The organism is Photobacterium sp. TLY01 (assembly GCF_021432065.1).
Taxonomy (GTDB): domain Bacteria; phylum Pseudomonadota; class Gammaproteobacteria; order Enterobacterales; family Vibrionaceae; genus Photobacterium; species Photobacterium halotolerans_A.
In genome coordinates, this window is the sequence record NZ_CP090364.1 from 2185097 (window position 1) to 3107842 (window position 922746).

The window sequence follows — 922746 nt, forward strand, 5'->3', positions numbered from 1 at the left end:
TGATACCGGCTTCTTCACTGGCGCCCAGCACGACGGCCCCTGCACCATCACCAAATAAAATGATGGTGGAGCGATCTTCCGGGTCACACTTATGAGACAGCGCGTCCGCACCTATCACTAAGACTTTGCTTGCCATACCGGTTTTGATGTGTTGATCCGCCACACTCAGGGCATAGACAAAACCGGAACAGGCTGCCGCAAGATCAAATGCCGGGCACCCTTTCACACCAAGCATTCCCTGTACCTGGCAGGCTGCAGATGGAAAAGCATGGCTGGCTGACGTTGTCGCAACGATAATTAAATCAATTTCTTCCGCCGCAACACCGGCCATGTCCATCGCACGGCTTGCCGCGTGATAGCCCATTACAGCTACAGTTTCGTCTTCTGCCGCGATGCGGCGCTCACGAATACCGGTGCGAGCGACAATCCACTCATCGCTGGTATCCACCATTTTTTCCAGATCCGCGTTGGTACGAACCTGCTCTGGCAGATAGCTGCCAGTGCCTAATATTCTGCTATACATGAAGACTAAAAATGCCTCTCAAGTAGTACGTGTTCCAAACGGTCACTGATTTTTGCCGGTATCTTCCGTTTGATTTCGTGTACCGCTTCACCAATCGCATTGGTCAAAGCAGCAATGTCGGCACTTCCATGGCTTTTCACGACAATACCGCGCAATCCTAACAGACTTGCACCATTGTACTGGTCGGGGTTCAGGCTTTGAATCTGACGGAACAGGTCACTAAACAGCCACTTAGCGATCAATCGCTTAATCGGGTGCTGGCTGACGGCCTGTTTAAAGCTCTCTATAAAGAGATTAGCAACCCCTTCGCTGGTTTTCAGGCTGACATTACCGACAAAACCATCGCAGACCACCACATCGGCTTTGCCGTCATAGAGCTCATTGCCTTCAACATAACCAATATAATGAACATCCGGTGAACGGCTGAGCATAGATGCGCAGCGTTTCACAAGATCATTGCCCTTAATTTCTTCAGAACCAATATTAAGCAGCGCCACTCTGGGCGGTCTGCCTGTCATTTCCTGCTCCGCCAGTACCGACCCCATCACTGCAAACTGAAACAATGTATCGGCATCACAGGACACATTGGCCCCCAGATCCAGCAGCCAGGTTTTGCCGCCGTTTCGGCTGGGAATGGCCGAAACCAGAGCAGGACGCTCCACACCCGGTAATTGTTTCAATGTATAGCGAGCCAATGCCATCAGAGCGCCGGTATTCCCTGCGCTGACACAGGCATCTGCGTCACCTTCAGCCACGGCATCCAGTGCCCGGCGCATAGACGAACCCTGGCTTTGGCGTAATGCCTGAGACGGACGCGTGTGATCCGCGATGGCATGATCGCAGTGGACAACAGTCAAACGGGGGTGATGAGTAGAATTGAGCGATGAGAGTTGGGTGGTGATTGCACTTTGATCACCGAAAAGAAGCAGATTTAGCGACGGGTATTGTAACAGTGCCTGCACGGCGGCAGGCACTGTTACCTGAGGACCGAAATCCCCACCCATTGCATCAAGTGCAACGGTTAGACCAGTCAAGGTTCAACCTTATTTGTTGATAACCTTGCGGCCACGGTAGAAACCGTCAGCAGTCACGTGGTGACGCAGATGGGTTTCACCGCTGTTCTGATCGACAGATACAGCAGCGCTAGTCAGTGCATCGTGTGAACGACGCATACCACGTGCTGAACGTGATTTTTTGCTCTTTTGTACGGCCATTAACCCTACTCCTTATTACTTTTACTCAAGTTTTTTAATACTGCAAACGGATTCGGACGCTCATCAGCAACAGGGATCTCACCGAAGCTCATACCTGATGCAGAGACTGAACAGTCAGCTTCATCATGCATTGGCACTTGCGGCAATTCCAGAATCAGCTCATCCTCGATGAGTTGAAGCAGATTGATCTCACCATTTTCGTCGACTTCAGCCGGCTCATAAGCTTCCGGAAACTCATCTGCTTCCTCGGGTCTGAGGAGCGGACTATAACAGAAATCCACACGGTAATGGTGTTGGAATTCTTCCTGGCATCGCTGACAGGTTAACATCACATCAACATCTGCATGTCCACGCATGAATGCGATATGACGCTGGTCAAAGTCAAATGACAAGGTGACGTTTGCATCACTTAAAACGCTGGAAGCCGATTCAGCCAGACGCTCTAAAAGCTCGGCTTTGATGATGCCATCATAGTCGAGCTTTTTTTGAGCAGCGCGGACCGGATCTACCGTCAGCGGCAATTTTACCTTTTGCATAGGGCGCGAATATTAGCCTTCTAATTGGTTTGAGTCAAAGGAAATGTGTCCGAAATCCCAGCTTTTGACCATTTCCCCCCAAGGGGTTTTCATTGCCCGTCCAGGTCCATGGTACGGCAGGTATAATAAGGTTGGTTCTGAGATAAAACTAGCGTAGATTTCAGCTTATTGCTCACACATTCATTGCGGGCAATGCACACACTGAATACACCTAAACACATCGAGTCAAACCATGAAACAACCGCTACTTCTGGCTTCTACTTCTCCTTACCGTCGCAGCCTGCTGGAGAAGTTCGGCATACCGTTCGACTGCGCCTCCCCCAATATCGATGAAACGCCGCATCCGGACGAGTCCGCGGAAGAGCTGGTCAAGCGTCTTGCACAAGCGAAAGCCCGTGCCTGTCGAAAGGAGTACGCAACTCACCTGATCATCGGTTCAGATCAAGTTTGTGTTATCAATGGCAAGATTGCAGGAAAGCCTCACTCCGTCGCTAATGCCTGTGCTCAGCTTGCTGCGGCGAGTGGCCAGACGGTCACTTTTTATACGGGCCTTTGCCTGTATAACGCTCAGACGGACACCAGCGAAGTGATTTGTGAACCGTTTCATGTTCATTTCCGAGCACTGACAGCAGAAGAAATTCAACAATATGTGGCTCGTGAACAGCCTTTACAGTGCGCTGGCAGCTTCAAAAGCGAAGGATTAGGTATCGCCTTGTTTGATCGCCTTGAAGGCCGGGATCCCAATACCCTGGTCGGTCTGCCACTCATCAGTTTACGTGAGATGCTGTCCCGCCAGGGAATTGAAATCCTTTGAATGCATTAACGCTGGCGAAGTAATTCCAGCGTTCTGTTGAGCATGGCATCCATCGGCGCATTGATCTCCACTTTCTCACCCGAATGCGGATGTTCAAACTGGATATTTGCTGCATGTAAAAAGAGACGGTTCAGCCCGGTCGTCTTGGTATACGCATCAAACCGCGGGTCACCATACCTGTCATCCCAGGCAATCGGGTGGCCTGTGTACTGACAATGCACACGGATCTGGTGCGTACGGCCTGTCACCGGACTGGCCTGTACCAGCGTCGCCTCATCAAAGCTTTCCAGGATTTTAAAACGTGTATCAGACGCTTTCCCGTTCGGATTGACCCGAACAATACTATTGACTTCGTTTTTCAGCAGCGGCGCGGTAACTTTCCGGCACTCTTTAGGCCATTGTCCCATCACCAACGCAAAATAATATTTCTGAACCGTTTTCTGCCTGAACTGTTCCTGAAGTTTACGCAGGGCTGAACGTTTCTTTGCAACCAGTAAAATACCTGAAGTGTCTCTGTCTATCCTGTGTACGAGCTCCAGAAAGCGCGCCTCCGGACGCAACGCCCGCAGCGCTTCGATGGCACCAAATTTCAGGCCGCTGCCACCGTGTACAGCAGTCCCTGAGGGTTTATTAAGGATGAGCATGTGCTCATCTTCATAAATGATGCAATTTTCAAGCTCAGCGACTTTGTCCAGTTTGGTACTGACAGGCGCCGCTGCTTCTTTCTCTGGCAAGGTCACAGGCGGTACTCTCACCAGATCCCCTTCCTGAAGTTTGTACTCAGGTTTTATCCGTTTTTTGTTTACTCGCACCTCACCCTTACGCAAAATCCGGTAAATCATACTTTTGGGCACGTTTTTCAGTCGGGCACGGAGAAAATTATCAATCCTTTGCCCGGCAAAATCATCAGCAATCGCGATGAATTGCACTTTCGGTTTGTCATCTTTCATAGCCTAAGATTCTATCACGGCTATAAAGCAGATTGCCGCAAAAAAGTCACCCTGCTATGATTGCAGTCTGGAACAGGGGAATTTCCCACTTTCCGTGCCATGACGGTCACATTTTCGTCATGATGAATGTTTTTTATCCTGCTCTGCTTGGCGTCGCTGCAATAGGCGTAAGACGATAAGTCATGCAGAGTCATTATTAGTGTTCCGATTGCAGATTTTTTATCGGTGTTAGAGATACAACCGCGATGACGCGGTGTTACCGGCTGAGTACCGTAAGGTCTTAAAGCCACTTTTAATGGTCTTATACCATCTTTAAGTACAGCTGGCAGATACGTGTAGCCACAGAGCACTCCTGAAACATCCAACCGTGAGGTTGCAACCGTAAATCAGACTTGGGGTCAGGCAGCATCGGTAGAAAATCCAATATTGGCTCACTAAAACAACGACAATAAATGAGTACACAGAATGAAAAGAATGTTGATCAACGCAACTCAGAAGGAAGAGTTGCGCGTCGCATTAGTGGACGGTCAAAAGCTATTCGATCTTGATATCGAAAGCCCAGGACACGAATCTAAGAAAGCAAATATCTACAAAGGCCGCATTACCCGTATCGAACCTAGTCTTGAAGCCGCTTTCGTCGACTATGGTGCCGAGCGTCACGGTTTCCTCCCTCTGAAAGAAATTGCGCGCGACTACTTCCCAGCCAACTACTCCTATCAGGGCCGTCCGAATATCAAGGAAGTACTGAAAGAAGGTCAGGAAGTAATCGTTCAGGTGGATAAAGAAGAACGTGGCAACAAAGGGGCTGCGCTGACAACCTTTATCTCTCTGGCGGGAAGTTACCTGGTCCTGATGCCAAACAACCCTCGTGCCGGCGGTATCTCGCGCCGTATCGAAGGGGAAGAACGCACGCAACTGAAAGCGGCTCTGAGCACCCTTCAACTGCCTGATGGCATGGGCCTGATCGTACGTACGGCAGGCGTGGGCAAATCCGCTGAAGAACTGGAGTGGGATTTAAACGTACTGCTCAATCACTGGAGCGCAGTGAAAGAAGCCGCCGATGCCCACCCAGCCCCTTTCCTGATCCATCAGGAAAGTAACGTGATTGCCCGTGCGATTCGTGACTATCTGCGCCGTGATATTGGCGAGATTTTGATCGACAGCCCGAAAATCTTCGACCGCGCCCGTGATCACATCAAGCTGATCCGTCCTGATTTTCTGCCTAAAGTAAAACGTTACGAAGGCGAAGTGCCGCTGTTCAGCCACTATCAGATTGAAAGCCAGATTGAATCGGCTTTCCAGCGTGAAGTGCGCCTGCCTTCCGGTGGCTCTGTGGTGATTGACCCGACAGAAGCTCTGACGTCAATCGATATTAACTCTGCCCGTGCTACGAAAGGCGGTGATATCGAAGAAACCGCGCTGCAGACCAACCTGGAAGCAGCCGATGAGATTGCACGCCAGCTGCGTTTGCGCGACTTAGGCGGCCTGGTCGTGATTGACTTCATCGATATGACCCCGGTACGCCACCAGCGTGAAGTGGAAAACCGCCTGCGTGAAGCAGTTCGAATGGACCGTGCCCGCGTACAAATCGGCCGGATCTCCCGTTTCGGTCTGCTGGAAATGTCTCGTCAGCGTCTGAGCCCTTCTCTGGCAGAGGCCAGCCACCATGTTTGCCCTCGCTGTACGGGGACAGGTGTGGTGCGTGATAACGAGTCGCTGTCGCTGTCGATTCTTCGCTTAATTGAGGAAGAAGCGCTCAAAGACAACAGTTCTCAGGTTCAGGCAATCGTCCCTGTTGCTGTCGCGTCCTACCTGCTGAACGAAAAACGCCGCTCTGTACAACACATCGAAAAATATCACGATGTCAAAGTCGTGATCGTGCCGAATGCAGATATTGAAACACCGCACTTTGAAGTGTTGCGCGTTCGTACCGGCGAAGAAAAAGACACCTTGTCTTACCACATCCCGCAATTGCTGGAAGCAACGCGTGAGACAGAGGCGGCGGAATCCGCGCCCGAGCGTGCCAGTAAAAAGCGTGAAGAACCGGTTCTGCAAGGTTTCACTGCACCAAAAGCACCGGCACCAGTTGTGAAGCCTGCGCCTGCCGTAGCGACTGAGCCGGCAGCCAAAACAGACAGTAAACCTGGCCTGATCCAGCGTCTGTTCAGTGCGCTTGCTGGCCTGTTTAGCAGCAGTGCTGAAGAGAAACCTGCTGAGAAACAAGAAACAAAAGCTGCGGTACGCCAGGATAACCGACGTGACAATCGTCGTGATAACCGTCGTGATAACCGCCGCAGTAAAGACGGCAGCCGTCAGGGTCAGAGCCGCCAACGTCAGGATGATGATCGCGATTCACGCGATACAAAAGCCGATGATAAAGGTCAGCGCCAGCAACGTCGTCGCAATGAACGTCCTAAGCAGGACCGTAATGCCCAGGCTGAAAAGCCAGCGAAAGCGGCTGCACCGCGCACCATCGCTGACGAAGACATCAAAGAGCAAAAGCGCCAACGCCGCGACGAGGTGCAAAAGCAACGCCGTAAGGAAAAACAGCAACAAGCTGAAACGGCAGAGGCAATTGACACCGTTGAAGCGACCGACAACGTTGAGCAACCAAAGACCGAGAAGGTAAAACAACGCCGTCAACGTCGCCAGTTGCATAAGAAGATCCGCCTGGAATCTGCAGAGCTGCAGCCAGCCGGTGAAACAGAGCAAGCCCCTGCTGCGGTCAGTGATCACACACCAAGCCGCGTGAAGAGTGTCGGTATCGAAATGGCGAAAGAGGCCAACGCTACCACCGAGCTTGAATCTGCCGAGCTGCAGTCAGACGCAGATACCCAGGAAGGTCAGGAAGGTCAACGCCGTAACCGCCGCTCACCGCGTCACCTGCGTGCCAGTGGTCAACGTCGTCGCCGCATCCGCGATACGCGTCCTCAACAGGATGAAGATCAGGTGGATCAGGCGGTTTCTGATGCCATTACCCATGCGGTAGAAGAAGTGTCTGACAGCCTGAGCGAAATGGAGAACGTAGTTTCAATTGTTGAGCGTCCGAAGCGTCGTCCGACTAGCGGTGTCGCGTCTCCTGAAATGGCTATGGGCAAAGTCTGGCCTCGTCACGACAAGCCTGCTGTCCATGCAGAAGATACAGCCGAAGAAACCGCAACCCTTGCAACAGAAGCGGTACAAACGGCGCAACCTGCTGAGACGCAGTCTGCACCACTGAGTGGTGTAGCCATGCCGGAACTGGCCATGGGCAAAGTGATGCCACTGCGTCAGCCAGCAGAGCAAACTGAGCAAGCTGAAGCAGTGCCAGCTACGGCGATTGAAACCCCGGCAGCAACTCAGGTTTCTGAAAGTCCGGTTACTGCTGCTGAAGTTACTGAGCCTCTGATCGCAGAGCCTGTCACTGAAGCTGTCACAGAAACAGTGACGGAAAAGCAGACAGCGGCAGTCAGCCCACAAGCGAACATAGCGTCGTCTGCTGATGTGAAGCAACAAGTAACGGCCAGCGCTCCGCGTGGGATTCACAGCGTGTCTCCGATGACCAAAGCCCCTGCGCCGCAGCAGGTACTGGATACGACCCCGGTGGCGATTGCACCGTTACGTACCAGTCTGGCTCAAACCCGTCAGGCAGGCAGCCAGACAGCCACGAGTGTGGCCTCTGCACCTATGACCAAAGCGGTCTCAGAGACGCAAGCGTAATTCTGGCCCAGCAAGAAAAACAAAAAGCCATGCCTTTGTGCATGGCTTTTTTGTTTTCCGGATCCGCTTAAGCACAATGCCACAGGCTCGACACTCACTGCGGCTTAACCTTGATGCAAAATCACCTTTCTTTCAAACCGGCGACTATGTTATCCGCAGCCGCTTCGATCAAATCCAGCACATGCTCGAAACCCGCCTCGCCACCATAATACGGATCCGGAACTTCTTGTGCCTCTGCATCGGCAAAATCCAGTAACAATGCCAATTTAGACAGATGTTCTGTCGGACAGATATCTCTCAGATCAGACAAATTCTGCCTGTCGGCAACCAGAATAAAATCAAACTTTTCAAAATCGCCAGCCGAGATCTGACGGGCACGAATCCCCTCAAAACTGTATCCTCTGGCTTCCCCGGCAGCACGCGAACGACTGTCCGGCCGCTTTCCTTCATGAAATCCAATCGTCCCTGCCGAATCAATTTCAAGTTCAACGCCCGCATTTACGGCCTTAGCACGCAGCACCGCTTCTGCAGTTGGCGAGCGGCAAATATTGCCCATGCAGACGAGCAACACGGATGGTTTTCTCTTCTCTGGCATCAATTGTCCTCATCATCAGATTAGATTGACTCTTGATACAAGACTACGCCCCCCTGGACAATCATTGCAACCTTCGGGCATACACAAGCCAGCCTGCGCCCTTACCCTTGGTTGCTTGCGCTGAGATGCCACATGCATCACCGCAAATCACAACGATCAAGAAAGGGAGCGACATCGCTCCCTTGATCTGAATATCTGATGATTTTTGCGTTATCTGATTAACAGCACAGGCACTGTGGCATCAAGCAGAAGCCGGGTGGTATTACTGCCGACAAAGAACTGGCGCAGTTTCGAGTGGCCGTAAGCCCCCATCACTATCATGCCAATCGATTTTTCCTGCTGATACTGCAAAATCGCACTGCTAACGGATCCCGTCAGGCACACTTGAGTGACGTGAATGCCTGCATTGCTCAGGGTTTCAGCCGCAGATTCAAACGCGTCGCGTTTGTTGTCCGCATCCTCGACCATCACCAAGTGGCACGTCATGCCTTTCAGTAACGGGGTATCAATGGCTTTCTGCACCAGTTTCTGGCTGGTGTCGCTGCCATCAAACGCCAGCAGATACTCTGTCGGTTCACTGAAATCGCCGTTCGCGATCAGGGTGTGGGTCGAAAATGCCCGCACCACACTTTCCAGCTGCGAGCCAATCGCCTTGGTATTCTTTTGATGAAGCTCACCGGACTTGCCCAGCACCAGCACCCGAATTTCCGGTTCCAGTTCCAGTAAGGTCTCGACAAGATGCCCATGCAGTTGCTGCTTCACAACCGAAGGAACGCCAGTGTCGGTGACAAGAGATTCCAGATCATTGAGCAAAGCTTTACTGTGCTGTATTTCCAGTTTGGAGCGTTTCTCATCCAGCTCACTGAGCTCTTTCAGTAACGCTTCGCGACTGCCCAGACCAATGGTCCCGGACAGTTGAGAGTCCGCCTGATAGCGGTCTTTGTCGAGCACATGCAGCAACTTGAGCGGTGTCTCTAACCGCTGAGCCGTCCAGCCAGCCAGATCCACCACGGCCTTCGAGTAGTGCTGGCCGTCTATACATGCGGTGATATATTGCGTCATGCTATCTCCTTAATGGCCGCCCATCAGTTTTTCAACTTCGTCTGGCTTGTCATGAACACCGAATTTATCAACGATAGTCGCTGTGGCTTCATTCATGCCGATAATATTGACCTGGGTCCCTTCACGGCGGAACTTCAGCACGGCTTTGTCCAGCGATGAGACAGCCGTGATATCCCAGAAGTGGGCCGATGACAGATCAATCGTGACACGTTCCAGCACTTCCTTGTAGTCAAAAGCGGCTGAAAATTGATCTGAAGAGGCAAAAAAGACTTGTCCCACAACACGATAGGTTCTTGCTTCGCCATTTTCTTCCAGCTCGCTCTTCACCACCATAAAGTGGCCGATCTTGTTGGCAAAAAACAGGGCCGCCAGCAGAACACCAACAAAGACACCAATGGCAAGGTTGTGGGTCGCCACAACCACAGCAACCGTCGTGACCATGACGATATTGGTCGACAGCGGGTGAGACTTCAGATCTTTAATCGAAGACCAGGAAAATGTCCCAATCGACACCATGATCATGACGGCAACCAGTGCGGCCATTGGAATCTGCTTGATCCAGTCACTCAGGAAGACCACCATAATCAGCAGGAACAATCCCGCAATAAAGGTGGATAACCTGCCCCGTCCGCCGGATTTAATATTGATAACCGACTGACCTATCATGGCACAACCAGCCATACCGCCCAGGAAACCGGTCGCAATATTGGCAATCCCCTGACCTTTACATTCACGGTTCTTGTCGCTGCTGGTGTCGGTAAGATCATCCACGATTGTGGCTGTCATCATGGATTCCAGCAAACCTACGATGGCCAGGCCTACTGAATAAGGCAGGATAATCCATAAGGTTTCCAGATTCAGCGGCACATCCGGCCACAGGAAAACTGGCAAAGTGTCAGGCAATTGACCCATATCCCCTACCGTGCGGATATCAATGCCTAGACTCAATGTCACAGCAGTAATCACAAGGATACACACGAGGGGCGATGGCAGAAGTTTGCCGACATAAGGCACATAAGGAAACAGGTAGATGATTCCCAGCCCGGCAGCGGTCAGGGCATAAACATGCCAGGTCACATTGGTCAGCTCAGGCAACTGAGCCATAAAGATCAAAATCGCTAAGGCGTTCACAAACCCCGTGACGACCGAACGGGAGACAAAACGCATCAGATCACCCAGTTTCAGATACCCGGCAAGGATTTGTAAGAGACCTGTGAGTACTGTGGCAGCCAGCAGATACTGCAACCCATGCTCTTTGACCAGAGTCACCATCAACAACGCCATCGCACCGGTGGCCGCTGAAATCATGCCCGGACGACCGCCGGTGAACGCAATAATGACCGCGATACTGAATGACGCATACAGGCCGATTTTCGGATCAACCCCGGCAATGATGGAAAAAGCAATCGCTTCAGGAATCAGAGCCAGTGCAACTACAAGCCCGGACAAGACATCACCACGCACATTGGACAACCAATCACGCTTTATCGTTTCTATCATAAAATTTCTCAAAAAATTGTGTCAACAAGAGGTTAGAAAGATGAGAAGGTGGGTTGTCGGCTAAGGCGGCGTCATTGACATCAGTCTCTCCCTGGCGAGTAAAAGTGTGATCCTATTCACTCCTTTTGACCTAGTCAATAAAAATGCCTTTTTAACCAGGCTGTACGGGATCAAGCGCAACCTGTGCGAAGACGGATGAAAAGTATCCCCTGCCACAGTAAATCCTCACAAACTGAAACGGTTATGGTTAAATAGCCACAGAAAACCCCCAGACAGCGAAAATACATCTCATGACAGAACTGAAAACCCTGATGCTGTTTTTATTCACAGCGCTAGCCGAAATACTTGGCTGCTACCTTCCCTATCTGTGGCTGAGAGAAGGCAAATCCATCTGGCTGCTTTTTCCTGCCGCGATTTGTCTGGCGATATTCGCCTGGCTGCTTTCTCTGCACCCGACAGCCTCAGGCCGGGTCTATGCCGCTTATGGGGGCGTTTACATCTTCGCGGCCATATTCTGGCTCTGGCTGGTTGACGGCATCCGCCCGACGTTTTGGGATTTGCTGGGTGCATCTGTCGCCATTGCGGGCATGTGTATCATCATGTTTGCCCCAAGGCATACGTAGTTGTTTTCATTCAGTCAGGCTCTGATGGGAAACGGTCAGTCCTGACTGCCCGTCTTTCCTCAAGTTTTACTGCAACAACATAGAAAGTACTTTGCCCTTCGTCATTTACAGCAAATCACCACTACACTTGAACATTGACGTCACACGCCTGTATCAGTATTCAAGGAAAAAGCATGAAAAAACTATTAATCATCTACGGCAGTACCCGGCCCAACCGTGGTGGTTTGCCGGTTGCTGAGTGGGTCGTACAAGAAGCAGAAAGTGCAGAACAGTTCGACGTGGCATTTGCTGATCTGAAAACAGTGAACCTGCCTTTACTCGACGAGCCTGATCACCCTGCCCAGCAAAAATACACCCAAGCGCATACCAAGCAGTGGAGCCAAACCGTTGACGCGGCAGATGCCATCCTCTTTGTGACTCCGGAATACGACTACTTCCCCCCTGCCGCACTGGTCAACGCCATTCAATTTCTGGCCAAAGAATGGGCTGGAAAACCAGCCGGGATTGTCAGTTATGGGGGGGTGTCCGGCGGGCTGCGTTCAACCCAGGCCTTACGGTTGTTGCTATCTGGCGTCGGCACGCTCACCCTGTCGGCTTCCGTACCGATTGCCTTTTACAATCAGTACATTAATGACCAAGGCGTGCTGGAAGCCAATGACGCGATGAAAAAAGGACTCACAGGTTTGCTGACGGAATTGCAAAGAATGACTGAGCTGGTCGCTAAGGCATAAACACCGGCCAGTCCCTGTCATCCGACACATCAGACAGGCCGCAAGATTGTGGCCTGTTCAATTGTACCCGTGCAGACAGCACTACAGGTGTCATCTATCAGCGACACCTCAGCATTAAAGAATGGACTACTGAGGCACGACCCTCGCGGTTCGGCCGGTGACATTAATCCGGACTTTCTGCCCGACCCGAAACACCATGTTCGGGTCAGCAGCCTGGACAATGGCAATAGTCTCTCCGGTATCGTCAAGCTTAATGGTCAGGTTCACCCCGTTACTTTCCGACAAATTCTGTGACGCTTTACTCCCGGCATAGCCGCCCAGTAAACCGCCACCGATAGCTGCGATATCAGAACCGCTGCCGCCACCGATTTTCGAGCCCAGGATCCCACCAACAGCAGCACCTGCGATGGTGCCAACCACATTCTGCTCACCCTCTAAGGTCACAGGATCAATCTGAATAATCGTGCCGTATTTCACTTGCTGGATTTGCTGAGCCTGAGAGCGGCCATAGGTATCACCGTATGGGTTTCTTGCACAGCCACTCACTGCCAGTACCACAATGAAAAAGACAAAAAGGACGTATTTCACAATGTCACCTTCTTTACCTGCCAAGGGGTCACGCTAGAAGTATAGCAATCCTGTTTTTTTGCTCATGCCTAAGGAATGAGAGCACCGGAAGATCATTAAAACACGACTCCTACTTGCGTCTTCTGCGCTGCTCGAACACAATCATCTCCTTTCATTTCCGCAGGAAGGCCAACATCAAGAGGCAGTTATGGCAGACGAACACAATAAACAGGACCGATACAAAACCCGGCAGCAAAAAGTCAAAGATGAAGTTGATGCCCGCGTGGCTGCCGCACAAACAGAAAAAGGCATCCTGCTGGTCATTACCGGTAACGGAAAAGGGAAATCCACCTCTGGTTTTGGCACCATTGCCCGCGCGGTCGGTCATGGTCAGACATGCGGGGTTGGTCAGTTTATCAAAGGTACCTGGGACAATGGCGAAAGGAACCTGCTCGAACAGCACGGCGTGACTTTTGCCGTCATGGGCACAGGTTTTACGTGGGACACGCAAGACAAAGAAGCCGATACCCAGGCCGCTCAGGCCACCTGGGCTGAATGTAAAAAAATGCTGACCGACGCCAGCTATGATGTGGTTTTACTCGACGAGCTGACCTACATGCTGACCTACGGCTATCTGGATATTGATGAAGTGCTGGACACGATTGCACATCGCCCGCCGGAGCAATCTGTGGTGGTGACAGGTCGCGCAGCTCACCGTCGTCTGACTGACATGGCCGATACGGTTTCAGAAGTTCGCAATGTCAAGCACGCCTTTGAGAGCGGTATTAAAGCCCGCAAAGGCGTAGACTGGTAACTCAGGAAGACGGCGGCGCCGAATCATGGCAGACCTCAGAGACATGGCAGAGGTCTGCATCAATCTCCTGATTGCCCAGCAGGCGCAGCCACAACGAAGGTAAATGTTTGATCCGTACTTCCGGGCTGTTCAATTGCACCGGCAGTGGAAATTGCCAGTCAGCATGATGTTCCCGGCTGGCAATCACAAACCGAAACGGCAGATAATCCACCATGCCCAGACGCAAGTCCGTCGCGATGATCTGGCTGCCGTTCTCTTCATAACGGATGAATTGACGGGTAAACCGTTCAAGCGCCTGTAATGTTGAAGGTTTGTCGTTCAGTGGCCAGTGGCCGCGGTCTTTCTCGAGAAAGTCCACCGTGTCTGACTCATCCAGCAGTGATGACAGCCCTTCCCAATAACGGTCTTCGCCGAGCACCACAATTCGCCATAACACAGTATTAAAAGGCGTTGGCGAGACAAAAACCGGTTTGCCTTCCAGCGCTGTTCCGGCCACCTGATTTTCCACTCTCTGCTCAATGAGGTTCATTGCCACGACCGACCAGACCAGATACAGGCTGGACAGGATCACCCCGGCTTTGCACAGGCTGGCAATACGATCACGCCACAGCAGTGCAGCCAGTAGTGTCACGAGCAGGGGCAGAGTATACAGCGGATCGATGATGAAGATGCTTGAAGCCGCCACACTGACAGGTAACGGCCACAAGAGCTGCGTGCCATAAGCCGTGAAAGCATCCAGTATGGGATGGGTGATTAAACAGGCCGCCACCAGGCCCCATAAGTGCAGGAAACTGAATGCAGTGGCTGGCCGCCATCGGTGCCAGCACCACGCCAGCAACAGAGAAAACGGAAACAGCACAAAAAGAGAGTGGCTGAACCCGCGGTGCTTCACCATATCTGAGACGGGATCGCCATAATCGATGAACACATCAAGATCCGGCACCGTACCCAGCATGGCACCGGCCACCAGCACTTTGGGTGAAGCGTTTCGGCCCGCTATCATGCCGGCAACTGCAGCGCCCAACGCCGCCTGTGTCACTGAATCCAAGGTCACTCTCCATGATTTTTTGCAAATTGTACCAAACCGCTCAGTCAGAGATAGCCCAACGACATTATCAGTAACAAAATAGCGGCAAACATAAAAAGGGCCAGCGGTTTACCCGGCTGGCCCTGATCTCATTGGTTTGTTCACAGGCGGCGCGTTAGTTAAACAGCCCTTTCAGCAACTTATCCGTGGCTTCTTTGACTTTATCGTCGTCCGCTTTGTCGCCCAGCAGCTTATCCAGCCCACGCTGCACTTCCTTATTGGCCTTCTCTTCCAGCCTCTCTGCTTCTTTTTTGGCTTTTGCTTCCAGCTCTTTCGCCCGCTTATCCAGCTCGCTGTTCCGCTTCACCAGCTCTTTGAAGTTGATGGCATAATCCGGCGCCTGCCAGGTGCCGGTAATATCAAGCGGCACTGTGATATCTGCGACTTCGTCTACCGATTTACCACCCTGTCCTTTACTGGTGGCCACGACAGAGGTGTCAATCTGAAACGCCAGAGACTGCGCAATCAGATCCGTATTTCCTTTGCCGTCAACCCGCAGCAATGGCGACGCCAGATGCATATTGTTGGTCGCGGCTTTGCCGTCTTTCAGCATAAAGGTCGCCGTCAACGCAGAGAAGTCCGTCTTTTTCGACTCGTCTTTTATCGTATCTGACTGGCCTTTCAGTTTGGCTTTGGCTTCACGGATCATCTTGGGAATATTGATCCCGTTGACTGCACCATCAGCAAAGTTGATGGCAATGGTTCCGTCCAGATTCTTCTTGAGTCGTGACTCGGCCAGCCCCTTGCCGGCCACTTCAACATCGATGTTTCCCGTACCCGCCAGGATATCATTCTCGGCGACATCCACCAGCAAAGGCTGAACCTGTACGCCCTGGATGCTTTTGCTGATCTGGTAAACCGGCAGTGAGCCGTTCGCATCCAGTCTGGCTGTGGCGGTTATTGTCCCATCGTACAGCTGAGCTGCGAACTTATTGAGAGAAAACACGCCATTTTTAATCGCTATCGCCAGATCAACATTGTTCAGCTTGGCGTTCGCTGCCACAAAACGATTCACGGTCACAGTGCCGTCGACATCGAACTGTTTCAAGACCGACAGATCCGGTTCCTGTTCGCTGGCCGACGTACTGCCAGCCGGTGCAGATGCCGTGTTTGCGGTCTCTGACGGCTTGGCCTCCTCACTGGCTGAAGCGACTGCATCGCCACCGGTCCAGTTGTCGACATTGATTTCCTCACTGCTGAGCGCAAAACGGATCACCGGAATATCAGCCTGTTTGAACGAGACATCACCGTTCAATGCCAGCTCATCCGCCTTCACCGTCAATCCGCTCAGGGACGCCAGTGCGGCTTTGAGATCGTATTCAGCATCGCCAGACACGGCCACTTTCATCGTCGGCCGGGGCAGCGCGGCACCTTCGAGATCTGAGGTCAGATCCAGCGCCTGCAGCGAAACTTTTGTCTTATCCTGACTGACCATCAGCCGGGTTTTACCGTCAGCGTTGAAGGCCAGATCCGGGATCTGCCCTTTCGCTGACAGGGTCACGTTGCTCCACTCACCCAGATTGAAGGCATCCAGTTTCAGGGTGACATGCTCCAGTTGGGTGCCGGCTTCTGTCATACTGGCGGAAAGCTCAGTGTTTTTCAGCGCCGCGTTATCCAGAGTTTCCGCCAACTGCAGGCTGGTTTTACCCTGGGCTGAAAAGCGCATCGCACCGTTTTGGCCTGCCAGGTCAAAATTCAAATCCGCCCATTCACCCGGTGCAAACTGGCTCAGATGCATGTTCAGCGAGTCCAGCGCAGTGACTGTGCCGGCTTGATCGTCCCGCATGCTGACACTGGCGTTTTCGAGCGCAATGCCTGCCAGACTGATCACCCACTTCTCACCAGTTGCCGTTTCGCCTTCGGCCACCACTTCGCCCTCACCAGAGGCTGTCGGCTCCGCCTGAGTTTCCCGCGACTCTGACGCTGCTCTGTCTGAGACTTGTGTCTCGCCGCCTATGCCATCCAGGTTACTGACGCCATCTTTACGCGTTTGAATAAACACACGGGCATCTTTGAGCGTGACCTGACCAATTTCCAGCCGGTTCGACAAAAGTGGCAGTACAGACACAGACACACCTGCTTCATTGAACTGAACCAGGTTCGCTTCATCAAACCCAGCCGGGTTACGAAACTCGGTCCGGCCAATCGCAAAACCCACGCTGGGGAAAAAACGCCAGCCGATATCACCTTCAATGACCAAATCACGGCCCGTGGCCTTCTTTACCTGTTCCGCAATCAAAGGCTTAAATTGGTTCGGGTCGATCAGCGTCACCAGAACGCCAATCGCCACCACTACAACCAGCACGATCGCCAGCAATACATAGAGAATTTTTTTCATTCTGTCCTCGAAGTGTGTGCCGTGTAAGTAAGACTTATTGACCTGTGACACACTAAAAAATGCCAACAAAAAATGTCAAAATACCTGATTTATTAAAGCAAAAAATAAGGCCACCGTTAAGGTGACCATATCATTCTGACTACAATTTGATGCGTTTCTGACAAAAATCAGCGATGTTTTTTCTCATCTTCATTGATTCGGCTGGCAACTGCACCCTGCTGATTGTGATATTTCGCATTGGCGCGCTTGTTATAAGGCTTCTCAGCAGAACCTGACAGCACCTCAAAGCTCAGCGCACCGATCGGCATATGCGGACGCAGTGCCAGCGGCAACCGGCCGCTGTTATAAAATTCCAGCACAATTCTGCCCGACCAGCCCGGATCAATCCGGTGCGCAGTCACATGGACCATCAAACCCAGGCGGGCCAGTGAAGAACGGCCGTCCAGCCAGCCGACAATATTATCCGGCAAAGTAACAGATTCGTGAGTCACCGCCAGCGCCAGTTGTCCCGGATGCAGGAAAAAGGCATCGCCGTCAGCGACTTCAATCTCATCACTCATGACTTTTTCGAGCTGTGCCGCAACATCTTCTTTTTTGCCGGAGAGATCGATATACGGCGCACCGTGGTCAGTAAAAATACGGAAATTATTACCTAAGGTGACATCGATTGTCAGACCGCTAATCACATCATTTGACGGGCGCGGCTCAATACTGATCTTACCTTCATCAAGATAGGCCTTGATGTCCTTGTCACAAAGTCTCATGTTGCGGGTTATCTCCAGGGCAAAAAAATCAAAAAGACTATCAGAAATGTTTGCCGCCACTATAACGACCTGCTCGCAGCAGGTCTATCTTTGCAGCCGCTTGCGTGACATGAGGTCACGCCTTTTTATTACAACACAGAATTCAAGTGACAAAAAAGGCTGACCTGAGCCAGCCTTTGCCATACCTTTACGCTTTAAGTAAGCGGGCAATATGCGCTTTTAGTACATCGATAGCAATACGGTTCTTGCCGCCTCGCGGCACAATAATATCGGCATATTGTTTAGACGGTTCAATGAACTGCATAAACATAGGACGAACAGTTTTCTGGTATTGCTGCAGTACCGATGACATTGTCCGGCCGCGCTCTGCCACATCACGCTGCAATCGGCGAAGCAGGCAGATATCCAGAGGGGTGTCCATAAAAACGGTGGCATGCATCAGGTCACGTAAACGAGGGTCTGTCAGCAGCAGGATGCCTTCCAGAATGATCACCTTCTTTGGGGTAAGCGTGGTGGTTTCTGTCATGCGGGTGTGCTCGCTATAGCTGTACTGCGGCACTTCGACGGCCTCACCGCGAATCAGGGTTTCGAGATGATCACAAAGCAAGTCGTGGTCAAGGGCATTGGGATGGTCGTAGTTCGTCTTAACCCGTTCATCCATACTCAGGTGACTTTGATCGTTATAGTAACAATCTTCCGTAATAACACCGATCTGTTGATCGCCAACTTTTTCTCTAAGTTCGTTGTAAACCGTTCTGGCAATCAAACTTTTACCGGAAGCAGACGCGCCTGCAATCCCGATAATTACGCATTGGTGTGAATGTTCAGACATATCAGAAAGCACCTGTAAGAATATCTAGCGGGTTATTACCCAAATTCAGTAACCGGCCCCACTCAGCGGCACAGCACTATACTGCAGGTAAAAATTAAACCGCACGATTATAAGGAGTTGACGCCTTGGATACCAGAGCAAATGCGATCTTGCGCTCAAAACATGATGCAAATGCAACGGCAAACAAGGTTTCAACCGTTACATTCACTGCAATTATAGGGTTTTAATACTGATCTGTTCTGCGACAGGTTGCCCATGCCAATAGAGTCGACTGGCTACGCGGCCGGCCAGTTCTATATAAGCCAGAGCCTGCTCGCTACCCGGTGAGGAAGCGACTGTCGGGACACCCTCGTCAATATCCTGACGAATCTGCATATGCAGTGGCACTTGAGCCAGCAAAGGAATTGCGTAGTCCCGTGCCATTCTCTCCGCCCCTCCGGTCCCAAAAATCGCCTCATGATGGCCGCAGGCACTGCATATGTGGTAGCTCATGTTTTCCACCACACCAAGCACAGGGACCTGCACTTTACTGAACATGTTGATCCCCTTAATGGCATCAGCCAACGCCAGATCCTGCGGGGTTGTAATCACCACAGCCCCGGTGACCGGCATCTGCTGCGCCATGGTCAGCTGAATATCTCCGGTGCCCGGCGGCATATCGACCACCAGATAATCCAGCTCCGGCCACAGCGTTTCATTCATGATCTGCGACAGGGCTTTCGATGCCATCGGACCTCGCCACACAGTGGCATTATCGGCCGGCACCAGATAGCCAACAGAATTGGTATACAGGCCATGAGCCACGACAGGAGACATCATTTTTCCGTCCGGTGATGAGGGCTTTTCCTCAGCCGCGCCGAGCATCATAGGGACAGATGGCCCATAGATATCCGCATCCAGCAGCCCGACTCTGGCGCCCAGCGCCTGTAATCCCAGCGCCAGATTCACGGCTGTGGTTGACTTGCCTACACCACCTTTGGCCGAACTGACGACCAGCAGGTTTTTAACGCCTTTCAAGAGCGGCTTATCATTCACTGCCAGCGGCGCGACACGCACTTTGACACTGATATTGAGGTTAGCGGCAACTTTCTGTGCCTGCTGATCAGCAATCCAGCCGGTCAATGCCTCTGCGACCGATAAAGCGGCAAAAGGCAGCGTGATCTTCACCGCCTGATCACCTTGCCAGTGGACGAGACCGGGAGTATCCGCCCACTCATGTACCAGCCAGGGATGTGCAAACTGATTTAACCAGTCACACAATGCCGATTTATCGGCAAAAGGACTGTCGGGATTATTCACCATGAGAAAGACCTGTTTTGTTCATTGTAATACGCTGTTTTTATCCTACCACTTTGCGTCTGAAACCGCTCTAATTGTCAGTGATTACGGCTATGAATCAGGCCTGCCTTGGGGTACTATTCAAAGCTTATTATCTTTTTTACCCATCATGAGCGAATAGAGAAATATGGCTGCAAACCCAAGAAAAATTCTGGTGACCTGCGCCCTACCGTACGCTAACGGTTCTATCCACCTTGGCCACATGCTTGAGCATATCCAGGCGGATATCTGGGTGCGCTATCAGCGCCTTCGCGGCAACGAAGTTCATTTCATCTGTGCAGACGACGCGCACGGTACGCCAATTATGCTGAAGGCCCAACAGATGGGGATGGAGCCTGAGCAAATGATTGCCGAAGTGAGCAAAGAGCACCAGGCGGATTTTGCTGGCTTCGATATCAGCTTTGATAACTACCACAGCACGCACTCTGAAGAGAACCGCGAGCTGTCTGCTTTCATCTATAACGAACTCAAGAAAAACGGCTTTATTACCAGCCGCACCATTTCTCAGCTGTTCGACCCAGAAAAAGAAATGTTTCTGCCGGACCGTTTCGTTAAAGGCACCTGCCCGAAATGTAAAGCGGACGATCAGTACGGTGATAATTGTGACAACTGTGGTGAAACCTACAGCCCGACTGACCTGATCAACCCGAAATCGGCAGTCTCCGGCGCCACGCCTGTCATGAAAGACTCAGTGCATTTCTTCTTCGACCTGCCTCAGTTTGAAAGCATGTTAAAAGAGTGGACCAAATCCGGTGCGCTGCAGGAAGAAACGTCCAATAAAATGCAGGAATGGTTCGATGGCGGACTGCAACAATGGGATATTTCCCGTGATGCACCTTACTTCGGCTTTGAAATTCCAGGCGAAACCGGCAAGTATTTTTATGTCTGGCTGGACGCGCCTATCGGTTACATGGGGTCATTTAAAAACCTGTGTGACAAGCGTGGTGATCTGAACTTTGATGAGTTCTGGAACAAAAACAGTTCCACAGAGCTTTACCACTTCATCGGGAAAGACATCGTGTATTTCCACAGCCTGTTCTGGCCAGCCATGCTGGATGGTGCGGGTCTGCGTAAACCGAGCAATGTCTTTGTTCACGGCTATGTCACGGTCAACGGCGCCAAAATGTCCAAGTCTAAGGGGACATTTGTCAAAGCCAGCACCTATCTGGAGCATTTGGATCCTGAGTGCCTGCGCTACTATTATGCCGCCAAACTGAACAACCGTATTGATGATCTGGACCTGAACCTGGAAGACTTCTCACAACGCGTCAACAGCGATGTTGTGAACAAGATTGTCAACCTGGCTTCCCGTAACGCAGGCTTCATCACTAAACGTTTCGACGGCAAACTGGCCGATACCTTCGCAGAACCTGCGCTGTACCGGGAATTTGTCGCAGCGTCTGATCGTATTGCCGAGTTATATGAAAACCGTGAATTTGGTCGTGCCATCCGCGAGATTACCGCTCTGGCTGACAAAGCCAACCAGTACGTCGATGAGAAAGCACCCTGGGTGGTGGCAAAGGAAGAAGGCAAAGATGCCGAGCTGCAGTCAATCTGCTCTGTCGGTATTAACCTGTTCCGTGTGCTGATGACTTACCTCAAACCTGTGATGCCAAAACTGGCAGAGCGCGTTGAAGGCTTCCTCAATGAAACCCTGACCTGGGATGGCATCGCACAGCCACTAACCGGCCATGAGATTGCCAAATTCAAAGCCCTGTTCAACCGAATCGACAGCAAACACATTGAAGCGATGGTTGAGGCGTCGAAAGAAGATGCCGCCGCCGAAAAAGCCGCGGTTGCCAAACCTGCCGCTGGTCCTCTGGTTGAGGAGCCCATCGCCGATGAAATCGAGTTTGATGACTTTGCAAAAGTGGATCTGCGTATTGCCAAGATCATCAGCTGTGAGTCTGTGCCAAAAGCAGACAAGCTGCTGAAATTCCAGCTCGATATCGGCGGTGAAACCCGTCAGGTTTTCTCTGGCATTAAATCTGCCTATAACCCGGAAGATCTGGTCGGCAAGCTGACGGTCGTCGTCGCCAACCTCAAACCGCGTAAAATGAAGTTCGGGATGTCGGAAGGCATGATCCTGGCGGCCGGCCCTGGTGGCAAAGATCTGTGGCTGCTGGAACCCCATGACGGTGCCCAGCCAGGCATGCGTGTCATGTAAAGCGGAATTACAGAAACCATCGAAAAAGGGAGCTGCGGCTCCCTTTTTTTATCCTCATTCGGCCTTGTGCTCCAGGCTCAACCGGCCGCACTCACTCACAATCATCCTCTTCTCATCCAGCCACATCACCCGGCGCTCAGGGATTGATTTCATCAAAATCGCAAAGAGCAGACGATCGAACCAAAAAATGCTTGCTATATCAGTATATAAACCAATCAAACGGTTTCTGATTTGTTAATGAATCTAAGCTTTCTCTAACAATTCACTCAATAAAGTGTGATCTCATACAAGCTTTAAATCATGACATTGATTTTACATCGCGGGTTTGTAACCGGAACTGGTAATCTGCTCCGCGCTCTGAGGATCAGTAACAGAGCCACATATAATAAGGAGTGTTCTTTCATGAAAACCCAAAACAAAAAACTGTCCCTGACCGCCCGAGTCATCCTCGGTATGGTACTGGGTATTTTGACTGGATTTATCATCCGCTCGCTTTTCGCTGACACGGCATTTGTTCAAGACTACATAGTTAACGGCCTGTTCGAAGTAGGCGGCTCAATCTTCATTGCCAGCCTGAAGATGCTGGTTGTGCCACTCGTTTTTGTCTCACTGGTGTGTGGTACCAGCACCCTGAGCGATATCAGCACCCTTGGCCGTCTTGGCGGTAAAACGCTGGCTTTCTATCTCACCACGACAGCTGTGGCTATTACGCTTGCCCTCACCATGGGTACGCTGTTTAAACCTGGTGAAGGTGCAGATCTGGCGGCCGCGACCTCATTTGCGGCCAAAGAAGCCCCTTCACTGGGTGAAGTGATCATTGGCATGTTCCCGACCAACCCGATCAATTCCATGGCGCAGGGCAATACACTGCAAATCATTGTCTTTGCCATACTGTTCGGTATTGCCATCAGTGCGGCGGGTAAAGCAGGTGAACGTATTGCCAGTGTCTTTGCCGATCTGAACGAAGTGATCATGAAGCTGGTCGCCTTGCTGATGCACATCGCGCCATACGGCGTGTTCTTCCTGATGGCAAAACTGTTCACCGGCCTGGGTCTGGATGCGATCTATAACCTGATGGGTTACTTCCTGGTGCTGAGCTGCACCCTGATCCTGCACGCCGTGTTCACTTACGGCCTGATGCTGAAAATGTTCTCGGGACTGAGCCCATTCGTTTTCTTCAAGAAAATGGAAGATGCGATCATGTTCGCCTTCTCCACCGCTTCTTCAAATGCCACCATCCCGGTGACCATGGAAACGGCGACCAAGCGTCTGGGTGTCAGCAATAAAGTCGCTTCGTTCACTGTCCCATTGGGCGCGACCATCAACATGGATGGCACCGCCATCATGCAGGGTGTGGCCACGGCCTTTATTGCGCAGGCTTTCAATATCGACCTGACCATGGGCGATTACATGGCCGTGATCATGACAGCGACACTGGCCTCAATCGGTACCGCCGGTGTGCCTGGCGTCGGGCTGATCATGCTGGCGATGGTCTTGAATCAGGTCGGTCTGCCGGTAGAAGGTATTGCGATTATCATGGGTGTTGACCGCCTGCTGGATATGATTCGCACTGCCGTTAACATTACAGGCGACAGCGTGGTCACCTGTATTGTGGGTAAGTCAGAAAACGAAATGGACATCAGCCGCTTTAACGATCCTAAAGCGGGTGAAGAAGACGAAGAAGTGCATTTGCACAAAGCTTAATCAGCAAAATTAATGCATGAAAAAACGCCAGTCTTCCGAGACTGGCGTTTTGTTATGAAGCCTTTTGATACCCGATATTTATTGAGGAAATACCCGGTTCCAGTCTTGCTTCATATCGACCACGATCCACTGCTCTTTTTCAGCCACGGGTAATGCTTTGTCCAGCCGGCCTACCGATGACTCTTTATCGTAAGCCCATTCCCGCTCGGCATCTGTGTGATGTACCAGCACAGACATTCGCGCTCCCTCTCCGGCTTTGGTCCATTGCAGCATGGCCAGGTCACCATCTGAGTTACCGACAGCTATCACAGGCCGCCGGCCAATGATTTTCTGAATATTTACGGGTTTGCCTTCTTTGTCATCGACAAAATCTATTTCAGGCAGGCGTGAAATGACAGGTTTACCATCAATATACTTATATTCCGTCTTGATACTGGAGCCAATGATTTGCTCGGGAGGAATTCCATAGACCTGAGGTGCCCAGGCCCGCATGAATTCCACACCGCCACCAGACACAATATAAGTTTTATAGCCATTGCTTCTAAGATACCCGAGCAACTCAATCATGGGCTGATAAACCATTTGCGTGAACAGCTTTTCTGTCGCCGGATGTTTGGCCGTTTTCATCCATTGATCAACCGACTGCGAAAACTGATCGGTCGTCATATTGGCATGAGTTGCCATCACCAGTTTCATCACGCCTTCCATCCCTGATTTTTTTACTCCTTCCATGTCTCCCTTCAGAAGGGAGGCAAAGGGCTCTTCCGTTTTCCACTCAGGGTGTTTGTCTGCCTCATCTTTCACTCTGTCAATTGCGTAAAACAGCTGAAAGTACGCCGGTTGTTCTGCCCACAAGGTGCCATCATTATCAAAAACAGCAATCCGCTCCTCGACGGGTACAAATTGGGGGGAGTTTTCCTCAGTGGTCTGCTGGACAAACTGCATCACCTGTTGCTTGGTCGCCGTGTCATTCCAGGACGGAAGCGGATCGGCGGCCGCAAATACAACAGGCACAATGACGGCATTCAGCCATAGCAAAAGCAAAAACCTTGTTGCTCGAATCATACAAGTCCCCTTCGCAGTCGGTAGGTTAGTTTTACCAGATATAAAAGTTCTCATGAATATGACGTTGTAAGCTTAGTTCATGTGCCCGGATATTCAGACAGCGCCTTACGGCGGCGGATACCTGCGCGCCAGCTGGCGTAACGGCTGCAGAACCTGATATTGGCTCTGCGCTTTTGCTCTGTGCGTGATTTGCCGCCACACCGAGCGTACAAGCCGGCTGTCAATCTGATCTGACATCAGTCTCTGGCTGTCAGCAAGCCACTTCTCATCCTTTGAAAAATCAGCCAGCGTGCTCAATTGCGTCTTTTCATAGAGCCTTTGATAGATCAACTGACGGCATTGCGGCCAGTCCTGAGCCCGGGCAGCCCGCCAGAGCAGATAACGCGATGGCAACGTGCGGCTGGCAAAATAACGTTTGGCAAGCTGAAAGGCGAGCAAAGCCAGAGCAAACAACACCAGCACAGCAATCAGCCAGGGCGCGTAAAACTTCAGCCACGACTGCAACGTATGTCTCACGGTAAAGGTTTTACCCTCCAGGGTCAGGGTATTGAGCTGCTGATTCTGGCTGTCCCACCATTGCACCTCAATCGCAGGAAAATGTATCTCGCCGCCGCTCTGGATCACGTAGGTTTCCTGCTCGGTTCTGCTGGCTGAATACAGACCGCGATTAGTGCTGTCTTGCAGATCACTGGGGGAAACATAAGTCTGATAGGCATCATCAAACATGGGCTGAGACGGGTTCGGCAGCAAGGCGGCCAGCGTACTCTCAGCCTTGAGTGTGATCCGTCGCGTGAGACTGTCTCCGACACGCAGTGCGTCTGCACTCTGCTGCCAGGTCTGCTCAAGTGAAGCCTCCGATGCCGCAAACCAGGGGCGCTGACCCGTCAGCGCCGGTGAGGGCAATGATGCCGAAAAACGAAGTTCGGGCGTCATTAAGGTTGCCGTCTGGCTCTGTCCGGGAGAGACCGAAACCTCGACGGTCACAGGAATCGGCTGTATGACATACTGGCTCGATTGAGTGACAAAAACCGGAATCTCCCAGCTTTGATGTGACCAGGTGGTTCCTTGCTGCTGCTCGGTATAGTTCACCGCTTTCAGACTGCGTTGCGAGGTCATGAGTCCGGGATCGGTGATCTTGCCAATCCGGGTACCGGCGGTAAACCAGGTCGAGGTTGCCAGATCAATGTGCAATGTGATCATCTCATTCACTGCCACCTGGCGAGCGTTTTTCTGACTGGCCGTTGTCAACCAGGTTTTAATCAGTACTCGATTGTTCTCACTGCTTTCTTCCGCCGCCAAGCCCCCCGGCGTAGCCATCGTCAGCACCAAAGGCAGTAGGACAAACATGAAAGCGCGCAACATAGATTATTGCTCCTGAGCTTGTTGATACTGAATCGAAAATTTAGAGCGCAGAAACATTTTCGGATCCGCCTCTACCCGCTCCAGCCATTTGTTGGCGATCGCTTCATCACCCAGCAGTTGCTCAGCGGTCAGTTTGTCCTGAATCATGACCTGAGTATTGGTCTGCTCATCCGCGCCGTCTGCCGTCTGAGGCTCGTCACCCAACTCGACAGACCCTTCATTGGCATTTTCACCACCGGACTGGCTTTCACTGAACTGGTTAATTTCTTCGATAATGCCCTCGATCACCTGTAGGTTATGCTGCATCGCGGCATTATCCGGATAGGTCTTGACCAGTTCGCGCAACAGTTTACGTGCCGCGACATACTCGCGCTGATGGGCCAGCGCATTGGCGGCATTGAACTGCATAACCTCTTCACTGCTTTGCATGAAGACCGTATGCGCGGCATTAAACTGAGACGCATAATAATACGCGACCCCTTTCCATAGCGGATCAGCAAAATGTTCAGCCGCCTCAAGATAATCACCCCGCCGGAAATACCACTGCCCCTGCTGATCCGGGGTCAGCCAGAGATCCAGCCAAAACTGCTTGAGCCGCTCGCCAACATCCGGTTCAGGGGCTTCTGACTTCTCGCTGGCCGGATTCACCTGATGGACACTCTCAGCATAAGCCGACTCAGGTACTGCCAACAAAGTAAAGATGGCCAGTGCAGCCACGCTCCACTGAACCAGCCAGCCTCGTCGAAACCAAAGCAGCAGCAACAATGCAACAGGAAACAACAAGTAATACCCCATGTCCTGCCAAGGCTGATGCGTACTGGCATTCAGTGCCGCATGATTTTCAACTTTGCGCTTAATCCATTCCACATCTGTGTTATCCACCGTCAGGGCATGTAAATCTGCATTGCTCATATCAACCAGCGCATTAAGGTGATTCATGTTGAGCGGCAAATCGCTGGTTCGGGTGTTATCTCCTGCTGCTAATACCAGCAACTGATGCTTATGCTGGGAAAAATAGTCATGGAACTGGCTGATACTCTGTGCCGATACATCGTTGGTAATCAGTAACACAATACCCGGAATATCACGGCGCTGCAGTTGCTGCTGGATCTGTGAGATGGCCGATGCGGCATTCTTCCCTTCCTTGGGCATGATTTCCGGCGACAGGGCTTCGAGCATAGGTTTAAAAACCGCGATATCGCGGGTCAGCGGCATCGCAATATGCGCTGTCGCAGCATAGGCAATCAAGGCATTCTCCCCCCCGGCCCGAATCGCCAGCAAGTCTTCCACTTTCTGTTTAGCCCGGGTGAGCCGGTCCGGCGCGACATCCTTTTCCAGCATGGCCTGGCTGGTGTCCATCAAAACAATAAGCGGCGTTCTGTCTTCATGAAAAGGGGATGGCTGCTTTTTCCAGGTCGGCCCGGCACACACCAGAATCACCAGTGCTGAAGTCAGTAGCAGGATCAGTAACGGCAATTGCCTGCGCCAGCCGGAACCACCGACAGTTAAGGCTTTTCGCAAGTGTTCAGGCAGATTTTTCTGCCACTGGCTGCCTGCTTCCTGACTCTTCCACTGAACGTAGAACAGATAGCCAAAGGGCAACAGCAGCAATAACCATTCCGGACGTATGAAACGGAACTGGGTCAGCAGCAGGGTTAAATCTGACATATCCATCATGCTGCCTCCCGATCTTTCCGGCTGCGCCGCCAGGTAGCAAGGCTGAAAGCCACCAGATACAAGAAGCTCACAACCATCAGCAAATAAGGATGCAGTGAATATTTGGGCTGGTAGTAAGTACTTTGATATAGCTGAGGTTCCAGTTCATTAATGGTGTCGTAAGCCTGATTCAGCTCCTGGCTGTTCAATGCCTGAAACGCCTTTCCGCCTGTCGTTTCCGCGACGCTATTAATGGTCTCCATATCAATGGCAGTCTCTCCGACCGTCTGCGGGTCACCCATGGCAATCATGTGGATTTTCACCCCGCGTGCTTTGGCCAGCTTGGCCGCATCCTCGGGGGCGACATAGCTGTCAGTATCATTTCCGTCGGTTAGCACGATCGCCAGCTTCTCTTTGGATGATTCTCCTGGCTGCGGGTTGTCTTCCAGCAAGACCTTGATCGCCAGACCAATAGCATCCCCCATGTGGGTACTCAAACCGGCCATGGGTGTCTGCGCTTCAGCGAGCAATGCCAGCCAGGCCTGATGGTCGGCGGTAAAGGGGGCCTGCACGAAAGCAGCATCGCCAAAAAGAATCAGCCCTAATCTGTCGCCCTGACGTTTTGCTGCAAAATTGGCGAGCACTTGCTTCGCTGCATTCAGGCGCGACAGCTTGTCGCCGGCCGCCGAGGTGAAATCTTCGGTATTCATCGAGTCAGACAAATCAACCGCCACCATCACATCCCGGCCAAATTCCTGACGTTGCTGCGGTTTGCCCAGCAGCATGGGCTTGGACAGTGCCAGAACCACCAGCCCCCAGGACACGGTCAGCAAGGCTCGCTGCCAGAAAGCAGGCCGCAGAATACTGGCGCCCCGCTCCGGTTTCTCATCCAAAGCCTCAACCAAGGCATCAAAAAACGGTACCTTAATCGCCGTGCGGCGCGTTTTGTAGCCAGGCGTCAGCCAGTACACCAACAGGGGCAACGGCAGCAATAACAACGCCCAGGGGTACGTCAGCTCAATGTTCATTTCGCCTCCAGACCAGTCCGGGCTGATTGGGGTTACAGTGATGCTTCACCCAGCGGCTGGCCAGAGTCAGTAATTGCTGCGTCTGGCTGTCACTGAGCGTGAAACCCGGTTGCACCAGGCCATCCAGCCAGCGCTGCCCTGCCGGAGAATCAAACCCTTCTGCCAGAGAAGCACTGGTGTCCAGGTAGCGCAGAAACTGCCGGTCAAGGTGTGACGCCAGTGAAGGCTCAACATGTGCCGCGGCCACTTTCAGTACCAGAAATACATCACTCATGACGGACTGGGAAGCACTCTGTCCGCAACTTTGCTCTATTGTTGCAATCGCCTTCAGGGCTTCACGACGGTAACGGTTAAAACGATACAGGCGATACCGGTAAAAAGCCCACAACAGCAGAAATACCAAAACCAGAACACCCAATATCTGCCAGCCAAGTGTCTGAGGCCACCAACTCACGGCGTCCGGCAGGGCAATTTCAATCAAATCTTTCAAAATGTAAGAAGAAGGAGGGGCTGGCTGCGTCATTATGCATTCTCCAGTGCCTGCCGGAATTGGCGAATATGACTGCCTGAGGTGTCCAGCTCAATAAATGGCAAATGCTTCATTGCCATGATCTTACTCAGCGTGTCCTTCCTTGCCTGATACAAGGCGGTAAGATGTCTGTCTACTGCCTGACTTTTTTGACCAGGTTCAATGTTCATCTGCAAATCCCCGTCTGACACGACCCAGGCTTGCTCAGAAGCAAAAGACTGCTCGAGCGGGTCGTTAATCGCAATACACAACACATGACCACGCCGCTGAAGATGCTGCAATTTTTGAATACAGGCCGCATTGCACTGATAGAAATCACTGAGGATAACCACCAGCGCATTACGCTCTTTTCGCTCCATCAACCGCGTAAGCATGGCATCAAGCTGGTTTTGTCCAGACCTAGACGAAGCCACACTCAGTGACTGGTTGACTTCGCAAAGCCGGTGAAGCTGAGCCAGAAATTCTGATTGCGTTCGGGTTGGCCGCGGGTCTGTCAGCCGCTCTTCGCCGAAAATGGCCAGCCCGACCCGATCGTTCTTTTTCACCACAGACCAGCCAATTAAAGCCGCGATTTCCGCCGCTACAACCGATTTCATGGTATCGACAGAAGAAAAAAACATGCTGGCACGCTGATCAACACATAAAGTAACATGATGATCTTTCTCTTCGGTGTACACCCGCACATAGGGCTCACCGGTGCGCAACGTTACCCGCCAGTCCAGCTGACGAATGTCGTCGCCTTTTCGGTAGTGACGCAACTCTTCAAAGTTCAGACCCCGGCCGCGAAAGTTAGAGCTGTGCCGCCCGGCCAGAATACTGTGAATTTTCAACAATGAAGGGGACGATAACTGCGTGGCCTGCGCCTGCAACGCCGCCAGTCTGGCAGGTTGACAGTACAAGCGTGCATCCAGCGAGGGCTCAGCCATAACCACACTCCTACCCAATCAGCACATGATCAAGTAATAGCTGGATGACATCGTTCTTTGTCACTCCGTCAGCCGCGGCGCTGTAACCCAGATTCAGCCTGTGCCCCAACACCGGTTTTGCCATCATCCGCACATCATCGGGCTCAACATGATCCCGTCCGGCCAGCCAGGCACAGGCACGTGCACATTTGTCCAGCGCGATAGAGGCTCGCGGACTGGAACCGACTTCGATCCACTCGCTCAGTTTCGTGTCGGGGTAACGATCCGGGTGGCGGGTTGCCATCACCAGATTGACTATGTAGCGCTCCACCACTTCAGACACATGAATCTCGGCCAGCTGGTTCCGGGCATCGAGCACCAATTGCGGATCGATGCGTTCCTCAGCAGAGGTTTGCTCCGCAGCCATTTTGCCCTGTGACTTCTCTTCCGCGCGCACCAGACGGACAATATCTAACTCAGCGTCATCTTCCGGATAGTCGACGGTGACTTTGAGCATGAAACGGTCCACCTGCGCTTCCGGCAGCGGATAAGTACCTTCCTGCTCAATCGGGTTTTGAGTAGCTAACACAATGAAAGGTTCAGGAAGCTTGCGACTGCTGTCTCCGACCGTCACTGTGCCTTCTGCCATGGCTTCCAGCAAAGCAGCCTGCACCTTGGCAGGGGCCCGGTTAATTTCATCGGCCAGCAAAATGTTGTTAAAAATGGGACCGGGCTGAAAAGTCAGCTGAGGTTTACCGTCGGCGTCCTCCTGGTACATGTCTGTGCCCGTCACATCAGACGGCAAGAGATCCGGCGTGAACTGCACCCGGCCAAATCTGGCGTTCATCATTCCGGCAAGCGCTTTCACTGAACGGGTTTTTGCCGTGCCAGGTAAGCCTTCCAACAAGATATGGCCATTAGTAATCAAACCGATAACAATCGAACGGGCAACATGGTGTTGTCCAATCACGGATTGATCAATTTTTTCCAGCAGCAGATTCATTGCCTGTTGTGCAGCATTCACGTGAGTCACTCCTGTCACTTGTTATTGCTTATTGTATCCGGCTCTGGCGTCAACACACGGCGACCGGGCTAACCGCTGTCCGACCCGCTCAGGGCTGCGCGCGTTTCATCATGACGATCTGCTGCACCAATTGCTGAATCTGTGGGTTACCCGGCAGCAATTGTGACAACTTCTGCGCGTAATACAGCGCGTTATCATAATCTTTGTGCATCAGATAATTCTGCACCAGGGTATAGTGCACATCAGGATTGGCAGGTGCCTGTACCAGCGCCCGATGAAGATAGGTGGAAGCGACCTGATACTGCCCTTGATCCTGTAACAGTAAACCGTAAGTATAGAGGTAGTTTATTTCTTCTTGCGAATTATCAACGGCTTGTTTCAGCGAAAGCAGTGCCTTGTCTTTTCTGCCGCTCCTTACCCAACTCATCGCCAGCGCATAATGTACGCTGGCTTCCTCCGGCTGTACCGCCAGGGCTTGTTCAAGCACGGCACGCACCTGCAGCTCATTGCCGGCACGACGGTAAACTTCAGCCAGATTGACATAGGCCGGTGCGTAAATCGGCTCGACATCGATCGCGGTTTTAAAATATTGCTCGGCGGCCTGGGAATCCCCCATCGCCAGCGCCAGATTGCCCAGGTTGGTATGGGCAAACCCGCGATCCGCATTGTAAAGCTGTATTTGCCGGTAACTGTCCAGCGCCTGCTCAAGCTGCGTCTTTTGATCTGCACTGAGCTGAGCCGCATGAGGCAAGGTCAGCATCGGGGCAAGCGCACGCGCCGCATTGGCTCTGATCGGCATATGCTGATCGGCCAGTAACGGTGACAGAATGCGGAAACGATCCGCCAGAGGGTACTGCGCGGTGGCTGCAATCGTTGCCTGACGTTTCAAAGGTTCGTCATCGCGAATTGCGCGCACAATGGCTACCAGCGAGTTTCTGTCCGGATAGTTTTCCATTCTTTCAATGGCCGATGCCCGAACAATATCCGGTAATTGATTGTCCTGCGCGATACGGGTCAGCTGTTCCGAAGCCGAAGGCACGCCCTGATCGGCAGCCTGGAAAGCCAGCGAGAAATGATCAAGATTTCGGTGCGAGGATGCCGGATACCAGCGCTCGACCTGCTGCTTCGCCCAGGTTGCGCTCTTATCCTGATGACAGGCATTACAGGCATTCGGCGCAGCTGTCTTCACGGACAGATCCGGCCGGGGAACCCGAAAGCTGTGATCGCGTCTCGGGTCAATCTGCATATAGGTGGTGGCAGGCATGTGGCAATCCACACACTGACTGCCTGCGCTGTTGGTTGCGTGTTGATGATGTTCGGTTTTATCATAGGTTTCTGCATTATGGCATTGGGTACAGGTTTGATTTGCGGGCAACACCAGCTCTCCGGAGTGGGGGTTGTGGCAATTGGTACAGGTGACGCCCGCCTGATACATCTTGCTCTGCAGAAACGATCCCCAGACATAGTTTTCATCCCAGACTTGTCCATCCACATGATAAAGCTCAGGGGTCAGCAGCGCTCCCTGGAAGTGCTGTGAAAAATCCATCGGGCCGGTTCGGTCTGCCAACTGAGTACGCCTCGCATGACAGGAAGCACAGACTTCAATTTGCTGGCTGGCTTGTAAGGGCGCCGCGGGCTGCATTTTTCTGTCCGCCTGCTGATAAAAGAGCGGTGTTTTTTTCCCTATGTTCTGCGCAAAACCTTTGTTACTGATGTCCGTGTTTCCGGCCGCCCAGGCAAGATGCTGCTGAGGCTCACCATGGCAGGCCTGGCAACTGACATTCACGGCACTATAGGTCGACTGATAGGTTTGCGTATGTTGATCATAGCGCTTTTCGAAATTGGTGGTATGGCAGTCGGCGCACATCTGGTTCCAGTTCTGCCCCATCTGCGTCCAGTGAAACGGATCATTGGCTTGCTGATCCGGATGGAGATCGAACCAGCGCTGTCCGCCTTGCGCTTTTTCTCGGCTATCCCAGGCAAAAGGTAAAAACTGAATTTTCCCGCCGCCAACTGAAAACGCATATTGCTGCAGCGGATAATAACCAAAAGTGTAGGCCACTTTATATTCGGTACGCTGCCCTGAAGGTTCAATAATATCAATCAGATATTCTTTTTCTCTCTGCCGTAATTGAAAAACGGTTTCATCTTTTTGAAACCTTATGCCGTCAAATTCAGCCAAAACATCAGCGCTATTTGCGTGAGCCATTGCATGAAAGTGATGTGAGCTTTTCCATTGTTGCACTTCATTTTCGTGACATTTCACACACTGAGTGTCTACATTATTCTGAGACACAGCATCAAAAGAGAGAGCTAGTATGCTCAGAAAAAAAAGTGCGCTTGTGACAAAACATTGCTTCATAAAAAAATACTTACTTTCGACTGGTTAATATCTGTATAGCAATTAAACTTAATATTCACAATAAGTTACCGTTAGGAAAACCACCGTCAGCAAAAGAGCAACACATACTGCGATGTAAACATAAACCAAGTTTTTTAACCCGTGGCATTTGCCGTACAAAGGAGGTTATTTTGATTTCTCTTAAGTCAAAAATAACAAAGCTTATGGCTATTATCGGGGTTGCCTTTGGTGCAACCAGTGTCAGTGCAGCAGAAAAACCGAATATACTCGTGATATGGGGAGACGATATTGGCGTTCATAATATCAGTGCTTATAACCACGGTATTATGGGATACAAAACCCCGAATATTGACCGCATCGCAAAAGAAGGCGCGATGTTTACCGATGCCTATGGTCAGCAATCTTGTACCGCTGGCAGGGCGTCATTTATTCTGGGGCAGCACCCGTTTCGCACAGGATTATTAACCATAGGTATGCCGGGTTCTGATCACGGTATTCCTGACTGGTCGCCAACCATTGCTGATTTATTGCATGAGCAGGGATATGTCAGTGGCCAGTTTGGTAAGAACCACTTGGGTGATCAGGACAAACACCTGCCTACTAACCACGGTTTTGATGAATTCTTTGGTAACCTGTATCACCTGAATGCGGAAGAAGAGCCCGAGGGTTATTACTACCCGAAAGATCCTGAGTTTCGCAAAAAATACGGCCCGCGAGGCGTCTTGAAGTCCACCGCTGACGGTAAAGTCGAAGATACCGGTCCGCTGACACGTAAGCGGATGGAAACTGCAGATGAAGAGTTTATGGCTGCCGGTCTGGATTTCATGGAACGCGCCGTGAAGAGTGATAAGCCCTTCTTCATGTGGTTTAATACCACGCGTATGCACGTCTGGACGCACTTAAAACCTGAGTCTGTCGGCACGACAGGAATTGGTCTGTACCCGGACGGCATGGTTGAACACGACAAGTCAGTCGGTACCTTGCTGGACAAACTCGATGAGCTGAAGATTGCCGACAACACGATTGTTGTGTACTCAACGGATAATGGTGCCGAGACGATTTCCTGGCCTGATGGCGGTACCACACCTTTCCATGGTGAAAAAGGAACCACCTGGGAAGGGGGGATGCGCGTCCCTCTGCTGGTGAAATGGCCCAATGTGATTAAACCAGGCACCATCTATAACGACATCATCTCGCATGAAGACTGGATGCCGACCTTCCTGGCTGCAGCCGGTGAACCCGACTTGGTCGAAAAGCTGAAAAAAGGCTATTCCGCCAATGGTAAAGAATTCAAAGTTCATGCGGACGGCTATAACTTTATGCCTTATTTCAAAGGTGAGGTCGAAAAAGGTCCCCGCGACACTATTTACTACTTTGGCGCAACCGGTGAGCTGAATGCGGTTCGCTGGCAAGACTGGAAAATCCACTTTGCGACTCTTTCCGGTGGTATTAATACCGCCGTTCGCGAAACACCGGCCTGGCCTCTGGTAATCAACCTGCGGGCTGATCCCTATCAGAAAGGGGCGCTGGAGTCCGGTATGTATCTGAAGTGGTATGCGGAAAACACTATGTGGCTGTTTGTACCGGTACAGCAAAAAGTCATGGAATTCCTGAAAACCATTCCGGAATACCCATTCCAGCAAGGGTCCAGCCTCAGTGCGAGCAACATCAGTTATCAGACCCTGATGACGCAGGATGCACTGAAAAAGCTTGAAGCCTTGGATGCTCGGGTACCAAGAAACTAACCGTATCAAACTCTGACTCTGCTTACCGCCTGTGCCGGTGGCGTGAGCGAACCATAAAAGACCAGCGTCTCAGTGCGCTGGTCTTTTCTGTTTTCGCCCGCGATGCATATTGATTTCAGACGATCTTCCCCTTTCCACCGGCTTCTTTTCCCATTCCTTGCGAGTGCACCAGGCTGCACCAAAATCATTACATCGCACCAAATCAGTGCACTTATCCCTAAGCACTGGACTTATCATCCCTGATAATTATCAGAGAGATACAGGTATGACTGTTGGTATGAAGCCCAATTAAAACTGGCTCGTTTTTTGCGTTATGCCAGTGTCGTTAAGAAACTGCCCCCAGGCTTCAATCAGCTGACTCAGAAACAGAATCAAAACGTCAAAGAGGATCAACAAAGTATTCATGCCATTCACCGGCATTTAGGGAGTCGATATGTGGATTATTCTCGGTTTAACACTGACTGTGCTGGCACTCACGGCTTGGTATTTCTATAACAAACAGCAGCAGGCTCAGACTGAAGCCCACTTCGATCAGATCCTTGGTCTTCGCCAGCTCATTCAGCTGCTGCGTCAGCACAGACGCTTGTCCCATGACCATCTGATGAAAAATCATCTCATGAAAAACCATGGTGAAACCCTGCCGGTTTTTCCCGAGCAAAATGCCATCCTGAGCCTGAGTCAAGCCCTGCTGAGCCAGACCGGGCTTGAGCAAAAACCCATGTACCGGATTCTGACCCAGCATTTGCAGCAATTAAGCACTGAGTGGCCACAATATTCGATATCACGTAACCAGGCCAATCATGGCAAAAACATTCGTCATGTGATGTATCTGATTGATGACCACTTAACCACCAGCCTGCTGATTGCAGACAAAAGCAGCCTGTTCGAGCAGTATCAGCAGTTCTGGCCGATCACACTGAATGCACTGGATACGCTGGCCCAGTTCCGCTCAACAGTCGCGGTATTTCGCCCGGGTCACACGAAGCAGGAAGTTTTACTGCGCCGGCATCTGCATTTGCTGCAACGCCGGCTGGGGCAAATGAACCTGATGCTCCAAATACCCGGGCCGTCACTGATGGCAGATCAGCTGGAGAATGACCTGACCACGTTGCTGCAATCGGCCAGTGCCAGCAAAGCATGCCGGCTGGCACTGTATAAGTTCTCACTCAGCCTGTCGGATAACATTTTCTATTTGTTTGATGCCAAGTTGACTGAGATTGCCCATGCGCTGGCAATCGAAGATTTCCCGCTCGATATCAGCGCCAGTTTGCAGCCTTTACTGGACCAGGCTGAATCTGAAGCTAACGGTCAGACCCAACTTAAGCTCCAGGCTTGATAAAAATCCAGCCGCGAGGGGGCTGGCTTTCCCTGCGGCAGGTCACAACCTATAAAAAAACCCAGCACGCAGGCTGGGTTTTTCATTTTGACTGTCATCACGGATGATTAACCGATATGGGTCAGACCGCCCATGTACGGACGCAGCACTTCAGGGATTTCAATTCGGCCATCGGCCTGCTGGTAATTTTCCAGCACAGCCACCATAGTGCGGCCAACGGCCAGACCAGAGCCATTCAGAGTGTGCACCAGCTCAGGCTTCTTCTCGCCTTTGCGGCGGAAGCGTGCCTGCATCCGGCGTGCCTGGAAATCACCCACATTCGAGCAGGAAGAGATCTCACGGTACGTATTCTGCGCCGGCAGCCAGACTTCCAGATCGTACGTCTTCATGGCGCCAAAGCCCATATCACCCGTACACAGAATCACTTTACGATAAGGCAGTTGCAGCAGTTGCAGCACTTTCTCAGCCTGACCGGTCAGCTCTTCCAATGCCGCCATGGAATCTTCCGGACGGGTGATCTGAACCAGTTCTACTTTATCGAACTGGTGCATACGGATCAGGCCGCGGGTATCACGTCCATAGGAGCCGGCTTCAGAACGGAAGCATGGTGTATGTGCCGTCATCTTAATTGGCAGCTCAGCTTCATCAACGATGGTATCGCGCACCATATTGGTCAGCGGCACTTCCGCGGTCGGGATCAGTGACATGCCAACGCCTTCTTCCGTCGCAGGCTTGGTATTGAACAGATCTTCACCGAATTTCGGCAGCTGGCCCGTACCGTACAGACTGTCCTGATTGACCAGGTAAGGGACATACATTTCAGTATAGCCATGCTCCTGGGTGTGAAGATCGAGCATGAACTGCGCCAGTGCACGGTGCAGGCGGGCAAACTGACCTTTCATGACGATAAAACGGGAGCCAGACAATTTTACTGCGCTGGCAAAGTCCAGACCTTCAGCCATCTCGCCCAGATCAACGTGATCTTTCACTTCAAAATCGTAAGTCTTAGGTTCGCCCCAGCGAGAAATTTCGACGTTATCGTCTTCGTCTTTACCAATTGGCGCAGACTCGTCCGCAATGTTCGGAATAGACAGCTCAATATCGCTGAGCTGAGACTGTATCTCAGCCAGGGCTTTTTTCGCCTCATCCAGCTCAGCGCCCAGACCGGCAACTTCTGCCATGACTTTATCGGCTTCTTCGTGCTCGCCTTTGCCTTTCAGCTGACCAATTAGCTTCGAGCGGGAATTACGTAAGGACTGCAGTTCTTCCGTTTTCACCTGGATGGACTTCCGTTGCTCTTCCAGGGAACGAAGGGTTTCTACATCAAGGGTATACCCACGGTGCGCTAATTTTTCTGCTGTCGCGTCCAGCTCAGTTCGAAGAAGTTTTGAATCTAGCATGCTAATCCTGTGCTCGTCATAGAATGTTGCACAAAATTTAACCCGTTCGCGGGTTAAATAAGTTGAAATCTGAATACGTTAGAATCCCTAACGCAAGTTGATAAACGATACCCAAAAAGCCTGATTATTGATAGCGTTTCTGCGGGCTTTTTGCGTCCAGTGAGGCCAGATATTCCAGCTTCTCACCAATTTTACTCTCTAAGCCTCGCTCTGAAGGCTGATAGTACTTCCTGCCCTGAAGCTCGGGAGGTAAATAGCACTCCCCTGCCGCATATGCGCCTGGCTCGTCATGGGCATAGCGATATTCTGCGCCATATCCCAGCTCTTTCATGAGTTTAGTCGGCGCATTTCTCAGATGCGGCGGGACTTCATAGTCGGGCAGATTCGCCGCATCCGCTTTTGCCTGATTAAAGGCAGTGTAGACCGCATTACTTTTGGGTGCAGAGGCCAGATAGACAATGGCTTGCGCGATTGCCCTTTCACCTTCATAAGCGCCCACCCGCGTAAAACAATCCCAGGCAGCAATCGCAACCTGCATCCCACGGGGGTCGGCATTGCCGACATCTTCAGACGCGATGGCCAGTAGACGGCGGGCAACATAAAGGGGATCACAACCAGCCTGTAGCATACGGGCATACCAGTATAAGGCGCCATCCGGACTGGATCCGCGAATGGACTTATGCACCGCGGAAATCATGTCGTACCAGAGATCACCTTTGTTATCAAAACGGGTGACCTTCTCACCGGCAACTTCAGCCAGAAGATCTAAAGTGATGACTTTACTCCCCTGATGCGCCTCTGCCATATCTGCCAGCAGTTCCAGGTAGTTCAGCGACATACGCGCATCGCCATTCACCAGCGCCGCCAGGTTTTCTTTCACATCCGGTGCAAAAGTCAGGCTGTCCTCTTTCAAGCCCCGTGTCCGGTCATTCATCGCCTGGTCAATCACAGTCAGGATGTCATCCTGAGTGAGTGACTTGAGTTTATAGACCCGGGCGCGGGACAGCAGCGCGTTATTCAGCTCAAAAGACGGGTTTTCAGTAGTCGCGCCGATAAAGGTCACTGTGCCATCTTCAATATGCGGCAAGAATGCATCCTGCTGGCTTTTATTGAAACGGTGCACCTCATCGACAAACAGAATGGTTCGCCGGCCGGCATGCTGGTTCTGACGCGCTTTATCGATGGCAGCACGAATCTCTTTCACACCCGAGGTCACCGCCGACACACGCTCCACTTCAGCATTGGCATAGTGGGCCGCAACTTCGGCTAATGTTGTTTTACCGGTGCCGGGCGGGCCCCAGAGAATCATGGAGTGCAGATGCCCGGCTTCCAGCGCTCGTCGTAACGGCTTGCCCTGACCGAGTATATGTTGCTGACCAATGTACTCTTCAACGGTTCGCGGGCGCATTCGTGCAGCCAGAGGGCGAAAATCCGAGGAAAAATTGAGACTGAGATTATCCACGCTGACCACCCATTACTAAAAAAGGCGGTATTCCTACCGCCTGATATAAGACACTCTCGTTTTTAACGCAATCAGCGCTTATCGTCCAGTTCTACGCCGGAAGGCGGAGTAAAACTGTATTGCTGACGATCTTGCTTCCCGCGGGCAAACCGGGCAAAGCGAAACTGGCTGAGCTGGCCATCCTGCTCTTCGACGGAAAACCCGCGGACCTGACCGTCCCGGCCGACTGTGACCACAAATTTTCCGGTCGCTGCGGCGCTGTCTTTCGGCGTCAGGGTAAAGGTATCAGCCGTCTGAGCCACATTGTATTTCGCCCAATCCTGATTCTGATTGCGAATCAACAAAACAAATGGTGTTTGCGCGGTCGCATCATCCAGATTCATCGCGGTCACCTGCTCAACCATCGGGGTGTAATACCACAGGGTGCGACCGTCAGACACCAGCAGATTTTCATCCGGGGTGTCAGCATGCCATCTGAACAGATTCGGACGCTGAACCGAAACATTCCCTTCGCCCTCGACCAGCAACTCCCCTTCAGGACTGGTGACCTTCTGAGTGAACGTTGCGCTGAAGGCATCAACTTTGTTCAACCGCTGACTCAACTCCTGCTGAGCGCTGGCAAATGCCAGAGCAGGCAAGAACGCAGCGGCCAGAAGAACGCCCTGAATGGTTTTTGTTATTTGCTGATTTTTCATCATACATCAATCTCCTGCCGGAGCCGGCGCCAGAACTTCTCGGTTACCATTATGGCCCGGAGGACTGACAATACCGTGTGCTTCCAGCTGTTCTACAATACGGGCGGCGCGGTTATAGCCAATTTTGAAACGGCGTTGAACGCCTGAAACGGATCCGCGACGGCTCTCGGCCACAAAAGCTGCAACCTGATCAAAGAGCTGATCAAGATCGTCTTCACCACCGGATGAGGTTTCCCCTGGCAACATAGCTTCCGAGCCCTGATCAGAATTCAGGATCCCATCGATATACTGTGGTTTACCCCGGGCTTTCCAGTCGTTCACCACATTATGGACATCATCATCGGATGCAAAGGCACCGTGAACACGGATGGTGTGACTTTGACCTGCCGGCAGGTACAACATATCACCCATGCCCAGCAGCGATTCTGCCCCCCCCTGATCCAGAATAGTCCGTGAATCTGTCTTGGTTGAGACGGTAAACGCCATACGGCTTGGAATATTGGCCTTGATCAGACCGGTAATCACATCGACCGACGGACGCTGAGTCGCCAGCACCAGATGAATCCCCGAAGCTCGTGCTTTCTGCGCCAGACGAGCGATCAGCTCCTCCACTTTCTTGCCGACCACCATCATGAGATCGGCAAACTCATCCACTATGACCACAATACTTGGCATTTTCTCCAACAGCGGTGGATGTTCGTCCAGACTATCGCCAGGTTTCCACAGCGGATCGTGAATCGGATGCCCGGCGGCAGCGGCTTCTTTGAGCTTGGCATTGTAACCGGCCAGGTTTCGCACCCCTACCGCAGCCATCAGTTTGTAGCGGCGTTCCATTTCACCCACACACCAGCGAAGCGCATTGCCGGCGTCTTTCATGTCCGTGACGACTTCGGTCAGCAGATGCGGAATACCCTCGTAGATAGACAATTCCAGCATTTTCGGGTCAATCATGATGAAACGGCAATCCTCCGGCTTACATTTGTAAAGCAGGCTGAGGATCATCACGTTGACACCTACAGATTTACCAGAACCCGTCGTACCGGCCACCAGTAAGTGAGGCATTTTGCTCAGATCAGCGGCAACAGCCTCACCGGCAATGTCATAGCCCAGCACAATCGGAAGCGGGCCGCGCATGTTCATAAAGCGCTCACTACCCAGCACTTCAGACATATACACGGTTTCACGGTTCTCGTTCGGGAGTTCCAGACCGATATAAGGTTTACCCGGGATCACTTCCACAACCCGCACCGCATAGGCAGACAAAGCACGGGCCAGATCTTTTGCCAGCCCTGAGATGCGGCTTACTTTCACACCGGGTGCCAAATCCAGCTCATAGCGGGTGATCACGGGGCCGGGATAAATCCCGACCACCTTGGCTTTAATTTTGTAATCCGCCAGTTTGGCTTCCACCAGACGGGCGGTATTCTTTAATTCTTCTTCGCTGGTCGGCTGCACATTTTGCGACGGCGGTTGCAGGAGATCCAGGGTCGGCATCGGTGAGGTGGGTTTGGGTAAATCGACGTCTTTTTTCACCAGGAACGGATTATCCAACCCTGCGGCATACGCCTGCTGCTGTTGTGCCTGCTGTGCTTCACGGATCTTGCGCTGGAAAGCCTCTTCATCAGACTCTTCGTCATCAGCATCATCGTCATACTCAGCGTCTGACGCCATACCTGCCCGCTCCAGCTCCGACATCCCATCGTGAACACCGATCTCAATATCCGCCTCACGACCGTCATCCAGGCATTCCTCTTCATCTGACGCCTCTGCTTCCCAGGGAAGATCAGCATCAGGTGCAGCAACAGTATCATCTTGCTCTGACACAGATTCGTACTCAGACATGACGGGTGCTTCACCCACCAGAGACAGATCGCCGATAGAGGGTTCGTCTACCCTGTTCTGCGCCGGCAGATCATCACTGACCACCTGGGCATCGGCCTGACGCTCTTCCGATTCGGCGGCATACACGCTGTAATCGTCATTTTCAGCCAGCTGAGACTGCAAATCATCAATCGTCACACCCGCGATCTCCGGATTGGACCCCAACGGCTGACGGGCTGAAGCAGTTACTGGCTTGCTGCGTTCTGGCATCACAATGGCAGGTTCTGATTGCACGGGTGCGTGTGACGGCGACGATTTCACCTCAGTTTGAGGCGATTGCATTCGGGCGTGTTTCTCAGCAGCCGTATCCGAAACCTGAATGTCGGCCAGCGGTCTTGGAGTATAGGCAATACGCTCTGAACGACGCAGTAAGACGTCATCCTCATCAATGTCGGTCTCGTCCGGATTATTCACTAACCTGGCAGCATAAGCCGTCTGACTTTCGTCAGGAATATCGGCAGCAAAAGGCGTCAGTGTCTGCGGCTGTTCGCCGCGAATTCTATTGAGCAGCCAGCCTAACATCCCTAGGGTGGTCTCCCCGATGCCATCCACCACGCGCAACCAAGAAATACCGGTTAACAGGGTAAACCCAACCGCCCATAAAAACATCAGAACCAGGGTCGTGCCAAGCAGGCTAAACAGCGGCAAAGTCAGATTGGCGACCACATCACCAATCACACCGCCGGAGGAAAAGTACCAGATATCATCAAAGTTCAGATCGGCAAGCCCACAACTGGTCAGAAACAGTAGCAGCAGGCCGAGCAGGCGCGTCCCGTAGATCATGTAGTCCGCAGATTCCCGTTCACCTCGACGACGGAACATGATCCAGGTCACTCCCAGCATCACAAGCGGTAACGGATACGCCAGCGATCCAAAAGTGAAAAAGGCGGTGTCAGCCACCATGGCACCGAAGGCGCCAGCTTTATTCTGCACTGTGCCCTGCCAGGCCGTTTGCGACCAGGAGGGATCAGCCGGGTTAAAACTGACCAGGGCAACCATAAGATACACAGCGGCAAGAATACCGATGATTAAAAAACTTTCCAGCAGGCGCTGTCCGCCTGACAGGCGTATAGGCTGAGTTTTGCCTCTAACTTTCCTCAAAAACTCTCTCCGGTCTTGCTAATACTGGCTGTAAGCCGGGGGTAATCAACGTCCTGTGGGTGACCCAGCTGAATATGCGTTTGTCCGATACAGTCAAGCCACCTCATCAGGCTTGGCGATGTGGCCTATTTTATACCACTTAACAGGGAATGTGACCTGCCTGAGAAAATGTGGGAGCAAAGTAGGAAAACGATGTGAACAACATCATGAACATCCTGATACACCCCGTTGGACAACCTTTCGCTCACGTAGCTTCGCCAAACCCGTTTTAATTGTAGTGGGTTGATAACACAAATAATTCATCTCAATGTCAAATAGATGATGGGATGCTGACTTTTTCAGCAGTTGAGACAAAAAACGCTATGACAGCCACAAAAACAAAACAAGCGGCGCAAGGCCGCTTGGTATTGTCGTAAATCAGACTGGCTCAGGGCCAATTAACGTGTTTTGATCACCAGGTTATTGGTCTGTTTTACTTCTTCCATAACTACATAGGTACGGGTGTCATTCACACCCGGTAAGCGCAGCAGGGTTTCACCCAGCAGCTTACGGTATGCAGACATGTCCGATACACGTGTTTTTAACAGATAGTCGAAATCGCCCGACACCAGATGACACTCTTGAATATCTTCCAGCTCCTGAACCGAACGGTTAAATTGCTCAAAGACATCAGGGGCACCACGGTTCAGGGTAATTTCAACGAAAACCAGCAGAGAGGCATCCAGATATTGCGGGTTCAGCAGCGCAGTATAGCCGCTGATATACCCCTGGCGCTCCAGGCGACGTACACGCTCCAGACAAGGGGTTGGAGACAGTCCAACACGTTTAGACAACTCAACGTTTGAAATTCGTCCGTCCTTCTGAAGTTCGTTCAGAATGTTGCGGTCGATGCGATCCAACTCCTTGGAGGGTTTCTTTTTGGTATCTACCATTTTTTATTCCACCTATTTACTTCCTTGCAAAAAAATATACTACATCTACTAGTTATTTAGTATCAAATACTCTTTTAGTCAAACTATACTGCCATTAGCTCTGTCATTTCAACCTTGTCCATAGCTAACCCTGCTACATAGATCAAGGAGCACAGCATGATCATCGGTGTGCCTAAAGAAATCAAAGACCACGAATACCGAGTTGGCCTTGTTACCAGTAGTGTCAGAGAACTGGTTTCGCTGGGTCATCAGGTACTGATTGAAACCCAGGCCGGAGCAGGTATAGGGTTGTCCGATGCAGATTATCAGTCTGCCGGAGCAACGATTCTTTCGACTGCTTCAGAAGTTTTTACCAGATCAGAGCTAATTATTAAAGTAAAAGAACCCCAGACCGTCGAAAGAGCCATGCTTCGCGAAGGGCAAATTCTGTTCACTTATCTGCATCTGGCCCCTGATTATGAGCAAACAAAGGAGCTGATTCAGAGCAAATCTATTTGTATTGCTTATGAAACGGTAAAAGACAACAAAGGCCGCCTTCCGTTACTGGCGCCCATGTCTGAAGTGGCCGGCAGGATGTCCGTTCAGGCCGCTGCGCAAACCCTGGAAAATTCCCGCGGCGGAAGAGGTTTACTGCTCAGTGGCGTACCCGGCGTAGAACCGGCTAAAGTCCTCATTTTAGGCGGCGGCGTTGTGGGTTCCAATGCCGCCCGTCTGGCGGTGGGGATGCGGGCCGATGTCACTGTGCTGGATCGCAATCTGGATACGCTACGGGCACTGGACTGCGAGTTTCAGGGCAAAGTGAAGTTGCTTTACTCGACCGACGATCTGATTGACCGCCTGGTGCCGGATACCGATGTGATCATCGGCGCAGTGCTGATCCCTGGTGCTGCGGCCCCGAAACTCATCACGGCCGATCACGTTAAAGCTATGAAGCACGGCTCATGCCTTGTTGACGTAGCGATTGATCAGGGCGGCTGTTTTGAGACTTCTCATCCGACCACACATACCCATCCAACCTTTATTGTCGACAATGTGGTGCACTACTGTGTCGCCAATATGCCCGGTGCGGTGGCGCGCACTTCGGCATTTGCGCTGAACAATGCCACATTACCCTACATTATTCAGCTGGCCGGGAAAGGCTATAAACAGGCATTGCTGGACGACCCAGGATTTCTGGCCGGATTAAATGTCATTCACGGTAAAGTGACCTGTCGCGAAGTCGCTGAAGCCTTCAATCTTCACTATACCGATCCGACGGTTGCCCTCAGCATGCACTAACATGTGCCCGTGCTGTTTCGCTGACCTGAGCGCTGAAAACATAGTTTCCGGCGCTTTTTCTTTGAGTTTACGGCACAGCTATGGTCTGCTCTTTCCTTACGCCTGCATTTTCCCTACAATCGATGCCTTATTGATAAGTGACGCTGACTAAGTCTGGAGAAACAATGAGTAACGCAAAACACAGTAAACTACTCATCCTAGGTTCTGGCCCCGCCGGTTATACGGCAGCTGTTTACGCGGCCCGTGCCAATCTCAATCCAGTCATGATTACTGGCATGCAGCAAGGCGGCCAGCTTACCACGACGACAGAAGTTGAAAACTGGCCTGGCGACGCGGAAGGACTGACAGGTCCGGCACTGATGGATCGCATGAAAGCGCATGCTGAAAAATTCAATACCGAGATCATTTTCGATCACATCAACGAAACCGATTTCAGCCAGCGCCCTTTCCTTCTGAAAGGCGATAACGGTGAATACACCTGCGATGCATTGATCATCGCCACCGGCGCGTCCGCTAAATATATTGGTCTGGAATCTGAACAGGCTTTCCAGGGCCGCGGTGTCTCGGCCTGCGCCACCTGCGACGGCTTTTTCTACCGTAATCAGAAAGTTGCTGTAGTCGGCGGCGGTAATACCGCAGTAGAAGAAGCCTTGTATCTGGCAAATATTGCCTCTGAAGTACATCTGATCCACAGACGTGACACTTTCCGCGCCGAGAAAATTCTTATCGATCGCCTGATGGACAAAGTCAATCACGGCAATATCGTCCTGCACACGGATCGCACCCTGGATGAAGTGCTGGGGGATGACATGGGCGTGACCGGTGTACGCCTGAAAGAAACCCAGTCTGATAACACGGAAGATCTGGACGTGATGGGTGTGTTCATTGCGATCGGCCACCAGCCGAATACCGGCATCTTTACCGGGCAGCTGGCCATGGAAAATGGCTATATCAAAGTCCAGTCCGGTTTGGAAGGCAATGCGACGCAAACCAGCGTTCCTGGTGTATTTGCTGCCGGCGATGTCATGGATCACATCTACCGTCAGGCGATTACCTCTGCCGGGACAGGCTGCATGGCTGCACTGGATGCGGAACGCTACCTTGACGCGTTAAACAGCAAGTAAAACTGAAAAGACAGCCACGGCAATCGACCGTGGCTTTTTTGCCTTCCCCCTTTGGGAAACCAGAATTTGACCAACCAGACAGCGCTACTCTAAAAAATGGATAAACAATTACAGCGCGAATTGACCAAATGGTTAAAATCGCAAAGCAAACTTGCCAAACCCTGGCTCATGCTGAGTGTCGGCATGGGATTCCTGTCGGGGCTTCTCCTGGTTGCCCAGGCCGGACTGCTCGCCTACATATTGCAGCAACTGATCATTGAACAGACGGACAAACACCAGCTGATCCCGCATTTTGCCGGCCTGATTGCTGTGGTTGCACTTCGTGCCGCCTGCAGCTGGGGACGGGAAGTCGCAGGCTACCGGTGCGGGGAGCAGATCCGCCTGCACATCCGTCAGCTCATCATCCAGCGACTGCATCAGCTTGGCCCGGCGTTTATCAAAGGTCGCCCCGCCGGTTCCTGGGCCAGTCTGATTCTGGAACAGGTCGAGGAAATGCAGGATTTCTTTGCCCGCTATATCCCCCAGATGGCGCTGTCTGTCCTGATTCCTGTGGTCATTTTGGTGGCGGTATTCCCGTTTAACTGGGCGGCCGGTCTGATTTTCCTGATCACAGCGCCGTTAGTGCCCTTGTTCATGGCTCTGGTCGGTATGGGCGCAGCTGATGCAAGCCGACGCAACTTTACGGCCATGCAACGCCTGTCCGGTCACTTTTATGACCGCCTGCAGGGCCTGGCCACACTGCGACTGTTCAACCGGGCTGATGCCGAAGCCGAAAACCTGCACGATGCTGCCGATACACTGCGCAAACGTACGATGGAAGTGCTGCGTATGGCCTTTCTGTCATCCGCAGTACTGGAATTTTTCACGGCCATTTCCATCGCACTGGTTGCTGTCTATTTTGGTTTTTCTTTCATTGGTGAGCTGGACTTCGGCCACTATGGCTTGCCAATCACTTTATTTACCGGCTTCTTTATTCTGCTGCTGGCACCTGAGTTCTATCAGCCACTGAGAGATCTGGGCACCTTTTACCACGCCAAAGCGCAAGCCATTGGCGCCGCAGAATCCATCGTGACTTTCCTCAATACCCAAGCCGACAACATGAGTGAGGGCAAACAGCCACTGCCCTCTCCCGAGACTATCCACATCAGCCTGACCGACGTAAAAGTGCTCAGTCCGCAAGGGCAGGTGCTGGCTGGCCCGCTGAGTTTTGAGATTGATGCCAAACAACAAGTGGCTCTGGTTGGCCCCAGCGGCGCAGGTAAAACCAGCCTGCTGAATGCTCTGTTGGGTTTTCTGCCCTATGAAGGCAGCATCAAAGTCAATGGTGCTGAACTGCGTGAGATCAACCCGGCCCAGTGGCGTCAGTCTATCAGCTGGGTTGGCCAAAACCCGCTGCTGATTCACGGCAGTATTCGCGACAATATCATGCTGGGGAATCCTAACGCCACCGACGAACATGTCCGGCAAGTGGCGGAAAACGCGTTTGCCCATGAGTTTATCCAGCATCTGGAACTTGGCTTGGATCATCCGGTCGGTGATCGTTCAGCCGGCCTGTCCGTAGGTCAGGCACAGCGGCTGGCCGTCGCCCGCGCCCTGCTTCAGAACGGCAGTTTCTGGCTGCTGGATGAGCCCACAGCCAGCCTGGACGCCAACAGTGAACACCTGGTACAGCAAAGCTTAAATCAGGCAACCCAAGGCCAGACGACTTTGATGATCAGCCACCGTCTCGACCAGTTAACCAGTATGGATAAAGTGCTGGTGCTGGAAAACGGTCAAATCGTTCAACAAGGTCATTTCAGCCAGATCAGCCGCGAAGGCTTACTCGCAGACATGTTGTCACACACAAATAAGAGGGATCTCGATGCGTGATTTAATCCCTTACATTAAACTCTACCGTCGCCATTGGTTTGGCCTGACGCTGGGGATGTTGCTGGGTCTGGCGACCCTTTTAGCTGCCATGAGCCTACTGACTCTGTCTGGCTGGTTCCTTGCCGCCTCTGCCGTTGCGGGTATGACAATTGCCCGTGAAACCTTCAACTACATGCTACCGGCATCAGGTGTGCGTGGTTTTTCCATCGCCCGTACCGCAGGCCGCTGGGGAGAGCGTGTTGTCAGCCACAATGCAACCTTCAAGCTGCTGGCCGACCTGCGCATTTTCTTCTTCCGTAAGCTCATCCCGCTGATCCCTGGCCGTCAGACCAATCTGCGCGACGCCGATTTACTCAACCGCCTGGTTGCCGATGTGGATGCAATGGACCATGTCTACCTGCGGCTGATCAGCCCCTTGGTAATTGGGGGAATTGGTATTCTTGCGATAAGCGGCTTTCTGGCCTGGTTTGACCCGGCGCTTGCCTTAGTACTTGGGTGTCTGTTGTTCACTTTAATGCTTGCTCTGCCGGTTATTTTCTACAAGCTGGGCAAGAAACACGGTGAAACGCTGACCATGGCCAAAGCCGGATTCAGAATACGCCTGCTCGACTGGTTACAGGGTCAGGCCGAACTGTTACTGTTTAATGCAGAACCTGCATACAGAGAACAGACACTGAGCGAGCAGCACCAATTGCTGCAGGCACAGCGCCGCATGGCCAGCCTGACAGGAATGGCCAATGCGATGCTGCTGCTGGTCACCGGATGGTCTCTGGTACTTATGCTGTGGTTAGCCGCTGACGGTGTGGGGGGCAATACGCCCGACCCTATGATAGCGCTGGTTGCTTTTGCCACCATGGCCAGTTTTGAGCTGATGATGCCGGTTGCCGGGGCTTTTCAGTACCTGGGGCAAACGCTCTCTTCAGCCAGACGACTGAATGAAATTATTCATGCGACACCCGACACACAGTTTGACCCGCAAGGCCATCAGGCCAGTGTTCGCGGCGAGATTCAGGTTCGCAACGTCAGCTTCAGCTACTTCGGCAGCGAACAAGCCGTGCTTAACCAGGTCTCTCTCGAGCTCAAAGCCGGTGAAAAAATGGCACTGCTTGGCCGTACAGGCTGCGGTAAATCAACCCTGCTGCAATTGCTGACCCGGAACTGGGATCCCCAGCAAGGTGAGATCATCCTGGATGGCACACCGCTTTCTCAATGGCAGGAAGCGGCATTGCGTGATGCTGTGAGCGTGGTCAGCCAGCGTGTCGATATCTTTAACGGCACAGTTCGCGATAACCTGCAATTAGCCAAACCGGACGCAACCGACAGTGAACTGTCAGCCGTACTGACCAAAGTGGGGCTGGAGAAACTGCTGGATGGGAATAGCCTGAATACCTGGCTGGGTGATGGTGGCCGGCAAATTTCCGGCGGCGAACGTCGCCGGATAGGCATCGCCCGTGCGCTTTTACATGATGCTCCCATTTTGCTGCTCGATGAACCAACCGAAGGGTTGGATCGCCGGACTGAACAACAGATTTTGTCTTTGCTGTTCGAGCATATGCCGGGAAAAACGGTTGTCTTCATTACCCATCGTCTGGTCGGACTGGAGCAAATGGATCAGATATGTCTGATGGATCAAGGCGACATCATAGAACGTGGCAATCACGCTTCGCTGATGGCCCTGAATGGGCGCTATGCTGAACTCTGGCGCAGAGTTTAGCCCATGTAACAAAAAGGCGTTGGAGTGATTCCAGCGCCTTTCTTTCATTCTGCCATGGACAGACTAAGGATAGGTGCGATCCACTCTGACACCGTCGTCAAAATATAGGATCCGGACATTATCGCCTGACTGAAACAGCATGTTCGGATCAATATCCTGAATCACATCTACCAGCTTACCCTCCTCCGTTTTTATCAACAGCTCCACCAATTTGTACTGCCGGATTGATTGGCCAATAGGTTGGTTTTGATAGGCAACTCCGGCGCCCGCCAAAGCACCAACCGTGGTCGCCACCTCTCGGCCATGTCCTCCGCCGAACTGATTCCCTATCAAGCCCCCAACAACTGCACCCAATAAAGTTTGCCAGCCGTTATGTTCGGAGTTGACCACTTGCTGCTGGGTAATATAACGTACCGTTTCCAGTTGACCGAATACTACCTGGTTGACCGGACGCGCCTGATTCCGGTTATAAGGCGCAGCGTGCAACACCGATGAAAACAGCAAAACGAACCATAACCACTTTCTCATACGGATATTCTCCACCTACATTGTATTTATATGGCTATATATTTGCCTGAGCTCGACTCAGTCGACTTACAGTTTCCCCATCCGAGCACGGCGCTTGATGATCCCAATGGCCTGTTGGCCTTTGGTGGTGATCTCAGTGCCCAGCGACTGATTCATGCTTACCGGCAAGGTATCTTCCCCTGGTACGCTGAAGGTGAGCCCCTGTTGTGGTGGAGCCCGTCTCCCAGAGCGATTATCCTGCCAGAGATTTTTCAGCCAAGTAAGAGTCTGAAAAAGTTTTACCGCAAATCAGGCTATCAGGTCACTCTGAACCATGCCTGTCATCAGGTCATTGAGCAATGTGCATACAGCCGCGGCGTTGATGCCACCTGGATTACTTCAGCGATGATTCAAGCGTATCAGCACTTACATAACCAGGGCCATTGCCATTCCGTTGAAGTCTGGCAGGACGGTCAGCTGGTTGGTGGCTTATATGGTATCAGTGTGGGGACAGTATTTTGCGGTGAATCTATGTTTTCTCTCGCAGACAACGCATCCAAGATCGCATTCTGGCATTTCTGCCGGCATTTCAGTGCACATCATGGCACTCTGATCGACTGCCAGATTATGAATTCGCACCTTGCTTCTCTGGGCGCACAGGATGTTTCTCGTGACGCATTTTTGCAAACCTTAGAGCAGCAGAGATGCGCCATACTTAGATCAGGTTGTTATTCGCCCCAGGTCATTGCTTAGTAGGTTACCATGAGTCTTCCCACTGTACGTTTAGGCTTTACACCAGAAATCAGCTGCAGTTATTTACCTGAGCAAAAAGAGCAACTTGGTGTCGTCGTCGACCATCGCTGGCTCACCGCTTCTGGTTACAGTGCGCTGCTTGGCTGCGGGTATCGCCGCAGTGGTCAGGCTATTTACAAACCGATGTGCGAACGCTGCCACGCCTGTACTCCCCTGCGCGTTGACTGTGCTCACTTTTCCCCCAGTAAAAGTCAAAAAAGACAATTAAAACAACTGAGCAGCTTTCAAGCAGAATTTAAATCCCAGCTTGATGACGGCTGGTTTCCTCTCTATGAACAATATATTCGGGAAAGACACGCGCACGGGGCCATGTATCCGGCCAGCAGGCAGCAGTTTTTTGAGTTTTGTCAGGCAAACTGGATGGACACCCGTTTTTTGCACCTCTACCAGAATGAGCGCTTAGTCGCTATTGCCGTCACCGATTTTTTTGACCAGGCGCTGAGCGCTGTCTATACCTTCTTCGAGCCGAACCACCCGTTATCGCTCGGAACCCTCTGCGTGCTCACACAAATCCAATACTGCCGGGACACCGGGCGCCGCTGGCTCTACCCGGGTTACCAGATTGATGATTGCCCTGCAATGAACTATAAAACCCGCTTCAAGCCTTACCAAAAGCTGGTTCGGGGCGAATGGCAATAAAAGTGCAGTGAATTCTCCCCAGCCTCTGCCCCATTAAAAGGAACGAAGTTTGCAACAAAAGCTGACAAAGCGCAGCAGCGAGGGTAAAATTGCGGGCCTGAACTTTACACTTAAACAGTTTCAAGGCATTATCCGGCCCAATCAGATGCAAGGCACGGTAGCCTAAGAGGATTCAATGGCAAAAGAAGACGTAATCGAAATGCAAGGTACTGTACTGGATACACTACCGAATACTATGTTCCGCGTTGAGCTGGAAAACGGTCACGTAGTGACTGCACACATCTCTGGCAAAATGCGCAAAAACTACATCCGTATCCTGACCGGCGACAAGGTGACAGTTGAGCTGACGCCTTACGATCTGTCTAAAGGCCGCATCGTCTTCCGTTCACGCTAATTTGTGCCGGGCTGGTGAAGCGCAAACTGCCCCCCAGTTACGAAAAGCACACAATTCTTTGCCTTAATCACCAAGGCATAAAAAACGGGACGCTCAGGTCCCGTTTTTATTGGCGCTAACAGATGGGTATCAGCGCATTAGTGCGCAGGTTCCATTTCACTGCTGAAGCGGAAATCCAGTGTGCCATCATCTTTCAGTGTCACACGCACTGAGCCACCATTGACCAGCGAGCCGAACAATAACTCGTTCGCCATCGGTTTTTTCAGGTTTTCCTGAATCACCCTGGCCATTGGGCGGGCCCCCATCGACTTGTCATAGCCTTTGTCTGCCAGCCATTCACGGGCTTCGTTTGATACTTCCATAGAGACACCACGGGCATCCAACTGGGCCTGCAGCTCAACAATGAATTTATCAACAACCTGATTAATCACTTCTTTTTCCAGGTGATTAAACCAAATAATGTTGTCCAGACGATTTCGGAATTCAGGCGCAAAGACCCGCTTGATTTCTGACATCGCATCATGGCTGTGGTCCTGTTGAACCAGACCAATCGATTTACGGACCGTTTCCTGAACCCCGGCATTGGTGGTCATCACCAAAATCACGTTGCGGAAATCCGCTTTACGTCCGTTATTATCGGTCAGAGTACCGTTATCCATCACCTGCAGCAGCAAGTTAAAGACATCCGGGTGCGCTTTCTCTATTTCGTCCAGCAGCACGACTGAATGCGGATGCTTAATCACAGCATCAGTCAGCAAGCCACCCTGATCAAAACCGACATAGCCCGGAGGTGCACCAATCAAACGGCTGACCGTATGGCGTTCCATATACTCGGACATGTCAAATCTCAGCAGTTCAATCCCCAGCATTTTTGCCAGTTGCACCGTCACCTCGGTTTTACCAACCCCTGTCGGGCCAGCAAACAGGAAAGAACCCACGGGTTTATTATCAGCCCCTAATCCGGCCCGGCTGAGTTTGATCACTTCGGTCAGCGCTTCGATTGCCTTATCCTGACCAAAAACCAGCATCTTCAGCTTACTGTCCAAATTCAGCAGGACTTCTTTATCACTGGAAGAAACCGACTTTTCGGGGATCCGGGCAATACGCGCAATCATGGCTTCAATGTCACTGACATTGATGGTTTTCTTACGCTTACTGACCGGTGCCAAACGACAGCGTGCGCCCGCTTCATCAATGACATCAATCGCCTTATCCGGTAAATGACGTTCATTGATATATTTGGCAGAAAGCTCTACGGCAGCCCGAATGGCTTTATTGGTGTATCTGACTTCATGGTGGGCCTCATATTTTGTTTTCAGCCCCATGAGAATCTTGGTGGTATCATCCAAAGAAGGTTCAACAATATCAATCTTTTGGAATCGACGAGCCAGCGCTCGCTCTTTCTCAAAGATATTGCTGTATTCCTGATAAGTGGTCGACCCCATACAACGGATTTTACCACTGCTCAGTAAAGGCTTGATTAAGTTGGCAGCATCCACCTGCCCACCGGAAGCCGCACCTGCGCCTATGATGGTATGAATCTCATCGATGAACAGGACCGCTTTTTCTTCTTTCTCAAGCTGCTTCAAAATGGCTTTAAAGCGTTTTTCAAAATCACCACGATACTTAGTGCCGGCCAGCAGTGAGCCGATATCCAGCGAGTAGATCACACAATCTTTAATAATGTCGGGAACCTGACCTTCAACAATGCGCCAGGCAAGGCCTTCCGCGATCGCTGTTTTACCGACCCCGGCTTCACCCACCAGTAATGGGTTGTTTTTCCGGCGGCGGCACAGGACCTGAACGGTACGTTCAAGCTCATACTCACGGCCAATTAACGGATCAATGGCACCGGCACGGGCCAGTTGATTGAGATTGGTGGCAAAGTTTTCCAGACGGTCTTCACCGCTTTCCGCACGCGGATCGTCAGGGCTGACCTCGGACTGGTTCAAATCATCATTGTCACTGTCTTTTACCGTGCCATGAGAAATGAAATTCACCACATCAAGACGGCTGATATCACTCTTCTTAAGCAGGTAAGCGGCGTGCGACTCCTGTTCACTGAAAATAGCCACCAGCACATTGGCGCCGGTCACTTCGCTGCGACCCGATGACTGCACATGGAAAACCGCACGTTGTAATACGCGCTGAAAGCTCAGCGTCGGCTGGGTTTCTCTGCTTTCATCATCAGCAGGAATTAATGGCGTGGTTTGCTCAATGAAGGCATCCAGTTCTTTTCGAAGGGTATCCAGATTTGCACGGCACGCTAACAGGGCTTCCTGAGCAGCAGGATTCTCCAGTAGCGCCAACAGCAGATGCTCAACCGTCATAAACTCATGGCGTTTTTCCCTTGCCCGCGCGAAGGCACCATTGAGACTGGTTTCAAGTTCTTTATTTAGCATAAGGCACCTCCCCTAAATACCACTTGATTTGGCGTGCCGGAAAAAGTCAGGCTTTTTCCATGGTACACAGTAGCGGATGTTCATGCTCTCTTGCATACATCATGACTTGAGCCACTTTGGTTTCAGCGACTTCAGCAGTAAAAATACCGCACACTGCCTTCCCCTCATAATGCACAGCCAGCATCAACTGTGTTGCTCTCTCCAAGTCCATGGAGAAGAACTTCTGTAACACTTCTATCACAAAATCCATCGGTGTGTAATCATCATTATTTAAAATCACTTTATACATCGATGGTGGCTTAACCTGAGTGTCCTCCTTATCAAGTATGTCTGACTCAGGGTTAATCCTTTCGCTTAACTTACTCATAATCTCATCTTAGTCATTTGTTCAATCGGTTGCTAGATTGCGACGGACAAAAAAGATTTCATCCAAATGTTACAAGTCTTGCTTGACTGTCTAAGTCTTTTTACTAAAGTGTACCTTGTAGTAGATACTATCTGCATCAAAATAGCATTTATATTCAAGTCATGTTAAAACAGTACTGGTAAATAAATGCTAAATGGAAATTGAATGCAAAGAGGGATGTAAAAGCATGGCAACAGGTACAGTTAAATGGTTCAACAACGCAAAAGGCTTCGGTTTCATTTGTCCTGAAAACGGTGAAGGCGATATCTTTGCACACTATTCAACGATCCAGATGGAAGGATATCGAACGCTGAAAGCAGGACAACAAGTTAACTACACCGTTCAAACTGGCCCGAAAGGCTATCACGCCAGTGAAATCGTCCCCATCGATGTTGAAAGCGCCAGTAAATAAACGTAGCTGACACATTTACATCACTTTATTCAGGTGGGCAACTGCTCACCTTTAGTTATTACAGCTTCCCCCTACTAACAGCTTCATCTTCAAGCCTTTCATCTCGGACTGCGCTCTTTCATCACTCTTTAACTGACAATTCAATGAATAAACAGTGAATAAAACACCACGAAACAAGTAATTAACAAATCAATTAACAACTCCCTGTTCAGGCCGCGTTTGCTGATCGTTAACAACGAACGTTGATGAGCTAATTATGACCGATTTAGTGGAAGCAACACAATGCCGGGGACATGCTTTTCTGAGGCCGTGAGATAAATGATTCTCTAAAACAAAAAGGCCCAGCCGAAGCCGAGCCTTTTCTCAAATCATGAAACAAACTTACATTTGTTCAATCATGTCGTTTGCAAATTCTGAACACTTGCGCAGTGTCGCGCCGTCCATCAGACGCTCAAAATCGTAAGTCACAGTCTTGTTGCGGATGGCCGCTTCCATCGACTTGATGATCAGGTCAGCAGCTTCTGTCCAACCCAGGTGACGCAGCATCATTTCAGCAGACAGAATCAGAGAACCCGGGTTCACTTTATCCTGACCTGCATACTTAGGTGCAGTACCGTGAGTCGCTTCAAACAACGCAACACCATCACCAATGTTGGCACCCGGTGCGATACCGATACCACCAACCTGAGCAGCCAGTGCATCAGAAATGTAGTCACCGTTCAGGTTCATCGTCGCGATCACATCATACTCAGCAGGACGCAGCAGAATCTGTTGCAGGAACGCATCTGCAATGCTGTCTTTGATGATGATTTCTTTGCCGGTGTTTGGATTTTTCAGCGTCATCCAAGGGCCGCCATCCAGCAGCTCAGCACCGAACTCTTTCGCGACTTCGTAACCCCAGTCTTTAAAGGCACCTTCAGTAAACTTCATGATGTTGCCTTTGTGAACCAGCGTCAGTGAATCACGGTCATTGTCGATGGTGTATTGCAGGGCAGCACGGACCAGACGTTTGGTGCCTTCTTCAGAAACTGGCTTGATACCAATACCGCAGTCTTTAGAGAAACGGATCTTCGTTGCACCCATTTCTTCTTGCAGGAATTTGATCACTTTATCTGCTTCGGCTGTACCGGCTTTGAACTCGATACCCGCATAGATATCTTCTGAGTTTTCACGGTAGATCACCATGTCAGTCAGTTCAGGTTGTTTCAGCGGGCTTGGTACGCCGTCAAAATAACGAACCGGGCGAGCACAGATGTACAGATCCAGCTCCTGACGCAGAGCAACGTTCAGTGAACGAATACCGCCGCCAACAGGTGTAGTCAGTGGACCTTTAATTGCAACTTTGTATTCACGAATAAAATCAAGCGTTTCTTGAGGCAGCCAAGCATCTTCACCGTAAACCTGAGTCGATTTTTCACCGGTGTAGATCTCCATCCAGGAAATTTTACGGTCGCCGCCGTAAGCTTTCTGAACAGCCGCATCAACCACTTTGATCATTGCAGGGCTTACATCAACGCCAATACCATCACCTTCAATAAAAGGGATGATCGGGTTGTTAGGAACGACCAGCTTACCATCGGCATCCAGGGCAATTTTCTGACCTTCTGCTGGTACAACTACTTTACTATCCATTAAATTCTCCTAGCGTCCGTTTGTTATCTTTTTGTAAGATGCGGGGGAATCATACTTGAAAATTCACCAGCACGCCATGGGTGGATTTTTACGTTATAATGGCGCGCTCACAAAATACTTATCCCCTTTACTTATATCGCCATGAAAACTCAACGTACCCGACGCACCACCCGCCAGGACGATCGTAAGCCGTTTCGTCAGTCAGGTGTCCAGCCACAAAAATCGCGCACCGGCTCTCAGCCTGCCCGTCGCCGTGGCCCGCAAAAAATCATTCTTTTTAATAAGCCATTCAATGTGTTAACGCAATTTAGCGGTGAGCCGGGAGACCAAACGCTCGCGGACTACATCCCGGTTAAAGATGTCTATGCCGCTGGACGCTTGGACAAAGACAGCGAAGGCCTGCTGGTGCTGACCAATGACGGTATCCTGCAAGCACGTCTGACTCAGCCCAGCTCCAAACAACCTAAAACCTACTGGGTACAGGTCGAAGGCACGCCGGGTGAAGAGCAGCTCGAAGCGCTACGCACAGGTGTCACATTGAAAGACGGCATGACACTGCCAGCCGATGTCACTGTCATTGAAGCGCCTGATGTATGGGACAGACATCCACCGATTCGTGAACGCAAGAATATCCCGACCACCTGGCTCAGCATTACATTGAGAGAAGGACGCAACCGGCAGGTTCGTCGCATGACGGCCCACATAGGCCACCCGACGCTCAGATTGATCCGCTACCAGATGGCAGACTGGACAGTCGACGGTCTGGCCCCCGGTGAATGGCGGGAAGTCTCGCTCTGAGGATTACTGCCTGTCCGGGTGAAATTTACCGGTACGCTAATTTTGCTAAAACACTACACATTAGCGGAGAGTTACACTATCATTGCCGCAAATAGCAAACGTTTGCGTTAGTGGCAATAAACGAATCATCGTGCAGGCTGACAGCTCAATTTGCCGATGAAAGATGAATAAAGTGTGAAGCGGTTCTCGATCTGTTTCAGTTCGCAGCTTTCTGTTAGAATTACGCCCTTATCACTTATTCAAGATTGAAGAGAAAAATGTCAGATAACAGCCAGAAAAAAGTTATTGTCGGCATGTCCGGCGGCGTTGATTCCTCGGTTTCTGCCTACCTGCTACTTCAACAGGGCTACCAGGTTGAAGGCCTGTTCATGAAGAACTGGGAAGAAGATGACAATGACGAGTACTGCTCAGCGGCAGAAGATCTTGCAGACGCACAGGCTGTGTGCGACAAACTGGGCATTCATCTTCACACGATCAACTTTGCTGCAGAGTACTGGGACAACGTGTTCGAATACTTTCTTGCAGAATATAAAGCAGGCCGTACGCCAAACCCTGACATCCTGTGTAACAAAGAAATCAAATTTAAGGCATTCCTGGAGTTTGCCGATGAAGTGCTGGATGCTGATTACATCGCCATGGGTCACTATACCCGCCGCACTTTCCCGACCCAGCCCGGTCAAAAAGCGCAAATGTTACGCGGACTGGATAACAACAAAGACCAGAGCTATTTCCTGTATACCCTGAGCCACGATCAAATTGCCCGCAGCCTGTTCCCTGTGGGTGAGCTTGAAAAGCCTGAAGTGCGCCGCATTGCTGAAGAACAAGGGTTGATCACCGCCAAGAAAAAAGACTCTACCGGTATCTGTTTTATCGGAGAGCGCAAATTCACCGAGTTTCTGGGGAAATACCTGCCTGCACAACCAGGCGATATTGTCACAGCTGAAGACGGCAAGGTGATTGGACAGCATCAGGGACTGATGTACCACACCCTGGGCCAGCGTAAAGGCCTGCTGATTGGTGGTTTGAAAGACAGCTCGGATGAGCCCTGGTACGTCGTTGATAAAGATATTGAGAAAAATCAGCTAATTGTCGGCCAAGGGAAGGATCATCCGCGTCTGCAATCGAATGGTCTGATCGCCGCTCAACTGCACTGGGTGGATCGCAAGCCGGTGCGTGAGCCTGTGAAATGCACAGTGAAAACCCGCTATCGCCAGCAGGATACCCCTTGCACCATTATTCCTGTCGATGACAACAGCATTAAAGTCATTTTTGATGAACCGCAAATCGCAGTCACTCCAGGTCAATCAGCGGTGTTTTATCAGGGTGATGTGTGTCTAGGCGGCGGCATCATTGAAGAGCGGATTTAAAGGGACAGTCCATGGCTTATACAATTTATGACAGAACCATTGCGTTTGCAGGCATTTGTCAGGCAGTGAAATTAGTACAGACTGTAGCGCGTACCGGCACTTGTGATAACGATGCTTTTGTCACCTGTTTACGCACCCTGACCTCGACAAACCCAAACAATGTGATTGAAATTTTTGGTGAAGAAGCGGACCTCCAACTCGGCCTCAGCACCATGATCAATGAAATCGATAATACGCCGGCAGGCAGTGAAATCACCCGGTATCTGGTCAGCGTGATGGCGCTGGAACGTAAACTGGCCAGCCGTCGCGACAGCATGGCACAACTGGGTGATCGGATTGATATGGTGAAACGCCAGCTGGATCATTTCGACCTGCTTGACGACCAGATGATCAGCAACCTGGCCAGTGTGTATCTGGACATTATCAGCCCGCTAGGACCGCGCATTCAGGTCACAGGGACCCCGGCTCAGCTGCAGCAACAGCATGTGCAGCACAAGGTACGAGCTCTGCTGCTGGCCGCAGTTCGCAGTGCGGTATTGTGGCGTCAGGTCGGCGGTAAGCGCCGTCATCTGATCTTTGGCCGCAAACAGATGCTTGAACAGGCAAAAATCATTCAGGCCCGAAGCTAAACATTATTCTCAGAGAGCGCCTGTTGGGCGTTCTGTAACTCAGCTATAACCCTTTAATCAGGAGAGAGACATCATGGAACTGTCAGCATTGACTGCTGTTTCCCCGGTAGACGGCCGCTACGGTAGCAAAACCAGCGCACTGCGCAGTATCTTCAGTGAATTTGGTCTGCTGAAATACCGTACCATCGTTGAAATTCGCTGGCTGCAAAAACTGGCCGCGACTGACGCTATCGCGGAAGTTCCGGCCTTCAGCGCTGAAGCCAATGCCTTCCTGGATCGTATTGCCGCTGAATTCAGCGAAGAAGATGCCCTGCGTATCAAGACGATTGAACGCACGACCAACCACGATGTGAAAGCCGTCGAGTACTTCCTGAAGGAAAAAGTGGCTGATAATCCTGAGCTGCACGCGGTGAATGAATTCATTCACTTTGCCTGTACTTCTGAGGACATCAACAACCTGTCACACGCTCTGATGCTAAAAGAAGCGCGTGAGCAAGTCATGCTGCCTGAAGTACGTAACGTGATTGACGCCATTAAAGCACTGGCAGCGGAATACCGTGAAGTGCCTCTGTTGTCCCGCACACACGGCCAGCCGGCGTCACCAAGTACAATGGGTAAAGAAATGGCGAACGTGGCGTACCGTATGGAACGTCAGTACCGTCAGATTGAACAGGTTGAGCTGCTGGGTAAAATCAACGGCGCTGTGGGTAACTACAATGCGCACCTCTCTGCTTATCCGGACATCGACTGGCACCAGTACAGCGAAGAATTCGTCACCTCTTTGGGTCTGGACTGGAACCCGTACACCACGCAAATTGAACCGCACGATTACATCGCAGAACTGTTTGACGCCTTTGCGCGTTTCAACACGATTCTGATCGACTTTGATCGTGATGTCTGGGGTTATATCGCACTGGGCCACTTCAAGCAGAAGACCATTGCCGGTGAAATCGGTTCTTCCACCATGCCGCATAAAGTCAACCCGATTGACTTTGAAAACTCGGAAGGCAACCTGGGTCTGGCGAATGCTATTTTTGCCCACCTGGCTCAAAAGCTGCCGATTTCCCGCTGGCAGCGTGACCTGACCGACTCCACAGTATTGCGTAACCTGGGTGTGGGCTGCGGTTATGCCATCATTGCTTACACCTCAACCCTGAAAGGGATCAGCAAGCTGGAAGTGAACCAGGCTGCACTGGAAGCCGAGCTGGACAAAAACTGGGAAGTACTGGCTGAGCCGGTACAAACCGTCATGCGTCGTTACGGTATCGAAAAGCCGTATGAGAAGCTGAAAGAGCTGACCCGTGGCAAGCGTGTCGACGGCGAAGGTATGCGTCAGTTTATCGATGGTCTGGATTTACCGGAGCACGAAAAAACTCGCCTGAAAGCCATGACACCGGCGAACTACATTGGTGATGCTGTGAAACTGACCGATCAACTCTGATCGGCTTGTTTTTCGCTCTCAAGGCCAGCATTGCATGCTGGCCTTTTTAGTTTCTGCCGGTCTGCCCACAATCACTGATATAATCCCCCTTAAATTTCTAACCGATGAAGACTATGTATCAATTTACCTTCTCGTTCAGTGAGTTCTTATCGACTTACTGGCAAAAGCAACCCACAGTGATTAAAGGCGGTTTTGCCGATTTCGTTGATCCGATCTCGCCAGATGAACTGGCCGGACTGGCGATGGAAGAAGAAGTCGACTCCCGTTATATCGCACGTCAGGGTGAAAACTGGCAGGTCGAACAAGGTCCGCTGAGCTTTGACAACCTGCCGGATGATCACTGGTCTTTCATGGTGCAGGCGGCTAACCACTGGCACAGCGGCGCGGCCAGACTGGTCAAACCGTTCCAAGTCATGCCCGGCTGGCTGTTTGATGATCTGATGATCAGCTACTCTACGCCGGGAGGCGGCGTTGGTCCCCATTTCGACCAGTATGATGTCTTCATTATTCAGGGTTCAGGGCAACGCCGCTGGCGTGTCGGCCCGCGCAAAGACAACTACGAAGAATGCTTCCGGCACCCGAACCTGCGCCAAATCACCGGATTTGACCCTATCATTGATGAAGTGCTGGAGCCGGGCGATATTCTGTATATTCCCGCCGGTTTCCCTCATGACGGTTATGCCCTGGAAACCGCAATGAGTTATTCAATGGGGTTCCGATCACCGAAACAGCAAGAGCTGCTGAGTAGCTTTGCCGACTTCATCATCGAAAATGAAATGGGCGATCAACATTATCACAACCCGGATCTTCCGGCTCGTGACAAAGTCGGCGAGCTGCCAGCCAGCGAATGTCAGGGGCTGATCGCCATGATGCGCAGCCTGATGGAACAACCGGAAACCATGCAACAGTGGCTGGGGGAATATTTAAGCCTGAGCCGCCATAACATGGATGTGATCGCAGCAGATCCGCTGTGGTCCGGTGATGAAATCGTGGGCGCGCTGATGCAGGGTGAAATCTTTTACAAAGTTGGCGGCCTGCGTGCCTTCTATCATCAGGGACACCCGCACACTGTCTATATTGATGGCGAGCGTTACGCGTTACCCGCCGGCTGTGAACAAGCCGCCGACTGGCTGTGCAATCAGGACAGTTTCTCAATCGCAGAGGTGGGCGAGCTCATCAATCACTCAGCATTGATTTTACTGCTAACCCAATGGGTGAATATGGGCTACTGGCATCAGGCCGACTAAATCAGATTCCCTTGACCCATTTCAGGACGGGACACCTAAAGCTAAAAAAGCCCGCGATGCGGGCTTTTTGTTGTCTGCCTTTTTGTTGTCTGCACAATGGCCGAAACCGTGGAAATCAGACTTTGAACTGACCCGCTAACTCTTGCTGTTTGTGGGATAAGGAGGTTAAACGCTGACCGATAGTTGCCGAATTTTCCGCCTGTCCCAGAATGGTCTCACTCAGCTCACGGATATTCGAAACATTCCGGTTCACCTCTCCGGCGACCGCTCGTTGCTCACCGGCGGCATGCATGATTTGCTCATTCATTGACTGAATCGCGCGAACCGCCTCGGTAATACGCTCCAGGCTCGCCACCGCTTCACTGACCTGATGGGCGGTATCCCCTGCCAGCTGATTGCCTTCTTCAATCGCATTCACCACATCGCGGGTGCCCTGCTGCAGCACCTCAATCACGTTGCGGATCTGGCCGACAGAATCCTGAGTCCGGCTGGCGAGCTGACGCACTTCGTCTGCAACCACGGCAAATCCCCGGCCCTGCTCTCCGGCTCGCGCCGCTTCAATAGCCGCATTCAGGGCCAGCAGGTTGGTCTGTTCTGAAATACCGGCAATCACCTGCAGAATCTGATTAATATCTTCGCTGTTTCGCTCCAGATCACGCGCCACAGGCACTGCCGTTTCCATGCGGGAAACCAGATGATTCATCGATTCTGCTGAGGCATGAATCACGCCCTGCCCCTCTACAGCAGCAGAATCCGCATCGCGGGCAGCACCAACAGCCGTTTCGGTATGGCTGACAACCTGCTCGGCCGTCTGTGCCATCTCTTCCGATGCCGTCGCGACCATATCCACTTCTTTAAACTGCGCCTGACTGCCATCCCGGGTATGACTGGCCACCTGCGCAGCTTCATTGGCGGTCGTGCCAACTTCATCCACCGCGATGATCACTTGTGAGATGGTGTGCTGTAATTTATCCAGGAAGCGGTTAAACCAGGTTGCCAGTTCACCCAGTTCATCTTGCTGACCGACATGAAGACGCTGGGTCAAATCCCCTTCCCCTGAGGCAATATCCTTTAATCGTTCAGCAATCTGGCGAATCGGGGCAACCAGCCGGGCCGCAGCGAACCACAGCATCAGCAGGCCTGCCGCAGCAATCACTAAGCTGGCCATCAGCTGAATTGCAGAAGATTCATCGCGCTGTTTCTGAATCGCATGATCCAAGCTCGTGGCTTCTGCCAGCACTTTTTCTGCCGGCAGCTGAATGATCACCCCCCAGGTTGTCTGGCCCAGTTCAACCGGATTGTAAGCCGTCAGCCAGTTCTGATCCTGACTCCAGCCGACCACCTGTTTGCCCTGTCTGAGCCAGTCGGTCAGTGTTCCGGGCAGGCCATCACCCGGCATGACGGTACTGCCAACTCTGTCACTGGCCTGATCCCAAGCAACAACAGTGCCGTTCTGACTGACCAGAGAAACCTTCCCGCTGGCGTGAAACAGGTTTTCATCAACGGTATTGATGACACTTTGTAAGGCATCCAGTTTTACATCAATCCCCATCACGCCGATGGCTTTGCCTTTGACTAGTAACGGGATAGTAATCGAGCTCAGCAGTACATTCTGGCCATTATCGGTCGAAAATACCGGATCCTGGACACAGGATTCTCTGCCATTCAGGCTGCAGGTATACCAGGCATTAGTGGCCTTATCGCCAATTTTTGCTTCGCTGATAATCCGTTGTTCGGCTTCGCCGCTTTCGCCACGGAACCAGTAAGGAGAAAATCGCCCCGTTGTGTTCGCGCCGACATAAGCCGCATCCGCGTAGTTGCCGTCTTCGCCATCCAGCGCATCTGGCTCAAATACGACAAACGCACCATGAATATTGGCAAATTCATTCACAGAGCGGCGAAGTAACTCGCTGATAGAACCCCGTAGTTCAGCGCTGTTGGTATAATTTTCTTCCGCGTTATATTTCAGAAACAGCACACTCTGAGCCAGCATCTCGGCCCGATGTGAGGCTTCATCAAGATATTGCTGTACTGAGATGGCCTGCCTCTCAGCTTGTGCTTTGACCAGTTCTTGCGACTGATTTCTGAGCGAGCTGAAAGATTGCTGGCTCACCAACTGCTGGCTTTGTCCCGAAAAGTAGAACGAAAGGCTGGTAAGTACCGCTGCGGTTGCCAGTAAGGCAAAACCCGCCATCAGGGTAATTTTCCACTGAACCGAAAGTGACCGCATATAACCGTCCTTGTAAGTCAAATCAGTCAAAATGTAACTTTTAGTGACAGGAACATCAATTAGATGTTAACAAAACACTCAAAAGTTTGATTTTTATTCAATTTATCAAAAATGTAACAAAAAAAGCGCGGGTTTTACGCCGCGCTTAAAGCCTGTCACAGGCTTAAATCAGTGCACATTCAGGCAAGCCACAGCATGTACATCTCCGCCTTCTAACTGAGGCTTTTTCTGCGCACAACTGTCGGTTGCCTGCGGGCAGCGTGTTCTGAACACACAGCCCGAAGGTGGATTCATCGGTGAAGGTAAATCACCTTCAAGCAACTGAATGGTCTTATTGCGCTCCTTCTCCGGATCCGGAATCGGAACAGCGGACATCAGTGCCTTAGTATAAGGGTGTTTCGGTCCGTCAAACAGCGCATCGCCCTCGCCAATTTCAACAGCATTCCCCAGATACATCACCATGACGCGATCAGAAATATGCTTCACCACTGACAGGTCGTGGGCAATAAAAATCAGGCTGAGTCCCATTTCTTTCTGCAGTGATTTCAGCAGGTTGACCACCTGGGCCTGGATAGACACGTCCAGTGCCGATACCGGCTCATCACAGATAATCAGCTTAGGTTTCAGGATCAGGGCGCGCGCAATACCGATACGCTGACACTGACCGCCGGAGAACTCATGCGGGTAGCGGTTGATCACGTTGGGTAACAAGCCCACCTTATTCATCATCTCTTTCACCCGGGCTTTGACTTCATCAGTGCTCAATTCCGGATAAAAGGTTTTCAGCGGCTCGGCAATAATGTCTCCCACCGTCATACGCGGGTTCAGAGAGGCCAGCGGATCCTGGAAAATCATCTGGATCTCTTTGCGTTTTTCACGCATGGCATTGTGTTCCAGCTTGGTCAGGTCCTGCCCCAGCCAGACCACATTGCCTTCTGTGGCTTGCACCAGACCAATCACAGCACGGGCAAAAGTCGACTTACCACAGCCCGACTCACCCACAACACCCAGCGTTTCGCCTTCGTACAAACGAATTCCGACACCGTCAACAGCTTTCAGCTTGAGCGGTTTGGTCCAGGGCCAGGCTGATTTTGGCGCTATGTTGAAGTGCACTTTGAGATCTTTAATATCGAGTAAAACTTTCTTTTCGGCTTGCATTACCACGTCCCCACATCAGAAAAACATGCACGTAAACGACCTTCAGCAAAAGGCTCCAGTGAAGGGGCTTCCTGTGAACAGCGACTGCTGACACGGTGGCAACGCTCCTGATACGGGCAGCCCACAGGCAGACGCAGTAAGTTTGGCGGATTACCCGGGATGGTCGGCAGTTCTTCGCCTTCGGTATCCAGACGGGGAATCGCTTTGAGCAGACCTTCGGTGTAAGGGTGAGCGGGTTGATAGAAAATCTCATCGATTTTGCCATATTCCATGGTACGGCCAGCATACATGACCAGTACTTTGTCACAGCTACCGGCCACCACGCCCAGATCATGGGTGATCATGATAATGGCAGTGTTGAAATCACTTTTCAGCTCGTTGAGCAAATCCATGATTTGCGCCTGAACGGTCACATCCAGCGCTGTCGTTGGTTCATCGGCAATCAGCAGTTTCGGACGGCACAGCAAGGCCATTGCGATCATTACACGCTGACGCATACCGCCGGAGAACTCGTGCGGGTACATGGTAATTCGCTTACGTGCTTCCGGAATTTTCACCGCATCCAGCATACGCACACTTTCTTCGAACGCTTCAGCCCGTCCCATGCCTTTATGCAGCATCAGGACTTCCATCAGCTGATCGCTGACTTTCATGTAAGGGTTCAGCGATGTCATCGGGTCCTGGAAAATCATCGCAATCTGCTCGGCACGGATCTTATTGAGTTCACGCTCAGGCAGATTCAGGATTTCACGGCCTTCAAATTTCGCGCTACCGCTGATCTTACCGTTCTTGGCAAGCAGGCCCATAATAGAGAACACGGTCTGGCTTTTGCCTGAACCCGACTCTCCCACGATCCCCAGAGTCTCCCCCTGGTTCAGAGAAAAATTCAAATCATTTACTGCGGTGACAATCCCGTCTTGCGTGGTGAATTCTACGCGCAGATCTTTGACATCTAATAAGCTCATCTTTCACTTCCTTATCTTGCCGCCGTGCAGTCAGTGTTCCAGCAAGGTCACCTGAACAGCGGCAATCAATATTCCTTGGTTTATCTGTCTTTCGGATCCAGCGCGTCGCGCAGACCGTCACCCACATAGTTAAAGCAGAATAACGTCAGGACCATAAATAACGCAGGGAACAACAGCTGCCAGATGGCAATTTCCATTGTTTGTGCCCCTTCTTGCAGCAGGGCACCCCAGCTTGTCATAGGTTCCTGTACACCCAGACCAAGGAAGCTCAGGAAAGATTCGGTCAGAATCATCTGGGGGACCAGCAGTGTTGAATACACAGCAACAATACCCAGAACATTCGGCACGATATGGCGTGTAATGATATTCCAGCGGCTGACACCAGAGACATGGGCCGCTTCAATAAATTCCTTGCTGCGCAGTGACAATGTCTGACCCCGCACGATACGCGCCATATCCAGCCAGGAAATCGCACCAATCGCCACAAAGATCAGCATGATATTACGGCCGAAGAAGGTCACCAGAACGATCACGAAGAACATGAACGGAATCGAGTACAGAATTTCCAGAATACGCATCATGACGCGGTCGGTACGGCCACCAATAAAGCCGGAAGTGGCGCCGTACAAGGTGCCGATAACCACAGCAACCAGAGCGCCCAGCACACCAACCATCAATGAAATACGGCCGCCGATCAGGGTACGCGTATACAGATCACGTCCCAGGCTGTCTGTGCCAAACAAGTGACCCTCAGGGCCAAAGCTTGGCGCAGCATGCAATGCGTACCAATCCGTATCATCAAAAGCATACTGGCTGAACATTGGTCCGAAAATCACAGCCAGACAGATCAAAAACAGAATGGCCAGGCTGACCATCGCCGCTTTGTTACGTGTAAATCGAGTACGGGCATCCTGCCACAGACTGCGGCCTTCAATTTCCAGCTGCTCTGAAAACTTCTCTACCGCGTTTACGTTTTCTTTTTTAGTTAACATCATCGGTCAGCTTCCTTAGTAGCGGATTTTCGGATCGATATACGCCAGAACAATATCAACAATCGCGTTGAACAGAATGGTCAGCGTACCAATCAGAATCGTAATACCGAGCACCAGTGAGTAATCACGGTTGAAGGCTGCGTTGACGAACAGCTTGCCAATGCCCGGCAGACCGAAGATGGTTTCAATCACCACAGAGCCTGTGATAATACCGACGAAAGCCGGCCCCATGTATGAGACAACAGGCAACAACGCCGGCTTGAGCGCATGTTTGATAACGATATACGGGTAGCTCAGGCCTTTAGCACGGGCAGTCCGGATAAAGTTACTGTTCAGTGTTTCAATCATGCTGCCCCGGGTAATCCGGGCAAAGGTCGCCACATACAGCAGTGCCATCCCCAACATCGGCAGCAGCATGAATTGAATCGAGCCATCCTGCCAGCCGCCAGCAGGCAACCATTGCATATGAATTGAAAAGATATAAATGAGAACCGGTGCCAGAATAAAGGATGGCATCACCACCCCGGCCATGGCTGTCGACATGATCAGATAATCAAGCCAGGTATTTTGCTTGAGTGCAGCAAGCGTACCGACTGTCACCCCCATCACCAGCGCAAACACAAAGGCAAAGAAGCCAATTTTTGCAGAAACCGGCAGAGCATCCTGAACCAGCTCATTCACGCTGAAATCTTTATATTTAAAAGACGGGCCAAAGTCGCCCTGCAAAATATTCCCCAGATAGGTGGTGTACTGTTCGAAAACAGGTTTATCCAAGCCGTACTTAGCTTCTATATTTGCCATTACTTCCGGCGGAAGTGGGCGCTCACTTGAGAACGGATTACCCGGCGCGAAGCGCATCAGGAAAAATGAGATTGTGATCAGCACCAACAGCGTTGGGATCGCCTCAAAAATCCGTTTTGCAACAAATTTAATCATAATTGTTACCGACTAATAGCTGTGACAGAATTGCCGCATCTCCGGACCTGGTCAGGTGGAGATGCGGACTAGTCTTATATTTTTGATTCTTGCTGTTTATTATTCAGCAATGATGTACATGTCTTTGGTGAACATCTTGTCTTCCGCATTATTACGTGGGTAACCACCCACTTTCGGGTTCACAAGACGCGCTTTCACGTACTGATAGATAGGCGCGATTGGCATATCTTTCGCCAGCAGTTTTTCTGCTTCGACGTACAGTGCTTCACGCTCAGCATCTGAAGTTGAGTCAAGCGCTTTCGCCATGATGTCGTCGTACGCTTTGCTGTGATAGCGAGGATCGTTTGAAGAGTTGTTGCTTTGCATCAGAGACAGGAAGCTCGATGCTTCATTGTAGTCACCACACCAACCGGCACGGGTGACAGAGAAGTTACCCTGACGACGGTTGTCCAGATAGGTTTTCCACTCCTGGTTTTCCAGCTCAGCAGTCACACCCAGGCTCTTCTTCCACATTGAGGCGATGGCAACTGCAATCTTCTTGTGGTTTTCAGAGGTGTTATAAAGCAGGGTAAAGTTCAGGGGGTTGCTGCTGTCAAAGCCTGCTTCTTTCAGCAGTTCTTTCGCTTTTGCCACACGCTCTTTCTGCGTCATACCCGCATACTCAGGCGCAACCGGATCAAACCCAGCAGTGATTTCCGGTGTCAGGAAATAAGCCGGTTTCTGGCCCTGGCCCAGCAGTGCTTTGGTGATGATGTCACGGTCAATTGCAAAAGACAGGGCTTTACGCACACGTACATCATCAAATGGTGCCTTCGCGTTATTAAAGCCGTAGTAGTAAGAACACAGGTTACCCGAGATAGCCACATCTTCAGGATGTTCTTTTTCCAGACGACGGAAATGCTCATTCGGCAGTTCATTGGTGATATCAATCTCACCCGCCAGGAAGCGGTTCATTTCAGCAACCTGGTTTTCGATTGGCAGGTAAGTCACTTTATTGATAACAGTGTTCTCGTTATCCCAGTAGTAAGGGTTACGCTTCATTTCGATGCGTTCATTCACTACCCAGTTGTCCAGCACATAAGCGCCGTTCCCTACGAAGTTTTCTGGCTTAGTCCAGTCATCACCAAATTTTTCAACCACTTTCTGGTTAACTGGCTTCACCGTGGTGTGGCCCATCATCTTCACAAAGTAAGGAACCGCTTGCTCAAGCTCAATACGCAGTGTGTTGTCATCTTGTGCAAAAACACCCAGCGTGTCTTTATCTTTCTTTCCGGCAATAATGTCGGCGGCATTCTTCATGGTGGTCATTTCCAGATACCATGAATAAGGGGAAGCAGTCGCAGGATCTACGGCACGCTTGAAGCTATAGACGAAGTCACCTGCGGTGACAGGATCGCCGTTCGACCATTTAGCATCTTTGCGCAGGTGGAAAATAAATGTGCGGTTATCTTTGGTTTCCCAGCTTTCAGCAACCCCTGGAACTGTATTTCCGTCACCATCCTGGTTAACCAGACCTTCCAGCAAATCGCGAATCACGTGGGACTCCGGCACACCTTCCGTTTTGTGCGGGTCGATAGAAGCAACCTCAGTACCATTACCACGTACCAGTTCTTGCTTCTCAGCCAGTTTCACACCAGCCGGTACATTTGCGGCCATTGCAGAAAATGAAGCAACTGCAACAGAAACACCCGCGCCAAGCAGAAGTGCCTGAGTAATTTTGTTCTTCAACATGCATTATCTCCAATACATTATTTCATTGCGTCCATGACTTTCTCCGACCGGGTTCACTGTAACCGTTATCATGCATTGTTATTCCAATTAACAATAATGAAACAGCCGAAGAATTGGTTGAAAACTTTAACAGTAACTAACAATATTTGCCATAAAATCATCACAAAACAGCGAACACACCTCGTAAAAAAGCACAAAAAAGATAAAAATCTCGACGATGAATCCAGGGTTAGATGTTTCATCCACTTTATTCAATGTTAACAGTTAATGTAGCTAAACATGCCAACAACATGAATAATCGTGCAATTTAATGACATATTAAGTCAAAAATGCATGATTTTATGTTGCCCAATATTCATAATTAACAAATGTGCAACACGTGATAATTAAAAGCTTGATCAATCTCAATAAAAAAAGCGCCATATTTGGCGCTTTTGAATACAATAAAAGGGTTATTTTCGATCGGATTCAGTGCTTAACTGTGAGTGAGCATCATCAAATGCCTCACTTTTTCTTTCTCGCTGCATGTCTCGATCATCATGTATGTGATCAGAAAATGGGTCTCTAATGCCTGCATCTTCCAGAATTTGCTTTACTCGTCTGTTCGATACGCGTCTGTGCTTCATACCCCCTCCTTTGTGAATGCAGGAAATCAATGTGTGATTGGCTGCATTAAGATTTCAGGTTGGTAAAAACAATTACGCCTTCAAAATGGGCGCAATCACGACCACGGCCGTTTTCCGCAGATATTAAATATGGCACAAAATTTCATGCTCTGCCGGAGGTAGGTTTTAAGAACAAAAGCGCATAAAAAAAACGCTGTTAGATTTTGTTTTCACATCCCCTTTTCAGCGCAACTTTCAAGTATCTCAGCCAGATTTTTAGCGCTAATATCACCGATATTGGCAGGGCTATTCTACTGGTCGCAGTAAAGGCAAATGCCAATGAAGCTGTTCCTGAATATTTCCGTTAGTGATCGAGAGTGCAACTATGAGACCAGCCGGCGGCGCATCACGCCCCAGCCCTTCACGAGTCCGTCATGGCTACATGCCACCAGCGCGTAAAGTGAAAGAAGAAGAAGGTATTAAGTAAGCATTTAAGAGTTTTTGTTTGCTCTTAAGCGAATGAAATGGCCCCAAACCTGGGGCCATTTTTTGTTTTAAACTTTTTTGTTGTTGTAACCTGCTGATAAACATAAACCCGGCACCATGGCACCGGGTTCAAAGGCAGTAGTATTTGCAAGTTACGAACTGCGGTTACGCGGAGGGATTACCAGTAAACGCGGTAACCGACAGCGAATGAGCTCTCAGCATCTTTCACGCCACGAGCAACATTAATGTTCGCTTCATCATTTGCATAGCTCAATGTTGCGCCGTCTGCATAACCGTATTCAGCGTATACACGAGACCAGCTGTTTAGGTGATACACACCACCCAAGTAGATTACAGTGTAATCTTCAGACAGGCTTGTAGTACCATCTTGAGCATCAAAGTTAGTAAATTCGTAACCACCGTAGATGCTGGCATTGCTAGCAACGCTATAAGACGTAGCTAACATAATAGTGTCCACATCCAGAGTACGGTTAGTACCTTCTTGCTCAAAAGAGCCATTGTTATATGTCAAACCGACAAGTGCTGGACCAAATGAACGCTCAACAGTACCTTCAAAGTAAGTGTTTTTGATATCAGCAGTAATATCAGTAGAAGTGCTTACTGTTGCGAAGCTATTCGCATCAATTGTGCCATCTTGATCATTATCAGTTGGTACAGTTGACGTTGTAACCGCCTTACCCAGCGCTAAAGATTTGTCTCGGTTATAACCACCACCAACATGCAGATTGAAGCCAGCAACACTTGTACCTAAGAATAGCTCAGCCAGCTCTTGGTTTGAGTCATCTTCGGATAAGCCATAAGTAGAGTTTACCCAGAAGTTTTCACCTTCAAACTTGTACTTAATCGCTGAATCATGCTTACCACCAGAAAGCTTTTCCGAAGTCAGAGCGATACCTGTACCACCAAAGAAGTACGAATAATCTGCACCCCACACATCATCAGCAGAAACTAATTGACGACCAAACGTAAAAGTACCAGCTTGGGTAGCAAAACCTGCAAAATGCAGACGGTTTTTAATATCGTATGAACCTTCAGAATAACCCACACCGAACTCGACAGAACCGACTACATCTAAGTCTTCGTTTACGGCATATTTGGCATTCACACCGGCACGCGAAGAACCCGCGTTCAAGGTAACGTCTGTATCTTCTTTCTTTTCCAACTGAGTACGCAGCTGACCATAAAAATCAACGAACTTTCCTTCTTCGTTGATCAATTCATAAGCATTCGCTGTGTTGGCAATCAATAAGGTAGGGATTGCTACTGCTAAAAGTGTCTTTTTCATTTTACATTCCTGTAACGATTTTGTGTTATTTAGCCCCATCCAAGGACGACAAAAACTTAACAGGCACTGAACAGCGGTGCAACAGAACATTTCAACAGGAATGCAACAACCCAGTATAAAAAACCACCAAAAAAGAAAGTGTGATCACGATCCACCGTGAATAATTAATCACACAAGTAAAATAAAAACCCAAATGATAAGGGTTACATTGAATGGAGGTTATCATTTGATTCACAAAGCTGAACCCAAACTTAATGGCTTTTGGTTATAAGACCTAACAAATAAGAATCAAAAAGATATAAATATTTTTTTGAACTTTATGAATAAGCGGTCATCCGGCTACATTAAAAAAGTGTCATTTTTCACCCTTCACGTTGTTAATACTGTGTTTACAAACATGAATAGAGCAAAATTTCGCCCGCATGATAAGGGACTGGTTTTATACACTTGATATGCATTTTTCCGGGAAAGATATGCATTTTAAATGAATATGAAATAACACCACAAAACAGAATACTGGGTGGAAAGTATAGAATAACGAAAGAATAAGAAAGGTTTCACTAAGGTGGGAAGATTAATAGGTGTTTATCTCTACACAAAAACAGACGATGGAAGACACACCTATTAACCAGAGTTTTTAACATTCATTTTTGCCAGCGCTGCCTGGCTTGCTGGTCTGTTTCGCGGGCATCAACCCAGGTTGTTTCACCTTCCCTGACCTCTTTTTTCCAGAAAGGCGCCTCGGTTTTCAGATAATCCATAATGAATTCGCAGGCTTGAAAAGCGGCTCCCCGGTGCGCGCTGGATACCCCGACAAACACAATCTGGTCGCCAGCGGTTAACTCACCGATCCGATGGATGACAGTCGCAGCCAAAACCGGCCACCGTGACTTCGCTTGTTCAACAATGGATAACAACGACTTTTCCGTCATACCGGGATAATGTTCCAGCGTCAGGCTCGACACGGATTCACCCAGATTCATGTCTCTGACTTTTCCGACGAAAGTCACCACAGCACCGGCCTGGTTTCCCCCGGCCAAGGCTTCATATTCTTCAGCGACACTGAAATTCTCGGCCTGGACCCGAATTTTATCTGTCATCGTTCACCCCCCGGTAACCGGTGGAAAAAAGGCCACTTCATCGCCGTCGTTCAGCAAGGTATTCAGCGGGCAAATCGTCTGATTGACGGCCACTAACAATTTATCGTTATCCAGCGCCAGCGCCCATTTCTCACCGCGCGATGACAAAAAAGCACGTAAATCTTCAGCGGTTGAATACTCAAATGGCACTTGCAACTGATCTTCACCGATCAACTCGCGCACTTGCGCAAAAAATAGCACGTTAATCATCATCCCTCTCCCTGGTCCGCCGTCGAAACCTGAAAATCGCCGGATTTTCCGCCGCGTTTTTCCAGTAATCTGACCGGGCCTATTACCATGTCTTTCTGTACGGCTTTACACATATCATAGATAGTCAACGCCGCCACCGATGCCGCCGTCAGGGCTTCCATCTCAACACCGGTTTTTCCTGCCAGCTTACAGGTCGACACAATACGTACCCGGTTCAGCTCAGGCTGGGCCTCTAGCTGCACTTCGACTTTCGAGAGCAACAATGGATGGCAAAGCGGGATCAAATCCCAGGTTTTCTTTGCCGCCTGAATACCTGCAATTCTGGCGGTCGCGAACACATCACCTTTGTGATGCTGGCCGGAGACAATCAATTGCAGTGTTTGATCCGACATGGTGACGAAAGCTTCTGCTTTCGCTTCACGAACGGTTTCAGCTTTTTCCGATACGTCCACCATATTCGCTTCGCCGGACGCATTAATATGAGTCAGTTCTGTCATGTGTATCTCTTTTATGTTGAATCTGGGAAAACTGCGTCAGCCGCCGATAGAAGCCAGATGAGGTGTCATACCTGTCACGCCATCCTGCAAGTAATGACTGACGGATTTTTCTGTCAGCCCACCGCGGATTCTGGCGATCAACGCGTCGTGCTGATGATCGCTGGCCAGTAAATCCCGCAGTTCCACACCATGATCACCGAACAAACAAAGGTGCAATTTCCCCCGCGCCGACACTCTCAAACGGTTACAGGTCGTACAGAAGCCTTTTTCATAAGGCATGATCAGGCCGATCTCGCCCAGATAATCCGGATGATAGAACACCTGCGCCGGACCATCGTTCAAGCCGCGTGGTTTCAGTAGCCAGCCATTGGCTATCAGCGCATTACGAATACTGACACCGGACACATGGCGTTTGCTGAACAGCTCATCCATCTCACCGGTCTGCATCAGCTCAATAAAACGCAGCTGAATCCGGCGATCTTTTATCCAGGCCAGAAACTGCGGTAACTGCTCGGCATTCATGCCTTTGAGCAGCACAGTATTGACTTTGATCTGCTCATAGCCGGCTTCAAAGGCAGCATCAATACCACGCATCACCTGATGAAACAGATTTTCACCGGTAATGAGATGGAACTGGCGGGGATCCAGACTATCGACACTGACATTAATATTCGTCAGTCCGGCCTGGCGCCATTGCTGGACTTGCTTCTCCATCCGGTATCCGTTGGTGGTGGTTGCCACTTTTTCGATACCAGGCTGTGAAGCAACTGTATGAATGATGTCGGTAAAATCCCGCCGTAAACTGGGTTCGCCGCCGGTAATCCTGACTTTGGTCGTACCGCAGTCAGCAAAGGCCGACGTGATACGGCGGATCTCGTCCAAGGTCAGGAAAGAGGGCTTTTTCCCCTGCTCAGGATGATAACCATCAGGCAGACAGTAGGTACACCTGAAGTTACAGACATCAGTGATTGACAGACGCAAATAATAAAATTTGCGCTGGAAGTTATCTTCAAATTGTTTCGCCACGGAACACCTTTCCAAATACGGGAGGCCAGCTCATTTCTGAACTCACCCTGAGTGAAACCAGCACAGGCCGGTCACTGGCGACACCCTCTTATCATGGACGATTCCGTTATGTCTTCATGACTTAGAAGAGAGCCGCTCGGAGTTTTGATGGCAGTTATGCGTCAGAATATTTTACAAAGAATTTTCACACTCTTCACAGAAAACACACAACAGCGTTGTAATTTCACATTACCAGAGTTTAGCTCTGATTGACAAATAATTGAGAATTACCTTTTTAAGTCTACCCCTGGCCGACAGAAGCGACAATACTACTAAGGAGTAGTCTCTTTAAGCTGATCGAATGGTACAGGGAGGGGTTATGTCGGACATTGTAGAATCTGCGACTGTTGAAGACATTGCATTGTATCTGCAACGGGAAGAAGGGATTGATGCCCATCTTGCCCGCAGTCAGGCCAAACAGGTCATAGACAGCTTTACCGATATGAGAAGCAAAGGGTTAATCAAGGGCTGGTATTTTGACGAGCAAAACCATTTAGAACTGTTACCCAGTGATGCTGCAATGAAAATCATCGCCAATCATAAGTAAGATGTCCGCAAACAGTTATGCTGTCTGTTCGTGCAATTTGCAGAGAGATATTTGCAATTTGCAAAGCGATTTGCATTTCAAAACAGTGGCAAATTTATGACAGCGCTATACTGCAGATGAAAATCCGGCATCCAATTTGCAGTGGGTATGTTAAGCAACGTCGATGAGACCAAACACCAACTAAAATGAAAAAATTGGAGCCGACAATGAGTGACATGATCCCACTGATATTTCAACAGCGTCACATCCTGCCAGGCGGTCGGATCCCAGTACGTATCCCGCCGGGCAGCCAGATGGAGACATTCAAAGTTGCCCTGGCATCGGAAAATGGTTTCGGTATCTGCATGTTCGATGAGGATGAACATGGCCAGCATTTTTGCTACATAGGCACGCGAGTCACTGTCGAAGATTTTGACATTTCCAGTCAGGATGGTGCTTTGATCGCGACCTTATACGGCCACAGCAACTTCAGGATAAAATCTCTCAATCAGGCTGATAATGGCGTATTTTATGCTGAACCTGAGGATATCCCCCAGTGGCCGGATATGACACTGCGCGATGATCAGCAACCACTGGCTGAAAAGCTGCAGGTGATGTTTAACAATCACCCTGAGCTGGACAAACTGCACCAGACCAAATACCTGAACAACTTAAGCTGGTTGTGTCAGCGCTGGCTGGAATTGCTGCCGTTGCCGGCATTTCAGAAGCAGGCCTTACTGACAGCGCCAAATTGCCTGAATACGTACGATTATCTTCAGAGCATCATGCAGCAAAACCACTGAACCTTGAGCCGGCCAGCACAGAAATGTGTGCTGGCTGCACATTTTACCCTTCTGCAGCACAATGCCGCTTTCCCACCCGTCTCCCCTTGGGTACACTCCCATTCAGCACACGATTCAATCACGAGCATTCCTTTACTTATGAGCAGTCTTGTATCTCCATCCTCTGCCAAAATTGTCGCTATCGGCGGTGGACACGGCCTGGGCCGAATTCTGTCTTCCCTGTCCAGCTTCGGTTCTCATGTTACAGGCATAGTGGCAACCACAGACAATGGCGGCTCAACCGGGCGTATCAGGGCTTCCATGGGCGGCATTGCCTGGGGGGATACCCGAAACTGTATCAATCAGTTAATTACCGAACCTTCGATTGGCTCGATGTTATTTGAATACAGGTTCAGAGGGAACGGCGATCTGAACGGGCATAATCTTGGCAATCTCATTTTGACTGCATTAGACAACTTATGCATTCGTCCGCTTGAAGCCATTAACCTGATCCGGGAAATCCTGCATGTAGAAACTCAGATCCTCCCGATGTCGGAGCACCCGACCGATCTGGCAGCCTGGTTACCCGATGGTCAGATCATTAGTGGTGAAACCAGCATTGATGAGCTGCAGCAGATCCCAAAACGCTTGTTCATCGAGCCTTCTGTGCCCGCGACAAAAGAAGCATTAATCGCCATTAAAGAAGCGGATCTGGTCCTGCTTGGACCGGGCAGTTTTCTGACCAGTATCATGCCGCCGCTTTTGTTAAATGACCTCGCCCATGAGCTGAAAGTCTGCAACGCACCTGTCTATTTCATTGCCAATCTGGATAAAGAAAAAGGGCCGGCAGGCAGCATGTCGCTAGAGACCATGTTGCACTGGTGCGAAAGGGCAATGGGGGGAAGAAAAATTGACGGCGTGCTGTCGGACAAACACAGGCCAGAGCTGAATGAAGCCTATGACCAGGTGGTTGGGGAGTTTGCCTCCCGCAACCATGAATGGCGCCATGACCGACAGAAATTAAAAAATGCGGTTGAAAGCCTCCTGATTCGACGCTAAGTGTCGATATTGTTGCGCCATATCACCCACCAGCTGTTGCAGCTCAGGTAGGTGATCGTTGACCCAGGTCTCTTGTCCCTGTTTAACTCTTGATTCACATTCCTGCGCCATTTGGGCTAGTTCATCCGCACCAAAACTGGCTGCGCTGCTTTTGATCGCATGGCTGATTTCCCGGATCTGCATCACACTTGGCTGCTCAGTCAGTTGCTGTAAATATTGCTCTAACTCGCCGCTGAAAACTTCAAGCAAGAGTGCAACAGTTTCCTGGCCAACTTCAACAGCCAAGCGTTGTAATGTTGCTTCATTAATCATGGCAGTCATTTATTCTTTCTCCCTTTGACTACTCTCGGCCTCTTGCCAAGCCTGTAATTTTCGATAGATGGTAGAGGGGCTGACTTCCAGTAAACCAGCAGCTCTGGGAATATTCCCGTCACAGGCTGCGATTGCTGACTGTATTGTCCGCTTTTCTACCTTCCACAATGGTTCAATCTGACTGGGACTCACAACGGACAAACTATCCAAAGCATGGATAACCGTTCCTGGTTCCGGTAAAGATGATGTGGACACAGGGTTAACTGATGCAATTTCAACGCCAGAAACTTGCTTTAGGGAGAAAGGGAGCATCTGAATGAGCACTTCTTCACCATCATTCAGCACAACAATGTTACGGATAACGTTTTGCAACTCGCGCACATTCCCGGGCCAGGAGTGCTGACGGAAGCGCTCAATCACCTCGGGTGAAAAGCGACTGAAGCGCTTGCCTTCTTCCACTGATATGTGCCCCAGTAAAGCATGAGCAATTTCAAGGACATCGTCGCTGCGATCCCGAAGCGGTGGCAGACTGATCGGAATCACATGCAGACGGTAATACAGATCTTCGCGGAAACGACCTTGTTTCACCTCTTCCCAGGGATTACGGTTTGTCGCACACACAAAGCGAACATCAACGGAACTGGTGACAGAAGATCCCACCTTCTGGAACGTACCGGTCTGGATGAACCGTAACAATTTGCTTTGCAATTCCAAATCCATTTCGCAAAGCTCATCCAAAAACAAAGTGCCTTTGTTTGCCAGCTCAACTGCGCCTTGTCTTTCTGTCAGCGCACCGGTAAACGCGCCTTTGACATGACCGAACAATTCACTTTCGATCAGCTCTTTGGGAATAGCAGCACAGTTCAAAGCGACAAAAGCATTATTCGCTCGCGGACTTGCGGCGTGAACCGCTTCAGCGCACACTTCCTTCCCGGTTCCGCTTTCACCGGTAATAAACACGGTTGCTTTACTGGAAGCGGCTGACTCTATCACACGGTACACCGCCTGCATGGGCAGGCTGGTTCCGATAAAGCCTTGATATTGCGCCCCCTGAGTCACTGACATTGCTGTATTGTCGTTCTTGTCATTCTTCAGCGCATTATTCACCGTAATACGCAGCCGATCCGCTTCGCAGGGCTTAATCAGGAAATCCTTGGCACCAAAACGCATCGCTTCCACAGCAACATCAATCGAGCCATGCGCCGTCATGATCACCACGGGTAACTTAGGGTGTTGCTTGCGTACCTGCTCAAGAACCGTCATCCCTGTCATATCAGGCAAGCGCAAATCTAACAGTACCAGCTCAGGCACCGAGTCTTTCATCGCAGCCAGCGCTTCAGCACCGGTACCGACTATTTTGACGTCTAACCCTAACGGATTAAGGTAGGATTTATACAAGGCCGCAACTGATGCAGTATCTTCTACCATCAGTACTTGTCGTACTTTCAGCTTGTTATCCATTTATCCTCCGACGCAGTTCCCTGATCTCATTGTAATCAATAGAAAAAATTGCTGCCTGCTGACTGATGTATTCTTACCAATTTACCATTTCGCATTGCAAATCGGTTTGCAAAATGCAAAAAGCTAGTTCTAGTATAACTTTTTTGTGCTGAGATGGTGACCAGAAATCCCAAATAATCACTTTTCGAGACACTTTGAAAAGTTGGCACGCTTGCTGCATTAATATAACCGACTCTGATAGAGTCAACCTAGCCAACTGACGTTGTTTGTGGAATATTTTCACTTAAACAATGATGCCAACCGAACAATTTACGGTTGGCTTTTTTTTTTGGCTGCATTTCATCAAGGGCGGCAGAACGCCACCCCCGGGCGGGAAAAACCGCTTCAGCTGTTCGCGATAAACTGCTCGCGAAGTGAATGAATCTGATCGCGTAACTGCGCCGCTTTCTCAAACTCCAGTTCCTGTGCCATATCATACATTTGCGCTTCCAGTTTCTGGATTTCAGTTTCCAGTTCCTGCGGAGTCATCAGGTTATAGCTGCCCCGGCGCTCTGCCACTTGATGTAGCTGCTCCGCTTTACTGGCTCGGCGAGTACGTCCTTTACCCAGTTCCATGATATCCGCAACCTGCTTATTCAGAGCCTTAGGTACGATACCTCTTTCCCGGTTATACGCATCCTGCTTCTCACGGCGGCGCTCGGTTTCAGAGATTGCGCGCTGCATTGACCCTGTGATGCGGTCGGCATACAGAATGGCTTTGCCGGACAGGTTGCGTGCAGCCCGGCCAATGGTCTGGATCAGTGAACGCTCTGAGCGCAGGAAACCTTCTTTATCCGCATCCAGAATCGCGACTAAAGATACTTCCGGCATATCCAGACCTTCCCGCAGCAGGTTAATCCCCACCAGCACATCAAATTCACCCAAGCGCAAATCACGAATGATCTCAACCCGCTCGACTGTATCTATATCTGAATGCAGGTATCTGACCCTGACCCCATGCTCATCTAAGTATTCAGTAAGATCCTCGGCCATACGTTTGGTCAGGGTGGTCACCAGCACCCGTTCATTTATGGCTGTCCGAAGTCGGATTTCCGACAACAAATCATCAACCTGAGTCGATACCGGCCTGACTTCAATCACAGGATCCAGCAACCCTGTCGGACGGACAACCTGCTCAGCAATATCGTTACCGGATTTCTCTTTTTCATAATCACCCGGCGTCGCAGAGACATAAATCGTCTGAGGCGCCAGGGATTCGAACTCTTCAAACTTTAAAGGCCGGTTATCAAGGGCGGAAGGAAGGCGGAAGCCGTACTCAACGAGATTTTCCTTGCGGGAACGGTCCCCCCTGTACATCGCACCTATCTGAGACACAGTCACATGCGACTCATCAATAATCAGCAAACCATCGGGCGGCAGGTAATCAAAAAGCGTTGGCGGCGGCTCGCCTTCGGCACGGCCACTGAGATAGCGTGAATAGTTTTCGATACCTGAGCAGAAGCCAAGCTCATGCATCATTTCCAGATCAAACTGCGTACGCTGAGTAATGCGTTGCTCTTCCACCAGCTTATGATTGTCAAGGAGCTGCTGACGACGAATCGCCAGATCGACTTTGATGTTTTCAACCGCTTCAAGAATACGCTCGCGTGGTGTGACATAGTGGGTCTTCGGGTAAATCGTTGCCCGCGGCATATCTTTTTGAATAATTGCGCCAGTCAGCGGATCAAACCGGCTGATGCAGTCCACTTCATCATCAAACAGCTCAATACGAATCGCGTCATGATCGGATTCAGCAGGAAAGATATCGATCACCTCGCCTCTCACCCGAAAGTTGCCGCGCTCAAAAGCAAGATCATTGCGTGTGTACTGCAATTCTGCCAACCGCCGCAGAATATCTCGCTGATCCAGCATGTCGCCACGCCGTACATGCAACATCATTTTCAGATAAGAGTCAGGATCGCCCAAACCATAAATCGCCGAGACAGAAGCAATAATCACCACATCCCGGCGTTCCATTAGCGCTTTCGTGGCGGATAAACGCATCTGTTCAATATGTGCATTTACAGAAGAATCTTTTTCTATGAAGGTATCCGTAGAGGGAACATAAGCCTCTGGCTGATAATAATCGTAGTAAGAGACAAAGTACTCAACCGCATTCTCAGGAAAGAATTCCTTCATTTCCCCGTAAAGTTGCGCCGCCAGCGTCTTATTCGGTGCGAGTATCAGCGTCGGTCTGTCTGCGCTGGCAATAACATTGGCCATCGTAAATGTTTTTCCTGAGCCAGTCACACCCAGCAAAGTCTGGTGTGCCAGGCCGGACTCCAGCCCTTCCAGTAACTGTTGTATGGCTGTTGGCTGATCCCCGGCCGGGGCAAATGCAGAAGCCAGTTTGAAGGATTTACTCATGACATCATCCGAAAAGTTCAGGGAATTGGATCTGATTCCATTGTGAGGGCACCAATCAACTTGTCAACCAAGAAAGGTGAAATCAGCTATTGACCCTGACAAAATGTCGACGTAACATCATGCGCCTCAGTAAGCTCCTTGCTGGCAGTTCACTGTCAAAAAAGTGATAAATCATGTCAAATTCCCAGCGAAAATATACGCGCTGCGAATAGTTAACCATCCACAGCTTATCCTCAAACCGCATTTTTTCATTCACAATCGTCTGAATACGAAACTTGATGTAGAGCTAAAATTCTAACTTGATTTTCTCATCTTTGTTGTCTCTATTCTTGTTCCTCTGAAACAGCAGCTTATCGCCACGCAATGATATCGATTACAAATAAATCACTCATCAAGGCGATGCCTGATTTATCACTTCCCCGAACACAATCAACACAGTTATCCACAGTTTCCGTGGATAAGTCCCCCAACCCCTTGTCGCTTCTGGTTTAACAAAGATCAAGTCCTATTTTACTCTTTTGATACGTTCCGATTTGGAACTGATTTAGGCCTCAATTTGGTCAAAAGAGCAACAAACTTGAAAAACCCTTTTGCTGAGGAGTTGTTATAGCCGTCACAAAGGCAGATAATGGACCGATCACTGGCAAGCATAAAAAAGTTGGTATGACGGAATACCTGTTACTTCTGATCGGCACCGTACTGGTCAACAACTTCGTTTTGGTCAAATTTCTCGGACTCTGCCCGTTTATGGGGGTGTCAAAAAAACTGGAAACAGCCATTGGTATGGGGCTCGCCACGACGTTTGTCCTCACACTCGCATCTGTGTGTGCGTATCTGGTCGAAGCTTACATTTTGCAGCCTTTAGGCATTCAGTACCTGCGTACGCTCAGTTTCATTCTAGTGATTGCGGTTGTCGTACAGTTCACCGAAATGGTGGTACACAAAACCAGTCCGACCTTGTATCGGTTACTGGGCATTTTTCTGCCCTTAATCACCACCAACTGTGCCGTTCTGGGTGTCGCTCTGCTCAATATCAATGAACGTCATAATTTCATTGAGTCTGTCGTGTACGGATTTGGCGCCGCTGCTGGTTTTTCTCTGGTGCTCGTGCTCTTTGCTGCCATGCGCGAACGGATCGCAGCTGCCGACGTACCCTCACCTTTTAAAGGCGCATCCATTGCGATGATAACGGCGGGTCTGATGTCGCTCGCCTTTATGGGCTTTACCGGACTGGTTAAACTGTAATGATGAGCGGAATCTTAATTGCCATTATCGCAATCGCTGTCCTTGCTGCGATTTTTGGTCTGATCCTGGGCTTTGCTGCTGTGCGCTTCAAAGTGGAATCTGACCCTGTTGTTGAACAAATCGATGCGATCCTGCCGCAGACCCAGTGTGGTCAGTGCGGCTATCCTGGCTGCCGTCCTTATGCTGAGGCCATTGCCAATGGCGATGACATCAACAAATGCCCGCCGGGCGGACAGGCGACCATAGAAAAGCTGGCCGATTTAATGGGGGTCGAAGTCAAAGACTCAGCCCATGATGCTGAAAAAAGCATTAAAAAAGTGGCCTTTATTCATGAAGATATGTGTATCGGCTGTACCAAGTGCATTCAGGCCTGTCCGGTTGATGCCATCGCGGGTGCCACCAAAGCCCTGCATACGGTGATCAAAGATGAGTGTACCGGCTGTGATCTCTGCGTTGCCCCCTGCCCGACGGATTGCATTGAGATGATCCCTGTTGAATCGACGCCTGAAAGCTGGCGCTGGAACCTGGATCAAATACCCGTGGTCAATCTTCCTGCCACTGAGCACCACGGTCATAAGGTAGAATAACCGTCATGCTGTCTATTATTGAACAACTCAAATTAGGAAAACTTTGGGATTTTCCGGGTGGTATTCATCCGCCAGAACAAAAGACACAGTCAAACCAAAACCCGGTTTCGCAAGCCTTCTTACCGGATGAGCTAATCATCCCACTCAAACAGCATCTGGGCGCAGTCGGCAGTCTGTCTGTCGCTGTAGGTGATCAGGTGCTGAAAGGCCAGGCGCTGACGCATACTGATGTCGCTCTGAGCGTCCCGGTCCATGCACCAACATCCGGTGTTATTGCAGCGATTGAAGCAAGAACCATTGCTCACCCTTCCGGTCTGTCCGATCGCTGTATCATCCTCAAACCCGATGGTAAAGACCGCTGGGGCACGAAACACAGCATTGCCAGCTACCTGGACACCGAACCAGCCGATCTGATTGAGCATATCCGCAGCTGCGGTATTTCCGGCATGGGCGGCGCAGGCTTTCCCACTGCGCGTAAGCTGCAAAGCGCGTCAGGCAAAACTGACCTGCTGATCATTAACGCCGCTGAATGCGAGCCTTACATCACGGCCGATGATCGCCTGATGCAAGACTATGCCGACGAAATCGTGGAAGGTATCCGCATCATCAGCCATATCCTCAAACCTAAAATGACCGTCATCGGGATTGAAGACAATAAGCCGGAAGCTATTGCAGCACTGACCCAGACGGTGAAAGAAGCAGACAACATCCTGATCCGGGTGATCCCGACCAAATACCCGTCGGGTGGTGAAAAACAGCTGATCAAAATTCTGACCGGCAGAGAAGTCCCGACTCAGGGGATCCCGGCAGATATTGGCATCATGATGCAAAATATCGGCACAGCACACGCCATTAAAAAAGCCGTCATTGATGGTGAGCCGCTGATTCAGCGTGTGGTGACCATCACGGGCCAGAGCGTCAGTACCCCCTGTAATACCTGGGCCTTACTGGGCACACCTGTGCAGGCATTGCTCAATCGCTATGGCTATACAATCGACAAAAAAGCGCCTCGCGTCATTATGGGCGGCCCGATGATGGGCTTTACCCTGCCGCACACTCAGGTACCCATCACCAAAACGGCTAACTGCATACTTGCGCCAAGTCGCAAAGAGCTCAGTGCGCCGGGCGATGAAATGTCCTGTATCCGTTGTACTGCCTGTGCAGAAGCGTGTCCGGTTTCCCTGTTACCCCAGCAGTTACAGTGGTATGCCAAAGACGGCGATTATGACAAGTGTGAAGAATACAATCTGTTCGACTGCATCGAATGCGGGGCTTGTGCCTATGTTTGCCCAAGCGAAATTCCTCTTGTTCATTATTACCGTCAGGCCAAAGCGGAAATCCGCCACAGAAAACAGGATGCGCTCAGTGCCGAGCGTGCCAAGCAGCGCTTCGAGGCCAAGAACGCCCGGATGGAACGGGAAAAAGAAGAACGTGAGCAACGCTTCCAGAAAGCGGCTGAACAACGCCGTAAAGACATGGCCGCCAAAGGTGGCGATGATGCCGTGGCCGCTGCGATTGCCCGGGTAAAAGCGAAAAAAGAAGCCGATGCCGGTGCTGAGGTGAAACCTGCCGTGGCCGCCGCGATTGCCAAAGCCAAAGCCAAACAAGCGGAGGCACAGGCAAAAGCGCAATCGACAGGTGGCACGACGCTGCCAGACAACAGCGACATGGCAAAACTGCGTGAAGCGCGGAAACGCCAGGCCCGTGAACAGAAAGCCGCCAAAGCAGCGGCGGAAGCCAAAGCGCCGGTCACCGAGCCAGAAACAGCCAAGCCGTCGGAAGCCGATGCGAAAAAGGCCGCCGTGGCGGCTGCCATTGCCCGTGCCAAAGCCCGTAAAACGGCCCAGGCAGCTGAACCACAAGCTGACGAACCGGCGAACACAGCTGCAGACGATCAAGCCACAACTGACGCGCCGACCGATCCGAAGAAAGCCGCTGTCGCGGCTGCCATTGCCCGCGCCAAAGCCCGTAAAGCTGCGCAAGCGGCTGAATTGCCGGCAGAGCCACAAGCTGACGAACCGGCTAACGCAGCTGCAGACGATCGAGCCACAGCTGACGCGCCGGCCGATCCGAAAAAAGCCGCAGTAGCAGCTGCCATCGCCCGTGCCAAAGCCCGTAAAGCGCTCCAAGCGGCTGAATTGCCGGCAGAGCCACAAGCAGATGAACCGGCTGATATAGTCGCCGATCAGGCGACAGCTGACACCCAGGCCGATGCGAAAAAAGCCGCGGTAGCAGCCGCCATTGCCCGTGCTAAAGCCCGTAAAGCAGCCCAGGCCACTGCGGCTGAATCTCAGGTTATGCCGCAAGCCGAAAAACCAGCTGAAGCGGCACCTGATACGCAGGCAACAACCGACACGCCGGCCGATGCAAAAAAAGCCGCCGTCGCAGCCGCCATTGCCCGTGCCAAAGCCCGTAAAGCAGCCCAGGCGACTGCGGCTGAATCACAGCCAGAGCCGCAAGCCGAAAAACCAGCTGAAGCGGCACCTGATGCGCAGGCAACAACCGACGCGCCGGCCGATGCGAAAAAAGCCGCCGTCGCAGCAGCCATTGCCCGAGCCAAAGCCCGTAAAGCAGCCCAGGCGGCAGAAAAAGAGGCCGCTGAGAAGCACGCGGAAAACACCAACAAACCCAACGAGGAAAACAAGTAGTGGCTTTTAATATTGCCAGTTCTCCCCATGCACACAGCCGTCGCAGCACCAATGACATCATGCGAAATGTCATGCTCTGCTGCGGCCTGGGATTTGCCGCACAATGGTATTTTTTTGGATGGGGGGTTGTCTTTCAGGTTGTTTTCGCAGGTTCGCTGGCAGTACTGGCTGAATGCCTGATACTGACGTTACGAAAACGCCCGCTTCGTCAGATCCGTGACAACAGTGCCCTACTGACCGGTATTTTGCTGGGTCTGTCCATCCCGCCTCTGGCACCCTGGTGGATAGCCGTCATCGGTATTATCTTTGCCATCATCATTGCCAAACACCTGTACGGCGGACTGGGGCAGAACCTGTTTAATCCGGCCATGGTCGCTTATGTGGTGCTGTTGATCTCCTTCCCGGTGCCGATGACATCCTGGCTGCCGCCAGCTTCCATCAGTGACCACCCGGTAACGCTGATGGAAAGCCTGCATGTGATTTTCACTGGCTTTACGGCTGATGGCTTCAGTGTCCACCAGCTGCGTAACGGCATTGACGGCGTCACCATGGCCACGCCGCTGGATACCCTGAAAACCGCGATGAAAGCCGGTTATACGGCATCAGAAGCGATGGAAAGCCCGGTGTTTGGTACACTGGCGGGTATCGGCTGGACCTGGGTCAATCTGGGTTTCTTGCTGGGCGGTATGGTGCTGCTGAAACTACGGATTATTCAGTGGCAAATTCCGGTTGCCATGTTGTCATCCCTGTTCGTGATCAGCTTTCTTGGCTACATCATCAGTCCGGATGGTGCTGCATCTCCCTTCATTCACCTGTTTTCAGGGGCGACCATGCTAGGGGCCTTTTTCATTGCCACGGATCCCGTATCCGCATCCACCACCCTGCGCGGACGCCTGATTTTCGGCGCTATGATAGGCATTCTGACCTATCTGATCCGTACTTTTGGTGGTTTCCCAGATGGGGTGGCCTTTAGTGTGCTGCTGGCCAACATGTGTGTTCCGCTGATCGATTACTACACCCGTCCGCGGACTTACGGTCATTCATAGGAGCGCTCATGATACTGAAAAACATGCAAAAAAATGGTGGCATCCTGGCTGTGTCTGCTTTTCTGGCAACCGCCCTGGTCGCCCTGACGCATCAGGTGACCGCTTCGCGGATTCAGGAGCAGGAACAAAAACAACTGCTGCAAGTGCTCAATCAGGTCATTCCGAAAGAAAACCATGACAACGAACTCTACAAGAGTTGCACCTTAATCAGCAATCAGGCATATCTTGGTACCAGCGAGCCGATGCCGGCCTATCTGGCGACCAAAGACGGCCAGCCGAATGGCGTTGCCATTGAAGCCATCGCGCCGGATGGTTATAGCGGTGCCATTAAAGTGATTGTCGGGCTGGATATGACAGGCACAGTCACTGGAGTACGCGTACTGGCGCATCAGGAAACACCGGGACTGGGCGATAAAATTGACACCCGGATCACGGACTGGATTTACAGCTTTACCGGACGCAAACTGAACGGTGAGAAAGATCCGGCATGGGCTGTCCGTAAAGACGGTGGTGACTTCGATCAGTTTACCGGTGCCACAATTACGCCACGCGCCGTTGTCAATGCCGTCAAACGCGTGTCGCTGTATTTTAACCAGCAGCAGGATACGCTTTTTACGCAACCGGCTAACTGCGAAGGAGCCTGAATAACATGAGTTCAACGCCAAATAAAGAACTGATGGCAAACGGGATGTGGCACAATAACCCGGCTATCGTGCAATTACTGGGACTATGCCCGCTGCTGGCCGTGTCTGCCACGGTTACCAACGCCCTGGGGCTGGGTATTGCCACCACCCTGGTATTAGTCGGTTCTAACCTGATTGTGTCTCTCATTCGCGAATGGGTGCCGAACGAAGTCCGTATTCCAATCTTTGTGATGATCATTGCGGCGCTGGTTACCTGTGTCCAGCTGCTGATGAACGCTTACACATACGGCCTGTTTTTGTCTCTGGGGATCTTTATTCCCCTGATCGTGACCAACTGCATCATCATTGGTCGCGCCGAATCCTTTGCCTCAAAAAATGCCCCGATGCCGGCCGTCATTGACGGGCTCTGGATGGGGCTGGGCATGACATCTGTTCTGGTGGTGCTCGGCGCAGGACGCGAGATTCTGGGCAACGGCACCTTGTTTGACGGGGCCGACCGGCTGCTGGGTGACTGGGCCTCTGTGCTGCGAATCGAAGTTTTCAGCACAGAGAACAATTTCCTGCTGGCGATGTTGCCACCAGGGGCCTTTATTGGTGTCGGCTTCCTGATCGCCCTCAAGAACATCATTGACAAAAAACAGGCTGAGAAAACACAGACTGCAGAGAAAAAACCCGAGATCGAGCGAGTTCGGATTACCTCTGCCAACTGATTTCTACGAGCCTTTCATCATAGTGAAAGCTCAGCAACATTGATGACGGTGACTGGCATTCCCTACAGATTCTATCTGTGCCGGTCACCTGCCCTGCCAAACTGAGGAAGCGAGCATGAACAACCAAAAACGCGTTCAAATCCTTGAGCGATTGCGGGCAAATAACCCGCACCCTGAGACGGAACTTCACTGGAGTAACCCGTTTGAATTACTGATAGCCGTCTTATTATCAGCGCAGGCAACCGATGTCAGCGTCAATAAGGCCACCGCCAGACTGTATCCTGTCGCCAATACACCAGAAGCCATGCTGGCGCTGGGTGTCGAGGGCGTGAAAGAGTACATCAAAACGATTGGCCTGTTTAATTCGAAAGCGGAAAATGTCATCAAAACCTGCCGGATTCTGGTTGAAAAGCACGGCGGTGAAATCCCTGAAAATCGTGAAGCACTGGAAGCCTTGCCAGGCGTCGGCCGCAAGACTGCCAATGTCGTGCTGAATACCGCTTTTGGCTGGCCGACGATAGCTGTTGATACCCATATATTCCGGGTGTCCAACCGCACCAAATTCGCTATGGGCAAAAATGTCGACGAAGTCGAACAAAAACTGCTGAAAGTGGTGCCGAAAGAATTCAAAGTCGATGTCCACCACTGGCTGATCCTGCACGGACGTTATACTTGTGTGGCCCGTAAGCCTCGCTGCGGTAGCTGCATGATTGAAGATCTCTGTGAATTTAAAGACAAAGTTTATCCCGCTGAATAAGTACTAATCCGAGGAGAGAAAAATGGCAAACGGACGCATTCTGCACACCATGTTACGCGTGGGTGATCTGGACCGTTCAATCGCTTTCTATACAGACATCATGGGGATGAAGCTGTTAAGAAAGTCGGATAACGAAGCCTACCAGTACACCCTGGCCTTTGTCGGTTATTCGGATGAATCTGAAGGTGCCGTGATCGAACTCACTTACAACTGGGGCACCAGCGAATACGAGATGGGTAACGCTTATGGCCACATCGCCATTGGCGTCGAAGATATCTATGCCACCTGTGAAACCATCAAAGCTGCCGGGGGGGATGTTACCCGTGAACCGGGCCCGGTCAAAGGCGGCACAACGCATATTGCCTTTGTGCGCGATCCGGACGGCTATCAGATTGAACTAATTCAGTGCAGTTAACCTGATAACGCGCATACGAAAGAGGGCAGAATCGTTTCTGCCCTCTTTGTTAGCAGCGGTAGGCTGTAGCACACAGACAAATCGCTATTCCACTTTGCCAAAATACTCTGTCACTTCCGCCCGGTAGTTTTCTTCCTGACTACCAGGATCCATGACATCCACTGAGTAATACGGCATTTTTGACTCTTTGAGTTTTTCTATCACGTTCTCCGTCAGGTTTTCCGGACTGATAGAACTGAACACCTCATAAGTGGCCGATCGGTTTAGCCCCATCTCTTCAGCCTGCTCCTTCGTGACCAGCTGTGCCTGAGTCGCTGCCGCAACCTCCTCTTTCATTGTTTCTAAGCCACTGTTCACCACGCCTTTGTCATCTGCAAAGACGGGAGAAGCGGCGATCATTATCACCATAGCCAAGAGTTGCCGTTTCATTTTTTCACCACGCTTTTTCTATTGTTATGTCGGATCAACGATCCTTGCTTCTATCAATCTAGCGTGTTTTGGCTCTCTCTCTTCTTCAATAATGAGAACTGGCATCAGTCGATGATTTCTTTTTGTTGATAATGAGAAACGATCTCATTACTATTTATAAAATACAGGAGGAACTTTTATGTCATTTACTTTCCCAGCGCTACCCTATCCCTACGATGCACTCGAACCTTATATTGATGCCAAAACCATGGAAGTGCATCACAGCCGTCATCATAAAACCTACTTTGATAAATTCATCAGCGCCATTGAAAACACCGGGCTCGAACAACTCACCCTCAAAGACATTTTTTCGCGGGTCTCCGAACTCAGTCCTGCGGTCAGAAATCACGGCGGGGGCTATTACAACCACAACCTCTACTGGCAATGCATGTCACCCAATGGCGGTGGGCAGCCTGTCGGCTTGCTGGCAGAAGCGATTCGATGCCACTTTGGCAGCTTTGATGATTTTAAAATCGCCTTTTCTGACGCCGCTGCGGCTCACTTCGGCTCTGGTTTTATCTGGTTGTCTGTCACTGACGGGCGGCTGGAGATTACCTCGACCCCGAATCAGGACAATCCCCTGATGGATGTGGTGGAAAAACGCGGTACGCCCATCCTGGCTCTGGATGTGTGGGAACATGCTTACTACCTGACCTACCAGAATAAGCGCCCCGACTACATCAGTGCCTGGTGGCAAGTGGTTGACTGGGATCAGGTAGAGCAACATTACCTGGATGCACTTCATCAATAAGAAGGAAATGTAATCATGAACGTGTCACGGTGGGAAATGCACACCTTGCTGGCAGCAGAAGCAGAGAAAGACCATAAGCCCATGATGTCAGTCATCCATTATCAGCTTGCGCTGTCTGAATCACAGCAATTAGAACCTGTCGACGGGACTTTGGATGAGCTGGAAGAATTACTCGCCATCAAAGTGACCGCCTGTCACAACATGGCCAGTTTTTGGCGAAAGCAGGGGGACGGTGACTACGAGCTGAAATATCTGCAACTGGCATCCGAGCAGATTATGTCGCTGATTCCGCAATGCCCGAACCGTGACTGTGAAGCCTTCATCAGCTCATTGGGGTGCTGTAAGTCAGCGCTGATCGATTTTCTCAAACGCCACCCGAACCCCAAAGTGGCAAAACAGGTGGCGCATATCACCACCAGCAACCAGTGTGAGCTCATTGCCAGATTTCGCTTGCAATGAGCGCCCTGTTGCCTCATCCGCAGACAATGGCGGATGAGGCAATCACACATCACATCAGGCTGGAAGTCCGGCCCATAGAAATCACAACACGCCTGTTTTTATTGCGCCCCAGCGGCGTACTGTTGTCTGCAATCGGACGGCGCTCACCAAAGCCCTGAACCTCAATGCGATCTTTCGGCAGACCCAAAGAGACAAAATACTGTTCCAGCTTTTCTGCTCGACGTTCTGATAAAGACTGGTTGGTATTTTTTCCGCCAGAAGAATCACTGTAAGTCGCGACCAGGATTAAATCGATGTCCTGACTGTATTTAATAAAATCCGCAATTTGCGCCAGACGCTTCTGTGAGGCTTTGTTCAGCTCGTCGCTGTTCTTATCGTAATGCAGCACAGTAAAGGAGATATCCTCAAAGTTATAAGGTAACAGATTGGCCAGACAGGTACTGAAGCTCTTGTACCCCGCATTAAACGCCACGGCAGACAGGCCAACTTCAATCCTTTCGTTTCTGTGCTGCCAGTCCTGATAACTGAAGGTCGGTATTTTCCCTTCTTCGAGTTCCGATAACATGTTCCATGCCATCTGCCCGCCGACATAACCGTCAAACTGCTTAAAGAATTTCAGCCGCGTCAATGGTTCTGCCGCATCACCGGGACGCCATCGCGGTGGCATAGACACCAGGCTGACATTGCTGGTCTGTCCCAGCGGACGACGCATTTTCAGTTCAAAGTCGAGGTTCATTTGTTTACTGGCACGGGAGGTAAACTGCGCCTGACCAAAATTCGGAATCCCATGCTGCAACTGACATTCCAGCGGCGTATCCACCACCATCTCCCAGGTGGACTCCCCGGGCGTCGCAACATAATACTTTCCCGCCCAAGCTGGCGAGCAGGCACCCATCAGTGCTAAAGACCAAGCCCCCAGCTTTAATGGCAACGTCATTTTTATCATCCCGGTATAACCTACTTGCAAGTCCTAGGTATTGTATCGGATTTTGCCGCAAAATCTTTAGCCGCCGTTTATCTTTCTGACAACCTCTCAGTATCCGTGTCCTGCCATCACTCCTCAGTGGCAAGGGTTTAGCTTCTGATCCAGATCTGACATAATGCTGGCCTCATTTTTATCAGCAACATTATCATGAGCCAAGAAAACACATTAAATACCCTGAAAAGTCGCTTTCGTGGTTTCTTTCCTGTCGTTGTCGATGTGGAAACAGCCGGTTTCAACGCCAACACTGATGCCCTGCTTGAAATCTGTGCTGTCACCCTGACCATGGACGAAGAAGGATGGCTCAAACCTGCCAGCACGCTGCATTTTCACATCACGCCTTTTGAAGGTGCGGTGATCCATCAGGAAGCATTGGATTTTAACGGTATCAAAGATCCGTTCAGCCCGTTACGTGGCGCGGTGACTGAAGAAGAAGCCCTGAAAGAAATCTATAAAGCCATCCGGAAAGAACAAAAAGAAGAAGGCTGCTCCCGCGCCATCATGGTGGCGCATAATGCGAACTTTGATCACAGCTTCGTGATGGCCGCTTCAGAAAGGGCCAAGCTAAAGCGCATTCCCTTTCATCCTTTTGCCACCTTTGATACCGCAGCACTGAGTGGCCTGGCATTCGGCCAGACGGTGCTGGCAAAAGCCTGTGAAGCGGCGAATATCCCTTTTTGTAACAAAGAAGCGCATTCAGCCCTCTATGACACCGAACGTACCGCAGAATTATTTTGTGAGATCGTTAACAAATGGAAAAAATTAGGCGGATGGCCCGTCGCCGCACTTCAAACAGAAGAAGAAGCCTAAGGTCAGACCTGAAACACAAACACTCATCAGACCTCCTACCAAAGCCCAGCCATGCTGGGCTTTTTCACAAAAATGAAACATACGTCCAATTTTAATCAAACACAAGTTTAAAACACGAATAAAAAATACAGCGTACAAATAGCCTTTCTGCCCCCCAAACACCCTGTTACATATGGTTAACATTGGCGTAGCGAATCCTTATACTCCGTCTCTACAAGCTGATTCACCATTCCTTCATGGATTGAAGAACGCGAAGCATATCAATAATAAACAACAAGAGAGGCAGCAGAATGTCCAAAAGATTTCATGTAACCGCACTCGCCGTGGCCGCCGCGCTGACATCCCTCCAGGCGCAAAGTGCTGGTTTCCAGGTCGCAGAACACTCCGCCAGCGGATTAGGCCGGGCTTTCGCTGGTGAAGCCGCAATTGCCGATAACGCCGCAGTGCTGGCCCGGAACCCCGCCGCATCAACGATGTTCAAACAGCGCACTTTTTCCGGCGCGCTGAGTATTGTCGATCCATCAATTGACGTGGACAGTGTCGACCGGGATCAACAAGCCAAAGATGTCGCCCCCATCGGCATTGTACCGGCAGGATTTTACATCCAACCTGTCAATGACAAGCTCGCCTTTGGTTTGGGTGTCTTCTCAAACTACGGTGTGACAACAGACTACGATTCAAATTTCCATGCCGGCTCTCTGGCTGGTGAAACCTCGCTGATTACAGTGAACTTCAACCCAAGTATTGCGTATCGTGTCAACGATCAGCTCAGCCTTGGCGCAGGCATCAGTGCCATCTTTGCCACCGCAGAACTCAACCGCCATTTTGGCGATCTGGCTTTGGCGGTTCCAGGGGCTGAACCCAGTGACAAAACCATCAAGCTGGAAGGCGACACCTGGGGCTTTGGCTGGAACGTGGGCGCCCTCTTTGAGCTGAATGACGACAACCGCTTCGGAATAAGTTACCGCTCACAAACTGATCTCGACTTTGAAGGCGACTTTACGGATTACACAGGCCGTATCACTGGTGTTCCGAACAATACGGTCCCGGGTGATTTGACCGTTGTTTTACCCGCGATTGCTGAATTTTCAGGCTTTCATCAGCTCGATAGCCAGTGGGCTGTGCACTACAGCGTTCAGTGGACGCAATACAGCAAGTTTGAAGAGCTGCGTGCAACCAGCAACCAGTGTAACCCGGGCTATAACGGCAGTGCCGGACTCTGCTTGCTGAAAGAAGAAGACTATGACGACACATTCCGCTATGCCATTGGCACCACTTATCACGTTAACCCGCAATGGACCATCCGGGGTGGCTACGCCTTCGATGAGCAGGCCGGCAAACCAACCCTGAGTATTCCGGATACTGACCGAAACTGGTTCACCGCAGGTGCAACCTATAACTACAACGCGGATTTATCCTTCGACGTCGGTCTGGCTTACCTCATCGCAGAAGAGATTTCGTTCTCTGAAGAAGGGCAGAACTTTGAGTCCAGTGGCGGCGCGATTATCAGTGCAGCCCAGGCCAACTACCGCTTCTAAGCCAGTTATCACAGTCGAACAGAATTTTAGGGAAATATGATGAACAAAAAATTACTTGCCCTGCTGATTGCTTCCAGCTTTGCACTTTACGGTTGTGGGGATGAAAAAGGCCTGAGCGGTACGCCGACCATCGACCCGGATATCAAAAACAGCCTCAATGCCGAAACCAAAATCGCGTTTGATCTGCTCTCCAACGAAAAAGTTGTGATTACCCCAAGCTTTGTTGCCATGGACCTTGACGACGGCACCATCGCAACTGAAAGCAAAGCTTCAAAGGCTGATTTAAGTGATCCTGCCTTTGCCTGGGGTAAAACCGATGGCTGGAGCACAACTCAACCCATCAACATTAATTTCACAGGCAACGATCTGGCCGCGGAAACCGCAGCAGACAGCTTCTATCTGATCAAGTCTGGTGATCCGACTAGCGCATCTGATACAACAACACCTGAAGTCCTGTCAGTTGACAATGGTGACTTCAAGGTCACAACATCCGGGAAAACCCTAACGGTGATCCTCAAGAAACCGCTTGATCCTGCCAGCAACTACATGTTTGCGGTCACGAGCGACCTCAAAGATGCGGAAGGCAACCCGGTTGGTATGACCAATTCTTATGCGGTCCTGAAGAGTGTCGGTAAAGTGCCGGATGCTGCACTGGAGAAACCACAGGCCATCACGCACGCGGTGGAAAGCACGCTGGCCGCAGTAGCAGGCGCACCAAAGAATAAGATTATTTTCTCCAGCTGGTTCACCACAGCGTCCGTTGGTGAAGTGCTCTATGCCGCGAAGTCCGCTTCTGCATTGGCACTTCAGATGGGCGCAGAAAAAATCTGGCAAGGCAGCGCGATTGCCGATGGCATCAGTCAAAGCGATCTGGACGGTATGTTCGAGATGAGCGTGCCAACCAGTGCCGGTCCCACACCAGGTGGTAATTTCATCTACACCGGAACCATCAAACTGCCGTATTTCCTGGAAAAAGACCCCACAAAATTCAGTACTACACCATGGCAAAGTGGTATGCCGAGCCTGGCAAAAATTAGCTATGTCCTGAACAATGGCTCTGATGCCGACAAAGCGGCGATTGTTCAGCAATTGGCGGCACTGCAGATCACGACAGAAGATTTAGCTGCCGTGAAAACCGATCCTGAAACTCAGGTCAGAGTGCTGCAGGCGCTTACGGGCTCCACGTTAACACTGGCCGATGGTTCGCAACTGGATGAAGAACGACTGATTACCCGCTATAGTCCAGTGCCGAAACTGAAAGCAGTGGATACCGTTGAATATACGCTTGTTTTGTCGTCAGACACGACCAATTGCCAAGTAGGTTCAAGTAACGTTTCCATCTATCAGCACGGTATTAGATCGACAAAAGATACGGTTGCAGCCCTAGCCGACAGTGTGATGGATACTGGATGCCACGCGATCTTCGCGATTGACCATCCATTACATGGCACTCGTGGCATTGCAGGCAAGAGTGCGTCAACCGGGAAACCTGAAATGTACCTGAATCTTGCTTCACTTACTGTGGCAAGGGACAACATGCGCCAGAGCACCATCGATGTGCTCAACCTCCGTGCAGGAATTGCAGCGGTATTCCAAAAACTGGGCACTGCCATTCTTAAGGGGGATACAGCAACTATTGGTGCAATGGGCCAGTTGGCACGCCTCAACCCACAAAGTAAAGTCGGTTTCGTCGGTCACTCATTAGGTGCGATCACTGGTATCAATGTCGCCGATGCTGCCAACAGAACCCTGAATGATGCGACAGGTGATGCGGCTTATGCGATCGACAAAGTCGCACTGGCTAATCCGGGTGCGGGTATTCCTTACCTGCTGATGCAATCCGGATCATTCGGTAATTTTGTCAAAGGTAATCTGTTTGCATCCATAAACAGCGAATTCCAACAGGGTTGTGGGGCTACTGATTTGGCAACCTGCTTTGCTGGTTATCAGCAAGGCAAAATAACCGATGGTTCAACAGCTGCACTCACAGAACTTGCAACTATTTACACCAAGTTCAGCGAATTTGCTTATGTTGCCCAAGGGGTGCTGGATACCGTCGACCCGATTAACACTTCACTGCAAGTCTCGGCAGATTTACCGGTCTACCTGACTCAGGTTGAAGATGATGCCACCATTCCAAATATGCTGGCGCAGCCAGGTACCGCAGGCTCAGTCGTGACTGGCACCAGTATCCTGCTGCCTTACTCGCCGTTTGGCGGAACCCTGCCGTTGCTGCAAACCATGAGCCTGGCTCCGACCACAGCGTCTGTGAATGGACAAACGGTACGTAATGCCGTGTTGTTTGATTCAGGGACTCACGGTTCCTTGTTAGCTGATGGAGGTACTGATCCAGTCGCGACACAAATGCGTGCTCAAGTCAGCTCTTTCCTGAACGGCGATGGGACAGTGCTAGACTATTAATCGTATAGAAATATGGTAATTAAACATTCTAAGGCCAGCTCCGCTGGCCTTTTCCATCTTTGCTGAATAGCCTCTGCATAACAAAAAACCTATCCCGAATCACTTTGAACAACCTGATCGAGTCAGCATCAGACAGCCGTTCATCGCTACTCTGACTGCCCTCTCACTATATCCGGCTAAAAATCCCTCCCAGAGCACAGTTTTTTCTCGACATGCAAGAAATTTTCAGCAAACTAGACGGCCTGCACATTGCCGCCTGGATAGCATTATTATTCAGTGATGCAATCACACAACTATCAATGGAAAGTCGTTTTATGAATCCTGTCGTTATTTCCGTCTGCGTCATGCTGGTACTGGCGCTGATGCGAGTCAACGTCGTGGTCGCGCTGACCTTCAGTGCCATCCTCGGCGGCCTTCTCGGAGGACTGTCTCTCACCGATACCATCTCTGCCTTTGAAGGCGGGCTGGGCGGCGGCGCCACCACAGCTTTGAGCTATGCCATGCTGGGTACTTTTGCCGTGGCCATTTCCCGTTCGGGTATTACCGATGTACTGGCACAAAAAGTCATCAAACGTATCAGCGGCCATCATAATGCGGCAGCAGCGACCGGTGTGAAGTACTCGGTACTGACCATTTTACTGCTGCTGTCGATTTCGTCGCAGAACGCGATTCCGGTCCACATTGCATTTATCCCGATTGTGATTCCCCCTTTGCTGCATGTGTTCGCCAAACTCAAGCTGGATCGCCGCCTGATTGCCTGCGTACTGACCTTTGGTCTGGTGACACCTTACATGGTGCTGCCTGTAGGCTTTGGCGGCATTTTCCTCAACAATATCCTGCTGAAAAATCTGCATGACAACGGTCTGGATGTGGCAGCCAGCCAGGTGCCTTATGCTATGATTCTGCCGGCAGCCGGTATGCTGTTCGGTCTGCTGCTGGCCACCTTTGTCAGCTATCGCAAACCCCGGGAATATTCTGAAGCACAGATTCTGGCCAGCGAGCCGGAGCACGCTGAAATCAACATGCAGCATGTTTATGTGGCCGTTATTGCTATCGCAGCGGCACTGGGCGTTCAGCTTTACAGTGGGTCGATGATCATTGGGGGTCTTGCCGGCTTCATGGTGTTTACCCTTGCCGGTGTGATCAAGTGGAAAGATACCCATGATGTGTTCACTAAAGGCGTGCACATGATGGCGATGATAGGTTTCATCATGATTGCGGCTGCCGGCTTTGCAGCCGTCATGAAAGCCACTGGCGGGGTGGAAACCCTGGTCAGTTCGCTGTCTGATGCCATCGGCGACAACAAAGCACTCGCTGCTCTGTTGATGCTGGTCGTTGGCCTGCTGGTGACCATGGGTATCGGGTCATCCTTCTCGACCATTCCGATTCTGGCGACTATCTATGTGCCGTTATGCCTGAGCTTTGGCTTCTCGCCGCTGGCGACTGTGGCGCTGGTCGGTACCGCAGCAGCGCTGGGCGATGCCGGATCGCCAGCCTCGGATTCAACCCTGGGCCCGACTGCCGGTCTGAATGCTGACGGCCAGCACGAGCACGTGTGGGACACGGTAGTCCCTACCTTTATTCACTACAACCTGCCACTGATTGCCTTTGGCTGGCTGGCCTCTATGATGCTGTAGCCGCTCATAGTTTGGCAGAAACAAAAAGACCCCGCACTGCGGGGTCTTTTTTTATCAATACCAGCTGTCAGATATTATTCTGCGGCTTCTGCACTGTCGCGACGTGCTGCGGCTTCTTTGATTAATGGCTGCAGTTCACCTTTCTGGAACATTTCCAGAATAATGTCACAACCGCCAACCAGCTCACCTTCGATCCACAGCTGTGGGAACGTTGGCCATTGCGCATAAATTGGCAACTCAGCGCGGATATCCGGGTTTTGCAGGATATCAACGTAAGCAAATTTTTCACCACAAGCCATCAGCGCCTGAGAAGCCTGTGAAGAGAAACCGCAGCTCGGCAGTTTTGGTGATCCTTTCATGTACAGCAGAATTGGGTTTTCTTCGATCTGCTGTTTGATTTTGTCGATGGTTTCCATAGCTTCCTCTAACAACGTTAGCTTTATAGTAAGTGTGATACCCACATTCTACTTTGTCACGGCAAGGAAAAAAACGCCTAATGAAAGTAAGGTTAAGACTTATACTTGTCTGAACGCTTGCTTACCATCTTATGCCTGCTGTGACCTTTTTCATTCAGACTACTTTTAATAAAGAAAAAACTTGCTAAAATGATTTGCAAACACGCAAGCCTATCGCTTGTATACAATAACAAACACAGTTTGAAGTGACGCAGGCTTTAGCCTGCTCACGGAAGCAATGTCGTGGGTCTGCCCACACCATCAATATGGAGAATCGAGTAATGGCATTCGAACTACCTGCTCTACCGTACGAGAAAAATGCACTTGAGCCGCACATCTCTCAAGAGACGCTGGAATACCACCACGGTAAGCACCACAACACCTATGTTGTGAAACTGAACGGCCTGATCGAAGGTACTGAGTACGCAGACAAATCTCTGGAAGAGATCATCAAGACCTCGACTGGCGGTGTTTTCAACAACGCAGCTCAGATCTGGAACCACACTTTCTACTGGCACTGCCTGAGCCCAAATGGTGGCGGTGAGCCAACTGGCGCAGTGGCCGACGCCATTGTGAAAGCGTTTGGTTCTTTTGACGCATTCAAAGCAAAATTCACTGATTCAGCAATCAACAACTTTGGTTCATCATGGACCTGGCTGGTGAAAAAAGCAGACGGTTCACTGGACATCGTGAACACCTCTAACGCTGGTACGCCACTGACTGAAGAAGGTGTAACGCCTCTGCTGACAGTTGATCTGTGGGAACACGCTTACTACATCGACTACCGTAACCTGCGTCCAGACTACATGAATGGTTTCTGGGCACTGGTGAACTGGGAATTCGTTGCTAAAAACCTGGCAGCTTAATCCTCAAACCTGACGGTTCAGATCGCAAAAGGCCCGCACATCAGTGCGGGCCTTTTCTTATGGATTTTTGTCAGATTTTCAATTGTTGATTTTTCAGCAGGCAGCCCCACTACTTACTGAGCAAAATCATCGACCTGAATGATCAGACAATCAGGCTTTCTCTGCCAGAATGATACGCAGTGTACGGCGCAGCGGTTCGGCAGCACCCCACAATAACTGATCACCCACAGTGAAGGCATTGAGGAAATCATCGCCCATTGCCAGCTTACGCAGACGACCCACAGGTACAGACAGCGTGCCTGTCACTTTCGTTGGCGTCAGCTCCTGCGTGGTAATGTCACGCTCGTTCGGGATCACTTTCACCCAGTCATTGTGCGAGGCAATAATCCCTTCGATTTCATCCAGCGGAACATTCTTCTTCAGTTTCAGCGTCAGCGCCTGGCTGTGACAACGCATCGCACCGATACGCACACAAGTCCCGTCAATCGCAATCGGGCTGTTACCAGTTGCCAGAATCTTGTTGGTCTCAACGCCGCCTTTCCACTCTTCTTTGCTCTGACCATTTTCGCGTTTCACATCGATCCATGGGATCAGAGAGCCCGCCAACGGCACACCAAACTCAGAGGTTGGGAAGTCAGCTGAGCGCATGGCTTGCGCTACTTTACGGTCAATATCCAGAATAGAGGTAGCCGGATTCGCCAGCTCGCTGGTCACGTTGTCATTAATGACACCCATTTGAGAGATCAACTCGCGCATATTCTTGGCACCAGCACCAGAGGCTGCCTGATACGTCTGGGAGGTCATCCACTCAACCAGACCAGCCTGGAACAAGCCACCGACTGCCATCAGCATCAGGCTGACCGTACAGTTACCACCGGCGAATGAACGCACGCCAGAGTGAATCCCTTGCTGAATTTGATCGAAGTTCACCGGATCCAGCGTGATGATGGTTTGATCATCCATACGCAGCGTGGACGCCGCATCAATCCAGTAACCTTTCCAGCCTGCCTGACGCAGCGCCGGATAAACTTTCTCGGTATAGCTGCCACCCTGACAGGTAATAATGGCATCAAGCTTCTTCAGAGCATCAATATCAAATGCATCATGAAGTACGCCTGCATCTTTACCGAAGTCAGGCGCAGGAATTCCAACCTGAGAGGTTGAAAAGAAAACAGGTTCAATATGGTCAAAGTCTTTTTCTTCCACCATACGTTGCATAAGCACAGAACCGACCATGCCGCGCCAACCGATCAAACCAACTTTCATCATAGCTTGCTACACTCCATGTTGACGTGATTGGGCACCTCCTAAATCGATTGGAGAAAAGCCACCTTTAGTATGCAACAGGTCAAATAAAGGCCATCAGTGACACACTGACAGCCGCATACCCATTTCAATCACGTTTTTGAAAACCACATTCATGACTCTTGCGTATCGAAAACACTCTGCAATCGTGCAACAGCCACGAACCGAAGATAGCTAAATACCATAAAGCAAAGCCCCTACCAACGCAACAAAATGCCAAAATTAACTGGTGTCAAAGCTGTAACACAGCGCAGCATGACGAGTGCACCAGCTTTTTCAGAGTATTCAGCTAATTTGATGTCATTGTACAGAGTGATGATGCTAGATTTTCAGGGAATAAATCATGATTTTTCTGAAAGAAGTAAAATCCTGTTTTTCACACTCTTCAATTCAACAAACCAGATTTTCACTTCCCTTTCGTTGACTTTATTGCTGTCAGGGCATTGATTCATCATCAACTGCTAAAAAGTATTCATCATCTGTCTGTTACGATTGATGTGAAGGCTGAGCAAGGGTTCAGAAATAAGCAGATTATCAGGGGTGAAGCGAGAGGAAGGCGCCAGCAAACTGACTCTGAAGAATACAGTCAGAGTCAGCGGGATAAAAAGTCCGAAACATCAAAGTTCGATCAGACGTACCGCACCGACTTACATCCGCGCGGCACACCTGGTTAACCGCCTGTCAGTTATCGCTGTTCTGGCGTCGCTGAAGCTGATCTTTGAGGTTCGGCGGGGTACCTTTAATCGTCAGTGTATCGGTTTGCGGATCGTAGAAAATGCGCTCACCCAGCAACATGCTGTCGAAGTTGATCGTCAGCCCGCCACCCGAACCGACAAACTTGGTCAGCTTACGTATGGCTGTGCGATCTGCCGGAAAGGTCTCTTCCAGCTCGTACCCCTGGTTGGAGGTAAACTGATAAAAGTCGACACCCGCCTCTGTGGTCGGTAATTCGCCCGACAATTCTTTCACCGCGACTTCTTCACCGGACTGCAACTGACCGTTGCAGTAATCGTAAACCTGCTTGCGGTACTGCTGTTTTTCCTCTTTATCCATCCGAGAATCGGCACAGAAATCCTCAACCGCTTGCATCAGTACCTGATTCTGTACTTTGACGTCCAGTCCGACTTCCGCCTGCAGGAAATCTAAGAAAAAGTCGGCCACTTTGCGACCAACCCGACCTTTAATAAAAGTCAGGTAGCGATTACATTCGGGATCGGTCTCCCAGGATGACAAGTCTATCCGGGCAACAATTTCCATTTTGCTGACATCCAGATAGTCTGTGGCGCTAATATCAAGCTGGTCAGTTACCTTCATGCTGTGGCAGGTCGGCAGAAGGCCGATGAAGAGATAATCGGTAGCCAGAGACTGGTATTGCGCCATCACCAGTGTTCCGGCATCAGCAAACGGATACTTCACCAGTTCAGATTGCAACCGTTGTGAGGCCTGATTGGAAAAAGTCAGAAAATCTAGGTCTCCCTGGCGGCACTGTTTCAGCCAGTAACCGAATTCGCTCTCTTCGGCGAATCGGCCAAAGCCTTTGGCACCCTTGCTGCTGTACACCCGGTGTAATTCAGCAACCAGCTCAGTGGTGGTGTCTGTATGTTCTAATTCCTGCTCTCTCAGCTGAACAGACAGTTCATCTTGTTCATTTTTGGAGAATTGGTGCAGGATGACGTTGGAAAGCGTGAGACTCATAATGGAAAAGTTTTTCAGTAAATCTAAAGTGTAGGGTATTATAAGTCGCTTTCTTCACCATAAAACAAGACCTGATATGCCAATTACATCAAAATACAGTAATGAAAAAGTGGAACAGATCCTTGATGATGTGTTCGACGTCTTTGAAAAGCACGGTACATCTGCTGAATTAGCGCTTATGATTGTAGGTAATGTTGCTACCAATATCATTAACGCTGATGTCCCGGCATCACAACGTCATGCCATTGCTGAGAAATTTGCCCAAGCTCTGCTGACCTCAATCAAGAAAGATTAATCCCAGCACCAGAGAGAAGAAGAACACAGGTATATGGTCTCCAGCGGAAACAACTACAAAGAAACCGTGTCACAGCTGATTAGCTGGGGACACTGGTTCAGTTTTTTCAATATTATCGCAGCCATGCTGTTAGGTACCCGGTACATCATCCATTCGGACTGGCCGGAAACCCTGATGGGGCAGCTTTATATGGGCCTGAGCTGGGTGGGTCATTTCGGCTTTCTGGTTTTTGGCTTTTACATTCTCATTCTGTTTCCAGCCAGTTTTCTGATTCCCTCTCAGCGCTTAATGCGGCTGTTTGCGGTACTGGTTGGAACCATAGGTCAAACCATACTGATTCTCGACACCCATGCTTACGAAAGCCTGGAGTTGCATCTCAGCCCTCTGGTCTGGGATCTGTTACTCAGTGGGGAACGCACCGAACTGAATGCCCGCTGGCAATACCTGTTCATCGTCGTGCCAGCCATCTTCCTGCTCCAGCTGTTCCTGTCGGAATGGCTGTGGCGCAAGCTGCGTAAACTCACCCGTAAACATGTCGGCGTACCGATTGCTTCTGTGTTTGGCCTGTGTTTTCTTGCCAGCCATCTGATCTACATCTGGGCGGATGCCAATCTTTATCGCCCTGTGACGGCACAACGGTCGAATTTTCCGTTGTCCTATCCCATGACAGCCAAATCCTTTATGGAGCGCCATGGCCTGTTAGACCGGCAGGAATATGCCCGTCTGCAGGAAAAGCAAGGCGTTGAAAACAGCGAAAGTATCCGTTACCCGCTCAAGCCGCTGTCATTCAGCGATAAAGGAAGTGGCCAGAACCTGCTGGTGATCATGATTGATGGCTTGCGCAGCGACATGGTCACAACAGAAACCATGCCGTATCTGTCCGCTTACGCACAGCAAAATCTGAACTTTACCGACCATTACAGCACAGGAAACGACAGTACCCTGGGCACATTTGGTTTATTTTATGGTCTGCCAGGGGCATACAATACCAGTATCCGGGCTGAACACAGTCCACCGGTTTTGCTCGAAACCCTCACCAAACGCGGTTACCGGTTTGGTCTGTTCAGCGGTTCTGGCTTTGCCGATGTCATTTATCCTCAGGCTATTTTCACGAAAGATCAGATCGCTTTAGCCGCAGCGCTGAATCCTGAGCCCCCGCATAGCGATCAACAAGCTATCACCAATATGCAAAGCTGGTTGAGCAAACAAACGCCAGGCAAACCCTGGTTTGGCTATCTGGAACTGGTTTCAGTACAGGATTACGAGGATGCTGATCATGCCATCGAGGCGACGTTCTCTCCCTCACTGAAAGACACCCAGCCCGGTGAGGACTCAAGCATCGATCCGGCTGAATTGCTGAAAAACAGTTATCGTAATGCCGCTTACTATGTTGATGAACAGCTGATTGCTATCTTTGACAGCCTAATGAAACGCGACATGCTGGACAATACAATCGTGATGATCACGGCTAACCACGGCACTGAGTTTAATGAAACCGGCACCAATTCCTGGGGTTCGGGATCAAACTACAGCCAGTATCAGCTGAAAGTTCCGCTGATCGTCCATTGGCCAGACAGTCAGAGCGCTCAAATCAGTCGGTCGACCAGTCATCTTGATATTGTTCCCACCCTGATGGAAACCTTACTCAGTACGACAACAGCACCAGAATTTTACAGCAGTGGTATCAGTCTGTTCGATAACAGCAATAAACGACGCTGGGTGCTGGCTGGAGACAATCAGGACATTGTGGTTGTTCAGCCCGAAGGCACCACCATTGTGGATAAATACGGCAACTACACTGTGTATGACGCTGAATACAGAATGCAAGATAACGGAAAACCGAAACTCTCCACCTTGATGCAGGTGATGCATGAACTGAAGCGGTTTTATCAGCCAGGTTCAGCGCAGTAAAATCTCAACAGGGCAGCCTGCACAGCTGCCCTGTTCTTTATTTACGAACCACTCATGATTTTGAACTAATGATAATCAAGGTTACTGGCATAACACTGTTCGTAGCCATCATTCCAGCCATTGGCGTACTTATTCTCTTTTTTCATTCTCTCAGGATCCTGACGAAATCCGTCATAAAAAGTCGTCGCCTGAACTTTTCGGCTGTCACAACCGTCCTGATACCCTTCCAGATAATTGCGGGTAAATCCCAGCTCCGCAAGCTGAGCATGCCGTGTTTGACCACATGCCGACAAAATCAGAGAAAGTGATACCCACAACAAAAACACATGTCGTCTTTTCATGTTCTCACCTAACGGTGCAAATAAAGTCAAATTATCCCCGTAAGGTAAAAATAGTGAAACTTGTCTGTTCGCCTTGTCTCAAGATTGACACAAGGGACGTCTAACCGCAAAGTGCTCACCGCATGTCCAGACCAATCAGCTCATGTTGGCTGTCAGTCAGCAAAAACACTCTCCGGCACCGCTGAGCAGCACTCTCAAAACAAATACCCCCAGCGTATCACTGCAACAACACTCATTAAGACATCATAAATTTGACTGTGGCCGGATTTTAACCAATTGTTTTATCTGTTTATTCAATTTTCCGCGCGAGCACGCTGTTCTATTTTCATTATTCTTATATCGTAATGCGTTGAAAAATACTTCATCAACCCTCTAAGTCAGTAGCAGTGAGAACGGAATGGATTCCTTCTATCAGGCATACTTTTCACAGTGGCAGACAGCAACAGAGAGGTCAGTGGTGATTGACAGGCTGCTTCCTCTGTTTTGCCGCCATTTAAGTGCCTCATCGTGCGGTCTGTTCGTTAAAAAGCACGCTGAATGGATACATTTCACGCATTGCTCTCCATCCATTCAAGCGCCAGCCACACCGCGTGATGAGGAGCTTGATGACTGGCTTTGTCAGCCCCTGCCTTTTTCCCGGCAGAGTGCCGAGAAAACAGTGCTATGGCTTCCGCTGCAACATCAGGGGATACCTCTTGGCTTGCTGGCACTGAGTTATCCGGCAGGTTCAGCACTCACCGATCCTGACTATTTACAGCCTTGTATCCTCCACCTGAGTGCCGAGCTCAGAACTTACATTGCAGCAGGTCAACCTGTTGGTTCAGGTCCGGTTTTACTGGATATGCTACAGGGCTTGCACGATATCTCTTTTGCTCTATGGCGCGCACAAAGTATTGACGAGATGCTCTTTCATGCCGTCGATCAGGGAAAGAAAGTGCTGAATATTGATCGTATCGCTGTTTTTCTTCTGACAGGGCATAACAGAATGAAAGGCACTTATGGCACAGATACCGAAGGAAATACGGTCAAAGAAGCCTATTTTGAATCCACTATCCCGCCTCACTGGTTCATTGACCATCCCCAGGCACAGCATGGTTACCTGGCCATTGAAGAAAACACATCGCTTTATCATGATTTGCAAGAAATCGGGGTTGGCTGGAGTGCCTACACCTCATTGTGGGACGGGGATAAGCGCGTCGGCTGGATAGCTTACGATAACCTGATTCACGGACGCCCGATGGCTGATTATCATCCGCAGCTTCTCAAGCAATTCAGCTTTATTGTCTCCCAGCATCTGGTGCGCAGACAGACAGAAGACAACCTGAACCAACTTAATGGCGAGCTTGAGAAAAGGGTCACCGAACGAACGCGTGAACTGCGACAGCTCAACCGGCAACTGGAATACACCTCCCGTCATGATCCCTTGACTCAGGTGCCGAACCGGCGTGTGTTTGATCAGACCCTGCCCTTAGAATGGCGCAGGGCCCAGCGGCATCAGTTACCCGTCTCTTTGCTGATGATTGATGTGGATCACTTTAAGTCATTCAATGACAACTATGGTCACGCAACTGGCGACCGTTGTCTGACTCTGATCGCTCAGACGCTGGTCTCGGTCGAGCGACGGGCAGGCGCGCTGTTTGCCCGTTATGGCGGAGAAGAGTTCGTGATTCTGCTGCCGGGTCAAAACGCCCAGGCTGCGATTGTCGCCGCACAGAACGCCTTAGATGCAGTGCGTTCATTGCTCATTCCGGTCAACGACCAGGAATACTGCAGTGTCACTGTGAGTGTAGGTATCAGTTGTATCGTACCGGACAAACACTCTACAGCAGATCAACTGTTTAACCAGGCCGATAGCGCCTTATACAAAGCCAAGTCGCTGGGCCGGAATACTTTTTTTATTTACGAAGACTAGTTTATTTACGACGACTAGCCGTCTTCTTCTGGCCTTCACGCTTCTGTCCTGTCGTTCCTGATGAGTGCCTGCTCCGCGCTCGTCGGTGATAGCTCCCCTTGCCTTTGGCGGCAGGCGGGGCAACCGCCTGGAGGGTACGGAGGCTGGGCGGAATACCGCCGGATTTTATCGTGCTCATCAGTTGCTCAATTTGCTGCTGCAGTGCTGCCATGAACGGCTGGTAAGCATATTTCCGCTCAGCCATATCTTGCAGCTGGTGTTCCCAATGTGCCGTCATGTCCGGGTACGTCGCTTCATCGGGTAAGGCGTACACCAAAGCGCGACCAGCATCTGAGGCATGAATATTTTTCCCCTGACGGTAGAGCAACTGGCGCTTGAACAAGACCTCCATAATACCGGCCCGGGTGGCTTCAGTGCCTAAACCGTCCGTCTCGCGCAGAATCTTCTTCAGCGATTTATCTGCGACAAAACGGCCAATGCCCGTCATCGCCTGCAGCAAGGTAGCTTCGGTAAAATGCTTCGGCGGCTCAGTCACCCTGTCTTTGATCTCTCCATCCTGACAGGTCAGCACTGTGCCTTTATCCAAAGGCGGTACCTTATCGGCCAAATCCTGCTCTTTGTCTGTATCGTCTTTGCCCTGCAATACTTTCCAGCCTGGCTGCATCAGCTGGCGGCCTCGGGCAATAAACACCCCGCCAGCGATAGAAAAGGTCAATTTGGCTTCTGCGTAGACCGCCGCCGGATAAAACTGCATCAGATACTGACGGGCAATCAACTGATAAACCTTGGCCTCCTGATCGCTCAGACTACCGGGCTGCACCGCTTTGGGGGTGGGAATAATGGCATGGTGCGCATCCACTTTACTGTCATTCCAGGCTTTTGAGCGTAACGACAAATCCGCGCCCTTGACCGCCTCCAGCATCTGCGGTGCCGTTGACGACACGGCTTTCACCACCTCACTGGCCTGACGATAGTGATCGACCGGCAGATAACGGCAGTCAGAGCGCGGATAGGTAATCACTTTATGTTTCTCATACAGTGACTGGCAGCACGCCAGTACATCCGCCGCGCTCATGCCGAAGCGACGGGCAGAGTCGATCTGCAGTGCCGACAAAGAATACGGTAAGGGCGGCGACTGGCGGGTTTCTTTTCGCTCCGCATCCGAGACAGTGGCTGGCTGGCCTTTGATACGCGTAACGACATTCTCACACAGCTTGCGATTGAGCACCCGGCCCTCCTCGTCTTGCCAGGGTTCGCAAGCCTGGCTCGGCTGCCAGCGGGCGCGGATCACATTGTCCTGATAAGGGATCAGTGCATAGACATCATAAAAAGGCACCGGCACAAAATTGGCAATTTCGTCATCCCGGCGAGTCACCAGCCCAAGCACAGGTGTTTGCACCCTGCCCACCGACAGGACGCCTTGATAGCCGCCCCGCTGCCCAAGCAAGGTATAGGCACGGGACATATTCATGCCGTACAGCCAGTCCGCCCGGGATCGGGCCAGGGCCGACACCGACAGCGGAATAAAATCGCTGTTGTCCCTGAGCTGCCCAAGCGCTCTTTTGACTGCTGCCGGGTTCAGATCTGAGATGAGTAACCGTTTCATGGCCGCTTTTTTTGCAGCGGCCAGTTTCACGTAATCAATCACTTCATCGACCAGCAACTGACCTTCCCGGTCTGGGTCACCAGCATGGATCACTTCATCCGCCTGCTTCACTAACTTGCGGACCACACTCAGTTGCTGCTTGGCCGATTTTCTCGGGGCCAGTTGCCACTGTTCAGGGATGATCGGCAAATCATCCAGATTCCATTTCTTATAGCGCGGATCATAGGCATCCGGTTCAACCTGCTCAAGCAAATGGCCGATACACCAAGTGACGATGTCGCCGTTGGCCACTTCTATGTAGCCTTGATGATTCTTATGCGGACGGGGTAATACGGCTGCAATAGCACGCCCCAGACTGGGCTTTTCAGCGATATAAAGACGGGTCATGAAGTCTGTAACTACTGGAAATAACTCTCCGCACTATAAAGAATCCAACAATAGGTGACAATCATTACTGGATATAAACCCAGTAACAGTTCACAAAGTCGACACGCTAGCTCGCTGAAGCCTGAGACTGAATCAGTCCCGGCATTTGGAGTTATTGGGACCAGAACTCCGGTAAGAATGGGACCTGACAACAATGAAGGAAACAGGCAGCAAAACGCTGCCTGAAGACGTCAGCAGGAAATTACAAATATTCGACAAATTGCGCTAAATCCCGCTCCGGTGCTTTCACATCGCGGCAGTCCGGGGTGCCCAGATACAGAAAACCAACAATCATGTCATCCCCCTGAACGCCCAGCGCTTCACGCACCACTGCGTGATACGCCCAGCTTCCTGTGCGCCAGAATCCCGCAAACCCCTGAGCAACCGCCGCCATCTGCATCGCCTGAGCCGCACAGCCGGCTGAGAGATGTTGTTCAATCACAGGGATTTTATCGCTGGCTTGCACTTTAGCGACAACAGTTATCACCATAGGCGCACGGAAAGGGGCTTTAGAAGCCTTCTCGATCACGGCCTCTTCTGCGCCGTCAGCCTGAGCGGCAGAAACCAGAATATCGGCCAGCTTTTGCAACCCTTCGCCTTGCGAGACGATAAAACGCCAGGGCGTCAGCGCACCATGATCCGGCGCCCTGAGGCCAGCACGGAGAATATTGTCCAATGCTTCCCCCTGAGGGGCCGGGACAGTCATTTTAGGCAGAGAACGACGATTGAGCAGCAGCGACAGCGCATCCATAAATAATGTATCCTTGATGATAACAATTCTTGTTAAATACCATACCACATCTGCCCTGCTGAGTAACCGCCATGCAAGAGAGGCGCCCGCAGGCGCCTCTCAGGTTCAGCAATTCATCTTACAGACGGGCCGCCAATTCGGTGCCCTGGCGGATTACCCGCTTCGCATCCACTTCCCCGGCAAATTCAGCACCACCAATCACATGCACATTGATACCCAGCGCTTTCAGTGGCGCTGACAACTCGTCGACTGAGGTCTGACCGGCGCACAACACAATGTGATCCACATCCAGCACGCGCTGCTGACCTTCCACGCTGATATGCAGGCCTTGCGCATCGATCTTGTCGTAGCTGACACCGGAGAGCATTTCCACACCGCGCTTCAGCAATACCTGCTGATGAATCCAGCCTGTTGTTTTACCCGGACCTTTACCCATCTTGCCCGGACGACGCTGCATCAGCCAGACCTGACGCTCACTGTGCTCGCTTTGAGGCGTACATAATCCACCAGCATGGGTAATGGTTTTATCAATGCCCCAGTCCTGTAACCAGCTGTCCAGCGAACTGTCCTGAGGCTCTGTCAGCATGCTTGAGACATCCACCCCAATACCGCCAGCACCGATCACAGCGACCCGCTGTCCCAACTGCACTTTATCGCGGATCAGGGTCTGATAATCGATGACCTTATCACTGGCTTCCAATCCGGGAATAGCGGGAATACGGGGTTTCACTCCGGTTGAGACCACAACGTCGTCGTAGCCTTTCAGCGCATTGATATCGACCGCCTTACCCAGCTTCAGGTTTACCCCTGTCTGACTCAAACGGCGGGAGAAATAACGAATTGTTTCCCGGAATTCTTCTTTCCCCGGAATTTGCATCGCCAGATTAAACTGTCCGCCGATGTAGTCGTTTTTCTCGTATAAATCGACCTCGAAGCCGCGTTCTGCCGCCGCCGTTGCGAAAGCCAGGCCAGCAGGGCCTGCACCAATTACAGCCACCTTCCGCTTTTGCGCCGCAGGCGTCAGAACCAGTTCAGTCTCGTAGCATGCCTGAGGATTCACCAGGCAACTCGCCCGCTTACCGGCAAACACATGATCCAGACAGGCCTGATTACAGCCAATACAAGTATTAATATCATCGGCACGGTTCTGTTCGGCCTTGAGCACAAAATCAGCGTCAGCCAGGAACGGACGAGCCATCGACACCATATCGGCCTGATCAGATGCAAGAATGGATTCAGCTACTTCTGGGGTATTAATCCGGTTACAGGTCACCAACGGAATCGACACTTTCCCTTTGAGCTTTTCCGTCACCCAGCTGAACGCCGCACGGGGCACCTGGGTTGCGATGGTCGGGACTCGCGCCTCATGCCAGCCAATGCCGGTATTGAGGATAGTCACACCGGCGGCTTCCAGCGCCTGGGCCAACTGCACCACTTCATCATAAGTACTGCCCTGCTCGACCAGATCCAACATCGACAGCCGGAAAATAATAATGAAATCCTGACCGACCCGGGCACGAACAGCTTTGACCAGCTCAAGAGGAAAACGAACCCGGTTCTCATAACTGCCGCCCCATTCATCGGTTCTGTGGTTGGAGCGCTGACAGATAAACTGGTTGATCAGATAACCTTCAGAGCCCATCAACTCAACGCCATCATAACCCGCCTCTCTGGCCAGCTCAGAGCTGCGCGCAAAGGCATCGATGGTCTTGAGGATCTGGCGGCGGCTCATTTCTTTGGGCGTAAATTTAGAGATAGGCGCTTTAATGCCAGAAGCACTGACAGCAAACGGATGCATTGCATAGCGCCCGGCATGCAGCAGCTGAAGGGCAATCTTGCCGCCTTCTTTATGGACAGCATCTGTGATCACCCGGTGCGCCCTTGCCGCCCGTCCGCTGCTGAATTCCGCACTGAGTGGTGTTAAGCGGCCGCGAAAATTGGGGGCAAAACCACCGGTCACGATCAGGCCTACTCCACCTCTGGCGCGGGCAGCGTAAAAGGCAGACAGCTTTTTAAATCCATCGTGTGCTTCTTCCAGGCCGGTATGCATAGAGCCCATCAACACCCGGTTCTTCAGCTGAGTGAAGCCAAGATCCAAAGGTGCCAGCAAGTGTGGGTAGGTCAGAGTGTCCATAGCTTCCCTATATCTCTTTCATTATTGTAGGTCAGACCAGTTATAGCATAGGGTTAACCTTCACTCAAACACCTGTTTACATAACCTCAACATCCATCACTTCACATCCGTCCTGCCGCGCTTTTCAAACAGGTCATTTCAGTCGCACTATAGCTATCATTAGGATTTTACGCTTAGTCTCGGTTAGGATAAGCACTGGGATTTATTATCGGGAAAGGCCATGAAAGTACTACTAAAAGGCATTGCCAAAGTGCTGCGGGGATGTTGGAAGCTGCTGAGCTTCACCCGCCAGTTATTTTTTAACCTGTTTTTCATTGCCCTGATTGGGGTCATCATTTTCGCTTTCCAGCAAGGGGCTGACACACCGGCTCTGCCCGACAAAGCTGCATTGGTACTGGATATTGACGGCCCGATTGTTGAACAGCGATCCTACGTCAATCCCTTCGATCAGTTTGTTGACAGCGCCATGGGTCAGGTACCGGTTCAGGAAAATATCCTGTTCGACATCGTTGATACCATCCGGGCAGCCGCGAAGGACGACAGGATCACCGGCCTTATCCTGAACCTGAAAAACATGCCAGAAACCAACCTGACCAAGCTGCGCTACATTGCCAAGGCCATTGAAGAATTCAAACAGGCTGGCAAACCTGTCTTTGCGACCGGTGATCACTACCGCCAGAGTCAGTACTACCTGGCCAGTTTTGCCGACAAAGTCTTCATGTCTGCCGACGGGGGCGTCATGCTGACCGGTTATGGCAGTTACTCGCTGTACTATAAGACCCTGCTGGATAATCTGGATGTCACCACCCATGTCTTCCGTGTCGGGACCTATAAATCATTCGTTGAGCCCTATACCCGCGACAACATGTCAGACGCCGCGCGCGAAGCAAACACCGCCTGGCTCAACCAGATGTGGGACGCTTACACTCAGGATGTCGCGCGCAACCGCCAGATCCCGGCCAGCGTACTCAACCCTGATGTCAAAGATCTGGTTGCTGAGCTGAAAAGTGTAGACGGTGATTTCGCCCGCCTGAGTCAGAAAATGGGGCTGGTGGATGAACTGGTCAGCCGTACCCAATTACGCCAGACCTTCATCAAGGAATTCGGCAGCGATGGCGACCATGGATTCAATCAAATCAGTTACTACGATTATCAGCCTTCAGTGAGTGCGCCATTCGAACCAAGCAAAAACGGTATTGCTATCGTGGTTGCCAGCGGTGCGATTGTCGATGGTCAGCAGGGACAAGGCAGAGTCGGTGGCGACACAACGGCCGCTTTGCTGCGAGAAGCCCGTCTTGATGATGACATTAAAGCAGTGATTCTGCGCGTCGACAGCCCTGGCGGCAGTGCGTTCGCCTCTGAGATTATCCGCAATGAAGTGGATGCCTTGAAGCTGGCGGGTAAACCTGTGGTGGTTTCTATGTCCAGTCTGGCAGCATCCGGCGGCTACTGGATCTCGTCCAGCGCCAGCGAAATTATTGCTCAGCCAACCACGATTACAGGATCTATCGGTATCTTCGGTATGCTGGCAACCTTTGAAAAAGGTCTGGAAAACATCGGGGTTCACAGCGACGGTGTCGGGACAACGCCCTTTGCTGGTATCGGAATCACCCGAGGTTTACCTGACGATGTCGCTGAAATTTTCCAGTTAGGCATTGAGAACGGCTATCAGCGCTTTATCAGCCTGGTGAGCAAGCATCGCCATCTGTCACTTGAAGAAACGGACAAAATTGCGCAAGGCCGGGTCTGGACCGGTCAGGATGCATTGAAACTGGGTCTGGTAGACCGTCTGGGCGATTTTGATGATGCCATCGTCTCTGCGGCCAAACTGGCAAAACTGGACAGCTACGACACACGCTGGATAGAGTTACCGCTCAGCCCGATGGAGCAGTTTCTGCAGGATATGACCTCGGAAACCAGCGCCCGTATCGGCATGGCCATATCTGCTCAGCTACCCAAGGTGTTCACGCCAGCCTTGCGTCATATCACTGCAGATATCACCAGCATGAATAATTTTAATGATCCTAAAGGACAATATGCTTTCTGTCTGAACTGTTCCAGCACAGGAAATTAACTCTGTCCGGATTCACAGTGATGAAACTTGACTCAGCCCGGTATATCCGGGCTTTTTTTCGCCGGTTTTCACCGTATAATGCCTTCACCATCAATCACTATGCTGTACCCGTACTCTAATGACAAAAAAAAATATCTATATCGCCTATACAGGCGGCACAATAGGAATGCAGAAGTCAGCGCACGGATATATTCCTGTCGCTGGTTTTATGGAACGGCAGCTGCAAAACATGCCTGAGTTTCACCGCTCAGAAATGCCTGCATTTACTATCCACGAATATGCACCACTGATTGACTCTTCAGATATGACCCCTGAAGACTGGCAGCGGATTGCCGATGATATTCAGGCCAATTACGACAAGTTTGATGGATTTGTCATTCTTCATGGTACGGACACCATGGCCTATACCGCTTCTGCGCTGTCATTTATGCTGGAGAATCTGGGTAAACCTGTGATTGTCACCGGCTCGCAGATCCCGCTGGCAGAAATGCGCTCCGACGGGCAGAGTAACCTGCTCAATGCGTTGCATCTTGCGGCAAATTATCCGGTCAACGAAGTCACGGTTTTCTTCAATAACCAGCTTCTGCGCGGCAACCGCAGCACAAAAGCCCATGCCGACGGTTTCAATGCCTTTATTTCGCCCAACATGCCGGCACTAATCGAAGCTGGGATCAACATTCAGGTCAAACCCACCACAGAGCTGAACAAACAGCCTGCCGGTGAGTTTCGAGTGCACCAGATCACTCCGCAACCTATCGGTGTGATCACCATGTACCCCGGCATTTCGCCTGAAGTGATCCGAAACACCCTTCGCCAGCCGGTCAACGCGATGATCCTGCTGACGTTCGGCGTGGGCAATGCGCCACAAAACCCTGAACTGCTGGCTCAGTTGAAGGAAGCTGCTGACCGCGGCGTTATCGTCGTGAACCTGACTCAGTGTCTGTCCGGGAAAGTGAATATGGATGGTTACGCAACGGGCTGTGCCCTGGCTGATGCCGGTGTACTCAGTGGCTATGACATGACCCGTGAAGCTGCACTGGCTAAACTGCACTTTCTGCTCAGCCAGGCGTTACCAACAGAAAAAGTGCGTGAACTGATGCAACAGGACATTCGCGGCGAATTGTCCCGTTAAGTCAGAGTCATCAGGATTACCCGAATTGAGCCGCACGCGTGCGGCTCTTTTTATATCTCAGCTACACTTATAGCAAATTTCGTCTGTCGGCTATGAGCAAGGTTGATTATGATTCTGCACGGTGCCTCCATTTCTCCTTTTGTCAGAAAAATCATGCTGGCCTTATCTTACAAAGGACTGAACTACGATTTACAGCCGCTCAACCCCTACCTGGAAAAAGAGCTGGCGCACAAACGCCATCCCATGGGAAAAGTGCCGGTACTCGAACATGACAATCTGACCGTGATCGACTCAACCGTGATCGCCCATTACCTGGATGACATCTATCCGGTCCCTCCGCTCTACCCCGGCGATGCCGGTGAAAGAGCAAAAATCCGCTGGCTGGAAGAATATGCCGATACCCGGCTGAGTGCGCTGCTCGCCGGTGTGCTCTTCTATCAGAAAATACTCAGAGGTCAGATTCTGGAAAAAGACATTGATCAGGAGGCCATTGATGATTGTATGCAGCATCACCTGCCGCCTGTTCTGAACTACCTGGAAGAACAAGTACCGGCTGAAGGCTATATAACTACCCGTTTTTCGATGGCTGAGATTACACTTTGGAGTATTTTCCGCAGTGGCTGGATGGCTGGCTTAAGATTAAAGCCCCACTATCCTAAACTGGCCGTGTATCTGGAAGGTATTGAGCAAGAGCCCTGGGTTTCAAGTTTAATGGCACAGGAAGATCATGAGCTGAGTGGCTTTTACTGTGACCCTGTGCCTTTCACTGTTCTCAGGCAGTAAGCAAACCCAGCTGAGCGCTCAGACATCAACAGGGTCACAGACATCAGTTCTGCTGCAAAGAGAAACGGGCAATCTCTGCCACAGGCGCTTCGCTATCTTCAATGGCAAAATCACGTTTTAACTCAGATTTAGACTTAAAACGTATCTCACCACCAGCAGCCACAGTCATATGCTCGGCCTCGGTGTTATGACGAGACTGATACAGCATCACAGCCTGCATGGTGGATTCTTTCTGAGCATCAGTTAATGGGGTGCCATCAGCCCATTTGCCCGTTTCTGCTGCAGCCAGTAACTTTTGGTATACCTCTGGGGTCATTGCAGCCAGAATCTGTTGTACATCCATCCCATCTACTCCTCTTGATGCCCGATTATTTCAGGCCACTAGCAATGGTAGGCTACGATAATGACCTGAGTTTGCCAGTCAAGTAGCGCCCTGATTTTAGTTTTCTTTTGTTTTCGTGATCACACTGCAGCAATGTCACATTATTCTTTCTCTCAGGTCAGTTTCTGCCGATAGCTATTAGGGTATTCTTGAATGTAGTGAACAACCTATGAGTAACGCACCGCACATGACTTCTTCTGGCAAAAAAACACGCAACATTTTGTTTTTTCTTTCTGCTGTTGTATTTCTGCCAGCCTGCCAGGGTGAGTTCAAAACGACTGACAGCCTTTGCGCTGCCCATCCCGAGCTGTGTGAAGGGCTGAATAACAATGATGGCCAGTGCCGCATCCAGCGTACTGACCTCATTTGGCAACGTTATAAACAGCTGAAAACGCCAACCGACATTGAAAAACTGCATACGCTTGAGTTCACGCGCAGCTATCAGTATTGCCTGGAGTATGCTGCTGAAATCGAACCGACCCGTTATAAAGAACGCAAATCGTTGCGGGCAACCGCCCTCATTCACAGCTATGAAGTGATTGAACAACTGACAGAAGAACTGGCTGACTCCAAAGAACCCGAGGTCATTTATGATCGCTGGAGTCAGGGCGAGCACAAAGCTAAAGAAGAATTTCTGAAACTGGAAGGAACAGGCCAGCTGCAGACACCTGAATTACAGCTGGCGCTGGCCTCTTTTTATACCGACATTGATAAAGCCAAAACTCGCCAGCTCCTGTTAAGAGCTCTGGAGCTTTATCAGGGTAAAAGCAAAGTCAAACCAGACATTATTCTGACACTGGCGACACAAGCCCACCAGGAGGACAACAAAAGCGAAGCCTATTTGTGGTCAAGAGTGGGTAGCCTGATGGGACTCCCCGTTGCCAGCCCAGAGACCTTATTGCGCCTGTATCCCATGCCGCAACAGGATAAAAGTCATCTGGATTCCTTAGCCGACAGCATTATCCAGAGCATCAGTAGCGGTCACTTCAACCGTGTCTCTGTAGAAAAAAACCTGACCGCACTGCCAAGCCAGCAACCCGGACAGCCATCATCCTGACCAGAGATTCACGGGCAGCACTGACGTTATTCCGCTTCACTAAACTGTAGTGAGACAGAATTGACGCAGTATCGCTGCCCGGTAGAAACAGGCCCATCATCAAATACATGCCCTAAGTGGCTGTCACATTCAGCACAGCGAATTTCCGTTCGCTTCATCCCGTGACTGGTATCGCTTAAATATCGAATTGAATCGGAATGAACAGGCGCATCAAAACTCGGCCAGCCACACCCTGAATCGTATTTTTGCTCAGAATGAAATAAGGCAATCTGACAACAAGTGCAGTGATATATTCCTGTTTTCTTATTATGCAATAACGTGCCTGAAAAAGGCGCTTCTGTGCCGCCTTCCCGACAAACATAATATTGTTCATCCGATAACAGTTCTTTCCAGTAAGAATTTGTTTTAAAAGCCATTTACCTGCCTGTAAATACAATTTTCCAAACCCGAACGACTTAAAATTTGCCAATTTTTGCATATATGGCACATACTTTTGCTCGAAAGGTTTTTACATCCGAACTGTGCATTTAAGCATATTCCCCTGTATTTCGGGTACTGAATTAAAACTGAGCTACATCATTGATTACTTTGCCAGCATTTATAGGTGAACAATTCATCTTTCGGCCAGGATTGTAATAAAAATCCGAAACTTTTTTGATTAAAGACAATTTGAGGTCTGTTTTTGCTTGCAGACCCGCGTGAGATTATGTAATTTTACTACCAGTTATCTTTCATTAGAAATTAAGTTGTGGAGCAACATAATGACTATCAAAGTAGGTATTAACGGTTTTGGCCGCATCGGTCGTTTCGTTTTCCGTGCTTCTGTAGAACGTGATGATATCGAAGTTGTTGGTATCAACGACCTGATCGACGTCGAGTACATGGCTTACATGCTGAAGTACGATTCAACTCACGGCCGTTTCAAAGGCACAGTTGAAGTTAAAGACGGTAACCTGATCGTTAACGGCAAGACTGTACGTGTTACCGCTGAGCGCGATCCAGCGAGCCTGAACTGGGATGCAATCGGTGTTGATGTTGTTGCAGAAGCAACGGGTATCTTCCTGACTGACGAAACTGCACGTAAGCACATCGAAGCGGGTGCGAAAAAGGTTGTTCTGACGGGTCCGTCTAAAGACGACACGCCTATGTTCGTCATGGGTGTAAACCACGAATCATATGCAGGTCAGGACATCGTTTCTAACGCGTCTTGTACGACTAACTGTCTGGCACCTATCGCTAAGGTTCTGAACGACAAGTGGGGCATCAAAGACGGTCTGATGACGACTGTTCACGCAACCACAGCGACTCAGAAAACGGTTGACGGTCCTTCTGCAAAAGACTGGCGCGGTGGCCGTGGTGCTTCTCAGAACATCATCCCATCTTCAACAGGTGCAGCTAAAGCTGTAGGTAAAGTTATTCCTGAGCTGAACGGCAAACTGACCGGTATGGCATTCCGCGTTCCAACTGCAGACGTTTCTGTTGTTGACCTGACTGTTAACCTGGAAAAACCTGCAACTTACGAAGAAATCAAAGCTGAAATGAAGCGTGCTTCTGAAGCTGAGATGTCTGGTGTACTGGGTTACACTGAAGACGCAGTTGTGTCTCAGGACTTCATCGGTGAAGTACGTACTTCTGTATTCGACGCTGACGCAGGTATCGCGCTGACCGATACTTTCGTGAAAGTTGTATCCTGGTACGACAACGAGATCGGTTACTCTAATAAAGTACTGGATCTGGTTGCTCACATCTCTAAGTAAGACTTAGACGATGACTCAAAAGGCGGCTGATGGCCGCCTTTTTGCTATCTGTCATCCCGGATAGAGTCTCGACGGGCAAGAAGTGTCGCCCGATCCTTCATTGGCTTTTCAAGGAATCACTATGGACTTACGTCAACTTCCGACTTCAACAGTGCTTTCAGAACATATCAGCCTGTGCCGTCTTGATGGTGTGGATATCATTCGAATTCTTCACCCTGAATGCCAGGCCGCTGTCTCATTATTTGGTGGTCATCTCTTAAGTTTCCAGCCGCAGGGACACAAGGACCTGATTTGGATGAGTGAGGCCGCCGACTTCTCAGGTAAATCACCGATTCGTGGTGGCATTCCAGTCTGCTGGCCATGGTTCGGTAAAGTTGCCAGTCCTTCGCACGGCTTTGCACGTTCCAGCGTTTGGGAGCTGGAAAGTTTCAACGATCAGAAAAGCCATGTCACGGTCACGCTCACGCTGCATGATTCCCCCAAGTCCCGTGCTATATGGCCCTACCACTTCCATAACCGGCTTCACTTTGAGTTCGATAAAACCCTCAAAGTCCAGCTGACCAGCACCAATACCGACCAGCGGCCTTGGCATATGTCCGGCGCGCTTCATACCTATCTGGCCGTGGGAGACATTATGCAAGCGAAATTGTCCGGGCTGGGTAATGAATACCTCGATGGTCTGGCCGATCAGCAACGTCTTCCAACCAATGGTGTCTTACAATTCGATGACGCCGTAGACAGGGTTTACAGCCGGGCAGAAGACACGATGTATCTGGAAGATCCTGCTCTGTTTCGCCGCCTGCGCATGCATAACCATGGCCATGACAGTGCCGTGGTCTGGAACCCATGGCAGTCAGGTGCGGCAGGCATGGCTGATATGACGCCGGATGGTTACACCACTATGCTGTGTGTGGAATCAGCCGTAGCGGGCCAGAGTATTGTGCTGAAACCCGGGCAATCACATCATCTCAGCACAGAAATCGGCGCCGAGTAACACTCAGGCTCAGGCTCAGGCTCAGGAAAATCTGAGCCTGATTTAAATCCTGACTTCAATCTCTGATCTCAGGCCTGCATGGTAATGTCCGCTTCAATCAGCACCCAGCCATTCCCATCCGGATCATTGAACGTCGCGAAACGCCCTCCCATCAAGGTCACTATCTCTGACAAACTGACCCCCCGGTTGGTGAGTTCATCATATGTCGATGTGATATCGTCAGTATGCACCACCAGCCCCTGAACAGAACCTGCCCGCATTCCCCCAAATGGCATCACCAGACTTATGGTCGTCTCTGCGCCCTTAGGTGCCAGCTGTATCCAGCGTTTGTGACTATCTGCCTTGTGATCCCTGATCAGCTCAAACCCCAGCGCATCTCGGTAAAATAAAAGTGCCTGGCTCTGGTCCGAAACAGGAATCGATACAGTATCAACCCGCGAAATCGGCATGTATCTCCTCCCCCTCAAGCTACACTTTTCTAGCTTAAATCAGAGCTGTTGATTTAGCTCAAAAAATAAGCAATCAGATTACTGACATGCTCCGCCTGTGAGCCGGTTTCCCAAAGCTGAGACATGCCAGACACACGGTTTTCTTCAGTACTTCCCCCGAAAAAACCATCTTCAGCTGACTTTCCCATCACGGACGTCATTTAACGCCAACCGGTACAGCCAATACCAGATTTCGCACCAGTTCCTCCCGTTTGCCCGCTTCAACTCACTTCCCAGAAATCATGCGGCTTCAAGCTGAATCCCGCCCCCGTTAAAGTGGCGATTTTTTAAGCAAGATGGCTTGCAGATCCCTGTTGATAGGAGGATAGTAGCGCTATGGGCAGGTTATTTTTTGCCCACTGTTGTCAGAAGTGTCTGCTAAATTTTTCAGCAAAACCAATCACTCACTAAAGCAAATTAATTAGTTAGGTCTAGTCTTAGTTATGAGGGATGTGAAAGATTATTGATTTCGTCCTTTCTAAATGATTGAAGAACGATTCAGGGGGCATACCATGAGTATTTTTGACCACTATCGTCATCGCTATGAAGAAGCCAAGGATGAAGAGCTTTCATTGCAAGAATTCCTTGAGATTTGCCGTAACGATCGCAGTGCTTACGTAAACGCCGCAGAACGTCTTCTGATGGCGATTGGTGAACCGGAAATGGTTGATACCGCAAAAGACCCGCGTCTGAGCCGGATCTTTTCCAACCGGGTCATCTCGCGCTATCCGACGTTTGAAGACTTCTATGGCATGGAAGAGGCCATTGAACAGATTGTTTCTTATCTGAAACATGCCGCTCAGGGCCTGGAAGAACGTAAGCAGATCCTCTACCTGCTGGGTCCGGTTGGTGGCGGTAAATCCTCACTGGCTGAAAAACTAAAAAGTCTGATGCAAAAAGTGCCCATTTACGTGCTGACTGCGAACGGTGAACGCAGTCCGGTAAATGACCACCCATTCTGCCTGTTCGACCCGCTTGAAGACGGCGAAATTCTGAATAAAGAATTTGGCATCCCTCATCGCTATCTGAACAACATCATGTCGCCATGGGCAGCGAAACGCTTGAAAGAATTCGGTGGTGATATCACCAAATTCAAAGTGGTAAAAGTGCGTCCATCCATTCTGCATCAGGTGGGTATTGCGAAAACCGAGCCTGGTGATGAGAACAACCAGGATATTTCATCCCTGGTCGGTAAAGTGGATATCCGTCAGCTTGAGCATTTTGCTCAGGATGACCCGGATGCTTACAGCTACTCCGGTGCGCTGTGTAAAGCCAATCAGGGTATGATGGAATTCGTGGAGATGTTCAAAGCACCGCTCAAAGTGCTGCACCCACTGCTGACTGCCACTCAGGAAGGCAACTATAACGGTACAGAAGGTCTGTCCGCCCTGCCTTTCGATGGCATTATTCTGGCTCACTCCAACGAATCAGAATGGCAGACATTCCGAAACAACAAAAATAATGAGGCGTTTCTCGATCGTGTTTACATCGTCAAAGTGCCTTATTGTCTGCGTGTCTCGGAAGAGATCAAGATTTACGAAAAACTGCTGATGAACAGTGAACTGGCTAACTCGCCCTGTTCGCCAAGTACGCTGGATATTCTGGCCCGCTTCTCCGTGTTGTCGCGCCTGAAAGAGCCTGAAAACTCAAGCATGTACTCAAAAATGCGGGTGTATGACGGTGAAACCCTCAAAGACACGGATCCCAAAGCCAAGTCTTATCAGGAATACCGCGATTACGCCGGTGTAGATGAAGGCATGTCCGGTCTGTCGACCCGCTTCGCGTTCAAAATCCTGTCTCGTGTGTTCAACTTCGACCATTCTGAAGTTGCCGCGAACCCGGTTCACCTGTTCTATGTTCTGGAACAACAGATCGAACGAGAACAGTTCCCGCAGGAAAATGCCGAGAAATACCTAGAACACCTGAAAGGCTATCTGATTCCCAAATATGTCGAATTCATCGGCAAGGAAATTCAGACCGCTTATCTGGAGTCCTATTCTGAGTACGGTCAGAACATTTTCGACCGCTATGTCAGTTATGCGGACTTCTGGATTCAGGATCAGGAATATCGCGATCCGGAGACAGGTCAACTGTTCGACCGTGCTGCACTGAACAACGAGCTTGAAAAAATCGAGAAGCCTGCCGGTATCAGTAACCCGAAAGACTTCCGTAACGAGATCGTCAACTTTGTCTTGCGTGCACGTGCCAGCAATGCAGGTAAAAATCCGAACTGGACCAGCTACGAGAAACTGCGCACGGTGATTGAGAAGAAAATGTTCTCCAATACCGAAGAGCTGCTGCCAGTCATCTCGTTCAATGCCAAAACCTCTACGGAGGAACAGAAGAAGCACGACGATTTTGTCGCCCGTATGATGGAAAAAGGCTATACCCGCAAGCAAGTACGTCTGTTGTCTGAATGGTATCTGCGCGTACGTAAATCATCGTAATTGATGGATGATGATCAAGGGGGAGAGCTTATGGCGCACTTTATCGACCGCAGGCTCAACGGCAAAAATAAGAGCACAGTGAACCGGCAGCGTTTTTTGCGCCGGCACAAGCAACAGATCAAAGATTCTATTGCTGATGCCGTCAATAAACGCTCCATCACTGACGTGGAAAGCGGAGAAAGCATTACTATCCCTTCCCGCGACATCCGTGAACCCTCGTTCCATCAGGGACGAGGCGGGCAGCGAGAAATCGTCCACCCTGGTAACGATCAGTTCAGCCCTGGCGACCGCATTGAGCGGCCCCAGGGGGGAGCCGGTTCCGGTGGTGCCGGCGAAGGCCAGGCAAGCCCTGATGGCGAGGGACAGGATGACTTTGTCTTTCAAATTTCTAAAGACGAGTATCTGGATCTGTTGTTCGAAGATCTCGAACTCCCGAATCTGAAGAAGAATCAGTTCAACAAACTGGTTGAGTGGAAAACCTTCCGCTCCGGGTTTAAATCGACCGGGGTACCGGCCAATATCGCCATTGTCCGGTCCCTGCGGAATTCACTCGCCCGTCGTACCGCGATGACGGCAGCAAAACGTCGCCAGTTACGTGAGCTGGAGCTTGAACTCGACAGATTACAAAGCACAGAACCGGCACAGCCGTTTGATGAGCAGCGTGTGAAAGAAGAAATACAGACGCTGCGTGATCGCATCAGCAAAGTGCCATTCATTGATACCTTTGACCTGAGATACAAAAACTACGAACGTCGCCCGATGCCCAGCAGCCAGGCAGTGATGTTTTGTCTGATGGACGTATCAGGTTCCATGGATCAGGCCACCAAGGATATGGCGAAACGCTTCTATATCCTGCTCTACCTGTTCCTGACACGCACCTACAAAAATGTGGATGTGGTCTTTATCCGCCACCATACACAAGCGAAAGAAGTGGACGAACACGAGTTTTTCTATTCTCAGGAAACCGGGGGCACCATAGTCTCCAGCGCCTTGCGTCTGATGGATGAAATCATTAAGAAGCGGTACTCCCCTTCCGAATGGAACATCTATGCCGCGCAGGCTTCCGATGGCGACAACTGGGCGGATGATTCTCCCGGCTGCCGTGAATTGCTCGATAAGCACATTCTGCCGGTTTCGCGTTATTACTCGTACATTGAAATTACACGTCGGGCTCATCAGACGCTGTGGCGCGAATATGAGTCCCTGTTGGGCAACCATGAAAATTTTGCCATGCAGAACATTCGCAGCGTAGAAGACATCTTCCCGGTATTCCGAGAACTGTTCAAAAAACAAGTCCATTAATCCTAAGGCGCAGGGCGATATAAAAACTCGCCCATCTGCAATCGACACTTAAGGGACAGCGCTGATTATTGGCCGACGCGCATCAGGGGAGTGGGTTATGGAAACAGAGATCAAACAAAAGGCACTCAGTGACGGTCCGGACTGGACATTTGAACTGCTTGATCAATATCACAAGGAAATCAAGCGGGTGGCCAACCATTACCGGTTAGATACCTACCCAAATCAAATTGAGATCATCACGGCCGAGCAGATGATGGATGCCTATTCCAGCATCGGCATGCCGATTAACTACAATCACTGGTCATTTGGTAAACGCTTTATTGAAACAGAGCGTGGTTATAAGCATGGTCAGATGGGACTGGCGTATGAAATCGTGATCAACTCAGATCCCTGTATCGCCTACCTGATGGAAGAAAACACAATCACCATGCAGGCCCTGGTCATGGCCCATGCCAGCTATGGTCATAATTCATTCTTTAAAGGCAACTACCTGTTCAAAACCTGGACGGATGCCAGCTCGATTATTGATTACCTGCTGTTTGCGAAAAAATACATCTCTGAATGTGAGGAAAAATACGGTGATGTTGAGGTCGAGAAATTACTCGACTCCTGTCATGCACTGATGAACTATGGTGTTGACCGCTATAAGCGCCCGCAAAAAATCTCTCTGGTTGAAGAAACCGCCCGGCAGAAAGCCCGGGAAGACTATCTGCAAACTCAGGTCAATGCCCTGTGGCGCACGATTCCGGCGCAGGCGGAAAAAGATCTGCATGATGAAGAAATCCGTTTTCCTGCCGATCCTCAGGAGAACATTCTGTACTTCATTGAAAAACATGCCCCGCTTCTCGAACCCTGGCAGCGAGAAATTGTCCGGATTGTGCGCAAGATCAGTCAATATTTCTATCCTCAGAAACAGACTCAGGTCATGAATGAAGGATGGGCAACGTTCTGGCACTACACCATACTGAACCACCTTTATGACGAAGGGCTGGTCACCGATCGCTTTATGCTTGAGTTCCTGCACAGCCACACCAACGTGGTTGCGCAGCCAACCTACAACAGCCCTTATTACAGTGGCATCAACCCTTATGCCCTTGGCTTTGCCATGTTCCAGGACATACGCCGCATCTGTGAAAATCCCACCGAGGAAGACAAATACTGGTTTCCTGATTTTGCCGGTAAAGACTGGCTGGATACGGTGCATTTTGCGATGGAGAACTTTAAAGACGAGAGTTTCATCAGCCAGTTTTTATCGCCCAAACTGATCCGTGATTTTAAATTCTTTGCCGTTGATGACGATGACAGAAACAACTATGTGGAAGTCAATGCGATTCACAATGAAGAAGGCTACAGGGCAATTCGGGAAAAACTATCCTCCCAGTACAATCTGAGTAACAACGAACCAAACCTACAGGTATGGAACGTAGCACTGCGCGGCGACAGGTCACTGACGCTGAGATACGTGCCGCATAACCGGATACCTTTGTCGGACAGTTATAACGAGGTGCTCAAACACCTTCATCGTCTGTGGGGATTTGATGTCATTCTCGAGGAAGAACTGAGCGACGGCAGAAGCCATATACTGTCGACCTGCCCCAGCAAAAGCAGCAGTTACTCTTCAGAACTGTGAATTAAAATCTTGCGCAAAAAAAGAGAGGCGTAACGCCTCTCTTTTTTCATTCTCATTGAAATCGCAAGCAGATTACTGCTCTTCTTCATGCAGATAACGTGCAATTTCGATACGGTGACTGTACCAGATAGCGCCACTGTCACGACCGTATTTTCGAATACGATCTGCTACCAGCTCCGGCTGATGATGATCACAGTACGATTTCAGATCGCGATAATATCCTAACGCCAGCTCACACGCTTCGCGGTTCATGAAGTAATAACCACCAACACGAGTATAGATTTTACGCAGACCATTGATTGTCAGGACATACAGAATGTTACCTGAGTGAGTGGCCATTCCCTGAAACATGCGGTAATCAAAATAATTGAAGGCACGGGCACGGCAAATCTGCTCACACAGCTCCGGCTGATCTTTACCGTACTTATCCACGATTTTTCTGACTTCCAGTAACAGCTCAGGCTTTGCCTCACAGCTTTCCACGAAAGACTCAAAGCTGGTCGCCGCCAGAAGAGACTCACAGGAATGGATCACATAATCCAGTAACTGGCTGACTTTTTCGCTGTTCGATTTCACCGCATAGCGCATGTAAACGGTACTGATATCAGTACGGGCAGCCAGCAGATCTTCCAGAACGCGCTGAACATCCTGGCCATCCAATGTAATCAGGGTATCCAGGATGCTCAGTCCTGAAGTATCCATATAATTATTTACCCGGGTTGGCTTACCGTGTTGAATGGTCAACCATCCATCACGCGCCAAACGCTGCAGCACTTCCCGTAAAGTTGTTCGTGTCACACCAATCAGCTCTGATAATTCACGCTCTGCAGGTAAGATTGAGCCCTGCGGAAAGTGATTATTCCAGATACTCTCAATGATGTATTTCTCAGCAAATGTTGCTGGGCTATCCGCCTTTATAACCATCAGTTAGTATTCCAAACTTGCTTCTTGCTTGTCTTTTATAAACTCATCATACCACTAGTTATGGCTGAGTAGAAACGTTGCCTCCGGGAGTTTTGAAGTAAGTTAACAAAGGTGTAATATCCTGCAATCAAACGCTCATCCCAACTTATTGTTCTGGCAGATATATTTATAACTAGGTTCTGATACAATCCCTAAGTCGTAGTCCACGATTTGGATTTACGCCCTATTTTTGTGTTACGAAATATTAACACCTTAACAAACAATTCATACAATCGGTTAAAATTGCGACCCGTAAATAAGGGGAGTCAGCAATGACAGTGCCCCGGAATGGAAGCGATTTGTCATCAAAATCTCAGAGCTTGCAATGACTCAGACACATTCTGAGCCAGGGCTGAGGTCCACCTGTTGTTTTGGTGACGCCCATAAATAACACAGAGATCAAAAAAAATGGCTATCACGCTAGGGAACGCGTTTATTAAGAACTTTCTGGGTAAAGCGCCCGACTGGTATAAACTCACAATCATTGCCTTCTTGGTGATCAACCCCATCGTTTTTTTCTTCATCGACCCTTTTGTTGCCGGCTGGCTGCTGGTTGTTGAGTTTATCTTCACTCTGGCTATGGCATTAAAATGCTACCCGCTCCAACCTGGTGGTCTGCTGGCCATTGAGGCTGTCGCCATTGGCATGACGACCCCTGAGCTGGTCAAACATGAGCTGGTCGCCAATATTGAAGTTTTGCTGCTGCTTATCTTCATGGTGGCAGGCATCTACTTTATGAAGCAGCTGTTGCTGTTCATTTTCACCAAGATACTGATCGGCATCCGCTCAAAAATTCTGCTGTCGCTGTCTTTTTGTATCATGGCCGCCTTCCTGTCAGCCTTTTTGGATGCCCTGACGGTGATTGCCGTTGTGATCAGTGTGACCACGGGTTTCTACAGCATCTATCATAAAGTCGCTTCCGGTCAGGAGCCGCATGCCTCTCACGACCATACGTCCGACCATGCTATTCACGAACTGAGCCGAGACGATCTGGAAAACTACCGCGCCTTCCTGCGCAGCCTGCTGATGCATGCAGGTGTCGGTACTGCGCTCGGTGGGGTCATGACCATGGTCGGAGAACCGCAAAACCTGATCATTGCCAATCAGGCGGGCTGGCAGTTTGGCGAATTCTTCCTGCGCATGGCGCCAGTCACCGTGCCGGTTTTCTTTTGTGGCCTGATTACCTGTGCGCTGGTCGAGAAGTTTGGTTTGTGCGGCTACGGCGCCAAGCTGCCTGAAAACGTCCGCAACATTCTGATCGACTACGATAATGAAGAGCGCAAGCGTCGTACCAATCTGGATATCGCGAAATTATGGGTCCAAGTGATCATCGCCGTGTGGCTGATTGCCGGTCTGGCCCTGCACCTGGCTGCGGTCGGCCTGATTGGTCTGACTGTGATTATTCTGGCGACTGCATTTACCGGTATCATTGAAGAGCACTCTCTGGGGAAAGCCTTTGAAGAAGCCCTGCCCTTCACCGCTCTGCTGGCCGTTTTCTTCTCTGTTGTGGCCGTGATTATTGAGCAAAAGCTGTTCAGCCCGATAATTACCGCTGTTCTGGAAATGGATGGCAATGCACAGATGGGAATGTTCTACATTGCCAACGGGCTGTTATCCATGGTGTCGGATAACGTTTTTGTCGGTACTGTGTATATCAATGAAGTGAAATCGGCGCTGATCGACGGCATGATTGACCGCGAACGCTTCGACATGCTGGCCGTGGCCATCAACACGGGGACGAACCTGCCATCGGTCGCGACGCCAAACGGCCAGGCAGCCTTCCTGTTTGCACTGACATCGGCATTGGCACCGCTGATCCGACTATCATACGGACGCATGGTCTATATGGCGCTGCCGTATACACTGGTCTTGTCTTTGATTGGTCTGGCGGGTATTGAGCTGACATTGATCCCGATGACAGAGTGGTTCTATCAAAATGGTTGGTTATCCGCCGCCAGCGAAGTCATTCCACAATTGGCACCTGCAACTGGACACTAAAGGGAATTTCTGGTTCTCTACGGTGTCATAGTGAAAGCAAAGCACTGAGTAACAAGGGGTTGTCGACTTTTGCCTTTACAACCCCTTTGTTGTATTTGACCGAGAGAATTTCATGCAGATGTTAAAAACCTTCAGCCAGCGCCGTTTGTCGTGGCTACTGTTGTTACTTTTTGTCGTCTTCTTTGAAGGCTGTGCCCTGTTTTTCCAGCACGTGATGAATCTGGCCCCTTGTGTCATGTGTATCTATGAGCGCATTGCGATGTTTGGGATTGGTATTGCGGCTCTGGTTGGCCTGATCGCGCCTAACGTGAATGTTGTTCGCTGGTCAGCTCTGGCATTATGGGGTTACAGTGCCTGGCGTGGCTTGTCTCTGGCCCAGGAGCATGTCGGCTATCAGTTTAACCCTTCCCCATTTGCCACCTGCGATCTGTTCGTCAAACTGCCTGACTGGGCACCTCTGAATCAATGGGCGCCCTGGCTATTCGAAGCGTACGGCGATTGCAGTAAAGTCGTCTGGCAATTTCTGGGGCAATCCATGCCGCAATGGCTGGTGATCATTTTTGCGGCTAACCTGATTGTCTGGGCTGTCATCGTGCTCTCTCAGCTGGTTCAATCCCAGTCAAGCCAATCCTGACAATACAGGAGGCGTCATGCCTCCTGTGTTCTGTTACTGATTTTGGCCACAGCACTGCTTAAATTTTTTCCCGCTGCCACACGGACAGAGATCATTACGGCCAACCCCTTTATAAGGATTGATCGCTTGTGCAGAGCTGCCCCCTTGCTGCAATTCATCAGCCGCCATGACCACCTCTGAAATCATAAAAGGCAGATTGGCGTACAATGCACTGGGTTCTGGCATTCCGTCGATACCATCTTCAGCCATTTGAGACAGCGTACCCGCTTCATCAAGCATCAGCATACAAGTCGTCAGCAAGGCCGACAGCATTCTGCCGGTGCCATCAGAAATGGTTTTACTTTCCCAGTGATTGGCCACATAAGGCCAAACCGCCAGAAAGCCTTCGGCAAAATGCCCCATGGCCTCTGAGACTCCCACGGCTTCCTGCCACTGCAAATCCGAAGGAAGTGTGTACTCACCTGATTTAATGGTCAGATACTGGTGTTCAAAATGCGCCAGTATGCGGGCTCTGTCTTGCTGGCTGATCGTCACGGGCTCCTCTTCTGTCACTCCGCCGTGAATCAGCACGGGCAGCCAGTGATCCGGCTCCATCGCTGCGGGATTGGCATTGGCAGCAAGTAAGGCGCCTTCAATAAAGGCCGGCGGCATGCCTGCCCAGTCATCAGAGAGCGAGATCAATGTGGTCATGGTGGTTTCCTGTCAGTTGTTACCCGCGAGTATAACGCAAACGGAAAAGGCCGCAAATGTGACGATTTGTTGTTGAAATTTCACTCAAAACCACGCAAAAATGACCTTAACGCTAACAGCAGTGAGTCACAAAGATGCAAAGAGAGATCAGCGCGATAATTGCAGGAGCAACCGGACTGGTCGGTAACGAGCTGCTGCACCTGCTGCTCGGTCATGACGCCATGGCAAAAGTGTATGCCTTAACCCGTACCGCATTGCCGTATCGCAGTAAAAATCTGGTGCAAATTGTGCACCCTGAATTACGTGTTACGGAATGGGAAGATACCGATCCCGTCCCTGAGCTTGGGTTTATTTGTCTGGGGACCACCAAAAAGTCTGCCGGCGGTAAAGCCGGACTTGAAGCGGTGGATGTTGAGCTGGTCAAATCGGTGGCTCGCAGCATGCGACAGCTGGGCGTAGAGCACCTGGTTGTTATCTCCAGTCTGGGGGCCACCCCCTACTCTCCGTCCTTCTATCTGCGTTGCAAAGCCAAAATGGAGCTGGCACTGAGTGAAATGGGGTTCAGCCACTGTATTTTCGTGCGTCCCGGGCCGTTGAGCGGTGAACGCTCAGAATCACGGCAAGATGAAGTGCTGTTGCAAAAAGGTCTGGAACTCGCTCAGCCTTTACTTATCGGCCCGCTTTCACACCTGGTCCCCATTCCGGCCGAGGACGTTGCCCTGACCATGCTGAAGCTGGCGATGAAAGCTTTAGAGCTCCCGCCCACCGCTGCGGAAATTCACAGCGGTAATGCACTGAGACGGCAATGCGCTGAGACCCAACATCCCCAGGCCTGACAGACGCAGAGCAAAAGGTGACAAGCCCGGCTAACCGCACTACAATCTCGCCTCTTCAATTGAACAGCAGTAATCTGAGGCTATGAGACTGATACTTGGCCCGATGGAAGGTGTACTTGACCACCTGATGCGGGAAATGCTCACCGAAATCAATGACTACGATCTGTGCGTGACTGAATTTATCCGCGTGATCGATCAGCGTCTGCCAAAAAGTGTCTTCTATCGTCTGTGCCCGGAATTGTTGCAGGGCGGAAAAACCCTGTCCGGGACACCGGTTCGTGTTCAGTTACTTGGTCAGGATCCGGACTGGATGGCCGAAAACGCCCACCTCGCGGCTTCGCTGGGTTCCCCCGGTATCGATATCAACTTTGGCTGCCCGGCAAAATCAGTCAATAAAAGCCGGGGAGGCGCCGTATTGCTGCAAGAGCCTGAGCTGATGCATCAGATCGTCAAGGCTGTTCGCGATGCGGTTGATCCGCGGGTCCCTGTCTCGGCCAAAGTCCGTTTAGGCTGGGATGACCCGAGTCACTGCTTTGAAATCACTGATGCGGTTTTGCAAGCCAAAGCAGATGAAATCACCATTCATGCCCGCACCAAAACCGATGGCTATAAAGCCGAGGCAATAAAATGGGACTACATCCGCCAGGTAAAAAAAGCATCCCAGATTTCAATTGTCGCAAACGGTGAAGTCTGGAATCATGCTGACGGACAAGCGTGTATGGCAGCCACGCAAGCCGATGCGCTGATGGTGTGTCGCGGCGCGCTCAACCTGCCGAATCTGGGCAATGTGGTTAAATATAATCACGCTCACATGGCATGGGAGACGGTGCTGGAACTGCTGCTGAAATATTCCGGTTACGAAATCAAAGGGGACAAAGGCCTGTATTACCCCAACCGCGTCAAACAGTGGTTTGCTTACCTTCGCCACGAATACCCGCAAGCCAAAGCCCTGTTTGCCGATGTCCGCCGCCATAACAAGGCTGCCCCTATTGTCGACGTACTCCAGTCAGCCAAAGAACAGCTGTTTCGTCAAGCCAGTTAACCGCAGCAAAACTGACATAAAAACGTCATCAACAACACTTAGGCTTTCAATCATTCAAGCCTGTCATGAGTAGGTATGACAATGAAAGTGTTGTTTATCAGTCGTCACAATACTTGCCGCAGTATCCTTGCCGAAGCGGTCGCCAGACGCTTTTTACCTGCTCATTTTGATGTCGCCAGCGCAGGTTCTGAGCCTCAGGGAGAGTTGCCTGCGCGCATGCAGACGTATCTGAGAGAGATGGGCCTTAACCCGGCAGATTACCGAAGCAAGTCCTGGGAAGAGTTTTCACGGTTTCATCCGGATATTGTGATTTCAGTCGGCGATACTCAGCATGGCGAGCCCTGTCCGAACTGGCTGGCAGACGGCATCCGTGTCAATTGGGACTTACCCAATCCACTGACAATCAGCCAGGACCCGGATGAGCAGGAAAAGGCTTGTGAGCAAACCGCACAGCTGCTGAAGCACCACGTCGATACGCTGAGCACACTGCCGATAGATAGCATGAGTGCAGAAGAGATAAAAACAAGGCTGAGCCAAATTGCCTTATAGCTCACTTGCCGCCATTTTGCCGCCACCAAAACCTGCCCAGATGGCGGAAAATAAGGGCTAGCGGTTCGGGTGATTCTGGATGTGATCTTCCCAGTCAATCACATCAATTTCATACACGACTTTATCGCGCACCGACTGATTAGCCGCATGCATGGCGTCTTTGGAACCGGTAATCAAAGGGTGCCACTCCGGCAAGGGCTTACCTTCAGCCAGCAGGCGATAGGCACAGGTGTCCGGCAGCCAGCTGAATTCATCAATGCGCTCACGGGTAAGTTTCAGGCACTCTTCGCCCGATTCAAACCGATTGGCATAGTCTTTACAGGAACAGGTTTGATCATCGAGCAAGCTGCAGGCGACATTGGTGTAGTAAATCTCATCAGTGTCATCATCGATGAGTTTATGCAGACAGCACTTACCACAGCCGTCACACAGTGATTCCCACTCTGCATCTGTCATTGCTGTCAGGTCTTTCTCTTGCCAAAATGCTGCCATTGCTGTGCCCCAATCTCTGCGTGATTCGCCCTCTTATTGTAGGGATAAGAGGAAACAAGGCGGTGTTATAGCTGTCTGCACGGCAAAGTGCAAGCCTCAGTCAGGATTTCCCCCTCTCAGTCAGAGGTACAACAGCCGCAAAGGTTGATTCCCGAGACTATGGGTGATAGTTTGCGCCACCAGCGCAAGCGGCCAGTGATACTGGCCGGAATCACGAAGTGTCACTGTTGGATAAGACTGTCAGATAAGTATAGAAGGTTGGAATGGATTGTCGTTTAGGCTGCGGAGCCTGTTGTATTGCCCCGAGTATTTCTTCCCCCATACCGGGTATGCCTGATGGCAAGCCTGCCGGGGTGCGCTGTATTCAGCTAAACGACAATAATCTGTGTAAGCTTTTTGGCAAGCCGGAAAGACCGGCAGTATGCCATCACTTCAAACCCTGTCCGGATGTCTGCGGCGCCACCAATCAGCAAGCGCTGTTGAACCTGACAGAGCTGGAGCAGATTTCAGACGTTCACTTTACCGGATAATATTCGCAAGGCTGATTTGGCGTGCTCCAGGGCCTGATGGCCCGAACTGGTCAGATAGCCGCCATCGGGCTGAGTGACGAGCCCTTTATCATATAAGCGCTGTGCAGCCGAGATCATCTCTGAACTCGCTTCATGGTTCACCTTGATCCCCTCCATATCACTGTGCATCGGGAATTTCACCAACAGATTCAACTCATGGACTAACTCTGGCGTCAGGGGCATAGCGACCTCTCCTCTTAAGAACTTATCTCCAAGCATAGTGAGAGAAACCCAAAGTCGCTGCGGTTTAGATCAAAACAACAGTAATTATCTGAAAAAAAAGAAAACCGCTTACCCCGGTTCAGGATAAGCGGTTTATGAAACGCTTGAGTTTCTAGCGTGCTTTACGTGCGTTCTGTCAGGCCTGGATACCGACAATCAGCCAAGGTGCATTGGGTGTCATCAGATCACGCTCCAAATGCCAGATATCAGAGATATCTTCTTCAACACCTTCATGGCTGTCTTTGTAGCGTCCGGTAAACTTCACACTCAGATGCGCCGTATTGGCATCATAGTCGGCACGCACCAACTCTGCATCAACATACATCACTTCAGTGTGCTGCTCGCCATCCAGCTTACTGCGCTCTGCTTTTAAATCATCAAACAGCGCCGGGCTGACATACTCACGGATGGTTTCCAGCTCATTGAAATTCCATGCGCCTTGCAGTGTGCGGTAATGCTCGCGCGCACCTTGCAAAAAAGCATTCATATCAAAGCCCGGAGGCAGATTGAACGGCACATCGCTATCAGTTGCGCGATACTCAGGCTGGGCAGTCGCCGCACCGGTAAAGGCATCCGCTTGCTGACGGTACGCACCTTGTGCCTGAGGGGAGTCGCCGGCGTACGCCTGCTGATGTCCCATCGCAGTTGGCTTGGCTTTACGCATGCCTTTCAGGAACTTGAAAATCAGAAAAGCGATCAGGCCAAAAATCAGGATATCCATAAACTGAATCCCTTCAAAAGCGCCACCGAAGAATGCTGCCAGCAGTCCACCGGCGAGGAGTCCGCCCAGCAGTCCGCCCATCAAGCCTTTTTTGCCGGCTGATGCCGTGGGGTTCTGTTTACTGATCGTATCGGTTTGCTGCGGTTGCTGTTTTTGCGCCGGAGCCGTATTGTAGCTCTTGCCCAAAGATTTGCTGCCGCCAAACTTTTTCGCTTCCGCGTGCGGAGCCGTGAAAGACACAGCCACCAGTAACGCGAACATGGTGATATAGCGTTTCATCAATCCTTTACCTTTGCCTGTAAAATGCAATCCTTATGCATCCTAGCTGGGGGGATGGTAAAGTCAATCCAGTCTGGGATCCAAATTGTTACCAAATTTAGCAATTCTGATTATATTGCACTGATTCGCTTGATTACCGGCCGACAAGAACAAGCCACTACCGCTTGACAAACAATGCGATCTTCTCCGGCTAAGCTAATGAAATGGCTTGTTACTTCCTGTACATCCCACCTAGTATTAGGCAAGACCAGTTTATCCCAATTTACTTACAGCGAGGCAATCACCATGCAAGAAGCAGCGCATCAGAACACGCACAGTAAACTGATAGGCTATTTGCTTTGGATTTTTGGCTTTACCGGCGCCCACCGTTTTTATTACGGCAAACCTGTGACCGGTACGATCTGGTTCTTTACCCTGGGCCTGTTAGGCATTGGCTGGTTGATCGATCTGTTCTTGATTCCCGGCATGGACAAAGAAGCGGATCTGCGTTTTCAAAGCGGAGAGCTGGACTATAACATTGCCTGGCTGATGCTCACTTTCCTGGGGGTTTTCGGTGTTCACCGGATGTATATGGGAAAATGGATCAGCGGGCTCTTATATTTACTGACATTTGGCTTTTTCCTGATTGGTGTTTTGATTGATTTCTGGACACTGAATGAGCAGGTGTCGGTCAAAAATGCCGAACGCCGTTAATACCGGTCAGTAAGAGACATTCTTGACCCGGAAGTTTTGTTGCCCATAGAATATTGAACATTGTTCTATATTCTATACTTTTTATAGCACACGCAGCCTGTGCTAAGGCAGTCAGCAAACTGTCCGGCCTTTTATTTGTGCTTAGCGCACCATGTAGGGAAGATCATGGCAAGACGAAACGATCACACGCGGGAAGAGCTCATCAGCATGACACTGGAGCAGGTTAAAAAGTTTCTCAGCGAGCACCCCCATCACGAACTCAGCTTACGTAAAGTCGCTGCAATGATTGGCTATGTGCCCAGCACCTTAGTCAATGTGTTTGGTAATTATAACCTGCTGTTACTTCATGCTGTTGCCCAAACTATGGATGAATTGTTTGCTGAAGCTGAAAAACAGTTGCAGCAGTCAGAGTCAACTACTGACGCACTGCGCAAACTTGCCTACTGCTATTTGAATTTTGCGATTGATAATCCTTACCGCTGGCAACTGATTTTCCAGCACACCATGAATGGTGAGGAGCTGCCAGAGTGGCAAAATCAACGCATCAATAACATGATTAACATGCTGGAAAGCCTGATCCGCCAGCTCATTCCTGACCAGTCCGAAACCGCGGTGATGGAAGCCAGTCGCGTTCTGTGGGCAGGCGTACATGGTATTACTCTGCTCACGGTTGACGATAAACTGTTCACCGCAACGCCCGTTGACGGAAAAGCGCTGATCGACAACCTGCTGGACACTTACCTGAACAATTGGCAGGTATGAAGGAGCCCAGCCCGATGAGTTACTCACAATCTGCTTTACTGACCCAACGCCGTTTTCTGCCATATTTCATTACCCAGGCGCTGGGCGCATTTAACGATAATATTTATAAAAATGTGCTGCTCATTCTGATCGCCTTTGCCGCCCCCGGTACTTTGCCCTTTGAGTCCGATTTCATTATTAATCTGGCTGCCGGTATCTTTATTTTACCGTTCTTTTTGTTCTCTGCATCTGCCGGTGTACTGGCAGACTCATACGACAAAGCCAGCATCATGCGTAAAGTAAAAATGGCTGAAATCATCATCATGGCCATGGCCGCTGTGGCGTTTGTGGCAGAAAATTATACGGCCTTATTACTGCTGCTGTTTCTGATGGGATCGCAATCAGCCTTCTTTGGCCCTGCCAAGTATGCTTTACTGCCTCAGCACCTGAAAAAAGAAGAGCTGGTTCCTGGCAATGCGTTGGTTGAAACAGGGACCTTCCTGGCCATACTGATCGGTACCCTGCTTGCCGGAATCATTGCCGATCAGGAAGAGGCAAGGACCATTGCCGCTGTGGCTGTGGTGTCGTTCGCCGTTTTGGGTTATGCCAGTTCGCGTTATATCCCTGAAGCCAAGCCCTGCCGTGAAGGTCAGCGGTTTCGCTGGCAGCCGGTCAGACAGACGCGCAGAACCCTTTCCATCGCTGCAAAAGATAAAGTGGTGTTGCAGTGCGTGCTGGGGATCAGCTGGTTCTGGTTTCTGGGAGCCAGTTATCTGACTCAGTTTCCCAACTTTGCCCGCTTGTTCCTTGGCGGAAATGCTGCTTCGGTTTCTGTGCTGCTGACCTTATTTTCCATCGGTATTGCTATTGGCTCGCTGCTGTGTGATCGCCTTTCTGGCCATCGGATTGAGCCGGGCATTGTTCCGCTGGGCTCACTCGGCATCACACTGTTTGGTGCAGACCTGATGTTTGCGACCCCTGACATTGCTCCGGTGTCAGACTCGTTATGGGCCTTTCTGACCCAACCGGATCTGATTCGGGTGTTCTTCTCACTGACCATGCTGGGTGTGTCCGGCGGTATCTATATCGTGCCCCTGTACGCCATGATGCAAAACCGCGCCGAGCCGTCAGAACGAGCACAGGTGATTGCAGCCAACAATATCTGGAATGCTATTTTCATGGTCGTTAGCGCAGTAACAGCGATCGTTTTCCTGTCTGTACTATCTTTATCAATTCCGCAGTTTTTCCTGTTTCTGGCCGGCCTGAATCTGCTGGTGCTGGGATATATCTACCTGCAGGCACCTGACTTTTTCTGGCGCTTCCTCATCTGGATTGTCAGCCATACCTTGTACCGGGTCAGCCACCAGCAGCTGGAGAACATCCCCAAACAAGGCGGGGCTTTAATTGTCTGTAACCATGTCAGCTATATGGATGCCCTGCTGCTGGCCGGTGCCTGCCCTCGTCCGATCCGCTTCATCATGGATGAGGACATCTTCAAGCTGCCACTGATTAAAACCTTCTGCAGCGCCTGCAAAGTCATACCGATTGCAGCCAAAGACAGGCGTTCGATTCAAAAGGCCTTCGAAGAAGTAGAATATTATCTGTCTCAAGGGGAACTGGTGTGTATCTTCCCTGAAGGTAAACTCACCCATGATGGGGAAGTCGGACCTTTCATGCGTGGAGTGGACCTGATTTTGAAACGCTCCCCTGCGCCTGTCATTCCAATGGCGCTGCAAGGCCTGTGGGGCAGCTACTTCAGCCGTGAAGGCGGTAAAGCCTTGCTGAAATGGCCAAAACGTTTCTGGTCGCGGGTGACGATTGTCGCCGGCCCTCCGGTGAATGCGCAATCGGCCAACAGCGCAGCTTTACGGGAGACCGTGATTGCCCTGCGCGGCGAATCTCGCTAAAACGCTGACACAACGGAAAGTGCGTGATTTTGCGCTTTCCGTTTTTCTCCTGATTTAACTTTTTTCACAGAATAATTCACTAAAATAAAAACCAATATTAATTGTTAAAACCATCCGTTAGCCAACGAAAGCGAGATATCCTCGGCCTGTTCGCCTTTAGACCAACTTTCACGCTTTTGGTTTTTTATTCTGATAAACATTAAAATACCGCCCCTTCACATAATTTTTTCCTGCAAACCCTTTATCAAAAGGTGGCATTTAGTGTAATTTGTGGGAAATATTCACTTTTCGCAGGATAACCACATGCACAACATCGGGATGTCTACCAAGCTCAACAATGTTTGTTATGACATAAGGGGTCCCGTTCTTAAACATGCCAAGCGCATGGAAGAAGAAGGCCACAAAATTCTTAAGCTCAACATTGGCAACCCCGCCCCGTTCGGTTTTGATGCACCGGATGAAATCCTGGTGGATGTGATCCGCAACCTGCCCACCTCGCAAGGTTACTGCGATTCAAAAGGCATTTACTCAGCACGCAAAGCCGTGGTCCAGCATTACCAGAAACGCGGCCTGCTGGATCTGGATGTTGAAGATGTCTATATCGGCAACGGTGTCTCTGAACTGATCGTCATGGCGATGCAGGCACTGCTGGATAATACGGATGAAATTCTGGTTCCTGCACCCGATTACCCCTTGTGGACGGCGGCTATCTCCTTGTCTGGCGGCAATCCGGTACACTACATCTGTGATGAAGAATCGGACTGGTATCCTGACCTTGATGATATTCGCAGTAAAATCACCCCGAAAACGCGCGGGATTGTGTTAATCAACCCGAACAATCCGACCGGTGCAGTCTATAGCCGTGACTTTTTGCTGGAAGTAATTGAAATTGCCCGTCAGCACAAACTGATTATCTTTGCCGACGAAATTTACGACAAAATTCTGTATGACGGCGCCCAGCATACGTCTATTGCCCCACTGGCAGAAGACGTATTCTGTGTCACCTTCAATGGCTTGTCTAAGTCTTACCGTGTCTGTGGTTTCCGTGCCGGCTGGATGTTGCTCTCCGGGCCTCGCCACGTCGCCAAACGCTACATCGAAGGACTGGATATGCTGGCCTCAATGCGCCTGTGTGCCAACGTACCGATGCAGCATGCGGTACAAACAGCCTTAGGCGGCTACCAGAGCATTAATGAACTGATTTTACCTGGCGGGCGTCTGCTTGAGCAGCGCAACAAAGCCTACGACATGATTACGCAAATTCCCGGCGTATCCTGTGTGAAACCCAAAGGGGCTTTGTACTTATTCCCGAAACTGGATCAGAAAAAGTTCAACATTGTCGATGATCAGAAAATGGCCCTGGACTTCCTGCAGCAAGAAAAAGTGCTGATTGTCCACGGTACAGGCTTCAACTGGAAAAAACCGGATCACTTCCGCATTGTGACATTGCCCCGGGTCGATGACCTGGAAATGGCCATCGGCCGTCTGGAGCGATTTCTTCATAGTTACCGCCAATAATAGTTACCGCCAATAACGATCAATCGCTATCGGTAATCAAGCGTCCAGCCCGTATCGCAAAGCCCCTATCCCAGGGGCTTTTGTTGTTTCCTAGGCTGCAAAAAATCTGTTAGGTTTAAAGAGCAATCTGATCAATGTGGAAACATCATGAAAACCAGCCATTTTTTTGCTCATCTCGCTCGTATGAAACTCATTCAACGCTGGCCGCTGATGCGCTGCGTCGCCACTGAGAATGTCTCTGAGCACAGCCTGCAGGTGGCCTTTGTGGCCCACGCACTGGCATTGATCAAAAACCGTCACTTCGGCGGACAACTGAATCCTGAGCGTATTGCTCTGCTGGCCATGTTTCATGATGCCAGTGAAGTGCTGACAGGCGACATGCCAACGCCAATCAAATACTTCAACCCGACCATTGCCGAAGAATACAAAAAGATTGAACTGGCCGCCGAGCAAAGGCTGCTTTCTATGCTCCCAGATGAGTTTCAGGCCGACTACGCCCCTTTGCTGGTCAGCGATGCCATCGACCAGCAGGACTACCACATCGTCAAGCAGGCCGATACCTTATGTGCTTATCTGAAATGCCTGGAAGAACTCAGTGCCGGTAACCACGAATTCACACAGGCCAAGAAACGTCTGGAAGAAACGCTGGAAGAGCGAAAGACACAGGAAATGAGTTATTTCCTGAAAACCTTCGCCACCAGTTTCAACCTCACTTTGGATGAGATCAGCTAATGCCTTTACCCAGCGACCCAAGCACCGCTCTGTGGCAAGCAAGAAAGAGTCAGGAGCACAAGGAGCGCCGCGATGATCACCGCACTGCCTATCAGCGTGATCGCGCCAGAATTCTTCATTCTGCGGCCTTTCGCCGCTTGCAGGCCAAAACCCAGGTGCACGGTGCCGGCCATCACGACTTTTACCGCACCCGACTGACCCACTCGCTGGAAGCCTCACAAATCGGCACCGGCATCGTCGCTCAGCTGAAAATCAAGCAACCTGAGTTTCGCTCGCTCTTACCTTCGAACAGTCTGATGGAAAGCCTGTGTCTGGCCCACGACATCGGACATCCGCCTTTCGGCCATGGTGGTGAAATAGCACTCAATTATATGATGCGTGATCAGGGTGGCTTTGAAGGCAATGCGCAGACGTTCAGAATCGTGACACTACTTGAGCCCTATACCGAAAACTTTGGTATGAATTTATCACGCCGTACTTTACTCGGGCTGCTGAAATACCCGGCTTTTATCTGCGATACCAGAGCCACAGAGCAACCGCCTGAAGTCAGCGACTTTCGCCATTTGCGCGCCAAAGACTGGCAGCCGGCCAAAGGCATTTACCGCGACGACAAAGAGACCTTTGCGTGGGTACTGTCTGGCCTGCCTGAGCAAGACAGGGAACTGTTCGGCATGATGCGCAGCGAGCGGCAATCCCCCAGTCAGCATCTCAAAACACGCTTTAAGTCTCTGGATTGCTCCATCATGGAGCTTGCCGATGATATTGCGTATGGCGTGCACGATTTGGAAGATGCCATCGTCATGGGCATAGTGACGCAAAAACAGTGGGAAGATGCTGCTGCCAGTCAGTTACTGCATTGTGGAGAACCCTGGCTGGCTTCTCGCACGGAATGGTTGAGCCAGCAGTTGTTTGCCGATCACCATCAGCGTAAAGATGCCATTGGTGCCTTGGTCAATGCCCTGATCACCGCCATTGAGATCGGCCCGACAACGGCTCAAAATGCCCCGGCATTCAGCGAACCACTGCTAAAATGGAACGCCTACCTGTCGGCTCCGATGGAAAATGCCCTGACCGTACTGAAACAGTTTGTCAGTGAGTATGTAGTGCACAAACCGGAAATCCAGCTGCTTGAGTACAAAGGGCAACAAATCATCATGGAAATGTTCGAGGCTTTCACCTCTGATCCGGAGCGGTTATTGCCGGCCAGTACCCGCGAGCGCTGGCGCACGGCCCTTCAGCAGAATGAAAATGAACAGCGGATCATTGCTGACTACATCGCGGGAATGACAGACGGGTTCGCCCAGCGGCTTTACAGCAACCTATTTCAACCTGCAAGTGAATGGAAAATAGGCCCCATCGTTTAACGTTACTTACCATAATGCCGCTCAAACAGCCCGGGCGGCATCTGACTGATCTGAAAATCGATCATTTTTTCAAATGCAGCCACTAAGGGCAGAAAACGCTGGCTTTCACCTTCAAGCTGACTCAGGGCATAAAACGCAGCTTCAACTGTGGACAATCCGGCTTGTTTGGGCGATTTTCGAATCCGGTAATTCCCTGCGGGTACATCATCGAGGCATACGCAGGGTAAGGCTTGCAAGTTCGCCGACAAACGCCACATTTTATACGCCTTTTTCCATGTGCCATCGAGCAGTATTAATGTCGTCAGAGGGGATGAGGTGTTCTGTACAGCCAGGCTGGAAAGCGGTACAGCCTGTTCGTCCGGATAAAGTACCGCCGCATGGCGCGCCGGGTCTGCCAGCAGACTGTTGATCTCCTCATGCTGGCTGAAATCTTCGCCAACCCATAGCCGCGCGTTGGGTAACGAGAGTGTCAGGATACGGGCCGTACCGAGCGGCCGGCTGACCTCTGAGGGGTGTTGCAATATCCAGAGTTCAGTTCTAGCATCAATTTTTTCGATCCACTGGCAAATACAGGCGTTGCCTGCTTTACCGCAATCTTCACAGTATCGGCTCATTGAGGTGCCCTTGTTATCACGATCTCTGTTCCTGTCCCTGCTGACAATATCTCTGCTTTGTATCATTGCGCAATTTGCACCGCTTCATTCGCTGCTGGAGTGGCAACGACCACTGATTGAATCCGGGCAATGGTGGCGGATCCTAACAGGAAATCTCACCCACACCAATTGGGTCCATCTCGGCATGAATATTTCAGGTCTGCTGATCATCAGTTATCTGTTCCGGTTTTACCTGACAGCAGGCCGTTTTTGCCTGTTATTCATCGCGCTAAGTCTGATTGTCGGTCTGTCACTGCTTCTGACCACACTGACGGGTTACTCAGGCTTATCTGGCCTGCTGCACGGGATTTTCATTTGGGGAGCCTGTCAGGATATCCGCACACAGCGCGCCGGAGGACGGTTATTGCTCATGGCGGGTGTCTTAAAAGTCAGCTGGGATTTATACACCGGAGGATCTGCTGAAACAGCAGCGATGATTCATGCAACTGTGGCTGTAGAAGCGCATTTTGCCGGGGCTGTCGGTGGCTTTTTGCTCGCCATGCTGCCTCCTGCTTTCAGGTTATCAGCATTCCCTGTCAAATAATGTCAGTTGCAAGGGGCGCATTGCACCCCTTACAAGATAGTGGCGTTTCGGTTTTCAGCTCAGTCAGAGCTGAATACGATCACGATTTTTTTCTACAGTTGAGGCACCAATCCCTTTGACCTTACTCAGATCATCAATCGTGGCAAAAGCCCCATTCTGCTCCCGGTAATCAATAATGTTCTGAGCCTTATCCGGACCAACGCCTAATAGCAGTTTGTCCAGTTCTTCAGCATTGGCACTATTGATATTTATTGTTATTTCAATCCCTTCATGCTTATCGGACGCGTCTACCACTCCCGGTAAAACAACGCTCGATGCCAGCAAAATTAATGCAAATGTGTTTTTCATTTTTTCTCCTTAGTATTAACGCAAACCAAGGATAATCATTTTTAATCACACAATAATGCTTGCCAGGAGATGACGAGATAAAAAAACGACGGGCCGCACAAAGCGGCCCATCTATGATAAATATCAATTACATTTAGTTTGCAGATGCATCCAATACCGGATAGGTCACTTCCGCATCAGCACGCAGGACATCCAGTAAAGCAACCACATCCTGCTGCGCATTCATCTGAGCAACCTGCTCGGCCAGTTGCCCGTTCACGCTGCCCGATTCAACCTCAGGTTCAATCACTTTATCCAGCGCAATCACAACAACATTGCCCTGCTGATCACGGGTAACCCCGTAGACAGACTGACCTTCAACAGGCTTGGCCATGGCAAAAGCTTGTTGTGCAATCACAGGATCGCTGCCGCGACGACTGATCGTCTGAGGCTCAGAGAAGCTCAGATCAAGCTGGTCCAAAATAGCGCTATCACCATCCCGCAATGCCGCAAGGATCTCATCCGCCTGCTTCTCAGCTGCTTCTTCACCACGCTGGGTGGCTACTATCTCATGGACCTGATCCGCAACCTCTTCAAAAGGTAACAACTGCTCAGGGCGGGACTCATCAACACGAACCACGATGACATGCTCCGCACCCAGTTCAATGACTTCTGAGTTCAAACCATCGTCACGTACTTCCGCACTGCTTAACGCCTGAACAACAGCCGGTGAAGCCAACACGCCCTGGGCATTGTTGAGCGCGAAAAAGTCAGTCTTCTGCACTTTGGCATTCACTGCTTTTGCCGCATCATCCAGTGAGTCCGGCATTTCAAACGCTGATTCTGCCAGTTTGGTTTGTTGCTGATAGAATGCTTCTGCCGCTTTTTGTTCACGCAGATCTGCTAACAGTTCGCTGCGAACCTCGGTCAGCGGCTTGGCTGTCGGCGCTTTGACCGCTTCAAGCTGAATAATGTGATAGCCAAATGAGGATTTCACAACGCCAGACAGATCCCCTTGGTTCTCCAGGGCAAAGGCCGCTTCCTCAAACGCTGGGTCCATCACGCCGCGCTCAAACCAGTCCAGTTCACCGCCTTGCTTCGCACTAAAAGTGTCATCCGATTTGGCTTTTGCCAGCTCAGAAAAATCCGCCCCCTGATTGAGCTCGGCAAGAATCGCATCCGCCTTTGACTGCGCTTCAGCATCATCACCCTGAATCAGAATGTGACGGACATGGCGCTGCTCAGGCGTTGAAAATTTAGCCTGGTTATCCTGATAATAAGCATTCAGCTCATCATCACTAACATCCATGGTCTCTTTCAGCGTATCGCCAGACAGCTCAATATAAGCAACCTTCACTTGTTCCGGACGAGTAAAGGCTTCCGGATGCTGCTCGTAGTAATCTTTGCTGTCGCTTTCTGAGATCTCAACAGTTTCCTTAAACGTATCCAGGTTCAGGGTCAGACTGCGTACTTCACGCTGTTGTTGCTCCAGTTGCTGCAATTGAACCAGCTCATGACTCAGTGCAAAATCACTGCCCTGAATCGCGCTCAGCAGCTGCTGACGCAGCATGTCGGTGCGCATGTACTCGGCAAATTGCTCAGGCGTGAAACGCGAGCGGCGAAGCAAAGAAGCATACACTTCATTATCAAACTTACCGTCACGCTGAAATTCAGGCATTGAACGAATTGCTTGCTTCACCTGCTCATCACTGATGCGTAAGCCCAGCTCGTTCGCACGTTGTTCAATCAGTGCGTCATTCACCAAACGGTCCAGCACGCTGCGACGAAACTGCTGAACATACCCAGGGTCACCCATCAGCGTAGAGAAATACTCTCCCAGCTGCGACTGCATACGGTTACGTTCGTTCTGATATGCCTGCTCAAACTGATTCTGGCTGATTTCCTCGCCGTCAATCTTTGCCGCTACAGGCTGATTAGAATTTGCCAGATAACTGCCTACACCGGCAAAGACAAAAGAAAATATGATTAGGGAGAGAATAATCTTCACCCAAATGCTGCTAACGCCTTCGCGCATCCGCTCCATCATAACGTGCCGTATCTCCTAGTTGTTCGAGCTGGCAATCATTGTTGATTACGATTCGAAAGAATCACAATCTGTTCACCTGATACAATGTAAAAAAAGCGCATCAGATATGATGCGCTCTCGTGTTACGCAATAATGCCACTATATGACAAGAAGCGTAAAGATTTGTTCATTTCAACTTACTGGCGAGGCCAGAATCAGTTGACAGAATCTTTCAGCGCTTTACCTGGTTTGAAACCTGGTACACGTGCTGCTGCGATTTGGATTTCTTCACCGGTTTGTGGGTTACGGCCAGTACGGGCAGCGCGCTCACGAACAGAGAATGTACCAAAACCAACCAGAGCAACCTGGTCACCTTCTTTCAGAGACTCAGACACGGCCTCAATGAAAGCGTCCAGTGCACGGCCAGCAGATGCTTTAGAAATATCGGCACCTTCGGCGATTTTATCAACCAATTGAGTTTTGTTCACGATTTCTTCCCCTCTATGAACATTGTCTTCCTGACAACAGCATAATCTATGTTTACGCTGTGACGACAAAGGACAATCAAAAACTTGTATCAGGTCTAATTTATCAGCTCATTGTGACACTGAACAGGCTGTAAGCCTTGTTATTATTGAGCTTACAGCAAATTAGACCCCACTTATAGCCAGACAGAAAAAGGCTGACAAGCGATTTCCGTCACAGTCAGCCACTTACATCTGTTAATTTTGCTGCATATCACTGTTTTGAGCGTTTACCAGCTCGATTCCTGACGGATTATTTTCCAGTGCGATGCGTAACACATCATCAATCCAGCGAACCGGGCGAACTTCCAAATCAGCAATCACGTTGTCTGGGATCTCTTCCAGATCACGTTCATTCTCTTTCGGAATCAGCACGGTTTTAATGCCGCCACGGTGTGCTGCCAGCAGTTTTTCTTTCAAACCACCAATCGGCAGCACTTCACCACGCAGGGTAATTTCACCTGTCATCGCGACATCACTGCGCACAGGGTTACCTGTCAGGCTGGACACCAGTGCCGTACACATGGCAATACCCGCGCTTGGGCCATCCTTAGGGGTTGCGCCTTCAGGAACATGGACATGGATATCACGCTTCTCATAGAAATCGTTGTTAATACCCAGTTTTTCTGCCCGAGTGCGCACCACAGTCATCGCTGCCTGGATAGACTCCTGCATCACGTCGCCCAGAGAGCCGGTGTAAGATAGCTTGCCTTTACCCGGCATAGACTCAGTTTCAATGGTCAGCAAATCGCCACCCACTTCGGTCCACGCCAGCCCGGTGACTTGTCCAATGCGATTACTTTCTTCTGCTTTTCCGTAGTCAAAGCGCTGCACACCCAGATACTGCTTCAGGTTCGCCTGATTAATGGTGACCTTCTTCACTTCCGGATTCAGCAGGATCTCTTTCACCGCTTTACGGCACAGTTTAGAGATTTCACGTTCGAGATTACGGACGCCGGCTTCACGGGTGTAGTAGCGGATAATACCGACAATCGCCGAATCTTCGATCTCCACTTCGCCTTTTTTCAGGCCGTTGCGTTGGATCTGTTTTTCCAGCAAGTGACGTTTTGCAATATTGAGTTTTTCGTCCTCGGTATAACCAGACAGACGAATCACTTCCATACGGTCCAATAACGGGCCCGGAATATTCATCGAGTTCGATGTGGCCACGAACATCACGTCGGACAAGTCGTAATCCACTTCCAGATAATGGTCATTAAACGCATTGTTCTGTTCCGGATCCAGCACTTCCAGCAGCGCTGACGCAGGATCGCCACGCATGTCGGACGACATCTTGTCGATCTCATCCAGCAGGAACAGCGGGTTTTTCACGCCCACTTTGGCCATTTTCTGAATCAGTTTGCCTGGCATAGAGCCGATATAAGTCCGACGGTGACCACGGATTTCAGCTTCATCACGCACCCCGCCTAAGGCCATACGCACGTATTTACGACCCGTAGCAGCAGCAATGGACTGTCCCAGAGATGTTTTACCGACACCCGGAGGGCCAACCAGGCACAGGATCGGGCCTTTCAGCTTATTGATACGGCTCTGAACGGCTAAATACTCAAGAATGCGGTCTTTGACGCGTTCCAGACCATAGTGGTCGGCGTTGAGGATCTCTTCCGCTTTTGCCAGATCTTTCTTGACCTTGGTCCGCTTGTGCCATGGCACGCTCAGCATCCAGTCAATATAACCACGAACCACAGTGGCTTCAGCAGACATCGGCGACATCATCTTCAGCTTTTGTAATTCCTGCTCAGTTTTTTCACGCGCTTCAGCCGGCATTTTTGATTCGTCGATTTTTTTCTTCAACGATTCGAATTCATCCGGCGCATCGTCCAGCTCACCCAGTTCTTTCTGGATGGCTTTCATCTGCTCATTCAGATAGTACTCGCGCTGGCTCTTTTCCATCTGTTTCTTGACGCGGCCACGGATACGTTTCTCAACCTGCAGCAGATCAATTTCAGATTCCATCATGGCCATCAGGAACTCCAGACGTTCCGTAATATCCACGATTTCGAGCACTTTCTGCTTATCTGCCAGCTTCAGTGGCATATGCGCAGCAATGGTATCGGCGAGACGAGCAGCCTCATCAATGCCATTGAGTGAGGTTAAGACTTCAGGCGGGATCTTTTTGTTCAGCTTGATAAAGCCTTCAAACTGATTGATCGCAGTGCGAACCAGCACTTCCTGCTCGCGCTCGTCCATTTCCGGCGTGACCAGAAATTCAGCTTCCGCACTGAAAAATTCGTCGTCAGTTAACTTCCTGACGTTTGCACGCTGCTGCCCTTCTACCAGCACCTTCACTGTGCCATCCGGCAATTTCAGGAGCTGTAGTATGGTCGCAACTGTGCCGACATCATAGAGATCGTCAACGGTGGGTTCGTCAGTTGCCGCTTCTTTCTGGGCAACCAACAAAATTTGTTTATCGTTATCCATTGCGGTTTCAAGGCAACGAATGGATTTATCCCGGCCTACAAACAATGGAATAACCATATGAGGGTAGACCACCACGTCACGCAGTGGCAGAACGGGAATGGCAAGGCGTTCCGAACGCTCCAGGTTCATATTGTTCTCTCTTTCCGTTCAGTCTCTTTTCATGAGTATATGGGGGCAGACTGACAAGATTCAACGGTCGATTTGCCAGAAAATCAAAAAGGAGGCCAAAGCCTCCTTTATTTACTCAAACTGTACGTTTTGCAACCACTTACTCGCCGCCTGCAGCTTGGTTTTCTGTGTTTTCATAAATCAGCAAAGGTTCAGACTCCCCTTTAATAACTGATTCATCAATCACGACTTTGCTCACGCCTTCGGCAGAAGGTAGTTCATACATAGTATCGAGCAGCACCGCCTCGACAATAGAGCGAAGGCCACGTGCACCGGTTTTACGTTCCATGGCTTTGCGGGCAATGGCCTGCAACGCATCGTCACGGAATTCCAGTTCAACGTTTTCCAGCTCCAGTAATGCAGCATACTGTTTAGTCAGCGCATTTTTCGGCTCACGCAGAATCTGCACCAGCGCAGATTCATCCAGCTCACTCAAAATCGCAGTCACTGGCAGACGACCGATAAACTCAGGGATCAGACCGTATTTCACCAGATCTTCCGGTTCGACTTTCTCAAACAAATCGCTGAGTGTGTTGCGCTGGTCTTTCGAACGGACTTCCGCGCCAAAACCAATACCTGAACTGGTTGCCACACGCTGCTCTACCACTTTATCCAGGCCTGCAAATGCACCGCCACAAATAAAGAGTATTTTCGATGTATCAACCTGCAGGAACTCCTGCTGAGGATGCTTACGACCGCCCTGTGGAGGCACAGAGGCAACCGTACCCTCGATCAATTTCAGCAGCGCTTGCTGTACACCTTCGCCAGACACGTCACGGGTAATTGATGGATTGTCAGATTTACGGGAAATCTTATCAATTTCATCAATATATACGATTCCGCGTTCCGCTTTAGCGACATCATAATCACATTTCTGCAGCAGCTTCTGGATGATGTTTTCGACATCTTCACCGACATAACCAGCTTCGGTCAGGGTCGTTGCATCCGCCATCGTGAAAGGTACATCCAGCATACGCGCCAGCGTTTCTGCAAGCAGTGTTTTACCACTACCCGTCGGACCAATCAGCAGGATGTTACTTTTACCCAACTCGACACCATCACTGGTGGTGTCGCCATTACGCAAACGCTTGTAGTGGTTGTAAACAGCTACAGCCAGTACTTTCTTCGCGTGATCCTGGCCGATGACATAATCATCTAAGTGCGTGCGGATCTCCCTTGGCGTTGGCAGTTCATTACCATCGCGCTTTGGCATAACTTCTTTGATTTCTTCGCGAATGATGTCGTTACACAAATCGACACACTCATCGCAAATATACACAGAAGGGCCAGCAATCAGCTTGCGAACTTCATGCTGACTTTTACCGCAGAAAGAGCAGTACAGCAGTTTTCCACTACCACTCTCTTTTCGCTTATCTGTCATTCGCTAACCTCATATTGGGTTTCACCCATCCTTGCCTTGTTTTGAGTGTATAACATCTCTCGTCACTTTGCTGTCACCTTGCCCCTTCAGAGCACTGTGCACCATAATGACAGGTTAGTCACGCTTATTCAAAACGGCATCGACCAGTCCATACTCCGCAGCCTGCTCAGCAGACATGAAGTTGTCACGGTCTGTATCTTTTTCAACGATTTCCAGTGGTTGACCCGTATGTTCAGCCAACAGATTGTTCAATCGCTTCTTAATTGTCAGAATTTCCTGAGCATGAATCTGAATATCAGAAGCTTGCCCCTGGAAACCGCCTAATGGCTGATGAATCATGACACGGGAATTAGGCAGACAAAAACGTTTCCCTTTCGCGCCACCTGCCAGCAGGAATGCCCCCATTGAGCAAGCTTGTCCCATACAGAAGGTACTCACATCCGGTTTGATGTGTTGCATGGTGTCATAGATGGACATACCTGCAGTGACTGAACCACCAGGAGAGTTAATATACAGGAAAATATCTTTGTCAGGGTTTTCTGACTCCAGGAACAACAGCTGTGCCACAACCAGGTTGGCCATCTGATCTTCAACCTGACCAGTCAGGAAGATCACACGCTCTTTCAATAGTCGGGAATAGATGTCGTAGGAACGTTCGCCACGAGAGGTCTGCTCGACCACCATAGGAACCAGCGCATTCATGATTGGCGACATGGCGTTATTATCTTGGTAGCTCATAACCTTATTTCCCCAAAAAAATTAATGGCCCGAATGATTGACTCATACGGACCATTGTTAGCAGAAGATTTGAAATAAAGTCAAATCTTTACAGTCATTTCAGTCAATTAAGCTGCTGGTTGCTGATTCATCAGCTCATTGAAGCTTACTTCTTTTTCTGAAACCTGTGCTTTAGCCAGTAGAGCATCAATCGCTTGTTCTTCCAGAGCAACATTACGCATGTTGTTCATCAGTTGCTCATTCTTTTCATAGTATGCAACAACTTCTGTTGGATCTTCATAAGCAGATGCCATTTCAGTGATCAGCGCCTTAACTCGCTCGTCATCGGCTTTCAGTTCTTCAGCCTTGATCACTTCACCCAGCAGCAGACCGACCACGACACGACGCTTCGCTTGCTCTTCGAACAGCTCACGTGGCAGTTCTGGTGCGTTATTTGCGTTGCCGCCGAAACGCTGAACCGCCTGCTGACGCAATGTGTTCACTTCCTGGTCAATCAGTGCAGAAGGAACATCAATGTCGTTTTGCTCAATCAGGCCATTCAGAACCTGATCCTTGATACGGCCTTTAACCGCTTGCTTCAGCTCACGCTCCATGTTCTTGCGCACTTCTGCTTTCAGGCCGTCAACTGAACCGTCTTCAACACCAAACTTCTTCACAAATTCTTCGTTCAGCTCTGGCAGTTCCTGAGCTTCTACTTTGTGCAGTTTGATCGCGAACACAGCCGCTTTACCTTTCAGGTTCTCGGCGTGATAGTCTTCAGGGAAAGTCACTTCAATGTTGAACTCTTCACCCGCTTTCTTACCCACGATTCCTTCTTCGAAGCCCGGAATCATGCGGCCCTGGCCCATTGCCAGAGGGAAAGCTTCTGCTTTACCGCCGTCGAATTCTTCACCGTCGATAGAACCTGTGAAATCAATCGTCACACGGCTGTTTGCATCAGCTGCAGTATCAACTTCAGCCCAGTTCGCTTGCTGCTTGCGCAGCGTTTCCAGCATCTGAGCAACGTCTTCGTCTTTCACTTCAGCGGCAGGCTTTTCAATCGCAATCTTGTCCAGACCTGTCAGTTCAATCTCAGGGAACACTTCGAAAGTGGCTTTGAAAACCAGATCTTTACCTTCAGTCATGTCGACTGGGGTGAATGTTGGTGCGCCGGCTGGGTTAATTTTTTCTTTAACAATCGCTTCAATGTAATGACGTTGCATCACTTCGCCCAGCACGTCCTGACGCACAGAGGCGCCGAACATACGTGCAACCATCTTAATCGGTGCTTTACCAGGACGGAAACCGTCAAAGCGACGGGTTTTCGCGATTTTCTTCAGCTGGGCAGTCACTGCATCTTCGATGTTGGCTGCAGGGACAGTAATCGTAATTTGGCGTTCTAGGCCTTCAGTGGTTTCAACGGTAACTTGCATTTTCTTAAACCTCAAAACTGACTCAGGTTGACTGAGTTATCTTGCCCGTCAGATCTCTGCTGACGCTGGCATCCTTTCGTGTTACGGCTTGAACACCATAACGCCTGAATTCGGTCAATTTCTGTATCACTGGCCAGTGCCACTGAAACAAAAATTAAAGCGCGGTATTATAACGGCCCAGCCCTCTTTCGTCGAGGTATCTGGTGCCACACCAAGTGTAAACCTTCGGACAAGATAGGGGCTGAATTCGCATTTTCAAGAGAAAACACGAAAAAATTGCAGTTTAGCCCCGCTTTTTTGTTCAAATGTCGATTCAGTGCAGGAATTTTAATCAAAGCTTCACGCTGCTTTGTGGACTTCAACCTGAGATCAAAAATGTTTAAGCGGGTAAAAAAGAAGGGATAGAACGGAGAAAATGGCGCGCCCTGCAGGATTCGAACCTGCGACCACATGCTTAGAAGGCACGTGCTCTATCCAACTGAGCTAAGGGCGCTTTGTCTGGGTGTTAACCGTCTGGTGCGTTAACTGACGGGGGTGAATTATACGTCGCTTGAGATCAAGGTCAACGATAAAACGTTAAAATCCCTGACCAAATGCACCAAGCGGTTAAACTTACGACAAACATCCCCTCTTGATTGGCTCAGCGAAACATCCTTCCTGCTCTTCCAAAGCAAAGTTTATCGTTTGAAAGCCTTGATATTGCAGCAGTACAGGCAGTCATCATCTTTTGGGTCTCACAGATAAATTATCTGGAACCCGCAAAAAGCAAACGTTTGCGCTATAGATTTCCCCCCCTTTCTCTGCGACAATAAGCCAGCTCAGTTCATTTCTGTACGAAGGAAAATCATGGCCGCTCAAATCATTGATGGAAAACTTATCTCACAAACTGTCAGACAAGAAGTTGCTGCGCGCGTGAAGGCTCGCACTGACGCGGGATTACGTGCACCTGGGTTAGCCGTCATTCTGGTCGGTCAGGATCCTGCCTCACAGATTTATGTCGGCAGCAAACGGAAAGCCTGTGAAGAAGTGGGCTTTATTTCCCGCTCATTCGACCTGCCTGCGGATACCACTGAAGTCGAACTACTGGCACTGATTGATGAACTGAATGCGGATCAGTCCATAGACGGGATCCTGGTGCAATTACCTCTGCCAGCCGGTATTGATTCCACCAAAGTGCTGGAACATATTGATCCAGAGAAAGATGTCGACGGTTTCCATCCCTATAATGTCGGTCGTCTGTGTCAGCGTATTCCTAAGCTGCGTTCATGTACGCCGAAAGGGATCATTACGCTGCTGGAGCGTTACAACATCCAGGCTCGGGGCAAACATGCAGTGATTGTAGGCGCATCAAATATTGTTGGCCGCCCAATGACTCTTGAGTTGCTGTTGGCCGGCGCCACAACCACGACTTGTCATCGGTTTACTCAGGATCTGGAAAGCCATGTGCGTCAGGCCGATATTCTGGTTGTCGCAGTTGGAAAACCTAACTTTATTCCGGGCAGCTGGATTAAAGAAGGCGCGACGATTATTGATGTCGGTATTAATCGCCTGGACAACGGCACACTGGTCGGTGATGTGGAATACGATGTCGCGCGGCAAAAAGCCAAGCACATTACCCCTGTCCCGGGTGGTGTTGGCCCGATGACCGTGGCCACACTGATCGAAAACACCCTGTTGGCCTGTGAGCAATTCCACGAAGGCTGACAGCGAGCACGTGAATTGCAGAGACTAAAAAGCGAGGTGATAACCTCGCTTTTTGTTATTAACCTGGGCAGACCCGCTTTTACAAACCGGGTATACAGGTTGAGTTAGTTTTGCAGCGTTTTCAGATAAGCCGCGAAATCTTTCCCGAGCGCAGGATGACGCAATCCGTATTCCACGAATGCCTGCATGTAGCCCAGCTTACTGCCGCAGTCATGACTCTTACCTGTCATGTGGAACGCATTCACCTGCTGCTTTTCCATCAACATATCAATGGCATCTGTCAGCTGAATTTCATCACCTGCACCAATCGGTGTTTTGGCAAGAATCTCCCAGATTTCGGCTGGCAGGATATAACGCCCCACAATCGCCAGATTAGACGGCGCCAGATCAACCGCTGGTTTCTCAACAACCTTGGCCATAGCGGCTGAATCGCCTGGCGCAATTTGTTCACCACTCAGATCAGCCACCCCATAGTTAGACACTTCCGACATAGGGACAGGTTCAACCATGACCTGGCTGATGCCAGTGTCATTAAACAGTCTGACCATAGCAGCCATATTCTCACTGCGCAGATCGCTGGCGGCATCATCCAGAATCACATCAGGCAGTACAACCGCAAATGGCTCGTTGCCGACCAGAGGACGGGCGCAAAGCACTGCATGGCCCAAGCCTTTTGCCTGGCCCTGACGCACATGCATGATCGTGACATCATTTGGACAGATATTCTGTACTTCGTCCAGCAACTGACGCTTCACCCGTTTTTCAAGCGTGGCTTCAAGCTCAAAAGACGTATCGAAGTGGTTTTCAATGGAGTTCTTGGATGAATGGGTCACCAGTACGATTTCTTTAATACCGGCAGCAACACATTCATTGACGACATACTGAATCAGAGGTTTGTCCACAATCGGCAGCATCTCTTTCGGAATGGCCTTGGTGGCGGGTAACATCCTGGTCCCTAAACCGGCTACCGGAATGACCGCTTTACGAACTGGGGAAGACTTTTGCATTGTTTTTTCCATGTACGTTGGCATTGTCAGCCGCAATATAACAAACTTACCCAGATGCAGCGAGAGATCAGAGCCATAAGCGTGAACTCGTGTCCTCCGCGGTGATTCTGAGAGGTTACGCAAATAGGCAAAGCAAGGGGTTGATGCGTGGTCACATTAACCGCGCCGGACGATATCCGCATTATCAATACTGATTTTGACAGGTTTTCCGAGCAGGTTGATCAGCATGAATGAGCGCTTCTCGCCATCAGGTTCCTGATAAATGGCTTCAAGCCCTTTGAACTGGCCTTGTTTCAGTTCCAGGCATTCGCCGGGTTTGGGCAGATTAGACAGCAGGTTTCTGTGCTCATCGCAATTTTCATTGGTCATGAGCTGAAACAGCAATTCAGGCTGAACTTTTTGCGGATATGCCCCCTGACGAATAAAGTCAGCCACACCGCGTGTCGAACGCACCGTGGTATAGCTGACCTCTTCAGGGTCAAAACAGACAAACATATAATTCGGAAACAGAGGTTCATTGACAGTGACGCGCTTTCCGCGCACCACTTTCTCAACCAGGACCTGAGGGTAATAACATTCCACACCCTGACGATCCAGATTGACCACGGCCCGCTCCTGCTCGCTTCGCTTGCAATAAAGTAGGTACCAATCTTTCATATCGTCTCTGCCTGGAAAATATATGTCTGAAATTGATTATATGGTGGAAGGTATAAACCTCAATAGTTTCCCTGCACATTGACGCTAAGCGTTTACTTTTCCAACGTTTTCCGATGATCTCTCTGCATTTCGGAAAATGGCTTCTCTGCTAAACTTTGGTTTTTGCCTTCACTGCCGGATGGATGTCGGGCTCTTTCATCGCGTCCAGTCGCTGAATGGTAATGCTGAAATTAGCCGCCCCAATTTTGCTTAAAGACAAGCGGGCGCCAGAATGCGGCAAAACATAGGTCGAGGCGAGATTTTTACGTGCCCCGTCCCCCAGACTGGTACCAGCCTGAATGATCATTTCGCCATCACTGGTTCTCAGCATGGCTTCTGATCCGGTTGAGACCACCACCAGACTTCTGTCACATGCATCAAAAATCCCGAACAATCCCTTGATGGGCACAGCGTAACCCGATTGCTTCATCCCATTTTCAATGGTTTGCAACATACTGGAAATATCATTCTCGCTTGCCATGCGTTTGCGCAGATAGTCATTGAACAAAGCCCGGATCAACAGCACAGTTGCCGCGCCATGCCGGCCTCCGGATTCAGCATCAAGCAAATAGAAAGCCAAACGACCGTCCATCAGCCAAGTGTAGTCAAGCAGCACAGGCTGCACATCGGCAGACTGCAAAACACAATAGCTCATCTGCCAGTCACCCTGGCGCGATAAGGCGTCCGGCATCAGTCCCACCAGCAGCTCGCGGGCAATCTCTGGGTTAGATTCCAGCTCATCAATATGCCACTGCAGCTCTTCATCAACGGTCGAATCATGCTGTAATAGCTGGCTGGAAAAATCTGTGTATTCCGTGGTGTTTTCCTGGGCCTTGAGTACCGACATCAGTGCAGCTTTCAGGACCATAATGTTATCCAGCGGTTTGACCAGAAAGTCTTTCACGCCATGCCTGAGCGCGGCAGCAACATCGGCCATTTCTCCGGTACCGGAAATGACAATGACGGGCACCATGGGGTAATGCAGTGAAACCTCTTCAACAAACTCCATCCCTGTTAATACGGGCATCGCCAGATCGCACAGAAGCACATCAGGAATACCGTCGCGCAGTGCCCGCAGCCCCTGCAACCCATCTTCAGCTTCCCTGACCTCGCATCCTTGCGACAGCAAAAAGCCTGTGATCATCCGGCGAAACACCGGATCGTCCTCAACGATGAGGATATCTTTACCTTCTAGCAACGATTGTGCCCTCCATGAAACCAGGGGCCAAGAGCACAGAATAATATTCTGCTGAACAGCCACATCCTTCCGAACGAATCTGCGCCATGCTGAGTAGCCGCGATGAATGTTCTCATTTAGGATAGGCGTAAAACCGCGCTACGTCAGGGCGTATGCCTGTTCATGAACTTTAGTTTTAGTATTCTGTAAGCCAGTTCAAAATCTTGCCCTTTGCGGAACCTGCGTTCGTCCCTGAAGTTCCTATTGAAATAACACTCAATGTTAACCTCTTCACATGGCGTGTTTTGTTATACAATTCCCACTTTCTCATATCCGATCACAACACGCCTATGAAGCTTGATGATTTAAATTTATTTCGCATTGTGGTTGAGGAAGGCAGCTATACCGCCGCCTCTCGCAAGCATCAGGTGCCGGTTGCCACGCTGACTCGCCGTATACAGGCACTGGAAGACAGCCTGGATCTGCGTCTGTTAAACCGCCATGCACGCAAGCTGTCGCTGACTGAAGCGGGCCAGCAGTATTACCAGTTGTGCACGCCCATGCTTCAACAGTTACTGGATACCGCAGAAAACATTCGGGATGAGTCCAGAGGGGCCAGCGGACGCCTCAAAATAGCAGCCCCGACCAATCTCAGCAAAGTCATGCTGCAGCCTATGCTCAACGCCTTCATGCTTGAACACCCGGCCATCAGCATTGAGCTGTTTCTGAGCAATGAACCTGAACAGCTCGATCCAACCGACTGGGATGTGATTTTCCGTGTCGGTCCGCAGCGTGATTCAGCACTGATTGCCCGTAAAATTAACGCTGTGGAAGATATACTGGTTGCCAGCCCAGACTATCTGCAGCGGCAACCAGCGCTCACTCATGCGCAAGATCTGTCCAAGCATTCGCTGCTCAAAGGCTCTCCCCTACTGCGCTGGCGACTCACCAACAAAGATGGCGAAACCATCACAGTCAATGAAAAAGGTCGTTTTGAGTCTAACCAGCTCAATGTGGTCAGAAAAGCCTGTGTGGCCGGGCTGGGGATTACTCTGATGCCAGATGTCATGCTTGAAAAATACATTCACAGCGGTGAACTGGTGCGGGTCCTGGATAACTGGTCAGCCAACCCACGCAATGTCTATCTTCTCTATAATCACAAAGATCACCAGCCAGAGAAGCTGAGACTGTTTATTGAGTTTGCCAGTCACTTCTTCAGCACATCCTGAGCCTGCTCTCCTTGCCAACCGGCAGAAGCCCGTCTAAATGTTATATAACAAAGAACACAAAAAGTGCCCGGATATGCACTGACAGTGTTCTGAACAACAACCTGTAATACGTTGTGCGATTTGCACCCTAGATAACGAGGATAGGTTATGATTCTGGGACATTTATTCGGGCTTTACACTCATCCCAAAAAAGAGTGGCACAACATTGATGAACAACACGAGGGGATGCAAAGCAGCCTGAGCCACATTATGCTGATTGCCTTGCTGCCCCCTATTTTTGCCTACATTTCCAGTGTGTTTATCGGCTGGCGTGTCGGCGCCGTTGACCCGATTTATCTAACACCGTCCAGCGCACTATTTATGTCTATCGCCATGTATTTTGCCCTGATTGGCGGGGTATTTGCTCTGGCTTACCTGACCTACTGGATGAGCCACACCTTTGGTTCAACCCCGACCTATACTCAGGCTCTTGAACTGGCAGCTTACACAGCAACGCCCCTGTTTATGGTCAGCATTGCTGCCTTGTATCCGCAGCTGTGGTTTCTGATGATGGCCGGACTGGTCGGTATCACCTACTCTGTGTACCTGCTCTACACAGGTGTCCCGATTCTGATGCACATCCCGGAAGAGCGCGGCTTTATTTATGCCAGCTCGATTGTCACCTGTGGTCTGGTGCTGCTGGTTTCCATTATTGCCGGCTCTGTCATCCTGTGGAACGTGGGTTTAGGCCCGCAGTTCAGTCACTAACCCATTCCGGCTCCGGCTTCAACCCATGAAAAAGGCAAGCTCAATGAGCTTGCCTTTTTGTGTTCAGACGCGGGTACTGACAATAAAGACGTTATACGCCTTCGTTATAAAGTTCCAGATTTGCCAGTTCCTGCTGAATCTCACGTTGCGTTTTGGCATCTTCGCTGCGCAGCGTTTCCAGATACTCTAAATACTGCTGATTCACATCGCCCGTGACATAGTTGCCATTAAAGACCGAGGTCTCGAACAGTTTAATGTCAGGATTGCCCTCTGCAACCGCATCCACCAGATCCTGCAAGTCCTGGAAAATCAGACCGTCTGCGCCGATCATCTTGCAGATTTCGTCCACTTCGCGACCATGGGCAATCAGTTCATTGGCGCTTGGCATATCAATGCCGTATACGTTCGGGAACCGAATTTCCGGCGCCGCAGAAGCCAGGTAGACTTTTTTTGCCCCCGCTTCACGCGCCATTTCAATGATTTGCTCAGAGGTGGTGCCGCGAACAATCGAATCATCGATCAGCAACACGCTCTTGCCCTTGAACTCTGAGCTGATTGCGTTCAGTTTACGGCGTACCGACTTACGGCGCAGCTGCTGACCCGGCATGATAAAGGTACGGCCGACATAACGGTTCTTCACGAAACCCTGACGGTAAGGTTTATCCAGGGTGCGGGCAATTTCCAGCGCACTGTCACAGGAAGTTTCCGGGATCGGAATAACGACATCGATATCCAGATCATCCCACTCACGTTTAATTTTCTCACCCAGCTTCTTACCCATATTCAGGCGAGCGCTGTACACAGAAATCTTATCGATGAAAGAGTCCGGACGGGCAAAATACACAAACTCGAACACACATGGGTTCAGCGCCGGATTTTCAGCACACTGCTCAGTGAACAGCTGGCCGTCAAAAGTGATATAGACAGCCTCACCCGGCGCAACATCACGCATGAAATCAAAGCCAACCGCGTCCAGTGCCACTGATTCAGAGGCAACCATATACTCGACTTTCCCTTCAACTTCGCGCTTACCCAGGCACAGAGGGCGAATACCGTGCGGGTCGCGGAATGCCATCAGGCCATGCCCGATGACCATAGCCACCACAGCATAGGCACCACGGACTGTTTTGTGGACAGCGCGAATCGCTGCAAAGATGTCATCAGATGTCAGAGGGTAATTGGTTGCACCTTCCAGCTGATGGGCCAGAACGTTCAGCAGAATTTCCGAGTCGGAAGAAGTGTTCACATGACGGCGAGCCTGCTCAAAGAGCGAATCTCTGATATCAGCTGCGTTGGTCAGGTTACCATTGTGCGCCAGTGAAATACCGTAAGGAGAGTTCACATAAAAAGGCTGAGCTTCTGAAGCACTTGAGCTGCCCGCAGTCGGGTAACGAACGTGCCCAAGACCGACAGTCCCCTGCAGACGCTGCATGTGCTTTGCTTCGAATACGTCACGCACCAGGCCATTGGCCTTACGCAGACGGAAACGATTGCTTTCCAGGGTAACAATACCGGCAGCATCCTGGCCACGGTGCTGCAGCACGGTCAGTGCATCATAAATAGACTGGTTAACCGGGGTGTTTCCCACGATTCCGACAATACCACACATGTCCTAAATCCTCGTCATGGATCATCAATAATTGCATTGAGTAACAATACGTTAGTTTGTTGCCCTCATACGGTTACTCAATGCAATTAATATAAATCCGGCGCTATAACGCGCCGGGAAGAAAACTGGAACTCTCTTTCAGGTAAGAGAAAAACCACTCAATTACCACGCCAAACTGCGGGATTAACTGCGACGCCTGCCACCATTCTGCGTCAGCAAAACCGGTAAAAGCATCCAGAAAAAACAACACAGCTGCAATGATAAGCACACCGCGAAGGGCACCAAACACAATACCCAGTACCCTATCGGTACCAGACAAACCGGTTTTCTGCACCAGTTGTCCGATCACGTAATTCACGACCGCTCCCACAATCAGTGTGGCAATAAACAATACTGCGATAGCACTGCCATTTCGTATGAGCTCATCCTGAATATTGGTGAAATACACCGCCAGTTCTTTGTAAAAATTGCTGGCGACAAAAAATGCCGCAAACCAAATCACCAGCGACAGCGCTTCCTTCACAAAACCACGGATCAAACTGACCAGTGAAGAAAAGGCAATCACCCCTAAAATGACATAATCAATCCAGATCATCTTCTACTTCATTCTTGTTGTTGGCGCGTATTCTAACAGAAAAAATCAGAACGCAAACGTTTACCTAAGGGTTGAGTGGGTTAAATCTGAGCAATTGCCCGTTCAGCCCGGTAAGTTTACGCAAATCGTCTGCTTTTCCTGACAGTTTATCTTTGTCGATCTCGGGTCCGACTACAACACGTGCCAAATCACCTGGTTTCAGCTGTTTTGGCAGAACGTGTGCCTGATAGCCTTTGCTTCTGAGTTTCTCGACCAGCTGATGGGCATTCTCAAAATTACGGAACACTCCCAGTTGTATCACCCAGCCACTGTCCGTGTTGCCCGGCTGCGGTTCACCCACAGGCTGCGGTTTGACTTCAACCGGCTCTGACACCGATTCGGACAAGGCCGGTTGTCCGGCAATTTGCTCAGTCACTGGCATTGGCGGTAATTCAGCTTCCGCATCCACAGGTTCCGGGATCGCGGTCATGCTCGCTTCATTCCCGGTCTCAGGCTGGAGTGGAATACTGGCAAACTGCTCCTGGAAGTGCTGCTTTTTACCATCAAAAAAATCGGGCAGAAAAATCACACCGATTGCGACCAGTACGATCGTTCCGACCAGACGACTCTGAAATTTACTCGCCACACTTACTCCTGTATCTTGATATAGCTGGATACTTCGCCAACTGTGTGAAACGAACCAAAAACAATGATGACATCGTCGGGTTGCGCCATCATTAATGCCGCCTGATAAGCCAGCTCAGGAGCCGTATACAGCGCCCCCTGAAACGTCAGATGTGCTGCTATCTCTTGGGCTGAAGCGGCGCGAGGCCCCTGAAGCGAAGCCGGATACCAGGCATCCACGACCGTTTTCATTTCCACTAAGGTGGATGGGATATCTTTATCGCGCAGCATACCAACCACGCCGTGGATCTTACCGACCGGACGCACATTCTTCAGCGCCTTCAGCTGGCGAGCCAGATAATTGGCCGAGTGCGGATTATGAGCCACATCAAGCAAAATCAACGGATTATCCGACACTGTTTCCATGCGACCGGCAAGACGCACTTTAGCTAGACCGGACACAATATGCTGATCACTGATTTCCAGATCGGCAACGCCCAGTGCCATCAGTGCCGTCGCCGCGTTCGGCAAAGGCAGTGCCGGCAGAGGCAATTGCTCCATGTCGAATGCACCGCACTTCCAGTTCCAGGTCTCCCCGGTCTGCTCATAGGTATACTGATAACCCACCTGATACAACTCGGCACCGATGCTGTCCGCATGAGCGGCCACCGACGCCGGGGGATTAGGCTGACCACACACCGCTGGTTTATCAGCGCGGAAAATCCCCGCTTTCTCATAGCCAATCACTTCGATATCGCTGCCCAGCCAGTCGACATGATCAATCGCCAGACTGGTGATCACCGAAACATCGTGATCCACGATATTGGTCGCATCCAGCCGGCCACCCAATCCGACCTCTAACACCACCACATCGACCTGATGGCTTTTAAAGAGGCTGAGCGCAGCCAGCGTACCGAATTCGAACAGGCTCAGGCTGATGTCCTGACGGTAGGATTCTACCGTCGCAAAGGCCTGACTGTGTTCACTATCATCCAGCTCCTGACCATTAATGCGTACCCGCTCGTTGTAGCGCACCAAATGCGGCGAGCTGTATACACCCACGCTGTAACCCGCCTGCAGCAGGATGGCTTCAAGAATAGCGCAGGTTGAGCCTTTACCATTGGTGCCAGCGACTGTAATTACAGTCGGTGCCGGTTTGCACAGTCCGGCGCGCTCCCCCACGGCCTGGACACGATCCAGCCCCAGATCGATGGCACTGGTATGAAGATTTTCCAGATAAAGAAGCCAGTCATTGAGTGGTGACGTCGCCGAAGGCACAAATTGCGGCGTTGCAGAGGTATCAGACATGTAACAGTACTAACTAATGTGATTAAGATGATGTCGCTTAATGTAGCATGAAGTGCACAGAATTTAACGGTTGAGAACCAAGTGAAGAAAGGAAATGTGGAACAATAACGCGAATTACCGGGCTGACAGGCCGCTTTTCACCTCAACCTGACATTGACCTGTACAAAAAAACGCCCGGTTTTTAACCAGGCGTTTTTTCATCTTTTAAGCTTTGTCTTATGCGGATTCGGTATTGCTGTCCGCATCGGCATCTACTGACACCAGCGGCTCCCTTTCAACAGGAACCACGAGCGGAGACTCAGTATTCATCATCTTGGCCAGCAGGCCGCCAATCCGCTGACGCATTTCACGACGATCAACAATCATATCAATCGCACCATGCTCCAGCAGGAATTCACTGCGCTGGAAGCCTTCCGGCAGTTTCTCGCGTACTGTCTGCTCGATCACCCGCTGTCCGGCAAAACCAATCAGCGCTTTCGGTTCACCGATATTGATGTCACCCAGCATCGCCAGACTGGCCGAGACACCGCCCATAGTCGGGTCTGTCAGCACAGAGAAGAAAGGCAGGCCTTTCGCCGACAAACGCTCCAGTGCCGCACTGGTTTTCGCCATTTGCATCAGCGACATCAGCGCTTCCTGCATCCGGGCACCGCCGCTGGCAGAGAAACACACCAGACCACAGTTGTTTGCTATGGCTTCATCAACCGCGCGAACAAACTTGGCACCGACGACCGAACCCATAGAACCGCCCATGAAGGAGAATTCAAAGGCACAGGCCACCACAGGCTGCTGCAACAGTGTGCCTTTCATGGCCACCAGCGCATCTTTCTCACCGCTGGCTTTCTGGGCTGCTGCAATACGGTCTTTGTATTTTTTCGAGTCACGGAATTTGAGGTGATCTTTCGGCTCCAGCTCCGCAGCAATTTCCACCTGACCTTCTTCATCGAGGAAGGTTTCCAGGCGGCGACGAGCTTTCATGCGCATGTGGTGATCACACTTTGGGCAAACTTCCAGATTGCGCTCAAGATCAGCGTAATAAAGTACCTGTTCACAAGAGGTACATTTCGTCCATACCCCTTCAGGGATAGATGCTTTACGAGACGTTACAATGTTGCTTTTTGTGAGGATCTTTTCAAGCCAGCTCATGAATGACCTTTCATTTACATCTCCCCCGCCCTGTGGCAAGGGATAATCAATTCGATAATTTCAAGTCCGGAATTAAAACACAAACTCGTCTAAGTGTAGATAAAAAACTGGTTGTACCTTGAGGAAATAGCGTGTTAACGGGATCTTAGCTCAAGAAACTTGACCGACCAGTGAAAGCCCGGCTGACCCGCTCTCGCTCACATTTCACACAATTTCTGCAGACTCTGCCTGCAAGGCAAGCAGCCCGACAGCAAGAGTCTGTCAAAACAGGCCGCCCGCTTACAAAAAGAGCGGTCCAGCCGGAACATCTGGCAAATCATAGACCTCAGGATAATCAACTTCAACCAGGTACAAACCTTCTGCTTTGGCGGTCGCACCCGCTAACGTACGATCTTTTTTCGCCAGCAGCCACTGAATCCATTCAGGTTTTTCTTCACCCCGTCCCACTTTAATCAAGCTGCCTGTGATATTACGCACCATATGATGAACAAAGGCATTGGCCTTGATATCAATGATGACGTAATGCCCCTGACGGGTGACATTCAGGTGCATCACATTACGCCATGGGCTGCGGGACTGGCAAAACACCGCCCGGAACGAGGTAAAATCATTCTCGCCCAGCAGGTACTGTCCGGCCTGATGCATTTTCTCGGCATCCAGCTCACCGTGATAGTGGCTGATCCCCGAACCAAGGATAGCAGGCCTAAGCGCGTGATTGTAAATGACATAACGATAGCGTCTGGCGGTGGCGCTGAAACGGGCATGGAACTCATCCGGCACTTCCTTTGCCCAGCGCACAGCAATATCTTTGGGCAAATGGGCGTTGGTGCCCATCGTCCAGGCCACCAGCTTACGCGGCGTATCGCAATCAAAGTGCACCACTTGCCCGGTGCCGTGCACACCGGCATCAGTACGACCGGCGCATTGTACCTCTATGGTCTGGTTGGCGATCTTGCTCAGCGCTTTTTCCAGCCTGCCCTGAACACTGTCAACGTCACGCTGACGCTGCCAACCAAAATAGCGGCTCCCGTCGTACTCAATTCCTAAGGCAATTCGCATGTCTGCACTCTTACTTGTCTGAAAACCCTGCCAGCCTGCGCTGGCAAAGCGAAAGCAGGGATTATAAAAAAAGCGCTAAAAGAAAAGAAGTCCGCATCAGCGGACTTCCTGTTCAGAGTGATGAAATGATCAGCGATCCATCTTTAATAACAGATTCGCGGCTTCCCGGCTGACATCGCCATCACCGTTCTCAGCCACATCTTCCAGCAAGAAAAATGCCCCATCGGTGTCATTCATTTCCAGATAAGCTTTGGCCAGATCCAGTTTACTGGCGTACTCACCCGCACCGTCAACGTCAATCTCACCAATGCCTGCCAGCACATCCGGGAACTCATCCAACCCCACATCCAGCTTCAGCGGCGCAGAATCCAGTTCAGGATCCGATTCCCCTTCCAGCTCTTTCATCAGTTCATCAATACTGATATAGGGCTCGTTGTCACGGGCCGAGGCAATCAGCTGGCTGTCTGCCTGAGCAGACTCTGGGCCATCCATTACATCGTCAGCCTGTTCAGACAACGACGGCTGCTCACCCCAATCCTCACTTTCCAGTTCAGGTTCAGGAATATCGGCTCCCCAGATGGCGCTTTCTTCCGGCGACAACTCCTGCTCTTCCAATTCCGACAGCGGCACACTGTCGTGTAACAGCCACTGTTCGTGCTCAAATTCCTCAGCATTGTCCAGCTCTGCCTGAGGCTCAGCATGAAATGAAGGCTCAGCCTGATATTGGGGCTCAGCCACACTGCCATCCGCAGCAAGCGCGATTTCATGCGCATCATCGGATGGCTCGTTGTCGGTACGGATATTGTCGGTCTGAAGATTTTCTGACTGAATGTTATCCGTCTGGATGCTCTCGGACTGGTGACTATCGTCCGGCATCCGGGGCCATTCAGCATCGGCTGTCAGCTCAGTATCCGTCCCGTCTTGAGTGCGGATTGAAGGCAGTGTCTCATCGGACTGAAAATCCTCAACAGCCTGCATGGCAGGCAGATCAAGCTCAGGTTCCGCCAGCAGGGCCGCCATATCCAGTCCGGCAGAGTCGATCAGCTCATCACGCCAGGCTTCGTTCGACTGTGGTTGTGGCTGCAATGGTGATGCTGGCTCGGGCTCAGGCTGAAATTGGGCCTCTTCACCGTACTTCAGTTCCTGCTCGTACTGCTCCAGCTCCATCTGCTCTTCAAACGAAGCATTCAATGCATCATCTTCGTCAAACTCTGGCAAGGTCGCCGGATCGATCACCGCATATTCGTACTGAGGTTTGCCATGCATCGGCACGGCTTGCCCGCCATTCTCTTGCAAATCTGCCGCGTGCGAATCAGTTTCTTGTATAGAAGCCGCTTCTGACAGTGCTGAAGCATCCTGCTTCGGCTGACTCTCAGTCAGGCCGCCATTACGTTCAACGGCTTGCGCCGCCAGTTGCAACTGTTCCGAGACTTTATTGAGCGCCGCCTGAGCGTCATCGTCAGACCAGTCCTTCTCATGCGCATCGTCTTCCCATGCGACGGCTTCAGGATCCAGTAACGCGGCTTCTTCATCAAACTCAGGAAATTCATCCAGATTGAACACAGGCTCCTGACGTCCGGCAACAGCCTCCTCCCAAGCAGGATCGAGTGTTGCTTCTGGCTGCTCCGCGGCCGCATCAGGCTCTGGCGATGGCGCGGGTTCATCGGCCACAGCAGATCCAGCAGCCGCCAGCGGTGTCGTCAAGGGTGTGTCATCGCGGGACTGATCAGCCTGAACCGCTTTCTGGTACCGGTTCTGTTCTATCAGCTGGCTGGCTTCATCACTGTTGTGGTGCCATGGCGCGGTTTCACTCTCTGGGTTCTCCGCCAGCGCTGTATCGGAAAGTGCCTGATCAGGTTCAGCCGCCACATCGGGTGCAGCGAACTCCGCACTCTGCGGGGAGCTTGTTTCTGCTTCAGGCTCAGGCTCGTGATCCTGACTGTCAGCAACAGATGCTTCGCTGTGTAAAACAGATTCATCGGCGACGTCTGTAGGGTCAGAATCAATGCGTTCAGGGACTGTATCTGCAACCTCTGTCTCTTCAGAATCAGCCTTCTGCGCTTGACCCTTCTCAGTTTCAGCAATCTCGTCTTCCGCTCTGAGTTCCGGGGCGAAATCCGGGCGGTCAGCCTCTGCAGCAACGACATCATCAGTCTGAGCATCACTCAGCAGACTATCGAGATCATCCTGTGGTGTGCTCGTCTCTGCCACCCGTTCATCCGAAATGACAGGAACTTCCGGCTCTGAGTCCAGCACGGTTGCCGGCTCATCCGCTTCATCTGCTGCAGCCGAAGCCGCCGTCTCTGATGCGGTCTCAGCCATACGCTCCGCATCAGGAGCATCAGTATCAGTTTCAGTTTCATGAAAGCCGGCATCATCAAGGCCTGCATCAGAAACCGGGGGTTCAGTGCCACTTAAAACCGGGTCATCGCCGTCAGCCATGCGCTCAGGATATGCTTCTGACAGCTCTGCCAGTGTCTCCGTGTCATCCAGTTCACTTAAGTGCTCATCGACGGTTTTTTTTTCAGCAAAGATCAGATCGTCGATGTCATCCGTACTGAGCGTATTCTCTTCCTGTGATGCGGTTAGCCAGGATGATTCCGCGTCCTGAGGCTCTTCGTCGTCCAGTGTCAGCAGCTCATCGAAAACATCTTTGTCTTCATCGGCGTTTTCTTCGGTATCCAGCTCAGGATCGATCTGCGTGTTGGGGGTCTCTTCATCCAGCAACTCATCCAGCAAGGCTGTACTGTTTTCATCCAGTTCAAAATCGCTGTCAGCATCGCTTTCCCGCTCATCAATCAGCTCGTCCAGCAACTCAGTGCTGCTGGCATCCAGGTTGAAATCGGCATTGAGATCGTCCAGCCCCCAGTCCTCTTCCGCACTGTCATCCCGGGAGCTGTCAGCCTGAATATTGTTAACCGCAGGACTGACAGGCGCGTGCTGCTCGTCATCTTCGCGTTCAAAATCCTGCATCAGTTCATTGAGGATGTCCTGATCCAGCATGCCAAGTTCAATACTGTCGGCTTTATGACCGGTCAGTTCACTGTCGGCAAAGGCATCGAACAGATCGTCATTACGCTTGTCCTCAACGGGCTTTGCCGGCGATACGTCCTCGTCATCCAGTAAACCTACGGCAAGATCAAAGTCTGTTTCTTCGTTATCCTGTGCACTGAAAGGCTTGTCCCAAAGACCACTCAGGCTGTCTTCTTTCTCCGGCGATGGTGCGGGTGCCTGATCAATCTGGTCCAGAGCACGCTCCATATCCTGGAGGCCAATGGCCTGATTATTGCTCTTGACTGAGATATCACTCTTTGGCAATTCATTACCAAAGGCGTCATCGAGCCCGTCCGTCAGATCCAGCTCATCCAGCTCTGCATCGTTATCATCAAACAAATTGTCTGAGAAGATTGGATCGTCCTGCGGGGTCTTATCATCAAACAGATCGTCAAGACTGCTGTCTTCACTATCCAGCCCCAGATGCGGCTCATCATCATCCAGATCAGAGGCCACAGGTTTCGGCGCGTCTTTGCTGACTTCAGCAGCAGGAGAAGCAGCCTCATCTTCTTTACGGCGCCGACCGGCGAAAAAGGCCAGCAGACCGGCAATCAGGCTACCGGGGATCAGGGCTGCACCAGCCAGTGCCCACGGGTTTGCAACCAGTTTATCGAGCCAGTGGACTGGCGGTTGTTCGGTCAGCGGCGCGTCAAGCGGGCTTTGTTGCGCTTTCTGCTGGGCAATGAAAGACTGAATTTCGCCGCGCAGCTCCTCGTCACCCGCCAGCTGTTCTTTCAGTGCACCAATTTCATGCTGCATTTCAGACAGCCGCACGCGAAGCAGCTGATTGCTTTCGCGCAATTGGGTCAGCGCTTCATCTGAAGAATCAAGCTGCTCCTGGAGTGCAGACGGAAGCACGTCATCCGCACGACTTGCGGCAGCGGCGGTCACACCGACTGCTGGTGCTGGAGAGGATACCGCCGATGCGGCAGATCGCTCTGGCGCTGCAGCAGCCGTTGCAGGACGCGAAGCCGACACCTGTGGCGCAGTGGCCGCGGGTTTCGGTGCAGGGGCTGCTGGTGATGCAGAAGCTGAGCCTGCTGTCGCTGTCTGAGGAGAGGCAGGGCGGCTGGCATTGCCTGCAGGCGTATTCGCTGTACGCGCGCGCGTCTGCTCGCGGCGTTGCAGATCAGACTCTACCCGGTTCCGTATCTGATCGGTATTTTCCGCCTGTATCTGAGCCATGGTCGGCATTCTCAGGCGACTGCCCGGGATCAGGCCATGAATATTGTTATCGGTGAACGCATTGGGGTTGGCACGGAAAATGGCCCCAAGGACCTGATAAATAGAAACGCTGTCATTGGGTTTATACCGTGACGCAATGGACCACAAGGTTTCGTTTTCACCTGTCGGGCCGTAAATGCCCACGGAACGGTTCACGGGAGCCGTGGCCGGACGCGGCGTGGTCACACGTGGCTGGGTGACTGCGGGCCGGGGCGATGGCGCAGGTGACACTGCAGGTGCTGGCGGTTGCGCGGGTTCATCAACCTGATCGGTCGGTCCCATGATGCGAACAGTGTTCGCTTGAACGGCAACTGGAAGCTGCAAAGCCGCCGCAGCGATAACGACCGGTAAGATGGCACGTTTCATTTTATTTGATGAGTCAGACACTGCCTGCTGTCCTCTCTGGCAGAGATAGTAAACTAGGAATTCTTCGGCCTGTAGCCAGAATACTTGAGCGTCAATGCAAAACGACAGGCGTTTGTGAACATTAAAAGTGATTGTTGCCTGCCATGGCTTGATGTCAATCACCACGCCCGGCTTTTACTGTGAAGATCAAGAAATTGGCTCAAGGAATTCAAAGGCGTGCCCATTCGCACGCCTTTGAATCGCTGTATGTATCCGGCTGTTGGCGCCGTGACAATGTGCTTTACGTCTTACAGGTATTCCTGGATCAGTTTTTCTGCAATCTGCACGCTGTTGGTCGCCGCGCCTTTACGGACGTTATCCGCCACCACCCACAGATTCAGCCCGCAGGGATGACTGATGTCTTCCCGGATACGGCCAACCATGACATGATTTTTGCCGACAGCATCCACCACCTGAGTCGGATACTCGTTGCCATGGAAGACTTCGATACCCTCGGCATTTTCCAGCAGGCTGATCACTTCTTCCATGATCACCGGCTGGCAGGTTTCCACATGTACCGCCTCAGCATGGCCATAGAATACCGGCACCCGCACGCAAGTCGGGTTCACGCGAATATTGGCATCGCCCAGAATTTTCTGGGTTTCCCACACCATTTTCATTTCTTCTTTGGTGTAGCCGTTCTCCATGAACTCATCGATTTGCGGCAGGCAGTTAAAAGCAATCTGCTTCGGGTAAGCTTTGTTTTCAACCGGCAAACCGTTCAGCAGTTTGGAGGTCTGACCCGCCAGTTCATTCACGCCACTTTTGCCAGAGCCGGACACCGACTGGTAAGTCGCCACGTTGATCCGATCAATGCCATACGCATCGTGAATCGGCTTCAGGGCCACCAGCATCTGAATGGTCGAACAGTTTGGATTGGCAATAATATTGCGGTTACGAAAATCAGCCAGTGCCTCCGGGTTCACTTCCGGCACCACCAGCGGAATTTCCGGGTCATAGCGAAAACAAGAGGTATTGTCGATCACCACCACACCCTCATCCGCGGCAATCGGCGCCCAGTGTTCAGAAGCCTCGGCCCCGGCAGAAAACAGGGCGATCTGCACCTGTGACCAGTCAAAGTCTTCAACATTGGTCACACGGACACTTTTACCCTTAAATCGCAGCGTTTTGCCCGCACTGCGCTCAGAGGCAAGCAGATACAGAGTACGGACAGGAAAATCACGCTCCTCCAGCACTTCGACCATGGCTTCCCCAACGGCACCGGTGGCTCCGAGAATGGCAATATCAAATTCCTGACTCATGGTGTTTCCTCAACAGTAAAACCTAATTTAGCCAGCGACTCTAACCCAAAATGCCCCTGGCCTGCTACTGTGACCGCACTGTATTCGCGTCGATCCCAGTAATTTTTTCGCATCTTATCAAATTCCGACGCCATGCCGGCATCATCGACCGCCTGCATCTGACGACGAAACAGAGCATCATCCTTTCGGACATCGTAGATCAGCTGAATTAAGCTAAAGAGACTGTCTTCATCCCACGCCCGGCTCAGCCGAACAAACGGCACAGGGGCAACCGGTAGCAATTCTGCCGCTTCGACTCTGTCATCCCGACCCAGAAACTCACAGAAGCTGTTGAAAATCATTGTGGTGCCGCGGGCTTTGCCTTCCAGTCCGTACCCTGCCACATGCGGGGTGGCAAAGGCCAGCAAAGGCAGCAGTTCACGATCCACCAAAGGCTCATGCTCAAACACATCCAGTACCGCCGTCAGTGCTTTCCCCTGACCGGATTGCGACTGTTGCAGAGCAAGTTTCAGTGCCTGATTGTCAACAATCGGGCCGCGGGCGGCATTGATCAAAATCGCCCCGTCTTTTAAGCGGGAAAGAAACGCCTGATCGACCAGATGGTGCGTCGGATAATCGCCCTGCCCGGTCAGCGGGGTGTGTAGGGTAATCACATCACATTCCTGAATCAGCGTATCCAGTGAGGCAAACTGCCGTGGATCACCTTCCGCTTCTTTCAGGGGATCATTGAGCAAGTATGGGATACCTAAGGCATCCAAACAGCCAGCCAGGTATGAGCCGACATTGCCTGCCCCGACAATCCCGACTTTTTTGCCGAAGATCGAAAAACCCTGCTGCTGGCCCAGTACCATCAGGCTGCTCAGCACATATTCAGCCACCCCGACCTTGTTACAGCCGGGCGCAGCCGTGTAAGCAATCCCCTTGGCTTCCACCGCGGCCTGATCAATATGGTCCTGACCGGCAGTTGCCGTACCGACAAAACGCAGCTGATCAGCTTTTGCCAGCAAAGCGGCATTCACTTGGGTGACTGACCGTATCATGAGGCCATCAATCCCCACTAAATCGTCAGCGGTCAGTGTGCGGCCGGGTTTGGCGATGACCTCCCCTAAGCGACCGAACAGTTCAACCGCATAAGGCATATTTTCATCTACAAGGATTTTCATTGGGGCTCCGAAAAAGTCACGCGAATCAACTGCGGACTAGCATGGGAAAAAATCGCCTGATGTCAAGAAAAGCTCAGGCTGACTGGCCATTCTGCAGCAATAAAAAAACCCGGTATCTATACCGGGTTAAACATCCAGGATGGGGAAGAACACTTGATCAGTGCCGCGTCTGAATACTGGCGCGATACAGGCAAGCCTGAGAACCGCGCCGCCCTGGAAATCAGGGGGATACAGACTCTGCACGAAGCATCATCTGTATGCCAGCCTATCAGGCTTCGTATTTCTTAATCACCAGCGTCGCATTGGTACCGCCGAAACCAAACGAGTTCGACATTACGGTTTTCAGCTTGGCATCACGGGTTTCACGCACAATGTCCAGACCTTCTGCTGCCGGATCCAGGTTATCAATGTTGATACTCGGAGCAATGAAGTCATTGTCCAGCATCAGCGTGGAATAAATGGCTTCGTGAACACCAGCAGCACCCAGGGCGTGACCTGTCATGGCTTTGGTGGCAGAAATCGCCGGGCTGTTCTGACCGAACAGTTCCTGAATGGCACCCAGCTCCTTCACATCCCCCACAGGCGTTGAGGTGCCGTGCGTGTTGATGTAATCAATCGGCGCGTCCAGATCCTGCATCGCCATCTTCATACAACGCACTGCGCCTTCACCGGAAGGGGCAACCATGTCGTAGCCATCTGATGTCGCGCCATAACCGACGATTTCACCGTAAATTTTCGCGCCGCGCGCCAGTGCATGCTCCAGCTCTTCCACGACAACCATGCCGCCGCCGCCGGAAATCACAAAACCGTCACGGTCGGCATCATAGGTCCGGGATGCTTTCGATGGATCGTCATTGTACTTGGTCGACAACGCGCCCATGGCATCGAACATCATGGTCAGTGACCAGTCCAGCTCTTCACCGCCACCGGCAAAGACGACGTCTTGTTTGCCCAGTTGGATCAGCTCCAACGCGTGACCGATACAGTGTGCGGATGTCGCACAGGCAGAGCTCATGGTGTAGTTGACACCACGAATTTTAAATGGGGTTGCCAGACAGGCAGAGACGGTGGACGACATGGTACGCGGTACCATGTATGGACCGACGCGCTTCACGCCTTTCTCACGCAAAATATCAACGGCAGCGACCTGGTTATACGAGGATGCACCACCTGAACCGGCCACCAGGCCCGTCCGTTCATTCGAGACCTGCTCTTCAGTCAGACCAGCATCTTCAATTGCCTGTTCCATAGACAAATACGCGAAGGCTGCGGCATCGCCCATGAAACGCATTTTTTTACGATCGATATGATCAGCCGGGTTCATTTTCAGGTCGCCCCAGACATTGCTGCGCAGTTTTGCGTCTGCAAACTGCTGAGAAAAGTTAATGCCTGATTTACCTGTTTTCAGTGAATCCAGTACCTCTTTCACATTGTTACCGATACTGGATACGATACCCATGCCTGTAATTACGGCTCGTTTCATGATGAATTCCTACTGTCATTTAACGCGGTGATGATAACGGGTTTAGCAAGCTTAAGTGGTCAGCTTTCCCCGTGATCGGTTACAATCCGCTACTTATCGTGGTCAGTTGATGATCTTTTACCAAAGTTTGCCTGTAAGACATAGCGGCATTTCACACATCTTGCTTAAAAAATCATCACGTTATCTTTACAAAGAGGTTGTCCTTTTGTCCCACTCGTCGCCAAAACAGATTGAAAATGCCGTTCTGGACTGGAACGAAGCCGGTACGCCGGTTTCGCACGATTTCGACGACGTGTATTTCTCCAATGCCAACGGACTCGAAGAAACACGTTATGTCTTTTTGCAGCAGAACGGACTGCCGACGCGCTGGGAAACCTTTGACCGCCGCCGGTTTGTTGTGGCAGAAACCGGCTTTGGCACAGGGTTGAATTTTCTTGCGGTCTGGCAGTGGTTCAAAGCCTTTCGTCAGGCCAACCCGGACGCCAGTGTTCAAGCGCTGCATTTTATCAGTTTCGAAAAATTCCCGGTCACCCGCGAGGATCTGATCAAAGCCCATCAGTCCTGGCCTGAGCTGGCCGATCTTGCCCGTCAGCTCCATGCCCATTATCCGCCTGCCGTGGCCGACTGCCACCGCCTGGTACTGGAAGACGGCATGATCACCCTGGATTTGTGGTTTGGTGACATTCAAACCTCTCTTCCTCAAGTATGGACCCCGGCAAGCGGGTTAGTCGACGCCTGGTTTCTCGATGGTTTTGCCCCCAGTAAAAATCCGGAGATGTGGAATCAGGACCTCTTCGACGGCATGGCAGCGCTGGCCCGCGAAGGGTGTACCGCCGCAACCTTCACCGCCGCCGGTTTTGTCCGCCGCGGCTTGATCGATGCCGGGTTTGACATGAAAAAAGTCAAAGGGTTCGGCTACAAGCGAGATATGCTGGCCGGCACCTTATCAGAACGCCGCCAGGGGGCGAATTTTTCGCCCTGGTATGCCCGCCAGAGCGCTGCAGATTTATCCGACGTGGCGATCATCGGCGGTGGCATTGGATCGGCCGCAACCGCACTGGCACTGGTGCGGCGCGGCGTACAAGTCAGCCTTTATTGTGCCGACGCCCTGCCGGCCGAAGGGGCATCGGGCAATCGCCAGGGCGCTGTCTATCCGCTGCTGAATGGTTCCAACGATGCACTCAGCCGTTTCTTTGCCCCGGCTTATCTCTACGCCCGGCAGTTTGTCGAACAGGCCGCTGCAGTCAGTGATTTCAGTCATGACTGGTGCGGTGTGACTCAACTGGCCTGGAATGAGAAAACGGCAGAAAAACTGGAAAAAATGCTGAGCGGCGGCTTTGCACCGGAAGTGGTTCATGCCCTGGATGTCGAGCAGACCCGCGCCATCACAGGCGTAACCACCGGCCATTCCAGTGTGCATTATCCGCTTGGCGGCTGGCTGTGCCCGCAAGCGCTGACGCGCGCCCTGATCCAACAGGCCCAGGCAACAGGACGCTTGTCGCTGTACACTGAGACTGACATCACCAGCCTGAGCCAGAATGACAGTGCTCAGTGGTCGCTGATCAGCCGTGATCACCGGCAATTCACCCACTCCACTGTGGTGGTGGCTAACGGGCATCGTTTTACCGAGTTCGCGCAGACCCAGAATATTCCTGCCTACTCAGTCCGTGGTCAGGTCAGCCATGTGCCCAGTCAGGGTGAACTGGCGCAACTGAAATCGGTGCTGTGTTACGACGGTTATCTGACGCCGGTCAACCCAGACACACAGACGCACTGTATCGGCGCCAGTTATCGCCGCAACAGTACCGATCTGAGTTTCTCGCCAGAAGAACACCAGGACAACCAGACGCGGCTGGCTGAGTGTCTGCCCACAGTTGACTGGCCAACAGCCATCGATTTCTCCGCACAGGATGCCCGAACCGGTGTTCGCTGTGCCAGCCGGGATCATTTGCCTTTCGTCGGGGATGTCTGCCGCTATGATGCGCTGCTGAGTCAATATGCCGATCTGCGGGAACAACAAAGCGAAGCGGCGGAAGTGCCTGTTTATTCCGGGCTGTATGCCATGATCGGGCTGGGCTCCCGCGGCCTTAGTTCCGCGCCCCTGTTAGGCGAACTGCTGGCGTCCCAGTTATGCGGTGATCCATTGCCACTGCCTCTGAGTGTCCTGGATGCCCTGCACCCGGGACGGATGTGGGTACGCAAATTACTCAAAGGCAAAGTAGTCGAAAGCTAAGCTCACGGCTTGCCGGAGCCCAAAGCAATCCCTCTCCTCCCCCGTTTTTCCGCGATGCAGAGAAGAGCAGAGAGCAAGAATCCCAGACACTGAAAGGAACCAGTGTCTGGTGATTGTTTGATTATTGCTGATTGGTGACAGGTGGCGCAGGATTATCATCACCGCCGCCGGTATCTGATAACGCAACGCCTATCACGACTGCAGCCACCCCGACAGCAACCACTGTGGCCGTTAAGCCCCCGGCAGATGCTGCAGACGCTGTGGTGATGCCCGCCGCAGACCCTTTCGAGGCGCTTGTCGTCGAGGCAGAAGATGTTGTCGCAGAAGCTGGGGTTGTCACTGGTGTTGATGTGGCTCTGGGCACAGCGGGCACTTCTGTGGCCGTCTCTGCCGCACTCGCCCCCATACTCACCATCATTCCAGCAACGATTACTCCAGCCGCCATTAGCGCAATGACGGGCTTTTGGGAATCGCTCCCCGTAAGAATTCTTGCAAGAGTTCTCATAGCAGTCCCTGACCATCTCAAATAACCAAAGAGGTAATTCAAGTATAGACAGGGATGCTAATTTTCTGTGATATATGTCGAAATCAAACCGCAAGAAAAGTAAGACACTCCCCCATTTTGGTCAGAACTCTCTGATTAATCAGCACCAAACAAATCGCGGGTGTAGACTTTCTCCAGCACATCTTCCAGCTCTGGTGTCATTCGGTTCGACACAATCACATCCGACATGGCCTTGAACTCCGCTAAATCACGAATCACTGCGGAATGAAAGAATGTATCCTCTTTCAGCACAGGTTCGTAGACGACGACATCCACACCTTTGGCTTTAATGCGCTTCATGATGCCCTGAATGGAGGATGCCCGGAAATTGTCTGAACCGCTTTTCATGATCAGGCGGTACACACCTACCACTCTGGGCTTTTTGCGCAAAATGGATTCAGCAATAAAGTCCTTGCGGGTGGAGTTAGCCTCAACAATGGCGCGGATCAGATTGTTCGGCACTTCCTGATAGTTTGCCAGCAATTGCTTGGTGTCTTTGGGTAAACAATACCCGCCGTAGCCAAAAGAAGGATTGTTATAGTGCGTGCCAATGCGCGGATCCAGCCCCACTCCCTGAATAATCTCACGGCTGTCCAGGCCATGCGCGGCGGCATAACTGTCCAGTTCATTGAAGTAAGCCACCCGCATCGCCAGATAGGTATTGGAAAACAGTTTCACCGCTTCGGCTTCGGTCGAATGGGTGAACAGCACAGGAATATCGTCTTTCACTGCACCTTCAATCAGCAGATTTGCAAAGGTTTCAGCCCGCTGCGACTGCTCACCAACGATGATGCGTGATGGGTACAGGTTATCGTACAACGCCTTACCTTCACGAAGAAATTCGGGCGAAAACAGAAGGTTATCCGTGCCTAACTCTTCTTTGATCCGCCGGGTGTAACCGACAGGCACAGTCGATTTAATCACCATCACTGCATCAGAATTGATGGTCATCACATCCCGGATGACAGACTCTACGGATGCCGTATTAAAATAATTGGTGACCGGATCATAATCGGTTGGCGTTGCGATAATCACGAAATCGGCGTTTTCATACGCCAGGTGTTTATCTGTTGTGGCCGTCAGATTCAACTCACGGTGTTTGAGGTATTCGCTGATTTCTGTATCAACGATGGGAGACTGCCTCTGATTAAGCTGATTTACCTTCTCTGCTACAATATCCAGCGCAATCACCTGATGGTTTTGCGCCAGCAATACAGCATTCGACAGGCCAACATAACCTGTTCCTGCTACTGTTATTTTCATTCTCTGTCCTCAAACTCGGCTGACTTAACAACAATGATAGCCCCAGCTTAACGGGTTGATATGGAATGCAGATGACAAAGCCCATTAAACGGATTGAATATACTGCTCAGCTATCACTGTGTTATCGCGCAGAATAGAGTATCGAAAGACAGTGCTGATGCAAGTGAAGACTTAATCCTGATTCAGGTTTGCGCAAACTATCACCTTTGCATCCGGTTTAACCTTTTGCAAACGTCGCGCCAGTGCTTCCTGTGCCGGTCTGTCGCCATGAACCAGACGAATTTCAGTTGGCCCTTTCTCTATCCCCTTCACAAAACGGATCAAATCCTGCTGATCGGCATGGGCTGAATACCCCGTCATGGTGTGCACTCTGGCGTTCACTTCAACACGGTGATTATTAATCATGACTTCTTTCGCGCCGTTTTGCAGTTCCCGGCCCAGTGTGCCTCTGGCCTGATATCCAATCAGCAGCAGATCGGTTCTGGCGTCAGGCAGTAACGCTTCCAGGTAATTCATGATCCGTCCGCCGCTGCACATCCCGCTGGCAGCCACAATCACAGCCGGCTCACCACTGGCTTTCAGACGATTGACTAAGCCAACATGGTCACTGTGTTCATCGATCTGGGTGCACTGATCAAAATCCAGCGGGTGGCGCCCGTTGTCCAGCCTGGCCTTGGCTTCTTTGGTCCATAACCGCTTAAAGCCCTGATAGGCTTGTGTGATTTTCATCGCTAACGGGGAATCAAGGACAATCGGCAAATTGGACCACGGACTCTCTGCCGAAGGCTGGCGAAGCTCCTGGTTCACAATGTTTTCCAGATCAAACAGCAGTTCCTGGGTGCGTCCGAGACTGAACGCCGGGATCAGAATGGCCCCACCGTCTTTTAACGACTGCTCAACCACACTTTTCAGCGCCTGCTCTCTTGTTTCTACGCCAGGGTGGCGCTTATTGCCATAGGTGCTTTCCAGCACCAGCACATCAGCGTGCAACGGTGGCTCCGGGTCAACCAGCAACGGGGTATTGCTGGGACCCAAATCGCCGGAGAACACCACTTTCCGGCGATCGGGTAACAGCAACTCGACATAAGCTGACCCTAAAATGTGGCCTGCCTGACGAAATGACAGGCTGACATCCTGGCCATCCGGCAGCATGATCTGCGCCCTGCAATCAAATGGCACAGGTTTGAGCTGAGACCGCACCAGCCGGATAAAGGCTTCGCACTTTTCATCGCTCAGACCCAGTTGCAGTTTCAGTCCATCTTCAAGCATCAGAGGCAATAAAGCCGCCGTTGCTTCTGTCGCATAAATCGGCCCACGAAAACCAGCGGCTAACAACCAGGGAATACGGCCGACATGATCGATATGGCAATGGGTCAGAATAAGGGCCCGAATCGGCTCAACCGGAAAGGTAATATCATTGCTGGCTTTGGCTTCCTCGCCCTGAAATGCACCGCAATCGATGAGCAGACTGTATTTTCCCAGCTGTAGTTCATGACAGGAACCGGTCACGCCGTCCCTGGCTCCATGGTGTAAAATATTCACCTGATTCCCTTGGTGTTATATAGATTTAATAATTCAAACAGCATGACAAAGTTAATGGCAGCTGAAACATTAGTAGCAAAATTGCGCGACTGAATTCACGAAAAACTTTCACGCCTAACACTTGTTAAATTCAATTTTACGACACCAAGTTATTTCACGATCCCCAATCACCGACAATTCTCTTTTAACTCTGCCTTACAAATGATCTCCCCTTTGGCTCTGTGTCTTGAATTTTACATTGCCTGTTGTTTAAAAATCATACTAAGCACGTAGTTCATAATACTTACAAGCAAAAAATTTCTGAGGAAGTAATTTTAAAGAGTTTGAAGGAAAAGCGTTTTAAACAAACTGAGATACGTGGAGTGATGCATTTCGAGTCTCGAAGAACAGCTATATTATTTTAAGCGACGAAGATATAGTGATACCGCGCTGTCAGCCATGGCTGACGTTGGGTCAGTGCCCGACTCTCGTACACTTTGCAAAGTCAGGCCATCGGACTGGCCCTCAGCCACCGCTACTGGTCGATGCAGGTCGTCAGTGACAATCTGGACTATCAGCAAGCCAGTCAGCTGAGCGTGCAACTGTCGGGTCAGGTGCCATTCTGACGACACCTGACCGGGTCATAACTTGGGAGCAGTAAACGGCTGAAGCAACCCCAGCACTTCAGCCGTTTTTGCTTTCATCAGCGCAGGATCGCCACGGGACTCGACATTCAGGCGCAGAACAGGTTCGGTATTGGATGCCCTGAGGTTAAAGCGCCAGTCAGAAAAACTCAGACTGATCCCGTCAGTTTGATCCAGTGCCAGCGCGTCCGGCTCGTACACAGCGCGGACTGTCGCGATGGCATCGTCCGTATCAGTGACCGTCAGGTTGATTTCACCAGAAGCCGGATACGCCCGCATCCGGTCCGCGACCAGCTGCGACAGACGCCCCTCTTTCACAGACAGCAATTGTGCCACCAGCAGCCAGGGGATCATCCCGCTGTCGCAATAGGCAAAATCGCGAAAATAATGGTGGGCACTCATTTCGCCGCCGTATACGGCGTCTTCCTGCCGCATCCTCTCTTTGATAAAAGCATGACCGGTTTTTGACTGAATCGCTTCTCCACCGTTTGCTGTGACAATATCGACTGTATTCCAGATCAGGCGGGGATCATGAATAATTTTTTTCGGCCGGGCGTCCTTCTGATCTGCGGCTTGCTGCAAAAAAGCTTCGGCCAGTAAACCGACAATATAGTAGCCCTCAATAAACTGCCCGTGTTCATCGAACAGAAAACAGCGGTCAAAATCGCCGTCCCAGGCAATGCCCATATCGGCCTGATGCGCCCTCACCGCTTGCGAGGTCGCCGCCCGGCACTCCGGCAATAACGGATTGGGAATCCCGTGAGGAAAAGTGCCATCGGGCTCATGGTGGATTTTCACAAACTCGATGGGGATCCGGCGCTGAGCAAATTGCGCCTCCAGCGCATCAATCACATGGCCCGCCGCCCCATTACCTGCGTTCACCACCAGGCGCAGCGGTTTAACCTTTGCCGGCGTGAGATAGGACAGCAGGTGATCAATATAGTCCTTCAGCACAGAATGATGGCTCAGCTGGCCGACCCGCGCTGGCGCCGCAAAGTTATTGCTTTCCGCCAGCAGGCGAATATCGTTTAACCCCGTGTCGCCACTGACAGGGATTGCGCCGGCCCTGACCAGCTTCATGCCATTGTAATGGATAGGATTATGGCTGGCTGTCACTTCAATCCCGTCAACGAGCAGACTTTGCGCCGCGAAATAGACCTCTTCTGTCCCGGTCAGACCGAGATCGATCACATCTGCACCGGCATCCATCAAGCCTTGGGCCAGTGCCATTTTCAGCGACGGCGACGACAGCCGTACATCACCGCCAACTGCCACTGCCTGTGGCCTGAAATGCTGGCCGTACGCCCGGCCAATCCGGTAGGCAATGTCCTCATTCAGCTCCCGCCCCAGCTCACCGCGGATATCGTAGGCTTTAAAACAGGTGAGTCTTTCCATGCCGTTCTCCTTCTGGCGCTGCCATCCCGCTTACTTTCTGCCGTACCTGTCTTCAAAGCGAACAATGTCATCTTCGCCGAGATAACTGCCTGACTGCACTTCAATGATTTCCAGCGGAATTTTGCCCGGATTCTCCAGCGCGTGTACCACGCCGACCGGAATGTAAGTGGACTGATTTTCGGTCAGCAACCAGGTCTTATCCCCTTGCGTCACTTTCGCCGTCCCTGAGACCACCACCCAGTGTTCGGCGCGGTGATGATGCATTTGCAGCGATAATTTTTCCCCCGGATTGACCGTGATGTGTTTCACCTGATGTCGGCCGCCGCTATCGACCTGATCATATTTGCCCCAGGGGCGATACACCTCCCGGTGCAACTCGCATTCCGGGCGTTGTGCCGCTTTGAGCTGCGCCACGATGGCTTTCACCTCCTGGACTTTCTCTTTCGCGGCCACCAGTACGGCATCTTTGGTTTCGATCACCACCACGTTGTCCAGACCAACCGTCGCCACCAGACGGCTGTCGGCCCTGAGGTAACAATGGTGGCTCTGCGCGGTCAGCACATCTCCGATGACCACATTGCTTGCGGCATCTTTGGGACTGAGATCCCACAGCGATGACCAGGAACCGACATCGCTCCAGCCCGCTTCCATCGGCACCATCACCGCCTGGCGGGTTTTCTCCATCACCGCATAATCAATCGACTCAGCCGGACAACCGGCAAAAGCTACGCTGTCGATACGAATAAAATCCCGGTCCCGCTCAGGCGATACAACCGATTGGCGGCAAGCGGACAGAATATCCGGCCGAAACTGAGATAATTGCTGCAAATAGGCAGAAGCACGAAACAGGAACATACCGCTGTTCCAGTAATAGTGACCACTCACCAGATACTCACGCGCGGTATTGAGATCCGGCTTTTCGACGAATTGCGCCACCTCAAAACCAGTGCCAAACCCCGTGCCAAGCGCCGCGCCACGTTTGATATAGCCGTACCCGGTTTCGGGCGACTGCGGCGGAATTCCGAAAGTCACCAGCTTACCGCTGTCCGCCAGCGGCAGCGCGGTCCTGACGGCCTCCGTAAACGCCGCGGTATCAGTAATCAGATGATCAGCCGCCAGCACCAGAAGTAAGGGATCACTGTCTTCCAAAGACAGGCAGTCTGGCGATTCCTGTGCCAGTAGCGCCGCCAGCGCAATGGCAGGTGCGGTATTACGCCCCTGAGGTTCGAGCAGAAGATGATTCGGCTGGCTGGTGCAGGATCTGAGCTGCTCTGCGGCAAGAAACCGATGCTCTTCCTGGCAAATTACTAATGGGGACAGGGCATCCAGCTCAGCCAGACGGGCAAGGGTTTGCTGGAGCATACTGAGCGGAGGCGATGAAGCTGCTACCGACGAGAACTCAGGGGGCTGAAGGGCAAGGAACTGTTTCGGGTACTGCTCGCGGGATAAGGGCCACAAACGACTGCCTGTCCCCCCAGCCAGAATCACCGGTAAAATCTGCATACGCCTTTCCCCTTCGCAAAAAAGTGCAAGATGCTCGGTACTTCTTTATCCGTCTTTCAGACTTTTTTATCGCCTGTTCAGGCAAGTATAGACAAGGGGATTGGAGGCGCACGGATGAAAAAGTGCCAGCCGCGGCTGTGTTGCTGAATGCACTGGCGACTTCCTACTCATTCAGCCGATCAACTTGAGATCGTTTTTCCGTTGGGTCTTCAGATCAGTATAAAAGTTTTCATGTGAACCAAGACTTAACAGGTAGAGCCTTAATTCGTTATCAACCCAAGAGTAGCCAAGCAGCAATTCTTGTTTGTTCATCTTGAACTTATGAACTCGTAAATGTGACAAATCGCCTTTCTTCTGCTGCCCTATTTCTGGGTTGGCAATAATCTTTTCGATCTCATCTTCGACGGTGCTGAGCTGCTTTGTTGGCAGTTTGCTCAGAGCTTTGGTAAATCGCCTAGCCTCAAAGACCTCAATTTTTCTTTGTTCTTCGCTCATATGGCTTCACCAATCCCTGCTTAACCTCTTCTGTAGCTAATAATGATTCACGGACAAATTCATAAGACAGGTCTGGGTTCTCCATCATGATTTTACCGATCTTGGCCCAGTACTCTATTTGCATGGGCACAGAGCGATTCTCTGCGATCCCATAAGCCTTGGCTTCGGAAACAAAGTCATCATTTAACCGGACGCTTGTTGCCATAGTTCAATCTCCTATTTCATGGTGATTTGAGTATAGGCATAATGGCGCGCAATGCAATCTTTTGTCGCGCATGGTGCATTTAATCTTCTATCATACTCAGCAGCATCTGCGGATTCAGGGCTTGTGTATTGTCTTGCCCTGAAAGGACTTTTTCTGCCAGATCGCGTTTGTCCCGGTGAAGCTGAACAATTTTTTCTTCCACCGTGTTTTCTGTGACCAGACGATAAACGGTCACCGGCCTGCTCTGCCCCATGCGGTGCGCCCTGTCGCTGGCCTGATCTTCCACGGCCGGATTCCACCACGGATCCAAATGAATCACAGTATCGGCTTCCGTCAGGTTCAGGCCCGTCCCGCCCGCTTTCAGGCTGATGAGAAAGACATTGTGCTCACCTGCTTTAAAGGCCCCAATCGCTGCTTTTCTCTGCTGACTGCTCGACTGGCCGTCCAGATAACTGAACGACAGCGAGGCTTGTTCCAGCTGCACAGAAAAACGCTTCAGCAATTGTACAAACTGGCTGAATACCAAAATCTGATGGCCGCCTTCTATGGCTTCTGACACCAGTGCCAGAGCCTCCCGGAGCTTACTGCTCTCTTCTGCAAAAGAATCAAATACCAGGCTGGCATCACAGCATACCTGTCTTAACCGGGTCAGTGCGGCAAGCACTTCGACCACACCCTTGCTGTTTTTGGCTGTTTTCAGGGCATCCTTACGGACAGCTTCATACGCAGCACTTTCCTTGGCCGATAAATAGACGGTGTGGGTGATCTCGGTTTTGCTGGGCAGCTCAGATAACACCTCATCTTTCATTCGCCGCATAATGAAAGGACTGATCAAGGCTTTCAGCCGCATCATATCCTCGGTATTGCGCGCAGCCTGACCATATTTCTGTCTGAACTGCTTCAGCGAACCCAGCAGGCCCGGATTCAGGAAAGCGAACTGGCTCCAAAGCTCTGTTAAATGATTTTCAACCGGCGTACCAGTCAGGGTAAAACGCCGCTCCGCCGTTAAACCAAAGACCAGTTTGGCCCGTTTGGTTTGCGGGTTTTTAATCTGCTGCGCTTCGTCCAGCACTATGGTTTGCCAGTCTTTCGCCTGCATCGCTTCCTGACAGCGGGTCAGCAATCCGTAACTGACCAGTACAATGCTCTTTTCACCCGCTGCGGCAATGGCTTCGTTCCGATCATCCACCTGCTCCAGATCCACCACGGTCAGTTCTGGTGCAAAGCGCTGGCATTCCGCCTGCCAGTTATGAATCACTGACTTTGGCGCCACAACCAGTGCCGCACCCTCGCACTGATAATGACAGATCAGACTGATGGCCTGCAAAGTTTTACCCAGCCCCATATCGTCTGCCAGACAGGCGCCAAAGCCATGATGAGATAAGTGCGCCGCCCACCGGACACTGGTTTTCTGATAGTCCCTCAGCGGGGCAAGAATATGCTCAGCAACCACCGGTTTCTCTGACCATTTTTCTTGCAGCGACTGCCATCCCGCATCGCCCTGATGGCTTAAGGTTTCCAGGACCTGTTGTAAGGGATAGGCCATCTGCACATCAACAGCCATCTCCTCATTGAGCAGACCGTCCAGCATACGCAGTTGCTGCTGAAGCTCATCTTCCATCAGCACAACCAGGTTGTCGCTATCCTGCTCAATAAATCCCTGCCGGCTATTTGCCAGTAACAGACGCAGGTTCAGCTCCAGATCCTGGTCCGTAGACGCCTTACCGGTGACAGCAAACCAGTTTTTGCGTTTCTCGATATCCAGCGTCAGATCCTGACGGGTCAGTACCTTTACCTGACTGCTGCGCTGACGCCAGTGAACCGGCACGTCCTTTAAATGCTGCACAGCCTTGATGAGCGATAACGCGGCTTCACCCGATAATGTCCAGCGCCGTTGCTTGTTCGCTTTCAATCCCAGACGCTTGCCCAGCGCCAGTGAATCCGCTTTCTCCCGGCTGAGATCACGCTGATACCATTGCTGATCCGGGCCGCTGATCCATGCATCACCCTGCCCCGAAGGCATGCTGATACGATTTGCCGGCAGCTCACCGGACACATCATTCTGATGCTCAATTGCTACCGCCAGTGTGCCCTGATGCCAGTCCAGCCATAAATGCGGCCTCGTATCCCAGTGACCCGGCTGTATATTTCCTTTCCGCTGACAAGGACTGTACCAGCGTAAATCTTTCTGCTGTTCCAACAACGCTGTCAGTGGTTGCAAATGCTCCAAAGCCAGTTGTTCAGGTCTCGATTCAATGACATCAATGAACTGAGGCGATATCGCTGAGGTATCCAGAAAACACCAGGCATCATCCATCACCTGCCGCAATGTTCCACTCGTCATTTGGGGGAATAAATCGAGTGTGACCTGTTCACCTGCCTGCAAAACAGCCAACGGCTTCACACCGTGCACACTGACCGACTGGCCGTCCTGACTGATGATGTTGTCACAAACCGACAAGGCTTTCAGAACAGGCAGTACATCGGAAGCCGGGGGGCTCCAGCGAAACCTGCCGTGTCGTTCCAGCTGCTGAAAAACATGCCAGTCCGCATCTGACATTAAAGCTTCAGCCGCTGAATACTGAATCGAATACAGTTGAATCACCCGGCCTTTCGTCCAGCCACGTTTCCCCATGGACTGAATCCTTGGCTGAACGTTCAGTGTTTTCAGGCACAACTCCCAGACCAGTCGCTGAGCAGCCTGATGCTCCTGATCTGACTGGATCGTCTGCGTCAGCTTTCTTAACCAGATATCCTGGCGGGCAGCCGGGACATAAAAGGGAGCGTCAGATTCGCTGAGTTGACCGATCAGGTAACGCAGGGCGTGCTTGGCCTGGGCGGCTAACATGCTTTCAGAGTGATGGGATAAAATCACCTCCGTCAACGGGTGTGCTTTCACCTGAGCCACCCAGTGCTGATACTGTTTCGGGCTCGCTTGCTGCCATTGGCACAGCATCAGCACATCCAGCAATAATTTCCCCCAGCTCACGGAATCCGCAATCACCAGCAGTGAATCAAACCAATCGTCAACACCCGCAAAATATTCCTCTTGCTCACGATAAGGCGCAATAATGAGGTAAGCCTGCTGTTGCCAGAACTCGTCATACGCGATTTGCTGACTACGGTGAGCGTCGACGCTGTGCTGATAGCTTGCAACGGCTTCGGGTTTGTCCAGTAAAGCCACCACGGCCAGATCAGCCAAGGCCGTGTAGGAATAGCGTTTTGCCGTCATGGCGGAGAAAGCCGTGCGATGCTGGAAGTACTTGTCATCGTACGGAGCACACAAGGGGTGGGAAACACTTCCGACCCTGAGCGCCTGCCAATGATCCTCAGTTGGCGCCCAGACAACCTGCCTTCTGCCGTCATCCGTAATCGTTTTACTGGCTAACGGCTCCCATGCAATATTCCCCGTCGTATAAAGCTGATTGAACAACCAGGCCCATCCCTGCAGGCTGTATTTCAGCCTGTCCTCTTCAATCAATGCCAGTAATTCCCAGACATCTGGATGCAGGAATAAATGCATCAGCAGCCCTTCCGCCTGCGGAGAAATCGCCGAATAGGCAAACATCCAGCGGGTATTTGACAGCACAGAATAAACTTCCAGTTCCGCAGAGAGCTGATCAGAATGGGTCATCACGGCATAAAGGGTCCGTTGCCGGCCAAACCGCAATATGCTCTGTAATGCAGACAAACATCCGTTCAGCGACAAGCTCCAGCTCTGCCTGTTTTTCACCACCAGTTCGACTTCCTGCATTGCAGAGAGTGCAGCCTCTATCTCAGGGCCACTATGGCGATTGCTGAGCTGCCGGCACAGACTTCTGGTGGTGATGCCGGATGAAATGAGAATCTGGGCTAACAGCTCTTCAGTCACAGAAGCTTCAGACTGTAAATATTGCATGGATTTCCCTGCTGAATGATATCAAACCATTGATCAAAGATGATTGTGATGCGAGTGATTGTAGAATACTCATGCTGTTGCAACAAACACTTACAGCGACCTGACCCGAATCAGTGCGATCAACAGGGCAACCTCATGAAGATTTTCCAACCAATCAGTGACCAATAGCCAAACAACGATTAGTGTAAAAATCATCACCTGTGAAGATAGTGAATCGCATCTCATAGGCAACTCAAAGGATGTGATCAAAAAGGGAACACACGAGCGTTCAGACTTTCTGGTGTTTATAGCGGCAGCAGATAAAACGGAGGGAACAAAAGTAATAAATTACTCACTGAATTGTTTTCTTTTCTTCCTAGAGAGGCAAAATGTTGGTAGTCTTTTGGCGTTTTTTATACCCTCGGACCCCAGCATGATAGCCGATTTTTTCTTTGTCTTTTTTTCTTCATTTGCCGCACTTTTTTTACTTCGAAAGGTCGCCAAGCGTGTCGGCCTGGTGGACAAACCCAATGCCAGAAAGCTGCATCAGGGGGCGATCCCGCTGGTTGGTGGTTTGGCGATTTGTATTACCCTAGCGCAATTTCTCTATTACTCACCGACGATACTGGACGACGCCGGACTGTACGTTTTCTGTATCAGTATTCTGACCATCATTGGCGCACTGGATGATAAGTTTGATGTCAGCTTCAAGCTCCGGCTGGCCATCCAAGCCTTGTTATCTGTCTGCATGATGTATTTTGCCGGACTGGAACTGCATACGCTGGGGGATATGATTGGATTTGGCACCATCGATCTGGGGATGTTTGGCTATTTGGTGACCGTACTGGCGGTGATTGGTGCGATTAATGCGTTCAACATGGTCGACGGTATTGATGGTCTACTGGGTGGGTTATCTATGGTGACCTTTGGCGGGCTGGGCATCATGCTGCTCCACGATGGACAGCAATCGCTGGCCTATCTGTGCGGTATCATCATCGTCGCCATGATCCCTTATATCTTGCTCAACTTGGGGGCATTTGGCCGAAAGCGTAAAGTCTTCATGGGGGATGCAGGCAGTATGCTAATCGGTTTCACTGTGATCTGGTTTTTACTGCTCGCCAGCCAGAATGGCACCCGCCCACCGTTGCGTCCGGTGACTGCACTCTGGATAATCGCCGTGCCCTTAATGGACATGACAGCCATCATGATCCGCAGAATCAAGCGTGGGGATTCGCCTTTTAAACCGGACCGCGAGCACCTGCACCATATATTCCAGCGTCTGGGCCTCAATTCACTGCAAACACTGATTGCCATCTGCGCAATCGCAGCATTGCTGAGTTGTGTCGGTATTTATGGAGAAATTGCCAATGTACCTGAATATATTATGTTCTGGCTGTTTTTAACCTGTTTTGTATTATATTTTATGCTGCTAACCCAGATTGAGAAACGTACGGGTTATACTAGCTGAGAACATTAGCAAGAAAGTTTTCTTATAAACTTTGGTCGACATTCATAATTGTTGGTTTCGACCAAAGTAGAGTTCTAGATTTCTTAAGTAGTATTTATTCGAGAACAAGTTTATTGAAAATAACTAGTCTGTAGTATTTCGACTTAATAAACGTTTTGACAAACTACTGGAATAAAATATCAAGTAAATCAATAAACCAATGCTACCTTTGACGTTACTTCGATACAATATTTTATCCAATAAGCACTTCATTCTCTGGGTGAAACTGAGTGATTCAAGTGAAGCCAAAGTACTCAAAGTTGAATTATCGCTAAGTTCTGGGTAACGCTGCACTAAAGTTTTAGCCTGTAACACAACTGAGTCCATACTTTTCACAAATCTAGGCAAAACCTGATGGATTAGAAAAATTCTTTTTTTTCTGGCACCAATTGTATTGTTTGCGTGTTGTCGATATCGAATGGTCGGCTGGTCTAAAAAAATTATCTTACCCTCAACGGAAGCAATAAGAGCTAGCCACCAATCATGCATATAAGCAGAGTCAGGAATAGGGAAAGCTCTGGATAATAGAGCACGATTGAATAAAGTTGTACACCCGGATACCACATTTTGCTGAGCAAGATTTGATAGGGATGCATACCAATCTTTCCCTATATTCTTTAGAGAGAAATAAGACTCACTAATAACCTCTAAATTTTCATCAACAATCTGAACGTCAGTAAATACTAAGCAAGGCGTTGCAGTAACTTCCTTACAAATTGCATTAAAACAGTCTCTTATTTTATTTGTATTCCAAACATCATCCTGATCAGAAAACATAATATATTCAGCTTGTGAATACTGAACACCACGGCTGAAATTTTTTGCAGCACCGCGCTTTTTTCCATCAAAAGGATAGTACCGAATTTTACTGTCTTCCGCTTGAGCCGATTCTATCAATGATGCTGTCGAGTCTGTAGAACCATCATCAATAATAATTAACTGATGAATCAGTTCTGAATAACCATCACAGTGCTGAATTGACTCCAATTGCTCTCTTAAGTACTTTTCACCATTATAGGTTGCAAGAACGATATCAATTTTGTTCATCGTCCCTGCCTATCAAGTCGTGTGATACTTCGGTTCAAAATTTTTTGGTTTTGATACTTTTCAATCGATGATTGTCGAGGTTTGACAGCGACATGCGTCATTGAATATTTCAATACACTTATCACATGCCAAAAAAAATACTTAGAAAAGAATTTTTGACTATCACGCTGCCGTAAATGCACCGCAAAACTATTCTCAACCATATCTACATTTATATTTAAAAGACGAGCACGTCGACAGAAATCAATATCTTCGCAATAAAGATAAAAATACTCATCCATACCACCTAATAAAATGTAATCTTCCACACGAATGCCTAAAAAAGCACCACTGCACCAGTAAGCCTGACCTTTAGGTAGCTGATTATTAGTGCGTTTGACAAGTGTATTATTCCGATTCAGCAGGTAAGATGATATGAAACTACCAAATGATGGGTAATGTCGAATATTATGATCTTGTATTTTAAAGTTCTTGTCGACAAACAGATTCGCCGTTAATATCTGGCTTCTGGATTTAGACAACTGATAACAATAATTATCAAAATTCTCCTCGTCAATGATTACATCAGGATTTAACATTAAATAATAATCATCCACCTGATGCCCAAACTCATTAAGATAGTACAGAAAGTTTAAATTATTATTCGCAGCAAACCCTAAGCGCTTGTCATTCTTCACATAAATGACATTGATTTCATTGCAATATGTTTCAAGCTTACTTGTAGGGCAGTTATCCCTACATACTACCCTCACATTATCCAGCGAAGCCAACCGCTTCAATGTACCGATTTTAATGATCAGGTCTTCATGCCCATGTGATACTACAGAAATAATTACCCTCATAGGCAATCAGCTCTACTCAATTTGCTCATCTATCGCTTACTCATCATAATAACTTTGCGTGAGCGAAATCAATTTATCAAGATGAGAAAACGGTAATGCATTAATTCCCGCGGCACCTTTACGCCCTCCCCCTGTGGCAAAGGAGGAACAAATCTCATCAGCCCCTTGTTTGTTGGCTAATGGCGCACGCAAAGATACAGTATAATGTCCATCATTATTATCAGTCAGCACTAAATGTGCTTTGTCTGGCGTCTGGTTCGCCAGATCATTCCCGAAAACACCACTGACCCGACGACTCCAAGCCTCATTTGGCAGAACAATCACCTTCAACAAATCAGCGTCATAAAATACAGGACTGGATTTTGCCTCTGCCATATCCTGTTCATAGGCTGCTTTTAAAACATAGTAGGGTGACGTTTCATCATCTTGCAGTTCAAAGGGAGTATCGTAGCACATGAGCCGCTGAAACAAATCAGCAGGGTGATAGTGGAGATCATCGATCGCGGCGCCATACCCGTTATAATTAATTAATGTGCCGAGCTCTTTCAAAAAATCGCGTTCTTGATGCGAATAACCGTATTCCGAAGCTAATTCATCAGCACGCTTCACCAGGTTGTCACCATAAGCTGCCGCAATGGCCCATGCCTTATATTGCCCCTTTAATACTTGATTGATAAGCAAGCTGGTGCAGGTATCAGCAGACAAATCAATATGAGCATCCAGTAATTCAGAATCAGGAATCTCACCACTTCTATGGTGATCCGCGTAAAACACAGGTACCCCACTGTCCAGCAATGCGATTAATGCTTCCATATTTTTCTCCATCGAAACATCAAGCACTGTGATGGAATCGCCTTTTTGTGCGTTCACTCTTCTTAACAGGGCAATATCTCGCTTTATCCCTGTCACCTTGACTGAATTTTTCGGTTCTGCTTTTCTCAACTGAAGCAGGGCAAGAATACCATCCGCATCGCCATTAAAAACATCAAAGTGCGTCATTACTGTCATCCCTTACTTCTTTATTTACAATGCCTTGTGCTATCAGATAGTCAACAATTTCCTGAGCACAGCTTTCAACGCTCCGATCGGCAGTTTTCACATGCAGCTCAGGCTTTTCTGGGATCTGATATTCTGAATCTATCCCTGTAAAATGTTTAATCTCACCTTTTCGTGCTTTTTGATATAAACCTTTTGGATCCCGGCCTTCACAAATCGCTAAAGGAGTGTCGATAAACACTTCAATAAATGCATGATTGGCAATTTTGCTTCTGGCTTGCTGCCTATCACTTCGAAATGGTGAAATAAACGCAGTCAAAACAATCATTCCGGCGTCGACGAACAAATTTGACACTTCACCAATTCGGCGAATATTTTCAACACGATCAGCATCATTGAAACCAAGATCACCATTCAGCCCATGACGAACATTATCACCATCCAACACATAGGTACGAGCATTCATTTGATAGAGTAATGCATCAACTGCGTTTGCGATCGTTGACTTACCAGAGCCAGACAAGCCGGTAAACCAAAGTACACATGGCTGATGTCCATTTGCCGCGACACGTTGTTCATGAGAGACTGAGTGAGTATGCCAAACCACATCTGTGGATGCATGAGTATCCTGATTTTCTTTCACCTGATATGGGGAGTCCAACATCTAAAAAACCTGAAAATTAAAATGAGAAAAAATAAGGGACTGTAATTATAACAACCGCAGCATAAACCAGGCTCACCGGTGCACCGACTTTCAGAAAGTCATGTAACTTATACCCACCTGCGTTAAAGACCATTAAATTAGTTTGATATCCGTACGGACTCAAAAAACTGGCACTCGCTGCAAAAGCAATCGTCATAATAAATGGCATTGGATCAACACCAGCAGCTGTAGCCATTGACCAACCAATCGGAAACATAAGCGCAGCCGCTGCATTGTTGGTTACCAGTTCAGTGATAATCCATGTTAAAAAATACAAGGTAGCAAGAACCAGCAATGGGTTCTTACCCACATCCAGTGATGCCACACTCAGTAATAATTCCGAAGTGCCCGTTTTCAGTAAAACCTGCGAAAACAGCAGCGCAGAGCTCACGACAATCCATATATCAAAAGGAAGCCTGCGAGTCACTTCGTTGACCGTTAAAGCTTTAGTGAGCAACAGAACACCAGTCAGCACGACCAACGCCAATAATAGGTCGACAACACCCAGTGCGGCAAGCGCAACCACGCCAACAAAACCTAAAACTGTTAACCACGACTTTACTGCTGACATTTTGCTCTCTGGTTCAACACCACTCAGCACGATAAAGTTCTTACTGACATTTTTCCTTGAACGAAAATCATCCCCGACAGCAAGCACTAAGAAATCACCTACCTTTAGTTTCAGCTCGCCCAATTTTCCTGATAACTGCTCACCGTCTCTGCGAACCGCGACGACAGCAGCATCAAACATTGCGCGAAACCCAATCTCTTTCAAAGTATTGCCTGTTAGCATACTCTCTTGTCGAATCACAACTTCCGTTAAATTCGAACGTAATAAGCCATTACTGTCGGCAAACAATTCAAGTCCGCTGAACTGTTTGATCTGCATCACTTTTGTAACATCCCCACTGAATATCAGACGATCGCCAGCTTCCAGTACTTCCGAAGGTGATACTGGACTAATAAGGCGTCCACTTCTTACCAATTCTGTTAAAAAAAGCGATTCCAAATGTCGTAAACCATTCTCTTCAACACTTTTTCCTATCATCAATGAATCACTACGTAACCTTGCATCGATGAAATAACCTTTAAACTCATCCGCTTCATGCCGGCTCTCTGGCAGAAAGCGATGACTAAACCAAATTGCCAGGCCACAAAAAAACACAAGACATATACCCACCCCTGTAAAAGAAAAGAAATTCAGGGAATGACCTGCCGCATCAAGATACAGACTATTGACAATCAAATTCGTTGAGGTGCCGATCAATGTGAGCGTGCCCCCCAGGATTGCAGCATAAGAGAGCGGGATCAGAAGCTTACCGGAAGCATGATATGGATTGTTTCTCACAGGTGAAAGTAAGGTCGCAACAACTGCCGTATTATTCAGAATTGCAGACGAAAGGACAGTGCTGGAGAAGAGACGAATCCAAGTTGATGTATAGTTGTTGACCATCAACTTGGTGGACACCAACCGAAGAATGTGCGTTTTTTCTAAAGCTATGGAACACACAATCAATAAAATCAAAGTAAGTAATCCCGAATTGGCGATACTTGCAAGAAGCAGCGTTTTATCAGCTAACCCAGTTAACAACAAACTGAGCATAGTGATCCCAAACACTTTTGCTGGTTTTGCCTGAAAACAAACCAAACCTACCATTGTGCCAACAAAAATTAGCAATGTAAGAATTACATCTGTTGACATACCACATCCCAAATGACAAAAGCGCCCCGCTATTAAAACGGGGCGCAAACATTAAAAACAACTTGTTATAGTTTATTGATATCTAACGCTTTCCAGTGTGGAAAATGCTTGCGAACCAGCGCATTAAACTCGATTTCAAAATCGCTGAATTGCGCTGTATCAGCAGCAGGTTCGTCATCAGCCAAAGGCTTACGAATCATGCCAGCCCCCACTGTGACATTGGTAAAGCGATCAACAATAATAAACGCGCCCGTGAGGCGGTTCTCGACATAGCTATCGAATTGAATTGCTTCATTCAATGCAATCTCGCAGTTCGCAATTTCATTCAGGGCCAGTTCGCTGGCAGGAAGATGCTCAAGTGTATTCACATCAACACGGTAATTGAATTTTTCCGCACGACCGAACACAGATTTACAACCCGCTTTGATAATGTACTCACGGTCGAGATGCATCTGCTGTTCAGACATCCAAACAACATCGGCTTCAATGCGTGATGCACTTTCCGGACGGTCATGAGAACGCACAATCATGTCACCGCGGCTGATGTCAATTTCATCTTCAAGTGTAATTGTCACAGACATACCAGCAGAGGCTTTTTCCAGGTCACCATCGAAAGTCACAATCGAGTCTACTTTGCTTTCTTTGCCGCTTGGAAGAGCCACTACGCTATCGCCAACACGGATTTCACCTGAGCTGATTGTGCCGCAGAACCCGCGAAAATCTAAGTTCGGGCGATTTACATACTGAACAGGAAAACGGAAAGCATGGTGACGCTTACTGTCGATATTTACGGTATTGAGCAGACGCATCAGTGTTGCCCCAGGATACCAAGGCATATTCTCACTTTCGTTTACTACATTATCGCCAAGCAATGCTGAAATCGGCACAAATCGCAGATCATCAAACCCCAGATTTTCGGCAAACTGGCGATACTCCTGCTTAATTTTTTTATAAACAGCCTGATCGTAATCCACCGCATCCATTTTGTTCACAGCCACAAGAATGTGCTTAATGCCCAATAAAGAGCAGATGTAACTGTGACGTCTCGTCTGTACCTGAACACCATGACGTGCATCAATCAGAATGATTGCCAGATCACAAGTGGATGCACCCGTTGCCATGTTACGCGTGTACTGCTCATGTCCAGGAGTGTCTGCAATGATGAACTTTCTCTGTTCCGTAGAAAAGTATCGATAAGCAACATCAATTGTAATGCCCTGCTCACGCTCCGATTGCAGGCCATCAACCAGCAAAGCCAGATCAAACTCTTGATCTGTCGTGTTAAAGCGTTTTGAATCTTTTTCGATCGCAGCCATCTGATCTTCAAAAATCATCTTGCTGTCGTACAGCAAACGTCCAATCAGCGTTGATTTGCCATCGTCCACACTGCCACATGTAAGAAAGCGCAGCATGTCTTTGTTTTCGTGAACACGTAGATACTCTTCAATATCTGACGCAATAAGGTTTGATGCATGGGACATTGTTATTCCTTTAGCGTGCTGTTCTCTTCCAGCAACGCAATGTTATCTGTTGTTTCTAGCAATAAGTGCGCATGAAATGAATCATAGAAAAATGGATATCAGAAGTAGCCTTCCATTTTTTTCTTTTCCATTGAACCCGCTGAATCGTGGTCAATCATGCGGCCCTGTCGCTCTGATGTTGTACATAACAACATCTCCTGAATGATTTCAGGCAAAGTTTGCGCTTCAGACTCTACCGCGCCAGTCAGTGGGTAACATCCCAAGGTACGGAACCGTACTTTCTTCATTTGAGGGACTTCGCCTTCACCTAAAGGCATACGCTCATCATCAACCATGATCAGTGTTCCGTCACGCTCAACAACAGGTCGCTCTTTGGAAAGATACAGTGGAACGATTTCAATATTTTCCAGATAGATATACTGCCAGATATCAAGCTCTGTCCAATTAGACAGCGGAAAAACTCGAATGCTCTCGCCTTTATCCACACGGCTGTTATAAATGTTCCACAATTCCGGACGTTGATTTTTCGGATCCCATCTGTGATGCTTATCGCGGAACGAGTAAACACGCTCTTTAGCACGTGACTTTTCCTCATCACGACGAGCCCCACCAAAGGCAGCATCAAAACCATATTTGTCTAATGCTTGCTTCAACCCTTCTGTTTTCATGATATCTGTGTGTTTGGCACTACCATGCTCAAACGGGCTAATATTCATTTCTAAACCCCGAGGGTTCTTATGAACAAGTAAGTCAAAGCCATAGTCCTTTGCAAGACGGTCACGAAACTCAATCATCTCTTTGAATTTCCAGTTCGTATCGACATGCAAAAGCGGGAACGGGATCTTTCCAGGGTAAAACGCTTTACGTGCAAGATGTAAGAGCACAGATGAATCTTTACCAATGGAATAAAGCATAACCGGGTTATCAAATTCTGCCGCAACCTCGCGGATAATCTGAATAGACTCTGCTTCCAAAGCCTTGAGATGTGTGAGTTTTTCTGAGTTATTCATAAGTGATGATTACTTATTGCGATTAAATGTTGATGACTTCATGGCGACAAACTATAACATACGCATCAATAATACTTCAGTATTGGGATACGTTGCACACTGTCCTGTGCCACATTAACGATTAAAAATACGATGACGCCCAACAGCAGCGCCATTAAAATTACATGCCACTCTATATGCACCCAATTGATCTAAAGTTGCTTACCGCGAAGCCGCAGCCGGACATCATTAATATAGCGTAAAGCTAATATTTGTTTCGGATTACGCTTCAACGCTTCAGTAAACAATCGCTCGGCAAACTCCAGCTCATGGTTTGCAAAGGCAAACTCCCCCATGCTTGCTAATATATGAGGCGGATAAAACTTATCCGGAATTTGGACCTTATTCACTAAGGTTGATAACGATGCCCCATTGATATCGGCTTCGCGCGCCTGAAACTTCTTGGCCGGTTCTCGCTTCCACCACTTACGTTTTTCATCAATAAAACACGGCATAAAAAAAGGGGTGTCGACGTAAAGGAAACGATGCTGACTCACAATACTCTGAAGCTTGAGATAAAGCGCCATGTCGTATTCTTTCAAAGAATCACAAACAAAGCTTAGCTCCGCCTGCGAGGCATCCTGGCTTCGGTAGGGTATGAGCTGCCTTTCACGCAACAAACGAAGCAAAGGCTCAAGTGCCGGAAAGTGACGATTTTTGATGAAGGCAGCCAGTCTCTGGCAATGATTTTCATTGGCCACTTTTTGCTGCTGAACGGGAATCACTGAATATGCTTCTGACTGATGCTCCATGCTTTGCAAGAAGTCATGGACAGTTGTTTCCAATTTAGCAATGGGAAAGTAGTTTAATAAACGCTTGAACTCCAGCGCTTCAAAGCCGTATCGTCGGTTAATCTGCCCGGTGTTTACACTTATGTCATATTCAAGACCAATAGCAGCGAGTATATCTTTGACTATGTCTCCCCCCGTGAACATCCCCTTTCCGTAAGGGCGAAGATCCAGGCAGATCTCTTTGTGACTATCTAACACCTGGGCCAAAGCACCTACCACAGGAAAACTGCTGATCGGGGCATGAAAGGGCAAATAATGACCGTGCAGTTTCACTTTTTGGTTATAATCGGATTCATGAAGATCGAGCGGATCCCGAATGTAGCCGATGAAAGTCGCATCTTTGAACACGGTCATTAGTTGCGAGAGCATCGGAAAGAAAAACTCTGACGACAAAAATAACACACGCGCATGACTGGCTTGGAATGACTGCAGCAGGCGATTTGCTTTCGCCTGACTGAAACGATATTGGCCGTCAGATGTCTTAACTGTCACTGACTCTATATTGCCCGAGCTGACCGAGTTTTTATCAACGGCATGCGCCGGATAACAAACCTGTTGTTCAGCCAACCAGCCCCGGTGGGAATTCATCCATGCCTGAATGGCAGAACTGCCTGTTTTCCCCGGGCCAAAATGTATATAAATTCTCTTATCCATCATACTGCTTAGCGATAAGTAAAGTCTTCTCTGTCTAACGTGAGCCAGCGACTGTAGTGGGGATCATTCATCAAGGTGTCTCCCCAGGTTTCTTTCATGTAATTGATTTCACTCTGGAAACGTGCTTGCTTTTCAGGACTGTCTTCCGGACCGCGACTCACAGATTCATGGTGGATAAGCTCTGCATAAGGCGTCCAGAGATTTCGATACCCCGCTTCACGCACTTTCAAACAAAAATCAACATCGTTAAATGCGACAGTTAAGTCTTTCTCGTTCAACCCGCCGACTTGTTCAAACACACACTTGCGTACGGCCAAACAAGCCGCCGTCACAGCACTCAAATTTTGAACGATCTGCAGGCGTTTAAAATAACCGGGGTGATCACCAGGGAAATACTTATGTGAATGACCCGCCACACCGCCTAATCCAGTGATGACACCCGCATGTTGCAAACGGCCATCGGGGTAGAAGAGCTTGGCGCCAACACAGCCAATGTCAGGTCGAATCGCATGGGAAACCATTTCACGCAACCAGCCTGAATGGATGGCTTCCACATCATTGTTAAGCAATAGCAGTACTTCACCTTGCGCATGCGTTACCGCAAAGTTATTAATCGCGGAATAGTTAAACGCATCATCATAATGAAGCCATCGAATTTTACGTTCCGCTTCCAGCTCTGAAAAGAATTCAATCGCGGCAGGTTCATCGCTTTGATTGTCGACTAACAATATCTCAAAGTTTTTGTAGTCGTTCTTCTCATATAATGAGTCAATACACTGCTTAACCAGCGCATGACCGTTTCGTGTTGGGATAATGATGCTCACAAGGGGTGAGTCGTCAGGTATTGGCCAGCACACTTTATAAGTATTGGCCAGTCGCCCCATCTCTACCGTTGCGCCCAAGCCTTTCACTCTGTCTTGGAGTGCTTTCAGGCCAGCAGTTTCTGCATAGCTTTTCTCTGACTCAGCAAACGCTGTTGAGCCTGGCAGAGCGCGCCAATGGTAAAGCACATAAGGGATATGCACTATACCTTCACCTTTGCAGTGTTCCACCGCGCGAAGTAAGAGGTCATAATCCTGGCTGCCCTCATAGCCTTTCCGAAAGCCGCCAATCGCTTTTAATAAAGATGTCTTATAAATCCCCAGATGAGAAATATAGTTATGCGAATATAATAAATCCGGATTCCAATCGGGTTTGAAGTGTGGTTGCACCCGATGACCATTGACATCCAGTTTATCCTCATCGCTGTACAAAATATTTGCACCCGGATGATTCTGTAAAGCATGAACAACCATTTTTAGCGCATGCATCTGTAATACATCGTCCTGGTCAATTAGTACCACATAATCTTCTTCAACGACAGACAAACCAGTATTTGAGGCTTCAGATATATGACCATTTATTTTTCTATATATTACTTTAATACGATTGTTACTTTCAATTTTCGAAAGGTATGAATTATGCTCACTTCCACTTGATGCATCATCAATTAAATACAAAACAAAATTCGTATAACTCTGATAAATAATAGAATCAACCATCCTACCAAGATGGAAAACATCAGCGTTATAAACTGGACATAGAAAGGCAAAAGTATGTTCACTCTTATTAACTTTCATTTCTGAAAGTCGACATCTCTGTAACTCAAGTATGTAATTATAGCTATCAATAACAGGAGGAAATAGCCCCCGGTAAAGCCTTGTGGCCCATGTAAACCTCTTTAACTTGGCAATTAAAAAACTCTTTGCCAATTTTAAAAAAACAGCCATCCTCCCCCCCTAACAAAATGGCACAGACAATAAAACAAGTGGTGGTCATAAACCACCACATTTTCAACATCATCATGCCTAACAACATATAGTTATTATTCTTTCGATGTATATTCTTGTAATTTCTCTTTAATAAATGCGCCATCCGGTCTTAGATTGTGGGCCATTTGCATCATTAAAGTGGACTTAAAAGTATCAAATTCCTCCAGCAAAATAGCTGAATCCCGGAGCAAATTAACACATCCATCAGATACAACCTTACCAACAGTCTGAAAATAAATTTCCTTCGCCCTTAGAGCATCATCCTCACTTGATATTTTTTTCATTTTTCTATCTACTGTTACATGTCCATCGTAGATGAAATTAATTAACCGCTGGTAATTATAAACAACCTCATTATAATTAGTCTTAAATTTAACACAGACCTGATCATCTAACCCAGCATAAACTTCCCGAAGATATTGGTTTTCCTTTAAGATATCTAAAACACTATCATTAATATCTTTTACTTTAAGCTGTTCTATGACAACCTTCCTTTTCGCTCTAGTATCATCAGCATTAGTTGAACCGCCATTCATTTGTATGACATCATTACCCAAATTGTGCCATGTGTTTGTCTTTTTCGCTGTAATTCTTGACAGAGCCTGCTCAAAATAATCATCTCGAGTTAAATAAATCAAAACTACTTTATCATAAGTTTTGTTTAGAAACAGAAGGTAATCATTGAGATTAGTTCCTTCAAATCCTAGCCCTTTACTTAGCATTAACATAGCTTCATCAAGGTAATTCGCCATTAATTTCAGGCCGAAATTTCCTGATTTGTCATGACATCGATTATAAAACTCATCTTTATTAAAATCTCGACCATCTAGGTAATCAAGCAAGTGTTCATCTGGATTCCCCATGCATTGTGTACTTGCTAAATCCTTACAAAGCAAAGTACTACCAGAACGCTGGGTCGACAATATAATAAATGCTTTTTTCAACATAATTACTTCCTAATAAAATCCACTTACTTTCGCTTAATTAAATTTGTTATCGCACAATTGAATTCTTTATCATTGGGCCATAACTTCAATAAAGTTTTAGATGAGCTTTTCAATTTATCAAAATCATCATCCAAGAGCTTATCAAATGACTTGTACATTGACTCGACATTATTAGGTTCAAATAGAAAACCATTAACACCTTCAACAATCATCTCTTTGGCTCCAAACAATGCCGTTGACATTAAAATCAAATTATGGGACGACGCTTCGAGTAAAGTTATTGGAAAGGACTCCATATTAGAAAACGAAATGAAAATATCAGCTTTTTCGTAGTACGGACTTACTTCCGGAGTTTCATCTATTATTTTTAATTTCGAAAACAAATATGTTCTACTTTCTAAAGCCGACTTGATTTCGTTCGCGTATTGGTCATTACGTGCTCCAACAAGGGTAAATGTTGCTGGTATTTCTTTCTTTTCGAAATAATCTAAAGCATCAAAAACCATCTTCTGGTTTTTACGTTCACAGACCGAACCCACTGTTACAAAATTATAACCCTGTGTCTTAATTTTATTTTGAGTGAGGTCTTGCTCTACAAAATAATTATATAAAATCGTCCAATTTGAATCATTTAGCAAATATCGGTATACATTCACAGTATAACGTGAAACAAAAACATTAAAATTATTCTTAATCGACAAAGCGGACTGATCTACCCAATACCCACCAAAATGACATAAATGATGATCAAATGACTCACTTTCATGGATGTAATTAATCTGTTTGCATTTCAGACCAGAGGTAACGGGATATAAAGCTGCGCTACAAATGACAGTATTTGCTATCACCAGTGATATATCATGTTGTTGCAACCACATGCTTACGGCCGCTCTGCGGTTGCTGTTGGTAAAATAGTCCCACCCACAAATATGTATATTATCTGCGAAGCTTTGATAATCTCGTAAACGTTCGCCACCTTCCAATGCAAGAATTGAAACATTGAAGCCACTATCACTCAATACTTTGGCTGTATCATAAGCAATACGTGAAGCACCTTCAAGCTTCATGTTGTGGGTAAACACAACAACATTTTGATTTCTATAGTCAAATGTTGGGTGTTGATTTGCATACAGAAAATCACTGGATTCAGGATCAAGTATTAACTGAATTCGCTTTGGTATAACCTTCTGCGCATATTCACTGAATCTGTGACTTATTTCGACTTCCTCTTTTGGATTATCATTGCCGAGACCCGTCCCACGAGTTGCACCTTCGATATGTACAGCACTAATGTGATTCATTGATATAGTGTGTAAACCTGACTCATTTAATCGATAGCCAAGGTCCACATCATTATAAGCAATTGCAAATTTTTCTTCATCAAAACCTTTCATTTTAAAAAATTGCTCTGCTCGAAGCATTAGACATGCTCCGGTGACAGCATCACATGTGAGCGGCATTTGATTAATGTCAGCATATTGAAGCCCACGACCATATAAACCAGGAAGCTTATTTCGGTGTATCCCACCGAAAATGCCTCCATTTTGTACAACATCAGATGGCCATTTTAAAACAGGAGCAACTGCACCAATTATATTAAACTCTATATATGCAGTAAGACGAATCAACTCATCTTTTGAGATAAGTAAATCATCATTAAAAAAGAGTAAGAATTTAGTTTTAGCATATTTTTTTGCAGCGGTATTACAGATTTCAGCAAAAGAAAAATTAACACCCTTTGGAAAGAAGTGTTCTATAATTTTCGGTTTGTTTTGAATATCAAGATTTTCTAAGATAATCGATTTTTCTTTTTCGAAATCTGTGTTATTTAATGCAACAACAATGTTAAATTTATTTTCACCTAGTTTATTAAGCGCCGATACAACCAGTTCTCCAGATCTTGATGGTATAATAATTGTCACATCTTGATCAAGTGCCTTGTGCTTATCCTCAAATCGGGATAATACCTTCGAAACGAACTCATCATATTGGTAAAAATCAACTTCAGATGAATGATGCTTGATGTTCGAGCATTTTAAATAATTTTCTAACTCGATCACAACACTGTCGATTGATTGCATATCAAGGGTTGTTGATTTAAAGAAAGCACCAAAAATATCATTCAGCTTTGTAATTTTATTTTTCATTAACTCGCTTCTCGTTAATAGACTCAACAACAGAGTTCAAACCAGATTGCCAACTAGATTTCATTGCATCCAGATCCGGTGAGATATAATATGATGTGGCATTTGCGAATGAGTCTTCATTTTCAACACCTACAAACATTTTACAAAATTCAAAATCTGGAATAGTTAGGTATTCTAAAATATTATTAAATGACTTTTCTTCGATATTTAAATACTCGCCATTTTTCTCTTTATATTCCACGATGAAATCTACTACATCGTCTTGAATTCTATTAACAATTCCCTTGATTCTTTCTTCGTTTTTGTTAACCTTCCGAATTAAACGCCCGGATTTTTCGAAATAATGTGCACTACCTATATTCTCATCACTAAATAATGCTTCCAAAATAGGAATAACCTGACCGTACTTTTCTAGTTCAATATTCTCATTGATTGCATCGTACTTATGTTTGAATACCATATTCGAAAATGTTGCAAAATAAACCCAGCTAACATCAGCGTTTGGAAGCAACTTTGTAAATGCTTTTGCACTTGTTCCACGATATCCAATATCAAATGCAATATATTTATTATGATCTACTATATTATGAGAACTCAAATAGCTTTGATAAAGACCTCTCTGCTCTTGACAATATGGAATTATTTTTTCATAAAGTGCCGTTTTTAACGTCTCATTTTTATCAATCATTTCATCAGAAAGTTGAGATATTTTTCCTTCGACACTAAATCCTAATCGGTTTTTAATTTTTCTACCGATAGTTGTAGAGAAGCCATCCCGATTAAAGCATTCATCAATATCATTAAAATCTTCAATTATAGAAGCGAAATTTAAGCTTCGAGAGTTACTCAACTCAGGTATATTTACATCGTATAGCGCATTGTAACTACGTTTTAACAGGTAGCCATCCCGTCCTAAGGTAAATATATTCGTACCTTCATCTAATGATTTAATGCTATGTAAATATTTTGTCAGAGATATCATCGAACTCGCAAGAATTGGAGCAATTATTGAATTTTTTTCGATAATACTCCTCTTGATTTCTTTCCTGATTAAAATATCAGAATTTACAACTAAATCTATATATTTCCTTAGCTTAGTTTCATTAATTGTAGGAATTCTTATCGCTTGATCAAAATATTTACTTGCGTTTATATAGTCAGAGTAATAATTATCACCAATCATATAAACATTCTGAAAGTTCCTTCTATCCAAAATCTCAAAAAAGTGGTCATAAAGCTCACTAGAATGCTTACACAATGAACTGTCACCAGAAACAGTCATTCTTTCAGAAAATCTATCTTTGAATATCGGTGGTAATATATTAAGCAATTCATTTTTTGTTAAATGGAAATCACTTATCAGATGAATCTCATGTCCATAAGCTTCTAGCTTATCCAAGAAATCAAACACTGATTGTCTAACTTTTATTGAATTTTTTTCTTCTTCTAATTCAAGAAGCATCAAATGTTCAGCAATCTCTTCAGAAAACTCAATTTCAGCGTAAATATCCTTGAGTAAATACTGCTTTGAGCCGAATTTACTTTTACAACGTGTTTCTGCTGCGATGCGTTTTGCACCAAACCCCCAATGCTTACTTTTTAATTCTACAATAGAAAAGATATCTTCTGGATTGAATACTTCACGATAGATCAACGTATCAAATATATCAAAGCAGAAAAGCGATTTCTCTTTGGTACAAGGTTCAAAATAAAAATTCAAGAAATATTCCAAATCCGATTCTTCAGCTTTGTCCCTCATGAACCCAATTATAGATTCATTTTCTTCTAAACTATTTAGAAAATCATATCCATATTTGTTCTTGTACTTAAAAAATACAGAAGAAAAATGTCGATATCTACCTTCATTTATTCCGAAGTTAATGAAATGACTATAGGCTTCTTCGTTTGGAACTGTCTTTAAATCCGAATATGACTCTTTGTACACCTTTGAACAAAATAGGGTTTCATTCTTACAATAGCAATTATTTTCAGCACTACTGGGAAGTCTATATATTGAAGAAAAATCTTCAATTTTCTCATCAATTCGGCTACAAACTCGCCCCTCATTTTTCCCATAAACAATATAGTGATAGAATGGGTTCAATCCTGAATTTAAGACATCATCATTATTCTCTAAATAGTATTTAGTTGAAAAGTATTTAGATGGGTCATACCTCAGAGAAACACCAGTTTCCAAATAATGATTAATTGGATCGATACGATTTTCAATACCATATTTTCTTCTATAAAAATCGGCATCAAATAAACCTGATTCTTTTATAGTATTATATGCTTCTTTTTTATTTCTTATACTTCTAAAAAAACTAAATATCATAGTAAAACTGTCCACCACTGATTATTATCCAAATACCATTCAACCGTCTGGCGAATACCAGATTCAAAAGACTCAACGGGTTTATAACCTAATTCGTTATTGGTTTTTGTTGCATCTATTGCGTAGCGGCGATCGTGTCCTGCTCTATCGGTCACATAGGTAATCAGTGATTCAGATTTACCTTGAGCGGCTAACCTTGCTTGCGGGAATTTGGTCAGAAGTTCTGAATTGGCCTCGCTCGTGAAGTATTCATTCATTAGCTGACAAACGACTTTAACAATATCGATATTAGCCCATTCATTGTGGCCACCAATATTATAATTCTCACCAATACGGCCTTTTTCAAGCACTAAATCAATACCGCGGGCGTGATCTTCAACATACAGCCAGTCGCGAATTTGCTGGCCATCGCCATAAATAGGCAGTGGCTTATCATGCAAAATATTGGTGATAATAAGCGGTATCAGTTTTTCGGGAAAGTGAAAAGGGCCGTAATTATTTGAACAGTTTGACGTCGTGACTTCCAAGCCATAGGTGTGGTGATAAGCTCTCACCAAGTGATCGGAAGCCGCTTTACTTGCTGAATAAGGCGAATTAGGTGCATAGGCCGTTTCTTCTGTAAAGGCAGGATCATGTGGCTTTAGTGTGCCGTACACTTCATCTGTGGAGACATGGTGAAAACGGTGCTTCAGCGGTGCTTCACCTCGTGATTTCGGCTCATCGATCCAGACTTTTTTGGCAGCCTTCAGTAAACTGTGTGTACCGATAATATTGGTTTCAATAAATGCATCTGGGCCAGTAATGGAACGGTCGACATGGCTTTCAGCCGCAAAATGGACGATGGTGTCGAGTTGATATTCCTTCAACAGGGTTTCAACCAAGTTTGTATCACAAATATTTCCGTGTACAAACACCAAATTCGGGTGCTCGGCTACAGAGGCAAGGTTGGCCTGATTACCGGCATACGTCAGTGCATCAAGAACAACCACTTTATCGTCAGTATGGTTAGCCAACCAATAGTGCACAAAATTGGCACCAATAAAGCCGGCACCACCTGTCACTAAAATATTACTCGTTTTCATTCTTTTCTCTCATTTAAACTGAATATTTTAATTAATTGTTTTCATTTCTTCTAACATGGTTGAAAGCTGTTGTCGCCAGTGCAGCGCCCGACCGCACGAGGCTGTTTCTGCTGCGGTTTTATCAATCACACTGAAGCTCGGACGTTTAGCGGGGGTAGGATAATGACTTGCTGGAATTGGAATTACCGGGATTGCCTTCGCTAACAGCCCCTTTTCAATAGCCAGCTCCTGGATAGCAATGGCAAAATCATACCAGGACGCCACTCCGGCATCAGTCCAATGAAGCAGGACTGGTTTTTCACTTCTGTAATCAGCACAGAATGAACTACCTGATTGTTCAACCAGACGCCAAATCATCTCTGCCAACCCTTTGGCCCAGGTGGGTGTACCAACTTGATCCCACACTACACCGAGTTGTTCTTTTTCTTGCATCAAGCGAAGCATGGTTTTCACAAAATTATTGCCATGCACTGAATACACCCAGGCTGTGCGGATAATCGTTGCGTTACCACCTAAAATAGCCGCAATTTTTTCTTCGCCGGCCAGTTTAGAAGCACCATAAACACTTAAAGGATTAGTCTCGTCGTCAACCTGATAGGGTGTGGTTTTGCTGCCATCAAATACGAAATCCGTTGAGATATGGATCAGCTTTGTGCTCAGCTCTTGACAAACAATTGCCAGGTTTTCGCTCCCCAACGCATTGACCGCATAAGCTGCTTCTACATCGCTTTCTGCTTTATCAACCGCGGTATAGGCTGCCGCATTGATAATCAGATCGGGTTTTTCATTGCACAGGGTGTCCCGAACCGACTCGCGGTTTGTAATATCCAGTTGCTTTGAGCTGAAACTGACGATATGCATCGTAGACGGGGCTGTGAGACTCAACTCAGTGGCCAGTTGCCCGCCGTGCCCGGTGATAATCACTTTTTTCATTGCAGGTATACCTTATTCGAACACAGGGGCTGCCAAGAACGCCAATCCGGCTTCGTCTTTTCCTGAAAGAGATGGCATACAATCAGGCAACAGAGGCCACTCGATATTCAAGGTAGGATCGTCCCACTTGATCGATATTTCCGCGCTTGGATTGTAAAAATCGGTGCACTTGTAGACGAATTCAGCAGTTTCACTGACAACATAAAACCCATGGGCGAACCCTTCCGGTACCCATAATTGCCGCTTGTTTTCTGCAGAAAGATACACCCCAACCCATTGACCAAAGGTCGGCGATTGTTTGCGCATATCAACAGCAACGTCAAACACTTCTCCCTGTGTCACCCGGACTAGTTTTCCTTGCGTATTCTCTGTTTGGTAGTGAAGGCCACGCAATATTCCTTTACCAGACTTGCTGTGGTTCTCCTGAACAAAGGTTCTAGGACAACAGTTTTCGTTGAACGTTGTTGTACGGAAGGTTTCCATAAAGAACCCACGTTCATCACCGAAAACTGTTGGTTCAATAATTTTCACATCTGGGATCGCGGTTTCAATAAACTTCATACAGGCCTCAGTGACTCGAATACACTTTGCTGTCCAGCAGATTTAACAAATACTGGCCATAGCCAGATTTCTGTAAGGGAATGGCAATATCACGCAGGGTGGATTTATCGATATAGCCCATGCGATAAGCAATCTCTTCAGGACAACACACTTTGAGTCCCTGGCGTTTTTCAAGAGTTTCAATAAAATGTGCTGCTTGCAGTAAACTGTCGTGCGTACCGGTGTCTAACCAGGTGGTACCACGACCCATGATCTCGACAGTGAGTTCTTTCTCTCTGAGGTAAGCGTTGATCACATCAGTGATTTCAAGCTCTCCACGGGCAGAGGGTTTAACGTTTTTGGCATACTCGACAACTTTGTTGTCAAAGAAATATAAACCAGGGACAGCGTAATTCGACTTCGGGTTTTCCGGTTTTTCTTCTATCGATAAAGCTTGACGGTTGTCATCAAATTCAACCACGCCATACGCCTTAGGATCAGCAACATGATAGCCAAATACAGTTGCACCTTCATCTTTTTGGCAGGCCCGGCGGAGTGAAAGGGAAAGGTCGTGACCATAAAAAAGATTATCCCCCAAAACTAACGCAACATTATTATCGCCAATGAACTCTTCACCCAGAATAAATGCTTGCGCCAGACCATCTGGTGAAGGCTGAACCACATACGTAAACTTAACGCCCCAAAGCGCACCGTCACCCAATAGTTCCTGAAAACGAGGTAAGTCCTGTGGCGTTGCAATGATGAGCATGTCACGAATACCTGCCGCCATCAGGGTTGAGATCGGGTAGTAAATCATGGGCTTGTCGTAAACAGGCATTAGCTGCTTACTGACCACTTTTGTCAACGGGTGCAAGCGCGTACCCGATCCCCCCGCCAAAATAATTCCCTTACGTTCAGTTTCAAATCTGTCAAGGTTTAACATAGCCTTTCTCGTTGTTTACGTTATTATTTAAGTTCATTGACGGTTGCAATGACGATTCGCCCAATCCCATACAGCAAGAGCAATAATGCGGTGAAAAGTGTAATATTATACGTTTTTCTTGGGTATTGGTTTTCATCCGGCAGTGTTGGACTTTCCACAACAACCAGATATTTCAATTGTCGGTAAGCTTCAATACGCGACTTCTCCAATGAAATTTTCGACGACGTATAAGCTTGTAAAGCCAGTTCGAGGCCAACTTTCAATTCTGCATACTTTGCCAGTATTTCGCCAACTGACAAATTGTTGGGTATGACTTGATCAATAGCCTGGCTTGCCGATGCGGAAACGTCAGTATCCTTGTCATGGTGTGACAACCGTCCCCTTTCCTGCTTCAGCTGCAATTCAAGTGCCTGAATCTCATTCTTAGCCGCAATTACCTGTGGGGCCCGTGCATTCATAATCGATTCAAGGGCATTTAATAAAGAACGCTTTTCCGCGAGCTGAGCTTCTAATGTATAGGCGATTTGCTGTATTGCTATGCCTTCAGCTTCTGGATCCAGCAAGTTGTTACGCTGTTGAAATTTTAATAATTCACGCTTGGCCATTGCCAATTTATTTTCAACACGAACATGTTCGCCTTGTATAAACGACAATTGAGACTCAGCAAGGTCGTGGCCTATCTTATTAATATACCATTCAGTACGATTAACAATTGCTTTAGTTAACTGCTGAGCATATTCAGGTGTAAAGCCCTGTGCATTAACTTGTATAACAGAAGCTTTCTCATCAATATCAACCGTTACTTTATGCCGAAAGTAATCATAGAAGTCTTCTTTAGAATAATTATTGTCTAACCGTGAATAGAAATCGATATTTTCACTGAGAAAATGCGAGGAGAGCTTCAGCTCTTGATTCAGATAATCCAGCATATCTTCTGAATATATGTATGCTCTCGCTAGCTCTAAGTCAGAAGATCCGGGAACTGATACCCCAAACCCGGAAAGCAGCGCCATAGATGCATCCATGGTTGCCATTGAATCTGGCTGCTTGATGATCAATTTGGCTCGACTCTCAAAGCGTTCAGAAGCTATCACGATTTGATAAATAGCAAAGAGCATCACAGGTAAGATGACAATCCAAAACAGTGCTGAGTGCCTTACCCAGTCCACTAGGTTCGCTTTTGGATCGGATTGCTTTAACGCTGGTTCTCTCTCGGTTTGATGCTCCGATTGAATTCTGGGTACTTCGCGCTGGCTTTCACTTTTCTTAAGGTTTGAGACTCGCAGCAAAATTCTCTTCGCAAGCTCTGCATCTGTTTGCTGTAAATCTTCCGCTTTTTGAGTTAAAAAGGATGGATTTTCCCACTCAGCCTGACTCACTGTTTGGCGAATGGCGTGGAATCGCTTCTCTAAATTTTCTTTTTGTTGTGTTGCCGCTTTCGTCAGATTAGTAATCCGTAAACGGATTCGATTCGCTAAAAGCGGATCCTGGGCATCTAACTCGCTCGCTTTGGTTGCTAAAAAATGTATATCGCGCCATTCTTTAACCGAGGTTTCTTTTCGAAGTGAATCAAACCGTTGTTCGACTTGTTGAGCCTCAGTAAGTGAAGCTCGTTTTTCACTCTTATTCGCTGTTATTTGATCGGACATAAATTACTGCGCCTGATACACTTTAATTCCCTCTTCTAAATCAGGGAAGTAAGTCAAATTACCTTTATCTATAACAATTGCACTGTCGCAGAACTCACGGAGTTCCGGCATATTATGGCTAACCATTATAACGTTTGCGGACCGACTGCGATTCAGTAGAGACTCTTTAGCTTTATTTCGGAACTTCGCATCGCCGACCGATGTTACTTCATCAATTAAGTACACATCAAAGTCGATGGCGACAGAACAGGCAAAAGCTAATCTGGGCCTCATTCCGCTGGAATAAGTTCGCACCGGTAGATCAAACTTCACGCCTAATTCAGAGAAATCCAGAACCTTTCGTTCATAAGCATCGAGGTCTGCAACACCATTCACTCGACCAATAAAGCGCGTATTTTCTCTTCCTGTCATGGCCGGGTGTAACCCCGTCGCTAATGCTACAGGCCATGAAATATTTAACTCTGTAATGATTTTCCCTTTATTCGGATATTCACTCTTTGCCAGTAGTCTGAATAATGTGGACTTACCCGCGCCATTTTTACCTAAAATTGCAATATTTCTATTGGAAGGAATATCAAAATTCAGGCCATTGAATATAAATTGCTTACCTAAGTCCGATGGATAGAACTTCGTCAAATTTCTCAATAAAATCATCTGCTTATTACCTGTTTCCAAGAAATAGTATACACAGACAAGGCAACGAAAACAGACAAAACTGCCATTGCGCAGAGGTACTTGAAACTGACAGCAACTGCACCATAGTTGCTATACGCAGCCTGACGCGATAACTCAATGGCTTGAAGAATTGGATTCCAGTTAAGATATGGCCATACCTCTGGTCCAAAATCTTGTAGTGAGAAAAAAACTGCAGAGATGAAAAACAGGGGCCTGGTAAAAACTGTCCTTATTCGTCCAAACTCCGGAATAAATCCCTGAATCATAGAAAAAACAATACCGACCGAGCAGGCAATAACAGCCAATAAGAAAAAACAACTGATTAATATCAATAAATTATCACCACGGATATCAATATTGAGAAAATACATTAATACAATCAAAACAAACACGACAAAAAGCTTGACTAAAATTTCAAACAAAGCTGTCGCAAGATAGGCACTGATCGGCTGTACCTGCCTGAATGCAAAGAGCGATTTATTTTTATTCAATGACGTTGATGTTGACTCCATAAGCGTTAGAAACAGTTGGACTAAAACCATTCCATGAACCATGAAAACGAAGGTTGGCATTCCGTGTGTTTCCCCACCTTCGATCAGCCCTCGTATATACGAAAGCGCAAAGATAAATGAAAGAGGGTTTATAATGGCCCAACTGATACCAAATTTGTCATTGAACCCTGTGCGAATTTCACGGATGAACAGGGCAAAGATGACATCCCGCCAAACTTGAAGTTTATTTCGCTTTAATATTGACGCCATAAAAAATCAGGAAAGCACTGCCAAGTGCAATGCTTCACTTCTCCATCAGTTCAGTACAACGTTAGCGGCAACAGCAATCTGATAAATAATTTGAGTGATGTCTTTCACAGCTTGCATTGTTTTCGCATCGACTCTAGGCAGTATCAGCAACTGATCTCCAGGTTTAAGCTGCGCCTCTGAACCGAACTCAATCAAACCATTTGCACGTACAATCAGTGGGCGCTCATAATTTGCACGCTCAGTATAGCCACCGGCCCAAGCAATGTAGTCCTTCACACTTGCATCTGGGTTATACACTAAAGCTTGCGGCATAATCACTTCACCACCAACCTGGATGAGATCACTTTTTGGTGGAATAACAACAACATCACCCTGCTCTAGAAGAATGTTCGCCACAAGCTCATTGTCAGATACGACGACTTTACCAAGCGGTTCAATTTTTCGGGCTCGCTCAGTGAACCTAAGTACCATTTCTGCTTCTCTAGCACGAATTGTGGCTTCTCCATCAGACGACGCTGGTGCAGTAAAAACACTACGTTCTAAACGTTGTAATGACTGCTCAATCATGTCTTTTTGACGTTCAGCAACACTTTTACGCAATATGTAAATGGAATGATAATCGGCCAAATCTTTTTCTATTCCGATATGCGCCAGTAAGGTATGGAGCCGTGTTCCCTTGCTCAACGCATAATAAGACGGACCTAGGTAGCTGCCACTAATCTGTACATCCAGCACTTGCGCACGTAAATCATCATTAAAAATTAACTTATCGCCATCTTGCAATTTGAATGACTTAAACTTATCGAACGGCAGGTAGATTGAAAAAGGCTGACTTCGTCGTGTTCCTACTATCCCAACGTGGCTGACCTTTGCAAATGGCTTAGCGAGGGATTCAATTTCTGCGCCAGTAATATTTTGTCCCTGAATTTCAAAACGAAATGGATTTTTCACTTTGCCAGAAACTGAAACTGTCGGCTGTTGCTGCTCAACCAAGATGACATCACCATCTTTGAAGTTAAAACCTACTAACATTCCCTTTCGAAGAAACGCATATAGATCAACTGTTGATATTACCTGTCCTTTTCTAAGTACTTTGATATTACGATAGCTACCACGTTCAGAATCAACACCGCCAGCACGTTTTAAGTAGTATAAAACACTATCCGCAGAGACACCTGCATATTGCCCAGGGCGAACAACTGCACCTGAGACATACACGCTCACCGGTGTTGCCGTTAATAAATTGACATATATATTAACGCTTTTTTTATAAACAGTACGTATCTTTTCAGTGACAACAACATTAATCTGGCTTGCCTTAACATTCGCAACCTGAATAGGCCCAATATTAGGTAGAAATATATTTCCTTGATTATCAACAGTCACAACTTGGGCCAAATTAACTGCCCCCCACAACCAGATAGATAATTTATCACCAGCCGCAATTAGATAATCATCGTTTAAGCCGTCAAAACGTTCCGTTTCATAACCACCTGCAAAAAGGTTGGCCCCATACGGCGGTGGAAAGCTCTCACCAGACGTTGGTAATAAGTCTGATGCTGCAGCTTCACCAGGTAGCAGCAAACCGGTCCTGGGTTGTGGCACGTACTGCTCAACAGGCACACCATTCGTGGCGGGCGCATTACTACCTTCAGCTAACGATTGTAATGATAGGCTATTATTTGGTACTTCAAATGATTGCAACTCATCGGCATAAGACAATGCGGAAAACAAGAGTCCAGCCGTTAATATTAGTGTTATTGATTTTAATTGGGAATAGAAAGGATACATATGCTATCAAAATTCTACTTATAGAATGCCTTTTCAAGAACATTCTTTGGAATGTCATTACCAGTGTCTGTAGTCGAAATTACTGGGGTATGGGTTTCCGTGATTAGGTCAAACCTATCCAAACTATCGACCAAAAACCAGTTACCGTTATCGCTACACGCAACACGTTTAGTTTGCTCAAAACCAGAATTTGTAATTTCTAAAGTTCGGCATGGCATGCCCAATGCGGAGTAGTAACGTGAACTGACACGTAACACTTGGCCATTGCTTAACGTTATTTGCTGTTTGTTACTGTTTAATGCCGTAACAACTTCAGAAGAAAGCACTTTTTTGCCTTGCACTGTTACCGATTCATTGACCAAGTTAGTTGTTGCTTGTACAAAAGGAGGACGAGTAGAACAACCACTCAGAGATGCTAAGATCACGGCTAAGATGAAACTAGACAACTTATCTTTAATAACCATTAATTACCTGATTTGATTGCCATATGGGAGAATCCCACAAAAGTAATTTTTGTATTGACGAGTAGAATGGAAGACTTTACGAATTTTTACACGCTACCGCCCTTGAGTATCGCTCCCAAAACACGCTTAAATATTCCTTAAATGCTTGTTTTTTTTGGAAGCTTGGACGCCTGTTACCTGTATATAAATGCTTCCATGCACTTACTATTGCATTGGATACACATTGTTCAGTATCCCTGTATATGTAGCGATAGTAGTAAGTGCATGATACTACCACATTCATTTCAGTAATTAATGTCATTTTTATACATTTCGTTAGCTTTATTAGGCGCTGTTGAGCAAATCATTGCTCAACACGCACTTATGTTAAGCTTTCGCTACAGTTATGTAACCAATACGCAACTGCATGAGCACTTAAAGCTGAGTTTTATGCTTTTGGTCATCGCTATCATTCGTAACCCTTCACCAGCCCCTTATTGACAGCCAAAAGTGACTGTAATCCTCCCATTTTTAACCTCAGTTAAAAGTAGAAGTTAAGCAGCCATCAAAGGTGGTTTACCTCCGTTTGCCTTGTGTGAACGCTCATGATTGAGGAACCACAACCATTTTGTTGCATAGACCTGAACTTCTTCCAATGAGTCAAACAGATGCTTGCTCACCCAGCTATATCTCATCGTACGATTATGACGCTCAATATACGCGTTCTGTTGTGGATTACCTGGCTGAATATAATCTATTCCTATCCCTTTGCTTTTTGCCCACGCTGTAAACTCATGGGAAATGAACTCGGGGCCATTGTCGCAACGAATGGCAACAGGTGTGTCACGCCACTCTAAAAGTTGTTCCAGTACTCTAATCACACGTAATGCCAGAAGCGAAAAACCTGCTTCAATCGCGATACCTTCACGACGGTAGTCATCGATGATATTGAGTAGCCTGTAGTTCCGTCCGTCGACAGTTGATCATGCATAAAGTCTAACGACCTGACCTGAACCGCGCGCGTCGGCTCTTTCAATGGTTCCGGCTTGTTTCGCTGGAGTCTTCTCCGTGGGCGTATCCGCAGGTTCAGTGCCAACTCACAATAGATACGGTAAACCCGCTTATGGTTCCACAGGAAGCCTTTAACATTGCGGAAGTAATCAAAGCATAGCCCGAGGCCCCAGTCACTTTGCTCAGAAGTGAGCGTGACAAGCCATTGAGCTATCTCAGCGTTTTCCGTTGCCATCTTAGGCTGATAACGGTATCCGGTTTCGCTGATGCCGAACCACCGGCAAGCCTTACGAATGCTAATTGAAAATCGCGCAACCGAATGCTGAGCAAGCAAGCGCCGCTCACAGGGCTTTACCACTTTTTTCCATGGCGTCTTTGATGACTTCTGCCTTGAGGCGCTCCTCGGCATACATCCTCTTCAAACGACGGTTTTCATCTTCCAATTCTTTCAGCCTCGCCATGAGAGAGGTATCCATACCACCGTATTTGGCGCGCCACTTATAGAAAGTTGTACTGCTCATACCATGTTCGCGGCAGAGCTCTGGCACAGGTGTACCTGCTTCTGCCTATTTTAAGATCGCTAAGATCTGACTGTCCGTGTACCGTGATTTTTTCATGCAGAATCTCCTTTCGTTTAGGTTACGAGAAAACTCTACTTTTTACTGCTGTTATTTTTCGGGGGGATTACCGCACAACTAAGGACTGCACCTTCGTAATCTACAATGTCTTATTTTGGCACATATTGCTTTGGCACAGACTCAACCATAGTCTGGTAAGTTGAATGTAATCTTGTAAAATTAATATAAGGAACCGGTTGAGGGCTACTATCTCAATGATAAAAAACTAAAAACCAGATCAGAAATTTTTTATTGAAATAATACTTTTTCCAATTTATCTGCTAGTTTTCCGTATTCATACTGCTGCTTTGCTGCACGCCGCCCATTGATTCCTAATGTTCTTCTTTCTTCGGCTGGCATTTTGTATAAAGTTAAAATTGCTTCCGAAAGCAAACTCGGGTTTTGCGCTGGCACGGAAATTCCAGAATTGTATTCTAATATGGGATCGCAGGAACCTGAGTATGCATGTAAAACCGGTTTCCCTGAGTATAAATATTCAGGTATTTTATTAGCGCCAATTCCAAACTGATAAAGATTGTCATTTAACCAGCCAATAAAACAAGCATCGAAATGGCTTAGCATTGCCTGTATTTCCTCCTTTGGAATAGAGGAAATAAAGCTTACGTTAGTTAATCCCTTATCGATAACCATGGACTGTAATGTGGCTTTTTCCTTGCCTTCTCCGACAAGAACAAAGGCAATCTCAGGATATTCTTTTAATCGCTCAGCTGATTCAATTAATGTATCTAGCGCATTTGCAAAACCGAGCGTCCCTGTATAACCAATAATAAATTTATTTTGAGGCAACTGATTTTTAGTAAAGTTATTAAGTGGAACATTTTTGCTCACTTCGTCAAATGAAAAGCCATTCGGTATCCAGTGAAACTTTGTTCGTTCCATTCCTCGAGCAGCCATATGCTCAACTGCATTTTTCAAGTTTGAAATAACAAAATCTGAATCGCGATAAGCCTTATCTTCAATATATTGCAGAAAGCGAATAAAAGGGTGACTACGAGAGTAACCACCAACTTCAGTCAAAGTCATCGGCCAAATATCTCTTACCTCAAAAACCAAACGAGCCTTATATTTTTTCGCTAAACGCTGTGCCCCCAGAAACGCAACCGGTGACGGTGATGACGACAATACAACATCTGGTTTATCATCGATCAATCTAGCTAATTTTTGTATTAGCCAAGGAAACAAAAACCAATTAATGACACGCTTTTTATTATGAGCTTCGGCATAATCGGGCATATTAACCCATACAAAGTTGAAACCATCAATAGCCTCAACTTTAAACTGCTCTTCGAAATTGGGTTTTTCCCTTAAGAGATGATGTGACGCCGATGCGATTAAATAAACTTTATAACCTTTTTTAGCAAGCTCTCTTGCCAAATAGAAATGCCGCCCCCCCATGCCTGTTTCTGGAGTGGAAGCATACTGATGTACGATCCAGATTGTTCTATTCATATAGGAACCTAAATTTTCAGTAACTTTTCACTAGTTACAAAAAAAACTGATACTCTGATAAAATCAGAAATTAATAAACCACAGAAAATCAAGTTAATTATATTTTCTATTTTTTATAATTCTCGATTATATTCTTATAGAGGCTTAGCATTGTTTTAATACAAACGTCCCAAGAATAGCTCTCGGCAACATGCTGTTGTGCATGAACTCCCATCTGATGGCGAAGTTCCGAGTCAAACACAAGCCTCTCAATAACATCAGCAGCAGCCTGAGGACTTTCACTAGGAACAATAAAGCCAGTCTTCCCTTCAATCGTTACTTCAGGTAACCCCCCCACTCTAGAAACAACAACAGGGCGACCAGCTGCCCCTGCTTCTATGATGGCAACACCAAAACTTTCACTTCGACTCAGAGCAACATATACATCTAGCTTTTTAAGTTCTTGCGGCACCTGCTCATGAACCACTTGCCCGACAAAAACTACGCTGTCAGCCACACCAAGATGATCGACAAGTTTTTTTAGCTCTTCTGTTTGCTCTCCCCCGCCAACCAATCGTAATTCAAGTTCAGGGGCATGTAACTGTGGCTGGTCGTGAAATTTTTTGACCAAAAGCGCATAGGCTCGGATAAGAATATCAATACCATATGTGTTTTTCATTGTCTTTACAGTACCTATAGTCAACTTTAACTTTTGTACTGGTGGCTCTGGTTTCATCGCTACATAGGAAGATAAATCTACACCAAAAGGTGTAATGGCTATGTCCTTTAGTTCAGGGGTTAAAGTGCGAGCTTCATCTGCCATGCAGTAACTCGTTGACGCAACTTTGTCAGCAGATCTCAAGTTCTTTTTGACTAACCATCTATGAAAAAGAGATTTATTAGGAAAATCATACACATCACTCCCCCAAACAGAGAGTAACCAAGGATGATAGCCAACTAGACGTGCTGTAGTGCCGTAACCACTAGCATAGTGAGCATTTACAATATCCGGTTTAAGGACCCGTAAGAGCTTACGGACAGCAGGCACCATAGAAAAGTATCCAAGAATGCCCCGAAAAGGATAAAGATGGACCGAAACTGCTGAGTTAAATACATCAGTAGCTTGGTGCTGGCTAATAACATGAACTTCATGTCCAGCTTCAGCTAAGCCATTTGCCCACCGGATAGTGTGGATAGATGAAGCAGCCGAAAGAAGAACTATTTTCATTTTGAAAGTTCCTTGACTACTTGTAGAGCTCGGGCTTGCCATGAATGCTTTAAAGAAACACTTTCTAAAGCTAGGCGTGGCGCCAGAGTTGCGTCAGATTTCTCTGATAAACGTTGTAAACATTCCGATACTGACTCAACGTCATAAGGCAGCGTCCAACCTATTCTATTCTCACTCACAAATTTGCCTGCAAGTGTGCCCTCACTTGCTAAAATAGGCTTGCGATAACCTAAGTATTCATATAGTTTTACTGGCGAAGCAAACTTCCAATACTCTTGAGGTTTTACAAACAGCACCGCTATATCACTTTGATTTAATTGCTTTTCCATTTCCACACCAGACAAATGTACAATTTTTATATTTGGTGTTAAGTCAGGATACTCATGCTTAACTCCAAGCCATTCAGCTTCTCGAGTGCAAACGGTCAACTCAATATTAGGTAAGTTTACTACAGCACAAAATAATTTATGCAGCTGGTAGTGATTAGACATTCCACCCACATAAAATAACTTTAGCTTTTTGTCTTTATCGTAAGGTAGTCTCGTTTCAACATCTGGTAAAGTATGCCCTGGCGGAAGAGGGGAATGTATATCTGAAGAAACAGTAGGAATATATTTACCCATTTCTTCAGATGGTAAATATAGTTTGGCTAAATTTCTTTTATAAATCCAAAGATCAAAACGATAGGCGGCTTTAGCTACTATAACTTTACTAAAGTTTAATCCTGCTCCATAGGCATCAAAGCACCAATAAATATCTCTATAAAACAAACCTATTGGTATATCATTTTTTTTGCAAAACCTGAAGAAAAACCAATCTAAAAAAGGATGTAAAGGTAAATGATGAGGATCAGTTAAAACATTTGGCATAGTGGATGATTCTGCATAAACAAAATCGTACTTCTTTCCCGCTTTTATATTCCCCTTAACTTCTTCAATAGCTTTTTTTCTCTCTTTGGAGTAGCCAACTACTAAATCAACCTCGTAACCTAGTTCTCGGAAGGCTGAAAGCATACGTAAGGGTCTAATACCCGAGGCAGATTTAGATTTTTCATCGAGAGGTAATGGATGGTGAAATATTATATTTTTCATAAGGTCACTATATTAACTGTCAATCCATCCATTACTCCTAAGGTTTTGCCTTCTTACATTTAAGACAACCATAGGTAGAGATAGAAGCAATACTTGAAGTTGATAATAAAACAAACTAGAACTAGGAACCGCACCAATAATAGGAAGAAAAGCAAACAGAGGTAATATATATACACTAAACTCATAGTTTCTTCCTGATTTAAACCTCATCAAGAAAAACACCACTACATAAAAGTATAGTAATACCAAAAAAACAAAAGCTCCAAATCCGTATATAATACTTACTTCAACAAACAAGTTATGTGGATCATGTAATTCAAAACCATAAGTAGCGGTCATTACTGAAACATAGTTTTCTAAAGTACCAAAGCCCAAATAAAACTCCATTGAATCGTACAGGCTAAAGTACTCATATAAAATTCTAACCCTAATTAAATTACTATTATCATTTAAATAAGAAAAGGCAAGAGGTGAAATAGAAATTGCCAACAAAAAAAAGATAAAAACAACACACCATCTAATTGAAGAAGAATTAATTCGCAAATAAAAAAACAACAAATAGTACAGTAATGATGAAATCAAAAAGCCTCTTGAGCCCATATGTAAACATATCGCTAAGTTATATAAGAAAACAAAAAACAAGCCCAATCTAAGATAAAAGCCAAAGGTGCGAGAAAATAAACATGGTAAGATAAGGGCATTTAAAAAAAACATTGCAAATGAAAAGTTATTATAATTAGGAAAGAAAGATGACACATAAAATCGATTATTTGTGATAACATCAATTTGAGAAAAACTTTCCGGATATAAGTAACCAATCAACTTGATATTAAGAATCAACTCGAAAACCGACACTAATGAAACAAATAAAAGCCCACCAAGCATCCCTTTGTAAACAACAATATCATATCTAAAAGAAATAAAACAAAATATAAAAAAAAGTGTTGCTACAACAAATGAAACCAGACCACTTCCGTATGCAAGAAGATGAATACCGGATGTGAATAAGCAGATAAGAAAAAAAACAGTTACAAACATGTGTGTAAATGTCTTCGGAATTGTCAGTTTTTTTCCAAGCAGGCTAAATATTGATGAAAGAAAAAAAAACACAAAGCTAAATGGAAGCTTTGAAAAAAGAATTAAAATCGAATATAGAATAATATTAGAACGTTTCACATTACACCTGCTTATATTTAATGTAAAAACACAAAGCTTTAATGTTGGCTTTAAAAAAATAAACACCAAAAAATAACAAAAGCAAACTTAACTTAACCCCAAAGCTAGGAAAAAAAACATACACAAGACAAAATATAAGTAAAGTTGTAGAAATAAAGTATAATTTTCTTCTAGGGAATCCCCTCCACAATCTCGCAGACAATTCAGTTCTTAACACAAAAAAAATGAAAAAAGCAATACAAGTTGAAACAGCTGCGCCAGTTGCTCCAAACTTAGAAACTAGAAGATAATTACCGATAAAATTGACTATCATTGAAAACACAGAAATGAACATAGCAACATATGTTTTTCTTGATACACTAATTCCCATAGAACAGCATTCGGACAGCACATAAAACAAGGGGCCAGACAAGCAAATGACAAACAATTGCTCTATATTTTCATATGCTTGAGGCAAAAAAACAGGGATGACCCAAGAAAATAGGCCAGAAAAACCAAATACAAAATAAATTATAGCAAGCATATTATCTGTGATATGGTCAATTTTACTCAAATCCTCCTTCTCTTTAATCCACTTATAAATCATAGGAGCCCATATAGTTGTAAATATACTTCCAAAAATGGTTGCAGCGCCTGCTAAGCTCATTGTTACAGAATAGAGCCCTAATTCAGCGAAATTCGAAAATGCTCTTAAAAACATTCTATCCATAACTCGTAGCCCCCATGACGCGAGGCCACCAATGATCAATGGTAAACCAAATACCAGTAGATATTTTTGCCTATTTATGTCTATTTTTTCTAAAGCAGCTTTACCTAAAACAAAACGCGAGTTAAACATATAAATAAAGGCCACAGAGAAGAATGACACGACATAAGCTAAAATCAGATCATCGAACCCTTTATCATTTAAAAAAAAGGTACCTATCACCACAAATAATAAAAACAGAAACTTAGGAAGTAGTTGACTCATTGAATAGGCAAGAGCCCTTTCCTCCATTCTCAATATAAGCGAAATAAAACGTGATATAAGAGCAAAAAAACAACATAATAAAGTAAATAGAGAAAGATTGTAATCAGGGTTTGAATATAGAAATTGAGATATTAATGAAGAATCGTAAAAAAATAATGAAAAACCTGCTATTAATATAATCAACACAGGTAATACAATCACATTTTTAAAAAGCAATGCTTTATTGTCTTCTTCATGATATTCGCGTACAAACGCTTGATCTAGCCCCAAACAAAAAAGTAGAGTAGAAAAACTTACCGTAACTTGAAGCATAGATATTCGACCAACGTCTTCTATATTATAGAACCAAGTAATAATGGGAAGAGTAACCAACCCCAAGAGCGCTGAACCTACGGGCCCTACTGCATAAGCTAAAATTTTTCTACTATTCACATTAAACTACTTATTGTTTTTTATTACTTGACTATAGATTTTTTCTAGAGAAGAAAGCACTACAGGTTCACTAAAGTTATCTTTACAGTATGCTTTAATAGCTGCACTATCATATTCACTTTCATATACCGACTTCATACCTTGATATAATGCATCGATATTGTTCTTATCAACAAGAATGCCAACTTTATCTATCACTATAGATTCAGGGCCACCACAACGAGTTGCAATAACAGGTTTACCTAAAGCTAACGCTTCAACTAAGACCACACCAAATGTTTCATACTCACTAGATAATGCAAAAGCATCAGTATTACTCATTTCATATTGAACTTGCTCTCGATTTAGCATTCCCATAAAAGTTACTTTATCTTCAATATTCAAATGAGCAACTAATTCAATTAGTTTTCTCTTACACGACCCATCACCTCCAATTTTCAGTCTCACATCAGGATAGTCTTGAGAAAGCAAACAAAAAGCTTTTATCAACAAGTCAACTCGCTTCTTTTCTTCCAATAGACAAACATTCAGAAAATAATAGTTTTTTTTCTCTTCTAGAACATTATTCAATGATAAGAATGATTCTGATACAATATTCGGAACATAATTCCAAACAGTGCTATCAAGTTGAGTTTGCAATAGATTTGCAAACTCAGAGCTTACAGCAATTTTATAGGATGCTTTTTTAACTGGCTCCTTGAGCTTACTCTTTAATTTATCGCCAACAAGCCCTCTTGCAAAAGCTGTACTATGCTCCGTTATTACATAGGGAATATTAAAATCGCGAAATATTTTATAAGCTAGAAAAATTGCAGGATTCATAGAGTGAACATGGATAATATCAGGCTTACCGTGTTTTTTTATATATAAAGAAAACAACTTATAGCCTATAATTTCCCACTGTAAACGAGATAGATTTTTGAGTCTTGGTGTAAAGTTAAAAGAGTTAAAACGATAGGTCATCACTCCCTCATCGTCTTCCATCCGATAACCTAAATTCTTTCTTCCCTCAGAGAAACTTTTTAAGGATGTAAGCTTAGGTGAAACGACGCCAACTTTATGGCCTCTTTTCCGCAATCCCATAGCTTGTTCTCGAAAGAAGCTACCTCCAACATCCTTGCTATCCTTAGGATACCAAGAGGGTATGATTACTATATGCATATACTTTACTTAAATCCAACTCAAAAAATCATTATTTTTATGTTACCTAACTACATTCACCATTTTTGATATCATTAGTCCCCATATACGGATGCATTGGTAAACTAAAAACTTGAGCGGCCAGTATACTCGCTACAGGGAAATCATCATCTGTATAACCCAGTGATTTAAATGCTGTTTGTTGATGCATACACGTACCATAATAAATCATGGTTGGGATACCTTGTGCTTTGTAACTTGCCATAGCCTCATCACGATTTGCACTTACCAATGTATACTGAGCCCATGAGCTCAGGTAACCTTCAGGAATAAAGGGCGTCTTATAAGTACCCATTAACTCTGATGTATACTTTCTAGCTGCTTGATTACGTGCTTTCAGCTCGGTTGGGAACTCAGCCAACTTTTCAAGCAATATAGCCGCTTGAATCGTATCTAAGCGGCTATTCATACCAATACGAACATTGTCATACTTATCAGCACCTTTGCCATGAACACAGTATGACCTTAACAATACCGCATACTCATCGTTATTGGTGAATATTGCTCCGCCATCACCATAACAGCCTAATGGCTTTGCTGGAAAAAAGCTGGTTGTGGCAATATCACCAAAACTTCCAGCACGCTTACCATTGATCTCTCCGCCGAACCCCTGAGCTGCATCTTCAATAAGCTTTAATTGATATTTATCAGCTATTTTTTGCAATTCAGGATAATTAGCAGGTAGACCGAACAAATCCACAGCTATGATAGCTTTTGGGGTTAGTTTCCCGTCTGCAATTACTTTTTGAATTTGCTTTTCTAAATCTACAGGGCAAATATTAAAAGTAGCTGCGTCTGAATCAACAAAAATGGGGGTAGCCCCCTCATAAGCAATTACTTCTGCAGTTGCAAAAAAGGTGAATGTTGGACAAAATACTGCGTCACCTTTTTGAATGTTGAGTACCATCATCGCAAGCGTAAGTGCATCTGTTCCATTCGCACAGGTGATCACATGCTTAACGCCAACATACTCTGCTAATTGCTCTTCTAATTCTTTAACTTCTGGCCCCATGATAAATTGACCGTGTTCAAGAACGTTGAAAATACGTTGATCAATTCTATTTTTCAGATGTTGGTACTGCGCTTTTAGATCAATGAATTGCATGAGCTTAATCTTCTTCAATCAAAGTAAGGTGTGAACCTGATAGCTTGTAAATAGCACTTGTATGTGGGCAGCATATCTGAGTTTCACCTTCCAATGGCAAATCTAACTGCTCACCATATTTGCTGATCCAACCAATCTGCTTTGCCGGGACGCCAACCATTAAAGCAAAAGGTTTAACATCCTTATTAATCACAGCTCCTGCTCCAATTAACGAATATTCGCCAATGGTTACACCACAAACAATGGTACAGTTGGCACCGAGTGTTGCGCCTTTCTTAACTAATGTATCCCGGTACTCATTCTTACGTTCAATAAATGAACGTGGATTATAAACATTAGTAAAGACCATACTTGGGCCGCAAAACACATCATCTTCAAGGTGCACGTTATCGTATACTGAAACATTGTTTTGTATTTTAACATTGTTACCAATTGTGACTTTATTGCCAACAAATACGTTTTGCCCTAATGAACACTGCTTACCTATAATTGCACCACCACAAATATGAACAAAGTGCCAAACACGCGTATTTTCGCCGATCTGCGCACCTGCATCAATAATCGCGCTGCTATGAACTTGATAATGACTCGACATGGTTACAGAACCTTATTTAATAAAGGATGAGCTTTATCACCAGCATCAACAATTGGCATCACCCGAATCTTTTCTACTGTTTCAATCGCAACTCGGTTTTCATCAACACCAAAACCATTTCCGGCTAGAATATTCTGATAGCTTTGGGTATGTAGATCCGTAAAGCCGCCGGAAAATTCCAATTCCTCATCACCAATAGTAATGCTACGATAAGTAAGCTTTTCACCTTTAACTGCATTATCTGGTAGGTTATTAGCATCTATTGATAAAAACCAACGAACTCTTGCTCGTTCATACTGTAAGTAGCCACTGGCTGTTTTCTCATCACGGAAATGCACTTCATTCTGCTTTAACTCACCAAAAATAAAGTGCAACATATCGTAAAAATGAACACCAATATTGGTGGCTACACCACCAGATTTATGATCAAAACCTTTCCACGACTTCATGTACCACTTTCCGCGTGACGTCATGTAGGTTAAATCAACATCAAAAATATGATCATAAGATGCTGCAGCTACCTTCTCCTTTAAGGCAATAATTGAAGGATGTAAACGCAGCTGTAAGATTGAGTTGACTTTGGCTCCATATTTATTTTCATAATCCTTTATTGCATCAATATCATGGGATTCAAGTACTAATGGTTTTTCACATATAACATCAATACCATTTTTGAGTGCATACTTAATATGTGGGGCATGCAAATAGTTCGGACTACAAATCGAAATGTAATCTAATTTATTACCCTTCATTGCATTATCTTCAACAAAGGCAGTGAAATCTTCAAATTCAGTAAAAAATTCCGCATTAGGAAAATGGCTGTCCATAATACCTACGGAATCATTAATATCCATAGCAACAACTAGATCATTGCCTGTATCTTTTATTGCGCGCAGGTGGCGTGGCGCAATATAGCCAGCGGCACCAATTAGTGCAAATTTTTTCATTTTAAATTCTGTCCTTATAATCTGATATCTGAATCACTTGGAGAAAAAACATGCTTCACATCGTAAAGTACATGTTTTTCTTTCCCATACTGTCGAATAGCCTTAGCACCTAGTCTTTTAAACTCGCTATGGTCAACAGCAATAACAATACCATCGTAATATCCCGGCTTAATCTCTGAGATTAAATCAAGACCATATTCATCTTTGACTTCACTTGGGTTTGCCCAACTATCAAAAACATCAACAGACATATTAAAATCTCGTAACTCTTTTACGACATTAATTATCTTTGTGTTACGAACATCAGGACAATCACCTTTAAAGGTAAAACCAAGCACAAGTACTTTTGCTTCATCGATATGAATTTTTTGACTTGATAACTTTTTAACCAGCTGTGTTGCTACATACTCACCCATACCATCATTAATACGACGGCCAGCCAAAATAACTTCAGGGCGATATCCTACTTCCAGAGCTTTATGCGTCAAATAATACGGATCAACACTAATGCAATGACCACCAACTAGGCCGGGTTTGAATTTTAAGAAATTCCACTTTGTCCCAGCCGCATTTAATACCTCTTCTGTATCAATACCTAGGCGATTAAAAATTTTTGCAAACTCGTTAATGATAGCAATATTTAAATCACGTTGTGTATTTTCAATTACCTTAGCTGCTTCTGCAACTTTCAAAGAACTTGCCTTATGTGTACCAGCAGTTATTATAGAACGATAAAGTGAATCGACAAAATTAGCAATTTCAGGTGTTGAACCAGAAGTAATTTTAACAATTTTAGTCAATGTGTTTACTTTATCGCCTGGATTAATACGTTCAGGTGAATATCCAGCAAAAAAATCTTCGTTAAACTTTAATCCTGATATTTTTTCAATAATTGGTAGACAAACTTCTTCTGTCGCTCCTGGATATACAGTTGATTCATAGATGATTACATCACCTTTTGAAACAACGTGCCCTAGCATTTCGCTGGCTTTCTGTAACGGTGTTAAATCAGGGGAGTTACTATCATCAATTGGCGTTGGTACAGTAACAATATAAATATCACAACTCTTGAGGTCTTCTTTATTCGAAGAGTAAGTTAAACATTCTGCTTTGGCTAATTCAGAATCAGATACCTCCAGAGTTGCATCATGTCCTGACATTAACTCATCAACACGAGACTGGTTAATATCAAAACCTAAAACCTGATAGTGCTTACCAAATTCAACTGCAAGAGGTAGCCCTACATAACCCAGACCAATTATCGCAATTTTTCTATTCGTTAAGTCCATTATTTCTTACTCTTTTCTTACTAAATCATTCACAAAAAGGATGCAGAAATCTCTATAAAACATTCCACAATAAATAAAATCTCTTGCGCAGTTTAATTTCAGTATGAACATTTCTGCTTTGTAATAAAAAATAGCTAAATAGTGTCACCGCGGTTCTATCTGTACTCTTACCTCTTTTAAACTCCCAAGAAAAGCACTAAGGGGCAAGTTGAAAATTTATTATTTTCGAGATTTCAGATGAAATGATGGATAACGTTTAGATTCTATCTTTTATTCTTACACTAAAGAACTAGAGCCACATAATTTCTTAGGTAACCGCACCGTGGTGTACACAGACAACCACATTGTGTTAATAAACAACGATGATAAATAAACTGTTAACTCCTACATATAACTCATGTTCTGATATTAACTTTCTGGTTCTAAAGTTCCGTTTCGTCTATCCACCATTACAGCGCTAAGTGAAGGCTTGAAAGCAAAATAGGTGAAGCAACTTCAGACTACCAGTTCAGTCTCATCGAAATCGTTTTGTCCAAAAGACACTGATTACAAAACTGTCATGGCGTTCGTCTCTCGTCTGAAAAACTGTCGCTGAAGGTTCGAACCGACAGTCTTTCATCACTCGGTAACTGCGGGTGCCAGACGTTGTAACTTTTATGCTCAAGTCCTGCACTAATCCATTATACAAAAGCATAGTTTTGCATCTAGCTTCAGGAACAATTGTTTAGGAAGGTTTCCCCAGATGTGATTAGCACAAATTGCCGACGCATACCACAATTTTATTGGTGGAACATGGCTTACCAATCCCTCACTCGTACTGTGCCTCGGTCAGCTGGTTAAACTGGATAATCGCGGCAGCAACTGGCGTACCATACGGTTCCAACGCGCATGCGCTGCCGAGGTGACATACACTAACTCATAAGGTTCCAACGCAAATTCCGTTCCCAAGATAACGCTGCGTGATCTTTGATATTTAACTGATAAGTATCCGCCTGTTGCGTGTTGTCAGACGAGCCAGAATCCGCTTTCTTATCTTCTCGCAGTTTTCTAATATGCGCACATTGCGGATCATAAAGAACGCGGTTGCCTCAGCTTCCAGTTCGTATTGCCGTTAACACAGATAGATGCTTCGGTCAGTGTCATGCCAGCCCTGACGAGCAAATCACAGATCACGCCAACAGATGGGTATTCACCTACTCAAAAGCACTAAACACTTCGCGTTGTCTACTTGTTGTTTTCTGTCAATTAAAGACAAGTTAGAGCCGGGGTCCATCGTACAGCCCGTCATAGCAGTTATAAAGACGCTTACTAGAGAACAATTGCATCAATACAACGTTGATAAATAAGCAAAAATTGAATTATAAGCGAGAAAATAATAGTAATACGAAAATTGCTGTTGCTAATTGATAAGTTCGCCACACAATATACAACCCGTATCACTAGCGAGGAGCAATTACAACTGTCATTGTAGATAAATCTGATGGGGTGGTGAGTATGACCCAGCGCAGAACATCTCGCACTTCACACAATAACAGGTACTGAAAAGCCTACGATGAAACCAGTTTTTCGATTGCTCAATTGAGCTAGTCGTATGACATTTCAGGCACGCTACCGCCCTTGGATTACAGCTTCCAATGTGCTTTGCGACATAAGATGATTTCAATTACCATTAGGGCAAAGGCTGTTCATTCCCAGAAGAAAATGACCACTCACCCCAACTTCGCGACAAAAATCACTAAAAAAACAGATTTCTTGTCATTTTATTGCGATTTAAAGTCGGAAAACTTGCGACATTCTACACACATTTTCTTTCATATCAATTCTGTGATGTGTACAGTCCCGACTTGAGTTTAAGTTTTTTTCTCCAATAGTTTCAGTCTCCATAAAACGCAATCACTGCAAGATTACCACCGCGAAAATCTTAGTTCATTAGCATATATCACTGCAAGCAAATGGTAGTATAGAATTTCTTACGATTAATTGTTTCAGGATAACTTTCGTATGAGAAATCTAAAATTGCTGTATTTCACTAGAAAGCGTTCGTGGAATGAGTGAGTTAGCACTGGATAAACCACCAGCAATGAGTTTTGCTATAAATCATGTTTTCAGTTCGGCTTGGCCATATTTGTGAACAATATCAAATTTCAATACTTGCAGGTCCATAAAATCAGCACGTTTAACTGATTTTCCACCCTGATCCTGGTGACATCAGACAGAGCTTATCACTTGGTTCGATTCTTTACTGAGGATCTCCCTGCCAGAATCACCACAATTTCTGAAAGATGATGACTAATAGCAATTGCTTTTATTCTAGTGCCGCAATATTATCTTCATTTACTGAAGTTAATCTTCAAATTTATATTGATTTTCAAAGGGACTCATCTTATGAAAAAGACCACAATTGCGTTGATAGCTTCTCTGTTCATAGCTGGCTCTGCTTTTGCTGATACTGCAAGCACTGCAGGCACAACTGCGACAACTTCCACTACAAGTGCAACTACTGCTTCAACTGCTGCTGCTGGTTCTGCAGCCGGTACAGCTGGTGCTACTGCAGCCGCTGTTGGTGGTATCACTGCCACGACTGTTGCTGTAGGCGCAGCTGTTGCCGTTACCGCTGTTGCTATTATAGATGCCAACGATAACGACACATCAACATCAAACTCTGCAAGTACAAAAGGCTAAAGCTAACACGCTTTGCTGTCTCGGATTTCATAACCGCACACCTGTGCGGTTATTTTTATTTTTGTCATTGACCTGTTACTGCCATTGACCTGTGACTAACGGATACCCAATGTTCGACGCCCGTCTTTCTGTACGCAGACGCTTTCTGGTACTCATCGCCCTGTTACCGCTGCTTTTATCCGGATGCAGCCAAAAATTTCAGAATGTGTCGGATACCTTTCGTCTTGCAGTTCGCGGTGATGACGACACGGTGAAATCCTCAGCCTGGATTGAGCAACTGCCCTACGCCAGTATGTACGCCCGGATCGGAGACGGCCCTCAAGCCTTTATGGTACTCGCTCTGGCGGAACCTGCTACCGTTCTGACCTCACCAAAAACACCGGCTCACTCACAAGTGCCAGCGATGCAGCTGAAATGGCTGGCCGCCGACAAGGGCATGTTAGTCACAGAACACGGCCGGCTGGTGAAAACCCTGAACCTGCCCCTTGGTAATCTTGTCCAGGTTACCGCAGCAACGCCCGACCCGCTCGCACTCGGGCTGCAGTTACCCACGACACCAACCACCTGGACGCGCCGTATCGACTGGCAGCCCGGCTACCATTTTGGCTATCAACTCACCTCGCGCTTTGAGGACAAAGGACTGGTGACGATTACCATCAACACGATCGCTCAGTCTGCACGCTACTTTGTTGAGACGGTCAATGTGCCCAGTCTGGATCTGCAATTTGACAATGCTTTCTGGATTGATCCTGTCAATGGGCAGGTCCTGAAAAGTCGCCAGCTAATTGCCCCGGGCTTACCTGAAGTCGAAACACAACTGCTCAAAGCTTACGGACAATAACAGTTTATGAATGCAGATAATCACTTACAGCGAATCTTGTCACCTTGCCAGGCATGGTTTTCCGCTTCGGGAGCGATGATGAAAGCTTTGATACAGACTGTTTTTACACGCGCCAGCTTAATCAAAGCAGCTTTGATCCTCTTGGCTTCCTTCACGCTGGCACCCGTGCAGGCCATACCGGTTGAAGTTACCCCCACATTGGTGAGGGTGCAACTGAACAGTACCGATAAAGCATTACAGCTCCGCTATCCGGCGACCGTCCGTCTGGATCAGGTTCAACAAGACGCGCTAGCCAATCTTCACACTTTAACGCCAACATCTGATAAGGCCGCTCAGTCGCTGTACTGGAGCGGTGCCTTTTTATGGAAAGCCGATCACCGTGCAAAGCAGGCCATCGCGCTGCAACAGCAAACCGTAGACAAGCAGCTCAGGGCGCTGGCTGACCACTGGCGTTACAGCCGCCCGGCAGCCAGCGAGACGCTCATTCAGCTGGCACAAAGTTTAGCCTCACCTGTACCGGGTGAGCGTATTTTTCTGCCGTTAGACAGAGACCGCGTGCGCATTGTGCCGGACAATAACCCGGCGCTGAACGGGCCTTTTGTGTTCCAACTGACGACCCGTCCCGACACCATCAAGGTAACCGGTGCTCTCAGACTACCGACTGGCAATACAGCTGATATTTCGCTTCCCTGGCAGGAAAGACAGGATGCTGCGGGATATCTGAAACAAGTTAAAGCGTTATCGGTCGCCAACCGGGATTATGTCTGGGTGATTCAACCCGACGGCAAAGCCGAACAGCACAGCATCGCGTACTGGAACCGGCAGCATCAAGACATCGCGCCGGGCGCCATTCTTTATCTTGCGTTTACCGATCTGCCAGAGAGTGCGAAGTCGTTAAATGCTCAAATTATTCATTTGCTTTCACAAAGGCCTTTCTGATGGCTCAGCCTGTTCTGTCTTCTTATTCCAAGCACTTGGGTCTCCGTTTTCTGTCAGGGTTATCGCTGGGGTTCATCGCCCTGCCAGTTTATGCCGATGTCTTCAGTTATCCTGATTTTTCAGTGTCCCAGTCTGATTTTGGGGGCGTTGGCCTGATCCAGATGCCTTCCGGACGAGTCGCGCCGGAAGGCGAATTCACCTTTGGCACCACCTATAACCAAGATTACCTGCATTACAATGTCTCATTGCAGCTGTTCCCCTGGCTGGAAACCACCATACGTTACACCCTGGTTCAGGATGTGCTCTACAGTGAGGATGAAAACTTCAGTGGTGATACCAAATACACAGACAAAGGCATCGACTTTAAGCTTCGTCTGTTAGAAGAAAGCTTCTGGATCCCGGAAACCGCCATCGGTATTCGTGATTTTGGCGGGACCGGATTGTTTGATGGCGAATATATTGCCGCCAGCAAACACTGGGGAGCACTTGATTTTACCCTGGGGCTTGGCTGGGGCTATATTGGCAACGGCGCCAATCTGTCCGGCGATAAAAGCCTGAGCAGTGACTGCGGCCGTAATACCGAATATAAAGGCAAAGGCGGCAGTGTTGATTTCGAGCGCTGGTTCTCCGGCTGCATGGCGTTATTTGGCGGGGTGGAATACCAGACACCCTGGCGACCTTTGCGACTGAAACTGGAATATGACGGCAACGATTATACCAGTGATTTTCCTGTCACCCGCGCGGACTCGGATATGTCTCAGGACAGCCCTATCAATCTGGGCGTGTTGTACCGCCTGGGCGACTGGGGCGATCTGCGGATCAGTTATGAACGCGGCAATACCTGGACTGCCGGTTTTAACCTCAATACCAACTTTAATCAGCTGACCACCTCCTGGCGTGATGCACCGGCCGCCGCTTATGCGCCTGACCGGCAAAAGCACACGACTTCCAGTGCAGACTGGCAGCACATCGCGAATCAGCTGCATACGAACGCCGGCTATGAAAATCCGACTTTATATGCCGATGAACGTGCCGTGACTGTCGAGGCACCACAGAATAAGTACCGGGATCGTGACCAGGGCTACCAGCGTGCAGCCACCATTCTCAGCAACCATTTACCGACCGACCCGGAAAGCGGCCTGCCGCTGTATGACGAGTACCGCCTGATCGAAACCAGCAATAACCTGCCGATCAAAGAAACCCGGGTCGACGTGAAGGCATTTGATCAAGTAGCCAGTCACAGCTACGTTAATGCCTCTATCGACGATGCCGTCGCTCATCAGGTACCGGCTCAGCCACAAGGCCGGCTGATTGCCACAGACACTGACCAATGGGACCTGAGTGTTTCCCCGACCCTTCAGCAGTCTTTTGGCGGCTCGGAAGGGTTTTATCTGTACAACTTAGGGGTGACGGCTGGCGCCAGTTATCACATGACAGACCATTGGGAGTTGGGCGGCAGCGTCTATCTCAACCTGTTCGATAACTACGATAAATTCCTCTACGATGTGCCGCCCGATGGCACAGATTTAAAACGTGTGCGTACCCTGGTTCGCCAGTACATTGATGGCAACCCGATTCGGGTCAATAATCTTCAGCTGACCTGGATGGATCAACTGGCCGATAACTGGTACGGACAAGCGTACACCGGTTACCTGGAAATGATGTTTGCCGGTGCGGGCAGTGAAGTGCTTTATCGTCCGATGGGTAAAAACTGGGCGCTGGGTGCCGATCTAAACTATGTGATTCAGCGAGACCCGGATACCCAGTTCGGCCTGTTCCATGACGAGGTGCATTTCGATCCCATCACAGGACGTGACTATAAGGTACAGACTGGTGCGCTGACCGGCCATGCCACTTTCTATTACCAGCCACAGTGGTCTTTGCTGCCCAATACGCTGATGAAAATCAGTGCCGGACGCTACCTGACCGAAGATGTAGGGGTGACCTTCGACTTCTCCAAGCAGTTTGACAGTGGCGTCATTGCCGGTGCCTTTGTGACCAAGACCAATCTGTCAGCCGAAGAATTTGGCGAGGGAAGCTACAATAAAGGCTTTTACATCTCGATCCCTTACGATCTGATGACTGTAAAACCAAGCCGCAACCGCGCCAACATTTCCTGGCTTCCTCTGACGCGGGACGGCGGACAGATGCTCAATCGCAAATACCAGCTCTACGACATTACGGATGCACGTTATCCCTGGTACAGCCGCAAGATGATGCAGGCTGAATAAATATTAAAATCATGATCTTATAATCAAATCATCCTAAGTGGCCCGCCCCGGCGGGTCACTTTATTTCTGGGAGAACCGTCGCTCCTGCTTGAGCTGCCCGCTTCGTTTTCTTGCCTGCTTTCTGGCCTGCTTTTTATCTTTCTTGATATTCTTTTAATTCTTTTTAGTTGCTCTGCGTGTCTGATTTTGCCAACAATTAACCCTGCAAATTGAATGGACTTATTGCACGCTTGCGCTGCTGTTTTGCTGCCTCGCTGTACTGATCTGTTGCAGCGGGATCTCATACCAACAATTCTAAAGTGGCTAAATATTAATCTTCATCGAATACTGTCGCTTCCAGAAAGGGATGGAGTGATCTCGTAATCGACGTTTGTGAGGTAGAAATATGTTCAGAAAATATGCTGTTTTTTCGGTAACATTTCCCGTACTGCATAAAATCAACCTGTTGCTGGCGATCGCCTTTTTTGCCACCTGCTGCTACCAGTTGGTGGTTCAGGAAGATCTCGTCTTCAGCCTGGGGCTGCTGGCCGTGGTGTTTCTGCTGACCCTTTTTGCTGGTTCGTCAAACTACCGGCGTAAATATATCAGCTTCCCGTATTCCGTCGATTAACCCGGATCTTCACGGCAAGGGACAGCGAGAGCGGCCCGATATTGGACATCTTCAGGCTGTACTGAGGTCAATGTTAATTTTTTTGTATAAAAAATAACTTTAGTGCGCCTGGATTGCCCCAATTTTTTTGTCAGGGATCACGGATAGTAGAAACTTGTTCAATAATTTCCCGCAAGTAGCCTATGGCTGCTTGCTTCCGCGAAGAGCCCCCCCCTATAATTTGCCTTGTGAGACCATATTTACTGAATTCTAATGCTCTACTGAACGCATTCAGATAAAATTACAAAGATAATTTTTTACTTTTTTATTTCTCGCATCACAAATTGCAGTTATCAATGGAAGTGTCATAGTGACAGATACACATACAAAAGCCGTCCCGTCAGGCCCTCAACTTGTCCATCAATCGAATCAAACTATGCCAGCACCAGACAACACTGATGAAATTGATCTCGTCCAACTGGTCAGAACCCTGTGGCAAGAAAAGCTGCTCATCGCACTGATTACTATTGTTTTCGCCATCGCAGGTGTTGCCTACGCCCTTACTGCGCAAGAATGGTGGACGGCCAAAGCCAAAGTGATTCAGCCTCAGATCACCGACTTTGCCCAGCTGCAACGTGAAATCAGTGCTTTCCAGCCAGCGTTTGACGTTTATCAGGCCGACGGAACCGTGCTGGTCAGCACTCAGCTTCAGGATGTGGCTGATGCCGAAGTGCTGTTTAAGCATTTCATCAATGGCTTTAATTCGCTGGAAAACAAAAAAGCTTTCCTGACGGACAATAGTGATTTTCAGCAGTTTCTGACTGACAATAATGCTGTCTCTGAAGAAGCTACCGACAGAGCCCTGGAAAACTGGTTCGATAAAATCACGGCTCAACAAGCCAGCAAGCAGGAAGCTGATACCTTTGTAATCAACCTGCAGGCGACTACCAGTAATAGCAGCTTTGATATGCTGAAACAGTACATCGATTTCGTTTCAGCCAAAGTGTATAACGATACATTAGCGAACGTGCAGGCGCTGGTCTCCGCCAAAGAATATGAGCTGAAACAACAGCTCAAGGTGTTGCGCAGTCAGGCCAGCAGTTATCTGCAGGTAGAAAAAGAGCGTACTCAGTACGCCCTGAATATTGCCAGCGCTGCAGATGTCAACCAGCCGGTTCAGAACCTGGGTGATAACGAGATTTTTGCGATTAACTTAGGCGCCAAAGCGCTGGCGGCCAAGGTAAATGCCCTGGAATCGGTGAAGAACCTGAGCGTGGTTGAACCCCGCATTCAGCAGGTTGAAGCGCGTCTGTCCCTGCTGCAGGGCACTGAACTGGATAAAAATATCAAATTCAAAACCTACCGTTTTCTTGAAAACGTAGAAAAGCCGGTGACCAAAGACAAGCCGAAGCGCTCTCTGATTGTGGTGATTGCCACACTGCTGGGCGGTATGCTGGGTGTTGCGTTTGTTCTGATTCGTTCAGCATTCAGAAATCACGACTGATTGCCAAAATACGCAATCGAGATGGGATACACAAAAAGGCCAGTCCGTTACCCGGACTGGCCTTTCTATTTCTTTTGAGCTTCTGTTTCAGTGACGGGCAATGTCGCTGGATAACAGCAATATTCCCTGAGCTGTTATTCTACCGCCGATTGTTGCAGTTGGAGCCACAAGGATTTCACCAGCTGCTGATCGGCTGGGTTCAGCTCAGACTGCGCATGCTTCAGACTGTCATTGACCGCCTGGTTCATCGCTTCCAATGACACAATGCCGTCACGCTCACACTCCGCAGCCGACAACGAAATGTGGCCACGCAGGTAACCACCTGCAAATAATTCATCATCTGATGCGGTTTCCACCATCAGGTCAATCAGGGTGAGCAGCTTTTCTTCGTATTGCTGGATCATCTCGTCACTCTTTCGTTTTATCTGAATCTGGCCTGCGGCTCAGAATAGGTTGACTTACGCCACGCTGACACTGACGTGGTGTGTGTCCGTATCATCAAAGCGGCTCAGGAAAATCGTCTACGCTGAGCGGTTGTACACCATAATGCTGACGCAACACTTCTGACAGTATGCCCGCTCGTTCCGGTGTATGGCCATCCAGGTAATGCAGTACCTGCTGGCGAACTTTGCGGGTAAATGCTACCCGATCCGGCTCATGATCACCACTCAGGTTGTCGCAGCTGACCTGAAAACGAAAGCCGCAACTGGCCGACAGCAGCCACTCGACCGCCTGAGGCTTCACTTCAACCTGCTCAAACACCGCCTGCTGATCAGCGTCCCGCCCGTCTGGCAAATACCAGTAGCCATAATCTTCCAGCAAACGCCGCTCAGGGCCGGCAATACACCAGTGCGCGATCTCGTGCAGTGCAGAGGCAAAATAACCCCGGGCAAACACAATTCTGTGATGCGGGTGCTCAGTATCGGCAGGCAGATAAACCGGCTCGTCGCCGCCCAACACCAATTCGGTGTTGAGGCCGGTTAAGAAAGTGCGGTTAAAGAGTGTGATCAGGTCGTTGTAATCGTGAGGCATGGACTGTGTGTGGCTTCATTGAACATCTGAGAGGTCACGCTTATACGTTCAGACCCTCCCGCAAGAATGGCGCCGATTATAGCGGGTTTGTCACTGCGATGCGACAGAGTGTGCAACAACAAAAAGAGGACGCCCCAACGTCCTCTTTTTGTTTATCCTGCCGCTCTGAATCAGGTCTAGCGGTTTTGCGCTTGAGTCGATTTCTTTCAGTCAATTTCTTTCAGTTTAGGCGTCGAAGTCACCACATCGGCGTTTTGCGCGCGGTGGCGCAGCAGGTGATCCATCAGCACAATCGCCACCATGGCTTCGGCAATCGGTACGGCGCGGATGCCGACACACGGATCATGGCGACCACGGGTCACGACCTCAGCACTTTCGCCCTGCTTGTTGATTGTCTCACCCGGTACGGTAATGCTGGATGTGGGCTTGAGCGCCAGATGGGCGACAATATCCTGTCCGGATGAAATGCCGCCTAAAATGCCGCCAGCATGGTTGGATTTAAACCCTTGCGGAGACATGGCATCGCGGTGTTCGCTGCCACGTTGTGTCACGACATCAAAACCATCGCCAATCTCGACGCCTTTCACTGCGTTGATGCCCATCAGTGCATGAGCAATGTCCGCATCCAGGCGATCAAATACCGGCTCACCCAGTCCAACCGGGACATTCTCAGCCACCACGGTCAGTTTGGCACCGATAGAATCACCTTCTTTCTTGAGCTTGCGGATCAGCTCATCCAGCGCGTCAACTTTTGAGGCATCCGGACAGAAAAAGGCATTCTGCTCGACCTGATCCCAATCGACCGTATCAATACTGACGTCGCCCATTTGCGATAAGTAAGCGCGCACTTCGATGCCATGCATCTGTTTGAGGTATTTTTTGGCAATTGCGCCAGCTGCTACCCGCATCGCGGTTTCACGAGCCGACGAACGGCCGCCACCGCGGTAATCGCGGACACCGTATTTTTGCTCGTAAGTGTAATCAGCATGGCCGGGACGGAACAGATCTTTGATCTGGGAGTAGTCTTTTGAGCGTTGATCGGTATTTTCGATCATCAGACCGATAGAAGTACCGGTTGTCTGGCCTTCAAACACACCGGCGAGGATTTTCACTTCGTCCGGCTCGCGGCGCTGTGTGGTGTACTTGGAGGTTCCCGGACGACGACGGTCGAGATCGTACTGCATGTCGGCTTCTGTCAGCGCCAATCCGGGTGGGCAACCATCAACGATGCAGCCCAGCGCCAGACCATGGCTTTCGCCGAAGGTGGTGACGCGAAAAACTTGTCCAATTGTGTTGCCTGCCATGACTTCCCCTGTAACTTTGCTTCTGGCTTTTTGTAATCATTGAATAGTGCAAAGTTGCGCAGGGGAATGCAAGCAGAATCGGCGTTGAGCCGTTACTGGTCTTTCTTAGACTTCCATTTTTTGATGCCGGGTGATGTCGACTCATGACCTGAACGGTCCGGACGGCTGCCTTTTGGCCCTTTACTCTGTCCACCGGATTTCTTATCGTGCGGTCGCTGCGTTGATTTGCCAGGCTTGCCACCCGGACGACGACGCTCGACCTCGCCTTTCCCTTTGTAGGTTTTATATCTGACCGGTGCTTCTTTCTCACTCTGCTGGCGGGCATCGTACAGTTTCGCGTCTGTGGCTTTGCTGATGGCCTGCCCCTGACTGTCGACCCGCGACGCTTCTTCTGTCTTGCTCGATAGCGCCAGTAAGCGGTGGATCTCTGCCATTTCATCCTCGGTCAGATAGCGCCATTTACCGTTTGGCAGCCCGTCGATGGTGATATTCATGATACGGACGCGGCGAAGTTTATAGACTTCAAAGCCCAGCGCTTCGCACATCCGGCGGATCTGGCGGTTCAGACCCTGGGTCAGCACAATACGAAAAGAATAAGTGGTTTCTTTGGTGACTTTACAAGGCAGCGTCACTGTATCCAGAATCTCAACACCCGATGCCATTTTGGCCAGAAAGGCTTCGGTCACCGGTTTATCCACCCGCACGACGTATTCTTTCTCGTGTGAGTTGCCGGCGCGGAGGATCTTGTTGACGATATCACCGTCATTGGTCATGAAGATCAGACCATCAGATGCCTTGTCCAGCCGGCCGATCGGGAAAATCCGTTTGCGGTGGCCAATGAAGTCAACAATATTGCCTTCGACATGCCTTTCTGTGGTGCAGGTGATCCCGGCAGGTTTGTTGAGCGCAATATAGACAGGCGGCTCTTTGCGGCGCAGCGGTTTGTCATCCACCAGCACTTCATCATCCGGGCCAACTTTCACGCCCATTTCTGGCTGCTGGCCGTTAATCAGCACCCGGCCCTGCTCAATCAGTTTGTCGGCTTCCCGGCGGGAACAGTAACCTGTATCACTGATAAATTTATTCAGGCGAACCAGACTGGTGTCTGAGGATGGTGCTTCATTATGAGACTGAGGTTTATTTTCTGGCATGATGGTCTTCTTCATTGTGCGTTTCACAACGCGTTCGGAAGCAGGGATTTTACTGAAAAATAGTCGAATTTCCATGCTTTCACATCGAATGAACTACGAAACAGACTGACTCTTCAATCCTTTACACAGTATCAGATTGATTTCACTCAACCTTTGAGATTCCAATGCGTCATTTTAGGCTCAAAAACTGCGCATCCATGATATTTACTACCTCACAATACGCACTTGATATCAATTCACTTGATTTCATTTAATGGGTTTGCTATTAAGCTTCTCGCTTTTTTAGATTAAACATTATTAATACAAAGTTGGTTATATCAATGAAATCAATCGCTATTCTTTCTGCTGTATGCTTCATGTCCTCCGCCTCTGCTTTTGCAGAGACATCATCTCCCGCCGAGACAACCTCATCCAATAAAACGTATTTTTATGGTGGTATTGGCACAATCGGCCTTGAAATAAAAGACAAGCCCGATGCCATTACTGAAGATGTGACACCAAACCTTTCTCTGGGCTTAGGTCATGAGTTCAGTGAATATCTTGCGCTTGAAACCTTCATCAGTTTCAGCTCGACAGAATATTCCAATGAATGGAATCCTTATGATAATACTAAAATTGAGCTGTCCCTCAGCCAGATTGGCGTCAGTGTTGTGCCGTCAACCGGTGAACTGGGTAATTCGGGTATCAAACTATACGCACGCCTGAACGCGTCTATGGTCAGTGCCGATGCAGAAGTTTCCGGATCCAGCCTGAATGGCTACACATTAAACAGCAGCGATACGGGTGCTATGCTGGATGGTGGTGTGGGTATTCAATGGAATATCAATGATAACTTCATGATTCGCGGTGAATACCTGAAAAATATAGCAGACAGTTCACTGGATGATTTCAGTGATTACTTTGATTATCAAGGCGCCCAAATCGCGCTGGGATATCGCTTCTGATTCTCTCTGAACGACGTGACAACATTCAGTAAGACAAAGGGGCTTGACGCCCCTTTGGTTGATTTACCTGTTCTCATCCAGTGGCAGTTCGCCGTGAGACCGACGCCCGACATAATCATGTTCCAGCGCTTTTTGCAGTTGTGCCGCGACATGGCCCGGCGACTGGGTTTTCGCGCACACCAGACGATACATAGCCGGGATCACGAACAAAGTCACCAGCGTCGCAAACGCCATGCCAAAGAACACCACAGTCCCGACCGAAATGCGGCTTTCATAACCGGCACCGGTTGACAGCAACAGCGGCAAGGCACCAAACAAGGTGGTGAATGCCGTCATCAGGATCGGGCGCAGACGCCGTGCTGAAGCATCGACAATCGCCTGCTCAAAGGCGATGCCTTTATCCCTGAGCTGGTTGGCAAATTCGACAATCAGAATGCCGTTTTTGGTCACCATACCGATCAGCATGATCATGCCAATCTGACTATAGATGTTCAGGCTCTGCTCCATCAGGATCAGCCCCAGCAAACCACCAAAGATCCCCAGCGGTACGGTCAGCATCACCACCATCGGGTTAATGAAGCTTTCGAACTGCGCGGCAAGCACCAGATAAGCGACCAGCAACGCCAGACCGAAGATCAGCGCCATACTACTCTGATTCTCGCGGAAATCTTTCGATTCACCGCCATAGTCGATCACAATATCACTCGGCAACATAGACAAGGCCTGCTCATCCATAAAGTCCAGCGCTTCGCCCAGGGTATGACCGGGCAGCAGGTTGGCGGTAATAGTGATCGACTTCTGCTTCTCGTTATGGCTCAGCTTACGGGCAGCCGCCACTTCTTCAACTTTCGCCACACTGTTGAGCGACACCAGCTCACCGTTCTTGGCGCGGACGTAAATCCGGCTCAGATCCATCGCATTGTTAAAACTGTTTTCATCACCGCGCAGGTACACATCATATTCCTCGCCGCGCTCGACAAAGGTGGTTTCACTGCGCCCGCCCAGCATGACTTCCAGCGTTTCAGCAATATCCGATTGCGGAATGCCCAGCTCGGCCGCACGGGGACGATCAACCGTCACCACCAGTTCAGGGGTGGTTTCGGCGTAATCGATGTCCACACCGTCCATCATGCCGCTGCCCTGCGCGACATCTTTGAGTTTGGTGGCCCAGGCAAACAGCTCGTCGTAATCGGCACCGTTAAGGATAAACTGCATCGGCTCAGACGAGCCGCCCCGGAAGCCCGGCATGAAGGGCCAGACACGGATATCCGGAATGCCCTGCAGGGCTTTGCGGATCACCCCGAGCGCTTGCGTGGCACTGACATCACGATCTTCCCAGTCTTCCAGCTGCATGATGACAAAACCGGTCTGATCCCCGGCACGGCCGCCAAAAGCCGGTGTCTGGATGCTGACAGAGCGGATCAGCCCTTGGCCAACCATGGGCAATAAGCGCTGCTCAACCTGTTCGATATTGCCGACCATACGGTTATAACTGGTCGCTTCCGCGCCGCGGACAAAGGCAAAGATCACTCCTCTGTCTTCAGACGGCGCCAACTGGCTCGGCACCAGTTTAAACAGCCAGGCACTGGCGCCGACCACGGCAACAATCAGCAAAGGGGCAGCCCAGCGCCAGCGCACGGCCTGAGTGACGGCTTTACGGTACACCGCTTCCAGCGCAGCAAACTGCCGATCGACAAAGCGGTTAAACGGTCCCGGTTTAACATTGGCTTTGAGCAGCTTACTGCCCAGCACTGGGCTTAAGGTCAGCGCTATCAGAGAGGAGAACAGCACAGACATCGCCAGCAGCACGGAAAACTCGGTGAACAGCGGGCCCACCATGCCATCCATAAAACCGATTGGCAGGAATACCATCACCAGCACCAGTGTGGTGGCGATCACCGCAAAACCGACCTCTCGGGTGCCTTTAAATGCCGCCAGCAAAGGCGGCTCACCCCTTTCGATATGGTGATAAATATTCTCGACCACGACAATGGCATCATCCACCACCAGGCCGATAGCCAGAATCAGGGCCATCAGGGTCAGCAGGTTGATGGAAAAACCGAGATAGTAAGCCGCCATGAAAGCGGAAATCAGTGACACCGGCACTGTAACCGCCGGGATCAGGGTCGCCCTTGCCTGACCGATAAAAACATACAACACCAGCACCACCAGCGCGCCCGTGATTAATAAGGTGTTGTAGACCTCGTTGATCGAACGTTCAATAAAGATGGTCGAGTCATAATCCACCGCCAGTTGGGTGCCGTCCGGCAGAAAACGCTGCAGTCTGTCCACTTCTTGTTGTACTGCAGCGGCAGCTTGCAGCGGATTGGCGTCTGACATTGGTACGATGCCTAAGCTCAGGCTCGATACCCCATTGCTCTTAAAGGTGGCATCTTCGTTTTGCGCGCCAATCGCCACATCAGCGACATCTTTGAGGTAAATCGGCGTGCCGTCTTCGGTCTGTCGCACCATCAGATAGGAAAAATCTTCTGCGGTACGGTACAAACGTGCGGTGCGCACCGACATGGTGGTCGCATCGTTACGTACTTCGCCGCCCGGCAGTTCGACATTTTCATCCCGCAGCGCATCGATAATATCCGTGGTGGTCACGCCGCGCCCGGCCATCTGTTCCGGCAACAAGCGGACATACATGACTTTATACAGCGCGCCGGTCAATTGCACCGAGCTGACGCCATTGATCAGGCTGAACCGGTCGGTTAACACCCGTTCGGCGTAGTCAGTAAGCTGTGAGCGATCCATTTCGCTTGAGTTCAGATTGATATAAATCGCCGCTTCACCCGAGCCGTCATCTTTAGAGACAATCGGTTCATCTGCACCATCCGGCAGGTTGCGCCGGGCCCGGGAAACGGCGTCCCGAACATCGCTGACCCCTTCGGTCAGGTTCCAGCCCATCTCAAACTCAACGCTGATCCGCGAGCTGCCGTTACGGGTAGTCGAGGTAATGCTTTCAATGCCGCTGATGCCCGACAGTTCATCTTCCAGCACAGTGGTGACACGGCTTTCCATGATGGTTGCCGATGCCCCTTCGTACGAAGTGCCGATGCTGATCACCGGATTTTCAACATCAGGCATTTCCCGGACCGGCAGTTTGCTGAATGACACCAGACCGAACACCACCAGCAGCACGCTCAGTACAATCGCGACTACCGGGCGTTTTACTGCAACGTCAGATAACCACATCAGGCATTATCTCCCGCTTGAGCCACGCTGGCGGCCTGAGTCTCTGACGGGCTGACATCCTGTACGGCCAGGCCATCACGCATATTGACCAGTCCCTGAACCACAATGCGATCACCAATCTGAATACCCGATTCGATCACCACTTCGTTTTTCACTCTGGCGCCCAGGGTCACTTCGGTTCGGTGCGCTATGCCTTGGGCATCAACCCGGTACACGAAGCGCTTGGTGCCGGAATACTCCAGCGCCTGAACCGGAATAATCGCAGCCTGTTGTGGCGTAAAATCCAGTGCCGCCGCCATCAGCATGCCGGGCTTGAGTTTACCACTGGTATTATCAAACGAGACGCGCACCCGGATATTGAGTGATTCTGCCTGAACCCGTGAGTCAATCGCCTGAATCGTGCCCTGAAATGTATCATCCGGCCATGCCTGACTTTTGGCCTGCACCGCCATGCCAGGCGCCAGTTTCGACAGGTATTGCTCCGGCACCTGAACGTCGAGACGCATGGTTGACAGATCATCGAGCGTAAACAGCTCACTGCCGACCGTCACGGTATGACCTGCACTGAAATCAATCAGACCCACAGTCCCGGCAAACGGTGCCCGGATCTGGTGATCATCCAGCTCCGCTTTGGCCGCATCCAGACGGGCTTTGGCGATGCTCACGCTCGCCTGCTGCGCAATGAGTTCGGTCTGGGTCAGCGCACCGCGCTTCACCAGCCGCTGATATTCGGTGTATTTCCGCTTTTCGTCGTCGTAATAAGCTTTCGCTTCATCGTAAGCGGCCTTGGGCTTGGCGTTATCGAGCTGAACCAGCAACTGTCCCTGGGTCACTTTCCGCTCGGTGTCCACCACGATGCGATCCACCTTGGCCGCCACTTCAGTGGCAATAGTCACTGAACGCTGAGCGGCCAGTTTACCCACCAGAGAAACCGAACTGACCACTTGGTGTGATGTCACTTCGCCTGTCGCAACCGGGACGCTGCGCCCAGGTTTGGGCTGGCTGGCGGCTTGGGCAGCATGAGACTGCTGCTGAAAATAAAAATAGCCCCCGCCGGCCAGGGATGCCGCTACCACAACGGCCAAAACAACTTTCTTCATGCTTACGCATCCTGTTCTTTGTTATGGGCTAATCATATCTGACCCACAGATTAATCGGGGTAAAGAAATGTAAAGCTAAGCAAGTTTTCCTCACAAAAAAGCACAAACCGTAGACGTAACTTGCAAAACGACGAAAAATCCAGCAAGCAACGATGAATATTCAGAAAAAGGGTTTACAGTCTTCACCTGTTTGCTATTATCCGCACCGCACTTGTGGAGGGGTTCCCGAGTGGCCAAAGGGATCAGACTGTAAATCTGACGGCTCCGCCTTCGAAGGTTCGAATCCTTCCCCCTCCACCATTTTTAATGAAAGTGGTACGCTGTACGGCTTTCACGGCTGATAAAGCCAGACAATACGTAAAAATCCCGTGGAGGGATTCCCGAGTGGCCAAAGGGATCAGACTGTAAATCTGACGGCTCCGCCTTCGAAGGTTCGAATCCTTCTCCCTCCACCATCTTTTCTGAGAGTGGCGCTGTGCTGCTTTCGCGGCTGATAAAGCCAGACAATATGCAAAAATCCCGTGGAGGGATTCCCGAGTGGCCAAAGGGATCAGACTGTAAATCTGACGGCTCCGCCTTCGAAGGTTCGAATCCTTCTCCCTCCACCATCTTTTCTGGAAGTGACACTTTGTTACTTTCACGGCTGATATAGCCAGACAATACGCAAAAATCCCGTGGAGGGATTCCCGAGTGGCCAAAGGGATCAGACTGTAAATCTGACGGCTCCGCCTTCGAAGGTTCGAATCCTTCTCCCTCCACCATCTTTCAAGCCAGTGCATTGCGCTGGCTTTTTTTATTGCTCTCTTTGATTAACCTCTTTTCTCTCTCTCCGTTGCGCGCCCCGCGCCATTCTCACTTTTGCGACTTTATGATTTCTTGCCCTCTGATCGCCACATTGCACAATTTTTCACCACAAAAACCGACTACACTCAGTCTATCTCAAGTGTGACTGCGACCACTTTTGCATGCAGTTGCATCCCGGTTGTTCTGAGGACGTAGGATGACTACCCGATTGCACACCCTGAGCCTTGCTCCCCCGCCCTGGCATAAGCTGAAAGTCTTGCTGGTCGATGACCAGCCCAGCGCCCAAAGTCTGATGAAAGGGGTACTCGTGCAGATTGGCCTGCGTCATATAGACACCGCCGCCAACTACCGCGACGCCATCCGCCATGGTCAGCGCTCGGCCTATGATCTGCTGCTGGTCGATTATCATTTGGACAACACCCTGACTGGCAGTGAATTAGTGACCCTGCTGCGCAAAAAACAGCTGCTCAGTGCCAATTGCGGGATCGTGATTTTTTCGGCAGATACCAGCGCCCGGGTGGTGCTCAATGCGCTGGCGGTTGAACCGGACGCCTTTGTCACCCTACCGCTGCCGCTCAATACTCTGCAGCAAAAGCTGAGCCATGCCTGGCGGAACAGCCAGACCCGATTGCCTGTCTATAAGAAACTGAGTGAACACGGCCTGGATCAGGGGATCCGTCACTGTAAACAGCAACTGCTGCAGCATGGTCCGGATCACCAGCTGGAAAGCTTGCTGCTCGATATGCTGATGGAGAAAAAAGACTGGGCACAGGCCCGGCGGTATATCGCATTATTTCAGAGCTATCATCCGTCAGTGAAAGTCACACTGGCAGAAGCCAGAATCGAGCACCAGTGTGGTCATTCAGCCAGAGCACGACAATTGCTCATCGATCTGATCGGGAAGCAGCCTCTGTGTCTTGAGGCGATGGACCTGCTGGCAAACTATCAGGCAGCGCAGGGTCACCCACTGCAAGCACTGGCCACAGCCCAGCGGGCATTGAAGCTTTCACCGTCAGCCAGCCACCGGGCGCTGAAGGTTGCCCAGCTGGCAGCCGAATGCCAGCAGCCGGATGCATTCGCACAGGCTGGCCTCTCGCTGGCGACACATCTGCCGATTATTGATGTCGGCTGGATTATCTGTCTGGCCGAATTCAGTGCCAGCTTCGAGCAATTGTATTTCAGTCTGGACGACCCGCGTACCCGCCGTCAGCTCCGCCAGACCTTAGCTCAGATAGCCCAGCGCGCCCATCACAGGCTACTGCCCGCCCAGCGCCCTTTTCTGTATTGCTTCAAGCAATTGCTGAGTGCCCGCCTGCTGCTGGCACAAGGCAAACCGCTGAAAGCCAAGCGCCGCCTGTTACTGGGCTTATCCGGCTATTTTGACCGCCTCAATAAACTGCCTTCTGTGATTCTGGCCGATGCGCTGCCGCTGTTGCTGCAACTGGGTGAAACCCGCCTGATTGCGGATATCTGTCAGGTACTGAAACACAGAGACAGCTTCGACGGCCACAGCCAGTTCAGGTTGCAGGCGCTACGGGAAAATACCCATGCTTTTGACGCATTGCGCTGGCTGGAGTCCACCTTCAAACGCGCTCAGGCCATTCGCCACACGCAGCCGTCCCAGGCACTGTTTCATTTTGATGCCATCATTCACGACTATCCGCTTTGCAGCGAAGCCCATCTGGGGCGCCTGGATTGTCTGCTCAGGCTGCAGTCACCGGGGCTGGCCGGTCAGGTCCGTCCCAGTCTGCTGGCCGTCACTATGATGCCTTTGCCTGATACGCTCGCTCAGTGGCGCAGCGAGATCCTGAACCAAATGCGCGCCGGCAAACTATCCGATCCTGCGGCAGGGAGTTTGTCTGTGCCGCTGCCTTACTCGGTGAATCGCGACTTACCGCCGGTCCGCATTGAGATCTGGGCGCCATTGCTGCATTAAGGCGATATCAGGCGTTCAGGCTCAGTCTGTCCCTGCCGTGCGGCGAATCCAGATCCAGCTCAGGCCCCTGAGGCACGACGCCGGTTGGGTTGATCATCTGATGACTGAAATAGTAATGACGTTTGATGTGATAAAAGTTGACTGTCTCTGCCACGCCCGGCACCTGATACAGCTCCTTGAGGTATCCCTGTAAATTCGGGTAATCGGCAATGCGCTGCTGATTACATTTAAAATGACCCACGTACACCGCATCAAAGCGGATCAGGGTGGTAAACAGTCGCCAGTCAGCCTCAGTCAGTGTCTCACCGGCTAAATATCTGTGATTGGCAAGATGGGCATCGACTTTATCCAAAGCCGCAAATAACTCAGAAAACGCCGTGTTGTAAGCATCCTGAGTGGTGGCGAAACCGCACCGGTACACGCCGTTATTGATCGACGGATAAACAAACGCATTCCACAAATCAATTTCTGCCTGAAGCGACTGAGGATAATAATCCTCCGGGTTGCCGGTGATTTCGTTAAAAGCGCTGTTCAGCATACGAATGATTTCTGAGGATTCGTTGCTGACGATGGTTTGGGTTTCTTTGTCCCACAACACAGGGACGGTGACCCTGCCGGTATAATCCGGTTTGGCCTTGGCATAGAGCTGATGCATAAACTCAAAGCCGTACAAAGGCTCCGGCTGTTCAAACTCCCAGCCATGCTCCAGCATGTCCGGGCTGACCACAGTGACCCCGATATGCGGCTCCAATCCTTTCAGGCTACGGAATATCAAGGTCCGGTGCGCCCAGGGGCAGGCCAGTGAGACATAAAGGTGATAACGGCCAGATTCCGCCTGAAAACCTTGCTGACCCTGAGGCCCGGGTCGGCCGTCTGCCGTTAACCAGTGGCGAAAGCCGGCATCCTCACGCACAAACTCGCCGTCGCTTTTCTCTGTGTCGTACCACACATCGTGCCACACACCCTTGATCAGTTTGCCCATATTCGCCTCACCGTTGATGTTCACTTGCCTTCATTATAGGAAAGGCCATGCCATCAGTCGGCGCAGAAAATCCGGTAAAGATCATCAAGATATTCGAACAGCTCAGCGCTGACCTTACACGATGACAAGCAACTGTGCTAGGATGGCTGCATTCTAAACCCGAATAATACAGAATCATCAAATGAAAGTTATTTCTTTTAATATCAACGGATTAAGAGCAAGACTCCATCAACTGCAAGCCGTCATCGATAAACACCAGCCAGATGTGATCGGTCTGCAGGAAATCAAAGTCCATGACGAAGCCTTTCCCTTGGCGGACGTCGAAGCCATGGGTTACAAAGTCTATCACCACGGTCAGAAAGCCCATTACGGTGTAGCGCTCTTGTGCAAGCAAGAGCCAGTTCATGTCCGCAAAGGGTTTCCGACCGATGATGATGAAGCCCAGCGCCGGATGATCATGGCCACCTTTGAGCAGGAAGACGGTAAAACCGTGACTGTGCTGAACGGCTACTTCCCTCAGGGTGAAAACATTCATCACGAAACCAAGTTTCCGGCCAAAGAAAAGTTTTATGCTGATCTGATGACCTACCTCAATACCCATCACAGCAATGATGAAGAACTGGTGGTCATGGGCGATATCAATATCAGCCCGATTGATCTGGATATCGGCATCGGCCCTCAAAATGCCAAGCGCTGGCTGCAAACCGGCAAATGCTCCTTCCAGCCGATTGAGCGCGAATGGCTGAAAACCCTGATGGACTGGGGATTTGTTGATACCTTCCGTCAGCTTCATCCGACTGCGGATGACAAGTTCTCGTGGTTTGACTACCGCTCTAAAGGCTTTGATGACAACCGCGGCCTGCGCATTGATGTGGTTCTGGCAACCCCGCCGCTGGCGGCCCGCTGCCAGGAAGCCGGGATTGATTACGAACTGCGCGGCATCGAAAAACCGTCTGATCACGCCCCTATCTGGTCTGTTTTCAAATAATCACTGCCCTACATCCACCGCCAGCCCCGCTGAGCAGGGGCTGGGTTTGACGAGGTTTATCTCAATGAAACTCTTTGTTTTCGATCACTGCCCGTATTGCATTAAAGCCATGATGGTCGCCGGGCTGAACAAGGCCGATGTTGAGCTGGTTTACTTACAAAATCATGATGTGCAGGCGCGGATTGATAAAGTGGGTGCCAACATGGTGCCGATTCTGCAAAAGCCTGACGGCAGTTATATGGCAGAAAGTCTGGATATCGCCCGCTACCTTGATGAGCAGGATAGTCAACCGTTGCTGGCTGAATCCCGGTACGAGGCGCGTATTGCCGAGTGGTATGACGCGGCCCGGCCTTTCAGCAGCCGTTTGGTCTATCCGCGCTGGCTGATGATTGATCTGCCCGAATTTCAGTGTCAGGAAGCCAAAGACTGGTTTGAGGGCAATAAATCGGCCATGCTCGGACATAGCTTTGATGAAGCATTTGCCCAAACAACTCAGTCTCTGCGTGGCATGGAAGCAGTGCTGGACCAGCTCGACTGGCTGACGCTGCCTTCCGAGCGCGACAATGTGCTCAGCTATGACGATGTCAATCTGTTCCCGACCTTAAGAAACCTCACGGTTGTCAAAGGACTGACTTTCCCTGCCCGCGTGCGACAGTACCTTGATGAAGTTGCAGCCCTGACCGGCATCAGCCTGTACGATGCGGTCGCTGTGTAAGCGCTGAACTTCCCTGTATGTGCACCATGGAAAAAATAAGCCAGGGCTGATGCCCTGGCTTTCTTATGGTCTGAAACAAGTACCGGCTATCAGCTCAGCGCTTTCATGTGGCGCAGGTATCGCCCTTCAAGCTTACGGAACGCCCAGATGACCGTGAACGTCAGCACCATGTAACACAATCCGGCAAACAGGTAGGATTCAAATGGCGCGTAATAACGGGAGTTCACGATCCGTGCCGCACCGGTTAAATCCACGATGGTGACAATACCAGCAACCGCCGAGCCGTGAATCATGAAGATCACTTCATTACTGTAGGCAGGTAAGGCACGGCGCAGCGAACTTGGCAGAATAATCCGGCTGAAGGCCTGCCAGTGGCTCATGCCATAGGCTTTCGCGGCTTCCACTTCCCCTTTCGGCATACTGTTAATCGAACCCCGCACGATTTCTGCCGTATAAGCCGCAGTATTGAGCACAAAGGACACCAGCGCACAAAACCAGGCTTCTTCCCAGAGCGTACCCTGCACATTGAGCAGTTGGCTCATGCCGTAATAAATCAGATACAGCTGCACCAGCAGGGGCGTGCCGCGGAAGAAGTAGATATAAGCCCAGGCCGGGCCTGAAATCATCGGATTCTTGCTGTTTCGCGCCACACCGATAGGAATGGCAATCACCAGACCAATGGCCAGTGCCAGCGCCACCATCCACAGTGTGGTGTAAAACCCTTGCAGATACAGCGGCCAGCTATCAGTCAGAATACTAAAGTCCATCTCTTACCTCGTATGGATACTGAACCGACGCTCTGCCCACTTCAGTACGGAAGTGGAAAGCGAGGTAAACACAAGGAACAACACGGCAATCGCCATGTAGAAGGTAAATGGCATCTGAGTCGTACCGGCGGCCAACGCCCCTTTACGTACCATGTCATCCAGGCCAATGATTGAGACCAGTGCTGTGGTTTTCAGCAATACCAGCCAGTTATTGCCAAACCCCGGTAAGGCATGGCGGATCATTTGTGGTAACAGGACACGGCGGAACGACATCGCACTGCTCATGCCATAGGCTTTCGCGGCTTCCAGTTCCCCTTTGTCCACCGCCATAATGGCACCGCGGAAAGTTTCGGCCATATAAGCGCCGAAGATAAAGCCAATGGTCAGTATACCGGCCACGAACGGGCTGACTTCAATATAGTCAGGCAGATAGGCCGTCCATTCATGGTTAGGATCTGACGACGAAAAATAATTGTTCAGCCACTCATTGACGCCATACAAACTGTTGTTCAGCAGTACCTGACCGCCAAAGAAGATCAGCATCATGAGCACCAGATCAGGAATACCGCGGATGACAGTGGTGTAAGTGGTCGCCGTCAACCGGGCCAGTCGATAACGCGACAATTTTGCCAGCGCACCCATCATGCCCAAGACCATCGCCAGCACCAAAGACAGCAAAGCAACCTGCAGGGTTACCCATGCGCCTTCGATCAGCGACCATTCATATCCTTTTAAATCTAACAAGGGGTCACTCCTTTAAACTGCAAAGGGTCAGCGACAGATAGTAAAAGTGCCGAGCCACCTTCGACCCGGCACTCATTCGTCTCATCACATCGCTCGTACACCGGGAAACACCAGAGTGTCTCTCAATCCATTGTCAGCGATTACTCACCGTAAACGTCATAAGAGAAGTACTTAGACGCCAGTTGCTGATAAACGCCTTTTTCACGCAGCGACAGAATGGCTTTGTCCAGCTGTTCAGTCAGATCTTTATCCTGCTTACGAGTTGCAATCCCGAAGCCTTCACCGAACCACTTAGGATCCGTCAGAGAAGGACCGATGAATTCATAGCCTTCACCGCCCTCTTTATTGAGCAGACCTTCTTCCAGCGCAGATGCGTCACCCAGTACGGTAGCGATACGGCCCGCTTTCAGATCCAGGTAAGCGTCATCAAAAGAGCCATAGCGGACGATCTCAACCGAGTCACCATAGTTGTCGGTCAGGTATTTATCATGCGTCGTTGCACGCTGAACACCAATTTTCACGTCCTTCAGACCTTCTTTGCTGAAGTCAATCTGCGTGCCTTTCTTCGCCACAAACTTGTTCGGGATTAGTGCGTATTTACCCGTGAAATCTACTTTCTTTTTACGCTCTTCAGTAATGGACATCGCAGCAATGATGGCATCGTATTTACGTGCCAGCAGAGACGGGATAATACCGTCCCAATCCTGGGCAACGATCTTACATTTTGCTTGCAGCTCTTCACACAGCGCATTCGCCATGTCGACGTCAAAGCCTTTCAGTTCACCGCTTGGCTCGGTCCAGCTGAATGGAGGATAGGCGCCTTCAATACCGAAGCGAATTTCTTTCCACTCTTTCGCTTGAACTGAGGTGGCCCCCAGAGCAGAAACGACGGCAGCAGCCAAAATCCATTTTTTCATTGTCTTACTCCTGTTGTATTTGCATCTATCCCGTTTGTGAATGAGGGATAGTTGTAAACCGCTGAAACAGCGAAGTTGTTAATTATCGGGCTTGAGTAAAACTCACATCCCTATTTTAGTAAATGGAGGAAATAAATTGTTTTAATCTTTCTGAATCCGGGTTCTGGAACAGCTTGTCGGGATGTCCCTGCTCTTCAACCAGTCCCTGATGTAAAAACATCACCTGATTTGACACATCGCGGGCAAACGCCATTTCGTGTGTCACCACCAGCATGGTGCGTCCTTCCTGAGCCAGATCCTGCATGACGCCCAGCACCTCACCAACCAGTTCAGGGTCAAGGGCGGAGGTCGGTTCGTCAAACAGCATCACTTCTGGGTCGACCGCCAGTGCGCGTGCAATGGCAGCCCGCTGCTGCTGACCACCCGAGAGATGACCCGGGTAATAATGACGTCTTTCGTACAGCCCTACTTTCTTCAGCAAGGCTTCGGCTTTTTCGATGGCTTCCGCTTTCGGCACGCCGAGGACATGAACGGGGGCTTCAATCACATTGCCCAGCACAGTCATGTGCGACCAGAGATTAAAGCCCTGAAAAACCATGGCCAGACGGGAGCGAATGCGCTGCACCTGGCGGTCATCGACAGGCAGGAATTCCCCCCGGCGGTTGTTCTTCATTTTGATTAATTCGCCATTGACCCAAATTTCACCCTGAGTTGGCGTTTCCAACAGGTTAATACAGCGAAGAAATGTACTTTTTCCTGAACCAGAAGAGCCAATGATAGAGATGACATCCCCACAATGCGCGGTGAGGGAAATCCCTTTCAAGACTTCATTCTGGCCAAACGATTTATGTAAATCCTTTACTTCAAGCGCTACTGCTTCTGTCATGCGCTTTGTCTCCTGTTGCTTGTCAAACCCAAATACTGCACCTGAAACGAATCATGCAAATGTGGCTGAATGTGCTGAATACTGCCGGCCAAAGTCTTTATGCATGAGAGTGAACGTTCTGAGAACATCACAATTAACACGACACCAACATAAGCAGAACGATATAAGTTTCCCATTGTCATTGCGGGTCACTCTTCACGAATACACACCACGGATAACTTTATCTTTTTATCAAACCAGTTAGCGACGCGGCCATTCATCCTGCTTCTCCCGGTAATCCGACAGTGAGATAGTCTGTTTTCGCAGCCCTTTGACGAAGGTATCACCACGAACTTTGCTTGACAACATTTTGTTAACTTTCGGATTTTAGCATTATAAGATGGAAAAATCGCATATTTAATCAATAAAACAGGACAAACGATTATTTAATAAGCGCAATAGTTTCTCACTATTTTAGTATAAAAAATCAGTTTCATACATCCGGCCAAATTATCCGTTGCGAGCGATAAAAAGAATAAACATCAGTCGCCGCTAAATAAAAGCACAGCCGGGAGTCTTCTGAATTTGCATGTCAAAAAGGCAGCGGGTTAGATTGCACCCGGATGTAATCGATATCTCGCCCGAAAGAGAATAAGAATCCTCTCGTTCCAAATCATTCCGCCGCTTGGCTTCAGCGAAATGAAAGTGGGAAAACATGCACAATGAGTAACTGATCATGTGCTTCATGCTAAATATAAAATTCGTCATAACATGACGAGGTTTGCAGAAATTGAATTTGTTCATCGCGCTGAAATGACCCTCGCGGGTATCGATCGGCTGATTTTCTGTGCCCTGTCCAGACGGCTCCCTTATCCTCTGGCCGTTCCAGACTTAAATTTACGTAATAAAATTACACGAAGTTCAAAAAAGCCCCCAGAAACTCCATTGATACTGGTTTTTACGTAGTTTTTTTCCATACAAGAGACTTGAATGATCAGGATCAACTTTCCACAGAATCCCCGGGCGTACACTGTCCTCATTATCAGTAATTGATACCAGAACATAAATCCGCACTGGATTGAGGCCACACCTCCGGTGCAGAGCACAAGAATTATAGACTTGTAGAACGAGGCCCTTATGTCATCAAACCTTCAATTCGGTGACGTCCAGACCGATGTGGACTCCGAGCGTTATTCGGCCCATCACAAACCGGCCAGCAGCTTTGCCAGCCGCTCCCGGTATCTTGATCATGAACTGCAGATCATAAACCCGCGTCGGTGGGCACTGAACCTCCCCGGCCGCGATTTCCGTTTCGAATGGGAAGATTTGGTCCCTGCGATCGCCGGCACGATCGGCATTATTGCGATGTATTCAGCGGTGATGTCTTCGTATGCGGCCGCTTACGGCCTTGGCCCGGAATTCGTGGTTGAGAACGTCAGGGTTGAGATGCTGGTTTCGGCATCGCTGTTTTGTATTCTGGTCTCCGGGTTTCTGAACCCGCGCGCCAATCTGGCGGGCAATCATGGCCCGATGATCCCCATGATCGGCATGATTGCAGCCGCCGGCGGTCACCCGTTAGCACTGGCTATTTTACTGGGCGGTTTCGGCCTGGCGCTCAGCCTGTGTAAAGGCGGCTCCCGACTGGTCAAGCTCACCAGTGACGGTGTGGCTGGCGGGTTATTGATCTTCCTGGGGTTTGTCGGCTCCAGCGGCCAAATCAAAAGCCTGCTGAGCTGGGGCAGCGACATCAATATGGGTTATGTCGCCACTTTCATCCTTTTTATCTCGATTGTGCTGTATGCCTTTTTAGCCCGCATCGGCAAGCGCTGGCTGGCAATTCCTGTCTGCGCAGTGACAGGCGGTATCATTGCTGCCCTCATGGGCGCGCCCTTCGAGTTCCATACCACCCCTGGCCTGCCCAATCTGAACCCGGCCTATTGGTGGGGATCAACAGAAACCGGCTGGAAACTGGGCATGCCGACTGTGGAGCACTTCATTGCGTCGCTGCCGTTTGCTCTGCTGGCCGTGGCCATGTGGTCACCCGACTTTCTTGGTCACCGCATTTTTCAGGAAATGAACTACCCTGAAAAAGCCGAGAGAGCCCTGATGGATGTCGATGACACCATGACCGGCTGCTCGGTTCGCCAGATCGTCGGCGCGGCATTTGGCGGCGGTAATGTCACTTCATCCTGGGGGACCTACATGATCCCGGCCGCCATCGCCAAACGTCCGATTCCGGGTGGCGCCATTTTACTGGGCAGTATATGCATCATTGTGGCTATTCTCGGCTACCCTATGGATATTGCGATCTGGCCGCCGGTGATGACGATTGCCCTGCTGGCCGGAGTGTTCCTGCCGCTGCTGGAAGCCGGGATGCAGATGGTCAAAGATGCCAAGTCCAGCCAGTCGGCGGGGATCTGTATCTTCGCGTCCATGGCGGTAAACCCTGTCTTCGGCTGGGCTGTCACTATGCTGCTGGATAACAACGGCCTGATTGGTGACAAAGACAGACCGAACCACCTGACACTGGCCGATCGCATCATCATTCCGGGCCTGACACTGCTGGTGTGCCTGGGCGCCATGCTGGCGGTCGGCATGATTCCGGGAATCCCTGCACTGCTGGGATAAACCGGAAAAGAAAAATTTCCAACCTGTCAGTGCGGTAAATCAAAAAGCCGCCCTGACAGAGATGATACAAATTGCACAGGTTGCAGACGCTGCAGCATTTGCAGACATTTTCTACTGACGATAACAGGTAGGTATACTATGACAGATCAATTTGCGACGGCTTGGCAAGGTTTCAAGGCCGGTGAATGGCAAAGCGAAGTCAATGTCCGTGATTTCATCCAGAAAAACTACACCCCTTACGAGGGCAATGAAGATTTTCTGGCCAGTGAGGGCACAGCGGCAACCCAGCAGCTCTGGGCAAAAGTGATGGAAGGTATCAAACAGGAAAACGCCACACACGCCCCTGTTGATTTTGATACCTCAATCATTTCTACCATCACGGCTCACGATGCGGGCTATATCGACAAATCACTGGAAACCATCGTCGGTCTGCAAACGGATGCCCCGCTGAAACGGGCGATAATTCCGAATGGCGGTATCCGTATGGTCGAGAGTTCCTGTAAAGCATACGACCGTGAACTCGATCCTCAGGTCAAGAAAATCTTCACTGAATACCGCAAAACCCACAACCAGGGTGTGTTCGATATTTATACCCCGGATATCATGAAATGCCGTAAGTCCGGCGTGCTGACCGGGCTGCCCGATGCCTACGGCCGTGGCCGCATCATCGGTGACTATCGCCGTGTGGCGCTGTACGGGATTGACTATCTGATGCAGGACAAGCTGGCTCAGTTTACCTCGCTGCAAGCGCGTTTCGAGCAAGGCGAAGATCTGCAGATGACCATGCAGCTACGCGAGGAAATCGCCGATCAGCACCATGCACTGGCACAGATGAAAGAAATGGCCGCCAAATACGGTTACGACATTTCGCGTCCTGCCGAAACCGCGCAGGAAGCCATTCAGTGGACGTACTTTGGCTATCTTGCAGCGGTGAAATCACAAAACGGCGCGGCAATGTCATTGGGGCGTACCTCAACCTTCCTTGACATCTACATCGAGCGGGATCTGGCCGCCGGTAAGATCAGCGAAGAACAAGCCCAGGAAATGATTGATCATTTCGTGATGAAACTGCGTATGGTGCGCTTCCTGCGGACGCCTGAATACGATGAATTGTTCTCCGGCGATCCTATCTGGGCAACCGAATCCATTGGCGGCATGGGCGTTGATGGTCGGACATTGGTGTCAAAAACCAGCTTCCGCTTCCTCAATACCCTGTACACCATGGGGCCAAGCCCCGAGCCGAACATCACTGTACTCTGGTCTGATCGCCTGCCGGCAGGCTTTAAGAAATTCTGCGCCAAAGTGTCGATTGATACTTCATCAATTCAGTATGAAAACGATGATCTGATGCGCCCGGATTTCAATTCAGACGATTACGCCATTGCCTGCTGTGTCTCCCCCATGGTGGTCGGGAAGCATATGCAGTTTTTCGGCGCCCGGGCCAACCTGGCCAAAACCCTGTTGTACTCCATCAACGGCGGTGTGGATGAAAAACTGAAACTGCAGGTCGGCCCGAAAGCCGCCCCGATGACAGATGAAGTGCTGGATTACGACAAAGTGATGGCCAGCCTGGATTCTCTGATGGACTGGCTGGCGACACAGTATGTCACCGCGCTGAACGCCATTCATTTCATGCATGACAAGTACAGCTACGAAGCCGCTCTGATGGCCCTGCACGACAGAGACGTGCGTCGCACCATGGCCTGTGGGATCGCCGGCCTGTCGGTGGCGGCGGATTCCCTGTCGGCCATTAAGTATGCCAAAGTGAAGCCGGTACGTGACGAAGACGGCATTGCCATTGATTTTGATATCGAAGGCGACTATCCGAAATTCGGAAATAACGATGCCCGTGTCGATGACATCGCCTGTGATCTGGTCGAACGGTTTATGAATAAGATCCGTCAGCTGAAAACCTACCGCGATGCCATTCCGACTCAGTCGATTCTGACCATCACCTCCAACGTGGTGTACGGAAAGAAAACCGGGAACACCCCGGACGGACGCCGTGCCGGTCAGCCCTTCGCACCAGGTGCCAACCCGATGCATGGTCGCGATGAGAAAGGCGCGGTAGCCTCGCTGACCTCAGTGGGTAAATTGCCGTTCGCACACGCCAAAGACGGTATTTCTTATACCTTCTCTATCGTGCCGAATGCTCTGGGGAAATCGGACGATACCCGCCGTGCAAATCTGGCCGGTCTGATGGATGGTTATTTCCACCACGATGCCGGTATTGAAGGCGGCCAGCACCTGAACGTCAATGTGCTGAACCGTGAAACACTGGAAGATGCGGTGAAGCATCCGGAGAAATACCCGCAACTCACCATCCGGGTATCCGGGTATGCGGTACGCTTCAACTCACTGACGACAGAGCAGCAACAGGACGTGATTGCGCGGACCTTTACTGACTCGCTGTAACCCTTACCGGGCATTCACTGCCCGGTACGCCAGATTCCCCGCGGCTTGCACAAGTCGCGGGGATTATACTGAAAACAGTCATACAATTTTTATCTGGGAGCGCCACCTCATGACAGTCAAAGGCCGTATTCACTCCTTTGAATCCTGCGGCACTGTGGATGGCCCGGGCATCCGCTTCATCGTGTTTATGCAAGGTTGCCTGCTGCGATGCCAGTACTGCCACAACCGGGACACCTGGGATCTGGAAGGCGGACGTGAAATCACAGTAGATGAGCTGATGAAAGAAGCCCTCTCTTATCGCCATTTCATGACAGCCTCAGGTGGCGGGGTCACCGCATCCGGCGGTGAGGCGATCTTACAGCCAGAATTCATCCGCGACTTTTTCCGGGCAGCCAAAGCCGAGAACATCCATACCTGTCTGGATACCAACGGTTATGTCCGTAAACATACCCCTGTGATTGATGAGCTGCTGGCGGTGACGGATCTGGTGATGCTGGATCTCAAGCAAATCGACGATGCGATTCACCACGATTTGGTGGGCGTGCCCAACAAACGTATTCTCGACTTCGCCCGTTATCTGCACAAAATCGGCCAGAAAACCTGGATTCGTCATGTCGTGGTCCCCGGTTTTACCGACAACGAGACCTCTGCCCGCCAACTGGGCGAATTCATTCAGGGAATGGACAATATCGAGAAAGTCGAACTGCTCCCCTACCACCAGCTAGGCGCACACAAATGGGAAGCCATGGGGTATGACTATCCGCTGGAAGGGGTCAAACCGCCGTCAAAAGCTGTGATGGACAAGGTAAAAGCCATCCTGTCGCAGTATCATCCCAATGTGATGTATTGATTGCTCAGAAAGATGTTGTCCCGTGCAGATTTACTTATCCCGCTGGTAAATATAATCCCGTTCATAAAAGGTTCTCACCCACTCAGGTTTGTACACCACCAGCAAAGTCGTCGCCATGCCGTTGAGCAAGGCTTCAGGGAACAACAGCAAAGGAATGAGCAATAAATAGTTATCGACGATGTATTGCCAGCTGTATTGCCCTTCAAGCCAGATCCAGCTGCCTGTCAGCAGCATATGGACCACCTGCGACAGGGCGCCGTTAAAAAATGCCGCAACAAAAATATACACAAAGAGATGCCGGGTCAGATACCGGTAACTCAGTAAGAAAACCCAATAACTGAGCAATACAGGCGCCACCACACTGGTCAGATTGACCAGTCCCAGATCCTGCCAGTCCTGAATACCGAATGCTGCGAGCAGAAAACCCGGAACCGCCGCGATCCATATCGCGATTCGCCAGCCATGGGTCAGGGTCAGCACGGTCAGAGCCAGAAAATGGACTTTCAGCCCATCAACCAGTCCGGCCCGCAGGCTCCACAATAAAAAGAGTATCACCACAGTGCCGGAGACCAGGTGCTGGTAGTCTTTCTGGTGTTTGAACTTCGGATAGAATTCGCGCGGATAAGCGAAGAAGAGCACGGCCAGCCATATGGCCCAGCCTGCCCAGGGAAGCATTGTCATTGCCGGCATCCTTGCATTGTTTTTGACCCATTGAATCACACTTGATGCCGGTCAGTGTAACGCAAATGCAGTCGTTTTTTCTGTAAAGTCGGCCGCAAACCCGGCTCAGATCAAAAGCGCCCGATAACTTGCTGCTATGCTAGAACCAGTCGAATTATTGCAGGATACCGCTATGGAAATGACACATGCACAACGTCTCATTCTGTCGAATCAATATCGCCTGATGGCACAGCTCGATCCCGAGCATGCCGGCAAGTTTCAGCGTCTGCAAACCATAGTGGAGCGTGGCTACGGGCTGCAATTACGAGAGCTGGATAAGGACTTTGGGGCGATTTCAGAAGAAGAATGTAAAGAAATCATCCAAGTGATGGAAATGCACCATGCCATGCAAGAATCCTGCAATCAGTTAAACCAAGCCGAGCAAAGCCGGATTGATACGCGCCGCCTGACTTTTCTGGGCTTTGATGCCGCGAGTGAATCTCAGCAAATGCATTATGTTCGCTTCCTGACTGAAGTAGAAAATCTTTATCCGCATTTCCTGCCATCAGAGCACAGTTTTAACAGTCATGTGCCCATGCAGAGTAAATATCGCCGTATGCTGAGCGTCTGGCAACGGTGCCCTCGCCAGTATCATCTCTCTGCTAGTGAGCTGCAGCAAATCCTCAGTGCCTGATGGCGCCATGAATCAGGATGACGAAACAGGTCTCCCACACAACGGTCCGGCATAACCCGGGCCGCCCTGTGCACGTCATTCCCCCCATTCCTCAAACACCAGAGTCAGCGGTCCGATTGCTGGCATACCTTTTTACAATTTCCCCGTTGGCGAAAACGGGTGATCTGATAGATTTGCGCGGGTGAGCGTAAAGTGGCTGACGATTGGGTCACACGTGGCACATTTTATGGCATGGCAAAGACGAAAGCGCTAGCCGACTATAACTTCAGCCATGATCCTCAACTTTTTGCTGTTCCCCGCAGCCCCTTGCTTGTATATAAGCGCGTAACGCGCTATCTCTGCTGTCTGCCCCCGAAAACAGCGAGTCTAGGTGGGGAACCAAGGAATAAATCAGGCGACGTAAGAAAGGATTGTTTGTCATGTTATACCGGCTTTGGATCATCCTATTACTGGCAGCTTCCCCCCTGCACGCCAGTGAGAAAAAGCAGCTGGTGATTCTGACCACGTTCAATCCTGCCCTGCTGAGCAGCAGTATCAAGATTTTTGAACAGCAATATTCGGATCTGGACGTTCTGATCCTGCAACGCCGGGAAAGTGAAGGTCTGGCGCTGCTGGCAAGACCCGATCACGGCGTCAATGTGGTGCTGTCCTCTTCCCGGCGCCTGTTTCAGCCACTGGCCGACAGCCATGACCTGGTGCCGGTTTCCGAACTGACCCATGCGCGCAGCCCGCTCGATTCAGACCACGTTGCCGTTCTGGGATTTTCCGGCTGCGGGATCATCTGGAACCAGCGCTATACCGACAGACATGCGCTCCCTGTTCCGTCGCGCTGGGAGTCACTGATTGCTCCCGTCTACCATAACCATCTGGTCATGAGCAGCCCTTCCCGCTCTGCGACAACGCACCTGATGGTGGAAAGCCTGCTGCAACGTTATGACTGGGATCAGGGGTGGCAGTTACTGCTGCAGCTGGGGGGGAATCTGAATGCCATCTCGGCCAGCAACCAGCGTGCCACCGATCTCGTCGCCAGCGGACAATCCGGCATCGGTTTGGTGATCGACAGTTATGCCAAAGCACAGCAGGATCATTTTCCGTTTATTCATTTTCAGTATCAGCCCGACAGCATGATTCTGCCGAGCTATATCGCAGCACTGGACAGAAGACAGGCCGATCAGGCGGGTATTGCGTTCGTCCGTTTTATGCTGTCAGCCGCGTCACAGGCGCGCCTTGCGCAGTCGCCCCTCTATAAAATGGGCCGGACACATCTCCCCGAGATAGACGCTGCAACATTCGTGATGGATACCGGTTTAATGGAAAAACGGGCTGTTGCTGTGCAGCAGCTCTTCGATATCAGTATCAGTCAGCAGCAACCTTTGCTGAATCATGCCTGGCAGCTGATCCACCAAATCCGGCAACTGCCGGCCCTGACAGAGCAACAAGCGGCGCAACTGGCACGTTCCACGATGCTGGCTTCAACCCCAGTGATCAGTGCCAGGCAAGCCGATTCGGAGGATTTTTTGTTGCTGCAGGACCCGGTTCGCCATCCTGCTTCTGCGCTGACAGTCGGTCTGTGGCAAGCGCAAATGAGCCGGCAATTACAGCAATCCATCCGTTTATCTCAGGACATACTCATGTCCTATAAACAGGAGCTGTGATGCTGAAACGCAAAACGATTGGCAATCGCCTGATTAGCGCCATCAGTCTGATGGCATTTCTGAGCATAGGGGTCAGCCTGATTGCACTGATCACCTGGGAAAACCTGGATGATCAGATCGATGCCATTGTCAGCAAAAACCTGCCGACACTCAGGGCCAGCTACCACCTTGAACGCAGCACGGCGGCGCTGAAAGACAGCCTGCACAATATCGGTTTCAATCAGGATCCGACCCGTCACGCTGTGCTGAAACAACAGATTCAGACCGAAGCCGACAAGATCACCCAGTCGATTGCAAACACCGCCAGCCTGTCTTCCTATCCGGCGCTGAAAATTGAGCACGCCAGCTTGCTCAAAGATATCGAGACTTACAGCGAACTGCTGAGCAAGCGCTCATCCCTGCAGCTGGCGTTGGCGCAATCTGAAAGCCGGCTCCGCTGGCTGCACCAAAAAGTGGTGGATGAGCTGGCTCCCATTCGTCAGGAAGTGGAATGGCAGTTAACGCGTACAACCCCCAATCACCTGGACAGTGACACCATCCGGGCAACAGTGAACGAGTTTTCACTCATTCAGTCCATCACAGTCAAAGAAAGTGAGCTGTTCCAGCTGGTACAAGAAATGTTTCATCAGGGGGAGAACCGGGATATCTCCAATGCTTTTCACTATATTGGATTTCAAATCAATCAGTTGAAAATCATCAGTGATTCTCTCAGTCACTATCCTTCCACGCTGGCGTTCCGGCAGCAACTCAACGAGATGGTCAGTCAGGTAGAGCCGGAAGGCCCGGTGGCGATGCAACTGAGCGTGCTGTCCGAGTTGGAGAAAACCATCCGGATCTATGATGAACGCATTAACAATCGCCTGACTTATCAGGAGGATCTGATCCAGACGATGGTCGGTCAGGCAGATGCCTCACTGCTGGCACTCAACGATCACACCCGCCAGTCTGTCATGATCAGCAGTTACATTTTGCTTGGCGTGGTTTTGCTGGCCATTACCCTCTCGGTTTTTCTGTCTGTCTATCTGGTCAGCCGCGGGATTGTCGCACGTTTGAATCAACTCAGCCGGGATCTCTATGCCGTGGCACACGGCAATCTCAACGCCAGAATACAGGTGGATGGTGATGATGAAATTGGCCTGCTGGGTGACAGCCTGCGCCAGTTTCGCCAGCAAATGCTGGAAATGCAGCGCGCCAATGCGCTGAACCTGATCAACAATACCCAGGCCAGTCTCATCACCTGCGATTTATCCGGTATCGTTGAATCGGTTAATCCCAGTGCCTTATCCCTGTTTGATGCCGAAACGATCCCGGACAATCAGACTATCTGGGCGCTGTTTAACCGCGCAATGGAACCCCGTCTCAAGCGCCTGTTCCTGCCCAGCAGCCCTTTGCAAGCCAATGGTGCCTGCAACCTCACCATCAAGCAGGCACACTCAGGGGAACAGCGCTATCTCCGGCTGGATTTCCGCCTGTTCAAGCAGGGCCAGGAGGCCAAAGTCATTATCACTGTGACCGACATCACCGAGCAGGAAAATGCTGCCCGCTGGCTGGAAAATATGGTGCAGGAGAAAACGGAGTCTCTGACCAAACGTAACCGGCAGCTGAAAGCCGAAATTGAAGACAGAAAACGGATTGAGGAAGACTTACGCGCAACCCAGGATGAGCTGATCCAGGCGGCCAAAATGGCCGTGGTGGGACAAACCATGACTTCACTGGCGCACGAGCTGAACCAGCCGCTGTCAGCCATGACCACTCATATCTTTGCCACGCGTATGGCCGTGGATAAGAACAACCTGACTCAACTGACCGCCAGCCTGGATAAAATGGACAGCCTGACCGAGCGCATGGCCCGCATTATTACCAGCCTGCGCAATTTCGCGAAAAAGCAATCAGCCAACCGGATGCTGCAAGCCGTTGATATTCAGGAATCCATTAATCACGCTCAGCAACTGATCGAAAGCCGGCTGAAAGTTCAGCAAACCAGGCTGATCAGCAGCATCAACAGTCCGTTTCAGGTCATTGCCGATCCCGTGCAGCTGGAACAGGTACTGGTCAATCTCTTCGTGAACAGCTGTGATGCGGTAGCGGGTTGTGAGACCAGAGAGATTTACGTCGAACTGCTTCATCACTCGGCGCAACGTCACACGTTCAGTCTGGCGATTTGTGATACGGGGCCGGGTTTTGCAAGAGACATGATTGAAAAACTGTTCACTCCTTTTACCACCACCAAAGATGTAGGGCTGGGTCTGGGGCTGAACATTTGCCGTTCCATCATGAACCGCTTGAACGGTGATATTTACCTTGCTTCCACCTTGCAGGGAGGCGCAATGGTTGTTTTGGAGTTAAAGAAATATGACGATTAGCGATCACATTGAAGTCCTGATCATTGACGACGATCAGGATGTTGCCGATGCTTACCAGCACCTGCTGGAAGTGGCGGGTTATCAGACCCTGACAGCCACCGATCCGCTGCAGGCTCTGACCCTGCTTCACAAAGAGTGGCCGGGCGTGGTGATTACCGATATGTATATGCCCGGTATGAACGGCAAAGAGGTATTGCAACGGATTAAATCCCTCGACAACACCCTGCCTGTCATACTCATCACCGGCCATGGCGACATTCCTATGGCAGTGGATGCCTTACAAAACGGGGCGGCCGATTTCCTGCAAAAGCCATTACAACCCGCAGCGCTGATCACACTGCTGGATAAACATCTGCCCAAACGAAAGCAGCTGATTGAACACCGTAAACGGCTGCGACAAACCGCCAGTGATGTGCTCTTGGGTGACAGCCCGCTGATCGTCAAACTCCGTCACCAGATTGCAGCCGCGGAAAGCCATGACAAAGATGCCCTGATTGAAGGAGAAGCCGGAACAGGGCGTCATACTCTGGCCCGCATGCTGCATTCCCAGACCAATATGGGCAAAGGCCCTTTGATTCAATTGTGCGGCAGCAAGGTGGCGCGTACTTCAGATTTACAACGGGCAATGCTCAATGCCCGTGAAGGCAGTCTCTGCATCAATCACCTGCCGGCGATGCCGACAGAGACACAGCACTGGCTCTGCCGTTTTCTTCTTGAGCAGGAGCGCCTGGCGAAAAGGGAAGTTCGGGTACTGGCCATCATTGAAGGCACAGCTGAACAAGCGGTCGAAAAAGAAACCCTGGTGCCTGAGCTGTTTTACTTTCTCAGTCAGGCGCGATTTGTCATTCCACCATTAAGGCAACGGGCAAGCGATATTACCCTGCTGTTCCGATACTTTCTGGAGGCCAGTTGCCAGAAGCTGAACAAGCCCGTTCCTGTGGTGGATAAAGCCTACCTCAATACCCTCAACCGCCACACCTGGCAAGGTAACGTTCTGGAACTGCGTAATGTCGCAGAGCTCTACGCGATTGGGATCGTCAAGCTCACCGGGCAAGAGCGGACCAAGTCACTGGATCAAATGAGCAGCCCGTTGGATGATCTGATCGATAGCTATGAAAAACAAGTGATTGAAGATGCCCTGTACCTGTTTGGCGGCAGAATTAATGAGGTTTCCACTTACCTGCAGATCCCGCGTAAAAAGCTGTATCTGAGAATGAAAAAACACAATCTGGATAAAGCCGACTATAAAGCCGGATAACCCCTGCGCTGAAACAACAAAGGCTGGAGCATGCTCCAGCCTTTTCAGTCTCGTGGTCACGAAGTGCTTAGAACTCGTAACGAATACCCAGTTGGTAGAAGTCTTCGTCGGCATCACCGCCGAAATTAACAGCTTTACCTGTGCTGAGATTTGTACCATTTTTACCGTCACGGAAGACGTAGCTGGTGAACAAAGAAGAACGGCTAGTCAGATGATACTGAGCTTCCAGCGTCGTGTCTTTCAGCTCTAACTCGTCACCGTCGGTGTTTTCCAGGTTGCGGTAACCTGCACGCAGTGTCCAGTCGGTGTTCAGATCATAGATGGCAACTACTTCCCAGACTTCATCCTTACTCTTGCTTGGACCACCCGCATCCACTTCATCTTCAGAGTACTCAGCACCCAAAGTGAAAGCGTTGATGCTGTAGGTGGCACCAACACCCCAGAAGTTGTACTCATTACCGTCTTTGTCTTCGCTGTACTGATACGCCAGCACAGGCGCCAGACGGCCACCCTGACCCAGATCCAGCGTGTAACGCAGCGCGGCGTTCATCCCGTTATCCAGTGAATTACCGAACGCGTTTTTATCATTGTTACCAAAAATATAGCCAACGGAGAAGTCTAAACCGTTGATGCTGTTCTGGTATTGTAGCGTCGCATCCTGACGGAAAACCTGAACGGCGGTACCATCAACCACCTCTGCCTGACGGGCTGCGGCGATATCAGACAAGGCAAACACATCAACGATATCGGTAAACATGATCAGGCCAGAAGCCACACGGCCACCCGTCACTTTACCCATTTCTTGACCGTCGATACCGGCCCAGACATAACGAGGAGACAAGCTGTCACCGCCGGAGTTTTCAGCTTCTGCTGCATTGACCTGGTACTCGGCCCAGCCAATCACGGAAAACTGATCATTGATTGGCTGAGAGCCACCCAGGCCAAGACGTGCATCAAATTCGCCATTGGTGTCGCCATCATCGGTGGCTTTGTCTGTAATGTTGTAGCCCAGACGGCCGTAAAGATTCACTTCACTACCATCTTCGCCTTGATAAATATTTGCCGCGTAGCTTGCGCCACTGGCAAACACGCTGGAGATAATTGCCGCTGCTAGTGTTTTTTTCATCTTTGTTTTCCTTGAGTGTGTGTTCTGAGTGACCACAACGCTGATGGCACTCATAAGCGCAAAAAGCGGGCTCAGATCGTCCGCCAGCAACAGGAGAAGGCAGTCAAAGCCTGCTGCCAGCGGCATAGAAAGTCCAAAACCCATTCCAAACATAGAGCAAAGATTTTCTTTATGCACACTCAGAGTATCTTTTTTCCCTGAATAACCCCTTAATAAAACTGGGTATATTGCTTATTGATTCATTAGGATATTTTTCTGCGAGAAAGATCACCTTTTGCATTTAACGAATAGGTTTATCACTAAAGTAGCCGGATTATCCCCTGCGCTTCTATGCCTCGGACAAACAGGTTACAATCCGTTGTTTTCAGTGTTGGTGCTTTCCTATGTCTTATCAATGTCCCCTCTGCCATCAGCCGCTGCATCATCAGCAAGATCAATGGCGCTGTGAAAATAACCATCAGTTTGATCAGGCGAAGGAAGGATATGTCAACTTAATGCCTGTTCATCACAAAAGCTCAAAAAACCCTGGTGATAACAAAGAGATGATGCAGGCAAGAAGACAATTTCTTGAAGCCAATCACTACCGCTTGATGAGAGAGAAAGTCAGTCAGCTACTGGCTGAGCATCTGCCGGAGAACAGCGAAAAAATACTGGATATCGGCTGTGGCGAAGGCTATTACACATCCTCCTTCACAGCACTGAGCGCCAGTCACCCTCAGTTGGAAGTGCACGGGCTGGACATCTCCAAAGTGGCCATTCGTTATGCTGCCAAACGCTACCCGGATTGCCATTTCTGTGTTGCCTCCAGCCACAGACTACCATTCGCCGACCACAGCCTGGATGCCATGGTACGCATTTATGCCCCCTGTAAAGCTGAAGAAATTGCCCGTACGCTGAAACCCGGCGCAATTTTAATCACTGTGACTCCGGCGCCACGGCACTTGTACCAGCTCAAAGCACTCATTTATGCCGACGTCAGACTACATGATACACAAGCTGAAACATTGCCGGGGATGACCTTGGTGCAGGAAGAACAGCTGCACTACACCATGAGCCTGAGCGGTGATGAAGCCGTGTCACTGATGCAAATGACGCCGTTTGCGTGGAAAACCAGCGACGCTGTCTGGCAACACCTGGCGCAACAACAGGCGTTCAGCTGCGAAGCAGATTTCACCCTGCGTGTTTACCGAAAAAACACCGCCGGGGATGACGCCGAACAGGATAATTGCAACTAATTCTCATTTCTATTGAGTCTGTCGTCAGTCTTCAATATCATACGGCCCATGACAGAACCCGCTGAAGCTATCATACTGATTCTTAATATAAGCCCGGTATGCATGCTTCAGACAAAGGATGATATACATGAAGACTGGCTACGCAATGCTATTTGCCGCGCTGCTGAGTGGCTGTGCCACACAGCCAAGCTCAAGCACCACAACAGCTGCGATTCCTCCAACCCTGTACGATTACACTATTCGTTCTCCATCCGGAGACGAAATGACAGAACAAGCCCTGGCGAATGCGCTGTCCGATGCAGATATCGTACTGGTAGGCGAGTGGCACAGCCATCCGGGGGCCCATCTGCTGCAAGCCCGGCTGCTGGCGGCCCTGTATGCCAATAACCCCAGACTGGCTTTGTCGATGGAGCAGTTTACGCGCGACAAACAGCCGATCCTCGACCAGTTTCTTCACGGCGAAATCGGTGAGCAGGTCCTGATCAAACAGGGCAATGCCTGGCCGAATTATGAATCCGATTACCGCCCGCTGGTCGATTTTGCACGCCAGCATCAGCTGGATGTCATTGCCGCCAATGCGCCGAAATCCATCGTCCGTTGTGTCGGCCGCTATGGCGCTGATTACCTGAATCGGCTTCCGGCTGCCGAGCGAAAATGGGTCGCGCAGTCACTTACACTGAATAATGACAAATACAAAGAAAAATTCACTGAGTCTATGCATCATGGTAATCCTGCCCAGTCTGAACGGCAATTTGCTGCTCAGACCAGCTGGGACGACACCATGGCCGAAAGCATGGTCAACTACCTGCAAGCTCACCCAGGCCACCAGATCATGCACGTCGCCGGGCGCTTTCACACCGCAGAAGGATTAGGGACAGCTTCCCGTATTTTGTCACGCAATCCGGCACTGAAAGTGGTGATGGTCACCCCGGTCACCGCCCACAACCCTGTCGCCGCCGATGCACCGGACTTTCAGGTTGAGGTCATGCCGCTGCCCCCCCGTTATATTCAGGAAGCCAATATGAAAGCGGCTTTTGCCCATATCGGCAAGCGCAACGATACACTGCAATGTATTGGTGAATAAGAGATTTTGCTGTACAGGCAGTCTGGCTGGCTGCCTCTTTGTTGCTGAGCTTGGGTCTGCCCTGATGAACCTCCCCGTCAGCGCATTGTTCATAATTTATCCAATCACGCAGCCGAATTCGCTCCTGCTGAGTCATAGCTCATCATGCTCACAAAAATACCAATAAAAAACATGACTCTGATTTACACCCCTTCTGTGTAATTTTTAGCCTAATTATCAATAAAAACACAAGACAAAACACCATTCAAATAACATTCAACAGGTGCTTCACTCCACCCAATGTTACATTGTTGTTAATTTTTGGATGTTCTTTCTTTTCTCATTGCGCTAAAACATTATGCCAATGATGGGTGTTACTGATGGCACAGTTTGCCGACCCATCTCTGTCATCACACCAGAACAAGGATTGCATAATATGAAGGGAAACAAATTGCTTTCGGCAGCCTGCATCGCTGCAGCTTTAGCCCTGACGGCGACACCAACCTTAGCCGAAATGGCCAAAGTTGCTGTGTCTCAGATCGTTGAACACCCGGCGCTGGACGCCACTCGCCAGGGCCTGCTGGATGGCCTGAAAGCGAAAGGCTACGAAGAAGGCAAAAATCTGGAGTTCTCCTATCAGACCGCGCAGGGTAACCCTGCAATTGCAGTGCAAATCGCCAAACAGTTTGTCGGTGAACAACCGGATGTCCTGGTCGGTATTGCAACACCAACCGCACAGGCACTGGCTGCAGCCACCCGTTCTATTCCCGTCGTTTTTACTGCAGTCACGGATCCTGTAGGCGCCAAACTTGTACGTAATGTGGATCAGCCCGAGCGCAACGTCACCGGCCTGTCTGATTTATCCCCGGTCGCACAGCACGTCGCACTGGTGAAAGAAATTCTGCCTGATGCCAAACGCATTGGTGTCGTTTACAACCCGGGCGAAGCCAATGCCGTCGCACTGGTGGATTTACTGCGCAAAGCCGCCAAAGAACAAGGCATGGAAGTGGTCGAAGGCACCGCCCTGAAAAGTGCTGATGTTCAGTCCGCAGCGCAAATCGTGGCTTCCAAAGCAGACGCCCTGTACGCGCCTACGGATAACACAGTGGCCAGCGCCGTTGAAGGCTTAGTGAATGCCGGTAATCAGGCAGGCATTCCTGTCATCGGTGCTTCGACAACCTATATTGAAAGCGGCGCACTGGCCGCACTGGGCTTCGACTATTATCAGGTGGGCGTTCAGACCGCTGACTATGTAGATGCATTACTGAAAGGCCAGAAAGTGTCTGAACTGCCTGTCAAAGTTGCGGTGGGTTCCGATCTGGCTCTGAACCAGAAAGCAGCTGAAAAACTGAAGATTACCTTTCCTCAGGCTCTGGTTGACCGCGCGACCTCGATCGCCAAATAACCTGACCTCTCTATCAGGCACCGGCGTTCCAGCCGGTGCCAGCAAGGAATAAGGAGTAGTAGATGTCTTTCTTTGCTTTGATCGGTACCTTAGAAATCGGCCTGGTTTACGGCTTGGTTGCTCTGGGGGTTTACCTGACCTTTCGGGTACTGGACTTTCCTGATCTGTCTGTCGATGGCAGTTTTCCAATGGGCGCCGCCGTTGCAGCAACAGCCATCGTGGCTGGTGTGAATCCGTGGATGGCAACCATGCTGGCCATTCTGGCCGGTGGTATGTGTGGCCTGGTGACAGCCTTTCTGGCCGTCCGTTGCGGTATCTTGCACTTACTGGCCAGTATTCTGACCATGATTGCTGCTTTCTCTATCAATATCCGCATTATGGGCCGGCCCAACCTGGCCTTGCTGGGCGATGATACTATCCTGACCCCATTCGAAAATTTTGCCTTCGAAACCGGCCTGGATGCCGGCCTGGTGCGTCTGGCTGTGATTCTGGCTCTGGTAATTTTCAGCGGCTGGTTCGTGACCCGACTGCTGGCCAGTGACTTCGGCCTCGGCCTGCGCGCAACGGGTGTGAACAGCCGTATGGTGAGCGCTCAAGGGGGTAGCACCGCGCTGTATACCTATTTTGGCCTGGCGCTGTCGAATGCGTTTGTCGGCTTCTCCGGCGCGCTGTTCGCGCAAACCAATAACTTTGCCGATGTTACCTCGGGTGTGGGCACAATCGTCGTGGGTCTGGCCGCGGTGATTCTGGGTCAGACGCTGATCCCGGGCCGCAAAATCTGGGTGGCCGTAGTCGCGGTGATTTTAGGTTCTGTGCTCTATCGTCTCGCGGTTGCGTTTGCCCTGAGCAGCGGCATGTTCGGTCTGCAGGCTTCGGATCTGAACCTGATCACTGCAGTACTGGTCGCCCTTGCGCTGATTGCACCGAAAATGAAACGTAACTTTCAGCGAAAAAAGAAGCAAACCGTCGCCGCAAAGAAGCTCGCGTAAGCCGGAACAGAAGGTAGTAACTCTATGATTGAACTTAATAATATCCGCGTTACCTTCAATGAAGGCACCATTTTGGAAAATCAGGCCCTGCGCGGGGTGAACCTGACCGTGCCGGAGCGCCAGTTTATTACGGTTATCGGCTCAAACGGTGCCGGTAAATCAACCCTGCTCGGTGCCATCAGCGGTGAAACGCCGATGTCAGACGGCCAGGTGGTCATTAATGGTGTCGACGTCACCAGCAAGGCCGTACACGAGCGGGCACAATATGCTGCGCGGGTGTTTCAGGATCCGCTGGCCGGCACCTGCGCGTCGCTGACCATTGAAGAGAACATGGCGCTGGCCGTCCAGCGTGGCAGCCGCCGCACCTGGAAGCTGGCGTTATCTTCCCAGCGACGTAAGTTGTTTCAGGAACGCATCAGCATTCTGGGACTGGGACTGGAAGACCGGCTGAGCGACAGCATTGGTTTGCTGTCCGGCGGCCAGCGTCAGGCCGTCAGTCTGGTCATGGCAACGCTGGCCGACAGCAAACTCTTGCTGCTGGACGAGCATACTGCCGCGCTCGATCCGCGTATGGCTGCTTTCGTGCTGGAGCTGACCAAACGGGTGGTTGAAGAATTCGATCTGACCGTTCTGATGGTGACCCACTCAATGAAAGATGCACTGGCATACGGGGATCGGACCGTCATGCTGCACCAGGGCAATATCGTACTGGATGTGGCTGGACAGGAACGCGCTGATATGGACGTGAAACACCTGCTCGACATGTTCAGTAAAGTACGGGGCGAAGAGCTGGCCGATGACAGCCTGCTGCTGAGCTGATCGCTACAGATTTGCCCTCAAACGTGAAAAGGCGGGATATCCCGCCTTTTTTATTCTTCTGATTCCGCTTTTTGCAAGACTGCCCCTTCATAACCCCCAAGCTCAATGTAATTCATCGGCTCGCTGGTGGTGCCGTCGTAAAAGACCCGGATATAAGTGCCCGGCAAGGAAATGCGCATCGGTTTCGCTTCCAGAAAGCGGCTCTGACCCGCTTGCTGAACGGCCCGGTAAAGGACCAGCCCCTGCGCATAACGGCGGCCAATCACCCCTTCTGAGGGCTGTTTGCCAAACCAGCCCGTGCGGTACAGCCAGAACCAGTGGGCAGGCACGACTTTGTAACTGCCCAGCACAGAACCGCGACTGTCACCACTGAGCGGCTCAGCCTGCCACCAGACAGGCTTATACCCTTTGGGGGCGGAGACCGGCTCGCCTAAATCCACCTTGAGCATAGCTGTTGGCTGATACACCCAGTTTTTAGGCAGGCCCGGCCGGTGCCAGTCGCGCATACTGGTATTGGTGCTGTCGATGCTCAGGCTGTCGCCCCAGTTATGATAGTAAGTCTGCCCCGGCAAATTAAACAGATAATAGAGCGCAAGACCGGTTTCGACATCCTGCTGCCAGGCCCTTTCGTCCCCCGGATGCAGATAGCTGTGGCCATCACGTATCGAGACCATCAGTACACTCCCGGCCCCTTCGGCACTCAGCGCGAAATGTTGCCAGCTCTGCTGAATGCGAGCCAGCCCCATCGCCGGGGTGAGAAAACGAGGACGAACCCAGAGATCAACCTGCGAGCGCAAGGGTGCGGCAACTGTCTCATCAGGCCATAACGCCAGTCCGGAGGTAGAAACGCCCAGCATAGCAGGACTGAGCTGTTGCTTTAACTGACCAAGAAAATCAACCAGTTGCGCCAGGTAGCGCGCTTCGGCTTCCGGTGTTCCGGCCTGTAATGATAATTCCAGGATCTGACCACCACTCACGACCGGCAACACATCAGGTCCAAGCAAAGGTCTCAAACGCGGAGTATAGCCACCTTCGGCTGCCATCTGCTGCCAGTCATCGCGATACCAGTTGATCAACTGTGCGCGAACGTCTGGGTCTGAAAAGTTTGTCCGAAATTCACAACCACCGTATTGCTGTCTGCCCGTCACGAGTACCCTGGCCTGAGAGGGAAACCGGGCGCTGGCCTGGGGATTGCGCCGCTGCTGGTATTCCGCATCGCTGAGCTGGCCGTTGTTGTCCGTGTCGTTCGCCGGATCCCAGCCCGGAATGCTCAGGGTATCCGCTGTCCGGCTCAGCCAGGGCCTGGTCTGCAACAGGCTGTCTAACTGCTGATGTGTGTCCTTCACGGCAAGCCGGGTATCCTGGGCAAAATGCAGAAAGGCACTTTCCGGATCCAGTCCAGTTGCTCTGGCCTGCTGAGCCAGCCAGCGCTGCTGCGCATCAGGTTCACAGGACAAACTCTGAGCGCGGAAGGGTAACAGCACCCTGCTCGCATCATTCAGTGCTGCCGACTGCCAGTCGCCCAGCACCAGATCCGCATGGCGAAGCTCCCAGCGCCGTACCGCTTCCGCTGAATCAAACCGTGAGGTGGACAGCGGCTCTTCCCATCCACCCGGTGTTACCCAGGCACTGCCGGTCGACGGATATACCTGCGCCCGGGCAGCACCGGCCAGCATCAGGATCAAAACAAGGCTCAGATTCACTTTCTGCATCTTATTCTCCCAGGATCCTCTCCCTGGTTCAGCTTAAGGATAGTGTCAATCGCGCAGTGAAGCTGGGTTAAAAATTGGACAAAAAAAACCGTGCAACTTGCACGGCTTGAGGGGTTTACTTGCTGTCGGCCGCGGTTACCAGCCCATCCAGTGGCCCACACCCCACAGGGTGATCATGGCCATAAAGCCAGCCAGGATGTCATCGATCATGATGCCCAGTCCGCCGTGGACGTTCTTATCCAGCCAGCTGATCGGCCAGGGTTTTACCATGTCGAAAAAACGAAACAGTATGAAACCGCTGACCACCCAGGGCAGGCTCATCGGCGGCGCAATGGCCATGGTGATCCAAAAACCGACAAATTCGTCCCAGACGATGCTGCCGTGGTCATGCACTCCCATATCCTGGGCGGTATTGCGGCAAATCAGGACCCCGATGACAGCGGCCGCCAGCGTGATGCCGATATAGGCCGCATAAGGCAGCTGGACCAGCAGGTAATAAAACGGCACCGCAGCCAGCGTACCGATAGTCCCGGGGACAACCGGCGATAAACCGCTGCCAAATCCCGTGGCCAGCAAATGCCAGGGATTGCTTAATTTGATATAAAGTTTGGGATCTCGCACAACTTACCCCGAAAAATGATCGTATCCACGCAACTGCCAGTCCAATTGCTGTCCGTTGCGCTCAAGTACGGCACTGCTGCCCGGCCGGATCTGACCGATACAGCTTGCTTTTACCCCGGTATGAGACAAAGCAACGTCCAACGTCCCGCGATTATGGGCAGGGACAGTAAAGCACAACTCATACTCTTCGCCGCTGGTCAGTGCCATCCGAATGGCTGCTTCCCTGTCGCCGCCACAAAATGCCACCAGCTCAGGTGACAATGGCAGATTGTCGACATCGATCACCGCCCCGACCTGAGAGCGGGTCAGAATATGCCCCAGATCAGCAATCAGACCGTCAGAGATATCCAGCGCTGAAGAGGCTATGCCCCGCAATGCCTGACCGGCCAGCACCCGCGGCTGAGGTTGATAGTGGCGATTCAGCAGATACTCAGCCAAGACCGGATCGCTCTGCTTTGCCTGCTCCAGCAACACCGCCAGCCCTGCCGCACTGTCGCCAAGACAGCCAGTGACATAGATCCAGTCTCCTGAACTGGCCCCGTGTCGGGTTAACGCCTGCCCGTGGGGCACAAACCCCTGTACGGTCAGTGTCAGGCTCAACGGACCTTTGGTGGTATCCCCGCCAATCAGTTGCACCTGATAGTAATCGGCCATTTCAAAAAAGCCTTCACAAAAGCGGGCTAACCAGGCTTCGTCGGCTTCAGGCAAGGTCAGTGCCAGGGAAACCCAGGCTGGTGTGGCCCCCATGGCCGCCAGATCGCTTAAATTCGCCGCCAGGGCTTTCTTAGCCAGCAGCGCTGGGTCCATCTCCGGCAGAAAATGGTTACCACAGACTAGTGAGTCGGTACTGACGGCAAGATGGCTCCCCGCGGGGACCTCAAGCAAGGCGCAATCGTCGCCGATCGCCAGCGTCACATCGCGTCGCTGCACAGGCTGGCGGGCAAAATAACGGGCTATCAAATCAAATTCATTACTAGCCATAAGCGGTTAAGTCGGTGGTTGAAACTCAGAAAAAAGGCCAGCAGAGCTGGCCTCAGTTCGCATCAGAGCGATTATGCTTTTTTACGTAACACCGGGGCCAGTTTATCCAGCACACCGTTGACGAATTTATGGCTGTCTTCAGCGCCGAAGATTTTCGCCAGCTCAATCGCTTCATTAATTACAACTTTGTACGGTACGTCTTCACGTTTCATGATTTCGTACACGGCCAGACGCAGGAGCGCCAATTCCATCTGGTCCAGATCCTGCAGCGGACGTGACAGATAGGGACGCATCTTGCTGTCCAGTTCCTGAGCGTTCAGCACCACGCCAGTGAACAGGTCGCGGAAGTACTCAACGTCAGTGTGCGGTGCTGCCAGTACAGGCGCATCAGCCCGGTGAGCTTCTTCTTCAAACTGTTCGCCCGACAGAAAATGCAGTTCGATATCGGCAGCATTTTCTTTGGTGATTTGCCAGGAATAAATGGCCTGGACGGCAAAGTGTCGTGCGTTACGACGTGCGGCTGGTTTCACTCTAACCCCCATTAGGATTCAATTTGGGACAGGACATTAACCATCTCAAGCGCGCTGAGTGCAGCCTCTGCCCCTTTATTACCAGCCTTGGTACCGGCACGCTCGATGGCTTGTTCAATTGTGTCTACAGTCAGAACACCAAATGAAACCGGAGTGTTATACTCCAGAGCCACCTGAGCCAGACCTTTATTACATTCACCGGCAACATACTCGAAATGCGGAGTACCGCCGCGGATCACAGAACCCAGTGCCACGATAGCGTCATAGCGATCGCTTTTAGCAACTTGCTGGGCGACCAGAGGCAGCTCATAAGCACCAGGACAACGAACAACGGTAATGTTGTCGTCGCTTACCTGTCCCTGACGTTTCAGTGCGTCCAGCGCACCCGCCAGCAGGCTGTCATTGATGAAACTGTTGAAGCGACTGATAACAATAGCAATTTTTGCGTTGGGTGCCGCAATGGCGCCTTCGATTACCTTCATGGGCCTTCCTGTGACTATGTCTTTTCTTTCCGGATTGAGAAACCGCGGGAGTCTATCACAATTTATACCTGATACCAATTGACTTCACTGTCAAGGCACTCCCGGCAGCGTGATGCGATCTCTATTCCGGATTAGGGATTAATAAAAACAGTGCGTTAAGGTCAATAAACCTTAATCGCAAATATATTCCACCACTTCCAGGCCGAAACCGGACAGTGAGTGATAGCGCTGATTACTCGATGACAGCAGACGCATTTTACCCACACCTAAATCTGCCAGGATCTGCGAGCCGACACCCACCTGACGTGACGGGTTCTTCGGATTCAGTTTCACGCCAGGCTGACCATCGGCCTGAGCAGCAAGATTCTTCACTTTGGTAATAATGCCTTCCTGAGTTTCATGGCGATTGAGAATCACCATCACACCACCTTCCTCAGCGATACGCTGCATGGCCATAGGCAAAGTCCATTGCGACGCACCGGAGTGCAGAATATCTTTGAAGGTATCTTGCAGGTGGACCCGGACCAGCGTCGGGTTCGACGGACTCACGTCCCCTTTACGCAGGGCATGGTGAATCTGGTTGTCTATGGTATCGCGATAGGTGATCAGATCAAAATCACCAAATTCCGTCGGCAGGCAGCATTCGGCCACACGCTCAATCGTAGTTTCGTTATTGTTACGGTATTCGATTAAATCAGCGATCGTACCCAGCTTGAGGCCGTGCTCGGCAGCGAACACTTCCAGATCCGGGCGGCGCGCCATGGTGCCATCCGGATTCAGGATCTCAACAATCACACTGGATGGCTCAAGGCCTGCCAGACGGGCAATGTCACACCCCGCTTCAGTGTGGCCAGCGCGGGCAAGCACGCCGCCTTCCTGTGCCATCAGAGGGAAGATATGACCAGGCATAACGATATCGGCAGGAGAAGCATCTTTCGCCACCGCAGCCTGCACCGTACGGGCGCGATCCGCAGCGGAGATCCCTGTAGTCACGCCACTGGAAGCTTCAATTGAAACGGTAAAATTGGTGCTGAACTGTTCCGCATTGTCCTGCACCATCAAGGGCAGTTTCAGTTGCCGACAACGGGCCTGCGTCAGTGTCAGACAGATCAGGCCACGACCGTGAGTGGCCATAAAGTTGATCGCTTCAGGGGTCACTTTCTCCGCGGCAATGATCAGATCGCCTTCATTTTCCCTGTCTTCGTCATCCATCAGGATAACCAGTTTCCCCTGACGTATGTCTTCAATAATGTCCTTCGCGCTACTCAACGCCATGTTCTGTTCCCTCTACCCAAATGATTGTCGTCGTACTTCATTTTACTCAGGCTGCATCATCAGCCCAGAAACCCGCTCCGGGCCAGCAGCGCCATACTGAGTTCGGACGATGGCTCAGACTGTGCCGCTTTGTCCCCCAGCATCAGACGCTCCAGATAGCGGGCAATCACGTCCACTTCGAGATTCACTTTACGGCCAGGCTTAAAGTGTTCCATCGTCGTTTCCGATGCCGTATGAGGCACGATGGTCAGTTTGAATTCCGCACCCCGGACAGCATTCACCGTCAGGCTGATCCCGTCAATCGCCACCGATCCCTTCTCGGCTATATAGCGGGCCAGGGTGTCCGGTGCTTTGACCCAAAACTCAATCGCCCGTCCGGTCTGAGTGCGGGAGATGATCTCGCCGACAGTATCTACGTGGCCGGAAACCATATGACCACCAAAACGTGTGGTCGGCAACATGGCTTTTTCCAGATTCACCCGCTGTCCCGGGCTGTAATCGGTAAATGCCGTGCGGTTCAGGGTTTCCAGCGACAGGTCGGCAACATAGCCTTTGCCGGTCAGTTTCACCACGGTCAGACACACGCCATTGGTCGCGATGCTGTCGCCCAGTTTGACATCCGATAAATCCAGCTTGCCGCTGTCGACCGTCACGGACACATCTTGTCCGGTCGGCGTGATGGCCGTAATCGTACCTACGGCTTCAATAATACCTGTAAACATTCTATTTTTTCCTTACCCGGCATCTGTCGATGCCATCCACAGACGTATTCTGTTACGCAGGGTGATGAATCGTGCCACGGATCCGAATATCGGTACCGACCATACGCACATCGTTCAGCCTCACATCCGGCACTTGGGACATGACTGTAAACTCGGTCAGATCGATCAGGCTGCGGCCATGGCTGCCCATGAGTTTGGGCGCCTGATAAAGAATCAACTCGTCCACCAGCCCCGCGTTGAGTAAAGCGCCGGCCAGACTCGCCCCAGCCTCCACCCAAATGTGATGAATGTCTTCGGCCACCAGGGCTGTCATCAGTGCCTTTAAGTCTAGCTGACCGTCCGGCTGAGCAGGCACCTGTAACTGCCGCACCTGCTCTGGCCACTCCGCCTCATCCGCCTGGGTTCTGGCCAGCAGGACTTTGCCCGGCAGCGAGAATAAACGTTGAGACGGTAACAAGCGGTTCTGGCTGTCAATGATCACCCGGACCGGCTGACGTAACTCAGTTTCCGGATAGTCCGACTGGACAGCTGTCCCCAACTCCTGCCAGCGCACATTCAAGGATGGGTCATCGGCAAGCACCGTGGCGCTGGTTGACAGGATTGCTCCGGCCTGGGCGCGAAAACGCTGCACATCGGCACGGGCCTGAGGGCCGGTTATCCACTGGCTGGCACCGTTTGCCAGCGCGGTTTTCCCATCCAGGCTGGCCGCCAGTTTGAGCTGGACATAAGGCAGACCGGTTTTCATGCGCTTGATAAAACCGGGATTCAATGCCAATGCATCGGCCTCAAGCAGACCCGTTTCAACGGCAATGCCAGCCTGTTTGAGCATCTCGACACCGCGTCCCGCGACCTTCGGATTCGGGTCAACCATGGCGCAGACAACCCGGGAAACCCCCGCGGCAATCAGCGCTTCGGCACAGGGCGGCGTGCGCCCGTAATGGGAGCAAGGCTCGAGTGTGACATAAGCCGTCGCACCTCTGGCGTGTTCTCCGGCGGCGCGCAAGGCAAAGACTTCAGCATGCGGCTGGCCTGCACGGTAATGATAACCTTCACCAATAATGGTGTTCTCTTTGGCAATGACACAGCCCACATTCGGATTCGGGGCTGTCGTGAATCGGCCGCGCCGGGCAAGGCTAACGGCTCGGCGCATCATGGCGTGATCAGTCGGCGTAAACATCTTGGTTTATTTTTCCAGTTTAGCGATGGCTTCGCCAAACTCGCGGAGATCGTCAAATGAACGGTAGACAGAGGCGAACCGGATGTAAGCCACTTTATCGAGCTCAATCAGGGCATCCATGACCAGATTCCCTATCATGTCTGATTTCACCTCCCGTTCACCCGTGGCGCGCAGACGAGATTTGATGGTGTTGATGGCGCGTTCGATATCATCCGCGCTGACTGGTCGCTTTTCCAGCGCACGTTCGATACCGCCACGCAGTTTCTCTTCGTTGAACGGTTCGCGGCTGCCATTGGTTTTGATGACATGCGGCATCACCAACTCAGCGGTTTCGAATGTCGTATAACGTTCACTGCACGCCAGACACTGACGGCGGCGGCGAACCTGATGTCCATCAGCGACCAGACGGGAATCGATTACTTTGGTGTCATTGGCACCACAAAACGGACAATGCATCTTGCCTCCTCAATTTCGTCGCCTCAGTGTACCCCAAATCAACCGCTATGCGAGGACTTAGCCCATTATTTTTATCAACAAAAAACGGCATCCCAGGGATGCCGTTTGACAAGATTGACCCAAAATCAGGTCCGTCTTTCGCTGTGTTTAGTGACGCCTTATGCCTGGTTTACGCGTAAACCGGCAGACGCTGACAGATTTCCAGTACTTTGGCTTTAGTCGCTTCGATAACCGCAGGGTTGTCGATATTGTCCAGTACATCGCAAATCCAGTTCGCCAGAGCTTTGGCATCGTCCGCGCTGAAGCCACGGCGGGTAATCGCTGGGGTACCGATACGGATACCAGAGGTCACAAACGGGCTGCGCGGATCATTCGGCACACTGTTTTTGTTGACCGTAATGTTGGCCGCACCCAGTGCTGCATCGGCGTCTTTACCTGTGATGTTCTTATCAATCAGATCAACCAGGAACAGGTGGTTTTCGGTGCCGCCGGAAACGATTTTGTAACCGCGCTCCAGGAACTGGCTGACCATGGCTTTCGCGTTATCGACCACACGTTGCTGATACGCCTGGAATTCAGGCTCCATGGCTTCTTTGAAAGCGACGGCTTTGGCTGCAATCACGTGCATCAGCGGGCCACCCTGACCACCCGGGAATACCGCAGAGTTCAGTTTCTTGTACAGATCTTCACCCGCATTAGACAGGATCAAACCGCCGCGAGGACCGGCCAGGGTTTTGTGCGTTGTGGTGGTCACCACGTGCGCATGCGGAACAGGGTTCGGGTAAACACCTGCGGCCACCAGACCGGCGACGTGCGCCATATCCACGAAGAAGTAAGCGCCGGCTTTGTCTGCGATTTCACGCATGCGCTTCCAGTCAACAATTTGCGAATAGGCAGAGAAACCGCCGATGATCATTTTCGGCTTGTGTTCCAGTGCCAGTGCTTCGACTTCTGCGTAGTCAATCTGGCCGGCTTCATCAATACCGTAAGGAATAATGTTGTACAGCTTACCGGAAAAGTTCACCGGTGAACCGTGAGTCAGGTGACCGCCGTGCGCCAGGCTCATGCCCAGAACGGTATCGCCGGCATTGAGCAGTGCCATGTATACAGCGCTGTTGGCCTGAGAGCCTGAATGCGGCTGAACGTTGGCATACTCGGCACCGAACAGTTGGCAAGCACGGTCGATTGCCAGTTGCTCGGCTTTATCGACATACTCACAACCGCCGTAATAGCGCTTGCCCGGATAACCTTCTGCATACTTGTTGGTCAGCTGTGAACCCTGTGCTTCCATTACACGCGGGCTGGTGTAGTTTTCAGAAGCAATCAGCTCAATGTGCTCTTCCTGACGGGCAGTCTCTTCCTGGATGGCCGCAAATAGTTCTGCGTCATAATCAGCAATATTCATGTCACGCTTTAGCATCAGTCTCTCCTGACTCAGATAGTTCTCAAATTCGTTGACCTAAGTATCAGACAAGGCCAGACACTTAGGTCAACGCGGGATAATTGGCATTTTTCCTCATTCGGACAAAAAACACAACCCCAGTAACCACGGTAACGCAAACGTTTTCGTTGCACCGAAAGATTAGGCCGCATTTTAGCGAAATTGCTCCCTTACAGGTAGCCCTTTTCAGGTTTTTTTAACCGGTTTTTTTAACCGGTTTTTTTGTTCGTTTTTTTCATTTGGCAGATGAATTTTTTTCACCTTGTAGCTTGTGTCCATTAAAAACCTGACAGAGAAACTGTGAATGCAACCCTGAAACGAAAATAATGATTTACAAGATAGTAAAGAATTTATTACAGGCTGTTTTTCTTTAAGTTAGATCACAGGATTCATTTTTTATTTTCACTCTATATCATATCGCGCGCATGACCTTTCAGCATCAAGGCCACTCTGACCGGCAGGCTGTAAAGGCACCATTTTGGAGGTACAGATTGAAACACCGCGGTCACTCTCGCAAAGAAAACCTAATCGCTATTCTTACGGGTACATTCATCGTCGCGCAAGGCGTTTTTTTCTTACAGCAAGCCCATTTACTGACAGGCGGCACCACGGGCTTAGCCCTTTTGCTGACTCATTTTGTGGATTTCAGTTTTGGCCAGCTGTATTTCGTCATCAACATTCCGTTTTACATCATGGCCTGGTGCCGGATGAACCGCCGTTTTGCAATCTCCAGTATTTGCTGCGGCGCATTAGTGTCTGTGATGACAGATAACCTGCATCACTTTGTCGAGCTCAGTCAGTTTGATCGGGTGTACTGTGCGGTGATGGGCGGGATGCTGATGGGACTGGGGATGCTGATCCTGTTTCGGCATAACACCAGCCTGGGCGGGTTTAACGTACTGGTGCTGTATCTGCAGGAGAAATTCGGGGTGTCAGCCGGGAAGCTTCAGATGGGAATCGATATCGCGATTCTGGTTTGTTCCTATGTTCTGATGACCCCCACCATTTTGATGCTGTCATTACTCGGTGCTGTGATGCTCAACCTGGTACTGGCCATGAACCACAAGCCCGGCCGCTACAATGACGGCAAGGCCGTGGCTCAGGCAACAGACTGATCACACGGCAACTGGCTCATGCAAAAGTCCGGCATGGGCCAGTTTTTCAAGTAATATTCCCCTCGCCTGGCGGCGTAAATCCCGGTCCAGCACGTTGATGTTCACCGGCACAGTGATGGTCTTTCCTGCTTCAGTCTCGATCTGAATTCTCAGTTGGTTTTTCACAACTGCAACAGCTGAGACCTGGGTATAGGGCACTCGATAGCAGCCCAGCCAGGGATTGGGGGTAATAAATAACGCCTGAGGCGTCACCATCAGCGCAGTTTTCTTTTTACCGGCCAGATTGCGGACAAAAATCACCACGCCCGCCACCACAGCCAGTGCCCCGAAGGGAATACCGACGATCATGGTCAGGATACCAACGCCGCACAACCCGAAAGCTAATGGATCTTCATCGCAAAAACCAAACTGCGGGTATTCAGGTTTCAGTTCAGGTTTGACTTCCTGCAACATCCGCAGCTCCCAGCGCTTACAATCAGCCAGGTAACAAATATAGAAGTAAAGACCAAAGGGAAACAGGACGAAAGTTGTCAGCAGACTCAGGCATTTTCCGACGGCAGGACTTCTTGTCAGTAACCAGAGGCTCCCTCCCTGAACCAGTACAGCGGCTGCAGCCATCCAGGGCCAAATTGACAGGATCTCCCGATGATCCTTGATGGCAGTAGCGAGAACCCCAGTGGGAGCAACGCTCAGGATGTTGCTCAGTAATGGCGATGCGACCAGTACCACGACTGCCGTCGTCAGCACTGAGATGGCAAGCCCGCCACAAGTGGACAAAGACACGTGCTTCATGATGACTCTCCTTGAAGACACTGAAACAGAATGAGGACCAGACTGTTATTCAACGTCAGACACGGGCAACGTCAGCAAACAGCAAAGTCAGATTGGCTAAGGCATCAATGCGACAGGGAAAACTGGATATTAAATCATCAGATTGAGAATCAGAGATGGCTCCATAAAGCACAGCCCCGGCACAAGTCCGGGGCTGCAAGGAGTAGCATAATCTTTGTGAAAACAGTTCGTTAGCGAGTCATCAGATCGCGTCTTCGTCTTCTTCACCGGTACGGATACGGACAACACGCTCAATATCAAACATGAAGATTTTACCATCACCGATTTTACCGGTTTGCGCCGTTTCGATAATGGTGTCGACACATTGCTCGGCCACATCATCCGTGACCACAATTTCCAGTTTCACTTTCGGCAGAAAGTCCACCATATATTCCGCACCGCGGTACAGCTCAGTATGGCCTTTCTGACGACCAAAACCTTTCACTTCGGACACTGTCATCCCCGTGATCCCCACCTCTGCCAGGGCCTCACGCACATCATCCAACTTGAATGGCTTTATAATGGCTTCGATTTTTTTCATCTCACAATATCCTTTGCTCTGCGGGGGTCGATAAAACAGGACGGTTTTCGACGCCGGAAAGGCCCCATTATCACCGATTTTTCATAGGAAACTCAACGGCTCCTATAAACTTACACCATTTTCTGATTCGCCGGCGCCTGCTGTCCGCACAGAAAAAAACCGCTGCAACAGCAGCGGTTTCCGATGAATATCCCGTCAGTGATCAAACTGGAACAGATTAACCCAGATTGACACGTGCATTACGGAACATACGCATCCAAGGGCTGTTTTCATTCCAGTCATCCGGATGCCAGGAGTTCGCCACAGTCCGGAACACACGCTCCGGGTGAGGCATCATAATCGTCACCCGGCCATCCTGGGTTGTCAGGCCGGTGATGCCGTTCGGCGAACCATTCGGGTTAGCCGGGTAGTTCTGCGTGACATTGCCGTAGTTATCAAGGAAACGCAGCGCAACGGTGCCTGACTGCTCAATCGCAGACAGATGCTCAGCATGACGCACTTCCACACGACCTTCACCGTGCGACACCGCGATTGGCATCCGCGAACCAGCCATGCCGTTCAGGAACAGTGAATCACTCTGCTGTACTTCTACCAGGCTGAAACGGGCTTCAAAGCGCTCCGATTCGTTACGCACGAAACGTGGCCACAGTTCAGCACCCGGGATCAGATCGCGCAGATTAGACATCATCTGGCAACCGTTACACACGCCCAGTGCGAAGGTGCTGTCACGGTGGAAGAAACGCTCGAACTGATCACGCGCCATGTTATTGAACAGCACAGACTTTGCCCAACCTTCACCGGCACCCAGTACGTCACCGTACGAGAAACCACCACAGGCCACCAGACCATGAAAGCCATCCAGTTCCACACGCCCCGACAGAATGTCACTCATGTGAACATCACGGGCATCGAAACCAGCACGGTCAAAAGCGGCTGCCATCTCAACATGGGAGTTCACCCCCTGCTCACGCAGAATGGCCATCTTAGGACGGGCGCCGGTGGCGATAAATGGTGCAGCCACATCTTCATTGATATCAAAGCTGAGCGAAGCACTCAGACCCGGATCCTGACTGTCTTTCTTGGCTTCAAATTCCTGCAGCGCACCTGCCGGATTATCACGCATCGCCTGCATCTGATAGGTGGTTTCCGCCCAGATAGCACGCAATTCAGTGCGGTTTTGATCCAGCACCAGATCGTTACCGTTCCAGATACGCACCACGTCTTCGTCAACCACAGTGCCGATCACATGGCTGCACGATGCCAGACCGTACTTCGCCAGCTCGTTTTCAACCAGTTCCAGATCGTCAGTCCGCACTTGCAGCACAGCACCCAGCTCTTCGTTGAACAGCATCGCCAGTACATCGTCACAGCTGTCGCCGTCAGTGGTGTTGAGATCCACTTCGACACCGGTATGACCGGCAAAGGCCATTTCAGCCAGTGTGACATACAGACCACCGTCACCACGGTCATGGTAAGCCAGCAGTTTCTCGTCACGCACCAGTTTTTGTACAGCCTGGAAGAAACCTTTCAGCAGCTCAGGGCTGTCAACGTCAGCAGGTTTATCACCCAGTTGTTTGTAAACCTGAGCCAGTGCTGTCGCACCCAGACGGTTCTTACCGCAGCCGAGATCGATCAGAATCAGGCTGGAGTCACCTTTGTCGGTACGCAGTTGTGGGGTCACGGTTTTACGCACATCTTCCACACGACCAAACGCCGTGATCACCAGAGACAGCGGAGAAGTCACTTCTTTCTCTTCACCGTTCTCTTCCCACTTGGTCTTCATCGACATGGAATCTTTACCAACTGGAATCGTCAGGCCCAGCGCCGGACACAATTCCTCACCCACGGCTTTAACGGCTTCGTACAGACCGGCATCTTCGCCCGGGTGACCGGCTGGTGACATCCAGTTCGCTGACAGTTTGATCCGCTTCAGATCACCGATATCGGCGCTGGCAATGTTAGTGATCGCTTCACCCACAGCCAGACGGGAAGAAGCGGCAAAGTCCAGCAGCGCCACCGGCGTGCGCTCACCCATCGACATGGCTTCACCATGGTACGTGTCATAACTTGCTGCTGTGACTGCACAGTTGGCCACAGGAACCTGCCACGGGCCAACCATCTGATCGCGGGCGACCAGACCGGTGACTGTCCGATCACCGATAGTGATCAGGAAAGTTTTCTCGGCAACAGCCGGCAGACGCAGCACACGATGGGTCGCTTCGGTCAGTTCGATCCCGTCGCGGTTAATCGCCGTGCCCTGCACTTTTTGCGACGTCACGTCACGGTGCATTTTCGGTGGCTTGCCCAGCAGAATGTCCAGCGGCATATCAATCGGCGTATTATCGAAATGGCTGTCGTCCAGCGTCAGGTGACGCTCTTCTGTTGCCTCGCCCACGACCGCATACGGTGCACGCTCACGCTGACAGATAGCATCAAAGACAGCCATATGCTCAGGTGCAACCGCCAGCACGTAACGTTCCTGGGATTCATTACACCAGATTTCCAGCGGGCTCATGCCAGGCTCATCGTTAGGGACATCACGCAGCTGGAATTTACCACCGCGTTCGCCATCGTTCACCAGCTCAGGCAGCGCATTGGAAATACCGCCCGCGCCGACATCGTGGATAAAGGCAATCGGGTTGTCATCACCCAGCTGCCAGCAGCGATCGATCACTTCCTGGCAACGGCGTTCCATTTCCGGGTTTTCACGCTGCACAGAAGCAAAATCCAGGTTTTCAGCCGACTGACCGGAAGCCATAGAAGATGCTGCACCGCCGCCCAGGCCAATGTTCATTGCCGGACCACCCAGCACGATCAGCTTAGCGCCAACCGGAATCTCTTTCTTCTGAACATGCTCTTCACGAATGTTACCCATACCACCGGCAATCATAATCGGCTTATGGTAACCACGAATTTCTTCGCCATTGTGAGAGACCACTTTTTCTTCATAGGTACGGAAGTAACCCAGCAGGTTAGGACGGCCGAACTCATTGTTGAATGCCGCGCCACCCAGCGGGCCTTCCAGCATGATGTCCAGCGCGGTCACGATGCGGCCAGGCTTACCAAAATCCGTTTCCCACGGCTGTTCAAAACCCGGCACACGCAGGTTAGAAACGGTAAAGCCAACCAGACCGGCTTTGGGTTTGCCACCGATCCCTGTCGCGCCTTCATCACGAATTTCACCGCCTGAACCGGTCGATGCGCCCGGCCATGGCGAAATCGCCGTCGGGTGGTTGTGGGTTTCCACTTTCATCAGGATGTGGGCTGCTTCCTGATGATAGTTGTACTGGCGGTTGTACGCATCCGGGAAGAAGCGGCCCACTTCAGAGCCAGTCATGACAGCAGCGTTGTCTTTATAAGCCGACAACACGTATTCGCTGTTCTGCTCATAAGTGTTCTTGATCATCTTGAACAGCGACTTTTCCTGCTCAACACCGTCGATCGTCCAGTCAGCGTTAAAGATTTTATGACGGCAGTGCTCAGAGTTTGCCTGGGCAAACATCATCAGCTCAATGTCGTTCGGGTTGCGCCCCAGCTTGGTGAAGTTCTCAACCAGATAATCAATTTCATCTTCGGCCAGTGCCAGACCCAGAGTGACATTGGCTTCTTCCAGCGCACGGCGACCGCCAGCCAGAATATCCACGCTCTGCAGCGGTGCCGGTTCAGCATGACGGAACAGCGCTTCAGCCTGAGCGAGATCGTCAAACACAACTTCCATCATGCGATCATGCAACAGCCCTTTCAGCGCAGACAGTTGCTCTGCGCTCAGCTCAGCACGGGTTTCAACATAATAGGCCGTACCGCGCTCAAGGCGCTTGATTTGCACCAGACCGCAGTTATGGGCGATATCTGTTGCTTTGGAAGACCAGGGTGAAATGGTGCCGGGACGCGGCGTGACCAGGAACAAGTGACCCGCAGGTTCATGTTCGGCAATCGTAGGGCCATAGGTGAGCAGGCTGGTCAGCGTGCCCAGCGCTTCGCTGTTCAGCGGCGTTGCCAGCTCAGCAAAGTGCATGTATTCGGCGTAGATGCCGGTGACAGGCAGACCGGACTCTTGGCAACGCGCTAGCAGCTTGTTGACACGAAACTCAGACAGTGCGGGTGAACCACGCAAAATTTCCATGTGCGTACGACTCTCGATTAGCAGTTGAATGAAGGTGATATTGGCCTGCTCCCCAGTCGGGAATCACGTCAATGTCACCTTGTTCAGCGCCATTTTTTCTCACTTGTCCGGGAGGAAAAATTACGATGGGCGATAGTATAAGGGAAAACACAGTGTGACGTAACACCTGACGCAACCGTTTGCGCTATTTTTTTTCAATCCGGCTGATATCCACAGCGATCTTTGACTACCAGCCCAAAATCGGACATTTTTTCACCAAATTTCAGACCACCGGATAAGATCAAAGGGGGTCGGCTTTGCCCTGAAAGCGACCTTTGGTATAAAGAACGACTGAATAAATAAATGAGCATGCATTATTGAGACGAGTAGTTTTTTCCACGAATCTCCGCGCCTTTGTCGCCATACTACTGACAGCATTCACATTATCTGGCTGCCAGTGGGAAAGTGACACCCGCACTGAGCTGGAACGGATACGCGACAGTGGCGTTTTGCGCATTGGCACACTGAATAACCAGATTTCCTACTATATAGGTCCGGACGGCCCTACCGGGCTGGATTATGACCTTGCGCAGCGCTTCGCTGACAAACTGGGTGTAAAGCTGGAAATGCAGCCTTTATTCTCCTTATCCGGTCTGTTTCCGGCGCTGAAGCGGGGCGATGTCGATCTGCTTGCTGCCGGCCTGACCATGACCCCGGAACGGGTGCGTGCGTTCCGCGCTGCGCCAGCCTATTACTATGCCAGCCAGATCCTGGTGTACAAGAAAGGCCAGTGGCGGCCGCGTGATCTGGCCGATCTGTCTCAGAACAAAGGCTCTCTGACCGTCGTTCGCGACTCCAGTCATGAAAAAACGCTGGATATAATCAAGAAGGACCACCCGACCCTGGTCTGGCAAACCATTGATGAAATTGACAGCGAGGAGCTGCTGCGCCAGGTCGCCGCCGGTGAACTGGATTATACCGTCGCCGACTCGGTCGATGTCGCCCTCAGCCAGCGCATTCATCCCGATATTGCGGTTGCCCTTGAGCTGACCGATGACGAACCCATCGGCTGGTTCATGGAACAGAGCAATGACGATAGCCTCTATGCCCTGCTGATTGAGTTTTTCGGTGAACTGAAGCAAAGCGGTGAACTCGCCAAACTGGAAGAAAAATATTTCGGCCATGTTGATCAGTTTGACTACGTCGACACGCGCGCCTTTTTAAGAGCGCTGGAAACCAAGCTCCCCCGCTGGGAAGGGACGTTTAAGAAATACGCCAGCGAATTTGACTGGCGCTTGCTGGCGGCCTTGTCTTATCAGGAGTCACACTGGAACCCCAGAGCCGTTTCACCCACAGGGGTGCGTGGCATGATGATGCTGACCCTGCCGACAGCCAAATCGGTCGGCGTCCAGAACCGTTTGGATCCGGAACAGAGCATCCGGGGCGGCACGGATTACCTGAGAAAAATGGTCGCCCGGGTGCCCGACAGCATTGAGGAGCATGAAAAGGTCTGGTTTGCACTCGCCTCTTACAATGTCGGCTTTGGCCATATGATGGATGCCCGCCGCCTGACCAAGAAGCAGGGGGGCAACCCGGATGCCTGGAGCGATGTCAAGCAGCGTCTGCCACTGCTACGACAGCGTAAATACTACCGGCAAACCCGCTATGGTTATGCCCGTGGCGACGAAGCGCTCCTGTATGTAGAAAACATCCGTCGTTACTATCAGAGCATCATCGGCTACGAACAGGCACACAGTCAGCCGGTGAACAGCGAAGGGATTCGACTGGTTGATGACTGGCAGACAATTACGCCGGACGGGCCTGAAGCTAACGCGACAAATACGGTGAGCGAAACCGCTGAACAGACACTGGATGAGGTCTTGGATAAAACCAAAGCCAATAAGAGCGTGAGCCGCTGAGTCTGGCAGCTTTCACACAGACAGTGACAGAACAGGATAAACGATAAACGGGTGGCTGACATGGCCACCCGTTTTTTATGGGTCTTTTTTGTGGCTGCCCTGGGTGACGGTTCTCTGATCGGCCTGCTGCTTCAGGGCTTTTTTCTCGGCACGGCGGCGTTTAAAAAAGGCCTGTAGTTGCTGGCGGCACTCGGTATCGAGTACCCCGCCCTGAAACGCGACATGGTGATTGACCCCGGCATAGCTGAGCAGGTTCATCACACTGCCCGCCGCCCCGGTTTTCGGATCCGGCGCGCCAAAGACGACCCGGCCAATCCGGCTGTGCACCATAGCCGCCGCACACATAGGACAAGGTTCCAGGGTGACATACAGCACCACATCCAGCAGACGGTAGTTGCTGCACACTTTGCCAGCCTGACGCAGCGCCATGATCTCTGCGTGTGCCGTGGCATCATGCTGGCCGATCGAACGATTCCAGCCTTCACCGATCACCCGGCCATTCAGGACAGCAACAGCGCCAACAGGAACTTCACCTTCAGCTTCAGCCAGGCTTGCCAGTTCAATGGCACGCCGCATAAAAAATTCATCCTGACGGTTGATGTCACTCACCACTGGGTCTCTGATCTCACAAGGATTGGGCGGAGGATTATAAGCCAAGCGCCGCCGCCTCTCCAGTACCTCGGCATGACGATGACAGTGAGCACCTCCCGTAGTGGGCACGATGGGGAAATCTCTCCTACTTTATATGAATAGCTACCGCTGCTGAGAGATAACCATCATGGACACTATTAAATCCAGGGCGGCCGTTGCCTGGGGGCCAAATCAGCCACTGACCATCGAAGAAGTCGATGTCCAGCTCCCGAAAGCCGGAGAGGTGCTGGTGCGTATTGTTGCCTCAGGCGTCTGCCATACCGATGCATTTACCTTATCCGGCGACGATCCGGAAGGGATCTTCCCTGCCATTCTCGGTCATGAAGGGGGTGGCATCGTTGAAAAAGTCGGCGCCGGCGTCACCACGGTACAAGTGGGCGACCATGTCATTCCCCTGTACACCCCGGAATGCGGCGAGTGTAAATTCTGCCTGTCGGGCAAAACCAATCTGTGCCAGAAAATTCGCGACACTCAGGGCAGAGGGCTGATGCCGGACGGCACCACACGTTTTTCCCTCAATGGCGAACCGATTTATCACTATATGGGCTGCTCAACCTTCTCCGAATACACGGTACTGCCTGAAATTTCACTGGCCAAAGTGAATCCGGCCGCACCGCTGGAAGAGATCTGCCTGCTCGGCTGCGGGGTCACAACCGGGATGGGCGCAGTGCTCAACACGGCGAAAGTGCACAAAGGCGATACCGTGGCCATCTTCGGCTTAGGCGGCATTGGCCTGTCCGCCATCATCGGGGCCACCATGGCCGGGGCATCCCGCATCATCGGGATTGATATCAATGAGCATAAGTTTGCTCTGGCTAAAAAACTGGGCGCCACTGACTGTGTGAACCCCAAAGATCATGACAAGCCAATCCAGGAAGTCATCATTGAGATGACCGATGGCGGTGTCGATTTTTCCTTTGAGTGCATCGGCAATGTCAATGTCATGCGCTCGGCACTGGAGTGCTGCCATAAAGGATGGGGCGAATCGGTGATTATCGGGGTCGCCGGTGCCGGACAGGAAATCTCCACCCGCCCTTTTCAGCTGGTCACCGGGCGAGTCTGGCGCGGTACCGCATTTGGTGGCGTCAAAGGCCGTACTCAATTGCCCGATATCGTCGAGCGTTACCTTCAGGGTGAATTTCAGCTGCACGATTTCATCACACATACCATGCCACTGGATGATATCAATCAGGCCTTTGAGCTGATGCATCAGGGCAAAAGTATCCGTTCTGTGATCCACTTCTGAATCAGGGTGATGGCATGACACTGGACCTTGTCATCAGGAACAAATGTTTTGGCGGCTGGCAGCAGCAATGGGACCATTATTCCGATGTGCTCAATTGCACGATGCGTTTTGCCGTTTTTCTGCCGCCTCAGGTTGAGGAAGGCGACCCCGTCCCTGTGCTGTACTGGCTGTCCGGGCTGACCTGTACTGATGAAAACTTCATGCAAAAATCCGGCGCGCAGCGCATTGCGGCTGAGCTCGGCATGGCCATTGTGGCGCCAGATACCAGTCCGCGCGGCGCAGACGTGCCAGATGATCCCAATCAGGACTACGATCTTGGCTTGGGTGCGGGGTTCTACGTCAATGCCACCGAGCCGCCCTGGAACCAGCACTATCAGATGTATGACTATATCGCCGATGAGCTCCCCAGCCTGATTGAGTCGCAGTTTCCGGTCACACAGCAACGGGCGATCGCCGGACATTCGATGGGCGGCCATGGCGCGCTGGTCATTGCGTTGCGCAATCCGCAGCGTTACAGCTCGGTGTCGGCTTTCAGTCCGATCAGTCACCCAAGCGACTGTCCCTGGGGCCAAAAAGCCTTTGCCCATTATCTCGGGCCGGATGATGGCATCAACTGGCAGCAGTATGATGCCTGCGAATTACTGGCCCTCAGCACCCCACACCTTCCGGTACTGATCGATCAGGGCACGGCCGATCAATTCCTGAGCGAGCAACTGAAACCAGGCGCGCTGCTCAAGGCCGCGGAACAAGCCGGTTATCCCATCAGTCTGCGGATGCAGCCGGACTATGACCACAGCTATTACTTTATTGCCAGCTTTATCGAAGAACACCTGAGATTTCATGCCCGGTGGTTTGATCATTAACGGCTGCAGACGTCACGAAAAAACGCCCGGCTAATGCCGGGCGTCGTCGTAGCCATGAATACATTGAACGCAATCAGAAACCCAAAGGCAGGCCGAAAGCGAAGAAACCCACCAGCAGTGCCGACCACAGCACCAGGAAGGCTGCAGAGTAAGGCACCATCATGCTGATCACATCACCAAACTTGAGTTCAGGTTTGTACTTCCGCATAAAGGCCAGAATCACCCCTGCATAAGTCATCATTGGCGTGATGATGTTGGTGGATGAATCCGCAACCCGGAACGCCGCCGTGACCAGATCCGGCGTCATGTTCGGGTTGACCTGATACAGCATAGGGACAAAAATCGGACCCAGCAGCATCCACTTGGACGTCATGCCGCCAACAAAGAGGTTGATGAATGCCGTGGTCAGAATAAAACCGATGATCAGTGCAATCGGGAAAGACTGCAAACCCAGTGAGCTCAGGAAGGTCGCGCCCAGATAAGTCACATAAGTCCCCAACCCCGAGTAGCTCAGCATCGCCAGGAAGTTGTAGCAGAAGAAAGTCAGTACCAGGATATAGCCCATGGTGTTCATCTGCTTCACCATGGCCGTCACCACGTCCTGCAGCGACTTGAACTTCCGGGTTGTGATGCCATAGCACAGACCAACCACCACAAAAACAAAAGAAATCAGCAGAATCACATTGTCCAGGTACGGGGTGACTTCGCGTCCGTCAGCATTGGTATAAGGAGCCAGTGGACCCGTTGCCAGCAGATAAACGCCCAGCAGAGCAGCCAGCAGGCCCAGCCCCGCCATCAGCAGTCCTTTCTGCTCCTGTTCTGACAGCTGAAAGTCATCCAGTTTCAGATCATCCGGCAACTGGAACGCCATGTCCGACAAACGCGGGGCAATAAAGCGGTTGGTGATCCAGCCACCCACCACAGTCAGCACAATGGTCGACACAAAAATGAAGTAATAGTGCATGGTCGCCGGGTTCAGCGGTTCACCGCTGGCCGTTGTAAACGGAACACCCTGCGACTCGGCAAAAATGCGTGCGTTGACCCCAAGGATGACATCAGAAGGTGTTGCGGGGATCAGGTTCGCACTGAAACCGGCAGAAACGCCAGCAAATGCCGCAGCCATCCCAATCAGCGGGTTCTTACCCAAACCGGCATACAACAGGCCTGCCAGCGGAACCAGAACCAGATAGCCCGCATCACTGGCAATCGAGGACATAATCCCCAGAAAAACCACCATATACGGCAACCAGCGATCGCTGATCCGCAGGCCAATTTTCTTGATCAACGCTGAAAGCAAACCGGAATGCTCCGCAATGCCCACAGCCAGCATCACAATCAGAATCACGCCCAATACACCGCGGCCGAACGCCAGCCAGTTCTGCAGCAAAGCGTTATCGAAGAGCCAGCGAACATGCTCTGTTTCCGTCATGCTTTTAATGATATGCGTCACGCCGCTGCCATCAGCGCCCATGACCTCAAACTGCATCCCACCAATCAGACTGGTCAGAACCAGCACAAAAGCGAACAAGAACATGAAGATCACAACCGGATCCGGTATTTTTTGTCCCGCGCGTTCAATGAACGCAATCACACCCCGCGAATGCTTCGCCGGATTGAGGGTCTCACTCATAGTTGTACTTCCTTATGAATCGAATGAGTTATGAAAGGATTTGAGATTACTCGATTGTCATAATTCAGTAAAACTAATATGAAACAAAAACCCAGCAACAGATACTAGATTAATAAAAAATTACAGAATAATTATCCAAACTTTATTTTATGAATGGATTGTTAAACCACAGAGAAAATCTGATCTTTCCCTGGATTTGATGTGCAAAAAAGGCGTCTTTCCAGACGCCTTTTGCAATAATTATGACTCAAATTGAATAAAAAATTATTCCACAGGTATGGAGGAATGGACCTAAACGTTCACGCCTTTCATGTCTTCTTCGGTATAGCGTGCCCCGGCGCTGAAAAGCGTGAATGCTTAGCGCCATAAAAAATGCCAGTCAGTAAAACTGACTGGCATTTCATTCAAACGTCTAAATCGCCTGATTCGCGATTGATGGTGTGGGTTATTCCCACTCAATCGTCGCTGGCGGTTTACCTGAGATGTCGTAAACCACGCGGGAGATACCGTCCACTTCGTTGATGATGCGATTGGAGACCTTGCCCAGGAAGTCGTATGGCAGGTGTGCCCAATGTGCGGTCATGAAGTCGATGGTTTCTACTGCGCGCAAAGAAACAACCCAGTCGTACTTACGGCCATCGCCCATCACGCCCACAGAGCGGACCGGCAGGAAAACAGTGAAGGCCTGAGAGACTTTGTTGTACAGATCCGCTTTGTGCAGCTCTTCAATGAAGATGGCATCGGCACGACGCAGCAAATCACAGTACTCTTTCTTCACTTCACCCAGCACACGCACACCCAGACCCGGTCCAGGGAACGGGTGGCGATACAGCATGTTGTACGGCAGACCCAGTTCCAGGCCGATCTTACGTACTTCGTCTTTGAACAGCTCTTTGAGCGGCTCAACCAGACCCATGGCCATATCTTCCGGCAGACCACCGACGTTGTGGTGCGACTTGATGACATGAGCTTTACCGGTTTTAGACGCCGCAGATTCGATCACATCAGGATAAATCGTGCCCTGCGCCAGCCACTTGGCGTTTTGCAGTTTCTTCGATTCTTCATCAAAGACATCCACGAACACGTGACCGATGATTTTACGCTTGGCTTCCGGATCCGCTTCGCCGGCCAGTGCCGACAAGAAACGCTCTTCGGCATTAACATGCACAATGTTCAGACCAAAGTGATCGCCGAACATTTCCATCACCTGCTCGCCTTCGTTCAGACGCAGCAGACCGTTGTCGACAAACACACAGGTCAGCTTGTCACCGATAGCACGGTGGATCAGCATAGCCACAACCGATGAATCGACACCGCCGGACAGACCCAGGATCACTTCATCGTCACCTACCTGCTCCTTGATACGCGCAATGGCGTCATCAATGATGGTCGATGGCGTCCACAGCTTCTCACAGCCACAGATGTTCAGCACAAAGTTTTCCAGCAGGCGCAGCCCCTGGCGGGTATGCGTCACTTCAGGGTGGAACTGCACGCCGTAGAAGTGCTTCTCTTCGTTCGCCATCGCAGCGTACGGACAGGTTTCAGTGGCGGCAACTTTCACGAAATCAGCAGGGATTTCGACAACTTTGTCACCGTGGCTCATCCAGACGTCCAGCAGGGCGTTCCCGTCTTCTGCCACAGCGTCTTCAATATTTTTCAGCAGCGCAGTCGGTTCAATCACTTCAACCTGCGCATAACCAAATTCGCGCATGTCAGAACCGGCCACTTTACCGCCCAACTGCTCTGCCATGGTCTGCATACCGTAACACACACCCAGAACAGGCACACCGGCTTCAAACACATACTGAGGGGCGCGAGGTGAATTCTCTGCCGCGACACTCTCCGGACCACCAGACAGGATAATACCGTTCGGATTGAAATCGCGGATATCCGCCTCTTCCACATCCCAGCTCCACAGTTCGCAGTACACACCGATTTCGCGGATACGACGCGCGATCAGCTGTGTGTATTGGGAACCGAAGTCCAGGATAAGAATACGTTGATCATGAATATTTGTGGTCATTCGGGCAGTCTCAAATATCAATTGCAATCAAAAGGGGCGGCATACCACCCCGGGAAAATTTGTCGGTTAAATGCAGACCGGCTGCCTCAGCAACCGGTCCAGTCCGTGTATTATGAGCCCATACGGTAGTTAGGCGCTTCTTTGGTGATCGTCACATCGTGAACGTGCGATTCTTGCATACCCGCACCAGAGATACGGACAAACTCCGCTTTGGTACGCAGATCTTCAATCGTTGGTGAGCCGGTCAGGCCCATGCTTGAACGCAGGCCGCCCATTTGCTGGTGAACGATTTCTTTCAAGTGACCTTTATAAGCAACACGGCCTTCAATCCCTTCTGGGACCAGTTTGTCAGCCGCATTGTCCGTCTGGAAGTAACGGTCAGATGAGCCTTTAGACATCGCGCCCAGAGAACCCATACCACGGTATGACTTGTAGGCACGGCCCTGGTACAGCTCAACTTCACCCGGCGCTTCATCGGTACCGGCAAACATCGAGCCAACCATGACACAAGAGGCCCCCGCTGCAATGGCTTTACACATATCACCAGAGAAACGGATACCGCCGTCAGCAATCACAGGAATATCGTATTCATTAGCGACAGCCGCTGCATCCGCAATCGCCGTAATTTGAGGTACACCCACGCCGGTTACAATCCGGGTTGTACAAATTGAACCCGGGCCAATCCCCACTTTCACGGCACTCACACCGGCTTCAATCAGGGCTCGCGCACCTTCTGCCGTAGCAACATTACCGCCGACAATCGGCAGTTCAGGGAAAGCCGCACGGGTTTCACGGATACGCTGCAGTACACCTTCAGAGTGACCGTGAGAAGAGTCAATCAGCAGCACATCCACACCGGCTTCTACCAGCGCTTTCACGCGCTCTTCGTTACCAGCACCCGCACCAACTGCAGCGCCCACACGCAAACGGCCCTGCTCATCTTTGCAGGCATTCGGCTTACGCTCGGCTTTCTGGAAGTCTTTGGCAGTGATCATGCCCTTCAGCTGGAACTGGTCATTGACAACCAGCACTTTCTCAACGCGATGCGCTTGCATCACGGCTTCAACCTCTTCACGGGAAGCGCCTTCTTTCACAGAAGCCAGACGCTCTTTAGAGGTCATCACGCTTTCTACTTTCTGTGTCAGGTCGGTGACGAAACGCACATCACGGCCGGTAATGATACCCACCAGCGCGTGGTTGTCATCCACAACAGGGAAACCGGCAAAGCCGTTTTCTTCCGTCAGGCGTTTCACATCAGAAATGGTTTGGTAAGGTTTTACCGTCACCGGCTCCTGCACCACACCGGCTTCAAATTTCTTCACCATGCGCACTTCGCGCGCCTGTTGCTCAATTGACATATTCTTGTGAATAAAGCCAATTCCCCCTTCCTGGGCCAATGCAATTGCCAGTCGGCCTTCCGTTACTGTATCCATGGAGGCAGATACCATCGGGATATTCAGAGTAATGGTCTTGGTCAGACGGGTGCGCAGATCGGCAGTGTTAGGAAGAACAGTCGAATGTGCCGGAACTAGCAGGACATCGTCAAAGGTCAAAGCTTCTTGTTTGATACGTAACATCGCAATATCTCACACCATGTAAGGTTTTAAAGAAGGGATAAAATATTGCGAACGAATTATACGTACGAAGCAAACGTTTGGCTAGAAAAAAATAAATCTTTTTTATTGACACTTTTCCGTTGATACGTAATATATTCCGGTTTAAGTGACCAAGCTGCGGGCCGTAGTTCAGGGCCTCTCTGCGCCTGTACGCTTTTCAGCCTCTCCTGCTGCGACATTCATTTGATACTGCTATCAAAATCGTGCACCATCCCCTTCTGTCTTAATGTCCTGCAATCACAGGTTTCCTTGTCGTGAGTCTCTACAGCACTGCCTCAACCCAGAATCCGCGTATCTATACAGTGTCCAGTCTGAATGCTCAGGTTCGCCTTTTGCTTGAGAATGAAATGGGGGTTGTCTGGCTGATCGGTGAATTATCAAACTTTTCAGCACCGGTGTCCGGTCACTGGTATTTCACCCTGAAAGACGCGCGGGCGCAGGTAAAATGCGCCATGTTTCGCGGCAACAACCAGCGTGTCACCTTTCGCCCGGCGAACGGTAATCAGGTCTTAGTGAAAGCGCGGCTTTCCCTTTATGAGCCCCGGGGCGATTATCAGCTGATTATTGACAGCATGCAGCCCGAAGGGGATGGCCGCCTGCAGCAGCAGTTCGAAAAACTGAAAATGCAGCTGGCAGCAGAAGGATTGTTTGCCCAGACGCTGAAAAAGCCCCTGCCAGAGCAACCGAAACGGGTGGGCATTATTACCTCAAAAACCGGGGCTGCCCTGCACGATATTCTCCAGGTGCTTAAGCGCCGGGATCCGAGCCTGCCCGTCGTGATCTACCCCACTATGGTTCAGGGAGAAGGGGCCGCTATCTCCATCGCGCAGGCTATCGGCCGTGCCAACACACGGCAGGAATGTGATGTCCTGATTGTCGGACGTGGCGGTGGCTCACTGGAGGATCTCTGGGCGTTTAACGAGGAGATTGTCGCCCGCACCATCGCAGCCAGCCAGATCCCCATTATCAGTGCAGTCGGTCATGAAGTGGATGTCACTATCGCAGATTTTGTCGCCGACATGCGGGCCCCCACCCCTTCCGCGGCCGCCGAACTGGTCAGCCGCGATCTCAGCGCCCGAGTACAGAAAATCTATCAGCATCAGCAACAGTTGCGGCATGCAATGCGGCATTACCTGTCCGTCAGGCAAAGCCAGCTTGTTCGCTGGCAGCACAGGCTGGATCGCCAGCATCCGCAAGTCCAGTTGAATCAACAGAGCCAACGTCTGGATGAGTTGCGCAGCCGTCTCGAGCGGGCGATGCGCAAACAGCTCTCTGAGCGTCAGCAGCACCTGCACCGCAGTGATTATAAACTGGCGCTGCATTCACCGGCCCATCAGCTGGAACGGTTCAGTAGTCAGTTGGCCACCCATCAGCGCCGTTTACGCGATGCCATGGATCGCCGGCTGGTGAAAGCCAGCCACCAGCTGGCTCTGGCGACCGAAAAACTCGATGCCGTCAGCCCGCTGGCCACCTTGGCCCGGGGTTATTCCATTACCCGTGATAAGAACGGCCAGGTGATCCGCAGTTCAAGCCAGGTTAACGCCGGTGATACACTGCAAACCACCCTAGCCGATGGCAATGTACACTCCATAGTCACGGAGTAAGTTTTCGCCCACCCTGTCAGGCAGCGTCTTCCACCATCATGCAGGCGCTGATCAGACGTTGGGTGTACGCCTGCTGCGGATGGTCAAAAATCTGTTCAGGCGTGCCCTGCTCGACCACCTCACCACGCTGCATCACCATCACCTGGTCTGAAATGGCACGCACGACGGCCAGATCATGGCTGATAAACACATAACCGATGTGATGGCGACGCTGAATGTCTTTGAGCAGCTCCAGCACAGTGAGCTGTACCGAGCGGTCTAATGCCGATGTCGGCTCATCCAGCAAAATAAACTTAGGCTCGGAAACCAAAGCACGGGCAATCGCAATGCGCTGGCGCTGGCCGCCGGAAAACTCATGGGGATAACGGTTGATGCAGGTGGGATCCATACGCACCTCGTCCAGCGCTTTTCGCGCTTTCTGGATGCGCTCACTTTTCGTCATTTGCGTAAAAACGGTCAGAGGTTCAGTGATGATCTCACCGATGGTCATCCGGGGTGACAGTGAGCCATAGGGGTCCTGGAAGACCATTTGCATGTGACGCTTCAATTCAAAGCGCTCTCTGGCACTCATGTCGCCCAGTTTCCTGCCCTCAAAACTGACCGTGCCGCTAAATGGCAGCAATTGCATCAGAGCGCGGCCGAGCGTGGATTTACCTGAACCGGATTCACCCACGATTCCCAGTGTTTCTCCCTGCCGCAATGTCAGGCTGATGCCTTTCACTGCATCCAGATATTCGCTCGGCTGGCCCAGCCAGTTTGACTTCAGCACATAGCGAACCTTGATTTCCTGCGCATCTAAAATCACAGGAGCTTGCGGTTTCTCGCTCGCTTCACCCGGCTTAGGCTCAGCATCGAGCAGCATTTTGGTGTACGGGTGCTCTGGCGAATGGAAAACCTTGTCGACATGACCGGCTTCGACCACTTCCCCTTGACACATCACCACCACATCATCGGCAAAATGGCGCACCACACCCAAATCATGAGTGATGAACAGAATCGCCATTCCCATCTCAGCCTGAATTTCTTTCAGTAACGACAGCACCTCTGCCTGCACTGTGACATCCAGCGCTGTGGTTGGCTCATCCGCAATCAGCAAATCGGGCTTATTCGCCAGCGCCATGGCTATCATGATCCGCTGCAGCTGGCCGCCGGAGAATTCATGGGAATAGTGGCGAAGTCGCTTGCGCGGCTCAGGCAGCTGTACCCGCTCAAACAGTGCCAGCGTTTCTTCCATTGCCTCTTGTCTCGTCACATCGCGGTGGCAGCGAATCGCTTCAGCCACTTGCTCCCCAACCGGCATATAGGGATTGAGTGACGTCATCGGCTCCTGAAAGATCATCGCTATCTTGCCACCTCGGTAGCCCCGCAGCACGCGCTCTGGCAACGACAATAAATCCGTTCCCTGAAAATGAATCTGGCTGCTGGGATCGACCCAGGCATTTTTCGGCAGCAGCCCCATGAGAGCACCAGAGGTGACGGATTTACCCGAACCGGACTCTCCCACCAGTGCCAGGGTCTGCCCCTGATGCATACTGAAGCTGACTTGTTTTACCGCATCAACGATGCCTGTCTCCATGGTGAATGACACTGACAGCTTGTCGACCGTCAGCAGCGGACGCTGCATATCCATACCGGAATCCTTTTCCTGATCACTCAAATGATAATTATTAGCAAATGAGAATAAATCAAATCAGTAGAATTGGCTATAGATGAGTATGGTTCATACCGTAAAAAGTGAGAAAAACCATCTGAGATCAGTTTTCGCACTGGTCGTCACGGATCATTTCGCGGTTTTATCTGCCAGAGTAAAAGAGATCACCGCTTGCGATTTTGACTTGAGCTCATTGCAGTGCGCGCAGAAATAGCTGGTAGCGCCGCAAGCATTCAGGCTTTCCAAGGGGTGTCCGCAATCGCGACAAGTGGCCTGCTTTACCGCCCGGCGTTCACAGTGAGGACAAAAGTACCCTTGATACTGCCAGACAAGATTTAACCGGCATTCCGGACAAAGTGGTTGAGACATATCGCACGCTCCTGGGATTCAGATCAGTGTCATCGGCTTTAGTGTATCAATAGCAGAGATCGGCAACAGAGGCTTGATCAACGACAAAGTCCCAGCTGATCAGCGATCACCTCCCAAAAGAACATTTATCAATACAGTTCCCGAAAGCATAAGTTACATGTTCTGTATATGAATTTTAAACAGAATAAAAATCTTGTTTTTTGTTTTATTTTGATAAGATCCAGCATATATGGAAATCGGAAATCCGATTGCTGACTCGTCTGTCAGTGCTGTATTTACAGGGGGTTAGTGGCAAAGTGATACGATCGAAAACAAGTCAGCCGGCAGGATAATCTTCGCTCATCGATCCCTGCTTCCCGGCAATATGATCCTCTGCTGCTTTTTATGATCAAAAAAAACCCGGCTTTATCAGCCGGGTCTGAGTGTTTACTGGTTGCGGTCCCTGTTCTTCAAGGCATTAGTCAGGCGCTTACGCTGCCGCTCCTGAGACACAGTCAATTTCTGACGTTTCTCATTACCAAATGGGTTATCACTGTTATGGAAGTGAATCCGGATCGGTGTTCCCATCAGATCCAATGTCTTACGGAAGTAATTCATCAGATAACGCTTATAAGAACCCGGCAAGTCGTTCACCTGATTGCCATGCACCACAACGATTGGCGGGTTATAGCCCCCTGCGTGTGCATATTTCAGTTTCACCCGACGGCCGCGGATCATCGGCGGCTGGTGGTCATCCTGTGCCATTTGCATAATACGGGTCAGCAGAGAGGTACTGATTCGCTTCGTCGCAGACTGGTACGCTTCCTTCACTGATTCGTACAAATGGCCCACCCCTGTGCCGTGCAGGGCAGAAATAAAGTGGATTCGAGCAAAATCGACAAAGCCAAGGCGGCGATCAAGCTCAGATTTCACCCGCTCTTTGACTTCGTTATCCAGGCCGTCCCACTTGTTGACCGCAATGACCAGTGAACGACCGGAATTGAGCGCAAAACCCAGCAGGCTCAAATCCTGATCCGAAATATTTTCACGGGCATCAATGATCAGCAGCACCACGTTGGCATCTTCAACGGCTTTCAGCGTCTGAATCACTGAGAATTTCTCGACCGCTTCGTTCATGTTCTTACGGCGACGGACACCTGCGGTATCAATCAGCACGTACTCCTGACCGTCACGTTCCATCGGAATGTAAATCGAATCACGCGTGGTACCGGGCATATCGTAAACAACAACACGCTCTTCACCAAGGATCCGGTTCGTCAGGGTCGATTTACCCACATTCGGACGACCGATAATCGCCAGCTTGATCGGTTGTTCCTGCAGTCGCTTATAGGCAGCTTCCGCATCTTCTTCTGTCAGGTTCGCCTTTTCGATGGCATCAGCGGAATCCAGGCTTTCGATATCGACAAAGCCGTCGTCTTCTTCGGCCTGCCGTGCTTTCCATTCTTCAACGAAAGGTGCCAGTGCACGCTCCATCAAGGCTGTCACACCACGGTTCTGCGCCGCAGCGATCTGATACATATCATCCACGCCCAGCTTCCAGAAATCCGCGCAGGCGCTGTCAGCGTCGATACCGTCAATCTTGTTCACAACTAAAAAAGTTGGCTTCTGACGACTGCGAAGGTGCTTGGCAATGGCTTCATCCGAAGCGGTCAGGCCAGCACGGCCATCAACCAGGAACAGCACAACATCTGCTTCTTCAATGGCGGTCAGCGATTGCTCCGCCATTTTGGTCTCGACACCTTCCTCGGAGCCATCAATACCGCCGGTGTCGATGACAATGAATTCGTTCTCTTCGAGCTCTGCTCGACCGTACTTACGATCCCTGGTTAGGCCAGGAAAGTCAGCGACCAGCGCATCCCGGGTGCGAGTAAGACGGTTAAACAACGTCGATTTACCCACGTTCGGGCGCCCGACAAGGGCAACTACAGGAATCACAATGAGTTTACCTCTATCTTTTTCATCATCTGAATGACAGTAATGTCTGTCTCAAACGACAATCACTACGTCAAGGGTAGAATAACAACGGCCCCTGATGTGAATACAAACAGGAGCCGAAGCGTTAATCTTATCACAGAATATGCCTGTGACTAAGGCAAATGCATTTTGCTCAATTTCCCTTCTCGGGTCACCACCAGATAGCCATCTGACAGTGCTAATGGCGGAATAGCAATGCCGCTGCCATCGGTTTGCTGCTGGGCAAGAAATTCACCGGTGCGGGTATCCAGCCAATGCAGATAGCCCAGGCTGTCACCCAGCACTAACTTCCCATTGATCACAGAAGGCGCACTGAGGATGCGGTGAGCCAGCTCAGTATTTTGCCACAGCTCTGTGCCGCTGCGAATGTCCACGGCCACCAGGTGATCCTCTGCGGTAACCAGAAACAGCAACCCACTGTCGATCACAAAGTCAGTGGCAGATGAGTAGTTGCGTTTCCACACTTGCTGACCACTACGCAGATCGATCGAGACCAGATTGCCGTTGTAACCGGCCGCATACAGGCGATCCCCCTCAATCACAGGGGCTGCATCAACATCGACCAGACGGTCAATTTCTGTCGCGCCCTGTGGCTGACCAATCGGCTGTTGCCACAACAGCTGGCCATTGCGGATGAAAGCCCCCGCCAGCCGGCCGTTGGCCTGTCCCCAGAATACCCCGCCGGAAATAGACACAGGAGCGCTGTCACCCCGCAGCGTCAACGAGGGCACTTCACTGCTGATTTGCCACTTGGACGCTCCGGTTTCGGCATCTAAAGCCTGCAGGATACCGCGGCTGGTGTTCACCAGCAGCAGGCCTTCATCCGCCAGAGGTTTAGCCAGCACTTCGCCATCAATGTCAACACGCCAGGCTTGTTCACCGGTTTCTGCATCCAACGCAATGACTTCAGCATTCTCACTGCCGATAAAGACTTTGTTGTAAGCCACAGTCAGACCGCCAGACAACTTCGCATTGCCGCCGCCAGCGATCTCGTGTTCCCACACACTCTTCCCTGTTGCCGGATCCAAGGCTTCTACCTTGCCTTCACGGCTGGCAACAAACAATTTCCCGTATCCCGTCACCGGAGACAGACGCGAGTAATAATGCTGGACGCCTTCATCAATATTGCGTGTCCAGTCCTGAACCGGCGTGAACTGGTTTTCAACCGCAGGAAGGGGGGCCATTTGCACCGCTTCTTCTTCACTGGCACAGCCGCTCAATACACCAATAGCGACAGCGAGCGCTACAGCTTGCTTCAATAGCTTTCGCATACTCTGTCGCCTTTACTGGGCCAGGTCGTCAAGTTTAATCTGCAGTGCCGGAGATGCACCCAATTGCTGTGCGCTGATATAAGCATCACGAGCCCCTGATTTATCCCCTTTCTGCAATAAAATATCACCGCGCAGTTCAGTTACTTTGCCCTGCCAGCTTTCTGCTTTCACTTTATCCAGCTCCGCCAGTGCATTATCGTAAGACTGCTGAGCCGCCAGAATACGCGCCAGACGGGTATGAGCCACAGGCAGCAGAGCAACATCCTCAGTATGGCTGATAGCCCAGTTTAACTGCGCTGCAGCGGCGTCCAGTTCCCCTTTCTCAACCTGCACTTTGGCCAGTTGCAATGCAGCCAAAACCGCATACTGGCTGCCTGAGTTATCTTTGATAAAAGTCTGAGTCTGACTGATAGCGTCGTCGCTGCCACTGTCCAGAGCCTGCACAACCTGAGTATAGGCTTCAGAAGCTTGCTCCTTCGCCGTCTGCACTTCTCCCTGATAATAACGCCAGCCATACAGGCCGCCCAGGCCAAGTACGGCACCAAGCACAACGGCTTTACCGTTTTCCTTCATCCATGCCTTAATGGATTCAATCTGTTGCTCTTCTGTGGTATTGACGTCCACGTCCTGTCCTCTCTTAAATCAATTCTGCCAGCTTCGCGGCAACCTCTGCCTGAGCCAATGTTTGCTGCTCACCACCACGGAGATCCTTCACAACTACAGTCCCTTCTGCAATTTCGTTCTCCCCCAGCACCAGAGCAACAATCGCACCAACGTTATCAGCACGTTTAAACTGTTTCTTGAAATTACCGCCACCGAAGTGATTCATCACGCGCAGTCCCGGTACGGCTTCGCGCAGGGTTTCAGCCAGCTTCATGCCGGCCATCAGTGTCCCTTCACCGGCTGTCACGACGTAGACATCTACAGGACGGCGAACGTCCGTAAGTTCCAGCGTTTCCAGCATCAGCACCAGGCGTTCCAGGCCCATCGCAAAGCCCACACCTTGGGTCGGTTTACCGCCCAGCTGTTCCACCATACCGTCATAACGGCCACCACCACAGACAGTGCCCTGGGCACCTAAGCTGTCGGTGATCCACTCAAAAACAGTGCGGTTATAATAATCCAAACCACGCACAAGGCGTTCATTTACCTGGTATTCGATACCCGCAGCGTCTAATAGTTCACACAAACCTGCAAAATGCGCTTTTGAATCCTCGTCCAGATAGTCAGACAACTTCGGGGCGTCGATCAAAATGGCTTGTACGGCCTGATTTTTGGTGTCCAGCACCCGCAGCGGGTTGGTGTACATCCGGCGCTTGCTGTCTTCATCAAGCACGTCAAGATGCTGTTCCAGAAAGGCGATCAAAGCATCGCGATATTCTGCACGGGCTTCAGAAGAACCGATAGAGTTCAACTCCAGGCGTACATGCTGATCAATGCCCAGTTCACGCCACAAGCGTGCCGTCATCATGATCAGCTCCGCATCAACATCCGGCCCTTCAATACCAAATACTTCTACACCAAACTGGTGGAACTGGCGATAGCGGCCTTTTTGCGGACGTTCATGACGAAACATGGGGCCCATATACCACAAACGCTGTTCCTGGTTGTACAGCAGGCCATTTTCAATACCGGCACGCACACAGCTGGCCGTCCCTTCAGGGCGTAGCGTCAGACTGTCACCATTACGGTCTTCAAAGGTATACATTTCCTTTTCAACCACATCGGTCACTTCACCGATAGCACGCTTGAACAAATGTGTCATTTCGACAATCGGCATACGAATTTCATTGTACCCGTAAGCGCTGACCACTTGTTTTGCGGTATTTTCCACTTTCTGCCAAAGCGGAGACTGAGTTGGGAGGCAGTCGTTCATGCCTCGGATTGCTTGAATTTGTTTCGCCACGTTGATTCTCAATTAACCGATGGGGATTAAGTTCGAATGAATAGAACTGAATATATAAGTTATGCAGGACGTTGTGAACCTTACCCCGAAGGATTCGGGGTAAGTCAGACAGAAAAGCTTACTTTTCGATGACGTCAATCCGGTTACGCTGATCCATCATGGACGCTTTTGCCCGAATTTTCGTTTCCAGCTGATCAATCACATTGTCATTATCAAAGCGCTCTTTCTGGCGCACACCGTCTTCATAGAAGGCGCTCTTGCGGTTACCGCCGGCTATGCCCATATGAGACACTTCGGCTTCGCCCGGTCCGTTCACCACACAGCCAATGACAGACACGTCCATCGGGATAGTGATATCTTCCAGGCGTTGTTCCAGCTCATTGACTGTACCTATCACATCAAATTCCTGACGTGAGCAGGTTGGGCAGGCAATAAAGTTAATCCCGCGGGAACGAATACGCAGAGACTTCAGGATATCAAAGCCGACTTTAATTTCTTCGATGGGATCAGCGGCCAAAGAGATACGCAGTGTATCGCCAATCCCCTCAGCCAGCAGCATCCCCAGGCCAACAGCCGATTTGACCGCGCCGGCACGCGCGCCACCAGCTTCTGTGATACCCAGATGCAAAGGTTGTTTGATTTGCTTAGCCAGCCTGCGGTAGGACTCCACCGCCAGAAAGACGTCAGAGGCTTTGACACTGACTTTAAATTGATCGAAGTTCAGGCGATCCAGGATCTCAACATGACGCATCGCTGATTCAACCAGTGCATCAGGCGTCGGTTCACCGTATTTCTGCTGTAAATCTTTTTCCAGCGAGCCACCGTTTACCCCGATACGGATCGGGATATTCTTGTCGCGGGCACAATCCACCACAGCACGGATACGATCTTCGCGGCCGATATTGCCCGGGTTGATGCGCAGACAGTCCACGCCATATTCCGCCACTTTTAACGCAATGCGGTAATCAAAATGAATATCAGCCACCAAAGGCAGATTCACCTGCTGCTTAATTGCTTTAAAAGCTTCAGCCGCATCCATGGTGGGTACGGAAACACGGACAATGTCTGCACCGACTTTTTCCAGTGCGCGGATTTGTGCCACTGTCGCTGCCACATCTGTGGTACGGGTATTGGTCATTGACTGCACCGCAATCGGTGCACCATCACCAATAGGCACCTTACCCACATAAATTCGGGTGGAAGGACGACGTTTAATCGGAGACTCGTTATGCATCTTTCATTCTCTGTTTACAACGGCAACTTCAACCTGGCGACCCTGCCAGCCGGGTAGCCGCTCAGATCAACTGGTTCACCTTTGAAGCTCATTGTAACAACACTCGGCGCCCCGAGCACTATCTTAAACGGAGCCTGCCCATCAATCGCAACGACATCGCCGCTGGATTTGATACCTGTATCCAGTTGTTTGCCATTGGCATCACGAATATCAATCCAGCAATCGCCGTTGAAGGTCAGTTTCAGATCTGGTGCTGGCGCTTCTTGCGCAACCGAGGTCGCGTCGGTTATCAGTGCTTCATTGGCTTCATCAAAAAGCACATTGCCGTCATCATCAATCACGCTGTCCGCAGGGATATTACCCTCGCTGACGGTATTATTTAAGGCGTCATCAAAGGTGTTCAGCGGCAAATCATCACCGGTCGGAGCATCGCTGTACTGCTCGTCAGCAGGCATCTCTTGCGTGGCCCCTTCGGCAATCGCACTCACGTCTTCGTTATTGAGCGTCTCCGCCATATCATCGACTGTGCCTGCCAGAGACTCATCCAGCGGCGGATTGCCCGGTGAGACTTGCTCAGAGATAACCGGCGTTTCAGTTTTCTGCTCTGTCTGCCACCACCAGGCCGCGGTCATACCGACGATTACAGCCCCCAGTAGCCAGGTCAGCCCCATCACACGGTTATCATGTTTCTCACGCTTGGTTTTTCGTGAAAAGCTTTGCATGGTTTGGGCTTGCGGCTGTCCCTGACCAATGCTTTCCAGCTTGCTCAGGACTTCGTTCACATCAAGGCCGACAAATTTGGCATACGAACGGACATAGCCACGGGTAAAGGTGGCCATCTGAGCTTCATCAAAGCGGTTGTTTTCAATGTCATCGATTACAGACATCCGCAAGCGCAGCCGGCTTGCTACATCCTTCTGAGAATAGCCAAGCTGCTCACGCGCCTGGCGTAGCATGTCTCCGGGACGAATGACGTCTTCCGTTACTTGTTCTTCATTCTGTTCAGTATTCATTGGCTAGATAATTCTGATATTGCTGAGAATCAGGAAATTGTTGTCGCAACAATTCGGCATATTTTTCCACTCGATCAAGGCGACCGCTCTGGCGTGACGACTGAATTTTAAGAACAAGACTGTCAGCAGTCTCTCCGTATTGCCGACTGAATGCCTCCAGTCTGGCCTCGGCCTGCCGGTAATCACCGTCAGTCAGTTCAAGTCGTGCCAGCTGTAACATCGACAGCGGACGGTATGGCTCATGATCCAATGCTTTTCTGAAATAATCTGCAGCTTGTGTCGCATCACCCTGTTTTATGCTGCACAAAGCCGCATTTTCATACGTCGCTGAAGCCTGAAAATAATCCGGTTGTAAAACAGCACGCATAAAGGCGTTATCCGCTTCATCAAACCGCGCTTCATTACACAAGAATACACCATAGTTATTAAGCACATCGCCATTTTTGGGGGAATATTGCAATGCTCGGACATAGAGCGCTTCAGCTGAACGGTTTTCACCCACTTGCTGGTAGTAGTGTGCCATGGCAAGTTGTGCTCTGGGGTGATCCGGCGCAACGTCTAAGGCTTTCTGTAAATTTTGCTGGGCTCTCTGCCGCTGACCTTGCTCCAGATAACTGAGTCCAAGTGTCACTCTGGCATCCGCCACAGCAATGGGATCCACACTGCGTTCCTGTGCTGTCGGGTCAATGGTGACACAGCCCACAAGCAAACAAGCGGCTATAAAGCCGCTTGTGATCGGATACAGGGTCCAGCGTACCATAACAACTCCTTGCTCACATCCATTTCGAGCTTTATGTAATTGTTATCAGACTGCTTTTACCGGGATTGGTTCCCCTTTCGCTTGTTTTGCCATGGTCCGTTTTGTGCGGTCAATCACATCGCCAACCAATTGTCCGCAGGCAGCGTCAATATCATCACCACGCGTTTTACGCACAGTCACAGTGAAATCGTACTCCATGAGTGTTTTCATGAAGCGATCAATCCGTGAATTGCTTGGCTTGCGATAAGGTGAACCCGGATACGGATTGAAGGGGATCAGGTTAATTTTCGCCGGGGTGTCTTTCAGTGTGTGCGCCAGTTCCCGCGCGTGCTCCATACCATCGTTCACATGATCCAGCAGTATGTATTCCACGGTGACTTTGCCACGGTTGGCATTCGACGAAGCAATATAACGACGGACCACATCCAGGAAAGTCTCGATATTGTACTTGTCGTTAATCGGCATGATTTCAGAACGCAGCTGGTCATTCCCCGCGTGCAGAGAAATCGCCAGTGCCACATCAATCTTACCAATCATCTGCTCAAGACCAGACACAACACCTGACGTTGACACAGTGACCCGGCGCTTCGACAGACCAAAGCCCAGATCGTCGAGCATGATTTTCAGTGACGGGATCAGGTTCTTCATGTTCAGCAGCGGCTCGCCCATGCCCATCATGACCACGTTGGTGATCGGGCGGCGACCCGTTTCTTTCTCGACACCAATCTCTTTGGCCGCGCGCCAGACCTGACCGATAATTTCAGATACTTTCAGGTTCCGGTTAAACCCTTGCTGCGCAGTGGAGCAGAATTTACAGTCCAGCGCACAGCCCACCTGGGAAGACACGCACAGAGTGGCACGGTCATCATCAGGAATGTACACGGTTTCCACATCCTGATCGCCGACACGCATGGCCCACTTGATTGTGCCGTCTGCCGAGTATTGCGCTTCCGATACATAAGGGGCACGAATCTCAGCCACAGCTTTAAGTTTTTCGCGCAGCTTCTTATTGATGTTGGTCATTTGATCAAAGTCATCACAACCGAAATGATACATCCACTTCATGATCTGATCCGCGCGGAAGGCTTTTTCGCCCAGCTCTTCGGCAAAATACTGCCGCAGTCCTTCGCGATCGAAATCCAGCAGATTGATTTTGGCATTCGTCATCGGTTGTCGCCTCACTAAAAAATGACAGATCCTGCACCCGGCACGCCAGAGAACGCTGACCCAGGGTGGCCCCAAATAGCGGGAAGATTCAAGGCGCGAAATTGTACAGACTTTAGCGGCGTGTTTCCACTTTTGCAGTCGGTCGTCAGCGAAGCAGCTGATTACAGCTTAGCCGACAGCCGCCCGCTCCTCCATCTCACGCGACAGAGAAAAAAACGGGAAGCATCTGCTTCCCGTTGTAATCGCCTTTCAGAGAATCAATCAGTCGCGAGGACAAATTTCATCATCGGAAAAGAAATAAGCAATCTCACGTGCCGCTGACTCAGGGCTGTCCGAACCGTGTACCGCATTCAGACGAGTGCTTTCTGCGTAATCAGCGCGCAATGTCCCGCACGCCGCTTCTTCCGGGTTGGTCTTCCCCATCAGCTCACGGTAGCGCGTAATGGCATTGTCACCTTCCAGCACCTGGACCATCACCGGGCCAGAGGTCATAAATTCAATCAAAGGTGCATAAAAAGGTTTGCCTTCGTGCTCAGCATAGAACCCCTGCGCCTGCTGCTCAGTTAAACGCAGCATTTTGGCCGCAACAATCGTCAGACCCGCGCTTTCCAGACGATGATAAATCGCACCGATTTGATTACGGCCGACTGCATCGGGTTTTACAATCGAGAAGGTACGTTCAATTGTCATTATTATATTCCTTATACTCAGTTCACTTCTGCCTGTCAGGTTTCCCTGTCCAATGTGCTTACTGTAACAGCAACGCGGCAATATTTGCCACCCCAAGCCCAGTCGCACCCGCCGCCCAGCGCGCATCAGCACCGTCACGGAAGCAGGAAGCCAGATCAAAATGAATCCAGCGGCTGTCATCACTGACAAAGCGGGACAGGAAGGCGGCAGCATTTGACGCACCGCCCATCCCACCGCCTTTTACAGGGCGACTGTTAGCGGTATCAGCGTAATCAGAGGGGCAGTAATTCTGATGCCATTTTTGCAACGGAAGCGGCCATGCCGGCTCGTTGACCAGCTCAGACAGCTGCTGTGCTTTGCGCAGCAGTTCAGGCTGCAATGAGAAGATAGCGTTATAATCCTGGCCCACTGCCATCATGGCAGCACCGGTCAGCGTCGCGGCATCAATGATCAGCGGCGCCTTCATTTCACCGGCTTTGATCAAACCATCAGCCAAAACCAGACGTCCTTCCGCATCGGTATTGACCACTTCCACCGTCAGACCGTTCTTATAGGTCAGAATATCGCCCAGCTTGTAAGCATTACCGGCCACCATATTTTCGGCACAGCACAGGACCAGTTTCACGCGCTTTTTCAGGCCTTGTTCAATGGCATAAGCCAGCGCAGCCGTCACTGTGGCTGCGCCGCCCATGTCGCATTTCATCGCCACCATGCCAGCACTCGACTTGATGCTGTAACCACCGGAGTCGAACGTAATCCCTTTACCAACCAGGCAGGCATGTACAGGCGCGTCAGGATCACCCGTTGGGTTAAAATCCAGTGTCAGCATTACAGGCGGACGGCTGCTTGCACGCCCTACACTATGCGTGCCAATCCAGCCTTCAGCCAGCAGTTCGTCGCCAACCAGCACTTCGTGACTGATGTGATTACCGGCCACACTTTTCAGGAAGCTGATCGCCTCCTGCGCCAGTTTTTCCGGGTACATGTCTTCCGGCGTTGCATTCACAACCTGACGCACCCAGTCTGCACTGCGACGACGTGCGTTCAGCAGTTCCAGCTCGTCTTCATCCATAGAAGCCCACTGCACTGCCACCGGTTTGCGTGTTGCGGCAAAGCCACAATAAAACGCCCACTGGCGCTCGTAGCTCCAGCCTTCACCACTCAGACTGACCTCAGTCGCACCTTGGGCAGAAAGCTGACGAGCCGCCTGCTGAATGCGGCGCAGGACAAAATCATCCTGATAATGAATCACCACGCTGTCCTGCTGGTAGGAGACCAGCGCTTTATCACCCCAAACGCCCTGATTCGGCTCTGCGGAAAGTAATACGGTAAGCATCGTTGTGTTCCCTAAGTTGAAAACGCACAACAGCGTGAACTGTTGTGCGTAAAATTAAAGCGAAGAATGAAATTAATCCTGAGCCAGAATGTTGGCCAGTGTGCGTACACCCATGCCCGTGGCGCCCACGCCCCACTTATCGCTGGCCGATTTACGGTAGGTACCGCTGCAGTCAAAATGCAGCCAGCCTTTTTTATAATCTTCAACAAAGTAAGACAGGAAAGCCGCCGCTGTACTGGCCCCCGGCGTGAAGTCGCCGCTTGAGATATTGGCCAGATCAGCAAAGCTCGATGGCATCATGCGGCGGTGGTGTTCACCCAGCGGCAGTGGCCACAAACCTTCGTGCTCTTCACTGGCAGCAATCAGTGCTTTCTGCGCCATGCTGTGATCAAAGCTGAACAAGGCATGGTAATCATTCCCCAGAGCATTCTTCGCGGCACCGGTCAGGGTTGCACAGTCAATGATCAGATCCGGTTTTTGCGCGCTGGCATAAATCAAACCATCGGCCAGCACCAGGCGGCCTTCAGCATCTGTGTTGAGGATCTCAACCGTTTTGCCATTCTTGTACGTAATGATATCGCCCAGTTTGAAAGCACGACCCGAGACCATGTTTTCTGCACAGCACAGGATCAACTTCATACGCTTTTGCACGCCGCGGGCAATGGCTAATGCCAGACCGCCAGTTGCCATTGCCGAGCCGCCCATGTCCGCTTTCATCGCGGCCATGCCTTCAGACGGCTTCATGCTGTAACCGCCGGAATCGAAGGTAATCCCTTTGCCAACCAGACACGCCGCAACCGGTGCTTCAGCGTCACCGCTTGGGTTGTAATCAAGAATAAGCATGGCAGGAGAGCGCTCTGAACCCCGGCCAACGGTATGAATGCCAACCCAGCCTTCATCCAGCAGATCGTTGCCTTTGAGCACCTTGTAGCTGACATGATCCGGGGCCAGGGATTTAATGAATTCACCAGCACGGTTGGCCAGATGCGAAGGATTCACCACTTCGGCACTCTGGTTGATGATATCGCGAACCCAGTTGGTTGCGGTCAGACGCGCCTGCAATTCCGCTTCATCTTCGTCATCCAGCTCAGGCCAGCTGACACTGTTGCCCGGCTTGGCATTACGGTGCCCCTGAATGAAAGACCAGATGGTTTCCAGATCCCATTCATCACCGCTCAGCGCGACCTGCTTAATCCCCTGACCGTCCAGCGTCCGGCCAGCACGCTGAATCAGATTCAGCACATCGTCATTGGTCACATGGATCTGAGCACCGTTCTCACCGTAAGAGACCAGTGCATTTTCACCCCACTGCTCGGCAGCAGCGTCTTGAGTCAGAAATACTGACATAGTAGAAGACATGTAAAACTCCTTGAGTATATGCCCAACAAGCACTCACAGCTCGTACAGGCGGCATGCTTATGACTTGCAGACAACCGGATTCTGTCCTTCGGCTACCTGTGCCTGAGCGGCCATCGTTCGCATCCAGTCACACTGAATTGACTGTGTTTATGGTGCATGAATGCGCAATTTCAAGTGAAGCAATGCGAAAATACAACAAAGCGGACCTTTTGGTCCGCCATTTCGTTTTGTCAGTGCAGACAATTTATTGGCTGTCACTCACATATCAAAGCGATTGGTTTACCTTGCCGTCAAATAAGCAAATAAACAAGGCATTTACCACAAGATTAAGAGAATGATCGACTATTCACAAATATCCACTCAGTCCTTCTCTTCCATCCAGCACAATTGCACCGCTTCCAATACTTTTTCCCCGCAGTGGTTCGGGTCATCATCAAACTCGTCCAGCGCCAGAATCCAGTCCCGTAACTCAACAAAATGAATGCTTTGCGGGTCAACATCCGGATGCTCTTCCAGCAAGGCGATGGCAATGTCTCTGGAATCAATCCACTTCAGTCCCATGATGCACCTGCCCCATTGCAAACAGAAAGTATTCAAAGTGTAGCAAGCCCGCCACCAAAGGGTAACGGGCTTGCTGATTAATGGTTTTCGCTGGCCAGATTGATGGTGTAGCGAGGAATTTCAACCACCAGATCTTCATCGGCAACTCTGGCCTGACAGCCCAGACGGGACTCAGGTTCCAGCCCCCACGCCTTATCCAGCATGTCATCTTCCAGTTCTTCACTTTCGTTCAGTGAATCAAACCCTTCACGGATAATGACGTGACAGGTTGTGCAGGCACAGGATTTTTCACAGGCATGCTCAATACCAATGCCGTTTCGCAGTGCCACATCCAGCACAGTTTCGCCACTCGCTGCTTCCAGCACTGCGCCCTCTGGGCAAAGTTCTTCGTGGGGTAATACAACAATTTTAGGCATGCCTAAACCTCATCAATCGATTGACCGGCCAGTGCCTCGCGAATGGATTTATCCATCCGGCGTGCGGCAAATTCCTGGCTTGCTTTATCAGTTTTCTTAATACCAGCTTCAATTGCACGCGGGTCTTCACCCTGACGCAATTGAACCAGCTCCATCATGGTCGCTTCCAATGCTTCGCGCTCTTCTTTCGACAGCAGCGTCTCACCATCAGCCGCCAGCGCCGCAATCAGGCCTTCCAGCACCCGATCCGCTTCGACGCGCTGTTCCGCCAGCGCCCTGGCATCTTTGTCTTCACGCGCGTGTGTCATCGAATCGCGAATCATATTGGCGATCTCATCATCGCTCAAACCGTAAGACGGCTTGACCTGAATGGAAGATTGCACACCGGAACTTTTTTCCATTGCGGTGACCGACAACAGCCCGTCCGCATCCACCTGATAAGTGACACGCACATGTGCCGCGCCTGCGGCCATGGCAGGAATCCCCCGCAGCGTAAAGCGAGCCAGAGAGCGGCAATCTGCCACCATTTCCCGCTCACCTTGCACCACGTGCACAGACATGGCCGTCTGACCATCTTTAAAGGTGGTGAATTCCTGGGCCCGAGCCACCGGAATTGTTGTGTTGCGCGGAATGATTTTCTCGATCATACCGCCCATGGTTTCAATGCCCAGAGACAAGGGAATCACATCCAGCAGCAGCATTTCAGAATCAGGTTTATTACCGGCCAGAATATCGGCCTGAATGGCGGCACCGATAGCAACCACTTTATCAGGGTCAATCGATGTCAGCGGGGTTTTACCAAAGAATCCCCCCACCATCTCACGCACCAGAGGGACACGCGTTGAACCGCCAACCATCACAGTTTCAATCACTTCATCGAGTTCAATTCCCGCATCTTTCACCGCACGGCGACAAGACATCAGTGTCTTTTTCACCAGCGGCTGAATCAGGGCTTCAAACTGAGCCCGGGTGATGTGTCCCTGCCAGCCCAGCACGTCAATCTCCGCACTGTCACTGTCAGTCAGCGCCACTTTGGCGTCTGTGGCCACATCCTGCAATGCGCGGCGCTCAGACGCCGTCAGGATGTCGCTGTGGCCACTTTGTGCCAGAATCCAGTCTGCCAGCAGATGATCGAAGTCATCTCCCCCCAGTGCCGTATCACCACCGGTTGCCAGCACTTCAAATACGCCTTTCGACAAACGTAAAATCGAGATATCGAAGGTGCCGCCGCCCAAATCATAAACAGCAATGACACCTTCCTGACCAGAGTCCAGACCATAGGCAATGGCGGCTGCAGTCGGCTCGTTCAGTAAGCGCAAGACTTTCAGATTGGCCAATGCCGCTGCATCTTTGGTGCCGGCACGCTGGGCATCGTCAAAGTAGGCCGGCACCGTGATCACCACACCTTCCAGATCGCCGCCCAAGGTTGCTTTCGCACGCTCAGTCAGGGTTTTCAGAATATCCGCAGACACCTGAACCGGATTGACCTTACCGCGGCGAGTCAGCAGTTGCGGTAAACCTGATTCGGATGCTTCAAACTGATATGGCAAATTCGGGTAACGCTGCTCAATATCGGTCAGCGAACGTCCCATCATGCGTTTTACGGAAATGATGGTATTTGCAGGATCCTGCTGAGCCAGTTTTTTAGCTTCGTCGCCAACGAGAATGCTTTGCTCATCATAATGAACAACAGAAGGCAGAATTGACTTGCCTTGCGCGTCGGGCAGGGTTTCTGCTACGCCACTACGTACAGCAGCAACGAGAGAGTTGGTGGTTCCCAGGTCAATACCCACCGCCAGTTTGTGTTCGTGCGGTGCAGCGCTTTGACCCGGTTCAGCAATCTGTAACAGTGCCATTGTCCTTCCTGTGGGCTTTTAGCTGGTAAGTAAATAAAATCAGTCGAACAGCGTCTCTTCCAGACGTTCGACCTCGACTCGCAGCTTTTCGATGAATTTGAGTTTACGTACTGCGTCTGCTGCTGGTTCCCACTCGCCGGCTTCCAGCAACTGTTTTAACTCGCTGAGTTGTGCTTTGTGCAAACGAACCGCCTGCTGATCAAAATCAAACAGAGCTGACTCAGGGTCCTCAGCGGAAGGGATCTCTTCAAGGGCTTCACGCAGCTCCATTTGCTGCATCAGAAATTCAGGATCCTGCAAGGTCTGCTGCTCGGCGCGAATATCAACGCCGTTTTCCGCCAGCATATACTCAGCACGCGTCACCGGGTTTTTCAGGGTCTGGAATGCGTCATTGATGTGCGCGGCTTTTTGAACGGCCATCAGGCGATCACGCTCAGAAGCTGTCGCAAAATTATCCGGATGAAAACGTCGCTGCAGGTCGCGGAAACGTGTGGCAAGAAGGCTCGCATCCAGTTCAAACTGGAAAGGCAGGCCGAATAGTTCGAAATGATTCATAGGGCGTCTGATATCGGTTTACAAGCAAGAGGCGCGAAGCAGAATGCTCGCGCCCAGGCAATGTCTCGCCGTCAGCGAGTATTAAACGTTGAAGCTTTCACCACAACCACATTCGCTAGACACGTTCGGGTTGTTAAATTGGAAACCTTCATTCAGTCCTTCTTTGACGAAATCCAGCTCTGTCCCTTCCAGGTAAACCAGGCTTTTGGCATCGACGATCACTTTGACGCCGAATTGCTCAAAGACCTCATCGCCTTCGTTGAGATCATCAACGAACTCAAGGACATAGGCCATACCAGAGCATCCTGATGTTCGGACACCCAAGCGCAGGCCTAAACCTTTGCCCCGATTTTCCAGGAAAGCCGACACACGGCTCGCTGCAGTTTCAGTGATGGTAATGGCCATGAACAACAACCCTTATTTCATTAATTGCTTTGATGTTTCTTTTTGTAATCGCTAACAGCGGCTTTAATGGCGTCTTCAGCCAGAATTGAGCAGTGCACCTTCACCGGTGGCAGCTCAAGTTCTTCTGCAATCGCTGAGTTTTTGATCGATGCTGCTTCGTCCAGGGTTTTCCCTTTCACCCACTCAGTGATGAGTGAGCTGGATGCGATAGCAGAACCGCAGCCGTAGGTTTTAAAACGTGCATCTTCAATAATGCCTTCATCAGACACTTTGATTTGCAGTTTCATTACGTCGCCACATGCCGGCGCGCCAACCATACCGCTACCGATATTTTTGTCATCTTTGTCAAATGAGCCCACGTTCCGCGGGTTCTCATAATGATCAATTACTTTGTCACTGTATGCCATGGTAATTTCCTCGAATTCGTGAAGACCGCAACTTAGTGGTGTGCCCACTCAACTGTGTTCAGGTCGATTCCCTCTTTGTACATATCCCAAAGCGGTGACATCTCACGCAGTTTGTCGACTGCGGTACGGATTTGCGAAATTGCGTAGTCTACTTCTTCTTCTGTCGTGAATCGACCAAAAGAGAAGCGGATTGAACTGTGTGCCAACTCATCATTCAGACCCAACGCACGCAGAACGTACGAAGGCTCCAGACTGGCCGATGTACAGGCTGAACCGGACGAAACCGCCAGATCTTTCAGCGCCATCAGCAGGGACTCACCTTCAACAAACGCAAAGCTGATGTTCAGGTTGTTCGGAACACGTTGCTCCAGATCACCGTTGACAGTCATCGCTTCAATGTCTTTTACACCGTCCAGCAAGCGGTTACGCAGAGCCAGCGCATGCTGACGGTCCAGATCCATTTCTTCTTTCGCGATACGGAAGGCTTCGCCCATACCGACGATTTGATGCGTGGCCAGAGTACCGGAACGCATACCACGTTCATGGCCGCCACCGTGCATTTGTGCTTCCAGGCGGATACGTGGTTTACGACGCACGTACAGGGCACCAATCCCTTTCGGGCCGTAAATTTTGTGCGCAGACAGGGAAATCAGATCTACTTTCATTTCCTGCACATCAATCGGCAGTTTACCGGCAGACTGAGCAGCATCCACATGGAAGAATACGCCACGTTCGCGGCAGATTTCACCAATCGCGGTAATGTCCTGAATCACACCGATTTCGTTGTTCACATGCATAATGGAAACAAGGATGGTGTCTTCGCGGATGGCGTCACGCAGCTTCGCCAAATCGATCAGACCGTTTGACTCCGGCTCCAGGTAAGTCACCTCGTAGCCTTCACGCTCCAGTTGACGGCAAGGATCCAGAACCGCTTTGTGTTCTGTTTTGCAGGTAATGATGTGCTTACCTTTTTTACCGTAGAAGTGCGCAATCCCTTTGATCGCCAAGTTATCAGATTCTGTTGCACCTGAGGTGAACACGATCTCACGTGGGTCCGCATTCAGCAGGTCTGCCACTTGCTCACGGGCATTATCAACCGCTTCTTCAGCCTGCCAGCCAAAACGGTGGGAACGGGAAGCCGGGTTACCGAAGTTACCGTCCATTGTCATGCATTGCACCATTTTCTCGGCAACACGGGGATCTACAGGGCAAGTAGCGGAATAATCTAAATATATTGGCAATTTCATCTTCATCTCCAAAAACACGGGCCGCTGGGCGCTAGGAGCGAACATCGACACCTATAGTGGCGCTGTCGTGTGTATTCTTATGTCCAAAAGACGACTTCTGAAGGCGCTGGTCCTGACGGTCTGACACAGTCAGCACGTCGTTGTCCTGCATCAGTTCACCGAGCGTAATATTGTTCAGAAAGTCACTGATGCGCGCGCTGAGGTCGTGCCACAGGGTGTGAGTCAGACAGCGAACGCCGCCCTGACAATCCCCTTTGCCGTGGCACTTCATGGCATCGACCGATTCGTCGACGGCCGCGATCACAGTACCGACAGCAATCTGATGTGCCTCTTCGCCCAGTCGGTAACCACCACCCGGACCACGCACGCTGGCCACCAGGCCGGCTTTACGCAAACGAGCAAACAATTGCTCCAAATAAGACAGTGAAATCCCCTGGCGCTCTGAAATATCAGCCAGAGGCACCGGACCTTCCTGAGAATGCAGCGCAACGTCCAACATGGCCGTGACTGCATACCGTCCTTTTGATGTCAATCTCATAACACACCGCTACCTACTCGAATCTATGGCAGCAGTGTCGCATACCTGACTAAAATGGTCAAGTATATACCCGACTAATTTAGTCAGGCATTATCTGTACATTAAACAACTACTTTTTCTGTCCGGCGAGGGATTTTTGCACTGATGACAACACACCGCGCAGGATATTCAGCTCCTGCTCTTCGGGTCTGGCGCGCACAAACAGGCGCCGTAATTTTGCCATCACCATGCCGGAGCGGCTGCTGATGAACTGAGTCTGTTCCATGACGTCGTACAAATGGTCAAAGAACTTTTCCAGTTCCATGGTACGCGGGTACTCAGGCAAACTGTCATCGGCAGGAAACGCTTGAGCTTCCTTATCCAGATAGGCCATGCGCACTTCATAACTGATCGTCTGCACCGCCATCGCCAGGTTCAGCGAACTGTATTCCGGGTTCGCGGGAATATACACGTGGCAATGACACTTTTGCATCTCTTCGTTGGTCAACCCCGTCCGTTCACGGCCAAACAGCAAAGCAACCGGATGCGCCGGCACTTCCTGAATCGTTTTAATCCCACACTCGCGGGGATTGAGCTGCGGCCACTCCAGACTACGGGAACGGGCGCTTGAGCCGACCACCAGACCACAATCAGCAATGGCCTCATCCAGCGTGCTGACAATGCGGGCATTTTCGACGATATCGGCCGCACCGGCTGCCAGTGCGATCGCCTGACCATCAATCTCACAAGCAGGTTCAACCAGAACAAGCTGACTCAGCCCCATCACTTTCATTGCTCGTGCCGCTGAGCCGATGTTGCCTGAATGTGATGTGCCTACCAGCACCACGCGGATTTGATCTAACATGACAGCCTGTTTTCCAACTCTGATTTCAAAACCGGGGGATTTTAGCACAGCCTTCTGTAAAGTGGGGAAAACATTGTAAGCCGAGCTTGGCAGTCCGCTCCCGGCCTGAACCGAACAAAAAATAACCACTTCCTTTTTGCTCAGGCTCTGATATACTCGCCGCCGCTTTTTAGTTCTTTAACATCCGTTGGGAAGATCCTATGCATCCGATGCTCAATATCGCGATCCGTGCTGTCCGTAAAGCCGGTGATCATGTCGCTAAGTCTTTAGAAAAACCGCAAGGCATTGAAGTCAATAAAAAAGGCAACGACGTTGTCACCAATATCGATCACGAAGCAGAAGCTATCATCATCGATACCATTCTGAAGTCTTATCCTGATCACTGCATCGTGGGTGCAGAGTCCGGCACCAAAGAAGGCCGCGACAAAGAATGCCAATGGATCATCGACCCAGTGGATGGCACCAATAACTTCGCCCGCGGTATCCCGCACTATGCCATTTCAGTTGCCCTGCGTATGCGTGGCCGCACTGAAGTTGCCGCCGTCTACGATCCAGCCCGTAACGAACTGTTCACCGCAACCCGCGGTTCTGGCGCACAGCTGAACAGCCAGCGCATCCGTGCCTCTCAGCCACGTAACCTGGCTGGTACGGTTCTGGCAAGCAGCCTGCCTTTCACCGCCAAGCAACACGCCGAAAGCTACACTAAAATCCAGCAGGCCATGTTTGTTGAGTGCGATGACATTCGTCTGTCCGGCTCGACTGCGCTGGATCTGTGCTATCTGGCCGCCGGCCGCGTAGACGGTGTGTTCAAGCTGAGTCAGAAACCTTGGGAAATGGCAGCCGGTGAACTGATTGCCCGTGAAGCAGGCGCGATCTGTACTGACTTTACCGGGAACACGAACTACCTGGCTTCTGGCAACATCGTCGCGGGTAATGTTCGTGTCGTGAAGCCTATGCTGGCGAAAATCCGTGAACACGGTAGCGAAGCGCTGAAAAAATAAGTGTCTCGCTGAGAATCTGAAAAAGCCCCGGCAACCTGGTTGCCGGGGCTTTTTTACGTCTTCAGCCAAGATTTAAGGGCAGAATTTCACCCGCCCCCAATCGCCATTACGGCATGGCGTCGAATTCTTCACCTTCTTTTTCCACTTTAGGTGGCATCAGGTGCTCACGGGTAATCCCCAGTTTCAGCGCCAGTGCCGAAGCGACATAGATAGAAGAATAGGTACCGACGGTAATACCGATTAACAGTGCTGTGGCAAACCCGTGAATCATGGTGCCGCCTTTCATAAACAAGGCGATGACCACAAACAAGGTGGTACCTGACGTGATCAGGGTACGGCTCAGCGTTTGCGTGATGGAATGATCCATCACCTCAGCCGGGCCGCCTTTGCGCATCTTACGGAAATTCTCACGAATACGGTCAAACACGACTATGGTATCGTTGAGTGAATAACCGACAACAGTCAGCAAGGCTGCCACGATCGTCAGATCGACCTCGATTTGCAGCAGTGAAAAAATACCAATCGTGATAATGACATCATGGGCCAGAGACAACACTGCCCCGGCAGCCAAACGCCACTCAAAACGCATCGATACGTACAGCAAAATACAGATCAGTGAGACCAGAATCGCCAGGCCGCCTGCTTCTGCCAGTTCATCTCCGACATTCGGGCCAACAAACTCAATCCGGCGCATTTCGACACTCTGATGGGTCCCTTCACGGAGCGCATCCAGGATCTGATTGCCCAGAGTTTCACCGGCGACACCTTCACGTGGCTGGAGACGTACCATCACATCACGGGCTGTTCCGAAGTTCTGCACGATGGCATCACCAAAACCGGCCACTTCCAGAGAATCACGAATCTGCGCCAAATCCGCAGGTTGCTCGAACCCGACTTCAATCAGCGTACCGCCGGTGAAATCCAGCCCCCAGTTCATGCCCTTGGTCAGGACAACAGAAATGGAAGCAATGATCATCACGGCAGACAGCACAAAGGCCAGTTTCGACCAGCGCATAAAGTCGATCACTTTATCCGCTTTCATTATTTGAAACATGTCAGCGTCTCCTTAGATCGACAATTTATCGATGCGCTTACCGCCATACATCAGGTTCACCAACATACGGGTGCCGACGATAGCCGTAAACATAGAGGTCAGAATACCGATAGACAGCGTCACCGCGAAGCCCTTGATCGCCCCTGTACCGACCGCAAACAAAATAATCGCGGTGATCAGCGTGGTGATATTGGCATCCGCGATAGTGCTGAATGCATTGGCGTACCCTTGCTGGATCGCCTGCTGCGGACTACGGCCATCGCGTAATTCCTCACGAATCCGCTCAAAGATCAGCACGTTGGCATCCACCGCCATCCCCACGGTCAGGACGATACCGGCAATACCAGGCAGCGTCATCGTGGCGCCCGGAATCATCGACATCACGCCAATGATCAAGACCAGGTTCATTGCCAGGGCCAGGTTGGCAACCAGGCCGAACTTGCGGTAGTACAGCAAAGTGAACAACATCACGGCGACCATGCCCCAGATACAGGCCTGGATCCCCATGTCGATGTTCTGCTGCCCCATAGAAGGACCAATCGTCCGCTCTTCCACAATGGAGATTGGCGCGATCAGTGCACCGGCACGCAACAGCAGGGCCAGATTGTGCGCTTCTGCCTGACTGTCGATGCCTGTGATTCGGAAATCACGACCCAGCGCAGTCTGAATCGTTGCCTGGTTAATCACTTCTTCGTGTTTTTCCAGAATCACTTTGCCCGCCGGGGAACGCTTGCCGCTGTCTTTATATTCAATGAACAGCGTTGCCATCAGCTTACCCACGTTATTGCGGGAGAAAGCAGTCATTTTATTACCGCCTTCACTGTCCAGCTTGATGTTCACCTGCGGGCGACCATATTCGTCATTACTGGATGTGGAATCGGTAATGTGTGAGCCTTCGAGGATCACCCGCTTTTTCAGCACCACAGGATTACCGTCACGAGAAGTTTTCACTTCACTGCCCGGTGGTACGCGGCCTGCAGCGGCGGCAGCCAGATCCACATTGGTGTCCACTTCACGGAATTCCAGAGTTGCAGTCGCACCCAGAATTTCTTTAGCCCGCGCTGTATCCTGTACGCCCGGCAGTTCAACAACAATGCGGTTTGCGCCCTGACGCTGAACCAGTGGCTCTGCGACACCCAGTTCGTTCACCCGGTTTCGCAGAATCGTAATGTTCTGGGCCACCGCATAATTACGAATTTCCTGCATCCGCGCTTCTGTAAAGCTGGCGGTGAGTGCAAAGCCACTGCCTTCAGCGAACAGCATGTCCGGGTGCGAAGCCGACAGCGTCCGTTTGGCTTCCTGTACCTGTTCGTCGTTACGAAGACGGATCTCCACCCCATTGTCTTTGACCGAAATGGCACGGTAGCGAATACGGGCTTCACGCAGCTCGGTACGGAAAGTGTCTTCCTGCTGGCCCAGCAGCTTGTCCATGGCTGCATCCATATCCACTTCCATCAGGAAGTGCACACCGCCGCGCAGGTCAAGACCAAGTTTCATCGGGGAAGCGCCCAGGCTTTCCAGCCAGGCTGGCGTTGAAGGTGCCAGATTCAAAGCAACAACATAATTGTCGCCAAGAGATTGATTCATTAAATCGCGGGCACTGATTTGTGTCTCAGTGTCTTGGAAGCGGACCAGAATAGCCCCGTTTTCGAATGCGACAGATTTGTAGGAGAGTTTATCTTGATTAAGCTGCTCGGTAACTTTATCCAGCGTGGCCATGTCTACCGAGGCGCCACGCGCCCCGGAGATTTGGATTGCTGGATCTTCACCGAACACATTGGGAAGTGCATAGAGCAAACCGATCAGCAGTGCGAACACTACCATCAGGTTCTTCCACAAGGGATACCGGTTTAACACTGAGAAGATCCTTCAAAGCCATAGATTACAGTGATTTCATTGTGCCCTTTGGCAGCACGGCAGAAACAAAATCCTTTTTGATGGTAACTTCAGTTGTGTCGTTCAGAGCGATCACAATGTAGTCATTTTCCGCTGAAACTTTGGTGATCTTACCCACCAGGCCGCCGTTGGTCAGCACTTCATCACCTTTGCCCATGGAAGACATCAGGTTCTTGTGCTCTTTCACCCGCTTGGCCTGCGGACGGTAGATCATAAAGTAGAAAATTACAGCAAACAGAGCCAGCATGATAAACAGCTGCATGCCGCCACCTTGTGGAGCGCCTTCTGCTGCTGCATGTGCCTGAGAAATAAAAAGACTCATTTATTCACGTCCTCGTTATTGTTAAACGTTTTTTAATGGTGGAACTTCGCGGTCCCGGCGCGCGTAGAACTCTTCTACGAATGCGTCGAAACGATCTTCTTCAATCGCCTGACGAATGCTTTCCATCAAACGCTGATAGTAGCGTAAGTTATGGATTGTATTAAGGCGTGCCCCCAAAATTTCATTACATTTATCCAGGTGGTACAGATACGCCTTCGAGTAATTGCGACAAGTGTAACAGTCACAGTGCGGATCCAGTGGGCTTGTATCGGTTTTATGTTTCGCATTACGGATCTTGATCACACCCCCGGTCACAAACAGGTGGCCGTTACGGGCATTCCGGGTTGGCATCACACAGTCGAACATGTCGATACCGCGGCGTACCCCTTCAACCAGGTCTTCAGGTTTACCGACACCCATCAGGTAACGCGGCTTATCTTCCGGCAGTTGCGGACACGTATGCTCCAGCACACGGTGCATATCTTCTTTCGGCTCGCCAACGGCCAGACCGCCCACAGCGTAGCCATCAAAGCCGATCTCTGTCAGGCCTTTGATTGAGACGTCACGCAGATCTTCATAGACACTGCCCTGGACAATGCCGAACAGCGCATTTTTATTGCCCATTTTATCGAAATGGTTGCGGCTGCGTTTTGCCCAGCGCAGTGACATTTCCATCGATGTCTTGGCTTCATCATGGGTAGCCGGATACGGCGTACATTCGTCGAAAATCATCACGATGTCTGAGCCCAGATCGTACTGAATTTCCATCGATTTCTCGGCATCCATGAAAATCTTGTCGCCGTTGACCGGATTACGGAAATGCACCCCTTCTTCAGTGATTTTACGGATATCACCCAGGCTGAACACCTGGAAGCCGCCTGAATCGGTCAGAATCGGGCCTTGCCACTGCATGAAATCATGCAGATCGCCGTGCAGTTTCATTACTTCCTGACCCGGGCGCAGCCACAGGTGGAAGGTATTCCCCAGCAGAATCTGTGCGCCTGTGTCTTTGACTTCTTCCGGCGTCATCCCCTTGACGGTGCCGTAAGTGCCCACCGGCATGAATGCCGGCGTTTCTACCGTACCGCGCTCAAAGACCAGACGACCGCGACGCGCACGCCCCTGGGTTTTATCTAATTCAAATTTCACAAAGCCTCCAAAAGCCAGAGAAACAATCTGACGTTAAATAGATGCAAAAGGCCCTTCGCCTGATGCACAGCGCTCCCGACCAATCAGGATCGCGAACTGTCCGGCCCAAGACCAGACAGTGATATTGAGTAATAGTTCAGTGATTCGGGCGGTCATACCTGCATTCACGCCCAAAAGTGGGACACTTGTCCAGTTCAGCCCGTTCAGTCCTGACGACGGGTGATAAACATCGAATCACCATAGCTGAAGAAACGGTAACTGTGTTCAACCGCCTGCTGATAAGCACCCATGGTATTTTCATAACCGGCAAACGCACTCACCAGCATGATCAGGGTGGATTCCGGCAGGTGGAAGTTGGTGATCAGCACGTCCACCAGCTGGAACTCGTATCCGGGGAAGATGAAAATGTCCGTATCGCCAAAAAAAGGCACCAGATCAGTACCGTTTTTCAAAGCATCCTGAGCGGCACTTTCCAGCGAGCGAACCGAGGTGGTGCCCACGGCAATCACCCGGCCGCCTCGGGCACGTGTCGCATGAATCGCATCGACCACCTCTTGCGGCACTTCCACATATTCCGCATGCATATGGTGGTCATGAATATTATCCACACGGACAGGTTGGAAGGTACCGGCACCGACGTGTAAGGTCACAAAGGCCAACTCAGCGCCTTTGGCGCGGATATCCGCCAAGAGTTGTTCGTCAAAGTGCAGTCCGGCTGTCGGGGCAGCCACAGCGCCCGGTTTTGCATTATAAACCGTTTGATAGCGCTCTTTGTCGGCTTCTTCGTCCGGACGGTCGATATAAGGGGGCAAAGGCATGTGGCCAACCTGTTCCAGAATCTCCAGTACGGTCAGCGCGCTGTTGAAGCGAATTTCAAACAAGGCATCATGGCGGGCAACCATTTCGGCTTCAAACTCATCGTTTTCGCCTAACAACAGTTGCGTCCCCGGTTTGGGTGCTTTCGAGGCCCGAACATGCGCCAGAATACTCTTATCGTCGAGCAGGCGCTCAACCAGCACTTCCAGCTTACCGCCGCTGGCTTTACGGCCAAACAGACGGGCCGGGATCACCCGGGTATTGTTAAATACCAGCAAGTCTCCGGGACGAACCAGATCCAACACATCTCTAAACGATTTATGCCACACATCACCGCTGTTACCGTCCAGTTGTAACAGTCGGCTGGATGAACGCTCCGGTTGCGGATAACGTGCAATCAGTTCATCGGGAAGGTCAAAGTGAAAATCTGAAACTTGCATTTTTTAGGCCCTAACTTACAGCAGGCAGCTAGTATAGGCTGCCAGACTGCAATATCAAGCCCGGTGAAATGGAATGAAATGATTTGTGCTCAGCCTTGGGTCCGGAAACGCCAGAGAAGTAAACCGAATAATCCAAGCAAGCCCATCAGCGAATAACTGCCCCCACTGTCATCACCGCCGCTGCTCTCTACACGAAACTGTTCCAGCCCGGCGTTACTGTAGTCCTTGAGAAAAGGATTCACGGCAAAGACAGGCGCCGAAGCAGGGGTGAAATCACTGCCTGTGACAGCAGCGATCCAGTCAAGATACGTGGACACCTGTGTATAGACGCCGGGCAGATTACCGGCACATCCTTCACCAAAACTCACCAGCCCTAACAGACGCAAGCCAAAATCCGGATCACTGCTGGCCTGCGGATCCTGCCAGACGAGCGGGCCGCCTGAATCACCAAAGCAACTGTCCCGGGACAGATTGGGAGACGGGGGCGATGCACAGACAAAAATACTGTACACCCCGGGATGGACTGAGCTGCCCCACAGGTTGTCACACACCCGATCGGGAACACCAGACAATACGGTCTGTTGCAATTGCGTGGAACCTGCGGAATCCGGATTGGGGGTTACACTCCCCCAGCCTGAAATCAGCAAATTGGCCGGGCGGCTGCTGTTTGCCACCCAGGTATTGGCAAATTCAGCATCCGCCCGGTTCTGCGTGGAGACTGAAGCTATCTGTATCGGGATTGCAGTTTCCGGCAGATCCTGGCTCAGACGAATCACGGCAATATCATTGTTAAAATTACTGCTGTTGTAACCCGGGTGCACAATGATGGCGCTGACTGGGATTGCATTTCTGCTTGTCGCACTGAAGACTGAAGTAATACCGGCCCAGACTTTCACATGCAAGGGTGTTGCAATCCGGCCGCCATTTACGATGCAGTGCGCCGCTGTCAGTATGATGCGCGGCGCAATCACCACACCGCCACACAGGTACACCTCCGTGCCGTTATCTGAAAAATCAATATTGATAAATGCCTGCCAGGGGATGTCTCCCGGCACTGCGGATATGCCCCCGATGATTCTGGCTGTGGGCTCGTGTTGCGTTGCCTGGGCTGGCAACTCATCCGTCTGTGCCCTCGCCAGCCCCGACATAAAAAGCAGGAAAGCCAGTGATAACAGACGGTTAGTTATGGGGGCTTTCATCACTACTACCCTCATGATTTACAGTGGCTTAAGTATAATTCTGACTGTGATGCCGCCATTGTTACTTATTGAGAATCCGGACGGATAGTTCATTCAGAGAAGAAAACAGACAGCATGGCACCAAACAGCATGGCGCCAGCGGGATAAGCAGTGAACACATTCAATCAATGCAATTCATCATCAACACCAGTCGGCAAGAGCCGGCTCATTCACCGCTCTGATGCAGAGACAACGCGCCGATTCAGCGTCTGTAACTTAAGCTTCTGTGACTCAGCCTTCTGCGCCAGAAGAGTACACCCAGCAGGAAAAGCAGGTTTGCTGCCGTGACGCTCCCACCCGAGCGCCTTGCCATTGCGCTGCTTAAGGTGCTGGCGGGATTGCTATCATCTGTATCTGGCGTTGCAGACAGATTGTCGGTATTCAGGAAGGGGTTAAATGTGAACACAGAGTCCGGGTAAAAGTTAACCCCCTCTCCTGCTGCGAAAGCATGCCAGTCACGATAATGGGAAACCTCAGTATACACAGCAGGAAAATTTGCGCCGCATTCCGCCCCAAAGCTGACTAAGCCCACCAGCCGAAAACCCAAATCACTGTCAGCACTGGCCTGGGGATTTTGCCACACCAATGGGCCACCGGAATCGCCCTGACACGTGTCACGTTTCACTGCAGGATCGGGCGAGATCGCACACACGAACATCGCACTCTGGGACGGTTCAACGACTGTGCCCCACACCTGTTCGCAATAGTCGTCCGGTACACCGGCCAAAAGCACATGCTGTAACTGCCGGGGCGAGGTGGCCCCGGGCTCGGTCGAAGTTAAACCCCATCCGGACACCAGTAAGTTCGGCTCGCGCTGGGTGTCAGGCACAAAGCTATTGTCAAATGCCGTATCGGCCTGCTGCTGCTCACTCACAGTCGCCAGCTGGATGGGCTGAGCGCCAGCCGGAATCTCAGTACCCAGACGCAGCAAAGCAATATCATGGATAAATGTCTCTTCATTAAACCCCGGATGGACAGCAACAGCTGTCACCGGCAGAGCGTTCAAAGCCGTCACAGAGTCGGTTGAGGTAACCCCCGCCCAGACAAATATCTCCGCTTGCTGCGCGGTGACTGAGCCTTCGGTCAGACAATGTGCGGCGGTCAGTACGGTATACTTATCGATGATAACGCCACCGCACTGAAAGACCTCCTGGTCATCGTTGCCAACGTCAATATAAATCAGTGCCTGCCACGGAATATTTTCCTGATATACCGGGCTGCCGCCGATGATTCTGGCTATCGGTTCGGTACGAGCTGACGCACTTTGCGGTCCGGCCCATACAATGCCTGAGGTCAGCGACAAAACCAGTGCTGTGGCAAACGGTAACACTGAAAAGGCGTTCATTATCTTTCCTCACTCCCTGGATAAAAGCATGACAACAAAAAGGGGACACCGGATCTCATGAATGAATGTGACTCAGGTCATCCAACTCAACTAAGGCGACCAAAGCGACGACCTGAGCTAAGCATACTGGCGTTTTTCGCAATACACTCAGTGACAGACAAAAGTGATCCTAAAAATCTTACCCATGCCCCAAAATGACGGCATCATGGTGTTTCATTCTACACTGTATCAGGTCACTGCAGGTGTCAGTGCACCGCTGCCCGGCATTGCTGCTATAGTGTCAGGCTCGCACTTCTCTCACGGCAACCGATGTTGAATCAATACGATGAACTTCCTGGCACACCTTCACTTGGCCGATCATTGTCAGAGTCACCTGGCGGGCAACTTGCTGGCCGATTTTGTCCGCGGTGACCCTTACCGGCAATACACACCAGACGTCGCTGCAGGTATCCGCTTGCATCGATTTGTCGACGGTTTTATTGACAGTCAGCCTGAAGTGCGGGCCTGGCGCAGAGCGTTTCCGCCGCACATCCGCCGGGTGAGCGGCATCGCACTGGATATGATCTGGGATCATTACCTGGCACGCCACTGGCTGGCGTTTCATGATTTACCTTTAGCGGTTTTTGTCAGACAGGCTCAAAAAGAAGTGGAAGGCTTTGGGGAAACTGAACCTGAAGATTACCGGCAACTGACGCAACGCATGTGGCAGCAAGCGTGGCTGATTCAGTATCAGCAGGTTGGCAGCATTCACCAGGCATTGGAGCGCATGGCCATTCGACGTCCGAAATTGAGTTCGCTGGCTGCATGTCCGCCGTTTCTGGCCGGACACTATCAGGAGCTGGAGCACAGCTTCTTTATTCTGTATCCAAGGCTGATGGATGCATCCCGTACATTCTGGCTGGCACACAAAGACAACTTGCTGCACCCTGAATAGGCAGCGCGAATCAAATAAGGCAGAGCGCGACCAGAAAAGAAAAAGGGGAGCCAGAGGCTCCCAAGGCGATAACAATTCGTTAAGTTAAAGCGTTATCAGACTATGGCTTGACGTGAACAAGCCGGTATCAGCCGATAACGTTAATCGCAATCCCCTCTCGGGTAACAGCTGCGAAACGGTCTTACTAGGATAGATAGCTTATTGCCGGTCAATTCATCAGAATTGATCTTCTTCAGTGGAACCTGTCAGCGCAGTCACAGAAGAGTTTCCGCCCTGAATCACGTTGGTCATCTTATCGAAGTAGCCAGTTCCCACTTCCTGCTGGTGAGCAACAAAGGTATAACCCTTCTCTGCCGCCGCAAACTCTGGGCGCTGTACTTTCTCAACATAGTGACGCATACCTTCACCCTGCGCATAAGCGTGGGCCAGCTCGAACATGTTAAACCACATGTTATGAATACCGGCCAGTGTGATGAACTGGTACTTATAGCCCATATCAGACAGCTCTTGCTGGAACTTGGCAATCGTCTCGGCATCCAGGTTCTTCTCCCAGTTGAAAGAAGGAGAACAGTTATACGCCAGCAGCTGATCCGGGTATTTAGCATGGATAGCTTCAGCAAACTGACGCGCTTCTTCCAGACAAGGGGTTGCTGTTTCACACCAGATCAGGTCAGCATACGGGGCATAAGCCAGACCACGGGCGATAGCCTGATCAATACCTGCACGAACGCGGTAGAAACCTTCCTGCGTACGCTCACCGGTAATGAAATCGGCATCGTACGGGTCGCAGTCGGAGGTCAGCAGATCGGCAGCATTCGCATCAGTACGGGCAATCACCAGCGTTGTTGTGCCGGCAACATCAGCCGCCAGACGGGCAGCAATCAGTTTTTGGACTGCTTCCTGGGTCGGTACCAGTACTTTACCGCCCATGTGGCCGCATTTTTTCACCGATGCCAGCTGATCTTCAAAGTGCACGCCGGCGGCTCCTGCATCAATCATGCTGCGCATCAGCTCGTAAGCATTCAGTACACCACCAAAGCCGGCTTCTGCATCAGCAACGATAGGCAGGAAGTAATCAATGCCGCCTTCTTCCGGGCTTTTGCCGTTTGCCCACTGAATCTGATCAGCGCGGCGGAAAGAGTTGTTAATACGTTTTACAACCGCAGGCACAGAATCGACCGGGTACAGAGACTGATCCGGATACATAGAGGAAGCTGTGTTGTTATCCGCAGCCACCTGCCAGCCTGACAGGTAGATCGCCTCAATTCCTGCTTTTGCCTGCTGTACAGCCTGACCGCCGGTCAGCGCGCCAAGACAGTTCACATAGCCTTTCTTGGCAGAGCCGTTCACCAGATCCCACAACTTATCAGCACCACGCTGAGCCAGTGTGTTCGCCGGTACGACCGAACCACGCAGATTAACCACTTCTTCCGCAGTATAAGTCCGCTTAACATGTTTCCAACGTGGGTTCTCCGCCCAATCCTTTTCAATGGCTTCGATCTGTTGCTGGCGAGTCAGTGTCATAATAAATCCCTCGTATTATGTGACGATATTTCGCAAAATCAGGACGTTCTGCGCTTCAGTTGTACTCAGTTTTCTTGGGCTTCCCCTGCCCGGAACAAGCCGGGCAGTGTTTATTGCACAATGTGCTTATTGTTGTGTTGCAGTTCCGGTTTGAATGTTTGCTTCACAGTTATTCCAGGTATTCGTAGCCAGGCAGTGTCAGGAAGGTGACCAGCTCATCACTGGTGGTCAGGCGCGCCATCATGGCAGCCGCTTCCTGAAATTGTCCTTGGCTGAAGCGCTCAGTACCGACTTCCTGCGCCAGGACTTGCATTTCTTCATCCAGCAACTGTTCAAACAGCGCTTTAGTGACAACCTGACCGTTACTGAGCGTTTTGCCGTGCTTGATCCACTGCCAGATGGACGCACGCGAAATTTCAGCGGTGGCAGCATCTTCCATCATGCCGTAAATCGGCACACAGCCGTTGCCTGAGATCCAGGCTTCGATGTACTGCACAGCAACGCGAATGTTATGGCGCATGCCTTCTTCTGTCCGTTCGCCGTCGCAGGGTGCCAGCAGTTCAGCTGCCGTGATGGGCGCATCGCTGTCACGGGTGACATCCAGCTGGTTGGAACGGGCGCCGAGACACTGATCAAACACAGCGCGGGCGGTGTCAGCCAGTCCCGGATGGGCGACCCAGGTGCCGTCATGGCCGTTGTTGGCCTCCAGCGCTTTATCAGTCTGGATCTTGTCCAGTACCCAGGCATTCCGCTCGGCATCCTTGGAAGGAATAAAGGCTGCCATACCGCCCATCGCAAACGCGCCGCGACGGTGACAGGTTCTGACCAGCAAGCGCGAGTAAGCGTTGAGGAAAGGTTTTTCCATGGTCACCACCTGACGATCCGGCAGGATCCGATCCGGATGGTTCCGCAATGTCTTGATATAGCTGAAAATGTAATCCCATCGGCCACAGTTCAGGCCCACAATGTGCTCTTTCAGGCTGAACAGAATTTCATGCATCTCAAATACCGCCGGCAGGGTTTCAATCAGCACAGTGGCTTTGATGGTACCGCGCGGCAGGCCTGCCTGATCTTCGGCAAAGCTGAATACATCGCTCCACCAGGCCGCTTCCTGATAAGCCTGCAGCTTGGGAACATAGAAGTAAGGCCCGCTACCGTTTTCCAGCAATTGTTTGTGGTTGTGATAGAAATACAGGCCAAAATCCAGCAAGGCGCCCGGAATCGGCTGGCCGTTCCATAAAAGGTGTTTTTCCGGCAGATGCAAACCGCGAACGCGACAAATCAGTACCGCGGGATCCTCTTTCAATGCATACACTTTCCCGGTTTCAGGCTGGGTGTAAGTAATCGTACGGTTGACTGCATCACGCAGGTTGCGCTGGCCGTCAATCACTGCGCTCCAGGCTGGCGCAAAAGAGTCTTCAAAATCTGCCATGAAGACTTTGACATTGGCATTCAGGGCGTTAATCACCATTTTGCGATCAACAGGACCTGTGATTTCCACACGACGATCCTGCAGATCAGACGGAATGTTCTGAATGGTCCAGTCACCTTCACGGATTTCCCGGGTCTCAGGCAGGAAATCAGGTAACTGCCCGGCATCCACAGACTGCTGACGCACTTCACGCGCTGCCAGCAGCTCCGGCACCCGGGAAGCAAATCGACTGACCAGTTGCTCCACAAAAGCCATCGCGTCATCACTCAGGATGTCTCGCTGTGATTCTGAAAGCGGTGCGACCAAGGTCAGCTGACCAAACTGGTGGTGATTTTCCATACCCATTTTTTGACTCCCCATTTACCCAAATCAGCCAAGTGTAACTAAATCACGACTTAATCCATGTGTCGGCTGATTTCCATCATAGACCACTTTCGGCCTCAACATGGCTATTACGTTGCCTTAACAAATCGCAAAAGGCAAACACGGTCAAAATTGAACACTAAAACAAAAACAAACAAAACATTAAAAATCAAAACTTTAAATAAAATAGAGCTATTGCTCAAAACACTGAATTAAAACAGTTTAAGACGATATATTCGGTTTTTACCCTCAGGCCGATTTCCCAGGCATATTTGTAAAGTATTACGTAATTAAATTACCAATTAACACTTAGTTAACAATTTAAAATATGACGTTTTAAACAATGACGAATGGCGTGTAGCGCTGTAACGCACTCAATCTACATACATTTATAGACAAGATTTTTCAGAGTCATACAGTGAAGGGATAATTTCAGGTGTCAGACAGGCTATTGTTTTACAGAACGAAACAGAAAAAACCTACAAAATGAAGGACTTGGCAAAACACTCAAACAGAGCAAAGTATCATCAAGATCGCAATTCAGCAGAATATTTCACCAAAAAAGAAAAATATCTCTGCTGAGCGTCCTGAATGTCGTTAAAGCAGCTCGGTGACTATCTCTGCCAGGGACTGAAAAGTGGCAATACGGCTTGAGGTCGGCCGCCAGACCAGGCCTATTTCACGATAAGCGGCCTGCCCGGGCGGATCTAAGATCACCAGATCCGGGTTATCCGCCAACCCATGCTTGATTGCCATTTGCGGGATAAAGGTTGAGCCCAGGCCATTGGATACCATCTGCACCAGAGTATGTAAGCTGGTCGCCGCAAACGGATTTATCTTTTCTTTACTGGTCAGCTGGCACGCCGACACCGCATGGCCGGTAAGACAATGTTCTTTCTCCAGCAGAAAGACAGATTCATCCGGTAAATCGGTATAGCGCAGCGGAACATTCACTTTTGAGGCCTGGTTTTTACTGATCACCATCTTGAAGGGATCGCGCCCAACAATCTGGCTGTGCATGCCACTGATCTCAACCGGCAGTGCCAGGATCAGCACATCCATGTCACCATTGCGTAAGGCACTGAGCAGATTGTCCGTCGTGTCTTCGCGCAGCAGCAGGTGAAGCTGCGGATGCCTGCGATTGACCGCCTGTACTAAATCGCCCAGTAAGAAAGGGGCGATGGTCGGAATACATCCCAGCCGGACCTGACCGGCCATCTGATCCTCACCGCTTTTCGACAGCTCCATCATATCCTGTGTTCTGGCCAGCAGTTCGCGGCTGCGGACCACCACTTCTTCACCTGTGGTGGTAAAAACCAGGGCTTTGTTGTCCCGTTCAATCAGCTGGCAGCCAACCAGATCTTCCAGATTCTGAATGCCTGAACTGAGTGTGGACTGACTGACGAAACACTGTTTAGCGGCTTCGCCAAAATGGCGGGTTTCATAAAGTGTGACCAGATAATGGAGCTGTTTAAGCGACGGAAATTTGCTCATCGTATTTTTCGATTGTAATAATCTATTTATTCCACTTTTTTCAATGTAGCACTTTCGCTATAGTGTGTCCTGATTTTTGAAGGAACTGCCCTTACGGGGTGGTACACATTCCAATATTAGGAGCACCAATATGGTACTAGTAGGTCGTCAAGCACCTGATTTCACAGCTGCTGCAGTTCTGGGTAACGGTGAAATCGTTGATAACTTCAACTTCAAGCAATTCACTGAAGGCAAAAAAGCGGTTGTTTTCTTCTACCCGCTGGACTTCACTTTTGTTTGCCCATCTGAGCTGATCGCTTTTGACAAGCGTTTTGCTGATTTCCAAGCGAAAGGCGTTGAAGTTATCGGTGTATCGATCGATTCTCAGTTCTCTCACAACGCATGGCGTAACACTGCTGTTGAGAACGGCGGTATCGGCCAGGTTCAATACCCTCTGATTGCTGACGTGAAGCACGAAATCTGTAAAGCTTACGACGTTGAGCACCCAGAAGCCGGCGTTGCTTTCCGTGGTTCTTTCCTGATCGACGAAGAAGGTGTTGTTCGTCACCAGGTTGTAAACGACCTGCCTCTGGGCCGTAACATCGACGAGATGCTGCGTATGGTTGACGCGCTGAACTTCCACCAGAAAAACGGTGAAGTGTGCCCGGCACAGTGGGAAGAAGGCAAAGCAGGCATGACTGGTTCTCCAGAAGGTGTTGCTGCTTACCTGTCTGAGCACACTGCTGACCTGTAATCCAGCCTTGCGCTGAATTGCACAGCCTTGAGCTGAAGTACACAGCCCTGAGCTGAAGTACACAGCCTTGAGCTGAATGCATAGCCCGGCCACAGTGCCGGGCTTATTTTTATCCCAATTTCATCACTGAGATTGATCAGGCCCTTCGACAGCTCTCCCCTCACCGTTTACACTCTGCCCAGGTTTACTGAACAAGGCATTCTCATGTCCGCATTTCCTCTGACTCATCTTGAAGTCTGTATCGACAGCATTGAATCCCTGCATGCCGCCCAGCAGGGCGGCGCGACCCGCATCGAACTGTGCTCCTCACTGGCCCTGGGTGGCCTGACCCCGAGTGCCGGATTGATGCGCCAGGCAGCAAAAACCGCCAGCATTCCTGTTTACGCCATGATCCGTCCCCGTCAGGGTGACTTTTTATTCTCAAGTGAAGACATGGAAATCATGCTGTCTGACATTCACCAAGCCAGGCAAGCGGGCCTGCACGGCGTCGTCATCGGTGTGCTGACGGCGCAAGGCAAAGTGGACACCAGCCAACTCGCCGAGCTGATGAAAGCCGCGAAAGGGCTGGGCGTGACTTTCCATCGCGCCATCGATCAATGCGACAACTACACAGAAGCGCTGGATGCCATCATGCGTGCAGGCTGCGAGCGTGTTCTGTCTTCCGGACTGCAATCTACGGCGCTGGAAGGGGCGGAAACGCTGGCAGACATGGTGCGCTATTGCGGTGATCGCCTGAGCATCATGGCCGGTGCAGGGATCACCGCGAGCAACGCCGCGAAAATTGTCGCACAGACCGGCGTGAAAGAATTACATCTGTCGGGCAAAACCACCCGGCCAAGCCTGATGGAGCATATTGCTGCAGGCGCCCACATGGGCAGTCAGGCGATCGATGACTACACGATTCCTGTGACCAGCAGCGACAAAATCGCCGCCGTCATTACAGCGCTGAAATACTGAATACCTGTTCGCTCCCGTACCGGGAGCGAATGTCAGGCTTTTTTCCCTCATAGTCAACCGATCACATAATGCGTTACTCAGACAAGCTATGATTATCACAGGACCCAGTGAACAGGAATGTGGTTTATTTATGTCTGACAAACAGTTACAGAGCAAACTCAAAAAGAAAGACTATGAGAAAGAGCTCGAGCGCCTGCAAATTGAACTCGTTAAATGCCAGGAATGGGTCAAACAGGAAGGCCTGAAGGTACTGGCTATTTTTGAAGGCCGGGATGCGGCTGGCAAAGGCGGCACCATCAAGCGGATCACCGAAAAACTCAACCCCCGGGTCTGCCGGGTAGTCGCCTTGCCCAAACCCACAGAGAAAGAAAAAACCCAGTGGTACTTCCAGCGCTATGTGGAACAGCTTCCCTCTGCCGGTGAAATCGTCTTATTTGACAGAAGCTGGTACAACCGGGCCGGGGTTGAGAAGGTGATGGGTTTTTGCAGTGAAGAGGAATACGAAGAGTTCCTGCTGGCCTGCCCGGAATTTGAACGTATGCTGCAACGCTCCGGCATCATCCTGATCAAATACTGGTTTTCGGTATCAGACGAAGAGCAGGAAAAACGCTTTCTGGAGCGCATCAATACCCCGATCAAACGATGGAAATTCAGCCCGATGGATCTGGAGTCACGTTCGCGCTGGGCTGAATACTCAGCAGCGAAAGACAAGATGTTTGCCCACACGGACACCAAACAGAGCCCCTGGTGGGTGGTCGAAAGTGATGATAAAAAACAGGCCAGAATCAACTGCATTTCGCATCTGCTGAGCCAGATCCCCTATCAGGATATCGACTACCCGGAAGTGATACTGCCTGAAATCAACAAGCATGGTTACACACGACCGCCGATGGAAGAGCAAACCTTTGTGCCGGATCGGTTTGACAAAGGCGACGATTAAGACCAACCGGGGAGCCGTTTGGCTCCCCGAATGATTCAGCGGTTATTATCCATGAAAATTTCCATTTCCTGCGGACTGGTATGGCGAATGTCTTTGCCTTTGACGAAATAGATGATGTACTCACAGATATTCTGGCAACGGTCCCCCACCCGTTCAATGGAACGCGCCGACCACATCACTTGCAGCACATTCGGGATAGAGCGTGGATCTTCCATCATATAAGTCATGAGTTGCCGGATAATTGCCTCGTATTCTCGGTCAATCCGGTCATCTTCCTGATACACCCGAATCGCCGCTTTGACATCCATTCGGGCAAAAGCGTCCAGCACTTCGTGCAACATCCGGGCAGCATGCTGACCCAGAGCTTCCAGCGACACCAGCAAGTTGTATTGCTTATTGGTGAAGTTCTCCAGCGCCACTTTGGCGATACTTTCCGCCACATCACCAATGCGTTCCAGATCAGTGATGGTTTTGATAATCGCAATCACCAGGCGCAAGTCACTGGCGGTCGGCTGTCGCTTGGCAATAATCCGGGTGCAGGCTTCATCAATGGCCACTTCCATGGCATTGACTTTATGATCATCTTTAATGACCCGGCGCGCCAGATCGACATCCTGCTTGTGCATGGCCTTGAGCGCATCAGTCAGTTGCTGCTCAACCAGCCCGCCCATGGCCAGAACATGGGTCCGGATGCTCTCAAGCTCGGCATTGAACTGGCCGGAGATATGACGGCTAAGGCTCATATTATCTAACATTGACTTCTACTCCTTATCCGTATCTGCCGGTGATGTAATCTTCAGTGCGTTTTTCTTTCGGGGTGGTGAAAATATCATTGGTCGAAGCGTATTCCACCAGCTCGCCCATATGCATAAAAGCGGTATTGTCGGACACCCGCGCGGCCTGCTGCATATTATGGGTGACGATAATCACCGTATATTTTTTCTTCAGATCGTTAATCAGCTCTTCAATGGTCAGGGTGGAAATCGGATCGAGCGCAGACGTCGGTTCATCGAGCAGAATCACCTCCGGCTCAATGGCAATCGCCCGGGCGATCACCAAACGCTGCTGCTGACCGCCGGACAGCCCGAAGGCATTTTCGTGCAGACGATCTTTCACTTCATCCCACAGCGCTGCACCGCGCAGTGAATTTTCAACGGCATCATCCAGCACCCGGGTATTTTTCACCCCTTGCAGACGTAGCCCGTACACCACGTTTTCATAAATCGACTTAGGAAATGGATTGGGCCGCTGAAAAACCATCCCGACGCGACGACGCAAAGCCGCCACATCCACACTCTGATCATAGATGTTTCTGCCATGCAGCATGATCTGACCTTCGACCCGACAGCCTTCTACCAGCTCGTTCATCCGGTTAATACAACGCAGCAGGGTTGACTTCCCGCACCCGGACGGGCCGATAAAAGCCGTGACCTGACCCTTGGCAATCTTCATGTTGATCGAAAACAGCGCCTGCTTCTGACCATAAAACAGATCCAGCCCGTCTATGGTCAGGGCTGTTTTTTCTTCTGGCAGTGCGGTCAGATCAACTGGCTTGAGCCAGTCCATACTGGCGTTGAATGAAAACATCTACATCCTTCTCGCTATTGTTCCAGCTCGCGGAATTTCTCCCGCAAATGATTACGAATGCCAATGGCAGTCAGATTCAGGCCAACAATGACAGTCACCAGCAATAAAGAGGTCGCATAGACCAGAGGGCGCGCCGCTTCTACATTCGGGCTCTGAAAACCGACATCATAAATATGGTAGCCAAGATGCATGAACTTCCGGTCTAAATGCAAGTAAGGAAACTGTGCATCGATCGGCAGCGATGGCGCCATTTTCACCACACCGACTAACATCAGTGGTGCCACTTCCCCTGCCGCTCGGGCGACCGCAAGAATTAATCCTGTCATGATCGCCGGGCTGGCCATGGGAATCACAATCCGCCATAAGGTTTCTGCCTGTGTGGCGCCCAGTGCCAGCGAGCCATGACGGATCGACGGCGGTATCCGGGATAAACCCTCTTCGGTTGACACGATCACCACAGGCAGCGTCAAAATCGCCAGGGTCAGTGCCGACCAGAGAATCCCGGGGGTGCCAAAGGTCGGTGCCGGCAGCTGATCTGAAAAAAACAGCTCGTCGATGGTGCCGCCGACCATATAGACAAAAAAGCCCAGACCAAATACCCCGTACACGATAGACGGTACCCCTGCCAGATTAATCACCGCCACGCGGATCAGACGGGTAAACCGATTCTGCTGCGCATACTCATGGAGATAAATGGCGGCCAGCACCCCCAGGGGGGTTACAATCACGCTCATCAGCAGCACCATGAGCACTGTGCCGAAAATCGCCGGAAACACGCCCCCTTCGGTATTCGCTTCACGCGGTGCATCGGTGACAAAGTGCGCCACCTGGCGTCCCCAGTGTGCCACTTTTTCCGAGAATGCCATGTCGTTGGGATACCAGACCTCCAGCACATCGCCCAGAGGGATCTCAACCTCACGCCCTTGAGCGTCCTTCATCAGCAGTGACCGGCCATCCAGCACCTGACGAATTTGTCCGAGCTCATGCTCCACGTCACGCAGCCGGGCGACCAACTCACTGCGCTTCAACTCAGAAGCAGCATCACTTTTCGCCGCCAGGGAAGCCAGCTGACGATTCAGCGGAAGATACTGATCTTGCTGTAATTCCAGCATCGCGTCTTTGGCTGTCGCGGCCTGATTCAGCCAGTCAGGCAATGATGCGGGACTGTGACGACTGCCATTCACCAACACCGCCTGCGGATAACCGTAAAACTTGCCGTTGCGCAGCCGGTCAATTACCGCTACACCAGTTGCCAGCGCCTTGGACAGGATTTGGGTTTCGAGCAGGGTGACAAAATCTAAATCGGCTAACTCACGGTTTCCGGTTTTGATCAGATAACGGGCAATGGTCGGGCTGTCATTGCCGGCCAGCACATGCCCGGCTTCCAGTAATTGCTGACGGGGTATCTGTCTGGTTTCATAAATTTCACCCACGATCACTTGCTGATGATCAGCCAGACTGACATCAAACCGGTACACCTGAGCGGGCCAGAAGTAACTCAGCCCCTTCCAGCCAATCATGAGTAACAAACCCAGCACCGCCAGCAGACTCAGGCTGACAGTACCAGCGGTCAGCCAGATCCAGGGGGAGCCGGAACGCATCCATTTCAACATCAAACAGTCACACAGCCTCTGCCCCGCTGATCATAACGACTTGTATTTTTCACGCAGTCGCTGACGCACGATTTCAGCCAGGGTATTGAAGAAAAAAGTAAACACAAACAGCACAAATGCGGCCAGAAACAAGACACGGTAATGTGCGCTGCCAACTTCCGATTCCGGCATTTCAATGGCAATGGTTGCCGACAGCGTACGCAGACCTTCCAGTATATTCCAGTCCATAATCGGGGTGTTGCCTGTTGCCATCAGCACGATCATGGTTTCACCCACTGCTCGTCCCAGCCCCATCATCACAGCGGAGAAGATCCCGGGGCTGGCGGTCAGCAGAACGACGCGGGTCAGGGTCTGCCAAGGGGTTGCCCCCAGCGCCAGCGAGCCGCTGCTCAGGTGTGCCGGCACTGAATAAATCGCATCTTCAGCGATGGTGAATATGGTCGGGATCACTGCAAAGCCCATGGCGATCCCGACAACCAGCGCATTTCTCTGATCATAACCAATCCCCCAGTGATTGGTCAGATAACTGCGGATATCCCCGCCGAAGTAAGCCTGTTCAATCACCGGGCTCAGCGTGAAACAGAGGTAACCGGCCAGTACCAGCGTTGGCATCAGCAACAAAATATGCAGTCCGGTTGGCATTCTGCGCTGCCAGCCGCCAGGCAACATCGCCCACCCCAAACCAACAGCCACCATCACCAGCGGCAGTACCAGCAGGCTGAGCGCCATGCCAATCAAATGATTCTCCACAATCGGCGCCAGCCAGATACCCGCCAGAAAACCCAGGATCACCGTCGGCAGGGCTTCCATGATTTCTATGGTCGGTTTGACCACCTTGCGCATCGACGAAGACATAAAATAGGCGGTATAAATCGCGCCGGCCAGTGCCAGAGGGATCGCAAAACACAAGGCGTAAAACGCCGCCTTCAGGGTGCCGAACACAACCGGAACCAGGCTCAGCTTCGGCTCACTTTCATCCGTGCCTGAGGTAGACTGCCAGACATAATCCGGCTCCGGATACCCTTCATACCAGACTTTCTGCCACAGGCTGCTGAAACTCACTTCAGGATACGGGTTGGTCACCTTAAATAGCTGCCACTGCTCCCCTGAGATCGCCAGCAAGCGATCGGCCCGGGGGGAAACCGTCATCAGCTCAGGTGTGCGGCTGAACAAGCGGGATTCCAGTACCGGCGCCGCTGAATCCGCCATATAGTATCCCGCCAGCAGGCCACCATCCTGAACGGCAAAAAAGCCTTTGCGGTAATACTCAGGCACCACCAGATTCAGTGCCCCCTGGCCGCCTGAAAAGGTGCGGGCAGCTGTCAACTGACGTTGCCCAGCGCTGGCCACTTCAAACCACTGTGTAACCTTGCCGTCAGCCCCTGTGATTAACAGGGAATTGGCCCCGGACAAAGCTGTCATCGCGACCGGATCGCCCGCTCCCTGACTGACATCGGTTTGCTGACGAATCCGCCCTTCGCTTTGGTTCAGATCAATCACAGTGACTTGCCGGCCATTGAGCACATACAGGGTCCGGCCATCCGGCGTCACCACCATATCCGTGACCGGTTGTCCGATTGCCGGCATCGCCAGTTGGCTTGCCTGCCACGTCTGTTCACCGGTATCCAGACCACTGCCGCGATGAAAAACCCTGGCCACGAGCCGCTGGTCCTGTGTCACGCCAACCAGAACCGCCACCTGGCGACGCACCGACACCGCCAGTTGCACCAGAGGCATCCCCTGGCTATCGAGCTGAATATAAGGGGCGTCAAGCGGATCGCTGAGCACCAGATTATCCTGACGGATCAGTGGCTTCACGACAGTGACGCCCCCCGTGTGATCACCATAGGCAAACACGTGCTCGTTGGGCAAAGCCGCGTCGAAGCTGGTCGGATTCGCCATCACCACCTGCTGTGCGACGGCTTGTCCCTCACGGCGACCGAGTGCGACCAGGCTGATCTGCCCATCCGCGGAGAAATGAAACGCATGGGTATTTTGTTCGTTAAAACGCACCGCTGCAGTTTGTGTCAGCGGCACAGAAAACGACTGAACAGGCGTGATCCTGGCCGGTGCAAACACAGGCACGATCACATAGAGCAAATAGAAAAAGATCAGAACAAGCGTCAGAAGGACAGAAATTCCACCGGCAATCACCCCATAACGCGCAAACCTGTCTTTTCGTTGACGGCTACGGTTATTGTCAGTCAAAAATGCACCGGCATCTGCCATTCTCACCCCATGATAGTTACAAACTGACAAAGTATATGTCTGTTACATGACAATAATATTACAGTGATTAGCGGTTGATTGCTGGCCTTTTTATTGTGAGATCCTGACGGAGAGACTGACATCAATCTGCAATAAAATTACCGTATTCTTAATGATTTATGACGGTAGCCGAATTCCTGTGACTCAGTAAGTCTCCTGTCTGGACAGAATCTGATCGTGGTCAGATAATGAATTTAACCGCCATCAGAAGGAGACGCGACATGAAACACCTTGTCATTACAGTCATTGGTCAGGATCGTCCGGGGTTAGTGGGGGCATTATCAGATACTGTGTATCAGCATAAAGGTAACTGGCTGGGCAGCAGTATGAGCAAACTGGCCGGGCAGTTTGCCGGTATTCTTCAGGTGGATATCCCTGAAGACTCTGTCAAACCGCTACGCCAGGCCATGGCGAAGCTCAGTGGTCTGAACATTCACATTGCCGAAGACACCCAGCTCACGGCGCCTCCCGCTCAGTTGCAACAGTTGACGGTCACAGGCAACGACCGCTCAGGGATCGTCAAAGAAGTCACCACACGTCTTGGTGAACTGGGTATCAATATTCACAAACTCAAAACCGATACCCACAGCGCACCCAACTGGGGCTACCCCATCTTCACGGCCTGGTTTTCGCTTGAAATCCCGGCAGAGCTGGCCATCTCGACCGTACAGCAACAGCTGGAAAGTCTGGCCGATGATTTAACGATCGATTTTGAAGAACCGGAAAGTAGTGAAGCACACTAAAGGGCTGTCGTCCTTTCTCCACTGAAAGACACGCCGCTTTCCCTGCTGTTGATTCTGATGTTAGGAAATCCATGAGTACTGAACCGCTGTATATCGACAAAGAACTGAGCTGGCTGTCTTTTAATGAACGTGTCCTCCAGGAAGCGGCGGACAAATCAGTCCCCTTGATTGAACGTGTCCGTTTCCTGGGTATTTTTTCCAGCAATACCGACGAGTTTTACAAAGTCCGTTTTGCCGATGTCAAACGACGCATTCTGATCACCCAGCAGCAGAGTGACGACACCAATGCCAAGCACCTGTTGAGCAAGATCCAAAGCCGTGTTCTGAAAATGAACCAGGATTTCGATACCCTGTACAACGAGATTCTGCTGGAAATGGCCCGCCGTCATATTTTCCTGATCAACGAGCAGCAAGTCGATGACAATCAGGTAGAGTGGCTGAAGCGCTATTTTCGTCACACCATTTTGCCTCACGTAACACCGATTTTACTGACGGAAGACATTGATCTGCTGCAGTTTCTCAAAGATGAATATACCTATCTGGCGATCGACATGAAGCAGGGCGACAGCAATCAATACGCCTTGCTGGAAATTCCGACCGATCAGTTACCCCGCTTTATTAAAGTGCCTGAATCCAAAGGTAAAAACAGAAAAACGCTGATCTTGTTAGATAATATTATCCGCCTGTGTCTGGATGATATCTTCAAGGCTTTTTTCGATTATGACAGTCTGGCTGCCTACTCGATGAAAATGACCCGCGATGCCGAGTATGATCTCAGTCAGGAAGTTGACCACGGTATTCTGGAGCTGATGTCTGAGGGGCTGAGTCAGCGCCTGACGGCCATGCCGGTCCGCTTTGTCTACCAGCGGGATATGCCGGGAGAGCTGATCGAAAAGCTGTGCGGTTTGCTGAAAGTGTCCAGCTACGACAGCATCATTCCCGGCGGCCGCTATCACAACTTCAAAGATTTCATCAGCTTCCCGAATATTGGCCGCAGCTACCTGGAAAACAAACCTTTGCCGGCACTGGACAGCTACCATTTTGTCAGCGCCAGAAACGCGTTTGAAGCCATCAAGGCGCAGGATATCCTGCTCTACTACCCGTACCACAAATTCAACCACATGACAGAATTTGTCCGCCAGGCCGCGTTCGATCCGAAAGTCCGCAGCATCCATATCAATATTTACCGGGTCGCCAAAAACTCGCGCATTATTGATTCGATGATAGATGCCGCCAACAACGGCAAACAGGTCACTGTGGTGGTTGAGCTGCAGGCGCGGTTTGACGAAGAAGCCAATATTGAATGGGCCAGACGCCTGACCGAATCCGGTGTGCGTGTCGTGTTCAGTGTCCCCGGGCTGAAAATTCACTCGAAGCTGTGCCTGATCACGCGCCAGGAAGACGATGTCATCGTCCGCTATGCCCACATAGGTACAGGCAACTTCCATGAAAAAACCGCCCGGATTTATACCGATTTCTCACTGTTCACTGCCGATCCTGAGCTGACCAACGAAGTGCGTCAGGTGTTTAGCTTTATTCAGAACCCCTACCGGCCGGTAAAATTCAATCAGTTAATTGTCTCACCACGCAACTGTCGCAGCCGTTTGTATGAACTCATCGACAGAGAAATTGCCAATGCCAAGCAAAAACTGCCGGCAGCCATTACACTCAAGGTAAACAATCTGGTGGATAAGGGGCTGATTAACCGTCTTTATCAGGCCAGCAGCGCCGGTGTCCGCATTGATATGATCATCCGTGGTATGTGTTCTCTGGTGCCGGGTATTCCCGGGATCAGCGACAATATCCGGGCTATCAGTATCGTGGACAGATTCCTGGAGCACCCCAGAGTCATGGTGTTCGAGAATAATGGCGAGCCTGAGGTGTTCATCTCATCCGCAGACTGGATGACACGCAATATCGACAACCGGATTGAAGTCGGCTGCCCGATCAGGCAACCTGAACTGAGGCAGAAAATCATCGATATCCTGAACATTCAGTTTTCAGATACGGTCAAAGCCAGAATTCTGGATAAGTCGATGAGCAACAATTATGTGCCACGCGGCAACAAACGAAAGATCAGATCGCAAATTGCCATCTACGACTATCTGAAACAGTCTGAAAAAAAGATGCAAAAACAAGCCAGCCAGAAGGCTGAAGCCATGGCCTCCGAAGAGAATAATGAAAACGCAGCATGATAGAAATTGAGCGTCCCCGAGAAATCGCAGCAATCGATATGGGCTCAAACAGCTTCCATATGGTAGTCGCCCGTGTCGTCGGCCATAGCCTGCAGATTGTCAGCCGGCATAAACAGCGGGTTCATCTGGCTGATGGACTCAACGACAATATGGATCTGGATCAGGCCGCCATTCAGCGCGGCCTGAGTTGTCTGGCCATGTTTGCCGAGCGCTTGCAGGGCTTTGCGCCGGAAAATGTCCGTATCGCGGCAACCTATACCCTCAGACAAGCCAGAAATGCCCATGTTTTTCTGAAACGGGCTGAACGTGTCCTGCCCTATCCGATCGAAATCATTCCCGGTACAGAAGAAGCCCGCCTGATTTATCTGGGCGTTGCTCACACCCAGCACGAGCCGGGCCGAAAACTGGTGGTTGATATTGGCGGCGGCAGTACCGAGCTGGTGATCGGCGAAGGGTTTGAGCCCAGGCTGCAATACAGCAAACACATGGGCTGCGTGAGCTATAACCAGCACTTTTTTCCCAACGGAAAGATTTCCGCCAAAGCCATGACCAAAGCCCAGATGGCAGCGCTGCAGAAAATGGAAAGTATCGCCAGCAAGTATCGCAAAATGGGCTGGGACACAGCCATTGGCTCCTCAGGAACCATTAAAGCGATCCGGGAAGTGATCATCGCCCAGGGCCATAGCGACGGCGTGATCACCCAAGAACGGCTGGACGAGGTCGTCAAACAGGTTTCCGCCTGCAAGCAAAGCGCTGAGCTGAACCTGCCCGGGCTGACCGAGGATCGCAAACCGGTTTTTGCGGCAGGTGTCGCCATCCTGAGTGCCGTCTTCAGTGCACTGAAAATTGACACCATGATCTTTTCGGATGGAGCACTGCGTGAAGGCTTGCTGTATGAAATGGAAGACAGATTCCGTCACAGTGATATCCGCAGCCGGACAGCCATCGCGATGGCAGAGCAATACAATGTCGATATTGATCAGGCCACCCGGGTCAGAAACACGGCTGAACACTTGTACAGCCAGATTGCTGACCCGTCTGCCAGCCACACCCCAGAGCTGGCATCGCTGCTCAGCTGGGGCGCATTGCTGCATGAAGTCGGACTGAGTATCAGCTATCCCGGTTTTCACCGCCATTCCGCGTATCTGCTGCGCCACAGCACGATGCCGGGCTTCAACCTTGAGCAGCAGACCGTACTGGCTACTTTAGTGCGCTATCAGCGCAAGTCACTCAAGCTTGATGAAATGCCGGAGCTGACCATTTACAACCGCAAGCACATCTATCCCATGATCCGCGCCCTGCGATTGGCTGTTGCCCTGCACGGCCAGCGATCTGATGAACCGCTGCCAACACTGACTCTGAGCGCTGATAAAGAAAAATGGCAACTCAGCCTGCCCGATGGCTGGCAGAGCACGAACCGTTTACTGGCCGCCGATCTGGCAAAAGAACGGGATTACTGGCAAAAAACCGGCTGGGAGTTGTCGATTTCACCAGAGGAAGAAAGTGAGTAAATCATTCCAGAATTGTCCCATCGCAGCCGTCGCAACTCACCCGGTCCCCGCTTTGCGGGGATTTTCATTGAAAGCTTTCAGATACAGAGACTGACTCAGCATCCGTCAGCCCCAGCGCCGCCAGCTCGCGGGCGATCACCGCAGCGGGTAAAGGCACATAACCATCTTTATCCACCATTTGCTGCCCGTCATTGGATAAAATAAAGCGCAGAAATTCTGCATCCAGTTTCGGCAGCGGTTTGCCGGGGGCTTTATTGACGTAAATCAGCAGGTAACGCGCTAACGGGTAACTGCCGTTGGCAGCATTGGCTTTGGTGGCCGCAATAAACGGGCCATCACCCTGAGCAATCGGCAATGCCCGGATCCCTGAGGTCCGGTAACCGATCCCCGAATACCCGATAGCATTGAGCGAAGTCGACACTGACTGTACCACGGACGCCGAACCCGGCTGCTCGTTAACATCATTGCGAAAATCACCGTTGCACAAGGCTTTTTGCTTGAAATACCCATAAGTCCCGGAGACGGAGTTACGGCCAAATCGCTGAATATCACGCTGCGCCCAGCGGCCGGTCAGCCCCAGTTGCCCCCAATGCGTGATAGGCGTATTGGCTCCACAACGCAGCGTCCGGGAGAACACTGCGTCCAGCTCCCGGTAACGCAGCCCCTGTAAGGGATTGTCTTCATGGACAAAAACAGCCAGCGCATCAATCGCAACCCGGACTGCCGTGGGCTTATAACCATAATTCTGCTCAAACGCTGTCATTTCCCGACTCTTCATCGGGCGGCTCATCGGGCCAAGCTGGGCTGTGGCTTCAATCAACGCGGTTGGTGCAGTGGATGAGCCCGCTGCCTGCACCTGAATGTTGACATTGGGATAGCGCTGCATAAACGCTTCCGACCAGTAGGTCATCAGGTTGGCAAAGGTGTCAGACCCGACAGATGTCAGCACACCGGCCACACCATCAACATTGTGATAAGGCGCAGGAACCGGTGCATCTTGCGCCAGCACAGGGCCGCCACTCAGCAGACTCATCACGCCAAGCCAGACCCACTTCAGTCTCACCACCCAGCCTCTGTGTTTCATTTACCACTTTTCTCCTTTGCCAGCCCGACAGGCCCGGCATCAATCATGGCAACCTGCTCAGGCTGCCTTTGCAATCAGGCGTTGTGGCAGTGTAAACGAGAAAGTACTGCCCTGATCGACCACGCTTTCAATTTCGAGAAACGTATCATGGTGGCTCAGGGCATGCTTCACGATCGCCAGCCCCAGACCACTGCCGCCCGTTTCACGCGAGCGCGCTTTATCCACCCGGTAGAAACGTTCGGTCAGCCGGTGGATATGCTGCGGTTCAATACCACTGCCGGTATCTGTCACTTCCAGCCGCGGACCTTTCGGTGACAGGAACCAGCGTACTGTCACCTTACACTCAGCCGGTGTATGCTTCACTGCGTTATAGACCAGGTTTGAAATCGCACTGCGCAGTTGCTCCGCATCGCCAAAGACCTGCAGCGATTCATCGACCTCAAATTCAAAGATCTGGTTTTTATCGCCACTGAGCGAAATGGCCTCTTTTTCGAGCACATCCAGCATGGCGGGGACATCGACTTTATCTTCCAGATCCAGATGGGGCGCAGCTTCAATCTTGGACAGGGTCAGCAATTGCTCCACCAGCGAATTCATACGCGTCAGCTGCTCTGTCATCACGCCGTGGGCTTTTTCCCACATCGGGCCGATCAACATATCCGGATCCCGGGACATTTCCAGATAGCCCTGCAGAACAGTCATCGGCGTGCGCAGTTCGTGCGAGACATTGGCAAAAAAGTTGCGGCGCATGCCTTCCAGCTGCTTGAGCTGAGAAATATCGCGCACCACCATCAGGTATTCACCTTCGGTGTAGCGCATGATACGCAGCTCCAGCGTGCGGTCGTAATTGAGCGGCGAGGTAATTTCCAGCGGATCTTCAAAATCCTGCCGGGCCAGATAACGGACAAAATCCGGACTGCGCAGCAGGTTACTGACCGGTTGACCCGCATCGTCCGGCCAGCGAAGGCCCAGCAGATTTTGCGCCAGTTTGTTACACCAGACGATATTCCCCTCGCTGCGAAACACCACCACCGCATCCGGCAGCGATTCTGCACCATTGCGGAAGCGGCGGATCAGGGTCGCCAGTTCACGGCGACGGCGGCGATTTCTTTGCTGCAGGCGATAAATACCGTTAAACAACGGCTCCCAGCTGCCCGAGCCGGATGGCGGAGTCAGGCTGCGATCCGTCCACAGCCAGCGGGACATCTTCAACTGATGATGGCAATGCCAGCCCAGCAGAATCCAGCTTGCTGCCAGCAAAAACCAGGGCATATACCCAAAAATCAGCCCGAGGATTACCCAGGGGAAATAAAAAAAAGCCAGTTCCCGGACCAGCTTTTTCCATGACAAGCGTTCTACCATTCATGTCTCCCGCCAGTAACTGCGGCTTCACCCGGCCGTACAACCAGTTACTGACTCATCGTCCTTTTGTGTGGTCACTAAACCCTTGTTGAAAAACGGTATCCGGCTCCACGTACCGTCTGTACCATTTTATCGTGTCCGCCGCACTCCAGTGCCTTGCGCAAGCGACGAATATGCACATCGACCGTCCTGTCTTCGACATAGACATTGGTGCCCCAGACATTATTGAGCAGTTGCTCACGGCTGTATACCCGCTCCTGATGCGTCATAAAGAAATGCAGCATCTTGAACTCGGTCGGCCCCATATCCAGCGGATCATCGTTGGAGGTCACCCGGTGCGACACCGGATCCAGCTTCAGTCCCTGCACGTCGATCACATCATCCAGTGATGTTGGTGACACACGGCGCATCACGGCTTTGAGGCGGGCCATCAGCTCTTTGGGAGAGAAAGGTTTGGTGATGTAATCATCCGCACCCACTTCCAGCCCGCGTACTTTATCTTCTTCCTCACCGCGCGCCGTCAGCATCACCACAGGAATACTGCGGGTCACTTCATCGCGCTTAAGATGCTTAATCAGGTTGATCCCCGAACCGCCCGGCAACATCCAGTCGAGCAGGATCAGTTCAGGAAAAGGTTCACAGATCTTTTCCAGCGCAGAGTCATAATCTTCTGCTTCAATCGTCTGATACCCTTTTTGCTCCAGCACAAAGCACAGCATTTCGCGGATCGGTGCTTCATCCTCAACCACTAGAATCCGTCTAACCATAATCTTGATACCTAAGTCATCGCTCTCTGTCTGGCGCCATTATCCGAATAAAGTATGACACTTTTGTGACCGGGAGGCGAAAAGCTTCACCCGATTGCTATCAAACTGTCATGATATCCGCGATTTATCCGGTTTAGCCTACAATGCGCACCCGGCTGCGCCCGCCGCCCATGGCTTCAACCGCGACCTGGACACCAATGCGTTCCACCAGCGTGCCGACATGGGAGATCACCCCGATCTGGCGGCCATCCGCCTGCAAGGCATCCAGACAGGCCAGTGCCATTTCCAGGCTGTCGGGATCCAGGGTGCCGAAGCCTTCATCGATAAACAGGGAGCCCAGCTGACGGGTGTCGGCCGCCAGGGAAGCCAGCGCCAGCGCCAGTGCCAGCGACACCAGAAAGCTCTCGCCACCGGATAAAGATTCGACGCTGCGCACTTCATCGCCCATATCGTGGTCGATCACCTGCAACGCCAGCGGACTACCCGGCACAGGTTGCAGCGCATAGCGTGGCGCCAGATCCTGCAAATGCTCATTGGCCAGCAAGACCAGTTGCTGCAATGTCAGTCCCTGTGCCAGCGTTCTGAATTTATTTCCGTTGGCAGAACCGATCAGCTCACTCATTTCCAGCCAGAGCTCAGTGTTCGCTTGTTGCTGTTGCAACTGCTGAGTCAGGGTACCGGCCAGTTGCTCTGCCTGCTCGGCCTGCACCAGACGCTGTCGCTGGGTAAAATACTGCTCCTCCAGTGCCTGCCTGCTGGCTTGCCACTGAGTCTGGTACGCACGCTGGTGTTCAGTTTCCAGCGCAATCCCCTGCGCGGTCAGCCAGGCTTTGGCAGCATCCACACTGGGCTGATGATCGCTCAGCGACTGTTCCCGCTCGGACAGCCGGGTCTGCGCGGCAGCCTGAGCTTGTTCAATTTCTCTCAGGGCGGCTTTTTCCTGCGCCAGCCATGCCTCATCCTTACTCAGCAAAGCCATCAGCTCCTGCTCCGACATCCCCAACTTCTGATGCCAGCTCTGCCACTGCTGCAACACTGCACTGTGTGCGATTTTGGCCTCGTGTAATTGTTGCTGGAGACTGTTTAAGGCCGACTGCGTGGCGGCATGGCGCTCACCGGCCTGCTGACGTTGCTGCTCGCAGTTGCTGAGCGACTGACGGGCCGCTTCCAGTAAGGCTTTATGCTGCGACTCCAGCGGAGTAAGCGCCTGCTCACCTATCAGCGCTTTTCTCTCCAGCCAGAGCTGATCAAGCTGGCCCTTGAGTACCGTTTGTTTCTGCACAGCTTCTGCCTGTTGTTTCTGCAGATTCTGAAGACGGGTCTGACCCTTTGCCAGCTCCGGGGCCAACACCTGCAGCTGTTTGTCTGTAGTGATCAGATCCTGCTGGCAGGTGAGGTAATCCGCCACCTGCCGGGTTAACTGCAGGGTATATTGCTCTTCTCCCAACTGACGCAAGCCCTGCAACCAGGCTTCACTGCCAAATTGCTGGTTCAGGGCCTCGGCCCGCTGGCTGAGCAGGGTTTGTTGTTCAGCACACTGTTCTTCAAGTGAGGCCAGCCGGGCTTGCCGAACCGCTTCTGTCTGGGCTAACTGGTGGATGTCATGCGCGAGTTTGTTTTCCGCCTGTACCGCTTGCTGATACTGCTGTTCCAATTCTCTGGCCTGCCGCAGGCGCAACTGGCCGCTTTCATACTGCTGCTGAAGCTGGCGCAGTTGCGGGGATAACTCCCCGGTTTCACGCTGCCAGGCAGCCAGCTGTTCGCGCAGTGAGGCCAAAGACATCTGCTCAGTGAACTCAATGTGCACGACCTTGGCACAATCGGCGGCCTGAACCGCCGCCTTCGCGGAAACTGCAGCGATACTGGCCAGCTCATCATTCATGACTGCCAGACGCTGGGTGTATTGCGGGACAAGCTGCGCCAGATGATGGCGCTCGCCTTCCAGTGCCTGAAGCTGTTTCGCCAGTGCCTGCCGGCGCTGATTGTGTTGTGCCAGCACGCTCTCGACGACCGGATGACTGGCCGCATAAGGATGCTCCAGTCCGCCGCACAAGGGGCATGGCTCATCCGGCTTGAGCAGGCTGCGGTAATCGCTCAGCTGCAGCACCGCCTGGCTTTGCTGAAACTGATAGTCAGATTCTTCCGCCCGCGCACTGAGCAGATTCAGCTCGGGCAGCAAAGCCTGCAATTTCTGCTCTGTCTGCTGACGGGCAGTTTCCAGCGCCTGCTTTTCCTGCATCAGCCGGCTTTGGTGATCCAGCAAGCCGCACCATTCCTGTGTGGCGGCCATCGCCTGGCGCAGATCATCAAGACGTTGCTGAGAACGGCGGTAAGCCTGCTGGCTTTGCTCCTGCGCCGCGCTCACCTCGTCGACATTGAGCTCCGTTCGCTGTTTTTCCAGCTGCTGCCGCTGTGTCAGCAGACGCTCACTGTCTTGTTTGAGCTTGCTGTCATCAAGCCGGTATGCCTGCTGCGCCTGCTGGACTTGCAGTATCTCTTTCCTGAGCCGGGACAAGGAACGATGGGCGGCCAGATATTGCTTGAGGTTATCCTGTACAGGCTGAAACTGTTCAGCCACGGCGGCCAGATCGCGATTGTCTTCCAGTTGCCTGAGCAACTGCTGACTCTGCGTCAGGCGCTGTTGCTGTTCACCCAACTTGTGCTGATACGCCCTGTCTTCCTGCGCCAGTTGTTGCTCCAGCGCCTGAGCCTCCTGTGCCAGCAACTGATGTTGCTGCTCAAGCCCCTGTCGCTGTTGATCCAGCATCTGCGCCTGTTTCAGTTTGGGTTCCAGCATCAGCCATTCCTGCTGGGCCTGGTCAAGTGACTGCCGGGCTTGCATGACAGCCTGTTCGGCATCCACTCGCTGCTGCTGATCCTGTGCGAGCGCCTGCTGAGCCTGACTCAGCGAGGCCTCCAACCGGGCGATTTGCTGGACGGACTGGGTCAGCAAGGTAAAATCAGCCCGCGCAGGCTGGGCGGTTTCGAGCTTCGCCAGATATTCAGTGCGGGGGGCGGCCTGGGTACTTGCTGCGATCGCCTCAGTCAGCGCCTGCTGACTCTGCGCCACCCGCTCCTGCAGTGTTTTGTCTGTACTGAGTGTCTGCTGATGCTGGCTCAGCGCCGCCAGCCGCGCATCAAGCTCGGCCAACTGAGTTTTCAGAGCGGCGATCTGCGCGTTTAGTGCCTGTTTGTCATCATCACTGAGTAAGGCGATATCACCCAGTTTGTCCTGCAGTTGCTGCAGCTTCAGCTTCTCTTCGCGGGCGCGTTCGTAAGCGGCCACTGACAGGCGGCCATAGATTTCACCGCCCGTCATGCGCTCAAGCAAAGCTGCTCGTTCATCGGCGGCGGCTTTCAGAAAGGCCGCGAACTCGCCCTGCGGCAACATCACGGCCCGGCGAAACTGCTCAAACGTCAGGCCAATCAGACGCTCGATTTCCACCTGCACTTCTTGTTTTTTGCCCGCAAACCGCTGCCCGGATTCCAGGTTCTCCAGCCACTGCTCAGACGGCTGTACCCGTCCTGTCGCATTGCCTCTGGCCCGGCGAACCAGCCAGCGAGCGCGCCAGCGGGTGCCGTCATTGGCCTGAAAATCGACCTCGGCAAACGCGTCTGCTTTCCCGCGCGAAAGAATACTGCGGACATCGTTAGCTCTGATGCGGTTCTCATCATCGCCCCGGCCGATTTCCGCATCATTTTTCTTGTTCGACTGTAAGCGCGGCATACGGTCGTACAACGCCAGACAAATCGCATCCAGCAAGCTTGATTTGCCGGCCCCGGTTTTGCCGGTAATGGCAAACAAACCGGCCTCGCCCAGACGCCCGCTGGCAAAATCAATCTCAAACTGTGTTTGTAAGCTGGCGAGATTTTCGCCTCTCAAAGCCAGAATTTTCATCGTCTCTGTCTGCCGTTATTGGTCTGCTTCATCATCAATGCGCGTCAGCAATTGTTCGAATGCCTCACACATCGCATGGGGGGGCTGTCCGTCATATTTCTGTTGCCAGCTCAGGGCAAACACCTGCTGCGGGCTCACTTCCGACAAGCGCTGGTGCGCAAGCGAAGGGGCATCTTGCTGCTGGCGATAATGGGTGGTGATTTTGGCCAGCCGCACCGCTTTGCCTTCCAGCGCCTGCAGCACTTTCTCCCGCAGCATCGCCTGAGGTTTCTCCAGCAGCACAGGCACTTCCAGATACGGCTGAGTTTCTCTCGGACCGTCCGCAGTGACCAGCGCGTTCAGCTCTTTCAGAACGACATCCAGCGGCTGAGGCTCAGCCGGGACTCTGAGCATATCGACCACTCTGGGCACAGGGATCGGGGTAATACCCGATAGGCTTTCCCCGTCAAGTTCCAGCAAGACGACCTGATGCTTGTAGTGCCGTTCAGACATCGACAGCGGCAGCGGCGAACCGCAATAGCGGATGTGCTCTTTTTTCGCAACCCGCTGGGCAAGGTGCAAATGGCCCAGCGCGGCATAGCAGAGATCATCGGGAAAAATCGACGCAGGCAGCGCATGCTGGTTGCCGCCCAGCACCCGGCGTTCCGACATTTCAGACAACTGACCGGAAGCCATATAGACATGTCCCATGCCAATCAGCGCCTGACCGGGCTGGCGAAGCGCACGGGCTGCATCGGTTACCTGCTGATAGAGTATTTCGACGCCTTTGATCAGGCGATCGTCATCTTCGCCGAGATCCTCTGTGCGCAGATCACTGCTGCGCAGAAACGGCACCGCCAGTACCCAGGCCGCTGTAGCACCGCTGCGGTTGGTCAGCGGCACCAGCAATCGGTCCATCTCCAACTGCCCCTGCTCATCACGGCTGATGCCCCCGACCAGATGCAGGTCAAAGGCTTTTAACAGTTCATGCGGCGCATCCAGTTTACTGGGCGAATCGTGGTTGCCCCCCGTCATCACGACATTCAGTTCCGGCAGGCTTTTCGCTAACCTTGCCAGAAAACGGTACAGCATGCGCCAGGCACTGGCCGGGGGATTGGCGCTATCGAAAATGTCACCGGCCACCAGCAACGCATCGACCTGTTCACGTTCCAGCGTATCCGCCAGCCAGTCGAGAAACTGCTGATGTTCATCATCGCGCTGATAGCCATGCAATTGATGTCCGAGGTGCCAGTCTGAGGTGTGAAGTATTTTCATGCCGTTCGTATCAATACTGAAAGATCCAGAGAAAAAGTAGGACCAATTGTACCTCAGCAAGCAGCGCTCAAGGTCAGATCAACCGAAAAAAGTGCGACAGCCCGGCCAGATTTTTTCTGCCGCCAGGCCTGCGGCTGAGCGCAATCGCGCTTTTCGTCCCCAGTCAAAACTCACCGAACCTAGCATCGTGAGGCTACTTGGGTATAAGATTGTCGGCCCAATGCACACACCTAGGATCAGTCACAACTATGCTGTGGTTTAAAAACCTGCTTACCTATCGCTTCAGTCGCGAGATTGACATCAAACCGGATGAACTTGAGAAGCAACTGGAAGAATTCCGCTTTACCCCTTGTGGTAGCCAGGATATTCAAAAATTCGGCTGGGTTTCAGCACTGGGCAAACACGGTGATATGTTCACGCATCTGGCCGGGGACAACATTCTGATCTGTGCCCGCAAAGAAGAAAAAATGCTGCCTGCCTCTGTGATCAAAGAATCTCTGAATGCCAAAGTGGAGATGCAGGAGAAAGAGCAGGGTCGCAAGCTGAAGAAAAATGAAAAAGACACCCTGAAAGATGAGATCGTAATGGATCTGCTGCCACGCGCTTTCAGCCGTCAGAGCCATACTTTTGCACTGATCATGCCGGCGCAGGGATTATTACTGGTGGATGCCGGCAGTTTCAAAAAAGCCGAAGACCTGCTGGGCTTGTTACGTAAATCCATCGGCAGCCTGCCGGTTGTGCCTGTGACTGTGGCTAAACCGGCTGCGCAGACACTGACCGAATGGGTACGCTCCGGCCAATCGCCGAACGGTTTTACCATCGGGGAAGAAGCCGAGCTGAAAGCCATTCTGGAAGACGGCGGTGTGATCCGCTGTAAGCAGCAGGATTTGAGCTGTGATGAAATTCTGGCCCACATCGAAGCCGACAAAGTGGTGACCAAACTGGCCATCAACTGGCAGGAGCGCATCGATTTTGTGCTGGGCGATGATCTGTCACTCAAGCGTCTGAAGTTTTCCGATGAGCTGAGAGAGCAAAATGACGACATCGACCGTGAAGACATGGCGCAGCGTCTGGATGCCGATCTGTCACTCATGTGCGGCGAACTGTCCGCCATCCTGCCAAACCTGTTTGAAGAATTGGGCGGTATGGAAGAGCGCGTCTGACAAGAGGGGGATGACAGGGCGATCACGCACAATCCGCGCTCGCTTCTCGAATCCCACCCTAACCCTCCCCTTGCCAAGGGGAGGGAATCATTTGTGATTTCAGCGATCTCAGTTCAATCCCTCCCCCTTTTCAAGGGAAGAAATCGTTGCAAGCACTCGTTTAATCATGATTGACAGGTTTGACCGTAAAGCGACCGACATCCACCGCGACAACTTCCACTTGCTGCCCTTTTTCCACCGGTCCGCCGTTGTAATCGCTGCTGAGTACCAGTTTCCAGCTGATACCGGAATACTTCACTGTTCCCGGCTGTTCGTGGCTGAGGGCGGCATCAAGCCGGTATGTCAGGCCGATAAAATCACTGCTGATATTTTGTTTCGGTTTTTCCGCTTTCTGAGAACGTTTCAGCGGTTTCCACAGCAGCAGCGTCAGGACGCCCGCACCGATACCGCTGACCGCCACCAGGGCAGTCATGGTTTCGGGCACCACGCCCACCAGCGCCAGCGTTCCGGTCAGGATGGCTGAAACCCCAAGGGCCAGCAACACAATCGTCGACAACCCCAGCATCCAGACTTCGACGGCCAGCAGGATCAGGCCGATCACTATGGTCAGCTGGGCCGGGCTCAGTCCAAAGAAATCCGCCATGATTACTGTTCCTCTTGTGATCCGGCCGCTTTCGCCGGGTTGCCCTGCTGACGATTGAGCTGATGAATGATGGTCATGGCTTCTGCCACGATGTTTGACGCTGAAGAAGAGGCATCAGGAAGCAGGACCACAGAAGATTCTTTGGCAATCGCTTCTCTGGCCTGAATGGCCTTGCCCGCCAGATCCAGTTGAATCGCCTTCTGACCTTCTTCCGTCGACGCCACCCGGCCGATAATCGCCAGTGCATCGGCTTCGGCTTTCGAGACCGCCAGAATCGCCTGTGCTTCACCTTCGGCTTTGAGCACCTGCTCGGATCGCTCCGCTTCTGCTGCCAGTACACGGGCCTGCTTCATCCCCTCGGCAATATTAATTTCGCTCTGGCGCTTACCTTCAGATTCCAGGATCACCGCCCGCTTTTCACGCTCGGCTTTCATCTGACGCTCCATGGCATCCAGCACCGAACGGGGCGGCTCAATATCTTTGATTTCGTACCGCAGTACCTGAACACCCCATGGTAAGGCAGCATCGTTGATGGCAGACACAATCGCCGTATTGAGATTCTCACGCTCCTCGAACGTCTTATCCAGGTCCATTTTCCCCACTTCACTTCGCATCGTGGTCTGCGCCAGCTGGGTGACAGAAAAAATATAATTGTCAACGCCATAACTGGCTTTGTAAGGGTCGATCAGCTTGATATAAAGCACCCCGTCAACAATCAGCGAGATGTTATCTTTAGTAATAGCCGACTGGCTCGGCACATCGTACGCCTGCTCTTTCAGCGTCTGGGTGTAGGCCACCCGGTCAATCATCGGTACGATAAAATTCAGACCCGCTTCCATGGTCTTATGGTATTTACCGAACCGTTCAACCACCACAGCGGTATTTTGCGGCACAAACTTAATCGCAGAACGCAGTATGACAATCACCAGGATTGCCATCACCACCCAAATACTCAACACAGACGAAATCACAGACACTATATCCATTTTTGATACCCAACTCATTGCAATAAAAAGAAACCGTTCATCAGTAATCCCAAACGGCTGACTCTCCTAATACTCTTACAGCGAATCTGATTTTTATGGAACAAGACTCACATCAATTCTTAGCCGCTGTCATCTTTTGTGTTCTTTAATACCCTTAACAAGATTCAGGATATTTGCCAGCTCCCCGCCTTCGCAGTAAAATTCGCCCTCTGTTTTCCGCCTCCCATGAATTCACCCAGCCGGTGAGCAGGAGTGCGGCCTGATCTGACATCAGACTTTGACCCAAAAGGGAAACCCGAGTTATGTTTAAACCTGAATTGTTATCGCCTGCCGGCAGCCTGAAAAACATGCGCTATGCCTTCGCCTACGGTGCCGATGCCGTGTATGCAGGCCAGCCGCGTTACAGCCTGCGTGTGCGCAACAATGAGTTCAACCACGACAACCTGAAAATCGGTATCGACGAAGCCCATGCCCAGGGCAAAAAGTTCTACGTGGTGTGCAACATTCAGCCGCATAACTCCAAGCTGAAAACCTTTATCCGCGATCTGACCCCGATTATCGACATGGGCCCGGACGCCTTAATCATGTCCGATCCTGGCCTGATTATGATGGTCCGGGAAAGCTTCCCGGACATGCCGATTCACCTGTCAGTGCAAGCCAATGCGGTGAACTGGGCGACGGTAAAGTTCTGGTCAACACAAGGGATTGAGCGGGTGATCCTTTCCCGCGAACTGTCGCTGGAAGAGATCGAAGAAATCCGTCAACAATGCCCGGACACCGAGCTGGAGATCTTTGTTCACGGCGCACTTTGCATGGCCTACTCAGGTCGCTGCCTGCTGTCGGGTTATATGAACAAGCGCGATCCCAATCAGGGCACCTGTACCAATGCCTGCCGCTGGGAATACAAGACCGAAGCTGCCAAAGAAGACGATGCCGGCCAGATTGTCGAAGTGCAGCCCGCCGCTTCTGCCGTCCAGATGCAGGAGGTCGCGCCCACGCTGGGTGAAGGCAAACCGACTGATCAGGTTGTCTTGCTGAGCGAAAGCCATAAGCCGGATGAAAAAATGGCGGCGTTTGAAGATGAGCACGGCACCTATATCATGAACTCCAAAGATCTTCGCGCGGTTCAGCATGTGGAGCGCCTGAGCAAAATGGGCGTTCATTCGCTGAAAATTGAAGGCCGCACCAAGTCTTTCTACTACTGTGCCCGCACGGCGCAGGTATACCGGAAGGCGATTGATGATGCCGCGGCCGGCAAACCATTTGATGAAAGCCTGATGTCGACACTGGAAAGTCTGGCGCACCGTGGTTACACAGAAGGCTTCCTGCGCCGCCACACTCATGATGCTTACCAGAATTACGACTATGGTTACTCGATTTCGGATAACCAGCAGTTTGTGGGGGAGTTCACCGGCAAGCGCCGTGGTGCACTGGCTGAAGTGGAAGTCAGAAACAAATTTCTGGTCGGTGACAGCCTGGAAGTGATGACACCGAACGGCAACGTGACCTTTACGCTGGAGCACATGGAAAACCGGAAATCCGAAACCATTGCAGATGCCAAAGGCAGCGGACATTTCGTGTTCATTCCTGTGCCGGAAGATCTGGCGCTGCCGTTCGCGTTACTGATGCGCAACCTGGAAGCCGGCGCAAACACCCGTAATCCAAACGCGGCCTGACCGGTTTCTGTTCGCTACCGTACTGCTGATCCTCTGCAATACGGTAGCGGACTAACTTCTCACCGACACATTAGGAATATCTGAGCATTTAATCGGGATCGTATACCGCACACCCTGCTGCACCATTTCCTGCTGGCACACAGGCTCAGTCGTGACTTCCGTCCATCCCCAGCCCAGTAAGATAGACACAACGATCAAGGCTATGGGGTCTAATCACACCTTCATTTACCACTCCCCCGCATCATTCAACAGCCACTGATGACAATGACTATTGATAGAATGCACTCAATTTCAACAATAATGCCGGATGCCGCTTTGTCAGCCATGGCACAAAAACCGACATTGCCAGAACACTATTGATTTGCGGCTGGGGAATAAACAACGTTAAATCACTAAATTAGCCCGTTCTTGGCGATAACAGACCCGTTTCCCCCAAGTTATTGGGCGTTCCCGACTTCTGTGCTACACTTTTCGCCGTTTTCATTCCTTTCATATTTTGGGGACATATCACAAAGCGCAGTGAACCAGCAAAGGATCGCACACCCGCTTGCACTTGTGACAAAAACCTCCTCGGATGTAAAAATTATGGCTTTACTCATAACAGACAAATGCATCAACTGTGACATGTGCGATCCCGAATGTCCGAACGATGCCATCAGTATGGGGGCAGAGATCTATGAGATTGATCCTGACCGCTGCACGGAATGCAAAGGCCATTACGACAAACCAACCTGCCAGTCCGTCTGTCCGATCAACAACTGCATTATCCTCGATCCCGCACATATCGAGACCGAGGATCAATTACTTGAGAAGTTTGTGGTCTTGCAGGGCATGGCGTAAGCCCGCTACTGAGCCTGTCCTTTGAGTTGTCGCTGATCCTTCGCGTACTTGTCCCTGTCGGCATCCTGAGCAGGCGCCTTGAGCATCGCCATGCAACCAGCAGGCGGCAGCGGTTTCAGCACCGGGCGTTTTTTCACCGGTTTGGCACTGGCCGTTTTCTTTTCAGAAGCGGGTTTGGGTTGCCAGGAAATCAGTTCCGCCCCGCAACCATCGCCCGGGGGCGGCGGTAACTGTTCTTTACATTGCAGACTTCCCTGCGGACAATGCAGCCGGACATGAAAATGATAGTAATGCCCCCACCAGGGTCTGACCTTGCGCAGCCAGCTGCGATCGGTCCATTGCGCGTCACACAGCTTGGCTTTAATGACAGGATGAACAAAGATGCGCGCCACTTTATCATCTGAGGCCGCCAGTTGAATCAGATTGGCCTGTCGGTCCGACCAATTCTCTTTCATCATGCGGTATGCCTTGAGATCCACCATAGGCAACGGCTGCAGCTCAGGCAGCGCCTGCTGAGAAGCCGGCTGATCTAAAGTCGTCAGCCAGATATCCGCATCCAGCCCGGTCTGATGGCTGGCATGCCCCGAACGAAACCGGCCGCCGCGCGGCATGGCGATATCGCTGATCAGCAAATGACCCAACTGCAATTTTTTCGCTTTCGCTGACAGCTGCTCCAAAAAGCTAATCATGCTCTCATGGCCGTAAAAGCGCCCGCGCTCGGATCGGACCCGCTGGTAGCCTTCTCCCTGCTCAGGCAACACTTGCGCACCGGCCAGACAGCCATTGCTGTAACTGCCAATCGACTGCGGACTGCCTGCAGTCGGGGCACGAAACTGCTCCCAGGGCGTCGCAGCAGCCTCAGTGCTCAGGCCGCCGACCACACAAAGCAGAGTAACAAGCAAAGCACATCGCTTGCCACCTTCCGAAAAACTGTGCCTTACAACACCCAAAAATTGCGAAAGGGCAAATTGACTATTTACGCTAAACACCAGGTGCCACCTTGTAATAATTTGCGATCATAGTCACATAAGCATACACCATAGGGCTGACTTTATTTGCTGTTCAAGATTGAGACTGGTGTGTGCTGTGCTCCCTGCCGTGCCAGACGCACTAAAGTGCCCTGTACAGCTTTTCTTTCATCTAACAGCGTTGTCTTGTACAGCAATTCATGCAAAAGGATCATGGCAAGTCAAACGATCGTAAGGTATTGATATTTAATTAGTGATCAGCTTGTACAGCTTTTTGACCATTGGAACCCAAAAGCTCATCCCTGCGTATTTTCCCTTTGCTGTAACCTGAATCGCGTACCGGCAAATTCTGCCCGTTCGCACTGACAGGGCTGACTCACAGCAGCAAATTACCGCTGAGATTTAATGCAGAGCAACCGGCATTCTGGTCTCCAGAGTCACCTGATGCTTGTGGTGCCAGCGATCTTGCCAGCTTGCCTGGACTGTCACCGTTGAGATACCACCGGGCTGTGTGTCATGCTCAGCCAGAGTCTCCAGACTCATCGTGACACGATGAAAAGTATGCTGTTCGGCGTGCGAATATGGTCCCGGTTGTGGCGCTGCGCGTAAGGTTTCTAGTTGTGATTCAGCCAGGTTAACCGCAGATAGCATGATCAGGGCATTATCTGCCTGGATATTGAGATAACCATGCAGCTTCATCAAACCTGCCAGACCGACACTGACCAGCATGAGCGACACCAGCACCTCCATCAGGCTAAACCCGGACTGCTTTTTCAGTACCGGCTTGATTGAATCAGACATCACGCCAGGATCCCCGCAACCAGCGGACCTGATAAGCCAGCCGCTCTTCTGCCTGTATCAAGCTGCCCAGAGCCACGCACGCTTGCGCTTCCCCGCCTGATAGCGCCTCAACCTTTGCGCTGCACACCCTCACCACAGCTATTTGCTGAAGCCTGACTCTGGCCGTGCCGGCCACCCTGGCTTCGGCGATCACCTGATAGCCTCCGTTTCCCAAAGGCGCGATCCGCACCGCCATATGTCCGTCGCCTTGTGTTGACTGGCAAACCGCTGACCCGCCATCAGAAAACACCCCAGGCTCTGTACTCACCGGCTGGCGCTGGTAATGCTCAGTCAGCAGGCCAAGTCCGCAAGCCAGTCCGCCTTCAGCCAGCCAGAATGCCTGACGCGAAAATACCGTATTCTGCGCGCGTTTGATTTGATAAAAGCTGGTACTGTAACTGGTCAGCACAAAGACCATGGCCACAGACAGCATCAGACTGGTCACCAGCAAGGTGCTCATACCCTGCTGAGCCCTGACATCGCCACACTGATAGTTCATCACGGATTCCTGACCGTCAGCACCATAGCTTCATCCAGCCGGACAGACCCGTCCAGAGAGGTGACAGTGAGGCGAACAGACAAGCGCTGGCCCGGAACGTCTCCAGCCTGAAAGCTGTCAGCGTGCACCTGCCAGTCGGTCACTGTCATCCAGCGCGAATCCAGCAGCGCCTGTCCGCCCTGACAGGCCAGTGCCGGCACCGGAAAAGAATCGTGCGACGAGCGCACTCTGAATTCACCGTCCTGCGGATAGTACGCCTTCACCACAGCGCGGCCAGCCAGCTCGTAAGTCAGTACCAGACAGTCTCCGGCCGTCACCTGGACCGTGTGCGTCGCCCCCGGCAGCAAAAGCGGCGTCCCCGGCTCTGTTGTCTGAAAACCAGCCCGGCGAAGATCCCCCGACAACATGCGCCACGCATCCTGCACATCCTGAGCCAGCATCAGCTGCAGTGAACGGCTCAGTGCCGCCTGTTTTCCGGCCATCAGCAAATGCACCAGCAAAGACAGCACCATCAGGCTCAATCCGGTCGCGACCGTCAGTTCTGTCAGGCTGAACCCGCCCTGCTTGCTGAGGTTTTTAGCACAGTGCATAACCGGACTCCCCGTTCAAACTGCAGACATAGATTCTGCCGGTGACATTACTGAAAGTGATCCTGACCTGCGACTTACCATCCCGGCCGACAAAAAAGCTGCCTGCGGCGTGGGGGCGCCCCGTCAGGCTGTCCACGGTCAGCACATCACTGGCAAAGCTCCGCGACAGTGTCAGGCTCGGAAAATCAGCGGCGGACAGCGGCTTGAGCACAGGCTCACCACCGGCCAGCCTAGTGACAATTGTCCAGTCGTCAGTCCCGGACTGCGACGTCACGAAATGGTGCAAAGTAGTCTGGTGCGGATCGGTATGGTGTGGAATGGTCTCTAAACCAATCGACACGTCTTCGCCACGCATCACAGCTTCCGATTTGGCCAGAACCAGCAACCATTCCAGCTCACTGACCAGACGGTGCAAACGCTGAGTGGCGAAGACACCGGAAAATGAAGGCGCGGCCAGGGTGGCGATCAGCATGATGACAGACAAGACCACTATCGCTTCAATCAGCGTCATCCCCCTGACACTCGCAACACCATGTAACCGTGCTTGCCTGAGTGGCACGTTTTTTCTCACTAACTCCCAACTTCGCACCTGAGCTGCTCCCGAACCTTTTTCACCGCGCCATAGGATGGCAAAACAACGGCAAGACGCAGCTGCAAAACACTGACTTAGTGACATGAACCGAAAGGAAAGAAAGATGAGGAAATCAAAATGCCAGCAGGGCGTGACCCTGATCGAACTGCTGATTGTCGTAAGCCTAGCTGGCATACTGGCGATGGTTGCCCTGCCGGCCTATCAGGCGCATCAGCAAAAAGCCTATCTGCGTCAGGCCCAGGCCGATCTCATCATGCTGCAGTTGGCTATTGAACAGAAACGCTCTCAGGGTCAGGCGTATCCGGCGCAGTTATCCGCCGCACTTTGTCCTGCCTGCCGCTTCGACAATCCCTTTTATAGCTACCGGATTGCACTGGAGAATGGTACATACAACTTGTGGGCCGAAAGCAAAGATGGCGCGCAGGAATGCGACGCTATTGCGCTGTTGCACAATGGGTCGACTGTTCCGTCTGAGTGCTGGTAAAGCATCAGGCACCAACTGACAGTTGCAGAAACGACAAAGGCCAGCATCACGCTGGCCTTTGAGATAAATAACGGGTAACTCAGTGGTTAACCGGTCAGGTCGTCAAAGAACTTTTTCACGCCGTCGAAGAAACCTTCCGAGCGCGGCTTGTGCTTTTTAGCATCAGAGCCTGCCAGGGTGTTCTCAAACTCTTGCAGCAGTTCTTTCTGGCGCGAGCTCAGGTTCACCGGGGTTTCAACCACCAGCTTACAGATCAGATCACCAACTGCGCCGCCACGGACAGACTTCACGCCTTTACCGCGCATCCGGAACATGCGTCCGGTCTGGGTTTCCGTCGGTACTTTCAGGCTGACACGACCATCGAGTGTCGGAACTTCCACTTCGCCGCCCAGTGCCGCCATCGTAAAGCTGACTGGCACCTCGCAGTAGAGGTTGTTCCCGTCACGCTCGAAAATTGCGTGTTTCTGTACATGCACCTGAACGTACAGATCCCCGGCTGGTGCGCCGAACTCGCCGGCTTCACCTTCACCAGTCAGGCGAATACGGTCGCCCGTATCGACACCGGCAGGGATCTTGACCGACAAGGTTTTGGTTTCCTGAACCCGGCCCTGACCATGACACTTACCGCAAGGATCGGTAATGATCTTGCCGCGACCATGACAGTGAGGACAGGTTTGCTGGACTGCAAAGAAACCCTGACGCATCTGCACCTGACCAGCACCATGACATGTGCCGCAAGTCGTTGGCGAGGAACCTTTCTTCGCACCTGAGCCTTCACAGGTATCACAGTTGACCAGGGTTGGAACGCGAATTTCCTTGGTGCAGCCGCGTACCGCTTCTTCCAGCGTCAGCTCCATGTTGTAGCGTAAATCGGCGCCGCGCTGCGCACGGTGCTGACCTCCACCCCGACGGCCACCGCCACCAAAGATATCGCCGAACACATCGCCAAAGATGTCGCTGAAATCTGCGCCGCCGCCGAAGCCGCCACCGCCGCCCATGCCACCTTGTTCAAAGGCAGCATGGCCATACTGATCGTAGGCCGCTTTCTTCTGCGGATCGGTCAGAATTTCATAGGCGGTTTTCACTTCTTTGAATTTGTCCGCCGCTGTATCGTCGCCCGGATTACGGTCCGGGTGGTACTTCATCGCCAGACGTTTGTAGGCCTTTTTGATGTCACGCTCACCGGCGTCACGGCCTACGCCTAGCACTTCGTAAAAATCACGTTTTGACATAGTTAAACTGTCACCTGCTTATACAGCTACGGGCGTAAGAGTATCCCCAAACGCCCGTGCCCAAATAAGATTATGAATTCACACTCTTATTTTTTATCGTCTTTTACTTCTTCGAACTCGGCGTCTACCACATCATCGTCTTTCGACTGAGTCTGTTCACCGCTGTCCGCTTGCTGAGCCTGAGCTTGCTGCTGGGCAATTTCCATCAGCTTCTGAGAAGCCGCAATCAGTGCCTGTACTTTGGCATCAATCGCTTCTTTATCTTCGCCTTTACGTGCTGTTTCCAGTTCAGAAACCGCGGCTTCAATCTTCTCTTTCTCATCCGCTGGCAGTGCGTCGCCCGCTTCTTCGATTTGCTTACGTGTACCGTGTACCAGCTGATCAGCCTGGTTACGGGCAGAAACTAACTCTTCGAACTTCTTGTCCGCTTCTTTGTTCGCTTCTGCTTCCTGAACCATTTTCTCGATTTCGTCGTCGCTCAGACCGCCAGATGCCTGGATCGTGATCTTCTGCTCTTTGCCTGTGCTCTTGTCTTTGGCAGACACGTGCAGGATACCGTCAGCATCCAGGTCAAAGATAACTTCGATCTGAGGCATACCGCGAGGCGCCGGCTGAATACCTTCCAGGTTGAACTGACCCAGGGACTTGTTAAAGTTCGCCTGCTTACGCTCACCCTGCAGCACATGAATCGTTACCGCATTCTGGTTGTCTTCTGCTGTCGAGAACACTTGCTCCGCTTTGGTCGGAATCGTGGTGTTCTTCTCGATCAGCTTGGTCATCACGCCACCCATGGTCTCGATACCCAGAGACAGCGGGGTCACGTCCAGCAGCAGAACGTCTTTCACGTCGCCAGCCAGTACACCACCCTGAACCGCAGCACCCACGGCAACAGCTTCGTCCGGGTTGACGTCTTTACGGGCTTCTTTGCCGAAGAACTCAGCGACTTTGGCCTGAACCATAGGCATACGCGTCTGACCACCCACCAGGATGACGTCCGTGATTTCGCCGACAGACAGGTCTGCGTCAGCCAGGGCCACTTTCATTGGCTCCAGAGAACGCTGTACCAGATCTTCAACCAGTGACTCCAGCTTGGCGCGGGTCACTTTGATGTTCATGTGCTTAGGACCTGTCGCATCTGCAGTGATGTATGGCAGGTTCACGTCAGTCTGCTGAGCAGAAGACAGCTCAATTTTCGCTTTCTCTGCCGCTTCTTTCAGACGCTGCATTGCCAGTGGATCTTTACGCAGATCGATGGCCTGATCTTTCTTGAATTCGTCAACCAAGTAGTTAATCAGACGGTTATCGAAGTCTTCACCACCCAGGTGTGTGTCACCGTTGGTTGCCAGAACTTCAAAGGTTTTCTCGCCTTCTACTTCATCAATCTCGATGATTGAGATATCGAACGTACCACCACCCAGGTCGTATACCGCAATCGTGCGGTCACCGCCTTGCTTGTCCAGGCCGTAAGCCAGTGCAGCCGCAGTTGGTTCGTTGATGATACGCTTCACTTCCAGACCCGCGATGCGGCCGGCATCTTTCGTTGCCTGACGCTGAGCATCGTTGAAGTACGCAGGAACAGTGATCACTGCGCCGGTTACTTTCTCGCCCAGGTAGTCTTCAGCGGTTTTCTTCATTTTCTTCAGCACTTCTGCTGAAACCTGAGGCGCGGCCATTTTCTGACCTTTCGCTTCCACCCAAGCATCACCGTTGTCAGCTTTCACAATTTTGAAAGGCATGATTTCGATATCGCGCTGTACTTCTTCGTCTTCGAAGCGGCGACCGATCAGACGCTTGATGGCATACAGGGTATTTTCTGGGTTTGTCACCGCCTGACGTTTCGCAGGCTGACCGACCAGTGTTTCGCCATCTTGTGTATAGGCGATGATAGACGGCGTCGTGCGATCACCCTCTGCGTTCTCAATAACGCGTGGCTTATCACCATCCAGTACAGCTACACATGAGTTGGTTGTACCCAAGTCAATACCAATGATTTTACCCATCTGGCTTTCTCCGAAATTCGTTGGTTTACTGGCTTCGTTCTGCGCATTGCAGAATCGAGCATCGGGGCCAAGGCCCTCAATTAATTCAATGACACTATCGTATGACTACTAAATAAGGCCATCAGAGACCTTTTCAAGGGGCAGGTCGAAAAAAATGTAAAAAATAAAACCCACCAGAGTGGGCTTTCATTTCTCTGTCTGCCCGCCAGGCTGATCAGGCCTGAGTATCCACATTGCTGCCCGGTGCAGCCTTCGCGACCATCACCATCGCCGGACGCACCACTCGGCCGTTCAGCGCATAACCTTTTTGCAGCACCATCATCACAGTGTTCGGTGCATGCTCTGCGCTTTCCTGCATCGACATCGCCTGGTGGAATTCAGGGTTGAAGGCTTCGCCCATCGGGTTAATCGCTTTCAGGCCGAATTTCTCTACCGTGTCGGTCATGGTTTTTAAGGTCAGCTCAACGCCTTCCAGCATTGGCTTGAGCGCTTCGTCGGTTTTATCCGCCAGTTCCAGCGCACGCTCCATGTTGTCGATCACAGGTAGCAATTCACCGGCAAACTTTTCCAGTGCAAATTTACGGGCCTTGTCGATTTCCTGCTCGGTACGACGGCGCATATTTTCCATATCAGCGCGGGCGCGCAGCACAGAGTCCTGCTGCTCTTTCACTGTGGCTTCACTGGCTGCCAGCGCGGCTTCCAGTTCTTCAATACGCGACAGTGCCAATTCGTCCAGCGTCAGTTCTTCTGCGCTGTCTGCGGCCGCTTCAGCCTCTGCTGCTTCTGTCTGCGCCTGCTGCAGTTCTTCTTCGTTCAACACTTCGTCTTTCTTGCTCATGCTTTCGCTACTCCGCTAAGCTCAAAAAGGGTGATATTCATGGCCGGTGGGTTACGCAAAGCGCAGCTTGCCGGCCACTATTAAAACGTGATGGGCATATTATGGGGATGAAGTTCAACGATTCAACCCGATATCGACGACAAAGGGCGACATTTCCTTAGCGCTAAGGCTATACTGGCCCCATTCTTACCCGTTGGATCAAGGACATGACGCGCCCGTTTGAAATCATCGCCCTGGTTGGCAAACCGAGAAATCCTGACGCGCTGCACACGCACACCAGCCTGTACAACTGGCTGACCGCCAAAGGCTACCAAGTTCTGGTGGATCACCGTCTTGCCCATGATCTGGATGTGCCCGCCGAAGCGCTGTGCGATTTGCTCACCATCGGCGACCGCGCCAGCCTGGCCATTGTCGTCGGGGGTGACGGTAACATGTTAGGCGCCGCACGGGTACTCTCGCGCTTTGATATCTCAGTGATCGGCGTGAACCGGGGCAATCTGGGCTTCCTGACCGATCTAGATCCGGACAACTTCGAGCAGGAACTGGAAAAGGTGTTGGACGGCGAATTCGTCACCGAACAGCGTTTCCTGCTGGAAGCCGAGGTTCACCGCCATGGCCAGATAAAAAGCCGCAATACAGCGCTTAATGAAGCTGTGCTGCACCCGGACAAAATCGCCCATATGATCGAGTTCGAGGTCTATATCGATGAAAGCTTTGCCTTTTCGCAGCGCTCCGACGGCCTGATCATCGCCACGCCAACCGGTTCGACTGCCTATTCGCTGTCCGGTGGCGGTCCGATTTTATCGCCGAGCCTCAATGCCATCACCCTGGTGCCTATGTTTCCCCATACGCTGTCATGCCGCCCGCTGGTGGTAGACGGCAACCGCAGGATCAAGCTGATTGTGCCTGACGACGGACGGACACTGGAAGTGAGTTGCGACGGACAGGTGTCGCTGCCCGTCAGCCCGGGCGATGAAATTCACATCTACCAGAGCCCAGATCACCTGCAGCTGATCCACCCGAAAAGCTACAGCTACTACAACATACTGCGCGGTAAATTAGGCTGGTCGAGTAAGTTATTCTGAAGCCAACCCCAGGTCAGTACAAAGCCAGCCATGTGCTGGCTTTTTTAATGTCACCAGAAACTTAACCTTAATCACAATTTTCACGATAAATCCGTTCGCCGCTACTTTACTGTATGTAGATACAGTATATACTGTGCAAATAAACAGGTGTTGATTTAGACAGGTGAACACAGATGCTGGCACACATGACGATCTCTAATTTTGCAATTGTCAAAAATCTCGAGTTTGAAATGAAATCTGGGATGACAACCATCACAGGTGAAACCGGTGCAGGTAAATCTATAGCTATTGATGCCCTTGGCTTATGCCTTGGCGACCGTGCTGAAGCCAGCATGGTCCGTCCGGGAGAAGACAAAGCAGAAATTCATGCAACCTTCTCGCTGCGCAACAATCAGGCTGCCCGCCGCTGGCTGGAAGACAACGAACTGATTGAAGGCGACGAATGTATTCTTCGCCGTGTGGTGACCAAAGAAGGCCGCTCCCGTGGCTTCATCAATGGCAGTCCAGTGCCCGCCTCTCAGCAAAAAGCATTAGGCCAGCTGTTGATCAATATTCACGGCCAACATGCACACCAGTTGCTGATGCGCCCGGAACACCAGCAGGAAATGCTGGACAACTATGCCGGCCATCATGCCCTGATGGAAAAAGTCAGCAGTGACTATCAGGCCTGGCGACATGCCAAAAACGAGCTGAACCGCCTGAGCCAGAGCCGCGCCGATAACGAAGCGCAAAAGCAGCTGATCCAGTATCAGGTCAAAGAGCTCAACGAGCTGGCGCTGGGCGAAGACGAATTTGCTGAGATCGAAGAAGAGCACAAGCGCCTGTCTAATTCCGGCGATCTGGCGCTCACCAGCCAGCATGCCCTTGCCTTATTGTACGAAGGTGACGAAGTGAATGCGCTGCAGCTACTGCAGCAGGCCAGCCAGCAATTGATCGACCTGGGCGAAATGGACAGCAAGCTCAGCACCCTCGCCCCTATGCTGGAAGAAGCCATGATTCAGGTGCAGGAAGCCAGCCAGGAGCTGCGCGGCTATATGGACGATCTGGATATGGATCCGCAGCGTCTGATCTATCTCGAAGAGCGTCTGGCGAAAATCATGTCGCTGGCCCGTAAACACTATGTGATGCCTGCAGAGCTTTGGCAGAAGCATCAGGATTTACTGCTGGAGCTTGAAAACCTCGACGGTAGCGACGAAAAACTCGATGCTCTGGCCGATGCAGTAGAAGCCAAACGCCTGAGTTTTCTCGACAGCGCAGAAAAACTGAGCAAAAGCCGCCAGCGTTATGCCAAAGAGCTGAACAAAAAAATCTCGCACAGTATGCATGAGCTGAGCATGGAGAAAGCGATTTTCCAGATTGATATTCACAGCGATCCGGAACGCATGCTGACCCCATTGGGTTTTGACACCATTACCTTTATGGTTTCCACCAACCCAGGCCAGCCGCTGCAACCGCTGGGCAAAGTTGCCTCGGGTGGTGAGCTGTCACGGATTTCTCTGGCCATTCAGGTGATCACCGCGCAGAAAGTGGAAACGCCAAGCCTGATTTTTGATGAAGTGGATGTCGGTATCAGTGGCCCGACGGCGGCGATTGTCGGTCGTATGCTGCGCACATTGGGCACATCGACCCAGGTGATCTGTGTGACCCACTTGCCTCAGGTTGCCGGTTGCGGGCATCAGCAGATGTTCGTGGCCAAGAAAACCACCAAGGGCCAGACCGAAACGAATATGAAAACGCTGGATGAAACCTCACGCATCAGCGAGCTGGCACGTCTGCTGGGCGGCAGTGAGATCACAGAGCGCACGCTGGCCAATGCCAAGGAGTTGCTGGTCGCAGCATGATCCGGCGCAGAAAGTGGCTCAATTATCGCGCCACAGATGCAACTTTCTGAACATTCAAGCGTCTGAACTCCCGCTTAATCTTTGCATTATGCGGGCGTTCCCCGTCGAGTGCTTTTACTTCTGCCACTAACTTGCTTATCATCACAAGCAGAACTGATTATTTTGCCGGGATGCTATGAACTGGAAAACTTTTGCCGCGTTAGCGTTGAGCGTCAGCCTGCTGGGCGGCTGCTCTTTGGTTGAACGCTTGGTCTATCGTATTGATATCAATCAGGGCAACTATCTGGATGAAAAAGATATCAATAACCTCAGATACGGCATGAATCAGGAACAGGTACGGTATGTACTTGGCTCGCCGATGCTGGTGGAACCTGAATACCCGAACACCTGGTACTATGTGTTCTACCACAAACCGGGCCACGATGAGCCGGAACAAAAAGATCTGATTTTAACCTTTGATCAGAACCGCTTGCTGACCCGCATGACCGGGGATTATCAGCCCGGGCCGAACTTCAACGATCCGCTAAATTAAGCGGCTCACGACTTCAGCGCCAGAACACAAAAAAGCTCGCCGAGGCGAGCTTTTCTTTTTCATTTTAACTTCTGTTCTTAGCAGCCAGTCCATTCACCACGCGGGCAATCACCTCTGCGCTAGCGCTCGGTATCATTGCCTTTCGCATCTAACGTGTCTGACGCTGCTGCAGCGTCGCCTTTGGCCTTCTTGGCCGCCAGGGCTTCCTGCTTGGCCTGCTCGGCGCGCTTGCGGCGGATCTCTTTCGGGTCGGCCAGCAAAGGGCGATAAATTTCGATGCGATCCCCTTCATGGACTGTGGCATCCAGCTTCACAGTCCGGCTGAACACCCCGACCTTGTTCTTTTTCAGGTCAATCTCCGGATACATCTCCAGCACCCCGGAGCGTTCAATGATCTCCTGTACAGGTGTATCCGGGGTAATCGCCAGCTTGATTACCCGCTGGGTATTGGGCAGTGCGTACACCACCTCGACATGAATCAGATGATTTTGCTCAGAGCTCATAAACTTCCCTGGCCCGTTGGGTAAATGCGTTCACCATGTTGTTGGTCAGCTCATGAAACACCTTGCCAAACACAGCTTCCACCAGCGCATTGGTAAATTCGAAATCCAGCTTCAGTTCCACTTTGCAGGCATCGGCATCCAGCTCGGTAAAGTGCCAGCCACCGACCAGTTTACGGAACGGCCCTTCCACCAGCTGCATGTTGATCTTATGAATGCCCTCTAACTGATTACGAGTCACAAAGGTTTTTTTGATCCCAGCCTTGGAAACGTCTACTGCCGCCATCATATGTTCAGTAGAGCTTTCCAGAATTTTGGTGCCAGAGCATCCCGGCAAAAACGCCGGATAAGACTCAACATCGTTCACCAGGTCAAACATTTGCTTGGCACTGAACGGGACCAGTGCAGAGCGACTGATTTGAGGCATAGTTTCTCCTTAACCCAATATCGCTGGTAATGATACCATTAGTCGGCGATCTGCCAAAGATTCAGTGAGTGTGTGTCTCCATGGCCTATTGCCTCTGGGAAAAACGTTCCCCTAACAACTTGAATCCGTATAATAAGAAGCTATGGCAAAGAAAAAACCAAACAAGCCGGGCAGCAACACCATTGCGCTGAATAAGTCTGCCCGCCATGAATTTTCGATTCATGATGAATATGAAGCCGGCATTTCGCTCCAGGGTTGGGAAGTGAAGTCCCTGCGTGCGGGTAAAGCCAACATTTCCGAAAGCTATGTGTTTATCCGGAACGGTGAGGCATTTCTCTCGGGTGCCACCTTCACACCGCTCAATGCCGCCTCGACCCACGTGGTGGCTGAGCCGACTCGTGTACGTAAACTGCTGCTCAACCGCCGCGAACTGGACCGCTTAACCGGGGCGGTAAACCGCGACGGCGAAACCATTGTGGCACTTTCCATGTACTGGAAGGGTTCATGGGTTAAACTGAAGTTAGGGACCGCGAAAGGTAAAAAGCTTCACGATAAACGTTCAGACGCGAAAGACCGCGACTGGCAGCGTGATAAAGCGCGAATCATGAAGCACAGTTCGCGGTAGTCATTGACCTGACAGAATTTTCTGCTAGTATTGAACACCTCACTGGGGCTGATTCAGGATTCGACAGGATCAAGAAGGCCCGTGGAGCATGCAGAGGTGCGGTTTGCCTCTTTAAAAAGCCGCAAAAAAATAGTCGCAAACGACGAAAACTACGCACTAGCAGCTTAATAACCTGCTTAGAGCCTGCCCTCCCTAGCCTTAGCTCGTAGGACGGGGATTCAGGGCAGTCAAACCCAAACGAGATCGCGTGGAAGCTTTGACCTGGGAGCGGAAGCGTTAAATTTAATTCAGGTGTGTCTCAGCATGGCGTGTTTGTTCGCAGTGCTTTGACGAGATTAAAGACAAACTAAGCATGTAGCGCCATTGGTTAGACTGATTTTGGACGCGGGTTCAACTCCCGCCAGCTCCACCAAATCGTATACGAAGACATCTTCGGATGTCACAAAGCCCGCTAAGGTCCTGACCTGGCGGGCTTTTTGTTTGTGTCATCAAAACCTCTCTTTTGAGTTATCCCAATATTGGATAAAGATGTAATGAGCCAGTTTGGATAGCCATACCGTTATCCACATCACTGATAAGTCAGTATCTTTTCTGATTCTATGCATCCTTTGATATAGTCATAAAAATGCATTTGTACTGAGCTGGCTAATCGCATGGAATCGACAATAAATAAATCAAAGCTGTCTGAAACAGACATCATCACGAAATTTATTCTACCAGCCATCAAAGATGCTGACTGGGATGACATGTCCCAGATCCGTCAGGAAGTAAAACTCCGAGACGGTAAAGTGATAGTGCGTGGCCAAGCGGCAGCAAGAAAAAAAGTTAAGTCAGCAGATATCGTTCTGTACCACAAGCCAAGCATGCCCTTAGCCGTTGTCGAAGCCAAAGCCAACAAACATGAAATTGGAAAAGGTATGCAGCAGGCGCTGGACTACGCCACCTTGCTCGACGTTCCGTTCGCTTTTGCTTCAAATGGTGACGGTTTCATTTTTCATGACAAAACCAACACAGCTCAGCTAGAAACTGAAATTCGTCTGGAAGATTTCCCAACGCCTAAACAACTTTGGGATAAATATTGCGTTTGGAAAGGTTATAAAACTGAACACCTATCCGTTATTACTCAGGATTATCACGATGATGGTAGTGGCAAATCTCCGCGCTATTATCAACTGCAAGCCATAAACAAAACGGTCGAAGCCGTGGCAGCAGGCCAAGACCGAGTGCTACTGGTTATGGCAACAGGCACAGGGAAAACCTACACCGCTTTTCAAATTATTTGGCGTTTGTGGAAGTCACGAGCCAAAAAACGCATCCTGTTTTTGGCAGATAGAAACATCCTGGTCGATCAAACCAAAACCAACGACTTCCAGCCTTTTGGCACCGCAATGACAAAAGTCACAGGACGAACAGTCGATCCTGCATACGAAATCCATCTCGCGCTTTATCAGGCGCTCACTGGGCCAGAAGAACATCAGAAAGCCTATAAACAAGTCGATCCTGACTTCTTTGACCTGATTGTTGTCGACGAGTGTCACAGAGGGAGCGCCTCCGAAGACAGTGCATGGCGAGAGATTCTTGAATACTTTGGTTCTGCTACTCAAATCGGTTTAACTGCCACGCCAAAGGAAACCGATATCGTTTCAAATACTGAGTACTTTGGCGATGCCATTTATACTTATTCCCTCAAACAAGGCATCGAAGATGGCTTCCTTGCACCTTACAAAGTAGTGCGTGTTGATATTGATGTGGATCTTCAAGGTTGGCGACCAACCAAAGGTCAAATCGATAAGCATGGTGAAATCATTGAGGATAGAATCTATAACCAGAAAGATTTCGATAGAACCATGGTCATCGATGAACGTACTGAGCTTGTCGCACAAACCATTACCAACTATCTCAAGCACACCGATCCGATGGCGAAAACGATTGTGTTCTGTAATGACATTGACCATGCAGAACGCATGCGCCGAGCGCTAATCAACTGTAACCCAGAGCAAGTTGCCAAAAACGAAAAATACGTCATGAAGATTACGGGCGATGATGAAATCGGTAAAGCACAGCTCGATAACTTCATCAACCCGAAAAGGTCTTATCCTGTCATCGCAACCACTTCGGAGCTGATGACAACGGGCGTCGATGCAAAAACTTGTAAGCTGGTTGTTCTTGACCAAGGCATACAGTCGATGACCAAGTTCAAGCAAATTATTGGTCGCGGTACTCGAATTGATGATCGTTACGGAAAGCTATGGTTTACCATCCTCGACTTCAAAAAAGCCACAGAGCTGTTTGCTGATGAACGCTTTGATGGCATTCCTGAACGTGTCAAAGATACAACACCAGAAGATTTTGAAACTGATGAAGGGCTCGATGAAATCATTGATGATGTAAACGAGTCTGAACAAGATAATCCATTTGAAGAAGAAGACCTCGATCCAACCAGCATTCATGAACCTGAAGCTTCATATGAGTCTGGAAATACCTATTCTGATGGTAGCAACTCGGTCGATGATGCTGATTGGCAAGACGAAAACCGCGTTCGCAAATTCCATGTCAATGGTGTCACCGTTAAAGCCATTGCCGAGCGTGTTCAGTACTATGACGCAGATGGAAAGCTAGTCACCGAGTCATTTAAAGACTACACACGCAAGACGATGGCAAAACAGTTCACCTCAATGGATGACTTTGTTAAGCGCTGGCAAGATGCCGACAAGAAGCAAGCAATCATTGATGAGCTTGCTGAAGCAGGTATCATCTGGGAGGCGTTAGAACTAGAGGTCGGTAAGGACCTCGATCCATTCGATATGATTTGTCATGTCGTCTACGATCAGCCGCCGCTAACAAGGAAAGAACGCGCTGAAAATGTCAAAAAGCGTAACTACTTTACGAAGTATGGCGAAACCGCTCAGCAGGTGCTCAATAACCTTCTTGATAAATATGCTGACGAAGGTGTGCAAGAAATTGAGAACATCCATGTACTGAAAGTAAAACCTTTTGATGAAATGGGTCGCCCTCTCGAAATCATCAAAAAAGGTTTTGGTGGTAAAGAGCAGTACTTGGAAGCCATCACTGAACTGGAGTTTGCAATTTATCAGTCGGCGTAGCACTTAACTTAATTTCGTCACACGGCTACCATCAAGTAGCCGTTCAATTTAACTTACTTTCTTGCTTTCAGGCAAAATACGCTGACGAAAATGTTCATGTGCTGCTGACGATATATCATTTCCTTTAAACCGTCTTTTTAAGTTATCAGCAGCCATCAACGTTGAACCCGAGCCAAAAAACGGGTCTACGACTAACTCCCCTTCCTTGCTGCTTTGAGTAACAAGTACTTCAAGTAAACTTACTGGCTTTTCAGTTGGATAGCCTTTAAATACCCGCTTATGCGTTAATATATCTGGCATTCCCAGATCATTCAGCTTTCTCTTACCTTTTTCAAAAAATAAGATGTACTCATGGCGTGCGCGGTAATGGTATCCCATACCGATGCAAACCTTATCCCAAATAATAGGCTTCCAAAACTTAAACCCGACTTTCTCTGCAATAGGTTTAATGGCAAACATAGTTTCTTGGTCGCAAAAAAGGTAAAAGTGGGAATTTTTCTTGAGTACCCGATATATTTCGAGAAGAAGCTCTTCAAACCTTTGGTTAGGAAATATATCAAACCATTGGTTGCTTGAGGATTTGCTCACTTTTAGTCTGGTCGTCGTACCAATTTTTCGATGCTTTTCTAAAGACTCATAAGGCGGATCTGTGATGATTAAATCAACGCTCTCAGAATCGAGCGTTGATAACCATTTTACTGCATCGTCTTGATATAAATTCATCAGATTCCTATACAAGACTACCGCATGTTTTCCCATTCATATAGGTTTGAGATTGCACACCTCTATCGAGTCGACGACAATCAATGCAGTAGCTTTGGTATCCTTCTGGGTTTCGAGCCGTAACTCTAGCAGGTGTTTTACCAAAGGACGATGGGTAAGGGTGAAAAATGTGCTCTCCCCCATTAGCATCAGAACAGTGAGGACATGATTTGAACTTCTGACCCGTGTAAGGATCTTTTTTATGAATCATCCCTATATTTAAACGCTTGTGACAGCAGCTACATGTCATATTAATCTCCTATCTCAGACGGAAAATATGATACGAGTAGCTTAAAAACAAAACAGTGAGTCAGGTAGCATAACCTTAATATCTAAGTGGTTAATCAGAGGTAGACAATTTACATATCAACATACGCTTGGTCCCTTCGATTGAAATCAGCCCCCAATTCAAGTTCTCATTCATTACGATCAAGCGAGTATCTGGCAAGACACTCATTGCTTCATCTAAAGCTAGCTGAAGCGATTCAAAGTCTAAAGTCATCGCCCTCAGGTCGGTTCGCTTTTTTCCCATCACGTCATACCAATGTCCTTTATACATATTGCTCTCCTTGGGAAATACATGAATCCATTCTTATACAGCGGTAAAAATGAAGTCGGTTATCTTTACCTTCACAGCGACATATTAAAATCACGAATACTCACTTAGTATCATAATGTTAAGTTCACTTATTTCGCATCAAATCTGCTATAATCCGACCCAATTTTTTGTCCGTTAGCAGTAGTAAAACCATGTCAATCAGTTCAGTGATTAAGTCCATTCAAGACATCATGCGTAAAGATGCAGGTGTTGATGGTGACGCACAGCGTCTGGGCCAAATGTCTTGGCTTTTATTCCTTAAAGTGTTTGATGCCCAAGAAGAAGAGCTGGAGTTCGAGCTAGATGATTACCGCGAACCAATCCCAGCGAAGTACCTATGGCGTCACTGGGCGGCAGATAATCAAGGCATTACAGGTGATGAACTGCTTGAGTTTGTTAACGATGACTTGTTCCCTAAACTGAAGAACCTAACGGCACCGAGTGATATTAACCCGCGCGGCTATGTGGTGAAAGAAGCCTTTAGTGATGCCTTCAACTACATGAAAAACGGCACGTTGCTTCGTCAGGTGATTAACAAGCTCAACGAAATTGATTTTACCGACTCCAATGAGCGACACCTGTTTGGTGATATTGTAACCCTCCCTACTTTAATGGCAGCCTAAATTAGAGTTTTTCCTGCTTTCGTACCTTGCTAAGTATTCCCACGGGGTCAGATCATCCAGGGCATCATGAGGGCGTTCATCGTTATATTCCTTCATCCATTGTTCGGTTAACTCTCGAACTTCACTCAGCGTTTTAAAAACGTACATATCGAGAAGTTCTGTGCGATAGGTTCGATTAAAGCGCTCAATATATGAGTTCTCAGTGGGTTTTCCTGGTCGAATAAATTCAAGTTCAACTCGATTTTCTTCGGCCCATTCGGCTAACGCTGTGGAGATAAATTCTGGACCATTATCCATCCTGAGTTTGCCGGGCATCCCGCGCCACGCTGTGATACGCTCCAAAACCCGGATGACTCTTGGGGCTGGTAAATTTAAGTCCACTTCGATGGCTAACACTTCGCGGTTAAAATCATCGACAACATTAAACGTACGAAAACGTCTGCCGCAAGCCAGAGCGTCACTCATAAAATCAATCGACCAACAGCAGTTCACCCCGTCAGGACGTGCCAGCGGGACTGGCTCCCGTTTCGGTAACCGCTTTTTTCCTTTGCGCCTCATATTGAGCTTGAGTGAGCAGTAAACACGGTAAACGCGCTTGTGGTTCCATGGATATCCCCAGCGTCTGAGAACTTTAAATAACTTGCCAAAACCATAAGCAGGATATCGCTCTACGGCTTCTTGCAACTTGGCGATGACCTCATCATCTCGATGAGGGTCTGGTTGATATCGATAGACAGAATCACTGATGCCAACTGCGCGGCAGGCCATTCTGAGACTGACCCGAAATTGCTGACGAACATACTCCACGAGTTCGCGTTTAACCGCTGGCTTTACAGCTTTTTTTCCAGAATATCTTTCACAATACGATGCTCAAGGCTGAGGTCAGCGAACATCTGCTTGAGTCGGCGATTTTCATCTTCAAGCTCTTTCAGCCGCTTCACATCGGACGCTTCCATACCACCATATTTCGATTTCCAGTTGTAATAGGTAGCGTCAGAGATACCGTATTCACGACAGACTTCGTTGACCTTACGGCCAGCCTCCACTTCCTTCAGGATCTTCACGATCTGTGTTTCTGTGTAGCGTGATTTTTTCATCATGCGTTCTCCGTTTATTTCAGTGTAAACGGAAAAGCTCTAATTACTAGCGACATGTTTTTCGGGGAGGGTTACAATATCTACGAGCAAATCCTACGCGACCTTCAAAGCGCTGGGAATGCGGGTGAGTTTTATACCCCTCGTGCAGTGACTCGCTTTATCGTTAATCGTCTTGACCCTAAGCTGGGTGAGCAGATTATGGACCCCGCCTGCGGTACGGGCGGATTCCTGGCTTGCTCATTCGATCACGTCAAAGAGAACTACGTGACAAGCGCAGCCGACCACCAAACGCTGCAAAAGCAAATCCATGGTGTAGAGAAGAAACAACTGCCACATTTGCTGTGTATCACCAATATGATGCTTCACGGCATCGAAGTCCCTGTGCAGATCAAGCACGGCAACACGCTTAACAAGCCGCTTTCAAACTGGGACAGCAATATCAATGTGATTGCGACTAACCCACCGTTTGGCGGCACAGAAGAAGACGGGATTGAAAAGAATTTTCCTGCCGAAATGCAAACTCGTGAAACGGCTGATCTGTTCTTGCAGCTTATTGTCGAAGTCTTGGATAAAAATGGTCGCGCTGGTGTGGTGTTACCTGATGGCACCTTGTTTGGTGAAGGCGTAAAAACCAAAATCAAAAAGATGCTGACGGAAGAGTGTAACCTGCACACAATTGTTCGCTTACCGAATGGCGTGTTCAACCCTTACACAGGCATTAAGACCAACATTCTGTTCTTTACCAAAGGCCAGCCGACCAAAGAAGTATGGTTCTATGAGCACCCTTACCCAGAAGGCGTGAAGAACTACAGCAAAACCAAACCGATGAAGTTTGAGGAGTTCCAGCAAGAGATCGATTGGTGGGGCAACGAGGCCGATGGATTCGCTAGCCGTATCGAGACCAAGCAAGCTTGGAAGGTATCGATTGAGGAGATCATCGAGCGCAACTTTAACCTTGATATTAAAAATCCGTATCAGGACGAAGTCGTCAGCCATGACCCTGAAGAGTTGCTGGCGAGCTATCAACAACAGCAACAAGACATCAAAGCACTGCGTGACCAACTGAAAGGCATTCTCGGTGATGCGCTTAGCTCTACCATTCAAGGTAAAAAGCAAGGTGGAGAACAATAATGGCAGTCGACCAATCTCCTATAAATAAGCTAATCACCGAACATATTGATATTTGGACTTCGGCAGTAAAGACCAAATCGACCTCTGGTCGTGGCAGCAGTAAGAAGTTAGAACTGTATGGCGTTAAAAAGCTACGTGAGCTGATTTTAGAGTTAGCTGTACGAGGCAAGCTTGTTCCTCAAGATCCTAATGATGAGCCTGCTTCAGTGTTGCTTGAACGCATTGCGGCTGAAAAAGCAAAGTTGGTGAAAGCGAAGAAGATTAAGAAACAAAAATCTTTGGGGCAAGTATCCAAAGACGAAGAACTTTTTGATACACCAACTGGTTGGGCATGGACAAGGATTTCTGAAATAGCTGAAATTAGCCCTCGAAATAGCACAACCGATGATGATGCTGAAGTGTCGTTTGTGCCTATGCCACTAATTACGACTAACTATGATGGTTCACATGGTTCTGAAAAGCGAATTTGGAAAGAAATCAAAAAAGGCTACACGCACTTTCAAGATGGTGACATTGCGTTAGCTAAGATCACACCATGTTTTGAGAACAGCAAAGCCGCGGTGTTCTCGGGCCTTGAAGGAGGAGTTGGTGCGGGAACTACCGAATTGCACGTGGCTCGTCCTCTATCAGATTGCATTAACCCACTATTTGTATTGTTGTACTTAAAGGCTCCTATATTCCTGAAAATTGGCGAAACGAAGATGACAGGTTCTGCAGGACAAAAACGAGTCCCTAAAGACTTTTTTTCAGAGAACCCTTTACCTTTTCCTCCAAGCAATGAACAACACCGCATCGTCGCCAAAGTCGATGAGCTAATAACGCTCTGCGACCAGTTAGAACAACAAACCGAAGCCAGTATTGAAGCGCATCAAGTACTAGTGACAACGCTGTTGGACACACTCACCAACTCTGCCGATGCTGACGAGTTAATGCAAAATTGGGCGCGAATCAGTGAGCATTTCGATACTTTATTCACTACTGAAGAAAGCATCGACCAGCTTAAGCAAACCATTCTACAACTGGCAGTGATGGGTAAGTTGGTTCCACAAGATCCAAGCGATGAGCCTGCTGCTGAGTTACTGAAAAGAATTGCGGAAGAAAAAGCACAGTTAGTCAAAGAGAAAAAAATCAAAAAGCAAAAAGCGCTACCGCCGATTGCAGAAGATGAAAAGCCGTTTAAACTGCCGAATGGGTGGGAGTGGTGTCGTTTACCTGACTTAGGTGAGCTTGCTAGAGGCAAATCAAAACACAGACCTCGTAATGACCCGAAACTATATGAAAACGGTAATGTCCCTTTAGTTCAGACTGGTGATGTAGCTCGTGCAAATGGAACAATACTAACGTATACCGCAAAGTATAATGAATTTGGTCTAGCGCAGAGTCAGCTTTGGCCAAAAGGGACATTGTGCATCACTATTGCTGCGAATATTGCGGATACAGCAACTCTAGGATTTGACGCTTGTTTCCCTGATAGTGTTGTCGGTTACACACCTTATGACAAGGAAATTCCAACTGTTTACTTTGACTATTTCATCAAAACAGCCAAAGAAAACTTAGAGCGTTTTGCTCCTTCAACAGCACAGAAAAATATTAACTTAGAAATTTTGAGCAATGTATTAGTTCCTTGCCCACCAAAGCAACAATTCCCTCGTATCGTTGAAAAGGTAAACCTACTTCTAGGTATTTGCGATGAGTTGAAGGAGCGTTTGAAGGAATCTCAAATGTCGCAACTACAACTCACTGACGCTATTGTCGAACAAGCAGTATAACCATGAGCCTATACAATATCGCCAACAAAAACCTCACCGCACTGACTCCGACCACTTTTGCAGCCGAAGGGCTGCAAGAGCGGCACGATTTACAAGAAGCGCTGAAAGGCTGTATTGATGCCATCGCTCCTGATTGTTTGGTGATATCAGAAGAGTTTTCAGACTGGGAAGACAGCCGTCGCCGTATCGACCTGTTAGCCATCGACAAAAATGCCAACTTCGCGGCTTTTAAACTTACGCGTGTGACTACTTTGCCCATTAATTGAAGCAGAAAGAGCTAGATATCGACGCCCATGAAGCCATCCTGTTCCTGAATAAGTTAACCACGACAAACTCAACTTCCAGAGTAAGCGATAGAAAAAACAACACATTCGTATTAGCATGCTTTGAATTAATCTCTTCGAATTCAAAGGCTTTTCAGATGGCGCGTGGCACACAACTCAAAATTTATCTCGCAAACGGAACGGTGACCGGCATTCGCCATGCAGAGATTGTCAATTGGACCGGACAAGCCATTGCTGTTCCCCGCATTCATGTCAAAGATCTGACGGATTGGGAAGAGACACAAAGGCCGGGCGTTTATTTTCTGTTTGGGTTTGATTCCGACACCGGCAAAAACCTTGTTTATATTGGTAAAGCAGAACACATCCAGAGGCGGTTGCAGCAACACATCGCGGCAAAAGATTTCTGGAATGAAGCCATCTGCTTTACCAACAAAGATGAAAACCTGACCAAAGCCCATGTGAAATACCTGGAAGCCCGGCTCATCGAGATTGTCATGTCATCGAATCGCTACGCGCTAGATAACGACAAACGCCCACCAACATCTTCTCTGCCCCGTGGAGACAGAGATGCGATGGAAACATTCATCGACAGCATCCGCGTTGTGATTGGCTCCCTGGGCCATAAATTACTCGAGCCGAAAGTCATCTTTGATGCTCAGGAAACCGAAGCGCAGCAGAAAAGCCTGTTAAAGCTGAAAGTTAAAAAGATTGACGCAACTGCCAAGTTAACCGATGAAGGCATTGTGGTCCTCAAAAACTCTCAGGCATTGCCGGAAGTACAGAAGAGTCTTTCAAATGGCTACACCAATCTGAGAGCCAACCTGAGAGAAAAAGGGTTGTTAATCGAGAGCGGTGACAAGCTGATTGCCACCGATGATATTTTATTTACCAGTGCCTCGCAGGCCTCCGCTGTTCTGCTTGGGTATCCCTGCAGCGGGCCTGACTACTGGCGAGACGCCAAAGGCCGATCGCTGAAAGAAATCGAGATGGAAGTCTAATCATCCCGTAATTATCAGCAGCACTTCGCCGTCGCAGCTCCCATAACGTCCAAAGCATTTTTGTATACAAACGAACAGCCGAGCTCAATCTGTACCAGCCCGCAGTTTTTTATCTGGGGGCTTTACCACTATCAGCCCCCAGTAAAAACACAACCATCCCCCATTCCCCATACCCTTTCAGTTGCTTAGGTGAGCTTTTGCTTTTCTCGCTGATATGTTTATGTATAATCAAACGAGAATAGATATCATTATTGATTAAGGAAACAATATGACCGTGCCCGACAACAGGGAAAAACGTCTGCCGGTGCTACTCACGGTGAAATCTGTCCGGGATTTGGGCCCGCGTTATCGCCGTATCACTTTCACATCGCCGGCGCTGGCGCACTACCCGGCTTGCAGTAACGGCGCGCACATTAAGATCATGCTTGCTCAGGAGGGACAATCCGAGCCTGTGCTGCCGACCATGACGGCAACAGGGCCGAAGTGGGAATCCCCCGAGGACAAGCCGCTGCTGCGTACCTTCTCGGTCCGTGAGTTGCGCCGGGAAACCGGTGAGATGGATATCGACTTTGCCCTGCACGGCGATCTGGGCCCGGCGTCGCGGTTTGCGCTCAATGCTTGCCCCGGCGATCAACTGGGGATTTCCCCGCCGGGTGGCCCGCACCCGATGCTCAAACCGGCCTCGCAGTATTATCTGGCCGGGGATCTGACGGCCTTACCGGCGATCAGTGCCATGCTGGAAGACATGCCGGCAGACAGCCGCGGCTATGTGGCGATTCAGGTCGGTGATGAAACCGATATCCAGGATCTCCGCGCTCCGGCTGGGGTTCAGGTTCAGTGGTTTATCGGCCAGCCGGATCAGGTGCAGCCGCTGATCGACCAGTTCTGCCAGCAGCTTCTCAGCGCCAAAACGACTGCCGAATCAAATGCCGAACAGCTTGCCGACAGTTATTTCTGGCTGGGCGGTGAAGAGCAGATTGTTGTGGGCTTGCGCCGCTTTATCCGCCGTGAACTGGATGTTGAGCGCACTCAGGTCTATGCCATTCCCTACTGGCGTTTTGGGATTGATGAAGACAGCTATCACACCAGTCGCCACCAGGTTGTTGATAACTAATAATAATTCAGACCGATCCGGTACTTGCCTGTATGGGCACTTTGAAGCACAAGAGTGATGTCATCTCCCGATGACAACAAAGGAAACAGTAATGGCTATTGACCCTTCAGTGATCCGCGCCCATTCATGGCAGGCACTACCCACACCCGCTGCACTGGCAAACGCAATCCCCTGCCCGGCAGCATTGAGCGAGCAGATTGCAGACTCGCGCAGCACCATCAGAGAGATTTTGCACGGCCAGGACGACAGACTGCTGGTCGTCATCGGCCCGTGTTCGATTCATGATCCGGACGCGGCCATCGAATATGCCGAGCAACTGGCCCAATGCGCCGAGCGATATCAGGATCAGCTGGTGGTGGTGATGCGCACCTATTTTGAAAAACCGCGCACCACAGTCGGCTGGAAAGGCATGCTGTTTGACCCGGATCTGGATGGCAGCGATCAAATCGGCAAAGGCCTGCAGCAAGCCAGAGAGCTGCTGATCCGCATCAATGCACTGGGCCTGCCGGCCGCGACAGAATTTCTTGATACCACCAGTTTTACCTATCTGTCCGATCTGATGAGCTGGGGTGCCATCGGCGCCAGAACCACAGAGTCTCAGCCGCACCGTCAGCAAACGTCCGGCCTGCCGTGTCCGGTCGGCTTTAAGAACGGCACCGACGGCAATGTCAGTGTGGCGATGGATGCCATTATTGCCAGCCGCCACCCGCACCTCTACACCACCACAGGTCAGGACGGACAGCTGTATGCCGTCACCAGTGCAGGGAATCCGGACTGTCACCTGATCCTGCGTGGCGGAAAAGCCCCGAACTACAGCGAAGCAGACATTCACCATGCGCTGCAGCAGCTGGAAGCCAAAGGGATCACCACAGGGGTGATGGTCGACTGCAGCCATGGCAACAGCCTGAAGCAGTTCCAGCGCCAGTTGCTGGTGGCCGAAGAGCTGTGCCGTCAGATTGGCAACGGCAACCATGCCATTAACGCGATCATGGCCGAGAGCTTTCTGGTTGAAGGGCGGCAGGAGATTTCGGATACCATGACCTATGGTCAGTCCATCACCGATGCCTGTCTGGGCTGGGACGATACCGAGACCCTGCTGTCGATGCTGGCCAGCGCTGTCGAGCAGCGTCGTGAGGGAAATCCTGTCCGATTAGCCGCCAACGAGGGATAAATACCGGTGGTCTGTCCCCAGCCAGGAGTCAAACGACACACGGCAGATAAACGAAAGCCAGCCGTTTCAGGCTGGCTTTTGATTGCAATTAAGCGGACCGGTTAACCGGCGATCTGCTGCCAGTCCGCCTGACGACGCGGCACAATCACAGGCGCATCATCAAACGGCGCTTTCAGAATATCGACATGGGTATTGTAGAGCTTGTCGATCATCGGCTTGGTAATCACTTCCGCCACTGGCCCTGCTGCGACCACGCCCTGCTCACCAATCGCCACCAGTTCATCACAGTAACGCGCGGCTGCGGCCAGATCATGGATCACCAGCACCACGGTTTTACCCATCGCCACCATCTGGCTGATGCTTTCCATCACTTCAATCTGATGGCCGATATCCAGCGCACTGGTCGGCTCATCAAGCAGGATCACATCGGTATCCTGCGCCAGAATCATCGCCAGCCAGGCACGCTGGCGCTGGCCGCCGGACAAACTGGCCACAGGTTGCTGCAGCAAAGCTTCCAGCTTCATCCACTGAATGGCTTTGGCGACCTGAGCGGCATCGTCGTCGCTCCACTGGCTGAACCAACCCTGATGGGGATGACGACCGTACTGCACCAGTTGTTCCACCGTGATCCCGGCCGGGCTGATGGGCTGCTGCGGCAGGAAAGCCAGTACTTTGGCCAGCGCTTTCATCGAGTAGTCCGCCAGCGATTTGCCGTTCAGGATGATCTCGCCCTGCTGCGGTGCCAGTTGTTTGGCCATCATCTTGAGCAGCGTCGATTTGCCGCCACCGTTCGGACCGACAATGCCCACCAGCTTGCCTTTACCCAGACAAAATGAGACATCCTTGAGGACGGTCTTGCTCTCGTAGGAAAACCCTACGCCTGTCATCGTTAACGCGGTCATTAGTCGGCCTGTCCTTTATCTCGCAGTAGAAAAATAAATAGCATGATACCGCCCAGAATACGGGTCATAATCCCGGTCGCCACTTCGTGAGGATCGGCTAGCACCCGGACCAGAGTATCACTCAGCAGGAGTAACAATGCGCCCAGCATGGCCGCGGTCCAGAGCGGCACAATGCGCCCCCGGAGCAAAAAGCTCGCAATAATGGGGGCCGCCATGGCGATAAACACCACAGGGCCGCCGATGGCCGTGCCCAGCGCGGCGATCAGGATCGCCAGCATCAGAATCGCCACCTGCACCCGGCTGACGTTGACGCCCAGACTTTGGGCGGTCGGCAGTCCCAGCCGCAGCACATCCAGCTGGCGGGAGAAGTAAATCACCGCCGGACTGAGTAACAGCAGCAGCCCGGCCACCGGCAGGCTGACGCTGTAGCCCTGACCGACAAAGTTGCCCATGGTCCAGAAGTACACGCTGCTGACATGCACGATAGATTCAGTCGACATCAGAAATTCGCCCACAGCGCGCATCAGCTCCGAGACCCCGATGCCGATCACCACAAACAGATAGCCCTGCTCGCCGGGGTTACGGCACAGCATATAGAGCATTACCGCCGCCACCACCGCACCCAGTGGCGCAGCCCACCAGGGCCAGGAGCCCAGCGTGAGGTACAAGGTAAAAAAGGTGATCGCCAGTGTGGCCCCTTCATTGACCCCGACCATATCCGGGGTCGCCAGCCGGTTACGTACCAGCGTTTGGATCATACAGCCCGACAGCCCCATGGCCGCACCAGCCACCAACACGGCCACCACGCGGGGCAGACGAATTTTAAACACCATGATCTCGACCATGCGGGTCGATTCCCCCAGCAGGGCTTTGAGCGCCAGCCAGGGCGTGAGTTTGGCCGAACCGATACTGATCGCCAGCAGGCTCATCGCCACCAGCGCCAGCATCAGCAAAGCACCAATGAAAACGGCCCGTCGCTCCACCAGCAGGGTCTTGTTACCGAACTGCCACAACCACTTACCGTGCGGAACATGCGGCGGCGTAAACGCCTTATCCTGACTCGGGCTTGCAGCCATGTGCTGCGAGAGACTCTTTTCCATCAACTGTGCTCCTACTTCACCGCCAGCAAGGAGCGGAAACCACCGCGCCGGACCACGCCAATCAGCACAGGCGCTCCGATCATCGCCAGCAATACCCCATTCGGCATTTCATAAGGCTGAATCATCCAGCGGGCCAGAATATCGGCAATCAGGATAAAACAGACCCCGAACAGCGCCGAGAAAATCACCTGTACCGACAGCCGAACCGGCTCCACCATGCGGGCACAATAAGCCGCCAGAAAACCGACAAAGCTGATCGGCCCAGCCACCGAAATGGCACAGGCGGTAAACAGGGTCGAGGCCAGCAGTACGCCGATGCGTACCCAATGCGTATTAATGCCCAGCGATCGGGCCTGCTGTTCGCCAAGCTGCATCATGGTGAGCTGACGGGCCAGCAGAAAGGTCAGCACGATGGCGGCCAGCATAAAGGGTGATATCAGCGCCATCGCCGTCATATCGGCCGCGGCCAGCGAACCCAGGTTCCAGAACCGGAACTGATCCAGCACCACCTGGTTCGACAGCAAAATATAATTGGATAAACCGCCAAAGGTCGCGTTCATCGCCACCCCGACCAGGATCAGTTTGAGCGGGCTGGACTTGCCCATCACATGGCCCACCAGCAGCACCACGATGTTACCGGCCAGCGCCCCCAGTCCGGACCAGACCAGATACCCCTGAGCGGATTCGACACCAAAATAGGTCAGACCGGTGACCAGCCCCAGCACCGCGCCGGCATTGACGCCAAGCAACCCCGGCTCAGCCAGCGGGTTACGGGTGGCGCTTTGAAGTAAAGAGGCGGCCAGTGACAGGCTGACACCGACCATCAGGGCACACAGGGTGCGCGGCAAGCGCAGGGTATCCATCACCATGGTCATGTGTTCTGACGGCTCAATGGCAGAGAAATAGTAGGCCAGCGCTTCTGCTGCGCCGTATTCCCCGGCACCAACCGACATCGACATCACTGAAAAAAAACAGACACTGAACACGCCTGCTCCGAGCCAGACGAGTTGACGTTTCGACACGCTTGCAACTCCATGTATAACAACGAGGCTGAGCATGATATCAATCCGCCTTTTCTTAGAACAGCATTAAATAAAAATAGTTCTCAATATCTTTATTAAGTACAATTCGAAAAGATTCATTCACTTCATTGAGATGCATAATAAGGAGCGTTATTTTGCTACGAAGTCTGTTTACGGCCCTGATTCTGTTCTGCATGGCGAGTCAGGCCAGTGCTGCCGACACCCGCATCATCGAAGATGCCCTGGGTGAGAAAGTTACCGTCCCCGCCCATCCGAAACGTGTCATTACCCTCAGCGAGATCGATCTGGATACCGCCCTCGCGCTGGGCATGACGCCGATCGGCACTGTCAACGGTCGCGGCCAGCAAACCCTGCCCCGTTATCTGACCCCGGCGATTCAGGGCGATATTCAGATCGTTGGCGATCTGTCCCGCCCGAATCTGGAAACCATTCTTGAGCTGGAGCCGGATCTGATCCTGACCGCACCCAACCGTCCTGAGGTAATTGAACTGCTGGGCGAAATCGCCCCGACTGTGGTGACCTTCAACTACGGCGAAAACTGGAAAAGCGTGTTCCAGCGCACCGCCAATATCCTGAACCGCCAGGCGGACGCCGATGCCTTCATGGCGCGTTATCAGGCACATGCGGAACAAACCAAACAGGCAATTGGTGACAAACTGGGCCAGACCATCAGCGTGGTGCGCTGGAACCCGAAAGGACCGGCTTATATGTTCCACGACTCCTTTGCCAGCCAGGTGATTGCCGATGTCGGCATGAAACGACCTGAGAACCAGCAGGATCCGGGTCATACTCACTCTATGTCCCTGAGCCTGGAAGCCTTGGCTGTACTGGACGGCGACTGGATGGTGATCGGCACGCTGAGCACGTCAGGGGAAGCCGTTGAAGCCATGAAGCAGGCCGAGAATACTCCAGCCTTCCGCCAGTTGAGCGCCATCGAATCCGGCCGCTTCGCACCGGTTGACGGTTCGCTGTGGACCTCGGTCGGCGGCCCGCTGGCTGCGCTGAAAGTGATGGATGACATCGCCAGACTGGTCAATACGCCGGATGCTCAGCAGCTGACGCAGTAAGCGCTCACCGAGCCAACGTTGTCCTCAGAAGCGCTTCGATAAGTAAGAAAGATGATAAGTAAGAAAGATCAGCGATAAAAAAACCGCCTGACGTCAATCAGGCGGTTTTTTCGTTGTGGCAACAGGCCAGATTAACCGGCAGCGAGCCGTTTGCGATCCACTTTTCCGCTGGCGGTTGTCGGCAGGCGGGCCAGCCAGACAAAGCGCCCCGGGATCATATAACCGGGCAGATGGGCAGAAAGCGCCTTGCGCAGTTGCAGACGAGTCATCGCCGGCGCATCGCTCCCGCTTTGCTCACCCTGTTCCAGATAGGCAACCAGCGTTGCCTGCTCGCCTTCGCCTTCCAGCGTGACGGCTGCATCCCTGACTGCATCCAGATGACGAAGCCGCGCTTCAATCTCACCCAGCTCGATCCGGTAGCCTCGCAGTTTGACCTGACCGTCCAGGCGACCAAAATACTGATAGCGGTCTTCCGCCAGTCGCCGGACGCGATCTCCGGTCCGGTAATAGCGCAGGCCGTCGCTGCGGGTGACAAACTGACGCGCGGTCAGATCTGCCCGTTGCCAGTAACCGTCACTGAGCGCATCGCCATGAATACACAGCTCCCCTTCCTGACCCACAGCGACCAGCTGATCCGTTTCATCCAGCACCAGATGACCATAACCGGCCAGACTGTGGCCGATGGTGATCGGCTGATCTGGCTGCACCTGTGACATCAGTGACCAGACCGTCGCTTCTGTCGGACCATAGCAGTTCCACAGCACCGCGCAGCGTGATAATAACTGCTGCGCCAGTCCGCTATCCAAGGCTTCCCCGCCAGTGAGTGCGGTCAGACCGGCCTGCCCTTGCCAGCCGGTATTGACCAGCATTCGCCAGAAAGTCGGCGTGGCCTGAAGCGTATTGACCGAGGGATAACGTGTCAGAATAGCGGCAACCGCATGGGGATCTTTATGTTCCTCACTGTTGGTTAGGCGCAAACGGCCCCCCACCAGCAAAGGAGCAAAAATCTCCAGCATCGAGATATCAAACGCAATCGTAGTGATCAGCAGCCAGTGACACTTGTCATCCAGTCCCAGTCGTTCCACGGCGGCGCACAAGAAGGTTACCAGCGCCTGATGGCTGATCACCACCCCTTTGGGCTTGCCGGTCGAGCCTGAAGTAAACATCATGTAGGCCGTGGTGTCCGGACCCAGCGAAGGCGAACGCATGGGTGTCGTATGACCTGCTTGCGAATCCGCTGCAGCGTCAGGATCCAACGCCAGCACCGGACAGCAAAAGTCGATCAGCGCAGCATGCTCCCTTGCCGTTTCCAGTACCGCATCCAATTGCGCTTCTTGCGCAATATCTTTTAACCGCCCCGCAGGAAACAAGGGATCCAGCGGCACGAAAGCAATACCAGAGAACAGACAGGCCAGTAAGGTCGCGATCAGGGCCGGTGAACGCTCGACATGGATCCCCACCCGACTGCCCGGCTGCAAACCCGCCTGACTCAGCTGCTGCTGAACCCGGCTGACTTCCGCCAGCAATTCGCGATAACTGATGGATTGCTCGCCAAAGGCAATCGCCTCCCGTCCGGATTCGGCCGCCCCGATCAGGGCGGCCTCCAGCATAGCGGTGAAGTGAAGCGGTGTGAAAGCCAGGCTTTCCTCACCGGGATCGTTACTCACCAACATCGACGGCCTCCCTTTCGGATTGAACGGCACCAGCGCGTTGCACACGATCACCACTCAGTGCCCGGCACATCGCATCCGGTGTGGCATGCTGATACAGGAAGGCTAAAGTCACAGGCTGGGTGACCCCCACCGCCGACACATCATGCATATTCAGCGCATGATTCAGACGTTGTACCAGGCCAATGGCCGCCAGAGAATCGATCCCCAGCGCACACAGAGGCTGATGCCAGGCGTCATGGTCCGGTGTGACTGACTGCGACGTGCTTTGTTGCCAGACTTCACTGATCAAGAGTGCCACTTCAGCTGACATCACGCCCGGCTCAGGGTGCGTTTGATCCGGCTCTGACTGAGTCTTCGCCGCCTGAGACGACAAGATCTGAGTCGCTCCCTCGACCGGGGTCAGCGGCAATGCCTGTTGCGGATCGGCGGCGATCACTTGCTGCAGCTCCACCTGCCATAACCTCAGCACCTCGCTGGCCCGTGATGGCGCCACCTGCATGGCATCAAACTCAAAGCGCAGCGATAACTGGCCGCCCACTTCATTGACCACCAGACTGAGCGGGATCTCCACTTTTTCAAACGCCGGGCCAAACTCAGGACGCAGTCTTGCATCATCCGCTCGGGCCTGAGGATTCGCCTCAGCGCGCGGATAGTTCTCATAAACAAACACGCAGTCAAACAGTCGGCTGCGTCCGGCCTGCAAGGCCATCAGCGACTGAGTCGCATGCTGGTTCAGCGCCATGGCTTCTCCCTGCAACTGCGTCAGCTGGCTGGCCAGCGAGTCGCCATCCTGCCAGCGCATAACCAGCGGCAAGGTGTTGATATACAGGCCGACACTGGCAGCAATCCCGGTTACCGGCGCATCTCGCCCCGGCACCACATTGCCCACAATGGTCGTGTTTTTCGATGGCTGGCCGGTCAGGCGGGCAACCAGTCGGTGCCAGGCAAATTGTGCCACGGTACTGTGAGTCACACCGACCTGACGCGCAAAGTCTTGCAGCGCCGTCTGAGCTGGCGTGCTCAGCACGGTTTTCACGACTTCAGGCTGTTGTTGCAGTGGTGATGATGCAAAGTCCGGCCCGAACAGCGCCGTTAAATCATCAGCCTGAGCCGTTGCCAGCGCTTTACCTGCCCAGAAGGCCGCCGTATCCGACTGGCTGCGTACCGCGTACGCTGCGTGATCCAGATAGGCCTGATCGACTGGCAGCCCCCCGGAGCAATCGTCACCCTCATGATCCGCCAGTGCCTCATAAGCCTGATGCAGCGCGGCAAACAGACGCGGGCCACTCCAGCCGTCAATCGCAGCATGGTGACAACTGAAGATCACCCGGATGTCATCCTCAGCCAGTCGGAAACAGCGCACACGCAGCAAGGCATCGCCATCCAGCGCCATACCACGCTGACGATCGTGCTGGCAGTATTCGGCGATCAGTGCTTCAGCATCGTCCTCACCCATCAGATCCACCACCTCGAACGGTAGAACCGGCTGACGTTGCACCACCTGGATCAGTTGATCACCCATGTGATGCGGGCCGCTCAGCACGGTGCGTAAGGCCGGGTAAGCTGCCAAGACGGCCTGCCATGCCTGCTGGTAACGCATCAGATCCACCGGCTGACGGTAACGGATCGGCGTTTGCAGCAGATAGGCTTCATCGTCCGGGCAACGCTGCTGATGGGCAAACATACTTTGCTGCAGCGACGAAGCCGGCAGCAATGTTTCGATCGCAAAGCGCTTGCTCAGCCCGTCCAGTTCCGGCTGTGTCAGACGCACCAGCGGATAATCCGATGGTGTCGACTGCCGCCCGTGGGACTTCGCATGCTGCTCGCAGAAGTGGATCATCTCCAGCAGGTTGGCTTTGAAAGCCGCCATGAACTGTTCGCTCAGCGCCTGATCCAGCACCCCGACCTGACGCAGTGTCAGCTGGCCGTCGTAGATCCCGCCATGCAGACTGAGCAGCTCAGCGCCCGGATTCAGTGGTGAAGCCGTTTGTCCCGGCACCACAGGTAAGGGCCGCCACAGTTCAGCCTGCTGCCCCTGCTTCTGGGTCTGACGGCCCAGATAATTCAGGACAACCGGCGAGAAAGTGAGCTGTTCACCCTGTGGGTGGTAGCTGCGCAGCGCGTTGAAACCCACCCCGTTATCCGGGATCCGGCGCAGATTTTCCTTGGCCTGTTTGATGGTTTCTGCCAGTGATGGCTGTACCGCCACTGTGCAAGGATAAGCACTGGTAAACCAGCCTACGGTACGACTGACATCCAGCTGTGCACCAATCTCTTCCCGGCCATGGCCTTCGAGCATCACAGTGGACTGTTCGCCCCAGCCCAGCGCCTTGATCGTCACACTCAGGGCAGACAGCAACAGATCCCGCACTTCAGTGCTGAACGCGGTATTGGCCGGTCCCACCAGACGGTCAGTCTCTGCCTGATCCAGCTGCAATATGGCCTGACTCGGAATGACATTGCCGTCTTTGTCTTGGTTGCGTGTGGCAGGCAGCGCGCTGTGATTGACGTGCTCAAGCTGGCTGCGCCAGTAATCAAACTGCGCCGGATGGCGCTCGGCGTAATCCTTCAGCGCTTCGCCCCACTGACGGTAGCTGGAGGTTTTCTCCGCCAGCGGCAGTCCTTGTGACAAGCGCTGCAGATCATCAGCCAGAATCCGCCAGGAGACCGCATCCACCACCCAGTGGTGCAGCGCCAGGAACAGACCGGTCTGGGACGTCGTCGCATCCTCACCCGGTAAATGACGAATTCGAGCCCAGGCCATCACAGGCCCGTTTTCCAGATCAAACTGCGACTGCAGCGCTGTCAGGGCATCATACAATTGCTCTTGCGTCATCCCGGCGGCATCCAGCTCTGTCAGCTCAGGGACAGTCACAGAGGCCTGATAACGCTGGCGCCGCACGCCATTTTCTTCAGTGACCCGCAGACGCAAGGCATCATGATGGGCCAGTAACCGGGTCATGATCTCAGTCAGGCGGGCCGAATCCAGATCCGGAATGGCCAGCACCACCGCCTGGTTCCAGTGCGCCGGACGGGCGAAAGGCTGGGCATCGAACCAGCGCTGAATCGGATGCAAATCAAAGCTGCCGGACAGCTGGCCCTGCTCAGCATCAACCGCCCGTTCAGTCTCAGCATGCGCAGCCAGGGTCCGGCACAGTTTGCGTACCGTCTTGGCTTCAAACACATCTTTGACGGTACAGGCAAAACCGGCATCACGCAGGCGGGTATTGAGCTGGATACTCAGGATTGAGTCACCGCCGAGGCGGAAGAAATCGTCTTCCACGCCCAGTTCGGTATTGAGCACCTCACGCCAGATAGCCAGCACCCTGGCTTCCATCTCATTTTCCGGCTGGACCCCGTCTCCTGTCGCGATCTGACGCTCAGGCAGGCGGCTGATATCCAGCTTGCCGTTGACCGTCAGTGGTAATTCATCGAGCACAATCAGTTCGACCGGCACCATGTACTCCGGCAAGATCCGTGCGGCGGCAGAGAGGATCTGCCCCGGAACCGGCGACTGGTTCGCAGCCGATGAAGTTTCTGCGGTGGCATAAGCCACCAGCTGTCGCTGCGCGCCTTCACCGGCGACAATCACCCGCACCTGATGCAGTTGCGGCGCCACTTTGGCGATCTGGCTTTCAATTTCGGCCAGTTCAATCCGGTAACCGCGCAGTTTCACCTGCTGATCCATGCGTCCCAGATATTCCACTTCGCCGTGATTGAGCCAGCGCGCCTTATCGCCGGTGCGATAACAGCGTACCGTCTGTCCCGCGACCTCCACGGTCACAAAGACTTTGGCCGTCAGTTCCGGCTGATTCAGATATCCCCGCGCCAGACCCAGACCAGCCAGACACAACTCACCCGCGACACCCACAGGGCATAGCTGGCCGTGCGCATCCAGGATCAGCGCCTGCGTATTGTCGACCGGATGGCCGATAGTCACCGGCTCACCCGGTTGCAGTTCTTTCACCAGCGCGGTGACGGTAAATTCAGTCGGGCCATACATGTTCAGCAGGCGCAGTTTCCCCTGCCAGCTGGCTGCCAGTGTGGCCGGGCACGCTTCGCCACCGAAGCCGACCGTTCTGAGCGAACTCAACGGGCGCGGTGTCATGGCAGCAAACAGTGCCGTTGAGCTGATCATATGTGTGGCGCCGTGCGCCTCAGCCTGATCGAGCAAGGTTTCATCCGGTGTCCCGAGGGCCAGTTTTGCCCCGGCAAACAGCGGCAGGATGGCGGTCATATTCCCGGCGTCAAAAGCCAGCGACATCGGGTTCAGCATCACACTGTCCGGGGTCAGCGCCAGCCGGGCGGTATGGTCGGTCAGCACATTCACAAACGCGCCGTGCTCGACCTCCACCCCTTTCGGCAAACCGGTCGAGCCCGAGGTATAAATGACATAAGCCAGATCTTCCGCGCTGACATTCACGGCGGGCGGTGTGTCCGGCGCCTGAGACAGCGACGCGATGATCGGCCCATCGGTCACATTGATGATCTGGCAGCCCGTCAATGCCGCATGAGATTCAGCAAACTGCGCATCCGGTGCAATCACCACCGCCAGTTGGGCATCATCGACCAGATGCTGCAAGCGTGCGGTCGGATAGGCCGGGTCCAGCGGCACATAACTCATGCCAGCTTTCCAGGCAGCCAGCGCTGCCACCGCATACTGGGAAGTCCGACTGGCCACCACACCGATTTTCTTGTCTGTCTGCTGAGCCTCACCCGCCGGATGCTGACTCAGCAGGTAATGCGCCAGCCGGTTCGACGCCTGCTCCAGTGCCTGATACGTCAGTGTCTGGTCGCGCCCGGTCACCGCAGGCTGTGCAGGTGAGTCTGCGGCATGACGACTCACCTGCTCGTGGATCAGCATGGGTGCATCGACACGTGCCGGCAGATTTGCCAGTGCCTGAGCGATGCGGTCCTGATGCGCTTCATCCACCATAGGCAATTGCATGACATTAGCGAGCGGCGCCGCCAGAATGCCGTCCAGCAACGTCAGGAACATCTGGGCAAAACGGGCGACCGTCTGATGTTCAAACACCCCTTTACTGTAGAGCCACTCCAGCCGGACACCGTCCACCAGTTCGGTGACTTTCAGTGACAGGTCGGTTTTTGCCGGCAGTACCGGCGTGGGTTCTTCCACCGCGCCACACCCCGGGATCAGATCATTGAAATCCACCTTGGCCTGATAGACCAGCATGATCTGGAAAATCGGGTTCAGGGCTGTGGTCCGGTCGGCCCCGATGGCTTCGCTGAGCGATTCAAAACGGAACAGCTGATGATCAAAGGCCGCCAGATCCTGCTCACGGCAGTAGCGCAGATAGTCGCTAAAGCTCAGGTGCTCATCAAGCTGGGTCCGCAGCACGATGGTATTGACGAAAAAGCCCACCACATCTTCGATATCGGCACGCTCACGGTACGCCAGCGGTGTCCCGATCACTACGTCGTTATCGCCACCCAGGCGAGCCATCAGCAGCGAGAACACGGCATGCAGGCCGATAAAATAAGAGCTGCTGTTCTGCTGACACAGACGCTGGAACTGCTGCCACTTCGGCAGGGGGATGGCAGAAAACACCAGCGCACCGTCATTGTTGTGGCTGGCCGGACGCGGTTTATCCAGCGGCAGCGCATGCACTTCCGGGATGCCTTTCAGGCGCTCAACCCAGAACGGACGGAACTCTTCATGATAGTCCCGAAATGCCGGGGAATTGAGCCAGTGGGCGTAGTCGATATAGTTGACCGCGGTTGGTTTGACCGGCTGCTGCTGGTTATTCTGATAGGCCAGAAACGCCTGCTTGAAGTCGGCAAACATGTTTTTGACCGACCAGCCGTCAGAAATAATGTGGTGCTGGGTCAGCATCAGCAGATGTTCCGCCTCCCCAAGCTTCACCAGCTCAACCCGGGTCAGGCCGCCCTGCTCCAGATCAAACGGCCGGTAAATGTCTTCCTCGACCATTTTCAGCAGTGCCTGCTCCCGCGTGGCTTTGTCCAGGTGCGACAAGTCATGGTGAATCACCGTCAGCTCAGTCTGCGGCGCAATATGCTGCTCGCCTTTGCCCTGGCTGTTGCGGATAAAACGGGTTCGCAGGCTGGCATGCTTTTGTGCCAGTGCCGAGAAGGCATACTCCAGCGCCCCGACATCCAACTTGCCGGTCAGACGAAAATGCACCGGCATGTTGTACAGGTGCGAGTTGTCTTCGTATTGCTCAATAAACCACAAACCGCTTTGCGAGAAAGAAAGCGGCCCGGAGGCCGCCTGTTGTAAGGGGATCGGTTGTTCATACGCCTGGCGAGCGCTCAGGCAACGGATGATGGCGTCTTTATTGTCGCGGATCTGCTGTCCGATTTCCGGTGTCAGCGCCTGCTTGCTGCACTGAGAAGTCAGCTGACCTTTTTCATTCAGTGCCAGCCGAATGCCTTTGCGCTCAAGATCCGCCAAAAATGAAATCATATCTGTCATTTTGATTTTCCTGTTTCACTGTGGAGCGCCTGCTCAGGCGTTCAGAATGGCTCCGCCGTCGACCACGATGTCCTGCATGGTGACATGGCTGGCCAGATCGGACGCCAGGAAGACCACAACCTGAGCGATTTCCCGGGGCTGAGCGATTTTACCGAGCGGGATCCCCAGCTTGAACTGCTCAGGGAAACCGGCGATGGTACGCTGCTCGGCATCGTCGCTGTGCCACAGTGAACGCTGCATCTGGGTATCGGTCGACCCCGGTGACACCAGATTGCAACGCACGCCATAGGGTGCCAGCTCCAGGGCGGCGCAGTTGGCCAGACTGCTGAGCGCAGCCTTGGAGGCACAGTAAGCGGTCATGTGCTGACGCGGAACGTGCGCCGCATTGGAACTGACAGTCACCACAGCGCCGTGACGTTGCTGCTTGAACACAGGGATCACCTGCTGTAACAGGTAAAACACGCCGGACGCATTCACGTTGAGGCAGGTGTGCCAGTCTTCCACTGTCAGTTCCTCGGTCTGCCCCATCCGCAGAACCCCGGCGACATTCGCCAGCACATCAATCACAGGGAAGGCCGCCAGAATCGTTTGTGCCACCGCGCTGACCGCGTCCGGGTTGCTGATATCCACCGCATAGGTGGCAAAAGGATGTTCAATGCCCGCTTCACGCGCGGCGCTGAAATCAATATCCAGACCAATCACCTGAGCACCCAGCTGGTGGAAGCTCATGGCGACCGCGTGACCGATGCCACGGGCGGCACCGGTCACCCACACGACTTTATTGTCAAACTGACCGCTGAAGGTCATTGCTGTTTGCTGCGCTGTCATCACCACACCATCTCCACTTCGTCTTCGCTTTGTTGCTGCATCTCATCGAGATAGCGACAGAAATCACTCAGGATCGGCCGATCAAACACATCGGAGACCTTAATGCTGACGCCAAACTCCGCGCCCAGACGGTTCACAATCTGAATGGTCTGCAGGGACTGCCCGCCCAGCTCAAAGAAATTATCCTGTGACTGAATGGCACTGACTCCGAGGATCTGCTGCCAGATCGTGCCGACCCGGCTTTCAGTTTCACTCGCCAGTTCCTGCTCGGCGCTGTCATTCTGATAGCCAGCCACCAGGGCTTTGCGATCCACCTTGTTGCTGCCGGTTTTCGGCAGGCTGGCAAAAAAGCGGAAATCGGTCGGGATCATGGCCGCTGGCAGATGGGCCTGCAGCGTTTTTTTGATGCTCAGCGCATCAAAATCTTCGTGCTGTTCGCCGGCCACAAAGGCCACCAGGCGCCGGATGCCGTTATCGAACACCATGCCCTGCACACAGGCTTCTTCCACCCCGTCCAAGGCCAGCAGATGAGATTCCACTTCACCCGGCTGGATACGGTAACCGCTGATTTTGAATTCGTTATCGATGCGTCCCAGATAGGTCAGCTGGCCATCCGTCAGCGTGACACGGTCGCCGGTGCGATAAGCCCGGCGCTGCACATCGCCCACCTGCAGGTGAGTAAAGGCCGGATGGGTCTGTCCCAGATAACCGTCCGCCAGTGTATTGCCCAGAATCACCAGCTCACCGGTGGTCGCCGGACGGAACTGCGCATCCAGCACCAGCACTTCAACGCCAGGCAGTGGCAGACCAATGGGTAACAGGCTGTGCTGACCATGAAAATCCTGCAGTTCGCTGCAGGTGGCTACGACTGTGGTTTCTGTCGGGCCATAGGTGTTAAACAGGCGGACACCGTTCGCGATCCCGGCTTGCTCAACTACCTTCTGCCATTGAGCCAGCGGTTCGGGGTACACGGCTTCTCCGCCGATAATCACGGCTTTTAAGCGGTTTGGCAGGGTCGCTGTGCCTGCCTGCAGGCTGACGACCCATTCATTCCAGAACGCGGTCGGCAGATCCAGCAGGCTGATCCCTGCGGCGGCGACTGAATCAGAGAAGGTGGCCATTGATTCGAGCATGGCATCGGTTCGCAAGACCAGCGTCGCGCCCTGACTTAAGGTGACAAAGATTTCTTCGATGCTGGCATCGAAGTTGAACGGAGCAAATTGCAACACCCGATCGCTCGCATCAATGCCATAACGGATCGCGGCGGCAGCGACGAAATGATTCATCGCCTGATGGCTGATGGCCACGCCTTTTGGCTGTCCGGTTGAACCGGACGTGAACATGATATAGGCCAGATCCGAGCTCGCCGTATCCGGCAAGGCAACAGGTGCAGCATGCAGATGACCGGCCAGCTGAATCGTAACCGGCAGCACCGACAGACGGTGCTGATGCTGGGCCTCGGTGATCACCATGCGAATCCCGGCCTGACTGACGATACTGCTCTGGCGCTCCATCGGCTGTTCCGGATCCAGCGGCACGTAGACCGCGCCGCTCAGCATCACCCCCAGTACTGTGGTGATACAAGGCAGAGAGCGGCTCAGTGCCACCCCGACTTTCTCTCCCGGCTGTACGCCCTGTGCCAGCAAAGCACTGGCAGCAGCATCGGCTTTTTCCATCAGGCTCTGATAGGTCAGTGACACGCCATCCTGCTCCAGCGCTATCGCGTCAGGGTGCTGATCCGCATGGTGACGGATCGCGGCCAGCACTGAAGTCACTTCCGTACCGGCCAGTGTGATTTCCTCATTGCGGATCACGGCGTCCAGTCTGGCCTGAGCATGCAAACCGCCAAGCAATGTCTCCGTCGCCTGAGTCGGTGCCGCTAACCAGCTCGCCAGCAGGTTCAGCAGTTCCTGTTGCAGGTTGGCCAGCTCACCTGGCGCATACACGGCCGGGTTGGCATCAAAGTCCACCACCGGCAGGCCTTCTGATTTCGCATGCAGCTCGATGGTCAGATCTTCCACCGGGCCCGCGCTGAGATTCAGGGTCTCAGCCGCCAGATTGGCGTACTGCAGCGGATGATCGAACGGCATGATATTGACCAGCGCGCCATATAAACGCTGGCTGCCGCCGACCCGGTTCAGATCGCGGCGCAGATCTTCATAGCGATAATGCTGGAAACGGCGCATTTTCTTTTTGTGTGCCGCAACCTTGCGCGCCACACTCAGCAGATCGTCATCACCGCAAACCTCAACCACCAGCGGCACTATGTTCATCTGCATGCTGGGCACTGTCAGGGATTTCGAACCCAGACGGTTCATCACCATCATCCCCAGTACAACCTGCTCAGTGTCGCTGTAGTGACGCAGATGCGTACACAGTGCGGCGAGGAAGATATCGACCCAGGTCAGCTGATACTGATCGGCCAGACTCTGGCACTGCTGCCAGAGGTTGTCGTTGAAAGTGCTGCTCTGGCGGTGAAAACGGGCCGCAATCGGTGCAACCTCACGGCTGTACGATGAGGGCGCCGAATTCCCGGCCAGAGTATCGAGCCAGAACTGACGGGCTTTGTCATAGGCGCCGGAGTCGCGACGCTGCTGATCTTCATCCAGCACCGCCTGGAAAGATCCGAAAGGTGAAGGCGTGACCGGCACGCCCTGCATCAGCAGGGAATAAATCTCGGCGATCCGCTGAAAGATCAGCGTGGTCCCGAAGCCATCCAGCGCAATGTGGTGGACGCAGTTATAAAGATAATCCTGCTGTTCGCCGCGAAGCAGCGCAAAGCGGCCGGGCAACTGCTGCTCAAGATCAAACGCCAGCGTCATATCCTGTTCGGCCCAGCGCCGGACGGCCGCGAGCTCGGCGTCCTGTCCGCCGCACGGTTCGAGATCCGTCACAGTAAATGCCACAGGCTCAGAAGCAGCATCCCGATAAGGCTGTTCATTCTCGCTGCGGTAGTAACAGGACAGACATTCGCTTTCCGCCACCGCCTGGCGCACAGCTACCTCCAGTTTGCCGGCATCCACTTTGCCGTCAAACACGATGCATTCGGCGGTGTTGAACAGCGCCTTGTCTTCGTTAAGCGTGTGCCCCAGCCACAGCCCGTGCTGAGCGGTATTGAGTGCTGTCATCCCTGCACCTCCTGGTCCACATTGTTCAGGGCTTCTTCCAGTAATCCCCACCAGTGGTTGAAGGTCGGCGTTTCGGCCAGCTGGACAAAATTCATCACCACCCCGTGCTTACGCCATTCGGTGATCAATGACATGATCTGCACCGAATCCAGGCCGTAGTCGATCAGGTTCTCCTCAGGATCAAACTCGTCTTCCTCTTCTTCCACCAGCCTGGCAATGCGAGCCAGCAAGCCGCCGCGGGTCAGGACTTCCGGCAACTCGCTGTGCGGTGAGCCAGCCCGCTGAGCTGTGCCGATCAGCGAAGCGGTCGAGACCACCATACCGGCACGACCGGCCACATACTTGAGCGCCATTTCATGCTCTTCCAGTGAGAAATCGGCAATCGCATCGCCGATCATGAAAGGCTTGATGTCGCGCATAAAGGCGTCCACCGCCGTCATCAGGCAGCCAATGTGGCCGTATATTCCGCCGATCAGCAGTTGATCCCGGCCCAGCTCTTTGAGCATGTGCTCGAGCGGCGAGCGCTGAAACGCCGAGTAACGCCATTTGTCGAGCACGGTATCGCCCGCCTCCGGCGCCAGCGCCGCAACCACCTGTTGCAGTTCAGGGGATTTGTTCAGGCCCGGCCCCCACATGTCGTTCAGCAATGCCCGGTCGGCCATGTTCTGCTCTTTGGGCTGGGCTGTGTAGATCACCGGAATGCCGTTGGCTTTACAGAAGCCCTTCAGGGCAACCAGATTGCTGAGCAGGGTTTGCATCAGGGCACTGTCACGCTCATAGAAACTGACGAAGTACTCCTGCATATCGTGGATCAGGAACGCCGCTTTTTGCGGTTCAAAGGCCCACGACACTTTGTTGGCGGGAAAAGCCTCGGCAGCAGGCATGGTATAAGTCGGTAATGCTGGAATAGTCATGATAAAACGTCCTTTTCTGGCTGAGGCTGTGACTGGGCTTGTACTTGGTTGGCAATTAGCTGTCGCAGGGCTTTTTTGTCGATTTTGCCGACGTGCGTCATGGGTAAGGCGTCGACTTTCTCAATACGGTCCGGCAGCTTGTAATCGGCGATACCGCACGTCCGCAGGTGCTTTCGGATGCTGAGGGTTTTCAGCTTGGGATTAGAGGTGACAATGAAGGCACAGCTTTTCTCGCCCATGACGGCATCCGGCATGGCAACCAGTGCGGCCTGGGTGATTTCCGGCAGGGCCAGCAGCTGGTTTTCGATCTCTTCGGCAGCCACTTTTTCGCCGCCGCGGTTGATCTGATCTTTGTCACGGCCGACCACTATCAGGTAACCGTCTCCGGTCATCACCACCACATCGCCGGAGCGGTAAAAACCGTCCTGATCAAACGCGACGCGATTGTGTTCCGGGCTGTTGTAATAGCCGCGGAAGGTGTAAGGACCGCGGGTCAGCAGGGCGCCGGGGGTGCCGCGCGGCACATCCTGACCGTCTTCATCCACGATGCGCACTTCGTCATCGTCGCTGATTGGGCGTCCCTGGGTGTTCAGCACATGCCACTCGCTGTCATCAAACCGGGTGTAATTGACCAGGCCTTCGGCCATGCCGAACACCTGCTGCAAACGGCAGCCCAGTTCGGGTTCAATACGACGGGCAAGGCTTTCCCCGAGGCGGGCGCCGCCGACCTGCAGCCATTGCAGGCTGTCCAGCGCCGAGCGATCATCCGCGGCGGCCTGCAACCACAGGGTGACAGCCGGTGGCACCAGAGACGTCATGGTGACCTGGTGGCGCTTGATCAGCGGAAAACAGGTCATCGGGCTTGGCTCCGCCGCCAGTACCACGGCACCCCCGGCGTAGAATACGCCCAGCGCGCCCGGTGAGCTCAGGGTAAAGTTATGCGGCGCCGGTAAGGCACACAGGAAGACGGTGTCGGTGTCCAACTGACAAATGTCTGCACTGGCTCGCACGCTGTAGTAATAGTCGTTATGGGTACGGGGGATCAGTTTCGGGGTGCCGGTACTGCCACCGGACAGCTGGAAAAAAGCCACTTCAGCAGCGGACAGCACCGGCCAGTTCAGCGCCTCATCGGCCTGATTCTGTGGCGCGTGTTGATCCGCCGATCTGCCTGCTATAGCCGCGGCGAGCGAGTCGCCAAACTCCGCATCGCCATCGACCAGCCAGTGCTTCAGCGTCGGCACTTGCTGGCTGAGCGCCTGCGCAAACGCGCCGTCCGTAAATAAACTGTGGCGGGACGAGACGATCGCCAGTGTGGGCTGAATCTGCTCAGCATAGGCGGTCAGTTCATGCCGGTTATGGCTGAACAAGGCATTTACAGGTACGACGCCCACTTTCATCAGCGCAAAGAAAACAATATAGAACTCCGCCACATTCGGCAGATGCACCAGCGCGGTGTCACCGGATTTCACCCCCAGCTGCAGCAGGGATACCGCCAACTGCTCAGCATCGCGCTCAAGCTGGCGGTAGGTCCAGCGGCGTTCACCGCACACCAGCGCCCGGTGATCGGCACGCTCATCCTGATGGCGCGTCAGGATGTCAGTCATGGGCACATCGGTCCAATAGCCTTTCCGGCGGTACTGTTCGGCAAGCGCGGGTGGCCAGGGTGTAAAGGCAATGCTCATGCGACCCCCTGCTCGCCCAGCCCGAAGGCGTTGAGCATGGTGCCCAGCTTGGCTTCGGTTTCCGCCCATTCGGCCTGCGGGCAGGATGCGTCAACAATACCGGCACCGGCAAACAGGCGAACGGATTTTTCGCGCACTTTACCGCAGCGGATCGTCACCGCCCATTCGCCGTTGCCCTGGGAATCACACCAGCCGACCATGCCGGTAAACATGCCGCGCTCATAGCCTTCCAGCTCTTTGATTGCATCGCGCGACAGATTAAACGGAAAACCGCATACCGCAGGGGTCGGGTGCAGCAGGCACGCCAGTTGCAGCACGTTATAAGGTGAGGCTTGTGGATTGGCCGGCGGGTTGAGCTGGCCTTCGATCCGGGTCGACAGATGCCACATGGTTGGGGTATGGATCAGAGACGGACCGGCAGGCACATCCAGCTCGCGGCAGTAAGGCTTAAGTTGCTGGGCAATCTCATCGATCACCAGACGGTGTTCATACCTGTCTTTGACCGACTGCAGCAGCGCTTCACTGACTTGCTGATCAGCGTCTGCACTGGGCTGTCGCTTCGCCGAACCCGCCAGCGGGTTGGACAGAATATGCCGCCCTTCCTGGCGGATCAGCAGCTCAGGGCTGGCGCCCAGTAAGACAGACTGATCCTGCTGCGGAATGGCAAAATGGAACCCGGTCGGGTTTTGTTTGATCAGCCGGGCCAGAATGTCACTGGCTGATATGTCATCGCTCAGCTCAATGTTCAGTACCCGTGACAACACGGCTTTTTCCAGCTGAGTGCGCTGAAATTTTTCCACCGCCTGCGCGACAGCCTGCTTGAACACGGATTCTTCCGGCTCACTGCGCCTGGCCACAACCTGCAATGGTTTGCTGACTGACATCCCGCTGAGCGCGCCGAAGGCATCCGGCTGATGTTCGGTCACTTCAACACTTTCAGGAATGTACAGGCAGGATGGTTCGGAGACATCAAACGGAATCGAACCGATCAGGATAGGATTATCAACGCCTTTGGCTTTTTCGGCGGCGAACGCCTGATGTATGACCTGCTGGAATTCACTCTGGCTGTCTTCACCGTGAATGGCAGGGGTGGTGATAACTTGGCTGATCCCTTTCCCTCTGACAGTCCGGTACACAGACGAGAAGAAAAGATCACTATTCGGTGAGAATACCGTATTCAGTATTGGATTCTCACTTTGAGTCTGTTGCATGTCACAACTCCCTTTTTACGCAAGAATATGTGCAGCTTATGACGCATCGTAAACTGACTGATTGGGTGTTAATTCGTTAGGGTTTTAATTGTTAGAAAGTGACATCACATTGCTTGTGCTGGGGAAAAAAGAGCCAATTGTCATTGGCTCTTTCGGTGTCAGGTTATCCTGACTGATCTTGTTATCAGAAATCGTATGAAACACCGGCATAGACGCTGCGGGCTTTCAGGATGTAATCCAGTTTTGTCGCGGCTTCGTCCCGCTCTTCGTTGGTCAGGTTAGTGACACCCAGCTTCAGATTCAGATTGTTAATCGCTTCGTAGCGTGCGCCCAGATCCATGGTGCCGTATGCCGACAGTTTCTCCCCGGAACGGACATACTGAGAGCCTGTGTACTGATAAGAGGTGTACGCATACAGGTTATCCATCGCCTGCCAGTCAAGCTGAACATTGGCGGTGTGGCTTGGCGTCAGGATCAGATCTTTTTTGGTGTCTTTATCTTCCGCACTGGTGTACATGTAGTTCGCAGACAGGCTCACCGTGTCTGTGATATCCACCCAGGCCATGGTTTCCACGCCTTTCACTTCCGCTTCTGCCACATTGAAGTAGCTCAGCTCGGTGCTGACGCGGTCCCAGTTTTCGGCCTGGATCATGTCGTCAATGTCGTTCTGGAACAGTGTCAGACCCGCACCCCAGCGAGCCGCTTCATAGCTGGTGCCCAGCTCATAGCTCAGCGAGGTTTCTGCTTTCAGATCCGGGTTACCGACTACGCTACATTTACCACGGCAGGCCAGGACTGAGTAAGAGTCACTGTACTGGTTCAGACTCGGTGCTTTGAAAGCTTTACCCACGCCACCTTTGACGACCCAGCTGTCGCTGATTTTATAAACCGCATACGCACGCGGACTGAACTCACCGCCGTACACTTCGTGATCGTCATAACGACCACTCAGAGTCAGGGCCAGATTGCCCAGCGAGAACTCATCTTGCAGGTAAACCGCCGCCTGGCTGTAGTTCACAGAATCCGTGTTCAGAGTCAGGTTATTTTTCACCTTGGTATCCCGGTATTCCGCGCCGCCGGTTAGCAGGTGATCACCCAGGTAGCCGGACAGCTGCCCGTCCACGGTATTATTGGTCTGATCAATATTACCAACCGCGCCGTTCAGTTCTGAATCGTCTCTCAGCTCAGACTTATCCAGGTTGTAACGCAGGCGGGAGTCAAAGTTAGCCCAATAGCCATAATGCGTCAGGGCGACGTTATAACGCTCCATCTCCTGCACGTTGTTAGCCGCAGTCCCATAATTGTTCCAGTCGGCATCACGATCATCTTTGCTGTAGATCAAATCCAGATCGATATCCTGCTGCTCATTCACCAGCCACTTCAGGTTGGAGTACAGATTCAGCTCGTCGCGCTCTTCCAGCACATCGGTATCCGGGTTAACCGATTTATCCGTGCGCCAGGCATCACGATCGCTTTTTTCAACAATCAGGTTACCCAGCAGGGTTTCTGGGATCAGTGCACCGCTGACGTAAGCATTGATCTTATTGGTGTCGCCGCCGGAGCCTTCGGTGATACCGTCATACTGGTAACCGACAGAGCCCTGTGTTTCTTCCGTGGGTTTGCGCAGGATAACGTTCACCACGCCACCCAGTGCATCCGCACCGTAAAGGGATGACATCGGGCCACGGATAACTTCGATACGCTCAACCGCTGACATAGGAATGCTGGACAGGTCAAAGTCGTTGCCGTAGGCGCTGAGCAGACCATCACGTGAGTTGATACGGCGACCATTGATCAGCAGCAAGGTGTAGTCTGCACTTAGACCACGGATTTTGATTTCATTCCGGCCATAACCGGTGCTTGGATTGATATTGATACCCGGCAGCTTTTTGATCGCTTCGCCGACATCATTCACCACCAGATTATCCAGTTCTTCACGCGTGATATAAGACACAGAAGCAGGAGCCGTTAATTCAGGGTGTTCCGTCTGACTAGCCGTCACCACCATCACTTCTTTGTTGGCCACTTCGGCCATCGCCGTGAATGAAGAGACCATACCGACAACACATAAAGCCCGGTTCAAACGAGTTAACTTAATCACACTTTCTCCTTGTTGCTGAAACATTTCAACACTCCATTAATAACAATGGCGCAAATGATAATTATTGTTATTATCAACGTCAATAAAAGTTCAATCGAATTGATAACTTTTTTTATTCGCGTTCAAGTGCAACGGAAAGACTGAGACTGATCACTTATCAAAACGATGTTTTTATATGCGCCATAGGGAGTATTGGCGGGGAGAATAAAATGGATAAAAAAACTCCGGGATTAACCCGGAGCCTGTTGTGAAACCTGAGCCTGTTTCAGCGAAGGGATAAACCAGAAGGCCAGCAGTGGCACAGCAAGAGCGCTTGCTATTGTAGCGGTTGCCAGAACATCCAGTCCTAGCAATTGGTGCCCCGGCCCCGATGTCAGGTATATCGAGCCCATGATGCTGGCGGCACCGGCTGCCAGGTTTGACATCGTTGACTGATACGTCATAAAAGCCGCACGATACTGGGGCGGCGGCACCCTTGAAGTGAATGCTGCCAGCACAGCACTGCGCGCCGAACTCGATGCCATCAGAATCATAAAAATCAGATAGACCCATTTGTCCGTACTGTCACTGACAAACCCGTAGTACACCACTGCCGCCACCGTCGCGCTGAGACCGAACAAGGCCGCCTGACCTGAACCTTTATCCATCATCCTGCCGCAGTAGCGCATGGCGAGTATGCTCATGAGTCCGCCCAGCAGATAGAGATAGCTGATTTCATCCCGCGGGAAACCGAGATTGAACTGGAAATATGCCGACAGGTTCGGCACCAGTAAGAAATGCCCGAACAGGCTGATCCCCATCATTGTCATCGCCAGGATAAAGGGCATTGAGCGGATCATCCCGGACAGCCCGGCCGATTGGGGGGCTGGTTGCTCAGAGGGGTGTTTCGGTGGCACCAGCGATGGCATACAGATGCGTACCGCGACAGCCAGTATCAGGCCCAGCCCACCAAAAAAGAAAAACGTCATCTGCCAGTTCAGCCACTGCGCCAGCAGCAAGGAAGCCGGCACAATGATGATCGCCGCCAGTGAAAACCCGCTGGCCACAAAGGCCATAGCCCTGCCCCGCTCTGTTACTTTGGTCACATCAAGAACTGATGCCATGATCAATCCACTGAGCGGGCCGGAAAAACAGCCTGCGGCAATGAACATCAGCAGCAGCTGTTCCGGCGTGGCAGCCAGCCCGCACAGCGCAATCAACACAGAGCGGAGCAACAGAAACAGCGTCAGCGCTGCCCGCCTGTCATAGCGGTCCAGCACTGGTGCAAGAAAAAAGCCAATGATCGCGGAGCCGAACGTCGCACCGCCGCTGATGTACCCGATATGCTCGCCTTGCAAACCAATATCCCGGACTAAATCCGGCCCCAGCGGCATCACCATCATCAGGGTACCGACCGAGAGCATATTAATAAGCAGGGCAAGCCTTAACACTGGCTTAGTATTCAGCGTGTTACTGTCCATGACGACACGATCCATCCGCAAAAAAGAAAGCGATTGTAACTGTCGATAGGAATAAACTCAATAATGATAATTATTATCAGTAAAATACTCAGAACGGGTAAACGTCAGCACAGACTGTCCTATGCTGGAGTAGTAAACCTTGCCTTGCCGGCCGCAGGGTAAAGCTCCGGCCAACTCAGTGTTCAGTGCAAAATGCAGCCATTGTTCGTCCCTGCCCACAAACGACACATCCAGAAAATCAAAATAGCGCTGAACTTGCGGATATAACGCCTTAAAAATGCTCTCTTTAGCGGAAAAAATCAGGGTCATCAACTCGATTTGATTTTGCTCATTGATGTCCAGCCTGACCAGCTCCTGGTCATTGACGACTACGCCCGGCATACCCGTCGCCGTATCGGCTGTCACAGGCAATTCGATATCTAATCCCACACCGGCCATCTCATGGTGCTGAGGACAAATCACGCAGGCAGCCAGCTGCTCATGATGGCTGATACTGCCCGTCAGCCCCTGTGGCCAGACAGGCGCACGGTTGTCAGCAATTGTTATCTCAACCGGTGCGATGCCCTCCTTTTTCAGCAGTTGCTGCGCCAGATAACGGCCGGCCAGAAATTCCGCCTGTCGCTTGGGCACCGCCCGGCTGAGTGTCGCTGGCATGTTGACGCCAAGCTGGCTGAACAGGGAGGGCGAATAATGGCACAGATCAAACTCAGCCAGGAGCACCTCAGCACTGCATTCAGGTAAAGGAAATGAGCGTAGCGACTGGACAAACGCAGACTGCGGGGTCATAAACAGCAAAGCCAAATCAGAAAACAATGACTGCCATTATTATGATTGCAGTGCCGCCACACAATCCTTTGTTGGGTTTATGTATTCAGAGAGCCGGTGCAATGCGTGAGACTCACCGCTCAGTCACCCGAATCCGCTTTTCTCTCCTCCCACGCTTTCAATAACCTTTCCAGCCCTTTGATGCTGACATCACGTTGCGGGAAAGGAATGCTGACGCCCTGCTCGGTCAGCGTTTGATAGATATCGAACAACAGTTCGGATTTGATAATCATGTATTGCTTGATATCGCGGACAAAGCAACGGAGCTCAAACAGCAAAGCGCTGTCGGCCATCTCGGTGAAGACAACGGTCGGTTCGGGATAGCTGAGGATCATGGCATGTTTTTTTGCCGCGTCCATCAGCACTTGTTTGACGGTATTGAGATCGCTGCCATAGGCCACCCCAACAGGGACAATCAATCGGCCGTGGTCCGATCGCAGGGTCATATTTTTCACAATACCGGCGATCAGATCCGAATTGGGCACCACGACATCCTGCAGATCAAAGGTTTCGATGCGTGTTGAGCGCACGGCTATTTTGCGGACGAAACCCGAATGCCCGGACACTTCAATCCAGTCTCCCTCTTTGATCGGCCGCTCAATCAGCAGAATAATCCCAGAGACAAAATTCGAGACGATGGTCTGCAGGCCAAAGCCAATCCCGACCGACAATGCCCCGGCCACCACGGCCAGGCTGGATAAATTCAGACCCGCCGCAGACACCGCAATAATGATAGCCAGGGTATAACCCACATAACCCAGGCCTGTCACAATCGCGGTTCGTGCGCCAGGGTCGGTCTTGGTTTTCGGCAGCACGGAATGACGCATGACGTGCTGAATCCACCGGGTAAGCAGCACACCGACAAACACCACCACCAGAAAGGTAATCATCACATCCAGAGAAATACGGACATCCCCCAGCTCGATGCCATCAGACAGCAAGCGCCAGATTTCGGCGATGTCGGTCAGCCGGGCGCCCCATGTGAGTGCCAGCATGGGGGCAAACAGCATAAACATCATGACAATCAGCACGATGGGTAGCAGCCCTTCGCTGACACTCGCTTCTGTGTCTTGCGTTTTGTCACCTGCCATGATCCGGTTGATGACATTCAGCAGGCCGTAGTAAATGACCATAGCAAAGGCAATCAGCGCAATGGACATCACCATGGGTATAATAGCCTGCCGCGCCAGGCTGTCGTAGCCGACACAGACAAAAACGACACTGAGAATACTGGACGCCTTCATCAGCCAGACCAGCGCGTTCAGCACGCCACGACTGACATGATTGGCCTGCTCGCTTTGCGCGTCGGCCTCGTCGGCTTGCTTGGCGGCCTTGCTTAATACTTTCGCCAGTTGCCACATCAGCCAGCTACCGAACACGATCACAGGTAAGGTCAACAATGCCGAACTGGCCGCTGAAAAGGCATGATCCGTTTTGACTGCCGTCAAAAGGATAATCAGACCAAGGAAAATCCCGAGCAGCTGACAGATCCGCATGCCACGCCGGGCGGAAGCGTCATCAAGATGGATAATTCGCTGTTCTGCTGCCTTGGGCCGGAATATCAAAAAACCCAGCCAATGGCTGACCACGATATACACAGCCGCGCCCGCCAGTGCGCTGATCGTCGCTTTGACAGACGGTAAAGGCAGCTTCAGCTGGCCGATTGCCACGATCAACAGGAACGCGGTGAGCAAAGGAAAGAACAGCCGCAGTAAGGTTGAGAATAGATTGCAGATCAGAATCTGGCTTTTCCTGGTCAGGCTCTGGCTGAATCGGTCCAGCCGGTTGATCACCCAAGGCTGTACCAGCAGCATAGTCAGGAGAGCGAACGTCATGAACACCAGAAACGGGGTTATAGATGCACTCATCTCACGGGCTTGTTGCGGATCTTGCCTGACGGCTTGGAACTGCTGTCCTAACACGCCGACATACTGTTTCAGTTCGTTCAGCGCGCCTCCCCAGTTCCCCGGCCATAACGGCGTCGGGCTTTTATTGAGCAATTTTTCGGACAGGTTCTGGCGGATCACCCTGTCAACTTCGCCCACCAGGAGGTTAGCCCGTTCATACGCTGCGTCGGCCAGAAATATCGGTGCACTGACTGTGGCCAGTTCATTTTCCAGCTCGGCACGACGGCTGGCTATGACCTCGGGTTCGCTTTCCCCTTCCTTCGGTTCCGGACCGAGTGATTTAAGCTGTGCTTCCAGCCAGCGAACATCCACCGATTTATCTTGTGATAACTGATACGCCTCACCCCGCTGTTCAGCCAGGGTTGCGCGAATACGCTCTAGTTTGGGGGTCTCTGCGGTTTTGTCCTGCAGCAGCATGCGTGCCTCTGAGGCCGTCCGATCCCAGCTGGCATAGGGCTCTTTTTGGTGCAGCGCTTTCAGTTCAGGGGCTTCTGCGCTGGCTGCACTGGCACTCAGCACCCCCTGAAGCAGAATGACAAAGAAACCACTCAAGACGGCTGCGATAAGTCGATGCCACTGACCAGACCTGATTTGTTGCTGCATGCTTCAACCCAGCACAGAAACACAGACTGAGCTTAAGCAATCGCAGCGAGTGATGTCGTCATAAGAGTAAGAAATCCGGGTCGTTAACTGTCATCAGCACCAAAGTGACAGTGACCGGTTTTCCCTTCACTCACACACGGCATACCCGCATAAAAAATGCCGCACCAGGCGGCATTCGAAAATACTGGGCCGAGCCCGTTTTATTCCAGATTGGTGGCACTGATCTTATGGATGGCCAGATCCGCGCCGTTGAACTCGTCTTCTTCGCTCAGGCGCAGGCCAGACAGCTTATCTACCAGACCATAGACGATCAACGAGCCAACCATTGCAATCCCGATACCTATCACAGTGCCCAGCAATTGCACGAAAAAGCTGACGCCGCCTAATCCGCCCAGCGATTGCAGGCCAAAGATACCGGCCGCAATGCCGCCCCAGGCGCCACATACGCCATGCAGCGGCCAGACGCCGAGTACATCATCAATCTTGGTGTGATTTTGCATGTAAGTGAACAGCCAGACAAAAATAGCAGCCGCCACGATGCCGGTGATCAGCGCACCCAGCGGATGCATCAGATCCGAGCCGGCGCACACAGCCACCAGACCGGCCAGCGGGCCGTTATGAATAAAGCCCGGGTCATTTTTCCCCAGCACCACGGCAGCCAGAATCCCGCCCACCATGGCCATCAGCGAGTTGACGGCAACCAGTCCGCTGACACCGTTGATCGACTGCGCCGACATCACGTTAAAACCAAACCAGCCGACACTTAATATCCAGGCTCCCAGCGCCAAAAACGGAATATTCGATGGCGCAAAGTTCGTGTGTTTGCCTGCCCGGATCCGCCCTTTGCGCATGCCCAGCAACATCACAGCCACCAGCGCAATCCAGCCGCCGACCGCATGCACGACCACAGAGCCGGCAAAATCATGGAAAGCGGCGCCAAACCGGCCTTCAAACCACGCCTGCAGGCCAAAATTACCGTTCCAGATCATGCCTTCAAACAACGGATAAACAAACCCGACAATAAAGAAGGTCGAAATCAGTACAGGGTTAAAACGGGCCCGCTCCGCAATCCCGCCGGAGACGATCGCCGGGATCGCGGCGGCAAAGGTCAGCAGGAAGAAGAATTTGACTAAGGCAAACCCATTGCCTGCTGACAAGGTTTCTGCATCAGCAAAAAAGGTGGCGCCATAGGCCAGCCAGTAGCCGATAAAAAAGTAAGCAATCGTTGATACGCCAAAATCGGCCAATATCTTTACCAGCGCATTCACCTGGTTTTTCTGCCGTACCGTGCCCACTTCCAGAAACGCAAAACCGGCATGCATCAGAAATACCATGATGGCACCGAGCAACAGGAACAAAGTGTCCGCACTTTGCGTCAGCGCCTGCACGGCTCCCGTCACCTGTGTCATAGATTCAGTCATTGAACTCTTCCCTAAGTCACGCACAAAACATGTGCAAAAATGAACCACAAGCCCCAAATTAGGGCGAATCAATCCTATTGAAGGTGCAAGCAATAACTGTTCCAGTTTGACAGGCTCATCGCTAAATTCGCCAGTAAAACTAAGTGATTGAAAATCAATAACAAAAAATTACACTTGATGCAGTCAGTTCTCACTATGAAGTCAACACGCACCAATACCGTGCTATTCGCTCCACATTGGTGCAATTTCGATTCTTTTTCGTGCCCAATCCTGGGGAAATGCAACGCAGGTGCAAAAAAGCATCGGCCTGAGCCTCAAAGCAGGCAAGTCTCTCAGGCAACCTCGCTCTTGACTGACTCATTGTCGGGCTGGCAGATCAAATGGGCCGGATATACCAAATTGACATAATATTCGCTAGGTTTATTGATAACCTGCACATATTCACGATTAAAATGAAATCGATCTCATTCACAGAATGAATTCATCAATCACTCTGCCATTGGGCAGATCTTTAAGAAATCCTGTTTAACCTTGGGTTGCATATCATAAAATATGCATAAAACCCCCTATCCCATGCAGTTTCCTTATTTCTTGGTCGGAACTGATATGTTACTTTTGTCAGCAGTTGGCGGTATTTTTTCTTACGGGCTTATTTTACTGAAAAAAAATTGTCCCTTTTTTTACCCAATTGAGTGCAAATGCATATTCCTTTAACGAAATCCATCGCACTTTTCAGCTTGAGTAAAACCTTTAGACAAGGATATCAGTAAAATAATTTATGACTTTTGCGAATGCCTTTCGCATTCTTTTTTTACTGCGAGCGGGAAGCCATTCATATGGAATATTTAGAGCGGATTAAGCGCCTGGCCAAAATTCAGGGGATTAGCCAGAAACAACTGGGTGAAACGCTGGGCTTACAACAAGGCACTATGAGCCGTAAACTGTCAGGCAAATACGGCATTGAAGTGCGTGAGCTGGAAAGAATTGCTGAAACCCTGAACACGTCAATCAGCTATTTACTGACCGGACAGATTGATTCCGGCACACAGGCCACAACGGCCATCAGTCACGAAACAGGGCACAACACCACCTCAACCTATATCCCTGTGATCCATCGCAAAGACTACTTGTCCTATCGCGATGGCGGTAAAGTCGATGTCCTGAGCAAGCGGGCGATCCCGCATCACTTAGATCGTGACGATTGCCTGGGTCTGCTGGTCGATAACGAAAACATCGCTCAGTGTGCGCCGCTGGGCAGCTATGCGCTGGCCACCCGCAAAGCGCCTTATCGCCCGAAGCAGCCGGTGTTTGCGTCGGTACGTGGCAGCGAGCCTGATTTCTATCACATGACACAGCTGGCCGATGGCGTGGTGTTTTCTACTTCCCAGCCGGATTTTCCGAATCTGTTTGTCAACCACGACGAGTTCAAGATCCACGGTTACATTATCCAGTCTGACTGGTCATTCGACCGTCTCTGATGACACCGCGGGTGATCCTGCCGCCTCCCCCCTGATTGGCTCATGCTCCGGCAGATGCCCGTCAGGGGTGACAGCGCCCTTCCAATCCGTACAATAATGACGTGAACTGAAGGAGCCCATCATGCACACCCCCATTCCAGCACCAGCGCACCAGATTCGCATTATTGTCGCCTCGACAAATCCGGCCAAAATCCGGGCGGTCGAACACGCCTTCCAGCAAGCCTTCCCGACACAGATCATGCAAATCCGTGGTGTCGCCGTGGAGAGCGGCGTCAGAGCACAGCCGATGTGTGCCGAAGAAACCCTGACCGGCGCCCGTAACCGGATCGTCCATGCCCGACAACTGCAGCCTGGCGCGGACTACTATGTCAGTCTGGAAGCCGGGCTTGACGGCTGCGCGACGTTTGCCTGGATGGTGATCGAGAGCAGTACCCAGCGCGGAGAATCCCGTTCAGCTTCTCTGCCTTTGCCGCCCAAAGCGCTGGCCCGGCTGCATGCCGGAGAAGAACTGGGGGATGTGATGGACGATATGTTTCAGCAGCAGAATGTGAAGCAACAAGGGGGCGCCATCGCCATGCTCACTGAGCACAAGCTCAGCCGCAGCAGTGTTTATCAGCAGGCGCTGATCCTGGCTCTGATCCCTTTCATGAACCCGGGACTGTACGATCAGACAGGCACTGAGTTCGTACAAAAGTAATGTCGCTTTCGCTCTGAGGATTGACTAAGGGAATCTTCATGGTTTCAGTGAGCTCTGTTCGCGTTATTCGAACCCCACCCTAACCCTCCCCTTGCCAAGGGGAGAGAATATCTGTGGTTTCAGTGAGCAATGTACTGTCCCTCCCCCTTTTCAAGGGGAGAGAATATCCGTGATTTCAGCGAGCTCTGTACTGTCCCTCCCCCTTTTCAAGGGGGAGGCTAGGAGGGGGTGACTGGGTACTTCAGCCTTTCGGCTGCTGTTTGAGCAGGAATTCAGCTAACCAGTCGCGCGTCTCCGCATCATGGTGCTTGAGCTCGTTCGAGCCCCGTGTGATGGTCGCCACACCAACGCCCAGCAACTCACTGATTTTACGCTGGCTCCGCTCACCATTGAGCAGCTCGTGGAAGATATTTACCCGGGCGATCAGCGACTCACGCTCATCCGGGGTTAACAGCAGGCGAAGGAGTAACTCATCTTTGCCTTCGGCAGAGGCCTGACGAAACAGAGAGACGATTTGTTGCCAGTCAGAAAAGTCCGGCGTATCGGCTTTGGTTGACATGGTTTTCCTCAAAAATTGCCTGCATTGACAATTAGTAACCAATACAGGCGTATGAACTCTGCCCGGATTCTACCCCGAACCACAGCCTTGCACCAAACGTATAGCCGCAGTTTGTCTCAATACTTGGCGTTCAGTTCCTCTGTGGTCAGCAATTGGACCGGCTGATTGGTCAGCTTGTCGTAGTAGACCTCAAACATCAGCACATTCTGGACATAACCGCGCGTCTCACCGAAAGGAATGGTTTCCATGAAAGCAAAGACATCCAGCTTGCCGTCGCTGATTTTACGCCAGCTGGTAACTCTGCCCGGACCGGCATTGTAGGCCGAGAAAGCAAAAATACGGTTGTTGTCGTAACGCTCCAGCATCATTTTCAGATAGCCGCTGCCCAGCCTGATATTGACCTCTGGCTCAAAAAGACTGCTGCTGCCCGCGTATTTATAGTTCAGCTTACCTGCGGTTTCTTTGGCTGTGGCGGGCATCAGTTGCATCAGACCGCGGGCACCGACCGGCGACATCGCCTGTGGATTCAGTGCACTTTCCTGACGCGCCAGCGCCATCATAGTCGTCACAGAAAGCTCACGCTGCTGACCGAATGACTTGAAGGTCTCAGCAAAGGCCAGCGGGAAACGTAACGACAGGTGCTCCCACATCCGGCCATAAATCGTGGCCTGCACCGTCAGATGGTGCCAGTTTTTCTTATCTGCGTAACCAGCCAGCGGCCAGATAGCTTTCGGCTCGAGATCTTTCATCAGATACCACCACTCCAGGTTGGCATCAAACACCTTATCCTGGGCGATCATTTCCTCAATCCGCTTTAACGCCGGCAGATAAGGGGTCACGTCCTGCTCTTTTTCATTCAGGGATTCCACCGGAAAATCGATCACTTCACCGAGAACCGTAGCGGCCGCGGCACTGTAAAAGTTCCGCTCACCCAGCAATTGCTGATATTTCGGCTTGGCAACCACAGGATCGGTTTTGGCCAGCAAATGCGCCTGCCAGAACTTCCAGCGCAGCGTGTTCTGCTCTTCCGCCGAGAGTTGCGGGATCCATGCCTGCGCTTCGGTCCAATTACCTTCACGAAGGGCCAGCCGGATGCGTCGTCCAATTAAATCATCATCACTGCTTTTACGCAGGATGGCATCGCGCCAGCGGATCAGATCCGCGTCCTCAGCATCCATCAGTCGTGACGCCGTATAATCCGCCAGTGACTGCTTCTGTGCTTTATCCAGCTTTTGCCCGTCCGCAACCCGCTCTAACTGGCGCAAGGCTTCTTCGGTATTCACCCGTACCAGACGCTTGTAGGCCGCCACCGTCAATTGCCGGTTATAGTCCGTGACTTTGCTTTTTTTTGCAAAGTCTGCCACACCCTGAGGTTTGGCAAACAGCGCGAGCAACGTATCGCCTTCTTTTCTGGCGTTCCCTGTCAGCTGTTTATCGAGATATTTCAGCAGCCCCTGATTGCCGGCTTCAAACACCAGCAGCATCCGATCCAGAATCAGCTGATTGGTACGCTTTCCTGCTTTTGCCCAGGCATCCAGCATGGGATCACAATCGTCGTCAAGCGACTGGCCGGTCAGCCAGAGTGACTGCGCGCCCTGCCAGGCTTCATTCTTGCGGCCCACTTTGCTCAGCGCCAGATAATACTGGCACTGATAACTTTCTCTGAACGGCGGCTCCGTCTGAAAGGTCACCAGATCCTGCCAGCGATTCGCCTCTGCCAGCACATCCTGATAGGCATACCCCAGCTTGATGGTAAAAGGCAGATCCTGATGCTTTTTGATGAATGCGCTCACTTCGGCTGGGGAGCGCTTTTCCAGATCATCCTGAAACTGGCGATAATCGAGATATGGGGTCAGCGGATAGTCATTGAGCCTTGCACGATAGCGCTGATAAGCCGACTCATCCTTGCGTTCCAGCGCATCTTTCGCGGCTTCATACCATTCTCTCTGCTCTTCCAGCGAGGCGGCCTGTGCCACGCTTCCTCCCAACAGCACCCAGACTCCCAGGCCCAGAATCCAACGACTACAACGGTGCATCACGGCTTCAGACTGCATATATACTCTTTCCGGCTCCAGCTTTACTGAGATTAAAATCAGCACGTTTCATTCACACTGTCATCCTAACGTCCCATCCCTGCATCCACGTCAGCCCTGGGTCAGGCTCAGGTCAATAACGAAAATCTGCGGTGAAGGGCATGTATTCATCTTAACCGTCATTGTGAGACATTGCTGTTAAACTTAGGGCCAGAATGGTTAAAATACCCCTTTCTCCAATCATTAGAGATGACCTACAGAAATGGCTGAATACGTCTATACCATGTCGCGAGTGAGCAAAGTTGTGCCACCTAAGCGACAGATTCTGAAAGATATTTCATTAAGTTTCTTCCCTGGCGCCAAAATCGGTGTTCTGGGCCTGAACGGTTCCGGTAAATCCACCCTGCTGCGCATCATGGCGGGTATCGATACCGATATCGAAGGGGAAGCCCGCCCGCAACCGGGTCTGAATGTCGGTTATCTGCCGCAGGAACCGGTACTGGACGAAAGCAAGACAGTACGTGAAGTGGTTGAAGAAGCCGTCTCCGATGTCAAAAACGCCCTGACTCGCCTGGATGCCGTCTATGCGGCTTACGCTGAGCCGGATGCCGATTTCGATGCCCTTGCCAAAGAGCAGGGTGAGCTGGAAGCCCTGATTCAGGCCAAAGATGGCCACAATCTGGACAACACACTGGAGCGTGCTGCAGATGCACTGCGCTTGCCGGAGTGGGACGCTCAGATCAAATTCTTGTCGGGGGGCGAACGCCGCCGCGTGGCGATCTGCCGCCTGCTGCTGGAACAGCCTGACATGCTGCTGCTCGACGAACCGACCAACCACCTGGATGCCGAATCTGTGGGCTGGCTGGAACGTTTCTTAGTTGATTACACTGGGACTGTGGTCGCCATCACGCACGACCGTTACTTCCTGGACAACGCCGCCGGCTGGATTCTGGAACTGGACCGTGGTGAAGGGATTCCATGGCAGGGCAACTATACCTCCTGGCTGGAGCAGAAAGACGCCCGTCTGAAACAGGAAGCCTCTCAGGAGAAAGCGCGTCAGAAAACCATTGAGAAAGAGCTGGAGTGGGTTCGTCAAAACCCGAAAGGTCGTCAGGCCAAATCCAAAGCTCGTATGGCCCGTTTTGAAGAGCTGAACACCACAGATCACCAGAAACGTAACGAAACCAACGAGCTGTTCATCCCGCCGGGTGATCGTCTGGGCGACAAGGTGATCGAAGTCAACGGCCTGACCAAATCCTTTGGTGACCGTGTGCTGATCGACAACCTGTCTTTCAGCATGCCAAAAGGTGCCATCGTCGGCATCATCGGTGCCAACGGTGCCGGTAAGTCAACCCTGTTCAAGATGCTGAGCGGCTCTGAGCAGCCCGATGCAGGCACAATCGAGCTGGGTGAGACCGTCAAACTGGCCTCTGTCGAGCAGTTCCGCGACAGCATGAATGATAACAACACTGTGTATCAGGAAATCTCTGAAGGCAACGATGTGATTCGCATCAACAACTTCGAGATTCAGGCGCGTGCTTACGTGTCCCGCTTTAACTTCCGGGGCAGCGATCAGCAGAAACGCATTGGCGAACTGTCTGGTGGTGAACGAAACCGTGTCCACTTGGCAAAACTGCTCAAAGCCGGCGGCAACGTGCTGCTGCTCGATGAACCGACCAACGACCTGGACGTCGAGACTCTGCGTGCGTTGGAAGAAGCGCTGCTGGAATTCCCGGGCTGCGCCATGGTGATTTCGCACGACCGCTGGTTCCTGGACCGTATCGCAACGCACATTCTCGACTACCGCGATGAAGGCCAGGTGAATTTCTTCGAAGGTAACTACAGCGAGTATACCGACTGGCTGAAGAAAACACTGGGCGCGCAGGCTGCAGAGCCGCACCGGATTAAGTACAAGCGTATTGCCAAATAAGTCCATCGGACAGATGTGCAATCACGGAACTCAGGCTGCCCTTTGGGCAGCCTTTTTATTGCGCGATTACTTAATAAGCAAATCATCAAAGTCGCCTGTTTCATCTGATTCGGGGCTAATTCTGCACAGGGTCAATCGCATCCCGATTTCCCAGTGCAGCTGCAGTTCTGCAAACCGATATCGCGTCAACATAGAAAAAACAGACCCCAAAAGGCCAACAGACCCTAAACTCGACAATATAGGCTCATACAGGTAATCACAGACTATGAACGAAAGACGCCAGTTTATCCGTATTGTTTATCAGGCTCCGGCGCTGGTGCGTCAGGCTCAGTCCCACTGGTTTGCTGATGTTCGGGATATCTCGCTGCATGGTATTCTGCTCAGCCGGCCTGAACGCTGGCAGCCGGATGACAAGGCCCCGTTTGAAGTCGATGTCACCCTGCACGATACAGAAATTCACATGACCATGATCACTGAGCTGGTCGCCCATGACAGTGACTGTCTGCGGATGAAAATCGTGAATATTGATATCGACAGTATTTCACACCTGCGCCGCCTGATTGAGCTCAACGTAGGGGACGACGAACTGCTTTATCGCGAACTGGCACTTCTTGCCGATCTTGCAGACTGAAGCGGAGCGCTCAGCGATTCCGCCCGGAGAGAACCTCACGCAGAAAAGCTCGCGGTTGGCCCGCCCGCGCCATGTTCAGGCAAGCACAGCCTGGCAGGGTTTCAGATAACGGCACTCACCACAGCATTCCGCTGTTTCAAGCGTTTCTGTGCCGATCTCATTGCCTATCACGTTATTCACATCATCATTCATGTTCATATTGACAAGATACCTGAGGTGTATGGTAAGTATGCAGTTGCTTATCAAAAAAGCAGAAAAAATATCCATCTAAAAACAGAATATAATTAAAAGAATCTTCTGTTTCCTGAGAATCAAAAAGTCACCAGGCTAGTTAGTAACCATCATGAATTTAGATAAAGTGGACATGAAAATCATTGAGTTATTGAGAGATAACTCAAGAGAAAGCATCCAGAAAATTGCAGAACAGGTCAACCTCTCACGCAGTGCCGTAGACAAAAGAATACAAACCCTGATCCAGGAGAACATCATCACCGGCTTCACTATCAGTACTTGCTTTGATCAGCGCTTATCCCCTTCTGATGATATTCATTCTTACCTGTTGGTCAAATCCGGAAGCCTAGACTGTAAACAGATTTTCAAACACCTCAAAAGTGCTGGCTATGATTTTCACTTTGAATCTATCTATGGCGAATTTGACTGCCTGATCCGAGTCAACAGCACCCGACTGCCATTACTGTATGAAATCAAAAAATGCATCGTCGAAATGGGTGGCATTGAGTCCATCCATATTCTTCCCGTCTTAGACATTAAACACGAGTAAAGGGGCTGAACAGCCCCCTATTTTAACTCGCGTAAAAGTACATCTCATTGTTCAGGCTTTCAAAGACACTGACCAGCACTTCAGATTCAACAATAAATGTGTAACTGGGATCAGCTGGCGTAAACATCACTTCTTTATGATCCAATAAAGAGACATCTAAAATAATCGGGATCGAGGGTTCTAAGACAAAAGGACATAAAGCACCGGGAATACAGCCGGTCATGGTTTCCATTTCTTCGTTGTTGCAGATAGACACTCGCTCGCCAATGACTTCACGAATCTTCTTCTGATCGAAACGGTTTTCTTTATGGGTCACAAACACACAATAGCCGCCGCTTTTACGTTTCAGAAATAAGCTTTTACTGGGAGCTGCAGTCCAGCCTAACTCCTGCGAGACTTTCAGATCAGTGTCGTAATCCAGGATAGGTTCATGTTTATACGAACGATAATCCAGATTTAACGCTTCAAACAACTTCACATTGTGACTATATAAAGTAGAAATATTCATAATTACCTTAAGCTAACTCAACCTCAGAATCCCTGACTAAAGTACACTGGCACAAGAGTCTGTATTCACTCGGACATAAAGCCAGTATCTCTAACGTGCCTTTTTCGCCCTCATGGACTTCACCAAGATGCGCAATATTCGTAACCGGTTTAACCGCACAAGAACCACAGATGCCACGCATGCAATTAAATGGAACACTCCTGGGTCCGTCAAACTCAAATAAGTCTGAAACGGGTGTCCCGGCTTCTGCTTCTATTGTTTCATCTGTATCTTTAATGATTAACTTAGGCACCGATCAACTCCCTGTGAAATACACCATTCAGAATATGTTCAACTTCCTGAATGTCAGACTCTAAGTCAAAGGCATTATCGTTCGCTAACCACACCAGACACGGACAGGTAAATAAGTCTTCCGTCGCTGGCAGTGCTTGCCCCTCCTTCGCCGTAACAAAATAGTCAATCAGCGATGCGATGCGTCGTAATTTCCCATCACTGACAGGATCGACACCAGAAAAATTGGCCGCGTGTTTATTGACATGGAAATACACTCTTCCCTGTTTGATGAGTTTTGAGTCTTGTTCCGGGACTCGCTTTTCTGCCACCAGTAACGTCAACGCATCCAGTAAGCTTGGCGAATAACAGCTTTCAAATAGGGATGGAGCCACACCGCCGTGAATCCGCGTTGCTGCTTCAATCATGACCGGACCTTGTGACGGACTCAGCATCAGTTCCATGTGCACAAGCCCGTAGCGGATATCCAGCGCTCGGGTCGCTGCAACAGCGTACGCGCGGATTGGTGCCAACTCAGGGTCATCAGGATCCAGAAGTTCCAGTCGATTATAAACAAACGGATTATCACCAGACTGACCCTTCACGTATTTACAAATGGCCACTAAAGCGAGTTGGTCTCCATTGACTATCAGATCTAAAACATACTCCTCGCCTTCAATAAACTCCTGGACCAGAAACTGATCGTTTCTTTTTCCGGTGCTATTAATTTTCCCCCAGGGCAGCGAAGATATTTTATTAATGACCTCATCTCTGCTATTGCAGAAGTAGACGTTTTCAGAACCTGCAGAGTTCACAGGTTTGATGATGTACTTACTGCATTTCATATCATTGAGTTCACTCAGCCCTTTTCCATCCATATCGACCAGGAAGGTCTGAATGTAGGCTAAGCCATGCTGCTTCAATGCTTCCTGCATTTCATCTTTATTTCTGCGCAACCCGGTCGTCGATGGCGAGTTGCCCGGCAATCCCAATGCACTGGCGAGCTTATCTGCCAGCTCAACACCGAGTTCAGATCCGGCAATCACGGCATCATAATGCTCATTTTTCAACGCATCGAGACTGAAACCGGAAACATTCTGATCATAATTATCGATGTGAATCGTATCCAGCATGCCTTTCGGATCATGCTCCGAATCAAAATACACATCGCATCGAATATAATTGTCCTGCAATTTAGGTCTGATCATTTTTCCGCTGGATGCAGGATTTACTATCAGTACTTTACTTTTCATATGCACCTTCCAATGTGACTGTTTTTTTAGTTCGGGTTAACAGCAGAATAACGACAGCAGAGAAAACACCCACCAATATCAGCGATACACCATAAGCTTGGCTTGAGAATGAAAAATACGTTAAGCCCATAGTCACCAGCATTGGAATGGTGCCGGATACAATATAAAACAAATAATTAGAATGACTGATGGCGTTATTGACATCGCTCTGATCAGCATCAGATTTCAAAATTTCTGTTCTTGATGTAATTCTGACAGAATTAACCGCATAGCCAATACAGAAACAGAACAGCACGGAAAGATAAGGCATATCCATGAAAAACAGCCCGATATCCCCGACCAGTAACAGGACTGCGCTGAGTAAATAAACATGTTTATTCTGAGGAAGAAGCGCTGCACATAAGGCGCCTATCCCTGCCAACCCGGATGCAAATCCCAGAATATCAGGCCCCCACTCTCTGAACAGCTGATAATACACAGGCACAAAAGTATTGAAGGCACCAATGTGTAAGCCGGTTAACACCGACAAGGTCACCTGGATAATAAAACGTTCTCTTTTCCCTGACAGCGCCTGCTGATCACTTTTTTCAGCGACGGCCTCTTCTTTATCCACATCAGAAACAAACAGGTAAGAGACAGATAATAAGATAGACATCACGGCAATATAATAAATGAAGTTTTCAAACCCCATCGCTTTGAGATACCACCCGCCAAACAGCGCGCCAAAGAAAGCACCAAACTGAATGGTTGTCTGCAGGACTCTGGAGGCCTTCGAGGCTTCAATCAGTTTGCTTTTCACAAAACTGGAGTTTTTCACTTCAAAGGTATTGATACTGCAAACCATATTGCATGATGAGAAAACAGCAATCATAAAGATGATGTAAATCATACCCGTTGCATCAAAATATAAAACGGTCGCCATGCAAGCAAAGAAAACAGCCCTGAGTGTTGTGATTGTTGATTTCTTATAAAAGATATCTTTCTTTTGAATGATTTTGCTCAGTATGAAAGGTGTCACGGCACCAATGCTGACAATCATCCCCATATAGACAGTCGAACTTGTTATTTCAAGTATTTTCCAGATCATGACAATTTGAATTGACATATCAAGAAAAACAGAAAATGCAAGCAATAGATACGTTTTTAATAAGGTACTATTCATTCCCTATTCCTTCATTATTAACTTTCTGACCATATGCGATAGTTATCATTCGGCAACACCACATGAATTAAATCTTTATTGGAAATCGCTGGCAGCGAACTTCTTTTGATACAATGCATGCTGATTCTGTTATCGTGCCAGGGACAAACAATTGCACCTGTTTTTTCGCATTGTTTACCTAAATGTAGCGGGCCACCGCGGTGTGGACATTCAGACGGCAAGACCCAAACTTTACCGTCATGCTCAACACGCTTAATGAAAAACTTTTGGTCATTCACAGCAAGCCTGTTATTTTTTCTTGAATCAACAGAGACAACCGTCATTTACGCCACCTCAATATGTTTCACTGAATAACGACATGTGTCTGAAGTAATTTTCGACAGATGCAGGATGCCTGACGGTATGATGATTTTATCTCCTGCCTTCATATGCACCACTTTATCGGGTGAGAAATAAAGATCTAATTCTCCTTCATCAACCATGAATAACTCATCATTATTGTGGATATGCGATACCGACACCTCACCCAGGACTTCTTCAAATTTCACAGCACCGCTGACATCGTGATATTTTTTCGCTTTTGCGATCAACTCATCAAGCGAGTCGTGTACCTCGATATGACGGTACAACTCTTGATCAGCGACATCCTGCAGTGAGGCAAACTCTTCAAATCCGGATAGAATATCCGGAATAATATGCTCACCATGTAATTCCACCAACGGAATGATAATTTTTTCTAATGCCATTCTGCCATGATGAATATCAATATGACTGTGTTCATCAAAGTAGAGTGAGCTCACCCGACCTTGAAATACATCTTTGACAATTTTGGACTGGCTCTTGGTGGTAAATGCTAGCGTCGCTTCTGTATAATACAGCGCGCCAAGGTATTTAAAGAATCGACTGTGATTTTTAGAGATGTAATGAAAGTAATTAATGAGCGACAAACTGCCTGGCGTATAAAAATTCCAGTAGTAGTGAATCATTTCATTTAAGCCAACATCTTTCATCATCCCTTCAAAAATACTGGAGTGTTTTTTCTCGTGCACTCCGTATCCGTACTCGTCGATCAGCACTTTAAAGAGCTCAGAGGTCGCAGAACCATAATTTCCTAACACATTCCGCGCCATCGCTGACGCTTCTGACAAAAAATCCCCCGCACATTGAATAAAGAAAAACCTAGCCGCTGACTCAGGATCTTTCGACCCTGTTATTTTTTTATAAAGTGTTGACTCACTGTTGGCAACATCTTTGATTTTTGTTTTGGTATATTGAATAAAATCCTGCAGGGTCCAGTGACCTGACACATTGATGCTTTTTTCCAGAGATGAAAAAGCAAGCTGTTCAAAAGAAGGCAATATTGCAGCTGCATTTTGATAGTTTTCGTCACAGTAAAATGTTTTGAATTCCTTCAGGTTTACAGCTTTACTAAATGGCAGGAACACCAGATCTAACTCATAGGCGTTTAAAATCGAACGCTGGATGAACAGGTTTTCATTCGAAGAGTATTTTTCCAGCGAAACGGGCTCAGATAAATCCAGTGCCTTTAAATCTTGCGGCCGACAAGGACGTTGATACGGTGATTCCATGAAAACATCTTTCGGTGCATCTTTAAAATGAGAACAGCTCAGAAATGATTCAATTGCCATGTATGACCTCCTATGTAATGAGGCAATTTTACTGAAGGGCGATTGAAAATATTTACTAAAGATAAAGGGCAATTCACTTTTTTCAGCGTGAAATTAACACCCAAAGTGTGAAATTAACGACAGCGAATCGAACAAAGGGGGAGCTCTCTCGATAGCAGATGTATTTCGAGCGCATCACTCAGGCTGGGCGCTGGCTCCCTCTTCCGCGCCGGCGCTCAAAGCATTGAACCGGTTGCTGGCCTTGCGCGCAACAACCGGCTCAAACAGCAGAGTAAAGGCGTTGCTCGTCAGACGGCAACCCGTTCAAATGCGGCCAGCGCTTCTTGCAGATCCTCAACCGGCATGATCTCAATCCCGGGAAGTGAGCGGCTCGCATTGGCTTTTGGGATAATCGCACGGGTAAAGCCTTGCTTGGCCGCTTCCCGGATCCGCTCCACCCCGTTGGCGGACGGACGGATATCACCGTTCAGGCCAATTTCACCAAACACCAGCACATCTTGCGGGATCGGGGCGTTTTTGAAACTGGAGAAGATCGCCAGCAACACAGATAAATCCGCCGACGTTTCTTCAATCCGGATGCCCCCGACACAGTTTACAAAGATGTCCATGTCCGACAGCATCACCCCGCCATGACGTGCCAGCACTGCAATGGACATCGCCAGCCGGTTGGAATCGTACCCGACGCTCAGGCGGCGCGGCACTTCAGTCATCGACTGGTTACACAGCGCCTGAATCTCCACCAGCAGCGGACGGGTACCTTCCCAGAGCGTAGTGCAGACCGACCCGGCATGGTTTTTGTTCGAGCGGCTGAGAAATATCGCAGACGGGTTTTTAACCTGCTTCATGCCGGTTTCTGTCATGGCAAAGAAACAGGATTCAGAATCGGCCCCGAAACGGTTCTTCGAGGTGCGTAAGACCCGGAATTTTTCATCCGACGTCGATGACAGGGCGAACAAGCCATCAACGATGTGGATCAGCTGCATCGGACCGGCCACATTCGAGTCTTTATTGATGTGGCCGACAATCATGAAAGTCACGCCTTCGGTCTTGGCAAAACGGGTCAGTGCCGCCGCCGATTCTTTGACCTGGCTCGGGCTCCCCGCCGCCGATTCATTGTGCGCGACTGTCATGGTCTGGATCGAGTCAATAATCACGAAAGCGGCTTTCTGCTCAACCACGTGATTGAGGATCTGCTCGACCGAGGTTTCGGCCACCACCTGTATTTTATCGATATTCGGTGTTGCCAGACGTTTGGCCCGCTGCGAAATCTGGTGAATGGATTCCTCACCGGATACATAAAGCGCCTGACGGGATTCCGCGACCGCCCCGATGCTTTGCAGTAACAGGGTCGATTTACCGGCACCGGGATCCCCACAGAGCAGGAGCACAGAGCCCGGCACAATCCCGCCGCCCAGCACACGGTCAAGCTCGGAGATCCCCGAGCTGAAACGCGGTAAATCTTTACTTTCAACTTCCGACAACGTCTGCACTTTGGTCGACGAACCGGCATAGCTGCTGACCGCACCGCCACCACCTGCACCGCCCAGCGCAGATTTGGTTTTGGGGATCGTAAATTCAGTAATGGTATTCCAGGCGGCACACGCACTGCACTGGCCCTGCCAGCGTGGAAAATCGGCGCCGCAGTCACTGCAGACGTAAGCTCTCTTGGTTTTCGCCATTGTATCCCTTTTTCATCATCAAGCTGTGACCGAAAAGGGCCACTCAGTGCAGGTGCCAGCCAATCTGTGGCGAAGAAACAGACAGGACATGCGCCATGCCTGACTTTCCGCTTACAAGCTTATGACAATTCTTCGTTTTACTGCACAATAGGGATCATACCCGATAGAGACCTGTTGCTAAAACCACTATGTTGCTGGATGAATACAAAGGACTGATAGAACAACTGCTCCCGGCTTATGACAGCGGAGATTTTAATGACTTGTTTCAGCACCTGACCGCGGATCTCAGTGGCCCGGTTCGCTTGCAGGTCAAAATGGAGCTCAACCGTCTGATGGCGCCGTGTCGTCAGCCGGTCGATTTACGCGGCAAAGTCAGCGGTGAGTGCCGTCCTTATGACATGCACGGGATGACGCACTGGCTGGATGACGTGGCCATGAATGTCTATCGCCGCCGGATCAAAACCTATGGCGAACAATACCGGGTTGGCCTGTTTGAATCCCTGATGAATACCCGCAACAACTTCCGGGTCATGAAGCAGCAGGACACACCGGCGCCACCACCCGAGGCGCCGGCCGAAGCGCTGCCTTTTGGCGCCGAGCTGCTGCGCTTTGGTTACCACCTCAGCCGCAGCGAACAACGCATTCAGATCACCACCCCGGTTGTGCTGACACTGCCCTATTCACAGGAAGTGAACGGCACCACATCGGATATATCGCCTTCAGGCGCACGCTTTCGGGTCTCTTCCGCATTCCGCTACCATATCGGACAGGAGGTCACCGCGTTTTTCCCCGAACTGGCCAAGCAGCTCAAAGACGAACGGCTGGTACAGGGGATCCGTTACCGGATTCTGGGGGTCTCGCCCCATGCAGATAACGACAGCTATACCTGGCTGCGCCTGATGCTGATTGAATCCAGCGACGCGCTGAAAGATGCCATTGAAGCCCGCCAGAAAATGGCGGCCAGTCGCTCGCGCCAGAACCACGAAGACAAAATCATTCAGTCGCGTACCCGGGGCTACGAGCACTGCTTCCTCAAGCATACCAGCAGCATCCCGCTGTTTTTTGCCGGTCATGAGCTGAAGTATTGCCTGCAGACCGAACATAACCGTCACCTGTGGGAGCACTGGCATGACGAACGAAACCAGTCGGTGATCAATCATCTGCTGTCTGAAGATCGTATCCGCACGCTGGGCCAGGAAGGCCTGAGTCAGGGCAGCACTCTGATCTACAGTTTTACCCATCAGCACGAAGGCAAAACCTATTTTTATTCCGCTGCCTTGCCTGAGATGAGCGTTGAGGAGCGGCAGTTGTTCTGGCAAATCGGGGCGACACGAGAAAGCTGGCGGGTTGTCCGCCTGACGCTTTACCCGATCAGCCAGGATGACAAAATCCAGCTGCAGGAAATTGCTCCTGAACTGCTGGAAACCCTCTCCAGCCTGACCCATATCGGGGTGTTACAGAATCTGACCAACATGGCAGGTCGCAATGACTACCGGCTGACAGATAAGCCGGCCCTGCCAAGCAAACATTTACAGACCTTCCGTCACCCGCGAAACCCTGTTGCCGGCACCCACGCCATTTTCTTTGATCCCAAGCCGCAGCGCAGCGAATCTCGTTTTTTGTTCCGCACCCCGGTCTCCCTGCTGCAGCCCGGCACACAGGACCAGGAAGCCCGTATTCTCAGCGGCGCCAGCATCGATGTGTCCACCCGCGGCCTGAATCTCCGCCTGGCTGAACCTCTGGATGCCAAACGGGGCGATGTGCTGAAAGTCACTTTCGATGAACTGCTGAAAATGGCTAAAGAGGCGCCGCTCAAACGGATTCCTTATCAGGTTGTCCGTTTGAGTCCCGACAGACGGAATGTGCAACTGGAAACCGGCCGGGGTGATGATGCCACCCGCAGCGAGCATTTCCTGCGACGTCTCATCAAGCACAATGAAGAGCGACTACCTGTCAGTGAAGAAATCATGCCAGCCGGCCCACTGCTGCTGGCCATGCACCAGATGCTGCTGACACGGCTCAACAGTTTGCCCTTTTTCTGCGAGAAAATTGAGAATCAGGTGAAAGTGCGTGCCTTAGGTGCGAACCAGCCGCTGCCGCCGCTGGGTAAGCTGATGATGGAGCTGGGGGATGGCAAACAGATCAATCTGGCGCCCATTTTCCAGAACCGGGTGAAAACCCTGCTCAGCGAAACCATGCGTCCTGTGGCCGTCAGTGATCCCTATGTCCACGAAATGTACCTGGCGGTGCTGCCTCAGCCACTCGGGCAACCCAAAGTGCTCAGCAAATTATTCAGTGATTTTCCGACCGGTGACACCCGTCGCCGCTTTGCGCAGCAGGCCAGAGAGCAGGGGCATTTTCTGGCGATACGTATCACCGCTGTGCCGATGCTGGATCCGACCACTGCGCTGATCAGCCAGGAACTGGCTGAACTGTCCCGTCTGGCCATGCACCGCGCCAGAGCACTGGAAAATGAGTTTACCTCGCTGATCGGGTTTGGTGAATTCTACGACGTGACTGATGAAGTGCTGCTGAGGCTGGGCTTGTGACGCCTGTCCGGCTGAACGATTGATTGGCTTCTCCCTCGCAACAAAATACAGCTGTCACTTTTTTTGCTGTGAGGGAGCAGGCCCAGACATGACTAAAACACAGATTAGGCCCGCTTCTTATCGGCCAGTTCAAAATGGGCTATCTGATCCGCGTGTGCTTTTCTGAAAGCCGGACGCTCAGTTAAGCGAACGACATAAGCTTCCGAAGCCGGGCGATGACCGACAGCGCGCACTTGCGGGATGCGCAGCACATCAGCCATCAGCAGGTCCGCAACCGTAAACCGATCGCCAGCAAGCCAGTCTCGCTGGCTCAGTACAGCCTCGAGTTGCGTCAGACGTTTATCGACCCACCCGGTCAGTTCATTGTCCCTGTTACCGGATATCGTCAGAAACCACCAGGGCACACTGACCATTTCAATCGAATTGAGCGCAGCAAAGACCCATTGCAGCGTGTGCGCCTGGCCAGCAGCATCTTTCGGCATCAGCTGGTCAGACTGATGCGCAAGGTGTATCAGGCATGCACCACTTTCAAAGAGCTGCAGTTCCCCGTCGCTCAAAAACGGAACCTGACCAAAAGGCTGGCGGGCAAGATGATTGGTCTCGCGGTCATCAAACGGGATCGTTTGCACCTTATAGGGAAGCCCTGCCTCCTCACACGCCCATCGCAACCGCAGATCGCGCACAAATCCGCGCGGGCCTTGCGGCACCCAGTCTAACGTCCAGATAGTCAGCTCGCTCATGGTTCAGATCTCCTGCTGAGTCATATTGTGTTTCAGGGGGATTTAGCCAAGCTTAGCTGAATATTCCTGGTGAGGTTCATCCGGGCAAGGTGCTGACAACAGAAGCATTTTAAAAGAACAGCAATGCTTTACAGCTGTCCGAAAATGCATCAGGGACTACTCTGTCTCAGGTAACTGCAACGCTGTTTGAGCAGACGATTCACACAGCTGAGGCGAGATGGCAAGCACTGACAGCCCCACGAAAGCAATGGCAGCTCCCAGCCATATTACGGCATGCAGACTGAAACCTGCATCCAGTGTCAGGCCTGCCGCAAAGCTGCCGAACATAATCCCGGCATTAATCACAGAGGCGTGCAAGGTGTTGATAAAGGCTCGCTCTCCCTGGGGTAACGACATCAGTCGGCTGACCAGGGCCGGGTTGAGACTCACCCCACAAAAACCCAACAGGATCAGACAAATCACTGCCACCCAGCCAAGGTCGGCAAACAGTGCAAACGTCACAAAAACAGTGATCATAACAGCCAGACCGCCTATAATTGCTGCTTTCGCATGCTTCACAGCCAGGCCTGCAACAACATAGTTTCCAACCAGCATGCACACTCCGTAAACGAAGAGTAACCAGGTCACAGTCCCTTCCGGCAGAGCAGCCAGATCAGTCAGAATCGGTACAATAAAGCTAAAAGGCGCATAAACCGCACCAATCACACAAAAGCTGGTCGCAAAAACCCACCATAACCTCACATCTGCTACCCCTTTCAACTCTTGCTTTAACGGTTGCGAAGCTTCCGCAGGCAAGGACGGAACCGCCTTCAGCGTCAAGGCTGCGCTGAACACGGCCAGTGCCACGACCACATAAAAGCTTTCACGCCATCCCCAATATTCTGCAATCACTTTTGCCAGAGGCAAGCCGATAATGGTGCCCAACATGATACCTGCCAGCACCATTGCAACGGCTCGCAACGTGTCTTTGGGGGCGACCATCCTTGAACAAAGCCCAATCGATACCCCAAAGAATGCACCGGACACCATGCCTGTCACCGCTCGCGCCAGCATCAGCTGGGTATAGCCATGTGCCAGAGCGCCAAGGAGCTCGCCCAGGATAAAAAGGGTATACAGGCAAGCCAGAATCCTGCGTGGCGGGAAACGAGACAGTGCCAGCATGAGGATTGGGCCGCCAATGGCCATACTGGCAGCAAAAGCTGAAACCAGATAACCGACCTCAGCAATGGACACATCCAGATCGGCTGCCAGCGCAGGCATAAAACCCAACACCTGCAACTCGCAGGAAATCATGATAAAGATACCGAGACTAAGCAGGTAAATCCCTGAAGGTAGAGGAGATCGCATAAATTCATTCCAAATGACGTTTGAGATTCACTCAGTATCATTTATGAAATATGATTGATAAATACTTAAAAATCATTTCATTGATGACTTAAATCATGAATACTGATCTCAATGCCATCAGGCAATTCATTAAAGTGGCCGACCATCAAAGCTTCACCGTGGCAGCCACACAACTGGGTCTTACGCAGTCGGGTATTTCCAGGGCCATCAGCAGACTGGAAGCACAATTGGGTGTCAAGTTGTTACACCGCAATACCCGTAGCCTGAGCCTAACCGCAGACGGTGAATTATTTCTGTCTCGTGTCCGTCCATTAATTTCGGGCCTTTCTGATGCCCAGCATGAAATTCAGCATCATGGTCATGCGCCACAAGGCACGCTGAAAGTCAGTGCCCCTTCCGCATTTGGACGGGCGATCCTAATGCCAATCGTCAGTGAGTTACTGGAATCCCATCCGCAGTTAAACATCGAACTGGTTTTAACTGACCGAATCGTCGACATTGTTGATGAGGGATTTGATGCAGTCATTCGCAGCGGCCCCGTAGCCGATGCCCGAGTCATCGCCAGGCGCCTATCCCCGGCCAGTTGGGTCACAGTGGCTTCTGCCAAATACCTTGCCAGACGTGGTGTCCCACAATCTATCAACGAGTTATCACAACACAATTGCCTGAGAGTTCGTTTATCGTCAAGTGGATTGCTTAACCCATGGCGGTTTACGGATCATGGGAAGCCCATCAATATTGATGTAAGTGGAAACCTGATTCTGGATCATGGCGATCCTTTGGTTGAAGCAGCCGTCACCGGCACCGGAATTGTGCAGCTGCTGACTTTCTTCGTTCGGCCATATCTCGCCGACGGGCGCTTACAGGAAGTGCTTAGCCACAATGCACCGCCTCCCCAGCCATTGACTTTGCTCTACCCGCCATCACGTCAATATTCAGCCAAACTGACTGTGTTTCGCGAGGCGCTCCTGTCCCACTGGGGTGATCGAGCGGCAGACAGATGACGTGCAGGCGTGCTCTTGTTGACTGCAGTGCCGATCGACATCTCTTATCTCATTTCATGCAGCCGAAAACAGAATCAATCCATTGAAAAACAAAATTTATAAGAAGATTTGCTGCTGCCCAATCTCATGCGCATAACCGCCGACCATGACCTTGATGATGTCGTGCTCTTTCAGCTCAACGGCCGCAGTCATTCTTGAAGTGCAGTTCATCGCCCTGCCTTGCTCGAATATAAAACGATTCGAATGGTTACCACCAAGGTGCTTGGATAAATAGCAGGCTAAGGCACCACTGGCACTGCCAGTTGCGGATTCTTCCGGGATACCGAACAAAGGGGCAAAGTTTCTACAACTCGCAGTCAGGTCGCTGTCTTTCTCGCACAATTCAAACGCATGGAGACCCACAAGTTGGTGCTTTCTGCAAAAATCACTGAGTAACTCTTCATTGACCCGAATTTGATCTAAATACCCATGCGGCACGGGTACAATGATGTCATCCAGACCCGTGGAAATCACCTCGACAGGAAACCCGGTTGACGCCAGCACGGCTGCATCAATACCAATGAGCTCTGAGACAACCTCGTAACCCAGCTCCCCAAGATATTCAGGCAGCTTCTGCTCCATAACGATCTCGCCGTCAGGCGCGATAGTGACAGCCAGTAAGCCAGCTTTGGTGCGTTGAACATATTGCCCTTCGGATATCATCCCTTTTTGATACAGAGTAGAAAATGTAGCTAAGGTGGCATGACCGCAGAAATCGACCTCATCTGTGGTGGTAAAAAAAGACACTGCAAAATCGGCTTCGTCATCTTGAGCCACAAACGCGGTTTCTGAATAACCAACGGCCTTGGCGATGGTTAATTTTTCGTCGTCAGAAAGATGATCAGCATGTAACACCACGCCGGCAGGGTTTCCGCCGGTGCCATTGAAAGTGAAGGCGTTCACCAGATAAGCGTCTATTTTCATGAATCTGTTTTTCTCCGTAGAACAAATGGTATGCAATTCCTTTCAAAAGACTTTGCCACAGTGCGCATCATTAAGCCAACATGTTGTTCTGCAAAATATTTCAAATGACATCTATTGTTGCGAAACGCATGTCGTGCTTGCGTTCTGTGTTTTTTCGGCATGGATGGATGCGCGCCAGACACACTTTGTCTGCTCAAAGAGTGGCCAGAAAAGCCTTTTTGGATCTCTGGTGTTGTCCGGATCATTCATCTGACTAATGATGGGAAGACTCACAATATCAATTTTTGCGGAACATATGTCGCGCTTGAGTCCGGTGTTTCCTCAGCATTGTTTGAAGCGCGCCAGACACTCTTTGTCTGCTCAAAGAGTGCCCAGAAAAGCCTTTTTTGGATCTCTGGTGTTGTCCGGGTCGGTTGTAGGCGCTCCAAGCGCCGACAACCTAAAAATACATCCATGTATTTTTACCCTGGGGCTGTGACTGGCTATCCTTCTGAGGATGCTTTGCTGAATCCTTCAGTAATTCAAGCGACTGTCCTTGTCATTTCTCTAACTAAATAGCGGTGAGATTTACAACATCAATTCTTGCGGACATATGTCGCGCTTGAGTCCGGTGTTTCCTCAGCATTGTTTGAAGCGCGCCAGACACTCTTTGTCTGCTCAAAGAGTGCCCAGAAAAGCCTTTTTTGGATCTCTGGTGTTGTCCGGGTCGGTTGTAGGCGCTCCAAGCGCCGACAACCTAAAAATACATCCATGTATTTTTACCCTGGGGCTGTGACTGGCTATCCTTCTGAGGATGCTTTGCTGAATCCTTCAGTAATTCAAGCGACTGTCCTTGTCATTTCTCTAACTAAATAGCGGTGAGATTTACAACATCAATTCTTGCGGACATATGTCGCGCTTGAGTCCGGTGTTTCCTCAGCATTGTTTGAAGCGCGCCAGACACTCTTTGTCTGCTCAAAGAGTGCCCAGAAAAGCCTTTTTTGGATCTCTGGTGTTGTCCGGGTCGGTTGTAGGCGCTCCAAGCGCCGACAACCTAAAAATACATCCATGTATTTTTACCCTGGATTCGTGGCTGGCTATCCTTCTATAGTCATATCACAATTCATCGGCAAGTGATTTATTCTATGAAAACAGCATTAATCACTAGGTTCATTTGAACGCTTTTGTCTCTCAATAAATTACCCAAAACAGTATACTAAACTCTTGTAAACGCCGACTCACACTGGACTGCACACAAAAAAGCGAAACCGATTGGTTTCGCTTTTTGATTTTGGATATGGCGCCAGAATGCCTTACCAGCCGATTTTCTGCGGCCACAGGGTGGCAGACAGTATACACAGGACGCCGCCGAGATCGGCGTAGCGGACGGCGGCGGGCGCGGCGGCGACCACTTTTGGTTTGGCGTGATAAGCGATGCCCAGACCGGCAGCGGCCATCATCACCAGGTCATTGGCGCCGTCACCGACCGCCACTGTATTGTGCCTGGCGATGTCGTACTCTTCTGCCAGTTCGCGCAGGATGTCAGCTTTTGTTTGGGCATCGACCACGCTGCCGAGTACCTGACCGGTCAGCTTCCCGTCGACAATTTCCAGCTGGTTGGACTGGGCGTGCGTCAGGTTCAGTTCCTCTTTGAGATAGTCAGAGAAATAGGTAAAGCCACCGGAGGCAATCGCGGTTTTCCAGCCGTATTGATGTAACTCGGCCACCAGTTCGCGCATTTCCGGCATCAGCGGCAGCTGGCTGCGAACCTGCTCCAGAATCTCAGCACTGGCGCCTTTGAGGGTACCAACGCGCTGGCGCAGGCTCTGTTCAAAATCCAGCTCGCCCTGCATGGCGCGTTCAGTCACTTCCGCCACCTGCTCACCGACACCGGCCAGTTTGGCAATTTCATCAATGCATTCAATCTGAATGGCCGTAGAGTCCATATCAAACACCACCAGGCCTGGTTCGGATAAATCCGGCAAGTCTTTATAATGGGCGTAGTCAATCTTATTGGCGTCCAGCGCACGGATCAGAGAGTCGGACAAAGGGTTGGTCAGCAGCAACACGTCGTACTCGCCCACCTTCCAGGCGGCCACCAACGACAGGGTTTCCCCACTCTGGGTTTCCAGGCGCTCGATACGATCTGTGGTCAACGATTGACTGTAAATCACTGAAGCAACGTGTTTCACATCCAGGTTACTGCTGGCAACACAGTCTGGAAAGCGGGTATGAAGCGAAGTATGTTTTTTGATGGTCAGCACTGTATATCACATCCCTGTATAGGCGTATTCAACTCCCTTCAAAGTACCCTATTGCAATTTGTCAGGGCAAGTCCCAATATTGCTCAGTTAGCCTTATCGAAGAAGTCACGACTATGTTTAAGTTCAAAACTGTACGCATGCAGCGTATCTGGCAGTTTGTGGTATTGGCCGTTAGTTTTGCTGGCTTGATCACCATGCTGGAGTACGGCGCCCGGCTGAATCAGAATAACTTCAACATGCTGAGTGAGCAGACCCAGTCGCTGTCTCGCATTATCGCCCGTCAGGCAGCCAGCACGGCAGCGGGCGATATTCTCGACAAGCAGCAGGATAAACTGCAGGATCTGGTCAACCGGATTTCCGATGAACCCCTCATACTCGATGCCAGCATTTATGATCTTGAAGGGGTGCCACTGGCACAGACCGAAGATGCGATGCCGCTGGAACAGGTGTCCGGCCTGACCACGCCACTCTCAACCGCCAGCATCGGCCGCCAGCAACTGGTTCAACCCGTCATGACCGACGAAGGACAGGTGGTCGGCTTTCTCCGTCTGACACTGGAACACGGCAAACTGGTTCAGAACGCCGCGGATCAGATTGACAGTATGACCAACACAGTGCGCGGCATGCTGCTGGTCGCGTTGTTGATCGGTTTTATTCTGGCGTATACCTTCGGCCGCCGAAAAGACGTGTGGCATTTTCCGTTCCTGCTGACGGCAAACGCCAAGGATTAGCCACTCTCTCCTGAGCAGGAAAAACGATTGAAGCCCGGCCCAGGCACGAAAAGTGGAGACAAAAAAAGACGACCCTACGGTCGTCTTTTGCTTTGAGTCAGAGGCCGAAACCTCTTGTGCGCGTCCGCCTGTCTCCACAAGCGTAGACTCAAATTCAGGCGTCTTGATCACCCAGCAGGACAGATTCCAGGGCGATTTCCATCATATCTAAAAACGTGGTCTGACGCTCATCAGAGGTCGTCGCTTCGCCACGCAGAATGTGGTCAGACACGGTACAGATGGTCAGGGCTTTGGCGCCAAATTCTGCCGCCACCCCGTAAATCCCGGCCGCTTCCATTTCCACGCCCAGAATGCCGTACTTGTCCATGGTCTTGAAGAAGTCAAAATCCGGGTTGTAGAACAGATCAGCAGAGAACAAGTTACCGACTTTCACCGCGATCCCTTTGGCTTTGGCAGCATCCACAGCGTTTTGCACCATACCAAAATCAGCAATGGCCGCAAAATCGTGACCACCGAAACGGATGCGGTTCACTTTCGAATCGGTTGAAGCGCCCATGCCGATCACCACATCGCGCAGATTGACGTCATCACGCACCGCACCGCAGCTGCCGACCCGGATGATTTTCTTCACGCCGAAGTCTTTGACCAGCTCAGTGGCATAGATAGAACAGGACGGAATGCCCATACCGTGGCCCATCACAGAGATCTTGCGGCCTTTGTATGTGCCTGTGTAACCGTACATATTGCGCACATTACAGACTTCTTTCACCTCTTGCAGGAAAGTGTCTGCAATAAACTTGGCGCGCAACGGGTCGCCCGGCATCAGCACAACATCAGCAAAATCACCCATTTCAGCATTAATATGTGGAGTAGCCATCTGTTCGCTCCTTCAATTTGTTAAGTGCCTCATCCATTATGGACGAGGCCGTGACGCTTTCAGCGCCAAACCTCACCACACAGCGGTGCGGTTACAGAAAAGATTTACCGTAATCCATTGGCGAAGTACCGAAGTAGCTCGCCAGACTCTGGCCGATATCGGCAAAGGTCTCACGGCGGCCCAGTGAGCCAGCCGGGATCTTCGGACCACTCACCAGCACAGGAATGTGCTCACGGGTATGGTCGGTGCCCGGCCAGGTCGGATCACAACCGTGATCAGCCGTGATGATCAGCACGTCGTCTTCTTTCAGCTGCGACAGCAGCTCAGGCAGACGACGGTCAAAATATTCCAGCGCGGCGGCATAACCGGCCACATCGCGGCGGTGGCCGTAGGCGGAATCGAAATCAACAAAGTTCGTGAATACGATGGTGTTGTCACCAGCTTTATCCATTTGTGCCAGTGTGGCATCAAACAGGGCTTCCAGACCGGTCGCTTTCACTTTCTGGGTGATACCGCAGTGGGCGTAAATATCGGCAATTTTACCGACAGACACCACTTCGCCCTGCTTCTCTTCCACCAGTTTTTGCAGCACAGTGGCCGACGGCGGCTCAAGTGACAAGTCACGGCGGTTACCTGTACGTTCGAACTGGCCTTTGGCCGGACCGATAAACGGGCGGGCAATCACACGGCCGATATTGTAGTCTTCCAGCTCTTCGCGAACGATCTCGCACAGCGTCATCAGGTTATCGAGACCGTAAGTCTCTTCGTGACAGGCAATCTGGAACACGGAATCGGCTGAGGTGTAGAAAATCGGCTTGCCGGTTTTCATGTGTTCCTCGCCCAGATCGTCCAGCACCTGGGTGCCGGAAGCGTGGCAATTACCCAGATAACCCGGCAGTTGTGCGCGCTCGACAATGCGATCCAGCAGTTCCTGCGGGAAACTGTTGCTGGTGTCGCTGAAGTAACCCCAGTCGAACAAGACCGGCACACCGGCGATTTCCCAGTGGCCAGACGGGGTGTCTTTGCCGGATGAAATCTCAGCCGCGTGACCGTAGGCACCGGTGATTTCCGCCACAGGATCTAAGCCTTGCGGGAATTCACCGCAGGATTCTTCCGCCGCCTTGCCCAGACCCAGGCGGGTCAGGTTCGGCAGATTCAGCAAACCGCTGCGGTCGGCATTGTCGGCACGGCCTTCGGCACAGGCTTTGGCAATATGGCCCATGGTGTTCGAGCCCACATCGCCAAATTTGACCGCATCTTCAGTAGCACCCAAGCCAAAAGAATCGAGTACCAGGATAATTGCTCTTTTCATCATTGCTCCAATTTAGACATCTTCAGCACGGATACGGCGGTAAACCTCAGGGGTCGCCGCAGGTGCCTGCTCAGTGACTGTGACAGCCTGACGAACAGCCTGCGCAGCCTCCTGCCATTGTGCTTCACTGCGAGCATGGATCACGGCCAGCGGCGTCTGATTATCCAGTGTCTGCCCCAGACGGATCATGTCCGTCAGGCCGACCGCATCATCAATGCTGTCAGAGGCCACTTTCCGGCCACCGCCCATACTCACCACGGCCATGCCCAGTGCGCGGGTATCCATCGCCCCGGCAAAACCGCTGGTTTCCGCAAACACAGGTTTGATGATCGCTGCATTCGCCAGATAGTTGTCATAATTTTCAACAAAATCAGCCGGGCCGCCCAGGCCATGAACCATTTTGCCGAACCGCTCTGCTGCTGCGCCGTTATCCAGCACCGCCTGCAATTGAGCACGGGCCTCGCTTTCCGCTTTGGCCAGACCGGCGTTGAGCAGCATGTCGGCGCACAGCGCCATGGTGACTTCAAACAAACGCGGATTGCGGTATTCGCCGGTCAGGAACTGAACGGCTTCGCGCACTTCCACTGCGTTACCGGCGCTGGAGGCCAGAACCTGGTTCATGTCGGTCAGTAAGGCGGTGGTTTTGGTGCCGGCTCCGTTGGCCACGGCCACAATGGATTTCGCCAGTTCTTCCGAAGCGTCATAGGTTGGCATGAAAGCACCAGAACCGACTTTGACGTCCATCACCAGCGATTCCAGCCCTGCCGCCAGTTTCTTCGACAGAATCGAGGCAGTGATCAGCGAGATGTTATCGACTGTGGCGGTAATATCGCGGGTGGCATACACGCGCTTATCCGCCGGGGCCAGATCGCCGGTCTGACCGATAATGGCCACGCCTGCACTTTTAGTCACCTGGCCGAACACCTCGTTCGACGGCATGATGTTATAGCCCGGAATGGATTCCAGTTTGTCCAGCGTGCCGCCGGTGTGGCCCAGACCACGACCGGAAATCATAGGCACGAAACCGCCACATGCGGCGACCATAGGGCCGAGCATCAGCGAGGTCACATCGCCCACACCGCCGGTGGAGTGTTTGTCGACAATCGGGCCGCCAAAGTTCATGTAATCCCAGTTCAGCACCATGCCGGAATCTCGCATGGCACAGGTTAGTGCGACCCGCTCATTCATGGTCATGTCATTGAAGTACACCGCCATCGCGAAAGCCGCGATCTGACCTTCAGACACAGTGTCTTTGGCGATGCCCTGAATAAAGAAGTTAATTTCGTCTGGGGTGAGTGCGATGTTATCGCGCTTCTTGCGGATAATTTCCTGAGGTAAATACATAGGATGCCTCGACATGGCTGGGGAGAGACAATAGCGGCCCGGAGCGTCAGCAGCACGTGCCAACAGGCGCGGTCTTTCCCTTGAATTGGCAGTTTCCTGTGACAGCCAGCCGAGCCGGCTGCCACAGATCAGGTTCAGAATCGGTCAACCGATACCCAGCGGTATCAGTAGCCGCCTTCTGCAGCTTTTTCGCCTTCACCCAGCGTGTTGAGCAGGTTTGCCAGCAAGCTGGATGCACCAAAACGATAGTGGGCACTGTCTGCCCAGTCGGCACCCAGAATCCGATCAGCCATCGCCAGATACTGCTGTGCATCTTCTGCAGTACGCACACCACCCGCTGGTTTAAAGCCTACTTTGTCCTGTACGCCCATGTCTTTGATCACGGTCAGCATAATCTCAGCTGATTCCGGCGTGGCGTTCACCGGTACTTTACCGGTTGAGGTCTTAATAAAATCGGCGCCGGCTTTGATAGAAATTTCTGAGGCTTTGCGGATCAGAACCGCATCTTTCAGTTCACCGGTTTCAATAATCACTTTCAGCAGAATATCGCCGCAGGCGGCTTTACACTGTTTCACCAGTTCAAAACCCACGTCCTCGTTACCGGCAATCAGTGCGCGGTACGGGAACACCACGTCCACTTCATCTGCGCCGTAAGCAACAGCGGCTTTGGTTTCTGCAACAGCAATCTCAATGTCATCATTGCCGTGCGGGAAGTTGGTCACTGTGGCAATACGAACATCCGGCGTACCCTGCTCGCGCAGCTGCTTTTTAGCAACCGGAATAAAACGCGGATAAATACAAACCGCTGCGGTATTGCCGACAGGGGTTTTCGCGTTCTTACACAGTTCGATCACTTTCGCATCGGTGTCGTCATCGTTTAGTGTGGTCAGATCCATCAGTTTTAACGCACGCAGTGCAGCCGTTTTTAAATCGCTCATGACTTTCTCCAGTCGATTATGTTCTACCAAGTGTCCTGTTCTCTTTGCCCATTCAGAAAATGGCAATCCGAAGATTGTAGCCTCAGAGAAACAGAAGCGGACTTGATTCCATGAAGACTCAGGCGCTTTACCGCATGCCCGATCGACGTCCTTTTCACCGCGCAAGATGATGATCACCTTGCCAGCCATTCATTTTTACACCCTGACTCACAATATGATCAGGATGGTTGCACACAGACATCACTCATCTGCGATTTTACGCAGCCATTTTACCAAGGAGCCTAGTGGCAAACCATACAACAGGCGTTTCCCTGAGTGGATAATGTGTTGACTCGGCAAGCGGTGATCGTCTTCTGACCGCCCGACCATAGGATTACACTCAAGAGCCGGGCTCAGGAAAAGAAACGTTCGATCAGCCATTGATAAAGCTGTCCGCCAATAAACACGCCGACGATGCCCATCACCCCGGATAATACCGGGGGCGCCGGGATTGGCAGTTTGAGTGCGGAAAACATCAGCCCGACGATCACACCGGCCAGCAAAGCCACGATCACTTCATGCATACGGTCACTCCAGTTATGGGTGCCAGACCGGGAGAGCACAGCGGACCGGCCTGAAAACATTCACCGTTGGAAATACTCACAGAGTGTAGACCGCAGGCAACGAAGTGTCTGCTGACCCCTTAAGCATGCGCGCGAGGCTTGCGTGAAGAAAGAGCCAATTGTCCCTTTTTGCCGGCTTTTACCGGAAATGATTCAGATAGTTACTGTTTCTGTTGACTACCGCCAGCGTCAGCGGCAAAGAAAATGTGAGGCAAAAAAAACGCCACAGCGAGGCTGTGGCGTTTTCAATCTGATTGTTTCTGACTGAATTACAGTGACAGGAACAGACCTGCAATCGTTGCAGACATCAGGTTAGACAGCGTACCTGCGGCAACGGCTTTCATACCGAAGCGGGCAATGTCGTGACGACGGCTTGGTGCCAGACCGCCCAGACCACCCAGCAGGATCGCAATCGAAGACAGGTTTGCGAAACCACACAGGGCGAAAGAAATGATCGCTTTGGTCTTCTCAGTCATCGCTGCGCCAGTTTCAGCAACCAGCAGACCACCATCAGCCACATCTTTCAGGTATGGTGTGAAGTTCAGGTAAGCCACGAACTCGTTCACGACTATCTTCTGACCGATGAAAGAACCGGCAATCTGTGCTTCATTCCAAGGCACACCAATCAGGAAGGCCAGCGGCTGGAAGACATAACCCAGGATCAGCTCCAGCGTCAGTTCAGGCATACCGAACCAACCACCAACACCACCCAGAATACCATTGATCAGGGCAATCAGACCGATGAAGGCCAGCAGCATCGCACCGACGTTCAGGGCAAGTTGCATACCGGAAGACGCACCCGCAGCCGCTGCGTCAATGACGTTCGCAGGCTTGTCATCGTGACCTTCATCATCTTTATCAACGCCCAATTGATCCACAGGCGTTTCTGTTTCCGGCTTGATGATTTTTGCAAACAGCAGACCACCCGGTGCCGCCATGAAAGAGGCTGCAATCAGGTATTCCAGCGGTACACCCATAGAGGCATAACCGGCCAGTACACCACCGGCAACAGACGCCAGACCACCACACATCACCGCAAACAGCTCAGACTGAGTCATCTTAGGTACAAACGGACGCACAACCAGTGGTGCTTCAGTTTGACCCACGAAAATGTTTGCTGTTGCAGACATGGATTCGGCACGGGACGTTCCCAGCGCTTTTTGCAGTGCGCCACCCAGAATGTTAATCACAAACTGCATGATGCCCAAGTAGTACAATACGCTGATCAGTGCTGAGAAAAACACGATAACCGGCAGCACTTTCAGGGCGAAGACGAAACCGCCGCCACCGAAGACTTCAAACATCTTGCCTGAGACCAGACCGCCGAACAGGAAAGAAATCCCCTGATCGCCGTAACCGATCACATTAGCAACGAATTGTGATGCACCATACAGCACATCACGGCCTACCGGCACATACAGTACGAATGCGCCGAAGAAGAATTGAATGGCAAACGCGCCACCCACAGTACGTAAGTTAATAGCTTTACGGTTATCAGACAGCAGCACAGCCACAAGCAGCAGCACAACCATCCCAACCAGGCTCATAAACACGCTCATAGTTTATGGCATCCCTATAGTTAAATTTTGGCGTCTCGACAATTCGGCTCTCTCAAGAGTCGGGCGCATTATACGCATGGCAACTTACAGCATGTAATGCACACATCACACTTTGATTGGAAACCGAGTGAAAGTTGAATATCAAGTGTGATGAAACTCACACCAAAGCACGACCTGATGCATAAAGAAAAGCCAGAGAAATGTCAGAATCATCAAATTTGAGAAGGCAGTGCAAACAAAACTTCTGCATTTTTGCTAGTAGCAGCAGCGAGTACCGCCAATGATTCTGATCTCAGGTCAGCCAGAGCCGCTAACACGAAGGCGACTCTGTCCGGCTGATTTGGTTCTCCCTGGTAACCGGCCAACGGCATATCTGGCGCATCAGTTTCCAGTAGCAGTGCATCAAGAGGTAACTGACTCATTGTAGTTCGAGTTTTGTTCGCTCTGCGATAGGTGATCGTACCACCGACTCCAATTTTGATACCTAGATCAAGAAGTTGAGACGCTTGCTGCAAACTGCCACTGAATGCGTGATAAACCCCTCCCCGAATTGGCGGGCAGGATTTCAGGCAACGGATCAGTTCAGGAAAGGCTTTGCGGCAATGAAGGATCACCGGCAGGTTAAAATGATTAGCGAATTCCAGTTGCCTGAGCAGCCAGTCCATCTGTTGCTGCCTGTCTGCCGCGGCAATCGCAAAATCCAGCCCGCATTCCCCGACCGCTACACAGCGGTTGCCCGCCTCCTGACTAACTTTTTCCAGCATCTTCTCCAGCTGGGCCAGTGTGTCGGCATCATGCTCGGAGGCAAAATACGGGTGCATGCCCAGCGCATAGTAGAGCGCTGGCTGTGCAGGTGGTGCCGGACGGGCACACAGGGTCTGGATAAGCTGCCAGTTTCGCGCCCCGACCGAAGGGATCACGATATGGCTGACACCAACCTGCCCGGCTTTAACCAGATAGGGCTCGGGATCAGCGGCAAACGGCGGAAAATCAAAATGGCAGTGGCTATCGATCAGCTGCACGCGGCTCATCCTCTGGTGCCGTTTCACAGGCCTTCCTTCTGGCAGCGCGCTGCGCCGGATGGCGGGCATCGTCTTCATCATAACGAACCGGAGCACAACAGCGCCGGTTTTCCGGTACAAAACCCATACGCTCGCACCAGGCATCGTAGCGGGCCAGCCAACGGCGGATCAGAGTTAACATCGCACTCCCCTTTTCGGATGCAGTGAGTTCGGAATGATTATGTCTGGCATAGTTTGAATACAGAACAGTATCACGCCTGAGCCGGGCGACATCAAGTCAACGGCTGGCAACAGGCGCGATACGATAAAAAAAGCCCCTGAAATCAGGAGCTTTTTCTTTCTTCAACGATTCACAGATTCATCATGAACCGTCAGGCATCAGTGCTCGCGGGTGGCGCGGAAATCCACTTCAGGGAAACGCTCTTTCGCCAGATTGAGGTTGACCATGGTCGGGGCGATGTAAGTGAGATTATCTCCACCGTCCAGCGCCAGATTGACCTCATTCTTGCGACGAAACTCTTCGAATTTCTTGCCATCGGCACATTCAACCCAGCGGGCGGTGGCAACGTTGACGCTCTCGTAAATGGCTTCCACGTTGTACTCAGATTTCAGACGGGCAACCACCACGTCAAACTGCAGTACACCGACCGCGCCGACGATCAGATCATTGTTCATCAGCGGACGGAACACCTGCACCGCCCCTTCTTCCGACAGCTGGACCAGGCCTTTCAGCAACTGCTTTTGCTTCAGTGGATCTTTCAGTCGGATACGACGGAACAGTTCCGGTGCAAAGTTCGGGATGCCGGCAAACTTCAGGCTTTCCCCCTGAGTAAAGGTATCACCAATCTGAATCGTGCCATGGTTGTGCAGACCAATGATGTCACCGGCATACGCATTTTCAGCGCGGGCACGGTCACCAGCCATGAAGGTGACGGCATCCGAAATGCTGACAGTCTTACCGGTACGGACATGGTTCATTTTCATGCCTTGCGTGTAAGTGCCTGACACAACGCGCATGAATGCAATCCGGTCACGGTGTTTCGGGTCCATATTGGCCTGAATCTTGAACACGAAACCGGAGAACTTCTCTTCGGTCGCTTCAACTTCACGCTCGTTAGCCTGACGTGGCAGCGGCGCAGGCGCCCACTCAGTCAGGCCGTCCAGCATATGGTCCACACCAAAGTTACCCAGTGCCGTACCGAAGAATACCGGCGTCAGCTCCCCTTTCAGGAACAGATCACGATCAAATTCGTGCGATGCACCCAGCACCAGCTCCAGCTCATCACGCAGCTGACCGGCCAGCTCCTCGCCGACGGCCGCATCCAGTTCAGGGTTGTCCAGGCCTTTCACTATCCGGACTTCCTGAATGGTGTGACCCTGACCGGTGGCGTACAGAATGGTTTCGTCACGGTGAATGTGATACACACCTTTGAACTCTTTACCACAGCCAATCGGCCAGCTGACCGGCGCACAGGCAATGTTCAGCTCACTTTCCACTTCATCCAGCAATTCCATCGGATCGCGGATGTCACGGTCGAGTTTGTTCATGAAGGTCACAATAGGCGTATCGCGCAGACGGGTGACTTCCATCAGTTTCCGGGTCCGGTCCTCAACACCTTTCGCCGCATCAATCACCATCAGACAGGAGTCTACGGCAGTCAGGGTACGGTAGGTATCTTCCGAGAAATCCTCGTGCCCCGGGGTATCAAGCAGGTTGACCAGACATTCGTTGTACGGGAACTGCATCACAGAGGTGGTGACCGAGATGCCCCGCTCTTTTTCCATTTCCATCCAGTCGGATTTAGCATGCTGGTTAGAGCCGCGGCCTTTGACCGTACCGGCGCGCTGTAAGGCGTTTCCGAACAGCAGTACTTTTTCTGTAATGGTGGTTTTACCCGCATCCGGGTGAGAAATGATGGCAAAGGTGCGGCGTTTGCCCACTTCAGTTAAAAAAGACATATTCAGTGAAGATCCAGTTATCGAATGAAGTCAGCCCAGGCGAGATCCGCGAAAACGCGGCGCCCGGTATGTCAGTTGAGTCTTGCCCGGAACTAGCCGGGTGATGGCTGATTAACCTGTGGTTACATCCTGGCCTCTGTTTGCTCTTCTGTGCCGTAACAGGCAATAGGGGATGACTTGGGTATATGATGGCGGAATTATACGCAAAGTCTGCGCAAAGAAACAGTCACTCGCCACGCAAGCTGCTGCCAACAGGCAAACGAAGAAGCATCACTGAACGGAAATCGGCAACAAGCCAGTCTGTGCTGCCCTGTCGCCGAGGATTTTTATGCGTTCGGAGCAAGCTTTTCTAGCCGGCAACCTTAACCCAGACCTGAGGAAAATCTGCTACCTCAGTCTGAAAGTTCAGGCTGAACAGTGTGTCATTATCGACCACGGTTTCCGCATAAACCTGTGAGAAAGGCAGATGACAAGCGTTGTTGGCGTCGACTGTCATCACCCGGATGGTTTCCAGCGAAGCCGATGCCGCAAAGCGCACACCAGACTCACAGTGCAGACCGGTAATACTGGCATTGCCCTGTTCGTCCAAACTCAGCGTGTATAGCTGCCCGTCCCAGATCGCCTGGTACTGGCCCGCCACGAAGCCAGCATGTTGGGCTGTCGAATCGGCGACCAGGCGGGTTGCACCTTCAGGGGTGTCGCACACAAAGGCGTTTTGCTGTGCCTGGCATTGATAGTGTATTTCAGCAAAATAATAGGTTGTTTGCTTCTGTCCGGCAGCAGGCTTTTGCGCCAGGAATGAGCTTTGGTGTTCCCTGTCATCCCAGAGGGTCAATAGCGGCAGCCGACCACTTTCTGCGATGAGCTGTACCTCAACCGGATTGCCGTCGGCATCCTGAGCCACAGCGCGATATACCCCGCTCAGCGCGGCCTGACCGGCATCTGTCGCGCCACTTTCTTTCCCATTGTCTGCGCTGTTCTCCTTGTCTGAGCCATTACACCCCGCCAGAACAAGCCCCAGCATCAGGCACAGAAGACGTGAATAGTTTTTCATCGCGACCTCCTAGTTCAGACCCAGCAGACGCTGCTCAGTCAGGGAAACCTTGGCTCTCGCTGCCTGAACATTGCCGTCTATGGTACTGATCGTGATATACCCCGCCTTCACCGCATTGCCTTCGGAATTGGCGTTGGCATCTCCGGCATCCCCCATGCCGAACGAGAGCCCTTGCTTGCCCTGCATCGCCGCCTGTGCGGTGGCTTGCGCGGTTACCTGATCCATGCCCCCGGCCATCAGCTTCTGCACCATATAACCCATCAGCACCGCATCACTGGACAGGTCATCGCTGAACTTCAGCTCGATACCGCCGCTGTTCCAGCCCACATCCGTCAACTTGTAGCCCAGATGATTTGACATATCTTCCGGCGTGTTGATATTCAGGCCGGTATAAGCCGGCAGTAACGGGCCACCAGCCGGACGGCTGCTTTCCAGCGTGGCCACCACCTCAACCACAGCATTTGCCACCAACTCAGACTGAGCCGCATCATGCGCAGTATTCTCATGGGCGCTGACGGCAATCGCCGGGATCCCGCGGCTCAGTGCAATCATAGTTGCCCCTAAAGTCCCTGAGTTGTTGTTCATGAAGCCCAGATTGTTTCCTTCATTCGGGCCGGAAATCACCAGATCAGGCGCCTTGCCCCAAACAGTTTGCGCAGCCACATCAATACCATAGAGCACAGCCATCACAGGTGTGCCTTCGGCATAGTCTTCAAACGCCACACTGGTGTCGGTATCGCCGACACAGAATTCATGCTCTGAGGCTTTCGTTTCATCCACACTGACCGGTTTCAGGAAGGTCATTGCCCCCCCTTTGCCGCTCTGGCCTGTACAGGGCGCCGACATAATCACGTGATGTCCGGCAGTCACCAGGGCTGCTTTCAGAATCTGAATATTTTGCGTATCCCAGCTGTCATCGTTGGTCAGCACAATATTCATGGCCATCACGGGCGCACTGATAACAGAAGCAGAGAGAAGGCCGGCAGCCAGCAGTTTTTCCATTGCGAGTTTCATTGTTATTCCTACAGTAAGTTCAACATCATCCTCCCTGTATCAGGAGGGTGCGCTTACTTTTGCGAAATCACATGACGACTCTGTGACACGGCGGACCACACCGGCATTAGAGATATCTAAAAAATAAAATCTATTATTTTCAATCAATTAAAAGTTTAGCTTGCAATGGTGATTTTTTCTGGAGATATCTTTAAACGGTATTCAGCCTGTGGATTGTCATCCCCTTTCCGGCTGGCAAAGAGCGCGCTTTCTGAGGCTTCCTCACCCAGCACCGCAGAGAAGGCTTCTTTGATCTTACTGCGGTTCTGATCCAGCGATTTGGCTTTCAGCCCGACCTGTTCCAGCTCACGAATGGCCCGGCCATGCCCTGCGTACTGATGCATCAGTGCCAGCAACGAGTGAGCCAGCTCCCTGTCGGGTTTATTGGACGGCGGATTTCTCACCCATCCTTCAGTGTCCTGCTCTTTGCGTTTCAGGGCATACCAGAACAAGTACAGCGCCGGGGTAACGGATAAAGCAATGGGGATTCCGGCAAAGCACACCTGCACTTTGCCGCCGGTGACATCAAAATGCAGTTCAGGGGGCTGACTTGCGCGCGTCAGCAAAGACATCACATATTGCTGCTCCGAGCTGAACGTCGCTCGGTTCGTTTTGATCAGTGTCTCGAGCAGGCTGCCGTTGATATTCTGTGCCGGGTACAGGGCGCGAAAATGGAGAACACCGGCTTTGATTTTCGAGCGTTTTGGCACCCTGTTCTGATGAAGCCAGGCAGTTTCTTGCTTGAACAGCAGCGTGATCAGATGTTGGTCTTCGTCCCGGACAGGTTTGCCAATCCAGTGCCAGCCCAGCGCTGTGACTGACGCCAGCAACAGCGTGAGACTCAGCCAGGGCAGCGGCTGGATGCGACAGTCGATCTGCAACCAGGGCTGCGGGGCTTCCGCTGAGTCGTGCCACCAGCTCATCGACCAGGGCAACCAACGGCTGTGGCCGGCCGATCCCGGCTCTCCTTGTCGGCCAAACTGATACAGAGAGCTGTGGCACTGCTGGAGCTGAGACAAGAGCAGATTGCCCTGAACGCCGTCCAGTTCCCGTGCTAATCGCTGGCCCAGCAACTGTTCCAGCGCTGGCGCAAACTGATAATCTGCACTGTCCTGCCAGGCGGTCGCAAGCACAGGCTCGACATGGTCTGCAATCACGCTCAGGTAGGCTTGATAGCGCCCGAATGAAGAGCCCGCCAGTATGATCAGGCCATACAACAGCGACAACCACATCAATGAGGAGGAACGAACTAATGTCATGATGAACAACCTGAGCAATGCCTGATCACAAAGACGATAAGGTCTTTTGAATGGCCAGTAACGTTTGAGATGAAGAGACCCGGGAGCTGATGTACCAGGCCCCGGAAGAAACCTGAGCGGCAATCAACACTTTGGACCGCACCGCCGCAGAGCGGGACAGCGGGCTGAAACTCGTATCCGCGACGACATCCACCTCGCCACTCAGCAAGGCTTGCCCCAGAGCGTCCCGCGAGGGATAAAACCGGATTTGCCTGTTATCCGCTGCGATTTGCAGGCTATTGAGCTGATTCATAGGTAACTGATAGCCGGACTGACTGAACGGATCATCCAACAGGCCCACTCTGAGCTGCTCAAAGTCACGGGGATTGCCCTGAAAACCTGCTGCAGTGGCATACCAGTAAACATCATATCCGGGCAACGTCAGCAAGGGTTGGTAATAGTCCAGATAACTTGGACTCATACCGTTCAGCGCATAATCCCGCCCCCACATCACATCATAAAACTGGCTGTAAATGTGTGCCGGAACGAACGCACTGCGCGATTGCCAGAACACTCGGACATCGCTGTAATGGTTCAAAATTGCAGACTGGGCGCACAATCCTTTCAGAATCGGCAGGGACAACTGGTGAACCGGCGTGAAGACTCGCAGCGGTTCGGTTGCGCGCGCCGAACCCTGAGCGGCACCGATATCACGGCAAGACACCTGATTGTATGCTGACATCGTCACGACCGGCGCCGCCGGAGTGAGACTCCAGGCCAGCAGTAAAAGTACAGCCAGCACCACAGCTGACCGCGCCCCAAAATAGAATAATTTTCCCCGCCATTGCTGCTCAACGCACGGGTGATCTTTTCCCGCCCATTGCGCCGTGAATCGCCGGGTTTGCCGTTTGACTGCATCCATGCCTGTTCATACCCGCATCCCTTTGCTGCAAGCAGCATAAACAGCCACTGTGAACCTTGTATGACAAGTTAGTCAGTACCGCACAATGTTGCCGCTTTGGACAGCAACCCGTTGAACGATACGGGCAATTTATCAAGCTCAAGGCTGTCCAGCAGATTTTTGACCGCCAGACCTAATTCCGTATCTCCCGCCATCGTTAACCGGCGCTGGAAGAAAAGCGTATCGGGATCCACCTGACGGGCAGCGATACGGATGAAATCCTGGCTGCAGGCTTTCATCACCGCATTCGGTGCAGGCACAGAAGGCAACACCACCAACCTTCCGGTTATCAGCGTCAGGGTAAACGACCAATCCAGATCTGCGATGGCGATCGTCACCGTCCGATCGGCCAGAAAATCCAGCTCCCCTTCAGATAAAGCATCTTTCAACACCACAGCCAGCGCCTGCTCAATCAAGGCCTTGTGGACAAAAAACGGCGCCAGCCGGCAATGGTATTTCAACAACTGCGGTGCCAGCTCTGTAAAGCCCGGCAATCTTTGCAAATGCACTGTGAATCCCTCTGTCATCATTGTGAAGGCATCAGCTTACGGGAAATACAAACGGCACTTACTGCGATACATCAATCATCCGGACCAGCGCAGTGCCCCCAAAGGGGTATCGTGTTTGAAAACAAGAAAAAACCTGCGTGATATCAAAACCGTCTCCCGCCAGCTTTTTATGATGTCCTTTTCTTTTAACACTCAGGGAGCCCAGTGATGGAACTGCTCTGTCCGGCCGGTAATTTACCCGCACTCAAAACCGCCGTCGATCATGGCGCCGATGCGGTCTATATCGGCTTCAAAGATGACACCAATGCCCGCCATTTTACCGGCCTGAACTTTGACGGCCGGAGACTCGAACAAGCCGTGGACTATGTCCGCCAGCACAACCGAAAACTGCATGTCGCCCTCAATACCTTTGCCCATCCCGACGGTTTCAGTCGCTGGCAGCAGGCGGTCGACAAAGCCGCCGCACTGGGTGTTGATGCCCTGATTGTGGCGGATATCGCGATCCTGGATTATGCCGCCCGCCGCTACCCTGAGCTGGAACTGCACCTGTCGGTTCAGGCCTCGGCGACCAATACAGCAGCGATTGCGTTTTACCGTGATCACTTCAACGTCAAGCGGGTCGTGCTGCCTCGTGTGCTGTCCATTCACCAGGTAAAACAGCTGGCCCGCAATAGTAAGGTCGAGCTGGAAGTCTTTGCCTTTGGCAGTTTGTGCATCATGGCTGAAGGCCGGTGTTATTTATCTTCTTATCTGACCGGTGAGTCGCCCAACACAGCCGGGGCCTGCTCGCCGGCTAAATTTGTCCGCTGGCAGGAAACCGGAGACGGGCTGGAATCGCGCCTGAACGGTATTTTGATTGACCGTTACCGCCAGGGTGAAAAAGCCGGTTATCCCACTTTGTGCAAAGGTCGATTTGACACCCAGGTAAACGGACGGGAACAACGGGGACATGTTCTGGAAGCACCGACCAGCCTCAATACCCTCAGTCTGCTTCCTGAGCTGTTCAGAACGGGGATTACCTCGGTCAAAATTGAAGGCAGGCAACGCAGCCAGGCTTATGTCGAGCAAGTCACCCGCACCTGGCGACAGGCAATCGACAGTTACCAGGCCAATCCCGAAGCCTATCAGGTTCAGTCCGCATGGGATCTCACGCTCAGCCGCCTGTCGGAAGGCGCACAAACCACACTGGGCGCTTACCAGCGGCAGTGGCAATAACAGGAGCAACGCATGAAGTATTCATTAGGGCCACTGTTGTACTTCTGGCCAAAAACGGCGGTCGAGTCTTTCTATCACGCAGCCTGCAGCAGTGACGCCGATATCGTCTATCTGGGCGAAACCGTGTGTGCGAAACGGCGGCTGATGAAACCCGCCGACTGGATGCTGCTGGCCCGGGAGCTGGCCGCTGCGGGTAAAGAGGTCGTCTTGTCCACGCAAGCGCTGCTGGAAGCACCCAGCGAAATCAATGTCATGAAGAAATACATTGAGAACGGCGAATTCAGTATCGAAGCCAATGATGTCTCCGCCATCCATCTCGCCCACCAGCAAAATATTCCCTTTGTGGTTGGCCCGGCGGTCAATTGTTATAACGCGCAGACCTTACAGATTTTCGTCAGGCAGGGCATGACACGCTGGTGCATGCCGGTCGAGCTGTCGCGGGACTGGCTGAATCATATTCTGACCGATTGCGATGCTCTGGGGATCCGTCACCAGTTTGAAACGGAAGTCTTCAGTTACGGCTATCTGCCGCTGGCCTATTCCGCCCGTTGCTTTACCGCCCGAGCGGAAGGCAAAGCCAAAGACGACTGTCAGACCTGCTGCATCCATTACCCGCAAGGCTTGGCTGCAAACAGTCAGGAAGACCAGCGACTGTTCACCCTGAATGGGATTCAGACGCAATCCGGCACCTGTTATAACCTGATCAAAGATCTCGCCAGCATGGAAGGACTGGTAGATGTGGTGCGCATCAGCCCGATAGCCAAAGAGACTCTGGCCACGCTCAGTGCATTCAAACATGACGGCGCGACAGCTGAAACGCCTTCAGTGACCCATAGCATGCATTGCAATGGTTACTGGCACCGGCTGGCGGGTATCGACACCGGATCGGTGTGATTCTAAACCTGGCATTCAACCTGCCGGACACGACTTCCGGCAGGTTTCCGGGCTAGCGCTCAGCCAGTAAAGCCAACAATGCCTCTGTGGTGCCTGTTTCACCCAAACGGGGAAAGATACGTTCCAGTGAATTATGATGCGCGTAGACATTCATGTCCGTCATGGCATCTGTACAGAGGGTGACATTCAATCCAATCTCATACGCCTGACGAGCGGTCGATTCCACACCAATACTGGTCGCGATACCGACCACCACCACTTGCGTCACCGACAAGGCATCGAGCCTTTCTGCCAGATCCGTATGGCTGAACGCCCCCCAACTGCGTTTGGTGATACAGATATCATCTGCTTGAGGTGACATCGCCGATACCAGTTCGGTCCAGTCGCTGGCTGGCTCGCCGCCACTGCGGGCTTGCTCAGTCCGCCCAGGCGAACCGCCGGCCACATTCACCAGAACAACCGGTAACTGATGATGCCGAAACGCCTCTGCCAGCCTTGCGGCCTGTTTGACAACAGCCCCCGCATCATGGGCCAGAGGCAACCCCACGATGCCTTTTTGCAGATCAATCACAATCAATGCAGTACGACTGTCCAGTTGTGTCAGCGGCATACCACCACTCCTTAAAGTTTCACCTACCGATACACTATAGTGTCGAAACCGTCAGCACTGCTGAATTAGTCCTTCAAAACAAAAAACGGCCCTGAAAAAGGGCCGCATTTTTGTTCTCAGTCTTGCATCTCAGTTGCCAGTTCAGCGCTCTCCGAACTCGGTAGCTTGAGGTATTTGAGCACAATAAACACCACTGCCAGCACAGTCGCCGCAACGCCCAGGCTGGTCAGCTGTACACTTTGCGTAAAGGCCTGTGAGGCAGATTCGAGCAGAGAATCCGCCCATTCACCACTCAACGTCTGGCTCACTGCATAAGCGCCGGGTAATGTTTCTTCTGCCTGCATCACTGCGGAGACATCAATCCCTGCTGGTGCCACAAAATGAGCCCGATATAGCCAGGCAACCGCCCCACCAATCAGTGTCGTCCCTAACACCACACCCGCTTCATAGGCAGTTTCACTCACGGAAGATGCACTGCCTGCGCTGTCGGCCGGAACCGACGACAGAACCAGATCATTGGTCACCGTCGTAATCGCCGCCACCCCAATATTCAAGAATGCAAACGCAACGGCAATGGTCAGCATCGAGATATCAAACAGCGCAAAAATCATAAACGCAGCGCCGGCTAATACCAGGCAAAACGCAATCACCCGGTTGGGTGCGATCCGCTGTACAACAGGTACCACAGCCATCCCAGCGACAATCGCTAAGACCTGGCCCGGCACCAAATTCAGGCTGGCCACTAACGGGGAACTGCCCAGGACAATTTGCATCAACTGTGTTGCGAGATAGATAAATCCGATCAGCAGACCAAGGCTGACCAGATTCACTGCAATCGACACTGAAAATGCCGGGATGGTGAACAGCTTGAGATCCAGCAACGGATCTTTTAAGACCAATTGCCGGCGTACAAACAGCACACCAAACACCAAGCCGCAGATAAAGGTCGAGATAGCCCATGCATCAATGCCTTCTGTTGCACCATGTTTCAGCGCAAACATCAGGCTCACCATGGCCACCAGGCTTAACGTAATGCTCCAGTAGTCGATACTGAATGCAGGTTGCTTTTCCGATTCAGGCAGACAGAACGGTGCAAAAAGGATGACAGGGGCTAAAAATGGCAAGGCGACTAAAAATACCGATTGCCAGTCGTAATACTGCAGCAAGACACCGCCCACCAGAGGCCCCAGCGCCGAGCCAATGGTCAGACACGTGGCCCAAACGGCCACCGCGATGCGCCTTTCTTCCCTGTCTTCAAAGGCCGAACGGATCAAAGCCAAAGTCGCAGGTAAAATCATCGCCCCGAAAAAGCCCAACACCGCCCGACCCGCAATCAGATGCCAGGCCTGTTGGGAAAACACGACAATCAGCGACACAGCGGCAAAACCGCTACAACCGATAAACAGCATTTTCCTGTGGCCGAGTCGATCGCCGGCTCCCCCCATGGTGACGAGTAGTCCGGCCAGAACAATAGAATAAGCATCAATAATCCACAATTGCTGAGCGGCAGAAGGGCTCAGTGCAGACGCAATGCGCGGCAGTGAAAAGTTCAGAATGGTGTTATCAATCGTTACCAAAAGAACTGGCAGCATGATGACAAACAGTGCCAGTGCTTTTGAGCGATCTTTCAAAATAGCAACCAGTGGATTAGCGGCTGTGCTCATCTTGTCCTCCCGTGTTAAGCGTCATTAATGTCTGAAAAATACACGCGGCCTCCTGCTCAGACTGAGGCAGTATTTCCTTTAAATGTTCTCTGGCATCAACCAGCTGAGCGACAAAAGCCGAATAATCATCGCTTTCTACCTGTGAATTTAATCCTGAAAGTGAAGCCATCAGCCCATCGCGCTGCTTTGCGGCCGCTTGGTTACAGGCCTGAATATCCCAGTAGGTTTCAGGCTCATTGGCGAGGATCCGGGCCGCCAGGCTCAATAATGTTTTCATGGGCGGCGGGGCGATTTGGTAAATAACCTTGATATCGCAGCCTTGGTTCACCAATGCCGTCAGGAAAGACAGAATTGCAGCATGCGGCAACGCCTGACAAAGCGCCATATTGTTATCATGATCATCCGGGTTCATCTGCGAGACCTGCATTCCCTGCCTGGCCAGCAGTGCCGATATCATGGCACCGGCCTGGCTCTGAGCCGGTTCACAAACGACAACCGGACGTCCGTGACAAGCCAGTTTGGGTGAAAACATAGGATTCACTCCGACACTACTGACAGACGGCAGGCAGTCTGCCGCGATCTGATGGAAGGGCACCTGTACTGAGCAGGTATTCACAACGACATCCACTGAGGTCAGCAAAGGGGCATAAGTCATCAACGAGGCCGCTGCAGCTGATTCGGGCAGCGCAAAAACAACACCGGAAGCCGCTTTTATTTTTTCTGTCAGTGCGCGATCAAGATAGCGCACATCACTGATCACATAGTCCACCGGGTATGCAGGCGCAACTTGATCTGCAACGGTGACCGAGTGGCCTTCAGACGCAAGTAATGTCGCCATGAACTGTCCAACGACACCCGCACCACCGAATATTACATATTGGCTCAATGTTTTGTCTCCGTGCTAGTTGTTAAGGAATAAAACGGCACACTGGCTTTCACTAAGGTTTCTTCCATCTCTTCAAGAGGACAAGAGGCGGACACGATGGCACCGCCAATGCCAAATTCGGCCATCCCCTCTTTGATCACTGCGGTCCGAATCACGATGCTCAGATTCGTGCAGCCATTCATCCCCACCCAGCCCAGGCTTCCGGCGTAAATGCCCCGCGCAGAAGATTCCAGATCATCGATAATATCCATCGTGCGCCGCTTCGGTGCACCGGTCATGGATCCGCCCGGAAAACACGCTTGAATTGCACGAAACGTCCCAAGATTGGGTTTGAGCTGCCCTTCAATCGTCGAGACCAGTTGATGGACCGAACTGTAAGTTTCAATATCAAAAGCTTTGGGGACATGGACCGTCCCGGGCACACAGATACTATTCAGATCATGTCTGACCAAATCAATAATCATCAGATTTTCTGCCCTATCCTTTTCAGAGCAAGCCAGTTCATGCTTCAGGGCCTGATCCTGAGCTTCGGTCTGTCCTCTGGGGCGGGTGCCTTTAATCGGTTTGGATCTCACGGTACGATTTGAATCAATGTGCAAAAACGTTTCTGGTGAAGCACTTAAGATCGCAAAATCGGGCGTTTTCAGATAAGCCCCATAAGGCACCGGGCTTGCCGAGCGCATCGTCATATAGGCAGAAAGCGCGTCTTGGTGAAAGGGCAGCCGCGCCCGGTTGGTCAGGCAGATTTCATAGGATTCACCGTCGCGGATCTCTTTGAGACAACGATGAATTTTGTCGATATACATTTCTGCACTGTCTTCCAGCGCCAGCGACTGTTCTGGCACCGGTCCGGGCTGAAACAAGGACACATCTTGCGTATGGCTCACTGGTGCAGCGTCCGGATCAAACGTCATTGGCTCCCCCCATAAATGGCAGAGGTAAGCAGTGTGCGCTTGATGATCAAAAATCACTAAATTCTGGGGTAAAAAAAACAGCGCATCAGGTGTGGCAGAACGGTGTTTATTGGGACTTCCCATCAAGGCTTTCAGTTCATAACCCAAATAACCGACCAGACCACAGCCATAAGGCATCAGTGCCTCAGTGTCTGAATCTGGCTTCAAACAAGCCACAATCCGATCCATCAGCTCAAAGTAATCCCCCTGGATAGCACTTTCGCCGCATGGGCCACTCAGATGCAAGGTACGTGTACTGACCTCATAACGAAACACCATGGCTTCATTGGGTTGTCCGCTGCCCATTAACGAATACCTGGCAGACCGCGCATCTGCCATTTCACTGTCGAGCCAGAATGCGGAAGTTTTGCCCGAAAAATAACGCGTAAACATGTCAGCGGCATTCATTGTTCTCTTCAGGGGTTCATAATTCACGACCAATGAAAACGTCCCCGCCGCTTCTTGGATCACGCGTTGTATTTCATTATCGGTGCCAGAATCAGAGCCAGCCCGTTCACCGTGCTTGATCATCTCAATGAAATTACCAATCAGCGTATGCCCGTACTCTGACTCGATCGATTCCGGATGGAACTGGACGCCCCAGATCGGTTTTTCGCGATGCGCAATGGCCATGATCAGCCCATCTTCTGTGCGGGCCGTCACCTCAAGGCACTCAGGAACCTCAGTACATATCAGGGAGTGATAACGAACAACACTGAACGACTGGGGGATGCCGGAAAACAGGCCTTCACCATGATGAAAGATCGGGCTTTTATAACCATGAACCGGTGCAGGCGCATGCGTGACATGACCGCCAAACCGGATATTAATCCCCTGATGCCCCAGACAAATACCCAAAATTGGCATACGGCATTGATCAATGATTTCACCGCAGACCCCAAAATCTTCGTCGCAGGCAGGATGTCCAGGACCCGGTGACAAAATCACACCCGAAAAAGATTCAATGTTTAATGACTCGTATGAGACCGAGTTCGGCACGACCGTCGGCATCACTCCTGTCAGTTCGAAAACATACTGAGCAATATTATTGGTAAAGGAATCGTAATTATCGATGATCAGAATATTCATGGTTCACTTCTCTTTTTCTTCTGACAAGGCTTTGATGATGACAAGTTCCTCTTCACACGTTTCATGGATAATACGCTCGAAAATATCTCCTATGTATGACGGATTTAATTGATAATCCACCGAGAGCGATTTCATTTTATTCAATGTGAATTCAACTCTGTCCTTTTGCATCATCGGGATATTTTCTCGGGATTTAACATTTGCAATTGTTCGGCAAATGTCCATACGACTTGCCAGCAAAGCAATAATCTGTTCATTAATTTCATCCAGCTTGTCTCTGTACGGCTTTAATTCACGAACCACAACTGCATCATTTATCTGTTTATGAACAACCATGCCATCACCTTCGTCTTAAATTTCAAATAAAGAACGCATCGCAGCCAACACACCAATATTTCATTGGTGTTTTATTTGAAGTTGGCTGTTATTCCAGGGATCGAATGTAAAATTACCCAGAAAGGGCATTAAGCTTTGTGGCCAGAAAATCAATCTGCTCTTGGCTATGATTTGCTGAAATGGCAAAACGTAACATCGCTTTATTGGTTTCCACGATAGGATAAAAAACAGGAAACATAATTAACCCTGATTCCCGCAATGTTGCCGCAGCCGATAAACCTTGCTGCTCACTGGCAAAGTAAGCGCCTCTGATGGGTGCTCTCTGTCCGGCGTTCATCATGATGCTTTCAACTTTTTCATCGAATCTGTCGATGTTTTTCCATAACGCAGTTTGTAATTCATCGATTTCAGAAGATAGATGGATCTTCGCGGCAGCCACATTCGCCGCCTGAAGCGGAACAGGCACAGTATGGCCAAACACAAGCGGATTCGCTAATGCCTTCAGCTGTTCATTGTTATAGTCTTTACGCAGCACAATAAAACCGCCTGCACCACCAAATGCTTTACTTAATGAGCCAGCAATTAATGTGTTATTCGGTAAACAATGTTCAAGGTTCTCAAACGCATAACCTGCACCGTATTTCCCTGAAATAGAAATCCCGTGCGCATCATCGACATATAAATACCCTTCGTATTGATTGAGCAATTCAGCCAGCGCCCTGACCGGAAGTAATCCGGACATGGAACCAACACCATCAATCAATAATATCGGCGTTACCCGATCAAGCTGGCATTGCTTTAATGTGGTCGTTAACGATTCAGTATCGTGAGTATCCACCCGGACCACCTGGCCAAACTGACCAAGTAACCCACGCAATACCTGCATCGAGGCATGTGCCGTTTTATCGACCAGCCAGCGAACGGCGGATTTAGTCGGATAGAGATGCATATTGCCACTACCCAATAAAGGCAACACACCTAAATGCGCATTACTTGTCGATGTGAACACAGTCACTGAATTGCCCTGATAAATTTCTTGCAGTAAGTTTTCCAGTTGCGGTAAGTACACCGGGCTCATTGCACTCCGGCTTGCCGATAAATGAATCCCCACATGATGAAGTGCCTGATAAGCGGCCTCAATTAATAATGGATGGGACTCCAATCCTAAATAAGAGCAAGAGATGAATTCGGTATATAACTTGCCATCATCCAAAATAACTTGCTTTCCACATCGCTCCGTCACGATAAATGAGGTGAGTCCCTCACCGGATGCCTGTTCAAAGGCATCCGTTGTACGGGTACTACGGATAGACATCCAATTACTGTCATGCAATGGTTTTTTATCAACACTTGTCATTTTTTTGTACCTAGGGTCATGACTGCAGGCCCAGTCTGATCAGAAAAAAGAGGATCAGTATGAGTGAACACAGACTCAAACTGATATCGGGTGAACAAGTCTTTCACCATGGCGATTTGTGATTCTCCGTGTTCGACAATCACAGTACCGCCAGGCTTGAGTACAGTCTCTGCCAGACGCAGTGAAGCATCGATGATCTCGCTGCCATCCTTGCCTGAGTAGATAGCCTTTTCCGGATGATGTTTTTCCCATTCAGGCAATAAACTCTCTGCCTCAGGGACATAGGGAGGATTTGATATCACAACATCCACACTTTGCCGCTTATCCAGAAAAAATGAGAGGTCAGTAATATCCTTGTTGAGTGCAACAACGCTGCCTTCATCCGCAAGACGATGAATATTACGGCACAGATACTGATACGCGGTTTCATCATTTTCCAGACAATAAACCCTTGTCCCCCGGTGCTGCCGCCATGCTGATATACCAATAGCCCCCGTTCCCGAGCACAAATCGTAAATAACCGCATCAGACGCAACGGGGAGCCGTGTTTTTAGCCATTCAAGCAGCATTGCACTTTGCTGACGCGGCACAAATACCCCGGTTCCGACAACAAACCGGCAATCCATAAAATCACTGTATCCCAGGATATGGCCTAACGGGATGCGATTGGCTCTTTCCTTCAGGTCGGCACGAAAACAAGCGACATCAGATTCAGCCAGCACCTCATCAGACGATACATATTTTTTGACTATCGCTTGAAAATCCCCATAGGGATCCCAGACGCCTGAAGCAATCAGGCTCTGGAGTTCCTGCTGAAATGTCTGTTCAATCTGGGCTTGTTTCATGACCAAGCCTCATAATATTCCGCCAGACGGTCATACATGGACCGGTGCAGATAGGAGAAAGCAACCAGTTCTGGTGGCGGTGTGTAGCTTGGATGGAGGCTTTCAATAAGATCGGCGTAAAAGCCCGTCATCCCTTTGTCGAGTAACGGCAACCAGTAGGGTTTAATGTCCCAGCGGAATTCGTAACCGGTCGCAAACATCTGTTTGACCGTTTCGTTCACTGTGTCTTCTCGGGATAATCCAGGCAATGGCTTGCGAATGGGCGTGAATACGTCCAGATTCATTTCCGGGCGGCGGCCCTGAATTTTGTCGGCCATATACGCAGCCAATAATGGCGACTGGTGCAAGCCGTCACGGTAGGTTCCTGTCGCTAACCACAATCCTTTGAAATGACATTGCCCAATTAACGGATAACCGTCAGCCGGAATCGGCCGGTTCCCGACCTGGATGGCTTCCACTTCAGCATCATTCAGATCAAGGTGTAACTGGTCTAAGGCACACCCCAGCAGAAACTGTACATCAGATATCAGTGCATTTTTTCTGGGTGACTCAGACAAAATATTTGTCGCGCCAATATAAAGCAGATCTTTCTCCCTGGGGACACAATGTAATCCACAGGCAAAGGCCCGGTTTGGCGTTCTGATGACACTGTCAGGTACCTGGTGCCCAGGTTTTAACCTCGCCAAAATAGAAACACCGTATCCTGCAAACATAGGCGGGATACGTTTTTTGACTTCCGGATAGGCATCAAGTAAATCGAGCGAATGAACGCCCGCAGCAATCACAACATTGTCTGCTGAGATCAAAGTGCCATCTGTTAATTTCACACCCGTTGCTACATCGGCTTCCGTTAATATTTCGGCGGCATTTTCATTGATGATTTCTCCGCCTTTCCCCAGAAAAGCAGCATCCAGTTTTTCCAGCAGAAGATGTGAATTGACTGCATTTTCTTCAGGAATATATAAAGCTTGCATCGGACGAACCAAATCATTGGCTTTAATCCAGGGAAGATCAGAAGCCGGAATGTCCTCATAAGGTTCATTGTAGTTCTGTAGCGTTTTTTCAATCGCTTCATAATTCACTGTATCAACTTCAGCCATCCCGGCTGAGTTTAAGATAACATGTGTGCCTTTCGCTGTGAGCAGATTATCATGAATGCCAGACGCTTCAGACAATCTTTCAGACCAGGTTTTCCATTCATTTTTTGCCTGAATATCCATGTCGACTTTAAGTCGGCCATAATCACTGCTGATTAACCCGCTCGTGATTTCACCAAAACAACCGTTCATGGCACCGGCGGCCTTCGATGCTGCATTGGTACGCTTTGTTTCACCGACCCTGACAACCTTTAAACCGCGAGAAGCTAATTCAAAAGCAATGGAGCCACCAATCGCTCCAGCGCCAACAACAATGGCATCATAATTCATTGTTTATTCCCTTATTACGATAAAGTTTATTTAATAAGACAGATGTGATTATTCTGCTGAGTCTGAGATTCAGTCAGTCGCTAATCATTATGAAAGGTGAAAGTTTTCTGATACAGGTAACGCGCGATAGAAAAACAAACCGCCCTTAGCTTCTATGACATTTAAGAAGTCATCGTCATCAAATTGTTCAACGGGAAAAGATAAGGCAATCAGTTTATCTTTCCCTTTTCTATTCACCTTACCCATTCGGTGAAGAATGACCCCTCTTCTCAAAAAATAGCGCTCTATTGCAACGGTCGTCACCGCGACCAAATGCTTAACACCATGCATTCCTGCAAGTTGCATTGCGAATTTAAAAATATCAAAAGGAAGAGATTCCAGTTCATGTCCATATGCCGCATAGCGTGATATCTCCCAAGTCGCTATATCTCTTGGGAGATCACTTTCACATAGATATGGAAATACATCTGAGAGTAAGTAAGGAGAATACGTGGGAATCAGCCTGGCACATCCTACAATTTTATCGTTGTCATTATAGGCAATGACATAGCGTGCAGACTCAGTGTCAAATTCATCCGTCTCAATCCCCTCTTCTGAAGAGGTAATATTCAGATCCCACTTGAGTTGCTTGATAAAAACATCATGTCGGAAACGCCCAAGATCATCTAATTCATTTTTATCAAAATTCAAAAATTGTGTGCATACCAGCCGATACATGCTCTGAGCGCCCCTGTCAAAAGCTAACCTTTTATCGATTCCGCCATACTATAAAGCCCCAAGGTCATCGAGCAACTACCAAAAATGGTGAGGAGACAGTTAAATAATACCTAACGCCGCGGAGTAAGCCGCCGCCAATGTACGATTGGTCGAGCCAAATTTTTTCTGAATGTTTTTGATATGGTAATTCACCGTATTTTCTGAAATACCCAAAATATCAGAGATCGCACTTGAGCATTTACCATCAGCGATCCAGCGCAGAATCTCTTCTTCACGATTGTTGAGGTTAATTTCATTTTGGCACAACGAATCAAGGCCTTCTTTGACACTATTCTCTTCGATCAACTCAATCAGGCAACGCATTTTGAGCTTTAACATCAGTTTGTCATCAGGATTGATGAGCGCATCACTTCTTGAAACCCCCAGCATACACAGTGAATGATCCATACTACGTAATGTCAGAGTCGCACCGATATTGATCCCCCACTCCCTGGCTTCTTCGAAGATAAAGTGAGTCTTAATATGATGGTCATCCTGCCAGATAACAAACTGCTGATCACTGGCTCGGCTTGCAATCGAGGGGTCTTGCTGACAATAGTGTTTATCCTGATAGCGCTTCAGCCACGCCTCCGGATAGGTGCCAAATATACACACTTTTGAACGAGAAAAAGGCACAGCCTGTTTTTTACCGTAAGCAAAGTTATCAAAACCAAGCTTATTGATTTCAAGTGAGACTTTTTTAATAACTTCATTGTTAGTAGTGCAAGACGAAAATGCAGCGTTTACAGACAACCACCAATTGATAAATCCTGTATTTTTATCCATTTCCCTTTCCAAATAAGCCATATAAAGCACAAACATCTACAACAGAGTAATACGTTTATCAAATAGATATTTTTTTATTATGTTTCACTTTGTTTCCAGATACAGTCACTTGAAGTATTCAGTCTGGTGATCAATAGCAGAATGCTACGCCTGCAATTTGAGATTTTCAATTTTTCCTCTGCCCCCCGATAATTACAATTAACTCAATAAATGACACCAAATAAAACAAGCTTCACCGAAATAACAAGACCAGCAGCTTTGATGGTGTTTATTAAAACAACAAAAAAAGCAGCCGGGTCATGACCCGGCTGCTTTTAAGGCGGTGTGAATTTCTTAGATTATTTAGCCCGCAAAGATTTCGCGGCGGCCACCATATTTTGTAATGCTGGCACGACTTCTGCCCACTGGCGGGTTTTCAGACCGCAGTCCGGGTTCACCCATAACCGCTCAGCCGGGATACGCTTTGCGGCTTGCTGCATCAGTTGCACCATCTGCGCTTCAGTCGGAATATTCGGAGAATGGATATCATAGACGCCCGGACCAATCTCATTGGGATACTTGAAGTGATCAAAGGCATCCAGCAATTCCATATCAGAGCGCGAGGTTTCTATGGTGATCACATCGGCATCCATATCAGCAATGGACGCAATAATATCGTTGAATTCGGAATAGCACATGTGGGTATGGATCTGTGTCTCATCGGCCACCCCATTTGCCGTGATGCGGAAAGATTCCACAGCCCAGTTCAGATAGTCCTGCCACTCAGACCGGCGCAGCGGCAAACCTTCACGCAGGGCAGCTTCATCAATCTGAATCACTTTCACCCCGGCTTGCTCCAGATCCAGCACTTCGGCGCGAATAGCCAATGCCAGCTGATAACAAGAAACGGCGCGAGGCTGATCATCGCGCACAAAAGACCAGTTCAGAATCGTCACCGGGCCGGTCAGCATGCCTTTCATGGGCTTTTCGGTCAGTGATTGGGCGTACAAGGTCCAGGCCACTGTCATGGCCGCCGGACGGCTGATATCACCGAACAGGATCGGCGGCTTGACGCAACGCGAACCGTAAGACTGCACCCAGCCAAACTGACTGAAAGCATAGCCGTCCAGCTGTTCACCGAAATATTCCACCATGTCGTTACGTTCCGCTTCGCCGTGAACCAGCACATCGAGATCCAGTGCTTCCTGCTCACGCACCGCACGGGCGATCTCTTCTTTCATCAGGCTGACATAGGTGGCCTGATCCAGCTCCCCTTGCTTGAATTTCAGGCGGGCCTGACGGATCTCGGCGGTCTGAGGAAACGAGCCGATCGTGGTGGTTGGATACGCCGGCAGGCTCAGATGCGCTGCCTGCTTCGCAATACGTTCGGCATACGGACTCTGACGCTGGCCCAGTTGCGGGGTCATCGCTGCCACGGCGGCCTGCACGTCAGGATTATGCACCCGGCCGGACTGACGGCGGCTGTCGATAGCGGCCTGATTGGCAGCCAGTTCAGCGGAAACAGAATCGCGGCCATCATTGAGTGCACGGGACAGCACGGCCAGCTCGTCCAGTTTCTGCAGGGCAAAGGCCAGCCAGGACAGAATTTCGGTATCGAGTTTCTGCTCGCTGTTCAGATCAACCGGCACGTGTAAGAGTGAACAGGAAGGTGCCACCCATAAACGCTCACCAAAATCGCGGGCAACAGGCGCCAGCCAGTCCAGCACGGCATTCAAATCTGTCTTCCAGATATTCCGGCCATCAATCACCCCCAGCGACAAAACTTTGTCTGCCGGCAGCGCGGCAATCACAGCGTCCACCTCATTGCGGCCACGCACCGCATCAACATGTAAGCCCTGAACCTGCAAATTGGCCGCCAGCGACAAGTTCTCTTTCAGCTCACCGAAGTAAGTGGCCAGCAAGAGTTTGACCTGACCTTTGTTTAACGTCTGATAGGCTTTGCTCAGCGCCTGCTGCCATTCAGCGGAGAGTTCAGTCACCAGAATAGGCTCATCAATTTGCACCCATTCGACGCCGTTGTCGGCCAGCAGCGTCAGCAGTTGCTCGTACACAGGCAGCAGCTGGTCAAGTAAATCCAGTTTGTTCGAATTGTCTTTTTCCTTACCGAGCCACAAGTAGGTTACAGGGCCGATCAGCACAGGTTTGGCAGCGACGCCCTGCGCTTTGGCTTCCGTCAGTTGCGCCAGCAGACGCTCAGGGTTGAGCGCAAAACAGGTATCGGCGGTAAATTCAGGCACGATATAGTGGTAGTTGGTATCAAACCATTTGGTCATCTCACCGGCATGCACACACTGACAACCGCTGTCGTTGGCCGAACGGCCACGAGCTACACGGAAGTAGTTGTCCAACTCGTCACCGGCCAGATCTTTGACACGGCCCGGGATATGGCCGAGTGTAAAGCTGGTATCCAGCACCTGATCATAAAAAGAGAAGTCGCCAACCGGGATCAGATCGAGTCCAGACTGCTGCTGCCAGTGTTTTTGCCGCAAGCCAGCGGCCAGTTCAGTCAGCTCGCTTTGGCTGCTTTCACCTTGCCAGTATTTTTCCAGTGCGAATTTCAGTTCACGGTGAGCGCCAATGCGCGGGAAGCCTAAATTATGAGTTTTAGCCATCTGTACGTCCTCCAAAGTTATTGAAGACATCTTATGGCTATCTTGTAATGAATAAAAATGGCATTATTTCATTAATCAATGAATTCTAATCATGAGTTAAGGATCAGAATGATCGAGAGAAGCCATCTGGCGATTTTGCGCGAAGTACACAGGCTCGGCTCGCTGACAGCAGCAGCAGAGGCACTGTATTTAAGCCAGTCAGCACTGAGCCACAGCATGAAAAAACTGGAACAGCAGATGGGGACCCCCGTCTGGACCAAATCTGGCCGAAACCTGCACTTTACTCAGGCAGGGGATTATCTGCTGCGGCTGGCGGAACGGGTGCTGCCGCAATTTGAGCATGCGGAAGCACAGATGCAACAGTTTTCCAAAGGCCAGCGCGGCACGCTGCGAATTGGCATGGAATGCCACCCCTGCTATCAGTGGCTGCTCAAAGTCGTGAATCCTTATCTCAAAGCCTGGCCGGATGTTGATGTCGACGTGAAACAGAAGTTCCAGTTTGGCGGTTTAGGTGCGCTGTTCGGGTATGAAATCGATGTGCTGGTCACGCCGGATCCGTTGCTGCGGCCTGGGATCCGCTATATTCCAGTGTTTGATTATGAACAGGTGCTGGTGGTAGATGCGAACAGCCCTCTGGCACAAGCTGAATATATTGCGCCTGAGATGTTGCTGGATAAAACCCTGATCACCTACCCGGTCGAGCAAAGCCGACTGGATGTGTACAACCAGTTTCTGACACCGGCCAAGTGCAGCCCGCGTAAGCATAAGCTGATTGAAACGACGGATATTATGCTGCAGATGGTGGCGGCCGGACGGGGCGTGGCAGCATTACCCAAATGGCTGGCCAAAGAATATGAAGAGAAAATGCCGGTTGTCGCTGTTCGGCTGGGGGAAAACGGCATTCACAAGCACATTCATCTGGGGGTCAGGGAAACGGATTTGGACATCGATTACCTCAGTGCGTTTATCAGCCTGGCGGACTCTCTGTCTGAACACCAAGCACCGGCAAGCCTGTAGCCTCAGAGTTGGGCTTTCATGATCAGCGCATCTTCGCGGCAGTGAGTACTCACCGTGCTGTCGGCACGGTAATAATCCGGCCGGCGACTGACCAGCTCAAAACCATGGGCCAGATATAACTGGCTGGCCCTGATGTTGCCGGCCCGCACTTCCAGCCAGATCTCCTGCCCGCCGGCCGCTCGGGCGGCCGAGACAAACGCCGCCAGTAACTGACGCCCTAGTCCCTGTCCCTGCCACACAGGATCAACAGCAATATTCAACAGGCTTACTTCACCGGCCACGGACTGGCCAAAACAGTAGCCCGCGACCTTACCGTCAACCAACATCACCAGGTTCAGGGCAATCCGGGACGGCGTTTCCCTGATCTGGCTTTCTGTCCAGGGAAACGGGTGCGCACGCTGCTCAATCGTCCACACCGCATCCAGCTGCGCTTCTGTCATCGGCAGGAATTCAATCATTGAAGGCACAGATTTGCTGCCACAATACTTTCTTGCTGGCGGGATGATCATGCATCTGCCGCAGCGAGGCCGAGTGCAGAATCTGGCAATCAGAGGGTTCAACGCCCTGACAACCGGCAAACCAGCACCAGGTCAGATGATGTTCGCCCAGTTCAGACAAAGCGTGGGGCGGCAGCGTTAATGCCTGCTCCGGACTGAGCTTCATGCTGCGCAGAATATTGCCGAACAGCCAGGCATCGTGTTCATCCATCTCGTCTGGAGTTACCAGCAGCAACTGGCAGCTATCGGGCAAATCAATCACAGACTGAGCCCAAGCAGGAAAACACTCTGGTTTTCTGATTTGCCAGTGGGTCAGTCCCATTTCCTGCAATAGCTGCATGTCTCTTTGTTGCATCACGTATTTACCGCATTTCATGTTCTGTCAGGCCGGGAGCACTGAAAACGGGGCGCTGTATTCTACCAGCCCTTGATGACCGCTCAGGGCAGGTGGCAGTAATTCCTGAACCATAAAAGCCTCTTCCGGCACCGCCCAGCTGCAACGCAGACCGTGTTCCGCTGCCGTCACATAGCCAGCTTTACGGTAATAACTGTGGTCACCCAAAACCACCACCACAGGATAACCCAGCTCTGCCAGTATTTCGGCACCTTCTCGCATCAGCGTCTGGCCGATCCCTTGCCCGCGATATTCCGCTTTGACGACAAGTGGCGCCAGCCCCTGCCAGCCTAAGTCCTGGCCGCCGACGGTCACCGGGCTGAAAAAGATATGGCCGACCACCTCACCTGCCTCATTGCATGCCACCAGCGATAAGGTCATATGGCCATTTTCACGCAGGGTCATGACCAGATCCGCTTCCGCTTCTGTATCAAAGGAGTGACGCAGCAAAGCATCGATCGTCAAAATGTCCGCCGGCACTTCAGTTCGAATCAGCATAGTTATCCTCGAAAAGACAGTCATCAGACCGTCATTGGATGGTGCGGTTATCCGCCCTATTTATCCGGCCCTATTTTGCGGCCAGGCTACCGGGATAACAACCTCTTTCTCGCCCGCTGCAGTTCGGCCCCAGAAACTGGATATAAGCACAGATTCATAACAATGATAGATGCTCTGCAGCCACGGCTCCGACCGGAATTACATCCGTCAATCAATCCGCGATTTGTATTTGTGTCACTGACAGGGCAATGAAAAGCCACAAGGACTGGCAATAACCTGATATTTTTCTCTTTTTATGGATTAAAGTAAAAAACGAACCGCTGAAACAATCTGATTTTCAAACATGATGTGAGACACATCGACCACCATGCCACCGGTTTGTTTTTTGTAACTTGTATCAACAAATCCATTTTTTTACATTTCAAATCAAAATTTTCTCATGAAAATAGGAATTTTTGACAATCCGACATTTTCTGACGTTATATTACGGGTACGACTTACCCAGAAAGGGACATCCGAGCGATGTCAGCAGTAACAGACAATTTCGCCATGCCGACTGAATTCATCAACAATTGGTTTTTTCAACTGACAGGCAATAGCCCATTCCTGTTCGCCATTCTGGACAAGCAACACCACTATGTCGCGGTCAATCAGCACTACTGCCAGCTCAGCGGCCTTAGCCGGGAAGAACTGGTGGGTCGCCGTGACAGCGACATACTCGGTGAGACCTTTTATCACACCCTGCAGCCCTACTACGAACGCGCCCTGAACGGGGAGTTCGCGGAAGGGGATGTGATTCTCAACGAACACAGACATCACACCTGCCTGCATTTCTGTGTGTCACCACTGCGCGATGAGACAGGCCAGATTACCGGCCTGGCTCTGCATGCCATTGACACCTCTGAACGCTTGCACCTGGCCAACGCCATCGCTGAACGAGAAGACCACTTCAATCAGCTCAGCCAACTGATGTCCGATGGCTGCTTGCTGATCGAAAGAAACCTGGTGCTGTCTGCCAATCCGATCGCTGCTCATCTGCTGGGATTTGCCTCGCCGGATGACATGACAGGCCAGGATTTAGGGCAGTTGTTAATCGACAGCAGAAATAACCGTCCTTTTGGCGAACAACTGGCCGGGCTGAGCAACGGCAAAGCTTACCACTGCCTAACCAGTCAGCTGTGTCCGGTTGAAAATGTACTGACGCTGACCCTGAAAGATACTCAGGTGGTTGGCTCCCCCGCCAGCCTGGTTGTCCTGAGGCAACCACAGACAGCACAAGTCCAGCCTGAACAGGTGGAGCAGCTGATACATACCGATCCACTCACAGGTTTGTATAACCGCCATGGTTTCAGCCGTCGTCTGGAGCAAATGATCAACCGGCAAACGCCATTAGTCATGCTGTATCTGGACATCGATAATTTCAAAAACATCAACGATTCGCTGGGTCATCACATTGGCGACCGGGTGCTGCAGGAAATTTCTCAGCGCCTTCGGCAGCTGCTGCCGGAAAATGCCGTGATCGGTCATCTGGGCGGGGATGAATTCGGCATTCTGCTGCCGGACCCCATCCATGCTGAAATTGGTGAGCAGGTCTCCAGGAAAATTATTGCCCTGGTGAATCAGCCGTTTGACCTGATGCACTTTAGCAAACATCTGGCCTGTTCGATCGGGATGGTCAACTACCCCGGTAATGGCAGTGATGCGCGCTTGCTGTTGCAGCATGCCGATACCGCGATGTATGAAGCTAAAAATCGCGGGCGCAACCGTCTGGTCACCTTTGACGAAACCATGAACAAAGAAGCCAGAATGCGCTTGTGGCTGGAAATTGAACTGCAGAAAGCGTTACAGAATAAAGGGCTGGAGGTTTGGTATCAGCCCAAAGTCAGTGCCCGGGATTTCTCGATTCACGGCGCTGAAGCCCTGGTGCGCTGGAAACACCCGATTGAAGGTTACATCAGTCCGGCGCAGTTTATTCCGGTTGCAGAACGTTCCGGCCTGATCGAGCAACTGGGGCAGGTGGTGATGAAAGAAGTCTTCACGACGGTCAAATTCTGGAAAAAGCAGGGGATGCTTCAGGGCAGAGTGGCCATCAACCTGTCGCCGCAGCAATTTGGTAATCCCAACCTGATTCAGTATGTCTCCGACTTGCAGCGAACAACCGGTGTCAACCCGGATGACATCACTTTCGAGCTGACTGAAAGTGCCATGCTGGGAGAAAACGAACACACCATACAAATGCTCAACGCCATCAAAAAACTGGGATTTGCCCTGTCGATTGATGATTTTGGGACCGGTTACTCTTCTTTATCCTATCTGGCCCGGTTCCCGCTGGACGAGCTTAAAATCGACCGAGCCTTCATCAAGGATCTGGAAACGGTTCCCAAGCAGTTGACCCTGATCGAAAACATTATCAATCTGGGGAAGTCACTGAATATGAGTGTCGTCGCTGAAGGTGTGGAAACACAACAACAGGCCGCCCTGCTCTCCAATCTCAATTGCGATTACATTCAGGGCTTTCACTTTTTCCGCCCGCTGCCGAAGACTGATCTGGAAACTATCCTGATGAAAAACTTCCGCGGCAGATATTAAGCCTGACGCACAGTCATTACGCCTGCTGGGCCACAATCTCTTCTGTCCTGCGTAGCAGGTAATCCTTAAACGCCTGACATCGAGCCGGCATCGGATGCCTGGGGCGAAAGTACAGATTGATATCAAACTGGCTGGCCACATAATCAGTCAGAAGCACAGTTAATGCACCAGACGCCAGAGCATCCTTAATCACAGAATGTGGCAAATAGGCGACACCGGCCCCTCTGATTGCCATATCGCGCAGTATCTCACTGTTATCGCATTCAAGCGCATCGCTGATCGCCACAGCGCGGTTCATGCCATTGAAACGAAAATACCAGCGATTGCCGCCAACCAGTGAGCTGGCATACAGGCAGCGATGCGCCCTTAAATCTTCCGGTTCCATAGGTCTGCCGCACCGTGCCAGATAAGCAGGCGACGCGCAGGCGTATAAAGGCTCACTGAGCAATAACCGGCGGATCAGTAAAGAGTCTTTCTCTTCCGTTTCCCGGTTCGTCGCTTTGGCCCGGATAATAAAATCCACATGTAACGGATCCGTTTCCCCGGCTTCAATGAACAAACGAAAGTTCACCTGCGGATGCATTTCCATGTATTCCGCAATGATTTCACGCAGATAATAGCTCGCGTACAGTGGTGTCGACGAGATACTGATAATACCCCGTTGTTCATCCGCCATACTGCCCACTTCAGCGCAGATGGTATCAATTTCGGGTAACAGGGAAGAAAAACGGCGATATAACATCTCTCCTGCATCAGTCGGCACAAGCTGGCGGGTACTGCGCTTGATCAGTTCAACGGCCATCAACCCTTCCAGCTCCTTGACCCACCGGCTGGCCGCCGCCGCTGAGATGCCCCACACTTCCGCCGCTTCGCGAAAAGAGCCGTGTTGAATCACCGAACAAAAAAACACGATTTTGTCTAACTGTTGCTGGCGGGGATTAATCCCGACCAGTGACTGAGTCATAGCAGATTCCTTATACGTTGAGCTCTCCGGCATCTTGATCAGACAAGACTGGGATGTATGAGTTTCCATAATACCTGCGCCATTCTGGCTTCACTAATACCGACAGCTCGTCTTACAGCTTGCTTCACAGTCTTATCATCCACATCCCGCAATTGAAGTGTTTTTCTGCCCAAACCGGGGAGAGAAAATCTCTGCCGGCATCAGGGACAGACCGGGGTCCATCACAGGCGTGAATGACATATGCGCCAGAATATCCCGCTCCAGATCCACACCCGGGGCAATTTCTTCCAGGACCAGACCTTGTGGCTCAAGCCGGAACACGGCACGTTCTGTAATATAGCGCACCGTTTGCCGGGTCTGGACGGCCCGTGCAGCAGAAAAGGTAATTTGCTCCACGGTCTCGACAAACTTATTCTGCCGGCCTTCTTTCAGAATCGCCAACTCACCGTTCCTGACAGCAACCTCTAACCCGGCAGCGGTAAATGTACCGCAGAAAAACAGTGATTTTGCATGCTGGCTGATGTTGATAAAACCGCCGCAGCCCGGCAATTTATCGCCGAAGCGGGACACATTGATATCCCCTCGGGCAGAGCACTGTGCCAAGCCGAGAAAGGCCTGATCGATCCCGCCGCCATCATAAAAATCGAACATCTGATCCTGCGTAATAATCGCCTGAGGATGTCTGCTGGCACCGAAATCCAGGCCGCTGGCAGGCAGACCGCCGATAGCGCCGGGTTCGACGGTGAGTGTCATACGACCAAGCATACCCAGTTTTCCTGCGACAATGGCAATGTGTTCCGGCACACCAATGCCCAGATTCAGCACAGCGCCGGGGGTGAGCTCCTGCGCAGCACGGCGGGCAATAATGGTTTTGGCATCCAGTTGATCCGGCCCGCTGTCGCCCACGGTACAGCCTGACGGTTGCGTCCCTGCACGGGCCCGTCCGACAAAATCAGGGTTAAAACGGGTGGCAAAAGTCTGCATGTGTTCCCCGTCATCATGGCAAAGCACAATCGCGTCAACAAAAATACCCGGAATTTTAATGCTGTGAGGATCGAGTGTGCCCGCCGGCACCACACGCTTGACCTGGACCACCACTTTGCCGCCCTGATTGCGGGCGGCCTGGGCTGCAGCGAGATTTTCCACCACCAGACACTCATCTTCCATGGTGATATTGCCATTTTCATCGGCCGTTGTGCCGCGCAAAATCGCCATATCCACAGGCAAGCGCTGGTAGAACAGGTATTCTTCGCCATTGAGATTCAGCACAGAGACTAAATCTTCACGGGTTATCGCATTAATTTTACCGCCTTCCAGTCGGGGATCGACAAAGGTACCCAGCCCGGTTGTGGTGATGGTGCCTGGTTTACCGGCTGCCGTATCACGCAAAAGGTGTGAAATCACGCCCTGGGGCAGATTGTATGCCTCAATCTCATTGCTCAGTGCCAGTTTCTGTAAATCAGGCACCAGCCCCCAGTGACCGCCGATCACCCGCTTGACCATACCGGGCCTGGCCAGATGATTCGCTGCGCGTCCTTGTCCGTCCCCCTGCCCAGCCGCAAAGATCAAGGTCAGATCACGGGGAGAGGCATCATTGCCGTAACGATCACCTAAAGCCCGGATGATCGACTCTGGCACCACAGAACCAATAAATCCCCCCAGCATGACGGCCTGCCCGTCAGTAATCCATGCCGCCGCTTCTTCAGCCGTAAGTTGGGTGACTGCCATGTGCAACTTCCTTTTACCGTGCAATTGCCTGAAGTGTATGAATCCCACCCCCTGGCTTTAATAGCTACAGATGAAATTGTGTTTTTCGAAACTGGCCGCAACCCTGCACAGTCACACGCTAAGATGTTGATATAAATAAAAAACTGGGTTATCAGTTAACACAAATGAGGCTATTTCTCCGTGAGATAGCATGATGTCGCTCGCACTTTACCGGTGAATATAAAAATTGGACCGACCAGTGATGTTTTCAATCGCTTCTCAGACGTCTAGGATGTTAACGACCTGTTACAACTATAACCATCAAACGGAGAGAAAATATGGATGTTGCTGTGATACTGCTCACGCTTGTGGGTTTGATGTACTTTGCCTACCGAGGCGTGTCAGTTCTGATCCTTGCCCCCATTTTAGCCATGGCCGCTGCACTGCTGACCAGCGACTTCCCTTTTCTGTACGCGCTATCGAATGTCTTCATGCCGGCTGCGGCGAATTACATCAAGCTCTACTTCCCGATTTTTATCGCTGGCGCCATCTTCGGCAAGCTGATGGGTGCTTCCGGAGCCGCCCGTGCTTTATCCCGTTTTATCATTCAGCATCTAGGCACCAAACACGCAATCTTGTCAGTGGTACTGGCGACCGCTTTGCTGACATACGGCGGTGTTTCACTCTTTGTCGTGGTCTTTGCCATGTATCCGATTGGTGCGGCCACTTTCCGCGCGGCTGGCATTCCGAAACGCCTGCTGCCAGCGGCCATCACTCTGGGGGCTTTCACCTTTACCATGACGGCACTGCCGGGCACGCCGCAGTATCTCAACACCATGCCAACCATCCCCTTTGGCACCACGATTTACGCTGCACCGGCACTGGGTTTGCTGGCCGGTACGATGATGCTTGTACTAGGAATACTGTGGATCAAATACCGGGCGCAGAAAGCCATGGCTGCAGGTGAAAATTACGGCGACCATGATGAGAGTGATAAAGATCTGGACGACAGCTCGGCAACCCCAGGCGTTTTCATGGCACTGGTACCAATTCTGCTGGTCTTTGTCATCAACTTTGCGCTGACCAATTTTTACTTCAAATCGCCCGCGGTGATTGCCGAGTATGAAACACTGGATACCCGAATCAATGGCACCTGGCCTGTAATTATCGCGCTGGCTGTCGCCATTGTTTTCATGCTGGTGAGCTATCGCCGCTATTTGTTTGATACCAACAAACATGTATTTGACGGTTCGGTCGGCTCTCTGCTACCGATTTTCAACACGGCTTCTGAGGTCGGTTATGGGGCTGTGATTACCGCGCTGTCTGCTTTCGTGATCATCAAGGCAGGTATCGCCGCCATTGATATCCCGGATCTCTTCAAAGTTGCACTCACATCGACCAGTCTTGCCGGGATTATTGGTTCATCATCAGGCGGAACAGGCATGGTGCTGGCCCTGCTGGGCAATGATTTTCTCAATACCGGAATTAACCCTGAAGTACTGCATCGCGTGGTCTTGCTGGCCGCGGGCGGTTTAGATACGCTACCGCACTGTGGTGCTGTGATTACCTTGCTGGCAGTTTGCCGCCTGACGCACAGACAAAGCTATGGAGACATTGCCGTGGTCACGATGGCGATTCCGCTGATGGCAGCCTTTACTGTGATAGTGGTCCATCTCAGTACCGGCCTGGTCTGACAGTCCCAGATCAACAACGCCCCGAATAATGCGGGGCGTTGTGATTCGTTAGTTTTCGGCAATATTTGACGCTGCTATTCGCTGTGACAAGGCTGAATATAGATCGCATCTGACGGAAAACGGCCATCCTGGCTGGGATGCTGGCGGTGTAACCGGCACAAGTCCTGAAAAATACTGATCGCTGTGACTGTAAAAGGTTCTGCCTGCCAGCGATCATCCTGCTTCACCTCAATCATCACATCGTCTCCCTGGCTGACATGCTCAGGCAAACGAATATCGTAGGTATGGCTAAATGCCAGCAACCAGTAGCTATCGATGGTCACCAGGCGGCCTTCTCCGGGTGTCGATACCGAATCAACATAATCCAACTGCTGGGCTTTAGCAGTACTGATCGTCAGCATTGCAATCAAGGTGAAAGCGACATAAGGCTGAAACATAACCGCCACCTGCAGAACACTCGTTCTAACACTATAGTGATTGCAGCTGGTCAGTATTTTCTTAACTCAGCGACAGAGCGGCTTAAAGTTCATCACCCAGGTCGCCGCTGGTATCCGCTTCACCCTGTAAACTCGCCAATAAACGATTGAGTTCCAGAGAAGCGAACCTGTGTTCAACAAACTCGTAGACATTGCCAGCCAGCGCCAGCTTATACAGCTGCACCGCTTCTGCGTACCGGTTGTTATGCTGATAACGCTTGGCCATATAGAAGTAACTCTCGGTCAAACGCTCCGCCATCTGTTCATTGGTTTCACTGTCTTTCACTATGCTGTCAAGCAGCTGTTGCTCAGACTGACCATCAAGCAGCATACCGGCAATGTTCCAGCCCCAGTCTTCACGCTCTGCCCGGTCAAATCGGTTCTGCAGATTCTGCTTTGCTTTGTCTGGTTCGGATTCCAGTTCGACCATATACAGCCAGATAGCACGATATGGATCATTAGGATCCTGCTGATAATGTGCCAGTAGATCTTGTTTGGCTAAGTCAAACCGACCGCCATAATACAGTGCAATCCCGCGGTTTCGCTGTGCAAACGGATGGCTGATATCCAATTCCAAAGCGGAATCAAACGCTTCATAGGCCGCGTCAAAATGCGCGCTCTGCGTAAAATACACCCCAAGAATATTAAAAATATCAGGCTGCGCGGGATACAGAGACAGCGACTGGTTAAAGTCCAGTCGGGCCAGATCACGCAGGCCAATCCCATCATGAAGCAGCCCGCGCTCATAATAGATCTGCGAACGGGTTTCATCGTTGAGATCACTGCGTCCCAACAGCTGATCAATACGTGCTAACTGGATTTGCTGCTGTATGGTTGGCTGCAGCGGGACCGCAATCAACGGCTGCTCCCAGCTGGAATAGGTACTTGTCGAACACCCTGCCAACATCACGGCCATCGCAATGGCTACGTACTTACACCTCTTTGCAAACAATGCCATTCTCCCCTGCCCGTGTGAACCCGTTGCTGCTCATCAACACTTGATGAGCCAAAGGTAGCGATTCGGTTTTAATCGTTCATTGGTATAAAAAAGGGGCCATCACAGCCCCACTTTTATTACTTCATGAAGATAGGCTTATCCAGATGGATTAAGCATCTTCACCAGCGGCTGGTGCCTGCTCAGGTTGTGCTTCCTTCATGCTCAGACGGATGCGGCCCTGACGGTCGATTTCCAGTACTTTGACCTGGACTTCCTGACCCATTTGCAGGTAATCAGAAACCTTCTCAACACGCTCCTGAGCGATTTGAGAAATGTGTACCAGACCTTCTTTTGTACCGATCACAGAAACAAAAGCACCAAAATCAACAATTCGCACTACTTTACCAGTATAGATGCGGCCAACTTCAACGTCTGCGGTGATTTCTTCGATACGGCGAATCGCTTCTTTCGCAGCTGTCCCTTCGGTAGCTGCAATTTTCACGGTACCGTCGTCTTCGATCTCAATCGTTGTACCGGTTTCTTCGGTCAGCTGACGAATCACAGCACCGCCTTTACCAATCACATCTTTGATCTTCTCTGGGTTGATCTTCATGGTGTGAATACGTGGTGCAAACTGAGAAATGTCATCCCGAGCAGTGCTGATTGCCTGATCCATCACACCCAGGATGTGAATACGGGCGCCTTTCGCCTGGTTCAGAGCAATCTGCATGATCTCTTTGGTAATACCTTCGATCTTGATATCCATCTGCAGGGCAGTGATACCGTCGTTAGTACCAGCAACTTTAAAGTCCATGTCACCCAGGTGATCTTCATCGCCCAGAATGTCAGACAGAACCACGAAATCGTCGCCTTCTTTCACCAGACCCATCGCGATACCCGCGACAGAGGCTTTGATTGGCACGCCGGCATCCATCAGAGCCAGAGAGGTACCACACACAGACGCCATAGAAGACGAACCATTTGACTCAGTGATCTCAGACACGACACGAACAGTGTATGGGAACTCGTCAACCGTTGGCATCACCGCCTGGATACCACGTTTGGCCAGTTTACCGTGGCCGATTTCACGACGCTTCGGAGAACCCACAAAGCCTGTTTCGCCCACACAGTATGGAGGGAAGTTGTAGTGCAGCAGGAAGTGCTCTTTGCGCTCGCCGGTCAGCTCGTCCAGGATCTGTGCATCACGCTGGGTACCCAGGGTCGCTGTCACCAGCGCCTGCGTTTCACCACGGGTGAACAGAGAAGAACCGTGTGTACGTGGCAGTACGCCAGTACGGACGTCCAGAGCACGAACCATGTCTTTTTCACGGCCATCAATACGCGGGTTACCGGCAATGATACGGCTGCGAACCACGTTCTTCTCCAGAGAGCCCAGCATGTCGCGGATTTCACGCTCATCCAGTGCTTCATCTTCTGCCAGCAGTTCAGCAATGACCTCAGCTTTGATGGCGCCGACTTTCTCGTAACGTGCCATCTTTTCTGTGATTTGGTAAGCGTCAGTCAGGCGAGCTTCTGCTTTCGCAGCAACGCGGGCTTTCAGATCTGTGTTTACGGACGGAGCAACCCAATCCCACGCTGGCGTCGCGACTTCAGCGGCGAATTCTTTGATCGCATTGATCACGGTTTGCTGCTGGTCATGACCAAAAACAACCGCTTGCAGCATTTGCTCTTCTGTCAGACGGTCAGCTTCAGACTCAACCATCAGCACTGCAGATTCAGTACCGGCAACCACCAGATCCAGACGGCTTTCGGCCAGTTCTTTGTTGCTTGGGTTCAGGACCAGTTGGTCATTGATGTAACCCACACGCGCTGCACCAATCGGGCCGTTGAATGGAATACCTGAGATCGCCAGTGCCGCAGAGGTACCAATCATGGTCACGATATCTGGGCTGACATCCGGGTTCACAGAAACCACAGTCGCAATCACCTGTACTTCGTTTTTGAACGCATCAGGGAACAGCGGACGGATTGGACGGTCAACCAGACGGGCCGTCAGGGTTTCGCTTTCAGAAGGACGGCCTTCACGTTTGAAGAAACCACCCGGGATTTTACCGGCAGCGTAGGTACGCTCCTGGTAGTTCACAGTCAGCGGGAAAAAGTCCTGGCCTTCAACCGCTTCTTTCTTGCCCACAACAGAAACGAAGACAGAAGTGTCATCCATGCTGGCCATTACAGCCGCAGTAGCCTGACGCGCCATCACACCGGTTTCCAGTGTGACGGTATGGTTACCGTACTGGAAGGTTTTAACGATAGGATTCACGTGAATTTCCTTAAAATATTGATCTGCTTTTCTATTTGCGTCTGTAAGTATATCCGACACAGCAAAAAGCGTCATGTGAAGTGGGGTACTTTAAGCACATTTCACGCATCGCGACTAATGGCAAAAGCCGATTTGAGCAGCCTCTGGCAATAGCCGCGACCTCTAGGTCGACGAAAACGACTCGTGAACGCGTTTCAGTACCGTTGAAAACAACTTGCCGGGCAGAGATTGACATCCCTGACCGGCAAATGCAAAAAAGAAAGGAGCCAATCGGCTCCTTTCTTCCAGCAATCTTAGCGACGCAGACCCAGACGCTCGATCAGAGACTGGTAACGACCCAGATCTTTGCCTTTCAGGTAGTCCAGCAGCTTACGACGGCGAGAAACCATGCGCAGCAGACCACGACGGCTGTGGTGATCGCCTTTGTGCTCTGCAAAGTGACCTTGCAGGTGGTTGATCTGTGCAGTCAGCAGTGCAACCTGAACTTCAGGTGAACCCGTGTCGTTTGCGCCTTGCGCGTATTCAGCAACGATAGTTGCTTTCGTTTCTGCATTCAGAGACATAACTCATTCCTAATACAAAATAGTAAAGTTTGTGCCAGCCAATCTCTGATTCAGCCGGCACCCGAACCGCGAATTATACGCACCTGTCCGGAAGGCCGCAAGCGGAATCTAGTTCACCGCACAGGCCGCTCCGCGGCTTAATTCTCTTGGTCAGCTTTGTCCCGATTGGCCAGAACGCGTTTCGGTGCCACCATATTTTCGGCATTGATTTCACCCACACCGATGAAGTCACGCCGCTCGCCAGCTGTCAGCCGAACCAGGGTGCCTGCATCTGGCACACGACCGGCCTGAACAGGCTGACCGTTCAGTACATAGCTGGCGACACCCGGCAATAAATTCACTTCCGGCAAATCCTGTACCGCTGAGTCGGTCGGCAACAGCAGCGGATCCAGCAGCTCTTTCGGCTGAATATCCTGCTCTCTGGCCTGCTCCAGCAACGCTTCAAGCTGTTCCAGTGTGACCATTTTGTCCAGCGGGTACTTGGACACGCCAATACGGCGCAGATAAGTGACATGTGCGCCGCAGCCCAGCATCTCGCCCAGATCATCGACAATCGTGCGAATATAAGTGCCTTTCGAGCAATGGACTTCCATCTCAACTTCGTTGTCGCTAAAACGCAGCAGTGAGATTTCATACACTGTGATATCACGGGCCTCACGAGGAACTTCTTTGCCTTCGCGGGCATATTCGTACAGCGGACGTCCCTGATATTTCAGCGCCGAGAACATGGACGGGATTTGCTTGGTTGTTCCGCGGAACTTGGCAATGCAGCGCTCCAGCAGGCCCCGGTCGACCTTCACTTCGCGGGTTTCAACCACTTCACCGTCTGAGTCAGAGGTGTTGGTCCGCTCGCCCAGCTTGGCGATCACCCGGTAGCGCTTATCCGAGTCCAGCAGGAACTGGGAAAACTTGGTCGCTTCTCCCAGGCAGATTGGCAGCATCCCCGTCGCAAGCGGATCCAAAGCGCCGGTGTGGCCTGCTTTTTCGGCAAAAAAGATACGTTTTACTTTTTGCAGGGCATCATTGGATGTGATGCCGCCCGGCTTATCCAGCAGCAGAACACCGTCTACCGGACGCCCTTTACGACGACGCGCCATCAGTTATCCTCACCTTCATCCTTCGGGTCGTCAACGCGGCGTGCTTCATCATCACGAACCACCTTGCTGACCAGGTTGGAGATGCGCATGCCTTCAGTCAGTGACTGGTCAAAAATAAAGTTTAACTCAGGTGTCACGCGCAGACGGATTTGTTTACCCAGCAGTGAACGAATGTAAGGTGCCATCTCACGCAACGCTTCCAGGCTGTCTTCCGGTGTTTGTTCGCCGATCGTCAGGAAGGTGACATACACTTTGGCGTAACCCATGTCACGGGAGACTTCCACGCTGGAAATTGTCGCCATGCCAATACGGGGATCTTTAATTTCGCGTTGCAGAATCACTGCCAGCTCTTTTTGCAGCTGCTGAGCAACACGTTGTGTGCGGCTGAATTCTTTCGCCATTTGATTCTCTCTCTAAAAGTCGGCCGCTGACCTCGACACAAAGGGGAGCCGAAGCTCCCCAGTGTTCATGCCAGGTCAGCGAGCAACCTGATTAATCCAGCGTACGCTGAATTTCAACGATTTCGTAAACTTCAATCTGGTCACCAACGCGAACATCATTATAGTTCTTCACGCCGATACCACACTCGTAACCGTTCTTCACTTCTTGTACGTCATCTTTAAAGCGACGCAGTGATTCCAGTTCACCTTCGTAAATAACAATGTTATCACGCAGGACACGAATTGGGTTGCTACGCTTGATGGTACCTTCGGTCACCATACAGCCGGCAATCGCACCCAGTTTCGGTGATTTGAACACATCACGCACTTCAGCCAGACCGATGATTTCCTGCTTGAACTCAGGCGACAGCATGCCACCCATCGCTGCTTTCACTTCATCAATCAGCTGATAGATGATGGAATAGTAGCGCAGATCCAGGTTCTCAGCTTCGATGGTCTTACGGGCAGATGCATCGGCACGGACGTTAAAGCCCAGCAGAATCGCGTTAGACGCAGCAGCCAGTACGGCATCCGTTTCAGTGATACCACCCACGCCGGAGCCAACGATGTTCACTTTCACTTCTTCCGTTGACAGCTTACGCAGTGAATCAGCAATCGCTTCCACTGAACCCTGTACATCAGCTTTCAGGACCACGTTCAGTTCAGCAACTTCACCGGCAGTCATGTTCGAGAACATGTTCTCCAGCTTGGCTTTTTGCTGACGCGCCAGTTTCACATCGCGGAACTTCCCTTGACGGTAGAGTGCCACTTCACGCGCTTTACGCTCATCGCGCACCACTGTCGCTTCGTCACCCGAAGACGGTACACCGGACAGACCCAGAATCTCAACCGGGATAGACGGGCCGGCTTCTTCAATTTCACGACCCAGTTCGTCACGCATCGCACGAACACGACCATATTCCAGGCCACACAGGACGATATCACCTTTGCGCAGCGTACCTTCCTGAACCAGCACAGTCGCAACCGGACCACGGCCTTTATCCAGACGGGATTCAACCACCACACCTTTCGCCATGCCTTCAGAAACGGCTTTCAACTCCAGGACTTCCGCTTGCAGCAGAATCGCTTCCAGCAGACCGTCAATGTTGGTGCCTTGTTTCGCAGAGATGTGAACAAACATGTTCTCACCGCCCCACTCTTCCGGCATTACATCGTACTGAGCCAGCTCGTTCTTCACGTTGTCTGGGTTCGCATCTTCTTTATCGATCTTGTTCACAGCAACGATCAGCGGTACACCCGCCGCTTTCGCGTGCTGGATTGCTTCGATTGTCTGTGGCATCACACCATCGTCTGCTGCAACAACCAGAACAACGATATCTGTCGCCTGAGCACCACGAGCACGCATGGCGGTAAACGCGGCGTGTCCTGGTGTATCCAGGAAGGTGATCATTCCGTTGTCGGTTTCAACGTGGTATGCACCGATGTGCTGGGTAATACCACCAGCTTCGCCGGCTGCAACGTGTGCTTTACGGATGTAATCCAGTGTGGAAGTTTTACCATGGTCAACGTGACCCATGATGGTCACCACTGGCGCACGAGGGACAGAAGCCAGATTCTCATCGCGATCAGACAGTACCGCTTCTTCCAGCTCGTTCTCTTTGCGCAGAATAACCTTGTGACCCATTTCTTCAGCAACCAGCTGAGCGGTTTCCTGATCAATCACCTGGTTAATGGTCGCCATTGCGCCCATTTTCATCATCACTTTGATGACTTCAGCCGCTTTCACTGCCATTTTGTTGGCCAGCTCAGAAACCACAATGGTTTCACCGATCACAACATCTGCTTTCGCAACTGTGGCTGTCTTATCAAAACCGTGACGCATTGATGAAGGCTTGCTCATCTGCTGCTTGCCACGACCACGCTGGTTACGGCCGCCACGTTGAGGCATTGGACGCTCACGCTGCTCGCGGTCATCACTTTTAGGGCCGCTTGGCGCCTTTTTCTTCTTCGCTCGACGGCGAGATTCTTCCTCGCGGCGATCTTGCTCATCTTCCGCCGCACGGGCATAGGTGGAGGTGGTCGTGTGGTAGTCTGATTGTTCCATAGCACCTGTTTCCTGGTCCTTTTTCGACCAGTTCTTTTCATTGATTTCTGCCATTTTGCGTGCCTCTTCTAGCTGACGCTGACTTTCTTCCTCGGCTTTACGCTTGGCTTCCTCTTCCCGGCGGCGTTGCAGTTCTTCAGCTTCTTTTTTAGCCTGTTGCTCAGCAGCACGTTTCGCTTTCTCTTCCGCTTGGCGTGAACTGTCATCCACGGCATCACGTTTCGCTTGCTTCTCTGACTGCTGGGCTTTCTCTTCTGCTAAGCGCTTTTCTTCCGCTTCACGCTTGGCTTTTTCTTCCGCTTCGCGTTTTGCTTGCGCTTCTGCTTCACGTTTTGCTGCTTCTTCTGCAGCACGCTTAGCCTCTTCTTCTGCCTTCCGCGCTTCTTCAGCACGTTGCTCTTCCTCTAGGGCTGAGCGCTTGACATAGGTGCGCTTTTTACGCACCTCTACTTGAATGTTTTTGCTCTTACCGCCAGTACCAGACACACTCAGCGTGCTTCGGGTCTTGCGTTGCAGAGTCAGGCGGGTCGGTGCTTCGTCAGTGTGGCCACCGTGTTCTTTTTTCAGGTGGCTCAACAGGGACTCTTTTTCCTGTTGATTGACACTGTCTTCAGCTTTTTTGCTGATACCAGCATCGGCAAACTGTTGAAGCAAACGATCAATCGGGGTACCGATTTCTTCGGCAAGTGCCTTAATTGAAACCTCTGACATGCTGCTCCTCCCTTGCTAATTAATTATGCTTCGTCGCTGAACCAGCAGATATTACGGGCAGCCATGATCAATTCACCCGCGCTGGTTTCATTCAGGCCTTCGATGTCCAGGAGATCATCAGTACCTTGGTCAGCCAGATCTTCCAGCGTACAGATACCTTTTGCGGCCAGTTTGAACGCCAGTTCGCGTTCCATACCATCCAGGCTCAGCAGGTCTTCGGCAGGCTCAACGCCATCCAGAGACTCTTCCTGGGCAAGGGCAATAGTGGTCAGTGCTTCTTTCGCACGGTTACGCAATTCGTTCACTGTGTCTTCGTCCAGGCCGTCAATTGACATTAATTCCTGAACCGGGACATAAGCGACTTCTTCCAGGCTGGTAAAGCCTTCTTCAACCAGAACAATCGAGAATTCTTCCTCGATTTCCAGGTACTTCACAAACAGGTCAATTGATGCCTGCGCTTCAGCCTGATGTTTTTTCTGCAGATCATCTACAGTCATCACATTCAGTTCCCAGCCCGTCAGCATCGATGCCAGGCGAACGTTCTGTCCGCTACGGCCGATGGCCTGCGCCAGGTTATCTTTCTCAACCGCGATATCCATGGTGTGGTTGTCTTCATCCACAATGATGGAGCTCACCTCAGCCGGCGCCATTGCATTGATAACGTACTGAGCAGGGTTTTCGTCCCACAGTACGATATCGATGCGTTCGCCACCCAGCTCACCGGATACCGCCTGAACACGTGCACCACGCATACCAACACAGGCGCCAACCGGGTCGATACGCTTGTCATTGGTCTTCACTGCAATCTTGGCACGAGAGCCAGGATCACGAGCCGCGCCCATCAGTTCGATCATCTCTTCACCGATTTCCGGCACTTCGATGCGGAACAGTTCAGACAGCATTTCTGGCTTGGAACGCGTCATGAACAACTGGAAACCACGTGCTTCCGGGCGCACAGCATACAGCAGACCACGGACGCGGTCACCTGGACGGAAGTTTTCACGCGGCAACTGGTCTTCACGCAGAATCACAGCTTCAGCGTTATTACCCAGATCAACAATAATGGCGTCGCGGTTCACTTTCTTCACCACGCCTGTAATCAGCTCACCTTCGTTATCGATAAACTGTTCAACAATCTGCGCACGCTCAGCTTCACGTACTTTCTGCACGATCACCTGCTTTGCCGTTTGGGTCGTGATACGGTCAAAGGTCACAGAATCGATCTGCTCTTCAACGTAATCACCCAGCTCAATGCTGTCATCGTCATACTGGGCCGCTTCCAGAGTAATCTCCAGCGTTGGTGCCGTGACTTCATCCACAGCTTTCCAGCGACGGTAGGTATCGAAGTCACCCGTTTTACGATCGATCGCAACACGGACGTCAATTTCTGCTTCGTACTTTTTCTTTGTTGCTGTTGCCAGTGCAATCTCCAGTGCTTCGAAGATACGCTCACGCGGAACAGCTTTCTCGTTGGATACCGCTTCAACGACAGCCAAGATTTCTTTGTTCATTTCTAATGCCCCAATTTAGCGGTTAGAATTTTGGAACCAGGTTGGCTTTGGCAATATTGCTAAGCGCAAAGGTTTCTTCATCGCCTTTCACGTTCAACGTGACCAGCTCGCCGTCAACGGCAACAATGTCACCTTTCCACTTACGGCGATTGTTCATCGCCATTTTCAGGACCAGGCTGACCTCGTGGCCAATAAACTGCTCATAATGTGCCGCTTTAAACAGCGGACGATCCAGACCCGGGGATGAAACCTCCAGGTTATAAGCAACAGTAATCGGATCTTCTACATCCATCACTGCACTGATCTGACGGCTCACATCGGCACAATCATCGACTGTGATACCGTTTTCGTGGTCAATGAACACACGCAATGTGGAATGTTCACCCGCACGAATAAACTCCAGACCCACCAGTTCATAGCCCAAGGCAGTGACTGGCGCTTCCAATAGTTCAGTTAGTTGCATCTCTAAAGCGGTCAAGACAACCCCCTGGAAACAAAAAAAGGGCATTAAAGCCCAGTAGATACCTGAATGGTCATGTTGCAGATAATAAAAAACCCCGAATTACGGGGTTTATTATCTCTGGACCCTGATCACTACAACCTCTAAAGGTTATAGCAGAAAAACGAAATCGATTCTGTTCCAGGAATCGTCGTTTTTCAAAACTCGGTTATGGTGCCGGTTTAATCTGGGCGGCAATCCATCGATGGCCTGAGAAAATCACTCAAACCTTCGTCCAAGTTGGTTGCGGGGGCCGGATTTGAACCGACGACCTTCGGGTTATGAGCCCGACGAGCTACCAAGCTGCTCCACCCCGCGTCCGTAATTCTGAGGGCGATTATATCCCTCAGCGGTTACTCTTTCAAGTAACGGAAACAATGGTGCCGAGAAGGGGACTTGAACCCCTACACCTTACGGCACTAGCACCTCATGCTAGCGTGTCTACCAATTTCACCATCTCGGCAAATCTGTTTACTGAGGAATATCGCTGTTTACAGGCGCTTGCTCAGTTTTCTCAACAGTTTGTTCTTGCTGTGCTGGGGCAGTTAAGTTTTCCCAGCCACTGGTTGCATCCGCTTGTTTCGAGCTTAAATTACCCAGAACCAAGCTGATTGCAAAAAATACCGTTGCAAAAATTGCAGTCATTCGGGTCAAAAAATTACCAGAGCCGCTGGCACCGAACAATGTTCCTGATGCACCAGCCCCGAATGAGGCTCCCATATCTGCGCCTTTACCCTGTTGAACCAGAACCAGGCCAATTACACCAAGCGCAGCCAACAGATAAATCACAAGTAGAATTTCGTACATGGGTTCCACCTATGTTCCATAGTGTTGTGCCGGCTTTGCAACAGCAGTGCCAGCGTCCCCCTTTGTCAGGAGCGAGGGAATACTAGCGAATGCCGACAGGAGTGACAAGCGATTTTTCTCACAATGTCGTGATCGATGAATCGCTTGGGCAATAAATAAACAGTTTACGAAGCAGGATTCCGGTTACAGACGAAGAAACCGGAACCCCTTTTCAGGCAAGCGTTTAACAGCACTCTTTTACAGCAGCAGCAATCGACAAGGCCGAGTCACTGACCAGCGTCCCGTCTTCACCTTCCACCATGACACGAATGAGCGGCTCTGTACCAGACTTACGCAACAAGACGCGACCACGTTCACCAAGTTTGGCTTCTGCAGCGGCTTTCGCGGCCAGTACCGCCTCAGATTCCAAGGGGTTGGAATCACCAGAGAAGCGCACGTTTTCCAGGACCTGCGGGAACATGGTCAGCCCCTCGCACAGTGACTTGAGGGACTGTTGGCTACTGACAAGCGCAGCCATCACTTGCAGGCCCGCCACGATGCCGTCACCTGTGGTCACTTTGTCCAGCACGATCACATGCCCGGAGTTTTCCGCGCCTATGCTCCACTGGTTTTTCACCAGCTCTTCCATCACATAACGATCGCCGACCTGCGCACGAACAAACGGGATCCCCAGTTCTTTCAGCGCCAGCTCCATACCCAGGTTGGTCATCAATGTCCCCACGACGCCCCCTTTCAGTTCGCCGCGTCGCTGTGCATCACGGGCGATGATATAAGCAATCTGGTCGCCATCGACCTTGTTGCCCGCTTCATCGACCATGATCACCCGATCGCCATCACCGTCCAGTGCAATACCGAAATGCGCTTGTTCCTGCAGGACTTTGGCCTGCAAGGCGCGAACATCCGTTGCCCCGACTTCGGCATTAATATTGATACCATTCGGCTCGCAGCCGAGTGTGATCACTTCTGCCCCCAATTCGCGAAAGACATTCGGCGCAATGTGATAAGTGGCGCCGTGGGCACAATCGACCACAACCTTATAGCCTTCCAGACTCAGGTGGGAAGGAAAAGTGCCTTTGCAAAATTCGATATAGCGACCGGCCGCATCGTTAATCCGGTAGGCTTTGCCGAGGCTGGCAGATTCGACACAGACCAGCTCTTTATCCATTTCTGCTTCGATGGCAGCTTCGACAGCGTCAGGCAATTTGGTTCCCTCTGACGAGAAGAACTTAATCCCGTTATCATAATAAGGGTTATGAGAAGCCGAAATCACAATGCCCGCTTCAGCACGGAATGTGCGCGTCAGATATGCCACGGCAGGTGTCGGCATTGGCCCGGTAAACGCGGCTTGCAAACCTGCGGCTGCTAATCCGGCTTCCAGCGCAGATTCCAGCATATAGCCAGAAATACGTGTGTCTTTACCAATAATGACTTTCTTGGTGCCCTGCTGCGACAACACCCGGCCCGCCGCCCAGCCCAGTTTCAAGACAAACTCAGGGGTGATCGGTGACTGGCCAACACGGCCACGGACACCATCGGTGCCGAAATATTTACGTTCAGCCATTAATCTTCGCTCCTAGCGCTTTATTTTCCTGTTCAAGCGTCATCCGGCAGACAGCCAGTACATCCTGTGTTTCACGGGTATCATGAACACGGATAATCTGGGCGCCCTTCATCGCAGCAATTGCCGCGCAGGCCAGGCTCCCTGCCAGTGCTTCCGCAGGTGTTTTATTCAGTAATTTACATATCATGGACTTTCTGGACATGCCGACCAGCAGCGGTAAGCCAAACTGATGGAATTGCTCCAGATGTGCCAGCAACTGATAATTGTGTTCCAGGGTTTTACCAAAACCGTACCCGGGATCCAGCAGCAGTTTTTCGCGATGAATACCGGCATTTTCACAGGCGTGAATTCGTTCAGAAAGGAACGTACCCACATCTGACAGCAGGTCATCATAATGCGGCTGGTGCTGCATTGTACGCGGTTGACCTTGCATATGCATTAAACAAATAGGGACATCAGCCGCGGCCGCGGCTGCCATCGCACCCGGTTCAAGCAGCGCACGAATATCATTGATCAAATCCGCGCCGGCATTGACTGTCTCAGTCATGACTTGCGCTTTACTGGTATCAACTGAGATCCAGCAATCGAATCGCTGGGCAATCGCTTCTACGATGGGCACAACGCGGTCCAACTCTTCCGCGACGGACACTTCAGCCGCACCGGGTCGCGTCGATTCACCGCCAATATCGATGATACTGGTTCCGACGGCCAGCATGTCTTCAACGTGCCTTAGTGCCTGATCCAACTGGTTATATTTCCCGCCATCAGAAAATGAATCCGGTGTGAAATTGAGGACTCCCATGGTATGCGGGTAAGAAAGATCCAAAGTTTTTTCTTTGCTTTTCAGTAACAAGGCCCATTACTCCTGGCTGGGGGAGCACTCATACTCTATTGAGGCTCACTTGTTTCTTATCAAGCGAGAATACCTGACACAGCAGAAACAAAAAACCCCGAGTCGCCCCGGGGTTTCGTATTCACCGCCAGGCATCAGGCCTGCGGTTTATCATTTTCTTCGCTGTGGTGTGGCTGCTGCACCTGCTCAGGCTTTTCAGCCGGCTTGTCACCTGCCGCCTCACTCGCTTTATTTTGTGACTCTGTCGCTTCCGCTTTCAGGGTGTCGTCTTTGTCACCCCAGCCTTTCGGTGCGCGAATTTCAGATTTACGCGCCATCAGGTCATCAAGCTGGCCGGCATCAATGGTTTCATACTTCATCAACGCATCTTTCATTGAGTGAAGAATATCCATATTGCCTGTCAGAATTTCACGGGCACGCTCATAGTTACGATCGATAATGGCACGCACTTCAGTATCAATGGTACGCGCAGTGTCATCAGACATATGTTTTGTCTTCGTCACTGAACGGCCCAGGAATACTTCACCTTCATCTTCTGCGTACAACAGAGGACCCAGTTTCTCCGAGAAACCCCACTGAGTGACCATCTTACGCGCGATATCGGTGGCACGTTCAATATCGTTTGACGCACCGGTAGAGACTTTTTCTACACCGTAAATCAGCTCTTCTGCCAGTCGGCCACCGTACAAGCTGGAGATCATCGACTCCAGATACTCTTTCGAGTGGCTAACACGATCCTGCTCCGGCAGGTACATGGTCACACCCAGTGCACGACCCCGAGGGATAATGGACACTTTGTAAACCGGGTCATGATCCGGTACCAGTCGGCCGATAATGGCATGTCCCGCTTCGTGATAAGCGGTCGATTCTTTCTGCTCTTCAGACATCACCATAGATTTACGCTCAGCGCCCATCATGATCTTGTCTTTCGCCAGCTCGAATTCCACCATAGACACAGTTCGTTTGTTGCCACGGGCAGCAAACAGTGCCGCTTCGTTCACCAGGTTTGCCAGATCAGCACCTGAGAAGCCGGGTGTACCACGGGCAATCAGTGATGGTTCAACATCCCCATCCAGCGGTACCTTGCGCATATGCACTTTCAGGATTTGTTCACGGCCACGTACATCAGGCAGACCGACAACAACCTGGCGGTCAAAACGACCCGGACGTAACAGAGCCGGATCCAGAACATCAGGTCGGTTGGTTGCTGCGATCACGATAATCCCTTCATGACCTTCAAAACCATCCATTTCCACCAGCATCTGGTTCAGTGTCTGCTCACGTTCATCGTGACCACCACCGACGCCCGCGCCACGCTGACGACCAACCGCATCAATTTCATCGATGAAGATAATACAAGGCGCCGCTTTCTTGGCTTGTTCAAACATGTCACGGACACGGGATGCACCCACACCGACAAACATTTCGACAAAGTCAGAACCCGAAATCGTAAAGAAAGGCACTTTGGCTTCACCGGCAATGGCTTTGGCCAGCAGGGTTTTACCCGTACCAGGAGGACCAACCATCAGCACACCGGTTGGGATTTTACCCCCCAGTTTCTGGAAGCGGCTCGGGTCACGCAGGTAATCCACCAATTCTTTGACGTCCTCTTTGGCTTCATCACAGCCAGCAACGTCATTGAAAGTCGTTTTGATCTGATCTTCGCTCATCATGCGCGCTTTCGATTTACCGAACGACATGGCACCTTTGCCACCACCGCCCTGCATCTGGCGCATAAAGAAAATCCAGACCCCAATCAGCAACAGCATCGGGAACCAGGAGATGAAGATAGAAGCCAGTAAGCTCGGCTCTTCCGGTGGTGTCCCAACCACTTTTACGTTGGCATTAATCAGATCGTCCAGCAATTTCTGGTCATTCAAGACAGGCAGGTAGGTCACATAACGGGTGTTATCACGCTTAAATACCGTAATTTCACGATCACTGAACCGTACTTCCCTAATCTGATCCTGACCGATTTCCCGGACAAAAGTCGTATAGTCGACTTGACGGCCAGCACTATCTCCCGGACCGAAGCTCTGAAAAACAGACATCAGCACCACGGCGATGACTAACCACAAAATCAAGTTTTTTGCCATGTCACTCAAGGTGTTAACCTCGCGATAACTTTAAAGATGAATGTAGGGTACTACAGTTTATAACCTGTAGCCACAATATAGACTTCACGGGAACGATCCCTTGAGGAGTCTGGTTTACGGATTTTAACTGCCTTGAACATGCTGCGCACCTCGGCCAGATACTGGTCGAAACCTTCGCCCTGGAAAACTTTTACCGCAAAACTTCCATTGGGCGCAAGCACCTGCCTGCACATATCTAATGCTAGTTCAACAAGATACATTGCTCTAGGCTGATCTGATGCCAGATTACCACTCATGTTCGGCGCCATGTCAGACAAAACAACATCAACCATATCCGGCTGAATTCGCTCAAGTAATGCATCCAGCACAGCTTCTTCACGGAAGTCGCCCTGTAAAAAGCTCACACCAGGCAGGGAGTCCATCGGCAGAATATCACAGGCAATCACTTGCCCTGAATCCCCCACAACACTGGCTGCATACTGAGACCAGCCCCCGGGTGCAGCGCCCAGATCGACAACTGTCATCCCTGGTTTTAACAACTTATCTTTGTTCTGGATTTCCTCCAGTTTGAAAATGGCTCGGGAACGGTAACCCTTTTTCTGGGCTTCCATGACATACTTATCATCAAAATGTTCCTTCAGCCAGCGTCCGGAACTGGCAGAATGTTTCTTTTTACTCATGCATTACCCAATGCGAATCAACCCAAACACCTATGGTTCCCGATCTGGTTCAACAGTACTACTTTTACTGTGGCCCAGAGTTGGCAGGAACACCAGCGCAACGAAACAACGTTAGTCATATTGACTAGATGGCGTTAGAATACCCTGTTTTCAACCCTTGTTATAGATATTGAGTCACCATGAATCTAAGCACCAAACAGAAGCAATACCTGAAAGGCCTTGCTCACAGCCTCAAGCCTGTGGTCCTGATGGGCGCCAACGGCCTGACTGAAGCCGTGCTGTCAGAAATCGAACTGGCCCTGAACCATCATGAACTGATCAAGGTGAAGGTTGCCGCTGAAGAGCGCGAAACCAAGCAACTGATTGTTGATGCCATTGTGCGCGAAACTCAGGCTGAAAAAGTACAGGTTATCGGTAATATCCTGGTGCTGTACCGTCAGTCGGAAGACCGGAAAATCGAGCTTCCCCGCAAATAAAAAAGGCCGCCAACGCGGCCTTTTTTACTTCATCAAGGCCCGGTTGCTGTTACATTTATTAACAATAAAGCACCAGACCCTGCCCCTTAAACGTACTCGACCTTTTCGATCTCAAACTCTTTGCGGCCACCCGGTGTGGCAATACTGACTTCATCGCCTTCCTGCTTGCCAATCAAACCGCGAGCAATGGGCGAGTTAACCGAAATCAGCCCTTTCTTAATATCAGCTTCGTCATCCCCGACAATGCAGTAAGTCACTTCGGCATCGGTATTCACATCCAGCAAAGTTACTGTAGCGCCAAAAATCACTTTGCCGTGGTTTGTCATCTTGGTGACATCAATCACCTGAGCAACCGACAACTTATATTCAATATCGCGAATCTGTGCTTCACAGATCCCTTGCTCCTCTCGGGCCGCGTGATATTCCGCATTCTCTTTCAGGTCACCCAGCTCACGAGCTTCGGCAATGGCCTCTGTAATCTGTGGACGACGTTTCATCAAGGCGTCCAGCTCTTGACGCAGCTGCTGTTCGCCGCGGACTGTCATTGGGATCTTTTCCATAAAGTAATCTACCTCGAAACGCCAAAAAAGCAGGATTGCTTTTCGGACAAAAAAAAAGCCAGCCCAGCACAAGTCTGGGCTAACACATGAATAGAAGAAACGGCTTTTCTGTCTAACAAGATACCTAATACTCGACCTCGGATGCAACCTCTGTCTGCCGCTTGCTGTTGCGTCCCTGACGATTCATCACATTCCGTCGCTTGCCACCTTTGTCTGACTTCTCTGATGCACAAGCGAAGCGGTCTTAGATATATGAAAATATATCTTACAGGATATTAACGAACTTTCATTGCCACCCTGCGCTCTTACCCCCTATGATTCCCAGTTAGGTTTACAACGGCTCGTCATCACTATGAAAAAGAAAGTTGGCTTATTTTTCGCAGCACTCGTCTTCTCTCATTCGGCTTTGGCCGAATTTTCTCCTGAGAGGGCCATTGCCTTACTCCCCTCAGGTCATGATCTGGCTCTGCTGATTACTGATCCGGCAACAGGACAGACCATTTTCAGTCAGCGTGCAGAACAATTACAAGCACCTGCCAGCACCCAGAAGCTGCTGACAGCACTGGCAGCAAGCCTGTACCTGGATCAGAATTTTCGCTTTACTACGCGGTTAGAGCAGAACAAAGCGGACTATATTATCCGTTTCAGTGGCGATCCAACGCTGTCACGGGAAGATCTTGCAGCTATGTTGCGCACGCTCAAACAAAAAGGCGTGCATCACATCAAAGGCAATCTCTACCTCAACGGCAGCCAGTTTACCGGCTACGAACAGGCATCCGGCTGGCCCTGGGACAGCCTGGGTGTTTGCTACAGTGCCCCGTCCAGCAGCATCACCCTGGAACACAACTGTGTTCAGGCGGCCTTATACAGTGACCGGCCACTGGGCCAGTCAACACGGCTTCATATTCCGGCCCATCAACCCATCAGTGCCACCAGCCTTGCAACCATCGTCAGCAAAGCACAGCAAAAATCGACCTTCTGTTCTTTAGAGCTGCAAACCCAACCCGGCAACCATTATCAGCTGAACGGCTGCCTGCCGCAGCGGGACAAGCCTTTGCCGCTCAATTTTGCGGTCGTGGATACCGAGGCCTATGTCCGCGAAGTGCTCCTGCAGGAACTTGAGCGAACCGGCATTGCTTTTGAAGGCAACATTGTGCGCGATGACAGTCAGGCTGGCCATGTAATCACGACGCATCGCTCAGCACCTTTACCTGTCTTGCTGAAAGTGATGCTGGAAGATTCTGATAATCTGATTGCCGATAACCTTGCCAAAACGCTGGGGCAGCGCTTTTTCGATCAGCCTGGCAGTTTTCGCAATGGGACCGAAGCCATCAAGCAAATTATCACGGAGCATACCGGTATCGATCTGAGCCGGGCTGTCTTGGCTGACGGTTCTGGTTTATCCCGCGATAACCGCATCATGGCGAGCGATATGATGAAAGTAGTGACTTACATCTATCAGCATAATGCCAGCTTGAACCTGCTGGCTGACTTGCCCGTTTCTGGCCAGACGGGCACCCTGCGCTACCGCCAGAGCATCCGGCATCAGCCACTGCAAAATCAGCTGGCCGCCAAGTCAGGCTCTCTCTATGGCACATTCAATTTAGCCGGCGTGATGACAACCAAATCCGGGAAGCCTTTATTGTTTGTTCAGTTTGTCACGAACTACCTGCCACCAGAAAAGCAAGAAGATGCCACGGCAGTCACACCTGAGATTTTCAGTTTCGAACGTCAGTTATATACAGATCTGTACGAATCATACTAGCCAGATTCAGGCTTGTGCGATGAACCGCCGTCTTCATCGCGCGTAAAAAATAACACAAAAAAAAAGCCCGTCGTTTCACAACGACGGGCTTTTGATTGCTTTTCCAGCTGGCTGTTACGCCTGATTCAGCCTTGCATGAAGCTCTTGCACTGAGGTCACTTTATTGCGGTCATCCGCTGTCAGTGCCATACAGGTTGCAAACGCAGCGTTCAGGGTCGTGGTGTAGTTCACCTTCTCCAGCAGAGCGCCACGGCGCAGCACTTTAGAATCTTCAATCGCCTGACGGCCTTCAGCGGTATTGATGATATAGCTGTACTCGTTGTTCTTGATACGGTCAAGAATATGAGGACGGCCTTCATGCACCTTGTTCACCAGGCGTGGATTAATACCCGCTTCACCCAGAATCACTGCAGTACCATGAGTCGCATCCAGCTCGTAACCCAGCTTCACCAGCTTGGCAGCCAGGTCAACCACACGGCGTTTGTCGTTATTACGGACAGACAGCAGTGCACGACCAGCATTTTCACGGCTGTGCTCTTTACCGCAGCCCAGTTCCGCTTTAGCAAACGCTTCAGCGAAGGTATCACCCACACCCATGACTTCGCCGGTTGAGCGCATTTCCGGACCCAGCAGCGGGTCGACACCCGGGAACTTGTTGAAAGGCAGCACCACTTCCTTCACTGAGTAGTAAGGCGGAATGATTTCCTTGGTGAAGCCTTGCTGTTCCAGTGTCTGGCCGGCCATCACGCGGGCAGCGATTTTCGCCAGAGGCGCGCCTGTTGCTTTGGAGACAAAAGGCACAGTCCGTGCGGCACGAGGGTTCACCTCAATCAGATACACTTCGTTATCTTTGACCGCAAACTGGGTATTCATCAGGCCGCGAACACCCAGTTCAAACGCCAGCTTCTCAACCTGACGACGCATTTCATCCTGAATTTCCTGGCTCAGGGTATAAGCTGGCAGTGAACAGGCGGAGTCACCTGAGTGAACACCCGCTTGCTCGATATGCTCCATGATCCCGCCGATCACCACACGCTCGCCGTCACAGATGGCATCCACATCCACTTCCGTGGCATCGTCCAGGAAGCGATCCAGCAGCACAGGTGATTCGTTCGAAACGCTGACCGCTTCGTTGAAATAACGGCGCAGGTCATTTTCGTCGTACACGATTTCCATCGCACGACCGCCCAGTACATATGAAGGACGTACCACCAGCGGGAAACCGATTTCTTTCGATTTCTCAACAGCCTGCTCCATGGTGGTCACAGTGGCGTTTTCAGGCTGCTTCAGGCCCAGACGCTCAACGGCAGCCTGGAAACGTTCACGGTCTTCAGCGCGGTCAATCGCATCCGGGCTGGTTCCGATAATCGGCACACCGGCCGCTTCCAGTGCACGCGCCAGTTTCAGCGGCGTCTGACCACCGTACTGAACGATGACACCTTTCGGTTTCTCGACGCGAACGATCGAGAGGACATCTTCCAACGTCACTGGTTCGAAATACAGGCGATCTGAAGTGTCATAGTCAGTAGAGACTGTCTCAGGGTTACAGTTCACCATGATGGTTTCGTAACCGTCTTCGCGCAGTGCCAGAGACGCATGAACACAGCAGTAATCGAATTCGATCCCCTGACCGATACGGTTCGGGCCGCCACCCAGTACCATGATCTTGTCACGATCGGTCGGGTTGGCTTCACACTCTTCATCATATGAGGAGTACATGTATGCGGTATCTGAAGAGAACTCAGCCGCACAGGTATCCACACGCTTGTAAACCGGGTGGATATTGTGGCGGTCACGCTCTTTGCGGATTTCCAGCTCAGCCACACCCAGCAGTTTCGCCAGTCGGGCATCTGAGAAGCCTTTGCGCTTGAGCTGACGCAGGAAATCACCGGTCAGACCGGCAAAGCCGTCTTCTTTGACCTTGGCTTCCATTTGGACGATCTCTTCGATCTGGACCAGGAACCAGCGGTCAATATTGGTCAGGTTAAACACGCCATCCACAGACAGCCCGGCACGGAAGGCATCGGCGATGTACCAGATACGCTCAGCACCCGCTTCTTTCAGCTCGTGGCGGATCTTGGTCAGTGCTTCCGGATCGTCCAGATCCACCATTTCATCAAAGCCGTTGGCACCCACTTCCAGGCCACGCAATGCTTTTTGCAGCGACTCTTGCTGGTTGCGGCCAATCGCCATCACCTCGCCGACAGACTTCATCTGAGTGGTCAGACGGTCGTTGGCACCGGCGAACTTTTCAAAGTTGAAGCGTGGGATCTTGGTTACGACATAGTCGATGGTTGGTTCAAACGACGCCGGTGTTGCACCACCTGTGATGTCGTTCATCAGCTCATCCAGCGTGAAGCCAACGGCCAGTTTTGCTGCCACTTTGGCAATCGGGAAGCCGGTCGCTTTCGAGGCCAGGGCAGAAGAGCGGGAAACACGCGGGTTCATCTCAATGATGACCATGCGGCCATCTTTCGGGTTAATCCCGAACTGGACGTTTGACCCACCAGTCTCAACACCGATTTCGCGCAGTACGGCCAGCGACGCATTTCGCATCAGCTGGTATTCTTTGTCCGTCAGTGTCTGGGCAGGCGCAACTGTGATCGAGTCACCGGTGTGAATCCCCATTGGGTCGAAGTTTTCAATGGCACAGACGATGATGCAGTTGTCGTTCTTATCACGAACCACTTCCATCTCGTACTCTTTCCAGCCAATCAGTGACTCGTCAATCAGCAGCTCGTTGGTTGGGGATAAGTCCAGACCACGGCGACAGATTTCTTCAAATTCTTCTTTGTTATAGGCGATACCGCCGCCTGTACCACCCATGGTGAAAGACGGACGGATGATACAAGGGAAGCCGACCATATCGAGGACTTTGTAGGCTTCTTCCATGGTTTTCGCAGTATCGGCACGCGGACACGCCAGACCAATCGACTTCATGGCTTTATCAAAGCGCGAGCGGTCTTCAGCTTTGTCGATCGCATCGGCTGTTGCACCAATCATTTCGACACCGAATTCAGCCAGTACGCCGTGTCGCTCCAGATCCAGCGCACAGTTCAGTGCGGTCTGGCCGCCCATCGTCGGCAGAACGGCATCAGGGCGCTCTTTTTCAATGATCTTGCGCACCACTTCCCAGTGAATCGGCTCAATATAAGTCGCATCCGCCATTTCCGGATCGGTCATGATGGTGGCCGGGTTCGAGTTCACCAGGATAACGCGGTAACCTTCCTCACGCAGCGCTTTACACGCTTGTGCACCTGAGTAGTCAAACTCACACGCCTGGCCAATCACAATCGGGCCGGCACCCAGAATCAGAACACTTTGTATGTCAGTACGTTTTGGCATCGTTTTACTACTCCGGCTTAGGCGCTGTGCTGTTTAATCAGGTCGATAAAGTGGTCAAAAAGTGGTGCCGCATCGTGCGGACCCGGGCTGGCTTCAGGGTGTCCCTGGAAGCTGAACGCCGGCTTGTCGGTACGGTGAATGCCCTGTAGAGAGCCGTCAAACAGTGATTTATGCGTCGCACGCAGGTTATCCGGCAGTGTGGCTTCATCAGCAGCAAAACCGTGGTTCTGGCTGGTGATCATCACCACATTGCGATCCAGATCTTTGACCGGGTGGTTGGCACCATGGTGACCAAACTTCATTTTCACCGTTTTTGCGCCGCTTGCCAGCGCCAGGATCTGGTGTCCCAGGCAAATGCCAAACACAGGCAGGCCTTTGTCCAGAAAGGTTTTGGTCGCTTCAATCGCGTAAGTACAAGGTTCCGGGTCGCCAGGGCCATTTGACAGGAAGACGCCATCCGGATTCATCGCCAGCACCTCTTCTGCTGAGGTTTCTGCCGGGACCACGGTCAGGCGGCAACCCCGGTCAACCAGCATGCGCAGGATATTGCGCTTGGCACCGAAGTCATAAGCCACGACATGGTAAGGCAACTCGCCAGCCTCTTTGGCTTCCGGCAGTCCGCCTTCCAGCGTCCAGGAGCCCTGCGCCCAGCTATAGCTTTCTTTGGTCGACACAACCTTCGCCAGATCCATCCCTTTCAGGCCAGGAAACGCTTTGGCTTTTTCCAGCGCCAGCGCCGGATCCAGATTGGCACCAGCCATAATGCAACCATTCTGCGCGCCTTTCTCACGCAACAGACGGGTCAGCTTACGGGTGTCAATGTCAGCGATACCGACAATATTTTGGGATTTCAGATAATCAGACAGGGTCTGCTGGGAGCGGAAGTTTGAAGCAATCAGAGGGAGGTCGCGAATTACCAGGCCTTGCGCGTGGATTGCAGTAGATTCTTCGTCTTCGGAATTGGTTCCGGTATTGCCAATGTGGGGATAAGTAAGTGTCACAATCTGTTGAGAATAAGAGGGGTCAGTGAGAATTTCCTGGTACCCCGTCATCGAGGTATTGAAAACAACTTCACCAACGGCCGAACCATCTGCACCGATGGATACGCCGTGGAACACAGTCCCGTCTTCAAGGACTAACAGCGCCGATTTGTTCAAGACAACCTCCAATCTTCATAAAAACGCAAATAAAACAGATAAAATTGCATTTACCCATTCCATAGAAAGTCAAAACCCCAGTCAAGCCGAATTTTGACAAATTGCGCGCATTCTAGTGATCCATGCCCAAACTGTCAACAACAGGGAATAATTAAATTTTAAATATCGACCACTCCGGCCGCTTACGCTGCCAAACCAGAGAAAGCATATCTTTTCCTGCCTTTTTCTGTGGGCCATCCGAGCTGCATGTTCAGGCAACCGTTTGCCAAGCCTTGCAGACACGCAGCACAAATTATCAACCAGGAAAATCACAAAAATCAGGCGACATAACACCTTCTTTTGAGCCATTGGAATGGAAATGGCGCAGCCAGCAGATAAAAAACCAAGCTAACTGTCGGATTTACTCAGAAGTACACAACAAGAATGCCTTCTCGTTGAATTTGATGATTTATGCAATTCAGAGGGGCGTGAAAACAGCAGAAGAAGAGAAAACTGCAGCCGGTCTCGACTGCAGTGTGATAGCAGTGTTTATAGATCGTTCAGGCCAAGCACATCTTGCATGGTATAAAAACCCGCCGGTTGTTTATCCAGCCAGGCCGCTGCGCGGACCGCGCCATTGGCAAATGTCATACGGTCTGTCGCTTTGTGAGTGATTTCGACCCGCTCGCCAATGTCCGCAAACATGGCTGTGTGTTCACCGATGATGTCACCAGCACGGATCGTGGCAAATCCAATTTCATCGCGGCTGCGCTCGCCAGTGATCCCTTCACGGGCATAAACGGCGACATCGCTCAGTTTTTTCCCCATCGCGCCGGCAATCGCCTCGCCCATCCCCAGTGCTGTACCGGAAGGCGCATCGACTTTATGTCTGTGGTGGGCTTCTATGATTTCGATATCACAATAATCCCCCATGATCTTGGCCGCTTTTTCCAGCAGCTTGAACGTCAGGTTGACGCCTACACTGTAGTTGGGGGCCATGACAACTGCTATCTGGCTTGCAGCTGCATCGATCCGGGCTTTTTCTTCTTCGCTAAAACCGGTTGTCCCGATGACAATTTTCTTATTATGGCGCTGGCACAGCGCCAGATTTGCCAGGGTTGCGACTGGTGCTGTGAAATCAATCAGCACATCAAAATCATTGATCGCTTTTTCAATATCATCGACCACAGCCACTTCCAGCTTACCAATCCCAGCCAGTTCACCGGCATCAACGCCGATCAGGCTGCTTTGAGGACGCTCAGTCGCCGCACCCACCTGTGCCTGCTCAGACTGTGCCGTCGCTTTCAGTAACTGGCGTCCCATTCGCCCTGCCGCACCGGCAATCGCGATTCTGACCATAGCTGTTTCTCCTTAAAACATTCAGCAGATGAAGGTCTGTTTATCTTTCAGGGCCGTCTTGATTGGCCAATACACCAAGACCATGAAAGATAAACAGCCCATTAATCTAGCCTGTATAACGGTGAAAAAAAACCCCGGTATAACCGGGGTTCAATAAATAATCGTGCGACGGACGGCTTAGCCTACATTTTTAACCTGCAGTTCCCGTGGCACTTCAAAGAACATATTCTCTTCACGGCCGCTCAGCTCTTCCACTTCGCCACCGGCCAGCGCCTGAATGCGTGCGATAATCTGGTTGACCAACGCTTCCGGCGCCGAGGCGCCCGCAGTGACGCCAACACTCGCTTTGCCGGTCAGCCAGTTGGCATCGACATCTTCGGCACAGTCTGTCAGGTAGCTTGGGGTGCCCAGTTTTTCAGCTAATTCACGCAGGCGATTGGAATTTGAAGAGTTTTTTGACCCCACGACTATCATCACATCGACGCTGGCGGCCATTTCACGCACGGCATCCTGACGATTCTGGGTTGCGTAGCAGATATCATCTTTACGCGGCCCCTGAATATCCGGAAAGACCTGCCGCAAGCGATCGATGACCTCTGCGGTTTCATCCACTGACAAGGTTGTCTGGCTGACATAGTGCAGATTGGTTGGATCTTTAACAATCGCTTTCAGCTGATCGACATCAACCGGGGTTTCAACCAGGTACATACCGCCCGTATCGCTGGCGTACTGGCCCATTGTGCCTTCGACCTCTGGATGACCGGCATGGCCGATCAATACCACTTCCATATCGCGGCGGCTGGCGCGGGCAACTTCCATATGGACTTTGGTGACCAGAGGGCAGGTTGCATCAAACACGGTTAACTTGCGCGCTTTTGCTTCATTTCTGACTGCCTGTGAGACGCCATGTGCAGAGAAAATCACAATATTATCATCCGGCACTTCGCTTAGCTCTTCCACGAAGACAGCCCCACGCTGTTTCAGTCCCTCAACGACAAATCGGTTGTGAACCACCTCATGACGGACGTAAATTGGCGGCTGATACAGCTCCAGCGCACGCTCAACGATACTGATCGCGCGGTCAACACCGGCACAGAAGCCACGAGGGTTAGCAAGTAAGATTTTCATATCTGAGGACTCTTTACCTTCATCCTTCCACCCCTTGCCTCAGTCTGGCCGGGGATGGATATGGGGTTACCCTTCGATGCTGACCACTTCAACATCGAAAGTGACCCGCTGGCCGGCCAGCGGGTGATTAAAATCAACAGTGACAGAATCACCGACCACAGCGGTAATCACACCTGGGATATCCTGCCCGTCCGGGCCGCTGAATGCAATGATAGTACCGACTTCTGCCGGAGCATCTGAATTAAAACGACTTAAATCAATATGATGGATATTATCAGGATTCGGCATCCCGAAGGCATCTTCCGGTTCAAGCACAAACTGGTTTTTCTCGCCCTGCGCCAGGCCAAGCAGACAGCGTTCAAAATTGTCAGTCAGGCTGCCATCGCCCATACGAAACTTAGCCGGTTTCCCCATCGCTTGCGTAGACTCAGCGACAGAGCCATCTGCCAGCTTAATGGAAAAGTGCATTAAAACTTCACTGTTGCGTGTGATGACTGACATACATACATCCTGATTACGAATTTCTGAGTGGTCCGGCTGGCTTCATCTGACCGGATAAATCGATCGCTTTTTACAATAAAGCGCCGCCCATCGCAACGAGCAGCGCTTGGTTCGTGACCCCGGCCGCCTTACTGGCTTGCTTTGGTCTTTGTCTTTCCGGCCAGTAAGCCTTCCAGAATAATCAGACCGGCCCCGACACAGATTGCCGAGTCAGCAATGTTAAATGCCGGCCAGTGGTGCTGTCCGATGTAGAAATCGAGAAAATCCACCACAAAACCATGGTACAGGCGATCAAACAGATTGCCGAGGGCACCCCCGATGATCAGCGCATAAGCAGCATTCACCATACGTTGACTGGCTGGGGTGCGACGCATCCAGACCATAAGCAGTGCGGTCACCCCGAGAGCAATGGCGGTAAAGAGCCATCGCTGCCAGCCACTGGCATCACTCAGAAAACTGAAAGCCGCGCCATAGTTATGCACATACAGCAAATTAAAGAATGGCAGGACTTCAATTCGATTCGGCCAGCCGTAGCCCATGGTGTCCATCACCAGCAGCTTAGTGCCAATATCAATGACGAAGACCAGAGCCGCCAGCCACAGCCAGCGGATTCCGGATTGCTTCAAAGCAGGTAAAGTACTCATCAGGCAAACTTGCGCTCTTCACCCTGACCATCGATGTTGGTCACACAACGGCCACAGATTTCTTCATGACCGGCAATGGTGCCCACATCGGCCACATGGTGCCAGCAGCGGTCACACTTAGCCGCTTGCGAGGCCGTCACCAGTACAGACAGACCGGCAACCTCGGTCGGCTTCGCCTCTGCCGGCTGACTGTCGGCCAGAGCCACCTGAGCTTTGGAAGTCAGCAGTACAAATCGCAGTTCATCTTCCAGGCTGTTGAGCTTGGCTGCCAGCTCAGGCTCCGCAAACAGCGTCACCTCTGCCTGCAGCGCGCCACCGATACGTTTTTCGTTACGCGCATCTTCCAGCAGTTTGTTCACAGCACCACGAACTGCCTGGATCTCAGTCCAGAATTCGTTGCTGAAAGCGTCATTTTCAGACAGTTCAAACAGGCCTTCAAACCACTCGCCGGTGAAGACAAAGGTGTCACGCTCGCCCGGCATCTCATTCCAGATTTCATCGGCGGTGAATGACATGATTGGCGCCATCCAGCGAACCAGAGCTTCAACGATATAGTACAAAGCAGTCTGGCAGCTGCGCTGGGCATGGCCACCGCGTTTGGCCGTATACTGACGATCTTTGATCACATCGAGATAGAAAGAGCCCATTTCGATAGAACAGAAGTGCATCAGTCGTTGGGTCACTGTGTGCAGGTTGTATTCATCGTAAGCTTTGATGATTTCATCCTGTGCCGCTTTAGCTTGCGCTACCGCCCAGCGATCCAGCGCGACCATCTCTTCAGCCGGCACGCAGTCGGTGGCCGGATTGAAGCCGCTCAGGTTGGCCAGCAGGAAACGCGCCGTATTGCGGATACGACGGTAAGCATCAGCACTGCGCTTGAGGATTTCATCTGACACCGCCACTTCGCCGGTATAATCAGTTGACGCTACCCACAGACGCAGGATATCAGCGCCCAGCTTATTGGTGACATCTTTTGGCGCCACCACGTTACCGATTGATTTGGACATCTTACGGCCCTGGCCATCCACCACGAAACCGTGGGTCAGCACCTGGCGGTAAGGGGCCTTGTTTTTCATCGCCACCGATGAAATCAGAGAAGACTGGAACCAGCCACGATGCTGGTCAGAGCCTTCCAGATAAAGATCGGCCGCATTGCCATTAAACTCTTCGCGGTTATCAACCACGGCATAGTGGGTGACACCGGAGTCGAACCAGACATCCAGAGTGTCCAGCACTTTCTCGTATTGCTCAGCATCAGCTTCACTCATGATCTCAGCAGGATTGAGATCCCACCATGCCTGGATGCCTTGCTCTTCCACCAACTGAGCCACTTTTTCAATCAGCGCCAGGCTGTCCGGATGCAGTTCCTGCGTTTCTTTATGGACGAAAAGTGCAATCGGCACGCCCCAGGTACGCTGGCGTGAGATACACCACTCAGGGCGACCTTCCACCATGCTCTCAATACGGCTCTGGCCCCACTCAGGCATCCACTGAACGCCTTTGATTTCTTCCAGCGCTTTTGCACGCAGACCGTTCTGATCCATAGAAATAAACCACTGCGGAGTGGCCCGGAAGATAATTGGAGTCTTGTGACGCCAGCAATGCGGATAGCTGTGCTCATAAGAATGATGGTGCAATAAGGCACCGTGTTCTTTCAGCGTTTCAACAACAGCGTCGTTGGCCTTGAACACATGCTGACCGGCAAACAACTCGGTATCTGGCAGGTATACGCCGTTACTGCCGACCGGGTTCGCCACTTCAAGACCGTATTTCTGACCGACAACAAAGTCTTCCTGACCGTGGCCTGGTGCCGTGTGGACACAGCCCGTACCGGATTCGGTGGTCACGTGATCACCCAGAATCACAGGCACGTCGAAGTTGTAGAACGGGTGATTAAAGCGCAGCAGATCGAGGTCAGCGCCTTTACAGAAGCCCAGATTGTGGAAATGCTCGATACCGGCACGATCCATCACATCTTTTGCCAGCTCAGCGGCCACAATCAGACGTTGAGGCTGCTCGCCTTCCACCTGAATCAGCACATATTCCAGATCATCACGGACGGCTACCGCACGGTTGGCCGGTAGTGTCCAAGGCGTCGTGGTCCAGATCACAATGGACACATCGCCCTGTCCCTGATGACCACTGGCCAGATTAAACTTGCTTAAAACGTCTGCTTCATCAACGGCTTTGAATTTCACGTCGATGGATGGCGAGACCTTGTTTTTGTATTCCACTTCGGCTTCAGCCAGCGCTGAACCGCAGTCGGTACACCAGTGAACAGGTTTGAAACCTTTCAGCAGGTGGCCGTTATCGGCAATTTTGCCCAAAGCACGAATGATATTGGCTTCGGTAGCGAAATCCATAGTGCGGTAAGGCTTGTCCCACTCACCCAGCACCCCGAGGCGAATAAAACTTTCTTTCTGGCCTTCAACCTGACCTGCTGCATAAGCACGGCATTTTTCGCGGAACTCGGCGGCAGAAACTTTATGGCCGGGTTTACCGACTTTTTTCTCTACCATCAGCTCGATCGGCAGACCGTGACAATCCCAGCCCGGTACGTAAGGCGCGTCAAAGCCGGACATCGACTTCGACTTGATAATAATGTCTTTGAGAATCTTGTTCAGTGCGTGACCAATATGAATATCACCATTGGCATATGGAGGGCCGTCATGCAGTACGAAAGATTTTTTACCTTTCTTGGCTTTACGGATTTCACCGTAAAGATCCTCGTCATACCAACGCTTAAGCATTGCAGGCTCGCGTTGCGCCAGGTTGCCTCGCATCGGAAACCCTGTTTCAGGCAGGTTCAGGGTATCTTTATAGTCGCTCATTGATTCTCAATTCCGTTACTTGGGCGAAGTTGGACATGTTGACGATGCTCAGACAGCCACACCCGCGCAGTCTGGGCATCACGCTCGATTTGCGCTTTCAGCGCATCAAAGGAGGCGAATTTAATTTCATCTCGTAGTTTGTGATGTAGTACCACTTCAATCTGACAACCATAAATATCAGACTGATAATCAAATAAATGGACTTCCAGTTGCTGGCGTTCGCCATTCACTGTCGGTCGGCGGCCGATATTCGCCACCCCGGGCAATGGCTGTTGTGCCACCCCAAGAACTTCAACGGCATACACACCGGAGACCGGTGAAACCCGGCGCTTCAGCGGCACGTTGGCCGTTGGGAAACCTATGGTCCGGCCCAGCTTCTGGCCATGTGATACCCGGCCGGTAATACTGTAAGGGCGACCCAGCATAGCTTCCGCTGAGGCCAGATCATCACTGGCCAGTGCTTCGCGAATGGCCGTACTGCTCACGCGCAGGCTGTCAACACAGTAGCTCTGGGTGCTGACTACTTCGAAGCCGAACTCACGACCGGCGGCTTCCAGCATCGCAAAATCACCGCTGCGGCCTTTGCCGAAGCGAAAGTCGTCACCAACAACCAGAAACTTAACACCCAATTGTTCCACCAACAAGCGACGAACAAAATCTTCCGGCGCCATATTGGCAAAGCGGGCATTGAAATTGACACACAATAGCCGGTCAATGCCTGCATGACTGAGCTGCTGATACTTATCGCGAAAGCGGGTCAACCTTGCTGGCGCCTTGTCTTTGGCAAACAGCTCCATGGGCTGAGGCTCAAAACTCATCACAGTCGAAGGAACCCCTAATCGCCGGGCTTGCGCCAGTACCTGACGCAACACAGCCAGGTGCCCCTGATGGACCCCGTCAAAGTTGCCAATTGTCAGAACACAGCCGTGGTGACCGGGCCGGATATTATGAATTCCTCGGATCAATTCCATCTGCAGCTAATCATTACCAAAGTCAAAAACTGACGGATTATATACCAGAGCGCAACAGGGTTAAAACCATGCGCGCCGTAAGATGTACTTTTTTGCCTCAATTCCCTGCTGGTCATCATCCGTATCGTGCACCTTAGCCTTCGCTACGCAGGTGGTGCAAACGGACACCTGTCACCATCAGGGATAACAGGTAAGTCACGGCGCCAAGACCTATCAGGCCAGTCAGCCAGTACACGCGCTGCATCAGGCTCAATGACAGCCATTGTGCCATCTCCGGCGACAGCCATAACAGCACACCCACCATCGCCACGCCGGCAATCACCAGACGGATGACAAATCCAAACGTCGTGCGTGAAATCCGGTACACCCCGGCACGGTGCAGGCCGCGGTACAAGAGTGCAGCGTTGACCAGTGCTGACAGGGCCGTTGCCAGTGCCAGACCAACATAACCTAAGAAATAGGCAAAAATGGCATTGAAGACCATATTGGTGACCATCGCAATCACGCCATAGCGCACCGGGGTTCGGGTGTCCTGTCTGGCATAATAACCAGGCGCCAGCACTTTGATTAACATAAAGTTCAGCAGGCCAGACGCATAAGCCAGCAGCGACATGCCCGCCTGCTCAACATCATTGGGCGTAAATTCCCCCCGCATGAAAAGCACCATCAGCATCGGCTTCGCCAGCACCATCAGCCCCAGCATCGCAGGCAAACCGAGCAGAAGGACCATTCTGACCCCCCAATCCATGGTGTGGGCAAAATGTTCCCGGTTCTGATCCACATGCTTACGTGACAAGGCCGGCAGAATGACGGTTGCAATCGCAATCCCGAACAGACCTAAAGGAAATTCAAGCAGCCGGTCTGAGTAATACAGCCAGCTGATGGAGCCTGTCATCAGGAAACTGGCGATAAAAGTATCAAACAGCAGGTTAATCTGGCTCACGGACACACCGAACAAAGCCGGGATCATCAGAGTGCGGATTTTCACCACACCGGGATCGCGCCATCCCCAGCGCGGACGGACCAGCATCCCTTCCCGGTAAAGAAAGGGCAACTGAAACAAAAACTGCACTAAACCGCCCAGAAAAACGCCCAGCGCCAGGCCAATTTCAGGCTGATCCAGGTTCGGCGATACCCACCAGGCACAGACAATGATAGCGATATTGAGAAAGACCGGGGTAAACGAAGAAACAGCAAACTTCCCTAAGGTGTTGAGAATCGCGCCCGACAAAGCGACCAGTGTGATAAACCACAGGTAAGGAAACGTGATTTTCAGCAACAGGCTGGCCAGTTCAAACTTCGGCGCGGCCGGCCCGTCGTTGAGCCAGTCAAGAAACCAACCGGCCCCAAACAAAGCGGTAATCACCCCGGATCCCAGAACGCCCAACAGGGTCACCAGAGTCACTATGCCCCCCAAGGTACCGGATACCCGGGCGATCAGCTCGCGGGTCTTGTCTTTGTCACCCGCCGCATGGGTTTCTGTCAGTACGGGCACGAAGGCTTGAGAGAAAGCCCCTTCGGCAAACAGGCGGCGAAGGAAGTTGGGAATCTTATTTGCGAAGAAAAAAACATCGGCAGCCGCACCGGCTCCCATCAGGTTGGCTACCACGACATCTCGCACTAAACCCATGACGCGAGATACTAAAGTCATACTGCTGACAATCAGCCCGGAGCGCAAAAGACGCTTACTCACAAAAAAACCTCATAAAAGATGGCCCAGAAAGGTGACTTGCAGAGCCAAATGCTGGTAGAATCTGCCGCCATATTAACCGTGTTAATGCACAAGTGCCAATTTCAATGGCGCGGCTGTTATTTGCACAAATCATTTGACATTGTTCGGTTTTAGAGGCATATTCCTCGGCCTTAAATTGTCACCATACCAAGAATTTGGGAGTTACACCCTTGGCAAATATCAAATCTGCTAAGAAACGTGCAATCACTTCTGAAAAACGTCGTCAGCACAACGCTAGCCGTCGTTCTATGATGCGCACTTTCTTCAAAAAAGTTGTTGCTGCTATTGAAGCAGGCGATAAAGAAGCCGCCGTTAAGGCCTTCGCTGACATGCAACCTGTTATGGACCGTATGGCTACTAAAGGCCTGGTTCACAAAAACAAGGCTGCTCGTCATAAAGCGCGCCTGTCTGCAAAAATCAACGCTCTGTAATTTCAGTGCATTGATGCTACAGCAATAAAAAAACCGGCCATGGCCGGTTTTTTTATATCCGCTGTTTGCTTGAAGGTCACATTCAGGCAGGCTGTCCGAGCTTAGCAGTACATTTGCTGCAACAGCTGAATCATCGACTTCACTTCCTGACTTCTCAGCCGGTAAAACACAGTCTGAGACTCTTTACGCGTTGCCACCAGGCCATCTCGCCTGAGCCAGGCAAGATGTTGTGACAAGGCCGACTGGCTTAACTCCAGACGGTCACTCATCGTTCCAACCGACAACTCTCCTTCCAGCAAGTAGCATAAAATCAGCAGTCGCCGCTCATTAGCCATAGCCTTAAGCAAAGACACTGCCTGAGGAGCACTGTGATGTAACGTTATGGTTTCCATCTTTCCACCGCTTGAACTTCAGTGATTTATCTATTGACTTCTATCACTGAAAAAGGCGGTCATTTGAACAGCTTTCTGAAATCGGCTTCGCAAATTTTCTTTACCGCAGGGTGCATGATCATCCGTTCGGCAAAAATAACGTAATATTCCTCCCGAATCGCCCTGACTCGCTTCACTTCGCGTACGGTATGCGACTGTTCGATTTCCTCTGCATAGATAGAGGGCGCCACAAACATCGATTTACGAAACGCGCCGAACGCCTTCATCAATGCCGCATCATCAAACTCACCCAAGATATTGGGCGTGATCCCCTGCTGATCAAACCAATGGTGCAACTTACGTCCCATCGCCGTACGGCGTCCCGGCACCAGCAACTTATACTCTTCCAGGCAGGCAGGAAAACTGATTGATTTGTCTGTATCCGAACAGAAAAAACTCATGCTGGACTCACCCAGTTTTTTACTGAACAAGCCTGGGCTTTGGGTGGAATCCACCGGACAATCAGACAAAATCATATCCAGTTTATGCTGAGACAATTGCTCCAGCAGCATTTCATGCGTCGACTCGTAGCAGCGTAAATGAATGCGCTCATCTTCAGGGATACCTGCCATCAAAATTTTACTGACCAGACGTTTTGACAACGCATCCGCGACCCCGACTTCCAGCAACTGATTCTCACGCTGGGTATAGTTGACGATATCCAGCATTTCATAGCTGAGGTCAAACATCTTATCGGCGTACTTAAAGACCAGCTGTCCCAGCTCTGTGGGCTCAATGTTGCGGCCAACCCTTTTTGTCAGCTTTCCGTTCAGCCTTTCCTCAAGTGCTCTTATCTGGCCCGTCACTGTCTGTGGGGCCAGAAATAATGCATCGGCCGCTTTGGTCACTGACCCTTGCTTGCAGACCATCCAGAAATAATACAGGTGATTGTAATTCAGGTGCGACACTGTCGTAGGCCTCGATACTCAACAAATAAAAAACCCCAGGCCTTGTCAGCCTGGGGTTATCCTATGTGTTTTTTATCCGAAAAGACACTGAGTCTGAGAGCCGGAACGGATTATTGTGCCTGTGTTTCTGTCACTGTGTCAGCCGCGACCAAATGGCGGGAGCGCTCCCCCGCACGTTGCTCCAGTGCCCGGGCCAGAAAACCGGTCGGGGTATCTTGCTGCCGGTTCTGGCTCTGATTCACCCCTTGCTCAAAACCGGTCAGATAGGCTTTGCACAGCTCACTCTCCAACTGCTGCTGGCAGTGACTGTAATCAGTTGCCGCCGCTGAGGCACCAGCCGAACTCAGGCTCAATACCAGTACAATGAATGCTTTCATACTCACCTCCCTGTTCCGGATTAAGATGATGTCTGACTGTCCTTCACGGCCTTCGCCGCTGGCAGCGAACGGTGCAGCAGGATATAGCCGACAACAGCCGCAGTGGTCGAGCCGATCAGAATCCCCAGCTTGGAATAAGTCATCAGCTCAAGATCAGCACCGCTAAATGCCAGCATCGAAATAAAGATCGACATCGTAAAGCCGATACCACACAGCACAGACACCGCAAAAATCTGACCAAAACCTGTGCCTTCAGGCAGACGCGCTATCCCCATTTTTACAGCCAGATAACTCGCGGTAAAAATACCCAGCGGCTTACCGACCAACAGGCCCAGCGCAATCCCCAGCGGCAGCATAGCCGTCAGCCCTTCAACCGAGACGCCTGCCAGCGAAATCCCTGCGTTCGCAAAAGCGAAAATCGGTAAGATCAGATAGGCAACATACGGGTGTAATGCATGCTCCAGCGTCTTGAGCGGCGAGATATCTTTGCCCTGTTTATTTTGCCCCTGAAGCGGGATGGCAAAGCCCAAGACCACACCTGCCAGCGTGGCATGCACACCGGATTGAAGGACGCTGAACCAAAGCACCAGACCCACCAGGAGATACCAGACTAGGTTTGAGACATTGCGAGCGTGCATGATAAAAAGCACGGCAGTTGCGGCAAATGCCACAGCCAGCGCAATGGCGGATAAATCACTGCTGTAGAACAAAGCAATAATCACGATCACGCCCAGGTCATCAATAATGGCCAATGCCAGCAAGAAGACTTTCAGGCTCACCGGCACCCGGTTCCCCAGCAGAGCCATGATACCTAACGCAAATGCGATATCTGTCGCCGCAGGGATTGCCCAACCACCGATCGCTACAGGATCAGAATAGTTGAACAGCACGTATACTAAAGCCGGGGCGACCATGCCCCCCAATGCGGCGATCGCAGGGAAAATCGCTTTCTCTTTCGTATTCAGTGCACCTTCAATCAGTTCACGCTTCACCTCCAGGCCAATGACCAGGAAGAAAATCGCCATCAAACCATCGTTAATCCAATGCGCGACCGACAGGCCAGCGATATAAGTATGTAATGCGCCCTCATACAGGGGCTGCAAAGGCGAGTTGGCAATGGTCATCGCCAAAGCCGCCGCGACGATCAGCAAGATGCCGCCAGCAGACTCTAATTTAAAGAATTTCAGAATTACATCGGTCATCGACCGCAGCTCCTTACTACTCACTGTAAAATCACACTTTTTTATTGATGTGCGGTTGAAACAGTGTAGACGCCCAAAGACATCTGTGTGAAATCGTTTGTTTAGAGCCAACAACTCGGAAAATCCGAATCATTGGCAGTAATACACCGTAATACCCGCAGTATCCAGCTATCTTCCCAGGCCAGTGACAGCGCACTTTCCAGAGTAAGCCACTATCACTATGACACTGAAAGCCCATCCGGCACATTTTTTATCTGTTTTTTTTCGACATCCTTCTCTTCAATACTAATAAAGGTTTTATCAAAAAAATCACAGTGTTAAGCCTGCAGATAAAAAGATAGATCCTGATCCCATTCTTTGTTCCTGACCACAAAACACACAGGTATGACAGAAAGGCTTGGCTGTGTCATATTTCTGAAATATTCGATCTCTACTATCGCGCCAACATTTAAAAAAACTGACACCAAAATGACATCACAATGTCACGGAGAACAGAATATGACTACCCAAGCCACCACAGCTGAGCCAGTGCAAAGCTCCATGCGATGGGTTCGTTGGGCAAACCTGGTTTTCATGCTTTATCTGCTGCTGGTCGCAGTCTCGCTGGTCAGCGGCGGCTTTAAGTGGTCGGTTGGTGAGCAGGCCAAAACCCTGTTTGAATTTGCCTCACACCCGATTGCAGGCCTGATGATCGGTCTGGTAGCCACCTCTCTCATCCAATCTTCCAGTACAGTGACCTCGATCATCGTGGGACTCGTGGCTGGGGGATTGCCGGTTGAAACCGCAATTCCTATGGTGATGGGTGCCAACATTGGGACAACCATGACCAACACACTGGTCAGCCTGGGACACGCCCGTTGTAAAGAAGAATTCCGCCGCGCTTTTTCTGCCGCAACGGTTCATGATTTCTTCAACCTGCTGGCCGTCTTCATTTTCCTGCCGCTGGAAATGATGTTTGGTCTGCTGCAAAAAATTTCCGCCTGGCTGGTTTCACCTCTGATGTCGACCGGTGACATGAGCATGAAGGGACTGGATTTCATTAAGCCTTTGACGAAACCTGCCGTGAACGCAGTCAAAGCACCGCTGGAATCCATGGGCACTATGGGCGGTGTCATCATGATTGCACTGGGTATTGCGCTCATCTTCCTGGCGATTACCGTCATGGGTAAACTGATGCGCAGCCTGATGGTTGGTCGTGCCCGTGAAATCCTGAAAAGTGCCATTGGTCGCGGTCCGGTACACGGTATCGTGTCAGGCTCCATTGTCACCATACTGGTACAGTCTTCTTCGACCACGACCAGCTTGATGGTGCCTCTGGTTGGTACCGGCGTGCTGAAAGTGCGTGATGTGTATCCGTTTACCTTGGGTGCCAACATTGGCACCTGTATTACCGCACTGCTGGCTGCAACCGCCATTTCCGGCGACCATGCCGTGTTTGCTCTGCAAATTGCCCTGGTGCACCTGTGCTTTAATGTGCTGGCAACCCTGCTGATCTTTGGTTTGCCTTTCCTGCGTGAGCTGCCGCTGAAAGGGGCGGTCTACCTGGGCGAACTGGCCGTGAAAAGCAAATCGGCTGCAGCGGCCTATCTGGGACTGGTCTTTATCATTATCCCGGGTGGCATTCTGGCACTGACGGCCTAATCAAACGCTTCTGAATCATCAACAATCCCTGCTTACTGTGAGCAGGGATTTTTTTTTATCTGATGATAACCAGCTAACCAGATACACCAACAACACCAGTGGATGTCAAAACTGAACGCCAGCAAGCTTAGCCTCATGCTTTCCGGCACAAAAAAGCCCCACATGTGTGAGGCTCTGGGTGTTCGCCTTTCTCAGACCGAGAACGGATACTGTATCGGCTCATGGTGCTGATAATCTTCGACTTTAAAATCATCCATCGTGACCCAGGTTTCCAGATCGTCCAGTGATTGAATCTCTGGATTAATCACCAGCCGGGGTGATGGATACGGCTCACGCTTGAGCTGAACATCGCGCATCAGCGTCAGTTGATCTTCGTAGATATGTGCGTTGACAATCTTGTGGTAGGCCTTGCCGGCTTTATGACCCGTAATCTGCGCCATCAGAGCCAGTAAGGTGAAGACCTGAATCTGATTAAAATTAAGCCCCAGCGGCACATCACACGAACGCTGGTAGCTGGTCAGATACAGACGGTCACCCAGCAGCGAAAACGTATGCGTGTGCATACAGGGGCGCAGGCAGCCCATGTCAAATTCACCGGGGTTGTAAAATGTCAGTATCTCACCGCGATCGTCCAGGCCCCGGCTCAGATCATCGACAATCTTACGCAGCTGATCCAAGGTACTGCCATCGGGTTTACGCCAGCTTCTGCCCTGTACACCGTAGACACGTCCCATATCGTCCGTGCCTTTGCGGTGAGGATTACTCAGCCATGCCTGATTGTCATTGGCATTGGCATTCCAGGTGTTACAACCGATCGCACGAAACTGTGCCGCGCTGTCATAGCCACGCAGATAGCCGAGCAGTTCGGCAATCGCTGCTTTCCAGTAACTTTTACGGGTGGTGATCAGCGGAAACTGGTTGTTGGCCACATCATACGTCAGGTCAGCATTGATCAGTGTCAGGCAACGCTTGCCTGTCCGCTCGTTTTCAACCCATTCGCCTTCATCAATAATCCGCTGGCATAAATCTAAATACTGTTTCATTGTCTCTCTTGACCGGAGTGTGGCAGAAAAAATCTGCCCGCAAGAATAACACAAAACAGGCAGCCATATGGCTGCCTGTCGTCGTCACATTAAGCAGTGCGGTGTGCGTCTGAACGCTTGTAAGCCCAGAGCATCAGCAGTGCCCCGCCGATGACCATCGGCAGAGACAGGATCTGCCCCATACTGATCCAGCCTGCGAACAAGCCAAGCTGCGCATCAGGTTCACGGCAGTATTCAACCAGGAACCTGAATGAACCGTAACCCAGCAAGAATAATCCGGAGACGGCGCCCGCCGGACGCGGTTTACGGATAAAGAGATTGAGGATAATCAGCAATACCAGACCTTCTAAGAAAAATTCATACAACTGAGAAGGATGACGAGGCAGCGGCCCCCCGGTCGGGAAAACCATGCCCCAGGGCAGATCGGTGACCCGGCCCCACAGCTCACCATTGATGAAATTCCCAAGCCGGCCAGCGCCGAGGCCAAACGGCACTAACGGCGCCACAAAATCCGCCACGTCGAAGAAACGCCGGCCATTGCGATGGGCATACCAGATCATAGCTGTCATGACGCCTAATAAACCACCGTGGAATGACATGCCGCCGGTCCAGACTTTAAACAGATAAAGCGGATCGGCCAGGAAGACTTCGAAGTTGTAAAACAGGACATAGCCGACCCGGCCGCCGATCACCACCCCGAGAAAGCCCACAAACAGCAGGTCGCTGACTTGATCTCGTGTCCAGCCACTGCCTGGCTTATCGGCACGACGATTTGCCAGCCAGAGCGCAAATACGAAGCCCAGCAGGTACATCAATCCATACCAGCGGATCGCCAGCGGGCCAATTTGAAACAGGATTGGGTCAAAGTTTGGAAAAGTCAGATAACCTTGGCTCATTCAACATACTCGTGGTTAATCAATAAAGAAGTTCACGGCGGTACAGCATGTGCCCACAATGAAAAGTCATGTCAGTCCCCGTGACTGACCCGAGTTAAAACAACATTTTGCCACCCACAAATAACAAAAAGATGGCAAAAATCTTTTTCAGGGTCTGAGTTGGCAGATGGCTGACCAGACGCGCACCGTATCGCGTGGTCAGCACAGAGGTACATACCACACCCATCAGTGCCGGCAGATACACATACCCCAGGCTGTAAGGTGGCAGGCTGTCATCACCACTGCCGGCGACAATAAATCCGGCCATGCCGGCTATCGCAATTATGGAACCGCAGAAAGCAGCGGTCCCGATAGATCGGCGCATTTCAACGCCATACCAGCTCAGGTAAGGCACGGTCAGCGAACCGCCACCGATTCCCGCCAAGCTGGCCACCAGACCAATCACACTGCCACTGGCCGCAATGGCCGCCCGGCCCGGTATAGGATGACACCCTGTGACTTTCAATGAGAGCAGCATTTGCAACGCCAGTAAAAGCACAATACCAGCAAATATCCTGGGCAGCCAATCCGCAGGCACCCACTCGGCCACCGCACTTCCGGCAATGCCCCCCAATACCATACCCGGTGCCAGTAACCGGACCAGGGAAACATCCACATTTCCCAGCCGCAAATGGCTGCGTGCCGAAGAGCCGGACGTCAGCACAATACAGGCCAGCGAGGTCGCCAGTGCAATGTGCATAACAAGTCCCGGCTCGATACCGGTTTGCGGTAACATCCAGACTAAAGCGGGGACAATGAGTAATCCCCCGCCAATACCCAGCAAACCAGCCATCAGGCCGACCACAGCCCCCAGCCCCAGGCACATCAGGAGCAGCCATACCATATCCGGCATCATTTACCTGCCCGGATGAAACCACCCATGCCGCGTTGTTCGACAAACGCGGTAGCCATTTGCCTGACATCCTGGCCGAAGGTCGCCTGTAATGCCTGCTCAGCAAGCTGTGTCATATCAGCCAGACTGGCATGACGGAGAACATATTTAATTTTGGCAACATTGCGGGTATTCATACTTAATGAGCGGTATCCCATGCCAACCAGAAGTATGGCCCCCAGCGGATCACCCGCCAGCTCACCACACACACTGACCGGGATTGATAAAGCTCGACTGGTATCCTGAATGTGTTTCAGGGCCTGAATGACTGCCGGGTGGAACGTATCATAGACACTGGCTACCCGGGAATTGTTCCTGTCGACCGCCAATAAATATTGCGTTAAGTCATTGCTGCCTACCGAAATAAAATCAACCCGCCCTTTCAGGGCCGGCAGCTGATAGACAATCGAAGGGACCTCAATCATGATGCCCAGTTTTGGCCGCTTGAGCACTTGCCCTTTACTGGCCGCGTACGCGGACACTTCATGAAAAGCACGTTCAATCAAGGCCTTCGATTCATCCAGCTCAGGAATACCGGAAATCATGGGCAGGAGAATGTCCATGTTATCCAGACCAATGCTGGCCTTGAGCATAGCCCTGACCTGAATGAGGAAAATTTCAGGATGATCCAGGGTAAAACGAATCCCCCGCCAGCCCAGAAAAGGGTTGTCCTCTTCAATGGTGAGATAGGGCAACGGTTTATCGCCGCCGATGTCTAAGGTGCGCATCACCACAGATTTACCCGGGTAAGAAGCCAGAATCGAGCGGTACTGTGCCGCCTGCTCTTCTTCTGAAGGAAAACTGCGCTGCATTAAAAACGGAACTTCAGTCCGGTACAAACCGACACCATCCACCCCTTTATTGACCGCGATATTGGTGTCAGCACTTAATCCGGCATTCAGATACAGATAAATCCTTTCCTGATCTTCGGTTTCCGCCGCTTTATCCAGATCCTGTTCAACCAGTGCCGTGAGTTCATTTTCTTCTTTCAGCAGCCGCTTATATTCGGCCAGGATCTGACGATTGGGTTCAATGAGCAAATCGCCGCGATAGCCGTCCACCACCACCAGGGCGTTGTGAACTTTTTCCGGGATAAAATCAACGCCCATGATGGCAGGAATGCCCAGCGCCCGGGAAAGGATCGCGGCGTGAGAGTTGGCGGCACCTTCCTGAGCCACCACAGCAGCCAGTTTATCACGCGGAATACTGGCCAGCATGGCCGCGGTCAGCTCCCGGGTCAGCAGGACAATCGGGGCATCCCACTGGTGCTCAACCCCTTCTTCGTTATGGAGGAAAAACAGCAGGCGCTGGCCAAGTTCGCGAATATCGTGCGCCCGTTCACGCAGATAGTCATCTTTCATATTGGCAAAGCGGACCGAGTAAGCCTCGACGGTCTGCCTCACGGCCCATTCGGCCTGATCGCCACCCGCAACTTTGGCAAACAGATCCTTACGCAGCATGGGATCATTGAGCAAATGGCTGAACAGATCAAAAATCGCCAGTGTGTCTTTGTGCAGCTCGCTGTCAAAGCGTTTACGCAGCCGGCGAAACTCATTACTCGCCATCTCAATGGCAATGCTCAGGCGTTCCTGCTCAAATTCTCTGTCCAGGCAGGAGGCCGGCGACACGGCTTCCAGCCGGGGCTGATTGTCATCCCACCAGGCTTTCGCAATGGCCACCCCAGTCGATGCGGCGGAACCTGTCAGATGCAGACCATCGCGCTGACCGGGCCACATTCCCTGCGCTTTGGCATGCGCCAGAATCACCGCCAGCTGTGCGGCCAGTGTCACCATGAAGGATTCTTCACTTTCAGTGAATTCACGCATATCACGTTGCTGGATCACCAATACGCCGAGGACTTTGCGCTGATGGATAATAGGGGTGCCGAAAAAGGAGCGGAAGGTTTCTTCGTTGGTTCCCGGGATATGTTTGAAGTTGGGGTGCTGGCGGGCATCGGCCACATTGACAGGTTCAGCCTGACGGCCCACCAGACCGACCAGACCTTCATCAAACCCAAGCCCGACCTGATAGGAAGGTTTGGTCAGCCCCTGGGTTGCCATGAGCATATATTGCTTACGGTGCTCATGAACAATGTAGACTGAGCAACACTCAGTCTTCATTGCCTGGCAAATACTGACGACCAGCAGATCCAGCGCCTCGAGTAATGTCGGCGCGCTGGCAACTTTCTCTACAATTTCTCTTAGCTGGGTCAGCATAAGCGTTACTTTCCCTAGGTTAACTCCGCTTGTGTTTACGTTTTAACTTGCGTTCCTTGCGCTCCTTGAAAGGCATCGCCATCGCCGCGAACTCTTTCAGCGCCCGGCGATAAACATCCCGTTTGAAGGACACAACCTGACGAACCGGATACCAGTAGCTGACCCAACGCCAGCCATCAAACTCCGGTGTATTGCCACGTTGCATATTCACCTTAGACTCATCGCATTCCAGACTCAGCAAAAACCATTTTTGCTTTTGTCCGATACAAACTGGTTTGGAATCCCACCTTACCAGACGTTTCGGTAATTTGTATCGCAGCCAATGGCGGCTGGATGCCAGAATCCTGACGTCTTTTTTGGTCAGACCCACTTCCTCATACAGTTCACGGTACATCGCTTGTTCCGGGGTTTCCCCTTCATCAATACCGCCTTGTGGAAACTGCCAAGAGTGTTGTCCATATCGTCGAGCCCAAAATACCTGGCCATGGCTGTTACAGATAACTATCCCCACATTAGGGCGATATCCATCGCCATCAATCACTGGACGACCTCAAGTAAAAATATCAATTAACAGTGATTTTTTCACAGAATGAGCCTCAGGGTAAACATTCATTGTCATCAATCACTGTTTTTTCCTACCTAGCACTCACTTTATGGATAACTTAAGGGGAGTTCGGAGGTTATAAACAAAGAAATGAGACTTCTCCCACATTTATTCACGCTTTCTGTGGATAGTTATGTGTAGAAGCTCTTTTATTGTCCATTTAATCAACAATAAAACAGGATCCTGACAATTGCCACCAGAGCAAATCAATAATTTAAAATACATTAAAATCAATACCTTATGACAAGTATCACTTAAAACCATCACGAAAACATTACCCGCCAGTCTCAGGATCATCGCGACTGGTCAAAGATCAACCACCCCAGGCTTTATCCACACCCCTCAATAAGAAATGGTCAAATCATCGCCATCAGAGCGTTCAAATACTGCGCAAAGCCCTGTATAAAAGCCCAGCTCAGACAATATTCACATTGTTCAAAAAAGTACCTGTGGATATCTTGCGTTCAGGATCCTACAACGGCACCTTGATCAAGCAGTAAGTCATTCACCCGCACAGCGCGCCAAATGTGTTAAAATGCCGAGTCAAATTGTCAAAAAGTAGCCATCCAATGCCCATTTCCAGACAACCCGCTCCGACCTCAGAATCTGAACTCCTCAGCCGGGCACAGGCACTGGCCGGTTTCACGCTGGGAGAGCTGGCTGAGCAGGCCGGACAAATCACACCACCGGATTTACGCCGGGATAAAGGCTGGGTCGGCCAGTTACTGGAATGGCATCTGGGCGCAACGGCAGGCAGTCAGCCCGTTCCTGATTTTGCTCATTTAGGCATTGAACTCAAAACCATCCCCATCAGCCACCAGGGTAAACCGCTGGAGACCACCTTTGTCTGTGTAGCCCCGCTGATTGGCTTACAGGGTGTGAACTGGGAAAACAGCCATCTCCGGCATAAACTCGCCCGGGTTCTGTGGATACCGGTTGAAGGGGAACGTGAAATCCCGCTGTCAGAACGCCATGTCGGCTCGCCGCTCTTATGGAGTCCCTCTGCCGAAGAAGAAGCCAGATTACGCCAGGACTGGGAAGAGCTGATGGAACTGATCGTGCTGGGAAAAGTGGAACAGATCACCGCCCGCCACGGCGAAGTCCTGCAACTGAGGCCGAAAGCTGCCAACAGCAAAGCGCAAACCGATGCGTACGGCGCAGACGGGCACCCGATCAAAACCCTGCCGCGGGGCTTTTATCTCAAGACCCAGTTCACCGCCGAGCTGCTCAAACGCCATTTTATGCTCTGACACAGCACGGTTCAGACATTGATGATCATGTCATCCTGACAACACTCAGGTTTGCCATCCAGTGAGAATTCATCATGAGGATCAATTGTCCTGAGCGTGATCGACTTGATTCCAAGTGGCCGCAGAAAATCCCTCACCTGCTCCATGGTCTGAAAATGCAGCATATTGTCATCTTCATCCTTTAACGGTTCCAGATGATGTTTATATTCAACTTCCATCAAATAATCTGCACGACCGGCGTAACTGGTCAGTACACACTTAGGGACTTCTTCGCCGGGTGATTTCACCCAGTGTTTGAATTGGGACAGTTTCATGATCACACCTTTTCAAGGGAACTATATTAACTATGTGCGAACATTTGCCTGCCGGCAAGGCTTGAATATATAAACGATGAGATAACTGCTTCATTTTACTGTGTCTTCTCAGTCACTCTTTCCTAGGTTATAGTCAAAGGGAATTTGCGGTCCAAGGAGGGCAAATGAAATACCATAAGATCCCCCATTCAAGCCTTGAAGTCAGCCAGATTGGCCTGGGCACCATGACTTTTGGTGAGCAGAATACTGAAGCCGAGGCACACAGTCAGCTCGATTTTGCGCTGGAGCGTGGTATCAATCTGATTGATACGGCAGAGATGTACCCGGTGCCGCCAAAGGCGGAGACTCAGGGGCTGACCGAAGCCTATATCGGCAGTTGGCTGAAGAAATCAGGCAAACGCGACCAAGTGATTCTGGCGACCAAAGTCGCCGGCCCCCGGAATGTGCCCCACATCCGTGACAACATGGCACTCGACTGGCGTAACATTCACGAAGCGGTTGAAAACAGCCTGGAAAGATTGCAAACCGACTATATCGATCTGTATCAGCTGCACTGGCCGCAGCGAGAAACCAATTGCTTTGGCAAACTGAATTATCCTTATCCGGACACAAATACCGGTGTCACGCTGACCGATTCCCTCGAAGCGCTCGCTGAGCTGGTGCGGGCAGGCAAAATTCGCTATATCGGCTTGTCGAATGAGACTCCATGGGGGGTGATGTCTTTCCTGCGTCTGGCAGAGAAACATGACTTGCCGCGGGTGGTGACTATTCAGAACCCCTATAACCTGCTCAACCGCAGTTTTGAAGTGGGTCTGGCCGAAATCAGCCATTATGAAGGGGTCAAACTGCTGGCCTATTCACCAATGGCCTTCGGCACGCTGAGCGGCAAATACCTCGACGGCAAAAAGCCTGACGGTGCACGCTGTTCGCTGTTTGACCGTTTTGTCCGTTATTTCACGCCGCAAGGTGTGGCTGCCACAGAAGCCTATGTCAAAGTGGCCAGAAAACACGGTTTAGACCCGGCGCAGATGGCCCTGGCCTTTGTGAACCAGCAGCCGTTTAATGCCTCAACCCTGATTGGTGCCACCAGCCTGGCTCAGCTTGAAGCCAACATCGACAGCCTGTCGCTGGAACTCAGTGCAGAAGTCCTGGCAGACTTAGAACAAGTCGGCATCACCTATTCAAATCCCTGCCCTTAAGCGCATGTATCCCGCAAAAAAAAGCCCCCACCGAAGTGGGGGCTGTCCGTGTTTGTCAGACCTTACTCCGCAGAGCAAGGCCTGAGATTACGTCAGACTTCGCCACCGCAACGCTCGCCTCAGATGACGTGTTTTACGGCTGGCTCGCAGACCGACCAAAGCGGAATCCACGCGCAAGTCTTTGTCGATCCCCATATCTTTGAGAATATGTGGCGATAAATGTGGCAGATGAACCTGCATACGTCGGTGTTCGCGACGCCATGCTTCTTCTTCACGGTGTAAATCCAGACGAATAAGTAAAACAGCAAAACGTAAATAGACTGATTGGCGCATGAGTGTACTCTCCAGGTTGATAAAATGGAGGGACGCAAATACGACCGTTTTCAGGCTGACAACATACTAGCCGCGACAGACGTATCCGCGGCCCATTTACAGAGTGTATTACTGTAAAAAATTACTCAGATCGATGATCTCAGTGCTGATGGGAAGTGTGATCCTTAACACCAGCAGGACGCAGACATTTAGTATTGAATGTGCTCATTGTGTGTTCCTCCTGGTTATAAGATAGAAAGATGTGATATGAGGGTTATTCTTGCCTGATAGTGCATCAAAAACAAGAAGTTATTTTGCATAACACAATAAAAAGGGAAATACTCCATTCAATGCACATGCTAGTCGGCTAAGCCAGATAGATTATTTCATTTAGCTTAAAATACCAGCGTATTCCTCTTTCACAGTACAGCGACCATTCAGCTAGCCTGTTTCCGTCAGGACAACTTCATGGTTTTCATCATCGCCAGCAGCGCTCTGCCCGCCGGGCCCAAGGCATGCTGACTGCTCCATGCCAGATCTATCGGCTGCTTCCATGCCTGTGCCTCAAAGGCCGGCTCCAGCTTGACGACATGCCCGGCCTGCACTTTTTCCCTGACCATTTCAGCCGGCAAGACTGTCCAGCCGATACCCCGCTGAACCAGTTCCAATGCTGACAGAATATGCTCAGTTCGCCAGATAGCATCAGACACCCGCCATTCTTCACTATCCTGGCCATAGCGGCCTGTCAGTAGGATCTGGCGATGCTCCCGAAGATCGTTCCAGTTCACTGAACGCTGAGCCGCCAGCGGATGCTTGCTGGCGGCCACGCACCAGAGATCAACCTGACCTAATCCATGCACAATGATATCCGGATGCAGAAAAGACAGCTGTACCATGAGAGCAAGCTGAGCACGGCCTTCTTTTAGCAACTTCAGGACATCACCGGTACCGACGGTAAGAATCTCAACTTCGACCAACGGAAACCGGACTTCAAATGGCTCGAGCACATCGGACAGGGCCGGCAGCATCGCCATCGATTCAACAACCAGAGTGAGTTTAGGTTCGATCCCCTGCTGAAAGCTGTCCGCAGCCACTTGCAGTTCTCCGCACTGTGCCAATACCCTGCGCGCTTTTAGCAGCAAGGCTTCGCCCGCTGGTGTCAGCCGCGGCTTTTTACCGCTGCGGTCAAACAAGATCAGATTAAAGTCCAGTTCCAGATTTGCAACCGCGGTACTGACAACAGACTGCGCCTTTCCCAGCTTGCGCGCTGCTGAAGAAAACGAACCGGTTTCTGCGGCGCACACAAACGCTCTGAGTTGCTCCAGTGAAAACTGCATACCCAAGACCTATCTATAAAACAGATAATAACTAACTTTTATCTATCGATAATAGCATTAGGATAGCCCTCAGACTGATTCATTATTCAGAGGTTAGTAAAATGCGTACACAAAGAGACAGAATTCGTCATGCCATTGGTTTTGAAGCCATTGCGCTGATTCTGATCACCCTGGTGCTGAGCCAGCTGTTTGGATTTGATATGACAAAAATTGGTGTTTTGGGCGTTATTTTTTCTGTCATTGCGACATTCTGGAACTACGCCTATAACCTGCTGTTTGATCACGCCATGCTGAAATATAGCGGTCATCTGCATAAGCAGGCCCGTCACCGGATCATCCATGCTCTGGGCTTCGAGCTAAGTCTGCTGGTGATCACCCTGCCGATGCTGGCGTGGTGGATGGGCATTGGTCTCTGGCAAGCCCTGATCATGGACTTGGGTCTGGTCGTGTTTTATCTGGTCTATGCCTATGCCTATAACCTGGCGTACGACAAAGTGTTTCCCTTACCTGAAACAACGCACGCTTAAGTGCTTGAACTAAGAGTTCTGACCCAGATCCCGCGGCGGCGGGATCAGGTCATGTTTGTTGAGCAGCCGGTACATCGTGGCGCGGGATACACCAAGCTCGCGTGCTGCTGCTGAAATTTGTCCCCGGTTATTCTCCAGCACACTTAACAAGGCGCTGCGTTCTGACTCTTCCCGGATTTTTTTCAGGCTCTGCTTGTCATCGGCCTGCCTTGGCAGCTCAAGATGATCAGCCTCAATATTCTTCTGCTCTGTCAGCAGCACTGCCCGTTTTATTCGCCCGACCAATTCCTGTACATTGCCTGGCCAGTTATAGGTGGCTATGGCCTGTCTGGCATTATCAGAAAATGCTTTCACGCCGCAGTTATACTGGCGGGCATACTTGAGTAACAATGCATCGGCCAGCATCAGTAAGTCATCTCCACGCTCGCGCAGTGGCGGGACCGTCAGACTAAGGACATTCAACCGGTAGTAAAGCGCTTTGCTCAGCCGCCCTTCACTGACCAGAGTATCGAGCGGATAATGTGTCGCCGCGATTAGCCGGGGTTCAGCACTGACCTCAGAACCATTTTCCTTGGTAAAGCGCCCGTCCTGCAGCCAATGGACCAGTTCTTGCTGGCGATCCTGAGGTAAGGAGGTCACTTCATTGAGAAACAGCACACCGTCTCTGGCCGCCTCAAAACAGCACTCAGACTCGCTCCCCTTCATCGCCCAGCTCCGGCCGATACTTGAGCAATTCACGGCAACAAAACGCCCTTTGGCACGGGTGGATGCCTGAAAAATGGCTTCCGCGACCATTTCCTTGCCCGTCCCTATCTCGCCCTGAATCAAGACCGGCATGTCCGCCGCCGCCAGACGTTTGACATGCTGCAGCAGTTTTTTCATCACAGGCGTATTGCCCTGAAGTCCCTGCTGGCCGAAGTGACCCAGCTTGGGCCAGACTTTGCGTTCCAGTGTCAGCATGCCGCGCTGGTGGCCTAAGGTTTTCAGCAACTGGGACTCAGGAATCGGCGAGGTGAAATAATCGATACAGAAACTGACGATAAACTGGCAGACAGATTCGATACTGAGCTGTTCATCTCTGACCAGGGCCAGCCATCGCACCTGCTTGTGCCGGTTGACCAGACTGGCAATCGCCTGAAGACTGAAATCATCATGGCTGAGATCCACCACGCCCAGACAAGGGCCGGTTTCAAGTAATAAAGTTTCAGCGGCCCGCAGATCATGACAATGATGACAAATCCATCCGGCCTGCTTCAACGCATTCAGCCAGGGGATCGTGTGGCCCCCAAGCAACACCAGTTCACCGTGCCAGATGTCCTTGCGCGCATCCATTCCCATTCGCTCACCCATTTCACCGATTGCAAAACCCTGCAACGCCAGGTTGCAGCTGTGGTTCTGATATTAAAAATGCAAAACAGTATTCAACAAGTATAAGAGACAGGATCGCCAGATAACAAAAATATCACCTGTCATCAACAAAACAGGTGATATTTCCAGAAGAGCTTCAAGAGGATAAGGTTCAAAAACCGGAGATTAGGATTTTTTTGCCATACAGGCTTCGCTCGTCACCGGCTCACTGACAAAGCCGCCGGCGCCTGTGTACCAGAAGCGTACTCCCAGTCCCATGGCAATGGCCTCACCAAAATTCTCACAGGCGACATCAACCAGAGCAGGCTTCACTTTTGAGGCATCCAACTGCCAGTTCCACCGTGTACTGCGTAACTGGCGAATAATCGTTAACAGCGAGCGCTCACTGTCAAAATGGTACTGACGCACTTCGCCGCGGTCTCCCTCTGGCGGCACATCATTGAACTTAGTGAATTCTTGTTTCCACGCTTCAGGTAACGAGCCGACAAAGTCGGTCGGCGGTTGCGTCAGCGCCATGGAAGCGCAGCCACTGAGCCAGAGGGCACCCAAAGCAGGAAGGATCATTTTTTTCATTTATCAGCCTAACGTTGTTCACATCACCACAAAGCCTGAATTATGACACTTTACTCATAAACTCATCTATACCGGATAACAAAAAATGTTAAACATCGCTGAAATACATTTTACCTTTCAGACAGCGGTACGACTTCGCACGCTGGTGTCGCTTTGAAGTCATAAAAAAAGCCACTTCAACTGAAGTGGCTTAACCGGATTCATCGTCTCAGCGTCTTAGTTCTGCGGACGCATGGCCGGGAACAGGATCACGTCGCGAATGGTATGACTGTTGGTAAACAGCATCACCAGACGGTCAATCCCGATGCCCTGACCCGCCGTAGGTGGCAAACCGTGTTCCAGCGCGGTAATGTAATCCGCATCGTAGAACATGGCTTCATCATCACCGGCATCTTTGGCATCAACCTGGGCTTTAAAGCGCTGGTCCTGATCTTCGGCATCGTTCAGCTCCGAGAAGCCGTTGGCCACTTCACGGCCACCGATGAAGAATTCAAAACGATCGGTAATGAACGGATTGTCATCATTACGGCGCGCCAGCGGTGAAATATCAGCCGGGTATTCAGTGATGAAGGTTGGCTGCAGCAGTTTCGGCTCGGCCGTTTCACCAAAGATTTCTTCCAGCAGCTGACCGCAGGTCCAGAAAGGTTCAACCTGGATGTGCAGCGATTTCGCGATACCCACCATCAGGTCACGATCCTGCACCTGCTCGTACGTCAGGCCCTGAATCATCTCATGATCCGGGTTGTACTGCTTGATGGCTTCCAGCATGCTCAGACGCGGATACGGACCTTTAAATTCAATCACTTCATCGCCATATGGCAGACCGGTGGTCCCACACAGATCCTGTGCAATCGTGCTCAGCATGTCTTCGGTCAGATCCATCAGATCACGGTAATCCGCATACGCCATGTAGAATTCCATCATGGTGAATTCTGGGTTATGGCGCGGCGACAGACCTTCGTTCCGGAAGTTACGGTTGATTTCGAATACACGCTCGAAACCACCAACCACCAGACGCTTGAGATACAGCTCAGGGGCAACACGCAGGTACATATCAATGTCGAGCGCATTGTGATGGGTGATAAACGGACGCGCCGTCGCGCCACCCGGAATCACGTGCATCATCGGTGTTTCCACTTCCATGAAACCTTTGGTGGTCATGAACTGGCGAATTGCATTCACCACTTTGGAACGCATCAGCATGGTATTGCGTGAATCTTCATTGACGATCAGATCCACATAACGCTGGCGGTAACGCTGTTCCTGGTCAGTCAGACCATGGAATTTCTCAGGTAACGGACGCAGTGCTTTGGTCAGCAGTTGATACTCGTCAAAGTTTACGTACAGATCACCTTTACCGGACTTATGCAACGCCCCTTTCACACCGATGATGTCGCCGATGTCGAGACCTGAATATTTTTCCTTCAGCTCTTTTTGCACGTCTTTAGATGCATAAGCCTGAATCCGGCCGGACACATCCTGGATCGCCAGGAATGGACCACGCTTGGCCATAATACGACCGGCAATCGCCACAATATTGTTGGCTTCTTCCAGCGCTTCTTTGGTTTGATCACCAAAGGTCGCCTGCAGATCAGCGGCCAGGCTGTCACGGCGGAAATCGTTCGGATGGCCGTTTGCTTTGCAATCCTGACGAATGTGTTCCAGTTTCGCGCGGCGCTCTGCAATCAGTTTGTTTTCGTCTTGTACTTGTTCAGTCATGGTTAACCTTAGCAACAGTTCGGGGCCGGTATTAAAGACCGGATTTCAGACTAGCTTCGATGAAGCGGTCCAGGTCTCCGTCCAGCACCGCCTGGGTATTGCGGTTCTCGACACCGGTACGCAGATCTTTGATTCGGGAATCATCCAGCACGTATGAACGAATCTGACTTCCCCAGCCAATATCAGACTTCGCATCTTCATTCGCCTGTTTCTCGGCGTTCTGCTTCTGCATTTCGAGCTCAAACAGCTTAGCTTTCAGCTGTTTCATCGCCTGATCTTTGTTCTTGTGCTGAGAGCGGTCGTTCTGACACTGCACCACTGTGTTGGTCGGAACGTGGGTAATCCGGACCGCAGATTCTGTGGTGTTGACGTGCTGACCACCCGCGCCCGAGGCACGGTAGACATCAATCCGCAAATCAGACGGATTAATATCGATCGCAATATTGTCATCCACTTCCGGATACACGAACGCCGAAGCAAATGAGGTATGACGACGGCCGCCTGAATCGAACGGTGACTTGCGCACCAGACGGTGAACACCGGTTTCGGTCCGCAGCCAGCCGTAAGCATACTCACCGCTGATTTTCACTGTCGCCGACTTCAGCCCGGCCACATCACCTTCAGAGACTTCAATCACTTCGGTTTTGAAGCCCTTGGCTTCAGCCCAGCGCAGGTACATCCGCAGCATCATGGAGGTCCAGTCCTGGGCTTCTGTGCCACCGGAACCGGCCTGCAGATCGACATAACAATCAGAGCTGTCATGATCACCGGCAAACATACGACGGAATTCAAGCAGTTCCAGCTTGCTGACCAGCTCATCCAGTTCAGGACCTATCTCGTCAAAGGTTTCCTGATCGTTTTCTTCAATCGCCAGCTCCAGCAGACCTTCGACGTCTTCGACGCCCTGATCCAGCTGGTCAATCGTTTCCACCACAGCTTCCAGCGCTGCACGCTCTTTACCTAATGCCTGAGCACGCTCTGGCTCATTCCAGACATCAGGTTGTTCTAATTCTGCATTGACTTCTTCCAGACGCTCTTTTTTAGCATCGTAGTCAAAGGTACCCCCTAAGGATGTCGGTCCGTGCAGACACATCCTCAAGACGGTTTTTAATTGGATTAACTTCGAACATTGCCACTCTTCTTAGCCTTTTCGCCGAAACGGACATAACCGGAGGATTCTAGCGAATTGCGGCAGGAATAAACAGAGGATCACAAAACTTATCCAAAATTTAGGCGGTGATATTGACAGCCTGAATTTTCAGACGAATGAAAAACGGTGAAACCGGCGGTTTCACCGACAAACAGATTATACGGCTTCGAGGTGCTCAACCATCAGCTGAACGCTACGATTGCCGCGAAACTCGTTGATATCCAGACGATAAACCAGGTTGACCTGTTGTACCGAGGCATCCGGCCAGCGCCGGACATCAATATTGAACGCAATGGCATCGATCATGCTGCCGCCATCGACAGGTTCCAGCATCATTTTCAGATGTTTGCTGCCGACCAGACGCTGCTGCAGCAAACGGAAACGGCCGTCAAAGCTCGGTTCCGGGAACTGCTGCCCCCAGGGACCACCACCGCGTATCAGCTCGGCGGTCTCCATCGTCATCTCCTGTGCCGCCAGCTCTCCGTCGGTCAGCAAGATACCGCGCAGGGCAGACTCATCCAGCTCATCCCGCACCGCCTGATCGAAAGCTTTGCTGAATGCCTCAAACTGATCGGCGGCCAGCGTCAGCCCTGCGGCCATGGCGTGACCGCCAAATTTGAGGATCATCCCCGGATTGCGGGTGTCGATCCGATCCAGCACATCCCGCATGTGTAAACCGGGTATAGAGCGGCAAGATCCTTTGATTTCTCCCTCGCCCGCCGCCGCAAAAGCAATCACGGGGCGGTGATACAACTCTTTGATCCGCGATGCAAGGATGCCGATCACCCCCTGATGCCAGTCGGCCTGATACAGTGCCAGTCCGTAGGGCATGTCTTTTTTGCTGAATTTCAAACGCTCGCAAATCGCCAGCGCCTCTTCTTTCATGCCCTGTTCAATTTCTTTTCGCGTCTGGTTCAAACCGTCTAACTCAACTGCCATGCGCCGCGCCGATTGAATGTCCTCGCACAACAGCAGCTCAACACCGAATGACATGTCATCAAGACGACCTGCAGCATTAATCCGTGGCCCCAGCGCGAAACCCAGATCGCTGGCCACCAGCCGGGACGGATCGCGATTTGCCACCTCAATCAGCGCCCGAATCCCCGGCCGGCACTGACCGGCACGAATGCGCTGCAGGCCCTGATGCACCAGAATCCGGTTATTGCCATCCAGCGCGACCACGTCAGCCACTGTGCCCAGCGCCACCAAATCAAGTAAGCCGGCCAAGTTGGGTTCAGAGATCCCCTGCTCAACAAACCAGTTTTGCTGGCGCAGCGCCGCCCGCAATGCCAGCATCAGATAGAAGGCCACCCCAACCCCGCACAGCGCTTTGGAGGGAAAATCACAGCTGTGCAGATTCGGATTAACAATCGCATCGGCGGCAGGCAGAACATCTCCCGGCAAATGGTGATCGGTCACCAGCACCCGGATACCTTTCTCTTTTGCAGCGGCAACCCCGGCTACTGATGACACACCGTTATCCACCGTCATGATGATTTCCGCGCCACGGGCAGCGGCCTGCTCAGCCACATCCGGACTCAGGCCATAGCCGTCATCAAAGCGGTTTGGCACCAGATAATCAACATTGCGGCACCCTAACTGGCGCAGCGCCAGAACAGAGAGCGCAGCGCTGGTGGCGCCATCGGCATCGAAATCGCCCACGACTATGATGCGCTTATGGTCACGCAATGCCTCAATCAGCAGATTGACGGCCGCATCAATGCCATTGAGTTTGTCATAGCTGTGCAGCCCCTTGGCGCCCCGCTCCAGATCTGTGTCCGTGCGTAAGCCCCGGCTGGCATAAATACGCTTCAGCAAAGGGGGGATCTCAGAGGAAAAGCCTGAGGTATCCGCTTCAGGACGACGCTTGATTTCAATTTTCATTAGACGACTTCATGGCGATTGGCTGATGGGGAAAATAAGCGGGTGTTATATCAAAAAACCATGCCGGCGGGTACCCGAACAGGGTAATCCAGCATTGGCCTCACAAGCTGGCGCTGACAAGAGAGCATGCGCCAAAACGCAACAGCCCGCGAAATCTGCGGGCTGTTGGTCAACTGACACAATCAATTAACTGCGGCTGTTGAGAAATTGCAGCAAGCGGCTGGCCGGTTGATAGCCAGGCAGCATCGTGCCGTCTTCCAGCACCAGTGCCGGCGTGCCTGTTACGCCCATGGCCACTCCCAACTGATAGTGTTTCATCACCAGCGAGTCATTGTGCGGGCTTTGCTCAACATTCAGCTTGCCTTTTTTGGCGTCATCCATGGCCTGGGCGCGATCTTTCGATGCCCAGATGGCACTCATTTCGCCGAAGTTCTGTGAGCGTTCGCCACCACGCGGGAATGCCAGATAACGGATGGTGATCCCGGCATCGTTATACGCCTGCATTTCACTGTGCAGTTTACGGCAATAGCCACAACTGGTATCGGTAAACACAGTCACCACGTATTTTTCCTCTTTGGCCGGATAGACGATCATTTCGCCTTCCATACCTTTGAGTTTGTCTTTGTTGATTGAGGCCATTTTCTGTTCAGTCAGATTAACCGGCTCACCGTTCACCGACTGATACAGATGACCGGCCACAAAATACTGACCGTCATCAGACATATAAATAATACCGCGTTCGGTCACCACCTCGTTCATGCCCTTGAGCGGAGATGGCGTCACTGACGCTGCAGTCAGGCCCAGCGGGTTTAACGTCGCTTCAATGGCACGGGTATCCGGCTCGGCACTGACAGAAAAAGCCGTGAGCACAGCCAGTGCAGCAAGCAGGGGACGACGGGGAAATGGCATGAAAACATCCTTAACAAATCGTTGGCAGTTCAGGGGTAGCCCCTGTGAATACTATACAGACCCTTTGAGTCCGCCCATCTTTCAAAGTTCAGTCTCAAAAGGCAAGTGATTTCATAATCCGGTGGTGCTGTCGCGTGATGATTGGGATCTTTGCCCCACTCAGCACTGACCGAAGTGTAACAAAAGTTCACGGAAGCACTCAGGCCCGGGGATGATGCTCCTGATGCAGTTGCTTCAGACGCTCGGTTGCCACATGAGTATAGATCTGGGTGGTCGATAAATCACTGTGACCTAACAGCATTTGCACCACCCTGAGGTCTGCACCGTAATTGAGCAAATGGGTGGCAAACGCATGACGCATGACATGTGGCGACAAAGTATCAGCATCAATCCCGGCCAGCACCGCGTAATGTTTAATCCGGTGCCAGAAAGTCTGACGCGTCATCTGACGGGCACGCTTGCTCGGAAACAGGACATCGGAGCTGACCTCGCCCAACAGATAAGGTCGCCCCTGCTCCAGGAACGTTTCGATCCACTCCATCGCCTCTTCTCCCATAGGCACCAGACGTTCTTTGTCTCCTTTACCTGTCACGCGGACCACGCCCTGACGCAGGCTGACGTTGTCCATCCGCAGGCTCACCAGCTCAGTGACCCGCAGACCGGTGGCATAGAGCAGCTCCAGCATGGCTTTATCGCGCAGCTCCAGCGGATCATTGACATCTGGTGCGCCCAGCAAGGCACTGACCTGATCTTCGGTAATATCTTTCGGCAAACGCTGCGGCAATCTGGGGCTGTGCAAAATGGCACTGGGATCATCTTCTCTGAGTTTTTCACGGTGAAAATACTGAAACAGCCGCCGCAGCGCCGAGGTCATTCTGGCCCGGGAGCTCTGCTTAAAATCTTGCTCAAACAGCCATTGCTGGTAATCCTGCAGATCGCCGGAATCTAAGGACAACAGCGACTGGCTGCGTGCATCCAGCCACTGCTGCAGCTTCATTAAATCATTACGGTAGGAAGACAGGGTGTTGGCCGACAGCCCCCGTTCCATCCACATCGCATCTAAAAAGCGCTCGATCAGGGCGATATCATTCTTGGTTTCCACGTCGCGCCGCTCCCAAAACATCTGGATATAAACACAGTATATTGCAGCATAGTACTGAATTTCTCCTGCAATGTAACTAGGTGCGCTCGCTTGAAGGATGCACCCAAGCGCCTGACAGGGTAAAATCAGCGCAAATTAGTTGCCACCCCAGGAAATATCAGTATGAAAATCGGCCTGTTTTACGGCTCGACCACCTGCTATACCGAAATGGCCGCGGAGAAAATCCGCGATTGCATCGGCGGCGAGCTGGTTGAGCTGCACAACATCAAAGAAGCGGCGCTCAGCGAGATGAACCAGTATGATCTGCTGATCCTGGGCATCTCGACCTGGGACTTTGGTGAACTGCAGGAAGACTGGGAAGCGGTCTGGAATCAACTCGATGGCCTGACACTGACCGGAAAAACCGTCGCCCTGTTCGGTTTAGGCGATCAGGAAGGCTACACAGAATGGTATCTGGATGCCATGGGCATGTTACATGACCAGCTACTGCCGACCGGCGCCCAGTTTGTCGGCTACTGGCCCAATCAAGGCTACAACTTTGAAGCGTCAAAAGCCCTGACCGAAGACAAAAGCTTATTTGTCGGACTGGCGCTCGATGAGGACAGCCAGTACGAACTCAGTGATGAGCGCATCCAGCAATGGTGCGAGCAGGTACTGACCGAGTACGGTGATTCACTCTAATCCAATCACTGCCGCCCGGCATCATACGGGCGGCAGTGTTTTCTGGCTTACTCCGCTGTTTTTGCCGAAAAATTCGCATTCATCCTCAGCTTGAGATATTCCGCCGCAGTTATGGGCGGATACTTACCCTGCGGCCCCTGAATCACCACATCCTTGTTGGCCTGACAGAAGAAAGCCAGGCTGTAGCGGGAGTGCTGATTCTCATGCGGATTCGGCATTCTGACCCGGTGCAGGGTTGATTTCAGCTGATCATCACTCCAGCGCATCAGCATGTCACCGATATTACAGGTGATGAGATCTGCCTGTGGCACCACATTACACCAGAGCGGCTGATGCCGGGCATCTTTCCCGGCAGCGACTTGTAACCCGCCCTGATTGGCCTGCTGAAAAACCATCGTCAGGCAGTCGAAATCCGTGTGAGCGCCGGCGCGCCAGTGATTCTCCCCTTGCGGCATTTCCGCCACCGGCAAGTAATGCAGCAGCCGCAGTGTACTTTGATAATGCTCAGAGTCAGGCTGATGCACCCGCATAAAGAAGTCGCGCTCAAAACCTAACTTATCCGCAAAACAGGACAGAATATCCATACCCAGCCGCCAGGCCTGACGTTCAAAATCGAGCATAACCGGCTGAAAATCAGCCACGTCATCCGGTTCAGGCCATAGGCCTGCCATGTGCGGTAAGGTGATCTGGTACGACTCTTTCTGATCTGCCGTCCCTGTTGACGGCCGCACCTGAGCTTTGAATTCCCAGCCGGCATTCAGACCGTCTTTCAGCGGGTAAGCCTGCTTTTCCGCTGTGCTGAGCGCGAAAAATTGCTCGCTGGTTTCAAATGCGCGCTCAATGTCATGCAGCGCGATCCCATGATTTTTGACCTGGAAAAAACCGACCTCAGTCGCCGCCTGCCACAATGCTTCCGTGATAGCATCGCGTCTGTCCTCAAAGTCGCTGAGATCAATGACAGGAATGTTAACCTGGTCTGATTCCAGCCCGCGCTGGCCCAGGGTCGATTCCACGTTCAGCTCATCCAGTTCATATACTGATGGTTTCATTTCTTTCTCCAATCATCGGCTTTCGCCCGTATTGGAGCAATGCCAGACAGGTGCGAAAATCCGTCACCCTGCCCGCCGCTTCTACTCCGTGAATAATCCTGTGCGTCACAGCTCTTTTTCAGCGGGTAAGCTCCAGGCAAACCAGTATTTCTGCACCCAGTGGATGGCTTTGAACAGCACCATGCTGACCAACGACAGGAACACCAATGCCGCGAAGGCCTGCGGGATCTTAAAATAAGAGGTGGAAAACTGAACAAAGTATCCCAGCCCTTTTTCTGCCGCGACAAACTCGGCGATCACTGCCCCTATCACCGCCAAGGTAATAGCGACCTTAATGCCGCTGAACAAATGCGGAATGGCATAAGGAAGACGGATCTGCCAGATCGTTTTGCGTGTCGGTACATTGAGCGATTTCGACAGTTCTACCAGCTCTGGCGGGGTGGCCAGCATCCCTGTGGTTGCCGACACCACCAGCGGAAAGAAAGTGATCAGACAGGTAATGGCCAGCCGCGGCGCATCTCCGGTGCCTAAAATCACAATCAGCAACGGCGCGATCGCCACCACAGGCGTCGACTGGATCACCACCAAGAGCGGAAACAGGGCTTTGGTCAGAAAAGGAGATCGCACCATCACAATCGCCAGCGGGATGCTGATCAGCAGCGAGATACCGAACCCCAGCAGCGCAACCCGGAGCGTGGCATACAGGTTATCCAGCCAGCGATCCAGCGGCACCTCAAGAAATGCGCTCACGATGGCCGAAGGGGCCGGCAAGATGAATGAGGGGATCGCGAACACGCGGCACACCAACTCCCACACAGGCAAAATCGCCAGCATCGCCAGAACCGGCAGGCTGTCTTTCAGCCACTCAGATACGGCTCGTTTCATCATCTCTCCTCAGGCCACAGGCCGGATACAGGTGGCAGGTTTGGGCGCGACACCCTTGTCTGTCTCCGGCAACTCGGCCGGACGGTAAAAGTGTTCGCGGATCTTGCCGGTATAGCGGCCAAAAAGCGGGTGCTTGATGGAATCCAGCGTCCGGGGCCGGGGCAATTCGATAGGGATTTCTTCCAGCACTGTGCTTGGCCGCGGCCCCATGACCAGCACCTTGTCTGCCAGCAGCACCGCCTCGGAAATCGAGTGGGTGATGAAGAGTACGGTTTTCGGCTTCTCGGCCCATAACCTCAGCAGCTCAAAGCCCATTTCTTCCCGGGTCAGGGCATCGAGTGCCGAGAAAGGTTCATCCATGATCAGGATATCGGGATCGAGCAACAATGCCCTGGCGATGCCTACCCGCTGCTGCATGCCGCCCGACAACTGATCCGGCCGGCTGTCGGCAAAATCGGCCAGACCGACTTTCCTCAGCAGGTTGCGGGCAAATTTTCGGTCTTTATTCGAGACCCCGCCGTACTTGTGGTAAATCGGAAACAGGGTGTTATCCAGTACATTTTTCCACGGCAGCAAAGTGGGCTTTTGGAAGACAATGCCAATATCTTCTCTGGGCTCACGCACTTCCCGGCCAAAAATCTCCACCTGGCCTTCTGTCGGACTCAGCAAGCCGGACAGCAAGCGCAGCAAGGTCGACTTGCCGCACCCCGACGGTCCAACGATCGCCACAAATTCGTGGCGGTTAATATCAAAGCTGACGTTATCCAGCACCTGAGTGGATTGCCGTCCTGAGCAATAAACATGGCTGATCTGACGGAATGAAACAAAGGGGTTCATGCTTATTCCTCCGGCAAGAAATCACGGCTGATGGCGGACTCAGGATCAAAGCTGGCTTGCTCCAGCTGCTGCGCCTGAGCCGTCCACTGCCAGGTAGATGCCAGACGTGCAGGGGCGAAATGGCCCATACCATCGCGCTCGCTGACCTCGTTATAGACCAGCCCCCTGATGGATTTGATGGTATCTGCCGCCTGTTGTGGATCGACATCCGGCACGCTGGCGTGTACATCCGCGCCACTCTGCTCGGGATGTGCCCAGGTATAGGCTACCGATTTGGCATAAGCGGCGACAAAGCGTTTGGCGACCTCAGGACGCGCTTTGAGAAAGCGCTCGCTGGCAATCACGGCGGTAGAATAAAATTCCAGACCGGCGTCATGCCAGGGTAAAACTGTGAGCTGTTTTCCCACTTGCGCCGCCTGGGCCTGATTTTTCACTGTGTCAGTGATCCAGGAGATCATCACTTCGGCCTTGCCCGTGATCAGCATCGGATTGAGTGCGCCCGGATCGGCTTTCAGCACAGTCACACTGTCTTCGGCGATGCCGTTTTTACGCAGCAGCAAAGGCAGAAAAACATTGGCCGAGGTAAACGGTGAGGTGGCAATCGTGGTATTGGCCACATCCCGGACCGACTTAACCTGGCTGTCACTCAGGACATAAAAGGCATACGGGGCTTTACTGAACACCGAGTAAATCGCTTTCACCGGCACATTATCGTTGGCTTTGGCGACCAGCAGGGACACCAGATCAGACAGGCCGACATCGGCGGCACCAGTGGCCAGCTTGGTGATGGCATCGGTCGAGCCTTTCCCCTGCCGGATTGTGACATCCAGCCCGGCCTCTGCAAAAAAGCCCTGCTCGACACCAACATAAACCGGCGCTTTATCGCCGCCGGGCAGCCAGTCGAGCTGAAACGTGACCTTATCGATTGCATAGCTGGCCTGAGCAGATACCAACAGAATGGCAGCCAGTGTCATACGGCTGAGTGTCTGTGAAGTCGTTTTCATTGCTTTCTCCGTGTCATCCATTGCACCTGGGAAAAGTAGCGATGACACAGCGTGTGGAGCCGCACTGTGCATCGCACTTATTGAGCAATGTCCCGGGATCTTTCCCTAACCGCTTCTACTCAACACTGAACCTTGCTGCTGCCAGCCGTGCTGACAATCAACAACAAGGTTAAGGCAAACACCATGCCAGCCTGTATGCAAAGCAAGACAGCACGACAGACATTCCTTAATTTACATAGCGTTAACAAAGATGACACCAGACAGCCGCGCGCCAGCAGCACACAAACCCGATACAAACCAGCGCACTGCACTGGTGCATTACCCGCAGTCGATGCGTTGTTGTTGTGCATAAAACGTCCAGCTCAGCCTTGCCCTCCGCCGTCAGGACCAGGCGCTCGCGCACCCGGCAGACTGGCGCAAGATTTGCTTTGGGATACAGTCAGCGAACAGGCTCACGGGCCGTCAAGCAACGCGCGAAGTACTCACAAGCGATCAACGATCAACTCATACACCGAAGAGTAGAAGCGGTCAGGGAGGTTACCCGGGACATTGCTCAGACGAGGAAAGTGAACCGATGAACTATCTGATAAAAGGCGCTTGCGCCATTTTCGGCCATGATGCCACGGCCAGCGATATTCGCATCCAGCAGGGCTATATCACTGAAATCGGCTGCCAGCTTAGCCAGTTACCGGGTGAGAGCTGCATCCAGGCCCGCGATTGTGTGATTTATCCCGGGCTGGTCAACAGCCATCACCACATTGCGCAATCGATCCTCAAAGGGATCCCGGCCGGACTGAATCAGCCGCTTGGCGACTGGCTGGCCAGCGTGCCATACCGTTTCTGGCCGCAGATCACGCCGGAGATCATGTACGCCGCCGCCTGTCTGGGCTTTAGTGAACTGCTGCGCTCCGGCACCACGACCTGTGCCGATCATCATTATCTCTATCATGCAACGACCAGCCCGGAGCTGGAGGCCGCGGTCTGGCAAGCCGCAGAGGATGTGGGCATCCGGCTGGTACTCTGCCGGGGAGGCGCAACCCGCCAGGGCAGCCACAAAGGCATGCGCAGCAGCCCGGTCGAACCGGAATCCATCGCCCAGTGCCTCACCCGACTCGATCAGTCCCGCTCGCGCTATCACCAGCCCGGCGGGGATGCGATGCGCAAACTGGTCGTCGCGCCGACCAGCCTGGTGCACTCTTCCTCGCCGGCCGATTTACGGCTGCTGGCAGAGTTTGCCCGCAGTCATGGCCTGAAAATGCACTCGCACTTGCTCGAAGTCCATTTTGATGAGGTTCAGGCGCAGCAGAACTACCGGATGAGCGCGGTGGACTATGCCGAAAGCTGTCACTGGCTGGGCGAAGATGTCTGGTTTGCCCACCTGGTACAGGCCAATGAGCGGGATATCGCCACACTGGCCGGCAGCAGGACAGGAATTGCCCACTGCCCGACCTCCAACTGCCGTCTCGGCAGCGGCATTGCCCCTGTGATCCGCATGGCTCAGGCCGGGATGCCAATCAGCATTGGGGTCGACGGTTCAGCATCTTCAGAGTCCGGTTCGATGATCCAGGAACTCAACCTGACCTGGCTGCTGCACAGAGCACAGCAGGGGGCTGAGGCAACGAACCTGGAAACCGTGCTGAAATGGGGCACGGAAGACGGCGCCAGGCTGCTCGGACTGGATAAAGTCGGCAAACTGGCGGTCGGCTACGCAGCCGATCTGGTGATCTACGATCTGCGGGCGCCCCGCTTCGCGGGCTGCCATACCCCGTTGCTGGCTCCGATCCTGTGCGGCGAGCCCGTCGATATCAAATATACCTTTGTGCAGGGCCGGCCTGTGGTCAACAACGGTGTGCCTCAGCTTGACCCGCATCAACTGGCCAGCCAGGCCAGAGCAGCAATCCAAGATCTGCTCAGGCGAGTCGCCTGATCCACCGTCGTCGTATGCAGGTGGCAAAAAAAAACGCCCCGGTGCAAACCGGGGCGTTCAGATAAAACAGATTGCAGCAGACGGTTTAAGCCGTTTGTGCTTTGGCCTCACAGATGTCTGCCCGGAAGAAGCGGGTGACCACCAGTGCCAGCAAGGTCGGCGTTGTCCAGGCCATGCCGTAGTCAAACATTGGCAGGAAGCTCAGGAATGACATATCCAGGCCGATCACTTTGCCCGCATCAATCAGGCTGAAGATCAACGAAACCAGCAGTACCACACGGTAGGCCAGACGCGGGTTTGGCAGCCAGCGACGGACAAAGGTCAGAATCACCAGGGCCACAGCCACAGGATACAAAGCAAACAGCACAGGCACCGACAGGCTGATCAGCTGGTTCAGGCCGACATTGGCCACCACACCACAAGTCACAGACAGGATCACGGCCCAGGTTTCATAAGACAGACGGGTCAGCGAGCTGAAGTAATCCGAACAGGCACTGATCAGGCCAATCGCCGTGGTCAGACAGGCCAGCATCACAATCGCCGACAGAATATACTGTCCGACAGGACCAAACAGCGCCAGTACATAACCCGCCAGAATCGCACCGCCATTGGCCGCGCCATCCGCGACAGCCGCACTGGTGGCTCCCAGATAGAACAGGGAGATGTAGACAAACGCCAGGCCCGCTGCCGCAATGACACCGGCCATCATCAGATACTTGCAGGTTGCTTTCTCATCCGTGATACCTTTGTTACGGATCACATCAACAATCAGCATGCCGAACATCAGCGCGGCAAAGGTATCCATGGTGTTATAGCCTTCAAGGAATCCTTTGGTGAACGCCATATTGACATAATCACCCTGTGCGGCCTGAATCTCGCTTTGCGGGTTCAGGAATACGGCCACAGCCAGAATAGCCAGCACGGCAAAGAGCGCCGGGGTAAGCAGCTTACCGATGGAATCGATCAACCTGCCGCGAGACCATGCAAAGAACAGTGCCAGCCCAAAGAAGGCAACAGAGAAAATGGTCAGGCTGGTTTGTCCACCATCGGCAATAAAAGGTTTGACCGCCATTTCGTAGGCCACAAGACCCGTACGAGGCGCCGCAAAAGCAGGACCGATGATGATAAAGATAAGAACGGCCATCAGCGTTGCCAGCTGAGGCGGCAGATCTCGGGTCAGCCCTTTCCAGCCGCCGCCGGCAACAGCCACGGCTATGATGCCGATCAGCGGCAAGCCGACTGCCGTCGACAGGAAACCAAACATCGCTGGCAGCAGGTTATCACCTGCACTTAAACCGGCCTGGGGCGGGAAAATAATATTTCCGGCACCCAGGAAGAAGGCGAAGGTCATAAAACCTATCGCAAAAATATCTGAAACCTTGAGTGTGTTATTCAAACTGCACCTTCCCACTCGTCTATTGTTATGTTGTGTTAGCATTTATGGTTTATTACTGAGATATATCACTACATCCAGCAAAAGAGGCAGCATAATGAAGCAAAAGAATGTCAGTGACAACCTCACAGCCAAAAACACCACTTTCTTCGGATTGATAGCCAAAAAACCAAAATAAACACCCAATTTCTTGGTTATTACAAGAGCCATATACTAAAACAAACATTGCTCACAAAACATCCAACACAGAACATTAAACCATCAAGGTGGCAAACTTTACAGTCTTTGGCCGCAATTCAACCCTGGATAAGAATAACCGCTATAATAGCGGACTGATTTTACCCGGCTGCCTTTTTGGACATTCTTTCGATGAATAAAGGTTTTACGTTTAAACAGTTTCATGTCGACGACCACGGATGTGGCATGCCCGTCAGCACAGATGGTGTGTTGTTAGGCGCATGGGCCAGCGTGTCAAGCTGCCGTGACAGTCAGGCTGATAACAATGGCCCGACCATACTCGACATTGGCTGCGGCAGCGGTTTGCTGTCGTTAATGGCAGCGCAGCGCACGCAATCCGGCCCTGCGGAGATTCTGGCGCTGGATATTGACCCGGCCGCCGTGGCTGCGGCTGGCAAGAATTTCTCGGCCTCACCCTGGTCTGCGCGATTGCAAGCCGACAAGCAAGATATTCGCGAATGGACCCGTGCTCAGTCCAAAGGCCGCTTCCAGACCATTTTATGCAATCCGCCCTACTTCAACCATGGTGAACAGGCCAGTTGCCAGCGACGGGCCACCGCGCGGCATACCGACACTTTGCCCCACAAAGAGTTGCTCAGCTGCCTGCAATCCCTGCTGGCACCGACCGGACAGGCCAGCCTGATCCTGCCGGTCTACGAGGGGGAAGCACTCCTGGCCATGCTGGCTGACGATGATTTGTATTGCCGCCGGCTGTGCCGGGTGAAAAGCACCGCCGCCAAACCGGTTCACCGTCTGCTGATGGCGCTTTCCCCTCAGGCTGGTGAGTGTGACGAAACATCCCTGACCATCCATCAGCATGGCCAGTACTCGGCTGAGTTTGTTGCCCTGACACAAGACTTTTACCTTAAGCTCTGATCCGGTCAGCGAGCGGCAGGGATAATCCAAGTTTTTGTGCTTTAATCGGTGATACTTGCATCAAATCACACTATAATGCCGCCCCTTAACTGAATCACAGCAGCAAACTGCCCATCGACACGCGACTTTCAGGGGCAGCCCGCTACTTAGGAGTAAGACTGGTGAGAGATTTTTCCGAATTAGAGTTAGATGGCGCTCTGCTACAAGCGATTGAAGATATGGGATACTCCCGTCCAACCGTTGTGCAGTCTGAGGCTATCCCTCATGCCCTGGATGGCCGTGACGTACTGGCTTCCGCACCAACGGGTACCGGAAAAACAGCCGCCTTTGTCTTGCCCATGATCCAGCACCTGCTTGATTTTCCGCGCCGTAAACCCGGCCCGGCCCGGGTGCTGATTCTGACCCCAACCCGTGAACTGGCGATTCAGGTCGCGGATCAAGCCAAAGCCCTGGCCGCCCATACGGATCTGAAAATCTTCACCATCACAGGCGGTATCTCTTACGACGAACACGCTGAGTACCTGGGCAAAACCCAAGACATCGTGGTTGCCACACCAGGCCGTCTGATGGAATACATTGAAGGCGAGAAATTCGATTGCCGTGCCATCGAATGCCTGATCCTGGACGAAGCAGACCGCATGCTCGACATGGGTTTCGGAGCGGTGGTGAAACGCCTGCATGAAGAGTGCCGCTGGCGCCGTCAGAGCTTGCTGTTCTCTGCCACTCTGGAAGGCAAAGGGGTGCGTGAGTTCTCCCAGACTATTTTAAATGAACCGGTTGAAGTCAACGCTGAGCCACCGCGCCGTGAGCGCAAAAAGATCCATCAGGTCTACCACCGCTGTGACGATATGGCACACAAAATGGCGTTGCTGCAAAATATCCTCAGCGATCAAGCCGAGCGCAGTATCATTTTTGTCAAAACCCGCGAGCGACTGGCCGAGCTGCGGGATCAACTGGCAGCGCTGAAAATTGCCTGCGTGTGGATCCAGGGTGAAATGGCGCAAGCCACCCGCAATAATGCCATCCGTCGTTTCCGCGAAGGCGAAACCAATATACTGATCGCCACTGATGTCGCGGCACGGGGGATTGACCTGCCGGACGTCAGCCACGTGATTAACTTTGACATGCCGCGCACGGCCGATGTGTATCTGCACCGGATTGGCCGTACAGCCCGTGCCGGTAAGAAAGGCACAGCCATCTCGCTGGTGGAAGCCCATGATCAGGGCATGATCGAGCGTGTCAGCCGGTATATGAAAGAAGAGATCCCGGAGCGCTTTATCGAAGGTCTGCGTCCGAAACACAAAAAGCCGGTTACAGTGAAGAAAAAGAAAAAAACCAAAGACGGCAAGAAGAAAGACGCCAAGAAGAAAAAATCCGTCAAGAAAAAGGCCGCGACCAAGTCATCTTAGTCGCGCAGCTGATGCCAAAAGCAAAGGGCCGGAGACAATCTCCGGCCCTTTTTCTTTTTAGTCTGTGGCAAACGCTCAGGTTTTTACTGCTCTTCGCGCTTAAATACCAGCTCGGCGGCCGTCGATTCTTCAGGTGCGAAGTAATAGCCTGCCACATCAAATTGTTTCAGTTGCTCGACTGACGTCAGGCGATTCTCAATGATATAACGCGCCATCATGCCACGGGCTTTCTTGGCGTAGAAACTGATCACCTTGTACTGACCGTTTTTGCAGTCTTTGAACACAGGGGTGATCACTTTACCTTTCAGCGATTTTGGCTTCACGGCTTTGAAGTATTCATTCGAGGCCAGATTAATCAGGAGGTCATCACCCTGCGCGGCAAGTGCGGCATTGAGTTTGTCGGTGATGATGCTGCCCCAGAACTGATACAGGTTGGTACCGCGGCCGTTCGCCAGCTTAGTGCCCATTTCCAGACGGTAGGGTTGCATCAGATCCAGCGGCCGTAACAAACCATACAAACCGGACAACATACGCAGGTGCTGCTGGGCAAAAGCAAAATCATCCTCGCTCAGGCTGTCAGCTTCCAGGCCGGTGTATACATCTCCTTTAAAGGCCAAAATGGCCTGACGGGCGTTTTCCGGGGTAAAATCCGGCTGCCAGTCGGCAAAACGGGCCGCATTGAGTCCGGCGATTTTATCACTGACCTTCATCAGGCTTGCAATATCCATCGGCGTCAGCTGACGACAAACCTCAATCAGTTCCATTGAGTGATCAGTCAGCTCAGGCAAAGTATAAGTCTTTGTGGCCAGTGGAGATTCATAATCCAGAGTTTTAGCAGGGGAAACCACTATCAGCATGTTTTGATGTCCTGTAAGCGTGTCTGTCGGCAAGATTACCATTTCGGCATCAAAAAACCACGTACAACGCGCGTGGTTATCGCTTTCTTTGCCATAGGTGCCGCCTATCGTTCTGAGCGGCTGGTCCAGATATCCTCATCCAGCTGAGCATGTAATTCCGGGTACTGGGCGCTGTCAAACGTCGGCACCTTACCCTGCGCTAATTGCGCGTTATAGTCTTTCGCCAGTTTCACCACAGTGCCCGACAACAGCAAAATGGCGATCAGGTTGATAATGGCCATCATCCCCATCGAGACATCCGCCATCGCCCATACCGTTGGCAATTCTGCCAGCGCACCGAACATCACCATGCCCAGTACCACGGCGCGAAAAAGCAGCAACCCGGCTTTGTGGTTGTGCTCCAGAAAAATCAGGTTGGTTTCCGCATACGAGTAATTGGCCACCAGCGAGGTAAAGGCAAACAGGAAGATCGCGATGGCAATGAAGATCCCGCCCCAGTCACCCACCTGGGAAGCCAGCGCCCGCTGCGTCAGCTCTATACCGGTGACTTCACCATGCGGCACATACTCACCGGAGACCAGAATAATGGCGACTGTGGCCGAGCAGATCACGATCGTATCGGTAAAGACCCCCAGCATCTGTACATAGCCTTGCGACGCCGGATGCGGCGGGTACGGCGTGGCCGATGCCGCGGCATTGGGCGCCGATCCCATGCCCGCTTCGTTCGAAAACAGCCCGCGCTTGAGGCCATTGATCATGCCTTGAGCGATGGTATAGCCCAGAGCGCCCGAGGCCGCCTCTTCCAGACCAAAGGCACTGCGGAAAATCAGGGCGATCACCGAAGGGACCTGTTCGATATTCATCGCCACTACCACCAGTGCCAGCAGCAGATAACAAATCGCCATCACAGGCACCAGAATTTCTGCGGTGCGGGCAATGGTGCGCATGCCACCAAAGATGATAAAGCCGGTCAGCGCCACCAGCACCATGCCCACCACCACAGGTTGCCAGCCAAAGGCCACATTCATGGCTTTGGCAATGGAGTTCGCCTGAACCGCATTGAACACCAGACCGAAGGCAATGATCAGAAAAATGGAGAACACTACGCCCATCCAGCGCATGCCCAGTCCTTTTTCCATGTAGTACGCCGGGCCGCCGCGGTAGTTACCGTCATCATCCCGGGTCTTATACAACTGGGCCAGCGCACTTTCCGCAAAGGCCGTCGCCATCCCTAGCATGGCAATCAGCCACATCCAGAAAATCGCGCCCGGACCGCCTAAGGTGAGCGCCACCGCAACGCCGGCCATGTTGCCGGTCCCGACCCGGGCAGCCAGACTGGTGCACAATGCCTGAAAAGAAGAGATGCCAGCCGCATCCGACTTGCGACTGTTTTTCATCACCTTAAACATGTGACCAAAATGCCGGAACTGAATAAAACCCAGCAAGTAGGTAAAATAGATCCCAACACCGACCAGCAGGTAAATCAATACAGATCCCCACAGCAGGTCATTGAGAAAATTTATCTGACTTGTCACACCAACCCCTTCCCTTGCTCAAAGGTATCTTTGCCCGGCACGTTTTTACCCTGCCGCTTCATTCAAGTGTCATTCATCTGTCAGCGCAGACTGATATAAAACCAGCACAACATCTGAACTGCCGCGCATTGTTCGGTTTGCTGATCGCTGCCTCTTGTGTGACCGACTGCCGAAAACATGAGCGATGATGCGGAGTTAGTCGCTAAAAATCAACGCGCACTGAGCAGAAATGAGCAGTGGGTTACTTTCTTGTCAACTGGACAAACCATTGAAATCAGCAATGAACCCTGAACTAATTTCACAAATAAATAACAAATGCGAAATAGTTCAATTTTATTCTATGCCGTATTGTGATATTTAACTGATGATCAAAGGGGCAAGATGCCCCTGCTCTGAGCAATACTCAGGATGGTAAAAGAGGTGCAATATGGATAGCTTTGGATTCGACAACATGCTTGAAAGCGATTTTCCTCGTCGCAATGCACGCAGTAAACCTGTGAAACGCAAGTGGCGGGAAATTGAAGCACTGAAAGATAAGCAAAAACTGAAAAAGGAACTTCAGGACATTGATATCTTACATGAGTTTACCGATGAGGTAGATTTGTAATCTGGGTTTTGCACGACCATGACTAGGTTAAGGCTAGTCTCAAACGACCAACACCGGCACTCAGGCCGGTGCTGTTTTTTTGTGGCCTGCAGATGTTAATGCTCTGGCTCCAGCCGGTTTGCCAGCTCCCGGTACTGCGCTGACACCTCTTTGCCGAACAAAGGATCGCACAGGCAATCCTGATACTCTTCGTCAACGGCCGCCCAGTCCTGAGCGGTAAAATGCCGGCGAATCACAGGGAACACCCTCTTCTCTTCAGTTTCCAGGTGCTGGCGCTGACGATTCACAAAAGCGTTGAGCTTATCCGCAAACACATCCAGCGGGATGACGGCATCCATCAGTATCATATCGACGGTTTCCGCAAAATCCGCGGTCAGCTTGGCCAGTTCGATGTGCTCCGCCTCCAGATCCAAGATATCCTGCTCTTCCCCGTAGTGCCTGAGGAAGTAGTGGTAGATAACATCTTCTTTCGGATGGTGGCAGTGCTCAGCCTGGTTCTGCAGATAGGTCACGATGTCGCGAATCAGCTGATAATTCACTTCATGACCCTCTCTGATCGCTTTTAATTTTGTGCCTAACAGTTTAAGCAACCGGTTGATATAACCATGTTCGGTGTGAATACTGTCCAATAGCATTTCGACCTCCCGGACATTAACATCCCAGCTTTAAGTGTAAACCGGGATAGCGAATTCTGTTTGATCCAGGTTAAGTTACCTTACATTTGTTCGGGTAATTGCCAGTCAATCTCACTTTTATGGCGTTGTCGCAACCATTTGTTTGCCTGAGAAAAATGGCGGCAGCCAAAAAAGCCGCGATAGGCAGACAAAGGTGACGGATGCGCCGCTTCCAGCACGCAGTGTCTGTCCCGGTCGATCTGTTTCCCTTTCTTCTGAGCGTGCGCGCCCCACAGCAGGAACACCAGGCCATCTCTGTGCTGATTCAGACTGGCAATGGCCCGGTCGGTAAACTTTTCCCAGCCATATTTACTGTGCGAGTGCGCTTTGCCCTGCTCAACCGTCAGCACGGTATTGAGCAGCAGTACGCCCTGCTCAGCCCAGGGTTGTAAGCAGCCATGAGCGGGAATACGAAATCCGTCGATATCCGTGGCCAGCTCTTTATACATATTGGCGAGAGACGGGGGAACTTTGACTCCGGGTTGCACCGAGAAGCTGAGCCCGTGGGCCTGATCAGGGCCGTGATAAGGATCCTGACCCAGAATCACGACCTTGACCTGATCAAAAGGGGTGACCTCAAAAGCACGAAATACATCGGCTTGAGCAGGAAAGATCACTTTGCCAGCCAGCCTTTCTGCGGCAACCTGTGCCTCTGCCTGCTGAAAGTAGGCTTGCTGTCGTTCCTGTTCCAGCAACTGTGTCCAGTCGAAAAGCGTTGAAGATGGGGACTCTGAAACAGACATGTCGGCTCCTGCGGGTGAAATCAAGGTAAGCCGACATTCTGCCTGTCTGATCATGTCATCGCAACGATAACAGGTATCACTTGGGTCGGGACATTGGACCAACAGGGGTACGCCAGTGACCGCGTCCCTGGATAGGACGATTGGCCTGAGGAAGACGTGAGCCGCTTACTGCGCTCATTCTGGGGGCTGGCATCGCACTCGCTTTCATAGTTATTGCCTCATCATTGAAGGTTCAGTCTGTTTAATGAAAGATCAATGCCAACTTTGTCAGTTTGTTCACTGACCTTTTCTCACAGTGATTTAGCGGCATCTGTAATCCTCAGGCGACCAAAGCGACAATCTGCTTTACGGTGAATGCGCCAGTTGAGCGCATTTTTGCGCACAATTTGTGCAGCATCACGCTCTGGCGCAGGAAGGAAACTTACTTGATACAGATCAAGGGGCCGGATGATCAACACGGTAGGATGAAGATGTCACACAGTGCCTGACGACTTTGTCAGGCACGCTATTGTGCTAATTCTGAACACAACCAAGGAGCTGCCATGATCACCGGCATTCAAATTACCCAAGCGGCCAATCCTCTACTGCTCAATTCAATCTGGCTGCTGGATGCTGCCAGTGGCACAGCACGTTGCCTGTGCGCGATTGACGGCTTTGCGCAAGATCAGGACATCGCCCTGTCTGAACTGGGTCAGTTTGAGTCTCGCGAACTGCCTGTTGAACAGGCGCCGCGTATTGAAGGCGGCCAGCATCTCAACGTCAATGTGCTCAAACGGGAAACCCTGGAAGATGCCGTAGCGCACCCGGAAAAATATCCGCAGCTGACCATTCGAGTGTCTGGCTATGCGGTACGTTTCAACGCACTGACGCCAGAGCAGCAGCGGGATGTCATCGCCCGGACCTTCACCGACACGCTGTAAGGGCTTGCCAGACAAAAAACGCCGCAACCTGTTGGGCTGCGGCGTTTTTCTGTTTGCGACTGACTGAAATCAGGCTTTTTTCACAAACTCAGATTTCAGCATCATGGCGCCGATACCATCAATCTTACAATCGATGTTGTGGTCGCCATCCACCAGGCGATTGATTTTCACTTTGGTGCCGACTTTGGCGACAGACGACGACCCTTTGACCTTGAGATCTTTAATCAAAGTCACGAAATCGCCGTCCTGCAACACAGTGCCATTCGCGTCTTTCACAATCAGTGCATCCGCATCTTCAATCACTTCACCCGGTATCCACTCATGGCCGCACTCAGGGCAGATCAACAGGTTGCTGTCTTCATAAACATAAGACGAATTGCATTCCGGGCAAGGAGGTAAAGTATCACTCATGCTCAACGGTCTCTCTTTATCAACATCTCAACTTAAGGATATTCGCCCAGCGCTGTCCTGCCAGGAAAACTCAAACACAAACATTATAATGTAATTACAATGAAATTATCACAACTATTCTTGTCGCCGGGGATCCCGAAAATGGCTGCGCCAAAAACACAAAACCCCTTTCACAAAGAAAGGGGCTCAGATGTCTGGCACAACCCGGAACGCACTAATCCGATTTCGGTTCATCGAGATAGCTGACATCATGTTTTTCCAGATATTCACGGATCAACTGGCGAACCACCTGAGACGGCGTAATGTCCTGAGCGGCACACAGCTTCTCAAATGCCTGCTTTTTTCGGGGATCCATTAAGACGGTAAAACGGGCCGTTTTGCTTTCCACGTGTGTTTCTCTGCGTCGGTGATGATAATCAAATTATAATCAAATCCGGATTGAGAAGAAACGCCGCCAAACAAAAGAGCCACCCGAAGGTGGCTCAAGACAAGCGGATGTATCTCTATCAATCATCCTGCACTGCGCGCAGAACCGCTTTCAGCTGATCAAAGTCGTTATCCCGCTCTTCAGACAACAGTTCCATCGCACCGTGCTTGGCCAGGGGCGCTGGCAGATCGATCTCTTTTTGCAGGATCTCTTCCACCACTTCTTTAAACTTGGCCGGATGCGCCGTACACAGGAACAAGCCGGTTTCACCTGGCTGCAACTGCTCATTGAGTACCCGGTAGGCAATCGCACCATGCGGCTCGCACAAGTAGCCTGCCGCATCCATCTGACGCAGGGTTTCTGCACTCTGCTCGTCGGTCACTGCGCCATAACCCAACTCGCTCAGGCCCCAACCCTGCTTCTGACACAGTTCTTCAATGCGCGGCCAGTTGTTAGGCTGGCTGACATCCATGGCATTAGAAATGGTCGGAATCGTGGCTTTGGGCTCCCACTGACCGCTTTGCAGATAGCGCGGCACGGTGTCGTTGACGTTGGTTGCGGCAATAAAGCGTTTCACCGGCAGACCCAGCGCTTTGGCCAGCAGGCCAGCAGTCAGGTTACCGAAGTTGCCGCTCGGCACAGACACCACCAGATTGCCGCGGGCGGCTTTCGGCAGTTGCGCCACGGCTTCGAAGTAATAACAGATCTGCGCCATCAGGCGGCTGATGTTAATCGAGTTGGCAGAGTTCAGACCCACTTCCTGACGCAGCTCAGCGTCATCAAACGCCTGCTTGACCAGCGACTGGCAATCATCAAAGGTGCCGTTCACCGCCACGGTGTGAATATTGCCGCCCAGGGTACAGAACAGCTTTTCCTGCAGCGGGCTGATCTTGCCCTTCGGATACAGGATGACGACTTTAATGTTGTCCATCCCGTAGAAGGCGTGTGCCACAGCCGCACCGGTATCTCCTGAGGTCGCGGTCAGAATGGTGATCTTGCCGTTCGAATCAGACACAGCCGCCAGCGACTGCGCCATAAACCGGCCACCGAAGTCTTTGAAGGCCAGCGTTGGGCCGTGGAACAACTCCAGCGCATAAACGCCGTCTTTTACCTGAGCCACAGGCGCCGGGAACTGGAAGGCATTGCTCACCATTTGCTGAACGGTTTCCGTGGCCAGTTCATCACCGATAAAGGCTGACAGAATACGGCTGCTGCGAGTCACAAAATCCTGCTCAAGCAAAGCATCGATGTCGCCTAAATCCGGCAAGCGGTCAGGAAAAAACAGGCCCTGATTACGGCCCAGCCCCTGGCGGACGGCCTGCGCAAAAGACACTTCTTCCTGATGATCTTTCAAGTTATACAACTTCATGATTAATACTCACTTCCTATTTCTGTTGAACCCTGGCTGTCGAGACGACAGACATGGACGAATCCTTCATCATTCTGGACATAATGCTGCTGCAACCAACGGGCAATGCGCTCTGCAACTTCCAGATCATCACAAATACTGAACATGGTTGGTCCTGAACCTGAAATCCCACTGGCCAGCGCACCGGCTTCCAGCGCGTACTGGCGCGCTTGCTTAAAGCCCGGCAGCAAGCCTTCGCGATAGGGTTCTGCCACCACATCTTTAATCATTTTGGCGGCCAGCTGCGGCTGCTGACTGTGGCAGGCATGGATAAAACCGCCCAGATAACGGCCATGGGCAATGATATCCTGCCGACGATACTGGGCCGGCAAAATCGCCCGGGCTTCCGCAGTCGAGACTTTGATCCCCGGATAAGCCATCACCCAGTACCAGTTATCGAAGCTCGGAACGGACTGGCTGATGATCCCCAGCTCTTCCACCATGAACTGCAATCCGCCCAGATAGCAGGGCGCCACGTTATCGTAATGCACACCACCTGAAATCTGGCCTTCCATTTCTCCCATCAACGCCAGCAGTTCTGTCTCTGTCAGCGGGTTATCATGAAAGCGGTTCAGAGCATCGAGAGCAGCGACAATGGAACAGGCGCTGGAACCCAGGCCAGAGCCGATGGGCATATTCTTCGCCAGCGTCATCGACACAGGTTTCAGACTGATATTTTTCTTATCCAGCTCGCGGGCAAACACCTGCCAGCAGTGATAAACGATGTTCTCTTGCGGCTCGGCGGGCAGCTTGGCGACAAAATCACCTTCACAGCGCAGCGAAAAAGGCTCAGTACCTGCGGCTACTGTCACTTTATCCCCCAGCAGGGTGCCATCAACAGGCGACACCGCCGCCCCGAGAACATCAAAACCGACACTGACATTCCCAATCGATGCCGGTGCGTAAACAGTCACACTCATGATTAGACTCCCAGTTTCCAGCCGACGGTACGCATCAGATCTGCGAAAACCCCTGCCGCTGTGACCTCGGTACCGGCACCGTATCCGCGCAGCACCAGAGGAATGGGTTGATAGTAACGGCTGTAGAAGGCCAGCGCATTCTCACCGTCCTTGATTTTAAACATCGGATCATCTTGATCAACGGCCGCCACTTTGACGCTGCACTGACCCTGGTCGATTTCACCGATATAACGCAGCACTTTGCCTTCTGCGGCCGCTTTGGCTGACCATTCACTGAAGTAAGCATCAGCCTGAGGCAAGCGCTGCATGAAGGCCTCGACATCGCCACTTTGATCAAAGCCCGGCGGCAAGGCCGGCTCGACCACCACATCGCTCAGCTCCAGGGCATAACCGGCTTCACGGGCCAGAATCAAGAGTTTGCGCGCCACATCCATGCCGGACAGATCATCACGGGGATCCGGTTCTGTGAAACCGTTATTGCGGGCCACGGTCGTTGCTTCACTCAGGCTCATGCCTTCGTCCAGTTTACCGAAGATGAAAGACAACGAGCCAGACAGAATCCCGGCGAAACGCTCCAGCTCATCCCCGGCAGCCATCAGGTTCTGCAGGTTTTCGATCACAGGCAGGCCGGCACCGACAGTGGTGTCATACATGAAACGACGACGCGTCACGCGCGCGGCCTGACGCAGCTGGTGATAATAAGCCATGCTGGCGGTATTGGCTTTCTTGTTCGGGGTAATGACGTGGAAACCGGCGGCCAGGAAGTCGACGTACTGCTCGGCAATGCCTTCATCAGACGTACAGTCAATAATCACAGGGTTGATAATGTGGTGACGCTGCACCAGCTGAATCAGACTTGCCAGATTAAAGCCCTCTGCCGCCTGACCCATGGCATCGCGCCAGTTTTCCAGCGCCAGGCCATTGTTGTCTAACAGCATGCCTTTACTGTTCGACAAGCCGCAAACCCGGATCACAATCCCTTTTTCCGCCAGTTTCTCTTGCTGACGATGGATCTGATCCACCAGCTCGCCACCGACACCACCGACACCAACCACAAACACATCCAGGAAGTGTTTACTGTTAAACAGGTTCTCATGGCAGGCTTTCACCGCTTCCGAAACCTTGTTCGCCGGGATCACAGCAGAAATCGCCCTTTCAGAAGAGCCCTGCGCAATCGCGATAATATTAACATTCACTTCAGCCAGCGAAGTGAAGAACTGGGATGCCACACCACGGGAGGTACGCATGCCATCGCCGACCAGGGTCACGATGGCTGAGTCGTCAATGAACTCTACCGGCTCTAACAGCCCTTCTTTCAGCTCCAGCTCGAAATTGTTGCGCAGCGCCTGCTCTGCCGCCTGCTTATCCTCGCTTTCGATACAAAAACTAATGCTGTATTCCGATGAGGACTGAGTGATCAGGACAATCGAGACACCTGACGCCGACATCGCCCCAAAAACCCGGGCCGCCATGCCAACCATGCCTTTCATACCCGGGCCGGACACATTCACCATAGTCAGGTTTTTGAGCGTGGTAATCCCTTTGATTGCCAGCTTGTCTTCACCCGTATCCTGGCCGATCAGTGTTCCGGCACCTTGCGGATTAAAACTGTTTTTGATCAGGCAGGGAATGTGAAATTGCGCAATCGGGGCAATGGTTTTCGGGTGCAGGACCGAAGCACCGAAGTAGGACAGCTCCATCGCTTCCTGGTAGCTGAGCGATTTCAGCAAGCGGGCATCAGGCACCAGACGCGGATCGCAGTTATACACGCCATCGACATCGGTCCAGATTTCACAGCACTCGGCCCGTAAACAAGCCGCCAGCACGGCAGCCGAATAGTCCGAACCGTTTCGGCCCAAGATCACCAGCTCACCTTTCTCATTACCAGCCGTAAAACCCGGCATGATATGGATGTGGCCTTCAGCCAGCGGGTGACGACGGAAGTTGTCGGTTGACAGTTCAATATCAACATGCCCTTCCAGGTAGTCACCCTGCGCCACTAAATAAGCAACCGGATCAATCAGATCCGCTTTGTGTCCCTTCGCTTCCAGCACTGCTTTCATCGCCACAATCGACAGGCGCTCACCTTTACTGATGATGCGCGCGTAGACATTGTCCGGGCACTGTCCCAGCAGTTTCATCCCGTGGACCAGCTGCTTGAGCTGACCCAGCGAACTGGCGAGTTTTGCATCGACTGCCGTACGATCAAACGCAGGCAAATGTTGCGCAATCCCCTCGAACAGGCTGTGAAAGGTGTTTTCCAGATCCGTGAGCTGCAGTTCCGCATCTCCCGTCGCGACTGTGGTATCAATGACAGAAACCAGTTTGTTGGTCACTTTGCCCGGTGCAGACAGCACCACTGAGACGTTACCCTGATGGGCATTACTGGCGATGATATCCGCCGCCCTGAGAAACCGGTCGGCATCCGCTAAAGATGAACCGCCAAACTTAAGCACTCGCATTCCCTACTCCACTTCCGTTAATTTTGACTTGTCGGCAACCGCTTCCTGGCTGTTATTGTTTGCGGCCAGTGAATCTTGCCATTGCATCTGAAAAACCATGGTGAAAAAAAAGCCCGCACTGTGAGGTGCGGGCTTTTTTTTGAAATCTTGCGCGTATCAGCCCGCCCCAACACTGTTTGTGCCGGTAATAATAATGGTGGTGGTGCCGATGAGGTTCAGTGCCATGTTTTTATATGATTACTAATGTTGTGTGCGTGTTGTTACGTTTACCTGATCCCCAGGAGTGAGTCAACACCGACTAGTGATTTATTTTTTACTTTCCCGGAATACAGCGTTTAGCTCTGCAAATTCATTATTCCCGTCAAGAATAGATTCGTCGCATAAAATTAAATGAAATCGCATTTCTGCAATTGCAGTTAACCCATTGACATTGCATAGTAACTCGTAAGGATGCGTTGCCTTCGCTGACCAGCTCAGCAGCAACCAACCGGTTAAAAGCCCAATAATGTTCTGGTTCCGATAGTAAAGCACCCTCAGAGCCAGAGATATCACTCACAGGCCATGCAGGAAGACAGCCTGGGGAATGACAATGATTACAATAATATTTCGGAGGGATCCGGCATGACAGCAGCGATGGAACAGCTTGTTGCACATTCCATACTCCAAGGCTTTGATGCGATGTACGGCCGGTTTCTGGATGTCACCGCCGGCGCCCAGGACAGATTTGAAAATCAGGACTGGTTATCAGTCCACCAGGCCCTGAAACAGCGGATCAACTTTTACGATCATCATGTGGAACTGGTCAGCCGCCAGATCCAGATCATGCTCGGCAGGCAATATGCGAACCGCGAGTTTCTGACCGCCGTCAAATCTTCTTATGAAGATCTGCTGCTGGACTATCCACGCTATGATATTGCAGAAAGTTTCTTTAATTCCGTCTATTGCCGAATTTTCGAGCACCGCGATATCAACCGCGACAAACTGTTTGTGCACAGCTCTCAGACCGGGCGCATTGCCCCTTATCCAACCGCTTTGACCCGTTTATACCAGTCAGAAAATGGACCGCACTATCTGTTTGAACGCATGATGGATGAGACCCCATTCACACTGAGCTGGGAAGACAAAAGCCGGGATATTGGGCTGATCGTCGCCAGACTTGAGGATGAATTTGGCGCGCCAGCCATGCAAAAAGCGCGGCTTGAGCTGATCAAAGAACCCTTTTACCGCAATAAAGCCGCTTACCTGATTGGCCGGCTGTTGCTGGAAAACAACACCCAGATCCCCCTGGTGTTACCTGTGCTGACCACAGAGAATCGCCAGTTGTATGTGGATGCCTGCCTGTGCCATGTCGATGATGTCAGCATCGTCTTTGGCTTTGCGCGTTCCTACTTCATGGTGTACGCCCCGGCACCCGCCGCACTGGTCCGTTTTCTCAGTGAGTTGTTACCGAACAAAACTCATGCCGAACTCTATACCGCCATCGGATGCCAGAAGCACGGCAAAACAGAGTTGTACCGGGAATTTCTCCATCATCTTGAACATTCCGATGACAAGTTCGAACTGGCGCCGGGGATTAAAGGCATGGTGATGAGCGTCTTTACCCTGCCATCCTATGGTTTTGTTTTTAAAGTGATCAAAGACAAGTTCGCGCCTCAGAAGGAAATGAACCGGGCCACGGTCAAAGAGAAATACCAGCTGGTAAAAGAACATGACAGAGTCGGCCGGATGGCCGATACCCAGGAATACCGTAATTTCAGTTTTGACCGCAGCCGGTTCAGCGATACGTTGTTAGAGGAACTCAAGCGTGAGGCGCCGTCGAGCCTGATCGTGACGGACAAAGAAATCATGATCAAACATCTCTACATTGAACGTCGGATGATCCCTTTCAACCTCTATATCGAACAAGCCAATGATGAGGATCTGCGCCACGCCGTGGATGAATACGGCAAAGCCATCAAACAACTGGCGGCCGCCAATATCTTCCCGGGTGACATGCTGTTTAAAAACTTCGGGGTGACCCGTCATAAACGTGTGGTTTTCTATGATTATGATGAAATCAGCTACATGACCGAAATCAACTTCCGCCGCATTCCGCCGCCCCGGTTCCCGGAAGATGAACTGTCGGCTGAACCCTGGTACAGCGTGGGCACCAATGATGTCTTCCCGGAAGAATTCCGGACTTTCCTGCTGATCAATCCCAAAGTGCGGCAATTGTTCGATGAGCTGCACAGCGATCTGTTTGATCCTGGCTACTGGCAACACTTGCAGTCCAATATCCAGCAGGGCCAGTTTGAAGATGTTTTTCCATATAAAGAAAAACACCGGCTCATCAGAGCACAAAATCACTCGTAGTTTGATCTTTGCCGCAATCTGACATGAAAATCAGTAATCTGGGATGAAACACACACTGGGTGACATATTTCTGACCTAGGATTAACGGATACTGAAATGGATATTGGATTCACAGGGATGGCTGAGGATGAAACACGGGTGGTTATTGCTTTTGATCTGTCTGGCCTGGCCGGCACTGGCCACTGAGACGGTGCCGGTTACTGAGCCTGTTTCAGTGTCAGCGACGGCAGGGTGGTTTCTGAATTCTCAGTCACGCAGCGCCGAACAGTTTGACCTCTGGCAGATAGACAGCGGTTATGCCTACGCCCTCACCCAGTCTACCCAAGTGTATGTCAGTACCCGCCTGAAAAGCGGTAACCAGCAGCAGGCGGCAACACGCGGCTTGTTATCGGGCGTACAGTACAACTTCAGCCCAAAAATCAGCCTGCGCAGTGCAGTAACGTCTGAGCGAGTGGAAGAAGACACCCGGCTGGGTGTGGAACTGAGCAGTCAATACGAGCTGAATGAAAAAGTAAACCTGCATGCCACCATGGATTATGAAGCGTTAGAGCAGGTTTATCAGCTCGGAATTGGCTTTCGGTTTTAGACCTGCTGAATACGAGATTCAGAATACGGATAAATCCAGCGGCTCTTTACTCAGCAAGATCCCATTGGGATCGGCATATAGAATATCCCCCGGGTACACCAGTGTATGTGCGACGGTCAGGGTAACATTTATGTCGCCGGTCTGACGTTTTTCGGTTTTAAACGGGCATGCACTGATGGCTTTCACCCCCAGCGCCATCTCGCTCAGCGCGACGACATCGCGCACCGCACCGTTCACCACGATACCTTCCCATTGATTTTTAATCGCCAGCAGAGCCAGCTGATCGCCCAGCAAGGCTTTATTTAACGAGCCATGGCCATCGATCACCAGCACCTTGCCGGTACCGTCTTCATTGAGAATATCCCGCACCAGGCTGTTATCTTCGAAACAGCGCAGTGTGACCACTTCACCATAAAACACAGATTTCCCACCAAAGTCGCGATGTGCCAGTGGCAACCAACGTACTTCATCCTCGTAGTGATCACACAAATCCGGCAGTAGATCTTTCATCGTATAACTCCTTACTCTAATCCTTGAATATGAAGATAAGCAGGCCATTTCCCGAGCGCGGTCTGAGAAAAACCCTGATTTCCCAGCAGAACGGGCACTAAGTACAATTGCTGTTTGGATACCCAATAAATCGCATTTTGCCGCCACCGGGCGGCCAGCGCACAGGCCTGACTCAACCCGGTACACACCGCCAGACTTGGTTCATGCCAGCGCCCGTCCGGCGCACTGCAATCAAGCCTCAGATAAGCATACCCCAAGGCGGACACTTCAGCTTCCAGTCCCTGCTGTCGCTGACGATTTTCCTTACAACTGAGCACAATACTTTCAGGATTAAACGCGGTTAAAATAGCGAAGTTTGAATAGCCTGGTGGCTCAGACGCACGGAACATGATCTGCTGATAACTGAGCCAAGTTGCTTGCCGGACATGCTGTGCTGCATTGACGTCTTGCACAGGGTCATCCTTGGTATGACGGCCATCTGTCGGCATGTGTCTGATCCTCCAGCTTTGTCAACTCATGTAACTGTTGTCTTTAACAGCCTTTTTTCATTGCTGAAACAACAGATAGTTTGAGCTATAACAATAAGATAGTGTCCCCGATTCGCTAGTATGGCACGGTAAAATCAAAAAAACTGAGCGCAATACAATAAAATCATATTGTTAGTACGCTGTTAAATGCATACAATCGTCTGCATCCAAGGGAAATTGTAGCCAGTCCCGCAAGTTCGGGTTTTTCAGCAAGTTTGTCCGTTGGGCCGCTGAAAAATGAGGATGGCGTACCAGCAGGTCGTTGAAAAGACAGGTGCAAACTGCAACTGTTCTGTTACTTTGCCTGTAAGCGAATTATTTTTATAGAATTGAAATATTCTCTGTTAGACCAGATTCCGTTTTGAGTAATTAGGTACTGCCAATGCAAACCCCTCACATTCTAATTGTAGAAGACGAGCACGTAACCCGTAACACCCTGAAAAGCATCTTTGAAGCTGAAGGGTATGCGGTTTTAGAAGCCAGCGATGGTGCAGAAATGCACAAAATGCTGTCTGAACATCATGTTCACCTCGTGATCATGGATATCAATCTGCCAGGTAAAAATGGTCTGCTGCTGGCCCGCGAACTCCGTGAGCAAGGCGATATGGCATTGATGTTCCTGACCGGGCGTGACAACGAGGTGGATAAGATCCTTGGACTGGAAATTGGTGCGGATGATTACATCACGAAACCTTTCAATCCGAGAGAACTGACCATTCGTGCCCGTAACCTGCTCACTCGCGCCATGAGTCAGGGCCTGGCTTCAGAAGATCGCCGACTGGTTGAGCGCTATGAGTTCAATGGCTGGTCTCTGGAGCTGAACAGCCGCTCTCTGGTCAGCCCAGACGGCGATCAGTTCAAACTGCCGCGCTCTGAATTTCGTGCGCTGCTGCATTTTTGCGAAAACCCAGGCAAAATCCAGACCCGTGCTGAGTTGCTGAAAAAGATGACTGGCCGCGATCTGAAACCGCATGACCGCACAGTTGACGTTACTATCCGTCGTATTCGTAAGCATTTTGAATCTGTGTCTGATACCCCAGAGATCATCGCCACGATTCACGGTGAAGGGTATCGTTTCTGCGGCGACATCGAAGAAAACTAAAACCAGACACAGCTTGTCCGGTAACGCAAAAAAGCGTCGCAGTTGCGACGCTTTTTTCATGGTTTGCCGTCAGGTTTATTTGCTTTCTTTACTGGCCAACCAGGTTTTCAGCACAGTCAAATCGTCCTGATAACTTGTTTTTATTTCATCGACCCAGTCTTCGATGTTCTCCCACCAGGCCGGCAGTTCCGGCGACTGGGCTTTCTGGGCCACCTGCTGTATCCGCTTCAGACCGATAGAACCCGCGGCGCCCTTGATCTTGTGCGCTTCAAATTGAATGCCGTCCTGATCTTTCGCCGTCATATTCGAATCCAGAATCGCCAGATATTCTGGCATCATTTTTTCGAACATCGCCAGTGAATCATACACAGGTTGCGCACCGACAATATCGACATAGGAGTCCAGCATCTCCAAATCCAGCAGTTGACTCAGCGTATCCTCGCTCAGAGATCTCTCATCAGCCACCACAGGCGCCTGCCCCTCAGTCTGGCCGGTACTCTGCTGGATCAAAGCTTGGATCACCGCGTTGATTGCCTTGACACTGAGCGGCTTGCTGATGGCGTCATCCATGCCCTGTTCCAGATATTCATGCTTGTCTTTAATGACGTTCGCCGTCAGCGCCACCAGCGGCGGCAACTGGCGATAGCGTGCGCGCAGAACTTTGGCAATTTCAAAGCCGGTCATATCCGGTAACTGGATATCCAGCAGCACCAAATCGTACTGATCCGGTGTAAACACCGCCAGTGCTTCATCTCCCCGCATCGCCACTGTGACCTGATGCCCCAAACCTTCCAGCAATGCCTTGGCCACCGTAATGTTCAGCTCAATATCTTCCACCATGAAAATACGCAGCGAGCGCTGTGCGGGTACCGGCAACTCTTCATCTTCCACAATCTGCTCAAGTACAGGGACACAAATGGTCACCGTAAAGGTACTGCCTTCACCAACCTCGGAGCTGACCTCTATGTCCCCGCCCATCATATTCACCAGCTGGCGCGAGACTGCCAGACCAATCCCGGTACCGACAGCATGCAGATTATCCTGTCCCTGTTTGACCTGATAATACATGGCAAACACTTTATCCAGCTCAGACTCAGGAATGCCGATCCCGCTGTCTTCGATCTCAAAGGTAATTTCCGCCTGCTGATTGTCCAGCAGTTCGCTGCTCACAGACAGAATCACCCCACCTTCTTTGGTGAACTTGGTCGCGTTGCTCATCAGGTTCCACAGCACCTGACGCAACCGGGTGCCGTCAACCTGGATATAAGAGGGTAAATCCGTCAGCTGTTCCAGATCGAACCGAAGCCCTTTCTGCTCAGCCATCAGACCGGAAATATTGCCCATCTCTTCAATAAAAGCATCAAAGTCCAGCGGCGCCGGCAACAACTCCAGACGGCGGCGATCCGACTTATCCATATCAATAATGTCATTAAAGATATTGCCCAGCGTGATGGCGCTGACATAAATCGTCCGCATATAACCACGCTGCTGCTCGTTGAGCGGCCCCTCCAGCAGCATCCGGCTCAGTCCAACGATGCCGTTCAGCGGTGTCCGTAGTTCATGGCTGATGGTCGAGATAAAGGCGGTTTTATCCCGGCTGGCTTTCTCCTGGGCTTCCTGATATTGCTTGCGCTCAGTAATGTCACGGCCAAATCCCATCAGACCCAGCCGGCGGCCATCGCGGCTGTAAAAAGGCACTTTACGCAACTCAAAAATGGCTTTGCGGCCGTCGGGGTATTCCAGCCACTGCTCATAGGTCAGCGAGATGTTTTGCGTGAAAACCTGCTGATCGGTTTCAACGATCTTACTCGCCACTTCTTCACTGTATACATCCCAGGGCGTCAGTCCGACCAGCTCTTGTTCTGTTCTGCCGGTTAATTCCGCCATCGCCCGGTTACAGCCGGAAAATTCGTTCTTTTCGTTGCGGTAGTAAATGAGATCCGGCGACGCATCCAGAAACGATTTCAGCAAGGCACTCTGCTCGGCCAGTTCAAGCTGGGCGCTCTCTCGCTGTGCCACCTCATTCTCTAAATCCTGCATCGCAATCCGGCGCTCTTCTTCTGCCTTGATCCGAACTTCGATCTGCTGATTCAGCTCCGTAATGTTATCTTTCAACTGCTTGTTCAGGGTCAGATCCCGCGAGCGCATTTCTTCCAGCTTGGTCACCAGCTTGGACAAGCGCTGACGCGAATCTTCAAGCTGATCCACCACCACAGATAAAAAGTAGACCGCCCAGGGGGTAATCAACAGACCAAAAAATACCGAGCGGACGATATCAATATCCAGCACTTCACCCTGCAGTGCCAGGGTAACCCCCACTTGTACCACAACAGCCAAGGCCACCAGAGCCAAGGCCAGCAGCAGGCTGAAGCGCACGATGCCCAGCTTCACCAACAGGTCGACATAGAACTGCGCCAACATTTTTATTTGTTTCATTGTGATTCCTGCTACAACAAAATGCTGCCCTCAGGCAGCATTAAAATTCATCTGATTCGGCCATCAGGCGGGTGGTATTCCGCCCGTCGGCTTTGGCTTTGTAAAGCGCTTTGTCTGCCATTGCAATCAACTCGCCATAATCCTGATTCGGCATGGGTGTCATGGTCGCCACCCCCAAACTGACCGTCAGGAGGTCACTGATGTCGGAAAAGCCATGCGGAATGGCTTTTTCAGCCAGTTTATTGTGGATTTTCCCTGCCACGGTTTGCCCGCCCGCCAAAGGTGTATTCGGCAGCAGAAAGGCAAACTCCTCACCACCATAACGGGCAACTTCATCGGTTTCCCGCCGGATCACGCTATCGAACACCTGAGCCACTTCCTGCAAGGCATTATCCCCCTGCTGGTGGCCGTAATTATCGTTGTAAGCTTTAAAACTGTCGATATCACAAAGAATTAATGTCAGAGGTTGCTGCTCGCGCATATGGCTGTGCCAGAGCTTACGCAATTGTTCATCGAAACTGCGGCGATTGGCCACTTTTGTCAGGCTGTCGACAAAGCTGAGCTCCTGCAATTCCATAATGGCATCAGCCAGTTGCTGCTCAGCCTGCTTACGCTCTGTCACATCCCGCGCGATCAGCAGCACGCCGGCCGAACCATCGGTCGGATCGCGATACGGAGATTTGACAATTTCATACCAGACCGGCTCACCGGTTTCGAGAATGACATAGGCATCCGTTTTCACGGTCAGGCCGTCTCTCAGCACTTTAATGTCGGTCTGATAAAACTCCTGCAGCATTTCAGGATCAATCACGTTACGGGCGGTCTTGCCAATCAACTCTTTGGCACTAAAGCCCAGCACTTTAGCGAAGGGTTCATTACAGCCAACATAGACACCGTGCTCATTATACAGACCAATCGGATCCTGGCTGGCATTGAGGATCGAATTGAGTAGCGTATTGCGCTGAGCTAGGATCTGCTCTGTCACTTCCCGCTTCTCTATTTCCTGCTTGAGGCTTTCTTGCATCTCATGCCAGTCGGTAACGTCGTGGCTGATGCTCAGGGTACCGATAACCAGGCCTTCTTCGTCTGTCATCACGGTTTTGTTGGTTTCCAGCAACCGGCTGGACCCATCCGGCGCCGTGGTCCAGGTATGGATCACCGGCGTTTCGCCGATGCCGGTCGGATCGCCCTGGATCAGTCCCTCTTCCCGACGGCCGCGCCAGAAACGGTCAAAGGCGGTATTGGTGCCGATGATATTGCCAGCTTTATCCTGAAAATAGACCAGCTCTGACAGTGAGTTCAGGACGCGCTGGAAAACGCGCTGCTCGATCTGAACATATGGGTTCGCCGGACTGGTGGGTGCAACGAAAAACAGCAACCAGGCCGATTGCCAGCGATAACTGAGCAACTGACCGGAAATCAGCACCCGAATCGTTGAATGGCCAAGTTGCAGTGTTTCTTCTACGTTTTCGAACCCCGTACCAGGTTGCAGAGGACGAAGTACATCGGCCATCATCCGCGCGCCAATGCCTTCCGGGTAGTAATAGCGGTTCTCGACTTTACTGACCCCCAGCAGTTCTCGGCAGCTGGCATTGGCATAAAACAGTTCACCATCTTTACTGCGGACAATAGCCGCCGCAATCGGCAGCCTGGAAATCGTGGCATGAAGACGCCGAAAGGCCAGACTACCTAAATGATGGACAATCCAGGCCGCCAATGAAGTGAGAACTGCTACCAACAGAAATGTCATCCCAATGACTGACATGTTCAGCCCTTCTTCCGCTATCCCCCATACCGGTAAAGCGGTACAGGACAGGATAGCCAACGCAACCCTCTTCACTTTCTGCATGCTGTTTTTTCTCCCCGCAGTCTTCCCTGGCGGTTCCCCGTGTCGGCCATCTTGGCTCTGCAATACCAGCCGCCAATTTAACACAGTTGCAAGAAGCTGCTGCATGTCGCGGATTTTTAATATGCCAAAAAGTGATGTTTGACACTCCTGAGCGTCAAGGATTCGACACTGATTGCATTCCACAGGACAGAGTAATCCGCTACCACTGGAGCCAAATCACATTTCATCATGCCAACAACTCAACATGAAATAAAATAACCACAAATTCAACTGAATGTTTTCCATCCAAAAATCCCATCCTGCCGCACCAGTGATTAACAATTCAATAACACATCATAAAAATGAATTTATAGTCATTAAATTAACTAACCAGGCCAAACCTTCAGCGTCAGCTACAACTAAAGTCGGATTTAGTGATGGTAATTCAGCCGACAGATCTGTAATATATTTTCATTGTGTGCATTATATAACCAGATTGCCATCCGTCAGGGTGGCTTTCATGTCTTTGGCGTACTCGCTTGGCCCGTACGACTGAGACCGGCTGCCTCCCTTCAGATAAGGCAGCCCTCCTGCGGCCAGTCACGGGCAAGATGCCCGGCTGACCAGGACATGCAGGTCTATATAAAAATAAATAGGGAACCGCAGACGGAGGAACCGTCTGCTCTACACTGGAAGGATGTAGTTATGACAGATCAAGTGTTGAATGGTCAGGGGCTTTATGTCCCTGAAATGGAGCACGATGCCTGTGGTATCGGCTTTGTTGCCCATCTCAAGAACCGTAAGTCCCACCAGGTCATCACGCAGGCGCTGGACATGCTGGCTCGTATGGAGCACAGGGGTGGCCAGGGTTGCGATCCCTGCAGTGGTGACGGTGCCGGTATCCTGCTGCAAAAGCCCCACGAATTCCTGTTGCAGGAATGTCAGAAAATTGGCCTGACACTGCCTGCTTTTGAGCAATATGGCGTCGGGGTCATCCTGTTTCCGAAAGACGAAGACAAACGCGAACAGTGCCGCGACATTCTGGCCCGTAACGCCCAGCGCCTCGGTCTGAGCGTGCTTGGTTACCGCGTACTGCCGACAGATAACAGCATGATAGGTGCCGATCCCCTCAGCACTGAGCCGCAATTTGAACACGCTTTTGTGACCGGCGGCAGCGAGATGCCACAGGAAGAACTGGAGCGTAAGCTGTATGTCCTGCGTAACTACACGGTTCGTGTCTGTCTGGAAAGCGTGACCAATATTGGTGACGATTTCTACATTAACGCCTTCTCCAGCAAAACGCTGGTGTACAAAGGCCAGCTCACCACAGAGCAGGTGCCTCAGTATTTCCTCGATCTGCAAAACCCGGCCATGGTCAGTGCCTTAGCGCTGGTTCACTCGCGTTTTTCCACCAACACCTTCCCGAGATGGCGTCTGGCTCAGCCCTTCCGTTACATTGCCCATAACGGTGAAATCAACACAGTGCGCGGTAACCTGAACTGGATGAAAGCCCGCGAGGCGTTGCTGCAATCAGACTTATTCAGCGAAGAAGAGCTGAACATGCTGCTGCCGATTTGTCAGGAAGGTGCGTCCGATTCTGCCAACTTTGACATGGCGCTGGAGTTGCTGGTGTTGTCTGGCCGGAGTTTGCCACATGCGCTGATGATGCTGATCCCGGAAGCCTGGCAGGAAAACCCGGCCATGGATCCCAAACGCCGTGCCTTCTACCAGTATCACGCCAACCTGATGGAGCCCTGGGATGGCCCGGCATCTGTCTGTTTCACGGACGGCGTGCAAGTGGGTGCGACTCTGGACCGCAATGGCCTGCGTCCGTCTCGCTACACTGTGACCAAAGATGATTTCCTGGTCATGGCCTCAGAATCCGGCGTAGTGGATATCGCACCAGAGAATGTCCATTTCCGTGGCCGTTTGCAGCCCGGACGCATTTTTGTTGCAGACCTGGAGCAAGGCCGCATCGTCTCTGATGACGAAGTCAAAGACAGCATTGCCTCCGCCAAACCTTATGAAGACTGGGTGAAAAACAACCTGCTTCACCTCAGCGATCTGCCTGACGCTGATTACAGCCACACCCAGCCTGAAGCTGAAAAATTGCTGCATCAGCAGCAGGCTTTTGGCATCAGCAATGAAGAAGTGAACGAAATCATTCTGCCAATGGCGGGCGACGGCAAAGAGCCGCTGGGATCCATGGGGGCGGACTGGCCGCTGGCAATTTTGTCGCATCAGTCGCAGCATCTGTCCCATTACTTCAAGCAGCTGTTTGCTCAGGTGACCAACCCGCCGATCGACCCGATCCGCGAACGTATGGTGATGTCACTGAATACCTATCTGGGTGAAGATCAGAACCTGCTGAGCGAAGGTCCGTCGCACTGCCAGAAACTGGAGCTGAACTCGCCGGTACTGAGTGATGCCGAGCTGGAAAAACTGCGCGCTATCGACAAGCCCCATCTGCAGGCCAAAACGCTGGATATCGTATTTAAGGCCAGTGATGAAGCAGGCAAGCTGGAACAGGCACTGAACCATCTGTGTCAGCACGCCGAAGATGCAGTCAATGACAGCTACTCGATCCTGATCCTCAGTGACCGTGCCGTCAACTCGCAGCATGCCCACATTCCGGCCATGCTGGCTGTCGGCGCGGTGCACCACCATTTGATCCGCAAAGGCCTGCGCGCCAAGTGTGATCTGGTGGTTGAAACCGGTGATGCCCGCGAAACACACCACTTTGCCACCCTGATCGGCTATGGTGCCAATGCGGTCAACCCTTACATCGTCACTGAAACCATTGTGTCGCTCCAACAGCGGAACAAGCTGGATAAAGACATCAGCGCTGACAAGTACTTCAGCAATTTCCGCAAAGCCGTCAATGGCGGCCTGTTGAAGATCTTCTCCAAAATGGGCATCTCGACCCTGCAGTCCTACCACGGCGCGCAAATCTTTGAAGCACTGGGGATCAGCAAAGCTGTGGTCGATAAATATTTCACCGGCACTGTGTCACGGATTCAGGGTCTGACCCTGGATGACATTGCCAAAGAAGTGTTGATCCGCCACCGTATCGGTTATCCGCTGCGTGATATCCCGCTGCAAATGCTGGATGTCGGTGGTGTATATCAGTGGAAACAGCGTGGTGAAAAACACCTGTTTAACCCGACCACGATTTCTCTGCTGCAGCAATCAACACGTGGCAAAGACTACAATCAGTTCAAGCAATACTGCCACGCCGTCGACAGCCAGGGGGACCACGCCGCCACTTTGCGCAGTCAGCTTCAGTTTGCTGTGGATACCAGCCGCAGTATCCCGCTGGATCAAGTCGAACCGGCTGAAAACATTCTCAAGCGCTTTGCCACTGGTGCGATGAGCTTCGGTTCGATTTCCCATGAAGCGCACTCGACTCTGGCAGTGGCGATGAACCGTATCGGCGCCAAGTCGAATTCAGGCGAAGGCGGTGAAGACCCAGCCCGTTTCGAGAAAAAAGAAAACGGCGACTGGGAACGCTCTGCCATCAAGCAGGTCGCGTCTGGCCGCTTCGGGGTGACTTCCTATTACCTGACCAACGCCGATGAGCTGCAAATCAAGATGGCTCAGGGCGCCAAGCCGGGCGAAGGCGGTCAGCTACCGGGTGATAAAGTAGACGACTGGATCGGGGCGACGCGTCACTCCACCCCGGGGGTCGGTCTGATTTCGCCACCGCCACACCACGATATTTACTCGATCGAGGATCTGGCGCAGCTGATTTACGATCTGAAAAACGCTAACCGCAAGAGCCGCGTCAACGTCAAACTGGTTTCTGAAGCCGGTGTCGGCACCATCGCTTCAGGTGTTGCCAAAGCCAAAGCTGATGTGGTCCTGATTGCCGGTTTTGACGGCGGTACCGGCGCCTCGCCGATTTCCTCGATCCGCCATACGGGTCTGCCGTGGGAACTGGGTCTGGCAGAAACACACCAGACACTGCTGAAAAACGGCCTGCGTAACCGGATCGTGGTACAAAGTGACGGTCAGATGAAAACGCCACGTGACCTGGCTGTCGCCACCCTGCTGGGTGCGGAAGAATGGGGTGTCGCCACCGCCGCTCTGGTGGTGGAAGGCTGTATCATGATGCGTAAGTGTCATAAAAACACCTGCCCTGTTGGCATCGCTACACAAAACAAGACCTTGCGTGAACGTTTCGACGGCCGTGTCGAAGACGTGGTGACCTTCTTCCAGTACATGGCCGAAGGCCTGCGCGAAATCATGGCAGAGCTGGGCTTCCGTACCATCGATGAGATGGTCGGTCAGTCGCAGCACCTGAAAATCCGCGACAACATCGGTCACTGGAAATACAAAAACCTGGATCTCAGCCCAGTGCTGCACATTGAGCCGGCCCGTGAGGCCGACGGTATCTACAACCAGTGCAGCCAGAACCACCATCTGGATGCCGTGCTTGACCGTCAGCTGATTGCTGCGGCTCAGCCTGCACTGGCGCGCGGTGAAGCGGTCAATGCTGAGTTCCCGATCACCAACATCGATCGCAGCGTTGGCACGATGCTGTCGAACGAGATCTCCAAAGTCTACAAAGATCAGGGCCTGCCGCAACCGATGCAGGTGAAGTTCAAAGGCTCTGCCGGCCAGAGCCTGGGCGCTTTCCTGGCCAAAGGCGTGCACTTTGAAGTGGAAGGCGATGCCAATGACTACTGGGGCAAAGGCCTGTCGGGCGGTCAGTTGGTCCTCTATCCGGATGCCAAGTCCGACTTGATTGCCGAAGATAATATTATTGTCGGTAACGTCTGCTTCTACGGTGCCACATCGGGTGAATCTTTCATCCGTGGTAAAGCCGGTGAACGTTTCTGTGTCCGGAACTCAGGTGCCCGTGTGGTGGTTGAAGGGGTCGGCGATCACGGCTGCGAATACATGACAGGCGGCGTGGCGATTATTCTCGGTCAGACCGGTCGCAACTTCGCAGCCGGAATGAGCGGCGGTGTAGCGTATGTCTGGGATCAGTTCAACGACTTTGAAAGCAAACTCAACCCTGAGCTGGTGGATCTGGATCCGCTGGACAGCGAAGACGTCGCGCTGCTCAAAGACATGCTGACCCGACATCAGCAACTGACCGGCAGTACGGTGGCTGAAACCTTCCTCAGTAACTTTGAGGAAAACCTCAAGCACATCGTCAAAGTGATGCCACGCGACTACAAAGCCGTACTGCAAAAGCGTAAAGCAGCAGAAGCACAGAACAAGGAAGCACTGGAGGTGAGCCATGGGTAAGGCAACCGGATTTCTCGAGCACGGCCGTGAACTGCCGTCAAAAATTGCCCCTGAAGTACGTATTCAGGACAACAAAGAGTTCGTTCTGAATGACGAGTTCGGCAGCAAAATCGGCACACAGGCTTCACGTTGCATGGATTGTGGCGTGCCTTTCTGTCACAACGGCTGCCCAATCGGCAATATCATCCCTGAGTTTAACGATGCCGTGTACCGCGATAGCTGGGAAGAAGCCTGGCATATCCTGAGCTCGACCAATAATTTCCCGGAATTCACAGGGCGCGTGTGCCCTGCTCCGTGTGAGAGCTCATGTGTACTGGGGATCAACCAAGATCCGATCACCATCTGTAACATAGAGAAGACCATTGTTGAAACAGCATACCGTGAAGGCTACGCAAAGCCGAAAACCCCGCGCAGCCGCACAGGCAAAAGCGTGGCGATTATCGGCTCCGGCCCGTCAGGCCTGGCAGCCGCGGAGCAGCTTAACAGTGCCGGCCATACAGTCACAGTGTACGAGCGCGACGAAAAAATAGGCGGTCTGCTGCGCTTTGGTATTCCGGATTTCAAACTCAGCATGAGTGTGATTGACCGCAAACTGGATATGATGGCACAGGCGGGGATCAAATTTGTCGTCAATGCCCATATTGGTGTGGATATCGATGCCCGCGAATTGCGCAAGCAGCACGATGTGGTCCTGCTGACCGGCGGTTCCACTGTGCCGCGTAACCTGCCGATCCCTGGCCGGGAGCTGAAAGGTGTTCATTTTGCAATGGAGTTTCTGAGCCAGAATAACCGCCGCGCCAACAATATGGATCTGAAAACAGCAGAGATCCATGCTGCAGGGAAACATGTGGTGGTGATTGGCGGCGGTGATACCGGCTCTGACTGTGTGGGCACCTCGAATCGTCATGGGGCAGCCAGCATTACTCAGGTCGAAATCATGCCGATGCCGCCTGAGAAGCGTCCGGCGAATCAGCCTTGGCCGGCTTATCCAATGATCATGCGTACCTCTACTTCCCATGAAGAAGGGTGCGAGCGTCACTGGAATATTCTGACCAAGGAATTTATCGGCAACGACGACGGTCAGGTCACGGCACTGCGTATTGCGGATATCCACTGGAACGAAGCCAAGCCTGGTGAGCGTCCTGGTTTTGAAGAAGTCCCGGGATCTGAGCGCATCATTCCGTGTGACCTGGCCTTTTTGGCCATGGGTTTTCTGCATCCGGAACCGCAGGGTGTGCTGGCTCAGCTCAATATTGCTCTGGATGATCGCGGTAATGTCGCTACTCAGGGATTTGCCACCAACCAGCCAGGCGTATTTGCTGCGGGCGATATGCGGACCGGCCAGTCACTTGTGGTGCGATGCATCAACGAAGGCCGTGAATGTGCCCGTGAAATTGATGCTTACCTGATGGGTGATTCTAAGTTAGAAGCGAAAGACCATTCACTTATGCTATCAGAATCCTGATCAACCTTGATTTTATCCTAAAATTTAAAGCCAGCTCCCAGGAGCTGGCTTTTTTATTTAAAATGAATCAGTGTTTTATCCTTTTTAACACCGACCTCCTCTGCAAATAAAAATCACTTCCTTTTACAGTAAAAAAGTCTCATTTCTGACACTTTCAATTGTAAACAAAATATTTCAAAAAAATAATAAACCACTATAAATCATATAGATAAATAGTTGACTTTGAATAATCCAGAATTTATGACCAGAATTAAAGAAAATTTGACCTTTTTGTAATTTGCCGTTAGTTTGAAAGTCCGCTGGACGCGAGAGTGACAATCAGGGAGATTGTCATAATTATGCAGTAACCCTGCTCAATGGAGCAGGCGCAAGGGAGAGTTGCAATGACACTGTATGACCCAAAGCTGGAAAAAGATAACTGTGGTTTCGGTCTGATCGCCCATACAGAAGGCGAAGCCAGCCACAAGTTGGTCCGTACCGCAATATCGGCCTTGGATCGTATGACACACCGAGGCGGCATCGCTGCTGATGGCAAGACCGGTGATGGCTGCGGCCTGTTAATGAAAAAGCCGGACAGCTTTTATCAGCTGGTTGCCAAAGAGCTGGGCTGGACACTGGCCCGCGAATACGCCGTTGGTATGCTGTTTCTGAGCCAGGATCCTGTTCTGGCTGAAAAAGCCCGCACGATTATTCAAGAAGAATTAAGCAAAGAGACCCTATCTATTGCTGGCTGGCGAGATGTGCCGGTCAATCCGCAAGTCCTTGGCCCAATTGCAAAAGATTCCCTGCCGGCTATCGCTCAGGTCTTTATTAATGCGCCTGCCGGCTGGAAACCAAGGGATGTCGATCGCCGCCTTTATATTGCCCGTCGCCGTATTGAGCAACGCATCCAGGACGATCCTGATTTCTATATCTGTAGCCTGTCGACCCAGGTCATCGTCTACAAAGGCCTGTGCATGCCCGCCGATCTGCCTAAGTTTTATAAAGACTTAGGTGATTTACGCCTGGAATCATCGATCTGTTTGTTCCACCAGCGTTTTTCGACCAACACACAACCGCGCTGGCCACTGGCACAGCCGTTCCGTTATCTGGCCCATAATGGTGAAATCAACACCATCGCCGGTAACCGCCAGTGGGCCCGGGCTCGGGCGTATAAGTTCGCCTCCCCGCTGCTGCCTGATCTGGCAACCGCCGCGCCCTTTGTGAACGAAACCGGTTCTGACTCCTCCAGCCTGGATAACATGCTGGAACTGTTCCTGGCCGGTGGCATGGATTTGTTCCGTGCCATGCGCATGCTGGTACCGCCGGCATGGCAAAACCACCCGGATATGGATCCGAAACTGCGTGCCTTCTACGATTTTAACTCCATGCACATGGAGCCGTGGGACGGTCCGGCCGGTATCGTGATGTCAGACGGCCGCTATGCCGCCTGTAACCTCGACCGTAACGGCCTGCGCCCCGCACGTTTTGTGATCACCAAAGACAAACTGATCACCCTGGCCTCAGAAGTGGGTATCTGGGATTACGCGCCGGACGAAGTGGCGCAAAAAGGCCGGGTCGGCCCCGGCGAACTGCTGGTCATTGATACCAAACTGGGCAAAATCTGGCATTCCGCCGACATTGATAACGACCTGATGGGACGCCACCCTTATAAAGAGTGGCTCGATACCCATGTCCGCCGTCTGGTGCCGTTTGAAGAGATGGGTGATGATCAGGTCGGCAGCCGGGAAATGTCACCGGAAGAGTTGAATACCTACCAGAAACTCTTTGCGGTGAACCGTGAAGAGCTGGATCAAGTCATGCGGGTGATCGGTGAAAACGGTCAGGAAGCCACCGGTTCTATGGGTGATGACGCCCCGATGGCCGTGCTGTCTTCCAAAGAGCGTTTGGTGTCTGACTATTTCCGTCAGATGTTCGCACAGGTCACGAACCCGCCGATCGATCCGTTGCGTGAAAAACACGTGATGTCACTGGCCACCTGTATCGGCCGTGAAATGAACGTGTTTAACGAAACTGACGGCCATGCTCACCGTGTGGCGTTCAAGTCACCGATTCTGCTGTACTCAGATATGGTGCAGTTGTTGGGGCTGGACAACCAGCACTACCGTAACAGCATTATCGACATTAACTTCGATCCGAACGAGAAAGATCTCAAGCAAGCCATTGTCGATCTGTGTGATCAGGTGGAACGCCTGGTACGCGGCGGCACCGTGCTGGTCGTGTTGTCTGACCGGGGCATCAGTGCCGACAAACTGCCGATCCCGGCTGCGATGGCCGTGGGTGCAGTGCAGGCACGTCTGGTCACTGCCAACCTGCGTTGTGATGCCAACATCATCGTGGAAACCGCCACTGCCCGTGACCCGCACCAGTTCGCGGTATTGCTGGGCTTTGGCGCCACAGCAGTTTATCCGTATCTGGCTTATGAGTCCCTGGCACAGCAAATTGACAGCGGTGCCATCAACAAACCTTACCGCGAGGTGATGCTGAACTTCCGTAACGGTATCGATAAAGGTCTGTATAAGATCATGTCGAAAATGGGGATTTCCACCGTCGCCTCTTACCGTTGCTCGCAGCTGTTTGAAGCCGTTGGTCTGCATTCTGATGTGGTGGCATTGTGCTTTAAGGGCGTTTCGAGCCGTATTGAAGGCGCTAACTTTGATGACTTCCAGCAAGACCTGTTCAACCTGTCGCGCAAAGCCTTTGTCAAGCGCAAGCAGATTGATCACGGCGGTTTGCTGAAATTTGTCCACGGCGGCGAATTCCACGCTTACAACCCGGATGTCGTCACCACGCTGCAAAAAGCCGTTAAATCCGGCGAGTACGAAGACTATCTCGCCTTTGCTAAAGTGGTCAACGAACGTCCGGCGGCGACGCTGCGTGACTTGCTGAAGCTGAAAACATCAACCAACCCGATTGATGTGGCTAACGTCGAAGCCGCGACCGAGCTGTACAAACGCTTCGACTCAGCGGCCATGTCTATCGGCGCGCTGAGTCCGGAAGCCCATGAAGCGCTGGCCATTGCCATGAACCGTCTGGGCGGGTTCTCCAACTCCGGCGAAGGCGGCGAAGATCCGCGCCGATTTGGGAACGAACGAAACTCCCGTATCAAGCAGGTTGCGTCCGGCCGCTTCGGTGTGACCCCGCATTACCTGGTCAATGCGGATGTACTGCAAATCAAAGTGGCACAAGGGGCAAAACCCGGTGAAGGCGGCCAGTTGCCCGGCCATAAAGTCACCACTGAAATCGCCAAACTGCGTTATGCCGTGCCGGGCGTGACCCTGATTTCACCGCCGCCGCACCATGACATTTACTCGATTGAGGACTTGGCGCAGCTGATTTTCGATCTCAAGCAAGTCAACCCGAAAGCTCTGGTCTCGGTCAAACTGGTCTCAGAGCCCGGCGTTGGCACGATCGCCACCGGTGTTGCCAAGGCCTACGCCGATCTGATCACGATTTCAGGCTATGACGGCGGTACAGGCGCCAGCCCGCTAACGTCGGTGAAATACGCCGGTAGCCCGTGGGAGCTGGGTCTGGCGGAAACGCAGCAGGCACTGGTGGCCAATGGCCTGCGTCATAAAATTCGCCTGCAGGTGGATGGCGGTCTGAAAACCGGACTGGATGTCGTGAAAGCGGCCATTCTGGGTGCGGAAAGCTTCGGTTTCGGTACCGCGCCTATGGTGGCACTGGGTTGTAAATACCTGCGTATCTGCCACCTCAATAACTGTGCAACCGGTGTCGCGACACAAGACGACACCCTGCGCCGCGATTTCTTCAAAGGCTTGCCTGAACAGGTCATGAACTACTTTATTGGCCTGGGTGAAGAAGTACGAACCCTGCTGGCAAAACTGGGTGTTGAAAAGCTGACCGACCTGATCGGACGTACTGATCTGCTGGAAATGGTCGATGGCTTTACCGCCAAGCAGAGCAAACTGGATCTGAGCGGTCTGCTGCATGCGCCCACGCCGGTTGAAGGCAAAACACTGTACTGCAGCGAGCCGAACACACCATTTGATACCGGTGTGCTGAACCAGAAACTGGTCGATGAAGCCCTGCCAGCCGTCGAAGCACAGAGTGGCGCCGATATCTATCTGGATATCCGCAACACCGACCGTTCATTCGGTGCCCGCTTGTCCGGTGAGATCGCGCAGCGCTACGGCAATCAGGGCATGGCAGCCAATCCTATCAATGTGCACCTGTCGGGTACCGCAGGTCAGTCATTCGGCGTATGGAATGCCGGTGGCCTGAACCTGTATCTGACCGGTGATGCCAACGACTATGTCGGTAAAGGCATGACAGGTGGCGTGATCAGCATCCGTCCGCCAGTCGGATCGGCGTTCAAATCGCATGAATCCACCATCATCGGCAATACCTGCCTGTACGGCGCAACCGGCGGTAAGCTGTTTGCTGCCGGTAAGGCCGGTGAGCGCTTTGCAGTTCGTAACTCAGGCACAATTGCCGTGGTTGAAGGCGCAGGCGACAACGCCTGTGAATACATGACAGGCGGTATCGTGGCGATCCTTGGCCACACAGGCGTTAACTTTGGCGCCGGTATGACAGGCGGCTTTGCCTATATTCTGGATGAAGTCGGTGATTTCGCCGGCCGGGTCAACCCTGAACTGATCGAAGCCCTGCCCCTGCAGGAACTGACGATTCATCAGGAACACCTGCGTGGTCTGATCGACCGCCATCTGGAAGAAACCGGCTCAAGCCGTGCACAGGAAATTCTGGCCAACTTTGATCAGTGGATCCCGAAATTCTTCCTGGCTAAACCGAAGTCGGCAGACGTGAACACGCTGCTGGGTCACCAAAGCCGTTCAGCTGCTGAACTCCGCGTTCAGGCACAATAAGGGAGGGAATCCAATGAGCCAGAACATTTACCAATTTATCGATGTAGAACGTGTCGATCCGCCGAAGAAGCCGATTGAAGTTCGTAAAATTGAGTTCGTCGAAATCTACGAACCTTTTACTCAACAGCAAGCCAGCGCTCAGTCTGATCGCTGCCTGGACTGCGGCAACCCCTACTGTGAGTGGAAGTGTCCGGTACACAACTACATTCCGCAGTGGCTGAGTCTGGCCAATGAAGGCCGGATTCTGGAAGCCGTTGAACTGTCACACCAGACCAACACCCTGCCGGAAGTGTGTGGCCGGGTGTGCCCTCAGGATCGTCTGTGTGAAGGTGCCTGTACGCTCAATGATGATTTCGGGGCTGTGACTATCGGTAACGTCGAAAAATACATTACCGACAAAGCCTTCGAAATGGGCTGGAAGCCGGATATGTCCGGCGTTGAATGGACAGACAAGAAAGTCGCCATTATCGGTGCCGGTCCTGCCGGTCTCTCCTGCGCCGACATTCTGGTCCGGAACGGGGTGAAACCTGTGGTGTTTGACCGCTACCCGGAAATTGGCGGTCTGCTGACCTTCGGTATCCCGTCGTTCAAGCTGGAAAAAGAGGTGATGATCAACCGTCGCCGGATCTTTACCGAAATGGGGGTCGAGTTCCGCCTCAATACAGAAGTCGGCACCGACGTGCAGCTTCAGGATCTGATCGACGAATATGACGCGGTTTTTCTGGGTGTGGGTACTTATAAAAACATGCGGGCCGGTCTGGAAAATGAAGATGCCGCCGGTGTCTACGATGCACTGCCTTTCCTGATTTCCAACACCTATAAAGTGATGAATCTGGAAGACAATGCCCCAGAGTATATCGACATGGCAGGTAAACGTGTGGTGGTCTTAGGTGGTGGTGACACCGCGATGGACTGCGTGCGGACCTCCATTCGTCAGGGTGCCAGCGATGTTGTCTGTGCCTACCGCCGCGATGAAGCCAACATGCCGGGTTCACGCCGTGAGGTGAAAAATGCCCGCGAGGAAGGGGTGAACTTTATGTTTAACCTGCAGCCTTTGGGGGTGGTCGTGAACGGGAACGGTCAGGTCACTGGGGTAAAAGTGGTGCAAACCGCCCTGGGCGAGCCCGATGAAGCCGGTCGTCGCCGTCCTGAGCCTGTTGCGGGCAGCGAGCATGTGCTGGAAGCTGATGCGGTGATCATGGCCTTTGGTTTCCAGCCCCATGCGATGCCCTGGTTAGATAGCTTTGATGTGGCACTGGATCAGTGGGGTCGCATTCAAACCAGCGGCGAGCATGCCTTCCAGACCACCAACAGCAAGATCTTTGCCGGTGGTGACGCGGTACGCGGCTCGGATCTGGTGGTCACCGCCATCGATGAAGGCCGTCGCGCTGCCGATGGGATTCTGGGCTACCTAGGTTTGTGATGCGATAACGGTCTGTTGATGACACTGTCAGCAGACCTGGCCAAGCGAGCGGCTCTCCCCCGCTCGCTTTTTTCTTTCCGTTCCCCTTTGATTCTGTCGCCTTTTCTTTAAGCTTTCCCACACTGTCCGGCATTGTTACAATCGCATCCAATTACCGTCAGGTTCACTTTAAGAAAGAGATAACATCAATGAAAATCGGCATTATTGGGGCAATGGAACAGGAAGTCGTGATCCTGAAAAACCAGCTCGACAACTGCACGACCCTGCAAAAAGGTGGCTGCACCTTTTATACCGGCACCCTCAAGGGTGCAGACGTGGTCTTGCTTCAGTCCGGTATCGGTAAAGTGGCCGCAGCCGTAGGGACTGCCATTTTGCTGGAAATTTTCGAGCCGGATCTGGTCGTCAATACAGGTTCAGCCGGTGGCTTTGACAGCAGCCTGAATGTCGGTGATGTGGTTATCTCCACCGAAGTGCGCTATCACGATGCCGATGTTACCGCCTTTGGTTATGAGATCGGTCAGATGGCGCAGCAGCCGGCAGCTTTCCAGTCTGACGAAAAACTGATGCAGGTTGCAGAGCAAGCTTTGGCTCAACTGGATGAAACCACCCACGCAGTGCGCGGCTTGATTTGCACCGGTGATGCCTTCGTGTGCAGCACGGAACAGCAACAGCGTATCCGCACCCATTTCCCTCAGGTGGTCGCCGTTGAAATGGAAGCCGCCGCCATTGCCCAGGCCTGTCATCAGTTCAAGGTACCTTTTGTGGTCGTGCGTGCGATCTCAGACGTGGCTGATAAAGAATCGCCGATGAGTTTCGAAGAATTCCTGCCGCTGGCGGCACAAAGTTCTTCCGCCATGGTGGTTCAAATGGCGGCGCTGCTGAACCGCTAATGAACGATTTGCTTGTGCTCCTCAGTCAACATCCAACCCTGCTGGCGATGTGGGGAGCGCTGGCATTACACTGGCTGCTGCCCATTCCGGCCAGTATCCATCCTTTGCTGATCTGGCAGCAGATTGCCATTGAGCTGGCCGCCAGAGTCAACAAAGCCACAGATACACCGCGCCAGCGGATGTTATCCGGTGCGCTGGCCTGGTCGCTGATGTGGATGACAATCCTGATCCTCTTGATTGCCTTCTATCAGCTGGTGTGGATCGACAGCCTGTTTCATCTGGTCTTGCTGTGGATCGCGCTCGGCTGGCGTGACAGCCGCCGCTTCAGCCAGCATTTTATTCAGGCTTACAGCCGGGAAGATAAGGCCAGCTGCAAAGCCCAGCTTTCTGTCGCGCTCAACCGAAATACCGACACGCTCTCACTGCTTGGCCTGGGGAAAGCCTGTGCTGAAACCCAGTTGCTGAGCTATGGCCGCCAGGTGGCTGCCGTGCTGTTCTGGTATGCGGTGGCAGGCGGTTTTGGTGCCATCCTGTACCGCCTGGCCGTCAGTCTGGCCCGTTGCTGGTCTCCCAGCCGCAAGCAATATCAGTATTTTGGCCTGCCTGCGATCCGTATTCTGGCTGCACTGGATATTGTCCCCCTGCGTCTGCTCGCCGTGGCTATCAGTGTCGGCAAGAACAGCCGGGACGCTTTTCGCGGTTTGCGTGAACAAGGTGAGAACTGGCAATTACCCGGACCGGGCTGGCTGCTCACCGCCACCGGCCATAAGCTGCAACTGGCCTTAGGCGGCCCGGCTATCTACGATACCACCAAACTGGAGCGCCCACGGCTCGGTGGACGGATTGCCCCCGCAGCCCTGCATTTATCGCAGATTGATCGTCTGCTGCAACAGCGGTTATGGGCCTGGGTGGCGCTGCAAAGTGTGTGTATGTTTCTGATGGGAAGTCTGTTGTGAATCTGTGCCGATCGTTCGTTTTTGCCTTGCTGCTCCCTTTGACATTCATCGTCACTCGAGTATACGCCCAAGAAGCACAGGCCACTGACAGCAAACCCCAGCGTATTATCAGTCTTGCACCGCACACCACTGAGCTGGCCTATGCCGCAGGTTTAGGCAGCAAACTGATCGCCGCCAGTGATTACAGCGACTACCCACCGCAAGCTCTGGCACTGGAACGGGTCGCGAATTACCGCGGCATCAAGCTGGAACGTATCCTGGCCTTGAAACCTGATCTGGTGCTGGCCTGGCAAGGCGGCAACCCGCCCCGAGAAATGGCCAAGCTGGAGCAGTTGGGTATCCGGATCTTTTATTCCCACCCCACGACCCTCGAGGCGATTGCGGACAGCTTAGAAACACTCGGCACGTTTGCCGATGATCCGACCACAGCCAATCAGGCCGCTTCGGATTTCCGTCAAACCATGGCACAGCTGAATCAGCAATACGGACATCAAAAACCGGTACGCTATTTTTATCAGCTGGGTATTTCGCCCCTGATGAGCATGTCCGGCGATCACTGGCCCAGCCAGATTTTCGCGCTTTGCGGCGGTGAGAATATTTTTGCTGACAGTCCAGTGGCATACCCGCAGGTGTCGAAAGAGCAAGTGATCGTTCGCCGTCCTGAGGCGATATTCACCACCCATGGCAGTGCTGGTCCCGATGCCAACGCCTTCAATATCTGGTTGCCCTGGCGCGAGCAATTGTCTGCGGTCCGGGATCAACATTTGTATCAGACCCAGGCAGACTGGCTGAACCGGCCTACCCCCAGAGCCCTGCTGGCCGCGCAAGACATTTGTAAGCAACTTGATGAAGTGCGCAAAAATCACCCGTAACAGGATGTGAATAAGCTCACAAACACAAAGTTATCAGTTGTGCGCGTTACATTTCACCGTACAATCTCAGCGCTTTTTACCATGGCATCTTCAATCAAGGTGACGTGGTTTTTAATCACTGGTTGTGTGCAGGAACCCTATGCTGATTTACACGCTTGATATGTTTGGCACCGCTGTATTTGCTATTTCCGGCATCTTACTGGCGGGCCGGTTGAGGATGGACCCCTTTGGAGTCGTGGTACTGGCCTGTGTGACAGCCATCGGTGGCGGCACAATCCGCGATATGGCGCTGGGTGCCACGCCTGTGTTCTGGATCACGGATACCAATTATCTGTGGGTGATTTTTGCAACCTGCCTGCTGGCGATGCTGGCGATTCAGAATCCCCGTAAAATGCCCTGGTATTTCCTGCCGGTTGCCGATGCCATTGGCCTGGCGGTTTTCGTCGCCATTGGGGTAGAAAAAGCGCTGCGTTTTGGTGCTTCCCCTATGGTCGCCGTGATCATGGGTGTGATCACAGGTTGTGGCGGCGGCGTGATCCGTGACGTACTGGCCCGTGAAGTCCCGATGGTTTTAAGAACCGAAGTGTATGCCACAGCCTGTATTCTGGGCGGTATTGTCCACACAGTGGGACTGCATTTTGGACTGGAAACCGCGGCCGCCAGTTTGTGCGGGATTGCCACGACTCTGTCAATCCGGCTGGCGGCCATCCGCTGGCACCTGTCGCTGCCGACTTTCTCGCTGCGAAATAGTTAACCGGTTTAACTTTTGGGGCGGCGCTTGCGGATCAATTTCAGCAGCAGCGCCAGCCCTGCAATCACCGCCAGGCTCCATAAAGCATACTGATGGCGCTGGAAAAACAATCCCGCCTGCCCGATCTCCTCATAAAAATAAGCCGGCCCGTAGCCGAACACCAGCAACCAGATCCCCACCGCCAGGGTGTTGCCAATCAGAAAAAGGGGCCAGGGCATCTGAGCAAGGCCGCAACCTAAGCAGATGATTTGTTTCATCCCTTCCAGAAAGCGGCTCAGGATCAAACCAATCACCCCATATTTATCAATAAAAGCATGTACTTTGATTAAGGAGGCTGGCTTTGTCCATCCTCGCCGCTCAACAAACCGGGCCAGCATGGATCCCAGCACATAGCCTGCCGTATTTCCGAACCAGCTGGCCGCTCCCGCCACCAGCAAGACAGACGGTAAAGACAGCGCACCGCTTGCAGCCAGATAACTGGCCACGATCAACAGGGACTGGCCGGGAGCCGGCACCCCCAGACCTTCAATGGCAATCGCCAGTGCCAGCACGATGTAACCATATTGTTCGATCAGTGGCGACAATTCCTGCACCAGCTCCTGCATGAACTTCTCCTGAGAGTGCTTACTTTGATGCTATACCCAAACACCCCAGTAAGAAAGTTCCCGCCCCAAGATAAATAAACTAAAAACTTTACTTAATCAGATTTCATACTAATATGTAAACAAAATGATTTACTAATAAAAACACCGCTCAAGCCAGGAGGCACCATGAAACCCTACGTTGAACACGCCAACCTCACCGTTCGTCAGCTGGAAAGCACCATCAAGTTTTTGCAAACCGCTCTTCCGGAGTTCTCCGTCCGCCATCAGGGGCAGCAACCCACACACCGCTGGTGTCATATCGGTACAGAAGACACCTATCTGGCGCTGCAGGAAGTGGTGGCACGGGATCAGATTGATCGCACGCCCTACCGGGATCTGGGGATCAACCATATCGGTCTGGTGGTTGACGACGTAATGCAGGTCCGTGAGCGGCTGCTCAGCGCGGGCTACCGGGAAAATGACATGGAAGCCACTCACCCCTGGCGCCAGCGGATCTACTTTTATGACAGGGACGGTATTGAATGGGAGTTCACCCAGTATCTGAGTGACGATCCGTTACAGCGCAATGATTACGCCCTCTAAGCCCTTCAGGACAGGAGATCTGAACATGTATGCACCCATTCACGCTGAATGTCTGGCTTTGATTGAGAAGGGATTACAGTTTGACCCCATCTACGGGCCTGAGTTGTCGAATCATTTACCCATGGCACTGGTCGCTCTGGCGCGTTGCGGTGCCAATCCACACCAGCTGGAGCATTTTTATCAGAGATACACGCCGCAATTGCAGCCCATCCGTCGGAGAAGCCCGGCACAAGAAACAGCACCGGAGCTGGGGGTGCGCGACAGTTTCGCGGATTTTTATCCGCAATTTCGCCAGAAAATTGCGACACAGGGTGTCGCCTCTGTCCTGCAACAATGGCTCCCCGTCCTGCTGCCCGGCCTTTCCTGCAGCGCGTTTCACGGATTGATCCGCCTGAGCTATGCCGTAGAAACGGGCAACGCCAATGAAATTGCTGTGTCGCTTGCCTACTGGGCCAGTGAGTATAAGGCTTTAGGTGAGCTGCATTTCACCGATCAGTATCCGGCTGAGACACAACTCAAGCAGGCGGACGAGCATTTCAGAGACTATGCGTTTCAACCCGGCATCATTGTTGATCGCTTGAGTGAAGTGGTTCATCAATCTGTTTATCGATCCATCGCCGCCGTGCCGTACGATCTCACCGAATCGGAGATTGCCCGCCTCACCATTCGCGCTTTTCTGGCCAGTAACGACTTTACACTGCTGCACGGAGTCACAAGTTTTGATGCCCTGCTGCAACTCATGCCTTTCGTGCCGGATCGCCGGCTGGCACTGGCCTACTACTGGCAGGCGTATGTCGCGGCTTTCTGCTCCACGCCGGATCGTGCATTACCGAGCCAGTCGCAGCCAAACGACACTGTGCCAGACTGGATTGGCTGGTTTAACAAAGTAGCCACCCTGTCGGACGATCACAGCATTAAGCTGACCTACAGTTGCAGCCGCCTGTATCAGACTTTTCAGTTCAACGAATATCTGGCGGCCATTCAGATGCGCCTGGCCACCCATCAAGAAGAATGAGGAAACAATCGATGAAAACCATTGCTCTGGTTTATTATTCCGGCTCAGGCGCGACTCACCAAATGGCCGAGGCGATCGCGCAGGGCGCTAAAACCCATCCCGGCATTCAGGTCATGCGCTACCGGATTGCCGGTGAAGATATTGAGCACGGCCGCTTCAGCGACCCGGATCTGTTTGCCAGCCTGCAGCAGGCCGATGCCATTGTCTTTGGCAGTCCGACCTATATGGGCGGCCCCGCTGCTCAGTTCAAAGCGTTTGCCGATGCCAGTAGCGACAGCTGGAGCGGACAGGGCTGGCGTAACAAGCTGGCCGCAGGCTTTACCGTCGGCGGCAGTCTGGGCGGTGAGCAGGACAGCACCCTGAATTATCTGTTCGTGCTGGCCATGCAGCACGGCATGTTGTGGGTCGGGATGGATATGCCCAACGGCTATGAGGACAAAAGCATCAATCCGTTAGGCCGTCAGTTAGGCGCCAGTGGCCACACCCCGACCGGACAGCTCAGTGACGCCGACCTGAAAACCGCCGCCCATCTGGGCCAGCGGGTGGCGGCACTCCTGCAAACCCAGCCGGTTGTGATCAGTACGCCTGCGCCAACTCTGACCTGACAGCGACAAAAAAGGCGCCGCAATGGCGCCTTCTCTTATGGAATGACAAGCCTGTTATTTCAGGGTAATCCGGGCAAACTTGCGCTTACCGACCTGATAAACCGCAGTGCCGGCAGACAGCTCCAGCTTGGTATCATCCACTTTTTCGCCGTCGATTTTCACCGCGCCCTGGCGGATCATCCGCAGGGCGTCAGAGGTTGAATTGACCAGATCCGCATCTTTGAGCAGGTTGGCGATTGCCACACCGGCTGCAAATTCGAACTCAGGCATTTCATCCGGCATCGCCCCTTTCTGGAAACGGTTGATGAAATCCTGCTCGGCCGCATCAGCATCCGCTTCAGAGTGGAAGCGGGCAATGATTTCCTTCGCCAGCAGAATTTTCACATCGCGCGGGTTACGGCCATTCGCCATTTCCTGCTTGAGCTGCTCGATCTCTTCCAGCGGACGGAAGGACAGCAATTCATAGTAGTTCCACATCAGCTCATCAGAAATTGACATGATTTTGCCGAACATTTCGGTCGGCGCTTCCGCCACACCAATGTAGTTATGGGCCGATTTGGACATCTTCTTCACGCCGTCCAGACCCACCAGCAGCGGCATGGTCAGCACCACCTGTGGCTTCTGGCCTTCCGCTTTCTGCAGCTCACGGCCCATCAGCAAGTTGAACTTCTGATCCGTTCCGCCCAGCTCCACATCGGTGTTCATTGCCACCGAGTCATAACCTTGCAGCAACGGATACATGAATTCGTGAATGGCAATCGGGCGGCCTTCGTTATAGCGTTTTTTGAAATCATCACGCTCCAGCATGCGAGCAACCGTCTGACTGGCCGCCAGACGGATCATGCCTTCAGCGCCCAGCTCAGAGAGCCAGGTGGAGTTGAATTCAATTTTGGTTTTGGCCGGGTCGAGGATCTTGAACACCTGCTCTTTATAGGTTTCGGCATTGCGCAGTACATCTTCACGGGTCAGCGGCGGACGTGTGGTGTTCTTACCGGTCGGGTCACCCACCATACCGGTGAAATCGCCAATCAGGAAAGTGACCTCATGGCCCAGTTCCTGGAAAGTACGCAGCTTATTCAGGATGACGGTATGACCCAGATGAATGTCCGGCGCTGTCGGATCCGCACCCAGTTTAATTCGCAGAGGACGGTTTTCCTTCAGTTTGGCGATTAATTCTTCTTCCGGGATCAGTTCGTCGACCCCGCGCTTAATTTCCGCTAACGCATGCTCAATGCTGGCCATTCCTGTTCACTCCCACAAAATTGGCATAAATATGATAAAGGGCAATATTACTTGAATAGCGATGTTTTTTGAAACCAGTTAGACTTAGCCTTGTCTTATTTTTCTCTTATGCGCAAAAAACATCAAAATAATTATCAAATGCTAATATCAAAATTTTCCCGTTTGCCAAGGATACATCAGATTCTCATCACCATTATCAGTGCGGTGACTGTACTGCTGATCCTGCTGCCGGGCGCAGAGGAGATGGAGAAGCCTGAGCAAAAGTTTGAAATCGGCAAACTCTATCCGCTCGACATCAAGATCGACGGGCCTCAGCTGCAGGCAAACGGCGTCACTCCGCCTTTATTACCGCCCCCGCTGAGCTGGACAGAGCATGTGATCAAGCCGGGTGAAAGTCTGGCGCTGGTCTTTGATAAAGTCGGCCTCAGCCCGGCCACCCTGTACCGCCTGATCAATGCCGATGAAGGCACCAAATCTCTGATCACCTTACGCCCTGGCGACAAACTGCGGTTCGGACTGGATGACAAAAAAGATCTGATTCAGCTCATTCAACCGATCAATGCCACAGAAACCCTCTATATCACACGCAAAGGCGACACCTTCCATTCCAGAACTGAAGTCAAAAAGGTTGATACTCAGCTCAATTTTGCCCAGGCGGTGATCACCTCCAGCTTCTGGAATGCCGCCGCGGATGCCGGCCTGACGCCGAACCAAATCATGGAGATCGCCGGTATTTTTGGCTGGGATATCGACTTTGCCCTGGATATCCGCGAAGGCGATACCTTTTCTGTCCTGTTTGAAGAACGCTATGTCGAAGGCGAGCCCATTGGCCGCGGCAATATTCTGGCCGCCACCTTCTCCAACCTGGGCCAGACCTTCACTGCCGTCAGAAACAGCATCGACGGCAAATATTACGATCCGGATGGCCGGGCGATGCAAAAAGCCTTCCTGCGCTCACCGGTGAACTTCCGTTATGTCAGCTCCAACTTTAACCCGCGCCGTCTGCACCCGGTGACAGGTCAGGTCAAAGCGCACCGCGGCACCGATTATGTCGCCCCGGTAGGAACGCCTATCTGGTCGGCCGGTGACGGCGTGGTGATGAAATCCGGCTACAATCAGTTTAACGGTAATTACGTCTTTATCCGCCACAGCTCTACCTATGTCACCAAGTATCTGCACCTGAGTAAGCGCCTGGTCAAAACCGGCCAGCGGGTGAAACAGGGGCAGACCATTGGTAAACTGGGCAGCAGTGGCCGGGTAACCGGGGCTCATCTGCATTATGAGTTTCTGGTGAACGGGGTCCACAAGAACCCCAGAACTGTATCTCTGCCTCAGTCAGATTCGCTGAAAGGGAAAGACAAGGCCGCCTTCAAGCAGCAGGCCAGCGAGCGTTTGGCTCAGCTGACGCAACTGCGACAATTACTGGCCACCAATCGTAATGCCAGTTTAATTCCGTCCAGAAGCTGATGTTCAGATAAAAAAGGCAAACAAAAAAGCCGTCACCCAAAGTGACGGCTTTTTTGCATCAGGTGTAACGGCTCTTTACACGCTAAAGGATGCACCGCAGCCACAAGTGGTGGTGGCATTCGGGTTATTGACAAAGAAACGGGAGCCTTCCAGCCCTTCGGTATAATCCACTGTGCCGCCAATGAGATACTGCAGACTCATCGGGTCAACGACCAGAGTCACGCCGCTGTTCTCAATCGTCATATCACCTTCGTTGACTTTCTCATCAAAGGTGAAACCGTACTGAAAACCACTGCAGCCACCACCTGTGATATACACACGCAGCTTCAGATCAGGATTTTCTTCTTCCGCTATCAGCGCTTTCACCTTATTCGCTGCAACATCTGAAAAGTTCAGCGGGAAACTGGCATCGCTCATTAGCAACCTCTCAATTCATCAATATGCTGGTCAACTGACCTTTGGAACGATTATCTAATACCTGACTGCTGCGTTCAAGTATTGACCACAAACGCGCCATGGTTCTTGGAGGGTTTAGCAAAAATGCCCGCTCGCCATTGAATTCGCATTTACGTACAATAGCGCCCTTCTCACCAAAGGATGACAGGAAAGAACCATGAGCAAATCGGCTGAATTATTTGCCAAAGCACAACACACCATTCCTGGCGGGGTCAACTCTCCGGTCCGCGCATTCGCTGGCGTGGGCGGCGATCCGCTGTTTATTGAGCGTGCCGACGGTGCCTATATTTTTGATGCCGATGGCAAAGCGTACATCGACTATGTCGGCTCCTGGGGACCGATGATCCTTGGCCACAACCATGTTGCCATTCGTGATGCAGTGATCGATGCGGCCCGTCAGGGTCTGAGCTTCGGTGCGCCGACCGAAATGGAAATCACCATGGCAGAGCTGGTGTCCAAACTGGTGCCATCGATGGAAATGGTCCGTATGGTCAGCTCCGGCACCGAAGCGACCATGAGTGCGATCCGTCTGGCCCGTGGGTTCACCGGCCGCGACAAAATCATTAAATTCGAAGGCTGCTACCACGGCCACGCAGACTGTCTGCTGGTCAAAGCCGGTTCAGGCGCCCTGACCTTAGGCCAGCCTAGCTCACCGGGTGTACCGGCCGATTTTGCCAAACACACGCTGACTTGTACCTTCAACAACCTGGAATCCGTGCGTGAAGCCTTTGCCGAGCATCCAGAGCAGATTGCCTGCATCATCGTAGAACCTGTGGCAGGCAACATGAACTGTATCCCGCCGGTACCGGGCTTCCTGCAAGGGCTGCGTGAGATCTGTGACGAGTTTGGTGCCCTGCTGATTCTGGACGAAGTGATGACAGGTTTCCGGGTTGCACACGGTGGCGCTCAGGCTTACTACGACGTCAAACCGGATCTGACGACTCTGGGTAAAATCATCGGCGGCGGTATGCCTGTCGGCGCCTTCGGCGGCCGCCGCGAAGTCATGCAATACATTGCGCCAACCGGCCCTGTCTACCAGGCCGGAACGCTGTCGGGTAACCCGGTTGCCATGGCTGCCGGTTATGCTTGCCTGACGATCCTGACCCAGGACGGCAATGAAAGACGTCTGGCGCAAACCACCCAGCGTCTGGCCGAAGGTTTTCAGGCGCTGGCCGACAAATACGGTATCCCGCTGGTGACCAATCAGGTCGGTGCTATGTTCGGTTTCTTCTTTACCGATCAAGAAAACGTGCACAGCTATCAGGATGTCGCCCGCTGTGATGTGGAACGATTCAAGCGCTTCTTCAACCTGATGCTGCAAAAAGGCGTGTATCTGGCCCCTTCCGCATTCGAAGCCTGCTTTACCTCGCTGGCGCACGGCGAGAAAGAAATCGACGCCACGCTGGAAGCGGCAGAATACGCGTTTGCCACACTGGCACAAGAAGCGCAATAACGGGTTTTGTTCATTCTGATGCAACAAAAGGGCAGGCCATCACCTGCCCTTTTCTTTGCCCTCTCCTGTGCAGTGTCTGTCGCCTGCCGCTTTTTCAGGCTCAAACATCGGTGTGTTCCGAAGTGATGTCACTGAAATACCAAAGAAACTCTCACGGAGAGCATTGCCAGCACCGCGACCTGATGCAATGATAAACAGATTGCAAATCTGCTGAAGGACGTTCCCGTGCCAAAACCTTTTCAAGTCCAGTCAAGACACTGGATGCTCATGGCTGCACTGGCCGTAGCCACCTATGCCAGTTACCGGCTGATTGAGCCCTACCTCGGCCCAATCGTGATGGCCTTTATCATTTCTCTGCTGTTTTATCCGCTGCATGCCAGAATCGAAAATCGGCTTGGCAAGCCAAACCGATCAGCCATTCTATCCTGCACCATACTGACTTTTATCATCGTGATCCCGGTACTGATCGTCTTTGCCTCCATTGTTCAGCAAGGGTCCGCTTTTTCCAAAGACAGTTACGCCTGGCTGACAACCGGCGGGCCGAAAGAAGTGCTGTCACATCCTTACGCGCAAACTGTGCTGCATACCATCAATAAATGGTCGCCGTTTGAAAGTCTGGATGTGCAATCTATCGTACAAAAACTGGCCTCGGCGGCCTCCAAGCTGGGCACACAGTTGTTGAATATCAGTGCCAAATTGCTGGGCGATGCGACCAACTTTGTGCTCAGCTTTCTGCTGATGCTGTTTGTGCTTTTCTTCCTGCTCCGAGATCACGACAAAATCGTCGCCACCCTGCGCCATGTCCTGCCTTTATCCCGCAGTCAGGAAGATGCCCTGCTGACAGAAGTTGAGCAGGTGGCAAAATCAGCGGTCATGGGATCGTTTCTGACAGCGCTGGCACAAGGGGTCGCCGGTGGCTTTGCCATGTGGCTGGCCGGTTTCCCCGGACTGTTCTGGGGCTCCATGATGGCCTTTGCTTCCTTCATTCCTGTGTTCGGAACGGCACTGATCTGGTTACCCGCATCCTTATATCTGCTGCTGATCGACCAATGGGAATGGGCTGTGTTTCTGATCGCCTGGGGCATTCTTGTGGTCGGCTCGATCGACAACTTCGTGCGTCCGCTGCTGATGCAGGGCAACTCAGGCATGAATACCTTGCTGATTTTCTTCTCTATTCTGGGCGGTCTGCATCTGTTTGGTCTGATTGGCCTGATTTACGGCCCGATCATTTTCGCGGTCACCTTAGTCTTGTTTAAACTCTATGAGATCGAGTTTAAGGACTTTCTCGACCAACAGGACCACAGCTAGTCATCTGTCGGCAGCCGGAGCACCGGCTGCCTTTCCATATGGCTGGAATTGTGGAACAATTCGCGCCCGGAATCCGAATCACCACAGAGGCTCTCATGTCTTCCAATGCATCGATCTATAGTGCTGCCAGTCAGGTAGTTGCCCGTCAAATCGACTTTTTTACCGGTCGCCATGTGCTGGTCGCCGGCGAACTCGACGATCTCTATCCGATCGAACTGGCGGCAGTGGCCAGCAGTGTTCGGGTCTTCACCACCCATTATGGCCAGCACCTCAGCCTGAGCCGTTCCGGGAAAATCAGCAGCCATTTCGGTGCGGAACTGTCAGCTGACGATGCGCAGGGAGTCGACATGATCCTGCTCTACTGGCCGAAAGCCAAAGCCGAAGCCGAGTATTTGCTGGCGATGCTGCTGGCCAATTGCGGGCCGGGAACCGAAATCTGCATTGTGGGTGAGAACCGCAGTGGGGTGCGAAGCGCCGAAAAAATGTTTGCCTCCTACGGCCCGCTTAACAAATACGATACGGCACGCCGGTGCAGCTTCTATTGGGGACGCTGTCAGGAGCAGGCGCCAGCATTCAAGCTTGAGGACTGGTTCCGCAGTTATACCCTGACGATTGGTGAGCACACACTCACGATTCGTTCTCTGCCGGGCGTATTCAGCCTGGGGGAATTTGATCAGGGATCCCGCCTTCTGGTTGACAACCTGCCGGATCTGTCCGGCCGCGTGCTGGATTTCGGCTGCGGTGCCGGCGTGATTGGCGCGGTCATGAAAACCCGTTATCCGGATATCACACTGGATCTGGCCGATATCAGTGCCCTGGCGATTGCTTCTGCCAGAGAGACCTTCCGTGTCAACCATCTGGAAGGCTACTTTATTGCCACCGATGTCTATCAATCGCTGCCGGAATCATACGATTTCCTCATCAGCAACCCGCCCTTTCATGCTGGTTTGAAAACCTTCTACGCTGCCACAGAACAGTTTATTGAACAGTCTCCGGCGCATCTGACAGCAAACGGTGAACTGGTCATCGTGGCCAATAATTTTCTGCAATATCCCCCGCTGCTGGAACGGTGCCTGGGCGGCTATGATATTCGCGCTAAGAACAATAAGTTCTCAATTTATCACGCGAAAAAATGAATCATTTTGCCTGCCACGCTGACTGTGGCAGGCAAAAATTTCGGTGCATTTTCACGTACAATACGTCAATTCCGTCAAAATTGTGTCTTAGAACACGCTTCACCCATGACTTCCTTGATTGTGAAAAAAAACTCAGTATAAACGGTTACTCAGCTGCAAAAGCCCCGTTTAACCTGCCTGTTGATCGTCAAAACAGCCGGTTTCGTTTTGGCAAAATGCCAGTGAGCGCTTTTGAGAGCATCACAGACAGATTTGTATCAGCAGATCAAAGGTCAGCCGGACATGCAAAATACCACCCGTTTTAAACGTCTCCAGCATACGCTGATGCTGGCTTTCCTTTTGCTGAGCCTGATCCCGCTCACGCTATCTTCGCTGTTTTTCCTGCACTCTCACACCCGGGATCTGGCAGAACAGAGTACCAGCCACCTGGCGTCATTACGTGATAACAAACGCCAGCAGCTCAGTGCCTTTTTCACCGCGAAAGAATCGGAAATACAGAGTTTTGTCCGCTCTGAGCTGGCCAATGCCAGTGGCGGACGTTTTTACGGTATTGTCGGCGCATTCCGCCAGCTGGGTGACATCAACCGCCTCAGTCAGGGTGCCACGAACGGCGAATACTTCAGCCGTACCCTGATCACCCGGCCGCCATCCAGTGAAGTGGATAACACTTCTCCTGATTTTATCGTTCAGGAAAGATATCGCCTGATTTACAAACGCTACCACTGGGCCTATGAGGAATATCTGAAACGCTCTGATTTCAGTGACATTCTGCTGGTCGATCTCGACGGCAATGTGGTGTACACCTCTCGCAGCCCGGAATTATTTGCAGCCAGTTTACAGACCGGCAGCGCGCAATATCCGGCACTCAGCCAGACTTACAGCAGCATCAAAACCCTGACCACCCAGTTCAGAGAGCGGCAGTCCCGTGATAGTCACAGGGAAATCAGTGATCGCGAGCCGGAGCAGATGCCTATCGCCTTTACTGATTTTGCCGCCGATGGCAGTAACCGCGAAGCGACTGCCTGGTTCGCCGCCCCGATTATTCAGCATGGTTACCTGCATAGTTACGCTTTCTTTAAACTGAGTAACCGCACCATTGCCGACGTCATGTCCAATCGCAGTGAAGCCAATCAGTACGTTCAGACGCTCCTCGTCGGCCAGGATCATAACCTGCGCCTGCCCAACGACGGCGATTTACCGGCGGAGCTGACCAGTGCCGGGATCGATCATGCACTGGCAGGCCAGGCCGGCGTCGGCAGCTTGCTGAACTTCAACAAGATTCCTGTACTCAGTGCGTATGCTCCGATAGACGTGCTCGGCAACAAATGGGCCCTGGTGGTTGAGTTGCCTGAGCAGGAAGCTTTCTCCCGGATTCATCAACTGGAGGAATTTTTCCTCCTTGCGATTCTGGGAGCCGTTATCCTGGTGACGATTACAGCGCACTGGTTGTCCAATTACATTACTGCGCCTTTGCTGCGTCTGACCTGGGCTGCGGAGCAGGTTTCCGCCGGCGATCTGGACCAGAAAATCACCTCCACCGATCGCCGTGACGAAATTGGCCGTCTGGCGATCAGCTTTGCCAGAATGCAACGCTCGATTCGTGAAAAAATCACCCTGATCCGCGAGCAAAATACCGAGCTGGAACACAATCTGGCCGTCATCCAACAGCAGAACGAAGAACTGCAGGCAGCAGACAAACTCAAAGACGAATTTCTGGCCACCACCTCCCATGAACTGCGTACCCCGCTGCACGGTATGGTCGGCATCGCCGAAGCCATGCTGGCCGGGGCCAACGGGCCAATCCAGCCGGATCAGCAACGTCAGCTGGACATGATCATCAGCAGTGGTCAGCGCCTGACCAAGCTGGTCGACGATTTGCTCGACTACCACAAAATGCGCTACGGCGATCTGGATATCCAGCCCCACGCGGTCGATCTGGCCGCGGCCAACCGCTTAGTGCTGGAACTGTCGGCACATCTGCTTGATGGCAAGCCGGTGCGGATCATCAATCAGATCCCGCCGGATCTGCCCCTCGTGGTTGCTGACGAACAACGCCTGGAACAGATTTTGTACAACCTGGTAGGCAACGCCATTAAGTACACCTCAGAGGGCAAAATTATCCTGTCCGCCACTGTGCTGGAAAGTCAGGTCCGCATTCAGGTGGTCGATACCGGTCAGGGCATACCCGCCGAACAACTGGAGCACATTTTTGAACCCCTGGTGCAGGCCAACACTGGCTCGGCCAACTATCACCAGGGAGCCGGGCTGGGACTGTCCATCAGCCGTCAGCTGATTGAGCTGATGGGCGGCAGCCTGTATGTCAGCAGTCAGCCTATGATAGGGACGACCTTCAGCTTCACCCTGCCACTGGCCACCAAAGAGGACATTGCCCGCAGTCAGCTCAGCGCGCCGCAGCATGGTCATTTTCAGGCGCCGCGCCAGGATGCCAATACCGTCAATATTGATGACTTGCCCGATAACCCGGATGGCGAGCTCTTACTGGTGGTCGACGATGAACCGGTGAACTTACAGGTCGTTACCAGCTTTTTACGCATTGCCGGCTATCGGGTGATCACCGCAGAAAACGGTCAGCAAGCCCTCAGTCTGATGAAAGAGTATCAACCGTCGCTGGTGCTGCTTGATGTCATGATGCCGGGCATGAACGGTTATGAAGTGTGCCAGCAATTGCGGACCCGCTACAGTCTGACTGAACTGCCGGTCATCATGCTGTCTGCATTAGGCCAAGTGCGGGACCGGGTCAAAGGCTTTGAATTTGGTGCCAACGACTACCTGACCAAACCCTTTAATAAAGACGAGCTGACCGCCCGGATCCGGGCCCACCTGCAAGCCGCTCAGACGGAAAAACAGCGCACTGAAAATCAATGGCTGCAGCAGGAAATCCGCCACCGTGAACAGGTACAGCAGGCCCTGCTGGATACCCAGACTCGCCTGCTGGGTCTGCTCGAATCCACCAGCGAGGCCATCCTGTGTACCCGTGAAGATGGCCGTATCCGTTATGCCAATCATGCTGCCGGCCAGCTGTTCCAGCGCGCGCCGGAACAGCTGGAACGCTTATCGATTCAGGATCTGCTGCTGACCCAACTACCTGAGGATATCGAACAGAACCGCCATTACAGCGGCGAACTGACCTATCGGATTCAAGATAGCAAACAGACGCTGACAACCGATCTGATCCAGCTACCCGCCGAGTCCGGGCTCAGCCAGATGTTTATCTTTGACAATCAGGGGCCCAGCTCGGTACAACGTATTGCGTTACTGGAAAATGCCGTGGATGTGCTTTCCGGTTTTGCCACAGATGGCGACAAACACAGCCTGCAGCGCTTACGAGACATGGGCGGCGAGTTCAGCCAGCTGGCAGACCGGCTGGATCACGCTCAGCCGGATAAAGCCGATCAACTGAGACATATACTGGTCGATGTGATGAAAGACTGTCTGCAGTTCTGGGAAACATCCACCGGAAAAACCAAATTTGATCTGGCAGAAGAAAGCGGCTTGTGGCGCGTGTACCTGGACAGGAGCACGCTGCAAACCCGCACCCTGGATAAATATTTACAGCTGGAAACCCTGCCGAAAACACCGCGCTGGCGCACTGTGCTCAACACGCTGGATTTTGTGCTGGAGCGCTGTACCAAAGTGAGCCAGGAAAGAGAGGCCATCATTGAGCAGCGTAACCGGCTCCAGCGCATGATCAGCCAGTGAGTTAACCTCTGTCACCAGAGTAAGACACACCTCCCGCAAGACGCATTTATCAAGCATGCAGATTCCCGCAGCAGCGGGAATCCCGGCAACCGGGTGTCCCCTCACTGTGCCCGAAGCCAGACCAAGTGCTGTCGCTGAGCGGTCAGACACAAAAGGCACAATGTATGTTCCGTCGCCCTCAGCCTCTGCATCAGCAGCCATTCACCCGCTCGCCACTGTATTCGTGTGCTTACAGAGCACTGCACCATGCGGACTTCTCGCCCACAGAGCCGTCCGTCAGTTAATTCTCGTGACGAAAAATAAGCTTACTTTTCATCCAGCATAAAGTACAAACTGCCACCAAGTGATGATGAAAAAATCGCCTGAACCCCAGCAAATCAGGGGCAGCTAATGATAAATTTCATGATATGAGACGCCAATCACAACAAAATCTTCACAAAAAATTTCCGTTTGAAAATAAGGGCTTTTACGCGCCAGTTGAAAGTTCAACATCATTTGAATCAAATGTAAGTATTTAATAAAAATGAAATATTTCAATAGTGAGCACTTACATGAGGATAGTTATCAATTCGTTTCAAGGGTAGGAACGCTGGTGTTTTAGCGTAGAATGGCGGGCGATTTTTACGTTTTTGACAGCAAGCTCCGCGGTTTTGACGTTTTTAACGTGCAATGCAATTGACGATTCATCCCTGAAGTCGTTTCCTTAGGGCACTGAGTGTCCACAGGCCATCTGAACCAGGTCGCTTTACTCAACCGGTGCAGAGTGGATGACCAGCCCCACCATAGATGGAGGGGAACCTAAGTGAAACGTAAACCCTACAAAGCAAAGAGTAAGGAACAGCTATGCTTGCCAACATAAAGAAAACAAAGGTAACACTTGCCATCCTGGCCGCGGCTGCCGCTGCCATGACTTCTCCTGCGATGAGTGCTGAGCGCAGTGAGCTGACCATCGTGCCCGATTTTTATCCGACTCTGGTACGTAACTTCAACCCATATTTGCAAACCAACCTGCGTACCACGACAGACTTCGTTTTTGAGCAACTGGTTATTTTTAACCAAATGCACGGCAACGAGCCAGTCATGCGTCTGGCAAAAGATTTCTATATGTCTGACGACCTGCTGCAAGTCACTTTCGTGATTCGTGACGGCGTGAAATGGTCAGACGGTAAACCCTTTACAGCCAAAGACGTCGCCTTCACCTATGAGTTGCTGAAGAACCACCCGGCACTTGACCAGCGCGGTATCATCAAGTGGGTAAAAGACGTCAAGGTTAACGGCGACAAAATCACTTTCGATCTGACCGAAGCCAACTCCAACGTGCCGTATGAAATGTCTTTCGTTTCTATCGTCCCTGAGCACATCTGGAGCAAAGTGAAAGAGCCAGAAACCTTTGCCAACGAAAACCCGGTCGGTACAGGTCCGTTTACTGAAATCGACACTTTCACACCTCAGCTGTACATCCAGTGCCGTAACCCGTACTACTGGGACAATGCTAACCTGGATGTTGATTGTCTTCGTATGCCTCAGATTGCCAATAATGACCAGCTGCTGAGTAAAGTCATTGCTTCTGAGCTGGACTGGACATCCTCGTTCATCCCGGACATCGACAGCACTTACGCGGCCTCTAACCCGAACCACAAATACTGGTATCCGGCGTCTGGCACCCAGGCTTTCATGCTGAACTTCAAGTCGCCAAAAGAAGGGAACAACGAAGCCATCAACAACGTCGACTTCCGTCGTGCTTTCTCCATGGCGATTGACCGTCAAACCATTATCGACATTGCCTTCTACGGCAGCGGTACGCCAAACCACTATGCGTCTGGCCTGGGTGACGGTTTCAAAGCCTGGTCTGACAATGCGGTTTACAACAAGTACAAAGATTTCAACACCTACAACCTTGAAGGCTCAAAAGCGCTGCTGAAAAAAGCCGGCTTTAAAGACCTTGATGGCGATGGTTTCGTTGAAACACCAAGCGGTAAGAAAATTGAGCTGGACGTGCAATCTCCGAACGGCTGGACTGACTTCAACAACACAGTACAGTTGGCGGTTGAGCAGTTGCAGGAAGCTGGTATCAAGGCGAACGCACGGACCCCTGACTTCGCGGTATACAACGAAGGCATGATCAAAGGGACCTATGATGTAGCGTACACCAACTACTTCCACGGTGCAGATCCGCATCTGTACTGGAACAGCGGTTACAACTCCCGCCTGCAGGGCGAAGGAAACCCACGTTTTGCGATGCACTTCTTTAAGAATGCCGAGCTAGACAAACTGCTGGATGGTTTCTACAAAACAGCAAACAAAGACGAGCAGAAGAAAATGGCCAATCAGATTCAGGCAATCATTGCTGAAAATCAGATCACCATTCCTGTGATGTCCAGTGCAGATATGTTCCAGTACAACACCACCCGCTTCACGGGCTGGTGGAACGAGAAGCACCCGAACGGCCGTCCAATGGTTTGGGCTGGTGTTCCAGAGCGTTTACTTCAAGTCATTGACCTGAAACCAAAATCATAATTATTGCTTAACTTGCGGTGCGTGTTCTGCGCACCGCCTCTTCCCCCACACTGTGTACAGTATGGCGCCTGGCGTCAGGGGGTTTTTCGTCCAGAGTTCAGCCCAGAGTCGTAAGTCACTGGTTGGGAAAGGTGTGAGTTATGGGATTTTTTCTACGTCGTTTATCGTTCTACCTGGTTGCCTTGCTGTTTGCAGCCACGTTGAACTTCGCAATTCCCCGGGCGATGCCCGGCGATCCGGTGACTATGATGTTTGCCAATGCTTCCGTTCAGGTGACTGCTGAACGTATTGAAGCGATGAAAAAACTGCTTGGCTTTGATGAAACACAAGAGTGGTACCAGCAGTATTTCACCTATATCCAAAGTATCCTCAACTGGGATCTGGGTATCTCTATCAAATTTTATCCGCAGACCGTGACCGAAATATTGGGCGGGGCGGTCGGCTGGTCAATGTTCCTGGCCGGTTCTGCTGTCATCCTGGCCTTTTGCATCGGCTCTGTGCTGGGTATTTTCGCCGCCTGGAAACGCGGCAGTAAATATGACGCCTTTGTCTCTCCCGGTATGCTGGTGATCCAGGCCGTTCCGCCTGTGGTAATCGCCATGCTGGTGCTGTTCACTTTCGGCCTCGGACTAAAGTGGTTCCCGACCAGCTATGCCTACACGCCTGGTACCTTGCCTGACTGGACCAGCTGGGCCTTCTATAAAGACGTGCTGTATCACGCCGTTCTCCCGTTAGTCTGTGCCACAGCCATTCAGATCGGCGGCTTTTTGATCAGCATGCGTAATAACATGATCAACCTGCTCAACGAAGACTATATCACCATGGCCAAAGGCAAAGGGCTGAATGAAAACCGCGTGGTTTTCAACTATGCCGCCCGAAACGCCATGCTGCCAAGCGTGACTGCCCTGTCCATGGCGCTGGGCATGGCAATTGGCGGTCAGCTGATTGTCGAAATCATCTTTAACTATCCGGGCCTGGGCACTGTGATGCTCAATGCCATTCACGCCCGTGACTATCAGGTTCTGCAAGGTCAGCTGCTGATCATGACGCTGTTTATGCTGTTCTTTAACTTCCTGGCCGATCTGCTGATCGTGGCACTGGATCCTCGCCTGCGTAAGGGAGGCAAATAATCATGAAAGGTTTAATCAAACTACTCTCAAACAACAATAAAGCACTGGCCGGCTTAATCATTATCAGTGTGTTTATCCTGGCCGCTGTGTTTGCCCCTTTGATCACCAAGCATGAGCCTGACCGCCGTACCGGTAATCCGCACGAGTACCCAGCCTTTATCGTGAAAGCCGCTCAAAACGACCCTGACAGCTGGGTGGCACAGAATCTGGCCGATAACAGCCGTACCCTGCGGTTATCCAAAAATGCCGATCATGTCCTGGGCACCTCACGCATGGGCCGTGATATCTGGTCGCAACTGGTATACGGCGCCCGGACATCGCTGGCCGTCGGTTTCGGTGCCGGTCTGATGGTCTGCTTCCTGGCAACAGTGATCGGTGTGTCTGCCGGTTATTTTGGCGGCCGGATTGACGACACCCTGACCGCCGCGATGAATATCATGCTGGTGATGCCTCAGCTCCCCATTCTGTTCGTTATCGCCGCCTTTATCGGCCAGGCCGGACCGCTGACGATTGCCGTGGTTATCGCCCTGACCTCCTGGGCATGGGGCGCACGTGTGGTCCGGGCGCAAACCCTGTCGCTGCGCGAAAAAGAGTTTGTCAAAGCCGCTGAAGTTCTTGGGGAATCTTCCTGGCGCATCATCTTTGTCGAAATTCTGCCGAACCTGATTTCGATTATCGGCGCCAGCTTCATCGGCTCTGTGATGCTCGCCATCATGACAGAGGCCACCCTGTCCTTCCTTGGCCTGGGCGATCCGAACTCGATCAGCTGGGGCGTGATGCTGTACAACGTACAGACTTCTTCTTCCATGCTGGTTGGTGCCTGGTGGGAACTGCTGGCCCCCTGTGTGGCCCTGACGCTGATTGCCATCGGACTGGCGATGCTGAACTTCGCCGTGGATGAGATTGCCAACCCGCAGCTGCGTTCACACAAAGGCTTGCGCCGCTGGCAGAACATGGCCAAGAAAAACCAACAGGCACAGCCTGCCACCGCAACGACCGTTCAGCCTGCACTGCAAGGAGGAGAGAAGTAATGACGACTCCACAAATTTCAATTCGCAACCTGTGCGTCGACTATATTACCGACGCCGGTGATGTCCGCGCCGTCAACGATGTCAGCTTTGACATTGGTAAAGGAGAAGTGTTCGGACTGGCAGGCGAGTCTGGCTGTGGTAAATCTACCGTTGCCTTTTCCCTGATGCGTCTGCACAAGCCGCCTGCGTTCATTACCGGCGGGGAAGTGTTGTTCGACGGTCACGGCGATATCCTGAAATTCAGCGACCAGAAGCTCAACAGCTTTCGCTGGAGCGAAATTTCTATGGTATTCCAGAGTGCGATGAACGCCCTCAACCCGGTACTGACCATGGAAGAGCAGTTCTGTGATGTAATCATGCGTCACACCAACATGACCCGGGAGCAGGCCGTGCGCCGCGCTCAGGGGTTGCTGGAGATCGTGGATATCCACCCGGACCGGCTGAGTGACTACCCGCATCAGTTTTCCGGTGGTATGCGCCAACGCCTGGTGATCGCCATTGCATTGGCACTCAATCCAAAGCTGATCATCATGGACGAACCAACCACGGCGTTGGATGTGGTGGTTCAGCGCGAGATCCTGCAAAAGATCTATGCCCTGAAAGAAGAATTCGGTTTCGCCATTTTGTTCATCACCCATGACCTGTCTCTGATGGTCGAGTTCTCGGATCGCATCGGCATCATGTATTCCGGTGAACTGGTTGAAGTCGCGCCGTCAAAGCAGATTTTGCAATCCCCGTTTCACCCTTACACCCAGGGTCTGGGCAGCTCGTTTCCACCACTGACCGGGCCAAAAACCCGTCTGACCGGTATTCCGGGCAACCCGCTCAACCTGCTGGAAGTGCCTCAGGGCTGCCGATTCCAGGCGCGCTGCAGCCAAGCGCACGACGCCTGCTTCTCGCAAAGCACACAGCTTCGCCAACTGGAACCCGGCCGTTTTAGCAACTGCCACCTGTACAACAAGTGATAACAAGAAGGATCGGAGGCAAAATGAGCAATCCAGTCGGAACACCCATTATCGAAGGGAAAAACCTGGTCAAAGACTTTTCGGTCAACAGTAACTCGCTGAAAAAATCCAAGATGCGGGCACTGAATCAGGTGTCGTTCAAAATGTATAAGAGTCGCGGCCTGGCGGTGGTGGGAGAATCCGGTTCCGGTAAATCCACCACAGCAAAAATGATCGCCAAAATGTACGAGCCCACTTCAGGGGCTATCGAATATTTCGGTCGCGATATTCAGGACATCACCAAAAAAAGCGAGCTGATGCAGTACCGTCAGGGGGTACAAATGGTGTGGCAGGATCCGTTCGGATCGCTCAACCCGACCCATACGATTTTTCACCACCTGGCCCGTCCCTTACTGATCCACAACAAGGTCAGCCGGGGCAATAAAAAAGAGCTGGAAGAGCGAGTGTACGATCTGCTGGAGCAAGTCGGGCTGATCCCGCCCAAAGCCACCGCCGAAAAGTACCCGCATCAGCTCTCTGGCGGACAGCGTCAGCGCGTCAATCTGGCCCGCAATATCGCGGTCGGCGCCGAAGTGGTCCTGGCCGACGAGCCGACCTCCATGCTGGATGTCTCGATTCGTGCCGGTGTCCTGAACCTGATGGAAGAGATGAAGTTTGAGCGCGAGATGGCGCTGCTTTATATCACCCACGATATCGCCACGGCGCGCTATATCGCCGAAGATCTGGCCGTGATGTATGTGGGTCACATGGTGGAATGGGGAGATACCGAAGAGATCATTCATCACCCGCAGCACCCTTACACCCAGTTGCTGGTCTCAGCCGTGCCGGATCCGAGTAAGTCGATCCATGAGCCGTTAGCGGGTAACAAAGGGGATATTCCGCTGTGGACACCAGACAGTGTCGGCTGTCCGTTTGCAGGCCGTTGTGTGCACGCAACCGAGCAGTGCCGTCAACGCCTGCCGGAAGTCACCCAGTTGGCAGAAAACCATTTTGTCCGCTGTTATCTGTTCGATAGCTGATGGCAGCTGAATAACAAATCACAGCGAACATCGCTGAAAAGTCAACAATCACTCACGATAACAAAGGAAAGCTATGCAGTTGTTAATCAACCATCTCGGTTATGAACGCACAGGTCATAAAGTTGCCATCGTTCAGCATCAGGCCGCTTTATCCCTGACGCAGGCGACCCTGATCCGCAGTGACGACCGACAAGCTGTGATGCAACTGCCGCTCTCTCAAAGCCAGCGCACAGATCAGTGGCACACAGGCACGGCAACACCCATCGATTTCAGTCGCTGGCAGGAAGCAGGACGCTACCGAATCCGCTTCGGTGAGCTTGAGTCCGCTGATTTTGAAATTGCTGACGGCTTGCTGATGCAGCGCACTTTCAGTGATGTGCTGCATTATTTCAAATCCCAGCGCTGTGGCGGCAAATTTGATCGGCACGATCATGCCGTCCCGCTGTTTGGTCATCAGGACACAGTCGTCGACGCCCATGGCGGCTGGTACGACGCCTCGGGCGATGTCAGTAAATACCTGAGTCACCTGTCCTATGCCAATTACCTCAATCCGCAGCAGACGCCTATGGTGGTGTGGAATATGCTCACCGCCTTTGAGTCGCTGCAGGGTGATCCCGCATTTGCGGATTTTTCCCGCGTCCGCCTGATTGAAGAGGCACTTTTTGGCGCGGATTTTTTACTGCGGATGCATGCACCGCAGGGTTATTTTTATATGACAGTGTTCGATAAGTGGAGTAAGTCCACCGGGCAACGGGAGATTTGTAGCTATTCAACGCAGGAGGGCATCAAAGCTGACACCTACCAGGCCGCTTTTCGTCAGGGCGGCGGCATTGCGATTGCCGCCCTGGCCGCGGCTGCCAGGCTGGTTCGCAGTCCGGCAGTGGAAAAACTGGATCTGGGGGAGATAAACAATACCGACGCCTATCTGGAATCTGCCCAGACGGCTTACTGGCACCTGAAAACCCACAACTGCCAGTATCTGGATAATGGCGAAGAAAACATCATTGACGAATATTGCGCGCTGCTGGCGGCAGTTGAGCTGTTCAAAGCCACCGAGCAAACCCGCTATCTCAGCGAAGCCCGTGACTGGGCGGAACGACTCGCTGCCCGTCAGCAGTCTGATCACCAGCAGCAGCATTACTGGAGTGCAAACGCTGATGGCAGCCGGCCGTATTTTCATGCCGCAGAGGCAGGTCTGCCGGTCATCAGTTTGCTGCAGTATTTACAGATTGAATCTGACAGGCACCGCCTGAACACGATCGAAGCTGTGCTGGACAATGCACTGCACTTTGAACTGAACATCACCCAGTCGGCCGCGAATCCGTTTGGCTATCCGCGCCAGTATGTCAAAGCCGTGGATGGTGACAAGCACAGTGCCTTCTTTATTCCGCACAACAATGAAAGCGGCTACTGGTGGCAGGGAGAGAATGCCAGACTCGGCTCTCTCGCCGCCATGGCCTTCATGGCTGCTCCGGTGGTGCACAACAGCGAACTGCGCCACCGGCTGAAAGATTACGGTCATCAGCTCCTGAACTGGATGTTGGGCCTCAACCCCTTCGATATGAGCATGCTGGACGGACACGGCCGAAATAATCCGGTTTATCTGCCCGAATTAGGTTTTTTCAATGCCAAAGGCGGTATCTGTAATGGCATTACCTCAGGGTTTGACAATGAATCGGATATTGCCTTTGCGCCGCCGGCCCAGGCCGGTGACATGCTGCAGAACTGGCGCTGGGGGGAGCAGTGGATCCCGCATGCCGCCTGGTATCTGCTCGCGATCGTGATGCAATGTAAGGAGCGCCGCCATGGCTGATGATTTACGTTTTCTGGTCGGGATTGACGGCGGCGGCACCTCTTGCCGGGCACGCCTTTGCGATCAAAACGGCCGGATCCTGGCTGAAGCGAAAACCGGCAGTGCCAATATTCTGCTCGGCGCGGAAGTTGCCATGGCATCGATACAAGATGCGATTGCAACCGCCGCGTCACAAGCCGGCCTGACTGAGGCCGACTTTTCACACATGGCTGTCGGTCTGGCACTGGCCGGTGCTGAACATCGCAAAGCCTGGTACGACTTCATGGCCCTGCCTCATCCCTATGGCAGGCTGGTGCTCAACACAGACGGCTACGGCGCCTGTCTTGGCGCCTGGAACGGGCAGGACGGTGCCATTTTCATTGCCGGTACCGGCTCGGTTGGTATTCTCCGCCGCGGCAAGGAGATCACTGTGCTGGGCGGACGGGAATTTCCGATTTCCGATCAGGGCAGCGGCGCCATCATGGGCCTGCGGCTCATTCAGCAGGTATTGCTGAGCGTTGACGGCATCGTGCCTCAGACCGAACTGGTCCACCATGTGCTGGCGCACTTCGATCACGATATTGATGCCATCGTCGAATGGTCAAAAACTGCCCGTCCTTGTGATTATGGCCAGTTTTCCCCGCAGATTTTCCAACTGTCAGCGCAAAACGACAGCCTGGCAGTGGCCTTACTTCAGCAGACGGCCGCAGATATTGAGATGTGGCTGAACGCCCTGCTGACGCGCGGTGCCGAACAAGTGTGTCTGATGGGGGGGATTGGCGAGCGCATCGCTCCCTGGCTGACACCTGCTATTCAACGCCGACTGGCTGCTCCGCAGGGAGATGCCATGGATGGCGCCATACTGATCGCCCAGGGCGATCATAACCTGTATCCATTATAAGGGGCTATCATGAGCTATCGCCTTGATTTAACGGTTATCAATCAAACCGATACGGAATCCCGCTTCGCGCTGACCTTACACAATCTGGGTGATCAGGCGCTGGAAGCCTGGTCCCTGGCTTTTATCCTCAGTCGCTGGATTGAACCAGCTTCAGTCTCACATGGTGTGCTGACGCAAACTGGCAGTTACTGCACTCTGTCAGCGTCAGACGCTGCAGCCCTGGCGCCCAACAGCCATTTCTATACCGAGTTTTCCATCAAGACCCCGCCGCTCAGTCTGCATGGTGACGGCGTGATTGACGCTTGCCTGTATGCCAATCAGCAAGGCGAAGCACTGCCGGTCACTGTGACCCCGGTGAACCTGAAAAACCCGGTACAGGACCGACTGACGCTTGAGTTACCAGCACCCAAGACGATTAACCTGATCCCCGCTCCCGCCAGTCTGAAAACCTTAGCGGGCGAATTTCGGTTTACCCGTCATACCGCACTGGCTGAATTTCCTGAAGCGGCGCAGGGCAGCGTGAACTGGCTGCAGCAGGAGTTGGCCCATTGGCTGGACACGCCACTGCCGGTCGGTCCCGGCGGCAATATCCATTATCAGACGCGCGCCGATCTGGCCGACGGTGCCTATCATATGCTGGTCGAGCATGATCACATCTGGCTGGAAGCCAGCTCCGGTGCCGGATTCAGCCATGCGACAGCCAGTCTGCTGCAGTTGCTGCCAGCTCAGCCAACCCATCAGATTGAGCACGCGCTCAGCGTGCCTATGGTAGAAATTAACGATGAGCCGCAATATGGCCATCGCGGCATGATGCTCGATTGCGCACGCCATTTTCATTCCGTGACCCGGATCAAAAAGCTGCTCGATCAGCTTGCCCGTTATAAATTTAACACCTTCCACTGGCACCTGACCGATGATGAAGGCTGGCGGATTGAGATTGACGCCTACCCTGCCCTGACTGAGATTGGCGCATGGCGCGGGCCGCAAGAACCCCTGCTCCCGCAGTTTTCGACCGTTGATCGTCGGTACGGCGGCTTTTATACCAAGCAGCAGATCCGGGATATCGTGGCCTATGCCGCCGATCGGGGCATTCAGGTGATCCCGGAAATCGACATTCCCGGCCATTGCCGGGCTGCCATCAAATCGCTGCCTGAGCTGCTGGTTGATGAAGCGGATCGCTCGCAATACCGCAGCATCCAGAATTATTCGGACAACATTCTGTCACCGGCTCTGCCTGGGACTTACACCTTCCTGACTACAGTGCTGGATGAGGTCTGTGAATTGTTCCCGGCGCCCTTCCTGCATGTGGGGGCGGATGAAGTACCCAACGGTGTCTGGACCGACAGCCCGGCGTGCCGCGAACTGATGGCCCAGGAAGGCTATGAAGACCCGTTTGAGCTGCAAGGTCATATTTTACGCTTTGTTGAAAACTACCTGGCCGGAAAAGGCAAGCGGATGCTCGGCTGGCAGGAAGTGGTGAAAGGTGACAAGGTCAGTCAAAACACCATCGTCATGCCATGGATGAATGAGCAGGCCGGACTGGACTGTGCGGATAAAGGCTATCAGGTGATCATGCAGCCTGCGCAGTACACCTACCTGGATCTGGCGCAGGGACATTCCGCCGAGGAAGCCGGTGCCAACTGGGCAGGGTTCTTACCGCTGGAAACTGTGTACAGCTATCGCCCGCTGGCCGAGCTGGAACCCAGCGATCCCAAGCTGAAGCAGATCATGGGGATTCAGTGCGCGCTATGGTGTGAGCATGTCTACAGCCAGGCGAGGTTTGAATACCTGCTCTATCCACGCCTGCTGGCGGTCAGCGAAGTCTGCTGGTGTCCGCCGGAGCAGCGTGACTGGGATGATTTCAAAGCCCGTTTGCATGGCCAGCTGTCCTATTTAGACCGGGTGGGGCTGAACTACCGCCAGGGGTAACCAAACATGTCCAGAGCCCGGTTGCCGTGGTGAGCTGCGGGCGGGTTCTGTCGTGTGTCGTGAAGTGTCTTTTGCATCCTATATGGTTGTGTTGGCAATAAGTTCGGGGACCTCTGGTCCCCTTTTTTTGTCTGCAACCGACTTGAGAAAGCGCTCAGTGTGCGGAAAATTCCCCCGCGCAAAAACGCTAAATACTCTCGCCCAGCTCGATTTTCACATCCAGGGTAATCACCTTTTCTGTCGCAGGTTCACCACGCAGCCGCTGCAGGATCTGCTCGGCGGCGACATAGCCAATTCGCTCTCGCGGTGTGATCACAGTCGCCAAACGCGGCACCATCACCTGACTGATGTCATGGCCGTGAAAACCAGCCACCGCCATTTGCTCCGGCACCTGGATCCCTAACCGCTGGCACTCATAAATCGCCCCGATCGCCAGGTCATCATTGGTACAGAAAATTCCGTCGGCATCCGGATATTGTGTCAGTGACTGCCGCAATAACCCGGCCCCTAAGCTGAACGAGGAGGCTTCCTCAGTCTGAATGCTGCGCGGCTCCAGGCCGTGTTTTCTCATCACCTGCTGATAACCGGTAAAGCGCAAGTGGGTCCGGGCATCCATCCGGGCGGCAAAGTACACGATATGGCGGCGCCCCCGTGCGATCATCTGCTCTGTCATCGCCTCAGCGGCGGCCTGATTATCAAACCCCACCGCCTGAGCAATGGCCGGGGAAACCGAATCCATGATTTCCACCACAGGCACCCCGGCGGTATTGAGCATTTTCCGCGCCCGCTCGGTATGCACGCTTTCTGACAAAATAATGGCATCCACATTGTAGGACAGCAAAGAGGCAATGTTTTTCTCTTCAACCTCTGCACTATAGCCATAGTGTGCCAGCATGGTCTGATAACCGGCAGGGCCGGTGACCTTTTCAATGCCCCGGATCACTTCCGCAAAGACCTGGTTGGTGAGTGAGGGAACCAGCACGCCAATGGCATAACTTTTGGCATTGGACAAAATATCGGGAGCACGGTTGGGAATGTATCCCAGCTCCTCGACAGCGGCGGCAATTTTGCTCTGCAAGGCCGCGGAAACCTGTCCGGGATCGCGCAGATAACGACTGACCGTCATCTTGGTCACTCCGACCAGGTTCGCAACATCCTGCAACGTCGGGCGTTTGTTTTTGATTGTCATGGTATTTTTCATGTATCGGATTGGGCTCAACAGCCCCAAGATTACCACAAGCCTTGCTTGCGGTTTGTAAGCTGGCGCAAAAAGAAACAGGCCCTCAGGCCTGTTTTTATGACACTTTGTTTTGCACGCGCGGTGACTGGCTCCAGCTCAGATGGAAGGCGTCCGCCTCCGGCTGGTCAATACGGGCGTAAGTGTGAGCGCCAAAGTAATCGCGCTGGGCCTGTAACAGATTGGCCGGCAGCACCGCGCTGCGCAGGGTATCGAAATAGTGCAGCGCTGAGCTGATCCCCGGCATGGCAACACCGGCCAGGCTGGCAGCCGCAACCGCTTTACGCCAGTTTAACTGACGCTCGGTGAGCTGAAGACGAAAGTGGTCAGCGAGCAGCAGGTTGTCCAGATCCGGCTGCTGTTCAAAGGCACGACTGATATCCTGCAGGAAAATAGCGCGAATAATGCAGCCGGCACGCCAGATCCGGGCAATCACGGCGTAATCCAGCGGCCATCCCTGCTCGGCGGCTGTGGTTTTCATCAGCGCAAACCCTTGTGCGTAGGTACACAGCTTGGCGCAGTAGAGTGCATCGTGCAGCTGGGCGATCAGCTCGGCTTTATCCAGAGCCTGCGTCTCATCCACGACCAGTGCAAGCGACTCAGCGGCCTGCACCCGCAGAGATTTCATCCCGCTCATCGCGCGGGCAAACACCGCCTGGGCAATTGTCGGTGCAGGACTGGCGACTTCCAGGCTGTTGACGGCTGTCCACAAGCCGGTGCCTTTCTGCCCGGCTTTATCCAGGATCATTTCCACCAGCGGCCGGTCGGAGTCCGGATCCTGCTGCTGCAAAATATCGGCACTGATTTCCATCAGATAACTGTTCAGTACCCCCTGATTCCAACGGGCAAAGATTTCGCCTATCTCTGCAGCAGGCAGATTGAGCTGCTGGCTGAGAAACTGATACGCCTCGCAGATCAACTGCATATCAGCGTATTCAATGCCGTTATGCACCATCTTTACATAATGGCCGGCCCCGTCTGGTCCAAGATAAGCGGCACAGGCCTCGCCCTGACTCATTGGCGGCAGCGGTTTCCCCGCATCGTCGACCTGCGCGGCAATCGCGCTCCACATCGGACCAACCTGCTGCCATGCGGCGGCACTGCCGCTGGCCATCAGAGCCGGGCCATGACGGGCACCTTCTTCACCGCCAGAGACCGCGGTACTGAAAAACTGAAACTGTCCCTGAAACTGCTCATCGCGGGCCAGGGTGTCCGTCCACAGGCTGTTGCCGGTATCAATCACGGTATCTTGTGGTTCCAGTCCGGCTGCCAGTAATGCAGCAATTACGGCATCGACCGGTTTTCCTGCCGGCACAGACAAGGCAATCACCCGTGGCGATGCTAACGCCGCCAGGAGCTGTGGTAAGGATTCACAGGCCGTAAACGGCGCTTTGGCCAATTGTTCCGCTTGCTGCTTGATTTGCTGCACCAGAGACGCCTGCAAATCATAACCGGCCACCGCAAAGCCGTGTTCCAGCAAATTCAGCGTCAGGTTTCGCCCCATCACGCCTAAACCAATCATGGCAATATTGCACTGGGTTGATGTCATTCGTTTTTCCTTTCCTGCCATCAGTGGCTCAAATTGACCGCCCTTTCAGGCGGGCGACAGTTGCGCAAGAATATCCTGCAGTACCGCATGCTGAGACTGGCGGATATCAATAAACAGGGCTTCATCCGGCTCCGGCTCAACCAGAGTCGCAAACTGGCTTTCCAGCATGCCGCGACCGTTAAAATAGTGATCCGCACGTTGCTGATGCCGGTTCCAGATCGTGTCGAAATCCCCCTGCAGATAGACAATTTCCAGCCCGTCGATCCCGGCACGCAGCTGGCGGCGATATTCAGGTTTCAGTGCAGAGCAGGCCAGCACTGCATTGGGAGTTTCCCGCAACAGCTGATTGAGCCGCGCGAGCCACTCCGCCCTGTCCTCATCATTGAGCGGTACGCCTTCACTCATTTTTCGGACATTCTCCGGTGAGTGAAAATCATCGCCATCAAAAAAGTTCAGTCCCAGCGCTGCTGCCAGCGAGCTGCCAATCAGACTCTTACCGCAACCGGAGACGCCCATTACAATTATCTTTCTTGGTTTCATCGCCATTATCCTGCCCTGCTCATATCGCAGGGCTATTCCTTATCGTTATCGTTCTTGTGATTCGCTTAACGCCACCACAACGCGAGCTGCGGGAACACAATCACCAGCGTCAGTGCTATCAGCTGAAGGCCGATAAAAGGCAGCAGGGATCGGAAGATTTCACCTAAACTGATATCTTTCGGCGCCACCGATTTCAGATAGAAAGCCGCCGGGCCAAAAGGCGGAGACAGGAAAGAGACCTGCATGTTGAGACAGAACACCACGCCGAACCAGATCGGGTCCATGCCCAGCCCGGTAATGATGGGCACGAAAATCGGCATGGTCAGCAGCGCAACCCCGACCCAGTCCAGGAACATCCCCAGTACCAGCAGGATCACCATCATGATCAGCAGGGTCATGGTGGCACTGCCGCCGCTGAAAGCCAGAATCGTCTCTTCAACGAAATCAATGCCGCCCATCAGGTTGTACACACCCACCAGTGCACTGGCGCCGATGCCAATCCACATGATCATGCCGCAGGTGCGCATGGTTGCGATGGCACTGTCTCTGAGCATGCTCCAGCTCATCTCACGGCGGATCACCGCACTGATCATGATGCCGACCACACCCAGCGCAGAAGCTTCCGTGACTGAGGCCACACCGGTATAAATACTGCCCAGCACGACACCGACCGACAGCATCGGGAAGAACAAGGCTTTGAAATAACTGATATCCCTGGCGGCATCTTCCGCCAGCTCGGCTTCCGTTGGCAAAGGCGCCAGTGCCGGATTGAGTTTACAGCGGATCAAGACGTAGCCGATGTACATCAGGGCCAGCAGCAAGGCGGGCAGGAAAGCGGCTTTAAACAGATCGCCAATCGATACGCTGGCCGTCAGACCATAAATAATCAGCACGATACTCGGCGGCAGCATCGTGCCCAGCGCGCCACCGGCGCAGGTGGTGCCAATCGCCAGCTTGCGGTCATAGCCCAGTCGTAACATTTGCGGCAACGCCAGAATGCCCAGCAGCACGGTTTCGCCGCCAATCACGCCCGACATGGACGCCAGCACCACAGCCACCAGCAAGGTCTGCACCGCAACCCCGCCACGAACGCGGCGGCCGACGGATTTCATGGCGTCAAACAGATCGCGGGCAATGCCGGAGCGATCAAGCAGCGCCGCCATCAGCACGAACATAGGCACGGCGAGGAAAATATAGCCGTCGACAAACGAATACATCCGGCTGGTGACCAGCGGCAGGGCATCCGGACCAAACCAGCCCAGGGTAAAGATCAGTGCCACCAGGCCGGTGACAAACGCCAGCTGCATCCCGGTCAGCAACAAGGCAATCATCAGCCCCAACATCAGCAGGCTGCCGTAGCCGATCCCCATTGACGATAACTCAAACATCTTTCTTCCTCAGTCCACGGATTTCAGCAATCAGGTGCAACAGAAACTGCACAGTCAGTACGCACAGGCAGATAAAAATGATCCCTTTGAGCAAAGCGGGAAACGGAGGATTCCAGGCTGAGCCTGAGGTTTCCAGACGCATTTCGCCCCAAGGGGTGAGCCAGGCTTCACGGGCCATGGTGTACGAAGCCCATGCCATCAGTCCCGAAAACAGCAGTCCCATCACATGATGGAACACATTGAGGTACTGACGCGTGCGGGGTGACACCATGTCGTACAGCAGCACCACGCGCACGTGCTTGTTGGTCGCCATGGCATACAAACCACCAACAATAAAGAGTGAACCGCCAAGAAACGACGCGGTTTCATGCACCCAGATGGTCGGCGAATCAAACACATAGCGCATCAGCACTTCATAAAATGAAATGATCACCGTAAAAATAAACAGCAGACTCAGCGCATTGCCGATTTTGACGATGGCCGCATCCAAGCCGTTTTTCGGCTTGTCCTCATCATGCTCTGCAGGGGTTGAATTGGTATTCATGACAGTTCACAACTCTTACTACATCAGATACAGAGGGCTGATAGCAGCCCTCTCACAGGGGGGATTACCGGTGTCAGACAAAGCGTCCGGAGATTACAACAGGGCGTTGTCTTCCAGGAACTTTGTTACAGATTGGTAGACTTTCTCTGCATTTGGCGACTTTTGAGCGAAGACTTTCCATTGCTCGCGGGCAATTTCACGGAACTTCTTGCGTTCTTCGTCCGACCAGTTATGAATGGTAATGTTCGGGTTTGCCTGCGCTTCTTTCACCGCCTGCTGATCGGCGATCTTGAGCTGCGTGGTCATGTCATAGGCAAAGTCACGTACAGAAGTCGTCAGGATCTCCTGCAGATCTTCAGGCAGTTTGTCCCACTTTTTCTGGCTCATCGAGATATCGATCAAAGGCAGTGAGTGGAAGCCAGGTTGCACCGGATGAGTCGCCACATCGTTCATACCGGCTTTCTGGTTGGTGGAAAAGACGGTGTAATCGGCGGCGTCAATCACGCCTTTGCTCAGGCCGGTGAATACTTCAGAACCCGGTAAGTTAACCGGTGAGGCACCCGCCGCTGCAAACACCTGCTGCACCAGACCTTCCGGGGCACGTAGTTTCAGGCCTTTCAGATCGGCCACACCATTGACCGGCACTTTAGACACAAAAGACTCCACCCCAGTGGTTGAGCCACCGATGAATTTCACCCCGTAAGGAGCATACAGTTCGGTCATCAGCTGATAACCACCGCCGTAATTCACATATTGCAACAGCTGAGTGGTATCCGACCAGGCGCCGACCGTATTACCGATCAGACCGAACGCAGGATCTTTACCGGAAAAATAACTGGTCGCTGTAATATGGCCGTCGAGGATCCCCAGCTTAATCGCGTTCAGGGTTTCGGTATGTTTCACCACACTGCCCACAGGCAGTAAGTCAATGTCGATACGGCCGGCCGACATTTTTTCAACGCGATCCGCCCAGGCTTGCTGCACCTGGAAGTTTTTATCGCCGGCCGGGTCAGACGACTGGAATTTGAAGGTGTAATCAGCCGCCAGTGCGGAAGCCGTAAAAGTTCCGGCCAGTGTGGCAGCGAGCAGCGTGCAGGTGAGCTTTTTCATCAGGTACAGTCCTATTGTTATGGGTCACGTCGTTGTCATTAAAGACCGGCTGTTAATTGTTATGTTACCGGTAACTTTGATAACAAATGCTAACAGAGAAAAAGAAGGGCTGTCTTTGAAGATCATCACAACAATGCCACCTCATGCGATCGGATTGCATTGCAGCGCCAGTACGATTTTTGATCTGAAGTTAAGTCAATGATTGAACTCTCATTTCCCGGACCAAGGTCATATTTCATTATTGTTTTGTAAATCAATAGCTTTGTATCACTGTCCTGATTCGTTACTATATGAGCTCAAGGACTTATGGAAGGGATTGATTATGCGTGTCGGTGTGTTAATGGGCGGGGAATCGAGCGAGCGGAGTGTCTCACTGCGATCGGGTCAGGCCGTTTGCGAAGCCATTGATGAATTAGGGCATGAAGCTATCGCAATCGATCCCGTCAGCCTGCACGCCACGCTGGAAGCATTGCAGTCTGTCGATAAAGTCTTTATTGCCCTGCATGGCAGCCTGGGAGAAAGCGGCCATATTCAGGGGTTGCTGGACTGGCTGAAAATCCCTTATACCGGCAGCGGCCTGGCCACATCGGCACTGTGCCTCAATAAGCGGCGCACACGCCAGATATTGGCCCAGCACGGTTTTCACTATGCCAATTGGGTCGTCGTTGATCGTCAGCAGTCGCTGCAGGCGATTCACTCGGCAGCCGATGCCATCGGCTATCCCTTAGTGGTGAAACCCAGCTCTCAGGGTTGCAGTATCGGGGTGTCAAAAGTGGAATCTCCAGCTCAGCTGGAGGCCGCAGTGATGCAGGCCTTTGAATACGATCACGATATTTTGCTTGAAGCGTTTATCTCCGGCCGGGAATATACCTGCGGCATCCTGGGTGACACCCCACTGCCCGTGGTGCAGATTCGCTCTGAGACTTTCTTTGACTGGACAGCCAAGTTCGGCGCCCAGACTGCAACCTACCACTGCCCGAGTGATCTTGACAGCGACACCGAGCGGGCGATTCAGCAACTCTCTCTGTCCGCTTTTCAAGCCTTAGGCTGCCGCGGCTGGGGCCGGCTGGATGTGATTCTTGGTGACGACGGTCAGCTCTACCCCATCGAAATGAATACCTCGCCGGGGATGACCCAGCGCAGCGTCTATCCGATGGCCAGCCACGAAATCGGTCTCGACTTTCCCCGGACTATCGAGCAGATTCTGGCGCTGGCCACTTTTGATCCGGTGTAATCTGTCCGCGGCCCGTCGCTGTCTCAGCACGGGCGCGAACGGCTACAGCGCCACTTCCATACAGCGCTGTCCTTCAACGGAAAAAGCCACAACCAAGCCCTGCTCATCGTTATACTGGTGCGTCACACTGACCGTTTTCCCCATGCGCAGGGCAATGAGCTGTTTCAGTTCATTGACCAGATTTTGCTTCTCTTCTGCACTCAGCGTTGTCACTTTTGCCATCCAAACAGTCTCCTGACTCGGTTTATTCCGGCTAATTAGGGCGACTGGATCTCATCGAACAGAAAAACAATTCCCTGCCCTGCACTCAGACTGACGACTGATTCCGTCATTTTTGGGACGATTGTCCGGATTATTCATGTGTGACACTGGCGCTTTACGCGCTGATTCAACACTCACATTATTACACTTGATTCACATCACAAAACGCACGCTTGCTCGCATTGAACTGACGTCGCTGCGCAAAACGTGAACTAATTTCGAATTACAGCAGCGTCGCTTCCATGAGGCAAACCATGAAACTGCAGCAAAAAATACTCACCGCCTTGCTCCTGTCAGGATTGGTTCCGGCACTGGCAATGATGATCATTGCCACTTATCAGGCCGGAAACTCACTCAGACTGCAGGCCTATAACCAGCTGGAATCATTGCGGGAAGTGAAACTGGACGCGGTAGAGCGTTACTTTTCCTCGCTCAATCAGCAAATCACCCTGGAAGCCAACAACCCGTTCACCGCACAGGCACTGGCGGCTTTGCGTCAGGGCATGGCTGAACTGCCGCTGGCCGATGGGGCCATGCGTGCCCAGGTGAAACAGTTTTACGCCGATCAGTTCATCCCCAAGCTGAAGGCGAATGCGCCGGATCTTCAGGTAACGGCAGACTCGCTGCTCAGTCAGCTTTCTCCTGCAGCAATTTCACTGCAGGCCAGCTACCTGGTGAACAATCCCCATCCTTTGGGTGAAAAACAGCGGCTCGATCAAGGCGGTGACTCAGCCTATGATCAAGCCCACGCAACCTATCACCCCTTTTTTCGGGAACTGATCGAAAAATCAGGCTATTACGATCTGTTTCTGATCGATGCACAGACCTCACAGGTGGTCTATAGCGTCTACAAGGAAGTGGATTTTGCGACCTCGCTGAGTCACGGCCCTTTCCGTGACAGCTTGCTCAGTCACGCTTTTCAGGCCGGGATAGCCCTGGAGAAAGGCCAGACCGCGCTGATTGATTTCAATCTGTACCTGCCCTCATATCACGCGCCGGCCGGTTTTGTGGCGGCCCCGGTTTATCAGGGAGCACGTCTGACTGGCGTGCTGGTGATTCAATTTCCGATCGATCGCCTGACAGCCATCATGGGCGTCCGGGCCGGGCTGGGTAACAGCGGAGAAACCTATCTTGTCGGGCCTGACAGGCTGATGCGTTCCAACTCCTATATCGATCCGGTGAACCACTCAGTGCATGCCTCTTTCCGGCATCCTGACAAAGGCAGTATTGATACCGAAGCGGTGCGCCGCGCCCTGGCGGGTGAAACCAATATTGATGCCATCAGCGACTACAAAGGAAACGCCGTGCTTTCTGCGTTTGCGCCGGTTCAGCTCGGGGACATTCGCTGGGTGATCGTTGCAGAGATCGATCAGGCTGAAGCGCTGGCCGCCATCAGCCAGCTCAACATCAGCGGTTTTATCGTCATTCTGGCCATGCTGGCATTGATCATTCCTGCCGCCCTGCTGATCAGCCGCAGTATTACCCGGCCCATAGGCGGAGAGCCTGAGCACATGGAGCACATTGCCCGTGCCATTGCCGACGGCAATCTGCGCCTGGAGATGAATGACGACAAACCGGCAACCGGGGTGTATGCCTCGATGAAAACCATGTCCGGCAAACTGAGTGAAATCATCCATCAACTGAAAACCGCCGCCGGTCAGCAGCGCAGTGAAGCGGAGGCTCTGGCGGCCAGTGCCGTGCAGACGGCAGAAACCGTCTCGCGGCAGGAGCAGGAAACCACGCAACTGACGGTGGCTATCGATCAAATGAGTGCTACAGCCAGAGACATCTCAGGCAATATTGCAACCGTCGCCACTGTCAGCAACGAGGCCAATCGCCAGGTAACCGACTGTGCTGGCTTGCTGAGGCAAAGCACAACAAGGCTGAATGACATGTCAGACGACATGCGTGAGGCCAATGAAAAACTGGGCCTGCTGCGTCAAAGTTCCGATGAGATCACCAAGGTGCTGGACACCATACGCAATATAGCTGAACAGACCAACCTGCTTGCGCTCAATGCCGCAATCGAAGCTGCCCGGGCCGGTGAGCACGGACGCGGTTTTGCCGTGGTTGCCGAAGAAGTGCGGCATCTGGCGCAGCACACTCAGGATGCCACCAGCGACACCGCCAGCATGCTGGCCACCCTGCTCAACCACGGCCGTGAGGTCAGCGATGTGATGATCCGCAGCATCGATCACACCTCCAGCGTCTCCGAACAGGCCGCCCATGCCACGCAGCGTCTTCAGCAAGTGGTGCAATCGGTGGAACAGATTGCTGACATGACCTCGCAGATCGCGGCGGCCTCTGAGCAGCAATCTGCGGTTTCAGCAGAAATCAGTCACAATATCAATAACATTCATATGATGTCGCGTGACACCAGCAGTGCGGTTGAACAGATATCGGCCAGCAGCGAAGAGTTATCCACCCTCTCTGCCCAACTGGAAAAAATGGCTGGTCACTTCAAGGTGTAAGCACTACCGCTTCTGTCGTCCCACCGTCGCTCTCACACCCTACCAAGTGTGAGAGCACTCAAATTTATTAACAAAACTATCACATTCAAGATTTTGCTTATTCAACCGAAAAACAGCAAAAAAACTCCGACAAAAATGAATTTTAAGTCGCTTTTGTTGAATTTAAATTTCACCCACCCCTCAAGCGCTATCAACTCATGGCTTGCACTCTCTGAATTACGGATTAGGATAAATTCAACCGTGTATCTTTCAGAGACAGCAAATGGCTTGGCAAATTGCTCTACAATTCGACGCTGCCCCTTGTGTTCTGAACACGGCTTCCGCACATGCGCCGACCCTTCTGTTCAGCTACTACAAACTCAGTCGTACGGCACTGAGTGAATGGTGTAACGAATAAAACCCCCACGCTTCTGAATTTTTCCATTCAGTTTCCGGCCTGCTTCTGGCACAGCTAGGTGATCTGATTTCATCGGATTTTCGATGTGCTTCCGCACGCCTGAACCTGAACTTATCCATTCAGTTCGTGGTGTTTTATGTTACGTATCATTCAAAACGTCAGGCTTTTTGCGCCTGAAGATCAGGGTATTTGTCACCTTGTGATTTGTGGCAACCGTATCCACTCGGTTTCCAAGACTTTACCTGCCATTCCCTCTGACATGGCTGAAGTGATGGACGGCCAGGGCATGTGGCTTGCCCCGGGTTTCATCGACGGACTCGTGCATTCAGTGGGCGGCGGCGGCGAAGGCGGCTTTATCAACCGAACGCCGGAAATCCATGCCGATGACATGCTCAGAAACGGCGTCACCACAGCCGTTGCTGCGCTGGGGACCGACGCGATCACGCGAAATTTACCTAATTTACTGGGTAAATGTCGTGAACTGTCAGCAAAAGGCATAGACAGTTATTTCTATACCGGCTCTTACCACCTGCCACCCACCACACTCACCGGCAGTGTAGAAACCGATCTGCTGTACATCCCGGAAATTATCGGTATTGGCGAGTTGGCGCTGTCCGATCTGCGGGGTTCAGTGATCCGGTTTGATGATCTCTATGCCATTGCCCGCCGGGTACGGACCAGCGCCAACCTGGCCGGTAAAAAAGGCGTGGTGTTCTGCCATATTGGCGATCACCCCGATCAGTTAACCCTGCTTGAGGATCTGATTGAGAAAACCGAACTGCCTTACTCCCTGTTTGTGCCCACCCACATCAACCGTAATCCAGATCTGTTTACGGCCGGAATCCGCTATGCCAGAGCCGGCGGCTATATCGACATCACCACCAGTACCAATCAGGGCCTGCTGGATGACGGTGAAGTTTTCTGTTCCGAAGCACTGGCCAAGGCATTACAGGCCGGCGTACCGGTTGAGCGGATCAGTTTCAGCTCAGATGCCAACGCAAGCCTGCCAAGATTCGATGCCGATGGCAACACGATTGGCGTAGATACCGGCCGGATCGCTTCACTGTATGAGGGCGTTCAGCTCGCTGTCACCCGGTACGGTGTGCCGTTTGACTTAGCCATTCAATGCATTACTTCCACCCCGGCCAATGCGCTCGGGTTTCACAGCAAGGGATACATCAGGCCGGGGTTCGATGCCGATCTGGTGCTGATCCAACCTGACAACATGCACATCAAACAAGTCTGGAGCCAGGGTGTTCCAAGAATTTAATCGTCATGTCCAATCAAAATGAGGGAAATCACTATGGATATGGAAATGCAATCAACAACCGGAGCTGGCAAGCGCAAATGGAAAATGCCGACTGTCTATACGCTCCTCTTCTGGATCACGATCGCCGTTGCACTGCTGACCTGGCTGCTGCCGGCAGGTAAATATGACTACCTCACCAGTGATTCACAGACACTGGTGAAAGCAGCAGACGTGGCTGATTACAGCGGCGGGGAACGTTTACTGCCCGTGCCCGGTTCCTTTACTGAACTTGAAAGTAATCCACAGGGGCTGTCCGATATTCTGGCAGCACCGCTGGCAGGCTTTGCCGATGCCAGTTCAATTATTCTGTTTGTCCTGATGATTGGTGGCTTTTTGAATGTCACGATCAAAACCGGCGCGATGGATGCCAGCATTGCTTCTTTGTCCAAGCGATTTGCAGGCAAAGAACAGTGGCTGATCCCTTTGCTGATTTTCATTCTGGCGGTTGGCGGCAGCACTTATGGGATGAGCGAAGAAACCGTGAGTTTGTGGGTCATTCTGCTGCCTTTTTTCATCGCTGCCGGTTACGACCGCATGGTTGTCGCAGGCATCATCCTGCTCGGCAGCGGGATCGGGGTTGCAACCAGTACGGTGAACCCGTTTGCGACCGGGGTCGCCTCCCGCTTTGCTGACATTCAGCTGGGCGACGGCATCCTGTTCCGGCTGCTGACCTTTGTCGTGCTCTATGTCATCACCAGTGCTTTCATTATGCGCTATGCCGCGAAAGTCAAAGCCGATCCCAAGGCTTCGCTGCTGCACGATATCGACTTTGATGATCAGTTTTCTCAGGCGCCTGCTGCCCTGGCATTTACCACGCGCCACAAACTGACCATGACCGTGTTTTTCGGCGCCTTTGCACTGATGATCTACAGCGTGATTCCCTGGGAAGATATCGGGGTAACGTTTGTGCCGGCGCTGAACTGGTGGCTGAAAGAAATCTCTGTCATCTACCTGACCGCCGCCATCCTCATTGGCCTGATCAACCGCATGCCGGAAGCGACATTCGTGAATGCATTCATTGCTGGCTGCCGTGACATGATCGGTGTTGCCCTTGTGATTGCGGTGGCCAAAGGCATCAATGTCATCATGAACAACGCCAACATCACGGACACCATTCTGAGCTGGGCTGAGCACTTGGTGGTCGGTCTAGACAGTGGTGTATTTGCCGTGGTGAGTTATCTGGCACACATTATTCTGGCCTTTTTCATCCCGTCCAGCTCAGGCCTGGCGACCGTTTCTATGCCGCTGATGGGGCCCATGAGTGACTTTGCCGGCGTCAGCCGGGACATCGTGGTCACCGCTTATCAGCTCGGCTCCGGCTGGATCAATCTGTTCGCGCCCACAGCCGCGACGGTTGTTGCCGGTCTGGCCATGGCCAATATTCCCTATGGCCGCTTTCTGAAATGGGTCATGCCTTATATCGGGGCTGTCCTGCTCAGTTCGTGCGTCATGCTGTACTTCGCCGCTTAACCCATCAGGCTGCCAGCCCTGCCTAACAACACAGGCTGGCAGCCTGAGCTGATAACACTCAAACAATACGGACGTTGTCCTCCGGTATCACCGGAGAGGTCTCAATGGAGGCAACACAATGAAAACACGTTTCAATCTCTCAACTCTGACGGCCGGCATCGCGCTGACCCTTTCCCTCGGCTGTCAGGCTGAATCGGCGCCGGCAAAGCAGCTCTTTCTGGGCGGCGGGCATTTAGTGGTCTGCTCGTCAATGACCCAGGCAGAATGTGCTGACTGGGACAGTTACCGGCAATCAGCACTGGCTAACCTGACCGATGCTGAAATCCGTACCCCCACAGAAGAACCGGTCGCCACATCCGACGCTTACATTCAGCGCGTGATCAATGCCGCGCCCTGGGCCGCGGATCCTCAAATGCAGCAGGCAATTTCGAACGCCCTGCATGCCCTTCAGCAGCAGTACGACAGCCAGCCGATTCCGTCCTGGGATGACTTCAAAGCAGCCATGCTGGCACTGACAGCCTCTGACATCAATGTCACCGTCAATGGCACACCGATTGACGGTGAGTATCTGTGGTACGACGCCAGTTCAGATCAGTGGGATGCCCTGTCCTACCTGAAAAAGGATGACGGGCTGATCACTTATACCCGGACGGCCAGCCGTGATAACGCGGCAACTGACACTTTTGCCGGAAACACCGGACTGCTCGATGCGCTTGCGACCTTGCCCGAAAATACCAGCTTTACTTATATCGACTTTATTACCGCCATTGGCAGCGCCTATAACGATCTGAGCATTGAAGATCAGTTCAGGGTACTGCGCCTGTATCGTAATGTGCCTCAATACACCCGTCCGGTGGAATATGTTGCCCTGAATGATTCCCTGAGCAGCGACTCTGTCACGGCCTACAACACATTTGTCGAGATGGCAAAAGCAGCTTCTGGTGAACATGGCCAGCCCCACATCCTGGTGATGACTTCCTCTTCCAATAACCACTATGACGTTGCAGATTATTATGTTCAGTTATTTGAACAGGCAGGGGCAACCGTCACCTGGTTCCCGGTTGATCGGGCCTACCGCCAGAGTGTCGATCAAAACCAGTGTAATGATCTGCAGTTGCAGCACGATGTGCTGGCCGGAAAACCCCATCAGGATATCTATTTTGCAGACTATGCCAGCCAGGCGCAGGCCGCCTGCGACAATCCGGAAACCGTGCTGTCGATGATCCAGTCTGCCGATGGTCTGTTTATTAATGGAGGCAGTCAGTTACGCACGCTGGAAAGCCTGATCAGCAACGGAACCGACAGCCCGGAAATGGCTGCTATCCGGAGCCGGTTCGAGCAGGGAGCGCTGGTCATTGGCGGCACCAGTGCCGGCGCGGCCGTTCAGGGCGGCGGCAGGCTGACGCCGAATGATGCCATCAACCCGATGATTGATGGTGGGACGGCTTATGATGTCCTGGCGTCCGGCTACCCGGCCCACCTGATGAATGCAGCAGGGGGATTGGGGGTCTTCAACTGGGGCGTGACGGATACGCACTTCTCCGAACGTGCACGTCAGACCCGGCTGATCAAACTGGCCCATCAACAGGGCGTCCGCTTTGGCTTTGGGGTCGATGAAACCACCGCACTCATCGTCAGCCAGCCTTTGACGCCAGATGCGCCGGTGTCCATGTCTGTCGTGGGTCAGAACGGGGTTTATATTGCGGATAACGCAACCGCCAGTCTGGTACAGGAAACCCCCTTCTGGATCAGCGATATCACCACGCACTATCTCAATGCCGGTGACACCTTCATCTGGTATCCGGCCACTGAAACTTACTCCCTCAGTTTCAATCCGGGTGCCGCCCTGTATACCGGTTACAAGAAGAACCGGACAATCACGGATAACGACATCCTGTATCAGGATCATTACCGGGCTTTACTGGACGATATGATTCAGACTCAGGTGAAATCTGCTGTGGGTTACAGCTATGAATACAACCCTGAGTTCATTCTGGATTTCGAGCGAAGCAGCAATACGGTGGGGGCCGTTTATAACGGCAAAGCCTCTTACCAGTCTGTGATGACCTCGATTACGCCACAGTAATGCCGCTCACACAGATCCGCCAAAGGGGCTTTCACAGCCCCTTTTCACATCCCGCTTTATCACGTGTCAATTCTGGGGTCTGTGCTGGTTTTTCTGCACTGAAATACCACGACGGGTCACTGGCTGTCGACCTGCGCATTGGTTGCCTGCCAGTAGGAATTCGCCGTCAATGCCCAGGTTCTTTTTCCATTCAGCTGACATTTGGGAATATGATCACATTTAATCCACACTGTCTTTTTATCCGTTATTTCTGTGCTATCAATAATTCACCAGTCAATTATTAATATAGTTATCTATATGAATATTCAACCTGATAGCCATCAAGCAACAAATATGGACCGCTTGCAATTGAATGTGAAAAACCGACAACTGCTTTTTGTGATCGGTTTTTTTTCAATCATGACGATCAGTAAACTACATTTCGCAAATATAGATATCACTGTATTACTGATTTTTCTGGGGTTAATTACGGCCAGCATGACCTGCCTGATATTCAGGCTGGATAACCTTCAGGCCTATATCCTTTATGGCTTTGTCGCGCTGAATATTCATCAGGACGGCGGCATGGTGATGACTCACTTTGAAGTATTTATTCTGATTTCATTCTGTTTGTTATTTAAGCAAAAGCTGGTACTGGTCAATGTATTAGTGGCTGCTGCGATTCACCATTTTCTATTCTTTTATCTGCAGAAATCCGGATATCCGATATACGTACTGCCTAAAGATGAGCTGATGATCAGCATGGTTATCCATCATTGTTTTTATGCCTCAGTGCAAACATTCGCACTGATTTATTTTTGTAAAACCGAGCAGGAAAAAGAACAAGCCATTACGCAATACGCTGAGCGTACCAAACAGCAGAAACAACAAAATGAATATGTGATAGACGCTGTGAATACAACATCACACAGGTTAAATGATGTCGCCGTCAGTAACACCCAGACATTATCAGAAATCACAGAACAGGCTGAGACGCAAAGCCAGCAAATCAATCAGCTCACCCGTGCGATCATCGCAATGGAAGAGCAAGTGCTGCACAGCAGTGACAATGCCCACATCGCGTCGGAAGCTGCCAGTACCGCCAAAGAATTTGCCAGTCAGGGCATGCAGATTGTCAGTGAAACTCATGCCAGTATTCAGTCTCTGGTTGACGATACGCACAATGTCAGCGTGATGATTCGCCGTCTCGACACAACCATAGAAAACATCGACAGCATCATGAATGCCATTGGTGACATTGCCGGGCAGACCAATCTGCTGGCGCTCAATGCCGCCATTGAATCCGCCCGGGCCGGTGAACAAGGACGCGGTTTTGCCGTTGTCGCCGATGAAGTGCGCACCTTAGCCGGCCGCACTCAGCAAAGCGCCGGAGAAATTAAAGCCATGATTGAGCAACTGCACCAGGAGTCCAAACAATCCGTCGCGCTGATGAATCAAAGCGAACACGAAGCGACAGAAGTCACTGAGCATTTCCAGCAGGTCGATCTCGCTCTGAAACACATTCTGGATGCCATCAATCACCTGGAGCAGCAAAACACCCAGATTGCGGCCTCTGGCGAGGAGCAAAATGCTGTCATTCAATCCATCCGTCAACATGCCAGTGATATCAATACGGCCGCACAGAAAACCAAAACCCGGGTGGATGCCGGTTCTGAGCAATCCAGAGCCCTTGCCGACATTGCCAAAACTTTACTGAACACCGCACAGGGCGCGCCTGATTTTCAGGTCAAAGCAGGATAAAACGCACTCACGGCTCGCTGCTGCGGTGAAGTGCGTCTCTGGGCTCCGGTTGATTTATCCGGATTTACGGCTGCCGGGCAAATTGCTTCACACCATCCGGAATGGTGAACCAGTCCTGCTTTTCACTGACCCAGGCATGAGCGGTCGGCTGAATCACGCGGGTGTCGCTCAGATTACTGGGTTTGAGTTTGATGGCATCCGGCTGTTCAGGGTTAAAGTGGTAGATACGATTGCCGCAGGTCGGGCAAAACTTCGCGGCGCTGATATTACCGCTGTCGGCAGGCCGGGACCAGTCAGCCATCACGCCTTTAAAAACCACATCTTTGGCATCCACCATGGCCGTAATACTGAACGCACTGGTCGAGAGCTTCTGGCATTCTTTGCAGTGGCAGGCCACAACCATGGCCGGCGGTGCGAGCAATGTGTAGGTCACGCCGCCACACTGGCAGGCACCGTGAATGGGATAAGTCACTTCACTCATTATCTTTCCTTATAGTCATGAATGTACTGAATCACGTTGGAGCGCATAAATCGCATGGTCAAGAATACGGCCGTTGAGGTTCTCACTGCGGGTGATCACCCCTTCCAGCGTCATGCCCAGGCGTTCTGCGACCGCTCTGCTCGCCGTATTGTCAACCGCGGCTGAAATCACCACTTTCTCCATCGCAAAATGGTCAAACGCCAGGCGGAAAAGATGACGGCATACCCGGGTAATAATGCCCTGCCCTTGAAAATCAGCCGCCAGCCAGTAACCGATATCGGCCGTTTTCAGGCTGTGATCTAAAGTATTAAAGCTGCAGTTGCCAACCAGTTGTCCCCGGTAAAAAATACCGCACACCATGGATTTCCCCTCGGCGTACTCATGCAGGGAGCGACGGATAAAATCGGTGAAATCCGCCTCGGTATGACAGTGCGGCGGCCAGGCCAACCACTGAGACAAATAATCATAATGCGTATTCACCAGCTCGACATAACGGGCTGCGAAAGACGGCTGCACCAGAACCAGTTCGATATCCTGATCAACGCTCTGACTGAACATCCATATCATCCTTACATACTTATACATCTGGTAGCACAATGCCTTGTGCCTTTTCAAATTGCAAATCCAGAATGGGGTTGCAAGAAGCCACTGCAAAATGCAACTGCCAGACCGAAAACCCTCGTTGAGCCATTCTTTTGTGCTCACTTTCAAAGACTTGAAACAGAACGCATGCTGGCCTGCAACTTGCTTGATTCATCGCGGTGATCATTCACCACCCGAACTGTGTTGTGTTCAAAGAAAATCAGTTTGTGCAAAAGCAAAGCAGCGCCCTTCGGCGCTGCTTTTTTATGCGTGCATTTAGGAATTGATCCGACGCAGATCAGGCGGATTGGTATTCCAGCTCAACGGTTTTGGCGGCAACAGGCAAATATTGTTCGCAGTACAGGGTCATAAAATCTTCCCGGATTTTTGCCTCCAGTTCAGCCGCCTGCACTGTCGGACAAAACAGCTTAAAGTGCACCTGCTGCTCGCCCGTCGCTGTTGTCGTGATATGAATATGCGGATCCGAACCGGGTAAATCGACCCCGGCATGACGCTCTATCATATGGTTATAGCGCCGGGCGATATCAATAAAGTCGGCGATATGCTCGTCAATCTTATCCAGCAGCACCGGCACCATAGGATAAAGGTTCACCGTTTCTTTTATCGTCACAGTAAAGCCATGATAGACATAACGTTTCATGAAATTCAGGTTCTTAACTGCCACGGTGAAGAACATACTGTTCGGCAAAGTGATGGTTTTGCCCGTGTAATGGTACTGGCCTTGCTGCAAGGCAATTTCCTGAATCACAGTGGCCATCAGATTATGTTCGATGACTTCGCCGCAGACAGGCCCCACTTCAATCCAGTCGCCAATGCGGAATGAACGGGAACTGGCACGCTGCAGTGAGCCGGTAATACACAGAATAATCTCTTTCGATGCCACCACCAGGGCCACTGCGATGGCGGTCAGCGACAGCGCAAACTTGCTGATCTCCGATTCCCACAGCAGAAAAAGCGTCAGCAGCAATAAGGTAAAGGCGCCATTTTTGGTGCGTGAGATCCATTTCCGCTGATCTTCACTGAGAAAATTCGCCTCGCCGCGGATCCGGGTAATCGTGACACGGCGAATGACGATCACCAGCAGTACAACACACAAACTGAGTAAGAGTTTGTGTGTCAATAAGTACAGTATGACCAGCTCAATTTTTTCCAGAAAAGGATCCCACATGATTTACTTTCAACCTGTTAGCAGATTATCGCGCCCTGCTCAGCAGCAAACAGCACAAAACATTGACCATAAAATTTACAAGGAGAAGTCTCGCCTATTGCTGACAGCGTTGTAAAGTAAATTCCGCTCGCCGATCCTTATCGGGGACTCATATACTCAGTACGCGGATACGGTTCCAGCTCATAATGTGATTCCAGAAAATGCACCAGATTCACCAATTCAGTTACCGTCATCACATCGTTAAAACTCGGCATCACAGACTGGCCACTCTCGGCCTCATAACCTTCGGCGAGTCTGTGCGAAGGGTTAATCACAGACGTCACCAACTCAGGATAAGTCCGGATGCGGCTCACCTGTCCGCCAAGCGCTACCGGCGTTTCCATCGAACCGGGCAGGTTCTCCGTATCTGTTTCATAACCGGCCATCGTATGGCAGCTGAGGCATTGGTACTTCACAAAAACCTGTTCCCCCTGCTCAACATTGCCCTGGGGTAAACTAAAACTCTGACTGGATCTGTCACATCCGGACAGCCCTGCTATCGCAGCAAAGGCTGCGGTGAGAAGAAAAGCTTTCATGGTCCAGACCTCCGATATCAGGGCAGATGCCCTGACTGACGGGAAACAGGTGCCGGCATCGCTGCCCGCACCTGAGTGTTTGCATGTGCCTTCAGCCCTCAACCTTAACGGACTTCAATTTTCCGGACTTCAGGTTCACTGGTGGCCGTTTTCGGCAGGACCAAACGCAGAACACCATCCTGATACGCCGCATCAATATCGTGCTCAGCAATATTCGATCCGAACTGGAAAGTACGCGAATAGCTGCCATAGCGCCGTTCAGTCAACACGGCTTGCCCTTCCTGTTTCTTCTCGGTTTCTTCTTGATGTTCAGCGGCAATGGTTAATTTACCGTTGTGAAAAGAGACCTGAACATCCTCTTTACTGAATCCGGGCAACTCTGCAGTCAGTACATAATTGTCTTTGGTTTCATGAATATCTACAGCAGGCAATTGGCTGGCTGGCTTCAAAAAATCACCGCTGAGTACCGGGCGAAAGAAGCCTTGAAACAAGTTGTCGAAATCATTATCCAGCAGAGAAGGGAAACCACTTTTTTTAACATCAGTACGCATTTTCAACCTCCTTCAACACAGAAGATTCACACCCGACTGTTTGTATCGGTTTTAAGTATAGTGAGGGCAAGAAAAGGAGTAAGGCATCAGACTTGATGTAAATCAAAGTAAGATAAGAAAATGCCTGAGTCTGAAAACAGGCCACCCAACAAAACAATAACACCATGAAAAATAATATAATTTCATTCATCATTCAGCGACGGTAAAACGGCATGTTTGCGCAAAAAACCCAGGCAAGCCTGGGTTCACTAAGTCGGTGTCAGGTTAAAAGTGATAGCTGATTCCCGCTGAGAACAAATCCACACTCTCCTTGTCCATCTCGAAGCGCTCAAATTCGATACGGACAGAAACGGCATCATCAGAATAGGTCGGGTAGTAAATATAGCTGGCACCAATCCCATACAGCATATCTGTACCATCATCTTCCAACAGCGTCTGGCCCTGCATTTTTGCGCTCATATCCCAAGCATGCAGCCCCAACTTTGCAAACGCCTCAATTTGTGGGTGTAAAGGCACTATCCCCAGTACCACCCCGCCCCAGGTATCCATTTCTATAGAAGCAGATATCGCTGAATCCTGATGACTCAGTGTGGCTTCCCCCAGATCGGCCAAAAATCCTTCCACAGCCGCGTAACGATTGATTCTATGACCCAGGAAAAATTTGTAGCCTTTGTCTGTGTCATCGATGGACAAGCCCTCTTCGGCATACTCCGCACGATCAGCGGAGGAAACATCTAATGTTGTCTCGCCATACGCGCCACCGACATAGGTCATCTTGACGGTATGATGATGCGGCGCCGCCAGAGCCATGCCTGGCATAAGTAAGATAACCCCAAGCCCAAAACCTTTCATTCCATTGCTCCCTGTTAAACCACACATGAAAGACTAGTTTCATATTGTGCGGGAACAACTATATTGATTTAAACAGTGAACAATCTCACAGCACTGGCGCGGATTTTCAGCCGACATTGCGCCTTGAAACCATCAGGATATAAGCACGTTACAACATTTCGCCAATCATACATCAGCACCCTGAATGCATTAACCACCCGCCGGCGTAAACAGATGCATCGCATCATGCACCCCCTGAATCAGCATCTGCATCGCAATGACCGTTAGGAGTAACCCCATGATTCGGGTGATAACATTCACGCCGTCTTTCCCCAGAAATGCCACCAGCTTTTGGGCATACAAAAAGCACAATAAGGTAACCAGGCACAACACCCCGAACGCAGAAATCGTGATCAGAATATGCAGCAGGCTCTCTGCGGCTGAGTAGTTCATGGCGGTTGCTATGGTGCCCGGCCCCGCCAGAATCGGGATCGCCAGCGGCGAAATAGAGACGTCCTCAGCCTCCTTGCTGGGGCTTTGTGTCTGCATGGAAGAACTGCTTCCCTGCAGCATGTGATAACCCACCATAAAGACTAATATTCCCCCGGCCATTCTCAGCGCCGGTAAAGTGATCCCGAACAGCTGGAATATCCCTTTTCCGAGCAGACTGAACGCTGCAACAATAAAAAACGCAGCGGTCAGCGCCTTGATGGCCGTTTGCTTTTTTTCATGCGGGGATTGGCTGGCGGTCAGCCCGGTAAATACCGCCGTATTTGCGATCGGGTTCATGATGGCAAAAAAGCCCATGAACACAGTTACCCCTAAAGTCACCAGATCGATCATATCGCTTCCCTGTTTTATCGATTGCAGCACTGAAATATCTTAGCAGTGTAGAGGCTTCTGTCGTAATTATCGTGACGTGAAATGATCAGCGCATTTCAGACGATATGACAACACGCCAACGGATCTTCTGTGTTCAGACTTCTTCAACCATCTCCGCCGGTGCAGCAGATTTAGCCTCACGCTCCTGATGCACAGTGGCGGGCACACCTGATTGAATCAGATGGCGCAGCTCATCCAGCGGCATGGGCCTGTGGTAATAAAAGCCCTGAGCATAGCCACACTGAAGTGTCTGTAAAAACACAACCTGCTCAATGTGCTCAACCCCTTCGGCCACGACCTGAATACCCAGCGCATTGGCCATCTGAATGATCGCTTTGACGACTTGGTTAGCCTGCTCATCCTGCGGACAGTCTCTGATAAAGGATTTATCGATTTTCAGTGTCGAGAGCGGAAAATCGCGCACACTGGCCAGGGAGGAATACCCGGTGCCGAAATCATCCAGCGCATACAAGATGCCCAACTGCTGAATCCGGTGCAGTTGCTCAGTCAGCTTCTGATGGCTGTCGACCAGCGCTGATTCGGTAATTTCCAGCACCACCTGTTGGGCAGACACAGGCAGCTCAGCCAGCACGTCCTGCAACTGCTGATAGAAGGTTTCATCCTGTAACTGGCGTCTGGAAATATTGATCGTCACGGCCAGTTGAGTCCCCAGCGCACCATTTAAACCATAAATATCAGACACCGCCTGCTTCAGCACCCAATGACCAATATCGAGGATAAATCCCTTTTCCTCTGCAACAGGAATAAAACAATCCGGGGAGATCGGCCCTTTTTCATGATGAAACCACCGGATCAGGGATTCCACCGCCACGATCTGCCCGGTGCGGGCATCGATGATCGGCTGATAGTACAGCTCAAAATCCTGATTCTTTATCGCGGCTTTGAGCTCATCCTCAAGGTGGCGATTTTCATTGGCCTCAGCCGCCATCTCAGGAGTAAAGAAGCTGAAGTTGTGCTTGCCCTGGTTTTTCGCGTGATACATCGCCAAATCGGACTTGCCCAACAAGTCTTCAGCACTTGAGCCGTCATCCGGATAAATGGCGATCCCGGCACTGCAGGACACCTGTAGCAAGCGATGCGCCGCTTGCAGTGGCTGTTCAAAAGCCGATAGCAATGCGCGAAGAAATGCCTCCACGTCACTGCCTTCAGGTGCCTGACGCATCAGAATCACGAACTCATCCCCGCTGACCCGGGCAGCGACTGCATGCTCAGACGGTAATAACCGGCTCAAACGCTCTGCCAGCATTTGCAGTATTTTATCGCCCTCTAAATGCCCCAAGGCATCGTTCACCCATTTGAAGTCATCAATATCGACAAAAATAACGGCGAAAGCCTCATGACTTTCCTTCGACTTCGCCATGAATTCCTGCATGAGTTTCAGCAGATAATAGCGGTTGGGCAACCCCGTCAGACTATCGTAATGAGCCTGTCGCCAGATCATTTCCTGTTGCGATTTGGATTCTGTGATGTCCTGCACCGTACCAATCAGTTCGACACCGACAGTGGTGATCCGGCTTTCAGAAAATTCTCTGAGCCAGCGCTCCTGATGGTTCACCACAACCGGGTATTCCACAAATTTATGTCTGGAGTGATTTTCATTGAACCAGACGGCGGCAACCCCAGCATGGTAAGCCTCGGGAACCCGGGCCATCAGTTGCCTGAATGTCATGACTTCAGAGGGCCAGTCCAGCACGGCTCTGGCTTGCGGCGTCAATATGCGGCCATTTTTGATGGCATCATAACGCCAGGAACCGATACCGGCGACCTCCTGCGCCCGGTGCAATTCTTTTTCACTCTGGCGTAGTTGCTCGGTCCTCATACTCACCAGCCCTTCCAGATCCCGGGCACATCTTTTTGAGTACTGGGCGCTGTACACCAGACGGGTCACGATCAAGGCGAGCAGCAGGGTCAGCAGTGTTAACAGACCAAACAACAGCGGATCGCCCCAGCCCTGTGAGCGGGCCATTGCCAATGACCAGGTGCGGCCACTGATCTCAATCTCATAATGAATACTGTCAGTCAGTGTCTGCCACTGCAGATCACCCTGACTGTTTGAAATCACTAAAGGCTGCCCTGTCCGGGCATTTTGGGTCCAGAGCTGATACTGATATCCCAGTTGTGTCAGTTCAGCCAGCGAACTGCCTTCCAGCGCCTGAGGAAAACGGATCAGGGCAATCGCCAGTCCCCAGAAAGTACGGGATGCCTGTTCAGCCTGAGAGTTCGGCAGAGAAGGCGCTGAAACATAAACCGGTAAGCGCGCCAGAACGCCATAACCGCCCTGCAGCAACTCATAAGGACCATCCATCACGATGGTCCCGGAGCGGTATGCCTGCAAAGCACCGGGCCGGGTTCGGGATGAGGCAAATAAATCCATCCCGAGCACAGCTTCGTTGCCCTCAAGCGGATAAATGTAGTTCAGGCGCCCTTGCGGTGCGAGTTGCAGCGAAAGAATACCGGGATGAAGCGGCAGCAGCCTGGCAGCCAGTGCCTCAAACCGCTCCACCTTGCCATGGCTTTGATCCACCACGGCAGCCAGGGTATGTAATGCATTGAGTGACTGCTCCATCACGGTTCGGATATTGTTGCCCGCCACGATGATTTCACTGCGGGCTTTATTCTTGGTTAAAGCCAGTTGCTTGGTATAGATCTGATAAGCAAAGTAACCCAGAACAGCGACCAAACACATAAAAAGCGCCAGATACCGACCCGACATTCTTCGCATTATTCTTCCTCATCAAGTCCATGATGCTGCTCAGGAATGCGGTGAAAACGCGACTTGCAGGTGCTCGCCGGCATGTACCGGACGACGAACAATACCCACTCAGAATGCGACGCCTTTTCATCCCTGAAGCTGTCAACTGTCTGCACATCCTATGCTTACAACTGCAATAAATTCATGCAAATCAAGATATAAACATCATAGGATGATGACATTGCACTTTCTTTCGCCCTGATCTGATATTTGTATAAATATGCTTTCTGAGAATCAAATTTGTGCACTACTGCACTGTCATCAGCTATGGTTTCAGCGCGTGTGATCATGCAAGCACATCAAGGTTAGCCGCAAAAACGTTGAAGATAACTGAAGCGAAATCTGTACCGGTACAAATCGTTTGCTGGCACATATGATGAGAAGAAGGGCTTAAGCTCGCTTCCTGCAGGTTGATGACAAGAAAAAAGCGAGCATAAGTTTTTGAACGTCAGAAACAACAAAGCCCCGACAGTCGTCGAGGCTTTGTTGTTGAAATTGGTGCCCGGGGCCGGACTTGAACCGGCACACTGTCACCAGCGGCGGATTTTGAATCCGCTGCGTCTACCAATTTCGCCACCCGGGCAATGACGCTGATTATACGTATACGGTGTTGATGTGCAAGCAACTTTATGAAGAGCGATCGATCGTTTGCTGCTTTTTTCGTCGCTCCGGCATTTTTCACCGCATTCCGTTGCCAATCCAATCGACACTCTCTGTTGCAATCGGACAGTAACGCGCAACTTGAGTACCCTGAGCCTGGAACTATTGCTACACTGTGCCGCAGTTTTTTGGAGCAGGCAGGCTTGCCTGTTCTCTTTACTCTTTGTGGTGGAACCATGACAACAGCAGTGAAAAAGGACATGACGCAAACCAAACAATACCCGGGGCTGTTTCGTCGCATCGGCGCCTGGATTTACGACGCTCTGGTGGTGGCTGCAGTATTAATGCTGGCTGGCGGTCTGGCCATGGCCGTGATCGCTTTACTACTCAGCACCGGCTTGCTGAACCTGGGCAACTATGCCGATGCCAGTGAATACCTCACCCGACACCCGGTGGCTGCACCAATATACTCTGTGTATCTGGGCGGGAGCATCGTCGCTTTCTTTGGCTATTTCTGGTGTAAAGCCGGTCAGACGCTGGGTATGCGCGCCTGGAAGCTGCGCATTCAGAATGCCGATGGTTCAAATATCCGCTTTACCCAAGCGCTTATTCGCATGGCGACATCGGCCTTTGGCCTGGGCAATTTGCTGGTGCCTTTCAGCCACACCAAGCAATCGCTGCAGGATTTGATGGCAGAATGTGAAATGGTGTTGCTGCCAAAACCCAACTGATCGGCAGATCAAACGCACAAAAAAGGCGCCTGAATGGCGCCTTTTGTCTCTCTGTCTCTCTTTGTCTGTTTCTGATCTAGAGTTTACGTCGGAGCAGGTACAAAGTAATGAACAAGAAGACCAGACTCGGACCCAATGCGCCCACAATCGGATGCAGACGGTACACCATACTCAGCGGGCCGAACACTTCATTCGAGATATAAAAAGCAAACCCGAAGATCACCCCGGACAATACCCGCGCACCCATCGTCACCGAACGTAACGGGCCGAAAACAAAAGACAGCGCCAGCAGCATCATCACGGCGATTGAGAACGGCTGCAGGGCTTTACGCCAGAAAGCCAGTTCGTAGCGCGAAGCATCCTGCTTGGTCTCTTTTAAATACTGGACATAATCGTATACGCCAGAGAGGGCCAGTTCTTCCGGTTTGACTGTAACCACAGCCAGCTTATCCGGGGTCAGACTGGTCTGCCAGATTTTGGTGTCGAAATGGGTATTTTCCTGCTTTTCTTCGCCAATGTGGGTCACAGTGACATCTTTCAGCTCCCAGCCTTTTTCGTCGAGAAAAGTCGCAGAGCGGGCGAACAAACTGTCTTTCAGCACGTCTTTTTCATCAAATTCCCAGATGTTTATCGCGTTGAGATTGGTTTGCTCGTGGATCCGGCCAATGTAAATAAAGTCGTTATCATCTTTAGCCCAGACCCCGCGCTGTACCGAAAACACATTGCCGCCAGAAGTCCAGATCGCCCGTAACTCCCGTGCCGCTTTCTGCGCCTGTGGCGCGCCCCACTGCCCCAGTACCATCACCAGCAGCATCAGCGGCACGGCCGTTTTCAGCACTGACAGGCCGATATCCAGTTTAGAAAAGCCGGCAGCCTGCATCACCACCAGCTCTGAGCTGGACGCCAGTGTGCCCAGGCCGATCAGCGCCCCCAGCAACACCGCCATCGGGAAGAACATTTCAATATCACGCGGCGCACTGAGCAGCACAAAGAGCAGTGCTTTCCACAAATCGTACGTCCCGTCGCCCACTTTACGCAGCTGTTCCACGTATTTGATGATGGCAGACAGGCCCACCAGGGTCGACAGTGTCAGGGCAGAAGTGGCAATAATGGTACGGCCAATGTACCAGTCGAGAATTTTAAACATCAGCCGCGTCTCCGAAATTTATCTCTGAATTGTCGCATGGGCAGCGAGTCCCAGCTATTGAGCCCAATCGCCACCAGCAGCATGAGAATATTGATACTCCACAAGCCAATGCCGACCGGCAGTCCGCCATCTTCCACCGCCGATTTTGCCGCGCTGATCGCCAGAAAATAACAAAGATAAATCAGCACCGCAGGCACCAGCTTGGCAAAGCGCCCCTGACGCGGATTCACCGCCGATAAAGGCACCACCACCATGGTCAGCAACGGGATACAGATCACCAGCGACATCCGCCACTGAAATTCAGCCTGGGCTGCCAGTTCCGGACGCTGCATCAGCGCCAGGGTCGGCAGGGCATCCCAGTCGCGGTCTTTTTCTTTGATCGCCCGCTGGCCGATCACCGCCTGATAATTATCAAAACCTGTGATGGAATAGTCCAGACGGGTCGGCAGCCCTTCGTAGCGGACACCGTTCTGCAAATCGAGCACCTGCCGGCCATCTTTCAGTACATCCACAGTACCGCTATTGGCAAACATCACACTCGGGCGCAAAGTGTCACTGGCCGTTGGTTGCGCCACAAAGACGCGGTGCAGTTTGCCGCCTTTGTCGGTAATGTCATCGACAAAGACCACACCACGGCCATCCGGCGCGCCCTGAAACTGGCCTTTCACCAGCAGATCCAGCCCAGAATCCGCTTCCACCTGCTCCATGACCTGGGTTTCTTTTTCTGCACTCCAGGGTGCCAGCCACAGCGCATTGAACGCCGCAATGGCTCCGGTGATAATTGCCAGCCACAATGCTGCCCGGATCAGGAACGTATTCCCGATGCCGGTTGCATTCATCACAGTGATTTCACTTTCGGCATATAAGCGGCCAAAAGTGAGCAGGATCCCAATATATAAACTCAGCGGCAGCATCAGCATCGCCATCGAGGGCATATACAGCCCCATCAGGGTCAGGACCAGATCACCAGGAATGGATCCGTCTGTCGCATCAGCCAGAATGCGGATAAACTTCTGACTGATAAAGATAAGAAACAATACAAAAAGGACCGCGACCTGGCTCTTGATTGTCTCACGTGTCAAATAACGAACAATAATCACGCGTTATATACCCATAGAAAACTTGTTTTTTTGCTGGAATCACTATAATTTTCCGGTAAATCAGTTATTTTTTTATCTTTCGGCTAACTGTCAGCCTGCACTTTGATCTTAACCTGAATTCAAGAACCAACAAGTAAGTGCGGTATTATCTAACATTTAGCCCTAATTGTCTTTATAGGATGTAGGAGTACGCATGGAGTTCAGTGTAAAAAGTGGTAGCCCCGAGAAACAGCGCAGTGCCTGTATCGTCGTTGGCGTCTTTGAACCACGCCGCCTCTCTCCCATTGCTGAACAACTGGATAAGATCAGCGAGGGTTACATCAGTTCCCTGCTGCGTCGCGGTGATCTGGAAGGAAAACCTGGCCAGATGCTGTTGCTTCACCATGTCCCGAACGTGCTTTCTGAACGTGTTCTGCTTGTTGGCTGTGGTAAAGAGCGTGAACTGGATGAACGTCAGTACAAACAAATCATTAAGCAAACTATTAGCACGCTGAATGAAACCGGGTCAATGGAAGCCGTCTGCTTCCTGACTGAACTGCACGTTAAGGGCCGGGACACTTACTGGAAAGTCCGTCAGGCGGTCGAGACCACCAAAGACAGCCTCTACACCTTTAATCAGTTCAAGAGCACCAAACCGGAAACCCGCCGTCCGCTGCGCAAGCTGGTGTTCAATGTCCCGACCCGCCGTGAACTGTCGCTGGGTGAGCGCGCGATCAGCCATGGTCTGGCCATCGCATCCGGTGTCCGCGCAGCGAAAGATCTGGGCAATATGCCGCCGAACGTGGCGAACCCGGCTTACCTCGCCTCTCAGGCTCGCCGTCTGGCTGACGACTTTGATACCGTCAGCACCAAAATCATTGGCGAGCAGGAAATGAAAGAGCTGGGTATGACCTCGTATCTGGCCGTGGGCCAGGGCTCTAAAAATGAAGCCATGATGTCGATCATTGAGTACAAAGGTCATCCGGATCCGAGTGCCAAACCGCTGGTACTGGTTGGTAAAGGGCTAACCTTTGACTCAGGCGGTATTTCCATCAAGCCGTCAGCCAATATGGACGAAATGAAATACGACATGTGCGGCGCCGCGACCGTCTTCGGGGCGATGCGCTCTCTGGCGAAACTGAATCTGCCGCTCAATGTCATTGGCGTACTGGCGGGCTGTGAAAACATGCCGGGCGGCAATGCCTACCGTCCGGGTGACATTCTGACCACCATGTCTGGCCAGACCGTGGAAGTGCTGAATACAGACGCGGAAGGTCGCCTGGTCTTGTGTGATGCACTGACTTATGTGGAGCGCTTTGAGCCTGAGTGCGTGATTGACGTCGCCACCCTGACCGGCGCCTGTGTGGTGGCCCTGGGCAATCACATCAGCGGTCTGATGGCGAACCATAACCCACTGGCCCATGAGCTGGTCAACGCCTCTGAGCAGGCCGGTGACCGTGCCTGGCGTCTGCCAATGAACGATGAATACCAGGAACAGCTGGCGAGTCCGTTTGCGGATCTGGCCAACATCGGTACACCGGGCGCGGGTACCATTACCGCAGGTTGCTTCCTGTCTCGCTTCGCCAAGAAGTACAACTGGGCGCACCTGGATATCGCCGGGACCGCCTGGACAGGCGGCAAAAACAAAGGGGCTACCGGACGTCCGGTGCCTTTGCTGGTCCAGTTCCTGCTCAACCGGGCCGGTCTGGAAAACCTCGATTAACCATCATCGACAGAGGGGCCAGACGGCCCCTTTTTTCGGATAGACATTTATGAGCCATGCTACCTTTTATATCATTGACGACGCCGATCCGGAGGCGAGGCTGAAACTGGCCGGTCAGCAAGCAGCATGGTGGTATCAGCAAGGCCAGTCTGTGTTCCTGCTGGCGGAAACCCGCGAGCAGGCCGAATGGCTGGACGAATACCTCTGGCAACAAGATCCCGACAATTTCGTGCCCCACAACCTGATTGGTGAAGGCCCCAGACAGGGTTCTCCGGTAGAGATCGGCTGGCCTGGGCTGCGACACAGCGGCCGCCGGGCAATCCTGATCAACCTCAGTCAGGATGCACCAAATTTTGCCGTGACCTTTGCACAAGTGGTAGACTTCGTGCCTTGCGAAGAAAAACTCAAGCAGCAGGCCCGTGAACGCTATAAAGCGTACCGGTTGGCAGGCATTCAATTGCAGACCACACCTGCGCCTGAATCGCCCTAATTCCACCTAGATCCATCAAGAGCGCTATGGAAAAGACATACAACCCACAATCGATTGAACAAGCGCTGTACAAGCGCTGGGAAGAGGCTGGTTATTTCAAGCCTCACGGTGACACGACGAAAGATGCGTACAGCATCATGATCCCACCGCCAAACGTCACGGGCAGCCTGCACATGGGCCACGCATTCCAGGATTCCATCATGGATACCCTGATCCGCTGTGAGCGCATGAAAGGCAAAAACACCCTGTGGCAGGTCGGTACTGACCACGCGGGTATCGCGACTCAGATGGTTGTAGAACGTAAGATCGCCGCCGAAGAAGGCAAAACCAAGCACGATTACGGTCGTGATGCCTTCATCGACAAGATCTGGGAATGGAAAGGCGAATCCGGCGGCACCATCACCAAGCAGCTGCGCCGCCTGGGTGCTTCTGTGGACTGGGATCGCGAACGCTTCACCATGGACGAAGGTCTCTCTAACGCTGTGCGTGAAGTCTTCGTTCGTCTGTATGAAGACGATCTGATTTACCGTGGCAAGCGCCTGGTCAACTGGGATCCGAAATTGCACACCGCGATTTCTGATCTGGAAGTTGAGAACAAAGACAAGAAGGGCCACATGTGGCACTTCCGCTACCCGCTGGCCGACGGTGTCAAAACCGCAGACGGGAAAGATTACATCGTGGTTGCCACCACACGTCCGGAAACCATGCTGGGTGATACCGGCGTTGCAGTGAATCCGGAAGATCCGCGTTATCAGGATCTGATTGGCAAACACATTCTGCTGCCAATCGTGAATCGTCGCATCCCGATCGTGGGTGACGAGCACGCTGACATGGAAAAAGGCACGGGTTGTGTGAAGATCACCCCGGCACACGATTTTAACGACTACGAAGTCGGTAAACGTCACAGCCTGCCGATGATCAACATCCTGACCTTCGATGCCAACATCCGTAACGAGGCGGAAGTCTTTAACAGCAACGGTGAACCCACAGATGCCTACAGCACCGACATTCCGGCGGCCTATCAGGGCATGGAACGTTTTGAAGCGCGTAAAGCCATCGTGGCCGAATTCGATCAGCTGGGTCTGCTGGATGAAATCAAAGATCACGACCTGACCGTCCCTTATGGCGACCGTGGCGGTGTGGTGATCGAGCCGATGCTGACCGACCAATGGTACGTGCGTACCGCCCCGCTGGCTGCACCGGCAGTGAAAGCGGTTGAAGACGGCGATATCAAATTCGTACCGAAGCAGTACGAGAACATGTACTTCTCCTGGATGCGTGACGTGCAGGACTGGTGTATTTCCCGTCAGCTGTGGTGGGGTCACCGCATCCCGGCCTGGTACGACAACGACGGTAAGGTCTATGTTGGCCGTACTGAAGAAGAAGTCCGTGAGAAATACAGCCTGGCGCCTGTCGTGGTTCTGAAACAAGACGACGACGTGCTGGACACCTGGTTCTCCTCAGCACTGTGGACCTTCGGGACTCAGGGCTGGCCGGAACAGACGGACGACCTGAAAGTCTTCCACCCGTCAGATGTGCTGGTGACCGGCTTCGATATCATCTTCTTCTGGGTTGCCCGCATGATCATGATGACCATGCACTTCTGCAAAGATGAAGACGGCAAAGCCCAGGTCCCGTTCAAAACCGTTTATGTCACCGGTCTGATCCGTGATGAGAACGGCGACAAAATGTCGAAGTCAAAAGGGAACGTGCTGGATCCGATCGACATGATCGACGGGATTGATCTGGAGTCTCTGGTACAGAAACGTACCGGCAACATGATGCAGCCGCAACTGGCAGCGAAGATCGAAAAAAATACCCGCAAGACGTTCGAAAACGGCATTGAACCTTACGGCACCGATGCCCTGCGTTTCACCCTGGCTGCCATGGCGTCTACCGGCCGTGACATCAACTGGGACATGAAACGCCTGGAAGGTTACCGTAACTTCTGTAACAAACTGTGGAACGCCAGCCGCTACGTACTGATGAACACTGAAGATCAGGATTGCGGTTTTGCCGATGGTGCCGAGCTGGAATACTCACTGGCTGACAAGTGGATCGAGTCGCAGTTCGAGCTGGCGGCGAAAGAGTTCAATGCCCATATTGACAACTTCCGTCTGGATATGGCTGCCAACACGATATATGAGTTCATCTGGAACCAGTTCTGTGACTGGTATCTGGAGCTGACCAAGCCGGTACTGTGGAAAGGCAGCGAAGCCCAGCAACGCGCAACCCGTCGTACCCTGATCACTGTGCTGGAGAAGACGCTGCGTCTGGCCCACCCTGTGATCCCGTACATCACGGAAACCATCTGGCAGAGCGTCAAGCCACTGGTGAAAGGGGTTGAAGGCGACACCATCATGACTCAGGCACTGCCTCAGTATGATGATGCCAACTTCAATGCGGACGCGCTGGCAGACATTGAGTGGGTGAAGCAATTCATCACCAGCATCCGTAACCTGCGCGCCGAGTACGACATCGCACCAAGCAAAGGCCTGGATGTGATGCTCAAAGCCGCTGATGATAAAGACGCGGCCCGCCTGCAGCAAAACCAGGCCGTTCTGGTGGCGCTGGCGAAACTGGACAGCCTGCGTGTACTGGCAGACGGCGAAGCAACCCCAGCCTGCGCCACGGCGCTGGTCGGCAAGTCGACCCTGATGATCCCGATGGCTGGCCTGATCGACAAAGACGCCGAGCTGGCGCGTCTGGACAAAGAAATGGCCAAGACGCAGGGTGAAATCAAGCGTATCGCGGGCAAACTGGGCAACGAAGGTTTCGTGGCCAAAGCCCCGGAAGCCGTCGTGGCCAAAGAGCGCGAGAAGCTGGAAGGTTATAAAGAAACCCTGATCAAACTGGAAGAGCAGAAAGCGACTATCGCAGCGCTGTAAGCGGTTTTCGGTTGACATCAAGACATCAAAAAGAGGCCGGATGGCCTCTTTTTTTATACCGTTTTCGGCATGCTGACGACGCTATAAATCCGCAGGAAAGTCTGCTGTGCACGTCACCCCGGGCTGGACATCAACAGCAATATTGACGCCCAAGCCTCTCAGTTCAGTCATTTGTGAACAAGGCACAACAACCGCCCCGGTGAGATCTACCCTTCTTAAAACCTTGTCGATATCCCCTTTCTTCAGTTCAATCAGCGGGCTGATATCCCTCCCCTGAAAACCTTGCAAGAGAATCTGCTCCGCGAGTGTAAAACGGAGAAAAACAGACAAATCCGTTACCTCAGTATATGAAATATCGATTTCTCTTAAATTCATTGATTTTCGCAAAGGCGATAAATCTGCAATGTCAGTCTTCGATAAATTCAGCTCACGTAACATCGTTAACCCAAACAGTGTCGAAATGTCCGTGATTGGGTTACCGGAAATATCCAAGATTAAGAGGTCCGGTTTATTGTCAAACCAATGAGGATCAAGCCGGGTAAGCCCTGAGTCCGCAATCACCAATCCGTACAAATCATATAAGTCAGAAATAAAACCCAGATCTGTGCTCTGTATATGACCGACATTGAGATATCTCAGGACGGGGAACTTATCCAGAAGATAGCCATCAGTCAGTCCTGTGCCATAAAAATTCGCGGTATACAGCTCAGTCAGTTGAGGCAGAGCACTAAAGTCGGTCAACAACGGACTGTTCTTGAGGCTTAACTGCCCCAGTTTCAGGACAGTGAATGCCGTGAGATCCGTCATCACTGTCTGTTCAATAGCGAGACTACGCAGTTTGGGTAAGCTCGCTAAGGGGGTGACATCCGTGATCTGGTTTTGCGCCAACACGCCCAAATAAGTCAGATAGGTCAATTGTTCCATCCCATCCAACTGGCTAATCCCCGCGTAATCCGGACCGCATTCAAGACGCCTGATATCCTCTATATCGAGGACTTTCGAAGAGTGTGACTCAATACATTGGCGCAGTTGCGGATCGATAATTTTATCCAGTACAACATTGGGGTAAGGCTGTACCTCAATCGAAAATGTTTCTGAAGCGGTCAGTTCATCCCAATCGCTGACCGTGACTTCGAAAGTCAGGGTTTCAGGGAGCTCTCCATTGAGTTCAGGCAAGCTAATTCTGAAAGCGTTTCTGGATTGCTTCTCTGTGAATTTCGCTGCCGGCCCACTGAGCTGCCGTAAAGAATAAAAATGGATCCCACCTATCCCTGTGTCTTGAGCCTGCACCAGCACATTGATTTGCGCCCTTTCATAACCATCACTGGCAGAAATTAACAGTATTTCAGGTGACGTACTGCGATAAAATCTCCGCGCTAGATTACTGTCCAGCTCTGTAATCCTGACATGATTGTGAGGCGAGCGGATAAAACTGTTTACCCCTCGATACAGAGCATTCAGTATCTCAATATCATCTATTTTTCCGTTATCGGATAAGTCTTCAGACACCCGATCCAGCCAGTCGGTCAAACTCTGTGAATGTGTGTGCATGGCAACCATAGCCGCAGCCAGAGAGAGTGCATAATCAGACTCAGCACTGAAGCGCTCGATCTTGTTCCAGGGATCCATCAGGTTCAGTGGTTCAGTGCCGACCACCCCTGACCCACTTAATGCGTTTGTCACCTCTTGGTTTGCTTGTTCTACCGTGGTTTGAGTAAAGTGCTCCCCCAAGTTTTTGGCCCGACGAACCGCCAGCTCAGTGAAGGGCGTGATATGAATCGATTGATCCGTGGCTTTCAGGTGGGTGACAGCACGTAAAGTTGACTCTAGCGGCACTGTCTTTCCCGTCGCTTCGCTGACATACGTGCCACCCGTCACCTCAGCGATGACCAATCCCTGATAAACATTGTTATTCCTGATCTGATACCAGCCATCCGATGTAGTAGTGGCTTCCCCGATGAGGGTACCGTCAACCTGGGTGATTTTGACCCTTGCACCCTTAATGGGCCCTTTGAACGCCACACCGGAAATCACAGGAATCGGCAACACCCTGACATAGTAAGTTTGACTGACACTTAAGCCACCTGAGTCAGTCACGGTTAACTCGAATGCCAGGGTCTGTTTTTTTACCGTGTCCGCTGCCTTGAAATACATTGCCTCGGTGTGAGCACCTTCCATCAACACTGTCGGCCCCATCACCTGACGCCAGTGATAAAAAAGTTGCCCTTTATCATCGGTGATGTCAGGTGCTATGCGCAGTTGATGATTTGCATAGACAGACAGCATGTCTAACGGGGCCACAACAGGATAAGTATTGCGATAATGTTGCGCCTTGTTCACCACCACTTTGTTCTGCGCTGAATCGAGAAAAGCATTGATCCCTTGATTTAACCGGGTGAGTTGCCGCTCATCATCCAGCTTGCTGTTGTCCGCAATGTCCTGATTCAGTTCGAACATCAAGCGACTGAGCTTGATATCCTCCGCTTCGGCGGCTTTCGTCATCCCGGCAATGACCAGCGCATAGTCGACTCTTCCGCCCGTTTCGTCCACGTTCGCTTCATCCAGCAGATCAACTGGCGCTTCGCTGACAATATCCAGATCTAACTGCATGGCTTTCGCCACCTTGCGGTTTGCTGCTGCGACAAGCTCAGGCACTAAAAAAGGCAGCTCGCGCACGGCCATTTCCGTCAGTAACGTCACATTCATGACAGAATCTTTTTCTGTCAGTACTTTCACGGACCGGAGCGTTTCAGTCAGAGGCGTTCGCACGCCCGTTGCTTCGTTAATGTAGTCCCCACCGGTCGCATCGATCTGCACAACCCCACGATAAGACGCATCCAGCGACAGGGTGTAAAAACCTTGATTATCGGTCACCGTACTGGCCAATTCTTTGCCATCGGCATTAAACGCAGTGACGGTCGCGTACGCAACCGGGCCTTTAAATACCTGGCCGCTGACCTTGGTTGATGCAGCTTCGACCGGCAGTTTATCTAATTTTTTATCACCGCTGGCGCTATCACTGCCCCCGCCGTTACAGGCAGTCAGAAAAATCACACTTGCAAGTAACACTATTTGTTTGATGTTTGAATATGTCAGCATCGCCATTTCCGTTTTATGACGCAATCCAATAAGAAAGCACAGTGATAAACCCTTGTTCAGCAACAGGATAGCCTGCACGTCCCCTGCGTTGTCAGGTGACATACTTGGTATTCCAATATGCTACTGATTTATTAATATTTCGGAGGCGAAAGATACCTCGCATATACAATGCATTGCAATACCTGGTTTAAACACCTGATTGAGTTTTGCGTTCTGATCAGAACCAAAAGCGACCATCGCGGCGCTGTAAGCGGTTTTCGTTTGCTCAGACAAAAAAAGCGACCGATATCGGTCGCTTTTTTTATGCAGCAATTCTAATCCGGATGTCCCGGCCTGAGTCTGGCTGAGGCTATTTCAAGGCCTGAATCCGTTGCTCCAGCTCGGGGTGACTTTGTAGCCACTCGGGTAACTCGCTGTCGCCATAATGTTCCATAAAACGGTTGAACATGGCGGCCATCGGTTCTGTGGTGCCATAGTTTTTCAGCATCTGCTCGGCAGCAAACTGGTCCGCTTCGCGCTCGGCATCCCGGGAATATCCGCTGGAGGCAACGAAGACGCCCGTGCTGGTCAGCATATCCGCCATGCCAGAGCTGTCGCCGACAATCAATGCGGCGGCCACAGAAATCAGCGCCGATTGCACCACAGACTCCATCACATGCTGATGATACACATGCCCGACTTCATGCAGCAAAATACTGTCCAGCTCGGCCGGCGTGGTAGCCATTTCCACCAGCGAATCCAGCACGACCACAGTACCATCGCTCAGGGCAAAGGCATTCGGGCCATGGGGCCAGGAGCGAAACACGATGTTGAGCTCAAAAGGCAGCGGCGGCAGGTTGTCCTGCAATAAAGCAAACCTGTCCTGGATCTGCCACTGCGCCTGAGCATCGAGCTGGGAAGGCGACAGCATGTGTTCGTCCAGCGTCTCCAGAACATGCTCGCCCAGATACACAGGTACGGCCTGCGGCAGCAAACGCGTGAGCGCATGGCTGGCCGCCGGAATACCGTAGCGGTAAACGCTCAGTCCCAATACCACAACCAGTGCCACGCTGGCCACGATTGCCAGCCAGTTTCGCTCCAGCCTGTGTACCCAGCGCTGCGGCTGAATTGTGTTGTGGCGAACCCACTCGGCCAGTTCATAATCCAGACCCGCTTTGAACTGCCAGCCATCAGCAAAACCAATGCTGGCGGGCAAGGCGCCCAATGGCGGCGAGATTTGCAGCTCTGCCACAGAAGCCATGATGACATGCTCGCCGCAGCGCAATGTCACCTGACCCGTCTGACTGCAGTCCAGCTCAGCTTCTCGCCGCTCAGAGCTGAGCGGCGGATGGCAGAAGCCTTTGATGATCATCCAATGCCCACTCCGATATCAAAGGCCTGAGCCACTTCGTCGGCAATGGCTGCACCGTCATCGAAGGCCTCACCCGATACATTGAGCAGAGATAAATCACCGATCACAGCCGTATTATCGGCCAGGTAACGCTGGGTACGCACCATGGCCCAGGGACGCGCCAGTCCCAGTGTCAGCAATTGCATCAGGATATTCGATACTATCAGCCAGACAAACGCCGGGGTTCGCAGCGAAGAGGAAAAGCCATACTCCGGCTCACCAGCCGCTTTCAGCTGAGCAAAGGTGTAATTGCGCGTGCGGGCTTTCACAAATGCCGATACCGCCACCATCACCAGCAACATCCCTGCGTAGACAATAAAGATTGCCAGGAAAGGCCAGAGTGACCCGCCCTGCAGATTTTCAAACTGCCCGCTGGCAATGAATGACACAGCACCCGCCCCTGCAACCAGCACAAACACACCGGCCAGGGCCACAAACAACCCCAACCCGAGCAAAGCCGCCAGCACAGTGGTTTTCACGAAGAAACCTGTGCCGATTTCGGCGCTGAACTGACGGTTTCCATATTGGTAGCCATTGGCAAAATAGCGGGTGATCGTGGCCGTCACATTGGCAAACACATACAGGTATGCCGCGACCGAAAGCAACGTAAACAGCCCGCCGGCTAATATCGATTTTTCAAACACCATGGCCGTGATTACAAACAGGATCACCAGCGGGATCATGGACACCACACCACACCCCAGCATGGCCCAATACGCCCCTTTCACCGAGCCGTTAAAGTTGAAGCGAACATTGCGATAGCTGCTCATGCGGGCATCGAAACGGGCATTATTGCGGGCCAGCAATGGATACACGCCAAAAAAAGCCAGCATCAGCACAAGGGCGAAAAGCGGCATGAAATGGCTGGCGCTAAACCACACCAGCACACAAACAGCGGCAATAGCACGACCAATCAAAATCTGTTTCGGGGTCGCATGATAATCAAACCTGTCCCCGGCCAGCTCAGTGTTCCCGTAGAAATATTTCTTGGTGCGGACTTTCGCCCAGGCCGAATAAATCCCAAGCGTGACGACAGAGAGCAGAATATTCACGATCCAGATCCCGAAAAATTCGCCTCCCTGACCGTGAAACCTAACCTTGTTTTCCATTGTTTTATCCTAAGTCTTCGCAAAAAAATGTGAAAAATCCAGTGCCATTACTGGAAAAAGTGTGTCTTCAATATAAACCAACACCATGCAACTGACAGCATAAAGTTTTTGCGCACTGTTTGGTTCTGAAACAGCGCTCTCAATCATAAAGCGACGATAAGTCATTATTCATGTTTATTTATATTAACTCATAGGATTTAACGATTAATTGGATAGAATTAAACGCTTTTACTGATTATATGGTAGCACCCATACTGACAACATCGACAGAGGGTTTGACTATGAAAAAGACACTCAGCTTTGCTGCCATTCACTTTACCGTTGCCTTCAGCATTGCCTATCTACTGACGGGTGATGTGATCCTGGGCAGTCTGATCGCCATGATTGAGCCGATGGTCAACACGGTCGCTTTTTATTTTCATGAGAAAGCCTGGCAATGGCCGGTACTGAAACAGTCCCGCTTTGGCAAACCCGCGAATAAAACCGTGAGTTTTGCGGTGATCCACTTTAGTGTGGCCTTCAGCGTCGCGTACTTGCTGAGTGGCAGCTGGATGGTCGGTGGCGTGATGGCACTGATCGAACCGTCAATCAATACGCTGGCTTATCTGGCCCATGAGACAGTCTGGCAACGAAAAGAGCAAAGCCGGCAAAAAGCCGCTTTTTTATCCTGCCCGCATCACTCGGTCACCCATTAATTTGCTCCCGGTTGACATAGTTGTGGTTCGCAATTACATTTAGTTGCAAACCACAACAATATGGATCAATCAACATGGATGCCCAGACACTCCGCCACTTATCCCGCCAGCTTGTTCGCCAGCTCGGCATGCTCGACAGCCAGTGTGGCAACATGGATCTCACCCCGGTTCAGGCCCATGCCCTGATCGAGTTAGAGGCAAATCCCTGTACAGTCAATGAGATGGCCACCCTGCTCAATGTGGACAAATCCAATGCCAGCCGTACCCTGGCGGTGCTGAGCAACAGCGACCTGATCGTCAGCCACCCGCACCCTGAGGATAAACGCAGCCAGATTGCCAGCCTGACTGCGGCAGGCCAGTCCAGACTGGCTGAACTGCACCAGAGGCTCAATCAGCAGGTCGACGGTTTTCTGGCGCAAATGGATATCGATGAAATCGAACAGCTGGGCAAGAGTCTGGAGCGGTACCGCAAAGCCATGGTGATGGCGGGCAGGCAGCAAGACTACAAGATACGTCCGCTGACGCCACTGGACAATGCATCAATTGCCGCCGTGATCCGCAAAGTCTCTGCTGAATACGGGCTGACAGCAGACAAGGGCTATGGCGTTGCCGATCCCACCCTGGACAGCATGAGTGAGGTTTACCAGCCTGAAGGGCATGCCTATTGGGTGATTGAACACCGTCACCGGGTGCTTGGCGGCGGTGGTATCGCCCGGCTGGCGGGCGAAGACAACATCTGCGAGCTGCAGAAAATGTATTTCCTGCCTGAGCTGCGCGGTTTTGGCCTGGCACGCAAACTTGCCGTCAAGGCCCTGCGCTTTGCCCGGGAGCAGGGCTATCGCGCCTGTTATCTGGAAACCACCGCCAATCTGGTGGAAGCCATCGCCCTGTATGAATCGTTAGGGTTTGAGCACACCAAGGCTGCGATGGGCAACACAGGTCACGACGCCTGTGAGATCCGGATGGTAAAGTGGTTTTGAACATCAGCGGTTTACTGAATGACAGACAACAAAAAAGCTGGCAAGCCAGCTTTTTTGTTGAGCACTGAATGGGGCATTACTCTTCGTCGTCTTCACCGGACTCGAAGTAAGTTCCCCAGCCGTCGTAATCAATGTTGTACTTCTGCGCCAGTTCTACCAGCTTGAGTACCTGCGCATCGATCAGCTCAGCGTCCAGGGCTGACTCCATCACCGCATCGAAGCAAACGACTGTACCGCCACCGTCTTCTTCATCCAGCTCCAGCTCTTCGGCATCCATCACTTCAAAGCCCATCTTGAAGGCTTCAGCAGCGGCACCTTCCAGCTGAGCAAATGAATCAGCAGAAAAATGGTGTTCAATCGAATACAGCGCATCCGGATCACTGCCATCTTCCAGCAGGGACTCAATGATTTCGCGAGTCTCTTCCTTCTGCTCTTCAATCAATTCTGCGTAAGACATAAGGTCTCTCCAAATAGGGGCACCAGCCACACTAGTATGTATGAAATTGGCCGCCAATATGGCACGGATCCCCAAGAATTTCCATCCTCTGTCGCGATTTCCAGCCCCATTCTCTGTTCAGCGCAAGCCACAAGACTGCCTCTCTCATTCAGAAGACGATCTTTCCCGCATTTACTTACGGCTTTACGATTGACACAGGTATATATAATTTCATATTTTATGGGTAATTATTCATAAAACATCAATTTTCATACATAACGCAGCGATCAGTGTTCGCTGAAGTCATGAACACGAGGACGAGATATGGCATTTAATCTGCGCAACCGGAATTTTCTCAAGCTGCTGGATTTCACTCCACGTGAAATCGGGCACCTGTTGTCGCTTTCCGCAGAGCTGAAAAAAGCCAAATACGGTGGTTATGAGCAGCCGCGACTGAGCGGTAAGAACATCGCCCTGATTTTCGAAAAGTCCTCCACCCGTACCCGCTGCGCTTTTGAGGTCGCCGCCTTTGATCAAGGTGCCCGTGTGTCTTATTTAGGCCCGTCCGGCAGTCAGATCGGCCACAAAGAATCCATGAAAGATACCGCGCGTGTGCTGGGCCGGATGTACGACGGTATCCAGTACCGGGGTTATGGTCAGTCTGTGGTTGAAGAGCTGGGCCAGTATGCCGGTGTGCCGGTCTGGAACGGCCTGACCGATGAATTCCATCCCACTCAGATTCTGGCCGATTTTCTGACCATGCAAGAACACAGCCCGGACAAACAGCTGCAGGACATCAAATTTGCCTATCTGGGGGATGCCCGCAATAACATGGGCAATTCCCTGATGGTCGGCGCGGCCAAAATGGGGATGGACATCCGGCTGGTTGCACCCAAAGACTACTGGCCGGAAGAGGCACTGGTCACCCAGTGTCTGGCGATTGCTGCCGAGACAGGCGCCCGAATTACCCTGACCGAGTCGGTGCAGGAAGGCGTGCAAGGCTGTGATTACCTGTATACCGACGTCTGGGTTTCCATGGGCGAAGCACAGTCGGCCTGGGATGAGCGGGTCAAAACCATGCTGCCATACCAGGTGAACGCCGCGACCCTCAAGGCAACCGGCAATCCCAAAGTGAAATTCATGCACTGCCTGCCAGCGTTTCACAACGATGAAACGACAGTCGGTAAAGAAGTGGCCGAAAAGTATGGCCTGTCCGGTCTGGAAGTGACCGAAGAAGTTTTCGAGTCAGCCCACTCTATCGTCTTCGATCAGGCCGAAAACCGGATGCATACCATTAAAGCCGTGATGGTCGCCACCTTAGGCCAATAACCCTGACATTGGTCAGCACGAGGGCCAAGTTCGGTGCAGGCAAACGCTTGCGCCATAGAGAAATGGCGGTATAATCCTCCGCAATTTGTCTAGCGAGTACCAAAAATGGCCCATTCCGCAATCACAGTTGTGCTGCGACGCCGCCGGTTCACGGTGTGCCGTGCCGTTGTTGTTACTCCGGATCGTCATCCGAAAGCCTCCTGATCTCAGGGGGCTTTTTTTTGCCTGTACGAGAGCCAAGACAGATCCCAAGCCACCCGTTCCAGACTAAAAGAGGGAAAAGCGCCATGGCGAATTCGCTATATCATAAGCACATTATTTCTATCCCCGAGCTTAGCCGCAGCGAACTCGAGCTGATCGTTGACACCGCGGCCCAGCTGAAGCAACAGCCAAATCCTGAATTGCTCAAGCACAAAGTGATCGCCAGTTGTTTCTTTGAACCCTCGACCCGTACCCGCCTTTCGTTTGAAACGGCGATTCAGCGTTTAGGCGGCAGCGTAATTGGCTTCGATAATGGCGGCAATACCTCACTGGCGAAAAAAGGCGAAACCCTGATCGACTCAGTTCAGGTGATTACCTCTTATGTGGATGCGTTCGTGATGCGCCATCCGCAAGAAGGAGCCGCCCGTCTGGCGTCAGAATTCTCTGGCAAAGTACCGGTGATTAATGCCGGTGACGGTGCCAATCAGCACCCGACCCAAACCCTGCTGGATTTGTTCAGTATCGCTGAAACCCAGGGCCGCCTGGACAATCTCAATGTCGCCTTTGTCGGCGATCTGAAATACGGCCGCACGGTACACTCGCTGACTCAGGCGCTGTCAAAGTTCAACAATATCCGCTTTTACTTCATTGCCCCGGAGGCGCTGGCCATGCCGGATTACATCTGCGAAGAGCTGGATGAGGCCGGTATTGCGTACAGCCTGCACACTCAAATGGAAGAAGTGATCCCTGAGCTGGACGTGCTGTATATGACCCGAGTGCAAAAAGAGCGCTTTGATGAATCCGAATATGCGCATATGAAAGCGGCTTATATCCTGAGTGCTGACATGCTGGTCAATGCCCGTGAAAACCTCAAGGTGCTGCACCCGCTGCCACGGGTGGATGAAATCACCACAGATGTGGATAAAACCCCGCACGCCTATTATTTCCAGCAGGCGGAAAATGGCGTCTATGCCCGGCAGGCGCTGCTGGCACTGGTCCTCAATCAAGACATTTAAGCAGGAGAATCTCGCATGACGAAAGCGTCCCAACTTCAGGTCGAAGCCATTAAAAACGGCACTGTCATTGACCACATCCCTGCCAATGTCGGGATCAAAGTGCTGCGCTTGTTCCAACTGCATCAGGCCGAAGAAAAAGTCACCATTGGTCTCAATCTGCCTTCCTCAGCGCAGGGAACCAAAGATTTAATCAAAATCGAAAATGTGTTTCTGAATGAGGAGCTGGCGAACCAACTGGCGCTCTACGCACCCAAGGCCACAGTGAACCAGATTGAAGACTATCAAGTGGTGAAGAAGCTGACTCTGTCTTTGCCGTCACAGATCAACGCTGTCTTTAAGTGCCCGAATTCAAACTGCATCACCCACAACGAGCCTGTCGACAGCAGTTTCAAAGTGGTGACCAAGCATGATGAAGTCCGTCTGAAATGTAAATACTGTGAAAAAGTGTTCGCGCGCGACATTGTGACCGATTACCACTGATATTCCGGCATTCATGCCGAAAAACCACCTGTGACAAAAATAAGAAAGCCGACTCAGCCCTGAGCCGGCTTTTCAGTTTTCCGCCCCTTTGCAGCCTCAGTTCAGCCATTCTCAGTTCGACAACATGTTTTCCTTCACCCCGTTTCTAGACTCAGGAAAAGTCCCGCTTTTGGCCTTTTTCTTCGCCAAAGCGTCAGTCTGAAGCGAAATTCGTACAGAAGGGTATTTTCCGTTCTGTAAACGTCGGTGTGACCAACAACGAGAACATAGCATGAGTATCTGTGCGCAGTTTTGTCATCGTTATCTCTGGCCCCTGTTATCCGTGCGGCCTGCCATCCTGGCCTGCCTGGCCCTGTCCGGTTGCATCACGACAAACGGTGACGTCTTCGATGCCCCGAAACATATGGCCAATCAGCAGGTTGTGATCGGGGTGCCCATTTTGCTGGGCGGATTTGGCTCAGCCGTGCCTGTGACCCCGCACTTGCAGGTCACAGCCAAACATGTGGCGCGCTATTCCTGGAACCGGGATGTGATCTATCATCCGCTGTGCGATCTGGCGTTGATCCGGACTGACTCCGCTCAGGTGCCGACCTGGGGCTTAATTTTCCCGGATCAGCCTGTGGTCCATCAGGGTCACTCTCTGCTCGGTAACAGCATAGAAGGCAAAGGGAAATATCTGCAGGATGTGATCGATACCAACAATAACTGCCTGTATTCACTAAGTGATGCGCCTGTAATGTCAGGGATGAGCGGCGGCCCTGTGTTCAATGATGCCGGGGAAATCGTCGGGATTACGGTCGCCATTGTCGATAACCCGGAAGATCTCGCCAACCTGCGCCCGGCGGCGCGATACAGCCAGTTTGTTCCTGCCACACTGATTTTCGACTGGCTGCTGGAGCTGGGTATACGCCCGGTATCCGCCAGCCCGGCGCTGGCCAGCGCTCAGGTCTCGCCTTATGTCAATCGCCTCAACCGCAGTACAGACGTACCCGATTCGCTGGGACTGCCCGCGCAGAACCCCAGCAGCAACGGCCTGACCCCGCTTCACACCCCTCACAATGCGGCAGCGGCCTCCCCGCTCACCAGCTATGCAACGCAAGTGTCCGGTTCCTTCCCGCCGCCGGATGAAAACAGGAATAACGTCGCCCTGCAGCACAGTACGACGACTATTTATCAGGAAGAAAAACCCGAGACCAGCCGTTCGCCAGCCGAGGTCATCCAAAACCTGAGCAATGATCCCACGTTCCGCTAGCAAACCTTTTGACCTGTTCGTCAAGGCATTGCACACTAGAGGCCGTAAGCATTTCTGTTGAAGCCAAAAAGGATCACACATGACTCAAGTACTGCACACAGACAAAGCACCTGCGGCTATCGGCCCATATGTTCAGGGTGTTGACCTCGGTAACCTGGTTCTGACCTCGGGCCAGATCCCGGTCAACCCGGTGACGGGAGAAGTACCGGAAGATATCGCCGCTCAGGCCCGCCAGTCACTGGAGAATGTCAAAGCGGTCGTCGAATCTTCAGGGTTGAAAGTGGCGGATATCGTAAAAATGACGGTATTTGTGAAGGATCTGAACGATTTTGGCACAGTCAATGAAGTGTACGGCAATTTCTTTGATGAAAACCATGCTTCCTACCCGGCGCGCTCTTGCGTAGAAGTCGCTCGCCTGCCAAAAGATGTCAAAATCGAAATTGAAGCCATTGCGGTCCGCAAAGCCTGAGGTTTGCCTGAATCAGGCACAGTGACACAGTAAAGACGGGGTAAACCCGTCTTTTTGTTATTCAAATGATGCCAGCACCTTGTGATAGACCTGGCTGAACCAGGCCGTGAACTGCTCCGGATGCGTCTCCAGACCAGCGGTGAGCTCTGCTTGTGGCCACCAGCGACAGGCCATCACCTCATCCGGATTCGGCACAATCTGCAGCGCCGAGGTTTCCGCCACCAGGACATAATCCAGCTCGTGTTCTGTCAGATCGTTATCCAGCTCGGCCCGGTAAATAAAGCACGCAACTTCTTCCAGTTGCGCCACCTCGCGTATCCCCATTTCCTCGCCCAGCCGGCGGATTGCCGCCTGCTGCAGACTTTCACCGTCGCGGGGATGCGAGCAGCAGGTGTTGGTCCATAACCCGCCACTGTGGTATTTGCCTAAAGCGCGCTGCTGGAGCAGAAATTCAAGGCCAGATGCCGCCTGGCGGTACAGCAGGACGGAAAACGCCAGATGCAGCCTGCCATCGCGATGAGCCTGCATTTTTTCAGCCAGCCCCTGGCGCTCACCAGCCTGGTTCACCAATATCACATATTCCTGGCTCATTACTCACCACTCTGACGACTCAGGCCATACGACCTAAAAACAAAGACAGGCCCAAATGGCCTGTCTTCCTGACAATTCTACGCACCCAAGACGCTTATTTTGCTGAGCGGGCCTGCGCTTCGGCGTTCAGATCATCCAGCTTAGCCGCCATCAGATAGCGACAGCGTTCTGACAACTCGCGGACATCCTCTTTGGTCATGCCTTCTGTTGAGACAGGCGGCATCACTTCAACAATCACCACGCCGTTGTCCCAGCGATTAAATTTCACCTGGTCGGTGGCGCTGCACACAATCGGTACCACAGGCACACCGGCACTGATAGCGGCATGAAAGGCTCCGGTTTTGAAAGGCAGCAGTCCCCGGCCACGGGAACGGGTTCCTTCCGGGAACATCCAGACCGAGACATTACGTTCTTTGATTTTATCTACTACCTGACTGATAGTACCCATCGCTTTACTGCGATTGGCGCGGTCAATCAGAATATTCCCTGTCAGCCAGTATAGCTGACCAAATAACGGCATCCAGAGCAGGCTTTTCTTGCCGACAGTCACAGTACGCGGCAGTACAGCCCCTGAAATCGTAAACAGATCATAGTTATTCTGATGATTACCAATATGAACACTCGGGCCGACTTCTTTGGCCGCATCCGCAACGCGCAGTTCCAATTTGATCCCCAGAATGCGTGACATTTTCGCGAAATACAGGGCAATCGTGTGGACATGTTTCGGGTTACGCGGGCTGAGCAAACAGTAGCCACAGCCAAACACAAACATGACGATGGCAAACAGCGTCAGTGCCAACAGTCGTAATACAGCAATCATCAGATTCTCCTCAGCGTACAAGCGTGCGCTAGTATACTCAGTCAAAGGGAAATTACACCCTTCTCACGGCTTTTTTGTTTGATCCTGACGCCATTTCCGTCAGCAAAAGCGCAAATAAAATAAGCCTCTGAACGAGGCTTATTGGGTTAATACGCTGACGGTGAATGGCTATCAGCTGTCTTCATTCTGGTCCGGATACGCAATTTCATAACTGGTGACCCGCTGCAGACCGCGCGGCAGCATCGCGCCTCTGCGACCGCGCTCACCATAGAAATTCTCCAGATCCGACACTTTCAGGCCCAGCTTACGTTTACCGGCATACAGGGTCAGCTCGCTGCCTGCCGGAAGCACCAGCAAGTGCGACAGAAACTCTTCCCTGGCTTTGGCTCTGGCCGAAGGAATATTGATAATCTTGTTGCCCTTGCCTTTACCCAGCTGCGGCAGATCCTGGATCGGGAAGATCAGCATGCGACCTTCATTGGTGATCGCCAGTACCTGATCATTGGCCAAGTCTGTGATGGGCTGCGGCGGCATCACTTCACATTCCGCCGGAACCGACAGCAAGGCCTTGCCATTGCGGTTCTTAGAAATCATGTCGCTGGCCTTGCAGACAAAGCCATAACCGGCATCCGAGGCCATCAGCCAGTATTGCTCCTCTTCGGACATCAGTACCTGACGCACGCTACTGCCGGCCGTGATGTTCAGGCGGCCAGTCACAGGCTCCCCCTGACTCCGTGCCGAAGGCAGCGTATGGGATTCCAGCGCATAGCTGCGGCCGTCACTGCCGATAAAGATCGCAGGCTGATTGCTCTTACCCCGGGCATGGCTCAGGTAACTGTCACCGGACTTAAAGTTCAGGCTGCTCGGATCAACATCATGCCCTTTGGCATGACGGATCCAGCCTTTATCAGACAGCACCACAGTGATTGCTTCGCTTGGCAGCAAATCACGCTCAGTCATCGCCTTGGCTTCAGCACGCTCCACCAGCGGCGAGCGGCGCTCATCACCGTAGGTCTCGGCATCGGCCAGGATTTCTTTCTTCAGCAAGGTGTTCATGCGGCGCTCAGAGCCCAGCAGCTGTTCCAGCTTCTCACGCTCTTTGCTCAGCTCATCCTGCTCGCCGCGGATCTTGATCTCTTCCAGCTTGGCTAACTGGCGTAATTTGATCTCAAGAATGGCTTCCGCCTGTGTCGCACTCAGCCCGAAGCGGCTGATCAGCTCGGCTTTCGGATCGTCTTCCGTGCGGATAATCTCAATCACTTCGTCGATATTGAGATAAGCCGCCAGCAAACCTTCAAGAATGTGCAGGCGCGCCAGCACTTTATCCAGACGGTGCTGCAAACGGCGGCGCACAGTTTCGCGGCGGTACACCAGCCATTCTGACAAGATAGTCACCAGGCCTTTGACCTGAGGACGGCCATCCAGCCCCAGCATGTTGAGGTTCACCCGGAAGCTCTTTTCTAAATCAGTTGAGGCAAAGAGATGCTCCATCAACTGCTCGGCATCGACCCGGTTGGAACGCGGGACGATGACAATACGGGTCGGGTTTTCGTGATCCGACTCATCACGCAAATCTTCCACCAGCGGCAGCTTCTTGGCGCGCATCATACCGGCAATCTGCTCCAGCAACTTGGAGCCGGACACCTGATGCGGCAATGCGGTGATAATGATCTCGCCGTTGTCCTTCGACCACACGGCACGCATCTTCACGCTGCCTTTACCGGTCCGGTAAATTCTTTTCAGATCCTCGCTCGAGGAAGTGATCTCCGCTTCCGTCGGGTAATCCGGACCTTTGACGAAGGTCATCAGGGCATCCAGATCCGCCTGCGGATGTTCGATCAGGTGGACCACGGCATTGGCCACTTCACGGGCGTTATGCGGCGGAATATCGGTCGCCATCCCCACGGCGATCCCGGTTACCCCATTGAGCAAAATATGCGGCAGCCGGGCTGGCAGCATGGTCGGCTCTTTCATGGTACCGTCGAAGTTCAGGCCCCACTCCACCGTGCCCTGACCCAGCTCACTCAGCAGGATTTCAGAGAAACGGGACAGACGCGATTCGGTATAACGCATCGCAGCGAACGATTTTGGATCATCCGGGGCACCCCAGTTTCCCTGACCGTCCACCAGCGGGTAACGGTAAGAAAACGGCTGCGCCATCAGTACCATGGCTTCATAGCAGGCCGAATCGCCATGCGGGTGGTATTTACCCAGAACGTCACCGACCGTCCGGGCCGATTTTTTGTATTTGGCTGTGGCGCTCAGGCCCAGCTCTGACATCGCGTAAATAATCCGGCGTTGTACCGGTTTCAGGCCATCGCCGATAAATGGCAGGGCCCGGTCCATGATTACGTACATGGAGTAGTTCAGATAGGCATCTTCAGTAAACTTGCGCAGCGGCAGCTGCTCGATACCTTCCATTGAGACATCAGTCATGGTGGCTTAAATCCGTGTTGTCCTGATCCCTGCCGGTCTGACCGGCAGGCAGAAATCATCAATTGGCGCGGCTCAGACTTCCACGTCGGCCAGATCACCCTTACTCTGCAGCCAGTTGCGGCGGTCTTCGGCGCGCTTTTTGCCCAGCAGCATATCCATCATCTGGAGCGTCTGCTCGTCGTCATCGACAGTCAGTTGCACCAGACGACGCGTGTTGGGATCCATGGTGGTTTCACGCAGCTGTAACGGGTTCATCTCACCCAGACCTTTAAAGCGCTGCACATTCACTTTGCCGCGTTTGCCGCTGAGGCGATCGAGAATGCCTTCTTTCTCCGCCTCGTCCAGGGCGTAATATACTTCTTTCCCCAGATCGATCCGGTACAAAGGCGGCATGGCGATATACACATGACCGGCTCGTACCAGGGCTTCAAAATGCTTCATGAACAGCGCACATAACAAGGTGGCGATATGCAGACCATCCGAGTCGGCATCGGCCAGCACACAAATCTTGCCGTAGCGCAGGCCGCTCAGATCATCACTGTCCGGGTCAATCCCCAGCGCCACGGAAATATCATGCACTTCCTGTGAGGCCAGTACCTGATCCGCCGACACTTCCCAGGTGTTCAGAATCTTACCGCGCAGCGGCATGATGGCCTGAAATTCCCGGTCGCGGGCCTGCTTGGCAGAACCGCCTGCGGAGTCACCCTCCACCAGAAACAGTTCGGTTCGGCTGAGATCCTGTTGTGAACAGTCGGCCAGTTTGCCCGGCAGGGCCGGACCGCTGGTGACTTTTTTACGCACCACTTTCTTGCTGGCCCGCATCCGGCGATGGGCGTTGGCAATACACAATTCCGCCAGCTGCTCTGCAATTTGCGGGCGCTCATTGAGCCACAGGCTGAACGCATCTTTGACCACGCCCGAGACAAAGGCCGCACACTGACGGGATGACAGGCGTTCTTTGGTCTGGCCGGCAAACTGCGGGTCCTGCATTTTCACCGACAGCACATAGGCACAGCGCTCCCAGATATCGTCCGCCGTCAACTTCACGCCACGTGGCAGCAGGTTGCGGAATTCACAGAATTCCCGCATCGCATCCAATAAGCCCTGGCGCAGGCCATTCACGTGCGTGCCCCCCTGCGCTGTCGGGATCAGGTTGACATAGCTTTCAGTGATGAGTTCGCCGCCTTCCGGCAACCAGACCACGGCCCAGTCGGCCGCTTCAGTCTGTCCGGCAAAAACCCCGGTAAAGGGGGATTCCGGCAGCAGGGTATAACCCTTCACGCCTTCAAACAGATAATCTTTCAGGCCATCTTCATAGCACCAGCGTAAGGTTTCGTTGGCTGCTTTGTCGGTAAAGACAATTTCCAGCCCGGGACACAGTACCGCTTTGGCTTTCAGCACGCTTTTCAGGCGGCTGACTGAAAATTTCGGGCTGTCGAAATACTTGCCGTCCGGCCAGAAATGAACACGCGTCCCCTTGGCGCGGCGGCCGCAGGTATCAATGACTTCGAGTTCACTGACTTTATCGCCGTGCTCAAACGCAATCTGATACACCTGTCCGTCACGTTTGACCGTGACTTCGACACGTTTGGAGAGCGCATTCACAACAGAGATACCAACCCCGTGCAAGCCGCCTGAGAACTGGTAGTTTTTGTTCGAGAATTTGCCGCCTGCATGAAGTTTACACAGGATCAGCTCGACCCCGGATACCCCTTCTTCCGGGTGAATATCGACCGGCATCCCCCGGCCGTCATCAATCACCTCAAGCGACTGATCTTCGTGCAGGATCACTTCGACTTTCCTGGCATGGCCAGCCAGGGCTTCATCGACACTGTTGTCGATGACTTCCTGACCCAGGTGGTTTGGCCGCGCCGTGTCGGTATACATGCCAGGGCGACGTCGAACCGGCTCTAGGCCGTTCAGAACCTCAATGGCTCCAGCGTTATAGCTTTGGTCTGTCATAGATTCGGAAAGTTACGAGAAAATGTTGCCACAATAGTCAGTAACCTCAGCCTTGATGTCAAGCTGAGGCTCATACGAGTCAATCAACAATGCCGTGCCAAACAGCACGCTGCGAAACAGTTATAAACCTAAAAAGCGGACAATATCGGCGGGATAACGATTAAATCCAATGAAACTGTGATCACCGTTCGGTTCTACCGTCTGACGACAGACTGCATACTTTTCCACCGCCTGACGGTAATCCAGCACTTCATCACCTTCCTGCTGCAATAACCAGAGTAAATCCGGCTGATTCAGCTCAGGGATCTCAAGCACTTTCAGCTCATCCATATGAACTGGCGACAGAGTGTACTTCTCTTCCGTATACGGATTGATCTGCTCACCCAGATAATCTGCCAGCAGCTCAAAAGGCTTCACCGCCGGATTGACCAGCACCGCAGGCAACTGATGACGCTGGCTCAGCCAAGTGGCCAGATAACCGCCCAGCGAGCTGCCCACCAGCCCAATACGATACGTCGGCTTTAACTCAGTCACTAATGTATCAATAGACTGCGCAGCCTGGCTCGGATAAGACGGCAATTGTGGGATCTCAAGCCGGATATCAGGCCGGTTCGCCCGGCAGTATTGTGCCATCAGCCGGGCTTTCATCGATTGCGGCGAGCTGTTGAAGCCGTGCAGATAAAGCAGCAAAGATTGCATCAGTAACCTGCGGCGTCAAACTGAGGTGTGAAGCTGCGCTGACGTACCCGCTCGACTTGAGTCTCAATCTCACCGTTCGCTTGCAGGCTCAGCCATCGCCATCCGGGATTGGACTGATCCAGGGCAAAATCGTTGGAGTCAGGTTTGAACTGAATACAGGTCGACGGCGTGGCCAGCACCCGCACCCCCTGATACAGCACATCCAGCTCCTGGTGAATATGACCGCATAAGACGGCTTTCACCTGAGGATACTGTGCGACCACCTGCCAGAAAGCCGGGTGATTTTTCAGCTGATGCTGATCCAGCCAGCGGCTACCGGCGGCCAGCGGATGATGGTGCAGCAGCACCAGCGCATGACGGTCTGGATAAGCAGCCAGCGCCTGATCCAGCATCTGAAGCTGATCCGGGCTTAACTCACCGTGCGGTACGCCAACCACCTGACTGTCGAGCAGAATCACCTGCCAGTACTCACCGGCCAGTACCTGATCACAGGCCTTGATCTGCGGCGAAGGCAGCACACTTTTCATGCTGGGTTGATAATCGTGGTTGCCGGGCAGCCAAAAACAGGGCTGTACCCAGCGCCCGATGCCATCGGCAAAGCGCTGATAAGAGGCCGGCGTGTGATCCTGCGAGATATCACCCGTTGCAATAATGGCATGAAACGGCCGCAGCTGAGCAGCCACTTCATCGAGTACGGCATGAAAGCTGTCTTTTGTTGCGACACCCAGCAGGCTGCCTTTGGCATCCGCAAACAAATGGGTGTCGGTCAGTTGCAGCAAAAGGACACTATCTGAATTATCCTGCGGCAGAGAATAGGTCTGCAAAACGTCAAAACCTTGTTGAATGAAATCGTTAATAAACCGATTGCTTACTGAGACCGTTCTTCAGGCAGTAAGCCAGCCAATCTCCCAAAAAGCGATTAACCTGATGTTTTTCATCTTTTTGGTGCATCCGCATATTGGGGTAATCATACCTTGGCTTCAAACGTGAAATCTGCTGAATAGAACACACTTCTGCCACCCTGGCGTCATGATAGAGCCGCACTTTGAAGGTCGGCACCAGATAATCAGGCAAGCCTGCATCGGTTTCCATTTGCAGCTGAATCAGCGTGGTGTAGCGGGTTGATTCCAATATCCTGAGCTTATAATCATGGCCGCCAACCTGATAGGCACACTCCTCCCCTACTGCTTCACTTTTTGGCAGTAATGGAAGCAACTTCGCATAGTTGGTTTCATACAAACGCATGATACCTGCGAGATCGACCGTGTACCTTCTGTTCACATTCCGTCCTTAATCCAATCGGCCTGCAGTTGGTGATAGTGTAATTGCAACCATTGTAGCGCAATGATGCTGGCCGCATTTTCTATTTTACCAGACACCACCCAATCATACGCTGCTTCACGGCTGACCACATGCACCTTGATATCTTCACCTTCATCGTCCAGCCCGTGAATGCCAGCAGCCAGGCGGCTGTCCACACAACCGGCATAAACACTCAGGGTTTCTGAACACCCGCCTGAACTGGACAGATAACGGGTGACAGGGACGAGTTTATCCACCTGGATACCCGCTTCTTCCACCGCTTCCCGGCTGACCACTGCTTCCGGGTTTTCGCCCGGTTCAATCATGCCGGCCACAATTTCCAGTTGCCAGGGCTGACAATCGCCCACCAGTGCACCAATTCGGAATTGCTCCACCAAAACCACCTGATCACGCACAGGATCGTACGGCAGCAGAGCCGCCGCATGACCGCGGTCCAGCAGTTCCCGGCTCAGAGTCTGGCTCCAGCCGCCGGCAAACAAGCGATGACGGAAACGAAATGCCTTCAGGCTGAAGAAACCCTGATAAAGCGTTTCTTCATGCACTACTTCAACATCCATCGCACCGAGCGCTCCCGGTGTATTTCCGGACGGGTCAGCCATCAGTCATCTCCATTCATGGGCCTTATACGATTATCGTTCAGGGGCACTGGGGTCACAGTAAACCAAAACAGCATTTTTTCATTCATCGCCATGATGACGCAATGGGTGAGCTCAACTTTTTTGATAAATATTGCAGTAATATTTCATCAGAATCGAAAATGAGCACCCGAGATCTGGCGACTAATGTTAAACTGGTACAATATTACTTTCTTACAAGTAGATTTTTGCTGAGCTATGATGGAAATCAACCACTACCGTTGCGACATCTGTACAAAAAGATTGCAATTTTCTTCATAAAACAGCATGTTCTTTTGTTAAATTTGCACAAAAAAATCACAATTGATCAGTTTCAAGCAAGGTATCATCAGGTAAACTGAACATTGCACATTATTTTGTCAGGACCAGGAAAAAGCATTCATGAAAAAATTGCTTCCGCTTTATCTAGGCTTAGCACTGGGTAGCCTCAGCCCATTTGCCATGGCTGACGATCTTGCCGATATCTATGAACAAGCCAAACAGAACGACCCTCAGCTGCTACGGGCCGCGGCTGATAAAGATACCGCTTTCGAAGCGATTAATTCATCCCGCAGTACACTATTGCCTCAAATCAATCTGACTGCCGGATTGCAGGCCACCCGCCTGGACTATGATGATGAAGGTTTTACCGGTGGCCTGAGCCTGAGCCAGTCGCTGTATAACCGCGCCAGCTGGGTCAACCTGGATATCAGCGAGAAACAAGCCCGCCAAAGCGATGCCAGCTATGCCGTCGCTCAACAAAACCTGATTTTGCGGGTATCCACCGCCTATTTCTCGGTATTACGTGCGATGGACGACCTGGAATTCGTTCGCGCCGAAAAAGCCGCCGTTGGCCGCCAGCTGGAACAGACCAAACAGCGTTTTGAAGTTGGCTTGTCTGCCATCACTGACGTGCATGATGCACAGGCACAGTATGACAGCGTTCTGGCTGATGAAATCCTGAAAGAAAACGCCCTGACCAACAGCTATGAAGAACTGCGTGAAATCACAGGTCAGGCCCATCAGGACCTGTCTGTCCTCGATACCCAACGCTTCTCTGCCAGCAGCCCGAACAATACCGTTCGTACCTTGCTTGAAAGCGCAGAAAACGAAAACCTGACACTGCTGAGTGCCCGGATTGCCCAGGACGTTGCCCGCGACCGGATTGCACTGGCTGAATCAGGGCATTTGCCGACCCTGAGCTTTGATGCCGGCTACAGTTACAACGACATGCAGCAAGGACAAAGCAGCGATGAAGGTACCATTTCTGCAGGGATTAACCTGAATCTGCCGGTTTACACGGGTGGTCGGGTAACCTCTGAAGTGAAACAGGCCCAATACGCTTACGTCTCCTCCAGTGAGACCCTGGAAGAAACCTACCGCGGCGTCGTCAAAAATGTGCGGGCTTTCTATAACAACATCAACGCATCGATCGGCGCGTTGAAAGCTTACCAGCAGTCGGTGATTTCTGCCCGTTCAGCCCTGGAAGCCACCGAAGCCGGTTTTGATGTCGGTACCCGGACGATTGTGGACGTGCTGGACGCCACCCGCCGTTTGTATGATGCCAACCGTCAGCTGGCCACAGCCCGCTACGATTACATCATCAGCCAGCTGCAGCTCAAGCAGGCTGTCGGCTCGCTCAACGAACAGGACATTCTGGATGTCAACACAGGCCTGATTCCGGCCAAAAAATAAGGTCCGATACTGCCTGAAACAAAAAAAGCGCCGGCACGGCGCTTTTTTTTGTTGTGTTGAGCAGGCTGTCAGCCTTTGCCACCGCGAATGGCTTCAATGATTTCTGTCGTGGAACAGCCGTCTTCAAAGTTCAGCACACGCACTTCACCGCCATTGGCAATCACTTCCTGGCCGCCGGCAATCTGCTCTGGCTTGTAGTCACCGCCTTTCACCAGTAAATCCGGCAGAATTTCGCTGATCAGCCGCTGAGGCGTCTCTTCAGCAAAAGGAACCACCCAATCCACTGCACCCAGTCCGGCCAGAACCGCCATACGGCGATCTTCCGGATTGACCGGACGACCCGGCCCCTTCAGGCCACGCACGGAACTGTCGGAGTTCACGGCCACAATCAGGCGATCGCCCAGTTTTGCCGCTTCCGTCAGATAGGCCACATGCCCGGCATGCAGAATGTCAAAGCAGCCATTGGTCATCACCACTTTTTCGCCGCGCGCTTTGGCTGCCAGAACTGCTTGTTTGAGCTGGCTTTCGGTCATCACGCCAAACCCACTGTCCTGGCTGCCATGCACGGCATTGGTCAGCTCTATGGTCGAGAGCGTGGACGTGCCCAGCTTGCCGACCACCACACCAGCTGCGGCATTGGCCAGCTTGCAGGCATCAGACAAAGACTTTCCGGCCGACAGCGAAGCGGCCAGTACCGAAATCACGGTATCACCGGCACCGGTGACGTCGTAAACTTCTTTGGCCTGTGTGGGCATGTGCAGCGGCTCCTGACCTTTTTGCAGCAAGGTCATCCCATGCTCGCTTCGCGTCACCAGCAAGGCGTCCAGCTCAAACTGCTCGATCAACGCCAGACCTTTTTCCACCAGCTCTTCATCAGTTTTCGCTTTCCCGGCAACCGCTTCGAATTCAGTCAGGTTGGGAGTCAGCATTGTCGCGCCGCGATAACGCTCGAAATCTGTCCCTTTCGGATCGATCAGCACGGCAACGCCGGCACGGCGTCCCAGTTCGATCATCGCGCGGACATGTTCCAGCGCCCCTTTGGCATAGTCAGACAGGATCATTGCCTTCACATTCGGCAACGCCTGTTCCAGCCGTGGCAGAATCAGGTCGGCATCCACATCATGGAAACCTTCTTCGAAATCCAGACGGATCAGCTGCTGCCCGCGGCTCATCACACGCAGTTTGGTGATGGTCGGATAATCCGGCAGGGAAACAAAATCACAACGCACTTTGAGTGATGACAGCTTCTCATTGAGCGCCCGCGCAGCGTCATCAATGCCGGTCAGACCCACCAGACGGGCGTGGCCGCCCAGAGCGGCAATGTTCATGGCCACGTTGGCTGCACCGCCGGGACGCTCTTCTATCTGATCCACTTTCACAACAGGTACCGGCGCTTCCGGGGAAATCCGTCCTGTCGGGCCAGTCCAGTAGCGATCCAGCATTACATCACCCACAACCAGCACACTGGCTTGGTCATAATCAGGCAGTGTCAGTTTCATTCTTCTCTCCGGAACGGTAAAAACAGCGGCATATTATCATAAAAGCCTGTACGACATACAAACAGGGCATGTCACTGGCATCAGGTTAACACTCGGACGCCGGGTCAGATTCAGGCCGAAAAATACTTTGCCACAGTTGCTGCACCAGCTGTCGCTCTGCCGTAAACTGGCTGTCATCGACATAAGCATCATGGCCGAGCAAGTTGAGGCGGTGAATGTCATCTCGCAACGTGCAATAGGCCTGAATCAGCGCCATCGCCTGCGCCTCATCCAATACTCCTTTAGCTGCCATGGTTTCAAACAAACGGATATTATCAGACCAGCGGGTGAGTGCCGGCTGATCGGCACAATGGCGCAACACCAGATACTGAGTGATAAATTCAATGTCTGTAATACCGCCGGGATCCTGTTTCAGGCCAAACTGCCCCGGTTTTTTCGTGCCGAGGTGCTGACGCATTTTTTCGCGCATGTCCATGACTTCCTGACGCAACGCGCCGGCGTCACGCGGACGGGACAGTATGTCGGCCCGGACCTGATCAAATCCCGCTCTGAGGACCGGATCGCCATACACCATACGCGCCCTGACCAGTGCCTGATGCTCCCAGGTCCAGGCTTCCTGCGCCTGATAGGCCGCAAAGGCATCCAGCGGACTGACCAGCAGCCCTGAGGCGCCAGACGGACGCAAACGCACATCAACTTCATACAACACACCGGATGAAGTACGGGTAGAAAATAAATGGACGATTCGCTGCGTCAGCCGCAGGTAGAACTGGCGGCCGTCAATGGCTTTATCGCCATTGGTGTACACCTCTGGCGGGCAGTCATGCAGAAAGACCAGATCCAGATCGGAACCATAGCCCAACTCCAGCCCGCCCAGCTTGCCGTAACCGATGACACCGAACCCGGTGCTGTTGCGCTCTGCCAGATGTGACGGCTCGCCGTACTTGGCCACCATCTGTAACCAGGCCTGCTTGACCACAGCACTGATGATCGCTTCTGCCAGATAGGTCAGGTGATCGCTGACTTTCATCAGCGGCAGCACATCCGCGATGTCCGCCGCTGCAATACGCAATAACTGCGCCTGCTTAAACTGGCGGATGGCTTCCATCTGCTGCTCCATGTCCTCTTCCGGAATGCGCGCCAGGTACTCTTGCAGCTCAGGCTGATACTGATCCAAAGGCACGGGATTGTACAGGTGCTGCGGGTCGAGCAGCTCATCGAGCAAAATGGGATACTGAGCCAACTGCTCTGCCACCATAGAGCTGGCCGCACAGAGCCTGACCAGATGATCCAGCGCGCCGGGATGTTCACTCAGCAGTTCCAGATAGGTTGTCCGGGTGGCGATGCGCACAATCAGGCGGGAGACCCGCTCCAGTACCACAGGTGCATCTTCACGGGTGACAATCCGCACCAGCACTTCCGGCATCAGACGGGCCAGAACTTCACGGCCTCTCGGCCCGATGGTGCGCTTGGCCAGTTCTGCTTTCATATGGCTCAGCACTTCGGCCTGACGGGCAGCATCCGGGGCGGCAACATCACTTAAAATAGCGGTCACCAGCTCTTCGTCCTCAATCAGGGTCCACATCTCATGATAAGGCTGCGCCGCAACGTCCTGACTGTCTTCCTCATCTGTCCCGATGATGTCTTCGAACACCTGATGAATATCGGCCATATGCTGCTGGATCTGCCGTTGCAGCCCGTCCCAGTCCGGATATCCCATCGCGGTGGCGAGCCGTATTCTGTCCAGTTCGGTATCCGGCAGGGTCTGCGTCTGTTTATCATTGATGGCCTGCAACAGGTTTTCCAGGCGGCGCAAAAAGGCATACCCCAGCTCCAGATGCTGCACCTGTGCGGCCGGCAATAATCCCAGGGCGTTAACGGCATCCAGCGTTTCCCGCAGGCCGCGATGACGCAGGCTGGGTTCTCGCCCGCCACGGATCAGCTGAAAAGACTGGGCAATAAATTCAACTTCGCGGATCCCGCCGGGGCCGAGTTTAATGTTGTTGGTCAGACCGCGACGGCGAACCTCTGAACTGATCATGGATTTCATCCGGCGCAGTGACTGTATGGCACTGAAATCAATATAGCGACGGAAGACAAAAGGACGCAGCATCTGACGCAGAGCCTGATAATGGCCGGCGCTTTCATCACCCATGACTTTGGCTTTGATCATGGCGTAGCGTTCCCACTCCCGGCCCTGCTCCTGATAATAATCTTCCAGCGCCGCATAACTCATGACCAAGGGGCCACTGTCGCCAAACGGGCGCAGGCGCATATCGACCCGATAGCAAAAGCCATCGACTGTCTGTTGATCCAGCGCCTTGATCAATCTCTGTCCCAGACGGGTGAAAAACTGGGCGTTGGCAATGCTGCGCCGTCCGCCCTGGGTGTCGCCGTTTTCCGGATAGGTAAAAATCAGATCGATATCTGACGAGAAGTTCAGCTCACCGCCCCCCAGTTTGCCCATGCCCAGAATCAGCATTGGCTGAGCTTCGCCCTCGCCATTCACTGGCGTGCCATATTCCTGGCAACACTGCGCGTACAGCCAGTGATAGGCTTCCATGATCAGGGCTTCAGCAAGGCAGGACAGATGTGACAGGCTTTGGCTCAATGTGGCGAGGCCGGTAAAGTCGCGCCAGGCAATCCACACCATTTCACGACGACGAAAAGCACGCAACTCCCGGAGCAACACAGTCTCCTCCACGACCGATGACAAGATCTGCCTGAGCTCAGAACGGTATTGTCCGGCACGCTCCCCTGCAGACAGGGTTTGGCTCAGCCAGGGTAGCAAGCTGCCATCCTGCACCAGAGCGCTCTGGATGAAATCACTGAGACCGAGCACGGCCTTCAGGTCCTCTTTCCTGTCCGATGGCCACTGGGCCACCACATCCGGATGCGCTTGCTGCAGCTTTTCCAGAGCCCGTTCAGCAGCGTGTTGCAAGAGTGCGTGTGTCATATCAATTCCTTGGCAATCAGTCAGGGCTGTGCGCCCTATATCACAGGCAACCACCCGAGTTCGGTCAGGTTTGTTCGTTACAACCAATAAGATAACGGATTACGACGACAACGCCCACCGGTTGGTGGGCGTCTGGATCACATCACAGGTTGGGCACCGTCCGGCGCGATCAGATGCGAAAAGCCTGAATTTTCTGCTCCAGATCGGCGGAATGGCCTTTCATGGTGTCCGCTGTTTCTGTCAGCTCAGTCACAACCACCACAGAAGCTTCCACCAGCTCTCTGACATTATTCAGATTTTGGTTCATCTCTTCCGCCACCGCGCTTTGCTGTTCCGACGCTGTGGCAATCTGGAAGTTCATGTCATTGATGCGCTGGACCTGGGTAACGATTTTATCCAGTTCTCCGCCGGCGCTGGTCACCAGATCGACCCCTTCAGCCGCCTCAACCACACTTTGCTCCATCAGGCCAACCGCTTGCTGGGCACTGTCCTGCAACTGGCCAATCATGTCCTGAATTTCGACTGTGGCCACTTGGGTGCGCTGTGCCAGATTACGCACTTCATCGGCCACCACAGCAAAGCCTCGCCCGGCATCACCGGCCCGTGCCGCTTCAATGGCAGCATTCAAAGCCAGCAGGTTCGTCTGCTCGGAAATACCCTGAATCGTCACAATCACGCTGCCAATTTTCTCAACCCGGCTTTCGACCTGAGCAACAGCGTCCGCTGAAGCGCGGATATCCGTTGATAACTGATCAATGGTGGCGATCGTTTTCACCACAAATTCCTGGCCCTGATGCGCCTGTCTGGCCGTCCCTTCTGTGGCGCCGGAGGCTTCACGGGCATGCTCAGCCACGGTTTGGACGGTTGAGGTCATTTCGCTCATGGCCGAAGCCAGTTGGTCAATCTCGTGGAATTCTTCCTGCGCCGACTCTTTGGTTTCCTGCATGCTCATGGACATCACATCCGCCAGCTCATGCAGCTCTCCCGAAGCCGTGCGCTGATTCTGAATCACTTCTCTGAGCTGGATACGGGTCCGTTCCAGTTCGCGGGCCAGATCGCCGTATTCATCCTGACAGTTCATCACGATCGGCTGAGAAAGATCGCGGTTAGCCAGGCGCTTGATCGCATCGGCCAGATAGCCGGTCTGACGTAGCATCAGGCTGGCAGCGCCTAACAGCAAGACCATAAAAGCCAGGATCATCAGGGCTGTCTGCCAGGCTATCTGAACCATGTAGGCACTGTAATAACTGTCCGCATCATCGGCAGACTGCGAAGCAACTACGAGCCAGCTCCCCAGCCCCGCCAGAGGCACGGCGTACTCGAAGCGTTTCCCGCCGTCCAGAGTCAGTGCGCGCTCACTGCTTAACTGAGACAACACAGCCCCAAGCGGCTGGCCGTCCGGGCCGGTACGGCTCAGCGCCTTGAGCTGCCCGGCATCCGGATGCCCCAGTACCTGACCACTTTCGCTATTCACCAGATAGACAAAAGCGCCGCCCGTACTTTTCTGAGCCTGAACGGCAGCCAGAGCCATCGCTTGTCCCTGCTCACCCTGTGACAAGAGACGAGTCAGTATCGCCGCCTGTTGCTGCGCCTGCCCTTTGACCTGCTCTTTCTGAATATCAATCACCGACTGATAGAAAATACTGGCGTCCCACAATTGTTTTCCCACCAGTAAGACAGTGCTGAATACCATGAGTGCGATGAGTTTGGGAACCAGCCGGATATTACTCAGCCCTTTTTCCCAGGGTTTGAAAGCCATGTCAGCCATCATTATTATCTCTCCTTTGTCCTAGGATCTGTTGATCCTCAAGCGGTTCAGTCCTCGAACGCTTCGAATCATCGGCCTGGCTGCAAGGCGCCAGTATTGCATTAAGTGATCTGCAAACCGGCAAAAACGCAGTCTGCAGCCAGAACAGGCTTGCAATTCACTCAGCAACACCAGTAAATTCAACTTGCCAGCGGTACCAAGTATCATATATGCCTGTATTAAATATCTGAAATTGAATGATGAAAAAGATCGACGGTGTCAAACATGAACTGAATCCCATGAGTCTGGTGGCACTTGTCTTGTCATTCGTGTCACTGGCTCTGGTCACCAGCCTGTTCTTTATTCCGCGTAACGACAGGGTGTATACGCTGTTTATCACGATAGACACGATGATTTGTCTGTTTTTCTGGCTTCAGCTCACAGCTGATCTGCTGCGAAGCGAGAACAAAAAGGCGTTCCTGAAAACACACTGGCCCGATTACCTGGCCAGCATCCCCATTATCGAGCCGTTACGCTTTATGCGCCTGGTGCAGATCTTCCGGGTCATACGACTGATCCGCTCCGGCCAGCAACTCCTGCGCCATATTCTGGATTACCGGCGTGAAGCCACCATCGCCACCATTCTCCTGCTCCTCACTGTACTGGTTACCGTCGGCTCCTCATTGATCCTTATCATTGAAAGTAAAGATCCCAATGCCAATATTCAGTCTGCTGATGAAGCGATCTGGTGGGTATTTGTGACCATCTCCACCGTGGGATACGGGGATCATTATCCGGTGACCACACTGGGAAAAATACTGGCAACCGTCATCATTACCTGTGGCGTGGGTCTGTTCGGTATGGTGGCCGGTTTGATCAGCTCATTTGTTTCAGATCCCAATAAGCACAAACCCTCCCCCCAGCACCATGATCACATGCACTGGGAAAAGATTCTTGATAATCAGGAGCAGTTGCTTAAGCGCATTGATGATCTGGAACAGCGCCTGGCTGAATCCTCACAGCACGGCAAGAGAGGAAAAGAAAAATAGCACAACCGCCATTCAAACCGGTGGGCTTAGAGGAAACAACCAAAAACGCCTTCTGGATCAGAAGGCGTTAAGGATCGGCTGTGATGACGATGAGATCAAAATCAGGGCCAGTAAGGCGTCTGTGCCAATCCTATCTGACGGCTCTGATCCATCGCATGCAGCAGGGAGTCTTCCTTGCGGTGCAGCCATTTGTCGATCTGCCTGCGGTCCTCTTCATCTTCATAATCAGGCTGAAGGGCGCGAATCGGCTCAAGCTGGCGCAGATCTTCCATGCCCTGCAAAATATCCAGCCAAGGACTGCGAAACACTTCGCGGCGCTCGTCTTCATATAAAGAAGCAAAGCACAGGCCGCCAACCAGGTTCCGCAGCAGCCTTGCCTGCTGATCGAGATAATCAGCCCGGCTGAGTGCACGCTTCTCGCTGAAGGCCTCGGCCAGCTCTTCCCAGGCTTTCGACAAGGCCGAATCGGCAAACGATTTTGCCGATGCCGCCAGCCGCTCTCGGGCTTTTTCATCCAAGAAAGGCTGCCAGCCACGGCTGAGCAACCAGCTGCTGAGGTTCAGCAGCAAATTACAGTAACGGGCGGATTTCAGCAGTCGCAGAATGTCATCCGGCTCGGGCAGCTCTTCCTGACGCTCTTTCAGCTGTTTAACCAGAGATTTACGGGCATTGAGCTTTTTCAGTGCATGACCTTTTTCGGCCAGCCAACGCTGGATCGCATCCGCTTCCTGCAACCAGTCCAACTCCCCTTCAAGCCAGGTCAGTTCCTGACGCAGCTGTGCGCTGGCCCGGCGAGGGATCATGCTGCCATACACCACCAGCGTCTGACGGATCAGGGAAATCGAATGGCTGATCTCTGTCAGTGCCGGCAGTGCCTGACGCTCGACATAGATCTGCTCATGGTAATGCCAGTGCGCCAGCGCATGCTCCATAGCAATCACTAACGCATTTTCTGATGACACATCCGCAGCCAGGGGGACATAAGACAGAGGCAGCACATCATCGCCCTGATGCCCGGCGGCAAGACGATAGCCTCGTGCCGCTTTGCTCAGGTTCCCCAACCGCATGCCGCCTTCTTCGCACAGATCGCGAGCCAGAGTAAACAAGGCCTCAGTCTGACCGGATTTCAGCTCCAGCTCCACTTCGCAAATCGGCTCGCTGCGGTCATTGGCACGGACCTCCCCCTGATCGAAGGCCAATTCAATCTGGCTGCCATCCGGCATGGCAATCAACCACTGCTGGCGTTCAAAATCGGTAGAGAATAAAGGTGAGATCTGGCTGGAAATTGCCGCAACATCAAAGTGCTCAGGCCAGGCGTCGCTCGGATGTAAGGTTAAATCCGGTTGCGGGCCGTTGAGTTCAGCATTGTATTCGGGGCGCTGATGCAGCCCTGCAACAACACGACCGGCTGTCTTCAGGGTCTGAATATAAACATCATCAATCCGGCGAACCCGCAAGCCGATGTCGTGCTGACGAAGAATTTGCTCAGGGGTATCAAAGTAAATGTTACCCAGTCGTTTACTGCTTTGCTGCAAGATTTTGGCTTGAGCAATCTTCCGCAATAACTGACCCGAAAAATCCGCTGAGACGAAAAACTTCAGTTCTATCTCGGTTTCCATAATTGTCCCTATAAACGGTAGCCAGCCAAGGATATTGGCTAATCCGGCCTGTAGCAAGCAAGAAATCTCCAGAAATAGGCGTACAAAATGTGTTTCCCTGTACTAAGTTATACGTTAACATGCGCGCCATAGGGCCTGTTGACCTTTGGACTATTTGCTCTAATCAGTGCTGAAAAAGCGCTAATCAAGGCACGAATCATGGAGTTTAGTGCGCTAAATAAATGATGAGTAACGCAGAGAAGCGCTTGTTCTCCTCAACCTGAAGGGGTTGTGGGGACAATTCCGGCTCGTAACGTTACCCTCTTTCTCTAGCTCTCTTCAGCCATACCATATCTGCCTTTTGAAAGCATAGAACTCGCCAGTGTCGGGTCGATACTCCAAAGGCAACAGGCTCTGATCCATCGCTCAAGATTTCGCCTTTATTACAGGTATCTTTAGGTTGATCGGCTATGCCAGTAAATACAATTATGGGGCTCTTTGCTAAATCCCCAATCAAACCATTGCAACGCCATGTCACTCGTGTGAATGAATGTTGTGAATTGCTTGTTCCGTTTTTCGAGGCGTGTCACGCCAAAGATTGGGAAAAAGCCGGACAGTATCGTGAACAGATTTCGCAGCTTGAAAAAGATGCGGATGTGCTCAAGCGTGAAATCCGTCTCAAGCTTCCTCGTGGTCTTTTCATGCCAGTCGACCGGACTGACATGCTGGATCTCCTCACTCAGCAGGACAAACTCGCAAATCTGGCCAAAGATATTGCAGGTCGTGTCTACGGACGTCAGCTAGACATCCCTGAGAACCTTTACCAAGACTTTCTTGCCTATGTTCAACGCTGCCTTGATGCTGCCAATCAGGCCAGCCGCGTTATCCATGAACTGGATGAACTGCTGGAAACCGGTTTCAAAGGCCGTGAAGTCACCCTGGTGGCAGAAATGATCAATCAGCTTGACGTTATCGAAGATGATACCGACAGCATGCAGGTGATCCTGCGCCAGCAACTCCGTAAGGTCGAAGACCAGTACAATCCCGTCGATGTGATGTTTATGTATAAGATCCTCGAATGGATTGGCGGTATCGCCGACCAGGCTCAGCGTGTCGGTTCGCGACTCGAAATCATGCTATCCCGCTCATAACGAGCAAGGTAAATACAACAAGGTTTTACAATGGAAATCCTGGCTAATTATGGCACCATGATCATCATGGTGGCGGCCCTCTTTGGCTTTCTAATGGCTATTGGTATTGGTGCCAATGATGTGGCTAACGCAATGGGTACCTCTGTGGGTTCCAAGGCGCTGACTGTCAAACAGGCGATTATTATCGCCATGATCTTTGAATTTGCCGGTGCCTATCTGGCAGGCGGCGAAGTCACAGATACCATCCGAAAAGGGGTCATTGACACCTCTCACTACATCAATCAGCCCGAAGTTCTGGTTTACGGCATGATGGCGTCATTGCTGGCGGCAGGTTCGTGGTTGTTGCTGGCGTCCTATATGGGCTGGCCGGTCTCGACGACGCACTCTATCATCGGTGCCATCATCGGTTTTGCCTGCGTCTCCGTCGGTACAGAAGCCGTGGACTGGGGCTCGGTACAGGGCATCGTCGGCAGCTGGATTATCACGCCGCTGATCTCCGGGATCTTTGCTTATGTGATCTTTATCAGTGCCCAAAGGCTGATCTTTGATACCGATACCCCGCTCATCAACGCCAAGCGTTTTGTGCCTGTCTATATGTTCCTGACCACTCTGGTCATTGCGCTGGTCACGATCAAAAAAGGCCTGAAACATGTGGGTCTGCACCTGTCGACCGGTGAAGCCTGGCTGGCTTCCATCGCAGTGTCACTGATCGTGATGGGATTTGGCTATCTCTACATCCGTCGCAACTATGCCGATGCCGAGCAGTCTGTTGGCCATAACGGCTATGCGGGCGTTGAGCGCGTATTCAGCCTGCTGATGGTTGTCACCGCTTGTGCCATGGCATTTGCACACGGCTCTAACGATGTGGCGAACGCCATTGGTCCTCTGTCTGCTGTGGTCTCCACGGTTGAGCACATGGGCCAGCTGTCTGAGAAAGCCGCGATTGCCTGGTGGATCTTGCCGCTGGGCGGCTTCGGTATCGTTGTCGGTCTGGCAACCATGGGTCACAAGGTGATGGCGACTGTCGGGACAGGGATTACCGAGCTGACACCGAGCCGTGGTTTTGCGGCACAGTTGGCTACCGCGTCGACTGTGGTACTGGCGTCAGGCACGGGTTTGCCTATCTCGACCACGCAAACCCTGGTGGGTGCGGTTCTGGGTGTGGGCTTTGCCCGTGGTATTGCCGCCCTGAACATGGGAGTTGTACGGAACATCGTTGCGTCGTGGATCGTGACCCTGCCGGCAGGCGCCCTGCTATCAGTCATTTTCTTCTATGTAATGCAAGCAGCTTTTGGCTGATTTCTGTCAGTCTTCCGTAAACTTTCCAAAAAAGTAGCACAAGGTCAAAAGAGGGAGGCTATGCCTCCCTCTCCTCTTGCGCCATCGCCGCAAAATTCTTAGTATCTGTGCTCCATCGATTAATCAAGCTCCTTCAAGGATCCCAGAGTGAAGCAACTTATCCGCTTAGTTTTTGCCGCTATCACAGTTCTGATGACAGCTCAGGTACACGCTCAGCAGGTGCGTTACATCTCCGATGACCTGTTTACCTACATGCATCGCGGGCCAAGTACGCAATTCAAAATTATGGGCAGCGTCGACGCTGGCACGAAAGTCACCCTGCTGGAAGTCAACAAAGAATCGGGCTTCAGTAAAGTGACCGATGACCGTGGCCGTACCGGCTGGATCAAAAGCGATTTCATTTCTAACCAGGTTGGCCTGAAAGAACGCCTGCCAAAATTAGAAAAAGAGCTGGCCGAAGTGAAAAAAGCACTGGCCAATGCCAAACAATCCAGCGATGAACGCAATGCAACCCTTCAGTCATCACTGGAGAGCCGTACTGAGCAAATCACCGATCTGGAAGATCGCAACACCAAGCTCAATGACCAGCTGTCGACTTCCCAGTCTGAAATCCGCGAACTGCGCGCTAAACTGGACACCCAGGCAGACGATCTGCTGATGAGATGGTTTACCTACGGCGGTATGGTTGCCGGCGGCGGACTGCTGTTTGGTCTGGTATTACCGCACCTGATCCCACGTCGTAAGAAACGCAATAACGGCTGGGCCTGATTCGCGTTTGATACGCCAGTCGTCCCCGAACACCGAACATAAAAAAGGCAGCTCAGCTGCCTTTTTTATGTTCGTCTGTCCTGAACTCACTCACTTGCCACTTATCCTGCCGGCCACTGAGACAAAGCCGCCATCTCAAAACGGATATGCTCAAAGCCCAGAATCACCTTACGCGGCTCAATCTTCTCCAGCGTCACACCCGGGGCAACTTCATCTCCTTCGTACGCTTCGCGGTTATTCACCTTGACCCAGCGGCTGTCCGCACTGGAAGAGTAAATATGGGTCTGCAGGTTGATCGCCGGTAATCGCGCCTGCACGCCCTGAGGCAGATCGGCCACTGTCATGACATCTTCCGCGACAGGCGGCTTTTCTTTTGCCGCCGCTGCGGTGACCGTTCTGGGATCAATCAAGGCCGGCGTATTGGCCTGATCCGTGGCAGCAATCGCCTGATGCAGACGATTGGCCAGCTCAGGCGACAAGCCCGATAAATCCAGTTTATCTAAATCCAGGAAACTGGGCCGGCTGTCACTGGCTGCGCTGTCAGTGTCAGACAAATCACTGTCTGCAGTGCCAGCAAAGGGGTCTCCGGCTGAAGAAGACAAAGACGGCTGCGCATCAAAAGCGCTGCGTTCAGCATGGCCGTATCGCAGCACACCGGGTGCCGGCAACGCCTCTGTAGCCATTTTAGGGAGTGGCAAAAATAACATCGGATGGCGACCGTTCACAGCCTCCCCTTCGGTGCGGTATTCCTGATGCAGCGTCGGCCCGGGCAGCGACAAGGCCGTGTCCAGCACCATCAGCGTCATAGGGCCGGCAATCCCGTCGGCATATAAACCCTGCGCCTGCTGAAAACGACGCAGTTTCTCCAGCACTGTTTGATCAAAGTCTCTGCTGGCCATGCCCGGTTCACCCAGCAAACGATTCAGCTGCTGATCCAGCCAGGCCACCCGGCTGCCCTGCTGGCCATAACGTATGCTGGCGCTCTCCCCCATGGGCGGACGCCACATCAGGGTATAATCTTGCTGCCAGTGCGCCTGCAGCCACTCGCGACTCACTCTGAGCCGCTCTCCGCCCAGCATCAGCTCGGCCTCTCCCGGCCAGAGCGCGTACAGCACCGCATAAAAGCGCTCGCCATCGTCATTGCTCAGGGGCAGAATGGCGGGACGATTGATCAGGCTGAGCTGAGCAAGATCGCCCTTGCTTTGCTGGCAGCTCAGGCCGATACGCGAGCTGCTGAGACAATTGGCCTGACTGGGCGAGACTTCATAGCCCCACAGCTGGTACAGAGTCTGCATGGCTTGCCTTTCCGTCGGCTGCAGGGCCAGCACAGCTTGCCAGCGCTTTTCCAGTGCCGCCTGTGCCTGAGCGTCATCGGTTTCCGGCGAAGACCCGGAAGCCGCAGGGGCTGACACCACCGCAGTTTCCTGCACCACAGCGCCCAGTTTATTTTCAGCAACCCAGCCGCCGCCCCAGTAGCCCGCCGCAATGAACGCCGGCGCCAGCACAGCGGCAATCGCCCATCCGAGCCGGTTGCGTGTCGGGTGTGCCGCGGGGGTGGTTTGCGCGACTGCCCATCCCAGCGCCAGTTCACTGGCCTGTCTGATGTGCTCCGGATTGATCTGATACCGGCTGTCCCGGCAGGCCAGTTGCAAGGCTTTATCACACACCAGATTGATCTGGCGCGGAATGCCACCACAGACCCGTGCCAGTGTTTTCAGTGCCTGAGGCGAAAAGAGCTGATGCGCGCAACCGACCTGATCAAGACGAAAACGGACATATGCCGCCACTTCCACTTCCGTTAAGGGCAACAGGTGATAGCGTGAGGTAATACGCTGAGCCAGCTGGCGCAATCCCGGCTGCTGCAACAGTTGCTGCAGTTCGGGCTGACCGGCCAGCACCACTTTCAGCAATTTGCGCTGATCATTTTCCAGGTTGGTCAGCAGACGCAGCTGTTCCAGCACATCCGGCAGCAGATGCTGCGCTTCGTCGACCAGCAGCAGGGTATGACGGCCAGCCTGATCATTGGTTTTCAGGTGGGCATATAATCTGTCGGTTAAGATCTTATAACTGTCTTGCGGTGAAGCCGGCAGCCCTAATTCATCGCAGATACTTTCCAGCAGCTCATGTGCCGATAAAGCAGGATTCAGGACCACAGCAACCTGAGTCTCCTCACCCAGTTTCGCTAACAAGGCGCGGAGCACTGTGGTTTTGCCGGTACCGACTTCGCCGGTCAGCAAGCCAAAACCACCGCCATCCGTCAGTCCGGCAAGCATGTGATTCAACGCTTCACGGTGGCGGTCACTGAGATACAGAAATCGTGCACTGGGCACAATCGAAAACGGGGCTTCGGTCAGGCCAAAAAATGCCTTGTACATGTCTTCGTCCGGGATGAAGTAAAATAACTGAGATACATTAGCGTTCGTGACACCGATTGTATACCCTTCGGGGGCAAGACTGACAAAAGACGAGGAGTAAAGGTGGATATTTATCTGGTTGGCGGCGCAGTGAGGGACAAGCTGCTGGGATTGCCCGTGAAAGACAAAGACTGGGTGGTCGTCGGTACCACACCTCAGCACATGCTGGATCAGGGGTTCAGCCAGGTCGGTAGCGATTTTCCTGTCTTTTTGCACCCCAAAACCAAAGAAGAATACGCTCTGGCCCGCACCGAACGAAAATCGGGCAAAGGCTATACCGGCTTTGAATGCTATGCCGCCCCGGATGTCACGCTGGAACAGGATTTGATGCGGCGGGATCTGACCATCAACGCCATCGCCGAGGCGCAGGACGGTACACTGTTCGATCCGTATCAGGGTCAGCAGGATATTGAGAAACGCCAGCTGCGCCATGTCTCACAGGCATTTGTGGAAGATCCGCTGCGAGTCTTACGGGTTGCCCGCTTCGCGGCCCGTTTTGCGCCCCAAGGCTTCACCGTTGCACCGGAAACGCTGGCGCTGATGCAGGAAATGGTCGCAGACGGTGAACTGGAAGCCCTGACGCCCGAACGGGTGTGGCAGGAATGGGAGCGCGCCCTGCATACCGAGCGCCCGGATATCTTCCTGACCGTGCTGCGCCAGTGCGGCGCGCTGGGCGTTGTGATGCCGGAGATCGACGCGCTGTTTGGCGTTCCGCAGCCCGAGAAGTGGCACCCGGAAATCGATACCGGTATCCACACCCTGATGGTGTCCTATCAGGCGGCCTTGCTAAGTGACGATCCGGTGATCCGTTTCTGTGCCCAGGTGCATGATCTGGGGAAAGCCTTGTCACCCAAAGCAGATCTGCCCAGCCATAAGCTGCACTGCCAGCTGGGGATGGATGTGATCCGTACCTTATGCCAGCGCCTGAGAGTGCCGAACCATTACCGTGATACCGCGCTGATGGTCTGTGCGCAGCACACCAAAGTGCACCGTGCACAAGAGATGCGCCCCGCCACCTTTATCAGACTCTTTGATCAGATAGACGCCTGGCGAAAACCGGAGCGTGTTGAACAGCTGGCTATTTGTTGCCGGGCTGACATTCGCGGCCGGACCGGATTTGAAGACGATCCCTATCCGCAGGCCGATATTCTTCAGGATGTCTTTCGCGCTGTCCAGCGCGTCGAGGTCAAACCCATCATCGAGGCGGGTTATCAGGGCGCAGCCATCAAGGAACAACTGGCTATCCGGCGAACCGAGGCGGCGGCACAGGTACTGGGGCGTTAAAAAAGCGCTGAATCTCTGTGCATCATCTCAGCGCACAAAAAAGCCGGAGCAAAGTCCGGCTTCCTTTCATTTCGCTCTGGCTGAATTACTGCTGGCTCAACAGCAGTGCGATCAGGCCGAAGCCCAGGACCAGCCGGTAAATCACAAACGGCAACATGCCAACCCGCGTCACCAGCTTCAGAAAGACATGGATACAGGCATAAGCACTGATGAACGACACCGCCAGACCAATGCCTAAGCCGCCAAAATCGATCGGGGCACTGCTCTCCACCAGCTTGGTGCCCAGATAGGTTCCGGCCAGCAGGATAATCGGGATCGACATCAGAAACGAAAAACGCGCTGCCGCTTCGCGGGTAAAGCCGAGATACAGCGCAGCCGTCATGGTTGCTCCGGAACGTGACGTCCCGGGGATCATGGCCGCCGCCTGCGCCAGACCGATAAACAGTGAGCGCTTGGCATTGGCATCATACTCATCGCGGGTCTGGCTCGCACGGCGATCCACCCACCACAACAGCAAACCAAACACGATCGTGGTGATGGCAATCACCCAGGCAGAGCGCAAGTACAACTCGACAATATCGGCCATAAAGAAGCCGAAGACACAGGCCGGAATCGTCGCCAGTACGATCATCCAGGCCAGAGAAGCTTCACGGCAGCGGTGACCTTTGAAGATAGACGCCAGCCAGGCCGACAGCAAAGACACCACTTCGCTACGAAAATACATCACAACCGCCGCCAGCGTCCCCACATGCACGGCCACATCAAAAGCCAAGCCCTGATCTTGCCAGCCAAAAACCTGCGACGGCAGGATCAGATGCGCCGAGCTGGAGATCGGCAAAAATTCAGTCAGCCCCTGGATCAATGCCAACATGAACGCTTCAAAATGACTCATGGTTTACCTTTAACTCTTCGAAAACAAATACGGGAAAGTGTATCGCCAGGAGGTTGACCCCTGATTTCCCAGACAGTTCAGTGGATTGCTGTCAAACTGTGTCAACATTCAGCGCAACCGGCCTCAGCACCTGCGGTTTGTCAAATGCCTGCCAGATTTGCGCCACTGTGCGTCCATCGCCCGGGATCACCAGCTGCGGGTCCAGCTCATAGAGCGGCAACAAGACGAAAGCAAACTTGTAGATATCGGTACGGGGCAGCGCCGGGGCTTCAGAGCGAACCTGATCACCGAACAGCAACAAATCCAGATCCAGTGTTCTGTTCTGGTTTTTCACGGCATCCGGCTGCCGGCCGTACTGCACTTCCAGGGCTTTCAGCCGCTGCTGCAGGGCATCCAGCGACAAATCAGTCTCCAGTGCCACCACACAGTTGAAAAAGCCGGGGCCGTCAAAGCCAACCGGCTCCGCTTCAAAAATACGGGAGACACGGTACCGGTCACCTAACTGTTTCAGCTCAGCCACCGCCGCACGTACATAGTGCTCACGGTCAATATTACTGCCGATGCTGATGTAAACCTCAGTCACGGCGTCCCCGCTGAATCACCACACCGACACCGCGCGCATTCGGCACTGCGCCGGGTTTGGTCACTGTCACTTTGATCCAGGGGACATTGAAGCGCGTCATGATCAGGCTGGCAACTTCCTCTGCCACCCGCTCAACCAGCAGAAAGCGGCCCTGTTCGACAAACTCGGTCACCGTCTGACTGACAGCGGCGTAATCGAGTGCCAGTGACACATCATCGGCCAGCGCTGCGGGCTGATTGTCATGGGCCATTTCCAGGTCCAGCACCAGTTTCTGCTTAATTTCCTGCTCCCAGTCATACACCCCGATAGAGGCGATAACGTCAAGATGTTCGATAAATACTGAATCCATGTTCCATCGCTAATTTTGTGTAGAGGTCGGATACCCAATGTGAGCAAAAGTGCGTATTATCGGGACGAGTTCATCATTTTGATGACAGAAAACAGGTTCCCAGCGTTTCAAACACGCCAGACGCCTGAAAGTGGATGCACTATACCACAGCTGTTATGCATAATGTCATCAGACGTGGGTGCCGAAAAAGCACATTTTTACCACTTACATCACACCCTAAAAGGCTAAGGCGTACGGGCTCATCAACACCCACTCCCTATGACATCTACGTCAGGGGTAAACTGGAGATGCTATGACACCATTGGTGCTGCTGATCATTATCGCTGCTTACCTGCTGGGCTCAGTTTCCAGTGCGGTATTGATTTGCCGCCTGTTCCGCCTGCCCGATCCCAGAGACAGCGGTTCAGGCAATCCCGGGGCAACCAATGTCCTGCGTATCGGCGGCCGGGGTGCCGCGGCACTGGTGCTGGTGTGCGATATCCTCAAAGGCATGCTGCCGGTCTGGGTCAGCTATTTTCTGGGCATTAATCCCTTTTTACTGGGGATCATTGGTATTGCCGCCTGTCTGGGCCATATTTACCCGCTGTTTTTCCACTTTCGTGGCGGGAAAGGCGTGGCAACGGCCCTGGGTGCGCTGGCACCGATTGGCTGGGATTTAAGCGGAATGCTGATTGCAACCTGGCTGGTGGTCGCGGTACTGTGCGGCTATTCTTCCCTGGCATCCATGATCACCGCACTGATTGCGCCCATGTTTACCTGGTGGGTGAAACCTCAGTACACCATGCCGGTGGCGATGCTGTCGTGCCTGATCATCCTGCGCCATCACGAGAATGTCCGCCGCTTGCTGGATGGCAAAGAATATAAAATCTGGCATAAATTTAACCGCCAGTCGAAACCCTGATTCGTCCTGGCGGTTCAGTGTTATCTGGTGCTCTTGGCCTGACCGGCGTACGCCGCCTCAGCGCAGGGGCTTGAGGGTATCAATCGGCCAGCGCGGATGGGCTTTGACACTCAGATCCATGATTTCCTGATTTTTCAGGCGCTGCATGCCCGCATAAGCAATCATGGCGCCGTTATCGGTACAGAACTCAGTTCGCGGATAAAAGACTTCACCGCCCAGTTTTTCCATCAGGGCAGCCAGCTCAGCACGCAGGTGCTTGTTGGCACTCACCCCGCCCGCAATCACCAGACGCTTGAATCCGGTTTCTTTCAGGGCACGCTTACATTTAATCGCCAGCGTGTCGACCACGGCTTCCTGAAACGCATAAGCAATGTCAGCCCGGGTCTGCTCATCATCCTCGTTGCCACGAATCGTATTGGCGGCAAAGGTTTTCAGGCCGGAGAAGCTGAAATCCATCCCCGGACGGTCCGTCATCGGACGCGGGAAGGTAAAGCGCCCAGCCGTGCCTTGATCGGCCAGTTTTGATAACAGCGGCCCGCCGGGATAATCCAGCCCCATCAGTTTGGCGGTTTTATCAAAGGCTTCGCCGGCAGCATCGTCAATCGACTCGCCCAGAATCCGGTATTCTCCAATACCCTTCACTTCCACCATCATGGTATGACCGCCGGAGACCAGCAGCGCCACAAACGGAAATTCAGGTGGGTTGTCTTCCAGCATCGGCGCCAGCAAATGGCCTTCCATATGATGCACCGCCACCGCAGGCAGGTTCCAGGCATAGGCCAGACTGCGGCCTATGGTCGCGCCCACTAACAAAGCGCCGACCAGGCCCGGTCCGGCGGTATAAGCCACGCCATCCAGATCCGCCGGGGTTAAACCGGCATCGGCCAGCGCCTGCTTAATCAGCGGGATGGTTTTTTTGACATGATCCCGTGAGGCCAGCTCAGGTACGACACCACCATAATCGGCATGCAGCTTCACTTGGCTGTACAACTCATGAGCCAGCAGGCCTTTCTCATCATCGTAAATCGCCACGCCTGTTTCATCACAGGACGTTTCGATGCCCAGGATACGCATATCAACCTCTATCTTATATACTTACACACTGAAAGCCGAAGCCGGTGCGGAACGTCGGAGGGGCATGTTACCGCTGTTGACAGAATTTCACCAGTTCTGACTTGCAGAATGCTTTACAAATGACCCCGGATCAGATTAGAATTTCGCACCATTTTTAATCAGCTGATAATTTTGATCATCAGCGTTAATCGAATCACTCTGAGGTGAGTATTACATGCCAGTAGTCAAAGTACGTGAAAACGAACCGTTCGACGTAGCTCTACGTCGTTTTAAGCGCTCTTGCGAAAAAGCAGGTATCCTTTCTGAAGTTCGCCGTCGTGAGCACTTCGAAAAGCCAACAACTGTACGTAAGCGCGCTAAAGCAGCGGCAGTTAAGCGTCACCTGAAAAAATTGGCTCGCGAAAACGCACGTCGCGTTCGTCTGTACTAATTTACAGAGAACAAGGACAGCGTAATGGCCCTGATCGAAAGTATTAAGAACGAACAAAAAGCAGCCATGAAGGCGAAGGATAAAGCTCGCCTGGGTGCTATCCGTCTTGTTCTTGCTGCCATCAAACAACGTGAAGTCGACGAGAAGATCACTCTGACCGACGACGACATCGTGGCAGTACTGACGAAAATGGTAAAACAGCGTCGTGACTCTGTGGCTCAGTATGAAGCTGCAGGCCGTCAGGATCTGGCCGATGTCGAGCTTGCTGAAATTACCGTACTGGAAGAATTTATGCCTCAGCCGCTGAGCGACGACGAAGTTGCCGCTCTGCTGGAAGATGCAATCGCCAGCACGGGTGCCAGTTCAATGCAGGACATGGGTAAACTGATGGCTGTGCTCAAACCACAGCTGCAGGGCCGCGCCGATATGGGGAAAGTTAGCCAACTGGTCAAAGCCAAACTCGGCTAAAACTGCCCCAACTCTACAGCAAGCCGTGCTATCCTCTCGGGAATGCGCGGCTTGTTTGTATCTCTTCCCAGTTAATTTCAGGTAACACTCATTGTATGGCAGGAAAGATCCCTCGTTCATTCATCGATGACCTCATCTCACGGCATGACATAGTCGATGTAATTGATGCGCGGGTGAAACTCAAAAAGCAAGGCAAGAACTACGGTGCCTGCTGCCCTTTCCACAATGAGAAAACCCCGTCTTTTTCTGTCAGTCCCGACAAACAGTTCTACTATTGCTTTGGGTGCGGTGCGAAAGGCAACGTGCTTGATTTTGTGATGGAGTTCGACCGGCTGGACTTTGTCGATGCTGTTGAAGAACTGGCATCACAGCTGGGCCTTGAAATTCCGCGCGAACAAGACAGCAGCGGCCAGAGCGCCGCCAAGCGACAGGAAAAACAAAGCCTTTATGACCTCATGGGTCAGGTCGCCCAATATTATCAGTCGCTGTTGCGTCAGAACGATGCGCAGGTCGCCATTAATTACCTGAAAGGCCGCGGGCTGTCGGGCGAGATCGTCAAACAGTTCGGCATCGGCTATGTGCCTGATCAATGGGATCTGGTGCGCAGCCGTTTTGGCCGCAATGAACACGCGCAGCAAGATTTAGTCAGCGCCGGCATGCTGATCGAAAACGAACAAGGCCGACGCTATGACCGTTTCCGTGGCCGGATTATGTTTCCGATCCACGACCGCCGCGGCCGGGTGATCGGATTTGGTGGCCGGGTACTGGGTGAAGGCACGCCTAAGTATCTCAACTCACCGGAAACACCGATTTTTCACAAAGGCCGCGAGCTCTACGGTTTGTATCAGGTGATGCAAACTTACCGGGAACCAGAACGTGTTCTGGTCGTCGAAGGTTATATGGACGTGGTCGCCCTGGCGCAATACGGCGTCGACTATGCCGTCGCCTCGCTGGGCACCTCGACCACAGGGGAGCACATTCAGACCCTGTTCCGGCAAACCGGTACCGTGGTGTGCTGTTATGACGGCGACCGCGCCGGTCGTGATGCCGCCTGGCGGGCGATGGAACAGGCGCTGCCGTATCTCAGTGACGGCCGCCAACTGAAATTCATGTTCCTGCCCGATGGCGAAGACCCGGACAGTTATGTGCGCCAGTACGGTAAAGAAGCGTTCGAGCAGGCGATCACCCAGGCGATGACCCTGTCTGATTTCCTGTTCACCACCCTGCTGCAGCAAGTGGACACCAGCAGCCGGGAAGGCAAAGCCAAGCTCAGCACCCTGGCGGTGCCGCTGATTGATAAAGTGCCGGGCGGCACCCTGAGACTATACTTACGGAAAGTTTTAGGACAAAAACTCGGTCTTCCTGATGAAGAACAGCTCAAACAGCTGATCAGCGAACACGGAGACAACAAGCCGGTCAGAACGGCTCAGCCCGCGATTAAACGTACGCCGATGCGCATCGCAATTGCGCTGCTGCTGCAAAACCCGGGCTTTGCCAATGAATTGGGCTTAAACACCCAGGATTTCGCCGGCACAGAGCTGGCTGGCTTAAAATTATTACTGACAATAGTTGATAAATGTCGACTTCATCCCAATATCACAACTGGACAGTTGCTTGAAGATTGGCGTGAGACCGAGCAAGCCTCAATGATGGCCCGTTTGGCCAGCTGGGACATACCGCTCGGCAGCGATGAAGACAGTTTACATACTGTATTTTTTGACGCGATGGATAAAGTTATCGATCAATGCGTCACACAACAAATTGAGAAGTTGCAGGCTAAATCGAACACCGTCGGCTTATCAGTCGAAGAGAAGCGGGAGCTTCAGCTATTGCTGTTAAATCGCCCCGTCTAAAAAGTAGTCAACAATTCTGACATTTGTTATAATTACTGGTTTGCATTTCTGCATCCTTTTTTCTCACTCAGACCCTAAGTTGGATATCGTCTATGGAGCAAAATCCGCAGTCACAGCTAAAGTTGCTTGTTGCCAAAGGCAAAGAGCAAGGTTATCTGACCTATGCCGAAGTTAATGACCACCTGCCAGAAGACATTGTTGACTCTGATCAGGTTGAAGACATTATTCAGATGATCAACGACATGGGTATTAAGGTGGTGGAAACCGCCCCTGATGCCGATGAACTCATGATGACTGAAGATAATGCCGATGAAGACGCCATTGAAGCGGCGGCGCAGGCATTATCGAGCGTAGAAAGCGAAATCGGCCGTACCACGGACCCGGTTCGTATGTACATGCGCGAAATGGGTACAGTTGAGCTGTTGACCCGCGAAGGCGAAATCGACATCGCGAAACGCATCGAAGATGGTATCAATCAGGTTCAGTGTTCTGTTGCTGAGTACCCGTCAGCTATCTCTCATCTGCTTGAGCAGTTTGACAAAGTAGAAGCAGAAGAACTGCGTCTGACTGATATCATTTCAGGCTTTGTGGATCCGAACGAAGAAGAGACGTCTGCGCCAACGGCGACACACATCGGTTCTGAGTTAAGTGAAACCGATCTTGAAGATGAAGACAAAGATCTTGAAGACGATGACGACGATTCAGACACCGAAGAAGACGACGGCAGCATCGATCCGGAAGTGGCACGTGAGAAGTTCAAAGAACTGCGTGTCTCTTACGAAAATATGGCCAAAGCCATCAGCACCAATGGCCGCCATCACCCGGAGACTGAAGTCGCGATTGCTGAGCTGTCTGAAGTGTTCAAACAGTTCCGTCTGATCCCGAAACAGTTTGACCGTCTGGTCAGCTCACTGCGTGATTCCATGGATAAGGTGCGTACCAATGAGCGCCTGATCATGCGCATGTGTGTCGACAACAGCAAAATGCCGAAGAAGACCTTCGTCCAGCTGTTCAGCGGTAATGAATCTTCTTCTGCGTGGATCGATGAAGCACTGAACTCAGGCAAACCGTATGCCGAGCGCCTGAAAAACTACGAAGAAGATCTGCGTCGTGCCTCGCTGAAGCTGCGCATCCTGGAAGATGAAACCGGCCTGTCAATTGAGCGTATCAAAGACATCAGCCGCCGTATGTCGATTGGTGAAGCCAAAGCACGCCGCGCCAAGAAAGAAATGGTTGAGGCCAACCTGCGTCTGGTGATTTCGATTGCTAAGAAATACACCAACCGTGGCCTGCAATTCCTGGATCTGATCCAGGAAGGGAACATCGGTCTGATGAAAGCGGTCGATAAGTTTGAATACCGTCGTGGTTACAAGTTCTCGACGTACGCCACCTGGTGGATCCGTCAGGCAATCACCCGTTCAATCGCCGACCAGGCACGGACGATTCGTATCCCTGTGCACATGATTGAAACCATCAACAAACTGAACCGTATCTCTCGTCAGATGCTTCAGGAGATGGGCCGTGAACCACTGCCGGAAGAACTGGCTGAACGCATGCAAATGCCGGAAGACAAGATCCGTAAAGTGCTGAAGATTGCCAAAGAGCCAATCTCAATGGAAACCCCAATCGGTGATGATGAAGATTCACATCTGGGTGATTTCATTGAAGATACCACGCTGCAGCTGCCAATGGATTCTGCCACGGCAACCAACCTGCGTGCGGCCACCAACGAAGTCCTGGCTGGCCTGACGCCGCGTGAAGCCAAGGTTCTGCGGATGCGTTTTGGTATCGACATGAATACCGACCATACACTGGAAGAAGTGGGCAAACAGTTTGACGTAACCCGTGAGCGTATCCGTCAGATCGAAGCCAAAGCCCTGCGTAAACTGCGCCACCCAAGCCGTTCCGACGTGCTGCGCAGCTTCCTGGACGAGTAAGCCACTCACCTAACACCACACCAAAAAGCGGGCTCAACAGCCCGCTTTTTCTTTGCCCGACGCACATGCGACCCCGCTCACACCCCTTGCCACGCAAGGGCTTGCCCTGCATTTAACTGCCTAAGAAACAAACAAAAGTCGTCCCTTAGCAGGTAGACAATACCCCACCCATCCCATATAATCGGTGGCACATTTGGCCCCTTAGCTCAGTGGTTAGAGCAGGCGACTCATAATCGCTTGGTCCCCAGTTCAAGTCTGGGAGGGGCCACCAGATTCCAGAAGGCTTATGGAGAAATCCATAAGCCTTTTTTCGTTTTGGCCGGTCGATATCCGGTCCGTCTTTCCTTCCGGTCACTCTTCTTTTCGCCTGCTTTATCGAAATCTATCCGTTAGATGCGATCGGGCACCATTTCTGAAATTGCATCCCTGTATTAAATAGCCACGCTTATCTGTCTGTGGATTATGATTTACGTCGTTCAATATCCTGCCCCTTATCTAACAGCTTACTCTCAGGAGAGATTCCAGCGGTTAAACATCAGGTTGGTATTCATACTGGCAACGGTAATTCGTTAGCCAGAGCTGATACTGGGAGCAATCTGCAATGAATCTTTAGTGAGACTTTGCTGGGTTAATAGTGATGAACTTAGCGGAAATTCAGATGTGATTTTGTCGTCGACGACGACGGCAAACCGCCTAAAATCGCAGCAAAAGACCGGACCCGGACAGGAACGACGACAACGACAATAAATCAGTGGAAAAAGTATGGGCTGAGAGTCAGGTGCTGTAAGGGCTGGGCAGTAGTGATTGGGCCAGTCTGGTGTGACCGACCCAGCGATCTAGGATTTTAGAAGGGTAGGGAATGTAAGATGTTAATCTGATTCGTGAAGACGCTCTCCTAGGTAATACAATCCCAAAAAAGAGGTTAAAACCAGCTGCCACACAAAAAAGAAGAAAACAAAAAAGCCTGTCCAATTCAGGGACTTTTCAAGAACCGGATTGCTCAACTGTATCCGCAATGCTATGTGCGCCCCAATAACAATAAAAAAGCTGATACCGGTAAGGTAAGAGAACATAGAAGATAAGAACCTTCTCCGACTAACCGGAAACGGCTTTAGTTCTCCAGAACTATCTTTCAGCCTAACTCTTACGCCTCCTACCTCTTCATCTATTCTTGAATTCCCAAAAGTAGCGATTGCAGCCAACGCAGCAATAAAAAAACCCGGAAGATTCCCCAAAAACCCATTTATATCTTTAATCAGACTTGGTATTTTAGAATTATCTACCAAAAAAAATAGAAAGATAACTGTCAATACAGTAAAAAGTAGCGGATACCAGATGTCATACCAAGCCTTAGCTTTGTGTTCAAAGCGTGTAAGGTAAAATAGCGGGGAGAATAACTGACGACCAATACCAACTATATCTACTTTCGTCATATGCACTCTTTCATTTTTTTCATGATTTCTTGATTGATAGATGGATACGCATCTTTATTGGCACTTCGTAAGTCTATAATTTTCTTCTTGTATACAAACATGGAGCCATCTAATAAATTACCCGTGTCAGAGCTAAGTGTAGCCGTATGTGTTGCCCCTGACGCGTCGCTATACTCAAGCTTGTAATATGCCCCGCCAACTTTACGTGCAAACTTTCTAATTTTTTCAGCAAAATTCTTTATGGCGCCGGAATCAGTCGAGTCAATAGACTCCATTTGAATGATACTCTTTTTAACCTCAGGATCGCGTTGAGCATCATATTCACTAATACTGTCAGTATCATGCGTAACAACTGTTGTGTTGATTAAATTGCCCCTTGCTATTTCCTTAAACATATCATCAGAGACAACAGCCTCAACCTTTAATTTGTATTTGCATTTATACTGCTTCTTTGAATCGGGAGCGGCTGGACTTGGCTTAGTTCGACTCGATAAATCAGCATTGCTACGCAATAGAGCATTCAAAACCCTTTCAATAGCTCGAACTGACAACCCTTCAACCTGCTCAAGCAAAGTCAAGTTTCCAAGTCTTAGGTTAGACTTGGTTTTCTTAATATACACATGCGCGGATTTCTCCAGACCATTTTCACTATCAAGAGCTATAAGCTGCTGATTGGTACCATCGATTTTGTTCTTCACCGGAGCCTTCACTCCCGTCCTTACAACATTAATCAGAACTTCCCAACCATTTTTCTTCTCAACTATTTCCTTTAGAGTAAAGCATGCTCTTTTTTCATCACGACCATACTCGACAAACTTTCCAGCATCACTCTTAAGGGCTGTCATAGCCTCGTCAAGGTTTATAGTTTTCTTAAATTCAACCCCTTCAACCTTAGTGCTTTCTTCTAAAGAAAATCTATAGTGCTTTATTACTCGCTCGTCATGATTTTGCATATATATCAATACTCTAAATGAACATCCAGCTATTCGATAACATATTGTAAACCTCACCCTAATTACTTGCACGCATAATTAGAGTTACGGAAATGGCTCTATCCCCCAGCCCATCTATCTATGAACACCACATTTCGCCCATCATCGAAGTATCCTTTTTTCAACTCGCTATATTGAGACCGACACACTGACATTCATAAGGATAAGACAATGATCGCGGTTCTTTTTGAAGCGACAGCCGTCCCTGAAAAACAAGATCGCTACTTCGAACTGGCTGAACAGTTAAAGCCGCTGCTGAGCCATGCAGAAGGGTTTATTTCTGTGGAGCGCTTTCAAAGCATGACCCATCCAGAGAAATTTCTCTCGCTGTCATGGTGGGAAAACGAGGAGGCCATCTTGCAATGGAAGGACAACATGCTGCACAGATCCGCTCAGCAGGAAGGAAAGGGGTCCATTTTCTCTTTATATCAGATTCAGGTACTCAGCCTGATCAGAGAATATTCATCATCCCAGTAAGCTAAACAAGGAAGCTATCGCGATGCATGACATTCATGTCGTTCTAAAAAATCTGCCGGGAGAGCTTGCGCGATTAGGCGAAACACTCGGTGCGAATCATATTGGCTTAGAAGGTGGCGGCGTCTTTTCCGTCAACCAGCAAAGTCACGCCCACTTTTTGGTGGAAGATGGCGAAAAAGCCAGAGCGGTACTTACCGAGCAGGGTTTTGAGGTCATCAATATCTGCAGGCCGCTGATTCGGAAACTCAGGCAGGAACAGCCGGGCGAATTAGGCGCCATTGCCAGAGTCCTGGCCGACAACGGCATCAACATCATTACTCAATACAGCGACCACGCAAACCGTTTGATCCTCATCACTGATGACTATAAGGTTGCAGAAAAAGTAACCCGACACTGGATGGTCTGATTGTGAAGCCTCACCCGCAAGTCCCGCAGGAACACGAAGAATTTCAACAGGAATTATCCATGGCAGCCCTTGCGGCTGCTCTGTCTGATGCGTCACGGATGAAAATTCTTTGTGCCCTGATGGATGGCCGCGCCTGGACGGCCACTGAATTAAGCGCGGTATCCGATATCGCCCCATCCACCACCAGTGCGCATCTGTCCCGGTTACTAAAAGCCAATCTCGTGACTTGTTTATCGCAAGGTCGCCACCGTTATTTTCGCCTCTACAGTGCCAGTATTGCCTCACTGCTTGAAAATATGATGGGGGTTTCATTTGGCACGGTTCAGTCGCCAAAAACACGGGTGCCGGCCGAATTACAACGGGCAAGAACCTGCTATGACCATCTTGCAGGCGAAATCGCCGTCGGTATTTACGATTACCTTGTCGTGAATGCATGGATCACCCGCGACGGCAGTGAGCTCACTCCTTTAGGTAAGGCGCAATTCAGTCAATTAGGGGTCATGCTCGATGCAAAGACCAAGCGTAAAAAATGCAGTGCGTGTTTAGACTGGAGTGAGCGGAAATTTCACCTTGGCGGCCATGCCGGGGCGGCACTTTTCCAATGCTTTGAGCAGCGCGGATGGATTGAAAAAGTACCGGGATACAGAGAAGTTACAGTGACTGAAAAAGGGTGGAATGCTTTCAACCAGTATTTTGACTTGGCTAAAGCTCCAAATTGAACACGCAAAATGCCGCGCAGACTCCGGCTTTCTTCTTTTAAAATTCTCTATTCTTTTCAAATGAAAGTATCAGATCTAGTCTGAACTTATACCGTTTACAGTACTGATGTTTATCATCTGCCTGAGCCTGATTTTGATATGTGCTGCTTTCGAATTTTGATGACACTATCGTGAGCAGGAACATTACAGACACTGTAAACAACATAGCCCCCCCACCCCTATCAGCACTCAGACTAAAAATCAGGAAGCAAGATGGATAAACAACCGGAACAGCATCAAAGCAAAGTATTCATCGGCAATATGGTGGAATCAGCGATCCGTATCGGCTTGCTGCTGGTGCTGCTGATGTTCACGTACGACATCATCAGGCCGTTTATCATCCCTGTGATTTGGGGGGCGATTATCGCTGTTGCGCTGATGCCACTGACGCTGAGAATCCAGCGCTGGTATGGCAATCGCCGGGGATTGGCGGCCACAACCGTTGCCTTGTTGGGAATTGTGCTGTTAGTGACGCCGTTAGTGATGATCTCGGTTTCCGTCTACCACGCGTCGATGCATGTGCTGGACACCTTGCAACAGGGGCAGGTGAGTCTGCCCGGGCCAGACAGCAGGATTGCAGAGATTCCGGTGATTGGCGAGAAGCTGTTCGACATGTGGGGTTTGTTTGCCAGTAATCTGGAAAAAGCCATTCAAACCTTCCTGCCGCAAGTCAAATCAGCCCTGTCCGCTTTCGTGGGTGTGCTGGGTGGTGCGTTGGGCGACATGCTGATCTTCATCCTCTCGCTGGTGATTGCCGCCGGTTTTATGACTTATTCAGAAAAGATTACCGCCTCGTTAAAGACAGTGGTTGTGCGTGCCGCAGGTACCAACGCCGCGCACTGGACATCACTGATTGCCGCAACCATCAAGAGTGTCTTGATTGGCGTTGTCGGTGTGGCGGCCATTCAGGCGCTGCTGATCGGTGCCGGCTTCTTTGTGTTTGGCGTTCCGGCGGCAGGCCTGCTGACCTTGATCCTGATGATTTTATGTATCGCGCAGTTGCCCGCGCTGATAGCCGTGCTGCCCGTGATCATCTACATGTACCTCACCCAAGACGCCACCACGGCCACACTGTTTACCGTCTGGGTTGTGATTGGTTCGCTGGCCGACAACGTGCTCAAACCGATGTTGATGGGCCGCGGGGTCGCTGTCCCTATGCCCATCATCCTGATTGGTGCCATTGGCGGGATGATGTACTACGGCATGACCGGCCTGTTTCTCGGCGCAGTCATTCTGGCGATTTGGTATGAACTATTTGTCTTTTGGATCAAGTTAGAGAAGCAGGAAGCAACAGAGGCCAATATTTCCGTTCAGCAAGACGCCACGCGTTCAGAAACATCTGATACATAAAGCGTGTCTGTATTACGCTGAGAAAAAATAATGACGCTGAAAAAGACCGGGACAGAGCAGTCGCAGTGACAGCCAAAGGTAAGCATGTTCGCGGTGCAGTGAATCCCGGCAAGTTGGCAGCGAAGCGCCACATTGATCTACATACAAAAAAAGCGCTGCAGGTTGCCCCGCAGCGCCGTATTGATTGAGATTACAGTATTACGATTACAGGTAGTAACGCATACCGATAATCCACTTATCATCTTCAGGTTCGTCAATATCGTTACCGAGGTCGAACTGGTAACCCCCGAAGCCGACGAAAGAAGACGTGAAGTTATATTCTGCCTGCAGCGCCATCTGGCTGAAGATAGTGTTGTTATTCTTATCGTCCTCAACTGATTCGTAGTTCACACTCAAATTCAGACTATTCGGAAGTGCGTACGCCAGTAGACCTTCAATCGCCACCGACTCTTCCAGACCCAGGTTCATGTATTCGTTCATCGCATAGACCACAGCGACATACAGGCCACTGCCGTAAGTGCCGTAATTGGCACTGAACATGTGTGAGGTCGCAGTTTCATCGAAAGTCCCCGCCTGAACATCACCCGTGTTGTATGAATAGTTCAGACCAAAGCCCATGATGTCGTAATGCAATAGAATCTGGAAACGATCATCATATTCTGCTTCTAGCGAAGTAACATCCCCGACAGCTAATGGCCCTAATGTTAGAACTTCACCAGATGTTGTGCCCTGCCAGCCCAGGCCAAACATCAGCTCACCGGCATCATTTAAGTTGAGGCTGTTACGGTAGGAGATCATGCGCTCGGCACGGGCCGTGCCCAGCGGACCCTGATCGTCGTACAGGAAGTCGTTCGCAAACGCGATCGGTAAATCGGCAATCCCTGCGCCGTCGTAGTATGGCGACCATTGGGTACCAACGACAGTGCGACCGTAAGTATTGTGTGAGACCCCAATATAACCCAGACGCGTGGTGAAGGTTTCTTCACCGCCTTCCAGGTAGTTCAGGGCCCATTCACCTTTTGCATCGGCGGTGTAGCCGTTACCGATATCCTGTGTCGCATTGATATTGATACGCGGAGAAACCTGCTGTACTTCCGTTTCGCCCTGTTCAGAGCCGCCAAGACCCACAGAAACATGACCACCGACGGAGAACGTTGTGTCGCCTTCATTGTATAACTCAACCGCGACTGCCTGAGATCCATAAAATGCAGCTGCCACTGCTATTGCCAAGTGCTTTTTATCCATAATCATCTTTCCATCTTTTGTTGTGTTCTTATGCGCCGATACACAGCGTTATGACAAAAATGTGAACATTTGAAACGAGCATTGAAAGCGTAGTTAAGGAATGACATAAACACATAAAATAACGACAACAAATTTGTTCAAAACTTGTGTTATATCCCATTCGTGGCAAATACAGGTTGTAAGTATGCTTTGAGCGCATGAATGAACCTGTGCCCTAACAAATGAGTTGGAGTGGATATCAGCCGCATACTGGCGTGACATCTGTCAGGCAGCGCGGAGAGATGATGGACCCATCATGATGGCTTTTTTGTGCTTTTCGCGTGAGAAGTGTGTTACGTATGTGGGGGTTAGACGCAAAAGCGTGAGTCGTGGCAGGCTGGAGACCGCCCATAGACGAGTGTTCAACAATTCCAGTCCGGCATGTTTGAACGGACTGGAAATCGCTTTTTATAGACAATTCACCACGCCACGATGAAGCGCGATGAATCACGGCACTGAGTTATCGTTTCCCCAGAAAAGCCAGCAAATATTTCACTGCTCCCAGAAAAAAAGGAATGGCCATCAGGCCCGAGCCGATGGCAATCGCAATATAGGTGTAGCTGGTACTGGTTGACGTATATTCAAAAGAGGCTAAAAAGTTCTGGTAGGCCTGCAGGCAAAAGAAAAAGCAGCCTATCGTTGCAATTGTCACACCCAGTAAGCTTTTGATCTTCGACCATAAAAATTCATTATTCGCGATATTGTTTTCTTGCATCCGGTATTCTCTTCAAGATCTAAAGCCAAATAGGGAGATCCGGATCACCCCCTGCTCACCCGTGCGGATATCGCTGCATTGAGGTCACCCGAATGTAAGGCACCTCTCTCATAATGCGGATGTTTTCCAGTCAGATTAAATCGGCCGCGGGCGTCTCATTCTCGAACTCACCGGGTAATGTCTTGTCTGAAAAAGACAATTTCCCCAGAAGCATGCCGTTGCGTATGCCATACTTTGTGGCAAGGTTTGAATCGTGGAGCGAAACTATGTCAGCAGAAACCCCGACAGAAGAGAAAACGCAGCGCAGTTCAACGATCCTGATTCCGGTTTTTATTCCCGCCGTGGCGGTCATTTTACTCATGGTCATTGGCACCATCAGTAACCCGACCCTGGCTGGACAAGTCTTCTCAGACACCCTCAGTTACGTCACCCAGAGTTTCGGCTGGTTCTATATGCTGTCGGTGGCGATCTTTCTGTTTTTTATTGTCACTGTGGCCCTGACCAAATGGGGAGAGATCAAGCTCGGGCCGGATCACGCCGAACCGGAGTACAGCTTTCCGGCCTGGTTTGCCATGCTGTTCTCCGCCGGTTACGGGATCGCCCTGCTGTTTTTTGGCGTCGCCGAGCCTGTGCTGCACTATGCCTCGCCGCCTGACGGCCCGGCGATGACAGTGAATGCCGCCCGACAGGCGATGCAGATTGCCTTTTTCCACTGGGGATTTCATATCTGGGCCATTTATGGCCTGGTCGGCCTGACGCTGGCTTATTTCGCCTTTCGTCACGGCCTGCCGTTATCGATGCGCTCCACGCTGTATCCGCTCATCGGCGAAAAAATCCACGGCCCGATCGGCCATACCGTGGATATTTTTGCCATCCTCGGTACTCTGTTCGGGATTGCCACCACGCTGGGGCTCTCGGTGGCGCAGATCAATGCCGGGCTCAATTACCTCTGGCCATCAATACCGGTCAATACCACAGTGCAAATTATTGCGATCATAGTGATCACTGCACTGGCGATTTTTTCTGTGGTCGCCGGGATGGATAAAGGGGTCAAGCGCCTGTCAATCCTCAACATGGTGTTGGCCATCTCGTTAATGCTGTTTGTGTTTGCCGTCGGGCCAACCATCTTCATTCTCAATACTTTCATGCAGAACACCGGCAGTTACCTGAGCAATATCGTTGAGCGGACCTTTAATTTGCAGGCCTATACCGCCAGCGACTGGATTGGTAACTGGACCTTGTTTATCTTCGGCTGGACCATTGCCTGGGCCCCCTTTGTTGGCCTGTTCGTGGCGAAAATCAGCCGCGGCCGCACCATCCGCCAATTCGTGGTCGGGGTGATGGTGGTGCCAACCATCTTCACCTTCCTGTGGTTCTCTGTGTTCGGTGATACCGCGCTGCATCTGATCATGGTCGAGGGCTATACCCAGCTCATCCAGGAAGTACAGAACGATCAGGCCATCGCGTTGTTCAAATTACTGGAGCAGTTACCCCTGACCTCGATCGTTTCCTTTATTACCGTGTTTTTGATCGTCACCTTTTTCGTCACCTCGTCGGACTCCGGCTCGCTGGTGATCGACTCGCTGGCCTCGGGCGGCGTTGCTCATACTCCGGCGTGGCAACGGGTGTTCTGGGCATCCATGGAAGGACTGGTCGCAGCTGTGCTCTTGCTGGCCGGTGGTCTCAGCGCCCTGCAAACGGCATCGATTGTCAGCGCCCTGCCCTTTGCGATCATCATGCTGATCGCAGCCGTTGGCATGTGGCGGGCACTGGTGATTGAAAGCCATCACAGCCAGAGTCTGGAGCAGCACGTCCAGTCCCGATCGCGCCAGAGCGGCGGAAAAACCGGGCCGGGGTACTGGAAAAAACGTCTGGCCAACATTGTCGATTTCCCCGGACGCGAAGAAGTCTCAGCCTTTATCCAGAAGACAGTTTACCCAAGCATGCAGAAAGTCGAGCAGGAACTTGAGCAGCAAGGCTGGGTAGCCGAAGTCATTTACGATGAAGAGCAAGGTCGGGCCAAGTTTGAGGTGTATCAGGAAGGGAAGCTGGAATTTCTGTACGAAGTCAGACTGAGAGGTTATCTGTTACCTGATTTTGCCTTCCCGGAAACCGATCATGACCCGGAAGATCCGGATCATTATTACCGGGCGGAAGTCTTCCTGCGCCGGGGCGGCCGGGCGTACGACGTTTATGGCTATGAACAGCAGGACATTATTTCCGACATCCTGGATCAATTCGAGAACTACCTGCACTTCTTACATGTGTCGCCCGGCATCCTGCCGTGGAACATGGAAGAAGAGGAAAACAACGAGCAGCAACAGGCAAAAGAGTAATCAAGGCCGCCCTCTCAGTAGGAGGGCGGCTTCCCTTATTTTTCCCAGCGCTCCCCGTAAGCGGCACTGTAGTCCGGCGTCGGGATAGACGCATGCAAACCCGCCGTCGCCTTGAGCGGACCAACCACAGTCCGGTACGGAATAAAACCGGCCCAGGCCGGCACATCCAGATCCGCCGGATCATCGCCCACATCTTTATTGCTGATTTTCACCGAAGCTTCATGCAGCGGCATCCGCAGCACAGTCGTCGCCATCAGCTCTTTTGGGTTGCTCAGCCGGATGTCCTGCGTCCTTCCGGGGGCAATCTGCTCGACAAAATGGTTCAGCAGCTGGTCTTTTTCAAGGTTATCTTCAATGACCTCAAACTGGCCGAACACCACAGCCGAGCGGTAATGGGCACTGTGATTGAACGCTGACCGCGCCAGCACCCAGCCATCGAACAGCGTGAAAGTTAAACAGGTTTGCACCGCCTGCCTGAGTCTGCGCAGCAAACGGCTGTTGTTGGCGCCGTGAATATAAACAAAATCCCCCACCCGCCACGCCAGCATCGGGATCACCACTGGCCCCTGCGCTTCCTGAATCGCCACGTGCGCCACCAGACTTTCATCAATGATCTGATACAGTTTTTCCTGCTCGAACACCGCCTTGTGGGCCCCTTTTTTGATTGCCGTTCTCTGACTTGTCGATAACATCACTGTCCCTGTTGTCATTGCGTCTCAAATGATTCTGCCAATGTAACGGCAAACCGGTATGGTTTTCAGAGCCAGTTTTAACAAAATGACAGGACCAGTTATATCTGTGAAAATCGCCAGAATAAGGTCACGTCACAAGGACGAATCATGCTGCATGGCGCAAACTGAGCTATCTTGCTATCAGAGCGAAATGTTCGTCGTATCAACGCCATCGGCTATATAGGACAAGACACCATGAAAAACATCTCCCTTCACGTTGTCGCATTGTTTGGCGCGCTATCCTGTTTTGGTTCGGTCCATGCGGCAGAAACAAGAACTCCTCTCGTTCCGCTTCCTTCTCTCGACGATTTTACAGATGGCGATGGCTGGGGAGTTGGACTTGGGCTCAGTGTTGAATATGAGTCTGCTTATGAGGGCTCAGACGAATTTGAGCTTGAGGTCGAGCCCGCCGGGGGGGTGCAGTGGCGAACGGGCGACCATCTTTTTTACTGGTCCGGTCTGGCCATTGGCTGGCGAACTTTGGTGAAGGATGGCTGGTTGGTGCAAACCTCTTTGGGCTACGAGGAAGGTCGTGAAGAGGGCGATTCAGAAGATGGCCGACTGGATGGGTTAGGCGAGTCGGATTCTGGTGTGACATTGCTGCTGGAAACGCGCTATGCCCTTGCAGAGAATTGGCGTTACTTTTTAGATGGCCGTGTATTAACAGGAGAAATTGGTACCCTCGGAATTTTTGGCGCAGGCACATGTCTGGCGTGCCAGCCGAACGGCACTGGCTGGGAAGTTGGCGCTGTGGTCACTTTTCACGATGGTAAGCTCGCCAACCGGGACTTTGGAGTCAACACACAGCAATCCATCAATTCAGGCCTTCCGGAAACCGATGTGGATAGCGGGTACCGATCAACAGGTGTGAATGTGAACTACCGGAATTACTTAAACGAAAACTGGCAGGTCTTCGGAGAAGTACTTTACGAAGTTTACGGAAGTGACGTGAGCGATAGCCCAATCTCCCGAAATAATTACGAAGCGGAAATCGGTGTTGGCTTCATTTATGTGTTCTGATGTGCAGTAATACGGAGCCAAGAGGTAAATTCTGATCATCAATGGACTTGAAAAGGTGAAATGGACTTGGCTTTGTTATCTCCAACACTCATAGAAACCGGGGATCTGTCGCTCACGGGAGGTTCGGGTACGCGACAGGAGCGACTATTTCACGCGATCCGCGACAAAATTGTCGCTAACCTGTGGCCAATGGGCGGGAAATTGCCGTCAACACGTCACCTTGCGCAAGAACTGAAATTGAGCCGAAATACCGTCACAGCAGCTTACGAGCAGCTGGCTGCCGAAGGATATATCGAAAGCCGGTTGGGCTCAGGATTCTATGTCGCGGTTGAACTGCCGGAACACTTCATCACAGCCGGGGCAAACCGCTCCCCCAATCAGGCTGTTTCTGCCGTTAAACGGGCCTACATCAATCTTCCCTTTGCGCCGGGTGTACCGGATCTGGCGGCCTTTCCCGCGGCAAAGTGGCAGAAATTACTGCAGCGCCATGCGGGCAGACCAGCCTTACTGGGCAATCAGGATCTGCAGGGCTTGCCCGAGCTGCGTCAGGCGGTGTCGGATTATCTGGCCTCCAGCCGATCGGTTCACTGCGATCCCAGCCGGATCATCATCACTGCCGGAGCGCAGCAGGCGCTGTCGCTGGCTTTGCTGTCGACCCTCTCCCGTGGCGACAGCGTCCTGATGGAGCAACCCGGCTATACGCAGATGCGTAAAGTCATCGACTGGCAAGGCTACCAGTTCGCGCCGCTGCACATCCGACCGCAAACCGGCCCGGATGTTGAAGCAATCCGCGCCAGCCAGGCCAAAGCGTTATACCTGACGCCGAGCAATCAGTATCCCATGGGCACGACCCTGAATACCGAACAGCGGCTGAGCGTGATTGACTGGGCCGTGCAGGGCCAGCGCTGGATCATTGAAGATGACTACGATAGTGAATTTCAGTTTGCCCATCGTCCTTATACCAGCATGCAGGGGCTGGCCGCACAAATGGGCCATGACAGCCGGGTGCTCTATATTGGCTCTTTCAGCAAAGTGATGTTTAACAGCCTGCGGCTGGGTTATCTGGTGGTACCGCAATCACTGCTTGAGCCGTGTCTGAGGCTCAAAGATGCGATGAGCGGCGACACCCCGGCGCTGATGCAGGCCGCTCTGGCGGACTTTATTCAGGAAGGTGATCTGCTGCGCCATATCCGAAAAATGCGTCGGGCGTACAAAGAAAAGCACCGCTTGATGCTGGATGCCATCAGCCGCTTTTTCGGGGATCAGGTAGAAGTGATCAGCCAGCCTGCCGGACTGCATGTCACCCTCAGGTGGCAGACTGGCATCCGTGAAGATAACTGGGCGCAGCAAGCCGAAGCTGCCGGGATTGTGCTGCGGCCACTGAGTTACTATGAGCACCCGCCGCACCAAAACAGAGACTGGCACGGGGCAGTGCTCGGCTTTGGCAATGTGGCGCCCGATGCGATCGCGCCGCTGATTGCCCGTTTGGCCACGCTGTTTCATTGTCAGCCATAACGGGCAATCCCACCGGTATCAGTGCAGCTGGTCGCCGCGATACTGAATCCGGCCTTGCGGACCGACATCAATCTGATACGGCGTGGCATGGACGCCATAGGCTTTGTACAGCGCATTGTCGGTGTCAAAAATCAGCTGCGCCGTCAGGCCGAATTTTTCCGCAAAACCAGCGGCGATACCGGCATCAATGTAATAGCCGCTGATCACGCCCACCCACTGACGGGACGGATCCGATTCAACCTGCTGCTGCCACTTTGCCAGTTTTGCCTCACATCCGGGGAAATGCGGCATCGGACACAGGGCATCAACAAAGACCAGAGACACAGATTGCTTACCTTTGCTCTGCTGCAGTAATCCCGTCAGCGACACCGTCTGATCAGAGAGGGTCTGGCGCTCAAACCGGGGGGCCTCAGCACCGACCTGCGGCACCACATAAGGTGCAGGCTGTTTCACGGTACTTCCGGATTCAGCGGGGGGCTGGAGCGCTTTCCAGGCATCGGATTCAGCATCCCGTTTTGGGGCCGCTTCAGTCTTTTTGTCTGGGTTCAGATAAGCCAGCAAAGCCTCATTCCCGCCCGAGAACACCACGTTGCCGTGCTCAATCAGCACATGCGCCGGGGTTTGCCACAAGCCGAACTGCTTGAGCAGCGCTTGCTGATGATCGAGGACCAGCGGTGCAACTTGCGGGTAATCACTCTGGAATTCCTGCAATTGCGCGCGCGTCACATTAAATTCCGGCTGGATCCAGATCTGCTGTGTGGATTGCAGAAATGATGGCGGTAACTGGGCGACGAAAGCTTCCGCTCCCTCTCCGGCATAGCTGGTCCAGATATCCAGAAACACCAGATGGGTCCGGGTCTGATCAGACAGTGCGAGCGGCTCGCCTGCGATCGTTTGCTGCTGTTCCAGCAAGGCCATGCTCGATTCAGCCTGAGCAACTGCCGGGGTCAGCAGGCAGGCCAGCAGAGAAAATGTGTATAAAAAACTTGCTCGTTTCATGCATTTATCCTCTCAATTCCGTTCTTAGAACACTTCAGTGCTGAGCCCATTGCTCGATGATCTGATCCAGCTGATCCGTCGCCAGAAAAGTGCGGTAGGCAATATTTCCGTCCTTGTCGATCAGAATATGGTGCGGTGTGCCCACGACCTGATATTTCTGGGTAATCTCTCCATTGGCATCAAAAATAGTGGGAATGTCATACCCTTCCTGACGGAAAAACTGCTGCACATTGGCCACCGAATCATTGAAACCCACGTTCACCGAAATCACTTTTATCTCGTCGCCAAACTCATCCTTGATGGCATTCAGATGCGGCATCTCCGCCTTGCAGAAGCTGCACCAGGTCGCCCAGAATTTGAGATAAACCGGCTGCTTACCCAGATAATCCGCGAGTTTAAATGCCTGGCCCGATACCGTTGTTGCCGTAAACAAGGGCGCGGTCTGCGCCGTCTCCGCGGCTTGCACCGCAGGCAGCGACAATGCCAGTGCCATCACCATGGCTTGCCAGCCTTTGTGAAACAAAGCAGAAGTTTTCATATGTTCTCCATTGATATGATCTGAAAGAAAAAGAAGGTCCCGGCTCCGGCCATCATCATGGCCATCAGCCATTTCACCCGGTTCATCCACTGACCGGAGCGCGGCAGCGAGGCCAGCAATCCGCTGAAGGTGCCCGCCAGCACCAGCAAGGCACTCATGCCCAGCGCGAACACAAACATCAGCAACGCCGCCCAGTACGCATTTCCGGCGGACGCCACGTACATCAGCAGCATGCCCAGAACCGGCGAGGTACAGGGCGCCATCACCAGCCCCGAACAGGCCCCGGCCAGAAACGTCCCGATCATCGGATGACGAACCAGCCGCGGCAGGGACAGGTTGAGCGACAATCCGGGCAAGCGAAGCCACCCCAGCATCCAGGCCGCCATCGCAAAGCAGAATGCCCCCATCAGCAGCAGCGTGAGCGGATGCGTCGCCACCACGCCAAACAATTGGCCTGTGGTCGCTGCCAGCACGCCCAACAGGGCATACACCACCGCCAGACCCATCACATAACTGAGAGAGAGCCAAAAGGATTGCCTGCGGTCACGGGCCTGACTGCCCACTACGGAAACAGTGATGGGCAACATGGGGTAAACGCAGGGTGTCAGGCTGGTAAACAGCCCGGCCAGAAAGACCGCGCCAACAATCCACAGCCCGAATTGCTGGTTGAAAAGCGCAGCCTGAATTGCAGTTTCCATTGAAGGTCACATCCTTTGTCGTGAACGATGCAACCGTTATATCGGACAATCAAAAATGCGTTCTCAAATCGGCCTAAAATGGCGGTAAAATCGACATAAAATCAAGATAAAACATATAAAATCAATGAGTTAAGACCAAAATCTTTTCGTCATAGCTGATTGATTTCAGACCGGTTGTCCGTACAATGAAGCCACAGAAATTCAGACGCAACCGGACACGCTATGGCCTGCTATCAGTTTGCTGCATTTATCTTTGACGCCGACACCGGCCAGTTGCTTCACCAGACACCATCAGGTCAGACCGAAACCTATCTGCGCCATAAAGTGTCCCAGCTCCTGACCTATTTGCTGACCCATCCGGATCAGGTCCTTTCCAAGGACACCCTGCTGGAGGCACTGTGGGATCACAGTGAATACCGGGAAAATTCTCTGACGCAGAGCATTCGTGAACTCAGAAAAGCGCTGGGGGACAGTGCTCAGAATCCGCAATTTATCCGTACATTTCCGCAGCGCGGTTATCAGTGGATCTGCCCGGTTCTCGCCCCGGAGCCGCAGGAACCAGCCACGCAGCCACCTGCGCAAGCGCCCGCAGAAAAACAGGCGCCGACGCCAGTCGCGCCCGACCGCCGCTTGTCCAGACCTCTTGTGCTTTCAGGGCTGCTCGCAGCGCTGCTGCTCGTCGCCGGTTTCTGGCTGGTTCGCAATCCCGGGCCTTTGCCCGCACCTGACGCGCAGCAGGAAACCGCCCGGCACAGTACCGGGCTGGTGGTCTTTCCGATGCTCAATGACACGGGAAAAGCAGAATTCGACTGGGTGCAGCTCGGGCTCGCGGACATGCTGTCGGTAAAGCTCAATCAAAGCAGTACGCTCACGGTGATCCCGCCGGCACTCGCCAAAGCCTGGCTCTTGGATGCGGAACTGAGCTGGCCTGCCCTGCCGGCACAGATCCGGACACTGCTCCGGCAACGGGACTATGAAGCCGCCCTGTTTGCCAGCGTCCGGCTGCACAACAAACAGCAGGTCCTGACCTTTCAGGTCATTTATGCCGATGGCCGGACGCAGCAAGGCAGCATGACTTATCCGCAGTTGGCCGCGGCCATGCATTCGGTCAGCCACCAGCTCCAGCGATTGCTCCAGCCTGGCCAACCTCAGGTCGAGCCGCAGTCCTCCCCAGCTATCGCAGTGCAAACGCTGGCACAGGGGCGCTCATTACTGCAGACACAAGGCGCGCAGGCAGCCCGGAAATATTTCGAAGCGGCCCATATTCTGGAACCGGAGAATTTGTGGACCCAGATCCAGCTGGCAGGCACTGAGGTACTGCTGGGCCAATGGCAACAGGCCACGCATCGGCTGCAGTCACTGCCGGACGCGCAGATCCAAAAAGACCCGGCCTTGTCTGCTGCGCAGCATTACTGGCTCGGTGAGCTGAGTTACCGTCGTGGTGAGCCAAACGCAGCCGCGCTGACCGCCGAAGCCGTCCGGGCCGCAATGCAGGCCAATGCGTCGCCACTGCTGATTCAGGCGTATCAGTTGCAGGCACAGATGGCATGGAATGAAATGGACTGGGAAGGCCATCAGCGCCTGACCAAGCAGTTAATTGCCCTTCTGGGCACCGGACAAGCGCTGCGACAAGATGCCGATCAGCAGTTTTATCTGGGACGCCCGGCCAGTGTGGGTCTGGAAAGAAGCCCCGGTAACGATTTAGCGGCCAATCAGGTTCGCCTGTTCAAGGCGCTGAATTTTTACCGCCAGCTCGGAGACCAGCCGCGACAGGCTGCCACCTTGCTGGCGATTGCCCAGAATGATCAGGTCGAACCGCCCATCCGTGAATCATCCCTCAGTGATGCGATAGCCCTGTATCGTGAACTCGACCAGCCTTATGAGCTCGCCCTCGCGTTGATCTATCAGGGGTTTTATCTGATGCAGACCCATCAGGGCGACGCGGCTGAAGGCTATTTTGCAGAAGCCAGAACCCTGGCGGAACAGCTTGGCGCGCAGCGGTTGTTCCTCGACAGTGAGTTTTATCTGGCCTTTGCGGCCATGGATCAGGGACTCGATCTGCAATGGCTGGGCAAACATCCTCAGCAACCACAGCATCTGGAGCGGGCGGACCAGGCTTTTACGGCACTCCGGAACAAGGAAGGCGTTTCATTGCTGTTAAAGGCCAATATTGCTTTATTTCAGGGCTGGATCGCGACCGATCAACACCAGACAACGCTGGCCATGCAGCATCTGGATCGGGCTGGACGTATGGCGGAAGATCTCAATCTGCCGCTGACCCAGAGCTATGTCCGTTACAGTAAAATGCGTATTCATTTAGAACAGGGCGATTATGCCGCGGCCCTCGCAGCGGGAAGCATACGCCCGATCACACGGCTGGAAGCGATTTACAAGACGCGGGCCCAGTATGAACTGGGCCACCCCGAGCAGGCATTAACCACGCTGGCCCAGTTTCAGGCAGACTTTCCCGAGCAATGGCTACCTGAGGATTCACAGCGCCAGCAACAATACCAGCTGGCTTTAGCGGGTAATTCTGTCGCCCTCCCGGCGGAGCCGAAAGCACACCTCGTCTACTGCGAGAGCAGCTGGCTGTAAAGCTGACTCCTCAAACTCATGTGCCCGCCCGTCCTTCGGCGGTATTCATGGCGTCATGAGCACAACAGTGACAACCGATGCTTGCGTCGCGACAAAACACGGACAAGCGCCATGGAAAAATTGGCCGGTTGTCATCAAACAGCAACCTGCTTTCAACAAAATTGGTTATTTGATAAAAATCTTTTTCGGCCGGGTGATCCCTTGAATCCTGCTGATGAGCGGGTCAATGCCTTATCGTCTGTGGCTTTTATCGGGGAATCAGACGCATAGATATCTGGTCGGGTCAAAAAGTTGACACAACTCACATGCTGGTAAGGAAAAGAAACTCTGCTATACTTACGACCTTGTTAATTCAGCCACTTTGTGGCACTGACCAGCGAATCTCCACTCTGCTTGTGTTGACGATTCAGTCAGTCTGTACACCCTTTTCGTCAGCTTTATCAAAGCAATGCAACTGCTTTTATAAAGCAAGTAATGTTGCCAAACAATTTGTATGGCTCAGGCATACCTTTCAGGACTTTGTTGATAAAAACACGATCATGATCTCGTTTTGTAGCTGTGATTCAACATTCATCGATCAGTCCTTTGAGGTATCAAAGCGCCAGAAGTTTCCTTCAAGTTCTCGGAGAATATTCTCAATGAAAAAAACCAAAATCGTCTGCACGATTGGTCCTAAGACTGAATCTGTTGAAATGCTGACCAAACTGGTGAACGCTGGTATGAACGTGATGCGTCTGAACTTCTCGCACGGCGATTTCGCCGAGCACGGTCAGCGCATCCAGAACGTTCGTGAAGTCATGGCGAAAACCGGTCAACCTGTCGCCATTTTGCTCGATACCAAAGGCCCGGAAATCCGCACCATCAAACTGGAAGGCGGCGCAGACGTGTCACTGACGGCTGGTCAGGACTTTACTTTCACCACAGACACCACAGTTGTCGGTAACCAGAACCGCGTAGCGGTGACTTATCCTGGTTTTGCCAATGACCTGTCTGCCGGTGACACCATCCTGGTTGACGATGGCCTGATCGAAATGGAAGTGCTGGCGACAACCAACACTGAAGTGAAATGCCGTGTCCTGAACAACGGTGATCTGGGTGAAAACAAAGGCGTCAACCTGCCAGGCGTGTCTGTCAAGCTGCCGGCACTGGCTGAGAAAGACAAAGCCGACCTGAAATTCGGTTGTGAGCAAGGCGTTGACTTCGTTGCCGCTTCTTTCATCCGTAAAGCAGAAGACGTGAACGAGATCCGTGAACTGCTGAACGCGAACGGCGGCGAAAAGATCCAGATCATCTCTAAGATCGAAAACCAGGAAGGCGTTGATAACTTCGACGCGATTCTGGAAGCTTCTGACGGCATCATGGTTGCCCGTGGCGATCTGGGTGTTGAAATCCCGGTTGAAGAGGTCATCTTCGCGCAGAAGATGATGATCGAGAAATGTAACCGTGCCCGTAAAGTGGTGATTACTGCCACTCAGATGCTGGATTCGATGATCAAGAACCCGCGTCCGACCCGTGCGGAAGCCGGTGACGTTGCCAACGCCATCATGGACGGTACCGATGCCGTGATGCTGTCTGGCGAGTCTGCGAAAGGGAAATACCCGATTGAAGCGGTGACCATCATGGCGCAAATCTGTGCCCGCACCGATTCAGCCATGCGTGCGTCACTGAGTGCGCGTCTGGACAGCCCTCGCCTGCGGATTACTGAAGCCGTTTGTAAAGGCGCAGTCGACACAGCCGAGAAGCTGAATGCACCGCTGATCGTCGTAGCCACCGAAGCCGGTAAGTCAGCCCGCTCTGTGCGTAAGTACTTCCCGACAGCCAACATTCTGGCGATTACCACGAACAGCAAAACCGCCGCTCAGCTGTGCCTGACCAAAGGCGTTACCCCTGTGGTGGTCGATGCCATCGAAAGCACAGATGCCTTCTACGCACGCGGTAAAGCGCTGGCGCTGGAATCCGGTCTGGGTGCAAAAGGCGATATCGTGGTCATGGTTTCCGGTGCGCTGGTTCCTTCTGGCACCACCAACACTGCCTCGGTCCACGTGCTGTAATTTCAGCCGTTACGGCAATGACTGCATGCAACGACTGCATACAGAAAGATGCATAAAAAACGGGAGCTTCGGCTCCCGTTTTGTTTCTCTGCCCGACTGTTTTTTACCGCCCGCAACAAAAGGTTCACCAGCCAAAGATTTCCTTGTGATGCGTATTAAGCAAGATCACGGCCAGCAGAAAATACAAGGCGCTGACGTGAAAGCCGAGCCAGCACAGCAGCAATGCCAGACATCGAACTAAAACGGTATTGAACATCGACCTGCCCTCCACGCGTGCTGTCTGCCCAATTGAAATCCTCTGCATTCCAATGGCACAGCCACACGGTCCACCGAAAATGTCTCCACACCCCTTATTAGACTTTAGTCTAATGTCGAAAGAATAGGCCACTACGAAAAAGCCCGCCGGAAGTTGCCTGGCGGGCTTGAAAAAGGAAGGTCTGTTTCTGGAAGGATCAGGCTTTCAGTGAACGCTCACCGCGGGCAATGCCGACCACACCGCTTCGGGCAACTTCAATGATTTCAGTCGCTTCACTGACAGCGTCCAAAAACGCATCCAGTTTGTCACTGGTGCCGGCCAGCTGAACGGTATAAATCTGACTGGTGACATCGACAATCTGTCCGCGGAAAATATCCGATGTCCGCTTCACTTCCGCACGGGCATAACCGCTGGCTTTCACTTTCACCAGCATCAACTCACGCTCAACATGTTCAGAGTCGGTCACATTACTGACTTTCAGAATATCGATCAGCTTGTGCAAGTGCTTCTCGATCTGCTCCAGCGCGGCATCTTCCACGCTGGTGGTAATATTCAGCCGCGACAGCGTCGGATCGTCGGTCGGTGCCACAGTCAAAGATTCAATGTTGTAACCACGCTGGGAGAACAGCCCCACCACGCGTGAAAGTGCACCTGGTTCGTTTTCTAATAATACTGATACAATCCTGCGCATTAGGTTCTCTCCGTTTTACTCAGCCACATTTCACTCATGGATCCGCCCCGGATCAGCATTGGGTAAACGTGCTCTGTTTCATCCACGCTGATATCGACAAAGACTAACTTATCTTTCATTGCTAAAGCGCGTTCCAGCTCACTTTCCAGCATCGCAGGATCCGAAATCCGGATACCGACATGGCCATAAGCTTCTGCAATCGCGGCAAAATCAGGCACTGAATCCATGTAGGAGTGCGAGTGGCGGCCCTGATAAATCATATCCTGCCATTGTTTGACCATGCCCAGAAAACGGTTATTCAGGTTAATGATTTTCACCGGAATGTCGTACTGCAGGGCGGTCGACAATTCCTGGATGTTCATCTGAATACTGCCGTCACCGGTCACGCAAAGCACTTCCGCATCAGGAAAAGCAAACTTCACGCCCATCGCCGCCGGCAGACCAAAGCCCATGGTGCCCAGGCCACCTGAGTTTAACCAGCGACGCGGCTTGTCGAACGGGTAGTACAGGGCCGCAAACATCTGGTGCTGGCCCACATCCGATGCCACATAGGCATCGCCATTGGTTAATTTGTAAACCGTTTCAATGACCTGCTGAGGTTTGATGCGGTCGCTGTCTGTTTTGTAGCTCAGACACTTGCGTGCCCGCCAGGATTCGATTTCACTCCACCACTCATCCATGGCGGCTTTATCATTACTGCCCTGCTGCTCTTCCAGCAGTTTCAGCATGCTGTTGAGCACCGCATCTGCCGAGCCAACGATCGGAATGTCTGCTTTCACGGTTTTAGAGATCGACGACGGGTCGATATCAATATGCATGATGGTGGCATTCGGACAGTATTTTTCCAGATTATTGGTCGTCCGGTCGTCAAAGCGCACACCGATACCAAAAATCAAATCAGAATTGTGCATGGTCATATTGGCTTCATAGGTCCCATGCATCCCCAGCATGCCCACACTGTTACGGTGCGTGCCCGGGAAAGCGCCCAGTCCCATCAGGGTACTGACCACAGGAATATTGAGGCTCTCGGCCAGTGCCAGCACCTGCTGTTCACTGTTCGACATGATGACACCGCCACCCACGTACAGCACCGGCTTTTTAGCCGCCAGCAAGGCTTTCACGCCGCGCTTGATCTGACCTTTGTGGCCCTGCAGGGTGGGATTGTACGAACGCATGCTGATCGCTTCCGGGTACTGGTACGGATAGGCTTTGGACGGATCCAGCATGTCTTTAGGAATATCGACAACCACAGGACCGGGACGGCCGCTGGCTGCAATGTAAAAGGCTTTTTTAATGATGGCCGGAATGTCTTCGGTTCGCTGCACCAGAAAACTGTGTTTAACAACCGGACGGGAGATACCGACCATGTCGCATTCCTGGAAGGCATCGTTACCAATCAGGTGACTCATCACCTGACCGGACAGCACCACCATAGGGATAGAATCCATATACGCGGTCGCAATACCGGTAATGGCGTTGGTCGCACCGGGACCGGATGTCACCAGGACCACGCCGACTTCACCCGTGGCACGGGCATAGCCGTCTGCCATGTGAACTGCCGCTTGCTCATGGCGCACGAGTACGTGCTCGATGTCGCTCTTTTCATGCAGCGCATCGTAAATATCCAGAACAGAACCGCCAGGGTAACCGAAGATATGCTTCACGCCTTGGTCGATCATCGAACGAACGATCATATCGGCGCCGGACAACATTTCCATATTCTTGTCTCCAGGTTGCGTATACCTGCGTCTGTACCGGAGCATCTGACCTGATGTGCCGGGTATCATGGCGAGCTGGGGCTGTCTTTCTGTGCCGCAGCAGCAGAAGGGCAGTCATACCGGGTTACGCCAGAATACCGGACGGGTTTGCTGAACATTCGTCGCCGTCAGCAAGACAGCGGTAGGGAGCAGACCAACAGTGTCAGGAGTACAGACGGGTATAACATAGTTAGGGCTTATCTTTAGCCTAAAGAAATCCAGTGTGTTTTTCGTACTATGTGACTGCCAATGGACATTCCCACCAGCAGTAACCCAGTCGCCACCTTAACGTTTTTTAACCGCTGACGTCCATTCCCCACAGCGATTTCGTGGTTATTTTCTGTACTGACTGCAAATAGCCTTATTAACGGCCAGCGAACAGAAATCGAACAGGATAATGAACCAGTATCACAGTAACAAATCAGCATATGCGCCCATCAACATCCTGTGCAACGCAGGCATGCTGACAGAAAATCATGAAAAAGACGGGCGTGAGTCTCGCAGATACGACAACGGCCTGCAGGCAGGCCGTTGCTGAGGAAAAGGATTTCCGAAGGATTTCCGAAGGATTTCCGAAGGATTCCGATCTGTGCCGCTTAGCGCTTCGGTGAGTCCTGCCGCGGGTTCTCGTGATACATGGCTTCGATCTGCTGATGATACCGCTGTTGAATCACTTTTCGACGCAACTTCTGGGTTGGGGTCAGTTCTCCCTCATCCATAGAGAAGGCTTTGGGCAGTAAGGTGAACTTTTTCACCTGCTCGAACTTGGCGAGATCTTTTTGCAACTCGGCGATGCGTTTCTCGACCACGGCCATAATCTGGCTGTGCCTGAGCAGCTCCAGACGGTTGTGATACTTAATATTCAACTCGCGGGCATGATTTTCCAGGGTTTCAAAACAAGGCACCACCAGCGCAGACACGAATTTGCGGGCATCGGCAATCACCGCAATCTGCTCGATCATCGAATCTTTACCAATCGCCCCTTCAATCACCTGAGGCGCGATATACTTGCCGCCAGAAGTTTTCATCAACTCTTTAATCCGGTCGGTGATGAAAAGATTTCCCTGTTCATCAAATTTTCCGGCATCACCGGTTTTCAAAAAACCGTCCGCGGTAAAGTTCGCCGCGGTTTCTTCCGGCAATTTGTAGTACCCGCGCATCACCATGGGTCCGCGTACCAGAATTTCACTGTTCTCGCCGATTTTCACTTCAGCGCCGGGCATCAGGCTGCCAATTGAATCGGCGTTAAAGCCAGTATCGTCCCAGCAGGAGACAGTCGCTGTGGTTTCCGTCATCCCGTAACCCAGTTTGACATTGATACCGATGGCGTGAAAGAAACGTCCGATCCCGGCATCCAGCTTAGCGCCGCCGCACGGCATGAACTTGATGCGTCCGCCCAGCACGTCACGCAACTTTGACAGCACCAGCTTGTCCGCCGCTTTGTGGGCGATGTTTAACCAGGCTGCAGGCCGGCGCTTCTGTTGCCGGCAGGTCGCCATACGGTGGCCAATGGCCAGCGCGGCGTGAAACAGCGCCCGGCGATGCACAGGCGCTGCCGCCACTTTGGCCTGCACCGCACTGTAGATTTTCTCGTACACACGCGGAACCGCCGACATCACATTCGGACGCACTTCCACCAGCGCCTCACGCACCGCATTGGTGTCGGTCAGGTAGCAGTTGATACCACCGCGGTGCAGCACATAGAAAGTCCAGGCACGTTCGAACACATGGGATAATGGCAGAAAACACAAGGAGACATCCCCTTCACTCAAGGCCAGCTTCTGATCATGGCCCTGCAGCTGCGCGGCAATATTGGCATAATCCAGCATCACCCCTTTCGGTGTGCCTGTGGTGCCTGAGGTGTAGATCAGGGTCAGCAAATCATCCATCCGGCAATCGGCCAGACGGGCCTGCAGTTCACTCTCCTCACCGTCTCCGCCCTGGGCAACAAACTGCTGATAATCACATACCAGTGGATGATCAGTCTGATCACAGGTCCCATCCATCAGCACGATGCGCTCCAGCTGCGGATACTCTGCCGCGATCTGCACTGCCGCCTCCAGTTGGGCAGCCTCGCCCACAAACAGCACCTTGATGTCGGCGTTATTGATGATATAGGCCGCCTGCTGCGCGGTACTGGTCGGATAAATCGGCACCGTCACCCCGCGCAGGAACAGGGTCGACAGATCGGCGACCGTCCAGCGGGCCATATTGGGCGAAAAGATCCCGACTTTATCCTGAACGCCGACGCCCTGGGCCAGCAGCGCCAGTGACAGCTGGTGAATCTGCTCACCCAGCATCTGCCAGCTGATGTTCCGCCACTGGCCATCCTGAAGATAACGCAGCGCAGTGCGGCTCCCGAAACGGGCGATCTGGTGCTGAATACGGTGAACAATGTGGTAGTCAAGTGGTGACATAAACGGCTCTGCCATGAAATTAGCTTACAGCTGTTCGCTGAAGGAGCGGAAAGTCTACTGATCGGACATCAAAAGGCAACAGAGATCATCTGCGTGACAGACAGAATGCTGCATGGCTCTCACTCCTGGACATGGCATGAATCCATTCGGCGACAATTCGCACGCAAATCCGGCGCCAGAAAAAAGAAACGGCCGTTTTTCCGAAGAAAAATAGCCGTATTCAGCACTCTAAACTTAGCGACATTTAACAGGTGACTTGCTCGCAGATCGCCACTAACTGTTCGCGCAGCCACTGGTGGCCCTTGTCTTTTTGCGACGACTCATGCCAGCTCAGGTAACCGCTGATACGCTTGCCTTCAAACGGTAGCGTCATCAGCTGAAGCGACAAGGTCTCCGCCATGGATTCCGCCAGCCATTTCGGCATCACGGCAATCAGATCCGACTGACCAACCACATACATCATATTGCTCAGACTGCCGCCCTGATAAGCGATATGGCAGCCCGGAGACTGGTGATAGACGGCTTCGGCAAACCCGCGCGCACCCTGTACCGGCTGCAACACAGCGTGTTTTTCTGCCATAAATTCATCAGCACTCAGCGCCCCCTGAATGCGGGGGTGGTTTCCGGCAGCGACCACCACCAGCTCGTCTTTGAACAATTCAGTCGAGGTGAAGCCCTGATCATCAAAACGCAGATAATCGATGACAAAATCCAGCTCCTGATAGCGCAGTTTCTGCACCATATCGCTTTCGATCCCCGCTTCCAGTGCAACCTGGGCTTTGGGCGCCAGATCACCCAGCTGACGCAGGATGTGAGGGGCGAAACGGATGTCGAGCGGATTACATACCGCCAGACGGAATAAACGGTTCGATGTTTCCGGCAGGAAAGTCGAAGACGGCAGTTCGTTTTTAATGAGCTGCAGCGCCTGACGCACAGGACCGAATAATTGCTTGGCTCTGGTGGTCGGCTGGATGCCTCTTCCATGGCGAATGAACAGCTCATCATCAAAGGTGGTTTTCAGCCGCGCCACGGCATTGCTCACCGCTGGCTGAGACATACCCAGGTTATGTGCTGCTCGGGTGATATTCTGCTCCTGCATCACCGCATCAAATACTGTCAGCAAGTTCAGATCCACATTCCGCAGGCTCAGGCCCATGGAAAGATTTTCTGCTGCTTGGAAAGACATACCTCTACGTGCCATTTCTGACCTCTTCTTCGAATAATCCAGAGAGTCCTGCTCCCGCGAATCAGGGCACAACACCCTCACATACCCATTAGAAAACTGGGGGTAATCAGTATTATTCAAAAAAATGATGACACCAATACCCTGAGAGGACCCAACCCGATTCTAACAGTATGATATAGGTCAATATTGAACGATAGTCCAAACAAAAACAAGCAGATAAATTCGTTATAAAAATATCTAAAAGGATATAAAACAATATGACTAAAGATGAATTTCAATTACTTAGAAGGGAATCAGACACCTGACGCGTCAGCCACGTCAGGGAAAAAAAGCAATCAATAAGTCCCAGTGATTAATGATCGCTCACCGGACAGCCCGGCGTTTGGGGATAAATCAGACACAATTTCAAGCACAGGCTCCGGGAAGCTGACCGGTTCCCAGAGGGACTGGCACAGGGCTTCCACCGGCGGGCGGTTTTCTTCCTGTAACCAGCGCGCAACTGCCAGCGCCACGTCCGGCCAGATCACCTGCCCCGGCGAATGGCTGTCGAGCCAGTTGCGTAACGCGGCCGCATCGAGTGAATGCATGCCGACCGCCAGCCCCATCAACTCCAGCGTCGCCACATTGCTCAGCTGTTCGTACTGACCTTGCAGCGGTTTGAGCAATAACTTCTTGCCCAGTGCGATGGCTTCAGACGGCAACTCAAAGCCACCGTTCGCTATCACCCCGTCGCACACAGCCAGCCGCTGATGAAAGCCGGTCCGGCTCAGTGCGCAGACCTGCACATTGTCCTGCTGATAATCCTGCCGCACCGAGGGGTGATAACAATAAAAAGTCACCGCGGAAAAGCGGGTCAGCATCGCCAGCACTTGATCCAGTGCTTCAAAAGGCAGGTACACCAGGATGGCGCCATCGGACTGCACCGCTAAGCCGGTCGACTGGGGCACGATCGGCGGCAGGATCGGGGCGCCGAAATGGTACCAGTGCAATCCCAGGGGTTGATCGGTCGGTGCGAAGAAGCGGATCAGCCTGCGGTCCAGCCAGCTTTCCCCTTCTTTGGGTACATCGTACAGAAATGCGCTCTGATGACTGAGCCCCAGACTGGGAATCCCCTGCCGGCGGGCGGCCCAGGCGGAAACCGGCTCAAAATCATTGATCACCAGATCATAGCCGGACAGATCCATCGCCTTGACCTCCTGCCAGAAATTCAGCAATGAATTGCGCCGGAAGGTTTGCCACTGATTCACCTTGCCATGCTCAGTGATAAAGGTCAGCCCCTTCGAGGTGCGATAATCACCGAAACACGCCATATCAAAATAGTCTTCAGCCGGACGGCCGGAGAAATGAAAATCGACGCTCACCCCAAGCTGATCAAAGGCTCTGGCCATTTCTCTGGCCCGGGAAATGTGGCCGTTGCCAGTTCCTTGTACGCCGTAAAGTATCTTCATATCGCCCCCTTGACGACATCAAAGCACATCATGCCAAGCAAGGCGCCCGCCACAATATCGGTAATAAAATGCACGCCCAGCAGCACACGGGAGAATCCGATCAGCATGGCCCAGGGCCAGACCAGCCAGGCTGCAGCCGGGTAAAAAGTAGAAATTAAAGACGCCATCAGAAAAGCGGCAGCGGTGTGACCGGACGGCAGGCTGTATTTGTCAGAAGGTTGAATAAAACTGGGCAACTGCGCCGGACGATTGCGTTTAAAGGTGTTTTTCAATAGCAGGTAGACAGGCAATTCCAGCAGAAAAGCCAGTAACCCCAGACCTAAGACCTGACCGCCCTGTTGCCGGTCAAATACCCAGGCCAGCAAGCCAAACAGTAAGTACAAGGGCCCGTCGCCCGAACGGGAGATTATCCGGCTCAGTGTCGCCACCGGCTGGTTAAAGCGGTGACACAGACATAAACTGGAAAAGGCATAATCAAAGCGCTGAATGGGTACTAAAACAGTCACTGCCATAGCACAATTCTCCTCTTAACCTGTGCAGCCAGATTAAGAAGCGGATGTGACAAGCGGGTGACGATTTCGAGGAGGGATAATGACAATCATCGTCTTTGCGCGGGCAGAAGGGAGCGGGGATGGCTGCGCGCTCAACAGAGTTGCGTGATAACCGCAGCTCGACGAGAACCAAAGCAGGTCAGACTCCCCTGCTCTCCTATCTAAAATGCATAAAGATACAATTATCGCTTGACGCTAGTCTGTACAATTTGATATTCCTTTGGTCAACAACACAGCGGATCAAAAAAACAATGCAAACACAATTCACCCTTCTACTCAGCCTACTCCTTCTCGTGACCAGTCGCGTGGGTAGCTGATGGGTGAAATTCACCGCTAACAATTCAGATTAACCCGCGCCCAAGCGCGGGTTTTTCGTATAAAGGCCCGGCGTACAGGACGCGACCAAGCCATTATTAACAGGCAGGCCAACTAAAAAGGAAGCAATCATGAACGATCAGGTCATTATATTCGACACCACCTTGCGCGACGGCGAACAGGCCTTGTCCGCCAGCTTAACGGTGAAAGAGAAGCTGCAGATTGCCTATGCCCTGGAGCGCCTGGGCGTCGATATTATTGAAGCTGGCTTCCCGGTGTCCTCGCCGGGCGATTTTGAGTCGGTGCAGACCATCGCCAGGCACATCAAGAACAGCCGCGTCTGTGCCTTGTCCCGTGCCGTGGCCAACGACATTGATGTCGCTGCCGAATCGTTAAAAGTTGCCGAAGCCTTCCGAATCCATACCTTCATCTCCACCTCCACCATTCATGTTCAGGACAAACTGCGCCGCAGCTATGATGATGTGATCGACATGGCGGTGGCTGCCGTGACCCGTGCCCGTAAGTACACCGACGATGTCGAGTTTTCCTGTGAAGACGCCGGCCGTACCCCAATCGATAACCTGTGCCGTATGGTTGAAGCGGCCATCAAAGCCGGCGCAACCACGGTCAATATCCCGGACACGGTTGGCTATACCCTGCCGAGCGAATTTGGCGGCATCATTTCCCAGCTGTTCAACCGCGTACCGAACATAGACAAAGCCGTCATTTCGGTGCACTGCCACGATGATCTGGGCATGTCGGTCGCTAACTCCATGGCTGCCATTCAGGCCGGTGCCCGTCAGGTCGAAGGCACGATCAACGGGATTGGCGAGCGCGCCGGTAACTGTGCGCTGGAAGAGATCGCCATGATCATCAAAACCCGCGCCGAGCTGCTGGGTGTCACCACCAATATCAAGCACGAAGAAATTTCCCGCACCAGCAAAATGGTCAGCCAGCTGTGTAACATGCCGATTCAGTCCAACAAAGCCATTGTCGGTGCCAATGCCTTCAGCCACTCGTCGGGGATTCACCAGGACGGCGTGCTGAAGAACAAGAACACCTACGAGATCATGACCCCGGAATCTATCGGACTGAAAAACCAGGCGCTGAACCTGACCAGCCGCTCCGGTCGCGCGGCCGTCAAGAGCCACATGGACAGCATGGGTTACAACGACAACGAGTACAACTTAGATACCCTGTATGCCGATTTCCTGAAACTGGCCGACCGCAAGGGCCAGGTATTCGATTACGATCTGGAAGCCCTGATGTACTTCGCCAACATGCGCGAGGAAGACGACTACTTCAAACTGAACTACCTGAGCGTCCAGTCAGGCAGCGTGATGGCGACCACCAGCATCAAACTGCAGTGCGGTGACGAAGAGAAATGTGAAGCCGCGGTCGGGAATGGTCCGGTCGATGCGCTGTACCAGTGTATTTACCGTTTAACCGGCTATGAAATCGCTCTGGACAAGTTTGACCTGACCGCCAAAGGCGAAGGGGAAGACGGCCTGGGTCAGGCGGATATTATTGCCAACTACAAAGGCCGCAAGTACCACGGGACCGGTCTGGCAACCGACATTGTTGAAGCGTCCGGACAGGCTCTGCTGCATGTGATCAACAGCATCCATCGCGCCGAGCAGATTGCAGAAATTAAACAGAAAACAAAAATGGAGACAGTATAACCATGGCAGGTCAACGCTATAAAATTGCCGTGTTATCCGGCGACGGGATCGGTCCGGAAGTCATGCGTCAGGCACACAAAGTGCTGGACGCCATTGAAGCCCGGTTTGGCTTCACCCTGGAGCGTGAAGCATATGATGTAGGTGGCATTGCCATCGACAATCACGGCTCACCGCTGCCGGATCACACCCTGAAAGGCTGCGAAGCTGCTGATGCTGTGCTGTTCGGCTCGGTCGGCGGCCCGAAATGGGAACACCTGCCCGCCAATGAGCAACCGGAACGCGGGGCGCTGCTGCCGCTGCGCAAGCACTTCCAGCTGTTCTGTAACCTGCGTCCGGCGCAGATCCACAGTGGTCTGGAAGCCTTTTCTCCCTTGCGTGCCGACATCTCCGAGCGAGGTTTTGACATCGTGGTGGTGCGTGAGCTGACCGGCGGCATCTACTTTGGTCAGCCGAAAGGCCGCGAAGGGGAGGGTGCGATGGAAAAGGCCTATGATACTGAGGTTTATCATCGCTATGAGATCGAACGTATCGCCCGTATCGCGTTTGAGTCTGCCCGTCTGCGTCGTAAGAAAGTCTGCTCCATCGACAAAGCGAACGTGCTGCAAAGCTCAATTCTGTGGCGCGAAGTGGTGGAAGGGATCGCCAAAGATTACCCGGATGTCGAACTGAGCCACATGTACATCGACAACGCCACCATGCAGCTGATCAAAGATCCGTCGCAGTTTGACGTCATGCTGTGTTCCAACATTTTCGGTGACATTATCTCCGACGAATGCGCCATGATCACCGGCTCTATGGGCATGCTGCCTTCGGCCAGCCTGAACCAGGACAAGTTCGGCATGTATGAACCGGCCGGCGGTTCAGCGCCGGATATCGCCGGTAAAAACATCGCCAACCCAGTGGCACAGATTCTGTCTGCCGCCCTGATGCTGCGCTACAGTCTGGGTCAAGAAGAAGCGGCACGCGCCATTGAGCAAGCCGTCTCCCAGGCACTGGAAGCCGGTGAACTGACAGCGGATCTGGCCGGCAACCGCCCGGCCCTGTCGACCGACGCCATGGGCGATAAAATCGCCGCCTACATCCGCCAGGCATAAGCCGAACGACGAGGAGCAAACGAGCAATGTCAAACACAACACACACAGCCAAAACGCTGTACGAAAAAGTCTATGATGCCCACGTCGTGGTCGCCGCCGAAGGTGAAAACCCGATTTTGTATATCGACCGCCACCTGGTGCACGAAGTCACCTCACCGCAGGCCTTTGATGGCCTGCGCGAAAAAGGCCGCCCGGTTCGCCAAACCGGCAAAACCTTCGCCACCATGGACCACAACGTGTCGACGCAGACTAAAGACATCAATGCGTCGGGCGAGATGGCACGTATCCAGATGGAAACCCTGGCCAAGAACTGTAAAGATTTCGGCGTCACCCTGTATGATCTGAACCACAAATACCAGGGCATCGTCCATGTCATGGGGCCTGAGCTGGGGATTACCCTGCCGGGCATGACTATCGTGTGCGGCGATTCCCACACCGCCACCCATGGGGCGTTCGGCGCGCTGGCCTTTGGGATCGGGACGTCTGAGGTTGAGCACGTGCTGGCCACCCAGACCCTGAAACAAGCCCGGGCCAAAACCATGAAGATTGAAGTCAGAGGCAAAGTCGCCCCTGGCATCACAGCCAAAGACATTATTCTGGCGATCATCGGCAAGACCACAGCTGCCGGCGGTACCGGCTATGTGGTGGAGTTCTGCGGCGAAGCGATCACCGATCTGAGCATGGAAGGCCGGATGACGGTCTGTAACATGGCCATTGAGCTGGGTGCCAAGGCCGGCCTGATTGCCCCGGATCAGACCACCTTTGATTACATCAAAGGCCGTCACTTTGCTCCCACCGACGCCAATTTTGACGCCGCTGTCGAATACTGGCAGACCCTGAAATCCGATCCCGATGCCCAGTTCGACCACGTGGTCACCCTGGATGCCAAAGACATCAAACCACAGGTGACCTGGGGCACCAACCCGGGTCAGGTCATTGCCATTGATGAGCCGATTCCGGCCCCGGACAGCTTCAGCGATGCGGTTGAGCGCTCTTCTGCCGCCAAAGCACTGGCCTACATGGGTCTGGAAGCGGGTAAAAAGCTGGCCGATTTCCCGATTGATAAAGTCTTCATCGGCTCTTGCACCAACTCCCGCATTGAAGATATGCGAGCTGCCGCCGCGGTTGCCAAAGGCCGCAAAGTCGCCCCCCATGTGCAGGCACTGGTGGTGCCCGGTTCTGAGCAGGTCAAAGCACAGGCCGAACGCGAAGGGCTGGACAAAATTTTCATTGAAGCCGGTTTTGAATGGCGCCTGCCGGGCTGCTCTATGTGTCTGGCGATGAACAACGATCGCCTGGGGCCAGGGGAGCGCTGCGCCTCGACCAGTAACCGTAACTTCGAGGGCCGTCAGGGCCGCGATGGCCGCACTCACCTGGTGAGCCCGGCGATGGCCGCTGCCGCCGCCTGTGCCGGTCATTTCGTGGATATCCGCGAGCTGGACCAAGCCACCGTCGCCACCGCCTAATCTGAGAGGAAACAAACATGGCAGGAATCAAACAACATACTGGACTGGTGGTGCCGCTGGATGCCGCGAACGTCGACACTGACGCCATCATTCCGAAGCAGTTTTTGCAGAAAGTGAACCGGACCGGTTTTGGCAAGCACCTGTTTCACGACTGGCGTTTTCTCGATGACGCCGGCCAGCAGCCAAATCCTGAGTTCGTCCTCAACTACCCGCGCTATCAGGGCGCCAGTATCCTGCTGGCCCGTGAAAACTTCGGCTGCGGCTCCTCACGCGAGCACGCCCCCTGGGCCCTGGCTGACTACGGCATCAAGATCATGATTGCGCCGAGCTTTGCCGACATTTTTTATGGTAACGCAATCAACAACCAGATGGTGCCGGTGCGCCTGACGGATACCGAAGTGGACGAGATTTTCCAGTTTGTCGACGCCAACCAGGGCGCTGAGGTGACAGTGGATCTGGAAAGCATGACGGTCAGTGCCAACGGCAAAACCTACGCATTCGAGATTGACGAATTTCGTCGCCACTGCCTGCTGAATGGTCTGGATAACATCGGCCTGACCCTGCAGCACGAAGATAAAATCGCTGCGTATGAAAGTCAGATCCCGGCCTTTCTGGCCTGATCTATACTGTCAGTGCTGACTGACTCAGACACCCTGCTCCGGCAGGGTGTTTTGTTCAGCGCCGGTACCGGAAAGAAACACCCTTTACTTCGGTCTGTTGAATATCAATCTTTTGACAGAGGTGTTCACATGTATCCGCTACGCCAAATCCTGACTGTGTTGAGCATGCTCACCTTGCTCAGCCTGTCTTTCGTCACACTCGCAGCGCCCAAAGCCGATCTCTGGCCTTTGTGGCAGGCCAGCAACCCGGGCAGTACCGAAAAAATTGACCATACCCGCTGGCAAACCCTGCTCAACGACTATCTGCTGGTCGCCCCCGGGCAGACCCGCTTTCGTTATGCCGCGGTCAGCGCGCAGGATAAAACCGCGCTGGCTCGCTATCTGGACCAGCTCACCGCGCTGGACCCGCGCCGCTACAACCGTAATGAGCAATTTGCCTACTGGGTCAACCTGTATAACGCCCTGACGGTCAAAGTGATTCTGGATAACTATCCGGTCAGCTCGATCACCAAACTCGGTGGTTTGTTCAGCTTCGGCCCCTGGGATGAAAAGCTGATCACCATCAGCGGCCAGAGACTGTCACTCAATGATATTGAACACCGCATTTTGCGCCCGATCTGGCAGGATAAGCGAGTTCATTACGTGGTGAACTGTGCCAGTTTAGGCTGCCCGGATCTGCTCCCTGAGGTCATGCAGGCCGATCAGCTGGAGCAGCAACTGGACTTGGCCGCCAGACGCTTTATCAACAGCGAGAAAGGGGTTTCTGTGCGCGGCCAGCGTGTCCGCCTGTCGTCGATTTATGACTGGTATCAGAGTGATTTCGGCACCCTGGCTGAGCTGCAAACACACCTGAATCAATATCTCAGCCGGCCGGTGACCCTGACATCACCAACTTACGATTACGACTGGCGACTCAATGAGCTCAAATAGCCTCAGCTGACAACTGACAACTGACTAGCGCCTCAGGATTCACAGCCGGCCGCAATTGTGGCTGGCAACCTGTCCCGGCCGCGTTTACAATGAGAGCCGTTCTCATGGGGAGTCTTCGGGCTGAGATCGTACGGCGTACGGGACCCATTGAACCTGAACCAGATCATGCTGGCGGAGGAATTGAGAAAAACTGAGAGACAAGAAAGCACATCTTTACCCGCTTATCGTGCCTTTCCGGGAAACCTTCCCTCTCACTCAACCCCGCGCCTTGAAGAAATCGGAATTCCCTGTTTAACAGGAACTCAGGAGCGCTTTGTGAAACACCAACTGATAGCTTTACCCCTGCTGGCTGCCGCCACGTCTGCCGCGGCCGCTCAACCGACTTTAACGGTTTACACCTACAGCTCTTTCACCGCCGACTGGGGACCAGGTCCGGCCATCGAAACGGCTTTCGAAAAAGAATGCGACTGCGATCTTCAGTTTGTCGCCCTCGACGATGGCGTGTCGATCCTCAACCGGGTTCGTCTGGAAGGCAACAGCAGCAAAGCCGATCTGCTGTTAGGACTGGATAACAACCTGATGGCGGAAGCCAAGAAAACCGGCCTGCTGGCCACACACCAGGTCGATACCACGGCGGTTACCCTTCCGGGCGGCTGGAACGATGACACCTTTGTGCCTTTCGACTATGGTTACTTCGCTTTCATTTATGACAGCAAGAAACTGAGCAACCCGCCAGAGAGCCTGAAAGCCCTGGTTGAGCGCGACGATCTGACCATGATTTACCAGGATCCGCGCACCTCAACGCCGGGACAGGGTCTGATGCTGTGGGTGAAATCTGTCTATGGCGATCAAGCCGCCGCAGCCTGGCAGCAACTGGCGAAGAAAACCGTGACTGTGACCAAAGGCTGGTCAGAGGCCTACAATATGTTCCTCAAGGGCGAGGCCGATCTGGTGCTCTCTTACACCACCTCACCGGCCTACCACCTGATTGCCGAGCAAGACGACAAGTACAAAGCCGCCAACTTCAGCGAAGGGCACTATCTGCAGGTGGAAGTCGCCGCTAAACTCAAAAACAGCCGCAACAGTGCGCTGGCTGATCAGTTCCTGGCCTTCATGCTGACCCCGGGCTTCCAGTCACAGATTCCAACCGGAAACTGGATGTATCCGGTGACCAATCAGACACTGCCAGAAGGCTTCAGCAGCCTGCCCCTGCCTGCCAAGTCGCTGGAATTTTCCGCCGATGAAGTCGCGAAAGAGCGTAAAAGCTGGATTCGCGAGTGGCAGACTGCCCTGACCCAGTAAGGCAATAGGACAGATCTTGTTACTCTCCCGTTCCAGCCTGCCCGGCCTGTTCAGCGCCGGGCTGATCCTGATTGTCGTCGGCGGGGCGCTCAGCGCGCTGCTGACTCAGGCCACCGAACTGCAGCCGCTCAGCTTGTGGCAGGATCCTTACCTGCGTCATGTCACGGCCTTCAGCTTCAAGCAAGCGCTGCTCTCGACCCTGCTCAGTGTGATACCGGCGATTCCTGTGGCTTACGCCCTGTCGCGACGCCGTTTCCCGGGCCGCACGATACTACTGCGCTTATTCGCGATGACAGTGGTGCTGCCGGTACTGGTGGCGGTATTCGGCCTGCTGGCAATTTATGGCAACAGTGGTTTGCTGGCCCAATGGCTGGCCGCTTTAGACATGCGTCTGCCGTTCAGTATTTACGGTCTCAACGGCATTCTGCTTGCCCATGTGTTCCTGAATCTGCCGCTGGCAAGCCGTTTACTGCTACAAAGTCTGGAAGGCATTCCGGCCGAACAGCATCAGTTGGCTGCCCATCTGGGCATGAAAGGCTGGCCGCTGTTCCGGCTGGTTGCCTGGCCGCGGCTGCGCCAGCAACTGCCGCAGGTCGCCGGGCTGGTGTTCATGCTGTGCTTTACCAGCTTTGCGGTCATTATGTCGCTCGGTGGCGGCCCGAAAGCCACCACAATCGAGCTGGCCATCTATCAGGCGCTGAGGTACGACTTTGATCTGGCTGCCGGTGCCATGCTGGCGTTATGGCAGATGCTACTGTGCTGCTCGTTGGTGTTGTTCAGCCAGCGCTTTGCCAAACCGCTGTCCACACTCAGCGGCCGGGTCCGCCAGGGGCATCCGAATTATCTCGACAGCCACACGGCAAGGGTGTGGGACGGATGCTGGATTGGCTTGGTACTCTTGTTAGTTCTGCCGCCTATGCTGGCGGTCCTGAGTGCCGGTCTGAACAGCCAGCTACCGCAACTGCTGGCCACCCCGGCCCTGTGGCAGGCCGTGACCCACTCGTTACAGATCGCAGCGCTGGCCTGTGTGCTGGCACTGATCAGCGGTATCACCATACTCTGTGCCAGCCGTTACTGGCGGCTGCAACGCTACCGCCTCTCTGCCGACGGACTGGAGCTGATCGGCACCATTATTCTGGTCACTCCAGGGCTGGTGATCAGCACGGGGTTGTTTTTGCTGCTGCGCGAATTCACCGACGTCTTTGCCTCAGCCTTTTGGGTCGTGGTGGCCGTCAATGCCCTGATGGCACTGCCTTATGTGATCAAAACCCTGAGCCAGCCGATGCTGCATCTCGCCCAGCAATACAATCCGCTGTGCCAGAGCTTGGGCATGCGCGGCCTGTCGCGCCTGTACCTGGTGGAATGGCGGGCACTGCGTAAACCGATTGCGCAGGCGATGGCGATCAGCTTCGTGCTGTCACTGGGCGATCTGGGCGCGATTGCGCTGTTCGGCAGCCAGGATTTTCAGACCCTGCCCCTGTACCTGTTCCAGCTGATGGACAGTTATCAGATGGAAGCCGCCGCCGTTGCCGCCCTGCTGTTGCTCTTGCTCAGCCTGGGCATTTTCACTGCGGTGGAAAACCTGCTCTTGCCCCGCTCTCCCTCATCTGCCCGCACTGCGAATGGATAACGTATGACTGCACCTATGCTCTCTTTGTCGCAACTGAGCCATTGCTACCGCCACCCTCATCAGGCGCCGATGCAGCTCAGCTTTGATCTGTCGGTCGCACCGGGAGATATTCTGGCGGTGATCGGCCCCAGCGGGGCGGGCAAAAGTACCCTGCTGGCGATGATCGCCGGCTTTCTCAAGCCGGACAGCGGCGAGCTGAGGATCAACGGTGAAGTGATCGACCGGCAAAATCCGGCCGAAAGGCCGCTGTCGATCCTGTTTCAGGATCACAACCTGTTTCCGCATCTGAGCGTGTTTGACAATATTGCGCTGGGGATCCATCCCGGGCTGCGCCTCAGCGCCGCTGACAAAGCCTCCGTCAAAGACGCGGCAGAACGGGTCGGTATTGGCCGTTATCTGGATCGCTTGCCTGAGCAGTTATCCGGCGGTCAAAAACAGCGGGTGGCTGTGGCACGCTGCCTGGTCAGACACCGTCCGCTTCTCTTGCTGGATGAGCCGTTTTCCGCGCTGGATCCGGCGCTGCGACAAGAAATGCTGGATCTGATTGCCAGTCTGGCCAAAGAAGCCGGGATCACGGTACTGATGATCACCCACAGTCCGGACGATGCCCTGAAAATTGCCGATCACTGCGCCTTTGTCGAACAGGGAGAAATCCGGGTATGCGGCCCCACCCAGCAAGTGCTGGGGGAGCCGGAAGATGAAAGATTAAGGAAGTATCTCGGGCGATGAATGCTGAAGATCCGCTCAGCGGATCCCGCCCGGTGAATTACAGATTTTCTTCAGCAAATTCCGCCAGACGGCTGCGGACCACACCATTGAGGTAGATGTTGGCGCTGCCCTCGAAGTTCTTAAATCGTTCAACGATATAGGTTAAGCCTGATGTGACAGGCGACAGGTAAGTGGAATCGATCTGCGCCAGGTTACCGGAACAGACCAGCTTAGTGCCTTCACCACAGCGGGTGATGATGGTCTTGATTTGCGACGCGGTCAGGTTCTGACACTCATCCAGCAACACGAAAGCGTTCTGAATCGAGCGGCCGCGCATGAAATTGATGGATTTAAACTGAATATTGGCTTTTTCGAAGATGTATTTCATCGAACCGTCCGTGCAGACATCGTGCTTATGCAAGGCCTCCATGGTGTCTGTCACAGCCGCCAGCCAGGGCATCATTTTCTCTTCTTCCGTGCCCGGCAGGAAACCGATCGATTCAGCAATGTCCGGGGTATTGCGGGTCACAATAATCTTGTCGTACATGCCTTTTTCGATCACCAGCTCCAGGGCGGCAGCCATGGCGAGGATCGTCTTACCACACCCGGCCGGGCCGGTCAGGATCACCAGATCAATCTCAGGATCGAGCAGCGCGTCCATCGCCATGCCCTGATAAATATTCTTCGGATGAATGCCCCATGCCTGTCGGTGCATCAGGCGCTCATGCCCCAGATCTTTCAGGGTCACCATTTCGCCGTCCAGACTCTGGATCCGGGCCGCGAAATCTGTGTCTTCATCAATCAGGTACTGATTGACGAAAGGCGATTCAAACAGCTCTTGCGGCAGCGTATGCAAGGTGGAGCGGCCGCGTTTTTCAGAATGACACTCACCCACACGCTCCCAGAAACTGGCCGGATAGCGGTGGAACCCTTTGGTCAGCAGGCTGACATCATCAATCAGCTGATCTGAGCGATAGTCGTCAACGTAAAACACCCCGGCGCCTTTAGCCCGCAGGCGCATGTTGATGTCTTTGGTGATCAGCACCACCTTGCGCGGCGCATAATGGTTCTGGAGGTAGAGCACCCCATTGAGAATCCGGTTGTCCCCGGCTTTGTCGGCAAAGGCATGCACAGTTTCGTGAATTTCGTAATCGGCGAAAATCGCGATACGGCCTTTGTGGTCACCTTGCTCGGTCAGGGGGATCCCGGCTGAGATTTGTTCCGGTGTGGCATCGTGGAAGATATCTTCAAGGGCGCGGATCGCAACACGGGCATCGCGGGCAACGTCACGTTTGCTGTCTTTGATCCGGTCGAGTTCTTCCAGGACCGTCATGGGAATCACGACGTCGTGCTCTTTGAAAGAGTAGATGGCGAGGGGTTCATGTAACAGGATGTTGGTATCAAGTACAAAGACTTTCCTATCAGCATCGTCCATAGACGTCTCCTTGTTCACCTGAAATAGCCATTGGCAAAGGCTATCATTCATAAGCCTAAACCCGCTTTTCATTAATGACCGCAAAAAATGAAAATATTGTGACAATTTTCTCACTTGTTGGGTCCATCACTTAGCCCGTGACCTGGCTCCCATCATGCAGTACCATTAGCCCCCTTTTTTGCCGGCGCCATTTGTGGCTTACACTTAATTTCAGTGTAGTTGATATATTCATCGTCGCCGGGATCCAATTCTCCTTGATTTCAAATATTTAGAAGGTTTTGTCCACTATGCCATTTGCTTTGGGTCAACGCTGGATCAGTGATACTGAAAGTGATTTAGGGTTAGGAACTGTGGTCGCCATGGATGTGCGTACGGTTACCCTGATGTTTGCCGCCAGCGAAGAGAATCGCGTATATGCCCGCCATGATGCCCCTGTCACCCGCGTGATGTTCAACGCCGGTGATGTGACTGAGAGTCAGGAGGGCTGGTCGCTCAGGGTCGAGCAAGTGGAAGAACAACAAGGGGTGCTGACCTATATCGGCACCCGCACTGATACCGGGGAAGAAAATGTGTCGCTGCGCGAAATCTTCCTCAGCAACCAGATCCGTTTTAACAAGCCGCAGGACAAGCTGTTCGCCGGTCAGATTGACCGCATGGACCGTTTCGCCTTGCGCTACCGCGCCCTGAAAAACCAGCACCAGCAGCACAAGAGCCCGCTGCGCGGCCTGTGCGGCATGCGTGCCGGCCTGATCCCGCACCAGCTGTTCATCGCCCATGAAGTGGGCCGCCGTTTTGCGCCACGGGTTCTGCTGGCCGACGAAGTGGGCCTGGGTAAAACCATTGAAGCCGGCATGATCATCCACCAGCAGGTGCTGGCAGGACGTGCCGAGCGCATACTGATCCTGGTGCCGGAAACCCTGCAGCATCAGTGGCTGGTCGAAATGATGCGCCGCTTCAACCTGTATTTCTCTATCTTCGATGAAGAGCGCTGTGTCGAGGCCATTGCCGAGGCCGCCAATCCGTTTGAGACCGCGCAATACGTGCTGTGCTCCCTGGATTTTCTGCGCAAGAGCCGCCGTCGTTTTGAGCAAGCGCTGGACGCCGACTGGGATTTACTGGTGGTCGATGAAGCCCACCATCTGGTGTGGAGTGAAGAAGCGCCGAGCCGTGAATATCAAGTGGTGGAAGCTCTGGCCGAGAAAACGCCGGGCTGCCTGTTGCTGACCGCCACACCGGATCAGTTGGGCCATCAGAGCCACTTCGCCCGCCTGCGTCTGCTCGACCCGGATCGTTTCTACGATTACGAGGCCTTTCTCGATGAGGAGCGCCAGTACGCCCCGGTCGCCGATGCAGTGTCAGAGCTGCTGGCCGGTCAACAACTGGACGACCACAGCCGCGCGACCCTGATCAGCCTGCTGCCGGAACAGGACATTGCCCCGCTGCTGGACACCCTGACCGCTCAGGGAGATGAAGATGCTCAGCGTGCCGCGCGCCAGGAGCTGATCGATAACCTGATGGACCGCCACGGCACCGGCCGAGTGCTGTTCCGGAATACCCGCTCCGCCGTGCAGGGCTTTCCTCAGCGTCACCTGAACCTGTATCCGCTGGCGATGCCGTCGCAGTACAGCACGGCCATGCGTGTCGCCGGCATGATGATGGGGAAAATCAGCGAAGAACAAAAAGTGCTCAAACTGCTGTATCCGGAAGATATCTATCAGGAGTTTGAAGGCGAATCGGCCACCTGGTGGAACTTCGACCCGCGGGTGAGCTGGCTGCTGGATTTCCTCAAAGCCAACCGCAACGAAAAAGTGCTGGTGATCTGCTCCCGCGCGCAAACGGCGCTCAACCTGGAGCAGGCGCTGCGTGAAAAAGAAGGCATCCGCGCCACTGTGTTCCATGAAGGCATGTCGATTCTGGATCGCGACAAAGCGGCGGCTTACTTCGCTCAGCTTGAAGACGGCGCACAAGTGCTGCTGTGTTCAGAAATCGGCTCTGAAGGCCGCAATTTCCAGTTTGCCAACCAGCTGGTGATGTTCGATCTGCCCAACAACCCGGATTTGCTGGAACAGCGGATTGGCCGTCTGGACCGGATCGGCCAGCAGCGGGATATCGAGATCCATGTTCCGCATCTGCAGGGCACCTCGCAGGCACTGCTGGCGCACTGGTACAACGAGGGCCTCAATGCCTTTGAAGAAACCTGTCCGACTGGCCGCGCCGTGTATGAAGCCATTCAGCCACAGCTGATCTCCCTGCTGGCCAGTGACAACCACAGCCCCGAGGCGCTGGACTCGCTGATCGCCGACAGTGCCCGGATGCACACGGAGCTGAAGCGCAAAATGGAACAGGGCCGCGACCGTCTGCTGGAAATTCATTCCAACGGTGGCGATGCCGCCCGTGAACTGGTCGAACAGATTGCCGCCAAAGACGGCGACACCAATCTGGTCACCTTTGCGCTGGGTCTGTTTGATACCGTCGGCCTCAATCAGGATGACAGAGGCGAGAACGCCCTGGTGATCACCCCGTCTGAGCACATGCTGGTCTCCAGTTTCCCGGGCTTGCCGCAGGATGGTTGCACCATCACCTTTGACCGGGATACCGCGCTGTCGCGGGAAGACATGCACTTTATCAGCTGGGAACACCCGATGATTCAGGGCGGGATTGACCTGCTGCTGTCGGAAGGTATCGGCACCACAGCGGTGTCTTTGCTCAAGAACAAAGCCCTGCCTGCCGGAACCCTGTTGTTAGAGCTGGTGTACGTGGTGGATGCCCAGGCGCCGAAGCAATCCGGGATTGGCCGCTTCCTGCCGCATACCCCAATCCGTATTCTGCTGGATGGCAAAGGGAATAACCTGTCGGATAAAGTGGAATTCGAAGGCTTTAACCGTCAGCTGAGCCCGGTCAACCGCCACCTGGGCAGCAAGCTGGTCAACTCAGTGCAGAAGGAAATTCATGCTCTGATTGCCGCCGGGGACCAGCTCGTCGAACCTGAACTGGATAAAGTCCGTCAGGCCGCGCAGCAGGAGATGGAAAACACCTTAGGTGCCGAACTGGCTCGCCTGCAGGCGCTGAAATCCGTCAACCCGAACATTCGTGATGATGAGCTGGCGCTGCTGCAAAGCCAGATTCAGGATCTGAGTGCTTACATCAGCAAAGCCCAGATCCAGCTCGATTCACTGCGTCTGATCGCGGTCAGCCATAACTGATGGGCTGACATCCGGGGCGGTAGGCACTCCCTGCCGCCCTGTGTTACCATCCTGCCGCCGCATATGCGAACAACCTGAGACAGTCCAATCATGAAACCCTTACCGCCGCTGGCCTATCATCCGCCGACCGATCCCTGGCTGGATGTGCTGTATGTCGATCGCGATATCATTGCCATCAACAAACCTTCCGGTTTGCTGTCCAATCCGGGACGGGATCCGGCGCATGCCGACAGCGTCCTGAACCGGGTGCTGGCTGACTATCCCAAAGCACAGATTGTCCATCGGCTGGATATGGCGACTTCCGGCCTGATCGTCCTGTCGCTCAATAAAGATGCCGAACGGCACCTCAAAGCCCAGTTCCGGGAGCGTCAGACTGAAAAGGTCTACTACGCCCGAGTCTGGGGCACGCCGGAGCAAACCGAAGGCACAGTCGATCTGCCGCTGATTTGCGACTGGCCCAACCGCCCGATGCAAAAAGTCTGCTTCGAACACGGCAAACCCTCGGTCACCCACTATCAGGTGCTGGAAAGCGACGGTCAGAGCAGCCTGATCCGGCTGCGCCCGGTGACCGGCCGCTCCCATCAGCTCAGGGTCCACATGCTGGCACTGGGCCATCCGATTCTGGGCGACGGGTTTTATGCCCATGAGGAAGCCAAAGCTCTGGCCCCGCGCCTGCAATTACACGCGGCGGAACTGAGTTTTTTCCATCCCTACAGCAACGAAGCGCGCCATGTATTCGCCCCGTGCGAATTCTTTCCCGACGCGCCCGAACGGACGCTGTAAAGCCCGGACCGGCCTGATCTGCCGACCACTGAGTCGGCAGCTTGGCTGACCCGCTTGCAGCCGGCGACCCGCTGGTGTTTACTGTGTGCCATCAAGTACACGCATCAGCAGGGAGCCAGAGTGATGCAACAGATCGTTTTTCTCGACCGTGACACCATCCCCCATCAAATCACACTGCCCCGTCCGGCCTTTGCGCACCAGTGGCAGGAATACCCGGCCACCGCTCCTGTGCAGATTGTGGAACGGCTGCAACAGGCCACCATCGCCATCACCAATAAAGTCGTGCTCAATGCCGACACTCTGCGTCAGCTGCCGCAGCTGAAAATGATCGCCATTGCCGCCACTGGCACCAATAATGTCGATCTGGACTACTGCCGCGAGCACGGCATAGTGGTCAGTAACATTCGCGGTTATGCCACCGGCTCGGTGCCTGAGCATGTGATTGCCGTGCTGTTTGCGCTCAAGCGCAATCTGTTCGCGTACCATCAGGATATTCAGGCCGGTGTCTGGCAGGAGAAAAAACAGTTTTGCTTTTTCACCCACCCGATTGGCGATGTGGCCGGCAGCACACTGGGGGTGATCGGGAGTGGCAGTCTGGGGCAGGCCGTCGCGAAACTGGCCTCAGCCCTGGGCATGAAGGTCGTATTTGCGGAGCGCAAAGGCGCGGCCACCTGTCGCGACGGCTATCTGCCATTTGCGCAGGTACTGCAAACCGCCGACGTCATCACCCTGCACTGCCCGCTCAGTGCGGAAACAACCAATATGATTTCAGCTCCCGAACTGGCGCAGATGAAACCCGGCAGCCTGCTGATCAATACCGGCCGCGGCGGACTGGTTAACGAAGCAGATCTGGTTGAAGCGCTGCGATCCGGCCACCTGGGCGGTGCCGGGTGCGATGTGTTTACCCAGGAACCTGCCGACGCCTCAAACCCGCTGCTGGCCAACGCAGATTTGCCCAATCTGCTGCTGACGCCCCATGTCGCCTGGGGCGCTGACTCGGCGATTCAGGCGCTGGCCAACCAGCTGATCGACAATCTGGAAGGCTTCGTCGCCGGACGCCCCCAGCACTGTGTCTGAGGGCCTGGCCCCTTACTTAAAGCCTTTTTCTTTTTTTATCAGCTCGTAAGCTGCCGTCAGTTCCTGAGCTTTCTGCTTCGCCAGCTCCATCATCTCAGGCGGTAAGCCTTTTGCCGCCAGTTTGTCGGGGTGGTGCTCGTTCATCAGTTTACGGTAAGCGCGTTTGAGATCTTTCGGGCTGGCTTCTTTTGCGACCCCCAGCAGTTCATACGCATCACTGAGTTGATCCCGGGTGGGTGCCTGACGGAAACCGCCCTGCTGTTGCTGTGACTGCTGACGATAGAAACCGCCTCCCTGCTGAAAACGAAACGCCGCTTCCTGCATATGCAGACGCCTTTCCAGCTGCTGATCGGAAAAACCCAGCGCCCGGCCAATCACAAACAAGAGCTGACGCTCTTTCGGATGCAGGCTGCCATCGGCAAACGCGGCCTGGATCTGGAGTTCAAGAAAAAACTGCAGTAAATCGAGCCGGCCCGTGCCTTGCTGGCGAACCCGGGCTAAGGTGTCCTGAAGCGGAAAATCTTCTGACTTGCCGTCGCGAAAGGCATCCTGCGCCAACCGGCGTGCTTCACCGTGCAGTTGCATGCGGTCCATAATGGCGCTGGCGACACGAATTTCCTCCTGAGTCACCCGGCCTTTCGCCTTGGCCATATGACCCATCACCGCAAATGCCGCATGAAAAAACGCCGCCTGACGTTCATGCTGCTCTGCCTGACCCTGGCTGAAACGACCAAAACTGCCACCCTGATATACACCGGCACGTGCCCGATCGAACTTATGACCCAAAAAGATGCCTAATAACAACCCGATAGGTCCACCAAGAAGGAAACCAAAAAATGCCCCTAAAATCTTGCCCAACACCTGCATGTTATACTCTCTGGTAATTTGCTAAATTGTGCTCACGAATGCCGTCTAGTCTTACGAAAAGAGATCCGTTTGTCAGCGTGACTTGCTGCCATAAAGCACAGTGCCGTCTGATAAAGACCTCGCGGCATCATAGCAGAAAAAACAATAATGAATTTATCCGGTCCGATGATGACAGCGCCCCATAGAGATGCCGACAAGCAGAAATTGCTTTATCATAGCAGCCTTTATTGAGGGCACGGCAGGGCCGCTCTGGACACCTTTGCGCTATATCATGAACACAGGAATATAAATCTCAATGTCATTCACTTCTCGCAGCTTATTGGCGACCATGATCAGCATAGCTTTATATGGCCCGTCAGCTTTCGCCAATGATGCCCTCATTGAGAATGAAGCCAGCCCGACGGCAGAAGAAGAGCTTGCCCTGGTCAAAGGCATGTGCCTGACCCCGGATCCCAGTGAAGGTGATCCCAATAATGCCCCGATCAGAATCACCGCAGATCAGGCTGAAGCGGACAGCGATGCCAGCGTGACCTACTCCGGCGATGTGGTCGTGCGGCAGGCCAACCGGACAGTGGCTGCCGATGTCGCCACCATGAACCAGCAGAACAATACGGTCAGTGCCGAAGGCAACGTGTATTTCCACGATGGCACCATTGAAGTCTATGCAGACAGCATGCGCAACAACCTGGATACCGACGATGCCGAAATCAACAATGCTGTCTACAGCCTGACCTGTGAAGCCGGCCGGGGCGAAGCCACTAAAATTGAAAAGCAGGGTATGACCTACTACCGTCTGCGCAACGGCACCTACACCACCTGTCCGCCCGGCGACAAAAGCTGGCAGTTTACCGCCACCAGCATTGAACGCGAGGCCGACTCGCCGTTCGCCGACCTCTATAACGCCCGCTTTGAAGTACTGGATGTGCCGGTGTTCTACATGCCTTACCTGCGTGTACCTGTGGGTGACGAGCGTCTGACCGGTTTCCTGTATCCGACCGTGAGTTACGGTTCCCGTGACGGTTTTGAGCTGGAAACCCCGTTTTACTGGAATATCGCCCCGAACTACGATCTGACCTTTACCCCGAAATACATGAGTAACCGCGGCCTGCAGCTCAACAGCCAGTTCCGCTATCTCTCCGACCTGGGGCAAGGCAGCCTGAAAGGGGAATATCTCGGCAGTGATGACGCCGCTGACAACAGTGATGCACGCTGGGCCTATAACTGGTCCCACAACGGCCGCTATGAAGATAACTGGCTGTTCAACATTGATTACAGCAAGGTCAGTGACGTGACCTATTTCTCGGATGTCGATTCAGAAATCGGCCGCCGGGAAGACAACAACCTGCTGCAAACCGGTGAAGTGACCTATCAGGAAGAAAAATGGAACTCGACCTTGCGGGTCAGAAACTTCCAGCCGCTGACGCCGGGCGTGTCGTCCAACTACCGTCTGATGCCGCAGCTGACCTTCAACTACTACGAGCCTGAGCTGGGCTATGATCTGGACTTTGGTTTCCTGAGCCATATCAGCCGGTTTGAAAATGACGACTCGACGAAACCATCCGCCGACCGGGTTCATTTAGAACCGTCTCTGACGTTGCCCTTCGCCACTCCCTGGTGGTCGATGACCACAGAAGCCAAACTGATGTATACCTACTACAATCAGGAATTCGATCCCATGGTTGCCGGCCTGGAAGATCTGGAAGAAACCGCGTCCCGCACTGTGCCCAGTCTGCGAATGCTGACCGGCCTGTATTTCGAGCGGGATACCGACCTGTTTGGGGATGCCTATGTCCAGAGTCTGGAGCCGCAACTCCAGTACCTCTACATCAAGAATGTGGAACAAAGCGACATTTACGGCTCGTACGACACCACGATTCTGCAAACCGATTATTACGGCCTGTTCCGTGACCGCCGCTATTCCAGCGTCGACCGCATTGCCGCTGCCAACCAGTTTACTGTCGGTGCCACCACCCGCTTTTTCGACAGTAATCTGAAAGAACGCTTCAACCTCGCCTTTGGCCAGATCTTTTACCTCAACGATTCCGGCCGGAATTTACAGGAAGAAGGCGAATCGCAGCCCAATTATTCCGCCTCGGCGTTTGAGTCTGATTTCAACTTTAATGACTGGCTCTTCTTCCATGGCGGCCTGCAGTACGATGCCAGTGAAAAAGACATGCAGTTTGCCAATGCCGCGCTGGAATACCGCGAGGGCGGCCTGTTCAGTCAGCTCAATTATCGCTACGTGTCAAAAGAGTACATTCGTCAGAGCCTGCCGGATAATAACCAGATCGATAATTACACCGAAGAAGGTATTTCTCAGGTGGGTTTCTCAACCGGCTTCCCGATTCATGCCGGACTGAGTGTGCGCGGCGATTACTACCACGACGTGACAGAAAATCAGATGGTGGAAGGCCAGGTCTCCCTCAATTACCGCTCCGACTGCTGGATGATCACGCTGGGTTACAACCAGTACATGGTGGCGCGCAGCAACGTTAATACGCAGCCGGTTGAATACGAACAGAACTTCAGTATCTCGTTCTCACTGCTTGGCCTGGCAGGTGTGGCTCCTGTCGGTGCGTCGTCAGCCAGTGGCAATGCCATTGCGTACGGACGACCTTTCTACCTGAACAATTAACAGGCCGGGCCAAGGCCCGCCCTAACCAACCGCGCATTGAAGCGCCCTGGATACAGATATGAAAATGTGGAAGTCTTTTATTCTCGGCCTGACTCTTTTGGGCCTGACCACCGGTTCACTGGCCGCCCTGCAGCCACTGGACAAAGTGGTCACCATTGTGAACGACAGCGTGATTCTGCAAAGCGATGTGGATGCAATGCTGAAAACCGTGCACCTCAATGCAGCGCGCCAGGGCCAGCCCCTGCCGGACGACAGCATTCTGGTCAATCAGGTGATGGAAAAGCTCATCATGGAAACCCTGCAGCTGCAGCAGGCAGAACAATTTGGCATCCGCATTGATGACAATCGCCTGGATCAGGCGATCAGCCAGATTGCCGCCGAGCAAAATATGTCCGTCGCCCAGTTGCAGCAGGAACTGGCCGCCGGTGGCATCAGCTACCCGATTTTTCGTGAGCAAATCCGCCGCGACCTGACCGCCAGTGAAGCCCGTACCATTATGGTGCGCCGCCGGATCAATATTCTGCCGCAGGAAGTGGACACGCTGGTCACCCAGCTGGGTCAACAGCAGCAGGAAAGTGTGCAGTACAATATCAGCCATATCCTGATCCGCCTGGGTGAAGGCGCCACTCAGTCTGAGCGCCAGACAGCCGAGCGCAAAGCGAACGATCTGCTGGCGCAATTGAACCAGGGCGCGGATTTCACCAACCTGGCCTACAGTGCGTCAAACGGTCCCAAAGCCCTGCAGGGCGGCGCCTGGGGCTGGATGAGTCCGGAAGAAATGCCGACTATCTTTGCCGATCAGATCCAAGGTCAGGGGAAAGGTGCTATCATAGGGCCATTCCGCAGCGGTGTGGGTTACCACATTCTCAAAATCAATGATGTGAAAGGCCAGGAGACTGTCTCAGTCACCGAAATCAATGCCCGCCACATCCTGCTGAAAACTTCTGTCATCCTGAGCGATGAAGGAGCGAAGAAACAGCTCGAGCAGGTTCGCCAGGACATTATCTCAGGTCAACGCAGCTTTGCTGACGCGGCTCAGGCTCTGAGTGCCGATCCGGGCTCTGCCGCAAATGGTGGTGAGCTGGGCTGGCAGACGCCAGATATTTACGTCCCTGAATTCAAACAGCAGGTTGAAACCCTGCCTGCAGGCACCATCAGTGAACCGTTCCAGACGGTACACGGCTGGCATATTGTGGAAGTGCTGGATCGCCGTCAGGTTGACCGCACCGATGCGGCCGCGAAGAACCGGGCTTACCGGATCCTCTTCAGCCGTAAATTTAACGAGGAAGCACAGGCGTGGCTGCAGGAACTGCGGGCCGGCGCCTATATTGAACAACCAGGATTTGATGATGAACAAGGTTAAACGTATTGCCATCACGCCGGGAGAACCGGCGGGTATTGGCCCGGATCTCGTCGTAGCACTGGCACAACAGCCATGGCCGCACGAGCTGGTCGTGTGTGCCAACGCCGAACTGATGGCTGAACGTGCGGCCCTGCTGGGCCTGCCGCTGGAAATCGTCAACTATGATCCAAGCACTCCGCCGCAGCCCCATCGTGCGGGCACTCTGGTGGTAGACAGCCACGCACTGAACGCCAGTGTGATCCCGGGCCAGCTTGACGAGCACAATGGCCATTATGTGCTGGACACCCTGCGCCGCGCGGCCGAAGGCAATATGGATGGCGAATTTGCCGCTCTGGTCACCGGGCCGGTTCACAAAGGCATCATTAACCGTGCAGGCGTCTCCTTCAGCGGACACACCGAATTTTTCGCCCAGCAGGCACAATCCAATCAGGTGGTGATGATGCTGGCAACCGAAGGGCTGCGTGTGGCGCTGGTGACCACTCACATTCCGCTGGCTTACGTGGCTAAAGCCGTGACCGAAGAGCGTATTCATCAGGTGATTCGGGTGCTGCATGCGGATCTGGTCAGCAAGTTTGGCATCAAACAGCCGAAAATTTATGTGTGCGGCCTCAACCCGCATGCCGGAGAAGATGGCCATCTGGGCCGGGAAGAGATCGAAGTGATCACGCCGGCCCTGAATGTTCTGAGAGAGCAGGACGGTATGGATCTGGTTGGCCCGTTGCCGGCCGATACGATTTTCCAGGATAAATACCTGGCCGAAGCCGATGCCGTACTGGCGATGTACCACGATCAGGGTCTGCCAGTGCTGAAATTCAAAGGGTTTGGTAATGCCGTCAATATCACTCTGGGATTACCTTTTATCCGAACATCAGTTGATCATGGTACCGCATTGGAACTCGCCGGTACCGGACAGGCGGACACAGGGAGCCTCTGGACAGCGCTTACCCACGCCATCGAAATGGTAGATAAAAAACAATGAGCAGTGATCAGGTCCATTTAGGCCACCGCGCCCGTAAGCGCTTTGGCCAGAACTTTTTGCACGACGAATACATCATCGACAACATTGTCGCCTCGATCAATCCGAAGCCGGGCCAGAATCTGGTTGAAATCGGTCCCGGTCTGGGCGCACTGACCGAGCCTGTCGGTAAACAGGTCGATAAGTTTACGGTCATTGAGCTGGACCGCGATCTGGCCGAACGTTTACGCAATCACCCGGATCTGTCCGGCAAGCTGACGATTCATGAAGGCGACGCCATGCGTTTCGACTTCACGCAACTCATCAGGGAAAACAACAAACTGCGGATTTTCGGCAACCTGCCTTACAACATTTCAACGCCGCTGATGTTCCACCTGTTCAGTTTCCATCAGCATATTGAAGATATGCATTTCATGCTGCAGAAAGAAGTGGTCAACCGCCTGGCTGCCGGCCCGGGCACTAAAGCCTATGGCCGCCTGACCGTGATGGCGCAATATTACTGCAAAGTGATGCCAGTGCTTGAAGTGCCGCCAAGCGCCTTCAAACCCGCCCCGAAAGTGGACTCAGCCGTGGTTCGGCTGTCGCCCTATGAAACATTACCGCATCCGTGTACTAACCTGAAATGGCTGGACCGTGTTTGCCGGGATGGTTTTAACCAGCGCCGTAAAACAGTACGTAACTGCTTTAAAGCCATCATGGATGCAGACACACTGGAAAGCCTGGGAATCAACCCCGGCTCGCGTCCGGAAAACCTGACACTGGAACAGTTTGTGTCTATGGCGAACTGGCTGGATGCCAACCACAGCCACTAAGTCATGTGCCGGGCCATCGCGCCCGGCAACTGCCTTGCACAAAGGCATTGTCGTATCAGAAAGGAAGCAGCAAGGTGAACAACAAAGTTATCCCTACCATCAAATGCCGGGTCATCACCCATTACATTGATGACCAGTCTGAGCCAGAACAGAACCGCTACGTCTTTTCCTACACCATTACCATTTGCAACCTGGGCCAGGGCAACGCACAACTGCTTCGCCGCCGCTGGCTGATCACAGATGCCAATGGCAAGAAACTGGTGGTGGAAGGTGAAGGTGTGGTCGGCGAACAACCGACCATCGCGCCCAATGATGAATACACCTACACCAGTGGTACCATCATCGAAACACCCCTGGGGGTGATGGAAGGCCATTACGTCATGATTGACGACCATGGCAACGAGTTCAATGCCGAAATCGTGCCTTTCCGTTTGGCTATCCCCAATATTCTGCACTAAACAGGGTCGATCATGGCAACCTATCTGGTCGGTGATATTCAGGGCTGTTACCGTGAACTCTGCGCGCTTCTCGAGCGTGTGGGCTTCAGTGAACAGCACGATGAACTCTGGCTGGCCGGCGATCTGGTTGCCCGCGGGCCGGATTCTCTGGCCACCCTGCGTCTGGTGAAATCACTCGGCAACAGTGCCACCAGCGTGCTGGGCAATCACGATTTGCACCTACTGGCTGTGGCCCGGGGCATCGGCAAAGCCAAGCAGAAAGATCAGATTGATCAGATTTTGCAGGCCAGCGACAGCGACGCATTGCTCGACTGGCTCAGCCGCCAGCCTCTGCTGGCTGAACACTCGGCACACCCAATTGTCATGGTGCATGCCGGTATTGCGCCGCAATGGCAACTCGACGATGCCCGACGCTGCGCGCGTGATGTTGAAGCCATATTGCAAAGCGAGCACCAGCGATGGCTGCTGAGCAATATGTACGGCAATGAACCTGCCCTGTGGGATCCTGCGCTGTCAGGGCTGGACAGACTACGCTATACCATCAATGCGCTGACCCGGATGCGCTACCTGCATCCCGATGGCAGGCTGGAGATGCATTGCAAACTGCCACCGGGTGAACCGGGCACCGATCACCTGCTGCCCTGGTTTCAGTTTCCCCGTACACAACCACTGGGTAAAACCATTATTTTCGGCCATTGGGCCTCACTGATGGGTTATCAGGATGACAAGGCGATCGGACTGGACACTGGGTGTGTCTGGGGCCATCAGCTCACCATGCTGCGCTGGGAAGATCAGCAACGTTTTGAACAGACCAGACTCGCCGACTAAGTCGCCAACGAAGGGCGGGCGGGCAAGGAAGCCATCACACCCTCAGCCGTTTCCTGAAAAGCCCGACGCAGCCAGGAAAGCAAAGCCACAACCCGCTCATCGCTCTCGATCGCATTCGGTGAGAGCAGACAATACGACGAGCCGTCCGGCGTAAATCCGAAGGGGGCAGTCAACTGCCGGTTTTTGATATCACTGCCCACCATGTAAATCGACCCCATACCACAGCCGCTGCCAGCATAGACCGCTTCAAGCATGATGTAGAAATGCTCAAACCAGACCTCATCCCGGGCTGGGATAAGCTGAGCTGAACGCTGCTGCCAAACCTGCCAGGCACTGGGCCGGGTTTGGCTATGCAGCCGTGTCACCGGCTCGGTGTCGGATGCACGCTGCTCCCACTGCTCAGTCAGCATCACCGGACCGGTGAGCTCAGGACCAATGATGGCGGCGTGATCGCTTGGATTCCAGCTGAAATCGTCCCGGCGGATCGCTATATCGGCCTGGCTGTGCCTGAAATCAATCGGCCCGCCGGATGCGCTCAGGTGCAGCTCAATCTCTGGGTGCTGGGACTGGAAGTCCGCCAGACGCGGGATCAGCCACTTCATCATGATCGTCGGTTCGCAGGAAACCACTAATGGGGTCCGGTTCAGTCTGGTGGCGATCTTCTTTTCTCAGGCATCCCTCAGAACCGCCATGCTGAGTCGCCAGGGGATGATCAACCGCACCATTGGCAGTATTCTGATGCTGCTGGGGGCTTCATTGGCGCTGACACCCATGGCAGGATAAATCACACCGGCCCGTGTTCTGGCGTGCACGGGCCGAATCGAAAACAGCAGGTTTACTGGCGCTCCAGGATCACAAACTCCATGTCATGCGCGTTCTTTTCATCAGCCGCATAGTGCTCGCTGTGCGTCTGCCGCCAGCCGTCTCCCCAGTCCGGGAAGCAAGTATCTCCCTCGACCCTGAGATCGATAAAGGTCAGATAGAGACAGTCTGCAACGGGCAGACATTCTGCATACACGCTGCCGCCCCCGATGATCATCAGCTCATCGACCTGCCCGGCAGCAAGCTGTGCGGCAGGGAGATCCGCCACGACGGTGACGCCATCGGCGGTAAAGTCCGGGTTCCGGCTGATCACAATATTGTGGCGCCCCGGCAATGGCCGGCCAATGGATTCAAATGTTTTGCGTCCCATCACCACAGGTTTGCCCAGGGTGACTTTTTTAAACCAGGCAAAATCGGCCGGTAAGTGCCAGGGCATGGCGTTGTCTTTACCAATCACACGATCTTTTGCCATGGCGGCAACCATACTGATCTTCACACGTCGACTCCCTTTTAAATCACTGGTCGGCGACGATAAAACATTAAGCCGGGCATTGCCAGTCCTATGGCCAGCGCTGCCACAGTAAAGGCTGCGGTGATCCCGTTTTCGGCCATACGCTGCCAGATCTCAGGGGAAAAGCCATGCTGATTAAGATCCACCAACGCAATCATGGTCTTAAATGCATAGACACCGGGCACCATGGGGATCACGGCCGCCACGGTGAACACATGCGGCGGCGCCAGCAACCGGCGCGACCCGATGATCCCTATCATCCCGACCAGCAAAGCGGCAAAGAAGCTCGCCCATTCAATCGGCATGCCCTGCTGCATGAGTACAAAACGGCAACCGTGACCGAGCGCGCCCGCCATAGCGCAGTACTTCAGCGCTCTGACCGGCACATTGAAGACCATGGCAAATCCGACCGCCGGAATCGCGGCCAGTACCATGTCTGCGGCCAATGCGTATCCCCATTGCCAGAACGTCATGCCAGCCACCCCCAGACATTAAACAGGTTCATCGCCGCTACTATGCCCAGGCTGGTCGCCAAGGTCAGCAGACTGGCCATCACCCAGCGAGAAATCCCGAGATTCACATACCCGGACACCATATCGGCGACCGCATTGATCAGTGGAAAACCCGGCACCAGCAATAGAACCGACGATGCCATGGCCAGAAAAGGCTGATTGCCCAGCGCAAGCAAAGGCGCAGACGCTGAGACAGCCGTCGCAACAAACGCAGCGGCAGCAAAGGTCAGCAGTGGGTTGAAATGATGGTGTGCCATCATCAGGCGCAATGCCATGGCGGCAGACGCAGCGAACAAGGTAATCAGGGCCACCGTCAGATCACCGCCGGCCAGAAGACAGAATGCGGCACAGGACAGGCCGATCATCAGGATCACCCCCAGCGGCGGATAGCGTTGAGGCTGAATGGCAGACAGACGCTTCGCCATGGCCGCAGGATCCAGCAGCCCCTTTTCCGCCATGATACACAAATGATGGATCCGGGTGACAACCGCCATATTGATCCCATGATCCCGGCAGCGGCGCGTGGTCGTCAGGCAATGCCCTTTGACATGCACAGTGACCACAATGGCATTGGCGGTCAGCGCAATGTTGACCTCATCCACCCCCAGCGCCAGCCCGACACGCTGACTGACATCCACCACCACCGCAGATTCCGCGCCATGCTGTAACAGACGCTGACCCACCTGAGCGACGATTCGGGCAATCTCCCGTTCCATTTTCACTGTGACCGCCTGCATCCTGACTCCCTCAGCGCTTAATTCTGTTGATCATTATCTCCGCGAACAGAAAGATCAATTTGATGAGGCACAAAAAAACCGCTCCAAAGAGCGGTTTTTCACCTCAAACGGCCAATTACGGCTTGTAAATGATTTCGACGTCGTAATCGTCTTCGTTCCAATCATCCCAGTCGTCATCGTCGTCATCGCTTTTCGCAGCACTTTTCTTCAGTTGCTGCTCGTGGTAATCATCCCACTTGAAATCGACTTTGGTTTCTTCGGCTTCGTCTTCTTCGACCAGAGCCTGAGGAATGGAGTCAATCAAATCCATCAGCTCATAAGTCAATGGCTTAATACCAGTCCGGTTCAGCGCAGAAATACAGAAGTACTTCTCCTCCCATGCCAAGGCTTCCAGCACTTCCTGGATCTTCTCCTGAGCTTCTTCTTCCGGCAGCAGATCAACCTTGTTGAAAATGATCCAACGCGGCTTGTTCACCAGCTTTTCGCTGTACTGCTCCAGCTCATTGAGGATGGTGAAGGCGTTTTCCACCGGATCCGAACCGTCCGCCGGCAGCAGATCGATCATGTGCAGCAGCACACGGCAACGCTCCAGGTGCTTCAGGAAGCGAATCCCCAGACCAGCACCGTCGGCAGCGCCTTCAATCAGGCCGGGAATATCCGCAACCACGAAACTGCGCTCGCTATCAACCCGTACCACACCCAGACTCGGTACTAAGGTGGTAAACGGATAATCCGCCACTTTAGGCTTCGCGGCCGATACAGCACGGATAAAGGTCGATTTACCGGCATTCGGTAAACCCAGCATGCCAACGTCCGCCAGCAACAACAGCTCCAGGCGCAGGTGGCGGATCTCGCCTTTGGTGCCCATCGTCTTCTGACGTGGCGCACGGTTAACCGAGGACTTGAATCGGGTGTTCCCCAAACCGTGGAAACCACCTTTGGCGACCATGATCTTCATGCCGTGCTGGGTCAGATCGGCAATCACTTCACCGGTTTCTTCGTCCACGGCACGTGTGCCCACAGGGACAGACAGGACCCGGTCTTCGCCTCGCTTCCCGGTACAGTTGCCACCGCGGCCGTTTTCGCCGCGCTCAGCTGCATGAAAACGTTCGAAACGGTAATCGATCAGGGTGTTGAGGTTTTCATCGGCCAGCAGATATACATCACCGCCGTCACCGCCGTCACCGCCATCAGGTCCGCCTTTGGGGACATATTTTTCACGGCGGAAGCTGACAGTACCATTGCCGCCATCACCTGCATCCACCCGGATTACCGCTTCATCTACAAATTTCATCTTATTCTCCGCACTCTGGCGTTCACTTCGCCAGCCAGAAACTGTGATCGCCTGACTGTCTTTATTGTAATACCAATCGGAATAATTCTCAGGGCTTTACGCCCGCTGGCACTGAGTCAGACAATGTCCTGTGCCATAACAAAAAGCCCCGCCAGTAGGCAGGGCTTTCACGTTCTTCACGAAACTGAACTTATTCAGCAGATTCGATAGAAACGAATTTACGGTTTTTAGGACCTTTCACTTCGAATTTCACTTTGCCATCAGTCAGAGCGAACAGAGTGTGGTCTTTACCCAAACCTACGTTGTTACCAGCGTGGAACTTAGTACCACGTTGACGAACGATGATGTTACCTGCCAGGACAGATTCGCCACCGAAACGCTTAACACCTAGGCGTTTACTTTCTGAGTCACGGCCGTTACGAGTAGAACCGCCAGCTTTTTTGTGTGCCATCTCTAAACTCTCCTATTATTAAGCGCTGATGCCAGTAATTTTGACTTCAGTGAACCACTGACGGTGGCCCATTTGCTTACGAGAATGCTTACGACGACGGAACTTAACGATTTTTACTTTATCGCCGCGACCGTGCGTAACAACTTCAGCAGTCACTTTACCACCCGCAACGAATGGTGCACCAACTGTTACTTCTTCACCGTTAGCAACCAGCAGAACTTTGTCAAATTCAACGTTCGCACCAGTTTCAACGTCCAGTTTTTCCAAGCGTAAGGTTTGGCCTTCGCTTACTCGGTGTTGCTTACCACCACTTTGGAAAACAGCGTACATGTCTTACTCCGCTTATCCGCATAGGCCATTTGCCACGCTAAAAATGGGCAATGGGTATGCGCTTAATCTTGTCATCAATAGGGCGCGAATATTACTGGAAAACGCCGAACATGGCAAGCCGTTGGCTAAAGAAAATTGGTGAAAAGCTGCTCAGCAGAAAAAGTCACCCAAATAGCTGCAATGTAGGTTAGGAAGCCGGGAAGATTTTAGTGTAGTATGCGTGCATAATTCTTATTTTTGATTGCGCCGATACGGCTAACAATTTTGCTGGATGTATCATGGATTTCAAAGCTATCCAAGCACTCACCGCTGACGACATGGCGGCGGTTGACGCAAAGATTCAGGCTCAACTCACTTCAGACGTCGCCCTGATCAACCAACTGGGATTTTACATTGTCAGCAGCGGCGGCAAGCGTTTGCGCCCCATTCTGGCCATTCTGGCCGCCCGGGCTCTGGGTTATCAGGGAGACAAACACATCACCGCAGCGGCATTCATCGAATTTATTCACACCGCCACTTTGCTCCATGACGATGTGGTGGATGAATCTGATATGCGACGCGGCAAAGCAACGGCCAATGCCGCATTCGGCAATGCGGCCAGCGTACTGGTGGGTGATTATATCTACACCCGCTCGTTCCAGATGATGACCAGCCTGAGATCCTTAAGGATCCTGGATATCATGAGTGAAGCAACCAATGTGATCGCCGAAGGTGAAGTGCAGCAGCTCATGAACTGCAATGATCCTGATACCACCGAAGCCAGCTACATGCAGGTGATCTACTCCAAGACAGCCCGACTGTTTGAAGCGGCGACCCAAGTGGCTGCCATTCTTTCTGAAGCACCGGAACAGGTCGAGAAAGCCCTGCAAGACTACGGCCGCTATCTGGGGACCGCCTTCCAGCTTATCGACGATGTACTTGATTACAACGCCGATGGTGAGGAGATGGGCAAGAACGTGGGCGATGACCTGGCGGAAGGTAAACCCACCCTGCCGCTGCTGCATGCCATGCATCATGGTAATCCTGAACAAACGGCCATGATTCGCGCCGCGATAGAGCAAGGCAACGGGTTAGATAAACTGCAACCGATTCTGGCCTGTATGGAAGAGCACGGCTCTCTGGCCTACACTCAGCAACGCGCTGAAGAAGAAGCAGATAAAGCGATTGCTGCCCTGTCTGTGCTGGCTGAAAGCAAATATAAAGATGCGCTGATCGCTGTCGCCCGACTGTCGGTCAATCGCACCAAATAAACCTGCCCTTGCAGCGAAAGCGGCCTGACGCCTGTCCGGCCGTTTTTTGATTGCGCAATTTTATTGCACACCCCGGCAGCCAAGCTGTTCTGGCCCGTTTCACTCACAGAATTTCTCAGCTCTGAGCGCCAATTCTCTTTACGCTATAGTTATACAAGGTAAAGGGATACCTGTGCCCTGACCGTTTCTTCCCAAGACGGAGGTGACGCATGCAAGCCAATCAACTGAAAAAAGGAATGTGGGTAGAATACCCGCAGGGGATCGCGGAAGTGATCGAGATCGATCCGGATCATGACACCGCATTGATCGAAAACCTGAAGGATCATAAAAGGATCCATATCCCGTGCAGTGAACTGACCGACGAACCACAACTGCACAGCGGCTGCGGCGACTATTACTGAACAATCTCCCTTAATCGCCAGAGCCAGAAACAACAAAGCGGCCGGAGGGCCGCTTTGTTCAGTGTCATCAGGCCATGACAGCCTGTTGTCGGTACGCTGGCTTATTTCGCCGCGAACTCTTCACCCAAGGCGATATCGCCTTTCAGAGTATCCAGCATGCTGTCCAGAGCGTTCTGCTCGAACGCACTCAGGCTGCCGTAATCCAGTACTTCTTCCACACCGTCTTTGCCCAGACGAACTGGCTGTGCAAAGAAGCGAGCATGTTTGCCGTTTCCTTCCACGTAAGCGCACTCAACTACATTCTGCTCACCCTGCAGGGCACGCACCAGCGCCAGACCAAAACGGCAAGCCGCCTGACCCATAGACAGCGTGGCAGAACCGCCGCCTGCTTTGGCTTCAACCACTTCAGTACCCGCATTCTGAATGCGAGGCGTCAGGGCTTTCACTTCTTCTTCAGTGAACGTAACACCTTCAACCTGAGACAGCAGCGGCAGAATCGTTACACCTGAGTGACCGCCGATGACAGGCACATTCACTTCACATGGGTTCATGCCTTTCAGCTCACCAACAAAGGTTTCAGAACGGATGATATCCAGCGTCGTCACACCAAACAGCTTACGCTTGTCGTACACGCCGGCTTTTTTCAGAACGTCTGCCGCGATAGCCACAGTCGTGTTCACCGGGTTAGTGATAATACCGATACAGGCATTTGGACAGACAACCGCAATTTTTTCAGCCAGTGATTTTACAATACCGGCATTGACGTTAAACAGGTCCGCACGATCCATCCCTGGTTTACGGGCAACACCAGCAGAGATCAGTACCACATCCGCACCTTCAAGGGCAGGCGTTGGATCTTCACCAGCATAACCTTTGATAGAAACAGGAGTTGGGATGTGGCTCAGGTCAGCAGCAACACCAGGGGTAACAGGGGCAATATCATAAAGTGCCAGGTCAGAGCCGGCAGGCAGTTCATTCTTCAGTAGCAGAGCCAAAGCCTGGCCGATACCACCAGCCGCACCAATAACAGCAACTTTCATTTTCGTTCTCCTTTACGATAGAAGTCAGGGTTCATCAGACAGACCCCTTCAGATAGAATTCAGGCCATATACCCAATGTTTCAAACCCTTACTAATGTCTCTCAGTTTCTCGGGCACCAAGACGGTATAGCAAGCCCATCAGAAATACAATCATACCCCCTCAGCTTTGCGAAGTTGCGCAGGGGAGCCGGTTTACTTTTTCACTCACCTAAAAAGAATCCCTGTCTCAGTCGTGGGTTGATTTAATAATTATGCAGTCGACTAAACTATTAACACTACCCTGATCCCAAGTTCGAATGAACATTGTTTGCTACCCACTAACAGGTTGTGACAAAATACGGGCCCTCTCCCTGTACATGAAATTTACTTATGCGTAGTTCTGATAAACAAGAACGCTTGATAAAAGCATTCAAAGCCATACTCAAGGAAGAAAAATTCAGCTCTCAAGGTGAGATTGTCGATGCCTTGAAAGCACAGGGCTTCGATAACATTAACCAGTCGAAAGTGTCACGGATGCTGACCAAGTTCGGCGCGGTACGGACCCGCAACGCGAAAATGGAAATGGTCTACTGCCTGCCCGTCGAGCTGGGTGTACCGACCATCAGTAGCCCGTTGAAGGAACTGGTCATGGAAGTGGGCTATAACCATGCCATGGTCGTGATTCACACCGGTCCGGGTGCGGCGCAAGTGATCGCCCGTCTGCTCGACTCGCTGGGCCGCGCCGAAGGTATCTTGGGGGTTGTAGCCGGAGATGACACGATTTTCATCACGCCGACCCTGACGACGACTGCCGAAGAGCTCTTCGACTCTGTCTGCTCGCTGTTTGATTACAGTAAGTAAGTCAACCCTTCAAGTAACGCTCTCTCCGCTGCCCCTGAGAGAGCGTGCTTCTCCTCCCCTTACCAGCCATCTTTTCCCGCTCAGTGACCGGATTTTCAGTGGATAGTTATGCTCTGAAATATGGTCCGTTGTCGCAATCTCATTACTTTTTCACAAAAAGACTTTTACATTATTTCAATAATACGCCGATCGTTTGCTATTATCTCTTTGATTTGTTTAAAGCATTGCGGGCCGTGTACCTGCACCACTGATAAGAAATAACACAACAGGAAGGGATCACAATGGCGTTTACAAAACTGTTAAAAGTCAGCGCACTATCTGCCACCGTTCTTACCTCTGGCTTGGCGCAAGCGGAAGAGTTCATCACTATCGGTACCGGCTCTGTCACCGGGGTGTATTACCCGACCGGCGGTGCTATCTGTAAACTGGTGAACAATGATCGTAAAACCAATGGTATCCGCTGCTCTGTCGAATCGACCGGCGGATCCGTATACAACGTCAACACCATGCGTGCAGGGGAACTGGATTTCGGCGTGGTGCAGTCTGACTGGCAATATCACGGCTATAACGGCACCAGTGAGTTTAAAGAGTTAGGGCCGTACAAAGAAATGCGTGCTGTTTTCTCTCTCCACACAGAACCGTTCAACATCATTGCCCGCACTGATGCAGGCATTAACAATCTTGATGACCTGAAAGGCAAACGCGTCAATATTGGTAACCCGGGTTCCGGCGACCGAGCCACGATGGAAGTGGTCATGAACGCCATGGGTTGGGATAAGGATGACTTCAAACTGGCTGCTGAGCTGAAAGGCTCTGAGCGCTCACAGGCACTGTGTGATAACAAGATCGATGCCTTTGTTTATGTCGTTGGCCATCCGAACGGATCGATCAAAGAAGCCACCACGTCTTGTGATGCGAAACTGGTTCCGGCCACAGGCGCTGCTATCGACAAACTGGTTGCCGATAATCCTTACTATGCCAAATCGACCATCCCGGGCGGCATGTATCGTGGCACTGACAGCGACGTCAACAGCTTTGGTGTAGCCGCAACTTTAGTGTCTTCAACCAAAGTGTCGGATGACGCCGTCTACGCGCTGGTCAAAGCCGTGTTTGAGAACTTCCATGTATTCACGCGCCTGCACCCAAGCTTTGCCAACCTGAAAAAAGAAGACATGGTCAAAGCCGGTATTTCTATCCCGTTACATCCGGGCGCAGAGAAATACTACAAAGAAGTGGGTTTGATCAAATAAGCCAACAGCTGTTCATCCTGCAAAGTGCACCGTCTTGACGGTGCACTTTTTGTCTGTCAGAGCACAAAAATGCCCACTGTCAGATCAATTTGCCAGACTACAATAAAAACTGAAACCTCAAACAGTTAATCACGGTTCGCTCCTGAATTAAGGAAGTAGCATGACAAAAACCAACCATGACGATGTCCAGGACATGGTGGCACAGGCAGATACCGGCGCACGCAATCCCGAGGGGATACAGGGACAAATTCTATGGGTTGTTGCCCTTTGCTGGTCATTGTTCCAGCTGTGGTATGCCTCTCCCCTCCCTTTCATTTTCGATATGGGCATCTTCAACGATACCGAAGCGCGTGCTATCCACCTGGCATTTGCCATTTTTTTAGCCTTTACTGCCTTCCCTGCCCTGAAGAGCTCTCCCAGGGATCACATTCCACTGCAAGATTGGATGCTTGCACTGCTGGCCAGTTTTTCTGCCGCCTATATCTACCTGTTTTACGAAGCACTGTCTGGCCGCTCTGGCGCTCCAACCACGCTGGATGTCGTCACTTCGGTGGTCGGCATGCTGTTGCTTCTGGAAGCCACACGACGGGCCCTGGGCCCTCCGCTGATGGTGGTTGCCTCTGTTTTCCTGCTGTACACCTTTGCCGGCCCCTACATGCCGGATGTTATTGCACACAAAGGTGCCAGCCTGAACAAAGCCATGTCGCACCTGTGGCTCACCACAGAAGGGGTCTTCGGCGTCGCCTTGGGGGTCTCGACTGCGTTCGTATTCCTGTTTGTACTGTTCGGCGCCATGCTCGAACGGGCCGGTGCCGGTGCTTACTTCATTAAAGTGGCATTCTCCCTGCTGGGCCATATGCGTGGCGGCCCCGCCAAAGCGGCGGTCGTCGCATCGGGTTTATCGGGTCTGGTATCGGGGTCTTCCATCGCCAACGTGGTCACGACGGGAACCTTTACCATCCCGCTGATGAAACGGGTTGGTTTCCCCGGCTACAAAGCCGGCGCTGTTGAGGTGGCTGCCTCGACCAACGGCCAGCTCACGCCCCCCATCATGGGGGCAGCGGCATTTTTGATGGTGGAATATGTCGGCGTCTCTTATGTCGAAGTGATTAAGGCTGCGATACTGCCGGCCCTCATCTCCTACATTGCCCTGCTTTACATCGTCCATTTGGAAGCCTGTAAAGCCGGCATGACAGGCTTGCCCCGCCATTATCAACCGACTCTGGCGCAAAAGCTGACCTCTTTTGTGGGTACCATAGTCGGCCTCATGGTACTCAGTGCCATCGTCTATTACGGCATCGGCTGGACCAAAGATGTATTTGGTGCCGCCGCGACACCGATCATTGCGGTGGTGATCCTGATCGCTTATATCGCTCTGGTGCGTCTGGCGGCCAACTATCAGGATCATCTGCTGGAAGATCCGAATCAGGAGCTGACCGAAGTGCCGGATCCCGGCCCGACGGTGAAATCCGGTTTGTACTTCCTGCTGCCGATCGTGGTACTGGTCTGGTGTCTGACTGTGGAGCGATTCTCGCCGGGCTTATCGGCTTTCTGGGCAACGGTGTTTATGATTTTCATCCTGCTGACCCAGCGTCCGCTCATGGCCATTTTTACCAAAGAGCAAACGCTTGCTGAAGCGGGTAAACAAGGCTGGCACGATTTGCTGGAGAGCCTGGTCACCGGCGGGCGCAATATGATCGGGATCGGTGTCGCCACGGCCGCAGCCGGGATTATTGTTGGCGTGGTGACGCTGACGGGCGTTGGCCTGGTGATGACCGACTTTGTCGAGTTCATCTCGGGCGGCAATATCATGCTGATGCTGCTGTTTACCGCCGTGATCAGCCTGATCCTGGGCATGGGGCTGCCCACCACGGCCAACTACATTGTGGTCTCGACCCTGATGGCGCCTGTGATTGTCACTCTGGGCGCTGAGAACGGCCTGATCATTCCTTTGCTGGCTGTGCATTTGTTCGTGTTCTATTTCGGGATTCTGGCCGATGATACCCCACCGGTCGGTCTGGCGGCGTTTGCAGCGGCGGCGATTGCGAAAAGCGATCCGATCCGTACCGGTATTCAGGGTTTCACCTATGATATCCGCACCGCCATCTTGCCCTTCATGTTCATTTTCAATACCCAGCTCCTGTTGATGGATATTGATACCTGGTGGCACCTGTTTCTGACCGTGGCGTCCGCTGTGATTGCCATGCTGACCTTCTCGTCCGCAACCCAAGGATGGTGGTTCACCAAAGTGAAATGGTGGGAAAGCATTTTGCTGTTGCTGATCACCTTCTCCTTGTTCCGGCCGGGTTTCTGGTGGGATATGGTCTATCCGCCCAAACACGAAATGCCGGGCACCCTGATCGTTGATGCTGCCGATAAACTGGCTATTGGTGAGCCTCTGGAAGTGCAGGCAACGGGAATGGATTTGCTGGGCGATGAAGTGACCAAGCACGTGCTGCTGCCGTTTGATAAGGATGCGGTTGATCCGAATGAAAAAATTGCCTCAACCGGTCTGATGCTCAAGCAGGAAGGCGAGAAGATGATGGTTGAACTGGTCGAATTCGGCAGCCCGGCTGAGCAGGCCGGCATTGATTTTGGCTGGGAAATTGTCACCGTCAGCTTGCCCGCGGTCAGACCGATGAAAGAATGGGTCTTTGTCCCAACGCTGGCGCTGCTGGCCTTACTGGGCTGGAATCAGCGGCGAAAAGCCAAACTTGATGTGCCCGTCAAAGGTGAAACACACAAAAATGCGGAACAGGACTAAACTCTAGTCAGTACAATACTTCAGCCACAGGCGCCAACACCGGCCTGTGGCTGCCTGACAGAGAGGATGCCATGTATACCCACATTTTGGTGCCTGTCGATCTCAATGAGGAAGGCTTTGGTGATAAAGCGGTTGCGCTTGCTGTCTGGCACGCCCGCCAGTCAGACGCTGTCATCCATTTGCTCAACGTCCTGCCGGGTATTCACCTGGCAATGGTGTCTAACTATTTCCCTAAAGATGCCGCACGTAAAATGCTGCAGGACACCCAGCAAAAGCTGAAACACTTCGCCGAGCAACACATTCCCGGCGATATCCGCCACATAGAAACCGTATCGGAAGGCAAAGTCTGGTCCACCATAGTGGATCATGCCCGCCAGGTGAAAGCCGATCTCATTATTATGCCCAGCCACCAGCACTCCACAATCGATAAGCTGGTTCTGGGTTCAGTGGCGGCTAAAGTGGTGGAAAACGCTCCCGGTAATATCCTGATCCTCAAGCCATCGGGTTTATGATTCAGGACGGGCGGTGATCATAGCCCCAGCGTGGCACCAGCCCTTGCTCAACGCCGAGATGATCCAGTATCCGGGCCACCATGAAATCGACCAGATCGTCGATAGACTTGGGCTGATGATAAAAGCCGGGTGCGGCCGGCATGATGGTCGCTCCCAGGTTGGAGAGCTTGAGCATATTCTCCAGATGCAGGGAAGAAAACGGGGTTTCCCGGACCACCAACAGCAGCTGACCGCGCTCTTTGAGCACCACATCGGCGGCACGCTCCAGCAGATTATCCGACAAACCATGAGCCACCGAGGCCAGCGTGCCCGCGGAACACGGACAGACCACCATTTTTTTCGGCGCGGCCGAGCCGGACGCCACCGGCGAAAACCAGTCCTCTTTGCCACAGACCGTCAGTTTATCGCCCGAATAATTGAGATGTTCTGCCAGTGCCGCCTGTGCCGCTTCAGGACCCGCAGGCAGTTTCAGGCCGTGTTCGGTCGCCAGCACCACACGCGCTGCAGAGGAGATCAGCAAGTAAACCTGATAATCCGCTGCGAGCAGGCACTCCAGCAAACGCAGTCCGTAAGGGGCACCGGATGCCCCGGTCCAGGCCAGTGTAATCCGCTTATCCTGCATTTTTGTCTCCCTGCGCCAGCGCGGCAAGCAGCTTGTCATGAATCCCGCCAAAGCCGCCATTGCTCATCACCAGAATCGTATCTCCTGGACGGGCTGAAGCAACGATCTTCGCCACCAAAAGATCAATATCCGCTTCACATTGAGCCGGCTGAGTACACAGATCAGCAATATCCTGCACCGACCAGGGAATCGTGTCTGGTTGAAACAGGAAAACTTCATCCGCCGCTGCCAGTGCCGGGGCCAGATCGGCTTTATGCACGCCCAGCTTCATGGTGTTCGAGCGCGGTTCCAGCACTGCCAGAATACGCGAATCGCCCACCTTGGCACGTAATCCGCCTAATGTCAGTTCAACAGCGGTCGGGTGATGGGCGAAATCGTCATACACTTTCACGCCATTCTGCTCCCCTTTCAGCTCCAGCCGCCGCTTGGTATTGACAAAACGCGCCAGCGCTTCGCAAGCCAGCTCTGGGGTAACCCCGACATGCCGCGCGGCGGCAATCGCCATCAATGCATTGCTGACGTTGTGATCCCCGATCAGATCCCAGCGCACAGTACCCACGGTTTTACCGGCAAAAATCACATCAAATGTACTGCCGTCCGGCTGGTGCTTGTTCGCTTGCCAGTCACCGTTGTCACCACTGTATTCCAGCTCGCTCCAGCAACCCATCGCCAGCGTTTCATCAATGGCCGGCACGCCGTGAGGAGCCAGAATCTTGCCTTCGCCCGGCACAGTGCGGATTAAATGATGAAACTGACGTTGAATGGCAGCCAGATCCGAAAAAATATCTGCGTGATCGAACTCCAGATTGTTCATTAACAAGGTTCGTGGTCGATAATGAACAAACTTAGAACGCTTATCGAAAAAAGCACTGTCGTATTCGTCCGCTTCAACCACGAAGAAGCAACTCTCACCTAAACGTGCGGAAACGCCGAAGTTTCCCAGTACGCCGCCGACCAGAAAACCCGGCTGATAGCCACAATCTTCCAGAATCCAGGTCAGCATACTGGCTGTCGTGGTCTTGCCATGGGTCCCCGCCACCGCCAGTACCCAACGGTCATGTAACAAAAATTCCTGTAACCATTGCGGGCCTGAGGTATAACGCAGGTTTTTATTCAGCACGTACTCAACGCATGGATTGCCCCGGCTCATGGCATTGCCTATCACCACCAAATCCGGCGCCGGATCTAATTGCGACGGATCATATCCCTGAATAATTTCAATGCCTTGCGACTCCAGCATTGTGCTCATCGGCGGATAGACATTGGCATCGCTGCCGGTCACTCGATGGCCAAGCTGCTTGGCCAGCATGGCGGCTCCGCCCATAAAAGTGCCGCAAATTCCGAGAATGTGGATATGCATAACTGTCAGCTCACAAAATAAATATTGGTCACGACCACGCTTCAGTGTTACTTCGTTACCATAAAAAAGATCTTTAGATACAATTGCATCAAACAATAACTGGCCAATGGCCAAGGGTACAGTTCAATTGCCCGAAAAGAGGCATTGTACCGAATATTTATCCCCCCATGACAACACGATGCAAGGATTGTATATGTCCGATATTAGAACCCTTGGCGAGTTCATTGTCGAGAATCAGCATGACTTCCCCCATGCCAGCGGTGAACTGTCTTCTCTATTGGGTTCCATTAAACTGGCGGCCAAAATCGTTAACCGTGAAATCAACAAAGCCGGCTTGGTTGATATCACAGGTGACGTTGGCAGCGAGAATGTCCAAGGTGAAGCCCAAAAGAAACTTGATGTGTATGCCAACGAGAAATTCAAAGCTGCACTGGAAGCCCGCGGTCAGGTCTGCGGTGTCGCCAGTGAAGAAGAAGATGAACTCGTGGTATTCAATAAAGAACTGAACCGCGAAGCGAAGTACGTGGTTTTGATGGACCCACTGGATGGTTCTTCGAACATTGACGTAAACGTTTCCGTCGGAACCATCTTCTCGATTTACCGCCGCGTGACCCCGGTTGGCGGCCCGGCTGAAATCGAAGATTTCCTGCAGCCTGGCGACAAACAAGTGGCAGCGGGTTACATCATTTATGGCTCCTCCACCATGCTGGTGTACACCACAGGCAAAGGCGTACATGGTTTCACTTATGATCCGTCACTGGGGGTCTTTTGTCTGTCGCACGAGAACATGACGATCCCGGATGATGGTCAAATTTACTCCATCAATGAGGGAAACTATTTCCGCTTCCCACAGGGCGTGAAAAAGTACATTAAGTACTGCCAGGAAAACGTCCCGGAAGAGAACCGCCCTTACACCTCGCGCTATATTGGCTCTCTGGTTGCTGATTTCCACCGCAATTTGCTGAAAGGCGGTATTTACCTCTACCCAAGTACGGCGACACACCCGACAGGAAAACTGCGCTTATTGTATGAATGCAACCCAATGGCATTCTTGATTGAGCAAGCGGGTGGTATTGCTTCAGACGGGAAAAACCGCATCATGGAAATCAAACCGACTGAACTGCACCAGCGCGTGCCTTTCTTTGTCGGCTCCACCAAAATGGTACGCAAAGTAGAAAGCTTCCTGTCTGAGTTTCCAGACGCAGAGTAAGTTTCTCCATGCCCGGCAAACAAGTCGGGCATTCACAGAATCTGACCGCTCAAGCATCCACTGCACCTTAGAAGCTGTTTTTTTCACGGCTACTGGTTATAATTCCCGGCGACAAAATCATCTGAAACTATTAAGGAATTCATCATGAGCCTGAACAACGTCCCTGCAGGTAAAGAACTGCCAGAAGACATCTACGTTGTCATCGAAATCCCGGCAAACGCTGATCCAATCAAATACGAAGTCGACAAAGATTCTGGCGCGGTATTCGTAGACCGTTTCATGTCTGCGCCTATGTTCTACCCATGTAACTATGGTTACGTGAACCACACCCTGTCTCTGGACGGTGACCCGGTTGACGTTCTGGTTCCGACCCCATATCCGCTGCACCCAGGCGCTGTGATCCGTTGTCGTCCGGTTGGCGTTCTGAAGATGACTGATGAGTCAGGTGAAGATGCGAAAGTGGTTGCTGTACCGCACAGCAAGCTGACCAAAGAATACGATCACATCAAAGATGTAAACGATCTGCCTGAGCTGCTGAAAGCACAGATCACTCATTTCTTCGAGCGCTACAAAGAGCTGGAATCTGGCAAGTGGGTGAAAGTAGACGGCTGGGCTGACGTTGAAGCAGCAAAAGCTGAGATCCTGGAATCCTACAAGCGCGCGCAGGAAAAATAATCGCGCGATCTTGCTTGTTCCAGAAAAAACGCTCCCTCGGGAGCGTTTTTTTATGAACGGCGATGTCACCAGGATGATCGGTTCGACCAATCTCCTTCTGGTATCAAGGTGGCTCTGTCGATCGGCTGCAGGTAAAGATAAATCCAGGCCAGACCGAAAGGGGTCTCCACTTGCTCCCGGCAATATTCTTCTCCCAGACCTTCGAGGATATCGAGTTCGGCAAAGGTAACAGCATCCACGTCATACACTTCGCCGAGCAATACGCCCTCAGATCCAGACTGCTTTAGTGCCGCAGGATACGGCCCGAGATCATACATGACATAACCTGCCAGCTGGCAGTCGCCCAGATAACGTGAGCGGGACATCAGCCCATGGTTGGACTGGCCGCGGCGCAAACTGCCGTAAACAAAAACCCGTGTAGACACGACTGACAACATCCCTGTTAATTAAACTCAAACTGATACAGTAAATCGACGGCACTGTCGAGCCCCGAGACCGCTTCGATATACAAATCCTGCAACAGCTTATACCTGACGGTAAACTCACCGATGGGACTGAAGATACCCACGCCATATTTGACCTGCAGACCCGGGTAGACATAACCACTAATCGTGACCTGAGAGTCATCGCCCGCGCCCGCGGTATCGAGCGCCAAATCCTGAATCCCGAACGCCTCGCCGACATTGCCGACCAGCTGACTGCTGCGCGACAGTCCCATACTGATCAGCGCCGTCGTCATCGCACCGCCCCCTTCCGGCGATTCACTGTCGAGATCCCGGCCGCGTAACACGTATGACAGCGCATTCTGTTGCGGCATGGCCGGATCAGAGAAAATGTCCACCTTAGGCTCATCGGCTGGCCCGGTGACCCGAATCCCGGCGGTCACATCGTCTTCAATGTTGTTCGGATTACGAATCGCTTCCACCGACAAGTAAGGCTGATCCGCAGGCCCATTGAAGGTGATCTGACCTCTACGGATCACCAGCTCCTGGCCAAAGGCCCGGTAGGTCCCGTCGTCAACCCGGATTTCGCCATAGACGAGTGGGGCTTTGTCCTGCTGATTGACTTTCAGATTCCCTGACAGTCCGGCATCCAGACCAAAAGCCGATAAACGCACATCCGGGCCAATCTTCACCATCACATTGGTTTTGATGGCAAAGGGAACTTTATTACCGGTATCCACCGGCTTGAGATCATCGGTCAGCAGAATTTCATCGTCCGAAACCTGTACCGCAGATTCCGGTAAACGGTCTACCGTGATCCGGCCCCATGGAATGGAAACTGTGCCGCTGATTTCAGCCACCTGGGGTGCCGCACTGATCTTCAGGTTAGGCGACACCTTCATGGCAATCATAGGTGGCACATTCACTTCAAGCTCACGCCCGTTCACCTTCAGGTTAGCACTCCAGTTGGCCATATCGGCCCAGTTCGCATCCCCCTGCAGCACAAGGCGACCATCAGGGGTATCGAGCTTGCCGCGCACAATGGCACTGTAGCCACTGAAGGTAGCGACAACCTCGCCTCGTTCAAGATCCAGCGGGACTTTTCTGCCAATCGCTTTGAGCTCGGTGATTTTAAATACACCATTCACCTGAGGCTGCATAATCGGCCCGGTTAAAAGTAAATCCGTATCCACCCGGCCTTTAAAAATGTCGTAATCGGCGACCAGAGGTTGCAGAAAATCCAGCCGGAACGTATCCAGCTTCACTTTGGCCTCTATCTGCTGTTCACCTGATAGCTGGGTAATTCGGGCGTTGCCCGACAAATCCCCGTTATCTTTAAACGCCACCAGCCAGTCTGTCGTAAGCACGTCATCACGCATGTCAGCATTGAGGGTGATCTGATCCCAGCCAATCGCCAGCGGTGGCTGATCTGCCGCCGCCTGCTGTCGGAATCCGCCGGCAGGCAACCTGACCTGAACCTGCAACACAGGCGCTTGTTGCGGCGACCAGCCGACGTTGGCTGTGGCATTGGCTTCACCATCCAGTTTTATCTCTGGCGGCAGGAACGGCTGCAGGATGGAAAAACCGAGTTTATTGATAGCAAGGCTCGCCTGCCCACTCGCGCCGGCATCCAAAGGCTGAGTCAGACACACAGAGGCGTCTTTTTGCTGCCAGCAATGCGGAGCGACAGAGACGCTCTGCTTACTCAAACTGTATGCCAACGCTGTAGGCTGATTAAGCTGCCACAGGCCAACGGGAGTTTCAAGATTGCCGCGTTGCAGCATCCCCTGCCAACCCTGCTGTCTGTCCAGACTGCCTTGTAAAGCGAGCGCTGTGCTCACAGGCTCACCCTTCAGATCAAGACGGAGTGTATGCTGGGCTTCAGTTCCCTTAAAAGAGATGTCCAGGGCTTCCAGCTTGGCCGCATCCTGATAACTGCCTTCTCTGGCACTCAGCGTGATATCGGCTGTCAGTGCAGGCAGTGGTGTCACACGGCCTTTCAGGTTAAGACTTTTTAATTGTGCCAAATCCTGCCAGCCCAGTGCCTGCCCCACTAAATTCAGATCTATCGTTGGCTCAGCCAGCGTGCCGCTTAAGCGTAAGTCGCCGTTTACTCTGCCGCGTAAACCGGGCACAGACTGAGCGAGATCCGGCGCATTCACCAATGCAGACAGATCCCAGGTTTGCTTCAGGCTCCCTTTCGCATTCAGCCCGTTCGGTCCGTGCTTAAGAACCAGTCCCTGGGTAACCAGTTCCAGATCTCCTTTCCCGCCTGCATCCTGAGCATCAAGCTGACCGGCCAGCGTAAAAGGCTGACCTATCACTTCACCATCGACGTTCAGCTCAGGCAATTTAACGAACCAGCCACCAGCCGCCGTTAATCCGCCTGAGGTGCTAAGCTTGCCACTCAGCTTACCTTCCGCGGCGGGCCATTCCAGTCCGGGCTGAATATCGCTAAACGAGAGGTTGCCCTGCCAGCTCACCGTCTTTGCCCAGCTCGCCTGAGCGTTGCCCGTAACCTGACCACCCAGACTGTTAACGGTCAGGCTTTCCAGTACAACATCAGTCAGGGATCCTGCTCCCTTCAGGCTGACATCAACGGCCGGCATAGGCTCACCGTCTGCTTTGGTTGCGGCGTCAAAAGTAAAACTGTCTAAATTTCCTTTTGCATTGATAACCGTCTCTTTCGCAACAAAATCAGGCTTGTCATCTAACGGCCACTGTAAGTTATTACTCACCACCTTGAAGTCAAAAGGCAGATCGGCATCCAGCGGAGACAGCTTTCCCGTCACCTTGGCATCCAGCTTTCCACTGAGTGCAACATCCAGCATCAGTTGCTGCAATGACCCTGACGCCGAGAGATCAATATGATGTCCCTGCACCGGCTCCATCGCAATGTCAGATTTCGCCTTTAATGTCAGTGGGTACTCACCACTTAGCTCAGCTTCTCCTTCGGCATCGAGTGTGGCTTGCGGCACATCAACAAACAAGCGGGTCAGTGTGACCTTACTGTTTTCTGCTTCTGCGATTAACTCCAGTTCATTCACTTTTTGCGGGGTCGCCCCTTCCAGCAAAAAGTCTTTCACGGTAAAACGTTCCACAGTCACTTTCAGCGGTAACACCACCTCAGGCAGTACGATACGCTCTTGCTTTTCCTGACTATAAGCCTCTGCAACGTCTTCTGCCTGATCTTCAGTCTGTTCCTGTATCTCTTTCTCTGCAGGCGGCGTCAGATTCAGGACTATACCTTCCCAGTCTGTGGGTTTCAGGGTTAAGTGGCTACCCTGCATCTGGGCAGCCGAGCTGAAACGCTGCCAGCGCACTTTATTACCCAGAATATTCAGATCAATGTCATTCAGCGTTAAACGATCCAGCCGGACTGGGACCGGCAACGCAATTTCTGTTAACGGCTCTCCCGGCTCTTCTTCGTCCGGTTCACTGGGAGGCAGCTCTGGCATGGAGAATGTCAAACCACTCAGACTCAGTTCTTGCACGCACAGTGCCGGAATAGGCAGACAATCATCATTGATAACCAGTGTGAGACTGTCGCTATTAAGCTCCAGCAAATCGTCCTTGTAACGGACACCGAGGAGTGTAAATCCTTTCAGCAGGGCGCCGTTGCTGTCTTGCACTGTCAGTGCAGGCACGGCCGTCTGGGCCCCCCACAGGGCGAGGCGAACCCCGGCATGGGTATATAACAGTGCCCAGAGCGCCAGTGTCAGCAGTAACACAAACGTCAGCAGGCCAATCATCAATCTCTTCAACCAGATCATAATTCAGGCCCCAGCACGAAGTGAATTTGGAAACGATCATCAGGTTTGTCCAGCCCCCAGGCGAAGTCGAGCCGAATCGGGCCGACCGGCGATGCCCAGCGTATCCCTACACCCGCGCCTGCCTGCCAGTCCGGGCTGTCTGTCCAGGACGAACCGTAATCGTAAAACAGGGCTCCCCACCAGTTGCCGGTCAGCCGGTACTGATATTCCAGCGAGGAGGCCAGCATAAACTCACCACCAATCTGCTGCCCCTCGCTGTCCCTTGGTGAAATGGACTCGTAGCTGTAGCCACGCAAGCTGCTATCCCCACCGATAAAAAAGCGCATGGACGGCGGGATATCTTCTATCTTTTCTGCCCAGATGGCCCCGGCGTCCAGACGGGCCAGGCCCCGGTGATCTTCAGCAAAAGTACGGATCCAGGCACTGCGGCCGCGCAGTTTTGCCAAACGGGTATCAGAACCCAGCGCAGGGTCGGAATACTCCAGTTTAAGCAGTTGCTTATCTCCCCAGGTCGGCCAGCTACCACCACGCAAGCGGGTGCGGTCAATACTGACCCCGGGAATAACCATAAAGGCGGAGCCTGTCTCAAAGGCACCCTGATTGTAGTCCTCATACAGTAAACGCACCGACGCAACGCCATTCCAGACCTGGTCAAAGTTCCAGTGCCGCTCAACGCCAAGATGGTACTCGGTACTGATAGTGTCGTGATTGTCCACATAGCGAATTGCCCCGATGAGCTTGTAGTAATCATCCAGCACATTATCGAGCGGAATTTTATACGTCGCTTCAACTTTCGGCTGCACCTTAGAGATCTCAGTACGAACATCCAGACTGTGGCCTTCACTGTTTATCCAGGGCTTACGCCAGTTGAATTTCAAACGCGCACCGACATCGGTCGAATAACCGATACCGGTTTCGATTTTGTTTCTCACTTCCGGCCTGAGGTTAACCTGAATGGGCACCACATCCCCTTGCAGATCGCTCACATCCCCGCCAACAAAAATGGAAGAGAACCAGCCTACGCTCGACAGGCGCTGATTAAACTCCCCCACGTCAGAGACCAGATAGTAGTCACCTTCATCAAACGGGGCTAACGAACGGACTTTCGTTTCGTTAATCTGGCTGCCGGTGATCAGAATTTCACCGTATTTGTAACGTTTTCCGGAATCAAATTCGATGTGGATAAAAGCCTGATTACGGCCAGGCGCCACTTCCAGCCGGCTGGTTTTCAGTTCGGCATCAAAATAGCCCTTGCGCAAAGCCAGGCTTTCCAGGCTGGATTTGAATGAATCGTACTTGCCGTGGTTAAGGGTTCTGCCCAGTTCTAAATCGCTATCGCGTTTGAGAACAAAAAAATCCAGATCATCAGCGGCTTCGCCCTTGATCTGAATATCACTTCTGGCAATTTTAGTGCTCGGGCCGGCATCAACCGTGACAGTCAAAGTGCTGTCCTCGCCGTCTTCGTCGACACTAAAAACAATATCAGGCTGGTAACGACCAAGCGCTTTCAGCGCGGTACGGATTTCTTTTTCAACCTGACCTTTGAACCGTAAAGATGTGCTGTAATCTTCCTTAGGAATGGCAGCAACATAAATATCCACATTTTTCTTCAGGCTGCCTTTCAGCCCAGTCACAATAAGTTCCGTTTCTGCCACAGCAGGCATGGTTACCACTAAAGCGACAACTGTGAACATACAGCGTCGAAACAAGGTCATCATTCTTATTTGTCTTCACTTATTAGAATGTTATTAGATAGTGCGCATACTTTATTCTGACAAGAGCTGAGCGAAGTGCCAACCTTTCCGGTAAAAGAAAACAATCAAGCAAATTTCCGGTCTGTTAGGTTATAGGTGTAACACGGCTATTGATTGTCAGTGCCGAATCCTCTACTTTCTGGCTCATTAACAGTGTAATTAGGAAAATCATGTCATGGATAAACAGCAGATGATCTCCCCTGAAGCGGCCCTGCCAGGCCGTTCAACGCCAGTGATCCCCACTGAAACTCACGCCATCTTTGGCACCCGACTAGATGCTGCTGTACCTGAAGGTATGGAAGAAATCGTACTGGGAATGGGATGCTTCTGGGGCGCGGAACGCCTGTTCTGGAAACAGCCTGGCGTCATCAACACGGCGGTAGGCTACAGTGGCGGCTTTACCCCCAATCCGACCTATCAGGAAGTGTGTACCGGACAGACGGGCCATACTGAAGTGGTTCGCGTGATTTTTGATCCGGCACAAACCACACTGGATGAGTTACTTGCTCAGTTTTGGGAAAGTCATGACCCAACACAGGGCATGCGTCAGGGTAATGACATTGGTACCCAGTATCGCTCTGTCATCTATACCACCAGTCAGGAGCAACAGGCTCAGGCAGAAAGCAGCAAGGAAAGGTACCAGTCAGCACTGCAGGCCGAGCAGCGAGCTGCCACTATCACCACTGAAATCTTACCTGCCGCTGCGTTTTACTACGCTGAAGATTACCACCAGCAGTATCTGGAAAAGAATCCGCAGGGTTACTGCGGCTTGGGTGGAACCGGTGTTTGCATGCCCCCTCAGTAAATCTCTCAGCCAGCGTCAGGCCAGTTCTGGCGCTAGCTACTGTAACTGGCGGCAGCCAGCACCTGAATTTCTTTATTCACTTCCGACAACACACTCAATGCTTTTTTATTACGGCTGGCGGGGGGGAGTAAACGTCCGCAGTCAAACTCGAAAGCCCCGATACCCACAATGAACAGCCGGCCCCGAAAGTAACTTTTCACATAACGTGCAATCTGGTTTGGACGATATTGTTTAAATATTTTTAGCATAATATCCCTCAACACTCAGAACCTGTGACCCTTAATAGACAAAAAAGTTGCCTTGCTTGTGTCAAAAATATGCAAAACGCTTGCCAGTTATATTTTTGTTCTTATCGCGACAAAAGAGCCACGCCAACTTTAGGACATGACACTTCAACCTGCCCAATTTCTTTGCCAGAGAGGTATTTCACCACGCACATTTCTGCCAATTGACAGGCAAAAACAGTGATACGCTTCAAGGATAACAAACTGGTTCTACCAGTTCCCCGAAACTCAACTACTATAAGACAGCACAACCATAAACAAGGAATAACATTCATGAACATGAAGTCACTGCTATCACTTTGCGTATTGTTACCCGCACTCACATTACCGGCTCATGCCCATAATCTTACAGTCGGTCAGCCTTTACCCAGCACCAGCGTTGCTGATAAAGGTGAGCTTATCCTGCAAGGCAACGACATCCTCTATCAGCCTTGGCAAACCAGCCAGCTCAGCGGTAAAGTCCGGGTGATTCAAGCCATTGCCGGAAGAAGCTCAGCTAAAGAGCTCAATGCCCCTTTTATTGAAACCATCAAGTCCGCTAATCTCCCTCATGATCAGTACCAGACCACCACCATCATCAATCAGGATGATGCGATTTGGGGCACCGGCGGTTTCGTGAAATCCTCAGCAGAAGACAGTAAAAAAGAATTTGCCTGGTCATCAATTGTGCTGGATGCCACAGGTCAGGTTCGTTCGCGCTGGGCGCTGAAAGAGGAGAGCTCTGCCATTATCGTGCTGGATCCGGCGGGTAAGGTGGTGTTTGTCAAAGAAGGCGAGTTAAGCCGCAGTGACATTGAGCAGGCGATGTCAAAAATTCAGTCTCTGCTGTAATCTGTCTTCCCGGAAAGGGTGTAATAATATATCATTACATCCTTTCTTTTTGTGAGGCAGCAACTTGAAGGTGCGTATCCCGCTCAACCAGAGATGGCATCAGGGGCTTTTGGCACTGATCTTCAGCCTGTTCATTCTGGCTTTTCCCCTTCAAGTGCTTCACAAACTTGATGCGCTGAATCAGCCGCAGCATTCCGAGCAGGACTGCCCCTGCCACCATGTTGTTTCCAATGATTTGCCTCCGCCGCAGATAGATCTTCCTGTCATTCGTCCTGTCGCTCACCAATCGACCCGATATCGACACCGTCTTTCCGACTGGCTCAGTGCCCAAGCGTCTGCCCGGGATCCGCCTGTGTTCTCCCACCCGTTCCACCCTGATTTCACTGTTTAATTTTTTGGGAGTAACACATGCCAACTCAACATTTCCTTGCAGCCACCTTGCTGCTGATTTCTGCCGCCACCTGCGCCGCTCCGGCCTGGGCATACACACAGCATGAAGCACATCTTCATGGCCAGGTTGAACTGAATATGGCGCAGGACGGCAATGACCTGCTGTTAGAGATCACCGCACCTGCTGCGGATGTCACCGGATTTGAACATCCACCGGAAACAGACGCGGAACAACAGGCACTCAAAGATGCCGTGCAGACACTGAATCGCCCTGACACGCTGCTGGCGTTAAATGCCGAAGCAGGATGCCAGCTTCATGAACATCATGTGTCACATACCCTTTCAGAGCACACTGAAACTCACAATCATGACCATGAGCATGAGAAGCACAGTGATCACGATCATGATGAGCATGAAGGACACGACCACCATGACCACGAGCAACACAGCGAACATGATCACGATGATCATGAGCGTCCTAGTAAGCATGGTGAATTCAGTATTCAGTATACCTATCACTGCGAGGCCATCGACAAACTCAGTACACTGACGCTAAAGTGGTTCGCTCAGTTCCCGGCTACAGAGAAAATTCAGCTGCAAGCAATTACAGCGAAAGGCCAGCACGCCACAACACTGACGGCCAGTCAGGCCGAATTTCGTTTCTAAGCCAGAATGAGTCTAAGAAAAGGGAGCTGTGGCTCCCTTTTTGGGAGAGCAGCATGACAATAATCCAATTCGATCAGGTCCGTTTTCGCTGGCCGGATCAAAACGACGATATCCTCAGGATCGCCTCTTTCTCATTGTCTCAGGGCGAAAAAGTCTTCCTTCAAGGGCCAAGCGGCAGTGGAAAATCAACCTTACTCAGCTTAATGGCAGGTATCCACCAGCCCTTACAAGGTGACATCCGGCTTCTGGGGGAATCCTTCAGTGCTCTGTCTGCATCAAAACGAGATCGTCGCCGGGCTGACCATATTGGTTATATTTTCCAGCAGTTCAATCTGTTGCCTTATCTTTCCGTGATAGACAATGTCTTGTTACCCTGCCGCTTTTCAGCGCTCCGAAAAAAGAAAACAGCCAATCCCGAACAAGAAGCAAAACGGCTTCTGAAGTCATTGCAGTTACCTGAATCCTGTCTGTCCCGCCAGGTGACACAACTCAGCATCGGACAACAGCAGCGTGTGGCTGCTGCGCGCGCTCTGATAGGACGCCCGGCATTACTCATCGCCGATGAGCCAACCTCTGCGCTGGATCATGACAATCGCAATCACTTTATTCAACTCCTGATGGATGAATGTGAACAGGCCGGCGCCAGCCTGCTGTTTGTCAGTCACGATCCAACCCTGACCAATGGGTTCGAGCGCATTTTGAACCTCAAAGATCTTAACCATTGCGAGTCGGAGAAGCAGACATGAAAGCATTGATGCTCCTTGCCTGGCAAAGTTTGCGAAACCGAAAGACGACAGCCATTCTGACCGTGCTGACCATCGCCATTTCGACGACCTTACTGCTGGGTGTGGAAAAAGTCCGGACACAGGCCAAAGCCAGTTTTGCACATACCATTTCGGGAACTGACCTCATCGTGGGTGCACGCTCAGGCCAGGTGAATCTGTTGCTGTACTCTGTCTTTCGTATCGGCAACGCCACCAATAACATTGACTGGCAGAGCTTCCAGACTTTAAAAGCACACAAAGCTGTACAGTGGGCCATTCCGATTTCGCTTGGCGATTCACACCGCGGATTTCGGGTGATTGGCACGAATGAAGATTACTTCAAGTATTACCAGTATGGTCAGAAACAACACCTGGCTTTCCGGCAAGGCAGCAGCTTTCAATCCCTGTTCGACACTGTAATTGGGGCGGAAGTCGCTCGTAAGCTCGGATATCACATTGGTGATCAAATTATTATTGCCCATGGTATCAGTGATAAAAAATTCACACGTCACGACAACCTGCCTTTTACTGTCACTGGGATCTTAGCCCCCACGGGAACACCGGTTGATCGCAGCGTTCATGTCTCGCTTGCGGCCATCGAAGCGATTCATGTCGGTTGGGAATCGGGCGCAAATTTTGGCCATACCCCGGATGCAGTCGCTCTGAGCCAGCAAGCTTTTCAACCCAAACAGATCACAGCCGCTCTTTTGGGATTGAACTCTAAAATTCAGACATTTGCCCTGCAGCGTTATATCAATACCTTCCCTGATGAACCATTAAGCGCCATCATGCCAGGTATCGCTCTGCATGAACTGTGGGGGATGATGTCTGTCGCAGAGCAAGCGCTGATGGTCGTTTCGGTGTTTGTAGTCATTGCCGGCCTACTGGGAATGTTATCGAGCTTGCTGACCAGTTTGAATGAAAGACGCAGAGAAATGGCGATTCTACGCGCAACCGGCGCACGCCCTGGCTGGATTGCTGGCCTGCTCTTCGTTGAAACGACGACCCTCACCCTGACAGGTATTGTGGCAGGGATGCTGGCACTCTACAGCGGATTGTTCTTGAGCCATAGCTGGCTGCTGGATACATTCGGACTCTACCTGCCCGTTCAGGCGCCCAGTTCCTATGAGTGGCTGCTGATGGGGATGATTCTTATCGCAGGTATGCTGACCAGCCTGATCCCGGCACTGCGTGCGTACAGACTGTCACTCGCCGATGGCATGACCATTCGAATTTAAGGAGAAAACATGAAGTTTGTTCTCATTCTGCTATGTTGCTGGCTGCCCTTCGTGGCCAACGCACAAGAAACACTGACTCTGGACTGGATTGATCTGATCCCGGAAAAAGAACGCCAGTTATTTGATCAGCAAGGCATGCCTTTCGTCGATCATGAAAATGATCAGACGGCTTTGCAAAAGCGTATGGGAACTGTCCGCCCAGAACTGGATGGCAGCGAAGTCAAAATACCTGGTTTTGTCATCCCTTTAGAAGGGGACGAAAATACGATCACCGAGTTTTTGCTGGTACCTTATTTTGGTGCCTGCATTCACGTCCCCCCGCCGCCGCCAAATCAAATCATCTATGTGAAATTTCCTAAAGGCGCACCGGTTCAGCAACTCTGGGATGTTGTCTATGTTGTAGGAAAGTTAAATGTACAAACAGTAGAGCACGAGCTGGCCGAAACCGGTTATCTGCTCCACGGCACGCTCATTGAAGAGTACGACGATGCCAGATAAATAGCCCTGTTGTCTTGTCTATTGGCTTATCTTACACATGCGCTGCAAGGTAAGCCAAAATCACGACATACCCAAGCAGCAATAGCACTTCTGTTAATCGCTTACTGAATTTTTTCGTCATCAACCCCTCCTTGATAGCACAGCGTCATCACACCGGGCGACCCATGGATTTAACCATCTATTAACATAAAAGTCACGCCTCTTGCCAAAGTTTACGAACAAATGTAAAAACAATAGGTATAACTGTTGAGAGCGAAACTGATATGCAAACCGAAAGTCAGGCGAAAAATGAACTGAGCCCTACCGATACGGCCACGGATAAAAAAAGCCATTCAAAACATTCAATAAAAAGTAGCCGCTTTCGGGTTCAATCCATTGCCCGCCAAAATGATGTGAGTGCTCAGATCGACGAAGATCACGATAAAACGTTACAAGAACGCAGTGAAAGCCGCCAACAAAATATTCAGAAGCGCCAACAGCAAAATTTAGAGCGCATCTTCAGGCTTTGTTACGACAACTGCTTAGATGAAACCGCAGGAGAGCCGGATCCTGATTGGATCCATCATTTCATGACCATCGCCCAGAATATTTACAGTCCTTCGATGCAGAAGCTATGGAGCCGTATTCTTCGCCAAGAGATTATTACCCCAGGCTCAATCTCACTAAAAGCGATGATCGCCTTTCAGCAAATGACGCAGCGTGATGCTCAATTATTTCGGCGAGCCTGTTTATTAGCCTGCCATTTCGGCCAGGACAACACGAAAAAATTGCTGACAGGACTCAAATATCGTTCAGGTTTCCTTCTCAAGCAAGCATCTATCGACAAACTCAACCTGGGACACTACCAGTTACCGTATTCACATTTGCTGGAGTTAATGGGTCTGGGGCTGATATTAAGTACTGAATTAGAGTCAGGAAAACTCCAAAGTAGTACGCCCCTGCCTTTTCATTATCAGGGGAATGATTATCAAATCCAGCCCGCCAAAAATGGAGTAAGCCTACTCTATTACCGATTTTCTCCTGTCGGCCAGGAAATTGCCCAGCTGCTGGGCAATCATCGCAATGAAGAATATCAAATCCACTTAACTGAGCTCCTCAACAAGCACTTTATCGTCACTAGTGATGCGTCTACGTACCACCCAATTATCTGAGCATATGACTAGTGATACACCATATAGCACAAACCGATCATCACTGACCCGGGCTCTTTAAATCATGGCAAACAGGACACAACATTCCGCCCGTGACTAAAGCGTGTGCACTTTCGGGAAATGCAGAGATAAATAAGCTCCAGTTGTAACCCTCCCTACTTTAATGGCAGCCTAAATTAGAGTTTTTCCTGCTTTCGTACCTTGCTAAGTATTCCCACGGGGTCAGATCATCCAGGGCATCATGAGGGCGTTCATCGTTATATTCCTTCATCCATTGTTCGGTTAACTCTCGAACTTCACTCAGCGTTTTAAAAACGTACATATCGAGAAGTTCTGTGCGATAGGTTCGATTAAAGCGCTCAATATATGAGTTCTCAGTGGGTTTTCCTGGTCGAATAAATTCAAGTTCAACTCGATTTTCTTCGGCCCATTCGGCTAACGCTGTGGAGATAAATTCTGGACCATTATCCATCCTGAGTTTGCCGGGCATCCCGCGCCACGCTGTGATACGCTCCAAAACCCGGATGACTCTTGGGGCTGGTAAATTTAAGTCCACTTCGATGGCTAACACTTCGCGGTTAAAATCATCGACAACATTAAACGTACGAAAACGTCTGCCGCAAGCCAGAGCGTCACTCATAAAATCAATCGACCAACAGCAGTTCACCCCGTCAGGACGTGCCAGCGGGACTGGCTCCCGTTTCGGTAACCGCTTTTTTCCTTTGCGCCTCATATTGAGCTTGAGTGAGCAGTAAACACGGTAAACGCGCTTGTGGTTCCATGGATATCCCCAGCGTCTGAGAACTTTAAATAACTTGCCAAAACCATAAGCAGGATATCGCTCTACGGCTTCTTGCAACTTGGCGATGACCTCATCATCTCGATGAGGGTCTGGTTGATATCGATAGACAGAATCACTGATGCCAACTGCGCGGCAGGCCATTCTGAGACTGACCCGAAATTGCTGACGAACATACTCCACGAGTTCGCGTTTAACCGCTGGCTTTACAGCTTTTTTTCCAGAATATCTTTCACAATACGATGCTCAAGGCTGAGGTCAGCGAACATCTGCTTGAGTCGGCGATTTTCATCTTCAAGCTCTTTCAGCCGCTTCACATCGGACGCTTCCATACCACCATATTTCGATTTCCAGTTGTAATAGGTAGCGTCAGAGATACCGTATTCACGACAGACTTCGTTGACCTTACGGCCAGCCTCCACTTCCTTCAGGATCTTCACGATCTGTGTTTCTGTGTAGCGTGATTTTTTCATCATGCGTTCTCCGTTTATTTCAGTGTAAACGGAAAAGCTCTAATTACTAGCGACATGTTTTTCGGGGAGGGTTACACAGTCTTTCGTCGGGGACGCCCAGTCTGGGGCTTTCAAGAAGTGGCGGACGGCTGGGGTCACATACGACCGGGACTCGATGGTCCGGCATTCCGGCCCGCGACCAAAGTGCAGCGCACTTTTGGGGCGCCTAGCCTGAGCAATGCATCAGTGACGAACAACCAAAGGTAATGGAATCACCAGATAGCAAAAAACCCAGCCATTACTGACTGGGTTTCTCTGCGAAGTGGCAGACGGCTGGGGTCGCATACGAACGGGACTCGATGGTCCGGCATTCCGGTCCGCGACCTAAGTGCAGCGCACTTTTTGGGGCGCTCAACCTGAGCAATGCATCAGTGATGAACAACCAAAGGTAGTGCAACCACCAGATAGCAAAAAACCCAGCCATTACTGACTGGGTTTCTCTAAGAAGTGGCGGAGCGGACGGGACTCGAACCCGCGACCCCCGGCGTGACAGGCCGGTATTCTAACCAACTGAACTACCGCTCCACACGGCCGAAACCAGAGTAACTCTGATTTCTAAATAGGAAGCCTGGCGATGTCCTACTCTCACATGGGGAGACCCCACACTACCATCGGCGCTGCTGCGTTTCACGTCTGAGTTCGGCATGGGATCAGGTGGGTCCGCAACGCTATGGTCGCCAAGCAAAATTTGTTCAACAATCTTGGAAAATCTGACTTAAGTTCTCAGCACATCATTCAAGTGCTTATGGAGTCCGCTAAAACCCCTTGGGTGTTGTATGGTTAAGCCTCACGGGCAATTAGTACAGGTTAGCTGAGCGCCTCACAACGCTTACACACCCTGCCTATCAACGTTCTAGTCTCGAACAGCCCTTCAGGAGGCTTGAAGCCTCAGGGATGACTCATCTCAGGGCTCGCTTCCCGCTTAGATGCTTTCAGCGGTTATCGATGCCGAACTTAGCTACCGGGCAATGCGTCTGGCGACACAACCCGAACACCAGCGGTTCGTTCACTCCGGTCCTCTCGTACTAGGAGCAACTCCCTTCAATCATCCAGCGCCCACGGCAGATAGGGACCGAACTGTCTCACGACGTTCTAAACCCAGCTCGCGTACCACTTTAAATGGCGAACAGCCATACCCTTGGGACCGACTTCAGCCCCAGGATGTGATGAGCCGACATCGAGGTGCCAAACACCGCCGTCGATATGAACTCTTGGGCGGTATCAGCCTGTTATCCCCGGAGTACCTTTTATCCGTTGAGCGATGGCCCTTCCATTCAGAACCACCGGATCACTATGACCTGCTTTCGCACCTGCTCGAACCGTCATTCTCGCAGTTAAGCGGGCTTATGCCATTGCACTAACCTCACGATGTCCGACCGTGATTAGCCCACCTTCGTGCTCCTCCGTTACGCTTTGGGAGGAGACCGCCCCAGTCAAACTACCCACCAGGCACTGTCCGCACCCCGGATAACGGGGCGACGTTAGAACATCAACACGACAAGGGTGGTATTTCAAGGACGGCTCCACAGATACTGGCGTACCTGCTTCGAAGCCTCCCACCTATCCTACACATGTAGGGTCAATGTTCAGTGCCAAGCTGTAGTAAAGGTTCACGGGGTCTTTCCGTCTAGCCGCGGGTACGCAGCATCTTCACTGCGATTTCAATTTCACTGAGTCTCGGGTGGAGACAGCGTGGCCATCATTACGCCATTCGTGCAGGTCGGAACTTACCCGACAAGGAATTTCGCTACCTTAGGACCGTTATAGTTACGGCCGCCGTTTACCGGGGCTTCGATCAAGAGCTTCTCCGAAGATAACCCCATCAATTAACCTTCCGGCACCGGGCAGGCGTCACACCGTATACGTCATCTTTCGATTTTGCACAGTGCTGTGTTTTTAATAAACAGTTGCAGCCACCTGGTATCTGCGACTCTCAGTAGCTCCATCCGCGAGGGACTTCACCGCCAAGAGCGTACCTTCTCCCGAAGTTACGGTACCATTTTGCCTAGTTCCTTCACCCGAGTTCTCTCAAGCGCCTTGGTATTCTCTACCCGACCACCTGTGTCGGTTTGGGGTACGATTGCTTATTATCTGAAGCTTAGAGGCTTTTCCCGGAAGCATGGCATCAATGACTTCATCACCGTAGTGACTCGACATCGGGTCTCAGCCTTAATGCAGAACCGGATTTGCCTAATTCTGCAGCCTACACCCTTAAACCAGGACAACCGTCGCCTGGCCCACCTAGCCTTCTCCGTCCCCCCATCGCAATAATAAGCAGTACGGGAATATTAACCCGTTTCCCATCGACTACGCCTTTCGGCCTCGCCTTAGGGGTCGACTTACCCTGCCCCGATTAACGTTGGACAGGAACCCTTGGTCTTCCGGCGAGGGGGTTTTTCACCCCCTTTGTCGTTACTCATGTCAGCATTCGCACTTCTGATACGTCCAGCATGCCTTACAGCACACCTTCAACCGCTTACAGAACGCTCCCCTACCCAATACAATAAATTGCATTGCCGCAGCTTCGGTGTATCACTTAGCCCCGTTAAATCTTCCGCGCAGGCCGACTCGACCAGTGAGCTATTACGCTTTCTTTAAATGATGGCTGCTTCTAAGCCAACATCCTGGCTGTCTGAGCCTTCCCACATCGTTTCCCACTTAGTGATACTTTGGGACCTTAGCTGGCGGTCTGGGTTGTTTCCCTCTCCACGACGGACGTTAGCACCCGCCGTGTGTCTCCCGGATAGTACTTACTGGTATTCGGAGTTTGCAAAGGGTTGGTAAGTCGGGATGACCCCCTAGCCTTAACAGTGCTCTACCCCCAGTAGTATTCGTCCGAGGCGCTACCTAAATAGCTTTCGGGGAGAACCAGCTATCTCCAGGTTTGATTGGCCTTTCACCCCTAGCCACAAGTCATCCGCTAATTTTTCAACATTAGTCGGTTCGGTCCTCCAGTAAGTGTTACCTCACCTTCAACCTGCCCATGGCTAGATCACCTGGTTTCGGGTCTAATCCCAGCAACTGCACGCCCAGTTAAGACTCGGTTTCCCTACGGCTCCCCTATACGGTTAACCTTGCTACTGAAATTAAGTCGCTGACCCATTATACAAAAGGTACGCAGTCACAGGACAAGCCTGCTCCTACTGCTTGTACGTACACGGTTTCAGGTTCTGTTTCACTCCCCTCACAGGGGTTCTTTTCGCCTTTCCCTCACGGTACTGGTTCACTATCGGTCAGTCAGGAGTATTTAGCCTTGGAGGATGGTCCCCCCATGTTCAGACAGGATAACACGTGTCCCGTCCTACTCGTTTTCACGTCTAAAGCATCGTCGGTTACGGGGCTGTCACCCTGTATCGCGGCCCTTTCCAGGGACCTTCACCTGACACTAAACACGCTTAAGGGCTAATCCGGTTTCGCTCGCCGCTACTGCCGGAATCTCGGTTGATTTCTCTTCCTCGGGGTACTTAGATGTTTCAGTTCCCCCGGTTCGCCTCATCAGGCTATGTATTCACCTGATGATAACTGCTTATGCAGCTGGGTTTCCCCATTCGGAAATCGGTGACTCAAGTGGCTCTTACTGCCTCATCACCGCTTATCGCAAGTTAGTACGTCCTTCATCGCCTCTGACTGCCCAGGCATCCACCGTGTACGCTTAGTCACTTAACCATACAACCCCAAGAGGTTTCGTATGTTCAAACAACCAAGGTTGTGTCTCTGACAAAGAGACAATTGGTTTATTCGCCGGACTCTTACACAAGACACTTGAATGTGTATTGCTTGAGAACTCTGTTTCTCTCGAAACAGTTTTTGATTCAATCTCTAAGATTGAATTACTAGTCAGCTTTCCAGATTGTTAAAGAGCATTGTGAATTATCGACAGATAACCACTTTCTAAAGATTCTCGGGGAAAACCCTTAAAGAGTGGTGGAGCTAAGCAGGATCGAACTGCTGACCTCCTGCGTGCAAGGCAGGCGCTCTCCCAGCTGAGCTATAGCCCCATCGAGTATTGCAAGAGTGTTGAACCACTGTATTTGGGAAGACTGTAGTGGTGGTGTCTGAGTGGACTTGAACCACCGACCTCACCCTTATCAGGGGTGCGCCCTAACCACCTGAGCTACCTCTAGACCCTTCTCTTGCGCTCTTAACTATTTCGACCAAGCAATCTGTGTGGACACTGCGTCAACGACACAGTCTTTAGGTAAGGAGGTGATCCAGCCCCAGGTTCCCCTAGGGCTACCTTGTTACGACTTCACCCCAGTCATGAACCACACCGTGGTAAACGCCCTCCCGAAGGTTAAGCTATCTACTTCTGGTGCAGCCCACTCCCATGGTGTGACGGGCGGTGTGTACAAGGCCCGGGAACGTATTCACCGTGGCATTCTGATCCACGATTACTAGCGATTCCGACTTCATGGAGTCGAGTTGCAGACTCCAATCCGGACTACGACGTACTTTGTGGGATTCGCTCACTATCGCTAGCTCGCCGCCCTCTGTATACGCCATTGTAGCACGTGTGTAGCCCTACTCGTAAGGGCCATGATGACTTGACGTCGTCCCCACCTTCCTCCGGTTTATCACCGGCAGTCTCCCTGGAGTTCCCACCCGAAGTGCTGGCAAACAAGGATAAGGGTTGCGCTCGTTGCGGGACTTAACCCAACATTTCACAACACGAGCTGACGACAGCCATGCAGCACCTGTCTCAGAGTTCCCGAAGGCACCAATCCATCTCTGGAAAGTTCTCTGGATGTCAAGAGTAGGTAAGGTTCTTCGCGTTGCATCGAATTAAACCACATGCTCCACCGCTTGTGCGGGCCCCCGTCAATTCATTTGAGTTTTAATCTTGCGACCGTACTCCCCAGGCGGTCTACTTAACGCGTTAGCTCCGAAAGCCAGTGTTCAAGACACCAACCTCCAAGTAGACATCGTTTACGGCGTGGACTACCAGGGTATCTAATCCTGTTTGCTCCCCACGCTTTCGCATCTGAGCGTCAGTCTTTGTCCAGGGGGCCGCCTTCGCCACCGGTATTCCTTCAGATCTCTACGCATTTCACCGCTACACCTGAAATTCTACCCCCCTCTACAAGACTCTAGCATGCCAGTTCCAAATGCGATTCCGAGGTTGAGCCCCGGGCTTTCACATCTGGCTTAACACGCCGCCTGCATGCGCTTTACGCCCAGTAATTCCGATTAACGCTCGCACCCTCCGTATTACCGCGGCTGCTGGCACGGAGTTAGCCGGTGCTTCTTCTGCAGCTAACGTCAAAGATGAGCACTATTAATACTCACCTCTTCCTCACTGCTGAAAGTGCTTTACAACCCGAAGGCCTTCTTCACACACGCGGCATGGCTGCATCAGGGTTTCCCCCATTGTGCAATATTCCCCACTGCTGCCTCCCGTAGGAGTCTGGACCGTGTCTCAGTTCCAGTGTGGCTGATCATCCTCTCAGACCAGCTAGGGATCGTCGCCTAGGTGAGCCGTTACCCCACCTACTAGCTAATCCCACCTGGGCCAATCTTAGCGCGCGAGGCCCGAAGGTCCCCCGCTTTGGTCCGAAGACATTATGCGGTATTAGCCATCGTTTCCAATGGTTATCCCCCACACTAAGGCATGTTCCCAGGCATTACTCACCCGTCCGCCGCTCGCCGCCCATCAACGCACCCGAAGGATTGTTGATGTCGCTGCCGCTCGACTTGCATGTGTTAGGCCTGCCGCCAGCGTTCAATCTGAGCCATGATCAAACTCTTCAATTAAAGTTTTGTTGCCTCTCTAAAGAGAAGCGGCTCAGTGATTACTGATGTTCCAACCGAAGTTGAAACGAATTGACTGTGCCGATACCTAAGTATCGATTTGGTCACTCAGTTCACTGATAAAATCTTTGATGACTGTATCATTGTCGAGTGCCCACACAGATTGCATGGTCAAATTGTTAAAGAACGTTGACTTTCAAGGCTTTAGCGCATTTCGCTTCAGCAAGTCAGGACGCGTATAATACGCTTCCCTCATTTCAAGTCAAGACAAAATTTTCATCTTTTTTCATCCCGGTTTATACCCGGTCAAAAGCAAAAAACTCTGTCTTGACTCCGCTCCTACCCGCAGGTCGGGAGCGAAGAAAAAGCCCGTCGCCGGACGGGCTTTTCTGAATAAGGAGCCTGGCGATGTCCTACTCTCACATGGGGAGACCCCACACTACCATCGGCGCTGCTGCGTTTCACGTCTGAGTTCGGCATGGGATCAGGTGGGTCCGCAACGCTATGGTCGCCAAGCAAAATTTGTTCAACAATCTTGGAAAATCTGACTTAAGTTCTCAGCACATCATTCAAGTGCTTATGGAGTCCGCTAAAACCCCTTGGGTGTTGTATGGTTAAGCCTCACGGGCAATTAGTACAGGTTAGCTGAGCGCCTCACAACGCTTACACACCCTGCCTATCAACGTTCTAGTCTCGAACAGCCCTTCAGGAGGCTTAAAGCCTCAGGGATGACTCATCTCAGGGCTCGCTTCCCGCTTAGATGCTTTCAGCGGTTATCGATGCCGAACTTAGCTACCGGGCAATGCGTCTGGCGACACAACCCGAACACCAGCGGTTCGTTCACTCCGGTCCTCTCGTACTAGGAGCAACTCCCTTCAATCATCCAGCGCCCACGGCAGATAGGGACCGAACTGTCTCACGACGTTCTAAACCCAGCTCGCGTACCACTTTAAATGGCGAACAGCCATACCCTTGGGACCGACTTCAGCCCCAGGATGTGATGAGCCGACATCGAGGTGCCAAACACCGCCGTCGATATGAACTCTTGGGCGGTATCAGCCTGTTATCCCCGGAGTACCTTTTATCCGTTGAGCGATGGCCCTTCCATTCAGAACCACCGGATCACTATGACCTGCTTTCGCACCTGCTCGAACCGTCATTCTCGCAGTTAAGCGGGCTTATGCCATTGCACTAACCTCACGATGTCCGACCGTGATTAGCCCACCTTCGTGCTCCTCCGTTACGCTTTGGGAGGAGACCGCCCCAGTCAAACTACCCACCAGGCACTGTCCGCACCCCGGATAACGGGGCGACGTTAGAACATCAACACGACAAGGGTGGTATTTCAAGGACGGCTCCACAGATACTGGCGTACCTGCTTCGAAGCCTCCCACCTATCCTACACATGTAGGGTCAATGTTCAGTGCCAAGCTGTAGTAAAGGTTCACGGGGTCTTTCCGTCTAGCCGCGGGTACGCAGCATCTTCACTGCGATTTCAATTTCACTGAGTCTCGGGTGGAGACAGCGTGGCCATCATTACGCCATTCGTGCAGGTCGGAACTTACCCGACAAGGAATTTCGCTACCTTAGGACCGTTATAGTTACGGCCGCCGTTTACCGGGGCTTCGATCAAGAGCTTCTCCGAAGATAACCCCATCAATTAACCTTCCGGCACCGGGCAGGCGTCACACCGTATACGTCATCTTTCGATTTTGCACAGTGCTGTGTTTTTAATAAACAGTTGCAGCCACCTGGTATCTGCGACTCTCAGTAGCTCCATCCGCGAGGGACTTCACCGCCAAGAGCGTACCTTCTCCCGAAGTTACGGTACCATTTTGCCTAGTTCCTTCACCCGAGTTCTCTCAAGCGCCTTGGTATTCTCTACCCGACCACCTGTGTCGGTTTGGGGTACGATTGCTTATTATCTGAAGCTTAGAGGCTTTTCCCGGAAGCATGGCATCAATGACTTCATCACCGTAGTGACTCGACATCGGGTCTCAGCCTTAATGCAGAACCGGATTTGCCTAATTCTGCAGCCTACACCCTTAAACCAGGACAACCGTCGCCTGGCCCACCTAGCCTTCTCCGTCCCCCCATCGCAATAATAAGCAGTACGGGAATATTAACCCGTTTCCCATCGACTACGCCTTTCGGCCTCGCCTTAGGGGTCGACTTACCCTGCCCCGATTAACGTTGGACAGGAACCCTTGGTCTTCCGGCGAGGGGGTTTTTCACCCCCTTTGTCGTTACTCATGTCAGCATTCGCACTTCTGATACGTCCAGCATGCCTTACAGCACACCTTCAACCGCTTACAGAACGCTCCCCTACCCAATACAATAAATTGCATTGCCGCAGCTTCGGTGTATCACTTAGCCCCGTTAAATCTTCCGCGCAGGCCGACTCGACCAGTGAGCTATTACGCTTTCTTTAAATGATGGCTGCTTCTAAGCCAACATCCTGGCTGTCTGAGCCTTCCCACATCGTTTCCCACTTAGTGATACTTTGGGACCTTAGCTGGCGGTCTGGGTTGTTTCCCTCTCCACGACGGACGTTAGCACCCGCCGTGTGTCTCCCGGATAGTACTTACTGGTATTCGGAGTTTGCAAAGGGTTGGTAAGTCGGGATGACCCCCTAGCCTTAACAGTGCTCTACCCCCAGTAGTATTCGTCCGAGGCGCTACCTAAATAGCTTTCGGGGAGAACCAGCTATCTCCAGGTTTGATTGGCCTTTCACCCCTAGCCACAAGTCATCCGCTAATTTTTCAACATTAGTCGGTTCGGTCCTCCAGTAAGTGTTACCTCACCTTCAACCTGCCCATGGCTAGATCACCTGGTTTCGGGTCTAATCCCAGCAACTGTACGCCCAGTTAAGACTCGGTTTCCCTACGGCTCCCCTATACGGTTAACCTTGCTACTGAAATTAAGTCGCTGACCCATTATACAAAAGGTACGCAGTCACAGGACAAGCCTGCTCCTACTGCTTGTACGTACACGGTTTCAGGTTCTGTTTCACTCCCCTCACAGGGGTTCTTTTCGCCTTTCCCTCACGGTACTGGTTCACTATCGGTCAGTCAGGAGTATTTAGCCTTGGAGGATGGTCCCCCCATGTTCAGACAGGATAACACGTGTCCCGTCCTACTCGTTTTCACGTCTAAAGCATCGTCGGTTACGGGGCTGTCACCCTGTATCGCGGCCCTTTCCAGGGACCTTCACCTGACACTAAACACGCTTAAGGGCTAATCCGGTTTCGCTCGCCGCTACTGCCGGAATCTCGGTTGATTTCTCTTCCTCGGGGTACTTAGATGTTTCAGTTCCCCCGGTTCGCCTCATCAGGCTATGTATTCACCTGATGATAACTGCTTATGCAGCTGGGTTTCCCCATTCGGAAATCGGTGACTCAAGTGGCTCTTACTGCCTCATCACCGCTTATCGCAAGTTAGTACGTCCTTCATCGCCTCTGACTGCCCAGGCATCCACCGTGTACGCTTAGTCACTTAACCATACAACCCCAAGAGGTTTCGTATGTTCAAACAACCAAGGTTGTGTCTCTGACAAAGAGACAATTGGTTTATTCGCCGGACTCTTACACAAGACACTTGAATGTGTATTGCTTGAGAACTCTGTTTCTCTCGAAACAGTTTTTGATTCAATCTTTAAGATTGAATTACTAGTCAGCTTTCCAGATTGTTAAAGAGCATTGTGAATTATCGACAGATAACCACTTTCTAAAGATTCTCGGGGAAAACCCTTAAAGAGTGGTGGAGCTAAGCAGGATCGAACTGCTGACCTCCTGCGTGCAAGGCAGGCGCTCTCCCAGCTGAGCTATAGCCCCATCGAGTATTGCAAGAGTGTTGAACCACTGTATTTGGGAAGACAGTGGTGGGTCTGAGTGGACTTGAACCACCGACCTCACCCTTATCAGGGGTGCGCTCTAACCACCTGAGCTACAGACCCTTCTCTTGCGCTCTCTACATTTCGACCAGGCAATCTGTGTGGACACTGCGTCAACGACACAGTCTTTAGGTAAGGAGGTGATCCAGCCCCAGGTTCCCCTAGGGCTACCTTGTTACGACTTCACCCCAGTCATGAACCACACCGTGGTAAACGCCCTCCCGAAGGTTAAGCTATCTACTTCTGGTGCAGCCCACTCCCATGGTGTGACGGGCGGTGTGTACAAGGCCCGGGAACGTATTCACCGTGGCATTCTGATCCACGATTACTAGCGATTCCGACTTCATGGAGTCGAGTTGCAGACTCCAATCCGGACTACGACGTACTTTGTGGGATTCGCTTACTATCGCTAGCTCGCCGCCCTCTGTATACGCCATTGTAGCACGTGTGTAGCCCTACTCGTAAGGGCCATGATGACTTGACGTCGTCCCCACCTTCCTCCGGTTTATCACCGGCAGTCTCCCTGGAGTTCCCACCCGAAGTGCTGGCAAACAAGGATAAGGGTTGCGCTCGTTGCGGGACTTAACCCAACATTTCACAACACGAGCTGACGACAGCCATGCAGCACCTGTCTCAGAGTTCCCGAAGGCACCAATCCATCTCTGGAAAGTTCTCTGGATGTCAAGAGTAGGTAAGGTTCTTCGCGTTGCATCGAATTAAACCACATGCTCCACCGCTTGTGCGGGCCCCCGTCAATTCATTTGAGTTTTAATCTTGCGACCGTACTCCCCAGGCGGTCTACTTAACGCGTTAGCTCCGAAAGCCAGTGTTCAAGACACCAACCTCCAAGTAGACATCGTTTACGGCGTGGACTACCAGGGTATCTAATCCTGTTTGCTCCCCACGCTTTCGCATCTGAGCGTCAGTCTTTGTCCAGGGGGCCGCCTTCGCCACCGGTATTCCTTCAGATCTCTACGCATTTCACCGCTACACCTGAAATTCTACCCCCCTCTACAAGACTCTAGCATGCCAGTTCCAAATGCGATTCCGAGGTTGAGCCCCGGGCTTTCACATCTGGCTTAACACGCCGCCTGCATGCGCTTTACGCCCAGTAATTCCGATTAACGCTCGCACCCTCCGTATTACCGCGGCTGCTGGCACGGAGTTAGCCGGTGCTTCTTCTGCAGCTAACGTCAAAGATGAGCACTATTAATACTCACCTCTTCCTCACTGCTGAAAGTGCTTTACAACCCGAAGGCCTTCTTCACACACGCGGCATGGCTGCATCAGGGTTTCCCCCATTGTGCAATATTCCCCACTGCTGCCTCCCGTAGGAGTCTGGACCGTGTCTCAGTTCCAGTGTGGCTGATCATCCTCTCAGACCAGCTAGGGATCGTCGCCTAGGTGAGCCGTTACCCCACCTACTAGCTAATCCCACCTGGGCCAATCTTAGCGCGCGAGGCCCGAAGGTCCCCCGCTTTGGTCCGAAGACATTATGCGGTATTAGCCATCGTTTCCAATGGTTATCCCCCACACTAAGGCATGTTCCCAGGCATTACTCACCCGTCCGCCGCTCGCCGCCCATCAACGCACCCGAAGGATTGTTGATGTCGCTGCCGCTCGACTTGCATGTGTTAGGCCTGCCGCCAGCGTTCAATCTGAGCCATGATCAAACTCTTCAATTAAAGTTTTGTTGCCTCTCTAAAGAGAAGCGGCTCAGTGATTACTGATGTTCCAACCGAAGTTGAAACGAATTGACTGTGCCGATACCTAAGTATCGATTTGGTCACTCAGTTCACTGATAAAATCTTTGATGACTGTATCATTGTCGAGTGCCCACACAGATTGCATGGTCAAATTGTTAAAGAACGTTGACTTTCAAGGCTTTAGCGCATTTCGCTTCAGCAAGTCAGGATGCGTATAATACGCTTCCCTCATTTCAAGTCAAGACAAAATTTTCATCTTTTTTCATCCCGGTTTATACCCGGTCAAAAGCAAAAAACTCTGTCTTGACTCCGCTCCTACCCGCAGGTCGGGAGCGAAGAAAAAGCCCGTCGCCGGACGGGCTTTTCTGAATAAGGAGCCTGGCGATGTCCTACTCTCACATGGGGAGACCCCACACTACCATCGGCGCTGCTGCGTTTCACGTCTGAGTTCGGCATGGGATCAGGTGGGTCCACAGCGCTATGGTCGCCAAGCAAAATTTGTTCAACAATCTTGGAAAATCTGACTTAAGTTCTCAGCACATCATTCAAGTGCTTATGGAGTCCGCTAAAAACCCCTTGGGTGTTGTATGGTTAAGCCTCACGGGCAATTAGTACAGGTTAGCTGAGCGCCTCACAACGCTTACACACCCTGCCTATCAACGTTCTAGTCTCGAACAGCCCTTCAGGAGGCTTAAAGCCTCAGGGATGACTCATCTCAGGGCTCGCTTCCCGCTTAGATGCTTTCAGCGGTTATCGATGCCGAACTTAGCTACCGGGCAATGCGTCTGGCGACACAACCCGAACACCAGCGGTTCGTTCACTCCGGTCCTCTCGTACTAGGAGCAACTCCCTTCAATCATCCAGCGCCCACGGCAGATAGGGACCGAACTGTCTCACGACGTTCTAAACCCAGCTCGCGTACCACTTTAAATGGCGAACAGCCATACCCTTGGGACCGACTTCAGCCCCAGGATGTGATGAGCCGACATCGAGGTGCCAAACACCGCCGTCGATATGAACTCTTGGGCGGTATCAGCCTGTTATCCCCGGAGTACCTTTTATCCGTTGAGCGATGGCCCTTCCATTCAGAACCACCGGATCACTATGACCTGCTTTCGCACCTGCTCGAACCGTCATTCTCGCAGTTAAGCGGGCTTATGCCATTGCACTAACCTCACGATGTCCGACCGTGATTAGCCCACCTTCGTGCTCCTCCGTTACGCTTTGGGAGGAGACCGCCCCAGTCAAACTACCCACCAGGCACTGTCCGCACCCCGGATAACGGGGCGACGTTAGAACATCAACACGACAAGGGTGGTATTTCAAGGACGGCTCCACAGATACTGGCGTACCTGCTTCGAAGCCTCCCACCTATCCTACACATGTAGGGTCAATGTTCAGTGCCAAGCTGTAGTAAAGGTTCACGGGGTCTTTCCGTCTAGCCGCGGGTACGCAGCATCTTCACTGCGATTTCAATTTCACTGAGTCTCGGGTGGAGACAGCGTGGCCATCATTACGCCATTCGTGCAGGTCGGAACTTACCCGACAAGGAATTTCGCTACCTTAGGACCGTTATAGTTACGGCCGCCGTTTACCGGGGCTTCGATCAAGAGCTTCTCCGAAGATAACCCCATCAATTAACCTTCCGGCACCGGGCAGGCGTCACACCGTATACGTCATCTTTCGATTTTGCACAGTGCTGTGTTTTTAATAAACAGTTGCAGCCACCTGGTATCTGCGACTCTCAGTAGCTCCATCCGCGAGGGACTTCACCGCCAAGAGCGTACCTTCTCCCGAAGTTACGGTACCATTTTGCCTAGTTCCTTCACCCGAGTTCTCTCAAGCGCCTTGGTATTCTCTACCCGACCACCTGTGTCGGTTTGGGGTACGATTGCTTATTATCTGAAGCTTAGAGGCTTTTCCCGGAAGCATGGCATCAATGACTTCATCACCGTAGTGACTCGACATCGGGTCTCAGCCTTAATGCAGAACCGGATTTGCCTAATTCTGCAGCCTACACCCTTAAACCAGGACAACCGTCGCCTGGCCCACCTAGCCTTCTCCGTCCCCCCATCGCAATAATAAGCAGTACGGGAATATTAACCCGTTTCCCATCGACTACGCCTTTCGGCCTCGCCTTAGGGGTCGACTTACCCTGCCCCGATTAACGTTGGACAGGAACCCTTGGTCTTCCGGCGAGGGGGTTTTTCACCCCCTTTGTCGTTACTCATGTCAGCATTCGCACTTCTGATACGTCCAGCATGCCTTACAGCACACCTTCAACCGCTTACAGAACGCTCCCCTACCCAATACAATAAATTGCATTGCCGCAGCTTCGGTGTATCACTTAGCCCCGTTAAATCTTCCGCGCAGGCCGACTCGACCAGTGAGCTATTACGCTTTCTTTAAATGATGGCTGCTTCTAAGCCAACATCCTGGCTGTCTGAGCCTTCCCACATCGTTTCCCACTTAGTGATACTTTGGGACCTTAGCTGGCGGTCTGGGTTGTTTCCCTCTCCACGACGGACGTTAGCACCCGCCGTGTGTCTCCCGGATAGTACTTACTGGTATTCGGAGTTTGCAAAGGGTTGGTAAGTCGGGATGACCCCCTAGCCTTAACAGTGCTCTACCCCCAGTAGTATTCGTCCGAGGCGCTACCTAAATAGCTTTCGGGGAGAACCAGCTATCTCCAGGTTTGATTGGCCTTTCACCCCTAGCCACAAGTCATCCGCTAATTTTTCAACATTAGTCGGTTCGGTCCTCCAGTAAGTGTTACCTCACCTTCAACCTGCCCATGGCTAGATCACCTGGTTTCGGGTCTAATCCCAGCAACTGTACGCCCAGTTAAGACTCGGTTTCCCTACGGCTCCCCTATACGGTTAACCTTGCTACTGAAATTAAGTCGCTGACCCATTATACAAAAGGTACGCAGTCACAGGACAAGCCTGCTCCTACTGCTTGTACGTACACGGTTTCAGGTTCTGTTTCACTCCCCTCACAGGGGTTCTTTTCGCCTTTCCCTCACGGTACTGGTTCACTATCGGTCAGTCAGGAGTATTTAGCCTTGGAGGATGGTCCCCCCATGTTCAGACAGGATAACACGTGTCCCGTCCTACTCGTTTTCACGTCTAAAGCATCGTCGGTTACGGGGCTGTCACCCTGTATCGCGGCCCTTTCCAGGGACCTTCACCTGACACTAAACACGCTTAAGGGCTAATCCGGTTTCGCTCGCCGCTACTGCCGGAATCTCGGTTGATTTCTCTTCCTCGGGGTACTTAGATGTTTCAGTTCCCCCGGTTCGCCTCATCAGGCTATGTATTCACCTGATGATAACTGCTTATGCAGCTGGGTTTCCCCATTCGGAAATCGGTGACTCAAGTGGCTCTTACTGCCTCATCACCGCTTATCGCAAGTTAGTACGTCCTTCATCGCCTCTGACTGCCCAGGCATCCACCGTGTACGCTTAGTCACTTAACCATACAACCCCAAGAGGTTTCGTATGTTCAAACAACCAAGGTTGTGTCTCTGACAAAGAGACAATTGGTTTATTCGCCGGACTCTTACACAAGACACTTGAATGTGTATTGCTTGAGAACTCTGTTTCTCTCGAAACAGTTTTTGATTCAATCTTTAAGATTGAATTACTAGTCAGCTTTCCAGATTGTTAAAGAGCATTGTGAATTATCGACAGATAACCACTTTCTAAAGATTCTCGGGGAAAACCCTTAAAGAGTGGTGGAGCTAAGCAGGATCGAACTGCTGACCTCCTGCGTGCAAGGCAGGCGCTCTCCCAGCTGAGCTATAGCCCCATCGAGTATTGCAAGAGTGTTGAACCACTGTATTTGGGAAGACAGTGGTGGGTCTGAGTGGACTTGAACCACCGACCTCACCCTTATCAGGGGTGCGCTCTAACCACCTGAGCTACAGACCCTTCTCTTGCGCTCTTAACTATTTCGACCAAGCAATCTGTGTGGACACTGCGTCAACGACACAGTCTTTAGGTAAGGAGGTGATCCAGCCCCAGGTTCCCCTAGGGCTACCTTGTTACGACTTCACCCCAGTCATGAACCACACCGTGGTAAACGCCCTCCCGAAGGTTAAGCTATCTACTTCTGGTGCAGCCCACTCCCATGGTGTGACGGGCGGTGTGTACAAGGCCCGGGAACGTATTCACCGTGGCATTCTGATCCACGATTACTAGCGATTCCGACTTCATGGAGTCGAGTTGCAGACTCCAATCCGGACTACGACGTACTTTGTGGGATTCGCTCACTATCGCTAGCTTGCCGCCCTCTGTATACGCCATTGTAGCACGTGTGTAGCCCTACTCGTAAGGGCCATGATGACTTGACGTCGTCCCCACCTTCCTCCGGTTTATCACCGGCAGTCTCCCTGGAGTTCCCACCCGAAGTGCTGGCAAACAAGGATAAGGGTTGCGCTCGTTGCGGGACTTAACCCAACATTTCACAACACGAGCTGACGACAGCCATGCAGCACCTGTCTCAGAGTTCCCGAAGGCACCAATCCATCTCTGGAAAGTTCTCTGGATGTCAAGAGTAGGTAAGGTTCTTCGCGTTGCATCGAATTAAACCACATGCTCCACCGCTTGTGCGGGCCCCCGTCAATTCATTTGAGTTTTAATCTTGCGACCGTACTCCCCAGGCGGTCTACTTAACGCGTTAGCTCCGAAAGCCAGTGTTCAAGACACCAACCTCCAAGTAGACATCGTTTACGGCGTGGACTACCAGGGTATCTAATCCTGTTTGCTCCCCACGCTTTCGCATCTGAGCGTCAGTCTTTGTCCAGGGGGCCGCCTTCGCCACCGGTATTCCTTCAGATCTCTACGCATTTCACCGCTACACCTGAAATTCTACCCCCCTCTACAAGACTCTAGCATGCCAGTTCCAAATGCGATTCCGAGGTTGAGCCCCGGGCTTTCACATCTGGCTTAACACGCCGCCTGCATGCGCTTTACGCCCAGTAATTCCGATTAACGCTCGCACCCTCCGTATTACCGCGGCTGCTGGCACGGAGTTAGCCGGTGCTTCTTCTGCAGCTAACGTCAAAGATGAGCACTATTAATACTCACCTCTTCCTCACTGCTGAAAGTGCTTTACAACCCGAAGGCCTTCTTCACACACGCGGCATGGCTGCATCAGGGTTTCCCCCATTGTGCAATATTCCCCACTGCTGCCTCCCGTAGGAGTCTGGACCGTGTCTCAGTTCCAGTGTGGCTGATCATCCTCTCAGACCAGCTAGGGATCGTCGCCTAGGTGAGCCCTTACCCCACCTACTAGCTAATCCCACCTGGGCCAATCTTAGCGCGCGAGGCCCGAAGGTCCCCCGCTTTGGTCCGAAGACATTATGCGGTATTAGCCATCGTTTCCAATGGTTATCCCCCACACTAAGGCATGTTCCCAGGCATTACTCACCCGTCCGCCGCTCGCCGCCCATCAACGCACCCGAAGGATTGTTGATGTCGCTGCCGCTCGACTTGCATGTGTTAGGCCTGCCGCCAGCGTTCAATCTGAGCCATGATCAAACTCTTCAATTAAAGTTTTGTTGCCTCTCTAAAGAGAAGCGGCTCAGTGATTACTGATGTTCCAACCGAAGTTGAAACGAATTGACTGTGCCGATACCTAAGTATCGATTTGGTCACTCAGTTCACTGATAAAATCTTTGATGACTGTATCATTGTCGAGTGCCCACACAGATTGCATGGTCAAATTGTTAAAGAACGTTGACTTTCAAGGCTTTAGCGCATTTCGCTTCAGCAAGTCAGGACGCGTATAATACGCTTCCCTCATTTCAAGTCAAGACAAAATTTTCATCTTTTTTCATCCCGGTTTATACCCGGTCAAAAGCAAAAAACTCTGTCTTGACTCCGCTCCTACCCGCAGGTCGGGAGCGAAGAAAAAGCCCGTCGCCGGACGGGCTTTTCTGAATAAGGAGCCTGGCGATGTCCTACTCTCACATGGGGAGACCCCACACTACCATCGGCGCTGCTGCGTTTCACGTCTGAGTTCGGCATGGGATCAGGTGGGTCCGCAACGCTATGGTCGCCAAGCAAAATTTGTTCAACAATCTTGGAAAATCTGACTTAAGTTCTCAGCACATCATTCAAGTGCTTATGGAGTCCGCTAAAACCCCTTGGGTGTTGTATGGTTAAGCCTCACGGGCAATTAGTACAGGTTAGCTGAGCGCCTCACAACGCTTACACACCCTGCCTATCAACGTTCTAGTCTCGAACAGCCCTTCAGGAGGCTTAAAGCCTCAGGGATGACTCATCTCAGGGCTCGCTTCCCGCTTAGATGCTTTCAGCGGTTATCGATGCCGAACTTAGCTACCGGGCAATGCGTCTGGCGACACAACCCGAACACCAGCGGTTCGTTCACTCCGGTCCTCTCGTACTAGGAGCAACTCCCTTCAATCATCCAGCGCCCACGGCAGATAGGGACCGAACTGTCTCACGACGTTCTAAACCCAGCTCGCGTACCACTTTAAATGGCGAACAGCCATACCCTTGGGACCGACTTCAGCCCCAGGATGTGATGAGCCGACATCGAGGTGCCAAACACCGCCGTCGATATGAACTCTTGGGCGGTATCAGCCTGTTATCCCCGGAGTACCTTTTATCCGTTGAGCGATGGCCCTTCCATTCAGAACCACCGGATCATTATGACCTGCTTTCGCACCTGCTCGAACCGTCATTCTCGCAGTTAAGCGGGCTTATGCCATTGCACTAACCTCACGATGTCCGACCGTGATTAGCCCACCTTCGTGCTCCTCCGTTACGCTTTGGGAGGAGACCGCCCCAGTCAAACTACCCACCAGGCACTGTCCGCACCCCGGATAACGGGGCGACGTTAGAACATCAACACGACAAGGGTGGTATTTCAAGGACGGCTCCACAGATACTGGCGTACCTGCTTCGAAGCCTCCCACCTATCCTACACATGTAGGGTCAATGTTCAGTGCCAAGCTGTAGTAAAGGTTCACGGGGTCTTTCCGTCTAGCCGCGGGTACGCAGCATCTTCACTGCGATTTCAATTTCACTGAGTCTCGGGTGGAGACAGCGTGGCCATCATTACGCCATTCGTGCAGGTCGGAACTTACCCGACAAGGAATTTCGCTACCTTAGGACCGTTATAGTTACGGCCGCCGTTTACCGGGGCTTCGATCAAGAGCTTCTCCGAAGATAACCCCATCAATTAACCTTCCGGCACCGGGCAGGCGTCACACCGTATACGTCATCTTTCGATTTTGCACAGTGCTGTGTTTTTAATAAACAGTTGCAGCCACCTGGTATCTGCGACTCTCAGTAGCTCCATCCGCGAGGGACTTCACCGCCAAGAGCGTACCTTCTCCCGAAGTTACGGTACCATTTTGCCTAGTTCCTTCACCCGAGTTCTCTCAAGCGCCTTGGTATTCTCTACCCGACCACCTGTGTCGGTTTGGGGTACGATTGCTTATTATCTGAAGCTTAGAGGCTTTTCCCGGAAGCATGGCATCAATGACTTCATCACCGTAGTGACTCGACATCGGGTCTCAGCCTTAATGCAGAACCGGATTTGCCTAATTCTGCAGCCTACACCCTTAAACCAGGACAACCGTCGCCTGGCCCACCTAGCCTTCTCCGTCCCCCCATCGCAATAATAAGCAGTACGGGAATATTAACCCGTTTCCCATCGACTACGCCTTTCGGCCTCGCCTTAGGGGTCGACTTACCCTGCCCCGATTAACGTTGGACAGGAACCCTTGGTCTTCCGGCGAGGGGGTTTTTCACCCCCTTTGTCGTTACTCATGTCAGCATTCGCACTTCTGATACGTCCAGCATGCCTTACAGCACACCTTCAACCGCTTACAGAACGCTCCCCTACCCAATACAATAAATTGCATTGCCGCAGCTTCGGTGTATCACTTAGCCCCGTTAAATCTTCCGCGCAGGCCGACTCGACCAGTGAGCTATTACGCTTTCTTTAAATGATGGCTGCTTCTAAGCCAACATCCTGGCTGTCTGAGCCTTCCCACATCGTTTCCCACTTAGTGATACTTTGGGACCTTAGCTGGCGGTCTGGGTTGTTTCCCTCTCCACGACGGACGTTAGCACCCGCCGTGTGTCTCCCGGATAGTACTTACTGGTATTCGGAGTTTGCAAAGGGTTGGTAAGTCGGGATGACCCCCTAGCCTTAACAGTGCTCTACCCCCAGTAGTATTCGTCCGAGGCGCTACCTAAATAGCTTTCGGGGAGAACCAGCTATCTCCAGGTTTGATTGGCCTTTCACCCCTAGCCACAAGTCATCCGCTAATTTTTCAACATTAGTCGGTTCGGTCCTCCAGTAAGTGTTACCTCACCTTCAACCTGCCCATGGCTAGATCACCTGGTTTCGGGTCTAATCCCAGCAACTGTACGCCCAGTTAAGACTCGGTTTCCCTACGGCTCCCCTATACGGTTAACCTTGCTACTGAAATTAAGTCGCTGACCCATTATACAAAAGGTACGCAGTCACAGGACAAGCCTGCTCCTACTGCTTGTACGTACACGGTTTCAGGTTCTGTTTCACTCCCCTCACAGGGGTTCTTTTCGCCTTTCCCTCACGGTACTGGTTCACTATCGGTCAGTCAGGAGTATTTAGCCTTGGAGGATGGTCCCCCCATGTTCAGACAGGATAACACGTGTCCCGTCCTACTCGTTTTCACGTCTAAAGCATCGTCGGTTACGGGGCTGTCACCCTGTATCGCGGCCCTTTCCAGGGACCTTCACCTGACACTAAACACGCTTAAGGGCTAATCCGGTTTCGCTCGCCGCTACTGCCGGAATCTCGGTTGATTTCTCTTCCTCGGGGTACTTAGATGTTTCAGTTCCCCCGGTTCGCCTCATCAGGCTATGTATTCACCTGATGATAACTGCTTATGCAGCTGGGTTTCCCCATTCGGAAATCGGTGACTCAAGTGGCTCTTACTGCCTCATCACCGCTTATCGCAAGTTAGTACGTCCTTCATCGCCTCTGACTGCCCAGGCATCCACCGTGTACGCTTAGTCACTTAACCATACAACCCCAAGAGGTTTCGTATGTTCAAACAACCAAGGTTGAGTCTCTGACAAAGAGACAATTGGTTTATTCGCCGGACTCTTACACAAGACACTTGAATGTGTATTGCTTGAGAACTCTGTTTCTCTCGAAACAGTTTTTGATTCAATCTTTAAGATTGAATTACTAGTCAGCTTTCCAGATTGTTAAAGAGCATTGTGAATTATCGACAGATAACCACTTTCTAAAGATTCTCGGGGAAAACCCTTAAAGAGTGGTGGAGCTAAGCAGGATCGAACTGCTGACCTCCTGCGTGCAAGGCAGGCGCTCTCCCAGCTGAGCTATAGCCCCATCGAGTATTGCAAGAGTGTTGAACCACTGTATTTGGGAAGACAGTGGTGGGTCTGAGTGGACTTGAACCACCGACCTCACCCTTATCAGGGGTGCGCTCTAACCACCTGAGCTACAGACCCTTCTCTTGCGCTCTTAACTATTTCGACCAAGCAATCTGTGTGGACACTGCGTCAACGACACAGTCTTTAGGTAAGGAGGTGATCCAGCCCCAGGTTCCCCTAGGGCTACCTTGTTACGACTTCACCCCAGTCATGAACCACACCGTGGTAAACGCCCTCCCGAAGGTTAAGCTATCTACTTCTGGTGCAGCCCACTCCCATGGTGTGACGGGCGGTGTGTACAAGGCCCGGGAACGTATTCACCGTGGCATTCTGATCCACGATTACTAGCGATTCCGACTTCATGGAGTCGAGTTGCAGACTCCAATCCGGACTACGACGTACTTTGTGGGATTCGCTCACTATCGCTAGCTCGCCGCCCTCTGTATACGCCATTGTAGCACGTGTGTAGCCCTACTCGTAAGGGCCATGATGACTTGACGTCGTCCCCACCTTCCTCCGGTTTATCACCGGCAGTCTCCCTGGAGTTCCCACCCGAAGTGCTGGCAAACAAGGATAAGGGTTGCGCTCGTTGCGGGACTTAACCCAACATTTCACAACACGAGCTGACGACAGCCATGCAGCACCTGTCTCAGAGTTCCCGAAGGCACCAATCCATCTCTGGAAAGTTCTCTGGATGTCAAGAGTAGGTAAGGTTCTTCGCGTTGCATCGAATTAAACCACATGCTCCACCGCTTGTGCGGGCCCCCGTCAATTCATTTGAGTTTTAATCTTGCGACCGTACTCCCCAGGCGGTCTACTTAACGCGTTAGCTCCGAAAGCCAGTGTTCAAGACACCAACCTCCAAGTAGACATCGTTTACGGCGTGGACTACCAGGGTATCTAATCCTGTTTGCTCCCCACGCTTTCGCATCTGAGCGTCAGTCTTTGTCCAGGGGGCCGCCTTCGCCACCGGTATTCCTTCAGATCTCTACGCATTTCACCGCTACACCTGAAATTCTACCCCCCTCTACAAGACTCTAGCATGCCAGTTCCAAATGCGATTCCGAGGTTGAGCCCCGGGCTTTCACATCTGGCTTAACACGCCGCCTGCATGCGCTTTACGCCCAGTAATTCCGATTAACGCTCGCACCCTCCGTATTACCGCGGCTGCTGGCACGGAGTTAGCCGGTGCTTCTTCTGCAGCTAACGTCAAAGATGAGCACTATTAATACTCACCTCTTCCTCACTGCTGAAAGTGCTTTACAACCCGAAGGCCTTCTTCACACACGCGGCATGGCTGCATCAGGGTTTCCCCCATTGTGCAATATTCCCCACTGCTGCCTCCCGTAGGAGTCTGGACCGTGTCTCAGTTCCAGTGTGGCTGATCATCCTCTCAGACCAGCTAGGGATCGTCGCCTAGGTGAGCCATTACCCCACCTACTAGCTAATCCCACCTGGGCCAATCTTAGCGCGCGAGGCCCGAAGGTCCCCCGCTTTGCTCCGTAGAGATTATGCGGTATTAGCCATCGTTTCCAATGGTTATCCCCCACACTAAGGCATGTTCCCAGGCATTACTCACCCGTCCGCCGCTCGCCGCCCATCAACGCACCCGAAGGATTGTTGATGTCGCTGCCGCTCGACTTGCATGTGTTAGGCCTGCCGCCAGCGTTCAATCTGAGCCATGATCAAACTCTTCAATTAAAGTTTTGTTGCTTCTCCAAAGAGAAGCGGCTCAGTGATTACTGATGTTCCAACCGAAGTTGAAACGAATTGACTGTGCCGATACCTAAGTATCGATTTGGTCACTCAGTTCACTGATAAAATCTTTGATGACTGTATCATTGTCGAGTGCCCACACAGATTGCATGGTCAAATTGTTAAAGAACGTTGACTTACGATTAACTCGTCAGTCAGAGGCTGCGTATGATACCGAGCCAATTTTCTTAGTCAAGGATTATTTTCAAATTATTTTTTGAAAACCTTCTTAACCAAGCCCTCACTAAACAAAACATCAAGATTTAAGGCTTTGACCCAAATCTCTCAGTGAGGGTGCGCATTTTACAAAAACAAAAAACACTGTCAATCAGATTTTTCAGTTCTTTTTGCGCCCTTTCAGTTCATCACAAGTTATACACAAGTTACGAAGAACTTATTCAAAACCTGCTCTGCCCTGTCAGTGAGGCGGCATTATAGAGAGCTTACTGATAACGACAAGTGTTTTTTGATGATTTTATTGCAACTGACTACCTTTTGCGCTGAAGCTGATAAAAAACACAGAAAACCGCCAAAGGATATGCTATGCAGAAGATAATTGATCGAACTGAAAAGGAAGATGTAAACACTGATCAAACGATAAGCTCTGGTGAAGCAGAAGAACAACCCGCCGGGATAGCCCCGACGGCAGAACAACATTTACTTATAACTGACCAGAAAAGAAGGATTCAGTAACTCTTCCCTATGGTATTGCAACGGCTCTTGATTCAATAAGGTGACAGATGCACCGGCACTCTCTGCTATACATTGTCCGGCAGCAGTATCCCACATCATGGTTGGCCCTAAACGCGGGTAGAATTGCGCCCTTCCTTCAGCGACTAAACAAAATTTCAGAGAAGATCCCACCTCTGTCATTTTGTGTTGCCCCAGCTTATCAAGAAAGCCGGCCATCTCCGGACTTGGATGGGAGCGACTACCCACCACAGTCGGCACTGTTGCTTCTCTCACCCGAATCGGCTCCCGACCTGCCTTAGTATGCAGCCAGGCTTTACTGCCATCTCCCAGCCAGGTTTTCCCCAAAGCAGGCGCATGGACTACGGCAAGCACGGGCTTACCGTCTTTAATCAAAGCAATGTTCACGGTGAATTCGCCGTTTTTCCGCAGAAACTCTTTTGTTCCATCAAGCGGGTCCACCAGCCAGAATGATTGCCAGTGCTGACGGTCACGCCATTCAGTATGCGCAGATTCCTCAGAAAGAATGGGAATATCAGGAGTAAGCTGTAATAAATGGCGGACGATCACTGCATTGGCCGCTAAATCAGCTTCAGTAACCGGACTCTTATCCGCCTTTTCCTCTACCTGGACATTGCTGTGATAGCTGTCCATGATGGCTTGACCTGCTTCCAGTGCAATCTGATAGATAGACTCCAGTAATGCGCTCACGCTGTACTCCTTGTCTTAGATAATGTGACGCTGTTTTAATGCTTCCACGCACAGAGTCACCAGCTCATCAACCGATGCATTGCCCGCTTGCAGATGAATCTCAGGATTCGCCGGCGGCTGATATTCAGAATCAATGCCGGTAAAGTCTTTAATCTCTCCCGCTCTGGCTTTCTTATACAGCCCTTTCGGATCGCGCTTTTCACACTCCGCCAACGGGGTATCCACGAAGACTTCAATGAATTCTCCCTCAGGCAGGAGTTCACGAACCAGCTGTCGCTCAGCTCTATGAGGAGAGATAAACGCGGTCAGTACGATCAGACCAGCATCCGCCATCAGCTTAGCCACTTCCCCGATGCGTCGAATGTTTTCCTTACGATCCTCAGCAGAGAAACCCAGATCCTTACACAGGCCATGACGGACATTATCGCCATCCAGCAGATAAGTATGGAAGCCCTGTTCAGCCAGGCGATTTTCCAACGCGCCGGCCACCGTCGATTTGCCAGCACCGCTCAACCCGGTAAACCACAGCACGCAGGGGCTCTGATTTTTTAACTGAGCACGGTGTGCTTTATCTGTCTGGTGATTGTGCCAGACCACGTTTTCATTTTCATGGGGTTGAACGACAGCGGTCATTTTACACTCCGTTGCTAAAACACATTAAAAAGGAAAGAACTGCGGGATCAGGGCTAATACAACCACTGAGTACATCACGGAAAACGGCAATCCGATCCGTAGATAATCTCGCAACTTATAGTTGCCTACGGTGTAAACGAGCAAATTCGTCTGATAACCATAAGGTGAAATAAAACTGGCACTGGCACCAAACAACACCGCCATAATAAACGGCATCGGATCGACCCCATAGCTCAGTGCCAGACTGTACGCCAAGGGGAAAGACAAGGCTGCCGCAGCATTGTTCGTCACCAGCTCAGTCATCAGCAAGGTCAGCAGATACACGGCCACTAGCCCGCCGTAGACGCCCCAGCCATTAAAGGACGTCATCATGATATTGCCCATCCGCTCAGACAGGCCACTGGCAAGCATCAGTTGTGCCAATGATAACGCCGAGCCGACAATCACCACGATATCAATAGGAAAACGGCGACGAATTTCAGCAAAGCTGATAATACCGGTTGCCAGTAACAGTAACAAATAACCGGCCAAACCTTTGATCAGAGGTAAAACATCCAACAGGCCAGCAGTAATCACGGCAACGAAACCACCGAGCACGGCCATACTCTTGGTGCTGTCCAGGCGGGCACTGGAATCCAGGCCGTTGATCAGTACAAATTCACGATTTAACGTCTGCTTTTTCTCGTGAAAGGTCTTGCCGGGTACAATCACCAGCGTATCACCGGGATGCAATTCAATATTACCCAGCCCACCGGCCAGACGTTCATGGCCGCGACGGATCGCCACCACCACAGCATCAAAACGTTCACGGAACTGCACGCTTTTCAGCGTTTTACCCCGAATACCGGCTGAATGACTGACCACCACTTCCATCATGGACTGCCCATTGAGATGGTGCTGGCCAAATAACCTCAGCCCGTCTATTTCCTGTAAGGTCGTGACACTTTCAATATCACCACAGAACAGCAGTCTGTCACTGGCTTGCAATACCGTCTCGGGGCACACAGGGGCAATTGTCTTGCCGTCACGAATGATTTCCGCCAGAAACAAGCGGCGCAGTGCCCGTAAACCATTTTCAGCGACCGACTTGCCAACCAGTGATGAGGTCGGTTCTATTTTGGCTTCCAGAAAGTACGGCAGTTCATCCTGGCTGCTGTCATCATAATTAGGAAGAAAGTGGCTGAGGGGGATCAAGAAAACCAGCCCGACCAGCAATACAGCCAGTCCAATCATTGATGGCGCAAAAAAGCCCAGACTTGGTAATCCTGCATCTTCGACAAAGCTGTTGACAATCAGATTGGTCGAGGTACCAATCAGGGTCAGCGTACCGCCTAATATGGCGGTATAAGACAATGGGATTAACAAACGAGACGGCGCATGGCGCTGATTACGCTTTACGGCGCCAATCAAGGACACCACCACGGCCGTGTTATTGGTAAAGGAAGACAGGAAGGCCGTCGACAGGCCAAGTTTGGCCACCACAGACGTTTGTCCTCCCTGAGAAATCTGGCGCCCGACCCAACTGATCAGGCGCGTTTTTTCAAGAGCAATGGAAACAAGGATCAGCAGGACCAGAGTCAGCAACGACGCGTTGGTGAAATTACCCGCCAAAGTTGACAGCTCTATCATCCCGGTCTGAAAACCAATAAAGGCTGTACCTGCAAACAAATAGGCAGGTTTGATTCTGGTGGCGATCAAACAGGTTATGATCACCACCAGCATCGCCAGTACCAGAGCTTGTTCCCATGCCATTGGCATTACCCCAGCAACTTACTGAGATCTTGGGCACCCCAGTGCGGGAAGTGCTTGCGGATCAGCGCGTTGAGTTCAACTTCAAAAGCGCTGTATGCCTGCTGAGACGGTGCAGATTCCGTCAGCGCCTCGCGCACCATACCAGCACCGACCGTCACATTAGTCAGGCGATCAATCAGAATAAAACCACCGGTATCGGCACAGTTCTGATAAGAATCGATCGCAATCGACTCATTGAGCACCACTTCGCACAGACCAATGCCATTGAGAGGCAGCACATCGGTGGCAAAGGTGTCCAGGTTGTTGATATCCACCTGATGGCGAATCGCACTGACCGAGCCGAGCGTTTTCTTACCGGCCACTTTGATATCGTATTGACGACCGATTTCCAATGGTGATTCTGCCATCCAGACAATGTCGGCCAATAGTTGGTTGCTAAGGGCCACTTCGTCACCGGCATGAACAATCGTGTCACCGCGGCTGATATCAATTTCATCGTTCAGGGTCAGCGTGATTGCCTGCCCAGAATGCGCCTGCTCCAGATCACCGTCAAAAGTCACAATCCGGGCAACCGTGGAAGATTTACCTGAAGGCAAGACTTTCACCGCATCCCCGACGGACACAGTACCGGAAGCCAATGTGCCCGCGAAACCGCGGAAGTCCAGGTTCGGACGGTTCACATATTGCACAGGAAAGCGTAATTCGCCGTCCACTTTTTTGTTGATTTCAACGTTTTCCAGCAATGACAGCAGCGGCTCGCCCTCATACCAGGGCGTGTGCTCGCTTGCCGTGACGACATTGTCGCCTTCAAGCGCCGACAGCGGGACCAGCTGGATATTGATATCAGCATTAAGCTTTTCAGCAAACGCCAGATAATCATCCCGGATTTGCTCGAAGCGGGCCTGCTCAAAACCGACCAGATCCATCTTGTTGACGGCCACTACAAACTGGCGGATCCCCAGCAGGCTGGCAATATAAGAGTGACGACGGGTCTGATCCAGAACACCTTTACGGGCATCAATCAGGATCACCGCCACATCGCACGTAGAGGCCCCTGTCGCCATGTTGCGGGTGTACTGCTCATGCCCCGGGGTGTCTGCAATGATGAACTTACGTTTCTGGGTCGAGAAATACCGGTAAGCCACATCAATAGTGATGCCCTGCTCACGCTCCGCCTGCAGACCGTCAACCAGCAATGCCAGATCCGGCTTACTGCCTGTGGTGCCCACTTTCTGGCTGTCCGCATGAATAGCGGCCAGTTGATCTTCATAAATTTGCTGTGAATCGTGCAGCAGACGACCAATCAGCGTACTTTTGCCGTCATCCACTGAACCACAGGTCAGGAAACGAAGCAGAGACTTGTTCTGGTGCTGATCTAGGTAAGCTTCAATGCCCAGCTCAGCTACTTGTTGTTGAATTGCGCTGTTCATGTCCCGACTCCTTAGAAATAACCCTGACGTTTCTTCAATTCCATTGATCCTGACTGATCGTGGTCGATCGCCCGTCCCTGACGCTCACTGGAGGTCGCCACCAGCATTTCTTCGATGATCTCAGGCAAGGTTTTGGCCTCAGATTCAATCGCCCCGGTCAGCGGGTAACAACCCAGAGTACGGAAGCGAACGCTCTTGTGTTCAATCTGCTCTCCCGGACGCAGCTTCATGCGGTCATCATCCACCATGATCAGCATGCCGTCGCGATCAACCACAGGACGTTCCTGAGACAGGTAGAGCGGCACGATATCGATGCCTTCCAGGTAGATGTATTGCCAGATATCAAGCTCAGTCCAGTTCGACAGCGGGAACACACGGATGCTTTCGCCTTTGTTGATCTGGCCGTTATAGGTCTTCCATAACTCAGGGCGCTGGTTTTTCGGATCCCAGGTATGGTTCTTGTCGCGAAAAGAGTACACACGCTCTTTGGCACGGGATTTCTCTTCGTCACGACGGGCGCCACCAAAGGCGGCGTCAAAACCGTACTTGTTCAGTGCCTGCTTAAGGCCCTGGGTTTTCATAATATCGGTATGCTTTGACGAGCCATGATCGAACGGGTTGATCCCCATTGCCATGCCTTCCGGGTTTTTATGCACCAGCAGGTCAAACCCGTATTTCTTCGCTGTCGCATCGCGAAACTCAATCATTTCGCGGAATTTCCAGTCAGTATCGACATGCAACAGCGGAAAAGGGATTTTGCCCGGATAAAAAGCTTTGCGGGCCAGATGCAGCATCACCGAGGAATCTTTACCGATGGAGTACATCATCACAGGGTTATCAAACTCAGCGGCCACTTCACGGATGATATGAATACTCTCCGCTTCGAGCTGCTTAAGGTGGGTAAGGCGTTTCGGATCCATCTTTCTCTCCATGTTAAGCCAGGCTCACGACAGCGGGGTGTGGTTGCCCTTGTTGTTCCTGCTTTCCGAACCAATGTAATTTATCCGCCAGAGTCACCACTTCACCCACCACAATGAGTGACGGCGATTCTGCATTTTCTGCCAGTTGAGCCAGCTCGCTCAGTTGGCCTCTGAAGACTTTTTGCGATGCCTGCGTGCCACGCTCGATAATTGCAATCGGCGTTTCTGCTGCACGGCCATGCTGAATCAGTTGTTGCTGGATATGGCTTGATTTCATCAGCCCCATATAAATCACCAGCGTCTGCTTACCACGGGCCAGTGTCGACCAATCAAGATTATCGCTGTCCGGCTTGGTATGACCGGTAATAAACATGGCACTTTGTGCGTGATCTCTGTGCGTCAGAGGAATACCGGCATACGCCGTAGCACCGGCTGCGGCCGTAATACCCGGCACAACCTGGAACGGGATACCGGCATCAAACAGCACTTCCAGCTCTTCAGCACCGCGGCCGAAAATAAAAGGATCGCCGCCTTTCAGGCGAACCACCCGCTTGCCCTGACTGGCATATTCCACCAGCAAGCGGTTGGTTTCTTCCTGCGGCACACTGTGATAACCGGCGCGTTTGCCAACACAGACCAGCTCCGCATCACGGCGTACCAGATCCATGATTTCGTCCGATACCAGATAGTCATACAGCACTACATCGGCCTGCTGCATCAGCTGCAGCGCACGCAGGGTCAGCAAACCGGCATCACCGGGGCCAGAGCCAATCAGTGCCACCTGACCCTGAGTCGCAACCTGCTGGGACTGGCGGATCAATTCCTGCTCAGCGTCTTTATCTTGCCCGGCGGCAACCAGTTCTGCGAAACGGCCGTCAAATACCTGCTCCCAAAACAAACGACGGGCAGAGAGGCTTTTCACTGAATTCTTCAGGCGATCGCGAAACTGGCCTGCCAAAGTTGCCATCTTGCCAAGGTGCTGAGGCAGCAAGGCTTCCAGCTTCTCACGAACCATACGCGCCAGTACCGGCGCTTTGCCAGAAGATGAAATAGCCACAATAAGAGGAGAGCGATCAACAATGGATGGCACGATAAAGCTGCAGCGCTGGGTATCATCGACTACATTCACTAAAACCTGACGCTGGTTCGCCGACTGGTACACCAGCGCATTAATGGCTTTGCGATCGGTTGCTGCAATCGCCAGAAAAATACCGTCAAGGTGCTCTGGTATAAATTGCTCAGCAAGATGCGAGATGTCGCCGTTATTTAACGCCTGCAGAAAATCGGCATTAAGTTCAGGAGCAATGACACGAACGTCGGCACCGGCTTTGAGCAGCATCCGGGTTTTACGCCAGGCCACTTCTCCACCGCCTACCACCAGGCATGGACGACGCTTTAAATCGGCAAAAATAGGTAAATAGTCCATAGTCACTGCTCTTACTCTCTGTACGTAACAGCACTATAGACGGGGCAGGATATTACCTGAAATTCTAAAATTTCATTTTTTATTCCCAAAAGTTTAGCTTGGCGGACTGAACCGCCCTGTGTGAACAATCCATCCGGATATGACAGCGAATCTCTCCTAACTCCGTATAAAACAATCACTTTCTCGATTTTTTACATCAAAAAAAGCTTATCTTATGCCTTTAAGATCTAACTCTGACATCAATTGCCTGCCCTTGAACACGGCAGTTTTAAAACGACCCCATTGCATATGACCAGGAAACACACACAGGTCACATATCTGACAAGCGGTTGCATTTCAGCGGCAGTATTTTTGCTACTTTTAGCGCGTTAACTTCTTCATAAAGACGGTGAAATCATGTCCTTAAGAGCAAAACCGCTTTCACTTGCCATACTGGGCGCACTGCTAACAGCTGCTGCTCCAGCACTGGCAGACACTATTGAGCTGCGCATTCTTGAAACCACAGACATTCACGCCAATGTCATGGACTACGACTACTACAAAGATAAAGCAACCGAGAAAACCGGGCTGGTCCGTACCGCAACCCTAATTGAGCAGGCCAGGCGCGAAGTTGCAAACAGTGTGCTGGTTGATAACGGCGATCTGATTCAGGGCAGCCCGATGGGAGACTACATCGCGGCGAAAGGTCTGGCAGACGGTAGTGTTCACCCTGTCTATAAAGCCATGAACCCGCTCGATTACGAAGTCGGCAACATAGGGAACCATGAATTCAACTACGGGCTGGATTTCCTGCAAGCGGCATTAAAAGGCGCAAACTTCCCCTATATCAATGCCAATGTTTACGACCTCAAGACAGGGGAAAACCTCTTTACCCCTTATCTGATTAAAACCTATCGCCTGAAAGATACCGACGGCGCAGCGCATGACATCAAGATAGGCTACATCGGCTTTGTGCCGCCGCAAATTATGACCTGGGATAAAAAGAACCTGGAAGGCAAAGTCAGCGCCAGAGACATCAAGCAAACGGCTGACTATTTCGTGCCTAAGATGAAAGCAGAAGGCGCTGATGTCATCGTCGCGATTCCGCATTCTGGCGTGTCTGCCGATCCTTACCAAGCGATGGCGGAAAACTCGGTTTATTACCTGACAGAAGTGAAAGGCATTGATGCGATCGCTTTCGGCCATGCCCACGCCGTCTTTCCGAGCCAAACCTTTGCCAGCCTGCCCAATACGGACATCGCCAAAGGCACAATCAATGGTGTCGCGGCGGTCATGCCCGGCCGCTGGGGCGATCATCTGGGGGTGATCGATCTGGTACTGACCCGGCAAAATGGCAAGTGGACGGTGACTGAGCGTCAAACCCAGGCCCGCCCGATATTTGCCGATGGTAAAGCACAGGTAGCAGCGGACAGTAAACTGGTCGCAGCCGTGAAGGCGGATCACAAGGGAACGCGAGAATTCGTCAACCAGCCAATCGGTCAAGCCAGTGACGTGATGTACAGCTATCTGGCGCTGGTACAGGATGATCCGACCGTACAGATAGTGAACCTGGCACAGAAAGATTACGTCGAGCGCTTTATTCAGGGCGATCCGGATTTAGACGGCCTGCCTGTGCTGTCGGCAGCCGCCCCGTTCAAGGCGGGCGGCCGGGCGAACGATCCGGGCAACTACACCGAAGTGGAAGCCGGCCAGCTGACCTTCCGCAACGCAGCGGATCTGTACCTGTACCCCAACACCCTGGTGGCGCTGAAAGTGACAGGGAAAGAAGTCAAAGAGTGGCTGGAGTGCTCTGCCGGACAATTTAACCAGATCGACCTCAGCTCAAGCGCACCGCAGTCGCTGATCAACTGGGAAGACTTCCGTACTTATAATTTTGATGTGATTGACGGTGTTCAATACCAGATAGATGTCTCACAGCCCGCCCGTTACGATGGTGACTGCAAGCTGATCAACCCGGAAGCTGAGCGTATTCAACAGCTGACCTATCAGGGCAAAGCGCTTGATCCGGCCCAAAACTTTATTATTGCGACCAACAATTACCGCGCCTACAGTGGCAAGTTTGCCGGCACAGGCGAGCAGCATATCGCTTTTGCAGCGCCGGACGAAAACCGCACTGTGCTGGCCAGCTACATCAGCCGGGTCAGCAAAGAGAAAGGGCAGGTGACACCGAGTGCCGACAACAACTGGCGCTTTGCTCCGCTTAAGAGCAACACACCACTGGATATCCGTTTTGAAACTTCACCGAGCAACAAAGCGGCATCCTTTATCAAAAACAAAGGCCAGTATCCGATGCAGCAAGTGGCTACTGATGCGGCCGGCTTTGCGGTTTACCGGATTGACCTGCAACACTGACATCAAAACCTATACGATGTCCCGATACCGCGGCCAATGGCCGCGGTATTTTTTGGTAAGCTAGATAAAGAAGACCTCAACAACGACAAAAGACTATGACTTCACCACTCGCGCAATTTCTGGCTCTGCACGGTGCCGATCAGGCCACGATTGATCAGGCACTGTCGCTGGCCGAACCCTTAGAGCTCCCTACCCGGCATGTGCTGATCAATCAGGGAGAACTGGCATCACAGGCGTTTTTTCTGATTGATGGCCTGTGCCATGCCTGCTACCTCACCGGAGACGGCAAAACCATCAGCAGAGATTTCTTCTGGGAGCAGGATCTGCTGATTGGCTTTGAAAGCCTGCTGACCGATGAAGGCTCTCCCTATCTGCTGGAAACCTTATCACCCTGTCTGATTCAGACCCTGCCAGCTGAGCTGATCCTTGGCTGGCGCCAAGACATGCCAGGCCTGTATATGGCGTTGGTCGAGCGACAGTTGCTGTTCCGTGAACAGAAAGAGCAGTTCATGCGCCTGTACAGCCCGGCCCGACGCTATGCCCTGTTTACAGACAGCGTCGGTGAGCTGGCCACACACATCACAGCGCCACAGCTGGCATCGTTTCTGAACCTGTCACTGAGTCAGCTGGACAGCCTGCAGCGCCATCTGGCCGCGTCAGGGAAATAAACGCCGGTTGCGGGATTTCATCGCGCATTTTATGCTGGTGCTCAGGAACAGCAGCCCTAAAAGGACATAATCAATGCAGTGGCAATGCCTTCGCTTTGATCAGCTCACCACTGATCAGCTCTATGACATCATGAAACTCAGGGTAGATGTGTTCGTGGTTGAGCAACACTGTCCGTATCCGGAACTTGATGGCCACGACAAAGCTCGGGATGTGCATCATGTAATCGCTTATGACAAGGGCATGCTGATGGCTTATCTGCGGCTATTACCGGCAGGCACAACCTACGATTGTGTCAGTATCGGACGGGTGATTACCGCGGAAGCGGCGCGGGGCAAAGGGATGGGCAATATTTTGCTCACCCAAGGGCTGGCGTACGCCGAGCAACTGTGGCCGGGACAGGACATTGAAATCGGCGCACAGTCGCACTTGCAGAGTTATTACGGGCGCTTTGGCTTTGAGCCAAGCTCTGACGAATACCTGGAAGACGGCATTCCCCATATTGATATGCGGCTGACGAAAGACCCCGCAGCCGCCTGACCTTTTCGTTACTGACCGCGGGCGAAACTACCGTCTGAGCGGCGAAAGAACATCACAGGATCGCCATCGCGGCTCTCAATCTGCAGCACATCCAGATCACCATTGGCCAGTTGTTTATAGCGCAATAACTGGCCAGATTTTATGTAACTGAGCGGTTTATCTTTACCTTCAATCGCAGCAATGGCGTAGAGATCGGTCAAAGGTAACGACTTGGCACGGAAGATGGTCGCCAGAGTTTCCCCTTTCTGGACTTCATAACTCCGCCAGTTTTCGGAAGAGGCGGACTGCCGGGATGTTGTCTTCGCTGAAGAGGATGACGTCGTCACCGCGGTTTGCGACGCCACAGCGGTGGTCTTTGCCGGACGAGGCGGCGATGCCGGTTCCGGACGCTGGCCGACAGGTAAAGGCACGGGCTCATCCAGATTCAGTGCCACTTCCTGACGCACAGGCTCGCTGCCGGGAATTTTTAGCTCGGGTTCTGAAGCTGGCAACAGGAACAGGATCAGTACGACAGGCGCCAGAACCATTAATGCTTTGCGATGAAAGCCGGGCAACTGCTGCCAATAGGGCTCGACCCGTAGTCTGATCTTCTGCCACTGCATCTGGCCTGCTTCCCGCCAGTTCAGCTGGCTGAGCCGGCTTTTCCACTTCGTCAGCGACACCTGTGGCAGGGCCGGGGCCGATTTCTTCCGGTTACGGCGTTTCGCTTGTCCCATAACAACTACTCTCCATCACTCTGCGCCAAAACTTCAGGGTCACGCTTTGATGCGACCTCTGTTCACAAAAGTTTACCCCTGAGGGTTGAAACTGTTATCCTGCCCGCTTAATTCACTCGACATAAAGAGACGACACTATGTCTGACGTTAAACTAGATACAGTTGAAACTAAAGCGAGCTACGGTATTGGTCTGCAAATGGGCCAGCAACTGGCTCAAAGTGGCCTGGAAGGCCTGAACGTTGCTGCCATTGCCAAAGGTATCGCAACCTCGCTGACTGGCGACATGCCAGAAATCGCTGTAGACGACATCAACGACGCACTGCGTGATCTGCACACCCGCGCTGAAGAAGCTCGTCAGGTACAGGCTAAAGCTGCCGCTGCTGAAGGCGAAGCCTTCCTCAAAGATAACGCACTGCGTCCAGAAGTAACAGTCACCGAATCAGGTCTTCAGTACGAAGTTCTGGTTGAAGGTAACGGCGAAATCCCAACGTCTGACAAACAAGTACGTGTTCACTACCACGGCCAGCTGACTGACGGCACTGTATTCGACAGTTCAGTATCCCGTGGTCAGCCAGCAGAATTCCCTGTTACCGGCGTTATCGCTGGTTGGGTAGAAGCTCTGCAAATGATGCCTGTCGGTTCTAAGTGGAAACTGTATATTCCGCAAAACCTGGCATACGGTGAGCGTGGCGCAGGTGCTGCCATCCCACCTTTCGCTGCACTTGTTTTCGAAGTTGAGCTGCTGGACATCCTGTAAGTCCTGCCCCCCTTCTGAAAAACGGTGCTTCGGCACCGTTTTTTTGTCTCATATCAGCAACATACCCTGACAATAACCTGACAAACGCCCTCTTTTTTCTTTTCCAGACTACGCTTAGAGTAGCTTACGCCTTCCCCACGGGAAAACCTCATCACGATTCCAAGGAGAACACTATGACCCGAGCTCTATTCCAACGCTTTTGGCTGGCTGCAATGCCATTACTGGCCTGTCTGGCCCTTAGCCCTGCCGCCCACGCTTTTAGCCTGTCCGACTTATTCGGCGGCGGTGACGATAAAATGGAAGCCCTGGCCGATAACCCCCTCGCCAGTATGCTGACCGATCAACTCGGTGTCAGTACTGAACAGGCTGCGGGCGGTGCCGGTGCGCTGCTGTCCATGGCCGCCAGCCAGTTAAGCGGCGATCAGGCTACTGAGCTGACCAAACTGATCCCGGGATCAGAAAACCTGATGGACGCGATTCCTGCCGGACTGGGCGGCATGCTGAATAATATGGACGCGCTGGGCCCTGTGTTCACCGCATTAGGGTTAGATGCCAGCATGATCAGTCAGTTCGTTCCCATTATCACCCAATTTTTAGGCACGCAGGGCGCCAGTGCCGGCCTGATTGATACCCTGACCAAAATCTGGACACCAGCCAGCTGAATCACCACCTGATACCGGGCAGCGAGCGTAACGATTTCACCTTTTTCAGCTGTCAGACTCAGGTCAATTTTCTGATTCCCCATAAAAAAACCTGACCGGTTTCCCGCTCAGGTTTTTTATTTGCGCAATGTAAAGCTGTCGGATTAGATCCCTGAGCCGTCGCTCTCTGCATCATCTTCATGCAGCCCGCATTCCCGCTTCAGGCCGAAGAAACGGGTTTCTTCTTCTTTCATGCCCGGCTCCCACTTCACTGTGGTGTGAACATCACCGACAGAACGATAGCCTTGAGCCAATAACGGATGGTAAGGCAAATCATGTTTCAGCAGGTATTCATCAATATCCTGCTCTGACCAATCGATCAAAGGCAGGAATTTGAATTTACCGTTCTGAATCGCCAGTACCGGCAAGGTTGCACGGGAGGATGACTGCTCCCGACGCAAGCCAGAGAACCAGGTTTTCACCGCCAGTTCTTCCAGTGCACGGCGCATCGGCTCCACCTTGTTCATTTTGTTGTACTGCTTAATGCCATCAACACCCTGAGTCCACAGCTGGCCGTAGCGTGCTTCCTGCCAGGCAGGACTGAGCTCTGAACGGTACACTTTCAGATTCAGATTCAGTCGCTCGGTCAGAAAATCGACAAACTGATAGGTTTCAGGGAACAGGTATCCCGTGTCTGTCAGAATCACAGGTACATTGGGTGACTCCTGAGTCACCAGATGCAGCATGACCGCAGACTGGATACCAAAACTGGAGGCTAACGCAAAGTTGCCATCCAAAAATTCCAGCGCCCAGCGAACCCGCTCTTGGGCTGTCATCTGCTCCAGCTCGGCGTTAATTTCCGCCAGCTGAAGGATCTGCTCCACTTTGGTGGCACTCAGCAAATCCGCCAACGCACATTTAGGCATAAAAATCCCTTACAGAGACTTCAACAGGTGCAATGATGCCGCTACGGATCGTAAAGTCACCGAAGCCTTCACCGTCCTCACGCTCGGTTGCCCAACGGCCCACCAGTTGATCCAGTTCACTCATGATTTCATCAACAGTAATATTTTCACGGTACATTTTAGGAATACGTGTGCCGTTAATATTACCGCCCAAGTGCAGGTTATAACGCCCCGGCGCTTTACCCACCAGACCAATTTCTGCCAGCATGGCGCGGCCACAGCCATTCGGACAGCCGGTCACGCGCAAAATCACGTGCTCCTCTTTACCCAGGCCGTGTTTTTCCAGCAAGCCTTCGAAATCGGTGACGAATTCAGGCAAGAAACGCTCGGCTTCCGCCATCGCCAGCGGACAGGTTGGCAACGATACACACGCCATTGAATTCTGACGTTGTACGCTGACACCGTCGTCAATCAAGCCATGATCGCGGGCGATCTTTTCGATCGTCGCTTTGTCTTCTTTGGCCACGCCGGCAATGATCAGGTTCTGATTGGATGTCATGCGCAGATCCCCTTTGTGGATCTTGGCAATCTCGGCCACACCGGTTTTCAGCGGTTTGCCCGGGTAATCCAGAATTCGGCCGTTTTCAATGAACAGCGTCAGGTGATATTTACCGTCAATGCCATCCACCCAACCGATGCGATCACCGCGATCAGTAAACTCGTAAGGACGGCTGGCTTCAAAGGTAATACCGGCACGTTTCTCCACTTCCGCCTTGAAGACGTCAACACCGACACGATCCAGGGTGTATTTGGTTTTCGCGTTCTTACGGTTTGAGCGGTTACCCCAGTCACGTTGCGTGGTCACCACCGCGGCGGCAACATCCAGCGTTTTGTCCAGTGGCACGAAACCAAAGTCATCGGCGCGACGCGGATACGTCGTGGTATCACCGTGGGTCATGGCCAAACCGCCGCCCACCAGCACGTTAAAGCCGATCAGCTGACCGTTTTCGGCAATCGCGACAAAGTTCAGGTCATTCGCATGCACGTCCACATCATTCTGCGGCGGGATCACCACTGTGGTTTTGAATTTACGCGGCAGGTAATTCGAACCCAGGATCGGCTCCTGATCCTGATGCCCTTCAATTTTTTCACCATCAAGCCAGATCTCCGCATAAGCACGGGTCTGAGGCAGCAGATGCTCGCTGATCTTCTTCGCCCATTCGTACGCCTGCTGATGCAGTTCTGACTCCACAGGATTCGAGGTACACAGCACGTTACGGTTGACGTCACCAGCGGTGGCAATCGAGTCGATACCGTACTCGTTCAGTGTCTGGTGCATCAGCTTGATATCCGGCTTCAGTACACCATGGAACTGAAACGTCTGGCGGGTGGTCAGACGGATACTGCCGTACATGGTTTTGTCTTGCGCGAATTTATCAATCGCCAGCCATTGTTGCGGGGTGATGATGCCTCCCGGCATACGGGCACGCAGCATGACGTTGTGCAAAGGTTCCAGTTTCTGCTTCTGGCGCTCAGGACGGATATCTCGGTCATCCTGCTGATACATCCCGTGGAAACGGATCAGCTGGAAGTTATCTGCCGTAAAGCCACCGGTAATGCGGTCCTGCAGATCCTGCTCAATGGTCCCGCGCAGAAAGTTACTCTCGCGTTTCAGGCGTTCGTTATCGGACAGTTTCTCAGTCATCAGTACACATCCTTCTGGTAGCGTTTGGCTTTACGCAAATCATTCAAATACAGCTCGGCATCTTCGCGGCTCTTGCCGCCCTGCTGCTCGACAACAGTGATCAGTGCGTCATGCACATCTTTTGCCATCCGGTTGGCATCGCCGCACACGTAAATATGTGCGCCGTCTTTCAGCCATTGCCAAACTTCTGCCGCATTTTCCAGAATACGGTGCTGGACATACACTTTCTCTGACTGATCGCGGCTGAAAGCCACATCCAGTTTGGTCAGAATGCCGTCTTTGAGGTACTTCTGCCACTCCACCTGATACAGGAAGTCCTGGGTAAAGGTACGGTCGCCAAAGAACAGCCAGTTTTTCCCTTCGGCATCGCGGTTATCACGCTCCTGCACAAAAGCGCGGAATGGCGCGATCCCTGTGCCCGGGCCAATCATGATTACCGGGGTATTATCATTGGCCGGCAGTTTGAAGTTATTGTTGCCTTCAACAAACACACGCACCGTGCCGCCTTCTTCCAGACGGTGCGACAGGAAGCTGGAAGCACCACCAAAGCGGCTTTCTTCGCCTTGCTGATATTCCACCAGACCAACCGTCAGGTGCACTTCTTCACCCACCTCTTCCTGACTGGAAGCAATAGAGTACAGGCGCGGCGTCAAACGGCGCAGTAAACCCTGCAACTGCTCGGCGCTCAGCTGGGTTTTCTTCTCGGCAAAGACATCAATCACCTGAGTATTGGCTGCGTACTCTCGCAGTTTGTCTTTGTCTTCCACCAGCTTCTGCAGCTTCTTGCTGCCAGACAGTTCAGCGAACTTGGTCACCAGCTGTGGGTTAGCAGCAGTGATTTCGTATTTAGAAACCAGTGCGTCTTTCAGGCTGTAGGCTTGGCCGTCCACTTCCACGCTTTCGTCGCCGCTGAGGCCGACTTTCGCAGCCAGCGCTTCAGCCAGGGCAGGATCATTGTCATACCAAACACCCAGCGCATCACCCGGCTGATAAGTCAGACCAGATTCACCGAGATCGATTTCCACATGACGGACATCTTTACCGGAGTCACGACCGGTAATCTTCTGACTGACCAGCAGCTCTGCCGCATACGGATTTTGCTTGTTGTACTGAGAAACAGCCGCTGTCGCGTTTTGAGCCACATGCAACTGAACCACTTCGGCATCATTGCCGCCCAGCAGTTCGTCTTTGATGGTCTCCAGCGCCTTGGCGCGCCACTCGGCGGCCGGGGCATCGTAATCAACATCACAGTCGATACGATCCACAAACGGTTTGGCACCCAGCTTACTGAGGTAGCTGTCAAAATCTTTGGCCGTCTGGCAGAAGAATTCATAACTGGAGTCACCCAGACCCAGTACGGCATAGTTCAGATTCGGCAGCTTAGGCGCACGCTTGGACTGCAGGAATTCATGCAGTTCCATGGCATCATCCGGCGCTTCACCCTCACCGTGGGTTGAGGCCACGATGATCACGTGGGTTTCTTTGGCCAGGTTTTTGCCTTTGTAATCGCCAGAGGCAAACACGTCAGCCTGGATACCGGCCGCAACCGCTTCTTCCTTCAGCGCCTGAGCAACGCCTTTGGCGTTCCCCGTCTGAGAGGCATAAATAATGGTAAGTTTGCCAGCCGGTTTCGCTGCTACAGCGGCGATGGGCTGACCGGCAGGCTGCTGGCCCGCCGTTTGGGTTTGACTTAATCCCCAGAAATAACCGCTGATCCAAGCCAGTTGCTGTGGTGACAGCTCTGCGACTGTCTGTTGCAGCTGACCGATCTGCTGATCATTGAGAGGGCTTGCTAAAGCCGAGAGTTCCTTAAGTAACATGACACGACGATCCCTTTACATTGCGTAAGGGTAGATTAGCTACTCGACGAAATAACAAGAAAGAATAGATAAGAATGTTTTATAACTTTTTGGAAGAGAAAAGCAGAAGGTTAGCAAATTAAGCGGCACAAAGACGCCCAATCCGGAGGATCAGGCGCCGCGGCATTCAGAAATGATCGGCAATACGGACCTGATGAAAACCCACCTCAAAGGCACGTTCAGTGGCTGTGTCTATGTCCCTGTAGCACTTTTCACTGCCTGAGCCGTCAGTCAGGGTGACAAAGCCACCACGGCGATGACGAAATTCGACCACCCAGCCGTTGGCCTGCAGTGAAGGCTCAATCACAGCTTCCACTATTTCGCTGTCCGCATATAAACGCTGTAACTCGGTAATTGTCATCTGCCTGATTCCTGCATCAATGCCCACTTTAAAAATGGCCTATAACTCAGCAAACAGGCAACAAAAAAGCCATGCGTTTAGCATGGCTTTGTTCAACAGCGCTAAACCGATCAGAAATCGACTTCAACACCGGCAAAGAATCCGTCCAGCTTCACTTTGCTGCCAGCAGGATTATTAATCGCATCGAAATCGTAATCCATCACGCGGTATCCGCCACGCAGATTAAGATCCGCCGCCACCAAAGGAATGGTGAACTTCATACCCGCTTTAGCATCAAGCGTGCTGGTATCATCAAAGCTACCAACGTTACCTTCCACAAATACCGCCAGTGGTGTCATAGGAATACCGACTTCGGCATTACCGTAAATCGCTGGCTGCCACTCATCATCAAACGTCTGCATGTGACCTTGAGCATTGTACTCGCCGTCACCGAATTTAATCAGTGACACACCCACATCCACCGCAACCAGATCGTTATCCAGAATCTCGTAATACAGCGTAAAGTCAGTTTGTTTAAATGCCACCGCATCCGATTCTACATTGGCGTAAGCAATACGTGCGTTCGGAATCAGTGGAATAAAATGTTCAAACGATGCATAAAATGAAGGAATGGTTTTGTCGCCACCGTCTACTGCATCGTTAATTTCAGCGCTGCTCATCCAGGCATCCGCGCCTACTGTACCGCCCAGCAGCATGTCTGCCTGAGCAGGTACTGCTGCTGCAATTGCCACTGCGACGGCCGCTGCTGAAAGCATGTTTTTTTTCATTTCTGAGTCTCCGCTCTTTATCATTGTGCTTTGATTTTTCTGCGCCAGACTATACCAGATGCTATGTAATAAAACTGCATTTCATCGCCGGGAATCAGGGATTTGGCTCAAGCTCACTTTTTGAACATGCTAATATTTGCGTCTATGCATATCACGAGGACGCGACGAGCGAATCAACGACTCGCGACGTGCTCCGCGGTACAACCAGACAGCAACTGCAATCAAAATAATCCATGGCAGCAGTTTAATCACCACGCCTAATAAACCCGCCAGTGCCATGACCGCAAAACCGGCAGCTATCGCGACAACCATGCCCATCAAACTGATCCCTGTCATGACCAGCACACCGGCAAACACCAGCAAAAATAAAAACTCTACCATTCCAGTCTCTCCACTCACATACGTAGGTAACAGAACCCGTTCTGCTCCTTTCCTGCATTGCTGCTGGTTAACTGCAGGTTTCGGGCCAATATTCAGTCATCCAGCAAACACTTGTTTTTCAATCAGATACAAAAACGCCGCGTTCTCAGATCGCGGCGTTACAGGCTAAGTTAGCAAATTTGACGATAACGTGTGGTCAAACTCACTATATCTTGCAGGGTCATCACACATCCAGATGGGCAGGAATTTTATCCAGTGCCTGCTGAACCACTTCAATGCCCGCACCCGGCTTGTGCGCATTCTCGCTGATGTGCCGGCGCCACTGACGTGCGCCCGGCATATTCTGGAACAACCCCAGCATATGACGGGTCATATGACCCAGGTACGAACCGTTCGCCAGCTGACGCTCAATGTACGGATACATGGCTTCAACCACCTCCCGGCGTTTGATGACTGGACGTTCACTGCCGAATAACTGCTGATCCACTTCCGCCAGCAGATACGGATTCTGGTACGCTTCGCGTCCGACCATGACGCCATCAAGATGCTCCAGATGGGCTTGGATCTCGGCCAGCGTTTTCACCCCGCCGTTAATCGCCATAGTCAGGTGCGGAAAATCTTGCTTCAGCTGATACACTCGCGGGTAATCCAGCGGCGGAATTTCACGGTTTTCTTTCGGACTCAGGCCACTCAGCCAGGCTTTCCGGGCATGAATGGTGAAGTTATCGCAGCCGCCTTTTTCAGACACAGTACCGACAAAATCGACCAGGAACTGATAAGAGTCCTGCTCATCAATCCCAATCCGGGTTTTCACTGTCACCGGAATATCGACCACTTCACGCATAGCCGACACGCACAAAGCCACCAGATCCGCTTCGCCCATCAGACACGCGCCAAAGCGGCCGTTCTGTACACGATCCGACGGGCAACCGACATTCAGGTTCACTTCATCGTAACCGCGCTCCTGCGCCAGCTTGGCACAATGCGCCAGATCCGCCGGATTCGAGCCACCCAACTGCAACGCCACCGGATGCTCTTCCTCGTTATAAGAAAGAAAATCCCCTTTACCATGAATAATCGCCCCCGTCGTCACCATCTCGGTGTACAACAGCGCATGCTGCGACAACAGACGATGGAAATAACGGCAGTGACGATCCGTCCAATCGAGCATGGGTGCCACGCTAAATCGACGACTCGTTGACAAATCAATATTACTAGATAAGACCATGTCTTGCAAAGATTTATCTTGTGTTTGTTTCTGGTTCATTCTTCACTAATCTCAATCATTTTTAAGCATTGCGTGCCCCATATGTATCCCGATATGATATGGGGCACGTGACCAAACAACCAAAAGGTGCCCGGCGATGGCCAGCTTCACTATTGAAAAACGCAAGACCAGTAAAGGCGCACTACGCTATCGCTGTGTTGTCCGGGTCAAAAAAGGCAATGACGTAGTATATCGCGAATCACGTACTTTCGGGAAAAAAGCAGACGCGAAAGAATGGGGCACGATGCTGGTTTCCAAACTGGAAGCGCACGGAATTCCAGGGAGAACAGATCACCCAACCATCAGAGAAGTCATCCTGCTGTATCTCAACGAGCCACTAACCTCTGAAAAAATCGGCAGATCAAAAAGATATGGCTTAAATATGTTGGTGGATACCGATCTTGCAAAAATCCGTGCCGATAAACTGACTGTTGCCGACCTGGTTTCGCATTGCAAAGATCGCAAAGCATCAGGGGCAAAACCTCAAACCATCGCTGGTGATATCTCCTACCTACGCAGTGTATTCAAATCTGCCAAGCCAGTGTTCAACATCGATATCGACGATACAATAATTCAAGAGTCGTACTACACACTTTACCAGCACAGCCTGATTGCAAAATCAGAACGAAGGAGCCGACGACCTCGCTCTTTCGAGCTGGATCAGATCAGAACTGAACTGAAGAAACGACAGAATCACAAAGCAGCTCATATTCCTTTCCTGGATATTCTGGACTTCTCGATTTTGAGCTGTATGCGAATTGGCGAAGTCTGCAAAATCCTTTGGGATGACGTTGACGAACAAAGCAAAGCAGTGAAAGTGAGAGACAGAAAAGATCCGCGCAAAAAGGAAGGAAACCACATGTGGGTGCCGCTTCTGGGCGAAGCATGGGACATACTGCAGCGTCAACCTAAGACCGATACGCGTATCTTTCCCTACAACAGTAAGAGTGTATCTGCGGGATTTCAGCGCATCCGGAGTAAACTAGGCATTGAGGATCTTCGTTATCATGACCTTCGCCGTGAAGGTGCCAGCCGACTGTTTGAGCAAGGGTTTTCAATTGAAGAAGTAGCCCAAGTAACAGGCCACAGGAATCTGAATACACTTTGGCAGATTTATACTGAGCTCTTTCCTAATCGTGTACATGAGAAGTTTAATTTACTTCAGAGACAGCGGGGGATGAATAGCCACTGAATGGATAGCTTAGGACTGCTCTGAGAAACGAGGCATCGGCTCTACTCGTAGACAAATGAAGTCAATATCCTGTCCTTAACCTCTACGTGTATAGCAACAGATAGCGCGAAATAGAGCCACTACGTGGCTCTTATCGTTTCAATCACCAACTTTCACATGTCAAAGTCGAATCCGCACCATTCTCAAGCCTACATCTACTTGCTATTCAAGTCGGGAAAGATCTCGGACGCCAAGTCGCGCCGGGCCTTATCTACGTCGACGCCGTTCAAGCGTTCCAGTGTCCTTTCCCGGGCGTTCTTACGGCTACCGTCAATGTTGAAGTCACTACCGGCTCCGGTCAGGCTGTCGAGGTTTAGCGAGCTCGGGTCCGGAAACTTGCCGTTCTGTTGCAGAATCCCAAGCCACTCGTCCAGGTTGACCTTGCTCCAGTCAATCTCGGCGATTTTATCCAGAGGGATGCCACCACACTGCGGGTTCTTCGGATCACCAAAGGACTCACCCAGTTGAGGACGTACTTGCTCTTGGATGATGCGAGATAGCGGCGAGTTGAAGCAGCAGTAAGCCTCGCGTTTCTCGACACAAGCTCCGAGCACCTTGGACCTGCAGTAAGAGCCGACATAGGAACAGTTCTTGAGAGCCCTCTTGGCATTCATAGTGAACTCATCCTCCTCACATTTATAAATCATCTGGATCATGACCATCGCCACGACATAGACCGTGTAGATAGTCATGGCGGTGCTCAACCAGGTTGCGGCGCTTTCCATCAAGCTTTCCTGGGCCAATTTCCCTGCACCTCCGGCAGCGGCCTCTTGAGTGGCGGCATCCTTCCCGAGGGACTTCATGACATCGGCCATGACCTCTTTGACTTGTTCCGTTAACTGGTCAATCAGTTCGTCAACGAATTGCTCCACGGGTTGATAGAAGGAATCGACCGCGCCAGACATATTTTCGATGTAACTGGCGAAGGGCTTGGTAACCTCCGTCCAGCCTTCCAATACCGGCTCCCGGAGGATCTGGTAGGCGCCTTTGATCGCCGATGGGTTGGTTTCCGACCCAAGCGCCATGATGGCACCGTCGAGCTTTGGCACGGCCATGATCAGGTTCAGATAGTCGGCGAGCGAGATATTGGATGGCTTCTCGCAGCAATCCGACACCCCGCCCACGGCGATCTTGCACTCGCTGGCTTCACCGGCAAAGGCGGAACAAATAACGTTCTCATCGCCAGTGGGATGTTTGTCGCCGTCCAGCCCGGTACAGCTCATATCTTGGGTCATGAACTGCGCTGCGTTGAGCAGTGCCGTAGCGCGTGCGAAGTCCGCGCTCTGGGTCTTTGTCACGTCAAGACAATCGTCTCCCATGCAGCGGATGGGGCCACCGCACTGGTATTCGGTTTCCTTCTCCAGTGTCGGGATCGCGACATCGGTACCGCAGTCATAGGTATCTTCATGCACGTAGCAGGTGCCGGATGCACCCTCGGCCCCATCCACGCACTTGGAGCTGATAAATCCGCACTGCGGGTTATTCTCGAATTCGGTACAGCTATTGAGATTACCGCCCGAGTTGACCGGGCAATGGATCTCATCCTGGGGATCGATCCAGCATTCCATCTGCCCCTTATAGAAATCGTAATCGGCTTTTACTCGGACCTTCTTGCAGAGCTTTGGAATACCAGGTAGCGGTGACGGTTTGAGTTGGGACTCGCAGATTTTGATGCCGTTGATAACGGTGCAGCCGCTCGCATCCGTCGGGTCGTCAATGCAGGCAATCTCGCCCTCTGCGAAACCGTCGATGACGCCTTTGGCCGAGTCTATACAGCTTTGCGGAGACCATTCATCCTTGGTGATGGCTTTGGCCGGGTCGTAGTGGATTCTGATACGGCCAAACCCCTCGCCATTGCCAGTGACAGAAACCCTGATCTTGAATGTCACGACATCGCCGTCATTGACGTTCTTGAAGTATGGGGTCACATCGACATTCGGATTACGCTCCCAACTCGTGGAGAGCTCACACTTACCCGCTGTCTCTGGCGGGAAGTTGTTGTTCGGCCCCTGCCAGACCTTGGTTTCCTGGCCGGATTTCCCCACCCAGACCTGCATGTAGTCGTCCCACTTGGCGTATTCAAGCGTTGCGGACACGATGGCGTCAGGGTTACTGACTTGGACCCGCGTGAATTCCTCGTAGATCTTACAGTTTCCACCCCAGTAGTTGTCGCCCACCCGGCCAATCCACAGTTCGGTACATCCCTCGCCACAGGATTTCAGATTGTATGGACCATCGTAGTGCTTTACCACCGAGGCATCGTAGTCGTGGACGACCTCGCAATCCGCGCTCTGGTCCACAACACGCTGACAGCGTTCGTACTCCGGAATATGGGCGTTAATCGTGCCCTGGTTGATCGTTGTCTCGGCGGAACAATCTCCGAATCCTCCGGCAATCAGATCCATGTCCTCGTAGGTCTTCTTGCTGAGGTTCAGCATCGGATCATTGGTAAAGTCAGGACGCGAGCGGTTGGCCGCATCGAGGAGCACTTTGTAGGCGGCGCCTGAGATGGATGGATCGGCGCTATTCGCGTCGGACCAAAGAGCCCCTTTGGCGCTGTTGCCCACGTCGTCCATGTCGTCGCCGGAATCATAAATACCCTGGAGCATGTCAACATCGGGTTTGTTGGCATCCGGGAAATAGTAGCTCTCGGGTTGGCCGTCACCGCCGCTGGTTCCTGGAAACAGGTCATTCACATTGATCTGGCTTCCGCCATTCACCTGGAATTGACCGTCTTTCAGCGTCGGCATCGAGATCGTGCCGTTTTGGACCGAACCAGAGTTGGCTCTGAACGAGTTGGCGAGGTCTTGACCAAAGGCCTGGGCTTCTTTCCCAACGGAGGAGATGTCCGGATTCTGACCGCCGGTGGCGTATGCATGGGTCGGCAGTACCGACATTGTGACCGTCAGCAGCGAGGCCACCGTTCTCATGAAGAGTGTTTGGTTTCTCATAGCATGGCTCTCAATAAAATCTTGAGAACCATGCTATTCGGCTGAAGTAATAAACCTCCTACGCCAAACTGCCCAATTGCGGAAAATCACGCGGCTTTACTCTTATCGGCGACGCAAAAAGGACACTCCACGCAGGTCCTTTGGTTGACCGAGGTAAAGTACGTGCATTCGCAATTACCGCACTCCTCAAGCATGGCATCACCACATCTGAGCTCGGATGCCAAGCACCAGGCATCGGTGATATCGAAGGGAGCCCATCGAGCACCCTTCATTCCAGGTACCTCCTTGCGAATGGCGTGATACATGCGAAACGCCTTGTTCAGCGCCTTGATATCAATCGATCTGATCACATCCTCGCCACCAATATTGCGGTAAAGCTGCATCAGCAGTGATGCCTGAATCTTGGAGGTGTGACTGTGGATAAGCGTGGCTCCACCACGGAATGTACGCGATCTACGCTCAAGCTCGTATCCATCGTTTTCGATGTCCTGATATAACCTACGTACCTGTTTATACGTCAAACCCGTCTCTATCATGATGATCTTGGTGATATAGCCAGCCAGAGCCATGTGGCGGGCGGCTATCCATCGTCCCAGCCATCCTGATTTATAATCCGTGTTTTTCTCCATTGTCAGGCTTCCTTGCTGTTGGCGAACAACTTCCGGTATTGCATCCACAGCACCGCCATCACCGCCGGAAGAGCAGCCACATAAAGCCAATCGCTTCGCTCCACTCCGTCCAGTGTAATCAGCGACGCGACAGACAAGGTAAAGAGGGCGGCAACGAACCAGACCTGTTTGCTTTTCTTAGTGTTCTTCATCACATATCTCCTACGATAAAATTAGGGTTTCAATTTCTTTCTATCATGAGAGCTCAGATATGCAACACCAAACACTGTGTTTTTTTACAGCATTATTTTTTGATGCTTTGATGACTTGCAATTTCAGGCAATAATGAAATATTGGTCATAGAATGACCGGAGGTATTCAATATGAAACGTATATTTGGATGGGGCATAGTGCTGGCAACTTTGTTCGTTGCATACAAAGTTGCGGGAGGCGGGGGGCTTATTTTGTCCTTAATCCCATTAACTATTCTTATCAGTATCTTTGCGAGCAGGAGTTGCAGTGACGCTGATTCACAAGATGACAGTTTTCTAGAATCGGCAGACCTTGATGACCAGGAAAGTGTGAGTGTTCCCACTCCTGATGCTTCGGATACAGGATCTGACTGGCGGGGAATCCCTTATTGAAAGAATTTGCGTTATGCAGCGTCTTTCCTTTCAGTCTTCCTGTAAGTAAAGAAGAAATGAAGCATCATTATCAACTTAACTCTCTTTTTGACATTTCTGAGTTATCCCACAGAGCATAATACTTCCAAAAAGTGTGATAACTGAATATCCATCAATAAAGTGAAATATTATTAAACTTGGTCAAAGGTGGACACAAGTATGCAAGTGGGTTTACTAAATTAGCAACCCATAAATAACAAAAGGTATGGAAAGTTTCCTAACTTAGTGCTGGTATTGATAGTGAATATTGTTTGCAGAGTCAAAATTTTTGCCACTGTCTCTCTCGATTCAATTTAAAATTAACACTGAATTTTGTTTGGGATTAAAGGCTTTCTAGACCAGTGTTCGTCAATGGTTTGGGTGAAATCACCCCTTACTAATTTAGCTCTTTTTTCAAGCCACTCCCCTTTATCTTTCCTTAAATAAACACCTTCGATTTTATTAGAACCATAAGCTGACGGATTATTTAACATTGTTTTCAAGTCATTGAGATTTACTTTTCTTCGCGCCAACGGTGCAATAATGGGTATACCTACAGCCGCTAGAACCTTATTCCTTCTGTTAACGGAATAAAACTTGTTTTCTGAGCGACTAAAGAGATCAAAACCAATAAACCAATTAGGTAACTCTTCATAACCAATTGAATGCTCGGCATAACACCATTCACCGAACAGTATTAGGTCTTTATCAAGCGCTAGTTTAAGTTGATGTTCATATTGTTTTATCCATTTCCACAAATGCTTAAACTGACCACCTACGCCCTGATCTATCCAAGCGCCTCGATTTTGCGCTCTTAAGTCCCCATGCTGATCAATTGAGAAACCTACATTAGCCCCATCGATTTTCTCTTCAATAACTAGCTCGGAGGATAGGAAAGATTCCACTTCTAATGGTGACATTAGCTTATCATCCCTGGGTTCCCTACCACCTAACCAAGCGATGTGGGGAGTATGAGGAAATCGGAAAAACTCAGGCATCACTTCGCTCTCTTTTTTTCCCAGTTCTGTTTGTTCCAATCATCAATAAGTTGATGAACATGAACGCGTTCGGCAACTAACTCTGTCTCCCAATCATACCAATCAGTATCGCAAGCATTAACTATCTTGCATTCAGGTTCGTCTTCATTTGCCTTAAGACAAGCCGCCACGATTTTAGTATCCGCCAGGTCATGAATCACTGTTTTTAAAGGCTCGTTTAGAACGGCAACTTTTGCAGTGTGAGCAGGATTGGCATCCCATTCAATATCGACAAAATCAACTTGATTTTTAGAGAGTTTTTCAAAAAACACACGCTGCCCATAGTCTTGTTCCGTCAGTTTATTTGAATATTCTTTGGGAATCTCCCAATCAGTATCAATGACCATTCGATCTGCTCCAGCCTCAAATGATGCTAACCATTCAAAGACCTTTTCAGCTTCAGAAGGATCTTCAACTGGATGATTTTCTGAACGAAAAGGGGACTCTGGGTGCTCTCCACTTGCAACAATGAGCACGTTAGTATCAATCACCTGCCTACTCATGGGCGAGCCCTCTCTGCTTTCATTCGTTGCATTGTCTCTTGGGCTTGTTTTTTCACTTCACCGGTAGCATCGCCAAAGAAGTTCTTTGGCCATTCATCAATTCGCCCAAACTTATCCATCTTCAGAGTTTTCAATACAGCATCAGATGCTTCACGCTCAACAAAATACATTGCACATTGATCTGGCGTTGCTTTTTGGGTAGCAACTAAAGTCTGCATACGCCTGAATAAGTGTTCGGAATGTGTCTCAACTATAAATTGAACACCACGTTCTGAGCTAACTTCCAAAAACAATTCAGCAAGCAATGACTGAGCAAGAGGATGCAAATGGATTTCAGGCTCTTCTAAGATAATCGTCGACTTTTCAGGGGCGAAATATGCCAATACAAGGACGGGAAGCACTTGTGAAACACCTGTTCCAACATCGATTAAATTGGCCGCCACACCATCTCGATGAACAAGTATGTTGTAGTTACCAGCACCAATATGTTTGACCTCTAGCTTATCGGCGATGCGCATTTTCTTAAGCCATTTTGATACAGCGTCAACTAAGCCATCGCTCTTTTTTCCTGAGGTATTATTACTAGCTAACAATGCAAAAACTGCCTCGTTACCATCAACGCCGATGATTCCAGGTCGAGTTCTATTCCATATATATGTTCTTCTAGGCTTGCTTCTAAGTGGGCCTAAGTAAGAGATAGCTTCAAGTTCTCTTATGATCGACAAGCTGATATCTTCTACGTCACTTCCACTTGGCCCCATATTGTAAAGTGCGTCTTTAGAAAACGATACACCACGTTCAGGCGAATACTCCCTACTCTTCAGACTAGTTCGAGTTTCATTAGGCAAATAAATATTAAAAGCCCCCTTATCCGAACGTTGGGCTCTATACCAATCTTTGCCATCATTACTGAGTTGAAGTAGATCAATTACTGGGCTTTGCTTTGAATCCTGTTTATAGTCAACTTTCAGAAAACTTCTACCTTGTTTTCCATCGACATCCATTTCAATAGAAATTTTCCGGCTTTTAGGATCTTTTGTTAATAAGTCTTCAAATGAGCCCATATCTACATAGTCATTAGCCTCATCACCTCCGAGATTTAAGTGAATGGTTCTATCTGGAGATGTCGCAGTCTGTTTCATTAGCAACAGACTTTGTAAGAGGCTCGACTTCCCTGTTGAGTTTTCACCAAGCAACAGTGTTACCGGAGAAAAGTTAACATCATCAGAACTTCGCCATGCCTTGAAATTATCTAATTTGATTCTTGTAAACATTAAATTTCCTTTGTTCTCTATAGTGTCGCTCGTTAAACGATGGCGCTAGTAAAGCCTTGCTGTGTGATATCCACTCTACTGCTTAACACTGAGCTCTTCAAAGTAACAATTCTCTTAATATACAACTAGTTTGCTGTTAATCAGTATATCGTAAAGCAAATATAAATCCGAGTGCGCATTATTCAATGCACAACTAGATGAGTATAGGGTGAGCAAAAGCTCTAATCAGGAATGGGGGCATTTTCATGTTAGAAACTTCAGCATCCGCCCAATGTAAACACGCCATTTTAGTGTGGGACTTATTACAATCCCACACATTTCCTCCTGTGATCAACCTTCAACTCGAAGGATTAGTTTGCCTTCTCTGTAAGCCAGCACAGGAAAGCGCTGGGCTCGACTGAGCGTTCCCCTCAATAAGTACGGACAAATACCGCTTTCCTTACTGGCAATTTTTAAGGCTTCAGCGTCAGTCACCAGGGCATCATCTGTTCGCTCCACTGAAGTTACAAGCCAATCACCGTATCCTTCCAGCATCATCAATTTCAGTGTATTGATAACCAAGAGCGGAGTGATAGGGCCGCACACTTCATAAGCTTCCGACAGGTTATCCATGCTTGCCCATACTTGTTCAAGTTCCTCCAGAAGCTGGCGTTCCCGAAGTTTCAATTGGACCAGTGCTGTATTCACGAACCACCTCCTTGCTTAACTGCAAAATAACGTGAAACAGGAATCAAGTAGCCTCCAGCCTGTTCACGTCCTGCTCCTGCGGATGCTTCGATGATTTCTGCCGTTTTGTTAGCTAAATCATCATCTCCCATCTCCTGCCGAAGCTGTTCCCGATATACTTCTTCATTTCCATCACTTGCACCCAAAATGGAAGAAGCAAATAGTTGTGCCGCAGCCTCCGAATGAAGACCATGTTCTTGCTTTGCCGTTTGCACAGCCAAGTGATGAAACTCATCACCATACTGTCGTACGAAAGTTTCTGCTTGTTCTGCGCCAGCTTCAGCCGCACTCGATAGTGCTGCAGCGAAAAAAGCACCGCGCTCTCGAATCGACATCCCTTGAGCTGCCTCAGATAAATCAGAACTACCGGAGAGCCACTCTTTTGCTGCGTAATAACCAGAGACGCCTGCGCCGATGATATTTCTCCCTAGGTCAGCAGCGCCAGTTGCAACATAACCTGATAAACCATAGTTCTCCTGAATGTACTCGTCACCTCTGCGAGCATCTTCAATAAATTGGTCACGCTGCTCTGGAGACATATGTGCGAGTTGATTCATCGAATCAGCGAAATCACTTGAAAATCCATTTACGGCTCCGCTAGTCCCACCAACAACCTGTCCCCAAAATCGTCCAGCCCCTTCACTCGTTGCGAAAACATTTGATGCCGTCGAAGGAGTAATATTTGAGTTCATAATCTGTGTTCTCAATGACCCCAATCGCTCCTCCTGGAACGAGTCCCGTTGATTGACATGAGCGTCCTGTACCCGGCTCATATTCTTGTCATGTTGCTGGAAAACAGCCTCATCTCCAGACATGTGGCTATCAGCCTGAGTGCGCTGCACCTCCGTCATACGACTTGGGTCTTGGAGTTTCTGGGTATTGTTAAGGCTGGTGATTCCGGGCGCTTGCTGGAAAAGCAACTGGTTCTCGTTAAACCGCCCCACCTCCTGTGTCACGACACCGCCTGTAGCAGCCGAGATGGCCTCAGCCGCAACAGCCTGCTCGGCTCCCTTGCCTGAATTCAAAAGCGCGTATATTTGTCCACCGGCTAACGCCTGCGCGGAGTCCATTCCCAGTGCCTGATAAAACCGTGCTTTTTCGGCAGCGGCCTGACGAGTCTCTGTCGACGCCATACGCATTCCATTCTGTAACATGGTGCTTGCAGCTGGACTACCGACGGTAGAGGCCGCCAATGCCCGCATATCCATTTGACTGGCCGTGCCAATTGAGCTTTGAGCAGCAGAAAGACGCTGATAAGTATTTTGAGCGCTAACGGCTTGTGTCGCGGATTGGGAAAGTTGCTCGCGTTGTTCCTCACCCAATGAATTGGTAAACCGCTGGCCTGACTCGGTGTTGGTTTGTCGCGCCAGATCTTGGGTCAACGCTGCGGAATCATCCTTGGAAAAGCCCAAATTCTTTGCCAGTTTATCCAGATCCGTGGTCAGTTGCTGACGCTGATCCGTCGTTCTGGACTCAGCCGATCCCGAAACATCTCCCTGTACTTTCAATGGTGCGTCTTTGCCAACTGTTCCTGACGCAGCAGCGATTCGACCTATTGGCCCACCAATCACAGCAGCAAGCTTACCTGCATCAACAGATCCTGAAGCCTTCATGGCTATGGCACCAGCTATGGCATCGGTGTGCGTTTCTGACAGTCCAAATTGCCGTGCGTAATCCTGAGCCTGGCCGTAGATTGCCTTGGCCTGGGTCGAATCGGATGCTCTGAGGGTTTGGCCCAGTCCCTGCAACCGGGTGAAACTCTGTTCAGCCGATGCCCCAGAGAAAACCGAGTTAGAGAGCTGCTCTGAGAAATTCCGCGTAGCTTGGGCGGAAGCAGCCTGGCTGCTGCTCACCACCGAACTCAAGGTTTGTCCGATGTTCACCTTATCGACAAGCGACTCTGCTCCGGAGGCCATAGCACCACTGAACTGGTTATATGAAAACGCTGGTTGGCCTTTCATTACCGGCTCTTGTTGCAGAAGATCTGGCGTTTGTATTTTTTCGTTCACATGGTCACCGCCATTTATGCGCGAGGCAAGGCTAGTAAAGGCGTAAGTGCTGCCTGTGATAATGAACAAGGAAATTATTGGTGTAGCCGCAGCCAGCATCCCACCCGTCGCGATCCAGTGTTGCAGGACATCACCTGTCGATGACAGTGCATACATAGAGTCGAGCCCGGCGCTACTCAAGCTAGACATCTCCTTAGATGCCGCCGTATGAACAAACAGGTTGATAATAGACAGAACTGGCATCCAAAGCTGAATCCATAAGATTGTTTGCACATATTTACCAGCTAACTGGAGACCAAAGCTGCCCATCACAATGATAAAGGCGATAATCGGTGTGATGGCATAGATGAACCCTTCAAAGAAGGTCAACATAGGGCGAACCACCGTCATGAACATGGACTGTTCCGCTGCCCATTGTGTGTTCCGTTGCTGAATGGCCTGATTAATCATTAATGCCGAGCCATAGTCTTGTAAGTCTTGATAGCGGCCAGAGGCTGCCTCGTAATAAAGGGGTTCTAGTACGGCGGCTTTCAGGTAGTCGATTGACGAGGTGGTTGTGGCTCCCATTGCTTGAAGTGAATCAGTAAGCTTTGTGATAGAGTTATTACCCGTTGATGTATCAATGTCTAACAGGTTGTTTAGCGCATTCACCACCACCGGACTGTTCAGATTATCAGTAGCACCGCTAATGGCGAACCATCCATCTGTGCAAGTGTAATCAGCTCCGTCGGGAGTGGATGTAGATAGGTAAAGACGAGTGCCATAGAGCTGGGAGTTAAACCGAAGTGCGGTCTCGGTAGGACTATTCATAAGTTCATCCAGAGACATCAGTTTAAGGTCAACCTTGGTCAGTGTGCATTCACGGATGTAGTTGTTCCAGGACAGGCGCACATCGACGTATCCACCGCCATTAGCAACATTGAGAGCGGTGAAGATTCCGGTATCATAAGCTCTTCTGCGAACGTCATTCAGCAGCTTTAAAGTCTCCGAGAAGTGGCTTTCCGTAACGTTCGGTACGATGACCCCGTAACCGGTCTCGAAGAGGTTGGTAATGGTGTATCCCACGTTGGAGATCATCCCGCCCGCAAACCCAACCAGTAGAGGGACGTTGGCAACAACTCGAACCTCGCCAGTATAGGCATCTTCAATGGCAACCGTCGTGGTCGGCCCAAAGGAGCAGGCATAAATGACCCAGCCCAGCAAGACCTGCTGGAAGTTGATTTGTTTTGCTCCCTGAAAAACTGATTGGATACAGATGATGAGCACGCCGAGCAGCAGGCCAATGCTGACCATTTTCTCGAAGTCCCCGGTACCAGTGAACATAGACACCGCAACCAGGATTTGCTCCAAGAATGCCGAGTCCCCGATAGAGTGAATTGTAAACATAGGCTTATTCTCCCGAAATTTGGAGATAGCCTATTCGCTCAATCCTCTTTACCATGACTCTGTAACTGCCCAATTTTGGCGTTTTACCCAATTATCCCCACTTTGTCCGTTCAGAACATATTTTCATTTTTTCAAGAAGATGACTGCATGTTATTGCGTTTTTGAAGACCTATGGCAACCTGATTCCATTGCTATAGGAGAAACCTCAATGACGAAGAAATTAACCGTAATAATTCTTGCAGCCGGATTGGCCTCAGGCTGTGCAACGACGACAAATAGCTACCAATACAAGGAAAACCATAGCCGCGCCTACAACTTGGCCCAGGCCGGAGGCCTCTACGACGCAAGGGATTACGACATCCCTAAGGATCAACGAGACGGTGTTATCAGCAAGGGATGGGATGTCTCGGGTGACGCACTGCTGTTCAATTCCGGACATGGGCTTGGATTGGACTGGGGCAAGTCACTGGGCTTGGGCTTGTTGACCAGTGCCTTTGCACCAAAGGGCGTTATGGAGCGAGACAGTGTATTTGGCTGGGTTCCGGAAACAAAAGCAGGTGACGCCGGAGAAGCCTGGGAACTGATGTCGAAGACCCTGCTTGAAGGCATTGAGAAGTCCCTACTGCAGGCGAATGTCAAATATGTTGTCGATAACAGGAATCTGCATCAGGACCTTCCTCTAATGTCGGAGTACATTTTTTCCTCGGTGCGAATTGTCGATCCCGAACATGGTTGCCCTGACTGGGAAAGTGCCAATCGGGACTATGACCAATCCTGTTACGTGGCCACGACCGTATATGCACCCCCGGAAGAGCCACGAAAAGTGCCTGATTTCCTGATAGCCGGGCAAAATGGCTATGGCTTTTACGCAAATGATGAAGCGGATTACTCCCGCATAAAGGTGAACACCCCCAAAGGTTCCAACCTGGACAAGAACCAGTTGCTTGCAGGTATCAGCCGTGAGCTTCCAGCCTGGACATTCATCTTTGTTGCATCGCAAAAGCTGGATACTGACGGCTACACGGCACCGGTGATCCTGACAACAGGGAAGGCCGAACTATTCATCACGCCGGATCAAGGATGAGCATGTGGCATGATGCCCTGGAGATCGGTCTGCTTCCTCTGGAAGAGACCGGCCTCTACTGTGATGGCATGACGTATGTGATCAGCCACGTGCTTAGGAAAGCCGACATCCCACATCGGTGCTACATGGGCTATGTGAAAGACGAGAAACGTGGTGACCTGGTAGCGCCGCACTGCTGGGTAAAACTGGAGGGCGATGGTGAATGGGTTGTCGATCTCCGGCTACGCACTTGGTTGGGAGATGATGACGAGGTACCTCATGGGGTGTTCCAACTTGCCAGGTGGTCCAGATTCACCTACAGGGGGCAGTCCATGGCAGGTATCGATCTGGATGAAGAGGCGGTCGAGGCCATGACCGACGGAAAACTTTCACATGTGAAAGTTCATAGATGATGCAATGTGGGTGCGCTACATGTCACGCAAGGGCTTCAACGCTCAGAACCGTTTTTCCGGGATTTGTTATAGAGATACAAACTTCCAAAGGTCACCACGGTAAAAAATGCGAGCAAACTCAGCATAGCAATTGTGAATGCATCCATGATACTCATCCTCTCTATCCAAACGTTCTATAATCAGATTTTAACCAAACTAGCGAGGTATTCCAGTGGCAAGAACACTAGAGCAGCTCTTGGAACAGGAGAAACCCGAGGTTGTGGCCGAGGCCAGACGCAAGGCATCAGAGATGCTCCGCATCTTGGATGAGCAGACAACGGCCAAACAGGATTGTGGGAGAGGAATAAAGATTCATACTCACCATCAGCCCAAGAGCAGTGTTTAAGTGCGTGCTTCTGAGGATGTTGAAAATAAAGTCTCATACTGATGGCTGTAACCGTCGCTTAGCAGCCCTCAAAACAAGTAATGGAGTTTCATACTTGTGGTGGGGGATTGGCGTTTTGCAAGCGGGTATAGTTGCCTTCCCCCTTCTTTCAAGTTAGGGGCGGCTAACCGCCCACTATAATTTATTCGTCGGACGCATCGGCCTTGAGAGCATCAATAGCTATTGCAATTTGTTCGCGCCACTCTTGTTCGCTGATTTCCCAGTTTTTCATGTCTGTTTCGTCTGCAACGCACATAACTCAATCCTCTTAATTTGCCGTTATTGGTATCCCCGTGCCCACGGGGAACGTCGAGAATTTTTTTCCGCTCACAAAATGCCGATGTGATTTTCGCCGTTCTCCACGTCATCGCAGAACTCGGAAATTGAAGAAGAAATGCCGAGAGATTGCAGTCCGGCTTAGGGTGTTATTTTAGATCCCAGTCTAGTTTCGCAGTATGGCTTGTGCCCTTCGACTTAGACCGTTCATCGAGCCTTTCCCTGGCTGGCTGGTAAGTTTTTTTTCCGCTTGCGATCTCAATTAAATGTTCCGCTCTTTCGATTGCCATTCTAGAGGCTTTCAAGTAATCAAACCCTCTTTCTTGCAGAAGTTTTCTGGATTCCTCAACGACAGTTTCCAGCCCGTACTTTTCCACAGCCATTAGAAAGTGGTAAAGCTCATTGTGTGCATTGTGAGCTGTTCGACGTGCGACTACGCTATTACTTAGAAACTGTGCAGCGTTATAAAGATTCATGATCCATCTCTCCTTGATTGAACGACACCATAAGTCTCAAGCTTAGGGCCTTCAAATTGCATCGTTTTTAAGCCTTCGATTTCTCGGGAACAGAATATAACAAGGCTACGTTATGCACCTTTCATTCGTAGGTGCCATGTACCGATTACCAATCGAACAGTTTGCATATCCCGACGGCGAGAACAGTAACGGCCGCAGCAGGCGCTGCCGCGGCTAAGATTGCGCCAGTCGCCATACCTCCACCTACGGCTCCTCCGATAGTCGCCATACCCGAAGCAATAGCAGCGCCGCCAGCGGTGCCCGTCGCGCCTGCTGTTGCAGCCAATGCTGCCCCTGTTGTCCCTGCCGTGGCAGACATAATGGTTGCTGCTGAACCACCAACTACCGCAGCAGCAGTGGTTCCTGCGGTCACTCCTGTTGCAACCACTCCAGTCCCCGCTGCGATAGTTGATGCTTTTACGTTTTCATTCTTGATTGTCATGATTTCATCCTTTCTATTAGCTCAATTTCGATAGTCTTGAATAAGACCCCTCTGAAACTCACCTTACATTTCCACCATTCGCCACATAAGCTCATGCTCATGTCGTCATATTCATGAAATACGCGACCCCTTTCTTGTAGTGCTTGTATGATAAGAAATCAGGATTTGTCTAAATCCTAGCAAGGAATTCTGGATGCTGTAAAAACGATTTAGAGGTACGATAATATGACCCAACATTTCCCCTAGCAATGGGCATGTAATGACAGCAAAAAAGTACAAGGGCACATTGTTCGAGAAGTGGTTTCAAGAGCTGGACGCGGTGATTGACCATGAAATCTTGAACTACATTGTCGGTCAAAAGGCAAAGCAAGAAGTGGAACTCCTGTGGCTTTGGATGGAATTTGATAAGCCGTATAATGCCGTTTTGAATAGTGGTAGTTACTACTTCGATAAGGTGTTTGAGGTAGGGAGTGAACAAGAAGTCTGGGCGTTGGAAAATACTGCCGGTTCTCCGATTGGTCGACAGCAGGCAGAGCGTTTCCTCAATGAAAAGGACCATCTTATCCAAGTGCTCGATAACGATGAAATTGCGGGGTTAAGTGAAGAGGCTCAGTGGCGACTTGCGCACACTTACCCATTAGCAATGGAAACGCTAAAACACTGCCTCACAGAAACAAGCTGTAGTGATATTCCCAGTTGTTTGCGGTCGAAGAAATTAAATGAAGATTATCGCATCAACGATCTGGGTTTAAGTAATGATATACCCGAGATAGTCAAATACCATCTTCGCTTACTCAACAGATCTATTGAAAAAGATGACGATAGTCAGGCCAAACCTGACTTGAGAACCTCTATCAAGAGAAACCAATATATTGACATCTGCAAAAATGAACCGGGTTTTGGTAGTGACAGCGAGAGCAATCAGGAAATAATTGCATACTACAAGTGGGGAGTTATATCCACACTTGAGGAACCCTTCCGAAGCCAAGTTCTGGCTTATTGCACCGAACTCATTCACGCCTATATAGAACAGGAGGCCAACAATGCTGATAGTGAGGCTAAACATATTCCTGATTACAGTTCTCTGCCCATTCCCCCTTTTCAAAACCGTCCCAATCGTCGATATGATGCGTATCTACCGCTATTGATTGGCATTTACTGCTTAAAGAACGAGCATCTTTACAAAGAATTGGAAGACCGAGAGTGGGAAATCGAGTTCGATAGTTTTCGGGACTTCCTTGAACGTGACCTATATGTAAAGTTTGACCATTTCGCAGAAGACTATGAGAAGTACAAGAATATTTACAGTAAATCGACGAAAGTTGGCCTGAAAGATTTCATAAATGATGTTCTGACCAGACGAGTAAGGGAAAATATAAAGGCTACGAGAAAAGAAATAGAGCGAATTAAAAAAAGGTATTTCGGTGATTAGTTTGGACGTCACTGCGGCGTAAACGGTCATGTGGTCAGGAAAGGTCCAAGCAACAGCCAAGCGCGCAAAGACCATGATCTGTACTGATTCAGAACTGATCTGATTTTCACCGCGTCCACTGTCGCAATTTCTGCCGTTTCCGGTTGTCCTGGCATGACGTTCAGAAAGCTCGGAAAATTAGAACAGATCGGCGTAATAGCGGGTGATGTGCTCCCGACTGATCCCCGTCATTCGTGCCACTTCCACTCTAGGGCGTAGTCAGTATGCAACTTTATTACTTAGTATGAATCTTTATTGCTCAGTATGAGACTTTATTCCTCTCCCACAAGTATTATGAAGCCGATTTAGTAGATTACCCCTCCTAGAAATAACAAAGGGCCAGACAAGCTGGCCCTTTGTTATTATCGAGGCGCGTATCCTGATTCAGCAAGACTCTTCCGCAATACAGATAAAGCCTCTCTCATCAAATACGTATCGTCGTCATCCACCGCATTGATCCGAACCTCGTTCCAGCCGATACGATTAACGAGTTGAGCCAAAGCCCAGGCATGGCGATCAGATAACTCAGTGGTGATTGTGATGGTGTCTTCCATTTTTCCTCCTTAAATAGCAGGAGGGGAAGCCCCCAGGGCCTCCCCTGAGGGTTTTGCCATTAATGGACCAAGAACGGTTCATCGCTGTCACTCTCAGCAATCGTCAAATCGATAGTGAAAGTGATTTCGACGCGATCCACGGTCAGGTTGAACTCGCGAGCGTGTTCAACCAGATTGTTTCGAAACACGGTTTCCGCCTCGTCATGAGATAAGGCTTCTACCGTTTCTGCCACCAACTCGCCTTCTTTCCCGGTGTAATTGACCTCGCGGTAATACACGCGGCCACATACGTCGAACTGATGGATTTCTTTTTGAGTTTGTCCCAGCATTTTCATTCTCCAAGAGTTTAAAAGCCGGGACTTAGCCCAACCGGGCAAAGTACCCGGCAGGGTGATTTAAGATAACAAGGGCTATCGTTCTGAAAGGTTATTCACACCTTGGCTGACAAGAACTTCTTGTTGGAAGCAATTGCAGCTCGCTCAGAAACCAGTTCCCCTTCAACTGGCGCGCATTCGATAGCATCGAAAACGCCGGGTTGAGTGCTACCGGAGGTAGCTCTCAACCATTCTCCGTTCAATGAACTGCTGACAGTAGCCAGCGGACTGACGACCCGTACGGGCCGCGTTTTTCTCAAGGATCGATATACCGCCATCGACGCCGCGTTTAATAGCTTGGCAATGATGGTAGCTCCGAAAGCAATGACGCCAACGGTAACAATCATGATCAAAACGAAAGTGGAAAAGTACATAAACACCTCCAATTAATTGGAATTGAAGGGGCTACACCGCGTACCGGTGAACCCCGGCTGCAGGATGAATTAAAAATGTGCTGTTTGTTTTTGGCGACCAGCTATCGCTCTCACTCAATCAGAGACTGAAGCTTTAACTAGCATATCGATAACAATTGCTAAGAACACCCGCTGAAAGTGCCCTTTCCGGGCACATATGCACGACTTAATAAAAACTAAAGAAAGTTAGAAAGAACCTCATTCACTAACTCCCTGATAAATTTAAAAATCACTTTAAAAATCACTTTAAAAATCACTTTAAAAATCACTTTGTAGATGATTTTCTTCAAAATTTTCATGTACATAAGCATTCCCACCGTTGTGTTGTCCTAGAAAACTATTATCAGCAACAATTGGATAAATCACAGATGTACTTTTCTACTTGTAACGCAACATAAGATGCAATAAGATGCGCAAAATGATTCATAAGCACGTACAAAAGGACGTAAATTTGGCAAGAAAGACAATCAAAATATCCCCGACACAAGTAAAAGAGATCAGAAAAAAGGGACACTTAACTCAGAAAGAAGCCGCCGACTTAGTCCATCTATCTTTAAGGCAATGGCAAAAATTTGAAGAGTCTGAGTTATCTAATACGAGTGTTAGAATTCCAGACGCAACATTAGAGCTTTTTTGTCTGAAAACAGGGCTACCCTTTCCTCCAGTCTTCGAACGGGGAAATCGTTTAGGAAAAACTGTCAGTTTCGCAGGAGGACCAGGAGGTATTGGTCGTTCAACATTAACTCGAGATATTGCCCTGATTTTGGCAGAGGATAATTTTGAGGTGTTGATTATCACAGATAAAAGTGGACAGTTAATTATGGAGGAAAAAAGATATATAGCAAAAAATAAAAAATTCCCCAAGATATTAGAATCAGAGGAAATTGACTGGCATAACAAAAAACACTCAACAATAAAAATTAAAGATATTAAGAATAACTATGATTTTATATTTTTCGATCTCGAAAAAAACTCTGACCATTTAAGAATAGACGAGTACGAACCAGATTTAATAATCACTCCTATAAACCCAAGCCATCATTATACTACATCATTAAGTAATATTTTAAATTTCTCACAAAACAAAGAAAAACACTCAAAAACCATCATCGCTTGCCTACTGGTAGGTGTTTCTCAAGACTTTACATTTAATTATTACTACCACAGCCTTGATCAATGGCTTTCTGATGAAATCATGAATGAAATACAAAATAGCTTGTATCACTTACGAAAGGTTAATGAAAACTGTCTGAAAGATATCAAAAAACTAAATGAATCAGGCATATACTTTTTTGATTGCTATTCTAGTGATGCATATAACTATTATGATAAACTTCATCATGAAGAGCATGGAATTAGAATGACACAATATCACTTTTTAGATAAACCAAACACTTTGTCAGCTCATCAAATGAATGCAATAAAAAATGAGTTATTAAGAATTCTAAATGTAAAAAAACTCATATGATTGCATGGCAATTTAAAAAGTTTTGGGGCGAGGAGGATCGCCCGCGCGACCAAGCAATTCCCACAGGAGCCGGAACGCATAGAAGTGATCGCGCAATGTCGTGGCACTCAGCTTCTGGTGCCTACCGTAGTATCTGTGGATATGGGCTCTTCCGACCTGGGAAGGGGATTTGACGCCTTTCTCATTGGCCGCAATGTCTTCCAGGGCCGCTATCAGACGTTTCACCATCGCCCGCCTTGCGGTCTTTCCGCCATGACGGACATAGACATGTGATCTTTCTCTAACCCATTTTTCCATTGGTTCCCCCTGATATTACTTACCCCAGATAGGAGTTTGTTACGTCGATACGACCGTGGCCCAGCTCTCGCGCAACCTCCGACCGGATCTCCTGGTCCAGCATCCTTGCGTGGGCCACGGATACCCCAAGTTCCTTGGCAAGGTATTCATGATGGGCGCGGCCATGCTTTATTCCGGCCTTTACCGGGCATTCCGCGCCCAGCAGGTCCCGGTAGCGGGTTTGAGCGTAGTGGTGCCGTTCACCATGGAAGTTCACCGGATGGCGGCCAATCTCCCGGTAGACTTCTTGCCGGAGCTCGCGATAATTCTGCCCAGTAGGAATCATGCTGCGGCCATCCTGTATGGCGGCGGCTCGCTGGAGCGCCGTAATTTGAGCATCACTGGTGATCGGAACTATGCGCGCCCGCCCCCCCTTGGTGCCATCCTTTATGCTCACGGAGCCGGTTTTCTCGGCCTCTCTTAGTGCCCTAGCAGCATCCAGCTTGGCCGACTCCTCGAACCGCAGACCAAAATTACGCTGTAGTTCCAGCAAAGCCCCAAGACGCTCGGAGGCTGCCCCCATAACGGCATTATGGGCCGCTTTCGAAACACTCCGGTCGCCAGTGGCGATACCTGAGCGCTTTGGAAGTCCCCCCTCAGAGACGGGGTCTACACGTACCTGCCGGTCGCCTCGCGCAATCTCCATCACCCGATTCACTGCGCTCAGGTAGTTCTGCGCTGTGGATGGCGCGATTTCTCCCCGCTCGTAGCGATCATTAAGGTGCGCCGCATAAGTGGCCAAATGAGCCTTTTCTATATCCCGCATGTCCTTAATGCCCTGTTCGGACTTAATCCAGGCGCTAAACACGCTCCATCGGTCGTGGATCGTGGCTATGGACTGGAAACTCTTCATACCTTCCTTCAGTGCGTTCAGGCCTGCCTTGCCCATATCGCGACTTCGGAGACCAAAATTCCGGGAATCCGGATTAGTCCGCTCTGAGCGCATCGTGTGCTCCTTATGATCTTGTTAATCAACGTGTTGCTGGCCCGTCCGTACTTAGTGGTAAGTGAAACGCAGTTTTTTATTAGCTCTGCATGCTAAGGCCAACGCTGGGGATCTCGCCCAGGCACAAGGCAGATAAACCGATGCCCACGGTCATTTCATACGAGCGGTACTGCTATGGAGCGAACTACTCATTCCACTGGCTGGTCTGTTCCTACGGAACAAACTGCCAGCAGATCCGGCTGGTACTGTCGTGTCATTCTCTGGAAAGGAAGCGCGAAGCGCGCTAACCGCCGAAGGCGGTATTGTTCGCGCACATTCGTGCGCGGAGCGAAAGCCTTGAGCCGTTGAGGCACAAGGCTTTCGTCGGGGGCTATACCCCCGTCTCTGTTCCCTGACGGTATACAGAGACGGGGTGGAGCATCGAGTAAGCCGGAAATCCAACACTCGTTCTGACAGGTGAGGGAGGCCCTCTTGCATTTGGCCGCTCAGAATTGAGCACCAGGAACGCGACATAGCTGTCAGCCAGATCGCGATATGGAAGCCTGGTCGCTTGCGGAATGCACAAACGCAGGCAGCAGCAAAACGCTGCAAGCAAAATGATGATAAACATCTGATTTTCCTCCGGGGAGATAGGTTTTAGACGGAGGAGTGCCCCTAGGGGACAGTCCCCCTGAGGGTTAACGATGTGAAGACAAACGCCTTAGATTTGGAAAAATGCTGTTTTGGGCCAGCTACCGTTTACAACTTATATATTAATCAAGCTGATAGAGCCGTCAAGTCCATCGTAAAGTCGCTTTTCGGTGGCTTTTTGATTGCTTTTCAATTTGCAGGACTAAAGCATACAGTGGATTAATTGGCTGCCTGTGTCGAAAAGCGGCCATTGGGTGGTGTTTCAGTGAATTTAAGCTTTGGAAAGGAGCCACTAAATCGAAGGACGCGAGATCATTATGTTCACGGAAAACTGACCATATAGTAGAGTTGACAATAACGAGTAAATCATTAAGTAACTTTTAAGAATTGCCAAACTGACGATGGAATTTTTTTGAAACTTGGTAGCCATGATCTAGAATTTTTTCGAATTCTGATTCGGTTAATTTTCTTAGTGTTGTTGGAAAGCCGGATGCAAATATTGCTGATGTACAAGGGATATCATCACTTACTGACTCTCCTATATAAAGATAAGCTCCTCTCCCTTTCTCTTTTATTAAGTAGTTGACAAACGTACGAATACGTAAGGCTCGTGACTGGTCCGACATGATGTCAGCAACACGTTTCATTCGCCATGGGTTTAGCCTAGAAAATGAAAAACCTTGCATTAGAGGTGCACCTGCATCAGATACGATTATCGTCGCTTCCTCAGGTAAATTCGCTTTGGTAACGCCTTTACCGGCATCGAAAAATGGTTCGAGACCAAGATTGTCGTATACACCACCGTCATATAAATGAAGATTAGTATATAGAGGGGGGACTCGCTTGGCGTCTTCAATCGGTTCATCCCAGGCTCTTTTTCTCCACTCATGTTGATCAGCAGCTATAACTAATGGACCTATTCCTCCCGGAAATGCTGCGGACACAGCCAAAGCGTTCGCCAAAGGGAAATCATGAGAGGGAGCATAACCTAATACATAATCTCCAAGATCTTTTTGCTTGAAACGGAAACGCTTTCCTGTCTCGGCTGTCGTACCATTTATTGACCATTCCGGTTTGATTGGTAGTTCAGATAGATTCGTCGTAACACCCCATTCATCGCGTAATGCATACGCCAACAGATTGGCACGTGAAAACAAAAAGCCCCAATTTCTAGGGGACTTAAGCTGCCTAAGCATTCCTCCAATCAAGCTCTGAGTACATAGCCTTTTCCGAATAGATGGAAGTGACGATCCAAGGTATTGAGAAGATGTTGGCCATTGCATTTGAGTATCTTGTAGCAATAACCCTAATACCAAACTTCCTCCAGATACGGTGGAGATATGACTAACGCGCTCTAAGGCATTATTTTCGGCTAGAAAGCGAAGTACACCCAGATGAAAAACCATGGCCCTGATGCCACCTCCAGAAAGCGCCAAGGCAATATGTTTATCACTCTCCCCAATCATAACGCAGCTCCCTTGTAAATCTGAATATCATCCTCTCCTACGATGAGTGAGAACGCGGGCAGGCCATCCTCTGCCATTTTCTGAGCGAGATAAGATAATTGGAGCAAATCATCATTGCTGGGTGAAGCAGAGTACCCAGGTGGATGGCTGTGCCATTCGCCAACATACCCAACTACGCCTGCGGTTCTATCAGAAGCCTCTTTGACAGCTTCCGCTAGACCGTCAACACCACGCTCGAACGAACCTGGAGTACTTTTGCTGTCTAGTGGTGCAGGAAGAGCCGCAACGATCAAAACTGTTCCGATGTTAAAATCGTAGTAGCCCAATAGCACTCCCCCAGTTTCATTGGGAAAGCTTTTTTTTCGCATATTTCGTAGGTCTTTCTCTACACCAGCATCAATAAATAAATCTAGGTCACCAAATGGTATACATCGTTCAGACACAGGAGGAATATCGTATACAGCGACTGCTCCACTAGCTGGTTCTCGCTGCCATATTCGTATTAGTGCATCATCTTGCACGGTTATTGCTTGAATCTGCTCAGCCAAGGTACACGAATGTCCCATGATACGGGAATATGGCATTACAACAGAGATATCACGACATCCGGCACCACTCCAAAAAGTGCTAACGTGCCCGCTCAGATGATCTTTTCCCCAATCGTTTTGAATAAGCGCTCGATAGTATTGTGCTTCAATAGTTTGAAGGCGAATCGTCCGCTGCGTATTCTCGGCTAGTAAAACCGAGCCATTTCCATTTGGTGTGACAAAAATAGAAATATGACGAGGCAGAGTATCGTTGGCGCTGGCAGCTCGTGGATATTCAAGAGTCGTTGATGCGTCAACCACTACAGTAGCAGCTTTTAAAGCGTTGAGGGCGGGTTCCTGTGTTAAGTTAGTAGCATCGCAAACTAGGGGGGTTAGTGTTGATGCCCCGTCCAGTGCCGCTAAATGTAACCCGGCTACAACGGTAGCTTTGGACTCACCAATATGCTGGGTATAGGCTGTGTGCCTTGACAGGTTATGTGGCCTGATATGGTCTTTATCTAAAACAGTCCAATTTCCCCAGCCACTTCTTCCCCATAGATTTAATATGGCGCTACCGAGAGAACCAGCCCCCACTAGAACGCCTGTCGGTCCTTTATCAACGATTCCTGATTGCCTACGCGCAGTAGCACTATCATTCTGTTTCAGCACCTCCATTGGAAAAATAGGTTTTTCTCGCCATGCTAGATTGGTATGAGGATTACCAAAAATATCCTGAAAATACTTGTTATCGTGTTTTATCAGTGCACTGATGGCGACACCAAGTTCAAGGGCTCCAATTGGTAACAAAAAGGCGCGATAAGTACTCCCTTCCGGCTCGCTGTCAAGAGTTCTGCAAATAGGTACGCGAAGTAATATTATGGTTGCCTTATCGCTATCCGCAGCGATGGCTCCGTTTTGATCAACCAAATCACATAGAGCTGAACGTAACCCAGCAATTAGATCAACTTGGCGATTCAATAGAATGTCGGCCAATTCTCCTAGAGTAGAAGGATCATGCTCAACAGTTCCGTGGACAATCGGAGGTAGGTCCAACTCAATATGTGTCGTAGTTCCATTATTAGCATCTGCACTTGATACGGCTTGCAGGAAGCATGTAAATCCTCCGTCGGGTCGTTCTGGGCTGCGAGCAATAACAAAGCGACATTTATCCTCCCGAAGTTTTTCAAGGTTCCAGGGAAGAACTAGCTCGTACCTGCTCGCAAAAAACAAATGCTCGACTGGCTGATCCGACGGGTGCAATTCACCTTGGGCACTTTTTTCAAGCCACCATTGAATTCGTCGAAGAAATGTCTGTGGCGTCCATGTTCGCATTACGGAAATAGCGGGTTCGAAGTACAGGCATAAGCTCGCTGGATAGCCAGGTATTCCTTGATTTTGGTGCATTAGGATTGGGAAATCCTTACGCAAAGCTAGCACTTCTACTAAGCGTCCTGGATCGCTTGATACACACAGAGCCAACCGTTCACGGTATAAGATGCCAGCAGCATTCCTTGGGGGAATGTCATCGCATTCCACATCAACGATGATATACTCAGTTTTGACTTCACCGTCAACTGGAAACCTTAGAAGTTGGACTCGCGAGTAGTCGCGGTGCTGCTCAACGGCATCGAACAAACATTTTGTTCTAGATATCGTCAGAGCGCTTACATCCTGTATCTCAGCTGTATTAGCTAGATCATAATACGTTCCTGCCATCAGCCAGCCCTAGGGGGAGTCGACGTAACGATGGCAGGGGCACCAAGGGCTCCCGAGCGTTTCCAAGTAATTCCACCTGACGTAATCTCAAAAACGAGAGGTTCAGGCTTGTTAGCATTAGGTTCTTCCATTGCGACAAGAAACTTGCGGCCATTTATGCTTTTAAGATACCTCTCATATGCCTTACGGGCTTGAATATGAGGAGGCTGTATCTGTTCACGCCCTTCTTTGTTATTCACTATGGGACGGCTAGAACTGACTTCATAGGCATCTGAGTTCCCCATCTCCAGTAACTCTTTTACCAACGGCTTCGGCTCAGTCTCTTGCTCTCCCTTTTCATCGCTGAGCGCCTTGTAACTACAGTGATGCGGTATATTGAATAAATCCCAAATGAGGCGGTCTTCATTCTTATGGTATCGAGTAATGCTAACGATTTCTTCTAAATCGCACCATTCTGCGTCTCCGATGGCCAAGTAATCATAACGATTACCATCAGCATCAAAACGAATATTAAAAATAAGAGAAGCTGAATTGCGAATGATATCTCCCTCATCACAATGTTTGATGAAAGGGGAGTGACAAAAGAACTCGATGCCGTCTTGGCCTAAAGAGAAGCTCGGTGTTATAGTTCCCGCATCAATAAACAAATGATCGCGAGCTGCCTCGCTTTCTCCCCTTTCCTTGAGTTTAGGTATTAACCAATCTATTAGCGATTGAGGTTTAGAAAAGACAAGTATGTCTTTTCCTTCGAGCAACCTGTGTCTAGCCTCTTGACGCAGAATGACAAACTCTTCCGATTGATGCGCATTATCTGCTGTTTCCAGCAACATAGCAGCCGGAACCCAAAGCTCACGAATCTTTATGCGACCTCCGCCTTGATATCTTTTGGCATGTTGAAGCTCAAAGAATTCCGTGCTTCCAGAAATATGGTCGTCGTCAGCATGAGTGAACGCAACAACATCAAAATAATCTTGTTCTGCGTCTTGTAGTTCTTTCCTTAGCCGCGCCTTTAGATCGATAACGGGACTTGAAGGATCTTCTCCTTTCTGCTGATGACGGTAGTCCATCAGTATTCGCCGACCATTGTTGAGAATGATCTGGCTGGTGTCTCCGTTTCCAACGGGATAGAAGATGACTTGATGTCTGACCGCCATTTGTTCTTATCTCCTTATATGTGTTCAATTCCTTGGATATTGGGGGATATTTTTCTTAATCAAGGCACTTGTCTTCCTAGTGAAAAGCGACTTCTCTATGCTCCAGATTCGGCTTTAACCTCTTAACATTTTTTGCTTCCTGCTCAAAGGCTCTATGCCGAACATCCCACAACTCTACTGAGTGCTGAATATTGAGCCAGAACTCCGGCGTATTACCCAAGGCCGCAGCCAGCTTGATTGCCATGGGCGCGGTCAATGCCCCCTTGTCGTGAACGATCCGACTCAGGGTGTTTCTGTGTACACCCATAGCCTCAGCCAGTTCGTTGATCTCAATGTTCATAGGCTTCAGGAACTCGGTTACCAGCATCTGACCGACCGTAACTGGGCGACGTTTCGTGTTTCTCATAACCTTATCCTCCACTAGCCCCTGTAAACATGAGGGTCCAGATAGGTATCTTTGGCAACGCCATCGATCCATCTGAAGATCAGCCGGTATTGCTTGTTTACCCGGATGGAACACCACCCGGCCATATTTCCTTCAAGGTGCTCGAAGCGGTTACCCGGAGGGATTAGCAAGTCTGACTCCTGGGTCGCTGCGTCCAAGATTTCCAGCTTCCTGAACAATGCGCTCTCGATGGTGCTGGGTATCTTCCTGTGACTTTGGTCATCCTCGTAAAACGCTTCCAGCCACGTGTCTATGAATTCGACAGCCATATCGTGCGATTCTCTTTACTTTATAATATGCACAACATCATTGTGCGTCAACTAGCTTGATTCCAACTGAAGTGTCCTGGATGGTCACTCCAATCGTTGGTATATGGGACGGTTGCACGGACAAGCCGCCTATAGGTATGGCGAGACCAGATCGGCTACCTTCTGGTGAGCTGCTTTCCGCTCGTCGAAAGACTTACACTGATCATAGATACACTACATCCACTCTGTAATAGCGGCAAGAGAGTTCATCCCCCATTAAAACTAATAGATATGTGATTGGTGAAAACGAACGTAGCCAATACATACCACTACAGTTTCAAGTAGGGAGGGGATAAGGTTGGGCATTCAGGCTAAGGTAATTACAGTTCTCTCGCCCCCTCCCGCATCCGATCAATATACTCCGCCAGATCCTGAATGCTGACTAGATACTCGGCTTTCTGAGAGGCTCGAAAGACAGGTACTGGCAACTTGCCAGCATTAGCCCTGAATTTGGCAGTTTGCGGTGCTAGGCCAAAGTATTTCTGACTGATTTGAGATAATGGCACAACGGCTGATTCATACTCTGCCATCAGAAGAAATGCGGTATTCATGGTTATCCTCAATCATTCTCAATAATTTCCAACAATCCTAATGTTCAGCACTGCAAATCATCGGCTCTGAAACTGCCCTTTTCGGGCACAGCGAGCTATTTTTTGCTCAGGCGGACAAATAACTAGGGGCGGGAATATATAGAGCGGGACCGAATGACCTCTCGAATGTTTTTAGCTTTTGCCAATATCGACGTACTGTACGGACTGATCGACCTGTAAGCAGCGCTATCGCTTTTTGTGTGACTGTCATGCGAGTCTTCACTAGTTGCGTCAATGCTCCTTGGAGTACTGTCAGTGTTTTAGAACGGCGAGCATCAGTAGTGTTCTTCGCCGCATCTTGCTGACGGCTACAAATCTCTTCAGGTGTTAATGTGGCTTTGGTGGTTTCAAACAGGAAATCAGAAGCGATTCCCAGGTTACTTTCCAGGTACTCCGCCATACTGTCTTTGGTGTACTTGTAATGCTTTTGCTGTGCGGTTTTCAGGTATGCGGCCAACTCATCTTCTGTCAGATGAATAAACTCAGCATTCAACGCTTTGATCGCCTGATAAGCATCTTCCGGAGAACGTTTGATATGTCGTAAGGCGACGTAAAGAATAAAGGCATGGAGATCGCGCTTTCCCTCTGCGACACCTTTCACTCTGGCATGAGAGCAAATCACCGAGTAGATCCGAAACCACCATTGGCCGATAGTGTGTCTGCCGGTTTTATTTGTCGTTTTTGGTTGAGGTAGCTTGGCTTGTTTCGCTTTCGTTTTTGGCCTCAAGTCTTCCAGGCGACCTTGTTGGTGCAGCTCTATCGCTTGCTGATTCTGTTCCGAACGAACAAGTAATGCTGCCAGTTCATTGAAATCATATAACGGGCCACCAATAAACGCCTGAACGATCCGGCCGCTTTTTCCGTGAAATGTCCCAGGCAATCTCAGAACTCTGGCCGGGTCGCGCGAAGCAGCAAAATCAACTGTCCATCCTGCATCAGACGGACGTGCTTGTTTTAACGTTCGCGCTAGAACCAAACTGATTTCCCGCCAGATTCTCACTCGCCATTTGTAGGCCGGAACTCCCTCATAAATCCAATACAAGTGCATGCCACCGCTGCCGGATGCAACATAACCGGTCGGAACCGGCAGACTTTGCTCACGCAAGATTTGCAGAACTTCGGTAAACAAGGTTTCCTGCTGTTCCTGTGAAATCACATCATGACCGACCGTATCAATATCGATCCAATTGGCATGAAGCTGAGCAAGTTGTTTGGTGTTACGCCAGTCGAAAAACTGATTGGGAGAAACAAAAAGGTCCAGACTACAGGTTCGTACTCCCGTTTTAGCAACATATCCTTCCGCCTGAAGTTTAATGTCGATCAACTTAGATACAGGCTTACCTGACTGCCGCCGACCAATGGCTTGCCATGCTGCGGGTTTATTGGGACTCTTGTGGGGGTTAATATGTGGCGACCAAACATATCGACAATACTGTTCCTGACCAATACCTAGTAAATTGATAAATTCCGAAGGTGTTTCAGCCTTGTGATAAACAAATGTTTTACTATCACAACAGCTTAATAAACAGGATGAGCTTTCATGCCTTTTGGCAGTCAGTCTTTGAGTATTAGAATGCACTTAACCACCACTTCTCGATAGGCGAGAAGCAGTGTTGATGGTGCAATAATGGCTTGTTTAGAAACGGCATTATGCTACACTTTCCTCGAATGAAAGACATTAACCCGCGAGGTGTTGGCGCACCGTTTGAGCGGGTTTTGTTTTTTTTATCTTCGAGTCTTTTTTGGCATAGCTTTTAATTCAGACTTTCACATGTGAAAGTTACGTGCCCCTATTTGTGCCCCATATATATTCCATTCAGAGCTAAAACAATAGGTTAACTATTCAATCATTCCCATCGAGCATGGGTGCAACCGAAAAGCGGCATGAAGGGTGTTCACCAGCTAGGCCAAAAGTTTCCTGAGTGTTTTCAGTGTGTCGCGTCATTCTGAATTTCCTGTCACTTCAATTGAAATTGCCCGAATTCTGTTCACTGTACCCTCGCCGTCCCCCTTCCAGAGCAGGACCATCTCGCTTCATTCATCGTAGAAAACAACACCCGAAAGCGATAACAGGCGGTACAAAGCAACTGTGTTCGTTAAAAAGCAGGGGCGCATTATACATGCAGAATACAAAATGATCAGGAAAAAGGCGTCACGTCAGGCCAACCTCAGGCAGCCTAAGCGGTCAAAAATAGCAGTTCAGGGGCATGCCCCAAAGCAGCCCAAGTCAATTCCAGGGCTGATGGGTTATGCAGAATAACGATTTTTCATGATTCAGTTACAGCAATTCATCCGGCACGTTCCCGCCGTTGTCGGCCAGTTTCTGCAGCACGGTTTTATGCAGCCACATATTCATTTGGGCGGAGTCGGCCATTTTGTCTGCAGGACAGCCCAGCTCAGTCGCCAGTTCTTTGCGGGCCGACAGGCTGCTGTCGAGACCCAGCAGTTTGAGCAGATCGACAATTGAGGTTTTCCAGTTCAGTGCTTCCGGATGGCTGCTCGCCATCGCTTCCAGTTTGGCGACCACATCGACAGTTTCCATGGCCGGAACGGATGGCTCAGCCGGAGACGCGGGTGCGGGTGTTTCGTCGGGGGCAAATGTCACATTCGAAGATGGCTTCGGTGTCTGGGACGACTTGTTGCCAAAGCCCAGCTTGTGAAGAATATCGTTGAACAAACCCATTTCGGCTCCTTAACCGGTGTTGGCCGGATTGCGAATGACAGGCAAAACAGAGCGGCAGAAGTGCGCGCTCAGCTTCATTAAAGCTAGTCGGCTTCTCTGGCCCGGAGCGTCGCATTTCAACGACTGACGACGGGTTAACCAAAAAACGCCCTGAACATCCTTGTCCGGGGCGCGGCAGTGATACGGTGATGACGGTTTAGAAGCTCGCTTGTAAAGACAAGCCGCTATAAGCGTTATAGCCGTTGAGCATGATGTGATACCGCCCCGTCTGCGTGGGTGTGATGGTACAGGTTTCACCGTTACCCGCGCGGTAAGGCCGGCAATCCCAGCTGGATTTAGTGGCTTTCTGCCCGAAGCGGACATACAGATCGGCATCCCCTGTTCCGCCAGAGGTGCGAACCGTCAGGGTACGTCCTGCTGGTACATCAATGTAGTAATGCTGCTCACTGCCGGACGTCCCGCTCAGGCCACTGAGCACCTGACCGTTTTCCAGTTTGCCGTCTGACGGGGTGCCCGGATCGCCACCGCCATTGTCTGTGCCGCTGTAAGCCAGCAGATTGAGGCTGTTACGCGGATCGCTCACTTTGCCTGTCGTGCCGCGCTGCGCCAGTAACTGACTGAGCTGAGCGGGAGTCAGGTTTGGGTATTCATCCAGATACAACGCGCCGATACCGGCCACGTGCGGTGTCGCCATGGACGTTCCGCTGATGGTTTTGTAACTGCCGTCATACCAGGCGGAGGTAATGGACGATCCCGGGGCAAAAATGTCGACACAGCTGCCCCAGTTGGAAAAGCTGGAGCGCTGATCTGAACTGGTTGTCGAACCGACAGTGACGCCGTTTGCCACCCGGGCGGGTGAGACATTACAGGCATCCTGGTTTTCATTGCCCGCCGCCAGCATGAAGCTGACACCTGAATTGACCGCGCTGTTGATGGCGCTGTCCAGCGCGGTCGAAATGCCGCCGCCCAGACTCATATTCGCCACAGAAGGCCCTGAGGCGTTCTGTTTCACCCAGTCCACCCCGGCAATCACTCCGGAGGTGGTGCCCGAGCCATTACAACTCAGTACCCGCACCCCGACCAGGCTGACGTTCTTCGCCACACCGTAGCGCGTGCCGCCAATGGTGCCGGCCACATGCGTACCGTGGCCATTACAGTCGGTGGCATTGCTGTCATTATCGACAAAATCGTAACCGGAACGGGCACGACCACCGAATTCGGCATGAGTGGTGGTGACACCGGTATCAATGACGTACGCCGTCACACCGGCGCCGTTATACTGGGTGACAAAATGACCGTCCAGCGGCAGGTTACGCTGATCCACGCGATCCAATCCCCAGGTGGCATTGCTCTGCTGGGCATCAAAGGCCTCAGGGAAAACCGGATCGAGTGAAATCACCTGATCCTGCTCGATGTAGTCGACCTGATTGTCCTGGCGGAGTGCATTGAGTTGCTCTGTCGTCAGCTCAGCGACAAAGCCGCTCAGGGCTGAATCAAACACCCTTTGTGCCTTTACGGCATGAAGCGTGCTGATCGACTCGACCGTGCGGGCCACAAACTCGGTACGCGCGGCGACATCATTGGCGATGTACGCCGGTTCTTTGAACACCACAATATACTGATTGGCGACGGCCTTTTCAGGCGCCGCGGTGATCAGCTGAGCCTGAGACTCTGCACTGACTGCAGCCAGTGAGTCGTCAGCCTGCAGGGCGGCACTGGTGAATACCAGCGCAGACGTGATACAGCAACCTAGCATTGTCTTTAACATTGTTATTCCTTTTTATGTTTGTCCGTGACTTGGAATGGCCTACCCCTCACATCCGGCACAGTTAAAACCTATACGCAACCAAGCCCTTATACATAAGAGAGAAATACTGAATTTTTCCTGTGAAACAGAGAGATGCGTGGTTACATCCAAGTTGAGACGTATTTCAAGGCATAAATAAGTTGCTGTTTTGATGTAATTTTATGTCCAGCACTCCGGGCTTCATGCAAGCCAGAAAAGATGTAAATAAATCCGAACAGGTAAAAAACCTGTTCACAACCACTTATATTTCATCAAGTTATACCCAAAACAAGACCACCCCGCCGTCACCTTGCAGCATGCTGACTTTACAGCAGGCCTAAATGCTAATTTTCCCCGAATTTGCAAAGCAGAAGATCTTGGCTAACAGCAGAGTGTGTTGTGCTGTTGAATAAAAATGTGGCCGCGTCTCAGGGTGTAACAGGCAAAATCAGCGCTTTTCGTTCAGACTTGTTGGGAACCTCTTCACGACTCAGGGGAAAACCTATGCGCTGGCGCAAGACCAAACAAAGTACCAACATTGATGACAGACGCGGTCAGGGGCCAGCTAACTCCGGGATGGCGGTTGCGGGATTGCTGCGTTTTCTCCCTTTTTTGCTCAAAACCAAAGTGGGGAAACTGATTCTGGTCGTGGGCGGGATCTACCTGGCTTACCAGTATTTTACCGGCGGGGCCGGCATGATGGATGTGCAGCCCGGTTCCGCTCCTGGTTCAGGAACCATGCAGCAACAGGAAGGCGCACAAACCGGTGGCTTACCAGCCAGTGACGAAGACGCCCAGTTTGTTGCGGCGATTCTGGGCACCACTGAAACTGTCTGGAGCAAACTGCTCGACGGCCAGTATCCCGAACCCCAACTGGTGCTGTACAACAATATCACCCAGACCGGCTGTGGCATGGGTCAGGCGCAGTCCGGGCCATTTTATTGTCCGGCAGATAGCAAGGTTTATCTGGATCTCAGCTTCATGGATGAGCTGAAAAAATTGGGGGCACCCGGCGATTTCGCGTTTGCCTATGTCATCGCGCACGAGGTAGGTCATCATGTGCAAAATGTGCTGGGTACCAACAAGCAGGTCGCCCAGATGCAACAGCAAGCCAGCGAGACCGATGCCAATCGCCTGAGCGTGATGCTTGAACTTCAGGCCGACTGCTACGCCGGGGTTTGGGGCTATTATGTGCACAATGACATGCAACTGCTCGAGCCGGGCGATATTGAGGAGGGACTGAAAGCCGCCAGTTCCGTCGGTGACGACAGGCTGCAGGAAATGGCAGGTCAGGCCGTACAGCCAGACGCCTTTACCCATGGGACGTCTGAGCAGCGGGCCAGCTGGTTTCGCAAAGGGTTCGAATCTGGCAATCCTAAAGACTGCGACACCTTCCAGAACCTGCAATAATTCTGATCCAGGGTCAGCGCAGCGCTGGCCCTGAAAAATCAGCCCAGTCCCTAACTCCTGCTTGCCATTTCATGGTTTGAGCATACACTTTGCTTCCTGTTGTTCAGGAGGCAATGATGACAGATCACTTTACCGGCCAATTCGAAGTAGAGCTTAAATTTCGCGTTTCATCACACCAGCCACTGATTCAGCAACTTCAGGCACGTCACGCCGAATGTTTTGTCGAGAAGAATCAGGAAACCGATTACTTCTATGAATGTAAAGACAGTCGTCTGGCAACGGCCGGGATCAGTATGAGTGTGCGTGTGATGTCCCCGTCGGGCATTCAGCTGTGGATCGTCAAAGGCCCGGCACCAGACAAGTGCGAAGCCGTCAATATCACCTCTGCCAACACAACCCGTAACATGCTTGAGACATTGGGCTATACCCATCAGCAAACACTCGAGAAAACACGCAGCATTTATTTTCTGGGTGATTTCCACATCACGCTGGATACGATAGCCGGTCTTGGCGACTTTGCAGAAATAGCCGTCATGACAGATGACAGCCAGTTACTATCGTCACTGAGGCAGCAATGTCTGGAATTGGCGGCATCTTTTGGCTTACAAACCAGTCAATTGGTCGATCGCTCGTATCGAGAGTTGCTGAACAACTGATGCGAATGTGATCAGTTACACGAAAATTTTGTCCATCCATGCTGGATGATGTCTCTCAGAGCTAGGTTTTTGAAATGCTATGATAGACTATGACGCTCGTCGCTTTTTTTGAGGAAGTATGGCAAATCATATGCAACTGCTGAATCAGGCCCAAACACTCTGTGATAAACGTGGAGTCCGGCTGACCCCGCAACGCCAGAAAGTACTGGAGCTGATTGTTGAGCGTCAGAGTTCTATCAGTGCCTACGAGCTGCTTGATTTGCTTCGGGAAACTGAACCTCAGGCCAAGCCTCCCACTGTGTATCGCGCACTCGATTTTTTGCTGGCCCAGGGCTTTGTCCATAAGGTCGAGTCCACAAACAGCTATATCGCCTGCAATCTGCTGGATCATGCCTCTCATTGTTCACAGCTGTTAATTTGCGATGAATGCAGTCATGTGGAGGAATGTCACGACGATGAACTGGCTAAAATGCTAAAACTAAAGGCACAACAACAAGGCTTTCAGATTTCTCACCATGTGGTGGAAAGCCACGGTGTGTGCCAAGCATGCCAACATAAGAAGTAGTCCGTTTCTGAACAACAACAAGGCAATCCAGATCCTATGCGAGCAGAATTTGTAAACCCGTTTCTGGCCTCTCTGCTGAATGTGCTCAAGACCATGGCGTCAATGGAGCTGGCCCCGCAAAAACCTCTGCTGAAAAAAGATGAAGTCGCCCGCGGTGATGTCTCCGGCCTGATTGGTATGATCGGCCCGCAGACCAGAGGCTCGATGTCCATTACCTTTGATGAAGGCCTGGCGCTGGAAATCATGCAACGCATGCTGGGCGAGCGGCCCAATGGCATCAATGATGAAGTCACCGATATGGTTGGCGAGATCACCAATATGGTCACCGGTGGCGCGAAACGTATGCTGTCTGAGAAAGGCTATGATTTTGAAATGGCCACGCCCGCTGTTGTGTCAGGCCGCGGCCACACCATCACGCACAAGAGCGAAGGGGCGATCATCATCATGCCGTTTGAATCTGAATACGGCAAAGCTTTCATCGAAATCAGCTTCGACCGCTAACGCATTCACCCATCACCTCTTTTTCTGCTGGCCAGTGCAAACTGGCCTGACCTATTGCCGTGACCTTGCTAGTTTCTTTCACCCTTTTTGCATAAATAACGCATAAAGCATTGCCCCGCCTTCCGGTTACGATCTAGACTGGAAATGCTGTTTAGGCATCTACTCACCTATAAAGATACCTGTTAATAGCATTCGTGTTGCCTGCCTTCGGGTAACGCAAGGAATAGATTACAAAGGAAAGATCGTCAAATGAGCAAACTGACAGGAACCGTTAAATGGTTCAACGATGATAAAGGTTTTGGTTTTATCTCTGCTGCTGATGGCAAAGATGTTTTTGTTCACTTCAGCGCCATCCAGGCTCAGGGTCGCCGTACTCTGAGAGAAGGCCAAAACGTTGAGTTTATCGTTACAGACGGCCAGAAAGGCCCACAAGCCAGCGAAGTGGTCGCCCTGTCTTAACCGTAAGGCATCGCGCAACTAAGAAAAACGCCGCAAAAGCGGCGTTTTATCATTTCAGGCTGACGGCAGAATTACTGACGCCATTGCTTGAAGGTATTGATCAGGCCATTGGTCGAACTGTCATGGCTGCTCACTGGTGCATTGTCTGCCAGCTCCGGCAGAATTTGATTGGCCAGCTGTTTACCCAGCTCAACGCCCCACTGATCAAAGCTGTAGATATTCCAAATCACGCCCTGGGTGAAGATCTTATGCTCATACATCGCAATCAGTGCGCCCAGAGTATACGGCGTGACTTGCTTGACCAGAATGGAGTTGGTCGGACGGTTCCCCTCGAACACTTTGAAAGGCACCAGCTCTGCGGCTTCTTCCGGTGTTTTACCTGCCGCGGCGAACTCGGCTTCAACCTGCGCGCGGGTTTTACCAAATGCCAGCGCTTCAGTCTGGGCAAAGAAGTTTGCCATCAGTTTCGGGTGGTGGTCACCCAGCTGATTGTGGCTGATTGCCGGGGCAATAAAGTCACATGGGATCAGCTTCGTGCCCTGATGGATCAACTGATAAAACGCGTGCTGGCCGTTGGTGCCCGGCTCACCCCAGATAATCGGACCGGTCTGATAATCCACAGGATTACCGCCACGGTCGACATACTTACCGTTCGATTCCATGTTGCCTTGCTGGAAGTACGCCGCAAAACGGTGCATGTACTGATCGTAAGGCAGAATGGCTTCGGATTCGGCACCGAAGAAGTTGTTATACCACAGGCCAATCAACGCCAGAATGACCGGCAGGTTCTCGCTCAGCGGCGCTTGAGCAAAATGCTGATCCATCGCATGGGCACCGGCCAGCAGCTCTTCGAAACGCTCGTAACCCACAGCCAGGCAGATAGACAAACCAATCGCTGACCACAGAGAATAACGGCCGCCGACCCAGTCCCAGAATTCGAACATATTGGCGGTATCAATACCAAAGGCAGACACCGCATCAGCATTGGTCGACAGGGCCGCGAAGTGCTTCGCCACATGCGCCTGATCTTGAGCTTCAGCCAGGAACCAGTCACGCGCCGAATGGGCGTTGGTCATGGTTTCCTGAGTGGTGAAGGTTTTTGACGCCACCAGGAACAGGGTCGTTGCCGGGTTCAGCCCCTTGAGGGTTTCGGCAATATGAGTGCCGTCCACGTTAGAAACAAAATGCAGGTTAAGACGGGTTTTGTACGGCGCCAGTGCTTCCGACACCATATAAGGCCCCAGATCAGAACCACCGATGCCGATATTAACCACATCGGTAATCGCTTCGCCTGTGTATCCTTTCCAGTCGCCGCTGATGATACGGTCGGAGAACTGCTTCATTTTTGCCAGCACGGCGTTCACATGCGGCATCACGTCTTCGCCGTCCACCAGCACAGGTGTATTGCTGCGGTTACGCAGCGCAACGTGCAGTACGGCGCGATCTTCTGTGCGGTTAATTTTCTCACCGCTGAACATCGCGGCGATGGCGGTTTTCAGCTCTGTCTGTTCGGCCAGATCAAACAACTTCGCCAGCGTGTCTTCCGTGATCAGGTTCTTTGAATAATCCAGCAGGATATCGTTGCCGAACGCCGCGGAAAACGTCTCGAAACGTGATGCGTCTTTAGCAAACAGCTCGCTGAGCTGAAAATCCTGCGCCTGTTCAAAATGGGCAGTCAGTGCCTGCCAGGCAGTTGTTTGCGTGGGGTTAATGTTTTTCAACATAATGACGTTCCTGATGTGTTATTTTTTCACGACAGCACAACCGGTAGCGCTGCGGTGAATGTCCAATTCTACGGCGTTTGCACAGCCAAACTGGCCATAAGCATGGCGACATTTTGGTAATTTTACAACTTATTGTTAATTATGCCGCCGCCACCGCCCTACCTGCCTTGCGCCAGGTCACGCTTTCAGTGAATCGTGTGCAGCCGCTAAACTATAGGAAATTATCCTGTAGCCTGAAAGAAATAAAGAGGGAAAAGCGACATCTAACAGCTGAGACAGAAGCATTCAGCGTCACCTTGACCTGATTTTCTGCCCATGACTGATGAAATTGAACAACAGATGAACCATGATTCTGCCGGAACACTAACCCACTGAATCCACCGACCGGCCTTGTCAGAGAGCCAGCCATGGCGTTTATTCATCTGTTTGTTGCCACAGAACCAATTACTTTTCCAAAAAGATACTTGATAAAAAGATTTATCAGACTTATCTTTAGCCACATATCTTCAATAAAAGATACTTTCATAAAAGCTATCTACTGACTATCACTGCGTGGGTCCACAGCAATCACAAAAGGATAAGAACCATGAAACTCAGCATTATTTCAGGCAGTCACCGTCAAGAGTCATACAGTGCGAAAGCAGCAACATATCTGCAGCACCTTGCTTACAGTGAAGGGTTCCGGGAGGTCGATGTGTTCGATCTGAGCGTCCTTGATTTTCCACTGTGGAATGACGGCGTCTGGCGTGGTAGCGAGGAATGGAGCGAATGGAGGCAGCTCGCCGACGATCTGAAAACATCGGATGCCATCGTACTGATCACGCCTGAATGGCATGGCATGGCAACCCCTGCGCTGAAGAATTTCCTGTTGCTGTGCACCTCGGCTGAACTGGGCCATAAACCCGTGCTGCTGGCCAGTGTTTCAGCCAGCGTGAACGGGGTCTACCCCATCAGTGAGCTGCGCATGACGGGGAGTAAAAATAACCACGCCTGTTTTATTCCGGATCATCTGATCTTCCGCGATTGCGAAACCCTGCTGTCTGCCGACAAGGCCGTCAGTGATGAGCGCTTCCACGCCCGGGCGACATATACTGTTCAATCCCTGGCGGCCTATGCCAGAGCCTTAGGCCCGGTACGGGAAGCGCTGCAACAGGGGATGAAAGATTTCCCGTTCGGCATGTAACAGTCCGTATCCTGACCCTGCCGGTCATGGCAAGGCCAACACCCAAGACGGCACTTACTCAGGTTTAATCACCACACAGGCCGTCTGTTTCTGGCGGCCAAAACCGAGGATCTGGCTCAGCCCGGCTTTATTGAGCGGAATATGCGCACGATGGCTGCTGTCGGCCTTGTCTTCGGCAAAGGGATCATGAAAGAAAAAGAATTGCTCGCTGACGCCGCTCAGCACAATCCAGTGCGGCTCTTTACAGCCGTTAAAACGGTAGGTACTGATCAGCATCAGCAGGCAGCAGCCCTGTTTCAGCCACTCTTCAATCTGACTGACCGCCGGCATGGCATCCACCACAGGTACACCTGCCTCATCCAGCTGCTGGCAAAAATCCTGATGGACCAGCTCAATGATGTCCTTTTTCTTAGGATCGCGCACACTGTCGATAAAAGGTGTGGAGAGTGACTGCGCCCACAATTCCACCTTGCATCCGCGTCTGTATGCCGCCAGCGCCAGGCCCTGCCCGCTGCACCCGCCGTGGCCCGATGCCATGAAGATGGTGGTGGCTTCGCGCCACAGTTGCATTTCCAGCTGGCGACTGGGCTGAAATTCAGCATCCAGATAAGACAGACTCATCATTAAACATGCCGGGCCACAGGTGAATGGCGTGGTTTGCACATACAAAGGAAGCGGTAGCAAATGCTTCGCTTCCATAGGGCTCAGACGTTTTTGCATCCTGACGCCATCGGCCAGATCATCGTAATAATGGATTAAAATTTTTAATGGTTTATAACCGCATTTTTCATAAAGATTTCGCGCCGCGACATTGTCATTACGCACTTCCAGCCTTAATGTATTGAAACCGTTTTCCAGCGCCGCCGCTTCACAGGCAGACAATAACTGCTGAGCAATGTGTCTGCCTCGATAAACGGGATCGACGGCAAGGGAATACAACCGCGCCAGCTGGGTACCCCGGTGAAATAACACCAATCCATAGCCAGCGATACGGCCTTCATCTTCCGCGACATACAGCACGCTCTGGGGTGATTTAATAAACCGCCGCATCTGACGAGGTGAAATTCGATCCCCGTCAAAAAGCTGAGCCTCCAGAGCATTTAAACTATCTAGATCATAAAGCTGTGCAATACGGACTATCATGGACTTATTCACGCTTGAGTGGACTAGTTCGATTTAATCCCAAAATTAGCCGTAAGGCTATAGGTGAAGAAAAAGATGACAAAAGTCCTCATTATTACCGACAACGACAGTGACTGGCGGCAGTACTTTCCCTCTGACAGGGTTGTCACTGTCGATACCTATTTGCAGCAGGGCGCGTTTTGTGAAAACAAAGCCACTCAGGTCATTAACCTGTGCCGCGACTACGGCTACATGAGCAGCGGTTATTACTGCTCATTGATGGCCGAAGCCCGCGGGCACAGGGTGATTCCCCGGGTGATGACGATTAATGACTTGTCTCAGCCCTTCCTGTTGTCGGTACCGTCAGACCAGCTGGAAAAAGCCTTTGCGCACCAGTTGCAGTCATCTGGGGATCAGCTCGAAGAAAAAATATACTTTGGCCAGTCCAAAGTGCCCGGCTTTGAAAAAATGGCGCGCCGCCTGTTCGAGCACTTCATGGTGCCTGTGATTAAAGTGGTGATCCGCCGCTCCGATTCGCACTGGCAGGTGGATCAGATCACGCCGTTCCCGTTTCAGGATTTAACGGATCCTGAGCAAGATTTGTTTGCCGAGGCATTGGAACGTTTTTCCAACAAGGTATGGCGATCACCCAAGCCCAATAAGAATGCGCGCTACGATCTGGCCTTGCTGGTCGATCCGAACGAAAAGATGCCGCCGTCAGACAGCACGGCACTGCACAATTTTAAGAAAGCCGCCAAGCGTCTGGGCATGCGGCTGCAGCCTATTACGCCGGATGATCTTTCCCGACTGGGCGAATTTGACGGTCTGTTCATTCGTGCCACCACCAATATCGGTAACTTCACTTACCGTTTTGCCAAAACGGCGGAGAAGCTGGGCCTAGTCGTGATGGACGATCCGGAATCCATCATGAAATGCACCAATAAGGTGTTTCTCACCGAATTGCTGCGGTTGCACAAAGTCCCGACCCCGAAGAGTGTGGTGCTGAAAAGCTTCGATCCGAACTGGCTTGAGCAGGCCGAAAATGACATAGGTTTTCCTATGGTGCTGAAAGTGCCGGACGGTGCATTTTCCGTCGGTGTGGTCAAAGTCAAAAACCGGGAAGAACTGCTGACCCAAATGGATACCCTGTTTGCACGCAGTACACTGATTCTGGCGCAGGAATTTCTGCCGACCGATTTTGACTGGCGAATTGGTATTCTCAACCGTCAGCCACTGTTTGCCTGCAAATACTATATGAGCCGTGGCCACTGGCAGATATACCAGCACCACAACAGCGGCCGGGTCACCTCGGGCGGCTTTGAAACCCTGGATTTAAAACAGGTGCCGAAGAACGTGATTGATGTCGCGCTCAAAGCGGCCAACCAGATTGGCTCCGGCTTGTACGGCGTCGATCTGAAGGAAGTCAATGGTCAGGTGGTGGTGATTGAAGTGAACGACAATCCGAGCATCGATCATAAAGTCGAAGATGCCTTCCTCGGCGATCTGCTCTACGACCGGGTGATGACAGAATTTCTGCGCCGCATTCAGCTGCGTGGATTTTGAATCTGAGCCCCAGTAACCCCCCGCCTAGCCTCCCCCTTCAAAAGGGGGAGGAACTGATTGAGTTTGCTGCGAGTCTTGCGTTTTCCCTCCCCTTGGCAAGGGGAGGGTCAGGGTGGGGTTCGTACGACGGACATAGATTTGGCGTTGGTGCCCGGTAACCCCCACCTAGCCTCCCCCTTCACAAGGAGGACGAACAGCAAAAGCACCGCTCTCAGAATGGCTGATTCACCATGACATTAAAGCTGCTTTGCTCTTCGCCCCAGGCCATTTCAGCCCGTACCACCACCCCTTCCACCTGAAAGCGCACTGCGCCGCCGGCACTCCAGCGCATGTTCTGGTTTAATTCAGCAAGATCAAACTCGTCTGCCACCCGGCCCAGATCGGTAAACAGCACCCATTGCCACCAAGGGACATCGTACCAATCGAACACCGGCCAACCGCTCAGCGGTTGCCACTCGGGCATGACCCGGTATTCCATGCTGTAGCTGAGCGCACTGCGATCAGAAAAACGTCCGCCGGGATAGCTGCGCAGGCGAAACAGCCCGCCCAGACTGGCGCGGGCAAACTCCGGTGGCCGGTGATAACGGGTTTGCCCATTGACCTGCTCACTCTGATTCCAGCTCGGCACATCCGACACATAGGCATTGAAGGCGATCACCTGTTGATCAAACCAATCGCCGGCAGGCCCGATATCCCAGAACCAGCTCTGGCTCAGCTCCCACTGCCACCAGCTCTCCCGATCGCTGCCACCGGGATCTGTGGTCACCGTCAGCAGGCTGTGCGATCCCTGGCTCGGGTTATGTTCACTGTTGAGGTTATCCCATTCCAGACGGGTTTCCAGCGCCCAAACCTCGTCCGTATCGGCAAATTCCGTGTCCGGCAAAGGCGGGGAATCGTGAAAGCGGCGGCTCTGATAATAAGGGCGAAATTCAAGAGAAGTGATCCCGCTTTGCCACGGGGTACTGCCGGTCAGTGGCCGCTCCAGCGCCAGGGCAGCCAGTGGATTGGCCGTTGCAGAGCCCAATGGAAAAATATAGCGGGCAAACACCCGGTATCTGGCATCATAGGCATTCGCGTTAAAGGCATCGAGCGCAGTGGAATCATTACTGGCCGCTTCACCGAGATAAAAATCGGTCTGCTGAAAATCGGCGTTGTAGATCTCGGCACCGAACAGCCAGCGGCTGTCGTTGCTCACCCGAAAATTATCGCCGCGCATGTAAGTCAGCCAGGTGCCCTTGTTTCCTTTCAGACCAGCCCCGAAGAGTGAAGCCTGCGGCTGAAAAGCACCTTTGATCACCCCGGCCATGCCGACAGCAAAACCAATATTGTCGGTATAAAAGGCAAAAGGCACCACGGCATAATCTTTTGCCCAGCTCAGCTCGCCATCATCTTCATATTGGCCGGTATTGATGATGACACCATCATCCGCGGCATAAATACCAGACGAAAACAAACAAGCCGCAGCAATCGCCGCGGCCTGTCGTAATACACCTTGCAGAAGTCTGAAATGACGGTGACGCTCAATGTGACCCCAAGTCATCCGGCTCACCCTCACCGGTACGCCATCGACACGCGCGATGTCAGCTTGGTGACCAGCTCGTACGCGATCGTACCGACATGTTCGGCGATCACCTCAGCAGGTAATCCCTGTCCCCAGAGAATAGCTTCATCACCGACTTGATCCGAGGCATCCGGACCCAGATCAACTGTCAGCATGTCCATTGAGACCCGTCCCGCAATCGGCACCAGTCGGCCATTGATCAGTACAGGCGTTCCATTCGGCGCGGTGCGCGGATAACCGTCGCCATAACCGATGGCCACCACACCGACTTTAGTATCCCGCTCGCTGACCCAGGAGCCGCCGTAACCGACCGCTTCTCCTTGCTTGACCGTCCGCACGGCAATCACACTGGAGGTCAGTGTCATCACAGGCTGCATGCCATAGGCCTCGGCAGAATGCGCCTTATCCGCGAACGGCGAGATACCGTACATAATAATCCCGGGCCGAATCCACTCCAGGTGGCTGTCCGGCCAGGCCAGAATACCGGCGGAATTGGCCAGAGAGCGCTCCCCCCGGCAACCTTGTGTCAGGGACATAAAAGTCTGAATCTGGCTGTCTGTCACCGGGCTGTCCAGCTCATCGGCACAGGCAAAATGGCTCATATAGCGCAGTGGCTGTGCGACATTCGGGCTGGCATGCAAACGATCGACAAATGGCTGAAACTCTTCAGGCCGGACGCCCAGACGGTGCATTCCGCTGTCAATTTTCAGCCAGACTTTCACCGGCATCTCCAGCGTTGCCTGCTCCAGCGCCTCCAGCTGCTCTATGGTGTGAACCACAGTCTGAATATTATTGGTCACCAGTACAGGCAAATCCGAGGGCGAGTAAAAGCCTTCCATCAGGAGAATTGGCTTAACCACGCCGCAGGCACGCAATGACAGGGCTTCTTCGATTCGCGCAACACCAAAGCCGTCTGCATCCGGCAGACCGGCCGCGACCTGCTCCAGACCGTGTCCGTAACCATTGGCTTTAACCATGGCGAGCAACTTGCAGCCGGGCGCCTGTTGTCTGATCAGACGCATATTCTGGCGCAAAGCCCGGGTATCAATATAGGCGGTCGCTGCTTTCATTCATTATCCTGCTACTGGATTCACACTAATACTCATCATCAAAAGCCGGTCCGGCATAATTATCAAAGCGGGAAAACTGCCCCTGGAACGTCAGGCGCACGCTACCAATCGGGCCGTTACGCTGCTTACCTATGATGATTTCTGCAATGCCTTTCAGTGCACTGTCTTCGTGATATACCTCATCACGGTAGATGAACATGATCAAGTCCGCATCCTGCTCGATGGCACCGGATTCACGCAAGTCCGAGTTCACCGGGCGCTTATCGGCCCGCTGCTCGAGCGAGCGGTTCAGCTGAGACAGCGCGACGACAGGCACATTCAGCTCTTTCGCCAGAGCTTTGAGCGAGCGGGAAATCTCGGCAATTTCCAGCGTCCGGTTATCCTGCAAGCCAGGGACCCGCATCAGCTGCAGGTAGTCGACCATGATCATGCTCAGACCGCCATGTTCACGGGCAATCCGGCGGGCACGCGAGCGCACATCGGTCGGCGTCAGGCCAGAACTGTCATCAATGTACATGTTCTTCTTTTCCATCAGGATGCCCATGGTCGACGAAATACGCGCCCAATCTTCATCGTCCAGCTGTCCGGTACGGATCTTGGTCTGGTCCACCCGAGACAGCGACGCCAGCATACGCATCATGATTTGTTCGGCGGGCATCTCCAGCGAGAAAATCAGCACAGGTTTTTCCTGCTCCATCGCCGCGTTCTCACACAGGTTCATCGCGAAGGTCGTTTTACCCATAGACGGACGCGCCGCTACGATAATCAGATCCGAGCCCTGCAGACCTGCAGTTTTCTTATTCAGATCAGTAAAGCCGGTTGAAACCCCGGTGACACCATCCTGAGGCGACTGGTACAACAGCTCAATCCGTTCCAGGGTTTTTTCCAGAATAGTATCGACATTCTGCGGACCTTCATTCTCATTGGTCCGCTGCTCGGCAATGGCAAACACCTTGCTTTCTGCCATATCAAGCAGATCGACGCTGGTTCTGCCCTGCGGGTCATAACCGGCATCGGCAATCTCGTTGGCGACCCCTATCATGTCACGGATCAGCGCACGCTCCCTGACAATCTCCGCATAGGCGGTAATATTGGCCGCAGAAGGGGTGTTCTTGGCGAGCTCGGCCAGATAGGCAAAGCCACCGACATCCTCAAGCTGATCATGCAGCTCAAGACGCTCTGACAGGGTGATCAGATCCAACGGCTGACCAGACTCCAGCAATCCGGCGGCGGACTCAAAAATCATCCGGTGCGGACGGCTGTAAAAATCTCGCGCGACCACTTTTTCTGCAACGCTGTCCCAGCGCTCATTGTCCAGCAACAAGCCGCCAAGTACTGACTGCTCTGCCTCCAGCGAATGAGGCGGCATTTTGAGCGCATCCATCTGGGTGTCTTTTGGACGATTGGGTTTACTTTTCTCTGCCATAACCACTTGCACGTTTGACCTGAATCCGGTCGGTTAGTATACCTGAACATTCCTGCGAGCTGGCAGCCAACCAGACAAAAAAGACCCGGTAAAAACTGCGCTGCCCAATCTTACGGCACTTCAGCAAAATTTATGTCTAATCGCGCAACATCCTGACGATCATCTGACATTTTTCAGCTACACTGCGCCGCCTACACCTTTTCTGCACTTTTTTGTGCTCGCCGTCGTTTCTTGTGTCAGTTGTTGGGAGGGCACGTGGCAAATCAATGCATACTGCTTCCTGTACTGGCATCCGGCCTGCTCATGATGGCTGACGCCAGTGCAGACGAAGTACCCGATCTCCCGCCGATCACCTCGCCCTGGTCCAGTGAACTGGAGCTGGGCTACCAGTCGCTTTCCGGCAACTCGAATACCAAATCGCTCAATACCCGGCTGGGGCTGACCTATGTCAAAGATCAGTTTCGGCAGCAAGTCGAAGCCAAATACCTGCTGGCTGAAGAAGACGGTGAGGAAGAAAAACGCAAAGGCCAGCTCGAATTGCAAAGCGACTTCATCATCAATGAGCGGGCATATGTGCTGGGCAATACCAGCTATATCGACGACAAATACGGCCCCTACTTCAGGGATTTCACTCTGGCCACCGGTATCGGCTACCGGGTGATCCGACTGGAAAGCATGATGATGGAAATTGAAGCCGGCCCGGGTTACCGACATCAGGAACCCAACATCGACGAAATTGACGATGACGACATCATCGTTCCTGAAACCGTGGATGAGCTGATTCTGCGGGGCAGTACCCGCTGGATCTGGAAGCCGTCCAAAGATGTCGAACTGAATGTCCGGCTGACCGGCATCGCCGGTAACAGTAACAGCACGCTGGAAACCCAGGTGTCGCTCACCAGTGCGATTTCAGAACATATCGCCATCAAGCTCAGTAACACGCAGAAGTTCAACAGCTGGGTACCGGACGGGCTGCAAAAGCGCGATGGCACCATGACAATCAACCTGCTATTTCATTACTGAGCAGCGTTATTACTGAGCTGCGCTATCCTGCTGACAGCCTTTCTCCAGACATAAAAAAACCAGCCCTGAGGCTGGTTTTTTTGCAGAAGTGTCGGGGCTGATTACTCAGCAGCAACAACTTCCAGCTTAACTGTTGCAAATACGTCAGAGTGCAGCTGCAGGCTGATCTCATATTCACCAGTAGTGCGCAGAGCACCTTCTGGCAGACGTACTTCGCTTTTCGCGACTTCAACGCCAGCAGCAGTTACTGCATCAGCGATATCACGCGTACCGATTGAACCGAACAGTTTGCCTTCGTCACCCGCTTTAGAAGCAATAACAACAGCTTCCAGAGCGTTAACTTTCTCAGCGCGAGCTTGAGCAGCAGTCAGTTGCTCTGCAACTTTTGCTTCCAGCTCAGCACGACGAGCTTCAAACATTTCAACGTTAGATTTGGTAGCCATAACTGCTTTACCCTGAGGGATCAGGAAGTTACGAGCATAACCAGCTTTAACGCTTACCTGATCACCAAGGCTGCCCAGGTTACCGATTTTATCAAGTAGAATAACTTGCATTATCTTGTCCTCTTAAACTTAATTAAACCGGGCCTATTACTGATGCTTGTCAGTATATGGCAGCAGAGCCAGGTAACGTGAACGCTTGATAGCGCGAGCCAGCTGACGCTGGTACTTAGCGCGAGTACCTGTGATACGGCTTGGTACGATTTTACCAGCTTCAGTGATGTAGTTTTTCAGAGTTGCTACATCTTTGTAGTCAATCTCTTGTACGCCTTCTGCAGTAAAACGGCAGAACTTACGACGACGGAAGAAACGTGCCATGGGCTTATCTCCTGAACTAAATTTTTTCAATATGATCGGCATGCAACACTAACTTACCTATGCCATTCCGGCCGGTTTGCCACGAGATGAATCCCCCGGCTTTAATGTTGCTTCCGACAGCTAAATCATGAGTGAGTACTTGTTGACCTTGACCGCTGACCACCACGTTGATGTAACAGTACACCTGCCGGGTTAAGTCTGCTTCCACCTGGTTGGAACGATGCTCAAGCACAAAATGGCAATGAGGCACGCCCGCAGGGGACTGGCTTCGTTTGGGGTGCTTGGCAATAGTGCCAGACAGCTCCAGACGATTGGTCATGCAAAGATTACTCAGCGTCGGCCATTAGACCTTCAGATTGTGCATCTGCACGATCTTCACGACGTGGGGCACGCTCTTCTTTAGCCTTCATCATTGGAGATGGCTCAGTGATAGCGCCTTTGGTGCGCATGATCATGTTACGGATCACAGCATCGTTGAAGCGGAAGCTTGACTCCAGCTCGTCGACCACAGACTGCTCAGCTTCAACGTTCATCAGAACGTAGTGTGCTTTGTGCAGTTTGTTGATTGGGTAAGCCAGTTGACGACGGCCCCAATCTTCCAGACGGTGGATTTGACCGCCAGAATCTTTGATAGCACCAGTGTAACGCTCGATCATGCCAGCAACTTGCTCGCTTTGATCAGGGTGCACCATAAATACGATTTCGTAATGACGCATGGGTTGCTCCTTACGGATTATTCAGCTTCCCTGTTCAGCTCGGTTATCCTGGGGAAGCAAGGAACGAAAAAATAAAACCGAGAATTTAGGCGCGAGATAGTACAGAATTACACCGCTCAGCGCAACTAAAAGTACGGTGATATCGCCTTGTCCTGACGTTTATTTTCGCCACAGACAGAAATGCCACCCGAGCGGATGGCATTTCGTTTGATTTTGCAGGTATTTTTAGCTTAGCCCTGACGCTGGCGCACCGCTTCAAACAGGCAGATCCCCGTTGCAACAGACACGTTCAGGCTGGAAACCGTGCCTGCCATCGGGATCTTAATCAGATCATCACAGGTTTCACGGGTCAGACGCCGCATCCCTTCCCCTTCCGCGCCCATCACGATGGCCAGCGGCCCGGTCAGTTTGCTTTGATAGAGATCATGCGTCGCTTCCCCGGCAGTACCGACAATCCAAATTCCTTTCTCCTGCAAGGCTCGCATGGTCCGGGCCAGATTGGTCACCCGGATCAGCGGCACCACTTCCGCAGCGCCACAGGCCACTTTAGACGCGGTGGCGTTCAACTGCGCGGCCCTGTCTTTCGGCACGATAATCGCGACCACACCGGCGGCATCGGCATTCCGCAGACATGCGCCCAGGTTATGCGGATCGGTCACACCGTCCAGAATCAACAGCAGCGGATTCTCTTTGCCATCCAACAAGTCGTCGAGATCCTGTTCATTGTACTGCTTGCCCGGCTTGACCCGGGCCACAATCCCCTGATGGCTACCGCCGTCGGCTTTATCGTCCAGTGCTTTACGGCCGGCCTGCTGAATCGTCACCCCTAATCGCTGCAATTCGTTCAGCAGCGGCAATAGACGCTCGTCCTGACGCCCTTTCAGCACAAAGACTTCAATGAAGCGTGCCGGGTCTGAACCCAGCACAGCGCTGACGGCATGAATGCCGAAAATCATATCATTACGCATTACTTATTCTTCTTCGCCGCTCGTTCTTTCTTACCGGCTCTTGGCTTACGCGCCTTCACCGATTTCTTTTTCGCCTTGTCTTTTTTCTTGGCTTTTTTGCCTTTCTTGTCGTCTTCACTGCCAGGTTTGGCGATGACGCCGGCTTTCAGTTGCTGACGGACAGAAGTGCGCTCTTTCTTCGCTTCCGCTTTGTGCTCCTGCTGCGCTTCCCCGTTTTCAACGCGGTACGCTTTCAGGCTCTGACGCTGCAACCCTTCGGCTTTGCGCATCCGTTGCTGCTTCTCCCGGGTCTGGGCGGTTTTACCCGGACGGCGGGCCTTTCTGCCACCACCGACCAGTTCGAAATCAATCTGACGGTCGTTGAGGTTGATCGCTGCGACTTTCACCTGAACCGTATCACCCAGACGGTAAATTTTGCCGGAGGCATCGCCCACCAGGCGCTGACCGATCGGATCATACTGGTAGTAATCGTTATCGAGATTGGAGATATGCACCAGGCCGTCAATATTCAGCTCATTGAGGCGAACAAAGAAGCCAAAGCCAGTGACATTAGCAATCACACCTTCAAACTCATCACCGACATGATCCTGCATGTATTCACACTTCAGCCAGTCAGCCACATCGCGTGTGGCATCATCGGCGCGACGCTCTGTCATGGAACATTGCTCACCCAGCACATCCATATCATCAAAGGAATAGTGGTAGCCGCCGGTTGGTGTCCAGCGATCTTTGTTGGTGCCGTTCTCTTTGGCTATCAAGTATTTAATGGCACGATGCAGGGCCAGATCTGGATAGCGGCGAATCGGTGACGTAAAGTGCGCATACGAGTTTAGTGCCAGGCCAAAGTGGCCCAGGTTTTCCGCCTGATACACAGCCTGCTTCATGGAGCGCAACAGCATTGTCTGGATCAGTTCTTTGTCCGGACGATCCTGGATCGCCGCGGCCAGATGAGCATAATCACTCGGAGCCGGCTCCAGACCACCGGTCAGATTCAGACCCAGCTCGCCGAGGAAATCCCGAAAGCCCGTCAGGCGCTCTTCACCCGGGGTGTCATGCACCCGGTACAGTGCCGGCTCTTTGGCTTTTTCCACCAGCTTGGCAGAAGCCACGTTCGCCATGATCATACATTCTTCGATGATCTTGTGGGCATCGTTACGCTCTGACGGCACAATACGGTCAATCTTACGGTCCGCATTGAAAATAAACTGGGTTTCCAGCGTTTCAAACTCAATGGCACCGCGCTGCTCGCGCGCAAGCTTCAGCACTTTGTACATGCTGTACAGTTCTTCCAGATGCGGTACCAAAGGCGCATAACGCTGACGCAGCTCCTCGTCTCCTTCCAGCATCTTGCTGACTTTGGTGTACGTCAGACGGGCATGGGAGTTCATCACGGCTTCGTAATGCCGGTAGCCTGACAGTTTACCTGACGCCGAAATGGTCATTTCGCAGACCATACACAGGCGGTCAACCTGAGGGTTGAGCGAGCACAGACCGTTCGACAGCACTTCAGGCAACATAGGGATCACCTGAGCCGGGAAGTAGACCGAGTTACCGCGGTTGATCGCTTCTTTATCCAGCGCGCTGTCAGGACGCACATAGTAACTGACATCCGCAATAGCGACCCATAAACGCCAGCCGCCGGATTTTTTCTTTTCGCAGTACACCGCATCATCGAAATCACGGGCGTCTTCGCCGTCGATAGTCACCAAAGGCAAATCCCGCAGATCAACACGGCCTTTTTTGGCCTCTTCCGGCACTTCTTCTTTCAGTGTCGCGACCTGCTTCTCAACTTCTGCCGGCCAGACATGGGGAATATCATAAGTACGCAGGGCAATTTCAATTTCCATCCCCGGCGCCATGTTCTCGCCCAGCACTTCGATAATTTTACCGACAGCATTGTACTGACGGGTGGCACGCTGGGTGATTTCCACCACCACGACGTTACCCATCCGCGCACCCATTCGGGCATCCTGTGGAATCACAATATCCTGCGAGATCCGTGAATCATCCGGCACAACGAAGCCCATACCGTCTTCAATAAAATAGCGGCCGACAATCTGGCCACTGTATTCCTGCAGCACACGGACAATCCGCCCTTCACGGCGGCCGCGTTTATCTACACCTGCCACCTGCACAAGCACGTAATCGCCATGAATCACACCGCGCATCTGATGAGACGGCAACAACAGGTCATCCTGGCGGGCCATGCCGCTGCCCTCAGGGCGCACAAAGCCAAAGCCGTCTTTATGGCCGATGACATGGCCTTTAATTAAATCCAGTCTTTCCGGCAGTGCGTAACACTGGCGGCGGGTGTACACCAGCTGACCGTCGCGCTCCATGGCGCGCAATCGGCGGCGAAGGCCTTCGTACTGGTCTTCGCCCTGCAATTTCAGCTCGGTAAACAGCTGATCGCGATTAACAGGTGTATTAAAGCCGCGAACCACTTCCAGAATGAATTCACGACTTGGGATTGGGTTTTCGTAGTTTTGAGCTTCCCGCTCGCGGAAAGGATCGACGGGTAAATCAGTTGTACCTTTGGACATAAAATAATCCGTATTGGCAGCCAGATACCCTAAGTATATCCCTGCCATCAATAATTAGTTGGGAGCAGGTCAAATTCCGCTCCAATAAATGAAGATAATATCTGCGTGTGAATCAGTCGCTTACACGCTTTTTTTGTGAGCCTGCCTGACACCGGCAGCTCAAGCAACGCGACAAGTTATATGCCGCTCAGATCACATTCTAAGCGCTAACTGCCTGAAAAGATACCGCAGGCCAAAAATCACCACGGTCAGGGGGAGGTTACCAGAAGCTTTCTCGTCGCTTCGCGCGGGCAATGACATTGGAAGGCATACGCTGCTCTAAATTGCGGCGTAACTGCGTAATCTTTCTGTGCGTCCGGCCGTCAGCCGTCACGGACTGATACAGCCAGCGGTATGCATCTTCGTAATCCAGCGGGCTGCCATAATCATTGAGCAGCAACTCGGCAAGCTGAATACGCGCCGCCAGATGCCCCAGTGCTGCGGCTTCACGCAAATAAGGAATCGCACGTTCCCGGTCCTGCTGCACCAGCGTACCTCGGGCATAATAGCGCCCCAGTTGTTCCAGCGCCGAAGGTAAACCCTGGCGAGCTGCCGTTTCCATGTAATAGAGACCCAGTTCAACGTCACGCGCCACGCACACGCCCCAGGCCAGCATGTCACCATACAAAAACTGATACGCCGGCAATTCGACACGCTCTGCCCGCACTTCAATATCCTGGACCAGCTGACACTCATCAGCCTTGACGCGCTGTAATTGCTGATTGCTTTCAAACAGATGGATCAGTTCTGCCTCTGAATACAAAGGTACAGCATCCCCCACATCTGTGATTGCTTTCGCTGGCATGGCAGCCATTAAAGCGGAAAGCACGATTGCACGCAGCACCATTTCGCTCTCTCTTTACATGAAACACGACAACTGAACTCAACCGCATTTTCTATCAGAGACGATAAAAAACCGGCGATATGAAGCTTATCGACCAAAGGCAAGCAGACTTTAGCCAAAATTTCAGAAAGCGGACAACAAAAAGCCAACCCGAAGGTTGGCTTTTGAGCATCAGGTCAAATCGCTCAGCGATCAGCTTGCGTAAGGATGAACCTTGATGATGGTTTCATTACGATCAGGGCCGGTTGAGATCAGATCGACAGGTACACCGGTCAGCTCTTCCAGACGCGCGATGTAATTCAGTGCCGCCTGCGGTAACTCTTCCAGAGTTTTCACACCGAAGGTATTATCAGACCAGCCTGGCATGGTTTCGTAGATAGGCTCTACGTTTTCAAATGCATCAGCCGCCATTGGAGACACAGTCAGGATCTTACCATCCGGCAGTTTGTAACCGGTACAGATCTTGATTTCTTCCAGACCATCCAGAACATCCAGCTTGGTCAGGCAGAAACCGGACACTGAGTTGATTTGCACGGCACGACGCATAGCAACAGCATCAAACCAGCCACAACGACGCTTACGGCCGGTTGTTGCACCAAACTCGTTCCCTTTCACACCCAGGTGCTCACCAACTGCGTCATCAAGCTCAGTCGGGAACGGGCCAGCACCAACACGTGTGCAGTAGGCTTTGGCGATACCCAGAATGTAACCCAGGTAGCGGGGACCGAAACCAGAACCGGCAGCAACACCGCCAGCAGTGGTGTTCGAAGAAGTCACATACGGATAAGTACCGTGGTCAATGTCCAGCAGTGTGCCTTGGGCACCTTCGAACATGATCTTATCGCCACGCTTACGTGCATCGTCCAGCTCTTGCGTCACATCAATGACCATAGATGTCAGGATGTCCGCCTGTGCCAGCACAGTTTCCAGAACTTCTTCGTAGCTCACAGGCTCAGCATTGTAGTAATGCTCCAGCTGGAAGTTATGGTAAGCCATCACTTCCTTAAGCTTCTCGGCAAATGCTTCTTTATCGAACAAATCGCCAACACGCAGACCACGACGAGCAACTTTATCTTCATAGGCAGGACCGATACCACGGCCAGTCGTACCGATTGCTTTCTTACCACGGGCCAGTTCACGAGCCTGGTCCAGAGCAATGTGATACGGAAGAATTAGCGGACAAGCTTCTGACAGGTATAAACGCTCACGCACTGGAATGCCACGCGCTTCCAGTGGTTCCATTTCTTTCAGCAGAGCATCAGGAGAAAGGACGACACCGTTACCGATAATGCATTTCACGTTGTTACGCAGGATGCCTGAAGGGATTAAGTGCAGGACAGTTTTCTCACCATCTATGACAAGGGTGTGACCTGCGTTGTGACCGCCCTGGTAGCGAACCACATACTGTGCATCTTCAGTCAGCAGATCAACGATCTTGCCTTTACCTTCGTCACCCCACTGGGTGCCGAGAACGACTACATTGTTTGCCATCTTTCTTCGTCTATCAGTAGTTAAAAAAGGATTCTAGCACCTTACAAATTTGCTTGCAGTCATTTTTTGACCATGACCCAGAAAATCGTCAGGGGAGAGTCACGAATCACCTGAGTGACGATTTACAGGCGACTGAACATGAGATAGGCAATCACGCCGCCAGCGACGACTAAACACCCCCCAAGACGGCGTAGTGTCTGATCATCCTGGTTGCTCAACTGACTGATCAGTTTGCGCCAGCCCCTGGGTGCCAGCAATGGCCCCAAGCCTTCCAGAATCAGGACCAGCCCGACGGCCAGCCAGAATGTTTGACTCATCGTTTTACCCCGCTCTCGACTTACCATCCCCGGTATCGGACAAAAAAAAAGACAAGGCCATGCCTTGTCTTTTTGTCAGCACTGAACCCGCTTAGTTCAGGCCGTTTGATTCTTTCATGTATTTGAAGAAATCACTGTTCGGATCAACTACCAGAATATCCTGTTTGGAACTGAAGCTGTTCTCGTACGCTTTCAAAGAACGCAGGAAGTTATAAAACTCCGGATCCTTGTTAAACGCAGTCGCATAGATTTCAGCCGCTTTTGCTTCAGCATCACCGCGCTGGATGCGGGCAATACGTTCGGCTTCAGAAATAATCTTGGCGACTTCCAGCTCAGACTGAGCACGGATAACCTCGGCTTTTTCTCGACCCTGAGAACGATGCTTACGAGCCACCGATTCACGTTCAGCACGCATACGGCGATAGATAGACTCGCTGATCTCATCCGGCAGGTTGATTTTCTTCATGCGGAAATCAACCACTTCGATACCAAGGTCACGGGCACTGATCTGAGTTTCAGCCAGTACATCGGCCATGATCTTGTCACGCTCGCCTTCCAGTTCTCTTCTGGGAGCGACTTCCTGCACAATTTCAGACGCAATGGCCACGCTTTCATCAACGGGTGCAGCAGCGCCGGCATCCACGTTGTTGCCACGATCCGGACCAGACACTATCTGTTTGATCTCTTTCGCACCGATCTGTGCACGCAGACTGTCAACCACTTTGCGTTTCAGCAGCCCTTCCGCCGTTGCGGTATTACCGCCACCGGTTGTCAGGTAATACTGACCGAAGTCCTGAATACGCCACTTCACATAGGTATCGATGATCACATCTTTTTTCTCAGAGGTAACAAAACGGTCAGCCTGATCATCCATGGTCTGAATACGGGCATCCAGCTTACGAACACGGTCAAATACCGGTACTTTGAAGTGCAGGCCCGGCTCATACACACGCGTCATGTTGCTGGTGTCATCTTTAATGATTCGACCGAAACGAACCACAATACCACGCTCGCCCTCTTTGACGACGAAGACGGACATCAACACCAGAGCGATGAGAATGACTACGAGCGGGATAATTAACTTACGCATAATTAATATCTCCCCTGACGACCAGAATCAGCACGCGGTGCCGCTGGAGTAGGATTCACATTTTCTGTCTTCTCCAGTTCAATACCGTACGAGCTGGATGGGCTCATTTGCTGTTTACTGCCTTCCGCCTGATTCATCAGCTTGTCCAAAGGCAGATAAAGCAGATTGCCACCGGATTTCGAGTCCACCATCACTTTGCTGGTGTTGGAGTAAACGCGTTCCATGGTGTCCAGATACAAGCGATTACGGGTTACTTCTTTCGCTGCATTGTACTCAGGTAACAGTTTCTCGAACTGAGCCACTTCACCCAGTGCGCCGTTCACCACTTTCTCGGTATAACCTTCCGCTTCTTTCTTCAGACGTTCAGCACGACCTGTTGCTTTCGGCAGGATATCGTTGCTGTAGGCTTCCGCTTCGCGCACAAAGCGCTCCTCATCCTCTCGGGCCGCGATCGCATCATCAAATGCATCTTTCACAGCTTCCGGCGGACGGGCTGACTGGAAGTTCACGTCCACAACCAGAATACCCATGTCATATTTATCGGTAATCTTATCGATATCCGTCTGGGTATTGGCACGAATGGTCTGACGGCCACGGGTCAGGGCTTCATCCATCGTGGAGTCACCGATCACCGCACGCAGAGCAGAATCCGTTGCCTGGCGCAGACTGTCGTCCGCATTGGTCACACTGAACAGGTACTTCTGTGCATCAGAAACCCTGTACTGCACTTCCATTTCAACTCTCAGGACGTTTTCATCCTTCGTCAGCATCAGACCTGAGCTGCGCAGAGAACGAATCGCCTGTACGTTGACCAGCTCAACATCATCGATGAAGGTAGGTTTCCAGTTCAGACCAGGATCGACCATTTCATAGAATTTACCAAACCGAAGTACGACGCCACGCTCAGCTTCGCCAACAGTATAAAACCCTGAAAAGCCCCAAATCGCAGCCGCGATAACAGCAATAACACCTAAGCCGACAGCACCGCCGCCGCTCGAAGGTCCACGCTTATTCCCAAAAATACCACCAAACTTACGACTCAGTTTTGCAAACACTTCATCGAGATCAGGCGGCCCTTGTTCACGACCACCACGATTATTGTTCCCCCAAGGGTCCTTATCGCGGCCACCGTTGTTTCCAGGCTCATTCCACGCCATTATAGAACTCCATCAATATGATATGACGACAGTTTTTATTACTCTAGCAGTCCATCAGGCAAGGATAAAGTCATCCAGCCCCTGGTGCTCTCTTTTTTGCAGTCGAGCCCATTCTGCGATGGGTAAACGTACATCCAGTATCAGGTTACCATTTTCTTCATACTCTTCCCTGACAATCGCCCCAAGCTGATAAAACTTGCTCCGGAAGCGACCGATCACTGCCGGCGGCAGACGCAGAGTATGGGTGACCATAGTTCCGGACAACCGCTCCGTCAGTGCCGTGAAGAGCAGATCAATCCCGGTTCCTTCGCGGGCAGAAACCCAGACACACCGTGGAATACCGTCTTCGTCGCGCTCAATACGCGGCTCAGCTTCTTCCAGGTTGTCAATCTTATTCATGACCACCAATACCGGAACATCACTGGCATCGATTTCTTCCAGGACGGTGTTGACCGCATCGATATTTTCCCGATAACGCTCATCACTGGCATCCACCACATGTAACAACAACGCGGCTTCCTGGGTTTCTTTCAGTGTGGCTTTAAACGCAGCCACCAGATCATGCGGAAGATGGCGGATAAATCCGACCGTATCAGCCAGAATACTGGTTCCCACATCCTCCACATCGATTTTCCGCAATGTCGGATCCAAGGTGGCGAATAGCTGATCCGCAGCATACACCCCGGCATCCGTCACCCGGTTAAACAAGGTAGACTTACCGGCGTTGGTATAACCGACTAACGAAATGGTCGGAATATCGGCCCGGCTTCTGGCTCGGCGGCCCTGATCCCGCTGTTTGGAAACTTTATCCAAACGGCGCAGAATCGCCTTGATCCTCTCACGCAGCAAACGACGGTCAGTTTCAAGCTGAGTTTCACCCGGCCCGCGCAGACCTATCCCGCCCTTCTGTCGTTCAAGGTGGGTCCAGCCGCGGATCAAACGGGTAGAAATATGACGTAACTGCGCCAGCTCGACTTGCAGCTTACCCTCATGGGTTCGCGCGCGCTGAGCGAAGATATCCAAGATCAATCCGGTTCTGTCCAGAACCCGGCATTTGCACAGCCGCTCCAGATTTCGCTCCTGGGCAGGCGAGAGTGAATGGTTAAAAATGACGATCTCGGCGTTTTCCGCTCTGACCGCATCGGCAATTTCCTGTGCTTTACCTTCTCCCACGTAATACTTAGGGTGGGGAGACTGTCGGCTGCCTGTTATCACACGCAGCTGATTGACTCCCGCCGAGGAGACCAGCATTTCAAACTCGCTGAGATCTTCCCATTCCCCTTCTTGCGTGAAGTTGATATGAACAAGAATTGCCTGTTCACCGGCTTCATAACGGTCAAACAAGCAATCAACTCCTTATCGAAGAATATTATTCTTCTGTTTTTTCCTGGCCACGTTCTGTTGTCGGACGATCACCTGAATGGTGATGATTGACCGGACGAGCCGGCACGACAGTAGAAATAGCGTGCTTGTACACCATTTGGTTGACCGTATTTTTCAGCAGGATCACGAACTGGTCAAATGACTCAATCTGTCCCTGGAGCTTAATACCATTGACCAAGTAAATAGAAACCGGGATTCTTTCACGACGCAGCGCATTCAAAAACGGGTCTTGTAGAGATTGCCCCTTAGCCATTCTTTCTTTTCCTTATTTGTTTGTAGTTGTATGTTTCAATGAACAAAAAACAATACGCAAAGCAGAGATGAGTATACACGTTAATCAAACCTCACGGCTAACGGAGTTTGTGACTGTTTGTAACGCTTTCTCTACATCACTGCTATCCAACCAAGTCAGCGCTTTCCAGCTGCGAAGCCAGGTAATTTGCCGCTTGGCTAACTGACGGGTTGCACAGATTCCGCGAAACACCGCTTCATCCAGTGTGCAGTTGCCGTCAAAGTAATCCCACATCTGTCGGTATCCAACACAGCGTACTGACGGGAGATCCGGATGCAGATCCCCCCGCTCATACAAGGCTCGAACTTCCTGTTCAAAGCCTGCTTTGATCATCTTGTCAAAGCGCTGCTCGATCCTCTGATGCAGAATAGCCCTATCCATGGGTGTTATCGCAAATTGGTGTACCTGATAAGGTAATGTTTCCCCCTGCGTTTGGGTCAACTCAGTTAAAGTTTTACCTGAAATTCGGAAAACTTCCAATGCCCGCGACAATCGTTGTGGATCATTTGGATGGATCCGTGTCGCAGAGACAGGATCAATTTGTTGCAATTCCTGATGTAAAGCCTGCCAACCCTGCTCCCGGGCTTGTTGTTCAATCTCAGCACGAATCGCCGGATCAGCCTGCGGCAGTGGCGAAAGCCCCTCCAGCAATGCCTTAAAATAGAGCATCGTGCCGCCAACCAATAATGGAATGCGACCAGCTGCCACGATATCTGCCATTTCTTTGAGGGCATCTTCACGAAAATCAGCGGCTGAATAACTTTGTGACGGATCACGAATATCGATCAGCCGGTGCGGTGCCTGAGCCAGCTCAGCGGCATCTGGTTTCGCGGTACCGATATCCATATCACGGTAAATCAGTGCAGAATCCACACTAATAAGCTCAACAGGCAATTGCTGACGTAAACGGATTGCCAGGTCGGTTTTTCCCGACGCGGTCGGCCCCATCAGAAAAATGGCCTGTGGAAGAGATTTAGTCATGTTTAAACGCTTCTAATGCCGGCTGCAAATCGACCGGACGCAGCAACCGGGAATAATAAGATTCCAGGGTACTCCCCCAGAGTTGTTCGAGTTCACCCAGCAAAGTAATGGCCTGAGACAAGCTAAAGCGTTCACTGTTCACCGACAGTTCGGCGGAAAGCCAGTCCAGCAAAGCGTCCCAGTAATCGGCCTGACTCAGTTGATCTCCTGCCTCTGACAAGGTGCTGAGCTGAGCCAGTAACGCCGGGATCAATACTTGCAGGTTCTGCTGACGAAGTGGCAGGCTCACCGCCAGGATCACCAGTTTATCCTGCCCTTTGGCCCGGATCTGAATCCCCAGTTTCTGCAATACCGCGCTGTGCTGGCCGGCGCTTTGGCTTAACCGCTGTGTGGTTGGGATCACGAGCGGGATCAGCAATGGCTGGGGTTTCAGGCCGTCATGACGGGCAAATTGCAACTGCCCTTTGATACGCAGCTGATCGGCCTCTGTGAGCGATAACAAAGCGACATCAGCACCATGACTGACCAGCAAATAACGCTCAGCAATCACGGTCAGCGCTTTGCCCAGTCCGTGCTCAGGCTGGCTGTTGAGTACCGGAGTGCGCTTGACCGGCTCCGGCGCATCACGCCAGGCATTGGCAGGTGGCGTATTCTGCGGCTGGCGTGACATCGGCTCAGGCTCTGCCGCTGCGGCCTGGGTTTGCATCAATGCCTGATAGGCTGCGACTTCCGCCTTGGAAGGCGCTTCTCCACCAGGCTGACGAGGCGAGTGGCTCCGGGCACTGGTAGCAGGACGGGACGACGCCGAGGCAACAGTGGCCCTCTCCTGCTCTGGCCGGACGGACGGACGGACTGAAGTGACCGACGCATCGCTGTGTCGCCATTCTCTTGCCGGCGCTTGTCGCGGGTAGGCCGGGGTATTGGCAATGGCATCCAGAGCGTTGGCAGACGGGACGTGCGTGCTATCGGTGTCTGGTACCGAGTCAGGCTGGCTGCTGAGCGGTGCTGGCTCCTTGATCTGATAAGCATCTGGCTGGCCGGCATCGCCGCGTGCCGATGCTCGCTCTGGTGCCGAGTACAGGCTGGTTTCAGCGCCACTCTGCTGCAAGGCACTTTGCACACCCTGATAGATAAAATCATGCACCAGACGGGCATGGTGAAAGCGGACTTCATGCTTGGCCGGATGGACGTTGACATCCACCTGGTGCGGGTCGACCTCAATAAACAACACGTAAGCCGCGTACTGCTCTGCGGCCAGCGCACCTTCAAATGCCTGACGGATCGCATGATTGATCAGCTTATCCTTCATCATCCGGCCATTGACATAACAGTACTGAATATCGTTCTGTGCCCGTGCCCCTTGCGGAGTACAGATCCAGCCTGACAGGCGCAGATCACCGTGTCCCAGCTCCAGTGACAGCGCATGTTGCAGAAAACCCTGCCCGCACACGGCGGCCAGCCGGCGCTCTTTTTGCGCCTGTGTCTCTGCGGCACGATACTGGCGGATCAGTTTACCGTTATGACGCAGCAGTATACTGGCATCAAACCGACTCAGTGCAATGCGCTTGAGCAGTTCATCAATATGGGCAAATTCGGTTTTTTCGGTGCGGAGAAATTTACGGCGGGCCGGGGTGTTGAAAAACAGATCCAGCACTTCCACTGTCGTGCCGACCGGGTGAGCTGCCGGTTTGAGCTGTACCGTCATGTCACGCCCTTCGGCATAAGCCGACCAGGCTTCCGGCTGCGCGTCGGTACGGGAGGTTAGTGTCAGGCGGGAGACCGAACTGATACTCGCCAGTGCCTCCCCCCTGAAACCCAGACTGGCAATCGCTTCCAGATCATCCAGCGTGGTAATTTTTGAGGTGGCGTGACGGCTGAGCGCGAGTTGCAGCTCTTCTTTCACGATGCCTACTCCGTTATCACGGATGCGAATGGTGCGGCTGCCGCCTTTATCAATGTCGATTTCAATACGGGTTGCGCCAGCATCCAGACTGTTTTCCACCAGCTCTTTCACCACAGAAGCAGGGCGTTCCACCACTTCACCGGCGGCGATCTGGTTAGCCAGCCTGGCTGGTAATATCTGAATGGGCATAATCAAGTCTGCAATTAAGTGCTTGGAATTTTAAGTTTCTGGCCCACCGCCAGAGTATCTGAGCTTAGCTGATTCGCTTGCCGGATACTACTGACGCTGACCCCATAATGGGCAGCAATTTTACCGAGGAACTCCCCGCGGCGTACCGTATGCTCAACCAGCTTGCGCTGAACCGCAATTTTCAGTTTCTGACCGACGGCCAGTTCATCTGAGCGCAAAGCGTTCGCCTGACGAATGCTGTCGACCGTTACTTTATACTTGCTGGCGATCTTACCCAAAAACTCACCCCGCTGCACGGTATGCACCACAGTGCTTTGCGTGATGCTGGCCACGGCGGCACTGCTGTTGGCGGTACCGCTGCTGTGGCTGGCTGCTTTACCGGCAGGAATGCGCAATATCTGGCCCACTTTCACCACATTGGATGACAGTTGGTTCATCTGACGAATAGCCTGTACCGACGAGTTGTATTGATCGGCGATCACGCTCAGTGACTCGCCACTGGCGACTTTGTGCTTGATCCCGTGTTTACGGGCTGCAAACAAGGTCCCTTCCGGTGGTTTCTCATTGAAATAGGACAGTACCCCTTTATACACCGCCTCTGACAGCTTGTTCTGGTGACTGGTGCTGTTGAGCAGACGCTCCTCGCGCGGATTGGTGATAAATCCGGTTTCAACCAGCAGAGAAGGGATATCCGGCGATTTCAGCACCGCCAGGCTGGCATGCTCGGGCTTGGATTTATGCAGCTTAGTCACTTTGGCCATTTCGTTCAGTACCCGGCTGGCGACGTCATACCCTTCTTTTTGCGAATGGCTGAACTGCAAATCCAGCACCGCCATACTGAGGTACTGATCGTCCTGTCCGCCGGACAGCACATCGCCGCCACCCAGCAATTCAGACTGCTTCTCGTGCTGCTCAAGCCAGCGACCGATTTCTGTATTGGCGCGGCGGGTATTTAAGACCCAGACAGAGGCCCCTTGCGGCTGCGGTTTATGAAAGCCGTCCGCATGGATAGAAACCAGCAAATGCGCTTTGTTCTTGCGGGCAATTTCCGAGCGTTTGTTCAGATTGACGAAGTAATCCCCGCGACGAGTCATGACCGCTTTCATGCCTGGTGTGGCATTAATCCGGTCAGCCACCTTACGGGCAATGGTCAGCGTGACATTTTTTTCATACTTCCGGCTTGGGCCGATGGAGCCGGGATCTTCCCCACCATGGCCGGCATCAATGGCCACGATAATATCGTCATTGCCGTAAGGCAGATGGATACTGTCGACCGCTGTTGCCTTGCTGCCCGTGTCCGCCGATTTGACCGTTTCGGTTTTAGCCGCGTGCGGTAGATCCAGCACCAGGCGGTGACTGTAATGACCATCCGGCGTCGGTGGTAGTTTAAAAATCTTGGGGGATGTGGTGGCGCGGGTTTCAAACACCAGACGGGCTGTCCCGGTTTCCGGGGGGCTGCTGCTGCGAATTTTCGTCAGGACATCACTGTCTTTCACCACCACCGGCAGCGACGATTTCAACGACGTATCCTTCAGATCAATCACCAGACGATCAGGTTTAGTCAGCGTAAAATAGGTAAAAGTCGGCTCTTCCTCCATGTCCAGCACGACCCGGGTTTCATCCGGAGCTGGCCAGACACGAATCCCTTCTACTTCATTGGCCAGAGCTGAGCCGCTCGCTATCCCGGCAAGAAAAACCGTCAAAGAAAAACTTCTGCGCCACCCCATTGAATCAACTCTGCTCCAGTTTCTTTAACACTGCCATCCCGTAGCCGTTGTTCGCCGTCACTTCAACCTGACGGTGCTGATCTACGTAGCGAAGTTCAATATCCAGATCCGGCGCCGGTAGCAGTCCAGTGCCTTTCTCCGGCCATTCCACCAGGCAGATGGCATCCGGCGTAAAATAGTCACGGATACCCATAAATTCCAGCTCTTCCGGATCGGCCAGGCGATAAAGATCAAAATGGTAAACCTGCCAGGGCGGCAGTTCATAAGGTTCAACGAGGGTATAAGTCGGGCTTTTTACATTACCCTGATGACCCAGCGCGCGGATAAATCCCCGGCAAAAGGTCGTTTTCCCTGCACCTAAATCACCGTGAAGGTAAATCGTCGTCTGCCGCTCACAGGCCAGAGCCAGTTGTTGGCCAAAGGCCACCGTTGCCGCTTCATCGGCCAACACAATATTCAATGTCTGCATTGTTGTCGTTATCTTTATCTTAGATTTATCAATTGTCGAATATACGCAAAGAGATCACCGGCCAGCAAGCCGCGTTCCCCTGACTCTGCCGCCAGATCAGCCGCCCGGCTGTGAATCCACACACCCGCCCGGCCTGCTTGCGATAGCGTCAGCCCTTGTGCCAGCAGTCCGCCAATCAGTCCTGCTAATACATCGCCCATGCCACCTGTCGCCATGCCAGGATTACCGGCCAGGCAGACATAATACTGCCGGCCATCATACACCACAGTGCCAGCCCCTTTCAGTACCACAACACCACCATAACGCTGCTGGATTTGTTCCGCCGCCGCAAAGCGATCCGCTTCGATGTCTGCGACGGTCAGATTGAGTAATCGGGCAGCCTCACCTGGGTGAGGCGTTAAAATTCGGTTCTCTTTATAGTCTGGTGTCTGCGCCAATAAGTTCAATCCGTCGGCATCCAGCACCAATAACAGATCCTGTCGCGCCTCGCTGTATCTGGTCCAGAGCGCTCTGCCCCATATGTTCTGGCCCAGGCCGGGCCCCAGGACGACGACATCAGCCCAGCCAATCCGGCTGCTGAGCTGTTGATTCGCTTGATCACGGCCCGGTTGCCAGCCTTGCGCCATTATCTCAGGACGCGCGGTCTGAATTGCCAGCACATTGTCAGTATGTGTGACGGCCGCCGTCAGACCTGCACCGGTTCTGGCACAGGCTTCCGATGCCAGACGGATCGCACCGCCCATGCCCTGATCGCCGCCCAGACAGAGCACCCGGCCGTAACTGCCCTTATGGGCTGTCCGCGAGCGCGGCGGCAGCATGGCGGCGACATCATCTTGCTGAATGACTCTGGCACAGGCCGGTTGCAGCTGCTCGAACACCTCGGCAACCCCCAGCCCGGCAAAGTTTAGCTCTCCCCTGTATAGGGCGGCCTGACCGGTCAGCAATCCTCTTTTCATGCCAATAAAAGTGACCGTCTGCCAGGCTTTCACGGTTGCCCCCAATGTCTGGCCGGTATCCGCGCACAAACCCGACGGGATATCCACAGCAATCACAGGTTTACCGGAAGCGTTCAGCGTTTTTATCAGGGCGGCAGCATCCTCCCGCACGGCACCGGATAAGCCCGTCCCCAGAATGGCATCAACAATCACATCAACCGCGGGATCAATATGTGCCTTTGGGGTGTCTATCTTGCCACCGCATGCTAGCCAAGCATCCCGGGCCAGTGCGGCATCACCCTGCAAGCGGGACGCTTCCCCCAACTGCCACACGGTGACGTTTAATCCGGCTTCATGCGCCAGACGGGCAACCACATAACCGTCACCGCCATTATTACCACCACCGCAACAGACCAGCACATGTTTTGCCGTATCATGGTAATGCTGAAGGCAGTCAAATACTGCCAGGCCTGCATTTTCCATTAACCGGTACATAGGCCAGTCCAGCTGTTGCGCAGCCTGCTTTTCACCCAATCGAACCTGCTCGGGCCGATAAGCGGATGTGGGAAACGCCTGATCTGTCATGTCGCACGAATTCCTTCGCTCTGCGTCTGCTTATCAAAGCACACCATACTGGACATATACTTTAAAATAGTGCCGAAAAGCATTTCAGGGCACAACAATCTGTGCCGTATTTTTCGCCATTGCCCATTATTTTTCACTGTGTGAATTGTGCTACACTCCGGCCCCCGATTCATCCACCAGACGGCAGCCACATCATGCTCGACTATCAACAGCTTGCGAATGACATCAAACAATGGGGCAAAGACCTGGGTTTTCAGCATGTCGGCATCTGCGATGTTGATCTGTCAAAGCACGAGGCACAGCTACAGCGCTGGCTGGATGCCGGCTACCACGGCGAGATGGACTGGATGGCGCGTCATGGCATGATGCGGGCCCGACCGGCTGAGTTATTACCCGGAACGGTGAGAGTGATCAGTGTCAGGATGAACTACCTGCCACCGGAAGCCGGCTTTGCTCAAACCCTGAAACAACCGGAAAAAGCCTATATCAGCCGTTATGCCCTCGGCCGGGATTATCATAAACTGGTCCGTAACCGCCTCAAACAGCTGGGCCAGAGAATCGAACAGGTTGCCGGTGCTTTTGGCTACCGGCCTTTTGTCGATTCTGCGCCGATTCTGGAGCGCCCGCTCGCGGAAAAAGCCGGACTCGGCTGGACGGGCAAACACTCCCTCATCTTAAGTGAGGACGCAGGTTCCTGGTTCTTTCTCGGTGAGTTGCTGATTGATTTGCCTTTGCCCACAGATGAGCCCGTTGATCATCAATGCGGTAAGTGTGTGGCCTGCATCACCAGTTGCCCGACTCAGGCCATCGTCGCTGAAGGTGTGGTCGATGCGCGTCGTTGTATTTCCTACCTGACCATAGAGCTGGATGGCCCTATCCCGGAAGAATTCCGTGAAGCCATGGGGAACCGGATTTACGGCTGCGATGACTGCCAACTCGTGTGTCCTTATAACCGGCAATCGGCAATTACGGATGAACCGGATTACCACTGCCGTCCTCAGCTCTATCAGCAGGATCTGCTGACATTATTCCACTGGGACGAAGCCACATTTTTGAAGAACACCGAAGGCTCCCCCATCCGACGCATCGGCCATCTCAAATGGCTCCGCAATCTCAGTGTCGCCATTGGCAATGCGCCCTACGCACCTGAATTGCTTAACGCTTTGATTGAACGCAAAGGGTTAGACAGTATGCTGGATGAACACCTTGACTGGTCAATCCGTCGTCAAATCGCCAGACGGGATGAAGCGCGGGTTGATGTCGTGACCAATAAAACCCAGCGACTGATTCGCATCGTCGAAAAAGGGCTTCCCCGGGACGCCTGAAACCAGTCACCGCGCTTCCCCTCCGTTTGCGGGTGATTCACGGGCTACAAAACGCGATCCCGATCAGCCTTTTTTGTATGTGGAAAACAATTTCATTTGCACCATTTTGGTTATGAACACTGGTTATTAAGCACAAGCTGAAGCTGTTTGATTTAAGAATGTTATTCACCATGATCATTATATGATCACCCTGTTCACAACTTTGAGGCCACCACAATAAATCACATGGAAAACAATACGTTATACGCAGGCTGTTTGATTGATTTTCTGTTGATAATGGGGATAATTTTTTAAATGCACAGAGTTATGCACAGACAGACAGCACAACTAATCAACCGACTTACCCACAAATAAAATGATGTGGATAACTCTGTGCATTAGATGATGCAAATACAGAATTTAGTTTGAATTACAGCATCCCGGACGTATAAACACACATGTGCTTTGGAGCTGTTTCGATGAGCAGACAAGACTGTAGTGTAGCCCATATTGGCTAAACAACATTGACTGTCATCATTGATGGTCGCCAATACTTCTCAGTATGGGAGTACAGAGCATCTTATTCTCAGACAAAAAAACAACCTTTCGGCTGTCTTCACTGATTTGGGATGATGTTGATTTCAGCTTACTGAAACTTCTGTAAGCTTGAGGCGGTCTGGACACTGTCCGATAGAACCTCGCGAGGTAAAGTTCTGACCTCTAAGACTATTACTTCACAGTAATGGTTTGTGATTTTACAGCTTTCAATGTATTAAGCTGTGATCTTCCTATCAAGTAGGAAAACTGGAGCAACACACAAGATTCCTGCGCTTCAAGGAGCTCAGCGTGACCTCAACCTTGGCAAGGTTGCGCTTGACCAACTGAGTGAGTGTCGCATTTTGTTTCACCGTTGAGCACGATGACAGCTCGCTTTTTCAAGCTAAGAATCTGGAGCGACACACGAGGTTCCTGATCTTCAAGGAACTTGGCGTGACCTCAACCTTGGCAAGGTTGCGCTTGACCAACTGAGTGAGTGTCGCATTTTGTTTCACCGTTGAGCACGATGACAGCTCGCTCTTTCAAGCTAAGAATCTGGAGCGACACACGAGGTTCCTGATCTTCAAGGAACTTGGCGTGACCTCAACCTTGGCAAGGTTGCGCTCTACCAACTGAGCTAGTGTCGCATCAATTTTCACCGTTGAGTACGATGACAACTCGCTTTTTCAAGCTAAGAATCTGGAGCGACACACGAGGTTCGAACTCGTGACCTCAACCTTGGCAAGGTTGCGCTCTACCAACTGAGCTAGTGTCGCATTTTGTTTCACCGTTGAGCACGATGACAGCTCGCTCTTTCAAGCTAAGAATCTGGAGCGACACACGAGGTTCGAACTCGTGACCTCAACCTTGGCAAGGTTGCGCTCTACCAACTGAGCTAGTGTCGCATCAATTTTCACCGTTGAGTACGATGACAACTCGCTTTTTCAAGCTAAGAATCTGGAGCGACACACGAGGTTCGAACTCGTGACCTCAACCTTGGCAAGGTTGCGCTCTACCAACTGAGCTAGTGTCGCATATTTTCTTAAAAAAGAAAATTGGTTGCGGGGGCCGGATTTGAACCGACGACCTTCGGGTTATGAGCCCGACGAGCTACCAAGCTGCTCCACCCCGCGTCCGTATTGTTTCACCGTCAGGTACGATGACAACCGCTTTTCTTCAAGCAAAGAAAGCTGGAGCGACACACGAGGTTCGAACTCGTGACCTCAACCTTGGCAAGGTTGCGCTCTACCAACTGAGCTAGTGTCGCATTTGATAACCTGATAGTAATCAAGCCATCTTGTAATCTTTGGTTGCGGGGGCCGGATTTGAACCAACGACCTTCGGGTTATGAGCCCGACGAGCTACCAAGCTGCTCCACCCCGCGTCCGAATTGTTTCACCGTTGAGCACGATGACAGCTTTGAATCTGGAGCGACACACGAGGTTCGAACTCGTGACCTCAACCTTGGCAAGGTTGCGCTCTACCAACTGAGCTAGTGTCGCATGGACATGCCTGAGTCTTTACCAACTCAAACTGTCGTAAAATTCGTTGGTTGCGGGGGCCGGATTTGAACCGACGACCTTCGGGTTATGAGCCCGACGAGCTACCAAGCTGCTCCACCCCGCGTCCGAATTGTTTCACCGTTGAGCACGATGACAGCTTTGAATCTGGAGCGACACACGAGGTTCGAACTCGTGACCTCAACCTTGGCAAGGTTGCGCTCTACCAACTGAGCTAGTGTCGCATGGACATGCCTGAGTCTTTATCAACTCAAACTGTCGTAAATTCGTTGGTTGCGGGGGCCGGATTTGAACCGACGACCTTCGGGTTATGAGCCCGACGAGCTACCAAGCTGCTCCACCCCGCGTCCGAAAATACTGAAAAGCAAACTAAAACATTATTGCCTTTCGAGGCTGCGCATTATACGAGGAAAACAGGCGGATGCAATAGTTCTGAAAAAAAATCTCCGCCTTTCCGTTTAAGCGTTCATTAAAGCATCAAATCTTAAAAATTTGCTCACGATAGAAACGCAGTTCAGCAATCGATTCACGAATATCATCCAGCGCCAGGTGCGAGCCCTGCTTATGGAAGTTGTCCAGCAGCTCAGGCTTCCAGCGACGAGTCAGCTCTTTCAGTGTGCTGACATCCAGATACCGATAATGAAAGTATTGTTCTAATTCCGGCATGTGCCTATACAGGAAGCGACGATCCTGACCTATGCTGTTACCGCAAATCGGCGAAGCGCCTTTGGGCACCCATTGTTCGAGAAATGCGATGGTCTGACGCACCGCTTCCTCCTCATCCACCTGACTTTGCTGCACCCGGGCAACCAGACCACTATGGGTATGAGTATTGGTGCACCAGTCATCCATCTTGGCCAGTTCCGCAGGTGGCTGATGAATGGCCAGTACCGGCCCCTCAGCCAGAATGTTGAGCTGGGCATCGGTCACTATGGTCGCAATTTCAATGATTTTGTGTGTATCGGGATCCAGACCTGTCATTTCCAGATCGATCCAAATCAGGTTCTGATCGCTGATTGTCATTGGAATTTGCCTATTTGATGACTAAAGCATGTATCATACTTAGCCTGAAATGAAAGCCAACCAAACAGAACGATATTCTTGTGGCAAAAAAGAAAAAGTTAACTAAAGGTCAGAGCCGACGTGTCCGCTCTAACCAAAATAAGCGCCTGACGAAGGGCATGGAAGATATCCAATGGGATGAAGCCCTGCTGGAGAATGCCCGTGAAGGCTTGGTGATCACCCGATTCGGCCAGCATGCCGATATTGAAGATCCGGAAACAGGCACCATCCACCGCTGTAACCTGCGTCGCAGTATTCAGAGCCTGGTTTCTGGAGATCGCGTTGTCTGGCGGCCCGGTGTTGAAGCCCTTCAGGGCATCGCCGGTGTGGTCGAGGCAGTCCATGAACGAACTTCGGTGCTGACCCGCCCGGATTACTACGATGGGGTGAAGCCGGTGGCGGCGAATGTGAACCGCATCATCATCGTCTCTTCCGTGCTGCCTGAGTTGTCGCTGAACATTATCGACCGCTATCTGGTGGCTGCCGAGACAGTGGAAATCAAGCCGCTGATTGTGCTGAACAAAGTCGATTTGCTCGATGACGACACCCGTCAGCAGGTCGAGCGCACCCTGTCGCTGTATCAAGCGATCGGCTATGAGGTGCGTTACGTCAGCACCATGACAGGAGAAGGCTTAGCGGCACTGAAAGCGGATCTGAAAGATCACGTCAACATCTTTGCCGGTCAATCCGGGGTGGGGAAATCCAGCCTGGTCAATGCCCTGATGCCGGAAGTGGAAGCCGAGATCGGCGATGTGTCAGAGAACTCGGGATTAGGCCAGCACACCACCACAGCCGCACGTCTGTATCACTTTGCTGAAGGCGGAGATCTGATCGATTCACCCGGGGTTCGCGAATTCGGACTGTGGCACCTGGAGCCTGAACAAGTGACGAACGCTTTCGTCGAATTTCGCCGTTATCTGGGCGGCTGTAAATTCCGCGACTGTAAACACAAAGACGATCCGGGTTGCTTACTGCGCGAAGCATTACAAGACGGAAAAATTAGTCAGGAACGCTTCGACAGTTACCATAAAATCATTGAAAGCATGTCGGAGAACGTTGCGAACCGTCAGTTTTCCCGGAATAAACAAAATTAATCGGCTCTGCGTCATCAACTGCGAGCTGGCTCCCTCTTCGCGTGCGCTCTCCTGACTTCATCACTGAAATCAGGTAGAATCCGCAGCCCGGGTCAGCGCTACTGATGGCGAAGAACCAAGTTATTGATTTATAGAGAAATCGGAATCTTATTGTGAGCGATAATCTGAAAATTGGCCTGCAATACTGCGCGCCCAAACATGCCCTGACACGTCTGGCCGGTAAACTTGCCGACCTGAAAGGGGGCTTTGTCACCACAGCGGTGATCCGCTGGTTTATCAACCGCTATAAAGTGGATATGGCAGAAGCCCGTCACGAAGACCCGGCGTCTTTCGCCACTTTCAACGATTTCTTTGTGCGTGAACTCAAAGAGGATGCCCGTCCGCTGAACGACGAAGCCGACGTATTCTGTCATCCGGCCGATGCCTGTGTCAGCCAACTGGGCCCGATTGAAAAAGGCCAGCTGATTCAGGCCAAGGGCCATTACTACGACGCCGTTGAACTGCTGGGCGGCGATCAGGCGCTGGCAGAAGAATTTGCGGACGGGAGTTTCGCCACCCTGTATTTGTCTCCGCGGGATTATCACCGCGTCCACATGCCATGTGACGGCACCCTGCGCCAGATGATCTATGTACCGGGCGATCTGTTTTCGGTCAATCCGCTGACCGCGGAAAATGTGCCCAACCTGTTTGCCCGTAATGAGCGCGTGGTCTGTATCTTTGATACCGACTTCGGTCCGGTTGCTCAGGTCCTGGTGGGAGCCACGATTGTTGGTAGCATCGAAACTGTTTGGGCCGGTACGATTGCACCGCCACGCGGCCCTGTGGTTCGCCGCTGGGATTATCCGGCCGAAGGTAATCAGGCCATCACCCTGAAGAAAGGCGAAGAAATGGGCCGTTTCAAACTGGGCTCAACCGTGATCAACCTGTTCCCGAAAGAGATGGTGACCTTTGCCGACAATCTGGCACCCAATGTGGCGACCCGGATGGGTGAGGCTTATGCCCGTCTGACTGCATCGTCAGTGGCTGAGCCGGTGACAGACGACAGCGACGCTTAACCACACCGCGAACGCTGATTAACAAAAAAGGGACGGATTCGTCCCTTTTTTGATGCGGTATTTTGATCTCACCCACCATATGCATCTCATTGAGAATGCTATGCTGTCCGTGCCCTTTTTTATACAGAGCACCGGACATGCAAGCATCGCTATCGCTACTGCTGAAATTACTGATTGCCTTTGGCCTGCCTTTTGCCCTGCTGCAGGTCCCGACGCCCTCGCTGCCACTGGGTGAGCTGACGCTGGTGCAGCACAGGTTACTGGCCATTTTCGTGATGGCAGCTCTGCTCTGGATATTAGAGCCCGTGCCTGTCTATGCAACATCCCTGCTGATCATCGTGCTGGAGCTTGTTATGCTCTCCGATCAGAGCCTGCTGTTGTTTCGTCAGCCGGCAGACGCCACCCCGCTGGGTCAGTTCATTGCCTACACCGATATTTTCCACGCCTTTGCTTCGCCGATCATCATGCTGTTTCTCGGTGGCTTTGCCCTGGCGATTGCCGCCGCCAAGTATCGGCTGGACACCAATCTGGCGCGTGTGCTGTTAAGCCCTTTTGGCTCACAGCCACGCTATATCATGCTGGGACTGATGCTGATCACTGCAGTGTTTTCGATGTTTATGTCCAATACCGCCACCACTGTCATGATGCTGGCACTGCTGGTTCCTGTTCTGGCAACAGTGCCCAGAGACGACAACAGCATCAAAGCACTGGTACTGGCGATACCGGTTGCCGCCAACACAGGCGGGATTGCCACCCCGATCGGCACACCGCCCAATGCCATTGCCTTACAATATCTGAGCGACGAGCACAGCATCAGTTTTCTCGGCTGGATGGCGTTCGGACTGCCCTTTGTGATTGTGCAGCTGGCACTGGCCTGGTGGCTTCTGCAACGGCTTTTTCCCACCCGGCATCACACCTTGGCGTTGCATCTTGAAGGGCAGTTTCAGCGCAGCTGGCAAGCCTGGGTGGTCTATCTGACGTTCGGACTGACCATTGTGCTCTGGCTGACAACGGCCTGGCACGGCATGAATGCCTATGTTGTCGCCCTGCTCCCGCTGACAGTCTTCGCGCTGACAGGGATCATCGGCAAAGAAGAGCTCAAACTCTTCAACTGGGATGTGCTCTGGCTGGTGGCTGGCGGGATCGCCATTGGCATGGCACTGGATCAGACCGGGCTGGCCGGACAGCTGGCCCATGCGATTGACTATGCCAGCCTGCCGTCTCTGCTGATCCTGATCCTGCTCTCGGGATTGTGCTGGCTGATGGCCAATTTTATGTCGAATACAGCAACTGCCAACCTGCTGATGCCCATTGGGGCTGCGATTGCCACCTCGGTCCCTTCGCTGGCCGGGGCGGGAGGATTGACGGCCATGCTGATCATGCTGGCTTTCTCTGCTTCGTTAGGCATGGTGCTGCCCGTTTCCACCCCGCCCAATTCCCTGGCCTACTCCACCGGCCTGATTGACAGTCGGGACATGATGAAAGTCGGGGTGCTGGTCGGCCTCAGTGGCCTGTCGGTCCTGTACCTGGCAGCATTAATGGCTTTATCCGTGTAACTCAACCCAGAAAGAGCATAATTCTGGCATCATGATCACATCCTAACAATGGACTGCACAATTAGGCATCAAGCAAACATCAGATTCGCTGATAATTCCGAGTGACTCACTATTTACTTCTGCCCATTCTTTTCACAGTAAAAGAAAGTCAGGGAATGAACTCGGGATTGCAGTATGAAATTCACGATAAAAATGAAAATCCAGGTGGCCATTGCAGCCATCATCGCTACCGTCAGTGCGATTCAGGCTGGCATTTCGGTCACTCAGCTTCGCACCGAAACCACCCATGAAGTCAATGCGCAGATGCGTGCCGCCGGCGCAGCCACCAGCGATTACATTGCTGACTGGCTGGGTGCCCGTCGCGATATGGTCTTAGCCAACCTGCCGCTGATTGCAGCCGATAATAATATCGACAGAGAATTACTGCTGACCAAACGCGCCGGCAATTTTCTGTCTGTTTATGCTGGTTTCAGCGATGGCAGCATTGCCTACGGCGATAAAACGGAAGACTGGCCCGCGGACTACGATCCCCGCACCCGCCCCTGGTATCAGGACGCGAGCAAGTCCAGTCAGCTGATTCTGACTGAACCCTATCAGGATTTTGATGGCAGCCTGGTGGTGAGCTTTGCCCGTTCATTCAACGGTGAACGCCGCGGTGTCCTGGCTGCCGACCTGACCGTCACCCACATTATCGACAAAATCCTCAGCCTGACGCTGGACAACGCGGGCAGCGCTTTTCTGATTGACGGCAACAATACCCTGGTTGCTTATCAGGATACTTCGCTGAGCCGTCAGCCATTAACCCAGTTAGATCATGATCTCTCCGCCAGCTTTATCCGCAATGTGACCGACAGCCAGCAGGTGGCAGAGTTTCATTTTGATCAGGAAGGCAAAGACAAGCTGCTCTTTGTCTCGCCGATTGCCGGTACCGACTGGTCGGTGGGGATCATTGAGGATAAAGATCTGGCCTATGCCGCCATCGGGAAAACCCTGTCCTTTACCCTGATCGCCTCGGTGCTCATGTATGTGGTCATCGCACTGCTGGCCGGCTGGATCATTAACAGCCTGCTGCGTCCGCTCAGTGAACTCAATCGCTCAGTGAACTCAATCGCTCAGTGCACGCGCTGACCCAAGGCAATGGCGATCTGACCCAGCGCATTGCCATCCAGCGCATGGATGAAGTTGGCGAACTGGCAGAGAACATGAACCTATTCCTCAGCCAGTTACAGCAGATGATCAAAGGCATCGTCTCCCGCTCACACACCCTGGGTGAGCAGGCCGAACAATCATTTCAGCAGGCCAGTCAGGCTTCAGAGCGGGTGCACGGTCAGCAGAACGAAATCAACCAGATTGCCACCGCCATCCACCAGATGTCGGCCACCGCTGCCGAAGTGGCGAGCCATGCTGAACTGACCGCCTCGGCAGCCCAGTCCTCGACCCATGCGTGCGATCAGGGCCAGACGGTGATCAGCCAGAACCGCGAAGCCATCATGTCGCTGGCCAATCAGATCCAGGATGCCGCCACTGTCATCCAGACACTGGAAGCCAATGCGCAGAACATCAACCATATTCTGGCCACCATTCAGGGGATTGCCGAACAGACCAACCTGCTGGCGCTCAATGCCGCGATTGAAGCCGCCCGGGCCGGCGAGCAAGGCCGCGGGTTTGCCGTGGTGGCCGATGAAGTTCGGGTCTTGAGCCAGCGTACCCACGACTCAACCGAGGAAATCCGGGCCATGATTGACACGCTGCAGGGCAATACCCGCCAGGCCGTCAACAGCATGGGCGCCAGCACAGAGCTGGCCGGGCAAAGTGTGGATTACGCCCAGGCCGCCAGCGACAGCCTGAGCCAGATCACCCAGTCCATCGCCGAGATTTCTGAGATGGCCACCCAAATTGCCAGCGCGGCAGAAGAGCAGCGTGCGGTGAGTGAAGATATCAGCCGCAACACCCAGGCGATCCGCGATGTCTCTGATCATCTGGCCATCCAGACGCAGGACGTCAGCCAAAGCGCCCAGGGTATGAATCAGGCCGCCAAAGCGATGCGCGACGACGCCTCACGCTTTAAGATTTAACCCCGCCATTCCCGCACGGTCAGCCCGAACAGGCTGGCCGTGTCCGTTTTTCTGCTGATCAATCCGTACCATTTTCTGCCGCTTTACTGCATGATAGGCCACCATTCAGCATCACAAACTGCCTCGCAGTGCTTTCGAATAAGGATATCCATGGGTTACGAATGGCTGGCGCTGGCCGCCGCTCTGTTGTGGGCTGTCAGCAGTTTAATCTCCGTCACACCTTCACGCCATCTCGGCGCCTTTGCCTACAGCCGCTGGCGCATGGCTTGCGTCACTGTGATGCTGTCCGCTATGGCACTCATCAATGGTGGCTGGGCCAGTATGACCCTGGATCTGGCGTTGGTGATGGCACTGTCCGGACTGATTGGTATTTTTATCGGTGATACTGCGCTGTTTGCCTGCTTCAACCGGATTGGCCCGCGCCGGGGCGGCCTGTTGTTCTCCTGCCATGCGGTCTTCTCGGCGCTGCTTGGCATCTGGCTGTTTGATGAAACCTTACTGGGCTGGAAACTGGTCGGGGCGCTGCTGGTGTTTGCCGGTGTGGTGACGGCCATTCTCTTCGGCCAGAAAAGCCAGAAGCATCAAATCGAAGCCATCACCGGCAGTTTAGCGATTGCTGTGGTACTGGGCCTGACGGCGGCACTGTGTCAGTCGCTGGGCGCAATTATCGCGAAACCCGCGATGCAAACCACACTGGACCCGGTCGCCGCTTCGGCGATGCGCATGGCCACGGCATTCGGCGCTCACAGTGTACTGCGCCTCAGTGGCGCCAAAATTGCCAAACCGCTGCAGCCGATCAACTTGTCGATCTTTGGGATGGTGGCCCTGAACGGCTTTCTGGCCATGGCCGTCGGGATGACGCTGATTCTGTTTGCCCTGCAGCACGGTGATGTCGGGATGGTGGCGCTGTTATCTTCCACCACCCCGATCATGATTTTGCCGCTGCTGTGGATCTACACCCGGCACCGACCGCCAGGCGCCGCCTGGCTGGGCGCATTGCTGGCCGTCGTCGGTACCAGCTTCATACTCAGTCTCTGAGGCCGGGCTGCCCGATCGTCGGTCAGGCGATTGTGACCGGAAAGGCGGTCACTGCCGCGATGTGGGTTTGCCCCAGGGCCAGCATCACCAGACGATCAATCCCCAGCGCTACGCCGGCACAATCGGGAAAGCCAGCCTTGAGCGCGGCAACCAGATGCAAATCGATCGGCTGTGCCGGCAGCCCCATCGCCCCCCGCTTGGCATTGTCGGCTTCAAAGCGAGCGAGCTGTTCATCGCCGTCGGCCAGTTCGTGAAAACCGTTGGCCAGCTCAATGCCTTGAAAATACACCTCAAAGCGTTCAGCAACCCGGTGATCAGACGGGCTGATCCGCGCCAGTGCCGCTTGTGAGGCCGGAAAATCATACACAAAGGCCGGCACCTGCTGGCCAATTGCCGGCTCTACCCCCATGCTGAACATCAGTTGCAGCAGGGTGTCTCTGTCGGTTTCATTCGCCGCCACCTCGCCGAGGTTCAGCGGCAGCGCTGCTTGCTTCAACTCGGCCATCGAGGCGGTCAGCGGACAGACCTTCAGCACCTGTAAAAAGGCCTGCTGATAACTCATCCGTTCGGCAGCAGTACACCGCAGTACCAGTTGCAGCAGGGCATCCATTTCATCCATCAGCGCATGGTGGTCAAACCCGGGACGGTACCACTCCAGCATGGTAAATTCCGGGTTGTGGTAACGGCCGGACTCTTCGTTGCGAAAAGCCTTACCAATCTGATAGATCGGGCCACTGCCCGCCGACAACAGACGCTTCATGTGAAATTCAGGGCTGGTCATCAGATAGAGCGTCTGCCCGTGGGCAAAGCCGGGGCCGACAAATTCCGTCTGGAAGGTATGCAGGTGAATGTCGGTGACCGTGGCCTGGCTCATCGCCGGGGTATCTACCTCCATTACACCGCGATGTGCGAAAAATTCACGCACAGACGCCAGAATTGCGGCCCGCTGGCGCAGGTTTGCCAGATCCGCCGTGGGTTGCCAATGCATTGTCATAGAAGAGTCTTTTTCATCTGAGTCGAAAGGGGTGAAGCCAAAACGGGGCATGAAAACAACAAAGGCCGCATCATGCGGCCCTTGTCTGCTCACACGAAGGAATTACTTCACGCGGCTGACGTATTCCGCAGAACGGGTATCAACCTTGAGCACTTCACCGATTTGAATGAACAGTGGCACACGAACCACAGCACCGGTAGACAGAGTCGCAGGTTTACCGCCTGTGCCCTGAGTATCGCCTTTCAGGCCCGGATCCGTCTCAACCACTTCCAGCTCAACAAAGTTCGGTGGCGTCACAGCAATCGGGTTGCCGTTCCACAGAGTCAGCGTACAAGTGTTGTTTTCGACCAGCCATTTCGCATTGTCGCCCACTGCCTTCACATCAGCCGCGATTTGCTCAAAGGTTTCATTGTTCATGAAGTGGTAGAATTCACCGTCGTTGTACAGGTAATCCAGTTCAATATCGACAACGTCTGCAGCTTCTACAGAATCGCCGGATTTGAAGGTTTTTTCCAGAACCTTACCAGACAGCAGTTTGCGGATTTTAACCCGGTTAAACGCCTGGCCTTTGCCTGGCTTTACAAATTCGTTTTCGATAATGACACAGGGTTCATTATCGAGCATAATTTTCATTCCGCCGCGGAATTCATTAGTGCTGAAAGACGCCATTTTTTTCCTCTTAACATCTTCGAGTTATTTTTCATGCCGCACATCATAACCCGAAACGTCGCGACTGTTGAGCAAAACTGGCTCGAACAATTAGCCGATGCGATCTCGGATCCGCTTGAACTGCTTCACCGGCTGGAGATTGACCCTGCCCCCTGGCAAAACGGGCTGGCAGCCAGAAAGCTGTTTGCGCAGCGTGTCCCAAGAAGCTTCGTTGACAGAATGGAAATAGGCAACCCGCATGATCCTTTATTGCGTCAGGTCTTACCGCTGGCCGAAGAATTTGAGGTGCATGAAGGCTTTTCGCACGATCCGCTGGCAGAGCAAAATAACACCCTGCCCGGCCTGTTGCACAAATACCGCAACCGGGTGCTGCTGATCGTCAAAGGCGGCTGTGCCATTAACTGCCGCTACTGTTTCCGCCGCCATTTTCCCTATCAGGACAATCCGGGCAACAAGCGCCAGTGGCAGCAGGCGCTCGATTACATCGCCGCGCACCCGGAACTGAATGAAGTGATCCTGTCCGGCGGCGATCCGCTGATGGCCAAAGACAGTGAACTGCGCTGGTTAGTGGACGGTATTGCCGCCATCGGGCATATCAAACGACTGCGGATCCATACCCGTCTGCCTGTGGTGATCCCGGCCCGGATCACGCCCGAGTTGCGCCTGCTGCTGCAGCAAACCCGGCTCCAGGTCGTGCTGGTCACTCATATCAACCACGGCAATGAAATCAACCACGAACTGAGCGCCGCACTGGCACCGCTGCGCGACGCCGGCGTCACTTTGCTCAATCAGGGCGTGTTACTGCGGGGGGTGAACGACTCGGTTAACGCGCTGGTCAATCTGAGCGAGGCTCTGTTTGATGCCGGGATCCTGCCTTATTACCTGCATGTGCTGGATAAAGTACAGGGGGCGGCCCATTTCATGGTGAGCGATGACGAAGCCCGCGAGTTGATGGCCGGCCTGATCGCAAATGTGTCCGGTTATTTAGTGCCGAAACTGACCCGAGAGATTGGCGGACGTGCCAGCAAAACCCCGTTGGATCTGCATTTAGAATAACGCCCGGCGATCGATCGCTGCGCTTTGCCCCTGACCGGTCAGGTTTCGCCCTGATGCTCCCTCAAGTCCCTGTGTCAACAGGGACGCCCCGCCGAAAAAGTACAACCTTTTATTCACATCACGATCAATAGCACATACAACTGAAAAATATTAACCATACAAAATAAAAACAAATAAAATTAATCACTTATTAGCATTTGAAAGTGTTAATAATGTCATTAGACTGGCCGCCGAATACTCTCGTATTGCATCTTTTTGTGATTCATATCACTCACTCGCATTCGGAAAAAGTCATGACTGCCAATTGGAATCTGAAAACCAAGCTGTCGATGCTGTTCACAGCCATCGCGCTTATTATCATCGCGGCGCTGTCTGCGATTTCGTATCACACCCTGGTCAATGCAGCGATGAGCAGCATTGATACCGAGCTGAATACCGCCGCTCAGGCCGTGGAACAGCTCATCGGCGATCTGCCCAATGATGAGGCCGGCCGGGATGATGCTCTGTACGACGACATTTCAGCCCACCTGACCCACTTCACCCAAGGCGCCAAACTGGAATGGGCCTATGCCACCGTGCGTCGCGGTGGTCAGGTGTACTACACCTATATCAACCGGGATGAAAATGAGTGGAAAAGCGGCCGCTATAAAAACTGGTATCTTGAGCAATATCTGAAAGTGCCGGAGATGCTGTACGAAGCCTTCCGTACCGAGCAAACCCAGTATCAGAGTTATCAAGGTGAATACGGCATGTACCGCTCAATTTTCGTGCCTTTTCGCGGCGATAACGGCGATCTCCATGTCATCGGCATTGATGTCAAGCTGACAGACATTGAAGAAGTCAAAACCGAAGCACTGAAGAAAACCTTCTTTATCGCGGCTGTATTCCTGGTGCTGACCGTCATCGCCGCCCGCATGATTGCCAATCTGATCGTCACCCCGGTCAATGGCCTCAATCAAGTGCTGCGCTCACTGGCAAACGGCAACTGGGATCTGAACCAGCGCGTGACTGTCCGCAGCCAGGACGAAATCGGCGAAATGTCCGACTCCTTCAATATCTTTATGGCCGCCCTGCGCCAGCGGATGCTGGAAGTGCAGCAATCCTCCGACAGTGTGGCAGCCACCAGCGCCCAGCTCGACACCCTGATCCGCGCCGTGACCGACCGCTCCATGACCCAGTCAGAGCATGTCGGCAGCAGTGCCACTGCGATTGAAGAGCTGGCGGCCAGCGCACAGAGCATCACTGAAATTGTCGATAATGCTAACCAGCAAATGGGCCAGTTCGAACTGCTGACCCAAAACACAGTCGAGGCCATCGATAACGCCGTACGCGGCATGCAGTCTGTCCAGCTGGAAACCAATACCGTGGCCGACAAACTGCAGCAGCTTGACAACCGTGCCAGTGAAATCAACTCCATTGTCGAAGTCATTAAAGACATCGCCGATCAAACCAACCTGCTCGCGCTCAATGCTGCGATTGAAGCTGCTCGCGCCGGTGCGCAGGGCCGCGGCTTTGCTGTGGTCGCCGATGAAGTCCGCCAGTTGTCTGAACGTACCGCCAAGGCCACGGTGGAAATCAGTTCTATGATCCGTTCGATTCAGACTGACACCAGCGACACCACCCAAACCATGCAACACGCCGTCGATCGGGTCGACAGCAGTGTGCAGCACGCCGATCAGGCCAACGCATCCCTCAGTTCCTTTAACCAGGAAATCTCAGCGGTCAGTTCCGGCATGGAAGAAATCGCCGGTTCGGTCAAGGAGCAGGCTCACGCCTCAGATCATCTGTCTCGCAACGTCGCTTCTCTGAGTGACAGCGCGGAAGAAAACCGCCTGTCCACCCTGGAAGCTCAACAGGGGGTTGACGAACTCAAACGCCGCGCCAATGCGCTGCATCAGGTCGTCAATCAATTTACCCTGTAATTTTTAATAATAACAGAGACTTACAATGAAGAAATTTACATACTCACTGATTGCCCTTGCCATGATGGGAACCACTTCCGCTTCTATGCAGGCCACGGCTGCACCAATGCTGCCGGGCATTGCGCAGGCGAGCACCCTGGAAGAGGTTCAGACAGCCAATGCCTGGGTGGAAGTCGACAAGGCCGCCTTTGAGTCAAACATTGCGCACCTGCAAAACCATGTGGGCAGCAACACTGCCATCTGTGCCGTGATGAAAGCCGATGCCTACGGCAACGGCATTGCCAACCTGCTGCCTTCAGTGATGCAAAGCGGCATTCCTTGTGTGGGTATTACCAGCAACGCGGAAGCCCGTCTGGTCCGTGAGCTGGGCTTCAACGGTCGCCTGATGCGTCTGCGTGCTGCAACGCCTTCTGAGATTGAAAGCGCCGTTGACCTTCAGCTTGAAGAGTTAATCGGCACCAAACAGCAGGCCAAAATCATCGCCCGCATTGCGCGCCAGCACGGCACAGTGATCCCGGTGCATCTGGCGCTAAACTCGGCCAGCATGGGACGTAACGGCCTGGAAATGCGCAGTCAGAACGGCAAAAAAGAAGCCAGAAAGATAGTGAATACCAAACACCTGCAGGTGGTCGGTATCATGACCCACTTCCCGACCGAAGATCTGGCTGAAATCCGCGCCGGACTGGAGCAGTTCAAGCAGGACAGTCAGTGGATCATCAAGCACACGGATCTGGAACGGGATGAGGTGCTGCTGCACGTGGCCAACTCTTTCACCACCCTGATGGTGCCGGAAGCCCAGCTCGACATGGTGCGTACCGGCGGCGCCCTGTACGGCGACACCACACCAGCATTCCCGGAATACAAGCGCATTGTGTCGTTCAAAACTCAGGTCGCATCCGTTCACCGCCTGCCGGCAGGCTCAACCATCGGCTACAGCAAGACAGAAACCCTGACGCGCGATTCTGTGCTGGCCAACCTGCCCATTGGTTACTCTGATGCTTTCCCTCGCTCGCTGAGCCGTGTCGGTGAAGTGCTGATCAAGGGCCAGCGCGCCAAAGTGCTGGGTTCAACCTCGATGAACACCACTATGGTCGATATCACAGATATCAAAGGCGTGAAACCTGGCGAGGAAGTGGTGCTGTTCGGCCGTCAGGGCCGCGACGAAATCACCATCGGCGAAACGGAAGAGCGCTCAGATCGCATTCTGTCTGAACTCTATACCCTGTGGGGCACATCAAACCCGAAAGTGCTGAAATAATTCAGCGCTCCCCTGAGACCGCTCCCCCTTGGTCTCAGGGGACCTTGCCAGCCCGCAGATCGTCTGCCTTCCCGATATTGAGTAAATTTTCTTCTCGTCACCATTAAAAGAGATCATGGTCCAACCTCTCGATTCTTGGTCACTTTCAGGGCATATTCTGCGTCCGTTTTACCGAGCAGAAATTCTAAGGTTGCCAGCCCATCCGCTCGGATCCCTCCAGCTTTTTGACGAGAACACGATGAAAATTGGCATTTTGTCCCAGAACGCAAACCTGTATTCCACCCGACGCCTGCGCGAAGCCTGTGAACAACGGGGCCATGAAGCCATGGTCATTAACGCCCTGCGCTGCTACATGAATATCAATTCGGTGCAGCCGTCCATTCACTTTGAAGGGCACGATCTGGTCGGCATTGATGCCATTATTCCGCGTATCGGGGCGGACATTACGTTTTATGGTTGTTCCGTACTGCGTCAGTTTGAAATGATGAATGTCTTTTCCATCAATCAGTCGATTGCTATTTCGCGCTCCCGAGACAAACTGCGCTCGCTGCAACTGCTGAGCCGCAAAGGCGTCGGCATGCCGATCACCGGGTTTGCCAGTAAGCCGGACGATGTCAAAGATCTGATCAAAATGGTCGGCGGGACACCTGTGGTGATCAAGCTGCTGGAAGGCACCCAAGGCATCGGTGTGGTCCTGGCTGAAACCCAGAAAGCCGCTGAAAGCGTGATTGAAGCTTTCATGGGCCTGAAAGCCAACATCATGATTCAGGAATACATCGCTGAAGCCGGCGGTGCCGATATCCGCTGCTTCGTACTGGGGGATAAAGTGATCGCCTCGATGAAGCGTCAGGCCGCCGAGGGGGAATTCCGCTCTAACCTGCATCGCGGCGGCAGTGCCTCGTTAGTGCGCATTACCCCGGAAGAGCGCCGCACCGCCGTCGCGGCAGCAAAGGCCATGGGGCTGAATGTGGCAGGTGTTGATTTGCTGCGCTCCAACCGCGGGCCGCTGATCATGGAAGTGAACTCATCGCCAGGCCTGGAAGGGATTGAGCATGCCACAGGCAAAGACATTGCCGGCATGATCATTGAGTACATCGAAAAGCACGCGGGTAAAAAGCGCCGTCACCAGCAGCAATAAGACAGATTATCACGACACGCTGCCTCTGACACCCAGAGGCATTGCGTACAGGATTTTTCAATAAAGCCACCTTTAACCTTCCCGCTTTTAGCCCCCTCTGCAATACCGGCCTGAAAACACAAGCAACGCACTGATAGTAAACAGATTTATTTCATGTACAGCTTTTCCAGCTATTTTCCTGATGACGCTGGTGCTGCTTTTTTCATCCGCGGCGGGGCTTCGCCGGACTGTCACAGCCAACCTCCCAGAAGCGTGTCATCCACTCGCAGCAGACAAAATTACCAGGATGAACAGCTTTTCGCTCATCAAACAGCTTTTTTATGCGCTACATTAGAGCCTGCTAATTGATGTCACACAAAAAGAAACTAAATGTTTGATTTTAAATAATTTAATTCACTGTACAGCTTTTCTGGCTTTTTTCCCGGTGAACCCAGTCACTGTTAACGACGGCTCATCGCTAACAAAATGTGCACAACACCCTCCTGGTACGGCTTTTTGCCTCACAGTCAGCGTTTTGCTGCTCAATCACAGTCATCTGGATAAAAAAGTAAATAATTCAAGCATAAGATGCTGATTTTATTCAACAATAAAACATGTACAGCTTTTTGAGTAATTTTCCTGCCGAACCCAGCATGTTAGGGCTCGGCCTCTCACGGTTATGCGGTGGCGTAGATTTTCACGCCGTAGCCCCCGTCGGGATCGGCGACAAAATCCACAAAATGCTCAATCGCGTCTAACGCGTCCTCTTCATGGTGCGTCACGTAAAGCAACTGGCTGATCTTCGCTGACGCAATGCGGTTTAAAGCCTGATACACCAGCTTGCGATTGAGATAATCCAGCCCCTGATACGGTTCGTCCAATATCAGCAACGCAGGTTGTTTGATCAGGGCTCGGCCAATCAGCAGCAATCTTTGCTGGCCATAATCCAGCTCCCGAAAACTGACTTTTTCAAACTCCGCCATTTCAAGCAGCGCAAGCCATTCACGGGCCAGCTTGACTTCGCGCTTGCTCGGCTGCTGATATAAGCCGATGGAGTCGTAAAACCCCGACATCAGCACGTCCAGCGCCGGGCAGCCGACGCGGTATTGCAGGTGCAAGGCCGAAGAAACCACGCCGATATGCTTTTTGACGTCCCAGATAGTCTCGCCACTGCCGCGCTTCATACCCAGCACGGTTACATCGTTGCTGTAACACTGCGGATGATCGCCCAGCACCAGCCCCAGCAAAGTACTTTTCCCGCACCCGTTCGGGCCACGGACCTGCCAGTGCTGGCCTTGCTCTATCTGCCAGTTGACCCCGGAAAAGATCCTGGCTCCCACGTATTCCACTTTGACATTTCGCATTGAGACCAGGGGATTGGGGTAATCATGCTCCGCCTGGTGAGCTTGTAATAAGGCCAGCATGGCGTCACTTTTTTGCTCGGACAAGGCTTTCATCTGTGCCATGACAGGGTGCGACAGCCACGCTTCACGGCTGAGCACCTGCGACAGTTGCTTCTCGTCAAACAAAGCGACATGGCTGATAAAAGGCGGCAGCTCATCTTCCCGGGATGTCACTATCAGTAGCTGCATACGTTGCGACAGCTCATTCAACAACAGCGATAAAGCCTGACGATGCTCAATATCCAGTCCGGCATAGGGCTCATCTAAAATCAGCAACGCAGGCTGAGTCGCCAGCGCGCGAGCCAGCATCACCCTGCGGGTCTCACCGGTCGATAACTGGCGAAATCCCCGCTGCCTGAGCCTGGTGAGATCCGTCTTTGCCAGCAATGCATCCAGCTCCGCTGGACTGCACCCGGCTTCCAGCACCAGCGCTTCGACCGTCGTGCCGTAGTCTATGCTGTCGGTAAAATCGGTCTCGTCTTTGTCCAGCTCCAGATCAAGCAGCCGTTGCTGTTCATGCAATGAGATACAGGCAATTGCTGGCGGCAGACCATGAATCTGACCTTGTTCCGGAGCCAGTTCGCCACTGAAAATTCTGACCAGCAGCGAGGCGGCATGACTGTGGGTGGAAAATATCCCCCAGTGCTGGCCCGGTTCAATGTGCCAGCTCTCGATAGACAGTGATGCCGACTCGGTGTGGTGTTTTAAATCCTGAAGATGCATATCAACTTTCCTTAGTCTCTCATCCCTCCATAGTGCATAACTTATTGTCTGATTTCTATGCGTTCTTGACTATTAAGACAATAAAAAAGCGATTCACTCCGCTTCCAGCGATGCCACAGCATTCGAAGCCATACTCAGGCTGTGGAACAGCTCAAACAAAGTGCTGATTTCACCGATATGAGCCAGTTCCGGGTTCATTCCTAATTTCAGGCTCACCCGCCGGTTTTGTCCATGGGACAAATCAACCAGCACCAACTCCCCCCGTTGGCAGGGTTCAGCCACCGCATGTTGTGGCAGCCAGCCAAATCCCAAACCGCGCCGAACCGCTGCAATCGCCGCATCAAGACTGCTCACCGTCAGCCGCTGATGCGAACCCAACCAACCACTGTCCGTATTTTGCTGACCAGAATCCCGGATCACCACCTGCCGATGTGCTTTCAGTTCCGACTGAGTCATCTGCTGTGCTTGAGCAAAAGCGAAATCGGGGGCACAGACGCAACGTAATTCCAGATCGAGCAAAGGTTCAGCCACGGTTTCTTTCGGTAACTGGCTGGCAATGGCCAGTGAAACGACACCGGACGCCAGCAACTGACCCGCCCCGGAAAGCGCCGTTTCATAAACCCGCAGAGAAACATTCGGGTACAACGCGTAAAAGCGTTCAAAGACTGACTGAGTCAGTGTATGCGGCAGCAGAACATCCACAGCAAGACTCACTTCAGTCATCAACTGCCCCTGATATTTCGACGCTACGGACTCAATCTGAACCGCATTATGATGCAGGCTCTGGGCACGAGGCAGTAACGCCTGCCCAAGCTCCGTCAGCACCGATTGCCGCCCTTCGACCACAAACAACGGCTGGCCAAGCAGTGACTCCATCTTCTTGATACTGTGGCAAACCGCCGACTGACTCTTGTGCAGCAACAGCGCGGCTTTCGCAGCACTGCCCTGTTCGGCGATGGCGATAAAAGCCCGCCACATTTCCAGCGTGACACGCGCAGTGGTCATGATTCATCCCTTTTCACAGAAAGAACGCACTATGACTGAATGCGGCAGGTTCAGGCAACAACCTTCAGTACCAGCAACGGCCTGAACCCGCAATTTAACGGCTGAGCTTTTTCGCCAGTGTCGCGACATGCATGCCCTGAAATTGTGCCAGGGCCAGCTCTTTCTCTGATGGCTGACGGGAACCATCTCCGCCGGCAATACAGGCCGCCCCCAGAGGCGAGCCCCCTTTGACTTCCGAGACATCAGCCAGACCCGGTGCGGTGTAAGGTAATCCGACGACCACCATGCCATGGTGAAACAAGGTGGTATGAAAGGATTGCAGCGTGGTCTCATTGCCACCCCCTGTGCCAGTCGAGGTGAACACACTGCCGATCTTTCCCACCAGTTTCTGCTCAAACCATAAACCGCCGGTCTGATCGAGAAAGTTCCGCATCTGCGATGCCATATTGCCAAAGCGTGTTGGGGTGCCAAAAATGATCGCATCGTAATCAGCCAGATCCTGTGGCTTGGCAATCGGTGCCAGCTGATCGATCTGGATCCCAGACTTTCGTGCAATTTCTTCTGGCACCAGTTCTGGTACCCGCTTGATATCTACGTCCACATGGCCGACACCTCTTGCCCCTTCGGCGACCGCATGCGCCATGGTTTCAACGTGTCCGTAGCTGGAGTAATAAAGCACTAAAACTTTTGTATTCATTGTATTTCCTCGCCTCATTCCGATGAATTTGATGTGTGTCGGTTAAACCGGCTCAACCTGAGTGACCAGTTCTAAAAGCGCCTGCTCCGTCAGGGTTTGCGAAACCACCTGCTCACCATTGATGATGAGGCTGGGAATACTGCGCAGATGAAATGCCCGGGCACGCTTCAGATCCGCTTCCACAGCATCTCGCACTGCATCACTGTCCAGCAGTGTTTCAAAACGCACGGTATCCAGCCCGATGTTGTTCGCAGCCGCAAGAATCACGTCACGATCGCCGATGTTGTCATTCACTTTGAGGTGAAGATGCTGAATTTCATCAAAATAATCCCAATGGGTATCCGAGTTCCCCATCAGCTCGGCTGCTTTCGCCCCCAACGCCGCCAGATAACCGCTCGGATAAGAAAAAGGCTTGGCGCGCATCCCTTCAATATCAAACCGATCCGGATCATCCGCATGTTGCTGACAAGCCACCCAGTGATTGAGAATTTCCTGTTTCGCCGCTGCCAGTGAACCAAAGCGCGTGATCATCTCATCATCATTACGCTGCAACACAAAACAGCGCTGTTTCACTTCGATATCTGCCCGCTCAGCCAGCTTGCGCAGCCTTGGGCTCAGGACATAACACCAGCCACAGACGGCATCATGAAAAAATTCCAGGGTGATTTTGGGCTTTGTATCCGACATCAATCATTTCCTCAATTCAGGTTCAGTGCATCAAATTCAAAGCCTGGCCAGGCAGTACATGCTGTTCGTTCAGCTCAGGAATCATCTTAGGGGGAAAGCCGCAGGATAAAAATTGCAAAGAATTGGAGGGTATTATCGATTTTTTGCAAGGGTCGTTCTTGTTTTGCCTTCAAGCATCAATCAAGCCCGCAGCAAGCTGCGGGCTTCGAGCATTTCAGTGTCAAACTGCATTAATTTCGGGTAATTTCATAAGCATTGTTGCTCATGCTAGAACCGACCCGACAACTGATCGAGAAGTGATGTCTGCCAAGGGTGTAGTTACTGGGAATCGGAGAATTCGCACAAACGGTAAATCTGGATCGGTATTTATCTGCATAGACTTGTGTACTTCCGTTCACGGAATTGCCGGAACCAAAATTACAGGCCGGATTATAGATGTTGGCGATAATCACAAAACCGTCGTATACCCGGCTGTGGTATCCGGCGCAAGTGTTAAACCGTGAACCGTCCTTTGGCGCGACCGTCAGGATGTAAGCATTGTCACTGTGCTGCCAGCTGCCACAATCAAAATTCACTGTGGTGCCGGTGATAACATAGCCGTCAGGTATGAAATCGCCCCGGCAGATGGTCATTCTTCTCGACTGCGCCTGGAACATTTCACTCAAACGCTCATCAGACAGCATCTGATCGCCCGGGATCTGGTGGATTTGAGCATCCAGATGATATTGTTCAATAAAGCTTTGCTCGGCATCACCGGCAAAGCTGTTCGTGGTCCCAAGAGCACAACCAGCCATGAACAACGCCAAAGAGTGTTTCAACATAGTGATTCCTCTGAAATACAGTTGAAAACACAGAGTCTTAAACCAGGCGCAAACACAAAGCTACGGCTGAAAAGAAAATATGCAACAAAGACAATAATAAAAGTGTACTGATAGTCAGCATGGTTACAGACTGGCAACTTACCTATCACTCATGCCAATCTGCAATGGCTCGCCTTACGATGACAAGATAGCGGCAGCCAGAAACAAAGAACCCGCCATGCGGCGGGTTCTTGTAGACATCAACAGGTGACGGGCTGATGTCGGGTAGCGGCGACGCATTACTGCGCCCCCGCCCCCTAAGAACCGTACGAGCGAGTTTCCCCGCATACGGCTCAAGCCTTTATGAACCCGCACTTGCGTGCGAGCCAGCAACTTTAGCCTGCGTAACCATTACGTTTTGCGTTATCAACACAATCCGATCTGTTTACATATCCCTGACTGGATGCTCCAACAATACGACCATTAGACGCAGTACGACGCCAGCGCCAGAGACTTGAATTGTCTTGATAAAATTCCCATGTATCCATATGTTACTCCGAACAAAGTTAATACATCAAACATCAAGACTATGAGATACAACTCATAAATCATAGTTGAATATAATAGTATCTTGCCTGCATCAATAAGCAAGCAATTGTTCGTTGAAACGGGACTATCAATGGTCATGTGTATGAAGCTGCCTATGACAATTGATATGCAACATCATCAAATTCGAGCTCATGTCCGTTCCGCCATCCACTCTTCTGACAATATGGTGAATATCCCATTCATCCTCTGAGCAGAACTGCTGGTGGCATACCGCACATTTGTAGTCTTGTCTCTCGACAATCTTCCATAGCTTCCAGTTACCCGACAAAGATTTCTTCAATCTTTGCATCTTCAGACGCTCAAAGTATTGTTCGTCCTCCGGTAGGTAACAGTTAGCTATTGCCCGAATTTTCACATGTTTATCGATTTTCACTCTCGCTGCACTCAGCAAGCGGTAGTGACCATCTTCCCCTTTCGGTTTCAGTGCACTGAATACCCAGTTTCTATCGCCCACTGATTTAAAGTATTTCTCTTTAATCCAGCGCTTACGGCGATTCAAATGAATTCGGCGGCACCACTGCCACAACATTTTCCAGATCCGGTAATCGATATACTTGAATGTCTCACTCGCACATACCCAGCGGTGGTAGTTACACCATCCTCTGATCATCGGATTCAACTTCGCTATCACCGCTGAAGCTGGCACCGTTTTATGGCTGTTGAGATAATCTCGTATACCGCGCAGAAAATTCTTCACGTTTTTCTTTGACGGCTTGATCAACATCTTGCCGTCGTATTTACGCAAATTCTGCCCGAGAAAATCGAACCCGTCGTCTATGTGCGTGATCAGCGTTTTTTCTGCTGACAATTGCAGTCCACGTTCGGCCATAAAGGCTTCAACAATGGGTAAAACCTCATTTTCCAGTAGCTCTTTCGAGATTCCAGTGATGATAAAGTCATCTGCATAACGCACATAATTGACCTTAGTTTTGTAACTGGCTTTTGTGTTTTTCTTCCCGAAGTGGGTTTCGAGCACCGTTTCCAGTCCATCTAAGGCCATATTGGCAAGTACGGGTGAGATAATCCCACCTTGTGGTGTACCCGCCTCCGTCGAGTTAAACTTCCCAGATTCCATAAATCCGGATTTCAGCCATTTCTTGAGTATCGCCTTATCCATAGGGATATTGTCGATAAACCAGTCATGGCTGATAAAGTCAAAACACCCTTTGATATCACCCTCCAGCACCCAACGAGCACTAGCCTTGCGACTGAGATTCACGAAGCATTGTTCGATAGCATCAGCACAAGAGCGATTCGGGCGAAAGCCATAGCTGTTTCGATCCGCCGTGGTTTCCGATATGGGTTCAAGAGCTAACAGGTATAGTGCCTGCATTGCTCTATCACGCATGGTTGGTATTCCCAGCGGCCTGCGTTTGCCATTGGCTTTAGGGATATAGACTCGCCTCAGCGGCATTGGCTTGTAGCCTTTACGCGTCAGCTGATCTATGACTCCCCATTTCAAAGCAGGAGTGTTCCAGATTTCTCCATCAACACCCGGTGTGTTTTTCCCTCTGTTTTCAGTGACGCGCCGAATGGCTATCACCTTGGCAGCAAACGAACGAGTTAACATGCGTTGCAGTCTTTTGACCTGTCGCCAGTCAGACTTTTTCGTTGCCTTTGCGATCCGTACCTGTAGCCCTCTCACCGTACGATACATTAGTGACCAGTCGATGCTGTGCCACTGCTGTGTCTGGTGGGAGGATGCAGATACGCCAATTTGCATTGAAGTATGCACCTTGCTTTCCTCCATTAACGATAAGTTAATCAAACAACACAAGGCGCATCTGTGCCCCATAGGGCAGAGATTTACCCTATGAGGCTTGAACTTGTTGCTGACAGTACCCGGAATCCTCCAATAGGAAAGGTAACGCCCACAATTGGGCTCTGACAGTTTCAATTACCGTAAAATTTAACGGCTTTACTGATTTTCACGCAATTAAAGACCAAGCAGACGTGGGCCCCGTTTCCGGTGAAAGCACGTTGGCTTTCTATCCAGCTCATTACAAGCTGACTTTCGCTTCTTCTGCTCTCCTGTGCCCGCACCCTCAACAGCTTCTCTTGCGAGTTGCCTGCCAGTTGATAGGCAAAGATACGGGGTTTCCGAGTTCCGTTTTCATTACATGAGTTACTTAGGTTCTACCTATCCACCGATGGCGCATGAGTCAGCGTATCCCCAGATGTAAAAGAGATAACCGGCCATATACCTTTTGGTCAGAGCGTTAGTGACGACTAATCCTCCCAAAGGGATAATTAATCGACACGACAATAGCGTTACGCTCGTCGCGGCTGACGGTGTTTATCAGTAGTTCACTTACGTTAACCATATAACCCAACCTAGCCCCTAAACCGCCTGCTATTGGCGATTGTCTTAACCTTCACTTCGCAGCAAGGATTAACCACTTGCGTGGGGGTACATTGTCAGGAAGCTCCGCACACCGCGTTACCGCAGATGCACTATCCCTAGGCTACTATTGGCTGAACAACAGGTCTTACTATCCAATAACCTACCCGTCCGAGTAAGAGATTGGCTAAGACAATAATGAAAACAGCTTCGCACCGTGCAGGTGGCTCAAGCTTAAATAAGACACGAATATTCCCGTTACTTCACAGACACTAATAGTGTTGCTTCAACGTATATCATTCGCCTAAAGCGAGGGACACAGACTTTCGCCCATGCCTAAAATCGGACCTCTTACGAGGACCGATATTCGGGCTTGGGTTCAGCCCGAATATCGGGTTTTATTTATTTGCTATTTCGGCGGGTGGATAGTGGTTACAACTTGAAGTTAGTAACCACTATGGACGTAGCCCGCTCGGCTAGCTACCTACGCGACTCTCGTCGCACTACATCATGCCGCCCATACCACCCATGCCGCCCATTGCCGCGCTCATGTCAGGCGCGTCAGCTTTAGGCAGTTCAGTGACCATGGCTTCGGTGGTGATCATCAGACCCGCAACAGAAGCGGCGAACTGCAGCGCAGAACGCGTCACTTTGGTTGGATCCAGGATACCCATTTCCAGCATGTCGCCGTACTCGCCAGTGGCCGCGTTGTAACCGTAGTTACCTTCGCCACGCTTCACTTCGTTCGCCACGACAGATTCTTCATCGCCGGCATTACGGGTGATTTGACGGATAGGCGCTTCCATGGCACGCAGTGCAACACGGATACCGACAGTTTGCTCTTCGTTATCGCCGGTCAGATCAGCCAGCTTAGAAGCGGCACGGATCAGGGCAACACCACCACCGGCAACCACGCCTTCTTCAACCGCAGCACGGGTTGCGTGCAGGGCATCTTCAACGCGGTCTTTCTTCTCTTTCATTTCAACTTCAGTCGCTGCACCGACTTTGATCACCGCAACACCGCCAGCCAGTTTGGCGACACGCTCTTGCAGTTTCTCTTTGTCATAGTCAGAAGTTGCGTCTTCGATTTGCTGACGGATCTGAGTCACACGACCCTGAATCGCCACTTCTTCACCGTGGCCATCAATGATGGTGGTATTTTCTTTGGTGATAGAGATACGCTTGGCCTGACCCAGATCTTCCAGCGTCACTTTATCCAGTTCCATGCCGATTTCTTCAGAAATCACAGTACCGGCAGTCAGTACAGCGATGTCCTGCAGCATCGCTTTACGGCGATCACCGAAGCCTGGCGCTTTAACCGCAGCCACTTTCACAATGCCACGCATGTTGTTCACTACCAGGGTAGCCAGCGCTTCACCTTCCACATCTTCTGCAATGATCAGCAGAGGACGAGAGGCTTTCGCCACCGCTTCCAGTGTTGGCAGCAGTTCACGGATGTTAGAAATTTTCTTGTCTACCAGCAGGATGAACGGACTTTCCAGCTCAACACTGCCCGCTTCCTGGTTGTTGATGAAGTAAGGAGACAGGTAGCCACGATCGAACTGCATCCCTTCAACCACGTCCAGCTCGTCATGCAGCGCCTGACCTTCTTCAACCGTGATCACGCCGTCACGGCCTACTTTTTCCATCGCTTCAGCAATGATGTTACCCACGGTAGAGTCAGAGTTGGCAGAAATCGTACCAACCTGCGCGATCGCTTTGCTGTCTGCACAAGGAGAAGACAGCGCTTTCAGTTCTTCTACCGCAGCGATCACGGCTTTATCGATACCGCGCTTCAGATCCATCGGGTTCATGCCCGCTGCGACCGCTTTCAAACCTTCGGTGATGATCGCCTGAGCCAGAACGGTGGCTGTTGTGGTACCGTCGCCCGCCGCATCATTGGCCTGAGACGCCACTTCTTTGACCATTTGCGCACCCATGTTCTGGAATTTGTCTTCCAGTTCAATTTCACGGGCAACAGAAACGCCATCTTTCGTGATAACCGGCGCACCGAATGATTTATCCAGCACAACGTTACGGCCTTTCGGGCCCAGGGTGACTTTTACAGCATCGGCCAGAACGTTGACACCTTCCAGCATTTTTACGCGAGCATCGTTACCGAATTTTACGTCTTTAGCAGCCATGTTTATCTTCCTTTCTTAATTCTTAATTCAAAGTGAATGGATTATTCAACGATTGCCAAGATGTCATTTTCAGACATGATGAGAACTTCTTTACCGTCGATCTTCTCGGACTTGGTGGCATAACCTTCAGCGAAGATCACGCTGTCGCCAACTTTCACGTCCAATGGCTGCACAGAACCATTCTCCAGAATGCGGCCTTTGCCCACAGCCAGTACGATACCGCGGGTAGACTTTTCTGCAGCAGAACCAGTCAGAACGATGCCACCAGCAGATTTTGATTCAACTTCCTGGCGCTCAACGATCACTCGGTCATGTAAAGGACGAATATTCATCGGGTCGTCTCTCCTGATTTTGGTAATATCTATGGGTTGTGAGAAAGCAGAAAGGCCATCAGGGCCATCCCGCGAAAACTGTTACTTAGACATGTTGGGTCGTTTTTCTGGAACCCAAGTCCTGACGATAATTTTTTTTACTTTTTGTGCCAGATTTTTTGCCCGATCACATTCTTTGCATTAGGGTGTGCTGGCAAAGACAGACCAGAGAGCCTTATGACCCAAACTGTACGACCTGATAAACACGGTTTACTGTCCGATCCGATTCCGGAAGTCCTGCGCCGCCTGACCATTCCTATGGTGTTTGGCATGGTCGCTATCCTGATGTTTAATCTGGTCGATACTTTCTTCATTTCACTGCTGGGCACCCAGGCGCTGGCGGCGGTCAGTTTCACCTTCCCGGTCACTTTTGCCCTGAACTCGATCACCATGGGGGTCGGTGTGGGTTTATCCGCCTGCATTGGTCGTCTGCTGGGCAGCGGCAGCAGCCAGGCGGCGGCCAGAGTCTCCAGTCATGGCTTGTTACTGGCACTGCTTTTGGTGATCGTCGCTGTCATCGCCGGGCTGCTGACCATCAATCCGCTGTTCCGCCTGCTGGGCGCCGAAGACAGCCTGCTGCCGATTATTCATGACTATATGGAAATCTGGTATCTGGCGATTCCGCTGCTGGTCATTCCCATGGCCGGTAACAGTGCGATCCGGGCCACGGGAGACGCCAAAACCCCGGCAAAAATCATGATGCTGGCCGGGGTGATCAACGGCGTACTCGATCCCCTGCTGATTTTTGGCTATGGCCCGTTTCCGGAACTGGGTGTGCGCGGCGCGGCCATTTCCAGCGGTGTCAGCTGGGCGGTGGCGCTAGTCTGGTCGTTACGCATTTTGATTGTGCGCGAAAAGCTGCTGGCGGTACCGGATCTGCGGCTCATCTTTGCCGACTGGCGACAAATACTGCACATCGGCACTCCGGCCGGGCTGTCCAACGCGCTGGCGCCTTTATCCAACGCCCTGGTGATGACATTGCTGGCCGCCCAGGGCACCGCATCGGTGGCCGCCTATGGCGCGGCGATGCGGGTGGAATCGCTGCTGATGCTGGTGATGTTTGCCCTGAGCTCGGCCCTGATGCCTTTCATGGCACAGAATTTTGGCGCCGAGCAACCCAAACGAGCCTTTGATGCCCTGTTTACGGCCATGAAATTTGCCCTGGGCTTTCAGTTGCTGGTGTTTGTGATGATGGTACCGCTGAGCTGGCCGATCTCCGCTATGTTCAGCCAGGATCAAGCGGTACAGACCCAGCTGTGGCATTACCTGATCCTGGTCCCGGCCAGTTATGGCTTGCTGGCCGTGTGTATGCAGTTGATTAATGCCCTGAACGCCATGCACCTGTCTTTTCAGGCATTGCTGTGGAACCTGATCCGCCTGTTCGGCCTGCTGCTACCGGCCGCCTGGATTGGCGGGCAAATGAACGGGACCGAAGGGATATTTACCGGCATTGCCGTGGCCAATCTGCTGTGCGGACTGGCAGCCTTGGTTTATGCGCGCAGGCTGCACCGGCGGCATGTCAGGGCAGGACTCAGGCACAAAGCCGTCTCGCCGTCACGTTCCCGATAGCAAGCCCGGCTCGCAATCATCCCTCCGATCTTGAAGACTCAGTGCAGCCTGTGCTGATCATCATCATCAGACTGGTCTTTTTTCTCTTGCTTGTCTTTGCGCTCATATTCGCCGTCATACACATCCCCGTTTTGATCGCGCTGGAAAGGGTCGCGGTCTGAAAACGGCCCTTGCGAACCAAAGCCACCGCCAAAGCCGCTCTGATGCATGCTCTGCACTTTCACTTTCGTCATCAGATATTTTGCCAGTGCGGCACGCGGTCCGGGCAGAAGAACCACCAGCCCCAGGGTGTCTGTCATAAAACCCGGTGTCAGCAACAGCACACCGGCGACCGCCAGCATCACACCTTCCACAATTTGCTGAGCGGGCAATTCTCCTTTATTCAGCCGATCCTGCACCGACATCAGGGTCGCAATGCCCTGACTGCGAACCAGTGAGGCGCCGACCACGGCCGTCAGCAGCACAAGAAACAGTGTCGGCCACAGGCCAAGCACGCCGCCGACCTGCACAAACAGGGCGATCTCTATGATGGGAACCAGGATAAATAAAAACAAAAGTACCGGAAACACAAACACCCCTTATTCAGACTAGCGACTATTCAGGAAACTATCGTCCACAGCTGAGCTGCAGCCACATCACGCAAAGATGCCGCCTATGATGGCGAGATTGCCCTGATTTTCAACCATAGCAGCAGAGGCTTTTAGCTGGATCACCTTTCTGCATCGATTTTTTGCCGCTGACCCGGCTGAAGCACTGCAACCAACCGCGGTGAAGCCACTGAACCAAGCCAGGGGGAGCTATAATTGCCTGAGAACACAGACAATGAAACTCAGCCTGATTTCTCGGGTCTGACACTTTGCCCCCATATGGGGTATATTGGCGACATCAAGACGCCATCTTCAAGCCTGAGACCCGAGACTGAACGAGCCCGAATCCGATGACTATACTGCGACACTTGCCGATTACGCGTTTATTTGTCTTCAGCCTGCTGATACTCAGCCTGCCGCTGCGGGCCGAATTTTCTCTGCCCGGGCTGACAGACTCATCAAGTCAGAACAGTTTTGTCCCTGTTGATCAGGCGTTTGCCTTTAACTTTTCGCAAAGCGACGATCAACTGGTGCTCGACTGGCAGGTCAAACCGGGATACTACCTGTATCAGCATCAGTTCTCCGTGGTGGCAAACGGGGCCAGCATCGGCGATATCCGATTGCCGGCAGGCACACCCTACAAGGATGAATTTTTCGGCGAGGTACAGATTTACCCTGAGTCTCTGGCGCTCACTGTTCCCATTGCCCAGGCCAACGACAAGGCAACCCTGACTGTTCGCTATCAGGGCTGTGCCAAGGCCGGTTTCTGCTATCCGCCCGAAACCCGTGAAGTGCCGCTGTTTGCCGTTACCTCTGACTCTGGTGCAACTTTATCGGGCCAAGAACCGCTCAAGGTCAACCTGATAGTAAGTACTGACAATCAGGCAGCAACAACGGCAACAGCATCCGCCGGTTCAGCCGGACTCGCGCTCGGCAGCAGTGCGCCACTGAGCCAGCAGGATCAGCTGGCCAGCGACCTGGCACAGCAATGGTGGACACCGTTGCTGTTTCTGGCTCTGGGTATCGGACTGGCGTTTACTCCCTGCGTTCTGCCTATGTACCCGATCCTGACCGGTATCGTGTTAGGCCGCGGCCAGCTCAGCAGCGGGCGCACATTCACCCTGGCTTTCACTTATGTGCAGGGCATGGCACTGACTTACACCCTGCTGGGGTTAGTGGTCGCTTCGGCAGGCATGCAGTTTCAGGCTGCCCTGCAGCACCCGTATGTCCTGATTGGCCTGAGCGTGCTCTTTGTGCTGCTTGCTCTGTCCATGTTTGGCCTCTATTCGCTGCAACTTCCTTCCGGGGTGCAGACCTGGCTGAATCAGCTCAGTAATCAGCAAAAAGGCGGCCAGCTCGGCGGCGTATTTGCGATGGGCGCCATTTCCGGCCTGGTTTGCTCGCCGTGCACCACGGCGCCCTTATCCGGCGCCTTGATTTACGTGGCACAAAGCGGCGACTTACTGACCGGCGCTGTCGCGCTGTATGCGCTGGCAATCGGGATGGGCATCCCGCTGGTTCTGGTCGCCCTGTTCGGCAACCGCCTGCTGCCGAAAGCAGGCGCCTGGATGGACAGCGTGAAAATATTCTTCGGCCTGGTGCTGCTGGCTGTACCGCTGTTCCTGCTGGAACGCATTCTGCCCGCGCATCTGATGCCCTATTTATGGTCCGCCTTCGGGCTGGGTGCCTTCGGCTGGCTCTACCATGTCAAACAGGGCATGGCCCATTCCTGGCGCAGCAGTCTGGTCGGTGTCATTGCCATCATCGGCCTGCTCGGCGCTCTGCTGCCTGTCTATCAGGGGCTGACCGGCACTCAGCCACAGGCCGGGCCGCAGAGCACGCCGCAGATCAGCTTTCAGCGCGTGACCGGTATGGATGAGCTGACGACGGCGCTGGCCCAGGCTAAATCCGAAGGCAAGCCTGTGATGCTGGACTTTTACGCCGACTGGTGTGTCGCCTGCAAAGAGTTTGATAAGTACACATTCCACGATGCCAGTGTGGCGCCGGAATTACAGCGTTTCGTCCTGTTACAGGCCGACGTGACCGACAGTAAACCGGACGACATCAAGCTGCTGCAGAAAATGAATGTGCTGGGTCTGCCGACGCTGGATTTCTGGCATGCCGACGGCGAACTGGCCCCGAAAGCCCGCCTGACCGGTTTCGTTGAAGCTGAGCCCTTTCTCGATCACCTGAAAGCCAATCAGCTCATCGGTCAGTAATCAGGAATTTATTCTCTGCTGGCATAAAATGCCCCCAATATACATGCGGGAACGGATCCAGTTCGTATCTTGGGGGTGAACAAATTGATCTGGCATTTCAGCAATGCTAGCGTTAAGAAAAACAAGAAGCTTAATGTCATGGACGCTCAGTACACTATAGTCATTGCCGATGACCACCCACTGTTTCGAAACGCCCTGTTTCAGTCAGTGCACATGGCGGTCAGCAAGGCCAATCTGCTGGAAGCAGATTCTCTCGATACCCTGTTGCAGCTGCTTGATAAAGAGCCGGATGTTGATCTCTTGCTGCTGGATTTAAAAATGCCGGGCGCCAATGGTATGTCCGGTCTGATCCAGCTTCGCGCCCAGCATCCTGAGCTGCCTGTGGTGGTGGTCTCTGCCAATGAGGAAGCAGCCGTCATCCGCCAGGTCCGACATCACGGCGCCTTTGGCTTTATTCCCAAATCCAGCGATATGCGAGAGCTGATCAGCGCCCTGAATCAGGTGCTGGACGGCGAACCCTATTTTCCGCCGGGGATCGGTGATGATGAAGACGACCCCGAACTGGATGCGCTGGCGGCCCGCATCGCCACCCTGACACCACAACAGTATAAAGTGCTGTGCATGCTGTCCGATGGCCTGCTCAACAAGCAGATCGCCTACGAGCTCAATGTCTCAGAAGCCACCATCAAGGCGCACATGACGGCCATTTTCCGCAAACTCGGGGTCAAAAACCGCACCCAGGCGGTGATTTTGCTCAATGAACTCAGTGACGAGTGAGTAGTTACTCACTCACCATCCTTTTCCTGATCATCTTCTGGCAGGCGTAAGCCCACTTTAGTGACCTGCCAGTTGACAATATCGGCCACCACCCAGTGCAGGCCATTCCATTCAAAGTTATCCCCGAGTACCTGATGGGTACCCAGATGCGCGATGACCAGCTCTTTGAGAGTCATGGCCGGACTGACCTCACCCAGCTCTAACCCATAAGCAATCGCCACGTCCGCCAGGACGGCGTCGGCATCGAGAAAAAAGTCACCAAAGAAACGTGCCAGCCCGGCTTTCTCGGGCGCTTCGCTGAACAACTGACTCAGGGCTTCCAGATCTTTCTCCTGCGCCAGCACGCACAGGGTATCTCCCTCCTCCAGCCGGGTACTGCCCGAGGGGTGAAGCAATTGCTGCTCGCGGAACACAGCCGCAATCCGGGTGCCCAGCGGCAGTGACAAATTACGCAATGGCTCGCCGATACACCACTTATCCGCTTTCATTTTGTAGACAAACAGCTCCCACTCACTGGTGGGAAACACTTCCACCCCAGTGCGGGAAACCGGCTCGGGACGAGGCGGCAGCTCGACTTTCGCCAGCGACATAGCCTTGGTCAGGCTGCCCCCCTGCAGGATCAGCGAGACCATGACCACGAAGAAAGCCAGATTAAAATACAACTGGGCATTGGGCAGTCCGGCCATCATCGGAAACACCGCCAGAATAATCGGCACAGCACCACGCAGGCCGACCCAGGAAATGAACCATTTCTCCCGCGCCGTAAAGCTGCGAAACGGCAGCAGGCTGATCCAGACCGAGATCGGACGGGCAAAGACAATCATCCCGAACGCCAAGGCCAGTCCGGGGAGTGCAATAGCAATCAGATTCGACGGCGTGACCAGCAGGCCGAGCACCAGGAACATACAAATCTGGCTGAGCCAGGTCATGCCGTCCAGCACGTTAAGAATCGAATGGCGACAGCGCGTCGGACGATTGCCCAGCAGCAGCCCCACCAGATAAATCGATAAAATACCGCTGCCGCCCAGGGCATTTGACGTCGCAAAGATCATCAATCCGCCGCTGACCGCCAGGATCGAATACAGACCTTCCGGCAGCTGATTGCGATTAATCAGGCGCCACAATAGCCAGCCGCCCGCCAGCCCGGCGATCGCGCCAATGCCAAACTGCTTGACGAAACTCAGGGCCAGAAAACCGGCGCTGAACTCTGTCCCCTGGCTGCTGAGGACCGCAATCAGGGTCACGGTCAGAAACACCGCCATGGGATCATTGGTGCCCGATTCTATCTCCAGCGTCGCGCCGACCCGCTCATTCAGGCTGCGCCCTTTGAGCAGGGAAAACACAGCGGCGGCATCGGTCGAACCAACAATCGCGCCAATCAGAATGCCCTGCAAGGGTTCGAGATCAAACAACCAGATCGCCATCAGGCCGGTCAGTGCTGTCGTAATCGCCACCCCGAGCGTGGCCAGTGCCACCGACGGCCACAAGGCGACCCGAAAACTGGCCACCCGGGTCCGCATACCGCCATCCAGCAAAATAATCGCCAGAGCCAGATTACTGACCAGATAAGCCACGGAATAATCATCAAATAAGATACCGCCCGGGCCGTCTTCACCGGCCATCATGCCGACAATCAGAAACACCAGCAAAATAGGAATGCCCAGCTTGGATGAAACCGGGCTCAGGAGAACACTTAACGCAATCAGTAAAGCGCCAACCAGAAAAAAACCGTTGATGGTAATCGCGTCCACTCATCCTCCAAAAAATTATGATTCATTCAGCAACCTGCTTACCCGACAGGCTGCTTCTGTATTTTGCCCTAATATACAGCGACATTGAGAAAACTATATGTAAACAATTTCCCGACACAGCCAGCAGCAAACTCTGACCAAGCACTATTTTGCCCGCTAATCTTCGGATAGCCGCTTGGGTAACCGCCTGATTTTTATCTGTCGTCCGCCTTATACTTTTGGCTAACTTAACAGCAAATTAACATCCCATTTTTCTTGAGTCATATCACTAACTTTCTAATTTTAGCCAGTATTTGATGGTTTTTTGCCCGACTAAAGTTGCACTGTGCCACTTCAATAAGCTTGCTATTGTCATCACGTAACATTTTTTTAACTGAAAAATGACTGACCATAGTAAGGAGATGACCATGGCGTTTGAATCCAAGGAGCAAGCGCAAGCCTACTGGAAGGAGAACCTGACCATTATGGGTTCTTTGCTTGCCATCTGGTTCCTCGTGTCATACGGGGCAGGTGTTTTGTTTGTGGATGCCCTGAATCAGTTTCAGCTGGGCGGCTTTAAGCTGGGCTTCTGGTTTTCACAGCAAGGTTCCATTTACATCTTTGTTGCACTGATTTTTGTCTATGTCTACAAGATGAACGCGCTGGACCGCAAATTCAACGTTCACGAGGATTAAGGGAGTCGTCACTCATGGATATTCAAACCTGGACCTTCATACTGGTAGGTCTGTCTTTTGCACTCTATATCGGGATTGCGATCTGGTCCCGTGCCGGGTCAACCAGCGAGTTCTATGTCGCCGGTGGCGGTGTTCACCCGGTTGCTAACGGCATGGCGACCGCTGCGGACTGGATGTCTGCCGCTTCGTTCATTTCTATGGCCGGGATTATTTCATTTGCCGGCTACGACGGCGGTGTATACCTGATGGGCTGGACCGGTGGCTATGTACTGCTGGCACTGTGCCTGGCGCCTTACCTGCGTAAATTCGGTAAGTTTACCGTGCCGGACTTTATCGGCGACCGTTACTACTCACGCACGGCCCGTATGGTTGCTGTGTTCTGTGCCATCTTTGTTTCTTTCACTTATGTAGCAGGACAGATGCGTGGTGTGGGTGTGGTCTTCGCCCGCTTCCTGGAAGTCGATATTAATATCGGCATCATCATTGGTATGGCAATCGTGTTCTTCTATGCGGTCATGGGAGGCATGAAAGGCATTACCTACACCCAGGTTGCGCAGTACTGCGTGCTGATTTTCGCCTTTATGGTGCCGGCCATCTTCACCTCGATTATGGTCACCGGTTCGGCCATTCCGCAAATCGGTTTCGGCTCAACCATCAGCGGCAGCGATGTGTATCTGATGGATAAGCTGGAAGGTCTGAGTACTGAGCTGGGCTTCAATTCCTACATTGACGGCTCCAAGAGCATGGTGGATGTCTTCTTCATCACAGCCGCTCTGATGGTCGGTACCGCCGGTCTGCCACACGTGATCATCCGTTTCTTCACCGTACCTCGTGTCAAAGATGCCCGTATTTCGGCTGGCTGGGCACTGCTGTTCATTGCTGTGCTTTATACCACAGCACCAGCGGTGGCGGCGTTTGCCCGGATCAATATGTTCGAAACCTTAAACGGTCCGGACATGCAGGGTGTGGCTGCAGAACAGGCACCAAGCTGGGTCACCAACTGGGAGAAAACCGGTCTGGTTGCCTGGGAAGACAAAAATGGCGACGGCAAAATGTTCTACTCAGGCGACGAGCGTAACGAGATGAACATCAACCGTGACATCATCGTACTGGCAAGTCCGGAGCTGGCCAAGCTGCCAAACTGGGTCGTGGCCCTGCTGGCTGCCGGTGGTCTGGCGGCAGCACTGTCAACAGCCGCCGGTCTGCTGCTGGTGATCTCCACTTCCGTGGCGCATGACCTGCTCAAGAAAGGCTTCAAGCCGAATATGACTGAGAAACAGGAGCTGAGGGCGGCCCGGATCGGGGCAGCACTGGCGATTATCGGTGCGGGATACCTGGGCATTAACCCACCGGGCTTTGTCGCCCAGGTGGTGGCCTTCGCCTTCGGCCTGGCAGCCTCGTCCTTCTTCCCGGCGATTATCATGGGTATCTTCTATAAGAAGATGAACAAAGAAGGCGCGATTGCCGGGATGCTGAGCGGGATTCTGTTCACTGCGGCTTACATCATTTACTTCAAGTTCATCAACCCGGCGGCCAGCACCCCGGACAACTGGTGGTTCGGTATCAGCCCTGAAGGTATCGGTACCCTGGGTATGTGTGTGAACTTTGTGGTGTCGATTGTCGTCAACAAGTTTACTGCAGAAGTGCCGGAAGATGTGCAGGAGCTGGTGGAGTCTATCCGTTATCCGAAAGGGTCGGGTGCAGCGCACAGCCACTAAACCAAACTAAACCGACAGAATAACAACACTCAGTAGCAAAACGGGGGAAACCCCACTCCCTGGCGGAGCCATGATGGCTCCGTTTTTTTATGCACAGGCGCAAAGGGATAACACCGAAGTCTGAGACTGGCCCGAGATTCATTGGTGTGAACCCCGTCGGTAACCCCATGATTGAAAACCGTTCATTTCATCCCCGCACCAACGGGGATCTCTGAGTTCAACCGCATAGACAACGATTGGCTTTAGCTGATCTTTGCCTGGGCATACTGGTTGAGTAACGACCGCAGTTTCAGCGGTTTCACCGGCTTGCTGATAAAGGCAAAGCCTTTGCTGCGGATCGTCTGCTGCGTTTCCGGCAGCCTGTCGGCACTGATGATCACACCTTTGAACACCGGCCCCAGCTTAGCTTCACACTCAATCAGGACCTCCAGACCGGTTTCCTGCTCAGTCAGATGGTAATCGCTGAAAATCACATCCGGGACCCAGCCATCATCACATTGCGCCAGCGCAGCCGTCACAGATTGCGCCAGCCGGATGTCGCAGCCCCAGCGGCTCAGCAGACTGTCCATCCCTGTCAGTATGTCTTTCTCGTTATCGACACAGAGCACCCGGGTCCCGGACAAAGGTAGCGGCTGTTCCGGTGCCGCCTCCGGTTTGTTTTGCGGCAAATGGATCGCCTGTCCCCGCCGCACCGACAAAGCGAATACGGTTCCTTCGCCCAGCCAGGAGCGCAGTGACAGCGGATGATCCATCACCCGGCTGATCCCACGGGCAATGGCCAGCCCGAGACCCAGTCCGTGATCACCGCGCCCTCTGTCGATCCGGGTAAATTCATCAAAAATATTGGCCTGTTTCTCTTGCGGTATACCCGGCCCGTTATCCCAGACTTCGATTCGGAGCTGGCTGCCAGCCCGTCGCACTCCCAGCAGCACTTTACCGCCCGGATTATAGCGGAATGCGTTGGTCAGGAAGTTTTGCAGCGCCCGGCGCAGCAGCTTAGGATCCGAGTGCACCAGCGCCTTGCTGTCCACCACGGCAAAATCGATGCCCTGCTGTCTGGCCAGTGCACTGAACTCGGCATTGAGGTTGTTGAACACATCGCTGAGCGGGAACACGTGGACGTTGACCTGCAACTTACCGGCCTCCAGGCGCGACACATCGAGCAGATCACCAATCAGATCCTCGGCCGCTCCCAGCGCGCTCTCAATATGGTGTGCCAGCTTCATACTCTCTGCATCCTTGGCCACTTCAGACAGGGACGAAGAAAACAGACGGGCC

General features: G+C 51.8%; 756 protein-coding genes, 31 tRNA genes, 12 rRNA genes, 1 other RNA gene, 6 pseudogenes, 2 riboswitches and 1 other annotated feature (2 of these 809 only partly in view). Of the genes and pseudogenes, 287 read left to right on the forward strand and 519 right to left on the reverse strand.

Annotated features, from left to right (window positions below; all coding sequences use genetic code 11):
* The 4 genes in view from LN341_RS10415 to yceD are tightly spaced (at most 9 nt apart) and all read right to left on the reverse strand, a layout consistent with a single transcriptional unit that may run on beyond the window.
* Positions 1-523 carry the 5' portion of a beta-ketoacyl-ACP synthase III gene (locus tag LN341_RS10415; RefSeq protein ID WP_046218612.1) on the reverse strand. It extends 434 nt beyond the left edge of the window, so 523 of the gene's 957 nt are visible here — the first part of the coding sequence; the start codon lies at positions 521-523; the stop codon falls past the left edge of the window.
* A 5-nt stretch (positions 524-528) separates the two neighbouring features.
* The gene (gene plsX / locus LN341_RS10420; protein ID WP_046218613.1) at positions 529-1557 is read right to left on the reverse strand and encodes a phosphate acyltransferase PlsX; all 1029 of its coding nucleotides are present in this window, start codon (positions 1555-1557) and stop codon (positions 529-531) included.
* 9 nt (positions 1558-1566) lie between these two features.
* Entirely contained in the window at positions 1567-1737 is a 171-nt protein-coding gene (gene rpmF / locus LN341_RS10425; protein WP_027253512.1) for a 50S ribosomal protein L32, read from the reverse strand.
* 5 nt (positions 1738-1742) lie between these two features.
* A complete protein-coding gene (yceD, locus tag LN341_RS10430) occupies positions 1743-2273 on the reverse strand; it encodes a 23S rRNA accumulation protein YceD (protein WP_046218614.1) in 531 nt (176 codons plus the stop codon).
* Positions 2274-2505: 232 nt separating this feature from the next.
* Here yceD and LN341_RS10435 point away from each other — a divergent pair, with 232 nt between their 5' ends.
* Positions 2506-3087: a nucleoside triphosphate pyrophosphatase gene (locus LN341_RS10435; protein WP_046218615.1), complete on the forward strand. Its 582-nt coding sequence runs from the start codon at positions 2506-2508 to the stop codon at positions 3085-3087.
* Positions 3088-3092: 5 nt separating this feature from the next.
* Here the strand turns inward: LN341_RS10435 and rluC are convergent, their stop codons facing one another.
* Entirely contained in the window at positions 3093-4037 is a 945-nt protein-coding gene (gene rluC, locus LN341_RS10440) for a 23S rRNA pseudouridine(955/2504/2580) synthase RluC (protein WP_234203242.1), read from the reverse strand.
* 465 nt (positions 4038-4502) lie between these two features.
* Between rluC and rne the strand changes: the two genes are divergently transcribed.
* Entirely contained in the window at positions 4503-7736 is a 3234-nt protein-coding gene (rne, locus tag LN341_RS10445) for a ribonuclease E (protein WP_234203243.1), read from the forward strand.
* 121 nt (positions 7737-7857) lie between these two features.
* Here the strand turns inward: rne and LN341_RS10450 are convergent, their stop codons facing one another.
* From LN341_RS10450 to LN341_RS10460, 3 genes are all read right to left on the reverse strand, one after another.
* A complete protein-coding gene (locus LN341_RS10450; RefSeq protein ID WP_234203244.1) occupies positions 7858-8331 on the reverse strand; it encodes a low molecular weight protein-tyrosine-phosphatase in 474 nt (157 codons plus the stop codon).
* Between the two features lie 210 nt (positions 8332-8541).
* Entirely contained in the window at positions 8542-9393 is an 852-nt protein-coding gene (locus LN341_RS10455; protein ID WP_234203245.1) for a universal stress protein, read from the reverse strand.
* Between the two features lie 9 nt (positions 9394-9402).
* Positions 9403-10893: a SulP family inorganic anion transporter gene (locus tag LN341_RS10460; protein ID WP_234203246.1), complete on the reverse strand. Its 1491-nt coding sequence runs from the start codon at positions 10891-10893 to the stop codon at positions 9403-9405.
* Positions 10894-11183: 290 nt separating this feature from the next.
* Between LN341_RS10460 and LN341_RS10465 the strand changes: the two genes are divergently transcribed.
* On the forward strand, positions 11184-11516 hold the full coding sequence (locus tag LN341_RS10465; RefSeq protein ID WP_046218621.1) for a YnfA family protein: 333 nt from the start codon (positions 11184-11186) through the stop codon (positions 11514-11516).
* Between the two features lie 173 nt (positions 11517-11689).
* The gene (locus tag LN341_RS10470) at positions 11690-12247 is read left to right on the forward strand and encodes an NADPH-dependent FMN reductase (protein WP_234203247.1); all 558 of its coding nucleotides are present in this window, start codon (positions 11690-11692) and stop codon (positions 12245-12247) included.
* A 126-nt stretch (positions 12248-12373) separates the two neighbouring features.
* Here the strand turns inward: LN341_RS10470 and LN341_RS10475 are convergent, their stop codons facing one another.
* Positions 12374-12838: a glycine zipper 2TM domain-containing protein gene (locus LN341_RS10475; protein ID WP_046219098.1), complete on the reverse strand. Its 465-nt coding sequence runs from the start codon at positions 12836-12838 to the stop codon at positions 12374-12376.
* A 184-nt stretch (positions 12839-13022) separates the two neighbouring features.
* On the opposite strand from LN341_RS10475, the gene cobO reads away from it, so the two are divergent.
* Positions 13023-13628, forward strand: a complete 606-nt coding sequence (gene cobO / locus LN341_RS10480) for a cob(I)yrinic acid a,c-diamide adenosyltransferase (RefSeq protein ID WP_046218623.1) — start codon at positions 13023-13025, stop codon at positions 13626-13628.
* A 1-nt stretch (position 13629) separates the two neighbouring features.
* On the opposite strand, the gene LN341_RS10485 is transcribed toward cobO, so the two are convergent.
* The 5 genes from LN341_RS10485 to apbC all read right to left on the reverse strand — a co-directional run bounded on the left by LN341_RS10485 (position 13630) and on the right by apbC (position 19951).
* On the reverse strand, positions 13630-14676 hold the full coding sequence (locus tag LN341_RS10485; RefSeq protein ID WP_234203249.1) for a metal-dependent hydrolase: 1047 nt from the start codon (positions 14674-14676) through the stop codon (positions 13630-13632).
* Positions 14677-14830: 154 nt separating this feature from the next.
* The gene (locus LN341_RS10490; protein WP_234203250.1) at positions 14831-17053 is read right to left on the reverse strand and encodes an AsmA family protein; all 2223 of its coding nucleotides are present in this window, start codon (positions 17051-17053) and stop codon (positions 14831-14833) included.
* 167 nt (positions 17054-17220) lie between these two features.
* The gene (dcd, locus tag LN341_RS10495) at positions 17221-17817 is read right to left on the reverse strand and encodes a dCTP deaminase (RefSeq protein ID WP_234203251.1); all 597 of its coding nucleotides are present in this window, start codon (positions 17815-17817) and stop codon (positions 17221-17223) included.
* A gap of 187 nt (positions 17818-18004) precedes the next feature.
* Positions 18005-18649: a uridine kinase gene (udk, locus tag LN341_RS10500; RefSeq protein ID WP_120511312.1), complete on the reverse strand. Its 645-nt coding sequence runs from the start codon at positions 18647-18649 to the stop codon at positions 18005-18007.
* Positions 18650-18862: 213 nt separating this feature from the next.
* The gene (apbC, locus tag LN341_RS10505) at positions 18863-19951 is read right to left on the reverse strand and encodes an iron-sulfur cluster carrier protein ApbC (protein ID WP_234203252.1); all 1089 of its coding nucleotides are present in this window, start codon (positions 19949-19951) and stop codon (positions 18863-18865) included.
* A gap of 163 nt (positions 19952-20114) precedes the next feature.
* On the opposite strand from apbC, the gene metG reads away from it, so the two are divergent.
* Both metG and LN341_RS10515 read left to right on the forward strand, forming a co-directional pair.
* A complete protein-coding gene (metG, locus tag LN341_RS10510) occupies positions 20115-22154 on the forward strand; it encodes a methionine--tRNA ligase (protein WP_234203253.1) in 2040 nt (679 codons plus the stop codon).
* 402 nt (positions 22155-22556) lie between these two features.
* Positions 22557-23858: a dicarboxylate/amino acid:cation symporter gene (locus tag LN341_RS10515; protein WP_046218629.1), complete on the forward strand. Its 1302-nt coding sequence runs from the start codon at positions 22557-22559 to the stop codon at positions 23856-23858.
* 78 nt (positions 23859-23936) lie between these two features.
* Here the strand turns inward: LN341_RS10515 and LN341_RS10520 are convergent, their stop codons facing one another.
* From LN341_RS10520 to LN341_RS21885, 9 genes and pseudogenes are all read right to left on the reverse strand, one after another.
* Positions 23937-24923: an HAD family phosphatase gene (locus tag LN341_RS10520; RefSeq protein WP_234203254.1), complete on the reverse strand. Its 987-nt coding sequence runs from the start codon at positions 24921-24923 to the stop codon at positions 23937-23939.
* A 105-nt stretch (positions 24924-25028) separates the two neighbouring features.
* On the reverse strand, positions 25029-26285 hold the full coding sequence (locus tag LN341_RS10525) for a hypothetical protein (protein WP_234203255.1): 1257 nt from the start codon (positions 26283-26285) through the stop codon (positions 25029-25031).
* A gap of 3 nt (positions 26286-26288) precedes the next feature.
* Positions 26289-27962, reverse strand: a complete 1674-nt coding sequence (locus LN341_RS10530; RefSeq protein ID WP_234203256.1) for a VWA domain-containing protein — start codon at positions 27960-27962, stop codon at positions 26289-26291.
* Entirely contained in the window at positions 27959-28969 is a 1011-nt protein-coding gene (locus LN341_RS10535) for a VWA domain-containing protein (protein WP_234203257.1), read from the reverse strand. Before LN341_RS10535 ends, LN341_RS10530 begins: the two co-directional genes overlap by 4 nt.
* Complete coding sequence (locus LN341_RS10540) at positions 28959-29492, reverse strand: DUF4381 domain-containing protein (RefSeq protein WP_234203258.1); 534 nt, start codon at positions 29490-29492, stop codon at positions 28959-28961. The genes LN341_RS10535 and LN341_RS10540 overlap by 11 nt, the downstream gene beginning before the upstream one ends.
* The gene (locus tag LN341_RS10545) at positions 29492-30424 is read right to left on the reverse strand and encodes a DUF58 domain-containing protein (RefSeq protein WP_234203259.1); all 933 of its coding nucleotides are present in this window, start codon (positions 30422-30424) and stop codon (positions 29492-29494) included. The genes LN341_RS10540 and LN341_RS10545 overlap by 1 nt, the downstream gene beginning before the upstream one ends.
* Positions 30425-30434: 10 nt before the next feature.
* Positions 30435-31427 (reverse strand): MoxR family ATPase, encoded by a 993-nt coding sequence (locus LN341_RS10550; RefSeq protein WP_120511321.1) that lies wholly within the window; start codon positions 31425-31427, stop codon positions 30435-30437.
* Positions 31428-31515: 88 nt separating this feature from the next.
* Positions 31516-33636: a tetratricopeptide repeat protein gene (locus tag LN341_RS10555; RefSeq protein ID WP_234203260.1), complete on the reverse strand. Its 2121-nt coding sequence runs from the start codon at positions 33634-33636 to the stop codon at positions 31516-31518.
* Positions 33637-33654: 18 nt separating this feature from the next.
* A pseudogene (locus LN341_RS21885) lies at positions 33655-33789 on the reverse strand (hypothetical protein); the annotation flags it as partial.
* 203 nt (positions 33790-33992) lie between these two features.
* Here LN341_RS21885 and LN341_RS10560 point away from each other — a divergent pair.
* A complete protein-coding gene (locus LN341_RS10560) occupies positions 33993-35534 on the forward strand; it encodes an arylsulfatase (protein ID WP_234203261.1) in 1542 nt (513 codons plus the stop codon).
* Positions 35535-35967: 433 nt separating this feature from the next.
* The gene (locus tag LN341_RS10565; RefSeq protein ID WP_052729826.1) at positions 35968-36870 is read left to right on the forward strand and encodes a hypothetical protein; all 903 of its coding nucleotides are present in this window, start codon (positions 35968-35970) and stop codon (positions 36868-36870) included.
* A gap of 107 nt (positions 36871-36977) precedes the next feature.
* On the opposite strand, the gene serS is transcribed toward LN341_RS10565, so the two are convergent.
* The 5 genes from serS to lrp all read right to left on the reverse strand — a co-directional run bounded on the left by serS (position 36978) and on the right by lrp (position 44341).
* A complete protein-coding gene (gene serS, locus LN341_RS10570) occupies positions 36978-38270 on the reverse strand; it encodes a serine--tRNA ligase (protein WP_046218637.1) in 1293 nt (430 codons plus the stop codon).
* A 124-nt stretch (positions 38271-38394) separates the two neighbouring features.
* The gene (locus LN341_RS10575) at positions 38395-39732 is read right to left on the reverse strand and encodes a replication-associated recombination protein A (protein ID WP_234203262.1); all 1338 of its coding nucleotides are present in this window, start codon (positions 39730-39732) and stop codon (positions 38395-38397) included.
* A 71-nt stretch (positions 39733-39803) separates the two neighbouring features.
* Positions 39804-40400 (reverse strand): outer membrane lipoprotein chaperone LolA, encoded by a 597-nt coding sequence (gene lolA, locus LN341_RS10580; protein ID WP_370643743.1) that lies wholly within the window; start codon positions 40398-40400, stop codon positions 39804-39806.
* A gap of 33 nt (positions 40401-40433) precedes the next feature.
* Complete coding sequence (locus tag LN341_RS10585) at positions 40434-43409, reverse strand: DNA translocase FtsK (protein WP_234203263.1); 2976 nt, start codon at positions 43407-43409, stop codon at positions 40434-40436.
* Between the two features lie 437 nt (positions 43410-43846).
* Positions 43847-44341 carry a leucine-responsive transcriptional regulator Lrp gene (lrp, locus tag LN341_RS10590; protein WP_027252761.1) on the reverse strand — a complete coding sequence of 165 codons (495 nt, stop codon included), beginning with the start codon at positions 44339-44341 and terminating at the stop codon, positions 43847-43849.
* Between the two features lie 156 nt (positions 44342-44497).
* On the opposite strand from lrp, the gene ald reads away from it, so the two are divergent.
* The 4 genes from ald (at position 44498) to cydC (ending at position 50326) form a co-directional block, all read left to right on the forward strand.
* A complete protein-coding gene (gene ald / locus LN341_RS10595) occupies positions 44498-45619 on the forward strand; it encodes an alanine dehydrogenase (protein WP_234203264.1) in 1122 nt (373 codons plus the stop codon).
* A gap of 164 nt (positions 45620-45783) precedes the next feature.
* Positions 45784-46743 (forward strand): thioredoxin-disulfide reductase, encoded by a 960-nt coding sequence (gene trxB / locus LN341_RS10600; protein WP_046218640.1) that lies wholly within the window; start codon positions 45784-45786, stop codon positions 46741-46743.
* 96 nt (positions 46744-46839) lie between these two features.
* A complete protein-coding gene (gene cydD / locus LN341_RS10605) occupies positions 46840-48612 on the forward strand; it encodes a cysteine/glutathione ABC transporter permease/ATP-binding protein CydD (RefSeq protein WP_234203265.1) in 1773 nt (590 codons plus the stop codon).
* Positions 48605-50326, forward strand: coding sequence for a cysteine/glutathione ABC transporter ATP-binding protein/permease CydC (cydC, locus tag LN341_RS10610; RefSeq protein ID WP_234203266.1), 1722 nt, complete (start codon positions 48605-48607; stop codon positions 50324-50326). Before cydD ends, cydC begins: the two co-directional genes overlap by 8 nt.
* A gap of 63 nt (positions 50327-50389) precedes the next feature.
* Here the strand turns inward: cydC and LN341_RS10615 are convergent, their stop codons facing one another.
* Positions 50390-50854: a glycine zipper 2TM domain-containing protein gene (locus LN341_RS10615; RefSeq protein WP_046218643.1), complete on the reverse strand. Its 465-nt coding sequence runs from the start codon at positions 50852-50854 to the stop codon at positions 50390-50392.
* Between the two features lie 30 nt (positions 50855-50884).
* On the opposite strand from LN341_RS10615, the gene aat reads away from it, so the two are divergent.
* The 3 genes from aat to infA all read left to right on the forward strand — a co-directional run bounded on the left by aat (position 50885) and on the right by infA (position 52679).
* Entirely contained in the window at positions 50885-51586 is a 702-nt protein-coding gene (gene aat / locus LN341_RS10620; RefSeq protein ID WP_046218644.1) for a leucyl/phenylalanyl-tRNA--protein transferase, read from the forward strand.
* Positions 51587-51595: 9 nt separating this feature from the next.
* Positions 51596-52285 (forward strand): arginyltransferase, encoded by a 690-nt coding sequence (locus LN341_RS10625; RefSeq protein WP_234203267.1) that lies wholly within the window; start codon positions 51596-51598, stop codon positions 52283-52285.
* 175 nt (positions 52286-52460) lie between these two features.
* Positions 52461-52679, forward strand: coding sequence for a translation initiation factor IF-1 (infA, locus tag LN341_RS10630; RefSeq protein ID WP_027252769.1), 219 nt, complete (start codon positions 52461-52463; stop codon positions 52677-52679).
* Between the two features lie 137 nt (positions 52680-52816).
* Here the strand turns inward: infA and clpA are convergent, their stop codons facing one another.
* Both clpA and clpS read right to left on the reverse strand, forming a co-directional pair.
* Complete coding sequence (gene clpA, locus LN341_RS10635) at positions 52817-55081, reverse strand: ATP-dependent Clp protease ATP-binding subunit ClpA (protein WP_046218646.1); 2265 nt, start codon at positions 55079-55081, stop codon at positions 52817-52819.
* Positions 55082-55127: 46 nt separating this feature from the next.
* Positions 55128-55448: an ATP-dependent Clp protease adapter ClpS gene (gene clpS / locus LN341_RS10640; RefSeq protein WP_046218647.1), complete on the reverse strand. Its 321-nt coding sequence runs from the start codon at positions 55446-55448 to the stop codon at positions 55128-55130.
* A 226-nt stretch (positions 55449-55674) separates the two neighbouring features.
* Here clpS and cspD point away from each other — a divergent pair, with 226 nt between their 5' ends.
* Positions 55675-55899, forward strand: a complete 225-nt coding sequence (cspD, locus tag LN341_RS10645) for a cold shock domain-containing protein CspD (RefSeq protein WP_027252772.1) — start codon at positions 55675-55677, stop codon at positions 55897-55899.
* Positions 55900-56280: 381 nt separating this feature from the next.
* On the opposite strand, the gene icd is transcribed toward cspD, so the two are convergent.
* Positions 56281-57531, reverse strand: coding sequence for an NADP-dependent isocitrate dehydrogenase (icd, locus tag LN341_RS10650; RefSeq protein ID WP_046218648.1), 1251 nt, complete (start codon positions 57529-57531; stop codon positions 56281-56283).
* Between the two features lie 141 nt (positions 57532-57672).
* Between icd and LN341_RS10655 the strand changes: the two genes are divergently transcribed.
* The 5 genes from LN341_RS10655 to LN341_RS10675 all read left to right on the forward strand — a co-directional run bounded on the left by LN341_RS10655 (position 57673) and on the right by LN341_RS10675 (position 63013).
* Positions 57673-58329, forward strand: coding sequence for a pseudouridine synthase (locus LN341_RS10655; RefSeq protein ID WP_234203268.1), 657 nt, complete (start codon positions 57673-57675; stop codon positions 58327-58329).
* 257 nt (positions 58330-58586) lie between these two features.
* A complete protein-coding gene (gene mnmA / locus LN341_RS10660) occupies positions 58587-59696 on the forward strand; it encodes a tRNA 2-thiouridine(34) synthase MnmA (RefSeq protein WP_234203269.1) in 1110 nt (369 codons plus the stop codon).
* An 11-nt stretch (positions 59697-59707) separates the two neighbouring features.
* Positions 59708-60325: a high frequency lysogenization protein HflD gene (hflD, locus tag LN341_RS10665; protein WP_046218650.1), complete on the forward strand. Its 618-nt coding sequence runs from the start codon at positions 59708-59710 to the stop codon at positions 60323-60325.
* Positions 60326-60398: 73 nt separating this feature from the next.
* A complete protein-coding gene (gene purB / locus LN341_RS10670) occupies positions 60399-61766 on the forward strand; it encodes an adenylosuccinate lyase (RefSeq protein WP_234203270.1) in 1368 nt (455 codons plus the stop codon).
* A 113-nt stretch (positions 61767-61879) separates the two neighbouring features.
* Positions 61880-63013, forward strand: a complete 1134-nt coding sequence (locus LN341_RS10675) for a cupin domain-containing protein (protein WP_234203271.1) — start codon at positions 61880-61882, stop codon at positions 63011-63013.
* Positions 63014-63128: 115 nt separating this feature from the next.
* Here the strand turns inward: LN341_RS10675 and LN341_RS10680 are convergent, their stop codons facing one another.
* From LN341_RS10680 to moaA, 11 genes are all read right to left on the reverse strand, one after another.
* Positions 63129-65243: a methyl-accepting chemotaxis protein gene (locus tag LN341_RS10680; protein ID WP_046218653.1), complete on the reverse strand. Its 2115-nt coding sequence runs from the start codon at positions 65241-65243 to the stop codon at positions 63129-63131.
* Positions 65244-65411: 168 nt separating this feature from the next.
* The gene (oppF, locus tag LN341_RS10685) at positions 65412-66401 is read right to left on the reverse strand and encodes a murein tripeptide/oligopeptide ABC transporter ATP binding protein OppF (protein ID WP_046218654.1); all 990 of its coding nucleotides are present in this window, start codon (positions 66399-66401) and stop codon (positions 65412-65414) included.
* A complete protein-coding gene (locus LN341_RS10690) occupies positions 66401-67366 on the reverse strand; it encodes an ABC transporter ATP-binding protein (RefSeq protein ID WP_234203272.1) in 966 nt (321 codons plus the stop codon). Before LN341_RS10690 ends, oppF begins: the two co-directional genes overlap by 1 nt.
* An 80-nt stretch (positions 67367-67446) precedes the next feature.
* Complete coding sequence (oppC, locus tag LN341_RS10695) at positions 67447-68358, reverse strand: oligopeptide ABC transporter permease OppC (protein WP_234205013.1); 912 nt, start codon at positions 68356-68358, stop codon at positions 67447-67449.
* A 15-nt stretch (positions 68359-68373) separates the two neighbouring features.
* Entirely contained in the window at positions 68374-69294 is a 921-nt protein-coding gene (gene oppB / locus LN341_RS10700) for an oligopeptide ABC transporter permease OppB (RefSeq protein WP_234203273.1), read from the reverse strand.
* Positions 69295-69393: 99 nt separating this feature from the next.
* A complete protein-coding gene (locus LN341_RS10705) occupies positions 69394-71025 on the reverse strand; it encodes an ABC transporter substrate-binding protein (protein ID WP_234203274.1) in 1632 nt (543 codons plus the stop codon).
* A gap of 1269 nt (positions 71026-72294) precedes the next feature.
* Positions 72295-73422, reverse strand: coding sequence for a porin (locus LN341_RS10710; RefSeq protein WP_046218658.1), 1128 nt, complete (start codon positions 73420-73422; stop codon positions 72295-72297).
* A 644-nt stretch (positions 73423-74066) separates the two neighbouring features.
* Positions 74067-74522 carry a molybdopterin synthase catalytic subunit MoaE gene (moaE, locus tag LN341_RS10715; protein ID WP_234203275.1) on the reverse strand — a complete coding sequence of 152 codons (456 nt, stop codon included), beginning with the start codon at positions 74520-74522 and terminating at the stop codon, positions 74067-74069.
* Positions 74523-74525: 3 nt separating this feature from the next.
* Positions 74526-74771, reverse strand: a complete 246-nt coding sequence (moaD, locus tag LN341_RS10720; RefSeq protein ID WP_046219107.1) for a molybdopterin synthase sulfur carrier subunit — start codon at positions 74769-74771, stop codon at positions 74526-74528.
* On the reverse strand, positions 74771-75268 hold the full coding sequence (moaC, locus tag LN341_RS10725) for a cyclic pyranopterin monophosphate synthase MoaC (protein WP_234203276.1): 498 nt from the start codon (positions 75266-75268) through the stop codon (positions 74771-74773). The genes moaD and moaC overlap by 1 nt, the downstream gene beginning before the upstream one ends.
* 36 nt (positions 75269-75304) lie before the next feature.
* The gene (gene moaA, locus LN341_RS10730) at positions 75305-76294 is read right to left on the reverse strand and encodes a GTP 3',8-cyclase MoaA (RefSeq protein ID WP_234203277.1); all 990 of its coding nucleotides are present in this window, start codon (positions 76292-76294) and stop codon (positions 75305-75307) included.
* A riboswitch (molybdenum cofactor riboswitch) is annotated at positions 76283-76449 on the reverse strand. It overlaps the preceding gene by 12 nt.
* 203 nt (positions 76450-76652) lie before the next feature.
* Here moaA and LN341_RS10735 point away from each other — a divergent pair.
* The 3 genes from LN341_RS10735 (at position 76653) to yvcK (ending at position 78700) form a co-directional block, all read left to right on the forward strand.
* Positions 76653-76880 (forward strand): hypothetical protein, encoded by a 228-nt coding sequence (locus LN341_RS10735; RefSeq protein ID WP_027252790.1) that lies wholly within the window; start codon positions 76653-76655, stop codon positions 76878-76880.
* A 206-nt stretch (positions 76881-77086) separates the two neighbouring features.
* A complete protein-coding gene (locus LN341_RS10740) occupies positions 77087-77662 on the forward strand; it encodes an LON peptidase substrate-binding domain-containing protein (RefSeq protein ID WP_046219108.1) in 576 nt (191 codons plus the stop codon).
* A gap of 138 nt (positions 77663-77800) precedes the next feature.
* Complete coding sequence (yvcK, locus tag LN341_RS10745) at positions 77801-78700, forward strand: uridine diphosphate-N-acetylglucosamine-binding protein YvcK (RefSeq protein WP_046218662.1); 900 nt, start codon at positions 77801-77803, stop codon at positions 78698-78700.
* Here yvcK and LN341_RS10750 read toward each other — a convergent pair.
* The 3 genes from LN341_RS10750 to uvrB form a co-directional block, all read right to left on the reverse strand.
* Positions 78662-79021 (reverse strand): Hpt domain-containing protein, encoded by a 360-nt coding sequence (locus tag LN341_RS10750; protein WP_046218663.1) that lies wholly within the window; start codon positions 79019-79021, stop codon positions 78662-78664. The two genes, yvcK and LN341_RS10750, sit on opposite strands and share 39 nt — an antisense overlap.
* Positions 79022-80473 (reverse strand): quorum-sensing sigma-54 dependent transcriptional regulator LuxO, encoded by a 1452-nt coding sequence (luxO, locus tag LN341_RS10755; protein ID WP_234203278.1) that lies wholly within the window; start codon positions 80471-80473, stop codon positions 79022-79024.
* A gap of 384 nt (positions 80474-80857) precedes the next feature.
* Entirely contained in the window at positions 80858-82879 is a 2022-nt protein-coding gene (gene uvrB / locus LN341_RS10760) for an excinuclease ABC subunit UvrB (RefSeq protein WP_046218665.1), read from the reverse strand.
* Between the two features lie 663 nt (positions 82880-83542).
* Here uvrB and rsxA point away from each other — a divergent pair.
* The 8 genes from rsxA to gloA all read left to right on the forward strand — a co-directional run bounded on the left by rsxA (position 83543) and on the right by gloA (position 90931).
* Positions 83543-84124: an electron transport complex subunit RsxA gene (gene rsxA, locus LN341_RS10765; RefSeq protein ID WP_046218666.1), complete on the forward strand. Its 582-nt coding sequence runs from the start codon at positions 83543-83545 to the stop codon at positions 84122-84124.
* A 2-nt stretch (positions 84125-84126) separates the two neighbouring features.
* Positions 84127-84711 (forward strand): electron transport complex subunit RsxB, encoded by a 585-nt coding sequence (rsxB, locus tag LN341_RS10770; RefSeq protein WP_046219109.1) that lies wholly within the window; start codon positions 84127-84129, stop codon positions 84709-84711.
* 5 nt (positions 84712-84716) lie between these two features.
* Entirely contained in the window at positions 84717-87359 is a 2643-nt protein-coding gene (gene rsxC, locus LN341_RS10775; RefSeq protein WP_234203279.1) for an electron transport complex subunit RsxC, read from the forward strand.
* Complete coding sequence (rsxD, locus tag LN341_RS10780; protein WP_046218668.1) at positions 87359-88405, forward strand: electron transport complex subunit RsxD; 1047 nt, start codon at positions 87359-87361, stop codon at positions 88403-88405. The genes rsxC and rsxD overlap by 1 nt, the downstream gene beginning before the upstream one ends.
* 11 nt (positions 88406-88416) lie before the next feature.
* Positions 88417-89049: an electron transport complex subunit RsxG gene (gene rsxG, locus LN341_RS10785; RefSeq protein ID WP_234205015.1), complete on the forward strand. Its 633-nt coding sequence runs from the start codon at positions 88417-88419 to the stop codon at positions 89047-89049.
* 5 nt (positions 89050-89054) lie between these two features.
* The gene (locus tag LN341_RS10790) at positions 89055-89759 is read left to right on the forward strand and encodes an electron transport complex subunit E (RefSeq protein WP_234203280.1); all 705 of its coding nucleotides are present in this window, start codon (positions 89055-89057) and stop codon (positions 89757-89759) included.
* A gap of 115 nt (positions 89760-89874) precedes the next feature.
* Entirely contained in the window at positions 89875-90516 is a 642-nt protein-coding gene (gene nth / locus LN341_RS10795; protein ID WP_046218670.1) for an endonuclease III, read from the forward strand.
* A gap of 22 nt (positions 90517-90538) precedes the next feature.
* Complete coding sequence (gene gloA / locus LN341_RS10800; protein ID WP_234203281.1) at positions 90539-90931, forward strand: lactoylglutathione lyase; 393 nt, start codon at positions 90539-90541, stop codon at positions 90929-90931.
* A gap of 84 nt (positions 90932-91015) precedes the next feature.
* Here the strand turns inward: gloA and LN341_RS10805 are convergent, their stop codons facing one another.
* Positions 91016-91360: a hypothetical protein gene (locus tag LN341_RS10805; RefSeq protein WP_046218672.1), complete on the reverse strand. Its 345-nt coding sequence runs from the start codon at positions 91358-91360 to the stop codon at positions 91016-91018.
* Positions 91361-91538: 178 nt separating this feature from the next.
* Between LN341_RS10805 and LN341_RS10810 the strand changes: the two genes are divergently transcribed.
* Positions 91539-92150: a superoxide dismutase gene (locus LN341_RS10810; RefSeq protein WP_046218673.1), complete on the forward strand. Its 612-nt coding sequence runs from the start codon at positions 91539-91541 to the stop codon at positions 92148-92150.
* Between the two features lie 15 nt (positions 92151-92165).
* Complete coding sequence (locus LN341_RS10815; protein WP_234203282.1) at positions 92166-92609, forward strand: DUF2753 family protein; 444 nt, start codon at positions 92166-92168, stop codon at positions 92607-92609.
* Between the two features lie 49 nt (positions 92610-92658).
* Here the strand turns inward: LN341_RS10815 and LN341_RS10820 are convergent, their stop codons facing one another.
* Positions 92659-93504, reverse strand: a complete 846-nt coding sequence (locus LN341_RS10820; RefSeq protein ID WP_046219111.1) for an OmpA family protein — start codon at positions 93502-93504, stop codon at positions 92659-92661.
* 237 nt (positions 93505-93741) lie between these two features.
* Between LN341_RS10820 and rnt the strand changes: the two genes are divergently transcribed.
* The 4 genes from rnt to LN341_RS10840 all read left to right on the forward strand — a co-directional run bounded on the left by rnt (position 93742) and on the right by LN341_RS10840 (position 99997).
* Positions 93742-94401, forward strand: a complete 660-nt coding sequence (gene rnt / locus LN341_RS10825) for a ribonuclease T (protein WP_046218675.1) — start codon at positions 93742-93744, stop codon at positions 94399-94401.
* A 290-nt stretch (positions 94402-94691) separates the two neighbouring features.
* On the forward strand, positions 94692-95939 hold the full coding sequence (locus LN341_RS10830) for an outer membrane protein transport protein (protein WP_234203283.1): 1248 nt from the start codon (positions 94692-94694) through the stop codon (positions 95937-95939).
* Positions 95940-95975: 36 nt separating this feature from the next.
* Positions 95976-98360, forward strand: coding sequence for a VolA/Pla-1 family phospholipase (locus LN341_RS10835; RefSeq protein WP_234203284.1), 2385 nt, complete (start codon positions 95976-95978; stop codon positions 98358-98360).
* A 314-nt stretch (positions 98361-98674) separates the two neighbouring features.
* The gene (locus LN341_RS10840; RefSeq protein ID WP_120511365.1) at positions 98675-99997 is read left to right on the forward strand and encodes a Na+/H+ antiporter family protein; all 1323 of its coding nucleotides are present in this window, start codon (positions 98675-98677) and stop codon (positions 99995-99997) included.
* A gap of 74 nt (positions 99998-100071) precedes the next feature.
* Here the strand turns inward: LN341_RS10840 and LN341_RS10845 are convergent, their stop codons facing one another.
* Positions 100072-100413, reverse strand: coding sequence for a Grx4 family monothiol glutaredoxin (locus LN341_RS10845; protein ID WP_027252810.1), 342 nt, complete (start codon positions 100411-100413; stop codon positions 100072-100074).
* Positions 100414-100733: 320 nt separating this feature from the next.
* Between LN341_RS10845 and sodB the strand changes: the two genes are divergently transcribed.
* Positions 100734-101318: a superoxide dismutase [Fe] gene (gene sodB, locus LN341_RS10850; RefSeq protein WP_046218679.1), complete on the forward strand. Its 585-nt coding sequence runs from the start codon at positions 100734-100736 to the stop codon at positions 101316-101318.
* Between the two features lie 150 nt (positions 101319-101468).
* Here the strand turns inward: sodB and asd (LN341_RS10855) are convergent, their stop codons facing one another.
* Together asd (LN341_RS10855) and yejK are read right to left on the reverse strand one after the other, a co-directional pair.
* A complete protein-coding gene (gene asd, locus LN341_RS10855; protein ID WP_234205017.1) occupies positions 101469-102584 on the reverse strand; it encodes an aspartate-semialdehyde dehydrogenase in 1116 nt (371 codons plus the stop codon).
* Between the two features lie 720 nt (positions 102585-103304).
* Positions 103305-104318, reverse strand: coding sequence for a nucleoid-associated protein YejK (yejK, locus tag LN341_RS10860; protein ID WP_234203285.1), 1014 nt, complete (start codon positions 104316-104318; stop codon positions 103305-103307).
* 76 nt (positions 104319-104394) lie between these two features.
* On the opposite strand from yejK, the gene LN341_RS10865 reads away from it, so the two are divergent.
* Positions 104395-104613: a YejL family protein gene (locus LN341_RS10865; RefSeq protein WP_046218681.1), complete on the forward strand. Its 219-nt coding sequence runs from the start codon at positions 104395-104397 to the stop codon at positions 104611-104613.
* A 33-nt stretch (positions 104614-104646) separates the two neighbouring features.
* Positions 104647-106524: a DUF3413 domain-containing protein gene (locus tag LN341_RS10870; RefSeq protein WP_234203286.1), complete on the forward strand. Its 1878-nt coding sequence runs from the start codon at positions 104647-104649 to the stop codon at positions 106522-106524.
* 65 nt (positions 106525-106589) lie between these two features.
* Here the strand turns inward: LN341_RS10870 and LN341_RS10875 are convergent, their stop codons facing one another.
* Entirely contained in the window at positions 106590-106865 is a 276-nt protein-coding gene (locus LN341_RS10875; protein WP_046218683.1) for a hypothetical protein, read from the reverse strand.
* Positions 106866-107262: 397 nt separating this feature from the next.
* Between LN341_RS10875 and LN341_RS10880 the strand changes: the two genes are divergently transcribed.
* Positions 107263-108777, forward strand: coding sequence for a GGDEF domain-containing protein (locus tag LN341_RS10880; protein WP_234203287.1), 1515 nt, complete (start codon positions 107263-107265; stop codon positions 108775-108777).
* Position 108778: 1 nt separating this feature from the next.
* Here LN341_RS10880 and LN341_RS10885 read toward each other — a convergent pair whose 3' ends face one another.
* From LN341_RS10885 to LN341_RS10895, 3 genes are all read right to left on the reverse strand, one after another.
* Positions 108779-110770: a DNA topoisomerase III gene (locus LN341_RS10885; protein ID WP_234203288.1), complete on the reverse strand. Its 1992-nt coding sequence runs from the start codon at positions 110768-110770 to the stop codon at positions 108779-108781.
* A gap of 241 nt (positions 110771-111011) precedes the next feature.
* Positions 111012-111560, reverse strand: coding sequence for an NAD(P)H nitroreductase (locus LN341_RS10890; RefSeq protein WP_046218685.1), 549 nt, complete (start codon positions 111558-111560; stop codon positions 111012-111014).
* 118 nt (positions 111561-111678) lie between these two features.
* Positions 111679-113694, reverse strand: coding sequence for an NADPH-dependent 2,4-dienoyl-CoA reductase (locus tag LN341_RS10895; protein ID WP_234203289.1), 2016 nt, complete (start codon positions 113692-113694; stop codon positions 111679-111681).
* Positions 113695-113914: 220 nt separating this feature from the next.
* Between LN341_RS10895 and sppA the strand changes: the two genes are divergently transcribed.
* From sppA to LN341_RS10910, 3 genes are all read left to right on the forward strand, one after another.
* Entirely contained in the window at positions 113915-115768 is a 1854-nt protein-coding gene (gene sppA, locus LN341_RS10900) for a signal peptide peptidase SppA (protein ID WP_234203290.1), read from the forward strand.
* A gap of 118 nt (positions 115769-115886) precedes the next feature.
* Complete coding sequence (gene ansA / locus LN341_RS10905; protein ID WP_046218688.1) at positions 115887-116900, forward strand: asparaginase; 1014 nt, start codon at positions 115887-115889, stop codon at positions 116898-116900.
* Positions 116901-117008: 108 nt separating this feature from the next.
* Complete coding sequence (locus LN341_RS10910) at positions 117009-117683, forward strand: glutathione S-transferase family protein (RefSeq protein ID WP_234203291.1); 675 nt, start codon at positions 117009-117011, stop codon at positions 117681-117683.
* 43 nt (positions 117684-117726) lie between these two features.
* On the opposite strand, the gene LN341_RS10915 is transcribed toward LN341_RS10910, so the two are convergent.
* Entirely contained in the window at positions 117727-118026 is a 300-nt protein-coding gene (locus LN341_RS10915) for a YeaC family protein (protein ID WP_046218690.1), read from the reverse strand.
* A 208-nt stretch (positions 118027-118234) separates the two neighbouring features.
* Here LN341_RS10915 and LN341_RS10920 point away from each other — a divergent pair, with 208 nt between their 5' ends.
* Positions 118235-119122, forward strand: coding sequence for a DUF2989 domain-containing protein (locus LN341_RS10920; RefSeq protein ID WP_082095620.1), 888 nt, complete (start codon positions 118235-118237; stop codon positions 119120-119122).
* A gap of 26 nt (positions 119123-119148) precedes the next feature.
* On the opposite strand, the gene msrB is transcribed toward LN341_RS10920, so the two are convergent.
* A complete protein-coding gene (gene msrB / locus LN341_RS10925) occupies positions 119149-119538 on the reverse strand; it encodes a peptide-methionine (R)-S-oxide reductase MsrB (protein WP_082095621.1) in 390 nt (129 codons plus the stop codon).
* Positions 119539-119883: 345 nt separating this feature from the next.
* Between msrB and gap the strand changes: the two genes are divergently transcribed.
* The gene (gene gap / locus LN341_RS10930) at positions 119884-120879 is read left to right on the forward strand and encodes a type I glyceraldehyde-3-phosphate dehydrogenase (RefSeq protein ID WP_046218692.1); all 996 of its coding nucleotides are present in this window, start codon (positions 119884-119886) and stop codon (positions 120877-120879) included.
* A gap of 121 nt (positions 120880-121000) precedes the next feature.
* The gene (locus LN341_RS10935) at positions 121001-121873 is read left to right on the forward strand and encodes a D-hexose-6-phosphate mutarotase (RefSeq protein WP_234203292.1); all 873 of its coding nucleotides are present in this window, start codon (positions 121001-121003) and stop codon (positions 121871-121873) included.
* A 68-nt stretch (positions 121874-121941) separates the two neighbouring features.
* Here LN341_RS10935 and LN341_RS10940 read toward each other — a convergent pair whose 3' ends face one another.
* Together LN341_RS10940 and LN341_RS21785 are read right to left on the reverse strand one after the other, a co-directional pair.
* Entirely contained in the window at positions 121942-122322 is a 381-nt protein-coding gene (locus tag LN341_RS10940) for a VOC family protein (protein WP_027252827.1), read from the reverse strand.
* 53 nt (positions 122323-122375) lie between these two features.
* Positions 122376-122510, reverse strand: coding sequence for a hypothetical protein (locus LN341_RS21785; protein WP_255783004.1), 135 nt, complete (start codon positions 122508-122510; stop codon positions 122376-122378).
* A gap of 363 nt (positions 122511-122873) precedes the next feature.
* Here LN341_RS21785 and LN341_RS10945 point away from each other — a divergent pair, with 363 nt between their 5' ends.
* From LN341_RS10945 to LN341_RS10955, 3 genes are all read left to right on the forward strand, one after another.
* Positions 122874-124808, forward strand: coding sequence for a PrkA family serine protein kinase (locus LN341_RS10945; protein ID WP_046218694.1), 1935 nt, complete (start codon positions 122874-122876; stop codon positions 124806-124808).
* A gap of 30 nt (positions 124809-124838) precedes the next feature.
* On the forward strand, positions 124839-126110 hold the full coding sequence (locus LN341_RS10950; RefSeq protein ID WP_046218695.1) for a YeaH/YhbH family protein: 1272 nt from the start codon (positions 124839-124841) through the stop codon (positions 126108-126110).
* 97 nt (positions 126111-126207) lie between these two features.
* Positions 126208-127740: a SpoVR family protein gene (locus tag LN341_RS10955; RefSeq protein ID WP_046218696.1), complete on the forward strand. Its 1533-nt coding sequence runs from the start codon at positions 126208-126210 to the stop codon at positions 127738-127740.
* 72 nt (positions 127741-127812) lie between these two features.
* Here LN341_RS10955 and fadR read toward each other — a convergent pair whose 3' ends face one another.
* Entirely contained in the window at positions 127813-128664 is an 852-nt protein-coding gene (gene fadR, locus LN341_RS10960; RefSeq protein WP_046218697.1) for a fatty acid metabolism transcriptional regulator FadR, read from the reverse strand.
* A 447-nt stretch (positions 128665-129111) separates the two neighbouring features.
* Between fadR and nhaB the strand changes: the two genes are divergently transcribed.
* Together nhaB and dsbB are read left to right on the forward strand one after the other, a co-directional pair.
* Entirely contained in the window at positions 129112-130701 is a 1590-nt protein-coding gene (gene nhaB, locus LN341_RS10965) for a Na(+)/H(+) antiporter NhaB (protein ID WP_046218698.1), read from the forward strand.
* Positions 130702-130813: 112 nt separating this feature from the next.
* Positions 130814-131335 (forward strand): disulfide bond formation protein DsbB, encoded by a 522-nt coding sequence (gene dsbB / locus LN341_RS10970; RefSeq protein WP_234203293.1) that lies wholly within the window; start codon positions 130814-130816, stop codon positions 131333-131335.
* 33 nt (positions 131336-131368) lie between these two features.
* On the opposite strand, the gene LN341_RS10975 is transcribed toward dsbB, so the two are convergent.
* Positions 131369-132025 carry a YecA family protein gene (locus LN341_RS10975; protein ID WP_234203294.1) on the reverse strand — a complete coding sequence of 219 codons (657 nt, stop codon included), beginning with the start codon at positions 132023-132025 and terminating at the stop codon, positions 131369-131371.
* A 134-nt stretch (positions 132026-132159) separates the two neighbouring features.
* Here LN341_RS10975 and LN341_RS10980 point away from each other — a divergent pair, with 134 nt between their 5' ends.
* The 3 genes from LN341_RS10980 (at position 132160) to LN341_RS10990 (ending at position 134452) form a co-directional block, all read left to right on the forward strand.
* Positions 132160-132861, forward strand: a complete 702-nt coding sequence (locus tag LN341_RS10980) for an NAD(P)H-binding protein (protein WP_234203295.1) — start codon at positions 132160-132162, stop codon at positions 132859-132861.
* An 82-nt stretch (positions 132862-132943) separates the two neighbouring features.
* Entirely contained in the window at positions 132944-133903 is a 960-nt protein-coding gene (gene dusC / locus LN341_RS10985; protein WP_234203296.1) for a tRNA dihydrouridine(16) synthase DusC, read from the forward strand.
* Positions 133904-133978: 75 nt separating this feature from the next.
* Entirely contained in the window at positions 133979-134452 is a 474-nt protein-coding gene (locus LN341_RS10990; protein WP_234203297.1) for a low molecular weight phosphatase family protein, read from the forward strand.
* A 57-nt stretch (positions 134453-134509) separates the two neighbouring features.
* Here LN341_RS10990 and LN341_RS10995 read toward each other — a convergent pair whose 3' ends face one another.
* On the reverse strand, positions 134510-134944 hold the full coding sequence (locus tag LN341_RS10995) for a YcgN family cysteine cluster protein (protein ID WP_234203298.1): 435 nt from the start codon (positions 134942-134944) through the stop codon (positions 134510-134512).
* 263 nt (positions 134945-135207) lie between these two features.
* On the opposite strand from LN341_RS10995, the gene LN341_RS11000 reads away from it, so the two are divergent.
* Positions 135208-135474 (forward strand): YkgJ family cysteine cluster protein, encoded by a 267-nt coding sequence (locus tag LN341_RS11000; protein ID WP_234203299.1) that lies wholly within the window; start codon positions 135208-135210, stop codon positions 135472-135474.
* On the opposite strand, the gene LN341_RS11005 is transcribed toward LN341_RS11000, so the two are convergent.
* Both LN341_RS11005 and LN341_RS11010 read right to left on the reverse strand, forming a co-directional pair.
* Positions 135451-135696, reverse strand: a complete 246-nt coding sequence (locus tag LN341_RS11005) for a TIGR02647 family protein (protein ID WP_046218753.1) — start codon at positions 135694-135696, stop codon at positions 135451-135453. The genes LN341_RS11000 and LN341_RS11005 overlap by 24 nt on opposite strands.
* A 175-nt stretch (positions 135697-135871) precedes the next feature.
* A complete protein-coding gene (locus tag LN341_RS11010) occupies positions 135872-136735 on the reverse strand; it encodes a Tim44 domain-containing protein (protein ID WP_144408969.1) in 864 nt (287 codons plus the stop codon).
* Between the two features lie 285 nt (positions 136736-137020).
* Here LN341_RS11010 and LN341_RS11015 point away from each other — a divergent pair, with 285 nt between their 5' ends.
* From LN341_RS11015 to LN341_RS11040, 6 genes are all read left to right on the forward strand, one after another.
* Positions 137021-137428 (forward strand): TM2 domain-containing protein, encoded by a 408-nt coding sequence (locus tag LN341_RS11015; RefSeq protein ID WP_046218754.1) that lies wholly within the window; start codon positions 137021-137023, stop codon positions 137426-137428.
* A 165-nt stretch (positions 137429-137593) separates the two neighbouring features.
* Positions 137594-138190 carry a TetR/AcrR family transcriptional regulator gene (locus LN341_RS11020; protein WP_046218755.1) on the forward strand — a complete coding sequence of 199 codons (597 nt, stop codon included), beginning with the start codon at positions 137594-137596 and terminating at the stop codon, positions 138188-138190.
* Between the two features lie 14 nt (positions 138191-138204).
* Entirely contained in the window at positions 138205-140076 is a 1872-nt protein-coding gene (locus LN341_RS11025) for an MFS transporter (RefSeq protein ID WP_046218756.1), read from the forward strand.
* Positions 140077-140379: 303 nt separating this feature from the next.
* Positions 140380-141594 (forward strand): pyridoxal phosphate-dependent aminotransferase, encoded by a 1215-nt coding sequence (locus LN341_RS11030; protein ID WP_046218757.1) that lies wholly within the window; start codon positions 140380-140382, stop codon positions 141592-141594.
* Between the two features lie 147 nt (positions 141595-141741).
* A complete protein-coding gene (gene yfbR, locus LN341_RS11035) occupies positions 141742-142326 on the forward strand; it encodes a 5'-deoxynucleotidase (protein ID WP_046218758.1) in 585 nt (194 codons plus the stop codon).
* On the forward strand, positions 142326-143690 hold the full coding sequence (locus LN341_RS11040; protein WP_046218759.1) for an anti-phage deoxyguanosine triphosphatase: 1365 nt from the start codon (positions 142326-142328) through the stop codon (positions 143688-143690). The genes yfbR and LN341_RS11040 overlap by 1 nt, the downstream gene beginning before the upstream one ends.
* A gap of 2 nt (positions 143691-143692) precedes the next feature.
* Here the strand turns inward: LN341_RS11040 and LN341_RS11045 are convergent, their stop codons facing one another.
* Positions 143693-144304, reverse strand: a complete 612-nt coding sequence (locus tag LN341_RS11045) for a tRNA-uridine aminocarboxypropyltransferase (protein ID WP_046218760.1) — start codon at positions 144302-144304, stop codon at positions 143693-143695.
* Positions 144305-144314: 10 nt separating this feature from the next.
* On the opposite strand from LN341_RS11045, the gene rrtA reads away from it, so the two are divergent.
* Positions 144315-144887 (forward strand): rhombosortase, encoded by a 573-nt coding sequence (gene rrtA / locus LN341_RS11050; protein ID WP_234203300.1) that lies wholly within the window; start codon positions 144315-144317, stop codon positions 144885-144887.
* A 63-nt stretch (positions 144888-144950) separates the two neighbouring features.
* Here the strand turns inward: rrtA and LN341_RS11055 are convergent, their stop codons facing one another.
* The 8 genes from LN341_RS11055 to LN341_RS11090 form a co-directional block, all read right to left on the reverse strand.
* Positions 144951-145235, reverse strand: a complete 285-nt coding sequence (locus tag LN341_RS11055) for a ComEA family DNA-binding protein (protein WP_046218761.1) — start codon at positions 145233-145235, stop codon at positions 144951-144953.
* A 133-nt stretch (positions 145236-145368) separates the two neighbouring features.
* Positions 145369-147261, reverse strand: coding sequence for a peptidylprolyl isomerase (gene ppiD, locus LN341_RS11060; protein ID WP_234203301.1), 1893 nt, complete (start codon positions 147259-147261; stop codon positions 145369-145371).
* 194 nt (positions 147262-147455) lie between these two features.
* Positions 147456-147728 (reverse strand): nucleoid-associated protein HU-beta, encoded by a 273-nt coding sequence (gene hupB / locus LN341_RS11065; protein ID WP_027252850.1) that lies wholly within the window; start codon positions 147726-147728, stop codon positions 147456-147458.
* Positions 147729-147962: 234 nt separating this feature from the next.
* Positions 147963-150335: an endopeptidase La gene (lon, locus tag LN341_RS11070; protein WP_046218763.1), complete on the reverse strand. Its 2373-nt coding sequence runs from the start codon at positions 150333-150335 to the stop codon at positions 147963-147965.
* Positions 150336-150474: 139 nt separating this feature from the next.
* Entirely contained in the window at positions 150475-151755 is a 1281-nt protein-coding gene (gene clpX, locus LN341_RS11075; RefSeq protein ID WP_027252852.1) for an ATP-dependent protease ATP-binding subunit ClpX, read from the reverse strand.
* Positions 151756-151869: 114 nt separating this feature from the next.
* Positions 151870-152493 (reverse strand): ATP-dependent Clp endopeptidase proteolytic subunit ClpP, encoded by a 624-nt coding sequence (gene clpP, locus LN341_RS11080; RefSeq protein WP_027252853.1) that lies wholly within the window; start codon positions 152491-152493, stop codon positions 151870-151872.
* Between the two features lie 107 nt (positions 152494-152600).
* The gene (gene tig, locus LN341_RS11085; RefSeq protein WP_046218764.1) at positions 152601-153905 is read right to left on the reverse strand and encodes a trigger factor; all 1305 of its coding nucleotides are present in this window, start codon (positions 153903-153905) and stop codon (positions 152601-152603) included.
* Between the two features lie 416 nt (positions 153906-154321).
* Positions 154322-154398: transfer RNA gene (locus tag LN341_RS11090), tRNA-Arg, on the reverse strand.
* Positions 154399-154751: 353 nt separating this feature from the next.
* Here LN341_RS11090 and folD point away from each other — a divergent pair.
* The gene (gene folD / locus LN341_RS11095; RefSeq protein ID WP_046218765.1) at positions 154752-155609 is read left to right on the forward strand and encodes a bifunctional methylenetetrahydrofolate dehydrogenase/methenyltetrahydrofolate cyclohydrolase FolD; all 858 of its coding nucleotides are present in this window, start codon (positions 154752-154754) and stop codon (positions 155607-155609) included.
* Positions 155610-155713: 104 nt separating this feature from the next.
* Here folD and galU read toward each other — a convergent pair whose 3' ends face one another.
* The 3 genes from galU to LN341_RS11110 all read right to left on the reverse strand — a co-directional run bounded on the left by galU (position 155714) and on the right by LN341_RS11110 (position 158510).
* Positions 155714-156616: a UTP--glucose-1-phosphate uridylyltransferase GalU gene (gene galU, locus LN341_RS11100; protein WP_046218766.1), complete on the reverse strand. Its 903-nt coding sequence runs from the start codon at positions 156614-156616 to the stop codon at positions 155714-155716.
* 156 nt (positions 156617-156772) lie between these two features.
* Positions 156773-157273 (reverse strand): transcription/translation regulatory transformer protein RfaH, encoded by a 501-nt coding sequence (gene rfaH, locus LN341_RS11105; protein WP_046218767.1) that lies wholly within the window; start codon positions 157271-157273, stop codon positions 156773-156775.
* Positions 157274-157421: 148 nt separating this feature from the next.
* Positions 157422-158510 (reverse strand): response regulator, encoded by a 1089-nt coding sequence (locus LN341_RS11110; RefSeq protein WP_234203302.1) that lies wholly within the window; start codon positions 158508-158510, stop codon positions 157422-157424.
* Between the two features lie 329 nt (positions 158511-158839).
* On the opposite strand from LN341_RS11110, the gene LN341_RS11115 reads away from it, so the two are divergent.
* Both LN341_RS11115 and LN341_RS11120 read left to right on the forward strand, forming a co-directional pair.
* Positions 158840-159718 (forward strand): LysR family transcriptional regulator, encoded by an 879-nt coding sequence (locus LN341_RS11115; protein WP_046218769.1) that lies wholly within the window; start codon positions 158840-158842, stop codon positions 159716-159718.
* Positions 159719-159865: 147 nt separating this feature from the next.
* Positions 159866-160465 (forward strand): Yip1 family protein, encoded by a 600-nt coding sequence (locus tag LN341_RS11120; RefSeq protein ID WP_046218770.1) that lies wholly within the window; start codon positions 159866-159868, stop codon positions 160463-160465.
* 91 nt (positions 160466-160556) lie between these two features.
* On the opposite strand, the gene purF is transcribed toward LN341_RS11120, so the two are convergent.
* The 10 genes from purF to fabB all read right to left on the reverse strand — a co-directional run bounded on the left by purF (position 160557) and on the right by fabB (position 175376).
* Positions 160557-162074, reverse strand: a complete 1518-nt coding sequence (gene purF / locus LN341_RS11125; RefSeq protein WP_046218771.1) for an amidophosphoribosyltransferase — start codon at positions 162072-162074, stop codon at positions 160557-160559.
* Between the two features lie 103 nt (positions 162075-162177).
* Positions 162178-162669, reverse strand: coding sequence for a colicin V production protein (gene cvpA / locus LN341_RS11130; RefSeq protein WP_027252861.1), 492 nt, complete (start codon positions 162667-162669; stop codon positions 162178-162180).
* A 64-nt stretch (positions 162670-162733) separates the two neighbouring features.
* A complete protein-coding gene (locus LN341_RS11135; protein ID WP_046218772.1) occupies positions 162734-163294 on the reverse strand; it encodes an SPOR domain-containing protein in 561 nt (186 codons plus the stop codon).
* A 2-nt stretch (positions 163295-163296) separates the two neighbouring features.
* Positions 163297-164580 carry a bifunctional tetrahydrofolate synthase/dihydrofolate synthase gene (gene folC, locus LN341_RS11140; protein WP_234203303.1) on the reverse strand — a complete coding sequence of 428 codons (1284 nt, stop codon included), beginning with the start codon at positions 164578-164580 and terminating at the stop codon, positions 163297-163299.
* Positions 164581-164796: 216 nt separating this feature from the next.
* A complete protein-coding gene (gene accD / locus LN341_RS11145; protein WP_234203304.1) occupies positions 164797-165726 on the reverse strand; it encodes an acetyl-CoA carboxylase, carboxyltransferase subunit beta in 930 nt (309 codons plus the stop codon).
* A 279-nt stretch (positions 165727-166005) separates the two neighbouring features.
* Entirely contained in the window at positions 166006-166785 is a 780-nt protein-coding gene (gene truA, locus LN341_RS11150) for a tRNA pseudouridine(38-40) synthase TruA (protein WP_234203305.1), read from the reverse strand.
* Positions 166786-166914: 129 nt separating this feature from the next.
* On the reverse strand, positions 166915-171450 hold the full coding sequence (locus tag LN341_RS11155) for a FimV/HubP family polar landmark protein (protein ID WP_234203306.1): 4536 nt from the start codon (positions 171448-171450) through the stop codon (positions 166915-166917).
* A gap of 266 nt (positions 171451-171716) precedes the next feature.
* Positions 171717-172730 carry an aspartate-semialdehyde dehydrogenase gene (locus tag LN341_RS11160; protein WP_234203307.1) on the reverse strand — a complete coding sequence of 338 codons (1014 nt, stop codon included), beginning with the start codon at positions 172728-172730 and terminating at the stop codon, positions 171717-171719.
* Positions 172727-173893 (reverse strand): 4-phosphoerythronate dehydrogenase, encoded by a 1167-nt coding sequence (locus tag LN341_RS11165; RefSeq protein ID WP_234203308.1) that lies wholly within the window; start codon positions 173891-173893, stop codon positions 172727-172729. Before LN341_RS11165 ends, LN341_RS11160 begins: the two co-directional genes overlap by 4 nt.
* 268 nt (positions 173894-174161) lie before the next feature.
* Positions 174162-175376, reverse strand: a complete 1215-nt coding sequence (gene fabB, locus LN341_RS11170) for a beta-ketoacyl-ACP synthase I (protein WP_046218779.1) — start codon at positions 175374-175376, stop codon at positions 174162-174164.
* Between the two features lie 205 nt (positions 175377-175581).
* On the opposite strand from fabB, the gene mnmC reads away from it, so the two are divergent.
* The gene (gene mnmC, locus LN341_RS11175) at positions 175582-177609 is read left to right on the forward strand and encodes a bifunctional tRNA (5-methylaminomethyl-2-thiouridine)(34)-methyltransferase MnmD/FAD-dependent 5-carboxymethylaminomethyl-2-thiouridine(34) oxidoreductase MnmC (protein ID WP_234203309.1); all 2028 of its coding nucleotides are present in this window, start codon (positions 175582-175584) and stop codon (positions 177607-177609) included.
* 121 nt (positions 177610-177730) lie between these two features.
* Here mnmC and LN341_RS11180 read toward each other — a convergent pair whose 3' ends face one another.
* The 3 genes from LN341_RS11180 to LN341_RS11190 form a co-directional block, all read right to left on the reverse strand.
* Positions 177731-178027, reverse strand: a complete 297-nt coding sequence (locus LN341_RS11180; RefSeq protein ID WP_234203310.1) for a hypothetical protein — start codon at positions 178025-178027, stop codon at positions 177731-177733.
* Positions 178028-178249: 222 nt separating this feature from the next.
* Positions 178250-179416: a nucleotide sugar dehydrogenase gene (locus LN341_RS11185; RefSeq protein WP_234203311.1), complete on the reverse strand. Its 1167-nt coding sequence runs from the start codon at positions 179414-179416 to the stop codon at positions 178250-178252.
* A 171-nt stretch (positions 179417-179587) separates the two neighbouring features.
* Complete coding sequence (locus tag LN341_RS11190) at positions 179588-180958, reverse strand: MBL fold metallo-hydrolase RNA specificity domain-containing protein (protein ID WP_234203312.1); 1371 nt, start codon at positions 180956-180958, stop codon at positions 179588-179590.
* A 476-nt stretch (positions 180959-181434) separates the two neighbouring features.
* Between LN341_RS11190 and LN341_RS21790 the strand changes: the two genes are divergently transcribed.
* Positions 181435-181563, forward strand: a complete 129-nt coding sequence (locus tag LN341_RS21790) for a hypothetical protein (RefSeq protein WP_255783006.1) — start codon at positions 181435-181437, stop codon at positions 181561-181563.
* 15 nt (positions 181564-181578) lie between these two features.
* On the opposite strand, the gene LN341_RS11195 is transcribed toward LN341_RS21790, so the two are convergent.
* The 5 genes from LN341_RS11195 to LN341_RS11215 form a co-directional block, all read right to left on the reverse strand.
* Positions 181579-182976 carry a phosphomannomutase CpsG gene (locus LN341_RS11195; protein ID WP_234203313.1) on the reverse strand — a complete coding sequence of 466 codons (1398 nt, stop codon included), beginning with the start codon at positions 182974-182976 and terminating at the stop codon, positions 181579-181581.
* 30 nt (positions 182977-183006) lie between these two features.
* Positions 183007-184479: a mannose-1-phosphate guanylyltransferase/mannose-6-phosphate isomerase gene (locus LN341_RS11200; protein ID WP_234203314.1), complete on the reverse strand. Its 1473-nt coding sequence runs from the start codon at positions 184477-184479 to the stop codon at positions 183007-183009.
* A 171-nt stretch (positions 184480-184650) separates the two neighbouring features.
* The gene (locus LN341_RS11205) at positions 184651-184974 is read right to left on the reverse strand and encodes a type II toxin-antitoxin system RelE/ParE family toxin (RefSeq protein WP_234203315.1); all 324 of its coding nucleotides are present in this window, start codon (positions 184972-184974) and stop codon (positions 184651-184653) included.
* The gene (locus tag LN341_RS11210; RefSeq protein WP_234203316.1) at positions 184949-185179 is read right to left on the reverse strand and encodes a ParD-like family protein; all 231 of its coding nucleotides are present in this window, start codon (positions 185177-185179) and stop codon (positions 184949-184951) included. The genes LN341_RS11205 and LN341_RS11210 overlap by 26 nt, the downstream gene beginning before the upstream one ends.
* 79 nt (positions 185180-185258) lie before the next feature.
* Positions 185259-189077: a DEAD/DEAH box helicase gene (locus LN341_RS11215; protein WP_234203317.1), complete on the reverse strand. Its 3819-nt coding sequence runs from the start codon at positions 189075-189077 to the stop codon at positions 185259-185261.
* 412 nt (positions 189078-189489) lie between these two features.
* Between LN341_RS11215 and wecA the strand changes: the two genes are divergently transcribed.
* Positions 189490-190524, forward strand: a complete 1035-nt coding sequence (gene wecA / locus LN341_RS11220; RefSeq protein WP_234203318.1) for a UDP-N-acetylglucosamine--undecaprenyl-phosphate N-acetylglucosaminephosphotransferase — start codon at positions 189490-189492, stop codon at positions 190522-190524.
* 123 nt (positions 190525-190647) lie between these two features.
* On the opposite strand, the gene LN341_RS11225 is transcribed toward wecA, so the two are convergent.
* The 32 genes and pseudogenes from LN341_RS11225 to tviB form a co-directional block, all read right to left on the reverse strand.
* Positions 190648-191610: a glycosyltransferase family 2 protein gene (locus LN341_RS11225; RefSeq protein WP_234203319.1), complete on the reverse strand. Its 963-nt coding sequence runs from the start codon at positions 191608-191610 to the stop codon at positions 190648-190650.
* Positions 191607-192452: a glycosyltransferase family 2 protein gene (locus LN341_RS11230; RefSeq protein WP_234203320.1), complete on the reverse strand. Its 846-nt coding sequence runs from the start codon at positions 192450-192452 to the stop codon at positions 191607-191609. The genes LN341_RS11225 and LN341_RS11230 overlap by 4 nt, the downstream gene beginning before the upstream one ends.
* 36 nt (positions 192453-192488) lie before the next feature.
* Positions 192489-193451 carry a DHH family phosphoesterase gene (locus tag LN341_RS11235; RefSeq protein ID WP_234205019.1) on the reverse strand — a complete coding sequence of 321 codons (963 nt, stop codon included), beginning with the start codon at positions 193449-193451 and terminating at the stop codon, positions 192489-192491.
* Positions 193438-194109, reverse strand: coding sequence for an adenylyl-sulfate kinase (gene cysC, locus LN341_RS11240; RefSeq protein ID WP_370643744.1), 672 nt, complete (start codon positions 194107-194109; stop codon positions 193438-193440). Before cysC (LN341_RS11240) ends, LN341_RS11235 begins: the two co-directional genes overlap by 14 nt.
* A 19-nt stretch (positions 194110-194128) precedes the next feature.
* Positions 194129-195853 carry an SLC13 family permease gene (locus tag LN341_RS11245; RefSeq protein WP_234203322.1) on the reverse strand — a complete coding sequence of 575 codons (1725 nt, stop codon included), beginning with the start codon at positions 195851-195853 and terminating at the stop codon, positions 194129-194131.
* Between the two features lie 65 nt (positions 195854-195918).
* Positions 195919-197334 carry a sulfate adenylyltransferase subunit CysN gene (gene cysN / locus LN341_RS11250; protein WP_234203323.1) on the reverse strand — a complete coding sequence of 472 codons (1416 nt, stop codon included), beginning with the start codon at positions 197332-197334 and terminating at the stop codon, positions 195919-195921.
* 98 nt (positions 197335-197432) lie between these two features.
* Positions 197433-198344, reverse strand: a complete 912-nt coding sequence (cysD, locus tag LN341_RS11255) for a sulfate adenylyltransferase subunit CysD (protein ID WP_234203324.1) — start codon at positions 198342-198344, stop codon at positions 197433-197435.
* A 191-nt stretch (positions 198345-198535) separates the two neighbouring features.
* A complete protein-coding gene (locus LN341_RS11260) occupies positions 198536-199831 on the reverse strand; it encodes a hypothetical protein (RefSeq protein WP_234203325.1) in 1296 nt (431 codons plus the stop codon).
* Between the two features lie 5 nt (positions 199832-199836).
* Positions 199837-201597 carry a glycosyltransferase gene (locus LN341_RS11265; protein ID WP_234203326.1) on the reverse strand — a complete coding sequence of 587 codons (1761 nt, stop codon included), beginning with the start codon at positions 201595-201597 and terminating at the stop codon, positions 199837-199839.
* Between the two features lie 95 nt (positions 201598-201692).
* Positions 201693-202586 carry a Stf0 family sulfotransferase gene (locus LN341_RS11270; protein WP_234203327.1) on the reverse strand — a complete coding sequence of 298 codons (894 nt, stop codon included), beginning with the start codon at positions 202584-202586 and terminating at the stop codon, positions 201693-201695.
* A gap of 23 nt (positions 202587-202609) precedes the next feature.
* Positions 202610-204733 carry a glycosyltransferase gene (locus tag LN341_RS11275; protein ID WP_234203328.1) on the reverse strand — a complete coding sequence of 708 codons (2124 nt, stop codon included), beginning with the start codon at positions 204731-204733 and terminating at the stop codon, positions 202610-202612.
* Positions 204723-207068, reverse strand: a complete 2346-nt coding sequence (locus tag LN341_RS11280) for a hypothetical protein (RefSeq protein WP_234203329.1) — start codon at positions 207066-207068, stop codon at positions 204723-204725. Before LN341_RS11280 ends, LN341_RS11275 begins: the two co-directional genes overlap by 11 nt.
* On the reverse strand, positions 207065-208150 hold the full coding sequence (gene rfbB, locus LN341_RS11285) for a dTDP-glucose 4,6-dehydratase (RefSeq protein ID WP_234203330.1): 1086 nt from the start codon (positions 208148-208150) through the stop codon (positions 207065-207067). Before rfbB ends, LN341_RS11280 begins: the two co-directional genes overlap by 4 nt.
* Positions 208151-208177: 27 nt before the next feature.
* Positions 208178-209083, reverse strand: coding sequence for a dTDP-4-dehydrorhamnose reductase (gene rfbD / locus LN341_RS11290; protein WP_234203331.1), 906 nt, complete (start codon positions 209081-209083; stop codon positions 208178-208180).
* Between the two features lie 12 nt (positions 209084-209095).
* Positions 209096-209644: a dTDP-4-dehydrorhamnose 3,5-epimerase gene (gene rfbC / locus LN341_RS11295; protein ID WP_234203332.1), complete on the reverse strand. Its 549-nt coding sequence runs from the start codon at positions 209642-209644 to the stop codon at positions 209096-209098.
* 7 nt (positions 209645-209651) lie between these two features.
* Entirely contained in the window at positions 209652-210566 is a 915-nt protein-coding gene (gene rfbA / locus LN341_RS11300) for a glucose-1-phosphate thymidylyltransferase RfbA (RefSeq protein ID WP_234203333.1), read from the reverse strand.
* Between the two features lie 23 nt (positions 210567-210589).
* Complete coding sequence (locus LN341_RS11305) at positions 210590-212215, reverse strand: lipopolysaccharide biosynthesis protein (protein WP_234203334.1); 1626 nt, start codon at positions 212213-212215, stop codon at positions 210590-210592.
* A gap of 3 nt (positions 212216-212218) precedes the next feature.
* Complete coding sequence (locus LN341_RS11310; protein ID WP_234203335.1) at positions 212219-212869, reverse strand: ABC transporter ATP-binding protein; 651 nt, start codon at positions 212867-212869, stop codon at positions 212219-212221.
* On the reverse strand, positions 212866-213651 hold the full coding sequence (locus LN341_RS11315; RefSeq protein ID WP_234203336.1) for an ABC transporter permease: 786 nt from the start codon (positions 213649-213651) through the stop codon (positions 212866-212868). The genes LN341_RS11310 and LN341_RS11315 overlap by 4 nt, the downstream gene beginning before the upstream one ends.
* A 45-nt stretch (positions 213652-213696) precedes the next feature.
* Positions 213697-215442 carry a polysaccharide biosynthesis/export family protein gene (locus tag LN341_RS11320; protein WP_234203337.1) on the reverse strand — a complete coding sequence of 582 codons (1746 nt, stop codon included), beginning with the start codon at positions 215440-215442 and terminating at the stop codon, positions 213697-213699.
* A gap of 14 nt (positions 215443-215456) precedes the next feature.
* Positions 215457-215906, reverse strand: coding sequence for a hypothetical protein (locus LN341_RS11325; protein WP_234203338.1), 450 nt, complete (start codon positions 215904-215906; stop codon positions 215457-215459).
* 533 nt (positions 215907-216439) lie between these two features.
* Positions 216440-217513, reverse strand: a pseudogene (locus LN341_RS11330) (IS3 family transposase).
* Between the two features lie 249 nt (positions 217514-217762).
* Complete coding sequence (locus LN341_RS11335; protein ID WP_234203339.1) at positions 217763-218983, reverse strand: glycosyltransferase family 4 protein; 1221 nt, start codon at positions 218981-218983, stop codon at positions 217763-217765.
* 106 nt (positions 218984-219089) lie between these two features.
* Positions 219090-220190, reverse strand: a complete 1101-nt coding sequence (locus LN341_RS11340) for a glycosyltransferase (protein ID WP_234203340.1) — start codon at positions 220188-220190, stop codon at positions 219090-219092.
* Entirely contained in the window at positions 220187-221281 is a 1095-nt protein-coding gene (locus LN341_RS11345) for a glycosyltransferase family 1 protein (protein ID WP_234203341.1), read from the reverse strand. The genes LN341_RS11340 and LN341_RS11345 overlap by 4 nt, the downstream gene beginning before the upstream one ends.
* Positions 221282-221293: 12 nt before the next feature.
* Positions 221294-222457: a hypothetical protein gene (locus LN341_RS11350; RefSeq protein ID WP_234203342.1), complete on the reverse strand. Its 1164-nt coding sequence runs from the start codon at positions 222455-222457 to the stop codon at positions 221294-221296.
* A gap of 1 nt (position 222458) precedes the next feature.
* Positions 222459-223859, reverse strand: coding sequence for a lipopolysaccharide biosynthesis protein (locus tag LN341_RS11355; protein WP_234203343.1), 1401 nt, complete (start codon positions 223857-223859; stop codon positions 222459-222461).
* Between the two features lie 6 nt (positions 223860-223865).
* On the reverse strand, positions 223866-225020 hold the full coding sequence (locus tag LN341_RS11360) for a glycosyltransferase (protein WP_234203344.1): 1155 nt from the start codon (positions 225018-225020) through the stop codon (positions 223866-223868).
* A gap of 46 nt (positions 225021-225066) precedes the next feature.
* The gene (locus LN341_RS11365) at positions 225067-226164 is read right to left on the reverse strand and encodes a DegT/DnrJ/EryC1/StrS aminotransferase family protein (protein WP_234203345.1); all 1098 of its coding nucleotides are present in this window, start codon (positions 226162-226164) and stop codon (positions 225067-225069) included.
* Positions 226165-226168: 4 nt separating this feature from the next.
* The gene (locus LN341_RS11370; protein ID WP_234203346.1) at positions 226169-226759 is read right to left on the reverse strand and encodes an acyltransferase; all 591 of its coding nucleotides are present in this window, start codon (positions 226757-226759) and stop codon (positions 226169-226171) included.
* Between the two features lie 2 nt (positions 226760-226761).
* The gene (locus LN341_RS11375) at positions 226762-227706 is read right to left on the reverse strand and encodes a Gfo/Idh/MocA family protein (RefSeq protein ID WP_234203347.1); all 945 of its coding nucleotides are present in this window, start codon (positions 227704-227706) and stop codon (positions 226762-226764) included.
* A gap of 14 nt (positions 227707-227720) precedes the next feature.
* Complete coding sequence (gene tviB / locus LN341_RS11380; protein WP_234203348.1) at positions 227721-228995, reverse strand: Vi polysaccharide biosynthesis UDP-N-acetylglucosamine C-6 dehydrogenase TviB; 1275 nt, start codon at positions 228993-228995, stop codon at positions 227721-227723.
* Positions 228996-231380: 2385 nt separating this feature from the next.
* Here tviB and LN341_RS11385 point away from each other — a divergent pair.
* Both LN341_RS11385 and LN341_RS11390 read left to right on the forward strand, forming a co-directional pair.
* Positions 231381-231677, forward strand: a complete 297-nt coding sequence (locus LN341_RS11385; protein ID WP_234203349.1) for a hypothetical protein — start codon at positions 231381-231383, stop codon at positions 231675-231677.
* A gap of 109 nt (positions 231678-231786) precedes the next feature.
* Positions 231787-232518: a YjbF family lipoprotein gene (locus LN341_RS11390; RefSeq protein ID WP_234203350.1), complete on the forward strand. Its 732-nt coding sequence runs from the start codon at positions 231787-231789 to the stop codon at positions 232516-232518.
* Positions 232519-232538: 20 nt separating this feature from the next.
* Here LN341_RS11390 and LN341_RS21795 read toward each other — a convergent pair whose 3' ends face one another.
* Positions 232539-232673, reverse strand: coding sequence for a hypothetical protein (locus LN341_RS21795; RefSeq protein WP_255783008.1), 135 nt, complete (start codon positions 232671-232673; stop codon positions 232539-232541).
* Between the two features lie 52 nt (positions 232674-232725).
* Between LN341_RS21795 and LN341_RS11395 the strand changes: the two genes are divergently transcribed.
* From LN341_RS11395 to LN341_RS11410, 4 genes are all read left to right on the forward strand, one after another.
* Positions 232726-233457 carry a capsule biosynthesis GfcC family protein gene (locus LN341_RS11395; RefSeq protein ID WP_234203351.1) on the forward strand — a complete coding sequence of 244 codons (732 nt, stop codon included), beginning with the start codon at positions 232726-232728 and terminating at the stop codon, positions 233455-233457.
* Entirely contained in the window at positions 233457-235688 is a 2232-nt protein-coding gene (locus LN341_RS11400) for a YjbH domain-containing protein (RefSeq protein WP_234203352.1), read from the forward strand. Before LN341_RS11395 ends, LN341_RS11400 begins: the two co-directional genes overlap by 1 nt.
* 385 nt (positions 235689-236073) lie before the next feature.
* Complete coding sequence (locus tag LN341_RS11405; protein ID WP_046218806.1) at positions 236074-236298, forward strand: hypothetical protein; 225 nt, start codon at positions 236074-236076, stop codon at positions 236296-236298.
* A gap of 415 nt (positions 236299-236713) precedes the next feature.
* A complete protein-coding gene (locus LN341_RS11410; RefSeq protein ID WP_234203353.1) occupies positions 236714-237781 on the forward strand; it encodes an LPS O-antigen chain length determinant protein WzzB in 1068 nt (355 codons plus the stop codon).
* 134 nt (positions 237782-237915) lie between these two features.
* On the opposite strand, the gene LN341_RS11415 is transcribed toward LN341_RS11410, so the two are convergent.
* The 4 genes from LN341_RS11415 to rluF form a co-directional block, all read right to left on the reverse strand.
* Entirely contained in the window at positions 237916-238185 is a 270-nt protein-coding gene (locus tag LN341_RS11415) for a YfcL family protein (protein WP_046218808.1), read from the reverse strand.
* A gap of 94 nt (positions 238186-238279) precedes the next feature.
* Positions 238280-238813: an elongation factor P hydroxylase gene (locus LN341_RS11420; RefSeq protein ID WP_234203354.1), complete on the reverse strand. Its 534-nt coding sequence runs from the start codon at positions 238811-238813 to the stop codon at positions 238280-238282.
* Between the two features lie 206 nt (positions 238814-239019).
* A complete protein-coding gene (aroC, locus tag LN341_RS11425; RefSeq protein ID WP_234203355.1) occupies positions 239020-240117 on the reverse strand; it encodes a chorismate synthase in 1098 nt (365 codons plus the stop codon).
* Between the two features lie 92 nt (positions 240118-240209).
* Positions 240210-241268, reverse strand: coding sequence for a 23S rRNA pseudouridine(2604) synthase RluF (gene rluF, locus LN341_RS11430; protein WP_234205021.1), 1059 nt, complete (start codon positions 241266-241268; stop codon positions 240210-240212).
* 320 nt (positions 241269-241588) lie between these two features.
* Here rluF and LN341_RS11435 point away from each other — a divergent pair, with 320 nt between their 5' ends.
* Positions 241589-242212, forward strand: a complete 624-nt coding sequence (locus LN341_RS11435; RefSeq protein ID WP_234203356.1) for a porin family protein — start codon at positions 241589-241591, stop codon at positions 242210-242212.
* Positions 242213-242275: 63 nt separating this feature from the next.
* On the opposite strand, the gene LN341_RS11440 is transcribed toward LN341_RS11435, so the two are convergent.
* Both LN341_RS11440 and LN341_RS11445 read right to left on the reverse strand, forming a co-directional pair.
* Positions 242276-245413: a multidrug efflux RND transporter permease subunit gene (locus LN341_RS11440; RefSeq protein ID WP_234203357.1), complete on the reverse strand. Its 3138-nt coding sequence runs from the start codon at positions 245411-245413 to the stop codon at positions 242276-242278.
* The gene (locus LN341_RS11445) at positions 245413-246513 is read right to left on the reverse strand and encodes an efflux RND transporter periplasmic adaptor subunit (RefSeq protein ID WP_046218813.1); all 1101 of its coding nucleotides are present in this window, start codon (positions 246511-246513) and stop codon (positions 245413-245415) included. Before LN341_RS11445 ends, LN341_RS11440 begins: the two co-directional genes overlap by 1 nt.
* A 215-nt stretch (positions 246514-246728) precedes the next feature.
* Here LN341_RS11445 and LN341_RS11450 point away from each other — a divergent pair.
* From LN341_RS11450 to LN341_RS11470, 5 genes are all read left to right on the forward strand, one after another.
* Positions 246729-246813 (forward strand) — tRNA-Tyr (locus LN341_RS11450).
* Positions 246814-246883: 70 nt separating this feature from the next.
* Positions 246884-246968, forward strand: a tRNA-Tyr gene (locus tag LN341_RS11455).
* A gap of 68 nt (positions 246969-247036) precedes the next feature.
* Positions 247037-247121: transfer RNA gene (locus tag LN341_RS11460), tRNA-Tyr, on the forward strand.
* Between the two features lie 68 nt (positions 247122-247189).
* Positions 247190-247274 (forward strand) — tRNA-Tyr (locus LN341_RS11465).
* A gap of 239 nt (positions 247275-247513) precedes the next feature.
* A complete protein-coding gene (locus LN341_RS11470) occupies positions 247514-249253 on the forward strand; it encodes a response regulator (protein ID WP_234203358.1) in 1740 nt (579 codons plus the stop codon).
* Positions 249254-249260: 7 nt separating this feature from the next.
* Here the strand turns inward: LN341_RS11470 and LN341_RS11475 are convergent, their stop codons facing one another.
* On the reverse strand, positions 249261-250235 hold the full coding sequence (locus LN341_RS11475; RefSeq protein ID WP_234205023.1) for a glutathione S-transferase family protein: 975 nt from the start codon (positions 250233-250235) through the stop codon (positions 249261-249263).
* A gap of 181 nt (positions 250236-250416) precedes the next feature.
* Between LN341_RS11475 and xthA the strand changes: the two genes are divergently transcribed.
* Together xthA and grxB are read left to right on the forward strand one after the other, a co-directional pair.
* The gene (gene xthA / locus LN341_RS11480; RefSeq protein ID WP_234203359.1) at positions 250417-251223 is read left to right on the forward strand and encodes an exodeoxyribonuclease III; all 807 of its coding nucleotides are present in this window, start codon (positions 250417-250419) and stop codon (positions 251221-251223) included.
* 64 nt (positions 251224-251287) lie between these two features.
* Positions 251288-251938, forward strand: a complete 651-nt coding sequence (grxB, locus tag LN341_RS11485; protein ID WP_234203360.1) for a glutaredoxin 2 — start codon at positions 251288-251290, stop codon at positions 251936-251938.
* Positions 251939-252027: 89 nt separating this feature from the next.
* Here grxB and LN341_RS11490 read toward each other — a convergent pair whose 3' ends face one another.
* From LN341_RS11490 to LN341_RS11505, 4 genes are all read right to left on the reverse strand, one after another.
* Complete coding sequence (locus tag LN341_RS11490) at positions 252028-252705, reverse strand: ABC transporter permease (protein ID WP_046218816.1); 678 nt, start codon at positions 252703-252705, stop codon at positions 252028-252030.
* Positions 252706-252708: 3 nt separating this feature from the next.
* Positions 252709-253449, reverse strand: a complete 741-nt coding sequence (locus tag LN341_RS11495; RefSeq protein ID WP_046218817.1) for an ABC transporter permease — start codon at positions 253447-253449, stop codon at positions 252709-252711.
* 140 nt (positions 253450-253589) lie between these two features.
* Complete coding sequence (locus LN341_RS11500) at positions 253590-254366, reverse strand: ABC transporter substrate-binding protein (RefSeq protein WP_046218818.1); 777 nt, start codon at positions 254364-254366, stop codon at positions 253590-253592.
* 115 nt (positions 254367-254481) lie between these two features.
* On the reverse strand, positions 254482-255252 hold the full coding sequence (locus LN341_RS11505) for an ABC transporter ATP-binding protein (protein ID WP_046218819.1): 771 nt from the start codon (positions 255250-255252) through the stop codon (positions 254482-254484).
* Positions 255253-256368: 1116 nt separating this feature from the next.
* Here LN341_RS11505 and LN341_RS11510 point away from each other — a divergent pair.
* The 3 genes from LN341_RS11510 (at position 256369) to pflA (ending at position 261124) form a co-directional block, all read left to right on the forward strand.
* Positions 256369-257859: a DUF3360 family protein gene (locus LN341_RS11510; protein WP_046218820.1), complete on the forward strand. Its 1491-nt coding sequence runs from the start codon at positions 256369-256371 to the stop codon at positions 257857-257859.
* A gap of 138 nt (positions 257860-257997) precedes the next feature.
* On the forward strand, positions 257998-260274 hold the full coding sequence (pflB, locus tag LN341_RS11515) for a formate C-acetyltransferase (protein WP_046218821.1): 2277 nt from the start codon (positions 257998-258000) through the stop codon (positions 260272-260274).
* Positions 260275-260383: 109 nt separating this feature from the next.
* Complete coding sequence (gene pflA, locus LN341_RS11520; protein WP_234203361.1) at positions 260384-261124, forward strand: pyruvate formate lyase 1-activating protein; 741 nt, start codon at positions 260384-260386, stop codon at positions 261122-261124.
* Between the two features lie 30 nt (positions 261125-261154).
* On the opposite strand, the gene LN341_RS11525 is transcribed toward pflA, so the two are convergent.
* Positions 261155-261805, reverse strand: coding sequence for an energy-coupling factor ABC transporter permease (locus LN341_RS11525; protein ID WP_234203362.1), 651 nt, complete (start codon positions 261803-261805; stop codon positions 261155-261157).
* A gap of 172 nt (positions 261806-261977) precedes the next feature.
* Between LN341_RS11525 and LN341_RS11530 the strand changes: the two genes are divergently transcribed.
* From LN341_RS11530 to LN341_RS11545, 4 genes are all read left to right on the forward strand, one after another.
* Complete coding sequence (locus LN341_RS11530) at positions 261978-262478, forward strand: YfbU family protein (RefSeq protein WP_234203363.1); 501 nt, start codon at positions 261978-261980, stop codon at positions 262476-262478.
* A gap of 419 nt (positions 262479-262897) precedes the next feature.
* A complete protein-coding gene (locus tag LN341_RS11535) occupies positions 262898-264133 on the forward strand; it encodes an ABC transporter substrate-binding protein (RefSeq protein ID WP_234203364.1) in 1236 nt (411 codons plus the stop codon).
* Positions 264133-266496, forward strand: a complete 2364-nt coding sequence (locus LN341_RS11540) for an ATP-binding protein (protein ID WP_234203365.1) — start codon at positions 264133-264135, stop codon at positions 266494-266496. The genes LN341_RS11535 and LN341_RS11540 overlap by 1 nt, the downstream gene beginning before the upstream one ends.
* Positions 266486-267754, forward strand: a complete 1269-nt coding sequence (locus LN341_RS11545) for a sigma-54 dependent transcriptional regulator (RefSeq protein WP_046218826.1) — start codon at positions 266486-266488, stop codon at positions 267752-267754. Before LN341_RS11540 ends, LN341_RS11545 begins: the two co-directional genes overlap by 11 nt.
* Before the next feature lie 67 nt (positions 267755-267821).
* Here LN341_RS11545 and LN341_RS11550 read toward each other — a convergent pair whose 3' ends face one another.
* On the reverse strand, positions 267822-268880 hold the full coding sequence (locus tag LN341_RS11550) for a porin (protein ID WP_046219129.1): 1059 nt from the start codon (positions 268878-268880) through the stop codon (positions 267822-267824).
* 383 nt (positions 268881-269263) lie between these two features.
* Here LN341_RS11550 and rlmA point away from each other — a divergent pair, with 383 nt between their 5' ends.
* The 5 genes from rlmA (at position 269264) to LN341_RS11575 (ending at position 274391) form a co-directional block, all read left to right on the forward strand.
* Positions 269264-270115, forward strand: coding sequence for a 23S rRNA (guanine(745)-N(1))-methyltransferase (rlmA, locus tag LN341_RS11555; RefSeq protein WP_234203366.1), 852 nt, complete (start codon positions 269264-269266; stop codon positions 270113-270115).
* Positions 270116-270242: 127 nt separating this feature from the next.
* Complete coding sequence (locus LN341_RS11560; protein ID WP_234203367.1) at positions 270243-271199, forward strand: ChaN family lipoprotein; 957 nt, start codon at positions 270243-270245, stop codon at positions 271197-271199.
* 415 nt (positions 271200-271614) lie between these two features.
* Complete coding sequence (locus LN341_RS11565; protein ID WP_046218829.1) at positions 271615-272583, forward strand: ABC transporter substrate-binding protein; 969 nt, start codon at positions 271615-271617, stop codon at positions 272581-272583.
* A 62-nt stretch (positions 272584-272645) separates the two neighbouring features.
* The gene (locus tag LN341_RS11570) at positions 272646-273572 is read left to right on the forward strand and encodes an ABC transporter permease (protein ID WP_046218830.1); all 927 of its coding nucleotides are present in this window, start codon (positions 272646-272648) and stop codon (positions 273570-273572) included.
* Between the two features lie 24 nt (positions 273573-273596).
* The gene (locus LN341_RS11575; RefSeq protein WP_046218831.1) at positions 273597-274391 is read left to right on the forward strand and encodes an ABC transporter ATP-binding protein; all 795 of its coding nucleotides are present in this window, start codon (positions 273597-273599) and stop codon (positions 274389-274391) included.
* A gap of 50 nt (positions 274392-274441) precedes the next feature.
* On the opposite strand, the gene LN341_RS11580 is transcribed toward LN341_RS11575, so the two are convergent.
* From LN341_RS11580 to glyA, 10 genes are all read right to left on the reverse strand, one after another.
* A complete protein-coding gene (locus tag LN341_RS11580) occupies positions 274442-276103 on the reverse strand; it encodes a hypothetical protein (RefSeq protein ID WP_234203368.1) in 1662 nt (553 codons plus the stop codon).
* A gap of 135 nt (positions 276104-276238) precedes the next feature.
* Entirely contained in the window at positions 276239-276724 is a 486-nt protein-coding gene (gene pgpA / locus LN341_RS11585) for a phosphatidylglycerophosphatase A (protein WP_046218833.1), read from the reverse strand.
* Between the two features lie 3 nt (positions 276725-276727).
* On the reverse strand, positions 276728-277705 hold the full coding sequence (thiL, locus tag LN341_RS11590) for a thiamine-phosphate kinase (protein WP_234203369.1): 978 nt from the start codon (positions 277703-277705) through the stop codon (positions 276728-276730).
* A gap of 71 nt (positions 277706-277776) precedes the next feature.
* Entirely contained in the window at positions 277777-278247 is a 471-nt protein-coding gene (gene nusB / locus LN341_RS11595) for a transcription antitermination factor NusB (RefSeq protein ID WP_046218835.1), read from the reverse strand.
* Positions 278247-278717 (reverse strand): 6,7-dimethyl-8-ribityllumazine synthase, encoded by a 471-nt coding sequence (gene ribE, locus LN341_RS11600; protein WP_027252929.1) that lies wholly within the window; start codon positions 278715-278717, stop codon positions 278247-278249. The genes nusB and ribE overlap by 1 nt, the downstream gene beginning before the upstream one ends.
* A gap of 171 nt (positions 278718-278888) precedes the next feature.
* Complete coding sequence (gene ribBA, locus LN341_RS11605; RefSeq protein ID WP_234203370.1) at positions 278889-279992, reverse strand: bifunctional 3,4-dihydroxy-2-butanone-4-phosphate synthase/GTP cyclohydrolase II; 1104 nt, start codon at positions 279990-279992, stop codon at positions 278889-278891.
* A 59-nt stretch (positions 279993-280051) separates the two neighbouring features.
* Positions 280052-280714, reverse strand: coding sequence for a riboflavin synthase (locus LN341_RS11610; protein ID WP_046218837.1), 663 nt, complete (start codon positions 280712-280714; stop codon positions 280052-280054).
* 52 nt (positions 280715-280766) lie between these two features.
* The gene (gene ribD, locus LN341_RS11615) at positions 280767-281891 is read right to left on the reverse strand and encodes a bifunctional diaminohydroxyphosphoribosylaminopyrimidine deaminase/5-amino-6-(5-phosphoribosylamino)uracil reductase RibD (protein ID WP_234203371.1); all 1125 of its coding nucleotides are present in this window, start codon (positions 281889-281891) and stop codon (positions 280767-280769) included.
* Between the two features lie 6 nt (positions 281892-281897).
* Positions 281898-282347 carry a transcriptional regulator NrdR gene (gene nrdR / locus LN341_RS11620; protein WP_027252933.1) on the reverse strand — a complete coding sequence of 150 codons (450 nt, stop codon included), beginning with the start codon at positions 282345-282347 and terminating at the stop codon, positions 281898-281900.
* A 169-nt stretch (positions 282348-282516) separates the two neighbouring features.
* Positions 282517-283767 carry a serine hydroxymethyltransferase gene (gene glyA, locus LN341_RS11625; RefSeq protein WP_046218839.1) on the reverse strand — a complete coding sequence of 417 codons (1251 nt, stop codon included), beginning with the start codon at positions 283765-283767 and terminating at the stop codon, positions 282517-282519.
* Between the two features lie 512 nt (positions 283768-284279).
* Between glyA and LN341_RS11630 the strand changes: the two genes are divergently transcribed.
* Entirely contained in the window at positions 284280-284903 is a 624-nt protein-coding gene (locus LN341_RS11630) for a YitT family protein (RefSeq protein ID WP_046218841.1), read from the forward strand.
* On the opposite strand, the gene LN341_RS11635 is transcribed toward LN341_RS11630, so the two are convergent.
* The 3 genes from LN341_RS11635 to purL all read right to left on the reverse strand — a co-directional run bounded on the left by LN341_RS11635 (position 284904) and on the right by purL (position 290398).
* Positions 284904-285695, reverse strand: a complete 792-nt coding sequence (locus LN341_RS11635; protein ID WP_234203372.1) for a hypothetical protein — start codon at positions 285693-285695, stop codon at positions 284904-284906.
* A 241-nt stretch (positions 285696-285936) separates the two neighbouring features.
* Complete coding sequence (glnB, locus tag LN341_RS11640; protein ID WP_027252937.1) at positions 285937-286275, reverse strand: nitrogen regulatory protein P-II; 339 nt, start codon at positions 286273-286275, stop codon at positions 285937-285939.
* A 217-nt stretch (positions 286276-286492) separates the two neighbouring features.
* Entirely contained in the window at positions 286493-290398 is a 3906-nt protein-coding gene (gene purL / locus LN341_RS11645; RefSeq protein ID WP_234203373.1) for a phosphoribosylformylglycinamidine synthase, read from the reverse strand.
* A 407-nt stretch (positions 290399-290805) separates the two neighbouring features.
* On the opposite strand from purL, the gene mltF reads away from it, so the two are divergent.
* Positions 290806-292296 carry a membrane-bound lytic murein transglycosylase MltF gene (gene mltF / locus LN341_RS11650; RefSeq protein ID WP_052729861.1) on the forward strand — a complete coding sequence of 497 codons (1491 nt, stop codon included), beginning with the start codon at positions 290806-290808 and terminating at the stop codon, positions 292294-292296.
* Positions 292297-292371: 75 nt separating this feature from the next.
* Here the strand turns inward: mltF and tadA are convergent, their stop codons facing one another.
* Complete coding sequence (tadA, locus tag LN341_RS11655; protein WP_046219131.1) at positions 292372-292872, reverse strand: tRNA adenosine(34) deaminase TadA; 501 nt, start codon at positions 292870-292872, stop codon at positions 292372-292374.
* Positions 292873-293074: 202 nt separating this feature from the next.
* On the opposite strand from tadA, the gene LN341_RS11660 reads away from it, so the two are divergent.
* Complete coding sequence (locus LN341_RS11660) at positions 293075-294193, forward strand: S-(hydroxymethyl)glutathione dehydrogenase/class III alcohol dehydrogenase (protein WP_046218844.1); 1119 nt, start codon at positions 293075-293077, stop codon at positions 294191-294193.
* 14 nt (positions 294194-294207) lie between these two features.
* On the forward strand, positions 294208-295056 hold the full coding sequence (fghA, locus tag LN341_RS11665) for an S-formylglutathione hydrolase (protein ID WP_046218845.1): 849 nt from the start codon (positions 294208-294210) through the stop codon (positions 295054-295056).
* 73 nt (positions 295057-295129) lie between these two features.
* On the opposite strand, the gene LN341_RS11670 is transcribed toward fghA, so the two are convergent.
* The 3 genes from LN341_RS11670 to guaB form a co-directional block, all read right to left on the reverse strand.
* Positions 295130-296686 carry an AbgT family transporter gene (locus LN341_RS11670; RefSeq protein ID WP_234203374.1) on the reverse strand — a complete coding sequence of 519 codons (1557 nt, stop codon included), beginning with the start codon at positions 296684-296686 and terminating at the stop codon, positions 295130-295132.
* A 445-nt stretch (positions 296687-297131) separates the two neighbouring features.
* On the reverse strand, positions 297132-298709 hold the full coding sequence (guaA, locus tag LN341_RS11675; protein ID WP_234203375.1) for a glutamine-hydrolyzing GMP synthase: 1578 nt from the start codon (positions 298707-298709) through the stop codon (positions 297132-297134).
* Positions 298710-298819: 110 nt separating this feature from the next.
* Positions 298820-300286 carry an IMP dehydrogenase gene (gene guaB, locus LN341_RS11680; protein WP_046218850.1) on the reverse strand — a complete coding sequence of 489 codons (1467 nt, stop codon included), beginning with the start codon at positions 300284-300286 and terminating at the stop codon, positions 298820-298822.
* A 293-nt stretch (positions 300287-300579) separates the two neighbouring features.
* Between guaB and xseA the strand changes: the two genes are divergently transcribed.
* On the forward strand, positions 300580-301929 hold the full coding sequence (gene xseA, locus LN341_RS11685) for an exodeoxyribonuclease VII large subunit (RefSeq protein WP_234203376.1): 1350 nt from the start codon (positions 300580-300582) through the stop codon (positions 301927-301929).
* A 16-nt stretch (positions 301930-301945) separates the two neighbouring features.
* On the opposite strand, the gene LN341_RS11690 is transcribed toward xseA, so the two are convergent.
* The 22 genes from LN341_RS11690 to trmJ form a co-directional block, all read right to left on the reverse strand.
* Positions 301946-303559 (reverse strand): ABC transporter ATP-binding protein, encoded by a 1614-nt coding sequence (locus LN341_RS11690; RefSeq protein WP_234203377.1) that lies wholly within the window; start codon positions 303557-303559, stop codon positions 301946-301948.
* 150 nt (positions 303560-303709) lie between these two features.
* On the reverse strand, positions 303710-303949 hold the full coding sequence (locus tag LN341_RS11695; RefSeq protein ID WP_234203378.1) for a zinc ribbon domain-containing protein: 240 nt from the start codon (positions 303947-303949) through the stop codon (positions 303710-303712).
* A gap of 426 nt (positions 303950-304375) precedes the next feature.
* Entirely contained in the window at positions 304376-305884 is a 1509-nt protein-coding gene (der, locus tag LN341_RS11700; protein ID WP_046218853.1) for a ribosome biogenesis GTPase Der, read from the reverse strand.
* A gap of 152 nt (positions 305885-306036) precedes the next feature.
* The gene (gene bamB, locus LN341_RS11705) at positions 306037-307194 is read right to left on the reverse strand and encodes an outer membrane protein assembly factor BamB (RefSeq protein WP_234203379.1); all 1158 of its coding nucleotides are present in this window, start codon (positions 307192-307194) and stop codon (positions 306037-306039) included.
* 12 nt (positions 307195-307206) lie between these two features.
* On the reverse strand, positions 307207-307818 hold the full coding sequence (locus tag LN341_RS11710) for a tetratricopeptide repeat protein (protein WP_234203380.1): 612 nt from the start codon (positions 307816-307818) through the stop codon (positions 307207-307209).
* A 13-nt stretch (positions 307819-307831) separates the two neighbouring features.
* A complete protein-coding gene (gene hisS, locus LN341_RS11715) occupies positions 307832-309100 on the reverse strand; it encodes a histidine--tRNA ligase (protein WP_234203381.1) in 1269 nt (422 codons plus the stop codon).
* A 118-nt stretch (positions 309101-309218) separates the two neighbouring features.
* A complete protein-coding gene (gene ispG, locus LN341_RS11720; RefSeq protein WP_046218857.1) occupies positions 309219-310334 on the reverse strand; it encodes a flavodoxin-dependent (E)-4-hydroxy-3-methylbut-2-enyl-diphosphate synthase in 1116 nt (371 codons plus the stop codon).
* A 14-nt stretch (positions 310335-310348) separates the two neighbouring features.
* Positions 310349-311347: a cytoskeleton protein RodZ gene (gene rodZ / locus LN341_RS11725; RefSeq protein ID WP_234203382.1), complete on the reverse strand. Its 999-nt coding sequence runs from the start codon at positions 311345-311347 to the stop codon at positions 310349-310351.
* Entirely contained in the window at positions 311337-312107 is a 771-nt protein-coding gene (gene pilW / locus LN341_RS11730; RefSeq protein ID WP_046218859.1) for a type IV pilus biogenesis/stability protein PilW, read from the reverse strand. The genes rodZ and pilW overlap by 11 nt, the downstream gene beginning before the upstream one ends.
* Positions 312108-312152: 45 nt before the next feature.
* Positions 312153-313274: a bifunctional tRNA (adenosine(37)-C2)-methyltransferase TrmG/ribosomal RNA large subunit methyltransferase RlmN gene (locus LN341_RS11735; protein ID WP_046218860.1), complete on the reverse strand. Its 1122-nt coding sequence runs from the start codon at positions 313272-313274 to the stop codon at positions 312153-312155.
* 261 nt (positions 313275-313535) lie between these two features.
* Positions 313536-313964, reverse strand: coding sequence for a nucleoside-diphosphate kinase (gene ndk, locus LN341_RS11740; protein WP_046218861.1), 429 nt, complete (start codon positions 313962-313964; stop codon positions 313536-313538).
* 58 nt (positions 313965-314022) lie between these two features.
* Positions 314023-315300 (reverse strand): aminopeptidase PepB, encoded by a 1278-nt coding sequence (gene pepB, locus LN341_RS11745; protein ID WP_046218862.1) that lies wholly within the window; start codon positions 315298-315300, stop codon positions 314023-314025.
* A gap of 72 nt (positions 315301-315372) precedes the next feature.
* Positions 315373-316659 carry an aminopeptidase PepB gene (gene pepB, locus LN341_RS11750; RefSeq protein WP_046218863.1) on the reverse strand — a complete coding sequence of 429 codons (1287 nt, stop codon included), beginning with the start codon at positions 316657-316659 and terminating at the stop codon, positions 315373-315375.
* A gap of 360 nt (positions 316660-317019) precedes the next feature.
* On the reverse strand, positions 317020-317220 hold the full coding sequence (gene iscX, locus LN341_RS11755; RefSeq protein WP_027252957.1) for a Fe-S cluster assembly protein IscX: 201 nt from the start codon (positions 317218-317220) through the stop codon (positions 317020-317022).
* A 77-nt stretch (positions 317221-317297) separates the two neighbouring features.
* Positions 317298-317636 (reverse strand): ISC system 2Fe-2S type ferredoxin, encoded by a 339-nt coding sequence (fdx, locus tag LN341_RS11760; protein WP_234203383.1) that lies wholly within the window; start codon positions 317634-317636, stop codon positions 317298-317300.
* A gap of 2 nt (positions 317637-317638) precedes the next feature.
* The gene (gene hscA, locus LN341_RS11765) at positions 317639-319492 is read right to left on the reverse strand and encodes a Fe-S protein assembly chaperone HscA (RefSeq protein ID WP_234203384.1); all 1854 of its coding nucleotides are present in this window, start codon (positions 319490-319492) and stop codon (positions 317639-317641) included.
* Positions 319493-319531: 39 nt separating this feature from the next.
* Positions 319532-320047 carry a co-chaperone HscB gene (hscB, locus tag LN341_RS11770; RefSeq protein ID WP_046218866.1) on the reverse strand — a complete coding sequence of 172 codons (516 nt, stop codon included), beginning with the start codon at positions 320045-320047 and terminating at the stop codon, positions 319532-319534.
* An 81-nt stretch (positions 320048-320128) separates the two neighbouring features.
* On the reverse strand, positions 320129-320452 hold the full coding sequence (gene iscA / locus LN341_RS11775) for an iron-sulfur cluster assembly protein IscA (RefSeq protein ID WP_234203385.1): 324 nt from the start codon (positions 320450-320452) through the stop codon (positions 320129-320131).
* A gap of 20 nt (positions 320453-320472) precedes the next feature.
* Positions 320473-320859 (reverse strand): Fe-S cluster assembly scaffold IscU, encoded by a 387-nt coding sequence (iscU, locus tag LN341_RS11780; RefSeq protein WP_046218868.1) that lies wholly within the window; start codon positions 320857-320859, stop codon positions 320473-320475.
* 32 nt (positions 320860-320891) lie between these two features.
* Positions 320892-322106 (reverse strand): IscS subfamily cysteine desulfurase, encoded by a 1215-nt coding sequence (locus LN341_RS11785; RefSeq protein ID WP_046218869.1) that lies wholly within the window; start codon positions 322104-322106, stop codon positions 320892-320894.
* A 31-nt stretch (positions 322107-322137) separates the two neighbouring features.
* Positions 322138-322644 carry a Fe-S cluster assembly transcriptional regulator IscR gene (gene iscR / locus LN341_RS11790; protein ID WP_027252964.1) on the reverse strand — a complete coding sequence of 169 codons (507 nt, stop codon included), beginning with the start codon at positions 322642-322644 and terminating at the stop codon, positions 322138-322140.
* Positions 322645-322753: 109 nt separating this feature from the next.
* A complete protein-coding gene (gene trmJ, locus LN341_RS11795) occupies positions 322754-323488 on the reverse strand; it encodes a tRNA (cytosine(32)/uridine(32)-2'-O)-methyltransferase TrmJ (RefSeq protein WP_234203386.1) in 735 nt (244 codons plus the stop codon).
* 200 nt (positions 323489-323688) lie between these two features.
* On the opposite strand from trmJ, the gene suhB reads away from it, so the two are divergent.
* Complete coding sequence (gene suhB / locus LN341_RS11800; RefSeq protein ID WP_234203387.1) at positions 323689-324489, forward strand: inositol-1-monophosphatase; 801 nt, start codon at positions 323689-323691, stop codon at positions 324487-324489.
* A gap of 106 nt (positions 324490-324595) precedes the next feature.
* Here the strand turns inward: suhB and secF are convergent, their stop codons facing one another.
* The 7 genes from secF to LN341_RS11835 form a co-directional block, all read right to left on the reverse strand.
* Complete coding sequence (secF, locus tag LN341_RS11805; RefSeq protein WP_046218871.1) at positions 324596-325543, reverse strand: protein translocase subunit SecF; 948 nt, start codon at positions 325541-325543, stop codon at positions 324596-324598.
* A gap of 12 nt (positions 325544-325555) precedes the next feature.
* Positions 325556-327400, reverse strand: a complete 1845-nt coding sequence (gene secD / locus LN341_RS11810) for a protein translocase subunit SecD (RefSeq protein ID WP_082095633.1) — start codon at positions 327398-327400, stop codon at positions 325556-325558.
* A 25-nt stretch (positions 327401-327425) separates the two neighbouring features.
* The gene (gene yajC, locus LN341_RS11815; RefSeq protein WP_027252969.1) at positions 327426-327761 is read right to left on the reverse strand and encodes a preprotein translocase subunit YajC; all 336 of its coding nucleotides are present in this window, start codon (positions 327759-327761) and stop codon (positions 327426-327428) included.
* 21 nt (positions 327762-327782) lie between these two features.
* On the reverse strand, positions 327783-328910 hold the full coding sequence (gene tgt, locus LN341_RS11820; protein WP_234203388.1) for a tRNA guanosine(34) transglycosylase Tgt: 1128 nt from the start codon (positions 328908-328910) through the stop codon (positions 327783-327785).
* Between the two features lie 203 nt (positions 328911-329113).
* Positions 329114-330166, reverse strand: a complete 1053-nt coding sequence (queA, locus tag LN341_RS11825; RefSeq protein WP_046218874.1) for a tRNA preQ1(34) S-adenosylmethionine ribosyltransferase-isomerase QueA — start codon at positions 330164-330166, stop codon at positions 329114-329116.
* 89 nt (positions 330167-330255) lie between these two features.
* A complete protein-coding gene (locus LN341_RS11830; protein WP_234203389.1) occupies positions 330256-331365 on the reverse strand; it encodes a serine protease in 1110 nt (369 codons plus the stop codon).
* Between the two features lie 241 nt (positions 331366-331606).
* Positions 331607-332749: a serine protease gene (locus LN341_RS11835; RefSeq protein ID WP_234203390.1), complete on the reverse strand. Its 1143-nt coding sequence runs from the start codon at positions 332747-332749 to the stop codon at positions 331607-331609.
* A 325-nt stretch (positions 332750-333074) separates the two neighbouring features.
* On the opposite strand from LN341_RS11835, the gene LN341_RS11840 reads away from it, so the two are divergent.
* On the forward strand, positions 333075-333683 hold the full coding sequence (locus LN341_RS11840) for an ACP phosphodiesterase (RefSeq protein WP_046218875.1): 609 nt from the start codon (positions 333075-333077) through the stop codon (positions 333681-333683).
* A gap of 216 nt (positions 333684-333899) precedes the next feature.
* Here LN341_RS11840 and aceA read toward each other — a convergent pair whose 3' ends face one another.
* The 3 genes from aceA to LN341_RS11855 form a co-directional block, all read right to left on the reverse strand.
* The gene (aceA, locus tag LN341_RS11845) at positions 333900-335207 is read right to left on the reverse strand and encodes an isocitrate lyase (RefSeq protein WP_046218876.1); all 1308 of its coding nucleotides are present in this window, start codon (positions 335205-335207) and stop codon (positions 333900-333902) included.
* A 169-nt stretch (positions 335208-335376) separates the two neighbouring features.
* Positions 335377-336978 carry a malate synthase A gene (gene aceB / locus LN341_RS11850; RefSeq protein WP_234205025.1) on the reverse strand — a complete coding sequence of 534 codons (1602 nt, stop codon included), beginning with the start codon at positions 336976-336978 and terminating at the stop codon, positions 335377-335379.
* A gap of 621 nt (positions 336979-337599) precedes the next feature.
* Positions 337600-338496, reverse strand: a complete 897-nt coding sequence (locus tag LN341_RS11855) for a hydrogen peroxide-inducible genes activator (protein ID WP_046218878.1) — start codon at positions 338494-338496, stop codon at positions 337600-337602.
* 130 nt (positions 338497-338626) lie between these two features.
* On the opposite strand from LN341_RS11855, the gene LN341_RS11860 reads away from it, so the two are divergent.
* The 3 genes from LN341_RS11860 (at position 338627) to ppk2 (ending at position 341126) form a co-directional block, all read left to right on the forward strand.
* A complete protein-coding gene (locus tag LN341_RS11860) occupies positions 338627-339229 on the forward strand; it encodes a peroxiredoxin C (RefSeq protein WP_046218879.1) in 603 nt (200 codons plus the stop codon).
* A gap of 204 nt (positions 339230-339433) precedes the next feature.
* Positions 339434-340186: a copper homeostasis protein CutC gene (locus LN341_RS11865; RefSeq protein ID WP_046218880.1), complete on the forward strand. Its 753-nt coding sequence runs from the start codon at positions 339434-339436 to the stop codon at positions 340184-340186.
* Positions 340187-340316: 130 nt separating this feature from the next.
* Positions 340317-341126, forward strand: coding sequence for a polyphosphate kinase 2 (gene ppk2 / locus LN341_RS11870; RefSeq protein ID WP_046218881.1), 810 nt, complete (start codon positions 340317-340319; stop codon positions 341124-341126).
* Positions 341127-341161: 35 nt separating this feature from the next.
* On the opposite strand, the gene phoU is transcribed toward ppk2, so the two are convergent.
* Genes phoU through LN341_RS11890 form a run of 4 tightly spaced genes read right to left on the reverse strand, consistent with a single transcriptional unit; the run spans position 341162 to position 346555 of the window.
* Positions 341162-341881, reverse strand: coding sequence for a phosphate signaling complex protein PhoU (phoU, locus tag LN341_RS11875; protein ID WP_046218882.1), 720 nt, complete (start codon positions 341879-341881; stop codon positions 341162-341164).
* Positions 341882-341894: 13 nt separating this feature from the next.
* On the reverse strand, positions 341895-342713 hold the full coding sequence (gene pstB / locus LN341_RS11880; protein WP_046218883.1) for a phosphate ABC transporter ATP-binding protein PstB: 819 nt from the start codon (positions 342711-342713) through the stop codon (positions 341895-341897).
* Between the two features lie 14 nt (positions 342714-342727).
* On the reverse strand, positions 342728-344326 hold the full coding sequence (gene pstA / locus LN341_RS11885) for a phosphate ABC transporter permease PstA (protein WP_234203391.1): 1599 nt from the start codon (positions 344324-344326) through the stop codon (positions 342728-342730).
* Between the two features lie 30 nt (positions 344327-344356).
* Positions 344357-346555, reverse strand: coding sequence for an ABC transporter permease subunit (locus tag LN341_RS11890; protein ID WP_234203392.1), 2199 nt, complete (start codon positions 346553-346555; stop codon positions 344357-344359).
* A gap of 260 nt (positions 346556-346815) precedes the next feature.
* Here LN341_RS11890 and LN341_RS11895 point away from each other — a divergent pair, with 260 nt between their 5' ends.
* From LN341_RS11895 to ppx, 3 genes are all read left to right on the forward strand, one after another.
* A complete protein-coding gene (locus LN341_RS11895) occupies positions 346816-347337 on the forward strand; it encodes a glycine cleavage system protein R (protein WP_046218886.1) in 522 nt (173 codons plus the stop codon).
* A 71-nt stretch (positions 347338-347408) separates the two neighbouring features.
* Positions 347409-349532, forward strand: coding sequence for a polyphosphate kinase 1 (gene ppk1, locus LN341_RS11900; protein ID WP_234203393.1), 2124 nt, complete (start codon positions 347409-347411; stop codon positions 349530-349532).
* Positions 349529-351043 carry an exopolyphosphatase gene (gene ppx / locus LN341_RS11905; RefSeq protein WP_046218888.1) on the forward strand — a complete coding sequence of 505 codons (1515 nt, stop codon included), beginning with the start codon at positions 349529-349531 and terminating at the stop codon, positions 351041-351043. The genes ppk1 and ppx overlap by 4 nt, the downstream gene beginning before the upstream one ends.
* 64 nt (positions 351044-351107) lie before the next feature.
* Here ppx and LN341_RS11910 read toward each other — a convergent pair whose 3' ends face one another.
* The 5 genes from LN341_RS11910 to LN341_RS11930 form a co-directional block, all read right to left on the reverse strand.
* Positions 351108-352076 carry a PstS family phosphate ABC transporter substrate-binding protein gene (locus tag LN341_RS11910; RefSeq protein WP_046219137.1) on the reverse strand — a complete coding sequence of 323 codons (969 nt, stop codon included), beginning with the start codon at positions 352074-352076 and terminating at the stop codon, positions 351108-351110.
* A 108-nt stretch (positions 352077-352184) separates the two neighbouring features.
* Entirely contained in the window at positions 352185-353489 is a 1305-nt protein-coding gene (gene phoR / locus LN341_RS11915) for a phosphate regulon sensor histidine kinase PhoR (RefSeq protein WP_234203394.1), read from the reverse strand.
* A gap of 77 nt (positions 353490-353566) precedes the next feature.
* Positions 353567-354256, reverse strand: coding sequence for a phosphate regulon transcriptional regulator PhoB (gene phoB / locus LN341_RS11920; protein ID WP_046218890.1), 690 nt, complete (start codon positions 354254-354256; stop codon positions 353567-353569).
* 133 nt (positions 354257-354389) lie between these two features.
* The gene (locus LN341_RS11925) at positions 354390-358154 is read right to left on the reverse strand and encodes an SbcC/MukB-like Walker B domain-containing protein (protein ID WP_234203395.1); all 3765 of its coding nucleotides are present in this window, start codon (positions 358152-358154) and stop codon (positions 354390-354392) included.
* A gap of 15 nt (positions 358155-358169) precedes the next feature.
* Complete coding sequence (locus LN341_RS11930; protein ID WP_234203396.1) at positions 358170-359408, reverse strand: exonuclease SbcCD subunit D C-terminal domain-containing protein; 1239 nt, start codon at positions 359406-359408, stop codon at positions 358170-358172.
* A 251-nt stretch (positions 359409-359659) separates the two neighbouring features.
* Here LN341_RS11930 and rdgC point away from each other — a divergent pair, with 251 nt between their 5' ends.
* Entirely contained in the window at positions 359660-360571 is a 912-nt protein-coding gene (rdgC, locus tag LN341_RS11935) for a recombination-associated protein RdgC (RefSeq protein WP_234205026.1), read from the forward strand.
* A gap of 160 nt (positions 360572-360731) precedes the next feature.
* Here rdgC and LN341_RS11940 read toward each other — a convergent pair whose 3' ends face one another.
* Entirely contained in the window at positions 360732-361214 is a 483-nt protein-coding gene (locus tag LN341_RS11940; RefSeq protein WP_234203397.1) for an NfeD family protein, read from the reverse strand.
* 2 nt (positions 361215-361216) lie between these two features.
* Positions 361217-362200, reverse strand: coding sequence for an SPFH domain-containing protein (locus LN341_RS11945; RefSeq protein ID WP_234203398.1), 984 nt, complete (start codon positions 362198-362200; stop codon positions 361217-361219).
* Between the two features lie 302 nt (positions 362201-362502).
* On the opposite strand from LN341_RS11945, the gene yegQ reads away from it, so the two are divergent.
* On the forward strand, positions 362503-363876 hold the full coding sequence (gene yegQ / locus LN341_RS11950; RefSeq protein ID WP_234203399.1) for a tRNA 5-hydroxyuridine modification protein YegQ: 1374 nt from the start codon (positions 362503-362505) through the stop codon (positions 363874-363876).
* A 585-nt stretch (positions 363877-364461) separates the two neighbouring features.
* Positions 364462-364716, forward strand: a complete 255-nt coding sequence (locus tag LN341_RS11955) for a YfhL family 4Fe-4S dicluster ferredoxin (protein WP_046218897.1) — start codon at positions 364462-364464, stop codon at positions 364714-364716.
* 5 nt (positions 364717-364721) lie between these two features.
* Here LN341_RS11955 and mepA read toward each other — a convergent pair whose 3' ends face one another.
* From mepA to LN341_RS11980, 5 genes are all read right to left on the reverse strand, one after another.
* On the reverse strand, positions 364722-365618 hold the full coding sequence (gene mepA / locus LN341_RS11960) for a penicillin-insensitive murein endopeptidase (protein ID WP_234203400.1): 897 nt from the start codon (positions 365616-365618) through the stop codon (positions 364722-364724).
* Between the two features lie 468 nt (positions 365619-366086).
* On the reverse strand, positions 366087-366485 hold the full coding sequence (locus tag LN341_RS11965) for a prepilin-type N-terminal cleavage/methylation domain-containing protein (RefSeq protein WP_234203401.1): 399 nt from the start codon (positions 366483-366485) through the stop codon (positions 366087-366089).
* On the reverse strand, positions 366478-367023 hold the full coding sequence (locus tag LN341_RS21890; RefSeq protein WP_370643644.1) for a hypothetical protein: 546 nt from the start codon (positions 367021-367023) through the stop codon (positions 366478-366480). The genes LN341_RS11965 and LN341_RS21890 overlap by 8 nt, the downstream gene beginning before the upstream one ends.
* Entirely contained in the window at positions 367023-367613 is a 591-nt protein-coding gene (locus LN341_RS11975) for a hypothetical protein (RefSeq protein ID WP_234203402.1), read from the reverse strand. Before LN341_RS11975 ends, LN341_RS21890 begins: the two co-directional genes overlap by 1 nt.
* On the reverse strand, positions 367600-368184 hold the full coding sequence (locus LN341_RS11980) for a GspH/FimT family pseudopilin (protein ID WP_234203403.1): 585 nt from the start codon (positions 368182-368184) through the stop codon (positions 367600-367602). The genes LN341_RS11975 and LN341_RS11980 overlap by 14 nt, the downstream gene beginning before the upstream one ends.
* Before the next feature lie 124 nt (positions 368185-368308).
* Here LN341_RS11980 and LN341_RS21850 point away from each other — a divergent pair, with 124 nt between their 5' ends.
* A complete protein-coding gene (locus tag LN341_RS21850) occupies positions 368309-368689 on the forward strand; it encodes a type IV pilin protein (protein WP_304622688.1) in 381 nt (126 codons plus the stop codon).
* 86 nt (positions 368690-368775) lie between these two features.
* Here the strand turns inward: LN341_RS21850 and dnaJ are convergent, their stop codons facing one another.
* The 3 genes from dnaJ to grpE all read right to left on the reverse strand — a co-directional run bounded on the left by dnaJ (position 368776) and on the right by grpE (position 372759).
* Positions 368776-369921 carry a molecular chaperone DnaJ gene (dnaJ, locus tag LN341_RS11995; RefSeq protein ID WP_234203404.1) on the reverse strand — a complete coding sequence of 382 codons (1146 nt, stop codon included), beginning with the start codon at positions 369919-369921 and terminating at the stop codon, positions 368776-368778.
* 86 nt (positions 369922-370007) lie between these two features.
* Positions 370008-371921 (reverse strand): molecular chaperone DnaK, encoded by a 1914-nt coding sequence (gene dnaK / locus LN341_RS12000; RefSeq protein ID WP_046218903.1) that lies wholly within the window; start codon positions 371919-371921, stop codon positions 370008-370010.
* Positions 371922-372135: 214 nt separating this feature from the next.
* Positions 372136-372759 (reverse strand): nucleotide exchange factor GrpE, encoded by a 624-nt coding sequence (grpE, locus tag LN341_RS12005; protein WP_234203405.1) that lies wholly within the window; start codon positions 372757-372759, stop codon positions 372136-372138.
* Positions 372760-372965: 206 nt separating this feature from the next.
* Here grpE and nadK point away from each other — a divergent pair, with 206 nt between their 5' ends.
* The 3 genes from nadK (at position 372966) to bamE (ending at position 376217) form a co-directional block, all read left to right on the forward strand.
* Positions 372966-373844, forward strand: a complete 879-nt coding sequence (gene nadK, locus LN341_RS12010) for an NAD(+) kinase (protein WP_046218905.1) — start codon at positions 372966-372968, stop codon at positions 373842-373844.
* Positions 373845-374017: 173 nt separating this feature from the next.
* On the forward strand, positions 374018-375685 hold the full coding sequence (gene recN / locus LN341_RS12015; protein WP_234203406.1) for a DNA repair protein RecN: 1668 nt from the start codon (positions 374018-374020) through the stop codon (positions 375683-375685).
* A gap of 175 nt (positions 375686-375860) precedes the next feature.
* Positions 375861-376217, forward strand: a complete 357-nt coding sequence (gene bamE, locus LN341_RS12020) for an outer membrane protein assembly factor BamE (RefSeq protein WP_046218907.1) — start codon at positions 375861-375863, stop codon at positions 376215-376217.
* A 119-nt stretch (positions 376218-376336) separates the two neighbouring features.
* On the opposite strand, the gene LN341_RS12025 is transcribed toward bamE, so the two are convergent.
* Positions 376337-376720 carry an RnfH family protein gene (locus LN341_RS12025; protein ID WP_234203407.1) on the reverse strand — a complete coding sequence of 128 codons (384 nt, stop codon included), beginning with the start codon at positions 376718-376720 and terminating at the stop codon, positions 376337-376339.
* Complete coding sequence (locus tag LN341_RS12030) at positions 376710-377144, reverse strand: SRPBCC family protein (RefSeq protein WP_234203408.1); 435 nt, start codon at positions 377142-377144, stop codon at positions 376710-376712. Before LN341_RS12030 ends, LN341_RS12025 begins: the two co-directional genes overlap by 11 nt.
* A 142-nt stretch (positions 377145-377286) precedes the next feature.
* On the opposite strand from LN341_RS12030, the gene smpB reads away from it, so the two are divergent.
* The 3 genes from smpB (at position 377287) to hsdR (ending at position 380873) form a co-directional block, all read left to right on the forward strand.
* A complete protein-coding gene (gene smpB / locus LN341_RS12035; protein ID WP_027253003.1) occupies positions 377287-377769 on the forward strand; it encodes an SsrA-binding protein SmpB in 483 nt (160 codons plus the stop codon).
* 44 nt (positions 377770-377813) lie between these two features.
* Positions 377814-378181: a transfer-messenger RNA gene (ssrA, locus tag LN341_RS12040) on the forward strand.
* 241 nt (positions 378182-378422) lie between these two features.
* The gene (gene hsdR / locus LN341_RS12045; protein ID WP_234203409.1) at positions 378423-380873 is read left to right on the forward strand and encodes an EcoAI/FtnUII family type I restriction enzme subunit R; all 2451 of its coding nucleotides are present in this window, start codon (positions 378423-378425) and stop codon (positions 380871-380873) included.
* Positions 380874-380921: 48 nt separating this feature from the next.
* Here hsdR and LN341_RS12050 read toward each other — a convergent pair whose 3' ends face one another.
* Both LN341_RS12050 and LN341_RS12055 read right to left on the reverse strand, forming a co-directional pair.
* The gene (locus LN341_RS12050) at positions 380922-381596 is read right to left on the reverse strand and encodes a site-specific DNA-methyltransferase (RefSeq protein WP_234203410.1); all 675 of its coding nucleotides are present in this window, start codon (positions 381594-381596) and stop codon (positions 380922-380924) included.
* A 379-nt stretch (positions 381597-381975) separates the two neighbouring features.
* Entirely contained in the window at positions 381976-382194 is a 219-nt protein-coding gene (locus LN341_RS12055) for a hypothetical protein (RefSeq protein ID WP_234203411.1), read from the reverse strand.
* Between the two features lie 191 nt (positions 382195-382385).
* Between LN341_RS12055 and LN341_RS12060 the strand changes: the two are divergent.
* A pseudogene (locus LN341_RS12060) lies at positions 382386-382826 on the forward strand (type I restriction-modification system subunit M N-terminal domain-containing protein); the annotation flags it as partial.
* A gap of 15 nt (positions 382827-382841) precedes the next feature.
* On the opposite strand, the gene LN341_RS12065 reads toward LN341_RS12060, so the two are convergent.
* Positions 382842-383953 (reverse strand): IS3 family transposase gene (locus tag LN341_RS12065; RefSeq protein ID WP_234205030.1). Its coding sequence is split into 2 segments (ribosomal slippage): positions 382842-383701 and positions 383701-383953, totalling 1113 coding nucleotides; the frame shifts between segments, so codons are not numbered across the junction.
* A 75-nt stretch (positions 383954-384028) separates the two neighbouring features.
* On the opposite strand from LN341_RS12065, the pseudogene LN341_RS12070 reads away from it, so the two are divergent.
* The 6 genes and pseudogenes from LN341_RS12070 to LN341_RS12095 all read left to right on the forward strand — a co-directional run.
* Positions 384029-385084, forward strand: a pseudogene (locus tag LN341_RS12070) (N-6 DNA methylase); the annotation flags it as partial.
* Positions 385084-386853, forward strand: a complete 1770-nt coding sequence (locus LN341_RS12075; RefSeq protein WP_234203412.1) for a restriction endonuclease subunit S — start codon at positions 385084-385086, stop codon at positions 386851-386853. The pseudogene LN341_RS12070 and the gene LN341_RS12075, both read left to right, overlap by 1 nt.
* Positions 386854-386855: 2 nt before the next feature.
* Positions 386856-387095 (forward strand): annotated as a pseudogene (locus tag LN341_RS12080) (hypothetical protein); the annotation flags it as partial.
* A 179-nt stretch (positions 387096-387274) separates the two neighbouring features.
* On the forward strand, positions 387275-388135 hold the full coding sequence (locus tag LN341_RS12085; RefSeq protein ID WP_234203414.1) for a GIY-YIG nuclease family protein: 861 nt from the start codon (positions 387275-387277) through the stop codon (positions 388133-388135).
* 268 nt (positions 388136-388403) lie between these two features.
* Positions 388404-389249, forward strand: a complete 846-nt coding sequence (locus LN341_RS12090) for a siderophore-interacting protein (protein WP_234203415.1) — start codon at positions 388404-388406, stop codon at positions 389247-389249.
* A gap of 91 nt (positions 389250-389340) precedes the next feature.
* A complete protein-coding gene (locus LN341_RS12095) occupies positions 389341-390420 on the forward strand; it encodes a 3-deoxy-7-phosphoheptulonate synthase (protein WP_234203416.1) in 1080 nt (359 codons plus the stop codon).
* Between the two features lie 101 nt (positions 390421-390521).
* Here the strand turns inward: LN341_RS12095 and LN341_RS12100 are convergent, their stop codons facing one another.
* From LN341_RS12100 to LN341_RS12110, 3 genes are read right to left on the reverse strand one after another with little or no spacing between them, the layout of a single operon-like run.
* Positions 390522-391322 (reverse strand): ABC transporter ATP-binding protein, encoded by an 801-nt coding sequence (locus LN341_RS12100; RefSeq protein ID WP_234203417.1) that lies wholly within the window; start codon positions 391320-391322, stop codon positions 390522-390524.
* The gene (locus LN341_RS12105) at positions 391322-392422 is read right to left on the reverse strand and encodes an iron chelate uptake ABC transporter family permease subunit (protein ID WP_234203418.1); all 1101 of its coding nucleotides are present in this window, start codon (positions 392420-392422) and stop codon (positions 391322-391324) included. Before LN341_RS12105 ends, LN341_RS12100 begins: the two co-directional genes overlap by 1 nt.
* An 11-nt stretch (positions 392423-392433) precedes the next feature.
* On the reverse strand, positions 392434-393444 hold the full coding sequence (locus LN341_RS12110) for an iron ABC transporter permease (RefSeq protein WP_276131390.1): 1011 nt from the start codon (positions 393442-393444) through the stop codon (positions 392434-392436).
* Between the two features lie 155 nt (positions 393445-393599).
* On the opposite strand from LN341_RS12110, the gene LN341_RS12115 reads away from it, so the two are divergent.
* Positions 393600-394532: an ABC transporter substrate-binding protein gene (locus LN341_RS12115; RefSeq protein WP_234203419.1), complete on the forward strand. Its 933-nt coding sequence runs from the start codon at positions 393600-393602 to the stop codon at positions 394530-394532.
* A 131-nt stretch (positions 394533-394663) separates the two neighbouring features.
* Here the strand turns inward: LN341_RS12115 and LN341_RS12120 are convergent, their stop codons facing one another.
* From LN341_RS12120 to LN341_RS12175, 12 genes are all read right to left on the reverse strand, one after another.
* Positions 394664-396205 (reverse strand): amino acid adenylation domain-containing protein, encoded by a 1542-nt coding sequence (locus LN341_RS12120; RefSeq protein ID WP_234203420.1) that lies wholly within the window; start codon positions 396203-396205, stop codon positions 394664-394666.
* Positions 396192-402659, reverse strand: a complete 6468-nt coding sequence (locus LN341_RS12125; RefSeq protein ID WP_234203421.1) for a non-ribosomal peptide synthetase — start codon at positions 402657-402659, stop codon at positions 396192-396194. The genes LN341_RS12120 and LN341_RS12125 overlap by 14 nt, the downstream gene beginning before the upstream one ends.
* Positions 402660-402692: 33 nt before the next feature.
* Entirely contained in the window at positions 402693-403487 is a 795-nt protein-coding gene (dhbA, locus tag LN341_RS12130; protein WP_304622689.1) for a 2,3-dihydro-2,3-dihydroxybenzoate dehydrogenase, read from the reverse strand.
* Positions 403487-406615, reverse strand: a complete 3129-nt coding sequence (locus LN341_RS12135) for a non-ribosomal peptide synthetase (RefSeq protein WP_234203422.1) — start codon at positions 406613-406615, stop codon at positions 403487-403489. The genes dhbA and LN341_RS12135 overlap by 1 nt, the downstream gene beginning before the upstream one ends.
* Entirely contained in the window at positions 406612-407529 is a 918-nt protein-coding gene (locus LN341_RS12140) for an isochorismatase (protein ID WP_234203423.1), read from the reverse strand. The genes LN341_RS12135 and LN341_RS12140 overlap by 4 nt, the downstream gene beginning before the upstream one ends.
* Positions 407526-409211 carry a (2,3-dihydroxybenzoyl)adenylate synthase gene (locus LN341_RS12145; protein ID WP_234203424.1) on the reverse strand — a complete coding sequence of 562 codons (1686 nt, stop codon included), beginning with the start codon at positions 409209-409211 and terminating at the stop codon, positions 407526-407528. The genes LN341_RS12140 and LN341_RS12145 overlap by 4 nt, the downstream gene beginning before the upstream one ends.
* Positions 409208-410422 (reverse strand): isochorismate synthase MenF, encoded by a 1215-nt coding sequence (locus LN341_RS12150; protein WP_234203425.1) that lies wholly within the window; start codon positions 410420-410422, stop codon positions 409208-409210. The genes LN341_RS12145 and LN341_RS12150 overlap by 4 nt, the downstream gene beginning before the upstream one ends.
* A 184-nt stretch (positions 410423-410606) precedes the next feature.
* Positions 410607-412523, reverse strand: coding sequence for a TonB-dependent receptor domain-containing protein (locus LN341_RS12155; RefSeq protein WP_234203426.1), 1917 nt, complete (start codon positions 412521-412523; stop codon positions 410607-410609).
* A gap of 230 nt (positions 412524-412753) precedes the next feature.
* On the reverse strand, positions 412754-413983 hold the full coding sequence (locus LN341_RS12160) for an MFS transporter (protein WP_234203427.1): 1230 nt from the start codon (positions 413981-413983) through the stop codon (positions 412754-412756).
* Between the two features lie 57 nt (positions 413984-414040).
* Positions 414041-414769, reverse strand: coding sequence for a 4'-phosphopantetheinyl transferase (locus tag LN341_RS12165; protein WP_234203428.1), 729 nt, complete (start codon positions 414767-414769; stop codon positions 414041-414043).
* Positions 414770-414888: 119 nt separating this feature from the next.
* The gene (locus LN341_RS12170) at positions 414889-417318 is read right to left on the reverse strand and encodes a DUF3772 domain-containing protein (protein ID WP_234203429.1); all 2430 of its coding nucleotides are present in this window, start codon (positions 417316-417318) and stop codon (positions 414889-414891) included.
* A gap of 200 nt (positions 417319-417518) precedes the next feature.
* Positions 417519-418739 carry an ammonium transporter gene (locus LN341_RS12175; RefSeq protein WP_234203430.1) on the reverse strand — a complete coding sequence of 407 codons (1221 nt, stop codon included), beginning with the start codon at positions 418737-418739 and terminating at the stop codon, positions 417519-417521.
* A gap of 836 nt (positions 418740-419575) precedes the next feature.
* Between LN341_RS12175 and LN341_RS12180 the strand changes: the two genes are divergently transcribed.
* Together LN341_RS12180 and yjjX are read left to right on the forward strand one after the other, a co-directional pair.
* Complete coding sequence (locus tag LN341_RS12180; RefSeq protein WP_046219146.1) at positions 419576-420217, forward strand: helix-turn-helix domain-containing protein; 642 nt, start codon at positions 419576-419578, stop codon at positions 420215-420217.
* Positions 420218-420338: 121 nt separating this feature from the next.
* Positions 420339-420914: an inosine/xanthosine triphosphatase gene (yjjX, locus tag LN341_RS12185; RefSeq protein WP_234203431.1), complete on the forward strand. Its 576-nt coding sequence runs from the start codon at positions 420339-420341 to the stop codon at positions 420912-420914.
* Positions 420915-421155: 241 nt separating this feature from the next.
* On the opposite strand, the gene trpR is transcribed toward yjjX, so the two are convergent.
* Both trpR and sltY read right to left on the reverse strand, forming a co-directional pair.
* Entirely contained in the window at positions 421156-421473 is a 318-nt protein-coding gene (trpR, locus tag LN341_RS12190; RefSeq protein ID WP_046218931.1) for a trp operon repressor, read from the reverse strand.
* Positions 421474-421589: 116 nt separating this feature from the next.
* The gene (gene sltY / locus LN341_RS12195; RefSeq protein WP_234203432.1) at positions 421590-423527 is read right to left on the reverse strand and encodes a murein transglycosylase; all 1938 of its coding nucleotides are present in this window, start codon (positions 423525-423527) and stop codon (positions 421590-421592) included.
* Between the two features lie 241 nt (positions 423528-423768).
* Here sltY and ettA point away from each other — a divergent pair, with 241 nt between their 5' ends.
* The gene (ettA, locus tag LN341_RS12200) at positions 423769-425436 is read left to right on the forward strand and encodes an energy-dependent translational throttle protein EttA (RefSeq protein WP_046218933.1); all 1668 of its coding nucleotides are present in this window, start codon (positions 423769-423771) and stop codon (positions 425434-425436) included.
* A gap of 265 nt (positions 425437-425701) precedes the next feature.
* Positions 425702-426067 (forward strand): PilZ domain-containing protein, encoded by a 366-nt coding sequence (locus LN341_RS12205; RefSeq protein WP_234203433.1) that lies wholly within the window; start codon positions 425702-425704, stop codon positions 426065-426067.
* A 75-nt stretch (positions 426068-426142) separates the two neighbouring features.
* On the opposite strand, the gene LN341_RS21800 is transcribed toward LN341_RS12205, so the two are convergent.
* Positions 426143-426265 (reverse strand): hypothetical protein, encoded by a 123-nt coding sequence (locus LN341_RS21800; RefSeq protein WP_255783009.1) that lies wholly within the window; start codon positions 426263-426265, stop codon positions 426143-426145.
* Between the two features lie 145 nt (positions 426266-426410).
* Between LN341_RS21800 and LN341_RS12210 the strand changes: the two genes are divergently transcribed.
* Entirely contained in the window at positions 426411-426848 is a 438-nt protein-coding gene (locus LN341_RS12210) for an Lrp/AsnC family transcriptional regulator (protein WP_234203434.1), read from the forward strand.
* Positions 426849-426870: 22 nt separating this feature from the next.
* On the opposite strand, the gene LN341_RS12215 is transcribed toward LN341_RS12210, so the two are convergent.
* The 7 genes from LN341_RS12215 to radA form a co-directional block, all read right to left on the reverse strand.
* Positions 426871-427356 carry a YbaK/EbsC family protein gene (locus LN341_RS12215; RefSeq protein WP_234203435.1) on the reverse strand — a complete coding sequence of 162 codons (486 nt, stop codon included), beginning with the start codon at positions 427354-427356 and terminating at the stop codon, positions 426871-426873.
* Between the two features lie 7 nt (positions 427357-427363).
* Complete coding sequence (locus tag LN341_RS21895; RefSeq protein WP_370643645.1) at positions 427364-427648, reverse strand: 2Fe-2S iron-sulfur cluster-binding protein; 285 nt, start codon at positions 427646-427648, stop codon at positions 427364-427366.
* The gene (locus LN341_RS12220) at positions 427641-428879 is read right to left on the reverse strand and encodes an ATP-grasp domain-containing protein (RefSeq protein WP_046218937.1); all 1239 of its coding nucleotides are present in this window, start codon (positions 428877-428879) and stop codon (positions 427641-427643) included. The genes LN341_RS21895 and LN341_RS12220 overlap by 8 nt, the downstream gene beginning before the upstream one ends.
* Positions 428869-430011, reverse strand: a complete 1143-nt coding sequence (locus tag LN341_RS12225; protein WP_234203436.1) for an MFS transporter — start codon at positions 430009-430011, stop codon at positions 428869-428871. The genes LN341_RS12220 and LN341_RS12225 overlap by 11 nt, the downstream gene beginning before the upstream one ends.
* Before the next feature lie 47 nt (positions 430012-430058).
* On the reverse strand, positions 430059-430364 hold the full coding sequence (locus tag LN341_RS12230) for a Rieske 2Fe-2S domain-containing protein (protein ID WP_046218939.1): 306 nt from the start codon (positions 430362-430364) through the stop codon (positions 430059-430061).
* Positions 430365-431690 carry an iron-containing redox enzyme family protein gene (locus LN341_RS12235; RefSeq protein WP_234203437.1) on the reverse strand — a complete coding sequence of 442 codons (1326 nt, stop codon included), beginning with the start codon at positions 431688-431690 and terminating at the stop codon, positions 430365-430367. It abuts the gene before it with no gap.
* A 287-nt stretch (positions 431691-431977) separates the two neighbouring features.
* Positions 431978-433369: a DNA repair protein RadA gene (gene radA / locus LN341_RS12240; protein ID WP_046218941.1), complete on the reverse strand. Its 1392-nt coding sequence runs from the start codon at positions 433367-433369 to the stop codon at positions 431978-431980.
* A gap of 188 nt (positions 433370-433557) precedes the next feature.
* On the opposite strand from radA, the gene LN341_RS12245 reads away from it, so the two are divergent.
* On the forward strand, positions 433558-435918 hold the full coding sequence (locus LN341_RS12245) for a PilZ domain-containing protein (RefSeq protein ID WP_234203438.1): 2361 nt from the start codon (positions 433558-433560) through the stop codon (positions 435916-435918).
* Between the two features lie 104 nt (positions 435919-436022).
* On the opposite strand, the gene LN341_RS12250 is transcribed toward LN341_RS12245, so the two are convergent.
* A complete protein-coding gene (locus LN341_RS12250) occupies positions 436023-436658 on the reverse strand; it encodes a glutathione S-transferase family protein (RefSeq protein ID WP_046218943.1) in 636 nt (211 codons plus the stop codon).
* Positions 436659-436814: 156 nt separating this feature from the next.
* Positions 436815-438005, reverse strand: a complete 1191-nt coding sequence (locus LN341_RS12255) for an MFS transporter (protein ID WP_234203439.1) — start codon at positions 438003-438005, stop codon at positions 436815-436817.
* Between the two features lie 95 nt (positions 438006-438100).
* Here LN341_RS12255 and LN341_RS12260 point away from each other — a divergent pair, with 95 nt between their 5' ends.
* Entirely contained in the window at positions 438101-439009 is a 909-nt protein-coding gene (locus LN341_RS12260; protein ID WP_234203440.1) for a LysR family transcriptional regulator, read from the forward strand.
* Positions 439010-439105: 96 nt separating this feature from the next.
* Here the strand turns inward: LN341_RS12260 and LN341_RS12265 are convergent, their stop codons facing one another.
* Positions 439106-439972 (reverse strand): PhzF family phenazine biosynthesis protein, encoded by an 867-nt coding sequence (locus LN341_RS12265; protein ID WP_234203441.1) that lies wholly within the window; start codon positions 439970-439972, stop codon positions 439106-439108.
* Between the two features lie 1292 nt (positions 439973-441264).
* On the reverse strand, positions 441265-442215 hold the full coding sequence (serB, locus tag LN341_RS12270; protein ID WP_046218946.1) for a phosphoserine phosphatase: 951 nt from the start codon (positions 442213-442215) through the stop codon (positions 441265-441267).
* Between the two features lie 113 nt (positions 442216-442328).
* Here serB and LN341_RS12275 point away from each other — a divergent pair, with 113 nt between their 5' ends.
* Entirely contained in the window at positions 442329-442946 is a 618-nt protein-coding gene (locus LN341_RS12275; RefSeq protein ID WP_046218947.1) for a YtjB family periplasmic protein, read from the forward strand.
* A gap of 154 nt (positions 442947-443100) precedes the next feature.
* On the opposite strand, the gene deoD is transcribed toward LN341_RS12275, so the two are convergent.
* The 14 genes from deoD to LN341_RS12345 form a co-directional block, all read right to left on the reverse strand.
* On the reverse strand, positions 443101-443823 hold the full coding sequence (gene deoD, locus LN341_RS12280; protein ID WP_234203442.1) for a purine-nucleoside phosphorylase: 723 nt from the start codon (positions 443821-443823) through the stop codon (positions 443101-443103).
* 91 nt (positions 443824-443914) lie between these two features.
* A complete protein-coding gene (gene deoB, locus LN341_RS12285) occupies positions 443915-445135 on the reverse strand; it encodes a phosphopentomutase (protein WP_234205036.1) in 1221 nt (406 codons plus the stop codon).
* 12 nt (positions 445136-445147) lie between these two features.
* On the reverse strand, positions 445148-446479 hold the full coding sequence (gene deoA, locus LN341_RS12290) for a thymidine phosphorylase (protein WP_234203443.1): 1332 nt from the start codon (positions 446477-446479) through the stop codon (positions 445148-445150).
* Between the two features lie 164 nt (positions 446480-446643).
* Positions 446644-447417, reverse strand: coding sequence for a deoxyribose-phosphate aldolase (gene deoC, locus LN341_RS12295; protein ID WP_234203444.1), 774 nt, complete (start codon positions 447415-447417; stop codon positions 446644-446646).
* 392 nt (positions 447418-447809) lie between these two features.
* Positions 447810-447980, reverse strand: coding sequence for a XapX domain-containing protein (locus tag LN341_RS12300; RefSeq protein ID WP_046218951.1), 171 nt, complete (start codon positions 447978-447980; stop codon positions 447810-447812).
* Between the two features lie 308 nt (positions 447981-448288).
* Positions 448289-449578, reverse strand: a complete 1290-nt coding sequence (locus LN341_RS12305; protein ID WP_234203445.1) for a NupC/NupG family nucleoside CNT transporter — start codon at positions 449576-449578, stop codon at positions 448289-448291.
* 212 nt (positions 449579-449790) lie between these two features.
* Positions 449791-450600: a TatD family hydrolase gene (locus tag LN341_RS12310; RefSeq protein WP_234203446.1), complete on the reverse strand. Its 810-nt coding sequence runs from the start codon at positions 450598-450600 to the stop codon at positions 449791-449793.
* Complete coding sequence (locus LN341_RS12315; protein ID WP_234203447.1) at positions 450584-450781, reverse strand: hypothetical protein; 198 nt, start codon at positions 450779-450781, stop codon at positions 450584-450586. Before LN341_RS12315 ends, LN341_RS12310 begins: the two co-directional genes overlap by 17 nt.
* Before the next feature lie 197 nt (positions 450782-450978).
* Positions 450979-452559: a peptide chain release factor 3 gene (prfC, locus tag LN341_RS12320; RefSeq protein WP_046218954.1), complete on the reverse strand. Its 1581-nt coding sequence runs from the start codon at positions 452557-452559 to the stop codon at positions 450979-450981.
* A 349-nt stretch (positions 452560-452908) separates the two neighbouring features.
* Positions 452909-453613: a hypothetical protein gene (locus LN341_RS12325; RefSeq protein WP_234203448.1), complete on the reverse strand. Its 705-nt coding sequence runs from the start codon at positions 453611-453613 to the stop codon at positions 452909-452911.
* 9 nt (positions 453614-453622) lie between these two features.
* On the reverse strand, positions 453623-454627 hold the full coding sequence (locus LN341_RS12330) for a 5'/3'-nucleotidase SurE (protein WP_234203449.1): 1005 nt from the start codon (positions 454625-454627) through the stop codon (positions 453623-453625).
* Between the two features lie 155 nt (positions 454628-454782).
* Positions 454783-455925 (reverse strand): hypothetical protein, encoded by a 1143-nt coding sequence (locus tag LN341_RS12335; RefSeq protein ID WP_234203450.1) that lies wholly within the window; start codon positions 455923-455925, stop codon positions 454783-454785.
* 25 nt (positions 455926-455950) lie between these two features.
* Complete coding sequence (locus LN341_RS12340; protein WP_234203451.1) at positions 455951-456826, reverse strand: hypothetical protein; 876 nt, start codon at positions 456824-456826, stop codon at positions 455951-455953.
* 68 nt (positions 456827-456894) lie between these two features.
* The gene (locus LN341_RS12345) at positions 456895-457374 is read right to left on the reverse strand and encodes an SCP2 domain-containing protein (RefSeq protein ID WP_304622690.1); all 480 of its coding nucleotides are present in this window, start codon (positions 457372-457374) and stop codon (positions 456895-456897) included.
* A 207-nt stretch (positions 457375-457581) separates the two neighbouring features.
* Between LN341_RS12345 and LN341_RS12350 the strand changes: the two genes are divergently transcribed.
* Positions 457582-458589, forward strand: a complete 1008-nt coding sequence (locus LN341_RS12350; RefSeq protein ID WP_234203452.1) for a peptidase U32 family protein — start codon at positions 457582-457584, stop codon at positions 458587-458589.
* 12 nt (positions 458590-458601) lie between these two features.
* A complete protein-coding gene (locus LN341_RS12355; RefSeq protein WP_234203453.1) occupies positions 458602-459483 on the forward strand; it encodes a U32 family peptidase in 882 nt (293 codons plus the stop codon).
* A 52-nt stretch (positions 459484-459535) separates the two neighbouring features.
* Here the strand turns inward: LN341_RS12355 and LN341_RS12360 are convergent, their stop codons facing one another.
* From LN341_RS12360 to metE, 11 genes are all read right to left on the reverse strand, one after another.
* Positions 459536-460093: an isochorismatase family protein gene (locus LN341_RS12360; RefSeq protein WP_046218959.1), complete on the reverse strand. Its 558-nt coding sequence runs from the start codon at positions 460091-460093 to the stop codon at positions 459536-459538.
* A gap of 116 nt (positions 460094-460209) precedes the next feature.
* Complete coding sequence (locus LN341_RS12365) at positions 460210-461757, reverse strand: MFS transporter (protein ID WP_234203454.1); 1548 nt, start codon at positions 461755-461757, stop codon at positions 460210-460212.
* Positions 461741-462595: a prephenate dehydrogenase dimerization domain-containing protein gene (locus LN341_RS12370; protein ID WP_046219154.1), complete on the reverse strand. Its 855-nt coding sequence runs from the start codon at positions 462593-462595 to the stop codon at positions 461741-461743. The genes LN341_RS12365 and LN341_RS12370 overlap by 17 nt, the downstream gene beginning before the upstream one ends.
* 44 nt (positions 462596-462639) lie before the next feature.
* Positions 462640-464685, reverse strand: a complete 2046-nt coding sequence (gene pabB / locus LN341_RS12375; RefSeq protein WP_234203455.1) for an aminodeoxychorismate synthase component I — start codon at positions 464683-464685, stop codon at positions 462640-462642.
* 3 nt (positions 464686-464688) lie between these two features.
* Complete coding sequence (locus LN341_RS12380) at positions 464689-465021, reverse strand: chorismate mutase (protein WP_234203456.1); 333 nt, start codon at positions 465019-465021, stop codon at positions 464689-464691.
* A 112-nt stretch (positions 465022-465133) separates the two neighbouring features.
* A complete protein-coding gene (locus LN341_RS12385) occupies positions 465134-466378 on the reverse strand; it encodes an aminotransferase class I/II-fold pyridoxal phosphate-dependent enzyme (protein WP_046218963.1) in 1245 nt (414 codons plus the stop codon).
* A complete protein-coding gene (locus tag LN341_RS12390; protein WP_046218964.1) occupies positions 466375-467223 on the reverse strand; it encodes a HemK/PrmC family methyltransferase in 849 nt (282 codons plus the stop codon). The genes LN341_RS12385 and LN341_RS12390 overlap by 4 nt, the downstream gene beginning before the upstream one ends.
* Positions 467220-468650, reverse strand: a complete 1431-nt coding sequence (locus LN341_RS12395) for an FAD-binding oxidoreductase (RefSeq protein ID WP_234203457.1) — start codon at positions 468648-468650, stop codon at positions 467220-467222. Before LN341_RS12395 ends, LN341_RS12390 begins: the two co-directional genes overlap by 4 nt.
* 87 nt (positions 468651-468737) lie before the next feature.
* Entirely contained in the window at positions 468738-469367 is a 630-nt protein-coding gene (locus LN341_RS12400; protein WP_234203458.1) for an acyl-homoserine-lactone synthase, read from the reverse strand.
* 99 nt (positions 469368-469466) lie between these two features.
* Positions 469467-470192, reverse strand: a complete 726-nt coding sequence (locus LN341_RS12405) for an autoinducer binding domain-containing protein (protein ID WP_234203459.1) — start codon at positions 470190-470192, stop codon at positions 469467-469469.
* Between the two features lie 338 nt (positions 470193-470530).
* Positions 470531-472804, reverse strand: a complete 2274-nt coding sequence (gene metE, locus LN341_RS12410; RefSeq protein ID WP_234203460.1) for a 5-methyltetrahydropteroyltriglutamate--homocysteine S-methyltransferase — start codon at positions 472802-472804, stop codon at positions 470531-470533.
* A gap of 108 nt (positions 472805-472912) precedes the next feature.
* Between metE and LN341_RS12415 the strand changes: the two genes are divergently transcribed.
* Positions 472913-473821: a LysR family transcriptional regulator gene (locus LN341_RS12415; protein WP_046218968.1), complete on the forward strand. Its 909-nt coding sequence runs from the start codon at positions 472913-472915 to the stop codon at positions 473819-473821.
* A 2-nt stretch (positions 473822-473823) separates the two neighbouring features.
* On the opposite strand, the gene rimI is transcribed toward LN341_RS12415, so the two are convergent.
* From rimI to LN341_RS12430, 3 genes are read right to left on the reverse strand one after another with little or no spacing between them, the layout of a single operon-like run.
* Positions 473824-474279 carry a ribosomal protein S18-alanine N-acetyltransferase gene (gene rimI, locus LN341_RS12420; protein ID WP_234205039.1) on the reverse strand — a complete coding sequence of 152 codons (456 nt, stop codon included), beginning with the start codon at positions 474277-474279 and terminating at the stop codon, positions 473824-473826.
* The gene (locus LN341_RS12425; protein ID WP_234203461.1) at positions 474272-474673 is read right to left on the reverse strand and encodes a DNA polymerase III subunit psi; all 402 of its coding nucleotides are present in this window, start codon (positions 474671-474673) and stop codon (positions 474272-474274) included. The genes rimI and LN341_RS12425 overlap by 8 nt, the downstream gene beginning before the upstream one ends.
* A gap of 27 nt (positions 474674-474700) precedes the next feature.
* Positions 474701-475210, reverse strand: coding sequence for a GNAT family N-acetyltransferase (locus LN341_RS12430; RefSeq protein WP_234203462.1), 510 nt, complete (start codon positions 475208-475210; stop codon positions 474701-474703).
* 549 nt (positions 475211-475759) lie between these two features.
* Here LN341_RS12430 and LN341_RS12435 point away from each other — a divergent pair.
* A complete protein-coding gene (locus LN341_RS12435) occupies positions 475760-477799 on the forward strand; it encodes a bifunctional diguanylate cyclase/phosphodiesterase (protein WP_234205041.1) in 2040 nt (679 codons plus the stop codon).
* Positions 477800-477815: 16 nt separating this feature from the next.
* Here LN341_RS12435 and LN341_RS12440 read toward each other — a convergent pair whose 3' ends face one another.
* Together LN341_RS12440 and LN341_RS12445 are read right to left on the reverse strand one after the other, a co-directional pair.
* Positions 477816-478763 carry a LysR family transcriptional regulator gene (locus LN341_RS12440; RefSeq protein ID WP_046218971.1) on the reverse strand — a complete coding sequence of 316 codons (948 nt, stop codon included), beginning with the start codon at positions 478761-478763 and terminating at the stop codon, positions 477816-477818.
* Between the two features lie 135 nt (positions 478764-478898).
* Complete coding sequence (locus LN341_RS12445; RefSeq protein WP_046218972.1) at positions 478899-480491, reverse strand: acyl CoA:acetate/3-ketoacid CoA transferase; 1593 nt, start codon at positions 480489-480491, stop codon at positions 478899-478901.
* Positions 480492-480808: 317 nt separating this feature from the next.
* On the opposite strand from LN341_RS12445, the gene LN341_RS12450 reads away from it, so the two are divergent.
* Complete coding sequence (locus tag LN341_RS12450; RefSeq protein WP_234203463.1) at positions 480809-482164, forward strand: GntP family permease; 1356 nt, start codon at positions 480809-480811, stop codon at positions 482162-482164.
* Between the two features lie 74 nt (positions 482165-482238).
* Here LN341_RS12450 and LN341_RS12455 read toward each other — a convergent pair whose 3' ends face one another.
* The 16 genes from LN341_RS12455 to rlmE form a co-directional block, all read right to left on the reverse strand.
* Positions 482239-482601 carry a hypothetical protein gene (locus LN341_RS12455; RefSeq protein WP_046218974.1) on the reverse strand — a complete coding sequence of 121 codons (363 nt, stop codon included), beginning with the start codon at positions 482599-482601 and terminating at the stop codon, positions 482239-482241.
* Positions 482602-482683: 82 nt separating this feature from the next.
* Positions 482684-483598 (reverse strand): lipoprotein NlpI, encoded by a 915-nt coding sequence (gene nlpI / locus LN341_RS12460; RefSeq protein ID WP_234203464.1) that lies wholly within the window; start codon positions 483596-483598, stop codon positions 482684-482686.
* A 148-nt stretch (positions 483599-483746) separates the two neighbouring features.
* Positions 483747-485858, reverse strand: coding sequence for a polyribonucleotide nucleotidyltransferase (gene pnp / locus LN341_RS12465; protein WP_234203465.1), 2112 nt, complete (start codon positions 485856-485858; stop codon positions 483747-483749).
* 293 nt (positions 485859-486151) lie between these two features.
* Positions 486152-486421, reverse strand: coding sequence for a 30S ribosomal protein S15 (gene rpsO, locus LN341_RS12470; protein WP_027253065.1), 270 nt, complete (start codon positions 486419-486421; stop codon positions 486152-486154).
* Positions 486422-486558: 137 nt separating this feature from the next.
* On the reverse strand, positions 486559-487518 hold the full coding sequence (truB, locus tag LN341_RS12475) for a tRNA pseudouridine(55) synthase TruB (protein ID WP_046218977.1): 960 nt from the start codon (positions 487516-487518) through the stop codon (positions 486559-486561).
* Positions 487518-487919 carry a 30S ribosome-binding factor RbfA gene (gene rbfA, locus LN341_RS12480; protein ID WP_046218978.1) on the reverse strand — a complete coding sequence of 134 codons (402 nt, stop codon included), beginning with the start codon at positions 487917-487919 and terminating at the stop codon, positions 487518-487520. The genes truB and rbfA overlap by 1 nt, the downstream gene beginning before the upstream one ends.
* A gap of 91 nt (positions 487920-488010) precedes the next feature.
* Entirely contained in the window at positions 488011-490734 is a 2724-nt protein-coding gene (gene infB / locus LN341_RS12485; protein WP_046218979.1) for a translation initiation factor IF-2, read from the reverse strand.
* Between the two features lie 23 nt (positions 490735-490757).
* Positions 490758-492245, reverse strand: coding sequence for a transcription termination factor NusA (gene nusA, locus LN341_RS12490; protein ID WP_234203466.1), 1488 nt, complete (start codon positions 492243-492245; stop codon positions 490758-490760).
* 22 nt (positions 492246-492267) lie between these two features.
* Complete coding sequence (gene rimP, locus LN341_RS12495) at positions 492268-492723, reverse strand: ribosome maturation factor RimP (protein WP_046219158.1); 456 nt, start codon at positions 492721-492723, stop codon at positions 492268-492270.
* A 262-nt stretch (positions 492724-492985) separates the two neighbouring features.
* Positions 492986-493062 (reverse strand) — tRNA-Met (locus LN341_RS12500).
* 60 nt (positions 493063-493122) lie between these two features.
* Positions 493123-493207: transfer RNA gene (locus LN341_RS12505), tRNA-Leu, on the reverse strand.
* 8 nt (positions 493208-493215) lie between these two features.
* On the reverse strand, positions 493216-493551 hold the full coding sequence (gene secG, locus LN341_RS12510; protein ID WP_234203467.1) for a preprotein translocase subunit SecG: 336 nt from the start codon (positions 493549-493551) through the stop codon (positions 493216-493218).
* A 223-nt stretch (positions 493552-493774) separates the two neighbouring features.
* Positions 493775-495112, reverse strand: a complete 1338-nt coding sequence (gene glmM / locus LN341_RS12515) for a phosphoglucosamine mutase (protein ID WP_234203468.1) — start codon at positions 495110-495112, stop codon at positions 493775-493777.
* On the reverse strand, positions 495105-495965 hold the full coding sequence (gene folP, locus LN341_RS12520; protein WP_234203469.1) for a dihydropteroate synthase: 861 nt from the start codon (positions 495963-495965) through the stop codon (positions 495105-495107). Before folP ends, glmM begins: the two co-directional genes overlap by 8 nt.
* Positions 495966-496099: 134 nt before the next feature.
* Positions 496100-498061, reverse strand: coding sequence for an ATP-dependent zinc metalloprotease FtsH (gene ftsH, locus LN341_RS12525; protein ID WP_046218984.1), 1962 nt, complete (start codon positions 498059-498061; stop codon positions 496100-496102).
* Positions 498062-498111: 50 nt separating this feature from the next.
* On the reverse strand, positions 498112-498741 hold the full coding sequence (gene rlmE, locus LN341_RS12530; RefSeq protein WP_234203470.1) for a 23S rRNA (uridine(2552)-2'-O)-methyltransferase RlmE: 630 nt from the start codon (positions 498739-498741) through the stop codon (positions 498112-498114).
* 179 nt (positions 498742-498920) lie between these two features.
* Between rlmE and yhbY the strand changes: the two genes are divergently transcribed.
* Entirely contained in the window at positions 498921-499217 is a 297-nt protein-coding gene (yhbY, locus tag LN341_RS12535) for a ribosome assembly RNA-binding protein YhbY (RefSeq protein WP_046218986.1), read from the forward strand.
* Positions 499218-499303: 86 nt separating this feature from the next.
* Here the strand turns inward: yhbY and greA are convergent, their stop codons facing one another.
* Positions 499304-499777 carry a transcription elongation factor GreA gene (gene greA, locus LN341_RS12540; protein WP_046219159.1) on the reverse strand — a complete coding sequence of 158 codons (474 nt, stop codon included), beginning with the start codon at positions 499775-499777 and terminating at the stop codon, positions 499304-499306.
* A 352-nt stretch (positions 499778-500129) separates the two neighbouring features.
* On the opposite strand from greA, the gene dacB reads away from it, so the two are divergent.
* On the forward strand, positions 500130-501542 hold the full coding sequence (gene dacB / locus LN341_RS12545; RefSeq protein WP_234203471.1) for a serine-type D-Ala-D-Ala carboxypeptidase: 1413 nt from the start codon (positions 500130-500132) through the stop codon (positions 501540-501542).
* Positions 501543-501656: 114 nt separating this feature from the next.
* Here the strand turns inward: dacB and carB are convergent, their stop codons facing one another.
* The 9 genes from carB to murJ all read right to left on the reverse strand — a co-directional run bounded on the left by carB (position 501657) and on the right by murJ (position 515150).
* Positions 501657-504887, reverse strand: a complete 3231-nt coding sequence (gene carB / locus LN341_RS12550; protein WP_046218988.1) for a carbamoyl-phosphate synthase large subunit — start codon at positions 504885-504887, stop codon at positions 501657-501659.
* Between the two features lie 17 nt (positions 504888-504904).
* Positions 504905-506044, reverse strand: a complete 1140-nt coding sequence (gene carA / locus LN341_RS12555; protein WP_234203472.1) for a glutamine-hydrolyzing carbamoyl-phosphate synthase small subunit — start codon at positions 506042-506044, stop codon at positions 504905-504907.
* 528 nt (positions 506045-506572) lie between these two features.
* Positions 506573-507382 carry a 4-hydroxy-tetrahydrodipicolinate reductase gene (gene dapB, locus LN341_RS12560; RefSeq protein WP_046218990.1) on the reverse strand — a complete coding sequence of 270 codons (810 nt, stop codon included), beginning with the start codon at positions 507380-507382 and terminating at the stop codon, positions 506573-506575.
* Between the two features lie 177 nt (positions 507383-507559).
* The gene (gene ispH / locus LN341_RS12565) at positions 507560-508510 is read right to left on the reverse strand and encodes a 4-hydroxy-3-methylbut-2-enyl diphosphate reductase (protein WP_234203473.1); all 951 of its coding nucleotides are present in this window, start codon (positions 508508-508510) and stop codon (positions 507560-507562) included.
* A 66-nt stretch (positions 508511-508576) separates the two neighbouring features.
* Positions 508577-509011: an FKBP-type peptidyl-prolyl cis-trans isomerase gene (gene fkpB, locus LN341_RS12570; RefSeq protein WP_046218992.1), complete on the reverse strand. Its 435-nt coding sequence runs from the start codon at positions 509009-509011 to the stop codon at positions 508577-508579.
* A gap of 128 nt (positions 509012-509139) precedes the next feature.
* Positions 509140-509655, reverse strand: a complete 516-nt coding sequence (gene lspA, locus LN341_RS12575) for a signal peptidase II (protein ID WP_234203474.1) — start codon at positions 509653-509655, stop codon at positions 509140-509142.
* Entirely contained in the window at positions 509655-512486 is a 2832-nt protein-coding gene (gene ileS, locus LN341_RS12580) for an isoleucine--tRNA ligase (protein ID WP_234203475.1), read from the reverse strand. Before ileS ends, lspA begins: the two co-directional genes overlap by 1 nt.
* Positions 512483-513457, reverse strand: coding sequence for a bifunctional riboflavin kinase/FAD synthetase (gene ribF, locus LN341_RS12585; protein WP_234203476.1), 975 nt, complete (start codon positions 513455-513457; stop codon positions 512483-512485). The genes ileS and ribF overlap by 4 nt, the downstream gene beginning before the upstream one ends.
* Before the next feature lie 133 nt (positions 513458-513590).
* Positions 513591-515150, reverse strand: coding sequence for a murein biosynthesis integral membrane protein MurJ (murJ, locus tag LN341_RS12590; RefSeq protein ID WP_234203477.1), 1560 nt, complete (start codon positions 515148-515150; stop codon positions 513591-513593).
* 209 nt (positions 515151-515359) lie between these two features.
* Here murJ and rpsT point away from each other — a divergent pair, with 209 nt between their 5' ends.
* Entirely contained in the window at positions 515360-515620 is a 261-nt protein-coding gene (gene rpsT, locus LN341_RS12595) for a 30S ribosomal protein S20 (protein ID WP_027253088.1), read from the forward strand.
* A gap of 101 nt (positions 515621-515721) precedes the next feature.
* On the opposite strand, the gene LN341_RS12600 is transcribed toward rpsT, so the two are convergent.
* The 4 genes from LN341_RS12600 to nhaA all read right to left on the reverse strand — a co-directional run bounded on the left by LN341_RS12600 (position 515722) and on the right by nhaA (position 518538).
* Positions 515722-516012: a metalloregulator ArsR/SmtB family transcription factor gene (locus LN341_RS12600; RefSeq protein ID WP_027253089.1), complete on the reverse strand. Its 291-nt coding sequence runs from the start codon at positions 516010-516012 to the stop codon at positions 515722-515724.
* A 59-nt stretch (positions 516013-516071) separates the two neighbouring features.
* The gene (nhaR, locus tag LN341_RS12605) at positions 516072-516959 is read right to left on the reverse strand and encodes a transcriptional activator NhaR (RefSeq protein ID WP_234203478.1); all 888 of its coding nucleotides are present in this window, start codon (positions 516957-516959) and stop codon (positions 516072-516074) included.
* Positions 516960-517069: 110 nt separating this feature from the next.
* Positions 517070-517336: a hypothetical protein gene (locus LN341_RS12610; protein ID WP_234203479.1), complete on the reverse strand. Its 267-nt coding sequence runs from the start codon at positions 517334-517336 to the stop codon at positions 517070-517072.
* Positions 517337-517356: 20 nt separating this feature from the next.
* Entirely contained in the window at positions 517357-518538 is a 1182-nt protein-coding gene (gene nhaA, locus LN341_RS12615) for a Na+/H+ antiporter NhaA (RefSeq protein WP_234203480.1), read from the reverse strand.
* 498 nt (positions 518539-519036) lie between these two features.
* Here nhaA and LN341_RS12620 point away from each other — a divergent pair, with 498 nt between their 5' ends.
* Positions 519037-520179: a Na/Pi symporter gene (locus tag LN341_RS12620; protein WP_046219000.1), complete on the forward strand. Its 1143-nt coding sequence runs from the start codon at positions 519037-519039 to the stop codon at positions 520177-520179.
* Between the two features lie 191 nt (positions 520180-520370).
* On the opposite strand, the gene LN341_RS12625 is transcribed toward LN341_RS12620, so the two are convergent.
* From LN341_RS12625 to rppH, 5 genes are all read right to left on the reverse strand, one after another.
* Entirely contained in the window at positions 520371-521222 is an 852-nt protein-coding gene (locus LN341_RS12625) for a thymidylate synthase (RefSeq protein WP_234203481.1), read from the reverse strand.
* Positions 521223-521311: 89 nt separating this feature from the next.
* The gene (gene lgt / locus LN341_RS12630) at positions 521312-522118 is read right to left on the reverse strand and encodes a prolipoprotein diacylglyceryl transferase (RefSeq protein ID WP_046219002.1); all 807 of its coding nucleotides are present in this window, start codon (positions 522116-522118) and stop codon (positions 521312-521314) included.
* 94 nt (positions 522119-522212) lie between these two features.
* Complete coding sequence (locus tag LN341_RS12635; protein ID WP_234203482.1) at positions 522213-523013, reverse strand: sulfite exporter TauE/SafE family protein; 801 nt, start codon at positions 523011-523013, stop codon at positions 522213-522215.
* The gene (gene ptsP, locus LN341_RS12640; RefSeq protein WP_234203483.1) at positions 523010-525265 is read right to left on the reverse strand and encodes a phosphoenolpyruvate--protein phosphotransferase; all 2256 of its coding nucleotides are present in this window, start codon (positions 525263-525265) and stop codon (positions 523010-523012) included. Before ptsP ends, LN341_RS12635 begins: the two co-directional genes overlap by 4 nt.
* 19 nt (positions 525266-525284) lie before the next feature.
* Entirely contained in the window at positions 525285-525806 is a 522-nt protein-coding gene (rppH, locus tag LN341_RS12645; protein ID WP_046219005.1) for an RNA pyrophosphohydrolase, read from the reverse strand.
* A gap of 632 nt (positions 525807-526438) precedes the next feature.
* Here rppH and mutH point away from each other — a divergent pair.
* Positions 526439-527119, forward strand: coding sequence for a DNA mismatch repair endonuclease MutH (gene mutH / locus LN341_RS12650; RefSeq protein WP_046219006.1), 681 nt, complete (start codon positions 526439-526441; stop codon positions 527117-527119).
* Positions 527120-527130: 11 nt separating this feature from the next.
* On the opposite strand, the gene LN341_RS12655 is transcribed toward mutH, so the two are convergent.
* A complete protein-coding gene (locus LN341_RS12655) occupies positions 527131-527433 on the reverse strand; it encodes a DUF6482 family protein (RefSeq protein WP_046219007.1) in 303 nt (100 codons plus the stop codon).
* 164 nt (positions 527434-527597) lie between these two features.
* On the opposite strand from LN341_RS12655, the gene LN341_RS12660 reads away from it, so the two are divergent.
* Entirely contained in the window at positions 527598-528632 is a 1035-nt protein-coding gene (locus tag LN341_RS12660; RefSeq protein ID WP_046219008.1) for an NADP(H)-dependent aldo-keto reductase, read from the forward strand.
* An 87-nt stretch (positions 528633-528719) separates the two neighbouring features.
* Here the strand turns inward: LN341_RS12660 and LN341_RS12665 are convergent, their stop codons facing one another.
* Both LN341_RS12665 and LN341_RS12670 read right to left on the reverse strand, forming a co-directional pair.
* Positions 528720-528965: a hypothetical protein gene (locus LN341_RS12665; protein WP_046219009.1), complete on the reverse strand. Its 246-nt coding sequence runs from the start codon at positions 528963-528965 to the stop codon at positions 528720-528722.
* A 434-nt stretch (positions 528966-529399) separates the two neighbouring features.
* The gene (locus LN341_RS12670) at positions 529400-530281 is read right to left on the reverse strand and encodes a LysR family transcriptional regulator (RefSeq protein WP_120511650.1); all 882 of its coding nucleotides are present in this window, start codon (positions 530279-530281) and stop codon (positions 529400-529402) included.
* 101 nt (positions 530282-530382) lie between these two features.
* Between LN341_RS12670 and LN341_RS12675 the strand changes: the two genes are divergently transcribed.
* Entirely contained in the window at positions 530383-530808 is a 426-nt protein-coding gene (locus tag LN341_RS12675) for a PACE efflux transporter (RefSeq protein ID WP_234203484.1), read from the forward strand.
* 9 nt (positions 530809-530817) lie between these two features.
* On the opposite strand, the gene LN341_RS12680 is transcribed toward LN341_RS12675, so the two are convergent.
* The 7 genes from LN341_RS12680 to xerD all read right to left on the reverse strand — a co-directional run bounded on the left by LN341_RS12680 (position 530818) and on the right by xerD (position 539465).
* On the reverse strand, positions 530818-532146 hold the full coding sequence (locus tag LN341_RS12680; RefSeq protein WP_234203485.1) for a sigma-54 dependent transcriptional regulator: 1329 nt from the start codon (positions 532144-532146) through the stop codon (positions 530818-530820).
* Between the two features lie 195 nt (positions 532147-532341).
* A complete protein-coding gene (locus LN341_RS12685; RefSeq protein WP_234203486.1) occupies positions 532342-532749 on the reverse strand; it encodes a hypothetical protein in 408 nt (135 codons plus the stop codon).
* A 216-nt stretch (positions 532750-532965) separates the two neighbouring features.
* Positions 532966-534468: a lysine--tRNA ligase gene (lysS, locus tag LN341_RS12690; protein WP_046219014.1), complete on the reverse strand. Its 1503-nt coding sequence runs from the start codon at positions 534466-534468 to the stop codon at positions 532966-532968.
* 31 nt (positions 534469-534499) lie between these two features.
* Positions 534500-535598, reverse strand: a protein-coding gene (gene prfB / locus LN341_RS12695) for a peptide chain release factor 2 (protein WP_144408980.1) whose coding sequence is annotated in 2 segments (ribosomal slippage) — positions 534500-535522 and positions 535524-535598 — 1098 coding nt in all. Because the reading frame shifts where the segments join, the coding sequence is not laid out codon by codon here.
* Between the two features lie 176 nt (positions 535599-535774).
* Positions 535775-537502, reverse strand: a complete 1728-nt coding sequence (gene recJ, locus LN341_RS12700) for a single-stranded-DNA-specific exonuclease RecJ (protein WP_234203487.1) — start codon at positions 537500-537502, stop codon at positions 535775-535777.
* Between the two features lie 186 nt (positions 537503-537688).
* Positions 537689-538411: a bifunctional protein-disulfide isomerase/oxidoreductase DsbC gene (gene dsbC / locus LN341_RS12705; protein WP_046219016.1), complete on the reverse strand. Its 723-nt coding sequence runs from the start codon at positions 538409-538411 to the stop codon at positions 537689-537691.
* A 199-nt stretch (positions 538412-538610) separates the two neighbouring features.
* Positions 538611-539465 carry a site-specific tyrosine recombinase XerD gene (xerD, locus tag LN341_RS12710; protein ID WP_234205043.1) on the reverse strand — a complete coding sequence of 285 codons (855 nt, stop codon included), beginning with the start codon at positions 539463-539465 and terminating at the stop codon, positions 538611-538613.
* Between the two features lie 210 nt (positions 539466-539675).
* Between xerD and fldB the strand changes: the two genes are divergently transcribed.
* Positions 539676-540194 (forward strand): flavodoxin FldB, encoded by a 519-nt coding sequence (gene fldB / locus LN341_RS12715; protein WP_192015546.1) that lies wholly within the window; start codon positions 539676-539678, stop codon positions 540192-540194.
* 47 nt (positions 540195-540241) lie between these two features.
* Here the strand turns inward: fldB and LN341_RS12720 are convergent, their stop codons facing one another.
* From LN341_RS12720 to LN341_RS12735, 4 genes are all read right to left on the reverse strand, one after another.
* Entirely contained in the window at positions 540242-541243 is a 1002-nt protein-coding gene (locus tag LN341_RS12720) for an isopenicillin N synthase family oxygenase (RefSeq protein WP_046219019.1), read from the reverse strand.
* A gap of 105 nt (positions 541244-541348) precedes the next feature.
* Positions 541349-542128, reverse strand: coding sequence for an ABC transporter permease (locus LN341_RS12725; RefSeq protein WP_234203488.1), 780 nt, complete (start codon positions 542126-542128; stop codon positions 541349-541351).
* Between the two features lie 9 nt (positions 542129-542137).
* Positions 542138-542965, reverse strand: coding sequence for an ABC transporter ATP-binding protein (locus LN341_RS12730; RefSeq protein WP_234203489.1), 828 nt, complete (start codon positions 542963-542965; stop codon positions 542138-542140).
* Between the two features lie 2 nt (positions 542966-542967).
* Entirely contained in the window at positions 542968-543969 is a 1002-nt protein-coding gene (locus tag LN341_RS12735) for an ABC transporter substrate-binding protein (RefSeq protein WP_234203490.1), read from the reverse strand.
* A gap of 574 nt (positions 543970-544543) precedes the next feature.
* Between LN341_RS12735 and LN341_RS12740 the strand changes: the two genes are divergently transcribed.
* On the forward strand, positions 544544-545896 hold the full coding sequence (locus tag LN341_RS12740) for an amidohydrolase family protein (protein WP_234203491.1): 1353 nt from the start codon (positions 544544-544546) through the stop codon (positions 545894-545896).
* An 85-nt stretch (positions 545897-545981) separates the two neighbouring features.
* Here the strand turns inward: LN341_RS12740 and brnQ are convergent, their stop codons facing one another.
* Positions 545982-547292, reverse strand: coding sequence for a branched-chain amino acid transport system II carrier protein (gene brnQ / locus LN341_RS12745; RefSeq protein ID WP_144408981.1), 1311 nt, complete (start codon positions 547290-547292; stop codon positions 545982-545984).
* Positions 547293-547344: 52 nt separating this feature from the next.
* Positions 547345-547515, reverse strand: coding sequence for a hypothetical protein (locus LN341_RS12750; protein WP_234203492.1), 171 nt, complete (start codon positions 547513-547515; stop codon positions 547345-547347).
* A gap of 143 nt (positions 547516-547658) precedes the next feature.
* Here LN341_RS12750 and LN341_RS12755 point away from each other — a divergent pair, with 143 nt between their 5' ends.
* The gene (locus LN341_RS12755) at positions 547659-548402 is read left to right on the forward strand and encodes a tRNA1(Val) (adenine(37)-N6)-methyltransferase (RefSeq protein WP_234203493.1); all 744 of its coding nucleotides are present in this window, start codon (positions 547659-547661) and stop codon (positions 548400-548402) included.
* A 161-nt stretch (positions 548403-548563) separates the two neighbouring features.
* On the forward strand, positions 548564-549811 hold the full coding sequence (srmB, locus tag LN341_RS12760; protein WP_234203494.1) for an ATP-dependent RNA helicase SrmB: 1248 nt from the start codon (positions 548564-548566) through the stop codon (positions 549809-549811).
* Positions 549812-549894: 83 nt separating this feature from the next.
* Here srmB and yaaA read toward each other — a convergent pair whose 3' ends face one another.
* Positions 549895-550668, reverse strand: a complete 774-nt coding sequence (gene yaaA / locus LN341_RS12765) for a peroxide stress protein YaaA (RefSeq protein ID WP_234203495.1) — start codon at positions 550666-550668, stop codon at positions 549895-549897.
* 104 nt (positions 550669-550772) lie between these two features.
* Positions 550773-552203, reverse strand: coding sequence for a sodium:alanine symporter family protein (locus LN341_RS12770; protein WP_046219027.1), 1431 nt, complete (start codon positions 552201-552203; stop codon positions 550773-550775).
* 427 nt (positions 552204-552630) lie between these two features.
* Between LN341_RS12770 and LN341_RS12775 the strand changes: the two genes are divergently transcribed.
* On the forward strand, positions 552631-552810 hold the full coding sequence (locus LN341_RS12775; RefSeq protein WP_027253123.1) for a DUF3545 family protein: 180 nt from the start codon (positions 552631-552633) through the stop codon (positions 552808-552810).
* Positions 552811-552905: 95 nt separating this feature from the next.
* On the opposite strand, the gene LN341_RS12780 is transcribed toward LN341_RS12775, so the two are convergent.
* Together LN341_RS12780 and ung are read right to left on the reverse strand one after the other, a co-directional pair.
* Positions 552906-553445 carry a hemerythrin domain-containing protein gene (locus LN341_RS12780; RefSeq protein WP_234203496.1) on the reverse strand — a complete coding sequence of 180 codons (540 nt, stop codon included), beginning with the start codon at positions 553443-553445 and terminating at the stop codon, positions 552906-552908.
* Positions 553446-553525: 80 nt separating this feature from the next.
* Positions 553526-554227, reverse strand: a complete 702-nt coding sequence (gene ung, locus LN341_RS12785; protein ID WP_234203497.1) for a uracil-DNA glycosylase — start codon at positions 554225-554227, stop codon at positions 553526-553528.
* A gap of 542 nt (positions 554228-554769) precedes the next feature.
* Between ung and grcA the strand changes: the two genes are divergently transcribed.
* Positions 554770-555147, forward strand: a complete 378-nt coding sequence (grcA, locus tag LN341_RS12790; RefSeq protein ID WP_234203498.1) for an autonomous glycyl radical cofactor GrcA — start codon at positions 554770-554772, stop codon at positions 555145-555147.
* A gap of 69 nt (positions 555148-555216) precedes the next feature.
* On the opposite strand, the gene LN341_RS12795 is transcribed toward grcA, so the two are convergent.
* The 5 genes from LN341_RS12795 to thrA all read right to left on the reverse strand — a co-directional run bounded on the left by LN341_RS12795 (position 555217) and on the right by thrA (position 560775).
* Positions 555217-555558 (reverse strand): zinc ribbon domain-containing protein YjdM, encoded by a 342-nt coding sequence (locus LN341_RS12795; protein WP_046219031.1) that lies wholly within the window; start codon positions 555556-555558, stop codon positions 555217-555219.
* A 214-nt stretch (positions 555559-555772) separates the two neighbouring features.
* Positions 555773-555946, reverse strand: a complete 174-nt coding sequence (locus LN341_RS12800; protein ID WP_046219032.1) for a ribbon-helix-helix protein, CopG family — start codon at positions 555944-555946, stop codon at positions 555773-555775.
* Positions 555947-556064: 118 nt separating this feature from the next.
* Complete coding sequence (gene thrC / locus LN341_RS12805) at positions 556065-557354, reverse strand: threonine synthase (RefSeq protein WP_234203499.1); 1290 nt, start codon at positions 557352-557354, stop codon at positions 556065-556067.
* A gap of 2 nt (positions 557355-557356) precedes the next feature.
* A complete protein-coding gene (gene thrB, locus LN341_RS12810) occupies positions 557357-558313 on the reverse strand; it encodes a homoserine kinase (protein WP_046219034.1) in 957 nt (318 codons plus the stop codon).
* A 2-nt stretch (positions 558314-558315) separates the two neighbouring features.
* The gene (thrA, locus tag LN341_RS12815; RefSeq protein ID WP_234203500.1) at positions 558316-560775 is read right to left on the reverse strand and encodes a bifunctional aspartate kinase/homoserine dehydrogenase I; all 2460 of its coding nucleotides are present in this window, start codon (positions 560773-560775) and stop codon (positions 558316-558318) included.
* Between the two features lie 102 nt (positions 560776-560877).
* Positions 560878-560993 (reverse strand) — a sequence feature (Thr leader region).
* Positions 560994-561396: 403 nt separating this feature from the next.
* On the opposite strand from thrA, the gene aceK reads away from it, so the two are divergent.
* Together aceK and LN341_RS12825 are read left to right on the forward strand one after the other, a co-directional pair.
* The gene (gene aceK / locus LN341_RS12820) at positions 561397-563127 is read left to right on the forward strand and encodes a bifunctional isocitrate dehydrogenase kinase/phosphatase (RefSeq protein WP_234203501.1); all 1731 of its coding nucleotides are present in this window, start codon (positions 561397-561399) and stop codon (positions 563125-563127) included.
* Positions 563128-563254: 127 nt separating this feature from the next.
* Positions 563255-563713: a hypothetical protein gene (locus LN341_RS12825; protein ID WP_046219036.1), complete on the forward strand. Its 459-nt coding sequence runs from the start codon at positions 563255-563257 to the stop codon at positions 563711-563713.
* 18 nt (positions 563714-563731) lie between these two features.
* Here the strand turns inward: LN341_RS12825 and LN341_RS12830 are convergent, their stop codons facing one another.
* Both LN341_RS12830 and LN341_RS12835 read right to left on the reverse strand, forming a co-directional pair.
* Positions 563732-564223, reverse strand: coding sequence for a putative 4-hydroxy-4-methyl-2-oxoglutarate aldolase (locus tag LN341_RS12830; RefSeq protein ID WP_046219037.1), 492 nt, complete (start codon positions 564221-564223; stop codon positions 563732-563734).
* A gap of 11 nt (positions 564224-564234) precedes the next feature.
* Complete coding sequence (locus LN341_RS12835; protein WP_234203502.1) at positions 564235-564711, reverse strand: DUF3293 domain-containing protein; 477 nt, start codon at positions 564709-564711, stop codon at positions 564235-564237.
* A gap of 421 nt (positions 564712-565132) precedes the next feature.
* Between LN341_RS12835 and arcA the strand changes: the two genes are divergently transcribed.
* The gene (arcA, locus tag LN341_RS12840; RefSeq protein WP_046219038.1) at positions 565133-565852 is read left to right on the forward strand and encodes a two-component system response regulator ArcA; all 720 of its coding nucleotides are present in this window, start codon (positions 565133-565135) and stop codon (positions 565850-565852) included.
* 75 nt (positions 565853-565927) lie between these two features.
* On the opposite strand, the gene arcB is transcribed toward arcA, so the two are convergent.
* Complete coding sequence (arcB, locus tag LN341_RS12845) at positions 565928-568288, reverse strand: aerobic respiration two-component sensor histidine kinase ArcB (RefSeq protein WP_046219039.1); 2361 nt, start codon at positions 568286-568288, stop codon at positions 565928-565930.
* A gap of 40 nt (positions 568289-568328) precedes the next feature.
* The gene (locus LN341_RS12850) at positions 568329-570137 is read right to left on the reverse strand and encodes a diguanylate cyclase (RefSeq protein ID WP_052729856.1); all 1809 of its coding nucleotides are present in this window, start codon (positions 570135-570137) and stop codon (positions 568329-568331) included.
* A 684-nt stretch (positions 570138-570821) separates the two neighbouring features.
* On the opposite strand from LN341_RS12850, the gene gltB (LN341_RS12855) reads away from it, so the two are divergent.
* From gltB (LN341_RS12855) to LN341_RS12890, 8 genes are all read left to right on the forward strand, one after another.
* The gene (gene gltB, locus LN341_RS12855) at positions 570822-575372 is read left to right on the forward strand and encodes a glutamate synthase large subunit (protein ID WP_234203503.1); all 4551 of its coding nucleotides are present in this window, start codon (positions 570822-570824) and stop codon (positions 575370-575372) included.
* A complete protein-coding gene (locus LN341_RS12860) occupies positions 575365-576837 on the forward strand; it encodes a glutamate synthase subunit beta (protein ID WP_046219041.1) in 1473 nt (490 codons plus the stop codon). Before gltB (LN341_RS12855) ends, LN341_RS12860 begins: the two co-directional genes overlap by 8 nt.
* A 383-nt stretch (positions 576838-577220) precedes the next feature.
* Positions 577221-581684: a glutamate synthase large subunit gene (gene gltB, locus LN341_RS12865; RefSeq protein ID WP_046219042.1), complete on the forward strand. Its 4464-nt coding sequence runs from the start codon at positions 577221-577223 to the stop codon at positions 581682-581684.
* A 13-nt stretch (positions 581685-581697) separates the two neighbouring features.
* Positions 581698-583107: an FAD-dependent oxidoreductase gene (locus tag LN341_RS12870; protein WP_046219043.1), complete on the forward strand. Its 1410-nt coding sequence runs from the start codon at positions 581698-581700 to the stop codon at positions 583105-583107.
* Positions 583108-583295: 188 nt separating this feature from the next.
* The gene (gene mtnN / locus LN341_RS12875) at positions 583296-583997 is read left to right on the forward strand and encodes a 5'-methylthioadenosine/S-adenosylhomocysteine nucleosidase (RefSeq protein WP_046219044.1); all 702 of its coding nucleotides are present in this window, start codon (positions 583296-583298) and stop codon (positions 583995-583997) included.
* Positions 583997-584953, forward strand: a complete 957-nt coding sequence (locus tag LN341_RS12880) for a cobalamin biosynthesis family protein (protein ID WP_234203504.1) — start codon at positions 583997-583999, stop codon at positions 584951-584953. Before mtnN ends, LN341_RS12880 begins: the two co-directional genes overlap by 1 nt.
* Before the next feature lie 2 nt (positions 584954-584955).
* Positions 584956-585825: a vitamin B12 ABC transporter substrate-binding protein BtuF gene (gene btuF, locus LN341_RS12885; RefSeq protein WP_234205045.1), complete on the forward strand. Its 870-nt coding sequence runs from the start codon at positions 584956-584958 to the stop codon at positions 585823-585825.
* A gap of 139 nt (positions 585826-585964) precedes the next feature.
* Positions 585965-586579 carry a TRIC cation channel family protein gene (locus tag LN341_RS12890; protein ID WP_046219046.1) on the forward strand — a complete coding sequence of 205 codons (615 nt, stop codon included), beginning with the start codon at positions 585965-585967 and terminating at the stop codon, positions 586577-586579.
* Between the two features lie 5 nt (positions 586580-586584).
* Here the strand turns inward: LN341_RS12890 and LN341_RS12895 are convergent, their stop codons facing one another.
* Positions 586585-587181: a DedA family protein gene (locus tag LN341_RS12895; RefSeq protein ID WP_046219047.1), complete on the reverse strand. Its 597-nt coding sequence runs from the start codon at positions 587179-587181 to the stop codon at positions 586585-586587.
* Positions 587182-587346: 165 nt separating this feature from the next.
* Between LN341_RS12895 and LN341_RS12900 the strand changes: the two genes are divergently transcribed.
* From LN341_RS12900 to LN341_RS12910, 3 genes are read left to right on the forward strand one after another with little or no spacing between them, the layout of a single operon-like run.
* On the forward strand, positions 587347-587763 hold the full coding sequence (locus LN341_RS12900; RefSeq protein ID WP_234203505.1) for a VOC family protein: 417 nt from the start codon (positions 587347-587349) through the stop codon (positions 587761-587763).
* A 25-nt stretch (positions 587764-587788) separates the two neighbouring features.
* The gene (locus LN341_RS12905; protein WP_234203506.1) at positions 587789-588778 is read left to right on the forward strand and encodes a questin oxidase family protein; all 990 of its coding nucleotides are present in this window, start codon (positions 587789-587791) and stop codon (positions 588776-588778) included.
* An 11-nt stretch (positions 588779-588789) separates the two neighbouring features.
* On the forward strand, positions 588790-589383 hold the full coding sequence (locus LN341_RS12910; RefSeq protein ID WP_234203507.1) for a flavodoxin family protein: 594 nt from the start codon (positions 588790-588792) through the stop codon (positions 589381-589383).
* Positions 589384-589437: 54 nt separating this feature from the next.
* Here LN341_RS12910 and tyrS read toward each other — a convergent pair whose 3' ends face one another.
* Positions 589438-590625 carry a tyrosine--tRNA ligase gene (tyrS, locus tag LN341_RS12915; protein ID WP_046219051.1) on the reverse strand — a complete coding sequence of 396 codons (1188 nt, stop codon included), beginning with the start codon at positions 590623-590625 and terminating at the stop codon, positions 589438-589440.
* Positions 590626-590763: 138 nt separating this feature from the next.
* Between tyrS and LN341_RS12920 the strand changes: the two genes are divergently transcribed.
* Complete coding sequence (locus LN341_RS12920; protein WP_234203508.1) at positions 590764-592092, forward strand: peptidoglycan DD-metalloendopeptidase family protein; 1329 nt, start codon at positions 590764-590766, stop codon at positions 592090-592092.
* Between the two features lie 75 nt (positions 592093-592167).
* Here the strand turns inward: LN341_RS12920 and erpA are convergent, their stop codons facing one another.
* A complete protein-coding gene (gene erpA, locus LN341_RS12925) occupies positions 592168-592509 on the reverse strand; it encodes an iron-sulfur cluster insertion protein ErpA (protein ID WP_046219052.1) in 342 nt (113 codons plus the stop codon).
* 196 nt (positions 592510-592705) lie between these two features.
* On the opposite strand from erpA, the gene hemL reads away from it, so the two are divergent.
* The 12 genes from hemL to LN341_RS12985 all read left to right on the forward strand — a co-directional run bounded on the left by hemL (position 592706) and on the right by LN341_RS12985 (position 611449).
* Entirely contained in the window at positions 592706-594001 is a 1296-nt protein-coding gene (gene hemL, locus LN341_RS12930; RefSeq protein ID WP_046219053.1) for a glutamate-1-semialdehyde 2,1-aminomutase, read from the forward strand.
* Positions 594002-594226: 225 nt separating this feature from the next.
* On the forward strand, positions 594227-595309 hold the full coding sequence (locus LN341_RS12935) for an AI-2E family transporter (RefSeq protein WP_082095641.1): 1083 nt from the start codon (positions 594227-594229) through the stop codon (positions 595307-595309).
* Positions 595310-595404: 95 nt separating this feature from the next.
* On the forward strand, positions 595405-596445 hold the full coding sequence (gene rsmC, locus LN341_RS12940) for a 16S rRNA (guanine(1207)-N(2))-methyltransferase RsmC (RefSeq protein WP_234203509.1): 1041 nt from the start codon (positions 595405-595407) through the stop codon (positions 596443-596445).
* A 282-nt stretch (positions 596446-596727) separates the two neighbouring features.
* Positions 596728-600165 (forward strand): response regulator, encoded by a 3438-nt coding sequence (locus LN341_RS12945; protein WP_234203510.1) that lies wholly within the window; start codon positions 596728-596730, stop codon positions 600163-600165.
* A gap of 843 nt (positions 600166-601008) precedes the next feature.
* Complete coding sequence (locus tag LN341_RS12950) at positions 601009-602682, forward strand: ABC transporter substrate-binding protein (protein WP_234203511.1); 1674 nt, start codon at positions 601009-601011, stop codon at positions 602680-602682.
* A gap of 140 nt (positions 602683-602822) precedes the next feature.
* Positions 602823-603812, forward strand: coding sequence for an ABC transporter permease (locus tag LN341_RS12955; RefSeq protein WP_234203512.1), 990 nt, complete (start codon positions 602823-602825; stop codon positions 603810-603812).
* Between the two features lie 2 nt (positions 603813-603814).
* Entirely contained in the window at positions 603815-604843 is a 1029-nt protein-coding gene (locus LN341_RS12960) for an ABC transporter permease (protein WP_046219058.1), read from the forward strand.
* Positions 604843-605808 carry an ABC transporter ATP-binding protein gene (locus LN341_RS12965; protein WP_046219059.1) on the forward strand — a complete coding sequence of 322 codons (966 nt, stop codon included), beginning with the start codon at positions 604843-604845 and terminating at the stop codon, positions 605806-605808. The genes LN341_RS12960 and LN341_RS12965 overlap by 1 nt, the downstream gene beginning before the upstream one ends.
* Positions 605809-605831: 23 nt before the next feature.
* The gene (locus tag LN341_RS12970) at positions 605832-606827 is read left to right on the forward strand and encodes an ABC transporter ATP-binding protein (RefSeq protein ID WP_046219060.1); all 996 of its coding nucleotides are present in this window, start codon (positions 605832-605834) and stop codon (positions 606825-606827) included.
* A 73-nt stretch (positions 606828-606900) separates the two neighbouring features.
* Complete coding sequence (locus LN341_RS12975) at positions 606901-608640, forward strand: glycoside hydrolase family 9 protein (RefSeq protein ID WP_234203513.1); 1740 nt, start codon at positions 606901-606903, stop codon at positions 608638-608640.
* Entirely contained in the window at positions 608633-609520 is an 888-nt protein-coding gene (locus LN341_RS12980; protein ID WP_234203514.1) for a BadF/BadG/BcrA/BcrD ATPase family protein, read from the forward strand. The genes LN341_RS12975 and LN341_RS12980 overlap by 8 nt, the downstream gene beginning before the upstream one ends.
* Before the next feature lie 9 nt (positions 609521-609529).
* Entirely contained in the window at positions 609530-611449 is a 1920-nt protein-coding gene (locus LN341_RS12985) for a beta-N-acetylhexosaminidase (RefSeq protein WP_234203515.1), read from the forward strand.
* 187 nt (positions 611450-611636) lie between these two features.
* On the opposite strand, the gene gntR is transcribed toward LN341_RS12985, so the two are convergent.
* The 6 genes from gntR to LN341_RS13015 all read right to left on the reverse strand — a co-directional run bounded on the left by gntR (position 611637) and on the right by LN341_RS13015 (position 617817).
* The gene (gene gntR, locus LN341_RS12990; protein ID WP_234203516.1) at positions 611637-612638 is read right to left on the reverse strand and encodes a gluconate operon transcriptional repressor GntR; all 1002 of its coding nucleotides are present in this window, start codon (positions 612636-612638) and stop codon (positions 611637-611639) included.
* Positions 612639-612744: 106 nt separating this feature from the next.
* A complete protein-coding gene (gene gndA, locus LN341_RS12995; protein ID WP_234203517.1) occupies positions 612745-614235 on the reverse strand; it encodes an NADP-dependent phosphogluconate dehydrogenase in 1491 nt (496 codons plus the stop codon).
* Between the two features lie 45 nt (positions 614236-614280).
* The gene (locus LN341_RS13000; protein WP_046219168.1) at positions 614281-614775 is read right to left on the reverse strand and encodes a gluconokinase; all 495 of its coding nucleotides are present in this window, start codon (positions 614773-614775) and stop codon (positions 614281-614283) included.
* Positions 614776-614840: 65 nt separating this feature from the next.
* Positions 614841-616163 carry a TRAP transporter large permease subunit gene (locus LN341_RS13005; RefSeq protein WP_234203518.1) on the reverse strand — a complete coding sequence of 441 codons (1323 nt, stop codon included), beginning with the start codon at positions 616161-616163 and terminating at the stop codon, positions 614841-614843.
* Entirely contained in the window at positions 616156-616707 is a 552-nt protein-coding gene (locus LN341_RS13010) for a TRAP transporter small permease subunit (RefSeq protein ID WP_046219067.1), read from the reverse strand. The genes LN341_RS13005 and LN341_RS13010 overlap by 8 nt, the downstream gene beginning before the upstream one ends.
* 93 nt (positions 616708-616800) lie before the next feature.
* A complete protein-coding gene (locus LN341_RS13015; protein ID WP_046219068.1) occupies positions 616801-617817 on the reverse strand; it encodes a TRAP transporter substrate-binding protein in 1017 nt (338 codons plus the stop codon).
* Positions 617818-618139: 322 nt separating this feature from the next.
* On the opposite strand from LN341_RS13015, the gene LN341_RS13020 reads away from it, so the two are divergent.
* Complete coding sequence (locus LN341_RS13020; protein ID WP_234203519.1) at positions 618140-619051, forward strand: D-alanine--D-alanine ligase; 912 nt, start codon at positions 618140-618142, stop codon at positions 619049-619051.
* 42 nt (positions 619052-619093) lie between these two features.
* Here the strand turns inward: LN341_RS13020 and LN341_RS13025 are convergent, their stop codons facing one another.
* Entirely contained in the window at positions 619094-619273 is a 180-nt protein-coding gene (locus tag LN341_RS13025; protein WP_046219071.1) for a hypothetical protein, read from the reverse strand.
* Between the two features lie 293 nt (positions 619274-619566).
* Between LN341_RS13025 and LN341_RS13030 the strand changes: the two genes are divergently transcribed.
* The 5 genes from LN341_RS13030 (at position 619567) to LN341_RS13050 (ending at position 628785) form a co-directional block, all read left to right on the forward strand.
* Positions 619567-621783, forward strand: a complete 2217-nt coding sequence (locus LN341_RS13030; RefSeq protein ID WP_234203520.1) for a methyl-accepting chemotaxis protein — start codon at positions 619567-619569, stop codon at positions 621781-621783.
* 533 nt (positions 621784-622316) lie between these two features.
* Positions 622317-623450 (forward strand): beta-aspartyl-peptidase, encoded by a 1134-nt coding sequence (gene iadA, locus LN341_RS13035; protein ID WP_234203521.1) that lies wholly within the window; start codon positions 622317-622319, stop codon positions 623448-623450.
* A gap of 33 nt (positions 623451-623483) precedes the next feature.
* Complete coding sequence (locus LN341_RS13040; RefSeq protein WP_234203522.1) at positions 623484-624959, forward strand: YfcC family protein; 1476 nt, start codon at positions 623484-623486, stop codon at positions 624957-624959.
* Between the two features lie 118 nt (positions 624960-625077).
* Positions 625078-627045 (forward strand): cyanophycinase, encoded by a 1968-nt coding sequence (locus LN341_RS13045; RefSeq protein ID WP_234203523.1) that lies wholly within the window; start codon positions 625078-625080, stop codon positions 627043-627045.
* Between the two features lie 399 nt (positions 627046-627444).
* Positions 627445-628785 carry a methyl-accepting chemotaxis protein gene (locus LN341_RS13050; RefSeq protein ID WP_234203524.1) on the forward strand — a complete coding sequence of 447 codons (1341 nt, stop codon included), beginning with the start codon at positions 627445-627447 and terminating at the stop codon, positions 628783-628785.
* Between the two features lie 64 nt (positions 628786-628849).
* Here LN341_RS13050 and LN341_RS13055 read toward each other — a convergent pair whose 3' ends face one another.
* The 9 genes from LN341_RS13055 to LN341_RS13095 all read right to left on the reverse strand — a co-directional run bounded on the left by LN341_RS13055 (position 628850) and on the right by LN341_RS13095 (position 637232).
* Positions 628850-629257 carry a GFA family protein gene (locus tag LN341_RS13055; protein WP_234205046.1) on the reverse strand — a complete coding sequence of 136 codons (408 nt, stop codon included), beginning with the start codon at positions 629255-629257 and terminating at the stop codon, positions 628850-628852.
* Between the two features lie 24 nt (positions 629258-629281).
* Positions 629282-629824 carry a GNAT family N-acetyltransferase gene (locus tag LN341_RS13060; RefSeq protein ID WP_234203525.1) on the reverse strand — a complete coding sequence of 181 codons (543 nt, stop codon included), beginning with the start codon at positions 629822-629824 and terminating at the stop codon, positions 629282-629284.
* A 322-nt stretch (positions 629825-630146) separates the two neighbouring features.
* Positions 630147-631022, reverse strand: coding sequence for a mechanosensitive ion channel family protein (locus tag LN341_RS13065; RefSeq protein WP_234205048.1), 876 nt, complete (start codon positions 631020-631022; stop codon positions 630147-630149).
* 152 nt (positions 631023-631174) lie between these two features.
* Positions 631175-631612 carry a c-type cytochrome gene (locus tag LN341_RS13070; RefSeq protein ID WP_234203526.1) on the reverse strand — a complete coding sequence of 146 codons (438 nt, stop codon included), beginning with the start codon at positions 631610-631612 and terminating at the stop codon, positions 631175-631177.
* A 104-nt stretch (positions 631613-631716) separates the two neighbouring features.
* A complete protein-coding gene (locus tag LN341_RS13075) occupies positions 631717-632163 on the reverse strand; it encodes an Hsp20/alpha crystallin family protein (protein WP_234203527.1) in 447 nt (148 codons plus the stop codon).
* Between the two features lie 264 nt (positions 632164-632427).
* Positions 632428-633015, reverse strand: a complete 588-nt coding sequence (locus LN341_RS13080) for an outer membrane beta-barrel protein (protein ID WP_234203528.1) — start codon at positions 633013-633015, stop codon at positions 632428-632430.
* Between the two features lie 189 nt (positions 633016-633204).
* The gene (locus tag LN341_RS13085; protein WP_234205050.1) at positions 633205-633837 is read right to left on the reverse strand and encodes a MarC family protein; all 633 of its coding nucleotides are present in this window, start codon (positions 633835-633837) and stop codon (positions 633205-633207) included.
* Positions 633838-633970: 133 nt separating this feature from the next.
* Positions 633971-636619: an EAL domain-containing protein gene (locus LN341_RS13090; protein ID WP_234203529.1), complete on the reverse strand. Its 2649-nt coding sequence runs from the start codon at positions 636617-636619 to the stop codon at positions 633971-633973.
* Positions 636620-637145: 526 nt separating this feature from the next.
* Positions 637146-637232, reverse strand: a tRNA-Leu gene (locus LN341_RS13095).
* A 253-nt stretch (positions 637233-637485) separates the two neighbouring features.
* Here LN341_RS13095 and LN341_RS13100 point away from each other — a divergent pair.
* Positions 637486-637980, forward strand: a complete 495-nt coding sequence (locus LN341_RS13100; protein ID WP_234203530.1) for an RDD family protein — start codon at positions 637486-637488, stop codon at positions 637978-637980.
* A gap of 76 nt (positions 637981-638056) precedes the next feature.
* Here LN341_RS13100 and lptG read toward each other — a convergent pair whose 3' ends face one another.
* Positions 638057-639127 carry an LPS export ABC transporter permease LptG gene (lptG, locus tag LN341_RS13105; protein WP_234203531.1) on the reverse strand — a complete coding sequence of 357 codons (1071 nt, stop codon included), beginning with the start codon at positions 639125-639127 and terminating at the stop codon, positions 638057-638059.
* The gene (lptF, locus tag LN341_RS13110) at positions 639127-640227 is read right to left on the reverse strand and encodes an LPS export ABC transporter permease LptF (RefSeq protein WP_046219081.1); all 1101 of its coding nucleotides are present in this window, start codon (positions 640225-640227) and stop codon (positions 639127-639129) included. The genes lptG and lptF overlap by 1 nt, the downstream gene beginning before the upstream one ends.
* Positions 640228-640420: 193 nt before the next feature.
* Here lptF and pepA point away from each other — a divergent pair, with 193 nt between their 5' ends.
* From pepA to LN341_RS13125, 3 genes are read left to right on the forward strand one after another with little or no spacing between them, the layout of a single operon-like run.
* Positions 640421-641929 carry a leucyl aminopeptidase gene (gene pepA, locus LN341_RS13115; protein ID WP_234203532.1) on the forward strand — a complete coding sequence of 503 codons (1509 nt, stop codon included), beginning with the start codon at positions 640421-640423 and terminating at the stop codon, positions 641927-641929.
* 49 nt (positions 641930-641978) lie between these two features.
* Complete coding sequence (locus tag LN341_RS13120; RefSeq protein ID WP_046219083.1) at positions 641979-642419, forward strand: DNA polymerase III subunit chi; 441 nt, start codon at positions 641979-641981, stop codon at positions 642417-642419.
* A 26-nt stretch (positions 642420-642445) separates the two neighbouring features.
* On the forward strand, positions 642446-645307 hold the full coding sequence (locus LN341_RS13125; RefSeq protein ID WP_234203533.1) for a valine--tRNA ligase: 2862 nt from the start codon (positions 642446-642448) through the stop codon (positions 645305-645307).
* An 81-nt stretch (positions 645308-645388) separates the two neighbouring features.
* Here the strand turns inward: LN341_RS13125 and LN341_RS13130 are convergent, their stop codons facing one another.
* The 3 genes from LN341_RS13130 to LN341_RS13140 form a co-directional block, all read right to left on the reverse strand.
* Positions 645389-648406 carry a hypothetical protein gene (locus LN341_RS13130; protein ID WP_234203534.1) on the reverse strand — a complete coding sequence of 1006 codons (3018 nt, stop codon included), beginning with the start codon at positions 648404-648406 and terminating at the stop codon, positions 645389-645391.
* A 349-nt stretch (positions 648407-648755) separates the two neighbouring features.
* Positions 648756-649757 (reverse strand): M48 family metallopeptidase, encoded by a 1002-nt coding sequence (locus LN341_RS13135; RefSeq protein WP_234203535.1) that lies wholly within the window; start codon positions 649755-649757, stop codon positions 648756-648758.
* Positions 649754-650905 carry a YjgN family protein gene (locus LN341_RS13140; protein ID WP_234203536.1) on the reverse strand — a complete coding sequence of 384 codons (1152 nt, stop codon included), beginning with the start codon at positions 650903-650905 and terminating at the stop codon, positions 649754-649756. The genes LN341_RS13135 and LN341_RS13140 overlap by 4 nt, the downstream gene beginning before the upstream one ends.
* A 281-nt stretch (positions 650906-651186) precedes the next feature.
* Between LN341_RS13140 and LN341_RS13145 the strand changes: the two genes are divergently transcribed.
* Both LN341_RS13145 and LN341_RS13150 read left to right on the forward strand, forming a co-directional pair.
* A complete protein-coding gene (locus tag LN341_RS13145) occupies positions 651187-651600 on the forward strand; it encodes a DUF2061 domain-containing protein (RefSeq protein WP_234203537.1) in 414 nt (137 codons plus the stop codon).
* 74 nt (positions 651601-651674) lie between these two features.
* Positions 651675-652580, forward strand: a complete 906-nt coding sequence (locus tag LN341_RS13150; protein WP_234203538.1) for a bifunctional helix-turn-helix transcriptional regulator/GNAT family N-acetyltransferase — start codon at positions 651675-651677, stop codon at positions 652578-652580.
* Between the two features lie 76 nt (positions 652581-652656).
* Here LN341_RS13150 and rraB read toward each other — a convergent pair whose 3' ends face one another.
* Entirely contained in the window at positions 652657-653037 is a 381-nt protein-coding gene (gene rraB, locus LN341_RS13155) for a ribonuclease E inhibitor RraB (protein WP_046219091.1), read from the reverse strand.
* 303 nt (positions 653038-653340) lie between these two features.
* On the opposite strand from rraB, the gene argF reads away from it, so the two are divergent.
* The 5 genes from argF (at position 653341) to LN341_RS13180 (ending at position 657763) form a co-directional block, all read left to right on the forward strand.
* Positions 653341-654345, forward strand: a complete 1005-nt coding sequence (gene argF / locus LN341_RS13160) for an ornithine carbamoyltransferase (RefSeq protein WP_234203539.1) — start codon at positions 653341-653343, stop codon at positions 654343-654345.
* A gap of 287 nt (positions 654346-654632) precedes the next feature.
* Entirely contained in the window at positions 654633-655562 is a 930-nt protein-coding gene (pyrB, locus tag LN341_RS13165) for an aspartate carbamoyltransferase (protein ID WP_046219093.1), read from the forward strand.
* A 15-nt stretch (positions 655563-655577) separates the two neighbouring features.
* The gene (pyrI, locus tag LN341_RS13170) at positions 655578-656042 is read left to right on the forward strand and encodes an aspartate carbamoyltransferase regulatory subunit (protein WP_046219094.1); all 465 of its coding nucleotides are present in this window, start codon (positions 655578-655580) and stop codon (positions 656040-656042) included.
* 271 nt (positions 656043-656313) lie between these two features.
* A complete protein-coding gene (locus tag LN341_RS13175) occupies positions 656314-657294 on the forward strand; it encodes a serine protease (protein WP_234203540.1) in 981 nt (326 codons plus the stop codon).
* A gap of 79 nt (positions 657295-657373) precedes the next feature.
* A complete protein-coding gene (locus LN341_RS13180) occupies positions 657374-657763 on the forward strand; it encodes a Rid family detoxifying hydrolase (RefSeq protein WP_046219095.1) in 390 nt (129 codons plus the stop codon).
* Positions 657764-657820: 57 nt separating this feature from the next.
* Here LN341_RS13180 and idi read toward each other — a convergent pair whose 3' ends face one another.
* The 8 genes from idi to nudF all read right to left on the reverse strand — a co-directional run bounded on the left by idi (position 657821) and on the right by nudF (position 666193).
* Positions 657821-658354: an isopentenyl-diphosphate Delta-isomerase gene (gene idi / locus LN341_RS13185; RefSeq protein ID WP_046219096.1), complete on the reverse strand. Its 534-nt coding sequence runs from the start codon at positions 658352-658354 to the stop codon at positions 657821-657823.
* 94 nt (positions 658355-658448) lie between these two features.
* Positions 658449-659174 carry a 1-acylglycerol-3-phosphate O-acyltransferase gene (locus tag LN341_RS13190; RefSeq protein ID WP_234203541.1) on the reverse strand — a complete coding sequence of 242 codons (726 nt, stop codon included), beginning with the start codon at positions 659172-659174 and terminating at the stop codon, positions 658449-658451.
* Positions 659175-659345: 171 nt separating this feature from the next.
* A complete protein-coding gene (gene parC / locus LN341_RS13195; RefSeq protein ID WP_046222394.1) occupies positions 659346-661610 on the reverse strand; it encodes a DNA topoisomerase IV subunit A in 2265 nt (754 codons plus the stop codon).
* A gap of 72 nt (positions 661611-661682) precedes the next feature.
* On the reverse strand, positions 661683-663572 hold the full coding sequence (gene parE / locus LN341_RS13200) for a DNA topoisomerase IV subunit B (protein ID WP_234203542.1): 1890 nt from the start codon (positions 663570-663572) through the stop codon (positions 661683-661685).
* A 120-nt stretch (positions 663573-663692) separates the two neighbouring features.
* Positions 663693-664271: an esterase YqiA gene (gene yqiA, locus LN341_RS13205; RefSeq protein WP_234203543.1), complete on the reverse strand. Its 579-nt coding sequence runs from the start codon at positions 664269-664271 to the stop codon at positions 663693-663695.
* Positions 664271-665095: a 3',5'-cyclic-AMP phosphodiesterase gene (gene cpdA / locus LN341_RS13210; protein ID WP_234203544.1), complete on the reverse strand. Its 825-nt coding sequence runs from the start codon at positions 665093-665095 to the stop codon at positions 664271-664273. The genes yqiA and cpdA overlap by 1 nt, the downstream gene beginning before the upstream one ends.
* Positions 665096-665123: 28 nt before the next feature.
* Positions 665124-665516 carry a DUF1249 family protein gene (locus LN341_RS13215; protein ID WP_046222390.1) on the reverse strand — a complete coding sequence of 131 codons (393 nt, stop codon included), beginning with the start codon at positions 665514-665516 and terminating at the stop codon, positions 665124-665126.
* Positions 665517-665548: 32 nt separating this feature from the next.
* On the reverse strand, positions 665549-666193 hold the full coding sequence (gene nudF, locus LN341_RS13220; RefSeq protein ID WP_046222389.1) for an ADP-ribose diphosphatase: 645 nt from the start codon (positions 666191-666193) through the stop codon (positions 665549-665551).
* 417 nt (positions 666194-666610) lie between these two features.
* On the opposite strand from nudF, the gene tolC reads away from it, so the two are divergent.
* Positions 666611-667903 carry an outer membrane channel protein TolC gene (gene tolC, locus LN341_RS13225; protein ID WP_046222387.1) on the forward strand — a complete coding sequence of 431 codons (1293 nt, stop codon included), beginning with the start codon at positions 666611-666613 and terminating at the stop codon, positions 667901-667903.
* A 68-nt stretch (positions 667904-667971) separates the two neighbouring features.
* Here tolC and hldE read toward each other — a convergent pair whose 3' ends face one another.
* From hldE to LN341_RS13240, 3 genes are all read right to left on the reverse strand, one after another.
* Positions 667972-669402, reverse strand: coding sequence for a bifunctional D-glycero-beta-D-manno-heptose-7-phosphate kinase/D-glycero-beta-D-manno-heptose 1-phosphate adenylyltransferase HldE (hldE, locus tag LN341_RS13230; protein ID WP_234203545.1), 1431 nt, complete (start codon positions 669400-669402; stop codon positions 667972-667974).
* Positions 669403-669487: 85 nt separating this feature from the next.
* Positions 669488-672358, reverse strand: a complete 2871-nt coding sequence (gene glnE, locus LN341_RS13235) for a bifunctional [glutamate--ammonia ligase]-adenylyl-L-tyrosine phosphorylase/[glutamate--ammonia-ligase] adenylyltransferase (protein WP_234203546.1) — start codon at positions 672356-672358, stop codon at positions 669488-669490.
* Positions 672359-672527: 169 nt separating this feature from the next.
* Positions 672528-674126, reverse strand: coding sequence for a methyl-accepting chemotaxis protein (locus LN341_RS13240; protein WP_046222398.1), 1599 nt, complete (start codon positions 674124-674126; stop codon positions 672528-672530).
* 239 nt (positions 674127-674365) lie between these two features.
* Between LN341_RS13240 and LN341_RS13245 the strand changes: the two genes are divergently transcribed.
* Positions 674366-675154: a potassium channel family protein gene (locus LN341_RS13245; RefSeq protein ID WP_234205052.1), complete on the forward strand. Its 789-nt coding sequence runs from the start codon at positions 674366-674368 to the stop codon at positions 675152-675154.
* Positions 675155-675255: 101 nt separating this feature from the next.
* Here LN341_RS13245 and LN341_RS13250 read toward each other — a convergent pair whose 3' ends face one another.
* Positions 675256-676773, reverse strand: a complete 1518-nt coding sequence (locus LN341_RS13250) for an inorganic triphosphatase (RefSeq protein ID WP_234203547.1) — start codon at positions 676771-676773, stop codon at positions 675256-675258.
* A 449-nt stretch (positions 676774-677222) separates the two neighbouring features.
* Between LN341_RS13250 and LN341_RS13255 the strand changes: the two genes are divergently transcribed.
* The 3 genes from LN341_RS13255 to LN341_RS13265 all read left to right on the forward strand — a co-directional run bounded on the left by LN341_RS13255 (position 677223) and on the right by LN341_RS13265 (position 679970).
* Positions 677223-677903, forward strand: coding sequence for a TIGR00153 family protein (locus LN341_RS13255; protein WP_046222382.1), 681 nt, complete (start codon positions 677223-677225; stop codon positions 677901-677903).
* A gap of 30 nt (positions 677904-677933) precedes the next feature.
* Positions 677934-679202, forward strand: a complete 1269-nt coding sequence (locus tag LN341_RS13260; protein ID WP_046222381.1) for an inorganic phosphate transporter — start codon at positions 677934-677936, stop codon at positions 679200-679202.
* A gap of 192 nt (positions 679203-679394) precedes the next feature.
* Positions 679395-679970: a TIGR04211 family SH3 domain-containing protein gene (locus tag LN341_RS13265; RefSeq protein ID WP_370643745.1), complete on the forward strand. Its 576-nt coding sequence runs from the start codon at positions 679395-679397 to the stop codon at positions 679968-679970.
* 101 nt (positions 679971-680071) lie between these two features.
* Here LN341_RS13265 and LN341_RS13270 read toward each other — a convergent pair whose 3' ends face one another.
* Positions 680072-682345, reverse strand: coding sequence for an AAA family ATPase (locus LN341_RS13270; RefSeq protein ID WP_234203548.1), 2274 nt, complete (start codon positions 682343-682345; stop codon positions 680072-680074).
* Between the two features lie 102 nt (positions 682346-682447).
* Between LN341_RS13270 and LN341_RS13275 the strand changes: the two genes are divergently transcribed.
* On the forward strand, positions 682448-683668 hold the full coding sequence (locus tag LN341_RS13275; RefSeq protein WP_234203549.1) for a multifunctional CCA addition/repair protein: 1221 nt from the start codon (positions 682448-682450) through the stop codon (positions 683666-683668).
* A gap of 85 nt (positions 683669-683753) precedes the next feature.
* On the opposite strand, the gene LN341_RS13280 is transcribed toward LN341_RS13275, so the two are convergent.
* The 3 genes from LN341_RS13280 to folB form a co-directional block, all read right to left on the reverse strand.
* On the reverse strand, positions 683754-684560 hold the full coding sequence (locus LN341_RS13280) for an undecaprenyl-diphosphate phosphatase (RefSeq protein WP_234203550.1): 807 nt from the start codon (positions 684558-684560) through the stop codon (positions 683754-683756).
* A 91-nt stretch (positions 684561-684651) separates the two neighbouring features.
* Positions 684652-685143, reverse strand: a complete 492-nt coding sequence (gene folK, locus LN341_RS13285; RefSeq protein ID WP_046222376.1) for a 2-amino-4-hydroxy-6-hydroxymethyldihydropteridine diphosphokinase — start codon at positions 685141-685143, stop codon at positions 684652-684654.
* Entirely contained in the window at positions 685136-685492 is a 357-nt protein-coding gene (gene folB, locus LN341_RS13290) for a dihydroneopterin aldolase (protein ID WP_046222375.1), read from the reverse strand. The genes folK and folB overlap by 8 nt, the downstream gene beginning before the upstream one ends.
* 292 nt (positions 685493-685784) lie before the next feature.
* On the opposite strand from folB, the gene plsY reads away from it, so the two are divergent.
* Positions 685785-686393: a glycerol-3-phosphate 1-O-acyltransferase PlsY gene (gene plsY, locus LN341_RS13295; RefSeq protein ID WP_046222374.1), complete on the forward strand. Its 609-nt coding sequence runs from the start codon at positions 685785-685787 to the stop codon at positions 686391-686393.
* A 57-nt stretch (positions 686394-686450) separates the two neighbouring features.
* Here plsY and tsaD read toward each other — a convergent pair whose 3' ends face one another.
* Complete coding sequence (gene tsaD / locus LN341_RS13300) at positions 686451-687467, reverse strand: tRNA (adenosine(37)-N6)-threonylcarbamoyltransferase complex transferase subunit TsaD (RefSeq protein WP_046222373.1); 1017 nt, start codon at positions 687465-687467, stop codon at positions 686451-686453.
* A 214-nt stretch (positions 687468-687681) separates the two neighbouring features.
* On the opposite strand from tsaD, the gene rpsU reads away from it, so the two are divergent.
* From rpsU to LN341_RS13325, 5 genes are all read left to right on the forward strand, one after another.
* A complete protein-coding gene (gene rpsU / locus LN341_RS13305; protein ID WP_002537656.1) occupies positions 687682-687897 on the forward strand; it encodes a 30S ribosomal protein S21 in 216 nt (71 codons plus the stop codon).
* Positions 687898-687921: 24 nt separating this feature from the next.
* Entirely contained in the window at positions 687922-688365 is a 444-nt protein-coding gene (locus LN341_RS13310) for a GatB/YqeY domain-containing protein (RefSeq protein WP_046222372.1), read from the forward strand.
* A gap of 95 nt (positions 688366-688460) precedes the next feature.
* Positions 688461-690218 (forward strand): DNA primase, encoded by a 1758-nt coding sequence (gene dnaG / locus LN341_RS13315; RefSeq protein ID WP_234203551.1) that lies wholly within the window; start codon positions 688461-688463, stop codon positions 690216-690218.
* Between the two features lie 92 nt (positions 690219-690310).
* The gene (rpoD, locus tag LN341_RS13320; RefSeq protein ID WP_046222370.1) at positions 690311-692155 is read left to right on the forward strand and encodes an RNA polymerase sigma factor RpoD; all 1845 of its coding nucleotides are present in this window, start codon (positions 690311-690313) and stop codon (positions 692153-692155) included.
* A 195-nt stretch (positions 692156-692350) separates the two neighbouring features.
* A tRNA-Ile gene (locus LN341_RS13325) sits at positions 692351-692426 on the forward strand.
* Between the two features lie 598 nt (positions 692427-693024).
* Here the strand turns inward: LN341_RS13325 and LN341_RS13330 are convergent.
* Entirely contained in the window at positions 693025-693588 is a 564-nt protein-coding gene (locus LN341_RS13330) for a hypothetical protein (protein WP_234203552.1), read from the reverse strand.
* Complete coding sequence (locus LN341_RS13335) at positions 693585-694541, reverse strand: hypothetical protein (protein WP_234203553.1); 957 nt, start codon at positions 694539-694541, stop codon at positions 693585-693587. The genes LN341_RS13330 and LN341_RS13335 overlap by 4 nt, the downstream gene beginning before the upstream one ends.
* Before the next feature lie 210 nt (positions 694542-694751).
* Between LN341_RS13335 and LN341_RS13340 the strand changes: the two genes are divergently transcribed.
* The 4 genes from LN341_RS13340 to LN341_RS13355 all read left to right on the forward strand — a co-directional run bounded on the left by LN341_RS13340 (position 694752) and on the right by LN341_RS13355 (position 697571).
* Entirely contained in the window at positions 694752-695057 is a 306-nt protein-coding gene (locus LN341_RS13340) for an antibiotic biosynthesis monooxygenase (RefSeq protein ID WP_234203554.1), read from the forward strand.
* A gap of 22 nt (positions 695058-695079) precedes the next feature.
* On the forward strand, positions 695080-695463 hold the full coding sequence (locus LN341_RS13345; RefSeq protein WP_234203555.1) for an amino acid-binding protein: 384 nt from the start codon (positions 695080-695082) through the stop codon (positions 695461-695463).
* 59 nt (positions 695464-695522) lie between these two features.
* On the forward strand, positions 695523-696182 hold the full coding sequence (locus LN341_RS13350; RefSeq protein WP_234203556.1) for a helix-turn-helix transcriptional regulator: 660 nt from the start codon (positions 695523-695525) through the stop codon (positions 696180-696182).
* Between the two features lie 252 nt (positions 696183-696434).
* Positions 696435-697571, forward strand: a complete 1137-nt coding sequence (locus tag LN341_RS13355) for an AI-2E family transporter (protein WP_234203557.1) — start codon at positions 696435-696437, stop codon at positions 697569-697571.
* Between the two features lie 204 nt (positions 697572-697775).
* Here the strand turns inward: LN341_RS13355 and LN341_RS13360 are convergent, their stop codons facing one another.
* Both LN341_RS13360 and LN341_RS13365 read right to left on the reverse strand, forming a co-directional pair.
* Positions 697776-698816, reverse strand: a complete 1041-nt coding sequence (locus tag LN341_RS13360) for a porin (RefSeq protein ID WP_234203558.1) — start codon at positions 698814-698816, stop codon at positions 697776-697778.
* A 499-nt stretch (positions 698817-699315) separates the two neighbouring features.
* Complete coding sequence (locus tag LN341_RS13365; RefSeq protein WP_046222244.1) at positions 699316-699570, reverse strand: hypothetical protein; 255 nt, start codon at positions 699568-699570, stop codon at positions 699316-699318.
* Between the two features lie 266 nt (positions 699571-699836).
* Between LN341_RS13365 and LN341_RS13370 the strand changes: the two genes are divergently transcribed.
* The gene (locus LN341_RS13370) at positions 699837-701906 is read left to right on the forward strand and encodes a BCCT family transporter (protein WP_234203559.1); all 2070 of its coding nucleotides are present in this window, start codon (positions 699837-699839) and stop codon (positions 701904-701906) included.
* A 35-nt stretch (positions 701907-701941) separates the two neighbouring features.
* Here LN341_RS13370 and LN341_RS13375 read toward each other — a convergent pair whose 3' ends face one another.
* On the reverse strand, positions 701942-702598 hold the full coding sequence (locus tag LN341_RS13375) for a pyridoxamine 5'-phosphate oxidase family protein (RefSeq protein ID WP_234205054.1): 657 nt from the start codon (positions 702596-702598) through the stop codon (positions 701942-701944).
* 234 nt (positions 702599-702832) lie between these two features.
* On the opposite strand from LN341_RS13375, the gene LN341_RS13380 reads away from it, so the two are divergent.
* Together LN341_RS13380 and LN341_RS13385 are read left to right on the forward strand one after the other, a co-directional pair.
* A complete protein-coding gene (locus LN341_RS13380; RefSeq protein ID WP_234203560.1) occupies positions 702833-703657 on the forward strand; it encodes a MipA/OmpV family protein in 825 nt (274 codons plus the stop codon).
* Between the two features lie 60 nt (positions 703658-703717).
* Complete coding sequence (locus LN341_RS13385; RefSeq protein WP_234203561.1) at positions 703718-705172, forward strand: PLP-dependent aminotransferase family protein; 1455 nt, start codon at positions 703718-703720, stop codon at positions 705170-705172.
* Positions 705173-705190: 18 nt separating this feature from the next.
* Here LN341_RS13385 and LN341_RS13390 read toward each other — a convergent pair whose 3' ends face one another.
* Genes LN341_RS13390 through LN341_RS13400 form a run of 3 tightly spaced genes read right to left on the reverse strand, consistent with a single transcriptional unit; the run spans position 705191 to position 707407 of the window.
* A complete protein-coding gene (locus LN341_RS13390) occupies positions 705191-706171 on the reverse strand; it encodes a redoxin domain-containing protein (protein WP_234203562.1) in 981 nt (326 codons plus the stop codon).
* A 34-nt stretch (positions 706172-706205) separates the two neighbouring features.
* A complete protein-coding gene (locus LN341_RS13395) occupies positions 706206-706709 on the reverse strand; it encodes a TlpA disulfide reductase family protein (RefSeq protein ID WP_234203563.1) in 504 nt (167 codons plus the stop codon).
* Positions 706706-707407, reverse strand: coding sequence for a cytochrome c biogenesis protein CcdA (locus tag LN341_RS13400; protein WP_234203564.1), 702 nt, complete (start codon positions 707405-707407; stop codon positions 706706-706708). The genes LN341_RS13395 and LN341_RS13400 overlap by 4 nt, the downstream gene beginning before the upstream one ends.
* 222 nt (positions 707408-707629) lie before the next feature.
* Here LN341_RS13400 and LN341_RS13405 point away from each other — a divergent pair, with 222 nt between their 5' ends.
* From LN341_RS13405 to pykF, 3 genes are all read left to right on the forward strand, one after another.
* A complete protein-coding gene (locus tag LN341_RS13405; RefSeq protein WP_234203565.1) occupies positions 707630-710002 on the forward strand; it encodes a winged helix-turn-helix domain-containing protein in 2373 nt (790 codons plus the stop codon).
* A 111-nt stretch (positions 710003-710113) separates the two neighbouring features.
* Positions 710114-710272: a hypothetical protein gene (locus LN341_RS13410; RefSeq protein ID WP_234203566.1), complete on the forward strand. Its 159-nt coding sequence runs from the start codon at positions 710114-710116 to the stop codon at positions 710270-710272.
* Positions 710273-710640: 368 nt separating this feature from the next.
* Positions 710641-712053, forward strand: a complete 1413-nt coding sequence (gene pykF / locus LN341_RS13415) for a pyruvate kinase PykF (RefSeq protein WP_046222241.1) — start codon at positions 710641-710643, stop codon at positions 712051-712053.
* Between the two features lie 452 nt (positions 712054-712505).
* Here pykF and ilvN read toward each other — a convergent pair whose 3' ends face one another.
* The 6 genes from ilvN to LN341_RS13445 form a co-directional block, all read right to left on the reverse strand.
* Positions 712506-713000, reverse strand: coding sequence for an acetolactate synthase small subunit (gene ilvN / locus LN341_RS13420; protein WP_027251784.1), 495 nt, complete (start codon positions 712998-713000; stop codon positions 712506-712508).
* Positions 713000-714718 (reverse strand): acetolactate synthase 3 large subunit, encoded by a 1719-nt coding sequence (locus LN341_RS13425; protein ID WP_234203567.1) that lies wholly within the window; start codon positions 714716-714718, stop codon positions 713000-713002. The genes ilvN and LN341_RS13425 overlap by 1 nt, the downstream gene beginning before the upstream one ends.
* A 635-nt stretch (positions 714719-715353) precedes the next feature.
* Positions 715354-717174 (reverse strand): long-chain fatty acid--CoA ligase, encoded by a 1821-nt coding sequence (locus LN341_RS13430; RefSeq protein ID WP_234205055.1) that lies wholly within the window; start codon positions 717172-717174, stop codon positions 715354-715356.
* Positions 717175-717418: 244 nt separating this feature from the next.
* Entirely contained in the window at positions 717419-718375 is a 957-nt protein-coding gene (gene leuO / locus LN341_RS13435) for a transcriptional regulator LeuO (protein ID WP_234203568.1), read from the reverse strand.
* A 320-nt stretch (positions 718376-718695) separates the two neighbouring features.
* Entirely contained in the window at positions 718696-719808 is a 1113-nt protein-coding gene (locus LN341_RS13440) for an MJ1255/VC2487 family glycosyltransferase (RefSeq protein WP_234203569.1), read from the reverse strand.
* Positions 719805-720320 carry a phosphatase PAP2 family protein gene (locus LN341_RS13445; RefSeq protein ID WP_234203570.1) on the reverse strand — a complete coding sequence of 172 codons (516 nt, stop codon included), beginning with the start codon at positions 720318-720320 and terminating at the stop codon, positions 719805-719807. Before LN341_RS13445 ends, LN341_RS13440 begins: the two co-directional genes overlap by 4 nt.
* A gap of 485 nt (positions 720321-720805) precedes the next feature.
* Here LN341_RS13445 and leuA point away from each other — a divergent pair, with 485 nt between their 5' ends.
* The 8 genes from leuA to thiQ all read left to right on the forward strand — a co-directional run bounded on the left by leuA (position 720806) and on the right by thiQ (position 730127).
* Positions 720806-722356 carry a 2-isopropylmalate synthase gene (gene leuA / locus LN341_RS13450; RefSeq protein WP_120511778.1) on the forward strand — a complete coding sequence of 517 codons (1551 nt, stop codon included), beginning with the start codon at positions 720806-720808 and terminating at the stop codon, positions 722354-722356.
* A 2-nt stretch (positions 722357-722358) separates the two neighbouring features.
* Positions 722359-723450 (forward strand): 3-isopropylmalate dehydrogenase, encoded by a 1092-nt coding sequence (gene leuB / locus LN341_RS13455; RefSeq protein WP_234203571.1) that lies wholly within the window; start codon positions 722359-722361, stop codon positions 723448-723450.
* 26 nt (positions 723451-723476) lie between these two features.
* On the forward strand, positions 723477-724916 hold the full coding sequence (gene leuC / locus LN341_RS13460) for a 3-isopropylmalate dehydratase large subunit (protein WP_234203572.1): 1440 nt from the start codon (positions 723477-723479) through the stop codon (positions 724914-724916).
* 17 nt (positions 724917-724933) lie between these two features.
* The gene (gene leuD, locus LN341_RS13465) at positions 724934-725536 is read left to right on the forward strand and encodes a 3-isopropylmalate dehydratase small subunit (RefSeq protein WP_234203573.1); all 603 of its coding nucleotides are present in this window, start codon (positions 724934-724936) and stop codon (positions 725534-725536) included.
* Between the two features lie 150 nt (positions 725537-725686).
* Entirely contained in the window at positions 725687-726466 is a 780-nt protein-coding gene (locus LN341_RS13470; protein ID WP_370643746.1) for a DUF547 domain-containing protein, read from the forward strand.
* Positions 726467-726561: 95 nt separating this feature from the next.
* Positions 726562-726664, forward strand: a riboswitch (TPP riboswitch).
* Positions 726665-726781: 117 nt separating this feature from the next.
* Entirely contained in the window at positions 726782-727768 is a 987-nt protein-coding gene (thiB, locus tag LN341_RS13475) for a thiamine ABC transporter substrate binding subunit (protein ID WP_370643649.1), read from the forward strand.
* A 16-nt stretch (positions 727769-727784) separates the two neighbouring features.
* Positions 727785-729398 (forward strand): thiamine/thiamine pyrophosphate ABC transporter permease ThiP, encoded by a 1614-nt coding sequence (gene thiP / locus LN341_RS13480; protein ID WP_234203574.1) that lies wholly within the window; start codon positions 727785-727787, stop codon positions 729396-729398.
* 3 nt (positions 729399-729401) lie between these two features.
* Positions 729402-730127: a thiamine ABC transporter ATP-binding protein gene (gene thiQ / locus LN341_RS13485; RefSeq protein WP_234203575.1), complete on the forward strand. Its 726-nt coding sequence runs from the start codon at positions 729402-729404 to the stop codon at positions 730125-730127.
* A gap of 37 nt (positions 730128-730164) precedes the next feature.
* Here the strand turns inward: thiQ and LN341_RS13490 are convergent, their stop codons facing one another.
* Positions 730165-731541 carry a PhoH family protein gene (locus LN341_RS13490; RefSeq protein WP_046222228.1) on the reverse strand — a complete coding sequence of 459 codons (1377 nt, stop codon included), beginning with the start codon at positions 731539-731541 and terminating at the stop codon, positions 730165-730167.
* A 287-nt stretch (positions 731542-731828) separates the two neighbouring features.
* Here LN341_RS13490 and rapA point away from each other — a divergent pair, with 287 nt between their 5' ends.
* The 3 genes from rapA (at position 731829) to LN341_RS13505 (ending at position 736604) form a co-directional block, all read left to right on the forward strand.
* On the forward strand, positions 731829-734744 hold the full coding sequence (gene rapA, locus LN341_RS13495; protein WP_234203576.1) for an RNA polymerase-associated protein RapA: 2916 nt from the start codon (positions 731829-731831) through the stop codon (positions 734742-734744).
* 90 nt (positions 734745-734834) lie between these two features.
* The gene (rluA, locus tag LN341_RS13500; protein ID WP_046222226.1) at positions 734835-735527 is read left to right on the forward strand and encodes a bifunctional tRNA pseudouridine(32) synthase/23S rRNA pseudouridine(746) synthase RluA; all 693 of its coding nucleotides are present in this window, start codon (positions 734835-734837) and stop codon (positions 735525-735527) included.
* Between the two features lie 123 nt (positions 735528-735650).
* Positions 735651-736604 (forward strand): D-2-hydroxyacid dehydrogenase, encoded by a 954-nt coding sequence (locus LN341_RS13505; protein WP_234203577.1) that lies wholly within the window; start codon positions 735651-735653, stop codon positions 736602-736604.
* Between the two features lie 12 nt (positions 736605-736616).
* Here LN341_RS13505 and djlA read toward each other — a convergent pair whose 3' ends face one another.
* Positions 736617-737471 carry a co-chaperone DjlA gene (djlA, locus tag LN341_RS13510; protein ID WP_234203578.1) on the reverse strand — a complete coding sequence of 285 codons (855 nt, stop codon included), beginning with the start codon at positions 737469-737471 and terminating at the stop codon, positions 736617-736619.
* A gap of 295 nt (positions 737472-737766) precedes the next feature.
* Between djlA and lptD the strand changes: the two genes are divergently transcribed.
* From lptD to LN341_RS13540, 6 genes are all read left to right on the forward strand, one after another.
* Positions 737767-740106, forward strand: coding sequence for an LPS assembly protein LptD (gene lptD, locus LN341_RS13515; protein WP_234203579.1), 2340 nt, complete (start codon positions 737767-737769; stop codon positions 740104-740106).
* A gap of 58 nt (positions 740107-740164) precedes the next feature.
* The gene (gene surA, locus LN341_RS13520; RefSeq protein WP_234203580.1) at positions 740165-741469 is read left to right on the forward strand and encodes a peptidylprolyl isomerase SurA; all 1305 of its coding nucleotides are present in this window, start codon (positions 740165-740167) and stop codon (positions 741467-741469) included.
* A complete protein-coding gene (gene pdxA / locus LN341_RS13525) occupies positions 741456-742448 on the forward strand; it encodes a 4-hydroxythreonine-4-phosphate dehydrogenase PdxA (RefSeq protein WP_234205061.1) in 993 nt (330 codons plus the stop codon). The genes surA and pdxA overlap by 14 nt, the downstream gene beginning before the upstream one ends.
* Entirely contained in the window at positions 742445-743257 is an 813-nt protein-coding gene (gene rsmA, locus LN341_RS13530) for a 16S rRNA (adenine(1518)-N(6)/adenine(1519)-N(6))-dimethyltransferase RsmA (RefSeq protein ID WP_046222220.1), read from the forward strand. The genes pdxA and rsmA overlap by 4 nt, the downstream gene beginning before the upstream one ends.
* Positions 743258-743331: 74 nt before the next feature.
* Positions 743332-743715, forward strand: a complete 384-nt coding sequence (gene apaG, locus LN341_RS13535) for a Co2+/Mg2+ efflux protein ApaG (protein ID WP_046222219.1) — start codon at positions 743332-743334, stop codon at positions 743713-743715.
* Positions 743716-743727: 12 nt separating this feature from the next.
* On the forward strand, positions 743728-744543 hold the full coding sequence (locus LN341_RS13540; RefSeq protein WP_234203581.1) for a symmetrical bis(5'-nucleosyl)-tetraphosphatase: 816 nt from the start codon (positions 743728-743730) through the stop codon (positions 744541-744543).
* Here LN341_RS13540 and LN341_RS13545 read toward each other — a convergent pair.
* Positions 744540-745148 (reverse strand): LysR substrate-binding domain-containing protein, encoded by a 609-nt coding sequence (locus LN341_RS13545; protein WP_234203582.1) that lies wholly within the window; start codon positions 745146-745148, stop codon positions 744540-744542. The genes LN341_RS13540 and LN341_RS13545 overlap by 4 nt on opposite strands.
* Between LN341_RS13545 and LN341_RS13550 the strand changes: the two genes are divergently transcribed.
* Positions 745147-745326 carry a hypothetical protein gene (locus LN341_RS13550; protein ID WP_234203583.1) on the forward strand — a complete coding sequence of 60 codons (180 nt, stop codon included), beginning with the start codon at positions 745147-745149 and terminating at the stop codon, positions 745324-745326. The genes LN341_RS13545 and LN341_RS13550 overlap by 2 nt on opposite strands.
* Positions 745327-745378: 52 nt before the next feature.
* On the opposite strand, the gene folA is transcribed toward LN341_RS13550, so the two are convergent.
* The 6 genes from folA to rplU all read right to left on the reverse strand — a co-directional run bounded on the left by folA (position 745379) and on the right by rplU (position 749200).
* Positions 745379-745861 carry a type 3 dihydrofolate reductase gene (gene folA, locus LN341_RS13555; protein WP_046222215.1) on the reverse strand — a complete coding sequence of 161 codons (483 nt, stop codon included), beginning with the start codon at positions 745859-745861 and terminating at the stop codon, positions 745379-745381.
* Between the two features lie 14 nt (positions 745862-745875).
* Positions 745876-746349, reverse strand: coding sequence for a threonine/serine exporter family protein (locus LN341_RS13560; protein ID WP_046222214.1), 474 nt, complete (start codon positions 746347-746349; stop codon positions 745876-745878).
* The gene (locus tag LN341_RS13565) at positions 746346-747125 is read right to left on the reverse strand and encodes a threonine/serine exporter family protein (RefSeq protein WP_046222213.1); all 780 of its coding nucleotides are present in this window, start codon (positions 747123-747125) and stop codon (positions 746346-746348) included. The genes LN341_RS13560 and LN341_RS13565 overlap by 4 nt, the downstream gene beginning before the upstream one ends.
* 115 nt (positions 747126-747240) lie before the next feature.
* Positions 747241-748419, reverse strand: coding sequence for an Obg family GTPase CgtA (gene cgtA / locus LN341_RS13570; RefSeq protein ID WP_234203584.1), 1179 nt, complete (start codon positions 748417-748419; stop codon positions 747241-747243).
* A gap of 190 nt (positions 748420-748609) precedes the next feature.
* Positions 748610-748870 carry a 50S ribosomal protein L27 gene (rpmA, locus tag LN341_RS13575; protein WP_027251812.1) on the reverse strand — a complete coding sequence of 87 codons (261 nt, stop codon included), beginning with the start codon at positions 748868-748870 and terminating at the stop codon, positions 748610-748612.
* 18 nt (positions 748871-748888) lie between these two features.
* Complete coding sequence (gene rplU, locus LN341_RS13580) at positions 748889-749200, reverse strand: 50S ribosomal protein L21 (protein WP_027251813.1); 312 nt, start codon at positions 749198-749200, stop codon at positions 748889-748891.
* 278 nt (positions 749201-749478) lie between these two features.
* On the opposite strand from rplU, the gene ispB reads away from it, so the two are divergent.
* Together ispB and LN341_RS13590 are read left to right on the forward strand one after the other, a co-directional pair.
* Positions 749479-750450, forward strand: coding sequence for an octaprenyl diphosphate synthase (gene ispB / locus LN341_RS13585; protein ID WP_234203585.1), 972 nt, complete (start codon positions 749479-749481; stop codon positions 750448-750450).
* Positions 750451-750659: 209 nt separating this feature from the next.
* Entirely contained in the window at positions 750660-750851 is a 192-nt protein-coding gene (locus tag LN341_RS13590) for a hypothetical protein (RefSeq protein WP_218383580.1), read from the forward strand.
* Between the two features lie 101 nt (positions 750852-750952).
* On the opposite strand, the gene mdh is transcribed toward LN341_RS13590, so the two are convergent.
* Complete coding sequence (gene mdh / locus LN341_RS13595; protein WP_234203586.1) at positions 750953-751891, reverse strand: malate dehydrogenase; 939 nt, start codon at positions 751889-751891, stop codon at positions 750953-750955.
* A gap of 369 nt (positions 751892-752260) precedes the next feature.
* Here mdh and argR point away from each other — a divergent pair, with 369 nt between their 5' ends.
* The 4 genes from argR to LN341_RS13615 all read left to right on the forward strand — a co-directional run bounded on the left by argR (position 752261) and on the right by LN341_RS13615 (position 757257).
* A complete protein-coding gene (gene argR / locus LN341_RS13600; protein ID WP_046222208.1) occupies positions 752261-752731 on the forward strand; it encodes a transcriptional regulator ArgR in 471 nt (156 codons plus the stop codon).
* Between the two features lie 281 nt (positions 752732-753012).
* The gene (locus LN341_RS13605; protein WP_046222207.1) at positions 753013-753981 is read left to right on the forward strand and encodes a TAXI family TRAP transporter solute-binding subunit; all 969 of its coding nucleotides are present in this window, start codon (positions 753013-753015) and stop codon (positions 753979-753981) included.
* A 160-nt stretch (positions 753982-754141) separates the two neighbouring features.
* A complete protein-coding gene (locus LN341_RS13610; protein ID WP_234203587.1) occupies positions 754142-756745 on the forward strand; it encodes a TRAP transporter permease in 2604 nt (867 codons plus the stop codon).
* A 71-nt stretch (positions 756746-756816) separates the two neighbouring features.
* Positions 756817-757257 (forward strand): universal stress protein, encoded by a 441-nt coding sequence (locus LN341_RS13615; RefSeq protein ID WP_046222205.1) that lies wholly within the window; start codon positions 756817-756819, stop codon positions 757255-757257.
* Position 757258: 1 nt separating this feature from the next.
* On the opposite strand, the gene LN341_RS13620 is transcribed toward LN341_RS13615, so the two are convergent.
* A complete protein-coding gene (locus tag LN341_RS13620) occupies positions 757259-757879 on the reverse strand; it encodes a flavin prenyltransferase UbiX (protein ID WP_046222204.1) in 621 nt (206 codons plus the stop codon).
* Positions 757869-759239, reverse strand: coding sequence for a UDP-N-acetylmuramate:L-alanyl-gamma-D-glutamyl-meso-diaminopimelate ligase (gene mpl, locus LN341_RS13625; RefSeq protein ID WP_234203588.1), 1371 nt, complete (start codon positions 759237-759239; stop codon positions 757869-757871). The genes LN341_RS13620 and mpl overlap by 11 nt, the downstream gene beginning before the upstream one ends.
* Positions 759240-759432: 193 nt before the next feature.
* Here mpl and fbp point away from each other — a divergent pair, with 193 nt between their 5' ends.
* Both fbp and ppa read left to right on the forward strand, forming a co-directional pair.
* Complete coding sequence (gene fbp, locus LN341_RS13630; protein ID WP_234203589.1) at positions 759433-760449, forward strand: class 1 fructose-bisphosphatase; 1017 nt, start codon at positions 759433-759435, stop codon at positions 760447-760449.
* 144 nt (positions 760450-760593) lie between these two features.
* Positions 760594-761124, forward strand: a complete 531-nt coding sequence (gene ppa / locus LN341_RS13635) for an inorganic diphosphatase (protein ID WP_027251823.1) — start codon at positions 760594-760596, stop codon at positions 761122-761124.
* Between the two features lie 65 nt (positions 761125-761189).
* Here the strand turns inward: ppa and LN341_RS13640 are convergent, their stop codons facing one another.
* From LN341_RS13640 to LN341_RS13650, 3 genes are read right to left on the reverse strand one after another with little or no spacing between them, the layout of a single operon-like run.
* Positions 761190-761549, reverse strand: a complete 360-nt coding sequence (locus LN341_RS13640) for a gamma-glutamylcyclotransferase (RefSeq protein WP_234203590.1) — start codon at positions 761547-761549, stop codon at positions 761190-761192.
* Between the two features lie 17 nt (positions 761550-761566).
* Positions 761567-765340, reverse strand: a complete 3774-nt coding sequence (locus tag LN341_RS13645; protein ID WP_234203591.1) for a translocation/assembly module TamB domain-containing protein — start codon at positions 765338-765340, stop codon at positions 761567-761569.
* Positions 765337-767058, reverse strand: coding sequence for an autotransporter assembly complex family protein (locus tag LN341_RS13650; RefSeq protein ID WP_234203592.1), 1722 nt, complete (start codon positions 767056-767058; stop codon positions 765337-765339). The genes LN341_RS13645 and LN341_RS13650 overlap by 4 nt, the downstream gene beginning before the upstream one ends.
* A gap of 211 nt (positions 767059-767269) precedes the next feature.
* On the opposite strand from LN341_RS13650, the gene msrA reads away from it, so the two are divergent.
* Positions 767270-767899 carry a peptide-methionine (S)-S-oxide reductase MsrA gene (gene msrA / locus LN341_RS13655; protein ID WP_234203593.1) on the forward strand — a complete coding sequence of 210 codons (630 nt, stop codon included), beginning with the start codon at positions 767270-767272 and terminating at the stop codon, positions 767897-767899.
* Between the two features lie 32 nt (positions 767900-767931).
* Here the strand turns inward: msrA and LN341_RS13660 are convergent, their stop codons facing one another.
* On the reverse strand, positions 767932-768147 hold the full coding sequence (locus LN341_RS13660) for a DUF1107 domain-containing protein (RefSeq protein ID WP_027251828.1): 216 nt from the start codon (positions 768145-768147) through the stop codon (positions 767932-767934).
* A 309-nt stretch (positions 768148-768456) separates the two neighbouring features.
* On the opposite strand from LN341_RS13660, the gene LN341_RS13665 reads away from it, so the two are divergent.
* The 7 genes from LN341_RS13665 to LN341_RS13695 all read left to right on the forward strand — a co-directional run bounded on the left by LN341_RS13665 (position 768457) and on the right by LN341_RS13695 (position 773721).
* Positions 768457-769014 (forward strand): YtfJ family protein, encoded by a 558-nt coding sequence (locus tag LN341_RS13665; RefSeq protein WP_234203594.1) that lies wholly within the window; start codon positions 768457-768459, stop codon positions 769012-769014.
* A 64-nt stretch (positions 769015-769078) separates the two neighbouring features.
* Complete coding sequence (locus LN341_RS13670) at positions 769079-769405, forward strand: hypothetical protein (RefSeq protein ID WP_234203595.1); 327 nt, start codon at positions 769079-769081, stop codon at positions 769403-769405.
* A 17-nt stretch (positions 769406-769422) separates the two neighbouring features.
* On the forward strand, positions 769423-770070 hold the full coding sequence (locus tag LN341_RS13675) for a DUF2796 domain-containing protein (protein ID WP_046222197.1): 648 nt from the start codon (positions 769423-769425) through the stop codon (positions 770068-770070).
* A 53-nt stretch (positions 770071-770123) separates the two neighbouring features.
* The gene (locus LN341_RS13680) at positions 770124-770816 is read left to right on the forward strand and encodes an ABC transporter ATP-binding protein (RefSeq protein WP_234203596.1); all 693 of its coding nucleotides are present in this window, start codon (positions 770124-770126) and stop codon (positions 770814-770816) included.
* Positions 770813-772072, forward strand: coding sequence for an ABC transporter permease (locus tag LN341_RS13685; protein ID WP_046222195.1), 1260 nt, complete (start codon positions 770813-770815; stop codon positions 772070-772072). The genes LN341_RS13680 and LN341_RS13685 overlap by 4 nt, the downstream gene beginning before the upstream one ends.
* Before the next feature lie 9 nt (positions 772073-772081).
* Positions 772082-772570 carry a DUF3299 domain-containing protein gene (locus LN341_RS13690; protein ID WP_234203597.1) on the forward strand — a complete coding sequence of 163 codons (489 nt, stop codon included), beginning with the start codon at positions 772082-772084 and terminating at the stop codon, positions 772568-772570.
* A 263-nt stretch (positions 772571-772833) separates the two neighbouring features.
* Positions 772834-773721, forward strand: coding sequence for a TIGR03899 family protein (locus LN341_RS13695; protein WP_234203598.1), 888 nt, complete (start codon positions 772834-772836; stop codon positions 773719-773721).
* A gap of 160 nt (positions 773722-773881) precedes the next feature.
* Here the strand turns inward: LN341_RS13695 and LN341_RS13700 are convergent.
* The 28 genes from LN341_RS13700 to cysG all read right to left on the reverse strand — a co-directional run bounded on the left by LN341_RS13700 (position 773882) and on the right by cysG (position 805121).
* Positions 773882-774993 (reverse strand): IS3 family transposase gene (locus tag LN341_RS13700; protein ID WP_234205030.1). Its coding sequence is split into 2 segments (ribosomal slippage): positions 773882-774741 and positions 774741-774993, totalling 1113 coding nucleotides; the frame shifts between segments, so codons are not numbered across the junction.
* Between the two features lie 487 nt (positions 774994-775480).
* Positions 775481-775557 (reverse strand) — tRNA-Asp (locus LN341_RS13705).
* Between the two features lie 41 nt (positions 775558-775598).
* Positions 775599-775714: ribosomal RNA gene (gene rrf / locus LN341_RS13710) — 5S ribosomal RNA — on the reverse strand.
* 94 nt (positions 775715-775808) lie between these two features.
* A 23S ribosomal RNA gene (locus LN341_RS13715) occupies positions 775809-778698 on the reverse strand.
* A gap of 256 nt (positions 778699-778954) precedes the next feature.
* Positions 778955-779030 (reverse strand) — tRNA-Ala (locus LN341_RS13720).
* 48 nt (positions 779031-779078) lie between these two features.
* Positions 779079-779160: transfer RNA gene (locus tag LN341_RS13725), tRNA-Ile, on the reverse strand.
* Between the two features lie 71 nt (positions 779161-779231).
* Positions 779232-780783: ribosomal RNA gene (locus LN341_RS13730) — 16S ribosomal RNA — on the reverse strand.
* A 397-nt stretch (positions 780784-781180) separates the two neighbouring features.
* Positions 781181-781296: ribosomal RNA gene (rrf, locus tag LN341_RS13735) — 5S ribosomal RNA — on the reverse strand.
* 94 nt (positions 781297-781390) lie between these two features.
* A 23S ribosomal RNA gene (locus LN341_RS13740) occupies positions 781391-784280 on the reverse strand.
* Between the two features lie 256 nt (positions 784281-784536).
* A tRNA-Ala gene (locus LN341_RS13745) sits at positions 784537-784612 on the reverse strand.
* 45 nt (positions 784613-784657) lie between these two features.
* A tRNA-Ile gene (locus tag LN341_RS13750) sits at positions 784658-784734 on the reverse strand.
* 70 nt (positions 784735-784804) lie between these two features.
* Positions 784805-786356: ribosomal RNA gene (locus LN341_RS13755) — 16S ribosomal RNA — on the reverse strand.
* 397 nt (positions 786357-786753) lie between these two features.
* Positions 786754-786869 (reverse strand): 5S ribosomal RNA (gene rrf, locus LN341_RS13760).
* A 95-nt stretch (positions 786870-786964) separates the two neighbouring features.
* Positions 786965-789854 (reverse strand): 23S ribosomal RNA (locus LN341_RS13765).
* A gap of 256 nt (positions 789855-790110) precedes the next feature.
* A tRNA-Ala gene (locus tag LN341_RS13770) sits at positions 790111-790186 on the reverse strand.
* A 45-nt stretch (positions 790187-790231) separates the two neighbouring features.
* A tRNA-Ile gene (locus LN341_RS13775) sits at positions 790232-790308 on the reverse strand.
* A 71-nt stretch (positions 790309-790379) separates the two neighbouring features.
* Positions 790380-791931, reverse strand: a 16S ribosomal RNA gene (locus tag LN341_RS13780).
* 397 nt (positions 791932-792328) lie between these two features.
* Positions 792329-792444: ribosomal RNA gene (rrf, locus tag LN341_RS13785) — 5S ribosomal RNA — on the reverse strand.
* A gap of 94 nt (positions 792445-792538) precedes the next feature.
* Positions 792539-795428, reverse strand: a 23S ribosomal RNA gene (locus LN341_RS13790).
* A 256-nt stretch (positions 795429-795684) separates the two neighbouring features.
* Positions 795685-795760 (reverse strand) — tRNA-Ala (locus LN341_RS13795).
* A 45-nt stretch (positions 795761-795805) separates the two neighbouring features.
* Positions 795806-795882 (reverse strand) — tRNA-Ile (locus LN341_RS13800).
* 71 nt (positions 795883-795953) lie between these two features.
* Positions 795954-797505 (reverse strand): 16S ribosomal RNA (locus tag LN341_RS13805).
* Together the 16S, 23S and 5S rRNA genes with 9 tRNA genes alongside form the textbook arrangement of a ribosomal RNA operon.
* Before the next feature lie 711 nt (positions 797506-798216).
* Positions 798217-798960: a 3'(2'),5'-bisphosphate nucleotidase CysQ gene (gene cysQ, locus LN341_RS13810; protein ID WP_046222399.1), complete on the reverse strand. Its 744-nt coding sequence runs from the start codon at positions 798958-798960 to the stop codon at positions 798217-798219.
* A gap of 15 nt (positions 798961-798975) precedes the next feature.
* A complete protein-coding gene (gene cysC / locus LN341_RS13815; protein WP_046222400.1) occupies positions 798976-799593 on the reverse strand; it encodes an adenylyl-sulfate kinase in 618 nt (205 codons plus the stop codon).
* Between the two features lie 24 nt (positions 799594-799617).
* On the reverse strand, positions 799618-801345 hold the full coding sequence (locus LN341_RS13820; protein ID WP_046222401.1) for an SLC13 family permease: 1728 nt from the start codon (positions 801343-801345) through the stop codon (positions 799618-799620).
* A 5-nt stretch (positions 801346-801350) separates the two neighbouring features.
* The gene (gene cysN, locus LN341_RS13825; protein ID WP_234203599.1) at positions 801351-802775 is read right to left on the reverse strand and encodes a sulfate adenylyltransferase subunit CysN; all 1425 of its coding nucleotides are present in this window, start codon (positions 802773-802775) and stop codon (positions 801351-801353) included.
* 11 nt (positions 802776-802786) lie between these two features.
* Positions 802787-803695, reverse strand: a complete 909-nt coding sequence (gene cysD / locus LN341_RS13830; protein WP_046222403.1) for a sulfate adenylyltransferase subunit CysD — start codon at positions 803693-803695, stop codon at positions 802787-802789.
* Positions 803696-803708: 13 nt separating this feature from the next.
* Complete coding sequence (gene cysG, locus LN341_RS13835; protein ID WP_046222404.1) at positions 803709-805121, reverse strand: siroheme synthase CysG; 1413 nt, start codon at positions 805119-805121, stop codon at positions 803709-803711.
* Positions 805122-805517: 396 nt separating this feature from the next.
* Here cysG and LN341_RS13840 point away from each other — a divergent pair, with 396 nt between their 5' ends.
* From LN341_RS13840 to LN341_RS13850, 3 genes are all read left to right on the forward strand, one after another.
* On the forward strand, positions 805518-807473 hold the full coding sequence (locus LN341_RS13840; RefSeq protein ID WP_234203600.1) for a bifunctional 2',3'-cyclic-nucleotide 2'-phosphodiesterase/3'-nucleotidase: 1956 nt from the start codon (positions 805518-805520) through the stop codon (positions 807471-807473).
* Positions 807474-807568: 95 nt separating this feature from the next.
* Positions 807569-808141 carry a Crp/Fnr family transcriptional regulator gene (locus tag LN341_RS13845; protein WP_234203601.1) on the forward strand — a complete coding sequence of 191 codons (573 nt, stop codon included), beginning with the start codon at positions 807569-807571 and terminating at the stop codon, positions 808139-808141.
* Between the two features lie 73 nt (positions 808142-808214).
* Positions 808215-808679, forward strand: a complete 465-nt coding sequence (locus tag LN341_RS13850; RefSeq protein WP_234203602.1) for a GNAT family N-acetyltransferase — start codon at positions 808215-808217, stop codon at positions 808677-808679.
* 8 nt (positions 808680-808687) lie between these two features.
* On the opposite strand, the gene LN341_RS13855 is transcribed toward LN341_RS13850, so the two are convergent.
* Entirely contained in the window at positions 808688-809395 is a 708-nt protein-coding gene (locus LN341_RS13855) for a LysM-like peptidoglycan-binding domain-containing protein (protein WP_234203603.1), read from the reverse strand.
* Between the two features lie 137 nt (positions 809396-809532).
* Here LN341_RS13855 and LN341_RS13860 point away from each other — a divergent pair, with 137 nt between their 5' ends.
* Both LN341_RS13860 and LN341_RS13865 read left to right on the forward strand, forming a co-directional pair.
* Positions 809533-810153: an FKBP-type peptidyl-prolyl cis-trans isomerase gene (locus LN341_RS13860; RefSeq protein ID WP_046222408.1), complete on the forward strand. Its 621-nt coding sequence runs from the start codon at positions 809533-809535 to the stop codon at positions 810151-810153.
* A 173-nt stretch (positions 810154-810326) separates the two neighbouring features.
* Positions 810327-810815 (forward strand): DUF2780 domain-containing protein, encoded by a 489-nt coding sequence (locus LN341_RS13865; protein WP_234203604.1) that lies wholly within the window; start codon positions 810327-810329, stop codon positions 810813-810815.
* Positions 810816-810958: 143 nt separating this feature from the next.
* Here LN341_RS13865 and LN341_RS13870 read toward each other — a convergent pair whose 3' ends face one another.
* From LN341_RS13870 to dusA, 7 genes are all read right to left on the reverse strand, one after another.
* Positions 810959-811720 carry a phosphoadenylyl-sulfate reductase gene (locus tag LN341_RS13870; RefSeq protein WP_234203605.1) on the reverse strand — a complete coding sequence of 254 codons (762 nt, stop codon included), beginning with the start codon at positions 811718-811720 and terminating at the stop codon, positions 810959-810961.
* Entirely contained in the window at positions 811713-813404 is a 1692-nt protein-coding gene (gene cysI / locus LN341_RS13875) for an assimilatory sulfite reductase (NADPH) hemoprotein subunit (RefSeq protein ID WP_234203606.1), read from the reverse strand. The genes LN341_RS13870 and cysI overlap by 8 nt, the downstream gene beginning before the upstream one ends.
* Complete coding sequence (locus tag LN341_RS13880) at positions 813404-815224, reverse strand: assimilatory sulfite reductase (NADPH) flavoprotein subunit (RefSeq protein WP_234203607.1); 1821 nt, start codon at positions 815222-815224, stop codon at positions 813404-813406. The genes cysI and LN341_RS13880 overlap by 1 nt, the downstream gene beginning before the upstream one ends.
* 166 nt (positions 815225-815390) lie before the next feature.
* Positions 815391-815624 (reverse strand): hypothetical protein, encoded by a 234-nt coding sequence (locus LN341_RS13885; RefSeq protein WP_027254029.1) that lies wholly within the window; start codon positions 815622-815624, stop codon positions 815391-815393.
* Positions 815625-815734: 110 nt separating this feature from the next.
* Positions 815735-816391, reverse strand: a complete 657-nt coding sequence (locus LN341_RS13890; RefSeq protein ID WP_120513976.1) for a TIGR04219 family outer membrane beta-barrel protein — start codon at positions 816389-816391, stop codon at positions 815735-815737.
* Between the two features lie 129 nt (positions 816392-816520).
* On the reverse strand, positions 816521-816772 hold the full coding sequence (pspG, locus tag LN341_RS13895; RefSeq protein ID WP_120513991.1) for an envelope stress response protein PspG: 252 nt from the start codon (positions 816770-816772) through the stop codon (positions 816521-816523).
* Between the two features lie 223 nt (positions 816773-816995).
* Positions 816996-818000 (reverse strand): tRNA dihydrouridine(20/20a) synthase DusA, encoded by a 1005-nt coding sequence (dusA, locus tag LN341_RS13900; RefSeq protein ID WP_234205063.1) that lies wholly within the window; start codon positions 817998-818000, stop codon positions 816996-816998.
* A gap of 136 nt (positions 818001-818136) precedes the next feature.
* On the opposite strand from dusA, the gene LN341_RS13905 reads away from it, so the two are divergent.
* The gene (locus LN341_RS13905; RefSeq protein WP_234203608.1) at positions 818137-819231 is read left to right on the forward strand and encodes a site-specific integrase; all 1095 of its coding nucleotides are present in this window, start codon (positions 818137-818139) and stop codon (positions 819229-819231) included.
* 194 nt (positions 819232-819425) lie between these two features.
* Here the strand turns inward: LN341_RS13905 and traN are convergent, their stop codons facing one another.
* The 8 genes from traN to LN341_RS13945 all read right to left on the reverse strand — a co-directional run bounded on the left by traN (position 819426) and on the right by LN341_RS13945 (position 830426).
* Complete coding sequence (gene traN / locus LN341_RS13910) at positions 819426-822221, reverse strand: conjugal transfer mating pair stabilization protein TraN (RefSeq protein ID WP_234203609.1); 2796 nt, start codon at positions 822219-822221, stop codon at positions 819426-819428.
* Between the two features lie 86 nt (positions 822222-822307).
* A complete protein-coding gene (locus LN341_RS13915; RefSeq protein WP_234203610.1) occupies positions 822308-822850 on the reverse strand; it encodes a FlhC family transcriptional regulator in 543 nt (180 codons plus the stop codon).
* A 2-nt stretch (positions 822851-822852) separates the two neighbouring features.
* On the reverse strand, positions 822853-823041 hold the full coding sequence (locus LN341_RS13920; RefSeq protein ID WP_234203611.1) for a hypothetical protein: 189 nt from the start codon (positions 823039-823041) through the stop codon (positions 822853-822855).
* Between the two features lie 770 nt (positions 823042-823811).
* Positions 823812-824411 carry an RNA ligase family protein gene (locus LN341_RS13925; protein WP_234203612.1) on the reverse strand — a complete coding sequence of 200 codons (600 nt, stop codon included), beginning with the start codon at positions 824409-824411 and terminating at the stop codon, positions 823812-823814.
* Between the two features lie 77 nt (positions 824412-824488).
* A complete protein-coding gene (locus LN341_RS13930) occupies positions 824489-825031 on the reverse strand; it encodes a hypothetical protein (protein ID WP_234203613.1) in 543 nt (180 codons plus the stop codon).
* Positions 825028-826305 carry a DUF3696 domain-containing protein gene (locus LN341_RS13935; RefSeq protein ID WP_234203614.1) on the reverse strand — a complete coding sequence of 426 codons (1278 nt, stop codon included), beginning with the start codon at positions 826303-826305 and terminating at the stop codon, positions 825028-825030. Before LN341_RS13935 ends, LN341_RS13930 begins: the two co-directional genes overlap by 4 nt.
* Before the next feature lie 330 nt (positions 826306-826635).
* The gene (locus LN341_RS13940; protein WP_234203615.1) at positions 826636-826992 is read right to left on the reverse strand and encodes a hypothetical protein; all 357 of its coding nucleotides are present in this window, start codon (positions 826990-826992) and stop codon (positions 826636-826638) included.
* Entirely contained in the window at positions 826989-830426 is a 3438-nt protein-coding gene (locus tag LN341_RS13945) for a conjugal transfer protein TraG N-terminal domain-containing protein (protein ID WP_234203616.1), read from the reverse strand. The genes LN341_RS13940 and LN341_RS13945 overlap by 4 nt, the downstream gene beginning before the upstream one ends.
* Positions 830427-830634: 208 nt before the next feature.
* Between LN341_RS13945 and LN341_RS13950 the strand changes: the two genes are divergently transcribed.
* Both LN341_RS13950 and LN341_RS13955 read left to right on the forward strand, forming a co-directional pair.
* Positions 830635-831510, forward strand: a complete 876-nt coding sequence (locus LN341_RS13950; RefSeq protein ID WP_234203617.1) for a hypothetical protein — start codon at positions 830635-830637, stop codon at positions 831508-831510.
* Between the two features lie 2 nt (positions 831511-831512).
* Positions 831513-831902 carry a hypothetical protein gene (locus LN341_RS13955; RefSeq protein WP_234203618.1) on the forward strand — a complete coding sequence of 130 codons (390 nt, stop codon included), beginning with the start codon at positions 831513-831515 and terminating at the stop codon, positions 831900-831902.
* Between the two features lie 849 nt (positions 831903-832751).
* Here LN341_RS13955 and LN341_RS13965 read toward each other — a convergent pair.
* Together LN341_RS13965 and LN341_RS13970 are read right to left on the reverse strand one after the other, a co-directional pair.
* On the reverse strand, positions 832752-833078 hold the full coding sequence (locus LN341_RS13965; RefSeq protein ID WP_234203619.1) for a hypothetical protein: 327 nt from the start codon (positions 833076-833078) through the stop codon (positions 832752-832754).
* Positions 833079-833223: 145 nt separating this feature from the next.
* A complete protein-coding gene (locus LN341_RS13970) occupies positions 833224-833505 on the reverse strand; it encodes a hypothetical protein (RefSeq protein WP_234203620.1) in 282 nt (93 codons plus the stop codon).
* A gap of 313 nt (positions 833506-833818) precedes the next feature.
* Here LN341_RS13970 and LN341_RS13975 point away from each other — a divergent pair, with 313 nt between their 5' ends.
* Complete coding sequence (locus LN341_RS13975) at positions 833819-834991, forward strand: hypothetical protein (protein WP_234203621.1); 1173 nt, start codon at positions 833819-833821, stop codon at positions 834989-834991.
* 401 nt (positions 834992-835392) lie between these two features.
* On the opposite strand, the gene LN341_RS13980 is transcribed toward LN341_RS13975, so the two are convergent.
* The 3 genes from LN341_RS13980 to LN341_RS13990 form a co-directional block, all read right to left on the reverse strand.
* The gene (locus LN341_RS13980; protein ID WP_234203622.1) at positions 835393-835584 is read right to left on the reverse strand and encodes a hypothetical protein; all 192 of its coding nucleotides are present in this window, start codon (positions 835582-835584) and stop codon (positions 835393-835395) included.
* 59 nt (positions 835585-835643) lie between these two features.
* Entirely contained in the window at positions 835644-835913 is a 270-nt protein-coding gene (locus LN341_RS13985) for a hypothetical protein (RefSeq protein WP_046127286.1), read from the reverse strand.
* Between the two features lie 101 nt (positions 835914-836014).
* The gene (locus tag LN341_RS13990; RefSeq protein ID WP_234203623.1) at positions 836015-836332 is read right to left on the reverse strand and encodes a hypothetical protein; all 318 of its coding nucleotides are present in this window, start codon (positions 836330-836332) and stop codon (positions 836015-836017) included.
* Positions 836333-836780: 448 nt separating this feature from the next.
* Between LN341_RS13990 and LN341_RS13995 the strand changes: the two genes are divergently transcribed.
* Positions 836781-837839, forward strand: coding sequence for a hypothetical protein (locus LN341_RS13995; RefSeq protein WP_234203624.1), 1059 nt, complete (start codon positions 836781-836783; stop codon positions 837837-837839).
* A 12-nt stretch (positions 837840-837851) separates the two neighbouring features.
* Here the strand turns inward: LN341_RS13995 and LN341_RS14000 are convergent, their stop codons facing one another.
* The 11 genes from LN341_RS14000 to LN341_RS14050 all read right to left on the reverse strand — a co-directional run bounded on the left by LN341_RS14000 (position 837852) and on the right by LN341_RS14050 (position 850408).
* Complete coding sequence (locus tag LN341_RS14000; protein WP_234203625.1) at positions 837852-838136, reverse strand: hypothetical protein; 285 nt, start codon at positions 838134-838136, stop codon at positions 837852-837854.
* 19 nt (positions 838137-838155) lie between these two features.
* A complete protein-coding gene (locus tag LN341_RS14005; RefSeq protein WP_234203626.1) occupies positions 838156-839121 on the reverse strand; it encodes an integrase domain-containing protein in 966 nt (321 codons plus the stop codon).
* Between the two features lie 1010 nt (positions 839122-840131).
* Positions 840132-841217 (reverse strand): patatin-like phospholipase family protein, encoded by a 1086-nt coding sequence (locus tag LN341_RS14010; RefSeq protein ID WP_234203627.1) that lies wholly within the window; start codon positions 841215-841217, stop codon positions 840132-840134.
* The gene (locus LN341_RS14015; RefSeq protein ID WP_234203628.1) at positions 841214-843460 is read right to left on the reverse strand and encodes a ThiF family adenylyltransferase; all 2247 of its coding nucleotides are present in this window, start codon (positions 843458-843460) and stop codon (positions 841214-841216) included. Before LN341_RS14015 ends, LN341_RS14010 begins: the two co-directional genes overlap by 4 nt.
* Positions 843460-844614, reverse strand: a complete 1155-nt coding sequence (locus LN341_RS14020) for a hypothetical protein (protein ID WP_234203629.1) — start codon at positions 844612-844614, stop codon at positions 843460-843462. Before LN341_RS14020 ends, LN341_RS14015 begins: the two co-directional genes overlap by 1 nt.
* A gap of 76 nt (positions 844615-844690) precedes the next feature.
* Positions 844691-845020, reverse strand: a complete 330-nt coding sequence (locus LN341_RS14025; RefSeq protein ID WP_234203630.1) for a HigA family addiction module antitoxin — start codon at positions 845018-845020, stop codon at positions 844691-844693.
* A gap of 14 nt (positions 845021-845034) precedes the next feature.
* Positions 845035-845328 (reverse strand): type II toxin-antitoxin system RelE/ParE family toxin, encoded by a 294-nt coding sequence (locus LN341_RS14030; RefSeq protein ID WP_234203631.1) that lies wholly within the window; start codon positions 845326-845328, stop codon positions 845035-845037.
* A 359-nt stretch (positions 845329-845687) separates the two neighbouring features.
* Entirely contained in the window at positions 845688-845918 is a 231-nt protein-coding gene (locus LN341_RS14035; protein ID WP_095463394.1) for a pyocin activator PrtN family protein, read from the reverse strand.
* Between the two features lie 106 nt (positions 845919-846024).
* Positions 846025-847536: a hypothetical protein gene (locus LN341_RS14040; RefSeq protein ID WP_234203632.1), complete on the reverse strand. Its 1512-nt coding sequence runs from the start codon at positions 847534-847536 to the stop codon at positions 846025-846027.
* Between the two features lie 699 nt (positions 847537-848235).
* Complete coding sequence (locus tag LN341_RS14045) at positions 848236-848640, reverse strand: DUF3597 domain-containing protein (protein WP_234203633.1); 405 nt, start codon at positions 848638-848640, stop codon at positions 848236-848238.
* Positions 848641-848836: 196 nt separating this feature from the next.
* Positions 848837-850408: a S8 family peptidase gene (locus tag LN341_RS14050; protein WP_234203634.1), complete on the reverse strand. Its 1572-nt coding sequence runs from the start codon at positions 850406-850408 to the stop codon at positions 848837-848839.
* Positions 850409-850930: 522 nt separating this feature from the next.
* On the opposite strand from LN341_RS14050, the gene LN341_RS14055 reads away from it, so the two are divergent.
* The 5 genes from LN341_RS14055 (at position 850931) to LN341_RS14075 (ending at position 854017) form a co-directional block, all read left to right on the forward strand.
* Positions 850931-851836, forward strand: coding sequence for a neutral zinc metallopeptidase (locus LN341_RS14055; RefSeq protein WP_234203635.1), 906 nt, complete (start codon positions 850931-850933; stop codon positions 851834-851836).
* A gap of 113 nt (positions 851837-851949) precedes the next feature.
* A complete protein-coding gene (gene cyaB / locus LN341_RS14060; protein WP_234203636.1) occupies positions 851950-852492 on the forward strand; it encodes a class IV adenylate cyclase in 543 nt (180 codons plus the stop codon).
* A 118-nt stretch (positions 852493-852610) separates the two neighbouring features.
* The gene (gene zur, locus LN341_RS14065; protein WP_027254036.1) at positions 852611-853057 is read left to right on the forward strand and encodes a zinc uptake transcriptional repressor Zur; all 447 of its coding nucleotides are present in this window, start codon (positions 852611-852613) and stop codon (positions 853055-853057) included.
* Positions 853058-853093: 36 nt separating this feature from the next.
* Positions 853094-853558: a chemotaxis protein CheX gene (locus LN341_RS14070; RefSeq protein WP_046222419.1), complete on the forward strand. Its 465-nt coding sequence runs from the start codon at positions 853094-853096 to the stop codon at positions 853556-853558.
* Between the two features lie 249 nt (positions 853559-853807).
* Complete coding sequence (locus LN341_RS14075) at positions 853808-854017, forward strand: cold-shock protein (protein ID WP_027254038.1); 210 nt, start codon at positions 853808-853810, stop codon at positions 854015-854017.
* Positions 854018-854088: 71 nt separating this feature from the next.
* On the opposite strand, the gene pgi is transcribed toward LN341_RS14075, so the two are convergent.
* Entirely contained in the window at positions 854089-855741 is a 1653-nt protein-coding gene (pgi, locus tag LN341_RS14080; protein WP_234203637.1) for a glucose-6-phosphate isomerase, read from the reverse strand.
* Positions 855742-856327: 586 nt separating this feature from the next.
* On the opposite strand from pgi, the gene LN341_RS14085 reads away from it, so the two are divergent.
* The gene (locus LN341_RS14085; RefSeq protein ID WP_046222421.1) at positions 856328-856924 is read left to right on the forward strand and encodes an NADPH-dependent FMN reductase; all 597 of its coding nucleotides are present in this window, start codon (positions 856328-856330) and stop codon (positions 856922-856924) included.
* 54 nt (positions 856925-856978) lie between these two features.
* Here the strand turns inward: LN341_RS14085 and LN341_RS14090 are convergent, their stop codons facing one another.
* On the reverse strand, positions 856979-858067 hold the full coding sequence (locus LN341_RS14090) for a GNAT family N-acetyltransferase/peptidase C39 family protein (RefSeq protein WP_234203638.1): 1089 nt from the start codon (positions 858065-858067) through the stop codon (positions 856979-856981).
* A gap of 75 nt (positions 858068-858142) precedes the next feature.
* Here LN341_RS14090 and LN341_RS14095 point away from each other — a divergent pair, with 75 nt between their 5' ends.
* The gene (locus LN341_RS14095) at positions 858143-859609 is read left to right on the forward strand and encodes a RimK family protein (protein WP_046222423.1); all 1467 of its coding nucleotides are present in this window, start codon (positions 858143-858145) and stop codon (positions 859607-859609) included.
* A gap of 211 nt (positions 859610-859820) precedes the next feature.
* Here LN341_RS14095 and LN341_RS14100 read toward each other — a convergent pair whose 3' ends face one another.
* The 3 genes from LN341_RS14100 to LN341_RS14110 are packed head-to-tail and all read right to left on the reverse strand — an operon-like array spanning position 859821 to position 863666.
* Positions 859821-861149, reverse strand: a complete 1329-nt coding sequence (locus LN341_RS14100) for a BamA/TamA family outer membrane protein (protein ID WP_234203639.1) — start codon at positions 861147-861149, stop codon at positions 859821-859823.
* An 11-nt stretch (positions 861150-861160) separates the two neighbouring features.
* Positions 861161-862240, reverse strand: a complete 1080-nt coding sequence (alr, locus tag LN341_RS14105) for an alanine racemase (RefSeq protein WP_234203640.1) — start codon at positions 862238-862240, stop codon at positions 861161-861163.
* A gap of 25 nt (positions 862241-862265) precedes the next feature.
* A complete protein-coding gene (locus LN341_RS14110) occupies positions 862266-863666 on the reverse strand; it encodes a replicative DNA helicase (RefSeq protein ID WP_046222425.1) in 1401 nt (466 codons plus the stop codon).
* Positions 863667-863921: 255 nt separating this feature from the next.
* Here LN341_RS14110 and LN341_RS14115 point away from each other — a divergent pair, with 255 nt between their 5' ends.
* A complete protein-coding gene (locus LN341_RS14115) occupies positions 863922-864689 on the forward strand; it encodes a YdiY family protein (protein ID WP_234203641.1) in 768 nt (255 codons plus the stop codon).
* 101 nt (positions 864690-864790) lie between these two features.
* Here the strand turns inward: LN341_RS14115 and rplI are convergent, their stop codons facing one another.
* The 18 genes from rplI to LN341_RS14205 all read right to left on the reverse strand — a co-directional run bounded on the left by rplI (position 864791) and on the right by LN341_RS14205 (position 883136).
* Positions 864791-865243: a 50S ribosomal protein L9 gene (gene rplI / locus LN341_RS14120; protein ID WP_046222426.1), complete on the reverse strand. Its 453-nt coding sequence runs from the start codon at positions 865241-865243 to the stop codon at positions 864791-864793.
* A 36-nt stretch (positions 865244-865279) separates the two neighbouring features.
* The gene (gene rpsR / locus LN341_RS14125) at positions 865280-865507 is read right to left on the reverse strand and encodes a 30S ribosomal protein S18 (RefSeq protein ID WP_002539422.1); all 228 of its coding nucleotides are present in this window, start codon (positions 865505-865507) and stop codon (positions 865280-865282) included.
* 16 nt (positions 865508-865523) lie between these two features.
* On the reverse strand, positions 865524-865826 hold the full coding sequence (gene priB / locus LN341_RS14130) for a primosomal replication protein N (protein WP_046222427.1): 303 nt from the start codon (positions 865824-865826) through the stop codon (positions 865524-865526).
* A gap of 7 nt (positions 865827-865833) precedes the next feature.
* Positions 865834-866223, reverse strand: a complete 390-nt coding sequence (rpsF, locus tag LN341_RS14135; RefSeq protein WP_046222428.1) for a 30S ribosomal protein S6 — start codon at positions 866221-866223, stop codon at positions 865834-865836.
* Between the two features lie 230 nt (positions 866224-866453).
* On the reverse strand, positions 866454-867191 hold the full coding sequence (gene rlmB / locus LN341_RS14140) for a 23S rRNA (guanosine(2251)-2'-O)-methyltransferase RlmB (RefSeq protein WP_046222429.1): 738 nt from the start codon (positions 867189-867191) through the stop codon (positions 866454-866456).
* Positions 867191-869734, reverse strand: a complete 2544-nt coding sequence (gene rnr / locus LN341_RS14145) for a ribonuclease R (protein WP_234203642.1) — start codon at positions 869732-869734, stop codon at positions 867191-867193. Before rnr ends, rlmB begins: the two co-directional genes overlap by 1 nt.
* Before the next feature lie 259 nt (positions 869735-869993).
* A complete protein-coding gene (locus LN341_RS14150; protein WP_234203643.1) occupies positions 869994-870620 on the reverse strand; it encodes a tetratricopeptide repeat protein in 627 nt (208 codons plus the stop codon).
* Positions 870621-870809: 189 nt separating this feature from the next.
* Positions 870810-872108: an adenylosuccinate synthase gene (locus tag LN341_RS14155; RefSeq protein WP_046222550.1), complete on the reverse strand. Its 1299-nt coding sequence runs from the start codon at positions 872106-872108 to the stop codon at positions 870810-870812.
* A 122-nt stretch (positions 872109-872230) separates the two neighbouring features.
* Positions 872231-872425, reverse strand: a complete 195-nt coding sequence (locus tag LN341_RS14160; protein WP_046222549.1) for a DUF2065 domain-containing protein — start codon at positions 872423-872425, stop codon at positions 872231-872233.
* 91 nt (positions 872426-872516) lie between these two features.
* Positions 872517-873515, reverse strand: coding sequence for a protease modulator HflC (gene hflC, locus LN341_RS14165; RefSeq protein WP_046222548.1), 999 nt, complete (start codon positions 873513-873515; stop codon positions 872517-872519).
* A gap of 2 nt (positions 873516-873517) precedes the next feature.
* Positions 873518-874672 (reverse strand): FtsH protease activity modulator HflK, encoded by a 1155-nt coding sequence (gene hflK, locus LN341_RS14170; protein ID WP_046222547.1) that lies wholly within the window; start codon positions 874670-874672, stop codon positions 873518-873520.
* A 54-nt stretch (positions 874673-874726) separates the two neighbouring features.
* A complete protein-coding gene (gene hflX, locus LN341_RS14175) occupies positions 874727-876016 on the reverse strand; it encodes a ribosome rescue GTPase HflX (RefSeq protein ID WP_046222546.1) in 1290 nt (429 codons plus the stop codon).
* A 25-nt stretch (positions 876017-876041) separates the two neighbouring features.
* A complete protein-coding gene (gene hfq, locus LN341_RS14180) occupies positions 876042-876308 on the reverse strand; it encodes an RNA chaperone Hfq (protein ID WP_027254057.1) in 267 nt (88 codons plus the stop codon).
* Between the two features lie 84 nt (positions 876309-876392).
* Entirely contained in the window at positions 876393-877328 is a 936-nt protein-coding gene (gene miaA / locus LN341_RS14185; RefSeq protein ID WP_046222545.1) for a tRNA (adenosine(37)-N6)-dimethylallyltransferase MiaA, read from the reverse strand.
* Entirely contained in the window at positions 877321-879420 is a 2100-nt protein-coding gene (gene mutL / locus LN341_RS14190; protein WP_234203644.1) for a DNA mismatch repair endonuclease MutL, read from the reverse strand. The genes miaA and mutL overlap by 8 nt, the downstream gene beginning before the upstream one ends.
* A gap of 14 nt (positions 879421-879434) precedes the next feature.
* Positions 879435-881147 (reverse strand): N-acetylmuramoyl-L-alanine amidase, encoded by a 1713-nt coding sequence (locus LN341_RS14195; protein WP_082095881.1) that lies wholly within the window; start codon positions 881145-881147, stop codon positions 879435-879437.
* A 4-nt stretch (positions 881148-881151) separates the two neighbouring features.
* Entirely contained in the window at positions 881152-881616 is a 465-nt protein-coding gene (gene tsaE, locus LN341_RS14200; protein WP_046222543.1) for a tRNA (adenosine(37)-N6)-threonylcarbamoyltransferase complex ATPase subunit type 1 TsaE, read from the reverse strand.
* Positions 881617-881630: 14 nt separating this feature from the next.
* Positions 881631-883136 carry an NAD(P)H-hydrate dehydratase gene (locus LN341_RS14205; protein ID WP_234203646.1) on the reverse strand — a complete coding sequence of 502 codons (1506 nt, stop codon included), beginning with the start codon at positions 883134-883136 and terminating at the stop codon, positions 881631-881633.
* Positions 883137-883330: 194 nt separating this feature from the next.
* On the opposite strand from LN341_RS14205, the gene queG reads away from it, so the two are divergent.
* Entirely contained in the window at positions 883331-884461 is a 1131-nt protein-coding gene (gene queG, locus LN341_RS14210; RefSeq protein WP_046222541.1) for a tRNA epoxyqueuosine(34) reductase QueG, read from the forward strand.
* Positions 884462-885245: 784 nt separating this feature from the next.
* On the opposite strand, the gene LN341_RS14215 is transcribed toward queG, so the two are convergent.
* The 14 genes from LN341_RS14215 to orn all read right to left on the reverse strand — a co-directional run bounded on the left by LN341_RS14215 (position 885246) and on the right by orn (position 887520).
* Positions 885246-885336, reverse strand: a tRNA-Gly gene (locus LN341_RS14215).
* Between the two features lie 53 nt (positions 885337-885389).
* Positions 885390-885480 (reverse strand) — tRNA-Gly (locus LN341_RS14220).
* A gap of 53 nt (positions 885481-885533) precedes the next feature.
* A tRNA-Gly gene (locus tag LN341_RS14225) sits at positions 885534-885624 on the reverse strand.
* Between the two features lie 53 nt (positions 885625-885677).
* Positions 885678-885753 (reverse strand) — tRNA-Gly (locus LN341_RS14230).
* A 53-nt stretch (positions 885754-885806) separates the two neighbouring features.
* Positions 885807-885882: transfer RNA gene (locus LN341_RS14235), tRNA-Gly, on the reverse strand.
* Positions 885883-885935: 53 nt separating this feature from the next.
* Positions 885936-886011, reverse strand: a tRNA-Gly gene (locus LN341_RS14240).
* A gap of 22 nt (positions 886012-886033) precedes the next feature.
* Positions 886034-886110, reverse strand: a tRNA-Met gene (locus LN341_RS14245).
* 58 nt (positions 886111-886168) lie between these two features.
* Positions 886169-886244, reverse strand: a tRNA-Gly gene (locus tag LN341_RS14250).
* 40 nt (positions 886245-886284) lie between these two features.
* Positions 886285-886361, reverse strand: a tRNA-Met gene (locus tag LN341_RS14255).
* A gap of 42 nt (positions 886362-886403) precedes the next feature.
* Positions 886404-886479: transfer RNA gene (locus LN341_RS14260), tRNA-Gly, on the reverse strand.
* 47 nt (positions 886480-886526) lie between these two features.
* A tRNA-Met gene (locus LN341_RS14265) sits at positions 886527-886603 on the reverse strand.
* A 42-nt stretch (positions 886604-886645) separates the two neighbouring features.
* A tRNA-Gly gene (locus tag LN341_RS14270) sits at positions 886646-886721 on the reverse strand.
* Between the two features lie 46 nt (positions 886722-886767).
* Positions 886768-886844 (reverse strand) — tRNA-Met (locus tag LN341_RS14275).
* Positions 886845-886974: 130 nt separating this feature from the next.
* The gene (gene orn, locus LN341_RS14280; protein WP_046222185.1) at positions 886975-887520 is read right to left on the reverse strand and encodes an oligoribonuclease; all 546 of its coding nucleotides are present in this window, start codon (positions 887518-887520) and stop codon (positions 886975-886977) included.
* Positions 887521-887600: 80 nt separating this feature from the next.
* Between orn and rsgA the strand changes: the two genes are divergently transcribed.
* The 5 genes and pseudogenes from rsgA to LN341_RS14305 all read left to right on the forward strand — a co-directional run bounded on the left by rsgA (position 887601) and on the right by LN341_RS14305 (position 894377).
* Positions 887601-888653, forward strand: a complete 1053-nt coding sequence (rsgA, locus tag LN341_RS14285; RefSeq protein WP_046222184.1) for a small ribosomal subunit biogenesis GTPase RsgA — start codon at positions 887601-887603, stop codon at positions 888651-888653.
* Positions 888654-888805: 152 nt separating this feature from the next.
* Positions 888806-889708, forward strand: a complete 903-nt coding sequence (asd, locus tag LN341_RS14290) for an archaetidylserine decarboxylase (RefSeq protein WP_046222183.1) — start codon at positions 888806-888808, stop codon at positions 889706-889708.
* 137 nt (positions 889709-889845) lie between these two features.
* Positions 889846-891264 carry a DASS family sodium-coupled anion symporter gene (locus tag LN341_RS14295; protein WP_234203647.1) on the forward strand — a complete coding sequence of 473 codons (1419 nt, stop codon included), beginning with the start codon at positions 889846-889848 and terminating at the stop codon, positions 891262-891264.
* A 174-nt stretch (positions 891265-891438) separates the two neighbouring features.
* Positions 891439-893339, forward strand: a pseudogene (locus LN341_RS14300) (methyl-accepting chemotaxis protein).
* Between the two features lie 150 nt (positions 893340-893489).
* Positions 893490-894377: a DMT family transporter gene (locus LN341_RS14305; protein WP_046222180.1), complete on the forward strand. Its 888-nt coding sequence runs from the start codon at positions 893490-893492 to the stop codon at positions 894375-894377.
* Between the two features lie 22 nt (positions 894378-894399).
* On the opposite strand, the gene epmA is transcribed toward LN341_RS14305, so the two are convergent.
* Positions 894400-895371 carry an elongation factor P--(R)-beta-lysine ligase gene (epmA, locus tag LN341_RS14310; protein WP_046222192.1) on the reverse strand — a complete coding sequence of 324 codons (972 nt, stop codon included), beginning with the start codon at positions 895369-895371 and terminating at the stop codon, positions 894400-894402.
* A gap of 102 nt (positions 895372-895473) precedes the next feature.
* Complete coding sequence (efp, locus tag LN341_RS14315) at positions 895474-896040, reverse strand: elongation factor P (protein ID WP_027254071.1); 567 nt, start codon at positions 896038-896040, stop codon at positions 895474-895476.
* A 33-nt stretch (positions 896041-896073) separates the two neighbouring features.
* On the opposite strand from efp, the gene epmB reads away from it, so the two are divergent.
* The 4 genes from epmB (at position 896074) to rimK (ending at position 901414) form a co-directional block, all read left to right on the forward strand.
* A complete protein-coding gene (gene epmB / locus LN341_RS14320; protein WP_234203648.1) occupies positions 896074-897096 on the forward strand; it encodes an EF-P beta-lysylation protein EpmB in 1023 nt (340 codons plus the stop codon).
* Between the two features lie 293 nt (positions 897097-897389).
* Complete coding sequence (locus LN341_RS14325) at positions 897390-899018, forward strand: methyl-accepting chemotaxis protein (RefSeq protein ID WP_234203649.1); 1629 nt, start codon at positions 897390-897392, stop codon at positions 899016-899018.
* A 25-nt stretch (positions 899019-899043) separates the two neighbouring features.
* Positions 899044-900276 carry an alanine racemase gene (gene alr, locus LN341_RS14330; RefSeq protein WP_046222177.1) on the forward strand — a complete coding sequence of 411 codons (1233 nt, stop codon included), beginning with the start codon at positions 899044-899046 and terminating at the stop codon, positions 900274-900276.
* A 238-nt stretch (positions 900277-900514) separates the two neighbouring features.
* Entirely contained in the window at positions 900515-901414 is a 900-nt protein-coding gene (gene rimK, locus LN341_RS14335; protein ID WP_046222176.1) for a 30S ribosomal protein S6--L-glutamate ligase, read from the forward strand.
* 656 nt (positions 901415-902070) lie between these two features.
* Here the strand turns inward: rimK and LN341_RS14340 are convergent.
* The 9 genes from LN341_RS14340 to LN341_RS14380 form a co-directional block, all read right to left on the reverse strand.
* Positions 902071-903519: an ATP-binding cassette domain-containing protein gene (locus LN341_RS14340; protein ID WP_234203650.1), complete on the reverse strand. Its 1449-nt coding sequence runs from the start codon at positions 903517-903519 to the stop codon at positions 902071-902073.
* Positions 903520-903612: 93 nt separating this feature from the next.
* Complete coding sequence (locus LN341_RS14345) at positions 903613-904524, reverse strand: LysR family transcriptional regulator (protein ID WP_234203651.1); 912 nt, start codon at positions 904522-904524, stop codon at positions 903613-903615.
* A 94-nt stretch (positions 904525-904618) separates the two neighbouring features.
* Positions 904619-905221 (reverse strand): NAD(P)H:quinone oxidoreductase, encoded by a 603-nt coding sequence (gene wrbA / locus LN341_RS14350; protein WP_234203652.1) that lies wholly within the window; start codon positions 905219-905221, stop codon positions 904619-904621.
* A gap of 42 nt (positions 905222-905263) precedes the next feature.
* The gene (locus LN341_RS14355) at positions 905264-905908 is read right to left on the reverse strand and encodes a DsbA family protein (protein WP_046222173.1); all 645 of its coding nucleotides are present in this window, start codon (positions 905906-905908) and stop codon (positions 905264-905266) included.
* Positions 905909-906138: 230 nt separating this feature from the next.
* Positions 906139-906729, reverse strand: a complete 591-nt coding sequence (locus tag LN341_RS14360; protein WP_234203653.1) for a hypothetical protein — start codon at positions 906727-906729, stop codon at positions 906139-906141.
* Positions 906730-907103: 374 nt separating this feature from the next.
* Positions 907104-907256: a DUF1508 domain-containing protein gene (locus tag LN341_RS14365; RefSeq protein ID WP_234203654.1), complete on the reverse strand. Its 153-nt coding sequence runs from the start codon at positions 907254-907256 to the stop codon at positions 907104-907106.
* Between the two features lie 128 nt (positions 907257-907384).
* Positions 907385-909040 (reverse strand): group II intron reverse transcriptase/maturase, encoded by a 1656-nt coding sequence (ltrA, locus tag LN341_RS14370; protein WP_234205065.1) that lies wholly within the window; start codon positions 909038-909040, stop codon positions 907385-907387.
* Between the two features lie 1121 nt (positions 909041-910161).
* The gene (groL, locus tag LN341_RS14375; RefSeq protein WP_046222171.1) at positions 910162-911802 is read right to left on the reverse strand and encodes a chaperonin GroEL; all 1641 of its coding nucleotides are present in this window, start codon (positions 911800-911802) and stop codon (positions 910162-910164) included.
* Between the two features lie 41 nt (positions 911803-911843).
* Positions 911844-912134: a co-chaperone GroES gene (locus LN341_RS14380; protein WP_046222170.1), complete on the reverse strand. Its 291-nt coding sequence runs from the start codon at positions 912132-912134 to the stop codon at positions 911844-911846.
* Positions 912135-912350: 216 nt separating this feature from the next.
* Between LN341_RS14380 and LN341_RS14385 the strand changes: the two genes are divergently transcribed.
* Complete coding sequence (locus tag LN341_RS14385; protein WP_234203655.1) at positions 912351-913742, forward strand: MATE family efflux transporter; 1392 nt, start codon at positions 912351-912353, stop codon at positions 913740-913742.
* Positions 913743-913780: 38 nt separating this feature from the next.
* Here LN341_RS14385 and LN341_RS14390 read toward each other — a convergent pair whose 3' ends face one another.
* Positions 913781-914311 carry an FxsA family protein gene (locus LN341_RS14390; protein WP_234203656.1) on the reverse strand — a complete coding sequence of 177 codons (531 nt, stop codon included), beginning with the start codon at positions 914309-914311 and terminating at the stop codon, positions 913781-913783.
* A gap of 368 nt (positions 914312-914679) precedes the next feature.
* Between LN341_RS14390 and LN341_RS14395 the strand changes: the two genes are divergently transcribed.
* Positions 914680-916548 carry a protein-disulfide reductase DsbD gene (locus tag LN341_RS14395; protein ID WP_234203657.1) on the forward strand — a complete coding sequence of 623 codons (1869 nt, stop codon included), beginning with the start codon at positions 914680-914682 and terminating at the stop codon, positions 916546-916548.
* A 138-nt stretch (positions 916549-916686) separates the two neighbouring features.
* Positions 916687-917325, forward strand: coding sequence for a response regulator transcription factor (locus tag LN341_RS14400; RefSeq protein ID WP_046222167.1), 639 nt, complete (start codon positions 916687-916689; stop codon positions 917323-917325).
* 8 nt (positions 917326-917333) lie between these two features.
* On the opposite strand, the gene LN341_RS14405 is transcribed toward LN341_RS14400, so the two are convergent.
* On the reverse strand, positions 917334-919076 hold the full coding sequence (locus LN341_RS14405) for a potassium/proton antiporter (RefSeq protein WP_234203658.1): 1743 nt from the start codon (positions 919074-919076) through the stop codon (positions 917334-917336).
* 407 nt (positions 919077-919483) lie between these two features.
* Here LN341_RS14405 and LN341_RS14410 point away from each other — a divergent pair, with 407 nt between their 5' ends.
* Both LN341_RS14410 and LN341_RS14415 read left to right on the forward strand, forming a co-directional pair.
* Complete coding sequence (locus LN341_RS14410) at positions 919484-919750, forward strand: DUF4212 domain-containing protein (protein ID WP_046222165.1); 267 nt, start codon at positions 919484-919486, stop codon at positions 919748-919750.
* A gap of 14 nt (positions 919751-919764) precedes the next feature.
* Positions 919765-921468: a sodium:solute symporter family protein gene (locus tag LN341_RS14415; protein WP_234203659.1), complete on the forward strand. Its 1704-nt coding sequence runs from the start codon at positions 919765-919767 to the stop codon at positions 921466-921468.
* Between the two features lie 242 nt (positions 921469-921710).
* Here LN341_RS14415 and LN341_RS14420 read toward each other — a convergent pair whose 3' ends face one another.
* Positions 921711-922746: the 3' end of a PAS domain-containing hybrid sensor histidine kinase/response regulator gene (locus LN341_RS14420; RefSeq protein WP_234203660.1), read on the reverse strand. Its footprint extends 2426 nt past the window's final position; only the last 1036 of its 3462 coding nucleotides appear in the window; its start codon lies off the right edge, out of view; the stop codon is at positions 921711-921713.

Excerpts from the sequence above, each read along its gene's own strand:
- rpmF (WP_027253512.1), bottom strand. The coding sequence starts at position 1,737 with ATGGCCGTACAAAAGAGCAAAAAATCACGTTCAGCACGTGGTATGCGT.
- yceD (WP_046218614.1), bottom strand. The coding sequence starts at position 2,273 with ATGCAAAAGGTAAAATTGCCGCTGACGGTAGATCCGGTCCGCGCTGCT.
- LN341_RS10435 (WP_046218615.1), top strand. The coding sequence starts at position 2,506 with ATGAAACAACCGCTACTTCTGGCTTCTACTTCTCCTTACCGTCGCAGC.
- rluC (WP_234203242.1), bottom strand. The coding sequence starts at position 4,037 with ATGAAAGATGACAAACCGAAAGTGCAATTCATCGCGATTGCTGATGAT.
- rne (WP_234203243.1), top strand. The coding sequence starts at position 4,503 with ATGAAAAGAATGTTGATCAACGCAACTCAGAAGGAAGAGTTGCGCGTC.
- LN341_RS10450 (WP_234203244.1), bottom strand. The coding sequence starts at position 8,331 with ATGCCAGAGAAGAGAAAACCATCCGTGTTGCTCGTCTGCATGGGCAAT.
- LN341_RS10455 (WP_234203245.1), bottom strand. The coding sequence starts at position 9,393 with ATGACGCAATATATCACCGCATGTATAGACGGCCAGCACTACTCGAAG.
- LN341_RS10460 (WP_234203246.1), bottom strand. The coding sequence starts at position 10,893 with ATGATAGAAACGATAAAGCGTGATTGGTTGTCCAATGTGCGTGGTGAT.
- LN341_RS10465 (WP_046218621.1), top strand. The coding sequence starts at position 11,184 with ATGACAGAACTGAAAACCCTGATGCTGTTTTTATTCACAGCGCTAGCC.
- LN341_RS10470 (WP_234203247.1), top strand. The coding sequence starts at position 11,690 with ATGAAAAAACTATTAATCATCTACGGCAGTACCCGGCCCAACCGTGGT.
- cobO (WP_046218623.1), top strand. The coding sequence starts at position 13,023 with ATGGCAGACGAACACAATAAACAGGACCGATACAAAACCCGGCAGCAA.
- LN341_RS10490 (WP_234203250.1), bottom strand. The coding sequence starts at position 17,053 with ATGAAAAAAATTCTCTATGTATTGCTGGCGATCGTGCTGGTTGTAGTG.
- dcd (WP_234203251.1), bottom strand. The coding sequence starts at position 17,817 with ATGAGACTTTGTGACAAGGACATCAAGGCCTATCTTGATGAAGGTAAG.
- udk (WP_120511312.1), bottom strand. The coding sequence starts at position 18,649 with ATGTCTGAACATTCACACCAATGCGTAATTATCGGGATTGCAGGCGCG.
- apbC (WP_234203252.1), bottom strand. The coding sequence starts at position 19,951 with ATGGTGAATAATCCCGACAGTCCTTTTGCCGATAAATCGGCATTGTGT.
- metG (WP_234203253.1), top strand. The coding sequence starts at position 20,115 with ATGGCTGCAAACCCAAGAAAAATTCTGGTGACCTGCGCCCTACCGTAC.
- LN341_RS10515 (WP_046218629.1), top strand. The coding sequence starts at position 22,557 with ATGAAAACCCAAAACAAAAAACTGTCCCTGACCGCCCGAGTCATCCTC.
- LN341_RS10520 (WP_234203254.1), bottom strand. The coding sequence starts at position 24,923 with ATGATTCGAGCAACAAGGTTTTTGCTTTTGCTATGGCTGAATGCCGTC.
- LN341_RS10525 (WP_234203255.1), bottom strand. The coding sequence starts at position 26,285 with ATGTTGCGCGCTTTCATGTTTGTCCTACTGCCTTTGGTGCTGACGATG.
- LN341_RS10530 (WP_234203256.1), bottom strand. The coding sequence starts at position 27,962 with ATGATGGATATGTCAGATTTAACCCTGCTGCTGACCCAGTTCCGTTTC.
- LN341_RS10535 (WP_234203257.1), bottom strand. The coding sequence starts at position 28,969 with ATGAACATTGAGCTGACGTACCCCTGGGCGTTGTTATTGCTGCCGTTG.
- LN341_RS10540 (WP_234203258.1), bottom strand. The coding sequence starts at position 29,492 with ATGACGCAGCCAGCCCCTCCTTCTTCTTACATTTTGAAAGATTTGATT.
- LN341_RS10545 (WP_234203259.1), bottom strand. The coding sequence starts at position 30,424 with ATGGCTGAGCCCTCGCTGGATGCACGCTTGTACTGTCAACCTGCCAGA.
- LN341_RS10555 (WP_234203260.1), bottom strand. The coding sequence starts at position 33,636 with ATGGCTCACGCAAATAGCGCTGATGTTTTGGCTGAATTTGACGGCATA.
- LN341_RS10560 (WP_234203261.1), top strand. The coding sequence starts at position 33,993 with ATGGCTATTATCGGGGTTGCCTTTGGTGCAACCAGTGTCAGTGCAGCA.
- LN341_RS10565 (WP_052729826.1), top strand. The coding sequence starts at position 35,968 with ATGTGGATTATTCTCGGTTTAACACTGACTGTGCTGGCACTCACGGCT.
- serS (WP_046218637.1), bottom strand. The coding sequence starts at position 38,270 with ATGCTAGATTCAAAACTTCTTCGAACTGAGCTGGACGCGACAGCAGAA.
- lrp (WP_027252761.1), bottom strand. The coding sequence starts at position 44,341 with ATGGTAGATACCAAAAAGAAACCCTCCAAGGAGTTGGATCGCATCGAC.
- ald (WP_234203264.1), top strand. The coding sequence starts at position 44,498 with ATGATCATCGGTGTGCCTAAAGAAATCAAAGACCACGAATACCGAGTT.
- trxB (WP_046218640.1), top strand. The coding sequence starts at position 45,784 with ATGAGTAACGCAAAACACAGTAAACTACTCATCCTAGGTTCTGGCCCC.
- cydD (WP_234203265.1), top strand. The coding sequence starts at position 46,840 with ATGGATAAACAATTACAGCGCGAATTGACCAAATGGTTAAAATCGCAA.
- cydC (WP_234203266.1), top strand. The coding sequence starts at position 48,605 with ATGCGTGATTTAATCCCTTACATTAAACTCTACCGTCGCCATTGGTTT.
- LN341_RS10615 (WP_046218643.1), bottom strand. The coding sequence starts at position 50,854 with ATGAGAAAGTGGTTATGGTTCGTTTTGCTGTTTTCATCGGTGTTGCAC.
- aat (WP_046218644.1), top strand. The coding sequence starts at position 50,885 with ATGGCTATATATTTGCCTGAGCTCGACTCAGTCGACTTACAGTTTCCC.
- LN341_RS10625 (WP_234203267.1), top strand. The coding sequence starts at position 51,596 with ATGAGTCTTCCCACTGTACGTTTAGGCTTTACACCAGAAATCAGCTGC.
- infA (WP_027252769.1), top strand. The coding sequence starts at position 52,461 with ATGGCAAAAGAAGACGTAATCGAAATGCAAGGTACTGTACTGGATACA.
- clpA (WP_046218646.1), bottom strand. The coding sequence starts at position 55,081 with ATGCTAAATAAAGAACTTGAAACCAGTCTCAATGGTGCCTTCGCGCGG.
- clpS (WP_046218647.1), bottom strand. The coding sequence starts at position 55,448 with ATGAGTAAGTTAAGCGAAAGGATTAACCCTGAGTCAGACATACTTGAT.
- cspD (WP_027252772.1), top strand. The coding sequence starts at position 55,675 with ATGGCAACAGGTACAGTTAAATGGTTCAACAACGCAAAAGGCTTCGGT.
- icd (WP_046218648.1), bottom strand. The coding sequence starts at position 57,531 with ATGGATAGTAAAGTAGTTGTACCAGCAGAAGGTCAGAAAATTGCCCTG.
- LN341_RS10655 (WP_234203268.1), top strand. The coding sequence starts at position 57,673 with ATGAAAACTCAACGTACCCGACGCACCACCCGCCAGGACGATCGTAAG.
- mnmA (WP_234203269.1), top strand. The coding sequence starts at position 58,587 with ATGTCAGATAACAGCCAGAAAAAAGTTATTGTCGGCATGTCCGGCGGC.
- hflD (WP_046218650.1), top strand. The coding sequence starts at position 59,708 with ATGGCTTATACAATTTATGACAGAACCATTGCGTTTGCAGGCATTTGT.
- purB (WP_234203270.1), top strand. The coding sequence starts at position 60,399 with ATGGAACTGTCAGCATTGACTGCTGTTTCCCCGGTAGACGGCCGCTAC.
- LN341_RS10675 (WP_234203271.1), top strand. The coding sequence starts at position 61,880 with ATGTATCAATTTACCTTCTCGTTCAGTGAGTTCTTATCGACTTACTGG.
- LN341_RS10680 (WP_046218653.1), bottom strand. The coding sequence starts at position 65,243 with ATGCGGTCACTTTCGGTTCAGTGGAAAATTACCCTGATGGCGGGTTTT.
- oppF (WP_046218654.1), bottom strand. The coding sequence starts at position 66,401 with ATGCAAGCCGAAAAGAAAGTTTTACTCGATATTAAAGATCTCAAAGTG.
- LN341_RS10690 (WP_234203272.1), bottom strand. The coding sequence starts at position 67,366 with ATGAGCTTATTAGATGTCAAAGATCTGCGCGTAGAATTCACCACGCAA.
- oppC (WP_234205013.1), bottom strand. The coding sequence starts at position 68,358 with ATGTTAACTAAAAAAGAAAACGTAAACGCGGTAGAGAAGTTTTCAGAG.
- oppB (WP_234203273.1), bottom strand. The coding sequence starts at position 69,294 with ATGATTAAATTTGTTGCAAAACGGATTTTTGAGGCGATCCCAACGCTG.
- LN341_RS10705 (WP_234203274.1), bottom strand. The coding sequence starts at position 71,025 with ATGTTGAAGAACAAAATTACTCAGGCACTTCTGCTTGGCGCGGGTGTT.
- LN341_RS10710 (WP_046218658.1), bottom strand. The coding sequence starts at position 73,422 with ATGAAAAAGACACTTTTAGCAGTAGCAATCCCTACCTTATTGATTGCC.
- moaE (WP_234203275.1), bottom strand. The coding sequence starts at position 74,522 with ATGACAGATAAAATTCGGGTCCAGGCCGAGAATTTCAGTGTCGCTGAA.
- moaD (WP_046219107.1), bottom strand. The coding sequence starts at position 74,771 with ATGATTAACGTGCTATTTTTTGCGCAAGTGCGCGAGTTGATCGGTGAA.
- moaC (WP_234203276.1), bottom strand. The coding sequence starts at position 75,268 with ATGACAGAACTGACTCATATTAATGCGTCCGGCGAAGCGAATATGGTG.
- LN341_RS10735 (WP_027252790.1), top strand. The coding sequence starts at position 76,653 with ATGTCGGACATTGTAGAATCTGCGACTGTTGAAGACATTGCATTGTAT.
- LN341_RS10740 (WP_046219108.1), top strand. The coding sequence starts at position 77,087 with ATGAGTGACATGATCCCACTGATATTTCAACAGCGTCACATCCTGCCA.
- yvcK (WP_046218662.1), top strand. The coding sequence starts at position 77,801 with ATGAGCAGTCTTGTATCTCCATCCTCTGCCAAAATTGTCGCTATCGGC.
- LN341_RS10750 (WP_046218663.1), bottom strand. The coding sequence starts at position 79,021 with ATGACTGCCATGATTAATGAAGCAACATTACAACGCTTGGCTGTTGAA.
- luxO (WP_234203278.1), bottom strand. The coding sequence starts at position 80,473 with ATGGATAACAAGCTGAAAGTACGACAAGTACTGATGGTAGAAGATACT.
- uvrB (WP_046218665.1), bottom strand. The coding sequence starts at position 82,879 with ATGAGTAAATCCTTCAAACTGGCTTCTGCATTTGCCCCGGCCGGGGAT.
- rsxA (WP_046218666.1), top strand. The coding sequence starts at position 83,543 with ATGACGGAATACCTGTTACTTCTGATCGGCACCGTACTGGTCAACAAC.
- rsxB (WP_046219109.1), top strand. The coding sequence starts at position 84,127 with ATGAGCGGAATCTTAATTGCCATTATCGCAATCGCTGTCCTTGCTGCG.
- rsxC (WP_234203279.1), top strand. The coding sequence starts at position 84,717 with ATGCTGTCTATTATTGAACAACTCAAATTAGGAAAACTTTGGGATTTT.
- LN341_RS10790 (WP_234203280.1), top strand. The coding sequence starts at position 89,055 with ATGAGTTCAACGCCAAATAAAGAACTGATGGCAAACGGGATGTGGCAC.
- nth (WP_046218670.1), top strand. The coding sequence starts at position 89,875 with ATGAACAACCAAAAACGCGTTCAAATCCTTGAGCGATTGCGGGCAAAT.
- gloA (WP_234203281.1), top strand. The coding sequence starts at position 90,539 with ATGGCAAACGGACGCATTCTGCACACCATGTTACGCGTGGGTGATCTG.
- LN341_RS10805 (WP_046218672.1), bottom strand. The coding sequence starts at position 91,360 with ATGAAACGGCAACTCTTGGCTATGGTGATAATGATCGCCGCTTCTCCC.
- LN341_RS10810 (WP_046218673.1), top strand. The coding sequence starts at position 91,539 with ATGTCATTTACTTTCCCAGCGCTACCCTATCCCTACGATGCACTCGAA.
- LN341_RS10815 (WP_234203282.1), top strand. The coding sequence starts at position 92,166 with ATGAACGTGTCACGGTGGGAAATGCACACCTTGCTGGCAGCAGAAGCA.
- LN341_RS10820 (WP_046219111.1), bottom strand. The coding sequence starts at position 93,504 with ATGGGTGCCTGCTCGCCAGCTTGGGCGGGAAAGTATTATGTTGCGACG.
- rnt (WP_046218675.1), top strand. The coding sequence starts at position 93,742 with ATGAGCCAAGAAAACACATTAAATACCCTGAAAAGTCGCTTTCGTGGT.
- LN341_RS10830 (WP_234203283.1), top strand. The coding sequence starts at position 94,692 with ATGTCCAAAAGATTTCATGTAACCGCACTCGCCGTGGCCGCCGCGCTG.
- LN341_RS10835 (WP_234203284.1), top strand. The coding sequence starts at position 95,976 with ATGATGAACAAAAAATTACTTGCCCTGCTGATTGCTTCCAGCTTTGCA.
- LN341_RS10840 (WP_120511365.1), top strand. The coding sequence starts at position 98,675 with ATGAATCCTGTCGTTATTTCCGTCTGCGTCATGCTGGTACTGGCGCTG.
- LN341_RS10845 (WP_027252810.1), bottom strand. The coding sequence starts at position 100,413 with ATGGAAACCATCGACAAAATCAAACAGCAGATCGAAGAAAACCCAATT.
- sodB (WP_046218679.1), top strand. The coding sequence starts at position 100,734 with ATGGCATTCGAACTACCTGCTCTACCGTACGAGAAAAATGCACTTGAG.
- asd (WP_234205017.1), bottom strand. The coding sequence starts at position 102,584 with ATGAAAGTTGGTTTGATCGGTTGGCGCGGCATGGTCGGTTCTGTGCTT.
- yejK (WP_234203285.1), bottom strand. The coding sequence starts at position 104,318 with ATGAGTCTCACGCTTTCCAACGTCATCCTGCACCAATTCTCCAAAAAT.
- LN341_RS10865 (WP_046218681.1), top strand. The coding sequence starts at position 104,395 with ATGCCAATTACATCAAAATACAGTAATGAAAAAGTGGAACAGATCCTT.
- LN341_RS10870 (WP_234203286.1), top strand. The coding sequence starts at position 104,647 with ATGGTCTCCAGCGGAAACAACTACAAAGAAACCGTGTCACAGCTGATT.
- LN341_RS10875 (WP_046218683.1), bottom strand. The coding sequence starts at position 106,865 with ATGAAAAGACGACATGTGTTTTTGTTGTGGGTATCACTTTCTCTGATT.
- LN341_RS10880 (WP_234203287.1), top strand. The coding sequence starts at position 107,263 with ATGGATTCCTTCTATCAGGCATACTTTTCACAGTGGCAGACAGCAACA.
- LN341_RS10885 (WP_234203288.1), bottom strand. The coding sequence starts at position 110,770 with ATGACCCGTCTTTATATCGCTGAAAAGCCCAGTCTGGGGCGTGCTATT.
- LN341_RS10890 (WP_046218685.1), bottom strand. The coding sequence starts at position 111,560 with ATGGATGCGCTGTCGCTGCTGCTCAATCGTCGTTCTCTGCCTAAAATG.
- LN341_RS10895 (WP_234203289.1), bottom strand. The coding sequence starts at position 113,694 with ATGGACACTCTGACCTACCCACACTTGCTGGCACCTTTGGATCTTGGC.
- sppA (WP_234203290.1), top strand. The coding sequence starts at position 113,915 with ATGAAAGTACTACTAAAAGGCATTGCCAAAGTGCTGCGGGGATGTTGG.
- ansA (WP_046218688.1), top strand. The coding sequence starts at position 115,887 with ATGACAAAAAAAAATATCTATATCGCCTATACAGGCGGCACAATAGGA.
- LN341_RS10910 (WP_234203291.1), top strand. The coding sequence starts at position 117,009 with ATGATTCTGCACGGTGCCTCCATTTCTCCTTTTGTCAGAAAAATCATG.
- LN341_RS10915 (WP_046218690.1), bottom strand. The coding sequence starts at position 118,026 with ATGGATGTACAACAGATTCTGGCTGCAATGACCCCAGAGGTATACCAA.
- LN341_RS10920 (WP_082095620.1), top strand. The coding sequence starts at position 118,235 with ATGAGTAACGCACCGCACATGACTTCTTCTGGCAAAAAAACACGCAAC.
- msrB (WP_082095621.1), bottom strand. The coding sequence starts at position 119,538 with ATGGCTTTTAAAACAAATTCTTACTGGAAAGAACTGTTATCGGATGAA.
- gap (WP_046218692.1), top strand. The coding sequence starts at position 119,884 with ATGACTATCAAAGTAGGTATTAACGGTTTTGGCCGCATCGGTCGTTTC.
- LN341_RS10935 (WP_234203292.1), top strand. The coding sequence starts at position 121,001 with ATGGACTTACGTCAACTTCCGACTTCAACAGTGCTTTCAGAACATATC.
- LN341_RS10940 (WP_027252827.1), bottom strand. The coding sequence starts at position 122,322 with ATGCCGATTTCGCGGGTTGATACTGTATCGATTCCTGTTTCGGACCAG.
- LN341_RS21785 (WP_255783004.1), bottom strand. The coding sequence starts at position 122,510 with ATGGGAAAGTCAGCTGAAGATGGTTTTTTCGGGGGAAGTACTGAAGAA.
- LN341_RS10945 (WP_046218694.1), top strand. The coding sequence starts at position 122,874 with ATGAGTATTTTTGACCACTATCGTCATCGCTATGAAGAAGCCAAGGAT.
- LN341_RS10950 (WP_046218695.1), top strand. The coding sequence starts at position 124,839 with ATGGCGCACTTTATCGACCGCAGGCTCAACGGCAAAAATAAGAGCACA.
- LN341_RS10955 (WP_046218696.1), top strand. The coding sequence starts at position 126,208 with ATGGAAACAGAGATCAAACAAAAGGCACTCAGTGACGGTCCGGACTGG.
- fadR (WP_046218697.1), bottom strand. The coding sequence starts at position 128,664 with ATGGTTATAAAGGCGGATAGCCCAGCAACATTTGCTGAGAAATACATC.
- nhaB (WP_046218698.1), top strand. The coding sequence starts at position 129,112 with ATGGCTATCACGCTAGGGAACGCGTTTATTAAGAACTTTCTGGGTAAA.
- dsbB (WP_234203293.1), top strand. The coding sequence starts at position 130,814 with ATGCAGATGTTAAAAACCTTCAGCCAGCGCCGTTTGTCGTGGCTACTG.
- LN341_RS10975 (WP_234203294.1), bottom strand. The coding sequence starts at position 132,025 with ATGACCACATTGATCTCGCTCTCTGATGACTGGGCAGGCATGCCGCCG.
- LN341_RS10980 (WP_234203295.1), top strand. The coding sequence starts at position 132,160 with ATGCAAAGAGAGATCAGCGCGATAATTGCAGGAGCAACCGGACTGGTC.
- dusC (WP_234203296.1), top strand. The coding sequence starts at position 132,944 with ATGAGACTGATACTTGGCCCGATGGAAGGTGTACTTGACCACCTGATG.
- LN341_RS10990 (WP_234203297.1), top strand. The coding sequence starts at position 133,979 with ATGACAATGAAAGTGTTGTTTATCAGTCGTCACAATACTTGCCGCAGT.
- LN341_RS10995 (WP_234203298.1), bottom strand. The coding sequence starts at position 134,944 with ATGGCAGCATTTTGGCAAGAGAAAGACCTGACAGCAATGACAGATGCA.
- LN341_RS11000 (WP_234203299.1), top strand. The coding sequence starts at position 135,208 with ATGGATTGTCGTTTAGGCTGCGGAGCCTGTTGTATTGCCCCGAGTATT.
- LN341_RS11005 (WP_046218753.1), bottom strand. The coding sequence starts at position 135,696 with ATGCCCCTGACGCCAGAGTTAGTCCATGAGTTGAATCTGTTGGTGAAA.
- LN341_RS11010 (WP_144408969.1), bottom strand. The coding sequence starts at position 136,735 with ATGAAACGCTATATCACCATGTTCGCGTTACTGGTGGCTGTGTCTTTC.
- LN341_RS11015 (WP_046218754.1), top strand. The coding sequence starts at position 137,021 with ATGCAAGAAGCAGCGCATCAGAACACGCACAGTAAACTGATAGGCTAT.
- LN341_RS11020 (WP_046218755.1), top strand. The coding sequence starts at position 137,594 with ATGGCAAGACGAAACGATCACACGCGGGAAGAGCTCATCAGCATGACA.
- LN341_RS11025 (WP_046218756.1), top strand. The coding sequence starts at position 138,205 with ATGAGTTACTCACAATCTGCTTTACTGACCCAACGCCGTTTTCTGCCA.
- LN341_RS11030 (WP_046218757.1), top strand. The coding sequence starts at position 140,380 with ATGCACAACATCGGGATGTCTACCAAGCTCAACAATGTTTGTTATGAC.
- yfbR (WP_046218758.1), top strand. The coding sequence starts at position 141,742 with ATGAAAACCAGCCATTTTTTTGCTCATCTCGCTCGTATGAAACTCATT.
- LN341_RS11040 (WP_046218759.1), top strand. The coding sequence starts at position 142,326 with ATGCCTTTACCCAGCGACCCAAGCACCGCTCTGTGGCAAGCAAGAAAG.
- LN341_RS11045 (WP_046218760.1), bottom strand. The coding sequence starts at position 144,304 with ATGAGCCGATACTGTGAAGATTGCGGTAAAGCAGGCAACGCCTGTATT.
- LN341_RS11055 (WP_046218761.1), bottom strand. The coding sequence starts at position 145,235 with ATGAAAAACACATTTGCATTAATTTTGCTGGCATCGAGCGTTGTTTTA.
- ppiD (WP_234203301.1), bottom strand. The coding sequence starts at position 147,261 with ATGATGGAGCGGATGCGCGAAGGCGTTAGCAGCATTTGGGTGAAGATT.
- lon (WP_046218763.1), bottom strand. The coding sequence starts at position 150,335 with ATGAACCTGGAGCGTTCGGAACGCCTTGCCATTCCCGTTCTGCCACTG.
- clpX (WP_027252852.1), bottom strand. The coding sequence starts at position 151,755 with ATGACAGATAAGCGAAAAGAGAGTGGTAGTGGAAAACTGCTGTACTGC.
- clpP (WP_027252853.1), bottom strand. The coding sequence starts at position 152,493 with ATGAGCTACCAAGATAATAACGCCATGTCGCCAATCATGAATGCGCTG.
- tig (WP_046218764.1), bottom strand. The coding sequence starts at position 153,905 with ATGCAAGTTACCGTTGAAACCACTGAAGGCCTAGAACGCCAAATTACG.
- folD (WP_046218765.1), top strand. The coding sequence starts at position 154,752 with ATGGCCGCTCAAATCATTGATGGAAAACTTATCTCACAAACTGTCAGA.
- galU (WP_046218766.1), bottom strand. The coding sequence starts at position 156,616 with ATGCAAAAGTCTTCCCCAGTTCGTAAAGCGGTCATTCCGGTAGCCGGT.
- rfaH (WP_046218767.1), bottom strand. The coding sequence starts at position 157,273 with ATGAAAGATTGGTACCTACTTTATTGCAAGCGAAGCGAGCAGGAGCGG.
- LN341_RS11115 (WP_046218769.1), top strand. The coding sequence starts at position 158,840 with ATGAAGCTTGATGATTTAAATTTATTTCGCATTGTGGTTGAGGAAGGC.
- LN341_RS11120 (WP_046218770.1), top strand. The coding sequence starts at position 159,866 with ATGATTCTGGGACATTTATTCGGGCTTTACACTCATCCCAAAAAAGAG.
- purF (WP_046218771.1), bottom strand. The coding sequence starts at position 162,074 with ATGTGTGGTATTGTCGGAATCGTGGGAAACACCCCGGTTAACCAGTCT.
- cvpA (WP_027252861.1), bottom strand. The coding sequence starts at position 162,669 with ATGATCTGGATTGATTATGTCATTTTAGGGGTGATTGCCTTTTCTTCA.
- folC (WP_234203303.1), bottom strand. The coding sequence starts at position 164,580 with ATGTCTGATACCTCTGCAACGCCGCAATTTGTGCCTTCGGCGACGTCA.
- accD (WP_234203304.1), bottom strand. The coding sequence starts at position 165,726 with ATGAGCTGGCTTGAAAAGATCCTCACAAAAAGCAACATTGTAACGTCT.
- truA (WP_234203305.1), bottom strand. The coding sequence starts at position 166,785 with ATGCGAATTGCCTTAGGAATTGAGTACGACGGGAGCCGCTATTTTGGT.
- LN341_RS11160 (WP_234203307.1), bottom strand. The coding sequence starts at position 172,730 with ATGAGTCAGGAATTTGATATTGCCATTCTCGGAGCCACCGGTGCCGTT.
- LN341_RS11165 (WP_234203308.1), bottom strand. The coding sequence starts at position 173,893 with ATGAAAATCCTTGTAGATGAAAATATGCCTTATGCGGTTGAACTGTTC.
- fabB (WP_046218779.1), bottom strand. The coding sequence starts at position 175,376 with ATGAAACGAGCCGTAATTACAGGCATGGGTATCGTATCCAGTATCGGT.
- LN341_RS11180 (WP_234203310.1), bottom strand. The coding sequence starts at position 178,027 with ATGATGGTGAGTATGGGGGCGAGTGCGGCAGAGACGGCCACAGAAGTG.
- LN341_RS11185 (WP_234203311.1), bottom strand. The coding sequence starts at position 179,416 with ATGAAAATAACAGTAGCAGGAACAGGTTATGTTGGCCTGTCGAATGCT.
- LN341_RS11195 (WP_234203313.1), bottom strand. The coding sequence starts at position 182,976 with ATGGAAAGACTCACCTGTTTTAAAGCCTACGATATCCGCGGTGAGCTG.
- LN341_RS11200 (WP_234203314.1), bottom strand. The coding sequence starts at position 184,479 with ATGCAGATTTTACCGGTGATTCTGGCTGGGGGGACAGGCAGTCGTTTG.
- LN341_RS11205 (WP_234203315.1), bottom strand. The coding sequence starts at position 184,974 with ATGAGCGAAGAACAAAGAAAAATTGAGGTCTTTGAGGCTAGGCGATTT.
- LN341_RS11210 (WP_234203316.1), bottom strand. The coding sequence starts at position 185,179 with ATGGCAACAAGCGTCCGGTTAAATGATGACTTTGTTTCCGAAGCCAAG.
- LN341_RS11215 (WP_234203317.1), bottom strand. The coding sequence starts at position 189,077 with ATGCAATATTTACAGTCTGAAGCTTCTGTGACTGAAGAGCTGTTAGCC.
- wecA (WP_234203318.1), top strand. The coding sequence starts at position 189,490 with ATGATAGCCGATTTTTTCTTTGTCTTTTTTTCTTCATTTGCCGCACTT.
- LN341_RS11225 (WP_234203319.1), bottom strand. The coding sequence starts at position 191,610 with ATGAACAAAATTGATATCGTTCTTGCAACCTATAATGGTGAAAAGTAC.
- LN341_RS11230 (WP_234203320.1), bottom strand. The coding sequence starts at position 192,452 with ATGAGGGTAATTATTTCTGTAGTATCACATGGGCATGAAGACCTGATC.
- LN341_RS11235 (WP_234205019.1), bottom strand. The coding sequence starts at position 193,451 with ATGACGCACTTTGATGTTTTTAATGGCGATGCGGATGGTATTCTTGCC.
- LN341_RS11245 (WP_234203322.1), bottom strand. The coding sequence starts at position 195,853 with ATGTCAACAGATGTAATTCTTACATTGCTAATTTTTGTTGGCACAATG.
- cysN (WP_234203323.1), bottom strand. The coding sequence starts at position 197,334 with ATGTCCCATGCATCAAACCTTATTGCGTCAGATATTGAAGAGTATCTA.
- cysD (WP_234203324.1), bottom strand. The coding sequence starts at position 198,344 with ATGAATAACTCAGAAAAACTCACACATCTCAAGGCTTTGGAAGCAGAG.
- LN341_RS11260 (WP_234203325.1), bottom strand. The coding sequence starts at position 199,831 with ATGATGGATAAGAGAATTTATATACATTTTGGCCCGGGGAAAACAGGC.
- LN341_RS11265 (WP_234203326.1), bottom strand. The coding sequence starts at position 201,597 with ATGGCTGTTTTTTTAAAATTGGCAAAGAGTTTTTTAATTGCCAAGTTA.
- LN341_RS11270 (WP_234203327.1), bottom strand. The coding sequence starts at position 202,586 with ATGTTGAAAAAAGCATTTATTATATTGTCGACCCAGCGTTCTGGTAGT.
- LN341_RS11275 (WP_234203328.1), bottom strand. The coding sequence starts at position 204,733 with ATGAAAAATAAAATTACAAAGCTGAATGATATTTTTGGTGCTTTCTTT.
- LN341_RS11280 (WP_234203329.1), bottom strand. The coding sequence starts at position 207,068 with ATGATATTTAGTTTTTTTAGAAGTATAAGAAATAAAAAAGAAGCATAT.
- rfbB (WP_234203330.1), bottom strand. The coding sequence starts at position 208,150 with ATGAAAACGAGTAATATTTTAGTGACAGGTGGTGCCGGCTTTATTGGT.
- rfbD (WP_234203331.1), bottom strand. The coding sequence starts at position 209,083 with ATGAAAAAAGTGATTATCACCGGGCACGGCGGGCAACTGGCCACTGAG.
- rfbC (WP_234203332.1), bottom strand. The coding sequence starts at position 209,644 with ATGAAGTTTATTGAAACCGCGATCCCAGATGTGAAAATTATTGAACCA.
- rfbA (WP_234203333.1), bottom strand. The coding sequence starts at position 210,566 with ATGTTAAACCTTGACAGATTTGAAACTGAACGTAAGGGAATTATTTTG.
- LN341_RS11305 (WP_234203334.1), bottom strand. The coding sequence starts at position 212,215 with ATGTCCGATCAAATAACAGCGAATAAGAGTGAAAAACGAGCTTCACTT.
- LN341_RS11310 (WP_234203335.1), bottom strand. The coding sequence starts at position 212,869 with ATGATTTTATTGAGAAATTTGACGAAGTTCTATCCATCGGACTTAGGT.
- LN341_RS11315 (WP_234203336.1), bottom strand. The coding sequence starts at position 213,651 with ATGGCGTCAATATTAAAGCGAAATAAACTTCAAGTTTGGCGGGATGTC.
- LN341_RS11320 (WP_234203337.1), bottom strand. The coding sequence starts at position 215,442 with ATGTATCCTTTCTATTCCCAATTAAAATCAATAACACTAATATTAACG.
- LN341_RS11325 (WP_234203338.1), bottom strand. The coding sequence starts at position 215,906 with ATGGTTATTAAAGATAAGTTGTCTAGTTTCATCTTAGCCGTGATCTTA.
- LN341_RS11335 (WP_234203339.1), bottom strand. The coding sequence starts at position 218,983 with ATGAATAGAACAATCTGGATCGTACATCAGTATGCTTCCACTCCAGAA.
- LN341_RS11340 (WP_234203340.1), bottom strand. The coding sequence starts at position 220,190 with ATGAAAATAGTTCTTCTTTCGGCTGCTTCATCTATCCACACTATCCGG.
- LN341_RS11345 (WP_234203341.1), bottom strand. The coding sequence starts at position 221,281 with ATGAAAAATATAATATTTCACCATCCATTACCTCTCGATGAAAAATCT.
- LN341_RS11360 (WP_234203344.1), bottom strand. The coding sequence starts at position 225,020 with ATGCATATAGTAATCATACCCTCTTGGTATCCTAAGGATAGCAAGGAT.
- LN341_RS11365 (WP_234203345.1), bottom strand. The coding sequence starts at position 226,164 with ATGCAATTCATTGATCTAAAAGCGCAGTACCAACATCTGAAAAATAGA.
- LN341_RS11370 (WP_234203346.1), bottom strand. The coding sequence starts at position 226,759 with ATGTCGAGTCATTATCAAGTTCATAGCAGCGCGATTATTGATGCAGGT.
- LN341_RS11375 (WP_234203347.1), bottom strand. The coding sequence starts at position 227,706 with ATGAAAAAATTTGCACTAATTGGTGCCGCTGGCTATATTGCGCCACGC.
- tviB (WP_234203348.1), bottom strand. The coding sequence starts at position 228,995 with ATGGACTTAACGAATAGAAAAATTGCGATAATTGGTCTGGGTTATGTA.
- LN341_RS11385 (WP_234203349.1), top strand. The coding sequence starts at position 231,381 with ATGAAAAAGACCACAATTGCGTTGATAGCTTCTCTGTTCATAGCTGGC.
- LN341_RS11390 (WP_234203350.1), top strand. The coding sequence starts at position 231,787 with ATGTTCGACGCCCGTCTTTCTGTACGCAGACGCTTTCTGGTACTCATC.
- LN341_RS11400 (WP_234203352.1), top strand. The coding sequence starts at position 233,457 with ATGGCTCAGCCTGTTCTGTCTTCTTATTCCAAGCACTTGGGTCTCCGT.
- LN341_RS11405 (WP_046218806.1), top strand. The coding sequence starts at position 236,074 with ATGTTCAGAAAATATGCTGTTTTTTCGGTAACATTTCCCGTACTGCAT.
- LN341_RS11410 (WP_234203353.1), top strand. The coding sequence starts at position 236,714 with ATGCCAGCACCAGACAACACTGATGAAATTGATCTCGTCCAACTGGTC.
- LN341_RS11415 (WP_046218808.1), bottom strand. The coding sequence starts at position 238,185 with ATGATCCAGCAATACGAAGAAAAGCTGCTCACCCTGATTGACCTGATG.
- LN341_RS11420 (WP_234203354.1), bottom strand. The coding sequence starts at position 238,813 with ATGCCTCACGATTACAACGACCTGATCACACTCTTTAACCGCACTTTC.
- aroC (WP_234203355.1), bottom strand. The coding sequence starts at position 240,117 with ATGGCAGGCAACACAATTGGACAAGTTTTTCGCGTCACCACCTTCGGC.
- rluF (WP_234205021.1), bottom strand. The coding sequence starts at position 241,268 with ATGCCAGAAAATAAACCTCAGTCTCATAATGAAGCACCATCCTCAGAC.
- LN341_RS11435 (WP_234203356.1), top strand. The coding sequence starts at position 241,589 with ATGAAATCAATCGCTATTCTTTCTGCTGTATGCTTCATGTCCTCCGCC.
- LN341_RS11440 (WP_234203357.1), bottom strand. The coding sequence starts at position 245,413 with ATGTGGTTATCTGACGTTGCAGTAAAACGCCCGGTAGTCGCGATTGTA.
- LN341_RS11445 (WP_046218813.1), bottom strand. The coding sequence starts at position 246,513 with ATGAAGAAAGTTGTTTTGGCCGTTGTGGTAGCGGCATCCCTGGCCGGC.
- LN341_RS11470 (WP_234203358.1), top strand. The coding sequence starts at position 247,514 with ATGACTACCCGATTGCACACCCTGAGCCTTGCTCCCCCGCCCTGGCAT.
- LN341_RS11475 (WP_234205023.1), bottom strand. The coding sequence starts at position 250,235 with ATGGGCAAACTGATCAAGGGTGTGTGGCACGATGTGTGGTACGACACA.
- xthA (WP_234203359.1), top strand. The coding sequence starts at position 250,417 with ATGAAAGTTATTTCTTTTAATATCAACGGATTAAGAGCAAGACTCCAT.
- grxB (WP_234203360.1), top strand. The coding sequence starts at position 251,288 with ATGAAACTCTTTGTTTTCGATCACTGCCCGTATTGCATTAAAGCCATG.
- LN341_RS11490 (WP_046218816.1), bottom strand. The coding sequence starts at position 252,705 with ATGGACTTTAGTATTCTGACTGATAGCTGGCCGCTGTATCTGCAAGGG.
- LN341_RS11500 (WP_046218818.1), bottom strand. The coding sequence starts at position 254,366 with ATGAAAAAATGGATTTTGGCTGCTGCCGTCGTTTCTGCTCTGGGGGCC.
- LN341_RS11505 (WP_046218819.1), bottom strand. The coding sequence starts at position 255,252 with ATGACAGAAGCAGTAGCGCTTGAAGTAAAGGATTTACATAAATCGTTT.
- LN341_RS11510 (WP_046218820.1), top strand. The coding sequence starts at position 256,369 with ATGTCATCAAACCTTCAATTCGGTGACGTCCAGACCGATGTGGACTCC.
- pflB (WP_046218821.1), top strand. The coding sequence starts at position 257,998 with ATGACAGATCAATTTGCGACGGCTTGGCAAGGTTTCAAGGCCGGTGAA.
- pflA (WP_234203361.1), top strand. The coding sequence starts at position 260,384 with ATGACAGTCAAAGGCCGTATTCACTCCTTTGAATCCTGCGGCACTGTG.
- LN341_RS11525 (WP_234203362.1), bottom strand. The coding sequence starts at position 261,805 with ATGACAATGCTTCCCTGGGCAGGCTGGGCCATATGGCTGGCCGTGCTC.
- LN341_RS11530 (WP_234203363.1), top strand. The coding sequence starts at position 261,978 with ATGGAAATGACACATGCACAACGTCTCATTCTGTCGAATCAATATCGC.
- LN341_RS11535 (WP_234203364.1), top strand. The coding sequence starts at position 262,898 with ATGTTATACCGGCTTTGGATCATCCTATTACTGGCAGCTTCCCCCCTG.
- LN341_RS11540 (WP_234203365.1), top strand. The coding sequence starts at position 264,133 with ATGCTGAAACGCAAAACGATTGGCAATCGCCTGATTAGCGCCATCAGT.
- LN341_RS11545 (WP_046218826.1), top strand. The coding sequence starts at position 266,486 with ATGACGATTAGCGATCACATTGAAGTCCTGATCATTGACGACGATCAG.
- LN341_RS11550 (WP_046219129.1), bottom strand. The coding sequence starts at position 268,880 with ATGAAAAAAACACTAGCAGCGGCAATTATCTCCAGCGTGTTTGCCAGT.
- rlmA (WP_234203366.1), top strand. The coding sequence starts at position 269,264 with ATGTCTTATCAATGTCCCCTCTGCCATCAGCCGCTGCATCATCAGCAA.
- LN341_RS11560 (WP_234203367.1), top strand. The coding sequence starts at position 270,243 with ATGAAGACTGGCTACGCAATGCTATTTGCCGCGCTGCTGAGTGGCTGT.
- LN341_RS11565 (WP_046218829.1), top strand. The coding sequence starts at position 271,615 with ATGAAGGGAAACAAATTGCTTTCGGCAGCCTGCATCGCTGCAGCTTTA.
- LN341_RS11570 (WP_046218830.1), top strand. The coding sequence starts at position 272,646 with ATGTCTTTCTTTGCTTTGATCGGTACCTTAGAAATCGGCCTGGTTTAC.
- LN341_RS11575 (WP_046218831.1), top strand. The coding sequence starts at position 273,597 with ATGATTGAACTTAATAATATCCGCGTTACCTTCAATGAAGGCACCATT.
- LN341_RS11580 (WP_234203368.1), bottom strand. The coding sequence starts at position 276,103 with ATGCAGAAAGTGAATCTGAGCCTTGTTTTGATCCTGATGCTGGCCGGT.
- thiL (WP_234203369.1), bottom strand. The coding sequence starts at position 277,705 with ATGGCTAGTAATGAATTTGATTTGATAGCCCGTTATTTTGCCCGCCAG.
- nusB (WP_046218835.1), bottom strand. The coding sequence starts at position 278,247 with ATGGGGGTTAGAGTGAAACCAGCCGCACGTCGTAACGCACGACACTTT.
- ribE (WP_027252929.1), bottom strand. The coding sequence starts at position 278,717 with ATGAAGGTAATCGAAGGCGCCATTGCGGCACCCAACGCAAAAATTGCT.
- ribBA (WP_234203370.1), bottom strand. The coding sequence starts at position 279,992 with ATGGCGTTGAGTAGCGCGAAGGACATTATTGAAGACATACGTCAGGGG.
- LN341_RS11610 (WP_046218837.1), bottom strand. The coding sequence starts at position 280,714 with ATGTTTACAGGTATTATTGAAGCCGTAGGTACGATTACGGCCATCACG.
- ribD (WP_234203371.1), bottom strand. The coding sequence starts at position 281,891 with ATGTTTACGCCGACTGATCACGCCATGATGCGCCGAGCCGTTAGCCTT.
- nrdR (WP_027252933.1), bottom strand. The coding sequence starts at position 282,347 with ATGCATTGTCCGTTTTGTGGTGCCAATGACACCAAAGTAATCGATTCC.
- glyA (WP_046218839.1), bottom strand. The coding sequence starts at position 283,767 with ATGCTAAAGCGTGACATGAATATTGCTGATTATGACGCAGAACTATTT.
- LN341_RS11635 (WP_234203372.1), bottom strand. The coding sequence starts at position 285,695 with ATGAAGCACGTGTCTTTGTCCACTTGTGGCGGGCTTGCCATCTCAGTG.
- glnB (WP_027252937.1), bottom strand. The coding sequence starts at position 286,275 with ATGAAAAAAATCGAAGCCATTATAAAGCCATTCAAGTTGGATGATGTG.
- purL (WP_234203373.1), bottom strand. The coding sequence starts at position 290,398 with ATGGAAATTTTGCGTGGTTCACCCGCACTGTCTGAGTTTCGTGTCAAC.
- tadA (WP_046219131.1), bottom strand. The coding sequence starts at position 292,872 with ATGCGGCGTGCCATTGAACTGGCAAGCCTGGCTGAAGCTGAAGGTGAA.
- LN341_RS11660 (WP_046218844.1), top strand. The coding sequence starts at position 293,075 with ATGGACACTATTAAATCCAGGGCGGCCGTTGCCTGGGGGCCAAATCAG.
- fghA (WP_046218845.1), top strand. The coding sequence starts at position 294,208 with ATGACACTGGACCTTGTCATCAGGAACAAATGTTTTGGCGGCTGGCAG.
- LN341_RS11670 (WP_234203374.1), bottom strand. The coding sequence starts at position 296,686 with ATGAGTGAGACCCTCAATCCGGCGAAGCATTCGCGGGGTGTGATTGCG.
- guaA (WP_234203375.1), bottom strand. The coding sequence starts at position 298,709 with ATGACCACAAATATTCATGATCAACGTATTCTTATCCTGGACTTCGGT.
- guaB (WP_046218850.1), bottom strand. The coding sequence starts at position 300,286 with ATGTTACGTATCAAACAAGAAGCTTTGACCTTTGACGATGTCCTGCTA.
- LN341_RS11690 (WP_234203377.1), bottom strand. The coding sequence starts at position 303,559 with ATGGATATGCAGCGTCCGCTGCTGACGGTCGACAAGCTGTCAGTGTCA.
- LN341_RS11695 (WP_234203378.1), bottom strand. The coding sequence starts at position 303,949 with ATGTCTCAACCACTTTGTCCGGAATGCCGGTTAAATCTTGTCTGGCAG.
- bamB (WP_234203379.1), bottom strand. The coding sequence starts at position 307,194 with ATGCGAAAGCTATTGAAGCAAGCTGTAGCGCTCGCTGTCGCTATTGGT.
- ispG (WP_046218857.1), bottom strand. The coding sequence starts at position 310,334 with ATGCATAACGAGTCTCCGATTAAACGTCGTCCTTCCACCCGAATTTAT.
- rodZ (WP_234203382.1), bottom strand. The coding sequence starts at position 311,347 with ATGAATACTGAACAGAATGAAGAACAAGTAACGGAAGACGTCATTCGT.
- pilW (WP_046218859.1), bottom strand. The coding sequence starts at position 312,107 with ATGGTACGCTGGACCCTGTATCCGATCACAAGCGGCTTTATAGCCGCT.
- LN341_RS11735 (WP_046218860.1), bottom strand. The coding sequence starts at position 313,274 with ATGACGAATGCCAAAATCAATCTGCTGGATTTCGATCGCGAAGGACTG.
- ndk (WP_046218861.1), bottom strand. The coding sequence starts at position 313,964 with ATGACAATTGAACGTACCTTCTCGATTGTAAAACCCGATGCAGTCGGC.
- pepB (WP_046218862.1), bottom strand. The coding sequence starts at position 315,300 with ATGCTTACCGTATTACTTTCCGCAGAGCCGAATCAGGGCGTTTGGGGT.
- pepB (WP_046218863.1), bottom strand. The coding sequence starts at position 316,659 with ATGTCTTCTACTATGTCAGTATTTCTGACTCAAGACGCTGCTGCCGAG.
- iscX (WP_027252957.1), bottom strand. The coding sequence starts at position 317,220 with ATGGGACTGAAGTGGATTGATTCCAGAGACATTGCCATCGCCTTGCTG.
- fdx (WP_234203383.1), bottom strand. The coding sequence starts at position 317,636 with ATGCCTAAAATTGTTGTATTACCCCACGAAGAACTTTGCCCAGAGGGC.
- hscA (WP_234203384.1), bottom strand. The coding sequence starts at position 319,492 with ATGGCACTGTTACAGATTGCTGAACCGGGTCAAAGCGCTGCACCGCAC.
- hscB (WP_046218866.1), bottom strand. The coding sequence starts at position 320,047 with ATGAATCATTTCGAACTATTCGGCCTGCCTTTCCAGTTTGAACTGGAT.
- iscA (WP_234203385.1), bottom strand. The coding sequence starts at position 320,452 with ATGGCCATTACCATCACTGAAACTGCAGCGAGCCGTGTGTCGGCTTTC.
- iscU (WP_046218868.1), bottom strand. The coding sequence starts at position 320,859 with ATGGCATACAGTGACAAAGTAATTGATCATTATGAGAACCCGCGGAAC.
- LN341_RS11785 (WP_046218869.1), bottom strand. The coding sequence starts at position 322,106 with ATGAAATTGCCAATATATTTAGATTATTCCGCTACTTGCCCTGTAGAT.
- iscR (WP_027252964.1), bottom strand. The coding sequence starts at position 322,644 with ATGAGATTGACATCAAAAGGACGGTATGCAGTCACGGCCATGTTGGAC.
- trmJ (WP_234203386.1), bottom strand. The coding sequence starts at position 323,488 with ATGTTAGATCAAATCCGCGTGGTGCTGGTAGGCACATCACATTCAGGC.
- suhB (WP_234203387.1), top strand. The coding sequence starts at position 323,689 with ATGCATCCGATGCTCAATATCGCGATCCGTGCTGTCCGTAAAGCCGGT.
- secF (WP_046218871.1), bottom strand. The coding sequence starts at position 325,543 with ATGTTTCAAATAATGAAAGCGGATAAAGTGATCGACTTTATGCGCTGG.
- yajC (WP_027252969.1), bottom strand. The coding sequence starts at position 327,761 with ATGAGTCTTTTTATTTCTCAGGCACATGCAGCAGCAGAAGGCGCTCCA.
- queA (WP_046218874.1), bottom strand. The coding sequence starts at position 330,166 with ATGCAAGTTTCAGATTTTCACTTTGACCTTCCCGATGAACTGATTGCA.
- LN341_RS11830 (WP_234203389.1), bottom strand. The coding sequence starts at position 331,365 with ATGAAAGCCCCCATAACTAACCGTCTGTTATCACTGGCTTTCCTGCTT.
- LN341_RS11835 (WP_234203390.1), bottom strand. The coding sequence starts at position 332,749 with ATGAACGCCTTTTCAGTGTTACCGTTTGCCACAGCACTGGTTTTGTCG.
- LN341_RS11840 (WP_046218875.1), top strand. The coding sequence starts at position 333,075 with ATGAACTTCCTGGCACACCTTCACTTGGCCGATCATTGTCAGAGTCAC.
- aceA (WP_046218876.1), bottom strand. The coding sequence starts at position 335,207 with ATGACACTGACTCGCCAGCAACAGATCGAAGCCATTGAAAAGGATTGG.
- aceB (WP_234205025.1), bottom strand. The coding sequence starts at position 336,978 with ATGGAAAATCACCACCAGTTTGGTCAGCTGACCTTGGTCGCACCGCTT.
- LN341_RS11855 (WP_046218878.1), bottom strand. The coding sequence starts at position 338,496 with ATGAGCAAATTTCCGTCGCTTAAACAGCTCCATTATCTGGTCACACTT.
- LN341_RS11860 (WP_046218879.1), top strand. The coding sequence starts at position 338,627 with ATGGTACTAGTAGGTCGTCAAGCACCTGATTTCACAGCTGCTGCAGTT.
- LN341_RS11865 (WP_046218880.1), top strand. The coding sequence starts at position 339,434 with ATGTCCGCATTTCCTCTGACTCATCTTGAAGTCTGTATCGACAGCATT.
- ppk2 (WP_046218881.1), top strand. The coding sequence starts at position 340,317 with ATGTCTGACAAACAGTTACAGAGCAAACTCAAAAAGAAAGACTATGAG.
- phoU (WP_046218882.1), bottom strand. The coding sequence starts at position 341,881 with ATGTTAGATAATATGAGCCTTAGCCGTCATATCTCCGGCCAGTTCAAT.
- pstB (WP_046218883.1), bottom strand. The coding sequence starts at position 342,713 with ATGTTTTCATTCAACGCCAGTATGGACTGGCTCAAGCCAGTTGATCTG.
- pstA (WP_234203391.1), bottom strand. The coding sequence starts at position 344,326 with ATGTTGAAATGGATGCGTTCCGGCTCCCCCTGGATCTGGCTGACCGCT.
- LN341_RS11890 (WP_234203392.1), bottom strand. The coding sequence starts at position 346,555 with ATGGCAGATGCCGGTGCATTTTTGACTGACAATAACCGTAGCCGTCAA.
- LN341_RS11895 (WP_046218886.1), top strand. The coding sequence starts at position 346,816 with ATGAAACACCTTGTCATTACAGTCATTGGTCAGGATCGTCCGGGGTTA.
- ppk1 (WP_234203393.1), top strand. The coding sequence starts at position 347,409 with ATGAGTACTGAACCGCTGTATATCGACAAAGAACTGAGCTGGCTGTCT.
- ppx (WP_046218888.1), top strand. The coding sequence starts at position 349,529 with ATGATAGAAATTGAGCGTCCCCGAGAAATCGCAGCAATCGATATGGGC.
- LN341_RS11910 (WP_046219137.1), bottom strand. The coding sequence starts at position 352,076 with ATGAGTCTGCTGAGTGGCGGCCCTGTGCTGGCGCAAGATGCACCGGTT.
- phoR (WP_234203394.1), bottom strand. The coding sequence starts at position 353,489 with ATGGTAGAACGCTTGTCATGGAAAAAGCTGGTCCGGGAACTGGCTTTT.
- phoB (WP_046218890.1), bottom strand. The coding sequence starts at position 354,256 with ATGGTTAGACGGATTCTAGTGGTTGAGGATGAAGCACCGATCCGCGAA.
- LN341_RS11925 (WP_234203395.1), bottom strand. The coding sequence starts at position 358,154 with ATGAAAATTCTGGCTTTGAGAGGCGAAAATCTCGCCAGCTTACAAACA.
- LN341_RS11930 (WP_234203396.1), bottom strand. The coding sequence starts at position 359,408 with ATGAAAATACTTCACACCTCAGACTGGCACCTCGGACATCAATTGCAT.
- LN341_RS11940 (WP_234203397.1), bottom strand. The coding sequence starts at position 361,214 with ATGGCGGATTTCTTTGGACTGAGCCCGGCCCAGCTGACCATAGTGATC.
- LN341_RS11945 (WP_234203398.1), bottom strand. The coding sequence starts at position 362,200 with ATGGATATAGTGTCTGTGATTTCGTCTGTGTTGAGTATTTGGGTGGTG.
- yegQ (WP_234203399.1), top strand. The coding sequence starts at position 362,503 with ATGTTTAAACCTGAATTGTTATCGCCTGCCGGCAGCCTGAAAAACATG.
- LN341_RS11955 (WP_046218897.1), top strand. The coding sequence starts at position 364,462 with ATGGCTTTACTCATAACAGACAAATGCATCAACTGTGACATGTGCGAT.
- LN341_RS11965 (WP_234203401.1), bottom strand. The coding sequence starts at position 366,485 with ATGTCTGATTCAATCAAGCCGGTACTGAAAAAGCAGTCCGGGTTTAGC.
- LN341_RS21890 (WP_370643644.1), bottom strand. The coding sequence starts at position 367,023 with ATGAACTATCAGTGTGGCGATGTCAGGGCTCAGCAGGGTATGAGCACC.
- LN341_RS11975 (WP_234203402.1), bottom strand. The coding sequence starts at position 367,613 with ATGCACTGTGCTAAAAACCTCAGCAAGCAGGGCGGGTTCAGCCTGACA.
- LN341_RS21850 (WP_304622688.1), top strand. The coding sequence starts at position 368,309 with ATGAGGAAATCAAAATGCCAGCAGGGCGTGACCCTGATCGAACTGCTG.
- dnaJ (WP_234203404.1), bottom strand. The coding sequence starts at position 369,921 with ATGTCAAAACGTGATTTTTACGAAGTGCTAGGCGTAGGCCGTGACGCC.
- dnaK (WP_046218903.1), bottom strand. The coding sequence starts at position 371,921 with ATGGGTAAAATCATTGGTATTGACTTGGGTACAACCAACTCATGTGTA.
- grpE (WP_234203405.1), bottom strand. The coding sequence starts at position 372,759 with ATGAGCAAGAAAGACGAAGTGTTGAACGAAGAAGAACTGCAGCAGGCG.
- nadK (WP_046218905.1), top strand. The coding sequence starts at position 372,966 with ATGACGCGCCCGTTTGAAATCATCGCCCTGGTTGGCAAACCGAGAAAT.
- recN (WP_234203406.1), top strand. The coding sequence starts at position 374,018 with ATGCTGGCACACATGACGATCTCTAATTTTGCAATTGTCAAAAATCTC.
- bamE (WP_046218907.1), top strand. The coding sequence starts at position 375,861 with ATGAACTGGAAAACTTTTGCCGCGTTAGCGTTGAGCGTCAGCCTGCTG.
- LN341_RS12025 (WP_234203407.1), bottom strand. The coding sequence starts at position 376,720 with ATGAGCTCTGAGCAAAATCATCTGATTCATGTCGAGGTGGTGTACGCA.
- LN341_RS12030 (WP_234203408.1), bottom strand. The coding sequence starts at position 377,144 with ATGCCTCAAATCAGTCGCTCTGCACTGGTCCCGTTCAGTGCCAAGCAA.
- smpB (WP_027253003.1), top strand. The coding sequence starts at position 377,287 with ATGGCAAAGAAAAAACCAAACAAGCCGGGCAGCAACACCATTGCGCTG.
- hsdR (WP_234203409.1), top strand. The coding sequence starts at position 378,423 with ATGGAATCGACAATAAATAAATCAAAGCTGTCTGAAACAGACATCATC.
- LN341_RS12050 (WP_234203410.1), bottom strand. The coding sequence starts at position 381,596 with ATGAATTTATATCAAGACGATGCAGTAAAATGGTTATCAACGCTCGAT.
- LN341_RS12055 (WP_234203411.1), bottom strand. The coding sequence starts at position 382,194 with ATGTATAAAGGACATTGGTATGACGTGATGGGAAAAAAGCGAACCGAC.
- LN341_RS12075 (WP_234203412.1), top strand. The coding sequence starts at position 385,084 with ATGGCAGTCGACCAATCTCCTATAAATAAGCTAATCACCGAACATATT.
- LN341_RS12085 (WP_234203414.1), top strand. The coding sequence starts at position 387,275 with ATGGCGCGTGGCACACAACTCAAAATTTATCTCGCAAACGGAACGGTG.
- LN341_RS12090 (WP_234203415.1), top strand. The coding sequence starts at position 388,404 with ATGACCGTGCCCGACAACAGGGAAAAACGTCTGCCGGTGCTACTCACG.
- LN341_RS12095 (WP_234203416.1), top strand. The coding sequence starts at position 389,341 with ATGGCTATTGACCCTTCAGTGATCCGCGCCCATTCATGGCAGGCACTA.
- LN341_RS12100 (WP_234203417.1), bottom strand. The coding sequence starts at position 391,322 with ATGACCGCGTTAACGATGACAGGCGTAGGGTTTTCCTACGAGAGCAAG.
- LN341_RS12105 (WP_234203418.1), bottom strand. The coding sequence starts at position 392,422 with ATGGAAAAGAGTCTCTCGCAGCACATGGCTGCAAGCCCGAGTCAGGAT.
- LN341_RS12120 (WP_234203420.1), bottom strand. The coding sequence starts at position 396,205 with ATGTTGGTGAGTAACGATCCCGGTGAGGAAAGCCTGGCTTTCACACCG.
- LN341_RS12125 (WP_234203421.1), bottom strand. The coding sequence starts at position 402,659 with ATGACAGATATGATTTCATTTTTGGCGGATCTTGAGCGCAAAGGCATT.
- dhbA (WP_304622689.1), bottom strand. The coding sequence starts at position 403,487 with ATGACAGCGCAGCAAACAGCAATGACCTTCAGCGGTCAGTTTGACAAT.
- LN341_RS12135 (WP_234203422.1), bottom strand. The coding sequence starts at position 406,615 with ATGACAGCACTCAATACCGCTCAGCACGGGCTGTGGCTGGGGCACACG.
- LN341_RS12140 (WP_234203423.1), bottom strand. The coding sequence starts at position 407,529 with ATGACTATTCCAGCATTACCGACTTATACCATGCCTGCTGCCGAGGCT.
- LN341_RS12145 (WP_234203424.1), bottom strand. The coding sequence starts at position 409,211 with ATGAGCATTGCCTTTACACCCTGGCCACCCGCGCTTGCCGAACAGTAC.
- LN341_RS12150 (WP_234203425.1), bottom strand. The coding sequence starts at position 410,422 with ATGCAACAGACTCAAAGTGAGAATCCAATACTGAATACGGTATTCTCA.
- LN341_RS12160 (WP_234203427.1), bottom strand. The coding sequence starts at position 413,983 with ATGGACAGTAACACGCTGAATACTAAGCCAGTGTTAAGGCTTGCCCTG.
- LN341_RS12165 (WP_234203428.1), bottom strand. The coding sequence starts at position 414,769 with ATGACCCCGCAGTCTGCGTTTGTCCAGTCGCTACGCTCATTTCCTTTA.
- LN341_RS12170 (WP_234203429.1), bottom strand. The coding sequence starts at position 417,318 with ATGCAGCAACAAATCAGGTCTGGTCAGTGGCATCGACTTATCGCAGCC.
- LN341_RS12175 (WP_234203430.1), bottom strand. The coding sequence starts at position 418,739 with ATGACTGAATCTATGACACAGGTGACGGGAGCCGTGCAGGCGCTGACG.
- LN341_RS12180 (WP_046219146.1), top strand. The coding sequence starts at position 419,576 with ATGGAATATTTAGAGCGGATTAAGCGCCTGGCCAAAATTCAGGGGATT.
- yjjX (WP_234203431.1), top strand. The coding sequence starts at position 420,339 with ATGCACACCCCCATTCCAGCACCAGCGCACCAGATTCGCATTATTGTC.
- trpR (WP_046218931.1), bottom strand. The coding sequence starts at position 421,473 with ATGTCAACCAAAGCCGATACGCCGGACTTTTCTGACTGGCAACAAATC.
- sltY (WP_234203432.1), bottom strand. The coding sequence starts at position 423,527 with ATGCAGTCTGAAGCCGTGATGCACCGTTGTAGTCGTTGGATTCTGGGC.
- ettA (WP_046218933.1), top strand. The coding sequence starts at position 423,769 with ATGGCTGAATACGTCTATACCATGTCGCGAGTGAGCAAAGTTGTGCCA.
- LN341_RS12205 (WP_234203433.1), top strand. The coding sequence starts at position 425,702 with ATGAACGAAAGACGCCAGTTTATCCGTATTGTTTATCAGGCTCCGGCG.
- LN341_RS21800 (WP_255783009.1), bottom strand. The coding sequence starts at position 426,265 with ATGAACATGAATGATGATGTGAATAACGTGATAGGCAATGAGATCGGC.
- LN341_RS12210 (WP_234203434.1), top strand. The coding sequence starts at position 426,411 with ATGAATTTAGATAAAGTGGACATGAAAATCATTGAGTTATTGAGAGAT.
- LN341_RS12215 (WP_234203435.1), bottom strand. The coding sequence starts at position 427,356 with ATGAATATTTCTACTTTATATAGTCACAATGTGAAGTTGTTTGAAGCG.
- LN341_RS12220 (WP_046218937.1), bottom strand. The coding sequence starts at position 428,879 with ATGAAAAGTAAAGTACTGATAGTAAATCCTGCATCCAGCGGAAAAATG.
- LN341_RS12230 (WP_046218939.1), bottom strand. The coding sequence starts at position 430,364 with ATGACGGTTGTCTCTGTTGATTCAAGAAAAAATAACAGGCTTGCTGTG.
- LN341_RS12235 (WP_234203437.1), bottom strand. The coding sequence starts at position 431,690 with ATGGCAATTGAATCATTTCTGAGCTGTTCTCATTTTAAAGATGCACCG.
- radA (WP_046218941.1), bottom strand. The coding sequence starts at position 433,369 with ATGGCGAAAACCAAGAGAGCTTACGTCTGCAGTGACTGCGGCGCCGAT.
- LN341_RS12245 (WP_234203438.1), top strand. The coding sequence starts at position 433,558 with ATGTTGCTGGATGAATACAAAGGACTGATAGAACAACTGCTCCCGGCT.
- LN341_RS12250 (WP_046218943.1), bottom strand. The coding sequence starts at position 436,658 with ATGAGCGAGCTGACTATCTGGACGTTAGACTGGGTGCCGCAAGGCCCG.
- LN341_RS12255 (WP_234203439.1), bottom strand. The coding sequence starts at position 438,005 with ATGCGATCTCCTCTACCTTCAGGGATTTACCTGCTTAGTCTCGGTATC.
- LN341_RS12260 (WP_234203440.1), top strand. The coding sequence starts at position 438,101 with ATGAATACTGATCTCAATGCCATCAGGCAATTCATTAAAGTGGCCGAC.
- LN341_RS12265 (WP_234203441.1), bottom strand. The coding sequence starts at position 439,972 with ATGAAAATAGACGCTTATCTGGTGAACGCCTTCACTTTCAATGGCACC.
- LN341_RS12275 (WP_046218947.1), top strand. The coding sequence starts at position 442,329 with ATGTTTAAGTTCAAAACTGTACGCATGCAGCGTATCTGGCAGTTTGTG.
- deoD (WP_234203442.1), bottom strand. The coding sequence starts at position 443,823 with ATGGCTACTCCACATATTAATGCTGAAATGGGTGATTTTGCTGATGTT.
- deoB (WP_234205036.1), bottom strand. The coding sequence starts at position 445,135 with ATGAAAAGAGCAATTATCCTGGTACTCGATTCTTTTGGCTTGGGTGCT.
- deoA (WP_234203443.1), bottom strand. The coding sequence starts at position 446,479 with ATGTATTTACCTCAGGAAATTATCCGCAAGAAGCGCGATAACATCGCA.
- deoC (WP_234203444.1), bottom strand. The coding sequence starts at position 447,417 with ATGAGCGATTTAAAAACGGCTGCACTGCGTGCGTTAAAACTGATGGAT.
- LN341_RS12300 (WP_046218951.1), bottom strand. The coding sequence starts at position 447,980 with ATGCATGAAGTGATCGTGGCTTTGCTGGCCGGTGTGATCGTCGGGCTG.
- LN341_RS12305 (WP_234203445.1), bottom strand. The coding sequence starts at position 449,578 with ATGAGCGTGTTTATGAGCCTGGTTGGGATGGTTGTGCTGCTGCTTGTG.
- LN341_RS12315 (WP_234203447.1), bottom strand. The coding sequence starts at position 450,781 with ATGTTAACTCTGATCCGCCGTTGGCTGGCCCGCTACGATGCCTGGTGC.
- prfC (WP_046218954.1), bottom strand. The coding sequence starts at position 452,559 with ATGTCTTTTTTAACTGAAGTGGGCAAACGCCGCACCTTTGCCATCATT.
- LN341_RS12325 (WP_234203448.1), bottom strand. The coding sequence starts at position 453,613 with ATGAAAAACTATTCACGTCTTCTGTGCCTGATGCTGGGGCTTGTTCTG.
- LN341_RS12330 (WP_234203449.1), bottom strand. The coding sequence starts at position 454,627 with ATGAAACTCGCAATGGAAAAACTGCTGGCTGCCGGCCTTCTCTCTGCT.
- LN341_RS12335 (WP_234203450.1), bottom strand. The coding sequence starts at position 455,925 with ATGACATTAGTTCGTTCCTCCTCATTGATGTGGTTGTCGCTGTTGTAT.
- LN341_RS12340 (WP_234203451.1), bottom strand. The coding sequence starts at position 456,826 with ATGGATGCAGTCAAACGGCAAACCCGGCGATTCACGGCGCAATGGGCG.
- LN341_RS12350 (WP_234203452.1), top strand. The coding sequence starts at position 457,582 with ATGGAACTGCTCTGTCCGGCCGGTAATTTACCCGCACTCAAAACCGCC.
- LN341_RS12355 (WP_234203453.1), top strand. The coding sequence starts at position 458,602 with ATGAAGTATTCATTAGGGCCACTGTTGTACTTCTGGCCAAAAACGGCG.
- LN341_RS12360 (WP_046218959.1), bottom strand. The coding sequence starts at position 460,093 with ATGCCGCTGACACAACTGGACAGTCGTACTGCATTGATTGTGATTGAT.
- LN341_RS12365 (WP_234203454.1), bottom strand. The coding sequence starts at position 461,757 with ATGAGCACAGCCGCTAATCCACTGGTTGCTATTTTGAAAGATCGCTCA.
- LN341_RS12370 (WP_046219154.1), bottom strand. The coding sequence starts at position 462,595 with ATGGCGACATTACTTGCGTCTGAAGGCCACTCGGTCACCGTTGCAGAT.
- pabB (WP_234203455.1), bottom strand. The coding sequence starts at position 464,685 with ATGAATATTCTGATCATCGATAATTACGATTCCTTTACCAATAATATT.
- LN341_RS12380 (WP_234203456.1), bottom strand. The coding sequence starts at position 465,021 with ATGGTTGTTCATAAACAGATAAATGATGCAGTTGTGGTTCGTGAATTA.
- LN341_RS12385 (WP_046218963.1), bottom strand. The coding sequence starts at position 466,378 with ATGACAAGTGTTGATAAAAAACCATTGCATGACAGTAATTGGATGTCT.
- LN341_RS12390 (WP_046218964.1), bottom strand. The coding sequence starts at position 467,223 with ATGAAACAAGCCCAGATTGAACAGACATTTCAGCAGGAACTCCAGAGC.
- LN341_RS12395 (WP_234203457.1), bottom strand. The coding sequence starts at position 468,650 with ATGAATTATGATGCCATTGTTGTTGGCGCTGGAGCGATTGGTGGCTCC.
- LN341_RS12400 (WP_234203458.1), bottom strand. The coding sequence starts at position 469,367 with ATGTATCGGCTGGTATGCACACAATTTTTGAATTTTGATAAAAATGAA.
- LN341_RS12405 (WP_234203459.1), bottom strand. The coding sequence starts at position 470,192 with ATGGATAAAAATACAGGATTTATCAATTGGTGGTTGTCTGTAAACGCT.
- metE (WP_234203460.1), bottom strand. The coding sequence starts at position 472,804 with ATGGCTAAAACTCATAATTTAGGCTTCCCGCGCATTGGCGCTCACCGT.
- LN341_RS12415 (WP_046218968.1), top strand. The coding sequence starts at position 472,913 with ATGATCGAGAGAAGCCATCTGGCGATTTTGCGCGAAGTACACAGGCTC.
- rimI (WP_234205039.1), bottom strand. The coding sequence starts at position 474,279 with ATGATTGAATTCCTGCCGATGACAGAAGCGCAGCTGGATGCGGTGTGG.
- LN341_RS12425 (WP_234203461.1), bottom strand. The coding sequence starts at position 474,673 with ATGCAACAAAGAGACATGCAGCTATTGCAGGAAATGGGACTGACCCAC.
- LN341_RS12430 (WP_234203462.1), bottom strand. The coding sequence starts at position 475,210 with ATGCTGATTCGAACTGAAGTGCCGGCGGACATTTTGACGATCGATGCT.
- LN341_RS12435 (WP_234205041.1), top strand. The coding sequence starts at position 475,760 with ATGCCGACTGAATTCATCAACAATTGGTTTTTTCAACTGACAGGCAAT.
- LN341_RS12440 (WP_046218971.1), bottom strand. The coding sequence starts at position 478,763 with ATGACTCAGTCACTGGTCGGGATTAATCCCCGCCAGCAACAGTTAGAC.
- LN341_RS12445 (WP_046218972.1), bottom strand. The coding sequence starts at position 480,491 with ATGGCAGTCACCCAACTTACGGCTGAAGAAGCGGCGGCATGGATTACT.
- LN341_RS12450 (WP_234203463.1), top strand. The coding sequence starts at position 480,809 with ATGGATGTTGCTGTGATACTGCTCACGCTTGTGGGTTTGATGTACTTT.
- LN341_RS12455 (WP_046218974.1), bottom strand. The coding sequence starts at position 482,601 with ATGTTTCAGCCTTATGTCGCTTTCACCTTGATTGCAATGCTGACGATC.
- nlpI (WP_234203464.1), bottom strand. The coding sequence starts at position 483,598 with ATGGCATTGTTTGCAAAGAGGTGTAAGTACGTAGCCATTGCGATGGCC.
- rpsO (WP_027253065.1), bottom strand. The coding sequence starts at position 486,421 with ATGTCTCTGAATGCAGAAACGAAAGCAACTATCGTTGCTGAATACGCG.
- truB (WP_046218977.1), bottom strand. The coding sequence starts at position 487,518 with ATGGCGCGTCGTCGTAAAGGGCGTCCGGTAGACGGTGTTCTGCTGCTG.
- rbfA (WP_046218978.1), bottom strand. The coding sequence starts at position 487,919 with ATGGCGAAAGAATTCAGCCGCACACAACGTGTTGCTCAGCAGCTGCAA.
- infB (WP_046218979.1), bottom strand. The coding sequence starts at position 490,734 with ATGTCAGAGGTTTCAATTAAGGCACTTGCCGAAGAAATCGGTACCCCG.
- nusA (WP_234203466.1), bottom strand. The coding sequence starts at position 492,245 with ATGAACAAAGAAATCTTGGCTGTCGTTGAAGCGGTATCCAACGAGAAA.
- secG (WP_234203467.1), bottom strand. The coding sequence starts at position 493,551 with ATGTACGAAATTCTACTTGTGATTTATCTGTTGGCTGCGCTTGGTGTA.
- glmM (WP_234203468.1), bottom strand. The coding sequence starts at position 495,112 with ATGGCTGAACGTAAATATTTCGGCACCGATGGTGTCCGTGGCCGTGTT.
- ftsH (WP_046218984.1), bottom strand. The coding sequence starts at position 498,061 with ATGGCAAAAAACTTGATTTTGTGGTTAGTCATCGCCGTGGTGCTGATG.
- rlmE (WP_234203470.1), bottom strand. The coding sequence starts at position 498,741 with ATGAGTAAAAAGAAACATTCTGCCAGTTCCGGACGCTGGCTGAAGGAA.
- yhbY (WP_046218986.1), top strand. The coding sequence starts at position 498,921 with ATGAATCTAAGCACCAAACAGAAGCAATACCTGAAAGGCCTTGCTCAC.
- greA (WP_046219159.1), bottom strand. The coding sequence starts at position 499,777 with ATGGAAAAGATCCCAATGACAGTCCGCGGCGAACAGCAGCTGCGTCAA.
- dacB (WP_234203471.1), top strand. The coding sequence starts at position 500,130 with ATGAAAAAGAAAGTTGGCTTATTTTTCGCAGCACTCGTCTTCTCTCAT.
- carB (WP_046218988.1), bottom strand. The coding sequence starts at position 504,887 with ATGCCAAAACGTACTGACATACAAAGTGTTCTGATTCTGGGTGCCGGC.
- dapB (WP_046218990.1), bottom strand. The coding sequence starts at position 507,382 with ATGGTCAGAATCGCGATTGCCGGTGCGGCAGGGCGAATGGGACGCCAG.
- ispH (WP_234203473.1), bottom strand. The coding sequence starts at position 508,510 with ATGAAAATCTTACTTGCTAACCCTCGTGGCTTCTGTGCCGGTGTTGAC.
- fkpB (WP_046218992.1), bottom strand. The coding sequence starts at position 509,011 with ATGTCAGTCATCACACGCAACAGTGAAGTTTTAATGCACTTTTCCATT.
- lspA (WP_234203474.1), bottom strand. The coding sequence starts at position 509,655 with ATGAGTACTTTACCTGCTTTGAAGCAATCCGGAATCCGCTGGCTGTGG.
- ileS (WP_234203475.1), bottom strand. The coding sequence starts at position 512,486 with ATGAGCGACTATAAAGATACCCTGAACCTGCCTGAAACAGGGTTTCCG.
- ribF (WP_234203476.1), bottom strand. The coding sequence starts at position 513,457 with ATGGAATTGATCCGAGGAATTCATAATATCCGGCCCGGTCACCACGGC.
- LN341_RS12600 (WP_027253089.1), bottom strand. The coding sequence starts at position 516,012 with ATGGAAACCATAACGTTACATCACAGTGCTCCTCAGGCAGTGTCTTTG.
- LN341_RS12610 (WP_234203479.1), bottom strand. The coding sequence starts at position 517,336 with ATGAAAGCATTCATTGTACTGGTATTGAGCCTGAGTTCGGCTGGTGCC.
- nhaA (WP_234203480.1), bottom strand. The coding sequence starts at position 518,538 with ATGACCGATGTAATTCTGAAATTCTTTAAATTAGAGTCTGCTGGCGGC.
- LN341_RS12620 (WP_046219000.1), top strand. The coding sequence starts at position 519,037 with ATGACTACCCAAGCCACCACAGCTGAGCCAGTGCAAAGCTCCATGCGA.
- LN341_RS12625 (WP_234203481.1), bottom strand. The coding sequence starts at position 521,222 with ATGAAACAGTATTTAGATTTATGCCAGCGGATTATTGATGAAGGCGAA.
- lgt (WP_046219002.1), bottom strand. The coding sequence starts at position 522,118 with ATGAGCCAAGGTTATCTGACTTTTCCAAACTTTGACCCAATCCTGTTT.
- LN341_RS12635 (WP_234203482.1), bottom strand. The coding sequence starts at position 523,013 with ATGATGCCGGATATGGTATGGCTGCTCCTGATGTGCCTGGGGCTGGGG.
- ptsP (WP_234203483.1), bottom strand. The coding sequence starts at position 525,265 with ATGCTGACCCAGCTAAGAGAAATTGTAGAGAAAGTTGCCAGCGCGCCG.
- mutH (WP_046219006.1), top strand. The coding sequence starts at position 526,439 with ATGCCCATTTCCAGACAACCCGCTCCGACCTCAGAATCTGAACTCCTC.
- LN341_RS12655 (WP_046219007.1), bottom strand. The coding sequence starts at position 527,433 with ATGAAACTGTCCCAATTCAAACACTGGGTGAAATCACCCGGCGAAGAA.
- LN341_RS12660 (WP_046219008.1), top strand. The coding sequence starts at position 527,598 with ATGAAATACCATAAGATCCCCCATTCAAGCCTTGAAGTCAGCCAGATT.
- LN341_RS12665 (WP_046219009.1), bottom strand. The coding sequence starts at position 528,965 with ATGCGCCAATCAGTCTATTTACGTTTTGCTGTTTTACTTATTCGTCTG.
- LN341_RS12670 (WP_120511650.1), bottom strand. The coding sequence starts at position 530,281 with ATGCAGTTTTCACTGGAGCAACTCAGAGCGTTTGTGTGCGCCGCAGAA.
- LN341_RS12675 (WP_234203484.1), top strand. The coding sequence starts at position 530,383 with ATGCGTACACAAAGAGACAGAATTCGTCATGCCATTGGTTTTGAAGCC.
- LN341_RS12680 (WP_234203485.1), bottom strand. The coding sequence starts at position 532,146 with ATGGGAATGGATGCGCGCAAGGACATCTGGCACGGTGAACTGGTGTTG.
- LN341_RS12685 (WP_234203486.1), bottom strand. The coding sequence starts at position 532,749 with ATGAAAAAAATGATCCTTCCTGCTTTGGGTGCCCTCTGGCTCAGTGGC.
- lysS (WP_046219014.1), bottom strand. The coding sequence starts at position 534,468 with ATGACTGAACAAGTACAAGACGAAAACAAACTGATTGCAGAGCGCCGC.
- recJ (WP_234203487.1), bottom strand. The coding sequence starts at position 537,502 with ATGAAAATTGAAATCAAGCGTCGTCCTGAAGCGGATACCTCAGGCTTT.
- dsbC (WP_046219016.1), bottom strand. The coding sequence starts at position 538,411 with ATGCCATTTCCCCGTCGTCCCCTGCTTGCTGCACTGGCTGTGCTCACG.
- xerD (WP_234205043.1), bottom strand. The coding sequence starts at position 539,465 with ATGTGGATGGAACGGGGGCTGTCGGCCAACACCCTGTCTTCCTACCGT.
- fldB (WP_192015546.1), top strand. The coding sequence starts at position 539,676 with ATGAAAATCGGCCTGTTTTACGGCTCGACCACCTGCTATACCGAAATG.
- LN341_RS12720 (WP_046219019.1), bottom strand. The coding sequence starts at position 541,243 with ATGAAACCATCAGTATATGAACTGGATGAGCTGAACGTGGAATCGACC.
- LN341_RS12725 (WP_234203488.1), bottom strand. The coding sequence starts at position 542,128 with ATGAAACGAGCCGTATCTGAGTGGCTGAAAGACAGCCTGCCGGTTCTG.
- LN341_RS12730 (WP_234203489.1), bottom strand. The coding sequence starts at position 542,965 with ATGAACCCCTTTGTTTCATTCCGTCAGATCAGCCATGTTTATTGCTCA.
- LN341_RS12735 (WP_234203490.1), bottom strand. The coding sequence starts at position 543,969 with ATGAAAACGACTTCACAGACACTCAGCCGTATGACACTGGCTGCCATT.
- LN341_RS12740 (WP_234203491.1), top strand. The coding sequence starts at position 544,544 with ATGAACTATCTGATAAAAGGCGCTTGCGCCATTTTCGGCCATGATGCC.
- LN341_RS12750 (WP_234203492.1), bottom strand. The coding sequence starts at position 547,515 with ATGTTTGTTTTAGTATATGGCTCTTGTAATAACCAAGAAATTGGGTGT.
- LN341_RS12755 (WP_234203493.1), top strand. The coding sequence starts at position 547,659 with ATGAATAAAGGTTTTACGTTTAAACAGTTTCATGTCGACGACCACGGA.
- yaaA (WP_234203495.1), bottom strand. The coding sequence starts at position 550,668 with ATGCTGATAGTGGTTTCCCCTGCTAAAACTCTGGATTATGAATCTCCA.
- LN341_RS12775 (WP_027253123.1), top strand. The coding sequence starts at position 552,631 with ATGGATAGCTTTGGATTCGACAACATGCTTGAAAGCGATTTTCCTCGT.
- LN341_RS12780 (WP_234203496.1), bottom strand. The coding sequence starts at position 553,445 with ATGCTATTGGACAGTATTCACACCGAACATGGTTATATCAACCGGTTG.
- ung (WP_234203497.1), bottom strand. The coding sequence starts at position 554,227 with ATGTCTGTTTCAGAGTCCCCATCTTCAACGCTTTTCGACTGGACACAG.
- grcA (WP_234203498.1), top strand. The coding sequence starts at position 554,770 with ATGATCACCGGCATTCAAATTACCCAAGCGGCCAATCCTCTACTGCTC.
- LN341_RS12795 (WP_046219031.1), bottom strand. The coding sequence starts at position 555,558 with ATGAGTGATACTTTACCTCCTTGCCCGGAATGCAATTCGTCTTATGTT.
- thrC (WP_234203499.1), bottom strand. The coding sequence starts at position 557,354 with ATGAAGTTGTATAACTTGAAAGATCATCAGGAAGAAGTGTCTTTTGCG.
- thrB (WP_046219034.1), bottom strand. The coding sequence starts at position 558,313 with ATGAGTGTGACTGTTTACGCACCGGCATCGATTGGGAATGTCAGTGTC.
- thrA (WP_234203500.1), bottom strand. The coding sequence starts at position 560,775 with ATGCGAGTGCTTAAGTTTGGCGGTTCATCTTTAGCGGATGCCGACCGG.
- aceK (WP_234203501.1), top strand. The coding sequence starts at position 561,397 with ATGACAGCAGCGATGGAACAGCTTGTTGCACATTCCATACTCCAAGGC.
- LN341_RS12825 (WP_046219036.1), top strand. The coding sequence starts at position 563,255 with ATGAAACACGGGTGGTTATTGCTTTTGATCTGTCTGGCCTGGCCGGCA.
- LN341_RS12830 (WP_046219037.1), bottom strand. The coding sequence starts at position 564,223 with ATGAAAGATCTACTGCCGGATTTGTGTGATCACTACGAGGATGAAGTA.
- LN341_RS12835 (WP_234203502.1), bottom strand. The coding sequence starts at position 564,711 with ATGCCGACAGATGGCCGTCATACCAAGGATGACCCTGTGCAAGACGTC.
- arcA (WP_046219038.1), top strand. The coding sequence starts at position 565,133 with ATGCAAACCCCTCACATTCTAATTGTAGAAGACGAGCACGTAACCCGT.
- arcB (WP_046219039.1), bottom strand. The coding sequence starts at position 568,288 with ATGAAACAAATAAAAATGTTGGCGCAGTTCTATGTCGACCTGTTGGTG.
- LN341_RS12850 (WP_052729856.1), bottom strand. The coding sequence starts at position 570,137 with ATGCAGAAAGTGAAGAGGGTTGCGTTGGCTATCCTGTCCTGTACCGCT.
- gltB (WP_234203503.1), top strand. The coding sequence starts at position 570,822 with ATGACAGATCAAGTGTTGAATGGTCAGGGGCTTTATGTCCCTGAAATG.
- LN341_RS12860 (WP_046219041.1), top strand. The coding sequence starts at position 575,365 with ATGGGTAAGGCAACCGGATTTCTCGAGCACGGCCGTGAACTGCCGTCA.
- gltB (WP_046219042.1), top strand. The coding sequence starts at position 577,221 with ATGACACTGTATGACCCAAAGCTGGAAAAAGATAACTGTGGTTTCGGT.
- LN341_RS12870 (WP_046219043.1), top strand. The coding sequence starts at position 581,698 with ATGAGCCAGAACATTTACCAATTTATCGATGTAGAACGTGTCGATCCG.
- mtnN (WP_046219044.1), top strand. The coding sequence starts at position 583,296 with ATGAAAATCGGCATTATTGGGGCAATGGAACAGGAAGTCGTGATCCTG.
- LN341_RS12880 (WP_234203504.1), top strand. The coding sequence starts at position 583,997 with ATGAACGATTTGCTTGTGCTCCTCAGTCAACATCCAACCCTGCTGGCG.
- LN341_RS12890 (WP_046219046.1), top strand. The coding sequence starts at position 585,965 with ATGCTGATTTACACGCTTGATATGTTTGGCACCGCTGTATTTGCTATT.
- LN341_RS12895 (WP_046219047.1), bottom strand. The coding sequence starts at position 587,181 with ATGCAGGAGCTGGTGCAGGAATTGTCGCCACTGATCGAACAATATGGT.
- LN341_RS12900 (WP_234203505.1), top strand. The coding sequence starts at position 587,347 with ATGAAACCCTACGTTGAACACGCCAACCTCACCGTTCGTCAGCTGGAA.
- LN341_RS12905 (WP_234203506.1), top strand. The coding sequence starts at position 587,789 with ATGTATGCACCCATTCACGCTGAATGTCTGGCTTTGATTGAGAAGGGA.
- LN341_RS12910 (WP_234203507.1), top strand. The coding sequence starts at position 588,790 with ATGAAAACCATTGCTCTGGTTTATTATTCCGGCTCAGGCGCGACTCAC.
- tyrS (WP_046219051.1), bottom strand. The coding sequence starts at position 590,625 with ATGGCCAGCATTGAGCATGCGTTAGCGGAAATTAAGCGCGGGGTCGAC.
- LN341_RS12920 (WP_234203508.1), top strand. The coding sequence starts at position 590,764 with ATGCTAATATCAAAATTTTCCCGTTTGCCAAGGATACATCAGATTCTC.
- erpA (WP_046219052.1), bottom strand. The coding sequence starts at position 592,509 with ATGAGCGATGCCAGTTTCCCGCTGAACTTTTCAGATGTTGCAGCGAAT.
- hemL (WP_046219053.1), top strand. The coding sequence starts at position 592,706 with ATGAGCAAATCGGCTGAATTATTTGCCAAAGCACAACACACCATTCCT.
- rsmC (WP_234203509.1), top strand. The coding sequence starts at position 595,405 with ATGTCTTCCAATGCATCGATCTATAGTGCTGCCAGTCAGGTAGTTGCC.
- LN341_RS12945 (WP_234203510.1), top strand. The coding sequence starts at position 596,728 with ATGCAAAATACCACCCGTTTTAAACGTCTCCAGCATACGCTGATGCTG.
- LN341_RS12950 (WP_234203511.1), top strand. The coding sequence starts at position 601,009 with ATGCTTGCCAACATAAAGAAAACAAAGGTAACACTTGCCATCCTGGCC.
- LN341_RS12955 (WP_234203512.1), top strand. The coding sequence starts at position 602,823 with ATGGGATTTTTTCTACGTCGTTTATCGTTCTACCTGGTTGCCTTGCTG.
- LN341_RS12960 (WP_046219058.1), top strand. The coding sequence starts at position 603,815 with ATGAAAGGTTTAATCAAACTACTCTCAAACAACAATAAAGCACTGGCC.
- LN341_RS12965 (WP_046219059.1), top strand. The coding sequence starts at position 604,843 with ATGACGACTCCACAAATTTCAATTCGCAACCTGTGCGTCGACTATATT.
- LN341_RS12970 (WP_046219060.1), top strand. The coding sequence starts at position 605,832 with ATGAGCAATCCAGTCGGAACACCCATTATCGAAGGGAAAAACCTGGTC.
- LN341_RS12975 (WP_234203513.1), top strand. The coding sequence starts at position 606,901 with ATGCAGTTGTTAATCAACCATCTCGGTTATGAACGCACAGGTCATAAA.
- LN341_RS12980 (WP_234203514.1), top strand. The coding sequence starts at position 608,633 with ATGGCTGATGATTTACGTTTTCTGGTCGGGATTGACGGCGGCGGCACC.
- LN341_RS12985 (WP_234203515.1), top strand. The coding sequence starts at position 609,530 with ATGAGCTATCGCCTTGATTTAACGGTTATCAATCAAACCGATACGGAA.
- gntR (WP_234203516.1), bottom strand. The coding sequence starts at position 612,638 with ATGACAATCAAAAACAAACGCCCGACGTTGCAGGATGTTGCGAACCTG.
- gndA (WP_234203517.1), bottom strand. The coding sequence starts at position 614,235 with ATGACATCAACCCAGTGCAATATTGCCATGATTGGTTTAGGCGTGATG.
- LN341_RS13000 (WP_046219168.1), bottom strand. The coding sequence starts at position 614,775 with ATGAAACCAAGAAAGATAATTGTAATGGGCGTCTCCGGTTGCGGTAAG.
- LN341_RS13005 (WP_234203518.1), bottom strand. The coding sequence starts at position 616,163 with ATGTTTGAGTTATCGTCAATGGGGATCGGCTACGGCAGCCTGCTGATG.
- LN341_RS13010 (WP_046219067.1), bottom strand. The coding sequence starts at position 616,707 with ATGAATACCAATTCAACCCCTGCAGAGCATGATGAGGACAAGCCGAAA.
- LN341_RS13015 (WP_046219068.1), bottom strand. The coding sequence starts at position 617,817 with ATGAAAAAGCTCACCTGCACGCTGCTCGCTGCCACACTGGCCGGAACT.
- LN341_RS13020 (WP_234203519.1), top strand. The coding sequence starts at position 618,140 with ATGCGTGTCGGTGTGTTAATGGGCGGGGAATCGAGCGAGCGGAGTGTC.
- LN341_RS13025 (WP_046219071.1), bottom strand. The coding sequence starts at position 619,273 with ATGGCAAAAGTGACAACGCTGAGTGCAGAAGAGAAGCAAAATCTGGTC.
- LN341_RS13030 (WP_234203520.1), top strand. The coding sequence starts at position 619,567 with ATGAAACTGCAGCAAAAAATACTCACCGCCTTGCTCCTGTCAGGATTG.
- iadA (WP_234203521.1), top strand. The coding sequence starts at position 622,317 with ATGTTACGTATCATTCAAAACGTCAGGCTTTTTGCGCCTGAAGATCAG.
- LN341_RS13040 (WP_234203522.1), top strand. The coding sequence starts at position 623,484 with ATGGATATGGAAATGCAATCAACAACCGGAGCTGGCAAGCGCAAATGG.
- LN341_RS13045 (WP_234203523.1), top strand. The coding sequence starts at position 625,078 with ATGAAAACACGTTTCAATCTCTCAACTCTGACGGCCGGCATCGCGCTG.
- LN341_RS13050 (WP_234203524.1), top strand. The coding sequence starts at position 627,445 with ATGACGATCAGTAAACTACATTTCGCAAATATAGATATCACTGTATTA.
- LN341_RS13060 (WP_234203525.1), bottom strand. The coding sequence starts at position 629,824 with ATGTTCAGTCAGAGCGTTGATCAGGATATCGAACTGGTTCTGGTGCAG.
- LN341_RS13070 (WP_234203526.1), bottom strand. The coding sequence starts at position 631,612 with ATGAAAGCTTTTCTTCTCACCGCAGCCTTTGCTGCGATAGCAGGGCTG.
- LN341_RS13075 (WP_234203527.1), bottom strand. The coding sequence starts at position 632,163 with ATGCGTACTGATGTTAAAAAAAGTGGTTTCCCTTCTCTGCTGGATAAT.
- LN341_RS13080 (WP_234203528.1), bottom strand. The coding sequence starts at position 633,015 with ATGAAAGGTTTTGGGCTTGGGGTTATCTTACTTATGCCAGGCATGGCT.
- LN341_RS13085 (WP_234205050.1), bottom strand. The coding sequence starts at position 633,837 with ATGATCGATCTGGTGACTTTAGGGGTAACTGTGTTCATGGGCTTTTTT.
- LN341_RS13090 (WP_234203529.1), bottom strand. The coding sequence starts at position 636,619 with ATGCGAAGAATGTCGGGTCGGTATCTGGCGCTTTTTATGTGTTTGGTC.
- LN341_RS13100 (WP_234203530.1), top strand. The coding sequence starts at position 637,486 with ATGACAACAGCAGTGAAAAAGGACATGACGCAAACCAAACAATACCCG.
- lptG (WP_234203531.1), bottom strand. The coding sequence starts at position 639,127 with ATGTTTAAAATTCTCGACTGGTACATTGGCCGTACCATTATTGCCACT.
- pepA (WP_234203532.1), top strand. The coding sequence starts at position 640,421 with ATGGAGTTCAGTGTAAAAAGTGGTAGCCCCGAGAAACAGCGCAGTGCC.
- LN341_RS13120 (WP_046219083.1), top strand. The coding sequence starts at position 641,979 with ATGAGCCATGCTACCTTTTATATCATTGACGACGCCGATCCGGAGGCG.
- LN341_RS13125 (WP_234203533.1), top strand. The coding sequence starts at position 642,446 with ATGGAAAAGACATACAACCCACAATCGATTGAACAAGCGCTGTACAAG.
- LN341_RS13130 (WP_234203534.1), bottom strand. The coding sequence starts at position 648,406 with ATGCTGACATATTCAAACATCAAACAAATAGTGTTACTTGCAAGTGTG.
- LN341_RS13135 (WP_234203535.1), bottom strand. The coding sequence starts at position 649,757 with ATGATCATCAAAGGCTTCTGCCATCCGCCGCTCAGCTCTGAGCGGCGA.
- LN341_RS13140 (WP_234203536.1), bottom strand. The coding sequence starts at position 650,905 with ATGGAAAACAAGGTTAGGTTTCACGGTCAGGGAGGCGAATTTTTCGGG.
- LN341_RS13145 (WP_234203537.1), top strand. The coding sequence starts at position 651,187 with ATGAAAAAGACACTCAGCTTTGCTGCCATTCACTTTACCGTTGCCTTC.
- LN341_RS13150 (WP_234203538.1), top strand. The coding sequence starts at position 651,675 with ATGGATGCCCAGACACTCCGCCACTTATCCCGCCAGCTTGTTCGCCAG.
- rraB (WP_046219091.1), bottom strand. The coding sequence starts at position 653,037 with ATGTCTTACGCAGAATTGATTGAAGAGCAGAAGGAAGAGACTCGCGAA.
- argF (WP_234203539.1), top strand. The coding sequence starts at position 653,341 with ATGGCATTTAATCTGCGCAACCGGAATTTTCTCAAGCTGCTGGATTTC.
- pyrB (WP_046219093.1), top strand. The coding sequence starts at position 654,633 with ATGGCGAATTCGCTATATCATAAGCACATTATTTCTATCCCCGAGCTT.
- pyrI (WP_046219094.1), top strand. The coding sequence starts at position 655,578 with ATGACGAAAGCGTCCCAACTTCAGGTCGAAGCCATTAAAAACGGCACT.
- LN341_RS13175 (WP_234203540.1), top strand. The coding sequence starts at position 656,314 with ATGAGTATCTGTGCGCAGTTTTGTCATCGTTATCTCTGGCCCCTGTTA.
- LN341_RS13180 (WP_046219095.1), top strand. The coding sequence starts at position 657,374 with ATGACTCAAGTACTGCACACAGACAAAGCACCTGCGGCTATCGGCCCA.
- idi (WP_046219096.1), bottom strand. The coding sequence starts at position 658,354 with ATGAGCCAGGAATATGTGATATTGGTGAACCAGGCTGGTGAGCGCCAG.
- LN341_RS13190 (WP_234203541.1), bottom strand. The coding sequence starts at position 659,174 with ATGATTGCTGTATTACGACTGTTGGCACTGACGCTGTTTGCCATCGTC.
- parC (WP_046222394.1), bottom strand. The coding sequence starts at position 661,610 with ATGACTGATGTCTCAATGGAAGGTATCGAGCAGCTGCCGCTGCGCAAG.
- parE (WP_234203542.1), bottom strand. The coding sequence starts at position 663,572 with ATGACAGACCAAAGCTATAACGCTGGAGCCATTGAGGTTCTGAACGGC.
- yqiA (WP_234203543.1), bottom strand. The coding sequence starts at position 664,271 with ATGCAATCTTTGCTGCTTTATCTGCACGGCTTCAACAGCTCGCCGCAA.
- LN341_RS13215 (WP_046222390.1), bottom strand. The coding sequence starts at position 665,516 with ATGCGTTTGTATGAAACCAACTATGCGAAGTTGCTTCCATTACTGCCA.
- nudF (WP_046222389.1), bottom strand. The coding sequence starts at position 666,193 with ATGGCTGACCCGTCCGGAAATACACCGGGAGCGCTCGGTGCGATGGAT.
- tolC (WP_046222387.1), top strand. The coding sequence starts at position 666,611 with ATGAAAAAATTGCTTCCGCTTTATCTAGGCTTAGCACTGGGTAGCCTC.
- hldE (WP_234203545.1), bottom strand. The coding sequence starts at position 669,402 with ATGAAACTGACACTGCCTGATTATGACCAAGCCAGTGTGCTGGTTGTG.
- glnE (WP_234203546.1), bottom strand. The coding sequence starts at position 672,358 with ATGACACACGCACTCTTGCAACACGCTGCTGAACGGGCTCTGGAAAAG.
- LN341_RS13240 (WP_046222398.1), bottom strand. The coding sequence starts at position 674,126 with ATGGCTGACATGGCTTTCAAACCCTGGGAAAAAGGGCTGAGTAATATC.
- LN341_RS13245 (WP_234205052.1), top strand. The coding sequence starts at position 674,366 with ATGAAAAAGATCGACGGTGTCAAACATGAACTGAATCCCATGAGTCTG.
- LN341_RS13250 (WP_234203547.1), bottom strand. The coding sequence starts at position 676,773 with ATGGAAACCGAGATAGAACTGAAGTTTTTCGTCTCAGCGGATTTTTCG.
- LN341_RS13255 (WP_046222382.1), top strand. The coding sequence starts at position 677,223 with ATGCCAGTAAATACAATTATGGGGCTCTTTGCTAAATCCCCAATCAAA.
- LN341_RS13260 (WP_046222381.1), top strand. The coding sequence starts at position 677,934 with ATGGAAATCCTGGCTAATTATGGCACCATGATCATCATGGTGGCGGCC.
- LN341_RS13265 (WP_370643745.1), top strand. The coding sequence starts at position 679,395 with ATGACAGCTCAGGTACACGCTCAGCAGGTGCGTTACATCTCCGATGAC.
- LN341_RS13270 (WP_234203548.1), bottom strand. The coding sequence starts at position 682,345 with ATGTACAAGGCATTTTTTGGCCTGACCGAAGCCCCGTTTTCGATTGTG.
- LN341_RS13280 (WP_234203550.1), bottom strand. The coding sequence starts at position 684,560 with ATGAGTCATTTTGAAGCGTTCATGTTGGCATTGATCCAGGGGCTGACT.
- folB (WP_046222375.1), bottom strand. The coding sequence starts at position 685,492 with ATGGATTCAGTATTTATCGAACATCTTGACGTTATCGCCTCTATCGGG.
- plsY (WP_046222374.1), top strand. The coding sequence starts at position 685,785 with ATGACACCATTGGTGCTGCTGATCATTATCGCTGCTTACCTGCTGGGC.
- tsaD (WP_046222373.1), bottom strand. The coding sequence starts at position 687,467 with ATGCGTATCCTGGGCATCGAAACGTCCTGTGATGAAACAGGCGTGGCG.
- rpsU (WP_002537656.1), top strand. The coding sequence starts at position 687,682 with ATGCCAGTAGTCAAAGTACGTGAAAACGAACCGTTCGACGTAGCTCTA.
- LN341_RS13310 (WP_046222372.1), top strand. The coding sequence starts at position 687,922 with ATGGCCCTGATCGAAAGTATTAAGAACGAACAAAAAGCAGCCATGAAG.
- dnaG (WP_234203551.1), top strand. The coding sequence starts at position 688,461 with ATGGCAGGAAAGATCCCTCGTTCATTCATCGATGACCTCATCTCACGG.
- rpoD (WP_046222370.1), top strand. The coding sequence starts at position 690,311 with ATGGAGCAAAATCCGCAGTCACAGCTAAAGTTGCTTGTTGCCAAAGGC.
- LN341_RS13330 (WP_234203552.1), bottom strand. The coding sequence starts at position 693,588 with ATGACGAAAGTAGATATAGTTGGTATTGGTCGTCAGTTATTCTCCCCG.
- LN341_RS13335 (WP_234203553.1), bottom strand. The coding sequence starts at position 694,541 with ATGCAAAATCATGACGAGCGAGTAATAAAGCACTATAGATTTTCTTTA.
- LN341_RS13340 (WP_234203554.1), top strand. The coding sequence starts at position 694,752 with ATGATCGCGGTTCTTTTTGAAGCGACAGCCGTCCCTGAAAAACAAGAT.
- LN341_RS13345 (WP_234203555.1), top strand. The coding sequence starts at position 695,080 with ATGCATGACATTCATGTCGTTCTAAAAAATCTGCCGGGAGAGCTTGCG.
- LN341_RS13350 (WP_234203556.1), top strand. The coding sequence starts at position 695,523 with ATGGCAGCCCTTGCGGCTGCTCTGTCTGATGCGTCACGGATGAAAATT.
- LN341_RS13355 (WP_234203557.1), top strand. The coding sequence starts at position 696,435 with ATGGATAAACAACCGGAACAGCATCAAAGCAAAGTATTCATCGGCAAT.
- LN341_RS13360 (WP_234203558.1), bottom strand. The coding sequence starts at position 698,816 with ATGGATAAAAAGCACTTGGCAATAGCAGTGGCAGCTGCATTTTATGGA.
- LN341_RS13365 (WP_046222244.1), bottom strand. The coding sequence starts at position 699,570 with ATGCAAGAAAACAATATCGCGAATAATGAATTTTTATGGTCGAAGATC.
- LN341_RS13370 (WP_234203559.1), top strand. The coding sequence starts at position 699,837 with ATGTCAGCAGAAACCCCGACAGAAGAGAAAACGCAGCGCAGTTCAACG.
- LN341_RS13375 (WP_234205054.1), bottom strand. The coding sequence starts at position 702,598 with ATGTTATCGACAAGTCAGAGAACGGCAATCAAAAAAGGGGCCCACAAG.
- LN341_RS13380 (WP_234203560.1), top strand. The coding sequence starts at position 702,833 with ATGAAAAACATCTCCCTTCACGTTGTCGCATTGTTTGGCGCGCTATCC.
- LN341_RS13385 (WP_234203561.1), top strand. The coding sequence starts at position 703,718 with ATGGACTTGGCTTTGTTATCTCCAACACTCATAGAAACCGGGGATCTG.
- LN341_RS13390 (WP_234203562.1), bottom strand. The coding sequence starts at position 706,171 with ATGAAACGAGCAAGTTTTTTATACACATTTTCTCTGCTGGCCTGCCTG.
- LN341_RS13395 (WP_234203563.1), bottom strand. The coding sequence starts at position 706,709 with ATGAAAACTTCTGCTTTGTTTCACAAAGGCTGGCAAGCCATGGTGATG.
- LN341_RS13400 (WP_234203564.1), bottom strand. The coding sequence starts at position 707,407 with ATGGAAACTGCAATTCAGGCTGCGCTTTTCAACCAGCAATTCGGGCTG.
- LN341_RS13405 (WP_234203565.1), top strand. The coding sequence starts at position 707,630 with ATGGCCTGCTATCAGTTTGCTGCATTTATCTTTGACGCCGACACCGGC.
- LN341_RS13410 (WP_234203566.1), top strand. The coding sequence starts at position 710,114 with ATGGAAAAATTGGCCGGTTGTCATCAAACAGCAACCTGCTTTCAACAA.
- pykF (WP_046222241.1), top strand. The coding sequence starts at position 710,641 with ATGAAAAAAACCAAAATCGTCTGCACGATTGGTCCTAAGACTGAATCT.
- ilvN (WP_027251784.1), bottom strand. The coding sequence starts at position 713,000 with ATGCGCAGGATTGTATCAGTATTATTAGAAAACGAACCAGGTGCACTT.
- LN341_RS13425 (WP_234203567.1), bottom strand. The coding sequence starts at position 714,718 with ATGGAAATGTTGTCCGGCGCCGATATGATCGTTCGTTCGATGATCGAC.
- LN341_RS13430 (WP_234205055.1), bottom strand. The coding sequence starts at position 717,174 with ATGTCACCACTTGACTACCACATTGTTCACCGTATTCAGCACCAGATC.
- leuO (WP_234203568.1), bottom strand. The coding sequence starts at position 718,375 with ATGGCACGTAGAGGTATGTCTTTCCAAGCAGCAGAAAATCTTTCCATG.
- LN341_RS13440 (WP_234203569.1), bottom strand. The coding sequence starts at position 719,808 with ATGAAGATACTTTACGGCGTACAAGGAACTGGCAACGGCCACATTTCC.
- LN341_RS13445 (WP_234203570.1), bottom strand. The coding sequence starts at position 720,320 with ATGGCAGTGACTGTTTTAGTACCCATTCAGCGCTTTGATTATGCCTTT.
- leuA (WP_120511778.1), top strand. The coding sequence starts at position 720,806 with ATGAACGATCAGGTCATTATATTCGACACCACCTTGCGCGACGGCGAA.
- leuB (WP_234203571.1), top strand. The coding sequence starts at position 722,359 with ATGGCAGGTCAACGCTATAAAATTGCCGTGTTATCCGGCGACGGGATC.
- leuC (WP_234203572.1), top strand. The coding sequence starts at position 723,477 with ATGTCAAACACAACACACACAGCCAAAACGCTGTACGAAAAAGTCTAT.
- leuD (WP_234203573.1), top strand. The coding sequence starts at position 724,934 with ATGGCAGGAATCAAACAACATACTGGACTGGTGGTGCCGCTGGATGCC.
- thiQ (WP_234203575.1), top strand. The coding sequence starts at position 729,402 with ATGACTGCACCTATGCTCTCTTTGTCGCAACTGAGCCATTGCTACCGC.
- LN341_RS13490 (WP_046222228.1), bottom strand. The coding sequence starts at position 731,541 with ATGGACGATGCTGATAGGAAAGTCTTTGTACTTGATACCAACATCCTG.
- rapA (WP_234203576.1), top strand. The coding sequence starts at position 731,829 with ATGCCATTTGCTTTGGGTCAACGCTGGATCAGTGATACTGAAAGTGAT.
- rluA (WP_046222226.1), top strand. The coding sequence starts at position 734,835 with ATGAAACCCTTACCGCCGCTGGCCTATCATCCGCCGACCGATCCCTGG.
- LN341_RS13505 (WP_234203577.1), top strand. The coding sequence starts at position 735,651 with ATGCAACAGATCGTTTTTCTCGACCGTGACACCATCCCCCATCAAATC.
- djlA (WP_234203578.1), bottom strand. The coding sequence starts at position 737,471 with ATGCAGGTGTTGGGCAAGATTTTAGGGGCATTTTTTGGTTTCCTTCTT.
- lptD (WP_234203579.1), top strand. The coding sequence starts at position 737,767 with ATGTCATTCACTTCTCGCAGCTTATTGGCGACCATGATCAGCATAGCT.
- surA (WP_234203580.1), top strand. The coding sequence starts at position 740,165 with ATGAAAATGTGGAAGTCTTTTATTCTCGGCCTGACTCTTTTGGGCCTG.
- pdxA (WP_234205061.1), top strand. The coding sequence starts at position 741,456 with ATGAACAAGGTTAAACGTATTGCCATCACGCCGGGAGAACCGGCGGGT.
- rsmA (WP_046222220.1), top strand. The coding sequence starts at position 742,445 with ATGAGCAGTGATCAGGTCCATTTAGGCCACCGCGCCCGTAAGCGCTTT.
- LN341_RS13540 (WP_234203581.1), top strand. The coding sequence starts at position 743,728 with ATGGCAACCTATCTGGTCGGTGATATTCAGGGCTGTTACCGTGAACTC.
- LN341_RS13550 (WP_234203583.1), top strand. The coding sequence starts at position 745,147 with ATGATCGTCGGTTCGCAGGAAACCACTAATGGGGTCCGGTTCAGTCTG.
- LN341_RS13545 (WP_234203582.1), bottom strand. The coding sequence starts at position 745,148 with ATGATGAAGTGGCTGATCCCGCGTCTGGCGGACTTCCAGTCCCAGCAC.
- LN341_RS13560 (WP_046222214.1), bottom strand. The coding sequence starts at position 746,349 with ATGACGTTCTGGCAATGGGGATACGCATTGGCCGCAGACATGGTACTG.
- LN341_RS13565 (WP_046222213.1), bottom strand. The coding sequence starts at position 747,125 with ATGCAGGCGGTCACAGTGAAAATGGAACGGGAGATTGCCCGAATCGTC.
- cgtA (WP_234203584.1), bottom strand. The coding sequence starts at position 748,419 with ATGAAATTTGTAGATGAAGCGGTAATCCGGGTGGATGCAGGTGATGGC.
- rpmA (WP_027251812.1), bottom strand. The coding sequence starts at position 748,870 with ATGGCACACAAAAAAGCTGGCGGTTCTACTCGTAACGGCCGTGACTCA.
- rplU (WP_027251813.1), bottom strand. The coding sequence starts at position 749,200 with ATGTACGCTGTTTTCCAAAGTGGTGGTAAGCAACACCGAGTAAGCGAA.
- ispB (WP_234203585.1), top strand. The coding sequence starts at position 749,479 with ATGGATTTCAAAGCTATCCAAGCACTCACCGCTGACGACATGGCGGCG.
- LN341_RS13590 (WP_218383580.1), top strand. The coding sequence starts at position 750,660 with ATGCAAGCCAATCAACTGAAAAAAGGAATGTGGGTAGAATACCCGCAG.
- mdh (WP_234203586.1), bottom strand. The coding sequence starts at position 751,891 with ATGAAAGTTGCTGTTATTGGTGCGGCTGGTGGTATCGGCCAGGCTTTG.
- argR (WP_046222208.1), top strand. The coding sequence starts at position 752,261 with ATGCGTAGTTCTGATAAACAAGAACGCTTGATAAAAGCATTCAAAGCC.
- LN341_RS13605 (WP_046222207.1), top strand. The coding sequence starts at position 753,013 with ATGGCGTTTACAAAACTGTTAAAAGTCAGCGCACTATCTGCCACCGTT.
- LN341_RS13610 (WP_234203587.1), top strand. The coding sequence starts at position 754,142 with ATGACAAAAACCAACCATGACGATGTCCAGGACATGGTGGCACAGGCA.
- LN341_RS13615 (WP_046222205.1), top strand. The coding sequence starts at position 756,817 with ATGTATACCCACATTTTGGTGCCTGTCGATCTCAATGAGGAAGGCTTT.
- LN341_RS13620 (WP_046222204.1), bottom strand. The coding sequence starts at position 757,879 with ATGCAGGATAAGCGGATTACACTGGCCTGGACCGGGGCATCCGGTGCC.
- mpl (WP_234203588.1), bottom strand. The coding sequence starts at position 759,239 with ATGCATATCCACATTCTCGGAATTTGCGGCACTTTTATGGGCGGAGCC.
- fbp (WP_234203589.1), top strand. The coding sequence starts at position 759,433 with ATGTCCGATATTAGAACCCTTGGCGAGTTCATTGTCGAGAATCAGCAT.
- ppa (WP_027251823.1), top strand. The coding sequence starts at position 760,594 with ATGAGCCTGAACAACGTCCCTGCAGGTAAAGAACTGCCAGAAGACATC.
- LN341_RS13645 (WP_234203591.1), bottom strand. The coding sequence starts at position 765,340 with ATGATCTGGTTGAAGAGATTGATGATTGGCCTGCTGACGTTTGTGTTA.
- LN341_RS13650 (WP_234203592.1), bottom strand. The coding sequence starts at position 767,058 with ATGATGACCTTGTTTCGACGCTGTATGTTCACAGTTGTCGCTTTAGTG.
- msrA (WP_234203593.1), top strand. The coding sequence starts at position 767,270 with ATGGATAAACAGCAGATGATCTCCCCTGAAGCGGCCCTGCCAGGCCGT.
- LN341_RS13660 (WP_027251828.1), bottom strand. The coding sequence starts at position 768,147 with ATGCTAAAAATATTTAAACAATATCGTCCAAACCAGATTGCACGTTAT.
- LN341_RS13665 (WP_234203594.1), top strand. The coding sequence starts at position 768,457 with ATGAACATGAAGTCACTGCTATCACTTTGCGTATTGTTACCCGCACTC.
- LN341_RS13675 (WP_046222197.1), top strand. The coding sequence starts at position 769,423 with ATGCCAACTCAACATTTCCTTGCAGCCACCTTGCTGCTGATTTCTGCC.
- LN341_RS13680 (WP_234203596.1), top strand. The coding sequence starts at position 770,124 with ATGACAATAATCCAATTCGATCAGGTCCGTTTTCGCTGGCCGGATCAA.
- LN341_RS13685 (WP_046222195.1), top strand. The coding sequence starts at position 770,813 with ATGAAAGCATTGATGCTCCTTGCCTGGCAAAGTTTGCGAAACCGAAAG.
- LN341_RS13690 (WP_234203597.1), top strand. The coding sequence starts at position 772,082 with ATGAAGTTTGTTCTCATTCTGCTATGTTGCTGGCTGCCCTTCGTGGCC.
- LN341_RS13695 (WP_234203598.1), top strand. The coding sequence starts at position 772,834 with ATGCAAACCGAAAGTCAGGCGAAAAATGAACTGAGCCCTACCGATACG.
- cysC (WP_046222400.1), bottom strand. The coding sequence starts at position 799,593 with ATGACCGCTGTCGTTCAACCCCATGAAAATGAAAACGTGGTCTGGCAC.
- LN341_RS13820 (WP_046222401.1), bottom strand. The coding sequence starts at position 801,345 with ATGGCATGGGAACAAGCTCTGGTACTGGCGATGCTGGTGGTGATCATA.
- cysN (WP_234203599.1), bottom strand. The coding sequence starts at position 802,775 with ATGAACAGCGCAATTCAACAACAAGTAGCTGAGCTGGGCATTGAAGCT.
- cysD (WP_046222403.1), bottom strand. The coding sequence starts at position 803,695 with ATGGATCCGAAACGCCTTACCCACCTTAAGCAGCTCGAAGCGGAGAGT.
- cysG (WP_046222404.1), bottom strand. The coding sequence starts at position 805,121 with ATGGACTATTTACCTATTTTTGCCGATTTAAAGCGTCGTCCATGCCTG.
- LN341_RS13840 (WP_234203600.1), top strand. The coding sequence starts at position 805,518 with ATGTCCTTAAGAGCAAAACCGCTTTCACTTGCCATACTGGGCGCACTG.
- LN341_RS13845 (WP_234203601.1), top strand. The coding sequence starts at position 807,569 with ATGACTTCACCACTCGCGCAATTTCTGGCTCTGCACGGTGCCGATCAG.
- LN341_RS13850 (WP_234203602.1), top strand. The coding sequence starts at position 808,215 with ATGCAGTGGCAATGCCTTCGCTTTGATCAGCTCACCACTGATCAGCTC.
- LN341_RS13855 (WP_234203603.1), bottom strand. The coding sequence starts at position 809,395 with ATGGGACAAGCGAAACGCCGTAACCGGAAGAAATCGGCCCCGGCCCTG.
- LN341_RS13860 (WP_046222408.1), top strand. The coding sequence starts at position 809,533 with ATGTCTGACGTTAAACTAGATACAGTTGAAACTAAAGCGAGCTACGGT.
- LN341_RS13865 (WP_234203604.1), top strand. The coding sequence starts at position 810,327 with ATGACCCGAGCTCTATTCCAACGCTTTTGGCTGGCTGCAATGCCATTA.
- LN341_RS13870 (WP_234203605.1), bottom strand. The coding sequence starts at position 811,720 with ATGCCTAAATGTGCGTTGGCGGATTTGCTGAGTGCCACCAAAGTGGAG.
- cysI (WP_234203606.1), bottom strand. The coding sequence starts at position 813,404 with ATGACTGAGAAACTGTCCGATAACGAACGCCTGAAACGCGAGAGTAAC.
- LN341_RS13880 (WP_234203607.1), bottom strand. The coding sequence starts at position 815,224 with ATGTTACTTAAGGAACTCTCGGCTTTAGCAAGCCCTCTCAATGATCAG.
- LN341_RS13885 (WP_027254029.1), bottom strand. The coding sequence starts at position 815,624 with ATGACAATTACCGAGTTACAGCGTTTATATGCGGACAGCGAAATAGTG.
- LN341_RS13890 (WP_120513976.1), bottom strand. The coding sequence starts at position 816,391 with ATGAAAAAAAACATGCTTTCAGCAGCGGCCGTCGCAGTGGCAATTGCA.
- pspG (WP_120513991.1), bottom strand. The coding sequence starts at position 816,772 with ATGGTAGAGTTTTTATTTTTGCTGGTGTTTGCCGGTGTGCTGGTCATG.
- dusA (WP_234205063.1), bottom strand. The coding sequence starts at position 818,000 with ATGGTCTTATCTAGTAATATTGATTTGTCAACGAGTCGTCGATTTAGC.
- LN341_RS13905 (WP_234203608.1), top strand. The coding sequence starts at position 818,137 with ATGGCCAGCTTCACTATTGAAAAACGCAAGACCAGTAAAGGCGCACTA.
- traN (WP_234203609.1), bottom strand. The coding sequence starts at position 822,221 with ATGAGAAACCAAACACTCTTCATGAGAACGGTGGCCTCGCTGCTGACG.
- LN341_RS13915 (WP_234203610.1), bottom strand. The coding sequence starts at position 822,850 with ATGGAGAAAAACACGGATTATAAATCAGGATGGCTGGGACGATGGATA.
- LN341_RS13920 (WP_234203611.1), bottom strand. The coding sequence starts at position 823,041 with ATGAAGAACACTAAGAAAAGCAAACAGGTCTGGTTCGTTGCCGCCCTC.
- LN341_RS13925 (WP_234203612.1), bottom strand. The coding sequence starts at position 824,411 with ATGTCACCATTAGAAGTGGAATCTTTCCTATCCTCCGAGCTAGTTATT.
- LN341_RS13930 (WP_234203613.1), bottom strand. The coding sequence starts at position 825,031 with ATGAGTAGGCAGGTGATTGATACTAACGTGCTCATTGTTGCAAGTGGA.
- LN341_RS13935 (WP_234203614.1), bottom strand. The coding sequence starts at position 826,305 with ATGTTTACAAGAATCAAATTAGATAATTTCAAGGCATGGCGAAGTTCT.
- LN341_RS13945 (WP_234203616.1), bottom strand. The coding sequence starts at position 830,426 with ATGTTTACAATTCACTCTATCGGGGACTCGGCATTCTTGGAGCAAATC.
- LN341_RS13950 (WP_234203617.1), top strand. The coding sequence starts at position 830,635 with ATGACGAAGAAATTAACCGTAATAATTCTTGCAGCCGGATTGGCCTCA.
- LN341_RS13955 (WP_234203618.1), top strand. The coding sequence starts at position 831,513 with ATGTGGCATGATGCCCTGGAGATCGGTCTGCTTCCTCTGGAAGAGACC.
- LN341_RS13965 (WP_234203619.1), bottom strand. The coding sequence starts at position 833,078 with ATGAATCTTTATAACGCTGCACAGTTTCTAAGTAATAGCGTAGTCGCA.
- LN341_RS13975 (WP_234203621.1), top strand. The coding sequence starts at position 833,819 with ATGACAGCAAAAAAGTACAAGGGCACATTGTTCGAGAAGTGGTTTCAA.
- LN341_RS13980 (WP_234203622.1), bottom strand. The coding sequence starts at position 835,584 with ATGGAAGACACCATCACAATCACCACTGAGTTATCTGATCGCCATGCC.
- LN341_RS13985 (WP_046127286.1), bottom strand. The coding sequence starts at position 835,913 with ATGCTGGGACAAACTCAAAAAGAAATCCATCAGTTCGACGTATGTGGC.
- LN341_RS13990 (WP_234203623.1), bottom strand. The coding sequence starts at position 836,332 with ATGTACTTTTCCACTTTCGTTTTGATCATGATTGTTACCGTTGGCGTC.
- LN341_RS13995 (WP_234203624.1), top strand. The coding sequence starts at position 836,781 with ATGCGCAAAATGATTCATAAGCACGTACAAAAGGACGTAAATTTGGCA.
- LN341_RS14000 (WP_234203625.1), bottom strand. The coding sequence starts at position 838,136 with ATGGAAAAATGGGTTAGAGAAAGATCACATGTCTATGTCCGTCATGGC.
- LN341_RS14005 (WP_234203626.1), bottom strand. The coding sequence starts at position 839,121 with ATGCGCTCAGAGCGGACTAATCCGGATTCCCGGAATTTTGGTCTCCGA.
- LN341_RS14010 (WP_234203627.1), bottom strand. The coding sequence starts at position 841,217 with ATGATTGGGGAGAGTGATAAACATATTGCCTTGGCGCTTTCTGGAGGT.
- LN341_RS14015 (WP_234203628.1), bottom strand. The coding sequence starts at position 843,460 with ATGGCAGGAACGTATTATGATCTAGCTAATACAGCTGAGATACAGGAT.
- LN341_RS14020 (WP_234203629.1), bottom strand. The coding sequence starts at position 844,614 with ATGGCGGTCAGACATCAAGTCATCTTCTATCCCGTTGGAAACGGAGAC.
- LN341_RS14025 (WP_234203630.1), bottom strand. The coding sequence starts at position 845,020 with ATGAGAAACACGAAACGTCGCCCAGTTACGGTCGGTCAGATGCTGGTA.
- LN341_RS14030 (WP_234203631.1), bottom strand. The coding sequence starts at position 845,328 with ATGGCTGTCGAATTCATAGACACGTGGCTGGAAGCGTTTTACGAGGAT.
- LN341_RS14035 (WP_095463394.1), bottom strand. The coding sequence starts at position 845,918 with ATGAATACCGCATTTCTTCTGATGGCAGAGTATGAATCAGCCGTTGTG.
- LN341_RS14045 (WP_234203633.1), bottom strand. The coding sequence starts at position 848,640 with ATGGGTTTGTTCAACGATATTCTTCACAAGCTGGGCTTTGGCAACAAG.
- LN341_RS14050 (WP_234203634.1), bottom strand. The coding sequence starts at position 850,408 with ATGTTAAAGACAATGCTAGGTTGCTGTATCACGTCTGCGCTGGTATTC.
- LN341_RS14055 (WP_234203635.1), top strand. The coding sequence starts at position 850,931 with ATGCGCTGGCGCAAGACCAAACAAAGTACCAACATTGATGACAGACGC.
- cyaB (WP_234203636.1), top strand. The coding sequence starts at position 851,950 with ATGATGACAGATCACTTTACCGGCCAATTCGAAGTAGAGCTTAAATTT.
- zur (WP_027254036.1), top strand. The coding sequence starts at position 852,611 with ATGGCAAATCATATGCAACTGCTGAATCAGGCCCAAACACTCTGTGAT.
- LN341_RS14070 (WP_046222419.1), top strand. The coding sequence starts at position 853,094 with ATGCGAGCAGAATTTGTAAACCCGTTTCTGGCCTCTCTGCTGAATGTG.
- LN341_RS14075 (WP_027254038.1), top strand. The coding sequence starts at position 853,808 with ATGAGCAAACTGACAGGAACCGTTAAATGGTTCAACGATGATAAAGGT.
- pgi (WP_234203637.1), bottom strand. The coding sequence starts at position 855,741 with ATGTTGAAAAACATTAACCCCACGCAAACAACTGCCTGGCAGGCACTG.
- LN341_RS14085 (WP_046222421.1), top strand. The coding sequence starts at position 856,328 with ATGAAACTCAGCATTATTTCAGGCAGTCACCGTCAAGAGTCATACAGT.
- LN341_RS14090 (WP_234203638.1), bottom strand. The coding sequence starts at position 858,067 with ATGATAGTCCGTATTGCACAGCTTTATGATCTAGATAGTTTAAATGCT.
- LN341_RS14095 (WP_046222423.1), top strand. The coding sequence starts at position 858,143 with ATGACAAAAGTCCTCATTATTACCGACAACGACAGTGACTGGCGGCAG.
- LN341_RS14100 (WP_234203639.1), bottom strand. The coding sequence starts at position 861,149 with ATGACTTGGGGTCACATTGAGCGTCACCGTCATTTCAGACTTCTGCAA.
- alr (WP_234203640.1), bottom strand. The coding sequence starts at position 862,240 with ATGAAAGCAGCGACCGCCTATATTGATACCCGGGCTTTGCGCCAGAAT.
- LN341_RS14110 (WP_046222425.1), bottom strand. The coding sequence starts at position 863,666 with ATGGCAGAGAAAAGTAAACCCAATCGTCCAAAAGACACCCAGATGGAT.
- rplI (WP_046222426.1), bottom strand. The coding sequence starts at position 865,243 with ATGCAAGTTATTCTACTTGATAAAATCGGTAACCTGGGCAGCCTTGGT.
- rpsR (WP_002539422.1), bottom strand. The coding sequence starts at position 865,507 with ATGGCACGTTTCTTCCGTCGTCGTAAGTTCTGCCGTTTTACTGCAGAA.
- priB (WP_046222427.1), bottom strand. The coding sequence starts at position 865,826 with ATGACCAATCGTCTGGAGCTGTCTGGCACTATTGCCAAGCACCCCAAA.
- rpsF (WP_046222428.1), bottom strand. The coding sequence starts at position 866,223 with ATGCGTCATTACGAAATCGTATTTATGGTGCACCCTGATCAAAGCGAG.
- rlmB (WP_046222429.1), bottom strand. The coding sequence starts at position 867,191 with ATGCGTAATGATATGATTTTCGGCATTCATGCCGTCAGCGCTGTGCTG.
- rnr (WP_234203642.1), bottom strand. The coding sequence starts at position 869,734 with ATGTCCAAAGGTACAACTGATTTACCCGTCGATCCTTTCCGCGAGCGG.
- LN341_RS14150 (WP_234203643.1), bottom strand. The coding sequence starts at position 870,620 with ATGGTGCTGCGTGCAATCGTGCTTTCCGCTTTAATGGCTGCCATGCCA.
- LN341_RS14155 (WP_046222550.1), bottom strand. The coding sequence starts at position 872,108 with ATGGCAAACAATGTAGTCGTTCTCGGCACCCAGTGGGGTGACGAAGGT.
- LN341_RS14160 (WP_046222549.1), bottom strand. The coding sequence starts at position 872,425 with ATGAGTCAAACATTCTGGCTGGCCGTCGGGCTGGTCCTGATTCTGGAA.
- hflC (WP_046222548.1), bottom strand. The coding sequence starts at position 873,515 with ATGCGTAAGTTAATTATCCCGCTCGTAGTCATTCTCATCGCTCTGGTG.
- hflK (WP_046222547.1), bottom strand. The coding sequence starts at position 874,672 with ATGGCGTGGAATGAGCCTGGAAACAACGGTGGCCGCGATAAGGACCCT.
- hfq (WP_027254057.1), bottom strand. The coding sequence starts at position 876,308 with ATGGCTAAGGGGCAATCTCTACAAGACCCGTTTTTGAATGCGCTGCGT.
- miaA (WP_046222545.1), bottom strand. The coding sequence starts at position 877,328 with ATGACTAAATCTCTTCCACAGGCCATTTTTCTGATGGGGCCGACCGCG.
- mutL (WP_234203644.1), bottom strand. The coding sequence starts at position 879,420 with ATGCCCATTCAGATATTACCAGCCAGGCTGGCTAACCAGATCGCCGCC.
- LN341_RS14195 (WP_082095881.1), bottom strand. The coding sequence starts at position 881,147 with ATGGGGTGGCGCAGAAGTTTTTCTTTGACGGTTTTTCTTGCCGGGATA.
- tsaE (WP_046222543.1), bottom strand. The coding sequence starts at position 881,616 with ATGCAGACATTGAATATTGTGTTGGCCGATGAAGCGGCAACGGTGGCC.
- LN341_RS14205 (WP_234203646.1), bottom strand. The coding sequence starts at position 883,136 with ATGACAGATCAGGCGTTTCCCACATCCGCTTATCGGCCCGAGCAGGTT.
- queG (WP_046222541.1), top strand. The coding sequence starts at position 883,331 with ATGCTCGACTATCAACAGCTTGCGAATGACATCAAACAATGGGGCAAA.
- orn (WP_046222185.1), bottom strand. The coding sequence starts at position 887,520 with ATGACAATCAGCGATCAGAACCTGATTTGGATCGATCTGGAAATGACA.
- LN341_RS14295 (WP_234203647.1), top strand. The coding sequence starts at position 889,846 with ATGCAAGCATCGCTATCGCTACTGCTGAAATTACTGATTGCCTTTGGC.
- LN341_RS14305 (WP_046222180.1), top strand. The coding sequence starts at position 893,490 with ATGGGTTACGAATGGCTGGCGCTGGCCGCCGCTCTGTTGTGGGCTGTC.
- epmA (WP_046222192.1), bottom strand. The coding sequence starts at position 895,371 with ATGACAATGCATTGGCAACCCACGGCGGATCTGGCAAACCTGCGCCAG.
- efp (WP_027254071.1), bottom strand. The coding sequence starts at position 896,040 with ATGGCGTCTTTCAGCACTAATGAATTCCGCGGCGGAATGAAAATTATG.
- epmB (WP_234203648.1), top strand. The coding sequence starts at position 896,074 with ATGCCGCACATCATAACCCGAAACGTCGCGACTGTTGAGCAAAACTGG.
- LN341_RS14325 (WP_234203649.1), top strand. The coding sequence starts at position 897,390 with ATGACTGCCAATTGGAATCTGAAAACCAAGCTGTCGATGCTGTTCACA.
- alr (WP_046222177.1), top strand. The coding sequence starts at position 899,044 with ATGAAGAAATTTACATACTCACTGATTGCCCTTGCCATGATGGGAACC.
- rimK (WP_046222176.1), top strand. The coding sequence starts at position 900,515 with ATGAAAATTGGCATTTTGTCCCAGAACGCAAACCTGTATTCCACCCGA.
- LN341_RS14340 (WP_234203650.1), bottom strand. The coding sequence starts at position 903,519 with ATGCATCTTCAGGATTTAAAACACCACACCGAGTCGGCATCACTGTCT.
- LN341_RS14345 (WP_234203651.1), bottom strand. The coding sequence starts at position 904,524 with ATGACCACTGCGCGTGTCACGCTGGAAATGTGGCGGGCTTTTATCGCC.
- wrbA (WP_234203652.1), bottom strand. The coding sequence starts at position 905,221 with ATGAATACAAAAGTTTTAGTGCTTTATTACTCCAGCTACGGACACGTT.
- LN341_RS14355 (WP_046222173.1), bottom strand. The coding sequence starts at position 905,908 with ATGTCGGATACAAAGCCCAAAATCACCCTGGAATTTTTTCATGATGCC.
- LN341_RS14360 (WP_234203653.1), bottom strand. The coding sequence starts at position 906,729 with ATGTTGAAACACTCTTTGGCGTTGTTCATGGCTGGTTGTGCTCTTGGG.
- LN341_RS14365 (WP_234203654.1), bottom strand. The coding sequence starts at position 907,256 with ATGGATACATGGGAATTTTATCAAGACAATTCAAGTCTCTGGCGCTGG.
- ltrA (WP_234205065.1), bottom strand. The coding sequence starts at position 909,040 with ATGCAAATTGGCGTATCTGCATCCTCCCACCAGACACAGCAGTGGCAC.
- groL (WP_046222171.1), bottom strand. The coding sequence starts at position 911,802 with ATGGCTGCTAAAGACGTAAAATTCGGTAACGATGCTCGCGTAAAAATG.
- LN341_RS14380 (WP_046222170.1), bottom strand. The coding sequence starts at position 912,134 with ATGAATATTCGTCCTTTACATGACCGAGTGATCGTTGAGCGCCAGGAA.
- LN341_RS14385 (WP_234203655.1), top strand. The coding sequence starts at position 912,351 with ATGACCCAAACTGTACGACCTGATAAACACGGTTTACTGTCCGATCCG.
- LN341_RS14395 (WP_234203657.1), top strand. The coding sequence starts at position 914,680 with ATGACTATACTGCGACACTTGCCGATTACGCGTTTATTTGTCTTCAGC.
- LN341_RS14400 (WP_046222167.1), top strand. The coding sequence starts at position 916,687 with ATGGACGCTCAGTACACTATAGTCATTGCCGATGACCACCCACTGTTT.
- LN341_RS14410 (WP_046222165.1), top strand. The coding sequence starts at position 919,484 with ATGGCGTTTGAATCCAAGGAGCAAGCGCAAGCCTACTGGAAGGAGAAC.
- LN341_RS14415 (WP_234203659.1), top strand. The coding sequence starts at position 919,765 with ATGGATATTCAAACCTGGACCTTCATACTGGTAGGTCTGTCTTTTGCA.